This is a genomic window from Polaromonas sp. UC242_47 (genome assembly GCF_044452385.1).
GTDB lineage: Bacteria > Pseudomonadota > Gammaproteobacteria > Burkholderiales > Burkholderiaceae_C > Polaromonas.
In genome coordinates this window covers 786536-1682952 of sequence record NZ_JBIOAO010000001.1, presented here as the reverse complement: position 1 = coordinate 1682952, position 896417 = coordinate 786536, and the positions used below count along the sequence as shown (strand labels likewise).

Sequence of the window (896417 nt, the reverse complement as noted above, 5' to 3'; positions counted from 1 at the left end):
AGCCCTGTCCCGGCGCCTGTTCAGGCAGGCGCCGGGTGGCAGCCTATCGGGTATAAGGATCGGGCGCGAGGTTTTCGCGCCCACCCGATGGACCTTGCTGCCATGATGAATGCCGAGATCACGCCTTCCCTGTCGCCACAACGCGTGCGTGACATCGCCGCCAGTTTCGATCTGCGCGAGTTGCCCCCCGACTTTTACGCCAACCCCTACCCGGTCTACGCACGCCTGCGCGACACCGAGCCGGTGCGGCGCATGCCCGACGGCTCCAGGTTTCTGACCCGTTACGCCGACATCGTGGCGGTGTACCGCGACGCCCAGACCTTCAGCTCCGACAAAAAAGTGGAGTTCACGCCCAAGTACGGCGTCGGCGCACCGCTGCTGGAACACCACACCACCAGCCTGGTGTTCAACGACCCGCCGCTGCACACCCGCGTGCGCAAACTCATCATGGGGGCGCTGACACGGCGTGCGATTGCCGACCTGGAGCCCGGCCTGGTCACGCTGGTAGACAGCCTGCTGGACCGCATCGAAGCCCAGGGCGGCGGCGACTTGATCGAAGACTTTGCCTCGGCGATTCCGGTGGAAATCATAGGCAACCTGCTGGGTGTGCCGCACGCCGAGCGCGGCCCCTTGCGCGACTGGTCACTCGCCATCCTCGGCGCGCTGGAGCCCAAACTCACCCCCGAGCAGGAAGCGCGCGGCAACCGCAGCGTCAGCGAGTTCACGGCTTACCTGAAGACGCTGGTGGCCGAACGCCGCCAACACCCTGGCGACCCGGAACACGATGTGTTGACCCGCCTGATTCAAGGTGAGGAAGCCGGAGAACAACTCAGCGAAACCGAGCTGCTGCAAAACTGCGTGTTTATCCTCAACGCCGGCCACGAAACCACCACCAACCTGATCGGCAATGCGCTGGTGACGCTGCAGGAGTGGCCGGCAGCGAAACAGCAATTGCTATCGAAAGTGAAGCTGGCTGCGCCCGGCCATCAAGGGCTGGAGGCCGATTTGACGGTTGAAATCGATGAATTCCTGCGTTTTGAGTCCTCCAACCAGCTGAGCAACCGGCGCGCCCTCAAGGCCTGCCAGGTCGGCGGCGTGGACCTGCCGGCCGGCACCTTGCTGACCCTGTGTATAGGCGCGGCCAACCGCGACCCGGCGCAGTTTGAACACCCGGAACAACTGGACCTGGCGCGCGAGAACAACCGTCACCTGGCTTTTGGTTTTGGCATCCACCAATGCGCCGGCCTGAGCCTGGCGCGGCTGGAAGGCCGGATTGCGATTGGCCGCTTTTTGCAGCGTTTTCCCGATTACCGCCTCACTGAACCGCCCACGCGAGGTGGGCGGGCTCGCTTCAGGGGATTTTTGAAAGCGCCGTTCAGCGTCCATTCACGCTGATTTCCTTTTGGTACAGCGTGCGCGCCAAGGCCGTCAGGGCCGGGTCGGCCGATGCTGCGGCGGCCACACCGGGCGCCAAGGCCCCGACCATGCGCGACAAGGTGCCGGCGTGCGGCAGCAAGGGGCCGGCGAACCTAAGTTCAGCACCATCGGCAATCAGCAAGGTCGGAAACGTTTCGATGTCGAGCTCGCCCACCAGCGCCGCCTGGTCTTCAATGTCCAGCCAGAGAAAAACCATGCCCGGGTACTCCATGGCCACCTGGTTGAACACAGTCCGGTAGTCGCGGCAGGTGCCGCACCAGTCGGCACACAGGCAGGCCACCCAGCGTTGGGCTGCGTCACTGGCGGAAGGTATCGGGCAAGGGTCAGACATAAGTGCAATTGTGTATCGGCGTGGCTATCATGGGTGATTCACCCGGAGACAAACCATGGCCACCACGACTTCAAGCGCACCGCCAGCAGCGGTAGACGCCAAAACCTTCAAAAGGTTCGCCGAGTTTTACCCCTTTTATCTGAGCGAACACAGCAACCGAACCTGCCGCCGCCTGCATTTTGTGGGCGCCAGCCTGTCGCTGTTATGCCTGCTGGCAATGGTTCTCACGCGCCAGCCGCTGTGGTTGCTGGCGGGTTTGTTCTGTGGTTACGGTTTTGCCTGGGTCGGCCATTTTGTGTTTGAGAAAAACCGGCCCGCGTCCTTCAAACGCCCGCTCTACAGCTTCATGGGCGACTGGGCCATGTACAAGGACATCTGGCTGGGCAAGGTCAAGATCTGATGACAAACACGCCCACCCTCCCGCTCGATCCCCGGGCTATCGAGATCCTCTCCCGCGTCACCACCGCCACTTTGACCACCCTGTTGCTCAAAAAAGGCTTGCGCAATGTCTGGCTGCGCGGCGCACGCCCCTTGCGCGCCGGCCAGCCCCGGCTGGTAGGCCGTGCATTCACTTTGCGCTTTGTGCCGGCACGTGAAGACCTGGCCACGCCCGAGTCCTGGTCGTCGCCGATTTCAACCCGCGCCGCGATTGAAGACATGCCCGCCGGCTGCATCGCCGTGGTGGACGCCATGGGTGTCAGCGACGCGGGGATTTTTGGCGACATCTTGTGCGCGCGTATGCACAAGCGTGGTGTGGCCGCGCTGGTGAGTGATGGTGTGGTACGTGACCAGGCCGGCGTGTTGGCCACCGGCCTGCCGGTCTGGTGCAACGGCGCGGCCGCGCCGCCTTCCGTGGCCGGCCTGACTTTTGTCGCCTGGCAGCAGCCGATTGCCTGCGGCGGCGTGGCGGTTTTTCCCAACGATGTGATCGTGGTGGACGATGACGGCGCGGTGCTGATTCCTGCGGCCCTGCTCGACGAGATGCTGCTCCTGGCCCCCGAACAGGAGCGGCTGGAAGCCTGGATCATGAGCGAGGTCGAAAACGGCGCGGCCTTGCCGGGCCTGTACCCGCCGAATGCGGAAAACAAGGCGCGTTATGAAGCGCAGAAACCCGGCTAACAGGCCTTGATCACTCGACCCGCCCCGATCACGTCGCTATCATTTTCATAACGCATCACGCAGCATCAGCGCGGGCAAACGCCCATTTTCCCATAAATTTTTCATGGACGCATCCTTGCTCAAAAGCAGTTGCGCCATCAGCGGCTCCAGCGCCGTGGCATCCGGGTCGGCCAGCAACAGGTAACGCGCTTCGTGCGCGTTGTCCGGGTCGGTCAACTGGCCTATCCAGTCCAGCGCCATCAGGGTTTCCAGCACAGGCTCCAGCTGCAACACGTCCACCTGCAGCGCCTGCGCCAGTTGCGAGGCTTCCAGACCGATATGACGGGTGCTGCGCGCCTGGTGCAACTGCTGCAACAACTCCACCGCCAGCTGGAACTGCCAGCCGTGGGCGCTGCCGCGGCGTTTCACCCCGGCCATCAGGCTGGGCAGGTAGGCCGCGATCACCGCGCCCATCAACACGATGACCCAGGCCACATAAATCCAGACCAGCAAAATCGGCAAAGTGGCAAAAGCGCCGTACACCAGCGAATAAGTCGGCACGCTGCTCAGGTACAGGCTCAACGCCTTTTTCGCCAGCTCGATGCCGGCCGCCACAAACAAACCACCCACCCAGGCATGTGACCAGCGCACATAGGTGTTGGGCACGTAACGGTAGAGGGCGGCCATGCCGCCGGCCAGCAGGAAAAACTGCGCCACGTCCAGCAGAAAACGCAGGCCATCGGGCAAGGACCCCACCATGCCGCGCGAGGCGGACAACACATAAGAGGTCACCGCCAGGCTGGCGCCCAGCACCAGCGGCCCTAGCGTGATCGCGGCCCAATAAATCAGCACGCGCTGAGCCAGCGGCCGTGGCTGTTTCACACGCCAGATGCCGTTGAGCGTGCGGTCTATGGTCAGGATCAGCGCTATCGCCGTCCCCAGCAACACCGCCAGGCCGGCCACACCGAGTTTGCTGGCCTGTTTGGCGAATTGCGTCAGGTAACCCAACACCTGGCGCGAAATATCGTCGGGGATCAGGCTGTTGACCAGCCACACCTGCAAGGTGCCCTGCAGCTTGGAAAACATGGGAAAAGCCGTGAAAATCGCCAGCGCCACGGTGAAAAACGGCACCAGCGCAATGCTGGTGGTAAAGGTCAGGCTGCTGGCCGTCAGGCCCATGTGGTCTTCGCGAAACCGCTGGCGCAGGGTGATGGCGGTATCGCGCCAGGGAAAATGGGATAAGTCAGTCAATAACTGCTGGAAATTCATCCCCGGTATCATGCCATCGACATGAGCCTCAACATCCACAAAACAACACAGATAGACGCCACACGCTGGCTCGCCCTGGGCAGCCTGGGCGGCCTGATCATTCTGGGCCTGGCCTGGGAGCTTTGGCTGGCACCGGTGCGCCCCGGCGGCTCGCTGCTGGCCCTGAAAGTTTTGCCCTTGTGCATCCCCCTGGCCGGCCTGCTGAAAAACCGCATGTACACCTACCGCTGGCTCAGCCTGATGATCTGGCTGTATTTCACCGAAGGCGCGGTGCGCGCCTGGAGCGACAAACCGCCCGGCAATTACCTGGCGATGATCGAGGTGGCCTTGTGCCTGCTGCTGTTTACCGCCTGCGCCATGCATGTGCGCATTCGCCTGAAAAATGCCAAAAACCCGTCAACCCCTGAACCGGAAGCCCAAACACCGTGAACACGCACAACGAACTGATTGAATCCCTGCGCCACATCGTGGGCGCGCCCAACGTGCTGATAGACGGCGACCTGACCGCCTGGGTACAGGACTGGCGCAAGCGTGAAACCGGCAAGGCGCTGGCCGTGGTGCGCCCTGCGTCCACGCCGGAAGTCGCCGCCGTGGTCAAGGCCTGTGTTGCAGCACGCGTGAGCATCGTGCCGCAAGGCGGCAACACCGGCATGGTGGTGGGGTCCACACCGGACGCCAGCGGCACCCAGGTCGTTTTGAGCCTGACCCGCATGAACCAGGTGCGTACCCTGGATGCCGGCAACCTGACCATCACGGTCGATGCCGGCTGCGTGTTGCAAAACCTGCAGGAAGCTTGTGAACAAGCCGGTTTTCTGTTCCCGTTGAGTCTGGCCTCGGAAGGCAGTTGCACCATAGGCGGCAACCTCGGCACCAATGCCGGCGGCACCCAGGTCGTGCGTTACGGCAACACCCGTGAGCTGTGCCTGGGCCTGGAGGTCGTGAATGCACAAGGTGAGATCTGGGACGGCCTGTCCGGCCTGCGCAAGGACAACACCGGCTATGACCTGCGCCACCTGTTTATCGGCAGCGAAGGCACGCTGGGCGTCATCACAGCCGCGACCATGAAGCTGTACCCCATGCCCAAGGCCCAGCTCACCGCCTTTGCCGCCGTGCCCACGCTCGAAGCCGCCGTGCAGTTGCTCGGCCTGGCACACGCGCACCTGGGCTCCGGCCTGACGGGTTTCGAGGTCATGGGCCAGTTCGCACTGAGCCTGGTGGCCAAGCATTTCCCGCAGCAGCGTGTGCCTTTCTGGCAGGAGTCGGCCTGGTGCGTGGTGCTGGAGAACTCGGACAACGAGTCAGAAGAACATGCACGTGCCTGCTTCGAACGCCTGCTGGAAGCGGCCATGGAGGCCGGATGTGTGGTCGATGCGGTGGTCGCCGAAAGCATGGCCCAGGCCCACGCGTTGTGGCACATCCGTGAAAGCATTCCGCTGGCGCAGGCCCAGGAAGGCCTGAACATCAAACATGACATCTCGATCAATGTCTCGCGCATCCCCGAGTTTGTGAATGAAACCAATGCCCTGCTGCTGGCGCGTTTTCCCGGCGCGCGCATGGTGGTTTATGGCCACCTGGGCGACGGCAACCTGCACTACAACGTGCAGGCGCCCGAGCATGACGACCAGGCACGCTTTCTCAACGAAGAAGAAGCGCCCATGAATGCACTGGTGTACGAGGTGGTGGACCGCTACCGGGGTTCGATCTCGGCCGAACACGGTGTCGGCAGCCTCAAGGTCGACACCTTGCCCAAACACAAATCGCCCGTCGCGATGAGCATGATGCGCGCCATCAAACACGCCCTGGACCCCCTGAACCTGATGAACCCGGGGCGGGTGCTGAAGGCATAATCAAGACCACGGCGGCACCTGTGCCGCATCTTTCGACTGTTTTCCCATGACGTTCCCCATCCGCTCCCAATACGAAGACTTCATGCGCCATGTGGACACCCATGGTGTGTTCAAGGCCGACCGCACCGGCACCGGCACCAAAAGCGTGTTTGGTTACCAGATGCGTTTTGACCTGAATGAAGGTTTTCCGCTGGTGACCACCAAAAAGGTCCACCTCAAGTCCATCGTGCATGAACTGCTGTGGTTTCTGCAGGGCTCCAGCGACAACAACTGGCTGAAAGAACGCGGCGTGACGATCTGGGACGAGTGGGCACGTGAAGACGGCGACCTGGGCCCGGTCTACGGCGTACAGTGGCGCAGCTGGCCCACGCCCGAAGGCGGCCACATCGATCAGATCGCCGAAGTCATCAAGACCTTGAAAACCAACCCCGACTCGCGCCGCATCATCGTCAGCGCCTGGAACGTGGCCGACCTGTCCAAGATGGCGCTGATGCCTTGCCATGCATTTTTCCAGTTTTACGTGGCACCGGCCACCGAGGCTGGCGGCAAGGGCAAACTCAGTTGCCAGCTCTACCAGCGCAGCGCCGACATTTTTCTCGGTGTGCCTTTCAACATCGCCAGCTACGCCCTGCTCACCCACATGGTCGCGCAGCAATGCGATCTCGATGTGGGTGACTTCATCTGGACCGGCGGCGATTGCCATATCTACAGCAACCACGCCGAACAGGTGGCGCTGCAGCTGAGCCGCACACCTTTCGCCTACCCAACGCTGAACATCAAACGCAAGCCCGCGTCGATTTTTGACTACGCGTTTGATGACTTTGAGTTTGTGGATTACCAGCATCACGCAGCGATCAAAGCGCCCGTGGCGATCTAGGGTGGCCAGCATCAACCTCATCTTCGCGCGCGCCGCCAACGGCGTGATTGGCAAGGACAACGCCATGCCCTGGCATTTGCCGGAAGACATGGCGCATTTCAAACAACTCACACACGGTTGTCCGGTGCTCATGGGGCGCAAAACCTGGGACTCGTTGCCGCCGAAATTTCGCCCCCTGCCCGGGCGCAGCAACATCGTGATCACGCGGCAAAACGACTGGTCGGCCGAGGGTGTACAACGCGCCGCCAGCCTGGAAGAAGCTTTGCAACTGGCGGCTCACGCGCCCGACCTCTGGGTCATAGGCGGCGCCCAGATTTATGCGCAGGCGGAGCCACTGGCCCATCGCATCGAGGTCACGGAAATTGCGCAGGACTTTGCAGGTGATGCCTTTGCCCCCACGCTGGGGCCAGACTGGCTTGAAACGGCGCGTGAAGACCGGGTCTCGTCCAATGGCCTGAAGTTCAGTTTCGTCACCTACAACAAGCACAACGTGCCTGAAGGGAATTGATATGTCAGGAGGCGGATTTCACGTGCACGGGCCCCATGATCACGAGCTGGAACATGCCGCCGAGAGCGGGCATGGGACTGGCGGCATGATTGGTCGAATTGCCGTCATCACGGCCATCATCGCCACGGTAGGCGCCATTTTTGCGTACATGGGCGGCGCCACGCAGGCCAATGCCGGCCTGTATAAAAACAACGCCGCCATCAAAAAGACCGAAGCAGCCAACCAGTGGGCCTTTTACCAGGCCAAAAGCACCAAGCAGTCGCTGGCAGAGTTTGCCCGCGACCTGGCACCTGACGATAAAAAAGCGGCCTACCAAGGCAGGATGGACCGCTACGACAAAGAAAAAAGCGAGATCAAAACCGGCGCTGAAAAGCTGGAGGCCGAAGCCAGCGCTTGGGACAAATCATCCGACGATCAACTGCACCAGCATCACCGCTGGGCACAAGCCACGACCGTGCTGCAGGTGTCTATCGCCCTGGCGGCCATCGCCCTGCTGACGCGCAAGAGGTGGCTGGAATACGGAATGTTCGCGATGGCGGCGGCGGGCCTGGCCATCGGCCTGTTGGCATTGCTACATATTTAATAGCTACTTACGCCCTGTTCACATGGGCAGGAGCCCTAAACCCATGAAAATCGCCACCTGGAACGTCAACTCCCTGGCCGTGCGCCTGCCGCAGGTGCTGGACTGGCTGGCCGCCAACCCGGTCGATGCCTTGTGCCTGCAGGAACTCAAACTCAGCGACGACAAGTTTCCGCTGGAGGCGCTGGCCGCCGCCGGTTACCACAGCGCTTTCTTCGGGCAGAAAACCTATAACGGCGTCGCCATCCTCAGCCGCACGCCGGCACGCGACGTTGTGAAAAACATCGTGGGTTTTGCCGATGAGCAGTCGCGCGTGATTGCCGTGACCTTGGACACGCCGCAAGGCGATCTGCGTCTGGTCAACGGTTATTTCGTCAACGGTCAGGCGCCGGGCAGCGACAAGTTTGAATACAAGATGAAATGGCTGGACGCCCTGCGCAACTGGCTGCAGGGCGAACTGGTTGCCCATCCCAAGCTGGTGCTGGTCGGCGACTTCAACATCACCGCCGATGACCGCGACACCTACGATGCCGAAGGCCTGCGCGAAACCATTCACCACACGACCGAAGAACGCCAGCACCTGCAGGCGCTGATTGGGTTAGGCCTGCACGACGCCTTCCGTCTCTTCGAGCAGCCGGAGAAAAGTTACTCCTGGTGGGACTACCGCGAGTTTGCTTTCCGACGCAACCGTGGCCTGCGGATTGACTACGTGCTGGTCAGCGACGCGCTCAAACCGGCCGTGAAAAGCTGCGTGATCGACAAACTGCCGCGCAAAAATGAACGCCCCAGCGACCATGTGCCGGTGGTGGCTGATCTTGAATTGCTATAAATAAAATAGCTGATTGCGCCCGCTCATAAAGGGCTAGAAGCCTATTTCATTCATATACCACGGGCCACCTGACCGGGAATCGTCGGCGACTCCGGCACCGCGCCCTTGGCGTGGCGCTGGCTGTTGCAGACCTCATGGCTGATCGCCAGGTTCTCGGCATGGCTGTTGCCGCCTTCGCTGAGCGGACGGATGTGCTCCAGCGTGGCGGCGGCAGGCAACACATGCTCGCCACACACCCAGCACGGCACCTGGCCATGCAGCTGGCGCGCCACGGTTTTGTAGATCTTGTCGCGGGTCAGGGATAAACGGCTCATGGCTGGACTTTAAATCAGCAGGACACGGTCCAGGCGGGATGAGGCACCCTCGACAGGCTCAGGGCGAACGGATGAAAAGCGATGCCCGCGAAGGCATCTCTTTTCAAGCAGGGGCCGCGGATCTGGCTTTGCCAGTCCGCAGGCGCAGCGCCCCCTCGGGGGCAGCGCAGTACGCGAAGCGACAAGCGTGGGGGCTTGATCACTCCAGATGCAATTCCTGAATCTTGCGTGTGATGGTATTGCGGCCGATGCCCAGTTTTTGCGCGGCTTCGATACGCCGGCCCCGGGTATTGAGCAGCGCCGTCTGGATCAGTTTGGATTCAAAACGCCGGGTCAACACATCCCAGACATCGCTGCGGCCGCTCGCCAGCAGGGCCTGGGCTTCGGCCTCCAGCCCCGACTCCCAACCACCGCCGTTCAAGGCCAGGGCGGGGTCTGCCGACGCAGCCAAGGTGTGGGCCGGGAGTATGTCGGCCGCAGCGGCCTGGATGAGGTCTGCAGACAGCGGGGGCAAGGGTGGCGCCACACCGCTCTCAAGCAACACCGGCACCGCCGGCGCCCGGACCGGCTCGTGCACGGCATCACGCACCTCGGGCGGCAAATCCTTGGCTTCGATGACCTGGGCCGGCGCCATCACGGTCAGCCAGTGGCAGATATTCTCCAACTGGCGCACATTGCCGGGAAAACTGAAGTTGCTGAGCTGCTGCAACGCGGCGTCGGAGATACGTTTGGGTTCGGCCACCCCGAGTTGCTTGGCGCTTTGTTGCAGGAAGTGACGCGTCAGCATGAACACGTCCTCGCGCCGCTCGCGCAGGGCCGGCAGGCGCAGGCGAATCACGTTGAGGCGGTGAAACAAATCTTCGCGGAAGCCGCCTTCCTTGACGCGTTGCTCCAGGTCCTGGTGTGTGGCCGCGATCACACGCACATTGGTCTTGACGGCGTTGTGGCCGCCGACGCGGTAGAAATTGCCGTCGGACAACACACGCAGCAGCCGTGTCTGCAGATCAAACGGCATGTCACCGATTTCGTCCAGAAACAAGGTGCCGCCGTCGGCCTGCTCGAAACGGCCGCGGCGCATGGTTTGTGCGCCGGTAAAAGCGCCGCGCTCATGGCCAAACAGTTCACTCTCCAGCAGGTCTTTCGGGATCGCGGCGGTGTTGATGGCGACAAACGGACCATTGGCACGCGGCGAATGTTTGTGCAGGGCACGCGCCACCAGCTCTTTGCCCGAGCCGGATTCGCCGGTGATCATCACCGTGACATTGCTCTGGCTGAGCCGGCCTATGGCGCGGAACACGTCCTGCATCGCCGGCGCCTGGCCCAGCATTTCGGGCGCGGCCGCCATGCGTTCTTCGGCCACTTCCTCGCGCTGGCTTTCCTCGACCGCGCGGCGTATCAGCTCAACGGCCTTGGTCAAATCAAACGGTTTGGGCAAATATTCGAATGCGCCACCCTGGAAGGCCGAGACGGCGCTGTCCAGGTCGGAAAACGCCGTCATGATGATCACGGGCAGGCCGGGGTGTTTTTCCTTGACCTTGGCCAGCAGGTCCAGGCCGGAGCCGCCTGGCATACGAATGTCGCTGACCAGCACCTGCGGGCCGTCTTCGTCGGTGGCCACGTCCAGCGCCGCCAGCAGCTCGCGCGGGTTGGTGAAGCTGCGTGTCGGCAGACCTTCACGCAACAAGGCCTTTTCCAGCACAAACCGGATGGACTGGTCATCATCAACAATCCAGATCGGTTTCATAATTTTTTATCCCTTTGGTACGTCGACCGGTTATCCATCCATGACAGGGACGGATCTCAAGGCAGCGGTATCAGCAGCTTGAAATCCGTGCGGCCGGGGACGCTGTCGCACTCGATCAAGCCGTGGTGTTGCTGAACAAAGGTTTGCGCCAATGTCAGCCCCAACCCGGAACCGCCTTCCCTGCCTGAAATCAGGGGAAAGAAAATACGGTCCTTGATGGAGTCCGGAACGCCCGGTCCATTGTCGATAACATGCAATTCCAGTGCCAGGCGATAACGCTGCTTGCCGAAAGTGACTTGCCGCGCAATCCGGCTGCGAAAACTGATCTGCGCGTCCCCCGCCGCAATTCGCTCGGCCAGCGCCTGTGCGGCATTGTGGGCAATGTTGAGCACCGCCTGGATCAGTTGCTCGCGGTCGCCGCGAAAGTCGGGAATCGAAATGTCGTAGTCGCGCAGCACACGCAGACCTTTGGGAAACTCGGCCAGGATCAACGACCGCACCCGTTCGCAGACCTCGTGGATATTCACATCGCCCACCAGGTGCGGCCGGCGGTGCGGCGCCAGCAGGCGGTCCACCAGGGTCTGCAGCCGATCCGCCTCGTGGATGATGACCTGGGTGTATTCGGTCAGCTCCTTGGACTCGATCTCCATCTGCAGCAACTGCGCCGCACCGCGTATGCCGCCCAGCGGATTTTTGATCTCGTGCGCCAGGTTGCGGATCAACTCCTTGTTGGCCTGCGCCTGGTCGAGCAGGCGTTCCTCGCGGTCCTGCTTGGCCTGCTGTTCCAGCGGCAGCAGCTCGACAATCGCCTCGCCCGGCGTGTCGGTCTGCGCCACCACCACGTGCACCGGCATGGGCTCGCGGTTCAGCGGTTTGAGCCAGGCGTCGTAACGCAGGGCCGCAAATTCATTGCTGCCCGCGCCTTCCAGCGCGTTGTGCAGAATCTGGGGCTCGGTGAAACAATCAGGCAGCTGCGAGCCTTCGATGGTGCGGCGCGAGATGCCCAGCGCGTCCTCCAGCGCCGCGTTGGCAAACACCACCACGCCGTTGGTACGCACCACGGCCACCAAGGTGGCCAGCAGGTCAAAAGACTGAAAGCGGGGGGAGGCCTGAGCGGCGGCGGGGGTGAAAATAGGTGGCTTGTTCAAGCCACCATTCTGACGCAGAAAAATTACTGCGGCGCGGTGTTGCCGGGCAAGCGGGCAATTTCGCGTTTCAGGCCGGCAATGTCGCTTTCGTGGCGCGTGATGCTTTCTTTCATCTCCGCCACCCGGTCCAGGTAACGCTGGTGGTTGCGCCCTTCGATGCCCTGTTTGTCGGGCTCGCCGTTGTTGTACTCTTTGAGCTGCTCGGCCAGTTTGAGCTCGGCCTTTTTCAGTTCAGCCTCAAGAATGGCCCGCATATCGCTGTCACGGGCGCGCTGCTCGCTGTTGCTGGACGCTGGCGCGGCCTGCACCGCCGAGGCCACACGCACGGACGGCCGGCTCACCGGCGTGCCCTGGACCACGGTGACATTGCCACCTTCGATCGGCTTGCAGCCGCGTGCCTGCGCATCCTTGGCGTTGTTGATGTATTCGGTGCCGGTTTTGCCGCTGCAACGGAAAATGCGCTCCTGGGCAACAACGCTGGAGACACCGGCAACAAGAACAAGAGAGATTGAAAGAAGTACTGTAGGTTTCATGCGTAACCCCATGTGCCGATTAAGGCCTGGACGGTCTGCCAGTATCCTGCAAAGGTCTTGAAATGCAAAACCCTGCAGGCGATAAACACAGGGCCCATAAAAAAGGACGGCCAAAGCCGTCCTTTTTTGACCACAAACTGTAAAAAATTACAGGGAGTAATACATCTCGAACTCGATAGGGTGCGTGGCCTGGCGCAAGCGCGTCACTTCACCCATTTTCAGTTCAATGTAGGCGTCGATCATGCTGTCGGTGAACACACCGCCCTTGGTCAGGAAGCCGCGGCCCACGTCAAGTGCGTCCAGGGCCTGGTCCAGGCTGTGGCAGACGGTTGGCACTTTCGCATCTTCCTCGGGCGGCAGATGGTACAGATCTTTCGTCGCGGCTTCGCCGGGATGAATCTTGTTTTCCACGCCGTCCAGACCGGCCATCATCAGGGCCGAGAAGCCGAGGTAAGGGTTCATCAGTGGATCGGGGAAGCGTGCCTCGATGCGGCGACCCTTGGGGTTGGCCACATAAGGGATGCGGATCGACGCCGAGCGGTTCTTGGCCGAATAAGCCAGCTTGACCGGCGCTTCGTAACCAGGCACCAGGCGCTTGTAGCTGTTGGTGCCGGGATTCGTGATCGCATTGAGCGCACGGGCGTGCTTGATGATGCCGCCCACGTAGTACAGCGCGAAGTCGGACAGGCCGGCATAACCGTCGCCGGCAAACAGGTTTTTGCCGTCTTTCCAGATCGACTGGTGCACGTGCATGCCGGAACCGTTGTCGCCAACGATGGGTTTGGGCATGAAGGTGGCAGTTTTGCCGTAGGCATTGGCCACGTTGTGCACCACGTATTTCAGCAGCTGTGTCCAGTCGGCGCGCTCGACCAGCGTGCTGAAACGGGTGCCGATTTCGTTCTGGCCGGGGCCAGCGACTTCGTGGTGGAACACTTCAACCGGGATGCCCAGCGATTCGAGGATCAGGGACATCTCGGCGCGCATGTCTTGCGTGCTGTCAACCGGTGGCACGGGGAAATAACCGCCCTTGACGGTGGGCCTGTGGCCGCGGTTGCCGCCTTCGAGCTTGGTGCCCGAATTCCAGGGCGCTTCGTATTCTTCGATCTTGAAGAAGGTGCCCGACATGTCGGTGTTCCAGCGCACGTCGTCAAAGATGAAAAATTCTGGTTCTGGTCCGAAGAAAGCCGTGTCGCCCAGGCCGGTGGCCTTGAGGTAGGCTTCGGCGCGTTTGGCGATGGAACGCGGATCGCGGTCATAAGCCTTGCCGTCGCTGGGCTCGACCACGTCGCAGCTCAGCAGCAGCGTGGTTTCTTCAAAGAAGGGATCGATGTTGGCCGTGTTGGCGTCAGGCATCAGCTGCATGTCGGAGGCTTCGATGCCCTTCCAGCCGGCAATCGAAGAGCCGTCAAACGCATGGCCCGAAACGAATTTGTCTTCGTCAAAGTGGGACACAGGCACGGTCACGTGCTGCTCTTTGCCCCGGGTGTCGGTAAAACGGAAGTCAACAAACTTGACTTCGTTTTCCTTGACCATTTTCATGACGTCTGCGACGGTCTTTGCCATCAGAATCTCCTGTTGCTGGATGGTGGTTAAAAAATATGCTCGTGCTGGGTGAATGCACTTTTTATGCCAAACCCGATGGCCGGTGTTTTTATGCCAAGCCTTCGATTGTGCCGCCATCTGGCGCGGGATGAGCCAATGGCGAGCCTGCCAGGCCGGAAAAATCACTCACACCCAAAAAGCACCAAATAGGTGCAAACCAACTAACTCGTTATTGGTGCATTCATTTATCGCACCAATTCAGGGCCTAATTTGGCATTAAATGTGTGCAAGCCGGCCAGCAACGCCGGAAAAGCGGCGTTGACCAGTTCCGGCGGGCCTTTCACGCCCAGCTCGATATGCCGGCCGTATTCGGGGTGGTCCACGCTGGGCAGGCTGAACACCTTGACGCCGCTGTAATTGGCCTCGATGGCCAGCATCAGTGGCGTCAGCGTTGCCTCCATGGAGCCCATCACAATCACGGATTTTTCGGCGTAGGCCGATTGTTGGTGCAAGTCGGCGTGGTCGGTGTCCAGCACCCACTCGATCATGGGCCAGGCCATCACCGGGAAGCCCGGCACGAAATGAACCGCCCCCGCACCGGCCCGGCAGCTGAAACCGGGGATTTTGTTGTAAGGATTGGGAATGATCGCTGCGCCCACCGGAAACATGCCCATGTTCAGGCGGTGGATATTGTCGTGCCGGTCCGGCTCATACGGCACGCCCTGCTCTTTGGCAACGTCCTGCATGCGTTCGCGGATCAGGGCCTCGGCCTTCGGGTGCAAGGCCAACGCCACACCCAGGGCATCGGCGGCGCATTGGCGCGTGTGGTCGTCCGGCGTGGCGCCTATGCCGCCGCAGGAAAACACCACGTCGCCCGAGGCCCGCGCCGCGGCAAAAGCACGTGCCAGCACCGCGGTGATACGCGCCGGCTCGTCCCCCACGTAGTCCGCATAACTGAGCTGCAGGCCACGCGCCGCCAGCAGCTCGATGGTTTTGGGCAGGTGTTTGTCGGCACGTTTTCCCGAGAGGATTTCGTCGCCGATGATGATGAGTCCGAAGTGAGTGCTCATGATGAAACGCCTGAAAAAAGGGGTTACGGCTGTTGTCCAGGTCCACCAAAGGTCGGCGCAGCCTCGCCTGCCACGCCGGCCGACGGCGCGGGCGAAACCTCGTCCGCTATGGATTCAATAGCTGCTTGCGCAAGTGGGTCGGGGGCTATGGCTACTTTTTGCTTGCGAAGTTGTTCCAGGGCCGCCAGCGTGTAATGGGCAAACCAGAGCGAGGAAAAAGCAAACACCAGGGTGTAAATCCAGATCGCCACCGGCACCAGGATGGGCGCCATGGCGACAAACATCGCGCCCGAGGCCCAGATCAGGCTGGGTGCGGCGCCCAGGTAACCACTGAGCACGCCGATCAGCAGCAGGCTGGCGCGGTGCTGGCGGAAGATCTCCCGCCGCTCCTCGGCGCTGGCGTGGTCCACCAGCGCGTCATAAGACATCACCCGGTAGGTCAGCCAGCCCCAGATCAGCGGCGGCAGGACCAGAATCAAGGGCGGGATCAGCCACAGCGGAATCGACACGAGCAGCGCCAGCACGGCCAGCGAGGTGGACCCCAGCGACCAGAACAGGCTGGTCATCAGCGAACCGCCTTTTTTGCGCTCCAGCAGCGGGAAACGGCGCTCGGCCACCAGGGCCACCATGGCCGGTGTCATCAGCAGTGCCACAAACAGCAGCGACACGATGACGATCACCGGGATCGCCAGAAACAGCAGCAATGCCGGCGCCAGCACCACACGCAGATTGCCAAACCCCACACCTTCGAGCCAGCGCGCCATGGCATTCAGCAGCTCGTAACCCTCCAGGCCGGAACGCACGGCGGACAAGGCGTCTTCCCAGAAAAAATAACCCAGCCCCAGCGAAATGACCACCATGATGATCAGCGGCAACACCGACAGCGCAATCACCCGCGGGTGCAGGCAGTACATGACCGCCCGCCAAAATGAATCCAGAAGCTTATGCATAAGAAGGAGGATAACCCGTCGGCGTAGCCGCCAGAGCTTCAGTCCCGGCCGATTAAGCGCTTCAGGCCCAGCCACTGCTGAGACCAGAAACCGCGGCCATAGTCGCGCTGCTTTTCCACCTGGTCGCGGATGCCGGTGGGGTCGTAACGCAGCTGGAAATTGGCTGTGCCGAACAACATGTCCCACCAGGGCAGCAACACGCCAAAGTTGTGCCCCCCCAGCGTGGTCGGGCCATGACTTTCATGGCCTATGCCTATGCTGTGGTGCAGCCGGTGAAAACGCGGGCTGACCCACAGGCGTTCGCCGATGCGGCCAAACCAGAGCCGAATATTGGCATGCTGAAAACTTTCGCTGAGCTGGGTCAAGGCCACGATGGCGATGAACTGGCCGGGCGCCACGCCTATGAGTTGCGCCACCAGCACCACGATGATGTCGGCAATGATGTCGTCCAGCAGGTGGTTGCGGTTGTCGCTCCACATGGTCATCTGGCGCTGCGCATGGTGCAGCGAATGCAGGCGCCACCACCATTCGAGCTGGTGCTGGCCGCGGTGTGTCCAGTAAGCCACAAAGTCAAACACCACCAGGTAAATCAGCAGGCTGACCAGCGCTTGGTCGGTCACGCCGGGCCAGAGCTGGTCCAAGTGGAAAGTACCAAAGCCCGCCGTGCGCACCATGCCAAAAAAACTGTCAAACACGGGCTCCAGCGTGAAAAACAGCGCAATCCGGAACAGGCCCAGGCGATGGATCAGGGTGTAAAGAATGTCGGTGCGTATGGTGGCGCGGTCCGTCACGGGTTCTACCGGCCGCCAGCGCTGTAACGGACCGATGACGGCCAGCAAAATGACGATCTGGATCGCCCCGGCCATGAACCAGGCCGTGGCCTCGTAAGCGTCTTCCAGCAGGTTGCCCAGGCCCAGCGCAAACATGACGGGCTGCACGACCGCCTCAAACAAGCCCTGCTGCACTCCGGAGAAAAAATTTTCGAAACCGTTCATGCCGCTTATTTTGCAGGCTTGGCCGCGGCCGGGCCGGCGTGGGATTCAATCCAGGCCTTGTACTGGGGATGTTCACGCAAGGTCTGGAAGCAAAAACCTCGCGCCTTCAAACCCACAATCAGCGGCTCCAGCACGGCGGGCGCCCAGGGATCCTTGCGCGACCAGATGCCCAGGTGGGCCAGCAAGATGTCGCCGGGCTGGATGTCTTTCAGCGCTTTTTTCAGCAAGGCCTCGTTGGGAAATTTGTCGCTGGACAATTCGTCACCCAAAAAGCCGGCAGGCGACCAGCCCACATGTTCATAGCCGCATGATTTGGCCGCGGCCAGCAAGGCCGGCGAGGTTTTCCCGCCCGGCGCCCTGAACAGCGGCAAGGTTTTTTTGCCGGTGATCTCCTGCAGGCGGGTAGCGGATTTGCCGATCTCCTCGCAATACTGTTTCGCCGTCCAGGTGAAGTCCTTGCCCTCGGACGGTCCCGCCGACGGCCGGACCTTGAACTGGACAGGATGGCCGGGTACATCACCACGCCAGTAGGTGTGGTCAAAGGTATGCGAGGCGAATTCATGGCCTTCTGCAGCGCGGGCCTTCCACCACGGCGCCCAGTCCCGGCCCAGACTGCCATCGCCGGTTTTGGTGCGTTCGTTGGCCGCGAAGAAGGTCACCTTGACCTGGTGTTTATTGAGGATGTCCGCCATCAGCGGCGCCACCGCCATATGGCCAGTGTCCAGCGTCAGGTAAACCGGCTTCCCAGGCTTGCCTTGGGCATCAAAACAGCCTTCAGCCCATACCGGACGGGCGCTAAAAGCTATTAAGACAGTAGCAGCCAGCAGCAGCACGAAGGGCCGCAATACGCCCCCATGCAGGCAGAGGCCGCGGGTCTGGCTTCGCCAGCCCGCAGGCGCAGCGGCCCCCCCGGGGGGCAGGGAGCTACACGCAGTGAGCGACCGTGGGGGCCTATCTAGGCGCGTGGTCAAGTGTCCAGACGCCATGGGGGCTCTTTCCAACGTTCACCTGGCGCACCACCTTGCGGCTGGCCACGTCGATCACCGTGAGTTTGCGCGCCCAGCGCGAGGTCACATAAATCAGCTTGCCGTCGCGCGAGACTTCGATACAGTCCGGCCCGCCGGGCGCGGGGGTAGTTGTCCACCACGCTCAAGGTCTGCAAGTCGATCTTGCTGATGGTATTGGCCACGCGGTTGCTGACCAGCACATGGCGCCCGTCGCCCAGCGCCCGGAAGGCGTGTGCGCCGGCGGCGGTCTTGATGACCCGTGTGCGCTGGGGCTGTTTGCCGCTGACGTCGTAGACCTCGACCGAATCCCCGCCGGTCAGGCCGACCAGGATCAGCTTGTCATCGGCGCTGCCGTACACGTCGGCGGGAATCGATCCCGTGGGTGTGCGCCACTTGATGGTTTGTGTCGCCAGGTCCAGCGCGATCAGCTCGTTGCTGTCCTGCATGGTCGAATACACCGTGGTGCTTTTGCTGTCTATCCACAAATGGCTGGGCGTCTTGCCGGTGGCCACGCGTTTGACCAGCGTGATGTTGCTGCCGTCCCAGCGGTAGATGTCGATGTGATTCAGGCGGTTGGCGGCCGTGACAAACCACTTCATGTCCGGCGAAAAACGCAGCTGGTAGGGGTCAAGGATGCCGGGAATCACGCGCTGGACGGCGGCGGTTTTCGGGTCGATGAAGGTCAGGGTGTCGGACAGCGCATTGGCCACAATCACCGATTTTTCGTCGGGCGTGAGGTAGATGTGGTGCGGCTGCTTGCCGGTGGGGATGCGCTTGATTTCGCTCCAGTCCACCGGGTTGATCACACTGACATTCGCGTCCAGCGAATTGAGCACAAACAGCGGTGCGGACTGGGCCAGGGCGGCAACGCCCACATAACAGCACAGGGCGGCGGCAATCAAACGGGGAAACAGATTCACAAACTACTTTCTTCGAGGCGACCGGCAAGTGTAGCGGTCGAACATGGATCAACGCGCCAGAAGGTGGGCCCGCTTACATCCTTTACGATGCTGCGATGAACTTTTCAGCGAATATCCAGGGCATCCGCCTCGAAGTGCAGCGTATCGCCGGTTCGGCGACGCTGGCGCCCCTTGTTTTTCTGCATGAAGGCCTGGGTTCGGTCAGCTTGTGGACACAACGCGGCCAGAGCTGGCCCGAGGCCGTCTGCCAGGCCACCGGCCGCGCCGGCCTGGTCTATTCGCGGCGCGGTTATGGCCAGTCGGACGCTGTGCCCGATGTGCGCGCCACCGGTCGGCTCGCGCCGGACTACATGCACCGCGAAGCCTGGGAGGTTTTGCCGGCGCTGCTGGCCGACCAGGGCATCCCACAAGCGGTACTGCTGGGGCATTCGGACGGCGCCAGCATCGCCCTGCTCCACGCCAGCCGGCACCCGGTCACAGCCGCCATCGTGATGGCGCCCCACCTGATGGTCGAGGACATCGCGGTTGCGGCCATCGCCGAAGCCAAAACAGCTTTTGAACATGCCGGCCTGCGCGAGCGTCTGGCGCGCCACCACGCCGATGTCGATGGCGCCTTCTGGCAGTGGAACGACATCTGGCTGTCCGAGGCTTTCCGCCGCTTTGACATCCGTCCCGACTGCCGGCGCATACACGCCCCGCTGCTGGCGATTCAGGGCCTGAACGACGAATACGGCAGCATGGCCCAACTCGACGAATTGGCGCTGGCCGCGCCGCAGACCGTACAACTCCGGCTGCCCGATTGCGGACATTCCCCGCAGCGCGACCAAAGCAGCAAGACGCTGGAGGCGGTGGCACAGTTTCTCGCGCCCCTTCCCTGATCACTATCGAATTTATAGCTACTCACACCCAGTACATATGGGCTACAGCTATTTTTTCCTTACAAATCAGCCCCCCTCCCCCCACAGGCCGCCTGTGCACTTGCAACGCGAGCGGACAGCAGGCACGCCGTAACCGCGCCAAACCCGGCGTCCCCCATCTTTTTGGGTCCACTGAAGCCTATAAGCCTCAAAAAACATGACTTAATTCCCAATTTCGTAAGAACTTGTGATTACTTCACTTCTCAAATGCCCTGATCAGGCGTAGTCTAGTATTTGTAATTATTGGTAACGATCCGGGAGTGGCATCATGACGATGAATACGGAATGGTTGTTGGCAGGCCTGTGTTTGCTCACCTTGGTCTGTGCATGGTTCGGCCTCTGGCTCCACGGCAGCGCACGCAAAACAAAACGCATCCCCAAACACTGGCCCTTGCATGCGCGGGGTCTGGTCAACAAGGAAGAGTTGCGGATCTGGCGCTGGCTGAGCGACACCTTTGACGACCACCACGTCATGATCAAAATGCCGGTCACCCGCTTCACCCGGCCCAATGCGAGCGAAAACGGTCGTCACCTGTATGACTTGCTCAAAAACACCAACTGCACGTTTTCCATCTGCGCCAACGACGGCCATGTGGTCGGTTGTGTGGATGTTCCCAAGTCTTTCGGCTTGCCGCAAAAGACCCGGGATCTCAAAGAAAGCCTGCTGGAGCAATGCGGTATTTCCTACATCGTGCTCAATCCCGGCCGGCTACCGGCGCCGGCAGACATCCGCGATGAAATCCTGGGCGAAGTTGCAGCAAGAGCCAGGCATTTGAAACGCGAGGAAGCGGCCATAGAGGCCGCTCGCGTCAACCTGAGAAGGACCCTGGTGCAGCAACGTCGCATGCGTCAATTCAGAAGCATTTATGAAAAGGGTGACAACAACCACACCATCAGCAGCGACATGCCCAGCCAGTGGCAGGATGCCTTCCTGATTCAGGCCAACAGCCTGCCGGCCGAGTTGAGAACCGCCGACGGTTGCCGGCTGGCCTGAAGAAAAAAACGGCACGCCTGAGGGATCAGGCGGTGCAAACACCTGTCAAGCCGAAATACTGGCCAGGTCCTGCGCCGTCAACCAGCGCCACTGGCCCGGCTTCAAATCGGCCGGCAGCGCCAGCGAACCGATGCGTGAACGATGCAGGCCGCCCACGTCTTCCACCCGGTTGCCCACGGCGGCAATCATGCGTTTGACCTGGTGGTATTTGCCTTCGGTCAGGGTCAGGCTCAGCGTGTTGTCCCCGGTTTTTTCGCAAGCCGCCGCTTTTACGGCTTTGGGATCATCGTCCAGCACCACACCGCTGAGCAGTTTCTGGATTTGTTTGTCGTCCACCGGGTGTTTGGCCTTGACCTCATACACCTTGGGCACATGGTGTTTAGGTGAACTCATGCGGTGAATAAACTTGCCGTCATCCGACAGCAGCAACAGCCCGGTCGTGTCCTGGTCCAGCCGGCCCACGGCCTGCACCCCCGCCGCCGCCCCGCCGCCGCGCTGGCGGATAGGCGCCGGCAGCAAGGTGTAGATGCTCGGGTAGGTGCTGGGTTTTTGCGAACACTCGTAACCGGCCGGCTTGTGCAGCATGAGGTAGGCCTTCTCGTGGTATTCCCAAGCCACACCCTGCACCGTGAAGTGCAAATCTTCCGCTATAAATTCCATAGCTGGCTCCGAACACGGGACGCCGGCTACAGCCACAAAACCCTGTTGAATCAGCCCGGCGCAAACGCGCCGCGTGCCAAAACCCTGGGAAAAAAGAATCTCTTGTAATTGCATGGTGGCCATGGGGGGATTTTCACTGTGTTTGGCAGCACTTGCCTACCGTTTTCAGGCGAAAAAAAGCCCAACCGTTGCCGGCTGGGCTTTCGATGAATGGTGGAGCTGGGGGGATTTGAACCCCCGTCCGCAAGCCTTGTTCGGGCAGATCTACATGTTTAGCGGTCTGATTTGAGTCTCGCCACCTGTGTCGCGCAGTCGCACGCTACACAGGACGCCAGCACCCTATTTTCTCGCCCCGGGTTAAGGTACCCAGCCCGGAGCCAGCCGATGAAATTATCTTTACAGCCGGGAGTGTTTAACTTGCGCTAAACACCCCTTGCCCAGCCCATCGGCCTGCTGTTGTAAAGCTCACTGGCAATTAAGCAGCGAGTGCGAAACGTTCGTCGTTTGCAGTTAGTTTGTTTGAATCAGTTTTACGAGCACACTCAGCTCGACATGCACCACACCGCGTCCGAACCCACGTCGAAACCAATGCAGCCCCAAGCCCAGTAGTTTAAGCCATCCGCAGCAAATTCAAGAGCGAGGCCGGAGAAACAATGGTGGCGTCCGCGTTCCAGCCCCGGGTATCGACCAAAACGCCGAGGTAACCGTAGGCCGCGGCCACCGTGGGCATGCCCGCCGCACGCCCCGCAACGATGTCGCGCTCGTCGTCACCGACATAGACGCAGCGCCCGGGTGCCACCTGGAGTTGCCGGGCCGCTTCCAGCAAAGGGGCGGGATGTGGCTTGGCATGCGGCGTGGTGTCGCCGCTCACTATGGTTTTTGCTGTGCCGAACAGCGGCATCTGCCGGGTCAAGGGCAGCGTAAAACGCTCCGATTTGTTGGTGACCACGCCCCATTTGAGGCCGGCACGGTCAATTTGCGCGATCAACTCGGCCACGCCGTCAAACGCATAAGTGCGTTCGGTCATGCAGGCTTCGTAATTGGCAAAAAACTCCTCCCGCAAGGCCCCGAAACCAGCGTCATCCGGCGTGAGGCCAAAAGCCACGCCCAACATGCCGCGTGCACCGGCTCCGGCCATGGGGCGGTAATCTGCCAGCGGCAGGGAAGGCAGTCCACGGTCCGTGCGCATCTTGTCTGCGGCGGCGCCGAGGTCGGGCGCGCTATCTATCAGCGTGCCGTCCAGGTCAAACAGCACGGCATCAATATGTTCAAACATGGGTAAAGCGGTCTTCAGAGTTTCTGCGTCGCGAGCAGGTAATTGACGCTGGTGTCGGCGCTGAGCCAATAGTGTTGCGTCAAAGGGTTGTATTCCATGCCGCGGGTGTGCTGCAAATTGAGCCCGGCGCTGCGGCAATAAGCCGCCAGTTCGCTGGGTTTGATGAGTTTGGCGTATTCGTGGGTGCCGCGCGGTATCAGGTTCAGCACATATTCGGCGCCCACGATGGCAAACAGGAAGGCCTTGGCATTGCGATTGATCGTGGAAAAAAACACATGGCCGCCGGGCTTGACCAGGGTCGCACAGGCCCGGACCACCGAGGCTGGATCGGGCACATGCTCCAGCATTTCCATGCAGGTCACCACGTCGAAACTGCCCGGCGCTTCAAGCGCCAGCTCTTCGGCGCTGATTTCGCGGTATTCCACGCCTTCGGTGCCGGCCTCGAGCGCGTGCAACTGGGCCACTTTGAGGGCCTTGGTGGCCAGGTCTATGCCCAGGACCTGCGCGCCTTGCCGGGCCATGGCATCGGCCAGAATGCCGCCGCCGCAACCAATATCCAGCACACGTTGCCCTTTCAAGGGCACCAAACCCTCAATCCAGTCCAATCGCAAAGGATTGATCTGGTGCAGAGGACGGAACTCACTTTCGGTGTCCCACCAGCGGTGGGCCAGATCGGAAAATTTGGCCAGTTCGGCCGGGTCGGCATTTTGAGTGGTTTGCATGGAACGATTATCGCCCGGGCATAAAAAAACCGCGCCGTAGCGCGGTTTTTTAAATAATCTGGGAAAGATTATTTGTTGGCGCGGGTGCCAACCACTTCGATTTCCACGCGACGGTTCTTCGCACGGCCTTCGGCAGTTTTGTTGTCAGCAACTGGCTGTTTCTTGCCTTTGCCTTCGGTGTAAACGCGGTTTTTCTCAACGCCTTTGCTCACCAAATAAGCCTTGACAGCTTCAGAGCGCTTGACCGACAACTTCTGGTTGTAGGAATCGCTACCAACGGAGTCGGTGTGACCCACAGCAATGATGACTTCCAGGTTGATGTCTTTGATTTTGCCGACCAGGTCGTCGAGCTTGGCTTTGCCTTCAGGCTTGAGCACAGACTTGTCAAAATCGAAGAAAGCGTCAGCGGCGTAGGTAACCTTGGTGGCTGCAGGAGGAGCAACCACGACAGGAGCGGCAGGTGCTGCAGGAGCAGCAGCAGCAGGCGCAGCAGCAGGAGCGGCAGCAGGAGCAATCGCACCATCGCAACCTGGAGCGGCAGTAGCCGGTGTCCAGTTCGCATCACGCCAGCAGAGTTCGTTGGTTCCGTTTTTCCAGACCAGCTCGTTCGTGCCGTTTTTCCAGTTGTCGATTGTTTGTGCACCAGCGGCGGTAGCAAGCGCTGCGGAAGCAAACAACATTGCCACTTTGTTGAGTTTCTTCATGGTTCTCCTCTAGAGAAAAGCCGCAGACTTGCTGCGATTGAATATCACGCCGTGAGTGACCATCACTCAAAGCGTTACAGTTATTGTGCCATAGCTCATTCGCCGTTCAAGCGCGGTATAGGCTTCGTCCGACACAGAATCGAGATTCTTTGTTTTCTGTTGCAGGCTTGCCACACCGCGACTGACCTAAACTCAGGCCTTAAAATCAGTGGGCTTATCTCTGTAAGCACCCTGCCAAATCCTACCCAGGCCTCTCATGACCCAGTTTGCCAAAGAAACCCTGCCCATCAGTCTTGAAGAGGAGATGCGGCGCAGCTACCTTGATTACGCGATGAGCGTGATCGTCGGGCGCGCCTTGCCAGACGCCCGTGACGGCCTCAAGCCGGTGCATCGGCGCGTGTTGTTTGCGATGCATGAGCTGAACAACGACTGGAACCGGCCTTACAAAAAGTCGGCGCGTATCGTCGGCGACGTGATTGGTAAATACCACCCGCACGGCGACCAGTCGGTCTACGACGCCATCGTGCGTATGGCCCAGGACTTTTCCCTGCGCCATATGCTGGTGGATGGCCAGGGTAACTTCGGCTCGGTGGACGGCGACAGCGCGGCTGCCATGCGTTACACCGAGGTCCGTCTGTCCAAGATTGCCCAGGAAATGCTGGCCGACATCGACAAGGAAACCGTCGACTTCGGGCCCAACTACGACGGCAGCGAAAAAGAGCCGCTGGTTCTGCCTTCCCGTATTCCCAACCTGCTGATCAATGGCTCCGGCGGTATTGCGGTCGGCATGGCCACCAACATCCCGCCGCACAACATCAACGAAGTGGTCGACGCCTGCCTGCACCTGCTGAAAAATCCGCAGGCCAGCATCGACGAACTGATGGAAATCATCCCGGCGCCGGACTTCCCCACCGGCAGCATCATCTACGGCATCAACGGCGTCCGAGACGGCTACCGCACCGGCCGCGGCAAGGTGGTGATGCGCGCCAAGTGCCATTTCGAGGACATCGACAAGGGGCAGCGCCAGTCCATCATCGTTGACGAGTTGCCCTACCAGGTCAACAAAAAGACGCTGCAGGAACGCATGGCCGAGCTGGTCCACGAGAAAAAAATCGAGGGTATCAGCCACATCCAGGACGAGTCCGACAAGTCCGGCATGCGCCTGGTCATTGAACTCAAGCGCGGCGAAGTGCCGGAAGTGGTGCTGAACAACCTGTACAAACAGACGCAACTGCAGGACACCTTCGGCATCAACATGGTGGCGCTGGTCAACGGCCAGCCCAAGCTGTGCAACCTCAAAGACCTGATCCAGGTCTTTCTGTCGCACCGCCGCGAAGTGGTCACACGCCGCACGGTCTTCACGTTGCGCAAGGCGCGCGAGCGTGGTCATGTGCTCGAAGGCCTCGCCGTTGCGCTGGCCAACATCGACGACTTCATTGCCATCATCCGCAACGCACCGACACCGCCGGTCGCCAAGGCCGAGCTGATGCTCAGGCCCTGGGACAGCAGCCTGGTGCGCGAGATGCTGACCCGCACACGTGCCGACGGCGGCATCGTGAATGCCGACGACTACCGCCCTGACGGCCTGGAAAAAGGCTACGGCATGGGCAGCGATGGCCTGTACCGCCTGTCGGAAACGCAGGCTCAGGAAATTCTGCAGATGCGCCTGCAACGCCTGACCGGCCTGGAGCAGGACAAAATCGTCGCGGAATACAAAGAAGTCATGGCGGAAATCGATGACTTGCTGGACATCCTGGCGCGTCCGGAACGCGTCTCCACCATCATCGGTGAAGAACTCTCGGTCATCCGCCAGGAGTTCGGCCAGGCCAAGCTGGGCGCACGCCGCAGCCACATCGAACACAGCTCGTTTGATCTGAGCACCGAAGACCTGATCACACCCACCGACATGGTGGTTACCTTGTCGCATACCGGCTACATCAAGAGCCAGCCGCTGTCCGAATACCGGGCGCAAAAACGCGGCGGCCGCGGCAAGCTGGCGACGGCCACCAAGGAAGATGACTGGGTTGACCAGCTCTTTATCGCCAACACCCACGACTACATCCTGTGCTTCTCCAACCGCGGCCGGCTCTACTGGCTCAAGGTCTGGGAAGTCCCGGCCGGTTCGCGCGGCTCGCGCGGCCGTCCTATCGTCAACATGTTCCCGCTGCAGGAAGGCGAAAAAATCACCGTGGTCCTGCCGCTGACCGGCGAAAAACGCAGCTTCCCGGCCGACCAGTATGTGTTCATGGGCACTAGCATGGGTACGGTCAAAAAGACCCCGCTGGAAGACTTCAGCAACCCGCGCAAGGCCGGCATCATTGCCGTGGACCTCGATGACGGCGACTACCTGATAGGCGCGGCGCTAACAGATGGCAAACATGACGTGATGCTGTTCTCGGACGGCGGCAAGGCGGTTCGCTTCGACGAAAACGACGTGCGCCCCATGGGCCGCAATGCCCGCGGCGTGCGCGGCATGATGCTCGACGAAGGCCAGGGCGTGATCGCCATGCTGGTGGCGGAAGACGAACAGCAAAGTGTGCTGACCGCCACCCAGAACGGTTTTGGCAAACGCACCTCCATCCAGGAATACACCCGCCATGGCCGCGGAACCAAGGGCATGATTGCCATCCAGCAAAGCGAGCGCAACGGCAAAGTCGTGGCGGCCACGCTGGTTCACGTGGACGACGAAATCATGCTGATCACCGACAAAGGTGTGCTGGTGCGCACCCGTGTCAGCGAAATCCGCGAAATGGGCCGTGCCACCCAGGGCGTGACCCTGATCGGCCTGGACGAAGGCTCGCAACTCAGCGGTCTTCAGCGCATCGTCGAAAACGACGCCAGCCTGGACGACAGCGATACAGACAATGACTCAGGCAAACCTGCCGCCAACCCGGAAACCAATTGATGAACAAGCTAATCACCGCCCTGCTGCTTGCAGGCTGCGCACTCTCTTTCACTGCCCACGCCCAAACCGCGGACCCCAAGCTGGAATGGGCGACCAAAGTGGTGGCCTTGCAGCAAGGCGCGGACCTTGACGGCCTGGTCTCGCAACTGGTCGGTACGGCGGCCCAGGATCTGGTTGCCGGCTGGGCGCCCAAATTTGACGCCAATGTCCCCAAAGCCAAACAGGCCAAGGCCACCGAAGAGTTCAATGCCGAACTGACCAAGTTTGCCGCCGATGCCAACAAGATCATCAGCAGCAAGGTCAGCCAGGTCAGCACCGAGGCCCTGGTGCCGGCCTACATGGAGCGCTTCAACCTGGAAGAACTCAAACAACTGGTCACCTTTTTCGAGTCCCCGGTCATCAAAAAATACAAGGCCGTTACCCCGGAATTGGCCGATGTTTTCATCAAGAAAATTGTCGCAACTACCCAAGCCGACATCCAGGCCCGCGCCAAGCAGTTTGATGCCGCCGCTGCCAAAATAGTCGGATCCGGCGCACCGGCGCCAGCCGCGAAACCGGCCAAGAAGTGACCCGGCCTTTCGTTTTTTTAACCGGCCTGAACGCGCAAGGTCGACCGCCTTGCGCAGCCGGTTCTTAGCTCCGCACGATAGACACCCGACATGACCCAAACCCTGCAAGAACTTCGGCATCAAATTGATTCGGTGGACCAGCAATTGCTGAGTCTGCTGAACCAGCGCGCGACGCTGGCCAACGAAGTCGGTGAAATCAAACGCCTGGACGGCTCGCCGGTCTTCCGTCCGGAGCGTGAAGCGCAGGTCATTCACGCCCTGCAAACCGCCAGCCCCGGCCCGCTCAAAGGTGACAGCATTGCGCACATCTGGCGCGAAGTCATGTCGGCCTGCCGTGCGCTGGAAGCGCCGCAACGCGTGGCCTATCTCGGCCCCGCCGGCACCTTCAGCGAGCAGGCAGCGGTGCAGTTTTTCGGCTCCAGCATCGAACATGTGCCCTGCGCCAATTTTGACGAAGTGTTTCGCGCCGCCACCGCCGGTACCGCCCAATACGGCGTGGTGCCGGTAGAGAACAACACCGAAGGCGTGGTCACCCGGACGCTGGACCTGTTCCTGAACTCCCCCTTGCATGTGATCGGCGAAACCAGCCTGCTGGTCCGCCACAACCTCTTGCGCCTGTCCGACTCGCTGGAAGGCGTGGAGGTGGTGCTGGCCCACGCGCAAGCGCTGGCACAGTGTCAGGGCTGGCTCAGCACCCACCTGCCCAACGCCGAGCGGCGCGCTGTCTCCAGCAATGCCGAAGGCGCTCGCCTGGCCGCCAGCAACCCGGCCTGGGCCGGCATCGCCAGTGAGCGCGCCGGCGCCGAGTTTGGCCTGCACGTGTGTGCCATGGCGATCCAGGACGATGCCTTCAACCGCACCCGTTTTGCCGTGATCTGCCTGCCCCAGGTTTTGGGTGCGCCACAGGCCTCCGGCAATGACTGCGTCAGCCTGATCGTGTCCGTGCCCAACAAGCCAGGCGCGGTGCACGACATTCTGGTGCCGCTGAAAACCCACGGCGTGTCCATGACACGTTTCGAATCGCGCCCTGCCCGCTCGGGCCAGTGGGAATATTTCTTTTACATCGATTTGCAGGGCCATCCCTCGCAGCCCCATGTGGCCGCCGCCCTGAAAGACCTGCAAAAACTTTGCGCCTTTTACAAAGTGCTGGGCACCTACCCCGCAGGCGACTAAAAAACCAATGAAGCAATCACAAACAACCGTGGCGACCTGCCATGTTTGAACAGTTAGGTCTGATCGGCTGCGGCCTGATGGGCGGCTCTTTCGCCCTGGCGCTCAAACGCGCCGGCCTCGTCAAACGTATCGTCGGCTACAGCAAATCGCCATCCACCACAGAACGCGCGCGTCAAATGGGCGTGATCGACGTGGAAGCCCCCTCGGCCTTGCTGGCCGTCTCCGGCGCCGACATTGTGCTGCTGGCCGTGCCGGTGTCCGCCACCGAAGCCACCTTCAAGGCCATACGCCACCTGATCGGTCCCAACACCCTGATCATGGACGTTGGTTCCACCAAACGCGACGTGGTCGATGCGGCGCGCCGGGTGTTGCGCGACCACCTGGGATGTTTTGTGCCGGCCCATCCCATCACCGGCAAGGAAGTCTCCGGCGTGGAATACGCCGATGTCGACCTCTACGTCGGCAAACAGGTCATCCTGACCCCGATTGAACGCACCTTCACGGTTCAGCTGCAAAAAGCGGTTGATGTCTGGACCGCGCTGGGCTGCAACGTCATCAAGATGTCCCCACAGTCGCATGACGCGGCCTATGCCGCCGTCAGCCACCTGCCGCACATGATTGCGTTTGCGCTGATCAACAGCATTTCCGGCCAGGCACACGGCAAGGACTACCTGTCACTGGCGGGCCCGGGCTTTCGCGACTTCACCCGCATCGCGGCCAGCGACCCCAAAATGTGGCGCGACATCCTGATTGCCAACAAGGAAGAACTGCTGGAGCAATCCAAACTCTTCCAGAACGCGCTGCAGGCGATGGAAAAACTGATCACTGGCGAAAATGGCGATGCGCTGGAAGAGCAGATCGATCAGGCCAGCCACACCCGCGCCAACTGGCGCATCAGCACCCCCAAATCCTTTCAATAACGGCGGTCCATGTTCGATATCCCGTTCCTGGACATTCCAGCCCTGAGCAGTGCTGGCGGCACGGTCCGCCTGCCCGGCTCCAAAAGCATTTCCAACCGCGTGTTGTTGCTGGCCGCCCTGAGCCAGGGCCGCACCACGGTGCATGATCTGCTGGCCTCCGACGACACGGCGGTGATGCTGACCGCGCTCAGGCAACTGGGCTGCGGCGTCGAACAACACGGTGACACCGCCATCATCGATGGCCTGGGCGGCCAGCTTGCGCAAACACAGGCCCAGCTTTACCTCGGCAACGCCGGCACGGCGATGCGCCCGCTGACCGCGGCGCTGGCCCTGCTGGGCGGCGACTTCGAGCTGTCCGGCGTGCCGCGCATGCACGAGCGGCCGATTGGTGATCTGGTTGATGCCCTGCGCCAACTCGGTTGCGCCATCGATTACCTGGGGCAGGAAGGTTTTCCACCACTGCGTATCCGCACCGGCCAGTTGACGCTGGACGCGTCCATTCGTGTGCGCGGCGACGTCTCCAGCCAGTTCCTGACCGCCCTGCTGCTGGCGTTGCCCTTGGTTGCCCGCCAGGATATCGTCATTGAAGTGGTTGGCGAACTGATCTCCCGACCCTACATCGAAATCACCCTGAACCTGCTTGCCCGCTTCGGCATTGAGGTCCAGCGTGACGGCTGGCAGCGTTTCACCATCCCCGCCGGTAGCCGTTACCGCTCGCCCGGGGACATCCACGTCGAGGGCGACGCCTCATCCGCTAGTTATTTCATAGCGCTTGGCGCAATAGCGACGGGGGCTACAGGCCAAAATGGCATTGAAATTGCCGGTTTGGGCGAAGCCTCCATCCAGGGCGACATCCGGTTTGTCGATGCGGCCCGGCAAATGGGCGCCCAAATCGAGAGCAGCCCCAACCGCCTGACCATACGCCGCGGCGCCTGGCCGCTCAAGGCGATTGACCTGGATTGCAACCACATTCCCGACGCGGCCATGACCCTGGCCGTGATGGCGCTTTATGCCGACGGCCCCAGCACCTTGCGCAACATCGCCAGCTGGCGCGTCAAGGAAACCGACCGCATCGCCGCCATGGCCTGCGAACTGCGCAAGCTGGGCGCCGATATCGAGGAAGGCGCCGACTACCTGCATATCACACCACCCGTCCAGTGGCAGACCGCCCCCATCCACACCTACGACGACCACCGGGTCGCCATGTGTTTTTCGCTGGCGGCCTTTAACCCGGCGCGGCTGCCGATACGCATTCTCGACCCGCGCTGCGTTGGCAAGACCTTTCCCAACTACTTCGAAACCCTGTTTCTGGTGTCACACACCGAGCGCAAGCGCGTCCCGGTGATCTGCGTCGATGGCCCGACCGCCTCGGGCAAAGGCACACTGGCGGCCCTGGTCGCTCACAAACTTGGCTACCACTACCTGGATTCGGGCGCCCTCTACCGCTTGACGGCTTTTGCCGCCGGCCGCGCCGGCGTGGCGTTGGACGACGAAGCCGGCGTCGCCGCCGTGGCGCGCAGCCTGCCGGTGCGTTTCCGGGGCGACCGGGTGTTTCTGGACGCCGAAGACGTCTCGGACGCGATCCGCAGCGAAGCCGCCGGCATGGCGGCCTCTCGCGTGTCTGTCCATCCGGCCGTACGCAGCGCCCTCTTGGAGCTGCAGCAGGCCTTTCGCGAGTTGCCCGGCCTGGTGGCCGACGGCCGCGACATGGGTACCGTGGTTTTCCCCCGATGCGGAACTCAAAATCTTCCTGACGGCCAGCGCCCTGCACCGCGCGGAACGGCGCCATAAGCAATTGATTTCAAAGGGTATTTCGGTTACAATCGCGGGGATTCAGCTGGATTTGGAGGCCAGGGACGCACGTGACATGTCACGGCCAACCGCCCCTTTGAAGCCTGCTGATGACGCCAAGCCGCTGGACAACTCCGAGCTGTCGATTGAAAAATCCACAGCTCTGGTGCTGGACTGGTGGCAAAGCACCCGGCCCTTCTGACCCGCGCCGCGCCTCTTCTCACAGGGCGCCCGGACCAGCAGGTTCTTTCACTTAACCCGCGGATTATCCGCACACAACCGCCGCAGTCAGCCCTAAAAACGATAGCAATCGTGCTGTCGGAAACCTGCTCTGTGGATGAGGAACTTTCATGTCTGAATCTTTTGCCGCCCTATTTGAAGAATCGCTCAAACGCTCCGAAATGCGTTCGGGCGAAGTCATTACCGCTGAGGTAGTGCGTATCGATCACAACCACGTGGTTGTGAACGCCGGACTCAAATCCGAGGCTTATGTCCCCCTCGAAGAATTCAAAAACGACCAGGGCGAACTCGAAGTCCAGGTCGGCGACTTTGTCTCCGTGGCCATCGACTCCGTCGAAAACGGTTATGGCGACACCCTGCTGTCTCGCGACAAGGCCAAGCGCCTGGCTTCGTGGATGAGCCTGGAAAAAGCCCTGGAATCCGGCGAATTCGTCACCGGCCAGACCAGCGGCAAAGTCAAGGGCGGCCTGACCGTTCTGGTCAACGGCATCCGCGCTTTCCTGCCTGGTTCGCTGATCGACACCCGCCCCATCAAGGACTTGTCTCCCTACGAGAACAAGACCATGGAATTCAAGGTCATCAAGCTTGATCGCAAGCGCAACAACGTCGTGCTGTCACGCCGTGCGGTTGTCGAAGCATCGATGGGCGAAGAACGCGCCAAGCTGATGGAAACCCTGAAAGAAGGCTCCGCAGTCAAGGGCGTCGTCAAGAACATCACCGAATACGGTGCGTTCGTTGACCTGGGCGGCATTGACGGCCTGCTGCACATCACCGACATGGCATGGCGCCGCGTGCGTCACCCAAGCGAAGTGGTGACAGCTGGTCAGGAAATCGTGGCCAAGATCCTGAAATTCGACACCGAGAAAAACCGCGTGTCCCTGGGTCTGAAACAAATGGGCGACGATCCTTGGATGGGCGTGAACCGCCGCTACCCACAGGGCACACGTTTGTTCGGCAAGATCACCAACATCGCCGACTACGGCGCGTTTGTGGAACTCGAGCCAGGCATCGAAGGCCTGGTCCACGTGTCCGAAATGGACTGGACCAACAAGAACGTGGCACCGAGCAAGCTCGTGGCCCTGGGCGACGAAGTCGAAGTCATGGTCCTCGAGATCGACGAAGACAAGCGCCGCATCAGCCTGGGCATGAAGCAGTGCAAGGCCAACCCATGGCAAGAATTTGCACAGGACACCAAGCGCGGCGACCGCGTCAAGGGCCCGATCAAGTCGATCACCGACTTCGGCGTCTTTGTGGGCCTGGCTGCCGGCATCGACGGCCTCGTGCATTTGTCTGACCTCTCGTGGAACGAGCCCGGCGAAGCCGCCGTTCGCAACTACAAAAAGGGCCAGGAAGTCGAAGCGATTGTGCTGGCTGTCGATGTCGACCGCGAGCGTATCTCCCTGGGCATCAAGCAGCTGGATTCCGATCCGTTCACCACCTTCGTGTCGATCAACGACAAGGGCGCTGTGGTGACCGGCAAGGTCAAGACTGTTGACGCCAAAGGCGCCGAGATCGACCTGGGCGAAGACATCATTGGTTACCTGCGTGCCAGCGAAATCAGCCGTGACCGCGTTGAAGACGCGCGCAACGTGCTGAAAGAAGGCGACGAAGTGTCGGCTGTTGTGGTGAACGTGGATCGCAAGACCCGCAACATCCAGCTGTCGGTCAAGGCCAAGGACAATGTGGACCAGCAAGAAGCCATGGCTTCCCTGAGCCAGCAGTCCTCGCGCGAAAGCGCTGGCTTGACCAACCTGGGCGCATTGCTGCGCGCCAAGCTGGACAACACCGAGAAGTAATCTAATCGGACCCCGGAACATGGCGTGCTTGCTCTTCGGAACAGCACGCCATTTCCTTGTCCAGGAATTCATATGACCCGTAGCGATCTTGTCGAAGAACTGGCCGCCCGATTCAGCCAGCTGACCCACCGCGACGCCGAATATGCCGTCAAGACGATTCTTGACGCCATGAGCGATGCGCTGGTGCGTGGGCACCGGATTGAGATTCGTGGTTTTGGCAGCTTTTCCATCAATCGGCGCCCGCCCCGCATGGGACGCAATCCGCGCTCGGGCGAAAGTGTCGCCATCCCGGAAAAGCGTGTACCCCATTTCAAACCAGGCAAAGCGCTGCGTGAGGCGGTGGATACCAGAACCGAAGAGATGCTGGTCACCAAACCAAACTGAAGACTTTCCCACGGTGGGCTCGCTACAATCGCCAGACCACAAGGGGACTTCCAGTGAAATACCTGATGTGGCTGCTTAAAGCAGCCATTTTTTTTACGCTTTTTGCTTTCGCGCTGAACAATCAGCAAGTCGTTTCCGTCTATTTCTTTTTCGGCACGCAGTGGCAGGCGCCGCTGGTGCTGGTGGTGCTGGCCACGTTTGCCTTCGGCCTGGCCGCCGGCATTCTGATGATGATGCCGCGCTGGTGGAAAAAACGCAAAAACGCCAGACTGAACCCGCACAGCCCTCTCAGCGAGAACCCTTCCACCATGCACCATGGAATTTGATTTCACCTGGGTTCTGCTCGGATTTCCGATCGCCTTCACCCTGGGCTGGCTCGCCTCGCGGCTCGATCTGCGGCAGTTGCGCATCGAAAACCGGCAAGCGCCCAAGGCTTATTTCCGTGGCCTGAACTTCCTGCTCAACGAGCAGCAGGACCAGGCCATTGACGCCTTTATTGAAGCCGTCCAGAACGATCCCGACACCTCGGAGCTGCATTTCGCGCTCGGCAACCTGTTTCGCCGGCGCGGCGAATACGAACGCGCCGTGCGTGTGCATGAACACCTGATGTCACGCGGCGACCTGACCCAGACCGAACGTGACCGTGCGCAACACGCGTTGGCGCTGGACTTCCTGAAAGCCGGCTTGCTTGATCGTGCCGAGATCGCGCTGCGAAAACTTGAAAGCACCAGCTACGAAGAAGAAGCCAGGCTTGCCCTGCTGTCGATTTACGAGCGCTCACGCGACTGGGCCCACGCCACGGAAATCGCCGCCAAACTCGACAGCGCCAGTCATGGTAGCTTCAGCAACCGCCAGGCCCACTACCTGTGCGAACAGGCAATTGCCGCCGCCGCGTCAGGCGACACCGACCAGGCCCTGGCCAAACTGCAGCAGGCCGTGAGCCTGGCACCGGCCTCGCCCCGCCCCCTGATCGATCTGGCCAAGCTGCAAAACCAGCTGGGCCGGCACCAGGACGCATTTGCGACCTTGCGTCAGCTTGAAAAAACCGCCCCCCAGGCCTTGCCACTGGCCGCCGGACTGCTCGGCAACATCGCACAACAAAGCGGCCAGCAACAAGCGGCGCTGGCGCTGTTGCAAACCCATTACGCGGACATGCCCTCCATCGATGTGGTCGAAGCCATCACCAAGCTCGATGCCGATGCAGCCACGCCGCGCGATCACTATCTTCAACACCTGGAGCGTGAACCCTCGCTGGTCGCCGCCGCGAAGTGGATTGCCGGCGAAAAGTTGGGCGATGCCCACCAGCAAAACCTGGTGCAACGCGCCCTGGACAAGGCCACCAAACCGCTGATGCGTTACCGCTGCGCCGCCTGCGGTTTTGAAGCCACCCAGCATTTCTGGCACTGCCCAGGCTGCCAGGCCTGGGACAGCTACCCGGCCAGGCGCATAGAAGAGTTATGAACACCCCCGTCGGATGCTCACTTCGTGTAGCACCTTCCCCCCTTGCAGGGGGCGACACCTGCGGCCTGGCAAAGCCAGATCCGCGCTGTCTACTGGAGTAAGAGTTGATGAACATGACAACACATTCACACCTGTCCCGTGAACAGCTCGCCCAAGCCCGCGTGCTGGTGGTCGGTGATGCCATGCTGGACCGTTACTGGTACGGCGCGGTGGACCGCATCTCGCCCGAGGCGCCTGTGCCCGTGGTACGTGTCACGCGCCAGGAAGAACGTATGGGCGGCGCGGCCAATGTGGCTTACAACATCGTGACCCTGAACGCCCAGGCGTCGCTGCTGAGTGTGGTCGGCGACGACGAGGCCAGCCACCAGCTCGAAGCCCTGGTGGCCAGCTCCGGCATCCGGCCCTGCTTCGGCCGTGATCCCCAGCTCAAAACCACGGTCAAACTGCGCGTGATCGGCCGGCAGCAGCAACTGCTGCGACTGGATTTTGAAAACACACCTGAAAACGAAGTCCTGGCCTCGCAGTCGGCCGAGTTCGAAAAACTGCTGCCACAACACGACACCGTGCTGTTTTCAGACTATGGCAAAGGTGGCCTGGCCCACATCGCCCTGATGATTGACCTGGCCCGTGCGGCCGGCAAAGTCGTGCTGGTCGATCCCAAAGGTTCGGACTACTCGCGTTACCAAAACGCCACCGCCATCACGCCGAATCGCGCCGAACTGGAGCAGGTCATAGGCCCCTGGCGCGACGAAGCAGACTTGCGGACAAAAGCGCAAAATTTACGTGAAACGCTAAAGCTGCAAGCCCTGCTGCTGACACGCAGCGAAGAAGGCATGACGCTATTTGACGCGCAAGGCCAGCTGCATGTGCCGGCGCTGGCACGCGAAGTGTTTGACGTCACCGGCGCGGGCGACACCGTGATCGGCACGCTGGCCGCCATGGCCGCCGCCGGCTTGAGCCTGCGCAACGCCGTGCCTGTGGCCAACCGGGCCGGCGGCATCGTGGTCGGCAAATTCGGCACGGCGACAGTCAGCTACGACGAGCTGTTCGCCGCGCCCTGAGAAACAAGGAAATATCATGAAAATCGTGGTCACCGGGGCTGCCGGGTTTATAGGCGCCAACATCATCCAGGGCCTGAATGCCCGCGGCATCAGCGACATCATTGCCGTTGACGACCTGAGCGACGGCGACAAATTCCGCAACCTGGCCGACCTGCAGATCGCCGACTACATCGACGCCGACGATTTTTACGACCTGTTCGCCGAAGCCGCTTTTGGCGATGTCGAAGCCGTCTTCCACGAAGGCGCCTGCAGCGACACCATGGAAACCGACGGCAAATACATGATGGACAACAACTACACCTTGTCCTGCGAACTGTTTGCCGCCTGCCAGGACCAGGGCACACGCCTGCTTTATGCCTCGTCGGCCGCGACCTACGGCGGCTCGGACACCTTCCGCGAGTCGCCCGAGTTCGAAAAACCGCTCAATGTTTACGGCTACTCCAAGCTGTTGTTCGACCAGCGCTTGCGGCGCGAACTCGGCACACGTTTTGAAAACACCGCAACCCAGGTGGCAGGTTTTCGCTACTTCAACGTTTATGGCCCGCGCGAGCAACACAAGGGCCGCATGGCCAGCGTGGCGTTTCATCAGTTCAACCAGTTCCGCGCTGATGGCAAGGTCAAGCTTTTCGGCGAATACGGCGGTTACGGCCCCGGTGGCCAGATGCGCGATTTTGTCTTCATCGACGATGTGGTGGCCGTCAATCTGTGGTTTCTGGACCACCCCGAGGCCAGCGGCATCTTCAACCTGGGCACCGGCCGGGCCCAGCCGTTCAACGACGTGGCGCTGGCCGTGGTCAACACCTTGCGCCAGCAGCAAGGCGAAAAACCATTGACGCCGGAAGAAGCCGCCTACGGCAGCCTGATCGATTACATCGACTTCCCCCCTGCCCTGGTCGGCAAATACCAGAGTTACACCCAGGCGGATTTGACGGCCCTGCGCGCGGCCGGCTGCGACCATGCCTTTGCCGATGTGCAAACCGGTGTGACGGCTTACATGCAGCGTTTGAGCAGCGCCAGCACCTGACTAGGGTTTTCCTGCGAGAAAAATGGCGGCGCCCGGTCAACCTCATCGGAAAGCGGCCCGTTATCACTAAGACATCCTTGTTCACGGGGATGGATTCGGTGTCTCCCGTTCAATCCAATCTTTGAGGAGTTTTCTCATGTTCAAGAAATTGCTGGTGTTTATCGCCGCCATGTACATGGCCGTGTCTTTTGCCGCAGTGGATGTCAACAAGGCCACAGCGGCCGAACTCGACGGCGTCAAGGGTATTGGCCCCGTGATCTCAAGCAAAATCGTCGAAGAGCGCAAAAAAGGTGATTTCAAGAACTGGGCGGACCTGGAAAGCCGCATTTCCGGTATCAAGGACAAAAAGTCTGCCGCCCTGTCGGATGCCGGTTTGACCGTCAACGGCAGCACTTACAAGGGTGCACCCGCGCCTGCCGCCGCCGCCAAGACGGAAGCCAAGCCAGCCGCACCGGCTGCCGCGGCAAAAACGGATGCCAAACCCGCCGCTGCCGTAGCCGCCGCGCCTGCAGCAGCCGCCGCAGCCGCCAAGGACGAGAAAAAAGACCCCAAGGCAGAAGCCAAAGCCAAGGCGGATGACGCCAAGGCCAAAAAAGACGCTGACAAACAAGCCAAGGCCGACGCCAAGAAGAAAAAAGCGGATGACGCCAAAGCCAAGGCCGATGCGGCCAAAGCCGCTAAAACTGCCAAAGCAGACACAACCAAGCCAGCCGCCACAACAGACGCTAGCGCCGCCAAAAAATAAGCCCGGCACCAAACTCTTGCAAAACCCGCCTTTGAGCGGGTTTTTTCATGCCATTTTTGGCACCCAGTCCTTATGCAGTGGGCGCAAGCAGCTATCAAATCAAGAGCGATTACGCAATACCTATCCTGGGCGGTTTCAAGCCCGTAGCCGATATGGCTGCGCCCCCAAAGCTGCCCTTGCTGCAGCCCTATCAGGCTGCGGATACGCGCAGCACCACATCACGTAGGCGGACACACGTCAGGTGGCACCGATTTCCCATGCGCACGGTGCTTGCGCAGCCATACCGAGCGCCAAAAAAAAAACGAGTCTCCGTGACCTTTAAACTATCCGCATGAATCGACGAAATTTGGTGTTATTCGCCCTGGCCGCAGGGTTTGCTCAAGTGGCGGTGGCCGGCCCGCAGCGCCAGGAAAAGACCGAGTGGTCTCGGTTCTTTACAGAAGCCGATGCACAAGGCAGCGTCGTCGTGCTTGACGCCCGAGGTGAGTCTGAAACCACCTACGTCTACAACGTATCTCGTGCCGAACGGCGCTACTCGCCAGCCTCTACCTTCAAGATTCCACACAGCCTGTTCGCGCTCGATGCCGGACTGCTGCGTGACGAATTCCAGGTCATCCCGTGGGATGGCGTGAAGCGGCCCACGGCGGCATGGAACATGGACCAAAATCTGCGCTCCGCGATGAGGAATTCCACCGTCTGGGTGTATGAGCGCTTTGCCAAGGAACTCGGCGATACCCGCGAGACCGCCTACCTGCGAAAGACAGGCTATGGCAATGCGGTCGCCACGGGCGACAAGCCATTTTGGGTTGAAGGCGACCTCGCCATTTCATCCTTCGAGCAGATTGCGTTCTTGCAGCGGCTTTACCGCAATCAACTGCCCTTCCAAGTTGAACACCAGAGGCTTGTGAAGGACGTGATGGTCAATGAAGCGGGCCCTGACTGGATACTGCGCGCAAAAACAGGATGGACCGGAAAAATTGGCTGGTGGGTGGGTTGGGTAGAGTGGCCCAGCGGCCCCGTCTTCTTCGCCTTGAACATGGACACGCCGAACAGGCTCGGCGACCTCCCAAAGCGGCAGAGCATCACGCGCAGTGTTCTACGCTCCATGAACGCGCTACCCACGGCGCCCTAGCTTCTGGCTCGATACGGTTGCGCTGGGCCCTAGACCAGCGCAATCAAATCAGTCACACCCATGTCCACGCCGGCCTGCATCAGCAAGGTGCCGGCCTGGGCGCGGTGATGGGTCTGGTGGTTGAAAAAGTGCGTCAAAGCCTGCCAGGCCGGGTGTGCGCGTGGCACACCTTTGGTATTGGCGTAATGCATGGTGCTGAGCAAAAAGTCAGGCCTCATCTCTGCCAGCCAAAGTTCTATGGCGACATCCACCGCCTCGCGTGTGTGTATGAGGTCGGCCCAGTCCGGGTGCAAATCGCTGGTGTAGTCCGAACCTGGGGGCAAGGCCAGCAAGGCCGGTGACAGCGCGGCAAACATCGTCGGCTGTGAGGCAAAACGCAGCAGCCACATCTTGTCGGCCAGCACCAGGTGGGTCAGCGTGTGATGAATGGAGCCAAAAAACGCACCGCGCTCCCGCTTGCGTTCTTCGTCGCTCAGTGTTTCGCAGGCCTGGTACAGGCGCTGGTTCATCCAGCGGTTGTACTTCGCCAAAAAACGGTAGTTGTCGAGAAATGCCGTGTCCATGAGATGCTCCTGAATCAATAGCTGCTTGCGCCCGTTGTATATGGGCTAGAGGCCATTTTCACTCATAAATCACGGCAAAACCCGTCAAGACACCCGATACCTCAGTGTTTGCCGAAACCGCCGCCGCCCGGCGTGTGGATCTCGAACATATCCCCGGCAGCCATCTCGGCCTGGCCGATGTGGTCCAGCGCCTCGACCTGGCCGCTGGCCCGCACGACAATGTTCTGCCCCACCTGCCCGGCCTCGCCACCGGCCATGCCGAAGGCGCCGTGTTTGCGGCCGTTGGACAAAATGCTGGCCGTCATGGGCTCCAGGAATTTCACGCGCCGCACACCGCCGTTGCCGCCTACCCAGCGCCCGGCGCCGCCCGAGTCCTGGCGAATTTCGTAACTCTCCAGCCGCACCGGAAAGCGAAACTCCAGCACTTCCGGATCGGTCAGGCGCGAGTTGGTCATGTGCGCCTGCACCACCGAGGTGCCGTCGAAACCATTGACCAAACGTCCATCGGCATCAAACACACCGCCCGCGCCTGAGCCGCCGGAGATGGTTTCGTAATACTGATGCCGCTCGTTGCCAAAGGTGAAGTTGTTCATGGTGCACTGGCCGGCCGCCATCACCCCCAGCGCGCCATAGAGTGCGTTGGTGATGCAAGTGGAGGTTTCCACATTGCCCGCCACCACCGACGCCGGCGGGTTCGGGTTCAGCATGGAGCCGGCGGGGGATGATGACTTTCAGCGGTTTCAGGCAGCCGGCATTGAGCGGAATGTCGTCGTCCACCAGCGTGCGGAACACGTACAACACGGCGGCCATACACACGGCCGTAGGCGCGTTGAAGTTGTTGGTCTGCTGCGGCGAGGTGCCGGTGAAATCGATCTCGGCGCTGCGCTGGGTCGTGTCGACGCGGATCGCCACCTTGATCTGCGCGCCGTTGTCCAGCGGCAAGGTGAACTCGCCGTTTTTCAGGCTTGTGATCACGCGGCGCACCGACTCTTCGGCGTTGTCCTGCACATGGCCCATATAGGCCAACACCACGTCCAGGCCAAACTGCTCGACCATCTTGCGCAGCTCCTGCACGCCTTTTTCATTGGCGGCAATCTGCGCCTTCAGGTCGGCCATGTTTTGCTGCGGGTTGCGGCTGGGGTATTCGCCGCTTTGGAGCAAGGCAATCATCTCGGCCTCACGCAACACGCCGCGCTCGACCAGCTTGACGTTGTTGATCTGCACACCCTCTTCCTCGATCCGTGTCGAGAACGGCGGCATGGAGCCCGGCGTGATGCCACCGACGTCGGCATGGTGGCCGCGCGAACCCACGTAAAACGTGGGTTGCGTGGCGCTGCCCAGATACACCGGCGTGATCACGGTGATGTCGGGCAAATGCGTGCCGCCGTGGTACGGATCGTTCAATACATAGACATCGCCTGGCGACATCCGGCCCGCGTTTTCGCGAATCACGGTCTTGATGCTTTCGCCCATGGAACCCAGGTGCACCGGCATGTGCGGCGCATTGGCGATCAGGTTGCCGGCGGTGTCAAACAAGGCACAACTGAAATCCAGGCGTTCCTTGATGTTGACCGAATAAGCAGTGTTTTGCAGCTGCAAACCCATCTGCTCGGCGATGTTCATGAAGAGGTTGTTGAAGACCTCCAGCAACACCGGGTCTACCGTGGTGCCCGCGGCAAACGTGACGGCGCGCGCGGCGCGCCGGTCCAGCACCAGGTGGTCCAGCGCGGTCAGCGCCGCTTCCCAGCCGGGTTCGACCACCGTGGTGGCGTTTTTCTCGGCAATGATGGCCGGGCCGGAGATGATGTCGCCCGGCCGCAAGTCTTCACGCACCACCAGGGCGGCCTCATGCCACTGGCCGCCGGAATACATACGCACGGTTTCGCGGCGCGGCACCTCACGCGGCTCGTGGGTCGCGTGGCGCGGCTCGGCCGGCGCATCGCCTGCCACCACCGCCTCAACAGAAACCGCTTCGACAACCAGGCCCTTGCCCTGCATCAGGAAGGAAAAACGCTGGCGGTAGGCGGTTTCAAAACCGGTTTGGATTTTTTCCAAATCACCAAAAGGCACGATCAACGCGGCGTCGCTGCCTTCGTAACGCACGTGTACACGCCGGTGTGTGCTGATGGCGCCCGTGCTGACCTGCTGGCGCTGCAACTCGGCCTCGGCCGCAGCCGCCAGGCCATCGAGCTTGGCGGCGATGTCGGGCAAGGCCGCTTGCGAGAGCTTGAGTTCCACCGCCTGTTCGCGGATCACGTTCTGGTCGGCCAGGCCCATGCCGTAGGCGGACAACACGCCGGCCAGCGGATGTACAAACACCTTGGTCATACCCAGTGCATCGGCCACCAGGCAGGCATGCTGGCCGCCGGCGCCGCCGAAACACTGCAAGGTGTAACGCGTCACGTCGTAACCACGCGCGACCGAAATTTTCTTGATGGCGTTGGCCATCTGCTGCACGGCGATGTTGATAAAGCCTTCGGCCACCACCTCGGCGCTGCGGCCGGTCTGGCCGGCCAGCTCCTGGAAACGCGCCCGTACCACCTCGGCGTCCAGCGCTTCATCGGCCTGGTGGCCGAACACCTGCGGAAAATAATGCGGCTGGATCTTGCCGACCATCACATTGGCATCGGTCACGGCCAGCGGGCCGCCGCGGCGATAACTGGCCGGGCCGGGATTGGCTCCTGCACTTTGCGGCCCGACGCGAAAACGCTCACCGTCGAACTTGAGGATGGAGCCGCCGCCGGCCGCCACCGTGTGGATGCTCATCATGGGGGCGCGCATGCGCACGCCGGCCACCTGGGTTTCAAATTCGCGCTCGAACTCCCCGGCGTAATGCGACACGTCGGTGGAGGTGCCACCCATGTCGAAACCAATGACTTTTTCGATACCGGCAATCGCGGCCGTGCGCGCCATGCCGACAATACCGCCGGCCGGGCCGCTCAGGATCGCGTCCTTGCCCTGGAACACATGGGCATCGGTCAGGCCACCGGACGATTGCATGAAAAACAGCTTGACGCCAGGCATCTCGCCGGCCACCTGCTCCACATAACGGCGCAGGATGGGCGACAAATAGGCATCGACCACGGTGGTGTCGCCCCGGCTGACAAACTTCATCATCGGGCTGGTTTCATGCGAGGTGCTGATCTGCGTGAAACCCACCTCTTGCGCAATGCGTTTCGCGGCTTTTTCATGCGCGGTATAGCGGTAGCCGTGCATAAATACGATGGAAACACTGCGCAGCCCTTTCTGGTATTGCGCAAGAAGCTCCTCTTTTAATAGCACCTCTTCCAGGGCCTGCAACACCTCGCCGTGCGCGCCGACGCGCTCCTGGGCCTCGACCACGGCGCTGTAGAGCAGCTCTGGCAAAACGATGTTGCGGTCAAACAGGCGCGGACGGTTTTGGTAAGCAATACGCAGCGCATCACGGAAACCACGTGTCGTCACCAGCAAGGTGGGTTCGCCCTTGCGCTCCAGCAAGGCATTGGTCGCCACCGTGGTGCCCATCTTCACGCAGTCCACCACATCCGCCTGAATCGGCTCACCGGCCTTCAGGCCCAGCAGGTGGCGAATGCCGGCCACCGCTGCGTCACGGTACTGCTCTGGGTTTTCGGACAGCAACTTGTGTGTGATCAGCGAGCCATCCGGCTTTTTGGCCACGATGTCGGTGAATGTGCCGCCGCGGTCTATCCAGAACTGCCAGCGATTGGTGCCATTTTTTTCCATGATGATCCTGAGAGAAGTCTTAGAGGCTGGCCGCCGAGCGTGCCGCCTGATCGTAAATACCCGAAAGCAGGCGCAACAAACGCGCCAGCTCGCCAATGTCGCGGTTCAAACCATCGTTGGTATTGAGCGCATTGATCAGGCAGGACTCGCGAATCTCGCGGTAGCGGTTCACGTAGTCAAGCCCCAAGTCGGTGCTGGCATAGGTCACGTCCTTGCCACTTTTGCTGGACACCACCACGCCCAGATTCTGCAACTTTTTGAGCGAATAGTTGATCAGATGGGTGTCTTCCACATTCATGATGAAACAGATGTCGGCCAGCCGTTTGTTGCGGGCGCGGTGCGTCACGTGGTGCAGCACCAGGACGTCCAGCGGCATCAGGTCTTTCAGGCCCGCCGCACTCATGCAGTGCACCACCCAGCGATGAAAGGCATTGTTCGCAACGATCAGGCCAAACTCGAATTCGCTCATTTCCGCGCTTCTGGGCGAGACCAGATGGGCAGACGAGACAATGGGCGGTGCGACAGCCCCCTCAGCAGCAGGTTCGGGGGCGATGGACTTTTTTGCCATTAACAGACTCCGGGTTGGCATCTTTGTTGCATGTGCAAATTGTAGAGAGTTAAATAATAATTTATCAACATTTTGTTGACATTTAGGGAAATCACTTAGTCATCATCCACAAATGCGGCTTACATTTACTTGGCAAATTTGCCACCGGGCCCCTGCCCGCCCAAACATCGCTGTCCCGACTTTCGCCATCGCCACTGCACTGCTTTTAAAAGTTCACGGTAACCCCACCGAGCCTCCAGCCCATGAGTCAGCCTGACCAGCCTAGCGTCTCCCCACTGCTTTCCGTTCGCAACCTCGCCGTCGAATTCGAGACGCCGGGCGGACGTTTTCGTGCCGTTGACGGCCTGAGCTTCGATGTCACGGCGGGGCGCACACTGGCCATCGTCGGCGAGTCGGGCTCGGGCAAATCGGTCACCTCGCAGGCCATCATGCGGCTGACCGATTACACCGGCGGCCACATCGTGAATGGCCAGGTGCTGTTTCAATCGCCGGTGAGCGGCGCGCTGGACCTGACCCAGGCCAACGACGACACCCTGCGCGCCATCCGTGGCAACGAGATCGCGATGATCTTCCAGGAACCGATGACCTCGCTGAACCCGGTGTTCACCATCGGCAACCAGATCTCGGAAGCCCTGATCCTGCACCAGGACATGAGCCCCGTGCAGGCCCGTGCACAAGCCCGCGCGCTACTTGAAAAAGTGCGTCTGCCCGATGCCGAGCGGCTGCTCGACACCTACCCGCACGCCCTCTCGGGCGGCATGCGCCAGCGCGTGATGATCGCCATGGCGCTGTCGTGCCAGCCCGCGCTGCTGATCGCGGACGAACCCACGACCGCGCTCGATGTGACCATCCAGGCGCAGATCCTGAACATCATTCGCGAACTGCAGCGCGACCTGAACACGGCCGTGATGTTCATCACCCATGACATGGGCGTGGTGGCGCAAATGGCCGACGACGTGGTGGTGATGTGGCGTGGACGCCAGGTCGAGCAAGGCACGGTGGAGCAAATTTTTAATGCGCCGCAACACCCTTACACCCGCGCCCTGCTCTCGGCCGTACCGCGCCTGGGCAGCCTGCGCGGCCAGCCCTTGCCCAAACGCACGCCACTGATCGTGCTCGAGGGCGACACGCCGCGCGAAGTCGGCACCGAGCAGGTACAAGACACCGTGGACGCCGCCGCGCCCTTGCTCACGGTGGACAAACTCACCACCCGTTTCGACGTGGCCCACACGCTGCTCGGCCGCGTCACGCACCGGGTGCATGCGGTGGAAGAAGTCAGCTTCGACATCTATCCCGGCGAAACCCTGGCTCTGGTCGGCGAATCAGGCAGCGGCAAGTCGACCATCGGCAAGACCCTGCAGCAACTGGTACCCGCCACCAGCGGCGGCATCCGCTTCGCGGGGCAAGACATCCATCGCCTCGACGCGGCGGGACGCCAGCGCTTGCGGCAAGAGATACAGTACATCTTCCAGGACCCGTTCGCTTCGCTCGACCCGCGCAAGACGGTGGGCTTCAGCATCGCCGAGCCGATCCGCACCCACAAACTGCTCGACAGCCCCAAAGCGATACAGGCGCGGCTGGCCGAGTTGCTGGAGGACGTGGGGCTGCAGCCCGAACACATGCACCGCTATCCGCATGAAATGTCGGGCGGGCAACGCCAGCGGGTGTGCATCGCCCGGGCGCTGGCCTGCAACCCCAAACTGATCATTGCCGACGAATCCGTGTCGGCGCTCGACGTATCGATCCAGGCACAAATCATCGACCTGCTGATGGCGCTGCAGGCACAACGCAAGCTGTCTTACCTGTTCATCACTCACGACATGGCCGTGGTGGAAAAAATCAGCCACCGCGTGGCCGTGATGTACCTGGGACAGATTGTTGAGATTGGTCATCGCCAGGATATTTTTGAGAACCCGCAGCACGCGTACACCAAGAAGCTGCTGGCCGCCGTGCCCGTGGCCGAGCCCGGCCGGCACATCGACGCGCGACTGATCCAGGGCGAGATTCCGAGCCCGGTGCGCAAGGTCGGCAACGAGCCGGCGATCCTGCGCTTCAACGAAGTCCGCCCCGGCCACCTCGTCGCACAAGCGGCCTGACTTCCATTTTTTTCACACCCTTTTTGAACACCTCCCGGAGAAAACCATGAAGCTGAAAACACTGATCGCCTCCACCAGCCTGGCCATGGCCAGCCTGCTCGCCCCCAGCGCCCAGGCGGCTGGAACGCTGAACGTCGCCATCCACCAGGACCCGGGCAACTGGGATCCGATCGTCACCTTCCTCGTTTCATGGGGTGCGGTGGGCAGCCAGATTTTTGACGGCCTGATCATGCGCACGCCGGATATGAAGCTCGTGCCCGGCCTGGCCACGAAATGGGAATTTTTGGACAAAAACACCAAACTGCGCTTCACCTTGCGCACCGGCGTGAAGTTCCACAACGGTGAGCCGTTCGACGCCGACGCCGTGAAGTTCACCTTCGACCGCCTGCTCGGCGAAGAGGGCAAGAAGGGGCCGCAGCAATCGAACTACAACGCGATTGAAAAAGTGGTGGTGGTGAACCCGACCACGGTGGACTTCATCCTGAAGAACCCCGATCCGGTGCTGCTGACCAAGCTCTCTGGCTACGGCGCCATGATCGTGCCGCCCAAGTACATCCAGGAAAAAGGCAGCGCCTACTTCGGCATGAATCCGGTGGGCACCGGCCCCTTCAAGTTCACCGAATACAAGCCCAAGGTCAGCCTCTCGTTCGAACGCAATGCTAACTACTGGGGCGGCGCGCCCAAGGTGGACAACCTGGTCTACCGCTTCATCACCGAGCCGGCCACGCAAGCCGCCGAACTGCAGGCCGGCCGCCTCGATGTGGCCAACCAGATCCCGCTGGCGATGATCGAAACGCTCAAGAAAACAGCAAGTTGGCCATCGCCAGCATGGACGGCCCGGTCGCGCTGGCCATGCGTTACAACACGCAGCGCGGCATCATGAAGGACAAGGAAGTGCGCAAGGCGCTGACCATGGCTGTGGACCGCGACGCCATCATCAAGACCATCCTGCTGGGCAACGCCAAGCCCATCGCCAGCTTCCAGGGCGTGTTGTCCTTCGGCAATGATCCGGCGCTCAAACCCGTGCCGTTCAACCCCGTGCAAGCCAAAGCCATGCTGCAAAAGGCAGGCGTGAAACCGGGCACGCAGATCCAGATCGACTTCCGCGGCTCCGACAGCAACTTCCGTGAAGTCGCCCAGGCCGTGGCCAGCTACCTGCAAGGCGTGGGCATCGTGGCTTCGCTCAAGCCCTACGACACCAACGTGCTGCTCAACGACATCATCCCAAGCGGCAAGACCGGCGAGATGTGGCAGAACCAGTGGGGCGGCTGGACCTTCGACTACGACAACACCGCGTATTCGATGTACTACACCAAACAGCGCTGGAACCCGTTCGACGACGACGCCAAGCTGAACGCCCTGCTGCATACCCAGCGCAACACCTGGGACCAGGCGGCGCGCAAGCTGACGCTGCAGGAAATCAGCCGCTACGTGGCCGATCAGGCGCTGGAAATGCCGCTCTACAGCCTGAACACCATCTACGGGCTGAACAAGCGCGCCAAGAACCTGGCGCTGCCGGCGGATGGCCGCTTCCGCTTTGTGGATGCCACCGTCGACTGACGCCTCCCCTGACCTGACTGACACGAGCTACTGACATCATGAGTGGATTTCTTATCAAGCGACTGCTGCAGGCGATCTTCGTCGTGCTGGTCGTCACCCTGTTTGTGGCCTACGCCGTGCGCCTCTCCGGCGACCCGGCGCTGATGCTCGCCCAGGGGGCCGGCAGCGTGACCGAGCAGGACCTGGCCAACATCCGCGAGGGCCTCGGGCTGGACCGGCCATTCCTGGTGCAGTACGCGGAATTCCTGCGCGGCGTGGTGGTGGGTGATTTCGGCAAAAGCTTCATGGGCGGCACGCCGGTATCGCACCTGATTGCCGACGCACTGCCGGCCACGCTGGCGCTGGCCCTGGTGTCGCTGGTGCTGTCGGTGCTGGTCTCGGTCCCGCTGGGCATCCAGGCCGCCGTGCACAAGGGCAAGGGCGCCGACCAGTTCATCCGCATCTTCTCGCTGGTGGGTTTGTCCTTTCCCAACTTCTGGCTGGCCATCATGCTGGTGCTGCTGCTGTCGATCACCTTCCCGCTGCTGCCGCCCTCGGGCTGGGATGGGCCCCTCAGCCTGATCATGCCGGCGCTGACCATGGCCATCATCCTCTCGGCCACCAATGTGCGGCTGGTGCGCACGGCCATGCTGGAAACCCTCTCGGCGCAGTACATCATGGTCGCGCGCGCCAAGGGTTTGAAAGACCGCGTGGTGCTCTACAAACACGCGCTGCGCAACTGCGCCATTCCACTGATCACCTACATCGGCCTGCAGTTCGGGAACCTGATCGGCGGCATCGTGGTGGTCGAACGCGTTTTCAACTGGCCCGGCCTCGGCACACTCGCATTTGAAGCCATCGCCAGCCGCGACTACCCGGTGCTGCAGGGCACCGTGACCGTGCTGTCGATCATGATCGTGGCTGTCAACCTGTTGGTCGACATCGCCTATGGGCTGGTCGATCCACGCATCCGCACCAAGTGAAGAAGACCATGCAAACCGCGCTTCCCTCCTCCGCCTCTGCCGCGCCGGCTTCCCGCTGGGCCCAATGGCGTTCGCTCGAATTCATCCTCGGCGTGGTGCTCACCGGCACCATGCTGCTGTTGGTGCTGCTCTCGGTGTGGATATTCCCCGACGGTGGCGCAGCCATGGACCTGAGCGCGCGCCTTGCCCCGCCGTTCACCAGCTGGGCGCATCCGCTTGGCGCCGACCCGCTGGGCCGCGATGTGCTGGCCCGGGTGCTGGTGGGCGGGCGCATCTCGCTGCTGGTGGGCTTCGTCTCGGTGCTCGGTGCCTCCATCCTGGGTATCGTGATCGGCCTGGTCGCCGGCTACTACCGCGGCTTCTGGGACATGTTGCTGATGCGCTGCGTGGACGTGCAACTGGCCTTGCCCTTCATCCTCATCGCGCTGACCTTCATCTCCATCCTGGGCGGCGGCCTGTTCAACATCATCCTGTTCATGGTGATCTCGCAATGGGTGCAGTTCGCCCGGCTGGTACGCGGCATGGTGCTGCAGGTGCGCGAGCGCGAATTCGTGCAGGCGGCGCGGGCCTTCGGGGTGCGCGACCTGGCCATGGTGCGCCATCACATCCTGCCCAACATCATCGGCCCGGTGATCATCCTGATGACGCTGAACGTGGCCAACAACATCCTGCTGGAGAGCAGCCTCACCTTCCTCGGCCTGGGTGTAGACCCGCTGATCCCGAGTTGGGGCGGCATGTTGGCCGATGGCCGCACCTATATGCAGACCGCCTGGTGGATCAGCGTATTCCCCGGCGTTGCCATCATGCTCACCGTGCTGGGCCTGAACCTGCTGGGCGACTGGCTGCGTGACCGGATAGACCCCACGGCCAAAGTGTCATGAAAAACAAGCCGCTTCTGGATGTCGTCCTGCCCCGCACACTGGATGTGTGGGTCAGCCAATTCGAGCAACCCGAGTGGCGAGGTGCGCAGCTTGAGGGCTGGTTGTTCGAAGGGGTGGCCGCACGCCGCGCCGCAGAACAACGCCTGGCCGCCGCCGGTGTCCAGGCGCAATTGCGCAGCGCCTACAAGCCGCTGCTGCATTATTTTCTTGAAGAGATTGATCGCAGCACGCTGGCCGCCGTGACGATTCGCTACCCGGTGCATCCGAATACATCGCCGCGCCGTTTTTTGCTGGAGGCCTACCCGCTGGCCGGCCTGCTGCCTGACTGCAAACTTGAGTTTGTGCCGGGTAACGATGACCTGCATTACCAGTTGGACTTCACGCTGCACGATGGCTCACACAAGCAGGCCAGTGTCTTTGCACCCAACCGGATTCATGTCGACCACATCGACGTCACCCTGCTGTCACCCACAGGTTGGCTGCGTGCCCGAATGCAGTCGGACCTGAAGGCGCGCCTGGACAGCGCTCACATGACGGACTACGAGCAACTCTTCGAGCGGGTGGTGCAAACCGTCAAGCAACACCCCTGGCCAGCACAAGAGCCGTATTTCGAACGGCTGGACATTCGTGTGGACTTGCCGGGCATCGAACAGGCGCTGCCGGTGGATCACGAATCCATCAGCAGCTACGAGGCGCTGCATGAAGACATTTATTTCTCGCTGCTTGAAATTTTTCAGCGCCACTCGGGACGGCCGGCCAATGACCGCCGCCTGCAGCCTGGCCAGATCGTGCCGGACGTGCGTGCCAGCCATACCGCACCGCGCCTGAGCATCTGTCTGAACAGCTTCGATACGAAGACCCAAGACCTTTGCGCACCTGCCGACGCCGGTTCGGAGCAGCCTCTTGATCTGTTGGACACGGCGCCACATCCGAAACGTATTGCCGCCGAAATGGACAGCATGGGTGGCCAGCGTTTTGTCGCCCTGAGCTGCCAGGGCCGCGAGGTGCACGGTCTCTACCAGGCCGGACCGGGAGCGGCCGTCTTGATCAGTGGTGGCCAGCACGCCAACGAAACTTCCGGCGTCGTGGGCGCCCTGCGTGCGGCACAAATACTCAAGGCACGCGAAAGCACGGGGAACAAGGCCCACTTTGCACTGATCGCGCTGGAAAACCCTGACGGTTATGCCCTGCACCGCGAGCTGTGCACCCAGCATCCCGGCCATATGCACCATGCCGCGCGTTATAGCGCGTTAGGCGATGACATCGAATACCGTGAACAGGCACCGCTGTATGAACGCGAAGCACGCGAGAAGGCGCTGACTTTGTCGGGCGCCCAGTTGCACATCAATCTGCACGGCTACCCGGCCCATGAATGGACGCGCCCGCTCTCAGGTTACGTTCCGCGCGGCTTCGAGTTATGGACCATCCCCAAAGGTTTTTTCCTGATCTTGCGCCACCACACCGGCTGGCAGGCAGAGGGACGGGCTTTGCTCGAACATGTCAGTGCGGCGCTCGCCAAAGTCCCGGGACTGCTCGCATACAACACCCGCCAGATGGCGCTTTATGAACGCCATGCGGGCGAACTGCCTTTCGAAGTGCTCAACGGCAGTGCCTGCACACAATCCGAGGTGAACCATCGCGGTGCGCCCATCACGCTGATCACGGAATTCCCGGATGAAACCGTGGAGGGTGAACGCTTCCGTTTCGCACATACCGTGCAAATGGAAACCGTTCTGGCCGCCGTGAGCGCCTGGCAAGGGCTGGCTCGCAAATAAGAGGATTTTTTGGTTTCTCGAGCGCGCTTTTCCGGGTATGCCCGAGCAAGCTGGCGCGGGATTTGCGTCTATCCTGTGCGTACTTATCACTCTACTGTTCTGGAGCGCTCATGAAATTCAAGCTTGCCCTGATTGCCGCCGTACTCAGCGTCGGTACCGCCGCCTTTGCCCAAACCAAATGGGACCTGCCCGCCGCTTACCCCGCCACCAATTTCCACAGCGAAAACCTGGTGCAATTCGCCAACGACGTGGACAAGGCCACCGCCGGCAAACTCAAGATCACGGTACATGCTAACGCTTCGCTGTTCAAGGCTCCGGAGATCAAACGTGCGGTTCAAGGCGGCCAGGCGCAAGCCGGTGAAATCCTGCTGGTCAACTTCCAGAACGAAGCGCAACTTTTCGGCGCTGACGGCCTGCCCTTCCTGGCCGACAGTTACGACGCGGCCATGAAACTCTACAAGGCTCAAAAGCCCGCGCTGGACAAAAAACTGGCCGAGCAAGGCATGTTTGTCCTGTATTCCGTGGCGTGGCCACCGCAAGGCATTTACTCGAAAAAACCGGTGAACTCCGCCGCCGACCTCAAAGGCATCAAGTGGCGCGCCTACAGCCCGGCCACGGCCCGCATCGCCGAACTGGTGGGCGCCCAGCCCGTCACGGTTCAGGCCGCCGAATTTTCCCAGGCACTGGCCACCGGCGTGGTCGAATCCACCATGACCTCGGGCGCCACGGGTGTGGACAGCAAGCTCTATGAACACCTCAAGTATTACTACGACACCCAAGCCTGGCTGCCAAAAAATGCCGTCATCGTGAACAAACAGGCGTTCGATGCGCTCGACAAAGCCACGCAGGCCGCTGTGCTCAAAGCAGGCGCCGCAGCGGAAACACGCGGCTGGGCGGCCAGCCAGGGCGTTAACACCAAAACGCTGGAAACCCTCAAGGCCAATGGCATGCAGGTGTTGCCGCCGTCGGCCCAGCTCAAGGCTGACATGAAAAAAGTCGGCGACACCATGCTCCAGGAATGGCTGGCCAAAGCCGGCCCCGAAGGCCAGTCCGTGGTTGATGCCTACCGCAAATAACCGAGTCCACATGCGCAAACTGTTAGATGGTATTTACAACAGCGCCGCCGCTCTGGCGGCGCTTTTTATGGTCGGCCTGCTGGCCATGGTCTTGCTGTCCGTCGTGAGCCGGCAACTCAACTTCCATGTGCCCGGCACCGACGCCTATGCTGGCTACCTGATGGCCGCCAGCGGCTTTCTGGCGCTGGCACATACCCTCAAACGCGGCGAACACATTCGCGTGACTTTAGTGATCAATGCCCTCCAGGGGCCTTGGAAAAAAGCCATGGAACTTTGGGCGCTGGGTGTGGCCACGTTGCTGGCACTGCTGTTTGCTGCCTACAGCTGCAAACTGGCCTGGCAGTCCCGGGCGTTTAACGATATCTCCACCGGCAGCGACGCCACACCGCTGTGGCTGCCGCAACTGGCCATGGCTTTCGGTGCCGTCATCCTGGTGATTGCCTTCATCGACGAGTTGGTGCTTGAAATTCAGGGTCGCCGTGTGGCGCCACTCAGCGGCGAAGCCCTGCGCAACGAATAGGATTTCCATGATTTTTTCCACATACTCGAAACGGTGGCCCCATGAGTGATCTGGGCGTTACCGCACTGCTGGTGCTTTCACTCTTCTTGATTCTGGGAACCGGTGTCTGGATCGGCCTGACGCTCTCCGGCGTGGCCTGGATCGGCATGCAGCTGTTCACCTCGCGTGTCGCCGGCGACGCCATGGCCGTGACCATCTGGGGATCCGCCTCCAGCTGGACGCTGACCGCCTTGCCGCTGTTCATCTGGATGGGCGAAATCCTGTTCCGAACGCGGCTGTCGCAGGACATGTTCAAGGGCTTGGCGCCCTGGATGCAGGCCCTGCCGGGCCGGCTACTGCACACCAATGTGGTGGGCTGCACCATTTTTGCGGCTGTCTCCGGTTCGAGCGCGGCGACCTGCGCCACCATCGGCAAGATGACGCTGCCCGAACTCAAGCGCCGCGGTTACCCCGAACACATGATCGTCGGCACCCTGGCGGGCGCCAGTACGCTGGGTCTTTTGATTCCGCCGTCCATCATCATGATTGTGTATGGCGTCAGTGCCGATGTCTCCATCGCCAAACTGTTTATAGCCGGTGTGTTGCCCGGGATCATGCTGGCACTGCTGTTTTCGGGCTATATCGCGGTTTGGGCATTGCGTCACCCGGAACAGATTCCCGCCGCCGATGAAAAAACCAGCTTTCTGCAAAAGCTCGCCGCCTCACGCGCCCTGATTCCCGTGGTCTTGCTGATCCTGGCGGTGTTGGGTTCCATCTACACCGGCATTGCCACGGCCACAGAGGCCGCCGCGGTCGGCGTGGTCGGCTCGCTGATCATCTCGGCCTTGCAGGGCTCGTTGAGCTGGGCGACGTTCCGCGATGCCCTGATGGGCGCAACGCGGCTGTACTGCATGATCGCGCTGATCCTGGCCGGCGCGGCGTTTTTGACGCTGTCGATGGGTTACATCGGGCTGCCGCGCCACCTGGCCGAATGGATTGCCAGCATGGGCCTGAGCCAGGGCCAGTTGATCCTGGCCCTGACCTTCTTTTTTATCCTGCTCGGTTGTTTTCTGGATGGCATCTCCATGGTCGTGCTGACCATGGGTGTGTTGATGCCAACCATCCAAAAGGCTGGCATAGACCCGATCTGGTTCGGCATTTTTATTGTGCTGGTGGTCGAAATGGCGCAGATCACGCCGCCTGTCGGCTTCAACCTGTTTGTGTTGCAGGGCATGACCGGCAAGGAATTGACCTGGATAGCCAAGGTGACACTGCCCATGTTTTTCCTGATGTGCGCGGCCGTCTTCCTTGTGTATGTCTTTCCAGGCATCGTCACCTGGCTACCGCAGCAAATGATCCGTTAAGCCGCCGGGTGCGGCGCGCTGGCAAGGCGCTCGACTTCTTGAACCTTCGTGCGGCGTAACGCCTTTCGCCGCACGAAGGTTTTTTTCTGCCTTCGTCCCAGGTTGACTCGATAGAATGGGCAGCAATGCCTCTAGTCCTGCTTGTTGTCCTTCCCTTTGTTGCCAGTGTGCTTGCAGCCCTGCTGCCGGCCAACGCCCGTAACCGCGAGTCAACCCTGGCAGGCCTGGTCGCACTGGGCTGTGCAATTCAGGCGGCCTGGTTGTTTCCCCAACTGGCCGGCGGCAAGGTGTTGCGTCAGGAGATCGAGTGGCTGCCGGCCCTGGGTCTGAACCTGGTCTTCCGTATGGACGGTTTCGCCTGGCTGTTCTGCATGCTGGTGCTGGGCATAGGCGCGCTGGTAGTGCTCTACGCGCGTTATTACATGTCGGCTTCGGACCCGGTACCGCGTTTTTTCTCCTTCTTCCTGGCCTTCATGGGCGCCATGATGGGTGTGGTGCTGTCTGGCAACCTGGTGCAGATGGTGCTGTTCTGGGAACTCACCAGCCTGTTTTCCTTTCTGCTGATCGGCTACTGGCATCACAGGCGCGACGCTCGGCGCGGTGCACGCATGGCACTCACGGTCACAGGCGCCGGCGGCCTGTGCCTGCTGGCCGGCGTGCTGATGCTGGGGCGCATGGTCGGCAGCTACGACCTGGACGTGGTGCTGGCTTCGGGTGCGGCCATACGCGCCCATCCGCTGTACACCCCGACGCTGGTGCTGGTGCTGTTGGGCGCCTTCACCAAAAGCGCGCAGTTCCCCTTTCATTTCTGGCTACCCCGCGCGATGGCGGCGCCCACACCGGTGTCCGCTTATTTACATTCGGCCACCATGGTCAAGCTCGGCGTCTTCCTGATGGCGCGGCTCTGGCCAGTGTTGTCCGGCACCGAGCAGTGGTTCTGGCTGGTCGGTGGCGCCGGCGCCATCACCTTGCTGCTGGGCGGCTTTGTGGCCATGTTCCAGCGCGACCTGAAAGCGCTGCTGGCCTATTCCACCATCTCGCACCTGGGGCTGATCACCTTGCTGCTTGGGCTCAACAGCCCGCTGGCCGCCGTCGCGGCGGTTTTTCACGTGATGAACCACGCCACCTTCAAGGCTTCGCTGTTCATGGCGGCCGGCATCATCGACCACGAAACCGGCACACGTGACATCCGCAAACTCAGCGGGCTGATGCGCCTGATGCCCATCACCGGCACGCTGGCCATCATCGCCAGCGCCTCCATGGCCGGTGTGCCGCTGCTCAACGGCTTTCTCTCCAAGGAAATGTTTTTTGCCGAGACGGTGTACATCCAGTCCACCGGCTGGCTCAACTGGGGCCTGCCCGTCATCGCAACCCTGGGCGGCATCTTCAGCGTCGCCTACTCGGCACGTTTTGTGTTTGACGTTTTTTTCGGCCCGCCTTGCGGCCCGGCCGTGCCCAAACAACCCCATGAGCCACCACACTGGATGCGTGTGCCGGTCGAACTGCTGGTGCTGATCTGCCTGGTGGTCGGCATTGCACCGGCCTGGTCGGTCGGTCCCCTGCTGGCCACGGCGGCAACACCGGTGGTGGGTGGTGTGTTGCCCGAGTACAGCCTGGCGGTATGGCACGGCTTGAACCTGCCGCTGGTGATGAGTTTTATCGCACTGGCGGGCGGCGCCCTCCTGTACCGACTGCAGCGTCGTGGCCGTGCCCAGGGCCGCCTGCAACATACGCCGCTGCTGCATCGTTTGGATGGCCAGCACATTTTTGAAAACCTGCTGGCGCGCCTGAGCGAAGCTGGTCGGCGCAGCCGGCAGTTGTTGGGTACGCGACGCATGCAATCGCAATTGCTGCTGCTGGTGGCCGTGGCCGTGAGCGGTGCGGCAGCGGCCTTGTGGTTCACGCCGGCCGAACGCGGCACACGCGAACTGCTCGCCTTCTCCCCCATGTTCGCCATGACCTGGCTGATTGGTGCGGCCTGCGCCATCGGCGCGGCCTGGCAGGCCAAATTTCACCGCTTGGCCTCGCTCATGCTGGCAGCGGGTGCCGGGCTGGTCAGCTGCATCACCTACATCTGGTTTTCCGCGCCCGACCTGGCCCTGACCCAACTGGTGGTCGAGGTGGTCACCACGGTGCTGCTGCTGCTTGGCCTGCGCTGGTTGCCCATGCGCAAGGTCACGATCCAGCCCATCCAGACCCGCGTGCGCCTGCTGAGTCGGCGCGGACGGGACTTGCTGGTCGCCGCCCTGGCCGGCTGCGGCATGGCCGCGCTGGCCTGGACCGTCATGACCCGGCCTTTCCCGCAAAGCATCTCGCCCTTTTTCCTGGACCACGCCTTGAGCGAAGGCGGCGGTACCAACGTGGTCAACATCATGCTGGTCGACTTCCGCGGCTTTGACACCTTTGGCGAGATCACGGTGCTGGGCGTGGTCGCGCTGACGGTGTATGCGCTGCTGCGCCGCTTCCGGCCGGCGCGCGAATCCATGGCAATTCCCATCCAGCAACGCCTACAAACCGACCACGGCAGCAGCGACCTGCTCAACCCGCGTCGCGCCGTCGACACGGCGGTGGGTTACCTGATGGTGCCGGCCGTGCTGGTCCGGCTGCTGCTGCCGCTGTCGGTGCTGGTGTCGGTTTATTTCTTCATGCGCGGGCACAACGCACCGGGCGGCGGCTTTGTTGCCGGGCTGGTGATGTCGGTGGCGCTGCTTTTGCAGTTCATCGTTTCGGGCACCGAATGGGTGGAAGAACACCTGCGTATCTATCCCCGGCGCTGGATCGCCATCGGCCTGCTGCTGGCCATCACCACGGGCGGCGGTGCCGTCGTCCTGGGTTATCCCTTCATGACCACCCACACCGCCCACCTGCACCTGCCGCTGCTCGGCGACATCCATATCCCCAGCGCGCTGTTTTTCGACACCGGCGTGTTTACGCTGGTGCTGGGTGCCACCATGCTGATCCTGACCGCGCTGGCCCACCAGTCGATACGCAGCCACCGCTGGGCCGAGGAACAGGCTGAAAAAGAGGCCGAAGCCCAGGTTGCCGCAGAGGAAGCCCGCTGATGGAAATGGTGCTTGCCCTCGCGATTGGCGTGTTGACCAGCTCAGGCGTCTACCTCTTGCTGCGTCCGCGCACTTTCCAGGTCATCATGGGCTTGACCCTGATCTCCTATGCCGTCAATCTCTTTATCTTCAGCATGGGCCGGCTCAAGATCGATAGCGAACCGGTGCTGGTTCCCGGCGTTGTCGCCACACTGGCCAACACCGCCGACCCGATGCCGCAAGCCCTGGTGCTGACCGCCATCGTGATCGGTTTCGCAATGACCGCCTTGTTTCTGGTCGTGCTGCTGGCCTCGCGCGGGCTGAGCGGCACCGACCATGTGGATGGCCGGGAAGACGCCCTGGATGACACTCGCCTGCACATCAAGGAAGCCAAACCATGAACGGGCTTCTTCACTGGCTGGACCGCCTGCTGGAAGCCACCATGCCGCATCTGGTGGCGGTGCCGATTCTGGTGCCCCTGCTGACAGCCGCCCTGATGCTGCTGCTGGGCGAACAACGCCGCCGCACCAAATCCGCGCTCAGCGTGATCTCTGGCCTGATCGGCCTGCTGGCCGCGCTGGCCTTGCTGCGCTGGGTCAACGCGCCCGACACCGGCGGCGGCCCCGGCTCCATCGGCGTCTACCTGCCCGGCAACTGGCGTGCGCCCTTCGGCATTGTGCTGGTGGCGGACCGCCTCTCGACCATGATGGTGGCGCTGACCGGCGTGGTGGCCTTTGCCGCGTCGATTTATTCCACCTCACGCTGGGACCGCGCGGGTGTGCATTTCCATCCGCTGTTGCAGTTGCAACTCATGGGGCTGAACGGTGCCTTCCTCACCGGCGACCTGTTCAACCTCTTCGTATTTTTTGAAGTCATGCTGGCGGCTTCTTATGGTCTGTTGCTGCATGGTTCGGGGCGTCTGCGTGTGCAGGCCGGCCTGCACTACATTGCAATCAATCTCGCCGCCTCGTCCTTATTCCTGGTCGGCGCGGCCCTGCTGTACGGCGTGACCGGCACCCTCAACATGGCCGACCTGGGCATGCGTATCGCGCAACTCGACCCCGGCCGACCGCGGCCTGGTGCATGCGGCGGCGGCGATCCTGGCCACAGCTTTTTTCGCCAAGGCCGGGGCCTGGCCGCTGAACTTCTGGCTGGTGCCGGCCTACAGTGCGGCTGTCTCGCCGGTCAGCGCGGTGTTTGCCTTGCTGACCAAACTCGGCATCTATACCGTGCTTAGGCTCTGGACCGTGTTATTTGCACCTGACACCGGCGCCTCGGCGCAGTTTGGCCAGAGCGTGCTGATGGCCATCGGGCTGGCGACCCTGTTTGTCGGTGCGCTGGGCATCGTCGGTACACAACGGCTCTCGCATCTGGCGGGTTACAGCGTGCTGATTTCAGCCGGCACGCTGCTGACTGCAGTCGGGCTTGGACAGCCGGCGATCTGGGCCGGCGCGTTGTATTACCTCTTGAGTTCAACCCTGGCGGTCAGCGCCTTCTTCCTGCTGATTGACATGATCGAACGCTGGCGCAATGCGGGTGCCAGCATCGCGCCGCACGAAACGGCCGACAACGCGCCCTTCCTGTCCCCAGACCTGACCACCTTCGACGATGTGAACCTTGATGACGAGCAGCAGGCGCTGTATGGCCGCGCCATCCCGGCCGGTGTGGCCTTCCTTGGCCTGGGTTTTGTCGGCTGCACCTTGCTGCTGGCCGGCCTGCCGCCGCTGTCGGGTTTTGTCGGCAAGTTCGCCATGTTGACGGGCCTGTTTGATGCCCCCGCCATCACCCTGGCCAGCTGGTTCTTCCTGGCCTTGTTGCTGGTCTCTGGCTTTTTGACCTTGGTCGCACTCAGCCGCGCCGGCATACGCCACTTCTGGACGCTGCCGCACAGCGCCATCCCGGCCCTGCGCGCGATCGAGGTCCTGCCGGTCGCGGCACTGCTGGCCGCCTGTGTGGCGCTGACGATAGAGGCTGGGCCGGTGATGCAACATGCGCAGGCCACCGCACAAGGCCTGTTTTCACCCAGCGCTTACCGCAATGCCGTGATGGGTGCGCGGCAAATTCCCAACCCCGCACCCAAGCAGGCGGCCCCATGATCAAGCGCTGGCTCCCCTCGCCGCCCCTGTCGCTGGCCTTGTTTGTGGTCTGGTTGCTGCTCAACCAGTCCCTGGACCTGGCGACCTTGCTGCTGGCGGTGGTGCTGGCCGTGGCCGTGCCGCTGCTGACGCGGCGCCTGCGACCCGCCGCTGTGCGCATGCGCCGGCCTGGCGTGGCCTTGCGGCTGACCGGCGTGGCGCTGTTCGACATGTTGCATTCGGCGCTGACGGTGGCACGGCTGTTATTGACACGTCGCACCCCGGCCATCGCCTCACGCTTTATCCTGGTGCCGCTGGACATCCGCGACCCCAATGCCTTGGCCGTGCTGGCCATGATCTGCTGCCTGACACCCGGCACGGCCTGGGGCGAGTTGTCTTTCGACCGCTCGGCGCTGCTGCTGCATGTGTTCGACGTGGAGGACGAGGCGGCCTTCATCGCCATGATCAAGAAACGTTACGAACAACCGCTGATGGAGATTTTCGAATCATGACACCGGTACTGCTCTGGGCCCTCAAGTTCGCGCTCTTTCTGCTGGCCGTGGCCATGCTCTGCGCCGTGACACGGCTGCTGATAGGCCCCAGCGCGCAGGACCGTGTCATGGCGCTGGACTGTCTCTACATCAACGGCATGCTCATGATGCTGGTGCTGGGCATTGTTTATGCCAGCAATGTGTATTTCGAGGCGGCCATGCTGATTGCGCTGTTCGGGTTTGTTGGTTCCACGGCCATGGCCAAATTTTTGCTGCGCGGGGAGGTGATCGAATGAGCACGCCACTGCCACTCTGGGCCGAGATCCTGACCGCCGTGTTTGTCGTGCTGGGTGCGGCTTTCGCGGCCATCGGCTCCTTCGGGCTGGTGCGGCTGCCGACTTTTTTTCGCCGCATCCACGCCCCCACGCTGGGCGCCACCGCCGGTGTGTGGTGTATCACGATCGCAACCATTGTTTATTTCTCGGTGCAGGGTTTCAATTTATTCCTGCATGCGGTGCTGATTGCCCTGTTTGTTGCCCTCACCGCGCCGGTGACCACCATCTTCCTGATGCGTGCGGCCCTGTTCCGCGAGCGTCAAAAAGGTGGTGACGTGCCACCGGCCGCCACCTCCACACCAACGCCCCACAAGTAAGCGGCCAAGTCAAGCCAGGCTGCCGCTCTTGTCTACAGCACCTTCTGCCATGCTTTCTGTCCTTGCCATCTGTTTGGGCGCCTGCATAGGCGCGCTGGCCCGCTGGGGCCTGGGGCTCTGGCTCAACCCGGGCGGGCTGATGCCCTGGGGCACGCTGGCCGCCAACCTGCTGGGCGGTTACCTCATCGGTGTGTGTGTGGCGACCTTCCAGTCCATGCCGGACATGGACCCGCTCTGGCGTCTGTTACTGGTCACCGGCTTCCTGGGTGCGCTGACCACCTTCTCCACCTTTTCCGCCGAAGTCATAGGCCTGCTGCAACAAGAACGTTACGCCGTCGCCCTGGGCACGGCGTCGCTGCACCTGTTCGGCTCGTTGCTGCTGACGGTGGCTGGCATCAAAAGCGCTCTTGTTTTAATAGCTACTCGTACCCAGTAGACAAGGGCTGGAGGCCTATTTTCATGCGAATGAGCTTCTGGAGGCGGGTTTCATCCAACACCGGGCTGTGAAGCAGTTCCAATTCGCTGCCTGCTGAAGAGTGACTTCCGACATAGGGCTATTCAAGCTGCAGGCTTCATACCCGACGTTGGCATCGACCGGTTGAATCCGCCGCCAAAAACGGTCTTTCGTCCCAGTGACTACGACCTTTTCGCGATGGAAACGAGGAGTCCGGCGCTATCGACTGTGTGCACTCCACAAGCCATTTTGCAGAGACAATCCAAGAATGACTCAAGGCAAGCGAATATCTTCGGACATTGGCAGCGATACAGTGCAGGCCATCAAGGACATGGGGGCCGCGGCGAAACGCGCCCGCATGGCCGCAGGCGATGGGCAAGCCGCCGCGGCGACCCGCCTAGGCGTCCACGTTCAAACAATTGCTCGCATCGAGTCCGGCGAGCCGGGCGTTGCGATTGGGCATATGCTTGGTCTGCTTTCGCTTTATGGCATCACCACGAGCTTGCGGTTGCCGGAGACCTGAAGCAACACTGTCAAGTCTCAAACAGTTGGAACAGTTCCGCCGTCGATGACATATTCCGTACCAGTAATGGATGCTGCGCGGCTGGACACAAGAAACCCGATAAGGTCCGCAACCTCTTTGGGTTTTGCAGGCCTGCCTAGTGGTATTCCTCCAAGCGAGTTCATCAACGACTGACGGGCTCCCTCATAGTCCGTCCCGCTATTTCGCGCAATCTCGTTGACGAGGCCTACCGCCGCCTCTGTTTCAGTCCAGCCGGGTGACACGCGAACCACACGGACTCCCTTCGGACTGACTTCTTTGGACAGGCTCTTACTGTAAGTTGAAAGCGCCGCCTTCGCTGCGGCATACGCTGTGGTTGCCTCAGCAAGTGGTAGTTGCCGCTGGATGGATGTGATATGCACAATCACACCCGCGCCCTGGGCCACTATGTCAGGCAACAAGGTTCGGTCGATGCGAACCGCCGGAAACAGATTGAGGTCGAACGCCTTCTGCCATTCGTTTTCGTCCAACACTGCGTAGCCACCTGCCGGCGCAGACGAGCCGCCCGCGACGTGCACCAGAATGTCAACGCCCCCCAACTGCTCTTTTACGGCCTGAGCAATCGCGGAACACCCTGCCACGGTCGTGATGTCGGCAGCAACGAATGCAGCTTCTCCAAAATCCGCTGGGCACGAGCGAGCCGTCGTCAACACGGTTGCACCCGCCCGCGTCAACTGTTCAACCACTGCCGCGCCAATCCCCTTGGTGCCGCCCGTTACAAGCGCCCGGCGGCCTTCGAGTTCGACCGGGTTACGGATTTCCAGTGACACGATGAGGTCATCCTTGAGAGTGAAGACATGCATCAGGTCGGCAACCTCTCCCGGGAAGTTGCCCTTCAGCCTTGCAAGAAGTTTCAGGGTATCGCCAATATGGGACACGCCGAGCGGCCTCAGGCTGTATTGATATTTCGCTTCTCCCGCTAGTTGCCAGGCTTTGATGGCTTCCAGACCACGGAACGTCCTGCCTTCGTCAAGCACAAGCGCATTGCTGTGGAAACAGTTGGCCAATTGGGACTTGTCTGGATTCCCTTTGGACGCAAGGTAGTGTGTCACGGCTTCAGGGGTGTGATGGGTCATGGTATTGCTCGATGGGAGTTGCGATGCAGCCATTCTGGGCTTATGCTCACTCAATGGATAGTACCAACCAAAAGGTAAGTGCCTCGCGCAAGGCTAAACGCAAGACCTACACCCCACTCAGCGCAGCCATCGATGTCGAAGCATGTTTCAGCATGCTGGAAGGGCGGTGGAAGCTCGTCATCCTGTTCTACCTGTTTGGCGGGCAAATTCAGCGTTTTTCCGATTTAGAAAAGCGCGTGACCGGTATCTCACAGAAAATGCTTGCCCAGCAGCTACGACAGTTGGAGGCTGATGGCATCGTTGAGCGCACCGTGCATCAGCAGGTCCCGCCGAAAGTTGACTATCGCATGACCCCTTGGGGTCAGGAACTATGCCCTGCCCTGGACGCGATGTTGAAGTGGGCAGAGCGACGAGAGATTCACACCTTGAAACGGTAGCGGTCCGGTGAAATCGAGCGGCTCGAAAATGAACAGCCGCAGGACATTTGGGGCATGCAACCCAGGAGAACCATCTACAAAGTCCGCTTGGGGCAAGATGCCGTCCGGCGAGTTGCGGCCTGGAACGGAGACAGGTCTGTGGAACGGCGCGTTACAGGCTGGCGTCACCATGCGACACAGAGGTCACATGGCGCCAGCCATCGTTCACTGCTTCTGTGATAGCGCGATCGCGTCAGCACCAGCCGGATACCGGAGCTTGTCGGTCGGATCATTCGCGGCGCGCCACACCGCTTCAGCCACATCTGCTCCGGTGGTCACTGCAGTCGGGTTCCCCAGCGCTGAAAAAACGGCCTGTGCAAACGGTGTATAGGTATCGGGAATCAAACCTTGCATGCGCTCTGCCCCATTTGCCGTGAAGCTGGTGCCCGGCCCGTAACCCGGCTCTACCAGCTTCACGCGAACATTGAAGGCGGCCAGCTCGAGCGCGAGCGATTCGGTGAAGCCCTTGATCGCGGTCTTGCTTGCGGTGTACGCCGCCACCAATGGCATCGGAGCCATCGTCACTGTCGAGGTGACATTGATCACTAAGCCCGATTGACGAGCCCGGAACTGCGGCAGCACGGCCTGGGCCATTGCCATCATCCCGAAGGTATTTGTTTCGAAAATCTCACGCACCGTGGCCATCGGAGTCACTTCGAACGCCCCGAAGAGGCCGAGGCCGGCGTTGTTCACGAGGACATCGATAGGTCCTGCAGCCTCGATTGCGGCGGCGATGCTTTCAGGCTTGGTCACGTCGAGCAGCAGCAGGCGCAGACGCTCGGAGGCGGGCAGCGCATCAGCTCGCAACGTTCGCATGGTGGCAATGACGTTCCAGCCCTGGGCGTGGAAGTGGCGGGCAGTCGCCAGGCCATAGCCAGACGAACAGCCAGTGATCAGTACGGTTTTCATAGGGTTTCCTTATGAGTTGGGATTGAGGTGGCGTAACGATATCGATTACAAGCAGGACTTACCACAATCCACAGTCCATCATTCGTTTGCAGGAGTCCTGTCATGGTTGACCCGCTCGCGGAAGTCATCTCGCTGCTTAGGCCGCGTGCTGTGTACTCGAAGGTGATCAGCGGCGCCGGTTCGTGGGCTGTCCGCTACTCGGACTTCGGCCAGCCAAGCTTCTGCACAATGCTCGAGGGCGAATGCGTTCTTGCCGTTGACGGGCAAGAGCCCCTCACGCTTGTCGCTGGCGATTTCCGGCTCATGCCGGCAACTCCCGGGTTCACCCTGTCCGGGTTTGCTCCAGCGGTTCCCGTCTTTCTCGACCCCAAGCTGCAGCCGCCGCCCGAGGGTGAGATTCGCCACGGGACGCGTGAAGGCCCGCCCGATGTGCGCATGCTTGGCGGCTACTTCGACTTTGATTCGCCTGATGCGGCATTGATGGTCTCGCTGCTGCCCACCTTGCTGCACGTGCGCGGCATCGGGCGGCTCCCGCTGCTGGTGCAGCTTGTCAGGGAAGAATCCATAGCGCAGAGACCCGGTCGCGAGCTTGTGCTGGGACGACTCATCGAAGTGCTGCTTGTCGAAGCGTTGCGCGGGGCGCCAAGTGAAGGTGCGCCACCGGGGCTGCTGCGCGCGTTGGCGGACACCCGGCTGGCCGCAGCGATGCGGCACATGCATGGCGACCCTGCACGCTCGTGGACGGTTGCTGAGCTCGCGAAGAAAGCGGCGTTGTCGAGGTCAGCGTTCTTCGAGCGCTTCTCGCGCGCCGTGGGCTTGCCGCCCATGGAGTACCTGCTTGCCTGGCGAATGGCAATCGCGAAGGATCTACTCAGTCGCAGCGACTTCGCACTGGCAGAGGTGGCCGAACGCGTCGGTTACAGCTCGGCCAGCACATTTAGCACTGCGTTCAGTCGCTATGTGGGGCAACCCCCCAGTCACTACGCGCGGCAGGGGGGCGCTTCACCCAAATGATCCGTCCAGCTCTTGGATTCTCGGGCGAAGTGATCAGAGTGCTGTTTTCAATGGGAATTTGAGGCAGTACTGATCAAACTTCCTCCGTGGCATCACGTCTGGCTCACCTCACGTAGAGCCGGAGCCCTCGGACGAGCGCATCAAAGGTGGCTCGGCATCGCGGGCTGCCACGCAAGTCCTCATGCATCGCAACCCATGTGGCCAGTTCAAATGAAAATTTTTGCGGCAATACGCACACCAAATCCCTATCGCGCTTGGCAAGCGCGACTTGGCATATACCGATACCTGCTCCGGCTCGCATGAGCGCCATCTGACCGAGATCGCTATCACAGCGAAGGACGAAGTTGTCGCGTGTCCAGGGCGAAAGGAGCGACCGCGCAGAACGCAAGAAAGGTGTTTCTTGATCGAAGCCGATCAAGCTGTGCTGCGTCAGTTCGGCCACGGACGCGGGGCTGCCCCGTCGATCCAAATAGGCCTTGTGCGCATGCAGTCCCAGCACCACGTTGCCGACCCGCGTGGCCAGCAACACCTCCTGCTGCGGGGAAGTCATGCGAACAGCAATGTCGGCCTCCCTGCGCACCAGGTCCTGAATTTTGTTGCTAAGCACCAGTTCGACCTTGAGGTCTGGATGCACCTGCTGAAGCGCGGCCAGGATAGGCGGCAGCACCTCAACGCCCACCACTTCGCTGGCGGAGATGCGCACCGTGCCGCGCACGCCCTCGCCAAATCCGCGCGCGACGCGCTCCAGCGACGCCGCGGTGATGTGCATGCCCTCGGCATGGCTGCGCAATGCCAGCGCCGCATCGGTAGGCAGCAGGCCCGCCTGCGAGCGCGTGAAAAGCGCCAAACCCAGCGCCTCCTCTAGTGCGGAGACATGGCGGCCCACCGTGGGTTGGGTGAGATTCAGAGCGCGGGCCGCGCCCGACAGCGAGCCCTCCTGCAGCACCCCGAGGAAGGTGCGATAGAGCTCCCAGCCGATTTGCATAGTCATACAAAATTGTATGGTGGCAGTTCATTATTAGGCAATTTATTTTCTACCAGATTGCGCCCAAAATTCGCTCCACTGCAACACACATGGAGAGTGATGATGGAAATTAGGAACACAGTTCTCGTACTGGGCGCGACCGGGGGCATAGGTGGCGAGGTGGCCCGCCAGCTGCGTGACGCGGGGTGGCACGTGCGCGCCATGAAGCGCGGCCTGGATGAAACCGGGCTCAAAGATGGCATCGACTGGGTGGAAGGCGACGCGCTGCACCGTGCCGACGTGATGTCAGCGGCCCGCGGCTGCTCGGTCATCGTGCATGCGGTGAACCCCCCAGGCTACCGCCGTTGGTCGGAACTGCTCCTGCCCATGCTGGACAACACCATTGCCGCTGCCACGGCGCACCGCGCCACTATCGTCCTGCCGGGAACGGTCTACAACTACGGGCCCGACGCTTTTCCCGTGCTGACCGAAGCATCCCCGCAGCACCCCGAAACGCGCAAGGGTGCCATCCGGGTTGAGTTGGAACGCCGCATGGTGGTAGCGGCACAAGGCGGCGCGGTGCGCGTCATCGTCGTGCGGGCCGGTGACTTCTTTGGACCGAAGGCTGGCAATAGCTGGTTCACCCAGGGCATGGTCAAGCCCGGCCGCCCCGTGTCCGTTGTCCATCTGCCGGGTGACGCGGGTGTGGGCCACCAGTTCGCCTACCTGCCTGACGTGGCGCGCACGATGGTGCAGTTGCTTGCGCAGCGGCAGGCGCTCCCACCGTTCGCCGCTTTCCACATGGCGGGGCACTGGGACGCAGACGGATCCCAACTGGGCAAGGCCATTCAACGCGCCGTGGTTAAGCACGGGCACGCCCTGCCCAAGCTCAAGGCGTTCCCATGGCGGCTGGTCCGGCTGGCGTCGCCGTTCGTGCTCACCTTTTGTGAACTACTGGAGATGCGCTACCTGTGGCGCCAGGAAGTGCGCATGGACAACCGTCGTCTGATCGACTTCCTCGGCCACGAGCCGCACACCCCGCTGGACGATGCGGTCAAGGCCACTCTGACCGGGATTGGGTGCTTGACTCATCCAATATTGAACAATAAATTACAAACTGATAGTTGACACTTAAACTATTTATATTTAAATTTAATTCACCATTGAAAGATTTGAGTGCGACTTTCAAAGGCCTTCCTCCATCGCACTCTTGTGTTTCAGCGCGCCAGGGCGCGCCGTAAGGAGTTTCAAATGTCCATGTTCAAGTCCTCCAAATTCGTCTCCGTCGTCATGAGCGCAGCACTGCTTGCCGCAGGCGGCGGCGCGACGGCCGCAACGCCTGCCAATGCGGCCAAGCCCAGCATCGTTCTCGTGCACGGCGGCTTCGTCGACGGGTCGGGCTGGGAAGGTGTCTACAAGATCCTGAAAAAGGATGGTTACGACGTGACCATCGTCCAGAATCCAACGATTTCACTTGCCGACGATGTGGCGGTCACCAGGCGTGTGATTGCGGCACAACCCGGACCTGTTGTCCTGGTCGGGCATTCCTATGGGGGGGTCGTGATCACGGAGGCCGGGAATGACGACAAGGTCACGGGCCTGGTCTACATTGCCGCGTTCGCGCCCGACAAAGGCGAGTCCGTCAACACACTGATCAAGGATCCGCAACCTGGCGCGCCGGTGCCGCCCATCCTGCCGCCGCAAGACGGTTTCCTGCTGCTCGACAAATCGAAGTTTGCCGCCTCGTTCGCCGCAGACGTGAACCGTGACACCGCGGCGTTCATGGCCAACTCGCAAGTGCCTTGGGGTGTGGATGCACTCGGCGGCGCGGTCTCCAATCCGGCGTGGCAGTCAAAGCCGAGTTGGTACCTGGTCGCGACCGACGACAAGATGATTCCGCCGCCGGCGCAACGCCTCATGTCCAAACGTGCCGGCGCTACCGTTATGGAAACCGGAGGTAGCCATGCGGTCTACGTGTCAAAGCCAAACGTCGTCGCCAGGTTGATCGAACAGGCCGCCTCGAATGTGAAGGTTTTCCTTGCAGGCCCTCACGCCCGCACCATCTCAGGCCAGATGTTTCCCATTAATGGCGATTCCAAAGCCGCGTCATAACAATGACCAACGCTGACATCCGCCCGTCCGCATCTTCGGTCGGCCGGATGAGTCGGCGCAATCGTGGCCCAGCCTGTGGAACGGTCGGACCGCCGTCCTCGTCGGACTCGTGCTGCTGGGCATCAGCTTGTGCCACGCTGTCAGGGGCTGTCCCCACTGCTGAGCGATGTGCGCGAGGCACTGGGCATTGCTACGGCGGGCGCCTTACGCCTTACGTAAGACAAGCCCATGGAGCGACTCTTGGCGAATGCAACTGCATGGAGCATACTGAATATCTAACGTTCGGAGGTTTTCCATGAACTCGCTCGTTCAAGCGCTGCAGGGCTGCAGCGACAAGCTGCTGGCGGAACTTGAAACTATCTACAAGGACCTTCACCAGCACCCGGAGCTGTCGATGCAGGAGGTCCGAACCGCCAAGGTCGCGGCAGACTACATTGAGGCGTTGGGCTTTGAAGTGACACGCGAGGTGGGCATCACAGGTGTCATTGGGGTATTGCGCAATGGTGAGGGTCCTACGGTGATGCTCCGCGCGGATATGGACGCGCTGCCCATGGCCGAAAATACCGGCTTGCCCTATGCCAGCACGGCCAAAGCCAAAGATGAAGATGGCGTCGAAGTCGACGTTGCCCATTCCTGCGGGCATGACATGCATGTGACATGGCTGATGGGTGTTTCGCGCGTCCTTGCAGAGCACCGCGACGCCTGGAAGGGAACGGCCATGGTGGTATTTCAACCGGGTGAAGAGATTGGGCGCGGAGCCAGCAGCATGGTTGACGACTGGGACGCTGAACGCTTTCCCAAGCCAGACATTATTTTGGGCCAGCACGTTATGGTGGGGTCTAGCGGCACGGTCGGCTACCGCCCGGGGGTTATTTTGTCAGCAGGAGACAGCCTGAAGATCAAGCTGTTCGGGCGCGGTTCGCACGGTTCACAGCCGCAAACTTCCGTTGACCCGGTCATCATGGCCGCTTCCACGACGCTGCGCCTGCAGACCATCGTCTCGCGTGAAATTTCGCCGATGGATAACGCCGTGCTTACCATTGGTTCGCTGCAAGCGGGTACCAAAGAAAACATCATCCCCGACGAAGCCACCCTCAAGCTGAATGTGCGCACCTTCGACGAGGACGTGCGCGAGTACATGCTGGCATCCATCAAGCGAATCTGCTGCGCGGAGAGCGATGCGTCCAATGCCGAGCGACCACCGGAGTTCACCACGCTCAGCCAATACCCGCTGACCGAGAACGATGCCGCTGCCACGTGTCAGGTTTCCGATGCCTTCAAGGCCCAGTTTGGCGACAAAACCTACGAAGCGGCACCCGCCTCGGCCAGTGAAGACTTCAGCGTCTTCGGCCGGACCTGGAATGTGCCTTACGTCTTTTGGTTCGTCGGAGGGACCGACCCTGGCATATATGCACAAGCCAAGGCGGCCAAACAAGTCAACAAGATACCAAGCAATCATTCGCCCAAGTTCGCACCGGTGATTCACCCAACGCTGGAAACGGGCCTGCACGCCATGCTGACCGCTACCTCGGCCTGGCTCGGCCCTTCGTCGCAGGCATGATGGAACACAACCTCTTTGTATTGGTCGACTTGCTGGGCACCTTCGCGTTTGCAGTCAGCGGTGCTCTCGCCGCCGGGCAAAGAAGGCTCGACCTGTTTGGCGTCCTGGCCATTAGCTACCTGACAGCTTGTGGCGGCGGATTTGTTCGAGACCTGTGCCTTGGCTCGCTACCGCCGGTCGCGATTTCTGATTGGCGCTACCTTGCGACATCGGCCTTGGCCGCCGGGATGGCCATCTGGGCGCGTCCAGTCATTGAGCACCTCAGGCACCCAATTGTTTTCTTTGACGCGCTTGGGTTGGGCTTCTTCGCCGTCATTGGCGCGCACAAGGCGCTGCTGTTTGGCCACAACGTCGAGGTTGCCATCATTCTTGGCATGGTGACCGCAGTCGGCGGCGGCGTCGCAAGAGACGTGATGCTCAACCGCGTGCCCATCATTCTGGAGAAAGAAATTTACGCGGTTGCGGCGTTAGTCGGATCCGCCACCCAAGTGCTTGGACAACTCATGGAGTGGAGGCTCGCTGTCACGCCTTGGTTAGGGGCCTTGATTTGCGTTGCAATCCGCCTGCTCTCCCTACGCTATTCATGGCGCCTTCCAGTGGTCCGTAGACGTGACGTAGCGGAATAGCAAGCGCCTTCTTAGTCCGCTTGCTGATTGCCACGGGCACACGCGCCAGCCGCGCAGTTCCCAGGCCGCCACGACCGACCGCAGACTGGCAATTCAACCATAAAAATTCGACATCCCGAAAGCTGCCGGTGGCGAATGCCAGCAAACGCTGCAAAGCAGTCGTCGGCACCCGCCTGGCAGAAGACTGCGTTGGGCCCGAATCCGACTTCAGGGCCGCCGAGTCGCTCGCCTGTAAGCGCTCACCAGAACAACGACGCCCAGAATGCCTGCAAAACCCTGACGCCAGGCCAGGCTCAGGATTGGCGGGTGATTTCAACTCTCGCAGCGCGGTCGATCTGCGGCTCTAGCGCAGCGATGAATCCATCCATCGTCTGCTCATGCAGGTCGACGGCTTTCGCCCCGCCACCCGCCACCACGGTGACGTCCTCGATGCCGATAACGCCGAGGATGAGCCGAAGGTATTGCGTCGCGATGTCGCGATCCTGGATAGGCGATCCCTCGGTATAGACGCCGCCCGAGGCCAGCAGCAGGGTCGCCTTCTTGCCCTTGACAAGACCCCGGCCGTCGAAGCCGAGCGTCGCGCCCTTGCGCACGATGTGATCCACCCACGCCTTGAGCGAGGCCGGGACGTTGTAGTTGTAGACCGGCGTCGAGATGACAAGGTGCTCGGCCGCGAGCAGTTCGGCGACCAGTTCATCGGACAGTCGAAGCTCCTCCTTCATCGCTTGCGATTGATCTGCGGGCGGTGTGAAATAAGCCTGCAGCCAGGGCGCCGTGACGAATGAGAGCCCGGAGTCGACGAGATCGCGATGCACGATGTGATCTCCCGGATGTGCTGTGCGCCATGTCGCAAGGAAGCGTTGGGTCATTTGACGCGAGACGGACTGCCCTTCGCGCGGGCTGGTCTCAACAACGAGAAGCTGGGTCATCGGAAGTTTCTTTCTTTCGGAGTAGGTGAGCGATACGCGGGCTGCCGGTGGATGGGCCGCAAAAGGTTCAGCGGCTAGCAAATTTCAAAGTAACAAGCGGAGCCGGTGACGGTAATTTAGGCGCCACCATGCTTCTAGGGAAGAGATAAAAGTAAGATACTTTCCATCTGTTTTGGAGATGGATAATGATAGGCAGCCTCACCCTTGACCAATTGCGTGTCCTCGTGACCATCGCTGACGCGGGCAGTTTTTCAGCTGCCAGCCGCGAACTCAGGCGCGCGCAGTCGGCGATCAGCCAAGCCGTCGCCAATCTTGAGGGACTCCAAGGCGTCGAACTGTTCGACCGCCGAGGGCACCGCCCCCGCCTGACCGAAGTGGGTCGCGTGTTGGTAGATCAAGCCCGCTTGGTGCTCGCAAGCGCCACTCGTTTCGAGGCCGTTGCAGCCAGCACGCGGGCAGGTGTAGAACCAGATTTGACAATCGCGATCGATCCCCTGGTGCCGACCGCACCGCTGATTGACAGCCTACGCGCGCTCAGCGAGACCTTTCCCGATCTCCCGGTGCACTTTTCGACCGAAGGGCTGGGCGGCTCATTGCGGCGGCTTCGCGGTGGTTCAGCGGCCATGGCCCTCTGCTTGCTGCTGCCTGGCGTCCCTGAGGATATCGCCGCCTATCCCTTGCTGCGCGCGCCCATGCGCGCGGTCGTCGCGCCCGGTCACCCGCTCGCCTCGTTGGGGCGTCCGGCGACCGAGAGCGACCTCGCGCCGCACGTCCAATTGGTCCTGTCGGATCCAGTCGACCCGGGCAGCGCAAATTACGGCGTGGCCGGCCCCCCGACTTTGGCGATTTGTCGATCTCGGTCGTCGATTCGATTTCCTGTTAGCGGGATTCGGTTGGTGCCGCATGCCCGAGCACCTCGTGGCGACGTCGATCGCCGCAGGGGCACTCACGGCGATCGAGATTCACGAAGATCCGACGCCTCCAGAAGGTCTGACGATCTACGCGGCGCACCGACGTGATCGTGCGCTCGGCGTGGCGGGGACGATGGTTGCTCGATGAGTTGCGTCGAAACCTCGTCTCGTGATCAAGTGGAACACCGGAAAGCCGCCCTTCGCGAACGCCTGCTCGTGGCCGCATTCTGCCTCAGCTCATGGTTAGCTCAGGGCCCAACGCAGCCTCACGATCCTTCGGTGCCAGGGACCGCTTCGCAGCGGAAGCGGGCATCCGACGGCGGCACCTTTCTGGCAATCCAAATGGATTGGGTGGAGTACCAGTCAGCGGTCGGTCACGGCGGCACGCTTGGGGTACGAAGCGGCCATTCGGTGCGCCGGGCAGCCTGCCGGTCGAGCCCGTGAGGACTATGGCATCTTCATCGAGGAGAATGGCATGACTGGCACGGAATGGTCCGAATAAAAACCGCGTTGGACATGTGCACGAGCCAATAAGAGCATTCTCGTAACTCCAGTGTTGCTCGATGACAGCAAAAAAATGGAATTACGCGTTATGACCTCAGAGGCGAGGACAGTCTAGGAGCCGTTCGTAATGAGAAGGTCAGGTGTTCAATTCATCTCTCCGGCACCAACAACAGCAAGGCCGTGACGCTATTAAAACAATAGCATTCTGGCCTTTTTCATTTTCGATGTAACGGCGGATGTAAGAGCGTTTCAAGAACGCCGCCAGCCAAAAGACATCATGACGAACGAATCAATCGCTGGACAACGCGATGGCTTCCGACTTCGAGGCCAGTCGCACCAGCCTTCATCTACGGCGATCACGTCAGCGTGATGGCGCAACCGCGGCCGGATCGGGTGCTAAGGGGTTGCCAATCACGCGCCAATACCGCAATTGCGGTAACTCAGTCCGATGCACCCAAGCTGCTCAACGTCAGCATACGCAGCGTCCGGTCAAGTTTCGCTTAAACGATCTTCCTCTCTAGACTGTCCCCACACCTGTCGGATGCTCGCGAGGTCGTTTGAGCCAGTCTTCAGATCGGAGTATTGCTGCGTGCCAGTTACGCGAACTTGAGGCAAGGCACCTGAGGAAACCTAAGGGTTTGCTCAGGGAGATTTACTCAGCACTCTGACTATAGTCAAAGACTTTAACCGTGTCCACGCGGCCCGTGGGAACTTGAGGGAACAACACTGTTTGACCAACACTGAAATGCAAACCACCGTCGCAGCAAACAGAAGCACGCCAGAATGTCGCGTCAACATGGCTTCTCACTCCTTTTAGAGTGATGTTTTCCATACGGGGATAAACCCGTCCCAAGCATGCAGTCTACGATTAACCTTACCCTTGAAGCTGTGCGGTCTTATTCCTTGACCGCGCCCGTCATGCCGGATACGTAGTATTCGACGAAGAATGAGTAGACGATGGCCACGGGCAAGGAGCCCAGCAAGGCACCCGCCATCAGCGGACCCCATTGGTAGACGTCGCCTTGCACCAGTTCGGTCACAACGCCGACCGGCAGCGTCTTGATCTCCGACGACGAAATGAAGGTCAGCGCGTAGATGAACTCGTTCCACGACAGCGTGAACGCGAAGATACCGGCCGAGATCAGCCCTGGCACCGCCAGCGGCAGCACGATCTTGACCAGAATCTGCCAGCGACTGGCACCGTCGATCAGCGCGCACTCCTCAAGCTCGAACGGAATCGAACGGAAGTAACCCATCAGCAGCCATGTGCAGAACGGTATCAGGAAGGTGGGGTAGGTCAGGATCAACGCCCAGCGCGTGTCGAACAACCCGAGTTTGAAAACCACGTTGGCCAGCGGGATGAATAGAATGGTTGGCGGCACCAAGTAGGCGAGGAAGATCCCCAGCCCGACGTGCTTGGAGCCGCGAAAGCGCAAACGTTCGATTGCATAGGCTGCGAGAACTGCCGCCGCAAGCGAGAAGGCGGTCGACACGACCGATACCAGTACCGTGTTCCACATCCATGCGGGGTATGAGGTTTCGAATAGCAGCTTGTGGAAGTGCGTTAGGGTCGGTTCAATCACCCAGAAGGGGTTGCCTTCGCGCGAGAGCAGTTCGGCGTCGGGCTTCACCGACGTGATGGCCATCCAGTAGAACGGGAACAGCAGCACGAACAGGAAAACGAGCAGAGGCAGATACACCGTGACCGCGCGGCGCGGTATCGATTCTAGAAAACTCATGCCGCCGGGGTCGGCTTCGGTGGTGCCGCTCATTTGTCGGCCCCTCCCTGTTGCCAGGCCCGGCGTTGCAAACCGAAGAAGCTGAACATGATGCAAGCGAGCAGGAACGGCACCATCGCGATCGCAATCGCCGCGCCTTCGCCGAGCGCACCGCCATTGATCGCGCGCTGGAATGCGAGGGTCGCCATCAAATGCGTCGCATTCAGCGGGCCGCCGCGGGTGATCACGTAGATTAGTTGGAAGTCGGTGAAGGTGAACAACACCGAGAAGGTCATCACCACCGCGATGATCGGCGTCAAAAGCGGTAGCGTGACATGGTAGAACTGCTGCCATGGTGTGGCACCGTCGATCGCCGACGCTTCATAGTACGAGGGTGAAATCGTCTGTAGGCCCGCCAGCAGCGTGATCGCCACGAAGGGCACGCCGCGCCAGACGTTGGCAGCGATGACGGCGAAGCGCGCGTGCCACGGCGTGCCGAGGAAGTCGATGTAGTGGTCGATCAGCCCCATCTTGACCAGCGCCCAGCTGATGATCGAAAACTGCGAGTCGTAGATCCACCAAAAGGCGATTGCCGACAGTGCCGTCGGCACGATGTATGGCAGCAGGATGACGGCGCGAAAGAAGGTCTTGAAACGGATGTTGCGGTTCAGTAGGATCGCGAGCCAGAGTCCCAGAAAGAACTTCAGCACAGACGCGACCGTCGTATAGAAAAGCGTGTTGAACAAGGCAAGTTGGGTGACACTATCACCCAGCAGAAACTTGTAGTTCTCGAGACCGATCCAGGCACCGGGACGTCCGACCTTGGCATCGGTGAAGCCCAGCCAGATGCCCAGTCCGAGCGGATAGGTCAGGAACAGCACCAGCAATGCCGTAGCCGGGAGCATGAAAATCAAGCCCAGGGCGTTGCGGTTGTTTTGCAGTTTTTGCAGCATGATGAAGTTCACTCAGTCCTGCCGTGAAGAGAAAAGCCAGTTATCTTGCAACTCAGACTGGCCGCCCAGTCAACCGGGGTTGTTAGACCCAAGGTGAATTGGGCGTCAACAAGCACGCATCATCAGACCTTGTAATAGCGCTCGGCGCGTTTTTGCGCTCGCTCCGCCGCTTCTTTCGGCGTCTTCGCGCCGCTCGCCGCTTCGGCCACCATGTTGACAACGATGAAGTCGGCCGCAGCGCCCGCCGATGCATAGCCGAGCTTGCCGGCGTAACCGGCCGGTCGCATGTTCTTGACCGCATCGCGGTACGGCGTGTTCTTCGGGTCCGAGGTCCAGATGGCGCCCTTCGCATAGGCCTCGAGCGGCGGCGCGACATAGCCGCCGGCGCTCGTTTGCCATGGGTCGTACTGTTCCTGCTCCATCATGAAGCGCAGAAATTCCTTGGCCGCCTTCGGATACCTGGTGTACTTCATGATCATCTGGTTGAAGTACAGCTGCGACTCGGTTGGCACGCCGACCGGGCCGATCGGGTACGTTGCGTGCTGGATGTCGAGTGCGATCTCCTTCAACTTAGGGTCGGGCGAGTTCTTCGCCGCGTAGTAGATCGAGATGCCGTTGTTGGTGACGCTGATCTGTCCGTCCAGAAAGGCCTTGTTGTTGTTCGGATCGAGCCACGACAAGGTGCCGGGGATGAAATTGGCGTACAGCTCTTTGCCATACTCGAGCGCCTTGATCGTCTCGGGGCTGTCGATCACGACCTTGTTGTTGATGTCGACGAGCTTGCCGCCGAAGGCCCATATGAGCCAGTTACACCACAGGCCGTCGCCAGTTGCGTTGCCCAGCGCCATGCCGCCGGGCGTTCCCTTTTCCTTCAGTGCCTTCATCATCTTCAGGAAGCCGTCGGTATCTTTCGGAAAGCTGTCGAAGCCCGCCGCTTTCAACATGCTCTCGCGGTAGACCATCATCGAGCCGGCGGCACCGAGCGGCACACCGATCCACTTCTTTCCGTCGGGGCGTAGGAAGGCGTTACACACCGGATACCAGCCGCCGTATTTCTTGCCGAGGTATTCGCACAGATCGGTCACATCAAGCAACTTCTCGGGGTACAGGTTGGCGTCGTCGTTGGTCGACAGGATGATGTCGGGGCCGGCGCCAGTGTTGGCTGCGACCGCGGCCTTCGGGCGCACGTCTTCCCAGCCTTCCCTGTCGACGCGCACTTCAATCCCGGTTTTGTCGATGAACTTCTTGACGTTGACCATGTAGGCGTCGATGTCGCCCTGCACGAACTGGCTCCATCGCAGCACTCGCAACTTGGCGCCTTTTTCGGGCTGGTTGCTCCACTGTGCCTGAGCCGCTGCGGACCAGAGCATGGGTGCGACCGCGGCGGCACCGGCGACTGCCGATGTTTTCTTGAGGAATTTGCGACGATTTAAATCGGACATGGATGTCTCCTTTAGTTTGGGTCAAGCAACAAAAACCGGGCGCCGCTCGGCGCAGTCAAGCACTCAGCCTGCCAAGCGCATTCCGCTGGCAGCATCAAACAAATGGGCGCGGGCGAGGTCGGGTCGCAGGCGGATGGTTTCACCGGGCTTGAACGCATGGCGCTCACGAAACACGCTGGTGACCTCGATGCCGGCGATCTTGGTGAATATCTGGGTGTCGGCTCCCGTAGGCTCGACCATCAGCACCACGGTCGCAATGCCGTCACCCGCGCTGGCCAGATCGATGTGTTCGGGCCGTGTGCCGTAAATTACTTTCTGGCCGTCCTGGCCGCCCGCATGGATCGGTGCGGGCAAGGACAGTCCATCACGGAACTCGACGGTGGCGGCGCCGGCGCTGCGCTTGAGCACACCTGGCAGAAAGTTCATGGCTGGCGAGCCGATGAAGCCTGCCACAAACCGGTTGACCGGATGGTCGTACAACTCCAGCGGCGAGCCGGTCTGCTCCACGATGCCGTCGCGCATCACAACGATCTTGTCGGCCATGGTCATGGCCTCGATCTGGTCGTGCGTCACATAGATAGAGGTTGTTTTAAGGCGCTGATGCAGTTCCTTGATTTCGGTGCGCATCTGTACCCGCAACTGGGCATCAAGGTTAGACAGGGGTTCGTCGAACAAGAACACCTGGGGGTCTCGCACGATGGCGCGACCCATGGCCACACGCTGACGCTGTCCGCCGGACAGCTGGCGCGGGAAGCGATCGAGCAGATCGACCAGGCCCAAGATGTCGGCGGCCTTCATGACCCGTTCATCGGCCATGGCCTTGGATTGCTTGGTCAGCATCAGGCTGAAGGCCAGGTTGTCGCGCACCGTCATGTGCGGGTAGAGCGCGTAGTTTTGGAACACCATCGCGATGTCGCGCTCCTTGGGCATCATGTTGTTCACCACTTTGCCGCCAATGAGGATTTCTCCACCGCCTATTTCTTCAAGGCCCGCAATCATGCGCAGCAGGGTGGATTTGCCGCAGCCTGACGGGCCCACGAGCACGGTGAACTGGCCGTCCTCAATGTCGATGTTCACGCCGCGAATGACATGGGTTGCGCCGAAATGCTTTTCGACCCCCCTAATTTGAACGGCAGCCATGCGTTCCTTGAGGTTGTTTTTTTTAACCTAAAACTTTGTAGCACAAAAGAATTAGATTGTCATCAGGGTCAACCAACGTGTCAGCTATACATTTCTCATCCGATTTATGGTGGCGGGCAAGCCTCGAATCACAACCAGCCATTGGAGATACTCTCAAGGACATCGTGGACTTGCCGCCTGTTGACCACAATGGACCTATGAAGTTCCTGGCGTGCATCACTGTGGATTTTCGGTGCTCGAAAAAGGCTGCATAAATCGTGCGCTGGAAGCTTCTCAATTCTGGAGCAGGGCCACCTTCTGCGTCATGGCATTCACAATGCATGACAAGAAAAACCGAGTTGTAGACTAGTGTGATGAAACTAGATCCGGTATCTCTGAAGCTTTTCATTGCAGTCGTCGAGGAGCAAGGGATCGGCAAGGCAGCCGAACGCGGGCACATCGCAGCCGCAGCCATCAGCAAGCGCATCACCGAACTCGAAATCACGCTTGGTACACAGCTCCTTACGCGCAGCCACAAGGGCGTTGAGCCGACCGTCGCAGGGATCGCCTTGTTGCGATTGGCGCGCCAGGCATTGCACTCGCTCGACGAGGTCCACACCCAGATGCTCGACTACGCGAGCGGCACACGCGGCCAGGTTCGACTGTTTGCCAACATCTCTGCCATCACCCAGTTCCTGCCTGGGGATCTCGCGAGGTTCGCCGAGGAGTATCCCGAGATCCAACTTCACCTCGAGGAGCGAAATAGTGCAGTCACGATGAAGGCAGTGGCGGAGAATGCGGCCGATGTCGGCATCTACACACGCCAGCCTCACGGGGATGACATCGAAACGCGGCCCTATGAGGAGGATGAGCTGGCTGTCGTGCTCCGGCGTGACCATCCGCTCGCTGTGCATAAGAGCCTCCATCTGACGGACCTGCTCGATTGGGATTTTTTCGGACTTCGCACCGGCAGCGCCATCAATAGCCAACTCACGGAGGCCGCCGTGCGAACTGGTCGGACGATCCGTTTGCGCGTGCAGGTCACGGGCTACGACGCCCTGTGCCTGATGGTGTCTGCCGGCCTTGGCATCGCAATTGCGCCGCGCCATCTCGTGCGGCTTTTCGTCAAGCGCCTGAATATCTGCGAAGTGAAACTCGCGGAGCCATGGGCTCGTCGCGAACTGGGCATCTGCGTGCGCGCCCACGCAGAACTTCCAACCGCGTCCAGCCTGTTGGTGAAGCATCTGCAGCAGTGCGCGAATGAGCGTAAACCCTAGTCTTCACGCTAAAGAATTGGAGCGCCGGCACCTCGGGGCGTTTTCCTGGCCGCGAGATAAGCGCGCACGGCGGCAATAGCGATGGGGATCACGCCAAAAACGATGAACACCGTGTCACCAGGCATGCGGCTCCACTCCAACAGCCGCGCAAGATCACTGCCGGTATAAGCCAGGCTTCTGGCGTGCCAGTAGCCGTTATCCAGCACATCCATCAGTTGCAGTACGCCAGCGGGAAACAGGCTGAAAACCACCATCATCAACAGGCCGACATTGAGGCCCCAAAAGCCCACCCATATGTATTTTTCAAGAGTGCGCCAAAGCGCTTCGTCTGCAGTCTGCCTGATGGCAAAGACAATCAAGGCAATGCCCAGCATGCCGAAGACGCCCATCATGGCGGCATGGCCATGGTTGATGGTCAGTAGCGTGCCGGTCTCGAAGTAACTGACGATGGGCAGGTTGATGAGAAACCCCATGATGCCGGCTCCGACGAAGTTCCAGAAGCCCACTGCCATGAGGAAATAGAAAGTCCACTTATGAGGTACCTCTACGCGCTCGCGCGTGCTATCGGAGCCAGGCCTGGATAGCCTGACGAAGTCCCATGCATCCAGCGTAATGAGCGTCAGCGGAACCACCTCAAGCGCAGAGAACAGCGCACTCAACGCCATGTTCAGGCTGGTCTGCCCGGTCCAATACCAATGGTGCCCAGTCCCGATAAAACCGCCGGCGAAATAAAGAATGGCATCGAGGTAAATGACCCGTGTTGCCGTGAGACGCGTAACCACACCGAACTGCAGGAAGATGATGGCCACCATCACGGTCACGAAAAACTCAAAAAAGCCTTCTACCCAAAGATGGATGATCCAGAACCGCCACGCGTCAACGATTGAAAAATGAGTAGTGCCATTGAAAAACATGGCGGGAAGATAAAAAACAGGAATCGCCACTGCAGCGCACATAAAGAGGCCGGCAATTTCGCGCCTCTCGGGGTCGCGCCAAGCTGGCAGCAGTGCGCGAACCAGCAAGCCAAACCAGAACAACAGCGCTACGGCCAGCAGTATTTGCCAGGCGCGACCAAGTTCGAGGTATTCCCATCCCTGATGGCCAAACCAGAACCAGAGATCGGGCAAAAGCTGGCGCATGCCCGCCCACTCGCCCAGCAGGCTACCGACGACGACCACTACCAGCCCCAAGAAAAGAGCATCAATGCCTTTCTTCTGCCCGGCCGGATCACCGCCGCCCAGCGTTGCTGCCAGAAAGAGTGCCCCGGCGACATAAGACGTGGCAATCCAAAAGATTGCCAGTTGCAAATGCCAAGTGCGCAGCAAATTGCTCGGGAACCAGGCGGCCAGATCAAACCCATAAAAAGTGCCAGGGTCGGCGCGGTAGTGCGCAACTGCACCACCAACCAGGGTTTGAGCCAGCAGCAGCAAGGCTACCAAAGCAAAATATTTCAGCGTTGCGCGCTGGCCTGGGGTGACCTGTGCACCCAATATCTTGGGGTGCAAATAACCGGGTCTGGCCTTCCAACCGAGATAGTCAAACTTCCCGAATGCCAGCAGCACGGCGGCGGTTCCACCGAGCAGGAAGATAAGACTCAAGGCGCTCCACAGTAAGGCGTTGGCCGTCGGCGTGTTGCCCGCGACCGGGTCATAGGGGAAGTTGTTGGTGTATGAATGCGTTGTGCCCGGTCGATTAGCGCTTGAAGCCCACGCGGTCCATGCAACAAAGGCACTGAGTTGTCTCAACTCAACCGGGTCGCTGATGGTTTTTGCGCTCAAACCACCGTTCTTCACAGGACTGGAAAAATACTCAATCCACACGCTGGGTCGGCTTTGGAACCAGGCCTCATAGGCCGGCCCCACGGTCAGCACCCTGGTTTGCGGGTCGTAGCGATTGTCCTTCAGCGCAGTCCGCACTTCTGCCTCAACCATAGCACGCTGCGCCGGGGCCAGCTGTTCGAGCGGGGTGTCATAGATCTGCTGGGCGATGCTCGTCGCACTGTGCAGCGCCAGGGTATGCAGATACTCGGCCGAAAAATCAGGGCCCAACAAAGCACCGTGCCCCCATATCGAGCCGTTGTCCATCAGCGCATATTTGAGAAACACCAGTTGTCCGTCGCTGATGTTTTTTCCGGTGAACACCACAGCCCCCGTGGAGCTGATCACCTGGTCGGGGATAGGGGGCGCGTCGGTATAAACCTTGGTCGTCAGCAGAATCAGCACCGCAAAACCAAACGCCATGGTGATGAGTGCTGCGCGTCGCCACCACGGCGACAAGCTTTCGGTGGTGTGGCTTGCTGACAGCGGCGCCGCACCCGACGCGATTTCATTCAGCATAGCGACTCCACTGGTTATTTGGTTTCAACGTCGATAGTATCTGTTGCAGTCATTTGGGGGGAGGGTATTTCAAGGACCATTTGACTTGACAAAGGGTGAGAGCGCGTGAACTTTCCCCATATCTGATTAATGATTTCTTCGACGTAAAAGCCGCGAACGACCAGTGCGCCGGTAATCATCAAGTCACTTTGCGCGAAACGGCAAGGCGCGTCTGTTCGCTAACGGACATTCACACTGCGTCAAACCGCAGCTGCAAACAGTGAACCCACGCCCGCAGTAATGCCCCTACCGTCTTGGCGAGCAGGAGCCGGGGTATTGGTTGTTCGTAGCCAGCAGACATGTGACGGGACGCGAAAGCTTTTTTCGTCTGTTAGTCACCCGCACAGCGAGAGCTGTATCAGATTTTTTTGCAGCATCTGCTTTGAGTCGTCAAGAGCCGGTCATGAACGACAGTTGGCTGGACATCAATTGGATTGCCGGTAAGCCGACACCGATGATCGGCAGCAAACGCTGCACAGCAGACATATGACGATGAAGCTCGAACGGCAGCAACGGGTCGTTAAGAGCCAGTCATGAACGACCGTTGACGGGAAATCAACTGGGTTTCTGGTAAGCCTGTATCGACAATCGGCAGCAACCGCTGCTTTGCAGACGCTGAAGTAACCCGCCTTGATCACCCGCTTCGGGCTCATCGCCGTATTTCAGCGATTCACAGCGTCACACCCGCTATGTCTTTTATAGCATCCCGATAATTCCGGACGCAGGGCACAGGCCAATTTCGCTAAAAAATCCAAGAACAACTCACTTAAGACTAGGCCTGCGGAACACCACACACCAATTCACCCGGCTCGTTGGCCTCCACCGCACGGACGTCTTTGGCCTGCCGCACAGCCATGTCGCGCGGCAACACCACGCCGTTTTTCACGGCCAGCACCTCGGCCATCACGCTGACGGCGATTTCGGGCGGGGTCTTGCTGCCGATGTAAATACCGATGGGGCCGCGCAGGCGCGCGAGGGTCGCTTCGCTGAGGCTGAAATGTTCGATCATGCGCTGGTGACGCGCCTCGTTGTTGCGCCGTGAGCCAATCGCGCCTATGTAAAACGCGTCGGTGCTCAGCGCCTCCATCAAGGCCAGGTCGTCGAGTTTGGGATCGTGCGTGAGGGCAATCACGCAGCTGCGCCGGTCCGGTTTGAAGGCGATCACCACGTCGTCCGGCATGTCGCTAAGCACCTTGGCGCCGGCCACCGACCAGGCGCTGCGGTACTCTTCACGCGGGTCACAGACGGTGACGGAAAAACCGCTGAACAAGGCCATGGTTGCCAAGTACTCGGTCAGCTGGCCCGCACCTATCAGCAACATGCGGTATTCGGGGCCAAAGGTGTTGACCAGTTCCTGGGCCGAGACACTGAGTTCGGCCGGCGCCAGGGCTTGCTCCAGCGTGACGACACCATCGGCCAGGCGCACGCGGCGCTGGGTCAACTGCCCGGCTTCCAGCGCTTCCACCAGTTGCGCCAGCGCGGTCGCGTCGGGGTCATACTCCAGCAACAACTCCAGCGTGCCGCCACAAGGCAGGCCAAAACGGTGGGCTTCGTCGGCGGTGACGCCGTATTTGACAAAGGCCGGCGGGCCCGAGGGAATGGTTTTACCGCCACCGTCCAGCGACAAGGCCGACGCATACGCTTGCGTGTGCCTGTAGATCAGGTCATCTTCAATACAGCCGCCCGACACCGAGCCAACCACCGCACCGTCTTCACACAGCGCCATGATGGAGCCCACAGGCCGCGGCGACGAGCCCCAGGTCCGCACCACCGTGGCCAGCAAGGCGCGTTTGCCCGCCGCACGCCAGTCGCGCAGGGTGCGCAATACCATCACATCCAGATTTTCCATCACTCTTCCTTTCGCCGGTGGCCTGCAGACCGTCAACCGCCCAGCCCGACCACCAGCACCAGCGCCAAAATCACCGCGCCGGCGATATAAACCCACACCGGAAGGCCGGCGCGGCGTGTGGTTGTGGCGACTTCCGTCTCCACATCACCCATGACTATTTTCGCCGCATAACTCTCGGGATGCTGGCGCTGCATTTCATCGTCAAAACGTTTGAAAAAATCTTCCGCCATGGACTTGGCCGCGCCGTCAATCAGCCGCTGCCCAAGCTGCGCCACCTTACCGCCGACCGAGGCATGCACCGTGTACGCCAGCTCGCAACCCTCGGCGTTGGGCGTCAGTTGGACTTCGGCGCTGCCCTTGCCAAAACCGGCCGGGCCGCCCTGCCCTTCAAACGACAGTTTGTAACTGGACGGCGGGTTGATTTCGCTGAGCGTGATCTTGCCGGTGAATTTGGCCGAGACCGGCCCTATCTTCAACGCCATGCCGATCGCGTATTGGTTGTCGCCCGAGGCTTCGACCTTGTCGCAACCGGGGATACAGGTTTTGAGAACGGCGGGATCGTTCAGCGCGTCCCAGGCCTGTTGCTGGGTCACGGCGAGTTGCCGGCTGGCTGACATGTCCATGGTCTTGTCCTTTTTTTCTTGGTGGAGTTTGAATAATGCGCGCTCAAGTCTTCATCAGAGCCGCCAGACTGGCCGCCAGTTCCTCCAGCTTGCTCAAGTTGTGCACCGCGAGCATGCCATGGGCCTGCGCATGCAGTACCGCCGCGCCACGCGCCAGCGGCGCATAACCGTCAAAACGCAGCAAGGGGTTGAGCCAGAGCAGGCGGCGGCTGCGCCGGCGCAGCCAGGCCAACTCACGCGCCAGGTCCGCCGGCTCGCCGGTGTCCAGGCCGTCGGTGATGACCAAGACGATGGTGCGGCGCCCGACCAGGCGGCGCGCATGGTGTTCGCGCAAGCTGGCCAGCGACAGGCCCAGCTGCGTGCCGCCGGCAAAATCTTCAATCGCCAGACTGGCATGCGCCAGCATGGCGTCGGTATCGGCCTGACGAAACGCCGGCGTCAAATCGGTCAGGTGCATGCCGAAGGCAAACACATCGCGCTGCGGATGACGGCGTGTGGCCGCATGCAAAAAAGCCAGCAGCAACCGGGCATAACGCTCCATCGAACCCGACACATCGACCAGCACCAGCAAAGGCAAGGCCTGCTCGCGCCGCTGCAAGCGCGGCAGTTGCAGCAACTCGCCGCCGGTCTGTGCGGCCCGGTGCATGACGCCGGGCCAGTGCATGCGTGCGCCCGAGGCTGCGGGGCGGCTGCGGCGCGAGGCAAACATGGGCAGGGGCAGCTTGATGTCGCGCGCCAGCCGCTCCACCAGCCGGTACTCGGTGGCCGACAAGGCGTTGAAGTCGGCATGTTGCAGGCGCTCGATGTCGCTGGCCGTCATGGCTGCGTCAAACTCAACCTTCTGGTCTTCGGCAGCGGGCTGGGCCTGCTGGCCGAAAGTTTTTTGTGGCGCCAGCGCCTCACGCACACGTGGCCGGCGTTTGCTGGCCTCGGCTTTGCCTTCGGCGCTGGGCAGCAGTTGCGCCAGCAGCTTGTTGGCGACTTTCGGGTCCTGGAAATACACCTCGAACAATTCGCGAAACACCAGGCGATCCTGCTCGCGGCTGACCATCACGGCTTCAAAGGCCGCACTCAGGTCTTCCTTGTCGGCAATACCCACCGCCAGCGCCGCCTCCTTGGCCAGGGCGATACGCTGGCTGTCGATTTTGACGCCGGCCCGGCGCAAGGCCCGGCCGAAGCCGGTGATGTTGTCGGCCAACTTGCCGCTGCGCGCATCCCCTAGAAGCATGCTGGCACTCCGGTCACTCGGCCGCCGTCTCTTCGGGCTTGAGCAGTTCAACGGCCAGCTCATGTGTGAGCGCCGCCACGTCCTCACGCTGTTTGAACAAGATGCCGGCCGTGTCGGCAATCACCTCAGGGTCGACCACCAGCGTGTCCAGCGCGACCAGCGCTTTGGCCCATTCGACGCTTTCTGCAATGCCAGGCGCACGCTGAAAAGCGTTGCCAAAAGGCGACCGGCGCAAGCGGTCGACGAAGCTGGCGACCTGGGCCGACAACAAGTCGCCGGCCTGCGGCACCTGGGCCCGCACAATCGCCAGTTCGCGCTCGCGGTCCGGGTAATCCAGCCAGTGGTAGAGGCAACGGCGTTTGACGGCGTCGTTGAGTTCACGCGTGCGGTTGCTGGTGAGGATGGTCACCGGCGTCACCTCGGCGCGCACCGTGCCGATTTCGGGAATGCTGACCTGGTACTCGCCCAGGTACTCGAGCAAAAAGGCCTCGAAGGGTTCGTCGGCCCGGTCCACCTCGTCGATCAGCAGCACCGCGCCCGGCGCCGGTGTTTGCAAGGCCTGCAGCAGCGGCCGGCGTATCAGGTAGCGGTCCTGGTAGACCTCGCGCTCAACGTCGGCGGCCTGGCTGTGGCCTTCCACGGCACGCATGTGCAGCAACTGGGCTGCGTAGTTCCACTCGTACAGGGCTTCGCGTTGTTCCAGCCCGTCGTAACACTGCAGGCGTATCAGTTGGCGCTGCAGCGCCAGGGCCAACGCCTTGGCCAGCTCGGTTTTGCCAACGCCGGGTTCACCTTCGAGCAGCAGCGGGCGCTGCAGTTTCAGTGCGAGGAAAACCGCCGTGGCGAGCCGGCGGTCGGCGAAATAACCGGCCCCCTGCAGCGCCTGGATCAGCGCATCAATGCTTGGGAAAATCGTCATCAAATCGGTTTTCCATTTTCTCTAATCGCTATCAATTAAATAGCTACTTGCACCCGCCCTTCAAGGGCCAGAGGCCTAAAAAGCTTAAGAAAGGCAATAAATCAAGCCAAGGCCTTCGCCACCCCGCGCTGCGCCTGCACGCTGATCAGGTTGGCGCGGTAAGCGGCCGTGGCGTGGATGTCGCTGTTCAGGTCTGTCGCATCAATGTTGACCGCTGCGGCGGACTCCGGCGTGAAACTTTTGCTCAAAGCCGCTTCCAGCCCCGTGTGACGGAACACACCGTTGGAGGCACCGGTGACGGCGACACGCACGCCGGCATCAAACTGCGCAATGAAAACGCCGACCAGCGCAAAACGCGAGGCCGGTTGCTTGAACTTCATGTAGGCCGCGCGCTTGGGAATCGGGAAGCTGATCGCGGTGATCAACTCGCCCTCGTTCAGCGCGGTTGCAAACATGCCGAGGAAAAAGTCGTCGGCCGCGATCTTGCGTGAGGTGGTGTGAATCGTCGCGCCCAGCGCCAGCACCGCGCTGGGGTAACAGGCGGACGGGTCGTTGTTGGCGACCGAGCCGCCCAAGGTGCCCATCGCGCGCACCTGCCGGTCGCCGATGTTGCCCGCCAGGTCGGCCAGCGCCGGCAAAGCCGCTTTCAGCTCGGCGTGAATGGCGACGTCGGCATGGCGCGTCATGGCGCCGATCACAAAGGCATTGCCGTCGCGTTTGATGCCGACAAGCTCCTTGATGCCGCTCAGGTCGGCCAGTTGCTCCGGGCTGGACAGGCGTAATTTCATGGACGCCAGCAAAGTCTGCCCGCCGGCCAGCGGTTGGGCGCCGGCGGCGGCGAGCTTGGCCGCATCGGCGGTGGTGGCTGGGCGTTCCAGGGTGAATGCATACATGGTGGGTACTCCTTGGAAGTGTCAGTGTTTGGCGGCCTGGATGGCTTCCCAGACGCGGCTGGCAGTCGCGGGCATGTCGAAGTCGGTCACCCCCAGCGGCTTCAAGGCGTCCAGCACCGCATTCATCACCGCCGGCGGCGAACCGATGGCGCCGGCCTCGCCGCAGCCCTTGGCACCCAGCGGGTTGTGGCTGCAGGGCGTGCACAAGGTGTCCAAGGTGAAGTTGGGCATGTCGTCGGCACGCGGCATGGTGTAGTCCATGAAAGAGCCGGTCAACAACTGGCCGGACTCCGGGTCGTACACACAACGCTCCAGCAGCGCCTGGCCTATGCCCTGCACCAGCCCGCCATGCACCTGGCCTTCGACAATCATGGGGTTGATGATGTTGCCGAAGTCGTCCACCGCCGTGAAACGGTCGGCCCGCACCTCGCCGGTGGCCGGGTCGATCTCGACCTCGCAGATGTAGGTGCCGGCCGGGAAGGTGAAGTTGGTCGGGTCGTAAAACGCGGTTTCATTCAGGCCGGGCTCCAGCTTGTCCAGCGGGTAGTTGTGCGGCACATACGCTGTCAGCGCCACCTGGCCGAAGGTCACCTTTTTATCAGTGCCCTTGATGGTGAACTCGCCGTTGGCAAACTCCACGTCCGCGTCGCTGGCCTCCATCAGGTGCGCGGCGATTTTTTTGGCCTTGGTTTCAATCTTGTCCAGCGCCTTCATGATGGCCGTGCCGCCCACCGCCAACGAGCGCGAGCCGTAGGTACCCATGCCGAAAGGCACACGTCCGGTGTCGCCGTGCACCACATCCACCTGGTCCACCGAAATCCCCAGGCGCGCGGCCACCACCTGCGCAAACGTGGTTTCATGGCCTTGGCCGTGGCTGTGGGAACCGGTGAACACGGTCACGCTGCCGGTCGGATGCACACGTACTTCACCGCATTCGAACAGGCCGGCGCGTGCACCCAAAGCGCCGGCGATGTTGCTGGGCGCCAGGCCGCAGGCTTCGATGTAGCTGGAGTAACCGATGCCGCGCAATTTGCCCTTGGTTTCGGTCGCGGCCTTGCGTTGGGCAAAGCCGGCCACGTCGGCCAGCTCGTTGGCGCGCTCCAGCAAGGCGCGGAAGTCACCCACGTCGTATTGCAGCGCCACCGGTGTCTGGTAGGGGAATTGGGTGACCATGTTGCGCCTGCGGATTTCATCCTGGGCCAGGCCCAACTCCCAGCCGCAACGTGTGACCAGGCGCTCCAGCAAATACGTCGCTTCAGGCCGGCCGGCGCCACGGTAGGCATCGACCGGCGCGGTGTTGGTGAACCAGGCATCGACCTCGACATAAATCTGCGGCGTGGTGTACTGGCCGGCCAGCAGGGTCGCGTACAAAATGGTCGGAATGGCCGGCGCAAATGTCGACAGGTAAGCGCCCATGTTGGCGTCGGTGTGCACGCGCAGCGCGAGAAACTTGCCGTCCTTGTCCAGCGCCATTTCGGCGTGGCTGGCATGGTCGCGGCCATGGGCGTCGCAGACAAAGGCTTCGCTGCGGTCGGCCGTCCACTTGATGTTGCGGTTGAGCTTTTTCGACGCCCAGGTCAGGCACACGTCTTCTGCATAAAGATAAATCTTGGAGCCGAAGCCGCCGCCCACGTCGGGTGCAATCACCCGCACTTTGTGTTCGGGCAGGCCCATCACAAAAGCCGTCAACAACAGGCGCTCGACGTGCGGGTTCTGATTGGCCACGTACAAGGTGTATTCGTCGGTCGCGCGGCTGTAAGAGCCGATCACGGCGCGCGGCTCCATGGCATTGGGAACGAGACGGTTGTTGATCAAATCAAGTTGGGTCACATGCGCGGCCCCGGCAAAAGCCGCGTCGACCTGCGCCTTGTCGCCTATCGCCCATTTGAAGCAATGGTTGCCAGGGGCAACATCGTGCAGGGCCGCAGCCTTGGCGGCATCGGTCACCTTGACGACGGCGCTCAGCACCTCGTAGTCCACCTCCACCAGCTCGGCGGCGTTTTTGGCCTGCTCCAGCGTCTCGGCCACCACCATGGCCACATGGTCGCCGACATAGCGCACCTTGCCCTGCGCCAGGATCGGGTGCGGCGGCTCCTTCATGGGCGTGCCGTCGGTGCTGGTGATCAGCCAGCCGCAAGGCAGGCCGTTGATCTTGTCGGCCGCCACGTCGGCACCTACAAACACATCCAGCACGCCAGGCGCGGCCTTGGCGGCCGCCGTGTTGATACTTTTGATGTTGGCATGGGCGTGCGGCGAACGCACAAACACCGCGTAGCTCTGGTGGGCCAGCGTGATGTCATCGGTGTATTGCCCGCCGCCGGTCAGAAAACGGTAGTCTTCCTTGCGGCGTATGGACGCGCCAATATCGGGCAAGTTGACAAAATCGGATGCACCCATTTTTGTACTCCTGAAAAATTGACCAAGCTCAATGCGTGCGCGAATCAGGTCGCCATGGCCGCAGCGCCCTGCTGCACGGCCTTGACGATGTTCTGGTAACCGGTGCAGCGGCAGAGATTGCCTTCCAGCAACTCGCGGATTTCCGTTTCTGTCGCCTTGGGATGGTGTTTGCAAAGATCGACCGCACTCATCACCATGCCGGTGGTGCAAAAGCCGCATTGCAGGCCGTGGCACTCCTTGAACGCCGCCTGCATCGGGTGCATGGTGCCGTCCGGCTGGGCCAGACCCTCGATGGTGGTGATCTCGGCGCCTTGGGCCTGGGCCGCCAGGATGTTGCAGGACTTGATGGCGCGCCCGTTCATGATGACGGTGCAAGCGCCGCATTGGGCGGTATCGCAGCCCACATGGGTCCCGGTGAGCTGCAGTTGTTCGCGCAGCACCTGCACCAACAAGGTGTTGGTGGGGACCTCCAGGGCCGATGATTTCCCATTGACTTTGAATTGAACTTGCATGCGCTTGTCTCCTGTTGGCTTGAGGCTGGGGAGCGTGTCGGGCTCCGGGGACGAAACAAACCATTGTTGGATTGGCGACCCCACCCAGACCTAGGGTAAACCCCAAAGTCTTGCCAAACGGGGCTGAAATTCTCAAAATGGAACATTCCCTGCCAACCGGCAGAACAGCGCATTCAAGGCAGGCCAGTCAGGCTGCCCCCACCGGGTGTTCATGCCATGCTGACTGTCCTCTCGCCGTCTTCCGAACAACGCTTGCATCTCATCGCGCAAGCCCGTCAGGCGGTGATGCAGGACGGCAAAAGCCCGCCCGGCGGCGCCCTGGCCGACAGCTGGATTGAACGCTCCTGGCAGCGCTGCCTGGCCAGCGGCCAGCGGCCGGACCAGGCCGTCGGCTTTGAGCTGATGTCACCGCAGCTGCTGCGCCGCACCGAAGAGGCCAACCACGTGCTGGTGCAGGCCGCCCGTCCGGTGCTGGAAAAACTCGGGGTGGCGATTGCCAGCACGCACTACTTCGCCATCCTGACCAATGCACAAGGTGTGGTGGTGGATGTCAACGGCTCGATAGACCGGCGCGACCGGCGCGCCGATCTGATCACCCGTATAGGGGTAGACCTGTCCGAGCAATGTGTGGGCACCACCGCGATAGGTGCGGCGCTGACCGAGCTGCAACCGGTCTGGTTGCACCGCGGCGAGCATTTTTTCAATGCCAACTCGGCCTACAGCTGCGCCGGCGCGCCGGTGTTCGGGCCCGACGGCCGCTGCGCCGGCATGCTGGACCTGACCGGCGTGGACGCGGTGGAACGGCCCGAACTCAAACACCTGGTCGCGCAGTCGGCGCGCCATATTGAAAACGCGCTGATGCAGGGCCGGCCACACGAGTTGCTGATCCGCTTGAACTGGTCCAGCCCCAGCCTGGGGGAAGACAGCGACGGCCTGGTCTGCCTGGACGCCGACGGCTGGGTCACAGGCGCCAACCCGGCGGCGCGGCAGATGGTGCCGGCACTGCAGGCCGGTCACCCGGCGGCCGTGCATTGCAGCGAACTCTTTGCCATGCCTTACGGCCTCTTGTTTGACGCCGCGAAAGCCGATACCACGCAGGCCTACCCGCAAGCCATCGACGTGCCTTTGTGGTCAGGCCTGCGCCTGCATGCGCTGCCGCTGCTGCAGGGCCACGCCGCCGCCACCCAGCGGCTGACCGGCCGCGCCGCCAGCCACCTGCCGCTCAAGGATGTGGAAACCGCGCTGATCCGCAAAGCCGTCAGCGACGCCAGGGGCAATGTCATGAAAGCGGCGCGCACCCTTGGCATCAGCCGCGCCACGGTGTACCGCCGGCTCGGCAGCAAACCCGGCAAATAGTCAGTGCTTGTGGGCGGCCGCCGCGGGCTGGCCTGCGGCTGCGCCGGGCGCGGCGGCGGCAACCGGCACGCTCAGCGCGACCTTGCTTTCAACACCTTTGGCGTCCTTGAACACCAGGGTCATGGCCACCGTGCTGCCGGCCGGCAAAGCCTGTTTCAAATCCATCAACATCACGTGGTAACCGCCCGGCTTGAGCTCCACCGTTTTGCCGGCCGGCAAATCCAGGCCCGACAAACCGCGCATTTTCATGACGTCGTTTTCCATCTTCATTTCATGCACTTCGGCGATACCGGCCGCAGGTGTGGAGACAGCCACCAAGCGGGTCGTTTCCTTGGCCGTGATTTTCATGAAGGCGCCCGTGCCTTGCTGACCGGTCACGGCCGTGCGCACCCAGGCGTCCTTGACATCGACGGTTTGGGCAGAGGCCAGGCCAGCGCTGAGTGCCAGCAAGGCGGTGATGATGCTTGATTTCATGATGGTTCTTTCTTTGAGATAAATCGGGAATCGGAGTTCAGTGCTGGTGAGGGCCGGCCTGGGCGGGTGTGACTTCCAGCAACACCGCCGGCGCTTTCAAGCCCTGGGTGGAGGTGCCGGTAGCGGGCACTTCGCTCCAGTCATTGTGGCCGTTTTCGCAGGTTTGCAGCACCTTGAACCAGAGCGGCCCCGCCATCTCCGGGAGTTTGCCGCGCAGCAAAAACTCGTCCACCAACGCGTCGGGCAGCGCCGCCTCTTTGCTCGCCGCCGTCCAGCGCACCACGCTCACGTCTTGCGTGATTTGTTTGCCGTGGCTGGTGTACGGTGTAGCGAGTGGCGCGCTGGTGGCGGACACGTTCCAGCCGGCCTTGGGATAAGGCTTGGCGCCCTGAAACCCGGCCGGGATCTGCACAGCCACGCCGGTGGTGGCCGAGCCCTGGCAGCCGTGGCCGACCAGGAACACGGCCTTGTAGCTGCTGCCGGCCGCCGCACTGCCGGCTTCCAGGACCATGTGAGAAAAAGCGGGTGCAGCCCCCGCCACCAGGGCGCATGTAGCTATTATTTTGATAGCAATAGAGATAGGCATGAATGGATCTTTCGTCAGGATGAGTTAATCGGTTTTACAGGTCGACCTTCAGCTCGGCCATGAAGGTGCGCTGCGGGTAAGGATGGAAATTCCAGTACTGGTAGTTGTTCAGGTTGTCGATGCCGAAGGCTGCGGTCCACTGCTTGTTGACCTTGTAGTGGAAGCGCACGTCAGTGACGAAGTACTTGCTGGTGCCCTGGTAGGCAAAGCCATTCACGTCGCTGTTGTCCAGGCTGGAAAACTGCTTGCCGCTGTAACGCGCGGCAAAGGTGCCGGTCCAGGCCTGGTCAAAGCGGTAGCTGACCAGCGCCGTGGCGCGCCAGACCGGCACACGCGGCTGGTATTTGCCAACGGTGTCGCCCGGCGTCAGCACAAAGCCGCTGTTTTCCTTGATGCGTGAATCCGCATACGTCACGCTGCCGCCCAGGCTCAAGCCCTTCTTGAAAACATCGTTGCCGTTGTAGGCCACTTCCAGGCCCTGGGTCTGGATACGTGCGACGTTTTGCACCCGGCTGATGTTGCTGCCCGCCATCGGATCAAAGGTCTGCTGCGCATACAGCGCATCACGTGTGTTCTCGGTGAAAAACGTGACACGCAAGACCGCGTTGCCCAGGTCTTTTTCCGCCGTGAGTTCAGTGGTCCAGGACTTTTCCGGTTTCAGATTCGGATCGTTGATGTACTGGGAATTGACGGTGGCCGTCGCGCCATACAACTCACCCACGGTCGGGAAACGCACGGCACGGCCGGTCGAGGCCTTGAGCGTGGTGTCCGCGGCCCACTGGTAAGACAAGGCGGCTTTGGGCGAGACCGCATTCTCGCTGCGCGCGGCGTAAGCCGTGTTGGCCGGGTTGCCGGCGCCAAACCAAGTGAAACCGCTGGACGTATGCCAGTTCTCGATGCGTGCGCCCAGCACGGTTTTCCATTTGGGCGCAAAGCTCCAGGCGTCCTGCGCATAAACGCTGCGCAACTGTGTGCGGCCGCCCACGTCGCTGAGCATGGTGCCGGCGCCGTCGTTCATCCAGTTGCCCAGCACGCTGGACTTGAGGATGCGCAGCTTGTAGCTGTCCTGCTGGTAACCCACATCGACGATGTGTGCGCCCTGCAGCCCGTCGGGTCGCCAGATGCCCTTGAGCGCCAGGTTGTTCCAGCCGGTGCCGCCCTGGTCCTGCAAAGTGCCCGCGCCGCCGCCCAGCGCGCCGGGTTGCGCTGTCGTGGCCGCGCGGATCTGGTCTTTCTGGTAGTCGTACAAACTGGCGGCCACTTCCCAGTCCCACACGCCGCGCGTGTTGGACTTGATCGACAGGCCGTGCATCAGATGTGTCAGCGCCTCGTTGCTCACACCAAAGTCGGTCGGCCCCAGGGTGTAGGCCCGGCCGTTGATGCTGACGTTGCCGCTGTACACAGGCGCCCCGGCCGCGTTGCGCAAATAACTGTCCGAGCGGTTCTGCGCGCTGTTGTCCCAGTAGCCCAGGGTGTAGCTGGCGCGCACCGTCGGCGAAAAGTCATAAGCCACCTTGAGCTTGACATGTTCCTGCTCGGTTCGGTACTGCGTGGCGCCGCCTATCAGCAGCCAGGGCTGATTGCGGGTGTTCAGCCCAGCCACGGCGCCGGTGACCGGGTTGACCGCCGACACCACGTTGCTCAGAGCTTTGGTTGTGAAGGTCAGCGGCTGCCCGGCGCTTTGGGTGCGGTTGGCGTTGATGAACCAGGACCAGTCGCCGCTCTTGCTGCCCAGAGACGCGCTGGCCTGGCTGCCGCCAAAGTGGCTGTCCGTGCCATACAGCTTGAAAGCCTGGTTGAAAGCGCTGATCTTGGCATGGGCCTCGAACTGCGTCGGCATACGCGTGACATAGTCCACCACGGCGCCCACCGAGTTGCCCGGGTAGGCGGCGGAGAACGGACCGTACAACACATCCACACGTTCGATTTCTTCCGGCGTCACCAGGCCCCAGCGCGGCGCGTAGTTGGTGCCGTTGGCAATGCCATTGCCCAGGTAGTTGGACAACAAAATGCCGTCGGCATACACGGCGGAGCGCGCGCTGTTGCCGGTGCCCGAAGCGCGGCTGGACAAAATGGCGTGGTTGTAGTCGCCGATGTAACGCTTGCGCACCAGCAGGCTGGGCAGGTATTTGAGCGCATCTTCGCTGTCGGTCGCGTTGATGGTTTGCTCGATCTGCTCGCGCGTCACCCCTTCGATGGTGGTGGGAATCTGCGTCGGCAGCGAGGTCGGCTGGCCGCTGGTCACCGTGACCATGCCCAGGGATTTGACCGGCGCGTCAGTCGACACTGGTGCCGCTTGGGCGAAGGCGGATGGCGCCAGCAACAGGGCCGCAGCGCTGCCGCCCAGGAAAAATACGCCAACAGGAAGGCGAAAAGGAATCATGGAGTCCACTCTTTGAAATCAACCGTAGCGAACGCATCGGCTCTGCAGCCAGCGCGCACCAAGCCTCGGGGCGAGGCGTTTTCAGTTCAGATCAAAGTGCGGGCGGGCCGCGGCTGAAAGGCAGCCCCGGCGAGGAGGCCGAACGGACGGCATCCTGAAAAACAACAGCCATCGCCGTGACGGCGACGGGACAGACATCCATGTGTTGCAGCGGCGGCAGCCCCAGACCCAAGGAGCCGCACAGGTCGCAATGACCGCTCGCACTAGCGCCCTCATCCGTGCCGGCGTCCTGGGACCAGCCAGCGGAACCCATGCTGCAAATGCCGCCCAGCTTGCCGGTACGCACCTCTTCGGCCAGCATGGACACCGGCGCCAGCAGCGCCGAGCACACAGCCAGAAACCCCAGCAAAGCTGCAAAGCGCGCCCAGAATGGGCGAAAGATCGTTGGGAGGGCGGGCACGGGACCGATTATAGGCAGAGACACCAGGATCAAGACTTTGACTTTTACAGTACGGGGCAAACATGCAGCGCTTCACGATCTCTCTGGATGATGGCCTGGCCGCCCAATTTGACGAGCTCATTGCGGACCGCGGTTATATCAACCGCTCCGAAGCCGTGCGTGACCTGATTCGCGAGCGCCTGGGCAAGGACACACTCGACGCCCGTGCCGCAAATACTGCGTGGCCAACGTGAGTTATGTCTACGACCACCACGAGCCACAGGTCACCCGCCGCCTCATGGCCTTGCAGCATGAACACCACGACCTGGTCGTCAGCAGCCTGCACACCCACCTGGACCACGACCACTGCCTGGAAAGTGTGGTGCTGCGCGGCCCGACCACGGCGGTACAGGTTTGCGCGCAGCAACTGGTCGCCCTGCGCGGCGTTCGCCACGGCCAGATACACCTGGTGCCGCTGGCGCAAGCATCGGCGGGCCACCGCCATGCCCATGCGCCCGGCGCCGGGCACAAACACCTCAAGCCCCTCAGTTGAACACCCGCCAAACGGCGTATGGCCCCAGGCCCTGGCCTGTATGACAATTATTAAATTCTTCATACAACCAGCTGTTCCGGATGTCCCTCACACGCCGTCGTCTCCTGCTCCAGACCTTGCCCGCTCTGGTGGCCGCCCCCGCCGTCTTCAGCGCGCGCGCCCAGCCCGGCGGCTTCCCTCAGCCTGACAAACCCATCCGTTTCATCGTGCCTTTTCCGGCAGGTGGCACATCCGACCTGCGTGCCCGCCAGGTGGCCGAACGCATGCGCCTGGACGCCGGCTGGACGGTGTTGGTGGACAACCGCGCAGGTGCCAGCGGCATGATCGGCTCCGAAGCCTGCGCCCGGGCCACGCCGGACGGCCACACGCTACTGCTAGGAACCATCGGTTCGCTGGCGATCAATCCGCACATCTTTCCGCAGCAACCCTATGACGTGTCGCGCGACTTCCAGCCTATCACGCAGTTTTCCCGCTCGGTCACCGTGCTGCTGGCGCACCGCAACACGGGCTATCGCAGCCTCGCCGATGTGGAAGTTGCGGTACGCGCCGGCCGCCCGCTGGCCTATGCCTCCCCCGGCAACGGGACCATTGGCCACATGGTGGGCGAGATTTACAAACGCCGCGCCGGGCTGGACATCACCCATGTGCCCTACAAAGGCACGGCGCCGGCGGTGCAGGACTTCATCAGCGGCCAGGTGCCGCTCTTGTACGAAACCCCTTCAGCCGTCTGGGAACACTTGCGCGCCGGGACGGTCGTGCCGCTGGCAGTGACCAGCAGCATCCGCATGCCGCAGATGCCGGGCGTGCCCACCTTCCGCGAGTCAGGCTATAACGACATGGTGTTCGACACCTGGCAGGGCGCCGTCACGACGCGCGGTGTGCCGGCAGCGGTGCTGGCCAGCCTGCACCGCGAAATGGCCAAAGCCTTGCGGCATCCGGATGTCGTGAAAAGCCACGAAGAGCAGGTCAACGTGGTGGTCGCCAACAGCCCCGAGGAATTCGGACGTTTTATCGCCGACCAAACCACGCGCTGGGGCCAGGTGGTGCGTGAGACAGCAGTCCTTCCCGGCTAAAACCGCCCGCGCCAACCGACGGCCTAACAAAATGCTACAAAATCAGTAGCTGCTTGCGCCCGCGGCTAAAGGGCTAGCGCTCAACTTCATTCATAATGGATTGAGAAAGGGCCCACACCACATGTTCCCGCACCACCGCGCTCGCATGATCCTGCCGCGCCAACAAGGCCGCGCGTATGCTGCCGTCGTCATCACGGCCCGCCTGCAAGGCATTGCCCATGGCCACCGCGATGTTGCGCAGCCAGCGTTCGTGGCCGATACGCCGGATCGCGCTGCCTTCGGTGTAACGCAAAAACTCCTCCTCCGTCCAGGCGAACAAGGTCGTCAGTTGCTGGCCGGTCAGGCCCTGGCGCTCGTCAAAGTCGGGCAAGGCGCTGCGTTGCGCAAACTTGTTCCAGGGGCAGGCCAGCTGGCAGTCGTCACAGCCGTAAATGCGGTTGCCTATCAGCGGCCTCAACTCGAGCGGGATCGCGCCTGCATGTTCGATGGTCAGGTAGGAGATGCAGCGCCTGGCATCCAGCTGGTGCGGCGCGATGATGGCCTGGGTCGGGCAAATGGTGATGCAGGCGCTACAGCTGCCGCAATGCGGCGTCACCGGCTCGCTGGGCGGCAGCGCGATGTCCACATAAATTTCACCCAGAAAAAACATGGAGCCGGCCTCGCGGTTCAGCAGCAAGGTGTGTTTGCCGCGCCAGCCCTGTCCGCTGCGTGCGGCCAGCTCGGCCTCCAGCACGGGCGCCGAATCGGTGAAGGCCCGGTGGCCCAGGGGCTGGACCTGGGTGGCGATCCGTTCGGCAAGTTTTTGCAGGCGCGCACGCATGATCTTGTGGTAGTCCCGGCCACGCGCATACACCGACACAATCGCTTCGCCGGGCCGCTGCAGGCGCGCCAGTTCCTGGGCCTGCCACTGACCCGGCTGCGCCGGTGTGGAGGCCGGCAAATAGTCCATACGCGCCGTGATCACACTGACCGTGCCCGGCACCAGTTCAGCCGGCCGGGCGCGTTTGAGGCCATGGGCAGCCATGTAATTCATGTCCCCATGAAATCCGGCCGCCAGCCAGGCCGATAATCCGGGCTCCGCAGAAGACAAGTCCACCCCTGCAATGCCGATTTGCGAAAATCCAAGCTCGCGCGCCCACGTTTGAATTTGAGAAACGAATTGATGGCTATTGAAGATCACACGCTCATTGTAAAAAGTATTGCCTGGACCACCGAGGCCGATACCCAGGCTTTCGCCCAGGCCATGGCCACCCGCTTGCTGGCCAGCCTGCCCGGCCGCAATGCCCTGATCCAGTTGCACGGCGACCTGGGCGCCGGCAAAACCACCTTTGCACGGCATTTCCTCAAGGCCCTGGGCGTTGAGGGACGTGTCAAAAGCCCGACTTATGCGGTGGTCGAGCCCTACAGCGTGACCGACACGGCGGGCGACACCCTCAACATCTGGCATTTCGATTTTTATCGCTTCAACGACCCCGACGAATGGGAAGAAGCCGGCTTTCGCGACATCTTCGCCAGCCCTGGCCTGAAACTGGTCGAGTGGCCGGAAAAAGCCGGCGAACACCTGCCAACTGCCGACCTGGACATCCATCTGGAACTGCTGGACAACGAAGCGCGCGCCGTCACGCTGAGCGCCCACACCGCCGCCGCCGCGGCACTGTTGCCGTGAGCGGCCGCCACAGCCGCCGCAGTGCCCTGCAAATGGGCAGTCTGGTGTTGCTGCTCGGCGTGCAACACCTCGCGCGCGGCGCCACCATCCTGGCGGTCCGCATCTGGCCGGCGCCGGACTACAGCCGGGTCACCATCGAGTCCGACACCGGCCTGAAAACCAAAACAACCTTTGTCACCGAGCCGCCACGCCTGGCCGTGGACATCGAAGGGGTGGACCTGATCCCCGCGCTGCGCGAGCTGGTGGCCAAGGTCAAGGCCGACGACCCGAACATTTCCGGCATCCGTGTCGGGCAAAACGCACCGGGCGTGGTGCGCCTGGTGATAGACCTGAAGCAACACATCCTGCCCCAGGTGTTCACCTTGCCACCGGTCGCGGCCTACCAGCACCGGCTGGTGTTTGACCTCTACCCGACCCAGGCGCCCGACCCGCTGGCCGCGTTGATTGCCGAGCGGCTCAAGGACAAAACGGTCGCCCCGGCCGCGGCCACGGATCCGCTGGGCGAGCTGATCGCCAAACAAACCGACAAGCCGACGCCGGCCAAACCAGCCGGCGACGCCACGCCCCCCGCGACCGGCACTGACAAGGACCGCGTCATCGCCGCCGCGCCCAAGGCGCCGCCGGAAACCGTGGGTGCCGGCGCCGGCAGCCGCAACAAAACCGACCGCCTCATCATCGTGGCGCTGGACCCCGGCCACGGCGGTGAAGACCCGGGCGCCATCGGCCCAGGCGGCACGCGCGAAAAAGATGTGGTGCTGCAGATTGCACTGCGCCTGCGCGAACGTATCAACCAGCAACCGAATATGCGCGCCTACCTGACGCGTGATGCCGACTTTTTTGTCCCGCTGCATGTCCGCGTGCAAAAAGCCAGGCGTGTGCAGGCCGATTTATTCATCAGCATTCACGCCGACGCGTTTTTCACACCACGCCCGCAAGGCGCCAGTGTGTTTGCCTTGAGTGAAAAAGGCGCCAGTAGCAGCGCCGCACGCTGGATCGCCGACAAGGAAAACTCCGCCGACCTGGTGGGCGGCGTCAACGTCAAGGTCAAGGACGCGCAGGTGCAAAAAGCACTGCTCGACATGAGCACCACCGCCCAGATCAGCGACAGTCTCAAACTCGGCGGCGCCATGCTGGGTGAAATCGGCAGCGTCGGCAAGCTGCACAAACCGCGTGTCGAACAAGCCAGTTTTGCCGTGCTCAAGGCCCCCGACATTCCGAGCGTGCTGGTGGAAACCGCGTTTATCAGCAACCCCGACGAAGAAGCCAAGCTGCGCAGCGAGGCCTACCAGGTGCAACTCGCCGATGCGTTGATGCGCGGCATAGGCAGTTACTTCTCGAAAAATCCGCCCCTGGCGCGGAATCGTCCGCTGTAGCGCTTGCACTCCGGCCTCCTGCTCTCCTCCGGCCATGCACGCGGCAAGCCGACGGTCAGGGGGGCTATCACCTACATCGCCGAAGCGGCGAAAAATCTACAGTCAAGTCACAGGCAGTTCGAAGGGACACCACCCCATGCGGTGATCCAGGTTCAACGCAAGTTGCCTGCAACACAAACCAAAGGTGGACATGATGACAAAGACATTATTGATGGCAACTGCAGCTGCATCCCTGATCGCCCTGACCGGGTGTTCAACCAACCCGAACAATGCACAAATCGGCACGGCGACGGGTGCTGTTCTAGGCGGTGTTGCAGGCAGCGCCCTGGGTGGCGGCACGCTGGGCACCGTGGGCGGCGCTGCGGCTGGTGCGGTGATCGGCAATGAAGTTGGTAAACGGCAAGACCAGAAACGTTAAGCCAGTTTTCGAAGATATACCTGAGGGAATCCGTTCAAGCATCACGCTGCGTTTGCGGTTTGCCGCTGACAGTAGGACGAACTCCCCACTCCCACCCCTAGCCCCTCCCTCGCCCCGCTGGGCGATGGAGGGGGACTTCATTTGGCTATGTGTGCTGCAAACGCGTGCATGAATGACGGTCTTTAGAGCATGACAGGACGCGCAAAGCGCGTCCTGTCTCCTCGCATTGGTTTTCTCCCACCCCTTCTGTCTGCGCCGAGGAGCGCAGGGCCAGTCGGATCAGGGCGAGCGATTGTCTGAGGCGTAGCCGAGTTCGAGTTCGACCCCGACTGGACCGAGCACCGCAGGTTGCCCCTGAGCGCCAGCGAAGGGGGCGCAGACAGCGGGGTCGCCTTTTCTTTTGCTTACTTTTCTTTTGGCGACGCAAAAGAAAAGTGAGTTGCCGCCGGGCAACTCCCGGCCTGCCCGAAGGACAAAAAACATCCCAAGCTAGCAACAGCCTAAAAACTCAAACCGGATAAATCAAGGAATTAAGAATCATCTCGCTGTCATACACACACAACCGCCGTCTGAACTTCAGGCCTTCATCGGTGCGCACCAGCTCATCCAGATAACGCCCCACGTTGTAGACCTCGCTGACACCCGCCGGTTTGGTGCGAAACACCGCGTAGTTGGTCTGCGTCGTGATCACACCGGCTTCGTGCGACAAAATTTGCGCCGCACTGATCACGTGGCGCATGTAAACGGCCCGTGGTAAATCGTCTGGGTGATGCCATAGACGCGGTCTTTCATCATGCCCCGGCTTTCCAGGTCCATCAGCGCCAGCGGCAAACCCCGGTCGAAATTTTCGCGCGCCTGCACGGTGTAACGTCCGTCCTCCAGAAAAAACTCCGGCCAGGCGTCAAAACGTTTGTCGTCCAGCACCGCGGCATAGGCCACGTTGAGTTGATCAACATCGTGTTGAAGCTGCAGGCGCTCCAGCGTCACCCCACTCATACGGCCATCACTTTCTTCCAGTAGGCATACATGCTGCGAATCAGCGTTTCGGTGACCATGTGTTCGGTCATCTCGGTGCCGGTGCCGCCCAGCTCGCACAAGGTCGAACCGTCTTCACCACCCTGCCGGAAACCGGCCTGGCTGAACTCGATGACTTCACCGTCGTCGGCGCTGACAAAACCGGCCGGCCCGAACAGGTTGGACTGGCGCAAACGGCGTCGCGTCATCTCGGGTGTGTCGTCAGCAAAACCAAAATGGGTCCAGACAAAATCAAACTCCCCCTGGCCGCGCGGCACGATGTGGCGCGTGCTCAGCGAGTTGACCTGTTGCTGGATGATGAGGCTGGGAAACAGCGTGATCATGGTCACGGTGGGCATGATCTCGCTGCCGGGCTGGGACGGGTCCGGCACCTTCCACCAGGGTTCGGGCACCACGTCCAGCAAGCGGTCGTCGTGCAGCGCCATGTTGGCCTTGAAAGAGGTCACGCCTTCGGTCACGGCGGCCTGCCCGCCTTCGTTGCGGCGCGAAATCATCACGGCATGGCGACCCTGCTCATCCATCACCATGCGGCTTTTCTGGTCGGCGCGCCACAGGCCAAAAGTCACAAACCAGGTGTGCAGCAAACCGGGGTGGTAGGGGTCCTTGATGTTTTCCATCATCAGCTTCCAGTTGCCCGGAATACGCTGGCGGTTGTAGCCCAGCAAGGTCAGTTGCCGGCCTTTGAAAATGCGCTCTACCCAGGGCAGGATGTTCGGGCCCAGGTAGTCCTCCAGCGGCTCCACCGTGTCGCTGAAAGTCGCAAACACCAGGCCGTGCAAGACCGCCACACGCAGTTTGGTCAGGCCGTGGTCCTTGAGGTCAAAGCCTTCGGGCATGCCGCCGTTGACACACTCGCCCTCTTTCACGCCGTCCTTGAACGGCAGGCCGGCGAGATCGCCATTGAGTTTGTAAGTCCACTGGTGGTAGGGACAGACAAAGCTGCGCGCATTGCCTTGCGGGTTCTGACAAAAACGTACGCCGCGGTGCGCGCAGCGGTTTTCAACAACGCGGATGCCGTGGTCCATGCCGCGGTCCTTGGGTGCCACGCGGTCACGCACCATCACCACCTGGCGTTCACCGACATGGCTGAGCTTGAAATCACCCAGATTCGGGATCTCGACCTCCAGCCCGACGTAACACCAGTGCGGGCCGTAGAAAATTTTCTCCAGCTCGCGCTGGTACAGCTGCTCGTCGGTATAGGCCCAGAAGGGCACACGGCTGGAGCCGGGCTGGCTCCAGCGGGACAGGACGGAAGGGGAAGAAGGAGGTGCGTTCATCTCTACCTGGTCAGCGAATTGGATCAGCAGAAATGATACGCTTACTTATGATCTCCGCCCTCGCCTGTTGATTTTTGCGGCCGCATCAAGGCACCCAGCAAGTCCATGGGCAGCGGCAGGATCACGGTGGAGGCGCGGTCCCCGGCGACCTGGGTCATGGTCTGCAGGTAACGCAGCTGCATCGCTTCGGGCTGCTGCGCCAGCATGCGCGCGGCCTCCAGCAAGGCGGACGCGGCCTGTTTTTCGCCTTCCGCATGGATCACCTTGGCGCGGCGTTCACGTTCAGCCTCGGCCTGGCGTGCGATGGCCCGCACCATGGACTCGTTGAGGTCTATGTGTTTGATTTCGACATTGGTCACCTTGATGCCCCAGCCGTCGGTTTGTGCATCCAGAATGCGCTGGATGTCGAGGTTCAGTCGCTCGCGCTCCGCCAGCATCTCGTCCAGTTCATGTTTGCCCAGCACCACACGCAAGGTGGTTTGCGCCAGTTGGCTGGTCGCCATCAGGAAGTTTTCGACATTGATGATGGCTTTTTGCGCGTCCACCACCCGGAAAAACACCACCGCATTAACCTTGACCGAGACGTTGTCACGCGAGATCACATCCTGCGGCGGCACGTCCATGGTGACCACACGCAGGTCGATACGCACCATTTGCTGAATCACCGGAATCAGGATGACCAGGCCCGGGCCCTTGACCTTCCAGAAACGACCGAGCTGGAACACCACACCCCGTTCGTATTCACGCAAAATGCGCAGTGAACTGCTGATCAGCAGCAGAAAAAGCAGCACCAGCAGCCCGAGAGGCAAACCAATCATGATCATGACGCTGCTCCTTTGAGAATGTCCGCTTCACCCTGAACCTGCAACAACAGGCCGTCGATGCGCAGCACCCGGATCCGTTGCCCCATCCTGAGCGGCGCCTCGCTGCGCACCCGCCAGCGTTCGCCGCGCACCTCGGCCCAGGCCTCATCACCCTCGACATAAACCACCTCGCCCAGGGTACCGGCCATTTCCTCGCGCCCGCCCAGCACCGGCCGCCGGCGTGCGCGCAAGGCCATGGTTGCCAACACAAACACCACCACCGCGGAACTCAGGGCCAGCCCCAACACCAGGGAGATCGGCACGCCAAAACCCGGCACGTCGCGGTCAAACAGCAAAATACCGCCGACCACAAAAGCGACTACCCCTCCTGCGCCCAGCAGGCCGCTGGGCACCACCAGTTCGGCGGCAAGAAAAGCCATACCAAGCAGAACCAGGGCCAGGCCCGCATAGTTCACGGGCAAAAGCTGCAAGGCAAACAGCCCCAGCAAAAGGCAGATGGCGCCGGCCACCCCGGGCAGGGCCAGACCAGGCGATGAAAACTCGAACACCAGCCCATAAAACCCCACCATCAACAGAATCAGAGCCACGCTGGGATGGGCGATCACGGCCAGCAAGCGCTGACGCCAGTCGGGCAACATCCACTCGACCACCTGGCCCTGCGTGTGCAAGGTGAGGTGCGCGCCCCGAACCTCGACGCTCCGGCCGTCCATCTGCCGCAACAGGTCCGGCAAGTCCACGGCGACCAGGTCGATCACCTTGTCGCGCAAGGCCTCACCGGCGCTCAGGCTGACCGCTTCGCGCACTGCCCGTTCGGCCCACTCCGCGTTGCGGCCCCGGGTCTGCGCCAGGCCGCGTATGAAGGCGGCGGCATCGTTCATGACTTTGGCCCCCATGGCGTCGGTAGGCGCCGTGGGGAGCTTGCCTTGTCTTTGTCCTTGTCCGATCTGGCACCGGGCAAGCCGATCGCCACCGGTGTTGCCGCGCCCAAGGTGGTCGCGGGCGCCATAGCGGCCACATGGGCGGCGTAGAGGATGTAAGTTCCGGCGCTGGCGGCCCGGGCACCTTCCGGCGCGACATACACGGCCACCGGGATGGGCGAAGACAAGATGGCCTGGATGATCTGGCGCATGGAACTGTCCAGCCCGCCCGGCGTGTCCAGCATCAGAACCACCAGGCCGGCCTGGCGCTCCTGGGCCTTGGCAATGCCGCGCACGATGTAATCGGCGCTGGCTGGTCCAATCGCATCCTGCAACTTGAGCACCAGCACCGGGGCGGCGGCGGCACCGACACACCAGAGCACCAACAACAGACACAAGATCCACTTGGCCGGACCCCGAATCAGGCTTGGGCGAAACATGGCAGGTGTCAGCATGGCAAGGGCCTCACTGGTGTTGGCCGCAGCGCCTTGCGGCAGGCTGCAACGCTATCAGTATGCGACAGCCCATCGGCGAATACAACTCCCCCACCGCAAAGGGAAAAGAGAGCGGCAATAACGCGCCGCCCGGTTGTGTTTTAGCTGTTTTCCAGCGGCGCCGCAGCCTTGTTGCGGCTGGCCTTCCAGGCACCGAACAGCACAAACAACCCGGGAATAAAAATCATGGCCCAGATGATTTTGCTCAGATTGGCCTGCACCCAGGGCAGGTTGCCGAAAAGATACCCGGCGCCACACAAGCCGACCACCCAGATCAGCGCACCTAGCACGTTGTAGGCGCTGAACTTGCCGCGGCTCATCTCGGCCACACCCGCCACAAAAGGCGCAAAGGTGCGAATAAAAGGCATGAAACGCGCAATGATGATGGTGATGCCGCCGTAACGCTCGTAAAACGCATGCGCCTGGTTAAACGCCCGCTTGTTGAAAAACTTCGACTGCTCCCACTGGAACACCTTGGGACCGAAGAAACGGCCTATCGTGTAGTTGCACTGGTCCCCCCAGAATCGCCGCCACCACCAACACCCCCATGGCCAGCGGCAGGCTGAGCAAACCGGCGCCACACAAAGCACCAACAATGAACAGCAGCGAGTCGCCCGGCAAAAACGGCATGACGACCACGCCGGTTTCGACAAAGATGATCAGAAACAGCAGGGCGTAAACCCACATGCCATAAGTTTGGGTAAAGGCCTCCAGGTGGCTGTCCACGTGCAGGATGAAGTCAATCAGAAAAGTCACAAGTTCCATGGTGGGGATTTTGACATGCTGGCACATGGACTTGGAATCACGTACGGCCGGCATCACGCTGCGTTTGCGGCCGGCCTTGGACAGTAGGACGAACTCCCCACTCCCACCCCTAACCCCTCCCTCGCCCCGCTGGGCGATGGAGGGGGACTTCATTTGGCCTTGTGTGCTGCAAACGCGTGCATGAATGACGGTCTCTTGACCGACGAAGACGCGCATAGCGCGTCTTCGTCTCTCCGCATCCGTTCCTGCTCCCCACCCCTTCTGTCTGCGCCGAGGAGCACAGGGAAAAGCGGACCAGGGCTCGCGATTGTCTGAGCCGAAGGCGAGTTCGAGCGAGACCCCGCTTTTGCCGAGCACCGCAGGTTGCCCGTAGCGCAGCGCAGGGACCCAGACAGCGGGGTCGCCTTTTCTTTTGCTTACTTTTCTTTTGGCGACGCAAAAGAAAAGTAAGTTGCCGCCGGGCAACCCCGGCTAGCAGGCACACCACAGCAAGCAGAAATCCACCAGAAGCCCCCAAAAACCACAACACCCTAAAATAAAACCGTGAACCTCCCCAGCACCCCAGACTCCCTCCCCCGCCGCCCCATCCGCGAACTCCCCGACGAACTGGTCAGCCAGATTGCGGCCGGCGAAGTGGTGGAACGCCCCGCGTCGGTGGTGCGTGAGCTGGTGGACAACGCGCTGGACGCCGGCGCGCGGCAGATCACGGTGCGGCTGCTGGCCGGCGGTGTGCGCCTGATTTCGGTCGAGGACGACGGCTCGGGCATTCCGCGTGAGGAGTTAGCGGTCGCGCTCAAGCGCCACGCCACCAGCAAAATCGCGTCGCTGCAAGACCTGGAATCCGTGGGCACCATGGGTTTTCGGGGCGAGGCGCTGGCTGCCATCAACTCCATCGCCGACATGAGCCTCTTGTCGCGCACCGAAGGGGATGCCACCGCCCACGCCTGGCTGCTCGACGGCCGCTCGGGCGAGCTCAAACCCATCGCGCGCAGCCGCGGCACCACCGTCGAAGTGCGTGAGCTGTTTTACGCCACGCCGGCACGCCGCAAGTTTTTGAAAACCGATGCCACAGAACTGGCGCATTGCATAGAAGCCGTGCGCCGCCACGCGCTGGTGCGGCCCGACGTGGGTTTTGCGATCTGGCACGAAGGCAAACTGGTCGAGCAGTGGCGCGCCTGCGAGGCAACGGCCGAGCTGGACGCCCACGCGCAACGCCTGGGCGATGTGTTGGGCAGTGAGATGCTGGCGCAAAGTGTGGCCGTGGACTACCGCTCAGGCAACTTGCACATCACCGGACGCGCCGGTATTCCGGATGCCGCACGTTCGCGTGCCGACCAGCAGTTTGCCTATGTCAACGGCCGTTATGTGCGCGACAAGGTGATGACCCACGCCGCACGCAGTGCCTACGAAGACGTGTTGCACGGCCACCGCCAGCCGGTGTATGCGCTGTATGTGGTGATGGACCCGACCCGGGTGGACGTCAACGTGCATCCGACCAAAATCGAGGTACGTTTTCGTGACAGCCGCGAAGTGCACCAGGCCGTGCGCCATGCGGTCGAAAACGCCCTGGCTGCGCCGCGGGCCGCCGCCGCCGCGTTGGCCAGCCCGAATGGCATCGTGACTGGAAGTTTTGAATCAAATCGGCCTCCAACCCTGTCGCCATGGGCGCAACCAGCTATTAATTTCGGAGCGAATCAGAGCTACCAGCAAAACCCGCGGGTGTCCGACTTCGAGGCCATGTGGCCGGTGCAGCCTGCCGCCGCCACGACTGGGTTCGCGCCCGAGCCGGCGCCAGCCGGGACCAGCCCGCACAACGGGCCTCTGGAGGCCGCCGCCCTGCCACCCGGCGACTGGCCGCTGGGTCGCGCCATCGCCCAGTTGCAGGGAATTTATGTGCTCGCCGAAAACACCCAGGGCCTGGTGGTGGTGGACATGCACGCCGCGCACGAACGCATCGTCTACGAGCGCCTGAAAAACCAGCTGGACACCAGCACGGCCATCGCCAGCCAGCCGCTGCTGATCCCCGCCACCTTCGCCGCCAGCCCGCAAGAGGTCGCCACCGCGGAAGCCGCCACCGACACCTTGGCCGCCCTGGGCCTGGAGATCACACCTTTCTCGCCACGCACCCTGGCCGTGCGCGCCGTGCCGACCAGCCTGGTCCAGGGCGATGCGGTGGAACTGGCACGCAGCGTCTTGGCCGAGCTGGCACAACACGACGCCAGCACCGTGATCCAGCGCGCGCAAAACGAGCTCTTGTCCACCATGGCCTGCCATGGCGCGGTGCGTGCCAACCGCAAACTCACGCTTGAAGAGATGAATGGCCTCTTGCGCCAGATGGAGGCCACCGAGCGCTCCGATCAGTGCAACCACGGCCGGCCGACCTGGCGCCAGGTCAGCATCAAGGAACTGGACGCCTTGTTCATGCGCGGTCGCTAGGCGCAACGCCCTGCGGCACAAGCACCTTTTCGGGGCCTGGGATACATGCCCCCAGCCTTGAGCTTGGGCCTGACTCTCGAAATTCTTAGTCAAACAGGCCTCCAGCCCTTTATATATAAGTGCAAGCAGCTATTGATTAAATAGCAAATCAGCGCCATCAAAAAGCCAACGCCGCACGCCTGCAAACCCGGGTATGGCAGAGGCCTCCGACCAAAACACCCCAGAACGGTGCAACACGGCACGCCCCCGAACCCGCCTCACCCCATCAAAACACCAATCAGGTGCCATTTCGTGCCTGACGCGAGTCGATGCACCAAGATGGGCATAAGCCCATAAGCATTTGGCATAATGTCGGGTTGCGCTGCCGCATAACCCTCCGTTTTTTGAAGAAAGCCCTTGCATATGAAGTACGAGTCCGTCGACCAATTCCTTCACCAGGTCGCTCAGCGCAACCCCGGACAGCCCGAGTTCCTGCAAGCCGTGACCGAGGTCATGGAAAGCCTCTGGCCTTTCATCGAAAAACACCCCAAGTACGCCGAACATGGCCTGCTGGAACGCCTGGTCGAGCCAGAACGCACCATCATGTTCCGCGTCTCCTGGATCGATGACCACGGCACCGTGCAGGTCAACCGCGGCTACCGCATCCAGCACAGCATGGCGATTGGCCCCTACAAAGGCGGCCTGCGCTTTCACCCCTCGGTGACCCTGTCGGTGCTCAAGTTCCTGGCCTTCGAACAAACCCTGAAAAATGCACTGACCACGCTGCCCATGGGCGGCGGCAAAGGCGGCGCCGACTTCGACCCCAAGGGCAAGAGCCCCATGGAAGTCATGCGTTTCTGCCAGGCTTTTGTGTCCGAGCTGTTCCGCCATGTGGGCGCCGACACCGACGTGCCGGCGGGTGACATCGGCGTGGGTGGCCGCGAAGTCGGCTACATGGCCGGCATGTACAAAAAACTCAGCAACCGTTCCGACTGCGTGTTCACCGGCAAGGGCCTGGCCTTTGGTGGTTCGCTGATCCGCCCCGAAGCCACGGGTTACGGCATGGTGTATTTCGCCCAGGAAATGCTCAAGACGCAAGGCAAGTCCTTCGAAGGCAAAACCGTGTCGGTGTCCGGCTCGGGCAATGTGGCGCAATACGGCGTCGAAAAAGCCATGGCTTTGGGCGCCAAGGTGGTGACCGTGTCCGACTCCAGCGGCACGGTCTACGACAAGGACGGCTTCACCCCTGAAAAACTCGCCATCCTGATGGACGTGAAGAACCACAAGTACGGCCGCGTGGACGAGTACGCCAAGCTGGTGGGTGCCGAGTTCCAGGCCGGCAAGACACCCTGGCACATCCCCGTGGACGTGGCCCTGCCTTGCGCCACGCAAAACGAGTTGACCATTGAAGACGCCGCCGTGCTGATCAAAAACGGTGTTATCTGCGTGGCCGAAGGCGCCAACATGCCATCCACCAACGAAGCCGCCAAGGCCTTCGAAGCCGCTGGCGTGTTGTACGCACCGGGCAAGGCCTCCAACGCCGGTGGCGTCGCCACCTCGGGCCTGGAAATGAGCCAGAACTCGGCCCGCCTGTCCTGGCCGGCTGAAGAAGTCGATGCCCGCTTGCTGCAAATCATGCAAGGCATCCACGCCGCCTGCCTGAAATACGGCAAACGCGCCGACGGCACGGTGAGTTACATCGATGGCGCCAACGTGGCCGGCTTCGTCAAGGTCGCCGACGCGATGATGGCCCAGGGCGTGGTGTAAACACCCTGCCGGTATCGATGAACAAAGGGGCCTCGCGGCCCCTTTTTCTTTGGGCTGCGCCGCCTGCAGACTGCCATTACCATGGACCGTCCCCATCGCCTTGCAGGAAATCAATGAAACAACTCATCCTCGCCAGCTTGCTGGCCCTGGCCGCAGCCCCGCTGTTGGCGCAGCAGCCGTCCGCCGCCTGCGAGGCCCAACGGGCGCGTATTGAGGCCCAGATCAGCCGGGCGCAGGCCGCGGGCAACAGTCAGGAAGTGGCTGGCCTGAAAAAGGCTTTGCGCGCCAACCAGGCCCACTGCAGCGATGCCTCGCTGGCCGCCGAGCGCGAGCGCGACATCCAGAAGGCGACAAAAAAGGTGGCGAAACGTGAGAAGGATCTGGCCGAGGCCCAACGCAAGGGTGATCCCGACAAAATCGCCCAGCGGCAGCGCAGGCTCGACGAAGCACGTCAGGCGCTGACCGAGGCGCAAAAGCCGCTGCTGCCTTAATCCTTAAAGTCGGGTTGCGCCCCGCCTGCGAACTTTTTGCCAACCGCCGCACTCCATCCAACGATGAAACGCTGGCTCCTCCTTGTTTGCCTGGCGCTGGTGGCGCTCATCACGGCCAGTTGCGCGGTGCTTGACGAAAAACAACGCGCCTGGATTTTCCAGCCCAGCGACCGGACTTGGAGTGGCGGCCTGGCAGCCGCCGATGGCATGGACGAGGTCTGGATCAAGCTTTCAACCACGTCCAGCCAGCCCCCCGCCACCCTGCATGGCCTGTGGCTCCCCGCCGAACAGCCGAATGCACCCATCCTGCTCTACCTGCACGGCGCGCGTTACAACGTGACCGGCTCGGCCCCACGCATGCGCCGCATGCAGGAGCTGGGCTTTTCGGTGCTGGGTGTGGACTACCGCGGCTTCGGCAAAAGCTCGCCGGCCTTGCCCTCGGAAGACAGCGCCTATGAAGATGCCCGCGCGGCCTGGGACTGGCTGGCGAAAAAATACCCGGACCGGCCTCGTTATATTTTTGGCCATTCGCTGGGCGGCCCGATTGCCATCCGCCTGGCCACGCAGGTCGATGATGAACGCGGCACCTTGGTGGAAAGCACCTTCACCTCGATTGCCGACGTGGTGGACAGCACCTCCTGGGGCTGGCTGCCGGTGTCGCTGCTGATCACCCAGCGTTTTGAAGCGGTGCGCCAGGTCGCGACCATAGGCTCGCCGCTGCTGGTGGTGCATGGCAGCGATGACCGCCTGATCCTGCCCAGCCTGGGTCGCAAGCTTTACGACGCCGCGGCCCAGCCCAAACTCTTTGTGCTGGTGGAAGGCGGCTCACACCACAACACCAACGCGGTGGGCCAGACGCAGTACCGGCAAGCGCTGACGCAGTTGTTCGGCCTGCACTAACGCAGGCCTTCACCCCATTTATCGGCGCACCGCTTCCGCCAGCGCCGCCCAGGCCTTGAGCGTCAGCGGGTGGGTATAACCCGCACCGGCCACCGGGTGTGACGAGAGTTTGACCACCACCATCTCGGCCGCCGGGTTGATGTGCAACATCTGGCCGTTCACGCCCGAGGCTTCAAACGCACCATCGGCGTTGTGCAGCACCCACCACTGGTTGTGGTACGAATAACCAGCGCGAAACGGCATGCCCGCGGCCTTGAACTTTTCGCGGTCGCCGCCCTTGACGGTGTCGGCAATCACCGCCTTGTCGAAGACCCGCTGGCCGTTGAACTCGCCGCCCCGGCGCAACATTTCGCCAAAACGCGCCAGGTCGCGGGCCGTGGCATTCAGTCCGGCGCCCTGCAGCGGCGTGCCCACAGCGTCGACCATGACGTAAGCGTCTTCTTCCATGCCCAGCTTGCTCCAGATGCGTTCACTCATCAGGTCCGCAAAATGTTGGCCGCTCACACGCGAAACAACCCAGCCCAGCACCTCCGAATGCACGGTGCGGTACACAAAACCGGCACCGTGTTCGCCCTCTTTCTTCAGCGTCTTGAGGAAGTCGTAAATATTCTTAGGCCCGGCGTAGTTGGGCGGTGAAGGAATCATGTTGCTGGCAAACAGGTAGGGGAAAATTTCTGTCGTGGGGTCGGTGTAGACCTCGCGAAAACGCACCGCGCCCGTCATGTCCATCACCTCGCGCACCTTCATGTCGCCCCAGGCGCTGCCGGCCAGTTCCGGCACGTATTGGGTCACCAGCGCATTCGGGTCTATCTTGCCGTCATGGACCAGTTGTGCGGCCAGCAGGCCGGTGAAACTTTTGGTGATGGAAAACAGCAGGTGCGGTGTCTCAGGCTTGATGTTGCGGTAACGCTCGTAGACGATGCGGCCACGGTGCAAGACCACCAGGGCGTCGGTATAGGTGTTGCGCTGCCATTCGGCCAAGGTGGTGCGCTGGCCCTTGTCGTCGGCAAACGCCCAGTCGTCCAGGTTTTTGTCCCAGCGCGGCAGCTCGGACGGCGGCTGGTTGCCGCGCCGGATATTACGTGTCGAGGTCAGCTGGCGCGCGTTCTGCAGCGCCCAGCTCATTTGCGGATAACGCCCGCGATTGGCATCATCCACCAGCTTGTCAGGCGCGGGGGGGAAGGTGTTCATGTAGCCCAGCTTGTCCAGCAGCACCGAATCCGGTGGCGGCAGCTGAGGCGCTTGCGCGTGGGCGACCACGCAGGCGCAGGCCGCCAGGGCCGACACCAGGTGCCGGCGCGAAACAAGGCGAAAGGGGTTCAAAGTCATCATGGCAAATCGTCTCCTGGTTTTTTGTGGGGACACCCTCGGGCAAACCTGATGTCCTGCGCTGCAAGTTACCCGCACAATCGGACGCAATCTTGATGAAAACATGATGAGACGTCACTTTCCGGACAAGCCGCCAGCGCCCCACAGCCCAGCCGAACACGGTTACACCGCGCGGGACGATGGGTTTGTCTGCCTGCACGGCCTGCCGCTGCAACTGCCGCCCAAGGAGCGGGCCGTGTTGCATCTGCTGCTGTCCTGCTGGCCGGACGTGGTGCCCAAAGAAGTGTTTGCCAACCGCGTCTGGCGCGCCCAAGCCATGTCTGACGAAAGCCTGGCCCGCTGCGTGGCGCAACTGCGGCCGACCTTGAGCGCACACGGTGGCCTCGGCATCAGCGCCGTTTACCGGACCGGTTACCGCCTGACGCTGGCTCCCGCAAGCGCCCCGGCGGCGGCCATTCCGCCGCTGTCCCGGCTGCACCACGAAGCCATGGCCCAGCCCCGGCAGGTCGCCACCCTCTTACATGCGCGGCAACTGACCCACCAGCGCACCGGCGCCGGCCTGCTACGCGCGCAAGCCTTGCTGCGCGAACTGATCACCCAAGCCCCGGATTACCTGGCCGCCAAATTGGCGTTGGCCGAATGTATGACCAGCGCGGTAAGTTGCGGCCTCACGGTGCAAAGCGACAATCTGCGCGAATCGCTGGCACAGCTCCGTTTGATTGAAGTACAGGCCCCGGACCTGCCCGGCCTGCACGCCGAAATGGCCCACCTGCTCGATTGCCAGTGGCGCTTTTCCGAAGCCCGTGACATGCATGCACTGGCGGCCGCCAGCGCGGCGCCGGACGACCAGACCCTGCACTACCTGGGCTGGCACCAGTTGTGCACCGGCCAGGCGCGGGAAGCCGCCGAGTCGTTGCGACTGGCGCTGGATTTAAACCCCTTTTCAGTGACCTTGGGTGTGTTGCGGGCACGTTGCCTGAGCGCCTGTGGCGAGCTGCAGGCCGGACTGGCACAGGCCGAGCAGACGAGTCACATGGCCCCCGACAACCTGGCCGCACAGATCTACCTGCTGGCTTACCAGGCCTTTCTCGCGCCACGACCCGAACTGCTGGCCCAGGCCGAACACATCACCCTGGGCCCCGGCACCTGGGCCTTTGCCGACTCGACCCTGGCCTACATTTTTGCGCGCTGCGGGGCGTCCGAGCAGGCACGCAAGCTGGTGGCCAAGGCCGCCAACGAGGGCGTGAGCATGCGCGCCAACCACATCGCGGTCCTGTTGTGCCTGGGCGAGCTGGACCAGGCCATGGCACTGGCCCTGGCGGCCGCGCGCCAGGGTTGCGGCCAGTTACCGCTGATCCTCCACACCCCCGAAAATGCCGGCCTGCGCCAGCACCCCGACTTTGCACGTTTACACGCCCTGATGGGCGCCCACTGAACCTTCCCGGAAGTGCTATTTGTGCAGGCGATCTGATACCCTCAGATGAATGTCTTCCACACCTCCTGCTTCCCTGTCCCTGGCTGCCACGCCCTCCGCCATGTCCCCCGCCCTGGTGGTGCTGGTGTTGTCCTTGTTGCTGGGCATCCAGCCCGTCACCACCGACCTCTACCTGCCGGCCCTGCCCGCGCTGACCGAGGGTTTTGGCGCCCCGGTGGCGCAAGCCCAACTCACCCTCAGCGCACTGCTGCTGGCCTTCGGCATCTCGCAACTGTTCTGGGGCCCGCTGTCCGACCGTTTCGGGCGCCGGCCGATTTTGCTGCTGGGTCTGGCCGCTTATGTGGTGGCGGCCATCGGCAGCGCGCTGGCGCCCTCGATGGCGCTGCTGGTGATCTGGCGCACCCTACAAGGCGCGGCCATGGGTGCGGCCGTGATGTGCGCACGTGCCATCGTGCGTGACCTCTACAGCCCCGTGGCCGGCGCCCGCGCCATGTCGCGCGGCCTGAGTGGCCTGGGTGTGATCGCCTGCCTCAGCGCACCGCTGGGCGGCCTGATCTCCGACGTTTTCAACTGGCGCGTGGCACTGCTGGCGCTGGCCGTGTTTGGCGCGACCTCGCTGGCCGTGATTGTGCTGCGTTTTGAGGAAACCCTCACGCATAAAAATCCCCGCGCGCTGGAGCCGCGCATGCTGGCGCGCACCTGGTGGGCGATTGTCCGCAACCCCACCTTTGTCGCGTATTCGGCCCTGTCCACCGCGTCTTATGGCGGCCTGTTTACTTTTCTGGCGTCCTCGTCCTTTGTGTTCATCAAGGTCCTGGGCCTGGGCAAAACGCAATACGGCTTGCTGATGTTTTCCATGTCCTTCGTCTACTTGTTAGGCACTTTTTTGTGCCGGCGCATGTTGCCGCGTTTTGGCGTGCGGCGTTCGGTGGCCATGGCCGCCGTCCTGACCCTGAGCGGCGGCGTGAGCATGGCCGCGCTGGCCTGGGCCGGGGTGGTGTCGGTCTGGGCTTTGCTGCTGCCTTTTTACCTCTTCATCCTGGCCCACGGCGTGCACCAGCCCTGCAGCCAAAGCGGCGCAGTCGGACCCTTTCCGGGCGCTGCCGGCGCAGCATCGGCGCTCAGCGGTTGCCTGACCATGCTGGCCGCTTTTGCCATGGGCGGCTGGCTGGGCGCACACATGGACGGCACGGTGTTTCCGCTGGCCAACGGCGTGTTGTTCTGGAGTATCTGCATCGCCGCCACCGCCTGGATCCTGGTGCAGAAATATGGCGAACCGGTCGTGATCGCGCCGCCCGCCCAGCCATGAGCACAGCGCGCTGGATAGGCCTGGCCGGCCCCACAGCCTCGGGCAAAACCGCCGCTGCCTTAAGCCTTGCGGAACACCACCCGATCGAAATCATCAGCGTCGATTCGGCCCTGGTCTACCGCGGCATGGACATAGGCACGGCCAAACCCAGCCGCGCCGAACTGGCCGCCGTGCCGCACCACCTGATCGATATCCGCGACCCGCTGCAGGCCTATAGCGCGGCGGAGTTTGTGGCCGATGCCGGGCGGCTGATCGCCGAGATCAATGCACGCGGCAAGCTGCCCTTGCTGGTCGGCGGCACCATGCTTTATTTCAAGGCCTTGCGCGACGGCTTGGACGACATGCCCAAGGCCGACCCGGCCTTGCGTGCTGTACTGGAGGCCGAAGCCGCCGACAAAGGCTGGCCGGCCCTGCATGCCGAGTTGGCCCTGGTGGATCCCGTCACGGCGGCGCGGCTGGCGCCCAACGACTCGCAGCGCATTTCGCGCGCGCTCGAAGTGTTCCGGGCCTCGGGTCAACCGTTATCGTTTTTCCAGAAGAAAAACGCTATCGAAAAGGGAGCTGCTGGCGCCCAAGCCATGGGGGCTGCAACCCTTATTTCTCTTGAGCCACAGGACAGGGCCTGGCTGCACGCACGTATCGCCCTGCGTTTTGACAGCATGCTGGCCGCGGGTTTTCTCGACGAAGTTCGCGCCCTGCGTGCACGTGGCGACCTGCACACCGACTTGCCGTCCATGCGTTGCGTCGGTTACCGCCAGGCCTGGGAAGCCATGGATGGCGGCTGGCCCATGGCCGAACTGCGCGACAAGGGCATTGCCGCCACACGCCAGCTCGCCAAGCGGCAAATCACTTGGCTGCGCTCCATGCCCGAGCGCCAGGTCGTGGCCTGCGATGGGCCGGCGGTGCTGCAACAGGTGCTGGCGCTGGTGCGTCAAGCCTTATGAGCGTACTGGTTCGCGGCTTGAGCAAACATTACGGCGAGGTCGCGGTGTTTCGCGATGTGTCGTTGCAAGTGGCGCGCGGCGAATTTGTCGCCATCGTCGGCGAGTCCGGCGTCGGCAAATCCAGCTTGCTCAATTGCCTGGCCGGTCTGGACAACTGGGACGCGGGCTCGGTGCTGCTGGAAGGCCAGGACCTGGGCGCCATGAACAACGACCAACGCGCGCTGCTGCGTCGCGAAAAAGTCGGCTTTGTGTTCCAGGCCTTTCACGTCTTGCCGCATCTGGACGTGGCGCAAAACGTGGCGCTGCCTTTGCTGCTGCTGGGCCAGCACGACGACCAGCGTGTGGAGGCCATGCTGGAGGCCGTAGGCCTGGGGGGTCTGGGTAGCCGTCTGCCGCAACAACTTTCGGGCGGTCAACTGCAGCGTGTGGCCATCGCCCGCGCCCTGGTGCACCGCCCCAGCTTGCTGCTGGCCGACGAACCGACAGGCAACCTGGACCCGGCCACCGCCACCAAGGTCATGGACGCCCTGGCCGGCCAGGCGCGCGAACACGGCGCCGCACTGGTGCTGGTCACCCATTCGGAAGCGGCCGCGGCCCGGGCCGACCGCGTGTTGCACCTGCGCAGCGAAGGCATCAGCGGCTGACAAAAACGCAGCACCGCGTAAAAATACCGGTATGACCCACAACATCGCTTCCATCGACCTGCTGCCTGTCGGCACGCCTCGGCAATTGTTTGTGCTGCTCCATGGCGGCGGCGGTGCGGCGGTCGACATGCTGGACCTGGCTTCGGTGCTGGGCGAAGCGTTTGCGGAAGCAGCCATCGTGATTCCCGAAGGTTTTGAATCCATCCACCTCGGCAAGACCGAGCGGCAGTGGTTTCCCGTCCTGGGGCTGAACGACGAGAACCGGCCCCAGCATGTGGCCGCCGCCGTGCCTGCGCTGGCTGCTTTTATTCGCGAGCAGCAGGAGCGTTTTGGCATCCTGCAGTCCGATACCGCGCTGGCCGGTTTTGCCGAAGGCGCGACCCTGGCGCTGGCGCTCAGCAACCTGCATGACGGCCTGGTCGGCCGGGTGCTGGCTTTCTGCGGCCGCTTCGCCGCCCTGCCCGACAAGGTGCCGACCCTGACCACCTTGCACCTGTTACATGGCCGGACCGATGCCGTGGTGCCCGTGCAAGAAGTGCAACAGGACTATGCGCACCTGATGGCCCTGAAGGCCGACGCCACCTGCGACATCGCCTCCAGCATCGGCCACGAGTTACACCCGGCGCTGATGGACCAGGCCGTGAAACGCCTGCAGACCTGCGTGCCGCTGCGCTTCTGGCGCGCGCTCTGAGGCCACGCGCATGCTGCTCATGCTGCGCCTGCTGAGCACGTTTTCCTGGCAGGAACTGAAGCATCACCGCTGGCGCAACGCCGCCGCCGTGCTGGCCGTGATGCTGGGCGTCGCGCTGGCGTTTTCGGTGCAACTGATCAATGCCTCGGCCCTCAGCGAATTTTCCCAGGCGGTACGTTCCGTCAACGGCCAGCCCGACCTGGAGTTGCGCGCCGTGCGTGGCGGTTTTGACGAAGCGCTGTACGCACGTGTGGCCAACGACCCGCAGGTGGCCGCCGCCAGCCCGGTGCTGGAGCTGGCCACCTATGCCCTCACCGCCGGCGGCCAACGTATCGCGCTGCGTGTGGTGGGTGTGGATGCGCTGGTGGTGGCCGCGCTGGCGCCGGCCCTGATGCCTATGCCGGCGCCCGATGCCGACCGGCTGTCGCTGTTCGCGCCCGGCAAAGTCTTTTTGAACCCCGCTGCGCGGCAAGCCCTGCCTGGCCCAGGCCTGCGGCTGCAAAGCGGCCTGCAGTTGCTGGACGTGCAAGTGGCCGGCAGCGTGGCCGCCGGTGGCGCCCCGCTGGCGGTGATGGACATTGGTGCGGCGCAGGATCTGTTTGGCCGCATCGGCCAGCTCTCGCGCATTGATGTGCGTTTGCGCGGCGGCGCCGACCGCGTAGCTTTTATCGCCGCGCTGCAGTCACCAGATATCACCGCCACCGAGCCCGGTGATGCGGCCCAACGTATCAGCAATTTGTCGCGTGCCTACCGCGTCAACCTCACGGTGCTGGCGCTGGTAGCGCTGTTCACCGGCGCCTTTCTGGTGTTTTCGGTGTTGTCGCTCAGCGTGGCCAAACGTGCGCAGCAGTTTGCCCTGTTAGGCGTGTTGGGCCTGACCGGCCGCGAACGCCTGCGCCTGGTGCTTTGGGAGTCGGCCTTGCTGGGTGCGGTCGGCAGTATCGCCGGCATCGCCCTGGGCACGGCGCTGGCCGCGCTGGCGCTGCGCCTGCTGGGCGGCGACCTGGGGGGTGGGTATTTTTCCGGTGTGGCGCCGGCCCTGCAATGGAACACCGGCGCCGCCGTGGTCTACGCCCTGCTGGGTGTCGCCGCGGCGCTGGTGGGTGGCTGGTGGCCGGCGCGTGAGGCGCAAAAACTGCCGCCTGCGCAAACCCTCAAAGGCCTGGGCCTGGCGCCCAACAGCGGCCAGTCGCAAGCTGTGGGGCTGACGCTGATGGCGGCCGGGGTGATGCTGGCCCTGCTGCCGCCGGTCTTTGGCATTCCTTTAGGCGCCTACCTCTCGGTCGGCTTGCTGCTGGTGGGCGGCATCAGTGCTTTGCCGGGGCTGATCGCCCTGCTTTACAACCACCTCAGCCCACGCGTGGCGCGTCGCCTGCTGCCGCTGCTGGCGGTGGAACGCGCGCGCCGCGTGCGTGGCAGCGCGGCGGTGGCGGTCAGCGGCGTGGTGGCTTCGCTCAGTCTGGCGGTGGCGCTGACGGTGATGGTGGCGAGTTTTCGCGACTCGGTCACGCACTGGCTGGACGTGGTGCTGCCGGCCGATTTGTACGTGCGTACCGGCCTGGCCAGCGCAGCCAGCGACACCGTGTATTTCACGCCAACCCTGGTGCAGGCGGTGGCGCAGTTGCCGGGCGTGACCCGTGTCAGCACCCTGCGACTCACCCCATTGTTGCTGGACCCCGGCCAGCCCACGGTGGCGCTGATCGCGCGTGAGCTGCAGGACCCGGCGCGCAACCTGCCTTTGGTCGGCAGCCCGCTGCCGGTGCCTGCGGGCCAGGTAGGCATTTACGTCAGCGAACCCATGGTGGATTTGTACGGCGCCCGTCCCGGCACGGTGTTTACGCCTTTATCAGCATCTTTTAAGGCTCTAGCCCTTGAAGGACGGGCGCAAGTAGCTATTGATTCAGGAGCAGATCAAGCGCCCCCGAAGTTTTACGTGGCCGGTGTCTGGCGCGACTACGCGCGCCAGTTCGGCGCCATCGCCATGGACCAGCACGACTTTGAACACCTGACCGGCGACCGGCGCATCAACGACCTGGCGCTGTGGCTGGCGCCAGGCACCGACACGGCGCAACTGCAACAGGCCGTGCGCGAATTGGCGCAGGAACAGTCCGGCGCCGGTGCGCTGATCGAGTTTGCCTCCAGCAGCCAGATCCGCGCCAGCTCGCTGAAAATTTTTGACCGCAGTTTTGCGGTGACCTATTGGCTGCAGGCGGTGGCGATTGCGATCGGCCTGTTCGGTGTGGCGGCGAGTTTCAGCGCGCAGGTGCTGGCGCGACGCAAGGAGTTTGGCCTGCTGGCCCACCTGGGCCTGACGCGGCGGCAAATCCTGGCCCTGGTGGCCGGTGAAGGTGCGGCCTGGACGCTGGCCGGCGCCATCGCCGGCCTGGGCCTGGGCCTGGCGGTGTCGCTGGTGCTGGTGCATGTGGTGAATCCGCAAAGTTTTCACTGGACCATGGACCTGGCCCTGCCCTGGACCCGGCTGCTGCTCTTGTGTGCGGCGGTGGTGCTGGCCGGCACCTTCACCGCCTGGCTGGCCGGGCGCGCGGCAGCCGGCAAGGACGCGGTGCTGGCGGTCAAGGAAGACTGGTAAGTCTGCTGCTTGTCACTCGCTATGCACCTACACATCGCCATTGACTCTTTCGTTTGCTTACCTTCGTCGTCGAATTGTCATCACCGCGCCTCACGGCCCCCCCTACGATGGAGGCCTCACTTCAAGGGGGCATTCACATGGCGTCCGCTCAATACCGCATTGAAAGCAGGAACCCGCTGCAGGGCAGCCTGCTACCGCCCGCCACCTTCCAGGAGTTTTACGCGGATCGTTCACTGGCCGTCGCCGTGGCGGTCAAAAGCCTGGCCGACCCGACGTGCCAGGAAATTCGCGTGGTGCATATCCCCAGCGGTGAAGTTGTTTTCCAGACCTCCGCCGGCCACTGACTAGGCCTGGCGAAATTGCGTCAAAGTCTGCAGCAGCTTGCGTGTGGCGCCGTCCACAGACGCTGCGGGTTTATGCACCACCGCGGTGTGGCGTGTCAGCGCCGGCCTCAGGGGAATCACCTGCACACCCTGCGGAATCAGCGGTTTGCCGGTTTGCTCCAGCGGCAACAAGGCCGCGCCATAACCGGCGGCCACCAGGCTTTTCATGGCCTCGGTGAAATTGAGTTCGATGCGGGCGCGCGGCGTCAACCCCGCCTCGGCAAACCATTGCATGGTGAGGCGGTGCATGTGGGTGGTCGCGTCGTTAAAAATCAGCGGCCGGCTGGCCAGCCATTGCGGCGTGATGCGTTTGGGTGCGGGCCAGCTCTGCGGCACAAAGGCCATCATCGGGTCGCTGCGCCAGTGCGTCATGACCAGCCCGCGCTGCGGGGGGCGCGGCGTGGCGACCAGCCCCACGTCCAGCCTGCCCTGGGCCAGACGCTCCACGGTGTCGGCTGAGCCGAGAATGTTGACCTCGACATCAATGCCAGGATGTGCGCGCTCCATGGCCTTGAGCACCTGGGGCAAGAGGTAGACCAGCACGCCGGTGGAGGTGCCCAGGCGCACCCGGCCGGTCCGGCCTTCGACGTGGCGTTGCACCGCATCCACCGCATCGTCGGCCGCCCGCAGTAGTTGCCTGGCGCGCTCCACCAGCACCGCCCCCGCGGGCGTCGGCTGCACGTTCCTGCCGCCGCGCACCACCAGCGGCGTGCCCAGGCGGCTCTCCAGTTCGCTGACATGCAGGCTCACCGTGGGCTGGGCCAGGTGCAACGCCCGCGCCGCCGCTGAAAAAGTACCCAGATCCGTGATGGCGACCAGGGTTCTCAGTTGATCCAGATTGAGTTCACGCATCAGTGTTCCTGATAGACAGCATCAGTAAATTCAACTTCCACAATACCATGATCCATCGCACCATCGGAGTCTTCCCGTTTCAGGAGTCTTGTGATGTTGCTCAAAGCAAGGGGCGTTTTTTTCGGCGTGCTGCCGAATGTGTTGGCCAGGCGGCTGGGCTTGTCCTGGCTTGCGCGCCTGCACCAACGGGCCCGGCAACACCGGCAGCGCAGGCAGGATCTGGCCGCACTTGGGCAAATGAACGAGCGCGAACTCAAGGATCTGGGCCTGGGCCGCAGCGACATCCCCGCGCTGCTGGAAACACCCACCTTATGGCGCGAGGACAGGCGCTGAAACAGATCAAAAAACCATGCACAACGCGCTCAACAGGCGTAGCATGGTGGGAGTCGGTCCGGGGAGCCATCTTTTAGGAGGTACGCGATGAACATCCTGTTTGCCGCCATTGTTCTGGCACTGGTTTGCCTGCTGATCATCTGGCTGCTGCCAAGCTGGGGCGCGCTGAGCGCGCAACTGGGTTCTTATTTCTCAAAAACACCCGCGGTAGAAACCGACCCGCCGCCTGGCCAGACCGCCACACCGCGGCGTAGCCACAAACAGCCGCACGCCAATGCGCCGGCGCACAAACAAACCGGCAAACGCCACACCGTGGTACCGCACCAGGCGCGGGGACGTTAAGACGCCCCGGTCTTTCGCCGGCTCAGTGCGTGATGACCACCAGCACGCTGCAGGGTGCATTTTCAATCAGCGACTTGGACACCGATCCGCGCCACCAGCGCGCAGCCCAGCCATCCAGGTGTTTGTGCCCGACAACGATCAAGTCAGCCTCTATCTTGCTCGCGTATTTGCTGATTTCGTCGACGGTTTCGCCCACCAGCACTTCACCACGCGCCTGATGGCCTGAAGCAGCCAACTGGCGCAGACCTTCGTCAAGAATGCCTTTGTATTTTTCTTTCTCGCTGTCGGCCAGGCTGCGGTCGTAGACGCCACCCTCCACGCCGATCAGGTCCATATACAGCGGCGTCACGGCGATCAGGTTCAAGGTGGCGTTGCTCCACTGCGCGATATCCTGGCAGTCCAGCAAAGCCTTTTGCCCGGATTTGGAACCGTCATAAGCCAACAAAATTCGTTTGTACATGATGAACCTCCTGTATAGACCTGAAGTCCATGGTGCCCATGAACAGTTTCGAGCATAGACCTTCCCTTGGCGCGCTGCAAGGCAGGTCATCCCTTGCTGCGAGAATCAAACAATGAGCCCATCCTTGATGCCCGGCCTGCACAGGCGCCACTTTTTGCTGGCCGCTGGCTTGGCGGGCATGGTCGGCAGTGACCCCGTGCTGGCCTTGCCGGCCAGGACCTTGCAGTTTCCGCGCGACCTGGGCGCACATCCCGACTTTCGCACCGAGTGGTGGTACATCACCGGATACCTGACGTCGGGTGCGCGGGAGTTTGGTTTTCAGCTGACGTTTTTTCGCTCGCGGGTGGATGCCACACAAGGCATGCGCTCCCGCTTCGCCGCCAAACAACTGATCTTCGCGCATGCCGCCGTCACCGACGTACAAGGCAAAAAGCTCTGGCACGACCAGCGCATAGCGCGTGAAGGATTCGAGCTGGCCAGCGCCAGCGAACAAAACACCCATATTCGCTTGCGTGACTGGTCCCTGGAACACCAACAGGACCGATACCTCGCCACCCTGCCGGTGGCGGACTTCACACTCGATCTGCAATTGGCCGAAACACAGGCGATCTTGCTGCAGGGCAACAAAGGGCTGTCGCGCAAAGGCCCGGATCCCCAGCAGGCGAGTTATTACTACAGCCAGCCGCAATTGGCCACCCGTGGCCGCCTGCGCATCAAGGATCAGACCTTCGAGGTCAGCGGCAAAGCCTGGCTGGACCACGAGTGGAGCCAAGCCTTGATGCACCCCGACGCCGTGGGCTGGGACTGGATAGGCATGAACCTGGACGACGGCAGCGCCCTCACCGCTTTTCGCCTGCGCGACAAACAAGGCAACACCTTGTGGGACGGTGGCTCCTTCCGTTCGGCCCCGGGCCAGCTTTACACCTTCAGCCGCGGCGAGGTGGTTTTCAAACCGATACGGCACTGGAAAAGTCCGCTCAGCCAGGCCAGCTACCCGGTCGAATGGATGGTGCGCACGCCGGCCGATTTTTACACCGTGCGCGCCATCATCGACAACCAGGAACTTGACAGCCGCCAGTCCACAGGCGCGATTTATTGGGAAGGCCTGAGTGAATTAATCGACAGCAATGGCCAACGCGTCGGGCGCGGTTACCTGGAGATGACGGGGTATGCGGCGGTGTTGAGGTTGTGATGTCGCCCCCGTAGCGAAATATCAGGTGCCCGCAGGTGCACAGGGAACCAGGCCATAACGCGTCATGACGGCGACCAGCGCGGCCTTGTCGGGTGGCATCCCCTTGCGCATCACTTCGCTGACATCCACAAAGTACTGCGCGCCAATATCCGGAGACAACACAATCAAGGCACGAGCGACTTCGGTGAATGGATTGGAGAATTCGTGGCCTATGCCCTTGGGGGTGTGCATCACCTCGCCTGCCTGAAGGTCGCGTTTGTCAGCCCCCACGGCGTAGCGCAACTTGCCCTCAAGGACATAGACGATTTCTTCGTTGTGGGAATGGCTGTGCGGGGGCGGAACGTTGGCACCGGGCAAAACCGTTAACTCAAACATCCCCATCGTTCCTGTGTGCGACCCGTCTATCAGATAGCGGATCTCCATTTTTCCCAAACCAATGGTCTTTGCTTCCTGCATTGAAACTCTCCTCTAGTTGGCTCAACGAAACCCAGGGTGCACAAGGCGATTTAGCGCGCAAACATACTTCCCGCCAAAAGCCGTGCGCTGGTATCGCCCAAGGCGGAGGAAGCGCACAACCTCACCGTCTGACTCCGCAAATATTGCCCGCTGACAGCCTCCCGACAAGTGGGAAGCATGACCCTGGCGGCTATTCCAGCGTAAATCCAATCTTCAGGGAAACCTGCCAGTGCGCCACCTTGCCATCGACCACATGGCCCCGGGTTTCGGTGATGCTGAACCACTGGATGCTGCGTACCGTCTCATGCGCCTTGGCGATGGCGGAACTCACAGCCTCTTCAATACTGACACTGGAGGAACCGGTCAGTTCAAGCAGCTTATAGACATGATTGCTCATCGCATTGCTCCAAAGAGTTGATCCGCCTGTCCGGCAAAAGCTTACGCGCTTTGTATGGGTAAGACAAACCCCATGCCGCGGGAAAGATTCGCCCGGCTTTGCAGACATGGGACGTTGCGCAGAATACGGCTCCGGCAGAATACGGTCAACTGCGGACATTCAAACCCGCGGCGATTCGTCAACCCGCCATCCCAACTTTTCCTGCAGGCCATGTATATCCTGATCACGGGCGCCGCCGGCTCCGGCACCTCGACCTTGGCCGCAGCATTTTCTGAGGCGGCCCCCTCGCGACACCTTGAAACGGACGACTACTTCTGGCGTCCCAGTGATCCGCCTTACCGGGACAAGTACGATGAAGAAGAGCGCTGCTTGGCTTTGCTGCAGGATTTGCGCAGCAGCCCGAGTTCTGTCGTCGCGGGCTCCTTGATCGGGTGGGGCGACGACCTCGAAGATGCTTTCGATCTGGTGGTTTTTCTCTATCTTCCGACCGCCATCCGCATGGCACGCCTCCAGCTGCGGGAAGAACGTCGATTCGGCAAGGCGGATCTGGCCTTCCTGACGTGGGCGGCGCAGTACGACGCGGGCACCGCCGAAGGCCGCAGCCTGGAGCGGCATAGGCACTGGCTGAAACAGCGCAAGTGCCCGGTGCTTTACCTGGAGGGTGAGCTCTCGACGGAAGAGCAGTTACAGAGGATTCTTGCCGCGCGACTGTCCTTGACCCCAGCGAATCGCCTCGGTCCGACTTCGCTTTAAAACATGGCCGGCTGGCGATGCCCGTCCAGGGCGTGACGCAGGTAGGCCAGCTCGTTGTCGGTGAACAGGCGGCCTGCCATCGGCAACATTTCCGAGGCTTCGCGCTCAATGTGTTGCTGGTTCGCTTCGATAAATGCCTCAACGGCGCTGGCATCCAGAGCGGCCGATTGGGCGCCTGCAATGGCGCTCACCTGCGTGCGCAAAGCTGCCCACATGTGCTCCAGCACACGATGTTGCTGGGTCAGGCCCGAGGTCATGTCGCGCAGGCAGACGGCGTCCGATCCGGCCATGGACTCCAGCAAGGTCGGAAACAGGAATTCCTCTTCTTCGGCATGGTTCTGAAACGCCGCCGCATCGAAGTGTTGCAGGATGTGCAGGCTGAGTTGCTGCGCCTGGACATCGCAGCCGTGTTCACAGAGAACAAGCAGCAGGCGCCGCAAAGCGGTGCACTGGTGCAAGGTCTGTGCATGGCACTCGGAAATGATGGCCAGCGGGCCGTTGGACACGGAAGAAACGCGGTCCATGGCGATTGGGCGGCGACTCGGCGCCTGGCCTCAATAATCCGAACGCATCAAACGCTGGGCGCGCGGGCTCATGTTGCTGCGTATATGCGCCGGCAACCAGGCATAAGGCTGTTCCGCCTTGACCAGCGCGCGGGGCGAGGCGCCAAACATCAGGAAATACACGGCGTCCAGCGTCTTGCGGACCGGGGAGGCCGCCGGCGCTGTGCGCTTGCCACTCGCGGTGCTTGGGGCTTGGTCGGCAAAAAGTACGGTGCGTGTCATGGAGTTTCCTTTCAAACGGACGTAAACGGCAGAAGAAGACTGCCGAAACAGGGGTCACGTCAAAATTATAGGGTTTACGCCGATATCAACAAAACGACTTATATTTGATTTAAATGCAATTAAATTGCTTTAAAAACCAGCCTTGATGAACTGGAGTCGGCCATGGACATCACCCTCGCCCGTACCTTTCTGGAAATCGTGTCCAGCCACAGTTTTGCCCAGGCCGCGGAGCGCCTGCATGTCACCCAGACCGCGATCAGCGCACGTGTGAAGACGCTGGAGGACTTGCTGGGCCGGCAACTTTTTGTGCGGAACAAGGCCGGCGCATCCTTGACGGCGGCCGGCGAGCAGTTTGTGCGCCATGCGCAGGCTTTGGTGCAGGTCTGGGAGCGCGCCCGCCACCAGGTGGCGGTGCCACCCGGGCGCCGGGCGGTGGTCACCGTGGCTTGTGAAACCAGCCTCTGGGACCCCTTGATGCTGGACTGGTTGCTCTGGATGCGACCCAACGCACCTGACTTGGCATTACGCACCGAAGTCGGCGTGGCGGAAGACCTGCTGGAACGCGTGGCCAATGGCACGCTGGACATTGTGATTGCTTATGCGCCGCGTCACCGCACTGGCCTGCGCATCGAGTTGCTGATCGAGGAAAAACTGGTGATGGTCACCACCGCGGCCGGCCTGGAGAAACCGCAGGCGGCCGACTATGTGTATGTGGACTGGGGCCGCGAGTTCGCGGCCCAACACAGCCTGGCGTTTCCCGAGCTGTCCAGTGTGGGGGTGTCCTCCAGCCTCGGCCCGCTGGGACTGGCTTACCTGCTGGCCGTGGGCGGCGCTGGTTACTTCCGGCAAAACGTCGTGCGCGACCTGCTGGCGGAAGGACGCCTGCACCGGGTGCCGGGTGCGCCTGAATTTATGTACCCGGCTTACGCCGTGTATGCCGGCAACGCCGACATGACGGTGCTGGCGCCCGCCCTGGCCGGCTTGCGGCAAGTGGTGGGCGGCACCCCGCATCGCCGGCCCCGCAAGGCCGGCAATGCGGGAGTGTCTTCGCCTTAGTGTGCCCCGGCGGCGGCGTCCAGCCCGTCGGCCGTGATTTTTTGCGGACGGGTCAGCCACACCAGCGGAATCAAGGCCAGAAACATCAAGGCCGAGATGTAGAAGATGTCGTTGGCCGCCAGCATGAAGGCCTGCTGGTCCACCAGCCGGTTAATTTGCGACAAGGCCTGCTCGGGGCTCAAGCCGGAGGCGGTCAGGCCCGACAGGGCGGCCTGCGCCGCCGGGTTGCCGACATTGACGGCCTCGGCCAGATGGGCGTGGTGCAAGGCGGCGCGGCTTTCCCACACCGTGGTCGAGATGGAGGTTCCCATGGCACCGGCCGTGATACGCACAAAGTTGGTCAGGCCCGAGGCGGCCGGCATGCGGTCCGGCGTGAGACCAGACATCGTGATGGTCATCAGCGGGATGAAGAAAAACGCCATGGCCACCCCCTGGATCACGGTGGGAATCAGGATGGTGTTGAAGTCGGCCTGGGTGTTGAACTGCGAACGCATCCAGAGCACCAGCCCGAACACCAGGAACGCAAAGGTGGCGTAACGGCGCGGATCCACCTTGCCGACGGTTTTGCCGACCAGCGGCGACAACATCAGCGCCATCAAGCCCACAGGCGCCATGACCATGCCGGCACTGGTGGCGGTGTAACCCATGAACTGCTGCAGCCACAACGGCAGCAAGACCACGTTGCCGAAAAACAAACCATAAGCCACCGAGGTGGTGATAGTGCCGGCCCAGAAGTTGCGGCGTGCAAACAGGCGCAGCTCCACCACCGGGTGTTCATCCGTGAGCTCCCAGATCAGGAAGAAGGCAAAACCCACCACCGCCGTGACGGCCAGGCCGATGATCATGGGCGAGTGGAACCAGTCGTGTTCCTTGCCCAGGTCCAGCATCATCTGCAAGGCGCCGATCCAGATCACCAGCAGTGACAGCCCCACGGTATCAATAGGCAGTTTCTTCGTGACACTTTCGCGCTTGTGATAAATGCCCCAGGCCGCCAGCGCGGCCACAATGCCCACAGGAATGTTGATGTAAAAAATCCAGGGCCAGGCGATGTTGTCGGTGATCCAGCCGCCCAGCAGCGGCCCCATCACCGGCGCGACCAGCGTGGTCATGGCCCACATCGCCATGGCCAGTCCCGCCAGCGCGCGCGGATAACTGGCCAGCAGCAAGGACTGCGACAGCGGGATCATGGGCCCGGCGACAAAACCCTGCAGTGCGCGAAACGCGATCAAGGTGGTCATGTTGGGCGCGAGGCCACACAACCACGAGGCAATGACAAACAGGATGACGCTGCCGACAAACAGACGGACCTGGCCGAAACGTTGCGACAGCCAGCCGGTGAGCGGCACGGCAATCGCGTTGGCCACGGCAAAACTGGTGATGACCCAGGTGCCCTGGTTCGGGCTGACGCCCAGGTCGCCGGCGATGGCCGGCAAGGAGACGTTGGCGATGGAGGTGTCCAGCACGTTCATGAACGTGGCGGCGGACAAGGCAATCGTGCCCCAGGTGCGCGCCGATCCTTCGAGCGGCGGGTGCGCAACAGGCATGGCGGCGCTGGCCATGTTCAGTTCACGCTGGCAGTGACGGCGGGTGCCACGGTGGGCGCAGCGGCAGCTTCAGTCCTGCCGCTGGCGACCCGGCCGCGGCCGAGGTTGGCGGCGATCACACGACGGACCTGGGCCTCGGCCCCGCTGTCCGGCAGCGGCAAAGCCGGGCTTTGCGCCGTGGCGGCCGTGCCTGGGGCGTCAGCCAGCGTCTTGCCGTCGCGGTTACGGATGTCCACTTCGACGTCCATCGACAGGCCCACACGTAGCGGATTTTTCGCGATCTGCTCCGCATCCAGCGCCACACGCACCGGCACACGTTGCACCACCTTGATCCAGTTGCCGGTGGCGTTTTGCGCCGGCAGCAAGGCAAAGGCGGCACCTGTGCCCACGCCCAGGCCGGCGACCGTGCCTTTGTATTCGATCTTGTTGCCGTACAAATCCGCCGTCAGTTTGACGGGCTGGCCGATGCGGATGTTGCGCAACTGCACTTCCTTGAAATTGGCATCGACCCAGACCTGCTTGAGCGGAATGATGGACATCATGGGTGTGCCTGCCGCCACGCGCTGGCCCAGTTGCACCGTGCGTTTGGCGACGTAGCCATCCACCGGCGCCGGCATGGCGACACGTTGGGTGGCCAGATAAGCCTCGCGCATCTTGGCCGCCGCGACCTGCACGCTGGGGTGCTGCTCGACACTGGTGCCTTCGGTCAGCGCCTGGTTGCTGGCGAGTTGTTCACGCGCCGCAGCCACGCCGGCCTGCGCCGCCGCCAGGCTGCTCTTGGCATTGGCCAGCTGTGTCTGGGCGTGGCCGAGTTCTTCGCGCGACACCGCGCCATTGCCGGTCAGGGCCTGGCGCCGGTTCAAGTCTTCATTGGCGCGGGCGATCTCGCTTTGGGCGCGCACCACGTCCGACTCACGCAACGTGATCTGGGCGGTGAGCGAACCGTTGTTGGCGTACAGCGTGCGCACCTGGCGCACGGCCTGGGCCAGCCCGGCCTCGGCCTGGTCCAGCGCGACCTTGGCATCGGCCGGGTCCAGTTGCACCAGCGGCTGGCCGGCCTTCACGAAGTCGGTGTCATCGGCCAGCACGGCCGTGACGGTGCCGCCGATTTGCGGCGTGATCTGGATCACATTGCCCTGCACATAGGCGTTGTCGGTGGTTTCGTAATGGCTGGAAACCAGGTAGTTGTAAGCGGCCCAGCCCAGGCCGCCGACCACCACCACGCTGGCCAGCGCGGTCAGCGCCTTTTTGCGTTTGGGGTTGCCAGCGGGTTTGTTGTCAGGGGTTTGAGGAGTATTCATGATGACTGTTATGTGTTTGTTGTGGCCGGTATTGAATTCAGGGGTGGGCGCGGTTTATTGGCTCGCCATGCCAGAATTTAAGGAAAAAAGGCTTGTTGCCCTTGCTGTACCTGCGCTGCCAGCTACTTTTTCAGGAGCATCCTGGCGCGCCGTGGTGGCCTCCGGCGTATAACCGCCGCCCAGGGCACGCATCAGTGCCACCTGCGTGTCGAGCGCGCGGGCCGCCAGGTCCACGGCCAGCCGGCGCTGGTTCAGCACGCTGGTTTCGGCGGTCAACACATTCAGGTAATTACCCAGGCCCGCCCGGTAACGCTGCACCGCAATGTCATACGCCCCTTCGGCCGAGGTTTGCGCGGCGCGCTGCTCGGTCTGCTGGCGCGTGATGGCCTGGCTGGACGCGACCTGGTCGGCCACGTCGCGGACCGCGTCAAGCACGGCGGCGTTGTAACTCTCCACCGCGCCATCGAGGTCGGCCGTCTTGCCGCGCAGGTTGGCGCGCAGGCGGCCTGCGTCAAAAATCGGCAGGCGCAGCGCCGGGCCCACGCCCCACTGCTGGCTGCCGGCGTCGAGCAGGCGACTCAGGCCAATGCTGGAAAAGCCGGCGAAGGCCACCAGGTTGATGTTGGGATAAAACTGCGTCTTGGCATTCACCACGTCCTTGGACGCGGCCTCCACCCGCCAGCGGGCGGCGGCAATGTCGGCGCGCCGGCCCAGCAGGTCGGCCGGAATGTTCTCCGAACGCGCTACCGTTTTCATAGCTGACAGTGCAGGTGGCGTCAGGGCCAAGGCCACATTGGGCTGCCCCACCAGGGCGCCCATGGCATTTCGCGCCAGGGTCAGTTGTTCTTGCAGGGTTTCGATCTGCAGGCGGGCTTCCGGCAGGCCGCCTTCGCTTTGGCGCAATTCCAGCTGGGTGTCCAGCCCGGCATTGACGCGGTCCTTCACCAGACCCAAGGTTTCCTGGCGTTGCGCCAGCGTGCGACGCGCCACGCCCAACTGATCGTTCAGCCGGGCGATCTGGAAATAACTGCGCGCCACGTTGCTGGCCAGCAGCACACGCGCGGCCTCGGTGTCGGCCTGCGCGGCGCGCACGCTGCCCAGGGCGGACTCCAGCGCAGCGCTGTATTTGCCGAAGAAGTCGAGCTCCCAGCTGCCGCTGAGCTGGACCGTGCCGCTTTCGCGGATGGAACCGGCCAGCGGCGCGGGCACGGCGCCATTGGCCGTGTATTTCTGGCGCGTCAGGTCGATGCCGCCACTGAGTTGCGGCATCTTGGCGGCATCGGCCACCTCGGTCACCGCCTGCGCACGCGCCAGCCGGGTCTGCGCCAGCTTGAGGCTGGGGCTGTTTTGCAAGGCCTGGGTCACCAGGCCATTGAGTTGTTCGTCGCCGAAATCGCGCCACCAGTCGGCGGCAACAGGCTGGGCCGTGGGTGTGGCGGAAGCCGTGGGCAGGCCCAGCGACGAGGCCTCGCGCAGGCTGGACTGCGACTGGATGCCGGACATGTCGGCGCAACCGACCAGGCCGCCGGCGATCAGGCCCGCAGCCACCACGCTGGCCGAGGCCACTGCGGCCATGCGAAAAGAGGCCTGCCACACCGGCAGTGGGCGCGGTGTGGGCGCGGCGACGGGAAAGGTGTTTGTTGTGTTTTTCATTTTTTTTCAGCCGAGGCTTGCAGGGTTTGTGCCGTCTCTAAAATGCGGCGCAAATAACTCTTGAGGGTTTGCCATTCTTCGATAGTGAAACCGGCCAGGTGCGCGTTCTGGACCCGGCAGAGAATGGCCGGGATATCTTTGGCCGCCGCGCGCCCGGCCTCCGTCAGCTCGAGGTTGACCACACGCCTGTCTTCCGACGAACGGATGCGGCGGCACAAGCCCTTGGCCTCCAGCCGGTCCAGCAAACGGGTCATGGAGCCGGCATCCAGCTCACACTCACGCGCCAGTTCGGCCGCCGTGGAGGCGCTGCCCATGTACAGCTTGAGCAAGGGCACCCACTGGGCATTGGTCAGGCCTCGGGGTTCGAGCTCGCGCTCCACCTCATTGGCGATCAGGACCAGGATGCGACGCATCAGGTAACCAATGCTTTCCTTCGGCGCATAACCTTCGGCACGGTAAAAATCGACCAGCGAACAGGACATCGCGTCGATGAACGGGTTGGATTTACTAGTTGAAGACATGCCCGAATAATACTTGCTTAGGCAACCATTGTCAAGGCTATGTTTGTAATAGCAACTTTGTCGCTAAACTTGCCAGATGGCCACATCCTCCTCCCTGTCCGCCTCCCGCGCCGCAAGCAAGGGCTCTCCCCGCTCACTGTCCGGCCTGTTGCCGTTTTTGCGACCTTACCGCGGCCGGATCGGCCTCGCGATCCTTTTTCTGGTGATGGCCGCTGTGGCCACGCTCGTGTTTCCGCTGGCCTTGCGCAGCCTGATCGACGGCGGCCTGACGGCGTCGGACAAAGGGGCGCAACTGATGGGGCTGCGCACCCACTTTTTCGAACTATTTGCCGTGGCCGCGGCGCTGGGGCTTTTTTCGGCCGGGCGTTTTTACATGGTCAGCTGGCTGGGTGAACGCGTGACGGCCGACCTGCGCAACGCGGTCTATTCCCACGTGCTTCGGCAAAGCCCGGAGTTTTTTGAAACCACACAAACCGGTGAGGTGTTGAGCCGCCTGACCGGCGACACCACGCTGGTGCAGACCGTGGTGGGTTCGTCGCTGAGCATGGGCCTGCGCAACGCCGTGATGGGAGTGGGCGCGCTGGCCATGCTGGTCTACACCAACCCCTATTTGATGGTGCAGGTGCTGGGCGGGCTGGTGCTGATCGTGGCGCCTTCGGTCTGGTTCGGCCGGCGTGTGCGCAAACTCTCGCGCGCCAGCCAGGACCGCGTCGCCGACTCCAGCGCCATCGCCGCCGAGGTGCTCAATGCGATTCCCGTGGTGCAAAGTTATACCGCCGAGGGCCGCGAAGCCACCCGCTTCAATGTCTCGACGACCAACGCCTTCAACGTGGCTGTGCGCCGCACCCGGGCACGTTCGGTGCTGGTGGCTTTTATCATCATCGCCACTTCGGCCGCGCTGCTGTGGGGCCTGTACCAGGGCACACAAGCCGTCATGCGCGGCGACATCACGGCCGGCCACCTGGGCCAGACCGTGGTTTATGTGATCATTTTGGCCAGTGCGGCCGCGGTGCTGGGCGAGGTCTACGGCGACCTGTTACGCGCCGCCGGCGCCACCGAACGCCTGATGGAATTGCTGGCCAGCCGCTCGCCTGTACTTTCACCATCAAATCCGGCTCCAGCCCCCGAAGTACGGACGGGAAGCGCTATCAAATTCGAAGCGGTGACGTTTCACTACCCGTCACGCCCGGCGCAGGCGGCCTTGAGCAATTTCAGCATGAGTGTGGCACCGGGAGAAACCGTGGCGTTGGTCGGGCCCAGCGGCGCCGGCAAAAGCACGGTGTTCCAGTTGCTGCTGCGTTTTTACGACCCGGTCGCTGGCCGCATCGAACTCGACGGCGTGGCCACGCGCGACATGGCCCTGGAAGACTTGCGCCACCGCGTCGGCATCGTGCCGCAAGACGCGGTGATTTTCTCCACCAGTGCGCTGGAAAACATCCGTTACGGCAAGCCAGGCGCCAGCGACGAGGAAACCAAGGCGGCAGCCCAGGCAGCCTTTGCGCATGAGTTCATCAGCGCCCTGCCCGAAGGTTATGACACCTTTCTGGGCGAGCGCGGCGTGCGCCTGTCGGGCGGCCAGCGCCAGCGCATTGCAATTGCCCGCGCCATGCTGAAAAATTCACCGCTGCTGCTGCTCGACGAAGCCACCAGCGCGCTGGATGCCGAAAGCGAACGCATGGTGCAGGCGGCACTGGAGTCGGCCATGAAGGGCCGTACCACGCTGGTGATTGCGCACCGCCTGGCGACGGTGCAGAAAGCCGACCGCATCATCGTGCTCGACCATGGCAAGCTGGTCGAGCAAGGCACCCATGACTCGCTGGTCGCAGCCAACGGCGTCTATGCACGTCTGGCGGCGCTGCAGTTCATGGACTGAGCACGCCACCACCGCCGGGTCGCGACAGTCGCTCGCTGAATCGCCAAAACCCTGGTTATGCATTATTCACATAACCCAACATAAACGCGGCCTTGGACAGCTGAGCGCGGCAGGCCTAAGCTGTGCCCATTGATTGTTCACAAGGAGCTTTTTATGTCGCATGCTTCCGGCCCCGTCGCCACCTCCGGCAACCATCGCCTGCCCTCTTACCTGCAAGCCGACCAGCTCGGCCCCTGGGGCAATTACCTGCAGCAGGTCGACCGTGTCATCCCGCACCTGGGCAGCCTGGCGCGCTGGGCCGAAACCCTCAAACGTCCCAAACGCATCCTGATTGTGGATGTGCCCATCCACATGGACGACGGCACGGTGGCGCACTTCGAGGGTTACCGCGTGCAGCACAACGTCTCGCGCGGTCCCGGCAAAGGCGGCGTGCGTTTTCACCAGGACGTGACCCTGTCCGAAGTCATGGCCTTGTCGGCCTGGATGTCGATCAAGAATGCCGCTGTCAACGTGCCCTACGGCGGCGCCAAGGGCGGCATACGCGTTGATCCGAAAACCTTGTCACGCGGTGAACTGGAACGTATGACACGCCGCTACACCAGCGAGATCGGCATCATCATCGGCCCGAACAAGGACATCCCCGCGCCCGACGTGAACACCAATGAGCAAATCATGGCGTGGATGATGGACACCTACTCCATGAACACCGGCTCGACCTCCACGGGTGTGGTCACCGGCAAGCCGGTCGATCTGGGCGGCTCGCTGGGACGGCGCGAAGCCACCGGCCGCGGCGTGTTCACCGTCGGCGTTGAAGCGGCCAAACACATCAGCATGGACATCAGCACGGCGCGCGTCGCGGTCCAGGGTTTTGGCAATGTGGGCGGCGTGGCCGGCAAGCTGTTTGCCGAAGCCGGCGCTCGCGTGGTGGCCGTGCAGGACCATGGCGGCACGATTTACCGCGAAGCCGGGCTGGATGTACCGGCACTGCTCAGGCATGTGGCCACGACCGGCAGCGTGGCCGGCTTTGAGCACGCGGAAGTGATTGCCAATGACAAGTTCTGGGACGTGGATTGTGACATCCTGATTCCCGCCGCGCTGGAGCAACAAATCACCAAGGACAACGCCGGGCGCATCAAGGCGCGCATGATCATCGAAGGCGCCAACGGCCCCACCACACCGGAAGCCGACGACATCCTGCAGGAACGCAATGTGCTGGTGCTGCCCGACGTGATCGCCAACGCCGGCGGCGTGACCGTCAGCTACTTTGAATGGGTGCAGGATTTCTCCAGCTTCTTCTGGGACGAAGCCGAAATCAATGCGCGGCTGGTGCGCATCATGAAAGAAGCTTTTGCCGGCGTCTGGCAAGTCGCGCAGGACCACAAGGTCAGCCTGCGCACGGCGACCTTTATCGTGGCCTGCAAACGCATCTTGCACACGCGCGAGTTGCGCGGTTTGTACCCCTGATCAGCGGACCACGGCTCCCCGGCTCCACGTCAAGCCGGGGACGCGGGACTGGTTCTGCCGGCCCGCAGGCGCAGCGGCCCCCTCTGGGGGCAGGGAGCTACACGCTAGTAGAGCGTACCGTGGGGGTCATTGCAGTGTTTCCTTGACCGCTGCCGGCAAGGGCAAAGCCATCACATCAATACCTTCCTCGATCAGCTCAATGGCTTCAGACCGGCTGGCCTGGCCGCGAATGTTGCGTTGCTCGGCATCGCCGTAATGCATGGCACGCGCTTCGTCGGCAAAACGTGGGCCCACATCTTCAGTGTTGGCCATGACATGTCGCAACGCTTTTAGAAAAGCCGCCTGCCCGGCCGGGTTAGCGGCCGCCACGACGTCTTGCGCCGGGCTACTGCTTGCTGGGGCGGGCACAGACACTTCACGCGAAGGCTGGGTCTGTGCATCGGCTTGTGCGCTGGCGCCAAAATTGAGCCGGGGCGCACTGGGCATTTTCTGGATCGCGGGATCGGCACACAAAGGGCAACTGATCAGGCCACGCGTGAGCTGGCTTTGAAAATCGTCTTCCGACGCAAACCAGCCTTCAAAGGCATGCTGGTGCGAACACTGGAGGTTGAGAACTTTCATGTGCGAATTATCAGGCCGCGCCTCAAGCCCCGTGTTTTTGCCAGTCCAAAACCCACGCGCCCGACAACACGTTTTGCAACCACAAGGCAGCGGCCAGTGTCTTGCCGTCGGTGACGCTGCCGTCCCGGCACCCTTGCAGCAACTCGGCCGGACTGGCCGTGAACACATCCAGAAACTCGCCCTCGTCGAGTTGCCGTGGCCCCGCGGTCAGGTCTTTGGCAAACCAGATGTCGATGAATTCGGTGGAGTAGGAAATCACCGGATGCAACACACCGGCCTTGGCCCAGTGTCTGGCGGTGTAACCCGTTTCTTCCAGCAGTTCGCGCTGTGCGCAGGCCAGAGAACTTTCGCCCGCATCCAGCTTGCCGGCCGGGAACTCCAGCATCACGGCCTGCACCGGGTAGCGGTATTGCCGCTCCAGCACCAGCCGGCCGTCGTCGAGCTGGGCAATAATCATCACCGCGCCCGGGTGGCGCACATATTCACGCGAAGCTTCACGCCCATCCGGCAAGCGAACGGTGTCGCGAAAGGCGTGCAAAAAATTGCCCTTCAGCAATTCCTGGCTGTCGATTTTTTCTTCGCGCAGATGGCCATCCGCCGCCGGATCAGGAAGATGTGCAGGCGTGCCGGCCAATGCCATGGTCAGCGGTGTTTGAACAGGTAGCGGTACACAAAGCCCGGAAAGGCAAAGGTGATGAACATCGTTGCCGTGATCGCGTAGAACTCCCAGCCCTGCGGCGCGATTTGTCCGACCCGCTGCTCCAGGAACAGTGCGATGGCCCCCACCACAAAATACCAGAACACCAGTTCAGCCACACGCACGGCCAGCATCTTGGGTTTGGCCAGGGGGTAAACCGCAAGCAGGCGGTTGCTGAGGAAAGGCAGGTTGGCGGCCAGAAAGGCGAGCGCCACCACCAGCCATACCGAAGCAGTTTGGCTCATGACTTACTCAAGAACCGAGCGATTTGACAACACTGGCAATGGCTTGCGAACACAAGGTCATCAAGCCGCCGGGCATGATCCCGAGCAACAGGACCAGCGCCCCATTGATCGACAAGACCACGCGGGCATCGGCCGGGGCCTCAATGGTGGTGGGCATGCCGGGGTTGGGCGCATCAAAATACATCACCTTGACAACACGCAGGTAGTAGAAGGCGCCTATCAGCGACATCACCACGGCAAACACGGCCAGCACGATATAAGCGGTCTGCTGCGACGCCAGCAGCGCCTGCAACACCCCCAGCTTGGCATAGAAGCCGACCACGGGCGGCACACCCGCCAGCGAGAACATGCAGATGGCCATGACGCCGGCGAACAGCGGGCTGCGCTGGTTCAGTCCGGCCAGGTCGTTGATTTCCTCCGACTCATGGCCCTCGCGCGCCAGCAGCAAGATGATGCCGAACACCGCCAGCGTCGTCAGCACATAGGTCAGAACGTAGAACATGGCCGAGCCGTAGGCGTATTCGGCATTGAGCTTGTTGCCGTTGACAACACCCGCCAGCAAGGCCAGCAGCAGAAAACCCATTTGGGAAATCGTCGAAAACGCCAGCATGCGCTTGAGGTTGGACTGCGCGATCGCCGCCAGGTTGCCTACCAGCAAGGAGCCTATTGCCAGCAAGGCCAGCATCTGCTGCCAGTCGATGGCCAGCGGCAACATGCCTTGCACCAGCAAACGGATACAGATGGCAAACGCGGCCAGTTGCGGTGCAGCGCCAATCAGCAAGGTGATGGCCGTGGGCGCGCCCTGGTAAACGTCAGGCAGCCACATATGGAAAGGCACGGCGCCCAGCTTGAAAGCCAGGCCTGCGACGATGAAGACCAGGCCGAACACCAGCACCGAATGTTTGACCTGGCGACTGGCGATGGCGTTGTAGACCTCGTTGATGTCGAGCGAACCGGTGGCGCCGTACATCATGGACATGCCGTAGAGCAGGAACCCCGACGCCATCGCGCCCAGCACAAAATACTTCATGGCGGCTTCGGTGGCCGTCCCGTTGTCGCGACGCAGCGCCACCAGGGCGTAGCTGCACAGGGTCATCAGCTCCAGTCCCATGTAGATCACGAGGAAGTTGTTGCCGGAAATCATCACGAAGATACCCAGCAGCACAAACATGGCCAGCGTGAAAAACTCGCCGCCGCGCAACATCTGGCGGTCCGCCGCATAAGGCCGGCCGTAGACCAGCGTGACCATCATGGCCACCGAGGCGAAACACTTGAGCCAGTTGCCCATGGGGTCGCTCACGACCATGTTGCCGAAACCGCGGACCGTGTGGCCGTTGAGGGCATACACAGCCTCCAGCGTCGCCACCACAGCCAGTGTCAGCAGGGTCAGCACATAAGTCAGCGTGCGTTGCGGGCTTTTGACGCCCAGGTCCACCAGCATGACCACACAGGCCATGACCAAAAGGACGATTTCCGGGTAAACCGCGATCCAACTGAGTTTGTCAATCATCTGAATTCTTTGGAAGGGTTGCTTATTGCAGTTTGGAGATCGCGACGTGCTTGAGCAGGCCGGCAACCGAACTGTCCATCACATCGGTGAAAGGCTTGGGATAGATGCCCATGACCATCACGGCAATCGCCAGCAGGGACAACATCAGGAACTCGCGGGCATTGATGTCGCTCAGGCCTTTGACATCGTCATTGACGACAGGACCGAGGTACACACGTTTGTACATCCACAAGGTGTAGGCCGCGCCGAAGATCAGTGCCGTGGCAGCCGCCAGGCCGATCCAGAAATTGAACTTGATCGCGCCCAGGATGACCATCCACTCACCCACAAAACCGGCCGTGGCAGGCAAGCCGCAATTGGCCATCGCGAACAGCAACGCAAAGGCCGCAAACTTGGGCATGGTGTTGACCACCCCGCCGTAACTCGCAATCTCGCGCGAATGCACCCGGTCGTACAACACGCCTATGCACAGGAACATCGCGCCGGACACAAAACCGTGGGCAATCATCTGCACAAGACCGCCGGACACACCGATGTCATTGAAGATAAAGAAACCCAGGGTCACAAAACCCATGTGCGCCACGGACGAATAGGCCACCAGCTTTTTCATGTCCTGCTGGACCATGGCCACCAGGCCCACGTAGATCACGGCGATCAGCGACAGTGCAATCATCAGCCACGCCCATTCACGCGCGGCATCGGGGGCAATTGGCATCGAAAAGCGCAGAAAACCGTAAGCCCCCAGCTTGAGCATGATGGCCGCCAGCACCGCAGAACCACCGGTCGGCGCTTCAACGTGCACGTCGGGCAGCCAGGTATGGACCGGCCACATCGGCACTTTCACGGAGAAAGCCGCAAAGAAGGCGAAGAAAAGCAGCGTTTGTGCCGTACCGCTCAAAGGCAGTTGGTGCCAGGTGGCGATATCAAAGCTGCCGTTCGACTTGACGTACAGAAAGATCAGCGCGATCAGCAACAACAAGGAGCCGAGCAGCGTGTAAAGGAAAAACTTGAACGCCGCGTAAATCTTGTTCGGGCCGCCCCAAATACCGATGATCAGGTACATCGGTATCAGCGTCGCCTCGAAAAATACATAAAACAACATGCCGTCCAGCGCCGAGAACACGCCGATCATCAATCCGCTGAGTATCAGGAAGGACGCCATGTACTGGTTGACACGGGTCGTGATGGACTCCCAGCTGGCGATGATGACCACCACGTTGATAAACGCCGTCAACAACACAAACCACAGCGAAATGCCGTCCACACCAAGGTGGTAATTGACATCAAAACGCTCGATCCAGACAGCTTTTTCGACAAACTGCATCGCCGGCGTGCCCAGCTCAAACCCGCCATACAGCGGAAGGGTCACCAGAAAACTGACAAGGGCACCAATCAGTGCGATCCAGCGCACGCTGCGCGCCTGGTCGTCACGTCCGAGTGCCAGCAAGACGACGCCAAAAACAATCGGCGTCCAGATGGCAAGGCTCAACAATCCCATTTTTATTCTTCTCCTAGTCGCTTATTTGTTGAGCAGTTCTTTGATCATTGGCCAAGTCGCGAAATAGCTGATCAAAATAAAGATGCCAAGAATCATGGCCAGTGCGTAGTGGTAGATGTAACCGGTCTGCACCTTGCGCACCACCCCCGCGACCCAGCCCACCAGCTTCCAGGAGCCGTTGACCAGGGCGCCGTCGATGATCTTCTCGTCACCGCCCTTCCACAGGCCGGTGCCCAGGGCGCGTGTGCCGCGGGCCAGCACGTTTTCATTGAACCAGTCCATGTAGTACTTGTTCTCGAGCAGCGTGTAGAGGGGTTCGACGCGGCGCTTGATTGCTGCCGGCAAGGCCGGGTTGACCAGGTACATATACCAGGCTGCGACCACACCCGCCAAGGCCAGCCAGAACGGCGCGGTCATCAGGCCGTGCAGCGCCATCTGCGCCGGCCCGTGGAACATTTCCGCCAGCTCGGCCATGGCCGGGTGTTTGTCCGCGTCAACCACAATCGCGTCCTTGAAGAAATCGCCGAACAACATGGGCTGAATGGTCATGAAACCAATCACCACCGAAGGAATGGCCAGCAGGACCAGCGGCACGGTCACCACCCAGGGCGACTCGTGCGGCGCATGGTGCTCATCACGGTGGTGGTGAGGATCTGGCTCTTCGTCCGCATCATGGTGATGCGCGTCAGGATTCTGGTCAAAACGCTCCTTGCCGTGGAAGACCAGGAAATACATGCGGAAGGAATAAAACGCCGTCACAAAAACGCCGGCCAGCACGGCAAAATGCGCAAACCCTGCACCCGCCAAGTGGCTGGCATGGACCGCTTCAATGATGCTGTCTTTCGAATAAAAACCGGCAAACAGCGGCGTACCGATCAGCGCCAGCGAACCCAGCAAGGCCGTGATCCAGGTGATGGGCATGTACTTGCGCAAGCCACCCATCCAGCGGATGTCCTGGTTGTGGTGTACACCCATGATGACCGAACCCGCTGCCAGAAACAGCAAGGCCTTGAAGAAAGCATGTGTCATCAGGTGGAAGACCGCCACGGAATAAGCCGAGGCGCCCAGCGCGACCGTCATGTAGCCGAGCTGCGACAAGGTGGAGTAAGCCACCACACGTTTGATGTCGTTCTGGATGATGCCCAGAAAACCCATGAACAGCGCCGTGATGGCACCAATCACCATGATGAAACTCAGGGCGGTGTCACTCAGCTCAAACAGCGGTGACATACGCGCCACCATGAAGATACCTGCCGTCACCATGGTGGCGGCGTGGATCAGTGCGGAGATGGGTGTCGGGCCTTCCATCGAATCAGGCAGCCAGACATGCAGCGGGAACTGAGCCGACTTGCCCATGGCACCGATAAACAGGCAGATGCAGATCACGGTGATCAGCATCCAGTCGGTTCCGGGGAAACCGATCTTGGCGATATCGCCGGATTTGGCAAACACCTCGGTGTAATTGAGCGAACCGGCGTAGGCCGCGAGCAGGCCAATGCCCAGAATAAAACCGAAGTCGCCGACGCGGTTGACCAGGAAGGCCTTCATGTTGGCGAAGATGGCGGTCGGTTTGTTGAACCAGAAGCCGATCAGCAGGTAGGACACCAGACCCACGGCCTCCCAGCCGAAGAACAGCTGCAGCATGTTGTTGCTCATGACCAGCATCAGCATGGAGAAGGTGAACAGCGAGATGTAGGCAAAGAAGCGGTTGTAACCCTCGTCCTCTTCCATGTAGCCTATGGTGTAGATGTGCACCATCAGCGAGACAAAAGTCACGACACACATCATCATCGCCGTCAGGCCGTCGACCAGAAAGCCGATTTCCATCTTCAGGCCGCCGACCACCATCCAGGTGTAAAGCGTCTCATTAAAACGCGCGCCATCCATGACCACGCTTTTGAGCGTCATGGCCGAGATGACGAAAGCAACCAGCACGCCCAGAATGGTCAGCGTGTGCGACAGGCGACGGCCTATCCAGTTGCCGCCAAAGGTGGTGCCAAAAATACCGGCCAGCAAAGCGCCAGCCAGCGGCGCCAGTGGAACAACCAGCAGCGTGGCTGCGGAAAGGGTTTGACTCATTTTCTATTAACCCTTGAGCGTGTTGAGTTCGTCCACGTTGATGCTGGACTTGTTGCGGAACAGCAGCACCAGAATCGCCAGACCAATGGCCGATTCGGCAGCAGCAACCGTCAGGATGAAAAAGACAAATATCTGGCCGGCCATGTCGTTCAGGTAATAAGAGAACGCCACAAAGTTCATGTTGACCGCCAGCAGCATCAGCTCGATGGCCATCAGCAACACGATCAGGTTTTTGCGGTTCAGGAAAATGCCGATCACCGACAGCGCGAACAACATCGCGCCCAATGTCAGAAAATGTCCAAGCGTGACCATCATGCCTTCTCCTCGGTAGCAGCCACCACAGGTGCGGCAACGGTAGGCTTCATCTTGACCAGGCGGACCCGATCACCCGGTTTGACGCGAATCTGGTCGGACGGGTTGATGTATTTGGAGTCCTTGCGCGCGCGCAGGGTCAGGGCAATGGCCGCAATGATGGCCACCAGCAAAATCACCGCCGCGATTTCCAGCGGGTAGATGTATTCCGAATACAGCACCTTGCCAAGATCTTTGGTGTTCGACACCTGGGCGACTACCTCACCGGCCACGGCTAGCACCGGCTTGGGCTCCTGGCTGGGACGAAAACCACCCATCAGGACGGCGGCCATTTCCAGGGCAATCAGGGCACCGACGGTGGCGGCCAGCGGGAAATGCTTCCAGAAGCCCTTGCGCACACCGTCCAGGTTGACGTCCAGCATCATCACCACAAAGAGGAAAAGCACCATGACGGCGCCGACGTACACCAGCACCAGGGTGATGGCGAGGAATTCGGCTTTGAGCAAAATCCAGACGGCGGCCGCCTGGAAAAAAGCCAAGACCAAATACAGCGCGGCATGCACCGGATTGCGGGCAGTGATCACCTTGAATGCGGCAAACAGCAACACCAGGGCGAAGACATAAAAGAGACCTGTTTTAGCGTCCATGTTCTGCGAATCTTTCTTGAGCCAACTACTTATTGGTCTTGTTCAGCGGTACTTGGCATCAGCGGCCCGATTGGCCGCAATTTCTTTTTCGTAACGGTCACCGACCGCCAGCAACATGTCCTTGGTGAAGTACAGGTCGCCGCGTTTTTCCCCGTGGTATTCAAAGATATGGGTTTCCACAATGGAGTCCACCGGACAGCTTTCTTCGCAGAAGCCGCAAAAAATACACTTGGTCAGGTCGATGTCGTAACGCGAGGTGCGGCGGCTGCCGTCCTCGCGCACATCCGATTCAATCGTGATGGCCATGGCCGGACACACCGCCTCGCACAACTTGCAGGCAATGCAGCGCTCTTCACCGTTGTCATAACGACGCAGCGCATGCAAGCCGCGGAAACGCGGGCTCAGCGGCGTTTTTTCTTCCGGAAACTGGATCGTGATTTTCCGGCTGAACATGTACTTGCCGGTCAGGGCCATGCCCTTGAACAGCTCGGTGAGCATAAAGCTCGAAACAAAATCCTTGACGGACGCGATTGCAGACATAACTCTATTTCCAGATGTTGTAAGGGGTCTGCATCCAGGCCCCAACGACCACCAGCCAGACCAGGGTCACAGGAATGAAGATTTTCCAGCCCAGACGCATGATCTGGTCATAACGGAAGCGCGGGAAGGTGGCGCGCACCCACAGGAACATCGTGACCACAACAAAGGTCTTGGCGCCCAGCCAGATCCAGCCCGGAATGAAGCTCAGGGCTTCGACGGGCGGCAACCAGCCACCCAGGAACAGCAGCACGGCCAGGATGGCGACCAGCCACATGTTTGCGTATTCGGCGAGGAAGAACATCGCGAAAGCCATGCCCGAGTACTCGACCATATGGCCAGCCACGATTTCGGACTCGCCTTCCACCACGTCGAAGGGGTGGCGGTTGGTCTCGGCCAGGCCAGAGATGAAATACACGACAAAAATCGGCAACAGCGGCAACCAGTTCCACGACAGGAAGGTCCAGCCCTGGCTGGCCATGCTGCCCTTGCCCTGGCTCATCACAATGTCGGTCATGTTGAGGCTGCCCGACACCATGAGCACCACCACCAGGCAGAAGCCCATGGCAATTTCGTAGCTGATCATTTGCGCCGAAGCGCGCATGGCGCCCAAAAACGCGTATTTGGAGTTGGAAGCCCAGCCGGCAATGATCACGCCATAAACTTCCATCGACGTGATGGCCATCAGGAACAAGAGACCGGCATTGATGTTGGCCAGCGCGATCTCGGGACCGAAAGGAATCACGGCCCAGGCGGCCAGGGCCGGCATGATGGTCATGATGGGACCCAGCACAAACAGGCCTTTGCTGGCCGCCGTCGGCATGATGATTTCTTTGGTCAGCAGCTTGAGTGCATCGGCAATCGGCTGCAACAGGCCAAACGGACCGACACGGTTAGGGCCCAGACGAATCTGGGTAAAACCAATCGCCTTGCGTTCCCACAGCGTCAGGTAGGCGACGCAACCCATCAGGGGCAAGAGCACACAAATAATCTTGATCAAGGCCCACACAACCGGCCAGACCGTGCCCGGCCAGATGCCGCCCATCAAACCCTGACCAAAGGCAAAAATCGCGTCAATCATGCGGCAACTCCTTCAACATGGGCTGCCTGCCGCGCATCGGCGGTCAGCTGCAGCGATGTTGCGCGCCGGACCAGGCTGTCGAGCTGGTAAATGCTGGCAACGGCAGGGGCTGCGCCGCCTGCGGCCAGCTGAACACTGGCGTCGGTCTTGTTCCCCAGGCGGTCTGCAGGCACTTGTGCACCTTCGGCACCCTTGATCTGCTTGAGCACATCCTGAGCGGACTCGAAATCAAAACCGGGCAAGCCAAGCAGGTTGGCCAATACACGCAAGACCTTCCAGGCGGGGCGTGTTTCGCCCAAAGGTTTGACCACCGCATGAAAACTTTGCACGCGGCCTTCGGCGTTCACAAACGTGCCTGGTGTTTCCGTGAAAGGCGCAATCGGCAGCAACACGTCGCTGAAATCCATATTGGCCTTGAACGGGCTCAAGGTCACCACCATGTGGGCGGCATTGAGCGAAGCCTTGGCTGCCGCACCGGCGGCCGAATCAAATTCAGGCTCATTGCCCAGCAGGAGCACGGCCTTGAGTTTGCCCGCCAGCATTTGGCCCGCATCCAGGCCCTTGCCCGAAGGCAAGGCACCGGCCAGCTGCGCACCCACGGTGTTGGCGGCTTCCGTCAGATAACCCACGCTGGCGCCGGTTTGCTCGGCAATCCAGTTGGCCAGGTTCAACAGGCTGCTCGCGTTGGCGTGGTGTGCCGCTGCGTTACCCAGCAAAATGGCTTTGCGTTCGCCACCCAGCAGGGATTGGGCGATCGCCTTGGCGCTATCGCTGGCCTGGCCGGAGGCCGGCGCAGCAACACCCTTCTCCGCCGCTATGGCTGCAGCCACATCGGCCAGCGCCTGCACCCAGGCGGCTGGTTCGGCCAGCAGGCTGTTGGCGACAGGCATGGCCCAGGCGTCGGCCGTGGCCAGCTCCGCTACGGAATTAATAGCACTCAGCGCACAGCCCTTGCGGACAGACTGCCGAATTCGTTGTGCAAACAGCGGATGGTCCTTGCGCAGGTTCGAACCGACCACCAGCACACGCTGCAGTTGCGACAGCGAAGCGATCGAAGTGCCCAGCCAGCGCACGGTTTGCGCAGGGGCAAACTCGGCATTGCGCAGGCGGTAGTCGATGTTGTCACTGCCCAGGCCGCGCATCAGCGCAGCCGCCAGGAACAGCTCTTCCAGCGTGCTATGCGGGCTGGCCAAGGTGCCAATACTGTCAGCGCCGTGGTCGGCCTTGATCTGTTTCAGGCCGTTGGCCACATATTCGAGCGCGGTCTGCCAGTCAACGGCCTTCCACTCGCCGCCCTGCTTGAGCATGGGCGTCTTCAGACGTTCGTCGCTGCCCAGGGCTTCGTAGGAAAAACGGTCACGGTCGGCAATCCAGCACTCGTTGACCTCTTCGTTCTCCAGCGGCACCACACGCATGACCTGATTGTTCTTGACCTGGATCACCAGGTTGGCACCCGTGGAGTCATGCGGGCTCACCGACTTGCGGCGGGACAACTCCCAGGTCCGGGCGCTGTAGCGGAATGGCTTGCTGGTCAGCGCACCCACCGGGCAGATGTCTATCATGTTGCCGGACAGTTCGGAGTCCACCGACATGCCGACGAAGGTTTCAATCTCGGCATGTTCACCGCGGTGCGACATGCCCAGCTCCATCACGCCGGCCACTTCCTGGCCGAAACGCACGCAGCGTGTGCAGTGAATACAACGGCTCATCTCTTCCATGGAGATCAGCGGACCCACGTCCTTGTGGAAAACCACGCGTTTTTCTTCCTCGTAACGCGAACCGCTGCCGCCATAACCTACGGCCAAATCCTGCAACTGGCATTCGCCGCCCTGGTCGCAGATCGGGCAATCCAGCGGGTGGTTGATCAGCAAAAACTCCATTACGCCTTTTTGGGCCTTGATGGCTTTGTCGCTCTTGGTGTGCACGATCATGCCCTGCGTCACGGGCGTGGCACAGGCCGGCATGGGCTTGGGCGCCTTTTCGACATCGACCAGGCACATGCGGCAATTGGCCGCGATGCTGAGTTTCTTGTGATAACAAAAATGCGGAATGTAAGTGCCGGCTTTTTCAGCCGCGTGCATGACCGTGCTGCCTTCGAGCACTTCCACTTTCTGACCGTCGAGTTGGATTTCAACCATGGTGAATTGCTTTTATAGGGGGCGCGTGTCAGGCGTAAACCGGGACCAGGCAGGTCTTGTGGGTGATGTGGTGCTCAAACTCGGCACGGAAGTGCTTGATCATCGCGCGCACCGGCATCGCGGCGGCATCGCCTAGGGCGCAAATCGTGCGCCCCTGGATATTGTCTGAAATCGAATTCAGCATCTCGAGGTCGCTTTCGCGGCCTTGTCCGTTTTCGATGCGGTTCACCATGCGCCAGAGCCAGCCCGTGCCTTCGCGGCAGGGTGTGCACTGGCCGCAGCTTTCGTGCATGTAGAAGTAGGACAGGCGCAGCAGGCTTTTCACCATGCAACGGGTTTCGTCCATCACGATGACGGCGCCTGAACCCAGCATGGAGCCGGCCTTGGCAATCGAGTCGTAGTCCATGTCGGTGGCCATCATGATGTCGGCAGGCAGCACCGGCATGGAGGAACCGCCGGGAATCACGGCCTTGAGCTTGCGACCGCCGCGCATGCCACCGGCGAGTTCCAGCAACTTGGCAAACGGCGTGCCCATGGGGATTTCGTAATTGCCGGGGCGCTCGACATCACCGCTGATGGTGAAAATCTTGGTGCCGCCATTGTTGGGCTTGCCGCATTCCAGATAAGCCTGACCACCGTTGCGGATGATCCAAGGCACGGCGGCAAAGGTTTCGGTGTTGTTGATGGTTGTCGGCTTGCCGTACAAACCAAAACTTGCCGGGAATGGGGGTTTGAAACGTGGCTGGCCTTTTTTGCCTTCCAGCGATTCGAGCAAGGCGGTTTCTTCGCCGCAAATGTAGGCGCCAAAACCGTGGGCCGCATGCAACTGAAAGCTGTAGCTGCTGCCCAGGATGTTGTCACCCAGCAAGCCGGCGGCACGCGCTTCCTCCAGCGCTTCTTCGAAACGCCGGTAGGTCGTGAAAATTTCGCCGTGAATGTAGTTGTAGCCGACACTGATGCCCATCGCATACGCCGCAATCGCCATGCCTTCGATGACGATGTGCGGGTTGTACTGCATGATGTCGCGGTCTTTGGCCGTGCCCGGCTCACCTTCGTCCGAGTTGCAGACCAGGTACTTCTGGCCAGGGAACTGGCGTGGCATGAAGCTCCACTTCAGGCCGGTCGGGAAACCGGCGCCGCCACGGCCGCGCAGGCTGCCGGCCTTGACCTCGGCAATCACCTGGTCCTGTGTCATGGGCTCGCCGCCGTCCTTGCCCAGAATCTTGCGCAAGGCTTGGTAGCCGCCGCGCGCCTCGTAGTCTTTCAGGCGCCAGTTGGTGCCATCCAGGCCCGCCATGATTTGCGGGTTGATGTGCCGGCCATGGAAGGAAGTCTGAACGCCGGTGGCCTCAAACTGGGCAAGAAGGCTGGAAGCAGCTGTGGATGCAGAAGCGGACATGGTTATTTCGCCTCGGCGGATTTAAGGCCATCGATCAATTGGTCAAGCTTTTCATTGCTCATGAAGCTGCACATGGTCAGGTCGTTGACCAGCATCACCGGAGAGTCGGCACAAGCACCCAGACATTCGGACTGCTGCAGGGTGAACAGGCCGTCGTCGGTCGTACCGCCCATGGCGATACCGAGCTTGTGCTCCAGATGGGCCAGCGCCTTGGTGCCGTCGCGCAACTGGCAAGGCAGGTTGGTGCAGACGTTGAGCTTGTACTTGCCCATCGGCTTCTGGTTGTACATGTTGTAGAAGGTCGTGACCTCATGCACGGCAATGGGCGCCATGCCGAGGTAGTCGGCGACCAGCTTTTCGCTTTCGGCGCTGACAAAACCCTGCTCCTGCTGGACGATGGCTAGGCAGGCCATGACGGCAGACTGCTTCTGGTCAGCCGGGTACTTGGCGACTTCGCGGTCGAAGCGCGTTATGGTTTGTTCAGACAATATCACTCCATGCTCCCAACAGCGTAGCGAGCTGCGCAACAGCTTTTCATCGGTCAATTTCACCAAACACAATGTCCATCGTGCCGATCACGGCAACGGCGTCGGCAATCATGTGCCCACGCGACATTTCATCCATGGCGGCCAGGTGCGGAAAACCCGGTGGACGGATCTTCAGGCGATAAGGCTTGTTGGCACCATCGCTGACGATGTAAATGCCGAACTCACCCTTGGGATGCTCCACCGCCGCATAAGCCTCACCTTCAGGCACGTGAAAGCCCTCGGTGAACAGCTTGAAGTGGTGAATCAACTCTTCCATGTTGGATTTCATCGACTCGCGATCGGGCGCAGCCACCTTGTGGTTGCTGGTGATCACCGGGCCGGGGTTGACACGCAGCCAGTCCACACATTGTTTGATGATGCGATTCGACTGGCGCATTTCTTCAATACGCACCAGGTAGCGGTCATAACAGTCGCCTGTTTTTCCGACCGGCACGTCAAAATCCATCTGCGCGTACACGTCGTACGGCTGCTGCTTGCGCAAGTCCCAGGCAAAGCCGGAGCCGCGCAACATGGGTCCGGTGAAACCCAGGTTCAGTGCGCGCTCTGGCGACACCACACCCACGCCAACAGTGCGCTGCTTCCAGATGCGGTTGTCCGTCAGCAGGGTTTCGTACTCGTCGACCAGCTTGGGGAACTTGGTGCTGAAGTCGTCAATGAAGTCCAGCAGCGAACCCTGGCGGTTCTCGTTGAGCGCGGCAATCGCCTTTGCGTTCTTGACTTTGCTGACCTTGTACTGCGGCATGGTTTCCGGCAGGTCGCGGTACACACCGCCCGGCCGGAAATAAGCCGCATGCATCCGCGCGCCGGAAACGGCTTCGTACATGTCAAACAAGGCCTCACGTTCGCGGAAGCAATAAATCAGGATGTTCATCGCGCCGCAGTCGAAACCGTGCGCCCCCAGCCACAGCAGGTGATTGAGCAGGCGCGTGATTTCGGAAAACATCACGCGGATGTATTGCGCGCGTACCGGCACATCCACACCAATGAGTTTTTCGATAGCCAGGCAATACGCATGCTCGTTGGACATCATGGACACGTAATCGAGCCGGTCCATGTAAGGCAACGACTGGATGTAGGTCTTGCTTTCGGCCAGTTTTTCAGTGGCGCGGTGCAACAGGCCGATGTGCGGATCGGCGCGCTGGATCACTTCGCCGTCGAGTTCGAGCACAAGGCGCAGCACACCGTGGGCCGCAGGGTGTTGCGGCCCGAAGTTGAGCGTGTAGTTTTTGATTTCAGCCATGTCGTATCTCTTGCCGGCGCCGCTTACTGCAGGCCACCGTAGTTATCTTCACGAATCACGCGTGGCGTGATTTCGCGGGGCTCAATCGTCACCGGCTGATAAATCACACGTTTCTGCTCGGGGTCGTAACGCATTTCGACATAGCCCGTTGTCGGGAAGTCCTTGCGGAAAGGATGGCCGATAAAACCGTAGTCGGTCAGGATGCGACGCAGGTCGTTATGACCTTCAAAAATGATGCCAAACAGGTCAAACGCCTCGCGCTCAAACCAGTTGGCGGCATTCCACACGTCATTGATCGACGCCACCACCGGGAAATCATCGTCGTCACAGAACACCTTGAGCCGCACACGCTGGTTCAGGCTGATGGACAACAAATGAGAGACCACACAAAAGCGTCGGCCGTCGTAACGCCCTTCGGCGTACTCAGAATAATCAACACCACACAGGTCAATCAGCTGCTCGAACTGGCAACCTGGGGTGTCGCGCAAAATCAGGGCAGCAGCATGGTAGTCGGCCGCGGCGACCACCACGGTCAACTCGCCGAGCGCCACCGTGGTGCGTTTGGCTTTTTCACCCAGGGCGGCAGCAACAATGTCTGCGAGCTGTTCAGCAGAAGCGGGATGCAAAGGACCCATCAAGCTCTCGCAATGGTGTTGGTGCGGCGAATTTTTTGCTGCAGTTGAATAATGCCGTACATCAGCGCTTCAGCCGTAGGTGGGCAACCCGGCACATAGACGTCGACCGGGACAATGCGGTCACAGCCGCGCACCACCGAATAACTGTAGTGGTAATAACCACCGCCGTTGGCACAGGACCCCATGGACAAGACCCAACGCGGCTCGGACATCTGGTCGTAGACCTTGCGCAGGGCCGGCCCCATCTTGTTGCACAGCGTACCGGCCACAATCATCAGGTCGGACTGGCGTGGGCTGGGACGGAACAACATGCCGAAACGGTCGAGGTCATAACGTGCCGCACCGGCATGCATCATCTCGACGGCGCAACAGGCCAGACCAAATGTCATGGGCCAGAGCGAACCCGTCTTGGCCCAATTGACCACCGAGTCGTAACTCGTGGTCATGAAGCCTTCGTTAAAAACACCTTCTAATGACATACCCGTACCTTTGTGGCGGCCGCTTGCGCTGCCGCTGAATCGTGGCTATCTATTCCCAGTCCAGCGCACCTTTTTTCCACTCGTAGACAAAACCCACGACCAGAATGCCCAGAAAAACCATCACGGACCAGAAACCCACCGCACCAACTTCCTTGAGCGCCACGGCCCACGGAAACAGGAAGGCAATTTCAAGATCGAAAAGAATAAACAGGATGGCGACCAGGTAGTAGCGCACATCGAATTTCATGCGAGCATCTTCAAACGCCTCGAAGCCGCACTCGTAAGGAGAATTTTTTTCGCTGTCCGGCTTGTGCGGACCCAGCAGACGCCCCAAGACCTGGGGCACAACGCCGACAGCAACGCCCACCAGAATAAACAACAGGACAGGAAGGTATTGGTCGAGGTTCATTGTCGATTCAACTTCTGGAAGCCGCCTTTGCAGTTGGGCCAGTTTGCTGCTTTAGGCAACCCATTCTTGCGTTCGCAAGACAGATCACCCTAAATGGTGCGGACGGCGAGACTCGAACTCGCACAGCTTTCGCCACTACCCCCTCAAGATAGCGTGTCTACCAATTTCACCACGTCCGCGGTTTTAAGTTGTGTCCGGATGGCATGAGGAAATCTTGCGATTTTTAGCTTTCCGGACAGTCTCAGAGTTTACCCTGAAATTGCACCGCTCCCAGTGCGGCGCGAAGTCTTTCTCGCGCTATTTCGTCGGGATTTGACCTGCGCCCGGGGTTGCGGGTGCAGCCGGCACGGTCGAAGCACCGGTGCCAGCGGCCGGAACAGCCGTCCCCGGAATTTGCGCAGCGCCCGAAGCAGCGGGAGCCGGTGCAGGTGCCGTCAAGGCCGCGCCTTCCAGCACGCTGGAGCCGGTGTGCGGACGCGCATTGCTGAAATAGGCCAGCGCCAGGGTGCAGACAAAAAACACAACCGCCAACACCGCCGTTGTACGCGACAGGAAGTTGGCACTGCCACTGGCGCCGAACAGGCTGCCCGAGCCGCCACTGCCAAAGGCCGCACCCATGTCGGCGCCTTTACCATGCTGCACCAGGATCAAACCAATCATGCCCAGCGCGGAAAGCATCTGAACCACCAAAACAACGGTTAACCAAACATTCATATCAACTCCTAATTTAATAGCGGTCTGCGCCCGTCAGACGGAGGCTGCAGCAATAATTTTTAAAAAATCCAGGGCCTTGAGCGAGGCGCCGCCAATCAGGCCGCCATCGATATCGGCCTGACCCAGCAGCGCAGCAGCGTTGGACGCATTCATGCTGCCGCCGTACAAAATTTTCACGCGCGCGGCCTGATCGGTCGCCGCCTTGAGCTGGAGCCGCAACACGGCATGCACCGCCTGCGCCTCTTCGGGCGTCGCGGTTTTGCCGGTGCCTATGGCCCAGACCGGCTCATACGCAACGATGATTTCGCTGATGCAGTGGCCATTGGCATGAATCACCGCCGCCAGCTGACGTTTGACCACGGCTTGCGTCTGCCCGGCTTCTCGCTCGGCCAGCGTTTCGCCGACACAGACGATCGGCGTCAGCCCGGCAGCCAAGGCCTGCTGCGCCTTCTGGGCCACAACAAGGTCGGTCTCGAAGTGGTACTGGCGACGCTCGGAATGGCCCACGATGGCGTAACGGCAGCCGAACTCCTTGAGCATGGACGCACTGACCTCACCGGTGAACGCGCCCGCAACCTGGCTCGACACGTCCTGCGCGCCCAAACCAATCGCGGCCAGCCCCGGCAAGCGCCCGGCCAGCGCCTGAAATTGCGCCAGATAGGGTGCAGGGATACAAAGCGCCACCTCACAAGGCAGTTGCGCCGGCAGTCCTGCCTGCATGTCGCGCAGCAAGGCCTCGTTGGCAGCCAGGCTGCCATTCATCTTCCAGTTTCCCGCAATCAGCTTTTTCATGGCCTTGGATGTTTACCAGCTCAAAACGATTTTGCCGATGTGCTGGTTGGACTCCATCAACACATGCGCTTTCGCGGCATCGGCTGCCGGGAAAGTGCTGTGGATCACGGGTTTGACAGCGCCACTCGCCAGCAGCGGCCAGACCTTGTCCTTGAGCGCGCTGGCAATCGCGGTCTTGAACGCCAGCGGCCGCGGACGCAAGGTCGAACCGGTGATGGTCAGACGTTTGCGCAGCACCAGGCCGGCATTGATTTCGGCCTTGATGCCACCCTGCACACCAATGAACACCAGACGGCCGTCTTCGGCCAGACACTCGACCTCGCGTGCAACGTAGTTGCCCGCCACCATGTCCAGGATCACATTCACGCCTTTTCCGCCGGTCAGTTTTTTGACCTCTTCGGCAAAATCAGCGGTCCGGTAGTTGATGGCATGGTCGGCGCCCAGCGCAACGCAAGCCGCGCATTTTTCATCGCTGCCGGCCGTCACCAGCACCGTTGCGCCCATGGCTTTGGCGAGCTGGATAGCCGTCACGCCAATGCCGCTGGAGCCACCCTGGATCAACAGCGTTTCGCCCTTTTGCAGGCGACCGCGGTCAAACACATTGCTCCAGACGGTGAAAAAAGTTTCGGGCAGCGACGCGGCCTCGATATCGCTGAAGCCCGCAGGCACAGGCAGGCACTGTCCGACCGGGGCCACACACAGCTCGGCATAACCGCCACCGGCCACCAGCGCGCAAACGCGGTCGCCGACTTTCAGGCCCGCCTGAGCCATGGCCTCGGCATCACCGCTGACGATTTCGCCGGCCACTTCCAGCCCGGGAATATCGGAAGCGCCTGGCGGCACCGGGTAGTTGCCGGTGCGCTGCAGGACGTCTGGCCGGTTCACGCCGGAGGCGGCCACACGAATCAACAATTCGCCGGCGCCGGCAAGCGGCGCTGGCCGGTCACCCAGACGCAGAACGTCGGGCGGACCGTAGGAGGTAATTTCAACAGCTCGCATGGTATTTTCAGTCATTTATGGCTGCAGCCCCCAAGGGATGGGCGCCAGCAGCTACAAAATCAATAGCGAATCAGCCTTGGTCCTGGCCTTGGGCCGGACGGTCCAGCAGCGCCTTCATGGACAGCTTGACGCGGCCTTTTTCGTCGGTTTCCAGGACCTTGACCTTGACGATCTGGCCTTCGCTCAGGTAGTCGGTGACACGCTCGACACGCTCGTGGGCGATCTGGCTAATGTGCAGCAGACCATCCTTGCCGGGCAGCAGGTTGACCAGTGCGCCGAAGTCCAGAATCTTGGTGATGGCACCTTCGTAGATCTTGCCGATTTCGACTTCAGCGGTGATCTCGGCGATGCGGCGCTTGGCCTCGTCCGCCTTGGCGCTGTCGTTCGACGCGATGGTGATGGTGCCGTCTTCCTCGATGTTGATCTGCGTGCCGGTTTCTTCGGTCAGCGCACGGATCACGGCGCCGCCCTTGCCGATCACGTCACGGATTTTCTCGGGATTGATCTTCATCACGTAGAGGCGTGGTGCAAAGTCAGACACCTCGGCATTGGCCTGGCCCATGGCTTCCTGCATTTTGCCCAGGATGTGCATGCGGGCTTCCTTGGCCTGGGCCAATGCAACCTGCATGATTTCCTTGGTGATGCCCTGGATCTTGATGTCCATCTGCAGCGCAGTGATACCAGCGGTGGTACCGGCCACCTTGAAGTCCATGTCACCCAGGTGATCTTCGTCACCCAGGATGTCGGTCAACACGGCGAAGCGGTTGTCATCCTTGATCAGGCCCATGGCGATACCCGCCACATGAGCTTTCATGGGCACGCCGGCATCCATCAGCGACAGGCAGCCGCCGCAGACCGAAGCCATCGACGACGAGCCGTTGGACTCGGTGATTTCGGAAACCACACGCATGGTGTAGGGGAATTCTTCTTTCGAAGGCAAGACGGCGATCAGCGCGCGCTTGGCCAGACGGCCGTGACCGATTTCGCGGCGTTTTGGCGAGCCCACACGGCCGGTTTCGCCGGTGGCGAACGGAGGCATGTTGTAGTGCAGCATGAAGCGATCTTCGTAGTCGCCGGACAAGGCATCAATACGCTGCGCATCACGCTCGGTTCCCAGCGTGGTCACGACCAGCGCCTGGGTTTCGCCACGTGTGAACAGGGCCGAACCGTGGGTACGGGGCAACACGCTGTTGCGGATTTCAATCGCACGCACGGTGCGGGTGTCGCGGCCGTCGATACGCGGCTCGCCGGCCAGGATCTGGCTACGGACGATTTTCGCTTCGATGTCGAACAACATGCCGTCAACGGCCACGCTGTCGAACTCGACGCCTTCGGCCTTCAGGCCCATCTTGGTCCAGGTCGTCACTTCACGCGTGGCGTGGGTGCGAGCTTGCTTGTTGCGCAACTGGTAGGCGGCGCGCAGCTTTTCCTCGGCCAGTGCGACCACCTTGGCGATCAGCACTTCGTCCTTGGCAGGTGCTTTCCAGTCCCAGACTGGTTTGCCAGCGTCACGCACCAGTTCGTGGATCGCGTTGATGGCGATGTTGCCCTGCTCATGGCCAAACACGATGGCGCCCAGCATGATTTCTTCGGACAACTGCTTGGCTTCGGACTCGACCATCAGCACGGCGGCTTCGGTACCGGCCACGACCAGATCCATGACGGAATCCTTGAGCTGGGTCTTGCCGGGGTTCAGCACATACTGGCCGTCGATGTAAGCCACGCGTGCGGCACCGATGGGGCCGTTGAACGGGATGCCGGAAATGGCCAGCGCTGCGCTCGAAGCGATCAGTGCGGGAATGTCGCCTTCGACTTCGGGGTTCAGCGACAACACATGGATCACGACCTGCACTTCGTTGAAGAAACCTTCAGGGAAGAGCGGACGGATAGGACGGTCGATCAGGCGCGAGGTCAGCGTTTCGAATTCGCTGGGGCGGCCTTCGCGCTTGAAGAAGCTGCCGGGGATGCGGCCGGCAGCGTAGGTTTTTTCCAGGTAGTCAACGGTCAGCGGGAAGAAATCCTGGCCGGGCTTGGCTTCGGTCTTGGCGACCACGGTGGCCAGCACCACGGTGCCGTCCATGTCCAGCAGCACAGCGCCGCCGGACTGGCGCGCGACTTCGCCGGTTTCCATCGTGACCTTGTGCTGGCCCCACTGGAAGGATTTGGTGACTTTATTGAAAATGCTCATGTTCTTTTCTCCACTAGTTTCAGGCACTTGAGGCAGCGCGAGAGGCCGGAGCGGTGGCTGGCCGAACACGATGCCATTCCACAAAACACCTGATATCCAGGATTTTTCTTGTGGAATGACACAGCGCGTATTCGTTTTGCCTTGCTCCGAAGTTTTTCATGGGCGCCGATGGCGCTTCTGAAATTGGTTTTTTGGGTCGTTTAAAGCGCAAAACGCCTGAGCTAGTGAACTAACTCAGGCGCTTACTATTGGGTTTACCGCTTATTTACGCAGGCCAAGCTTGGCGATCAGCGCAACATAACGGGCCGCATCTTTGGACTTCAGGTAGTCCAGCAGCTTGCGGCGACGGCTCACCATGCGCAACAGGCCACGGCGGCCGTGATGATCTTTGGCATGGGTCTTGAAATGGGGCATCAGTTCATTGATACGGCCGGTCAGCAGACCAACCTGAACTTCCGGGCTGCCGGTATCGCCGACAGAGCGGGCGTTGGACTGAACGATTTCAGCCTTGATGGATTTTGCAATCATGGGTTTTCCTTGTGTAACTTGCGAGCGATCCAGTGCTCCCGAAGTGAGAGTTGACCGGCGTCGTCGTGTTCTGCGGCAGGCAGCTTCACGAATGAATCAGCCCGCCTTGACGCAGAGCCTTGGATTATAGCCCAGGAATCCCACCCGACTCAGCGCTGCGCCAGCCAGCGGGTCAGGCGACCCACGCCTTCCTGCAGCCGGGCCGGGTCCTGACTGGCAAAACACCAGCGCAACCAGCCCTGCATGGCCGGCGAAGGATCGGCACTGAAAGCATTGCCCGGCGCCAACCCCAGGCCGGCCTCGACCACCAGGCGTTTGGCCACCTCAAAAGAATCGCCCTGCCCGGCCAGCCGAAAGAACGCGTACATGCCGCCAGGCGCCGCCGAGACTTCGACACCGGGCAAGGCCTGCAGCAAGGGAATCAGGGTGTCCCGGCAGTTTTTGAGATGGGCCACCACCTGCGGGGTCACCTCCTCGGTGCGTTGCAAGGCCACCACACCGGCGCGCTGGACAAACACCGGCGCGCAGGAGGTGTTGAACTCAATCAGCTTGCCCATCTGGGTCGTGGCCGTGGCCGGCAACACCAGCCAGCCCAGGCGCCAGCCTGTCATCAGAAAACTCTTGGAAAAGCTGTGCGCCACCATCAAGCGGTCATCCGGCGCGGCCACATCCAGAAAGCTCGGAGCGCAGACATTCGGCGTGTCACCCGCGTAATACAGGCGCTCGTAAACCTCGTCGGCCAGAATCCAGGTGCCCGTCTGGCGACAATGCGCCAGCAGGGTTTGCTGCTCGGCGCGGCTCAAAGTCCAGCCGGTCGGGTTGTTGGGCGAGTTGACGATCAGCAGCCGGGTGGCGGGCGTGATGGCCGCCAGCAACTCATCCATGTCAAGCTGCCACTGGCCGGCCACAGGTTTCAGGCTGACGCAGTGCACCTTGGCCCCCATGATGGCCGGCTGCGCGGTCAGATTCGGCCAAACCGGCGTGACCACCACCACCTGGTCGCCGACATTCACCACCGCCTGTACCGCCAGCATCAGCGCATTGACGCCGCCCGAGGTCACGGCGATCCGGTCCACACCGATAGGTGCCGCGCCCTCACAGCGCAACGCACTGCAATACACGGCGATGGCCTCGCGCAGCTCGGCCAACCCGAGGTTGTGCGCGTAAAAGGTTTCACCCTGGTTCAGGGACTGGGCCGCCGCTTCGCGAATAAAAGCCGGTGTGACTTCATCACTTTCGCCAAACCAGAACTTGAGCACGTCGCTGCGGCCTATGCCCGCATTGGCCACCTGGCGGATCAAGGACTCTTCGAGATCAAGGACAACTTGTCGCATGTACGGCCTTTCAGGGACGAATCATTTTGCAGGAATGTGGTTGCTCGGAACGAGCCGCGGGAATGGTCTTGATCACACGAAAACCATAACCCGAACCTTCCACATCGAACTTGACGCCGGGTGCGCCCTGCTTGTCCATCACGGCGACCAGCAGGGGTTGCTGGAACTGGTGGTCGGCACCGCGCATCACGCCCTGATGCCCCGCAAACAAGACCTTCATTTTTTCCATTTGCGCAGCCACCGCGGCAGACTCGATGGTCCCGGCCTTTTCGATGCTTTGCACCAGGCCCTCCACCATCAGTTGCATGCGCATGTGCACGTAGTCGTCCTGCGGCTTGGGGAAACGCTGGCGGAAGGATTGGTAAAAAGTCTCGGAGGCAGCACCGGCTTCATTGGGAAACCAGTCGGCCACCGCAATCACCTTGCCGACGCCGGCATCACCCAGCGCGGCCGGAACGCCCAGCGCGTTGCCGTAAAAGGTATAAAAACGCCCCTCAAAACCAACTTCTTTTGCGGCCTTGACCAGCAAGGTCAAATCATTGCCCCAGTTGCCGGTGAGCACGGCCTGCGCGCCGCTGGCCTTGATCTTGGCGACATAAGGCAGAAAGTCCTTGACGCGACCCATGGGATGCAATTCGTCGCCGACGATTTGCACGTCGGGGCGCAGCGCCGTGAGCTGTTTGCGGGCCTCGCGTAAAACGGCCTGACCAAAGCTGTAGTCCTGGCCAATCAGGTAAATGCTTTTGAGCGCCTTGTCATCCTTGAGCACATCCATCAGTGCCGCCATTCGCATGTCGGCATGGGCGTCAAAACGAAAATGCCAGTAGCTGCATTTTTCGTTGGTCAACACAGGATCCACCGCCGAATAGTTCAAAAAGAGAACCCGCTTGGACGGCGCGCGTTCATTGTGTTTGTTGATGGCATCGATCAGCACCGCGGCCGTCGACGACGAATTGCCCTGGGTTACCAGGGTCATGCCGTCATCGATGGCCGAACGTAATGCCGACAAGGCCTCTTCGTTCTGGCCCTTGCTGTCGTAACGTTCAAAAACCAGTGGACGGTTTCCGCCGGGCAGCTTGATGCCGCCACGCGCATTGACCCGCTCGGCGGCCCACGCCAGGTTGCGAAACACAGCCTCGCCGGTGTTGGCAAAAGGACCGGACAGGCTTTCAATCAGGGCCACACGCACAGGCGGCTGAACGGCCGCCGCTGGCTGGGCAAACAGGGTTGGCGACAACAGGGAGGCGCCGGCCACTAGGGCCAGGGCCGCGCGTTTCAAGAGCTTGGGGATGAAAAAATACATTCGACATTTTCCTTGAAATACTTCGCAACACGCCTACCTGCTCTGCATGCGGCGATCACGGTTGAGAGCCGCGAAGTGTAGGGGAAATTTTTCCCGCCCAACCTCTTGGAGTCTCCATGTTTTATTCACTTGCCAGCCGTCCCGTCCATAGCGCTCAACGTCACTCCCCCTCACTGGTGAACAATGGTGCGCTCGACAGTTTTCTCAGTGACACCTTGAACAACCTGGCCGGCGCCCGCCCCACCCCGCCGGCCAAAGTGGAAGACGGCGAGACCGCCTATTCGCTGCAGCTCGATGTGCCCGGCCTGAGCAAGGAGCAACTGGACATCGGCATCGAAGGCGACGTCGTGCGTATCAGCAGCAAAGCCGACGCGGCGCGTTCGGTCAAGGCCGCCTGGCGTTTCCCGCTGGAAATTGATGCCGCCGGCAGCTCCGCCAAACTGGAAAACGGTGTGTTGACATTGTCGCTGGGCAAAAAAATCCCTGAGAGCAAAGTGGCTCAGCTCCCCATTCAATAAGGCCACAAGGCGCGCAGACCGGCCCTGCCGGTTCAGGCCGGTACGGTTTGTATATCTGCCAGACTCCAGCGCGGCTTCACGTCAAAGGTGTAGCTGCGCTGTATGTCTTCCAGCCCGGCCTGCAGACGCATGCCGGCCGCCAGCGCGATCATCGCGCCGTTGTCGGTGCACAAATGCAGCTCGGGGTAATGCACGCGAATCCCGCGCTTCTTGCAAGCCGCATTGAGTTGCTCGCGCAGCAAGGTGTTTGCACCCACACCACCGGCCACCACCAGCCGCTTCAGGCCGGTTTGTTCCAGCGCTTTCAGCGACTTCTTGACCAGCACTTCCACAATCGCCGCCTGCGTCGAGGCCGCCAGATCGGCGCGAGCCTGCTCACTCATGGTTTCGCCGAGTTTTTTGGCCTGCGTCAGCACCGCTGTTTTCAGGCCCGAAAAAGAAAAATCCAGGTCGCCACTGTGCAGCAAGGGCCGGGGCAGCTTGAAGGCCTGGCCATCACCCTGCCCGGCCAGCCTGGCCAGCGCCGGACCGCCGGGATAAGGCAGTCCCAGCAATTTGGCCGATTTGTCAAAGGCCTCACCGGCCGCGTCATCAATGGTTTCGCCCAGCAACTCGTAACTGCCGACGCGGTCCACCCGCATCAATTGCGTATGACCACCCGACACCAGCAACGCCACAAACGCAAATTCAGGGGGATCGGCGCTCAAGAAGGGTGACAACAAATGCCCTTCCAGATGGTGCACACCCATCACGGGTTTGCCCAGACTGGCGGCCAGCGAACAGGCCACACCGGCGCCCACCAGCAAGGCCCCGGCCAGCCCCGGTCCGCGGGTATAAGCAATCACATCGACATCTGCCAGCGAACGTTGCGCCTGGCCCATCACCTCGTTGATCAGCGGCAACACCCGCCGGATATGGTCGCGGCTGGCCAACTCGGGCACCACGCCACCATAAGCCTGGTGCATTTCAATCTGGCTGTGCAAGGCGTGCGACAACAAACGCGGCACACCGGCACCCGAAGCATCCGTCAAGGCCACGCCTGTTTCGTCGCATGACGACTCAATTCCCAACACCAACAAGTTTTCCTGCATAGGCCTGAAGTTTAGGCCAAACAGACTTAAGCGCTGCTCGAAGGGACACGCGGTTTGGCGGCTGTGCCGCGCGCACCATGGCGCTGCCCGGCAAGTTGCGGATCTTCAGACACGGTAAAGTCGCTGCAACATGAAAAAACTGCTGCTGGGCTGTATCGCCGACGACTTCACCGGGGCCACCGACCTCGCCAACAACCTGGTGCGTGCCGGCATGCGTGTGGTGCAAACCATAGGCCTGCCGGATCAGCCGCTGGCGGCCGACATCGATGCTGTGGTGGTCGCGCTCAAGTCACGCACCCTGCCGGTGGACCAGGCCATCGCGCAGTCACTGGCCGCCCTGCACTGGCTGCAGGCGCAGGGCGCGCAGCAGATTTATTTCAAATATTGCTCCACCTTTGACAGCACGGCGCAAGGCAACATCGGCCCGGTCACCGAAGCGCTGATGGACGCCTTGGCGCCGCTGCCCGGCAGCGACTTCAGCATCGCCACACCGGCCTTTCCCGACAACCAGCGCACGGTGTTCAAGGGCCATTTGTTTGTGGGCGAGGTCTTGCTGCATGAAAGCGGCATGCAAAACCACCCGCTCACACCCATGACGGACGCCAACCTGGTGCGGGTGTTGCAGGCGCAATGCAGGCGCAAGGTTGGCCTCATCGATTACACAGTGGTGGCCCAAGGCGCGGCCGCCGTTCAGGCCCGCATGGCGACCTTACGAGAGCAGGGTGTGGGTATCGCCATCGTGGACGCGATTTCCAACGACGACTTGTTACGCCTCGCGCCTGCGCTCAAAACCATGCCGCTGCTCACGGGCGGCTCGGGTTTGGCGATCGGTTTGCCGGCCAACTTCGGCATCACCCCTTCGTCCACGGCCAGCGCCTTGCCGCCGGCCACGGGCTGGCAGGCGGTGGTGTCGGGCAGTTGCTCGCTGGCCACCAACCGGCAGGTGCAGGCTTTTATCCAGGCCGGACATCCAGCCTTTGCTTTGGATGCCTTGCAGATCGCCGAGAAAGAAGCTGCCGGTATGGATGTGGCGGCCGAGGTGCTGGCCTGGGCCATACCAAAGCTCGGCCAGGGGCCGGTGCTGGTTTATTCCTCCGCGGACCCGACTGTTGTCAAGGCGGTCCAGGCGCAGCTGGGTGTTGAAAAAGCCGGCGCCCTGGTGGAACGCACGCTGGCCGCCATCGCACGAGCCCTGGTGCAACACGGCGTGCGCCAGTTGGTCGTGGCAGGCGGCGAAACCTCGGGCGCCTGCGTGCAGGCCCTGGCCATCCAGCACATGAAAATTGGTCCACAAATCGACCCCGGCGTGCCCTGGTGTTATGCGCAGACCGAGGCGGCCAACCCTGAAGGCATACACCTGACCTTGAAGTCGGGCAACTTCGGCACGGATGATTTTTTCAGCAAAGCTTTTGCGAGGCTGGCATGACAGAAAACCAGGCCCGCGAAGAAATCTGCCGTGTCGGGCGCAGCCTGTTCGAGCGCGGCTACGTACATGCCACAGCCGGCAACATCAGTGTCCGGCTGAATGCGTCGGAAGGCGGCGGCTTTCTGATCACCCCCACCGATGCCTGCCTGGGCACGCTGGACCCGGCCCGGCTCGCCAGGCTGGATGCGCAGGCGCAACAAGTCAGCGGCGACACTGCCAGCAAAACCATAGCACTGCACACCCGTATCTATGAGGCTGCAAGCCAGTTTGACCCTGACACCCGGTGTGTAATCCATACCCACAGCAGCCACTGCGTGGCGCTGACCTTGAGGCCCAACGGTGGCCCGGAACTGTTACCCGCCCTAACCCCTTACTTCGTCATGAAGGTCGGCCATGTGCCGCTGATCAGCTACCACCGGCCCGGCGCGCCCGAGGCCGCCTTGCAGGTGGCCGACACCATTCGCCGTTATGGCGAAGCGGGTACACCGCTACGCGCCGTCATGCTGGCGCGTCTGGGGCCCAATGTCTGGCACAACTCGCCCGCCGCGGCCATGGCCACGCTGGAAGAACTCGAAGAAACCGCCAAACTTGTGTGCCTCAGCCCCTCGGTGCCTAAGCCTCTGAGCGAAGCGCAAATCGACGAACTGCGCCTGAGCTTCAAGGCCCGCTGGTAAAGCACCGGCGGCGCTGGCTTGGACGCGCCACCCATGGCGCGAATCTTGCACAAAGGTGGCCATGACGCCGTCCCAGTCCTTGCGCCTTGTGATCATTGCACCAGATCTGCTGGAAGGCGTGGCCACGGACCCCCATGCGCGGCGGCAGGCGGAACGCTCGCGCCAGCTGCGTATCGGCCTGCTGGAAAACGGTTACAACGTGGTCGCCGTGTTGCCGGCCGACACCTACCTGGACAAACGCCTGGGCGAGTTGCAGCCCGACATGATCATCGTGGACGCCGAAAGCGAAGCCCGCGACTCACTCGAACATGTGGTGATGGCCACCCGTGACGCGCGGCGGCCGATTGTGCTGTTTACCAATGACCAGGACACCAGCCACGTGAAAGACGCGGTGGCGGCTGGTGTGTCCGCCTACATCGTGGCCGGGCTGTCGCCGGAACGGATACGCCCGATTCTGGACGTGGCAATGGCGCGTTTTGAACACGAACAAGGTCTGCGGCGCGAACTGGCGCACGCCCGCACCGAGCTGCAGGACCGCAAAGTCATAGACCGCGCCAAAGGCCTGCTGATGCAGCGACAACACCTCAGCGAACAGGCGGCCTACGACAAACTGCGCAAGGCCGCCATGGACAAGGGTTTGCGCCTGGGCGAGGTCGCACAACGCATGCTGGACGCCGCCGACCTGCTGGGTTGAATCAGCGCACGGTGCCTGACGCCGATATGGTGCAGTGCACAAATACAGTGCAGACCCGACGAAATCCTGACCCAGGAGCCGCAGCCACGGCACTCGCTATGGATTCCATAGCTGCTTGCGCCCGGCCACCAAGGGCTGGAGGCCAATTTCATCATGAATCAGAGGCTGAATGAACTAAATCGGAGACTGGCACAGCTTTTGCGTTGAACTCAACACCAGGCCATTCGTTTCAACGGCGAAGCAGATGGCCTCACTGAACAAAGGCGTTCGCACCCAGCTTCACACCACGTGTGTGAACAAGGGTCGAGCGCCTTTTTTGTTTTTGCCTTTTGTTTTTCACTTCTGGAGTCCAGACCATGACCGATCTGCTGAAATCTTCACTGACCCGCCGTAGCGTTTTGCAGGCCGCCGCGGTCGGCGCCGCGGGCATCAGCCCGGCGCTGCGTGCCGTGGTCTATGCCCAGGGCTCCGATGCGCCGGAAAAAAAGGAAGTCAGGATAGGTTTTATCCCGCTGACCGACTGCGCCTCGGTGGTGATGGCCTCGGTGCTGGGCATAGATAAAAAATACGGCGTGAAAATCATCCCGACCAAAGAAGCCAGCTGGGCCGGCGTGCGCGACAAGCTGGTCAACGGCGAACTCGACTTTGCCCACGTACTTTACGGCCTGGTCTACGGCGTGCACATGGGCACGGCCGGCCCGAAAAAAGACATGGCCGTGCTGATGAACCTGAACAACAACGGCCAGGCCATCACCTTGTCGAAAAAAATCGCCGACAAGGGCGCGGTCGACGGTCCCTCGCTGGCCAAGCTGATGAAAACCGACAAGCGCGAATACACCTTCGCGCAGACCTTCCCCACCGGCACCCACGCCATGTGGCTGTATTACTGGCTGGCCAGCGCCGGCATCAACCCCTTCCAGGACGCACGCGCCATCGTGGTGCCGCCGCCGCAGATGGTGGCCAATATGCGCGTCGGCAACATGGACGGTTTTTGTGTGGGTGAACCCTGGGGCCACCGCGCCATCATGGACGGCATAGGCATCACCGCCGTGACCACGCAGGACATCTGGAAAGACCACCCGGAAAAAGTGCTGGGCACCAGCGCCGACTTCGTCAAGAAAAACCCCAACACCGCACGCGCGGTGACGGCCGCCATCCTCGAAGCCGGCCGCTGGATAGACGCCAGCCTGTCCAACAAGATGAAGATGGCCGAAACCGTGGCCGACAAGAGTTACGTCAACACCAGTGTGGACGCGATCAACCAGCGCATCCTGGGGCGTTACCAGAACGGCCTGGGCAAGACCTGGGACGACCCGAACTACATGAAGTTTTACAACGACGGCGCGGTGAACTTCCCCTACCTGTCCGACGGCATGTGGTTTTTGACCCAGCACAAACGCTGGGGCCTGATCAAGGAGCACCCGGACTACCTGGCCCTGGCCAAACAGATCAACCACATCGATATCTACAAGGACGCCGCCAGCGCCAGCAAAACGCCGGTGCCAAAGGACGTGTTGCGCACCAGCAAGATGATGGACGGCGTGGTCTGGGACGGCAAGGACCCGAAAAAATACGCCGACGGTTTCAAGATCAAGGTTTAAGGAACTCATCATGGTCAGTGCTGCTTTTCATCCCCCCTTCGACGACGCGCCACCCATCGCGTCACCCGCTATTCCTTCTATAGCTGCCAGCGCAATCAACACGGGGGCTACAGCCTCAAAAGACTTGCAAACCACAGACCCGACCGTTACCGCCAAACCGCCTATTGACTGGCGCGGTGTCTGGATGGCTGTGTTGCCGCCGCTGCTGGGCCTGGGTTTGCTGGTCGGCCTGTGGGAGCTGGTGTCGGCGTCCACAGCCAACAGCATTCCCTCGCCGCTGGCCACCTTTCATCAGGCGGTTGAGGTGTTCAGCGATCCCTTCTACAGCAAGGGGCCTAACGACCAGGGCGTGGGCTGGAACGTGCTCTCTTCGCTGCAGCGCGTGGCCGTTGGTTTTGGCCTGGCGGCAGCGGTGGGCATTCCGGCGGGTTTCATGATTGGGCGTTTCACGTTTTTAAGCCGCATGTTCAACCCGCTGATCAGCCTGATGCGGCCGGTCTCGCCGCTGGCCTGGTTGCCGATTGGCCTGCTGGTCTTCAAGGGCGCCAACCCGGCGGCGATCTGGACGATTTTTATCTGCTCGATCTGGCCCATGATCATCAACACCGCGGTCGGCGTGCAACGCGTGCCGCAAGACTATATGAACGTGGCACGTGTGCTCAATCTCAGCGAGTGGAAGATTTTCACCAAAATCCTCTTTCCCGCTGTGTTGCCCTACACCTTGACCGGCGTGCGCCTGGCAGTGGGCACCGCCTGGCTGGTGATTGTGGCCGCCGAGATGTTGACCGGCGGCGTCGGCATCGGCTTCTGGGTCTGGGACGAGTGGAACAACCTCAACGTCAAAAACATCATCATTGCGATTTTTGTGATCGGCATCGTCGGCCTGCTGCTGGAGTTTGCCCTGATCAAGCTGGCCACGGCCTTTACGTTTGAAGAGGTGAAAGCATGAACCCGTCACTGAGCAGCAAATACATCGAAATCCAGGGTGTGGCGCAAACCTTCAAGACCCGCAAAGGCCCGTTCTGCGCCTTGCAAAACATCAACCTGACGGTCGCCAAGGGCGAGTTTGTTGCGCTGATCGGCCACTCCGGCTGCGGCAAGTCGACCTTGCTCAACCTGATCGCCGGCTTGACCACACCAACCCAAGGCGCCCTGCTTTGCGCCAACCGTGAAATCGCCGGCCCCGGCCCGGAGCGCGCGGTGGTGTTTCAAAACCACTCGCTGCTGCCCTGGCTCACCTGTTTTGACAATGTCTACCTGGCGGTGGAACGTGTCTTTGCCGCGACCGAAACCCGGGCCCAGCTCAAGGCCCGCACCGACGCGGCCCTGGCCATGGTCGGCCTGAGCGCCGCCGCGCAAAAACGCCCCGGTGAAATTTCGGGCGGCATGAAACAGCGTGTGGGGATTGCCCGCGCCCTGTGTATGGAGCCCAAGGTCTTGCTGCTGGACGAACCTTTCGGCGCGCTGGACGCCTTGACCCGCGCCAAGTTGCAGGACGAATTGTTGCAAATTGTCAGCAACACCCACAGCACGGTGGTGATGGTGACACACGATGTGGACGAGGCCGTGTTGCTGTCGGACCGCATCGTGATGATGAGCAACGGCCCATCGGCCACCATAGGCGAGGTGTTACATGTGGACTTGCCGCGGCCACGCTCAAGGGTGGCGCTGGCCGAAGACAGCGCTTACCTGGGTTACCGCAAGGCCGTGATCGACTTCCTCTACACCCGCCAGGGCCACGTCGAAAAAGCCGCCTGATCCGGCAAGGCCATGTATTCTCTCGCTGCATCAGGGCATTTACCCTGATGCAGCGGACGTCAGCAGCTATCAATTAAATAGCGCACGACCACACCATAACCCCACGGCGGCCAGACCAAGGCCGCCGCAGGGGTTTGGCCCGTAAACAACACAAGCGCTGGTAAGCTCAAAACCTGCAACTTGTAGCGTTCACGGAAACAAAAAAACATGGCTTTGATTGTGGTGGTCGACGATGACGAAACGATACGCACGCTGATCGCGGCGGCGCTTCGCTTTGAAGGTTACGAGGTGCTGGAGGCCGACAACGGCGCCACCGGGCTGGCGCTGGTGCGCAAACACAGGCCAGACCTGGTGGTCAGCGACGTCAACATGCCGGTGATGAATGGTTTCGCCATGTTGCAAACCTTGCGCGCCGATTCGGCCATCCAGGCCACGCCCGTCATTTTGCTGACCTCGCTGCAAGAGCGCGAAAACGTGCGCAGCGGCATGAGCAGCGGTGCCGACGACTACCTGATCAAACCCCTGGTGTTTGACGAGTTGCGCGAAGCCACCGCCACCCAGCTCAACAAACAGCTGATGCGCCAGTTCGCCCAGGCCAATGCGGTGGAAACCGCCCTCACCGCGGCGCTGAAAGAGCAGCAAGCACGTTTGAGCCGTTTGTACGAGAACCGGCTGCTGGCCGAGCTCAGTGACAAATGGCCATCGGCCGAATCGGCTGAGGACGACAACAAACTGGCCCACGCCACGGTGCTGTTTGTCGATGTGGTCAACTTTCCGGCCCTGTCCGAAAAACTCACCAGCACCGAGCTGAGCACGGTCGTGCGCCAGTTTTACAACCATGCCGGCGATACCGTCTACCTGTTCGGCGCCCACCACATGCAGTTTGTCGGCGAAGGCCTGCTGGCGGTGTTTACCGGCAGCGCGGACACCGACACCGTCAACTGCAGCCTGCGCGCCACGCGGGCGGCCCTGGGCCTGATCAACTCGGCGCACCGGGTGCAAGGCTTTATGGCCAGCCATTTTCCGGACCGCGCCCTGCCGTGTTTTGAAGTCTGCGTGGGCCTGAACAGCGGCGCCGTCACCCTGGCCAAACTGCTGGACCCGCTGCGCGGAAAATCCCAGATCCTGCCTGTCGGCGACACCGTCAGCACCAGTTTGTTGCTGCAAAAACATGCTTACCAGGCCGGCTGGAAAATTGCCGCCAGCGCCGCGCTGCTGGACGAGGTGACGGTGTCCGTGAAAACCGGGCGCCGCAAGCAGTTTTCCCTGCCGGGGCGCAGTAGCGCCGTCGATGGTGTGGAACTGCTGGGTTTGTCCTCGTAAGTCATTCGCTATCAAACAAATAGCTGCTTGCGTCCATGGGGTATGGGCCAGAGGCCAGAAACACGCATAAAAAGCGCCATCCCCAAGCCATGCACCAGGATCAGGCGGTGCGGCGCCCGTCTTTGGTGCAGTGCAGCAATTCCGGCTTAACCCACCAGCATCTGCAAGCTGTGTTCGTACTGCTCGGACAGCGTCTCGAACACCTGCAGCAAGTCTTCGCTGGCGGTTGCCACAGCTTCCAGCCCTGGCGCACCAGCCGCCACACCGGCCAGCATGGCGGCCCAGCCGATGGCCGCGGCCTCCAGCGAACTGCGAATCGCCGGGCTGCTCAGTGGAATTTCGTTCAAATAACGCAGCGCCTGCTCAAACGCCGCCCTGGCCTCGGCCATGGCCGGCGTATTGCGCGGCATGGCGGCCTGGGCACCCAGTAGCTCGATCAGGGCGTATTTCGCAAAACGCTGGCTCAACATGCGTTGTCGGCCCGCCAGGTTGAGCACCTGCAAGGGCGGCAGGGCACCGGCGTTTTCCAGGCTGCCGGTCAGGCGTTCGGCCTCCTGCAGCAGCTGTTCGGCCAGCGCATCCAGCTGCGCCATGGCGCCCGGCTGGCGTGTATCCATCAGGCCTGGTTTCAGTTGCGCCCAGGTGTGTTGCACCTGCCCCAGCAGGTCGCCAAAAGTCGGCGGGGACAGGCTTTTTACCAGCGCCGCCAGGTTGCTATCTATGCGTGCCACCGACTCGTGCATGCGCGCTGACAGCTGAGGCAGTGGCACACCGGCCTCTTGCAACAGCGCCAGCTTGACCAGGCGCTGCGACAACATGCGTAACTGGCCGGAGAGGTTCACATCTTCGGCAAACCGGGCCGAATGAATGATGTGTTGCGAAACCTGGCCCAGGCGCTGGTTGCTGTGCATGGAGGCGGTTCGCAGCATCTGGAAAGCATCATCGTCCGACATCTGGCGGGCGCGCATCAGGATGCCCTTGGCACGCTCCACCACCTTGCGTTCTTCCAGCCGGCTGGACACATCGGCCAGCTCGGTACGCAAAACCTGCTCACGTTTGAAGCGGGCCTGCGCCAGATGGATCAGCGGACGCAGGCGCTGCCGGCCATACCCGTTCACCACGTAGGCCTGCACGCCCAGCTCCATCGCGCGCGTGATCTTGCCGGCATCCGCATCGTTGGTAAAAACGATGATGGGGAGCGCCGAGGTCTGTCCAATGATCTCAAGCGCCGTGAACAAGGCCTCATCAGGCACGGCGACGTCGCAAATCAGCAGCTCGGGCGCCTGGCGCAACACCGCCTGCAGCAGGCTTTGGCGGCTTTCCACACAGGCCAAAACCTGAATCCCCACGGCGCCCAGGTCCGTGACCAGCGGCTGCGGGCCTGTCGGGTTGTTTGAAAAAACCAGTGCGGAAGTCATCACCATCGCTTGTTCGAGAAGGAAAACAGCCTGTTACGCATGCAAGTCGCGCGCCATGTGGCGAGCCCGGCCGGCTTGGCGTGACATGGCACAACTTTTGCTGTGATCTCTGCGGGCGTAACGGCGCGCCCAACCTGAATAAAAGCACTGCGGGTCTGCGCACAAAGGCGTGCGTGAGGATGTGCCTCACACCGGCTCCACAGCCGTGTCCCTGTTTGACAGGAAGGACCATCATGTTTTTTACCGCCATTTTTCATCCCCAGCCATCCGGCGTCCAGCGCCTTAGCCGCGAGACGCCCGCCTGCGAGCGCCGCCTTGAGCGGGCGCTGGTGACGACCCCCTTCCACCCCTCCGGAGTGAACACATGAAAAAATCGAAACTGGTGATGGTCGGCAACGGCATGGCCGGCGTGCGCACCCTCGAAGAGCTGCTCAAGATCGCCCCCGATCTGTACGACATCACCGTGTTTGGCGCCGAGCCGCATCCCAACTACAACCGCATCCTGCTGTCGCCGGTGCTGGCCGGCGAACAAACACTGGATGAAATCGTGCTGAACCCCTGGGACTGGTACAGCGACAACCACATCACCCTGCATGCGGGCAAAAAGGTGGTCGAAGTCGACCGCATCCAACGTGTGGTGCGCGCCGACGACGGGACAGAAGAAAGTTACGACCGCCTGCTGATGTGTACCGGCTCCAACCCCTTTATCCTGCCGGTGCCCGGCAAGGACCTGGCCGGGGTGATCGCCTACCGTGACATCGCCGACACCAACGCCATGATTGCGGCGTCGGAAAAATACAAAAAAGCCGTGGTCATAGGCGGTGGCCTGCTGGGCCTGGAAGCGGCCAACGGCCTGATGTTGCGTGGCATGGACGTCACAGTGGTGCATGTGATGCCCACCCTGATGGAGCGCCAGCTCGACAGCGTGGCCGGCAAGCTGCTGCAAAATTCGCTGGAAGAACGCGGCCTGAACTTCCTGATGGGCGCGCAAACGCAGGAGCTGGTGGGTGGCGCTGATGGCCGGGTGAGCGCGATTCGTTTCAAGGACGGCAGCGAAGTGGCGACCGATCTGGTGGTGATGGCGGTGGGCATACGCCCCAACACCGAGCTGGCCGAGTCCATGCACCTGCACTGCAACAAGGGCATTGTGGTCAACGACACTATGCAAACCACCACCGACGCGCGTATTTATTCGGTCGGTGAATGCGCCGCCCACCGCGGCATCGCCTACGGCCTGGTGGCGCCGCTGTTTGAGCAAGCCAAGGTCGCGGCGAATCACCTGGCGCAGTTCGGCATTGGCCGTTACACCGGCTCCTTGACCTCGACCAAACTCAAGGTCACGGGCATAGACCTCTTCAGCGCCGGCGAATTCATGGGCGGGGAAGGCACGGAAGAAATTGTCATGAGTGACCCGTTTGGTGGCGTCTACAAGAAGCTGGTGCTCAAGGACGACAAGCTGATAGGCGCCTGTTTGTACGGCGACACGGTGGACGGCAGTTATTACTTCAAGCTGCTGCGTGATGGCCGCAGCGTGGCCGGCATACGCGACAAACTGATGTTCGGCGAATCCAACATCGGCGACGCCGGCCATGAAGGCCATAACAAGGCAGCCAGCATGCCGGACGAGGCCGAGGTCTGCGGCTGCAACGGTGTCAACAAGGGAACCATCTGCAAGGCCATCAAGGAAAAGGGACTCTTCACCCTCGATGAAGTGCGCAAGCACACCAAGGCCAGCGCTTCCTGCGGCTCCTGCACCGGCCTGGTGGAGCAGATCCTGATGTTCACCGCCGGCGGCGACTACTCGGCCACGCCCAAACTCAAGGCCATGTGTGCCTGCACCGATCACGGCCACCAGGCCGTGCGCGATGCCATCCGAGAACACAAGCTGCTCAGCATCTCCGCCGTCTACCAATTCATGGAATGGAAAACGCCCAACGGTTGCGCCAGTTGCCGTCCGGCCGTCAACTACTACGTGACCAGCAGCTGGCCCAAGGAGGCCAAAGACGATCCGCAAAGCCGCTTCATCAATGAACGCAGCCACGCCAACATCCAGAAGGACGGCACTTACAGCGTGATCCCGCGCATGTGGGGTGGCGAAACCACGGCCAGCGAATTGCGCCGTATTGCCGATGCGGTGGACAAATACAAAATCCCGACCGTGAAAATCACGGGCGGCCAGCGTATAGACCTGCTGGGTGTCAAAAAAGAGGACTTGCAAAACGTCTGGAATGACATCGGCATGCCTTCCGGCCACGCTTATGCCAAGGCCTTGCGCACGGTGAAAACCTGTGTCGGCAGCGAATGGTGCCGCATGGGCACGCAGGACAGCACGCAGATGGGCAAAGACCTGGAACGCGCGATGTGGCGCATGTATGCGCCGCACAAGGTCAAATTCGCCGTCAGCGGCTGCCCGCGCAACTGCGCCGAAGCCGGCATCAAGGACGTGGGCATCATAGGTGTGGATTCCGGCTGGGAGATGTATATCGCCGGCAACGGCGGCATCAAGACCGAGGTCGCGCACTTTTTCACCAAACTCAAGACCGCCGAAGAAGTGCTGGAGTACACCGGCGCTTTTTGCGAGTTGTACCGCCAGGAAGGCTGGTACCTGGAACGCACCGTGCATTACGTGAACCGTGTGGGCCTAGACTATGTCAAGAAACGCATTCTTGAGGACCACGCCGGCCGCCAGGCCTTGTGGGAGCGCCTGCAGTTTGCGCTCGACGGCGAACCGGACCCCTGGTTTGAACTGAAAGAAGCGGCGGTCGATACCCGGCAATTTTCCGCCCTCCCCGCCTGAGCGCAGCCAACTTCAGGATCAACGTCACCATGACCTACACCCTTCAACGCCGCGTTTTCTGCGGCTTCGCCCTCGCCGCCCTGGCGCCGGTGCACGCACAGGTCGCCGGCCTCGGCGACGCCATCAACAAGGCCGGTCGCCAGCGCATGTTGTCGCAGCGCATGGCCAAGGCCTGGTTCGGCCTGGGCCTGGGCATACAAGCCGAGTCGGCCCGTCGTGTGCTGGACCAGTCCATGGCCTTGTTCGACCGGCAACAGGTCGAACTCAAGACCTTTGCGCCGGCCGGGGAAACCCGCGACACCTATGTGCAACTGGAGTCCGCCTGGTCGGACTACAAAGGGCTGCTGGTCGGCGCAGCGCCGTCCCAGGACAAGGCCAGGGCGGTGCTGGACCAGGCCGGCAAAGTATTGGCGCTGGCGCACAAGGGCACGGCTTTGTTCGAGCAGCAGGCGGGCAAGCCGGGCGCCAAGCTGGTCAATATCGCCGGCCGCCAGCGCATGTTGTCGCAACGCATGGCACAGTTTTACCTGGCCAGCCACTGGAACGTGGACAGCGCCGCCAGCCAAAAGGAAATCGGCAAGGCGCGTGAGGAATTTGTGCCGGCGCTGGAACTGCTGCGCAACGCCCCCGAGGCCACGACCGAGATCAAACAGGAACTGGCCCTGGCCGACAACCAGTGGCTCTTTTTTGACAACGCCCTCAAGGCCCGTGTGAGCAGCCACAAAGCCGCGTCCGATGTGTTTGTGAGCAGCGAAAACCTGCTCCAGGTCATGGACCGGGTGACCGGCCTGTATGCACGCGTTCTCGGATAAACACACAGGAACAAAATCATGAGTGAATGGAAAAAAATCTGTCTGGTCACCGACATCCCGGTGCTCGGTTCGCGCCGGGTCGCACGTGCACACGGCCTCGATGTGGCCGTGTTCCGCAACAATGAAGACGGCGTGTTTGCCCTGCTGGACCGCTGCCCACACAAGGGCGGCCCCTTGAGCCAGGGCATTGTGTTCGGCACCAGCGTGGCCTGCCCGTTGCACAACTGGACCATAGACCTGGAAGGTGGCTGCGCCAAAGCGCCAGACCAGGGCTGCACCCCCAAGTTCAGCGTTCGGGTGGAGGACGGCGCCGTGCACCTGGACAGCACCGAGCTGGCGACCCTTGCCACCGAACTGACGCGACCCCTGGCGGGGCCAGCACGCAAAGAACTGGCCCCTGCATGAAGCTTGACGTGGTCGCCAACGAAACCCGCTCCACCTGCCCCTACTGCGGGGTCGGTTGCGGTGTGATCATTGAATCGCAGGGCGACGCGATCACGGGTGTGCGTGGCGACCCGGACCACCCGGCCAATTTCGGCCGGCTCTGCACCAAGGGCTCCACGCTGGCGCTGACAGCTTCTGCGGCAGTGACGCGGCAAACCCGGCTGCTGCACCCCATGCGCCGCGAACACCGGCATGAGGCGCCCCAACGCGTGTCCTGGGACAACGCGCTGGCTTTCGCCGCGACAAGTTTTGCGCGCATCATCAACCAGCACGGGCCCGACGCCATAGGTTTTTATGTCTCGGGCCAATTGTTGACCGAAGACTATTACGTCTTCAACAAACTCGCCAAAGGCCTGATAGGCAGCAACAACATAGATACCAACTCGCGCCTGTGCATGAGCAGTGCGGTCGCGGGTTACAAACAAACCCTGGGCGCCGACGCGCCGCCCAACTGTTATGACGACGTGAATCACGCGCAGTGCATTTTTATCGTCGGCAGCAACACGGCTTATGCGCACCCGATTTTGTTCAGACGCATAGAGGACGCCAAAGCGGCCAACCCGGCGCTCAAGATCATTTTTTGCGATCCGCGCCGCACCGACACGGCCGGCATCGCCGATTTGTATTTGCCCGTCCAGCCCGGCACCGATGTCGCGCTGTTCAACGGCCTGCTGCACATCATGTTGTGGGAGGGCTGGACGCAGCCCGCCTACATCGCCGCGCACACCAACGGTTTTGAAGCTCTCAAAACCACGGTGCGCGACTACACGCCCGACCTGGTGGCGCAAACCTGCGGCATACGCAAGGAAGACCTGTTCACGGCAGCCAAGCTGTTTGCCACTTCGGCCGCGACCCTGAGCCTCTATTGCCAGGGCCTGAACCAGTCCAGCAGCGGCACGGCCAAAAATGCCGCCTTGATCAACCTGCACCTGGCGACGGCCCAGATTGGCAAACCCGGCGCCGGGCCTTTTTCACTGACCGGCCAGCCCAATGCCATGGGTGGGCGCGAAGTCGGCGGCCTGGCCAATTTACTGAGTGCACACCGCGACCTGGCCAACCCCGCGCACCGGGCCGAGGTCGCCGCGTTATGGGGTGTATCGTCGGTGCCGGAGAAACCCGGCAAGACGGCCGTCGAGATGTTCCAGGCCGCAGCCGATGGCGAGATCAAGGCCTTGTGGATTGCCTGCACCAACCCGGCCCAGTCCATGCCCGACCAGGCCACCGTGCGCCGCGCGCTGCAGCGCGCCGAGCTGGTGATCGTGCAGGAAGCGTTTGCCACACCGTCCACCTGCGACTACGCCGACCTCTTGCTGCCGGCCACCACCTGGGGTGAAAAAACCGGCACCGTGACCAACAGCGAACGCCGCATCAGCCGCGTGCGGCCGGCCGTTCCCGCGCCCGGGGAAACGCGACACGACTGGGCCATCGCCGTGGCTTTTGCGCAGCAGCTGGAAAAACTGCTGCCCGCCCCTGCACCGCAAGGCCTGTTCGCCTACGACAGCCCTGAAACCATCTGGAACGAACATCGCGAATCCACACGTGGCCGCGACCTGGACATCACCGGCCTGAGTTACGCGATGCTGGAAGACGCGCCGCAGCAATGGCCGCTGCGCGAAGGTGACAGCACAGGCCAGGTCCGTTTGTACGAAGACGGTGTTTTCCCGACCGAGGACGGCAAGGCAAAATTCGTCAACACGGTTTACAAGCCGGTCGCCGAGCCACGCGAATCGCGTTACCCCTTCTCGCTGACCACCGGCCGCCTGCGCGACCAGTGGCACGGCATGAGCCGTACCGGCACCCTGGGCCGGCTCTTCGGCCATGTCGCCGAACCTTCCATCCAGATGAATGCGCAAGACATGGCGCGGCGCCTGCTGAAAGATGGCGACCTGGTGCATGTCACGTCCAAACGCGGCTCCATCGTTGTGCCCTTGCAGGCCTCGCCCGAAGTGGCGGTGAGCCAGGCCTTCATGGCCATGCACTGGGGCGACGACTACCTGAGCGGCCTGTCCAGCACCGGCGAGCGCCTGGCCGGGGTCAACGCCCTCACCACCTCGGCGTATTGCCCCAGTTCCAAACAGCCCGAACTCAAACATGCGGCGGTGAAAATCCTCAAGGCTGAATTGCCCTGGTCGCTGCTGGCCATGGCCTGGCTGCCCGATGAGCAGGTGTTGACGGCACGGGAACAACTCAAGCCCTTGATGGCGGACTTTGCCTTCAGCAGCTGTGTGCCTTTTTCCAACGAAGTGCCTTTGAGCGAGACTGGCCGCCAGCGCACCGGCGTCTTGTTTCGTGCGGCCGGTTTTGAAGCCCCGCCGGATGGTTTGCTGGAAAAAATCGAAACCCTTCTCGGTCTGGGCGGCGCGGATGTCTTGCGTTATGCCGACAAAAAGAAAGGCCAGCACCGCACGGCGCGTCTGCTGCGCGACGGCGATCAGGCCAGGCTGGCCGGCTTTGTACTCGCCGGCGATGTCAGCGCCCAGGCCTGGATCAAAACCCTGCTGCAGGACGAGTTGCCGGCGCAAACTTACGGCCGCCTGCTGTTGCTGCCAGGCGCCAAGGCGCCGGTCGCCCTGCCTTCGCGCGGCAAACCGGTCTGCACCTGCTTCAGCGTGAGTGATGCCCAGATCAATGCTTGCCTCTCCGACATGGACCAAGCGCTGGGCGGCGCGGCCTTTCTGGCCAGCGGGGATGAACGCCTGCTGGGGCTGCAAGAGAAACTGAAATGCGGTACCAACTGCGGCTCCTGCGTGCCCGAAATCAAACGTTTGATCCGGAGCCATGGCACGGCCAGGCGCACAGTGATTCCGATCAAGGCGCTGGCTTAAGCTCATAAGAAAAAGTTATCTTCCTTGGTTGACAATCAGCCGATGTCCATCGCTCACTACATCAAAGTCATAGGCCGCGGCAAAGACGGCGCACGGCCGCTTTCGCGCGAACAGGCCTGCGACCTCTTTGGCCAGGTGCTGGACGGCACGGTGACCGATCTGGAGATAGGCGGCTTTTGCCTGGCCATGCGTATCAAGGGCGAAACGCCCGAAGAGATGGCGGGTTTTCTCGATGCCACCTACCAACGTATGCAACGTTTCCCCGCCACGGACAAACCCACGGTTGTGCTGCCCAGCTACAACGGCGCGCGCAAGCTGCCGGTGCTCACGCCCTTGCTGGCGCTGCTGCTGGCACGTGAAGGCCTGCCGGTGCTGGTGCATGGCACGGCCACGGAATCCAGCCGAATATTTTCATCAGAAGTGCTCTCCGCCCTGGATATACATGCGCTGACAGCTATCAGAAGCATAGCGGCTGGCGAGGTGGTTTTTGCCGCCACCGAGTTGCTGCTTCCGGGGCTCAAGCGCCTGCTGGATGTGCGGCGCGCCGTCGGCCTGCGCAACCCGGCGCACAGCCTGGTCAAAATCATGAGCCCCTGCCTGGGCAAAGCGCTGGTGGTCAGCAGCTACACCCACCCCGAATACGCCATCTCCATGGGCCAGACCTTTGAGCTGATCCAGGCCAATGCCTTGCTGCTGCGCGGCACCGAGGGCGAGGTGGTGGCCGACGCGCGCCGCACGCCGCAAATGGAAGCTTTCATCGCCGGCCAGCGCCGCTTGTTGCAGGCCGCACAACCCGGCACCCTGGCCAGCGTGCCGGACTTGCCCAAGGACATCGACAGCGAAAGCACCGCCGCGTATATCCGCGCGGTCCTGTCGGGCACCCACGCGGTACCGGCCTCGATTGCCAGCCAGGTGGAACATATCTTGCAACTGACTTCACACCTATGACAAGCAGCACCCACCACCTCCATCCGACCGGACTCTGCACCCTGGTCGGCGCGGGCCCGGGCGACCCGGAACTGTTGACACTCAAGGCGCTCAAGGCCATCCAGGCGGCCACCGTGTTGCTGGTCGATGACCTGGTCAGCGATGAGATCGTCGCCTATGCGCGGCCAGGTGCGCGCATTGTGCATGTCGGCAAACGTGGGGGTTGCAAGTCCACGCCGCAAGAGTTCATTGAAAAACTCATGATCATGGCCGTGCGCGAAGGCGAAAACGTGGTGCGCCTCAAGGGCGGCGACCCCTTTATCTTCGGGCGCGGCGGCGAAGAAGTCGAACACCTGCAGGCCGCCGGCATCACCGTGAAAGTCATCAACGGCATCACCGCCGGCCTGGCCGCGGTGACCTCCTTGGGTGTACCCCTGACACACCGCCTGCATGCCCACGGCGTGGTGTTTATCACCGGCCACGCCAAACCCGGCGACAGCGGCACCGACTGGCGCGCCCTGGCCGACACCGCGCACAAGGCCAAACTCACCTTGGTGATCTACATGGGCGTGAGCGGCTCGCGCCACATCCAGGACGAGTTGCTGACCGCCTTGCCGGCCACCACGCCGGTCGCGGTGATCCAGAGCGCCAGTTTGCCGACTCAGCGCCACATCGTCTGCACACTCGCGGAACTACGGGCCAGCGTCGAGCATGAACACCTGGCCAGCCCCAGCGTGATTGTGGTCGGCGACGTGTTGCAGGGCCTGCTCGCCCTGCAACAGACACCACAGGCCGTGCAGGCCGCCTGAGGTCGAAGTCGGCCAGCACTGGCCCGCTTATTGCACACCAAGCTCCAGGAACAAACTCCTGGAGAAGGCCTCATGACCGCAGCAACCGCCACCGATTCGATGTCCATCGTCAACCTGGCGGCCCGCCAGCGCATGTTGTCCCAGCGCATGATTTTGCAGACGGTGCTGGCCGCTTCCGGCGAAAACGGTAAATTGCAGGCGGCGCAAACATCCTTTCAGCTGTTTTGCGAGAGCCAGAAAGTGCTGGTGGAGTCGACCTCAGCGGATGAGGCCAGCGCCCGCCTGATACGCGACACCTACAACGGTCCGCGCGGGGTCGGCGCCATCATCGAACAGTTCATGCGGCAAATGCGTACCACCCTGCAGTACATAGAAACCGGCGCGGCCAGCCTGGCACAAGGTGCGCTGGACACCCTGGTCGCCAGCACCGACACGGTGCTGGAAGCGCTGAACACCGCGACCACCACCTTTGACCGGATCACCAGAGGCAAGGCCGAGCTGTTGATGAAAGAACTCACCAGCATCGTGTCCGACATCCAGACCGTGGCGCGCGAAGCCAAAATGGTGAGTTTCAACGCCCAGATCATGGCGGCGCGTGCCGGCGAACACGGCCGCGAGTTTTCGGTCGTCGCCAATGTGTTGTCCGGCATCACCGGCGAAATCGACGGCTTGTCCCGCAAAGCCATGGACCTGGCGGTGCGCAATCAAGCGACCGCCTGAACGACCGTCCCGCCGCCGCGCGGCAACACCTACACTGCTGTCCATGCAAAATTTCGACGTGGTGATGGTGGGTGCCGGCGCAGCCGGCTTGTTCTGTGCGGGTGTGGCCGGGCAACGGGGGCTGAAGGTGTTATTGCTGGATCACAGCGAAAAAATCGCCGAAAAAATTCGTATCTCGGGCGGCGGCCGCTGCAACTTCACAAATCGCGACGCCACGCCGGCGCAGTTTCTCAGCGAGAACCCGCATTTTTGCCGCTCTGCGCTGTCGCGTTACACGCCGCAGGATTTCATCGCGTTGCTGCAGCGTTACAACATCGCTTTTCACGAAAAACACAAAGGCCAGTTGTTTTGCGACCGCTCGGCCGAAGACGTGATCAACATGCTGGTGGCCGAATGTGATCTGGGCGGCGTCACACGCTGGCAGCCCTGCAGCGTCAAGGACGTGGCGCTGGAGGCGGACGGCAGCTACCGCCTGCAAACCGACCGTGGCCCGGTCAGCGCCAGCCAGGTGGTCATCGCCACCGGCGGCCTGTCGATTCCAAAAATAGGCGCAACCGATTTCGGTTACCGCATCGCCCAGCAGTTTGGCCTGCGCCTGGTGCCGGTTCGCCCCGGCTTGGTGCCCATGACCTTTGACGGCGAAGGCTGGACGCCGTATGCCGGGTTGAGCGGCCTGGCCTTGCCGGTGCTGATTGAGGCCGGACCGCCGGACGCCACACCCAAACAGCGCAAAAAAGCCACGGTTTTCGCCGAAGACCTGCTGTTTACCCACCGGGGCCTCAGCGGTCCGGCAGTGTTGCAGATCTCCAGCTTCTGGCGCGAAGGCCAGGCCATCCGTATCAACCTGGCCCCCGGCACCGATCTCGCCGGCCAGTTGCTGCGCGCCAAGGCGGTCTCGCGCAAACTCATCGCCAACGAACTGGCCACCCTGGTGCCCAGCCGGCTCGCCGATGCCTGGGTCAGCCGCGACGCGACCTGGCAAAAACCGGTGGGCGACGCCACCGACAAGGCCCTGGAAACACTGGCCGCCCAACTCGCCGACTGGCCACTGGTGCCCACCGGCACAGAAGGTTACAAAAAAGCCGAAGTGACGCTGGGCGGTGTGGACACGCGCGACCTGTCCTCGCAAACCATGGAATCCAAACAAGCCGGCTTGTATTTCATTGGCGAAGTGGTCGACGTAACGGGTTGGCTGGGCGGTTACAATTTCCAGTGGGCCTGGGCTTCGGCTTATGCCTGCGCACAGGCGCTGGTTGCCAGGCAAGTTGCCTTGGCCGACCATTGACCAAATGCCGCCCATCCAGTTGTCACAAAGTGACGATAAATTCCCGCTATAATCTTAGGCTTTGCTAGCAAACCCGCGCCTGGCCTGATCCTGATCAGATCAATTAAGGTGCACCTTTTGGATCAATTCATCAATGACGACCATTCGCGTAAAAGATAACGAGCCCTTTGACGTCGCCCTGCGCCGCTTCAAACGCACCATCGAAAAACTCGGCCTGCTGACCGACCTGCGCGCCCGCGAGTTTTACGAAAAACCAACGGCCGAGCGTAAACGCAAGAAGGCAGCCGCCGTCAAGCGTAACTACAAGCGCATCCGCGCCATGCAGCTGCCCAAGAAACTGTACTAAACCTGCAGTTCCGGTATTGCCTCACGGCAACTCCAAGCCCGCACGAGGACGCTCTGCGGGCTTTTGTGTTTTTGACGCCTATTCAACCCGTTTCCTGGAGATCGCCATGTCACTCAAAGACCAAATCACCGAAGACATGAAAACCGCCATGCGCGCCAAGGACAGCGAGCGCCTGGGTACCATCCGCTTGCTGCTGGCCGCCGTCAAGCAAAAAGAAGTCGATGAACGTGTGGTGCTCGACGATGCCGCCGTGGTCGCCATCGTCGACAAGCTGATCAAGCAGCGCAAGGACTCGATCGAAGCCTTCCAGAAGGCCGAACGCGCCGATCTGGCCGACAAGGAAGCGAGCGAGTTGACCGTGCTGCAGGCCTACCTGCCCGCGCGTCTGAGCGCCGAAGAGGTCCTGGCCGAGGTCAAGGCCATCGTGGCCGAACTGGGCGCCTCCGGCTCCGGCGACATGGGCAAGGTCATGGGCGCGGTGAAAGCCAAGCTGGCTGGCAAAGCCGACATGGGCCAGGTGTCGGCAGCGGTGAAAGCGGCGCTGGCTGGCTGAGTTTTCATTCGCTACAAAATCAGTAGCTACTTGCGCCCACTCTGATTGGGCTGGAGCCCGAAATCATGCTTGATTTCGGGCTTTTTCATGCCCTTCGCCTGACAATCAGGCGCCGGCTACCTTCATGCGGTTGATCAGGATGGAGCCCACACTTTTGGCGCCGTAGTTGTACATATCCGCGCCCACGGCCTGAATGCCCATCAGCATGTCTTTCAGGTTGCCGGCAATCGTGATTTCTTCCACCGGGAAGGCGATCTGGCCCTTTTCGACCCAGAAACCGGACGCGCCGCGCGAATAATCGCCAGTCACGTAATTCACGCCCTGCCCCATCAATTCGGTCACAAACAGGCCTGTGCCCAGCTTCTTCAGCATGGCGTCCAGGTCGTCGCCGGCGGCGGTCTGGCGGCTGGTCAGCACGAGGTTGTGCGAACCGCCGGCATTGCCCGTGGTGCGCATACCCAGCTTGCGCGCCGAGTAGGTGCTCAAGAAATAGCCGCGCACAATGCCGGCCTCCACCACCTGACGGGCACGGGTTTTCACACCTTCTTCGTCAAACGGGGCACTGCCCTTGCCTTTGAGCACAAACGGGTCTTCGCTGATGTCGATGTGGTCGGGAAAGGCCGGTTTGCCCAGGCTGTCCAACAAGAAGGTGCTTTTGCGGTACAGCGCACCACCACTGACGGCCTGCACAAAACCGCCCAGGAGGCCAGCGGCCAACGGCGACTCGAACAACACCGGGCATTGAATGGTCTTGATCTTGCGGCTTTTCAGGCGCGACAAGGCCCGTTCGGCGGCATAACGGCCCACGGCTTCCGGGCTGGCGAGTTCGCTGGCGTCGCGCATGGAGCTGTACCAGGCGTCCCGCTGCATCTGGCTGCCCTTGCCGGCAATCGCCGCGGCCGAAATGCTGTGGCGCGAACTGGCGTAACCGCCGCGAAAACCCTTGCTGTGGGCGCTGAAAAAATGGCTTTGCTGGGCCGAGACACCCGCGCCTTCGCTGTTGGTGATGAGTTTGCTGGTGGCAAACGCCGCGGCTTCACATTCCAGCGCCAGTTTGGCCGCGCCTTCGGAATCAATGGCCCAGGGGTGGAACAAGTCCAGCTCGCGGTGGGTTCTGGCAATGTCGCGGTCCGCCGGCAGGCCGGAGGTCTTGTCTTCGGCGGTGAAACGGGCAATGTCGTAAGCCGCCTGCACGGTTTGTTCGATCGCCGCCTTGGAAAAATCGCTGGTGGAGGCATTGCCGCGTTTTTGCCCCACATACACCGTGATGCCCAGCGACTTGTCGCGGTTGCGCTCGACGTTTTCCAGCTCACCCTTGCGCACGCTGACACTCAGACCGCAGCCTTCGGAGGCTTCCGCAGCGGCGTCGGTGGCGCCGATTTTCTTGGCGTGCGCCAGCGCGCTGTCCACCAATTCTTCGAAAAAATCACGGTGGTAGCTGAAACCTGACTCGGGTTGAGCCAATTGTTTCGGACGGGAGGATGTCTTGGAGGTCTTTAGGGTCATATGGGTAGCTATGATACTGACTGCTATGAACAACAAGACTCCCAAGCCTATTAAGGGCTACTGGTCCAACGGCCGATTCGTCAAACCCGAAGAAATTGCTTTGGAAGAAGTCGGCCCGCCCAGCAAGACCCAACTCAAGGCCGAGGCCGATGAAAAACAGGCGCTCGGCGAAGCGCTACTGACCCTGCGTGCCGACCTGATGGCCAGGCTAGACCTGCCCGAAAAACTGCTGGACGCCCTGAAAGAGGCCAAACGTATCAGCAATTTCGAGGGCAGACGCCGCCAGATGCAATTTATCGGCAAGCTGATGCGCCCGCTGGACCCCGAACCCATACGCGCGGCCATTGACGAACAGGCCAACGGCTCGGCCGATCTGACGCTGATCCTGCACCTGGCCGAACAATGGCGCGACAAGCTGATTGCCGACGACGAGGCCATGGGCACCTGGATGACCGAACACCCGGACACCGACACGCAGCAATTGCGTGCCCTGATCCGTCAGGCCCGCAAAGACGCCAAGCCCGAAAAACCCGGCGAAGCGCCACGCCACGGCAAGTCCTACCGCGAAATTTTCCAGCTGGTGCGGCAGGCGCTGATGCCAGCAGCGCCATGAGCGGGCAACACGACGCGGTCAGGATAGGGATTGTTTCGGTCAGCGACCGCGCCTCCAGCGGCGTCTACGAAGACAAAGGCCTGCCCGCGCTGAAAGAGTGGCTGGGCCGTGCCCTGCGTAACCCCATCACCTTCGAAGAACGCCTGATCCCCGACGAGCAGGCGCGTATCAGCGCCACCTTGATCGAGCTGGTCGAGGCCGGCTGCTCGCTGGTGCTGACCACAGGCGGCACCGGCCCGGCCCCGCGCGACGTGACACCGGAAGCCACGCTGGCGGTGGCACACAAGGAAATGCCGGGTTTTGGCGAACAAATGCGGCAAATCAGCCTGAAATTTGTTCCCACGGCGATTTTGTCGCGCCAATGCGCGGTGATTCGCGACCAAAGCCTGATCCTGAACCTGCCCGGCCAGCCCAAATCCATCGCCGAAACCCTGGAAGGCCTGAAAAACCCCGACGGTTCCCAAGCCGTCGCCGGCATTTTTGCCGCCGTGCCGTATTGCATAGACCTGATAGGCGGGCCTTACCTGGAAACCGACGATGCGGTGTGCAAGGCGTTTCGGCCGAAGTCGGCGATTCGGGTGCCGGCGGTCTGATTTATAGGTCAAATCGGGGCCTAGCCCTTATCCTGTGAGCGCAGAAAGCTACTTATTTAATAGCACTTCTCTAGCATCACGCTGCACCTGCGGTCTGCTTTGGACAGTAGGCGCAACTCCCCACTCCCTCCCATCCCTCGCCCCGCTGGGCGATGGCGGGGGACTTCATTTGGCTACGTGTGCTGCAAGATGACGGTCTCTTGGCTTGATTGGTTCGTGCGCGGCGGCGCTGCCTTCTCCGGGGTCGCGTGTTTGCGAACATGGATGCCGGATCAAGTCCGGCATGACAAACCATGCTGTCATGCCGGCGAAGGCCGGAATCCATCCCCGCACCCGAACCCACCCCTTCTGTATGCGCCGAGGAGCGCAGGCAAAAGCGGATCAGGGCTTGCGATTGTCTGAGCGTAGCGAGTTCGAGCAAGACCCCGCTTTTGCCGAGCACCGCAGGTTGCCCGTAGCGAAGCGTAGGGACGCAGACAGCAGGGTCGCCTTTTCTTTTGCTTACTTTTCTTTTGGCGACGCAAAAGAAAAGTGAGTTGCCGCCGGGCAACCCCGGCCAGCAGGCCAACCACCGGCAACCGAGCAGATGCCGAAAGCCCTACTTCCCCATCAACTGATTCAGCTTCTCAGCCTCAAACGTCTCCTGCCGTGCCGCATCATCCGGCACACAGTCGCGGTGAGTCCTGCCGTTGTCCGACAACTTCTCGATCGCCTGCCAGAGCAAGGCAATCTGGTGCTCTTGGGAGGACGCGTTGTCGATCAGGCCCTTCATGGCCTGGGACACCGGGTCGTCGTCCAGCGTGATGCCATAGGCCGAAAACTTGTTCTGCGCGGTCGTGACATCAGCGCTTTCGCCGGTTTTGGACGGGATGATGCGCGCCGGAATGCCCACCGCCGTGGCGCCGGCCGGCACCGGTTTGATGACCACGGCATTGCTGCCGATCTTGGCGCCGTCACCGACCAGAAAGCCGCCCAGCACCTTGGCGCCGGCGCTGACCACCACGTTTTTGCCCAGGGTCGGATGCCGCTTCGTGCCTTTGTACAGCGAGGTGCCGCCCAGGGTCACGCCCTGGTAAATCGTGCAACCGTCGCCGATCTCGGCGGTTTCACCCACCACCACACCCATGGCGTGGTCGAAAAACACGCGATCGCCGATGACGGCGCCGGGATGGATTTCAATGCCCGTGAACCAGCGGGCGATGTGCGAGATAAAACGTCCCAGCCAATTCAGCCCATGGGTCCAGCACCAGTGCGCCGGCCGGTGCAGCATGATGGCGTGCAGGCCGGGGTAACAGGTCAGTACCTCCCAGGTGCTGCGCGCGGCAGGGTCACGGTCGAGAATGCACTGGATATCGGAACGAAGTCGAGAAAACATGCTGCGAGTTTATGGCTTGGCGGGCGTGTCCGCTGGCGCCGTGGTTTTGGCAGCCGCCTGCGACATGGCCTTGGCAATGCCGCGCAGGATGTGAATCTCCTCGGGACTGAGTTGCGCGCGGTTGAACAACTGGTTCAGACGCGGCATCAGTTTTTTCGGCGAGGCCGGGTCCAGGAAACCAATTTCGGCCAGCGCCTGCTCCCAGTGGCCCAGCATGCCGGCCACGGCGGCCGCGTCGGCCAGCACCGGCTCGGCGGTGGCGGCCTGTACCGCAAAACCGCCCAGCGCCTCGCGCCAGTCATAGGCAATCAGTTGCACCGCCGCCGCCAGATTGAGCGAGCCGAACTTGGGATCGGTCGGAATACTCAGCGCCACATGGCAGCGGTAAACATCCTCGTTTTGCATGCCGAAGCGCTCGGAGCCGAACAAAAAGGCCACACCTTCGGGTTTTGAAGCCAAATCGGCCTCCAGCCCAGGTGTGGTGGACGCAAGCAGCTCGTTTTTTGATAGCAAATTGGCAAAATGCACACGCGGCGCCAGCGTGGGCGGGCCGAAGTCGCGCGGTGTCATGGCGGTGGCGCACAAATGCGTCATGCCGTCCAGCGCCTCGTCCAGCGTGGCCACGATGCGGGCGTTTTTCAGCACATCCAGCGCCCCGCTGGCGCGTTGTATGGTTTCTTCACGGTTCAGCACATTGGCCCAGCGCGGCGCCACCAGCACCAGATCGCCAAAACCCATGACTTTCATGGCACGCGCGGTGGCGCCTACATTGCCGGCGTGGCTGGTGTTGATCAGGATAAATCGGGTTTTCATGGATAAGTGCGGAAAAAGCGGGCCAAGCCGGTAAAATGGCGCTATTGTCGCCTGCCCACCGGTTACCGGAGCGCAGCCCTTTCGCTCTTTCTTAGTCCTATATGTCCAGCAATCTCCACCCCATGCTCAACGTGGCCATCAAGGCTGCGCGCGCCGCCGGCGCCATCATCAACCGTGCTGCGCTTGATGTGGAATCGGTCCGCATCTCGGCCAAACAGACCAACGACTTCGTCACCGAAGTCGACCACGCTGCCGAAACCGCGATCATCGAAACCCTGCTCACGGCCTACCCCGGCCACGGCATCCTGGCCGAAGAATCGGGCAGCGAACACGGCGCCAAAGACTCCGAGTTCGTGTGGATCATCGATCCGCTGGACGGCACCACCAACTTCATCCACGGCTTTCCCTTTTACTGCGTCAGCATTGCGCTGGCCGTCAAAGGCAAGGTCGAGCAGGCAGTGGTCTACGACCCCACCCGCAACGACATTTATTGCGCCACCAAAGGCCGCGGCGCCTACGTGAACGACCGCCGCATCCGTGTCGCCAAACGCACCCGCCTGCAGGAAAGCCTGATCTCCACCGGCTTTCCCTACCGCCCCGGCGACAAACTCAAACCCTATCTCAACATGCTCGGCGAAGTCATCAGCCAGTGCGCCGGCGTGCGCCGACCCGGCGCGGCCGCGCTGGACCTGGCTTATGTGGCCGCAGGTTTCACCGACGGCTTTTTTGAAACCGGCCTGCAGCCCTGGGACGTGGCGGCCGGCTCGCTGCTGGTCACCGAAGCCGGTGGCCTGATCGGCAACTTCACCGGCGAAAGCGAATTCCTGGAGCAAGGCGAATGTGTCGCCGGCAACCCGCACGTTTACGGCCAACTGGTGACCACACTGTCCAAATACAGCAAGTTTGCCGGCGCCGGCGACAAGGCCAAGGTGCGCCACGCCACGCTGGACTCGACCCTGGGCGAGACCGATGCGGACGACAGCGCCCCGGCGACAGACGCCCCGGCACCCAAACCCAGACTGCAGGCCAAACGCATCCGGGCCGGCAACACGGCGCCGGTTGTGACCGACGCTGAAGCGCCAGACGCACCGGTTTAAGCGATTTAAACCCGGGGGCCCGCGGTCCCCGCGGCTGGGCGCCGATTCATTCGGTACAGTGTGGCTGATGTGCTGCTCTGCCAAACGCTTGAAATGACCCCCGCGCCCAAGCTGACCGAACGGTTACAAGGCTGGTTGCAAGACACGTTGCGTGTCGTCCTCAGCCAGTACGTTGCCAACGGTCTGGCCGTCTCACTCGGCTTGGTGCTGGTGATGCTGGCCATCTTTGAAGCCGCCGGCCTGGCGGCCGCAGCGACGGCTTCCGTCGGCGTGCTAATCACCAGCCTGCCGGACGTGCCCTCCCCGCGCAAACGCAAAATCATGCAGATGTTGCCCGCCCCCTTGCTGGGCGCGCCGCTGTTTGCGCTGGTACAACTGGTGCGCCAGGACGTGGTGCTGCTGGGGGTGGTGCTGGTGGCCGGCACCTTCCTGGCCATGATGATGATGTCCTGGGGCAAACGCGGCGGGCCGATCTGCTTTTCGCTGCTGTTTTCCCTGCTGTTTTCCATGGCCGCGCCGCCCGCCGGCTCGCTGGAAAACATCGCCCTGCATACCGGCTGGTTCCTGGCCGGATCGGTGCTCTACCTGCTCTGGGCCGTGCTCAGTACCCATTGGCTGAACCAGCGCTTTCGCACCCAGTTGCTGGCCGAATGCCTGAGCAGTTTTGCGCAAATCCTGCGCACCCAGGCCCAGCGTTTTTCCGAGCAACCCGACCATCAGGCGCTGCTGGCCAGCATGTTGCAGCAGCAGGCCACGCTGGCCGACGCCCTGCAGAACACCCGTGACGTGGTGCTGGAGTCGCCGACCACGGCAGCGCGCCAGCGCCTGGCGGCCATGTTGCTCAGCCTGCTCGAAGCACGCGACCACCAACTGGCCTGCGACCTGGACCTGGATTTTTTGCTCGAGCAAGGCGCCGGCACCGCCACCCTGCCGGCCCTGCAGCAGGCGCTGGAGACCACGGCGGACCGCCTGGAGGCGCTGGGCATGTCGCTGTTGCTGGGTAGAACCGGCGCGGCGATTGCGCCCATTGCCGACCTGCGCCTGCCGCTGGCCGGCCTGTTGCCGCCGCGCAGCGCCCCGGCGAACAAGCTGGCGCCCGACGCCCTGAAAATGGAAACGCCCGACAGCGTGGCGCTGCTGCACAACATGGCCGACCGCATCGGCCACATCAGCGACGAAGCCGTCAAAATGGCAGCCCTGGCGCGCGGCGAACTGTCACCCGAACTGGCAGCGGTGCGCACGCAGTGGCAGTTGTTTGTCAGCGCCACCACCTGGTCCTGGAAACCGCTGCTGGGCCAGCTCGCCTGGCGCGCGCCCATGCTGCGTTATGCGCTGCGCGCCACGCTGGCGGTCGCCGCGGGTTATGTGATCTCCCTGCACCTGCCCTGGGTGGCGCATGAGTACTGGATTTTGCTCACCATCGTGGTGGTGATGCGCGGCAACCTGGCGCAAACGCTGCAGCGCCGCAATGCCCGTGTGGCCGGCACCCTGCTCGGTTGTGGCTTCGTCATGGCGATGCTGGCCACCCACCCCGGCGCCCGGACCATCTTCCTGGTGGTGGCGCTGAGCATGGGCCTGGCGCATGCCTTTGCCTTGCGGCGCTACCTCTACACCTCGATTGCGGCCACCGTGTCCGGCCTGCTGCAGGCGCATCTGTTGCTGGTGGGGGTGCAGTCCACGTTTGCGGTCGGTGAACGCCTGGCCGACACCCTGCTGGGCGCGCTGATCGCCTGGCTCTTCAGTTATGTGTTGCCGGCCTGGGAGCGCAACCAGCTCCCCGGGCTGGTCCGGCGTAGCGTGCAGGCGCAGGTCAAACACGCAGAACTGGCGCTGGCGCTGCTGGGCGGGCCGCAAACCTCCGATTTGCGCTGGCGGCTGGCGCGCCGGGAGGCCTATAACAGCCTGTCGGACCTGACCCTGGCGACCCAGCGCACCCTGGCCGAGCCGCGCCAGGTGCGCCCGCCGCTCGAACCCCTGGAAGCCTTGCAGGCGCGCAGCTACCAGTTGCTGGCGCAACTCACGGCGATCAAGTCGCTGCTTTTGCTGCACCGACCACAACTGGACCTGGCGGTGGCCACCCCCGCGCTGGCCGCGGCCGCCGAACGTATCGCCGCCGAACTCGCGGGCAGCACAGCGGCACCCCCAAGCGCCACCCACCCGGTGGCGGGCCAGCCTTATCAGCCCCGGCCTGACCCGCTGATGGCGGCCGACCTGACGCCCTGGCTGCTGCGCCGGCTGGACCTGGCCTGCGCCATGGCCAGGGAACTGCGGCTGGCAGCGGCGCGTGCGCTGGCCCCGAACCCATAAACACTCAGTCGCTATCAAAACAAGAGCTGCTTGCGGCCATCCCTTCTGGGCTGGAGGCCTATTTGATGCCGGAACCTGAAGAAAACCGGTCCCACACCCGCCCCAACCGACAACCACCGTAGGCAGGCTGTTGCTGTTTTTTACCTCTTGTTTCGTTGCCGGATGACGTGTTTCAGAGGGGAACGCCTACAGCCCAGCGCAGGTGGGCCAACAATGTCAGTTACCATCAAAACATCCCCCGCAGCGGGCCACTAACGCCCCTGACGCCTCTCCCGGAAATCATCAAAAAATGTCCACATCCACGATCCCTGAGTCCTCTTCACCCACGGCCGCCCTGCCTGCCGTCGTCGACGCCGCCCTGCTGCTGGAAGTCGCCGAACTGGTGGTTTCTTCGCTCAATCTCGAAACCGCCGCGGCCGACATCGCGCCCGACGAAGCCCTGTATGGCGAGGGCTTGGGCCTGGATTCCATAGACATCCTGGAGATCGCGCTGGTGGTCTCCAAACGTTACGGCCTGCAGCTGCGCGCAGACCATGAAGACAACACCGCGATTTTCCAGTCGCTGCGCAGCCTGAGCGCGCACATCGCCCAACAAAGAACCAAGTGAAACCCGGCTTGACGGCAACACTGCTGCGCGGCGCTCGCTGGGCAGCCCTTGCCGGCTTGTGCATCGCCTACTCGGTGCTGTCCCATTTCGCGGCCGCCGACACCCACCCGGATCGGCTGGACGCGGCCGTGGCCATCGCCCCCTTGCTGGCGCTGGCCTGCCTGCTGGCCTGGCGCTCGCCGCAGCGGCCCTGGATGCTGCTGCTTTGCCTGGCGGGGTGTGCCGCGCTGTACGGCCTGAGCGGCTGGCTGGTGCAACATTACAACTGGGTATTTTTGCTGCAACACGTCGGCTTCCAGGCCTTGCTGGGCCTGACCTTCGGCCGCAGCCTGCGCGCCGGCCAGGTGCCCATGGTGTCTCGTTTTGCCGCCATCGTGCATGGCGGCCACCTGTCGCCCGCGCTGGCCCGTTACACGCGTCAGGTCACCTGGGCGTGGACTCTTTATTTCGCCGCCATCACCAGCGTGTCCTTGCTGCTGTTCTGGCTGGCGCCGGTGGCGGTCTGGTCGGTGTTTGCCAACCTGCTGAACCTGCCGCTGCTGGTCCTGATGTTTGCCGCCGAATACATCGCCCGCCTGTGCCTGCTGGCACCGTCCGACCGGGCCGGGCCGCTGGAGGCGATTCGCGCCTACCGGCAGGCCAGCTCGGGCACGGTGCCGCCGGCCTCCTGAGAAGCCACCCATGCCCACGACCACCTATGCACTGACCGCCCACGACAGTGGCGACGACACCCTGGCCTGGCGTTATGGCGAACGCATCACGGTGCGCCAGTTTCTCGCCGACGTCCGGCAACTGGCGGCGGCGCTGCCGGCCGGCCGTCAGCACATGCTTAATGCCTGCCATGACCGTTATCACTTCACGGTCGGCCTGGGCGCGGCGCTGCTGACGCAAAAAATCAGCCTGCTGCCGCCCACCCACACGCCGGAAATGGTGCGCCAGTTGCAAGCCCTGGCGCCGGATGTTTTTTGCCTGTCCGACGCCCCCCACACCATCAAGCTGCCTGGTTTTGCCTACCAGGACGCGTTTGCGCGCGGCCCGGCCCATGTGGACCCGCACGCACCCTGCGACATCCCGCATCTACCCGGCAACCAGCCGGTGGCGGATGTGTTCACCTCGGGCTCGACCGGCCTGCCGTTGCCGCACCGCAAAACCTGGGGCGCCCTGGTGCAGGGCGCACGCGCCGAGGCCGAGCGGCTTGGCCTGGGGGACGGCCAGCCCTGCAGCATCATAGGCACGGTGCCGCCGCAACACATGTACGGCTTCGAATCCACCGTGTTGATGCCTTTGCACAGCGGCGCGGTGATCCACGCCGGCCAACCGTTTTACCCGGCCGATATCGTCAGCGCGCTGGAGGCCGTCCCCCGCCCGCGCCTGCTGGTCAGCACGCCCGTGCATTTGCGCGTGTTGTTGTCGTCCGGCATGGACCTGCCGGCCGTAGACGCGGTGTTATCGGCCACGGCGCCCCTGCCGCCGCAACTGGCGCAAGACTGCGAAGCCCGTTTTGCCGCCCCGCTGTTTGAGATTTATGGCTCCACCGAAACCGGGCAGATCGCCTCACGGCGCAGCGCCCGGACGGCCGAGTGGGAGTTGTTTCCCCGCATCACGCTGACGCCCCACGACGACCGCATGTGGGCCAGCGGCGGCCACGTCGAGCAGGTGGTGCCCATGAACGATGTGCTGCAAGCCATCGACAGCCGGCGTTTTTTGCTGCATGGCCGCCTGAGCGACCTCATCAACATCGCCGGCAAACGCAGCTCGCTGGATTACCTGAACCACCAGTTGGGCAGCATCCCCGGCGTGCTGGACGGCGCATTCTTCATGCCCGACGACAGCGACCAGGACAGCGTGGTGCGTGTGATGGCTTTTGCGGTCGCGCCCGGCATGACGGCGGCGGCCTTACATGCGGCACTGAAGGAACGCATAGACACCACCTTCCTGCCGCGTCCGCTGGTGCTGCTCGATACTTTGCCGCGCAACAGCACAGGGAAATTGCCGCGCGAAACCCTGCAGGCACTGGCCCGGGCACACCAGGAAGGACTGCCGCATGCAGGGTGAAACCAGCCTGAGCTTTGCCTCCGATCATCCGGCGTTTGCCGGGCACTTTCCGGGGCGCCCCATCGTGCCCGGGGTTCTGCTGCTGGATGCAGCGATCCATGCCGTCATGCAGGCAAATCCGGCCCCAGCGGACAGCCCGCCGCCGACCTGTCAGATCAGTTCGGCCAAATTTCTCAGTCCGGTCTTGCCAGGTGAAACACTGAGCCTGTCCTGGCGCAGCAGCGGCACGGGCCAAGCGCGTTTTGACATCGCCGGCAGTGGCCGCCCCGTGGCGACCGGTCTGCTGGTTTTCGGGGCCAGGGCATGAGCACGCCTCACCCTGGTGCGGACACCGCCACCACCTGGCAGCAGCGGCCGGAACGCAGCAACATGTTGCTGCTGCGGATCATGACCTGGATTTCGCTGCGCCTGGGCCGCAGCGCGGGCCGTGGTGTGCTGTATGGCATTGCCGCTTTTTTCCTGCTCACCAACGGCGGTGCACGCCGCGCCTCGCGCGATTACCTGCGCCGCGTGCTGAATTTGCCGCAGGTCGGCTGGCGCCAGATGTTCCGGCATTTCCTGAGTTTTGCCTCCTGTACCCATGACCGGATCTACCTGGTCAACGACCACTTCCATCGCTTCGATATCCGGATTCACCAGGAACACCTGGTGGCCGAGCTGACAGCAACACGCCAGGGTGTCTTTTTGATGGGCGCCCACCTCGGCAGCTTCGAGGTCTTGCGCGCGGTCGGCCGGCGCCAACCCGGCCTGCGTGTGGCCATGGTGATGTACGAAGAAAACGCGCGCAAGATCAACGCGGCCCTGAGCGCCATCAATCCCGCGGCCCAGCAAGACATCGTGGCCCTGGGCCATGCTGACTCCATGCTCAAGGTCCACGAGTTGCTGGAAAGCGGTTGTGTCGTCGGCATGCTGGCCGACCGTGGCCTGAACCGGGACAGCACCCGCCCCTTGCCTTTCCTCGGTGACACGGCCGAGTTTCCTTTCGGCCCGTTTCGCATGGCGGCCCTCATGCGGCGTCCGGTGCTGTTCATGGTCGGGCTGTATGCAGGCGGCAATCGCTACGATATTCATTTTGAAACGCTGGCCGACTTTTCTGCGATTCCAGCGGGCGGGCGCGAGGCAGCGGTGCAAGCCGCCATGGCGCGTTATGCCGAACTGCTGGAACAACATTGCCGCGCAGCGCCTTACAACTGGTTCAACTTTTTTGACTTCTGGCAGGCGGGCCAAGCGCCGTCTGCCGCAAACCACGGCCCCGCCCCATGAACAATGCGCTCCCCTCCCTGATGACCCGCGGCCTGAAAACCTGGCTGGCTGGCGCCGGCCTCTTGCTCAGCCTGTGCAGCACGCCGGCCCTGGCCGCCTGGGACATCCAGCAGCTCATGCAAGGCCTGGCCCAGAACAAATCGGGCCGCGCCAGTTTTGTCGAAAAGAAATACATCGCTGTGCTCGACGCACCGGTGGAATCCTCCGGCGAGCTGCTTTACACCGCACCCGACCGGCTGGAAAAACGCACACTCAAGCCCAAGCCCGAATCCCTGGTGATTGACGGCGGCACGCTCACCGTCGAACGCGGCAAACGCCGCATGGTGTTGCGTCTGCAGGACTACCCCGAGCTGGTCGCTTTCACCGAAAGCATACGCGGCACCCTGGCCGGCGACACCGCCGCGCTCAAACGCATCTACAACCTCGACCTGGAAGGCAATGAGGAGCGCTGGACCTTGACCCTGCGTCCCGTCGAAACCAAGATGCTGGACGTGGTGCAACGCATCCGCATAGGCGGCAGCCGCGCCGAGGTAAAAACCATAGACATCGAGCAGACCGACAAAGACCGTTCGGTCATGGTCATCACCCCGATGGCCGCTCCATGAGGGGAAAGATTTTTCGGCGCGCCTTCCTGCCGGTCTGGCTCTGGCTGGCGTTTCTGCTGGCCTGCGGCGCCATCATCAGCCGCACCCATGTCACCACGGACCTGTCGGCGTTTTTGCCGCGCAACCCGACGCCCGAGCAGCAACTGCTGATGGACCAGTTGCGCGACGGCCTGGCCTCGCGCCTGATCCTGGTGGGCATTGAAGGCGCCGATGCGCCCGCCCGCGCCCGGCTTTCCAAACAGGTGGCCCAGCCGCTGCGCGCCGACCCGGCTTTTGTGGCCGTCAACAATGGCGAGCCCGTCAACACCGAACGCGACCGGGCCTACCTGTTCAACAACCGCTACCTGCTCAGCCCGGCCGTCACGCCGCAACGTTTCAGCACCGACGGCCTGCACGCCGCCCTCGGTGACAGCATAGACCTGCTGGCCTCACCCGCCGGCCTGATGGTCAAGTCCCTGCTGCCCAATGACCCGACCGGCGAAATGGTGGAGTTGCTCGGGCAACTCGACAGCGGCACCCACCCGCCCCTGGTCGAGGGTGCCTGGGCCTCGCGTGACGGCGCACGCGCCTTGTTGCTGATACAAACACGTGCCCTGGGCTCGGACACCGATGCCCAGCAACACGCCATGGCCGCCATCCGGCAGGCGTTTGACACGGCGTCCCAGGCCAGCCCCACGGCCAAGCTGGTGATGACAGGCCCCGGCGTGTTTTCGGTGACCTCGCGCGAAACCATTCAAAGCCAGGTCAGCCGCCTGTCCCTCATCAGCATCCTGATCATCGCCACCTTGCTTTTGCTGGTGTACCGCTCCCCGACCGCGCTGGTCCTGGGTTTTCTGCCCGTGATCAGCGGTGTGCTGGCCGGGGTGGCCGCCGTCAGCCTGGGTTTTGGTTCTGTGCATGGCATCACCCTGGGCTTTGGCACCGCCTTGATTGGCGAAGCGGTGGACTATTCCATCTACCTGTTTGTGCAATCCGAACAGGCCCAGGCTGACCAGCAGCATTGGGTGCATCGTTTCTGGCCCACCATACGCCTGGGCGTGTTGACCTCGATCTGCGGTTTTGCTTCGCTGTTGTTCTCGGGCTTTCCCGGCCTGGCACAACTCGGCTTGTATGCGATTGCCGGGCTGGTCGCCGCCGCCGCCATGACACGTTTTGTGCTGCCCCACCTGTTGCCGGCAACGTTTCGCATCCATGATGTCTCGGCCATAGGCCGCGTGTTGAGCCGCCTGACCGAGCGCGCCGCCGCGCTGCGCTGGTCGGCGGTCATCGTCCTGCTGGCGGCCTGCGCCATCCTGGTCCTGCACCACGACCGCTTGCTCGATGAAAAAATCTCTTCGCTAAGCCCGGTGTCGCGCGCCGATATCGCGCTGGATGAAAGCCTGCGCGGCGACATGGGCGCGCCCGACGTGCGTTACCTGGTGGTGATCTCCGGCGCCAGCCGGGAAGCCGTGCTGACCTCCTCGGAAAAAGTCTCGACGTTGTTGCAGGCACAAGTCGAGCAGGGCGAACTCGCCGGCTTTGAAAGCCCCAGCCGTTATCTGCCCAGCATCGCCACACAACGCGCCCGCCAGTCCAGCCTGCCGCCGCCCGATGAATTACAAGCGCGCCTGGGACAAGCGGTGCAAGGTCTGCCGGTGCGTGCGCCCTTGTTTGCCCCTTTTCTCGCCGATGTGGAAAGCAGCCGCAACCGGCCTTTGTTGCAGGCCAGCGACCTGGAGCGGACCTCCATGGCCATGGCCGTCGATGCCTTGTTGCTCCAGCAATCCCGAGGTGGCTGGACGGCCTTGTTACCGCTCAAGGCGCCCGAAGGGAAGAGCATCCAGGCCGACAAAATTCGTGCGGCCCTGGTCACCACCGGTTTGTCAAATGTGTTGTTTGTCGACATGAAGGCCGAGTCCGATCGCCTGTATTCCGGCTACCTGCGTGAAGCCACCCTCTTGTCGCTGGGCGGGCTGGTGGCCATCATCCTGCTTTTGTTGGGGATCTTTCGTTCACCCCAGCGGGTGCTACGCATCATCGCGCCGCTGGTCGCCTCCGTCATCACCGTCACGGCGGGGTTGGCGCTGTTTGGCCAATCCTTGGTCATTCTGCACCTGGTGGGTTTGCTGCTGGTGGTGGCGGTGGGATCGAATTACGCGCTGTTTTTTGATCGCCCCGAACCGCTCACACCGATTCCGCACCGCACCCTGGCCTCGATGCTGCTCGCCAACCTCACCACGGTTGCGGGTTTTGGCCTGCTGGCGTTTTCCAATGTCTCCATCCTGCAGGCCATGGGGTCTACCGTCGCCCCGGGCGTGATCCTGGCGCTGGTATATGCCGCTATTTTTGCGAAGCCCACCCATGCCTGAGCCACGCTGGCATTCCACACCGCTGATGCGCGCCTCCATCGCCGTGCATGGGCTGGCCCTGGTAACGCTCATCGCAGCGCCTGGACAATGGCTCTGGGTGCTGGCCGCCCTTGTGTTCAATCACCTGCTGATTGCCGGCGCCGGCCTGTGGCCGCGCAGCCACTGGCTGGGACCGAACTGGACCCGATTGCCCGCCGCCGCGACAGCCAGACATGAAATCGCTCTGACCATAGACGACGGCCCCGACCCGGAGGTCACGCCTCAGGTGCTGGACCTGCTGGACCGTTATGCGGTTCAGGCCACTTTTTTTTGCATAGGCGACAAAGCCGCGCGTTACCCGGAACTGTGCCGCGAGATTGTTAGGCGCGGCCATGCCGTTGAAAACCACAGCCAGCAGCATCGCCATCATTTTTCACTGATGGGGCCACGCGGCCTGACACGGGAAATCCAGGCGGCGCAGGACACGCTCACCCACATTTCCGGCCAGCACCCCCTGTTTTTTCGTGCCCCGGCTGGCTTGCGCAACCCGTTTCTGGAACCGGTGCTGGCCCGGCTTGGGCTGAAGCTGGCGACCTGGTCGGTACGCGGCTTCGACACGCGTGTCGGCGACGCGGCCCGTGTCAGCCACAAACTGCTGCAAGGACTGCAAGCCGGCGCCATCTTGTTGCTGCACGATGGCAACGCGGCACGTACGCCCCGCGGCACACCGGTCATTATCGAAGTGTTACCTGCGGTGCTGGCGTCTGCGGCTACCGCCGGCCTGCGGGTCGTCACACTGCGCCAGGCCCTGGCATGAGCCAACCGCAACAACGCCCCTGGTACCGGCAGATGGCGGTGGTGATCCCCCAGCATTTGCTGCTGAAGGGGGGCGGGACCATGCTTTTCATCGCCCTGTTTTTTGCGGCTTATTTTTACCTGCTCAAACACCCGGCCTACCCGGTGACGGTGATGCCTATCACCTGGCCGGACCAACTGATCGCCTTTGAGCCGCTGGCGATGCCGTTGTACCTCTCCCTGTGGGTGTATGTGTCCTTGCCGCCCTTGTTGCTCGCGACGCGGTCCGAACTTCAGCGTTACGGCCTGGCCATGGCAGCCACCTGCTTGACGGGGCTAATCATTTTCTACTTCTGGCCGACCGCAGTGCCTGTGCCCGATATCGACTGGGCCCTCTACCCCGGCGTGGATTTCCTCAAGAACCTGGACGCAGCCGGCAATGCCAGCCCCTCCCTGCATGTCGCCACGGCCCTTTTTTCCGCAGCCTGGCTGCATCACTCTCTGCGCCGTTTTAGCGGGCCGATGTGGTTACTGATATTGAACTGGCTCTGGTGTGCCGGGATCGTCTATTCCACCCTGGCCACACGCCAGCATGTGGCGGTCGATGTGTGGGCCGGTCTTGCACTGGGAGGCCTGGGCGCCTGGCTGTCATTCCATCCTCGCCTGTACACCGTTTCAGTCCGTCCGCAAACCCATTCCTGAAGATATGTTGACCCCAATCTGCCCTCTGAATTTGCTACCATCTCACCTTATCTAGATAGGCTTGTTTTCTCTGAACTCGCTCTGGCTTTCTCATTTCACCGCGACCAGTGCCATCGGCCATGGTCTCCAGCAAACCCTCTCCGCCTTGCAACAGCAGCACGGCGGACTGGCACCGTGCGCATTCGATACCGTTGACCTGAGCACCTATGTGGGTGAAGTCGCGGGTGTGGACGACGTACGGCTTCCCGCACATCTGGCCGACTTTGATTGCCGCAACAACCGGCTCGCCCTGCTGGGTTTGATGCAGGACGGTTTTGCCGATGCCGTGACGGCCGCCAGCCAAAAATATGGCGCGCAACGTGTGGGCGTTTTCATAGGCACCAGCACCTCCGGCATTTTGCAAACCGAACTGGCCTACCGCCGGCTGGACCCGGTGAGCGGCGCATTGCCTGCCGACTTTGTGTACGGCAGCACCCACAACACGTTTTCCGTGGCGGATTTCACGCGCCAGTATTTGGGCCTGCACGGTCCGGCTGCCGTGGTGTCCTCGGCCTGCTCCTCCAGCGCCAAGGTGTTTGCCTCGGCCCGCCGCATGATGGCGGCGGGACTGATAGACGCGGCCGTGGTGGGCGGGGTGGATTCCTTGTGCCTGACCACCCTGTACGGTTTTCACTCCCTGGGCCTGACCTCCACGCAGGCCTGCCGCCCCTTTGACATCGACCGCGACGGTATCTCCATCGGCGAAGCGGCGGCCTTCGCCCTGCTGGAGCGTGTACCCGAGCAGCTCGACAAAAGCGCCGTGTTGCTGCTGGGCGTCGGTGAATCGAGCGACGCCCACCACATGTCCTCCCCCCACCCCGAAGGCCTGGGCGCACGTTTGGCGATGCAGGACGCGCTGACTATGGCCGGTCTTGACGCGGCCAATATCGACTACATCAACTTGCACGGCACCGCCACACCCAGCAACGATGCGGCCGAGACCAAGGCGGTTGCCGCGCTGTTCGGGCCGACAACACCTTGCAGTTCCACCAAAGGCGCGACCGGGCACACCCTGGGCGCGGCAGGCGGCGTGGAAGCCGTGATTTGTGCCTTGGCCCTGCAGCACGGTTTGTTGCCCGGTGGCTTGAATACACAACAACTGGATGCCGCGTTGCCCCTGAATTACCTGCTGGCCAACCGCGAACAAGCCGTCCACCACGTGCTGAGCAACTCTTTCGGTTTCGGCGGCACCAATTGCAGCCTGGTTTTTGGCCTTGCCGCGGAGGGCAGAAAAAAATGACGCCGCATTCCGCCAGTACCGCCCGGCCTCTCACTGTTTTTGTTGACGGCATAGGGCTGTTAGGCCCCGGCCTGAACAACTGGGCGCAAGGCCGCGAACTGCTCAACGGCCAGTCGCCCTACCAGGCCGGGCGTTGCATCCTGCCTCTGCCCATGGCCTTGCCGCCGGCCGAGCGTCGCCGCGCTGGCGCCGTCGTGAAAGTTTCCCTGGCGGTGGGCCAGGAGGCCGTGACCGCTTCGGGTTTTCAAGCGGCGCGCCTGCCTTCGGTATTTTCATCATCCAGCGGCGACGCCGTGAACTGCCATGAAATCTGCAGCGCCCTGGCATCCAGTGACCGACTGATCTCACCGACGCGTTTTCACAATTCGGTGCACAACGCCGCCTCCGGTTACTGGAGCATTTCCAGTGGCGCCATGGCGTCATCATCGGTGCTCTGCGCGCGCGATGCGAGTTTTGCCGCCGGCCTGCTGGAAGCCATGACGCAGGTGGTGATGGAACAAACCGCGGTCTTGCTGGTGGCCTACGACACCGACTATCCCGAGCCATTGCACAGCGTGCGGCCCGTGCCCGACACCCTGGGCGTGGGCCTGGTGCTGGCACCGCAGCGCAGCGAACGCAGCCTGGCGCAATGGACGCTGACGCCCGATACCTGCTTCACGAGTGTGATGCCGGATGGCCTGGACGATCCCGCCCTGGAGCAGGTCCGCCAGAGTATTCCGGCCGCACGTTGTTTACCGCTGCTGCGCAGCGTCGCGGCACAACGCTCGGGAGTCCTTGTATTGGACTACCTGGAAGGCCTGCAACTGGCCGTGAACGTGGCGCCCTGACGCTGCGACACGATGACACTTATGCCTTCATACATGCCCGCCACATTGCAACACGACGAGATTGCCAGGCGCATCCCGCACCAGGGCAATATGTGCCTGCTGGACGTGGTCACCAGCTGGGACGACAGCCACATCCAGTGCCAGGCCAGCAGCCACCACGCACCCGACCACCCGCTGCGCGCCTATGGCCGGCTGGGCGCCGCCTGCGGCGTGGAGTATGCGGCGCAAGCCATGGCGGTACACGGCGCGCTGGTGGCTGAAAGTCTGGCCGACGGACAGACCAGCACCACCCCTCGCGCCGGTTACCTGGCCAGCATGCGCAGCGTCACCCTGCATGTGGACCGGCTGGACGCGGTGGCCGGCTTCTTGACGGTTTCGGCAGAACGCATCACGGGGGATGACCACACCGTGCTCTACAACTTCAGCGTACAGGCCGGCGCACAAACCCTGCTCAGCGGCCGCGCGGTGGTGGTGCTCGATGCCGCGGCCCTCTCGCCGCCTGCCGGCGCGCACACGGCCTGAATCACCAGACCAAGAAAGACATTTTCATGAACAAGCCCCTCAAACGTGCCTTGGTCACAGGCGGCAGCGGCGGCATAGGCTCGGCCATCTGCCGGCGCCTGGCGGCCGACGGTTTCAGCGTCATCGTGCATGCCAACAGCCAACTGACCACGGCACAAGCTGTCGCGGCGGATATCGTGGCGCAGGGCGGCCAGGCACAGGCTGTGGCTTTTGACGTGACCGATGCGGCCGCCACGGCTACCGCTTTGCAGGCCTTGCTGGAAGACGGCGCTATCCAGGTGCTGGTCAACAATGCCGGCATCCACGACGACGCCGTTTTTCCGGGCATGCAACTGGCCCAATGGCAACGTGTGCTGGATGTGTCGCTCAACGGTTTTTTCCATGTCACGCAACCGCTGACCATGCCGATGATCCGCACGCGCTGGGGCCGCATCATCACCATCACCTCGGTCGCCGCCGTGGCCGGCAACCGGGGTCAGGTCAACTACTCGGCCGCCAAAGGTGCTTTACATGCCGCCACCAAGTCGCTGTCCCTCGAAGTGGCCAGCCGCGGCATCACTGTCAACGCCGTGGCGCCTGGCATCATAACCACGGCCATGAGCCAGGGCAGTTTCAGCCCGGAAACCATCGCCACCCTGGTGCCCATGAAACGCGCCGGCAAGGCGGAAGAGGTGGCGGACCTGGTCGGCTTCCTGGCTTCCGAGAAGGCCGCCTATATCAGCGGGCAGATCATTTCTATCAACGGCGGGATGATATAGCCCCCACGGTCGCGCACTGCGTGTAGCTCCCTGCCCCTCAAGGGGGCCGCTGCGCCTGCGGCCCGGCGAAGCCGGTTCCGCGGCCCTGGCTTGCATAGCGGACAACCTCAGCGTCGCTCGCTATATGCCCTGGATGCGCCGCCACAGCAGCACCGGCAAGCGCAGGATAAAACCCAGCAACAGCCGCGAGTGCATCCAGGTCAACAAGAGGTTGTCGCGCAGGTAATTGAAGTGCGACACGCCGCCTTCGTCGGGACGGAAATATTTGACGGTGGCCGGCAGGTTGACCGGCTTGACGCCTAACCAGCACATGCGCACCACGGCTTCGGGGTCGAAGTCGAAACGGCGCATCCAGCGCTGCCCGTGCATGACGCGCCGCAGCGGCGCGATCGGGTAGACACGAAAACCAAACAGCGAGTCCCCAATGCCGGCCCACAAGGTTTCCAGGTCGGCCCAGCCGTTGGACACCTTGCGGCCATTCACGCGCAGACGCGGCGCATCGGCCGCAAACACCGGCACACCTAACACCATGGCGGCCGGTTGGGCGCTGGACGCGGCCATGAACTCCGGGATCAGCGGCGCCGGATGCTGGCCGTCCGAGTCCATGGTCAACACATGGGTGAAGCCTTGTGCCTCGGCCAGATCAATCCCGTGCAACACGGCGGCACCCTTGCCGACGTTGTGCGGCAACACGATCACACGCAGGCCTTCATCCTGCGCAGCCATGGCTTGCAGGCCGGCGGCACTGTCGTCGGTGCTGCCATCCACCACCACCCCAGACCGGCGTCCACTGCGCACGTGCCGAACGCACGGTTTCATAGACTTTGGGACCGGGGTTGTAGCTGGGAATCAGGACAAGATGGGTGCGGGACAAGCGGGGCAAAACAGCAGTCATCGGCATGGCAAGTAGGCGAAATAAATAAGGAATCAGCAGGCCAGCCTTCAGGCCGGCGGCGCCTTGATGGGGAAGTCGGGCAACTGGGCATGCGCGAGTTCGGACTGGAAGTAGGCCTCCAGTTCGCGAACAAACTGCGCGGTATGCTGAGGCGGCTCAAACCGTTTGCCCAACCTGAGCTTGTAGGTGATGGGCATGGCCGGCGTCCAGAGCAGCGACCAGCCTTTGCCAAGAAAGCCCGAATCGGTTTCGATAAACACGGTCTGCACCGGCACGCCGGCATTTTTGGCGATCAGGCCGGTCGTGCCCTGCATGGGCCCCACCGGAAAACGTGTGGTGCGTGTGCCTTCGGGAAACAGCAACAAATGGCTGCCCTTGCGCAAATCATCCACCCCCAGCTGCACCATGGTGCGCAGCGGCGTGTTGCGGATGTAACCGGCGAGCCGGGCGCCCGCGCCATAAAAAACGCTGTTGACGAGCTCGGCCTTCATGATGCAGGTCGCATTCGGCAGTCGCGACAAAATCATGACCGCGTCCAGGAGCGAAGGATGGTTGGGTGCAATCACCATGGGCGGGCCATCCCGCAAGCTATCGAGTTCGCTCAGGTCAAAACGGCAAGCCCCCATCAGCACCAGAAACCGCAGATAAGCCCGTGTCGTGGTGGTGACCAGCTTGCGGCCCAGGCGTTTGCTCAACACACGCGGCAACATCGCGCGCATAGGAAAAGCCAGCAACGTGACCGCCAGGCAGATCACCCCGAGCACCACAAAACCCAGGTGCATGCGCAAGGTGTCGTGCAGGCTGCGGCGCCGGGCATGCAGCTTCAGCGATTTTTTCAGCAAGGCATGCGGTTTGTAGTCCATAAATCAGTGCTTAAGCCGGTGCTTAACGCGCGGCCGGCTCGACACCCTCAACGACACGAATATTGGCCTTGCGCAAACGCATGGCCTGCCACGAGCGTTTGAAGTTCAAGGCAGAACCTATGTAGAAAAAACCCTTGAGTATCACCAGCGAAGGCCAGATCGGCGTCTTACCAAAAATATCGCCGGCCAGCATGGACAACAAGGCCTCTTTCACGCGCCAGATATTGCTGGGGCCCATGAACATGTCGCGCATGGTCGGATTCGTCACGCGGTAGATAAACCACGAAAACTCCTTGGGGCCCAGGCGCACCTGTTTGTCAAAACGAGCCAGCGCCGAGGCGGCTTTTGTCGGTTCGCGCAGGCAGGTGTCCACCGTGTCGGCGCCGACAAAACCGCCCTGCATGGCCAGCATGACACCCGATGAAAACACCGGGTCGATGAAGGTGAAGGCATCACCAATCATCAGGTAGTTGGGCCCGTGTGTGCGCTCACAGGCATAGGAAAAATTACCGGTCGCCTCCACCTCGGACGACAAGGTGGCCTGGGCCAGCCGCTCGCTGAGCGCCGGGCACATCGCAATCGTGTCCAAGAAAAAATCCCTGACCGGTTTGCTCCGGCTTTTCAAATAATGCGGCCAGACCACGGCGCCTATGCTGGTAAAACCATCCGCCAGCGGAATAAACCAGAACCAGCCATGGTCAAACCAGAAGATGGTGATGTTGCCTTCGTCCTGGCCAGCATGCCGCGTCGCGCCCGTGAAGTGGCCATACAGCGCCGAGCTGTTGTGTTTGGGGTTGCGGCGCTTGATGTCGAACTGCTTGCCCAGCACGGTGTCGCGGCCCGACGCGTCCACCACAAAACGCGCGCGCCACTGCTCGACGCGGCCATCGTCGTGTTGCGCCTGTACCGTGGCGCCGCTGCGATCAGGCGCAAAGTCCACGCCTTTCACCTTGCAGCCCTCAATCACCTCGGCACCCAGCCGGGTCGCGTTGCGGATCAGGATCTCATCGAACTCGGAACGCCGCACCTGATAGGAAAACGGCATGGATTTGTCCCAGGCATCGGCAAACTGGAAGGTCTGGCTTTTGCTTTCATGCCAGGGCGAGACAAATTCGGCGCCCCACTTTTCCATGCCTATGGCCTTGACGGCATCGGCCACCCCGAGTTTTTCAAACAACGCCAGGTTGGCCGGCAGCAGCGACTCGCCGATGTGAAAACGTGGGTGGTGTTCTTTCTCCAGCACCACCACCTTGTGGCCCTTTTGCGCCAGCAGCGCGCCGGCCGTGGCGCCTGCCGGGCCACCACCAATCACCAGGACGTCACAGTCATGAAGGATGGCGGGGGATGGGGTGGTCGCTGAACTCTGCTCGGTCATGAAGGGTCCCTGGTGGAGAGTTTTTGGAGCCTGCCGCCAAGCCATGGCTGAACGCTGGGGCGTGGGGGATGGAAGTTGCGCACGGGATGCGTCAGTTCAGGGAGTTTACGCCGGGCAAGGACCCTCTTTTGTGCTGAATTTTCCCGCCGCAACGTCATGTTTTGCGCCGTCCCACGAATAAACGACGTCTTTGCCCAAAACGGCGTTACAAATCCTCGCAATCCCGGCGCCACGGCTGTGGTTTTTGCGCTGCATCGCACAAATCATCCATGGCCTGTATGGCCGCGCCAATCCGCCCGCCGGCAAGTGCTATTATTTTGCCGGTCATGTTGCACCCGCGCACCCGCTCTGAGTTCACCCGTGTATTCAGCCTTTGACCGACACCGCCTGAACCCCCTGTGAACCTTCCCACCCCATCTATCTCCCCCGCCGACCTGGCGCCCGCCGCCGCGGCCGGAAAACACACACCGATGATGGTCCAGTATTTGGGCCTGAAAGCGGACTATCCCGACACCCTGCTGCTGTACCGCATGGGCGACTTTTACGAGTTGTTTTATGCCGACGCCGAAAAAGCCGCGCGCCTGCTCGACATCACGCTGACACGGCGCGGCCAGTCCGCCGGCGAGCCGGTGGTCATGGCCGGCGTGCCTTTTCACTCGCTGGAAGCTTACCTCGCCAAACTCATCAAGCTTGGCGAGTCGGTCGCGATCTGCGAGCAGGTCGGCGACGTGGCCACCAGCAAAGGCCCGGTCGAGCGCAAGGTGGTGCGGGTGGTCACGCCCGGCACCCTGACCGACACCGAGCTGCTGAACGACAAGACCGAATCGATTTTGCTGGCGGTGCACCAGGGCAGCCGCAACACCTGCGGCCTGGCCTGGCTCAGCGTCACGCAGGGCGAGATTCACCTGGCGCATTGCGCCAGCGACGAGCTGGAAGCCTGGATCGCACGGATTGCGCCCAGCGAGCTGCTCTACAACGTGGATGTCACCCCAGCTTTCGAGCAACGCCTGAAAAGCCAGCGCTGCGCGGTCAGCGCCCGGCCCGCCTGGCAGTTTGATAGCGCGCTGGGCGCGCGCCGCCTGCTGGCCCAGTTGCAGGTCGCCTCGCTGGCCTCCTGGAACGCCGAAGCCTTGCCCGAAGCCCATGCGGCCGCCTCCGCCCTGCTCGGTTATGCCGAACACACCCAGGGCCGGAGCTTGCCTCATGTGCACAGCCTGCAGGTGGTGCGCTCCGGCGAGCTGATCGAACTGCCGCAAACCACGCGGCGCAACCTGGAACTGACGCAAAACCTGCGCGGTGAAGATTCGCCTACCCTGTTTTCCTTGCTGGACAGCTGCAGCACCGGCATGGGCAGCCGCGCGCTGAAAAGCTGGTTGCTGAGCCCGCGGCGCGACCGCAGCCAGGCCCAGGCCCGCCTGGATGCGATTGCCGTCCTGCGCGGCGGCCTGCAGCAACAATTGCGTAGCGGGCTCAAGGGCTGCAGCGATGTGGAACGTATCACCGCCCGCATCGCGCTGCGCCAGGTGCGCCCACGTGAATTGGTGGCCCTGCGCGATACGCTACAAAAAACAGAGCTGCTTGCGCCCGTCCAGCAAGGGCTACCGGCACTTTTGACCACTATTTTCGAGGATTTGCAGGCGCCGCCGGCCTGCGCCGAATTGTTGAAGCGTTATGTGCTGGACGAACCCGCCGCGCTGATCCGCGACGGCGGCGTGATCAACCACGGCTGCGACGCCGACCTCGACGAGTTGCGCGGCATCCAGACCAACTGCGACGACTTTCTGCTCGACCTGGAGGTCCGCGAAAAAGCCCGGACCGGCATAACCAACCTGCGGGTGCAGTTCAACAAGGTGCACGGTTTTTACATCGAAGTCACCCAAGGCCAGCTCGACAAGGTGCCCGACGACTACCGGCGCCGCCAGACCCTGAAAAACGCCGAGCGTTACATCACACCTGAACTGAAAGCCTTTGAAGACAAGGCCTTGTCGGCGCAAGAACGCGCGCTGGCCAGGGAAAAATGGCTGTACGAACAACTGCTCGATCAGTTGCAGAATTTTGTGCCGACCCTGAGCCGGCTGGCACGCGCCCTGGCCAGCCTGGACGCCTTGTGTACGCTGGCCGAACGTTCGCTCACGCTGAACTGGACCGCGCCAGAGTTTGTCCGGGAGCCCTGTATTGACATCAGCCAGGGCCGGCATCCGGTCGTCGAAGCCCGGCTGGCTGAAACCAGCGGCGGCGCGTTTATCGCCAACGACTGCAAGCTGAGCGGCAAAAGCCGCATGCAGGTCATCACCGGCCCCAACATGGGCGGTAAATCCACCTACATGCGCCAGGTCGCCATCATTGTGCTGCTGGCCAGCATGGGCTCTTATGTGCCGGCCAGCAGTTGCCGGCTTGGGCCCATAGACGCCATCCTCACGCGTATAGGCGCGGCCGACGACGTGGCCAACGCCCAGTCCACCTTCATGCTGGAAATGCTGGAGGCCGCGCAAATCCTGCACGCCGCCACCCCGCATTCACTGGTTTTGATGGACGAGATCGGCCGCGGCACCTCCACCTTCGACGGCCTGGCGCTGGCCGGCGGCATCGCCGCCCACCTGCACAACAAGACCCAGGCCTTCACGCTGTTTGCCACGCATTATTTTGAGCTGACCGAGTTTCCGGCGCGCCACCATGCGGCGGTCAACGTACATGTCAGCGCGGTCGAGTCCGGCACCGACATCGTGTTCCTGCACCACATCGAGCCCGGCCCGGCCAGCAAAAGTTACGGTATCGCCGTCGCCAAGCTGGCCGGCGTGCCGGCCGGTGTGGTCAACCATGCGCGGCATGCACTCGCGGCGCTGGAAACCCAGCAGGATGCCAGCCGCGCGCAAGTCGACCTGTTTGCCACGCCGCCCGAGCCGCCAGCCGCCGAACTCAGCGTCGTGGAAAAAGCACTGAGCGGCATAGACCCCGATGCGCTGAGTCCGCGCGAAGCGCTGGACGCCCTGTACCAGTTGAAAAAGCTTGCGACCAGCTAAGCAACAGACTATGGTTTCCCCATGACTTATTGCGTTGCCATCAAACTGAACGCCGGCCTGGTGTTTTTGTCGGACTCCCGGACCAATGCCGGGCTGGACCAGATCAGCACTTTCCGAAAGATGATCATTTATGAAAAGGCCAATGATCGTTTCATGGTGCTGCTGTCGGCCGGCAATCTGTCGGTTTCGCAATCCGTGCGCGAGATCCTGCAGGTCGAACAACTCAAGGACGCTGAGGGCGGCCCGCCCATCACCATCTGGAACGCCAAAAGCATGTTTGATGCCACGCGTGTGCTGGGTTCGGCGATACGCCGTGTGCATGATCGTGACGCCGATGACCTGAAAAACAACGGCACGGAGTTCAATGTCTCGCTGATTTTTGGCGGCCAGATCAAGGGCGAAGCCATGCGCCTGTTTCAGGTGTATTCGGCCGGCAACTTCATCGAAGCCACACCCGAGACGCCTTATTTCCAGATCGGTGAATCCAAATACGGCAAACCGGTGCTGGACCGTGTGCTCACCCCCGACACCCCGCTGGACGAGGCCGCCAAATGTGCACTGGTGTCCATGGACTCGACGCTCAAATCCAACCTGTCGGTCGGCCTGCCGCTGGACATGGTGGTGTACGAGGCCAACAGCTTCCACACCGACAAGGTGGTCTGCATCGACTACGACAACCCTTATTTCCGCATGTTGCACGACAACTGGGGAAAAAAGCTGCGCCAGGTGTTTGACAGCATCGAAGACCCGATGTGGGACGGCGGTGAAACCCTCGTGCCGCTGCTGACCCCCTTGTCGCGCAACCAGCCGCTGAAAAAAATTACCTCGCCTGAAGAAAAACTGATTTAAGCCCAGGCCGGGCGGCGGCCTCCCCGTCCCAGCCTGTCCTTCCGGAGTTGCTCCGGGAGTCCCAGATGGCGGACCCGTCCGCACTGACCTTTCTGAACGACCTCGTGCCCACCACCACCAAACCCCTCATCGTTTTCTCCCATGGCAACAGCTTTCCCGCCAGCACCTACGGTGTCTTGTTCCAAAGCCTGAAAACGCGTGGTTTCCAGATCAAGGCGATAGAAAAATTCGGCCACGACCCGCGTTACCCCGTGACCAGCAACTGGCCACACCTGGTGCAGCAACTGGCCGACTTCAGTACCGAAGCCGTTGAAAAAACCGGCCAGCCGGTGTTTCTGGTCGGCCATTCGCTGGGCGGTTTTTTAAGCCTGATGTGTGCCGCACGCAACCCCGTGCTGGGTGGCCTGCCGGTGCGCGGTGTGTTGCTGATCGACTCACCCATCCTCGGCGGCTGGCGCGCCACGGCACTCAGCGTCGCCAAACGCGCGCAACTGGTGGGCTCGATTTCACCCGGGGCCATCAGCCGCAAACGCCGGCACCAGTGGCTGGGTCAGGCCGAAGTGTTGGCGCATTTCCGCAGCAAAAAGGCTTTTGCGCAATGGGACGAGCAGGTGCTGCTGGACTACATCGAACACGGCACGCATGACGCACAGGGCGAAGGCGACAACCAGCGCCTGCTGAGTTTTGACCGCGACGTGGAAACCGCCATCTACAACACCTTGCCCCACAACCTGGAAGGCCTGCTCAAGCGACACCCGCTCAAATGCCCGGCGGCCTTTATAGGTGGACGTCAGTCGACCGAGATGAAACAGGTGGGCATGGCCATGACCGAAAAAGTCACCAAAGGCCGCATCATGATGCTGGACGGCAGCCACCTGTTCCCTATGGAAAAACCCATCGCCACCGCGGCCGCCGTCGAGGCTGCCTTGCGCAACCTGATGGACTGAAAAGGATGGTTGGCTCAGGCCGACCAGGTAACCCAGCCCATGTGGGCCGTGACCAGCACCACGATGCCGAACACGATGCGGTACCAGGCAAAGGGCACAAAGCTGTGGGTGGCAATATAACGCAGCAGCCAGCGAATACACAGCCAGGCGCTGATGAATGAAAACAGCAGGCCCACACCGAACAGCGGCAGGTCGGTCATCGACAGCAGGGCGCGGTCCTTGTACAGGCTGTAGACACCCGCGCCTATCAGCGTCGGAATCGCCAGGTAAAAGGAAAAATCAGTCGCAGCCTTGCGCGACAGGCCCAGCAACATGCCACCAATGATGGTGGCGCCGCTGCGACTGGTGCCCGGGATCATGGCCAGGCACTGCACCAGGCCGACTTTGAGCGCGTCCATCACGGTCATGGCTTCGACCTCCTGGATACGCGCCACGGCCGGGTTGTTTTGTTGCCGCCGCTCGGCCCACAAGATGATGAAGCCGCCAATGATGAAGGTGCTGGCCACCACCATGGGCGTGAACAAATGGGCCTTGATGGCCTTGCCGAACAGCAGGCCCAGGATCACCGCCGGGAAAAACGCCACCAGCACATTCAGCGAAAACTGTTGCGCCTGCTTTTCGGTCGGCAAAGCCACCAGCGTGTCGCGGATTTTTTGCCAGTACACCAGGATCACGGCAAAAATGGCGCCGGTCTGGATCGCGATGTCAAACACCTTGGCCTTGTCGTCGTCAAAGCCCAGCAGCGAGCCGGCCAGGATCAGGTGACCGGTGGAAGAAATAGGCAGGAACTCGGTCAAGCCCTCGACGATGCCCATGACGGCAGCCTTGATCAGCAACACAATGTCCACGCTTAGCTTTCTGAGGTTGGCGGGACAGGCCGCTGCCACACATAGGCCCGCGCTGTCCTCGAGGAATTTGAAAATCTGATTATCGCTGGCCCGCCTGCGGCAAATGCGCCCTGCCCTTGCAGCCCAGGGCAGGGCTCAGCCCCCGCGGATAATGGCGGTATATAAATTTTCCAATTGGTCATATATTTTTTTGCGTCTATTCGTCAATTCTCGAAAAAACGTAAGAAAATCAAGCCTATATCGCACAAGAATTCGACCTCTACGGGTAATTCTTCAAGAATATTTGACCATTAGGTCAAATATTTTTCTAAACTCGCGACACATTCTGTCTTGGAGCGCTCATGAATTCGTCGCCTTTTCACAGTCGCTATTGGTCCGACTGGACCAGCGAGGCCTTTTCCCGTCTCGACCGGTCGCGCCTGATCGCCGTGTTGCCCGTGGGCGCCACCGAGCAGCACGGTCCGCACCTGCCGATGTCCACAGACACCGCAACCATTGACGGCATGGTGCAAGCGGCAATCCGGCACCTGCCGCCGGAACTGCCGGCCTTGTTCCTGCCCACCGTGGCCTACGGCAAAAGCAACGAACATTCACGCTACCCCGGCACGCTCACGGTGTCGGCCGCGACCCTGATCGCACTGTGGACCGACATCGGTGCCTGCGTGGCGGCGGCCGGCGTGCGCAAGCTGGTGCTGTTCAACAGCCACGGCGGCCAGATGTCGGTGATGGACATCGTGGCGCGCGACCTGCGCGAGAAACATTCGATGATGACCGTCGCCGCCAACTGGTACACGCTGGGCCTGCCCGGCGGCATGTTTGAAGAACATGAGATGAAACACGGCATCCATGCCGGCGATCTCGAAAGCTCCATCATGCTCAAGCTCACGCCCGACCATGTGCGCCGCGAGAACTTCAAGAACTTCCCCTCCCTGACCGAGAAACTCGCCAAGGAAGGCCGCTTTCTGTCCATCAGCCCCAGCGGCAAGCTCGGCTGGCAGATCCAGGACATCAACCCCGAGGGTGCCGCCGGTGATGCCACGCGCGCGACCGCCGACAAGGGCGAAGCCGTGCTGGACCATGTGGGCCAGCGTTTTGTCGAACTGCTGCACGAGATCGACCGTTTCCCGATCGAGCGCCTGGACAACGCCCCCGCCTGGCAATAAGCCCCACCAAGGATGGTCATGGACACCTCATCAAACCACCCACTGGTCAGCCTGCGCAACGTCGGCAAGCGTTTTGCCAACGGCACGCTGGCGCTGGAGGGCATGAAGCTCGACATCGGCGAGCACGACTTCGTCAGCTTTCTCGGCCCCTCGGGCTGCGGCAAAAGCACGGCTTTGCGCCTGATCGCCGGACTCACCAGCATCACGTCGGGCGAGGTGGTCTGGGGCTCCGCGCCCACCGCCAGCAGCGGCATCAACCGCGACCTGGGCTTTGTGTTCCAGGAACCCACACTGATGCCCTGGGCCAAGGTGTTTGACAACGTTTACCTGCCGCTCAAACTCAGCGGCATGAAACGCGACGAAGCCGCACCGGTCGTGCAGCAGGTGCTGGAGATGGTGGGCCTGTCACGTTTTGCCGACGTCTACCCGCGTGAACTTTCGGGCGGCATGAAGATGCGCGTCTCGATTGCGCGTGCGCTCGTGACCCGGCCACGCCTACTGCTGATGGACGAGCCTTTCGCCGCACTCGACGAAATGACACGTATCAAGCTCAACAATGACTTGCTGGCGATCTGGAAGGAACACCGTTTCAGCGTCATTTTTGTGACACACAGCGTCTACGAATCGGTCTACCTGTCCGACCGCATCGTCGTGATGGCGGCCCGACCGGGCCGGGTGATCGACGAGATTCACATCGACGAACCTTATCCGCGCGGCGACGCCTTCCGCACCTCAACCCGCTACAACGAACACTGCATTGCGGTGTCGCGTTCGCTTCACGGAGCCCTTCATGGCCTCAGCATCGACCACTGACCGCATGGCAGTGCCTCCAACGGTTTCCTCCGACGACACCCTGACGGTTGGCAGCAACAACGACCGGCTGGCGCGCGCGCGGCGTCGCGAGACTGTGCTGCGCATCGTCGTGCCGCTCACCGTGGTCACCCTCCTGTTTCTGATCTGGGAAGTCATGGTGCGTGTCAACAACATCCCGCACTACATCCTGCCTGCGCCCTCACTGATTTTGAGCACGCTGTTTGACAACTGGGCCTCGCTGTCGCCGGCCTTGTGGTTCACGGTCAAACTCACCTTGCTGGCACTGGCCGCCGCGATTGCCGGCGGCGTCTTGCTGGCGATTGCGTTCTCCATGTCCAAGTGGGTGGAGATCGGATTTTTCCCTATCGCCGTGATCCTGCAGGTCACGCCCATCGTCGCGATTGCGCCGCTGATCCTGATCTATATCTCCAGCACCACGGCCGCCTTGCTGCTGTGCGCCTGGATTGTTGCCTTTTTTCCCATCCTCTCCAACACCGTGATCGGCCTCAAAAGCGCGGACAGCAACCTGCGCGATTTGTTCACGCTGTACCAGACCACACCCTGGCAGCGTTTTCGTTATCTCCTGATGCCCACTGCCCTGCCTTATTTCATGGCGGGCCTGAAGGTCGCTGGCGGCCTGAGCCTGATCGGCGCCGTGGTGGCGGAGTTCACGGCCGGCACGGCGGGCCGCGAGACCGGGCTGGCCTCACGTATTCTCGAGTCCAGCTTTCGCACCGAAATCCCCATGATGTTCGCGGCGCTGCTGCTGGTGTCCCTGCTGGGCATTGCGATTTTTGTCGTGTTCGCGGCGCTCTCGCGCTGGGTGCTGGGCCACTGGCACGAAAGCGAAATGCGGCGCGAAAACTGATCATCCATGCCCGCACGCCATCCCTTCGCCGCTGCCCACTGGCCCCAGCAACTGCCGCCCAGCTACTGGCTGAGCCATGCCCGCGTGCCCGCCGATCTGCTGGAACGTGCAGCAACCGCCTGGCGCACAGACCCGGTGGCTTTGCAAATCACCGACGGGTTCATCAGCGCCATCGAGCCCCAGGCCCAGGGCGGACTGCCGGTGTTCAACCTCGACGGCGCCACCGTGTTGCCGGCCTTTGTTGATCCGCACACCCACCTGGACAAGGGCGACCTGCTTTCGGTGGGCATGGAGCCCGCGCGCAGCCTGTTCGGCGCGATTGAGGCCGTGCAGGCCGACTACGCACTCTGGACAGCCACAGAACTGGCGGCGCGTATCGACTTCGGCCTGCAGGAAGCCTGGGCCCATGGCACGCGGGCCCTCAACTCCTATTGCGACTGGTCCGACCCCGACAGCCCGCTGGCCTGGCAGGCCTTGCTCGACGCGCGCGAACGCTGGCGCGGCCGCATCGAGCTGGTGCTGACCTCGCTGGCCCCGGTCGATGTGCTGGCCGACACGACTGCCGCCGAACGTCTGGCCCGCCACGTCGCTCAGGCCGGCGGCATTCTGGGCCTGTTTGCCTACGCCGCACCGCACATTGCCGGCCTGCTGCCACGCGCGTTTGACCTGGCAGAACGGTTCGATCTGCGGCTCGATTTCCATATCGACGAACACCTGGATAGCAACCATGTCCACACCCTGCCGGTGGCCCGCCTCGCGCTGGAACGGGGCTACGGCGCCCGCACCGTCTGTGGCCACGCCTGCGCCTTGTCGCGCCTGGCGCCGCAGCCGCTGGCCGAGGTGCTGGAAGTTGTGGCCGCATCCGGGATAAGCCTGGTGTCCTTGCCGCTGACTAATTTGTATTTGCAGGACAGCAGCCAGCAAGCCCCGCGCCACACGCCACGCTGGCGCGGCATCACGCCCGTGCACGAAGCACGCGCCCTGGGCATTCCCGTGGCTTTTGGTTCGGACAACCACCGTGACTGTTTTTCACCGTTCGGCGACCTCGACCCGCTGCGCACCCTGGCGCTCGCCGCCTGCGCGGCCCAGCTCGACGATGCCATACCGCAATGGGCGCACGCGATCACCCGCACCGCGGCCAACGCCCTGGGCCTGGCCTGGGATGGCGTGTTGCGCCGCGGCTCACCCGCCGACCTGGTGTTGCACCCGGGACGTACCAGCGCCGAGGTCCTGAGCCGGCCCGAGCTGGGCCGCCAGGTCATACGCGCCGGCCAGCGCATCCATGCCGAGCGACCCGACTTTCGCAGCCTCGACGGCCTGCGCCATGTACCCACCTGAGGCCCGCGCCATGATCTCCTCCGTTCCCCTGCCCGCTGCAGAAGAAACCCGTCCCGCCATCGACTGGGCCGCCGTACAACGTGACCTGGACGGCCTGAATGTGATTGGCGAATTGCGCCAGCGCAAACAGCTCTCCAAGGACTTTTACTGGTACAGCCCCATCCTGACCGAGCAGTTGGCCGGCTGCGTGGCCGACCTCGTGGTCAAGGTCAGCACCGAGGCCGACGTCAAGCAGGTCGCCGCCGTGGCCGCACGCTGGAAGCTGCCGCTCACGATCCGCGCGGGCGGCACCGGCAACTACGGCCAATGTGTGCCCATGGCGGGCGGCCTGGTGATGGACGTCACCCCCATGAGCCGCGTGCTCGACGTCGCGCCCGGCCGCGTCACGGTACAGGCCGGCGCGCGTATGCACGACATTGAAATGGCAGTGCGGGAAACCGGACAGGCCTTGCGCATGTGGCCGTCGACCTGGCGCGTGGCGACCATAGGCGGCTTTATCGCCGGTGGTTTCGGCGGCATCGGGTCCACGCGCCACGGCGTGTTGCGCGACCCGGGCAACCTGATACGCGCACGCATCGTGACCGTGGAGAGCGAGCCCCAGGTGATTGAACTGTTTGGCGACGATATCCAGAAAGTGCACCACGCTTACGGCACCAACGGCATCCTGACCGAAGTCGAGGTGGCCCTGAGTCCGGCGGTCGAATGGCTGCATTGCATCGCGCTGTTCGACAGCTACCGCCAGGTTCTGGATTTCGGCGTGGCGGCCAGCACACCCGAGCTGGAACTGTTCCTGCTGTCGGCTGTCGATGCACGTTTTTCGTCGTATTACACAACGCTCAAATCTTATTTTCCGGCCGATCGCCACGCCATGTTTGCCATGGTCGCACCTGCGTCAATGGCGGCGTTCGAAAAGCTGGTGCTCGCCCACGGCGGGACTATCTCGCTGGCCCGCACCGAGGCCGAGCTCGATGCCGAAGGCCTGCCCTCGGCCGCCGAATGCGCCTACAACCACACCACCTTGCAGGTGCTCAAGGTCGACCGCTCCTGGACTTATCTGCAAGTGGCGTATGCCCAGCCCTTCGATCCGGCCGTGGTGGACAGACACATCGCCATCTTCGGCGACGACGTCTACCAGCACCATGAGTTCGCGCGCATGCACGGCGACTACGCCACTTTTGCCATCCTGCTGGTGCGCTGGAAAGGCGAAGCGCATCAGTACGAAGTGATCCGCGAAATCGAGTCGCAAGGCGGCTGCGTGATTTTCAACCCGCATGTGGTCACCATCGAAGACGGTGGCATGAAAACCATAGACTCGATGCAGATCGATTTCAAGAAACTCAGCGACCCCATGGGCCTGATGAATCCCGGCAAAACGCGCGGCTGGCAGCCGTCCATGGCGCGAGAAGCCTGAACCCGTCCCGCAGTCCCCCTCCCCAGCCCAACCACAAAAGGAAACTCGACCATGACACCCTTTGGCTCAAAAACCCTACGCGCCCTGTTGGTCGCCGCCCTCGCCGGTTCGGCCTTCGCTGCGCAGGCGCAGGAAAAAATCGCCTTCGCCACCAACTGGCGGGCCCAGCCCGGCCACGGCGGTTTTTACCAGGCGCTGGTGGACGGCACCTACAAAAAATACGGCCTGGACGTGGACATTCAGCAAGGCGGCCCGCAAGTCAACAACCGGCCCATGTTGCCGGCAGGCAAGGTCGACTTCATCATGACGGGCAACATGCTGATGGCTTTCGACAACGCCAAGCAAAAAATCCCCACGGTGGTGGTCGCGGGCTACTTCCAGAAAGATCCCCAGGCCATCATCGCCCACCCCGGCCAGGGCCTGGACAAATGGTCTGACCTGAACAAAGCCAAAACCGTGTTGCTGTCCAAGGACGGTCAGTTCAGCTTCTGGCAATGGATGAAAGCCTCGCAAGGCTTTCGCGACGAACAGGTCAAGCCCTACAACTACAGCCTGTCGCAGTTCCTGGCCGACAAGCAGTCGGTGCAGCAAGCCTATGCCACCTCGGAGCCCATGGCGGTGGAAAAACAAGCCGGTTTCAAACCCGTGGTGCACCTGCTGGCCGATGCCGGCTGGTCCACTTACGGCATGGTGATCGAAACCCGCCAGGACTTCGTGAAAAACAAGCCCGAAACCGTGCGCCGTTTCATCGAAGCCTCGCAAATCGGTTGGTACAACTACCTCTACGGTGACCGCAAGGCCGCCGATCAGTTGATCAAAAAAATCAACCCCGACATCAGCGACGAATACATCGAAAAATCCATAGGCGTGATCCGCGCGCTGATCGACACCGGCGACGCGCAAAAGCTGGGCATAGGCGCCATGACCGATGCACGCATGAAAGACTTCTACGACAAGGCCATCGCCGCCGGCCTGTACAAACCGACGGACTTCGCCTTGGCCTCGGTCTACACCACGCAGTTCGCCAACACAGGCGCGGGCCTGGAACTGCGCAAGAAACTCGCCAAGTAAGGACTGGGTCATGAACAAGAGCACTGGCCAGCCGCTGGCCCGTTATGCCGCCTGGAAACGGGTGGGCGACATGGTTTACATGTCGGGCGTGATCGCGGTCGACCCGCAGGCCGGCCGGGTGATCGAGCGTTTTGACGATCTGCCGGAGCAGGTGCGGCGCGAACTCGGCGAGACCGGCGAGTTGTCGGTGGACATCTTCCAGGCGCCGGCGCTGGTGCAAAGCTGGTTTGTGCTGGACCGAATCCGCCAACTGGCCGAAGAGGCCGGCGGCTCCATGGACGACGTGTTCAAGCTGGTGCAGTATTTCACCGACCTGCGCGACTACCCGCTTTACAACCGCGTGCGCCGCATGTTTTATCCGGGCGAGCCGCCGGTGTCCACCGTGGTTGAGGTCAGCGGCATGTTGCCCTCGCGTGCGGTGCGTATCGAGGTCGAGGCCACGGCCTATATTCCGCTGGCGCGCCCTGGCGCGACCACGCCCTCGTCTTCCTGAAGGATTCTCCGTGCTCGACCGCATTCTGACCGTCCGCGTCACCCGCATCATCCGCCAGACGCCGGACATCCTGGCCTTTGAGCTGTCCCATCCCTGGGGCCGCGCACTGCCGGCCTACAGCGCCGGTGCACATCTTGATGTGCACATGCCGGGCGGTTTCATGCGCCAGTATTCGCTGGCCCGCTCACCCGGTGCGGACGACGCACTGGCCGCACCCTATGTGATTGCCGTCAAGCGCGAAGCCGACAGCCGCGGCGGCTCGGCCGCCCTGCACGAACGCGTGCGCGAAGGCGACCTGTTGCCGGTCAGCGCGCCGCGCAACACCTTTGCGCTGGTGCCGCAAGCCCGCAAACACATCCTGCTGGCCGGCGGCATCGGCATGACGCCGCTGCTGGCCATGGCGCAGTCACTCGCGCAACAAGGCGCCGATTTTGAGTTCTGCTGCTTCGCCCGCAGCCAGACGCATCTGGCCTTTGCCGATGTGTTGCGCGAGCCCGCCTTGGCACCACACGTGCGCCTGCATTTCGACGATGCCGCGGCCAAAGAAAAAATCGACCTGAAACAATTGCTGTCCGAGTCCGCCGCCGACACCCACCTCTACGTCTGCGGGCCCGCCGGCTTCATGCAGGCGGTGCGTTCTGCGGCCGCGTCATGGGCCGAAGACAACATCCATAGCGAATATTTCGCGCCGCCCAGCACCGGTGCAGGCAGCGGCAGCGACAGCCCGTTTGAACTGGTGCTCGCACGCCGCGGCATCACGGTCACCGTGGCGGCCGACCAGACCGCGGTAGACGCCTTGCATGACGTGGGCATAGACATCCCGACCTCGTGTGAGCAAGGGCTGTGCGGCACCTGCGTGGTGGGTTGCCTGGCAGGTGAGGCCGAACACCGCGACTTCTGCCTGACATCCGGTGAACGCAAACACCAGGTCGCCTTGTGCTGCTCGCGCGCCAAGAGCGGGCCGCTGGTGCTCGACCTCTGACCGACAAGCATTTGCGCAAGCCAACTGCCATGTCCAAGACCGACGCCCTGCATGAATCACCTCCGGCCCAAGTCACGCGGCGGCCGTCCCAGCGCAGAAGCCAGACCCTGGCGGCCATCAACCAGGCTGCGATTGAAGTTTTCGCGGCCGAAGGCCTGAGCGGCGCATCGACCCAGGCGATTGCCGACAAGGCTGGTCTGTCCAAAGCCCAGCTGCATTACTACATTGCCGGCAAGGAAGACCTGTACCGCCAAGTCTTGCAAGACATCGTGGACGACTGGATTGGTGTCTTCGGCTTTAACGACGAAGCCTTCGGGCCGCGCAAGGTGCTGGGTGATTTAATCCAGCGCAAGATGGTGTTTTCCTTCGAGCAGCCACTGCGCTCGCGGATTTTTGCGGCCGAGATGATGCGCGGCGCGCCCGTGTTGCGCGCCATGCTGGGCACCAGCAAGCGGCGCACCGAACAGGCCGCGGCCGTGATCCAGAACTGGATCAACCAGGGATTGATGGACCCGCTGGACCCCCTGGCCCTGTTGTTCCACATCTGGGCCATGACCCAGTTTTATGCCGACCATGCGGACCAGGTCCTGTACTTTCGCGCGATCACCCACATCGACGCGGACTTGCGCAAACACCTGATCGCCGAGGTCAGTGCCTTCATTTTCAAGGGCGCTGGCGTCAAATAGCCCGCCCCTGCGCCTGCGTCTCACGCCAGGCCGGTGCATTCCGCACCCGCTTTCCCGCATTTCGTCGCATCCCGCTCGCGGCCAGGCAGGGCGACCTGCATAGTTCGCTCCATCGAACGAAACCGGAGCCTGCCATGCAACTCACCCCCCTCATCGCCGTGCACATGACCGCCGCCATCGCCGCCGTGGCGGTTGGCCCCATCGCCTTGTGGGCACGCCGCAGCCAAGCCCAGCGTCCGCGCCTACACCGCGCTTTTGGTTACGCCTGGGTCACGCTGATCCTGATCACCGCCTTGTCGGCTATTTTTATTCGCGACTTCAAGCTGCCCAACCTCGCCGGCTACACCCCCATCCACTTGCTGGTGCCGGCCACCTTTCTCGCGCTGTTTGGCGCTTTCCGGGCGCTGGTCCAGGGCAACATCCGCCTGCACCGCAAACGCATGCTGATCACCTACGTCGTCAGTTGCATCGTCGCCGGCGCCTTCACGCTGCTGCCCAGCCGCTACCTGGGCCAACAACTCTGGGGCAGCCTCGGCCTGCTCTAAACCCGCGTTCACGCTCTTCACGACACCGAAGGAGAAACCACCATGCTGATCCAGCTTCTCATCCAACACCCGCAGGCCCTGGGGCCTGTTCTTCAACACACTCCTGTGTGGGTCTGGGGCCTGTTCGCCGCCCTGCTGGCCCTGGGCCTGAGCCAGGTGCGCACACGCAGCGTCAGCGCCCTGCGCATGGCGCTGATGCCGGTGGCCATGGCGGGCCTGTCCTTGTGGGGCACGGCTTCGGCCTTTGGCAGCTCGCCGTTGTTTGTGTATGTCCTGCTGGCCTGGGCCGTCTGCACGGCGCTGATGCTGGGCCTGATGGCACCCTTGGCAGCACCGGCCGGCACTTTCTACGACGCCACCAGCCGCCGCTTTCATATGCCCGGCAGCTGGGTGCCGCTGGTGCTGATCCTGGGCATCTTCCTGACCAAATACATCGTCGGCATCGAGCTCAGCATGCAGCCCCCATTGGCACGCGACGGCCAGTACACCTTGATCGTGGGCGGCCTGTATGGTCTGTTCAGCGGCCTCTTCGCCGGTCGTGCCGCCCGCCTCTGGCGTCTGGCCCGCCGCCCCGGTGCTCGCCCGGCCGCCACGGCCTTCAACACCTGACACCAGGAGGCCGCCATGAACACATCACTCGAACTGCAACACAAGGCGATGGAAAAACTCGCACGCCGACGCGCCGGCCGCAAGCTGGGCTGGTACATCCACGCCGTGGTCTACATCGCGGTCAACATCGGCCTGGCCACCCTGGCCGGCATGACGGGCCGGAACTGGGCGATTTTTCCGGCGTTGGGCTGGGGCCTGGCCCTGCTGATCCACGGCCTGGTGACCTTCGTCGCCCTGCCCGGTGGCGGCTTCCATGCCTGGCTGCTGGCGCGTGAGCGCCGGGCGCTGCAAAACACCCCGACCGGTCGTGACCCGTGGTGAGGCCCGCCCGCCAGGCCGCCTATGCCGCAAAATGAGCCTCTCCGCCCTTCGCGTTCAACATGCCCATCACCGACCAACCCCCTTTGCATGACCCCGGCAGCTTCAGCCTGATCGCCCTCCTGCGCCATGGCCTGATCACGCTGGTGTTTTGTTGCCTGGTGGCGCTGGGCCTGACGGTGTCCACCCAGCAGCCCTGGGACAACCAGCTGGTGTATTCGATTGCCATCGGCACGACCACCTGGCTGGTCATCGACATCGGCCGCCACCTGCTGCGCACCGATCCGCAGATTCCCTGGCCGACAGGCCCACGCGGCCCGTTGCTGGTGGCGGCCGGCATTCTCTGCGGTTTTAGCGTAGGCAGCCTGGTGGGCGACCTGTACTGCGGCTGCTCGACCTGGGGGTTTTACAGCGCCGCGCCGCAGCGGCTCTGGGCCTCCATCGCCGTGACCGTGTCCGCCGGGGTGGCGGGCTCCTACTATTTTTTCAGCCGGGGCAAAAGCAAATTCCTGCAGTCCCGCATGGCCCTGGCGCAACGTGATGCCGCCGAGGCGCGCCTAAAACTGCTGGAGACACAGCTTGAACCCCACATGTTGTTCAACACCCTGGCCAACCTGCGGGTCTTGATCAGCAGCGACCCCGAACGCGCCGTCGCCATGCTGGACCGCCTGAACGATTACCTGCGCGCCACCCTCAGTGGCTCGCTCGCCAGCAGCCACACCCTGCAGGCCGAGTTTGACCGGCTGCGCGACTACCTGGAACTGATGGTCGTGCGCATGGGCCCGCGCCTGCGCTACACGCTGGACCTGCCAGCCGAGCTGGCCGGCCAGCCCGTGCCGCCGTTGCTGCTGCAGCCGCTGGTGGAAAACAGCATCAAACACGGGCTGGAGCCAAAGATCGAAGGCGGCAGCATCACCGTCAGCGCACGACGCCAGGGCAATCAGCTGGTGCTGGAGGTCGTCGACAGCGGCGTGGGGCTGCAGCCCGAAGCCGCCAGCCGCCAGGGTTTTGGCCTGGCCCAGGTGCGCGAGCGCCTGCAAACCGCTTACGGTCCTCAGGCCGCTATTGATTTAGTAGCTATTCACGCAGGTGGAACAAGGGCTAGCATCATATTTCCTTATCAATCATGAGTCAAAACCGCCTCGCCACCGCCCCCACCGCCCTGATTGCCGAAGACGAACCGCTGTTGGCGCAAGCCCTGCAGGCCGAACTGGCGTGCGCCTGGCCCGAGTTGCGCGTGCTGGCCACGGTGGGCGACGGCGCCTCGGCCGTGGCGCAAGCGCTGCAGTTGTTGCCCGAGGTGCTGTTTTTCGACATCCGTATGCCGGGCCTGGGTGGGCTGGAGGCCGCCGCCGAACTGGCCGACGACTGGCCGCAAGGCCAGGCTTTTCCGGCGCTGGTGTTTGTCACCGCCTACGACCAGTACGCGGTACAGGCCTTTGAAACCCAGGCGGTGGACTACCTGCTTAAACCCGTGCAGCCAGCCCGCCTGCAAAAAACAGTGTCAAAAGTGAAGCTAGCCTTGATGGGACGGGCGCAAGCAGCTATCAATTCAGAAGCGGATCACGCGCCGTCATTGGAACCTACGCTGGAGCAACTGCGCCAGCTGCTGGCCGCCACCCGGCCGCCCGCTGCCAGCGACGGCCCGCTCAAGGTGCTCCAGGTCAGCGTCGGCAGCAGCATCCGCATGGTGCCCATAGGCGACGTGCTTTATTTTGAAGCCGCCGACAAATACGTCCGTGTCTTGACGGCCAGCCACGAGTACCTGATACGCACGCCGCTCAAGGACTTGTTGCCCCAACTGGATGCGCAAAACTTCTGGCAAATCCACCGCGGCACGGTGGTGCAGGCGGCGGCGATCGAAGCGGTGAGCCGCGACGAAGCCGGCAAGCTCGCCTTGAGCCTGCGCGGCCGGACTGAGAAACTCGCGGTCAGCCGGTTGTACAGTCAACAATTTCGAGCCATGTGACCCTCTATGACTTCCCCCCTTCCCCCTGAATCCGTCCTCGACTTCTGGCTAAGCGATGGCGTTGCCTTGGGCTGGCCCAGCCAGGACATGGACAAACAGTGGTTTGGCGGCGGCCCCGAGCTGGACGCGCAAATCCGTCAGCTATTCGGCGCCCAGGTTGCGCAGGCGCTGGACGGCGGCCTGGTCGATTGGGAAGCTGAACCGCTGCATCGCCTGGCGCTGGTGATTCTGCTCGACCAGTTCACCCGCAACATCTTTCGCGGCCAGGCCAGGGCGTTTGCCGGCGATACGCGCGCCCAGCAACTGGTGCGCGAGGCCCAGGCACAAGGCCTGGACGAACAACTGCCCTGGGTCGGCCGCGTGTTTTTGTACATGCCCTTGATGCACGCCGAAGACCTCGCCTTGCAGGAAGAGTGCGTGCGCCGCTTCACCCATCTGGTCGCAGCGGCGCCCACCGAACTGCGCGCCACCATGGCCGACAACCTGCGTTTTGCCGAGCAGCACCGCGACATCATCGCCCGCCTGGGGCGTTTTCCCTACCGCAACGCCGCGTTGGGGCGCAGCAGCACGGCACAGGAAATCGAGTTCCTGCAAAACGGCCCGCGCTTTGGGCAATAAACGCCTGAAAAACGCCTGAATCCAGCGCCGCATCTGCTGCGTACTCCCGACAGGGCGTCTGTGTAGGGCTGTTCAAAAACAGCTCGCACAGGCGTTAACAACAAGCTGGCGCCCAGCCAGCTCAACGTAAAACCAGGAGAACCCCAAATGATGATCCGTACCGCCATCGCCACCGCCGCCGTCTCGCTGGTCGCCGCCTGCAGCAGCATGTCCCCCGGCATGCCCACCTACTCGCAGGCCAGTTTGCCGGCCGCCGTGCAGGTGCCAGCCGGCCACAAGGTCGCCATGGAAACCGTCGGTGTAGGTGAGATCACCTACCTGTGCAGCGCCAAGACATGGCCGGCCAGCACGAATGGGTGTTTGTCGGTCCCGACGCCAAACTGATGAGCCGGGGCGGCCAGCAGGTCGGCAAGTATTACGGCCCACCCGCCACCTGGGAAGCCATGGACGGCTCCAAACTGACCGCCGTGCAGCTCGCTGTCGCCCCCCACGTCGCGGGCAGCATCCCGCTGCAACTGGTCAAGGGCAACCCGGCCATGGGCACAGGCGCCATGCAGGGTGTGACCTACATCCAGCGCGTGGACACCCGGGGCGGCGTGGCACCGGCCGCACCGTGCAACGCCGGCAACATGAACGCCAAACAGACCGTCAACTACCAGGCCGACTACATCTTCTACAAGACCCTGTAGGCGTGGTATTCATGCGCCCTGGAACGGTTCCGGGTAGCGAACGGCCAGCGCTGAAGCCTTGCGCGGCTGGTTTTCAGCCCACAAGCCAAACAAGGGCCGCGCGCATTCCCGACTTCGGCAGCGATGTTGCGAATGCGCGCTTCACTCGCAGCACCCATGCGCAGCGTCCTACATCCGCTTACATGCCTTGCGGCTCTACTGGCCCATTAACAAACAAACCAAGGGAATCACCATGAGAAGCAACAACACCCAAGCACGCACCTTCGGCAAACGCCTGCTGCGCACCACCTGCCTGGCCGGCGGCACCCTCCTGATCATGGCCGCGTGCTCCAGCGTCAAGCCGCCGCCCAAGCCCTACAGCCAGGACACCCTGCCGCAATCCGTTCTGGTTCCTGCGGGCCACCAGGTGGTACTGGAAACCACGGCGACCGGCCTGCTCAACTACGAGTGCCGCCCGAGCGCCACCGGCCCCTACGCCTGGGTCCTGATGAGCCCGCAGGCCAATTTGCTGGACCGCACCGGCAAGGACGTGGTCGCCTACACCGGCCCGCCTGCCAAGTGGACACATATCGACGGCTCTAGCGTGGTCGGCACCCAGATCGCCGTCGCGCCCAACGGTGAATACACCCTGCCGCTGCAACTGGCCCGGGCCGAACCGTCCATGGGAAGCGGTGTTCTGCAAAACATCAGCTTCATCCAGCGCATCAAGACCAAAGGCGGCGTTGAAAAAACCAAACCTTGCGCCGCGCTCAACACCGGTGAAAAGTTGACCCTGCCCTACCAGGCTGACTACATTTTCTGGCGCCCGGTCTAAGCAGCGCCCCATATGCGGGCGGGCACCACAGGGTGCGCGCCCGCAGGCCTTGTGGGCGATTTCCTACATTGCCCACACCGGCTCCGAGGTCTACTGGACAGACAACAAACGCAGGAAGGAGTGAGTCGCCATGAAAAGCACACACAACAAGTTTCGCGCGCTGGGTTGGGGCATGAGCCTGGCCCTGTTGATGGTCACCGGCACGGCCGTCCTGATGGCCGTTTTTTCCAGTGCGGCGCCTGCCGCCCACCTGTACCGCCCGGCAGCTGCCACCCCGTCTTTGCACCCGGTGCAGCAGGCCCAGAACGGCGACGACACCCTGTTTTACGAACGTATCGCCGGCAGCGATGGCGAGTACCAATGGGTGCTCAGTGCCGAGCCGCAAGCCCAACCGGCGGTCAACAGCGGACCGTCGATCTACGCCGGTGGCCCGACCCCTGTCAGCTACACACTGCGGGTCAAACCGGCCGGCCTGAACAAGGCCATGAGAAATTGCAGCCGGCCCCGGGTGTATGACATTGTGTGTATCACCCTGGGTTAAGCCCCCGGCATCCCAAACGACAAAAAGCCCGCAGACCTGAGCCTGCGGGCTTTTTTGCGGGTCATGCCCGCGTGACGCAATGATCAGGCCGTTTTAACGACGGTCACCGCGATGCCCGTTGCCGTGGTCGCCATGACCATGGTCGTGATCACGGTGACCGTGGCGGTAGTAACCACCGCCGTAACCGTAATACATGGGCGGGGGACCGTAATACACAGGCGCTTGCTGCACAAACACCGGGCGCGGCCGGACATACACAGGTGCAGGCTGTACGTAAACCGGTTGCGGCTGCACATACACCGGCTGCGGATAGCCGTAAACCGGTGCGCCGTAGACGGGATAAGCATTGCCTATCCCCACCTGCACGCCCGGCACCGCGACGCCGACGGAAAACGACACATCGCTACGGGCATGGGCACCACCGGAAAAACCCATGGCCGCCACGGCCAGAACCGCCGTGGCACCGGCCATCAGCAAAGCCCTCTGGGGTGACAAAGACTGGATTTTTGACTTCAACATTGAATTCTCCTTGGAAGGGGCGTTAAGTGCCCATGTAAGTATTAAACGCGCGAATCGGCTATCGGCTTACCGCATGCACAGTGAAGTGAGTAGCCAAACGTAACGTCCAGACCCGATCTGGCGCCGCCAAGCCCCTAGAATCAAGGCTATGACCTCCCCTGCCGACAAAGAAATTTCCAAGCCCAGCAACTTTTTGCGCCAGATCATCGAACACGATCTGGCCCATGGCACCTATGCCGACCGCAAATGGGGCGGCAGCCCCGGCGACGCCGCCCACCACGCCGCCGGCCAGACGGACCCGGCCAAGGTGCGCCTGCGTTTTCCGCCCGAGCCCAATGGCTACCTGCACATCGGCCACGCCAAAAGTATTTGCCTGAACTTCGGCCTGGCGCGCGACTACGGCGGCGTGTGCCACCTGCGTTTTGACGACACCAACCCCGAAAAAGAAGACACCGAATACGTCGACTCCATCATTGATGCGGTGAAGTGGCTGGGCTTTGGCTGGGAGAACAAGGGCGAAACAAACCTCTACCAGGCCAGCGACTACTTCGACTTCATGTACCGCGCCGCCGAATACCTGATCGAAGCCGGCCACGCCTACGTGGACGAGCAGACCGTCGAGCAAATGCGACTGAGCCGCGGCGACTTTGCCCACCCCGGCACCAACAGCCCCTTCCGCAGCCGCACGCCCGAGCAAAACCTGGCGCGCTTTCGCGAAATGCGCGACGGCCTGCATGAAGACGGCTCCATGGTGCTGCGCGCCAAGATCGACATGGCCAGCCCCAACATCAACCTGCGCGACCCGGCCATTTACCGCATTCGCCGCGCCACGCATCACAACACGGGCGACAAATGGTGCATCTACCCTATGTACACCTTTGCCCACCCGATCGAGGACGCGCTGGAGCAAATCACCCACAGCCTGTGCACGCTGGAGTTTGAAGACCAGCGCCCGTTTTACGACTGGCTGCTGGACCGCCTGTGCGAAGGCGGCCTGGTGGCCACGCCGCACCCGCACCAGTACGAATTTGCCCGCCTCAACCTCACCTATGTGTTGACCAGCAAACGCAAACTGGCGCAACTGGTGTATGACCACAAGGTCAGCGGCTGGGACGACCCGCGCATGCCCACCATCGTCGGCCTGCGCCGCCGCGGCTACACACCCGAAGCGATTCAGCTCTTTGCTGAACGTATTGGCGTGACCAAAAGCGACAGCTGGATTGACTACAGCACGCTCGAAGGCGCGCTGCGCGACACGCTGGACCCGATCGCCCCACGTGCCATGGCTGTGCTCGACCCCATCAAGCTGGTGCTGACCAACTGGGACGAGGTCATGGGCGCCGGCAAGCTGGACGATTGCAACGCCCCCGTGCACCCGCACCACCCCGAACAAGGCACACGCCACTTCAAGATCGGCAAAGAGGTGTGGATTGAACGCACCGACTACGAAGAAACACCGCCCAAAGGTTTCTTCCGCCTCTTCCCCGCACACACCAATGCCGGCGGCCAGGCCATTGCCGCCAGCAAGGTGCGCCTGAAATACGGCCACGTCATTGAATGTGTGGGTGCCACCAAAGACGCCTCAGGCCAAGTCACAGAAGTCTTGGCCAAGCTGGTCCCCGACACCAAGAGCGGCACACCCGGCGCGGACAGCATCAAGGTCAAGGGCGTGATCACCTGGGTTGGCGTGAACGATGCGGTGCAAGCCGAAGTGCGCTTGTACGACCGCCTGTTTACCGAGGCGCATCCCGAAGCGAACGGCAAGGATTTTCTGGAGAACCTGAATCCGAACAGCCTGAGCGTGGTCACGGCTTATGTGGAGCCATCCATGGCCAACGTAGCCGCCGGTCAGCGCTTTCAGTTTGAGCGGCATGGGTACTTTGTCACTGACTTGGTGGATCACGGTGCGGGTAAAACCGTATTCAATCGGGTGACGGGTATGAAAGACTCTTGGGGTAAGTGAGGTCGAAGCTCCCTCTGGAGTTTCGGGAAGCAAAAGCACCATCCGGTGCATGACAAAGAAATCAAAGAGGGAGCATCATGAAAAACGTCATCAAGGCGCTATTCGCCGCGCTAGCCATCGCCGTCCTGAGTGGATGTGCCACCAGTCTCGACAAAACGGCGACCACTGTGGATTGGACCAAGGGATCCGTCGTCGCGCTCAGCGTGGAGCTACATAACGAGTACAAGCCCAATTACCATCCGACCCACCTCGGCGTGGTCATGATAAAAAAAACAGGGACTGATTCTCGCCAACGAATTCCTGCTTTCAGCGCCATCCCCGCGGGCACCAACGCCTATCTTGTCACCCAGCAAATCCAGCCCGGGCAATACACACTCTCCAAGATCTATGGCATGTCCCAGAAATTCCCCATCATGGGCGGGATTGACTTCGCGATAGACGCGCCGTTCGAAGTAGCCCCCAACTCCGTGATCTACCTGGGCCGCATTGCTGCAGTTAACAAGGAAAGAGCCAACAAGGACGATCAGTCCACCGGGGGCATCATTCCGCTGATTGATCAGGCAATTTCAGGCTATGGCAGCGGCACGCTCAGTGTCGTGCTCAAGGACAACTACGACGAAGATGTGAAAGTCCTGAAGCGCGAATTCATTGCGGTGGAAAAGCATGACGTGATTCGCAGCCCACTGAAAACCATGAAGCTGGAACGTACGACAGGCAGCACCGCAGCGCTGATCGAGGTGAACCTTCCGACAGCTGTGGTGGCAACGCAGGATGCGCCCACCCCCACCTTGCCGGTAACCGGAAAATAGAGCAGCGACAACGGGTCGAAGCCGACGTGCGGCTGTATGGCAGCCTATTTACCGAGGCACACCCCGAAGCGAACGGCAAGGATTTTCTGAAAAACCTGAACGCCAACAGCTTGAGCGTGGTTACGGTTTATGTGGAGCCATCACTAGCCAATGTGGCAACAGGTCAACGCTTCCAGTTTGAACGGTATGGCTACTTTGTGACGGACTTGGTAGATCACACCTAGGGAACGCCTGTATTTAATCGGGTGACGGGTATGAAAGACTCTTGAGGAAAATAGTGACGTATCTAGTAACAAAATAATTATTAGATTTGATGGATTAGTAAATCACAAAAAGGGGATGAGGATGGCGCACCTTGCGGGCATGGGAGTAAAAAGGCTTCGAAGCCTATATGAAATTGATCCAGCTATTGAACTGCGTCCATTAACAGTTTTACTTGGTAAAAATAGCGCTGGGAAAAGCACCTTTGCCCGCCTCTTCCCTCTATTGCGGCAAAGTTCAGAGAGACGTAAACGCTCACCAGTACTATGGTTCGGAGACTTAGTTGATTTCGGATCGTTCACTCAAGCTGTAACCCGTGGCGAGAACACTCTGGAATTAACTTTCGCTCTGAAGTTTTCAGAAAAGGAAACTGAACGTCGTCTCCGTCAGACAATTGGAGAAAATCGCTTCTCTTTTTTTCGTTCCTCTGCAAACACTGTAAGGCTGAGCAAAGCGACCATCACCATCACTCTGTCGCACGACTCGGTGTCGGACTCAGCCTATGCATCCCGTCTCAAACTCAATTTTCACGATCTCGATGTGATTCTGGATATTGCTCCAGACACCAACGAAATATCAAAAATCCTCATTGATGGCGTTGAATTTCGTGCCGCAGATACGATAAATCGAGTGGCCGCAAATCAAGGAAGTATTACGCCCCGCTTGCTGTTTTTCAGAAGAGACACCGAAGACAAAGAAAAATGGTTGGTAGCCAGAAATCCTTGGCGTAGTGCATTGATGCGACTGATAGGCGCACAACTAAGAAGCAACACTAGCCCGCAGACTATCCTACGCATTGCGTCTCAGCTAGCGGTTTCAACAAAAAGTGAGTTGTTGGCGACCATGTCGAAAATTCATGGTCCTCAAGCTTGGTTGAACTTAAGAAATTCACTAAGCGAAAATCACCCCTTTGTTAAAGATATTCAACGCTCACTAGTTGCTTCAAATATTGAATCCATTATTGAGGTAGTCGATGAAGGCCTTGGGGAAATATTTGAAGGCGTTAGATATCTCAAGCCACTTAGAGCTACAGCAGAACGTTACTACCGCCGACTTGATTTAGCGGTTGCCGAAATAGACCCGGAAGGTCGTAACTTCCCAATGTTCCTAGATAGCCTTTCGCCCAACGAGTTGTCGTCATTTCAGGCATGGACAAAAAAATATCTAGAGCTAGATGTGAGCCCGCAAAAGGAAGGTGCCCAACTTATGGTCATGGCTAAGGGCATCCGCGACACCGCGATGTCCAACATAGCCGATATGGGCTTTGGAATATCCCAAGTGCTACCTATTGCCGCTCAACTTTGGTCTTCAAGTAATCAACAAAACACTGGCTCACGCACGTCTTTTGTGGTGGTTGAGCAGCCCGAGTTGCATTTGCACCCGCAGTACCAAGCGAAACTAGGAGATGTATTTGCTGGATTTATTCGACCAAACGAAGAAATTGGGCCTACGTTAGCAAGACAAGAAAATGCGCCGAGATTGATTATTGAAACGCACAGTCAACATTTAATTAATCGACTGGGGGCCCTCGTAGAAAGCGGTCAACTTTTACCAAGCGACGTATCCATAGTTCTTTTTGAGCCGGATCCCGAGAAGGCCGAACGTACAAGGACAAGAGTTTCTGGTTTTGACGAGAGAGGGGTTCTTACAAACTGGCCCTATGGTTTTTTTGACCCAGAAAGCTAGTATGTGGATTGAGCTATCTCCCGATTTGGAGAATATCGACTTTGCGGCTGACAACGACGCCCTTGCAGCTCTGGAAAATATTTTGAGTTCTGTTTTTCGCGGCGAACACGTCTTAGTTGGCAATAGAAAAACCTTAGAAAGCTTCCAAAAAGCTGCGCTATCTGGACATAGCAAAGCTGTCTTGCGATCAGTAATTAATCGACTACCAGAGTTACTTTCATTGTCAGAGTTGCAGGTATTTAAAGTAACGCTTCGAGCAGAATTAGATATTACGCAACAGCCTGAAAAGAATCACTGGCACGTACCTCTAAGACACTTTTCAAATGTGGCTCTTGTGCCTGCAAGTGTTTTGTGTGAAAACCTCAGAGATGCGTCCGCACTACTCGGTTGTGCGACACATTTTCATATTGAGTTCAACCCCAGAGGACTCAGAATTTCCTTAACAGAAGATGGTGGGGGAGGTGCAGAAATAGCTCCTACTCTTGAAAAGAAAATGCGTGACGCAAGACAGTTCGTAATGGCGCTGACTGATACTGATCGCTCCCATCCCGACGCAGCCGCATGTTTGCCGACTCAAAAATGCGAAGCGATCGCAGACAAGGGTAGTTGGGTAGCGGCTCACGTCCCTCTGCCATGTCGAGAAATTGAGAATATCCTTCCCATCAATCTATTGAGTGACTCAACACAGGCTTCAGATGCAAGATTTGCTACCTCTGATCAGCTTCAGTACTTGCAGAAAAATGTTTTTGAGAACTCGACTATTCATCTTTGGGCAGATTTAAAACTTGGCACAAAATTGAGTCTTTGTTGCGAAAGCAATGTCGATCAAACAGAGCGAGACTTTTGGCGCAAAGCGTCAGAACGAATTCCGCACCCATTCAAGGCAGGAAAGGATTGTGCGATTGGAAAATGTCCAAAGATTCAGGGCCAGAAAGACTGCGAGTGCCTGCTCGCTCCAGGGTTGGGCGAGAAAATGCTTGAACGTTTCCTAGAACACACTCAGACAATTTCGATGCATAAGCAGGTAGAACGGATTCGGACGTCTTCGAATAGCGAACTATGGTTTGAACTAGGAAAAAAGGTAGCCAATTGGGGAATCGCTTTGGAAAAATTGAGGGCATAGAACTTCCCAATTGCGCATCAGTGCCATCATTCAACCGAGCCGGACATGCACAGGGCTTTGAACCAAGCAAAGAAACCGTAACACTGCTTATGACATACGCACTGCTGCTATTCGCCGCCCACTCAGCACATGCCAAACTCACAGAAAAAGCACCCTTCATCACTTGCCCGACAACGTCACGCTCGAGATGCTGAGCACACAGGCGTCAAGTGCGGCAACCATGTGATTGACTTGGACTCGGGCGATGGGCGCCTCGTCATTCTGGCCGTCAAGCGTTTTGAGGCGACCGGACTAGGTGGGTAATTCGGCTTCAAATTTCAATTAGATGTCGATCCCCTCACCACTTTTCCGAGCCCCTTCAACCACCCACGGTGACGTCGCGAATTACATGACCCATTGGCCGTCTCCGAAGCTGATCAGCGACTCTTCTCAACCGGATTAGCCAACAGCCAATTCGCTGCATAAGCCCGCATAAACTCCTTGGCCTTCTCCGGGCGGGCGCTGAGCCAGGCGTCGTAGGCGCCTTCGTTCAGGATCGCCAGCATGCGTTTTTCGTTGCCGGGCTGCTGGTAGCGGCTGATCAGGGCGTGGTTGTTGGCGTTGACCGTGAGCAAGCTGTAACTGGTGATGACCTGCCCGTCTGCCCCGGTCCAGCTTTCCCACACACCGGCCACACCCATGGGCTGGCCATCGACCCGGGCAATGCGGGTGGACACGGCTTTGCCGCTGCGAAAATCGTCTTCAAAAAACGCTGTCATCGGCACGATGCAGCGCTGCCCCGCCAGCCAGGCCTCACGAAAGTTGTTGGAGGTGCTCACGGTTTCCGAGCGGGCATTGACCAGCTTGGTCGAACGCAGCTTGGCGTCAGACGCCGACTTGACCCAGCGCGGCACCAGGCCAAACTGACCGGTCACCAGCTCACGCGACAACGGCGCACGCGCGGGCTTGTCAGCATCTGCGGCCTCTTGGGCCTCTTGGATTTCCTCGGGCTCCGCAGTTTCCTCGGCTTTGACGGCACGGATAAACACGCCCGGCTGGCGCGGCCACACGTTGCGCCCCAGGGGTGAATCCGGGGCCGCCACATGGAAGACCTCGGGGTAAAGGGTGGCGGGGTGAAGGCTCTCGTATTGGGTACTCATGCCGGCTATGCTATCGCAGTGGCCCACAGGGCCGCCCCCGCACAACGCGCCACGTGCATCCGCCACACGCGCCAAGCATCCTGGCCCACTAAAATTTGGGGCTCCGCTCCCACCCTCTTCTTCCCAACGCCAACACCACCAGCCCACACCGACATGCGCCGACCCCTGACCACCTACCTGCCCGACTGGACTCGCGACTGGCTCGAAATCATTGTGCCGGGCCTGCAAATCCTGCTGATCCTGCTGGTCGCCTGGGTGTTGCAATACCTGCTGCGCCGCCTGGTGAACCGCCTGAGCGACCATTACCAGTTGCCGAGGGAACTGACGGTGCCGCTCAAGGGTTTTCTGCGCTGGACCATCATGACCGCGGCCATGCTGCTGGTGCTGGAGCGTATGGGGGTGTCGGCCACCGTGTTGTGGACCGCGTTCACCGGCTTTGCCACCGTCGGCGCCGTAGCTTTTTTTGCCGCCTGGAGCGTGTTGTCCAACCTCTTTTGCGCGTTTCTGATCTTCACGGTGCGGCCGTTTCGACTCGGCGACACCATCGAAGTGCTGGACACCGCCGAAAAGCCCGGCGCCCGGGGCCGCGTGGTGGACATCAACCTGCTTTACACCACCCTCGAAGACAGCGACGCCGAACACGTCAGCACCTTGCTGCAAATTCCCAATTCGCTGATCTTCCAGCGTGTGGTGCGCCGCTGGAAAGGCGGACAGCCGCTGTCCACGGCCGTGCCCAAAGCCCTTTGATAAAAAACCCGAAAGCCTGAACTTATGCCCGGCCGCTGTGGGCCACCCTGTGGAAAACTTCAGGGACAAGTCCGCCAGGCCGCGCCACCATTGGCTTGCACTGGAATGCCTGCCATTTAGGCAGCCGGCGCTGTGGCGGGGCGACACCGGCACGGGGACGTGACGCAGAACCCCAGACTGGTGAACCCGGCGCTGCTCCTGGCAGACTGAGACGGCGCCCGGCTCGCTATTCTTTCAATAGCTGCTTGCGCCCGCACATCAAGGGCTACAAGCCTTTTTTACTTGAATATTTGCGATCAAACCCGCAAAACCCCGGGACACGCTATTTCAGAAGGTTCAAAAAGCCGGTGATGATCACCGCGTTGAAAAAGTCGATGAACAGCGAGCCTACCAGCGGGATCACAAAAAACGCCTTGACCGACGGCCCGTGGGCGCTGGTGAAGGCCTGCATATTGGCCATGGCATTGGGCGTGGCGCCCATGCCGAAGCCGCAGTGGCCGGCGGCCATGACGGCCGCGTCGTAATCGCTGCCCATGACCCGGAAGGTGACCCAGTAGGCGTAGGCAAACATCACCGCCGTCTGCACCAGCAGAATCACCAGCAGCGGCCCCGCCACGCTGGCCATTTCCCACAGCCGCATGGACATCAGCGCCATGGTCAGGAAGAAGGCCAGCGACACATTGCCCACCACCTCGAACTGACGCGCCGGCAACACCCAGTTGCGCCAGTCGATGACGTTGCGGAGCAGGGCCGCCACCAGCATGGGACCCAGGTAGGCCGGCAAGGTGATGCCCACGTCCTTGAGCCAGTTCACCAGCACCGTGCCGGCGCCAATCGCCAGGCTGACTAGGATGATGGCGTACATCACCGTGCGGTCATTGGTCTCTATGGTTTCAGGCCCGGCCGAGAGGTGGGGTGGTGCTTCCACCGGCTGGGCGGCCGGCCCCTGCAAGTGGTGGCGCCGCATCAGCAGCGACCCCAGCGGCCCGCCAATCACGCAGCCGGCCACCAGACCAAAGGTGGCGGCGGCAATGGCCGCCGGCAAGGCGCCGGCCGCACCGGCCTGCTCCAGCAAGGGCCCGAACGCGGCCGAGGTCCCGACCCCACCGGTGAGCGAGATGGAGCCGGCGGCCACACCGATCAGCGGATGTACCCCCAGCAGGCTGGCGATGGCAGCGCCTGCGACGTTCTGGATCACGACCAGCCCGATGGCCACCAGCAGGAAAATCGCCACGGCCACACCGCCTTTTTTCAGCAGCTCGAAGCTGGCTGAAAACCCGATGGTGGTGAAAAACACCATCATCAGGAAGGCGCGCATGTTGTCGTAGAACTCGAAGGTAAACATGCCCATCTGGTGGCCGACCAGTGCAAACAGCGAAAACAGCAAGCCGCCTATCACCGGCCCGGGGATGAAATAACGCTGCAACAGGGGGATGTGTTTTTTGACGAATTCGCCCACCACCAACAAGACGGCGGCAATGCCGACGGTCTGGGCGATATCGAGCTGAAAGGTAATCACGAAAGGGGGGTCCTTGGGGGAGAAAAAGGGCTGATGAGCCGGTTGTGCGTGCTATCAGGTAAATAGCAGCTTTTGCGTGCGCGATAAGCGCCGGAGAGCGATTTTATCGCGTGACACTGGGCCCCCCTTCAAAGGCGGCTTGACCAGCGTCCGCCAGCGCCCCAGTCCCCGGTCTTGCGCCGTCTGCAGCAGCAGCAGCCATGCCCCGCTGCCTGCCGCGTATTTCAAGTCCGAAATGCCTGCAGCCCTTAGCCATCGGGCGCATGCAGCTCCCACAAGCGTAGCGCCTTGTTGGGTCCCGAGTGGTCGCCGTTTGAGTCTGGAGGGGTCGCTCTAGCTTTTTAGGTCGTCATCACTAGGGGAAACCGGGATCATCAAGCATCTCTCCCTCTCACCCCAAGGACACCCCATGAGCGCCAAACATCTTTCCACCGTGGCCAGCGAGCTGATCGCGTCTTACGGCAACACCGCCAAAAACATGATCGACGCCTACCGCGCTGGCGGCGAGTATGTGGTTCATGCACTGGAGCAGCGCTGGAACCGCGCCTTGAACGAATCGCGCTCGGAACTGACGGCGGAAGTCGCCAACAACGCCACGGCCGCGCAACTGGCTTTCAGCGCCTATTACGTCAAGGGTTTGAGCCTCACGACCGACGGTGCGCAGCAAGTGGTCAACCAATTGCTCAAAGTCGCCGAGGCCGGCGTCGAGCGTGCAGCCGCCAACGCAGCCCTGTTTGAAGAAAAAACCGGCGTGACCGCCCTGCAGACGCTGGCCCAGGCCACGACACCCGGCGCCTTGGTGCTGAGCAAACTGGCGACACAGATCGAGCAAAAAACCGCCGACCTGGCCAGCAAAATCGCCGGCGACGATGTCACGACGGTAAGCGCCAAACGATCCTCGGCGTTCAGCCAGCGCCGCGCCTCCAAGGCGGCTTGAGCCATTTCTTGAGAAAAAAGAGGCTGTAGCCTAAGTAACGCGGGCGCAAGCAGCTATCAAAGGGATAGCGTTTTGGCGATAGGATATCGGGGCTCAGATGCCAAGGCCCTGACTTTCATCGTCTTCGCTCCCTTTAAAACCCCATTTCAGGTACGATAACACCCATTATGGGTATTATCAAAAACATCCCGAAGGCAAAGTCCAGCATGGCCGATGCCCTGTTCCCAAAAGGGCGGCAACGCGTCCTGGCGGTGCTCTTCGGCAACCCCGACCGCAGCTTTTATGCCAATGAGGTGATCGCCCTCGCCCAGTCGGGCACCGGGGCGGTGCAGCGCGAACTGGCGGCCTTGTCTGAGGCGGGTTTGCTGACCGTCACCAAACAAGGCAACCAGAAGCACTACCAGGCCAACGCGGCGGCGCCGGTGTTTGCCGAGTTGCGCGGTCTGGTGCTCAAGACCATGGGTTTGGCCGACGTACTGCGTGCCGCCCTGGCTCCACTGGCCTCGCAGATTGATGTGGCTTTCGTCTATGGCTCGGTCGCCAAACAGCAAGACACCGCCCAAAGCGATATTGACGTGATGATTGTGAGCGCCAGTCTTGGCTACGCCGACGTGTTTGGGGCGTTGGAAAGCGCCACCACGACGCTGGGCCGCAAAGTCAATCCGACGCTGTACACCGCCGCAGAGATTGCCAAACGCATCCAGCAGGACAACGCGTTTGTCACCCGCGTTTTGCAGCAGCCCAAGATATGGTTAATAGGAACGGAGGAGGAGCTTCATGCCCAGCCCGCTTGACAACCTCTGCGGCCCCGGCAAGCCCTTGCAACAAGAAGCCCCCGACACCAACGAGCTCGCGGGCCTGCAGCGCAGCGGCATTGCACGCTTGAAAGATGCACGCAACGCCACGCTGGCGCTTGAAAGCCGGTTTGATCTCGCGTACAACGCCGCGCACTCCCTGAGTCTGGCGGCGCTGCGCCGCATGGGCTACCGTGCTGGCAACCGCTACATCGTGTTTCAGGCATTGCCGCACACACTGGGCCTGGGCCCCGAGGTGTGGCGCGTGCTGGACAAGTGCCACAACACGCGCAACCTGGGTGAGTACGAAGGTTTGCTGGATGTCGATGAGCGACTGGTCACCGACCTGATTACCGCCGCGCAGGCGGTGGCTGACGCTCTGAGCCCAGACTGAATCCATGCCCACCGCCCTGACTCGCCAGCAGATCTTGCCCTTCTTTTTCGCCATGGTTTTTCTGTCGGCGACCCTGCCCGCCGCCGCAGGCACGACCCCGGCTACAGGCGGGACTTTTCAAAGCTGCCAGGGCTGTCCGGAAATGGTGATCATCCCCGCTGGCAGCTTCACCATGGGCGCAGCACCGGCGGAGCTGGCCCGCATCCAGGCGGCGGGCGGCATGAGGCCATCACGCAGCCCTGAAGGCCCGCAACACAAGGTACATGTCAAGCGTTTTGCCGCAGGCCGCCATCCGGTCACACGCGGCGAGTTTGCAGCTTTTGTACGGGCCACCAACTACACAACCGATGACGAGAAGAGCGAAGATGGCTGCCTCAATTCGGATGGTTTGTATAAAGGGACCAACAACTGGCGCGAACCGGGCAACGTCCAGACCGATGAGCACCCGGTGGTTTGCGTGAGCTGGCATGACGCGCAGGCTTATGCAAGCTGGCTTAGTCAGGAAACCGGTCAAGCCTACCGCCTTCCGAGCGAAGCCGAACGTGAATACGCTGCGCGTGCAGGTTCACGCACGGCCTACTGGTTTGGCGAAAAAATCAGCCTCCGCCAGGCCAACATCAACAACAACCCCGCGATGAACGGCAGCCCGATCGACCCGCAATCATCCACCTTGCCGGTGAACAGCTTCCAACCCAATGCCTTCGGCCTCTACAACGTACACGGCAATGTGTGGGAGTGGGTGGCCGACTGCTGGCACGAGCGCTACACCGGCGCGCCCGCCGATGGCAGCGCGTGGACCAGCGACTGCACCAGCCAGGACCGGGTGCTGCGTGGCGGTTCATGGATCTCGGGGCCCTTAAGAGCCAGTTCGGCCTACCGCACGTTCAGCGACGAAGACAGCGGTAGATCGTATGTTGGCTTTCGCGTGGCGATGACGCTCGCGCCGTGAGCTGCGGCATCAGGCCAGCAAGAGAGCCCGCGCCCATTCTTGAGAAAAAAGGGGCTGCAGCCCAAGTAAAACCGGCGCAATCAGCTATTAAAGGTATAGCAACTTGCAGCGACCAAGCGGCCACCCTGCCGGCGTCAAGCTTTCTCCACCGCCCGCTTCAAGCGGCCCAGCGCCTGATCCCACTGCTGCGCAATCAGGTCGAGTGAGCGGCGCGCTTCGTCCAGTTGCTGCGGCGCAAACTGCCACAGGCGCTCGCGCCCGACCTTGACATGTTGCACCAGCCCCGCATCGGCCAGCACATGCAGGTGTTTGGTCACGGCCTGCCGGGTGACGTCGGTGGTGGCGGTGAGCTGCGCAATCGATACGGCGCCGCCCACACACAACACGGCCACCAGGCGCAAGCGGGTTTCGTCGCCCAGCGCGGCAAACACACCCGCCGGGCCGGGCTGCGGTGACGAGGGCTCGGTAGCTTTACGGCGTGGTGACATAGGTCTGGATGTTTCTCATCTGTTCTTCCCAGCCGCCGCTGTTCATGCGAACGGCTTCTGCGCGGCGCGCCAGAGGAATGTTGTCAAAGCCGGATTCGACCACGCTGAGCAAAGTGCCGCCCTCCGCCTCTTTGAGCGTGAACACCACCAGGGTGGTCGACTCTTTGGCATAGTCGATGGCCGGGTCGACCGCATACGGGTGCCAGCGGTAGGAAAACAGTGTTTCCGGCTCCACGCGGTCAATCAGCACATCAAACACCACATGTTCAAAACCGGGAATGGTGATGTGACCCTGCACCTGCTGGCCGGCCACAAAACGTTTGCCTTTCAGCGCCACACCGAACCAGCCGCCAAAGGCCTCGGCATCGGTCAGCGCCCGCCAGACCCGCGGCACGGGGGCGTTGATCAAGACCTTGCGTTCAATACGGTCGGTTGATGAAGTCATAAGCAATCTCCTGGTTGCATTTATTCTGAATCAACACCTCCATTAACGCAACCATTTGATTGCATTAAATGCAAAAGCAAATGCAACAAATTGCAAACAACAGCAGGTGCGGCGCGGGACGCTGAGCCCAGCCGTAACACACAAGGGTTCTTGACCTACAAGGCTTGGCAGCGCGTGCGGCTCAAATAGGAAAAGCGCATGATGATGCCCACAGCCCCACCCTTCAGGAGATTGCCATGTCCCAATTCGCCATGATTACCGGTGATGTGACCTACACGCCGGGTGACGGTGCGCCCATCGAAATTCCGCGCGGGCGAGTGGAGGTCGAGCTGTCCTTTGACAGCGCCACCTTGAGCTGGGAAGCCGCCCCGGGCATTGCCGGCGTCACCGCCATTCCGCTGGTTCAGTTCGAGGACTATGTGCGCGACGGCAAGATCACCTGGCTACCCGACTGAACCCACCCGCAGTGCACCCAGGCACCCGCCACCCGTCGCTACGTTTTCAATAGCTTCTTGCGCTTATGCAGCAAGGGCTGGAGGTCTATTTGACACTCAAGCCGGGCGAAAAACCAGCCAATACCCCCCTTGATCGCTTGCGGCGCAGAAGCAGCGCGCGCTGTGGCCGGAGGGCTAAAATCGAGCCATTCAACCCGCGCTTGTGCTCCCTGGCTGCAGACGGTATCTGCCCAGACCCATGCCTGCGTTGTGCCCTGATGTCCCTTCTGCAGCCTGCAGCCCAGCTCTTGACCAGAAAGCATGACCCGATGACACCAAGCAACAGATGGGCTGAGCTGAAGAAACTGATAGGCGAGGAACTGCGTCATCTGATCACCTTCAAACCCAGCGACCGGCGGTGGCAGATGCCTTTTGCTGCGGCGCTGGCCAGCGGCCTGCCGCTGCTGATCGGTGCGTTTTTTGGCCGGCTGGACTACGGGCTGGTGGCCTCGATGGGCGGGCTGGTGTTTTTGTATTCGCCCGCCACACCGCTGTCGCACCGCATGGTCACGCTGATGGCCTGCGCGTTCGCCATGAGCGCCTGCTACACGCTGGGGTTGATCAGTCACTTTGTCCCGGTGCTGATGGTGCCGGTGATCATCTTCATCGCGATCCTGGTCTCCATGGTCTGCCGCTTTTATGCCCTGGGGCCGCCCAACAGCCTGTTCTTTATCATGGCGGCGGCCATCGGGGCCTTCACCCCGGTGGCTGCCTTTCAAGTGCCCTTGATGGTGGGGCTGATCAGCATGGGCGCCTTGCTGGCCTGCCTGATCGCATTTTTTTACAGCGTCTACGCCCTGCGTTCTCAGCCGCCTCAGCCGGTGGCACCCTTGCCCACACCCAGCTTTGAGTTTGTGATCTTCGACTCGGTGGTGATAGGCGTGTTTGTCGGCATTGCGCTGGTACTGGCACAGGCGCTGCAAATGGAAAAATCCTACTGGGTGCCCATCAGTTGCCTGGCCGTCATTCAGGGCGCGTCGCTGCGCGCGGTATGGACCAAGCAGTTGCACCGTATGCTCGGCACCGCCCTGGGCCTGCTGGTGGCCTGGGGCCTGCTGCTGCTGCCGCTGAACAACTGGACGATTGCCTTGATCATGATGGCGCTGAGCTTCGTGATCGAGGTGGCGGTGGTGCGGCACTATGGTTTCGCGATGGTTTTCATCACCCCCATGACCATCCTGCTGGCAGAAGCCGCCAAGATGGGCCATGCGCCTGCGAGCCCCCTGATTCAGGCCAGGTTTATCGACACCGTGCTGGGATGCCTGGTGGGCCTGGTTGGCGGCATCTGCCTGCACAGCCCGCGCTTTCGGGAGGTGGTGGGCCGGCAGATGCGGCGCCTGCTGCCGTCCCGTTTTGTGTGAAACACGTCAATTTTTCAGAACCCACCATGGCCCTCTTTGCCTCTGCGCCCATCCCCCGCGCGTTGACCCGCCGCTCTGCCCTGCTGGGCGCCGTGAGCCTGCTGGCCTCGCCAGCTTTCCAGCCTGCAGTTGCGGCCACACCCCAGTTGCCTGATATCTGGCCACACGCCTCCCAAGTCCCCGGCGGTGTCGCCCGGCTGTCGCTGGGTCCGGCCACGGCGCGGCCCGTAGCCCACGCGGCGGATGTGCCCCTGCTGGTGCTGGGCGATGTAGCCGCGTGGACAGCGCTGGTGGGTATTCCGCTGGCCGCTGTGCCCGGCGAGGCACACATCACGGTGCAAGCCGAAGGCCAGGGCCAGCGGCAGATCGCTTACACGATCTCCCCCAAACGTTACAGCGAGCAGCGCCTGAAGGTCTCGCCCAAAACCGTGGACTTGTCGCCCCAGGACCAGGCGCGGTACGAGCGTGAGCGCGACCACCAGGCGATCGTGATGGCGACCTTCAGCGAACCCTGGCCGCAGGCCCTGCGCATGCGTGTGCCGGTGCCGGGGCGGCGTTCCAGTTCCTTCGGCCTGCGGCGCGTGTTCAACGGGCAGGGGCGCAATCCGCACAGCGGCATGGACATCGCCGCCGCCACGGGCACCCCGGTGGCGGCGCCGCTGTCGGGCCGGGTGATTGACATCGGTGACTATTTTTTCAACGGCAACACCGTCTGGCTGGACCACGGCGGCGGGCTGCTGACCCTGTATTGCCACCTGAGCGCCACCGATGTGAAAACTGGCGACGTACTCAAAACCGGCGACCGCCTGGGCGCGGTAGGTGCCACCGGCCGCGTGACCGGTCCGCACCTGCACTGGGGCGTGATGCTGAACCGCACCATGGTGGACCCGGCGCTGTTTCTGGCGGCCTGAGTCGCCATCCCCCCAGGCTGAGCACACCATGTCCCGACTTCGTTTAGTCATTCTGGTGGTGCTGGCCATGGTGGCATTTGCAGGCAATTCGTTGCTGTGCCGCATGGCGCTCAAACACACCCCCATCGACCCGGCCAGTTTCACCGCCATGCGTTTGTTGTCCGGGGCGTGTATGTTGTGCTGCGTGGTGTGGCTCAGACAGGGCAAGGCATCAAGCGCCCGCGCGGCTTCGCCAGATGGCGGCAACTGGCTGTCGGCCTGTGCGCTGTTTGTTTATGCGGCGGGTTTTTCTTATGCCTATGTCAGCATGTCGGCCGCCACCGGCGCCTTGCTGCTGTTTGGCACCGTGCAGGCCACGATGGTGGGTTATGGCGTGTGGCAGGGCGAGCGTTTGCAAAGGTGGCAGCTTGTCGGCTTCAGCCTGGCCGTGGCCGGGCTGGTGGCGCTGATGCTGCCGGGGCTGGCGGCCCCGTCCCTGCTCGGCTCGGTCTCGATGATGAGTGCGGGGGCGGCGTGGGGAATTTATTCGCTGCGCGGCAAAGGTGCGGGTGATCCGACCCGCGTGACGGCCGGTAATTTTTTGCGCACGCTGCCCATGGCGCTGGTGCTGAGCCTGCTCATGATCCAACACCTGTCGCCGGACGTTGCCGGCCTCGCACTGGCGGTCTTGTCGGGGGCGCTGGCCTCCGGCCTGGGTTATGCCCTGTGGTACCAGGCCTTGCCTGTTTTACCCGCAACACAAGCGGCCTCCGTGCAACTGAGTGTTCCGGTCCTTGCCGCGTTGGGCGGCATCGTCTTTATCGGCGAAGCCCTGAGCTGGCCCACGGTGCTGGCGTCTGTCACCATTCTGGGCGGCATCGCGCTGGTGATCCTGAACAAGAAACAACCCCCCACCCCAAAAGCACACCTCCCATGAAAAATCTACCGGCCCTTGGCGCTGGCCTACAAGGTGCAGCTTCCTCGTGCCGCCATCGATCCGCGCCTGAGTTATGCCCTGCGCGCCACGATCACGCTGGGCAGCGAGTCGCCGATTGCGGCGTTTGAAAACAAGGTGCTTGACATGCTGGCCACCACCACGGGGCAACACATTGACAGGCAGCAGTTAAGCCTGCTGGGCGGTAGCCAGGTGCTGGCGCGTTTTGAAGCGGTTTACCTGTGAGGCGGCGGGGGCGCCCGCCTATTTCAGGTAGTTCACAAACCCCGTGATGATCACAGCGTTGAAAAAATCGATGAACAAGGAACCCACCAGCGGGATCACAAAAAACGCCTTGGCCGACGGGCCGTTGGCACTGGTGAAGGCCTGCATATTGGCCATGGCATTGGGCGTGGCGCCCATGCTGAAACCGCAGTGGCCGGTGGCGATAACCGCGGCGTCGTAGTCGCGACCCATGATGCGGAAGGTGACCCAATAGGCGTAGGCAAACATCAGCGCCGTCTGCGCCAGCAGGATCAGCAGCAGCGGGCCGGCCACCTCGGCCAGTTCCCAGAGTTTCATGGACATCAGCGCCATGGCCAGAAAAAAGGCCAGCGACACCTGGCCCACCGCCTCGAACTGGCGCGTCGGCAAGGGCCCGCGGCGCCAGTCGATGACGTTGCGCATCAGGGCCGCCAGCACCATGGGGCCGAGGTAAGCCGGCAGCACCACACCCCGCGCACTGAGCAGGTTCACCAGCACCGTCCCCACTCCAATCGCCACGGCAATCAGGATGGCGGCGTGCATGAGGGCCCCCTTGCTGTTGGCGCTGGCCTCTGGGGTTTGCGCGGCCTGAGACACTTCGGCAACGGTGGACTCGTCCGGTCCGCGCAGGCTCTTGCGCCGCATCAACAACTTGCCGACCGGCCCGCCAATCACACAACCGGCCACCAGGCCGAAGGTGGCGGCGGCAATGGCTGCCGGCAAGGCGCCCACGACGCCGGCCTGCTCCAGCAGCGGTCCAAAAGCGGCCGCCGTGCCGTGCCCGCCGGTGAGCGCAATCGAGCCGGCCGCCACACCAATGAGCGGATGCACGCCCAGAGCCGAGGCCAGCAACGCGCCCAGCGTGTTCTGCATCAGCACCAGCCCGATGGCTGCCGCCAGAAACAGCGCCACACCCACGCCGCCTTTTTTCAGCAGCTCGAAGCTGGCGGAAAAACCGATGGTGGTGAAAAACACCAGCAGCATCAGGGTGCGCATGTTGTCGTCAAAATGCAGCAGAAAGGTCCCGGTCTCATGGCCGACCAGCGCCACCAGCGAAAACAGCACCCCGCCAATGATGGGACCGGGGATGAAATAACGTGCGAGCAGCCCGACCTTTTTCTTGATGAACTCCCCCACCACCAGCAACACGGCGGCCATGCCGACGGTTTGGGCGATATCGAGCTGGATGGTGATCACGGCGGTGTTTCCTTGGAGGGGGTTCAGGCAACACTTGCCTATCCGGACTTGCTACCAAATAAATAGCTTGTAGCGCATGCGCACTATGCGCTGGCGGCCGATTTTACAGTCATACGCCGGCGCGCCCGTTCCCCGGAGTGCAGGCGTCAGACCCACGAAAAAAGGCCAGGCCATTCAGCTCTTTCGAAACTGAATGCCTGGCGGGGCTTGCGGGTCTTGTGTTTAGCCGCGCGGGTTGATCAAGCGCTCCACCTGGTTGCGCAAAGCGCTCAGCTCATCGCGCAGTTGGCGGCGCTCTTGCGGGGTCACGACGCCGTCGGACTTGAAAGCGGCTTCACGGCGTTCAATGGCGCGCTCACGGCCGTGCAACATGCGGGCTTCGCGCTGGCTGATGCGGCCGCTGCGTAGGCCGTCGTTTATGCGCTGGCTGATCTCGCGCTGGCTGTTGTCGATGCCGGGTGTGGCGCTGTCCTGCCCGTGCTGGCCCACCACGTCGCGGTTGTTCATCATGCGTTCAACTTCCGCGCTCAGGTTTGCCATGTCGGCGCGCAGTTGCTGGCGTTCTTGCGGCGTGGCGCGACCGTCTGACTTGAAGTAGGCCTCACGGTTCTGGATATCGCGGTCACGGCGGTACAAGGCTTGCGCCTCTGACGGCGTGATATGCCCGGACTGCAGGCCTTGCTGAATGCGGGCATGGACCGCCTGCTGGGCATTATCAATGCCGGGCGTGTTGGTGTTTTGGGCCATGGCAGGCGCTGCGGCCAGACCGGCGAACAGGGCGGCGGCCAAGGCTGTGGCGGTGAAAAGTTTCGATGTCATGGCATTCTCCTGGTCAAGTGGAAGGGCAGCAACTCAAGCCATCAACGGCGTCAGTTGGAGCGGCTCCTGCATCGCGGCTTTGTGAAAGCCTGTTCGCGATTCAGTGCCTCCATTGTTGGCCGGCCTTTGTCAACGCCTTGTAATCCAAACGGAGATTTACCGGGTATTTACCGCCCGACTGCAATGGTGTCGAAATGCCTCCCATGCAAACCCCCAATCGCCCAGCGCTCACTCTGGTTAGACTGCCTCCATGCTGTTGATCCCCTCCCTGACCCGCAAACAAACCCTGCTCATCACGCTTGTCGTCATCGCCGGGCTGGCGGTGCTGCTGTCCCTGCTCTCGCGCTCCATCAGCCCGGCACCGCCACGCACGGCGGAGATGACAACCGGTGCGGTGGATGGCGCGGTGCACCAGTTTGCGCTCCGCTACCAGAGTTACCTGAAGGCCAACGGCGTGAACCTCAAGCTGCTGCCATCCACCGGCGCAGTACAAAACCTGGAGCGCCTCAACGCCGGCACCGCGATTGGTTTCATGCAGGGCGGGCTGGGTCAGCTGACGCTGGACAGCGCGGATACCGATGCCGACACGCCGCTGCGTTCCTTGGGCGTGATCGGCTACGAACCGGTGTGGCTCTTTACCTCCAGCGCTTTCGCCAAGTCACTGGCCACCGGCCTGGGGCCGCTGGCCGGCAAAAAAATTGCGATTGGTGCCGAAGGCAGCGGCACACGCAAGGTCGGGCTGGAGGTTTTGCAAAGTTACGGTGTGACGCCGGCCAATGCCACCTTGCTGCCCAGCGGTGGCCTGCTGGCCGCCAAGCTTTGGTGGCCAAAGAGCTGGACGCCTTGCTCCTGATAGGCGCACCGCAAACCCCCGCCGTGCAATTGCTGCTGGCACAGCCCGGCGTGCAACTGGTGTCACTGGAACACGCCGAAGGTCTGACGCGGCGCCTGCCTTACCTGTCGCTGATCACGCTGCCGGCCGGCTCGGTGGACCCGGCGCAAGACCTGCCGCGCGAAAACATCACGCTGCTGACCACCACCGCCAACCTGGTGGTGCAACAAGACCTGCACCCGGCCTTGTCCTATTTGCTGCTGGAGGCCGCGCATGACATTCATCGTGGCGGCACCTTGCTGAACAAGCCCGGCGAGTTTCCCAACCCGCGCGCCACGGACTACCCGCTGGCCGACGAAGCCGCACGTTATTACAAGGACGGCCGGCCGTTTTTGCAGCGTTACCTGCCCTACTGGGCGGCCAATGCCTTGCAGCGCCTGCTGCTGGTGCTGGTGCCGCTGGTGGCGATTGCGATTCCGCTGTTCAGGGTGGTGCCCAAACTTTTTGAGTTCCGGGAGAAAAGCCGGCTGTACCGCCGCTACGGCGTGTTGCTGGAGATGGAGCGCGACATCCAGTCGCGCCAGCTCAGCGCCAGCGAGATCGCACGGGCCACGGCCCAGCTCGACAAGATAGAACACGACGTGAGCCACATGAAAATCTCGCTGGACTTTTCAGACCGCGTCTACACCTTGCGCCAGCATGTGGACTATGTGCGCCGGCAGTTGCATGCCGGCGGTGAAACGCCCGCCGGTCCGGGCAAGCCGCCTGCGGTTTGAGTGCTGAGGCGCTATCAGTTTGATAGCTGTCTGCGCCCATTGCTACTTGACTGGAGGCAATCTTTATCAATAAATACGCCTGCAACGCCCCCTGCCAGCCGTCGGATCGGGTGAATGTTATGCTTCGCCGCCATGCCTTCATCCCCGGTTTTCCCTGCCGCGCGCCTGATTCTCTTCAACAAGCCTTATGGCGTGTTGAGCCAGTTCACGCCCGAAGGCCGCTGGCGCGGATTGAAAGACTTCATCAGCATTCCGGGCATTTATGTGGCCGGGCGGCTGGACGCCGACAGTGAAGGCCTGTTGCTGCTGACCAATAACGGCCAGCTGCAGGCGCGGATTGCCGACCCGCGTTTCAAGATGGAAAAAATTTACTGGGTGCAGGTGGAAGGCCAGCCCGACGAAGCCGCACTCGAAGCCTTGCGCCGCGGCGTGTTGCTCAACGACGGCCCCACCCGCCCGGCCCGTGCCCGTTTGATGGATCCACCGCCCGACTTGTGGGAGCGTGATCCGCCAGTGCGTTTTCGCCAGTCCATCCCGACGGCCTGGCTAGAGCTGGGCATTCGCGAAGGTCGCAACCGCCAGGTGCGGCGCATGACGGCGGCCGTGGGGTTTCCAACGCTGCGGCTGATACGCGCCGCCATCGGCCCTTACAGCCTGGACGGTTTGGCGCCGGGAACCTGGCGCGAAAGCGCGGTGGATCAGGGCCCGGGTTCGGGTTCTATCCAGTCGCTGGCGAGCAGGTAACGCCGCACCAGGTCAAAAAAGCGGTCGTAAAAAGCATCGGCGGTGATGGTTTCGCTGCCGACCTTGACCATGGCGTCACTGCCCGAACTGAAAGGCAGCGAGACCGAACCGATCGCACCCACGCCCAGGCTGGCCGAGTTGTTGCTTTTCTTCAGCGCGTAAATGTCTTGCAGGGCGGTGACAAACCCCAGGCTGACTTTGCCGTCGGTGGTGTCGGGCACACACACCACCCGTATCGCCATCTGCAGATGCGACTCCGGCTCCGGCTGGAAACTCTTGTGGCCTTCCACCAGGTCGTCCCTGGCGGTGTTGATGATGTAACCCTGGCTCAGCAAGGCGCGCCTAGCCGCCTCGCAGGTTTGTGGCGCAGTAGCGTCGAACAAACGCGAATAGGTCGCGGTGGAATCAAAATTCTCTTGCACCGGAAACTGTTTGACCGGGGTCCCGCAAGCTGCCAGCAAGGCCAACAGGCTGCACAGGCCCAGGCAACGGGCAATGGATAGTCTAGGCATCCAGGAAAAATTTAACACCGGGCAACTCCTTCAAAGCTCATACAGCGTATTGTCGGGTCAACCTATGACCGCTATATGGCTCGCGCAATTTCCAGATCGCAGCCAACGGCTACACCGGCGCCATTGCCGGCGCGCAGCCCTACAGCTGGGTGAAGATCAGTTTACGATGCTGGCCGTGCTGCTGTTCATTCGCCTCGGGTTGGCGGCCACGCAATAAGCCGCGCGCTATGCCTGTTCGCGGGGTGACGCAGACCGCCGACTTATGCCCACGCACTGTGAACCACCCTGTTAATAACCCATGGAACAAGCCCAAAAACCCACGCCGGCATTGGCCTCCCGGGCTTTGCTTAAAATTTGAGCAACCGTGAAAAAGCACAAGGCCAGGGTCATGCGGCTACGCCAGCGCAAGCACTGGTAGAGTCCAGGCCACAACCACCGCCAAGGATGTGAACGCCATGACGCCTTACCCCACCCGCCGCCAATGGCTGCTGGCCAGCAGCGCCGCCGCCATCTTGCTGAGCAGCGCTTGCTCCAGATCCGCCAAGCCCAAGGGCCAGACCCTGGCCAAGGAAGCCACGCTGCTTTGTCTGGGCGATTCGCTGACCTTTGGTTATGGCGCCACGCCGGACACCAGTTATCCGCAGCGGCTGGAACAATTGACCGGCCATGTCACGCAGAACGCCGGTGTGAACGGCGACACCACCGACGGCGCGCTGGCACGTCTGCCGGGCCTGCTGCAGGCCAACACACCTGGCCTGGTGCTGGTGTCCATAGGCGGCAATGATTTCTTGCGCGGCCTGCCACTGGACCGAACCAAGGCGACCCTCGAACAAATCGTGCAGACCGCCGGCGCCAACACGCAGGTGGTGCTGATCGCCCAGCCCAAACCGGTGCTGCTGGCGGCCGCCACCGGCTCGCTCAAAGACCACGAGGTCTATGCCGAAGTGGCCAGCGACACCGGCGTGGCCCTGTTTGCCGGCGGCTGGTCGCATGTGTTGTCGCGCGCCGAATTGCGCTCGGACCAGATTCACGCCAACAGCGAGGGCTACAAGGTGTTCGCCGAACGCCTGGCCGCCTGGCTGCGCGAGATGAAGTTTGTCGCCTGAACGCCGGCTAGCTTTATTCCCCGCTATACCTTTGATAGCTGCTTGCGACCAGCACCATTGGACTAGAGCCCGATCTCAGTCAAAAATCTCGTTCAACCAGGATTTTTTGCGCTGGCCATAGTGGCCCTTGTGGCCGCGGTAGTCAGAATCCACAAAGTCAGGCCGGGCTGGTGCGGCAACCGGACGCGCCGCAGCTGCAGGCGCTGCGCGCTCGACCAGCTTGTCCAGCTCGCCGCGATCCAGCCAGACGCCGCGGCATTGCGGGCAGTAGTCAATCTCAATCCCCTGGCGATCGGTCATCAACAAGGTGGCATCAGGGCAGGCAGGACATTTCATAAAGACCTCACAGAAGTTGCATCGATTCATCGCACCGCGGCCAACCAGGCCACGGCAAGCTGCAACCATAGGGGATTCCATCATTCTGAAAAAGCAGATAATTGAGAAGACTTTCTTCTTAAAAACATGAGGTTTAAAAATGAACTTCAACTACCGCCACCTGTATTACTTCTGGGTTGTCGCCAAGGAAGGCGGCATGGCCCGCGCCGCCGACCGCCTGGGCATGGCCGTGCAAACCGTGAGCACGCAGGTGCGCGAGCTGGAACGCTCGCTGGGTTACGCCCTGCTCAAGCCGGCCGGCCGCGGCCTGGTGCTGACGGACGCGGGCGTCGCCGCCATGCAGCAGGCCGAGCTGATCTTCCAGCTCGGCGAGCAGTTGCCGGGGGTGGTGCGTGACGCCGTCGGTTCGCCCAGCGTGCGCCTGGTGGTCGGCATTTCCGACGGCCTGCCCAAGCTGGCGGTGCGCCGCCTGATGCAGCCGGTGATGCAGGAACCCAACCTCAAGCTGCTGTGCCACGAAGACGAATTTTCCGACCTGCTGGCCGGCCTGGCCTTGCACCGGCTCGACGTGGTGCTGTCCGACCGCGCCGCACCACCCAACCCCAACCTCAAGGTCTACAGCCACCCCCTGGCCTCCTCACCCATGGCCTGGTACGCACCGGCGTCGCTGTATGCGGCCGCAAAACGCGGTTTCCCCCAGTCCCTGGGCAAGGTGCCGGTGTTGCTGCCCACCACGCATGCGGCGGTACGTGTGCGCCTGGACCAGTGGTTTGAACGCCTGGCGATCAAGCCGCGCGTGGTCGGCGAGTTCGAGGACAGCGCGCTGCTGAAAACTTTTGGCGCCGCGGGCATGGGCGTGTTCCCGGCGGCCGAGCTGGTGCATGAAGACCTGACGGCGCGTTACAACGTCAGGCGTGTGGGCTCCTGCGACAGCGTCGAGGAACATTTTTTCGCCATAGGTGCCCACAAAAAAGTGCTGCACCCGCTGGTGCAAAAGCTGCTGCCGGTCCAGCGGGCGGGCTAAGCTGCTCCAGCAAGAATCGCTATATTTTCAATAGCTGCTTGCGTCCGTCGTGTATGGGCTGGAAGCCGATTTAACACTCAATCGGCAAGCCCCGCAGCCTCAGGCCAGCTTGGTGTAGGCCAGAATTTCCGGCGGCGAGGCAAACAGAGGACCGGCGGCAGCAATCGCCGTAGCCACATGCGGCGTGCCCATGTGGGCCTGGGCCGCGGCTTCGTCTTGCCATTGCTCCACGGTTTGAAACACATGCGGCGCGGCGGCCTGCTGGTACAGCGCATACGACACACAACCCGCCTCCTGGCGCGACTGCGCCACCAGCGTGAGGAGCAATTGCCGCGCGCTGTCGGCAGCAGCGGGCTGAACGGTGATGCGGGCAAGAACGTAGTGCATACCTGTCTCCTTGGCGGACGGTGGTTGGGTCGTAGGCCCACCCATGGTAGGCGCCGGCAGGCCGCATGGCAAACACTGGCAAGGACGGCCGCATTTCGCTAAGATAAACAGACAGTGGGGGGGTAGCTCAGCTGGGAGAGCGCTGCGTTCGCAATGCAGAGGTCGGGAGTTCGATCCTCCTCCTCTCCACCACTTTCATCAAGAAAAACAACGAACTATGTCGCGCGAAGCATAAGCGTGCCGTTTCGGCACGCTTATGCTTCATTTTTCGACGACATCCAACACCCAACAACCTTTCCCCAAAACTGAGGAAAGCGCACTCGTTTCCAGCTTGTGGGATGCCTGTTTTTCTCAAGCTGCCTGGAACACGAAGCTGTCAGCGTAGATGTGGTCCATGCTCGCCCCACGACTGGAAAATGCGACTTTGGCGTCGGCAATCATGATAGGAGAGCCACACAGATAAATGGCGTGCTCCGACAGGTCGCTTAGATCCTCCAACACGGCATCCTGCACGTAACCACGGCGGCCGCTCCAACTGCTACTGGCGCGCGAGAGCACTGGCACGTACTGGAACTCATAAAGTCGATCGGCCCATGTCTGGATCTCGTCATGCAGGTACAGGTCTGCCTCGGTCCTCATTCCCCAGTAGAGGCTCACCGGTGGGCAGTCCTCGTCATTCATCAAGGCTTCGAGCATGCTCTTGATCGGTGCGAGGCCCGTGCCGGTGGCAACCATCACCAACGGACGATAGTCCTCGGCGTGGAAGCAGAAGTTACCCAGGGGCATTTCCACCTCCAGCGTCTGGCCTTCGCGCAGCGACGAGAGGTGTTTCTCGGTGAAGATACCCCGGGTATGCGGCGCACATGGAAGTCCACCGTGTCGCCACGCGGTCTGGACGCCATCGAAAAGCTGCGGTGGCGACCATCGCCCAGCTGCACATTCATGTATTGACCCGGGCGGTACACCAGGTTCGCATCTTCGGGCAGACGCAAGCGCAAGTGGGTCACGTCGGGGGTCAGCGGGTTCACCCCGTCCACCGTCACGTTCAGGCGGGTGGCGCTGATGCCCGCCAGCGGCGACGCGACGCTGATCACCAGATTGCTGCTGGGCCGCGCCTGACAGGCCAGCGCGTAGCCGGCTTCAGCTTCTTCGGCACTCAGGCCCATGGGTAATTCGTCTTCGTAGCCCACGGCACCTTCCACCAACTTGATACGGCAGGTGCCACAGCCGCCAAACTGGCACTCGTGCGGCAGGTCGATCTGACAACGCTGGGCGGCCGCCAGAACGGCCTCGCCCGCTTCAACCTCAAAGGACTGGCCCGTCTCAAGCCAGACAACGCGGTGCTTCATGCTTGCCTCCGTGAATCAAGTTGCCGCCTGAGCATCACTTCTTGATATCGGCCTGGACCACGACCTCATGGCCGCTGACGGCCAGCGCGTCCTTCAGCGCCTGCAGGGCGGCCAGACCACACGCGGTGTCCTGCTCGCCATTGCCGCCGCTCAGGCCCACACCGCCCACCACCTCGCCGTTGACAACGATGGGGAATCCGCCGACGAAGACGGCAAACTTGCCTTCAAAGCTCCACTGGATGCCGAAGGCCTCGTTGCCCGGCAGTGCCGGACCGTTGGGCGCGGTATTGAACAGATGCGTCGAACGCTTGTGGCCCGCGGCGGTAAAGGCCTTGTTCCAGGCGATCTGCGGGCCGGTCACGCGACCACCGTCCATACGTTCCATCACCAGCGGAAAGCCGCCTTCGTCGGTGATGCAGACAGTCTCCAGGACGGCGATGTCCTGGGCCTTGGCAAGCGCGGCGCGGGCCATCAGGCGAGCTTCTTCGAGTTGTAGTTTGAGTGCTGATTTCATGAAAATTCCTAAGATTTGTAGCGGTGCGCCTTAAGCGGCGCGGTAGACGATCTTGGTCTGGGTGAAGAACTCCATACCGACCCTGCCTGACTCGCGGAAGGTTGAGGTACTGGAGTTCTTCACGCCACCAAAGGGCGCGTTGACCAGGTTGCCCGTGGTGGTGCGGTTGATCTTCACGGTGCCTGACTGGATGTCCTGCGCGAAGGCGTGCATGTACTTCGGGTTGCGCGTGGCGATGGCGGCCGAGAGGCCGTACTCCGTGTCGTTGGCTTTGGTGATGGCGTCGGAGAAACCGCTGGCCTCGATGATCGCCAATACTGGGCCAAAGATCTCCTCGCGGGCGATGCGCATGGACTGCTTCACATCGTCAAACACGGCAGGCGAGACGTAATAACCGTGTTCGTAGAGGCCCTCGGTGAGGCGTTCACCCCCACACAGCAAGGTGGCCTCCTTCTTGCCGATCTCCAGATACGACAGCACCGTCTCCAACTGCTTGGCCGTGGCCAGCGGCCCCAGGTCCATGCCCGGCGTCAGGCCTGGGCCAATCTTGAGCTGCTTCACACGCTCAAGCAGCTTGGCCGTGAAGGCCGCCTTAACCGCACTGACCACGATGATTCGGCTGGTACCTGTGCAGGCCTGGCCGGTGAGTGAGAAGCCGCCCTTGATGGCCAGGTCCACCGCCTGGTCCAGGTCGGCATCTTCCATCACGATCAGCGGGTTCTTGCCCCCGAGCTCCATCTGCAGGCGCGTGGTCAGGTGTACCGTGCGCTGAATGTGCATGCCTGCCTGCGTCGATCCCGTGAATGAAATCGCGCAGATCGCGCGCGACGTGGTGATGATCGGGCCCACATCGCCGGCGCGCCCGGTGATAAGGTTCAGTACACCCTTGGGCAGGCCGGCCTGCACCAGCGCCTCGGTCAGGCGTAGACCGCTGAGCGGCGCGTCCGATGACGGCTTGAAGACGACCGTGTTGCCCGTTACCAGGGCTGGGGCGATCTTGCGGGCCGGAATCGAGGCGGGGAAGTTCCATGGCGAAATCACTGTGACAACACCCAAGGGCTCGCGCTGGCTGTAGACCAGCATGTCCGGGTCGTCCTGAGGGAATGTCTCGCCACCAAATGTCTGGCTCTCCATCGCGTAGAAGCGGAATGTTTGGGCCGCGCGCAGAAACTCGTCTCGCCCCAGGGCTTGGGATTTCCCCTCCTCGCGGGTGAGCTCTTCGCCGAAGCGATCAGCATTGGCTTCAAGGTAATCGGCCGCCTTGTTCAAGATCTTCGCGCGCTGACTGATTGGCATCTTGCGCCAGCCGTCAAAAGCAGCCGTAGCAGCACTCACGGCCGCCTCGGCATCGGCTGAGGCCGACGCCTGGAAGCGGCCCACGTTTTCCCGCGTGTCGGCCGGATTGATGTTGTCGAACGTACGCCCGCTTAGGCTGCGGACCCATTCGCCGTTGATGTGGTTGAAGAACTCTTCGACAGGCTTGGACATGGTTCTGGGCGGGGCAAGGACCCCGGATAGATGGTGGAGAAAAGATACATGGGCGCCGGGAGCAGGCTGCCAGTTGGCGGCCGGCTCCCGGCTGCACTCATGTGGCCAGGGCGAGTTCGGGGGCGACGTAGTCGTGATAAAGAGCGGTGGTATAGAGCAAGCGCATCTGAGCACCAACCTCGCAGATCTTGATGCAACGCTGCTGGAGCGCCACCGTGGTGGCGTGCTCGAGCACGATCTGATAACCGCGCTCCCCGTGAATCTCGTCAGAAACGATGTGCAGGTCGAAGAACTCGACCTCTTCGTCAGTAAAACCGTATGAATCACGCAGCGTGGGCGTCTGTTTGCGGTAGATCGAAGGTACCTGAGACTCCAGGCCCACAACCAGGCCGGCAACGGCCACCACCGGGTCTTCGCGCATGGCCACGGCATAACACCAGCTTTGCAGGGCGCGCGTGGTGGGGGACATATTGTCTTGGTCGACCACGCGCTCACGCGTGGTGCCGCAGGCCTCGGCAAAGCGGATCAGCAGGTCAGTGTGGCGATCTCCGCCTATCTCTTCCTCGTACATGTTGGCCAGCAGGAAGTCCTTGGCGTCGGTCATGTGGTCAGGGGTGCGGGCATAAATGTAGGCGAGGTAGTCAGCAAAGGGGCCGACGTAGTGATAGTGGTTCTCGGCCCAGCGCGCGAGGTGTTCGCGGCTGAGGCTGCCCTCAGCCCAGGCCAGGCTGAAGGGAGACTTGTTGGCGCTCTTGCCCTTGATGGCGTTCTCCAGGGCAGTGCGCAATTCGTCGCGGTTCATGAGGGTCGGCATGGTTCTCTCCTAGAAAGGTATGGAAAAAGATGTTGGGCGCTTCAGGTCGTAGCTTTCAGGCCATTAAAAGTATTCAATATACAAAAAATCATAGAAAATCATGAAAAACAAGCTCAATCAGAACTCGCAAGGTGATTTGGATGCTGACCTGCAGCAAATAACCCGGCTAAATTCAATCAGAAAGCCCAATATGGCTCACTGATTTGTATACTGTATACTGCAATTAAGCCAATTGCAACAGGCCAAACCCAACAGCGAGATGTCACATGCCTTTTGTCACTCTTCACAAGCACGGTCAGACCTTCCTGGATGAGGTCAAGCCGAACACCAACCTCGTGGTGCGCGCTGGTATCAAGCAGTTTCCCTACCCCAACCTCCAGTACGAGTGCGGCATGGGCAAGTGCGCCAAGTGCGCCACAAGAGTCATACGGGGCGCCGAGCACCTGCCGCCGCCCAACTGGAAAGAGAAAAAACAGCTGGGAGAGCGCCTGAACGAGGGTTACCGGCTGGCCTGTCAGCTCTGGGTGGAGCACGACATCGAGCTGGCACAGGACTAAGCCCCCCCCCCTCCCATCCGTTTCATCAACACTGGAGCCGAACCACCATGTATGTGATCCTGACGAGCAAACCCGGTCAATTCAGGACAGAGGTGGGCGCCAGCCTGCGCCCCGTCGAAGCCTACGACTATGTGTTCTACGGCCGGCTGCGTGCCCGCTTCCTGATTGCCGAATTGACGGGCGAAACCCGGGTTCGACTGATCGACGAAACCGAGCCGGTCACGGTCAATGACGTGCCCTCCAAGTTTCTGGAGAAGTTCGAGAACATCGAAGGCGCACGGCGCGAACTGCAGTACCTGTGCGCCTTCGGCGACATGGACACAGTCCTTATCCCGCGCGACGCGGCATCTTTCAACCTCCCAACGCCAGCCGCAGCATGATCAACGTCACCTTCATCACCAACGACAACAAGCAGGTCGAAGCACCGGAAAACAGCAACCTGCTGCGCGTGTCCCTGCGCGAAAAGGCCGGAATTCCATTCAAATGTGGCGGCGGCCTGTGCGGCACCTGCAAATGCCTCATTGAACGCGGTCTTGAGCACACGGACGAGGTCAAAGCCAAAGAGCGCAAGCACCTGAACGAAGCGCAACTCGCCGAGGGTTACCGCATGGCGTGCCAGACTTTCCTGCGCGGCGACGTGGCTGTGTCCTGGTCGACCGCGTCATGACAGGCAGTGAAGCCGACCTGCTGCTGGGCCTGAACTGGAGTACCTACCTGGGCATGGGCGCCATGGTACTGGTCGGAGCCTGCCTGCAAGGCGTCAGCGGCCTTGGATTTGCCATGTTCTGTGCGCCCATCGCAGCGCTGCTCTTTCCCGAACTCGTGCCCGGGCCCTTGCTTGTACTGAGCTGCCCGCTGGCACTCATGAGCAGCCTGCGGGAGTTCCACGCCATCGAGTGGCGCACAGCGGGGCAAGCGATTGCGGGGCGGGTGCTGGGCACCGGCCTGGCCGCTGCCTGCATGGCCTTGCTGTCAGTGCAAACCCTGTCGCTGTTGTTCGCGGCACTGATCCTGACAGGCGTGGTCCTCAGCCTCAAAGGCTGGCAGGTGGCACACAGCGGGCGCAACACCACCCTGGCGGGTCTGGCATCAGGCCTGATGGGCACCATAACCTCGGCCGGTGCGCCGCCGTTTGCCATTGCCATGCAACACCTGCCAGCAGATCGGCTGCGCGGCACGTTGGGCGCGGTGTTCTTCATAGGCGCGGCGTTGTCTTTGGCGGCTCTGACTCTGGTCGGGCGAATGGACGCCGACAAGATCTGGCTGAGTTTGCTGCTCATGCCGTGGATGGTGACCGGCTTCATGCTCTCCGGCCGCTTCAAATTTCTCATGCGCCAGCAGTCGCTGCGGCCCATGCTGCTCGGCCTGGCCGCCTTCGGCGCGCTGGGCATCCTGGTGCAGACGCTGACTCGTCTTTGATGCCCCCTCCTCATCCCTCTCACCTGAATTCCTCACCATGCAACACATTACCGACGACATGATCAATGAGGCCGTGAGCCCTCAGGACGCGCAGCAGGTGCTGCTCGACGCCTTCCGCAGCTTTGGCAGCGGTCGCGCCGCGATGCAGGAGCGCATCCGGACTGAGGCTGAAGGCGTGAAGCTCTCCACCCTCGGCGCCGTCATACCGGAACAAAAGGTGGCAGGCGCCAAGATCTACACCACCATCAAGGGGCAATTCACCTTTGTCATCGTGCTGTTTTCCACTGATGATGGCAGGGCGCTTGCGTCATTTGACGCCGGGGCCATCACCCGCCTGCGCACCGCCGCCTGCAGCCTGATCGCGGCACGCCATCTGGCGCGCCCGCAGGCGCAACAGTTGGCGCTGTTCGGGGCAGGCGTGCAAGGACGTGCACACGCCATTCAGATGGCCCAGGCCTTCAAGCTCCAGGAAATCCGGGTCTGCGATCCTTATGCAGCACCGGACCTGGTCATCGACCTGCAACGACAGTGCGGCACGCCGGTCAGGCTGTGCGAGGCTGGCGAAACCGTGGCAGACGCAGACATCGTGGTCACGGCCTCGCGCTCCACCACACCACTGTTCTCGGGCGATCAGTTGAAGCCGGGTTGCTTTGTGGCAGCCATTGGTTCCAGCCTGCCACACACCCGTGAGCTGGACGACCGTGCCTTGGAACGCGCCTCGTGCATTGCGGTGGAATGGATTCCTCAGACCCTACGTGAAGCCGGCGATCTGGTGCTGGCGCGGCCCGGGTTGGTGTCGCCCGACAAGCTGGTGGAACTGGGTGCGCTAGTAACCGGTGCGGCACCCGGTCGCCAAAATGATGAGGAAATCACGCTCTACAAATCGGTGGGCGTGGGCCTGGAAGACATTGCCCTGGCCGGCCTGGCCTGGCAGCGTATCCAATCGGGGGCCTGAACCGCAGGCCCCGGAGCGACTCAGGGCTCCATCTGCGCCGCGTTGTACACGTGACGCATCGCCAGCAGCGAGGCCAACTCGGCATCGCCTTTAATCACAGCACGCAGGATGGCTGCGTGCTCCTCCCAGTTCTGAGGGCCACGGGAGCGGTTGATGGGCGCGAACAGCAGCGCGGTACGATCGCGCAGCGAATGCATGATGTCCTGCAGAATCGAGTTGGCCGCGATACTGCCCAAGGCGTCGTGAAAACGTTGGTTCATTTTCAGCATGACCGCATCATCCCCACCGGTGTTAGACGCCCGCGTCCCTTCTTCCAGGATACGTTCCATCTCCGCGATCTGCTGGTCGTCGTGCCGCTGCGCCGCCAGCTTGGCATTTAGGCCCTCCAGCGTGGCCCGCACCTCCACCAACTCGCGCATCTGCTGCGGGCTGAAGCTCGTCACCGAAGCGCCACGCCGCGGCTCGATGGTCACCAACCCTTCAGCAGCCAGTTGCCGCAAGGCCTCGCGTACCGGCATACGCGACACCCCCAACTCCTCCGAAAGCTTACCCTCCACCAGCCGTTCGCCAGGCGGCATGTCGCCTGAGAGGATGCGCTCACGCAGCGCGCTCACGACCAGATCGGTCAGCGGCGAGTGGCTAACCCCCACGTTTGGGGCCTTGATGTGTTGATCCATGGATGCTCTGTTTATATCGGGTTCGGAGGGCCGCCAAAAAGCGGTAGTGACTGATTTTATTTCTTTATCAGGATACAGAATGCCGTTTGAATCAAACAACCTTACGAAAATCTTCCCGCCAGTGCCTGTACTGTCAAGCAAAAGCAGTGTCGCACGCCTCTCCGCCTACTTGGTCTCGGGCGATTCCCGGGTGGTTACGCCGCTGACCTGCTGGGAATTGGCGATGCCATGATCTACCTGTCCTTGCCAACCTGGCTGTTCGTGGCGCAGGAACTCACTTCGAACACCCTACTCCACCCAACGCCAAACTATCTCGAGACAGAAAGCTGGTGTGGAAAAACCACTGGCGGGCCAGCAACTCAACTTCTGCGGCCGTCTACAGCCTCCATTGCAGCAGTTGCAATTGAGCGCCAGTACTTCCGGGCCACAAGCCACCGCGGGGACGGTTACGCGCCCGATGCCAGGTGATGGCCAGAGATTCAAACAAAAGCAAACCGTCGCCATCAATCGCCGGCACGGCGCCATTCGGGTTAAGCGCGAGATAGTCCGGCGTCTTCAGCATCTCGTTTTCGTAGTGCACCGGCATGCGCTCGCAGAAATATCCAGTTCTGCGGCAACCCACAACGGTCGAATGGCGCGTGATGTTGCCACGCCGCATACCTTGAACGTGATGAGTAAAAGCTCTTTCGAGGGATGTTGTATGGGATCGACTCAGACCGCCAGAGCCATGCCATCCTTGCGCCTGTCCGAGCCGCCGATCAGCCGCCCCCTTGCATCGCGCAGCACGACCTGGGCTCCGCCAAAATCGCTACGCCCACCGAGTTCGCCCAGTTCTTGCGGCTCGTGGTAGCCTGCAGCCCGCAGCGCATTGGCGACCTGGGGCGACGTGCCCGCTTCCAGCGCAAGCGCCCGAGCAGATTCCAAACGCCAGCGCGGCGCGTCGATGGCGGCCTGCAAGGGTTGATTCCAGGCGGCCAGGCGGGTGATGAGCTGCACATGGCCCTGCGGCTGCATAGCGCCGCCGACCACGCCGAGGCCGGCGTAGAACGCCCCCTCTTTCAGAACGGCCGCGGGCACCACCGTGTGATACGGACGTTTGCCGGGGCCGGGGCCATTGATGTGACCGGGCTGTGAGAAGCCAAAACCCCGGTTCTGCAACACAAAACCGCATCCAGGCGCCACGATTCCCGAGCCAAAGCGCTTGAAGATACTACTCATCAGCGTCACGGCCAGACCGCTGTCATCCACCACCACGGTGCACACCGTGTTGCCAGACGGGTCAGCCACCGTTTCCTTGGCATGCTGCATTGCGCGCTCCATGTGCTCCACCATGCTGACCGTGGTGGCGGGATCGGCAGGATCCAGCGACAAGGCATCCAGCGCCGCAAGCGCGTGCAGCACAGCCACGCCGTGAGTATTGGGCGGGCATTCCAGCACAGTCAGGCCGCGAAAACAGGCACTGGCGGGGGCCGCGAAGTGGCCGCTGTGCCGCGCGAAGTCCTGAGCAGTCAACGCGCCGCCGCGATGCTGCACAGCGCGCTCAGCGGCGGCGGCGGAAGCACCAAGGTAAAAAGCGTCGGGACCTTCGTTCGCAATCGCTTCCAGCACTGCCGCCAGCTCCGGGTTGGCAAACGTATCACCGGCCCCGGGCAACGCATCGGCCCGGTACAGCGCGGCGCTGACTGGGTCCAGACGCAGAACGGGCTCAAACAGCGCCCATTCACGCGCCGCCACGGGAGCGACAGGAAAGCCCTGGCGCGCGGTCCGGATGGCGGCTTGAAACAGGCGCGGCCAAGGCATGCGGCCGAAGCGGCTGTGCAGGTCGTACCAGCCACGCACCACGCCGGGCACTGTGACTGAAAGCCCGTGCCGCTCTGGAATCCTGTGGCCAGGCAGGCTATTGAGCCCATCCATGGAAAAATGGGCCGGCGCGCGACCAGTGCCGTTGTAACTGACGGGGTCGACGCCAGGAGGAACGACCATTGCCAGCACGTCGCCACCGATTCCAGTGGCCATCGGCTCAACCACACCCAACACGGCGTCTGCCGCGATAGCGGCGTCAATCGCACTGCCGCCTTCGCGCAGCATCTGGGCGGCCGCTTGAGCTGCCAGCGGGTGGCCGGTGGCCACCATATGACGCTCGCCTACCACGCCCCAGGGCTCGTCTCGGGAAATCAGATTCATTGGGTGTCTTCCTTTGTACGGGACAGCGTCAGCACGATCCAGCCGGCCACCATTAAGTGAAGTAGCTACTCGGCACGACGCGATAAGATCTTTGCATACACGTCAGATTGTATAAAGTATCCCACAATCATCAGCCAAACATCAACACCCCGGTCGAGCAGGGCTGACAGGACGATCTCCCAATGGCATACCCACCGCCGACCATGCCGTACAGGCAGGGGCGGCTGGCTTAACAGACGCGTTGCGCCACCTACACGCGGCAGTACCACTCGGACGCCCATGCAACTCATCGATGCAATCGGTCATGATGCACAAAAACGGTATACAAGCCATCAAATAACTTTCAAAAAGTAGCCGGAAAATGTGTCGACCTCTGAAAATGCCAGAAAAAAATTGACAAAAAAGCAGGGTAACTCCCAACTTTTTAAATTTAGTATTCTGTATACGATTCATTGCAGCGAGCCAAATCGATGTTCTGCAGTCAGTTACCGCCACGGTGCCTCTGGCTACAGGATCCCGGAGCGGCTGCCTTGCCCCACTACGTGAAGTACCGGTCGTGTCGCAATCAAGTCCCGACCCTGGGTCGGGTGTTCAACCCAACAAGACATCTCTATGGAATCAACCGTCACCCTCACCGCGGCGCACTGGACCTACCTGATCGGAGTGGTCTTCATCATCGTGACCATGATGTTCAGGGCCAACGTGCTGGTCCCCTCCATCGTCGCCACATTCCTGGTTGTGCTGGCTTGGACGGGCAACCCCCTGGACGCCGTGGGCAGCATCTTTGGCGCCAGTTTTGTGGCCGCCAAGGAGCTGTTTAACATCTTCCTGGTCATTGCCCTGATGACCGCCTTGCTCAACGCCCTCAAAGCACTCAAGTCGGACATCCTGATGGTCAAGCCCTTTCGGGTCTTGATGAAAAACGGCGCAACGTCCTACCTTATCCTCGCCGCCATCACCTACATGATCTCGCTGTTCTTCTGGCCCACGCCAGCGGTGCCGCTGGTGTGTGCAGTGCTGCTGCCCGCCGCCATCGCGGCCGGCCTGCCACCATTGGTGGGTGCTGCCACCATCGCCATCGCAGGCCAAGGCATGGCACTGTCTTCGGACTACGTGATCGGCGTGGCCCCCGGCATCAGTGCCAAAGCAGCCGGTGCGGTTGCAGCGGTGATCGCAGACCGGGCGCTCGTGTTGTCCTGGATCACGGGCCTGGTGGCCCTGACCCTCGTGTTCGTCTTCCATCGCAAGTCGTTCAAAGCAGCCAGTCCGCAGTTGCTCGCCAACTGGCAGACACTGGGCCAGCAAAGCAGTTCGGAATACGAAACCGAAGGCTCTGCGCACAAGCTCGAGATTGCCAAAGGCACCAGCCGCGAAGAACCGCCAGTGACAACGCAGGACCTGCGCCGTGAGATCGCCAGCGTGGACCAGAGTCGCCAAACGTGGTTCAAGGTATTCGCCATCGTCACGCCGCTGGTGTTCGCTGTCATCATCACCATCATGGCGCTGCCCAAGCTCGGCGTGCCCTTGCAGGACCTGAAGGGTGGCGCCGGGGCTTCGCTGGTCGGCGGTGCCGCCGCAATGCTGATGCTTTTCGCCACCCTAGCCTTTCATGGTCCCAAGGCCATGCTGGAAGAAAGTGCCAACCACATCACCGAAGGGTTTGTGTTCGCTTTCCGTGCCATGGGTTCGGTGCTGCCAATCGCCGGCTTCTTCTTCCTCGGTAATAGCGAAACAGCCTCCGCCATCTTGGGCATGGCTGCGGACAAAACGCCCAGCCTGCTGTTCGACCTGGTGAGCGGTGCCCAGGACTGGCTCCCGCACAGCAAGATGTTCGTGGCCTACGGCCTGCTGATCGTCGGCATGATCACTGGTGTTGACGGCTCGGGTTTCTCCGGCCTGCCACTCACCGGTGCACTGGCAGGCGCTATGGCCCCGGTCTCTGGCATGAGCTCGGCCACGCTGGCGGCCGTGGGGCAAATGGGTGCCATCTGGACCGGTGGCGGCACCCTGATCGCATGGTCGTCCCTGATCGCGGTCGCCGGTTTTGCCCGCGTTTCGGTCCTCGACCTGGTGCGTGTGCTGACCCCGCCGGTCCTTATCGGTTTGACTGTATCCACAGCAGTGGCCGTTGCGCTCTTCTGATTCCCCGATTGTTTGGATTACCGACCAGTTCGCGTGCGCGTAACACTTTAGCGGGCGCAGTTTTTTCACTCAGGATACATCGATGGATCTTGGTATTACCGGCAAGACGGCGCTGGTGTTTGGCGGTAGCAAGGGCATGGGGCGCGCATGTGCCCGCCACTTGGCCGAGGCCGGTGTGCAGGTTTGCATTGCGGCCCGCAGCGAGGCGCCGCTTGCGCAGACGGCGGCGGAGTTGAGCCGATTTGGACCCCACATAGTGCGCTACGTGGTGGCGGACATCACGACCGAGACGGGACGTAACACAGCCCTGGCGGCCTGCCCCACCCCCGACATCCTGGTGAACAACGCCGACGGATTCCCGCCCGGTGATTTCCGCCACTGGACGCCTTCGGACTGGCACAGCGCGCTGGACGCGATGATGCTCGGACCGATCGAGATGATCCGCCGCACAGTTGATCCCATGATAGAGCGCGGTTTCGGGCGTGTTGTCAACATCGTGTCGCGCAGCGTGAAGTCACCGCAGGCGGAACTGGGACTGTCCAACGGTGCGCGCTCCGGCCTGGTCGGCTTTGTCGCGGGCCTGGCGCGCCAGACCGTGCGCCACAACGTCACGATCAACAACCTGCTGCCAGGAGTGTTCGCCACGGACGCGCAGCGTCGGCATGTCGAGCACCTGGCGCAGGAATCCGGTCGCCCGTTCGAGGATCTCTGGCGCGAGCGTGGGGAGAACAACCCCGCAGGCCGTTTCGGTCAGCCCGACGAGGTCGGTGCTCTGTGCGCCTTCGTCGCGTCGATCCATGCCGGCTACATCACCGGCCAGAGCCTCCTGGTCGATGGTGGCGCCTACCCGGGCACCTACTGAGGGCGTTCTCCGGCGGAGCGCAGGCACTTGATCACTTCGCACGTTGGCAAAACGTCGCCGAAGAAGAGCATCCAGTTGTACAGGCTCTGGGTGTGTTCTTCGGGGGTCACAGCCGACAGGGCATCCGCCACCATGATGGTCGCGTAATCCATCATCATCGCGTCGCGCGCCGTGGATTCGCAACAGACATTGGTCACGGTACCGCCGACAAGAACGGTGGTGACACCTCGCTCTTTCAGGACCTCGTCGAGGCGGGATGAACCCGGTGTCAAGGCGCTGTAGCAACGCTTGACGACCCGAAGGTCATCGGGCGATGGATGGAGCCCCGGGGCGATCTCAAAGCCAGGATGCTTGCTGCCAAGTTCCCGCAGGCGCCGCGCGCTACGCTCCGGTGTGAGCATCTTGGCGTGGTGGTGGGACCAGAACTGATCCGCGCCGTCCGAGCTCGTCTGCACCCAGATCACATGCCCCCCGATGGATCGCACCCTATCGGCCAGCCGATTGACCGCGTCGAAGGTCGCGCGCGCCGGAGCACACTCGCCGAGGTAGCCGGGCTGCGTGTAGTAGTTCTGCAGGTCAATGATGACAAAAGCCGTCTTGTTGGCTTCCAGCGTTGGATAGGGGTGCAGGCAGCCTTGTCGGGCGATGACGCGGTCAACGACCCATTGCGGAAACTCCATGTATGTCCTTGTGTATGTGGGAGGCGATTCAACCGTAGCGCCTGGCCGTGGCGGCCTCGAGGCGGGCAATGACCAGGTACATGAGACCCGAAAGCGCGGCCAGCACCGTGATCGCAGTCATGACGATATTGAGCTTGAACACCTGGCTGCCATTGACGATCAGGAAACCTAACCCCGAACTGGCTGACTGAAACTCTCCAACGATCACGCCCACCAAGGCCAAGCCGATGTTCATTTTGAGAGCGGCAATAAGCGTCGGCACGCTTCCGGGAAGCACGACCATCGCAAGCACTTGGGCACGGCTCGCGCCCAGAATGCGGGCCAGCTTGATCTTGTTGGGGTCGATGGACTGGAAACCGTCGTACACGACCATAATGGTCACGAATACGGCAATCGCCACCGCCATGCCATACACGGAGTACTCAGAGCCAAGCCAGATGTAGAAGATCGGCACGAAAGCAATCTTGGGCAGCGCATTGGCCACAACAAGGAAAGGATCCAGCACCTTGTAGGCGAAGCCGGACCACCACAATCCGGCGGCCACGGCGATGCCAATGGTCATGCTCAAGACGAAACCGACCAGGGTGGCCTGGAATGTGGCCCAGGTATGGCGCAGCAGATCACCGTTGCGCAGCAAGTCCAAAAAGGTGGGCCATAGTGCACTGGGTAGCTCGTCAGCATGGGGTTGACGATGTGGGACTTCGCGAGGAACTCCCACAGCCCCAAGAAAACGCTCAACAGCATGATGCGGGATGCAAGAATCCAGCGCTTCCTGCTTGTTTCCTTGGCCAGCCACGCACGATAGCCGGGGCTGGGCACCTTGGCTGTTGAGCTGCACAGGGGGGCACCGGTCGCATGTGCGCGTTCAGCAGCAGCGTTGCGCGGACTGGCCATTCCTGACAGAAGTCCGGCACTTTTCTCCTTGATCGCGCTCTCTATCCCGGCGTGTAGTGCGTCTCGATTCAATAGCTCAGTCATTGGTGATTCCTATGGACAGACATTCAAGAGAAAGATGCGTTGGGGCATGGTCGGCGTGTCCCCAAATGTGACGTTTGTATATGTAATACAGCATCCCAACCACGCTCGTTTCAGCCCGACCACCGTGCGCAGGCTCAATCCATCGTGATCTTGGCCTTGACGATCAGATCCGCCCATTGCTTGCGCGCATCCTGCAACCACGTTGCAGACTGCTGCTGCGACAGGTTCGTCGCCGTGTAATCAGCCAGGCGATTCAATTCTCGGATTTCAGGACTGTTCATGGCAAGCGCCACCTCCCGAGCGAGCAGTTGAACGATCTCGTCCGGCGTTCCTGCCGGTGCCATGAAGGCATAGGCGAAGCTGGCATTGAAGCCCGGGTAGCCTGATTCGGCCACCGTTGGCAGATCGGGGGCAGCCGGGGAACGCTGGCCACCGGACACCGCCAGTGCCCGCAATTTTCCGGCCTTCGCCTGCGGAAGGATTCCGCTGCCAACGGCGAACACGGAATCCACCTGCCCCCCCATCACGTCGATAACCGACGCGCCAGTCCCCTTGTACGGAATGTGGGTCATTTCAATCCCTGCGGCAGCCATGAAGGCGGCCATCGTCAGATGGCTCGGCGAACCATTGCCACCGGTTGCGTAGGTCATCTTGAGGGTCTTGGCCTGCTTGACGAATTCCGCCAGCGAGTGGGCCTTGCTGCTTGGATTGACGGCAAGCGCCTGGCTGTAAGTCACCGGCACAGCGATCGGCACGAAATCTTTCACTGGGTCAAAGGGCATTTTCTTGTAGAGCGCCGGATTGACAGTAAAGGTGGTGTCGAGAGCGAACAGCAAGGTGTAGCCATCTGCGCGTGATTTCGCGACCATGTCCGCGCCGAGATTGCCTCCCGCACCGGGCTTGTTGTCGATGACGAACGGTTGCTTCAGTCGCGTCTGGACGTGCGCGAGCACGGCGCGAGCGAACGCATCCAGGGGACCCGGAACAGTTGTGACGACCACGCGAACGGCCTTGTCCGGATAGCCATCGGCCAGTGCAATGCTGGCGCTGAAAAATAGCGCCGCGACGACTGTCAGTTTCTGGAAGATTTTCATTTTGATGCTCTTCGAAAATATGCGGCCCTTACACAGGCCGCGGGTTGGGATAGGCTCAGGTGGGCCAGATAGGCCAGCCCGCACTGCGCAGTCCAGACGCGTCTGTGACACGTTGCCGCACAGCAGCGAGATCGGGGACGGTGAACCGCCACATAGGGGATCACGCCAAACGTGGAATCAAGCACCTGAAAGCGCCCCCAGCGTCATGTTTTTTGGTTTCCCGGTCTGACCGGTCGTCGTAAGCTTGACGCTCGTTGACGGCCGTACTTTTGCGGTGTTTGTCATGGCGATCAGCCCTCCACGTGCACGTCCAACTCGTCCCACAAGGTACTGAAAAAACTATTGAATTCCGGCAAGGTGCGGACCTCAAAGGGACTGGGGTGCCCGACGCCGTGGCTTGGGAAGCGCATCAGATGCTGGGACTTGATGCGGCCCGGCCGCCGGGAAAGAACAACCACGCGATCGGCCATCGCGATCGCTTCCCCTATATCGTGCGTGACCAGCACGACCGACTTGCCTTCGCTGCGCAGCACGTCCACCACTTCGTCGGCGATGGCAAGGCGCGTTTGTGAGTCAAGCGCGCTGAAGGGCTCGTCGAGGAGCACCACATCCGGCTCCGTCACAAGTGTGCGGGCCAGAGCGACCCGCTGGCGCATGCCGCCGGAGAGTTGACGCGGATAGTGGTGCAGGAAGTCCCCCATGCCGCACTTGTGAAGCAGGTCCGCCGCGCGCTCACGTGCCTGCTTCATGTCGCGCCGCTGGATCTGCGCACCAAGAACGGCGTTATCCAGGATGGTGCGCCATTCGTAGAGGTAGTCCTGCTGCAGCATGTAGCCAATGCGTTGCGAGGGACCCGTAACGGGCTTGCCGTCGACGAGCACGCTGCCCGAAGAAGGCTCGAGAATGCCCGCGATGATCGACAGCAAAGTGCTCTTGCCGCAGCCGGATTGGCCGATGAGGCTGACGAACTCCCCTGCGGCGACCTCCAGGGATATCCTGTCGAGCGCTTGTGTTTCCCCTTCATGGGTGAAGTAGCGCAGCGAGACATCGCGAATTTGGATGCGTGGGTGCACCGCGGACAAGGCCGCCTCGGCCGGGGCACTGTTGACGAGACTCGTTTGCATCACTTGGCTGTTGCCGCGAAGTCATTGATGACAATTTGCTCGTACTTGACGCGTTTGCCCTGATCCAGGACACCGCTGGCTACCAACATATCCTGCAGTGACTCGATCGCAAAGCGTTCGACCGTGGGATTGGTCTTCCAAAGCCCGATGCCCCGATATCGATCCACGGCGCTGACCAACTCTGCCTGTTTCACGCCCGGAAAATACTCGGAGATGTGCTTGGCCAGGTCCGCGGCAGGAGCCGAGGCGACGTACTTCTGCGCGCGTACCACCGCATTCGTCCACGCCTGGGCCACACCTGGGCTACGCTTGAGGAAAGCGTCGGTCGCCGTGAACACCGTGTAATCCACCGCCCCCACTTCCCGACCAACGGACGCTACGACGCGGCCTTGCCCTGACTGCTCGATAATCGTGGCCTCTGGCTCCAGGAAGATACCGAAATCGGCCTGCCCCGACATCCAGGCCCCGGTGCGTGCCGCCGGACCGATGTTGTTGACCAGCTTCAAGTCGCGCTTTGGGTCCAGGCCGTGCTTGCGCATGGCCGCTTCCAGAAATACATCGGGATTGGAACCCGGGCGAAAAGCCATGACGGTCTTGCCTTTGAGCATGGCCCATTCGAATTTTTCCACGGGTTTGCGCGTCATCAGCAGGAAGCCGTCGGTTGCCGTGAGGCCGGAAAATATCTTGGGTTTGACCGGCGACTCGCTGTTAGCCACGTAAATGGTGGCCTCTGGCCCGATCAAAACGATGTCGGCACTGCCCGACAACAGCGCGGCCATACCCTTGTCGGTTCCCTGCGAGGTCTTGAGGCCAACGTCCAGGCCAACCTCCTTGAAATAACCCTGGTTCAGTGCCACGTAGACCGGCAGGTACAACACCGAGCGCACCACCTCTTCGTAACGGACCTTGGTCCGCGCCGGCTCAACCGTTGCCGTCTGCGCCAAGGCCGGCCCCGTAGCAACCATGGTGGCGCCCGCTACCATCAAGACACGCACGACACACCGAATGAAAAATGAAAACTGGGACATCTCACTTGCTCCTAAGCTGCTGATTTTCAGTGTCAAAAACACGACGTTCAGTTCATGCGCCAACGCTGACCGCCTTGTCGCCAAAACCGCATCACGCAAGCCCATGAAGTCGACGGCACCGGCTCCCGTCTGGCATCACACGTCGCAATCGCGCCTAGTGTGTGGATCTATTTTGGGCAAGAATGTGAAGCGAGCTTATTCGGTATACTGTATCCTGCAACTAGGGAATACCCACCTACAGCCCGAACGGCGCTGACAACCCTCGCGCACCTTCCCATGAGACGGTCTCAGGTTGGCTCAGCTCTTTAGCGCCTTTTTGATGGCCAACAGCGCGTCTCCGGGAGACTGCAGGTCAGGCTGAGACGGCATTCAACACCAAGCTCATTGCCGAGGTCGCGCCCACCAAGTCACAGGCACGACGCCAACCCAGCGCCCCCAGGTTTTGACTTTTGTTTGACAACACAAATAGTCATCCATAAAATATCGATAATCTCGAACTATAGTTCCATTTTTTCGAACTAACTATGAGCATTCTCGAAAACGTTCAAAGAACACTGCAGCTCTATGCCGGCGGCATCACGGATCTCAGCTTCACCGAGGCCGCCGCCCATTTGTCGCTGCCCAAGAGCTCGGCATCACACCTGCTCAATCAAATGGTCCGCTATGGCCTGCTCGACCAACACCCGGTCACCCGGCGATACCGGGCGGGCGCATTGCTCGGGCAGGCGGCCCAAGCCGCGTATGCCGCCACACCGCTGGACGTCGCGTGCCGCGAAGTGCTTGAACGCCTGTCGGAGCACAGCGGCCTGACCGCCTATCTGTCAACACTGGTCGATGCGGAGACGGTTGTGCTGCAGCGCCTGAACGGCTCCTTCCCCGTCCAAGTGCTGTCGTCGCCCGGGTCGCGCCGTGCCGCAGCGGGAACGGCCATGGGACGGGCTTTGTTGTCGCGCCTCAGTCCGGCCGAATTCGAGACCCTCTACGGTCGGGACCCTGCCGCCAACCTGCCCGCCTCCAGCCAAGCCGGACTGCGGACGGTTGCCGATCTGGCGCAGTGCGTGGCGCAAGCGACCCTTGACCGGCATGCGCTCGTGATCGACGGGGCCATGCCCGGCATCGGCGCCGTGGCAGCGGCGGTGCGCAACCCGCAAGACGGTGAGCTAAGAGGCCTGTGCATTTCGTTTGTTTCAAGTCTGCAAGCCGGCTCAGGCAAAGTCGACGCCTTGCGCCACCTCGTCCTGGACGAGGTCAGCGCCCTGGGTCGGCGTCTTAACGACGGGTTCTGGTTATCTGACGCATCGGATTCGCCCCACATGGCCGGACATGGCCGCATCACCCCTGGACTCTCATGAACCTTCTGCTCCTGAGCAATTCCAGCAGCGAGGCTGGTTATCTCACCTACGCCCTGCCCTATATCGACGCCTGGGCCGCCAGCCAGCGCGGTGATGGCGAGGCCGTGTTCATCCCGTTCGCAGGCGTCACGCGCAGCTGGGATGATTACGAGGCGCTGGTGGCACAGGCGCTGCAGCCGCTTGGGCTGCGTGTCAGATCGCTGCACCGCGAACCGGACCCCGTGGAGGCCGCCAACAAGGCGCAGCTGTTCATCGTGGGCGGCGGCAACACGTTTGCGCTGCTGCGGCACATGCGGCAGCGCCAATTGCTGGGCGCCGTGGCCGCGCGCATGCGCTCGGACGCTGCCGCCTATCTCGGATGGAGTGCCGGAGCGAACCTCGCTTGTCCCACGGTCTGCACCACCAACGACATGCCTATTGTCGACCCCGAGGGCCTCGATGCCCTGGGCCTGGTGCCATTCCAGATCAATCCGCATTACACCGAGGCGCATCCCCCCGGTCACCGGGGCGAAACGCGCATGCAGCGTCTGCGCGAGTTTTGCACGCTGCACCCGGACGTCCCCGTGCTGGCGCTGCCCGAAGGAACAGGCTTGCACGTGCAAGGCACGGCCCACACGCTGCTCGGCGATTCGCCGGCGCGCCTGTTCGTGGGACAGGAAACACCCCGCCCTCTGCAACCCGGCCCTCTGGAGCACTTCCTATGAAACACATCTCTGACATCATCGAATTGTTGTCCTCTGCGCATGTCACGGGGGAAGCGGTCGCGCAATACTTGCGTGACATCGGCGACTGCCATGTCAAGGTCACCCGACTCGAACGCGGCGAGGCCGCCACCGACTTCCTGTCCATCGAAGTGCCGGGGCTTGATCCGACCGCGCCAAGGCTGGGCATTGTCGGCCGCCTGGGTGGCATCGGTGCGCGGCCCACCATGCTCGGCCTGGTCTCGGACAGCGACGGCGCCATCGTGGCTCTGGGCGCTGCCGCCAAGTTGCTGGACATGGCCCGGCGTGGCGATACGCTGCCGGGCAGCGTGCATATCCACACCCACATTTGCCCGCGTGCGAGCACACGCCCGCATCACCCGGTCCCCATGATGCGCTCGCCATTTCCCATGCAAGAGATGATGTCCCATGAAGTCGATCCACGCATGGACGCCATCCTGTCGGTGGACACGACGCGTGGCAACCGGCTCGTCAATCACCGTGGCGTGGCGCTGACACCCGTGGCCAAGCAAGGCTGGCTGCTGCCGATTCCCGAGATGCTTCTCGACGTGATGAGTTGGGTCAGCGGCGAACTCCCGGTGACCTTGCCGCTGACCACGCAGGACATCACGCCGTACGAAAACGGCTTGCCGCATGTGAATTCGATCATGCAGCCCGCCATCGCGACCGACGCCCCCGTGGTCGGCGTGGCCTTGACAGCACAGTCCACGGTGCCCGGCTGCGCCACCGGGGTGACCAACGCGTGGGATGCCGACGTGGCCATGCGTTTCTGCATCGAAGTGGCCAAGCTGTTCGGCCAACGCACGCTTCATTTCGTGAACGAAGAACATTGGGCTGAACTGCAGGCACGTTACGGGTCGCTGGCGCATCTGCAGACGGTCGGCAACAGCCGGGCAGGTCAGGCATGAGAACCACAAGCCAAGGCCATCGCCGTATCGCCTTCTTCACGATTGGCGAATCGCCTCGTTCCGATGTCGTGCCGGAAATGGCGCGCCACCTGGGGCAACACGTGCAGATCGACGAGTATGGCGCGCTCGACACCCTCGACGCGGCAGCGCGCCAGGCGCTCTCTCCGCGCGCCGGCGCTCATCGCTTCGCCACCCGCCTGCGCGATGGCGGATCGATCGAGCTGGACAAGGAGAGCACGGAGGCGCGACTGGCACACATCATGCGCGAAGCCGACACACAAGGGTACGACCTGCTCGTGCCGCTATGCACCGGCACGGCCATCCCTGCGCTGCAGACCCTGGTCATCGAGCCGCAGCAGGTGGTCGACCAGACCATGGCCGCCCTCGCCCACCACTGTCGGCGCATTGGCGTCATGGTGCCTTTGGCAGCGCAACTGGAGACTTTCCATCTGGCGCAGACACTGCCATGCGAGCTGCGGCTGGCCCATGCCTCGCCCTATGAGTCGAACCCCTCACGCGCCGCCGAGGCGCTCGCCCGGGCGGGCCGCGAACTGGCCGACTGCGACCTGATCGTGATGCACTGCATGGGTTACGCACAAGCCATGCGGGACGCCGTTGCCGACGCCTCTGCACGCCCCGTCCTGCTCTCCAACCGAATCGTTGCGCACACCCTGGCGCAATTGCTCGAATAAGCCAGGAACCGATTCATTTCCACGTGGAGTCGAGGAGACTCTCCCATCATTTCCCATCTAGTGAAGGAACCATCCCCATGTCAGTTCGTCGCCTAATCCTATGCAGCGCCAGCACGCTCGTCGTCGCCACCGCCCTGACCCTGCCGATCGTTCACGCCCAGCCGGCCTGGAAGCCTGACAAACCCATCAAGATGCTGGTCGGCTTCGCACCGGGTGGCTCAGCAGACACGCTGGCACGCCTGGTGGCCGAACCTCTGAGCCAGAAACTGGGCCAGCCCATCATTGTGGAAAACGTGGCCGGCGCCGGGGGCAACATCATGGCCGCTCGCCTGGCCAACGCGCCAGCCGACGGCTACACCATCGGCATCGGTGCCGCAGGCGCCATGGCGATCACGTTCGAGTTGAATCCGAAAGGCACCAGCTACAAGCCGGAAAGCTTCACACCCGTCACGCTGCTGGCCACCCAGCCCAACGTCGTGCTGATCAACAATGCCGTGCCCGCCAACACGCTGGCAGAGCTCAAGGCCTACATTGCCAAAACGCCGTCAGCCAGCTACGGCATCGCCGGCGTTGGCATTTCTAACCATCTGATCGCCGAGGCGATGCTGCATCGCCTGGGCGTGAAGATGGAAGCCGCACCCTACAAGGGCGCTGCGCCGGTCATCACGGACCTCCTGGGCGGGCATATCGCAATGACGGTGGACAACATCACCACCGCCGCTCAATTGGTCAAGGAGGGCAAGGCCAAGACCGTGGGTGTCACCACGGCCAAGCGCGCACCGCAACTGCCGGATGTGCCCACCTTGCAGGAGCAGGGCCTGACCGGTTTCGACATGCCCACGTGGCAAGGCTTGTTCGCGCCGGCGGGCCTGCCGCCGCAGGTTCTGTCGACCTACTACGACGCCTTGCAGGAGATTGTCCAGCAAGCCTCGGTGCGTGAAAAAATGGCCCGCCTCGGATCGCAACCCATCGTTGGCATGAAGCCCGCGCAGTTCTCCACCTATTTGGAGAACGACCGCAAGCAATGGGCTGCAACGATCAAGGCCGCCAACATCAAGCCGCAATAATCAGACGCAGGCGGAAGCCCGGGATACGCGGCCTCAGGCAAGCGCGCCGAGCACCTGACAGTTTTCTCCAGCGGGCAAGGGATTGATTTTGTTCAGGGGCAACTGGTAGTTGTGCGCATCGAAGAGATCGACCCCACACGCCAGTGCTTCAACCCAGTCAAAAAATTGCCCTATCGCCGCACCAGTCATCGGCGCGCCGTGTTGCGGCACCAGCATCGCGATGTCGAGTTGGCGCGCCATGTTGGCCCACAGGCGCAGGATCTTGTTGGCCACCATGTAGCGCTTGTGAAAACCTTCCATGCGCGCGATGTGGTGTGTCAGGTCTGTCACCGGCAGCTGGGCCTGTTGGCCCGAGGTCATCGACACGCCGAGGTCGCCCGTGAACAGGATGCGGCTCACCGGGTCGTAAAAATGGAAGTTGCCTTCCGAATGCAGAAAGTGCGCAGGCAACACCCACAACTCGCTTTTGCCCAGCGGCAAGCGTCCGCCGCCGTCGGCCACAGGAATCAGGCGCTGGTCGGTTTTCCCCACCTTGGTGAAGTGCGGCACAAAGCGCTCCCACACGCGCGAGATCACCAGGCTGGCCGAGGTGGAGGTCAACCAGCGGTCCAGCGAGGCGATGATGTCGGGGTCGGCATGGGAGGCAATGATGTAAGACAGTTTCTGCGGACTGAAATGCCGCGACATGCCGAGAAACAATTCGTTGAAAGCCAGGTTGCCACCGGGATCGATGATGGCGCCGGTGCCGTTGTCGATGACCAAAAACTGATTGGCCTGCACGGCCTGCCCGTCTTCTTCAATCAGGTCGGTGAACATCAAGCAGGCATGGTCGGTATCTCGGTAAAGTTCAACAGGCATGGGCAATCTGGAAAAAAAGTGAAACCAAAACCGCGACTGTAAAAGTCCCAGCACACGGGCGTGTTGATACAAGTCAAACCGGCCGAAACCCCCAGGCCCTACGCCGCCTCCAGTCGCTACGTTTTCGATAGCTACTGGCGCTTATGGGGTAAGGGACATAGGCATATTTCATTCACAATTGGCGAGCGAGCCCGGAACCAATCACCCGAGCGCCAGCTCCATCACCAAGCGCCCACATCTCACAGGACAACACCCATGCTGCCAACCCTCAAAGACCTGTTTGACACCTTCACGGCGTCTGTCGGCAACCCCTCGTCGCGCGAACGTGAACACACGCTGCAACTGGCCACGGCCGTGTTGCTGGTCGAAGTCGTGCGCGCCGACCCGGATATTCGCCCGGCCGAAAAAAAGGCCGTACTTGCCACGCTGCGCACACGATTCGCGCTCGCCGACGACACGAGCTGGCCCGGCTGGTGGAACTGGCGCAGCAGACGGCTCAAACGGCCTACGACTACCACCGCTTCACCACCAGCCTGAACGAACACTTCACGCACGCACAGAAGATCCAGGTGGTTGAAAACATGTGGCAGGTGGCCTACGCCGACGCCCACCTGGATGCGCATGAAAACCACCTGATCAGCAAGATCGCCGGGCTGCTGCACCTGACACATGGCGAATATATCGCCGCCAAGTTGCGCGCCAAAGAAGCCAGCGACCCCGCCTGAGCGCGGCGGCATGTCTGGCCGCTAGCCCTGGCCCACGATTTCCAGAATCTGGCGTTTGAGCCAGTCAATGCCGGCGTCGGTGTTGGCTCTGGCATCCCAACACACCAGCAACTTGTAGCCCGGCAGCACAAAGGGCAGCGGCTGCGCCTGCAACTTGCCGGCATGGGCCTGCGCCACACGTGCACCTATCACCGCACCGTGGGTGCTGTGCTCCAGCAGGTTCACGATCTGGCCTATGCTGCTCACGGCGATCTGGGGCAGGCGCTGGCGGCCGCTTTTGGCCAGGGTCTCGTCGATCACGTCTTCCAGCGTCGAGGTACCGTAGCCCAGAAAAACCTGCGGCGTCGCGCAAAAACTGTCGAGTGTGAGCGGCTGGCCACTGTGTGGATGATCGTGGCGTGTGACGTAGACATAGTGGTCTTCGTACAGCGCCACATGTTCGATATCGCGCGGTGTGTGGATACGCGCCACCACGGCCAGGTCCAGTTCGCCCTTGCGCAAACGGTCGGCCAGCGGCCAGGTGCCGGGCGGCTCCCAGACCAGGCGGATGGCCGAGTTGCATGCGGCCAGCCGCTGGCTCAGCGCCAGCAGGATCAGTTGGCTGGCATGGTCTGAACCGGTGATGCGGAAGATTCTGGATGAGGTGGCGGGATCAAAAAGCAGGTCGGCCTCCAGCAGCGCCGCCACATCGGCCAGCACTTTTTCAATCGGCGCCGCCAGGGCCAACGCCCGCCCGGTGGGCACCACGCCATGCGCGGTACGGGTAAACAGCGGGTCGGCAAAGGTTTCGCGCAAGCGGTTCAATGAGGCGCTCACGGCGGGCTGACTCAAAAACAGGCGGGCCGCGGCGCGCGAGACACTGCGCTCGCGCATCAGCGCGTCAAAGGTGCGCAACATGCCCAGCTCCAGGCCGCGGATATCACGCGGGTTCATATCTCATATCCAAACATTCGAATTGCCTTGAACACCGCAGGTATTGCATCATCGTTTGCGTTAAAACAAAAACAGGAGACAAGCTCATGGGGCAGAACCGAAGAACTTTCGTCGCCGGCCTGGCGGCCCTGGCCGGCGCGCCGTTGCTGGCACAAACGCCGACCTTCCCCAGCCGGGTCATACGCATTGTGCCTTTTGGCACGGCGGGCGGCCCCATCGACACGCTGGCGCGGGTCTATGCCGACAAGCTGCAACAGCGCTGGGGCCAGGCGGTCATCATCGACGCCAAGCCCGGTGCCAGCGGCATCATCGCGGCCGACTTTGTGGCCAAGGCACCGCCCGACGGCCACACGGTGATGTTCACCCTGCCGCTGTCGCATGTGAACAGCGCCATCCTGATGCCCAAGCTGCCTTACGACCCGGTGAAGGATTTCACCCCGTTGTCCATGCTGGCCACCGGCGGCCCCATGCTGGTGGCGCGCAGCAATGCGCCTTACAACAACCTCAAGGAGTTTGTCGAATTTGCTAGAAAGCAGAAAGTCATGAATTACGGCACCTGGGGCAACGGTTCCGCCGCCCACCTGTTCGGCGAACTGCTCAAACGCCAGAGCGGCGCCAACCTGACCCATGTCGCCTACAAGTCCGAAGCCGCCGCGCACAACGACTTGTTTGGCGAGGCCCTGGACTTTGCCTGGTCCAACCCGTCCACCGCACGCGCCCAGGTGCAAGGCGGCAAGATGAAGGTGCTGGGCATTGCCGGTACGCGCCGCGTGTCCACCCTGCCGAATGTGCCCACTTTCGCCGAGCAGGGCTTCCAGGGTTTCGACGTCGACAGCTGGATAGGTGTGTATGCCCCCGCGAAATTGCCGGCCGCGATCCAGGACGCCTGGGTCACGGCACTGCGCGAGATCACCGCCATGCCCGATGTGCAGGCGCGCCTGACCGGTTACGGCTTCGAGCCCCTGGGCAACACGCCGGCGCAGTTCATGGAAGTGTTCAAGGCCGACTTTCCACGCGTGAGCGAGCTGATCAAGTCGGCCGGCGTCACCTTGCAATGAACAAAAAGGCACCCGCCAGCATGACCGACATCGCCTCCCCAACACCAGCACGTGTGATCCCCATCGCCCTCGACACAGGCACGGCTTACGGCCGTCCGCCACCGACTTCCAAAAAGGAGCTGACCGAAGTCGGCCCCGGCACCCCCATGGGCGAGCTGCTGCGTCGCTACTGGCACCCGGTGGGCCTCACGGCCGATGCCAGCGACACACCGCGCCAGGTGCGCGTACTCGGTGAAGACCTGATCCTGTTTCGCGACAAGACCGGCCGGCCTGGCCTGGTGCATCCAAACTGCGCGCATCGCGGCGCCTCGCTGTATTACGGCAAGGTGGAAGAAGGCGGCATACGCTGCTGTTACCACGGCTGGTTGTTCGACGTCGAAGGCCATTGTGTGGAGCAACCTTGCGAGCCGGACGGCGGCCGCGCCAAGGGCAAGGTGCGCCAGCCCTGGTACCCGGTGCAGGAGCTGTATGGCCTGGTCTGGACCTACATGGGTCCGCCGGAGAAAAAACCGGTGCTGCCGCGTTACGACTGCCTGGAGACCCTGGACGAAGGCGAGTTTCTCGAAAGCAATGACAACAGCATAGGTGGCGGCGGCCCGCAGATCATTCCCTGCAACTGGCTGCAACATTACGAAAACCTAGTCGACCCCTTCCACGTCGTTATCCTGCATTCCTCCTTCAGTGGCACACAGTTCGTCGAACAGATGGCCTTGATGCCCGAGGTGAGCTGGGACCTGGCCGAACAAAGCGTGCGCACCGTCTCTCTGCGCAAGTTGCCGGATGGCAAGACCTTGCGCCGCATCAGCGAAGCCGGCCTGCCGACGCTGCGGGTGATCCCCAGCCCGCGCATTGGCCGTTACGGCCGGGTCGAGTCCCTGGGCTGGATTTTGCCTATCGATGACCACAGCTTCCGCATCTATGTGGTCGGGCGTGTCCGCGAGGCAGGCGAGCTGGCCAAGATGCGCTCGCGCCTGGGCGGCAAGTTGTGGGAAGAGCTGACCGAAGAAGAACACCAGCGCTTCCCCGGCGACTACGAAGCCATGACCAGCCAGGGCCTCATCGCCCGACATTCGGAGGAACACCTCGCCACCAGCGACCGTGGCATTGTGATGCTGCGCCGCCTGCTGCAGAAACAGCTGGACGCCGTCAAGAATGGCCAGGACCCGGCCGGCGTGAACTTCGATCCCGAGGCGCCGCCTGTGTTTTTCTCCGCCGGCAACTTTCTGGAAGCGTGATGACGCCCGATTTCGAGGTCCGACTGGCCCGCTCGGGCCGGGTCATCACGGTGGCCAAGGAGCAGTCGGTGCTGGATGCGCTGCGCGAGGCCGGCGTGGCCATCGCCACCTCATGCGAACAAGGCGTCTGCGGCACCTGCCTGACCCGCGTGCTGGTCGGTGAGCCGGAGCACTGGGATCTCTACCTCAGCGTCGAGGAGCAAGAGGCCAACGACCAGTTTCTGCCCTGCTGTTCGCGCTCCAAAAGTGCCCTGCTGGTGCTGGACCTCTGAGCGGACCTTTTCCCCAGTCCTGCGTTGGTCAGGACGGTCAAGCGCTCTTCAAACAGCTTGCCGCCCCCGGGCCAAGCCGGCCCTGCGATTCGGCCAAATCCTGGAGCGACACCGACGCCAGAAATTCAACCATGGTGCGTTCAAGGTCTGCGTGCCAGTCGCTCGCGATGCGCTGACCCCGAGGATGGCCAGCGCCCACCGATGAGATCACAGCACGGGGGTCATGTCGACCCGGCTCGTCAACCGCCAGCACAATGTCGGCCATGTTGATGTCAACCGCGTCGCGTGCCAGGCTGTAGCCGCCGCCCGGCCCGCGTGCACTGCGCACCAGACCCTGGCGACGCAGCCGCCCGAACAGCAACTCGAGATAGGAGAGTGAGATTTTTTGTCGTGCACTGATGTTGACCAGTGCCACCGGCTTGTGGTCGATGCGGAGAGCCAGTTCCAGCATGGCGATGACGGCCACGCGGCCTTTGGTAGCGATTTGCATGGCGTACTTTCAGCGGTTGATTTCAGATGGAGGAGCCCCGGGACGCAGAACGTCAACATCGCCAACATGCATCACCATGGCGTGCTTGTCGCCCTGGCGCTCACGCCAGGCCGCAGAGATGGCGCTGGCCGTGTCGGGATCGCAGAAGAGCAGCACTAGACAAATGTTGGCGTACGACGTCCAGGTCGCGGAACAAGCCTCAACGATAGCGAGACAACAGGTTTAAAAAAAGCAGCTTATTAAGGAAAAACAGTTCTGAAAAACATGTTTATTAGCCCGCACTTCAGCACCCGGACTCTTGGCTGATTTTGGGTTTTCGCCAAAGAAGGCGGCCTGGCGCGCACGGCCCAAGGCCTGGACATGGCCGTGCAAACCACGAACACGCAGCTTCACGCATCAGTTTGAGCGGGCTGGGCGCCTGCTACCCGGACATCGGTGCCGTGAGGATGGCGGCATACGCGGCCGCCCAGTCACAGGTCTGGCCCAGCGCATGATTCGGGGAACAACCCTGCGACTTAAAACACCCCGGAAACCGTCATCCCGCAGCCCTGTGCATCAGCCGAAGTAGCGCGAATGATGGCGTCGGCCTCAAGCCTGCAGCAAGTGCCAAAGCCGTGACGGCGACAGCGGCATCTGCAACTGGCTGGCCTGTACTGCCAGGCCGTTGCGCGCCAGCGCGTCGGCCACGGCATTCACCACCGTGGGCCCGGCGCCTATGGTGCCGAGTTCGCCCACCCCTTTGACACCCAGCGGGTTGTTCAGGCAAGGCGTGGAGGGATCCATTTCGGTCCTGAACGGTGGCGCGTCGTCAGCACGTGGCGCGGCGTAGTCCATCAGGCTACCGGTCACGGGCTGGCCGGTGTCGCGGTCGTAGACCAGGTGTTCACACAGCGCTTGGCCTATACCCTGCACGGCGCCGCCATCGAGCTGGCCACGCACAATCATCGGGTTCACGACGCGCCCCACGTCGTTGACGGAGGCATACGCCACCACTGCCACATGGCCGGTCTGCGGGTCAACTTCCACCTCGCTGATGTGGCAGCCATTGGGCCAGGACGGCCCGGCGACAGCGGTAGTCGAGTCCATGAAAATATGTTGTTCCGGCTGGCGTGCCGCCAGCGCAAACAGATCGATGGACAGGTCGGTGCCCGCCACCTGGAAGCGGCCATCGCTATAGCTGATGTCTTGTTCGGCGGCTTCGAATTCCTTCGCGGCCAAATGCCTGGCCTTGTCGATGGTGCGTTCGGCACCTATACGCACGGCCGAGCCGCCCGTGAACAAGGAGCGTGAACCGGCGCTGCCAAAACCATCACCACGGTCGGTGTCGCCCAACACGATACGCACCTGGTTCATGGGCACACCAAACGTATCCACCACCAGTTGCGCCAGCGAGGTTGCAATACCCTGCCCCATGGCGTTGACGGCCGAAAAAACTTCGATCACGCCGTTGGCCAGCACATCCACCGTCACCCGTTCCTCCAACGCATTGCCGCCTGTCCACTCCAGAAAAGTGGCAATGCCCAGGCCGCGCAGCAGGCCGCGTTGTTTGGATGCCGCCGCACGCGCTTCAAACCCCGGCCAGTCGGCCAGCACCAGCGCCTGGTCCATCACTGCTTCGAAACGCCCGCTGTCATAGACCTGGCCCATCGGGTTGGTGTAAGGCATTTGCGCAGGCTGGATAAAGTTGCGGCGGCGCAGTTCAAGGCGATCGATGCCGGTCTGGCGCGCGGCTTCGTCCATCAGCCGCTCCATGGTGAAGATGGCTTCGGGCCGGCCCGCGCCGCGGTAGGCGCTGGTGGGCGCGGTGTTGGTCAGCACGGTCCGGAAATGAAAATCAACGGTCTGGATGTCGTACACGCTGGTCTGCACCCAGGGGCCGATCAGCAGCTGGATCGCCACGCCCGCGCCGGTGGCATACGCGCCCACATTGGCCAGCGAGGCCAGGCGCAGCGCCAGGATTTTGCCGTGTTCGTCCAGCGCCAGTTCGGCCTGGCTTTGCAAGTCGCGGCCATGGGTGCTGGAGACAAATTCTTCGCTGCGCTCGGCCACCCATTTCACCGGGCGTTGCAAGGCGCGGGCGCAAAAAGCCACAACCACGTCTTCCGGGTAGACGCCGGTTTTCATGCCAAAACCGCCGCCCACGTCACCGACCACCACACGCACCGCTTCTTTGGCCAGGCCCAGGGCGTCGCACACCGAGTTGCGTACGCCCGAGGGCATTTGCGTGCTCATGCGGATGGTCAGGCGCTGCGATGCGCTGTCAAACGTGGCCAGCACCGAACGCGGCTCCAGACTCAGTGCCGCCAGCCGCTGGTTGACGATGTCCAGCTTGACGATGTGGCGCGCACCGGCAAAGGCGGCGGCTGTAGCGGCCGCATCGCCATAACGCGTTTCCGCGGCGATGTTGTCCGGCGCTTCGGGGCACAAGACCGGGGCCCCGGCCGCCAGCGCGTCATTGACATCCACCACCATGGGCAACTCCTCATAGTCGACGCTGATGGCTTCCGCCGCATCGCGGGCTTGTTGCATTGTTTCAGCCACCACGGCGGCAACCGGCTCGCCGACAAAACGCACACGTTCATGGGCCAGCGCGTGCCGCGGCGGTGACGCACTGGGCGAACCGTCGGCGCGTTTGAAACCGATGGAGCCGGCAATCGGCAACACGCCGGCGGCCACCAGCTCGGCGCCGGTAACCACCTGCAACACACCCGGCATGGTCCGCGCCGCCGCGCTGTCCAGCGCCACGATACGTGCATGCGGATAAGGCGAACGCAGAAAAAACAGATGGGTCTGGCCCGGCAGGCTCACATCGTCGGTGAAACGGCCGGCGCCGGCCAGCAAGGCATCGTCTTCGAGGCGGCGCACCGCTTGTCCGCTGCCGAAACGGGCGGCGGGGGTCTGGGAATCTGGGCTGGAAGTGGTCAAGAAATACCCCTTGGTGGCGACCTCGCCGGCAGCCCGCCGGGAGGCGCGGGCCGGGCAAGGACAAGAAACCACTATACGGGCAAGCCTGAATCGCTGCAGGGCGGCGCATTTGGCAGACAATCAGGCCATGCCCCTACCTTCTCCCCCTACCCGCCGGCACAGCAACAAGGCCAACAACGAACTTTTGTTCAAAGGTGTCCTGTGCGCCCTGATCGGGCTGGCCGTGTTGATCGGCCCTTATTTCATCAGCTCCCCGGGCATGCAGGGCATTGTGGCCAGCGCCTCGCTGGTCGGCTGGTTTGCGCTGGTGCTGGGCGCCGCGTTTATCGGCGTCTACCTGCGGCGCCGGCTCGCCGGAAAAAGTGGCCCTTCGGGTCCGCTGTAAGACTACCAATTTAATAGCTGCCTGCGCCCGTCCCACCTGGGCTAGAGGCCAATTTCATGCTTAAAAAGCGCCGCGGCACGAGGCGCGGCACTTTTGGCTACTTGCAGGGTGCGTCGCCGTTGGCCGCCTTCAGGTAGGCGATCAGGTCGCCCCGCTCCTTGGCATCGGGCACACCGTCGTAAGTCATGCTGGTGCCTGGCACCACCGCCATGGGTTTGGCCAGAAACCGGCTCAGCGTTTTTTCGTCCCATACCAGGTCCGACTTTTTCATCGCCGCGGAGTAGGCAAACCCCGGCACACTGCCGGCACGCCGGCCCAGCAGGCCGCAATGCCGGGGGCCAACCCGGTCGCTGGCCAGCGCATGGCAGGCGGCGCAGCGTGCATACAGCTGCTCGCCGCGTACCACCTCGGGCGCGGCGGCCAGCGCCGGAGCGACTGCGGCGGCGGCACACAGCGCCAGCCAAGCCGCCAGCCCGCCAGAACGGCGCGGCATCACGCCATGAAGGCCGAGGGCACCGGCACCTCGCCGATGGCCTGGCGCAAAACGGCCCAGTGCATGGCTTCGTCGCCCAGGATGCTGGCGGCGGCCTTGGACAGGTCGCGGTTGTCAAACAGGGGCACGGCGCCCAGGTAGGCGCTGACCGCGCCCTGCTCCAGCTTGGCGGCGAACTTGAGCACGTCCAGCTCCGCCTTCAGTTGGTCCACCGGAAAGTCGTATTTGCTTTTGGCGATGACGGCCTTGCCGCCCAGCTTTTCCACCGTGCTTGACAGCAGCGTCACGTGTTGTTTGTGGTGGCCCTGGAAGGTCAGGGCCAGGTCCAGCACCGGTTTGCTGAGCAGTTTGCTTTCAGCGCCCAGCTGGTAGGCGGCAATGGCTTCCAGTTCGGCCGCGATCGCGGTGTTGAGAATCTGGATGTCACCGGCTTTGGAGCCGCCGGCCTTGGCGGCCAGCACCTCCTGGCCGGCCAGCAGCGCAACCGCCGCCCCCGACAACACCAGACCGCCCGTGCGGCCAAGAAACACGCGCCTTGCGGCGACAGGGGTGGGCATCAACAAGAAGGACATGGCAATCTCCGGTTAAACAAACACGTGGGACGAAAGTGTCAGGAGCGGTCTGGGCCGCGCTCCCGAGCGATGTTTGCCAGCACACCTTCGACGATGGCGTCGCAGCGCGCGCCGGCAAATGAAAACGCATCACCGAGCCCCAGGTCGATGTCGCGTGACAAACCTTCGCGCAACAGGCCGCGGGCACGAAAAAAGCGGCTGCGCACCGTCGCTTCGGGGATGTTCAGCACCAGCGCGACTTCTTCCACGCTGAGTTCTTCGACACCGCGCAACATGAAAACCGTGCGAAAAGCATCGGGCAAGGTGTCGATACGGGCTTCGATCTGCTGGCGCACCTGCGCCCGCATAGCCGCGCGTTCCGGCTGTTCGTCGGGGTTGGCTGGCATGGTCATCTCCGCGGTTTCTCCCTCTGCATCCATAGCCGCGTGTAGCGGCATCACCAGCGCACCGCCGCGCCGCAGCCGCCCCAGCGCCTCGTTCACCACAATCCGCACCAGCCAGGTCGACAGCCGGGCGTCGGCCCGAAAACCGGCCAGGGCACGCCAGGCGTGTAGATAGGCTTCCTGCAACACGTCCTGGGTTTCATCGTCGTTTTTAAGGATGCTGCGGGCGGTGCGAAACAGCAGGCGGTTGTGGCGCCGCATGATTTGGGCAAACGCCAGCTCGTTGCCCGCCGCGGCCAGGGCCACCAGCTCGGTGTCCGTGTGGCCGTCCAGCGCGCGGGATGGGAGGGGGTTGAGGTTTTTCATGGTGTTCTGTCCATTAGATGGCGCAACATACGCCGCCGTTCCGGCTTTTTCAAGCCGGCTTGTTTGAGCCAGACGGGCCAGCACCGGTCGCTCTGCTTTTAATAGCTGCTGGCGTCCGTCCTGCAAGGGCCGAGGGGCTATTTGATTGAAACCACCGGCACGGGAACGCCCAGAAGGCGCCGTCCTACACAGGTGTACAGCAATCCCCTGCGGCAACGCCTTTGCGGCAGCGGGACACTGGTGGCGTGAACCCACTAACTACCGTCGGCAGTCCCTGGCAAGAACCTGCCCCTTCTCTGAAAGCTGGGTACCTGATGCCGTCAAAGGCCTACATCGTCGAAGACAACGCTTTGATCCGGGACAACCTGGTCGAGACTTTGACGGAACTCGCCGGCATCCAGACCATCGGTTATGCAGCCACCGAAGCGGATGCCTGCGTCTGGCTGGCAGAACACCCGCAGGACTGGCAGTTGTTGATCGTGGACCTGTTTTTGCTGCAGGGCAGCGGGCTGGGTGTGCTGAAAAATTGCGGCCGCCACGCCGGCCGGCAACGGGTGATTGTCTTGTCCAACTACGCCACCGCCGACATCCGCACGCGCTGCCTGGCATTGGGTGCCGATGCTGTTTTCGACAAGTCCACGGAGCTGGACATTTTTCTGGACTATTGCGCCCAGGTGCATTGAGGGCAACGGCCCGGGCGCATCCAGGACAAACGCTTACTCGGCGGGGGGCCGGGGGATTTTCTTGAACTTGATCAGGCGGTTGGTCTCGATCTTGTCTTTTTTGATCTGCCGCTCGGCGTCCAGCTTTTTCCCGGCCGCCAGCCAGCCGGCAAACTCGTCCGGGGTTTCCAGCGTAATACGACCCAAGGTCGAGCCGCGAAACTCATAAATCACAATTTCAGCGGCCTTTTGCAAGTTGATACGGCCCTTGCCCAGCACGGCACCGCGTTTGCGGCCGATTTCTTCCAGCAGTTGTTCGTCGGTGATACCGGGCGTGACCGTCACCTTGTAACGCGCCTCCAGCAGGGCCGGGTAATCTTTGATCAGGTAGTCCAACAGCTCCAGCGCGACTTCTTCTTCGTTGAAGGCATTGCGGCCAATCGCGCCGCTGGCGGCCAAGTTGTAACCGCTTTTGGCGACGATGATGCGCGGCCACAACATGCCCGGCGTGTCCCACAAATAAAAGCCGTCGGCCAGCACAATCCGCTGCTCGATCTTGGTGATGCCGGCTTCATCGCCGGTCTTGGTCGCACGTTTGCCGGTCAGGGTGTTGATGAGGGTCGATTTGCCGACGTTGGGAATGCCGCAGATCAACACCCGCATGGGTTTGACCATGCTGCCGCGTGTGGGCGCCAGGGTGTGGCAGGCCTCGATCAGGCGCCGCGCGGGCGTGGTTTCACTCGCGTCCAGCGCAATCGCGCGCGTGGCGGGCAGGCTGTTGTAGTGGTCCAGCCAGAGCGGCGTGCGTGTCGGGTCGGCCAGATCCTGCTTGTTCAGCACCTTGAGCGCGGGTTTGCCGCTGGTGAGTTCGGCCAGCATGGGGTTGGCGCTGGAGCCGGGCAGACGTGCGTCGAGCAGCTCGATCACCACATCAATTTCCTTGATGCGCTCGCTGATGGCTTTTTTGGTCAGGTGCATGTGACCGGGAAACCATTGGATGGCCATCGGGGTGTTCTTTCTTGGTTGGGCGCCTGGATGGCGGCGGAAAAGCGGGCAGGCCAACGGGCGGTGGATGTACGCGCCTGCAAGTTGACCCCCCGATTATCGACGCCCTGCCGAAAACCCGGAAAATCCGGGCTGAAGCTGACATACAGGCTGGCGTGGCGCGATCAGGTTTGGCTATTGGCAGCGGTCAGATGTCATCTCCCGCGCTGGCTGCAAGAGAATTGCGACACAAGCATGCACACACCAGGAAGAAAGACATGACAAACCCACAGCCCGCCATTGGCGAAGCCACCGAAACCGACCTGGACGGCATCCTGGCACCGCAGGCCGCGAACCAGGTAGCACGCGGCGGCACGCTGTCGGCGGAACTGCCGCGCGCCCGCATCGAAGCCATGATGGGTGACATGCCGCTGGTGGTGGCGCGCGGGGAACAAGGCGTGCTGGGTTTTCTCATGAGCACCACGCGGGCCATGAATGCCGACTTCCCCATCATCCGCGCCATGTTCGCCGCCTACCCCGGCTCGGCCGACGCCTATGTCTACGGCCCGATTTGTGTCGCCGCCTCGGAACGCGGCAAAGGCCTGGCGCAGGCCTTGTTTCAGGAACTGCGCCGCCTGCAACCCGGCCGCGAAGGCATTCTGTTTATCCGCCGCGACAACGAAGCGTCCATCCGTGCCCACCTGCGCATGGGTATGCGCGAGGTGGCAGGCTTTGAAATGAACGGCGTTGCGTTTTCCGTCATGTCCTTTATCGGCTAAGCCCAAACCGGCATGGCCCCAGGCTTGGGCCGCAAGGTGACAGGCGCCCATCCCAGCCGGTACCGGGCGACGGGGCTTGAGGCCGCTGGGTCAGTTGCCCCGGGCAGACCGGGGCTGATTGATTCGCTACAAAATCAATAGCTGCTTGCGATCACGTGATATGGGCTAGAGGCCGATTTTTCCTATAAACCTGGCCTCCAGGCCATTTGGGCGGCTTGCCGGCACAGCCAGCTGTTCCGGCGCCCATGGTGCGCAGCTTGCATGCCGGCCAAGCGCTGGGGGTCAGGTGACTGGCGCCCATCCCAGCCGCTACAGACCTGCGCGGACATGTGCGCCGCCGTAAAACCGGCCATCGCCGATAGAATCGGTCTTCTCCTTCGCACGTGGACGTTCGCTCCGCGTCGACGCACGGGACGACCCTGCGTATCCCACTCCGCTCAAGGACGACCTTGAGATCGTTTGAGGAAACTCCATGAACTGGTTCATTCTTTTTGTCGCTGGCCTGTTTGAAATCGGCTGGGCGATTGGTTTGAAATACACAGAAGGCTTTACCCGCTTCTGGCCGTCCGTCGGCACCGCCGCGTCCATGGTGGTCAGCGTGGTGCTTCTCGGCCTCGCCATGAAGACACTACCCGTCGGCACCGCCTATGCGGTGTGGGTGGGCATAGGCGCAGTGGGCACGGCCATACTCGGCATCGTGCTGCTGGGCGACGCGGCCAACACCGGGCGCATCGTCAGCTTGGTACTGATCGTCGCTGGCGTGATTGGCCTGAAACTCGCGACCCCGGGGTGATCTGAGCTAGGAGCCAATTTTTTCTGGAGGCACCGCGAGGTGCCTCTGCGCCTGCCACTACGGCCGGCACGCCGCGTAGATAAAGCAGTCACGCGGCTGGTCGGAGATGTTCGGAAGAACCGTGTGGCGGGCAAGCCGGCCTTCCAGCAGGAAACCACTTTTCTCCAGCACCCGGGCGGAGGAGCGATTGTCAACATTACAGGTCGCTTCAACGCGAAAAATCCCTGCTTGACCCAGCGCGTAGGTAGTCAAGGCCTGTATCGCCTCGACCATCAGCCCCTGGCCCCAGTGGTTGCGCGCGAGCAAGTAACCGATGTTCACGATGTGCCCGCGGGGACATGCCTCGAGCATGCCGATGAACTGTCCGTCTTCCTTCATGCTGAGGATGTAGGAGAAGGCCGAACCAGCCTTCCATTGCGCGATGCAGCGACTGACAAAATCGCGCGTTTCCTCCAAAGACGTATGTGGCCGCCAGACCATGTAGCGGGCCACATCCGCATCCTTCGTGTACGCAGCGAACAGGCACTCGGCGTCAGCGGCCTCGGGCGGGCGTAGCCGCAGACGGTCCGTCTCCATAAAACCGGGAAATGTCAGAGGCATGTTAGGACCTATACGTTGTTCAGCGCTGCAGCGGCGCGTATCAGTGTCTTGAAGGCCGCCTCATCAATGTCATCACCTTCATGCAGATCAATCGCGCGTCTGACCTTGCCTTCCAGGCTGGCGTTGAACAGGCCTGCAGGGTCCTTGAGCGCAGCGCCCTTGGGGAAAGTCAGCTTCACCGCATTTTTGTAGGCCTCGCCGGTGCAGAGGATGCCGTTGTGCGACCAGACCGGAACACGCCACTTCCACTCCTCGACCACTTCGGGGACAGCCTGCTTGATCAGCACGCGGACATGGGCCAGCGTCTTGCCCCGCCAGTCGTCCAGGGCCTGGATCCTCGCGTCGATCAGCAGAGAAGGCGATTCGCCCTGGCTTGTTTCGCGTTTTGCCATAACCATCCTCGAATGTTCGGTCCTGACCCCATTCTGCCGGAGCCCCCATGGGGCCACCTCAGCGGGGTGGTGTAGCCTCAGGGGCATGGACTCCCTGATCGCCGCCTCTGCACGTGCGCTTGCCGCCGGCGATGCGCTGGGCGCCCTCAAGCGGGTCGCCTTGCGTGACGACCCGCCGGCACTGGCCTTGCGCGGCATCGCCATGGCCCAACTTGGCGAACACCCGCGCGCGCGCGAACTGCTGCGGCGTGCGGCCCGTGGTTTCGGTGCCCATGAGGAAGTGGCACGCGCACGCTGTGTCGTTGCCGAGGCCGAGGTGGCGTTGGCCGTGCGTGATCTCGGTAGCTCGCCGCGCGTGCTGGCGGCGGCCCTGGCCACGCTCGAAGCGCATGCCGATCACGCCAACGTGTTGCAGGCACGGCTCATCGCAGCGCGCAGGTTTTTGCTGCTGGGCCGCCTGGACGACGCCGAGGCAGCACTGGCACAAATCGATGCACGTGGCCTGCCACCTTCGCTGGCGGCGGTGGCCGAACTGAGCGCGGCGGAACTGGCGCTGCGTTCACTGCGCATCACCCCGGCGCGGGCGGCACTCGCCCATGCACACGCGGCGGCGGAGCGCGCGCAGGTGCCGGCGTTGCTGGCCGAGGTGGCGGAGGCGCGGGCCGCGCTGGATCGCCCCGCCGCCCGGCGCCTGGTCGCCGGTGGTGAGCAAATGCTGCGCCTGGATGAGGTCGCCACCCTCCTGGCCTCGGATGCACTGGTGGTCGACGCCTGCCGCCGGGGCTTAAGTGCCGGTGGCGCGTGGCGGACGCTGGCGCGCCGGCCCATGTTGTTCTCGCTGGCGCGTTTGCTGGCTGAAGGATGGCCGGGCGATGTGAGCCGCGAAACCTTGATTGAATCGGCCTTTCGCACCAGGCGCCCTGACGAAACGCACAGGGCACGCCTGAGGGTAGAAATCGGCCGACTGCGTGCGCTGGTCAGACCCCTCGCGACCATCGAAGCCACTGAACGGGGCTTTGTTCTCAAACCACTCGGCGAGCGCGACGTCACCGTGCTGGTGCCGCCCATAGACGGCGATCAGGCCTCGCTGCTGGCGCTGCTCTCGGATGGCGCGGCCTGGTCGACCTCGGCCCTGGCGCTGGCGCTGGGCGCCAGTCAGCGCACCGTGCAGCGCGCGCTCGCCGAACTGGAAGCCGAGGGGCGGGTGCGCGCCATCGGTCAGGCCCGGGCGCGTCGCTGGCTGGCGCCGCCACTGAGCGGATTCACGACGATTTTGTTACTCCCCGCTGCGCTGCCGATTGAGTAGAGTTGTCTCCAGGCGCCGATCCGCGGTGCGTCACCAGGAGCCAACCATGAACAGCAAGACAAACAGCAAAGACCAACTTCAGGCCACCGTGCGTGCGGCCGAGATCGTGCGTGAATACGGCCCCTTCGCCGGCGCCAACAGCGTGGGCGGGGTGACCCACGACGGCCAGCGCGTCTGGGCCGCCACCGGCGCCCATCTGATCGCCTTCGACCCCGGGAGCGGCGAGACCACGCGTACGCTGGACCGTGCTGCCGATGCCGGCACCGCCTTCGACGGCACGCACCTGTATCAGATCGCCGAACAGCGCATCGACAAGATCGATCCCGTCACCGGCCAGGTGCTGGCGTCTATCCCGGCGCCCGGCCATGGGAGCGACTCGGGCCTGACCTGGGCCGAGGGCAGCCTGTGGGTGGGCCAGTACCGCGATCGCAAAATCCACCAGATCAATCCAGCCACCGGCGCCGTCATTCGCAGCATCGAGTCCAACCGTTTCGTCACCGGTGTGACCTGGGTCGACGGCGAGTTGTGGCACGGCACCTGGGAAGGGGACGAGAGCGACATTCGTCACATTGACCCCCAAAGCGGCGCGGTGCTGGAGCGGCTGGAGATGCCGCGCGGCATTGGTGTCAGCGGGCTGGAGTCCGACGGGGCCGACCTTTTTATGCCGGTGGCGGAGAAAGCGGGAAAGTCCGCGCCATACGCCGTCCGAAAAAAAACGCCGGAATTTGAAGGCACACAAGGAGCACATCATGAACACAGGCATTGTTGAAACAAGCACAAAAAACCATCCCGTCGTGTCAAAGGAGCGATGGATGGCCGAGCGCAAGGCGCTGCTGGCGCGCGAAAAAGAGCTGACGCGATTGCGCGACCAGATCGCACTCGAACGACGCGCCCTGCCCTGGACACGCGTCGGGACAGACTACAGCTTCGATACACCCGAGGGCAGACGCACGCTCGCCGATCTTTTTGACGGCCGCAGCCAACTGCTGGTGCAACATTTCATGCTCGGCCCCGACTGGGAGCAAGGTTGTCCGAGCTGCTCCTTCATGGCCGACCACAGCGACGGCATGAATAGGCACCTGCCCCATCGCGACATCACCTTGCTGGCCATTTCGCGCGCACCGCTGGCGGAGATCGAGCGCTTTCGCAGTCGCATGGGCTGGCAGTTCAAATGGGTTTCGTCGTTTGGCAACAACTTCAACTACGACTTTCGCGTCAGCTTCACGCCAGAAGAAAAGGCCAGTGGCGAGCTCGTCTATAACTTCGGAACGCAGCCCTTCCAGGGAGAGGAAGCACCCGGCATCAGCGTGTTCTACAAGGATGATGCGGGCGAGGTCTTCCACACCTACTCGACCTACGGGCGTGGGGTGGAGGTCATGATGGGCGCCTACCACTTGATAGACCTCACGCCCAAGGGCCGCGACGAGGAACAGCTGGCCTACGGCATGGCCTGGGTGCGCCACCATGACCGCTACGAGCCCGCGCCGCTGGCGCATGCGGTACCCGCTCTCAGTTCTTGCTGCTCGGGAGAACAGGCATGAGCAAGCCTTACACCGGCGGATGCGCCTGCGGCGCAATCCGGTATGAAATTTCCGGCGAACCCATGGTCTCGGGCGACTGCCAGTGCCGCGACTGCCAGCGCAAGAGTGGCACCGGGCACGGTTCCTACCTGACCTTCCCTAGCAGGGAGCGCGTGCAACTCAAGGGCGAGGCAACACATTGGGATATCGTCAGCGATACCGGCAACGTGAAGACTCGCGCCTTCTGCCCGACCTGCGGGTCACCGATCTACCTGACGTTTGCGGCCATGCCTGATCTTTTTACCGTGCATGCTGCCAGCCTGGACGACCCAGGCCGATACAAGCCGCAACTGGTGACATATACCGTGCGCGGCCACGCCTGGGACCAGCTCGATCCGGGGCTGCCGAAATTCGAAAAAATGCCGCCGACGTGAACGCGGCTGTCATCAAACCCCCTCGAACATGGAAAGCCTTTGGCCCTGGCTGGCGATCGCAGGGGTCGGCGCCCTGCACGGACTGAACCCTGCCACCGGCTGGCTGTTGGCCGCCGCCTGGGGGCTGCAGTCGCACGATCGGTCGCTGGCGTTGCGAGCCCTGGGGCCGATCGCTGTCGGGCACGCCGCATCGGTCGCACTTGTGGCCGCCGCGGTGATCTTCGGCCTGGCGATGGATCGCTTGCTGCTGCAAGCCCTGGCCGGTGCTCTGTTTGTCGTCGTCGCGGTGCTTCACCTGTGGCGCCGTACACCCAAGGCGGCACGTGCGCCGGCTGGGCATGCCGGGCTGGCGCTCTGGTCTTTCATGATGGCCACGGCGCACGGCGCCGGATTGATGCTGGTGCCGGCGCTGATCCCGCTGTGTATGAGCGATACGCCGGCGCGCGAGATCAGCACCTCCGGCTCGCTGCTGCTGGCGCTCGCGGCCATGGGTGTTCACACGGCGGCGATGCTGGCGGTGTCCGGCGTGGTCGCCACCGGGGTTTGCCGCGGTGCCGGCTGGTTTCAAAGCCTGAGGCAAAAGTCACCTACAGCGCCGCGTTGAAGCTGATGCGTGGCGGGTCGAAAAAATCAAGCCAAGGCTGCCACCAGCCACCAAGGTGCAGCCCACATCAAGGGCTGACCACGGCAGATCGACTTTTCGCTACGGTATTCATAGCTGACTACGCAGGTGAAAAAAGGGCTACAGCCCTTTTTATCTTAAGAAAATGAAGCGCGCCAATGCTGGTGCCTTCTTCCCCTCAAAAGCAAGGCCCCACTCAGACCTGCGCTGGTTCGCCGACAGCCAGCTCCAGCCGCGCGGCCGACACATATTGCTCGCGGTAGATTTCAAACGGCATGGTGTCGCCGGCTTCTATCTTTTTCTGCTCGGCGATGGACGTTTGCGATAAGGCGACATAACGTGCCTGCTGCTCGTCACTGAAAGGCAGGGCAAGCAAGCTCGCCTGCGTCTGCAGCGCCTGGGCGCGCACAAAACGGATGAAGGAATTATCAAAGTCCTTGGCCATGGCCGCCAGCACACGGGCCGACGGTGTGGTATCGGGCTGGGCCAGGCGCTCGGCGGCGCTTTGCAAGGCATCACGGTAATCGCTGCCGCCTTGCGCTGCGTCCAGCGCATCGGCGATGGGGCGGCATTGTGCGATCACGTCGGCGCCCCAAGCCGTCAGCAACACTTCCTGGCCGCCGCGCTTGAGCGTGAGGCCGGGCTCGCGGCCGCGTGCGGCGGTGTGGTGCTGGTTGAACTTGAGCTCGGCGATTTCTTCGGGCGTGTCGGGCGGGCTGTCGGCCAGCAGGCAATGCAGCAAAAACACATCCAGGAAACGCATGGTTTGTGCGGTGATGCCCACGGGCTCGAACGGGTCCAGGTCCATCAGACGGACCTCGACATATTCCACCCCACGTTCACGCAAGGCATGCAGGGGGCGCTCGCCCGGGAAGATCACACGTTTGGGCCGGATGGTGCCGTAAAACTCGTTTTCAATCTGCAGCAAGGTGGTGGCAAGCTGGTTGTAGTCACCGCCCGGGTTGCGAATGCCGACGGCTTCGTAAGCCGGGTAAGGCCGGGTCAAGGCGTCCTGCAACGAGGCGCCGTAACCTTCCAGACTGTTGTAACTGACGGCCAGCGAGGCCTGGGCATCACTCTGGTAACCGAGCCGGCCCATACGCAGCGAAGTGCCGTGCGGCATGTACATGGTGCTGCCGTTGAGCGGCTGCAACTCATGCTGGCGGCCGGCCACAAAACTCGAACACACCGCTGGCGAGGCGCCAAACAGATACAGCAGCAAAAACGCCTGACGGCGGAAATTGCGGATCAGCGCAAAGTACTGTTCGTTCGTGACCCCGGGCAAGGACCAGTTGTAGTGGATGCCCGAAATCGTCTGCATGCGCCGGCCATAACGGTGGGAGAGGCCCATGCGGTAGACACTTTTGGCACGCCCGACATTGGACGAACCAAAACGCGCGATCGGGATGGTTTCATCCGTCGGCAGATCACACGGCATGCTGGAGACCCACAACATTTCGTTGCCTATCTCTTGCATGGACCGGTAGGTGAACTGGTGAATCTGCGTGAGTTCTTCCAGCGTGCTGGCCACTTCCTTGTGGGCGCCTGTGACCAGTTCTATCTGTGACTCGCTGAAATCGGTGGTGATGCTGGGGTGGGTCAGGGCCGAGCCCAAGGCCGCCGGGTGTGGTGTCAAGGCCAGACCGCCGCCGGGCTGGGCGCGCAGGCTTTCTTTTTCAATGCCGCGGCGCATGCCTTTCAGCCTGGCAGGGTCTAGCGCCCGGAGGCGGTCACCCAAAAGCGCGTCTCGGCGCGCATGCAAGCTGTTCATAGTAGGTTGTCCCTCTTCTTTGTCTTTCGTGGCGTGCAAGGTATCACAGGCCGGTCTTGCTTGCAGGCGGCGCTAGCGGCCCCAGGCCGGGTGCCTGCCGGCTGCACTGCGCACATTTTTTGGGCGACGCCGAATCGCTCTGTTTTTTATAGCTGCTGGCGCCCACAGCTCCTGGGCTGGCGCCCTGTTTCTCTCTAAAAATCGGGATCAAACGCGGTTTCCAGGCCTGGAAACCGCGTGAAGACCCTACGCCAGCACGCGCAGCAGCCAGGCGTTTATATCGGCGACTTCTTCCTGGCACAAGGAGTGCTCCATGGGGTAGTCGTGCCACTCCACCGGGTAACCCAGCGCGCTCAAGGCATCGCGGGTGGCGGTGGCTGCGATCAGCGGCACCACGCCGTCACGCCGGCCATGGGCCAGGAAAATCGGCAGGCCCTGGCTGGCCGGGCTGCGTTCGGCCGCCAGCTTGTCGGCCAGCGGCAAATAACCGGACAGGCCCATGATGCCGGCCAGGCGCTCGGGGTAACGCAGGCCGGTCATCAGCGACATGGCGCAGCCTTGCGAAAAACCGGCAATCACAATCCGGCTGGCGGGGATACCACGCGTGATTTCACGCGCGATCAGGGAGTTGATGGCGGCCTGGGTCTGGCGCAGGCCGGCTTCGTCCTGGCGCTGCGTCAGGTCGGCGCCCAGGATGTCGTACCAGGCGGGCATCTGGTAGCCGCCGTTGATGGTGACCGGAATCACGGGCGCATTGGGAAACACAAAACGCACCGGCCCGACGGCCGACAGGTCCAGCTCCTGGGCCAGGGGCACAAAGTCCCGGCCATCGGCGCCCAGGCCATGCATCAGCAAGACCGTGGCGGTCGGGTTGGCGGCGGTTTCAACTTCAATGACTTCGAGGGACATGGTGTGGGCAAAAAAAGTAATAACTAGCGCCGGATTGTGCCTGCGGCGGCCCGGCTTTTTCAGGCGCCGGGGTTTGCTAACATGCCCGGTCCCTGTTTTTAGAGACGCCCCGCCCTCCGCCCATTCATGTCAGCCTGCCCCGCACCTCCTTCAGCCCGCGACGCGGCCCTGGCGATGTTTGCGACCTTGCGTGCGCGCGCCGGGGCCCAGGGCGTGGTGCTGCGTGCGCCACCGCCCGAGCCCACCGCTTGCTGCGGCCGGGGCTGCAACGGCTGCGTCTGGGAAGCTTATTACGCCGCTGTGGCTTACTGGCAGCAAGAGGCCCTGGACAAGCTGCACAAGCCCGCTGCAGCTTGACTTGGCCGCACACTTGCACGACCATCCTTCCCATAACAGCAACCATGCTGGCGGACGCGTCCTGATCGCCGGTGTGCCACAAGGCAAGGGATGACTCCGACCATGAAACAAGCGATCCGCCGACTGTTCGGCCTGAAAAACAAGGGTGGCGCGGACTCGCCGTCGACCATCGCGCATCACTCCGTCCGGGGCACGCCTGCGGGCCACCGGGACAGCCAGCACACGATTGAAGAGCACTCCGACAACGGCACGCGCCGCCAGTTGGTGCAGATGTTGCTGCGCGACGGCCTGCGCCAGCACGGCATTCCGCCAGGCTGGGTGGAATACCGGATGCTGCTGGTCAACAGCCGCAGCCGCGGCCCGGGCATGTACCTGAACCTGATCATGCGCCACTGGGACCAGCGTCTGCTGACTTATGCCCACGCCTTCCAGGAGCAGCTCAAATCCGCCATCACCCAGTTCGAGCCGAATGCCGCCAACTGGCTGCACGGCATCTCCTGGGAGCTGGATGTCGGCAGCACCTGCCCAGCCCCTTACCACGACATGCCGGCCCCGTCGGTGTGGCAGCAGGCGGCTGCGCCTGCGGTGGCCGCACCCGTGCCCGCACCGGCCCCGGTGGTGGCGCCTGCCGCGGTGGCCGCTGTTGCGCCCGTGGCAGCCGTCGCCGCAGCGGCCGTGAGCGCCGGCAGCGATACCGACGCCGAGGTCTTGCAGGACCTGCAGCGCATGTTTGCCATCCGTGACGCCGATATCGAACAACAAACCGCCGCCGGCGTCGCGCCCCCCGATTTTCAGGACACCGAACCGGCCCGGCCCGTGTTTCTGGACACCGAACCCATGCGGCGTGCGTAGAAAAATGCGCTGACCCGCAGCCACCACATCAGATAACCCACCAGGCGCGTACCGTTCTTATCGATTCCGTCAGCCCCGGAGCCTCTGATGACAAGCCGCCCACCGCCCCTGTTCACCCGCCTGACCCGGCTGCTGGTGCTGGCCGCCTGGGTGTTGCTTGGGCTGGCATCGGCGCAGGCCACCCCGCTGACGGCCGCTGAAGAACAAGGCGTGCGTGAGGCGGTGCAGGGGCAACTGGCGGCCTTTGCCGCGGACGATGCCAACAAGGCGTTTTCTTATGCCACCCCGCATGTGCGCGAAACCATGGGCAACGCGGCCAGTTTCCTGGCCCTGGTGCGCAAGGCCTACCCCATGGTGTACCGACCGGCCTCGGTGACTTTTCTCAAGCCCGAAAGCCGGGACGGCCAGGTGATACAACGCGTGCAGGTGCTGGACGCCGCCGGCACCTCATGGCTGGCGATTTACGGCCTGGAGCGGCATGGCAACGCCTGGCGTATCAGCGGCTGCGTGGTGGTCGAAGACAAGCGGCGCATGGCTTGAATCGGTCGCTCTGTTTTTGATAGCTGCTTGCGCCCGTCCTTCAAGGGCTGGCAGCTTTTTTGATGCTCAAACCCCGGGAATCACCCGCCGCAGGGCCCATTGCTCGCGTGACAAGCGATACAGGCAATGTTCACGCAAGGGGTGGCCGACAGGCAGCTTGGGGTGTTCAAACGTCTCGCTGGAGCGCAACATGCCCAGGCGCGCCATCACCGCCTGCGAACGCCGATTGCCCAGCGCCGTGAAAGACACGATTTCGGGAAGTTCCAGCGTGTCGAAAGCAAAAGCCAGCGCGCCCGTGGCGGCCTCGGTCGCGAACCCTAGGCCCCAGTAGTCGGCGGCCAGCCGCCAGCCGATTTCGACACAGGGGGAAAACGGCAGCTCGGCCGTCGGTATGTTCAAACCGACAAAACCGATGAACTGGCCGGTAGCCTTGATTTCAGCCGCCCAAAAACCCCAGCCGCGCTCGGCGATCAAGCTGTTGCAAGCATCCACCATGGCGTCGCTGGCCGAGCGGCTCAGCGGTGCTGGAAAAAACTCCATGACCTTGGGGTCGGCGTTGAGTGCCGCGAACGGCGCCCGGTCTTGGTCGCGCCAGGGGCGCAACCGCAGGCGCGGGGTGTCGATTGTGTGGGGGGATGTCATGACGCGGGTTCGTGGCTGCCGTTGGGACGGCCATGATGCCAGACGCGGACCGTTGGCACGCCAACAAACCGGCAGCGCCAGGCACTATCTTTTCAATAGCTGTCTGCACCCGCACCATCTGGGTTACAGCCACTTTTATTCAATCATGGGGAGCGCAAACCGTCTGCCACACGCCAGACAGGGCCTACAGAAGCCATCAGCAATGGACTGCAGCGCAGGCGGGCCGTGCTACAGACACTGTGAACGTGCAAGCCGGGTGCCGCGCTACAAAGACAGGTATCTGACCTCCGCCCTTCAGCGAAACGTCGGAACATTGCCCAGCGGACCCGGCTGCTTTTTTTTTGGGGCTCAGCTTGTGGCTTGCAGTTGACGGGCTTTGGCCAGGGCCTGACTCACCTCGTTATGGCCTTGGGCCGCACCGCTTTGCGGCACGGTTTCGCCGCCGCGTGCGGTGACTTCCGCCAGACGCGCCGCCAGCGCTTCCGGCACCTCGTCACCGATCCCCAGCCACACACCTTGCGTCAGGGTGATGTGGGCGGCTTCAAAGGTGCCGGCACCGGCGCACAAAATGGTTCGTGTGGGCGCGTCCTGCGCGGCCAGCACCAGCATCGCGGGCACCACGGCTTCGGGCTGCAGGGCCTGCAACACTTCTTCGGGCATCAGGCCTTCGGTCATGCGGGTGGCGGCCGTGGGCGCCAGGCAATTGACACGGATGTCGTTTTTCACGCCTTCGATCGACAAGGTCTGCATCAGGCCGACCAGCGCCATCTTGGCCGCGCCATAGTTGGACTGGCCGAAGTTGCCGTACAGGCCCGAGGACGAGGTGGTCATCACGATACGACCGTATTTTTGCGCACTCATGATGTCCCAGACCGCCTTGCTGCAATGCACGGCACCCATCAGATGCACGTCCATCACCAGCGCAAAGTCGGCCAGGTCCATCTTGGCAAAACTCTTGTCGCGCAGGATGCCGGCGTTGTTGACCAGGATATCGACCCGGCCCCAGGTGTCCATGGCTTGTTGCACCATGGCTTGCACCGCGGCAAAGTCGGTGACCGAGGCGCCGTTGGCAATGGCTTCGCCGCCGGCCGCACGGATTTCGTTGACCACGGCTTCGGCCGCACTGACCGAGCCGCCCGAACCGTCACGCGCGCCGCCCAGGTCATTGACCAGCACCTTGGCGCCGCGTCTGGCCAGCGCCAACGCATGTTGCCGACCCAGTCCGCCGCCGGCACCGGTCACGATGGCCACGCGGCCTTTGAAATCAATACCCATGTCTATGTCCTGTCTTGTTGGTGATTCGCAGCTGGCTTGGGCTCTGGTAGCCTAGCCAGCCAAACCCTACTGTAATTGACCGGGCCCTGCCCCCTGAAAGCCACCATGGAACTGAACCGCGAAACCGTCACCACCCCGCCACGCCCCGCCGCCACCATCGTGTTGCTGCGCGATGTGCCGGCCGGGCTCGAAGTTTTTCTGATGAAACGCCACGGCCTGTCCGACGTGTTGGGCGGCGCTTATGTGTTTCCCGGCGGCAAGGTCGATGTCGCGGACGCCGAGCTCGACATGGCGCTCCACTTGGACCAGCCGCTGCCCGCCCTGCACGCCGGCCTGAACGAAGCCGACATCAGCAACACCACGGCCGGCTCACTCTACGTGGCGGCCTTGCGCGAGGCCTTTGAAGAGTCGGGTGTGTTGTTTGCGCACAGCGCCACCTCGCCCGAGCCGGCCGCGCAGGCGGCGGCCTTGCTGCGCGAGAGCAAGAACTTCAACGCGGTGCTGGCACAGATGGCGCTGCGCCTGCAGACACGCAGCGTCGTGCCCTGGTCACGCTGGATCACGCCGCTCGTGCCCTCGGTGACGAACAAACGTTTCGACACGCGTTTTTTTGTCGCGGCCGTGCCGGCCGGCCAGGTCGCGCGCCACGATGATTTTGAAACCACCGAAAGCACCTGGCTCAGCCCGCGCGCCGCCTTGCAGCAATACTGGGATGGGAACATCGAGCTGGCGCCGCCACAAATCATGAGCCTGGCCCACCTGGCGCGCCACGCCACGGTGGACAGCGTGCTGGCTGCGGCGCGTGCCCGGCTGCCGCCAGTGATCCAGCCCGAACCGTTTGAACATGAAGGCAATCGCGTGATTTGTTACCCCGGCGATGAGCGCCACTCGGTGCGTGAACAAGCCCTGCCCGGCCCGACGCGCCTGCGTTATCACAACAAACGGTTTGAGCCCATGGACGGCTTTGAGGCCTTGTTCCGCTAAAAACTCAGGCGGCCAGAAGTGCTGGAGATTCCGCCCGCTGCGCCTGCACCACGCCAGCCAGCCAGCGGTCAATTTGTGCCGGGTCGTTGATGGTTTTGAGCGCCTGGTAGGCGGTTTCGGCCTCGGGGAAACGGCGGCGCAAAAAATTGAGCCACTGCTTGAGCCGACCCGGCCGCGAACGCGCATCCAGCCGCGTGCAGACCACCTGCCAGAACTCCGCCAGCAGCGGCACCAGCGCCGGCCAGCTCATGCCGTCCTGCGCCCCGCGCAGCGAGGCCTTGATCGCCAGGCCCAGGCCCGGGTCCGCCACCGCGCCCCGGCCAATCATCAACATGTCGCAGCCCGAAGCCTCGCGGCAGCGGCGCGCATCGTCCACGGTCCAGATCTCGCCGTTGGCCACCACGGGGATGGCCACCGCGGCGCGGATGTCGGCGATACGCTCCCAATACGCCGGCGGCCGGTAAGCCTGCAACTTGGTGCGCGCATGCACCACCAGTTCGTCGGCGCCGTTCTCGGCCATGGCCAGCGCACATTCCACAGCTTTACTGTCGTCGTTGAACCCCAGGCGCATCTTGGCCGACACCGGCATGTGGGCCGGCACGGCGCGCCGCACGGCGGCCACAATCGCCGCGATGGTCTCGGGCTCTTGCAGCAAGGCCGCGCCGCCGCCATGACGGTTCACCACCTTGGCCGGGCAGCCAAAATTCAGGTCAATGCCGGCCGGCCCCATCGCCGCCAGCCTTGCGGCGTTTTCGGCCAGGCAGACCGGGTCCGAGCCCAGCAGTTGCGCCCGCACAGGCACACCGGCCAGGGTGCGGCCACCGTTGTGCAGCTCGGGCACGATGCGGGTGAACACACGTTCGGGCAACAACTGGTCGGTGATACGGATGAACTCGGACACGCAGCGGTCAATGCCGCCGGCCCGCGTCAGGATGTCGCGCAGCACAAAGTCCAGAAGCCCTTCCATGGGCGCAAGCAGGATGGTCATGAGGTGATGATGCTAGCGCGCTCTGTCGCTGGCAGCGAGGTTTATAAGTAAAAAAGGCCTTTAGCCCTTTATATACGGGCGAAAGCAGCTCTTTTTTTGATAGCGAAATAGTGGGTGAAAAAAGCCGTCCTACAACACAAGCGGGCACGTCTGACAGACGCCGGCAGGCAGCCGGCCTACAGTCAAACCTTCACCCGAGGAGAACTCATGGCAAGGCTGACTGGCCCCCGCAGCACGGACAAACGTCAACCCGACCCGGCGCCGCAGGAAGCCCCCGCACCAGCCCCCAACAAGGGTTGGCCTTTTGCGGCCGGTTCACAAAACCACCGGGACGACACCGCCGCGCCGTGGCCGCGGCCGGTATCTACACCGGCCCGGCCCAAGCCCGATCAGTAGCTGCCGATGTAGTCCTTCTTGCCCACTTCCACGCCGTTGTGGCGCAGGATGGCATACGCCGTGGTGATGTGGAAGAAGAAATGCGGCAGGCCGTAATTGAGCAGGTAAGACTGGCCGCTGAAGATTTTTTCCTTGGGCGTGCCGGCTTGCGTGACGATCTTGCGTTCTTCGCTGCCGTCGATTTGTGCGGCGCTCAGGCTTTCGACAAACGCCAGGGTTTTGGCGATACGCGCTTGCAGGTCGGCAAACGTCTCTTCCTTGTCTTCAAAGCTGGGCAGTTCCACGCCGGCCATACGCGCCGACACACTTTTGGCGAAGTCGCAAGCCACCTGCACCTGGCGCAGCAGGGCAAACATGTCGGGGTAGAGGCGGGACTGCAGCAAAACGCTGGGGTCGATTTTTTTGGCCGTGGCGTGGGCTTCGGCCTTGGCCAGCACAGCGCTCAGGCCGCCCAGCATTTGTTTGAAAACAGGAATTGAAGCTTGGTACATGGAAAGTGTCATGGGGAATCCTGGGAGTGGAGTAAGTAAAAAAAGGCGGTACAGCGGGCCCGTCTGGCAGGTCCGACCAGCGCTGGGCTTGTCTCGAATCTGCGGAGGGGCGGCAGACGCCAGCGTCACGCCGCACAAAGTGTCCGGCGGGAACGCGCGCTGAATTTCAGTATAGCGGCGCAGGCCGACAGCGATTTAAACCGGCTTGAGAATCACCTTGGCCAGCAAGGCCAGGCAGGCAAACTTCAACACGCTGCTCAGGGCCAGAAGCATCAACAACATCCCCGGCCAGAGGTTGTCACCGGCCGTGAGGTAACGATGGACGGACTCGCTGCCGCCCAGGCCGCGGCTCAACAGGTTTTCCACGGCGTCTGCGCCCACCAGCCCCAGCATCAGCCAGGGCATCTGCAGCGCCAGGCGGCCAAAGGGCCGGCCCGCGGCAATCGCCGCCGGCGCGGCGCGCCTCGCACCCCAGGCCACCAGCCAGGCCAGCAACAAGCCGTACACAGCCCAGAAATACCAGTCCCAGCGAAGCGCCCGGCGCAGGGTTTCAGGCTGGCAACTGATGCCCAATTCCGTCAACCAGGGTGCCAGCAATTGCGCACCCAGCAAGGAAAAAGCCGCGCCGCCCCGGCTGCAGGCTGCCGCCGCCAAGCCCCAGGCCTGCCAACCCAGGACCAAGGCCGCGAGCGCCAAGACCCCACCCAGCCAGAAGACGGCCGGCGCCGCACGCCGCATAGGCAGCGCTGACCTGGCCGCCTCTATGGGCAGGGCCGAGGGGTCCAGCAGCGCCTCGGGACGGCGCGGTCGCGAACCCAGGCCGGTCCAGGCCCAGAACGGCGACTGCACCGTTTCGTCATGCAGGGCTTGCAGCGCATGGGGCGCACCAAGGCCATCCGGCACAAACCGCATCCCGCAACCGGTGGCTTGGTCCCGCATCCACTGCAGCGTGATGCTGGACAGGCCGTCTTTGACATACGAGCCACCGATGTCGCTGTGGTTGCCACGAAACCAGCGTTCGTCGAACGAGCGGCACTGGCCCTCTTCGGCCGTGAATCCCGGCGGGGTGTAGTTTCGCGGTGTGTATTTGCGCCGGGTTTCGTGCAGCGCCAGTACATGCCGAATATGGACAAACCGTTTTTCCGCCACGGTGGGTGCATTGGAGATTTTCAGGCCCTTGCCGAACAAGTCGATGCCGACACTTTCGACCGTGTCCCAGACCCCGATGAAATGGATCAGCGGCCGGCGGTTCAGCGAAAAATGAACGACCACCTCGCGGGCGAAATCCTCCCGGACCCGGCCGGCCCGGTTGACTCTTCCCTGGGGTGAAAAATAGCTGCGCACCAGCAAAGGCAGGATGGCCAGGCCCGACACATGCACCAGGCCATACATATTGACCATGCCGGCCACGGCGCGGGCGGTGAAGGCCCCGCGCGAAAAACCGAAGAGGCAGATGCGGTCACCGTCCTGGTATTGCTCGACCAGGAAACGGTAGGCTTCGGCGATGTTGTCGAACACACCGCGGCCCAGGGCCAGGCCCATCAGTTGGGAGCTGGCGCGCAGCCCGCGTTCTATGGGATTGACGGCCGGGAACTCGTTGGGTGTGCCGACACCGGGGTCGTAAAACGCGATCTGCCGCGCGGCATCGGATTTGTCCACGGCGCGAAACAGCTTGACGACGTTGGTGTCCCGGCTGTCCCCCAGGATGTTGCCGGTGCCATCCAAAAACAGCATCAAGGTACGCCCGGGTTTGTCATCCCAGGCCTGCTGGCTGGCGCGGCACTGGGCCAGGACCGCCTGCCGGCGTTCAGCCTCCGACGGTGCCGCCGCGAGGCTCATGGCAAGACCCTCGGCACCACAAAACTGGCGTCACTCTTTTTCATGAAAGCTCCCGCGACCTTGGTGAAAAATCCTACCTCGTCCCCTGGCTTGAGCGCTACGCTGCAGTCTAGCCAAGGGCGGCGAAACCGGCCACCCCTGTTTGCAGGAGGCGATGCACGAACTAGCGCTGCAGCCGTTGCACCCCGCTCACCGCAGCGACTGACGGGCCGGCCAGCCCTTGCATCTGGCCGCTTCGTTGCCACATCCTTGTGACACCCTCTGGCGCACCCGCCAGCACCACCCATGCCACTTCTGATTTTTTCCGCCCTGCTGCACGCCTATGTGGGCGCACGCCTGCTCCCCGGCCTAAGCGCCTGGCCCGCGGCGCAAGGACTGCTGGGCCTGGCCCTGCTGGCGTCCATGGTCGTCACGCCGCTGGGGCTGACGGCGCGGCGTTTCAAGTCGCCCGTGCTGGCGGACCGCGTGGCCTGGGCCGGCATGTTGTTCATGGGTTTGTTTTCTTCGCTGTTTGTACTGAGCTTGCTGCGTGACGCGGCCCTGCTGCTCGCCTGGCTGCTGCAGACCCTGCTGTCCACAACTTTTTCGCTGGAGACCTTCAGCGCCTGGACGGCTGCCGCCGTGCCGCTGCTGGGCTTGCTCATGACTTTGCTGGGTTTTGTCAACGCTAGGCGCACCGCTGCCGTGGTGCGCGTCGATGTGCCGATTCAAGGGCTGCCGCCGGCCCTGCACGGCTTTGCCATCGCGCAGATCAGCGACATCCATGTCGGCCCCACCATCAAGCGCGGTTATCTGCAGGCCATCGTGGATGTGGTCAATCAATTGCAGGTGGACATGGTGGCCGTGACCGGCGACCTGGTGGACGGCACGGTGGCCGATCTGGCGCCCCATGTGGCGCCGCTGGCGGGCTTGTCGTCCACCCATGGCACCTACTTTGTCACCGGCAACCATGAATATTATTCGGGCGCCCACGCCTGGATTGCCGAGTTGCAACGCCTGGGCATACGTGTGCTGATGAACGAACACGTGGTGCTGCAACACGGCCAGCCGCAACAGGTACTGGTGCTGGCCGGGGTGGCCGACTGGAGCGCCGGGCATTTCGACAGCAGCCACCGCAGCGACCCGCATGCCGCCATGGCCGGCGCACCGGTGCAGGCGGCCGTCAAGCTGCTGCTGGCGCACCAGCCGCGCAGTGCGACCGAAGCGGAAAAAGCCGGCTTCGACCTGCAGTTGTCAGGCCATACCCACGGCGGGCAGTTCTGGCCCTGGAACTTTTTCGTGCGTTTCCAGCAACCCTTTACCGCCGGCTTGCATCGTCTGCACAAACTCTGGATTTACACCAGCCGCGGCACCGGTTATTGGGGGCCACCCAAACGTTTTGGCGCGCCGTCGGAGATCACGCATTTACGGCTGGTGCCGGCCTAGAACTTTCAGTAACGACTGGCGGTCAGGCGACCAATCACCAGGCCTATCAGCAAGGCGGCACCAACAGCCTGCAGCGGATGCTGCTTGATATAGGCCTTGGAATAATCCACCGCCTGCAGCGGTGCATCACTCAGGCGGTGTGCCTGGTCGCTGACCTTGCCGGCCACACTGCTGGCGCCGCTGGTCAGTTTGTCCACCGTGTTGTGTGCCACGGTCGCAGCCCGGTCCACCGTGCTGCGCGCCGGGTCGGCGACCTTGTCGATCGTTTCGTGCAGCGTGCTGCCCGCCTGGCTGACGCCGCGCAGCAAGGCATTTTCGCCGACGGACGTTGTGCTTGGGTCTGGGTACTGGGTGCCGTTCGATTTGTCCATGGTGGATTCCTTCAAAAATAAGTGGGATGGCAAGCGTGCCCGCGTCGCCAAAAGGCATGACTGGGGCGCACATCCCACTGTTACGCGACCGGCGGCTCACGCCTGTGCGCGAGGAGATGGCCTGCCTGTAGGACAAGGGGACAAGGGACCCGAACTCAAGCCTCGTCGAACAAGCCGGGCGTGCCGCGCATCGCGCCTTCGATGATCAGCAGCCGGAGTTTGGTGCGTATGCCGCCGCTGGCGGAAAATCCGCCCGGTTTGTCCCCAGCCGCCAACACGCGGTGGCAAGGCACCACGGGCGCGAACGGGTTGCGCCCCAAGGCCTGGCCGACCGCACGTGCGGCGCCGGGCTCGCCGAGTTGCGCCGCCACCTCGCCATACGTCAGGGTCTGGCCAGGCGGTATGCCCAGCGCCACCGCATACACACGCTGATGGAAGGCTGGCACGCCCCGCATGTCCAGCGTCAGCGTGCTGAAGTCGTGGGCTTCGCCACGCAGCATGGCCGTGATGCCGGCGATCGCCGCCTGCACATCGGCCGGCGGCGCAGCTTCGGGCGCGCCGGGAAAACGCTGGCGCATACGTTGCTGCGTCTGCCGTGCATCCGCCTCGGGCAATTGCACGCCGCGCAGGCCCGCATCACCCCAGGCCACGCCGCAAGGGCCGATGGCGGTATCGAAGAGCGTGAAAAAGACAGTCGGGCTGGCAGGGCGCATGGTGGGGCTTATCGTAATACAGCGCCTGCCACCGCGCAGCACCGACTCGGCCGGATTTCGCTACCAAATATATAGCTAATCACGCCCATCTCCACTGGGCTAGAGGCCAAAATCATGGATAAACCGGCTGTCAGCCGGCGCTGACAACAACTCGGAAGATTTTCCTAGGTGCGGCCGATGGTGAGCGGTGCAGCATGGCGCTCTAACCGGAGCATGAGCATGAACCCTCTTTTCGCCAGCCACAGCGGTGGCCGCCGCCGCCAGGACAACCCGGACGACATCGCCGTGCCGGAAGAAGCCGAAGATTTGCCGCTGTCGCCGGACGATGACTTCTCGGTGATTCCGGACGAGGAAAGAGTCATCGACATGCCGTCCTGAACCGCAGACGCGGCCGGACGGTTTAACCGACGTCGCGTTTGAGGCGGAGTTCTTCGAGTTTGACCGGACCGACCAGCACGGTTTTCAGTGTGGTCATCTCGCGTTTGAAACCGGCCAGTTCAAAGAAACGCATGGCGCGTTCATTACGCACCGGCACCCAGACGGTGACCTTGGTACAGCCTTCTTCTTTGAGGCCGTCGTTGCCGGCGTCCCACAAGGCCACGCCGACACCCTTGTTCCAGTGCGCCGGATCCACATAAAGCGCCCAGATTTCACCGCAGGTGGAAGGTGTGCCCTTGTCGCGCGAGCGATCAAAGCCGACAAAACCAATCACCTGCCCGTCTATCGTCGCCACATGGACTTGTGGCTCCATGTATTCGATGGCGTCGCGCCAGAACTGCTGGCGTTTGTCGATCGACAAGGTGCCCAGATGTTCATCGGGCACCAGCCCCTGGTAAGCGGCCCGCGAAGAGGCTGCATTGATTTCGGCGATGGCTTTGGCATCGCGCACGGTGGCGGGGCGGACTAGGTAGCTGGACATGAAGGAAAAGAAGCTCTGAAGAATCGTTGAGGGGGGACTGGGATTGTCGCAGCAAATGTGGGCAATGCTTCAAGCTTACAACGTTCGGAAAAACACCATGAGGCCGGGGGGTGTCGCTCCTTCTTGTGGTTTCAAGAACGTTGCCTATGGTTTTTGCACGCCTTCGCTTGTACGAGAAGTTGAGTCCAGGTAACCCAGCGCCTGGCCGCAACGCTGTAGCCTATACCGAACCGTTCGACGTCTGCAGATTGACACACTCGTTCTCTGACCTTGGCTGGAGGTCGTCAGCGCCAATCGTGAAATAAAACGTTGCTCCGAGTCCCGGCTCAGCTTCAACCCAAATTTCGCCTTGGTGCATCTCTATGATTTGCTTGACAATGGCCAGCCCAATGCCGGTCCCCTGGAATTCGGAGGCCGTGTGCAGGCGCTGGAAAGCTCCGAACAGCTCGCCAGCATGCGCCATGTCGAAACCTGCGCCATTGTCTCGCACAAAAAAAACGACCTGCCCAGGCGAGCCGGGCTGACAGCCGACTTCAATGCGCGGCTGCTTCGTTTTCGAGGTGAACTTCCAGGCGTTTCCGATCAAGTTCGCCATCATCGAGTTCATCAACCGCTTGTCGGCCTGCACCATCAGGCCCTCTTGGATATCGATCTCAACCGCCCGTTCGGGGTTTGTCTGTGCAGCTTGCTTGAGCAATGATTTGGCCATGGCCGTGAGATCAACAGCTTTCCGGAGCACCCCCGCTCGCGGGAGCGTAGCAAGCGACAGCAGGCCGTCGATCAACTGAGACATTTTGGCGACGCCAGCACGGACGTGACCGACAAGTGCGAGCGCGCGCTCGTCTGCTTTTATCGACTCGCGGCGCTGCAGCAGTCCACTGAACCCATCAATCGTCGACAGTGGCCCGCGCAAGTCGTGGGACACGGAATAAGAGAACGCCCCAAGCCGCTTGTTGGCTTCCTTGAGGTCCCGGGTACGGGCCTCCACACGCTGCTCCAGTTCGTGATTGAGGCGCTCTATCTCTTGCTGCGCCTGCCGCTTGGCGGTGATGTTCTGGATGACACTGATGAGGTAGTCCGGGGTGCCGTCGGGCTTGCAGGCGATGCTGGAGGCAAGACTGGCCCAAACGACGGCACCGCTTTTGTGCAAAAGCCGGAATTCGGTGACGATTTGGCCGGACAGGTCGGGCACCAAGAGAAGGTCGCTGCGCAATTTGGAAACCACGGCAAGGTCCAAGGGATGCGTGACATCGCCAACAATGGCCTCCCGGAGCGTCTCAGGGGACCAGCCCAGCATGCTGGCCAGCCTTCCATTCACCCGGATGAACCGGCCGTCAGGGGTCGTGTGGGCAATGCCCACGGCAGCCTGGTCGAAAGTGCCGCGGTACCTGGCCTCGCTCTCTGCCAGCAGCCAGGTGTGCCTGCGTTGCCGGATATAGGCTGCCGACAGCACAATGGCCAATAGCAAAAATAACAGGCTCGCGCCTGCCGCGGTGAGGGTGTAGCGACGAGCCCGCGTGGTCGCCGCCGCGAGGGCTTCTTCCGACGTGGTGCCAACAATCACCACCATGGACAAGGAAGGGATCACCTTGAAGCTGATCACGCGCGACACACCATCGAGTTCACTTTGAACGTGTATGCTCCCGCTGGGCTTTTGCTCCTTTTCCGCCAAAATCTTCCGCAGATTGGAGTTGCCGGATGAGTCGCCGCCAAAGCTCACTGCCGCCCCCAGGCGTCGCGCACGAAGCAGACCGTCGAACCCAACGAACGCGACGTGCCCGCTCTTTCCCATCTCGACTTTCTGGTAAAGCTCGGTGAAAATCGTCGGATCCAGGCCTGCCACGGCCACCCCCCCAAACCCGCCCCCCGGCTTGATGATGCGCCGACTGACATGAACAGTTGGGCGACCGGTGGTCCGCCCCAACACCGCTGCACCGACCACCAAATCGTCGGCCCGGCTGGATTTCTGCGCCTTGAAATATTCACGATCGGCAACGTTGACCGGTTCAGGGATCAGCGACCCCACGGCCACCCTACCGTCTTCGTCGATGATCGCGCGATAGACGAGGGCTTTCGCCGCCACGCTCAACGGCGCCGGCACGTCATCGAGCCGCAGCGTGCGCCCTTTGTCGTGGTAGGCCCGGCGCATGTCCATCAGAAGACCGTCAACGTCTTGCACTGTCGCTGCGGCCTGCTCGGCAAAAATCACCGCCAGATTCGCGTTGTGCCGCGCCTGTGCGTTGATGGCGTCGCTTCTTTCGTGACGAATCTGAACAACAAAAAATGCCCAAATAAGGGCCGACATCAATGCGCAAACGGCAAAGATCAATAAGACGCCAAAATGCAGCCGCTTAAACATCCATTCACCTCTGTCAAACGTAGGCTGTATTGCGCAGGAATACCACGAATCTGCAATACCCCATGCCGCCACTCTCACGCCTTTCGACTGACGTGTAGCTTCGACCCCATCAGCCTCACGCTGCTTGGTGGGTACCCAGCGGATGCCGGGGCCAGCCTTGCTGCGCCTGTCTGCCAATTGAGTTTGCCATGCATCTGGGAGGATTTTCGGGCCGACCAAACAAAATGCTGACACTCCGCCGCCTGCGGTTTCTTTTCTTGGACAAAATACCTCTTGTCTCAGTCTGCCCGGTGGCCAGCGGGCTCAGGCCCATCTGGCATTCGGTGTCCAGTTCTGAGCCCATCCGGACACAGACTTGACTTGTTTCGACATCAAGGATGCCACATCCGAGACGCTGTCCAGCACCAGGCCCATGATCCGGCTGGCGATGTTCAAATAATCACCTCCGGGAAGGGGTTGTAGATCGGCAAGCCCAGGTTGAATTTGATGCGTATGCCGAAGATGCCGCGCAGGTTCACGACACCCTTGATGTGTTCAGGCGCATTGGCGATGCGGGTCACCGCTTCGTAACCGCGCAGCTCCTGCGCCTTCTGGATGTCAATCCCGTACTCTTCCTGGCCCAATCTTTAAAACGTTTCCCAATCCCCGCCGGCCGTCGGCGCGGCAATCGCCTGTTTGGCAGCGGGTGGCTGCATCGGGGCTTTTCTCGGCTTGCTACTGGCAGCGGCCGGACGTTTGGCCTGAGTCACATGGATTTGCTGTTCGTTGTCCAGCTTGAAAACACTGACCACTTGCGACAAGCCACTGGCCTGTTCCTGCAGCGAAGCCGCTGCGGCAGCAGCTTCTTCAACCAAAGCAGCGTTCTGCTGCGTCACCTGGTCCATCTGGGTGATGGCCTGGTTGACCTGCTCAATGCCCGAGGTCTGCTCCTGGCTGGCGGCGGTGATCTCGGCCATGATGTCGGTCACACGTTTAACGCTGTCGACAATTTCATCCATGGTTTTGCCGGCTTCGGCCACCTGTTTGCTGCCTTCTTCAACCTTGTCCACCGAATCACCAATAAGAGTCTTGATCTCTTTCGCGGCTGCAGCGGAACGCTGGGCCAGGTTGCGCACTTCGGCGGCGACCACGGCAAAACCCCGACCTTGTTCGCCAGCTCTGGCAGCTTCCACCGCGGCGTTCAAAGCCAGGATGTTGGTCTGAAAAGCAATACCGTCGATGACCCCAATGATGTCGACAATCTTGCGCGACGAGGCATTGATGGCGCCCATGGTGCCCACCACTTCGGCGACCACACTGCCGCCACGCACGGCGACGCTGGAGGCAGACACCGCCAGTTGATTCGCCTGGCGCGCGTTATCGGCATTCTGTTTGACGGTGGAGGTCAACTCTTCCATGGACGCAGCGGTTTCTTCCAGGGAGCTGGCTTGTTCTTCGGTGCGCGAGGACAAATCCTGGTTGCCGGAGGCGATCTGGCTGGAAGCGGTGGCGATGGTGTCTGTGCCTTGACGGACTTCACCCACCACCTTGGCCAGGCTGTCATTCATGGCTTTCAGGGCTTGCATCAGCTGAGCGGTTTCGTCCTGGCCGCTGGTTTCGATGCGGCTGCTCAGGTCACCAGCGGCCACCGTCTGTGCAAGCTTCACCGCAATGCCCAGTGGCCGGGTGATACCGACGGCCAGCAGCCAGGCACACACCACGCCGAACGCCGTGGCCAACAGGCTCAGCACCGTCATCAGCGTGCGGCTGGCCTGTGCCAATTCGTCGACCTGACGGGCCATGTCGTCGATGCTTTTGCGCTGCATGTCCAGCAGGTCTTGCAAGGCTGACTGGTAGCCGGCGCCCAGAGGCAAATAAACCTCGAGCAGGCGCGTGACTTCCGCATCGTCGCTGGCGGCCTTGGCCTTGTAAATGGCGTCGCGTGCCGCCAGGTAAAGCTTGCGCTTTTCCTGCATGATCTGCATGCCGGCCTTCTCTGCGTCGGAGGTCAGCAGCGGATCAAGCTTCTTTGTGAGCGCCCCAGCGGCTTCGGACGAGGCGGCGGTTTCTTTGGCAAAAAATGCCCCCAGCGATGGATCGCTGCTCTTGGCAACGGCGCTGGTGCGCGTGACGCCTACATACACCAGGCGGGCCCAGTCACTGATCATGCGTTCCTTGACCAAGGGCAGTTCCATCATGTTGCGCGTCGCGTCGGCCACGGTTTGCAAACGCCAGATGCCGATGCCGGCAATAAAGATCATCAACAACAGCATGGCCAGGAAACCCAGCCCCAGGCGCGTGCCTATTTTCAGATTATTCAAACTCATGACACTCTTCTTAAAAAATTTACGGATGAAATTGAATGGGCACGGCAGCGCTTTCAGACTCCGCATTGGCGCCATGGCCCAAGCCTTCGCTTAGCCAGGCACCCGCACTGCGAGACTGGAAAACAATGCCCTTGACGGCTACCTGACCCGCTTATCGGCAACACCTGGAGAAACTCCAAGAACCCCTGGCCCTCTGCGTTTCCCGAGCGGTTTTAAAACGTTTCCCAGTCCCCGCCAGTGGCCGACGCTGCTATCGCCCGTCTGGCAGCGGGTGGCTGCATCGGGGTTCGTTTCCGCTGAAGGCTGCTGGCAGCCTGCGTGACATGAATCTGCTGGGCGTTATCAAGCTTGAAAACACTCACCACCTGGGACAGCCCACTGGCCTGCTCCTGCAGGGAAGCCGCTGCAGCAGCAGCTTCTTCGACCAAAGCCGCGTTCTGCTGCGTCACCTGGTCCATCTGGGTGATGGCCTGGTTGATCTGTTCTATGCCCGAGGTCTGCTCCTGGCTGGCCGCCGTGATCTCGGCCATGATGTCGGTGACACGTTTGACGCTGTCGACAATTTCATCCATGGTTTTGCCGGCTTCGGCCACCTGTTTGCTGCCCTCTTCGACTTTGTCCACCGAATCACCAATCAGGGTCTTGATCTCTTTGGCGGCAGCCGCGGAGCGCTGGGCCAGGTTGCGCACTTCGGCCGCCACCACGGCAAACCCTCGTCCCTGCTCGCCGGCTCTGGCGGCTTCCACTGCCGCGTTCAAGGCCAGGATATTGGTCTGGAAGGCAATGCCGTCGATGACACCGATGATGTCAACAATCTTGCGCGACGAGGCATTGATGGCGCCCATGGTGCCCACCACTTCGGCGACCACGCTACCGCCTCTGACAGCCACGCTGGAAGCAGACACCGCCAGTTGATTGGCCTGTCTGGCGTTGTCAGCATTCTGTTTGACGGTGGACGTCAACTCTTCCATCGACGCGGCAGTCTCTTCCAGCGAGCTGGCTTGTTCTTCGGTGCGGGAGGACAAGTCCTGGTTGCCGGAGGCGATTTGGCTGGAGGCCGTGGCGATGGTGTCCGTGCCTTGACGCACTTCACCCACCGCCTTGGCCAGGCTGTTGCGCATGCTTTGGATGGCGAACAACAGGCTGGACTGGTCACCCGGCTGAGTTTTGACATCCACCGACAAATCGCCTGCAGCAATGCTGGTGGCAATATCCGCCGCGTAATCCGGCTCGCCGCCAAGTTGTTTCATGACGTTGCGGGTCAACCAGAAGGTGACGCCAGCGCCCAGCAGAATGGCCAGCAAAGCCATCACCAGGCTGATGACCAGCATTTTGTGGGTGGCGGCGCGCAACTCAGCTTCGGCATTGTCGGCTGCTGCGTTTTTGTCCTTGATAAAAATCTGCAATTGCGCGCGCATTTCGCGCCAGGCCGGCGTTTCTTCGGTGTTGAGAAGGCCCATAGCCGAGGTCACGTCTGCTATGGAAAGTTCGGCGATCCTGGTTTGAAGCACAGCTTGCTTCTCGCGCAAAGCCCCCACCTTCTGCAAGATCGCCAGGGCGGGTGCGTCCGCGCTGGCAAGCTTCAAGGCAGCGTCGTGAGAGGCCTTGAACTCGCTGCTGGCGACCCGGAGGTTTTCATGCGCCTTTTTATTGGTCGGATCCAGCACGATATTTCGCAAAGCCTGGCCCATTTGCAGACCTTGCGCGTAGAGGTTGCTGCCCGCCTGAAGCAGCGCCTGGTCTTGCGCCAGAAAAATTTCGAATCGACTTTTGGCGTTTTGCATGCCGACAAGCGCCACACCGATGGCAAAGGTGAAACAGGCGCAGACCAGCGCCATCACCACAATCATCTTGGTTCTAAGTTTCACGTGCATCTTTCATTTGGTTCATACGTGGGAAGGCCCCCGCATCAATTGCGGAGGCCGCCCCTCAAAACATCAAGCCCCAGACGGACAAGACTGGCTTAAAACGTTTCCCAATCCCCACCGGCCGCCGGCGCGGCAATCGCCTGTTTGGCAGCGGGTGGCTGCATCGGGGCTTTTCTGGGCTTGCTGCTGCTGCTGCTGCTGCTGGCAGACGCCGGGCGCCTAGCCTGAGCCACATAAATCTGCTGTTCGTTGTCCAGCTTGAAAACACTCACCACTTGCGACAAGCCACTGGCTTGTTCCTGCAGGGAAGCCGCTGCAGCAGCAGCTTCTTCGACCAAAGCCGCGTTCTGCTGCGTCACCTGGTCCATCTGGGTGATGGCCTGGTTGATCTGTTCTATGCCCGAGGTCTGTTCCTGGCTGGCCGCCGTGATCTCGGCCATGATGTCGGTCACACGTTTGACGCTGTCGACAATCTCGTCCATGGTCTTGCCGGCTTCGCTGACTTGTTTACCACCGGCTTCAACCTTTTCCACGGAATCGTCGATCAAGACCTTGATCTCTTTGGCGGCAGCCGCTGAGCGCTGGGCCAGGTTGCGCACTTCGGCCGCCACCACGGCAAACCCTCGGCCCTGCTCGCCGGCTCTGGCAGCTTCAACAGCAGCGTTCAGGGCCAGGATGTTGGTCTGGAAGGCAATGCCGTCGATGACCCCAATGATGTCGACAATCTTGCGCGACGAGGCATTGATGGCGCCCATGGTTCCGACAACTTCAGCGACCACGCTGCCGCCTCTGACAGCCACGCTGGAAGCGGATACCGCCAATTGGTTCGCCTGGCGGGCGTTGTCGGCATTTTGTTTGACCGTGGAAGTCAGCTCTTCCATCGACGCAGCAGTTTCTTCCAGGGAACTGGCTTGTTCTTCGGTGCGCGAGGACAAATCCTGGTTGCCGGAGGCAATCTGGCTGGAGGCGGTGGCGATGGTGTCTGTGCCCTGACGCACTTCACCCACCACTTTGGACAGACTGTCATTCATGGCTTTCAGGGCTTGCATCAGCTGAGCGGTTTCGTCCTGGCCGCTGGTTTCGATGCGGCTGCTCAGGTCACCAGCGGCCACGGTTTGCGCGACCTGCACGGCATCCTTGATAGGCCGTACGATGGAGCGTGTGATGGACCAGGCGACAAACGCGCCCAGCGCAATCGCCAGACCACCCAGCACCAGCATCAGCAGGCGCGCCCGGGCGTATTCAGCCTTGGTTTGCGCGGAGGCCTCCTGGATCATGACGCGCTCATAGGCCACCAACTCATCAATCACCGCAATGGCCCGGCGCGTGGCCGGCGCAGAGTCCTTCATGAAAATTTCCGTCGCTTCGGCCGTCTTGTTCTGCAGGCCCAACTCGACCACCTTGTTCACAAAAGGCGCAGCCACCTTGATGGACTGGTCCAGCTTGTCCATCAATTCTTTTTCTTTGGCATCCATGGGGATGCTGAGCAGAATCTCCTTGGCCTTGCCGTATTTTTGACGGGCAAGCTTCAGCTTGTCATTTTGATCACGCATGCCGGCGTCGTCTTCCAGCAAGACGATGGTGTTGGCGATCAGGGCGATGTCCCTGAAGTTGTCCACCATCTCATTGGCCGCAAAACTCTTGACGTTGTATTCGTCGACGATCAGGTTCAAGCGGGTTTCGATGCGGCTCATGGAGTTCAAGCCCAGGCCCAGAATAGCGGCCAGAATCAGCAGGATCAGGGCGAAGGCCAGGCCCAGGCGGGTGCCTATTTTTAAATTTGCGAATGACATGTTTGTTTCTTGAATAGTTGGGCAGATAAGGCGTGGGAGGTTTTCAGGCGGAGGCCATCTCGGCCAGGCCCATGTCATCGCTGGTCATGAGGCGGTCCAGATCGACCAGGATCAGCATGCGTTCGTCGAGCGTGCCCAGGCCAATCAGGTAGTCGGTGTCCAGCACAGACCCCATCTCGGGGCGGGCTTGACCTGCTCCGGCGTCAGGGTGATCACGTCAGAGACGCTGTCCACCACCATGCCCATGACCCGGCTGGCGATGTTCAGAATAATCACGACCGTGAACTGGTCGTAGGTTGGCGTGCCCAGCTTGAACTTGATGCGCATATCTATGATGGGCACGATGATGCCGCGCAGATTGATCACGCCCTTGATGTGTTCCGGCGCATTGGCGATACGCGTCACCGCGTCGTAGCCGCGCAACTCCTGCACCTTCTGGATATCGATGCCGTACTCTTCCTGCCCCAGCGTGAAGGCCAGGAATTCCAGTGACTTGGTCGTTGAAACGCCCGATACTGCCGCGGCGACCGCAGCAGCTTGGGAGGTCTTTGTTATCGTGTGCATATGCACCCCCGGTTGAATAATCGTGGCCCGGCCGGCATCCAGCCAGGACATGTTTTTGTCTCTTGTTGTTCACCACGCCAGATGCCCGGCGTTGCCCCCCACTCACGCCGCTGCCAAGGTTCTGCTGTCAGTCGGTGCATGCGCCCGCAAGCGCGCATAGCAAAATTTAGCGAAGTCCTTCTCTGGTCCATCGTCGGATAAATGCACCAAATTGACGCCTTATCGACCTAACATCGCGCTGAGATACAGGCAAGAAGTAACCACAAGGACTTACTTTCAATGTTTTCAAGATCAGGCCTTCCCGCCGGACGCACCTAAACTCGACCCATGTCTGCTGCCCCTCTTGACCCCACTTTTCAGGCCCGGCTCAAGCCGCAAGGACAGCGGTTTGCCGCCCCGGCCTCGCAGCCGTTGCTGTTGTCGGCGCAACAAGCCGGGATTGAGCTCGGCAGTTCCTGCCGCAATGGCACCTGCCGCAGCTGTATCTGCCTCCTGGAGAGTGGACAAGTGAACTACCGAATCGAGTGGCCGGGCCTGAGCGCCGACGAAAAACGCGAGGGCTACATCCTGCCCTGCGTCGCCTACCCGCTGTCGGACCTAGTGATTGCGCTGCCGGCCCTTTAATTACAAGTAAAAACAGGCGCCAGCCCAGGAAGGACGGGCGCAAGCAGCTCTATTTTTCATAGCACCTTCGGGTATGCAGTGATTTGTCACACAAGCCTGCAAGGATGGCCCCATGCATGATTCGCCATCTCTTGCCGACGCCCACCGCTTGTCCCGCACCCCCGACGCTGCGGCAACCTTTGCCGAACACGAAGACTTCAAGGCCTTGTTGCTGGCCGGCGCGGCACATCTGGAGATACATGAAGTGGCCGAGGTGCACACCGCCGGCCCCTCGTTTCCGGTCTATACCGCCAGCATCGGCTCACGCGACCCCCACGCGCCGGCCGTTGGTTTTTTCGGCGGCATCCACGGCCTGGAACGTATAGGCTCACAACTGATCCTGCATTACCTGCGTGCCCTGCTGTTCCGCCTGGCCTGGGACACGCTGCTGCTGCAGCAACTGCAAAAAATCCGGCTGGTCTTCATGCCCATCGTCAACCCCGGCGGCATGTGGGCACAGCAACGTGCGAATCCGCGCGGCGTGGACCTGATGCGTAATGCGCCGCACCGGGCCGAACGCCCCGTGCCTTTTCTGGCCGGCGGGCAAACCTGGAGCCCCTGGCTGCCCTGGTATTGCGGCCGGCCCGGCGCGCCCCTGGAAACCGAAAGTGCGGCCCTGCTGCAGGTGGTGCGCGAACAACTGGCCTGCCGGCCTTTCAGCCTGGCGCTGGATTGCCATTCGGGTTACGGCTTCAGTGACAGCCTCTGGTTTCCCTATGCCAAAACCCGCCGCCTGATGCCGCATCTGCCCGAGATGTGGCTGCTCAAAACGATGTTGATGCAGTCGCACCCGCACCACGACTACCGCTTCGAGCCCCAAAGCAAGCAGTACCTGTTACATGGCGACCTCTGGGACCATGCCTACGAGCACACGCCGGCCGGCCATGTGTTTTTGCCGATGACGCTGGAGCTGGGCTCGTGGTTGTGGATACGCAAAAATCCGCGCCAGCTTTTGTCCAAACACGGCATCTTCAACCCCATCAAGGCGCACCGCACCCAACGGGTGTTGCGCCGTCATGCCGACCTGCTGGACTTCCTCACCCGGGTCGCGTTTGCCGCGCCCGGCTGGCTGCCGCAGGCCGAGCAGCGTGAGCGCTTGCTGCAACAGGCCACCGCGCACTGGCGGCCGGAGCGCCCAGTCCGAAGCGCCTGAGTTCAGCCCACCGCCGCGTACGGACTTTGCTGTGCGGCCAAGGTGCCCAGGGTTGACATGGCCGCTTCAAAACGCGGACTCCAGGGGTGGCCGCAGTTCAGGCGCAGGCAATGCCGGTAATTGCGCCGTGCTGAAAATATCGGCCCGGGCGCCACGCTGATGCCGTGCAACAACGCCGCCTGGTGCAGGGCCAGCGCATCAAAACCGGGATCAAACGCCACCCAGACAAAATAACTGCCCGCCGGCCGCGAGACACGCACACCCGGCGGGAAATAACGCGCAATCGCCGCCAGCAGGCTGGACAGCTGCGACTCCATGGCGTGGCGCAACTTGCGCAGATGTTTGTCGTAGCCGCCATGCTGCAAATAGTCGGCCAGGGCCAGTTGCGCCGGCAGGCTGGCCGACAAGGTGGTCATGAGTTTGAGGCGTTCGATTTGCTGGCCAAACCGACCGGGCGACACCCAGCCCACGCGGTAACCCGGCGCAAGCGTTTTGCTGAAAGAGCTGCAATGCATCACCAGGCCTTTGCGGTCGAAGGCCTTGGCGGGCAGCGGCGCACGGTGGCCGAATACAACTCGCCATACACATCGTCTTCGATCAGCGGAATGCCATGGCCGGCCAACAGCGCCACCAGCGCCTGCTTTTTCTCCAGCGGCAGGCTGGCACCCGTGGGGTTCTGGAACGAGGTCATGAACCAGCAGGCCTTGACCGGATGCTGCTTGAGCGCGGCTTCCAGCGCGGCCAGGTCCAGCCCGTCCTGCGGATGCACGGGGATCTCCAGTGCTTTCATCTTCAAGCGTTCCAGCGCCTGCAAACCCGCATAAAAACCGGGCGACTCGATCGCCACCAGGTCGCCCGGCTGGGCCACCGCCGCCAGGCAGAGGTTGAGCGCTTCCAGCGCGCCGCTGGTGATGATCAGGTCGTCCGCCGGCTGGGACAAACCCATGGCCAGGTAACGCAGCGCAATTTGCTGGCGCAAGGCCGGGTGACCCTGCGGCAGGTGCGCCACCATGTCCTGACCATGCATACGCGGCGCCGAGCGCGCCAGCGACTTGCCCAGGCGCTGCAAGGGAAACAGCTCGGTCGCTGGAAAAGCCGAGCCCAGCGGCACGATGTCGGCGTCCTGCACCGCACCCAGCACCGAAAACACCAGCTCGCTGATATCCAGCCGGGGCGCGACGCGGGCTGACGTTTTGGCCGCCGCGACCGAGGTCGCCAGCGGCTGGCTGGCCGGACCGATGACGTAATAACCCGAGCGCGGACGGGCCCGCACCAGGCCTTTTTCTTCCAGCCGGTAATAAGCTTTGAAAGCCGTGGACGCACTCAGGCCGTGCTGGGCCGTGATGGTGCGGATCGAGGGCAAACGGGTGCCCGGCGCAAGGCGCCCGTTGCGGATGTCGGTGGCCAGCAGTTCCACCAGTTGTTCGTAACGTTTCATTGAGCTTTCGCCATGTGCTGTCCCGCCAGCCCGCCAGGCTCGGGAAAATCTGATATTGTAATTTTCAAAAATTAAGCATCTGATATGGTTTTTTACATCTCATCTGAGTCTTACCCTGGCGGCACTTGTGGCGCATGATTCAGGCTTATGGCAACAATTTTTTCTTTTGCACGACGCTCGGCCGTGCCCGGCTTGCTGGCCTGCCTGATGGCTTGGGCCGCCAGCCCGGCTGTTGCGGCGAGCCCCGCCCCTTTTGAAAACACCATCGCCCAGCGCGCCATGGCCTGCACCGCCTGCCATGGCCCGCAAGGCCGCGCCGCACCGGACGGTTATTACCCGCGCCTGGCCGGCAAACCGGCGGGTTATCTGTACAACCAGTTGCTCAACTTCCGCGACGGACGGCGCCACTACGGGCTGATGACGCAACTGCTGGAACCCTTGAGCGATGCCTACCTGATGGAAATCGCCACGTACTTCTCGCAGCTGGACGTGCCTTACCCGGCACCCGCGCCCGGCAAGACCTCGGCTGAGGTGTTGCGCCAGGGCCAGCGCCTGGTGCTGGAAGGGGATGCCGCGCGCCGTGTCCCGGCCTGTGTGCAATGCCACGGCCAGGCCATGACCGGCGTGGCGCCCAACATTCCCGGCCTGCTGGGTTTGCCGCGCGACTACCTCAATGCCCAGCTCGGTGCCTGGAAAGCCGGCCAGCGCCGCGCCCACGCACCGGACTGCATGAAAGAGGTGGTGGATCGGCTGAGCCTGGACGACATCAACGCCGTCTCCCATTGGCTGTCGGCCCAAGCCCTGCCGGCCAGCACCCATCCCGCCACCAGCCTGCCCGCGCCTGTGCCAGGCAGCATCGCCATGACCTGCGGCAGTGCGCCCGCCGCCGCATTAAAAACCCAGCCATGAACAAACTTTTGAAATGGGCGCTGGGCGCCCTCCTGCTGCTCGCAGCCCTGACCGCGCTGGTCTGGTCGCTCAATGTGCGCGACGAAGTGAATGTCAAAACCCCGGTGGCCGCAGCCGCGCCCAGCGACACCCTGATTGCGCGCGGCGCCTACCTGGCGCGTGCCGGCAACTGCATGACCTGCCACACCGCACGCGGCGGCGCCAGTTATGCGGGCGGACGCGGCATTGCCACGCCCTTTGGCACCGTCTACACCTCCAACCTCACCCCCGACGAAAAAACCGGCATAGGCAGCTGGTCGCCCGCACACTTCTGGCGCGCCATGCACAACGGCCGCTCCAAAGACGGCCGCCTGCTGTACCCGGCCTTCCCCTACCCGAGCTACACCCAGGTCACGCGCGAAGACTCGGATGCCTTGTTTGCCTACCTGGGCAGCCTGCCCGCCGTGGCGCAAAGCAACCAGCCGCACGGCCTGCGTTTCCCCTACCAGTCGCAAGCCGCACTGGCGGTGTGGCGTGCGCTGTTTTTCAGCCCCGGCGTCTACCAGCCCGACACCAGCCGCAGCGCCGAGTGGAACCGCGGCGCCTACCTGGTCAAGGGCCTGGGCCATTGCGCCGCCTGCCACACGGCGCGCAACGTGATGGGCGCCAGCGACGAAGGCCTGGACCTGGCCGGCGGCCTGATCCCCATGCAAAACTGGTACGCCCCTTCGTTGACCTCGCCCTTCGAAGCCGGTGTCGGTGACTGGGACCGCCAGCATATCGTCAGCCTGTTGAAAACCGGCGTCTCCCCCCGCGCCTCGACCGCCGGCCCCATGGCCGAAGTGGTGCTGCGCAGCACCCAATACCTGAACGATGCCGACCTGGGCGCGATGGCGCAGTTTTTGAAAGAGTTGGCGCCCGCGTCAGACAACGCGGCCAAACCCATGGCCCTGCCCGCCGCCGCCAACGTGCAGGCACGCGGCGCCAAGCTCTACGAGCAACACTGCGCCCAGTGCCACGGCGACAAGGGCCAGGGCGTGCCTAATGCCTACCCGGCGCTGTCGGGCAACCGCGCCGTGACCATGCCTTCGACCGCCAACCTGGTACAGATCGTGCTGAACGGCGGCTTTGCGCCGGCCACCGAAGGCAATCCCCGGCCCTTTGGCATGCCGCCTTTTGTGCTGGTGCTGAACGACAGCGACATTGCCGCCGTGCTCACCCATATCCGCCAGTCCTGGCGCAACCAGGCCAGCGAAGTCACGACGCTGGAAGTCAACCGCATACGTGCCAACCAGAACAAATAGGAGGGGAGTGCTTGCGTGTGGTGACTGACCGTGGGGTCCACGTTCAGTCCATCATGCGGTCGCGCTGCGCCAGTTGCGGGAAGGCCTTGAACCACAAGGCCGCCACCAGCACGGTCCCTATGCCGCCCACCACCACCGAACCCACCGGCCCCAGCAGGGCCGCCGTGGCGCCGGATTCAAACTCGCCAAGCTGGTTGGACGCGCCTATGAACACCGAGTTGATGGCACTGACGCGGCCACGCATGGCGTCTGGGGTTTCGATCTGCACCAGGGTCTGGCGCACCACCACACTCACCATGTCGGCACTGCCTGAAACAGCCAGCACGCCCAGCGAGAGCAAAAAACTGGTGGACAGGCCAAACACCACCATACACACGCCAAACACCGCCACCGCGGCCAGCATGGTGGGCCCGACGCGCCGACTCAGTGGCCAGCGTGTCAGCAGCACCGAAGCCAGCAAGGCACCGGCCGCCGGCGCCGCGCGCAGCAGCCCCAGGCCCCAGGGCCCGACATGCAGGATGTCCTTGGCGTAAATCGGCAACAGCGCCACGGCGCCGCCCAGCAAGACCGCAAACAGGTCCAGCGACACGGCCCCGAGCAAGGCCTTGCGCTGCCAGACAAAGGCCGCGCCGGCCAGCAGGCTGCGCAACGAGACCGGCTCACGCGGCAACGGCACATGCTCGTAACGCAGCAGCGCGACCAGCACGCAGCCGGTGGCAAAAAGAAAAGCACAGGTGGCGCAGACCGCCGAGGCACCGGCCACAAAAATCACGCCGCCTAAAGCGGGACCACCAATCACGGCGGCCTGCATGCCGGCCGAGCTGAAAGCCATGGCACGCGGAAACAAGGCCTTGGGCACCAGCAGGGGGGGTGAGTGCCTGCTGCGCCGGCATCTGGAAGGCGCGGCCCACACCCAGCATCACCGACAGGCCCAGCAGCAACTCGCGCGAGGCCCAACTGGCGGACCCGCCCCAACCCTGCGTGGCGGCGACCAGGCTCAGTGCCACGGCGGTTTGGCCAACGAGGCAGGCGGCAATGATGCGGCCGCGGTGCACCCGGTCGGCGACATGGCCGGCGACCAGCGTGAGCAGCAGCGCCGGCGCAAACTGATACAGCCCGACCAGCCCCAGGTCCCAGGCGCTGCCGGTCAGCTCATACATTTGCCAGCCCACGGCCACCATCAGCATCTGGTTGCCGGTGGTGCCGAACAGGCGCGCGAACCAGAAACGCATGAAGGCGCGCTGGCGGGTCAGGTCTTTAAAGGTCGGAGTCAACATGGGGGCTGAAGCTTAACAGCGCCCCGTGCTTGCCGCGGGCCAAGCGTTCGCTCATCTTTCGATAGCTGCTTGTGCCCGTCCTTCTTGGGCTGGCGGCACTTTTTATCACTAAAAAGGCGACACAAGTGGAAGAAGCGTGAGGTCTTTACCGATCGCGCCCACACGGCGCAGCGCCTGCAGACCACACTCACCCCTGCGCAAGAGGTCGTGGTCGTGTACCTGCGGCGCACTTCGATCACTTCGTTGGCCGCGGCGGGGCAGCACCCGGCCCAGGCGATGGCATCGTCTTGTGAGGCCACGTCTATCATCCGGAAGCCGCCCAGGGCGCTCCGGTAGAGCTCCAGGACCCTGGGGTGCCTCCAAGCGGATCAGTCCACGGTTGCGCCAGATGCCTTCACCGCCGCGCCCCATTGGCGAATTTCGCTGGCAATGAAGCGGTCAAACTCAGGGCCAGTGGTGGGTGCGGGCTCAGAGCCCCGCTCGCGGATGAAGCGCGCAAGCTGCTCGCCGCGCAGTAGATCCACGACTTCGCGGTTCAGCCGCTGGGTGATCTCGGCTGGCGTGCCCTTGGGGGCCATGAGGCCCAGCCAGCCCACGGCCTCAAAGTTCTTGAAGGCGGGCACGCCGCTTTCCTGCATCGTGGGCACGTTGGGCAGTTGTGACGAGCGCTGGGCCGACGTAACGGCCAGCGGCACGGCGCGTTTGGACTGGATATGGGGCAAGGCGGCGGTGACGGAGTCCACCATCAGCGGCACTTGCTCGCCCAGAAAATCGGCCTGTGCCGGGCCGCTGCCCCGGTACGGGATGTGCGTGATGAACACGCCGGCCCGGGTTTTCAACATTTCGCCCGAAAGGTGCTGGGTGCCGCCAATGCCGGCACTGGCGTAGTTCAGGCGCCCGGGTGCTGCCTTGGCCTGCTCCAGCAGCTGCTTGATGGACGTGATGCCAGAACCCGGCGTGGCCAGGAAGATCAGCGGTACCTTGGCGATCATCGAGATCCCCACGAGTTCTTTGCTAGGGTCGAAGCTCACTTTTTTGTAGAGCGTCTGGTTCACCGCCATCGCACTGCCCGCCACGAGCAGCGTATAGCCATCGGGCGCCGAGCGCACCACAAATTCGCTGCCGATGTTGCTGCCAGCACCGGCCTTGTTTTCGACGATAACGGCCTGCCCCAGGCGCTGGCCGAGCTGGTCGGCCAAGGCGCGGGCAAAGATGTCGGTGGCTTGGCCTGTGGGGAATGGCACGATGAGTTTGATGGGCTTGTCGGGCCAGGCTGCGTGGGCGGGTGCAGAAAATCCCAGGGCGAGGCCAATGGCAGTTGCCAGCATGAGGCGGCGGGAATGCATGAAGTGGGGTCTCCGATCAGTGTTATGAAACCGAGCTGGTGCAGTTGCAGCAGTAGGCTGCGCACACCGCCCAAGTGCGCGCCCATTGTGCGGCAAGACCGCTGCCTGTTTGCGCATTGGCGCTAGTTACTCAGGTCAGCCCACCGATTGAGGCTGAATGGAACGGCCCCTGAAAGCGCTGACGAGGCAGTCAAACAGGCAAGCGCCTTGTCTTGTTTGCGCATGGTGGCCAGGTAAGAGCGAATGGTGAAGCAGGTATCGGCGCCCTCAGTCTTGCGAAAGCCCCCGGATATCCGCCAGTATTGGCGCAACCAGGCCAGTGAAGTCACGCCGCTGGAAGTAAGCCGCAGGCGAGCGGCCAGCCACTCCTTGGTGCGGGGCCGACTCGCCTGAAACCAAAAAAAGGCCCTTGCGGGCCAGTCGAGGTAAGCGCGTATCAGGCCGCGATGCGGCCCATGCGTGCTTCGGGCGCTGTTTCGCTCTCGTTCAAGGCCTTCTGCACCACAAAGTTGAAACGTACCCGGGTAAAAGGTGTCGTGACGCCAAGCGACTCGTAGCCGGCCGCTGCGGTGTTGGGCTCCAGCGTGACGATCAGGCCATCACGGGTGGCGAAGGCAAAGTCATCATCGATGTAGGTATCGCCAGGAATGTTGATCTGGGTGGTCAGCGTTCGGATGCCGGGCGCGGCCAGCAGGAAGTGGATGTGCGCGGGGCGGTTGCCATGGCGTCCCAGCGCCGCGAACAACTCGGAGGTCGGGCTGTCCGGCGGAATGGCATAACCTGGCGGCAGGTAGCTGCGAAAGCGGTAACGACCCTGCGCATCGGTTGCTATGCGGCGGCGCAGCTCGAAAGGTTTCATGCCAGGGAAAAAGTGCGAATAACCGCCCTGCTCGTTGGCATGCCAGACGTCGAGCAGCGCGCCGGCCACGGGACGGCCGTCAACGTCAAGCACCTGGCCTTCCATCACCAGCACCTCGCCCTTGGGCTCACCCTCATCGACGCGAACCTCACCTTGGGACAGCGGCGCGCCGGCGACAAACAGCGGACCTTCGATGGCGCGCGGTGTGCCGGCCGCGCGGCCGGCCTTCTCGTCGGCTTCATCCGAACGGATGTCAAGCAGCCGGTCAAAACCCAGGCCGGCCGTGATCAGCCCGATCTGGCCACTTTTGCCCAGGCGCTCCAGCCAGCCGGCCGCCGCCCAGAACTCGTCGGGCGTGACGTCGAGCTCATCGATGGCCTTGAACAGGTCGCTCACGATGCGCTGCGTCAGCTGGCGCACGCGGGCATTGCCGGGGGCAACCTGCTTGCTGTTGACGAGGTCCAGCAACTGGTCTTTTGTCAGTTCTGACATGAGGTCTCTCCTTCAGGTATTAACAAGCGGTCAAGCCCTCACGGGCTCGTACTCAACTCAATCCAGGTGGATGCCGCGCTCCGTGATGAGTTTGCTCCAGCGTGCCGACTCTTTGGCCAGGTGTTTGGCCAGCTCGTCAGGGCTGGAACCCACGGCTTCGGCGCCTATGGCGTCAAAACGGGCCACGACGTCGGGCTGTTTCATGGCATCCAGCAAAGCAGCATTGAGCTTGTTCACAATGGCTTTGGGTGTGGAGGCCGGCATGAACACGGCGAACCAGGGCGAAACCTCGTAACCGGGCACGCCGGCTTCGGCCAAGGTCGGCACATCAGGCAAAGAGCTGGAACGTTTGGCGGTGGTCACGCCCAGGGCGCGCAGCTTGCCCGACTGGATGTGGGGCCGGGCCGAGGTGATGCTGTCGAACATGTAGTTGGTCTGTCCGCCCAGCAGATCGGACACGGCCGGGCCGCTGCCTTTGTAGGGCACGTGCATCATGTTGATCTTCGCCAGCGAGGTGAACACTTCACCGGCCAGGTGAATGGAGGTGCCATTGCCGGCCGAAGCATAAGTCAGCTTGCCGGGTTCCTTGCGTGCGGCGGCGATCACGTCGGCGACGGTTTTGACATCGCGCTGCGTGGCATTGGTGACCAGCACATTGGGCACCACGGCCAGCAGGCTCACGGGCGCGAAGTCCTTGATCGGGTCGTAACTGAGCTTGCCATACAGCGGCTTGTTGGTGGCCATGCCGATGGAGGTGATCATCAGGGTATAACCGTCGCCGGGCTGTTTGGCGACATAGTCGGCACCGATGTTGCCGCCCGCGCCGGCGCGGTTTTCGATGACGAAGGGCTGGCCCAGCGCCTTGCCGGCTTTTTCACCCAGGGTACGGGCGATCGCGTCCATGGCGCCACCGGGCGGGAAAGGAACAATCCAGCGAATCGGTTTGTTGGGCCAGTCGGATGGCGCCTGGGCATGTGCAGAGGGGAAAGCGGTGATGGCCAGGCCGGAAGCCAGCAGTGCCAGCATGTGTCGTTTCATCATGATCAGAGTGTCTCTTGAAAAGAAATTAAGGATGGTGCGTGGGGCTTAAATGGCCGAGGGATGGGCGGCCAGCGGCGTGACTGTGATCTTCATGAAGGGGAACAGCGGCAGGCCTTGCAACAGCTGGTGCAACTCGTCGTTGGACGGCACATCAAAAATGCTGTAGTTGGCATATTCACCGACCACACGCCAGATGCTTTTCCAGCGGCCATCGCGCTGCAAATCCTGGGAATAGGCCTTTTCGCGGGCCTTGATCTCGTTGGCTTCCAGGAGCGGCAGATCACGCGGGATGTTCACATCCATACGAACCAGATACAGCATAGGTGGGTTTCCTCAGGCTTGGGTGGCGTGTGCAGCCATGTCGACATGCACGGGGGTGAGGCCCTGGCGGGCGCGGTCAAAGCGCTCCAGCTGGGCGGGAACGATGTTGACGCCGAAGCCCGGGCCGTCAGGCAGCCGCAGCTCGAAATCAACAATCGGCATTTGTCGCTCGACGATGTCGTCCACCAGCAATTGGGGACCGAACAGTTCGCAGCCGTGGTGCGCGCCTGTCAGTGTGGAAAACACATGCGCCGAGGCCGCACTGCCCAGCGAGGTCTCCAGCATGGTGCCGCCGTACCAGCCGATGTCGGCCGCCGCCGCCACCGCGGCCACCTGGCGCGTGCGTATCAGGCCGCCGTGTTTGGCGACCTTGAGCGAAAACACGTGGCTGGCCTTGGCGCGCGCCAGCATCATGGCGTCATGCGGTGTGCAGACGGTTTCGTCGGCCATCACGAGCGCGCCTTGCAGCGTGGCCGTGAGGTCCTTCAGCGCCTCCACATTCCAGCGGGCCACGGGTTGCTCGATCAGCGTCACGCCGGCCTCAATCAGTTGCGGAAGGTAACGGCGGGCGGTGTTGTGGTCCCAGGCCTGGTTCACGTCCACGGTCAGCGTGGCTTTGCCTTGCAGGCCGCGCGCGATTTGTGTGACATGGGCCACGTCGTCGGCAGGCGCACGCGCGCCTATCTTCATCTTGAAAATGCGATGGCGTTTTTCTTCGAGGCGGCGATGGGCTTCTTCCAGGTCGCGCTCGACATGGCCGCTGGCCAGTGTCCAGGCCAGAGGCAAACTCTGGTGCACCTTGCCGCCCAGCAGTTGCCAGGCCGGCAGTTCCAGCGTGCGGGCCACGGCGTCGATCAGCGCCATCTCGACCGCACTTTTGGCAAAGGCATTGCCCTTGCAGGCCTTGTCCATACGGGCCAGCGCGGCTTCAAACCCGCCGGCATCCTGGCCGATGAGGGCAGGCGCCAGGTAGTTGTCGATCGCGTGCTGAATGCTTTCTGGCGACTCCTCGTTCCACGACGGCCCGCCTATGGTGGCCGCCTCGCCGAAACCGCTGGCGCCGTTGGCCAGCCACACCTGCACGATCACCGGGCTCTGGCGGCTGATGGAGCCGAACGAGAGCTTGTGCGGGCGTATGGTCGGGATGTCGAGAATCCGCGCCTGCATGCGTTCTACTGTGAAACGACCGTGCATCGTCGATAACCTTTCTTGCGGGTTCGGGGGTGTCGAAAAAACGTCTCAAAAAACGCCTGAGGGCGTCCGAGAAACCTGAGATTAGGTTTATTCCCCATGCGGTTCAAATGATTTATTTGAGACTTATCATTCGATAACTTCGAACGAACAAGGCCACCCCGTGGAAATCCGCCAGCTCCGCTACTTTCTCGACATCGCACAGACCGAACACCTCACGCTGTCGGCACAAAACCTGTTTGTCACGCAGTCCACGCTGTCGCACGGCCTGCGCCAGCTGGAGCAGGAACTGAACATCCAGCTGTTTGACCGCCTGGGCCGGGGGTTGAAACTGTCACAGGCCGGCGCGGCGTTTCGCATTTATGCCGCGCGAGCCTTGAAGGAAATCGAGGCCGGCCGCATGGCGCTGTCCGACATGACCGGGCTGCAGTCGGGCACCCTGACGGTGGGGGTCATTCCGACTTTTCTGCATACCCTGGTGCCGGCCACGGTGGCGGCCTTCAGCATGGCTTACCCCAAGGTCAGCATCGTGGTGCGCGACCTGCGCGCCGGCCCCATCGAAGAGCTGCTGGTCGAGGGCCAGCTGGACGTGGGCATCGCCTTCCACCCGGGCGAGCGCGAGGAAATCGAGACCGAACCCCTGTTCGAGGAACGTATGCAACTGGTGGTCAACCGCCAGCATCCGCTGGCGCGCCGGCGCACCTTGGCGCTGAAAGGCCTGGCGCAACTGCCGCTGGCCATGCTGCCGCGCAGCTTCAGCACCCGCCGCATGGTCGACGACAGCTTGCGCCAGGCCGGGGTGGTGCCACTGGTGCGGGTCGAGATGGAGTCGGTGGAGGGGCTGATCGATGTCTGCCGCTGGGGCGACCTGGCCTGCATCGTGCCCGAGCGGGCGGCGCAACGGGCCTCAGACCTGCACGCCATTCAGCTGACCTCGCCGCAAATGGTGCGGCACGCGGGCATCTTGTGGCGGCGCGGCGCCTCACGCAGCCTGGCGGCGCAGGAGTTTGCGGCCCTGCTCAGACCACAGCGTTAGGCGGCAGGCCGCCCAGGGTTCAGTGCGCCGAAAAGAAACGCGCGAGCAACTGGGCAAATTCCGCAGGCCGCTCCACCGCGCTCAGGTGGGAAGCGTCCAGGCTGGCGAGTTGCGCGCCGGGGATGTTGCGCGCGATGGCTTCGGACAAGGCGGGCGGCGTGGCCTCGTCGCGTGTGCCGGCAATCACCAGCGCCGGGCAGGTAATGCGGCGATTGCTCTCGTCCAGCGCGATGCCGGCCACGGCCGCACAACTGGCGGCGTAAGGCACGGGGGCGGTGCCCAGCAACACAGCACGCAGGGCGGCCACACGCAAGCTGCCCTGGGCATCCGCGCGAAACTCAGGCGTGAACCAGCGCAACAAGGCGCCGTCGGCAATCGCCGCCATGCCCTGGGCCAGCACGGTATCGATGCGGGTTTGCCAGCCGGCCTTGGCGGCCGCGTCGTAACTGGCGGCCGAGTTGGCCACGGTGATGCTGCGCACCAGCGCCGGATGGCGCGCGGCCAGCGCCTGCGCCGTCATGCCGCCCATGGACAGACCGACAAAATGCACCGGGCCCTGGACCTGTTGCCGGATCAGCGCGGCCGCGTCATCGGCCAGGTCGTCCATGTTGAAGGCGCCGCTGCTGGCGGGCGACTGGCCATGGCCGCGGTGGTCGTAACGCAGCACGGTGTAGCGCGCTTGCAGGGCCGTGGCGACCTCGTCCCACATCTGCAGGTCGCAGCCCAGGGCGTGACTCAAGACGACGGTAGGCCCCTGGCCTTGCTGGATGAAATGGAGTTGCGGCATGTTGGAGGCTTCCTGGCGTTGTGAAAAATGGCCGGATTATGCCCACCTCCGTTTGTTCACGCCGGCGTGGTGGTGTTCCGGCGGCAGTTAACATGGACGGCATCACACCACTGCTGGCGCTGGCGCCAAGGAAGAAAGCTCATGCAACGCATCGTCATCGTCGGGGGAGGCGCAGGCGGTCTGGCACTGGCCACCCAACTGGGCAAACGGCTGGGCAAAAAAGGCCTGGCCGAGATCACGCTGGTCGATGCGGCGCGCACCCATGTGTGGAAACCGTTGTTGCACCAGCTGGCCGCCGGCAGTTTCGACACCCATGCGGAGGAAATCGAGTACCTGGCGCAGGCGCGCTGGAACCATTTCAAGTTCCGTCTGGGCCGACTGGTGGGCCTGGACCGCCACACCAAAACATTGCAGCTGGCGGCCAGCCATGACGAGGCCGGGCGCGAAATCACGCCGGCGCAGGAGCTGGCCTACGACACGCTGGTGATTGCCGTGGGCAGCCAGACCAATGACTTCGGCACGCCGGGTGCGGCCGAACACACCATCAAGCTGGACAGCCCGCAAGCCGCCAAACGTTTCAACGACCGCCTGATCAACGCCTGCATACGGGCGCAAACCGTGCCGCGCAGCGCCGGCAGCGGCCGCCTGACGGTGGCGATTGTCGGTGGCGGCGCCACCGGCGTCGAACTGGCGGCCGAACTCCACGCCGCGGCCCGGGTGCTGGCCAACTACGGCTTTGACAACATCCACCCGGAAAAGGATTTGCAGATCGTGCTGATCGAAGCCGCACCACGTCTGCTGGCGCAGTTGCCCGAACGCCTGAGCGAGTCGGCCATGCGCGAATTACGCAAGCTGGCGATTGAGGTCCACACCAATGAAAAAGTGGTGGAAGTCACCGAAGACAGCCTGAAGATGGCCAGCGGCAAGGTGATTTCGTCCAGCCTCACGGTCTGGGCCGCCGGTGTCAAGGCCGGGGATTTCCTGCGCACCCTGGGCGACGGCGCGCCGCTGGAAACCAACAAGCTCAACCAGCTGGTGGTCAACGGCAACCTGCAAAGCACGCTGGACCCCAGCATTTTTGCCTTTGGCGACTGCGCCGCCTGCCAACAGCCGGACGGCACCTGGGTGCCGCCGCGCGCGCAGGCCGCCTACCAGCAGGCCATGTACCTGGTGCAGGCCCTGCCGCGGCTGCAACGCGGCGAGGCGGTCGCACCTTTTGTCTTCAAGGACCAGGGCTCGCTGGTGTCGCTGTCCGAATACTCCTCGGTTGGCAGCCTGATGGGCAGCCTGACCAAGGGCAGTTTCTTCATCGAAGGGCAACTGGCGAAATTGATGTACTGGGGGCTGCACAAGCAGCACCAGCTGGCGCTGGGCGGCTGGAAAAAAACCGTGCTCATCACTTTGTCGGAAATGATTGACCGCGCGCACCGCCCGCGTATCAAGTTGCATTGATAATCCCCTATTGACGCATTCCGCAAGCATCCACAGGAGAAAACCATGGCAAAAGGACAGACACACAACAACAAGATGGTCAAAAAACCGAAGAAGGACACCTCGCCTCCTAAGGCAGTGTCGCCTGACGCGGTGCGCCCGACCATCGTCACGCAAGTCCCCTTGCGCGGCAAGCTGAAGAACAAATAAGCGGGCCGCATGACGCAGCCCGACACGCCAGCAGCGGGCCCGCCACAGCCCGGCAACCCGCTGCACGGCGTCACGCTGGAAGCCATGGTCACCGCACTGGCGGCGCATTATGGCTGGGAAGAACTCGGCCAGCGCATAGACATCCGTTGCTTCACCAGCGATCCCAGCGTGGCATCCAGCCTGAAGTTTTTGCGTAAAACCCCGTGGGCCAGAGACAAGGTCGAAAGCCTTTACCTCTTCATGCTGCGCGAGGTCAGGCGCGCCAGCCCGCCGGTGCACAACTTCCCGCCGCCGAAAAACAAAGGCTAGACGCCGAGCGGGTTGGCGAACAGCATCATCATGGCCACGCCGACACCGATCAGGAAGTTGGCGTCGATCAAGCCGGCCAGCAAAAACATCTTGCCCTGCAGCGGCTCCATCAATTCGGGCTGGCGCACAGAGCTTTCCAGAAAGCGGCCGCCCATCTGGCCCAGGGCCAGGCAGGCGCCAATGGCGCCCAGGCCGACGATCAAGCCACATGCCATGGCAATGGCGCCTGCGTCTGTCATGATTTTTTCTCCTTGGGTTTCCAACTTGCCGATGACTGAATCATGATGGCCGCTACATCACAAAACAATGACCTCGCAGGTCATGGCGCAACGCCTGAAGGTGTGCAGGTGCTACATGCCGACGACAGCCTGCTGGTGCTGAACAAACCCGCCGGCCTGCTCTCGGTGCCCGGCAAGGGCGAAGATAAGCAGGATTGCCTGAGTACCCGGGTCCAGCAGCTTTACCCCGATGCGCTGGTGGTGCACCGCCTGGACATGGCGACCTCGGGCCTGCTGCTGATGGCACGCAGCCGCGCTGCGCAACGCAGCCTGAGCCAGGCTTTTGCCGAACGCCAGGTGCACAAGGCTTATGAAGCGGTGGTGCAAGGCCAACTGGCTCCGCCCGAGCCCAGCGACGACGGCTGGGGCCTGATTGATTTGCCGATTGTGGTGGACTGGCCGCGGCGGCCCCTGCGTGTGATTGATGCCCTGCTGGGTAAACCCAGCAAAACACGCTGGCGTATTCAACATTACGACGCAGCGGCCGACCACACCCGGCTGCGGCTGGAGCCCGTCACCGGCCGCTCGCACCAGTTGCGTGTGCATCTGCAGGCGCTGGGCCACCCCATCCTCGGCGACCAGCTGTACGCCCCGGCCCTGGTGCAGGCCCGCGCCGAGCGCCTGCTGCTGCATGCCTGCAGCTTGCGCCTGAGCCATCCCGTGAGCGGCGTGCTGCTGCAGTTTGAAAGTGCCGCGCCTTTCTGAGAAAAACCCGGGGAACTTCGCCACACCGGCTGCGTCCCACGCAGACCACCGGAGGATTTTGATGCGCTCTCCAACACCGCTTTCCTCAGCACGGCCCCCACAGTTGCTGCGCCGCCGCAGCGTGGCGGCAGCCCTGGTGGTCGCGCCTGTTTTGTGGCTGGGTCCACGCGCCCAGCCGGCCCCCAGCCGCCGCGCCACACCGGCGCAAACCGAAGGCCCGTTTTATCCTGTGGTTTTTCCGAAAGACACTGACTATGACCTGCTGCGCAACGGCGCGCTGAATTATCCGGACGGCCAAAGCACCTGGCTCGAAGGCAGTGTCAGCGACCTCGCCGGCCAGCCGGTGGCCGGCGCGCAGGTAGAAATCTGGCAATGCGACCATACCGGCCACTACCACCACCCAGGAGACGGCGCCAGGGCCGACAGCCGGTTTCAGGGTTTTGGCCGCGTGACCGTGGCTGCAGACGGCCGCTACCGCTTTCGCACCATCCGCCCGGTCGCCTACAGCGGCCGTACGCCGCATATCCATGTCAAGGTCAAATTGGGCCAGCGCGAGTTGCTGACCACCCAGCTGTATGTCGCGGGCGACCCCGGCAATGTGCGCGACTTCCTGTGGCGCAACTTGGGCGCCGACGACCGTGCCGCCCTGACCGTGTCTTTTGCGCCGGGCAGCGACGGCTTGCGGGCCAACTTCCCTATCGTGGTCGCGGCCTGAGAAGACCCTGGCGTCCCGGTTAATATCGGCAGCCATGACCCAACATCTTTTTATCCTGACCGGTGCCTCGCGCGGCATGGGCCTGGCCATGGCCAGGAAGTTGCTCATCCCGGGCAACACCCTGCTGTGTATCTCCCGCAAAACCAACGACACCCTGGCCGCCCAGGCCCAGATGGCCGGCACGACCCTGCTGCAATGGCCCGAGGACCTGGCCAACAGCGTCAACCTGAGCGCGCGGCTGGAGCAATGGCTGCGTGAACAGGCCAGCGCCGGTTTTGCCAGCGCCGTGTTGATCAACAATGCCGGCGTGGTGCCGCGTATCAGCCCCTTGAGCGACGCGGACGCCGACGATCTGCGCCAGGCCCTGAGTGTTGGCCTGGAAGCCCCCATGCAGCTCAGCGCGGCGTTTTTGCGCGCCACCGAAAGCTGGTCAGCCAAGCGCAAGGTGCTGAACATTTCATCCGGACTGGGCCGCAAACCCATGGCTTCGCAGACCGTCTATTGCGCGGCCAAAGCCGGCATGGACCACTTCACGCGCTGCCTGGCGCTGGAAGAAGCACTCAAGCCCAACGGCGCGGCCGTCTGTTCGCTCGCGCCCGGCATCATAGACACCGACATGCAGGTCCAGCTTCGCAGCGCCGACACGGCCGTGTTTCCGGACCAGGGCAATTTCCTCCAGCTCAAAAACAAGGGCTTGCTGAGTTCACCGGAAGACGCGGCCAGCCAGGTGCTGGCTTACCTGGCCAGACCGGATTTTGGCAGCCAGCCGGTGGCTGACGTAAGGGACTAGCCTTCCGCTACTGTTTTTATAGCTGCTTGCGCCCGTAAACTATGGGCTGGAGGCCGATTTTACTCTCAACCCGGCTTGAATGCCGGGCCAAAGGCTTCAGTCGCGCACCACCAGAATAGGCAGATGGGCATGGGACAACACTTGCGCGGCCACGCTGCCCAGCACCAGTTTGTCCAGCCCGCGGCGACCGTGCGAACCCATCACGATCAGGTCAGCTCCGGCCGCGCTGGCGGCCTCCAGAATGCCGCGGTAAATGACGTGGTTTTCGACAACGGAGGTTTCGACCGCGACACCGGCCGCCTCCAGCACCAATGTGGCGCCGGCCAGCGCGTCATGCGCCTCGGCCGTGGCGGCATCGAGGTATTGCGCCTGGCCATAAGAAAAGTCGGTGCCCACGCCGCTGAAGGCATAAGGATTGATCACGTAAATCACCGTCACTGTGCTTTGAAAGGCTTGTGCCAGTCCGCTGGCTTTGCCGATCGCGGTGCGCGATGTCGACGAGCCATCCACCGGCAACAGGATGCGTTTGAACATGATCACGGACTCCTTAAAAATCAGGCTTCGATCTTCACACCCTTCCAGAACGCGACGCGGCCCTTGATGTCTTCCGCTTCGCGTTTGGGATCGGGGTAATACCAGGCGGCATCGGTGTTCATTTCGCCGTTGACCAGCAGCGAGTAATAACTCGCCTGCCCTTTCCAGGCACACATGGTGTGGTGGTTGCTGAAGGTCACGTAATCGCGGTTCAGCGCGCTTTCGGGAAAATAGTGGTTGCCTTCGATGGTCACGATGTCGTCGCTTTGCGCAATCACTGCGCCGTTCCAGATGGCTTTCATGAAGTCTTTCTTTCTGCTCAATGCTGATGTTGAGGCTGCTGTATTGATCGGGGAATATGGGAACAGGGCTCCATGCTACGCCCCCTGGCATGGGCAGCGCCAGCCCGGGGGTTTATGACGTCTTCCCGACAAGAATAACAGTCAAAAAAAAAAAGCCGGTGACGGGCACCGGCGTTTTTTGGCGAGACCGCGACATGTGCCGCTCAGTCGCGGCCTCGGCCGTGCTTCTCGCCTCGCCCCTGGTCATCCCTATCGCCTTTGTGTTTATGTTTTTCCTTGTGCTTGTCGTGGCCGCGCTCATAGTCATCGTCGCCCTTGACTTTCACAAAATACACCGGCTGGCCGCAGGCGTTGTATTTGGCGCAATGCTTGGACCATTTTTGGCATGGCCAGGCGGCACATGCAGATACATCGGCTGCTGCTGCATCACCACCGCCGGGCGCTGGATGATGACAGGCTGCGCATAGATCAGCGGCGGGGGCGGTGCGTTACCGATTTCGATGCGCCCGTAGACACCCGGCGCCAGCGCACCTTCAACCGTGGCCGTCGCGTAGGGGCCGGCAGCCATGGCCGCGCCAGCCCACATCGCGGACAACACGAAAAAGCCAGCCGCGAGCAAGGGAGTTTTGAGAGTTTTCATAGGAGGTTTATTTCTTGTAAACGGAGTAAGCCGTAAGCGACGGTGCACTGAAAGCTCTTAGTCCAGCCAGGGCCGCGGAACCGGCTTCGCCGGGCCGCAGGCGCAGCGCCCCCTTGGGGGGCAGCGAACCACACGCAGTGGGGAGCGTGGGGGCCCTTTTTAAGCCATGCGCAGATTGTTGCCTTCCACAATCACGCGTGAGCCCACCGGCACGGCGCTGGACACTTCCACGGTGCGGGCCGAGCCGTCGTGCATACGCACACGCACCTGGTAGACCGTGATCTTCTTCATGTTTTTCTCGATGGTGTTGCCCGCGTAGGCGCCGCCAGCGGCGCCCAGCACCGTCATGGCTGTTTTGCCGCTGCCGCCGCCCACCTGGTGACCCAGCAGGCCGCCTAACACGCCACCGGCCACCGTGCCCAGACCGACGGTGGTGTTGCCGACGTCCACACCGTTGACATGGCCCTGGCGCTGCACCGCCGTCACGGCTTCCACCGTGCCGCAAGCGGCACAGACTTCGGGCCGGGGCGCTTGCGCCACAGGCCGGGGCTGGGCCGCCGGCCGTGAGCTCGGCGTGTTGACCGCCTTGCCGGTATCGGCGAACTTGTTGACCGGGCTGGTTTTGTCGCTCGGGCTGCTGAGCGCCATGCGTTCGGCCGCGTCCGGCTGCGCCTCGGATCGGTTGACCACCAGCGCGGCGGCCAGCGCCATCACCGTAACGCCGAGGACGGCCGCAATGGCGATCAGGGCTTTGCTGTGCTGCAGGCGTTGCGACAAATCGGGCTGGCTAGCGGGATTGACCGAGGGGGTGGGTGTGTTTGTATCCATGATAAAAGAGAGATCCTTGTAAGACCCCCCTGTTGTAACCAGCAAATGACCCGGCATTTGTAGGACGAGGTGACAGTCGTAAGGGAAGGTTTGCGCAAGAAGCGTGTGGGAGGCCGACTTGCGGCTTGTCCCCGAGGGTCACTCCTCCCTGCTGACCGCCCTACACGCCGCCCTGTGGGTGGGTCGGATCGACCCACAAGACCTGCTCAGGCTTTTCAACCGGCTCGATGTCCAGGTTGATCGCCACCGCCTCGCCGTCGCTGCGGCAAAGCACACACTCCAGCAGTTCGGTCGGGCTGGCGTTGATTTCCTGGTGCGGCACATACGGCGGCACATAGATGAAGTCGCCCGGGCCGGCCTCGGCGGTGAACTGCAAATGTTCGCCCCAACGCAAACGGGCCCGGCCCCTGACCACGTAAATCACACTCTCCAGCGGGCCATGGTGGTGCGCGCCGGTTTTGGCATTGGCATGGATGGTGACGGTGCCGGCCCAGAGTTTTTGCGCACCGACACGGGCAAAGTTGATGGCCGCCTTGCGGTCCATGCCTGGCGTTTGCGCGGTGTTGCCATCCAGTTGGTTGCCGGCAATCACACGAACGCCGTCATGTTTCCAGGGTTCGTCGTGATCGTGGGTATGCTCAGTGCTCATGTCGTGGGTGCCTGCAGGTGGGGTGAAGCAGGTTTCAGCCTACACCAACACCGGTGACTCAGTCCAGCACCACCACATGCCCTTGTTGCGGGTCTATGCGGCCACCAAACAAGTCATCGATCAGTCCTTGCGCCGCTTCAAAACCTTGGTGTTCACGCACCGTCATCCACGGGTCTGACACATCACTCACACGCCGGATAAAAGCCAGTTGCGCGTCGTTGAAACGCTGGTTCACCACGGCATGGCCCCAATCGGCATTGCGTTTGCGGATTTGCACCGGTGCAAAATAAAACTCGGGCGCGGGCCCCGGCAGGTCGAGCTGGCGCAAAAACTGCGTGTTTTGCGCCGAGCCCGCATAACAGTCATAAACCAGGGCATCACCAAAGTGCTGGTGCACGGCACGGCGCAAGTCTTCGTCGCCTGAAAAATCGACATACAGCGTGGGTTTGCGGGGGTCGATTTGCGGCAGTTCGTCATAAGCGGCCACAGCGCCATAACAGCCCAGACCGGCCACAAAATCCTTGTTGCGCGCCGATGTCAGCGCGATACGCTGGACCTGCGGATAAGCCTGCAGGCAAAACGCCGTGCCATACGCAGTTTTGCTGGAGGCGCTTGAAAACACCAGCTGCTGCGCGCCGAAAAAAGCCTGGTCCTGCAAAAAATCAGCCAGCATGAACGAAGTGATGAACAACGGGCGCACCAGCATCTGGTAGTTTTCATCGGCCTCGCGGTAAGCCGCATCGGCGCTGCAACGCATGTACTGGTTGTAAGCCGAGGTCAGTGTTTTGCGGTGGGCGGCACCATCATAAAAACCGCGCGCTGTCACACGTTCCGGCCACACCCGCAAATGACTGGCAATGGGAAAATAACCGTAAAAACGTTCGCCCACCGCCACCCCGTCCACCGTGGAGGCGATCACATCGGCAAAACCCCAGACCGGCATGTGGCCGAAACCCTCTTCCCCGGTGGGGAAAAAATCCCAGTACTGCATGGCCTCACCAAAAGCCGCGTAGGTGATGTTGTTGGTGGTGATGGCCACACGCCTGATTTTCAGGACCACCTCGCCGCTGGAAAGCGCCGCATCGCCGGGTGCGCCATGCGTGATGCGGGTGTGATTCAATGCATCTTTGCGCGTGAGCAGCCGTGTCAGTGAGAGCGGAGAGTTCATGGTGCGTCTTCCTCTGAAAGTTAGTCGAACAGGTCAGCACCAATGTATAACCGACACACGTCCTCCGGGTTCGGAAAACCAGCCGCTGCGGCCACACCCGGCCCCGCCACCGCCAAACCCCTGAAACGCCCCACGCAGGCCCGTGCGGTGTTCACCGTGCAAGCCATTTATGACGCGTTTGTTCGGATTTGGCGCCGGGACGGCTGGGCTGGCGTGAGCACCCGCGCCGTGGCACTGGAAACCGGTGTTTCGGTCGGCACCTTGTACGACTATTTCCCCAACAAGGCCGCATTGCTCTCGGGTTACGTGCGGCATTGCATGGAGCAGTTGCTGCAGGCCATCGCGCAGCAGGCGGTGGCGCCGCCCGACCTGTCCTGGCAGGTCCGGCTGCAGACGCTGGTGCGGCTGACCTGCGGCGTGCATACGCCGGAGTTGCCCTGGTTTGACGCCGGCATGTTGGCCCAGGAAGCCGGTATTGCCGAGGCCAAACATCACCGGCGGGTGCACGAGGAGTTGCTCGCCGCCTGGGTCCAGGTCTTTGACGTTTGCCACGACCTGCCCACACGACCCAGCGCCGAGGCCATCCAGGCCATGCATCTGTCGGTCTGGGGCGGCCGGCGTTATGGCTTGCTGATAGGCCTGACGGAGGCGGAAGCCGCGCAGTGGGCCATGCATATGGAGCGCCTGTGCCTGGCGCTGGTCAGGGAAGGCTAAGCAGGTTGCGCGGGGGCTGCCCCGACACACAGCTCGGCCGCCAGCAATTCATAAGACCGCCGCCGCGCCGCCGCATCGTGCGCCCAGGTGATCACCACCATATCCTCCACCGCCAGCGACTCGGCCAGCGCGCGTAATTTGTGCGCCACTTGCGGCCCGCTGCCCACCAGCGCCGTTTTTCTGAGCCTGTCTGCCGCCTGTTGTTCTGCCGCGGTATAAGGCCTGGCCGCGACCTCGGCCGGCGACTGCAGCGGACCCAACACGCCCTGGTTGCGGTCTATTTTCCAGCGTTCACGGCTTGAAAAATGGTGCCAGGCCTCGTCGTCGCTGTCGGCGGCCAGCGCCCAGACACACAAGGCGGCTTGCGGCGTCGGGTGTTGCGGGCTGGGCCGGTACAAGGCGCGGTAGGTGGCCAGCGCTTCTTCGGCGCCCTGCCCGTCGGTGATGAAATAGGCAAACGCATAGGGCAGGCCGTAATGCGCCGCCAGTTGCGCGCCGTAATTGGAACTGCCCAACATCCACAAGGTGGGCGTGCCGGGGCCTGTGGGTTGGGCAACCACGCCGCGGCCCGGATGGCCTTCCGGCAGCTCGCTGCCGCCCACCCAGGCCTGCAACTCGCGCACCTGCAGCGGAAAACGATCGGCGGCATGGTGCGCCTGGGGGATTGAGCAGTTGCGCCGTGCGGCCGTCCGAACCCGGCGCACGCCCCACACCCAGGTCGATACGCCCGGGCGCGAGTGCCTCCAGCACACGGAACTGCTCGGCCACTTTTAGCGCCGAATAATGCGGCAGCATCACGCCGGCGCTGCCGAGGCGGATACGCTGCGTGGTCGCGGCGATGGCGGCCATCAAGACCTCGGGCGCGCTGCCGACAATGCTGGGGTGGCTGTGGTGCTCACTGAGCCAGAAACGCTCGTAACCCAGGGTTTCGCAATGTTGGGCCAGGGCCAGGGTGTCGCGGATGGCGGTGTCGGCGCTGCGGCCGGTCACGGCGATGGATTGGTCAAGAACAGAGAGTCGGATCATGGCCTGACTATAGCCAGAGAAGAGCAGCGGCGCCGGTCTGTTCCAATAGAGGGTTCACGCCAGCCACCAACCAGAAAAATCACCATGGCACTCAAAGCCACCATCTACAAAGCCCAACTCCAGCTCTCCGACATGGACCGCGGCGTTTATGCGGACCACAACGTGATCATTGCGCGCCACCCGTCCGAGGCCGACGAACGCATGATGATCCGCCTGCTGGCCTTTGCGCTCAACGTGCCCGCCGACGACAACAAGGGCAAGCTCGACTTCGCCAAGGACTTGTGGGACGTGGACGAACCCGCGCTCTGGCACAAGGATTACACCGAGCAAATCCTGCACTGGATAGACGTGGGCCAGCCCGATGACAAACGCCTGATGCGTGCGGCCGGCCGCGCCGAGCGGGTCAGCGTCTACAGCTTTGCCAGCAGCACGCCGGTCTGGTGGAAAAACATCGAAACCAAACTGACCCGCGCGGCCAACCTGGTGGTCTGGCAGATCGAGGCCGCCGAAAGCCAGGCCCTGGCCAAATTGGCCGAACGCAGCATGCAACTGCAGGTGACGGTGCAGGACGGCACGGTGTGGATGAGCACGGCCGTCGGCTCGGTCGAGATCACACCGCGCAGGCTGACGGCCGGCAGCTAAGCGCCTGTCTGCTGCTGGTAAGGCGGCAGGCGCGCGCCGCAGTTGAAGCAGAAATCGGCGTCCGGGCCATGGCCTTCGGTCAGGCATTCATGGCAGGTGCGTGTGGTCGGCGCCTGCGAGCCCTGCATCTGCCGCTGCGCCGCCATCTCCGCCGTCACGATGCCTGTGGGCACGGCCAGAATGCCCCAGCCCATCAGCATCATGAAAGACGCGATCAGCCGACCCAGGTCGGTCTGGGGTGTGATGTCGCCATAACCGACCGTCGTCACCGTGCTGATGGCCCAGTAGACCGAGGTCGGAATGCTGGTGAAACCGTTGGTCTGGCCCTCGACCACATACATCACCGTGCCCATGACCAGCACCACCATCAACACCGCTGATAAAAACACCAGGATTTTCCGGCCGCTGGCGGCCAGCGCACGTCCCAAAAACTGGTACTCGGCCACATAAGCGGCGAGTTTGAAGACACGAAACACCCGCAGCAGGCGCAAGACCCGCACATCGATGAGTGCATGCAGCCCCGGAAAAAACAGCGCCAGGTAAGTCGGCAACACGGCAATCAGGTCGATGACGCCGAAAAAGCTGCCCGCATACTGACGCGGCTTGCGCACACACAACAGACGCACCACGTATTCGGCCGTGAACAACAGCGTGAAAATCCATTCCAGCACCGTGAACACCCGGCCATAAGCCAGATGCAAAGACTGCACGCTGTCGGCCATGACCACGGCAATGCTGAGCAGGATGACAGCAATCAGCGACAGGTCGAACACGCGGCCGGCGCGGGTGTCGGCCTCGAAAATAATCGTGTACCAGCGCAGGCGCCAGCCGGCCAGCGGCTTGTTGTCAGGGGATGCGGGAGTTGGGAGAGAAGGTTTTGCCATGCGTGCAGGCTGCGCCGCTTGGCGCGCCCATATTGATTACCGAGTCACGCACGATACCTCAGCGCCGCGCTGATTTTCCGACCACCCAGCCATCGCTCTCTTTTTAATAGCTAATTGCGTTCACCGGACAAGGGCTGGAGGCCTTTTTTACCAATAATCTCCGGCCAGCAGGTTCAAGCGTTACCTTTTTCCGCTTCCTGCAAGGTACGCCACATGACCTTGCCCGAGCCACTTTTCGGCAGCGCATCGACAAACTGCACCACACGCGGGTATTTGTAGGCCGCCATGTTGTCCTTGCACCAGTTAATGATGTCGTCTTCGCTGGTCTTGCCTTTGGCCTCGGCGCGCAACACCACCACGGCCTTGACGGTTTCGCCGCGGTAGGCGTCGTGCGTCGAGATGATGCAGGCCTCCTGGACCGCCGGGTGTTTGAACATCAGGGACTCCACCTCGGCCGGCCAGACCTTGAAGCCCGACGCGTTGATCATGCGTTTGAGCCGGTCGGTGATGAAAAAATAACCGTCCTCGTCCACCCGGCCCAAATCGCCCGAACGGAAAAACCGTTTGCCCTCGAACTCGATAAAGGCCGCCGCCGTGGCTTCGGGCTGCTTCCAGTAACCCGAAAAATTCTGCGGGCCACACATGATGATTTCGCCCTGCTCACCCTGCGGCATTTCCTGCAGGGTCAGCGGGTCTATCACGCGGGAATCGGTGCTGATAAAAGGAATGCCCAGGCACTGCTGCTTGGTCGCGTCGACCGGGTTGCTGTGAGACGGCGCGGCGGTTTCCGTCAAGCCATAACCTTCGGCAAAACGCAGGCCGTATAACTCCCACAAGCGCTGGGCCACGGCCTGCGGCATGGCCGCCCCGCCGCCACCGATGGCGACCAGGCTGCTCAGGTCAAAACTCGCAAAGTTCGGGCTGGCCAGCAGGTCGATCACCATGGTCGGGATGTTGGTCCAGTGCGTCACGCGCCAGCGCGAGATCAACCGCCCGGCCAGCTCGCGGTCCCAGCGCGGCATGATGACCAGGGTGGCCCCGCCGTAAATCGCCGCGTGCATCATCGACACCATGCCGGTGATGTGAAACATGGGCACCACCGCCAACACCACGTTTTCAAAGCTGGCGTTGCCCCACAGGCAACTGGCCACGGCGTTGTGCATGATGCTGGCGTGGGTGTGCATACAACCCTTGGGCAGACCGGTGGTGCCGCTGGTGTAGGGCAAGACCGCCAGATCCTGCGGCGTGGCGGTGTGGACCGGCAAGCGGCTGACATCACCTTGCAAGGCCTGCGCCCAGCTCAGGGTGCTGCCGCTGTCCAGCACCGGCAAGTCATGTTGTGTGGCCAGCCAGCCCTGCCAAGCCGCGGGCAAGGCTTCTGCGCCCTGCTGGGCCGCCAGATCAAAGGTATCGCTGTAATGGCTGACGATCATGTGCCGCAACCGATCGGCCGGCGCCAGCTGCGCATTGGCTCTGGCCAGCTCGGGCGCCAGATCGGCCGCGATGATGGCCACCTTGATATCCGGGTCGGTGATGTAGTGTTTGAGCTCTTCGGCGCGGTTCATGGGATTGACCGGCACCACCACGGCGTTGGCGCGCAGGATGGCAAAGTGCGCAATCACCCATTGCGGGCAGTTCTGCATGTCCAGCAACACCCGGTCGCCGGCCTGCACCCCCAGCCCATGCAGGGTGGCCGCCAGGCGTTCGGCTTTTTGCAAGACCTCGGCATAGGTGACAACCTGGCCAAAAAAGACCAGCGCGGGCTTGTCCGGAAAACGCAGGGCGCTGACCGCCAGGTTGTGCCACAGCGAGGTGGCGGGCGGACTGATGCGATGCGGCAGGCGTTTAGGCCAGAACTTGTAGTGAGGGCGGTCCATGGAATCTCCTAGAACCCCAGCCTAACGCGCCGGCCGGATCGCGGCATCGGGGAAGACGCTAGCAAGGTCACGTCCGCGACGCTGTTTATCATGGCTCACTATTTCATAACGAGGAGACCTCCCATGTTCACCCCCCAGCGCGCCCTCGCCGCCTTGCTGATCGCGGCCAGTTCCGCAGCCTTTGCTGCCTTTCCGGAAAAACCCATCCGTGTGGTGATTGGGTTTCCGGCCGGCGGCCCGCTGGACCAACACGCCCGCCTGCTGAGCGAGCGCCTGCAGGCGGTGTTGGGCCAGCCCGTGCTGATCGACTACAAAAGCGGCGCGGGTGGCACCGTGGGTGCGCAGGAAGTGATGAAAGCCCAGCCCGACGGCTACACCCTGATGCTGGCCAACACCGGCGTGATGGTGATCAACCCGGCGCTCTACAGCAAGCTGCCCTACAACACCTTGCGCGACTTCACACCGATTGCCCGCACCGCCATGCAGCCGCTGGCCTTGCTGGTCAACCCCAAACTGCCGGTCAAGACGCTGAAAGAGTTTGTCGACTACACCCGCGCCCGGCCTGGACAAATCAACTACGGCTCGGCCGGCAACGGCGGCATCAGCCACCTGGTGCCCGAGATGTTCAAAAATGCCACCGCTCTGTTCATGGTGCACATTCCCTACCGCGGCAGCGCCCCGGCCTTCACCGACCTGATGGGCGACCAGGTGCAGTTCATGGGCGAGTCGATTCCGCAGGCCGCCAGTTACCACAAGCAGGGCAAGGTGCGTGCGCTGGCCGTGACCAGCAAGGAGCGCAACCCCGCGCTGCCGGATATTCCGACAGTCATTGAGTCGGGCTTCAAGGGTTTTGAGGTGGTTGGTTTTTACGGCTTTCTCGCGCCCGCCGGCCTGCCCAAAGACGTGACGGCCAAATTGAGCGATGCGTTCAAACAAGTCATGGCCAACCCCGACATCCGCAACCGCATGGTGACGCAGGGCGCGGACCCGGCCTTCATGGGCAGCGAGGAGTTTGGCCAGTTCCTGGCCACGGAAACACCACGCTGGGCCCAGGCCGTCAAGGCCTCGGGCGCGAAGCTCGATTGAGTGCAGAGCCCCTCTCGGGGTTCTGCCCCGGGTTCCACGAAGCCAGAAACAATATCTGGCGGGGGTGCCACCGTTGAGACTGGACTAAGTCGCGGCGACCACCGCCAGCACAAAAGCCGTCTTGGCCTGGGTGTAGGCCTCGCGATCCGCGCCATGCCGCGCCGCCAGGTCCTGCTTCAACACGGCATAAGACTGCGCCAGCACCGGATCGGCACGCAAACGATCCCGAAAATACAGGCGGCGGCGCCACTCGGACTCGCCCAGCACCACCAGATGCAGGTGATGAGTGCGCCGGCCCTGGTCCCAACGCATGAACCAGCGGCGCTCACTCAGCGTGGCATTGAACTCGGCGGAGGTGGTATAGCTGGACTGCAGCAGCGGGCCGACCAGGGCATCCGCCACCGCCATGGACGCGACCCCGGCCAGGATGTCGATGATGGGTTTGGCCAACATGCCCGGCATGGCTGTGCTGCCGATGTGCTGGATGTCCAGCAACTGCAGTGGAAACAAGCTTGCCAGGCGCTGGCGCTCGGCCTCGAACAGCGCAGGCCATGCAGGGTCGTAAGGAAGCAGCGCCACTTCTTCGTGGATGGCCTGCTGCAGCGACGCCTGCGGCGTCATGTCAATGCGGACTTTTCAAACGCAGCAAGCTCAGGCCCAACAGGCCAAACGCGCCACCACAGACGCGGTTGAACACGCGGGCCCGCTGGGGCGTGCCCAGCCAGCGGTGGGTATGGCGCGCCAGCAGCACATACGCCATGTGGGAGCTCAAGACGCAGGCGGCAAAAGCGCTGGTCAAGGCCAGGAATTGCGGCAGCATGGGCGCCTGCGCGTGGATGAACTGCGGAAACAGCGCGGTGAAAAACAGAATACTTTTCGGGTTGGTCAGCGCCACCAGCAGGCCTTGGCGAAACAGGACCGCATTGGTTTTTTCGGTTTGCGCCTCGGTCGGCAAGGGTTTGTCAAACATCGAGGTCTGGCTGGTCCACTGGCGGTAACCGAGGTAAATCAGATAGAGCGCGCCCAGGGTCTTGAGCACCGCAAACAGCCAGGCCGAGCTATGCAGCAAAGTCCCCAGGCCGGCCATCGCCGCGCCTGACACCGCAAACACACCCAGCACATTGCCAGCCGAACTGCACAGGGTTTTGCGCGGCCCCCAGGCGACGGCATTGGATACCGCCAGCAAAATGCCCGGTCCGGGGCTGAAGGCGGTGACCAGGGAAATGGTGATGAACAGGAGCCAGGCGGAAGCGGTCATGGGTGAAAAAGGTGGGATCGGTTGGACGGGGATCGAATTTACCCCAGCGAGCCAGGGTTTGCAGCGCGGCGCCGTATGCCCGAGATTCCTGCGAAGCGGGGATAACGCGCGACAAACTTCCTGCCCATCTGGTAGAGGCCACGCAACAGCGACAGCGTTTGCCTCGGACACACCAGGCCAACGGCAGCCCCTTGCGGGCCGGCGGTCAGCGTGAGCCAGCCGTCCTGCGCGATCAGGTGGCGCTGCCCCGGCGCCAGCCGGGTGCGGGGGCGAAAGACCTGCTCGCCCAGCCAGAGCGGTTCACCGGTCACGATCAGGGCGCCGGCGCTGCTGATCAGGCAAGTCCCGGCTTTGGCCTGCAGAAGCCGGGATTCGCCGGCGCCAAGCTGGAGGGAGGTCTGAGGATCGGGGTGGTGGTACATGGCAGGCTGGTTTCGTCAGGGATGCCTTGAGATTACCGAGGGAGCCGGCGGCCCGACAGAGGCAATCTATGCCTTTCTGTATCGGTACAGATGGCGTTTGATGCATCTGTTATGGTTCGATTTCAGCCCATCTGTGGCTGTGTCACGACTCTTCTTTCACCGATCATTGAGCCATGGACGCGCAACCGCTTTACCTTCGGCTTTCAGGCCACTACCGCCAGGCCATCCAGTCGGGTGTGTTGTTGCCTGGCCAGCGCATGCCTTCGATCCGGGCGCTGACCCGGCTGCACCAGGTCAGCCTGTCCACCGCGGTCGAGGCCTGCCACACGTTGGAAGACGAGGGCCTGCTGGAGGCCAGGCCGCGTTCGGGTTATTTTGTACTCAAGCGGCGGCGCCTGGAGATCCAGCCGCCCAGCGAGCCGGAGGCCGGTCGCCAGCTCGATCCGGCGCAATACGTCGGCATCCATGACCGGGTGTCGGACTTCGTCGCCAAATGCGAGATTTATCCGCTGGTCACCAACCTGGCGGGCACCTACGGTTCGCCGGAGATGTACCCAGCCGAGGCCCTGAAACATGCGGCGACCCGGGCCTTGCGCAAACATCCGCAGATGCTGGTGAGTGCGCCCGACATGCTCAATGACTCGCCCCTGAATGCCGTGCTGGCCAGGCGGGCGCTGGAAGCCGGTATGCGGCTGTCGGCAGAGGACATCCTGGTCACACATGGCTGTATCGAGGCGCTCAATGTCGCGCTGCGCGCGGTGGCACAAGCGGGCGATACCGTTGCCGTCGAGTCGCCGACCTACCACGGGCTGCTGCAGATCCTGGAAAGCCTGGGCCTGCGTGCACTAGAGATTCCCACCAGCCCCCAGACCGGCCTGTCCGTCGAGGCGCTGGAGCTGGCTTTCCGGACCCATGACAGGATCAAGGCTGTGGTCGTCATGCCCAATTTTCACAATCCGCTGGGCAGCGTGATGCCCGACCTTGAGAAAGAAAAACTGGTGGTGCTGTGCGAGCGCCAGCAGGTGGCGCTGATCGAGGACGACACCTACGGCGCCCTGGGTCAGGACGACATTCCCCTGAAAGCGGCCAAGGCCTGGGACAAGCCCGGCAAACAGGGCAACGTGGTTTATTGCGCGTCGCTGCGCAAAACGCTGGCGCCCGGCTTGCGTCTGGGCTGGATGGCCGGCGGACGCTGGCAGGCGCGCATCCAGATGCTCAAGTACACACAAAGCCGCGCCAACGAGGCACTGGCCCAGTTCACCGTGGCCGAGTTCATGGCCTCCAGCGCCTATGACCGCCACATGGCCAGGCTGCGGCGCCAGCTCAATGTTCAGCGTGCGCAGATGGCCGAAGCGATTGCGGCGCATTTTCCGGCCGGCACCCGGCTGTCCGTGCCCGGCGGCAGCATGTTGCTGTGGGTAGAGTTGCCGCCCGGCACCTCGGCGCAGGCGGTGTTCGAGGCGGCCATCCGGCAAGGCATACGCGTGGCACCCGGCTCGATGTTTTCCAACAGCAGCCGCTTTGACCATTTTTTGCGCATCAGTTGCGGCTTTTCGTTTTCCAGCCAGACCGAGCAGGCGCTGCGTCAACTGGCTGCCCTGGTGTCCGCACAGTTGCCGACCCATCCGGCATAAACGCGGCCAAGCCTTAAACTGGTGTCTGACTCCAGCCCCAAGCGCTCTTTATTTGATAGCTGCTCGCGACCGTCGATATTGGGCTAGAGGCCAGTTTTATTCAAAAATCAGGCGTTTGGACTGCGCCACCACCTCAAGCCCCACATTGATGACCACGCCCTCAGACCAGCTCAGCACCCTGTCCCAAGCCTTGCAACACTTGCGCAGCGACGCCTTGGCCGTGCCGGCGTTTTCGCGCCTGGCGCAGAACCAGCTTGAGTTGCTGGCGGCACTGCCGCCTCAATACGCCGAGGTCTTGTACAACCTGCTGGACCGGCTGGAGTCCAGCGCCTTGTTCAGCGAAGAAAGCTGCTCTTTCAGCCAGGGGGCGCTGCTCGACAACCTGCAGTTATGGCTGGACAAGGCGCAGCTGCAACTCGACAAGGCCAAACCCGCATGACTACCGCCGCCCCGGTGTCCCTGTTGTACGTCGGTGACCCGATGTGCTCCTGGTGTTACGGCTTTGCGGTGCCGCTGGCGCAACTGCGGGCCCAGTTTCCCGAACTGCCAGTGCAGCTCATGCTGGGCGGGCTGCGTGCCTACAACACCCAGGTCATGGATGCGGACCTGAAAAACAAGCTGCGCCATCACTGGGCCGATGTGGCGCAACGGTCAGGCCAGCCTTTTTCTGACAGCCTGTTCGAACGTGAGGATTTCATCTACGACACCGAACCCGCTTGCCGCGCGGTGGTCACGTTGCGCCAGCAAGCGCCCGAACTTGCGCTGCCCATGTACCAGGCGATCCAGCAAGCCTTTTATGCCCGGGGCCGCGATGTGACCCAGGCGGCCGTGCTCGCAGAAGTCTGGAGCGAGGTGTCCGGTCAAGCCGACACGTCCCTGGATTTCCTGCAAGCCTTCGAGAGCGATGCCGCCAGGCAAGCCACACGTGAAGATTTTGCGCAGGTCCAGCGCTGGGGCATCAGTGGCTTCCCCACCCTGCTGGTGCTGGTTCAGGGTCAGGCGCATCTGCTCGGCAACGGTTACACCGAAGCCAAGGTGCTGGCCGACCGCCTGGCGACCTTCATCACCCCGCCGCCCTGATCCCTCTGATCCCGTTCACACGTGGCGTTTCTTCGCCGCTGGTGTCACCGGCGGCGCGCTTTGTTCGTCGGCCAGCTGGTGCAGTGCTTCGATGATGTGACAGTGGCTGTCGCTGCCGTCGCAACGCTTGCGCAAGGACTGCAGGTCTTTTTCCAGCGCTTTGAGTTCGGCCAGCCGCGCACGCACATGGCCCAGGTGACCGTCCAGCGCCTCGCGGGCCGTGTCGCAGTCGGTCTTGTTGTTCAGGTCCAGCGCCAGCAAGGTGCGCACCTCGTCCAGCGACATGTCCATGGCCCGGCACAGGCGGATAAAACGCAACTGGTGCAAATCGCTTTCGCTGTAAAAACGATAACTGTTCTCGCCCCGACCTTGTGGGCTGAGCAGCTTTTCCTTTTCATAAAACCGGATGTTGGCGGCGCTGACGCCGCTGCGACGCGCGGCTTCGCCGATCTGGTAAACCGGCGATGTGGATGAACTGGAACCCAGCATGGTTGGACCTTGACGTGACTTGATGCGAGCCCATCATGCCATCACCGCGTCACGAGCGAGGCCGGTGTGGGGCCAGATTCCGGTGAACTGGCATGGCTTTTTTATCGGCAGCGGTTTGAACTATTCGCGCCTGCCTTTATCATTCCCCCATGCGCCATTTGTTTCTTGCCCTCATGATCGTCCTGCTGCCCCTGCGCGGCTGGGTCGGTGACGTGATGGCAACCGAGATGGCCGCGCCGCGCCTGGTGCAAATACAAGCCGCTATGGAAACCGTAGCTGACCACGCTGATACAGCGGGGGCCAGCGCCCATTCTGACCATACATCCGAACAATTACCCGTGGTCCAGGCCACGCCCGATTGCGCCGGCCACGACGCAGGGGGTTCGGCCCCCAGCAGCGACGCGCATTGTGCGTCCTGCGCCTTGTGCCAGGCCTGCCACATCGTGGCCTTGTCGCCGCCGGCGGCCCAGGCCCTGCCCATGTTGAGCCCCTTCACGCCACCGCATTCACCGGTGGCGTCCTTCGCCAGCGCCGATACTGCGCTCGGCCAAAAACCACCGATTTCCTGAAGCCCAGGCCCGTATTGGGTCTGTACCAGCCTCCGGCACGCGCGGTCCTCGCCGCCCTGCCCGGATCACCGCGATTTTTTCAATCGCCCGCTTGTATTTCAGGAGACTTTTGTGGACATCCGTTTTATTTCAAAACCGCTGGTCGGGCTGGCTGTGCTGTGGCCTGTGTGGGCCAACATCGCCCAGGCCCAGACGCCGGCAGCAGCGCCGCCGACCAACACGCAGACCCAGGCTGAGCCTGCGCCCTTCCGTTCCGCGCTGGAGAACTACCAGCCCTACACCGACGAAAAAATCGCGCCCTGGAAAGCCGCCAACGAACAGGTGGACCGCAACGGCGGCTGGCGCACCTACGCCAAAGAAGGCCGAAGCCCTGCGTCACCCGCGGCCGCCCCCCAAGCCGATCCGCATGCCGGACACACCAAACCATGAGGGGCGCAACCATGCAAAAAGTAACGCGTTACAGCGCCCTGACCGCGGCCTGCCTGGTGCTGGCCGGCTGCGCCTCGGTCGGTATGGAGCAGGCCATCGAGGACACCAACAGCCAGCGCAACAGCTTCACCCAGGGCAAGCTGGAACTCAGCCGCACGGCCGAGCAACAGGAAGCGCGCCGCAAGCTCAGCAACGAATTGCTGGCTGAACCCCTGCGCATGGACGACGCCGTTCAGCTCGCCCTGGCCAACAGCCCGGCCGTACAAGCCCTGCTGGCCCAAAGCTGGGCCGACATGGCACAAGCTAGGCAGACCGGCCGCATCGCCAACCCCATCTTCAGTTTTGAACGGGTGCGCGCCGGCGACGAACTGGAACTGGGCCGGCTCTTGTCGTTTGGGCTGCTGGATTTATTGACGCTGCCACACCGCCAGGCGATTTCGCGCGGCCAGGTGGCGCAGGCCAAGGTCCAGCTCAGCGCCAATGTGGTGGAACAAGTCACGCAAGTGCGCCAGGCCTGGGTACGCGCCGTGGCCGCGCAGCAAAACCTGCACTATGCCAACCAGGTCAATCGCACGGCGCAAGCCAGCGCGGAACTGGCGCGGCGCATGCAGCAGGTAGGCAACTTCACCAAGCTGCAACGCATCCGCCAGCAAAGTTTTTATGCCGACAGTGCGGCCCAGCTGGCCCTGGCGCAACACGCGGCCACGGCGAGCCGGGAAGAGCTGGTGCGGCAACTGGGCTTGAGCGACAGCCAGGCGACACAGTTGAAACTGCCCGAACGCCTGCCGGATCTGCCCAAAGAAGCGCGGCCCGTCGCGGTGGTGAATACCAGCGCCACCGAGCAGCGCCTGGATGTGCAGATGGCACGCAACCAGCTCGACATCGCCGGTAAGTCCCAAGGCCTGAACCTGCTGACCAGCCTGGTCGATGTGGAACTGGGCCTACGCCGGGACACGGAGTTCAACAACAGCAAAGGCACGAGCACGCCGCGCAAAGGTTTTGAGCTGGACATTCGCTTGCCCCTCTTCGACTGGGGTAATGTCCAGCGCGATGCCATGAATGCGCAATCGCTGGCGGCGGCCAACCGTTATGACAACACGGTGCGTACCGCCTCGTCGCAACTCCGTGAAAGTTACTCGGCCTACCGCACGGCGTATGACGTGGCCGCACATTACCGCGATGAAATTGTGCCGCTGCGCAAAACCATGGCCGAAGAAAACCTGCTGCGTTACAACGGCATGTTGATAGGCGTCTTCGAGCTGCTGGCCGACACGCGCGACCAGATCAACAGCGTGATGGCCGCCATCAACGCCAGCCAGCAGTTCTGGCTGGCCGATGCCGCACTCGCCGCCTCGCTGACCGGCCGACCGGCCGCCGCGACCACCCTGTCTTCCTCTGCAGGCAGTGCTGCTGCCGCCGCTGCGCACTGAGCCGCGGCATCCCCTCATTCAACGGACTATTTATGACGAACAGAAGAAACTTTTTGGCGGGCGCCGGTGCCTTGACAGGTGCCGTGGCCGCCGCCTCGGTCAGCAAGGTGGCCATGGCCGCCCTGCCCGAACCCGTGTTGCAAACCAGCCCCGACACCATGGCGCCGCTGCTGCCCAACACCGGCCGGCCCTACAACCCGGTGGTCACCCTCAACGGCTGGACCCTGCCCTGGCGCATGAACCAGGGCGTCAAGGAGTTCCACCTGGTGGCCGAACCGGTGGTGCGCGAAATGGCGCCTGGCTTCAAGGCCCACCTCTGGGGCTACAACGGCCAGTCGCCCGGCCCCACCATCGAAGTGGTGGAAGGCGACCGCGTGCGTATTTTTGTCACCAACAAGCTGCCCGAACACACCAGCGTGCACTGGCATGGCCAGCGCCTGCCCAATGGCATGGACGGCGTCTCCGGCCTGACCCAGCCGGCGATTCCGGCGGGCAAGACTTTTGTCTACGAATTTGTGGCGCGCCGGCCCGGCACCTTTATGTACCACCCGCATGCCGACGAAATGACACAGATGGCCATGGGCATGATGGGTTTCTGGATCACCCACCCGAAAACCAAACACCCGCTGATCGAGGAGGTGGACCGCGACTTTGTGTTCCTGCTCAACGCCTACGACATTGATCCCGGCGCCTACACGCCCAAGATCATGACCATGCTGGACTTCAACCTCTGGAGCTGGAACAGCCGGCTTTTCCCCGGCATTGATCCGCTGGTGGTGCGCAAAAACGACAAGGTGCGTATCCGCGTCGGCAACCTGACCATGACCAACCACCCGATTCACATCCACGGGCATGAGTTCACCGTGACGGGCACGGACGGCGGCCCGACCTCCAAAACCAGCCGCTGGCCGGAAGTCACGACCGATGTGGCGGTGGGCCAGATGCGGCAGATTGAGTTCCTGGCCGACGAAGAAGGCGACTGGGCTTTTCATTGCCACAAGAGCCACCACACCATGAACGCCATGGGCCACGAGGTGCCCACCATGATTGGTGTGGACCACCGCCAAGTCGCCGGTGAGATCAGCAAGCTGCTGCCCGACTACATGGTGATGGGCGAACGCGGCATGGCCGACATGGCCGAGATGGAAATGCCGCTGCCCGATAACACCCTGCCCATGATGACGGGCACCGGGCCTTTCGGTTCGGTCGAAATGGGCGGCATGTTCTCCGTGCTCAAGGTGCGCAAAAACCAGAAGCCCGGCGACTACAAGGACCCGGGCTGGTACCAGCATCCGGCCGGTGAAGTGGCTTATGAATGGACGGGCAGCCTGCCCAACCCGGCGCGTTTTGCGGCCGAGGGCGGCAAGTCCATGCCGCTGCGCAACAAGCCAGCCAAAGACATCGAAGTGCAGATCCGCAAACCCCAAGGCCATGCCGGCCACTGACTTGACCCAAGGAATACCATGAACACTCACAACGCTCTTAAATTCGTAGCTGCTTGCGCCCTGCTGGCGGGGGCCACAAGCACTTTTTCGCATGAAGGTCATGCTGACACCAAGGCCGCGACCGGCGCACCCGAACAAAAAACCTGGGGCATAGCTGGCGACGCCAAATCGGCCAAACGCACCGTGACCCTGACCATGGACGACAACATGCGTTTCACGCCCGACAAGCTGGTCTTCAAACAAGGCGAGACCGTGCGTTTTGTGATTCGCAACAAAGGCAAAATCCTGCACGAGATGGTGATTGGCACCAAGGACGAGCTTGATAAACATGCCGTCATGATGGTGAAGTTTCCTGGCATGGCGCATGACGAACCTTACATGGCCCACGTCGCGGCCGGCAAGGCCGGCGAGCTGGTCTGGACCTTCAACCGGCCCGGCGAGTTTGACTTTGCCTGCCTGATCGCCGGCCACTACCAGGCCGGTATGGTCGGAAAAATCAGCGTGACTGCAAACCCTTAATCTCAAGAAAGAAAATGATGAAACGACGCTACCTGCTTCAAACCCTCGCCAGCCTGGCCGGCGCCTGCACCCTCACACCCGCGCTGATGGCGCAAACCCGGCCGCAGGTCGAGGTCTGGAAAGACCCGGACTGCGGCTGCTGCGCCGACTGGGTCAAACACATGGAAGACAACGGCTTTCAGGTGCTGGTACATGACAGCGGCAATGCCGCGGCCAGAAAACGCCTGGGCCTGCCGGAAAAATTGGGCTCCTGCCACACCGCCCTGGTGGACGGCAAATACATGGTCGAAGGCCATGTGCCCGCGCGCGATATCCAACGGCTGCTGAAAGAAAAACCGCAGGCCTTGGGCCTGACCGTGCCCGGCATGCCGGTCGGCTCGCCAGGCATGGATGGGCCCATCTACGGCGGACGCCAGGACCCCTACAAGGTGCTGCTGGTTCAAAAGAACGGCGACACCCGCGTCTTTCAAGACTACCCCACCAAAATACCAGCCAAATCCTGAAAGGACTAACTCATGACATCACGCCACTCCCTCTTGCTGCTGGCCGCCCTGCTGGCCGGCGCCGTCCACGCGCAAACACACACACCTGCCAGCGCGCCCAGTAAAGAAGCCGTGCAGCCTGCTGCCGAACTCAGCGAAGGTGAAGTCCGCAAAGTGGACAAGGACGCCAAAAAAATCAGCATCAAACACGGTGAGCTCAAAAACCTCGACATGCCGCCCATGAGCATGGTGTTCCAGGTCAAGGACCCGGCTTTGCTGGACAAGGTCAAGGCCGGCGACAAAATCCGTTTCCGGGCCGAAAAGGCCGGTCCGGCCTTTGTCGTCACCGATATCCAGCTGGTTAACTAAGGCGAAAAAAACCCACCGGGCCAACATCAGGCCGGGTGGGCGTTTAAACCAGCGATGTTTACGCGGCAGGTGGGTAACCAGCCTCGGTCAGCGCCTCGGCAAAGGCCGCGCGGTCCTCGCTGGACTCGATCTTGACCTTTTTGCTGGCCACATCCACCTCGACTTTGGCTGCAGGATCGACCAGCTTGACGGTGCGGTTCACCATGCCGGCGCAATGGCCGCAAGTCATGTCTTGCAGTTCAAATTCAATCATGGGGTACTCCTGAAATAATGGAAAGTTTGACTCTAAACCTTGCCCCCATGGCAAGGTCAAAGCCTTTTGCGCCATACCCACATGACTTCTGCGGGATTGATTTCAAGCCCCTTGACCTTACCATTATGGGAAGCTTGACACTTGCCTCATCGCCGGTCAAACGGCACAACACCCGAGGAGCCCCATGAACACCGCAGCCCTGCCGATAGCAGCCCCCTTGCCACAAACCGACTGGACTTTGCCAGTAGAAGGCATGACCTGTGCCTCCTGCGTGGCACGTGTGGAAAAAGCGCTGGCCGCCATCCCCGGCGTGGGCGAGGCCAGCGTCAACCTGGCCACCGAGGTGGCCAGCGTCAAGGCCGACAAACAAGTCACGCTGCAGGTGTTGCGCGCGGCTGTCGACAAAGCCGGTTATTCGGTGCGCGAGCAAGCTGTGCAACTGAAGGTGGACGGCATGACCTGCGCGTCCTGCGTGTCCCGCGTTGAAAAAGCCCTCAAACAAGTGCCCGGTGTGGCCTCGGCCGAAGTCAATCTGGCCACCGAAACCGCCGAGGTCACGTTCGTCGGCCGCGAGAACAATCTCGCGGCCCTGATTGCCGCGGTCGACAAAGCCGGCTACAGCGCCCGCCCCGTGACGCAGGATGTATCGACCACCGCCGCCAGCACCCAAGCCGCCAACGACTGGTGGCCGGTCGCCGTGGCGGCTGCACTGTCGCTGCCATTGGTCCTGCCCATGTTTGGCCTGTTGTGGGGTTCCGGGTGGATGTTGCCCGGCTGGCTGCAACTGGCCCTGGCCACCCCGGTGCAGTTCTGGCTGGGCGCCCGTTTTTACCGCTCAGGCTGGAAAGCGCTCAAGGCGCGCGCCGGCAACATGGACTTGCTGGTCGCGCTGGGCACCTCCGCCGGTTATGGCCTGAGCGTCTACCTGATGTGGGTCCACAGCGATCACGGCATGCCGCACCTTTATTTTGAAGCCTCGGCAGTCGTGATCACCCTGGTGCTGTTGGGCAAATGGCTGGAAACCCGGGCCAAACGCCAGACCACCGAAGCCATACGTGCGCTGAACGCCTTGCGGCCTGAGACCGCACGGGTACGGCGCGACGGCCAGGACATCGAGCTGCCTATCAGCCAGGTGCGCAAGGGCGACCTGGTGGTGATCCGGCCCGGCGAACGTGTGGCGGTGGACGGCGTGGTGCTTGAAGGCGCCAGCCAGATCGACGAGTCCCTGATCACCGGCGAAAGCCTGCCCGTCGCCAAACACGCGGGTGACAAGGTCACTGGCGGCTCGGTCAATGCCGAAGGCCTGCTGGTGGTGGAAACCACGGCCATAGGCGCGGAATCCACCCTGGCCCGCATTGTCAGGCTGGTGGAATCGGCCCAGGCCAAAAAGGCGCCCATCCAGCGCCTGGTGGATCGGGTCAGCGAAGTGTTTGTGCCGGTGGTGATTGGCATCGCGCTGCTTACCTTGCTGGGCTGGGGCCTGGGCACCGGCAACTGGGAAATCGCCATTCTCAATGCGGTGGCGGTGCTGGTCATTGCTTGCCCCTGTGCGCTGGGCCTGGCCACACCAACGGCTGTGATGGCTGGCACCGGCGTGGCGGCGCGGCATGGCATTTTGATCAAGGACGCGGAAGCCCTGGAAGTGGCCCACAAGATCAAGATCGTGGCTTTCGACAAAACCGGCACCTTGACCGAAGGCAAACCCGAACTGGTCGCCGCCGACAGCGTGAACGGTGAGCACGCCGCATTTTTGATCGCCAGCGCCTCGATTCAGGCCGGCAGCGAACACCCGCTGGCCCGTGCCGTGCTCGAGGCCGCTAGCCGCGATGGCCTGCAGCCCATGCCAGCCTCCGAGGTCAGAGCGATTGCGGGCCGCGGTATGGCGGCCGTGGTCGGCCAGCGTGAGTTGCGTCTGGGCAGCACCCGTTACATGGACGAGTTGAAGGTGGACCTGGGCATGCTGGCGGCCCGCGCCAGCGAGTTGCAGGCGCAGGGACGCACCGTGTCCTGGGTGGCCGACGTGACCCATCAGCCCGTGCTGCTGGGCCTGCTGGCTTTTGGCGACACGCTCAAAGCCACAGCCGCGCTGGCTGTCGCCAGGTTGCATGAACAAGGTGTGCGCGCCGTGCTGGTGACCGGCGACAACCGCGGCAGCGCCGAGATGGTGGGCCGGCAACTGGGCCTGGATGACATCCGCGCCGAAGTCCTGCCCGAAGACAAGGCCAGGATCGTCGCCGAACTCAAGGCCGGCGGCCTGGCCGTGGCCATGGTCGGTGACGGCATCAACGACGCACCGGCGCTGGCGGCAGCCGACGTGGGTATCGCCATGTCTACCGGCACCGACGTGGCCATGCATGCGGCCGGCGTGACCCTGATGCGTGGCAACCCGGCCCTGGTGGCCGACGCCATCGACATCTCGCGCCGCACCTACGCCAAGATTCGCCAGAACCTGTTCTGGGCTTTTGTTTACAACGTGGTCGGTATCCCGCTGGCGGCTTTCGGCCTGCTCAACCCGGTGATTGCCGGCGCCGCCATGGCGTTCAGCAGCGTCAGTGTGGTGACCAACGCCCTGATGCTGCGCCGCTGGAAAGGAAGCAACACATGAACGAACTCACGGCCGGCCCTTTCAACATTGGCGAAGCCGCACGCCAGTCGGATGTCTCCGCCAAGATGGTGCGCCACTACGAGTCCTTGGGCCTTTTGCCCAGCGTGCACCGCACGGATTCGGGCTACCGCCAGTATGGCGACAAGGAAGTGCACACCCTGCGTTTTATCAAACGTTCGCGCGACCTGGGCTTCAGCATGGCGGAGATTGCCGACCTGCTCAAGCTCTGGCAAAACCGGCGCCGTCCCAGCGCGGACGTGCGGCGTATTGCCATCAAACACGTGGACGACCTGAATCAGCGCATGGCCGAGATGGAGGCCATGAAACACACGCTGGAACACCTGATCCACGGCTGCCAGGGCAACCAGCGGCCGGACTGCCCGATTCTGGATGAGCTGGGGAAATCGTCCGTACCTGCCGCCAAAAAATGAACTTTCCGGACGGGCCCGTATCATCAAGGCATGCGTTATTTGCTCATCGCCCTCATGATCGTCCTGCTGCCTGCGCGCGGCTGGGTCGGCCATGCGATGGCGATGGACATGGCGGAGCAACAAGTCATCATGGCCCAGAGCGCGGTGTCGGCCGAGCTAAACGCCATGCCTGAAGACTGCCCCATGTTTGCCCAGGCGGGCGACATGATGGACAAACCCGCCGAGACCGCGGGCGCACACTGCAACAGTTGCGACACCTGTGAGTTGTGCCTGGCACTGGCGTCTTTCAGCTGGAACGATGTACCGGCCCAGGCCTTCGCGCCGCAGGCCGGGCCGCTGGCCCACGGCAGCCGCTTCAGCAGCGCCGACAGCGGCCCAGGCATCAAACCACCCATTTCCTGACCTCCATGCCCAAGGTGCGTCCGCTGTAGACCGGCTGGCGCTTTATCTGGCGCAGCGTTTGTGCTGCCCACCTTCTGGAGATTGACATGTGGAAATTTTTACCCGCGCTGCTGCTTGCCGCGATACACCTGGCGCCCGCACGCGCGGCTCCGCCACCAGGCGTTGAACCCGAGTTGGTGAAAGCCCAGGTCGTGAAAGTTGATGCGCGCCGCGGCAAAGTCCTGCTGAAACACGAAGCGATACCGAGCATAGACATGGACGCCATGACCATGCCCTTCAAGGTCAAGGAGGCCGCCATGCTGGAAGGCATCCAGGCCGGCGACAAGGTGCGCTTCTCCGTACAAGTGCAGGACGACGACTTGCTCATCACGCGTATCGAGGTGCTGAAATGAAGCACTGGCTGATCACCCTGGCCCTGGCCGCCGCTGCATCGGCACAGGCCGGGCCCATGGGTTTCAAGGACAGCACCATGGCCATGGGCGACTTCAGCCCGAACTGGCGCGAGGCCTGGGTCAACCATGCCTTGACCCCGCGCGACGCCCTGGGGGCTGGCGGCCTGTTCATGCGTTCGGACGACCACCGCCTGACGCGCGAGTTTGCCGAGCTGACCTACACCCGGCTGCTCAAACGTATCAACGGCGAACACTCGCAGGCCAACTTCTGGTTTGTGGGCGGTGCCGGGGAGCTGCGCGGCAACGACTTCGCGGGCAGCAAAACCATGCTGGCGCCTGGCGTCTCGGCCGACTACGAAACCACGCGTTTTTACGCCTCGGGCTCGCTGCGGCTGTACCGTGCGCCCGGCATCAACCATGACTTTGCCTCGGTACGTACCGGCTTTTCGTTCTACGAAGTCGACTACGACGAGATCCAGCCCTGGTTCATTCTCGAAGCGCGGCGCATGCGCGGCCTGTCGGAAAAAACCGAGATCACACCCATGCTGCGTTTCATCCACAACCGGTATTTTGTCGAGCTCGGTGTCAACAACATGAAGCAGGGCCGTTTCAACTTCATGTACATCTTCTGAGCCCCGCCAACCTCCCCCTACCCGCATTCAAGGACTTATCATGACATCCTCTTTTACTCTCAAATTCATAGCTGCCTGCGCAAGCGCCACCTTGGCTACAGGCCTTTTTTCCTCAGCCTTGGCGGCGGAAAGCATCAAGGTCACGGTCAACGGCATGGTCTGCGCTTTTTGCGCGCAAGGCATTGAAAAACGCCTGGCCAAAATGCCGGCGACCCAGGCCGTGTTTGTGGACCTGAAGAAAAAAATCGTGGCCGTGGAAGCCAAGGACGGCCAGACCCTGGACGGCCCCGCCATCAGCCACGAAATCACCGAAGCCGGTTACGACGTGGTGAAACTGGAAACCATACAGCAGTCGGTGGCCGAGATCAAGGCCCAGACCAAGGCCGCCAAATGACGCAGCAGTCCCTGGAAGTGACCGGCGGAAAGGTATCGGCCTGGTCGTCCTGGGTGGCGCTGTTCGCCAGTTCCGGCACGCTGGTCTGCTGCGCGCTGCCGGCCCTGCTGGTGGCGCTGGGCGCGGGTGCGGCGCTGTCCATGCTGGTGTCTGCCGTTCCCGGCCTGGTCTGGCTCAGCGAATACAAGGGCCTGGTGTTTGGCGTGGCGGGCGTGATGCTGGGTCTCAGCGGCGTGCTGCAATGGCAAAACCGCTTTGCGCCCTGCCCCGTCGACCCGGCACTGCGGCAGGCTTGCCTGCGCACGCGCAAAACCTCGGCACGGGTGTACGGCGCCAGCCTGCTGCTGTATACCGTGGGCGGCTGGTTTGCCTTTGTCCAGCCCTGGTTGCAGGACTTCTGAACACGCCGCTTTCGCTATATTTTCAATAGCTGCTTGCGCGCTATACCAAAGGGCTGCAGGCCTTTTTCTTGTAAATTTTGAAACATGGAGCAGGCACCGGCCGCCAGCGCCGTGCTATGGTGGCGCATGTCAAAAAACATACGTTACACCCTGCTGTCACTGCGCGACCTGCTTGTGTCCGTCGGTCCGTTTTTACTGCTGGCCGTGGGCCTGCTGGCACTGGCCTACTGGTGGCTGGACCCGAACCCGCCCAAACGCGTGACCCTGGCCACCGGCCCGGCGCAAAGTGCTTACGACGAGTTCGGCAAACGTTACGCCAAAATCCTGGCCGAAGACGGCATCGAGGTCGTGCTGCTGCCCTCGCAGGGTTCGGCCCACAACCTGCACCTGCTGCGCAAGGGCGAGGTCGACCTCGGTTTTGTGCAGGGCGGCACCAGCGAGGAGCGGCCCGAAGACGAGGAAAACCTGGAATCGCTGGGCAGCCTGTTTGTCGAACCCGTCTGGCTGTTTTACCGCGAAGACGCCGCGCGCAAACTTCTGGACGCCGGCCCCCCCGGCACACCTAGCACCAAGCCGCAGGCAGGCAAGGCAAGCGACGGGCAGACCACCTTGAATTCATTGACGCAGCTAGAGGGCTGGCGCGTCAACACCGGCACGCCGGGCAGCGGCATTCCCAACCTCATGAACAAGCTGCTGGCCAGCAACAAAGTCGATCCTTCCACGCTGAAGATTTCCGCCCTGGAGCAAACACCCGCCACCATGGCGCTGCTGGCCGGCGAGCTGGACGCCATTGTGTTTGCGTCCGCGCCCGAGTCATTGATGGTGCAGATGTTGCTGCAAACCCCCGGTATTGCGCTCATGGATTTTCCGCAGAGCGAAGCCTACTCGCGCCGCTTTTCCTTCCTGACCCCGGTGGTCTTGCCGCGCGGCATGGTGGACCTGGCGGCCAACATCCCGCCGCACGACGTGCGGCTGGTGGCCCCCACCACCGCGTTGATCAGCCACAAGGGCACGCACCCGGCCGTGTTGCAGCTGTTTGTGCAGGCGGGCAACCGCATCCACGGCAGCGCCGGCTGGTTCAAGCGTGCCCGTGAATACCCCAACCTGGCCAACAACGAGTTGCCGATTTCCGCCGAAGCAGAACGCGGCATCAAAAACGACAAACCTTTTTTGCAGCGTTACCTGCCCTTCTGGGTCGCCAACCTGGTCGAACGCATGTGGCTGGTGATGGGCATCATCATCGCCATCATGCTGCCGCTGTCGCGCATCGTGCCGCCGCTTTACGCGTTTCGCGTGCGCTCGCGCATCTTCAGGTGGTATGGCCAGCTGCGCGACATCGAGCAGCGGATTGACAACGGCGACACCGACCACCAGGCCTTGTTTCAAGAACTCAGAAACCTGGAAATCCGCGCCGAAAAAATCAGCGTCCCGCTGTCTTACACCGATGAGTTGTATGCGCTGCGCAGCAACATCCACCTTGTGCGCAAAAAACTGCAGCGCGCCGACGCCACCACCGAATAATTTCCAGGTCCGCAGCTTCGCTGCTGTCTTTGCCCATCCATAGGGAGTCTTGCCTTGTCCGGAATACTGAGAAATTTGTTGACCATTGTTTGGGCGCTGCTGCGCTACCGCAGCGCCAGCGCCTTGTCGCCCACCGTGGCGCATTTTTTTGTCACGCCGCTGGACACCGGCCTGGCCACCTTGAAAAGTGACAGGTATCTCCAGATGGCGGAGTCCGCCCAGTTCGACTACGTGATCAAGACAGCGCTGATCCACCCCATGCTGGCGAAAGGTTACAGCTTCGTCAACGCCTCCCAACTGGTGAAGTTTGTGAAACCGGTCCGGCTCTTCCAGCGCGTGCGGGTGGAGTCACGGGTGATGTACGCCGACGACAAATGTGCCTGGTTTTGCCATACGTTCACCGTGCGGCACATCCGGCACGCCGAGGTTCTGGTGAAGATGAAGTTCAAACAAGGCGGCATCACGGTTCCGCCGGAAAAGTTGCTGGGCGTGTTCAAAGGCGCCAAGCCGGCTGCTATCCAGGCCTGGGATGAGGCGCTGGCGGCGATTCCGCAAGCTTGACGCCAGTGGGCGCCGCGCCTTACCATTTATTTTCTTTCAGGGGGCACCGCTTGCAGCGTTGAAGGAAACCGTGCCATGTCCATTCAGCTGAACCACACCATTGTTTCGGCCCGTGATCCGCAGGCCTCTGCGGCTTTCCTGGCAGACATTCTGGGGCTCGCGGCGCCTGTCCCGTTTGGCCGCTTTTACGGCGTGACTCTGGACAACGGCGTCACCCTTGATTTTCTGCAGGATGACGACGAAATCAGCATTCAGCACTACGCTTTTCTCGTCAGCGAAGAGGCCTTTGATGAAATTTTCGGCCGCATTCGCGCGCGCAAACTCCCCTACTGGGCCGATCCGCGCCACCAGCAGGCCGACCAGATCAACCACCACGATGGCGGGCGCGGCCTGTACTGGAACGATCCGTCTGGCCACTACCTGGAAATCATCACCCGCCCCTATGGCAGCGGCAGCTGAGTTGCAGAAAAAGTAGCAACCCGGCGACCCCGTCACACATCAGCGGTGGCGACCACCTTCGATGCTGTTGCGCATGGCGGTACGGGCCACGGCGTCCAGCGCGCCGTCCACCAGCCCTTGCTGGCTGACAACCTTGACTTGCTCCATACGCAGCAACTTCTGCAAGACGCGCGCCGTCATGGAATGCATGCGGCCGCCCTGGCCGGTGAACATCAGCAAGGTGTTGTGCGGGCTGACCCAGGTCAGTTGCGCACGCAGCCATTGCGCGTCCGACTGCAACTCCACCCAATCCCCCAGTTGCAGCGCCACGTGTTGAGCCCCTGCGGCCGACTCAACGTCAACGGGTAAGTCGGCCTGGCAGGCTTCAAGCCCTGGTGGCGGCAGGGTGTCGGCCGCCCAGTCCGCCATGAAGCCGGAGTCCTGCGCTTCGGCCGGTGCCAGCCAGGGCTGACCAGCGTCGGGGGCTGGTCCGCACCAGGCCACGCGCGCGCAGAGAAAAGTCTGGACGGCCGCCTCGGACTGTGGCTGCAGGGCCGCCTGGTGGATCAGCATGACTTCGTCGAAAAACGCCTTGGACTGCGCCAGCGGGTAATCGATGGACAACAAACCTTCGCGCACGGCCTTGAGCATGTCGGGAATCATCTTGAGCAAACGGGCGCGGTAGTGCGACGCCTGGGCAATGTTCAGGCTCCAGAGCAACTCGCCCAGCGCCAGGCTGAACCTGGCCTTCTGCGCGCCCAGCCCGCCGTGTTCGCCAAGCAAACGTTCCTTGGCCATGACCTGGGCCCAGGGGCCGGTCAGAAAAGCCGTGATCACGCGGTTGCCGCTGAAAAAGTCACGGCGCATCCGGATCTTGCCGGCAATTTTTTCCGCCAGCAGGTTGCGCTGCTCGGCCTGGGCCATCACCTGCCGGACCGGCGGCAACAGCCAGCTGTCCCTGGCCATCTGCGCCATCATCAAACCCATGACTTCGTGGGCCAGTGACGGACCCAAGGTGCTGGCCGCGACGAAGCCTCCAAAACCTTGTCCTTGAGCCGGGCCAACATGCCCCTGGCTTGCGGCACCACAGACGACCCGGTGCCTGCCGGTGCTGCAGCAGCAGGCTGGCGCTCAAACGACGCGTCGTAGTCGCCGGCCAGCAAATGCTGCAAATGGTCCAGCGTCAACACCTCGTCGCGGTCCGAGCGCTCAGGCGCAGCGCCCATGTGATCTTCAGAACTGGCACCGGACTGGTCCCGGTTCTGCCGCGGGGCCAGCACGCCGCAGGCCGCAGCAGCGACACCCAGCTTGGCCAGGCGCGCGTTCAGCAGCACATACAGGGCCTGCAATTCGTGCCCCAAGGTAGAGGCGCCCTGCCCCAGCCAGCAGCTAAGCACCGCTAGGCTGGCCGGCAGGTCTTGCAGCAGCGTGCGCAAGGCTTGGCAAACCACCGCCGGGCGCAGTGGATTGCAATCCATCGGGAGATCGCCCAGGCCTTGCGCCGTGCTCAGGCGTGCAGAAAAATCAGCCAGCGCCGCTTCGCAGCCCATGCGGACCCCCTGCAGCAGGCGTGCGCTGTCCAACGTGGTCTGGATCTGCTCGTCGCCCATCCGTTCGAGGTCTTGAAACTTCAGCGATGACCATGTGCGAGCCGCGGCTTCGTCTATTTTTTCGCCGGACGGACGTCTGTCCTCGGCCATGGCTTTTTTCAATGCCGGCGCGAAGCCTCGCTCGATGAGCGACTGGTTTTTTTTGAGTGCGGCAACAGCCTCCGCGTACAGCTTCCTGTCCACCTCGCTGGGGGCCTCCCGGGCACGCTGATCCAGCAATGCCACCAGCCCGGCACACCAGCGCTGTATCAACAAAGGGACTTGGCTGAACGCTTCATGGAGGCACGGCTGGTAGGCCTGGGCAAGTGCGGCAGAGGGCAGGGGCATGGATGGGTCGGGCTCTTTCAGGCACAAAAGCCAGACCGGTTAAAAACATGCGGCGGTGTGGCAAAACAGCGTCGATGATAGCGGCCAGATGCCACGCCAAAGTCACCAACGCGTCCCCGGCAAGCGGACTGCCTGGCACGCTGTCAGGCAGCGGGGAAATCCGAACGCCTTACGCCAAAAAATCCATGAATGTGCCAACAATCACCGGAAAGGCTTTAGCCCCGAACCGAAAGATCATCACGGTGCACGACGGACGGGCAACAGGTGATGCGCACAAATAGCGGCCTGGTCATCGCTGGCCCTCTTTTTCACAGCCCCATCCTGAGGCAGACCCATGTGAAACCGTACGGCGCCGAATTTTTTGAAACGTTTTGGCTGGTGCTTGGCGGCTGCGTCCGGCCGTTCCTTCGTGACGGCCGGCCCCTGATGGATCAGGAAAGCCCCAAGGCCTTCCAGCCGGCATGGCCCAGTTTTTCCAGGGTCTGGATGTTCTGCTCAAAGATGGCTTCGGCCTCGGGAAAAGCCGCCACCGCGCGTTCCACACTGTCCTCGCGCAACAAATGCAGAATCGCAAACGGCGCACGGTTGGTGTAGTTGCTGATGTCGTCCGGTTCGGTACCATCAAACTGGAACTGCGGATGAAAACTCGCAAGTTGCACCACGCCTTCCAGGCCATGTTCGTCCACCACACCGTCGGCAATTTCCAGGAAATCATTGAAGTCCAGGAAATCGTCAAACAAGGTGGGATGAATCAGCAAGGTGGTGTCAATCTCCTCGGCCGGCGTCGCCACCAGCAGATCCAGCTCCTTGTCCAGCTCTTCCAGCAAGTCATCTGCATGGCGGGCATGGCTGACCACCAGGCGCACCTGATTTTTCACGTATACCGCCTTGGCAAACGGACACAGGTTCAGGCCGATCACGGCTTTTTCAAGCCACAGCCGCGTCGCCGCAAGAACGGCTTCGTCCGTCATAGCCATGCGCAATACTCCCGCACACTCTCTTCATACCAGCAAGGGCCGCGGGACTGGCTTTGCCAGACCGCAGGCGCAGCGGCCCCCTCGGGGGGCAGCGAAGTACACGAAGTGACGAGCGTGGGGGCCAATTACTTCAACGCCTTGAAACGCATACGTTTAGGCTTGGCACCTTCTTCACCCAAACGTTTCTTCTTGTCGGCTTCGTATTCCTGGTAGTTGCCATCAAAGAAGGTCCACTGGCTGTCGCCTTCGGCCGCCAGGATGTGGGTGGCGATGCGGTCCAGGAACCAGCGGTCATGGCTAATCACCATGAGGGAGCCAGCGAACTCCAGCAAGGCGTCTTCCAGAGAGCGCAGGGTCTCCACGTCCAGGTCGTTGGAGGGCTCATCGAGCATCAGTACGTTGCCGCCGGCAATCAGGGTTTTGGCCAGATGCAAACGTCCGCGTTCACCGCCCGACAACATGCCCACGCGTTTTTGCTGGTCGGCACCGTTGAAGTTGAAACGGCCGGCATAAGCGCGGCTGGGCATGGTGAACTTGCCGACGGTCAGCAAATCCAGGCCACCCGAGATGTCTTCCCAGACGGTTTTTTCGTTGGCCAGGTCATCGCGGTGCTGGTCGACAAAAGCCATGCGCACGGTCTTGCCGATCGCCACTTCACCGCTGTCCGGCTGCTCCTTGCCGGCAATCAGCTTGAACAGCGTGGATTTACCGGCGCCGTTGGGGCCGATGATGCCGACGATGGCGCCGGCAGGCACCTTGAAACTCAGATTGTCGATCAACAGGCGGTCACCAAACGACTTGCTGACACCCTTGAACTCGATGACTTCATTGCCCAGGCGCTCGGCCACGGGGATAAAAATCTCCTGGGTTTCGTTGCGCTGCTGGTATTCAAAATCCGACAATTCTTCAAAACGGGCCAGGCGCGACTTGCTCTTGGCCTGACGCGCTTTCGGGTTCTGGCGCGACCATTCCAGCTCTTTCTTCAAAGCCTTGGCGCGGGCTTCTTCGCCCTTTTGCTCCTGCGCCAGACGTTCGCCCTTCTGCTCCAGCCAGGTGCTGTAATTGCCTTTCCATGGGATGCCACGACCGCGGTCCAGCTCCAGAATCCACTCGGCCGCGTTGTCCAGGAAGTAGCGATCGTGGGTGATGGCCACCACGGTGCCGGGGTAACGCTGCAAAAACTGCTCCAGCCAGTCCACCGATTCGGCGTCCAGGTGATTGGTGGGCTCGTCGAGCAGCAACATGTCGGGCTTGGACAACAACAAGCTGCACAAGGCCACGCGGCGTTTTTCGCCACCGGACAAGACGCCGATCACGGCATCCCAGGGCGGCAGACGCAGCGCGTCGGCGGCGATTTCGAGCTGGTGCTCGGAGTCGGTGCCGGAGGTGGCGATGATGGCTTCCAGGCGCGCCTGCTCGGCGGCCAACGCGTCAAAGTCGGCGTCGGGCTCGCCGTAGGCGGTATACACCGCTTCCAGTTGGGCCTTGGCGGCAAACACCGCCCCCATGCCGGCTTCCACACTTTCGCGCACGGTGTGTGTCGGGTCCAGCTTGGGTTCCTGCGGCAGGTAGCCGATGTTCAGGTTGGGCATGGGCGTGGCTTCGCCCTCGATTTCAGTGTCCAGGCCGGCCATGATTTTGAGCAAGGTCGACTTGCCCGAGCCGTTGGTGCCCAGCACGCCAATCTTGGCGCCGGGGAAAAAACTGAGGGAAACGTCTTTGAGAATTTGACGCTTGGGCGGCACGATCTTGCCGACCTTGTTCATGGTGAATACGTACTGGGCCATCAGGTCTCAACTTCTATAAATGGGAAAACAACGCAAGGAAAACCGGTCGCGAACCGCCTGCACACAGGGAGGGTGCGGGCATTTTGCGGGTTTCCTGACAAGCGAACAACACACACCTTAGCTGGGGGGCAGGCACCTTGGATCAAGGCGCGTTTCCGGCGCGAATCCCTCGATTATCGTTCCATGCGACAATACCTGTGTTGCTGGCTCCAGTTGCTTGCGACATTTAGGCACACCTTCGGTGACAGTTTGGGTGCCCAGCCTGACATTTTTACCCGTCTGCCTTCACTGGCGGAGGCTTTCAACAGCCCCCGACTGGCCGATCTTTAGCGCTTCTACGGCGCACTACCTAATGACTTTTGAAAATCTGAACTTGGCCCCGGCCATTCTTAAAGCCGTGCTCGAGCAGGGTTATGACACCCCCACACCTATCCAGGCCCAGGCAATTCCCGCCGTGCTGGCAGGTGGCGATCTTTTGGGCGGCGCCCAGACCGGCACCGGCAAAACCGCAGCCTTCACGCTGCCCCTGCTGCACCGCCTGGCCTCCGAGCCGGCACTGAAAAACAAACGCGGCGTCAACGCCGTGCGCGCCCTGATCATGACCCCGACGCGCGAACTCGCCGCGCAGGTCGAAGAAAGCGTACGCCTCTACGGCAAATACCTGGACCTCACCTCCATGGTGATGTTCGGCGGTGTTGGCATGGGCGCACAAATCGAAAAACTGCGCCGCGGCGTGGACATCCTGGTGGCCACCCCCGGTCGCCTGCTGGACCATGCGAGCCAGGGCACGCTGGACCTGAGCCAGGTGCAAATCCTGGTGCTGGACGAAGCCGACCGCATGCTGGACATGGGTTTCATCCACGACATCAAGAAAGTGCTGGCCCTGGTGCCCAAGCAGAAGCAGTCGCTGCTGTTTTCTGCGACCTTCAGCGATGAAATCCGCGAGCTGGCCAACGGCCTGCTGAAAAACCCGCAAAGCATCCAGGTGACGCCGCGCAACACCACCGTGCAGCGCATCACGCAGACCATTCACCCGGTCGGCCGTGGCAAGAAAAAAGCCCTGCTCACACACATCATCAACGAGCACAACTGGAGCCAGGTGCTGGTGTTCACACGCACCAAGTTCGGCGCCAACAACGTGGCCGAACACCTGACCAAAAACGGCATCCCCGCGATGGCGCTGCACGGCAACAAGAGCCAGACCGCCCGTACGCAGGCGTTGCAAGGCTTCAAGAACGGCGACATCCGCGCCCTGGTGGCCACCGACATCGCTGCCCGCGGCATCGACATCGACGAGTTGCCACATGTCGTGAACTATGAAATCCCCAACGTCAGCGAAGACTATGTGCACCGCATCGGCCGTACCGGCCGTGCCGGCAACAGCGGCGAAGCCGTCAGCCTGGTCTGCCTGGACGAAGAAGGTTTCATGCAGGACATCGAACGCTTCACCAAGCAGAACATTGAAAAAGTCATTGTTCCCGGCTTTGAAGCCGATCCCGGCGAAAAAGCCGAGCCATTGGCCATGGGCCGCCAGACCATCTGGGGCGGCCTGGGCAAACCGCCTAGCCGCGACGTGATGCAGGCAGCCGCCAAGGCCGCACGCAGCGAAATGATGACGCGCATCCGCGAAAACAAACCCCAGTCGGGCCGTGGCGGCAACGCCGGCGGTGGTGCTGGTGGCGGCAATGGCGGAGGCAACGGTGGTGGTAATGGCGGCGGTCGTGGCCGCAGCGGTGGTGGCGGCAATGGTGGCCGTAGCCAGCCTCAGGGCGGCCAGCCGCGTCAGAATTCGGGTTATTCGCAAGGCGGCCAGCCGGCCCACCATGCGCGCAACCCCAACGCCCAGGCACCCCGCCAGCAGCACTCACAGGAGCGTGATGATGATGCCCAACCCACCAGCCATGTCTCCTCAGGCTTCCCCTCTTCCGGACAGCCCACGGGCGGTAACCGCGGCAACTTCCGCGGTGGCCGGCCAGCAGGCGGCGGTGGTGGTGGCGGCCGCTCGGGTGGCTCTGGTAGCCGGGGCAACGGGTTTGGTCGGTCGGGAAATTCTGGCTCGTTTACTGGCCGGTAAATCCTACTCGGCGGTCCACTGCGTGGGCCGTCGGAAACTGGATCTGGTGCACCCCCAACTGGTGGTGCACCTCACCGATTCCCTGCCGGCCTTCAAGGCCCCGTCCGTCGATGATGTGTTCATCGCCCTGGGCACCACCATCAAGGTGGCGGGCAGCCAGCAGGCCTTTCGGGCCGTCGATTTTGAAGCCGTCGTGGCCCTCGCCAGGTCGGCACGTGTCGCAGGCGCCAGCCGCCTGGGCATCGTCAGCGCCATGGGCGCCAGCGCCCAATCCCCTGTTTTTTACAACCGCGTCAAAGGCGAGATGGAAGATGCCGTCAGCCAGCTCGGCTACGACAGCGTGGTTTTCGCCCGCCCCTCCGTCCTGGCCGGCGACCGCGCGGCTCTGGCACAAGCCATCCGCTCCGGCGAACAACTCGCGCTGACCATCACGCGCCTGCTCAAACCACTGATTCCGGCCAATTACCGCGTCATTGCGGCGGCCGACGTGGCCGCGGCCTTGATCCAGGCGGTTCAGGCGGGCCAGCCCGGCTGCCGCAGGCTGCTGTCGGGTGAGATGCAGGCCCGCTGAGACTCTCTCAGTCTTTTTGGCCTCCAGCCCATACAGAATGGGCGCAACCAGCTATTAATTCAGTAGCAACCCTGCTATGACCCTGCGAGACACTAGGGTTAACGCCTAATAAATCAAGCTTTTATTGTTCCGTATTTGGCAATTAACAATTGAAGCATATGCTGTTTTTCTTCTTCATCGGCAATAGTACAGTTCATACATCGATGAGCCGAAACCACTTAGTAAGCGACTCACCGAGGCTGGACAGACGAGGTTTTGGATCCCCGCCCGCCCGGAAATGTCTTATCAACTTCTAAAAAGGATTTTCATCATGAACTCGAAATTTGTTGCCTCCGCTCTGATCGCTGCTGCCAGCCTGGTGTCCGTGAGTGCTTTCGCCGCTGGCGCCGACGGCTCCGTCGACATCCAGCCTACCCTGACCAGCAACACCACCCGTGCTGAAGTGCGTGCCCAGATCCAGGCGGCCCAGCCCGGCGCTGTGACCGCCAGCAACCTGGTTGACGGTGGCACGGCTTTCGCAGCCGCCCCTGTGGCCGGCGAGCGCAGCCGCGCTGAAGTGCGTGCCGAAGCCGTCCAGGCTGGCGTGTCTTACAACGCTGCTCCCGGCCGCGCTTAAGCCTGTCGCTGCATTTTTGCAGTTGCCAACAAAAAACCCGCCAGGGCTTGCCCTGGCGGGTTTTTTCATGGGCGGGCAAAAATCAGCCCTGAACGAACAGGGTCACCAGCGGCTCAGCCCCGACCTGGCGGCTCCAGTGGCCGTGAACGGCCGCATCAAATACAGGCGCGTCCGGCGGCAACACATCGGCCGAATAAAAATGTTCGCCCGGCTGAAACACCCGCGAGCTCCCGTCCTGCAGGCCAATTTCCATCTGGCCGCTGAGAATGACCACCCATTGCGGTATCAAGGTGCAATGAAACTGGCTGCGAAAACCCACCGGGCTATGGCGCAACTGGTAACCGGTGGAAGGAAACACCGGCGACAACATAGCCTGGGGCGAGCCTTCGCTCAGCGCGACAGGTTCGTCGCGGAATTTGGCGTGGCCATCGGTGTCGGTATAAAGCGTGACTTTTGTGAGGTGAAGCATGGTGAGTCCAGAGAAAAATAGCAAAAAAATGAAAGACGCGATGTATTCAGCGTGTTGTGCTGCGGCTTTCCCGCAGTTGAGCGACCACCGCGGCCACGATGTCCTCGGGCCGGCTCGCGACATCAAAACGTTGTGCATTTTCCCCTACGACTGGAATCTCCAACGTGGCTAGCTGGCTGGCCAGCAGGGACAGCGGCATGTAATGGCCGGTCCGTGCCGACATACGTGCGGTCAGCAAGGCGGCGTCGCCATGCAGGTAGAGAAAAAAAATGTCGGGCGCGCCCTGGCGCAGGATGTCACGGTAGGCGTGTTTCAGCGCCGAACAGGACAAGACCAGGCCCTGCCCCGCCGCCCTGGCCTGCCGTATACGTCCGGCCAGCGTTTGCAGCCAGCCTTCGCGGTCGGCATCACTCAGGGCAAAACCCGCCGCCATACGCGCCACGTTGTGCGCCGGGTGCAAGCTGTCGCCTTCCAGAAAGTCCAGGCCCAGGGCCGCGGCCAGCTGCGCACCCACGGTGCTTTTACCGCAGCCGCTGACCCCCATGACCACAAAAATTGTCGAATACATCACCGCCTATTTTCCCTCAGCGCGCAAGGCCCTCGAGGAAGCACAGCTCAAGAAGTCGCCTGCCGATAACGCGTCCAGGCGGCGGCCGTGGGTGTGGTGCCCCCACCCGGCAATTCGGGCCGGCGGAAATAACCATCAATCACCTCGGCCGGGTCGGTGAAGCAGTCCTTGATCCACGGAATAAATTCCAGCACCTCGCAGGCCGGGTGGGCGTAGGCCAGGTGCACATGCACCTGGCTCATGTCGCCCGCGTGCGGCGCCACTGGCAGGCGAAAGGCGTGTGCCGTCTCACAGACCCGCAACACTTCGGTCAGGCCGGCCATGCGGGTCACATCGGGCTGCACCCAATGGATGGCCTGCTGCGCAAAAAATTCTGCAAAGGCATCGACCGTGTACAACTGCTCACCCAAAGCGACCGGGATGGCCGTGGCGCGCGCCAGTTGCGCGTGGCCTTTCACATCGTCGTGCCACAAGGGCTCTTCAAACCAGAACACGTCCTTGTCCTGCGCCGCCTGGCAAAAACGCTGGCAGGTCGCCAAGTCCCATTTGCCATTGCCGTCGATGGCCAGGGTCACATCCGGGCCTATGGCCTGGCGCACGGCCGCCAGGCGCCGCAAATCGCGCTCCACCGTTGAGCCGACCTTGATCTTGATGCCGGTGAAACCTTCTGCCACCGCACGTTGGGCGCCTTCAACCAGCTTGTCATCGGCGATGCTGAGCCAGCCGATGTCGGTGTTGTAGGCCCTGACCTTGTCGCGCACCTGGCCGCCCAGCAGCTTCCACAAAGGCTGCTGCGCCGCCTTGGCCTTCAAGTCCCACAAGGCCAGATCAACCGCCGCATGCGCCAGGGTGGTGATGCCGGCACGCCCGACCCATTGCAGCGCCGGGTTGCGCGCCAGTTTTTGCCACAGGCGGTTGATGTCGTTCGCGTCTTCACCGATCAGCAGCGGCGCGTGGCAAGTCTCTATACAACGTGTGATGAGCTGGTCACTGGGCAAATGGGCGTGCGTGCCGGTGAAGCCATAACCCGTCAAACCGTCTTCAGTATCTATCTGCGCACCGACCACACCCCAGTGCGAGATGCTGTGGGTGCTGTCGGCAATCTGCGAACCCGTGACCGGCACATGCAGGATGAAAGGACGGACCGATTTGATTTTCATGAGGGGACTCCGATGTGAAATGGAAAGAGGTCGTTCAGTCGGGCACCGAGCTGCGCAGCGTGGCGTCCGCACGTTTGTGCAAATCAGGCAGCAACTCCAGGCCCAGGCCGGGTTTGTCGTTCAAACTGAGCATGCCGCGAGTCACCGTGGGCAACTCGGTCACCAGTTCCTTGTACCAGCCGGTGTAAAAAGCCCGCACGCTTTCCTGGATCAAGGCATTCGGCGCGTGTAACGACAGGTGGCTGGACGCAGCCCAGACCACTGGGCCGGTGCAGTCATGCGGTGCCACAGGCAGTTGCCAGGCATCGGCCATGGCAGCAATCTTGCGCGCCTCGGTCAAACCACCGCACCAGCTCAGGTCCAGCATGGCCACGCCGGCCACACCGGTCTGCAGGTAGTCCTTGAAGCCCCACTTGTAGCTCAGGGTTTCGCTGGCGCAGATCAGCGCGTCGCAATCTTTGGAATACTGCTTGAGCAGGTCCAGCGAATCCATGCGGATCGCATCTTCATGCCAGAAGGTGTTGAAAGGTTTGAGCGCACGCGCGATTTTTTGCGCCATGGGCAGGCGCCACAAGCTGTGGAACTCGACCATGATGTCCATCTGCTCGCCGACCGCGCTGCGTATCTTGCGAAAGGGCTCCAAGGCCAGGTCCAGGTCGGTGTTGCTGATGTACTGGCCGTCGCTTTTTTCGGCCGCCGGATCAAAAGGCCAGATTTTCATGGCCGTCACACCTTCGGACAGCAGCGACTCGGCCAGCTCATCGGCGCGGTGCAAAAAACCCTCCAGATCTTCGTAAGGCCCGGCGTTGGCCTTCTTCGCGTCACCGATGCCCCAGTTCGCGGTGTTCTGGTTGACCGTGCTGCGCACGTACTGGTAGCCGGCGCAGGTGTTGTAGATACGGATGCTGTCGCGGCTCTTGCCGCCCAGCGCCGTGTACAGCGGCATGTTGGCCGCCTTGCCGAAGATGTCCCACAGCGCGATGTCGATCGCGGAGTTGCCGCGTGTCTCGACGCCGGAGCCGCGCCAGCCCAGGTAACCGGTGATGTCCTTGTTGCGTGCCTCGATGGCCAGCGGGTCCTTGCCCAGCAGCTTGGGGCCGGCCCATTCGTGGATGTAGGCTTCCACCGCCTGCGCACCCATGAAGGTTTCTCCCAGGCCCACCAGGCCTTCGTCAGTATGTATGCGCACCCAGATGATGTTGGGAAACTCGCCCAGGCGCAGGGTGTCGACTTTGGTGATTTTCAATCGATGCTCCGTAAAAAAGGCCGCAAGATGTGACTCTTGCGGCCCGTGGCGATCACGGCAATCAGTTGCCGCGTACTTTCTTCAGCGCTTCCATCACCATGTTGACCGGCTCTGCGCCTATGGTGGGCACGTTTTTGTCATACACCGGCTTGACCTTGTCGAACATGCGTTTCTGTTCGGCCGCGCTCACCTCGTTGACCGTCATGGTTTTCCTGAGGTTGGCCAGCGACTTTTCGTTCAGCGCACGGTTGGCCGCACGCTGGACTTTCTGGCCTTCCAGCGCCGCTTCACGCAACACCGCCTGCTCCTGCGGGTTCAACTGGTCCCAGAGTTTTTTGCTGTACAGCACCAGGAAAGGTGTGTAGGCATGACGCGTCACGCTCAGGTATTTCTGCACCTCGCTGAACTTCGAAGTCTCGATGGTCACAAAGGGATTTTCCTGGCCGTCGATGGTCTTGGTTTCCAGTGCGGTGAACACTTCGCCAAAAGCCATGGGCACGGCGTTGGTGCCCAGCGTTTTGAAGGTGTCGAGAAAAATATTGTTCTGCATCACGCGAACCTTGACCCCCTCGAAGTCCTCCGCCTTGGCGACCGGCCGCTTGCTGTTGGTCAGGTTGCGGAAACCGTTTTCCCAATAAGCCAGGTTGATCAGGCCGGCATCTGCCAGCTTTTTGTTGAAGTAGGCACCGGCCGGGCCGTCCAGCACGGCATCGGCTTCCTTTTCATTGGCGAACAGGAAAGGCAGATCAAAGGCGCCGAGTTCCTTGACGATGCCCACCAGCGGCGAACTCGAGGTGCAGACCATCTCTTGCGTGCCGGCACGCAGCGCCTGGGTGGCCGGCAAGTCGCCGCCCGCCGCACCGCCCCAGAAGGCATTGATCTTGATCTTGCCACCGGTTTTGGCGGCCAATACTTCCTGCATCTTCTTGACGCCGACGCCGACCGGGTGGTCTTCGTTCACGCCGTTGGTGAACTTGATGGTGCGTTCGGCATATTGCGCGAAGCTTGAAGTCGCCACCAGCAAAGCGGCTGCGGCCAAGGCCAGGGTTCTGCGTTTGAACATGGTTGTCTCCTTTTATATAAACGACAGGGGTCAGAAAAAAAACTTCAGGGCACTTCTAGAAATTCAGCTTTTCGGGACGAAGTGCGAGGCGCCCGGAGCGCAGCAACCGGAATGTACTTTCGGTACATGAGGATTGCGAGCACCGCGCAACGACGCAATTCGCCTGAAAAGTGGATTTATGGAAATGCCCTTCATCGCATCCACCACTTCAGAGGTTCGGTCACGATGGCTGGGAAAAGCACCAGCAGAAAAAGCACGGCCAGCTGGGCCATCAGAAACGGCAGCACCCCTTTGAAGGCCTCGTCCATGCTGATCTTGGCCACCCCGCAGACCACATTGAGCACCGTGCCCACGGGCGGGGTGATCAGGCCGATGGCGTTGTTCATGATGAACATGATGCCGAAATACACCGGGTCTATGCCGGCCTTGAGCACCAGGGGCATGAGCACGGGCGTCAGGATCAACACGGTCGGCGTGAAGTCCAGCGCCGTGCCGACCACCACGATGAGCACCATCATGATGAACATCAGCAGCATCTTGTTGCCCATGAAAGGCGCCATCATGCTGGCAACCTCCGTGGGTATGTTGGCCACCGTGATCAACCAGGCGCTGACCATGGCGGCGGCCACCAGGAACATCACCACCGCCGTGGTTTTGCCGGCAGCCAGGATCAGGCCGTACAGTTCCGACCATTTGAGTTCGCGGTAGATAAACATGCCCACGACAAAGCTGTACACCGCGGCCACCACGGCGGCCTCCGTCGGCGTGAAGATGCCGAACTTCATGCCGCCGATGATGACTATGGGCAGGGTCAGCGCAAAACCGCCTTCGGCCGTGATACGCAACCGGTCGGTCATGGGCAGGCTGGGCGCCGGCGGAACGTTTTCCTTTTTGGCCACCCACCACCAGGTCAGGCCTATGGCCACGCCCATCAGCAGGCCGGGCACGATGCCGGCCAGAAACAGCTTGGTGATGGACACATTGCCCGCCACACCAAAAATGATCAGGCCAATCGACGGTGGAATCACAGGTGCGATGATGCCGCCCGAAGCGATCAGACCCGAAGCCCGGCCCACGTTGTAACCGGCGGCCCGCATCATAGGGATCAGCAAGGCGGCCAGCGCGGCGGTGTCGGCAATCGCCGAGCCCGACAACGAGGCCATGATCACGGCGGCAATCACCGTGACATAACCCAGGCCGCCGCGAAAATGTCCGACCCAGGCCATAGCCAGGTTCACGATGCGCCGACTCAAGCCGCCGGCATTCATGAACTCGCCGGCCAGCAGGAAAAAGGGCACGGCCAGCAGCGGAAAGTTGTCAGCGCCATCGACAAAACGCTGGGCCAGGATCTGGCTGTCAAACGTCACCAGCCCGCTGGTGGCCGCCAGATACCCCATCAAGGTGACGCCGCAAACCAGCAAGGCATACGCAATCGGCATGCCGATGGCCATGGCGGCCAGCAGGCTGAGAATAAAAACACTAACCGTCATACCTTGGCTCCCTGCATCTGCTTCTCCACATCGGCCAGGCCTTCAGTCTCTATCACCTGCACCAGTTCTTCTTCGGTGATTTTTCCGGTCACAAGCCGGTACAACACATTGAGGTTGATGACGCCCATCACCACGCTGACCACATAACCGATGCCGTAAATCCAGATCATGGAGATGCCCACCACCGGCGAGACGTTGCTGACCTGCAGCTCATGCATCTCGTAAGTGCCCATAAAGAAGAGCACATTGCAAAACAGCATCAAACCTTCACTCAGAAAGAGACAAACCTTTTTCCCCAGCACCGGCAGGTGTTTGATCAAGGTATCTACACCCAGATGCCCACCTTCGTGCATGGCCACCATGGCGCCTATGTAGGTCAGCCAGATAAAGCAATAACGCGACATTTCGTCGGACACCGAGATGCCCGAATTAAAGGCATAACGCAGCACCACGTTGCCGAACACCATGACCACCATGGCCACCATGCAAAGCACCACCAGGAATTCCAGAAATTTGAAAAACCAGTGAATCGCTTTGTCGATTGTTGTTTGCACGTCCATAGATGTTTTTGGATTCCTGTTGTTGTCTGGTGCCTGGTCAGCCGGCCTTGAGCCGCGACGCAGGGTTGTTCAGGCGCGGCAGGCGCCGGCGTGAGGCCAACACCTCCTCGATGTCTTCTTTCGCGCCGTCAATCAACACCCGGATCGCGATTTCGGCTTCATCCGGTTGATGGGCAATCACCGCGTCCAGCACGGCGCGGTGCAAAGGCAGGGAATGTGCCGGCCCGTCCTTGCGGCGTGTGGAAATTTCAAAACTTGTGCGCAGCAAGGCACCCAGCGCCTTGCTCATTTGCACCAGCATGCGGTTGCGGCTGGCGCGCAGCAAGCCCTGGTGAAACAGCAAATCGTGGGTGACGTAATCGCCGCCCTCGTCGACCGCACGTTTCATGCCGGCGTAGGCGGCCTCGACCTCGGCAATATCCTGCGCCGTCGCACGTTCGGCCGCCAGCCGCATCGCGGCGGGCTCGACGACGCGGCGCAGGTCTTGCAGGTCGCGCAAAAATTCGGGTGTCAGCCCGGCCTTGGACTGCCAGATGATGACGTCGGGATCGAACCAGTTCCAGTGGTCTTCCGACAACACGCGTGTACCGACTTTGGGGCCGGTGGTCATCAGGCCCTTGGCGATCAGCGACTTCACCGCTTCGCGCACCACGGTGCGGCTGACCCCCAACTGCTGGCACAAGACCGGCTCGGGCGGAATCGAAGCCCCCACGCCATACCGCCCGGCGACGATGGCTTCGCCGAGGTGATCAACTGTATTGCCGTGGACGTTCTTGATCATGGTTTTCACTGAGGGGACGACGGCAATGGTATGACCATAATATGTTTAACTATTCCGGATTTACCCTATGACCACACCCCCCAAGCCCAAAAAGAAACCCGAAGAACTCCGTAGCCAGCAATGGTTCGGCCGCCAGGACCGCGACGGCTTTGCCTACCGCAGTTGGGTCAAGGGCAAGGGCGTGCCGCACGACCAGTTCGACGGCCGGCCCGTCATCGGCATCTGCAACACCTTCAGTGAACTGACACCCTGCAACTCGCACTTCCGAACGATTGCCGAGCAGGTGAAAATTGGTGTGTACGAGGCCGGCGGTTTTCCGCTGGAGTTCCCCGTGATGTCGCTGGGCGAAACCCTGTTGCGCCCCACCGCCATGCTGTACCGCAACCTGGCCAGCATGGACGTGGAAGAAAGCATACGCGGCAACCCGATTGACGGCGTGGTGCTGCTCATGGGCTGCGACAAGACCACCCCGTCGCTGGTGATGGGCGCGTCCAGCGTGGACCTGCCGACCGTGGGTGTCAGCGGTGGCCCCATGCTCAGCGGCAAATGGCGCGGCCAGGAGCTGGGCTCCGGCACCGGCGTGTGGAGCATGAGCGAGCAGGTGCGCGCCGGCACGCTCAAACTTGCTGACTTTTTTGAAGCCGAAAGCTGTATGCACCGCAGCCACGGCCACTGCATGACCATGGGCACGGCCAGCACCATGGCCAGCATGGTCGAAGCCCTGGGCATAGGCCTGCCGGGCAACGCCGCCTACCCCGCGGTGGACGGCCGGCGCAATGTCTTGGCACGTATGGCCGGTCGCCGCGCGGTCGAGATGGTGCACGAGGACCTGACCTTGTCCAAAATCCTCACGCGTGAAGCCTTTGAAAATGCCATCAAAACCCTGGCGGCGATTGGCGGCTCCACCAATGCGGTGATCCACCTGATCGCCATGGCCGGCCGTATCGGCGTGAAGCTGACGGTGGACGACTTCGACCGCCTGGGCAGCGAACTGCCCTGCCTGGTCAACCTGCAGCCTTCGGGCAAGTTTTTGATGGAAGACTTTTGTTACGCCGGCGGCCTGCCGGTGGTGATGAAGGAGATTGCGCAACACCTGCACCTGGACGCCATCACGGCCAACGGCAAAACGATTGGCGACAACATCGCCGACGCGCAAAACTACAACACCGAAGTGATACAGCCGCTGGCCACCCCCTTCAAGGACAAGGCCGGTATTGCCGTGTTGCGCGGCAACCTCTCGCCGCGTGGTGCGGTGATCAAACCGAGCGCCGCCACACCGGCGCTGATGGTGCACACCGGCCGTGCGGTGGTGTTTGAAAATATCGAAGACTTTCACGCGCGCATCGATGACGAAGAGCTGGACATCGACGAGACCTGTGTCATGGTGCTGAAAAACTGCGGCCCCAAGGGTTACCCGGGTATGGCCGAAGTTGGCAACATGCCGCTGCCGCCCAAGGTGCTGCGCAAAGGCATCACCGACATGGTGCGTATCAGCGACGCCCGCATGAGTGGCACGGCCTACGGCACGGTGGTCTTGCACACCGCACCCGAAGCGGCGGCCGGCGGCCCGCTGGCCATTGTGCAAAACGGCGACATGATCGAACTCAATGTGCCTGAGCGCAAGCTGCAACTGCTGATCAGCGACGAAGAACTGGCGCGCCGCCTGAGCTTGTGGACGGCGCCGCCGCCGCCACTGTCCTCGGGTTACTGGAAGCTTTATGTCGATCATGTGTTGCAGGCCGACGAAGGCGTAGACCTGGACTTCCTGGTGGGCAAACGCGGCTCTTTTGTGCCGCGCGACAACCATTAAAAATTGCGTATGAAACAGTTGCTGGCCCTGGACTGGGGCACCTCGTCCCTGCGCGGCGCCTTGCTGGATACACAAGGCCAGGTGTTGCAGGAACGCGCCTTCGCACGCGGCATCCTGACCGTGGCGCCGGGTGAATTTGCTACCGTTTTTGAAGCGAACTTCGGAGACTGGATGCGGGCTACAGGTACTTTTTGCCTGATAGCCGGCATGGCCGGCAGCCAGCAGGGCTGGAAGGAAGCGACCTACTGCACCTGCCCGGCCGGTTTTGACGAAGTGGCCGCGCACCTGGCCTGGATCACGCCCAGGCGTATCGCCATCGTGCCCGGCCTGCGCTGCGAAAACGAGGGTGGACTCGACGTGATGCGCGGCGAAGAAATCCAGGTGTTTGGCGCGCTGCAACTGCTGGGCCTGCAGGACGGGCTGCTGGTCTTACCCGGCACCCACAGCAAATGGGTGGATGTGCGCGCCGGCCAGATCACCCACTTCGCGACCTTCATGACCGGCGAGTTTTACGCCCTGCTGCGCCAGCATTCCATTCTGGCACGCACCTTGCCCGAGGGGGACGGCGACACTGACTGGGAGGCCTTCGACCAGGGCGTGGCCTTGGCGCTGCGCAGCCACAGCAGTTTGCTGCATACCGCCTTCAGCGTGCGCACCCTGTCCCTGTTCGGGCGCATGGCCGCCGCGTCACGGCCCAGTTATTTGTCCGGGCTGGTAATTGGCGAAGAGATTCGCACCCAGTGCCTGGTCACCGGCGACCGCGTCATCCTGGTTGGTTCGGATGGGCTGACCCAACGTTATGCGCGGGCGCTGGCGCAACGCCATGTGTCCGTCTTGCGCGCCGGCGCCGAAGCGACCTGGCGCGGCCTGTGGGCGCTGGCCCAAACCATTCACCGGGAAACATCATGAGCCCCCACGACAAATTTTCCGTCGCGTTACAAACCATTCCCCTGGTCGGCATCCTGCGCGGTTTGCAACCGCATGAAGCCTTGGCCGTCGGCCAGGCGCTGGCCGCGACCGGCTGGTCGCTGATCGAGGTGCCGCTCGACTCACCCCAGCCCCTGCAAAGCATAGAAACCCTCGCCGCCGCCCTGCCGCTGGCCCTGGTCGGCGCCGGCACGGTGCTGAGCGCCGCGGACGTGCGCGACGTGCATGCGGCGGGCGGCCAACTGGTGGTGTCGCCCAACTTCAATGCCGAGGTGGTGCGCGAAGCCTTGCGCCTGGGCATGGTCTGCCTGCCCGGCGTCATGACGGCGACCGAGGCCTTCGCCGCCCTGCAGGCGGGCGCCACCGGGCTCAAACTTTTCCCGGCGGAGATGATCACGCCGGCGGTGGTGAAAGCCTTGCGTGCCGTCTTGCCGGCCACCGTCCCGCTGCTGCCGGTGGGCGGCATCACTTTCGAGAACATGGGTGCATACCGCAGTGCCGGCGCCAGTGGGTTTGGCATAGGCTCGGCGTTATACAAACCCGGCATGGCGGCCGACGAGGTGGCCGACAACGCCCTGAAATTCATCGCTGCCAGCGCTGCTGGTACGGCAAGCCGGAAGTAGCGAAACAAAATGAAAGTGATGGATTCGTGCCCAGGGCAAGGCGCAAGCCGCAGCGAAGGCTATGCGCCTTCGCAAGGATGGCAACGCAGCCATGGGTGTGAAGACGCGCTTTCATGTTTTGATACTTTCGGATTGCAGTACTAAGATCCGGGCATGACCCCTCCCACATCGGCTCCCATGTCAGGCGTTTCCTTCGGCTTAAAAGACAAGGTCTGCATCGTCACCGGCGGTGCACAAGGCATAGGTGAAGCCTGCGCACGGCGCTTCGCCCGCGAAGGCGCGCAGGTCGTGATCGCCGACCTGGCCGATACGCCAGGCCAGGCGCTGGCGACCGAACTGGGCGCGCTGTTTGTCCATTGCGATGTGGGCGACAAGGCACAGGTCGATGCCGTGGTGGCCCGCACCGTGCAAGCACATGGCCGCATCGACGTGCTGGTCAACAACGCCGGCATCTTCCGCGCCGCCGATTTTCTGGACGTCACGGAAGCCGATTTCGACGCCGTGTTGCGCGTCAACATCAAGGGTTCTTTCCTGATGGGCCAGGCCGTGGCAAGGGTGATGGCGCAGGCCGGTGGCGGCAACATCGTCAACATGAGTTCGGTCAACGGTGTGCTCGCAATTCCCACAATTGCCAGCTACAACGTCAGCAAGGGCGGCATCAACCAGTTGACACGTGTGATGGCGTTGGCGCTGGCCGACAAGGGTATACGTGTGAACGCCGTCGCGCCCGGCACCATCGCCACCGAACTGGCGGCCAAAGCCGTGCTGACCAGTGAAGAAGCCAAGGCCAAAATCATGAGCCGCACACCGATGAAACGCCTGGGTGAACCTTCGGAAATCGCCGACGTCGTGGCCTGGCTGGTCAGCGATGCCGCCAGCTATGTCACCGGTGAAATCGTTGTTGTCGATGGCGGGCGCATGACGCTCAATTACACGGTGCCGGTCTAACAAGCCCAAGCGCCCCTCCCGCATGCCTGCCGACAACGACGCTCACGGCCTGTTTGCCGATGAGGCCTGCACCACGCGTTGTGCCTGGTGCCGGGCCACACCGCTGTACCGCCACTACCACGACACGGAATGGGGCTTTCCCGTGGCCGATGAACGCCGCTTGTTTGAAAAAATCTGTCTCGAAGGTTTTCAGGCGGGTCTGAGCTGGCTGACCATCCTGAACAAGCGCGACGCCTTTCGCCAGGCCTTTGCCTATTTCGATGCCGAACAGATGGCGTGTTTTGATGCGGCCGATGTGCAGCGCCTGCTCGGCGATGCAGGCATCGTCCGGCACGCCGGCAAGATCACCTCGGCCATCAACAACGCCCGACGCGTGATCGAGTTGCGCAGCGAATTTGGCTCGCTGGCCGCCTATGTCTGGGGCCTCGAACCTGACGCGGCAAACCGGCCTGAATACATCACGCTGGCAGCGGTGCGGGCCATGCCCAGCTCACCGGCCTCAACGGCCCTGTCCAAAGACCTGAAGAAACGCGGCTGGAGCTTTGTCGGACCCACCACCATGTACGCCTTCATGCAGGCCATGGGCCTGGTCAACGATCACCTGGAAGGCTGCGCCAGCCGTGAGCGGGCGCTGGCAGCCCGTGCGGTGTTTGTCCCGCCGCTCCGCTGAGCCAGGGATTCGCTATCAGATAGATAGCTTCCTGCGCCCGTCCCTTCTGGGCTGGAGGCCATTTTGGCTTCAAACCTTGAGCACGGGCAGGTTTTTCAGCAGCGTGGTGGTCGTGCGCGGCCAGCCAACCGCACCAAACCAGGCGCCGCCGGCAATCGCCCAGGCGTTGACCAGGCCGTAAATCACCAGCGCCACCGCCTGCGCAACAAACACACCGGTCAAACCGCTGCCCCAGCGCAAGGCCAGCCAGCCGCCAGTCACCGCCACCGCCAGCCGCGCGATATTGCCTATCACCGGCCAGAGCAGGCGCCCGGCACCTTGCGACGCAAAATACAAGACCAGGCCCAGGCCGAAGAAACCATACACCGGCCCGACGGCGCGCAGGTACTGGCTGCCGGCTTCCAGCATCGCCGGGTCGCTGTTGAACAGGGACAACCAGGCGCCGGGAAAAGCCGCCGCCCAGAGGCCTATGACCTCGGTCATCACAAAGGCCATGGCCGCGCCTATCCAGGTGGCGCGCAAGGCGCGTTCTCGCTGGCCGGCGCCCATACAGGTGCCAACCATGGCGACCAGCGGCGCACCAAAACCAAACACCAGCGGCACCAGCAAATACTCCAGGCGTGAAGCCGTGCCATAACCGGCGATGGCCGCCGTGCCGAAACCGCCGACCAGCGCGGTGGTGATGCCTATGGCCAGGTTGGTGGCCACCGTGGACACCATGCCGACCAGGCCGACACGCAAGATGTCCTTGAACAAGACCCAGCGGAAACGGATGTGGGCAAACGAAGGCCGCAGCAAACTCCGAGGCGACCACAGATAGACCACCAGCGCGACACTACCCACCAGGTAATAGGCCAGCAAGGCGATGGCACCGCCCGCAATACCCAGCCCCGGCAGCGGGCCCCAGCCGAAAATCAACAAGGGCGACAAAGGCAGCAGCACCAACGCGCCCACGACGGTGACGATGGCCGGCACCGCCATGTTGCCGGTGCCGCGAATCACCGCCGACAGGGTGTTGAACAACCACACCAGCAAGGCGCCGGCAAACACCCAGTTGGAATACGTCAGGGCCGCGTCCAGCGCAGCGCCAGTGCCACCCATGTGGCCATAGAGCCAACGCCCGCCGCCCAGCAGCGCCAGCATGAACAGCAGCGCAAACACCGCTGCAATCACCGTGGCATGCAAGACCAGCGCATCGGCATCCTCCCGGCGCCGGGCGCCCAAGGCACGTGCAATCGCCGAGGCAATGCCGCCGCCCATGGCGCCGGCCGAGGTCATCTGCATCAGCATCACCACCGGAAACACCAGCGCCATGCCGGCCAGCGCATCGGTGCCCAGCTTGCCGACAAAATAGGTTTCAATCAACCCGACGCCGGCTTGCGCCAGCATGACCAGCACATTGGGCGCGCCCAGGCGCAGCAAGGTCGGAGCAATCGGCGCTTCCAGCAGCAAACGAGTGCGAGGGTCAAGACCAACCCCCACGCTCCCCACTGCGTGTGGTTCGCTGCCCCCCGAGGGGGCGCTGCGCCTGCGGGCCGGCAAAGCCGGACCCGCGGCCCCTGCTTGATTTGAAGAGTCCACGGCCGGCGCATCGAGCGGTCTCATGCGGCCGCCTTCATTTGACGCGGTAGCAACGTCTCGCGAATCGGCAGGTTCACCAGTGCGGCGCCGGCGGCCAGCACGATGTCGATGTACCAGACCCAGTCGTAACTGCCGGTCGCCTGAAACACATAGCCACCCAGGAAGGCGCCAAAAAAGCCGCCTATCTGGTGCGCCAGCATCACGATGCCAAACAACATGGCCATGTTGGCCGTGCCGAACATCTTGGCGACCAGCCCCGCCGTGGGCGGCACCGTCGAGAGAAAGGTCACACCCATGACGGCCGCAAAAATCAGCATCACGGCCGGTGTTTTGGGCGCCAGTAAAAAGATCAGCACGGCCAGGCCACGCGTCGCATACAGCAGCGACAGCAAGGACTTCATGCGCCAGCGGCCCACGGCCCAGCCCATGGCCAGGCTGCCGACAATGTTGAACAGGCCAATCATGGCCAGCGCCCAACCGCCTATGGCGGGCGGCAAACCGCAAGCCGCGATCACGCCCGGCAAATGTGTGGCCAAAAAGGCCACGTGGAAACCGCAGACCAGAAAACCCAGGCTCAGGTAACGGTAGCTGGGTGTGGCCAGCGCCTGGCCGATGGCCTCGCGCGCGCTCAAGGTTTTTTGACCCGAGGCCGCTGCGGCTTGCGCGGCCAACGCCCTGGAGTTGCCCTTGAGCACCCAGACCGCCGGCAGCGCCAGCAACACCAACGCCCCCAGCCACTGCATCGCGCTGGCCCAACCCACTGCCGCCGTCAGGCCAATCGCAATGGGCGCCATGGCGAACTGGCCAAAGGAACCGCCCGCATTCACAATGCCGCTGGCCAGGCCGCGTTTTTCCAGCGGCACCAGACGGGCTGTGGCGGCCATCAAGACCGAAGGACCGGCCATGCCGGCGCCGCCCGCAGCCAGCACCCCAATGGCAAAAATTAGACCCGCCGTGCTGGTCATCAGCGGCGTGAGGATGGTGCCTATGGCGACCAGCGACACCCCCAGCAGAATCACACGCCCGGTGCCTATGCGATCGGCCACGGCGCCGGCAAAAGGTTGTGTCAGGCCCCACCAGAGCTGGCCAAACGCAAAGGCCAGGCTGATGCTGCCTATGCCCAGCGCGGTCGAGGTGTTGAGCGCCGACAAAAACAGGCCCATGGTCTGGCGCACACCCATGGTCAGGGCAAAGGTGCCGGCCGCGGCCAGCAACACCAGCCAGAGCAGTTTGTTGTTTTGTGCGGCGGGGGCCGCGGGAAATGTCGGTTTATTCATCATCGCTTCCAGGCAAAGGGGACAGGCGTTCCAGAGATTCGTCGATCAAGGCGTGCAAGGCCAACACCCGGTCAGTGCCCAGGATCTGGTTGATGCCTTCTTGGGCTACACGCCAGCGGCGCTGCGCCTCGGTGCGTTTCTCGCGCCCGGCCTCGGTGACGCTGACCAGGCGGCTGCGGCCATCACTGCCGGGCGCCAGTTCCAGCCAGCCGGCGGTGACCAGGGGTTTGAGGTTGCGGGTCAGCGTGGAGGCATCCACCTTCATCTCGCGCGCCAGATCGCCAGGACGGATAGGACCCAGCTTGCAGACATAGGACAGCAGCGAATACTGCGTGCCCTTGAGGCCGGTCTTGCCCACTTCGGCGTCATAGTGCTGCGCCACGCGGCGCATCAGTTGACGCAGCTTGAGGTTGGTGCAGCCCTGGGGGCGCAGGCCGGCCGGGGTTGACGCAGGGGTGACAGTTTTCATATTTCAATTGTAGCTACAATAATTGTATATGCAACAACATGGAGATCCAGCGATGACCGCAGAAGACACATTGGCCTTGTGGAACGAGCAGCGCGACAGCGTCGTGACACGTATGCTGGCCGGCGGCGGCAAGCCCGGCCTGGCCCGCCCCGAGATGGTGGCCGGCAAAACCGGGCTGGAAATCATGCAGGCCATGCTGGCCGGCGAAATCCCCTTCCCGCACATTGCCGACACCCTGGACTTTTCGCTGGTGGAAGTCGCCGCGGGCAAGGCCGTTTTCCAGGGCACACCACAGCTCAAACACTACAACCCGCTGGGCAGCGTGCACGGCGGCTGGTATGCCACGCTGCTGGACTCGGCACTCGGTTGCGCCGTACACACCATGATGCCGGCGGGCCGGGTCTACACCACGGCCGAACTCAGCGTCAACATCGTGCGCGCCGCCTCGCACAAAACCGGGCCGCTGCGCGCCATCGGCACCGTCATCCACTGCGGCCGGCAACTGGCCACCGCCGAAGCACGCATCGTCGGACCCGATGGCAAGCTGTACGCCCACGCCACGACGACTTGCCTGGTGTTTGAAGTACCCAAGCCGGCGTAAGCGAAGGATGTGCGCCGGCCGCGCCAGTGGCTAGAATCGGTCCCTGCCACCCGATCCCACACCCCATGAAAACCTCTGTCTACATTGCCTCCAGCGTCGATGGTTTTATTGCACGCAGCAACGGCGAGCTCGACTGGTTGCCCATGGAAAAAGACGTGGATGGCGGCGACTTTGGTTACCAGGCCTTCATGGACAGCGTAGACACCATCGTCATGGGCCGTCACACCTACGAAAAGGTCCTGAGCTTCGGCGAATGGCCCTTCGACAACAAGCGGGTGGTGGTGCTGAGCACAGCGGCGCCCGACATTCCCGCCTCGCTGGTGGGCCGCCTGCAATGGCTGTCAGGCACACCGCAAGAAGTCCTGACACAACTGGCCGCCCAAGGCGCTGAACACGCCTACATCGACGGCGGAAAAACCATACAGGCGTTTTTACAAGCAGGCTTGATCCAGCGGCTGATCGTGACACGCATCCCGGTGCTTTTAGGCCAGGGCATTCCGCTGTTCGGGCCCCTCGCAGGTGACGTTCCGTTGCAGCACTGCCGCACGATGACGTTTCAGAATGGGATGGTCCAGAGCGAGTACAGCTTGTAGCCGGTAGCATCAAAGTGAAAGTCGGAAGCACAGCGTAGAGGCAAAGTAAGGTCAGACGCGGACCTTCGAAGCAGTTACCTGGTAATTACTATCGACTCCTGTCGACGGTCAAGCCAAATTCCTTGAAGGGCTGCAATGCAGCGATAGGTGCCTTTAGCCTGCCACGCTCCAGGGGCCGGTACATGCTGACAAGCAGACTACGCTGGGTAGGCGGCGGACCACGCTCATTGACCGGTATCGGACTGAAGTGGCAGCACCACTATATCGCTCCCAGCTTTTTAGCCTCCCTAACAGTCCGGGATCACAAGCCGGGGTTTTCTATATGCGAAGGAGTATGAATTAGTTTGTCCAATATCCCGTTCATGGCTCTCTGAACCCCTTTGAAATCCATCGCCGAATCGGTCAAAGCTTGCAAGGCTAAGCCGCGCATCGTACTCATCAAAATCACGGCCAACGCTTGATCACTGACATCAATAGGCTGAGGAACGCCTTGTCGGGCAACTTGCAGGTGCTTCGCAATGAACTCGACATTCTTTTTATGTAGCTTGTTGATGAATTCGCGATGCGGGCTCTCAGCCAAAGAAGCATCTGAAATCAACATGATGAATGCTTTGGATGCTTGCCAATCGGCAGGATCCCTTTCCAAGTACGTCGCGATCAACGCTTTAACGCTCTCAATCCCCTCAGCCACTTGCGTTTGTTTTTTGCGTCGTTGGTTGAACTTTTCAACTATCGACTGAAGAACCGCATGGATCAAATTTTCTTTTGTCCCAAAGTGCTGATGAGGCAGGCCACGGCTGTATCCAGCATGGACACCTACTTCTGCCATGGTGAGGTCTTTCACTCCTCGCTGAGAGATCAACTCGATGGCGGCATCCAGAATTTTGCGAACTGCTTCTTCTTTTCTTTGAGCCTGCGTTTTTTTTGACGTTTTTGATTCTTCAGTCATGGTTCTACTTTTTGGCAGCCTGTTTGATAAATGCGGCATCAAATCCTAACCCCGTCAAGATATCTTCTGTTTGCTCACCAATATTTGGTGCAGGTTGTCGAAGCGCAGAAGGAGTCTTTGCAAACAGCGCTGTAGGACGGATGGATACCACACGCCCCTCAGTTGGATGATCGTGCTCTTCGAACAGCTTCACGCTTTTTACATGCGCATGTTCATGGATGTTGTCGATGCTGTAGATGTCGGTGACGGGGATGTCGAGCTTACGGCACAGCTCCCTCAGCTCCGCACAGGTGAACTGGGCTGTGACTGAATGCAAATCAGCATACAACTCATGAATGCGCTTGTTGCGTTCATGGCGATTGCTCAAGTCGTATTTCTCGAACAAGTCCTTCCGGCCTAAGGCCGTGAAGAAGTCCTTCCAGTGGCTTTCCGTATAGGGTAGCAAAGCTAAGTAACCGTCTTTGGTAGGTATTGGTTTTCTGCCGCCCTTGAGTAAGCGCGCATAGCCTGCAGGACCTATCGAGGGGCTAAAGCCATTGCCACCCATGTGCTCTGTCATGGTGAACGCCACCATGGTTTCGAACATAGGCACTTCTACATACTGCCCCTGTCCTGTACGGGCCTGGTGCACTAGTGCACCCAACACAGCATTGGCGGTAGCAATGCCTGCCACTTTGTCAGCCAACAGAGTAGGTGGATACGCGGGTTTGTTGCTCTCATGACCCACCAGACTGGCCATGCCGCAGGCCCCTTGGATCACATCATCAAATGCTGGTTGGCCAGCATGGGTGCCTGATTCACCAAAGCCAGTGGCCGCGCAATAGACAATATCTGGCTTGAGCTTGCATACGTCCTCATAGCCTAGCCCCAACTTATTGATGGCCTTCACCCGCATGTTGTGCACCAGCACATCTGCAGTGGCAATCAGTTTCTTGATGGCTTCAAGGCCCTGCGGCGTTTTCAAATCTACGGCCACCGAGCGCTTGTTGCGATTCAAATTCATGAACGTAGAGCTCATGCCGCGGTTGCGTGACAGCCCGTTCGCACGCATCAAGTCACCTTCAACGGGCTCCACTTTGATGACGTCTGCCCCGTAGTCTGCCAATACCTGCGTTGCCAGGGGGCCCAGCACCACTGCGGTTAAGTCCACCACTCGAATTCCGTTGAGGGGTCCCATGTTTGCTCCTTCTTCGTTCTAGCTTAACGTTTCTACTTAGTTGACAACAGTAGGCGCAACTATATATAGTTGTTTGCTAACAAGCAAGTTAAGGGAAACATGGACGGACTGCATATCGAACTCGGAGAGCTGCCACCGCAATGTGAGCAATTGCGTCAAGAGGTACGTGCTTTCGCGAGTCAACACATCGGGAAATACTCCAAAGAGAAACGCGCTTACAACTGGGCGGGGCGAGACCCTGAGCTCACCCAAGAAATGGCGAAGCAGGGTTGGATCGGTATGACCTGGCCCCAAAAGTACGGCGGCGCTGAGCGCTCCATGCTCGAGCGCTATGTGATGCTCGAAGAAATGCTGGCCGTAGGAGCGCCGATGGGTTGGCACTGGTCCGCCGATCGTCAAATGGGACCGCTGCTAATGCGTTATGCGCCAGACACCCTCGCTCCAAAAATCGTCCCCAAGATAGTAAAAGGGGAGTGCTCTTTCTGTATTGGAATGAGCGAGCCAGATTCGGGCTCTGACCTAGCCTCCATCCGCAGCAAGGGGAGCAAAGTAGAAGGAGGCTGGGTATTAAACGGCACCAAAGTCTGGACTTCTGGCGCACACCATGCTCACTACATGGTGGCATTGGTACGGACCCGCGAGAAATCTGAAGACCGCCACACTGGGATGACCCAATTTTTGGTCGAAATGGATCGCCCTGGTGTGAAGGTCAACCCCATCTATTCCCAGCTAGGAAGCCACATCTTCAATGAAGTAGTGTTGGAAAACGTGTTCGTGCCTGACGGGAACCTAATTGGGGTCGAAGGCGAAGGTTGGAAGCAAGTCACCAGCGAATTGAAATATGAGCGCTCTGGACCGGAGCGCTTTCTCAGCAGCACCCAGATGTTGATCGAGATGATCGATGCCACAGACACCGAGCGCAACGATCAAACCGAAGCCGTAGGTCGCTTGATTGCTAGATACGCTGCATTGCGCCAAATGTCTCAAGGTGTTGCTTTGATGATGGCCAAGGGTGAGGACCCCGCGCTCGCAGCGTCTGTAGTCAAAGATCAAGGCGCGCTGATGGAGCAGTCCATGCCAAACATTGCGCACGAAAAATTTGGTGAACATATTGGCACGGGCTCAGACCTTGAGAAGGTGATGAACTTCTTAACGATGGCGGCCCCTTCTTTCTCCCTGCGCGGGGGGACCAGAGAAATTTTGCGCGGAATTATTGCACGAGGGATGGGACTGCGATGAGCAACGATTTTATCAACGACGCTGCGCAAAAACTGTTTGCCAACGAGGTCGACAAAGGACTGATCGAAACCGTCGAAAAAGGCAATTTTGCGCAAGCACTGTGGAATCAGGTCTTGGAATCTGGATTCACGCAATTGTTTTGTAAAGAGCAAGACGGCGGTATTGAAGCCACTTGGGAAGATGCTTATCCCGTCTTCTATCACTTGGGTTACTCACAAGCCCCGTTGCCTTTGGCAGAAACAGCAATCGGTCATCTACTTTTGTCTGCAGCCGACCAAGCTCTGCAAACTGAATTACCTATCTGCATTGCATCGAAAGCGCAGTCCAAACTTTCACAAGACAGCTCAGGCTTCCTTCATGGTGAGATTCAGAGCGTGAAGTGGGCTCAGCACGCGGGCTGGTGCATGGTCACGCTCAATCCCAATGAGGTCGCTTTGTTTGAAGTTACAGCCCAGGGTGTGCAACTTATACCCGGCGTTGACACTTCAAATATGCCCAGCGATCACTTGGTCTTAAGTAACGTTACTCCGCATGCCATCCTGCGTAATCCATTTAGCAACTTAGAAGACCCTATCCAAACCTTTGGAGCAGGAGTTCGCGCCGTGATGATGGTGGGCGCGTTGGAGTTTGCGCTGGACCAGTCTGTGCAATACGCGAAAGACCGAGTGCAATTTGGGAAGCCTATTGGAAAAAACCAAGCCATTCAACAGCAACTAGCTTTGATGGCAGGGGAAGTTGCCATTGCACGCGCCAGCGCCTACATGGCCTGCAAGGACATGCCCCATGTGAACCGATTAATTTCAGAGCAAGCGCAGTTCAGCGTGGCAGCAGCGAAAGTTTGTACAGGGGACGCTGTGACCAATGGCACTTCGATTGCACACCAAGTCCATGGCGCCATCGGCTTTACCTATGAGCATCCATTGAACTTTGCTACCCGCCGCTTGTGGGCATGGCGCGGGGATTTTGGCAATGCCACTGCATGGGCACGTTTGATTGGCCAAGCCTACGCCCAAAAACCGGGTGACCAATTCTGGCACTACCTTACACAACGTGTACTTCCCGTCTAAGGCATGCGATGAACGACGCTATTTTGAAAGTTTCAACCCATGGTCACATTGGAATCGTGGAGTTGAACAAGCCCCCGCATAATTTCTTTGATCAAACGCTCATTGCAACGCTGGCCGATGCCTGGGAAAAATTTGAGGCTGACAAAAATATCCGCGCGATTGTGTTGTGTGCCAACGGTAAGTCTTTTTGTGCAGGTGCCGACTTCTCGGAGAAGTCCACCATGAACAAGAAGCGCAGTATCAAACAAACCAATCCGCTGTATTTGGAAGCGCTTCGCTTGTATGCCTGCACCAAGCCTGTGATCGCGGCGATCGAAGGCGCAGCGATTGGAGGTGGCCTAGGCGTGGCGTTAACCGCAGATTTCCGGATCAGCTGCCCAGAAGCGAGGTTCGCTGCCAACTTCAACCGGCTGGGTTTCCATCCCGGTTTTGGTTTGTCTTTCACCCTTGTACACCTGATCGGCAAACAAAATGCTGCCAAGCTTTTTTATACCGGCGCACGCATCGATGGAACCTCGGCACTGTCTCTAGGTTTGCTTGATGAATTGGTTCCCCAGAGCGATGTACGTGCCCGTGCCATGGCTTTGGCGGAAGAAATTGCCGTTTCTTCTCCACGTGCAGTGCAGGCTACACGCCAGACGCTGCGCGGGGATTTTCTCGATCGCGTTCGCCTCGCCGTGGTACGCGAAAGCGAAGTGCAGGCCGTGCAAATGACCACGGCCGATTTGGAGGAAGGGGTAAATGCTGCCAAGGAGCGGCGTAACCCCAACTTTGAGGGTTGATAACTATCTCAGGTAGTAAAAAGGAGACAAAATGTTCAATTTTCAGTATTCGCGTCGCAAATGGCTGGCATTAATGCTGCTGGTAACCCTGCCAAGCAGCTTGGTGCTTGCAAATGACGTTTGGCCAAGCAAACCCATTCGCATGATTGTTGGCTTCGCACCAGGAGGCCCCACAGATTCCGCTGCGCGCTTTATGGCAGAGGGTATTGGCAAGGAGCTAGGCACCTCGGTCATCATCGAAAACAAGCCGGGTGCGAACGGGCAAAACTCGATCGCTGAGCTCAAGCGCGCCAAACCGGATGGCTACACGCTGCTCTTTATCACCAGTGGGAGTTTGAGCGTCGCGCCTGCACGTTATAAAAAACTCCCCTATGACATCGACCAGGACTTTGAATACATCGGAGCGGTCGCAGCCTATCCCTCGCTGTTGATCACTAGTGCGAACTCCAAGTTCAATACCCTGGGGGAACTGATAGCGGCCTCTAAAAAAACCAAAGAAGGCTTGAGCGCAGGCACCGTCAGTAACACGCAAGAGCTGACACTAGAACTTTTCAAGAACAAGACAGGAGTAATGGCAACTGGCATACCTTACCGAGGTGACTCACACGCCATTACGGATATTGTTGGTGGCACCCTCGACTTTGCCTTTCTATCCCCCAATGTTGCAATCCCCATGATCGAAAATGGTCGCGTCAAAGCGATCGGTGTCACCGGTGAGCTTTCTGGCTCCTACGCCAGTAAATTACCGAAATTAGATGCGCTGGATGTGAAAGCATGGAGCGGCATTGTTTCCTTGAAGGGTACGCCGGGCGCAGCAACCCGCAAAATTGGCAATGCCATGCACAAAGTTCTGATGACATTCGAGTTCAAGAAGTCACTCGAGATCTCAGGGCAAACCGTTCTGCCCCTGCAAAACGAAGTCTTTCGAAAGTTTGTGATGGACGAGAAGGAAATGTGGGAGAGAACAGCGAAGAGCGCAGGCCTAGAAAAACTCTAACCTCGCCCTGCACTAAGTAAAAGGCCACCATCGCCGGCACCATTACGTCGGTGGCTCATGACCGTCTTCGCGAAGCAATTCAGTGCTTGTAAGAGCAACCACTGGGTTGCTTCACCGAACACATTATCGAGTTTTCGTTTTGAGATGTGCTGCCGTTTTTCGGCTAGGCCACCGATTAATGTCCAGTTTCGGCGTCAGCAGTCACTGGGCTATCAAGGCGTAGCGACGGCAAACAGCCTCAAGCAGACCCACCTTTGTGAATGATCAAACGGCCGGCACGGACCGCCTGCAGATTTCCCCCACCCGCAGGATAATCGCAGCATGCGACTACTTCACACCATGCTGCGCGTTGGCAATCTCCAGCGCTCCATCGACTTCTACACCCAGGTGCTGGGCATGCAATTGCTGCGCACTTCGGAAAACCCCGAGTACAAATACAGCCTGGCTTTTGTCGGTTATGAAGGCAACCCGGCGCAGGCCGAGATCGAGTTGACCTGGAACTGGGGCACCGACAGTTATGAGATGGGCACGGCTTATGGCCACATCGCGCTCGGCGTGCCCGATGCCTACGCGGCCTGCGACAAGATCAAGGCAGCCGGCGGCAACGTGACACGTGAAGCCGGCCCGGTTAAAGGCGGCACCACCGTGATCGCTTTTGTCACCGACCCGGACGGCTACAAGATCGAGCTGATCGAACGCAAGGAAAATGCGGCGGGCGGCGGTCTGCGCTGACCCTGCTTCTTTAAGTCGCTAGCGTCACGCTGCGTTGGCGACTTGCCTCGGACAGTAGGCCTGACTCCCCACTCCCTCCCCTAACCCCTCCCTCGCCCCACTGGGCGATGGCGGGGGACTTCATTTGGCCGCGTGCGCTGCAAGCGCGTGCATGAATCACAGCCCCGCAAGATGAACGAAGACGCGCAAAGCGCGTCTTCGTCTCCCCGGATTTGCTCCCGCACCCAACCCCTTCTGTCTGCGCCGAGGAGCGCAGGGCCAGCCGGATCAGGGCGAGCGATTGTCTGAGCCGAAGGCCAGTTCGAGCTCGACCCCGGCTGGACCGAGCACCGCAGGTTGCCCGTAGCGCAGCGAAGGGCCGCAGACAGCGGGGTCGCCTTTTCTTTGCTTACTTTCTTTTGGCGACGCAAAAGAAAGTGAGTTGCCGCCGGGCAACCCCGGCCAGCAGGCAAACATCGAACAGCAAAAACAAAGAAGACGCAAGAGTCGCTATAAATTAAATAGCTACTTACGCCCGTGGAATATGGGCTAGAGGCTTATTTTCTTAAAGACAAGCCACAAGCAGCTACCGGGGCAAGGCCACAGCCTGCTGAGCCAGATCGCTCACCCGCGCCCAATCCCCCCGCGCCATCGCATCCGCCGGCACCAGCCAGGAGCCGCCCACACAAACCACATTCGGCAAAGCCAGAAACTCCACCGCATTGGCCGCCGTGATGCCGCCCGTGGGGCAAAAACGCACGTCGCCGAATGGGCCGCCCCAAGCCTTGAGCATGGCCAGGCCGCCAGCCTGCATGGCCGGGAAAAACTTCAGCTCGGTGAAACCGTCTTCCTGGGCGGCCATGATTTCGCTGCCGGTGGCCACCCCGGGCAACAAAGGCATGTGGGCATCGCGGCAGGCCTGGCCGACGGCGTGGGTGTAGCCGGGGCTGACGATAAACCGCGCACCGGCCATCGCGCAAGCCTGCACATCGGCCGCACTGCGCGCAGTGCCGGCGCCAATCACCACCTCGGGCACATCGCGGGCGATGGCTTCGATACAGGCCAGCGCCTGCGGCGTGCGCAAGGTCACTTCCAGCATGCGAATGCCGCCTGCGACCAGCGCACGTGCCAGCGGCACGGCATGGGCCACATCGGTCAACACAATCACCGGAATGACAGCGGCGTCCTGCATCACCTGCAGGGAGGTCAGCGACCCCTTGATATCCAGATTCAAATCCACGACAAAGCTCCTTCTTCAGCCGTCAATGCGCGCTCGCGCATGCCGGCAAACAGTTCACGTCCCATGCCCAGCCCATTGCTGACACGCAGCGCCTCGGGCATCACGGCGGCTTGGCGGGCCGCCCATTCAGCGGCCGGCACCTTGACCTCGAGTATGCCGGTGTTGGCATCGACCAGAACCACGTCGCCGTCGCGCACCTTGGCCAGCGGGCCGCCGGCCGCCGCCTCGGGCGACACATGGATGGCCGCCGGCACCTTGCCCGAGGCGCCGCTCATGCGACCGTCGGTGACCAGCGCCACCCGAAAACCCTTGCCCTGCAACACCGCCAGCGGCGGCGTGAGTTTGTGCAACTCGGGCATGCCGTTGGCTTGCGGCCCCTGCCAGCGCACCACACAGACCACGTCGCGCTCCAGCTCGCCGGCGTTAAACGCCGCATGCAAGGCTTCTTGCGAATCAAACACGCGCGCCGCCGCCTCGATCACATGGCGGTCGTCCGGCACGGCCGAGACCTTGATCACGCTGCGGCCCAGGTTGCCCTGCAGCAGCTTGAGGCCACCGGTGGCACTGAACGGCTGGCTGGCCGGCCGCACAATGCTGTCGTCTTTCGACGCGCCCATCTCGTGCCAGGCCAGTTGGCCGTTCACCAGCGCCGGCTCGCGCGTGTATTCGCGGAGTCCGCCGTCACGCACCGTCAACACGTCTTCGTGCATGAAGCCACCGTCCAGCAGTTCGCGGATCACAAACCCCGTGCCGCCGGCCGCCTGGAACTCGTTCACGTCGGCGCTGCCGTTGGGGTACACATGGGTCAACAAAGGCACCACGTCCGACAGGGCCGAGAAGTCGTTCCAGTCGATCAGGATGCCGGCCGAACGCGCCACCGCCACCCAGTGAATCAGGTGGTTGGTGGAGCCGCCGGTGGCCAGCAGCGCGACCATGGCATTCACAATCGCGCGTTCATCCACCACCTTGCCGATGGGTGCAAAACGTTTGGCCTTGACGATGCCCAGCACGGTGCGTGCGGCCTCGCGTGTCAGCTCGTCACGCAGGTCGCCGCCGGGCTGCACAAAGGCGGTGCCGGGCACATGCAGGCCCATGGCTTCAAGCAACATCTGGTTGCTGTTGGCCGTGCCATAAAAGGTGCAGGTGCCGGGGCTGTGGTAAGACTTGAGTTCGGCCTCCATCAAGCCGTCGCGGCCCACCAGGCCCTGGGCTGCCAGCTCGCGCACCCGGGCTTTTTCCTTGTTCGGCAGGCCGGACGGCATGGGCCCGGCCGGCACAAACACCGTGGGCAAATGGCCAAAATGCAGCGCGCCTATCAGCAGACCCGGCACGATCTTGTCGCAGACCCCCAGCATCAGCGCGGCGTCAAACATGTCGTGGCTCAGCGCCACCGCGGTGGCCATGGCAATCACGTCACGGCTGAAGAGGCTGAGCTCCATGCCGCTGGTGCCTTGTGTCACGCCGTCACACATGGCAGGTACACCGCCAGCCACCTGGGCAGTTGCGCCGTGCAGACGGGCCTCCCACTTGATCAGGTCGGGGTAAGGCTGCATAGGCGTGTGAGCCGACAACATGTCGTTGTAGGCGGTGACGATGCCGATGTTGGGCGCGCGCTGGGTGACCACCTTGAAACGGTCGTCCAGCGGCATGCCGGCCACGGCGTGGGCCACGTTGCCGCAACCCATGCGGTCCACACTGACGGCACGTGTCGCCGTGTTGTCCAGGCGCTGGAGGTAAGCGCTGCGGATGGCGCGGCTGCGTTCACGTATCTTGTCGGTGACGCGGGCGATGGTGGGATGAAGAGTCATGGTGGGCAATGTTTGGAGAGTGGATTCGTAACTTTATTACTTCATCCATCCTACTGGGTTACCAATCCTTTGGGAAGCGATCGGGTACAGACCGGTTACCGATGAAGGACAAAAAAAAAGAAGGGCCTGAACAGGCCCTTCTTTGCTTCTTTGATCACCGCCAGGGTGCGGCGATGGTCGCCCTTATTGCAGGGTGATTTCGACCCGGCGCGCTTCGGCGTCGCTGCCGCTGCCCGCCGTTTGTGCGGGTTTCTCCAGCGTGATCTGGCTCTCTGCCACACCGGCCGCCTTCAATGCATCACGCACGGCCAGCGCACGTTGCTTGGCCAGTTCGGCATTCAGCTGGGCGTTGCCCTTGGCATCGTGAAAACCCGAAATGATCACTTTTTTGCCGCCCTGCGCGCCTTTGACCACGTCGACCAGCGCCTCAGTGGCGCCGGCTGCCAGGTCGGCTTTACCGGACGCAAAATAAAACTTCACCACGCCATATTCCACCGTGATGCTGGCCGCATCGGCGGCCGCCTGTGCCGACAGCGGCGTGGAGCCGGGGGCCACATCCACGACCGCGGCTGGGGCCGCAGGGGCAGCAGCCGCCGCCACGGACTTCGCCGTGCTGCTGCCACGGTGCCCCACCGCGGTACCGATCACCGCAGCGACCACCAGCGCGACGATCGCAAACACAAGACCCAGGGCAACACGTTGCTGGTCATCATCAGAGGGGGAAGCCATGTCGATATCTCCGTAAAAACTGGCGCTGCCGGCATCGCTGCAAAGGCTGCAGGATGGCGGACGCAGAACGGCCATTGTAAAGTGTGGTGGTGGAAAAATTGCCGAATCTAGACCTGCTGACCTTGCGTGATCCTGCCCCCATGCTGGCGCATTTTTTGCACCAGTGGGGCGGCAAGGACGACCTCTGGGTGTTCGGCTACGCCTCGCTGATCTGGCGGCCGGACTTCGAGTTTGCCGAGCGGCAACGCGCCACGGTACATGGCTGGCACCGCGCGCTGAAGATGTGGAGCCGCATCAACCGCGGCACACCGGAATGCCCCGGACTGGTGTTTGCACTGCTCTCGGGCGGCAGTTGCCACGGCGTGGTCTACCGAATACCCAAACATGAGGTGCGGGAGGTGGTGGCCAGGCTGTGGCTGCGCGAGATGGTCACCGGGGTCTACGACCCACGCTGGCTGCGTTGCCACACCGGCAAAGGGCCGGTCCAGGCGCTAGCGTTCACCCTGTCGCGGCGCAGCCCCAACTACACCGGCGAGTTGAGCGAAGCCCGTTACCGGCAGATTTTTGCCGACGCCTGCGGGCGTTACGGCACCACCCACGACTATGCACGCCAGACCCTGGAAAGCCTGCAAAGCCATGGCATTTCGGATGCGGCGCTGGCACGCCTCCTCAAGTTGTCACAAGCAGGCCTTGCCAGCGATGCGCGCGAGGCCTAAAGTCGGCACACCTTTGGCCCTTGTGACACCACACCGGAGAAACACATGAAACCAGGTCTGATTTTGTTGTTCAGCTCGGCCGTTTTGCTCAGTGCTTGCGCCGGCAACCCCGGTGGCCCCCGCGCCACGGCCCAGTTGCAAGCCACCACCGGCAGCAGCACCAGCGGCAATGTCCGTTTTGTGCAGGCGGGTGACAAGGTCCAGGTCAGCGGCGAAGTGCGCGGCCTGCCGCCCAACACCGAACACGGCTTTCATGTGCATGAAAAAGGCGATTGCTCCAGCGGCGACGGCATGAGCGCCGGCGGGCACTTCAACCCCACCGGCGTTGCGCATGGCAACCACGCCATGAGCCCGCACCACACCGGCGATTTGCCCAGCCTGAAAGCCGACGCCAGCGGCGTTGCCAGCTTCAGCTTCGAGTCCAGCACAATTGCCGTCGGCAGCGGCATCATCGACATCGTCGGCAAAGGCCTGATTGTTCACCGCGACCCCGACGACTACAAAACCCAGCCGACCGGGAATTCGGGGCCACGCCTGGCCTGTGCCGTGATCACAAGAAGCTAGGCCCCCACGTTCGCTCGCTTCGCGTAGCTCTCTGCCCCTAGGGGGCGCTGCGCCTGCGGTCTGGCAAAGCCAGTCCCGCGGCCCCTGCTGGGAAATGCGGGGAGACATAAGCTCTTCGAAGAGTCGTTCTTCAACGTGCCGCGAGCCACTGCTCGGCGCGCGCCAGATCGTCCACCGTGTCAATGTCGGTCACCGTACCCACATCGTCCAGCGCCAGAAATGCTACTGAATTCATAGCTTCTTGCGCCCGTACCACGGGGGCTGCACCCTGATTTCCTTCCAAATTCAGAAGACCATCGCGGCAGGCGGCCGAAAAAGCGACCGGGTGGCCGCGCGCGCCCTGGTACATGGGAATCACCACCGCGTGTTGCGCCAGGGCCTCAGCCACGGCGCGCAAGGTGCCGGCCTGCACCAGCGGCAAATCGCCCGGCAGCACCAGCCAACCCGCCGCCTCTGGCGTGGCGCGCACGGCCGCGGCGATCGAATCCCCCATGCCGGGATGGCCCACACTTTCAAGATGCCAGGGCAAGCCGCTGGCCATCACGGCATCCAGCGTGTGTTGCAACACCGGCTTGCCCGCCAGCAAGGCCTGCAATTTATGGACGCCGCCGCCCGAGGCGGCGAAACGTTCACCGCGGCCCGAGGCCAGCACCAGCACCGTGGGCCGGGTTGTATTCATCACGCCAGCTTGAAGGGCAGCTCGCGCGGCGCCTGGCCTGTCAGCTTCGCGATCGCATTGGCGAAAGCCGGCGCCAGCGGCGGCAGGCCGGGCTCACCCAGGCCGGTGGGTGCGTCGGCACTGGGAGCTATGAACACGGCCACCGTGGGCATGTCGGTGATACGCGGCACCTGGTAGTCGCCAAAATTGCTTTGCTCGACCACGCCTTCTTTCAGGGTGATGGCCGCACCCGGCAAACACATGGACAAACCCATCAGTGCCGCGCCCTGGATCTGCGCTTCGATGCTGGTCGGGTTGATGGCGAGGTTGCAATGCACACCTGCCGTGACGGCATGTAACACCGGTGTCGTGCCCTTGACCGAGGCCTCCACCACATAGGCCACCACGGTGTTGAAAGACTCATGCACCGCCACGCCCCAGGCACGCCCCGCGGCCAGCGTGCGTTTGCCGTAACCGGACTTGCTCACGGCCAGTTGCAACGCGGCGCGATGGCGCGGATGTTTGTCGCCAAACCGCTGGAGGCGGTAAGCCACCGGGTCTTGCCCGGCGCTGCGCGCGACCTCGTCGATCAGTGTTTCCATCACATACGCGGTATGGGTGGAACCGACACTGCGCCACCACAAAACCGGCACATTGAGTTTGGGATGATGCACCGACAGCCGCATCGGAATGTCATAAGGCTCTTTCATGCCTTCGACCATGGTGGCGTCCACACCGTCCTTGACCATGAAAGGCTCAAACGGCGAACCGGCGATGATGGACTGGCCAACAATCACATGGTCCCAGGCCAGAATTTTGCCCTGCGCGTCCAGACCGATCTCTGCACGGTGCACATGCATGGGACGGTAATAACCGCCCTTGATGTCGTCCTCGCGGCTCCACAAGGTCCGCACGGCGGCTGTCAGCCCGGCAGTGCGCGCCGCTTTCGCCACCGCGCAGGCTTCGACCACGTAGTCGCTGCTGGGAATGCCGCGGCGGCCAAAACCGCCACCGGCCATCTGCACGTTCATCTTGAGGTTTTGCGGCGCCACCCCCAACACCTGGGACGCCGCCAAGGTATCCAGCCCGGGCATTTGTGTGCCCAGCCAGAGTTCGGCCTTGGTATCCGCGCCCTGCCCGCTCAGTTGCACCGTGCAATTGAGCGGCTCCATGGGCGCATGGGCCAGGTAAGGAAACACAAACTCGGCGCTGATTTTTTTCGGCGCCGTGGCCAACGGGCTGACATCAGCGTTGTATTTGAGCGCACCGCTTGTCTGCGCCAGCGCGCGGTAGCTGGCCAGTTGCTGGGCGCTGTCGACCTTTTCCACGGTGCTGGTGTCCCAGTCGACCTTGAGCGCGTCGCGGCCCTGCTTGGCCGCCCAATAACCCTCGGCCACCACGGCCACACCTTCGCCGCCGCGGTCCAGCGGCACACGTAACACGGCCTTCACGCCGGGAACGGCACGGGCCGCCGCGTCGTCCAGCGATTTGACCTTGCCGGCAAACACCGGCGGATGTGCCACCACCGCCGTCAACATGCCGGGCAGGCGGGTGTCGATGCCGTAACTCTGGCCGCCGCTGGATTTGGCGCGTGCGTCCAGCCGGCCCGTGGGCTTGCCGATGATGCGGAACTGTTTCGGGTCCTTGAGCGTGACCTTCTCCGGCACCGGCTGCAACATGGCGGCTTCGGCAAGTTCGCCGTAACCCAGGCGTTTGCCGCCGGGGCCGATCACCACACCTTCGCGGGTGCGCAGGCTGCTCGCGTCCACGCCCCACTGCGCCGCGGCCGCCGCCACCAGCATGGCCCGGGTACGGGCCCCAAGTTCGCGGTATTGCGTGTAGGAATTTTTGATCGCGCTGGACCCGCCCGTGAGGTGCATGCCCATCACCGGATCGGCATAAGCCGGATCGGCATTGCCGTGCTGGCTTTTCACCAGGCGCCAGTCCGCGTCCAGTTCTTCGGCCAGGATCATGGGCAGGCCGGTCTGCACACCTTGTCCGAAATCAAGGCGGTTGATGGTCACGGTAACCGTGCCGTCTTTGGCGATGTGTACAAAAGCCGAGGGCTGCTGCGTCGGCTTCAAGGCGCTGGCGGCAGCGGCAGGGGTCGCTGCCTGGGCCTGCGCCTGCGTCAGCAAGGGGAAAGCGCCCAGCGCAAAACCACTGGCGCTGACGACCTTGAGAAAGCTGCGCCGCTGCAGGCCACTCGCTTCATTATCCATAGCGCCTTGCGCCCGGTACATCAGGGCTTGCAGGCCTTTTGGCAGTTGATCGGCGATATTGAACGGTGTCGAGGTGTACATGCTGATCTCCTTCAAGCCAGGGTCAAGGCGGCGTCTTTGATGGCAGCGCGGATACGTACGTAAGTGCCGCAGCGGCAGATGTTGCCGGCCATGGCCGCATTGATGTCCGCGTCGGTTGGTTTAGGCTTGGTTTTAAGCAAGGCGGTGGCACTCATCACCTGGCCACTCTGGCAATAACCACATTGCGCCACATCGTGTTTGACCCAGGCCTGCTGAACCGCCCGGCCGACACGGTCGCTGGCCACGGCTTCGATGGTGGTGATTTTCTGGCCCACGGCCGACGAAATCGGCGTCACGCAGGAACGGATGGCCGCGCCGTTCAGGTGCACGGTGCAGGCGCCGCACAAGGCCGCGCCGCAGCCGAACTTGGTGCCCGTCATACCCAAGGTGTCGCGCAAGGCCCAGAGGATGGGGGTGGATTCGTCGGCGCTGACGGCCATGTCTTTGCCGTTGATGTTCAGGGTGGGCATCGTGAAGCTCCTTGTGAAATAGAAGTTAACAAGAAAATTGGTTGGCGAATTTTTATTCGCTTAAATGAGAAAACTTTTGATGTCGCGAGTACTATTCAAGCCTTGATCGCATCCCAGCACAGAGTAAAGGCCGCCAGATGCACCGCTTCGTCATCGGGCAAGACCTGGGTCCGGATCAGGTTGGCGGTTTCCCGCACCGAACCCAGGAGACTGGCCGTCAACAAAGGCAGCGGCACCGGTTTAAAAATCTCCTGTTGCTGGCCCTCTTCCATCAGCGCGAAAAAACCAGCCGCCAGCCGGGTCGACAACTCGCGGTTGCCCTGGGTGAACCACGGGGAGTTGTAATACTGCTCCTGAAAAACCACCTCGGCGTAACGTTCCAGCCGGTGTCGTAACAGGTTGCTCCAGAGGCGGCGCACCCGGCTGCGCAACGGGGTGCCCGGCTCCACGCCTTCCATCAAGCGCTGCATGGTGGCGGTTTTGGCGTCCTGGTAAAGCTGGCTGATCAGCTCGTCTTTCGACGGGTAATACACGTACAAGGTGCTGGTGGCGATGCCCGCCGTCCTGGCGATATCGGCCATGGTCAGGCCGCTCAAACCGGTCTGGGCCACCCGTTCAAAGGTGGCCTCGGCAATCGCGCGCTGCTTTTCGTCGTCTTTGGGTTTCATGAGATCAGGCAATATAAACGAATAATTATTCGTTTTCAAGACCCAACACCTAATCAGCCTAATCGAGCGGGCACAATTGCAGACATGAGCCCTTCTTCCGCCATCGCCGACCTGCGCAAAAGTTACGAACGCGCCGAACTCAACGAAGAGGCCTCACAGGCCGACCCGCTCCTGCAATTCGACCAGTGGCTGCAGGAAGCCATACGCGCCGAGGTGCCCGAGCCCAATGCCATGACCCTGGCGACGGTGGCCGGCAACGGTCGCCCTTCGACACGTATTGTGCTGATCAAAGGGTATGACGAACGCGGCATCACCTGGTTCACCAATTACGACAGCCGCAAGGGCCAGGAACTGGCGACCAACCCGTACGCTGCCCTGCAGTTTCACTGGGTCGAACTGGAACGGGTGGTGCGTATCGAAGGTGTGGTCGAAAAAGTGTCCGCCGAAGAAAGCGACGCCTACTTCCACAGCCGGCCGCTGGACTCCCGCATAGGCGCCTGGGCCAGCCCGCAAAGCCAGGTGATCGCCAATCGCAGCGTGCTGGTTGCCAATGCCGCCAAATACGGCGCAAAGTTTTTACTGCAACCGCCGCGTCCGCCGCATTGGGGCGGCTACCGGCTCAAGCCGGACAATTGGCAGTTCTGGCAAGGCCGCAAAAGCCGGCTGCATGACCGCTTGCGTTACACGCTGCAAGAAAATGGCGGCTGGTTGCGTGAGCGGCTGGCGCCCTGAACAACATTCAGTCCAGTCGCTGTATCGTCTGATCCGCCACCGCGTCGCGTTGTGTTTGGGGCACCAGCGCCGGGGCAATTTCCGCCAATGGCAACAGCACAAAAGCGCGCTGCGTCATGCGTGGATGCGGAACGATCAGCCGCGCGGAGTGGATGCTGGCGCGGCCATACAACAACAGGTCCAGATCCAGCGTGCGCGGCGCGTTGCGGTAAGGCCGCTCACGACCGGCGCTTTGCTCGAGTTGCTGAAGCTGATCCAGCAAAGCCGGCGCCGTGAGGCCGGTTTCCAGTTCCACCACGGCATTGATGTAGTCCGGGCCGGCGGCCTCACGCTCCACCCCATCTTCATTGGACAATGCCCGGGTCTGGTACAGGCTGGAGCGCCGGGTGACGCGGGTCAGCGGCAGGCCATCCAGTGCGACCATCGCCTGCAGCACGGCAGCACTGGCCGCCCCCAGATTGGCACCGATGGCCACGTAGGCCGTGACGGTGCGATCAGACGGGTGTTCACCCGCACCCATGGCCAGACTCAGAAGTCGGCTTGGCCGTCGGACGCTGGGCTGGCAGGCGCCGCACCGGCTTCGCGGTTGACGGGCTTGCGGCGGCGCCGGCGCTTTTTGGCAGGTGCCGCATCTCCGGATTCACCCGATTCACCGGGCTCGCCTTGTTCTGCGGGCGGCATCCGGACTGCATCCGGGTTGTTGTCAGCGTTTGCCGCCTTGCGCGGCGCATCACCATCACTGCGTTTGACCCGGGTGCGCGGCTGCTGCGGTTTTTGCAGTTGCGCCAGGCGAGCCTGCTCGATCATTTCATGACGCTCGTCGTCATAGGCGGTGCTGAACTTTTCCCACCACTCGGCCAGCTCGGTATCGACTTCGCCGGTTTGCGCACGCAGGCGCAGGAAGTCAAAACCGGCGCGGAAACGTGGTTGCTCCAACAAGGAATAAGGCGAGCTGCCGCTGCGTTTTTCAAAACGCGGCTGCATGGTCCAGATCTCGCGCATGTCCGTGCCCAGCTTGCCGCGGCCCGAAACATCGCCGATCTTGGCGTTGAAGGCATCGTCGATCGCGTCCTGCAGCGCCGGCATGACATGTTCGCCCTGCTTGCGGCGCCGCGCCCAGCCTTCGCGCACATCGGCCCACAACACACAGGACAGCAAAAAGCTGGGCGCCACGGGTTTGCCTTCACCGACGCGGCGGTCGGTGTCGCGCAGGGCCAGTTGCAAAAAGGGTTCTTCCGCCGTGTCCACCACCACGTCCAGCAGCGGGTAGATGCCGGTGTTCAGGCCCAGGAATTTGAGTTGCGCGATGCTGGCCAGCGCATGGCCGGTTTGCAGCAGCTTGAGCATTTCGTCAAACAGGCGCGACTGCGGCACATCGGCCAGCAGGCCTTTCATGGCGCGCAAAGGGGCCACGGTCTTTTCTTCGAAAGTGAAACCCAGCGCGCTGAGCTTGGCCGAAAAACGCACGGCGCGGATGATACGCACCGGGTCTTCGCGGTAACGCGTGGCCGGGGTCGCCAATCATGCGGATGATTTTTTTCTTCGCGTCGCGGATGCCGTGGTGGTAGTCGACCACGATTTGTGTTTCCGGGTCGTAATACATGGCGTTGATGGTGAAGTCGCGCCGCGCGGCGTCTTCTTCCATCGGGCCCCAGACGTTGTCACGCAGCACCCGGCCGGAGGCGTCCACAGCGTGTTTCATGCCAGCGAGTTCGCTTTTGCTGGTGCGTTCGTTGCCGCCAACCTGTTCGGCCTGGCTGCTGTCCAGATGGGCTCGGAAGGTCGAGACCTCGATCACCTCATGCTCGCGGCCGCGGCCGTAGATCACGTGAACAATGCGAAAACGCCGACCTATGATGAAGGCGCGGCGGAACAGGCTTTTCACCTGCTCGGGCGTTGCATCGGTGGCCACGTCAAAGTCTTTGGGGCGCAAGCCGACCAGCAGGTCGCGCACCGCACCGCCCACCACATAAGCCTCGTAACCGGCCTGCTTGAGGGTGCGCACCACGTCCATGGCGCGTTCGTCGACCAGTTTGGGATCAATCCCGTGGTCTTTGGGGCCCACTTCGCGGCGTTCGCCGAACATGGATTTTTTGGGCCGCTTGGCGCTGTTGGCGGCGCTGTCGGATTTGCCAAACAGCTTGTCGATAAATTTTTTGATCATTGAATCAGGAGATTTTGCCGGACCGGCCGCGCTTGCAGGGCAAGGGCCACGGTCTGTAGCAGTTAGAACAGCTCAAGTATGCGCCATCCGCGCTCGGTGGCGATCGCCCGCAGGCGGTCGTCGGGATTGGTGGCCACCGGATGGGTGACTTTTTCCAGCAAAGGCAGGTCGTTCAGGGAGTCGGTGTAAAACGTGGTTTCCACCGTGTCCCAGTCCAGCCCGCGATCGGCCAGCCACTGCTGGACCCGGGGTCACCTTGCCTTCACGAAAAGACGGCGTGCCGCGGATTTCGCCGGTCAGCAGGCCATGCGCGTCGCGCTCCAGCTCGACGGCAATCAGTTCCGTCACGCCAAAGGCGGTGGCAATGGGGCGGGTCACAAATTCGTTGGTGGCCGTGACGATCACCACCTGGTCGCCCGCCGCCTGGTGTTGCTTAACCAGCGCCAGCGCCTGCGCCTTGATGCCTCTTTGCACGATGTCCCGCATGAACTGGTCGTGAGCAGCTATTGATTTTGCAGCGCCTTGCTCCCGGATGGCCTGGGTGGCAAAACGCACATAGTCGTGCACATCGAGGGTGCCGGCCTGGTAATGCGCGAAAAACTCGGCATTGCGGCGCTTGAATTCGTGGCCGTCACACCAGCCCAGCGCGATCGTGAACTCGCCCCACTCGTAGTCGGAATCAAAAGGGATCAGCGTGTGATCGAGGTCAAACAAAGCCAGTTTCACAAATTCTCCAGCATGGACTTGATCAGCGGGATCGTGATCGCGCGTTTGGTTTGCAGCGCGTACACGTCCAGTTGATCCAGCAATTGCATCAAATGGCCCAAGTCGCGTGAGAAGCGGCTCAGGATGAAATCCATGGCGTCGTCGCTGAGGAAAACACCGCGCGCATCGGCTTCCTGGCGCAACACGGCCCGGCGTTCCGGCTCGGTCAGCGCCTGCAGGGCAAACACATGGCCCCAGCCCAGGCGGGTGCGCAAGTCTTCACGCAGCGCCAGATCGGCCGGCGGTGCGCTGCCGGCGGCCAGCACCCAACGGGGGTGGCCATCAGCGGCGTTCAGGGCGTTGACAAACCAGTTGAACGCGGCCTGCTGCTGCACCGCGGTGTACAGATGGCAATCGTCCATGATCACCGCTGCCCAGTTGTCCTGGAACTCGGGCGGCTCCATCATCGAGGCATCGAGCCAGCCGACGGCGGCGCCCTGCTCGCGCAAGGCCTCACTCACGGCTTTGAGCAAATGGGTCTTGCCGCTGCCGGGCTCGCCCCACAGATAAGTCGGCACCGGTGAGCGCAGGCTGTTGCCGACCCACAGTTCCAGGTGTTTGAGCGCCGCCTCGTTAGGCCCCGCAAAAAAATTGGCGAGTGAAGGCGGCGAGGCCAGCCCGATATCCAGTGCAATTTGTTTCATGCCAGTCATGGTCCGCATCACCCCTGGTACAGCCGGCTGCCGATGTAGCCGGCCCGCACGCGGCGAATCGCGACCAGCAGCACCGCGCTGCTGGGCAACGCAATCAGCACGCCGAGAAAGCCAAACAACTGGCCAAACGCCAGCAGGGCAAAAATAACCGCCAGCGGGTGCAGGCCGATACGCTCGCCCACCAGCCGCGGCGTCAGGTAAAAACTCTCCACCAGTTGTCCGGCGCCGTAAACCCCGGCCACCACCAGCACGCCGTAGAGGCTGCCAAACTGCAAGACCCCGGCCAGAAATGCCAGGATCAGGCCCAGGCCGAAGCCCAGGAAGGGGATAAAAAAGGCCATCCCGGTGAACACGCCCACAGGCACGGCCAGATCGAAGCCGAACAGCACCAGCGCCACGCTGAAATAAATCGCCAGCACCGCCATCACCAGCAACTGGCCGCGCAGGTACTGGCCCAGCACCGAATCGGCCTCTTCCATGAAACTGTCAAACGAGGCGCGCATCTTGGGCGGCACCAGTTCGAGCAACAGGGCGATGAAACGGTCCCAGTCCTTGAGCAGGAAAAACAGCGCCACCGGGATCAGCACCAGATTGCCGACCAGGGCCAGCGCCACGCTGCCGCCCAGTTTCAGCGAGGACAAAACCGAGCCGAAAGCATCTTCCACATTGGCATTCAGGTACTTGAGGACAAAACCCTGGATGCTGGCCACGTCCAGCGAGACCTTGATGCCGAACTGCGCCAGCCAGGGGCCTAAGGAGCTGTTGAGCCGGTCTGCCAGCACCGGCAACTGCTCACGCAGCAAAGGCAGCTCCTTGGCAAAAATCGGCACCACCAGCAGCAAAATGGACAACACAATCAAAATAAACACGGTTTCCACGATCAGAACCGCCAACACACGCGGCAGCCGGCCCTGCAGTTTGTCCACCAGCGGCGCCAGCGCATAGGCCAAAACACCCGCCACCACAAAGGGGGTCAACACCGGCCCAAGAAACCACAGCGCGAGCACCACCAGGGCGGCGATCAGACACCAGGTCGCGGTGCGTTTTTGGGTAGAAGTAAATTGCATACAGCCTGACAGGGGTGAACCCTTAGAATCTTAGGCTGGATTCTATCGGGCTTGGTGCCCGCAACCAGACCACAGCCTACCCACCCAAGCAGCATGACCACCTCTTCTCCTTCCCCCCTGAGCTACAAAGACGCCGGCGTTGACATCGACGCGGGTGACGCCCTGGTTGAACGCATCAAACCCCTGGCCAAAAAAACCATGCGCGAGGGGGTGCTGGCCGGTATTGGCGGTTTTGGCGCCCTGTTCGAGGTGCCCAAACGCTACAAAGAGCCGGTGCTGGTCAGCGGTACCGACGGCGTGGGCACCAAGCTGCGCCTGGCTTTTGAGTGGAATATGCACGACACCGTGGGCATAGACTTGGTCGCCATGAGTGTCAACGACGTGCTGGTGCAAGGCGCCGAGCCGCTGTTTTTCCTCGATTATTTCGCCTGCGGCAAGCTGGATGTGGACACCGCCGCAGCCGTGGTCGGCGGCATCGCCAAGGGTTGCGAGCTCAGCGGCTGCGCGTTGATAGGCGGCGAAACTGCTGAAATGCCCGGCATGTACCCCGAAGGCGAATACGATCTGGCCGGTTTTGCCGTCGGCGCCGTCGAAAAATCCAAAATCCTGACCGGCAAAGACGTCAAACCCGGCGACGTGGTCCTGGGCCTGGCCAGCAGCGGCGTGCATTCCAACGGTTTCAGCCTGGTGCGCAAATGCATCGAGCGTGCCGGCAACGACCTGCCCGCCACGCTGGACGGCAAACCCTTCAAGAACGCCTTGATGGAGCCAACCCGCCTCTACGTCAAAAACGTGCTGGCTGCGCTGGCCGCCCACCCGATCAAGGCCCTGGCCCACATCACCGGTGGCGGCCTGCTGGAAAACATTCCGCGTGTGTTGCCCGACGGCACCGCCGCCCACCTGAAAAAAGGCAGCTGGCCGCAGACCGAGCTGTTTGCCTGGCTGCAGAAAACGGCCGGTATCGACGACATCGAAATGAACCGCACCTTCAACAACGGCATCGGCATGGTGGTGGTGGTGGACGCCGCCAATGCCCAGGCGACGGCCAAAACCCTGCGCGATGCCGGTGAGCAGGTCTACGACATCGGCGTGATTGCCGCCCGCGGCGACAGCGCCGCCGTTGTGGTTGCCTGACCCGACAGACGCAGCAGCCAACTGACAAGGCCTCGACGGGAAAGCCCCATCGGGGCTTTTTTTTGACCCAAATTAACTAGTTTTCGCTACAAAAAATACTAGCTACTCGCGCCCGCCCAGCTTGGGCCAACTGGACTTTTCGTTACTTTTGCATCAAACTGCTTGATTCATCCGCTTCTGGAGGAATCATGCCGGTCATCGCAGTCGTCAACCGCAAGGGAGGCAGTGGCAAAAGCACACTGGCCGCCCATATCGCGGCCTGGTGCGCACGCCAGGGCAGCTCGGTCATGCTGGGCGACGTGGACCGCCAGCAATCGGCGCGCGCCTGGCTGAAACGCCGCGACGCCGCCCTGCCGCTGATCGCCCCCTGGGCCGTGGACCAGAAAAACATGCTGCGGGTGCCGACCGGCATCACCCACGTGGTGCTGGACACCCCTGGCGGCATGCATGGTTTCGAGTTGGCGCGGGTGGTGATGTTTGCCGACGCCATCGTGATGCCGGTGTGCCATTCCATCTTTGACCGCGAATCGGCGGAAGCCTGCCATGCCGAACTGATGAGCCTGCCGCGTGTGGCCAGTGGCCGCTGCCGCCTCGCGGTGGTAGGCATGCGTATCGACGGGCGCACCCATGCCGCGCAAATCCTGGATGCCTGGTCGGAATCGCTGGGCCTGCCCTTTCTGGGCGCGTTGCGGGAAACACAGCTCTACGTGCGCAGTCTGGAGCGCGGGCTGACCATGTTTGATTTGCAGCCCCAGCTGGCGGCGGCCGATCTGGCGCAATGGGCGCCGATTTTGCAATGGCTGCAACCCCTGCTTTACCCGCCGCTAGCGGCCAATGACAGCGCGGCCACCGCGCGCCCGCCGGCACGCACCCTGATCCCCAAAGGGGCGGCATCGCCGCAAAGCCAGCCCGAGGAAGTGGTCTCCAAACACCGAGGTTCACTGCCCAACAGCCTGATGCCGGCGCAGGAGTCCATGGTGCATGGCGGGCGCCTGTCAACGCTGAGTGCCAGCCGCCCGGGGCCACATCAGCCGGCCAGCCAGCCCACGCTGGCGCGCACGCCCAGCCGTTCGGTCGATGGGCGGCAGATTCCTCAGTTCCTGAAACGCGGCGGCTGAGATGACCCCCACGTTCGCTCACTGCGTGTAGCTCTCTGCCCCACTAGGGGGCCGCTGCGCCTGCGGTCTGGCGGAGCCAGTCCCGCGGCCCCTGCTGGAAGGGAAAAACTGAGCACCCACGTTCGCGGTAGTCCGTTCGTCCTGAGCCTGTCGAAGCAAGCCCCCGAGGGGGTGCATTTGTCCTTGGTGCGCCGCGTCAGCTTTTCTGGCGCCGCAACTGGGCCAGGCGCTCAGCCACCTTGTCCAGGTCCAAGGCGTCCTCGGCGTGGTCCAGGTAAATCTCCAGATCGGGCACGGCGCGACCGGACTCGCCCTGCTCGGCCAGCGCCAGACCGCGGTCGCGGTATTCGGGCCAGGCTTCGGGGTGCAGCACGATCAGTCTGTCCTGCACGGCAATCAGCCGCGGCCAGTCGTGCTGGGTTTTATGGATGTCTTTGAGGTTGCGCAACATGCGGCCGATGATGTCGCGCGCAGGCACGGACTGCAAATACAGGCCGATCGGCACCTCAAACTCGTCGACCAGGCCGCTGCGCTGCCGGAAAGGCTCCAGCCGCTCGGACAGTTCTTCGCGGCTCAGGGAATGGCCGGTGAACGGGTCTATGACCACCTGACCCTTGGGCAGGTTGACCTTGACCATGAAGTGGCCGGGAAAGCCACGCCGCGGGCATTGAGCCCCAAGCCGCCGGCCAGCTCCAGCCACAACACCGCCAGCGTGATCGGGATGCCGCGCCGGGTACGCAGCACCGCGTTCAGGTAGCTGTTGTCGGGGTCGTAGTAGTCATTGATGTTGCCGCCGAAGTTCAGGTCGTGGAAAAAAAACTGGTTCAGCGCGCGCAGCTTCTGCAGGGCCGAGGCATCACCCGGCAAGCGGCGTTTCAGGCGGGCCAGCAGTTGGTCCATATCGCCCAGCACCTGCTGCACATCCAGATCGGGGTACTCGTCCTGGGCCACACAGGCCGCGGCTTCCAGCAGGGGAAAATGCACGTCGCTCTGCACCAGGCTGGCAAAGTATTGCAGGGGCGACGGGACCTCGAAATTCAATGGCATGGCACTACTTTCTCACAAAGCGCCGGGCAGCGCGAGCCCCAAGTCTTTACCAAGCGTTACCGGCGCATGAGCTTGCGCACTTTCAGGCCGCTTGCCCAAAGTGCTCCGAAATAAATAGCGCCTGACGCACACAGGACAAGGGCCAGGAGCCCAATACGCTTGAAAGATTCGGCCCGCAGCCCGGTCCAGCTGACGGCCTGGGCCGACCACATCAAAAACACCGCCAGCAGCGCGCTGGCCGCCACCACCTGCAGCGCAAACACCGCCCAGCCGGGTGCCGGTTTGTAACTGCCGCGCCGCAACAGCCCCAGCAACAACCATGAGGCGTTGATCAGCGCGCCAATCGCGATCGAGAGTGTCAGGGCCGCATGTTGCAGCAAGGGCACCAGAAAATAATTCAGCACCTGCGTGAGCACCAGCACACACACGGCGATACGCATGGGCGTACGCATGTCGTGCCTGGCATAAAAGCCGGGCGCCAGCACCTTGACGGCGACGATGCCCAGCAAGCCCACGCCATAGTTGCTCAACGCGGCCGTCGTGCGCTGAACGTCAGAGTCGCTGAACGCGCCATAGTGGTACAGCACCGCGACCAGCGGCTGCGAAAAAACCAGCAAAGCCACGGCACAAGGCACCGACAGCAAAACCACCAGACGCAGCCCCCAGTCCAGCATGGCGGAGTAACGCTCCTCATCCTGGCTGCCGCGCGCCGCGGCCAGTTGCGGCATCAGCACCACGCCCAGGGCCACCCCCAGCATGGCGGTGGGAAACTCCATGAGCCTATCCGCATAAGTGATCCAGCTTACGCTGCCGGTGGCCAGATGCGAGGCGATCTGGGTATTGATGAGCAGTGATATCTGCGCCACGCTCACGCCCAGCAAGGCCGGCAGCATCAGGCCCAATACCTTGCGCGTCTCCGGATCCTTCCAGGACTGGCGCAGCGCCGTGAAGCTCGCGCCTATACGCGGCAACAAGCCCAAACGCCGCAGCGCGGGCAGTTGCAGGCCCAGTTGCAACACGCCGCCCACCATCACCCCCACACATTGGGCGTAAATCGGCTCGATGCCGTGCCTGGCGAACCAGGGTGCGCCCAGGGTGATGGAGCCGATCAGCGCCACATTCAGCAACACCGGCGAGGCGGCGGGCACGGCAAAGCGGCGCCAGGTGTTGAGAATGCCACCGGCCAGCGCGACCAGCGACATAAAGCCGATGTAAGGAAACATCCAGCGGGTCATCACCACGGCGGCGTTGTAGCCCTGCGGTTTCAGGCCACTCGCCATGGCCCACACCATCAGCGGCGCAGCCAGCACCCCCGCCACGCACAGCAAAACCAGCGCCCAGGTCAGCAAGGTCGCGACATGGTCTATCAGTTGTTTGGCGCCCTCTTCGCCTTTCTCCGCCTTGCAGGCCGCCAGCACCGGCACAAAAGCCTGGCTGAAAGCACCCTCGCCGAGGACACGCCGGAACAGGTTGGGGATTCGGAAAGCGACGTTGAAGGCGTCGGTCATGGCACTGACGCCAAACACCGAGGCCATCAGCAGATCACGGACCAGGCCTGTGACGCGCGAGGCCAGCGTCAGCAGGGAAACGGTGGAGGCGGCTTTAAAAAGTGACACCGGTGGAGTTTATAGCCCCCACGGTCGTTCACTTCGTGTAACTCCCTGCCCCCCAAGGGGGCCGCTGCGCCTGCGGCCCGGCAAAGCCGGTTCCGCGGCCCCTGCTGGCCTAGGCCCCGTTCCTGGTCTAAAGCCACTCAAGTGACCCTGGACTCGGCCGTCGTATAATCTATGGCTTTGCTGCATCATCCACAGACTCCTCCCTGGATTAAAGGAAATTTATTATGGCAACCGCCAAACCCAAGAAAAAGAACCCCCGCCTCGCCTCCGGTCGCAAACGCGTCCGCCAGGACGTCAAACTCAATGCCGCGAATACCTCGCTGCGTTCCAAATACCGCACCGCTGTGAAAAACGTCGAAAAAGCCGTTGCAGCTGGTGACAAAGACAAAGCCAAGGACTTGTTCGCCAAGGCCCAAAGCATTGTGGACACGATTTCCGACAAGGGCATCTTCCACAAAAACAAGGCCGCTCGCGACAAGAGCCGTCTGTCCGCCAAGGTGAAAGCCCTGGCCCTGAAAGCCGCCTAAACATTTAGGCAAATCGCCCGGACGGTCTTTCTCACGAAATTCCGCTCCGCCGTTTTGTAGGGTGCGCTGCAGCAAAAGTAAGAAACCGCCTTTCGGCGGTTTTTTTACGTCGGTACTTTTCGGATCGGAATGACTGGCGTCCCCCAAGGCCGCTCAGGGCTTGGGGGGATCAGGAAGCAGGCAAGCCTCGGCAATCTGCAAGTCATTGTCTTTGGCAAAGTTGATGGCGAAGTCCCAGGCCATGGGTTCGTACGCGCGCAACTCGCTGTTGACCACCACACATTTGATGCCGTTGATCAAGGTGGGGACACACCAGGGGGAATAGGTCAGGTGGCTGCCGGGCTGCGGTCCGCCGGGGCGGAACTGGCTCATCACGCCGCACAGGCGGTCGGCCCAATCACTCGGGCGAAAGGTTTTGCCGTCGCGGGTGATGCCCTGAATGAAGACTTCTTTGGCGGAGTTGGAGACCATCGGGTTGAGGGTTTTTCGCGTGCCAGAGACAAGGATAGTGTCGTCATGCTGCACCGCACAATGATTCTATCTTATATAAGACTTGCATCCCACATTTAAGGACAAGCAGCCGGCTCCGCGCATTGCTGTGATGCAGCATCCTCACAAAAGACCGCAAACTCTGCGCCTAAAATCACTTCAGACCCGCCGATCTGATCGCGGCCACCTGTTTTGCAATGTTCCCGGAGTTCCCCCATGACCGCTGCCCTGCCCCAACACATCGAAGCCGACTCTCCTCACGTGATGAACACCTACGGCCGCCTGCCGATCGCGCTGTCGCACGGCCAGGGCTGCCGCGTGTGGGATGTCAATGGCAAGGCCTACCTCGATGGTCTGGGCGGCATTGCCGTCAACACGCTGGGCCACAACCACCCGCGCCTGGTGCCGGCCCTGCAGGACCAGATCGCCAAAATCATCCACAGCTCCAACTACTACCATGTGCCCAACCAGGAAGTGCTGGCCGCCAAGCTGGTGGAGTTGTCGGGCCTGGAAAACGTGTTTTTCTGCTCCACCGGCCTGGAAGCCAACGAAGCCGCCCTGAAACTGGCGCGCAAGTTTGGCCACGACAAAGGCATTGAACGCCCCGAAATCGTGGTCTACGACAAAGCCTTTCATGGCCGCAGCATCGCCACCCTCAGCGCCACCGGCAATGCCAAGGTGCAAGCCGGTTTTGGCCCGCTGGTCGAGGGTTTTATCCGCGTGCCGCTGAACGACATTCCCGCCCTGGAAGCCGCCACCGCCGGCAATCCGAACGTGGTCGCGGTATTTTTTGAAGCCATCCAGGGCGAAGGCGGCATCAACCCGATGGACGCCGACTACATGAAACAAGTCCGTGCCCTCTGCGACCAGCGCGGCTGGCTGCTGATGATTGACGAAGTGCAATGCGGCATGGGCCGCACCGGCAAGTGGTTTGCGCACCAGTGGGCCGGCATCCAGCCGGACGTGATGCCGCTGGCCAAAGGCCTGGGTTCTGGTGTGCCCATCGGCGCCGTGGTGGCCGGCCCCAAGGCGGCCCATATATTTGGCCCCGGCAACCACGGCACCACCTTTGGCGGCAACCCGCTGGCCATGCGCGCCGGCGTCGAAACCCTGCGCATCATGGAAGAAGATGGCCTGCTGGCCAACGCTGCCAAAGTGGGCGCTCACCTGAAAGCAGCACTCAGCCGTGAACTGGCGACCGAACTCGCCTCCGGCGCGGTCAAGGAAATTCGCGGCCTGGGCCTGATGCTGGGCATAGACCTGGCCAAGCCTTGTGGTGAGCTGGTCAAACACTGCGCCGACAAGGGCTTGCTGATCAGTGTGACGGCCGACACCGTGATTCGCCTGGTGCCGCCGCTGATCCTCTCGGAAGCCGAAGCCGATGAAATCGTGTCCATCCTGTGCCCGCTGATCAAGCAGTTGCTGGGAGAAAAACCATGAGCACCGCAGCGACCAAAGACATTCGCCACTTTTTGCAATTCAGCGACTTCAACGCTGCTGAATACGCCTGGCTGTTCGAGCGTGCCGCCCTGATCAAGAAAAAATTCAAGGCCTACGAAAAACACCAGCCGCTGGTGGACCGCACGCTGGCCATGATTTTCGAAAAAGCCTCGACCCGCACCCGCGTGAGTTTTGAAGCCGGCATGTACCAGATGGGCGGCAGCGTGGTGAACCTCACCACGGAGGGCAGCCAACTGGGTCGCGCCGAGCCGATTGAAGACAGCGCCAAGGTCATCAGCCGCATGGTGGATCTGGTGATGATCCGGACCTACGAGCAGACCAAGATCGAACGCTTCGCTGAAAATTCACGCGTGCCCGTCATCAACGGCCTGACCAACGAATTCCACCCCTGCCAGATCCTGGCCGACATCTTCACCTACATCGAACACCGCGGCAGCATCCAGGGCAAAACGGTGGCCTGGGTCGGCGACGGCAACAACATGGCCAACACCTGGCTGCAGGCCAGCGAAATCCTGGGTTTCAAGGTGCACCTGAGCACCCCCAGTGGTTACGAAGTCGACCAGTCCGTGGCCGGCATACGCTCCGCCGAAAGTTACAAGGTCTTCAAAGACCCCATGCAAGCCTGCGCCGGTGCCGACCTGGTCACCACCGACGTCTGGACCAGCATGGGTTACGAGGCCGAAAACGAAGCACGCAAGAAGGCTTTTGCCGACTGGTGTGTGGACAGCGACATGATGAAAGCCGCCAAACCGGACGCCTTGTTCATGCATTGCCTGCCCGCACATCGCGGTGAAGAAGTCGAAGCCGATGTGATCGACGGACCGCAGTCTGTGGTCTGGGACGAAGCGGAAAACCGGCTGCATGTGCAAAAGGCGCTCATGGAGTTCCTGCTGCTGGGCCGGATTGAATGAAGTTTTAAGCCTTTTTGGCCGCAGCCTTGCCAGGCAGTCGGCCAGCTTGGGCGCTCAAACGCAAACAATCCATCAGTTGCTCGCTGCTAGGCGTCAGTCGCCGCCCCCGCAGGGTGATGAGTCCTATGGGCGGCAGTTCAATCGGCACATCGATCGGTAACACCGCCAGCAAACCCTCTTTCTGGAAGTGCAGACCGACCGAACGCGCCAAAAAGCCGGCGGCGTCGCGTTCCTTCACAAAGGTCGTGAGGGCCAGGAAGGACGAGGTTTCGAGGATGTCGACCGGCGGATTCAGGCCGTGGCGATAAAAGGTCTGCTCGATCTTCACGCGCAACGAAGCCCAGGGCGGGGGCAACACGCAGGGCATGCCGGCCAGATCGCTCCAGCCCGGTTTTTTCTTGCGCGTGAGGGCATGGCCACGCTTGACCACGGCCACCATGGGTTCGTTGAACAAGGCTTCGGTCACCAGATCAGGCGCGGCATAACCGGGCTCCAGCCGGCCCACAAACAGATCCAGCTCACCCAGGCGCAGCTTGGGCAGCAGGTGTGTCAGGTCACCCTCCTCGACCAGCACCGTCGCCTGCGCCGAACGCTGCTTGAGCAACTTGACCGCACCCGCCAGCAACACCGGCATGGCCACCACCATGGAACCGACACGCGTGCGCCCCGCCGCCCCGCTGGCCACCGCCGCAATCTCGTCGCGTGTGCGCTCATATTCGGCCAACACCGAACGGGCAAAACGGACAATGGCCTGGCCACTGGTCGTGGGCTCGGTGCCGCGGGTAGAGCGCTCAAACAGCACCAGGTCGAACATGTTTTCGACCTCGGTCAGCATTTTTGACACCGCGGGTTGACTCACCGACAGGAACTCGGCGGTGCGGCCCAGATGCCGGAACTGGTCCAGCGCAACCATCAGCTGCAAGTGACGTAACTTGATGTTGGAGCGTAAAACGCGGTCGATATGGGCCATGGGCCATCTTAACCAAAGTTAACCTTTAGGCTATGAAGCAATTCCATTATTCGAATGGATTGTTATGAAGAATCTGGCAACAATCGGCGCACAAACCATCCACCCCGCGGAGACAACATGCCCACGTCGAATTTTCCAGCCAGCGGCAAGCGCCGCAACCTGCTCATCGCCACCGCCGGTGCCGCTGCGGCAACCCTGCTGAGTCCCATGCGTGCGTTGGCCCAGGGCTATCCCGAACGTCCCATCACCTTCATCTGCCCCTGGCCTGCCGGCGGCACGGCCGACCAGTCGATGCGCGCCTTGTGCCAGGTGGCGTCGCGCACGCTGGGCCAGGCCATTGCGGTTGAAAACAAGGTTGGCGCCTCCGGCATGATTGGCACCAAGGCCATGGCCTCCGCCAAAGCCGATGGCTACACCATTGGCCAGATCCCCATCTCCGTCACGCGTTTTTCGCAACTCGGCACGCTGCAACTGGACCCGCTGAAAGACTTGACCTACCTGGCACGCACCTCGGGCCAGACCTTCGGCATTGCCACCCCGGCGGATTCACGTTTCAAGTCGCTGCAGGAAGTTGTGGCTTTTGCCAAGGCCAACCCCGGCAAGCTGACCTACGCCCATGCGGGCATAGGCGGCGCCACCCACGTGGGCATGGAAGAGTTTGCAATGGCTGCAGGCATCCAGTTCAACCATGTGCCTTACAAGGGCGGTGCCGAGGCCTTACAAGCCGTGTTGGGCGGCCATGTGGACCTGCTGGCCGATTCCAGCTCCTGGGCACCCCATGTCGAAGCCGGCAAGCTCAAGCTTCTCGCGACCTGGGGCGAGCGCCGCACGGCCCGCTTCAAGGATGCACCCACGCTCAAGGAGCTGGGCTACAACGTTGTGGTTGATGCGCCCAATGGCATTGGCGCGCCCAAAGGCATGGACCCGGCCATTGCCAAAAAGCTGCGCGACGCGTTTCGCATCGCTGTGGCCAGCCCCGAGTTCAAACAGGTGGCCGACAGAATCGATGCGCCTGTGCTCTACCTGGATGGCCCCGACTATGAAAAATATGTGGCTGGCATCTACCAGAAAGAAACCGTCCTGATCGACAGGCTCAAGCTCAAGGAACTGATGAAAAGCTGATCGCGCGCGATCTGCCCGGCCCACACCATGACCCCTAGCACCATCAGTCCACTCATACGCCTGCACGCCAACGACAACGTGCTGGTGGCCAAAACCGCACTGTCGCTGGGTCAGGAATTACCAGAGATAAGCGCTCGCGCACGCGCACAAGTGCCGGCCGGCCACAAGATCGCGGCGCGGGCCATTGCCGAGGGTGAACGCATCCTGAAGTACGACACGGTGATTGGCATGGCCGCGCGAAACATCGAGCCGGGCGACTATGTGCATGCACACAACATGAAGCTGGTGGATTTTGAGCGTGACCCGGCTTTTGGCCAGGACGTGCGGCCGGTGGACTATGTGCGGGAAGCCGAACGCGCCACATTCATGGGTTATCTGCGCCCCGATGGCCGCGTGGGCACGCGCAACTTCATCGGCATTCTGTCGTCGGTCAACTGCTCGGCCACCGTCATCAAAAACATCGCGGCCCACTTCACGCCCGAGCGGCTGGCGGCCTTTCCGCATGTGGACGGCGTGGCCGCTTTCGCGCAAACCAGCGGCTGCGGCATGTCCTCGCCCAGTGAACATTTCGACGTGTTGCGCCGCACCCTGGCCGGCTACGCGCGCCATCCCAACCTGGCCGGTGTGTTGATTGTCGGCCTGGGCTGCGAGCGCAACCAGGTGTCATCGCTGGTGGAGTCGCAAGGCCTGGCGACCAGCAAACTCATGCGCACCATGGTGATGCAGGAGATAGGCGGCACCCGTGCCACGATCGAAGCCGGTATCGCGGCCATTTATGACATGCTGCCTGAAGCCAATACGGCCAGGCGCCAGGCGGTGCCGGCCAGTCATTTGAAAATTGGCCTGGAGTGTGGTGGCTCGGACGGTTTTTCGGGCATCACGGCGAACCCGGCACTCGGTGCGGCCATGGACATCCTGGTGCGCCACGGCGGCACCGCCATTTTGTCGGAGACACCCGAGATCCACGGCGTGGAATACATGCTCACGCGTCGCGCCGTCAGTCCCGAAGTCGGCCAGAAGCTGCTGGACCGGCTGGCCTGGTGGGAAACCTACACGGCCGGCCAGAACGCCCAGTTCAACGGCGTGGTCGGGCACGGCAACCAGGCCGGCGGCCTGGCCAACATTTTCGAAAAATCGCTGGGTTCGGCCATGAAGGGCGGCACCACGCCGCTGCAGGCGGTCTACGAATACGCCGAGCCGATAGACCGCCACGGTTTTGTCTTCATGGATTCGCCGGGTTACGACCCGGTGGCTTCGACCGGACAAATCGCCAGCGGTGCCAACCTGATCTGCTTCACCACGGGCCGCGGCTCGATGTTCGGCTCCAAACCCGCACCGACCATCAAGCTGGCCAGCAACACGCCGATGTTCAAACGCCTGGAAGAAGACATGGACATCAACTGCGGCGCCATCCTCGATGGCGACCTGGACGTGCCGCAGATGGGCCAGCAGATTTTCGAACAAATCCTGCGCCATGCGTCAGGCGAGCCCACCAAGAGCGAGGCGCTGGGCCTGGGCGACCATGAGTTTGTGCCCTGGCACCTGGGCATCGTCAGTTAAGCATAACTATCAAAACAATAGCAACTTGCGCTTACACCATAAGAGCTAACGCCTTATTTCATTCAAATGCCATGCCCCTGACCCTCACCCGCCCCGACCTGCAGCGCAGCGCCAACTTCATCGCCGGCCAGTGGCAACCTGCCGTCGGCGCCTTGCTGGCCGTGACCGACCCGGCCACCGGCGAGGTCATCACCCAGGTGCCCGATTCGGGCGCCGCCGAGGCGCTGGCCGCCGTGGATGCCGCACACGCCGCCTTCCCCGCCTGGCGCAAGCTGCCGGCCAAACAACGCGCGGCCATCCTCAAACGCTGGAACGACCTGGTGCTGACCCATCAGGACGACCTGGGCAAGCTGATCTCGCGCGAACAGGGCAAACCTCTGGCCGAGGGCAAAGGCGAGGTGAGTTATGCCGCCAGCTACATCGAGTGGTTTGCCGAAGAGGCGACACGCATGAACGGCGAACTGATTCCCGCGCCCGTGCCGGGCCGGCGCATGTTCGCAATCAAGGAGCCGGTCGGCGTGGTCGCGGCCATCACCCCCTGGAACTTTCCCGCCGCGATGATCGCGCGCAAGATCGCCCCGGCGCTGGCCGCCGGCTGCACCGTGGTCTGCAAGCCGGCCGAAGACACGCCGCTCACCTCGCTGGCCCTGGTGCTGCTGGCGCACGAGGCCGGCGTGCCGCCTGGCGTGCTCAACATCGTCACCGCCTCGCGCGAAAAAACGCCCGAGGTGGTGGATGTGTGGCTGGACGATACACGTGTGCGCAAGATCACCTTCACGGGCTCCACCCCCGTGGGCAAACACCTGGCACGGCGCAGCGCGGATACGCTGAAAAAACTCTCGCTCGAACTGGGCGGCAACGCGCCCTTCATCGTGTTCGAGGACGCTGACCTGGACGCGGCCGTGGACGGCCTCATGGCCGCCAAGTTCCGCAACGGCGGCCAGACCTGCGTGTGCCCCAACCGCGTGTTTGTGCATACCCGCGTGCACGATGCCTTTGCCGCCAAGTTGGCCGAACGTGTGGCGGCCCTGAAGGTGGGCCCGGCCAGCGATGCCGCCTCGCAGATCGGCCCCATGATCAACACACGCGCCGTGGAAAAGATAGAGCGCCACGTGCAGGACGCACTGGCCAAGGGGGCTACCCTGCTCACCGGCGGGCGGCGCCTGCCCGAGCTGGGTGCCACCTACTACGCCCCCACCGTGCTCCTGAATGCCGACGCCAGCATGGCCTGTGCCGGCGAGGAAACCTTCGGCCCGGTGGCGCCGCTCACACGTTTCACGGACGAAGCCGAAGTTATCGCTGCCGCCAACGACACCCCCTTCGGTCTGGCCGCCTATTTTTATAGCAACGACCTGCGCCGCGTCTGGCGTGTGGCCGAGGCGCTGGAGAGCGGCATCGTCGGCATCAATGAAGGCGCGCTGGCCGCCGAGGCCGCGCCCTTCGGCGGTGTGAAGGAGTCCGGCTACGGCCGCGAAGGCTCGACACACGGCCTGGACGATTACCTGCACACCAAGTATCTCTGCCAGGGGCTGCTCGACTGAGCCGCCCCGGCAAGTGGCCGGAGGACTGGCCCAGGCGATAGGCCTGAAATGCCCTTGAAAAGATTTTCGACTATTTGAAAGTTATAAGGAGACAACACCATGCAAACATTTCTTCCCTCCCTGCGGAAAACCGCCCGCCACATGCTGCTGCTGGCCGTAGTGGCAAGCTGCGGGCTGAGCCCCGCAGCCTTCGCACAAAGCGACTATCCCAACAAGCCGCTGACCCTGCTGGTGCCCTACCCCGCCGGCGGTGCCAACGACGCCGTGGCCCGTCTGGTAGGACTGAAGATGGGCGAAAACCTCAAGCAGCCGGTCATCGTCGACAACCGCCCCGGTGCCGGCACCACCATCGGTACCGCCGCGGCGGCCAAGGCGGCGCCCGACGGTTACACGCTGGTGCTGGGCTCGCTGGCGAGCCACGCGGTCAGTCCTCACCTTTATGCCAAGCCGGGTTATGACGCCATCGCCGACTTCACCCCCGTGGGCATCATCGGTGTGGTGCCCATGGTGCTGATCGTCGCCAAAGACTCGCCTTACACCGACCTGCGCTCGCTGGTCGAAGCCGCCAAACGTCAGCCGAACGCGCTGAACTATGGTTCCGCAGGCAACGGCTCCCCGCTGCACCTGGCGGCCGAGCTGTTCAAACAAAACGCGCATATCCAGATCAACCATGTGCCCTACAAGGGCGGCAGTGCCCACACCATGGACCTGATGGGCGGCCGGCTCGACATGATCCTGGACACCCTGACCAGCGCCACACCGCTGATCAAAGGCGGCAAGGTCCGGGCCCTGGCCGTCGCAGCCTCCTCCCGTCTGCCCGAGCTGGCGGGCGTCCCCACCTTTTCGGAGGCGGGTTACCCGGGGTTTGAAGTCAATGCCTGGTATGCGTTGTACGCGCCTGCCAAGACCAGCAAAGAGGTGGTGGCCCGCCTGAACGCTTCACTGGTGAGTGTGCTCAAACAGCCCGACGTTCTGGAGAAGTTCAGCAACCTGGGCGTGAGAACCCAACCCGGCACACCGCAAGATCTGGCCCGTTTTACCCAGGACGAATGGAACCGTTATGGCAAGGTCATTCTCGCCGGCGGCATCCGCATCGATTGAGCCCATGAACAGCACTTTCCACGTCCTCGTCACCGCGCCCCACTGGGCCCCTTCCGCGCAAGACATCGTGCGCAACGCGGGTGGGCAAATCACCTTCCTGCCCGAGCCCATCACCGAAGACGTGTTGGCCGCGCAGCTGGCGGCCACGGGCGCTCAGGCCGTGGTGTTGCGCGGCTCCAAACCCATTTCGGCACGCGTTCTGGCGGCGGCCCCGGCCTTGAAGATCGTCGCCAAGAATGGGGCGGGCGTGGACAGCGTGGACCTGGCGGCGGCGCGCCAGCACGGCGTCGCCGTTGCCGTGGCGCCCGCCGCCAATGCCGATGCCGTGGCCGAACACGCGCTGGCGCTGATGCTCTCACTCACCCGACAGTTGACCTTGCTCGATGGCATGGTGCGCGGTGGCCGCTGGGCCGACAGCAGCTGGCAGGGGCGTGATTTCCGCGGCGCCGTGGTCGGCATCGTGGGCTACGGCAGCATAGGCCGCAGCACGGCTCGGCTCGCCGCCGCGCTGGGCGCCCGGGTGCTGGTGCTGCGCCCCCATGGGCAGGCGGACAGCCATGCCACGGAACCCGATCTGGACCGCTTTCTGGCGCAGATCGACATCCTGAGCCTGCACTGCCCGCTGACCGAACGCACACAGGGCCTGATCGGCCAGCGCGAACTGGCACTCATTCGGCGCGGCAGCCTGCTCATCAACACGGCGCGTGGCCCCGTCGTGAACGAAGCGGCGCTGCTGGAGGCCTTGCGCTCCGGTCATCTGGAAGGCGCCGGGCTGGACACCTTCGACACCGAACCCCTGCCCGCGGGCCACCCGCTGCTGGCCCTGCCCAATGTGCTGCTCACGCCGCATGTCGCAGGTGTCACCCGTAACGCGGCGCTGCAAGTGGCGAACATCACGGCTCGCAACATCGTGGACTACCTGGCCACCGGCAGCTTGCCCGCCCATCATCTGGTGACGGGCTGAACCGGGCCCATCACGCCATTTTTTTCCGAATCCAACACTCCGCCATGCCTGCCAACAATCCTTTCAAAACCGCCCTCGCCGCCCGCCAACCCCAAATCGGCCTGTGGCTGTCCATGGCCGATCCTTACCTGGCCGAGGTCAGCGCCACCGCCGGTTTCGACTGGCTGCTGATCGACGGCGAACATGCGCCCAACGATTTGCGCAGCACACTTGCGGCACTTCAGGCCGTCGCCCCCTACCGCTCGCAACCCGTGGTGCGCGCCGTGGCCGGCGAGGTGCCGCTGATCAAACAACTGCTCGACATCGGTGCGCAAAACCTGCTGGTGCCCATGGTCGACACCGCCGAACAAGCCCGCGCCCTGGTCAGCGCCACACGTTACCCGCCGCTGGGTATTCGCGGGGTCGGCAGCGCCGTGGGCCGCGCATCGCGCTGGAGCGCACGCACGGATTACCTGGACCGGGCCGACGACGAGGTCTGCCTGCTGGTGCAGGTCGAAACCGTCACCGCCTTGAACAACCTGGAAGCCATCTGTGCCGTGGACGGCGTGGACGGTGTGTTCATAGGCCCGGCGGACCTGGCCGCCTCCATGGGCCACCGCGGCAAGCCCGGTCACCCGGAGGTGCAGGCCGCGATCGAACAGGCCATGACAACCATCATCGCCTCCGGCAAGGCCGCCGGCACGCTGACCTCGGACCCGGCGCTGGCGCGGCGTTACCTGGCCCTGGGCTGCACCTTTGTGGCCACCGGGGTGGATGTTCTGATGTATGCCAACGCCGCCCGGCGCCTGGCGGCTGACTTCAAATCGTCCAGCACCGCGCCGCCGGCGGGGCCCAGCGCGGCTTACTGAACGCCGTCAGGCAGCCACAACCTGCACATCCGCTAGGGCTGCGAGGCCAAGAACGAGGTGCACCACCAAGCCCGACGCCCTTTTCATCATGAAAGTGCCGGCAGGCGCGGCGCTTGCATTACCGCTTTCCTGGTATCAGACTGTCAGCCTCATGTTTGCCACAGGAGGTTCCATGACAACATCCAACCCCGAGCAGTTCAAGGTAGCCACTCGGCAGGCGTGGGAGAAGTCGGCGGGTGGATGGAACAGTCAGACCCGACACATCCATGCGTGGCTTGCCGAGGCAACCGAGGCCATGCTTGATTCGGCCCGCATCAGCTCCGGCATGCGGGTTCTTGACATTGCCGCCGGTGCGGGCGACCAGACGCTGGACGTCGCCCGACGCGTGGGACCCGGCGGCCATGTACTGGCCACCGACATTTCCGAAACCATTCTGCAGTTCGCGAAAGACAATGCGCAGCAGGCCGGGCTGCTCCATGTCGAAACCCGCGTTGCCGATGCCGAAGGATTGAACGCTGTGGAGGCGAGCTTCGATGCGGCCGTGTGCCGTCTCGGTCTCATGTTCTGCCCCGCCCCGCTAAAGGCGCTGCAGCAGGCTCACCGCGCGGTGAGGCCAGGCGGGTATGTCAGCGTGCTGGTGTTTTCGGAGCCGCAGAACAACCCCTGCATTGGCATCCTGATGTCAACGGCGCTCAAGCATGCGGGTGTGCCGCCCCGCGACCCGTTTCAACCGGGCAGTTTGCTGAGCCTGGGCAAGCCGGGACTTCTTGATGAGTTGTTCCGCCAGGCTGGATTCGAAGACGTGAGCACGGCCCGAGTCTCCGCGCCGTTTCGCCTGAACTCGGCCGCAGACTACCTCACCTTTGTTCGCACATCGGCTTCCCCCATCATGCAGATTCTGGGCATGCTTGATCAGCAAGCCCAGGCGGCTGCCTGGGCTGAGATGGAAGAAAAACTTCGGACGTTTCAGTCACCCGAGGGGTGGGAAGGGCCGAACGAACTTTTGTTAGCCTGCGGAATGCGGCCGGTTACTGATTAAGCAGCAAACGATGCGCGCAGCCTCAGGGCGAACAAAAAACCTCAACCCCGTCCCACAAACGGCATCTTCGTCGCCATGATGGTCATGAACTGCACATTGGTGGACAGCGGCAGCGCCGCCATGTGCACCACGGCATCGGCAACATGGTTCACATCCATCAGCGGCTCAATCGCAATTTCGCCATTGGCCTGCGGCACCCCTTTGGCCATACGTGCGGCCAGTTCGGTCTGGGCGTTGCCAATGTCAATCTGGCCGCAGGCGATGTCGTACTTGCGGCAGTCCAGCGAGATCGATTTGGTCAGGCCGGTGATGGCGTGTTTGGTGGCGGTGTAAGGCGCCGAGTTCGGACGCGGCGCGTGCGCCGAGATCGAGCCGTTGTTGATGATGCGACCGCCTTGCGGTGACTGGGTTTTCATCAGCCGGATCGCCTGCTGCGCGCACAAAAAAGAGCCGGTCAGGTTGATGTTGACGACGTTTTGCCATTGCTCAAAGGTCAACTCGTCCATGGGCACGGGCGGCGCGCCGACCCCGGCGTTGTTGAACAACAGGTCCAGCCGCCCAAACACCTGCTGGGCCTGGTCGAAGGCTGCACGCACCGACTCAGGCCGGCTGACATCGCAGGGCACGGCCAGTGCCCGGCTGCCGGCGCCCGATTCCTGAGCCACCTCGTTCAAAGGTTCGGCACGCCGGCCGACCAGCACCACGCTGTAGTCCTCGCGCAGCAGCGCCAGCGCCACCGCCTTGCCTATGCCTGTGCCCGCGCCCGTTACCAATGCCACTTTGCCTTTGCCGCTCGAATTCATGCTGTTCCTCGAAATGGTTGTTGATGCTGAAAACGCCTGTCCCCGGCGTCAGCCACCGACTGTACCGCCCGTCCTGGCTTTGTGCTGGCCGCGATCTATTTAAGACCCCTGTTGGAAATAACCGACACCATGGTTTTTTGATAGTGATAACTTAAAAGCATGCCTACCTTGAACCGAAAAATCTGGGACATCTCGCCAGCCGTGGACGAGCAGGCGGCCGTGTTTCCGGGTGATGCCGCGTATTCGCAAAAACTGCACTTTGCGCTGTCACCCGGCTGCCCGGTGAATGTGAACACCCTCACCTTCTCGCCGCACACCGGCGCCCATGCCGACGCGCCCATGCATTACGCCAACGGCGAAGCGGCGATTGGTGCCGTGGACTTGTGGCCCTATCTGGGTCCCTGCCGCGTGATCCATTGCCTGGACTGCGGACCGCTGGTGGAGCCGCAACACATCGCCCATGCGCTGGACAAGCTGCCGCCGCGGGTGCTGCTGCGTACCGCCGCCGTGGCCAGCCAGTCTTGGGCTTCTTTTACAGCCATAGCCCCCGCCACTCTTGCGCTACTAGCTACCAAAAATATAGCGCTTGTCGGCATAGACACACCCAGCGTAGACCCCGCCACCAGCCAGGACTTGCCCAGCCACCACCTGCTGCTGCAACACGGTTTGCGGGTGCTGGAAAACCTGGTGCTCGACGACGTGCCGGCCGGCGATTACGAGCTGATCGCCTTGCCCCTGAAATTAACCCGGGCCGATGCCTCGCCGGTTCGAGCCATTTTGAGAGAACTATGACCACCTTGAATAACTGCCGCGCGCTTGATGCCCGCGATCCCCTGCGCCCGCTGCGCGACCAATTTGTATTGCCTGAGGGCGTGATTTACCTCGATGGCAACTCGTTAGGCGTGTTGCCCAAAACGCGGCGGCCCGCGTGGCCGAGGTCATCACCCAGGAATGGGGCCAGGAGTTGATCCGGTCCTGGAACAGCGCCGGCTGGTTCCATCTGCCGCAAGGCCTGGGCGACAAGATCGCTCGCCTGGTGGGCGCGAATCCGGGTGAGGTGGTGGCCACCGACAGCACCTCGGTCAACCTCTACAAGGTGCTCAGCGCCGCGCTCAACATCGCCGCGCAAGATGCACCGGATAAAAAAGTCATCGTCAGCGAACGCAGCAACTTCCCGACCGACCTTTACATCGCCGAAGGCTTGTGCCGCGAGCGCGGCTACCGCCTGCAGCTGGTCGAGCCCGATGAGATTCTGACCGCCTTGAACAGAGACGCCGCGGTGCTGATGCTCACCCACGTGAACTACCGCACCGGCGCCATGCACGACATGGCGGCGATAACAGCCGCCGCCCACGCCGCCGGTTGCCTGGCGGTCTGGGACCTGGCACACAGCGCCGGCGCCGTGCCGGTGGACCTGCAAGGCGCAGACGCTGACTTCGCCGTTGGCTGCGGCTACAAATACCTCAATGGCGGTCCCGGCGCACCGGCTTTTGTCTGGGTCCATCCCCGCCATGCCGACCGCTTCCAGCAACCGCTGTCGGGCTGGTGGGGCCATGCCGCGCCGTTTGAGTTCACCAGCGACTACCGCCCGGCACCGGGCATCACACGTTACCTGTGTGGCACCCAGCCCATCCTCAGCCTGGCCGCGCTGGAATGTGGGCTGGACGTGTTCGGCACCGCGGAGGCCCTGGGCGGCATGCCAGCCCTGCGCGCCAAGTCGCTGGCGCTGACCGATCTGTTCATCACGCTGGTGGAAGAACGCTGCGCCGGCCAGGGTCTGGGCCTGGCCACGCCGCGCGAGCACACGCAACGCGGCTCGCAGGTCTGTCTCTCGCGCAGCGAAGGCGCCTACGCCATCGTGCAGGCGCTGATCAAGCGCGGCGTGATTGGTGACTTCCGCGCCGGCGACGGCGCGGCCTACCCGGACATCCTGCGTTTCGGTTTCACGCCGCTTTATATTGGTTTTGAAGACGTCTGGCAGGCGGTGGAACATCTGAAACAAGTGCTCGACACCGGCGAATGGCAACGCGCAGAATTCAATCAGAAACATGCGGTGACTTGAGATGAACACGCCTGAAAAAATCGTCGCTGACGAAAAAGCCCAACTCGACTTCAGCCGCGACATGAGTTACGGCGACTACCTGCAGCTGGACGCCATCCTCGGTGCGCAAAAACCGCTCTCACCCGCGCACGACGAGATGCTTTTTATCATCCAGCATCAGACCAGCGAGTTGTGGATGAAACTCATGCTGCATGAGTTGCGCGCGGCGATTGCCAACGTGGCCAGGGACGAACTTGGCGCCGCCTTCAAGATGCTGGCACGTGTCAGCAAAATCATGGAGCAGTTGGTGCACGCCTGGGACGTGCTGGCCACCATGACACCGCCTGAGTACAGCGCCATCCGTCCTTACCTGGCCAACTCCAGCGGTTTCCAGAGTGCGCAATACCGCTGCATCGAGTTTGCGCTGGGCAACAAAAATGCCGCCATGCTCAAGCCGCACGCACACCGGCCGGATTTGTTGGCGCAGGTGCAAGCCGCGTTTGAAGCGCCGTCGCTTTACGACGAAGCCTTGCGTCTGCTGGCCAGGCGCGGTTTGGCCGTGCCGGCCAGCCACACCCAGCGCGACTGGACGCAGGGCTACTTGGAAAGCGACGCGGTCGAACAAGCCTGGTTGCTCGTCTACCGCGACCCGAAAAAATACTGGGACCTGTACCAGCTCGGCGAAGAACTCACCGACCTGGAAGATACCTTCCGGCTCTGGCGTTTTCGGCACGTCACCACGGTGGAACGTGTGATCGGTTTCAAGCGCGGCACAGGCGGCACCGGCGGCGTGAGTTATTTGCGCAAGATGCTGGATGTGGTGCTGTTTCCGGAAATCTGGAAACTGCGTACGGATTTGTAAGTCAAACAGGCCTCCAGCCTTTTAGCAACGGGCGCAGTCAGCTATTTAATTTATAGCAAAAACATTAGCATCACGCTGCGTCTCGGGTCTACCGTGGGCAGTAGGCGCAACTCCCCACTCCCACCCCTAACCCCTCCCTCGCCCCGCTGGGCGATGGAGGGGGACTTCATTTGGCTACGTGTGCTGCGCTCGCGTGCATGAATGACGGTCTCGTGGAAATATTCAACAAGGACGCGCTAGGCGCGTCCTTGTCTCCCCGCATCCGATCCCGCTCCCCAACCCCTTCTGCCTGCACCGAGGAGCGCAGGGAAAAGCGGATCAGGGCTCGCGATTGTTTGAGGCGCAGCCGAGTTCGAGCGAGACCCCGCTTTTGCCGAGCACCGCAGGTTGCCCCGTAGCGCAGCGCAGGGGACGCAGACAGCGGGGTCGCCTTTTCTTTTGCTTACTTTTTTTTTGGCGACGCAAAAGAAAAGTAAGTTGCCGCCGGGCAACCCCGGCAAGCTCGAAGCGCACACACAGGCCAAGCAAACTCAAGCTTGACCAGCACAGCCCGAACTCATGAATAAAACCGGCCTCCAGCCCCTAAAGACGGGACGCAAGCAGCTACTAATTTAATAGCAACTCACGGCCCGCCATACAGCCAGGGCACGTCCAACAAACGCTCCCCCAACAACTTCATCGACGTATCCCGCCCCCAGCGCACCAGGCCGCTGGCATGGAAAATTTGTCCATTGCGGATGGCACGCGCTTGCACACGGGCGTTACGCTGCCAGCGGTTCAGCGCGTAGCGATTGAGCATGGTGGGCACGTCCAGGGCCGGGTCCAGCGCCTGGGCCAGCACCCGTCCGAGGTCGGCCGCGTCTTCAATCGCCATGCCCGCCCCCTGGGCCAGGTAGGGGCGCATCGGGTGCGCGGCGTCGCCCAGCAGGGCCACGCGGCCCAAGGCATGCTGGTAAGCGCCTTGCAGCGGTGGCCGGTCGCACAACGCCCAGAGCCGCCAGTCGGGAATGGCCTGGACCAGGTCTTGCAGAGGCGTGCAGCTCCCGGCCAGCGCCGCGCGCAGGCCGGCGGCGTCGGTGCCATGGTCCCAATCATCCAGCGCGCCGGGTACCTCGCCCTGCACGATGCCGACCACGTTGAGCCAGTCACCACCGCGCACCGGGTACTGCACCACATGCAGGCGTGGGCCCAGCCAGGCCGTGATCTGGCTGGAACGCAAGGCCTCGGGCATATCAGCCTGGCGGACCAGCGCGCGGTAGGCCAGGTGGCCGGTGCTGCGCGGCGGCCCGTCGCCCAATAACCATTGCCGCACCGGGCTCCACAAACCGTCCGCCCCCACCAGCACGTCGCCCTCCAGCGCCGGGCCCTCTGGGCCCTGCACCGTCACCGCTTCAGCGCTTTGCGTGAAGCGGTTCAGCGTGCAGTTCAGCCGCAGCGTCACACCCGCTTGCTGCACGGCCGCCAGCAACAGGCCATGCAGGTCGGCCCGGTGCACGGTGGCGTACGGCGCGCCATAACGCTGCCGTATCACCTCGCCCAGGCGCAGCAGCCCCAAGGTCTTGCCCGAGACCGCACTGCGCACCTCGAGCTGTTTCGGAAAGGCGGCCACGGCGGCCAGTGCATCGGCCAGGCCCCAGTCGTGCAAGACCTTGACCACATTCGGACCGATCTGGATGCCGGCGCCGACCTCGCTGAAAACCGCTGCGCGTTCGTACAAGCGCGCATGCCAGCCGGCGCGCGCGCAGGCCAGCGCAGCCGCCAAGCCGCCAATGCCGCCGCCGGCGATCAAGGCTTGCTGTGTCAAGAAAAACCTCGCGCCGAGTCGATGGGCTGTGACGGCGGGACGGAGCAGCGACCCGCACAGGCCGGGTCACGCCCGACATGACCGCGATGGCGAAAAAAAGGCTTGAAGAAAACTGTCCCCGTGTTCATGCCGCCAGCAACTGCCGCAGCACAAAGGGCAGAATGCCGCCGTGGCGGTAGTAGTCCACCTCGATAGGAGTGTCTATGCGCAGAATCAGCTGCAGCTTTTGCTGCGTGCCGTCGGCACGGGTGATCACCAGGGTGGCTTCGCTTTGCGGTTTCAGGTCGGGATCGGGCAACACATCAATCACCTCATTGCCCGTCAGCCCCAGCGTTTGCCAGGAATCACCGGCCTTGAACTGCAGCGGCAACACGCCCATACCGACCAGGTTGCTGCGGTGGATGCGTTCAAAACTTTTGGCCACCACGGCTTTGATACCGAGCAACTGCGTGCCCTTGGCGGCCCAGTCGCGCGAGGAACCAGTGCCGTATTCCTCACCCGCAAAAATCACGGTGGGCATGCCGCTGGCCATGTATTGCATGGCCGCGTCATAGATGAACATCTTCTCGCCGCCGGGCTGGAACAAGGTGACACCACCCTCCTCGCGCGAACCGTCGGGGCCTGCTGGAATCATCAGGTTCTTGATACGCACATTGGCAAAAGTGCCGCGCATCATCACCTCGTGGTTGCCGCGGCGCGCGCCGTAGCTGTTGAAGTCGGTGTTCAAGACGCCATGGGCCAGCAGCCACTGGCCGGCCGGTGAGCTGGCCTTGATCGAACCCGCCGGCGAAATGTGGTCGGTGGTGATCGAGTCGCCAAACAGCGCCATGATGCGTGCGCCCTTCACAGCCACAGACTCCTTTTGGCCTCCAGCCCCCGATTGACGAGCGCGATCAGCTATGGTTTCCATAGCAAAGTCCTTGAAGAAAGGCGGCTCGGCGATGTAGGTGCTGGTCGGCCAGGTGTAGGCCGTGCCGGTCACACCCTTGATCTTTTCCCAGAGTTTGCCGGGCTCGGACTTGACCTTGGCGTAGTTCTCGCGGAAGGCCTTGCCGTTCATGGCGAACTTCATCAGTTTGTAAATTTCGTCGCTGGTCGGCCAGATGTCGCCGAGATAAACATCCTTGCCGCCTTTGCCCTTGCCCACAGGTTCGGTCATCAGGTCGCGCATCACCGTGCCGGCAATCGCATAAGCCACCACCAGCGGCGGGCTGGCCAGGAAGTTGGCTTTCAGGTTGGGATGGATACGTGCTTCAAAGTTGCGGTTGCCCGACAAGACGGCGGCACAGACCAAGTCGCTTTTGTTGATGGCTTCGTTGATCTCCGGCGTCAGGTCGCCGGCATTGCCGATGCAGGTGGTGCAGCCGTAACCGGCCAGCGCAAAACCGAGTTTTTCCAGGTAGGGCAACAAGCCGGTTTTGGTCAGGTACTCGGTGACGATGCGTGAACCGGGCGCCAGCGAGGTCTTGATGTGCGGCTGCACCTTCAGGCCGGCTTCCACCGCTTTTTTGGCCAGCAAACCGGCCGCCAGCAACACGCTGGGATTCGAGGTGTTGGTGCAGCTGGTGATGGCCGCGATCAACACATCGCCATTGCCTATGCTGATGCCGGCCGACTTGGATGGGGGGGGCAACACGTTGGACTGCGCCGTGGCCAGCGTGGGGCGGTTGCTTTCCATCTCAACCACCGAACGCGGCGCGCCCGAGGGGGTGGGCGGTGCCCCCGGCAAGGTGTCCACGCGGCCATGGTCGACATGCCGCAGCAAATGCCGCGTGGCCAACATGGCGGCCGGCTGGTTGAAACCGTTTTCGGCATTTGGCTTGCTGAACAAGGACGCAAACTGGCTGGCCACCTGGCCCAGCTCGATGCGGTCCTGCGGACGTTTGGGGCCGGCCAGGCTGGGCGTCACATCGCCCAGGTCCAGCTTGACCACCTGCGAAAAATCGATCTCGCCAGCCTTGGACACACCAAACAGGCCTTGCGCGCGGAAGTAGGCTTCAAAGGCCTCGATCTCAGCCTTGGTGCGGCCGGTGCCGGTGAAATATTCAATGGTTTTTTCATCGACCGGGAAAAAGCCCATGGTTGCGCCATATTCCGGCGCCATATTGGCAATCGTTGCACGGTCAGGCAAGGCCAGCGTGCGCGTGCCTTCGCCAAAAAATTCGACAAACTTGCCGACGACTTTTTCCTTACGCAAGGTTTCCGTCACACGTAACACCAGGTCGGTGGCGGTGACCCCTTCACGCAGGCGGCCGGTCAGCTCAAAACCCACCACGTCGGGCGTCAGCATATACACCGGCTGGCCCAGCATGGCGGCTTCGGCCTCGATGCCGCCCACGCCCCAGCCGACCACACCGATGCCGTTGATCATGGTGGTGTGGCTGTCGGTGCCGACCAGGGAGTCGGGGTAATACACACCCTTGTCGCTCTTGTGCACACCACGCGCCAGGTATTCGAGGTTGACCTGGTGCACGATGCCAAAACCCGGCGGCACCACACCAAAGGTGTCAAAGGCCTGCATGCCCCATTTCATGAACTCGTAACGCTCACGGTTGCGCTGGAACTCCAGCTTCATGTTCAGGTCCAGCGAGTTTTTCTTCCCGTAGTAGTCCACCATGATGGAGTGGTCCACCACCAGGTCCACCGGCACCAGCGGCTCAATACGTTTGGGGTCTTTGCCCAGCTTCACGGCGACGGCGCGCATCGCGGCCAGGTCGGCCAGCAGCGGCACACCGGTGAAATCCTGCAACACCACGCGCGAGACCACAAACGGAATTTCTTCGGTGCGCTCGGCCTTGGGCGCCCAGTTGGCCAGTTGCTTGACATGTTCCGCGCTGACTTTTTTGCCGTCGCAATTACGCAGCACGGACTCCAGCACAATACGCATGGACACCGGCAGGCGCGACACCTTGGGAAACTGTTTGGCCAGCGCGGGCAGCGAATAAAACTTGCCGGTCTTGCCGGACGCGGTCTTGAAGGTCTTCAGGGTGGAAGCGAACTCGTGGGCCATGGTGAACTCCTAGTCTTGTGGTTTTGACACTATTGTCACGCTGTTGTGTTTCACGTCGCAAGGACAGGGCTTAGCGCCTGGCGCTCTGGATCGGGCAGGTAACGCACCGCCAGCACGCCTTCAATGGCGCGCAACTGGTCCAGCACCGTAACCGAGAGCGGGCTGTCCACATCCACCAGGGTGTAAGCCATGTCGCCGCGTGACTTGTTGACCATGTTGTGGATGTTCAGGCCGGCCTGGGCCATGGCGGTGGAGATTTGTCCCAGCATATTGGGCACATTGGCGTTGGCAATCGCCACCCTGTAGGCGGATTCGCGCGCCATGACCACCGCCGGAAAGTTGACGGCGTTGATCACATTGCCGTGTTCCAGGTAATCACGCAACTGGTCGGCCACCATGATGGCGCAGTTTTCTTCGGCCTCGCGGGTGGACGCACCCAGATGCGGCAGTGCAATCACGCCTTCATGGTGGTTCAGGGCCGCGGAAGGAAAATCGCAGACATACCAGCCCAGTTGTTTGGCAGCCAGGGCGGCCAGCACCGCGCTTTCGTTGACCACGCCTTCGCGCGAGAAGTTCAACAGCACCGCGCCCGGACCCATGAGTTGGATGTTGTCGACATGCACCAGGTCGCGCGTGGCCTGCACCAGCGGCACATGCAGGGTGACAAAATGCGCGTTTTTCAGCACCTCAGCCACGCTGCCGGCTTTTTTGACCTGAGCCGGCAAGCTCCAGGCCGCATCCACCGTGATGTCGGGGTCGTAACCCAGCACCTGCATGCCTAATTTGATGGCCGCATCGGCCACCAGGCAACCGACCTTGCCCAGGCCCACAATGCCCAGGGTCTGGCCGGCCAGCTCAAAACCGGCGAAGTTTTTCTTGCCCTCTTCCACGAGCTTGTCCATGTCGGGTTGGCTGCTGTCCAGGCTGCCGACAAAACGCAGCGCCGGTGCGATATTGCGCGCCGCCAGCAACATGCCGGTCAGCACCAGTTCCTTGACCGCATTGGCATTGGCACCCGGGGCATTAAACACCGGCACGCCGCGCGCGCTCATGGCGGGAACCGGGATGTTGTTGGTGCCGGCACCGGCGCGGGCGATGGCTTGCACACTGTCGGGAACCGTCATGCCATGCATGTCGGCCGAACGCAGCAACACCGCGTCGGGCCGGTCCAGGTCCTTGCCGACGCTGTAACGCTCTGCCGGCAGGCGCTTGAGGCCACTGGCTGAAATCTGGTTCAAGACCAGAATTTCGAAGCGCCGCGCCGGCAGGCCTTCAGCCATGGCTGGCCTCAAACTCCTTCATGTAGGCCACCAAGGCCTGCACACCCTCGACCGGCATCGCGTTGTAAATCGAGGCCCGCATGCCACCGACCGAACGGTGGCCCTTCGAGTTGCAACATGCCACGTGCCTGCGCACCCTTGAGGAAAGCTTCGTCGAGCGACTCGTCCTTCAGCTTGAAAGGCACGTTCATCAACGAACGGTCTTCGGGCGCCACCGGGTTGCTGTAAAACGAGGTGGCATCCAGGTAGTCGTACAGCAGCGCGGCCTTGCGGCGGTTGTGAGCTTCCACGGCTTTGAGACCGCCCAGCGCCTTCAGGTGTTTGAAGACCAGGCCGGCGATGTAAATCGCGTAGGTCGGCGGCGTGTTGTACATGGAGTCGTTGTCGGCCTGCTGTTTGTAGTCAAACACAAACGGCGTATGTTGTATGGCCTGGCCGATCAGGTCCTCACGCACGATCACCAGGGTCAGGCCTGCGCCGCCTATGTTTTTCTGCGCACCCGCATAAATCAGGCCATAACGGCTGACATCGATGGGCCGCGACAGGATGTTGGACGACATGTCGGCGACCAGCGGCACGGCACCGGTGTCCGGCGTCCAGTGGTACTCGACACCACCTATGGTTTCGTTGGAGCAGATATGCACGTAAGCCGCGTTCGGGTCCAGCTTCCAGGTGTCAAACTTGGGCACGCTGGTGAAACCCGTGGCTTCGGCGCTGGCGGCCACATTGACCTGGCAGTAGTTTTTGGCTTCCTTGATGGATTTTTTCATCCACTCGCCGGTGTTGATGAAGTCCGCGCTGGCATGGCCGCGCAACAAATTCATCGGAATGCAGGCGTTTTGCCCCAAACCGCCACCTTGCAGAAACAAGACCTTGTAATTGGCCGGAATGGCCATCAGCTCGCGCAAATCCGCTTCCGCCTGGGCGTGGATGGAGATGAACTCCTTGCCGCGGTGGCTCATTTCCATCACCGACATGCCGGAACCGTTCCAGTCCAGCATTTCTGCGGCCGCCTGGCGCAGAACGGGTTCGGGAAGGGTGGCCGGGCCGGCGCTGAAATTGAAAACGCGTGTCATGAAAAGGACTTTCTAAGGGGAAGGGAGTTGGCGGCCACGTCGCGTGATCGCCAAAATCCACAGCATACAAGAAAGTCCTGTCACAAGGGCGCCAGACACATCGGCCCGGTCCCCTGCCGGCACTCACCAGGCGTGTTGCGCAGCGCTTTTACGCAGCCCGAACCACTGCAGCTCGGCCAGCAGACCCACGGCCAGGGCCTGGACGGCGACAAACACCTGACCCAGCAAGGTCGGCGTGACCAGCCCGCCGAAAAGCAGTGCCAGGCAACCCAGCACCCACAACAGGTTGGCCGCAATCAAGGTCCAGACCAGCTCGGCGTGGACAAACTGCCGCGTGGCGATAAAGGCAATGCCCGCCACATACCCCAACAGCAGCCAGCCCGAGGCCACCAGCAAACCTTCAGGCAGGCCCAGCAAACCGGCCAGAAAACCGGGCAGCAACAACTGCAACGCGCCTGTGGCCACACCGGTGGCGGCGTCCAGCCACAAAACACGGCGCAGGAAGTGGGGGGAAGCGATCAGGGACGACAGAGAGGAAGCAACAGACATGACAAACTCCTTGGGTTGGGGATAGCGGGTTGATACAGCCGCCGCACCGGGCTATCCACCGATGCGGCCATGGGTGCATCATTCCCGGGCCGCTGCAGCCCGTCGATAACCTGGGAGGTAATGGCGCGGCGGCCGGCCTGGCTTTACGATGGCGCCATGTTGACCAGCCTCCACACCCCCGCCCGGACTTCGCGCGCCAGCCCACAAGCCTTTGGCGAACACCTGCGCCACTGGCGCCAGCACCGGCGCCTGAGCCAGCTGGACCTGGCCAGCGAAGCCGACATCTCGACCCGGCACCTGAGTTTTGTCGAAACCGGCCGGGCCAGCCCCAGCCGCGAGATGGTGTTGCGCCTGTCCGAGCGCCTGGACATCCCGCTGCGCGAGCGCAACACGCTGCTGGTGGCCGCCGGTTACGCGCCCATGTACCGTGAACGCCCGCTGGACGATCCGGCGCTGGATGCCGCGCGGCAGGCGGTCGAGCTGATACTCCAAAGCCACGAGCCCTACCCCGCGCTGGCAATTGACCGGCACTGGAACCTGGTCGCGGCGAATCGCATGGTGCCGCTGCTGATGGCCGGCGCCGATGCTTCGCTGCGGCAAGGCACGGTCAATGTGTTGCGCCTGAGTCTGCACCCGCAGGGACTCGCCCCTCACATCGCCAACCTGGTGCAATGGCGGGACCACCTGTTCGAACGCTTGCGCCAGCAAATCACAGCTACGGCAGACCCGGTGCTGGTCGCGTTGCTGGACGAATTACGCGCCTACCCGGTGCCCGAAGGCAGCCACCAACACCTGGAAGGCGAACACGCGGGCGTGGTCATGCCTTTCAAGTTCACCACGCCGAGCGGTGTTCTCAGCTTCATCAGCACCACCACCATCTTCGGCACACCGGTGGACGTTACCCTGCAGGAACTGGCCATGGAAACCTTTTTCCCGGCCGACGACTTCACCCGGCAGGCGCTGCAGGCCCTGATGACGCGGGCGTGAAGTCGTAGTCGCTACCAATTCAATAGCTGGTTGCGTCCGTCCTTTATGGGCTAGAGGCACAATTCATCATGAACAAGGTGGCAGGACACGAATATCCGCCATGCGCATAAAAAAGCGGCCCCGAAGGCCGCTTTTTCATTCAGCTTGCGCTGCTCGCAAGATCAGGCGGGCACGCCGTCCTTGACGGTGTCGGCCATGTCCGTGTAGTCCTTGACCTGGTCAAAGTTCAGGTACTGGTACACGGTGTCGCTGGCAGCGGTCAACACACCCATGTCGGCCATGTATTCGGCCTTGGTCGGGATGCGGCCCAGCTTGGAGCAGATCGCGGCCAGTTCGGCGGAGCCTAGGTAAACGTTGGAGTTTTTGCCCAAACGGTTGGGGAAGTTGCGCGTCGAGGTGGAGAACACCGTCGCGCCCTCTTTCACCTGCGCCTGGTTGCCCATACACAGGCTGCAGCCCGGCATTTCCATACGCGCGCCGGCCGAACCCAGCACACCGTAGTGGCCTTCTTCGGTCAGTTGTTTGGCATCCATCTTGGTCGGCGGTGCCATCCACAGCTTGACCGGGATGTCGCGCTTGTTTTCCAGCAGCTTGGAGGCGGCGCGGAAATGGCCGATGTTGGTCATGCACGAACCAATGAACACTTCGTCGATCTTGGCGCCGGCCACGTCGGCCAGGGTTTTTACATCGTCCGGATCATTCGGGCAGGCCACGATAGGTTCGTGGATGTCGGCCAGGTCGATCTCGATGACGGCCGCGTATTCCGCATCCGCGTCGCCCTTGAGCAATTGTGGATCGGCCAGCCAGGCTTCCATGGCGGCGATGCGGCGCTTGATGGTGCGCACGTCCGAATAACCCGTAGCGATCATCCACTTCAGCATCGTGATGTTGCTGGTGATGTACTCGATGATGGGTTCCTTGTTCAGGTGCACCGTGCAGCCGCCGGCAGAACGCTCGGCCGAAGCATCACTCAATTCAAAGGCCTGCTCGACCTTCAGGTCTGGCAGACCTTCGATCTCGAGAATGCGGCCGGAGAAAATGTTCTTCTTGCCCTGCTTGGCCACCGTCAACAGACCGGCCTTGATGGCGTACAAAGGAATCGCGTTGACAAGATCACGCAAGGTGATACCGGGCTGCATCTCGCCCTTGAAACGCACCAACACCGACTCCGGCATGTCCAGCGGCATGACGCCGGTGGCGGCGCCGAAAGCCACCAGGCCAGAACCGGCCGGGAAGCTGATGCCGATGGGGAAACGGGTGTGGCTGTCGCCGCCGGTACCGACGGTGTCAGGCAGCAACATGCGGTTCAGCCAGCTGTGGATGATGCCGTCGCCCGGACGCAGCGGGATGCCGCCGCGATCACTCATGAAGTCAGGCAACTCGTGGTGCATCTTCACGTCGACGGGCTTGGGATAAGCCGCGGTGTGGCAGAAGGATTGCATCACCAGGTCGGCGCTAAAGCCCAGGCAAGCCAGGTCTTTCAGCTCGTCGCGGGTCATCGGGCCGGTGGTGTCTTGCGAGCCGACCGAGGTCATCTTGGGTTCGCAATAAGTCCCGGGGCGCACGCCCTGACCTTCTGGCAAACCAACCGCACGGCCAACCATTTTTTGTGCCAAGGTGAAACCACGGCCGTTGTTGACCGGGTCTTGCGGCAAACGGAACTGGGTCGACAGCGGCAGGCCCAGTGCAAAACGCGCCTTGGCGGTCAGGCCGCGACCGACGATCAGCGGAATACGGCCACCGGCACGCACTTCGTCAAACAACACATCGCTTTTGAGCTTGAACTCGGCAATCACCTTGCCGTCTTTCAAGGCCTTGCCGTCGTAAGGGCGCAGCTCGATCACGTCGCCCATGGCCATCTGGCTCACGTCGAGTTCGATGGGCAGCGCGCCCGAGTCTTCCATGGTGTTGTAGAAGATAGGCGCGATTTTCGAGCCCAGGCAGACGCCGCCAAAACGTTTGTTCGGCACAAAAGGAATGTCTTCGCCGGTGAACCACAACACCGAGTTGGTGGCGGACTTACGCGAGGAACCGGTACCGACGACGTCGCCGACGTAGGCCACGAGGTTGCCCTTGGCTTTGAGTTCTTCAATGAACTTGATGGGGCCGCGTTTGCCGTCTTCTTCGGGCGTGACACCGGGGCGTGCATTCTTGTGCATGGCCAGCGCGTGCAGCGGAATGTCGGGACGGCTCCAGGCATCGGGTGCGGGCGACAGGTCGTCGGTGTTGATCTCGCCGGCGACTTTAAAAATGGTCAGCTTGATGGACGCTGGCACTTCGGGACGGCTGGTGAACCACTCGGCATCGGCCCAGCTTTGCAACACGGCCTTGGCGTAGCTATTGCCCTTGTCGGCTTTTTCCTTGACGTCATGGAACTGGTCGAACATCAGCAAGGTGTTCTTCAGGCCGGCGGCCGCTTGCGTGGCCACGCTGGCTTGCGCGTCGTCGAGCAGCGCAATCATGGGGCTGATGTTGTAGCCGCCCAGCATGGTGCCCAGCAATTGCGTGGCGTGTTCGCGCGAGATCAGCGCGCATTTTTCCGTGCCATGGGCCACGGCTGCCAAGTAGCTGGCCTTGACTTTGGCGGCGTCATCCACGCCGGCCGGCACGCGGTGCGTGATCAGCTCGACCAGAAAAGCTTCTTCGCCCTTGGGCGGATTTTTCAGCAGCTCGATCACTTCGCCGGTTTGTTTGGCCGACAGCGGCAGCGGTGGAATACCCAGCGCGGCGCGTTCTGCGACGTGGTTGCGATAGGTCTGGATGAATTCTGACATCATGGGTTTTCTTCTCCTGTATTCAACAAACGGTCAAGGGGCGGCTTTGATGGCTGCGGGAACGGGGACAGGCGCATCCAGAATGCTGGGGCGCGGGTTTCGCTTGAGTTCATCGGCGAAGGTGATTTGCGCCGGGCTCATACATTCATCGGCCAGGCGCTGGCCCAGCTTTTGGCTCATCAGCATGGACTTGTTGCCCAGTTGCAACCACATGGCGCCGGCACGGGGATCTTCCAGGCGGATCGCGCCGGTCCGGCTTTCCACCGGATGCATGCTGAAGCGCATTTTCCCGGTCTGCACCAGGAAAAAGCCCGGGCGTTTGGTGCTGGCCGTGATGACGACAGCGGCGCCCAGCTCGCAGGGAATGTTGCCCATGTACACCTGTTTGGCGACCTCCAGGTCAGCGGCGCTCAGGGTGACGTTGGGATCGTCGTCGATAGGCGTCACTTCTTCCACGGCCTTGGCGGCCGAGCGGCGGATTGGGGCACGGGGTTTGGGCGCCGGCTTGGCGTCTGCTGCCGCGGCCTTGACGGCCGCTTTAGGCGCCGCTTTGGCGGGCTGCTCGGTCTGCGCCAGCAACAGGGCGGGCGTGGCGAAAATCATCACAGAGGCAAGAATAAGTTTCACGGGGTTTCCTTGAAAACAATGGACCAAATCAATCAAGACAATCAGGAGGCAGCGGCAAAATAGCCCTGCGCCTCGGGCGGCAACACACGGCCGGTCTGGTGGGCGCGCTCCAGCACCTGCCAGAAATAACGGTAACTCGCACGGTCGTGCAGGTTACCGTCAAAACTAATGGGCGCCCAATCAGCATGGGCGGCAGCAGCTATTATTTTTGTAGCATTTTCAATCTCGCGCTCATCCGGGGCAAAAGCCTCCAGGATGGGTCGAATCTGGTTCGGATGAATGCTCCACATCCGGGTATAGCCAAATTCACGGGCGGCCTGCCGGGCCGCACCGGCCATCGCGGCCACGTCCTTGAATTCCGTGACCACGCAGTGCGAGGGCACCTTGCCATACGCATGGCAGGCCGACGCGATTTCAAGCTTGGCACGCACAACCAGCGGGTGTGTGAACTGGCCCTTGCCGCTCATGCCGTCGGCAGGAATCGCCCCCGCCATGGGCGGAAACAAAATCCATCAGACCAAAACTGATGGACTGCACACGCGGATGGGCGGCAATCTCGAAAACATTGCGTACCGCCAGCGGCGACTCCACCAGCACATGCAGCGGCAAATTGTCTGCCGATGCGGCCAGCAGCGCCTGTTCGGCCTTGAGCACATCGGCCAGCGACTCCACCTTGGGCACCATGATGTGGCACAACTGGCGCGACAACTTGCCGGCAATCAGGGACATGTCCGCTTCGAAAGCTGGGTGGTCCACAGGGTGCACACGCACCGCCACACGGGCCTGGTCCGCGGCCAGCACCGCCAGCGCTACCACCATGGCCGCGTGGTCGGCCTCGCCGCCCACGGGCGCGCCGTCTTCGCAGTCCAGTGTCACGTCGAACACGCAGGCGCCGAACTCTTGCATCATCTCGGCCTGCAGTTGCAGGCTTTTGCGCATGCGCACTTCGACGCCGCTGTAATGATCACACACGGGCAAAACGACAGACCCGGCCTGCGCGCCCATCAGCGCCTCGCGGGGGTGGACAGGTGGTTTCATGATTTGCGTTGTGCCACGATAAACATGCGCGGGAAAGCCAGCAGCAACTGGCCGTCAGTGCGCGGCAAATAAGCGGCAGCGATCCGCTTTTCATACTCGGCCAGGTAACTGGCGCGCAATTCGGCATTCAAGGGTTCGACAAAAGGCTTGAGCCCGGTCGCGCTGACCCATTCCACAATCGCGGCAGGTGATGCCATGGGATGCTGGTAAATCGTGTGCCAGACATCAACCTGCAGCGCTTGTGGTGCCAGCAAGTCGTAATAATCCTGCAAGGACAAAATGGCCGTGCGTAATGCAGCCGCTTCGCCAATGGCAGCAGCCCAAGGCGCTTGCCCGGCCACATCCCGCATGGCACGGTGCGTGGGTTCATTGCGGTTGTCCGGCATCTGGATGGCCAGGACACCGCCAGGCGCGAGCGCGGCAAACAGCCTGGGGATCAGTGTTTCGTGCTGCGGCACCCATTGCAATGCCGCATTCGCGTAAATCAGGTCGGGGGCTTGCGCCGGCGTCCACTGCGAAATATCGCTCAGCTCAAAACGCACACCGGGCAGCCGCTTTCTGGCGCTGTCCAGCATGGAGGGCGAGTTGTCGGTGCCGACCAGGTCGGCTTTCGGGAAACGCTGGGCCAGCAGTTCGGTGGAGTTGCCCGGGCCGCAGCCCAGATCCACCACCTGCCTGGCATTTTCAAGCGGCACCCGGGCCAGCAGCTCGCGCGCCGGCCGGGTCCGCTCGTCTTCAAAACGGCTGTAGAGCGAAGGATTCCAGTCGCTCATGCGCACGTTGGGTACAAGGTCTTGACTCGCAAGGCTTGGTTTAGAGCAGGTGGGCAACGCCGGCTTGTTCGCCCTGCAACTCTTCCAGGGTCTTGTTGATACGCTCTTGCGAGAAAGCATCAATCGCCAGGCCTTCGACCAGCTTGTATTCGCCGCCTTCGCAGGTCACGGGGAAACCAAACATGGTGTCTTTTGGAATGCCGTATTGGCCGTCCGACGGAATACCCATGGTGACCCACTTGCCGTTGGTGCCCAGGGCCCAGTCGCGCATGTGGTCAATCGCAGCGTTGGCAGCCGAAGCCGCCGACGAGGAGCCACGGGCTTCGATGATGGCGGCGCCGCGTTTGCCGACGGTGGGCAGGAAGGTGTTGGCATTCCATTCCTGGTCGTTGATCATCTTGGCGACGCTTTCGCCGTTGATGGTGGCAAAACGGTAGTCGGCGTACATCGTGGGCGAGTGGTTGCCCCAGACCGTGAGTTTTTCGATGTCGGCCACGGCCTTGCCGGTTTTGGCAGCGAGCTGGCTGGCAGCGCGGTTGTGGTCCAGGCGCAGCATGGCGGTGAAGTTCTTGCGTGGCAGATCCGGCGCCGACTTCATCGCGATGTAGGCGTTGGTGTTGGCCGGGTTGCCGACCACCAGCACCTTGACGTTGCGGCTGGCGACGGCGTTCAAGGCCTTGCCCTGTGCCGTGAAGATGGCGCCGTTGACGGCCAGCAGTTCGGCACGTTCCATGCCGGGACCGCGGGGGCGCGAGCCGACCAGCAGCGCGTAGTCGGCGTCCTTGAAGGCGGTCATCGGGTCGCCGTGGGCGGTCATCTCCACGAGCAGCGGGAAAGCGCAGTCGTCGAGTTCCATCATCACGCCCTTGAGCGCTTTTTGCGGGCCTTCAACAGGCACTTCCAGCAATTGCAGGATGACGGGCTGGTCTTTGCCCAGCATTTCGCCGGAAGCAATGCGGAACAACAAGGCGTAACCGATTTGACCAGCGGCCCCTGTAACGGCAACACGGACGGGTTTTTTGCTCATGATTGATGACTCCAGGAAGGTTTAAATCGGTGATAGGAATAGAAATGAGGTAGTTTGCGCGGCTGGAGTCACCTGGCAACACATGTGAACTGCGTCACACCGGGGCCAGCTTTGCGTTCAACTCAGCCCAAGATTTTACGCTCGAAAACCCTGAGGCGTCAATTTGTCTTATGTCTTATATAAGATATGATTCACGCCAAATCGAGTGCATTCCATGGCGACCCACACCAGCCCCCTGTCAGACCCTGCCGCGCCCCCCGCCGAGGCGGGCGCCGCTGCGCCTGCCTTCAGCCCGCTGTACCAGCAGATCAAGTCGCTGATCCTGCAAAGCCTGCAGGCCGGCGAGTGGAAACCGGGCGAGATGATACCCAGTGAAATGGACCTGGCCGCGCGTTTTCGCGTCAGCCAGGGCACAGTGCGCAAGGCCATCGACGAGCTGGCCGCCGAAAACCTGGTGATACGCCGCCAGGGCAAGGGCACTTTTGTGGCCACCCATGCCGAACATCACGTGCAATACCGCTTTCTGCGCCTGATGCCGGAAAGCGGCGACGCCAGCAGCGAAGGTCCGGCCGAACGCCAGATCATCGACTGCAAACGGCTGCGCGCACCCGCCGATATTGCCCGGGCGCTGGCCTTGCGCAGCGGCGATGCGGTGCTGCAGGTACGCCGCGTCCTGTCTTTCCAAGGCGCGCCGACGATTCTGGAAGACCTGTGGCTGCCGGGTGGACCCTTCAAAGGCCTGACGGCAGACCGGCTGGCCCACTACCGCGGACCGATGTACGCCCTGTTTGAGACCGAATTCGGCGTGCGCATGGTGCGGGCCGAGGAAAAAATCCGGGCCGTTGCCGCCGATGCGGCGGCAGCACAGCTGCTGGATGTGGCTGCCGGCACGCCCTTGCTGAGCGTGGAGCGCACGGCTTTCACCTACAACGACATCCCCATGGAATTGCGCCGCGGCCTGTATAAAACCGACACCCACCACTACAAAAACGAGCTTAGTTGATGGCTTTCATCAAGCAAGTCCAAGGGTTTGCACCTAGGCTTGTTGCGTTGCAATAGAATTTGCATGTTCTTCGTTGTAATTGCCTGACAGTTACCACCCAGTTACCAGACCTCCCACGAAAGACTAACAATGACAGAGCTGGCATCCAAACAGCGTCCCAAGCGGCCTGAATTCCGCAATATCAACGCCTTCAAGGACCTGATGACCTACCGCATGACACCGGCGGCATGGGTTTCCATCCTGCACCGCGCCAGTGGTGCCATCATGTTCCTGCTGATGCCCTTCATCATCTGGATGTTTGATACCTCGATTTCTTCCGAAATCTCATTCGAACGCTTCAAAGCCGCCTTCAATATCGGCATGCTGGGTTTGCCCGGGTTTTTCTGGAAACTGGTCGTCCTGGCGCTGATCTGGGCCTATCTGCACCACTTCATCGCCGGCCTGCGCCATCTCTACATGGACGCCACCCACGCGCTGAGCAACCAGTTCGGCAAAACCACCGCCCTGCTCACGCTGGCCGTCAGCATCGCCTTGACACTGGTGCTGGGCGCCAAGCTGTTTGGCCTCTACTAATAAGAAGGAGCATCCCATGTCTGTGAATTACGGCTCCAAACGCCTGGTTGTCGGCGCCCACTACGGCCTGCGCGACTGGCTTAGCCAGCGTATCACCGCGGCCCTGATGGCCATTTTTACCGTCTTGCTGCTCGGCCAGGTGATTTTCACCAGCGGCCCCATCGGCTACGACCAGTGGGCCGGCATCTTTGCCGCGCAGTGGATGAAAGTCTTGACCTTTGTGGTCATCATCGCCCTGCTGTACCACGTCTGGGTCGGCATGCGCGACGTCTGGATGGACTACGTCAAGCCCGTCTGGCTGCGCCTGCTGCTGGAAGTGTTCACCATCGTGTGGCTGGTCGCTTGCGCCGGCTGGGCAATTCAAGTCCTGTGGCGCTTCTAAACCACCCCTGACGAACGACTGTAGAAAAACAATCATGACTGCAACTTCCAAGCTTCCCAAACGAAAATTTGACGTGGTGATCGTCGGGGCCGGCGGCTCCGGCATGCGCGCCTCGCTGCAACTGGCCCGCGCCGGCCTGAACGTCGCCGTGTTGTCCAAAGTCTTCCCGACCCGCTCGCACACCGTGGCGGCCCAGGGCGGCATAGGCGCCTCGCTCGGCAACATGTCCGAGGACAACTGGCACTACCATTTTTACGACACCGTCAAGGGTTCCGACTGGCTCGGCGACCAGGACGCGATCGAATTCATGTGCCGTGAAGCGCCCAAGGTCGTTTATGACCTGGAGCACATGGGCATGCCGTTTGACCGCAACGCCGATGGCACGATTTACCAGCGCCCCTTTGGCGGCCACACCGCCAACTACGGCGAAAAGCCGGTGCAACGCGCTTGCGCCGCCGCCGACCGCACCGGTCACGCCATGCTGCACACGCTGTATCAGCAAAACGTCAAGGAAAAAACCAGCTTCTTCGTCGAATGGATGGCGCTGGACCTGATCCGCGACGAAGCCGGCGACGTAGTCGGCGTGACCGCGATTGAAATGGAGACCGGCGACGTTCACATTTTCGAAGCCAAGACCACCATGCTGGCCACGGGCGGTGCCGGTCGAATCTTCGCCGCCTCCACCAACGCCTTCATCAACACCGGTGACGGCCTGGGCATGGCGGCGCGCGCGCGGCATCCCTCTGGAAGACATGGAATTCTGGCAGTTCCACCCCACCGGCGTGGCCGGTGCCGGTGTGTTGCTGACCGAAGGCTGCCGCGGCGAAGGCGCGATCTTGCGCAACAGCAACGGCGAGCGTTTCATGGAGCGTTATGCGCCCACCCTGAAAGACCTGGCACCGCGTGACTTCGTGTCGCGCTCCATGGACCAGGAAATCAAGGAAGGCCGCGGCTGCGGACCGAACAAGGACTACATCCTGCTGGACATGACCCATTTGGGTGTGGACGCGATCGCCAAACGCCTGCCTTCGGTGCTGGAAATCGGCCACAACTTCGCCAACGTGGACATCACCAAGGAAGCCATTCCCGTGGTGCCCACCATCCATTACCAGATGGGCGGCATCCCGACCAACATCCATGGCCAGGTGGTCACACAGGACGCCAACAACAACAGCCAGGTCGTCAACGGCCTGTACGCGGTGGGCGAATGCTCCTGCGTCAGCGTGCACGGCGCCAACCGCCTGGGCACCAACTCGCTGCTGGACTTGCTGGTCTTCGGCAAGGCCGCCGGCAACCATATCGTTGAGTTCAACAAATCCAACCCCACGCACAAGCCGCTGCCGGCCAACGCCGCTGACGCCACGCTCGCGCGTATCGCCCGCCTGGACAGCGCGGCCGACGGTGAATACGCCCAGGACGTGGCCAACGACATCCGCGCCGCCATGCAGCAGCACGCCGGTGTGTTCCGCACCCAGGCCATCCTGGACGAAGGCGTCGCCAAGATCGCCGCCATGCGTGCACGCGTGGCCAGCATCGGCCTGAAGGACAAGTCCAAGATTTTCAACACCGCCCGCATCGAAGCGCTGGAAGTTGAAAACCTGATCGAGGCGGCCCAGGCCACCATCGTGTCGGCCGCTGCCCGCAAGGAAAGCCGCGGCGCGCACTCGGTGGATGACTACGGCGATACGCCAGAGCATCCAAACGGCCGCAACGACACCGACTGGCACAAACACACCCTGTGGTACAGCGAAGGCAACCGCCTGGCTTACAAGCCCGTGCAGATGAAACCGCTGACGGTCGAGTCCGTGCCGCTGAAAACGCGCACGTTCTAAACCCGGCCCTGCGACGAACAAGAAGCGAGAACCCCACATGACCAAACGTACCTTCCAGATCTACCGCTACGACCCGGATACCGACGCCAAGCCCTACATGCAAACCATCGAGGTTGAACTCGACGGCCACGAACGCATGTTGCTGGACGCGTTGATGAAACTCAAGGCGCAGGACCCGTCCATCAGCTTTCGCCGCTCCTGCCGCGAAGGCGTCTGCGGCTCCGACGCAATGAACATCAACGGCAAGAACGGTCTGGCCTGCCTGACCAACATGAACACGCTCAAGGGCACCATCGTGCTCAAACCGTTGCCCGGCCTGCCTGTCGTGCGCGATTTGATCGTCGACATGACCGACTTCTTCAAGCAGTACAACTCGATCAAGCCTTATTTGATCAACGACAACGTGCCGCCTGAAAAAGAGCGTCTGCAAAGCCCGGAAGAACGCGACGAGCTCAACGGCTTGTACGAGTGCATTTTGTGCGCCAGTTGCTCCACCTCCTGCCCCAGCTTCTGGTGGAACCCGGACAAATTTGTCGGCCCGGCCGGCCTGCTGCAAGCCTACCGTTTTATCGCCGACAGCCGCGATGAAGCCACGGCCGAACGCCTGGACAATCTGGAAGACCCGTACCGCCTGTTCCGCTGCCACACCATCATGAACTGCGTCGATGTCTGCCCCAAGGGTCTGAACCCCAGCAAAGCCATTGGCAAGATCAAGGAAATGATGGTCCTGCGGACCGTCTAGACCGTTTTAATTCAAACTTGTTGTAGTGATGAACACGATGGAAGAACTGCTCGACGAACGAGCCCTGAGCAAACTCAAGTGGCGTTGCCGCCGCGGTTTGCTGGAGAACGACTTGTTCGTCGAAAAGTTCTTCCTCAAGTACGAATCCACCCTCACCGTCAGGCTTGCCAAAGGCCTCAGCGATTTGATGGATTTGTCTGACAACGACTTGCTGGACTTGCTGCTAAAACGTAAAGAGCCCGGTGAAATTTCGGACGCTAGCGCCTCGACTCCTGAAGCGCTGGAAGTGTTAACCATGATGCGGGTTCCGTCACTGGCCCGGTGACCGCCCTTCATTGAATTGACGTAGAAAGAAAGTAGAAATGAAACTCGCTGACAACAAAGCCACCCTCTCCTTCAGCAACGGCAGCCCCAGTGTCGATTTGCCGGTGTACCAAGGCAGCGTCGGTCCCGACGTGGTCGACATCCGCAAGCTGTATGCCCAGACCGGCATGTTCACCTACGATCCGGGCTTTCTGTCGACCGCATCCTGCCAGTCCGCCATCACCTACATCGACGGCGACAAGGGTGAGTTGCTGTACCGCGGCTACCCCATCGAGCAGTTGGCCACCAACTGCGACTTCATGGAGGCCTGCCACCTGCTGCTCTACGGCGAGCTGCCCAACGGCGAGCAGAAGAAGGATTTCACCGCCCGCGTGACCAACCACACCATGGTCAACGAGCAGATGCAATTTTTCCTGCGCGGCTTCCGCCGTGATGCGCATCCGATGGCCATCATGACCGGCCTGGTCGGCGCCCTGTCGGCCTTCTACCATGACAGCACCGACATCACCAACCCCGAGCACCGCGACATCTCGGCGATCCGCCTGATTGCCAAAATGCCGACCCTGGTCGCCATGGCTTACAAGTACACCGTGGGCCAGCCCTACATGTACCCCAAGAACGACCTGAGCTACGCCGGCAACTTCCTGCACATGATGTTTGCCACGCCTTGCGAAGAATACAAGGTCAACCCGGTGCTTGAGCGCGCCATGGACCGCATCTTCACGCTGCACGCAGACCACGAGCAAAACGCCTCGACCTCGACGGTGCGCCTGTGCGGTTCCTCGGGCACCAACCCGTTTGCAGCGATTGCAGCCGGTGTGGCCTGCCTCTGGGGCCCGGCCCATGGCGGCGCCAACGAAGCCTGCCTGAACATGCTGGAAGACATCCAGCGCCAGGGCGGCATCAGCAAGGTCGGCGAGTTCATGGAAAAAGTCAAGGACAAGAACTCCGGCGTCAAGCTGATGGGTTTTGGTCACCGCGTCTACAAGAACTACGACCCCCGCGCCAAGCTCATGCAGGAAACCTGCAACGAAGTGCTGGCCGAACTGGGTCTGGAAAACGACCCCCTGTTCAAGCTGGCCAAAGAGGTCGAGAAAATTGCGCTGGAAGACGACTACTTCGTATCCCGCAAGCTCTATCCCAACGTCGACTTCTACTCCGGCATCGTGCAGCGCGCCATCGGCATTCCCGTGCCGCTGTTCACCGCAGTTTTTGCGCTGGCCCGCACCGTGGGCTGGATCGCCCAACTGAACGAAATGATCAGCGACCCCGAGTACAAAATCGGCCGTCCGCGTCAACTCTTCACCGGCTCGGTCCAGCGTGATGTGAAGCCGCTCAGCGCACGTTGAACCAGCACGTTTGAATAAGCCCGCCTGATGGCAACATCGGCGGGCTTTTTTACGCGCCCATTTGTTATCTCTCCACGCCCGGCCTGCCAGCACAACCTTCCTCCGGGAAGCCGCCGAACTGCGCTCGGCCATGGCCACAATCGCGCCAGACCGCGCCGACATCGGTTGGGAAAACCAGACCCGGGAAGCGCGGCCGATCCCAGCCACGCGCCTCTTGTCCCGGTTTAATGCTAGATTGATGCTTAACAGCAAGAAGTTTTCTTTGCGAATCTGATGTCTTCATGCAAAAGTAATATGACAAAAGCTCTCAATCACGATTTGCTCGGCCATCTTTACGATGGCGTCATGACCCCGACGGGATTTCAATTTTTTATCGAAGAACTTCTAGAAATTTTTAATCTGAAGGCGGTCACCATGGTGATCCGCCATGTCGAGACGCAAGAAGTAAAAAGCCTTTGGCTGGCGGGTATTACCAGGCAATGGGTGGAGAGTTATTCGCTCGATTACGCGCGTGACGATCTCCTGGCACAGCACATCATGACAGCGCCCATTGCCAACTTCTATGCCAGCAATCTGCATGTCTCGCTTCCCGCCAGCTTTTCCGGAACCCGTTTTTACACTGAATGGCTGGCCCCGCAAGGTGTTGCCTTTGCTTCAGGTGCTGTGGTTCTACAAGAAGGGCCATGGGTCACGCAACTGATTCTGCAACGAGCGGCTAATCAGGCGCCCTTTGAGCAGGAAGAAATGGCGCATCTCAACCAACTCGTACCGCACCTGCAACGCGCCATTCAGATGCGGCAACGCTTGGCCGATCTGCAACTGGATCAGCGTTTTCTGGCTGGCGGTCTGGATATGCTGGCGATGCCGACATTTCTGTTCGACGAATATGCCAAAGTGACGCATTACAACCGTAGCGCCGCCAATCTGCTGACGAATCACACGCTCTGGCTTGAAGCGGGACACTTACAAGCAAACGATAGCGAGATGACGCGCAAGCTCGGCCTGGAGATCACCAAGTCGATTGCAGCCAGCCGAAGCCAGGAAGGCGATTTGAACAGCGTCGTCTTGTTGCCGCGCAAGAACCAGTTGCCGCTGATGCTGATGATTGCGCCACTGCAGCTAACAGGTACACCACGCACGCATGGAGCGGCGCTGATGTTTGCCTTTGATCCTGAAGCAAGGCCAAGTGTCACGATGGATCTGGTGCGGAGACTTTTCAAACTATCGAACGCCGAAGCCGAGTTATCCATCGCCCTTTGCATCGGCAAGACGCTGGACGAAGTTGCGCTAGAGCGCGGAACGTCCATTCACACCATCAAGAGTCAGCTCAAAAATATTTATCTTAAAACAGGTACCAGGCGACAAGCGGAGCTGGTGTCCATGCTGTTGGCAAGCCCAGCCTTCTTCATTGCGCAAAAACAGATGCGGCAAACTTCAGAGGTGTGAGAGATCGTTGAGGCTATCGGCGCCCCCCGGACAATTCATCCGTCACATCTCGCCTTGGTTGGCACAGGGTCTGTGCCCAGCAAAATTTTCTAGGTTCGGCGGTATGGACTTGTGGCGAGCAAAAACAAAAAAAGCCTGCATACGCAGGCTTTTTTTGGCGACAAAGATGATTAGAACTTGTAACGCAGGCCAATTGAAAACAGATTGGCTTTCAAGTCCAAGCCATCTGCCCTGGCAATTTTTCCGAAATCTTCATACTCCGCAACCAGCGCCATCTCTTTCGAAATATTGTAGGCAGCGCCAATACCAATCAATGCGGTGGTGCGTCTTTTGGAAGAATTTTCGTTAGCGCCAGTAGTATCTTCGAAATGTATTTTGGTGTGATTGAGCGACACACCCAGTTTTGCAAACAGGGAAAACTGATCGTTTAGCGGCAAAGTACCTGTTGCGGCAAGGTAAAAAGCGTTCGGTTTGGAACTGATCTTGCTGGTCACAGCGCCATTGCGGCTTGAGACAGAAGCCTTGCCCAAATCCACATACCCGCCTTCAAGGCCGAAATTTTGATTCAGCGCATAACCACCATACAGCTTGTAGCCTGTTGAATTGTCTTTCAGCGAACCCTCCGCAATAGAGGCTTTTTGTTCAGCACGCCCAACGTTGACGCCGACATATGCGCCCTCAGCCTGCGCGGCCCACGGTGCAAGCAGCGCTGTCCCTACAAATGCGAGCAATAACTGTTTTTTCATTTTTTCACTTTCCTATTCAAGATGAATTGCCTTGGTAACTACTTGCTGCATCGTCTCGTTTCCACGAACAGCGGGCAATCCCTCAAACAGGTGATGTTGGAAAATGAAGACAGCGATGCATGACCTGGCCTCACCAGACACCGCCACGCGGCTTTATGTGTGTTCCCGAACGCCAGCGCAAGCCAGCCGAAGGCCTGCAAAGAGACCGAAACCGGCTTTCAGAGATCAACACCAGCGAAGTGCTCAGCGTCTACCGGAACGGTGCTCAAGAACGACCCACTTCGGCACCATCAAGGTCCATGGTTTCCCTGGCGAATAAAACAAGGCTTGTCCGGCAGTTTTTTTCAAGCTATTGATTTGCCCTTTACGCAAGGCTTTGGGCTGTGAAAACGAGCGCATGATGATTCGTTGGCCTGCCGGAATACAAGTCCAAAGGATGGCAATATTGGCGGGCTCCTTTTTAAACACCTTTTGCAATCTCTTCACGCCATGACCTTCCTCCAGACCGCCGCCGACCTGCGCTCGGCCATCGCCCAGCCCGCCCCAACCCGCGCCTGCAGTTGCGCCCTGGGCGCCTGTACCGGCTGGGAAAGCCTGGCCGAATACCGCTGGGACGCGCATCAGATGAACTTGGTCGCCACACTGCGCGACCCGGCCCTGGACGAGCCGACCTTGGAGGAAAAACACCCCCAGGGCAGCCGTTACGATTCGCCCGATGCGCCGGTGGCGATCAAGTTTTTTCCCTACAACCGCTGCGAGGTCTGGCATTGCGCCCAATGTGACCGGCATTTGCTGCGTTACACCGAGTTTGGTGGCTACAACGTCGATCACCGGGTCCGCGCGCTGGACCCCGGCAACATCATCGATTAAGCCGTCGCTATGATTTATATAGCTGCTTGCGCCCGTCCCACCTGGGCTGGAGGCCTAAAACGCTTATAAATCTGCGTCAAAAGGCCTCCCCTGCCCCAGCCAGCGGGCAAGTCACCCATCGCACACCGCGATGACAAGGCCATCAATAAGCATTCAAAATAGGGATTCATCGTGAAACGCGATGGCTTTAAGCCTTTTTCATGAAAATCTCCGAACGCAACTTCGCCCGCCGTATCGACCTGACCTCGCTGCAACTGTTTGTCGCGGTGTGTGAGCTCGGCAGCATAGGCAAGGCGGCGGAGCGCGAATTTATCGCGGCCTCGGCCGTCAGCAAACGCCTGTCCGACCTGGAAGCCGCGCTCGACACGCCGCTGCTTTACCGCCACACCCGCGGTGTCGATCTGACGCCGGCCGGCCAAAGCCTGTTGCACCATGCGCGCTCGGTCTTGTTCAGCCTGGAAAAAATGCAGGGTGAACTCAGCGAATACGCCGACGGTGTGCGCGGCCATGTGCGGGTACACGCCAGCATCTCGGCCATCGTGCAGTTTTTACCGGAAGACCTGGGCGCCTTTATCCGCCAGCACCCCGAGGTCAAGATCGACCTGGAAGAACACCTGAGCACGGAAGTCGTGCGTGCGGTGCAGGAAGGCGCGGCCGACCTCGGCATCTGCAACACCGCCGACGGCAGCGACGACCTGCAAACTTTGCCTTATCGGCAGGACCAGCTGGTGCTGATCGTGCCGCGCGGCCATGTGTTGGGCGCGCAAGACGCCATCGCCTTTGAAGACAGCCTGGAGTTCGACCATGTGGGCCTGCATTCCAACAGCTCGATTTACATCGCCATGCGCGATGCCGCCGCGCTGGCCGGCCGCACCATCAAGCTGCGTATCCACGTCACCGGCCTGGACGCCATGTGCCGCATGATCCACAACGGCCTCGGTGTCGGTGTGATGCCGCTGCGCGCCTTTGAGCTGATGCACGGCGTCGGCGAACTCGAATCGATTGCCCTGACCAATACCTGGGCCTCCCGGCGCATTGAACTGGTCGCACGCGACTTCTCCAGCCTGCCCGTCACCGCCCGCCTGCTGGTGGATCACCTCACCGCCCGTGCAGTTGCTACGGCGCCCACCTCCCCCACTTAAAATTCAAGACCACGAAGGAAACACCATGGGACGCACTCTTTACGACAAGATCTGGGACGAACACGTCGTCCATACCGAGGAAGATGGCACGGCCATTCTTTACATCGACCGCCACCTGGTGCACGAAGTCACCAGCCCGCAAGCCTTTGAAGGCCTGCGCGAAGCCGGCCGCAAGGTCTGGCGCATCAGCTCCATCGTCGCCACCGCCGACCACAACACCCCGACCACCGGCTGGGAACTCGGCTACGACGGCATCACCGACCTGGTCAGCAAAGAGCAGATCACCACGCTGGACAGCAACATCGCCGAGTTCGGCGCGGCCGCCTACTTCCCCTTTCTGTCCAAACGCCAGGGCATCGTGCATGTGATTGGCCCCGAAAGCGGCGCCACCCTGCCCGGCATGACCGTGGTTTGCGGCGACTCGCATACCTCGACCCATGGCGCTTTTGGCGCGCTGGCGCACGGCATAGGCACCAGCGAGGTTGAACATGTGATGGCGACGCAAACCCTGCTCGCCAAAAAAGCCAAAAACATGCTGGTGCGTGTGGACGGCACGCTGGCCCCCGGCCTGACCGGCAAGGACATCGTGCTGGCCATCATCGGCAAAATCGGCACGGCAGGCGGCACCGGTTACACGATTGAATTCGGCGGTTCGGCGATTCGTGCCCTCAGCATGGAAGGCCGCATGACGGTCTGCAACATGGCGATCGAAGCCGGCGCCCGCGCCGGTCTGGTGGCCGTGGACCAGAAAACCATCACCTACGTCAAGGGCCGGCCGCTGGCACCCACAGGTATCGAGTGGGACCAGGCCGTCCAGTACTGGAACACCTTGCAGTCCGATGCCGATGCCAAGTTCGACACCGTGGTGCAACTCGACGCCAGCCAGATCCGACCGCAAGTCACCTGGGGCACCTCGCCCGAAATGGTCTTGTCCATCGACGACCGCGTGCCCGATCCGGACAAGGAAAAAGACGCCAACAAACGCGACGCCATCGAACGTGCGTTGACCTATATGGGTCTGCAGCCCGGCAAGGCTATCAACGACATCCTGGTCGACAAGGTGTTTATCGGCTCCTGTACCAACAGCCGCATCGAAGACATGCGTGAAGCCGCGGCCATGGTCCAGAAAATCGGCCAGAAGGTCGCCGGCAACGTCAAACTTGCCATGGTCGTGCCCGGCTCCGGCCTGGTCAAGGAGCAGGCCGAGCGTGAAGGCCTGGACAAGATTTTTGTGGCCGCAGGCTTCGAGTGGCGCGAGCCCGGTTGTTCCATGTGTTTGGCCATGAACGCCGACCGTCTCGAGCCGGGTGAACGTTGCGCCTCCACCAGCAACCGCAACTTCGAAGGCCGGCAAGGCGCCGGTGGCCGCACCCACCTGGTGAGCCCGGCCATGGCCGCCGCCGCCGCCGTGCACGGCCACTTTGTCGACATCCGCAAGTTTTCCTGAATAAGGCCCGCATCATGCAGAAATTCAACATCCACAAAGGCCTGGTCGCGCCCATGGACCGCGAAAACGTCGATACCGACGCGATCATCCCCAAGCAGTTCCTCAAGTCCATCAAAAAGACCGGTTTCGGCGTGAACCTGTTTGACGAATGGCGTTACCTGGACGCCGGTTTTCCCGGCCAGGACCCGAGCACACGCCGCCCGAACCCGGACTTCGTGCTGAACCAGCCGCGTTACAAGGGCGCATCCATTCTTCTGGCGCGCAAGAACTTCGGCTGCGGTTCCTCGCGCGAACATGCGCCCTGGGCGCTGGACCAATACGGCTTTCGCGCCATCATTGCGCCCAGTTACGCCGACATCTTTTTCAACAACAGCTTCAAGAACGGCCTGCTGCCCATCGTGCTCAGCGAGGCGCAGGTTGGCCAGTTGTTCGACGAAGCGCTGGCCTTTCCGGGCTACCAGCTCACGATTGACCTGGAGCGCCAGGTCATCGTCAAACCCCAGGGCGAAGAAATTCCCTTCGACGTGCAGGCCTTCAAGAAGTTTTGCCTGCTCGGCGGTTACGACGACATCGGCCTGACCTTGCGCCAAAGCGACAAGATCAAGGCCTTTGAAGCCGAACGGCTGGCGACCAAACCCTGGTTGGCCAACCGTCTGAATGCATAAACGCCTGAAAATTTAAGAAAATCATGCCTGCAGCCCTGGATACACGGGCGCAAGCAGCTACAAAAAACATAGTAAAACCATGAAAATCGCAATTCTCCCGGGTGACGGCATCGGCACCGAAATCGTCGCCGAAGCGGTCAAAGTCCTGAACGCCCTCGACCTGAAATTTGAGATGGAAACCGCCCTGGTCGGCGGCGCCGCCTACGACGCCCACGGCCACCCGCTGCCCGACGCCACGCTCCAACTCGCGAAAGACGCCGACGCCGTGCTGTTCGGCGCCGTCGGCGACTGGAAATACGACACCCTGGACCGCCCGCTGCGTCCTGAACAAGCCATCCTGGGCCTGCGCAAAAACCTGGGCCTGTTCGCCAACTTCCGCCCGGCCATTTGTTACCCGCAGCTGGTGGACGCCTCCAGCCTGAAGCGTGAACTGGTGTCCGGCCTGGACATTTTGATCATTCGCGAACTGACCGGCGACATCTACTTCGGCCAGCCACGCGGCCGCCGTGTCGCAACTGACGGGCACTTCCCCGGTGCCGAAGAAGCCTTCGACACCATGCGTTATTCGCGCCCGGAAATCGAACGTATCGCCCATGTCGCCTTCCAGGCAGCCCGCAAGCGTGGCAAACGTGTCACCAGCGTGGACAAGGCCAACGTACTGGAAACCTTCCAGTTCTGGAAGGATGTGGTCTCGGAAGTCGGCAAGGAATACCCCGACGTCGCGCTGGACCACATGTATGTGGACAACGCCGCCATGCAACTGGTCAAGGCGCCCAAGAAGTTCGACGTGGTGGTCACCGGCAATATGTTCGGCGACATCCTGTCCGACGCGGCCGCCATGTTGACCGGCTCCATCGGCATGTTGCCGTCGGCCAGCCTGAACACCAAAAACCAGGGTCTGTACGAACCCAGCCATGGCAGCGCACCCGACATCGCCGGCAAAGGCGTGGCGAATCCACTGGCCACCATCCTGAGCGCCGCCATGATGCTGCGCTTCAGCCTGAACCAGCCGGAAGCCGCCGCACGTATCGAAAAAGCCGTCGACGCCGTGTTGACCCAAGGCCTGCGCACACCCGACATCTACAGCGAAGGCACGACCAAAGTCGGCACCGTCGAGATGGGCAACGCCGTCGTCAAAGCACTGGAGTAACCAGCCCCCACGTTCGCTCACTCCGTGTAGCTCTCTACCCCCCGAGGGGGCGCATTTTTCCTTGGGGCGGCCCGGCGGAAAAACCTTCCCCTGACGTTTTTTCGCAGCAAATCACCGGGGTTCCGGCGGTTTGCTGCGGCGGCCATCCCCGTGCCAGGGCAAGCCTGGCTACAATCAACACCTATGCGTCAAAACCCCGCACTAATCCACTGCCCCGCCGCCTTGCGCGCGGGAAGTGTGGCGCCGGTTTTTACCCAGATCACCAAAACGACAACCATTAAAGGCTAGCAAGCCTGGTTCGTCGTGCCCGCTGGCTCGATGAGCCGGACCCAAAAAGCCGACTTTTTAGTACTTTTTGAAGGGCACCCATGAAACTCACAGGCAATCTCACAGGACTCGTAGGCTGGCGCGGCATGGTCGGCTCGGTGCTGATCGACCGCATGCAGGCCGAAGGCGACTTCGAGCTGATCGAACCGGTTTTCTTCTCGACCTCCAATGCCGGCGGCAAAGCCCCGGCCCAGGCGAAGAACGAAACCACGCTGAAGGACGCCTACGACATAGCGGCCCTCAAGAAGTGCGACATCATCATCACCGCACAAGGCGGCGATTACACCTCGGAAGTTTTCCCCAAGCTGCGCGCGGCGGGCTGGACAGGCCACTGGATTGATGCGGCCTCCACCCTGCGCATGAACGACGACGCCGTCATCATCCTGGACCCGGTGAACCTGCCCGTCATCAAAAATGCCATGGCCAAGGGCGGCAACAACTGGGTGGGCGGCAACTGCACCGTCAGTTGCATGTTGATGGGCGTGGGCGCGTTGTACAAGGCCGGTCTGGTCGAGTGGATGACCAGCATGACTTACCAGGCCGCTTCCGGCGGCGGCGCGCAACACATGCGCGAGCTGTTGACCCAGTTCGGCACGCTCAACAGCGAAGTCAAGTCCCTGCTGGACGACCCGAAATCGGCCATTCTGGAGATCGACCGCCGCATTCTGGCCAAGCAGCAATCGCTCTCCGCCGGTGAAACCGCCAACTTCGGCGTGCCGCTGGGCGGCAGCCTGATTCCCTGGATCGACAAGGATCTGGGCAACGGCATGAGCAAGGAAGAGTGGAAAGGCGGCGCCGAAACCAACAAGATCCTGGGCCAGGGTGCGAGCTTCGGCACCGCCGAAACCCCGGTCGACGGTTTTTGCGTGCGGATTGGCGCCATGCGTTGCCACAGCCAGGCGCTGACCTTCAAGCTGAAAAAAGACGTGCCACTGGCCGATATCGAGGCCCTGATCGCCGCCGACAACGACTGGGTCAAAGTGGTGCCCAACACGCGCGAAGCCAGCATCACCGACCTGACCCCGGTCGCCGTAACCGGCACCATGACGATTCCCGTGGGCCGGCTGCGCAAGTTGGCCATGGGCCCCGACTACCTGGGCGCTTTCACGGTGGGCGACCAGTTGTTGTGGGGTGCGGCCGAGCCTCTGCGGCGCATGTTGCGCATCCTGCTGCAGGCCTGAACCGCCTGACTTGCAGCTTGCAAAACAGCCAGACCAGCGGCCGGACCGCTGGTAAGCACTTGTATCTGGACGTTGCCATCAGACAACAACTCCAAGTTGTAAGCCGACGCTAACCCGGTGTGTCAAAACTTAAGTGCTGTCTTAGCTTGTCAGCCTAATGCCTTGATGTTAATGTTGTTTTGTCGAAAATTAGCGTTGAGGTTTTTGTGCGGACCAGCCGAATAAAGTTAAATGCAGACCGAGCAACGGAGGCTCAAATTCCCATGAACCATCCCCGCCCCTGGCGTATGGGTGCCGTGGCCGCTGCCATTGCCCTGTTGGGCAGTCTCGCCACCCTGCCTGCCCATGCCTTGGGTTTGGGCCGAATCACGGTTCAGTCTGCCCTAGGTGAACCGCTACGGGCTGAAATCGACATTGCTGAAATCAACGCCGAAGAAGCCGCCAGCCTGCGCGCCAGCGTGGCCAGCGCCGACGCCTTCAAGGCCGCCGGCCTGGAATTCAGCCCGGCCATGGCCAATGTGCAGATCAGCCTGCAACGCCGCCCGGACGGCCGGTCTTTCCTGCGTTTGAGCAGCGACCGGCCTGTCAGCGAACCTTTTGTCGATTTGATTCTGGAAGCCCGCTGGGCGTCCGGACGCGTCGTGCGTGATTACACGATGTTGTTTGACCCACCCAATCTGCGCCAGGCCAACGCTGCGCCCATGCCGGCCCCGACCGCCCCCATGGTCTCGCGGCCTGCGGCACCCGTCGCCTCTTTGCCTGCGGCTCCCGCAGCACCTTATTCCCCGCCCGTGCAGGCCAAAGCCCCGGCAGTTGCAGCCAAAGCACCGGCACCACGTGCCCTACCCGCTGACAAGGCACCTGCTGCCGACGGCCAGAAAGTCACGGTCAAGGCTGGTGATACCGCCGGCAAACTGGCTGCGCAGCACAAACCTGCCAACGTCTCGCTGGACCAGATGCTGGTGGCCCTGCTGAACAGCAACCCCGATGCCTTTGTAGGCGGCAACATCAACCGGCTCAAAGCCGGTGCCGTGCTGGACGTGCCGGGCGCCGACCAGGCCGGCGCTGTTTCTGCAGGCGAAGCCAAACAAACCATTCTTGCGCAAAGCAAGGACTTCAACGAATTTCGCCGCAAACTGGCCGAAGGTGCACCCGCCACCCAGGTCGCCAGCGCTGATCGCCAGGCGGCCGGCAAGGTCCAGGCCAAGGTCGAAGACAAGGCACCGGCAGCAGCCACACCCGACAAACTGACCCTGTCCAAGGGCGCTGTCCAGGGCAAAGCCGCCGCCGAAGAAAAAATCGTGCAGGAGCGCCAGGCCAAAGAAGCTGCCGCCCGCGTGGCCGAGCTGTCCAAAAACATCAGCGACCTGAACAAGCTGAGCGGCACGCCGGCCAGCCCCGCCGTCGCGGCCCCCGCTGCAGCCAGCCCGGCAGCACCGGGTGTGACCCTTGCCACGCCCGCTCCGCTGACAGCCGCCGCACCCCAAAGTCCGGTCAGCAGCGCGGCAGTCCCAGCCATCGCAGCGGCAGCCATGCAGGCTGCCAGTGCAGCCCTTGAGCCAGCCGCCCCCGCGGTCGCCGCGGCCACACCCGCCAGCGCACCGGCCCCGGTGGCCGTTGCACCGGTCAAGAAGCCCGTGGTGGTGGCCCCGCCACCGCCGCCCGAGCCCAGTCTGCTCGACGAACTGATGGACAACCCGCTGCTCATGGCGGGCGGCGCCAGCTTGCTGGTCTTGCTGGCCGCCCTCGGTTTGTACCGGGTCCGTCAGCGCAAAAATGCAGTCTCGGTGGACAGCTCCTTCCTGGAAAGCCGGCTGCAGCCCGACTCCTTCTTCGGCGCCAGCGGTGGTCAGCGCATAGACACCAACGACGCCGCTGACGCCAATGTCACCGGCTCGTCCATGGTGTATTCGCCCAGCCAGCTCGATGCGGCCGGCGATGTGGATCCGGTGGCCGAAGCCGATGTTTACCTCGCCTATGGGCGCGACCTGCAGGCCGAGGAAATCCTCAAGGAAGCGATACGCGTCAGCCCCACCCGCGTGGCCATCCATGCCAAGCTGATGGAAATTTACGCCAAACGCCGCGATACCAAGGCCTTTGAAGCCGTGGCGACCGAGGCCTTCGACCTGACCCAGGGCCATGGCGTCGAATGGGCGCACATGGCGGAAATGGGCCGCGAGCTGGACCCCGCCAACCCGATGTACCAGCCGGATGGCCAGCCGGCGCCCGCAAGCGCCGGTTTTGCTGCCGCGACCAGCGCTGCGACGTTTTCCATGTCAACCCAGCCGCAAAACCTGCAGCCGACGCCTGAACCGATCGCCTCGGCGCTGGACTTTGACCTGGATCTGGACTTTTCGCTGGACGACGAGCCGGCGGCGACAGCAGTTGCCCCGACGCCCGTGCCACCTATCGAACCCACCGTGTCCGTCCCGGCCGCAGCCCCCCAGGGCCATGGCCTGGACTTCAGCTCGGCCACCTTGACGCTCCCGACAGCGCCGGTCACGACGACCCCTGCCCCGCTGGACCATGGGCTGAATTTCAGCACCGAACCGGCCGTCGCAACAGCCAGCAGCCTGCCGGATACCTCAGGCGGCATGCTGGAGTTTGACCTGGGCGCCCTGTCCCTGGACCTGGACGACCCCACCACCGAAAGCCAGGTGGTCACGGTCTCGTCACCCGCGAATCCCGAAGACCCACTGGAAACCAAGTTTGCGCTGGCGGAAGAATTCCGGGCCATTGGCGACACCGAGGGTGCCCGCTCGCTGGCCGAAGAAGTGCTGGCACATTCCAGCGGCGCGCTCAAAGGCAAGGCCAAGGCCTTCCTCAGCGCGCTGTCGTGAGTATCATCCTGCGCCCCGGAAATACCGAAACATGAAAGTGCGCTGCCTTGTTGATCCTTGCATCCAAGGCGGCGCTTCCAGCCTTGCACCGCTCCAGCCACCCATTCCTTCAGCACCTGAAGCTGCTTCCGCTTGGCAGCACTAGTCTGAACCCGTCTCATTCACCCAGGAGCTGTCCGTGAGGATCGCGCTGGGCCTCAGTTACAACGGCGGTCGTTACGAAGGCTGGCAAAGCCAGCTCTCGGGCAACACGGTGCAGGACCAGCTGGAAAAAGCGCTGGGCAAGTTCGCCGCCCAACCGATCCGTACCCTGTGTGCCGGCCGCACCGATGCTGGCGTGCACGGCCTGATGCAGGTGGTGCACTTTGACACCTTGCTGGCGCGTGAAACCGCCTCCTGGGTGCGCGGCACCAATGCCTTTTTGCCGCGCGACATCGCCGTGCAATGGGCGCGGCAAGTGCCCGATACCTTTCATTGCCGAGGCAGTGCCATCGCACGCCGTTACGCCTATGTGCTGCTGGAGTCACCGGTGCGCCCCAGCGTGGAAGCCGGGCGTGTCGGCTGGGTCTACCGCCCCATGGACGAAGCGGCCATGCGGCAGGCCATCACCCACCTGATCGGCGAACACGACTTCAGCTCCTTCCGCGCCGCCCAATGCCAGGCTAAGTCCCCGGTCAAAACCATCAGCCGGATCGAGATCAGCCGGCGTGGGGAAGGCGAGTCCCGCTACTGGCGCTTCGAGTTCGAGGCCAACGCCTTTTTGCACCACATGATCCGCAACATCATGGGCTGCCTGGTGGCCATAGGCCAGGGCAGCCACACGCCCGACTGGCTGGCCGAGGTGGTAGCGGCACGCAGCCGCCAGGTCGCCGCCCCTACATTTTCCCCCGACGGCCTGTATTTTCTGGGGCCCGTCTACGAAGACCACTACGGCTTGCCGGTGCGCACGGCAGCCTATGATTGGTTGCCATGAAAGTAACGGCCCCCACGCTCCCCGCTTCGCGTGGTTCGCTGCCCCCCGAGGGGGCCGCTGCGCCTGCGGCCCGGCAAAGCCGGTTCCGCGGCCCTGGCTGGAATAAAGCGCTTATGCGTTGCCCTCCATCAGGGGCTGGCTTATGAACTTTTCTTCGCCATCTGTGCGCACTCGTATCAAAATCTGCGGCCTGACACGTGAAGAAGACGTGGACGCGGCGGTCGCCGCCGGGGCTGATGCGATCGGTTTTGTCATGTACGACGCCAGTCCGCGCCACGTCACGGCCCAGCGCGCCGCCGAACTGGCCCGCCGCCTGCCGCCTTTTGTGACGCCGGTGCTGCTGTTTGTCAATGCATCCGCTCCTGAAATCATAGCTGCCTGCACCCATGTACCAATGGCCTTGCTGCAATTTCATGGCGATGAAACGCCAGAGACCTGTTTGCAAGCCGGCCGGCCCTTCATGCGTGCTGCCCGCATCCCACTGGACGAAATAACCGTCCCTGGCCCGGCCCGCTTCGATCTCGTAAAATACGCAGAAGACTTCAAGGCTGCCCAGGCCATCCTGCTCGACGCTCATGTCGAGGGTTATGGTGGCGGCGGAAAAACATTCAATTGGTCACTTCTTCCTCCAAGCGTCAATGCTCACCTCGTTTTGTCTGGTGGACTCACACCTGCAAACGTGACCGATGGCATTTTGCAAGTCCGGTCGCGTTGTAAAACGCTGGCCGTTGATGTGAGCTCCGGTGTCGAGATTTCGAAAGGAATCAAAAGCGCCGAAAAGATCAATCAGTTTGTCGCAGCCGTCCGGGCTGCCGACGACTTACTTGCAAAGAACCCTTCTCACCATGTTCGATTACCAGCAACCTGATCCGACAGGCCATTTCGGGATTTACGGCGGTAGTTTTGTTTCAGAAACCCTGACCCACGCCATCAATGAGCTGAAAGACGCTTACGCGAAATACCAGCACGACCCGGAATTCCTCGCCGAATTCCATTCCGAGCTCAAACATTTTGTAGGCCGGCCTTCGCCGATTTACCACGCGGCCCGCATGAGCCGCGAGCAAGGCGGCGCGCAGATTTATTTGAAGCGCGAAGACCTGAACCACACCGGCGCGCACAAGATCAACAACACCATCGGTCAGGCCATGCTGGCCAAACGCATGGGCAAACCGCGCGTGATTGCCGAAACCGGTGCCGGACAACACGGCGTGGCCACGGCCACCATTTGTGCGCGTTACGGCCTGGAATGTGTGGTTTACATGGGCAGCGAAGACGTCAAGCGTCAAAGCCCCAATGTCTACCGCATGAAACTGCTGGGCGCCACCGTGGTGCCGGTCGAATCCGGCAGCAAAACCCTGAAAGACGCGCTCAACGAAGCCATGCGCGACTGGGTCGCCAACGTGGACAACACCTTCTACATCATTGGCACGGTCGCCGGCCCCCATCCCTACCCGATGATGGTGCGCGATTTCCAGAGTGTGATCGGCGAGGAATGCCTGACACAGATGCCCGAAATGACAGGCGGCCCCCAACCCGATGCGGTGATTGCCTGCGTCGGCGGCGGCAGCAATGCCATGGGCATTTTCCACCCCTACATCGCCCACGAAAACACACGCTTGATCGGCGTCGAAGCCGCCGGCGAAGGCATGGACAGCGGCAAACATTCGGCCTCGCTGCAACGCGGCAGCCCCGGGGTCTTGCACGGCAACCGCACCTATGTGCTGCAAAACGAAGACGGCCAGGTCACCGAAACCCACAGCATCAGCGCTGGTCTGGACTACCCCGGCGTCGGCCCGGAACACGCGTTTTTGAAAGACATAGGCCGCGCCGAATACGTCGGCATCACCGACGGAGAAGCACTCGCGGCTTTTCACTACCTGTGCCGCACCGAAGGCATCATCCCGGCGCTGGAGTCCAGCCATGCGGTCGCCTACGCGATGAAACTCGCCAAAACCATGCGGGTCGACCAGTCCATCCTCGTCAACCTCTCGGGCCGCGGCGACAAGGACATAGGCACCGTGGCGGATTTGTCGGGGGCAGATTTTTACGACCGCCCGTCCATGCGCGGCCACACGGTCAAGGGAGCGCAAGCATGAGCCGCATCGCTGCCACCTTCGCCAAGCTGAAAAGCGACAAACGCAAAGCCCTGATTCCCTACGTCACGGCCGGCTTCCCCTTTGCCGACATCACCCCCGAGCTGATGCACGGCATGGTGGCCGGCGGCGCCGATGTGATTGAACTCGGCGTGCCTTTTTCCGACCCGAGCGCCGACGGCCCGGTGATCCAGAAGGCCGGCGACCAGGCCCTGGCCATGGGTATTGGCATGGTGCAGGTGCTGGAGATGGTGCGGGTTTTTCGCCAAACCGACAGCCGGACGCCCGTGGTGCTGATGGGTTATGCCAACCCGATCGAAGCCTACGACCTCAAACGCGGTAAAGACGCGTTTGTGCGCGATGCGGCTGCGGCCGGCGTGGACGGTGTGCTGGTGGTCGACTACCCGCCCGAAGAATGTGTGGCTTTTGCCGCCACCTTGCGCGCCCACGGCGTGGACCTGATTTTCCTGCTGGCCCCCACCAGCACCGATGCACGCATGGCGCAAATCGCCGAAGTCGCCAGCGGTTATGTGTATTACGTCTCGCTCAAGGGTGTGACCGGTTCCGGCGCGCTCGATCTGGGCGCCGTCGAGGCCATGTTGCCGCGTATACGCCAGCATGTCAGTGTCCCGGTGGGTGTCGGTTTTGGCATACGCGACGCGGCCACGGCCCAGGCCATCAGCCGCGTCGCCGACGCCGTCGTCATCGGCAGCCGCATCATCCAGCTCATTGACGGCCAGCCGCGCGATAAGGTCGCGCCCCTGGTGCGCGACTTCCTGCTCGGCATCCGCCAGGCGCTGGACGGCGTGCCCGGTCCCGGAGACAGCGCATAATCCCCCTTCTTTTCCGGTTTTGCCCCTGCGAACGGCCTGTGCCGCCCAGGGGCCGCCACCCAACAAGGACATAAGGACCCATCATGTCTTGGCTAGAAAAACTCCTCCCGCCCAAAATCACCCCGACCAACCCGACCGAGCGCCGCAGCGTGCCGGAAGGCCTGTGGATCAAGTGCCCCAGCTGTGAAGCCGTGCTGTACAAGACCGATCTGGAAAAAAACCAGAACGTCTGCCCGCAATGCAGCCACCACCACCGCATGGGCGCCCGCGCCCGGCTGGACGCTTTCCTGGATGCCGAAGGCCGTTACGAGCTGGGCCAGGAAGTTTTGCCGGTGGACCCGCTCAAATTCAAGGACAGCCGCAAATACCCCGAACGCCTGAAAGAAGCCCTGGAAAACACCCAGGAGACCGATGCCCTCATCGTCATGGGCGGCGCGGTGCACAGCATCGGTGTGGTGGTCGCCTGTTTTGAATTTGACTTCATGGGCGGCAGCATGGGCAGCGTGGTCGGCGAGCGTTTTGTGCGCGGCGTACATGCGGCCATCGAGCAAAAAGTGCCGTTTATCTGCTTCACCGCCACCGGCGGCGCACGTATGCAGGAAGGCTTGTTGAGCCTGATGCAGATGGCCAAAACCAATGCTTCGCTGACGCGCCTGGCCAAAAAGGGCCTGCCCTATATCAGCGTGCTGACCGACCCCACCATGGGCGGCGTGAGCGCCGGCTTCGCTTTTGTCGGCGATATCGTGATTGCCGAGCCCAAAGCCCTGATTGGTTTTGCCGGCCCGCGTGTCATCGAATCCACCGTGCGCGTGACTCTGCCCGAAGGCTTTCAACGCGCCGAATTCTTGCAGACCAAAGGCGCGATCGACTTCATCTGCGACCGGCGCGAATTGCGCAAGACGGTGGCGAACTCGCTGGCCATGCTCTTGAAGCAGCCGGCTGACGCGGTTAGTTAGCAAGCTCGGCACCGCTTGAACCTTTCACCTGGAGGCGTGGGTTGCAGCCAACTAGGAGCTCAGCCCCCGCTCAGGCATCTGCGGCGGCGCTGGGGCCGGTACGGGTCCATTTGACGGGCAGGGCGATCATCCAGGGGATTCTTGCTTTATCCCGGCATAAGCTCTAATATCAAAAAAGGCAAGCACCCGCAGCACCATCGGAACGAGTGCCTACTTCTCTTTTGAACGAGGAGATAGCCATGGCGAACGAGACAAGGGTAGTTCATTCGCGCCAGGACATTGCGTCCGGTCGGTTAACCCGCACCGATGCCCGCCGGCGCCGCATCATCCAGGCTGCCGGCGCAGCCGGCCTCGCTGCCGGCCTCGGCCCCTTCATTCTTCCGGACAGGGCACACGCAGCGAAACGAACGCTGAAGATACTGCAGTGGAACCACTTCGTGCCGGGTTACGACAAGTGGTTCGACAATACCTATGTGAAGGAATGGGGGCAGAAGAACGATACCGAGGTGATCGTGGATCATGTCGGCATTCCTGCGCTCGCCACACGCGCCGCCGCCGAAGTCTCGGCGCAAAAGGGCCACGACCTGTTCATGTTCCTGTCGCCGCCGCCGGTGTACGAGGAGCAGGTCATCGACCATCGCGAGATTTACGAGGAATGCCAGCGCAAGCACGGCAAGCCGGTCGAGTTGGCGATCAGGAGCACGTACAACCCGAAGACGAAAAAGTATTTCGGCTTTTCCGACAGCTTCGTGCCCGATCCGATCAACTACCGCAAGGACCTGTGGGACGAGATCGGCATAGCGCCGCCCGACAGCTGGGACGATGTGCTGACCGCTGGTCGCAAGATCAAGCAGAAGCGCAACATCCCGGTGGGCATCGGTTTGTCCGCCGAGCTCGACACCGCGATGGCGATGCGCACCATCTTGTTCGCCTACGGCGGCTCGGTGCAAGACGACCACGCGAACGTGGTCTTGAACTCGAAGAACACGCTGGAGGCGGTGAAGTTCGTCAAAGCCCTGTATCAGGACACCATGACGCCGGAAGTGCTGGCGTGGGACCCGTCGTCCAACAACCGCGCCATGCTCGCCGGCAAGATCTCGCTCTGTCTCAACGCCATTTCCATCACCCGGGAGGGCGAAAACAAGAATATCCCGGGCACGCCCGACATCTGGCTGACCCAGGCGCTGCGAGGCCCGGTACGGCGCATCGGCATGGAGCACGTGATGGACTGCTACGTGATCTGGAAATTTGCCGAAAACATCGGCGGCGCGAAGAAGTTCCTGGTCGACTACATCGATAACTTCCGGCAAGGCTTCCTGGGCAGCGAGTTCTACAATTTCCCGTGCTTCCCCAGCACCGTGCCGGACCTGCAGAAGCTGATTACCGACGACCCCAAGGCCCAGCCCCACGACAAGTACAAGGTGCTCGGCACGCTGATGAACCAGGCCACCAACGTCGGTTACCCCGGCTATGCGAATGCCGCCATCGACGAGATCTTCAACACCTGGGTGCTCAACACCATGTTCGCCAAGGCGGCCACCGGCGACGAGACGCCGGAGAATGCGGTGCGGCAGGCGGAAGTCGCATGCAAGCGAATTTTCGCCAAGTGGCGGGCGAAGGGCCTGGTGTGATCTGCGGCAGCGCCGAGCCTGCCGCAGGGCAATAAGCTTGGGCTGCGCGCGGCGCAGCCCGACCAGCCCGGACTTTCACGCGCGAATGACCGATCATGGCGACCGTAGAAACCCGCTCACTCACCAAGCGCTTCGATGGCGGCAACGCGGTGGACGGCATTGACCTTGCCGTGCGCGAAGCGGAATTTCTGGTGCTGCTGGGGCCATCCGGCTCCGGCAAAACGACGCTGCTGCGCATGATCGCCGGGCTGGAGGCGCCGACTTCGGGCGACATCCTGGTGGATGGCCGGGTCGTGACCGGGCTGCCGCCCAGGGCGCGCAACATGGCGATGGTGTTCCAGAGCTATGCGCTGTATCCGCATCTGAGCGTGTTCGGCAACATCGCGTTTCCGCTGCAGGCGCAGCGCATGTCGCGCGACGCGATCGGCAAGAAAGTGGACTGGGCCGCGACGCTGTTCGGCATCGCTCACCTGCTCGCCCGCAAACCGCGCCAACTGTCCGGCGGCGAGCGCCAGCGGGTGGCACTGGCGCGCGCCGTGGTGCGCGAGCCGCTGGCGTTCCTGCTCGACGAGCCCTTGTCCAATCTCGACGCCAAGCTCAGAACCTCGGCCCGCGACGAACTGCAGCAGTTCCAGCGCCGGCTGGCGACGACGACCATCTACGTCACCCACGACCAGATCGAGGCGCTGGGCCTGGGTGACCGCATCGCCATCCTCGATCACGGCCGGATCCATCAGCTCGGCACCCCGCAGCAGGTGTACGAGCATCCCGCCAACATCTTCGTCGCCACCTTCATCGGCTCGCCACCGATGAACCTGGTTGCGGCCGACGGCACGGTGACCGGCTTTCGCCCCGAGCACTTCCTGCCGCACGACGCGTATCCGGCCGACGAAGCGCTGAGCCCGTTCCCGTTTCTCGTCACGCGGATCGAGAACCTGGGCTCGGACCGCCTGGTGTACGGCGTGCTGGAGCCGCCGCAGCCGGCGGCCAAGGTCATCTCGCGCATCCCGTGCACGGTCGCGACACCGATAGCGACCGGCGCACACTACCCTTTCGCGGTGCGCCGCCTCGACCTGCGGCGATTCGATCCGCAGTCCGGCGTCAGCCTCGGAGCGGGACCGCCATGAGCCGCCGGGCCGCTCCCAAGGCGACAACGAAGTTGCGGCGAAAACTCACAACTGGGCGAAGCACTTGTGATGTCGTAGCCAATACCGCAGCGCGTAGCGCGGAGGTTAGCTGATGAGCGCGCACGTTTCCGCCGCTGCCACTGCTCCGGCGCAGCGTCCGGTGCGGCGTTGGCTGGACGACGACCAATGGCTCGGCCGCCTGATGCTCGCGCCGGCCGTGATTTACGTCGTGCTGCTGGTCGGTTTTCCGTTTCTACTGTCGATTTATTACAGCCTGTCCGATGCCACCGTGGGCAGCCGGGCGCTGCATTTCGTCGGCATGGAAAATTTCCGGCGCATCCTGGAAAGCGACACCTTTTGGCGCTCGCTGCGCAATGCGCTGGTCTTCACGCTGGCGTCCCAGTTGCTGGTCGTGGTGCTGGCCAAGATCCTGGCGATGGCGCTGTACGGCGATTTCCGCGGCAAATGGCTGGTGCGGCTGTTGATCCTCCTGCCGTGGGTGGCGCCGATCTCGCTCGGCACCATCGGCTGGCTGTGGATCTTCGACCCGGTCTACAGCATCATCAACTGGACCCTGCGCGCGCTCGGCTTGCTCGCCCCGAATGCCTGGCCGATCTGGCTCGGCCAGCCTAATCTGGCGATGGCGTCGGTCATCCTGGTCGACGTGTGGCGCCTGCTGCCGCTCGCGACGGTGATCATCCTGGCCGGCTTGAGCGGGATTCCGCAGGACATCCACGACGCCGCGGCGATGGACGGCGCCGGGTTCTGGCGTCACCTGTTCCGCATCAACATTCCGCTGGTGATGCCGATCATGCTGGTGGCCTTGCTGTTCGGCATCGTGTTTACCTTCACCGACATGATCATCATCTTCGTGCTGACCCGCGGCGGACCGTACGACACGACGCAGGTGCTGGCGAGCCTGGCGTTTTTCACCGGCATTCAAGGCGGTGATCTGGCCGAGGGCGCGGCGATCTCGCTGTTCCTGTTCCCCGTGCTGGTGGCGGTCGTGATATTGCTGCTGACCATCGCACGCCGTACCGAGGTGACCTGAAGGATGAAACACCCCCACGCTCACTCCGCTCCCTGCCCCCCGAGGGGGCGCTCAGTGCCCTTCAGGCGGCCGGGCGGGCACTAACATGACGACGACACGCTGGAAGCGCTGGGGCGCACGCAGCGGCCATTTCGGCCTGCTGGCCGCGTTCGTGGCGTTCTGCGCCTTCCCGTTCTACTGGATGCTGATCACCACCTTCAAGGGCACCCTTGACCTGATCAATACCGCCAACAACCCATTCATATTCAACAGCCCGCCGACGCTGGACAACCTGCGCGTACTGTTCTTTGACACCCAGTACGCGCGCTGGATGCTCAATACGCTGGAAGTTGGCGTTGCCGTCGTGCTCATCACGCTGCTGCTCGCGGTGCCCGCCGGCTACAGCCTGGCGCGCCTGTCCGGGCGCTGGGGGCGGCAACTGGCGATCGGCATCTTCCTCACCTATCTGATTCCACCCACGATCCTGTTCATCCCGTTCTCTCGCATCATCGGCTCGCTCGGCCTGCAGGATTCTCTCTGGTCGCTAGTGCTGGTGTATCCGAGCTTCACCGTTCCGTTCTGCACCTGGCTGATGATGGGCTTCTTCAAGGCCGTGCCGCGCGACATCGAGGAAGCGGCGATGATGGACGGCTTAAGCCGCTTCGGCGCCTTCCTGAAAGTCGTGGTGCCGCTGTCCTCGGCCGGGATACTGACCGTCGTCATTTTCACGCTCACGCTGGTGATGCAGGAATTCGTCTACGCGCTGACCTTCATCACCAGCTCGTCGCAATATACGGTCAGCGTCGGCGTGCCGACTTTCCTGGTGCGCGGCGACGTGTATTTCTGGGGCTCGCTGATGGGTGCCTGCCTGATCGTGAGTGTGCCGATCGCGGTGCTTTACAACCTCTTCGTGGACCGCTTCGTCGCGGGGTTCACCGTTGGCGCGGTCAAGTGATAGGGTCATCGGAATAGCAAAAGAAGGAGTTCGATATGCAACTCATTACCGTGAAAATCGACAAGCCGGAAGCGACCAACTTCATTCTGGGGCAGACACACTTCATCAAGTCCGTCGAGGACCTCCATGAAGCGCTGGTGGCCGCCGTGCCTGGCATCAAGTTCGGTCTGGCCTTTTGCGAAGCTTCCGGCAAATGCCTGGTGCGATGGTCGGGCACCGATTCCGCCATGCTCGAACTGGCCCGCAACAACGCAAAGACCCTTGCTGCCGGCCATTGCTTCATCATTTTCCTGGGGGACGGCTTCTACCCGCTGAATGTGTTGAACACCGTCAAAATGGTTCCGGAGGTATGCCGCATTTTCTGCGCGACTGCCAATCCAGTCGAAGTGATTCTCGCGGAGACGCAGCAGGGGCGGGGCATCCTGGGCGTGGTGGACGGCTTCCCTCCCCAAGGGATCGAAGATGAGGGCGACATCGCCTGGCGCAAGAATTTGTTGCGGCAAATCGGCTACAAGCTCTGATCGAAGGACAGGCGCGACTGGACGGAATGCGATAAATCACGGACAACCGGGGTCAGACTCCAATTAAACCCCAAGCCATCTTCATCCACCAAGACGGGGCAAGACCATGAGCTTTGCAGGGACCGGCGTCTTCATCGACCGCAAGCTACAAAGCACCGACCCGCAAAACCGCTGCATTGCCAGACCACACGCAGATTGAGACCCGCTTCAGGCAAAACGGCTTGCGCAGCTCAGCAATCAGCCCCCTTGCAATATTCCCTCACTGGGCTTGGCATATCAGCTTACAGAAAGAATACGGGGTGACGAGAGCATGGGATGATATGGCTCACTGCAATTTAAAGCACGCTCCCATGTCCGAAGCCCTGCGACTCTCCTCCCTCCCGCTGTTTCCGCTGGGCACGGTGCTCTACCCCGGTGGCCTGCTGCCGCTGCGGATTTTCGAAGTCCGCTACCTCGACATGATCGGCAAATGCCACAAGACCGGCGCGCCTTTTGGCGTGGTCGCGCTGACACGGGGCGCCGAGGTGCGCAAGCCTGAGGGCGAAGCCGACGAGGCCTTCAATACCGTGGGCACGCTGGCCACCATCAGCTCGTTTTCCATGCCGCAGCCGGGCCTGATGATGATCCGCTGCACCGGAATGCAGCGCTTCGAGATTTCCAGCCGCGAAAAGCTCAAACACGGCTTGTGGATTGCCGACGTGACCCGCCTCGACGACGACCAGGCGGTCAAGGTCCCCGACGATTTGCGCGGCGCGGCCAACGCGCTGGGCAAACTGATCAAAACCCTGCAGGAGCGCGCCGTGCCGGCCGACGAGATGCCGCTGCTGCCGCCCTACCAGCTCGATGATTGCGGCTGGGTCGCCAACCGCTGGTGCGAGCTGCTGCCCATGCCGCTGGAGCTCAAACAGCGCCTGATGACGCTGGACAACCCGCTGGTCCGGCTGGAACTGGTCAGCGACATCCTGGAGCGCACCGGCATCGCCATGTGAGGCTTCTGCGGCTTAAATACGTGTTCCGCCCACGCGCCGCCCAAAACAGGCTCTTAAAAACCTAAAATCAGGGGTTTGGGGCTTTTCCCCTTTGGCCGGCCCTTGTACCCACCGGTCAATCCGGCGTGTCGCCTTTTTTTCAAGAACCTTTGCCCATGTCCAACAACACTACCCCTTCCCCGGCCGCTGCAGCAACCCCCGTGCAGGACGAAAACCAGCTGATGGCCGAGCGCCGCGAGAAGCTCAAGGCCATGCGCCAGCAGCAGGCCGAAGGACGTGGCGTGGCGTTTCCCAACGACATCAAACCGTCGCACCGCGCCGCCGACCTGTTTGCCGCCTACAGCGAAAAGACCAACGAAGAGCTGGAGTCGCTGGCCATCACGGTCAGCGTGGCCGGCCGCATGATGCTCAAACGTGTGATGGGCAAAGCCAGTTTTGCGACCCTGCAGGACGCCTCCTTCGGGCCCTCGAACGGGCGTATCCAGCTCTACATCAACAACGAAGGGGTGGGCGAAGACGTCCACAACGCGTTCAAACATTGGGACCTGGGTGACATCGTGGCCGCCAGCGGCAAGCTGTTTCGCACCAAGACCGGCGAGTTGTCGATCCATGCGACCAGCTTGCGCCTGGTCACCAAAAGCCTGCGTCCCCTGCCCGACAAGTTTCACGGCATGGCCGACCAGGAGGTCAAGTACCGCCAGCGTTATGTGGACCTGATCACCGACGCGGCCGCACGCCAGCGTTTTGCGGCCCGCAGCAAGGCCGTGTCGACCATGCGCAACTTCATGGTGGAGAACGAGTTTCTTGAAGTTGAAACACCCATGCTGCACCCGATTCCGGGCGGCGCCAATGCCAAACCTTTTGTCACGCACCACAACGCGCTGGACCAGCAGATGTTTCTGCGCATCGCGCCCGAGCTGTACCTGAAGCGCCTGATCGTCGGTGGGTTCGAGCGTGTGTTCGAGATCAACCGCAGCTTCCGCAACGAAGGCATCAGCGTGCGGCACAACCCCGAGTTCACGATGATGGAGTTCTACGCCGCCTGGTGGAACTACCAGGACTTGATGAGCTACACCGAAGACCTGATCCGCCACGTCGCCACACAAGTGGCCGGCGGCACGCAGCTCAGCTACCAGGGCAAACCGGTGGACCTGAGCCAGCCCTTTGAACGCCTGACCATACGCGAAGCCATCGTCAAACACACCGACGCCGGCACCAATGTGGACGACGCCGCCTGGCTGCTGGCCGCGCTGAAAAAGCTCGGCAAGTTCAGCGCCAAGGACAAGTTGGAGGCGCGCTCGCTGCCCAGCCTGCAGGTCATGTATTTTGAAGAGACGGTCGAAGAAAAACTCTGGCAGCCGACCTTCATCATGGAACACCCGACCGAAATTTCGCCGCTGGCCCGCGCCAACGACACGCGGCCGGAAGTGACCGAACGCTTTGAGCTGTACATCACCGGCCGCGAGTTCGGCAACGGCTTCAGCGAGCTCAACGACGCCGAAGACCAAGCCGCGCGTTTTTCCGCACAGTCCAGCGCCAAGGACGAAGGCGACGAAGAAGCCATGTATTACGACGCCGACTACGTGCGTGCGCTCGAATACGGCATGCCTCCCACCGGCGGTTGCGGCATCGGCATTGACCGCCTGATGATGCTGCTGACCGACAGCGCCAGCATTCGCGACGTGATTCTGTTCCCGGCCCTGCGGCGCGAGGCCTGAGGCCTGGCAGGTGCGCGCGCACCTGCCTCCTGAAACACTAGATGGGAAGCCAGCGCCACCAGAAGGGCTGACGTGCTTCTTGGGCGCCCAGATCACGCAGCAGCGTCACAAACTCCAGGCGCCCATGTTTGCGGGCCGCTTGCAGGGGCGTGAGGCCGTCAAACTCCGAGCGCAGGGTCGGATCGGCGCCATGCGCCAGCAGATAGTGCGCAACCGCTTCATGCCCCTGGATCAGGCTGGCGACCAGCGGCGTGCACAGTATCTCGGGGTGCTGGTAATTGGGATTGATGCCTTCACGGATGTGGTATTCCACCAGCGGGAGATTGCCCGTCAGGGCCGCCTGGTATAAATCTTTCCAATCGCCTGCGGACATGGTCTGCCTCCGTGGGTCCCATTTGTTTCGTGAACTATACGCGGCGCGCCCTGTCGGACGGGCTCGCCCAGAACCTGGAAGCGCCGAGCATTTGTGGCTGGACTAGCTGGTTTGAGATGCTATCAGTTCAATAGCTGCTAGCGCCCATTCACAAAGGGCCAACACCTGTTTTGATGCATAAGTAACGTCAACAAAGGGGCCGTCTGGGGAGAAAGACCGACGTTTGAGCACCCAATCAGCGGCTTGCACAGAGGGTGCGACCTTCGCCATTGCCCCCTTTACAGCAAGCCGGCTCCGGGCGGAAACTCCAGAGGCGGCGCCGGCAGCGGCTCGGCCTTCTCCACCGGCATGCGCAAATCATCGAGGTAGTCACGCGCAATATTGACCGTGCTTGTCACGCCCAGCGACTCGAAACGTTTATCCAGCCAGGCCTTGCCACACTGAATACCCAGGTCGCGCAAGGCATGGATCAGGCTGGCGCTGGTGGATGACTTGCTGGCCGCCGTGAATTTTTCCAGGGCGTCACCGCCGTCGATGCGGTGCATCAACACGTCCTTGTAATGCGCGGCATCCAGCTTGCCCTCAGCCAGCAGGCGCTTGACAAAATCAATCGCGCGCATCTCGGCGATCAGCGCCGCATTGAAGGTGACTTCGTTGATGCGGTCCATGATCTCGCCGGGTTTGGTCGGCAACTCGTCGCGCCGAATCGGGTTGATCTGCACCAGCACGATGTCGCGGCTGTCGCAGTGGTAAATCAGCGGGTGAATCGCCGGGTTGCCCGAATAACCGCCGTCCCAATAGTGGTCGCCATCAATCTCCACCGCCTGAAACACCATGGGCAGGCAGGCCGAGGCCATGACCGCGCTGGCCGTCAGCCGCTTGCCGGAAAACACCTGGGCCTTGCCGCTGGCCACACGGGTGGCCACCACAAACACCTTGGGCGTGTCCGGATGCTGCGCGGCGGCCAGCCGCTCGAAGTCCACCTGTTTTTCCAGAAAGTCCTTGAGCGGGTTGATGTCGAAAGGATTGCTCTGGTAAGGCGACATCGCGTTCGACCAGTATTGCGTCATCGCGTCGGTCCAGAGCTTGGTCGCCCAGTTGCCGCTGCCCATGTGGCCGAACAGGATGCCAAAAGGCGCACGCTGCATTTGCGACAACGAAGACGACAAGGCGCCCATGTCCACGATGCCGTTCCAGAAACTGCTGAGCGCCTGACGTGCGGCGTCGTGCCGGTCGGCCCGGGGCTTGCCGACCGACGCCGCAAACCCATGGGCCAGCGCCACCGCATTCATGGCGCCGGCGCTGGTGCCGCTGATGCCTTCCAGGTCGATGCGCCCGTCCTCCAGCAAGGCATCGAGCACGCCCCAGGTGAACGCGCCGTGTGAACCGCCGCCTTGCAGCGCCAGGTTGACACGCGGGGTGGGCACATCAGCCGTGTGTACGGCGGCAGGGGTGGTGGCGTGGTTCATGTCACCAGCTTAGCAAGAATCGGCGACAGCCCCATGAAGCCCCGCCAGCACACGGGCCAGGGCCGCCGGACTAAAATTCGCCACCGCTTACGCCCGCCCTTTCGCACTATCTCCCCATGAAATACCTGACGGGTTACCCCGACACCCTCCAGACCCAGGTGCGGGAGCTGGTCGCGCAAGATCGCCTGGGCGCCTTGCTGCGCAAAAAATATTCGCACACACACGAGATACGCACCGACAAGGCGCTGTACGACTACGTGATGGATTTGAAAAACAATTTTCTGCGCAACGCCGAACCGCTGAGCAAGGTGGCGTTTGACAGCAAGCTGCAAGTTATCACCCACGCCTTGGGCACGCACACCACGGTGTCCCGGGTGCAGGGCAACAAACTCAAGTCCAAACGTGAAATCCGCGTGGCCAGCCTGTTCAAAGAGGTGCCGCTGGAGTTTTTGCGCATGATTGCGGTGCACGAGCTGGCGCACATCAAGGAAAAAGCCCATGACAAGGCTTTTTACCAACTCTGCACCTACATGGAGCCGGACTACCACCAGTTTGAACTGGACTTACGCCTCTACCTGACACATGTGGACGCGGGCGGCGCGCAGCCGTGGGCTGCCAACTAATCAGCGAGCAAGCAACAGGCGGGGCGCTGCCGCTGCACCGACCGCAAACAGCCGGATCGCATCCGCCATACGCTCGGCCTGCGCCTTGAGGCTGGCCGAGGCCGTGGCAGCCTGCTCGACCAAGGCGGCATTTTTCTGTGTCATCTGCTCCAGCGCCAGCACCGACTGATTCACCTGGCCCAGGCCGCCGGACTGCTGGCCGGTGGCCTGTGTGATCGCCGCGATCATGGTGTTGACGTCGCCGACATGGCTCACGATCAGCGCCATCGCCGCACCGGCATCCTGCACCAGCCGGGAGCCGGTCTGCACCTGGGCCTCGCTCTTGGCGATCAACAGCCGGATTTCCTTGGCGGCCTCCGAGGAACGCTGCGCCAGGCTGCGGACCTCGCTGGCCACCACCGCAAAGCCGCGCCCCTGTTCGCCGGCACGTGCCGCCTCCACGGCGGCATTGAGCGCCAGGATGTTGGTCTGGAAGGCAATGCCATCGATGACGCCGATGATGTCGGCCATGCGCCCGCTGGAAGCCTTGATGCCCGCCATGTTGCTGACCACCTGCATGACCAGATCGCCGCCCCGGTGCGCGGAAGTCGCGGCCGACGAGGCCATCTCACGGGCCTGGCGTGCCGACTCGGCCGTGGTCTCCACCGTACCGGTCAGCTCGGACAAGGAGGCCGAGGCCTGCTGGAGGTTGGAGGCCGCCAGCTCGGTGCGCATGCTCAGGTCCAGGTTGCCGCTGGCAATCTGGGCCGTCGCGCCGGTGATGCTGTCGGCCGCCAGGCGCACCTCGGACACCATGGCGCGCAGCGACCACACCATGCCGTTGAAGTCACCGGACATCTGCCCCAGCTCATCCTGCGTCTGCACCGGCACAGTGTGCCCCAGATCGCCCGACTTGACCCGCTCGATGCCATGGGTCAGATCGGCCAGCGGGCGACGTATGCGCGACAACAACATGGCGCCGAGAAGAAAGCCGCTGCCCACAACAAACAGCACGCCCAGCCCCAGGGTCCAGACCAGGGGGCGTATCGACTGGTGGATGAACTCACCGCCCAGCAGGGTTTGCTGGCGGTTGCGCTCTATCGCCTGGCTCATCAGCGTTTCGGCCTGCAGCGCCGCCTGAACCGGTTGCTCAATGTCCATCTCGAAAATCGCCTGGTCCAGGGTCTCTTTCTGCTCTATTTTTTGGATGGCGGCACCGACCTGTGTGGTGTAGTTCTTTTGCTGCGCCAGCGCCTCGCTCAAGAGGCGGCGCAAGTCAGCCACCGGCTCGGCCTGGATCGCCAGCGCCAGCAGCGCCAGGACCTCGCCGCTGTGTTTTTTCCACTCGGCGATGCGCGCCGGAACACGCTCCATCTTCATCAGCAGATCGATGGAGACATCCTTTTCAGCCCGGCGCGTGCGCAGCATGTTGTACTGGATGTCGGCCATGCGCACCAGTTGGGCCAGGTCGGCGTCCACCGTCTGCGTGGTCTGCGTCTGAATGCCCCGGACTGCATAAGCGGTCACGGCCGCCACCAGCAGAAATGCCCCCACTAGGAGGGCAATCGTCATTGAAATACGCTGCGACAGATTGAGCCTGAAAATAGTCATCCACTTTTTCTCTCGAGTAAAACTCGCCCCCGCACCGAGCCGGCACGGTATGGCATGAGAAAAAGTTTATGCCCGCCATGTTGCGCGGGCATGACAAATTCAGGGAAGCAGGCCCATGGCATGCATATAAGCCGGGTGCACCATCAACGCGTCCCAGTCGTGCGCCGCCGTCGTGGGCAGCAGGTCGCGCCGGCGCAACTCGCTGGATTCCAGCGGCTCCCACTGCTCCTTGAGCTGGCCTTGCGTCAGGCCGTCCAGCAACTCGTCCACCGCCTCGCCCTTGCCCTCCGACTGGTTGCACAACAAGACCATGTCGCAGCCGGCGTTCAGCGCGGCCATCGCGGCTTCGGTATAGCTGACCTCTTTGCCGTCCAGCAAACGCGCGCCGGCCATGCTCAGGTCGTCACTGAAAATCGCGCCGCCAAAACCGAGTTGGCCACGCAGGATGTAGGTCAGCCATTTTTCGGAGAAACCCGCCGGGCGTGCATCCACCTTGGGGTAAATCACATGGGCCGGCATCACGCTGGTCAAGGTGGTGTTGAGCCAGTCGTAAGGCGCGGCGTCATCAGCCAGGATGGCTTTGAGGCTGCGTTTGTCGACCGGAATGTCGGTGTGCGAATCACCTTTCACAAAACCGTGGCCGGGGAAATGTTTGCCGCAGTTGGCCATGCCGCTTTGCAGCAGGCCATGCATCAGGCTTTTCGCCAGCAGGCTGACCACACGCGGGTCGCGGCCGAAAGCGCGGTCACCAATGACGCTGCTGGCGCCATAGTCCAGGTCCAGCACCGGCGTGAAGCTGAAGTCCACGCCGCAGGAGCGCAGCTCGGCACCCAGCACATAACCGCAGGCGGTGGCGGCATTGGTCGCGGCCATCTGGTCCTTGATCCACAACTCCCCGAGCGCCCCCATGGGCGGCAGGTGGGTGAAACCGTCGGTGCGGAAACGCTGGACGCGACCGCCTTCGTGGTCCACGCAGATCAGCAGGTCCTGGCGCACTTTTTTGATGTCGCGGCACAAGGCGGCCAGTTGCGCGCGGTTTTCCCAGTTGCGCGCAAACAAGATGATGCCGCCAGTCAGCGGGTGTTTCAGGCGCTGGCGGTCGGTTTTGCTTAAGGTCAGGCCGGCAATGTCGATGATCAGGGGGGCGTGTTGGCTCATGGGTGTTCAGTCTTTGAAAAAATGAGGAAGCGAGTGGGGCCGGACTTAGCTTGAAGCCCGGTATTCAACCACCACAAAACTCGCGGCGTAATCGGTTTCGTCGGTGAGGGTGACGTGGGCGGTGAGCTGGTTCGCCTCGAACCACTCCTTGAGCGCACCGTGCAAAACAATTTCAGGTTTGCCGCTGGCCGCCTTGGCAATTTCGCAATTGCGCCAGGTCATGGGCATGCGCATGCCCATGCCTATGGCTTTGCTAAACGCTTCCTTGGCCGAAAACCGCGTGGCCAGATAACGCAGGCCACGCTCGGGCCAGCGCGCGCTGCGGGTTTTCCAGGTCGCGAGTTCGGCATCGCTGAGAATTTTCTGCGCAAAACGCTCGCCATGGCGTTCCACGCTGGCGCGCACGCGGCGTACATCGCAGATGTCGGTGCCTATGCCGTAGATCATGAGGATGTCGCCCCCACGGTCGCGCACTGCGTGTCGCTCCCTGCCCCCCGAGGGGGCCGCTGCGCCTGCGGGCCGGCAAAGCCGGACCCGCGGCCCCGGTTGGCAAAGAAAAGAAGATGCAACACCGTTTCCATCAGGCGACGGGGACCGCAGTGTCTATGCAGCGCAAATAGTCTTTGACCGTCGCGTCATAACCCAGCTCCAGCGCATCAGCAATCAGCGCATGGCCGATCGACACTTCCAGCACGCCGGGCACCGCCTGCAGAAATTCCGTGAGGTTGTCGCGATTCAGGTCATGGCCGGCATTCACTCCTAAATTAATAGCGGCTGCCGCCCGTCCAGCAAGGACAAAAGGCTGCAAAGCCTTGTATTTTTCCGGCGTGTTCCAGGCCCGCGCATAGGTCTCGGTATAAAACTCCACGCGGTCCGCCCCCACGGCTTTGGCGGCCGCCATGGCTTCGGCGACGGGGTCCATGAACAGGCTGACCCGCACGCCCCGGTCGTGGGCGGCCTGGATCAGCGGTTTCAGGCGTTCGGCATCGGCGGGGAAACTCCAGCCGTGGTCGCTGGTGAACTGGTTTTCGCTGTCGGGCACAAACGTGCACTGGTGCAACGGCAGGCCGCGGGCCGACAGGTTGTGCACAAAGTCCATCAGGTTCTGGCAGGGATTGCCCTCGACATTAAATTCACGGTCCGGCCAGTCTTTCATCAGCGCGGCCAGCTCATACACGTCGTCGCTGCGGATATGCCGCTCGTCAGGCCGCGGATGCACGGTGATGCCGTGGGCGCCGGCTTCCAGGCACAGTTGCGCCGCGCGCAAGACATCGGGGATGCCCAGGTGCCGGGTGTTGCGCAGCAAGGCGACCTTGTTGACGTTGACCGACAAGGCGGTTTTGTGACTTGAAGTGGAGAGAGGGGCGTGTACTGTCATGATGCTTGCCTGTTGATTACGCGGCCTACAAGGCCTGCAGATCGATCATCATCTGCCGGGTTTTAAGAACCTTCACATCGCAATGGTAGTGCAGCAGCGCGCGCAACTGCGTTTTCAGTTCGGGCAAATGGTTGACGCAGGCCTGCACCGTGTCGGTGAAAGGCGCGTCATCGGCCAGGGAGTGCTGCAGGCTCAGCCACTGCCCGCCCTCCAGGCTGGCGCGGTCGTCGTCATGCGCCTCGCGCAGCCCGGATTCAGCCACCAGCACGTAGCGGGTCTGCGCCTGCAACGGGGCCAAGGTCGCGGTCTGCGCGTCCAGCGTCGGCAACAGGCCAATGTCACGCAGCAGGCGCAATTCAAACGCCCGCAAGGCGACGTGCAAGGTGTCGGTGTTCTGGCTGGCCAACAGCTGCACGGTGGTGGCATAAGCGTCAAACAAGGCCGGGTGCGGGTCGTCGCGCGCCAGCAGACGCATCAGTAATTCGTTGAGGTAATAACCCGACAACAAGGCATCACCGGTCGGCATGACATGGCCGCCCTGCCACTCGGCGCTACGCAACATGCGGATTTCAGCGTCGCCGCCAAAAGCCACATGCAGCGGCTGCAGCGGCAGCAAAATGGGCCTGAAATTGGAACTGGGTTTTTTCGCGCCGCGCGCCACCAGCGCAATCCGGCCGTAGCTGCGGGTGAAAACTTCCAGGATCAGGCTGGACTCGCTCCAGTCGTAGCGGTGCAGCACATAAGCTGGTTCGTCGCTGATGCGTTTGGTGGCCAAGGTAGATGTATCCGACGAGAAAAACTCAGCAGCTGATGGCAGCTGGAACGGTCAAAAGCCAGCAAGGGCCGCGGAACCGGCTCCGCCGGGCCGCAGGCGCAGCGGCCCCCTCGGGGGGCAGGGAGCTACACGCAGTGAGCGACCGTGGGGGCTACTCATACCCGAAGGTTTTGACGCGCGCCTCGTCATCGGCCCAGCCGGAACGGACCTTGACCCAGATTTCCAGGAACACCTTGCCGCCGGTCAGCGTCTCCAGCTCGTGCCGCGCTTCGGTGCCTATGCGTTTGAGCTTTTCGCCTTTTTCGCCAATGATCATGCCCTTGTGGCCGTCGCGTTCGACAACGATGGTGGCGGCAATGCGGCGCAACTCGCCCTCCTGCTCGAACTTGTCGATGATCACGGTGGAGGTGTAGGGCAATTCGTCGCCGGTCAGGCGAAACAGTTTTTCGCGCACAATTTCAGCGGCCATGAAACGTTCGCTGCGGTCCGTCAACTCGTCGGCGCCGTACATCCAGGACTGCTCGGGCAGGTATTTTTCGCAGATGCCGAACAGGCGCTCGACGTCCTTGGCGCTGTTGGCCGACATGGGCACAAACTCGGCAAAGTTGTGGCGCTCCTGCATTTCCTTGAGCCAGGGCGCGATCTCGGCGCGGCGGTGGATCAGGTCAAACTTGTTGGCCAGCAAAATGGCCGGGGTGCCGGCCGGCAACAGGGACAAGACCTTGGCGTCGGCCTGGTTGAACTGACCCGCCTCGACGACAAACACAATCAGGTCCACGTCGTTGACGGCGCCAAGCACGGTTTTGTTCAGCGAGCGGTTCAGCGCGTTGCCGTGCCGGGTCTGAAAACCTGGGGTGTCGACAAACACAAACTGGGTCGGACCCACCGTACGCATGCCGGTGATGCGGTGCCGCGTGGTTTGCGCCTTGCGCGAAGTAATGCTGACTTTTTGCCCCACCAAGGCATTGAGCAAGGTCGATTTGCCGACGTTGGGCTTGCCCACAATCGCGATCAGCCCGCAGCGCTGGCCTTCGACCGGCGGTGCATTGTTGGCTCGCGAGGTCATGGCTTTGGCCAACATGGCTTCCAGCGCCGCGTTCTGCACCGGCATGCCGGCGTCAGCATCCCTCGCTGGCGTGGCAGCGGCGGGAGCAGCCGGGCGCGCCGGTTTTCGGGGAGGTTTTTTTGCCTGGGGTGGTCATGGTTTTCGGGTGCCTGTTGACGGCTGCAGAGGCAGCCGCCGGGGTTATCAATCGAGCGTTTTTACGTAAGCCAGCATGGCTGTCGCCGCGGCTTGTTCGCCAGCGCGCCGCGAGCCGCCTATGCCACGTTCAGCCCGCCCGAATTCGCTGATTTCGCATTCCACGTCAAAGGTCTGCTTGTGGGCTGCACCCAGCGTCCCCACCACGCGGTAGATGGGTAAATTCATTTTGCGGCCTTGCAGCCATTCCTGCAACTCGGTCTTCGGGTCTTTGCCGATGGCCTGCATTTGCGGGTTGATTTCCACGTCCTTGAACAGGCGGCGCACCAGCTGGTCAGCCTTGGCAAAACCGGCGTCGAGGTAAACCGCGCCAATCACAGCTTCCAGCGCATCGGCCAGGATGGACGGACGTTTTTGTCCGCCCGACTTGGCTTCACCTTCACCCAGGCGCAGCATTTGCGGCAAACCGAGCTGGACCGCCAGCAGGTGCAAAGTATCCTGCTTGACCAGGTTGGCGCGCACGCGCGACAAATCGCCTTCGGGCAAGGCGCTCAGGCGTTCGTACAGCAAACCCGCCACGGCGAGGTTGAGCACGGAGTCGCCCAGAAACTCGACACGTTCATTGTGATCCGCCGAAAAGCTGCGGTGGGTCAAAGCCTGCTGCAGCAGACGGGGATTGGAAAATTCATGGTCCAGGCGTTTTTGCAACGCCTGGAGATCAGGGCTTAACAGGGGACTGGCGCGCACTTACTTGGTTCGACCCGTGTATTTGAGCAGCAGATATGCTGGCCCAGCGATATGGATTTCCTTGTTGTAGGCAAAACTGACGACCACTTTGTCGCCCTCTTTGCTGATTTCAAGGTCTTTGCCGGTGATCGACTTGATGTCGTCGATCTGGGCGGCTTTGTCAAAAATGGTTCTGACTTCAGGGACCGAAGAGCCTTCCTTGGCTTTGTTGGCTGCCTTGGTGACGGCCTGGAATTCGATCAGCGTGGGAACAGCCTGGGCCGCGATCACGCCGGCAAAAGCCAGCACACCGACCACAAACAAAACCCCAATGAACGAAATGCCGCCTTGCCGATTTTTCATGTGTTTTTCCCTCTTGCCTTGCTAAGTGAGCACCATCCATGGCTGCTTTCCTGCCATGCTAGCGCATGCTTGGCAACCTCCTGTTCAGTCAACCTTGCCAATCCGCTTGAGGCTGCCAAAATTCATCCAGACAAAAAAGGCTTTGCCCACGATGTTGGCCTCGGGCACAAAGCCCCAGTAACGTGAATCCTGCGAGTTGTCGCGGTTGTCGCCCATCATGAAGTACTGGCCCTCGGGCACCTTGCAAACCACGCCCTCGCTACTGTAACGGCAATTTTCCTTGTACGGAAAGTCCATGACCTCCCGCTCATCCAGTCCGGCACGGCGATCATTGTCATTGAGCAGGCGGTAGGTCTTGTTGCCGTTGGTTTCCTGGAACTGCTTGGCATAACGCAAGGCGTCTTCGTCGAAGAAGTCTGCCAGCTCCACTTTGGGCAGGGGTTTGCCGTTGATGCTGAGCTTCTTGTTCAGGTAGGCCACCTCGTCGCCAGGCACACCCACCACACGCTTGATGTAGTCCAGGCTGGGCTTGGGCGGGTAGTGAAACACCATCACGTCGCCGCGCTGCGGGCTGTTGTTGTCGATGATTTTGGTGTTGATCACCGGCAGACGCACGCCGTAGTGGAATTTGTTGACCAGGATCAGATCGCCCACCAGCAGGGTCGGGATCATGGAGCCCGACGGAATCTTGAAAGGCTCAAACAGAAAGGAGCGCAGCAGAAACACCACCACGATGACCGGAAACAGACCGGCGGTCCAGTCCAGCCACCAGGGCTGCACAATGAGCTTGGCCCGGGCTTCTTCTATATTGGTATCCACCTTGTGGATGCCTTGCGCGGCCAGTTCCGCGCGGCGCTGTGCGTCGCGTGCTTCCAGAGCGGTGGCGGCCTTGCGGCGTTGCGGCCAGAAGTAGAACTTTTCGGCCAGCCAGTAAATGCCGGTGACCACGGTAGCCAGGAAGAGCAGCAGGGAAAAATTGCCCTCGACCATGCCCATGTACCAGGCGCCGCCGTAGCCGACAAACACGGCCAGCACCAGCGCGGTGAGCGTACTCATGAAGCGCAGCATTATTCTTCCACCTGCAAGATGGCCAGGAAAGCTTCCTGAGGCACTTCGACCGAACCGATTTGTTTCATGCGTTTTTTACCCGCTTTTTGTTTTTCGAGGAGCTTCTTTTTGCGCGAGATATCGCCGCCGTAACACTTGGCGATCACGTTTTTACGCAAGGCTTTGATTGTCTCACGCGCAATGATGTTGGCCCCGATGGCCGCCTGGATGGCGACATCGAACTGCTGGCGGGAAATGATCTCCCGCATCTTGGCCACCACGGCCCGACCGCGGTAGGCGGACTGGCTGCGGTGAACAATGATGGACAGGGCATCGACCTTTTCGCCGTTGAGCAAAATGTCCACCTTGACCACGTCGGAGGTCCGAAACTCCTTGAACTCGTAGTCCATGGAGGCGTAACCGCGCGAGACGGACTTGAGCTTGTCAAAGAAGTCCAGCACGATCTCGCCCAGCGGCATCTCATAGGTCAGCATGACCTGCTTGCCGTGGTAAGCCATGTTCATCTGCACGCCGCGTTTCTGGTTGGCCAGCGTCATGACGGCGCCCACGTAATCCTGCGGCATGTACAGGTGCACCGTGACGATGGGCTCGCGGATCTCGTTGACCTTGCCAGCGTCGGGAATCTTCGACGGGTTCTCGACCATGATGGTGTCGCCATTGGCCTGCAACACTTCATACACCACGCTGGGGGCGGTGGTGATCAGGTCCTGGTCGAACTCGCGCTCGAGTCGCTCCTGCACGATTTCCATGTGCAACAGGCCCAGGAAGCCGCAGCGAAAGCCAAAACCCAGGGCCTGGCTGACTTCCGGCTCGTAATGCAGCGAGGCGTCGTTGAGCTTGAGTTTTTCCAGCGCGTCGCGCAGCGAGTCGTACTCGCTGGCTTCTGTCGGATACAGACCGGCAAACACCTGCGGCTGGATTTCCTTGAAACCCGGCAAGGCCTCGGTGGCCGTCGCCGCCGCGCCGCCTGTGCCCGGCTTGATCAGGGTCACGGTGTCGCCGACACGCGCCGCCTGCAACTCCTTGATGCCGGCAATGATGAAACCGACCTCGCCCGCTTCCAGCGCGGCACGCGGTTCGGTATGCGGCGTGAACACACCGAGCTGCTCGGCGTTATACATCGCCCCGCTGGCCATCAGCTTGATACGTTCGCCTTTGGCCAGACGGCCGTCGACCACGCGCACCAGCATGACCACGCCCACATAAGCGTCGTACCAGCTGTCCACAATCATGGCGCGCAGCGGTCCGTCCGGATTGCCTTGCGGTGGTGGCATGCGGGCAATCACGGCCTCCAGGATTTCGTCGATGCCCATGCCGGTTTTGGCAGAGCACGGAATCGCATCCGTCGCGTCGATGCCGATCACGTCTTCGATTTCCTGCTTGGCGTTTTCGGGATCTGCATTCGGCAAATCCATTTTGTTGAGCACGGGCACCACCTCGACGCCGAGCTCGAGCGCGGTGTAGCAGTTGGCGACGGTCTGCGCTTCAACACCCTGACTCGCATCCACCACCAGCAGCGCACCTTCACAGGCCGACAGCGAACGACTCACTTCATATGAGAAGTCAACGTGACCCGGTGTATCGATCAGATTGAGGTTGTAGATCTGACCATCGAGTGCCTTGTATTTGAGCGCAGCGGTCTGCGCCTTGATGGTTATCCCACGCTCTTTTTCCAAATCCATGGAGTCGAGCACCTGCGCACTCATCTCGCGATCCTGCAAACCGCCGCAGCGCTGGATGATGCGATCAGCCAGCGTGGATTTGCCGTGGTCAATGTGCGCGATGATCGAAAAATTTCTGATGTGATTCATCAAAGGGGACGCCTAAGTACTTGAAAGTATTGCGAAGAGACCAGCGTCAATTCGCGAAAGCCATAAAAAGGGCGCGTCACTTATGACGCGCCCTGAACCAACAATCTATGGCAACTGCGATAGTTGGAAGCTTCATTGTAGGCAAAAAGCCAGCAACGCATAGCCTCGAAATTGCCAAACCGTTCTCGTTGCAAGCCAACAACAGGGATCTTATGCACAACTTATTCACAATTTTAACTGAGAGGCTCTGGACAACTTGTGGGTGATCTGTGGATCAGCAGTGAATAGAGTTAATTCATGCCAGGTGGTGGTTTTTTTGGCGCTTGATATATGGGAATGACCCAAAACCTAGGTTCCATTCTACCAAAATTCGTCATTAGACAGACTTAAAAGTTAGTGAATACCAACATAAATTTGATTTATCAAGCGTCGAAAAATATTTTTTAAAGCTTGAAGAAGCCGCTTATTTTGGACAAAACCCCCAAACCGGACAGGGTATGGGGGTCTTCAAAATGCGGCATCTTGCGATGCCATCCCGCCAAACCGTTTACCGGATGGGGCGAATCAAGGCGTATTGTGTCCACTCGCTGCGCCGGAAAAGCACGTTGATGGCTTTGCCCTTTTCCACTTTGGCGAGCACCGCCTCGAAGTCCTTGACGCCGGTAATTTCGGTGTTGGCGATCGCCAGGATCACATCCCCTTCGCGCAGTCCGGCGCGGGCCGCCGCACCTTCACTGGCATCAACCTTGACACCGCCTTTGAGTTTGAGCTCCTTCTTCAAGGCATCAGGCAACTCGCTGACCACCAAGCCCAAAGCTTGGGCGGGGCCGGCCACCGGCGGTTTGCTTTCAGTCGACTGGGCTTTGCGCGCCGGCTTTTCCGCCTCGACCTCGCCTATCGTCACACTCATGTCGCGGGTGGTGCCGCGCCTGAACACCGTGACCGTGGACTTGGTGCCCGGCTTCACATTGCCAACCAGACGCGGCAGGTCGGTCGCCTTGTCAATCGTCTTGCCTTCAAACTTGGTGATGATGTCACCGGCCTCGATGCCGGCCTTTTCTGCCGGAGAGGCCACCTCGACGCCGCGCACAAGCGCGCCCTGCGCCTTGCCCAGCCCGATGGACTCGGCAACATCCTTGCTGACCTGATCAATCTGCACACCAATCTTCCCGCGCGTGACACGCCCGGTGCTGCGCAGCTGGTCCGCCACACGCGAAGCTTCGTCAATGGGAATCGCAAACGAGATACCCTGGAAGCCGCCTGAGCGTGAGTAGATCTGGCTGTTGATGCCGACCACCTCGCCGCGCATATTCAGAAGCGGGCCGCCCGAGTTGCCGGGATTGATCGCCACGTCGGTCTGGATGAAAGGCAGGTAGTCCCCGGTGTCGCGCTGCTTGGCGCTGACAATGCCGGCGGTCACGGTGTTTTCCAGGCCAAAGGGCGAACCGATGGCCATCACCCATTCGCCAACCTTCAGTCGGCTGATATCGCCAATTTTCACGGCTGGCAGACCCGTGGCTTCGATCTTGACCACGGCCACGTCGGTGCGTTTGTCGGCGCCAACGATCTTGGCCTTGAACTCGCGTTTGTCCGTCAAGGTCACGATGACCTCGTCGGCGCCTTCCACGACGTGGGCATTGGTCATGACAAAACCGTCGGACGACAGGATGAACCCCGAGCCCACACCACGCGGCTGATCTTCGTCCGGCTGGTTACGGTCCGGGCGCGGCGCGCGCGGCATGTTGGGTGGCACCGGAATGCCGAAACGCCGGAAAAATTCAAGCATCTGCTCGTCGGCGCTGCTTGCCGCACCGGCTTTGACTTTTTCCAGCGTCCGGATATTCACAACCGAAGGGCCGACCGTCTCGACCAGGTCCGTGAAGTCAGGCAGGCTGCGGGCTTGCGCCATCACCGACTGGGCAGGCATCAAAGCCAGGGTGCTTCCCAGCGCCAACGCGCCGGCAGCGAAATAGGTACGGCATTGTTTCCAGGTCGGTTTATGCATCATCAGCCTTTGAAGAATTGTCGGAGCAGCAAAAATACATGGGGTCATGCATCCTCCTCGCCATGACGGCGGAAGAGGTTTGGATTGAAATGAGGGCCTTACTTCTTGCGTTCAAGGCCATCGGCAAACAAGCGCAAGGTGGACATGGGCACTTCACCCATCGCGGTCAGCCAGAAAGCATCCATGCGCCGGGTCAAGGACTGGGTGGCGCCCATGGAGAGTTTTGATTCCTTGTTATGGCGCTGGCTGTCGAAGGGTTCGACAAACAGCGACACCGACGCCAGGCCATCCGAGAATATCCACTGCATGGGCTCGCCCTGGGACTGCGCTGTGTCCGGGCGCTTGTAGCAACTCATGGGCTGGAAACCGGCCACGGGTGTTTTCAGCACCCAGCCTTCGGCACTGGCCGTGGTTTTGACGAGCTCGGGTTTTTCGACCCGGTAACCCTCGACCTTGTTCATCATTTGCGCCAGCTTGTCGAGCTTGACGGGCGCATCGAACTGCAACTCTGAAAACGCAGCCTGCTCCAGCACCGTGCCATCGGTGTCCAGCGTCTGCAACTTGACCACCAGGCCCTTCTTGTGCTCGGCCCAGACACGGTAGCCAAAACGCATCTTGTCCTTGGGAACCAGGGCAATCACATCGGCGTCCAGACCTGCCACACGCTCACGGCCTTCCTGCTTGACTTTGTAGAAGTCGGCAATGTGGCTGTCGGTGGATTTGAGCAGTTCGGGGAAAAGACCTAACGATTCACGCTTTTCGCTGCGGACCACCTTGCTCTCGGGCAAAAAGGTCACAACATTGTCGTTGTGCCGAAAGATGGAGCGCGGCGCGCCTGTCAGGGTTTCAACACGCTCAATTTGCTGCGCCCCGTCGCACACATGCCAAATCCTGGCGCTGGACATGACGCCGCCGGACGAGACCACAAACGTGCCTACGTAAGAGCGGTTCCTGGAGGCTTCGTGCATACGCATCAACCAGTCGTTGATGCTTTTGGACTCCGCCGCCGACGCGGGGGCAGGCGCCGCAGGCGTTTGAGCCGCTATGTAATTAGTAGCCATCAGCGCACATCCGGCAAGGGCTACGAGGCGAAAAAGCTTAAAACTCATAGGTAGGGACTGGCTGGTCGTGGCGCACAAAGAATGCTTCAACGCCGCTCGCTCTGGGGCGTTTCAAAGGTGGCGTTGCGCAAAAAGCCCGAAGGCATTTGCAAGGCCGACGTGCCGCCAAACTGTTTGTGCGCAGCCAGCAGCTCTTCCATGCGGGCATCACGCACCACGGCGCCCTGCTCCGACATGACCAGCACCTGCTGCGACGGCTCGGCACGGGCCAATTGCGGCGCCACAGACGGCGCCAGCAAACCGGTCCCGACGTTCCAGGTCACCGCCACCACGGCCGCAATGGACACAAAACCTGCGATCATCTTCCAGCGAAAGCTGGCATCGTTGACGGCTTCGCGGGCGGGACGGCCGGCGGGCAAGATCTCGGCCTGCAAAGCCCAGTCGGAAGAGGCCTGCACAGCCGGCGCTGGCGCCGCATGGTAAACCGGCTCCTGGCTCAAGCGGACACGCAAGCGGGTGACAAACGCGGCATCCGAGCCAGGCGCCATCGCCCCGGGTGAACGCAACACGTCGCCTATGAGGTGGTAGGTGCTCCAGCTGTCCAGCGCCTGGGCATCACCTTCACACACCGCCAGCGCACGTGCAAAATCTTCGTTCTCCAGCTGGCCATCGGCCAGGGCGGAAATCAGTTCACTGTTTTGCGTTATCGGTTTCATGGTGTCAATGGGCAGTTTGTGCCTGCCGGGTTCAATCATTTGCTTTGGCTTACAAGGACATGGCGATGATTTTCAAAACCTGCTCGTGCCGCGAGGCGCTTCTTACCAGCGCTTGCCGGACTGACTCTCCAGCAAGGGCCGTATTCTTTCGGAAATCGCTTCCCGGGCTCTGAATATCCGTGAACGCACGGTACCAATCGGGCAATTCATCGCCTCGGCGATTTCTTCGTAACTCAAACCTTCGATTTCCCGCAGGCTGATGGCCTGGCGCAACTCTTCAGGCAAAGCCTCCATGGCCGCGTTCACCATCTGGGCAATTTCCTTGCTGGCGAGCACGGCTTCCGGCGTCTCTGAACTCGTTAGTTCGTTTTCCAGCGGGGAAGTTTCATCATCCTCGCCGGATTTGAAGGAATTTTCCGAGACCGTCGGGTTGCGCTTGAGGTCCATCAGGGATTTTTTGGCGGTGTTGACGGCAATCCGGTACAGCCAGGTGTAGAACTGAGCCTCGCCCCGGAACTGAGCCAGCGCGCGGTAAGCCCGGATAAAGGTCTCCTGCGCAATGTCTTCGACCAGGTCCACGTCACGCACCATGCGGCCTATCAGGCGCTGAATGCGGCGCTGGTATTTGATGACCAGCAACTCAAACGCCTTCTGGTCACCCGCTACCGTGCGCTCGACCAGCAAGGCATCGCTGTCGTCGGCCGTGGCGGGTTCTGGAGGAGGAATGTTGGCACTCATGAAGAAAGGCGTGACGAAGAGGATGCTGCGGCAGTATCCACCGCAGCAGGCAGCGAGATATCAAACGGCGTGGCATCCGGCCATACCTTGCGCCGCGAATATACAGCACGGCGCAAATCCAGCCAGCGCTCCGGCATGGCACGCCGGTCGGCCCACAGCCACAAGGTGGCATGGTCGTGATTTTCCAGCCTGAGCAAGAGGATGCGTTGAAAATCAAGCGCCACCGTCAGTTCCCGCGCCGCGGTCCCGGCCTGGTAACCCTGGCTTTCCCAAGACCAGACCTGCCCGTCCCAGCGCAACTGGCCCACAGGCGAATTTTTCCACCCCCAAGCGGCCGCGGCACCAGCCGCCACCACGGCGGCCAAGCCCAATCCCAGCCGCCAGTCCCAGCCCGGTGCGCTGCGCCACCAGAGGATCAGCACCACCACCCCGGATAACCAGAGGCCCAGCAACACCCCGGCCTGAAAACGCGAACGCCCCAGCGGATAAACAACCGATGGGGCGTTATGCATGATCAGGGCAGTCAGTGATAAGGCTTGACGCTCAACGTGTGAGGAGAAAAGGCCTTAAACCCGCTGGAAGACCAGCGTGCCGTTGGTACCACCAAAGCCGAAGTTGTTTTTGACGGCAACATCGATTTTGGCGTCACGTGCCGTGTTCGCACAGTAGTCGAGGTCGCACTCGGGGTCCTGGTTGAAGATGTTGATGGTGGGCGGGATTTTTTGATGGTGCAGCGCCAGCACGGTAAACACCGACTCTATGCCGCCCGCGCCACCCAGCAGGTGCCCGGTCATGGACTTGGTGGAACTCACCACCAGGTTTTTGGAATGGTCACCGAAAGCGGCCTTGATGGCATTCGTTTCGTTCAGGTCCCCCAGTGGCGTGGACGTGCCATGCGCATTGAGGTAGTTGACCTGATCGGCGTTGATGCCGGCATTTTTCAAGGCCATGACCATGGAGCGGCGCGGACCATCAATGTCCGGCGCCGTCATATGGTAGGCATCGGCACTCATGCCGAAACCCGTGACTTCGGCGTAAATCTTGGCACCACGCGCCTTGGCGTGTTCATACTCTTCCAGCACCACCACACCACTGCCCTCACCCAGCACAAAACCGTCACGGTCCTTGTCCCAGGGTCGCGACGCGGTCTTCGGGTCGTCGTTGCGGGTGGACAAGGCACGGGCCGCGGCAAAGCCGCCCACACCCAGAGGCGACACGGTCGCCTCGGAGCCGCCAGCCACCATCACGTCGCAATCACCGTATTCAATCATGCGCGCCGACAGACCAATCGCATGCAAGCCGGTGGTACAAGCCGTCACAACACCGATGTTGGGGCCCTTGAAACCGAACTTGATGGACACATGGCCGGAGATCATGTTGATGATGGACGCCGGCACAAAGAACGGCGAAATGCGGCGTGGGCCGCGATTCGTCAGTTCGGTGTGTGTCTGCTCGATCATCGGCAAACCGCCAATGCCCGAACCGATGTTGCAACCTATCCGTGTGGCCATCTCGTCGCCGAGGGCATCGCCGGTAGGCAAGCCGCTGTCGGCCACGGCCTGGCAGGCTGCTGCCAGCCCCAGGTGAATGAAGCGGTCCATGTGCCGGGCTTCTTTTTCGGGGATGTAATCCGCGATATTAAAACCTTTGACCTCACCGGCAAACTTGCAGGCAAAACTGCTTGCATCAAATTGCGTGATCAGATCAATACCCGACTGACCCGCCAGCAAATTGGCCCAGCTCTCAGACACCGTGTTACCCACGGGACTGATACAGCCCAGACCTGTCACAACGACGCGACGACGGCTCATGCGCAAATCCTGAAGAAATTCCCGAAAGGCCGGACATGGCCTTTCAAGCTGGATGAAAAAAGACCGGGGTCTTTAGGCTTTTTGGTGGGTGTTCGCGTAGTCGATCGCGTTCTGGACCGTGGTGATCTTCTCGGCATCCTCATCGGGGATTTCAATGCCAAATTCGTCTTCCAGAGCCATCACCAGTTCTACGGTGTCAAGCGAGTCAGCGCCGAGGTCGGCCACAAAGGCTTTTTCGTTGGTGACTTGGCCTTCTTCCACGCCAAGTTGTTCGGCAATGATTTTCTTAACACGTGCTTCGATATCGCTCATAGTTCCCTCTGAGGGTTGTGAATTAATCCGTGATTTTAGCGTTGTTAGGTTTCTTTCCCTAACCCGCCAGCCGGACGGATAAAACCCGGCTTGTTTCCAGCGCCTGCAGCATGCGCTCGCCGCACCATTTTTCATGGCGCTGGCGAAGCAAGGCCGGCAGCCGCCGGATGGTTACATATACATGCCGCCGTTGACGTGCAGCTCCTGGCCGGTGATGTAGGCCGCCAGCGGGCTGGCGACAAACGCCACGGCGTGCGCGATGTCTTGCGGCTTGCCCAGGTGACCCAGCGGAATCTGCCCCAGCAGGGCTTTTTGCTGCTCTTCCGGCAAATTGGCGGTCATGTCGGTTTCGATAAAACCCGGCGCCACGCAGTTGACGGTGATGTTGCGGCTGCCCAGCTCACGGGCCAGCGCCCGCGTCATGCCGGCCACACCGGCTTTGGCGGCAGCGTAATTGGCCTGGCCGGCATTGCCGGAAGCGCCCACCACCGAGGTGATGCTGATGATGCGGCCGTAACGCTGCTTCATCATGGTGCGCATCACGGCGCGGCTCATGCGAAACACGGCTTTCAGGTTGGTGTCCAGCACCGCGTCCCAGTCTTCGTCTTTCAGGCGCATGGCCAGCGTGTCGCGTGTGATGCCGGCGTTGTTGACCAGCACCTGCAGGCCGCCGTGGGTCTTGACGATCTCGTCGATCAGCGCTTCGGCTGCGGCACCATCGTTCACATTGAGGTTTTTGCCGACACAGCCCGGGAAAGCCGCCAGCGCCTGGCTGATTTTGGCCGCGCCCTCGTCGGTGGTCGCCGTGCCTATGACTTTCAGGCCCTTGTGCGCCAATTCCAGCGCAATCGCTGCGCCTATGCCGCGGGATGCTCCGGTGACCAGGGCCACCTGTCCTTCAAACTTGATTTCGCTCATGCCAGCAACTCCTTGGCTTGCGCCAGGCTATCGGGATCAAACAGGGCTGCACCCGTCAGTTCCGCATCAATACGTTTCACCATGCCGGCCAACACCTTGCCGGGGCCGCATTCGACAATCGTCGTCAGCCCGCGTGCCTTGATGGCTTGCACACACTCGACCCAGCGCACCGGGCCAAAGGCCTGCCGGTACAAGGCGGCGCGAATGTTGGCGGCATCGGTCTCGACCGTCACGTCGATGTTGTTGATCACCGGAATGGTGGGTGCGGCCAGACTCAGGCTGGCGAGTTTTTCTTTCAGCTTGTCGGCAGCAGGTTTCATCAGGCTGGAGTGAAACGGGGCCGACACCGGCAAGGGCAAAGCACGTTTGGCGCCATTGGCCTTGAGAACTTCACAGGCTTTTTCGACGGCCGCCTTGCTGCCGGCAATCACGGTCTGCATCGGGTCGTTGAAATTGACCGCTTCCACCACTTCCAGGGTGTTCGGGCCAAAAGTGCTCAGCGCTTCGGCACAACCGTCGATCACGCGGGCGGCGTCCATGCCCAGAATCGCGGCCATCGCGCCCACACCGACCGGCACGGCATCCTGCATGGCTTGCGCGCGAAAACGCACCAGCGGTGCGGCCTGCGCCAGGCTCAGGACGCCGGAGGCGACCAGCGCGGAATATTCACCCAAAGAATGCCCGGCCACCACCGCCGGCACAGCGCCGGTGTCGGCGAGCCAGGCGCGGTAAGCCGCCACCCCGGCCACCAGCATCACCGGCTGGGTGTTGGTTGTGAGGCCCAGCGCTTCTTTCGGACCGTCCTTGATCAGTTGGGCCAGGTCTTCGCCCAGCGCGTCCGAGGCTTCGCGCAGGGTCTCACGCACGACAGGGTGATCACCCCATGCGTCCAGCATGCCAACCGACTGGGAACCTTGTCCAGGAAAAACAAAAGCAAAAGATTTCATGAAATTTTGAATCAAAACAGCCTCCAGCCCATATAAGACGGGCGTGAACAGCTATAGATTTAAGAGTACCGCGCCCCAGGTGAAACCGCCGCCCACGCCTTCCAGCATCAGCGTGTCACCCTTCTTGATCTTGCCGCTGCGTACGGCCACATCAAGCGCCAGCGGAATCGAGGCGGCCGAGGTGTTGCCGTGCTGGTCTACCGTGACAATCAGTTTTTCCAGCGGCATCTTCAGTTTTTTTGCCGTGCTTTGCATGATGCGGATATTGGCCTGGTGCGGAATCAGCCAGTCGATGTCGCTGTCCTGCAAGCCGGCCTTGGCCAGCGTGGCACGGGCCGCCGCCTCCAGCACGCCGACCGCCAGCTTGAACACGGCTTGTCCGTCCATCTTGAGCAGTGGGTCGCCAATCACTTTGCCGCCCGCCACGGTGCCCGGCACGCACAGAATGCCAACGTGTTTACCGTCGGCATGCAGGTCGGTCGCTAGGATGCCGGGGGTGTCCGACGCTTCCAGCACCACGGCGCCGGCGCCGTCGCCAAACAACACACAGGTGGTACGGTCCGAAAAATCGAGGATGCGCGAAAACACTTCGGCACCGATCACCAGCGCCTTGGTGGCCGAACCGGTCTTGATCATGGCGTCGGCGACGGTCAGCGCATACACAAAACCGCTGCAAACCGCCTGCACGTCAAACGCCGGGCAGCCGGCGATGCCGAGCTTGTTTTGCAAAATACAGGCGGCCGACGGGAACACCATGTCAGGTGTCGACGTGGCAACAATGATCAGATCAATGTCTTTGGCCTCCAGGCCGGCGGCCTGCAAGGCGTTTTTGGCGGCTTCGAGACCCAGGTCGCTGCTACAGACATCAGGCGCAGCAAAATGGCGTGCACGGATACCGGTGCGTTCGACAATCCACTCGTCGGACGTTTCAACACCCTTGGCAGCCAGTTCGGCAGCCAGTTCGGCGTTGCTCAAGCGGCGCGGCGGCAAATAGCTGCCAGTGCCTGTGATGCGTGAATAAGGGCTCATGGATGAATTAGTGTGCGGGGGTGGAGTCAGCAAGCGCCGCTGCAACTACCGTTTCCGCCGGTGCCAACGCGGCTCTGGCCAACAAAGGCGCAGCATGTGCAATACGTTCTCTCACCCTGTCCAGCAAGTTGTTGCGAGCTGCATCATAAGCCCGATTCAAAGCCCGCTCGAAAGCAAATGCATCTGCTGAACCATGGCTCTTGAACACCAGGCCGCGCAGGCCCAACAAGGCTGCGCCGTTGTAACGCCTATGGTCCAGGCGATTTTTAAATGCAGATAAGACCGGATAAGCAACGATGGCGGAAATTTTCGTGAAAATATTTCGCGAAAACTCAGCTTTGATAAAACCGCCAATCATGCTGGCCAGGCCTTCGCTGGCTTTCAGCGCCACATTGCCGACAAAGCCGTCGCAGACAACGATGTCCACCACGCCTTTGAAAATGTCATTGCCCTCCACGTTGCCGTGGAAATTCAAATCCCCACTTTTGGAAGCAGATCGCAGCAATTCACCGGCTTTTTTAATGACTTCGCTGCCTTTGATGGCTTCTTCGCCAATATTGAGCAGGCCAACACTGGGGCTGGCCTTGTTCTCAATGGCCGAAACCAGGGCGGAGCCCATCACGGCAAATTGAAACAAGTGATCTTCGGTGCAATCGATATTGGCACCCAGATCCAGCACCGTGGTCGCGCCGCCAGCCGCATTGGGCAACTGGGTGGCAATCGCCGGCCGATCAATGCCGTCCAGCGTCTTGAGCACATAACGGGCAATCGCCATCAGCGCACCGGTGTTACCAGCTGAGACCGCCGCTTGGGCGACACCGTCCTTCACCTGGGTGATGGCGACACGCATGGACGAATCTTTTTTGCGCCGCAAGGCGACCTCGATCGGGTCGTCCATGGTCACCACCTCCGTGGCGGCCAGGATCTGGCAGCGCGGGTGGGACTGGATGCGGGAAAACTGCGGCTGCGCGGCCAGCACGTCGGGCTGACCGACCAGCACAATCGCGGCCTCGGGATGGTGATCCAGAAAAGCCAGGCTTGCGGCCAGGGTGACGGAGGGACCGAAGTCTCCGCCCATGGCATCGACAGCTATCCTGATCATGGCAGGACCCGCGCAGTCAAAAATAATGATTTCAACAAAACAAAGGCCCGCAGTATGAGTGCGGGCCAGTCGTTAAAGCGTGGAATTACGCTTCGGATTTTGTTTTCAGCACTTTACGGCCACGGTAAAAACCGGTGGGGCTGATGTGGTGACGCAGATGCGTCTCACCCGTGGTGGACTCGACAGCGATGCCTGGAACGGTCAACGCGTTGTGGGCGCGGTGCATGCCACGCTTGGAAGGTGATTTTTTGTTCTGCTGGACGGCCATAATCCGCTCCTGAGGGGGTGTAGGGTTGGTAAATTACGCCACTCACCCATCACGGGGTCGCAGCGCCAAGCCTTTGATTATAGCGCGATACCGCCAGGTTTTCCAGAAGCGACTTTGGCGACCCGAATACCGGGCTTTTGGCCGCACTCGAAACACCTCTGAAAACCCGTCGTATCACGTTTATTTTTTGAGTTTTGCCAGTGCTGCAAAAGGATGGGGTTTGGCGTCTTCCTGCTCGGCCAGTTCGGCTTCGCCAGCACTGAACACCGGGTTCTCGGGACAGGTGTCGTGCATGGGCACCAGGGGCAGCGCCATCAGCAATTCGTCTTCCAGCACCTCCAGCACATCGAACTGCGGCGTCATCACCAGCAGGTCTTCTTCGGACTGGTCATCCTCGGCCATGGCGATGTCTTCATCGGCAACAAAGCGGTACCACTGATCCACCTCCACGGTGGTGGGCACGGCGCCCATGCAGCGCTGGCAGGTCAGCGGCAGCACGGCCTTGGCTTGCAGGTGCAGCCAGACCACGTCTTCGGCGCCAGCCTGCGGCCGCAGCTCGGCGACCGCCTGCCAATTGATAGACAAATCGGGCTGCAGCCCATGTAATTCGTGCGCCAGGCGCTCCATATTTTGTAGCGGCGTGATTTCAACAAGCGGCAGGCCTTCTTGCGCAAAAGCCTGCATATTGAGCCGCTGGGCGTTAAGATTTTTCGACATGGCAAGCAGTGTAAGAGAATCGCTGCATGAACCCTGCCCTTCCCACGGATGCCCGCACCGGCCTCTCCGACATGCCTCCCCGCGCCCTGATTCTCGGCTCGACCTCGCGCTATCGTCGCGAACTGCTGCAACGCCTGAACATTCCTTTCGAGGTCGCCGCGCCCGATGTGGATGAAGCCCCACAAGCCGAAGAAGCCCCGGCGCAACTGGCCCAACGCCTGGCGCTGGCCAAGGCCCGCGCAGTGGCCGCCAACTTCCCGAACGCCGTGGTCATAGGCTCCGACCAGGTCGCGGACCTGAACGGCCAGCCGCTGGGCAAACCCGGCACCCACGAACGGGCCGTGGCCCAGTTGCGCCAGATGCGTGGCCAGACCGTCATTTTCCAGACCGCGGTGGCCGTGGTCTGTCTGCAAAGCGGTTTCGAGCAGACCGACCTGGCGGCGGTGAAAGTGCAGTTTCGCGCGCTCAGCGACGAGGAAATCGAAAATTACCTGCGGGCCGAACAACCCTACGATTGCGCCGGCAGCGCCAAAAGCGAAGGCCTGGGCATCGCCCTGCTGGCCTCGATTGACAACGACGACCCGACCGCCCTGGTCGGCCTGCCCCTGATACGCACCTGCCGCATGATCCAGGCCGCCGGCATCCCGCTGTTATCCACCCGGAAAGCCACGTCATGAGCACCACACCCAAAGGCAAGCTTTACCTGGTGCCCGCCCCCTTGGACTTCGGCTGCGCCGTGCAGGCACCGATTCAGGACGTGATGCCGTTGGGCACGCTGCAAGTGGCGGCCACCTTGTCCCACTGGATTTGCGAAAACGCCAAAAGCACACGCGCCTACCTCAAACGGGTGGGCGAAGTGCAGCCCCTGCTGCAGACCATACAGGCGCAGCAAATCCAGGAACTGCCGCGCGAAGTGCATAAAAAGGCGATCACGGCGGCAATTTTGATGCACGGCCGCTGCTCAAAGCCGCACTCGAAGGCCACGACATGGGCCTGGTCAGCGAAGCCGGCATGCCGGCGATTGCCGACCCGGGCTCGTCGGTGGTGCGTGCGGCGCATGACCTGGGCCTGCAGGTGTTGCCGCTGGTCGGCCCCATGTCCTTGATGCTGGCCCTGGCCGCCAGCGGCCTGAACGGCCAGAACTTTGCGTTTGTCGGTTACCTGCCGCAAGACGGCGGCGAACGCAGCCAGCGTATCCGGGAGCTGGAGTCCTTGGCCCTGAAAACCGGCCAGACGCAAATCTTTATTGAAACACCCTACCGCAACGCCGCCCTGCTGCAGGCCTTGCTGCAAACCCTGCAACAAAACACCCGCCTGGCCCTGAGTGGCGGCCTGACCATGGCCAACGGCTGGTCGCGCAGCGCACTGGTCAGCGGCTGGAAGCGCGACAAACCCGCCACGCCGCTGGATTTGCCCACGGTGTTTTGCATAGGCCGCTGAGCAATTTCTGTCTTCGGCTCGCCCGTAAAAAAGCCCGCATCATGCGGGCTTTTTTTTGTTAGCTGAACTTGCAGTATTTAACGAATCGCAGGCGCCAGTTTCAAGGTGTGCATCGCACCGTCACCAATGGCCGCGCCAAACTTCTTGGCCAGGCGTTCGGCCACGTTTTCGCGGCGTGTGTAGTCGATGATTTCTTCGGTCTTGACCACTTCGCGGGCCACGTATTCCAGCGAACCAAGGTGGTCGGCCAGACCCAGTTCGATGGACTGCTGGCCGGTCCAGAACAGGCCGCTGAACATCTCAGGCGTTTCCTTCAGGCGTTTGCCGCGGCCGGCCTTGACCACGGTGATGAACTGCTGATGGATCTGATCCAGCATGGTCTGCGCATAAGCACGCTGCTTTTCAGTTTGCGGGCTGAAGGGGTCCAGAAAACCCTTGTTTTCGCCGGCGGTCAGCAGGCGGCGCTCGACGCCGACCTTGTCCATCAGACCGGTGAAGCCAAAGCCGTCCATCAACACACCGATGCTGCCGACAATGCTGGCCTTGTCGACGTATATGTTGTCGGCCGAGGCGGCGATGTAATACGCCGCCGAGGCGCAGGTTTCTTCCACCACGGCATACACCGGCTTTTTGTATTTGGCCTTGAGGCGAACGATTTCATCGTTCATCATGCCGGCCTGCACCGGGCTGCCGCCGGGGGAATTGATCAACAAGACCACGGCCTTGGAACCTTCGTCCTCAAAGGCGGCGCGCAAGGCGGCGTTGACAAACTCGGCGCTGGCATCGGCACCTGCTGCGATTTCGCCCTTGATCTCGACCACCGCGGTGTGGGGGCCGCTGACGCTGGTGGTGGCCGTGCTGCGGTGCAAACCAAACCAGAGCAGAAACACAAAAAACGCCAGCCAGGACAGGCGCACAAAGGTTTTCCAGCGGCGGGTGGCCTTTTGCTCGTTCAGCGCGGCAAACGCCAGCTTCTCCAGGGTTGCCCGCTCCCAGCCCGGGGTCAGCGCCTTGGCGCCTCGGCCCGCTACGTTTTCAGGAGCTGCTTGCGCAGTCTGCTCAAGGGCTGGAGGCCGATTTTGATTATAAATTTCGTCATCAGACGGATCGGGGCGGTTTGAATCGTTCATACGGTAGTTTAGAACTCCATGGCTTTAAGTTTGTAGGAGGTATGCCAGAAAATAAGTCCGTCGCGTTCCGAGAGGTCGATCTTGACCAGCCCGCCGTGGCAAGGGCCACCACGGCATTGTCCGGTATCCGGCCGGTAAACGGCGCCATGGCTGGCGCACAACAACCACTGCCCGCTGTCGTCAAACACCCGGTTCGGCTGCCAGTCCAGCTCCATCGCCACATGGGTGCAACGGTTCAGGTAAGCGTGCGGCTGGCCTTCAAAACGGATGGCAAAGGCCCGGCAGGTCTGGCCCGCATAACTGACATCAAAAGGCACGGCCTCGCCGCCTTCGACCAGTTCGGTGGCCCGACACAACGCGATGTGAAGGTCAGCCGGGTCCGCCATCTCAGGCGTGCTGGATCAGCCAGTCGTGCAGCTCCTGCACGGAATGGGCAATAAAACGCGGCCTGAGGGCCGCAAAAACATCACTCTCATGGGCGCCGTAACTCACGCCGACACTGGGGCAAGCGGCATTCAGCGCCATTTGCAGGTCGTGGGTGGTGTCACCAATCATCAGCGTGCGGGCCGGCGTCACGCCAAACTCTTCCATCAACTCGTGCAACATGCGCGGGTGCGGCTTGCCTATGGTTTCATCGGCGGTGCGCGAGCCGTCAAAACAACCCTTGAGCTCCACCGCCTGCAGGGCCTCGTCCAGCCCGAGGCGGCTTTTGCCGGTCGCGACCGCCAGCTTGTGGCCACGCGCTTTGAGCGCGGCCAGCAGCGGCAACACACCGTCAAACAGGCTGATGTCGTTCTGGTGGGCGATGTAGTGATGGCGGTAACGCGCGCCTAGCTCGGGGTATTTGTCTTTCGGCACGTCGGGCGCGGCGTGGGCCAGGGCCTGCATCAGCCCCAGGCCGATCACATAGGCGGCGGCCTCGTCGCTGGGCACGGTGCCGCCCACATCGCGCACCGCGGCCTGGATACAGCGCACGATGATTTTGGTCGAGTCGAACAGCGTGCCGTCCCAGTCGAAGGCAATCAGGTCAAAGTTCAGGGGCTGGGACGGGGATGGCATGGGCGGTGAAACTCTCAAGATCGGGCGGAAGTGCGGCCAGCAGATCAATACGTTTGCCGCTGGACGGATGGGTGAACTTTAACCGCCAGGCATGCAGAAACATGCGTTTGAGCGCCGGGCCGGCCACTTCTTTTTGCAAGGCCTTGTTGAGCTCGAAGTCGCCGTATTTGTCGTCGCCGGCAATCGGATGGCCTTCGCTGGCCAGGTGCACACGGATCTGGTGGGTGCGGCCGGTCTTGATGGTGACCTCGAGCAAGGTGAACCCCTGGCCCGGCATCCCGGCCGGCGGCGCCAGCCTGGCCTTGACCTTGACCAGGGTCACGGCACGCATGCCGTCCGGATGGTCTTTGCCGACCACCTGGACGCGGCGCTCGCCGTCGGCCAGCAGGTATTTTTGCAAAGGCTTGTCCAGCACTTTTTTATTGGCCGGCCAGGCGCCGCTGACCAGGGCCAGGTAAATCTTGTCGGTTTCACGCTCGCGAAACTGCTCTTGCAGGTTTTTCAGCGCCATGCGTTTTTTGGCGACCAGCAAAATGCCGCTGGTTTCCCGGTCCAGCCGGTGCACCAGCTCCAGGAAGTTCCAGTCCGGGCGCGCCATGCGCAACTGTTCGATCACGCCAAAAGCCACACCGCTGCCGCCATGCACGGCCACGCCGGCCGGTTTGTCGATGGCCAGCACATGGTCGTCTTCAAACAGGATGGGGAACTCGCGCGAGGGCGCATAACCCCCGACGGTGGAGGCCGCGCCATGACGGGCGACCTCGACCGCCATGGCCTTGGCTTTTTCGTCGGCCCGTTCGGAGGTGCGCACCGGCGGCAGGCGCACCACATCGCCAGCCGCGACGCGGGTGTCGGCCGAGACCCGGCCCTTGTTGATACGCACTTCGCCGCTGCGAATGATGCGGTAAACATGGGTTTTGGGCACACCCTTGAGCTGGCGGATCAGGAAGTTGTCCAGCCGCTGGCCGGCAAAGTCGGCGTCCACGGTCACCAGGGTGGCTTGCGGCACGGCTTTGGCCACGGCGGATTCTGCTACTTTTCCAGGCATTGGAGGGGGGATGGGAGGGAGCGGAGAAAAAGTCGGCCGGGCGAGTCTGGACGCGGCCGGGGGTTTACCCGGGCGCCTTGTTTTGCCTGAACCTGCGCCTATAATGTGTTTCACTAGCGACAAGCTGTAAGTGGTTGATTTGTCTGGGAGTTTAGTCCACACACCAATCAACGCGCTGCCAACAGCCTTGCTGGAAGGTCGACGCCACTGGCAGCAAATGCCCGCAAGCGCACGGTGCCAGGCACCCCGCGGCGAGAAAATGCTGTGCAGACGAGTCGACGTTTTGCGAATACAACTACGGAATACAAGGTGTTCAGCCCTGCGGGCTGGACACGGATCCAAGCGAGATCTGGTCTTTGAATGGGTAGCCTGCTGATGACAACACTGGTCGTACTGATGAATTTATGCCTGCGGCGCTTTTTAGCCCCGCTTTCAGGCATTAATCAGCCGCCAGCCCCTGTCCTTCGGGCACAAGTCGCTACGAATTTTGTAGCAAATATCTATCAGACCCTGATCCGCTCCATCCACGCGCCTACGCCCAGACTGCGCAGCTGACCGGTTCACACCAGTCGCTATAGCGCCGTCAAAGGCTCTCCGGCAATTCCCCACGTTCGCACAACGTCTGCTCCGGCGTCGTTTGCCCATTTTTCGGGCAGTGATGATTTGAGACAGAGAAGAACGAAGGGATCCCCATGAAACGCATGCTGGTCAATGCCACCCAGGCCGAAGAACGCCGCCTGGCCATTGTCGACGGACAAAAACTCCTCGACTACGAAATTGAAATTGAAGGGCGCGAACAGCGCAAGGGCAACATCTACAAAGCCGTCGTGACACGTGTCGAGCCTTCGCTCGAAGCCTGTTTTGTCGACTACGGTGAAGACCGCCACGGCTTTTTGCCGTTCAAGGAAATCTCCAAACAATACTTCGCCCAGGGCGTGTCGGTCAGCCAGGCGCGCATCCAGGACGTGATCCGCGAAGGCCAGGAAATCCTGGTCCAGGTCGAAAAAGAAGAACGCGGCAACAAGGGTGCGGCCCTGACGACCTTTGTGTCGCTGGCCGGCCGTTACGTGGTGCTGATGCCCAACAACCCGCGCGGCGGTGGCGTCAGCCGCCGTATCGAAGGCGAAGACCGGGCCGAGCTCAAAGAGAACATGGACCAGCTGGAATACCCGGCCGGCGCCAGCATCATTGCCCGCACCGCCGGCATCGGCCGCAGCGCCGCCGAGTTGCAGTGGGACCTGAACTACCTGATCAAACTCTGGACCGCGATTGACGGCGCCGGCAAAGAAGGCAAAGGCGCTTTCCTGATTTACCAGGAATCCAGCCTGGTCATCCGCGCCATTCGCGACTATTTCAACAGCGACATCGGCGACATCCTGTTCGACACCGACGACGTCTACGAACAAGCGCGCCAGTTCATGGCCCATGTGATGCCTGAACACGAGCACCGCGTCAAACGTTACCGCGACGACGCCCCGCTGTTCTCGCGTTTCCAGATCGAACACCAGATCGAGTCGGCTTACGCCCGCACCGTGCAACTGCCTTCCGGCGGCGCCATCGTGATCGACCACACTGAAGCCCTGGTTTCGGTCGACGTCAACTCGGCCCGCGCCATCAAGGGCGGCGACATCGAAGAAACCGCGACCCGCACCAACCTGGAAGCCGCTGACGAAGTCGCGCGCCAGATGCGTTTGCGCGATCTGGGTGGCCTGATCGTCATCGACTTTATCGACATGGAAGAGTCGCGCAACCGCCGCGACGTGGAAAACCGTTTGCGCGACGCGCTGCGGCAGGACCGCGCCCGTGTGCAGTTCGGCACCATCAGCAAATTCGGCCTGATGGAAATGAGCCGCCAGCGTCTGCGCCCTGCCCTGTCGGAAGGTGCTTCAATTCCTTGCCCGCGTTGCGGTGGTTCCGGCCACATCCGCGACACCGAAAGCTCGGCACTGCAAATCCTGCGCATCATCCAGGAAGAGTCCATGAAAGACAGCACGGCCTCGGTGCTGTGCCAGGTCCCGGTCGATGTGGCGTCTTTCCTGCTGAACGAAAAACGTTCGGAAATCGCCAAGATCGAAATGAAACAGCGCATCAACGTGCTGCTGGTGCCTAACAAGACACTGGAAACACCGAACTACCGCCTGGAGCGCCTGAAACACGACGACCCGCGCCTGGACAACATCGACGCCAGCTACAAGATGGCGGTAGAGATCGAAGATCCGACCACCGTCACACGCCGCAGCCAGGAAAAGCACAACAAGCAGGAACCCGTGATCAAGGGCGTCTTGCCCGATGCGCCCGCCCCTGCCGCCGTGCCCAAGCCGGCCCCCGTGGCAGCAGCGCCCGCCGCCGCCAAACCCCGTGCGCCGTCTGCAGCGCCTGCGGAAAAAGGCTTTTTCGCCAAGCTCAAGAGCTTTTTTACCGGCGACGAAGCCCCCGCAGCACCTGCTCCGGCCAAGGAAGTCAAAAAAGAAGAACGCAGCGAAGGCCGTCGTGACGAACGCGGCGAGCGTGGTGAACGCAGCGAGCGCGGCGGCGAACGCGGTGGCCGTGATGGCCGTCGCGGTGGACGCGGTGGACGTGGCGGCGAAGGCCGTGGCGGTGAAGCACGCAGCGAAGGCCGTCCGGAACAGCAGCGCGAAGCGCGTGCTGGCGAAGGCCGCAATGAACGCGGCGAACGTGGTGAAGGCCGTGGCGGTGAGCGCCGCGAGCGCAATACCGAAGGCCGCAACGAGCGTCCGAACGCGGAAGGCCGCGCAGAAGGTACGCGCCAGGAACGTCCTGCCGGTGAAGCCCGCAACAACGAAGCCCGTCCGGAACGCACCGAGCGCCCTGAGCGCGGCGAGCGTCCTGAAGGCCAAGGCGGTACCGAAGGCCGTGGCGAACGCAATCGCCGTGGCCGTGGTGAACGTGGCGGTGAACGCGGCGAGCGCGCCGCCGCACCGGCACGTGATGCCGAGCAGCAAGACCTCGCCCTGGCCAACCAGGCCGCCATGGCAGCCGCCATGGCCGGCGACGCGCCGCAGCGCCAGGAACGCCCGGCCGCAGACGCCGGCCGTGACGGCGAACGCCAGCCAGGCGGCCGCAACGAAGGCCGTGCTGAAGGCCAGGGCCGCCGCGAACGAGGTGACCGTGGCAACCGCCGCAACGAGCGCCGTGACGAAGGCAACGCCCCGGTCGCCGGCAACCCGTCCGACCACTTTGACGCTGCCCAGGCCCCGGCCACAGCCAAGCTGGACGAAGCCGGCAACCCGGTCGCCTCGGCCGATACACAGAACCGTGCCGAGGGCGAAGACCGCCAGCCGCGCGAACGCCGCAGCCGCGACCGTTATGGCCGCGACCGTCGCGAACGTTCAGAGCGTGGTGACCTGCCCGCTGATGGCAGCGCCGAAGGTACCGCACCCGCTGCCGCCGCTGAAAACCTTCAGCCAAATCAGCCTGCAGCCCAGGAAGAACGTGCACCGGCAGCTACTGAATTCGTAGCAAAGGCCGAGCCCGTGCGGGCACCGCAAGTTACAGCACCCCAGCCAGCACCCGTGGCAGCTGCTGCACCCGCCCCTGTGGCGGCTGCGCCAGCCAGCGTGGCACCTGCTGCTGCGGCGGCACCTGCCGCCGCGGCGCCAGCCGGCCGTGCCTTGCCAAAGGTTCAATCCTATGACCTGCCGCTGCAAGACCTGGCCCAGGTGGCCAATGCATCCGGCCTGCAATGGGTGAACTCGGACGCCGGCAAAATTGCCCAAGTCCAGGCCGCCATGGCTGCCGAACCCAAGCCGATCCACGTTCCACGTGTTCGTCCCCCAGCACCTCAGCTGGACGCCAGCCCGCTGGTGCTGGTCGAAACCAAACGCGATCTGGGCAACATGAAGCTGCCGTTTGAGCAAGCTGCGCCGGCAGCCGGCGAACGCACGGAGTAATTGCAGCGCCAGTCCTGGCGCTTCAAGCATCAAAGGCAGCTTTCGGGCTGCCTTTTTTTCGTCTGGATATTTGAACTGATCGCTGTCGGCATCACGCTGTTGAGTGGCTTGCCTTGGACAGTGGGCGTAACTCCCCACTCCCTCCCCTAACCCCTCCCTCGCCCCGCTGGGCGATGGAGGGGGACTTCATTTGGCCGCGTGTGCTGCGCCCGCGTGCATGAACGACGGTCTCTTGGGCATGACAGGACGCGCTTCGCGCGTCCTGTCTCCTCGCATTGATTTTTCTCCCCCACCCCTTCTGTCTGCGCCGAGGAGCGCAGGGCCAGTCGGATCAGGGTGAGCGATTGTCTGAGCGTAGCGAGTTCGAGCTCGACCCCGACTGGACCGAGCACCGCAGGTTGCCCCTGAGCGGCAGTGAAGGGGACGCAGACAGTGGGGTCGCCTTTTCTTTTGCTTACTTTTCTTTTGGCGACGCAAAAGAAAAGTGAGTCGGCCACCGGGGCGAGACCCGGCTAGCTCGAAGCTGCAATACAGCTCACGCTGGCACAGACTTCAACATGCCCACGAATGGGGCAGCAGAAACTAAGCCTCAGCCGCCCGCTTGTAAGCCAACGCAGCCGCCGACGCATCATCCCGCTGCTCGGCCAGCAACGCCAGCGCCCGCCAGGCATTGCGGTGCAAACCGGCATCCTGCAAGGCCAGCGAGGCCTGGGACAACAGTTGCTGGGCCTTGCCCCAGAGCTGGCGCTTCAGGCAGGCCATGCCCGCGAGGTACTGCAGATTGGCATCACGTGGGCGCTGCTGCTGCGCGGTTTCGATACGCGCCAGCCAGGCCGAGTCGATCGAGTCCAGCCCAGCTTCCAGCACCTGGATCAGTTTGATGCGTTGTTTGTCGCCGATGTCAGAGCGCGGCTGCATCACCGGCTCCCAGATTTGCAACAACCAGGAGCGGGCCAGGTCGGCGTCGCCCTGCAAGGCCATCAGGCGCGAGGCGGCATGAATCACCAGCTCGGGCATGGCGCGTTCGGTGGCGTCCAGCGAAGACCAGGCGGTCTGCAGCTGCGCCGGGTCATGCGCCGCGCCCAGCAATTCCAGCGCCAGACCGCGCACCAGGCTTTGCGCGGCGTCCGGCGAAAACGCGCGGTGTTTGGCCAGCAAACGCGCCGTCTCCAGCGCCTGCAAGGTTTGCCCGGCCTGCCGCGTGGCGCGCAGCTTGGTGCGCAGGGCCAGGGTGCGGCGTGACGCGCCTTGCGGCATCTGGCCCAGCAACTCCAGCGCTGCGGCGGGGTCGCGGTCGTCCAGCGCCCAGCGTGCGGCACGCAGTTGCACGCCTTCGCGGGTTTCCTGGGCACTGTGATGTGTGCTTTTTTCGAGCGCCTGCTGCAAATGTTCGTCACGCAAGGGCTTGTTCTGCAGCGCCTGCGCGCTTTCAGCCGCCAGCAAATGCGCCAGCAGCCGGAGCTGGGTCGCGCGTGCGGCGTTGTAACTGCTGACATCGCTGGAGGTTTGCGCCAGCTGGCTCAGGCTTTTTTCCTGCACCAGGGCGTTTTGCGCCAGTTTGGTGGAACGGATAAAACGCCCGGCCATCAGGTGCGACAGCGCATCCATGAAGGCGGCGTACATGGCGCGTTCTTTTTGCTGGGCACGCCAGCGCCTGGCTTGCGCCGGCAGGGAAAACACCGCCGAGGCCGCACGCAGCGCCACATACAGCAGCGTGAAGAAACCGGCCAACAGCAAGACCAGCAGGTTGAAGGAAATGTCGATGCGGTGCGGCGGCCAGAACAGCGTGACCACCGCCTGGTTGTTGCCGGCCACCAGGGCCACCGCCACCGCAATGCCAAACAGGGCCAGAAGCCAAAGTGCGCCACGCATGGTAATCCCCTGCCTAGCGGCCCGCGGCCGCGGTGGCCAGCGCAGCCAGGGTTTCGTCCAGGCGCGGCAGCTCGGTGGACTTGGTCTGGTTTTGCACCTGTTGCAACAACTGCAGGGCCGCCTGCGTTCTGCGCGAGGCCGGATCAAAATATTTGCCCATCAGCGCACCGGCGCCGGCCAGGTCGGCGCGTACGCTGGCGGTTTGCCGTGACAACAGGCCCAGGCGTGCATTGAGCAGTTTGAGCTTGATGTTTTCACGCAGGAAAAATGACTGTTCGGGCGCCAGCAAGGCCGCGTCGGGCTGGTCAATCCGGCTGACACGCAGCAAACCACGCGCTTCATCGCGCACGCCCTGCCAGGTGCGCTGCCACCAGTCTTTCAGCGCCAGGCGGTCCAGCAGCGCCAGCGCCGCATTGTCGGAGGTCGCCGGGGCGGACGCGGCACGCGCCGGTGCGGGCGCGGCGGGGCTTGCGGGGGCTGCGACCGGGCGGGCGCCAGGGCCTGTGAACATGTCGTTGGCCAGTGGCAAATCGTCCACCAGCCGCGTCAATTCATCAAGTTTGAGCAGCAGGCCGGGCACATCGGTCACCGTGGTGGCCTTGATACGTTCCACGTCGCGGGCAATGGCTCGCTGCAAGGGGTTCAGGCGCGGCTGCGCGGCCCGTGCCAGGCGCTGGTCGGCCGATTTGAGCGCCGCCAGCATGGGCTCGGCGCTGCCGGTCAGCTGGGCCTGCTGCTGGGCCAGGCGCAAGGACGATTCGACATCCACCACCAGGTTTTCGTCGCGCGAACGCGAGAGGCTTTGCATCAGTTCTTCGAGCTGGGTGCGCTGCAGGCTGACTTCGCTGAGCCGGGTTTCCAGCACGGTGAGGCGGCTGGTCAGCTCGTGCGAACCTTCCTGCGCCTGCCGTGCCAAGGTGCGGGCTTCAATCGATTGCGCCGTCGCATCACTGCTGCGCCGCGCCAGTTCTTCCTGGATGGCACCCAACTTTTGCCACAACAAGGCGCTGAACAACAAGCCCATGGCGGCCAGCAACAGGGTCAGCAAGGCCCAGGGCTTGGGCACCAGCCAGCCGCTGGCGGGTGGGCCGGACTCAGGCGCCAGGCCCGCAGCCCGCTCGTCCACGCGCTCCGCGGGGGGCGTGGGCAGTGGGGTGGGGGTGGAATCGCTGTCGCTCATGGTGGTATTGATTCTATCGAGGCCACGATGTCGCGCAGCGCCGGGCGTGACTCGATAACAACACCCCAGCCCGCCGCACGCACGGCGTCGGCAATACGCGGGTGGGTGGCGATGGCGCGGGCCTGCGACCAATCCTGAGTCGGCAGGTGGCCCACCGCTTCGGAACTGCTGAACAGCCAGACCGAGCCGTCACCGGCAGCAGTGAGCATCCGCTGCCGCTGCGGCGCCGTGAATACAGGCGCGCATCGCTGGTAAACCGACAGAAATTCGAGCTGTGCACCGGCCGCCCGCAGTTGTTGCGCCAGCCAGTCGCGACCATTGCCGCCGGCCTGTTGCTCAGCGCCCGGGCTTTGCCCGCGCACGATCAACACGCGCCGGCCCTGCCACGGGCGGCTGGCCACCTGCGCCCACAAGGCTTCGGAGTCAAACTGAGGGGCATCGGCCGCCGGCGCATCAATCCGCCCGGCCGGCACGCCTGCGCCCAGCAAGGCCTCCACGGTGCCCGGTCCAGGGGCCATGAAGCGCGGCCCGCCAGATGGATCAGTCGCTACAACATTCATAGCTGCTTGCACCCGCTCCCTATGGGCTGGAGCCTGATCTGATGCAAAAAAATGTTCCACCGCATTGGTGCTGACAAACATCAGCGCGGCATACGAATTTATCTCGCGCCAGGCCTGCTGCAGGCCCTGGTCTTCCGGCAAGGCGGCAATCTGTATCAGCGGCAGCGCCTCGGCCTGCAGGCCCAGTTGCTGCAAGGCCTGCACCCAGCGGCGGGCATCACGCTCGGGCCGGGTGACGATGATACGCACGGGGGTCAAACCACCGGGGTGTTGCTGGCCCAAACCGCGCCACCGGCGCGCAGCGAGGCTGCGACCTGCTCGCCCAAGGCCTCGGCCTGGGCAAAGGTCCGCACCACCGCCTGTTGCTCGGCGCGCACCAGCGGCTGGCTGCTGCCCTGGCCATCGGGGCCGGGCTCGCCCCAGGCGGCTTCCAGCCGCATCTCGCCCTCGACTTGCGGCGCGCGGATAAACGCCGCCAGCGGCATGGAGCAACTGCCGCCCATGGCGCGCGACACCGTGCGTTCGGCCGTCACGGCCAGCCAGGTCGGCTGGTGCGCCAGCGTGGCCAGCGCATCGATCAAGTCCTGGCGGTCGGCCCGCACCTCAATACCCAGGGCGCCTTGGCCGGCGGCCGGCAACATCTGCTCCGGCTCGAAGGCGTGGCGAATGCGGGACGCCAGGCCCAGCCGTTTCAAACCAGCGGCAGCCAGCACAATCGCGGCGTATTTGCCCTCGTCCAGCTTGCGCAACCGGGTGTCGAGGTTGCCGCGCAAGGGTTCAATCTTCAGGTCGGGCCGCAGGCTTTTCAGCAACACCAGGCGGCGCAGGCTGGAGGTACCCACCACAGCGCCCGGCGGCAACTCGGCCAGCGAGGAAAAATCGTTGGACACCAGCGCATCACGCGGGTCTTCGCGCTCCAGCACACAGGCCAGCGCAAAACCTTCGGGCAGGTCCATGGGCACGTCTTTTAACGAATGCACGGCCAGATCGGCCCGCCCTTCGCTGAGCGCCACTTCCAGTTCCTTAACAAACAAACCTTTGCCGCCGACCTTGCTCAGCGAGCGGTCCAGGATCTGGTCGCCCAGGGTGGTCATGCCCAGCAGGCTGACGCGCCAGCCCAGGCGGGTCTCCAGCAGGGTTTTGACATGTTCGGCCTGCCACAGCGCCAGCCGGCTTTCGCGGGTGGCAATCACAACGTGGGGGGGGATGGGGGAATCTGCGCGCACTCGTAACCTGTTCGTATCTAAGGGGGTTCCCGAATGCTAGCATGCTGCACTGCAATACAAGAGCCAACAAAAGGTGAAACCATGGTGACGACTGCGCGCGTGAAGCCCACTAAAGACCAGCCAGCGGGGACTCCTCAGAACAATGAGCGCCCACGCGCCCGCGCCAAGGACAATGAACGGCCGCTGGTCGAAGACATCCGCCTGCTGGGCCGCATCCTGGGCGACGTGATCCGCGAGCAGGAAGGTGTGGCCGCCTACGAGCTGATCGAGCAGGTGCGCAAGTTGTCGGTGACGTTTCGCCGCGATGCCGACCCGGAAGCCGACAAGTCGCTGAAAAAACTGCTCAAAGGCCTGTCGGGCGACCAGACCGTCAGCGTGATACGCGCCTTCACCTATTTCAGCCACCTGGCCAACCTGGCCGAAGACCGGCACCACATCCGGCGCCGCGCCATCCATGAACGCGCCGGCGATACCCAGGAAGGCAGCATCGAAGTCGCCTTGGCCCGTCTGCGCTGGGCCGGCATCTCGCCCAAAACCATTGCCAACACCCTGGCGCATGCGTATGTCTCGCCGGTACTCACCGCCCACCCGACCGAGGTGCAACGCAAAAGTATTCTGGATGCCGAACGCGACATCGCCCAGTTGCTGACCGCGCGCGACGAGATCAAGTCCCACGCGCTGGCGGTGAACGCCGCGCGCGACGCCTTGACCCCGCGCGAGCTGGCCGCCAACGAGGCGCAATTACGCGCCCGCGTGATGCAGCTGTGGCAGACCCGGCTGCTGCGTTTTTCCAAACTCACCGTGGCTGACGAGATTGAAAACGCGCTGAGTTATTACGAGTCGACTTTTCTGCGCGAAATTCCCAAGCTGTATGCGGACCTGGAGCGCGCACTCGGCAGCCAGCCGGTGCACAGCTTTTTGCGCATGGGCCAGTGGATAGGCGGCGACCGTGACGGCAACCCCAACGTCAGCGCCGACACCCTGGACTACGCCTTGCGCCGCCAGGCCGATGTCGCGTTGCGCCATTACCTGACCGAGGTGCATTACCTGGGCGGCGAGTTGTCGCAGTCCGCCATGCTGGTGGACTTCACGCCCGAGATGCGGGCCCTGGCCGAAAGTTCGCCCGACATCAGCGAACACCGGCTGGACGAGCCTTACCGCCGCGCACTGACCGGTGTCTACGCGCGGCTGGCCGCCACCCTCAAAGACCTGACCGGCGGCGACGCGGCACGCCACGCCGTGGCACCGCAAAACGCCTACCTGACGGCCGAAGAATTTCTGCTCGACCTGCGCACAATTGCCGCCTCGCTGCACGCCAACCACGGCGGCGCCCTGGTCGCGCAACGCCTGCACCCGCTGATACGCGCGGTCGAGGTGTTTGGTTTTCACCTGGCCACGGTGGACTTGCGCCAAAGCTCGGACAAACATGAAGAAGTGGTCGCCGAGCTGCTGGCCGTCGCGCGGATTGAAGCCAACTACGCGGGCCTGAACGAGATGGCCAAACGCGAACTGCTGCTGAAACTTCTCAACGACGCCAGGCCGCTGCGCGTGATCAGCACCACGTATTCGGCCCATACCCAGGGCGAGCTGGCGATTTTCGAAACCGCCAAGCTCATGCGCCAGCGTTTTGGTCTGCAGGCCATACGCCACTACATCATCAGCCACACCGAAACCGTCAGTGACTTGCTGGAAGTGTTGCTGCTGCAAAAAGAGGTCGGGCTGATGCACGGCACGCTGGACAACGGCGCGACCCACGACCTGATCGTGGTGCCGCTGTTTGAAACGATTGAAGACCTGCGTAATGCCGCGCCCATCATGCGCGAGTTTTATGCGCTGCCCGGCATGGCCCAACAGGTACAACGCAGCGGCGCCGAGCAGGACATCATGCTGGGCTACTCGGACAGCAACAAGGACGGCGGCATTTTCACCAGCAACTGGGAGCTGTACCGCGCCGAGATTGCGTTGGTCGAACTCTTTGACCAGCTGGCCAATTCACACAACATCCAGCTGCGCATGTTCCACGGCCGCGGCGGCACCGTGGGCCGCGGCGGCGGCCCGAGCTACCAGGCCATCCTGGCGCAACCACCGGGCACGGTGCGCGGACAAATCCGCCTGACCGAACAGGGCGAGGTGATTGGCTCCAAATACGCCAACCCCGAAATCGGCCGGCGCAACCTGGAAACCCTGGTCGCCGCCACCCTGGAAGCCACCCTGCTGCAACCGACCAAACCGGCGACCAAGGCCTTTTTGCAGATGGCGGCCGAGTTGTCGCAAGCCAGCATGGCGGCTTACCGCGCGCTGGTTTACGAAACCCCCGGTTTCACCGAGTATTTTTTCAGCGCCACACCGATACGCGAAATTGCCGAACTCAACATCGGCTCGCGCCCGGCTTCGCGCAAGGCCTCGCAAAAAATCGAAGACCTGCGCGCCATCCCCTGGGGCTTCAGTTGGGGCCAGTGCCGCCTGACCCTGCCCGGCTGGTACGGTTTCGGCGCGGCGATTGAACAAATGCTGAACCAGGGCGGCACACCCGCCAGCCGCAAGGAAGCCTTGGGCTTGCTGCAAAAAATGTACAAGCAGTGGCCGTTCTTTCGCACCCTGCTGAGCAACATGGACATGGTGCTGGCCAAAAGCGATCTGGCGCTGGCTTCGCGTTACGCCGACCTGGTGAGTGATGCCCGTCTGCGCAAGAAAATTTTCAGCGCGATTGAAACCGAGTGGCACCGCACGGCGGAAGCCCTGGCGCTGATCACCGGCGACAAACAACGCCTGGCCAACAACCCGGCGCTGCAACGCTCCATCCGCCACCGCTTTCCCTACATCGATCCGCTGCACCATTTGCAGGTCGAGCTGGTGCGGCGCTACCGCAGCGGCCAGGCCGACCAGCGGGTGCAAACCGGCATTCATATTTCGATCAACGGCATTGCGGCGGGCTTGCGCAACACCGGTTGATGTCGGCACCCACTGAGATATCGAACTCTCGGTATAGAAACTGAGGTGGATACCGTCTCACCCCGTGCCGGTGACAGGTCTGCGTGGTCAAATCTTGTCAACATGGGTTGCGCCAATCTCATTAACAACGCTAGGGATGAAGGATGCGTTGCCTCGACTTGCGGCGAGTTCATCGCTAAAATTTTTAATGCGGCCACGCCCCAGAGCGCCGTGGCGTTGCCGCTGCCAACCCGCAGGCGCTGAAGGAGTAATCATGTCCTTGCGCATCAACGACATCGCCCCTGACTTCACTGCCGAAACCACCCAGGGCAGTATCCACTTTCACCAATGGATCGGGGACAGCTGGGCAATCCTGTTCTCTCACCCGAAAGATTTCACACCGGTCTGTACCACGGAACTCGGCTACATGGCGAAGATTGAGCCCGAGTTCACCCGCCGCAACTGCAAACTGATCGGCCTGTCGGTGGACCCGGTGGACAACCACGCACGCTGGGCCGCAGACATTGAGGAGACCCAGGGCCACCGGCCCCAGTATCCGTTGATTGGTGACACCGACCTGGCGGTAGCCAAGCTCTACGGCATGTTGCCCGCCGCGGAGCCTGGCACATCGGAAGGCCGCACGGCCGCCACCAACGCCACGGTCCGCTCGGTCTTCATCATCGCCCCCGACAAAACGATCAAACTCATGATGACCTACCCGATGACGACCGGCCGCAACTTCGACGAGATTCTGCGCGTGCTCGACTCCATGCAAATGACCGCGAAACACAAGGTGGCCACGCCAGTGAATTGGAAACAGGGCGAAGACGTGATCATCGCAGGCTCGGTATCCGACGACGACGCCAAAAAGCTGTTCCCGGAAGGCTGGAAGGCCCCCAAACCTTACTTGCGCATTGTCAAGCAACCCACAGGGGTTTAGAGCAAATCGCCCCTTTAAGCGGCCAGTCGTTCCTGCTGGGAGCCCTGACGCGGGCACAGCGCAATGCCCATCACGGGCTTTTTCCGCCCTGCCCGCCTTGCGGCAGTTCCCAGGCGCGTCCTCGGACGGAGCAGATGCGCCCCAGGTACGGGGGCAGGAAGATTCGCCACACAACCGGCGCCTCAATTTTTTTGTGTTTTTATACATGCCCCCATGACTGTCAGACAAGGCAACCGTGGTTACCCATTGCTTCTGAGGCTTGACTGCCAAAGGAGATCGTAGAAAACTATTTAGCCCAAAAAGGAGAGCCATCATGAACAATCTTCGTATGCTGGATCCTGTATTTGGTGACACCTTGGACTCGGCCTTGCGTCGCTTCTTTTCTCCTCTTGCGCTGGAAAATGACGCTCCGGCGCTAAGAATAATGCGTGTCGATATCTCTGAAAAGAACGACGCCTATGAAGTCAAGGCCGACATACCCGGCGTGCGCAAGGAAGACATCAGCGTGCGCATTGATGGAAACGTGGTGCAAATTGACGCCGAGGTCAGTCGAAGCAAGGAGACCAAGGGGCAAGGCGACAAAGTCCTGTGCAGCGAGCGTTATTGGGGCAGCCTCTCGCGCACCTTCAGCCTTGCTCAGGACGTTGACAGCACCAAGGTGGACGCCAAATACGTCGATGGCGTGCTGACATTGGCGCTGCCCAAGAAGGCCTCAACCGAGGCCAAACGAATCACCGTGCATTAAGAGTTAAAGCAAAGGAGAGGCGCTTGTGTCAACGCATTTCTTGAGGGTGATCGCCAGCCGAAAGCTGCCGATCAACATCACGAATTCTTACGATATCGATCAGCTAAGGAGCCTGACGGCTTCGGGTTATGTGGAAGCCGTCCTTCCAGTGCGACATGGCGAGGATCACTACGCAGTCGTTTCACGAATTACCCGGCGCGGCTGGGAGGTCCTTGAAGACAGTCTGGACATGGCGCCAGGGGAGATGGACGAGTGGCCTGTGGCGTAGAAAAGGGAATGAACTTTTCCCTGTCTAGGGCGCTTTCGACTCAATCGTTACAGGCAACTGGTTCATGGCCACGGGAGCCTCACTCAACCGGGCGCAAACGACTGCTGATTCCCTTACCGCCGATGGCTGGCTTCATTCCAGAACCCAACGCCTGCCCACCAGAAAATAGGCGGCACAAGCCATGGCGTTCCCGATGGAAACCTGGCGCAGCTGCCTGACCCCACGATGCAACCGACTACCCAGAAAGGAGTCCCCATGAGTACGAAATCCTCCCGCGCCGCCTCGTCCAACGAGGCCGCAAGCGCCGGAACGGCACCCTGGAACCTGCTGGCCGATTTTGGTCATCAACAGCTTGTTCTGGCGACTGAAAGCGCTTGTGCTGTCTTCCGTGGTTCCGAAGCCATGCGAAAAATCCAGCAGCAAGCCGCGCATGATGCGGCCTTGCACCATGAGGCAATCGCGCAAAAACTGCGCAGTCAGAGCGAACCCTCCGACTTGCTGGCCATTCAGGCGGATTTGATGCGTTTTAACCTGCAAGGCGCGACGCAGTATTGGCAGCAGTTAGCTGCCGCCATGATCCAGACACAGGTCGACATGGCGGCTTGCGCCAGTCAAGTGCTCCAGACAGCACCCGAGAATGGCCTGAAGCCAGCACTCGAGGCCTGGCAATCGGTTTTATACAATTCGCTGAACGGTTCGGCCAACCAGGCCAACGAGGCCAGCACGCAGCACTGAGCGACCGCTATGGGCTGCGCAGGGCCGGACCATCCACAGCCCAAACCTAGACGAGGTTGGGAATCGCCACGTCGGGATTCACGTCGGCCTCATAGTCCACCCCGTCGACCGCGAAGCCGAAGAGGCGTAAAAATTCGGTCTTGTAGCCGGCGAAATCGGTGAGTTCGTAGAGGTTCTCGTTGGTGACCTGGTTCCAGAGTTCCTGCACGCGGGCCTGCACCGCTGGCGCGAGTTCCTTGTAATCCGCGCGCAGCCGGCCTTCCTCGTCCAGGTGCGGCGCAGCGCCATACAGGCTGTCGGCATACAGCCCGTAGACCTGTTCGACGCAGCCTTCGTGGGTGCCCTGCTCTTTCATGACCTTGAACAGCAGCGACAGGTAAAGCGGCATCATGGGAATGGCGGAGCTGGCTTGCGTGACCACAGCTTTCAGGACCGACACACGCGCGTCGCCACCCTTGGCCGCCAGGCCGTCGCGGATACCCAGCACTTTTTGGTCCAGATCTTTCTTGGCAGCACCGATGGAACCGTTCCAGTAGATGTCACGGGTGACTTGTTCGCCCAGGTAGGTGAACGCAGTGGTCTTGGCGCCATCGGCCAGCACACCGGCTGCCTGCAACGCGTCTATCCACATCTGCCAGTCTTCACCGCCCATCACGGCCACCGTGTTGTCAATTTCTTCCTGCGTGGCCGGCTGCAACACCGTCTCTTTGACAACTTCGGCGTCGGTGTCTATGCCGCGCAGATTGACCGCCTTGCCAATGGGTTTCAGTGTCGAGTTGAAAACCTCGCCGGTCTTGGGGTGGGTGCGCCGAGGCGCTGCGAGGCTGTAGACCACCAGGTCCACCTGGCCCAGGTCCTGCTTGATCAGGGCTATGGTTTTTTGCTTGATCTCGTCGGAAAAAGCGTCGCCATTGATGCTCTTTGCATACAGGTTTTTGTCCGCAGCAAAACGATGGAAAGCGGCGGTGTTGTACCAGCCGGGCGAACCGGGTTTGCTTTCGCTGCCTGGGCGCTCGAAGAACACACCCAAGGTGTCAGCACCGCAAGCAAAGGCTGCGGTGATACGCGCGGCCAGGCCGTAGCCGGTCGACGCGCCCAGCACCAGGACTTTCTTGGGGCCGCCGGCGATGGCGCCTTGGGCTTGGACGTAGTCGATTTGCTGCTTGACGTTGGCTTCGCAGCCCGTGGGATGGGTGGTGACACAGATGAAGCCACGCACGCGGGGTTTGATGATCATGATAAGTTCGCTGGTGAGATGCCAAGCCTGCAATGAAGAGGCACAAGAGACTTCAAACATTGTAAGCAAGGCGATTGAGATGCCAAATTCATGTCCAATATGGGCATGACCCAGCCGCAGCAACCCGACACCAGACACCCAGCCCTGCCCGCCATCCTTCACGTCGAGGGCCTGTGTTTTGCTTACCCGGAGCGCACCTTGTTTGCCGACTGGTCGGCGTCCATCTCGCCCGGCGTGAGCCTGGTGCGTGGCGGTGACGGGCGTGGCAAAACCACCTTGCTGCGCCTGCTGGCGGGGGCCTTGCCCGCCGACGCCGGGCGCTTGCAGATCCAGGGCATCGGTTTGTTGGATCAGGCGCCGGCCTACCGGCAGCAACTGTTCTGGGTGGACCCGCGAACCGATGCCTTCGATCAGATGACGCCACTGGAATACCTTGAGGCTCAGCGCGGTTTTTATCCCGGGTTTGATGAGCAGATGCTGAAGGCCTTGATCGAAGGTTTGGCCCTGGCGCCGCAGATGGACAAGCAGCTTTACATGTTGTCCACGGGTTCCAAACGCAAGGTCTGGCTGGCTGCGGCCTTTGCGTCGGGCGCGGCGCTCACCTTGCTGGACATGCCTTTTGCCGCGCTGGACAAGGCCTCCATCGGGTTTGTACTGGGGCTGCTACAAGAGGCGGCGGATCACCCCGCACGCGCGTGGATGGTCGCGGATTACGAGGCGCCCCGCGAAGTGCGCCTGAGCGGCCTGATGGATCTCGGCGATTGAGTTCGCCAAACGCTATCAAATAAATAGCTTATTGCGTCCGTCGGATAAGGGCTACAGGAACTTTTTATTTAAGAAATCCGTATTTCCCTAAAAAACGTTCAGCCCCTTGAGCATCACGATCAGGATCAGCAGCGGCGAGACATAACGCAGCAGGAAAAACACGGCGCGCACCAGTTTTTCATTGTGCAACTGACCGTGATTGCTCAGTGCCTGCCGGAACTTGTCAAAGCCCCAGACCCAGCCAACAAACAGGGTGATAAAAATCCCGCCTATCGGCAGCAGGATGTTGGATGACACCACATCAAACAAATCGAACAGGTTCAGACCCCAGAGCTTGAAGTCGGCCAGCGTGCTGTTGCTCAACGCACAACCCGAGCCCATCAGCACCAGCAGCAACAGGGTCAGCAAGGTGGCCTTGGGACGCGACAGGCCCCAGCGCTCGTGCAGGATCAGCACCGGCACTTCCATCATCGACAACATGGCGCCTGTGGCCGCAACGGCCGCCAGCACAAAAAAGACCACCATCAACACCTGGCCCGCCGGGATCTGCGAAAACACCGCCGGAATGGTGATAAACACCAGCGCCGGCCCCGCGGCCGGTGCAAAACCAAAGGTGAACACCGCCGGAAAAATGGCGATACCGGCCAGCATGGACACACACAAATCCGCGCTCATGACCCGGAAGGTGGTCTGCGGAATGTTCTGGTCGTCGCGGAAATAGCTGCCATAGGTCATCATGGTGCCCATGCCCAGCGAGAGCTTGAAAAAAGCCAGGCCCATGGCCGTCAGCACCACGGTCGCGCTCATTTTGCTGAAGTCGGGTTTGAAGAGAAAGGCCAGGCCCTCCATGGCCTTGTCCAGCGACAGGCTGACCGCACACAGCAGCAAAAGCAGCAGGAACAACAGCGGCATCAGTTTTTTGGTCAAGGCCTCAATGCCCTTGGTCACGCCCATCAGCAAGATGCCACCTATGAACAGCAACACGCCCCACTGCCACAACAACGCTTGCAGCGGGTCGCTGATCAAGGCGTTAAACGCGGCCTCGGTCACCTGCGGATCGCTGCTGAGAATGGAGCCGCGTAGCGCCTTGAACACATAGGCAAACACCCAGGCCACGACTTCGGAATAGAAAGACAGGATCAAAAAAGCGGCCAGCATGCCGGCCACGCCTATCAGCCACCAGGGCTGGCGGTTGGGTGTCAGGGCTTGCAGGGTGGAGATGGGGTTGGCCTTGGCGGTGCGGCCCAGCGTGATCTCGGCCATCATCACCGGCAGGCCGATCAGCAAGGTCGCCAGCAGATAGACCAGCAAAAAACCCGCGCCGCCGTTGGCCCCTGTCAGGTAGGGAAACTTCCAGATATTGCCCAGGCCGACCGCCGAGCCCAGGGTGGCGGCCAGCACGCCAAAACCAGAGCTAAAACCGGCCCGCTTCAGGCCGGTTGGGGATGGCGTCTGGGTTGGGCGGGTCATAGCGGTCTTTTTAGATGGGCTTACACACTATCAAATATATAGCTGTTAGCGACCGCAGTATAAGGGCTAGGAGCCGAAATGAATCACAAACTGCCTACTCCGGCCGCAGGGCGACTGTCCCTTCGTCGGCGGCATAAGGCGCCCGCAGGTGCGCCGGTTTGCCCATACGTTTGCGCATGCGGATGTTGAGCATCTCCACCCCGATGGAAAAAGCCATCGCAAAATAAATGTAGCCCTTGGGCACATGGTGGTCAAAGCCTTCGGCAATCAGCACCACACCAACCACCACCAGGAAAGACAGGGCCAGCATCTTGATGGTCGGGTGTTCGGACACAAAACGGCCAATGGCGCCGGCAAACAGCATCATCATGGCGACCGAGGCGATCACCGCGGCAATCATCACCGCCAGTTCGTCCACCATGCCGACGGCCGTGATGATGGAGTCCAGCGAAAACACCATGTCCACCACCATGATCTGCAGGATCACCGCGGTGAAAGTGGCCTTGACGGCGCTGGAGGCGTGGCCCTCCTCGCCTTCAAGCGACTGGTGGATTTCGCCCGTGCTTTTCCAGATCAGGAACAGGCCGCCGGCAATCAGGATCAGATCGCGCCCGGAGATCTCCTGGTTCAGCACGGTGAACAGCGGCGCCACCAACCCAACGATCCACGACAGCACCAGCAACAGGCCGATACGCATGAACATGGCCATGAACAGACCAATGCGCCGGGCCAGCGCCTGCTTCGCCTTGGGCAGCTTGTCGACCAGAATCGAAATGAAAACGATGTTGTCAATGCCCAGCACCAGCTCCAGCGCGGTGAGCGTGCCAAAGGCAATCCAGGCTTGCGGGTCGGTCAGCAGTTCCATCATGGTCTGAGTTCTTTCTTTTCATTGATCTAGCGCGGCCATGTTAGCGCCCGCTGGAGTTCAACACCAGCCGGGGCCGCGGAACCGGCTTCGCCGGGCCGCAGGCGCAGCGGCCCCCTCGGGGGGCAGCGCAGTACGCGAAGCGACAAGCGTGGGGGCCATCTAGGACCCAAGAAACTCACCAATCGGCTTCAGGTCGTCGACGCGGTCACACACGGACTTCACCATCATCATGATGGGAATGCCCAGCAGCAGGCCCCAGACACCCCAGAGCCAGCCCCAGGCCAGCAGCCCGACAAACACCGCCACCGGGCTCAGGCGGCTGGCCCGGCTGGTCAGCCAGGGCGTGATGAGGTTGCCCACAATGGCGTGGATCAGCAGCGAGGCGCCGCCCACCATCAGCGCCATGTTGAGCGAGCCAAACTGCAAAAAACCGACCAGGGCCGAAGCCGCCGCCGTGATCAGCGAACCTACATAAGGCACCAGGTTGAACACACCGGCCGCTATGCCCCAGACCGGCGCGTTGTCCAGCCCGATGGCCAGCAACGCCAGCCAGGTCAACACACCCACCAGCGCGCTGGTCAACAGCTGCACCTGCAGGTAACGCTGGATCTGGCCGGTGATTTCCTGCAGGGCCTGCAGGGTGATTTTTTTGCTGCTCAGGCTGGGCCCGGCCAGCTTGATCAGCTTGCGGCGAAAGGTATCGCCCGAAAGCATCAGAAAGTAAGTGAGGAAAACCACCACCGTGGTCTGGCCGGCCAGGGCCAGCAGGCCTATGGTGCCTGTCCACAAATAGTCCTTCACGTTAAAACGCGAAGGCTCGACCACCACCCGCAGCGTGCCGCGGCTGGGGCCTGAGGCGGTGGCACTCTCCTGCGCGGCCTGCTCAATTTGCGACGCGGCTTTCTGCATGGTTTCCAGCGCACCGTCCGGTTTGCCGCGCGTTTTCACGGTTTGCCTGAACTTCTGCGCCGCCGCCGGCAGCGACTCCAGCAACTGCGCCGCCTCGTCGCTGAGCGAATACGCGGTCGAGCCCATCGCGCTCAAGATCGCCAGCAGCAACACCGCCGAGCCCAGCCAGCGCGGCACACGTTTGATCTCCAGCCAGTTCACCACCGGCGAGAGTGCGTAGCTGAACAAGACGCTGAGCATGACCGGGATAAACACCGCCTTGGCCCAATGCAGTACAAACAGGCCGGCCAGCAAGGCCAGCACGATCAGCGACATATTCCGGATGTCCACCGGCATGTGCAAAAGCACCCGTGCCGGGTCAGGCTCCGTCAGTGGTGCAGGAGCAGCGTCTTCTTCGGTCATGCAAAGTCCTTGTCAAGCTCTGGGGGCAGCCGCAGCCAAGGCGGGCTGGCCCTCAACGTAAGCAAGGCTTCATTCAAGCCGAAAATCGGCGCCCACGCTGTAGGACGCCTGCACCGAAACGCAGCAGCGGCCGCGCTGTCAGGGTCCGATGTCAGCCAGCAATGGCGTCCCGCACCGCACTGAGCTGGCGCCGCGACACCGCCAGCAAATCGTCAATGCCGTTGAGCCGCAACGCCCAGCCTTCGCCCTCTTCGGGGTCAAAATGTTTTTCCAGGGCGCGCACGGCGCGGCGCGCCACAAGCGCGTTGCGGTGGATACGCATGAACTGCGGGTAACGTTCTTCCAGCTCGTTCAGGCTACCGTCCAGGATGTAACTTTTGCCGGCGGTGCGCACGGTGACGTATTTCAGCTCGGCCTTGAGGTACAACACCTCGGTCAGCGGCACCCGTTCGGTCCGGCCGCGATCCTGAATCACCAGGTGCTCGGAAGTCAAATCAGACTGCAGCCCTTTAACGGCCTGCACAAGCCGCTCCACTTTTTGTAGCGCCTGCTGCAGGCGCTCCAGCCGCACCGGTTTGGTCAGGTAGTCCACAGCTTCGAGTTCGAAAGCCTGCACCGCGTGTTCGGAATGGGCCGTCACAAACACCACCGCCGGCGGCTGCGGCAGGCTGGCAATGGCTTGCGCCAAGCTCATGCCGTCGGCGCCTGGCATACGGATGTCCAGCAGCACCACGTCAAAGTTCTCACGGCGTAACGCGTCCATGGCCTGCACCGCGTGAGCGGCTTCGGCGGCCACCGTGGCGGCCGGCGCCGTGCAGTCGCCCAGCAAGGTACGCAGGCGCGAACGCGCCAGCGCCTCGTCATCCACAATCAATGCCCTGAGGGTTGCCGTCATAGGGGAATCTCCATCCTCACCTGGAACACACCGTCCTTGAACACCGTCTTGAACTGCGCCTGCACATCATGCAGCAGCGCCAGGCGTTCACGCACATTGGCCAGCGCCAGCCCGTGGCCGCGTTCGCCCACGCCGGCCGGCGTGGAATTCGTCACCTTGAGCACCACCAGACTGCCCCGGCGTGTGGTCGAGATTTTGACCTGCGCACCCGCCGCGCTGGGCTCCACACCATGGCGCACGGCGTTTTCCACCAGTGGCTGCAACAGCAAAGGCGGCAATTTCGCCGGATTGGCTTCAGGGTCTAGGCTCCACGACACCTGCAGGCGCTCGCCGAAACGGATCTGCTCAATCGCCATATAACGCTGCGCCAGCTCGATTTCCTGCCCCAAAGTCACCGATTCGGTGGCGTCGGCCAGCGCGTGGCGAAACAGCTCGGCCAGATCTTCCAGCACCATCTCGGCCTTGGCCGGCTCGGCCCGCACCAGGGCGATGGCGCTGTTGAGCGTATTAAATAGAAAATGCGGCCGGATGCGCGACTGCAGCTCGGCCAGCCGCGCCGCGGTCGCGGCCGGCGTGCGCGCCTTGGCGCGCCAGACCAGGCCGGCCACCAGCACCGACGACAACAAGGCCCCGGCGGCGGCGCTGGCCCACCAGGGCGCCGGATCCAGCAAACCCATCATGACCAGCAGGCCGCAGCCGTACAGGCCCGCCAGGGCGCCCAGGCCAATGCCGGCCACCCACTGAAAAGCCTTGCGCAGCCGGGCCAGGTAAGCCTTGAGCACACAGGCGGCAATCAGCCAGGCCAGTGTGGCCGGCAGCACACCGCCGGTCAGCAGGGAAAACCGCAGCAACCACTCGGTAAACTGGCCGGCGCTGAACATGGCGCCCACACCGACCACCGCCTCCACAAACAAGACCGCCCGCAGCACCACCCCAACATTGCAGGCATCGAAGACATTGACACGCGCCGGCCGCCGGGCTGGCGCGTCCTCAGTCTGGCTGAGACCGCCCAGCACCGAAGACTCGTCAAAAGAAGATAGGTCGGACGGAAGGCTCATGAATAAAGGGGCTGGCGGTTTGTTCTTGGGGGGTTTCGCAGGGCAGCTTTGTTACCGTTTGAAGCCGGGTATTTCAGCCCGCCGGGCACACAGATAAAATCAAGGTCATTAGTATTGCACCAGCGGCCGCCTTAAAACCGGCGCCAAACCCCTACTTACCCGCAAATTAAGCGCCCTGCCCCCGGCACCGCGCCCGTGATGCCGGCAGCGGCACCCCCAAAGAAAGCCTGAAGTGAGCCAACTCGACAAAAAATCCCAAGCCTGGTCCGCCCTGTTCTCCGAACCCATGAGCGACCTGGTCAAACGCTACACCGCCAGCGTGTTTTTTGACAAACGCTTGTGGCAGGCCGACATCACCGGTTCGCTGGCGCATGCCGAAATGCTGGCCGCGCAAAAAATCATTGGGGCGGAGGATCACGCGTCCATCAAAAAAGGCATGGCGCAAATCACCAGCGAGATTGAATCCGGCGCCTTTGAATGGAAGCTGGACCTGGAAGACGTGCACCTGAACATCGAAGCGCGCCTGACCCAACTGGTCGGCGATGCCGGCAAACGCCTGCACACCGGCCGCTCCAGGAACGACCAGGTCGCCACCGACGTGCGCCTGTGGCTGCGCGGCGAGATCGACCTGATAGGCGGCCTGCTGGTCGACCTGCAAAAAGCGTTGGTGGATATTGCCGAGAAAAACGTCGAGGTCATCCTGCCGGGTTTTACCCACCTGCAGGTGGCGCAACCCGTCAGTTTTGGCCACCACATGCTGGCTTATGTCGAGATGTTCGCGCGCGACGCCGAACGTCTGCTGGACGTGCGCAAACGCGTGAACCGTCTGCCACTGGGCGCGGCCGCCCTGGCCGGCACCAGCTACCCGCTGGACCGCGAACGCGTCGCCAAAACCCTGGGCATGGTTGATGACAAAGGCCAACCCCAGGTTTGCCAGAACAGCCTGGACGCCGTGAGCGACCGCGACTTTGCAATTGAATTCACCGCCGCGGCCTCCTTGGCCATGGTGCACATCAGCCGCCTGAGCGAAGAGCTGGTGTTGTGGATGAGCCAGAGTTTTGGCTTCATAGACATCGCCGACCGTTTTTGCACCGGCTCGTCCATCATGCCGCAGAAGAAAAACCCCGACGTCCCCGAACTCGCACGTGGCAAGACCGGCCGTGTCGTCGGTCACCTGATGGGCCTGATCACCTTGATGAAAGGCCAGCCCCTGGCCTACAACAAGGACAACCAGGAAGACAAGGAGCCACTGTTCGACACCGTGGACACCCTCAAAGACACGCTGCGCATTTTTGCTGAAATGGTGGGCGGCATCACGGTCAAACCCGAAGCCATGGAACGGGCCGCCCTCAAGGGTTATGCCACCGCCACCGACCTGGCCGACTACATGGTCAAGAAGGGCTTGCCCTTCCGCGACGCCCATGAAGCCGTGGCGCACGCTGTGAAAGCCGCCATTTCACACGCGGTCGACCTGTCGGAGCTGCCACTGGCGGTGTTGCAGCAATTCAACCCAAAAATCGAAAAAGACGTTTACGACGTGTTGAGCCTGCGCGGTTCACTCAACGCCCGCAACATCCTGGGCGGCACCGCGCCGGCCCAGGTGCGGGCACAAATTGCGCGACACCGCGCGCGGCTGTAAAACGTCTGACGAGGGGGCAAGGCTGCCCCTCAATGCGGCGGGCTACCCGGCAAAAAAGACTCGGCAGGCCCGGCCCTCGGGCGCTGGAGGCGGTTCAGCCGTAACGAGACTCTGGCCACCCCGTAAAGCGAGACGAAACAGCCCAGCAACAGCGCTGCATCGACCCACCAGGCATGGGCATACGGGTTGGCGCCCCAGATCGCCAGCACCAGCAACACAATCATCAGGTGCGCGCAGAACACTGGCAGCGAGGCCGCGCCCAGGGTTTCCAGCCAGCGCAAGCGCCCCACCCGCGCCTTGAGCCAGGGACCGAAATGCATGACGACGGCCATCAGCGCCAACAGGTCGAGCAGGCGAAGCGGCCCCAGCAACCATTTGTCAAAGAGCAGGTTCAAACCGTCATTGCCCCCGAAAGCCGCCTGCCCGCCTTCGCCATGGTGGCGCCAGATGAAGCCCACCACCGCAACCAGCACCGCCAGCACCATGACCCAGCGCGGAAATACCAGCGGACTGGCCGCCTCGGCCGATCGGCCGGCCCCCATCCACAGGCCCAGCACCCACAACAGCTGCCAGGAAAAGGTCGCGAACGAGCCGGTTTCGTGAAACGGCACGCTCAAACCGGTCACGGCCACCGTGGCCTGGTAAACCCACAGTCCCAGGCCCCACTGGGCCAGCCCCCAGACCAGCACACTCCCCGCCACGATCCAGAACCAGCCACGCCGCAGCGCATGCGCCAGCAGCCAGGGACTGACCAGCATGAAGAGGATGTACATCGGCAGGATGTCCAGCAGCGGCGGTGAATAAATCAGCAGCAAGCCGGTGAACAGCGCCGTCGCGGGGTGCGCCAGATAAAACGACATCAGGTCCTTGACCGCGGGCTGGTCAATCCGCAGGCCGACGGCGGCAATGACGGTGAACAGGAACACCAGCATCGCCGCATGGCAGGCGTACACCTTCAAGGCACGGCGCCAGAAGGCAGCGCGCATGGCCTCTATCCCTTTTTTGCGCGCCATGCGGGTGTACACCATGCCGGCCATATACGCCGACAACAGCACAAAACCTTCGGCGGCCGAGACAAAGCCGAAGGGCTGCCCCAACGGCGAACTCAGGCGCGTGGGCAGATGGGTGAGGGTCATCAGGACCAGCATCAGTCCCCGAAGTGCGTCTAGCTCCCAGCGTCGGGTCATGTCAGTGGTTGAAGCAGCGGCCGTGGTGGCGCGGGTAAAGCGCTTATTGTACGAAGCACTCCCAAGCAGCGACGCCTATCCGAGCCAAGGAGCTTGGCGACTGCAAATTGCGCCACTCAAGCTGTGAGCAGCGCCATCCACGAAAATACTAAGCCTCGCCTAAGCTGTACGCGTCACACTGGGTGACTTCAAGGAATCTCCATGCGCCTGTTACTGGTTGAAGATGACGCCATGATTGGCGAAACCGTGCTGCACGTGCTGCGTGCCGAACACTATGCCGTGGACTGGGTGCGCGACGGCAGCATGGCCGATGCGGCCCTCGCCAGCGAAAAATACGACCTGGTGCTGCTAGACCTCGGTCTGCCTAAACGCGACGGGCTGGAGGTCTTGCGTTCGCTGCGGGCCAGGCGCAACACCACCCCGGTGCTGATTGCCACGGCGCGGGATGCCGTGGGCGATCGGATTGCCGGCCTGGACGCCGGCGCTGACGATTACGTCGTCAAACCTTATGACACCGACGAACTGCTGGCGCGTATCCGTGCCCTGATACGCCGCAGCGCGGGTCGGGCCGAACCGGCCTTTGAACACAAGGGCGTGAGCCTGAACCCGGCCACCCGCGAAGCCAGCCTCAACGGCCAGCCGGTGTCGCTGTCAGCCCGCGAATGGGCCGTGCTCGAACCGCTGCTGGCCCGTCCCGGTGTGGTGCTGTCGCGGACCCAGCTGGAAGAAAAACTCTTCAGCTGGAAAGACGATGTCAGCAGCAATGCGGTGGAGGTCTATATTCACGGCGTGCGCAAAAAACTCGGTAACGACATCATCCAGACCGTGCGCGGCTTGGGCTACCTGGTCCCCAAAGAATGACACGTCCCACAGGCCCAGACGCCGACACCGCCCCGGAGCCCACACCAGCCAGGGCCGCGGAACCGGCTTCGCCGGGCCGCAGGCGCAGCGCCCCCTCGGGGGGCAGCGAAGGACACGCAGTGCCGAGCGTGGGGGCTCATTCCTTACGCCGACGGCTGCTCTGGTTTGTGCTGGCCGCCATTTTGCTGGCGGCCGTGCTGCAGGCCACCACCGCCTACCGCGGCGCGCTGCAACAAGCCGACGCGATGTTTGACGATCACCTGCAGCAAATGGCCCGTTCGCTGCGCAGTGGCATCCCGCTGGGTTCGGCCCTGCCTGAGAGCGCGGACGACTCGGGCTTTGACCTCTTCGTGCAAATCTGGGGGCAGGACGGCACCCAGATTTTTCGATCCACCCGCTCGGCCTTGCCACCACGCGCGGTACTTGGTTTTTCGGATGTGGAGGCCCATGGCAACCGCTACCGCGTGTACACGCTGCAAACGCCCACGCAAACCGTGCAGATCGCGCAGGACCTCAACGCCCGCACGGCACGCGCCCGTGCGCTCGCGGCACGGGCCGTGTTGCCCTTCGCCCTGCTCACGCCCTTGTTGATGCTGGTGGTCTGGTGGGTCATCAGCCAGTCTCTCGCCCCGATAGAACGCGCGCGGCGCCAGGTCGCCGGCCGGGCCGCTGATGATTTTTCACCGCTCGCCGACGAGGGTTTGCCCGACGAAGTGCGCCCCCTGGTGGAGGAACTGAACCTGCTTTTCGACCGGGTACGCAGCGCCTTCGATGCCCAGAAGACCTTTGTGGCCGATGCCGCGCATGAGTTGCGCTCCCCGCTCACGGCGCTGAAACTGCAGGCGCAGGCCTTGCGCCGCACGGACGACACTCCCGCCGACCGCGAGGCTGGTATCGCCCGCCTGAACCAGGGCATAGACCGGGCCATCCGGTTGGTGGAGCAATTGCTGGTGTTGGCACGCGAAGAAGCCAGCACGGCGCAGCATCAAACCGCCGACGCGCCTGTTGATCTGCAGGAAGTGATCAAGCTGGCCGTGGCCGACGTTTTGCCGCAGGCCGTGCGCAAACACATCGACCTGGGCCTGGGGGAAGACACCTCGGCGCAGCCGGTGCTGGTCAATGGGCAACGCGAGGCGCTGCGCATGATGTTGCGCAACCTGCTCGACAACGCCGTCAAATACACACCCGCGTCGGGCCGCGTTGATGTGTCGCTGCAACTGGCGTCCGCGGGTAGCGGACCCGCCGGCCAATGCATTCTGGCGATTGATGACAGCGGCCCCGGCATAGCCGCAGAAGACCGCGCGCGCGTGTTTGACCGTTTTTACCGCGCCAGCGATGTGGCCCTGGCGTCCGGCAGCGGTCTGGGGCTGGCGATAGTCAAAACCATTGCCGACCGGCATGGCGCCACCTTGCGACTGGACCAATCACCTCGTCTGGGTGGCTTGCGTGTGGAGGTCTGCATGGATGTGGCGCCAGGCGTGGCCGCAGCCGGTTAGCATGAGGGCGTTGACCACCACCACGGGGTAGTCCTTTTGCTTCCTCTTGCCCTTGTTTCCCATTTTGTGTTTGTCCTAGCCGGCCTGCTGGTCTATGCGGTAGGCACCCACACCGGCGGCCAGCGTCGCCACCCGTCCGCCGCACTGGCCTGGGTGTTGATCATTGCCCTGCTGCCCTATGTGGGCCTGCCCTTGTTCCTGGTGCTGGGCACGCGGAAATTTGCGCGCCCCTCGCACGCCGTGCAAGGCGTCGGGCCCGCCCTGCGTCCCTACGATGACGGACTGCAAGCCTGCGCCATCGCCACACTGGCCGGCATGGGTCTGGCCCCAGCGGCTGCCAGCCGGCAAGTCCACTTTCATGCCGATGGTCAGGCCGCCTGGGAAGGGCTGGCCGCGCTGATCAGCAGCGCCCGGGAGCAACTGGACATCTGCACTTTTGTCCTCGGCAACGATGCGCTGGGCCGCCGCGTGGCGCGATTGCTTGCAGAGCGGGCCGCCGCCGGCGTTCGTGTCCGTTTGTTGCTGGACGCTGTGGGCAGTTGGCGCACGTCCAAGGCCCAGGTGCGCCATTTACGCGCCGCTGGTGTACAGGTGCACTGGTTCATGCCGCTGCTGCACAACCCGTTGCGCGGTCGCGTCAACCTGCGTAATCACCGCAAGCTGGCCATCGCCGACGGCCGGCACCTGTGGACGGGTGGCCGCAACCTGGCGGCGGAATATTTCAGCGGCGAGCCTCACCAGCCGCCCTGGATCGATTTGAGTTTCACGCTCGAAGGCGTCCTGGCCGAGCAGGCCCAAGGCCTGTTCAACAGCCACTGGCACCACAGCCGCGGACCCAAAGGGGACGACGACAACTCAAGCCCCGAAACCCAGGCGCGGCCGGAACAAGCCCAACCGGCCGCCGACAGGACGCAGCCACACTTGGCCCAACTGGTGCCCAGCGGCCCCGACCAGGCCGAGGATACGTTCTACGAACTGCTGCTGACCACCTTGTTCCGTGCCGAACGGCGTGTGCTGGCGGTCACGCCTTATTTTGTGCCCGACGACAGCCTGCTGACGGCCTTGTGCCTGGCCGCACGACGCGGCGTGCAGGTGGAATTGATCGTGCCGGCACGCTCCAACCACAGGCTGGCCGACATCGCGCGTGCCCGTGCCTTGCGCGACCTGGTGGCGGCCGGCGGCCAGGTGCGGCTCGCTCCCGGCATGGTGCATGCGAAGGCCGTGGTGGTGGATGACGCCTTGGCGCTGTGTGGTTCGCTGAACCTGGACGCGCGCAGCCTGTTCCTGAATTTCGAGCTGATGGTGGCGTTTTACGCCAGCGACGATGTCAACACCGTCACGCAATGGATAGACGGGCATTTCCACGACCTGCCGCTGCACCGGCCAGCCCAGCCTTCGCTGCTGCGGGACACCGCCGAAGGTCTGGTGCGCTGGCTGGGTTTCCAGATTTAAGGCTGCGCCCACATCAACACGATAGGTCGTTGCCCTGCCTTGCCGTGCTGAAGCACTGTCTGCGGCAGGGCGCCTACTCTCGCATTGAAGTGGACACGGCCTAAGAGGCTTGGAAGCTTGCGCACCAGCTTAAGCCCCGCCTAAGACTGCATCCTCATAGTTATGGGTATCGGCACCGATGTGTGCCCCACAACTGAAGGATGAACACCATGAAAACTGCAGCCTTGAAAAATACCTCGCTGGTGCTTGCCTTGCTGGCTGCCGGCGCCATTGGTGGCGCCGGTGTGGGCGCGTTCAACGTCTTGCACACCCCGTCCATGGCAGCTCCCGCCCTCGTGGCCAACAATACGACGGGCGCTCTCAGCGCGCCCATGGCTCTGCCTGACTTTTCGCAGATCACCGAACGTTATGGCCCGGCGGTGGTCAACATCAGCGTGACCGGTATGACCAAGGTGAAAGACGGCTCCCCGCTGGCGCAAGACGACGGCGATGAAGACGCGCCCTCCGGCGATCCTTTCTTTGAATTCTTCAAACGCTTCCAGCAAGGCCAGGGCAGGCCAGGCGCCGGACGTGGTGGCCAGCAGGAAATGCCCACACGTGGCCAGGGTTCAGGCTTCATCGTCAGCGCGGACGGCATCATCCTGACCAATGCCCACGTGGTGAGGGGTGCCAAGGAAGTCACTGTCAAATTGACCGACCGCCGAGAATTCCGCGCCAAGGTCCTGGGTGCCGACCCCAAAACCGACATCGCCGTGTTGCGTATTGACGCCAAAAACCTGCCTGTGGTCACCCTGGGTAAAACCAGCGACCTCCGGGTTGGCGAGTGGGTACTGGCGATCGGTTCACCGTTTGGGTTTGAAAACACCGTGACCGCTGGTGTGGTCAGCGCCAAAGGCCGCTCGCTGCCCGACGACAGCGCCGTGCCCTTTATCCAGACCGATGTGGCCATCAACCCCGGCAACTCCGGTGGGCCGCTGTTTAATGCCCGTGGCGAAGTGGTCGGCATCAACTCGCAAATCTACAGCCGCAGCGGCGGCTACCAGGGGGTGTCTTTTGCCATCCCGATTGACATCGCCAACAAGATCAAGAACCAGATTGTGACCACGGGCAAGGTCGAACATGCACGCCTGGGCGTGGCGGTGCAGGAAGTCAACCAGGCTTTTGCCGACTCCTTCAAGCTCGACAAGCCCGAAGGCGCATTGGTCTCGACCGTCGAAAAAGGCAGCCCGGCCGACAAGGCCGGCTTGCAATCCGGCGACGTGATCCGCAAGGTCAACGGCCAGCCCATCGTGTCTTCGGGCGACCTGCCGGCCGTGATAGGCCTGGCCGCCCCCGGCGACAACGTGACGCTGGAGATCTGGCGCCAGGGCACGGCCAAGGCGTTGACCGCCCGCTTGGCCAATGCGAACGACAAAACCAGCGAAGTCGCCAGCAAGAAAGAAGCACAAGGACAAGGCCGGCTGGGCCTGGCGCTGCGTCCGCTGCAACCTGAAGAAAAGCAGGAAGCCGGCCTGGACAATGGCCTGGTTGTGCAACAAGCCAGCGGCCCGGCGGCCCTGGCCGGTGTGATGCCTGGCGACGTGTTGATCTCCATCAACGGTTTGCCTGTGAAAAATGTCGACCAGGTGCGGGCAGCCGTGGCCAAAGCAGAAAAATCCGTGGCGCTGCTGATCCAGCGCGGCAATGACAAGATTTTTGTGCCGGTCAACCTGGGCTAAAGACCTGTCATCGCCGGTAGATGAAAAAAGGCGGGCTGCGGCCCGCCTTTTTTCATGCCCAAGCGCCTGTTTACGAATTGAGTCGCTTGCAAATCGGCTACGCTTTGCCTCCTAACAGGGAGCAACCGTGGCCTTTTCCATCACAAAAACAATCGCCGTCCTGATTGCCGCCAGCGCCTTGCAGGCGCAGGCCTTGCAAATGATCAGTGTGTCGCCCCAGGGCGAAGTCGCCCGCGTGCGGCAGGTCGTGGCCAAGTTTGATGAGGCCGCCGTCAACTTTGGTGACCCCAAAGCCCCTGCCCCGCTCAACCTCAGTTGCAGCGATGCCCAGGCCACCAAAGGCTCGGGCCGCTGGATCAGCGAACGCGAATGGGCGTTTGAATTTGAAAACGACTTGCCACCCGGCGTGAGGTGCTCACTGAATGCGGTGCCCACCTTCAAGTCCCCCAAAAGCCAGCCCCTGGCCGGCAACACCAGCTACAAGTTCAACACCGGTGGCCCCTTTATCCAGAACCTGCGTCCCGGTACTTACCAGCGTATTGATGAGGAACAGTATTTTCTGCTGCAGCTCAATGGCCCGGCCACCCTGCAAAGCCTCAAGGACAATGTCTGGTGCGCGCTCGAAGACCTGGGCGAACGTGTCCCGGTCAAGCTGATTGAAGGGCTGGAACGCGAGGCGCTGCTCAAGTCGCAAAACCTGGACAAGGCCGCGGCCAAAGACCCGCTGCGTTTCGCCACCCTGGCCTGCAACCGGCGTCTGACACCTGCCAGCAAGCTGCAACTGGTGTATGGCAAAGGTGTGAGCACGCCCAGCGGTGTGCCCAACTCGGTGGAAAAACGCTACAACTTCCAGGTGCGCGAGCCGTTTTCGGCCAGTTTCAACTGCGAGCGCGAAAACGCCCAGTCCGCCTGCCTGCCGATTCGGCCCATGAGTTTGAACTTCAACGCGCCTGTGCCGCGCAAGCTGGCGGAAGCGATCCGCCTGAAATCAGGCTCGGACACGCTCAAGCCGGTGTTTGATGCCGAAAGCGGCGACGCCTCGGACGTGGTCAGCAACATCAGCTTCAAACCGATGTTTGCGGAATCCACGCCCTACGTCCTGGAACTGCCCAGGGATTTCAAGGACGCCTCGGGCCGCACGCTGCGCAATGCCGACAGTTTTCCATTGAAAGTTGCGACCGGTGCCATGCCGCCACTGGCCAAGTTTGCTGCCTCACCCTTTGGCATAGTCGAACGTTTTGCCGAACCCAACACCAAACCCGGCGACCCGGCCCTGCTGCCGGTCACCCTGCGCAATGTGGAAACTGCGCTGCAGGTCAAAGGGCTGACACCTGCCGCAGCCGGCAAGGTCAGCGACCTGCAACCCAAAACCGACGCCGACATCATTGCCTGGTTCCGCAAGGTGCAGCGTTATGACGACTACCAGGTGTCCCGAAAGATGGCGGCGGCCGAGATCAAGGGCACGCTGCCGAGCGCCCTCGACAAACAGGACAAGGACTATGTGCAATCACGCATGTTGTCACTGCTGGCCGGCCAGGCCGGCGTGAAAACACTGGACCTGCCCCAGCCTGTCAGCGGCGATCCACGCCCGTTTGAAGTGGTCGGCATTCCACTGTCACCAGGATTTCACGTGGTGGAGATCGCCTCGAAAAAACTCGGCAGTTCCCTGCTAGACGAGCGTTACGGCGTCAACCGGACCATGTATGTACGCACCTCCGCCCTGGTCACCAACCTGGGTGTGCATTTCAAGCTGGGCCGCGAGAACTCGCTGGCCTGGGTCACCACTCTGGACAAAGGCACGCCGGTGGCCGGCGCCACCGTGCGTATCTCCAGTTGCAGCGGCACCGAGTTGGCCAAGGCCGTCACCAATGCACAAGGCATTGCGAATTTCAGCGGCCTGGCGTCCGACCCCCCTCGCTGTTCCGGTGACGACTACCGCCATGCCTATTTTGTGAGTGCGCGTGTGCGCAGCGCAGGGCCGCCCCAAGCAAGCACAGCCCCTTCGGGGGGCAGCGTATTACGCGAAGCGAAAAGCGTGGGGGCCGAGGAAGACCTGGCCTTCACCTGGAGCGACTGGCACAAAGGGATCGAACCCTGGCGCTTTAACGTGCCGACCAGCCGCGACCCGCGGCCCGACGAACGGGCGCACACGATTTTTGACCGCACACTGCTGCGCGCCGGTGAAACCGTGTCCATGAAACATATTCTGCGCACCGAGACCAGCCAAGGTTTTGGCCTGCCAGAGGCTGTCCCTGCCACGCTGATCGTGACACACGTGGGCAGTGGCCAGCAATTTACCCAGGCGATCAGTTGGCGCAAGACCGCCAGCGGCGGCCAGAGCGCAGAAAACACCTTTGCCATCCCGCCCGCCGCCAAACTCGGCGTTTACGAGGTGCAACTCAAGGGCAGCGACGCGCGATCGCGAAACTTCAGCAGCGGACAGTTCCGCGTCGAGGAGTTCCGCCTGCCGGTGCTCGAAGGCCGTATCCAGCCGACGGAGAAAAAAGCCCTGGTCAACGTGAAAGCGGTGCCCACCGAGGTGCAGATCAACTACGTTGCCGGCGGCGGCGCCGTCAACCTGCCGGTACGTGTGTCGGCGCTGGTGCGTGGCAAAACCCTGAACTACAACGATTACGAAGAATTCAGTTTTTCGCCGCCACGGGCCAAACGCGGCGAAAGCACCGAAGGCGAAGAAGAAAACACCTCAGCACAAGACCAGCGCGTGATCGCCGACAAGCTGCCGCTCACGCTCGATAAAAACGGGGCCGGCAAAGTCAGCATCCCCGATGTGCCCGTCGCCAAACAGCCGCAGGAGTTGTTGCTGGAAGCGACCTACGCCGACCCGAATGGCGAGGTGCAAACCATACGCAGCGTCTCCACCTTGTGGCCCGCCGCCGTGGTCGCCGGCATCAAGACCGAAGGCTGGGTCTCCAGCAGCCAGAAGATCAAGTTCCAGGCCCTGGCGCTTGATTTGAGTGGCAAACCCGCGGCCGATGTGTCCCTCGACGTGAAAGCCGTGGCGCGCATCGTCACCACCAGCCGCAAACGCATGGTGGGCGGCTTTTATACCTACGACAACAAGACCGAGACCAAAGACCTCGGCAGCGTCTGCAGCGGCAAGAGTGATTCGCGTGGCCTGTTGTTGTGCGAAACCAAACTTGGTGAGCCGGGTGAGGTCGAACTGATAGTCACGGCCAAAGACAAGGACGGCAACAGCATCCAGGCCGCCAGCTCGGTCTATGTCACCAAGCAGGGCGAACTCTGGTTTGGCGGCGAAGACCATGACCGCATGGACGTCTTGCCTGAAAAGAAAAGCTACCAGCCCGGCGAAACCGCCAAATTCCAGGTGCGTATGCCCTTCCGTTTTGCCACCGCCTTGGTGGCGATTGAACGTGAAGGCATCATCGAGACCCAGGTGGTGCAGCTCAACGGCCAGGACCCGACCATCAATCTCAAGATCAAGGACGGCTGGGGCCCGAATGTGTATGTGAGTGTGCTGGCCCTGCGCGGCCGCCTGCGTGAAGTGCCCTGGTACAGCTTTTTTACCTGGGGCTACAAGGCGCCGCGCGAATGGTGGACCTCCTTCTGGTACGAGGGCCGCGAATATGTGGCGCCGACTGCGCTGGTGGACCTGAGCAAACCCGCCTTCCGCCTGGGCCTGGCCGAAATCCGTGTCGGTACCAAAGCGCACCGGCTCGATGTGAGCGTGAAAGCCGACAAGGAAAGTTACCCGGTGCGTGGCCAAGCCAAGGTCACCATCACCGTCAAACTGCCCAACGGCCAACCGGCCGCCAATGCCGAAGTCGCGCTGGCCGCGGTCGACCAGGCCTTGCTGGAGCTGATGCCCAACGACAGCTGGAACCTGCTGGATGCCATGCTGCAGCGCCGCGCCTGGGGCGTGGAAACCTCGACCGCACAAATGGAAATCATTGGCCGCCGGCACTACGGGCGCAAAGCCGTGCCGGCCGGCGGTGGCGGCGGACGCAGCAACACACGCGAGTTGCTGGACACCCTGCTGCTGTGGAACCCCAAGGTGATGTTGGATGCCAACGGCCAGGCCGTGGTGACCGTGCCGCTGAATGATGCCTTGACCACCTTCAAGATTGTGGCCGTGGCCGATAGCGGCACCAGCATCTTCGGCACCGGCCAGACGTCGATCAAGGCGACGCAGGACCTGCAGATCATCAGCGGCCTGCCGCCGCTGGTACGTGAGGACGACCAGTTCCGCGCCCAGCTCACCTTGCGCAACACGACCAAGGCTGCAATGAAGGTCGAGGTCAGCCCGCGCGCCACGCTGCTCGACTTGAAACCACAGACCGTGGATATTCCCGCCGGCGAAGCACGTGAAGTGGCCTGGATGGTCACCGCACCGGCGCAACTGGCGCTGACCCGTGCCGAAGCCATCCTGTGGGAGATTGAGGCCAAGGACACGATGACCGGTGCACGCGACGGTCTCAAGGCGCGCCAGCGCATCATCCCCGCCGTGCCGCTGACGGTGCAGCAGGCCACGCTGGTGCAGGTTGATGGTTCCTTCACCCTCGACGTGAACCCGTCTGCCGATGCCCTGCCCGGCCGTGGTGGTCTGAAAATGTCGCTGCAACCCAAACTGGCCGAAGGTTTGGACGGCGTGCGTGACTGGTGGGCCAACTACCCGTTTGCCTGTCTGGAGCAAAAAACCAGCAAAGCGGTGGGCCTGCGCGACGGCAAACTCTGGCAAAGCGTCATCAGCCAGATCCCGACTTACCTGGACAGCGACGGCCTGGCCAACTACTTCCCACCGCGTGACGGCGAGGCTTCACGCGGCAGCGATGCACTGACGGCCTATTTGCTGGCCGCCACGCATGAAGCGGCCGGCATTAACCCGGCGTTTGCCCTGCCGGATGAGGTGCGTGCGCCCATGGAGCGCGGCCTGATCGCGTTTGTGGAAGGCCGCATTCAGCGCGAGTTCTGGAGCCCGCGCAAGGACCTGGACGTGCGCAAGCTGGCCGCCATAGAAGCCCTGTCGCGTTACGGCAAGGCCCAGGGCCGCATGCTGGGCAGCATCACGATTGCGCCGAATCAGTGGCCGACAAATGCCGTGATCGACTGGCTGAGCATCCTCAAGCGTGTGGCCGATGTGCCCAAGCGCGAGGAGCGCATGGCGGAAGCGAATCAGGTGCTGCGTTCGCGCCTGTCCTTCCAGGGCACCAAGCTGGTGTTCAGTACCGAAAAAGACGATTACTGGTGGTGGCTGATGGTCAACGGCGATGTCAACACCGCACGCCTGATGCTGGCGGTGATGGATGACCCAGCCTGGAAAGACGACATGGGCCGCCTGGCCAACGGTTTTATCGGCCGCCAGCAAAAAGGCGCCTGGCACACCACCACGGCCAACCTTTGGGGCGGTCTGGCGCTGGACAAGTTCTCGGCCAAATTTGAAGCCACACCGGTGGCCGGCGTGACCAAAGCCACACTCGCCGCGGCCTCGGCCAGCGTGGACTGGAACAAGGTGGAACGCATCAAAGCAACGGACGCCGCGGGTGCACCGAATCAGACGACTTTCTTCGGTGCACCGGCCACCCCCGGCAACCTGCGCAACAACAGCCTATTTTTGCCGTGGACCAGTGCGGGCAAGGAAACGCTGACGGTGACACAGCAGGGCACAGGCAAACCGTGGCTGACCTTGCAGTCGATTGCGGCCGTCCAGTTGAAAGCGCCGTTTAACGCCGGTTACCAGATCAAGAAATCCATCACCCCGGTGGAGCAGGCCGTGAAGGGCATCTACACCCGCGGCGATGTGATTCGCATCACGCTGGAAGTCAACGCCTCGGCCGACATGACCTGGGTGGCGATCACCGACCCGGTGCCCGGCGGCGCCACCATCCTGGGCAGCGGCCTGGGACGCGATTCCGAAATCGCCACCAGCGGCGAGAAAAAAACCGGCGCAGGCTGGCCGGCGTTTGAGGAGCGCAGCTTTGAGGCCTTCCGCAGTTATTACGACTACCTGCCCAAAGGTGTGGTGAAGATGGAATACACCGTGCGCCTGAACAACGTCGGCGACTTCGCCTTGCCACCCAGCCGGGTGGAAGCGCTTTATGCGCCGGAGATGTTTGGCGAAGCGCCGAATGCGCGGATCAAGGTGGAGGCGGCGAAATGAAGGCGGTCACACCATGAACACCCGGCGCATAGGCCGCATCGGCCAGGTGATAGCCGTCCTCGGCGTCGGCATGAGTTTCTTCAGCGCCCAAGCTTATGGCGGCGCCATCAACTGCCGGGGCTGGGACCAGATCACCTGCTTTTTTCACGCCATCTTCTGGCTGCTCGGAAGCCAACTTGTGGCGGCGCCGCTTCAGTGGATAGGCGTGAAGAACACACGGGGCAAGGAAAGAGTCCTGACCCTCCTGGGCGCGGTGATCAGCACGCTGGTGGCGCTGGGTCTAGGCGCGACCTGGCTGTCTTTTCACCTCGCCATTCAACCCCCTTGAGCCTTATGAAATTTCCCCGTGGCATCGCCCTGAAGCCTCTGCTGCTGGCCGCCCTGTTCATGGCTGCCCAGGCACAGGCGGTGTCGGCTGCCACCACATTTGATGAAGTAAAACGCGAATTTCGCCCCTCCGACACGCTGATCCTCGATCGCAACGGCGAAGTCATCCAGCGCCTGCGCACCGATGCCAAGGTGCGGCGTGGCCAGTGGGTGGCGCTGGCCGATGTGTCGCCGGCGCTGCGCACGGCGCTGGTGCTGAGTGAGGACAAACGTTTTTACGAACACAGCGGCGTCGATTGGCGGGCCGTCTCGGCTGCGGCCTGGGGCAATTTGTGGAACACCAAAACCCGCGGCGCCTCCACCCTCAGCATGCAACTGGCTGGGCTGCTGGACGAAGACTGGCGCGCCAGTGCCGGTGGCCGCAGCATCACGCAAAAAATTGGACAGACGGTATCCGCCCAGGTGCTGGAGGCGCGCTGGCGCAAGGACCAGATTTTGGAGGCTTACCTCAACCTCGTGCCGTTTCGCGGCGAGATCGTCGGCATTGACGCGTTGAGCCGCACCTTGTTCGGCAAGGCCGCGCACGGGCTGGATGAACGTGAAGCTGCGGTGGCCGCTGCGCTGGTGCGCGCACCGAATGCCAAGGTGGCACAGGTCACACAACGCGCCTGCGGTGTGCTCAAAATCATGCAAACCCCGGCCAAGGCCGACTGCGAAGGCCTGGACATGTTTGCCAGCGCCGTCCTGCAGCGCAAGGCCTTCGACGCCACCGAAGGCGTGGCGCCGCACCTGGCGCGGCAACTGCTGCGCAATGCATCGGTGGGGCCAACGGGCAAAGCAGCCACCTTGCCCTCCACCGTGCGTGCACCCCTGCAACGTTTTGCGGTGCAAACCCTGAATCAGCATCTGCGCGAGTTGCGCGGCCGCCATGTCGAAGACGGTGCCATCGTTGTGCTGGACAACGCCACCGGCGAGGTGTTGGCCTGGGTCGGTTCCTCGGGCGAACTCAGTGCTGCGACCGAAGTGGATGGGGTGCTGGCGCTGCGCCAGCCGGGCTCCACGCTCAAACCGTTTTTGTACGCGCAGGCGATTGCCGAGCGACGCATCACCGCCGCCTCCTTGCTGGAAGACTCGTCCTCGCAAATCCAGACTGCGGGCGGGCTCTACATTCCGCAAAACTACGACCGCCAGTTCAAGGGCATGGTCTCGGCACGCACGGCACTCGGCGCCTCGCTCAATGTGCCGGCCGTGCGCACCCTGGTCATGGTCTCGCCCGATGCTTTTCACAAGCAACTCAAGGCGGCCGGTTTGCCTTTGAAAGAATCGGGCGACTACTACGGCTACAGCCTGGCGCTGGGCAGCAGCGAGGTGTCGTTGCTGGCGCTGACCAACACCTACCGCACGCTGGCCAATGGCGGACGTTTCAGCCCCACCTCGCTCAGCCGAAACACCAAACCCGTGTTCACCCCGGCCATCGATGCGCGTGCGGCCTTCATCGTCACCGACATCCTGGCCGACCCGCTGGCGCGCGCCCGCACCTTCGGCACCGACAGCGTGTTGGCCACGCGTTTCTGGAGCGCAGTGAAAACCGGCACCAGCAAGGACATGCGCGACAACTGGGCCGTCGGCTACTCCCAGCGTTACAGCGTTGGCGTCTGGGGTCGGCAACGCCAGCGGTGCGCCCATGTGGGACGTCAGCGGCACCAGCGGCGCCGCGCCCATCTGGGCCGCGCTGATGAATCACCTGCACAAGCTGGAGCCCAGCCGCGCGCCCACGCCGCCCGCCGGCGTGCTGCAAAACGCCATCCGCTTCGGCACGCAGGCCGGCGCACCGCTGGAAGCGGCGCGCCAGGAGTGGTTTATCCGGGGCACGGAGCAAACCCTGTTCGCTATTAATTCAGGAGCTGATAGCGGCCGTCCTGAAAGGGCTACAGCTCTAAAAAGCTCAAGGAATGCGGTGCCAGTGCCTGACACGCCGGCACGTATCACCGCCCCCGCCTCCGGCACCATCATCGCGTTGGACCCGGACATCCCGCCCAGCCACCAGCGCGTGAGCTTCAGCGCCCAAGGCAGCAACCTGCGCTGGTTGATGGACGGCAAACCTTTGGCACGCGGCGCGCAAACGCAGTGGCTGCCCTGGCCGGGCAAACATGTGGTGCAACTGGTGGATGCCGGCGGCAAGGTGCTGGATGAAATCCGGCTCGAAGTGCGCGGCGCGGGTGTGAAGCCTGACAAACGCTGAGCCCTCGCCGGAGCGCAAGCCCCTTGATGCCCGATCTCTCAGTTAACGTTCAGGACGGCCGCCAGCAGCGCGCATAACTCCGGCAGCTCCCCGTCATCGACAGCGGTCAATTCAAGGCCAATGCGGCCCTGTGCCACGCGGTGCGGCGCGACAGCCACAACCGGATCACCGCCGCGCAGCAGCGCCAGCACACGCGCCGCGTCCACGCCAGTCACCGCCGCATCGATCAGGAGCGACAGCCGATCGAAACCATTACCTTGGGGGTCAGGTGTACGTTGCACGGTCACGCCCGGCCATCCGCCTGCTGACGCAGCCACCACCTCGACCTTGCGTTGCTGGGCCGCACGCCAGTCAGCGGCCGGCACATTGTCACGCAGCCTTAGCGCTGCCAGCACGCCCGCCAGCGCCTCCTTCGTTGGTTTCATGCCCCGGCCTATGCCGCCGTGCTGCGCATCCAGCGCCGCGACCAGGTCCGCACGGCCCAGCACCAAGCCGGCCGTGGGGCTGCGCAGGTATTTTTGCCCGCTCAGCAACAGCAAATCAGCACCACCAGCAACCAGTTCTTGCACGCGCCAGTCCTGAGCGGCGGCATCCAGCAGCAAGGGCACGCCAGCCGCACGCGCCAACGCCAGCAGTTCGCCTGTGGTGGCAGGCCCCGAGCCGGCGGCCAGATGCGACTCGACAGCCAGCACGCAGCATGCGGTGCCGAGCGCCAGTTCTACGGCCATGTCAGTCGGCGTTTCGCACGGCACGGCTTGGGCACCCGCCAAGCGCACGGCCTGGGTAATGGCCTGGCCGTAATGCACCTGCTGGGCAGCCAACATCACCACGCGGCGGCGCATGTCCGTGCTGTCGGGCAATTGCGCCACACGCCCGGCATCGGCGCCCGCCATGCAAGCAGCCACAGCCAACGTGACGGCCGCTGCGCCGCAATGCGTGACACAGGCCGACTCGGCGCCGCTCCAGGCAGCCAATTCGCGCCCCACAAGCGCCTGCAAATCGGCCACCACCACGTGGCGCTGCAGCATCTGAGCCACGGCGTCAGCCACGGCAGCGTCGCTGCGCGAGACGCCATAAGGCGTGGGCGTGCCCCAGGCGTTGATGACACGTTTCAGGGTCGGTGGCGTGGAAGGAATGACGTCTGGCATGAAAAAATTCCTGGAATGGTGCATGCCTATGCTAATTCCTTCACACCGAGTTTCGTGCAAATCGCTCGCACCGCACAATCACAGCATGAACACACCGATTGACCTCATCACCCTGCGCGTGGTTGTCACCGCGGCCGACCTGGGCTCCATCAGCGCGGCCAGCGACCGCCTGCAACTGGCGGTGGCCGCCGCCAGCGTGCGTATCACGTCCCTGGAAGACACGCTGGGTTTTCGCGTGTTCGAACGTTCACCGCGCGGCGTGCAACTGACGCCGGCCGGCCATATGCTGGTACAGCGCAGCCGCGAACTGCTGACCGGCGCCGACCGGCTGGCCATGGACCTGCACGACTACAGCCACGGCCTGCAAGGCCATGTGCGGGTGCTGGCCAATTCTTCGGCCCTGCTGGAAGTGTTGCCTGGTCTGCTGGAGACCTTTGCCCGCACCCACCCGCTGATACGCATAGACCTGGAAGAACGCGGCAGCCCCGACATTCCGCTGGCGCTGCTTGAAGGCCGTGCCGACCTGGGCGTTGTGGACCTGGCCCATGCGCCCCAGGGCATCACCTTGGCGGATTTTTTCAGCGACACGCTGGTGCTGGTCACGCCGGCCAGCCACCGTCTGGCCAACGCCAAACGGGTGGCACTGAAAGACCTGCTGGACGAGGACTTCATCACCCTGTCGGACGGCACCGCGCTGTCCAACCGGCTGATGGCCTCGGCGGCGGAAGTCGGCAAACCGATCCACATCCGCATGCGCATGCGCGGTTTCGACGCGGTCTGTCGCATGGTCGCGGCCGGGCTGGGCGTGGGCGTGTTGCCGCTGGAGGCGGTGGCGCCGCAACTGGCTTTTTTGCCGCTGAAAGCCGTGCGACTGAGCGATCCCTGGGCCAGGCGCACACACCGGCTCGCCACGCGCAGCGGCGTTGCGCCCTCGCCCGCCACCCGCACGCTGATGACGGCGCTCACGGCTTAGACAGGTACGAGCTTTCGCCATCCGCGAAAGCCGCCTTCAGCCGGCATGCTTGCCGCTCAAGCAGGGCCTTTCTAGACTGGTCGGCATACCCCAACAGGGCCACGCACGGCCACGGAGACACCATGAAGATCACACGCGTCAGCGCCACACCGCTGAACCTGCCGGTATCGGTCAGCATTTCAGGCCGCACCAAAACCACCTCGCTCTCGGTCTGCCTGGTCGACATCGAAACCGACACCGGCCTGATTGGCACCGGCATGACGGCCATCACCGAAGAAGAAGTGATTGGCAGCATCGTCAACGACATCGCCGCGCCGCACCTGATCGGGCTGGACCCGATGCGCCACGAACAACTCTGGGACAAGCTCTACTGGCTGCTCACACCGCGCGGCCAGTCCGGTTATGGCAGCCATGCCATGGCCGCGCTGGACCTGGCCTTGTGGGACTTGAAAGGCAAGGCACTGAACCAGCCCTGCTGGCGCCTGCTGGGCGGCGCGCGCCACCAGGTGCCGGTCTACGCCACCTTCGGCTTCGCGTTTTTTGACCGCGAGGAACTGGCCGAGGCCGCCAAGAGCTGGGTGGCACGCGGCTTCAAGCGCCTGAAAATGACGGTTGGCCACCACGGCCTGCAGCGCCGCGACGAACCACGGCCGCTGGACGAGGTGATAACCGAAGACGTACAACGTATACGCGCGGTGCGCGAAGCGGTCGGGCCCGACGTGCAGATCTACATCGACGCCAACTGCAGCCTGGACTACTTCCATGCCCTGTCGCTGGCGCAACGTGTCGAGCCGTATGGCATCAGCTTCTTCGAAGAGCCGGTGTCGCACAACGACATCCCCAACCTGGCCAAATTACGCGCCAAAACCTCCATCCCGTTGGCGGCCGGTCAAAACGAAGGCCTGGCCAGCCGTTTCCGCGACATGCTGGTCGCCCAGGCGGTCGATGTGGTGCAGCCCAACGCCTGTATCAGCGGCGGTTTCACGCAGTGCCTGCGCATCGCCGGCATGGCGGCGGCCTTCAACACCCGCTTTGCCAACGGCGGCGCCTGGCCACACCACAACATGCATCTGCATGCCGGGCTGGCCAATGGCTCGCTGGTGGAATACCACTCGGTCGCTGTGGAATGTTGCAAGCTGGTGTTCGACGGTCTGCCCGAGCCGGAAGCCGGGGTGCTAACCTTGCCCGAAACACCGGGCCTGGGTTTTGTGCCCAACCGCGAACGGATTGCCGAACTGGCCCAGCGACCGCTGTCACGCGGCATCGGCAAGGCCTGATTCTGAAAGGCCGCTAGAGCCGCATCGCTATCAAAAATAATTGGAGACAACCATGACCCACGCGTTTTTCACCCTGCGCCGCCGCAGTGCTGTGTTGGCCGGCCTGGCCGCCCTCGTCACCCTGGCCAGCGGCGCCGCCCAGGCCCAGGCTTACCCGAACAAACCCATACGCCTGCTGGTCGGTTATTCGGCCGGCGGCGGTGTGGATGCGATGGCGCGCCTGCTGGCGCCACGCCTGTCGGCCATTCTGGGCCAGCAGATTGTGGTGGAAAACCGCGCCGGCGCTGCCGGCCTGATCGCCGGCGACGCGGCGGCCAGGGCCACCCCGGATGGTTACACCCTGATGCTGGGCGACAGCTCGCTGCTGATCGCGCAATACCTGCAACCGCGCATGAGTTTTGATCCGGTCAAGAGTTTCACGCCGGTGGCGGGCCTCTTCACCTTGCCGCTGGTGATCGTCACCGGCAATGACTTTCCGGCGAAGACGCCCAAGGAGTTTGTCGCGCTGCTCAAGGCCAACCCGGGCAAATATTCGTATGCGACTTCCGGCGTGGGCACGGTGCACCACCTGGGCTTTGAAATGCTCAAGGGCCAGACCGGCGCTTACGTGGTGCATATTCCCTACCGCGGCGCGGCGCAAATCGCATCCGACGTCATGGGTAAACAAGTGCCCATCGGTGTGGTCAGCGCCACCCTGGCCATTGCCCAGGCCAAGGCCGGCAAGCTGCGTGCGATCGCCATCATGAACCCCGTGAAGCTGGCCGGTGGCGAAGACATCGCGCCGCTGGCGGATGCCTTGCCCGGTTTTGACGCCGCGCCGCGCCTGTATCTGCTGGCCCCCGCCGGCACGCCGGCGGCGATTGTGGAGCGCCTCAGCGAGGCCACCCGCAGCGTGATGGCCGCCCCCGACATGGCGCAGGCCGCCGCCCTGCAAGGCGCGGTGCCGGCTTTTATGGCCGCCGGGCCGCTGGCCGCCGACATCCCGCGTGAATCGGCGCAATGGGGCAAGGTCGTGCGCGAGCAGAAAATCACCGCCGACTGAGCAAATTTCCGAGCGCTCCCAAATTTTTTCAAACTGCACCAGGGCAAACTCGTTAGGATGACGCCCTGAGGAGAAAGCCCACCCATGCCCGTGATCACCACCATTGAAGACCTGCGCGTTCTCGCGCAAAAACGCGTGCCCCGCATGTTCTACGACTATGCCGACTCCGGCGCGTGGACAGAAAGCACCTACCGCGCCAACGAAAGCGATTTCCAGACCATCAAGCTGCGCCAGCGCGTGGCGGTCAACATGGAGAACCGCAGCACCGCCACCCAGATGATTGGCCAGAACGTGGCCATGCCGGTCGCCATTGCGCCCACCGGCCTGACCGGCATGCAACATGCTGACGGAGAAATCCACGGCGCACGTGCCGCCAAAAAATTCGGCATCCCGTTCACGCTGTCGACCATGAGCATCTGCTCGATCGAAGACGTGTCCACGGCCACGGACCGCCACCCCTTCTGGTTCCAGTTGTATGTAATGAAGGACCGCGCCTTCATCGAAAGCCTGATAGATCGCGCCAAGGCCGCCAATTGCTCGGCCCTGGTGCTGACGCTGGATTTGCAAATCCTGGGCCAGCGCCACAAAGACCTCAAAAACGGTCTGTCGGCCCCGCCCAAATTGACGGTCGCCAACATCCTGAACCTGATGACCAAGCCGCGCTGGTGTTTGGGCATGTTGGGCACGCCGCGCCGCCAGTTCGGCAACATCGTTGGCCACGTCAAGGGCGTGGAAAACATGGGTTCGCTGGCGGAATGGACAGCCAAGCAGTTTGACCCGGCCCTGAACTGGGGCGATGTCGAGTGGATCAAGAAACGCTGGGGCGGCAAGCTGATCCTCAAGGGCATCCAGGACGTGGAAGACGCCAGGCTGGCAGTCGACTCGGGCGCCGACGCGCTGATTGTGTCCAACCACGGCGGGCGCCAGCTCGACGGCGCCGAGTCCTCGATACGCGCCCTGCCGCAGATTGTGGACGCGGTCGGCAGCCAGATCGAGGTTCACATGGACGGCGGCATACGCAGCGGTCAGGACGTGCTCAAGGCGCGTGCGCTGGGCGCCCAGGGCACCTACATCGGCCGCTCTTTCCTCTATGGCCTGGGCGCCATGGGCGAAGAAGGCGTGAGCAAGGCGCTGCAGATCATTCACAAGGAGCTGGACCTGACCATGGCGTTTTGCGGTCATACCAACATCAACACGGTGGACAAACGCATCCTGCTGCCGGGCACGTTTTAAACCCGGTCAAGGCTGAACTACGGGCGGCGCGCCGCGAAGGCCGCGTGGTAATGCACCACGCCCTGGGCCAGGTGTGCGCCAAACGGCTGAGCCAAAAAATAATCAGGCGGTACACCGTCCAGCACCAGCCCCGGCTGATGGGTAAAACCGAAGCGGCCGTAATAGGCCGGCTCCCCCAGCACCACACAGCCGAGCGCGCCGGCAGCCTGTAGCCTCGCCAAACCTTCGGCAATCAAGGCCGTGCCCACGCCTCGGCCCTGGCAGGCGGGCAACACCGACACCGGCCCCAGGCCGTACCACTCGGGGCTGCCATCGGCGATACCCACCGGCGACAACGCCACATGGCCCACCAGCGCACCCTTTTGTTCCGCGACCAGCGACAGGCTCAACACGCCGGCCTCGCGCAAGGCATCCACAATCAAGTGCTCGGTCTGCTGGCTGTGCGGATGACCCAGAAAAGCCGCCGCCGTCAGACTGAAAATCGCCCGGGCATCGGCCGCTTTTTCTGAACGAATGATGAGACGGTCTTCAACGGGCACGGGACAAACTCCGGTGGTTTCAGTGGCGTCGACACCTGCATTTGATCCCAATTTTTGCCAAGTGCATAATGGTTAACCCTTTAATAAAAAAGCATTCTTCCGTAATCCTGACTCGCGGAGCATGTTGAGGACGCTGGGCACGGCTTCTCTTGGGCCGCCGCTGCAGACCACGCCAACATGGCCGGAATGCACCAACAAGGTCTTGCCATGAGCACCGCACCTCTTTACAGCGCGGAAGAGCGCCGCAAACGGATCTTCGCCATCGTGGGCGCCTCCTCCGGCAACTTGGTGGAATGGTTTGACTTCTATGTGTATGCCTTTTGCGCCATCTATTTCGCGCCGGCCTTCTTCCCCTCCAGCGATCCCACCACCCAACTGCTGAACACCGCCGGCGTGTTTGCCGCCGGCTTTTTGATGCGACCGATTGGCGGCTGGCTGTTTGGCCGGATTGCCGACAAACACGGCCGCAAAAACTCCATGCTGATCTCGGTGACCATGATGTGCGCCGGCTCGCTGGTCATCGCCTGCCTGCCGACTTACGCCAGCATAGGCGCCTGGGCCCCCGCGCTGCTGCTGCTGGCCCGCCTGTTCCAGGGCCTGTCTGTCGGTGGTGAATACGGCACCACCGCCACCTACATGAGCGAAGTGGCGCTGCAAGGCCAGCGCGGCTTTTTCTCCTCCTTCCAGTACGTCACGCTGATTGGTGGCCAACTGCTGGCCGTGCTGGTGGTGGTGATCCTGCAGTTTGTGCTGACCGAGGCCGAACTGCGCGCCTGGGGCTGGCGCATTCCTTTTGTGATCGGCGCCATGGCCGCCGTGATCGCCCTGTTCCTGCGCCGCTCGCTGGAAGAAACCACCACCGCCGCCTCGCGTTCCAACAAGGAAGCCGGCAGCCTGGCCAGCCTGTTCAAACACCACAAAGCGGCGTTTTTCACCGTGCTCGGTTACACCGCCGGCGGTTCGCTGATTTTCTATACCTTCACCACCTACATGCAGAAGTACCTGGTCAACTCGGCCGGCATGTCGGTCAAAACCGCCAGCGGCATCATGACCTTCGCACTGTTTGTCTACATGCTGATACAGCCCTTCTTCGGCATGTTGTCCGACCGGATTGGCCGGCGCGCCTCCATGTTGTGGTTTGGCGGCCTGGGCGCCTTGTGCACCGTCCCCATCCTGATGACCTTGCAAAGCGTGACCAATCCCTTCGTGGCTTTTTTGCTGATCATCCTGGCCCTGGCCATCGTGAGTTTTTACACCTCCATCAGCGGCCTGGTCAAAGCCGAGATGTTTCCGTCCGAAGTGCGCGCCCTGGGTGTCGGCCTGGCCTATGCCGTGGCCAATGCGATATTTGGTGGTTCGGCCGAATACGTGGCGCTGGGCCTGAAGTCCCTGGGCCATGAGCAGGCGTTTTACTGGTACGTCACCGGCATGATGGTGATCGCCTTCTTCGTGGCCTTCCGCCTGCCGCGCGAGGCGCGTTACCTGCAGCACGAGCATTGAGCGCGCGGCGGCGCCGGCATCTGTTCAACGTTATGCTTGACGGGTGAGCGCTCCTTCCTCTTCCCGTCCCTCGAAAATCCGCCGCATCGCCCACCTCGACATGGACGCTTTTTTCGCGTCGGTTGAGCTCTTGCGCTATCCGCAGCTCAAGGGTCTGGCGGTGGTCATAGGCGGCGGACGCCGCAAGGTTGATGAAGCCCTGCTGGCCGACCCTGAGCGCCAGCCGCGTTTCATCCCCATCGCAGAGTTTCCGCTGCTGAAAGACTATGTGGGCCGCGGCGTCATCACCACGGCCACCTATGCGGCGCGGCAGTTTGGCGTGGGTTCGGCCATGGGCATGATGAAAGCCGCCAAGCTGTGTCCGCAGGCCATCGTGCTGCCGGTCGATTTTGAAGAAGTGCGGCGCTACTCGTGCCTCTTCAAATCCAGCATCACCGAGATTGCGCCACTGATGCAGGACCGCGGGGTGGACGAGGTCTATATCGACTTCACCGAGGTGCCCGGCGGCCAGCGTGAAGGCGGGCGCGTGTTGGCGCGGCTGATCCAGAAAAGCATTCTTGAAAAAACCGGCCTGACCTGCTCCATCGGCGTGGCGCCCAACAAACTGCTGGCCAAGATGGCCAGCGAGTTCAACAAACCCAATGGCATTTCGATTGTTCATGAGGCCGACCTGCAGACGAAAATCTGGCCGCTCAATGTGCGCAAGATCAACGGCATAGGCCCCAAGGCCGGGGAAAAACTGGCCGGTCTGCATGTGCACACCATAGGCGAGCTGGCCGCGCAAGACCCACAATGGCTGGTGGCCAACTTCGGCAAGGCCACCGGCGCCTGGATGCATGAAGTCGCCTGGGGCCGCGACGACAGCCCTGTGGTGACGGAAAGCGAACCCGTCAGCATGAGCCGCGAAACCACCTTCGAGCGTGACCTGCATGCGGTGCGTGACAAGGCGGCGCTGGGCGCGATCTTCACCGACCTGTGCAGCCGACTCGCGGAAGACCTGCAACGCAAGGGCTACGTTGCCAAAACCATAGGCATCAAGCTGCGTTATGACGATTTCAAGATTGCGACACGCGACCAGACGGAGCCGCACTACACGGCCGACGCTGCCAACATCCGAAAAATCGCCGGCCAGTGCCTCAAACGGGTGCCGCTGGCGCGGCCGCTGCGCCTGCTGGGCGTGCGCGCCAGCGCCCTGACCAAACTGGGCAGCGCCGAGACTTTAGAGTCAAATACGGCTCCAGCCCGATCCAGTCGTTCGCAAGCAGCTACTGATTCAATAGCAAACAGAACGCCGTCGCTGTTCTGAGCGCCATGATCCAGCGCTGGCTCAAACGTATCGCCTTCACGCTGCTGGGCTTGGTGCTGCTCATGGGCCTGTATCTGGCCGTGGCCTGCGCGCTGATGTTCTGGCCGGCCCATGCCAGGCCGTCCACCGAAACCCCCACGGTGCAAGCCTGGGTGCTGAGCAACGGCGTGCATACCGATTTGGTGTTTCCGATCCACTCGGCCAGCATTGATTGGCGGCAGCTTTTTCCACTCGCGGACTTTCGGGCCGTGCCGCCGGACGCCGAGTTCATCGCCATCGGCTGGGGTGACCGCGAGTTTTACCTGAACACGCCCACCTGGGCCGATCTCACAGCCTCGCGTGCCGCCGGTGCGCTGCTGGGCGGCAAGCGCGCGCTGATCCACGTGAGTTACCTGCAGCGCGGGCAGTTGCAAAACGGGGCTTACAAGCTGCCGCTCTCGCAGACCCAGTACGCGCAACTCGTCGACTACGTGCGCGCGGCCTTGCCTTCAGGCCAGGCCATACCCATCGCCGGTGCGCATTACGGCGACAACGATGCTTTTTACGAAGCCGAAGGCGGCTACAACCTCTTCGAGACCTGCAACACCTTGACCGGGCGTGGCCTGCGGCAAGCGGGTGTTACGGTGAGCCGCTGGACGCCGTTTGACTTCAACGTCGTGTGGCACCTGCAGCCGGCCACGCCCTGAGCACTGAGGCTCAGTCGAGCCCGTCGAAGTCCGCGTCGTCCGGCCCGATGTGTGCGGGCGAGCGCCAGCCGGCGTCGCGCATGGAACGCGCCACCTGTTTCTCCACCCCCATCAGCACCGCGAACAGCGCCATGCGCACCGGGATGCCGTTGTCGGTCTGGCGGAAGATCGCCAGCCGGGGGTCGTGGTTCAGGTCCACACTCAGGTCGTTCGCGCCCGGCCGGCCGTCGCGCGGCAGCGGGTGCATCAGGATGGTGTCGGGCTTGCAGACCGCATCGACCAAGGACTTGCGTACCTGGAACTCGGGCGTGTAGCCCTCGATCTCCTCGCCCGCGAAGCGTTCTTTCTGGATGCGGGTGGCATACACCACGTCCGCGCCGCGCAGGCCTTCTTCGAGCGACTGGGTCTGCTCGATCACATGGCCGTGGCGTGCCACCAGTTCCAGCAAATAAGGCGGCATTTCCAGCGAGGGCGGCGCAATCAGCGTGAACTTCAGGTTGCGGTAGAGCGCCAGCAGCCGGATCAGCGAATGCACCGTGCGGCCGTATTTCAAATCGCCGACGATGGCCACATGGGTGCCGTCAACCAGCTTGCCCATGCGCGAGAACTCGCGCTGTATGGTGTAAAGGTCCAGGATGGCCTGGCTGGGATGTTCGCCCGGGCCATCGCCCGCATTGATCACCGGGATGTTGGTGGCCCGCGCAAACTCGGCCACCGAACCCTGATCGGGATGGCGCACCACCAGCGCATCCACATAACCGCTCATCACACGGCTGGTGTCGTAAATCGACTCGCCCTTGGCCATGGACGAGAAGGTAAAACCCGTGGTGTCGCAGACCGTGCCACCGAGACGGCAAAAGGCCGCGCCGAAGCTCACCCGTGTGCGGGTGCTGGCCTCGAAAAAAAGGCTGCCGAGCACGGCACCTTCGAGAATACGTGTGACCTTCTGACGCCGCGCGATGGGCTGCATGATGTCGGCCACCTGGAACAGGTCTTCCAGGCTGCCGCGGTCAAACTGCGCGACCGATAACAGATGCGGCTTGCCTTCGGCCGCGATACGCTGGCCTATGCTGCGGTCATCGGCCGCGCCCCCGGCCACCACCGCACCCAGGGCCTCGCGTTGCAGGATTTCGGCGACAAATTTGCCCACCATCTCCGGCATGGCCCGCGACTCGCCCGAGTCGTCCGGCAGCAGCCAGGTGTCCAATGCGCGGCGGCGAACACCCAGCCGTTCGGAGAAGGCGTCGCGGGTGAGGTTGAGGCGGCGCATGGCGTCGCGCAGGAGGTCTTGTTGCTGGCTCATGGGCAAAAGTATACGCCATGAGCCGCTTATTTCTTTGAGGATTTACGCATTGCGTACACCTCAAAAAGAACAATTTCAGGGCTTGGGCACGCCGCCCTGCCACTGCGGCCAGTTCGTCACGATGTGGTTCACCAGGCGCGAGCCCACCGCCGCGATGTTGTCCACGGTCTCGGCAAAACCGCCGGCGGTTTCGCCTGGCGCCGGGTCCAGGTGCTGCAGCGTTGTTTCTTTCGGGTTGCCCTGGTCGAAATTGACGGCGCCGCGCAAGCTCATCACACGCTCGGTGCCATGCGTGCGTTTGATCACCAGGGTGATGGCCGCCGCTTCCATCTCGGTGATGGTGTAGTCGTCGGCGCCATAAAGTTTGGCGATGTACTGCGCCTGTTTGGACATGCCGGGGCCATGGAAAAAAGTGTCGCCCGTCATGTGGGTGCCGGTGCCGACGGCAGGCGCGCGGCGCGCGGCTGCATCGGGATAACGCTGCCGGTACTGGCGTGCGCCGTCAGAGTCCTTGAGCGGCGTGTCGGCCGTGAGTTTCATGGCCCAGCCCAGCAGCGCCGGGTTGATCTGAAAGCGGCGGTAGTCCTCGTAACCCTTGCGCGGCATGAAGGTCGGCTCGCCGGCCTTGTTTTCTTCGGGCGCCCAGCGGTGGCCCAGGTCGTAGTCCACCAGCCAGCTGGCCCAGCTCACGTCGCCTATGGTGCCGCGTGCAGGCGGCGTGCCGCCCACACCCGACAACACGTAATAGGCCTTGGAAAAATCAAAGGCCGGGTTTAACAAAATCGCCTGCATGGAGGACGAGGAGTTGACCTTGCCCATGCCCAGTACCGCGCCGCAAACACCGTCGGTGTTGCAATACACCGGGTTCAAGGCACCCGGCACCGTGATAGGCGTGGCGCCTTTCCAGTAATGCTCATACCAGTGCTGAAACTCGCCGGCACGGTCACCGGTGTTCTGGCCGATCTCGAACATCGCGGCCACAAACACCTTGACCTGCACCGGCTGGGCCACACGCGTATCAGGCGCACCAGGCGCCGAGGCACAACCGGCGGCCACGGCCACCAGCCCACACAGCGCCAGCCAGCGGGCGCCTTTCCAGCAACGATCAAACATGTTTTTTCTCCATCCAATAAACAGCCGGTGCAACAACCACACCTGCCAAGAGACAACAATCCCCTGCCGGCGATTGTCCCCCCAACACAGCTTCGCCCACCCCAACGAGAGACTCAAGCCTTATGCCAATGCCCTGGCCGGGCATCGCCTCTAGTTATGAGTCAAACAGGCATCTAGCCCAATAAATACAAGCGCGATCAGCTATAAAAACATGAGCAAATAAATCCTATCCGTCCCGACATGCCGGATTGAAGCTCATGCCATAAATAAAGCCCGGGGCCAGGTTGACTTTAGCTTTCACGAAACTTACAGTGAATCCTCAGCACGGAGGTTTTATGGCCCACCCTTCGACACCCCAGACCAGCAGGCACCTCACCCTGGCCACCTTGCAGCGCATCAAGCTTTGGCAAGTGGCGCACAGGCGCACCCACCCGCTGGAGTACCACACCTGGGACGCCGTCCTGACGATGTGGGTCATGGGCTGGGTCGGCTGGGTGCCGACTTTTGCGCTGGGCGACCTCTGGGCCAGCCTGCTGTGTCTGCTGGGCATGCTGGCCCCGCGCCTGTATGTGGCTTGGCGCCTGCGCGCGCATGAGGCCGGGCGTCTCAGGTGTGACTGGCTGCATCTCATCCGTTGATGCAGATGGGCAGCCCCTCGCCACGCGGCCTCACTTGCGCATCGAGTCGAGTTGTTCGCCCTGGCTCAGCACCGCCTGCGCCTTCGCGTAACTCTCGATCAGCAACTGGTACTCCGGGAAAATTTTGGTGTATATCTCGGCCCACTGCAACGCATCGTCGCGGTGCCAGGTCTTCTGCAACTCCGAGGCCACCGCTGCGGTGTCCATGGGCACCACGCCGGCCTGCACAACACGCGCCAGCGTGATTTCCTGCGCCATCTTCGAATAAGTGCCCGAGGCGTCGACGACCACAAACACCTTGTAACCCTCGGCCACCGCGCTGATCGCCGGAAAGGCCATACACACGCTGGTGATGGTGCCGGCGATGATCAGCGTCTTGCGGCCGGTGGCCTTGACCGCGGCGACAAAGTCCGCGTTGTCCCAGGCATTGATTTCACCTTTGCGCGCCACGTATTTGGCATGCGGGGCGTTCTCGTGGATCTCCGGGATCAGCGGACCATTCGGCCCTTGCGGCACGGACGCGGTGGTGATTACCGGGATCTTGCACAGCGTTGCCATTTTGGCCAGTGCGGCGGCGTGGGCACGCAGTTTGGGCATGGGCATGTCGTTCACGGTCTGGAACAGGCCGCTCTGGTGATCAATCAGCAGCATGGCTGCGTCGTCGGGGTCGATGACGGGACGCTGGCCATTGAAATTGGCCACATTGGCGAAATTATTCATCGCATTGCTCCTGTGAAAATGATGAAAGGAAATCAGACGTCCGGGCAGGTTCTCGTGCTCGGCACCGACCATCACGCGTTCGCTCTAAGAGTCTGGAGATTCTGCTGGCCCTACGTGCGCTGAGGTAGCCGTCCGCCGGCGAACACCGTGTTCTCGAATTGCGAACAATGTGCGCTGACAGTAACAACGCGCCACAACGCGTGTCAAAGTGGCCTGGGTCCGCGAAACATGGGTATTCTTCGAAGACGCGGGCGAGGACACCACGGGCCTGGCACCGGATTCGGTCCATGGCCTGCCAACATGCGAAAAAGGAGACTGCTGTGCGTTACCGACTGGAAGATATTGAAGCCTTCGTCGCTGTCGTGGAAACCGGCAGCATCAGCGCGGCGGCCGTGAGGCTGGATGTCGCGAAGTCCGTCATCAGCAAACGGGTGACCAACCTGGAGAGCTGCCTCGGTGTGGCGCTCCTTCAACGCTCAACCAGGCATGCCCTCCCGACCATCAGCGGCATGCAGTTCTTCGAGCGCAGCAAGGCCATCATGCAAGACCTCGATGAAGCCGCGCAATCGGTCAGCGGGGCGCACCGTGGCTTGCAGGGCACGGTGAGGCTCGCCTTGCCGATGAGTTTCGGCCACCGCCACGTCTTGCCGGCCTTGATGCCTTTTTTTCGAGCAAGCAAGGACCTGATCGTGCATATGGACCTGGACGACCGGCATGTCGATCTGGTGCAAGGCGGTTACGACATGGCCATTCGCATTGGCGTGCTGGCGGATTCGAACCTCATCGCGCGCAGGCTCGCCCGCAGCAAGCGGGTCTTGTGTTGCAGCCCCGGCTACCTGGCCACGAGAGAACGGCCCACCACGCTTGCGGAACTGGCGGCGCATGACCGCATCGGTTATGGCCTGGTGTCCTCCAGCCATGTCTGGCAATTCCACAAGACAGACGAAACCTCTGACGAATACGGCGACGGCATTGTGGCCACCAACATCCACGCGCGGGTGGTGACGAACAACGGCGAAGCCATGGTCCAGGCGGCCCTGGCCGGCCTGGGCATTACCGTTCTGCCGACGTTTCTCATCAATGGCCTGTTGCGCTCGGGCGCGCTGGTGGAACTGGCGCTGGACGGTCTGGTGCCCACCAGCGACAGCGTTTACGCGGTGTACACCCAATCGCGCAACCTGCCCTCCAAAGTGCGGACCATCATCGACCTGCTGGCACAGGCCTGGGCCGGCGAGATAGCACCCTGGGACCGGCCAGCAGCCCCGGGGCCTGCCCTTGCGGCATCGGTGCCTGAGGCCGCGTGAGGGTTCAGCCCTTGTCGTAGGAAAACTGGATGCCCGCCGTGCCGCCGGTTTCGATGAAGAGGCTGATGAAGGCCGGCACGGTTTCCGTGCGTGCCCAGTCGCGTTGCAGTTCGCAGAACAGTTGAACCACGCTGATCATCTTGCCGCCAGCCTGCTCGATGCGGCGCAGTGCGGCTTCATGTGCGGCGACCGAGGTACCGCCCACCGCATCGGCCACGACGTAGACCTCGTAGCCCTCATCCATCGCGTCGAGCGCGGGAAAGGTCAGGCAGGCCTCGGTCCACAGCGCCGTCATGATCAGTTTCTTGCGTCCCGTGGCCTTCACGGCCGCGCGAAACTCCACGTCTTCCCACGAGTTGATGGTGGTGCGGTCATAGGTGGGCACGCCTTCGAGCGCCTTCCTCAGTTGCGGAATCGGCGGCTTGTTGAGGCCTGACTTGACATTGACGGTGGAATGCACGATGGGCAGGCCATAGGCCATGGCGGCCTTGGATGCGCCGACGATGTTGTTGACCAACAGCTGCCTGTCCATGGAGGCGATCGAGTTCACCTGGACAGGCTGGTAGTCGATGATCACAAAGGCCGCGTTTTTGGGGGTGAGCAATTTGTCCTTGGCGGGGTCTCGGATGGGTTCACTGGCCATGATGTTCTCCTGACATTAGTTGAGATGTGCTGAAGCGCAGCACCGCTGTTGCCCGCAGGCAGGTTTCCGGTGGATGTGTGTCGCCACCGGACCGAACGCGATACGCCGGCGCATGTCCTGCCCATCAGGCAATGCGATTGAGCGTGTAGACATATTCATATTTCTCCACGGCGCTCGCACCGCCATCTTTTTCAAAGTGGCGGATGTGCTCGGTTTGTGTGTGATGCCTGTGCTGCGCCTCGGCACTCGCCCAGTGCTCCAGGAAGATGAAGCGCCGCGGATCGGCCTGATCCGCAAACAACTCGTAACGCAGGCAGCCTTCATCCTGGCGCGACGGCGCGACCACCGCAATCAGGCTGGCACGCAATTCGTCCTCGCGCCCGTCCTTGGCGTACAGGGAAACACCAATGAAAAAATCACTCATGACGCCGTCCTTTCACAAAGAATCTACCGACACGAACCCTAGAGAAATGCGGTATTGAACAAGGTCGAAGGAGGCAGCTTAAGGACTGGGACTGGCGATGGCTAGGCAGCAAAACGCAAACGCCGTGTTCTCAATATGGAAACCCTTGCGCTTTGCGTGAAACCATGAGGTCTGGCGTCTCAGGTGTGACTGGCTGTATCTGCCGGACTGATTTACAGTCACAGGCATGAACGCCCTCACCTGCTTTTCTCTCACCACCACCAACCACATCGCGCACCTGGTGCTCAATCGCCCCGAGGCGATGAACACCATGCACCCAACCTTCTGGCGCGAGCTGGATGCGGTGCTCACGCAGATTCACCAGGCCGGTGAGGCGCGGGTGCTCGTGATCTCCAGCACCGGCAAACATTTCAGCGCCGGCATGGCGCTGGAGACTTTTGGCGGTGCCATCGCCATGGACGACCAGAGCCCCGAAGGCCGGGCCGCCATCTTCGACCTGCTGGGCGGCATGCAGGCGACGTTTACCAAACTCGAGAATCTGCGCATCCCGGTGATTGCCGCGATACAGGGCGGCTGCATAGGCGGCGCGGTCGACATGGTCACCGCCTGCTGCATCCGCTACGCCACGGCCGACGCTTTTTTCTGCATCCAGGAAATCAACATCGGCATGGTGGCCGACGTGGGCACCTTGCAACGCCTGCCCAAGCTGGTGCCGCTGGCCGTGGTCAAGGAGCTGGCCTACACCGGCCGCCGCCTCCCGGCACAAAAGGCGCTGGCTTACGGCCTGGTCAACGAGGTCTTCGACACGCCAGAAGCCATGCTGGCCGGCGCCTTGTATTGCGCGGCGGAAATTGCCAGCAAACCGCCGGTGGCGATCTGGGGCACCAAGCAGGCCATCCATTACACGCGTGACCATTCGGTGGACGACGCGCTCAAACAAATGGGCTGGCTGCAAGGCGCGATCTGGAGCAACCAGCATGTGCGCGAAGCCGTGACCGCAATGAAGGAAAAACGCGCGGGTGACTTCAGCGCGCTGGCGCCGCTTAAACATTTTAATGAAATCGGGCTATAGCCCTTATATATCGGACGTAATATGCTATTTATTCAATAGCATCTAGCGGCTTCTGCCACTGCCGGAAAGGGATAAAAATCGACTCGCTAATATCGCCCGACGGAAGTCCGCATTACAAATCAAAGCGCGCTTTGAAGAACCGGATGAGTCCCTGCAAGTCGTCGGTTAGTACTGCTGCAGGAAATTGTTTTGCATATGCCTGGAGTTTTTCTTTCAACACAAGAGCCTGTGTCGGCTCTGCCTCCAGAAAATCTATCCGAACCGAATAATCGTCCACTGCAACCATCGACAGCAATCTGCCTTCGGCGTCGTATCCCACATACTCCCCAGCCTCGACATCCACAGGCTCCAACGATCTCTGGGCAAGCTCTTTGGAAGTGAAGAACCTCAGATCTCCGTTCTCATCAATGATGATTGGGAATTTCACATCGACGTCCTGGGTGTCATGGGCATCATTTCAAAAGAATCACAGCTGCGCGGCCATGTCGAACTTCGTGGCGCCGATCGTCACTGCCGACGCTGGTCTGCTTACTGTCGCGCCATACGGATGTTGGGCGGTAGCGCCTGCGGATGGCTGGTTCGGAAGGGGTTGATGTCCAGCCCGCCGCGCCGCGTGTAACGCGCGTAGACCGACAGCTTCAGCGGCCGGCAACGTGTCCAGATGTCCATGAAGATGCGCTCGACACATTGCTCGTGAAACTCGTTGTGGTTGCGAAAACTCACGATGTATTGCAGCAGGCCTTCCTGATCAATGGGCGCACCTGAATAACTGATCTGCACGCTGCCCCAATCGGGCTGGCCGGTCACCAGGCAATTGCTTTTGAGCAGGTTGGACACCAGGGTTTCGCTGACCGACGGTTCTTCATGGTCGGCAAACAAGAGCTCAGGTGCCGGTGTGTAGTGCTGGCACTCGACATCCAGCCGGTCCAGGTTCAGGCCGTCCAGCTCGTGCACGGGTTCCTGGTCGAACTGCTCCGGCCCCAAGGTCTTGACACCCACACCGGCACCGACAGCCGCATTGAGGTCGGCGCGAATACGTTCACGCACCTCGCGCGCGTCCAGAAAGCGCGTGTTGTTAAAGCTGTTGAGGTAGAGCTTGAAGGACTTGCTTTCGACGATGTTGGGCGACTCGCAAGGCACGGTGATATGCGCCAGCGCCACCTGCGGTTTGCCGCGCTGGTTGAGCCAGCTCAACTCAAACGCGGTCCACATGTCGGCGCCGACAAACGGCAGGGTATCGCCCAGGCCCAGTTCTTCACGTTTGGACAAACGCGGGATGGGGAACAGCAGCGAGGCGTCGTACTGATCGATATAGGCCGAGCTTTTGCCCAGCTGGGATTTTTCGGGGGTGTTCATGAAATGCTCTTTGCAGAATTGAGGTGGGGAATCAGCGGCTCCAGCAAACGCTGGACCACACCGGCCGGCAAATCGTGGCCCATGCCGTCAATGCCTATCAATCGGGCGCCGGGAATGCGCCGCGCCGTGTCTTCGCCACAGGCAAACGGCACCAGCGGGTCGGCCTTGCCGTGGATCACCAGCGTGGGCAGGCGCAGGCTGGCCAGTTCGGCGGCACGCCGATTGTCGGCGACGATGGCGACCATCTGGCGCAAGGTGCCGGCCGGGTAAAAACTGCGCTGAGCCGCTTCGGTGATGCGTTCGCGCAGTTCAGCCTCGTCGGTCGGAAAACCCGGGCTGCCAATCGCCTTGAACAGCTTGACATAGTGGTCCAGCACCGACTGCGGGTCACTGCCGGCCGGCCGGCCCAGCAACACACGCATGACTTGCGGCTTGGCCTGCGGCAGGCCGCGTGCGCCGCTGGAGCTCATGATGCTGGTCAGGCTCAACATGCGTTCGGGTGCGGCCAGTGCCACGCGCTGCGCAATCATGCCGCCCATGCTGACACCCACCACATGCGCCTGGGCCACGCCCAGGGCATCCAGCACGGCCAACGCATCGGTGGCCATGTCGTGCAGCGAATACGGCGACTTCACGGGCAGGCCCAGCTTGTACTTGAGGCTTTCCCAGACCAGGTTGGGCTGGCCCAGGTGGTCAAATTTTTGCGACAGACCGATGTCGCGGTTGTCGAGACGGATCACGCGGTAGCCGGCGTCCACCAGGGCCTGCACCATGGCTGGCGGCCAAGCCACCAGTTGCATGCCCAGGCCCATGATCAGCAGCACCACCGGCCGGGCTGAGGTGTCGCCCGGATGGCTGTCTTCAATCTCGATGTCGATCTGGTTGGCTTTGATTTTCATAATGGATTATGGTCCGCGCACCCTGACGTGTGTCCCCCACCAGTTGGGGCCGCGGAACTGGCTCCGCCAGGCCGCAGGCGCCGCCCCCTAGAGGGGGGAACAGGCTACACGCAGTGAGCCTGGACGGGGGTGTTACACAAACTCTCGTTCCCGCAGCCATTTGGTGGCAATCCACTTTTCACCGGCCAGCACCGGCATGCCGCCGTGCAAGGTGTGGCTGCAGGGGTGCGCCTGGCTGTAGTTGAAAAACACCGCATGTCCGCGCCGCGGCACCACCTGCAGGCGTACCTCGGGAAACACGGTGGCGCCGCCTTGCGCCGGCTCCTGCAGGTACATGACCAGGGTGGCGACACGCTGGCCGCCGCGCGCCAGGATGGTGGCCGTGCCGGCTTCCGCCGGGTCGAAATAATCATAATGCGGCTTGTATTCGGTGCCCGGCCCGTAACGCAAGACTTGCAAACCTTCCCCATTTTCCACCGGCCAGTCCAGCAATTTGGCAATCCGCGCTTCGATACACGCGACCAGCGGGGTTTCACCCCGTGTGAAAAACATGCCGTCGCTGGTGCGGTCTTCGTGAATTTCTTCGCCACCGGTTTCCAGCGCCACCGTCTGTGAGCGCTCCAGGCGCGGCCTGGCCGCGGTGATCAGCGCCTGGCATTCGTCCTCGCTCAGCAAATTTTCCAGCACGAGCAGGTCGGGCGCACGCATGACGGTGCTCAGGTCCACCCAGCGGTCCCCCGCGTCCAGCCGCAAGCTGGATGCGGCCTGCACCGGCCAGGGCACGGGTATGGCAGTCGGCGGCAGGGAGGCGGTCAAGGCTTCGGTCGCCACCTGGTGGCTCCAGCCGGCCGCCAGCATGGCCTGCAGCACCTCCTCTGGCCCGTGGCCCTGGGCTGTCTGCGCGGCCATCCATTCGCGCAGGTCGCGCGTGATGATCTGGCTGACCTGAACGGGGGTGCTGGGCAAGGTCACGGTAGCTCCGATCACATGAAAAAAAGAAGGCGCTCAGTCCGCCTGCTGGCGCCTGAACACCAGCCGGTCCGGCGTGGAGACGGCCGGCGTAAAACCATAACCTTCGGCGTCAAAACTCTCCAGCTTTTTAACGCTGCGGATTTTGTTTTCAATCGCAAAACGCAACATCAGGCCCCGTGCGCGTTTGGCGTTGAAGCTGATGATTTTGTATTTTCCGCCTTTGAACTCTTCAAAGACACAACTCACCACACGCGGCTTCAAGGCCTTGCGGTCCACCGCCTTGAAATATTCTTCGCTGGCCAGGTTGACGATCACCGGGGAGGTATCCGCCAGCGCGCGTTCGTTGAGGTAGTCCGAGATCTGTGTGCCCCAGAAACGGTAGAGGTTGTTGCCCTGGGGTGTGGCCAGGCTGGTGCCCATCTCCAGCCGGTAAGGCTGCATCCAGTCCAGCGGGCGCAACACGCCGTACAAGCCGCTGAGGATGCCGACATGCGCCTGCGCCCAGACCAGCTGCTGTTCGCTCAGGGTTTTGGCGTCCAGCCCGCCATAGACATCGCCGTTGAAGGCCAGCACCGCCTGTTTGGAGTTTTTGGCGGTGAAACGCGGCGACCAGGCCTGGTAACGCGCCACGTTCAGGCCGGCCAGGGTGTCCGAGAGCTTCATCAGCGTGCTGATTTGCTGCGGTGACTGGGTCTTGAGAACCTCGATCAACTGCGCTGACTGGTGCGTGAAAAGGGGTTGGGTGTGGGCCGCAGTGTGGGAAGGCGTGTCGTAGTCCAGTGATTTGGCGGGCGAGAGAAGAAACAGCATGGGTCCTGGGGAATGGGTTGGCAAGCAATCCCCGACTTTACGACACCGGCCCTGGCCAGGCCGTCCGCGGGCCTTTGCGATCTCCCCTGTCAGCGCAAATCGCTGGCCAGCGACGCCAGCGTTTCGGCCGCAATCGTCACATGCGCCGGGTAGTGGGTATGGTCGCAGCCCAGCTTGACACTGGCACCTGCCTTGATAGCGGCGACCATGGCCGGGTCCAGCTCGAAACGCACAAAATGCACGGCTGAGGTTTTTTCGTCGTTTTCTCGATCCATGTCTTCGTCGGCAATCGCGTAGACCCGGGCGTGGCCCTCGACCTCGACAAACATGTGATCCTCGACACCAATCAGCCGAGCCAGTTCGCGCTTGCGCTCGTTGACATCGGGGTACGCCAGCATCAAGGTGCCCTTCCAGTTGCTGCCGTCGGGCAGCAGCGGCGCATAGGCTTCGATCTCCTGCTCTATGCCCTCTTCCTCGAAGATTTTTTCGATGCGCAACATTTCCTGGATCTGGTAACGGATGCTGGTTTCGCTCTCGAACTGCAGGTTGATGTGTTCACCCAGGCGCACGCTGCGCAGTTGGCGGTGCGCCATGATGGCGGGCTTGTGGTCCTTGCGGTACTTGCTGTAGGCCTCCAGGCTCATCAGGCTGTCGCGGGTGATTTTTCCGGTGTTTTGCATGGCAGGTCGTCCGTTCATTTCAGGCCGTAGGCTGTGCGTATCAAGGTCAGCGGATGTTGTTGCGGCGGTGTGCCCAGCTGGTTGACCTCAAAACCCTGGGCAATGTGGTGGCCGCCCAGCGGGCAGTCGCTGCTGATCACATCAGGCAGGCCGCCGTCCTTGTGGTTGGCCATGGCCTTGAACAGCGGCTTGCCGATTTTCATGGCCTGCTGGTGGTACGGCACTTTCACGCCAAAGGTACCGGCATGGCCAGAGCAGCGCTCGTGGGTTTGCACACTGGTGCCTGGCACCATCTTGAGCATTTCCTCGGTCTTCTTGCCGATGTTCTGCACCCGGCCGTGGCAGGGGATCTGGTAGCTGATCTTGCCCAGCGGTGTGCTGAATTCGGTCTTGAGCAGGCCGTCGCGTTTGCGCGCCATCAGGTATTCAAACGGGTCCCACATGTGTTCCTTGACCAGTTGCACGTCGGCGTCGCCCGGGTACATCAGCGGGAGTTCCTGCTTGAACATCAAGGTGCAACTGGGCACCGCACTCAGGATAGCAAAGCCGTCCTTGGCGTATTTGACCAGCACCGGGATGTTGGCTTCCTTGCTGCTGTTGACCGAGTCCAGGTCGCCCAACTCCAGCTTGGGCATGCCGCAGCATTTTTCCTTTTCAACCAGCACGTAGGGCACTTCGTTGTGGTCGAGTATCTTGAGCAGGTCGTGGCCTATGCCGGGTTCGTTGTAATTGACATAACAGGTCGAATAAATCGCGACCTTGCCTGGCGTCTTGACGCCGTCCTTCACCGCATGCGGTGGCGACGCCATCGCGCTGCTGCGAAACTTGTGTGTTGCCAGCTCGGGCAGCCAGGCGTTTTTATCCACGCCCATCACTTTTTCCATCACGGCGCGAGCCGGTTTGTTTTTTGTGACGGCGTTGGCCAGCTGCACCACGATGGGAATGCCGGCAAACTGGCCGTGTACATCGGTGGAAGCCAAAAACTTTTCTGCCGCACCGACCTCGCCTTTTTTGAACTTGATGGCCTTGGCGCGCAGCATGGTGTGTGGAAAGTCCACGTTGAACTCATGCGGCGGCACATAAGGGCACTTGGTCATGTAGCACAGATCGCACATATAACACTGGTTGACCACCTTCACGTAGTCCTTCTTGTCCACCCCATCCACCTCGCCGGTTTTGCTTTCGTCCACCAGGTCAAACAAGGTGGGAAAGGCACCGCACAGACTCACACAGCGCCGGCAACCATGGCAGATGTCGAAGATGCGCGCCATCTCATGGAGGGTCGCCGCCTCGTTGTAATAGTCCGGATTTTTCCAGTCAATCGCATGACGGGTAGGCGCAGCGAGGTTGCCTTCTGTAGCCATGATGTGATCCCTTGTTGTGGGTTTGGGAAAAAACTCCTCATCGAATCATTTCCCAAACCGCCACGCCCGGACGGCGTAGCGAGCGGGTGCAGGGCAAGGCGCGGGTGTCGGGTAACCGGAATGTGCTTGACGCACATGAGGATTACCCGATCAGGACCCGCAACGCCGCCATGCGCCCGCGCAGTAGCCGTCAATCAATCAACCAGTTCGGCCAAGGCTTTTGTATAACGATTGGCATGCGAACGCTCGGCCTTGGCCAGCGTTTCAAACCAGTCGGCGACTTCGTCGTGGCCTTCGTCACGTGCGGTCTTGGCCATGCCGGGGTACATGTCGGTGTACTCGTGGGTTTCACCGGCGATGGCCGATTTGAGGTTGTCGCGCGTCGCACCGAAGGGCATGCCGGTGGCGGGGTCACCACATTGCTCCAGCCATTCCAGGTGGCCGTGGGCATGGCCGGTTTCACCTTCTGCGGTCGAGCGGAACAGTGCGGACACATCGTTCTGGCCTTCAACGTCAGCCTTGTTCGCGAAATACAGATAACGACGGTTGGCCTGTGATTCGCCGGCAAATGCGGCCTTCAGGTTTTCTTCCGTTTTGGAGCCTTTGAGAGCAGCCATGGATATATCTCCTTCATGGGTGATGAGGTGAAAAATCGCGCCTTGCCTTGAGTGAAATCCTCGAGGGCGGATAAACCTTAGTCCGATTCGGGCGCTTCGTCTAATAACTTGCCTCAATCCATGGAAATGGAAAAAGCTATGGACTTGATGCAATTGATAATTATTCTCAATAAATCAATCTCACCCCTCTCGTCGCCCCGCTTGGCAGTCATTTTTAATTACGTTATAGTAAATGCGTTATGCATAGTTAAATCTCAAAGCTGTGCCAGAGCGAGCTCACCCAGAACCCGTCCCGCTGATTAATTTGGAGATTGCCCATGGTTGCCCTGATGAAAAATTCGACACCGTCTTCGCTGCCCGCGCCGGCGCCTGTCCAGCAACTGCACCATTACGCCTACCGCGCCAAAGATGCCGAGGAAACCCGGCATTTCTACGAAGACATCCTCGGGCTGCCGCTGTACCACATCATCCAGAGCGACTACGTGCCCAGCACCGGCGAGTACTGTCCCTACACGCACTTTTTCTTCCGCCTGCAGGACGGCTCTTTCATCGCATTTTTTGACCTGGGCAACGACGAAGCCGCCCTGCCCTCGCCGAACACGCCGCTGTGGGTCAACCACATCTCGTTTCGCGTCAACACCGTGGCCGACCTGGAAGCCATGAAAACCCGCCTGGAGGCCGATGGCATCGAGGTGTTGGGTGTGACCGACCACCACATCTTCAAAAGCATTTATTTCTTTGACCCCAACGGCGTGCGCCTGGAATTGACCGCCCAGCTGGCCGATGAATTCCAGATGCTGCAGGAAAGCAAAACCGCTCACGCGCGCCTGGCTGAATGGACGGCGCGCAAGCAGCAGTGGCGCCAGGACAAAGCCAACGGTCAGGTGGCCGAGGCGCTCAAACCGCAACAAAACGACAGGCCGGAAGTCACCGGCAGCGCGACCAACAAATCCTGAATTTCCTCCTGCCAGCCTGCCGCAGAGCGGGCATGCGGGATCGTTAGGCCCCACCCTCTTTGAGGAGACTCCATGCTTCGTTTGATGTGTTTCATCCGCCATGCCTTGCTGCTGGCCCTGGTGGCCACCGCCGCCCATGCCCAAACCCCGAACTTTCCGAACAAACCCGTCAAATGGGTGGTCGGTTATCCCGCGGGCGGAGGCACGGACTTCCTGGCGCGCAGCATTGCGGCGCAGATGTCCACCCAGATGGGCCAAGCCATCCTCATCGACAACCGGCCCGGCGCCGGCGCCATCATCGGCGCCGACATCACGGCCAAATCGCCCGCCGACGGTTACACCGTGTTCACCGCCGACAACGGCGTGTTGGTCTACAACCCGGCGCTGTACAAAAAGCTGCCTTATGACCCGATCAAGGACTTTGCGCCCATCGGCCTGATGGCCCGTGCGCCGCTGCTGATCGTGGCGGCGCCCAACGCGGGCATCAAGGATGCCAAGGAGCTGCTGGAGTATGTGAAGAAAAACCCCGGCAAGCTGAGTTACGCCACGCCCGGCAACGGCAGCCCGCACCACTTGGCCATGGAGCTATTCAAAGGCCGCTCGGGCTTGTCGGTGGTGCACGTGCCCTACCGCGGCGCGGCGCCCGCCGTGCAGGATGTGATGGGCGGCCAGGTGCCGCTGATGATGATAGACACCTCCAGCGGCATGCCCCACATCAAGGCCGGCAAGCTCGTGCCGCTGGCGATTCTTTCGGCCGCGCGTATTCCGCAACTGCCGGATGTGCCCACCCTGGCCGAACTCGGCTACAAGGACGTCGAAGCCTACGCCTGGCAAGGCCTGGTGGTGCCGGCCCACACGCCCAAAGACGTGCAGCTCAAGCTCAATGTCGAGATGCAGGCCGCGCTGAACAACCCGGCCGTGCGCAAAAAACTGTTTGACGCCGCCTGGGAACCGGTACCCAGCGACGCCGCAGCGATGGCCGCTTACACCGCCGCCGAAACCCGGGTCTGGCACAAGCTGATCAAGGACCAGGGCATTTCGCTGGAGTAAGCCCGCAGCCTGCGCCAGTAGCTATATTTTCAATCGCTGCTTGCGTATACCTCATAAGGGCTAGAGCCCGATTTCATTCATAAACCACAGGCCCCAAGCATGCTGAAAGGCGACATGCCCGAAAACTACACCGACACCGCGTTCACCAACGGTTATGAATTCACCCAGGGTTCGGGTTACACCCTGCCCGAATACCCGTTTGTGGAACCGCCCGAACTCCGCTCGGGAGAGGTCAAGCGTTACCCCATCGTCATCGTTGGCGGCGGCATCACCGGTCTGAGCCTGGCCTGCGCGCTGGCCCACTACGGCGTGCCGGCGCTGCTGCTGGACGAAGACAACACGGTGGGCGTCAAGGGCGCGTCGTCGCGCGGCATTTGTTATGCGCAAAAAACCCTGGAGATTTTCAAACGCCTGGGGCTGTACGAACGTATCGCCCGCAAGGGTGTGCAGTGGAGCGTGGGCCGTACCTTCGCCGGTGAAGACGAGGTTTATTCTTTTGACCTGCGCCAGCAGCAAACCCATTCGCTGAGTCTGGAGCCGCCTTTCATCAACATCCAGCAGTTCTACATCGAGGGTTTTCTGGTCGAGCAGATTTACCAGCTCGGCAAAACCAAACCCGGCATAGACATCCGCTGGAACAACCGCATCACGGCCTTTGAACAGAATGCCGATCACGCCACACTGTCCATCACCACACCCGCTGGCGACTACAGCCTGCAGGCCGACCATGTGATTGACTGCTCCGGCTCGCGCAGCCCCTTCCGGGCCTGGTGCAAAGCCTCGGTCACCGCCAAAAAAGGCGATGACCGCTGGTGTATTGCCGATGTGCGTTTCAAGGACCACCCGCCGGTCGAGCGTCACACCTGGGTCGAAGCGCCCTTCAACGAAAACCGCGCGGTCTGGCAACACCTGATGGCCGACGACGTCTGGCGCATCGACTACCAGATGGCGCCCAACTGCGACCCGGAGCAGGTCAGCCGCGAAGAGGTGGTGCGGGCCCGCCTGAATGCCCAGTTCAAGCGTGAACTGGGCGCCGACGAATGTGAAGTGGTCTGGGTCGGCCCGTATGCCTACCGCAGCGAATGCCTGGACGAGTTGCGCCACGGCCGGGTGTTTTTTGTCGGCGACTCGGCCCATGTGGTCAGCCCATTTGGTGCGCGCGGCGGCAACTCCGGCGTGCAGGACGCCGACAACCTGGCCTGGAAGCTGGCCGCCGTGCTGAAAGGCCGCGCCAGCCCGCAGCTGCTGGACAGCTACAGCCAGGAACGCCACGAGGCGGCCAAACAGAATGTGCAGGTCACCGACCGCACCGCCCGTTTTCTCCGGCCTGCCGACGGTGCCGAGCGCCTGTTCCGCAACGCGGCCCTGGGCCTGGCCCGGGAGCACCTGTTTGCGCGGCAACTGGTGAACACCGGCCGCATGTCGGCGCCCAATATCTATTCGCGCAGCACCGCCTGTGAAAAAACCGGCGGCAAAGCGACCCAAAACGTCGGTTTTGTCTGGGCCAACGGCCAGCCCGGGGAACTGATCGATTTGCTGCGCTGGGCCGACGGCCGTTTGCTGCTGCTGGTGTTCGGTCAGCTGGCGCCGGCGGCAGCCGCCCGGCTGCGGGTGCTGTCCGCACAAACCGATGTTTATGCTGTGCAGGTGCTGGCGCCAGGCGAACGTGCCCAGGCACGGGAACATGTGATGGACCGGCACGGCCATTTGCAAACCACTTGCCAGGTGTCCGGCCAGGGCTGGGCCTTGCTACGCCCCGACAGTTATGTCGCCGCCACCGGCAACAGTGTGGGAGCCTCGCTGGTCCACGCGATTGCCACGGCGCTAGGCGCCAACCTGAGCCTGAAAGGGGAAGCCGCATGAAAGCCACCCTGAACTTCCAGGACGCCGATGCTTTCTACGAATGCCTGCTGGACGCCCACCAGGGTTTGAGCCGGGAGCAGTCTGAATTGTTCAACGCCAGACTGATCCTGATCCTGGCCAACCAGCTCGGCGATAGCCGGGTGTTGCAAGCCTGTATTGCGGCGGCCAAGCCGTCTCAAGCCGCTTAAAAGGCCTTTCGCGGTGGTTTGAAGGCCTCTGGCCCCGCAAAGGCAGCCAGTCGAATAAAATCGGGGCACTGTATCCACCCCAGCGGCATCTCACCAGATGCCGTTTTTCATTGCACCCGATGACCGACTCTGCCAAGCCCACGCCCGCCACACCCGCCGCTGCCGAACCTTCGCCCGCCCGGGTCACCGTGCCCACGCCGGGGCTGGACAGCCTGGCCAAGTCTTTCGAGCCAGCGGCCATCGAGAGCCAATGGGGCCCGCAGTGGGAGCAAAGCGGCCTTTACGAGCCGACGCTGGACGCCGCCAAACCCTCGTTTTCCATCCAGTTGCCGCCACCCAATGTGACCGGCACCTTGCACATGGGTCACGCCTTCAACCAGACCATCATGGACTCGCTCACGCGTTACCACCGCATGAAGGGCGACAACACCTTGTGGGTGCCTGGCACCGACCATGCCGGTATCGCCACACAAATCGTGGTGGAGCGCAAGCTGCAGGGAGAAGGCAAAAGCCGCCACGACCTGGGTCGCAAAAACTTCGTCGCCAAGATCTGGGAGTGGAAAGAAGAGTCCGGCACCACCATCACGCGCCAGATGCGCCGCATGGGCGACTCGGTGGCCTGGAAACACGAATACTTCACCATGGACCCGAAAATGTCCAAGGTGGTCACATCGACCTTTGTGCAGCTGTATGAACAAGGCCTGATCTACCGCGGCAAACGCCTGGTCAACTGGGACCCTATCCTCAAGTCCGCCGTCTCCGACCTGGAAGTCGAAAGCGAAGAGGAAGACGGTTTCCTCTGGCACATCTCTTACCCGCTGGCCGATGGCAGCGGTTCTCTGACCGTGGCCACGACCCGGCCGGAAACCATGCTGGGCGACGTGGCTGTGATGGTGCACCCGGAAGACGAGCGTTACCAACACCTGATCGGCAAACTGGTGAAATTGCCGTTGTGTGACCGCGAGATCCCGGTGATTGCCGACGACTATGTGGACAAAGCCTTTGGCACCGGCGTGGTCAAGGTCACGCCCGCACACGACACCAACGATTACGCCGTGGGCCAGCGCCACAATCTGCCCATCATCGGCGTGTTGACACTGGACGCGGCCATCAACGACAACGCGCCCGAAAAATACCGTGGCCTGGACCGCTTCGATGCCCGCAAGTCGGTGGTGGCCGACCTGCAGGAGCAGGGCTTTCTGGTGGAAGTGAAGAAACACAAACTCATGGTGCCGCGTTGCGCGCGCACCGGCCAGGTGATTGAACCCATGCTGACCGATCAGTGGTTTGTCGCCATGACCAAGGTCAGCGACAAAGACCCAACTGGCAAATCGATTGCGCAAAAAGCCATTGACGCGGTAGACAGCGGCGCCGTCAAGTTTGTGCCCGAGCAGTGGGTCAACACCTACAACCAGTGGATGGGCAACATCCAGGACTGGTGTATCTCGCGCCAGCTCTGGTGGGGCCACCAGATTCCGGCCTGGTACGACGAAGACGGCAAGGTCTATGTCGCCGAAAACGAAGCCGCGGCGCAAGCCCAGGCGCGGGGCAAGCTACTCCGCCGCGACGAAGACGTGCTGGACACCTGGTACTCGTCGGCGCTGGTGCCCTTCTCTTCGCTGGGCTGGCCCGAAAAGACCAAGGAACTGGATCTCTTTTTGCCGTCCAGCGTGCTGGTCACGGGTTACGACATCATTTTCTTCTGGGTCGCCCGGATGATCATGATGACCACCCATTTCACCGGCCAGGTGCCTTTTCACCATGTCTACATCCACGGTTTGGTGAAGGACTCGCACGGCAAGAAAATGAGCAAGTCCGAGGGCAATGTGCTGGACCCGGTCGATCTGATCGACGGCATTGAACTCGCGCCGTTGCTGGACAAACGTTCGCAAGGCCTGCGCAAGCCGGAAACCGCGCCGCAGGTGCGCAAAAACACCGAGAAGGAATTCCCGGTCGGCATCCCGGCCTATGGCGCCGATGCGCTGCGTTTCACCTTTGCCTCGCTGGCCAGCCTGGGCCGCAGCATCAACTTCGACAGCAAGCGCTGCGAGGGTTACCGCAACTTCTGCAACAAACTCTGGAACGCCACCCGTTTCACCTTGATGAACTGCGAAGGCCAGGACTGCGGTCTGGCCGAACACAGCAAGGAACAATGCGCGCCCGGCGGCGAGTTCCACAACTATCTTGATTTCTCACAAGCCGATCGCTGGATTGCCTCCACCTTGCAACGTGTGGAAGCCGATGTCGCCAAAGGGTTTACCGATTACCGCCTGGACAACGTCGCGGGCAGCCTTTACCAGTTCATCTGGGACGAGTTCTGCGACTGGTACCTGGAGATCGCCAAGGTGCAGATCCAGACCGGCACAGAGGCGCAACAACGCGCCACCCGCCGCACCTTGATCCGCACGCTGGAGGCCATCCTGCGCCTGGCACACCCGGTGATTCCTTTCATCACCGAAGAACTCTGGCAAAAGGTTGCGCCGGTGGCTGGCCTGAAAAAAGGTGCCTTCATCGGCCAGGCCGCCTACCCGACCAGCCAGCCTGCAAAAATCGACGAACAAGCCGAAGCGCATGTCGCCAAGCTCAAGACCCTGGTCGATGCCTGTCGCAACCTGCGCGGTGAAATGAAGGTGTCGCCGGCCACACGGCTGCCGCTGTTTGTCGTCGGCGACCACGCCTTCATGACGCAGTCCGCGCCCGTCATCAAGGCGCTGGCCAAGCTCAGCGAAGTCAGGGTGTTTGAAAGCGAAACCGAATGGGCCAAGGCGGCCGAGGCTGCGCCTGTCGCCGTTGTGGGAGAAGCCAAAGTCTGCCTGCACATGGAAGTCGATGTCGCCGCTGAAAAAGTCCGCCTGGGCAAGGAAGTCACGCGCCTGGAAGGCGAACTGGTCAAGGTCAAGGCCAAACTCGCCAACGAAGCCTTTGTGAACAAGGTGCCGCCGGCCGTGCTGGAGCAGGAACGCAAACGCCTGGTGGAGTTCACGGCAACGCTTGAAAAAATCAGCGCGCAGCTGGCGCGCTTGAAATAACCAGACAGCAACCCACAAAAAAGCCCCGGTCAACGGGGCTTTTTTTGGCGCTGCGCGTAGGAGCCCCTTCAAGCAGGGGCCGCGGAAGCGGCTTCGCCGGGCCGCACAGGCGCAGCGGCCCCCTAGGGGGGCAGAGAGCCACATTCATCTGATCATGAACTCCGGCTCACCCCATTGCGAAGGCGACACCGCGCCTGGCAGTTCCATATCCATGGGGGCGCTGGACATGAACTCCGCACCACGCTGCCCGGCCATGATGGCTTCATGCATGCGATGCGCCACATACCAGCTTGAACGCAGACGCGCTTCACGCGTGTGTGAACCCAGGCGGGGCGTGATGAACAGGTTTTTCAAACCGTGGACAGGCGCATCTGCATTCGTGAAGTTGTCCTCGGCACCGTCCAGGATGCACGCCTCGATACGGCCGTCACTCAGGGCGGCCGCCAACGCGGCCTCATCAAACAAGGCGCTGCGGCTGATGCCCACCCACAACTGCCCACGTTTGCAGGCAGCCAGCAGCTTGTCATTCACAAAACCGCGAAAACGCGTGGCATACAACATCTGCACCGACACCGCATCTGACTGGCTGACCAGTTCGGTCAGAGTCACCGGCTGGATGCGCAAACGCTCCCAGATAGGCGCGGTATGGTGGACCGCCGGGTCATAACCGATCAGGCGTACACCCAGGCCTGTGAGCATGCCGGCCAGCGTGTGAGCCGTCGGCGCCAGGCCCAGAATGCCGATGGTGCTGCCGTGCAACTCGCGGCCCATCTGCGCCGTCGGGTGGCGCTTGCCCATCAAGGCCGACACCACACCGCGCCGGTACAACAACAACAAACTGCTCAGCAGGTATTCGGCGTTGGAGCGCACATTGGCGCTGCTGGCATGGATCACCTTGATGCCGCGCTCCCTGCAGGCTTCCAGGTCGGTGTTGTCGGTGCCCACATGCAGGCGGCCGACTGCTTTGAGCTTGGGCAGGAAATCAAGGAACTCGCGGGTCACCACGCTTTGGCGGGGAAACACAATGCCGCGGGTCTTGTACGCGGCCTTGCGCAAGTCCACCAGATCGTCCGCCAGTTCGGGCCTGTAGGCCACGCTGTGCCGCGATTCGAGCCAGGCCATGGCCTCCGGAACCAATGCGTCAAGAAGTAAGATGTCCACTCAAAGCCCCTATTGCCTGGCCGCGAGTGGCCTTGTTTGTTATTCTTGCTGCCTGCCTGACTTGTGTCAGCAACGCAACACTCTAGTCTTATTCAAATTCCATGTCGATGAAAAAAGTCACAGCTTTAAAGAAGGCCGTTTTCCCGGTCGCCGGCCTGGGCACACGTTTTTTACCCGCCACCAAGGCCCAGCCCAAGGAAATGCTGCCCGTGGTGGACAAGCCGCTGATCCAGTACGCCGTCGAAGAAGCCTACGCAGCCGGCATACGCCACATGATTTTTGTCACCGGCCGCAACAAGCGGGCCATTGAAGACCATTTCGATACCGCGTACGAACTGGAGACCGAGCTGGAAGCCGCCGGCAAACAGCAACTGCTGGCCCTGGTGCGCTCCATGCAGCCCGATGACATGGATTTTTCCTATGTTCGCCAGCCGCGCTCGCTGGGTCTGGGCCATGCGGTCCTGTGTGCCGAACACCTGGTGGGCCACGAACCCTTTGCCGTGTTGCTGGCCGACGACCTGATGGTCGGCATGCCACCGGTGCTCGCCCAGATGGCGGCGCAGTTTGAGGAATTGCAGCAATCGCTGCTGGCGGTACAGGAAGTGCCGCTGGAACATACCCGCCGCTACGGCATCGTCGCGGGTGACGCCGTCAACGAGCGGCTGATGAAAGTCAGCAAAATGATCGAAAAACCTGCGCCAGATGTTGCGCCATCACGCATGGGTGTGGCCGGCCGCTACATTCTCACGCCCGCCGTGTTCCGGCACATCCGCAACCAGCCGCGCGGCGTAGGCGGGGAAATCCAGCTGACCGACGGCATTGCCGGTTTGATGAGCGAGGAAAGTGTTTATGCCTTCCAGTACGCAGGCAAACGTTACGACTGCGGCAGCAAGGAAGGTTTTCTGGAAGCCACGGTGGAACTGGCGCTGCAGCATCCCGACGTCGGCGAACATTTCCGCAATTACCTGAAAAATCTCAAGATTCCCTGAAAGCGCATCTCCTGGAGCGACTGGGCGGGAGCGCGGGGTCACAATGCTCCAGCAGGGGCCGCGGAACCGGCTTTGCCGGGCCGCAGGCGCAGCGGCACCCTCGGGGGGCAGCGCATTACACGCAGTGAAAAGCGTGGGGGCTACTCAGCGGCGTTTGAGCACGTGAATGAAGTCGGCGCCTTCGGTTTGCTGCTCCACCAGCTCGTTGCCGGTCTGTTTGGCAAAGGCCATGAAGTCGCGCGTGGAGCCGGAGTCGGTCGACACCACCCGCAACAGTTGGCCGCTGCTCATTTCGGCCAGCGCTTTTTTGGCTTTCAGGATAGGCAGCGGGCAGTTCAGGCCGCGGGTGTCGAGTTCTTTGTCGATATGCATCATGTGTCCTTGGATTGCCGCCATTTTAAGCATTCCGAAAGACCGCACCGGATGCGCGCTCAACGCCCGGCAGTTCAGGCGAAACATAGTCGCTATAAAAATAATAGCTGCTTGCGCTTACCCCTTCTGGGCTGGGTGCCAATTTGGCTTGTAAAAACAAGAAATCCCGGTCCTGCAGCAGCAGGCCGGGATGTTCAGGGCTGGTATGAGGAATAAGCGGCTTGCGCCGCAGCGCTTATTTCATGCCGAATTTTGCCTTGGCATCGTTCAGGCAGCCGTCTTTGGCACCGCCCGCCAGTGAATCACAACGCGCCTTGGCAACTTCGTAGTTGGCGTCGCGCTTGTCGACAGCCGCATCTTTTTGGACGCCAGCCATGTCTGCGGCCTTGTCCTTGTTCGCGTCCGCACTGACTTTGCTGACCTTGGCGTCGGCCTTCGCGGTGGTGCGTGCCGCCTGGGCTTCTTTCACGCAGACGTTCTTGGCGTTGCCGGCCAGGTCGTCACATTTTTCCTTGGCCACGTCATACGCTGCATCGGCTTTGGCATCGCGTACTTTTTTATCATGGCTGGGGTTGGGTTTGTACTGGGCCTCCAGTTCGGCCTTGGCGACTTTTTCAGTGCCCTTGGCCTCCGCCTGGCAGATGTCTTTGGCGTTGGCACTCAAGGAGGCGCACTTGTCGCGGCTGACCTTGTATTCCATTTCAATGCGGTCTTTCTGGGACTTGTACTCTTCTTTGGACATGGCCATGGCGTTGCCGGCAAACGTGCAGGACACCGCCAGCGTGAGCATGATTAACTTCAATTTCATAATGTTTCCTCTTCAGTCGTGATGGCTTGAACGCGAGAAGCACTTCGACACACCTTTTCAGGCGTGTGTGGCTCTCAGTAACGTTCAAAAAAGTTGGTGGGGTTGCCTTCATGAAACGAGACCACCTGTTTCTCAGCCTCGTCTTTGGCAATGCCGTACCGCTCTTGAATGCGGCCCAGCAACTGCTCGCGCTTGCCGTCGATGACGTCCAGGTCGTCGTCCGTGAGCTTGCCCCACTGTTCCTTGACCTTGCCTTTGAACTGCAGCCAGTTCCCTTGAAATCGATCCTTGTTCATGCTGAACTCCTGAGCTAAGTTTGCATCGCATACCGGATGTTTGCGATAGAGAACTTCACCTTACGTGGGAGGCCGCGTCACCCGGGTAGGTTGAGGCAAAGGATGGGCGTAGGTGGGTGCCTACAGTCGGACAAACCCCATCAGCAGTAGAGAAAATCGCGTTGGTTTATTTCGCGCGCAGCGTGCGGCCCAACAGCAGTACCGGCAACAAGCCGACCAGCACCAGCGCCAGCGCCGGCAGTGCGGCTTCGCCCAGGCGCTCATCACGAGCCAACTGGTAAGTCACCACGGCCAAGGTGTCGCTGTTGAAAGGACGCAGCACCAAGGTGGCCGGCAACTCTTTCATCACATCCACAAACACCAGCAGTGCAGCCACACCCACCGAGCGTTTGAGCAAAGGCCAATGCACACGCGCCAACAAGGCAACACCGGTGCTGCCCAACATGCGTGCACTGTCGTCAAAGCTGGCGGGAATACGCGAGTAGCCGCTTTGCACCGACTGCAGCGCCACCGCGGTGAAACGGACCAGGTAGGCCCAGACCACCCCCAACACCGTGCCTGTGATCCAGTAACCTGCCGCGGTTTGCGGCGCCACCGCCTGCAACCAACCCACCGGCAACAAAAGGCCCACCACGATCACCGCGCCAGGAACGGCATACCCCAGGCTGGCCACTTGCACAGCGGCGCGTGTCATCAGGTGAGGCTGGCGCCGCAGCGCGAAGGCCAGGCCCAGGGCCACGGCGGTGGCCAGGGCGGCGCTCAAACCCGCGAGCCACAAGCTGGTGATGGACCAACGCACAAATTGTGTCCAGGGCAACTCGCCCCAGCCGGCCACCAGGGGCCGCAACATGAACAACACAGGCAACACAAAACCCAGCGCAATCGGCAGAGCACACACCGCCCATGCCATGCCGGCGCGCAGGCCACGTAAAGGTGTGGGCGCCGCATCGGCAGCCCCGGCACGGCCACCCCGGCTGGTGGAAAACCGCATGCGTTTTTGCGCGTGGTGTTCAATCTTCAACAACACCGCCACCACCAGAAGCAACACCGTGGCGAGCTGGGCGGCGGCCAGGCGGTTGTCCATGGACAACCAGGCTTTGTAAATACCGGCCGTGAAGGTCTGGATGCCGAAGTAACTGGACACACCAAAGTCGGCCAGGGTTTCCATCAGTGCCAGCGCCACGCCGGCAGCCACCGCCGGCCTGGCCAAGGGCAAGGCGACTTCACGGATGCGGCGCGACAAGGGCGCACCCAGCAGACGGGCAGCTTCCATCAAATGCACGGCCCGCTCGGACAAGGCGGTGCGCGCCAGCAAATACACATAGGGATACAGCGAAACCGTGAACACCAGCACCGCACCGCCCAGACTGCGCACCTCGGGCAGCAGGCGGCCCTGCAGGCCAAAGCTCGCACGCAACCAGCTTTGCAAGGGCCCGGCGTATTGCAAAAAATCGGTGTACGCATAGGCCACCACATAGGCCGGCATGGCCAGCGGCAACAACAGCGCCCAGGCGAAAAACCGCCGCCCCGGAAATTCAAACAAACTCACCGCACTGGCGGTGGCCATGCCAAGCACAGCCACCCCCAGAGCTACCGACAGACATAACAACAGCGAGGTGAAAGCGTATTCGGGCAACACCGTTTGCAGCATTTGCTGCAAGATGGGCAGGGCCTGGGGATCGACTTCAAACCAGGACAGGAACACCGCCAGCACCGGCAAGGTGAGCACGGCCATCAACAAAAACAGCAGCACGGACGGGATGAAACGACGAAGCATGAAGTCCAAAAAGAAAGCGGCGATCGCCGGACATACCTGATACCCGCACCTGGCCACGGATTTGGGGCCGGGCAAATGCAAACAAGAATTGTAAGCATCTACAATTCACAGCATGTTTTTGGACCTTTCCCATCTGGTCGTGCACTATGCGGGCCGCTCGCGACCTGCGGTGGACGGCGTGTCGCTGGGGCTGCTGGCCGGTGAGATTGGCGTGCTGATCGGACCTTCGGGTTGCGGCAAGACCACCTTGCTGCGCGCCGTGGCCGGCCTGGAGCGGGCGCAGGCCGGAAGCATCTCGCTGGCCCATGAAACCGTCAGCGGCGGCAAGGTCCATATGCCTGCGGAAAATCGCCGCATCGGCATGGTGTTTCAGGACTACGCCTTGTTCCCTCATCTCGACGTCGGGCACAACGTGGCTTTTGGCCTGACCCACTTGAAGCCGCAAGAGCGCCAGCAACGGGTCGAGGAAGCGCTGGACCTGGTCGGCCTGGGCAATGTGCAAAAACGCTTTCCGCATGAGTTGTCAGGCGGCCAGCAGCAACGTGTGGCGCTGGCGCGTGCGCTGGCGCCCAAACCACGCCTGCTCTTGCTGGACGAACCTTTTTCCAACCTCGACGTGGATTTGCGCGAACGTCTGGCCCACGAGGTGCGCGGCATTTTGAAGCAGGCCGGCGCCACCGCGCTGCTGGTCACCCACGACCAGCTCGAAGCTTTTGCCATTGGCGACCGCATCGGCGTGATGCACGAGGGCCGCTTGCACCAGTGGGAGGACGCCTATGCGCTGTATCACAGGCCGGCATCCCGTTTTGTCGCCGACTTCATCGGCCACGGCGTGTTTACCCGTGCCCACATCACGCAGCAAGGCGACGACGTGGTGGTGCATACCGCGTTGGGTGACTTGAGCGATGTGCTGGAATGCCCGCTGCCCGGCGCCTATGCCGATGGGGTGTGTGACCTGCTGCTGCGCGCCGACGACATCGTGCATGACGATGCAGCGCCGGTGAAAGCGCAGATTTTGCGCAAGGCGTTTCGCGGCTCCGAATTTTTGTACACGCTGCAGCTGCAGACCGGGGAAACCGTGATGGCCCATGTGCCTTCACACCACGACCATGCCCTCGGTGAATGGATTGGCATTCGCGCCGAAGTCGACCACGTGGTGACTTTTCAGCCCGAATAAACCTGCCTCAAAGCCGGGTTCCGCGCAGTCCTTCCACTTCTTTTTGCAGATCAGCCGCCCAGCTGCGCCGGTCGCGGCCCTGGCAGTGCTGAGGTTCGCCAAAAATCACTTCGGCACGCAACTCCCTGACACACAAGGTTTCCCAGATCGAGACAAAGATGGAGTCGTCATCGATGTAACGCGGCGCAAAACAAGTCTGCCCGGTGTCCGCATCGACAAAACGCAAAGCCACCGGTTGCACAGGCGCATCGGCAGAAATCGCAGCCTGCAGCAAGTTGGCATGAAACGGCTTGAGGTGGATGCCGTCGGCGGTCGTGCCTTCAGGGAACACGGCCAGCACTTCGCCCAGACGCAGGCGCTCCGCCATCTGGTGCACCACACGGTGCGCATCACGCTTGGACGAGCGTTCTATGTACAGGGTGCCGGCGCCGCCGGCCAGCGTACCTATCAGCGGCCAGTGTTTGATGTCGGACTTGGAGACAAAACGGCAATAACGCGAGGCATGCATCACCACGATGTCCAGCCAGGACAGGTGGTTAGCCACCAGCAGCGCCGGCCCGCTGGCCACAGGCTGGCCGTGCACCACCAGTGTGATGCCCACACCCCGCAACATGGCTTGGGCCCAGGCGTGAACCCTGGCCTCTTTGGCCGGCTGATCCAGTTGAGGGAACAAACGCCAGATAGTCCACAGGCCTCCGGCAATATGGCTCAGAGCCCACAACAAACGCCAGACGGCGCGAACCCGGGACATGCGGCTCAGGCCTCGTACGCGATTTGCCCGCCGACCAGGGTCCAGCGCACACGGGCTGGCAACTGGTAACCGGAAAACGGCGTGTGTTTGCCCTGGCTGCGCAAGGCATCGGGCTGGACCGTCCAGTCGGACTGCGGATCAAACACGCAAATATCAGCAACCCCGCCTCGCACCAGTTGCCCGGCACTGGCTTGCAGCGTGCCCAACGCACTACCCAGGACCCGGGCCGGCGCACTGGTCAGCACCGCCAGCGCGCGGGGCAAGCCCACGCCGCTGTCCTCGCCCCATTTGCAGGCCAGGCCCAGCAAGAGCTCCAACCCGGTGGCGCCCGGCTCGGCTTCGGCAAAAGGCAAGGTCTTGGCATCGGCCTCCACAGGGGTGTGGTCGGAAACCAGCGCATCGATGGTGCCGTCGGCCAGGGCCTGACGCAAGGCATCGCGGTCGCGCTGTTGGCGCAGCGGTGGGTTCACACGCATGCGGCTGTCGAAGTAACCAATATCGGTATCGGTCAGGTGCAGGCTGTTGATGCTGACATCGGCCGTCACACCCAGGCCGTCGGCCTTGGCCTGGGCCAGCAAGGCCACGCCTGCCGCACTGCTGATGCGGCACACATGCACACGGGCACCGGTCACACGCACCAGCTCGAAAAGGGTGTGCAGCGCAATCGTTTCGGCAATCGCCGGTACACCGCTCAGACCCAGACGTGTGGCCAGCGCTCCGCTGGCCGCCACGCCGCCGCCCAGCCAGCTGTCCTGCGGACGCAGCCAGACGGTGTAACCAAAACTGGCCGCATATTGCAGGGCACGCAGCAAAACCTGGGTGTTAACTAGCGGCACATCGGCCTGGCTGAAACCGACACAGCCGGCTTCAGTCAGTTCGACCATTTCCGTCAGCGCCTCGCCCTTCAGAGCGCGTGTCAGCGCCCCCAGCGGAAACACCCGCGACTGGTGCAGCTTCTCGGCACGAAACTTGAGCATCTCGACCAGGCCAGGCTCGTCCAGCACCGGATCGGTGTCGGGCGGACACACCAGACTGGTCACGCCGCCGGCAACGGCGGCGGCCAATTCACTTTCGAGCATGCCTTCGTGTTCATAACCCGGCTCGCGCAGGCGTGCCGACAAGTCGATCAGGCCTGGCGCCACCACGCAGCCTGTCGCGTCTATGGTTTTGTTGGGTGAAAAATCGGCGACCGCTTCCTTGAGCGAGACGATGCGCCCGGCGGCAATTGCCACGTCACGAATTTCGTCGAGCCCGGAGGCCGGGTCGATCACGCGGCCGTTCTTGATCAATATCTTCATGCTGTTGTTCCGAATGAAGGCGCGCCGCCGGGCCGCCCCAAGGCGCGCACGCCCCCTAGGGGGGCAGCGCAGTACACGAAGTGACAAGCGTGGTGGCTTAACGTCATGATTCATTTCCCGCAACAATGCTCATCACGGCCATGCGCACGGCAATGCCGAAGGTCACTTGCGGCAGGATCACACTTTGCGCACCATCCACCACGGCCGAGTCGATCTCGACCCCGCGGTTGATCGGACCGGGGTGCATGACAATCGCGTCGGGTTTGGCCAGTTGCAGTTTTTCATTGGTCAGGCCGAAACTTTTGAAAAACTCATGGCTGCTGGGCAACAAGGCGCCGGACATGCGTTCGTTCTGCAGCCTGAGCATGATGACCACATCGGCGCCCTTGATGCCTTCTTCCAGCGTGTGACAGACACGCACACCCATCTGCGCCATGTCGGCCGGCACCAGGGTTTTCAGGGCCCACCACACGCACCTCGGGGCAACCCAGCGTGGTCAGGGCATGAATGTCCGAACGCGCCACACGCGAATGCAACACGTCGCCCACAATCGCCACCGTGAGCTGGCTGAAGTCTCTTTTGTAGTGGCGTATGGTGTACATGTCCAGCAGCCCCTGCGTGGGGTGGGCATGGCGGCCATCGCCGGCATTGATCACGTGTACATGGGGCGCCACATGCTGCGCAATCAGGTAGGGCGCGCCGGATTCGCTATGGCGCACCACAAACAGGTCGGCCGCCATCGCGCTCAGGTTGGAGATGGTGTCCAGCAGCGACTCGCCCTTGGAAGCCGAGGAACGTGCGATGTCGAGGTTGATCACATCGGCCGACAGCCGCGTCGCCGCGATCTCGAAGGTGGTGCGGGTCCGGGTGGAGTTCTCGAAGAAGAGGTTGAAGACACTTTTGCCACGCAGCAAAGGGACTTTTTTGACCTCGCGGTCACTGACGCTGACAAAGTTGGCCGCGGTGTCGAGAATTTGTGTCAGTGTGGCCCTGGGCAGGCCTTCAATGGACAACAGGTGAATCAGTTCACCGTTTTTGTTGAGTTGCGGGTTGCGTCGATACAGCACAGTCAGACTTTCCGCAGGGCATGGTGGCCGCCTATGAAGGGGTTCATGTCAGCGCTCCTTCGACTTGAAAATTGAAATGGCCGTCATCACCGCGGGCCAGCGCCAGCGACTGCGAAGCCGGCAGCGCCACACTGGCGGCTGCAAAATCGGCTTGGATCGGCAACTCCCGACCGCCCCTATCCACCAGCACCACCAGCTTGACGCTGGCCGGCCGGCCGTAGTCAAACAACTCGTTGAGCACCGCGCGTATGGTGCGTCCCGTGTAAAGCACGTCATCGAGCACGATCAGGTTGGCGCCATTGACGTCAAACGGCAGCACGGTCTGGCCGCTGGCGGACAAGCCGCGCTGGGCAAAATCATCGCGGTGCATCGCCGAAGACAAAGTGCCTATCGCATCCGTCAACGCTAGGTCGGCGCGCAGGCGCTCGGCCAGCCAGACACCGCCGGACGCCACACCCACCAGCCGGGGGACCTGGACATAACTGCCCAACAGCTGTCGCATGGCCCGCAAGACTTCGCGGTACAAGGCTTCGGCATCCAGGGTCAAGCTGGTCATGACAGGTTCCTTAAAAATTGCTCCAGGATGATGCAGGCAGACGTCGCATCAGCATCGCTTGCGCCCTGTGACAAGGCCTCGGTGGTGCTGTAACGTTCATCCACCTCGAACACCTGCAGGCCAAAACGACCGCGCAGCTGGCGGGCAAACTTCTGGGCGCGTTTGGTGTTCTCGTGGCTGGCGCCGTCCGGGTGGAACGGAATCCCCACCACCAGCGCATCAGGTTGCCACTCGCGAATTTTCAGGGCAATGGCGGCAAAGCGGGCATCCCCTTGGGCGGCAATGCTGCCTTGCGGCGTGGCCGTGTGGGTGATGCGGTTGCCGGTGGCTACGCCAGTGCGTTTGAGGCCAAAATCGAAAGCGAGAAATGTTTGCAGGGCGGCAGCCACAACGGGCGGGGGCGCTGCACTCATGCGTGCCCGGCCTCGGGCGACAACATCCAACTCTGCAAGCCCAGCAGCATCAGCGCCTTGTCGTAACGCTGCTCGACCGGTGTGTCGAAAATCACCGACAAATCCGCTTCCACGGTCAGCCAGCTATTCTCTGAAATTTCGGACTCCAGCTGTCCCTCGCCCCAGGCCGAATAACCCAGCGAGACAAATACCTTGCGCGGCCCGGCGCCGGTGGACAAGGCCTCCAGCACATCCTTGGAGGTGGTCATTTCCAGCCCACCCGGAATCGTCATGGTCGAGGCATACACCGACTCGCTGCCCGCCAGCATGCATTCATGCAGCACAAAGCCGCGTTCGGTTTGCACCGGTCCGCCCTGGAATACCGGCGAGTCGGTCAAGTCATCGCGGCGCAGAGGCAGTGCCACCTTGTCGAACAGCTTTTTGAGGTTGATATCGCTGGGTTTGTTGATCACCAAGCCAAGCGCGCCCCGGTCGCTGTGCTCGCACATATAGACCACGCTTTTTGCAAAAGCCTCGTCGTCCAGCCCGGGCATGGCAATCAGGAAGTGGTGAGTGAGATTGATCGGTGCAGAATCCATGGCCATGGGGTGATTTTACGCGCAGCAGGCGTGGGCGCGGGAAGAAAAAACCGGGCACCAAGCCCCGCCCGCGCCATGGCCGCCGCCACGCAAATTTCGCCCACAAAAGCCAAGCCCCCAACCATGACCCAACAATACCAACACAGCCTGATGTGGTTCCGGCGCGATCTGCGGGTGGACGACAATGCCGCGCTTTTTCATGCCCTGAAATCGTGCCGGCAGGTTTTTTGCGTTTTTGTGCTGGACAGCGACATCCTGGACACCTTGCCCCGCGCTGACCGTCGGCTTGAATTCATCCGTGAATCGCTGGTGGACCTGGACGGCCAGCTGCAACAGCTGGGGCAACAACACGGCCTGGCCGATGCCGGGCTGATTGTGCTGCAGGGCCGGGCCGTCGAAACCCTGCCGGCCCTGGCGCAGGCCTTGTCGATTGATGCCGTTTTTGCCAACCATGACGACGAACCGCAAGCGCTGGTTCGTGATGCCAGGGTGGGTACCGCTCTGGCGCAGGCCGGCACGGCTTTTCACAGTTTCAAGGACCATGTCATTTTTGAGCGTCAGGAAGTGCTGACGCAAACCGGCAAGCCTTACAGCGTGTTCACCCCTTACAAAAACGCCTGGTTGAAAAAAGTGGACGACTTTTACCTGCGGCCCTACCCGGTCAGGCCTTATGGCGCGGCACTGGCCGCCCGTCCTTTGGCCTACCGCGCTGCCGTGCCTACACTGGCCGACATCGGTTTTGTAGAAACCAACCTCGCCGCGCTGAAAATCCCCACCGGCAGCAGCGGTGCGGCCAGCCTGTTTGACGATTTCCGGGAGCGTATAGGCAGCTACCACGCCAAGCGTGACTACCCCGCCGTCAAAGGACCAAGTTACCTGGGGATACATCTGCGCTTTGGCACGGTGTCCATCCGCCAGCTGGCGGCCACCGCTTTTGGTTTACAGCAGCAGGGAAATGAAGGCGCAGCGGTCTGGCTCAACGAGTTGATCTGGCGCGATTTTTACGCGCAAATCCTGAGCAATTTCCCGCATGTGGCCACACGGGCCTTCAAGCCGGCCTACGATGCCATCGTCTGGGAGCAGGGGCCGCGCGCGCAGGCGCTGCTCCAGACCTGGTGTGATGGCCAGACCGGCTACCCCCTGGTCGATGCGGCGATGGCGCAGATCAGGCAGACCGGCTACATGCACAACCGCCTGCGCATGGTCACGGCCAGTTTTCTGGTGAAAGACCTAGGGATAGACTGGCGCTGGGGCGAAGCTTATTTTGCGGAGCAACTCAACGACTTTGATTTGTCGGCCAACAACGGCGGCTGGCAATGGGCCGCCAGCACCGGCTGTGACGCACAACCCTATTTCCGCATCTTCAACCCGACCAGTCAAAGTGAAAAGTTTGATGCTGACGGCAGATTCATCCGCAAATACGTTCCGCAACTGGCCCGGCTGCCCACGACCGCGTTACACAGCCCCTGGCTGGCCAGCCCTGTGGAGCTGGCGGCGGCCGGTGTTGAATTGGGTCTGGATTACCCGCTGCCCATCGTGGACCACGAGGAGGCACGCCAACTGACGCTGCAGCGTTATGCCTGTGTGAAAAAATCGGAAACGCCTTGAATCGCTATATTTTCTATAGCTACTCAGGCAATTGCAGCAAGGGCTGGAGGCCTATTTCTCTTTAAGCCGCGGCCTCTGCAGCAGAATACCGGCGAATCAGGCTCAGCAGTTCATCTTCGGCGTAAGGTTTGCCCAGGTAATGGTCAACGCCCAGCTCCTTGGCATGTTCGCGGTGTTTTTCGGCAATGCGCGAGGTGATCATGATGATGGGCAAACTGCTCAGGCGCACATCGCCCCGGATATTGCGCGCCAGATCGAAACCGTCCATGCGCGGCATTTCGATGTCTGACAACACCACCGTCGGTCGTTCTTCCTGCAGGCGTTCAAGCGCCTGCAAGCCATCTGCCGCCATGGCCACGCGGTAACCTTCGCGCTGCAACAGGCGCTGGGTCACGCGCCGCACCGTGATGGAGTCGTCCACCACCAGGATCAGCGGGATTTGCGGCGCATCCGGCATGGATATGGATGCGGCGACCGCCACACCCTGGCCGCCGCCCGCCACCTGCTCCAGCATGTGCGGCTCGGCGCTGTCGGAGCTCCAGCCCCGCGCTTGCTGGCCATACACGGTAGCCAGAGCCACCGGGTTGTAGATCAGCACCACGGCACCCGAGGCCAGCACCGACATACCTGCCAGACCCGGCAGGCGCGACAGTTGAGGCCCGAGATTTTTAACCACCACCTCCTGGTTGCCCAGCACTTCATCGACGTGCAAGGCCAGCCGCTGGGCCGCACTGCGGAAAATCACCACAGGTGCGGTTTTGCCTTGCGGCTCGCTGCTGCGGCGTGAAGCCTGTAACAAGGCGCCCGACCAGAAAAACGGCACGGCTTCGCCGGCGACGTCCAGCGTGCCGGTGTTGTAAGCCTGCTGCAAATCCTTGGCCGAGATCCGGCGCACGGTTTCCACCACGTTGGCTGGCACGCCGACCGAGGACGTCCCGGCACGCAACATCACCACCTGCGTGACCGCCGTGGTCAGCGGCAACACCAGCTTGAAGTTGGTGCCCTGGCCGGCCACCGTGCTGGTTTCAATGCGGCCGCCCAGGGCGTTCACCTCCGAGCGCACCACGTCCATGCCGATACCCCGGCCAGCCAACTCGGTGACATGGGCGGCGGTGGAAAAGCCCGGCATGAAAATCATGTTGGCAACTTCATCGTCACCCATTTGCTGGCCTTGGGCCAACAAGCCCGACGCCAAGGCTTTTTCACGGATGCGCTGCAGGTTCAGGCCGGCGCCATCATCGCGGAACTCGACCGACACGTCATTGCCCGATTGCTGCAGGCTCACGGTGATCAAACCATTGGCGTCTTTGCCGGCCTCGGCCCGGGCCTGCGGATCTTCAATGCCGTGGGCCACACAATTGCGCAGCAAATGTTCAAACGCCGGTGTCATGCGGTCCAGCATGCCGCGGTCCATCTCGATGGTGCCGCCCTGCAGGTCCAGCCGCACTTGTTTGCCGGTTTCTTTGGACGCCTGCCGCACCACGCGGTACAGGCGCTCGGAAATCCCTTCAAACTCCACCATGCGGGTTCGCAGCAGATCGCGCTGCAACTCGCGGGTCTGGCGCGCCTGGGCGATCAAATCGTCCTCGGTGGCCTCGACGGTCCGCTGCAAGGTGCGCTGCACGGTCGCCACGTCATTGACCGACTCCGCCATCATGCGGGTCAGTTCCTGCACGCGGGTAAAACGGTCGAACTCCAGCGGATCAAAGCCGAGCTGGGCTTCCTTGGCCTGCTGCAGGCGCGACTGCATCTGGGTTTCGGAGTGCAGTTCCACATCGCGCAGTTGTGAACGCAAACGGTTCAAGTTACCGCTCAAATCATTGAGCGAGCCGCGCAGCTGGTTCAGCTCGGCCTCCAGGCGGGAGCGTGTGATCATGACCTCGCCGGCCTGATTCACCATGCGGTCCAGCAGTTGCGAACGCACCCGTATCGAGCCCGACGTTGCCGGACGCAAGGGTTGCAAGGCCGTGGACTGGGCCATGGACATCATGACTTTGCGGCCAGTGGTCGGCACCGCCAATGTCTCTTGCGGTTCATGCGGAACAGCCAGCGCCGGTTCAGCTTCCGTTGCCAGTGGCGACAGCGGCTCCAGCATTTCAGGCACACCAGGGTGGCGCAAGGCCTCGAAGTTCGCCTGCATCCCGTCAAAAGTCGTCAGCAAGGCATCGAAGTTTTGCGAGGCAGCCGCGTCGGAACCCATGTGTTCGATGTCCGACTCGATGCGGTGGGCCATTTCACCCAGCCGCATGGCGCCGGCCAGCCGCGCGCTGCCCTTGAGCGTGTGCAAGGCCCTCAACACCTCGTTGCGCGCGCCCAGGTTGTCGGGACGCGCAGCCCATTGCCGCAAGGCGCCACCCAGTTGCGGCATCAGCTCGGCGCCTTCTTCTTCAAAAATCGGGAACAGATCCGGGTCGATGACGTCGACCGCATCGAACTCGTCGTCCATGTCTTCGTTGAACGCCGCCGAGGCGAACGACCTGACAGGAACGGGGGTTGGCACGGCAGAAACTGCCGGGACAGAAAAATGCGTCGCCGCCGGCGCACTGGCGGAGGCGCTGGCCACCGCTTCAAAGATTGGGGAACTGGCCAAACTGGCGGCCGGCGTTTCTACAGGCGAAAAACTACTCGCGACGGCTTCGGCAACCAGGGACCCGGGCTCGGGCGAGAGCGCCTCAGGTGCGGCGTGCGCTGCACCAAACTGCACCACCGTCACGTTGCCCGCTTTGGCGGGCTCCGAGAAATCGATGTCACGCAAGGCATGCAGAAGGTTCTGGTCAGGCTGCTTGAGAAAACCAGCGGCAAACTGGTGCAACAAACGCCGAATGTCTTCCGCGGCATCAATAAACAACTGGCTGTGCCGGCTGCCGCTGTGCCCATGCGGAACCGGCGACTGCCGCAAGGCATGTTCCAGCGCCCTGGCCATTTCCGACAAGGCATCAAAACCCACGGTGGCCGAACTGCCGGCCAGTGAATGGGTCAAGGCCAGGGTGGAATCCGCGATCGGACGGTCCTGCTCCAGGGTCCATTCCGTGACTTCGGTGACCAGCCGACGAGACCATTCGTCGGCCTCGTTCAAATACACGTTGTACAGCGGAATGCCGATACGCAGGGAACCGATCACCTTGACCTGATCATCTCCGGCCGCGTCCATGGGCATGGGCTCGGCCTGGTTTTCAAAAGGTTGGAAAAACTCTGCTTCGGTCGCAGACGATGTCACGGCGACCACCGACTCGGGGTGGCTTTCAGGGGCAAAGTCAAACGTTTCCGCCGCGAAACTCTCCGTCACCTCCGGCAAGGCGGGCTCGGCCTGCGCTGCCTCGCCGTCGGGCACAACCGCCGTCAGGAAATGCGCATCAAAATCGATGTCTGACAGCTCGAGCGGGTTGGCTTCTGCGGCCAGCACCGGCTCCGGGAGGTCCAGCTCAAACACCGGCTCGGCAGCGGTCGGTTGAACGGCCGCCGGTGCCGGGGCACCGAGACCGGCCAGTGATGACAGGCTGTCAAAGTCAATGCCCTGGATGTCGGCCAAAGGCTGGTCAACCGCAGCAACGGCAACGGGCTCTGGCGCGGGCTCATCGAGCAGGAAGTCAAAATCAATATCCGCCACCACTTGCGCCGCAGGCGCATCTTCTGTGGCTGGCACAAGCACGTCCACTGGTTCAAACGACGGCTCCGCAACAGGGGCCGCAAGCAACTGGATGGCGCTAAAACGCCCTTCCGTCCGCATGGCATCGGCGCTTGAGCGAAATGGCGCTGCGTTCCACGACGCATCCTGATTGGCCGCAATGTCGTCGATCCAGGCCACAAAACCGTCCATGGCCTGCACACACAAGGCCCGGAACAGGTCATTGGACGGTTTTTGCTCCGCCAGCCAGCCATTGAGCATTTGTTCCAGGGACCAGGCCGCTTCACCGAACTCGTTGAGCCCGACCATGCGCGAGCTGCCTTTGAGTGTGTGGAAGGCGCGACGCAATACCGTGAGTTCACCCATGGCCCCCGGCTCGTTAGCCAGGGCCGCAATGGCGGCTTGCGCCTGGCCGGCCACTTCGCGGGCCTCCTCCAGGAAAATATCGCGCAAGTCGTCTTCTTCAAAATCGGTCGCCTCGGCAGTCGTCGCCTCGGACACAACCGCCGGCGCGGTGGCCGCAACCAGATGGCTCAAGGAATCGGAACCCGCCTGGGTCTGCCCAGCCACGGTGATGGCCGCCTCGCGGGCGGTCTGCGCCAGAGCGGGCTGGTCGGCCAGCGCCGCGTGGGTGGCCAGCACGTCCAGTTTGCCACTCAAGTTTTCAGCCGAAGCGCCGGCCTCTGCATCCTGGACAACCGACAACACTTCCTGGGACAACTCGCTGCTGGCAGAAGTTGCCGCGGCGGCATCGGGCGCTGCGTGGCTGCGGCCCATCAGGGGTTTGAGTTCGCCCTTCAACTCGTCGTAAACAAAAAGCTTTTTGGCCAGCGCGGGCTGGTAATTGAGCATGTCAATCAAGAAGCTCAGCGCGCCCAGGTTGTTGCCCAGTTGGTCAAAGGTTCCGGCGGAACGGGCCAGTTGTTCGTCCACCTCGGTCACCAGCATCTGCTCCACGCTGTCGCGCATACGCAGCACCGCGTGAGAGGCCTGGTCCAGTCCCAGCACGGACAACACACCGCGCATCTGCGACAGCTGCCCCGGCACCGCGGCCAATACGGCCTTGTCCTGCGGGTTGCGGAAAAACAGGTCCAGGGATTTCTCAAGCTCACTGAGGGAAATGCGCAGCTCGCCCACAACACTGCCCATGGTTTGTTTATCGCTGACGCGCCGATACAACTCTTCCATCCAGGCTTCCAGCGGCTGCGCTTCGCCGCCCTTTCGGACACCTTCAAGACGCTCCGCCAACCTGGCCGTTCGGACGGTCAGTTGCGGATCGTGGGGGTCGAGATCGTCAAACGCGGCCTCGAGGTACAACACCGCCGTGGCCACTTCCAGCGCCAACTCGATGGGCGGGGCGTGCTCGGAGCGTACGGTGGTGTCGATCACCCGGGACAGTGCCGAGGCCAGCGGCTGGCTGGGCGCATGCAGCTTGACCAAAGAATCCGTCACAAGGCTGAACTGGTCCGCCACCGTCTTGAATTTGGTCACATCGCCGGCTGTCAATGACGACCAGGTTTCCTTGGCCGACACAATCCGTTTGCGGGCTTGCGCCAGCAAGGCCGGGTCAAAGCGCCCAAACTGGACGGCTTCATAATCCACCGGCTTGAAGCGGGCCAGTCCGTAACTGGAACGAACCGCCGACAAGACGGGTGCATCGCTGTCACGCGGGGCCACAGCCTGGGCGCAGAAAAAAAGTAAATCCTGGACCAGCCGGTCAGACGCATGGGTGCTGCCTTGCGCAAACGACGCATATTGCAACAAGACACGTGACGCTGCCCGTTTGACGTAGAGATCAACTTTCAGCAACCCTTGCGCCAGGGCTTCGAAATAGCCGGCGGCGATTTGCCAGAACACCCTGGGTTCCCGATCCGATTGGGCTTGGGCAAAACTCAGGCACATGTCCCGGAAACTTTGCGCGGCCTGGGGATCACCGGTACGCATGATTTTCAAGACCAGTTGATCCAGCAACTGCCGCGACGCATCGTCATAAGCCCGGGCATCGACGGACAGGGGCAGAGACGGCTCTATCCATCGCCACTCAAAAACCCAGAGGTCAGCGGGATGGATGCGATCGGCGCCAACCAGGCCCTGAACGTCACGGTACTGGGGAAACAGGGAAACGGCGGACACCGGCTTGTCCGCCAACACACCTTCAAGGTACTCGGTCAGTGCAAAACTGGCCAGCTCCACCTTGGCAGCCGCGTCCTGGCTGCATTGTTCGGGGTGCTGGATAAAGCGTTGCACCGCCGCTTCCATGGCCCGCAAGACCAGCGCCGGCGCACTCAAACCCACCATCTCCAGCGCACCCACGGCCTGATGCAATTGCTGGCGGGCGATGCGCAACTGGCTGGCATCTAGGGCGGCCAGATCGGAGCCACGCGCCTGGTCGGCGTCCCGGACAAAACGCTTCAAGGCCTTGGCGGAGCCGTCCAGTGATTTCCGAAGTTCGTCCAGCACCCAGGCCAGCGGGCCCAGATCATTAACAGCCAGGTCGAGTTCAGCGGCTGGTGAATTCGGATCGTTCGATTGCATAAATGGCAGGCCGGTTCATAAATCGGAGTTCACGGACAAAGACACATCAGGCAGGGATCAGGCAATCTTGAATCGCGAGACAGACTGTCGGAGTTCTTCCGCCATGCGGGACAATTCACGCACCTGCTGGGCGGTGGAACGGGTGCCTTCTCCGGTTTGCTCCGTCACGGCAAAAATGTGCTGGATGTTGCCGGCCACCACGTTGGCGGACTCCGCTTCCCGGGAAGCCGAGGCAGAAATCTGCTCGATCAGGTCAGCCAGCCGACGTGACACCAAGTCAATCTCGGACAAGGCGGTACCGGCGCTGTCGGACAGTTTGGCCCCTTCCACCACACCCTGGGTGGAGCGTTCCATAGCGGCCACGGCATCCTGCGTATCGGTCTGAATGGCTTTCACCAGGGCCGAAATCTGGCGCGTCGCATCGGCGGAACGTTCAGCCAGTCGCTGCACCTCCTCGGCCACGACGGAGAAGCCTCGTCCGGCTTCACCGGCGGACGCGGCCTGAATGGCGGCATTCAGCGCCAGCACGTTGGTCTGCTCGGTAATGTCTGAAATCAGCTCGGTAATTTCACCAATCTCCTGGGAGGATTCACCCAGTCGCTTGATCCGCTTGGAGGTTTCCTGAATCTGGTCGCGGATGGAGTTCATACCGCCGATGGCGTTCTGCACCGCCTGCAGGCCGGATTCGGCAGCGGTCAGCGACTGGCGCGCCACTTGGGACGATTCCTGCGCTTGGCTGGACACCTGGTTGATTCGGGTCGCCATGTCGAGCACCGATTGGCCAGTTTCGCGAATTTCGCGCAGCTGTTCGGTGGAAGCTGCCAGCAGCTCGGTCGAGGTGCTTTCCACCTGGGCGGTGGTTTGTGCCACCCGGGTCGCCGTGTTTTGCACGTTACCCACCAGCTGGCGCAACTCTTCCACCGTGTAATTCACCGAGTCGGCGATGGCGCCGGTGATGTCTTCGGTCACCGTGGCTTCCTGAGTCAAATCACCCTCGGCCACTGTCTGCAATTCGTTCATCAAGCGCAAAATGGCCGCCTGGTTGGCGTCATTGACGCGTTTGGCGTCCTGCTCCTGGCCCTTGGCTTCCATACGCTGGCTTTCCGCAACCCCTTGGCGCTGCCGGCTGTCCAGCACCTGCAAACGGGCCAAACCTGCCGCGCAAAGCAGCGCAAAAGCAGCCGCCACCGCCAAGGTGGTCAAGGCGCCGGCACCCAGACCGGTTTGTGATGAAAGCTTACCCTGGATATCCTCCAGGCCACGGCGCAAGGATTCACTGTCGGAAATGATCGATGCCTGGGCCTCGCGCGCCGACACCAGACCCTGCAAATTGCCCAGAATCGCGCCGGCCTGCACACGTGTCTGCTCATAGAGAGCCATCAGCGCTTCCAGCCGCTCGCGGGTCTGCGGATCTTTGGACCCCGACAGGCGCAACTCTGGGCTGCCTTCCTGCAAACCCTGTGCAATTTCCTTGAAGGAGTTCAAATCCTTGCCCAGCAAAAACACGGCTTCCGGACTCACACCTTCCATGGTCAGGAACTCATTGGCCGATTTACCAATACGTTGCGTCAACATCACCAGTTGGCCGGCTGCGGAGATTTCCGCCGGCGCCGCATTTTGCTGAAGCTTGAGCGAAGAAACCGTTTCGGCGATTTCCAGCAAGTCCGAAGACTGGCGGTTAATCGTGCGCAACGCGTTGCCCACCTGGGTCAAAATTGCCTGCTGCCCCATCACGGTCGCCGAATTCTTCTCGGCACGCTCCATCAACGGCGTCACGACGTCAACATTGGTCTGCAGTTCAATCGCCACCGGCTCCAGGCGCAAGGACACTTCACCGGCCTTCAGACCACGCACGGTCTTGGCCAGCACGTCGGAACTTTCCTTCACGTCGGGAAAGGCCTGGGCACTGCCCACCAGCGCCTGAGACACCGATTTGGCAAGCCGCTGCGACTGCATCAGGGACTGACCGGTGGCCGCCACCTGCTGCGCCACCTGGTCCGCCTGGTTCAGGGCCACAAAGGTCACCGAAGCCAGCACCGCCACCGCCACACCCAGCAAAAGCACCAGAATCCGCTGATGCGAACCCATGGGGCGTCTGCCCAGGATAGGCAGCGACAACAACTCGACCTGGCGAGAGGCTTCGTCCGCATTCTGGCTTTCGGGGCCGGCACTGCCCTCAGCCTGCGCGCTCGCGGCCGTGCTGGCCATCGAGTTCATGCTTCCCGCTGCCAGGGGATCGACCGACATGTCAAGCGAAACATCATCCATGCTGTCCTGGGGGGGCGCGGGCTTTGTTTTGAATAGCTTCTGAATAGTTTCAATCACAGACATGGTGAGCCTTCCAGGGAAAACGTGATAGCGCTAGGCGCTGATGGTCAAAAAATGAGCTTGTTGCGCGAGCGACTGCAGATTGATTTCCTGCCACGTGGCGCCGTTTGAATCGACGTAACTATGGCCAAAGAATTCAGGCGAGTCAGGGGATCGTTCTGCAAAGTCGGTGAAGGCTTCCGGATTGCGTAATCCGGCCAGCTTGTCGATCTGCAAGGCGCAATTGATTTCAAGCGCACTGTTGAGCGCGACCAGACGCGATTCGGTGCGCGCCATTTCGCTGCGTGGCGGCGGCGTGGTGCCGGTCACAAAGCTGGCCAGATCCACCACACCGTACAAGCCGCCGCGCAAATTGGCGACGCCAGCAAACCAGGCTTGGGTGTAGGGCACGTTCTGCGCACTGACCCACGGGAAAATTTCGCCGGACTGGTTCAGCGGAAACAGGTATTTGCCACCGCCCGCCTCCACAGCCAGCCAGGACGCTGAAACACCCTGGGTCTTGGCCGCCTGCAACCTGTCGGCCAGGCGGCTTTGCAATTCTCTAAGTGCTTGTCGATTGGCCATGCTTTAGTGCGGTCGGTGAAAAAAAATCAGCCCAGCGCCTTGATCTTGGCCATCAGGTCATCGGCATCCACCGGCTTGGTGATGTAGTCCTTGGCACCTTGACGCATGCCCCAGACACGGTCGGTTTCCTGGTTCTTGCTGGTGCACATGATGATGGGCACGTCAGCGTACAGGGGGTCCCGCGTGATGGCGCGTGTGAGCTGGAAACCATTTTGCCCAGGCATCACCACATCCATCAGGATCAGGTCGGGTTTTTCCTCGGCCAGCCGACGAAAGGCGTCTTCCGCATTCTCGGCGGTTTTCACGGCAAAGCCGTTCTTGCCCAGCAGGTCGGTCATGAACATCAGTTCGGTTTTAGAGTCGTCCACTATCAGAATTTTTTTAATCGCCATCACGCTACTCCTTGTTTTGCGCTGCCAAGCTCCTGCACGGTATGCAGCAGTTGGTCTTTGGTAAACGGCTTGGTCAGGTAGTCTTGCGAGCCAACCATCCTGCCTCTCGCCTTGTCGAAGACGCCGTCTTTGGAAGACAGCATCACAATCGGTACGCCTGAAAATTTGGGGTTGCGCTTGATGATCGCGCAAGTCTGGTAACCATCCAGGCGAGGCATCAGGATGTCGCAGAAGATCAGGTCGGGCAGGTAGTCATTGACTTTGGAGAGGGCGTCGAAGCCGTCCTCTGCAAGCAAGACCTCATGGCCGCCCTGTTTCAGGAATATTTCCGCACTGCGTCTGATGGTATTGCTGTCGTCTATGACCAAAACCTTGAGCCCTGAACTGGTAATACTCACTGACTGTGCTCCTTATAAAGCGCCGCCGGCATGGCAACGCCTGCCTCGCGCTTGTTTAGACAATCGGCCCAGTCATTCAGATCTGAACCATTTCAAAGTCTTCTTTACGCGCGCCACATTCAGGGCAAGTCCAGTTCATAGGAACCTGGGCCCAAGGCGTACCGGCCGCAATGCCATGTTCTGGCGCGCCCGTTGTTTCGTCATAAATCCAGCCACAAATTAAACACATCCAGGTCATTGATTGAGTCACAGCTTAAGTTGCCTTCGAATAGAATGCAACAATTGTATCGAGGCGGCGTTGCTTATTCGCGTACAAGGCAAAATCCAGCCTATGGCAAACCCCAACATACCTCCTCTGGACACCCGGCCCATCGACGCAGAGGACAGCGAAACATCTCCCGCCTGCGTGATGACCTTCAATGCCAACGACCCCAGTGGCGCCGGCGGCCTGACGGCGGACATCAGCGCCATCGCCTCGGCTGGCGCCCACGCACTGGCCGTCGTCACGGGCAGTTATGTGCGCGACACGGCTGAAATTTTCGACCATGTTTCCTTCGACGATGAAGCCGTCACTGAACAGGCGCGCACCACCCTCGAAGACATGCCGGTCAGCGCCATCAAGGTCGGCTTTGTCGGCAATCCGGAAAACATCAGCGCCATCGCGGAGATCGCCTCGGATTATGCCGACGTGCCGCTGATCGCCTACATGCCCAACCTGTCCTGGTGGGAAGAAGAAGCCATCGACAACTACCTGGATGCTTTTCGCGAGTTGTTGCTGCCGCAAACCACCGTGCTGGTGGGCAACCACAGCAGCTTGTGGCGCTGGCTGATGCCGGACTGGAGCGGCGAGAAAAGCCCCACCGCCCGCGACATCGCCAAGGCTGCCTCCGAGTTCGGCGTGCCTTACACGCTGGTGACCGGCATTCCGCTGCCCGACCAGTTCATCGACAACGTTCTGGCCACGCCGCAAGCCATCCTCTACAGCGAAAAGTTCGAGCGTTTCGAAGCGGTGTTTGCCGGCGCCGGCGACACCTTGACGGCTGCTTTGTCGGCCTTGCTGGCCAACGGCCACAACCTGCAGGCCGCCACCAGCGAGGCCCTGACCTATCTTGACCACAGCCTGGACGCCGGTTTTCACCCCGGCATGGGCAACATCGTGCCTGACCGCCTCTTCTGGGCACAAGCCGACATGGACACCGACGATGACGATGAGGTCGATGAAAACAACGGCCTGGACACCCCGCCTCCCCTCCCCCCTTTCGATATTCCTCCCAATGGCACCAAACATTAGTCCTGACAATTCCCGCAACACGGCCCTGTTCGAACGCGCCAAGGCGCTGATCCCCGGCGGCGTCAACTCGCCAGTGCGCGCCTTCAAGGCAGTCGGCGGCACGCCGCGTTTTGTGCAGCGTGCACAAGGCGCTTACTTCTGGGACGCCGACGGCCAACGCTACATCGACTACATCGGCTCCTGGGGGCCCATGATCCTGGGCCACGGCCATCCCGCCGTGGTTGAAGCCGTGCAAAAAGCGGTGCTGGAAGGCTTTTCCTACGGCGCGCCGACCGAGCGCGAAGTCGAGCTGGCCGAAGAAATCGTCAAGCTCGTGCCCTCCATCGAGATGCTGCGCCTGGTCAGCTCAGGCACCGAAGCCACCATGAGCGTGATCCGGCTGGCACGCGGCGCCACCGGTCGCAGCAAGATCATCAAGTTTGAAGGTTGTTACCACGGCCACTCCGACGCCCTGCTGGTCAAGGCCGGCTCGGGCCTGGCCACCTTTGGCAGCCCGACCAGCGCTGGTGTTCCGCCTGAAGTGGTGCAGCACACCCTGGTCCTCGAATACAACCACATCGCCCAGTTGGAAGAAGCTTTTTCCGTCCACGGCAAGGACATCGCCTGCCTGATGATCGAACCGATTGCCGGCAACATGAACTTTGTGCGGGCAAGTATTCCTTTCATGAAACGCTGTCGCGAACTCTGCACGCAATACGGCGCGCTGCTGGTGTTTGACGAAGTGATGACAGGCTTTCGCGTGGCCCTGGGCGGCGCGCAAAGTGTTTATGCCCGGAGTATTCCTGGCTTCAAACCCGACATGACAGCACTCGGCAAGGTGATTGGCGGCGGCATGCCGATGGCAGCCTTTGGCGGCACACGTGCCGTGATGGAACACCTTGCGCCCCTGGGCTCGGTCTACCAGGCCGGCACATTGTCAGGCAACCCGGTGGCCACAGCCTGCGGCTTGGCGACCCTGCGCGAACTCCAGAAACCTGGTTTTTACGAGGCACTGGGCGCACGCACCCAAAGCCTGGTTGCCGGCCTGACACAAGCCGCCACCCAGGCGGGCGTGCCGTTTTGCGGCGACAGCGAAGGTGGCATGTTCGGCTTTTTCCTGCTGGACACCTTGCCGCAGAATTATCCCCAGGTCATGAAAACGGACAGCCCGGCCTTCAACCGCTTTTTCCACGCCATGCTGGACAAAGGTGTGTACTACGCACCCGCACTGTACGAAGCCGGCTTTGTCAGTTCGGCGCACACGGCCGAAGACATAGCAAGCACGGTGGCTGCGGCGCGCGACTTCTTCAACGCAAGCGCTTCGAAGTAAACACGCCGGCTGATCACGGGAGCGGCGGCTGGGACAACACCCAGCGCGCCAGCACCTCTGCGTCGGCCGGCGTCACCAAGGTTTGCCGCGGCATGATGACGCGGCCCCAGGTGCCCACACTGCCTTCCTGAATTTTCCCCGCCAGGCGTCGCGGCGCCTCGGTATCGTCGCGGTAACGCGCTGCGATCTGGGCGAAGCCCGGTCCGACCTGCTTGCGGACCATGCCGTGGCAGGCCATACAGCCGTTTTTGCGGGCCAGGTCCTGCGGCGATGGTGTCTGGGCCACAGCCGTCAAGCAGCAGACCAGCAGCAGGGCCGCTGCCAAGCCACGAGATGTTGGACCCAAGGCCACCAACTTAATGACGGAAGTGGCGCACGCCCGAGAGCACCATGACCACGCCACGTTCGTCGGCCGCATCAATCACTTCCTGGTCACGCATTGAACCGCCGGGCTGGATCACACAGGTCGCGCCCGCGTCCACCACCACGTCGAGGCCGTCGCGGAAGGGGAAAAAGGCGTCACTGGCGACCGCCGTGCCCTTGAGCGACAAGCCGGCATGCTCGGCCTTGATGCTGGCAATACGGGCCGAGTCAAGGCGGCTCATCTGGCCGGCCCCGACCCCCATCGTCATGCCGCCGGCGCAGAACACGATGGCGTTGGATTTCACGTATTTGGCGACGGTCCAGGCAAACAGCAGGTCCTGCAATTGCGCCGGCGTAGGCTGCAGCTTGCTGACAACTTTCAGGTCGGCCAGCGTCAGCTCGTGGTTGTCGGCGGTCTGCATCAGCATGCCGGAACCCACACGTTTGACGTCCATCAGGTTGCGACCTTGCTTCCAGGCGGTGTCGCCACCCGGCGGCAAATCAATTTGCAGAATCCGCACATTGACCTTGCTCTTGAACACGGCCAGCGCTTCCGGCGTGAAGGCGGGCGCCATCAGCACTTCCACAAACTGTTTGGAGATTTGCTGCGCAGCCGCTTCGTCCAGCGTGCAGTTCAGCGCAATGATGCCGCCGAATGCCGAGGTCGGGTCGGTCTTGAAGGCCTTGCTGTAGGCCTCCAGCGCATCGGCGCCGACCGCCACACCGCAGGGGTTGGCGTGTTTGACGATCACACATGCCGGGCCGGTGAAACTCTTGACACATTCCCAGGCAGCGTCGGCGTCGGCAATGTTGTTGTACGACAGTTCCTTGCCCTGCAGCTGTTTGGACATCACCAGCGAGCCGGGGGCGGGATACAAATCGCGGTACAACGCGGCCTGCTGGTGCGAGTTTTCGCCGTAACGCAGGTCCTGCACCTTGATGAAACGGCCATTGGCCTGGCCCGGGAACAGGCTGTGCGCACCATCAGCCTGGATGCCGGAGAGGTAGTCGCTGATGGCGCCGTCGTACTGGCTGATGCGGTTGAAGGCGGCCACCGACAACGCAAACTTGGTCGCGTTGCTGACCTGGCCGGCTTTCAACTCTTCCAGTACACCCGCGTATTGCGACGCATCGGTCAACACTGCCACGTCTTTCCAGTTCTTGGCGGCGGAGCGCACCATGGCCGGGCCGCCAATGTCTATGTTTTCGATCGCGTCTTCCAGCGTGCAGCCGGGTTTGGCCACCGTGGCTTCAAACGGATAAAGGTTGACGACCAGCAGGTCTATGGTCTCAATACCGTGCGTTTTTAGCGCGGCCATGTGTTCGGGCAGATCGCGCCTGGCCAGCAGACCGCCGTGCACCTTGGGGTGCAGGGTCTTGACGCGGCCGTCCAGCATTTCGGGAAAACCGGTGTGATCGGCAACTTCGGTGACGGGCAGGCCGGCGTCGGCCAGCAGCTTGGCCGTGCCGCCGGTAGAAAGCAGTTTGATGCCCAGGGCATGCAGCGCCTGCGCAAATTCAAGGATGCCGGTTTTGTCGGAGACGGAGATTAATGCGTTCATGCTTTACTTCTATTTTCTGGAGGCGGCGCAGGGTCCGCGCTCACTTGACCAATTTGTGTTCGACCAGCTTTTTGCGCAAGGTGTTGCGGTTCAGGCCCAGCCATTCGGCGGCGCGGGACTGGTTGTTCTCGGCGTGATGCATCACCACTTCGAGCAGCGGTTTTTCAACCACACGCACCATCATGTCGTACATGCCGTCGGGTTCGGTGCCGTGCAAGTCCTTGAAGTAACCTTCAAGACTGGTGCGCACGCACTCCTCTATGTGTTTTTTGCTCATGCGAGCTCTCCCTCCTCTTTGTTATCTTGTTTTTCCTGGTCACCCGCCGCGTTCGGCGTGGCGCCTTCCCCTATCACGGGCATGCGGTCCATGAATCCACCCAGCCCGTCAAAAAAATCGGCCACCGCCTGCCACTGCGTCTCGCAGTCCTCCAGCCGGTTCATGCTACCCCTAAAGGCCTCGCCGCCGGGCAGGGTCTTCACATACCAACCTATGTGTTTGCGCGCCGTGCGCACGCCGCTGAAAGCGCCATACAGCTCGTAATGGTCCAGCAGGTGATCCAGCAGCAGGCGTTTGACCTCGGCCACCAGCGGCGGCGCCAGATGGGTGCCGGTCGCCAGAAAATGCGCAATCTCGCGAAATATCCAGGGCCGGCCCTGGGCCGCGCGGCCCACCATCACGGCGTCGGCGCCGGTGTAAGCCAACACATCGCGGGCTTTTTCCGGGCTGCTGATGTCGCCGTTGGCCACCACCGGAATCCCCACCGCGGCCTTGACCGCGGCAATCGTGTCGTATTCGGCCTGGCCCTTGTAACCCTGCTCGCGGGTGCGGCCGTGCACGGTGAGCATCTGCACGCCGGCGGTCTCGAAGGCGCGCGCCAGGGTCACGGCATTTTTGTGCGATTCGGCCCAGCCGGTGCGCATTTTCAGGGTCACCGGCACACCGCGGGACGCACAGGCGGCGACCACGGCCTGCACAATCGCCAGGGCCAGGGGTTCGTCCTGCATCAGGGCCGAGCCGGCCCATTTGTTGCAGACCTTTTTGGCCGGGCAACCCATGTTGATATCGATGATTTGCGCGCCGCGGTCTATGTTGTAAGCGGCCGCCTCGGCCATCATCTGCGCGTCGGTGCCGGCGATCTGCACGGCAATCGGCGCCACTTCCCCGTCGTGGTTGGCGCGGCGTGAAGTCTTCAGCGTGTCCCAGAGGTCGCGGCGCGAGGTCACCATTTCACTGACCGCATAACCCGCGCCCAGCGTTTTGCACAGGCGCCGGAACGGCCTGTCGGTGACGCCCGCCATCGGCGCGGCAAACAGATTGTTTGCCAATACGTAGGGACCGATGTTCATGGACGTGCTGGGGGGGTGAATGCGAAAAAGCGAGGGGTGATTGTAACTGCCTAAAATTTCAGCACCTGGAATCTGGCCAGGAATTTGTAAGCAGCCCGCGTCCCGGTAGGGGCGCCTGCGCCCTGCCTATACTCGCTGCAGATGGAACACTGGATACGACAGCTTTTGGAAGCCCTGGCTTTGCCCGAGTACGGGCTGAGTTCGGTCTTTGTCATGTCTTTTATTTCCGCGACCCTGCTGCCCTTGGGCTCGGAGCCGGTGGTGTTTGGCCTGGTCAAACTCAACCCGCAGATGTTCTGGCCGGCGGTGCTGGTGGCCACGGCCGGCAACACCCTGGGCGGGGCGCTGGACTGGTGGATGGGTTTTGGCGCGCACAAGGTGGTCGATAAATACCAACACTCCTCGCACCACGGTCGGGCCGTACGCTGGCTGGAAAAGCTGGGCCCCAAAGCCTGCCTGCTGGCCTGGCTGCCCGCGGTCGGCGACCCGCTGTGTGCGGTGGCCGGCTGGCTCAAGTTTCCGTTCTGGCCCTGTGTGGCCTACATGGCCATCGGCAAATTCGCGCGCTACGTCACGATGACCGGTGCCTTGATCTGGGCTTTTCCGGGCGGCTTTAAATTCTAGGCAGCTGGCGCCAGCCCCTTCGCCTTAAAACCGTTCGTTTGGCAACAGATAACGCCACTGCCCCACAGCCAAGCTGCTCATGGGCACACGACCCACACGGATACGTTTCATGGCCTGGATGCTGAGCCCGATACATTCACACATATAGGCAATCTGCCCGGGCCGCTCACCCTTGAGCGCAAAGCGCAACCGGGTTTCGTTTTGCCAGCTCACCTTGGCCGGCGGCAGCAAGAACCCGTTGAAGGTGAAGCCATGGTCGATGCGGTTGAGCCTATCCAGCCCGCCACCCGTCGGGGTGCCGGTGACCTCGACAATCACTTCGTGCTCCATCTCCGAGGCGTCTTCGCTGAGTTTGCGCGCCACACGCCAATCCTGCGTGAACACCACCAGACCGCTGGCCGGCGTGGCCAGCGGTGTCGCCAGCGCCTGGCTGCTGAAATGTTTTTTCAGCGGCCGGATGCCGGAGCGGTCGTCTTTGGCCCGGTTGTCCAGGCTCAACAAATGCACCGCCGGCGTGGCGGGCCGCCTCGCGCCGTCGTCCAGCCCGGAGGCGAAACCCGCCGGTTTGTGCAGCAGCAAGGTGACCGGCGTCAACGCCAGCAGGCTGGCATCACGATCGATTTCGATTTTCTGGTCCAGCACGCGGAACTGCGGCTCCTCGACCACCACGCCGTCGACCCGCACCCAGCCGCCTTCGATGTATTGCTCGGCCTCGCGGCGCGAACACGACAACATTTCGGCCAGGCGTTTGGCCAGACGTTGATCGAGGCGTACGGGTTCTGTCATGGACAAGGGCCTCAGGGGATTCGAAAAAATTCGCTACAAAATCAATAGCTACTTGCGCCCACCCATCAAGGGCTGGAGGCCTAAAATATACTCAAGCGGGCGACAGATCGCCCGCCTCAGCGTCAGATCAGCTGCTGAACAGGAAGTTCATCACGTCGCCGTCCTTGACGACGTAGTCCTTGCCTTCGGCGCGCATCTTGCCGGCGTCCTTGGCACCCTGCTCACCCTTGCAGGCGATGAAGTCGTCAAAGGCGATGGTCTGGGCGCGGATGTAGCCCTTCTCGAAATCGGTGTGGATCACACCGGCGGCCTGCGGCCCGGTGTCGCCCACATGGATGGTCCAGGCACGCACTTCCTTGACACCGGCCGTGAAGTAGGTCTGCAGGCCCAGCAGCTTGTAGGCCGAGCGGATCAGACGGTTCAGGCCCGGCTCATCCTGGCCCAGTTCCTTGAGAAACTCCAGGCGGTCGGCATCGTCCATCTCGGACAACTCGGCCTCGATCTTGGCGCAGATGGCCACCACCGGGGCATTCTGCGTCGCGGCGTAGGCCTTCAGGCGGTCCAGGTAGGGATTGTTCTCGAAACCGTCTTCGCTCACGTTGCCGACAAACATGGCCGGCTTGGCCGTGATGAAGAAAAACTGCTTCAGCAAAGGCAACTCTTCCTTGCCAAAGTCAATCGTGCGTACCGGTTTGCCTTCGTTGAGCGCGGCCTGGCATTTCTCCAGGATGGCGACCAGCTTGATCGATTCCTTGTCGCCCGAACGCGCCAGTTTGGTCACGCGGTGCAAGGCTTTTTCAACCGCCGTCAGGTCGGCCAGGCAAAGTTCGGTCTGGATCACTTCGATGTCGGAGATCGGATCCACCTTGCCGGCCACATGGATCACGTTGTCATCGTCAAAACAGCGCACCACGTTGACAATGGCATCGGTCTCGCGGATGTGCGCCAGAAACTTGTTGCCCAGGCCTTCACCGGTGCTGGCGCCGGCGACCAGGCCGGCGATGTCCACAAACTCCACAATCGCAGGCACCACACGTTCGGGCTGGACGATCTCAGACAGCTGCGCCAGCCGGGGGTCAGGCACTTCAACCACGCCCACATTGGGCTCGATGGTGCAAAACGGGTAGTTTTCCGCCGCAATGCCCGCCTTGGTCAAGGCATTAAACAGGGTCGATTTACCGACGTTAGGCAAGCCTACGATTCCGCACTTCAAACTCATGACAAACCTTCAAAAACAGGGGTAGAAGTGTATGCGATGCTGAAAAATCAACATCCAAAGGGCTAATCGAAGCGGAAATTGGACTCGACAGCCTGACCGACCTTGAGCAGATGGTCAACACCGCCCAGCACAATGGTGTTCATGCCAAAGGTCAGCCCGCCATTCACACGCGGGTCCTGGCGGTAGGTTTGCAGCATGTCACCCACCTCCGGGCTGCTGATTGCGGTTGCCGGATCAATATTGGGAATCGGGCAACGCGGGCAAGGCTTGACCGGCTTGAGTTGCACTGTGCCCTCCGCGGTGCTGATCTGCAGGGTCTCCAGCCGGTCTTCATCGTGCGGCGCCATCTCGCTGCTCCCGGCCGCATGGCCCAGCACGATGTTGGGCCGAAACCGCGCCATCTCCACAGCCGCCACACCCTGGGCCGCCAGTTTGGCGTTGAGCTGGTCCAGCGAGGCCTGGCTGAGCACCAGCAGCGAATAACCGTCGCTGAACTGGTTCAGTGCCTCCACCTCACCGGTCCATTTGGGGCTGCAAATCCGTTTGTGTTCCGGATCAAAACGCACCAGGCGCAGCTTGGCGCCCAGAAAATCACTGAACCACTGGGCGGCGACAGGCCCCATGTCGTAAGCCTGGACCTCGTCGTCCCAGACCTTGACCCGCACCGGCTCCTGCACCTGGTCCAGCGCAATGTGCAGGGCCAACATGCCGGGCGCGCGCAAGACCATGTCGTGGTATTTGAGCTGGGGCTGGATCAGCGCCATGCGCGGCAACTCGCGCTGCGTCACAAACACGCCGTTTTCGTCCACCACCATCCAGGCCCGATCAAACTCCAGCCCGGTTTCGGTCAGGATCGCTTCGGTCACGGGCACCCCGGCGCAGGACTTGACGGGATACACCCACAGGCCGGTGATGACCGCTTGTAGATCGGCGTCAGCGGCTGTGGCGGCGATCGCCCCGGATGTTTCGCTCAATGATTGGCTCACTTGAAAAACCCTTTGAATTTTCGTTTTAGTCTCCACACGCGTCCGATTTTGCACTGCCTTCTAAAATGGGCCATGTCCAAGCCTTTTGATGTTTGTATCCGCGGCGGCGGTGTGGTGGGCCGCACCCTGGCCCTGCTGCTGGCGCGCGAGCGCCTGCGGGTGGCGCTGGTCACCCGTCCCATCCCGGCCGCACCCGCGGCCCAGGATGTGCGGGCCTACGCCCTGAACAGCGCATCACGCCAGTTGCTGGCGTCCCTGCGCGCCTGGCCGGAAGCACCTTTTGCCACGCCGGTGCAAGCCATGCGCGTCTGGGGCGACGATGGTGGCCAACTGGATTTCGCGCCGGAAGCCGGTCGCAGCGCGGCCCTGGCCTGGATCGTGGATGTGCCGGCGCTGGAGCAACAACTGGCCGAGGCCGTGCGTTACCAGTCGCAGATAGAAATCGTGCCGGAACCCGTCAAAGCCACACTCAGCGTGATCTGCGAGGGCAAACACAGCAGCAGCCGCAACGAATTCGGCGCAGCCTGGACCGTCAAGCCTTACCAGCAAAAAGCCATGGCCGGCCGCTTGAGCAGCGACCAGCCGCACCAAGGCCTGGCGCGCCAGTGGTTTTGCGGCGGCGACATCCTGGCTCTTTTGCCGATGGGTGGCGCCGAGGGGAACTCTATGGCGCTGGTCTGGTCTGTCTCTGTGGAACGCGCTGCCGCGCTGGAAAAGTTGTCGCCTGAAGAATTTGCTGCGGCGATACAAGCCGTGTGTGGTGTTGAAGCCGGGCAGTTGCAACTGAGCAGCGCCTTGTCGAGCTGGCCCTTGTCGCTGTCCAAAGCAGAACGCTGGGTCGGCCCCGGCTGGGCACTGGCCGGTGACGCGGCCCACACGGTGCATCCGCTGGCCGGCCAGGGTTTGAACCTGGGGCTGGCCGATGCGGCCGGCCTGGCAGCAGTGGTTCACGCACGTGAGTACTGGCGCGGCCTGGGGGATGAAAAATTGCTGCGCCGTTATGAACGTGCGCGCAAAGCCGATGTGGCGGCCATGGGCGCCGTGACCGACGGTTTGCACGGTTTATTTGCGCAAAGTGATGTGCGCTGGCAGGCCTTGCGCAATTGGGGTATGAAAGGTTTTGCACGCAGCGGCCCATTAAAAACATGGGTCACGCGGCAGGCCATGGGTTTATAGAACTGGAAAAAATAATGAAGAAACTATTCAAATCAATCGTGACCTGCAGCTTGCTGGCACTGAGTCTGGGCGCCGCTTTTGCGCAGGAAGCGGTGATCCGCAAAAACCTGACCGACCGCCTGCCCACCCTGCCCAAGATCGACGAGATCAGCAAAACGCCGATGAATGGCCTGTATGAAGTGCGCGTCAACGGCAGCGAGATTTTTTACACCGATGCCGACGGCAACTTCCTGATCCAGGGGAGCCTGATCGACACCAAGGTCAGGCGCAACCTGACCGAAGAACGGGTCGACAAACTCAATGCGGTGGCTTTCGATGCCTTGCCGGTCAAGGACGCGTTCACGATTGTGCGCGGCAACGGCAAACGCAAGATGGCGGTGTTTGAAGATCCGAACTGCGGTTATTGCAAACGTTTTGAGCGCGACATGCAAAAGGTCAGCGACGTGACCATCCACATGTTTTTGTACCCCATCCTGAGCCCGGACTCGGTGGAAAAATCCAAACACATCTGGTGTGCCAAAGACAAAGCCAAGGTCTGGCAAGACCTGATGGTGCGTGACCAACCGCTGACCGCCGCCACCTGCGACACCAGCGCGCTGACCCGCAACATCGAGTTCGGCAAGAAATACCGCATCACCGGCACCCCGACCGTGATTTTTGCCGACGGTACACGTGTGCCCGGCGCCATCAGTTCCCAGCAGGTCGAAAAATACCTGAACGACGCCAAGATGCCCTGATTGCGGCGACGCGCAGACAAATAATGGTCAAAAGTGCCTCCAGCCCTTAATTCACGGGCGCAATAAGCTCTACTTTTGATAGCATCTCCACCATACCCGGGGCAGGCTGGAGCGTCACAAGGCGCTGCGGGCTGGTCAGGGCTTTCTTGAGTCCTTATGCCCAAGCCACGCGCCCAGCCCCCCTCACCTGATGCCGCAGCGATTCATTACCGCGTCGAAATCGCCGACCCGCAAGCCCATTTGTTCCGCATCACGCTGACAATTGCGCGACCGGCGGCGCTGCAGCGGCTCAGCTTGCCGGTGTGGATTCCGGGCAGCTACCTGGTGCGCGAGTTTTCCAAAAACCTGCAAAACCTGCGCGCGCGGCAAGGCACACGCGCCCTGCCCGCCGGCCAACTGACACAACTGGACAAAAACAGCTGGCAGGTCCGCTGCAACAGCGACAAGCCGCTGCTGCTGAGCTACGAGGTTTACGCCAACGACAACTCGGTGCGCACCGCCTGCCTGGATGCCAGCCGCGGCTTTTTCAACAACAGCTCCTTGTGTCTGCGGGTCGAGGGCCAGACTCAGGCCCCGCACCAGCTCGACATCGTGCCCCATGCCGCGCTGGCCGACTGGTCGGTGGCCACCGGCCTCAGCCCGCTGAAAATCAACAAGCAAGGTTTCGGCAGCTACCTGGCCGCCGACTACGACGAACTGGTCGACTGCCCGGTCGAGATGGGTGTCTTCTGGAGCGGCTCGTTTTTCGCCTGCGGTGTGCCGCACCGTTTTGTGGTGGCCGGCGCCATGGCTAGTTTTGACGGCGAACGGCTGCTGGACGATGCCCGGAAAATTTGCGAAACGCAAATCCGCTTCTGGCACGACAGCAAAAAACCGCCGTACAAAAACTATGTGTTCATGCTCAACGCCGTGGACGATGGTTACGGCGGGCTGGAGCACCGCAACTCCACCGCACTGATCTGCAAACGCAAGGACTTGCCACGCCTGGGCGACAGCAAAACCTCCGAGGGTTACACCACCTTGCGCGGCCTGATCAGCCACGAATATTTTCACACCTGGAACGTCAAACGCCTGCGCCCGGCGGAGTTTGCCAGCTACAACTACGACGCGGAAAACTACACGCCTCTGCTCTGGTTTTTTGAAGGTTTCACCAGTTATTACGACGACCTGCTGCTGCGTCGTGCCGGCCTGCTGGACGATGCGGCCTACCTGAAACTGCTGAACAAAACCATCAACCAAGTGCTGCAGACGCCGGGCCGGCTGCTGCAGTCGGTGGCCCAGGCCAGCTTTGATGCCTGGGTCAAGTATTACCGCCAGGATGAAAACACACCCAACGCCACCGTCAGTTATTACACCAAGGGCGCTTTGGTCGCCCTGTGTTTTGACCTGAGCTTGCGCGCCGAAAGCAAGCTCGGTCAAGCCGCCACGCTGGACGAGGTGATGCGCAACCTGTGGCAACGTTGCAAGGGCGGCCCCATGGGCGAGGCGGACTTTGCGGACGCGCTGCAGGAAGTCGGCGGGCGTTCTTACGCGGCCGAAATCGCCAGCTGGGTACACGGCACCGGCGACTTGCCACTGCAGGACTTGTTGCAGCGCCACGGCGTGGCGGTGTTGCAGGAACCGGCCCAACTGGCCCAGGCCCTGGGCCTGCGTGTGCTGGAAAACGGCAGCATCCAGGTCAAGACGGTATTGCGCGGCGGCGCCGCCGAACGCGCCGGTTTTGTCGCCGGTGACGAATGGCTGGGGATAGAAGCTGTCGCGACGGGAAAAAAGAAACCCCCGACCGAAGGCTGGCGCCTGGACAAACTCGACGACCTGCCGCTCTACGCCGGAACGGCCAAAAAGTGCTGGCCCTGGTCGCGCGTGACAAACGCCTGCTGCGGCTGGAGTTGAGCCTGCCCAGCGGCGTGACGACCTGGCGCCTGGTCTTGCGCGATGCGGCGCAAGCTGACCGCTGGTTAGCCGCAGCAGACTAAAAAATGCGCTAAACCCGGCGGTCCAGCACCCGTTTGGCCTTGCCCAGGCTGCGTTCCACGCCACCTTCGGCGCGCAACTCGATGTCGGCAGCCGTGCCTATGTAGGCCTTGATCTCGTGTTGCAGCAACACCGCGGCGGCCTGTGCAGGCGCACTGTCGGGTGACAAGCCGGGACGGGTTTCGACCGCCACACGCAAACAGTCCAGCGCGCCCTCACGCGTCAGGATGCATTGGTAATGCGGCGCCAGCTCGCTGCGTTTGAGGATCAACTCCTCGATCTGTGTCGGGAACACATTGACGCCGCGCACAATCATCATGTCGTCGCTGCGGCCTGTGATTTTTTCCATGCGCCGCATGCTGCGCGCGGTGCCGGGCAGCAGGCGCGTCAGGTCGCGCGTGCGGTAACGGATGATGGGCAGCGCCTCTTTGCTCAGGCTGGTGAACACCAGTTCGCCGATTTCGCCGTCGGGCAACAACTCGCCGCTGTCGGGGTCAATGATCTCGGGGTAAAAATGGTCTTCCCAGATGGTTGGACCGTCCTTGGTCTCCACACATTCGCTGGCCACGCCCGGGCCTATGACTTCGCTCAAGCCATAAATATCCACGGCGTCGATGCCCACACGTTGCTCGATCGCGCGCCGCATGTCGTTGGTCCAGGGTTCGGCGCCGAAGATGCCTATACGCAGGCTGGAATCGGCGGCAGACAGCCCCTGTTTTTCAAACTCGTCGGCAATCGCCAGCATGTAGCTGGGCGTGACCATGATGATGTCGGGTTTGAAATCGTGGATCAGCTGCACCTGGCGTTCGGTCTGCCCGCCGCCAAAAGGAACCACCGTCAAACCCAGTTTTTCCGCGCCGTAATGGGCGCCCAGCCCACCCGTGAACAGGCCATAACCGTAACTGACATGCACCATGTCACCCGGACGTGCGCCGGCCGCGCGTATGCTGCGGGCCACACAGCCCGCCCACATGTCCACGTCGTTTTGGGTGTAGGCCACCACCGTCGGTTTACCGGTGGTGCCGCTGGACGCATGGATACGTACACAGCGCTCGCGCGGCACAGCCAACATGCCAAAGGGGTAACTCTCGCGCAGGTCTTTTTTGGTGGTGAAAGGAAACTTCGCCAGATCGGCCAGCGACCGGCAATCGTCCGGGTGCATACCAGCGGCATCAAACTTGGCCCGGTACACCGGTGAATGCCGGTAAGCCTGTTGCAGCGTGGCCTGCAGGCGCTTGAGCTGCAGGGCGCGCAACTCGTCCAGGCTCGCTTTTTCTATGGGCTCAAGGGGAAAACTTTTCATGGAGTCTCCGGAATCACATGACCTGGAATCTGCGCACTTTTGCCGCGAAACATGGCAATCACCTCGCCACGCTGGTTGCTGACTTTCATGTCGTACACACCGTGCCGGCCCTGAAGCACCTGCTCCACACCTTCACAGGTCAACACGTCGCCGAGCTGGCCGGGCTTGAGGAATTCGATGCTGCAACCCGCGGCCACCGCCACCTTGTTGTAGCTGTTGCAGGCAAAAGCAAAGGTCGAGTCGGCCAGGGTGAAGATCAGCCCGCCGTGGCAAATTTTGTGACCGTTGAGCATGGGTTCACGCACGGTCATACGCATCACGGCGCGGCCGGGTGCGCAACTCAGCAGTTCCATCTGCATGAACTCGCGCGAAGCGCTGTCGGCGGCAAACATGGCCTCACCCACGGCCTGCGCCAGTTCTTGGGCTTGCATGCCTATTCGCCCTTGAACGCCGCCGGGCGTTTCTCCAGGAAAGCCGTCACGCCTTCTATATAGTCATGTGTGCGGCCCATCGCCGACTGGGTGTCACGTTCGGCATCGAGTTGCTGGTTCAGGCTGCGGGTGGAGCTCTCACGCAACATCTGCCGGGTGGCGACCAGCGCTTGGGTCGGCATGCTGGCCAGACGCTGGGCCAGCGCCAGGGCCGCAGCCACACAGTCGTCGGCCACGTCCCAAATCATGCCCCACTCCTTGGCTTGCGCGGCCGCCAGCTTGTCGCCGGTCATGGCCAGCGCCATGGCCCGTGCCAGGCCCAGGCGCTGCGGCAAAAACCAGGTGCCGCCAGCGTCGGGAATCAGGCCTATCTTGCTGAAGGCCTGGATAAAGCTGGCCGTCGGTGCGGCAATCGCGATGTCGCAGGTCATGGCCAGCGAGGCGCCGGCACCAGCCGCCACGCCGTTGACCGCGGCAATGGTCGGCATGCGCAGGTTTTGCAGGCGGCGCACCGTGGGGTTGAAGGCCTGCTCGATCACCGGGCCAGGGTTGGCGCGTTCAACCAGGTCGGGGCCGGGTGCAAAGTCGAATTCACCCAGGTCGGCGCCGGCGCAAAAGCCGCGTCCGGCGCCGGTGATGACCAGCGCACGAATGATGGGGTTGGCCTCGGCGCTGTCCAGCGCAGTCCATAAATCGTGGTGCATCTGGCGGGTGAAACTGTTGAGCGCCTGCGGGCGATTCAGCGTGAGGACCGCCACGGTGCCTTGTTCGGCATACAAGACGGTGGATTCGGCGGTTGTGTCGGACGGGGCGTGGTTCATAAGCATCTCCTGTTTTGAATTTAGCATTAACCGACTCATCGGTCGGTTAATGTTTTCCCTTGTTTTCGACCGCTTAAACGGGGGCAAACACCAAAAAGATCGTGGCATCATTCAGGTTCAACAAGGACACCGACCATGACTTACGAACTGATTGTGACCAAAACCGAGGGCCGTGTGGCCATCATCACCCTGAACCGGCCCAAGCAGCTGAATGCGCTGAACGACCAGTTGATGGACGAGCTGGGCGCGGCGCTCAAGGCTTTCGACGCGGACGAAAACATCGGCTGCATGATTTTGACGGGCAGCGAAAAAGCCTTTGCGGCCGGCGCCGACATCGGGGCCATGGCGACTTACGGTTTTGCCGATGTTTATAACAAGGACTACATCACGCGCAACTGGGAACAGATCCGCGGCATCCGCAAGCCGGTGATTGCTGCGGTCAGCGGTTTTGCGCTGGGCGGTGGCTGCGAGCTGGCCATGATGTGCGACTTCATCATTGCCGCGGACAACGCCCGTTTCGGCCAGCCCGAAATCAAGCTGGGCATCATCCCGGGCGCCGGCGGCACGCAGCGCCTGCCGCGCGCCATCGGCAAGGCCAAGGCCATGGACCTGGCCTTGACCGGCCGCATGATGGACGCGACCGAAGCCGAACGCAGCGGACTGGTCAGCCGCGTGGTGCCGCTGGACAAACTCATGGACGAGGCGCTGGGCGCGGCGCTGCAGATTTGCGACTACGGCCAGATTGCCGTGATGGCCGCCAAGGAAAGCATCAACCGCGCCTTTGAAAGCACGCTGGCCGACGGCATCATGTTCGAGCGCCGCATGTTCCACGCCATGTTCGCCACCAGCGACCAGAAAGAAGGCATGGACGCTTTTGTCAACAAACGCAAACCGGTTTTCAAGAACCGCTGAATACTCCAGCTATAATATGCGTCGCGCGGTGATATAGCTCAGTTGGTTAGAGCGCAGCATTCATAATGCTGATGTCGGTGGTTCAAGTCCACCTATCACCACCACTCATTTCACGCCAAGTTTTTACAAATTGGGCGACAGCCCCACAGGCAGCGGCCTCTGGGGCTTTATTACTTCACAGCCTCTGGATATAAACCATGAAACGCTGCCTGCGACACCTCCCCTGGGCCCTGCCCGCCTCCCTCCTGGCTGTTCTGCTGACAGCGGCCCTGCCCGCAGCAGCCCAAAGCAGCGACAGTGACGGCAGCCTGAGCGTGCGGCAGTTTCCCAAATCTGCGCGGCGCGGCCTGCTGGTGGTCACCGCACCGCCTGAAATCAGCCTGAACGGCAAGCCGGACAAACTCTCGCCCGGCGCGCGCATCCGCAATCTCAACAACACCCACACCATGTCGGGCAGCCTGGTCGGCCAGGAACTGCTGGTCAACTACACCCGCGACAGCGCCGGCCTGGTGTCCGAGGTCTGGGTGCTGAGCGCGGAAGAAGCCAAGGAAAAACGCGAAGGCCTGGCCACACGTAGCTTTAGCTTCGGCTTCGAGTCCAGCACCGCGCCGCAGGACGACGGCAAGACGCCTTACCACCAGTTGCCGGGCTACAAACAGTAAATCTGCTGTTTTTATAAGCCAAATTGCCCTCCAGCCCTTATTCCACGGGCGCAAGCAGCTAGTAATTCGATAGCGAAAATCATGAGCAAAAAAGTCTTTATCAAAACCTTCGGGTGCCAGATGAACGAATACGACTCGGACAAAATGTCCGACGTGTTGCACGCCGCCCAGGGTTACGAGCCCACGACCAATGTCGACGAGGCCGACCTGATCCTGTTCAACACCTGTTCGGTGCGCGAAAAAGCGCAAGAAAAAGTGTTTAGCGACCTGGGTCGTGTCAAACACCTGAAGAAAAAAGGCGTGTTGATCGGCGTAGGCGGTTGTGTCGCCAGCCAGGAAGGTGACGCCATCATCGAACGTGCGCCTTATGTGGACGTGGTGTTTGGCCCGCAAACCCTGCACCGCCTGCCGGATTTGCTGAACAAACGCATGAGCCTGGGCAAATCGCAGGTCGACATCAGTTTTCCCGAGATTGAAAAATTCGACCACCTGCCGCCGGCACGTGTCGAAGGCGCCAGCGCCTTTGTCAGCATCATGGAAGGCTGCTCCAAATACTGCAGTTATTGCGTTGTGCCTTACACCCGCGGCGAAGAAGTGTCGCGCCCCTTTGAAGACGTGCTGGTCGAAGTGGCCGGCCTGGCCGACCAGGGTGTGAAAGAAGTGACACTCCTGGGGCAAAACGTCAATGCCTACCGCGGCCCCATGGGCGGCACGGCAGACATCGCCGACTTTGCCACCCTGCTCGAATATGTCTCCGACATTCCCGGCATCGAACGTATCCGTTACGTCACCAGCCACCCCAACGAGTTCACACAAAGCCTGATCGACGCCTACGCCAAGCTGCCCAAACTGGTGAACCACCTGCACCTGCCGGTGCAACACGGCTCGGACCGGATTCTGATGGCCATGAAACGCGGCTACACGGCGATGGAATACAAATCCACCATCCGCAAGTTACGCGCCATCCGCCCCGACCTGGCCATGAGCAGCGACTTCATTGTGGGTTTCCCCGGCGAAACCGACGACGACTTCAACAAGATGATGAAGCTGATTGACGACGTGGGTTATGACACCTCCTTCAGCTTTATCTTCAGCCCGCGGCCCGGCACGCCGGCCGCCAACCTGGCCGACGACACGCCGCATGCCGTCAAGCTGGCACGTCTGCAGCGCCTGCAAGCCGCGATTGACGACAGCGTGCGCGCCATCAGCGCCAGCCGCCAGGGCACGGTGCAGCGCATCCTGGTCGAGGGTGTCTCACGCAAGGACAGCGCCGAACTGATGGGCCGTACCGAATGCAACCGCGTCGTCAACTTCCAGGGCCCCGCCCGGCTGATCGGCCAGATGATTGACGTGACCATCACCGAAGCCTCGCAGCGCTCGCTGCGCGGACAAGTGTTGCTGCACGAAGACGCAGCCCTGCCGGCCTGAGACCGGTGGTGCTGACCGTGCCGGCCCGCAGCTTTCCAGGATGCTGAAGCACGTTTCTTTCCGGCAATTGCTGGTCGTCGCCTTTTTACTGATCGCGGCCTTGCTGGCCGCGGCCTCGCTGCGCGCCTTGTTCACCTTGGAACAACTGACCCTGCAAAGCCGCGACAGCGCCGCACGTGCGCTGGACCTGAGCGCGGCCGCCCAGTCGTTGACGGAGCGCAGCGTCGCCATGGAACGCACGGCACGCCAGTCGGTGGTGCTGGCCGATCGTTTGTTGCGCCGGCGTTTTGACGAGGCGGCGGCCGATGGCAAAACCGTGCTGGCGCGCCTGGCCACACAAGGCGTGTCCCAGGCCCTGGTGAATGACTGGAAAGACCGTCTGAAAACCATCACCGCGCTGCTGGCCGGCCCGCCCGACACCGCACTGGACCGGGACCGGCAGGTTGCGCATGAGTTTCGCGAACTCGACCTCGTCAACGCCGCCATTGCCCAGCAGGTGCGGCAAACCATTGCCGCGCAAAACACCAGCCTGCAGGAAACGCTGGAGACACGCAGCCGGCAACTGACGCAGCAAGTCATCAGCGCCATCGTGCTCGCCGTGTTGCTGGCACTGGCCTTCGGCATCTGGCTGACACGGCCGCTACGCCGCCTGGAAAAAGCCATCATCGGCCTCGGTGAAAACCGCCTGGACGAGGCGATTGCCATCGCCGGCCCGGCCGACTTGCAACTGGTCGGCCAGCGCCTGGAGTGGTTACGCCTGCGGCTGGTAGAGCTGGACGCCGACAAATCGCGCTTTTTACGCCATGTGTCGCACGAACTGAAAACCCCGCTGGCTTCGCTGCGCGAAGGCGTGTCGCTGCTGGAGGATGGCGTGGCCGGCGAACTCAGCGACAACCAGCGCGAGGTGGCAAAAATCCTGCGCCACAACACCGGTGTCTTGCAGGGCCAGATTGAAGACCTGCTGCGTTTTAACGCCGCAGCTTTTGAAGCGCGCCAGCTGCGCCGGGAAAAAACCAACCTGCGGCAACTGATCGAAGAACAGGTCGAAAGCCAGCGACTGCAATGGCGCGCGCGTGAGCTGCAAATCAGCGTCGAAGGTCTGGCCGTACAAGCCGAGGTGGACCGCGACAAGCTGGGCACGGTGATTGCCAACCTGTTGTCCAATGCCATTCATTTTTCCCCGGTCCAGGGCCGGATACAGATCAAGCTGAGTCGGCTCGCCGATAACGTACATATCGATGTCGGTGACGAAGGCCCCGGCATCGCCGCTGCCGACCGAACCCGTGTTTTTGAACCTTTTTACCGGGGCGAGCGGCAACCGCCGCAAACCGTACGTGGCAGCGGCATTGGCCTGTCCATCGTGCAGGAGTACGTGGCCGCCCATGGCGGCCGGGTGCTGTTGCTGCCGGACCACCCCGGCGCCCATTTCAGAATCGAACTTCCCCATGCGCTCAAGCCTTAAACCCGTCCTTCCCACGGCCTTGCCCGCCGCACTGCTGATCAGCCTGTTTGTTGCCGGCTGCAGCCTGCCCATGGAAAAAACCGCCGCCCAGGCCATGACGGCCAACCCGTCGCCCGCCGCTGTGGCCGCGTCGCCTGCACCGCCCGCGCAGAGCCGGGATGCGGTCTCGGCCCTGCTCGAACACGCCGACCGCACGCGCGGCCTGCAAGGCACCGAGCTGGCGCAAGAAATCGCCCGTCTGGGTGACCCGGCGTTGCCGGCCGACCAGCTGCGCCTGGCCATCACCCTGACCCAGACACGCCAGTTGTACGACCTGGTGCGTGCGCAAGAACTGGTGCAACGTGTTTTGACCAATAGCAGCGACGACGCGCGGCCCCTGCACGGCCTGGCCCGCTTGCTGGCCACCCGTTTTGCCGACCAAAGGCGAGTCGAAGACCAGCTGGACCGCCAGAACCAGCAACTGCGCGATCTGCAGCGCCGGGTCGAACAAACCCAGGACAAACTCGACGCCCTCAAGGAAATTGAACGCAGCCTGACCAGCCGCCCCCCGGCCGCGCCGGCCTCATCGCCCAACGGACGAAACCGCCCATGACCGCCCCCACCGCCACCCACTTGCTGGTTGTCGACGACGACGCCGACATGTTGCGTCTGCTGACCATGCGCCTGACCGCCGCAGGTTACCGCGTCAGCGCCGTGAGTTCGGCCGAAGCGGCGCTGACCCAGCTCGACATTGAACGTCCGCAACTGGTGCTCAGCGATGTGCGCCTGCCCGGCAAGGATGGGCTGGCGCTGTTTGACGAGATCCGTGCCCGCCACCCGTCACTGCCGGTGATTCTGCTGACCGCCCACGGCACCATTCCGGATGCCGTCGAAGCCACCGAACGCGGCGTCTTCACCTACCTGACCAAACCCTTTGACGGCAAAAACCTGCTCGACAAAATCACGCAAGCCCTGTCGCTGAGTGCGCCGGCGCCCGTCGCCAAAGCCGGCCAGGAGCCCGCCTGGCAGACCGGCATCATCAGCCGCTCCAGCCGCATGGCCGAAACGCTGGCCGAGGCCCGCATGGTGGCGCGTTCGGATGCCAGTGTGATGTTGCGCGGCGAAAGCGGCACCGGCAAAGAATTGCTGGCCCAGGCCATTCACCAGGTCAGCCCGCGCGCCAAACATCCTTTTGTGGCCGTGAACTGCGGCGCCATTCCCGAAGCCTTGCTGGAGTCCGAACTGTTTGGCCACATGAAAGGCGCGTTCACCGACGCCTCGGCCAACCACAAGGGCTTGTTCCAGGCGGCCGAAGGCGGCACCCTGCTGCTGGACGAAATTGGTGACATGCCGCTGTCCTTACAGGTCAAGTTGTTGCGGGTTTTGCAGGAGCGTGTGGTCAGGCCGCTGGGCTCCAGTCAGTCGATTCCGGTCAATGTGCGCATCCTCTCGGCCACCCACCGCGACCTGGACGCGGCCATGGCCGATGGCCAGTTCCGCACCGACCTGTATTACCGCCTCAATGTGGTCACCTTGACCTTGCCGCCGCTGGCCGAGCGGCGCGAAGACATTGCGCTGCTGGCCAACCACTTCCTGCTCAAACTCGCCGGCAAATACGGCAAACGCCTGAGCGGTTTTGCACCGGAGGCCTTGAAAGCGCTCAGTACCGCGGCCTGGCCCGGCAATGTGCGCCAGCTTTACAACGTGGTCGAGCAGGTCTGTGCGCTGGCCAGCACACCGCTGATCCCGCTGGCGCTGATCCAGCGCGCCCTGCGTGCGCCCAGCGTACAGGTGCTCACGCTGGCCGAAGCACGCCAGCGTTTCGAGCGCGAGTATCTGGTCGGCCTGCTCAAACTCACCGATGGCAACGTGGCCGACGCAGCACGGCTGGCGGACCGGAACCGCACCGAGTTTTACCGCCTGATGCAAAAACACGGGCTCACGCCCGGCCACTTCAAGGCCTTGCCCACCACGGCCTCGTCTGAGGCTGTCGCCGACGAGCGACAGGGCCAAGTACCTGATTTAAAAGAGTAATCTCCTCAACACCCCCATCCTTGTCGCTTTTTGGCGACAAAATCCGGCTAAACCGGCCTTTTTCAAGCCCGGCACGCCGCTCATTCCGCCGAATTCTTCCAAGCTGTTGATTTAAATAGGTTTTTCTGACCTGGCACAGGGTTTGCCCTAATCAAGGTATGTCACCTGTTTCAGCCGCTTTTCCGGCCCCTCGTTCGCTGGCCCGCCAGGCACGCACCCTGGCCTTGCTGGCACTGGGCGCGCTGCTGGCCAGCGCCCAGGCCTGGACGCTGGACGACGTCGCCCAATTGGCCCGTCAGCGGGCTCAAACGCCCTTTGTGCCCCTGAGCCAGCCCCTGCCGGCGGAACTGGCCGGCCTGGACTACGACGGCTTGCGCGACATCCGTTTCAACGATGACAAGGCTTTATGGCGGGCCGACAAGCTGCCGTATGAAGCCAAGTTTTTCCATGTCGGCCGGCAGAGCGATGCGGTGCGTATTCACGAAGTGTCTGCGCTGGACAACAAAGCTTTGCCCGCACCTTTGCCTTATGACGCCCGCGACTTCGATTTCGGCAAAAACACACTGAAACCGGACACCTGGGGCGACGTGGGTTACGCCGGCTTTCGCGTCCACGCCGCGCTGAATTCACCCGACTACAAAGACGAGCTGGTGGTTTTTCTGGGCGCGAGTTATTTCCGCGCCCTGGGCGCCGGCCAGCGTTACGGCCTGTCGGCGCGCGGGTTGGCGGTGGACACGGCAGGCGCTGGCACACGCCCCGAAGAGTTTCCACGTTTCACGGATTTCTGGCTTGAAAAACCCGCGGCCGATGCCAAGCAGTTGACGGTTTACGCCCTGCTCGACTCGCCACGCATGAGTGGTGCCTACCGCTTCGACATCCGTCCCGGCGAACAGACCGTGACCGAGGTGCATGCGCGCGTGTTCATGCGCGCCGGTGCGAATCCCGCAGTGGCCACCCTGGGCCTGGCGCCGCTGACCAGCATGTTCTTTTTTGGCGAGAACCAGCCACGCGCCGGTGACTTCCGGCCCGAAGTGCATGACTCGGATGGCTTAATGATCGCCACCGATGACGGCAAGGGCGGCGGCGAATGGTTGTGGCGCCCGCTACAAAACCCCGGCGCCCCGCTGGTCACCTCGTTCACCATGACCGGCCTCAAGGGTTTTGGCCTGATGCAGCGCGACCGCGCCTTTGCTAGTTATGAAGACACCGAGGCGCGTTACGAGTTGCGCCCCAGCGCCTGGGTCACGCCCATAGGCGACTGGGGCCCAGGCCGGGTCGAGTTGCTGCAACTGCCCACACCCGACGAAACCCACGACAACGTGGTCGCTTATTGGGTGCCCGAACGTTTGCCGCAAGCTGGCGAATCGCTGGACTTTGCCTACCAGCTGGCCTGGCAAGGCGAGCAGCAGCAATACCCGCCCAATGGCTGGGTCACACAGTCGCGCCGCGGCATCGGCTACAGCAAGTTAGATGCCGCCACGCTGCAGCAAACCATTCAGTACGTGATCGACTTTGCCGGCCCGGCGCTCGACCCGCTGGACCACAACGCGCCCGTGCGCGCGGTGGCCAGCAGCGATGCAAATGGCCGCGTCCTCGAAAGCAACACCTGGCGCAACCCGGCCACGGGCCGCTGGCGCATGACTTTGCGAGTGCAGCGTATCGACCCGGCCAAGCCGGTCGAGCTGCGCGCTTTTCTTCAACATAACAATCACACAGTGAGCGAAACATGGACCACCGTCGTCACGCCTTAGCTCCACACGCGCAACAGCCCGCAGCGCCCGCAACATCTTCCAGCCGCAGTCTGCTGCGCGAAGAGCGGCACCCCAACTCCGTCACCACGCCGCCGCTGAACCGCGGCTCCATGACACCACGCCCCTGGCGTGGTTTCTGGAACAGCCTAGGCACCGCCCTGTTGCTGACCGTGACGCGCAGCGGCGCGCGCACCGCAACACAAGCCCCCGCCCAAGCGCTGGAGCCCTGGCAACATGCGGCCAAACGCCGGCGCGCCGTGCTGGTGGCCCTGACCTTGCTCAGCACCGCTTTTGCCACCACCCTGTTCGCCGACATGCAGCCGGACTACAACAACGCCTGGCTGGAATACGGCCAGATGGCGCTGTTCAGCTTGCTCTCGGCCTGGGTCGTGACCGGTTTCATGACCGCGCTGATGGGGTTTTATGTGACCCTGTTCGGCGACAAATACGCGCTGACCGCACGCAGCGTCCAGCACGCTGTGCTGGACCCCGCCGCACGCACCGCCATCATCATGCCGATCTGCAATGAAGACGTGCGCACGGTGTTTGCCGGCCTGCGCGCCACCTGCGAATCGGTCGCGGCCACCGGTCAGGCCAAGGCGTTTGACGTGTTTGTGTTGTCAGACAGCAATGACCCGGCCATCCAGCAAGCCGAACGCGCCGCCTGGGAAGAACTGCGCACGCAACTGGCCACACCCACTGGTCAACCGCTGATCGAGGTCTATTACCGCCTGCGCCAGCGCCGCACCCACCGCAAGGCCGGCAATGTGGCGGACTTTTGCCGCCGCTGGGGCCGCGATTACCGCTACATGGTGGTGCTGGACGCCGACAGCGTGATGAGCGGCGACTGCCTGCTCAACATGGTCAAACTGATGGAAGCCAACCCCACGGCCGGCATCATCCAGACCGCGACGCAGGCCATCGGCCACGTCACCCTGCATGCACGCGCACAGCAGTTCGCCTCGCGCATGACGGGCCGGCTGTTCACCCTGGGCATGCAGTTCTGGCAGCTCGGCGAGTCGCACTACTGGGGCCACAACGCCATCCTGCGCGTCGCACCCTTTATGCAACATTGCGCGCTGGCCCCGATCAAGGGCACAGGCGGCATGGCCGGCGGCATCATGTCGCACGACTTTGTCGAAGCCGCGCTGATGCGGCGTGCCGGCTACCACGTCTGGCTGGCCTCGGACCTGGTCGGCAGTTATGAGCAGCAGCCACCCGACCTGCTGGCCGAGCTGCAACGCGACCGCCGCTGGTGCCAGGGCAATCTGCAAAACGCCCGCCTGATGGCCGAGCCCGGCCTGCACCCGGTACACCGCGCCATGTTTGGCACCGGTGCCATGTCCTACCTGTCCGCGCCCTTGTGGCTGTGTTTCCTGACCTTGGGCACCGCGTTGTGGCTGTCCGGCTCGCACATCGTCACCGACTGGATGCTGGTGCCCAGCGAACTCGCCGCGCTCTGGGCCTGGACCTTGAGCATGCTGTTTTTGCCACGTATCCTCGGTATCTCCGCGGTCCTGCTCAAAGGTGAACAACAAGCCTACGGCGGCCGCCTCAGCCTGCTGCGCAGCGCCGTGCTGGAAACCGTGATTGCCCTGCTGCAAGCCCCGATTCGCATGTTGGCGCATTCGTTATTTGTCGCCGCAGCCATCACCGGCCTCAAGCTGGACTGGAAGTCCCCACCCCGCGAAGCCGCCGCCGTGCCCTGGCGCGACGCCCTGCAACGTTTTGCCCCCATGAGCCTCATCATCGTCGCGCTGGCGCTGGGCATTGCCGCGATTGACGCGCGCGCCCTGGTCTGGCTGCTGCCGGTCGGCCTGCCTTTGCTGCTGGCCATTCCCATGACCGTGTTGACCAGCCGCGTCGGCGTGGGCCGGATGATGCAAGAAAAGAGTTATTTGCTGATTCCAGAAGAAGCCCGCTCACCCGCCGTCCTGCGCCGTGCCTGGCAGCATGCCGGGCTGTTGGTCAAGCCGCGGTTGCAGGTGGTGTGAGTTGAATCTTTGCTGAGGCGTCTCGCTGCGTTGGTGGCGTGCCTTGGACAGTAAGGTCAGACTCCCCACTCCCACCCCTAACCCCTCCCTCGCCCCGCTGGGCGATGGAGGGGGACTTCATTTGGCCTTGTGTGCTGCGTCCGCGTGCATGAATCACAGTCCCGTAAGACTAAAAAAGACGCGCAAAGCGCGTCCTCTTTCCCCGCTTTGGTTTTCCCCCCACCCCTTCTGTCTGCGACTAGGAGTACAGGGCCAGTCGGATCAGGGCGAGCGATTGTTTGAGCCGCAGGCGAGTTCGAGCTCGACCCCGACTGGACCGAGCACCGCAGGTTGCCCCTGAGCGTCAGCGAAGGGGACGCAGACAGCAGGGTCGCCTTTTCTTTGCTCACTTTCTTTTGGCGAAGCAAAAGAAAGTGAGTTGCCGCCGGGCAACCCCGGCTTGCAGGCCAACCACGAACAGCGGAAACAAAAAAGGCGCAAGATTCGCTATAAATTAAATAGCTACCTACGCCCTAGGCATAAGGGCCATAGGCCAATTTCCCTTAAGAAAACCAGCCTCAGATAATTTTCAGAACTTGGGCATGCCTTTCATGCCGCCCATGCGTTTCATCATCTTCATCATCCCGCCGCCCTTCATTTTTTTCATCATGCCCTGCATCTGCTCAAACTCATTGAGCAGCCGGTTCACGTCTTGAACCTGCACGCCCGAGCCGGCCGCGATGCGGCGCTTGCGTGTGGCTTTGATGAGTTCGGGCTTGCGGCGCTCCAGCGGCGTCATGCTCTGGATGATGCCTTCCTTGCGTTTGATGTCCTTTTCGGCCTTGGCCATGTCAACCTGGCCGGCCTTGGCCGCCATTTGCGTCGGCAGCTTGTCGAGCAGGCTGGACAGGCCACCCATGTTTTTCATCTGCTGCAGTTGGCCCAAAAAATCTTCCAGGTCGAAACCGCTGCCGGACTTCATCTTGGCGGCGAGTTTTTGCGCGGCCGCCATGTCGACGCCGGCGGTGACCTGCTCGACCAGCGCCACGATGTCGCCCATGCCGAGAATGCGCCCGGCGTGGCGTTCGGCATCAAAGACTTCCAGCCCATCGATTTTCTCGCTGGTGCCGGAGAACTTGATCGGTGCGCCTGTGATCTGGCGCACGCTGAGGGCCGCACCGCCGCGCGAGTCACCATCGGTCTTGGTCAGGATGATGCCGGTCAGCGGCAGCGCTTCCTTGAAAGCCTTGGCGGTGTTGATCGCATCCTGGCCCTGCATGGCGTCCACCACAAACAGGGTTTCGACCGGGTTCAGCGCCGCATGCAAGGCCTTGATCTCGGCCATCAGGGCTTCGTCGATCGCCAGGCGGCCGGCGGTGTCGACCAGCAACACGTCAAAGAAATGTTTGCGGGCGTAATCCAGCGCGGCCAGCGCGATGTCCACCGGCTTCTGTTCGATGGAGCTGGGAAACCATTCAGCGCCAGCCTGCGCCGTCACCGTCTTGAGCTGTTCGATGGCCGCCGGGCGATATACGTCGCCCGAGACCGTCAACACCTTTTTCTTGCGTTTTTCGATCAGGTGTTTGGCGAGTTTGGCGGTGGTGGTGGTTTTACCCGCACCTTGCAGACCGGCCATCAGGATCACGGCCGGCGGCTGGGCCGCCAGGTTGATGTCGCTGACCCCCTCACCCATGGTCGCGGCCAGTTCGCGGTTGACGATGCTGACCAGCACCTGGCCGGGCGAGAGGGAGGCCATCACCTCCTGGCCCAGCGCCTTCTCTTTGACGCGGGCGATGAAGTCGCGCACCACGGGCAGGGCCACGTCGGCCTCCAGCAAGGCCATGCGCACCTCGCGCAGCATGTCCTGCACATTGGATTCGGTGATGCGGGCCTGGCCTCGCATTTCCTTGACGAGGCGGGAAAGTTTGTCGGTAAGGGCAGAGGCCATGAACAGGCTCCACAGCTGGAGCTAAAAGGAAGTGGAAGAAGAAAGCCGACCTGCGCCGCAGGCTGCTACAGCTAAACTGTAGCCATGATTTTAACTTTGAGCGCTGGGTGGGGTCTGGCCACGGCCATTGGGGCCGCGCTGGCCTACGCGGTGCTGGCGCTCGCCACGCCGCGTTTGAGCCCCGGCAGCACCCGCATCGTGCTGTTTTTGGCCTGGTTGCTACATGCCCTGACCCTGGCGAACGGCCTGCTCGGCCAGCCGCCGCGTTTTGGTTTTGCGCCCGCCCTGTCCATGACGGTCTGGCTGGTGCTCAGCGTTTATGCGGTGGAAAGCCGGCTCTTTCCGCAGTTGCAGGCACGCTGGGCGCTGGCCGGCCTGGGCAGTGCCGCCGTCTTGCTGGCGCTGGTGTTTCCCGGCGCCAGCTACCACCTGATTTCTTCGCCCTGGTTGCCCCTGCACTGGGCTTTGGGTATTGCCTCGTATGGCCTGTTCGCCACGGCGGTGGTGCATGGCTGGTTGATGAACCGCTCCGAGCGCTCCATCCGTTCGGCAACCCAGCCGGACACCGGCATGCCGCTGCTGACCCTGGAACGCCTGACCTTTCGTTTTGTGCAGGCCGGTTTTGTGCTGCTGACCGCCACCTTGCTGGTCGGCTGGTTGTTTGCCGAAACCCTGTACGGCCCGGGTCGGGCCTGGCAGTGGAACCACAAAACCTTTTTCTCGGTGCTGGCATGGCTCACCTTTGCCGGCCTGCTGATAGGCCGGGCGCGCCTGGGCTGGCGCGGACGCCAGGCGGTGCGGGTGTTGTACCTGGGCTCGGGGCTGCTGCTGCTCGGTTACGCCGGCTCGCGTTTTGTCCTTGAAATCATCCTGCACCGCATATGAAATACCTGATCGTGATTGCCGTGGTGCTGGTCGCCGTCTGGCTCTGGCGCAACAACCGGCGTGCCGAGTTGCGCGAAAAATCCGCACCGCGCCGCCCTGTCACCGGCCCGCACCAGTTGCCCACCGAGATCGTGGCCTGCGCTGTCTGCGCGGTGCACCTGCCCAGACCGGATGCCGTGGCCGGCAAACGCGGCCTGTATTGCAGCGACGCCCACCGCCGCCAGGCCGAGGATTAAATGCCACCGGACACAGGCCACTCCTGGTTTGGACCGGTAGACAAACGCCACGGCGCCTGGGGCGCCAGCGCCAGCGGCGAATCTTTTGGCCGCCTGTGGCGCGCCTTCATGACAGCGCGTGTGACCATTGCCGGCGTGTTGCTCGCCTTGCAGGCCTCGATTTACGCCCTGGGGCAGCCGGTCCGCGAAGCGATGATCTTGCTGTGCCTGGTCTACTTTGTAGCGACACTGGTGGTGCGGGTCTGGGCCCAGCCCAGACCACCGGGCAGCACCTTCGATACGCAGTGGTTGTTCACGATCGGTATCGACGTGCTGGCTTTCTCCGCCCTCAATTTTTTGCAGTCGGGCTCGATCAACTACACCGCGCTGTTTGCCCTGCCTGTCTTGCTGGCGTCCGTGTTGGGGCCGATTTTGCTGGCCCTGGGCACTGCCGCCAGCGTGACATTGCTGCTGCTCGGCGATGCCTGGTGGGTGTCGCTGCAAGCACAGGGCGAGTCCACCTCGCGTTTTCTGCAGGCCGCCCTGAGCGGTTCCGGCTTTTTTGTCGTGGCCTTGCTGGCCAACCAGTTGGCGCTGCGCCTGTCGCGGGAAGAACAGCGTGCCTACAGCAGCCAGTCGGTGGCACGTATGCAAACCCAGGTCAACGAACTGGTGATAGACACCCTGGTGGATGGTGTGCTGGTGATCGATATCAACGGCCTGGTGCGTGCGGCCAATCCCGCGTCCAGGCGTCTGCTGGCCACCCATGGTGTGGCCAGCAGCGCCCCCTTCATGCTGGCGGCCGAATTGGCCTGGTTGCCCCTGGCCAGGCTGGCCCAACGCACCCTGGAGCATCAAACCCCACAACAAGCCGATGTCACCCTGGAACACGCCTCGCGCCATGCGCGGCGCCTGCAGGTGCGTACGCGGCTGGCGGCCTCGCGCGATGGTTCGCACGAAAGCCTGTGTGTGATGTTTCTGGAAGACCTGCGCGAAATGGAAGCCAGGATACGCACCGAAAAAATGGCGGCCATGGGCCGCATGTCGGCCGCCGTCGCCCATGAGATCCGCAACCCGCTGGCCGCCATCACCCAGGCCAATGCCTTGCTCGAAGAAGACCTGCAGGATGCCGGGCATCGCCAGTTGACCGGCATGGTCGCGCAAAACGCACAGCGGCTCGCCCGTATCGTCGAGGAAATCCTCAACCTGTCGCGGGTGCAGGAACAAACGCCCCAAACACAAACACGCGCCCTGCGGCTTGACGACATGGTGCAGCGTATCTGCACAGACTGGGCCCAGCAGACCGCAACCGGCCCACGGCTGCATGTGCAAACGGGCACGGGCCAAGCCGCCATCCTGTTCGAAGCCGAACACCTGCGGCGCCTGATGGTCAACCTGCTGGACAACGCCTTGCGTTATGCCAGTACCGCGGCCGGTGCCATCCGGGTGGCGACCGACCATTCGGCCTCCGGGCAATTGCGGCTGTCGGTCTGGAGTGATGGACAGCCGCTGGAAAAAACGGTGCAATCCCATTTGTTTGAGCCATTTTTCTCGTCCGAAAGCCGCTCCAGCGGATTGGGGTTATATATATGCAGGGAATTGTGCGAACGCCATGGTGCCCTGGTGGGTTACCAGCGTATTGCGCGCAACCGGGTGGAAGGCAATGAATTTTTTGTCATTTTCAAACCGGCTGCAGCTTTTGACACAATCTCCGCCTGACCACCGCTTGAACCATCCATGACCACCCCGAATCAGGCCCACATACTGGTGATCGACGACGAGCCGGATCTGCGCACCCTCTACGAACTCACCTTGCTGCGCGAAGGTTACCGGGTCGAAGCCGCCGCCGACCTGGCGCAAGCCCGCGCCCAGTTGCAGGAAAAGCGCTTTGATGCCGTGATCACCGACATGCGCCTGCCCGATGGCTTGGGCCTGGAGTTGCTGCGCGAGATGGTCAGCCAGCAGCGACCCGAGCGCTGCGTCATCATCACCGCCCATGGCTCGGCCGAAAATGCGGTCGAGGCCCTGAAGGCCGGCGCCTTTGACTACCTGACCAAGCCGGTGGACCTCAAGCAGTTTCGCAACGTGGTGGCCTCAGCCATCCAGGGCCCCGCGAGCACTGCCGCGCTGGCCGGCGGCGAACGGACCCGGCCGGACGGCGATTCCAACGCTGCCGCGCCCAAAATGGCCAAATCCGGCGATGCCTCGCTGACCTTGCAACGCCTGGTTGGCGAATCCACCGTGATGCAAGCCGTCAAGTCCCGCATCGTCAAGGTCGCCGGCAGCATGGCACCGGTGTTGATCCAAGGCGAGTCCGGCACCGGCAAGGAGTTGGTCGCACGGTCTGTGCACGACTGCAGCCACCGCGCGGCCGGGCCGTTTGTGGCCGTCAACTGCGGCGCAATTCCGGAGAACCTGCTGGAGGCTGAGTTTTTTGGCGCGCGCAAAGGCGCTTACACCGGTTCCACGCAAGACCGCCAGGGTTATTTCCAGGCGGCCAAAGGCGGCACCCTGTTTCTCGACGAGATTGGCGACCTGCCACTGGCCATGCAGTCCAAGCTCTTGCGCGCCATCCAGGAACGTGTGGTCAGACCGCTGGGGTCGGCGCAGGAAGACACCGTGGATGTACGTATCGTCAGCGCCACCCACAAAGACCTGGGCGCAGGTGTGGCGGCCGGGCTGTTCCGCCAGGATTTGTATTACCGGCTCAACGTCATTGAAATCCATGTCCCGCCGCTGCGGGAGCGCCGCGAAGACCTGCCCGCCCTGTGCAAAGACCTGCTGGGCCGGATTTGCAAGGAGTCGGGTTTGCACATGCCTGATATCTCCAGCCAGGTCCTGGCCAGCCTGCAAGCCCATCCCTTCAACGGCAATGTGCGGGAACTGGAAAACATTCTGCATCGCGCGGTTGCCCTCGGTGAAGGCGGCGACCTGCACCTGGAGTCGCCTCCGGCCGAGGAAGTGACGGTGCCAGAGAACTTGCAGAACTTTCTGGATGGCCAGGAACGCGGCATCCTGTCCAAAGTCCTGCAGGAAACCGGCTTCAACCGCACGGCGGCCGCAGCCAAGCTGGGCATCAGCCTGCGTCAGATCCGTTACCGCATTGCCCGACTGAATATCGTCACCCCCAATGGGGACGATACGCCCGATGCACCCTAGCCCGACGGACGTCGCGCCTGCCTTGTGGCACCAAGGCTGGTACCAACACGCCAGGGCGCTGGCTTCGCCGAATTTCGGCGCCCGCCCTGCGACCGCATCCATCGACCTGGTGGTCATCCACTCGATCAGCCTGCCGCCCGGCGAGTTTGGCAACGGCCAGGTGCAGCGCCTGTTCACCAACCAGCTGGACTGGGACGCCCACCCCTACTTTCAAAGTATTCGCGGGCTGAAGGTTTCCTCGCATTTCTTCATCACCCGCTCCGGCCAGCTGTGGCAGTTCGTCAGCTGCGACGATCGCGCCTGGCATGCGGGTGAATCCTGCTACCGCGGCCGGAACAACTGCAACGACGACTCCATTGGCATCGAACTGGAAGGCTTGGAGGGCGGGCTGTTTGAAGCCGCGCAATACGAGACCTTGGCCAGCATCTGCGCCGCCTTGCTGCGGCACTACCCGGTGGCGCACTTGGCCGGGCACGAACACATCGCCAGCGGCCGCAAGCAAGACCCCGGCGTTGGCTTCGACTGGCCCTGGCTACAGCGAGCACTGGGTTTGCCGGCTCAGTGTTTTCCCGGGAACATTTAAATCACACCCCCGAAAAACCACCGCCAGCCGGTGGTTTTTAAAAAAATAAATACGCCATTTTTTGGTCAGCCTGAATATCGACAAGGGCTCGGCGGGCAAAATGCGTGACAGCCCGCATCAGGACTGGATCAGCGCTTTTTTGAGAGATGGCGCAAGGCCTGCCGGGCAGCGGCCCGATAACCCCTTGTGTGCATTTTTACCGGCAAAAAATAGCTACACAAAGTAACGGCGGCGCCATGAGGCGATACACTACCTGTAGTGCTTGAAATCACATTAGACCCTAGGTATAGTGTCTTAGCCCAGTATTCACTTTGATACATCCGGGCACCAGCCACTCAAGGAATCAACGCCACACGAGCCCAACACCGGCAACCGTCAGCCTTCTCCTTTGCCCCCTATCACATCGAATTCACCCGACAACAAAGCACAACGAGGAAGCCATGCAAACAGCCCAACATGCAACACCCGCCAGCACCAGCCTGCCGGCCGCAGATCAATCCACTGGCAGCCAGACCCAGGACCAGCCGCTGAACCACTACCAGATCATCCGCCGCAACGGCGCCGTCGTGCCTTTTGAGCCGAACAAGATCGCCGTGGCGATGATGAAAGCCTTCCTGGCGGTGCACGGCACCCAGGGCGCGGCGTCTGCCAGCGTGCGGGAAACCGTCGACGAACTGACCCAGACCGTGATGCGCGCCCTCATGCGTTCACGTCCAGGCGGCGGCACCTTCCATATTGAAGACGTGCAGGACCAGGTCGAGCTCGGCCTGATGCGCGGCAGCCACCACGAGGTCGCCCGCGCTTATGTGTTGTACCGCGAAAAGCGCACGCAGGAACGCGCACGCCAGCCCGAGGTGACGGCGCCCGCCGCGCCACAACTGCATGTACTGGACAACGGCAAAACCGTGGCGCTGGACATCCGCCAGTTGCAGGCGCTGATCGAAGCCTCCTGCGCCGGTCTGGGTGCAGACATCAAGCCCGACCCCATCGTTGCCGAAACCATGCGCAACCTGTACGACGGCGTGCCGATTGACGAGGTCTACAAGGCCTCCATCCTGGCAGCCCGCACCCTGATTGAAAAAGATCCGGACTACACCTACGCGACCGCCCGCCTGTTGCTGCACACCATTCGCCGCGAGGTCCTGGGTGGGGAAGTCACACAGGGCGACATGGACACGCGTTATGCCGAGTACTTCCCGCAATTCATCGCCAAAGGCGTGAAAAACGAGTTGCTCGATGAAAAATTGATGGAGTTCGACCTGGAGCGCCTGGGCGCCGCACTCAAGCCCGAGCGCGACCTGAAGTTTGACTACCTCGGCCTGCAGACGCTGTTCGATCGCTACTTCCTGCACGTGCGCAAACAGCGCATCGAACTGCCCCAGGCTTTCTTCATGCGTGTGGCCATGGGCCTGTCGCTGGAAGAAACCGATCGCGAAGCACACGCCATCGAGTTCTACGAAATCATGTCCTCCTTCGACTTCATGTCGAGCACACCCACCCTGTTCAACGCCGGCACCCTGCGTTCGCAGCTGTCCTCGTGTTACCTGACCACGGTGGCCGACGACCTGGGCGGCATTTACGATGCCATCAAGGAAAACGCCCTGCTGTCCAAGTTTGCCGGCGGCCTCGGCAACGACTGGACGCCGGTGCGCGCCCTGGGCGCCCACATCAAGGGCACCAATGGCGAATCACAAGGCGTCGTGCCCTTCCTGAAAGTTGTCAACGACACCGCCGTGGCGGTGAATCAGGGCGGCAAACGCAAGGGCGCGGTCTGCGCCTACCTGGAAACCTGGCACCTGGACATCGAAGAGTTCCTGGAATTGCGCAAAAACACCGGCGATGACCGCCGCCGCACGCACGACATGAACACCGCCAACTGGATTCCCGACCTGTTCATGCGCCGCGTGATGGAAAAAGGCAGCTGGACGCTGTTTTCGCCGTCCGACACGCCCGACCTGCACGACAAATACGGCATCGAGTTCGAAAAAACCTACACCGCCTACGAAGCCCGGGCCGAGCGTGGCGAGATCAAGCCTGCGCGCAAACTGCAGGCCGTGGACATGTGGCGCAAGATGCTGTCTATGCTGTTCGAGACCGGCCATCCCTGGATCACCTTCAAGGACGCCTGCAATGTGCGTTCGCCCCAGCAACATGCCGGCGTCGTGCACTCGTCCAACCTGTGCACCGAAATCACGCTCAACACCAGCGACACCGAAACCGCCGTCTGCAACCTGGGTTCCGTTAACCTGGTCCAGCATTTGAAGGACGGCGCGGTTGACCACGAGAAGCTCAAAAAGACCATCACCACGGCCATGCGCATGCTGGACAACGTGATCGACATCAACTACTACGCGGTCGAGAAGGCACGCATCTCCAACCTGCGCCACCGTCCGGTCGGCCTGGGCCTGATGGGCTTCCAGGACTGCCTGTACGAGCTGCGTATTCCTTATGCATCGGATGCGGCGGTCGAGTTTGCCGACAAATCCATGGAAGCGATTTGCTACCACGCCTACTGGGCGTCCACCGAGCTGGCCAAAGAGCGCGGCCAATACAGCAGCTACAAGGGCTCGCTGTGGGACCAAGGCATCTTGCCGCTGGACACGCTGGACTTGCTGGCCAAGGAACGTGGCGGTTATCTGGAAGTGGATCGTTCCGCCACCCTGGACTGGGACGCGCTGCGCCAGAAAATCGCCAAGGACGGCATGCGCAATTCCAACTGCGTGGCCATCGCCCCGACGGCCACCATCTCCAACATCATTGGTGTGGATGCCTGTATCGAGCCCTGCTTCGGTAACCTCTCTGTCAAGTCCAACCTGTCCGGTGAGTTCACGGTCATTAACCACTACCTGGTGCGCGACCTCAAACGTCTGAACCTGTGGGATGACGTGATGGTGGTGGACCTGAAACACTTTGACGGCTCGCTGCGCCCCATCGACCGTGTGCCGCAAGACATCAAGGCACTTTACGCCACGGCTTTCGAAGTGGATGCCACCTGGCTGGTCGAAGCCGCATCACGTCGCCAGAAATGGATTGACCAGGCGCAATCGCTCAACATCTACATGGCAGGCGCGTCCGGCAAGAAGCTCGACGACACCTACAAGCTGGCATGGTTGCGTGGCCTGAAGACCACCTATTACCTGCGCACCATGAGCGCCACCCATGCGGAAAAATCCACCGTCAAAGCCGGCAAGATGAACTCCGTCGCATCGGGCAATACCGATGACACCGGCAGCATGAATGCACTCGATGCAGCCGCTGCCGCAGCGCAGGTTCAGATGGATGCATCACCTGCCACCGACATCAAGTTTTGCGCGATTGACGATCCCGGTTGCGAGGCCTGCCAATAACAAAAAATCGCGGCGCCGAAAAAATTCAGCGCCGCGATTCGATGTAATTGAGCAACACAAATTTATAGCGATGTAAATGAACACTTTTCATTTTGTATCGCTGCTTTCATAATCCAACTTATTGGAAACCTCTATGTTGACCTGGGACGAAGAAGCCAAACCATCGTTGCAAACATCTTTGAACAGCAGCTTGCCCGAAAGCCGCTCGATGGAACTTCCGCCTCTTTCTTTGCAGCAGCCTCAAGCGGCCTCCCGCACGCTTGACGACAGCGCCCTGATTTCCGCACAAACGACCTCGGCGGCACCGGCCGCAGCAGCACCGACGGCACAACGTGTCAGGGCCGCCGACAAACGCATCATCAACGGCCAGACCGACGTGAACCAGCTGGTTCCCTTCAAGTACAAATGGGCCTGGGAAAAATACTTGGCCAGCTGCGCAAACCACTGGATGCCGCAGGAAGTGAACATGACGCGCGACATCGCGTTGTGGAAAGACCCGAACGGTCTGACCGACGACGAGCGCCGCCTGGTCAAGCGCAACCTGGGATTTTTTGTCACCGCCGACTCGCTGGCCGCCAACAACATTGTGTTGGGCACCTACCGCCACATCACGGCACCCGAATGCCGTCAGTTTTTGCTGCGCCAAGCCTTTGAAGAAGCCATTCACACCCATGCCTACCAGTACATCACCGAGTCGCTGGGCCTGGACGAAGCCGAGATCTTCAACGCCTACAACGAAGTGCAGTCGATCAAGGACAAGGACCAGTTCCTGATTCCGTTCATCGACGCCATCTCGGACCCCAACTTCAAGACCGGCACACCCGAAGCGGACCAGACCCTGCTGAAATCGCTGATCGTGTTTGCCTGCCTGATGGAAGGCCTGTTCTTCTACGTTGGCTTCACGCAGATCCTTGCGCTGGGCCGCCAGAACAAGATGACCGGTGCCGCCGAGCAGTATCAGTACATCCTGCGCGACGAGTCCATGCATTGCAACTTCGGCATCGACCTGATCAACCAGTTGAAGCTCGAAAACCCACACCTGTGGACGGCCGAGTTCAAGGCCGAGATCAAGGCCCTGTTCATGAAAGCGGTCGAGCTGGAATACCGCTACGCGGAAGACACCATGCCCCGTGGCGTGCTGGGCCTCAACGCCTCCATGTTCAAGGGTTACCTGCGCTACATCGCCAATCGCCGGGCCACGCAGATTGGACTTGAAACCTTGTTCCCGAACGAAGAGAATCCGTTCCCGTGGATGAGCGAGATGATCGACCTGAAAAAAGAACGCAACTTTTTTGAAACCCGTGTGATTGAGTACCAGTCGGGTGGTGCTCTGTCCTGGGATTGATCAAGCACCCACACTACAATGATTTCTAGAATTGCAATGACCAATGACGACACCGCAGAGTGCGCGTTGGGCTTTGCTCCTGTGTTCGCGGCGCTGGGCCCGTTATGCTGGCCCAACGCCGTGAATCGCTTTGCGTACTCCAAACGTGAAGTGCTCTTTGCAATGTGATCAAGGAGAAAACTATGGCAACTGCGAAAAAATCTGCGGCTAAAAAAGCTGCTCCGAAAAAAGCCCCTGCGAAAAAAGTAGTGGCGAAAAAAGCACCTGCTAAAAAAGTAGCAGCGAAGAAAGCCCCGGCCAAAAAAGCGCCAGCGAAAAAAGTAGCCGCTAAAAAAGTAGCAGCGAAAAAAGCGCCAGCGAAAAAAGCCCCGGCCAAAAAAGTAGCAGCGAAGAAAGTCGCGGCTAAAAAAGTAGCGGCCAAAAAACCAGCTGCGAAAAAAGTAGCAGCGAAAAAACCAGCGGCTAAAAAAGTAGCGAAAAAAGCACCAGCGAAGAAAGCTGCTGCGAAGAAACCCGCTGCCAAAAAGCCTGCCGCCAAGAAAGCAGCGAAAAAGCCCGCTGCGAAGAAAGCCGCGAAAAAACCCGCTGCCAAAGCTCCTGCTGCACCGGCTTCCCCTTCGGCTCAGACAACTCTGAACCCGCAAGCCGCCTGGCCGTTTCCGACAGCCAGCAAGCCGTAAGCAACAAGATCCTTGTGCTTCAAAGCCCGACATCTCGCGATGTCGGGCTTTTTCATGGGTGCTTCCGTTTGGGCACGCTGCACCCGCAACGCGTTGTCACAGCCGCCGCGTGGCAACCACCAATTCGAGATATCGAATCAGTAGCTGCTTGCGCCCGTCCATCAAGGGCTAGAGGCCGATTTGATCAGCAGTCAGCGTGTAGTTCTGGCCGCCACGGTGCGCGATCTTGTGGGCGCCGACGCGATTGCCGAGTTCGGCACAGCGCGCCAATGACCAGCCTTTTTCCAGACCGAACAACAAGGCGCCGCGGAAAGCGTCACCGCAACCCGTGGGGTCCAACACCTCTTTGGCCGCCACGGGCGCCACCAGCGTCTTCTCGCCCGCCACCCAGACTTCACAACCTTCGGCGCCCAGGGTCACGACCAGGCCTTGCACGCGTTTTGAAATCTCGGCGCAAGACAGGCCGGTCCGGTCGCACAGCAGCTTGGCTTCGTAGTCGTTGACGGTGACCCAGGTCGCCAGTTCCACAAAATGGGCGAGGTCCTTGCCGTCAAACATAGGCAAACCCTGGCCTGGATCAAACACAAAAGGAATCCCGGCCGCCTTGAACTGCTCGGCGTGCTGCAACATGGCATCGCGCCCGTCCGGCGAGATGATGCCGATCTTGATGTCCTCACGCGCCTGGATGCTCGTGATGTGCGCCTGCATCATGGCGCCCGGGTGAAACGCCGTGATCTGGTTGTTGTCGCGGTCCGTCATGATCATGGCCTGGGCGGTGTAGCTGTCAGCCACTTCACGGACAAATTCCGTGCTGATGCCCAAGGTGTTCATACGCGTCACATATTCGGCCCCGTCGCTGCCGACGGTCGCCATCGGCAAAGGGATGCCGCCCAGTTGTTTCAGGCTGTAGGCAATGTTGCCGGCGCAACCGCCAAACTCGCGGCGCAAGGCCGGCACCAGAAAAGACACGTTGAGGATGTGCAACTGGTCGGGCATGATTTGCTCGGAGAAGCGTCCCTCAAAAGTCATGATGGTGTCAAAGGCCAGGGAACCACAAATTACAGCAGGCATGGAGGTTTCAATTCAATCAGGGATAAAAAGCAAGAACCCGGTAACCAGCGATCCGCCAGGGCGCGGAAGCTTTGGGCGCAGAGGCGCTGGCAGCGGGGGCGGAAACAGGGTTGGCAATGGCCAGGGTCAGCACGCCCGAAAACTCGGCGCCGGCCGCCAGCGTGGCCGCCGTGGCGCCCAGATCGCCGGGTGTCAATACACGCCGCAGCAAGGCCTGGTCCTGGGTATCGGTCAGGGTCAGTTCCAGCGAGGGCATGGCCATGGCCACAGCGCCGGTATTTTTGATCACCACCTTGAGCCGGTAGGTGTCTGCACCGACCTTGTTGAACGACGAGCTGTCGATCACGATGGATTCGATGTGTTGCGGCGGTTTGATCTCGCAACCCAGGGAATTGCACAAGGTCTGCAGGCTTGAACTCAACCAGGGCTGCGACGCAGCCAGCGTATTCCGCTGGAACACGGCCACCTGCAACAGCAAGAGCAGCAGCAAAACAAGTGCCGCCAGGCCCAAGGCCCAGCGCATGAGCGGCCGGCGCCAAAACGCATGGCGCCTGGCATCACGCACAAAAGACACGTCCTCACTGGCTTCGTGCCCAGGCGCTTCGGGCTCGCCAAAAGTCTGCTTGTCCTTGGGCGACGCTGGCGGTGCCGGCTCGGAAAAGGCAAAGGCGTCAGGACTCACCGATGAAGCAAACACCTCGGCCGCCAGATCGGGGGGCATGGACACCTGGACTTCGGGCACGGAGAGCGCATCCGCGTGCGCCTGCGGCGGCAGCTCATCCAGATCGGCCGCCTCCGGGGCAACAAACAGACTGGCCGGAGAGACATGTACGTCCGTGTCAGCGGCTTCTGCCGCTGCGGCGCCACTGCCAGCGAGAGGGGAACTTTGCGCATCGCGCGGCTGCAAATGGGCCGCGGCATCGAAGACCTCGGAGCACTGCCCGCAACGCACCCAACCCTGGGAGATTTTGAGTTGGTCAGCCACGACTTTGAACATCGTGCCGCAAGCAGGACAGCGCGTAATCAGGCTCATGTAGCGCCGTATTGTAAGGCGGTGATGCGCCGCGGTCCCTCAGTCTGACCAGGGGCTGCGCACCGGCCGGATCAGAGCCGTGCGGTCATCAGTATCCAGCCGTCTTCCTGGTCGGACACCTGCAACTGGGCATAAGGCGCGTACGCGGCCTTCAGCTCATCCGCCTGCCGCTCCAGAATTCCGGCCAGCACCAGCGAGCCGCCCGGGGCGACCCGCGCGCAGAGCAAAGGCGCCAGTACTTTCAAAGGCGTGGCCAGAATATTGGCCAGCACCGTCTGGTACAGGCCATCGACCTTGTCGGGCAGGCCGGCGTTCAGCGCCACATGATTGGCTTCGGCATTGGCCAGGGTGGACTGCACCGCCGCTTCGTCAATATCCACCGCATCGATGGCCGAGGCGCCAAACTTGGCCGCACCGATGGCCAGGATGCCGGAACCACAGCCATAGTCCAGCACACGCTCCAGGGGCCTGGCTGCGCCATTTTTTGCAATCCAGCGCAGGCACATGCGGGTGGTCGGGTGCGTGCCGGTCCCAAAGGCCAGGCCCGGATCCAGCCGGATCACCTGCGTGGCTTGCGCCGGCAGTTCGTGCCAGGTCGGCACAATCCAGAACTCGGGCGTGATCTCCACCGGCGTGAACTGCGATTGGGTCAACCGCACCCAGTCTTGCTCGGGCACAGGCTGAATGGCGACCACCTGGCAGCCGTCAAAAAAGTCCTGCGCGGCCAGCACGGTGGCGGCATCACGCGCCAGGGCTTCGCTGTTGAACAGCGAGACCACGCGCGAACGCTCCCAGCCAGCTTGGGGTGGCGGCATGCCGGGTTCGCCAAACAAGGCCTGCTCGGCCGGGGTCTGGGCATCGGCGTCTTCCACCGACACACTCAGCGCGTCCAGGGCATCCAGTGCGTCGCCGAGCATTTCAACACTGGCGACCGGGGCCAGCAAAACAAGTTCAAACAAGCTCATGGCGGACAAACGGTGGTCTAGCGATCACGCTTGGACAACCACTCTTCAAGGTAGTGAATATTGGTGCCGCCGTCCATGAACTTGGCATCCACCATCAATTCGCGGTGCAGCGGAATGTTGGTGTTGATGCCTTCGACCACGGTTTCCGCCAGCGCGGTGCGCATGCGGGCCAGGGCCTGCTCACGCGTGTCGCCATGCACAATGATCTTGCCTATCATCGAGTCGTAGTTGGGCGGCACAAAGTAGTTGGCGTAGATGTGCGAGTCCACACGCACGCCCGGACCGCCCGGTGTGTGCCAGGTGGTGATGCGCCCCGGCGAGGGGGTGAACTTGTAAGGGTCTTCCGCATTGATGCGGCATTCGATCGAATGGCCCTTGATTTCAATCTGGCGCTGGGTGAAAGGCAGCTTTTCGCCGGCCGCCACCTGGATCTGCGTCTTGACGATGTCCACGCCGGTCACCCATTCGGTCACCGGGTGTTCGACCTGGACGCGGGTGTTCATCTCGATGAAGTAGAACTCGCCGTTTTCGTACAGGAACTCGAAGGTGCCGGCGCCGCGGTAACCAATCTTCTTGACCGCTGCCACACAACGCTCACCGATACGCTCGATCAGCTTGCGCGGAATGCCGGGCGCTGGTGCCTCTTCAATCACTTTCTGGTGGCGGCGCTGCATGGAGCAATCGCGCTCGCCCAGCCAGACCGCATTTTTGTGCTGGTCGGCCAGAATCTGGATTTCAATGTGGCGCGGGTTCTGCAGGAATTTCTCCATGTAGACCTCGGGGTTGCCAAAAGCGGCCCCCGCTTCAGCCTTGGTGGTTTGCACCGCGTGCAGCAAGGCCGCCTCGGTGTGAACCACCCGCATGCCACGCCCACCGCCGCCGCCGGCGGCCTTGATGATGACCGGGTAACCGACTTGTTTGGCCGTGCGTTTGATGACCGCCGGATCGTCCGGCAAAGCGCCTTCGGAGCCGGGCACACAAGGCACACCGGCCTTGATCATGGTTTGTTTGGCCGACACCTTGTCGCCCATGATACGGATCGAGTCCGGCGTCGGACCGATGAACTTGAAGCCGCTTTTTTCAACCCGCTCGGCGAAGTCGGCGTTTTCGCTCAGGAAACCGTAACCTGGGTGAATTGCCTCGGCATCCGTCACCTCGGCCGCAGAAATAATGGCCGGCATGTTCAGGTAGCTCTGCGCCGACGGCGCCGGGCCAATGCAGACCGACTCGTCGGCCAGCTTGATGTATTTGGCCTCACGGTCGGCTTCCGAATAAACCATCACGGCCTTGACGCCGAGTTCGCGGCAGGCGCGCTGGATCCGGAGTGCGATTTCGCCGCGGTTGGCGATCAGTATCTTTTTGAACATGCGTCAATCACTCGATCGTGAAGAGCGGCTGTCCATATTCCACCGCCTGGCCGTTCTCACAAAGAATGCGCGTGATGGTGCCGGATTTGTCGGCCTCGATCTCGTTGAGGATTTTCATGGCCTCGATGATGCAGATGGTCTCGCCTTCCTTGACCTGGCTGCCCACTTCGACAAAAGGCTTGGCGCCCGGGCTGGCCGAGCGGTAAAACGTGCCGACCATGGGCGACTTGACGGCATGGCCAGCAGGCGCGGCCGGCTCGACAGCGGCGGGCACGGCACCGGCGACGGGGGCAGCCACAGGTGCAGCGGCCATGGTCATGACCGGTTGCTGCATCGCCATCGGAGCGCCGCCAGACTTGACGATACGCACCTTGCCTTCGGCCTCGGTGATCTCCAGTTCAGACACGTTGGACTCCGAGACGAGGTCAATCAGGGTCTTGAGTTTTCTTAAATCCATATATGCTCCAACGACGGTCAGTACACAGGGCGGGTAGATCTGGCTTGCATAGGCAAACCATCAAGCAGGTGGGTTTGGCAACAATCTGCACCCAAACCCCTCCTTGTACACCGTTCTGCGCTTAAAAAACAGTTAATCTTATTAATTCAGGCTATTGAGCCGAACGGGAAAGGGCGAAGTCTACCCTATTCGCAGCAGACCCCCCGCGCCGCGATCAGCCGCTGATCGGGCAGACTCTGAAAAAGACGCCGGGTGAAAACTGCCAAGCGCACCCATTTGAATCACTTTTGCTTTTTTGTAAGCAATTTCCACGATTTGCACTTAACGGTATCAAATACGCATCAAAATGAAAGCATGTCGAAGCGCTGCCAGACAGTCGAGAAAGCACGTCCACCCCGTCAACAGCTTCGCAGGACTGGACTTTACCGCAAATTGGCACCGCCTCCGACCGCTAAACCAGTTGCGCCCATTGGGCCAGATCGCTCGCAGATACCTGGCCGATTTTGCGGTGCAAGACCTGGCCAGACCCACCAAACACCACCGTAAACGGCAGGCCACCGGCCGCATTGCCCATGGCTTTGCTGAGTTCGGTACCGCCCAGGCCGGCCATGGCCACGGGAAAACTCAGCGGCTTGCGTTGCAGCCAGGCGCGCACCGCACTCGGCTGGTCCACCGCCAGCCCCAGCACCTGCCAGTTTTTGGACTGGTTGTCTTGGTGGAAGCGGTCAATCAGCGGCAGTTCTTCAACACAGGGCGGGCACCAGGTGGCCCAGAAATTGACGAGCAAAGGTTTGCCGGCAAAACTGGCCATGGGCAACGCCTCACCCGTGGGGGTGTCAAAACTCTGCTGCCAGAACACATCCTGCGCAAGCGCAGGATCGCCATGGGGCTCAAATTTTCGCCAGGCCACGCCCGCGCCAGCCAGGCCGGCGACAGCGGCCGCACCGACATACATCAGTTGTCTACGTTTCAAGAGGAGGACTCCGTCTGGGATATCAGTAATTTTTGCACGTCGGCGAGGTCCCCACGGGGTTTACGCCCTTTCGCATCGGGCCGTAAGGCGCCGCGCAGGTGGTCGTGGTCATAGACCATCAAATGCACACCGACCATTTCCTGCAAACCCTGGCAGTGGCTGCTCAGGCTCAGCGCCTCGACCTGGTCACCGGTAAAACCGGTCACGGTGCGCGGCTCGTAGTCCACGTTGTGGTCGATCAAGGCGATTTCAGCGGACTTCGGGTCGTCGCAAAAAAGCTGGATATAGATGTCGGACAGGCGCGTGGCCGTGCCATGCCAGACCGCGCCGCCCAGGTAGGGCCGAAATGCCGCCATGCGTTGCATCCAGACCAGGGCCAATTCACGCAGCGCGGCCAGCTCCGCCGGCTGGGTGTCGGCGCAAAACAGGGCAATGTATTCACGCACGGCATCTTCCAGCTCGTCGTTGCCGGGCAACTCGCTGCGGCTGGGCAAGTCCATTTGTTTGACGGCGCGGCGTTTGGCGGGGCCGTATTCCAGCCCCTCTTCGACGATCAGGGCGGCGGCCGTGGCAGCGATTTCCTGCTTCAGGGTGTGGGGATTCACGGCATGTTCTCGGTAAAAAGCGGCGGGAAGGCGGCTGACTGACTCTGCAGGGATGGACCCCTGCAGCAGCGATAAAGTTGCAAGCAGAGGTCACGACACCAAATCGCTATTGAATTCATAGCTACCCACACTCTATGGATATGGGCTAGAGGCCTATTTTATCAATAATTCATGGCCCAACCCGCGGAGGCGACCCAGGGTCAGCCAGCCTCCTAGAATACCGGCATGCACATACATATTCTGGGAATTTGCGGCACCTTCATGGGCGGCCTGGCCGCGCTGGCACGTGAGGCCGGGCATACCGTCACCGGCTGCGACACCGGCGTTTACCCGCCCATGAGCGATCAGTTGCGTGCGCTGGGCATTGAGCTGGTGGAAGGTTACGGCGCCGAACAACTGGCTTTCGAGCCGGACGTGTTTGTCGTCGGCAATGTGGTGTCCCGCGTCCACGACAGCAGCGGCAAGGCCAAATACCCGCTGATGGAAGCCATCCTCAACGCCGGCCTGCCCTACACCAGCGGGCCGCAATGGCTGGCCGCGCATGTGTTGCACCACCCGACACACCACGCCACCGGGCCGCGCCATGTGCTGGCGGTGGCCGGCACCCACGGCAAAACCACCACCACCTCCATGCTGGCCTGGATCCTGGAACACGCCGGTCTGCAGCCGGGTTTTCTGGTCGGCGGCGTGCCGCTCAATTTCGGTGTGTCGGCCCGTCTCGGTGCCGGCAACACCTTTGTGATCGAAGCCGACGAATACGACACGGCGTTTTTCGACAAACGCAGCAAGTTTGTGCATTACCGGCCGCGCACCGCCATCCTGAACAACCTGGAGTTTGACCACGCGGACATCTTCGACGACCTGGCCGCGATCGAGCGCCAGTTCCACCACCTGGTGCGCACCGTGCCCAGAACCGGCCGGATTGTGGTCAATGCCGGGGAAGACAGCTTGGCCCGGGTGCTGGACCAGGGCTGCTGGAGTGAGCGGGTAGGTTTTGGTCGCAGCACGCCACAGGGCTTTTCGGCGCGCGGTGAACCCAGCGCTTTTGACGTGCTGAAAGACGGCCAGGTCGTCGGCCGCGTCGAGTGGGAGATCAGTGGCGTGCACAACCAGCTCAATGCGCTGGCCGCCATCGCTGCAGCCGAACATGTAGGCGTGGCGCCGCAAGACGCGGCCCGGGCTTTGGCTGAGTTCCAGAACGTCAAGCGCCGCATGGAAGTGCGCGGCGTGGTGCAGCGCCCCGGCGGCGCCATCACCGTGTATGACGACTTTGCCCACCACCCGACGGCGATCCGCACCACGATTGACGGTTTGCGCCGCCAGCTCGACAGCCAGGGCGGCGCACAGCGCATCCTGGCCATCTTCGAGCCGCGCAGCACCACCATGAAGCTGGGCACCATGGCCGCCCAACTGCCCTGGAGCCTGGCGCAGGCCGACCTGGCGTTTTGCCATGCGGGCGGGCTGGACTGGGACGCCCGCGCCGCGCTGGCGCCCATGGGCGAACGCGCGCAGGTGGCGGACAACATCGCGCAGTTGCTGGCGCAGGTCCAAGCCGCGGCCCAACCGGGCGACCATTTGTTGTGTATGAGTAACGGCGGCTTTGGCGGCATTCACAGCAAACTGCTGGACGCCCTGCGGGCTGGCTAAAACGCTACTGATTCAATAGCTGCTTATGCCCGTTCTGATTGGGCTAGAGCCCTATTTTTCTTAATGAACCAGCCCGCTAGTAGCTGATGCTCATGGCCGGCACATCGATGTGCACCACGGGTTTGGCCAGCGCCGCGCTGGCGGCCCGGGCAAAAGCCTGGGCCCAGTCGGCCTGGGCAAAATGTTGCGGGCCGGCGGCCTGGGCCACCACCAGCACCTTGTCGGCCGTCAACAACTTGCCGGTGGGCCGCAGCGGCTCGCAACCCATCTGGGTGAACTGCTGGTCCAGCCAGCTTCTGGCCACATCGTGCGGCATGGGTTGCACCTCGTTGAGATCCATCCGCAACGGCGGATGGTTGTGAAAGGTCACAGTGACTTCGCTGCGCATGGGGACCTCGGCATCAAAAGGGACAAGAGAAAGCCAAACGCCATCATGAACCCAGGCGCCAGCGCTGGCAACCGGCGCCAACCCGGCCACCCGGCCCGCGCGCAGTGATTATTGAAGCCCGAGCTGCACCGGCGCCGTCAAATCCCCGGCCTGCGCAGCCTGCGCGCGCCGGGCCAGCACCGTCGCCAGATCTGTGGACGGCGCCCGGGCCGCCGTGCTGAAAATTTTCCCGGTCAGGTTTTCTTCGAGGCCCGCAAAGCCGGTGCTGCCGGCCTTTTCCGCGGTGGTGGTCACGGAACCGGCGAAATACAGCGTGGCCAGATCCCGCGCCAGCTGGGCCGGTGCCAGCCCGGTGCGCGGCAGCAAGCTGTCGAAGTCGCCGGCCTCGAACGACAGCTCGCGCAGCAGCAGCAGTTGCGAGTCCCTGAGCCAGCGCAGCGGCACGCCGGGCGCATGGCGAAAATAAATCGGCCGGCTGCGATAACGCGGCGGCAACACGTCGCGCTCGGTGCGCTGGGCGTAAATCCAGCGCAGTTGTGTCAGGCTGCTGTGCAGAAAATGCCCGGGAATGTCATGTGCGCTGGAGGGGCGCTTGTCCCAGCGCGCCAGCTCAAACGCCACCGGGTCGGCCTGGGGCGAAATACCAATACGCCAGGCCTGAAAATCCATCACGGCCAGCAAGCTGCCCTTGTAACTGACATGGTAGACGCCCGGCAGCAACTGGCTTTCACGCTCGACCAGTTGCCCGCCCAATACAAATTGGGAGCGCAAGGGCCGCAGCCAGTTTTCGAACTGCTGCAAGACCTTGCGCAGGCTGACTGCCGAGGTCGGGTCAAAGGTGTGGGCCGGGTCCAGATCGCCAGAAGCCAGCGGCAGCGAGAAGGCGATGGGGCGATCCACGTCCGCCAGATCGAGTTGCAGCGCCCGCTCCGTCGGCAAGCCCGGCAGGATTTTCAGGGTATTGGCACTGAGCAGGCGACTTTTCTCGCCGCTGACCAACCAGGCATCGGCCTCGGCAAACGCACCGGTATGCCAGGCCGGCCAGCCCTTGGAGAGTCGGCCAAGCAGGGGGCTCAGCTGCGCGCGCTGCTCCGGGGTGAACCCGGCCATTCCCAACCAGAGAACAGGCTGCTCAAAAGACATCGTGTTTCCATCGAGCGTTTGATGGGCATATCCCTGTGCCGGGCAGGCGCCCAGCTCAGGGAAACGTAACAACAAGCAATCAATGTAGCACTTAAGAATTAGAAAAACATCCCCCAAATAGGGGATAAGGTTTAATTGGCGGCGCGCCTGGCCTTGACGGCTTCGGACAACACCTCCAGCACCTCCAGCGAATCGTCCCAGCTCAGACAGGCGTCGGTGATGCTTTGGCCATATTCCAGCGCCTTGGCGTCGTCCTTGCCGGGCGTGAACTTCTGCGCACCCGGTTTCAAATGGCTTTCCACCATCAGGCCGAACACCTGGTGTGACCCGCCAGCCACCTGGCCAGCGATGTCGCGCGCCACATCGCGCTGCTTTTCATGCTGCTTGGAGCTGTTGGCGTGGCTGCAGTCGACCATCAGGGTGGCCGGCAGCTTGGAGGCTGCCAATTCCTTGCAGGCCGCGGTCACGCTGGCGGCATCGTAGTTGGGCGTCTTGCCGCCACGCAGGATCACGTGGCAATCCTTGTTGCCATTGGTTTGCACAATCGCCACCTGGCCGTTTTTGTGTACCGACAAAAAGTGGTGGCCGCGGGCGGCTGCCTGGATCGCATCGGTGGCAATACGGATGTTGCCGTCAGTGCCGTTTTTGAAACCTATCGGCGCCGACAGGCCGGACGCCAGCTCGCGGTGCACCTGGCTTTCGGTGGTACGTGCACCAATCGCGCCCCAGGAAATCAGGTCGCCGATGTATTGCGGAGAAATCACGTCGAGGAACTCGCTGCCGGCCGGCAGGCCCAGGCGGTTGATGTCGATCAGCAACTGACGCGCAATCCGCAGGCCTTCGTCGATGCGGTAGGTTTCGTCCAGGTAAGGGTCGTTGATCAGCCCTTTCCAGCCCACCGTGGTGCGCGGTTTTTCGAAATACACACGCATCACGATTTCCAGGGTGCCGGCGTATTTTTTGCGCTGCTCGGCCAGGCGGCGCGCGTATTCCAGCGCCGCCATCGGGTCGTGAATGGAACAGGGGCCAATCACCAGCAGCAGGCGGTCGTCCTTGCCGGCCATGATCTGGTGAATGGATTTGCGGGTTTGCGTGATCAGCGATTCAACGGCGGTGCCGCTGATCGGGAAGAAGCGGATTAAATGCTCGGGCGGGGGCAACACAGTGATGTCCTTGATGCGTTCGTCGTCGGTCTGGCTGGTTTTATCGACAGGGCTCGCATACCAGGCATCGCTGGTTGGGGTGGCTTTGGCATTCATGACTGGCTTCCTTTTAAAACATTCAACACATCAAATCGGGATCACAAGGGACAAAAAAAAACCGCCGGGTAGCCGGCGGTTTTTAAGATTCTGTTGCGTATTTTTTGCTTACGCCGAGATCTCTCTACCGCCGGAGGCGCTTGAGAACCAAAAGTAAGCAAAATAAGATTTCGCGGATGTCATGAACTGCAATGTAGCACAGGCGCGGCCCTGGCCCAGCATCCGTTCTTTTTACCCCTTGCGCTGCTGTCCTCCAACGTGACGCGTCCCCACCACCTGAGCAAAGCGTCCCCAGGGGGTCGATTCCAGGCGGCAGAGGCCGTGTTGAGCCCCTCGGAATAACCCGACGCGTGCACTGTTTTTATACAAAACGTTACATTCCCAACCCATTCCCCATTCAATGACCGCAGATGAGCAGCAGTGTTTTAAGCAGTTACCAGCCCGCCTATGTGGCAATTTCCTTTTTGATGTCCATCATCGGCTCTTTTGTCGCGCTGACGGCGGCAACCCGGATCCAGAAAGCGGACGGCAGCCTGAGCCTCATCAACACCGTGACAGCCGGTGTGGCACTGGGCGGCATCGGGGTCTGGGCCATGCATTTCATCGGCATGCTGGCCCTGGACCTGGACCTGGCAAGCAGTTATTCCCTGATCGAAACCGTGATCTCTCTGGGCGCTGCCATCCTGGCCTCCTCGCTGGCCCTGGGTTTTGTGGCCAAGGCGCCGGAGCGCCTGGCCAGACTGCTGGGCGCCGGCCTGCTGCTGGGCCTGGGCGTGGTGTTGATGCATTACCTGGGCATGTACGGCCTGAAGTTCGGTGGTTACATCGAGTCGGGACATCGGCCTGGTCGGCCTGTCGACGCTGATTGCCGTGCTGGCGGCCACGGCGGCCTTGTGGCTGGCCTTTAACACGCCCAGCCTGACCGGACGGGTACTGGCGGCGCTGGTGATGGGCGCGGCGGTTTGCACGATGCATTACACCGGCATGGCGGCTGCAGAATTTATCTGCACCACGCCTAACCGGGGCGCCATCCCTCAGGGTTTCGGCTACATGAGCGCGTTTCGCCTGCCTGCCCTGGTTACCATCGTCACCTTCCTGATGGTGTGTGTCATCTCTGTTGATCAACTGTTCCAGCGCACACTGCTCATGGCTGGCCGAGGCGCCAGCACCCCTGCTAGATAAAGCGGGGGAGACGTTGCGGGTTACCCGCGCAATCGGTCCCACCAGCTCCTGGCGCGCTCCAGCCGTGAGGCAGTGAGCGCGGCCGATGCGGAATCCACAGCAGCGTCCTGGCCGCACAGCTGTTCGTACATGTCGATCAGCAACATGCCCTCACCCAACGTGCGCCAGGCCACCAGTTCGAAATCGTCAAAGCTAACACCCTGGGGCTCTGCAGGGCCGGGCTGGGCCTGCGGATTGGCAGCCAGCAGCCACTGGCCAATCAGCACCCGGAAGTTGTTCAGCGCCGCCAGGTAGGAGGCGTATTCATACAAACCGCGCCAGGCTGGTGACAAGGCGATCACCAGCGTGCGGTGCGTGCGCAAGGTGCTCATCAAGTCCATCAGAGGCCCTGCCAGTGGCACCGGGTCGGGGTCGGGCTGCTGCTTCATACGGGACAACACCGACTCAATCCCCAGCGCCAGACCACCCATGCCATCGGCCAGCTGCAGCGACTCCTCGTCGGCCATGGCCGAGCGCAGAAAGTGGCTGAGCTCGCCAAAATTCTCGATGCGGGGAAGCTGGGTCGATGGATCAATCGGCAGCCGCGACGGCTGCATGCTTGGCATGTCCAGCAGGATCAGGCGGTGCCGCCCACGGTCAGGCCGTCGATACGCAGGGTCGGCTGGCCGACACCCACAGGCACGCTCTGACCTTCCTTGCCGCAGGTGCCGACACCGCTGTCGAGCTGCATGTCATTGGCGATCATGGTGACGCGGGTCAGTGCATCGGGACCGTTGCCAACAATCGTTGCGCCCTTGACAGGGTACAGAATTTTGCCGTTTTCGACCCAGAAAGCCTCGCTCGCGGAAAACACGAATTTGCCCGAGGTGATGTCGACCTGGCCGCCGCCGAAGTTGGTGGCGTACAGGCCTTTTTTGATGCTGGCGACAATTTCTTCGGGTTGTTTGTCGCCACCCAACATGTAGGTGTTGGTCATGCGCGGCATGGGCACATGCGCATAACTTTCGCGGCGGCCGTTGCCCGTGGGTTTGACACCGGAGAGGCGCGCATTCATCGAGTCCTGGATGTAACCCTTCAAGATGCCGTCTTCGATCAGCACATTGCGCTGGCTGGCATGGCCTTCGTCGTCAACGTTGAGCGAACCGCGGCGATCGGCAATCGTGCCGTCGTCCAGCACGGTGACGCCCTTGGCCGCCACACGTTCACCAATACGGCCCGCAAACGCGCTGGAGCCCTTGCGGTTGAAGTCACCTTCCAGGCCATGGCCAATCGCTTCGTGCAGCAAGATACCGGGCCAGCCGGGGCCAAGCACCACGGTCATTTCGCCAGCCGGTGCCGGACGCGCGTCCAGGTTGGACAAGGCGGCGGCCACCGCCTCGTTGACATACTGGTTGATCTGCGCGTCGTCAAAATAAGCCAGTCCAAAACGGCCACCACCGCCGCCCGAGCCCATTTCGCGGCGGCTCACGCCGGCCACTTTTTTCTCGGCGATCACGGTCACGGACAGGCGCACCAGCGGGCGCACATCGGCCGCCAGCGTGCCATCGGCGCGCGCCACCATCACCACGTCGTATTCGCTGGCCAGGCCGGCCATCACCTGCACGATGAGCGGATCTTTGGCCTTGGCCAGCTTCTCCACTTTTTCTAACAGCTTGACCTTGGCCGTGCTGTCCAGGGTCGCAATCGGGTCCAGCTCCTGGTAGAGCGAGCGGCTGGGCGCCACTTTTCGCGCGCCCACCTTGGCCCGGCCCACACGTGTGGCGGCCGAGATGCTGCGTACAGTGCGTGCCGCGTCCAGCAGCGACGCTTCAGAAATGTCATCGGAATAGGCAAACGCGGTTTTTTCACCGCTGACAGCACGCACGCCCACACCCTGGTCGATGCTGAAGGAACCGGTTTTGACAATGCCTTCTTCCAGGCTCCAGCCTTCGCTGCGGGTGTACTGGAAATACAGGTCGGCGTCGTCGACGCCATGCGAGGTGATTTCACCCAGGGCCCGGCTCAAATGCGCCTCGGTCAGCCCGAAAGGTGCGAGCAGCAACTTTTGCGCAATCTCCAAGCGCTCCGACGTGGCATCAACACGCGGGCGGGTGGGTACAGAGGCGAAAGCTGGCTTGCGGGCAGAAGACGGCGAAGATTTGAGTGAGGTCATGCGGTCATTGTAGGCAGTCTGACCCAACCCCCTCCCGGCAAGGCTTCTGCTACCCGGAACGGCTAGTCCCCCAAAATCAGGCCCCTCGCCAGGGGATCAGGACGACGCCTCCTCTGCACCAGCGAATAAGCCTGCGACAAGGTGTCGGCGCCCTTGCAGTCCTTCGCCTTGTCGATCCCCGCTGAAGCGGGGCCCCTCGCCAGGGGTTCAGGACTGCACCAGTCTTTTGGCTTTGGAGATCGACATCAAAATTCCGACTGCCAGCCCCAAGGTCACCATGGCGGTGCCGCCATAGCTGATGAAGGGCAAGGGCACACCGACCACAGGCAGGATGCCGCTAACCATGCCCATGTTGACGAAGGCGTAGGTAAAAAAGATCATGGTGACCGCCCCGGCCAGCAGGCGCGAGAACAGCGTGGGCGCGTCCAGTGCAATGGCCAGGCCCCGAAAGATCAGGAAAATGAAGCCGGCAATCAGCGCCAGGTTGCCAATCAAGCCGAACTCTTCGGAGTAGGCGGCAAAAATGAAGTCGGTGGTGCGCTCGGGAATGAACTCCAGGTGCGTCTGCGTCCCCTGCATAAAACCTTTTCCGAACATGCCGCCCGAGCCGATGGCGATCATGCCCTGGATGATGTGAAAACCCTTGCCCAACGGGTCGCGCGTCGGGTCCAGCAAGGTGCAGATGCGCTGCTGCTGGTAGTCATGCAATATCGCCCAGCGCATGCCCTTGGCGCACAGCTCCGGTTCGAACCAGACCAGCAGGAAGATGCCGACCAGACCCAGCAACACCGGGGGAACAATCAGTTTCCAGCTCAGCCCGGCAAAAAAGATGACCGCCAGGCCCGCGGCCATCACCAGCAGCGAGGTGCCCAGGTCGGGCTGCTTCATGATCAGACCCACCGGCACCAGCAACAAGGCCCCGGCCGCCAGGAAGTCCAGTGGCCGCAACTGGCCTTCCCGCTTCTGGAACCACCAGGCCAGCATCAAGGGCATCGCGATCTTCAAAATCTCGCTGGGCTGGATGATGATGCCCAGATTGATCCAGCGTTTGGCGCCTTTTTTGGTGATGCCAAAAATCGCCACCGCCACCAGCAAGGCCACGCCCACCACATACATGGGTACGGCAAAAGCCATCAGGCGCTGCGGCGGAATCTGCGCCACAACAAACATGATGAAACCGGCAATCAGCATGTTGCGACCATGGTCCACAAACCGGGTGCCATGGTCATAACCGGAGGAATACATGATCAGCAGGCCCGCACCGGCCAGCAGAAAAACAGCAAAAGCCAACAAGCCATCAAACCCCTGAAACATCGGGGCGGCACGCTGGAAAAAAGAGGGTTTGTCGAAAACTGCAGCCATGGCGGAGATTATCTGTCAGCCATGTGTTGCCGGCCTTGCCGGTTTGAATGCCCCGTCAGCGCCCCCGGGAGAGTCAGCCCCGGAGCTCCCGCGCCCGATTGATATGCAGCGCCACCAGCGTGCAGACAGCGCCGGAAAGCAGATAGACACTGACGGCGGCCAGCCCGAAGTGCACCGACAAGCCAAGTGCCACCAGGGGCGCAAAAGCCGCCCCGATCAGCCAAGCCAGATCGGAGGTCAAAGCGGCGCCGGTATAACGGTAGTGCGCCTCGAAGTTGGCGGTCACCGCGCCAGCGGCCTGGCCGTAGGACAGCCCCAGCAGTGAAAAACCGAGCAGAATGAATACCTTTTGCCCTAGCGCGCCACCATTGAGCAGCAGGGGCGCAAACAGGCTGAAGACCGCGATCAGGCCGGCCAGGATGCCCAGCGTGCTGCGCCTGCCGATACGATCCGCAATCCAGCCGGAGGCTACCACACACGGAATCGCAATCACGGCACCGAGCAGCTGAATGGTCAGGACATCGTTGATGGGCTGCGTCGACTGCAGGCCGATCCAGGACAAGGGAAACACCGTGACGAGGTGAAACAACGCATAACTCGCCAAGGCCGCGAAAGCACCGATCAGCAGGTTGCTACCTCGATCACGGACCAATTCGAGCACGGGGGCCGGCTCCAGGCCATGTTTTTTGAGCAGGCGCTCGTACTCATCAGTCACCACCAGCCGCAAGCGGGCAAACAGCGCCACCACATTGATGGCGAATGCCACGTAGAAGGGGTAACGCCAGCCCCAATCCAGAAAATCGGTGTTGGACAGCTGGGAGTGCAGGTACAAGAAGAGCCCGCTGGCCACAATAAAACCAACCGGCGCGCCAATTTGCGGAATCATCGCGTACCAGCCGCGACGCTGGGGCGGCGCGCTCAGCGCCAGCAAGGAAGGCAGGCCGTCCCAGGAACCACCCAGCGCGATCCCCTGAAGAAATCGGAACATCGACAAAAACGCGATGGACCAAAAGCCCAAAGTGACGTAACCCGGCAAAAAGGCCATGCCCACCGTAGACACGCCCAGCAGGAACAACGCGATGCCCAGCTTCACGCCGCGGCCCCAGAGGCGCTGGATCTCCATGAACAAGGCGGTCCCCAGCGGCCTGGCCAGAAAGGCAAAGGAAAAGATGACAAAGGCATACAGCGTGCCTTCCAGCCTGTCCACAAAGGGAAAGAAAACCGTCGGAAACACCAGCGCCGACGCAATGCCGTAAACAAAAAAGTCGAAGTATTCGGATGCCCGGCCAATGATCACGCCGACAGCGATCTCACTGGGCGCCACCGTGGACGCGTCGTCCACAGGACGATCCGTGTGCGGCGACGAGGAGCTTGGCAACAAGGACTCGGGATGGCTGTGACTCAGGCTTGACATGCGGTCCTTTCACAATGCAAAAAGTTACAACAAAGGCGTCAGCAGGCGCGCCTCCGGGGTCCATCATGCCATGGACAAAATGTCCAATTGCCTTGATTTGGATCAAAAGGTAGATTCAGTAGTTCCCCCATTGACAACCCCCTACTGTCCGGCATGCCCTCCAAAAAAAAGCTTCTCGGCCTGCTCCTCGTTCCAGCCCTGGCCCTGCTAGGCGGCTGTAATGCGGTACTCCTGAGCCCTTCCGGCGATATCGCCCTCCAACAACGCAATCTCATCTATATCTCGACGGCATTGATGCTGCTCGTCATTCTCCCGGTGATTGCGTTGACCCTGCTGTTCGCCTGGCGCTACCGCAAGTCCAACAACCGCAGCGATTACGACCCCGAATGGCACCACTCCACGCAGCTGGAGCTGGTGATCTGGGCGGTTCCGCTGCTGATCATCATCGTGCTGGGCGCCATCACCTGGATCAGCACCCACAAGCTGGACCCATACCGCCCGCTGGAGCGTATTGACGCGCAGCGCACCATTCCCGAAGACACCAAAACTCTGGTCGTCGAAGTGGTGGCGCTGGACTGGAAATGGCTGTTCATCTACCCCGAGCAGGGCATTGCCATGGTCAACGAGATGGCCGCGCCGGTCGACCGCCCCATCCAGTTCAAGATCACGGCCTCCTCGGTCATGAACTCCTTCTTCATTCCCGCCCTGGCCGGCCAGATCTACGCCATGCCCGGCATGCAAACCCAGTTGCACGCGATCATCAACAAGCCAGGCGAGTTTGACGGTCTGTCGGCCAACTACAGCGGTGCGGGCTTTTCCAGCATGCGCTTCAAGTTCCATGGCCTGAACGATGGCGACTTTGAACAATGGGTCAAGAAGGTCAAGTCCAGCGGCCAGTCGCTGGACCGCGACAGCTACCTGCAGCTCGAAAAACCTAGCGAGCGCAACCCCGTCCAGCACTACGCCAAGGTGGCCCCCCGAGCTCTACAAGGCCATCCTGAACCGTTGCGTTGAGGACAACAAGATGTGCATGCACGACATGATGGCGATTGACGCCAACGGCGGCCTCGGCATACCCGGCACCGTCAACGTTGCGTCCCTGAACGAAGCCACACGCACGCGCCTGGGCCTGGACGACCAGCCCGTGCGCAGCTATGTAGGCGCCATGTGCAGCCCCGGCAACCCCCTGGGCTTGCCGCTGCCGGCGACCGAGCCTGGCACCCGCCCCATCTGACGCCGCAGCCCCCTCGTCGCACCCTCTTTCTTCTCCTTACGCACCCACGATGTTCGATCAACTTGATATCACGAAGCTCATCTTCGGCCGCCTCTCCTGGGAGGCGATTCCGCTCCACGAACCCATCTTGCTGGTGACCTTTGCAGCCGTCATGCTGGGCGGGCTGGCCATTCTTGCGGCACTGACCAAATTCCGCCTGTGGGGACCTTTGTGGCGTGACTGGCTGACCAGCATCGACCACAAAAAAATCGGCATCATGTACGTGGTGCTGGGCCTGGTGATGCTGTTGCGCGGCTTCTCCGACGCACTCATGATGCGGCTGCAGCAGGCCATCGCGTTTGGCGACAACCTGGGCGTTTTGCCGCCGCACCACTACGACCAGATTTTTACCGCGCACGGCGTGATCATGATCTTCTTCGTGGCGATGCCGCTGGTCACCGGTCTGATGAACTTCGTCGTGCCGCTGCAAATCGGCGCGCGCGATGTGGCCTTCCCCTTCCTCAACAATTTCAGCTTCTGGATGACGGCCAGCGGCGCCATCCTCGTCATGCTTTCGCTGTTTGTCGGCGAATTCGCCAAGACCGGCTGGCTGGCCTATCCGCCGCTGTCGGGCATCATCAACAGTCCGGACGTGGGGGTGGATTACTACATCTGGTCGCTGCAGCTGGCGGGGGTGGGGACCTTGCTCTCGGGCATCAACCTGCTGGCCACCATCATCAAGATGCGCGCGCCCGGCATGACCCTGATGAAGATGCCCGTCTTCACCTGGACCGCCCTGTGCACCAACATCCTGATCGTCGCCGCCTTCCCGGTGCTGACCGCCGTGCTGGGTCTGCTGGGCCTGGACCGCTACGCCGGCACCAACTTCTTCACGACCGAATTCGGTGGCAACGCCATGATGTACGTGAACCTGATCTGGATCTGGGGCCACCCCGAGGTCTACATCCTGATCCTGCCGCTGTTCGGCGTGTTCTCTGAAGTGGTCGCCACCTACAGTCGCAAGCGCCTGTTCGGTTATTCGTCCATGGTGTACGCAACCTTCGCCATCACCATCCTGTCCTACCTGGTGTGGCTGCACCACTTCTTCACCATGGGTTCGGGCGCCAGCGTCAATGCTTTCTTCGGCATCACAACCATGATCATCTCCATCCCGACCGGAGCGAAGATTTTCAACTGGCTGTTCACCATGTACCGCGGCCGCATCACCTTTGATGTGCCCATGATGTGGACGATCGGCTTCATGGTGACCTTCGCCATAGGCGGCATGACCGGCGTGTTGCTGGCCGTGCCCCCGGCTGACTTTGTGCTGCACAACAGCCTGTTCCTGATTGCCCACTTCCACAACGTGATCATTGGCGGCGTGTTGTTCGGCCTATTTGCCGGCATCACCTACTGGTTCCCGAAAGCCTTTGGCTACAAGCTCGATCCGTTCTGGGGCAAATGTTCGTTCTGGTTCTGGCTGGTCGGCTTCTACCTGGCCTTCATGCCGCTCTACGTGTTGGGTTTCATGGGTGTCACACGCCGCATGAGCCACTTCGAAGACCCGTCGCTGCAAATCTGGTTCCAGATCGCCGCCTTCGGCGCCGTGCTGATCGCGCTGGGCATTGCCTCCATGATCATGCAGTTCATCGTGAGCTACATCCGCCGCGACTCGCTGCGCGACAACACCGGCGACCCCTGGGATGGTCGCACGCTGGAATGGTCGACCTCGTCGCCGCCGCCGGCCTACAACTTCGCCTTCACGCCCGTGGTGCATGAGATCGATGCCTGGTGGGACATGAAAAAGCACGGTTATGTGCGCCCGGTGGATGGATTCATCCCCGTGCACATGCCCAAGAACACGGCCGCCGGCATCATCATTGCCGCCATCTGCACGGTCTGCGGTTTTGCCCTGATCTGGCAGATGTGGCTGCTGGCCGTGCTGTCTTTCGTCGCCATCGTGGCGGCTGCCATCTACCACTCGTTCAACTACAAGCGCGACTACTACATCCCCGTGGATGAAGTGACGCACATCGAAAACGAACGCACACGTTTGCTCGCCAGCCATGCTTGATACCACCATCCCCTTGACCTCCTCTTCGGCCGGCGCTGCGGCGCTGCAGAGCCCAGGCGCGCTCAGCGAACGTTTCTTCCTGCGGCGCGAACATCATCCGGCCAACGGCACACTGCTCGGCTTCTGGCTCTACCTGATGAGCGACTGCTTGCTCTTTGCCTGCCTGTTCGCCTGTTATGCGGTGCTGGGCCGAAGTTATGCGGCCGGCCCGTCGGGCGCCGACCTGTTCGATCTGCCGCTGGTGGCCCTGAACACCTCGCTGCTGCTGCTGTCCTCCATCACCTATGGTTTTGCCATGCTGGAGATGCAAAAGAACAAGCAACGCGCCGTGCTGATCTGGCTGGCCATCACCGGCCTGCTGGGCGCAGGCTTTCTGGGCCTGGAAATGTATGAATTCATGCATTTCATCCACGAGGGCGCGGGTCCGCAACGCAGCGCCTTCCTGTCGTCCTTTTTCGCACTGGTCGGCACCCACGGCTTGCACGTTTTCTTCGGCATCATCTGGCTGCTCACCCTGATGTTCCAGGTCAAGCGTCACGGCCTGGGCGCCGAGAACCGCCGGCGCCTGATGTGTTTGTCCATGTTCTGGCACTTTCTGGACGTGGTCTGGATTGGTGTCTTCACCTTTGTTTACCTGATGGGAGCTCTGCCATGAGCGCGCATACCGACCACGACCATGACAGCGCACAACATGCGCACGACCACCACGACGAGCACGGGCATGACGACAGCGGCGCCAGCCACAGCACCCTGAGCGGCTATGTGACGGGCTTCATCCTGGCCGTGGTGCTGACGGCCATTCCCTTCTGGCTGGTGATGGGCAAGGTCTTCGAAACCTCCAGCACCACCGCCCTGGTGCTGATGGCGCTTGCGGCGGTGCAGATCGTGGTGCACATGATTTATTTCCTGCACATGAACACCCGCTCCGAGGGCGGCTGGTCCTTCCTGGCCTTGCTGTTCACCCTGCTGATCGTCGGGATTGCGCTGGCTGGCTCCTTGTGGGTCATGTACCACATGAACGCCAACATGATGCCCATGTCTGTCCACGACATGAAAAACATGCCCTGAACCTGCGCCAGGTTTGACTCCCTCCATGGCCAGTCGCGCGCCGCGCTCCACCGCAGCCTGTCTCGCGCTGGCCGTCTGCGCGCTCCTGTTGCTGGCCGGTTTTCTCGCGCTAGGCCTCTGGCAAATCGAGCGCCGTGCCTGGAAGCTGGACCTGATGGATCGTGTGGCGCAGCGCGTGTTTGCGCCAGCGGCGCCGCTCCCGCCCTTGGCCGAATGGCCGCAGATCACGGCCGCCAGCGACGAGTACCGCCACTTGCAGGTCAGCGGCCATTTTCTTCATGACCGCGAAACCCTGGTCCAGGCCGTGACCACCCAGGGCGCCGGCTTCTGGGTTCTGACGCCGCTGCAGTTGACGGACGGCCCCACACTGCTTGTTAACCGCGGTTTTGTGCCGCCCGAGGCGCGCACACGCGCCGCGCGACGCGCAACCGAAAGCGATGCGCCAGTCTCCCTCTCCGGCCTGCTGCGCCTGAGCGAGCCAGTCGGCGGATTTCTGCGCCACAACGACCCCGCCGGCGACCGCTGGTTTTCGCGCGATGTCGCTGCCATCGCCCAGGCCCGAGGCTTAAGCCAGGTCGCGCCCTTTTTTCTCGATGCCGACGCATCACCTCGCAACAGCACCAGCGCTGCACCAGTTTGGCCACTCGGCGGCCTGACCGTCATCACGTTCAAAAACAACCATCTGGTGTACGCACTCACCTGGTTTGGCCTGGCGCTGATGGTGCTGGGTGCGAGCATCCTGGTGCTGCGCGAAGAGCGCCGCCGGCGGCGCGAGCACCTGGGGGACAATACCAGCCATGTCGACCGCGAAACCGACCATGCCACGTCCGACTGAGGCCGGCAGCCCGCCGCCCGCGCCAGGCGGCCTCGAACGCCTGGACGATGCCACCGGCCTGAAAAACCTGCGACAGCTGATCCAGTTGCGCTGGATCGCGGTGATAGGCCAGCTGGCCACCATCGCCGTCGTGAACTTCGGCTTTGATATCGAACTGCCACTGCAGCAGATGCTGGTGGTGCTGAGCGGTCTGGTGCTCTTCAACCTCATCAGCCAGCTGCGCTGGCGCACCCGGCGCAGGGTCAGCAACAACGAGTTGTTTCTGGCCTTGCTGGTGGACGTGGCAATGCTGACCGCGCAGCTTTTCCTCAGCGGCGGCGCGAGCAACCCGTTTACATTCTTGTACCTGCTGCAGATCGCCCTGGGCGCCGTGCTGCTGCAGGCCTGGTCGGTCTGGACCATGGTCGCCATCACCACGGCCTGCCTGGTCGGGCTGACCATTTTCGGCCGTCCGCTGCCGCTGCCGCTGGATCTGGAAAACGGACTCGCCAGCCCCCACATGCAGGGCATCCTGGTGTGTTTCGTTCTCAACGCGGGCCTGCTGGTGACCTTCATCATGCGTATCAGCCGCAACCTGCAGGAGCGCGATGCGCGCCTGGCCAGCCTGCGCCAGCGTGCGGCCGAGGAAGAACACATCGTGCGCATGGGTCTGCTGGCCTCGGGCGCGGCGCATGAGCTGGGCACCCCGCTCTCCACCTTGGCCGTGATCCTGGGCGACTGGAAACACATGCCCGCCTTCACGGCCAACCCCGACCTGCAGCAGGAAATCAGCGAAATGCAGGCACAAGTCCTGCGTTGCAAAACCATCGTCAGCGGCATCCTGCTCTCGGCCGGCGAGGCCAGGGGCGAATCGTCGGAAAAAACCTCGATCTGCACCTTTCTCGACGAGCTGGCCGAGGAATGGCGCAACACGCGCCCGGTGCCTTCTTTTTCCTACGAGAACCGGGTGGACCAGGATTTGCCCATGGTCTCCGACTCGACCCTCAAGCAGATGCTTTGCAATGTGCTGGACAACGCGCTGGAAGCCTCGCCCACCTGGGTCGGTCTGGAAGCGGCGCGTGATGCCGACACCCTAACACTGACGGTCACGGACCGAGGTTCCGGTTTTGCCCCGGCAATGCTGGCGCAGCTCGGCAAACCCTACCAGTCCAGCAAGGGGCGCCTGGGCGGTGGCCTGGGCCTGTTCCTGGTCGTCAACGTGGCACGCACCTTGGGCGGCAGCGTCGCTGCGCGCAACCGCCCCGAGGGCGGCGCCGTCGTGACCATCACCCTGCCACTCACCGCCATCACACTGGCAAAGGACAACACCGATGGCCGCTGAACGCCAGTTGCTCATCGTCGAGGACGATGCGGCCTTTGCCCGCACCCTGGGCCGCTCGTTTGAACGCCGGGGTTATGCGGTGTTGCTGGCAACCAGCCTGGACGATGTCAGCGCCCTGCTGCAAAACCATTCACCGGCTTACGCGGTGGTGGATCTGAAACTGAACGGTGACGCCTCGGGCCTGGCCTGTGTGCAGGCCCTGCACGCGCACGATGCTGACATGCTGATCGTGGTGCTGACCGGCTTTGCCAGCATCGCCACCGCGGTCGAGGCCATCAAGCTGGGCGCCTGCCATTACCTGGCCAAGCCGTCCAACACCGACGACATCGAGGCCGCGTTTGGCCGGGTCACGGGCAACACCGAGGTGAAACTGACCAACCGCTCCTCGTCGATCAAGACCCTGGAGTGGGAACGTATCCACCAGACCCTGGTCGAGACCGACTTCAACATCTCCGAAGCCGCGCGCCGGCTGGGCATGCACAGGCGCACCCTGGCCCGCAAGCTCGAAAAACAACAGGTCAAGTAAAGCGCGCCAGACGCTACGCTTTTAGTAGCTGCTTGTGCCCGTCCTGACTGGGCTAGGGCCCTATTTCTTATAAATTCTCAACCTGATCAGGCTGAGGCCGGCAAACTGGCCTTTACCATGGACCCATGCCCACCACCCACCTGCTTTACCTCCACGGCTTCCGCTCCTCCCCACATTCCACCAAGGCCAGACAGGTCGCGGCCTGGGTGGCCAACCAACACCCCGACGTGGTCTGGTGGTGTCCGCAGTTGCCGCCATCGCCGCGCGAAGCCGTGCAGATGCTGAGCGAAGGCATCGCCGGCTGGCCGCGCGACACGATGGCGGTGATGGGCTCCTCGCTGGGCGGTTTTTACGCCACCCACGTGGCGGAAACCTGCGGCTGCAAGGCCGTGCTGCTCAACCCGGCCGTGAACCCGGCACGCGACCTGGCCAACTACATAGGCGAACAAAGCGCCTGGCACGACCCGACCGAGCGTTTTTTCTTTGAACCCGGTTTTGTGGACGAGTTGCGGGCGCTGGAACACGGACCTGTCGCCAGCCCCGAGAACTATTTCGCGATCATCGCCAAGGGCGACGAGGTGCTGGACTGGCGTGAAATGACGGGCCGTTACCCGGGCGCACGCACCAGGCTGCTGGAAGGCGGCGACCACGCGCTCAGCGATTTTGAGGCCCACCTGCCCGAGGTGATGGATTTTCTGGCACTGGTGTGAAGGCAGCGGCCACCGGCCGCCTGATTACACTAGCTGCAATCGCCGGGCACCAGCCCGGCCCGCGTTTGAAGGATAGCGTTTTGTTTGTATTGTTTGAAGAAGCCGGGAAGTTCCTGGCAGGTCGTATTTTGTCCGAGGCCGACAGCTCGCTGCAGGTCGAACTGGACTCGGGCAAACGGGTCAAGCTCAAGACCGCCAACGCCTTGCTGAAGTTTGAAAAACCGGCCCCCGCCGAACTGATCGCCGCCGGGCAGAAGTTGAGCGAAGAGATCGACTTGGACCTGGCCTGGGAATTCGCCAGCGACGAAGAGTTCAGCTTCGCCGACCTGGCGCGTGACTATTTCAGCGCCGACCCCAGCAAACCCGCCAGTACCGAGCAGCAGGTCGCCGCCTTGTTCCGCCTGTTTGAAGCGCCGCATTATTTCAGGCGCGCCGGCAAGGGGCGTTTCAAAAAGGCCCCGGCCGACATTCTGCAACTGGCCTTGGCGGCCATTGAAAAGAAAAAACAGCTCGCCTTGCAGATCACGGCCTGGGCGCAAGAGCTGGTCCAGGGCCAATGCCCGGCACCGATACGCGAACAGCTTTACAAAATCCTGTTCAAGCCCGACAAAAACAGCGCCGAATACAAGGCGGTGGTCGAAGCTTCGCGAAGCGCCCACAAGGCACCGCTGGACTTGTTGCAACAAGCCGGTGCGATTGCCTCGCCCTACCAGTTCCACTGGAAACGTTTCCTGTTCGAAAACTTTCCCAAAGGCACGGGCTTTCCGGCACTGCAGGCGCCGGACATCAAGGACGAGTTGCCGCTGGCCAATGTGCAGGCTTTTTCGATCGACGATTCGGCCACCACCGAGATCGACGACGCGCTGTCGGTGCAGGGCCTGGGCAGCGGCACCATCACGCTGGGCATCCATATTGCGGCGCCCGGCCTGGCCGTCTTGCCCGGCAGCCCGATCGACACTGTGGGCCGCGCGCGGCTGTCCACCGTGTACATGCCAGGCTACAAGCTGACCATGCTGCCCGACGAGATTGTCCAAAGCTACACCCTGCAGGAAGGCCGCAACTGCCCATCCCTGTCGCTGTACCTCACGCTGGACGAAGCCACGCTGGAGATCAGGGAAAGCGTCACCCGGCTGGAGCAGGTACCCATCGTCAGCAACCTGCGCCACGACAAGCTGGACAGCACCTTCACCGAGGCATTTTTTGAAGCCGCACAAACCAGCCCGCCAGTCGCTGTGCAATGGGGCGTGGAACTGACGTTTTTGCACCGGCTGGCCAAACACCTCAAGGCGCAGCGCGAAATCGTGCGCGGCAAGCCGGAAAACTTCAACCGGCCCGACTACAACTTCAAGCTGGACAAGTCCACGGACGGCGAGCCGCAGGGCGACGAAACCGTCAGCATCACCACCCGCCAACGCGGCGCACCGCTGGACCTGATCGTGGCCGAAGCCATGATCCTGGCCAACAGCACCTGGGGCCTGTGGCTGGCCGATCACGGCGTGCCCGGCATTTACCGCAGCCAGGCCAGCATGGCGCCCGGCGTGAAAGTGCGCATGGGCACCAAATCGCTGCCGCACGCCGGCCTGGGCGTCAAAAGCTACGCCTGGAGCACCTCGCCACTACGCCGCTACACCGACCTGGTCAACCAGTGGCAAATCATCGCCTGCGCCAAACATGGCCGCACGGCTGCTTTGGCTGCGCCCTTCAAACCCAAGGACGCCGAGCTGTTTTCCATCATCTCGGGTTTTGATGCGGCCTACAGTGCTTACAACGGTTTCCAGGCCGGTATCGAGCGTTACTGGACGCTCAAGTACATTGAGCAAAACGGCATCACCGAACTCACCGCCACCTTTTTCAAGGACAACCTGGTGCGTGCCGACGACTTGCCGCTGGTGCTGCCGGCCATGGGCGCCCAAGGCCTGCCGCGCGGCGCCAGGGTGCGTATCCGGCTCGGTGAGATCGACGAGATCACGCTCGATGTGTCGGGCACCGTGATCGAGCGTCTGGATGCCGTGGTGGATGAAGCCGCCGCCGAACAGGTCGACGAAGAAGACAACGACTCGGAACTGGCTGCCGGCCCGATTTCGATTGCCGTCGATCTGAACGAGCCCGATGCAACGGCCGTCGGCCAGGCGGCTTAACACCGATAATCCTGTCCTGTGAAGTCACTCAGCACCCTGCAAATCGCCCTGGGCGTATCGGTCGCCCTGCATGCGGTCGTGCTGACCGTGCGTTTTGTCGATCCGGAACGTTTCAACCGCGTTTTCCAGGACACGCCGCTGGAAGTGATTCTGGTCAACGCCAAGTCCAACGAGCGCCCGGACAAGGCCAAAGCCATCGCCCAGGCCTCGCTGGCCGGCGGTGGTGAGGCGGAAAAAGGCCGGGCCACCAGCCCCCTGCCGCCCTCGGCGCTGACCGACATCGGCGATGCCAGCGAAAACGCGCAGCGCCAAATAGACGCCATGCAGGAGCAGCAAACCCTGTTGCTGGCACAGATCAAAAAAGAGCTGGCCTCCATGCCGCCACCCGATCCCAAAGTGACGGCGCGGGATGCGGCCCAGGCCGAGCGCGAGGAAAAACGCAAACAGCTGATCAAGATACTCGCCGAGATCGAGCGGCGTATCAACGAAGAAAACGCCAGGCCGAAAAAACGCTACATCAGCCCGGCCACCCGCGAAGCGGTTTACGCCGTGTATTACGACGAGTTGCGGCGCAAAATCGAAGAAAAAGGCACGGTCAACTTTCCCGAGATGGCCGGCAAAAAACTGTATGGCGAACTGACCATGGTGCTGACGATTAATTTTGATGGCCGTGTGCTCTCCACCGAGGTGGTCGAGACCTCCGGTAACCTGACGCTGGACCGGCGCTCGCAAAACATTGCGCGCAGCACCGGTCCTTTCGGCCGTTTCACCCAGGCGATGCGCCGCGAGGCCGAACAAATTGTGGTGGTCTCGCGCTTCAAGTTCACGCGCGACGAAACCCTGGAAACAAAGCTCACCGAGCGTCACTAGGCGGTTATGGATCACTACTGCGTCCTCGGCAACCCGGTTGAACACAGCAAGTCGCCGGCCATCCATGCGCGTTTTGCCGCGCTGACCGGCCAGGTTATGGACTACCGCAAACAGCTGGCGCCGCTGGACGGTTTTGCCGCCACCTTGCAGCAATGGTTGGACAACGGCGGACGCGGCTGCAACGTGACCGTGCCTTTCAAGTTCGAAGCCTTCCAGCGGGCCGACACAGCCAGCGAACGCGCGCAACTGGCCCAAGCCGCCAACACCCTGAAGTTTGACGACGAGGGCCACGTGGCAGCCGACAACACCGACGGCATCGGCTTGGTCAACGACATCCAGCACAACGCCGGCCTCAGCCTGGCCGGGCGTGACCTGCTGCTGATAGGCGCCGGCGGCGCCGCGGCCGGTGTGTTGGCCCCGCTGCTGGCGGCCGGGCCGCGCCGTCTGGTGGTCGTCAACCGCACGCCGGCCAAGGCGATGGACTTGGTGGCGCGCCACGCCAGCCATCCGGCGCTACAGCACTTGCTACAAAAAACAGAGCTGCTTGCGCAGGACCTGCAAGGGCTGGAGGCCGATTTTGATGTCATCATCAACGCCACCGCGAGCAGCCTGGACGGCGGCGCGATTCCGGTGCATGCCCGCGTGCTCAAGCCGGGCGCGCTGGCCTACGACATGATGTACGGCGCTGCGGCGCAAGGTTTTGCCGACTGGGCACGAGCCCATGGCGCGGTGCCGCGCGACGGCCTGGGCATGCTGGTGGAGCAAGCCGCGGAGTCCTTTTTGTTCTGGCGCGGCGTGCGCCCGCCGTCGGCCCAGGTTCTGCAGGAACTGCGCCAGGCCTTGTCATGAAAGCCCTGCTGCGCTGGCTGCTCCTGGTGCTGCTGGCCGGCCTGGCCTTGCAGCTGTATTTTGTCGGCCGCATCGCCTTGATGGCGGTGGTGGATCCGCAGTCCACGGCTTTTCAGCGCTCAGAAATTTACCGGCTGGCGGTTGAACAAGGCTCGCTGAAATGGCGCCAGCAATGGGTGCCCTATAACGCGCTGTCCGACAACCTCAAACGTGCGGTGATTGCGTCCGAAGACGCCACCTTTGTCGAACATGAAGGTGTGGATGTCGAGGCCCTGGAAAAAGCCTGGGAGAAAAACACCAAGGCCGAGCAGCGCGCCGAAAAATCCGCGAGCAAGCTGATCAGCAAGGCCGCGCCAGCAGGCGCCGCCAAAGCGGCAGCCAAGCCGCCCAAGATTGTGGGCGGCTCCACCATCACGCAACAACTGGCGAAAAACCTGTTTCTCTCCGGTGAACGTACCCTGATGCGCAAGGGCCAGGAGCTGCTGCTGACCCTGATGCTGGAAGCCCTGCTGAGCAAGCAGCGCATCCTGGAGATTTACCTCAACAGCATCGAGTGGGGCGAAGGTGTGTTCGGCGCGGAAGCCGCGGCCCAGCACTATTACAAAAAGCCCGCGGCCAAATTAAGCGCCTACGAAGCCGCACGCCTGGCCGTCATGTTGCCGCGCCCCAAATATTTCGAGACCCGGCCCGGCTCCAGCTACCTGGCTTCGCGCGCATCGACCATTGTTGCGCGCATGGGCGGCGTGGAGCTGCCCTGATCAGCGCCGCTCAAAAACCGGTGTGCGCCGCGCGGCCATGGCCGCCACACCCTCGCGAAAATCGGCGCTGCGAAACTGCTCCCGCTGAATCACCAGTTCACGCTGGTTCGCCGCATAGACCTCGTCGGCCAGACCCTGGCGCAACGCCGCCCGCGTCGACTCCACCGCCAAAGGGGCCGACACAGCAATCTCTTGCGCCAGCGCGAGTGCCTGGGCACGCACCTCGGTCTCACCCGCCAGAACATCGGCCAGCCCGATTCGGACCGCCTCCTCGCCGCCTATGCGCCTGCCGGTGTACAAAAGCAGCGCCGCCTGCTGCCGCCCCACCAGTTGCGCCAGGGTCAGGCTCAGGCCGAAGCCGGGGTGAAAACCCAAGCGGTTGAAGTTGGCGCTGAAACGGGCCTCTGGACAAGTCACCCGGAAGTCGGCGACCAGCGCCAGCCCCAGGCCAGCCCCCACCGCCGCGCCGTGAACAGCGGCCACCACCGGCTTGCTGCCGCGAAACAGCCGCATCGCCTGCACATAAAAAGCCGAAGGATCGCGGTCTTCCTTGGGGTCGGCAGAATTGAAGTCTGCACCGGCGCAGAAGGCGCGGCCCTCGGAGGCGAGCACGATGCAGCGGCAAGCCGGTTCGCGGTCGAGTTGCTCGAAGGCATCGGCAAGCATGCCCATGAAACGCGCATCCACGTGGTTGTGCGGGCCGCGACGGATCTCGACCAGGGCCACATGGCCGTCGCGGTCGACACGCAGTTCGTCAGGCGCAGCGATGGTCATTGCGGCTCCATTCTGGCAATCGCCACGTAGTTCTTCCACTTGGCGCGTTCTTCTTTGTCAAAGGTCGCCAATTGCGACAAACTCATCTTTTTGGGAGAAAAACCAAACCCTTCCAGCCGTGCCCGCATGGGATCGGTGGTGATCGCCTCGTTGATCAGGTCATTCAGAAATTGCAATGTAGCCGCCGGTGTGCCCACCGGCACCGCAATCCCCAGAAAGCCCGAGACACCGTAAGAAGGATAGGTTTCAGAAATCAAGGGCACCGAGGGGTATTTCACCAGGCGCTTGGCCGACTGGGCGGCCAGCGCCCGCAGCTGGCCGGAGTTCACAAAGCTGTCACCGGCCACACTGTCAACAAAAATCACGTCAATCTGGCCTGCGATCAATTCCGTCATGGCGGTATTGACCTGTTTGTAGGGAATCGCCGTCAACTCAATGCCCGCGACCTGGCCCAGCAAGGCACCCGGCACCTGGGACGAGGCATTGAAATAACCGTAGTTCAACTTGCCGGGCGCCGCTTTGGCCGCCTGGACGAAGTCGGCCAGGGTCTTGTAGGGCGCATTGGGTTTCACCAGCATGTAGGAAGACGAGCCGCCAAAATGGCCCACCAGTGTGAAGTCCCGCTCGGGGTCATAAGGCAACTTCTTGTACAGGCTGGGGTTGGCCGAATGGGTAGACGTGGTGGCCAGCAGGACCACCGATCCGTCGGGCGGGCTTTTCCGTACCGCTTCAACACCGACTATGCCGTTGGCCCCCGGCCGGTTGTCCACCATGGCGGGCCGGCCGGTTTTCTTGGTGATGAACTCGGCCAGCATGCGCGCCGTGATGTCGCCGGACCCACCCGGGCCAAAGGGCACGATGATCTGCAAGGGCTTGTCGCCCACGATCTGGGCCATGCCCGTTAACGCCGACGAACCCAGCGGCAGGGCTGCAAGCACTTGAACAAATTGACGCCGTTGCATGTGTGTCTCCTTGGTGGTTGCCGCTCGTCAGGAGCGGTCAGGTCGAATGGATGCGTTGTGTTCGCCGATCTCGGGCGCACGGTGCCGGATCGGTGGCCGCACACCGTTGAACGACACAGGGAGCCCGACCACTTGCAGGTCGATCTCCGGTACGTCCTGGAAGATGCCGATGGCCTGGGTCTGGGGCTGATCGATCACCTGCTGGAAGTCATGGATGGGCGCACAGGGAATACCAACGGCTTCCAGCAAGTCGATCCAGTGGTTCATGGGCTGGGTCGCCAGAATGGCCTGGATGGCCGGCACGATGTCGCGCTTGTGCTCAACGCGTAACGCATTGCTGGCGTAACGTAGGTCGGACGCCCACTCCGGATGGCCCAGGGCCTTGACCAGCTTGGCGAACAAGCGGTCGTTGGCGGCGGCAATCACGACCTCCCCGTCACTGGCCTGAAAGGCCTGAAAAACCACCACCCGCGGATTACCACTGCGGTGGCGCTCCGGCTGCTGGCCGGTCGCCTTGAAACCCGCCATCATCACCTGCAGCCACCCCATCGCGGTTTCAAAAAGCGAGGTATCAACCACACAACCGCTGCCCGTCGCCTGACGCTGGAACAGGGCCGCCAGACAACCCAGCGCCGCCCAGATGCCGGTGCCCAGGTCCAGCACCTGCATCCCGACGCGGGAGGATGGGCCATCTTCCGCGCCATTGACGCTGAACATGCCGGCAAAGGCCTGGATCATCGGCTCGTAGCCTGGATGCAGATGCATGGGCCCCTTGTGACCAAACGCCCACAATGAACAATAAATCAGCCGCGGGTTGGCGGCGCACAAGGCCGTCGGCCCCAGCCCCAAGTCCTCCAGGACGCCCGGCCGGAGGTTCTGGATCAGGACGTCCGCCTCCCCGATATAAGACTTGAGCCAGGCCACCGATTCGGCGTCCTTGAGATCGAGGGCAAGACTACGCTTGCCATGGTTCATGGCCTGGAAGGTGGTTGCCGTGCCGCGCCAGAACGGCGGACCCCAGCCACGCGCATCGTCACCGCCCTCGGGGCGTTCGATCTTGACCACGTCCGCCCCCAGGGAGGAGAGAATTTCGCTCGCATAAGGCCCGGCGATGTTCTGGCCGATCTCGACGACCTTGATGCCTTTCAGAGGCAGCGCATGATTGGGAAAAGTTGGCATCTTCAACGTCCTGTGAATTTCGGTGCGCGTTTTTCGACAAAATGCGCGACGCCTTCGCGAAGGTCTTCGGTGCCGCGGCAAAGCGCCATTTCGGCATCCGCGAGCTGGGTCGCCTCGGCCAGCGTCTGGTGGCTGGCGGCCAGCAGCTGCGCCTTCATCACACGAACGGAACGGGGCGAGGACAAATTGGCCAGATCAGCGGCACGCTGATGCACCGCCTCGGCGAAGTTTTCCGCCGGCAACAGCTTGACCAGACCCATTTGCGCCGCCTCCTCCGCTTGAACCGCACGCCCGGACAACAAGAGGTCTGACGCATGCATGGGCCCGATGAGTCTGGGGAGCATCCATGCGATGCCGTGTTCGGCCACCAGACCACGGCGCGCGTAGGGTGTGCTCGAATTTCGCCCCGGCGGCCATGTAGCGAAGATCGCAATAAAGCGCGATGCAGACGCCCACCCCCGCAATCGCGCCATTGATACCCGCAACAATGGGTTTGGGAACGCCCAGCAGATAGCCGTAACGTTGCTCCAGATCCTGGTGGCTCAACACCTGCTCGCTTGACGCTGGTGGAGGGGCGCCTTCGGCACTGGCCGAAAGACGGCTCATATCGGCACCGGCACAAAAAGCACGGCCCGCACCGGTCAGCACGATGCTGCGCACGCCGTCATCCGCAGAAGCCAGAGCGATGGCTTCGCGCAACTCTTTCTCCAGCGTGAGGGTCCACGCATTCAGGCGCTCGGCGCGGTTGAACGTGATGGTGGCGACGCGATCACGCACGTCATAAACAAGCTCTTCGAATTGCATGTGCAGGCAGACCGCGGATGCGGCCCTTGTCTCCTTTGTAGCAACCGAGTATTGCTTTGGGGTGTTTCTTCTGCAAGACTACAATTTCGCTTAATGAAATTACCAGAATGCCGAAGAAAGCCGTCATCAAGCCCGTTTCGACACGCCGGACCACTCGGGAGACGGGTCGTTTCACTCGTGCGACGCCCGGCAGCCAGTCGCTCGAACGCGGCCTGCAACTGCTTCGGGTCTTCCGTCCAGGGGTGGCGGTCCTGAGCAATGCACAACTGGCCTATCGAACAGGCCTTCCCCGGCCGACGGTCAGCCGGCTGACACGCTCACTCGTCGACGCCGGTTTTCTGGCATATGACGTCGAACAAGCGGGCTACCGATTGACGGCGGTCTGCCTGAGCCTCGCCCTGACGTTCCGAAGCGAACAACCTGCCCTTGATCTGGCTCTGCCGCTGATGCGCAGCGTCGCCGAAGGCCAAAGAATCAATGTGGGCCTGGCACTTGCCGATCAGGGCGAGATGGTCTATCTCGACTCGGTCCGGCAAAGCCGCCTGGGGGTGTTCCGCCGCATCGTGCCCGGATCACGCATCCCCATGGAGCTGACGTCCTTGGGCTACGCCTGCCTGGCCGCCATGGACGACACCGAACGGCGCGCGCTGCTGGAGCAGCTTGCGGTCAAGCACGGCCGGGCGTGGCCCGCGCTGATGCTGCAGATACAGCGTGCGATCACTGACGTGCACAAACTCGGCTACTGCCACGCAACGTGGCAGGTGGGCATGGTGGCCATTGCGGCACCGGTCACCACGCCCGACGGCAAGGTGCACGCGGTGAACATCAGCTTTCCATTTGAGGAAGGTGATCACACGGCACAGGTGAAGACCTATTCAGCGCTGCTGCTGGAACTGGTTGACAACATCCACACCACCTGGCACCACGAACTGATGACAGCGGCCGAGTAAACAGGCGCCCGCCGTCAGGCGGCACAACTTCGCTTGTATCATCGTCCCATGCTAGCCAAGTTGATGAGTCTGTTCCTGTTGGGCCTGATCCGCGTGCTGACAGGCGCACAGGCACGCTGGCAGGGTTGCCCGCCCAAGGCCGAGCAGCGCATTTATTTTGCCAACCACCAAAGTCACGCCGACCTGGTGCTGATCTGGGCCGCGCTGCCCAGCGAGTTGCGTAGCATCACGCGGCCCATCGCGGCCAAGGACTACTGGACCAAAACACCGTTCAAGCAATGGCTCACCACGGCGGTGTTCAACGCGATTTACGTGGACCGCACCAAAACCACCGACCAGGACCCGCTGGAGCCACTGATCGATGCACTGGACAGCGGCGACTCCATCGTCCTGTTTCCCGAAGGCACACGCGGCAACCAGGAAGAACCACAAGCCTTCAAGTCGGGGCTGTACAACCTCGCGCAAAAATTCCCGCAAGTCGTGCTGGTGCCGGCCTGGATCAACAACGTGCAGCGTGTGATGCCCAAGGGTGAAGTGGTGCCCGTGCCTATCCTGTGTTCGGTCACCTTTGGCACGCCGCTGGCCCTGCAAGCCGGCGAAGACCGCAGCAGCTTCCTGGCCCGTGCCCGGCAAGCCGTCATCGCGCTGAAAGACAGCTGATGAACAGTTTTTTGCGTAATCTGAGCCCCACACACCAGGTCGGCCTGCTGTTTGTCATCGTCTTCGGTCTGCTGATCATCGCCGGCAGCGCAGCCCTGATCATGTCGCTGCGCGATGACGGCGAAGACGAGGTGCGCACACAGGACATCAAGGAACTCAGCAGCCTGCTCAACACCTCCTGGGCGATGTGCACCGTGTTCTGGCTGGGCTGGGCCTCCGGCGAAACCGTGGCGACCTTGCTGTTTGCGCTGGTGGCCTTTTTCGCCCTGCGTGAATTCATCACCCTGTCCCCCACACGCCACGGTGACCACCGCAGCCTGGTGCTGGCTTTTTTCGTGGTGTTGCCGGTGCAGTTCTGGCTGGTCATCACCAAACGTTTTGATCTGGTGACGGTGTTTATCCCGGTCTATGTTTTTCTGGCAATACCGGTTGTCAGCGCCCTGGCCAACGACCCGCAGCGTTTTCTGGAGCGCAACGCCAAGCTGCAATGGGGCATCATGGTGTGTGTCTATGGCATCAGTCATGTGCCAGCCCTGTTGCTGCTCAGCTTTCCCAATTACAGCGGGAAAAACGCCTTCCTGGTTTTTTTCCTGGTGTTTGTGGTGCAGACCGGCATGCTGGTGCAACACCTGGCCAACCGCAGATGGCCACGCGCGCCGATCGCCCCCCAGGTCAGCCGGAGTTTCAACTGGACCAGCTGGCTGATCGGTATTGCGACGGGTGCTTTTGTCGGCGGGCTGATGTCGGCCCTGACGCCGTTCAAGCCAGCGCAAGCCGTGGCCATGGCCTTGATCGCCTGTGTGGCCGGTTCGTTCGGCCACCTGGTGATGAAGGCGCTCAAACGCGACCGCGGCATCACCAACTGGGGCAGCGAAGGAAAATCGGTCACGGGTGCCAGCGGCCTGCTGGACCGCGTGGATGCCCTGTGTTTTGCCGCACCCGTGTTTTTCCACTCGGTTCGATGGTATTTTGGCTTATGAGCCTGTCTAGCACGATCAAGAAGGTGCGCCGCGTCGCGCCGACCCATGTGACACGCATGAAGACGCTGTCTTCATCAGCAAGGGCCGCGGAACCGGCTTTGCCGGGCCGCAGGCGCAGCGCCCCCTCGGGGGGCAGCGCATTACACGAAGTGACAAGCGTGGGGGCCTATGCGTATCCTGGGAATTGACCCTGGCCTGCAGATCACAGGCTTTGGCGTGATCGACGTCGACGGCCCGGCACTGACTTACGTGGCCAGCGGAACCATCAAAACCACCCAACTGGGTACCGGCAACCTGCCGGCGCGGCTCAAGGTCTTGTTTGAAGGTATTTGTGAAATCAGCGCCCGCTACAGCCCCGACTGCTCGGCCTGCGAAATTGTGTTTGTCAACGTCAACCCGCAAGCCACCTTGCTGTTGGGCCAGGCGCGCGGCGCCTGCCTCACGGCGCTGGTGTCCTGCCAGCTGGAGGTGGCGGAATACACGGCGCTGCAAATGAAAAAAGCCGTGGCTGGTTATGGCAAGGCCGGCAAGCCCGAGGTGCAGGAGATGGTCAAACGCCTGCTGAAACTGCCTACCCTGCCCGGCAAGGACGCCGCCGATGCGCTGGGCCTGGCCATCACCCATGCCCATGTAGGCGGCTCGGCGGCAATCTTGGCGCGTGCCGCGACGCTGCAGCGCACATCAACGACAGCGTTCAAGGACGGCCGCCACCACTGAACAGCCTCGTACTTAGGCCCTGGACAGGCCGGCGCCGAACACTTGCTCAAAAAGCTGTGACTACGTCTTGCGACATTGGTAGCAAAAATGTCGTGCTGGCCGCTGTTAAAAAGGTCCGCCACTCACCACAATGATCCGTCTGTGCATCCTCCAAGGAGTTCATCATGGTACGTGTCGCATTGGCTGTTCGGCTTGAGGCCAAGCCCGGCAAAGAAGCTGAAGTCGCCGCCTTCCTGGAAAATGCGCTGCCTCTGGCCAACCAGGAAGCCAGCACACCGGTCTGGTTTGCGCTGAAGTTCGGCCCCTCCTCTTTCGGGATTTTTGATGCCTTTGCCGACGACGCAGGGCGTCAGGCGCATCTGGGAGGCCAGATTGCTGCGGCCCTGATGGCCAAGGCGCCAGAGCTGCTGTCCCAGGCACCGGTCATCGAAGCGGTTGAAGTGCTTGCAATGAAACTGCCTGGCTGAGCCGATTGAACGCCGACCGGCACGGCCTCAGGCCAGGTTCTCCAGAATGAGGACGGCAAAAAACCCGAAAGCGGCGATCAAGGTCCACTTGAGGATGGTCAGGCCATACCGTTTGAAGCGGGTCTGCCCGGTTCCTGCATAAAACATGAAAGACACCACAGCACTGAGCAGCAAAAGAAGAATGGCCCAGCGGAATAAAAGCATTGTTGGTGTTCCTTGTATTCGTGCTTCAGGCATCAGGCCCGACACGCTTGCCAGCCGCGATATGGATCAATCCCGCCGCGCGGGCCCCTTGCCCTTCGCTCCGCGTATTACCAGGCCCGCGCCAGCGTCGCAAAACCTTGTGGCGCCTGTTTCTCGTCGTCAAACGTGACGATTTCATACGCATCAGGATGTGACAGCAACTCGCGCAGCAGCTTGTTGTTCAGCGCATGGCCGGAACGGAAGGCGCTGTAGGCGGCCAGCAGCGGTTTGCCCAGCAAATACAAGTCGCCCATGGCATCCAGGATTTTGTGTTTGACGAACTCGTCGTTGTAACGCAAGCCGTCGGTGTTGAGCACCTTGTAGTCATCCATCACGATGGCGTTGTCCAGACCGCCGCCAAGCGCCAGTCCATTGGCGCGCATCATTTCCACATCCTTGGTGAAACCGAAGGTGCGCGCACGGGCGATGTCGCGGCTGTAGGAGCCCGTGCCCTGGTCGAACTCGACACGCTGGCCGGTGGAGTCCACCGCCGGGTGGTCAAAGTCGATTTCAAACCCCAGCTTGTAGCCGTTGTAAGGCGACAGGCGCGCCCACTTTTCAGTCGGCCCCTGGCCTTCACGCACCTCGACGGGCTTCAGCACACGTACAAACTTTTTCGGGGCGTCCTGCAACTGGATACCGGCCGACTGCAGCAGAAAAACAAAGGAAGACGCGGAGCCATCGAGAATGGGCACCTCTTCGGCCGTGATGTCGATGATCAGGTTGTCAATGCCCAGGCCGGCGCAAGCCGACATCAGGTGTTCCACCGTGTGCACCTTGGCATGGCCGCTGGAAATGGTCGAGGCCAGGCGTGTATCGGTGACCGCCTGTGCAGAAATCGCGATGTCCACCGGCTGGGGCAAATCCACACGCCTGAAAACGATGCCGGTATCCGGCGGTGCCGGGCGCAAGGTCAGTTCCACGCGTTGGCCGCTGTGCAGGCCTACGCCGACGGCCTTGGTGATGGATTTGAGGGTTCTTTGTTGGAGCACAGCTAGATTTTACTTTCGTAAGCGTTGCTGTGCATGCCAGGATGTTTATCGCCGCGGTTGATATTGGCTATCTCCGGCGTTTCCTGCCCAAGAGGCAGACCGCACCGCGACGGGCCCACAGGCCGCCGCGGTGCGAAGGACTCGAATCAGTCCGCCTGTTTGCGCAGGAAGGCCGGGATTTCGAAATCGTCCATGCCGCCGGATGCCAGCGCGTCCACCTTAGCCGCCGCCTGGGTACGGTTGGTACGCCAGACGCTGGGCACCGACATGTTGCCGTAGTCGGGCTGGGCCGACCCCATGCCGCCACTCACCACATGGGTGCTGCCCACACTGCCACCACCGCCCACCGCCATGTTCAGCACCGGCATGTTGTCGGTGCCTGTGCGCAGAACCTGCAGCGGCGGTGCATGGCGGCGCACGCCCTGACGGCTCAGACCCGTGGCGACCACCGTGACGCGAATGTCTTCGCCCAGCTCGTCGTCGTAGGCCGTGCCGTAAATCACGTGGGCATCAGGCGATGCGTAGGCGCGTATGGTGTTCATCGCCAGCTTGGACTCATTGAGCTTGAGCGAACCCTTGGCCGCGCTGATCAGCACCAGCACGCCTTTGGCGCCCGACAGGTCAATGCCTTCCAGCAGCGGGCAGGCCACCGCCTGCTCGGCCGCGATACGCGCACGATCCGGACCGCTGGCCCGCGCCGTGCCCATCATGGCCTTGCCGGGTTCACCCATGACAGTGCGCACGTCTTCAAAGTCGACGTTCACATGGCCGGGCACATTGATGATTTCAGCGATGCCGCCGACCGCATTTTTCAGCACGTCGTTGGCATGGGCAAACGCTTCGTCCTGCGTGACGTCGTCACCCAGCACGTCGAGCAGCTTTTCGTTGAGCACCACAATCAGCGAGTCGACATTGGCTTCCAGCTCGGCCAGGCCCAGGTCGGCATTGGTCATGCGGCGGCCACCTTCGAACTCGAAAGGTTTGGTCACCACGCCCACCGTGAGAATGCCCATCTCCTTGGCGATACGCGCGATCACCGGTGCAGCGCCGGTACCGGTGCCGCCGCCCATGCCGGCGGTGATAAACAGCATGTGTGCGCCGGCGATGGCGGCACGGATGTCGTCCACCGCCATCTCGGCGGCGTCACGGCCTTTTTCCGGTTTGCTGCCCGCACCCAGACCGCTGCCACCGAGCTGGATCTGTTTGTGTGCGCTGCCGCGGCTCAGGGCCTGCGCATCGGTGTTGGCACAAATGAACTCAACGCCCTGGACGCTGCGCTCAATCATGTGCTCCACCGCATTGCCGCCGCCGCCACCCACGCCGATCACCTTGATTTGCGTGCCCTGGTTGAATTCTTCGATTTCAATCATTTCGATGCTCATGTGAGCCTCCTATCAATAAACTAATTGCAGTTGCCAAAATTGTTTTTAAAGTTCTTGGGAAATAGGCCTGTCATGCAGGGGGATCTGCGCCTCCCGTGTGCCGACAACGTGGGGCCCGACGGACAAAAGCTGGAAATCTTTTCATCAGAAGTTCCCCACAAAAAAGTCTTTGATCCGACCAAAAGCGTTGTGCACGCTGCCTGCTTTTTGCGCGACACGGTGCCCGCGCATACGCGCCAGCCTGGCCTCCTCGAGCAAACCCATGACGGTGGCCGCACGCGGCTGAGCCACCATGTCCGCCAACGCGCTTGAATAACGGGGAATACCGCGGCGCACCGGCTTGAGGAAGATGTCCTCGCCCAGCTCGACCATGCCCGGCATGACGGCGCTGCCGCCTGTGATCACGATGCCGGAGGACAAGACCTCTTCATAACCCGATTCGCGGATCACCTGCTGCACCAGCGAAAAAATCTCTTCAATGCGTGGCTCGATCACGCCGGCCAGCGCCTGCTTGGACAACATGCGCGGACCACGGTCGCCCAGACCGGGGACTTCGACCTGCGTATCCGGGTCGGCCAGCAACTGTTTCGCAAAACCGCTTTCAACCTTGATGTCTTCGGCATCCTTGGTCGGCGTGCGCAAGGCCATGGCGATATCGCTGGTGATCAGGTCGCCTGCAATCGGGATCACGGCCGTGTGGCGGATCGCGCCGCCGGTGAAAATCGCCACGTCGGTGGTGCCCGCACCAATGTCGACCAGCGCGACGCCCAGCTCCTGCTCGTCGCGGCTGAGGATGGACAGGCTGGACGCCAGTGGGTTGAGCATCAGCTGATCCACTTCCAGGCCGCAGCGCCGTACACACTTGATGATGTTTTCCGCCGCGCTTTGGGCGCCGGTCACGATGTGCACCTTGGCTTCCAGCCGGATGCCGCTCATGCCTATGGGCTCGCGCACGTCCTGGCCGTCGATCACAAACTCCTGCGGCTCGACCAGCAGCAGCCGCTGGTCGGTGGAAATATTGATGGCCTTGGCAGTCTCGATGACGCGGGCCACGTCGGCCTGCGTGACTTCCTTGTCCTTGACCGCCACCATGCCGCTGGAATTGATGCCGCGGATATGGCTGCCGGTGATACCGGTGTAGACGCGGGCGATCTTGCAGTCGGCCATCAGTTCGGCTTCCTTGAGCGCCTGCTGGATGCTTTGCACCGTCGCATCGATGTTGACCACCACGCCGCGCTTGAGGCCATTGCTGTACGCAATGCCCAGACCGGCCAGCTTGAGTTCGCCGCCAGGCAAGACCTCGGCCACCACCGCCATGACCTTGCTGGTCCCGATGTCCAACCCCACCACCAGATCTTTGTATTCTTTGGCCATATCTTTACCTTTTTGCTTGTCTGTTTTCTTTGTCACCCAGCGCTGTGGTGGTGACACCGCGCAGCTTGATGGCATAACCGTTGCCGTAGCGCAAATCTGCTGACTCCAGATTCCGGCCGAATTTGCTGGACACCTGCGTCAAGGTCGCGACAAAACGCTCGGCACGGTTTTGAATCTCGTCGAAGGAACCGTGGCCCAGTTCAAGGGTCGCGCCGTCGTCGAGCCAGGCGCGCCAGCTGCCGCGGCTGGTCAGCTCCAAGTGCTCCAGCCTGGCATCGATTTTTTCAAACACCGGGGCCAGCCGGCGGTAACCCGCCAGCACCTGGCCGGCCTGACCGGCGGGGCCGCTCAGCAGCGGCAAATCGTCGGACTCGACGTCACCCTGGTTGGCCTCAAACACCTCGCCGTAACTGTTGACCATGTGGGCATCCCCCTCCTGGCCCCAGTAGGCGATGGCCTGGTGCTCCTGCAAGACCACCCGCAGACGGTTAGGGAACTCGCGCTGCACCACGGCCTTGCGCACCCAGGGCACGGCCTCGAAGGCCGATTGCGCCTTGGCCAGATCCAGGGTGAAAAAATTTCCGCTCAGCTTGGGCACCACATTGGCACGCAAGGTGACCGCATTGTTGTGATTCACGTCGCCGCGCACCTTGATGGTCGCCAGCCCGAACAGCTTGTGCTGCATCAGCCACGATGCCAGCAACACCGCCGCCATGCCCGCAAACGCCAGCCCGAGCAGCAGGGCTGCCGCATTCATCAGCTTGACGTCCATGGGCATGGCCTGGTTCACGCAGCGCCTTCCGGTGTGGGGGTGTTGTCCAGGCTGGCCGTGCGCAGCACGTCCAGGCAAAGGTCTTCATAAGGGATGCCAACGGCACGCGCCGACATGGGCACCAGCGAATGGCTGGTCATGCCGGGCGAGGTATTGATTTCCAGCAGGTAAGGCCGGCGGGTCTTCGCGTCGATCATCACGTCCAGGCGGCCCCAGCCGCGGCAACCCAGCACACGGTAAGCCTGAAGCACCATGGCCTGAATCGCGGCCTCCTCGCCGGCCGGCAGGCCGCAAGGCACCAGGTATTGCGTGGTATCGGTGAAGTATTTGTTCTGATAGTCGTAGTTGCCCTCGGGCGCCACGATACGAATCACCGGCAGGGCCCGTGCGTTGTCGCCCGTGCCCAGCACCGGGCAAGTCACCTCGTCGCCGCTGATGAACTGCTCACACAACACATCGGCATCCAGTTGCGCGGCCTGGTCCACCGCATCGGTCATGCCGGAATAACCCTCCACCTTCACCACACCGATGGAGGAACCTTCACGCGCAGGCTTGACGATCAGCGGCAGCCCCAGTTCGTCGGGCACCGCGATGACCTGTTGGCGATCAAAAGCGCCGCGGCGCAGCAGGATGTATTTCGGGGTCGCCAGGCCATCGGCCAACCAGATACGTTTGGTCGTGACCTTGTCAATCGAAATGCTGGAAGCCATCACGCCGGAACCGGTGTAGGGAATACCCATCAGTTCCAGCGCACCCTGGATCGTGCCGTCTTCGCCAAAACGACCGTGCAGGGCAATGAAGCAGCGCTCAAATTTTTCGCGCTCGAGGTCGCCAATGTCGCGCTCGGCGGGGTCAAACGCATGGGCGTCCACACCACGCGCGCGCAGCGCCTGCAGCACACCCTGGCCCGACATCAAGGAGATCTCGCGCTCGGCCGAGCGGCCGCCCATCAGTACGGCGACTTTGCCAAATTCGGAATTCATCTGGCTCACAGCCCGTTCCCCTCTTTCATTGAATGTTCTTGTTTCTGTACCAGCTCAAGCACCTTGCCGGGCACCCCGCCCATGGTGCCCGCGCCCATACACATCACCACGTCGCCATCCAGCGCGTTATCAACAATCGCCTGCGGCATGGCCTCGATGTCGCCGACAAACACCGGCTCCACCTTGCCAGCCACACGCAGCGCACGGGTCAACGAACGGCCGTCGGCCGCCACAATCGGCGCTTCACCGGCGGCGTAAACCTCGGACAGCAACACGCTGTCGGCCTGGCCGATGACCTTGACGAAGTCCTCGAAACAATCCCGCGTGCGGGTGTAACGATGCGGCTGAAAGGCCAGCACCAGGCGCCGGCCCGGAAAAGCGCCGCGCGCCGCCGCCAGGGTGGCGGCCATCTCCACCGGGTGATGGCCATAGTCATCAATCACCGTGAAGCTGCCGCCTGCAGGTGCGGCGACATCGCCGTAATGCTGGAAACGCCGGCCCACGCCCTTGAATTCAGCCAGCGCTTTCAGCACGGCGGCGTCGGGCACATTCAGTTCCACGGCCACCGCAATCGCCGACAAGGCATTGAGCACGTTGTGCAGGCCGGGCAGGTTCAGCACCACCGCCAGATCGGGCAAGGTCACACCGTTGCGCCGCTGCACCGTGAAATGCATCTGCCCACCCACCGCCTTCACGTCGATCGCGCGGACCTGCGCCTCTTCGTTAAAACCGTAACTGGTGATGGGGCAGGACATTTGCGGCACGATGTCGCGCACCGCGGCGTCGTCCGTGCACAAAATCGCCGTGCCGTAAAACGGCATGCGGTGCAGGAAATCAATAAACGCCGCCTTGAGCCGGTTGAAGTCGTGGCCGTAGGTCTCCATGTGGTCGGCGTCGATGTTGGTGACCACCGCCATCACCGGCAACAGGTTGAGGAAGGAGGCGTCCGACTCGTCGGCCTCGACCACGATGTAATCGCCCGAACCCAGCTTGGCATTGGCGCCGGCGCTGTTCAGCCGACCACCGATCACAAAAGTCGGGTCCAGTCCGCCTTCGGCCAACACACTGGCGACCAGGCTGGTGGTGGTGGTTTTACCGTGGGTGCCGGCAATCGCGATGCCCTGTTTCAGACGCATCAATTCGGCCAGCATCAACGCACGCGGTACCACTGGAATGCGTTTTTCGCGGGCCGCCAGCACCTCCGGGTTGTCAGCCTGCACGGCGGTTGAGGTGACCACCGCATCCACGCTGGCCAGGTTGGCGGCCGCATGGCCGACAAAGGTCTGGATGCCCAGACCGGCCAGACGTTGCAAGGTCGCGCTGTCGGACAAATCGGAGCCGGAGATCACGTAGCCCAGGTTGTGCAACACCTCGGCAATGCCGGACATGCCGGAGCCGCCCAGGCCGATGAAGTGAATATGTTTGATCGCGTGTTTCATGTCGCGAGCTCCTCGCAAGCATCCACCACCTCGGCGGTGGCGTTAATTTTTTGCATATTTTTGGCCTCTAGCGCCCGCTGCATCAGCGCAGGTCGCTCTGTTTTTTGTAGCATTTCTGCCAGGAAGGCCGGTGTCAAGTCCGCTTGCTGGACCAGCCAGCCACCGCCGGCCGCCACCAGGAAGGTCGCATTGCTGGTCTGGTGGTCGTCCACCGCGGCCGGAAAAGGCACAAACAGCGCGGCGGCGCCGACAGCGGCGATTTCCGTCACGGTGCTGGCACCGGCGCGGCAAATCACCAGGTCGGCCTCGGCAAAAGCCTGGGCGGTGTCGTCAATAAAAGGGGTGAGTTCAGCCGCCACCCCAGCGGCGCGGTAGTTCTCGCGCAACTCATCGATCTGCCGGGCACCGCTTTGATGAGTAACACTGGGGCGCTGCGCCTGCGGAATCAGGGCCAGCGCCTGCGGCACGATGCGGTTCAAGGCCTGAGCCCCCAAGCTGCCGCCCACCACCAGCAACTTCAAAGGCCCACTGCGGCCGGCAAAACGGACGGCGGGATCGGGCTGCTGTGTGAAGGCCGGGCGCAGGGGGTTGCCTATCCACTGTGCATTTTTCAGCACGTTGGGAAAGGCCGTGAAGACCCGGTCAGCGACGCCGGCCAGCACCCTGTTGACCATGCCGGCCACCGAATTCTGTTCATGCAAGACCAGCGGTTTGCCCAGCAACACACTCATCATGCCGGCCGGGAAGGCAATGTAGCCACCCAGGCCCACCACCACATCGGGCTTGACGCGGCGCACCACCCCAATGCTCTGCCAGAAGGCCTTGAGCAGGCGCAACGGCAGCAGTGCCAAGGTCAGAGGGCCCTTGCCGCGCACGCCCGAGAAATCAATGCTCTCAAATGCAAATCCACGCGGCGGCACCAACTGGCTTTCCATGCTGGGACGATCCGCTGTGCCCGTACCACCCAGCCAATGCACACGCCAGCCGCGCTCGCGCAGGGCTTCGGCCACGGCCAGGCCCGGGAAGATGTGGCCACCGGTACCGCCGGCCATGATGAGCGCACATTTGCTCATGATCGCCCACCCCTCATCAGCAAACGATTCTCATAGTCAATTCTCAACACCACCGCCAGTGAAATCAGGTTCATCAAAATCGCCGAGCCGCCATAACTCATGAGCGGCAGTGTCAAACCTTTGGTCGGCAAGGCGCCCAGGTTCACACCCATGTTGATAAAGGTCTGGAACCCAATCCAGATGCCCACGCCCTGCGCGACCAGGCCGGCAAACAAACGGTCCAGCGCAATCGACTGACGGCCGATATGCATGATGCGGCGCGTCATCCAGACAAACGCGCCCATCACACACAAAACACCCAGCAGGCCAAACTCTTCGCCAATCACGGCCATCAGGAAGTCGGTATGGGCTTCCGGCAACCAATGCAGCTTTTCAATGCTGCCGCCCAGGCCCACACCAAAAATTTCGCCGCGCCCGAAAGCGATCAGCGAATGCGACAACTGGTAGCCCTTGCCCATCGAGTATTTGTCGCTCCAGGGATCCAGGTAGGCAAAAATCCGTTCGCGCCGCCAGTCGCTGAGCATCACCATCAGTGCAAATGCAATCACCACCACCGTGGCAATGACGAAGAACATGCGGGCATTGACCCCGCCCAGGAAAAGAATGCCCATCGCGATCACCGAAATGACCATGAAGGCGCCCATGTCGGGCTCGGCCAGCAGCAAGAGGCCAACGACACCAATGGCCACCGCCATCGGCATGACGGCGCGAAAGAAGCGCTCCTTGACTTCCATCTTGCGCACCATGTAGTCCGCGGCATACAGCAACACGGCAAACTTGGCCAGCTCCGAGGGCTGGAAGTTCATGAAGCCCAGGGAAATCCAGCGGCGTGCGCCGTTGACACCTTTGCCGATGAAGGGAATCAGCACCAGCATCAGCATCAACAAGGAGGCAACAAACAGCCAGGGCGCCACTTTTTCCCAGGTCGCAATCGGCACCTGGAAAGTCAGCAGGGCAACGGCAAAGGCCACGCCCAAAGACAAGGCATGACGCACCAGGAAATGCGTGTGGGCATACCGCGCGAACTTGGGGTTGTCAGGCATGGCCACCGACGCGGAATACACCATGACCAGGCCCCACACCAGCAGGGCCACTGTGACCCATATCAGCGCCTGGTCAACCCCCGACAAGCGCACCGGCGTTGAGGGCGAGCGCGACGCGCCCTGCCCGCCCAGCCGCACCGGCAGTTTGTCGGCGGCCGCGCCGCCCAGGCCGGAAAACCAGCCGGCCAAACGCCCGGTCAGGGTGCTCATGCCATGCCTCCCGCGTCAAGCACCAGGGCGTCGACCGCCTGGCAAAACACCTGGGCCCGGTGTTCGTAGTTGTCAAACATGTCAAAACTGGCACAGGCCGGCGACATCAGCACAGCATCGCCGGTTTGCGCATGGTGGGCAGCGATCTCGACGGCGGCCTCCATGGAACCGGCGTCCAGCAGGGGAACACCGGTCGTGTCGAGCGCGGCACGAATGGCAGGTCCGTCACGCCCGATCAGGATGACCGCCCGTGCATGCAGGCGCACCGGCTCGGCCAACGGAGAAAAGTCCTGTCCCTTGCCGTCACCGCCGGCAATCAAGACCAGCTTGCGTTCGGCGCCCAGGCCGACCAGCGCGGCCACCGTGGCGCCCACATTGGTGCCTTTGCTGTCGTCGAAATATTCGACATCGCGGATCACCGCGACAGAGGCCACACGATGCGGCTCGCCGGTGTATTCGCGCAAACCATGCAGCATGGCGGCCATGCTGCAGCCTGCGGCGCCGGCCAAGGCCAGTGCGGCCAGTGCGTTGGAGGCATTGTGGCGACCGTGGATGCGCAAGGCATCCACTGGCATCAGACGCTGCACATGCAGCTCAATTTCTTCGCCCTTGCGGCGCTTGATGGTTTCATCAGCCTCGGCCGCACGCACCAGCCAGGCCATGCCGTTGACGGTCTCAATGCCATAGTCGCCGGGGCGCTGCGGGGCATCGCTGCCGAAAGTCATGTAGGGGCGTCCCTTGGGCTGCTTGCCTCGAACCAGCGGCAGCGGCGCCGGCACGGCAGTCATCACCAGCGGATCGTCGCGGTTGAGCAGCATGAGGCCATGGCCGTACACCCTGGCCTTCGCGGCGGCATAAGTGGCCAGGCTGCCATGCCAATCCAGATGGTCTTGTGTCACATTCAGCACCGTGGCCACGGTCGGCTCGAAGTTGCCGACGCCGTCGAGCTGAAAGCTCGATAACTCCAGCACCCAGACCTCCGGCAAAGCGTGAAACACGGGCGCAGCTGGCGGTGCCGGCGGCAGGACAAGGACGGCTTCGTCGTCAGCAGGCGCTACCGGTTCGCTCGACGCGTCTGCAGCGAGTTCAGCTGTCGAATCGTCACGTTCGTGAACCGGGTCTTGCGCATTGACAGAGGGAATGTCCGAATCTTCGTCCAGAGACTGTTCGGCCAGTGGCAACGGCGCTGGCTCAGCGTCAAAAACAGTTTCCGGCTCCGGTTCCTGGTCCAGCTTTTCGGCCAGTGTGTCCAGCAATGTCGGGCCAATGTTTCCGGCCACGGCCACCGACTTGCCGGCGCGCTGCACCAGTTGCCCAGTCAGCGAAGTGACCGTTGTCTTGCCGTTGGTGCCGGTGATACCTATCACCTGGGGTGCGTAGCCACGTGTTTCCTTCAGGTCCGCCAAGGCCTGCGCAAACAGACTGAGTTCATTTCCACAAGGCAGTCCCTGTGCTTGCGCCGCTTCCATCACCGGCGCCACAGACGCTGGTGTCAGGCCAGGGCTCTTGAGCACCATGCGGATGTCGCTGCCCAGCACCAGCTCGGCCACCATCTCACTGTGAACAAACTGCGCGGAGGGCACCGTGTCGCTCAGGGCCTGCAGTTGCGGCGGCGCGGCGCGTGTATCGACCACCGTCACCTGCGCGCCGCAACGGGCGCACCAGCGCGCCAGCGCAAGGCCGGACAAGCCCAGCCCCAAAATCAGAACATGTTGTTGCGCCAGGTGTTTCATCTCAGCTTGAGGGTTGACAGGCCGATCAGGCACAGCAGCATGGTGATGATCCAGAAACGTACCACCACTTGGGTTTCCTTCCAGCCACTTTTTTCAAAATGATGGTGCAAGGGTGCCATCTTGAAAAGGCGTCGGCCTTCGCCGTAACGGGCGCGGGTATATTTGAAATACAGCACCTGCATCATCACCGAGAGGGCTTCCACAACAAAAATGCCACCCATGATGGCCAGCACAATTTCCTGACGGACGATGACCGCGATTGTGCCCAGCGCAGCACCCAGGGCCAGGGCTCCCACGTCGCCCATAAACACCTGCGCGGGATGGGTGTTGAACCACAAAAAGGCAAGACCGGCGCCGGCCATGGCCGAGCAGAAAATCAGCAGCTCACCCGAACCTGGAATATGCGGGAAAAACAGGTACTTGGAATAAACGGCGCTGCCGGTCACGTAGGCAAACACACCCAGCGCCGAGCCCACCATCACCACCGGCATGATGGCCAGCCCGTCCAAGCCGTCGGTCAGGTTCACGGCGTTGCTGGAACCGACGATCACCAGATAGGTCATCAGCACAAAACCGAACACACCCAGCGGATAACTGACTTCTTTGAAGAAAGGCAGTTGCAAACCAGCCTTGGGCGGCAGGTTCACATCAAAGCCCGATTGCACCCAGCTGAAAAACAGCTCCAGTACCCGCATATTCGAGCTCTCCGAAATGCTGAACACCAGGTACAAAGCGGCCAGCAAACCAATAACCGACTGCCACAGGTATTTTTCCCGAGAGCGCATGCCTTCGGGGTCTTTGTGCACCACCTTGCGCCAGTCGTCGGCCCAGCCGATGGCGCCAAAACCCAGCGTGACAATCAGCACAATCCAGACAAAACGGTTGCTCAGGTCAAACCACAACAGGGTCGAGATGCCGATGGCCATAAGAATCAGCACACCGCCCATGGTGGGTGTGCCGCTTTTGCTCAAATGGGTTTGCATCGCGTATTCGCGTATGGGTTGACCGATCTTGAGATGGATCAAGCGACGGATGACAAACGGTCCCGCCAGCAAACCGATCAGCAAGGCGGTCAACGCCGCCATGACAGCCCGAAACGTCAGGTACTGAAACACCCGGAGATAGCCAAATTCCGGCGATATGGTTTGCAGCCATTGGGCCAGACTAAGCAGCATTTTTTTCCTCCTGATTTTTTTGCTGTGCGCGTTCGGTGATCGCCTGGACCACACGCTCCATCTTCATAAAACGTGAGCCCTTGACCAGCACGCTGGCCACGTCCGGCAGGGCCGCATTGACCGCAGCCTGCAAGGCGGCCAGATCGTCGCCGAAGTGTTGTCCGCGGCCAAAAGCCTGCGCTGTACCGGCCGACTGCGCCCCCAGAGTGAACAGCTGCTCAATGCCGCGTTCGCGGGCATAAACGCCGGCCTCGGCGTGGAAAGCCGGCCCCTGATCGCCCACCTCGCCCATGTCACCCAGCACCAGCAGGCGTGGTCCGGGCAGTTCAGCCAACACCTCAATGGCGGCATGCACGGAATCCGGGTTGGCGTTGTAGCTGTCGTCGATCAACGTGATCGCCTTGCCGTTGATATGAAGTTGCAAGGCCCGCGAACGGCCTTTGACCGGGGAAAAAGATGACAAACCCGCAGCAATCGCAGCCAGTGGCACACCGGCGGCCAGGGCGCAAGCTGTCGCGGCCAAGGCATTTTTGACGTTGTGGCGACCGGCGATCTGCAAGGAGAAATCCAACGCACCACCGGGTGTGTTGGCCTTCACCTGCCATGCACCGCCTGTCCAATGGAAAGTCGCCGTCACATCGGCCGCACCTTCTTCCGCAAAAGTCAACACGCGGCGTGAGCCCGCCAAAGCTTTCCAGATCGGCGTGTACAACTCATCGGCCGGAAAAACTGCCACGCCCGACGCAGGCAAAGCCTCAATCACGGCGCCGTTTTCGTGGGCCACCGCTTCCACGGTGGCCATGAACTCCAGGTGTTCACGCTGTGCATTGTTGACCAGAGCCACCGTGGCCTGGGTCAGTCCGGCCAGATAAGCGATCTCACCGGGGTGGTTCATGCCCAGCTCGACCACGCCGACCTGGTGACTTGCGCGCAAACGCAACAGGGTCAAAGGCACGCCGATGTCGTTGTTGAGATTGCCTTCGGTCGCAAAAGCGGCGTCTTGCTTCCACGCACGCAGGATGGCGGCGATCATTTGTGTCACCGTGGTCTTGCCGTTGCTGCCTGTGACAGCGATCAGCGGCAAGCTGAATTGCGAACGCCAGCCGGCGGCCAACTGGCCCAGCGCCAAGCGGGAATCCGCCACCAGCAAGCCAGGCATCTCGGCCGACAGGCCTTGCTGCGCCAAAGCTGCGACTGCGCCCTGACTTTGCGCCTGGGCCAGGAAATCATGCGCGTCATAACGCTCGCCCTTGAGCGCCACAAACAAGTCGCCAGGCAGCAAGCTGCGGGTGTCGGTGTGGACACGCTTGAACTGCAGCGTGCCGTCGCCGACCAACTGGGCCGAAGGCAGCCAGCGCAGGGCTTGTTGCAAGCTCATCATGCCGCAGCTCCCTGATTCAACGCGGCTTCGGCCTGCGCCCTGTCGGAGAACGGCCGCTTGACACCCGCGATCTCCTGATAATTTTCATGGCCCTTGCCGGCGATCAGGATCACGTCACCTGCCTGCGCCTGGCCGATGGCATATGCAATTGCCACAGCGCGGTCCGCCTGCACGTGAACACCCGCCGGGTGACTGAAACCGGCCACGATCTGGCTGATGATGAAGTCCGGATTTTCGCTGCGTGGATTGTCACTGGTCACCACCACGTGGTCCGCGTGTTTCTCCGCGACGGCGGCCATCAAAGGTCGTTTGCCTGCATCGCGTTCACCGCCACAACCAAAAATACACCACAGTTTGCCGGCTTGGCCGAGCAGCGGCTTAAGCGCGTCCAGCGTTTTGTCGAGCGCATCGGGCGTGTGGGCATAGTCGACCACCAACAGGGGCCGGCCCGGCACTGACATCACGTCCATGCGCCCAGGCACCGGCAGCAAGTTGGCGCAAGCTTCGACCACCGCCTGCAAAGGCAGGCCGAGGGCGCGCAAGGCCGCCATCACGCCCAGCAAATTGGACACGTTGTACTGACCAACCAGACCGGTCGTGATGCGCTGACGCTGATCGCCTTCCACCACATCAAAACTCAGGGCGCCCAGGCCGTGATGAATGGCCTGGGCCTGCAAACGTGCGGGCCCGGCACAGGACACGGTCCAGACATCGAGCCCCGAATCACGCAGCGACAGGGCCAGCTCAGCCCCTTTGGCGTCATCGATATTAAGCACGGCGGCCTTCAAGCCTGACCAGCCAAACAACCTGGCTTTGGCTTCCCAGTAGGCCTGCATGGTGAGGTGGTAGTCGAGGTGATCCTGCGTGAGGTTGGTAAAAATGGCCACCCGTATGTCGGTGGCGTCCAGGCGGTGTTCCGCAATCCCAATCGAAGAAGCTTCCAGCGCACAGGCGGCGAAACCGTCATCCACCCAGCGCCTGAGCTGCTGCTGCAACAAGACCGGATCGGGGGTTGTCAGGCCGTTGAAGACCATGGCCTCCGGCTGACCGACACCCAGGGTACCCACCACACCACAAAGCCGGTCCAACTTGCCCAGCGCCTGGGCCAGCCACCAGGCCGTCGAGGTTTTGCCATTGGTGCCGGTCACCGCCAGCACGTCCAGTTGTTGGCTGGGATGCTCAAAATAAGCGGCGGCAATTGCCGCCGCGTCCATTTTCAGGCCTGGGTAGGTGGCCACCCGGCTGTCGGTAAAACCGTAAGTTTCGGCTCCGTCCTGCTCCACCAGGCAAGCCTGCGCGCCGGCAGCCAGCACGCCGGCCACATACTTGCGTCCATCGGTGGCCGCACCCGGCCAGGCAATAAAGCCGTCACCGGCGCCAACTTGGCGGCTGTCGGTCCACAGGCTGCCTGTGACGCGTTGGCGCAACCAGTGCGCGGCCTGCTCGGGGGTATGCAGCCGCTCCATCAGAACGACTCCTCGACCGGGTTGGTGACGATTTGCGGCTTGACACTCATGTCGGGCTGCACGCCCATCATGCGCAAGGTCTGCTGCACCACTTCGCTGAAGACAGGCGCAGCCGCAAGGCCGCCGTAATATTTGCCGTCGCTGGGTTCGTCAATCATCACGGCCACGATGATGCGCGGTTTCTCGATAGGCGCCATGCCGGTGAACCAGGCGCGGTATTTGTTGCTGGCATAACCTTTGCCCACCTGCTTGTGTGCGGTTCCCGACTTGCCGCCGACCGAATAACCAATGGTCTGTGCGAGCTGACCGGTACCGCCCGGGGCGGCTGCCATCTGCAGCATTTTGCGCACCGCGTGCGCGTTCTCGGCGGAAAACACCTTGATGCCGACAGCAGGCTCGCTGCTCTTGAGCATGGTGGCCGGAATGATCTGACCATCGTGTGCGAAAGACGTGTAGGAATGCGCCATCTGGAACAGCGAGGCCGACAGCCCGTAGCCGTAAGCCATGGTGGCCTGCTCAACGGGACGCCAGTTTTTCCAGGGACGCAACCGGCCCGTCACCGCACCGGGAAACTGGATCTGCGGCTTCTGGCCGTAACCCAGCGCGGTGTAGGTGTCCCACATTTCGTGCGGGCTCATCTTCTGCGCGATTTTGAGCGCACCTACGTTGCTTGACTTCTGGATCACACCTTCCACCGTCAGGGTGCCGTAGTTGTGGGTGTCGCTGATGGTGAAGCCGCCTATGCTGAACCGGCCGGGTCCGGTTTCGATCAGGGTTTGCGGCTTGATGCGGCCGGCTTCCAGCGCCATCGCCACCGTGATCGGTTTCATGGTCGAGCCGGGCTCGAAGGTATCGGTCAACGCGCGGTTGCGCAACTGCTCACCGGTCAAGTTCTGCCGCTTGTTGGGCACGTAACTCGGATAATTGGCCAGCGCCAGCACCTCGCCGGTGATCGAGTCGAGCACCACCACGCTGCCGGCTTTGGCCTTGCGCTCAATCACCGCGTCACGCAGCTTCTGGTAGGCAAAAAACTGCACCTTGCTGTCCAGGCTGAGCTGGATGTCCTTGCCGTCCTGCGGCGGGACCTGCTCACCGACGTCTTCCACCACGCGGCCCAACCGGTCCTTGATCACCCGACGCGAGCCCGGCTTGCCGCCCAGGTCCTTGTCGAAGGCCAGCTCTATGCCCTCTTGACCATGGTCTTCCACGTTGGTGAAGCCCACCACATGGGCCGCCGTCTCGCCCTCGGGGTACTGGCGTTTGTATTCCTTGCGCTGGTAAATGCCCTTGATGCCCAGGGCGTGGATTTTTTGCGCGATGGGTTCGTCAACCTGACGCTTGATCCAGACAAAGGTCTTGTCCTCGTCGGCCAGCTTTTTATTCAGATCGGCAGGCGCCATCTCCAGCAACTTGGCCAGTTCGGCGAGTTGCGCCTTGGTCGCATCCACATCCTCCGGGATGGCCCAGATGCTAGGCGCCGGCACGCTGGAGGCCAACAGTATTCCGTTGCGGTCCAGGATGCGGCCACGGTTGGCCGGCAGCTCCAGGGTGCGGGCAAAACGCACCTGGCCCTGTCGCTGGAAAAAGTCATTGCCAAACACCTGGACGTAGGCGGCACGGCCAGCCAAACCGGCAAAGGCCAGCGCAATGCCGGCCACGATCAACTTGCTGCGCCAAACGGGTGTTTTGCTGGCCAGCAGCGGGCTGGAGGAGTAAAGAACGCTTTTACTCACGCGCGCCCTCCGTCCCTGCTTCGTTTTTGTAATTCACGTATTGCGTGATGGCCGGCGTGGCCGTGCGCATCTGCAGGCGCTCTTTGGAAATTTTCTCCACCCGCAGCGGCGTGGCCTGGGCACGCTTTTCGACTTGCAGGCGATCCTTGTCCGATTCGAGCTTGCGGCTCAGCGCCGCCGTTTTTTCCAGTTCGACGTACAGACGGCGCGACTCGTACTGGGTACGCACCAGATACAACGCACTGAACAGCACGGCGATGAGGAGCACCAGGTTCAGTCGAGTCACGGGGAGGCCCCCGGATAACGCTGCGTCACCACCTGAACCGGCACCTCGGTCCGCTCGGCGACCCGCATGACGGCACTGCGCGAACGCGGATTGGCAGCCACTTCTTCGGCGCTTGGCTTGACACGCTCCAGTGCCTTGAGGCGCATGGGCTTGGGCGCTGCAAACGGCGCGCGACGGTCATACACCTCGCGCGAATGTTCGGCAATGAACTGCTTGACGATGCGGTCTTCCAGGGAATGGAAACTGATCACCACCAAACGCCCTCCCGGTTGCAGTACTTTGAGTGACGCCTCTAAGGCCTGCTGCAGCTCTTCAAGCTCAGCGTTGATGAAAATCCGAAAAGCCTGAAAGGTGCGCGTTGCAGGGTCCTTGCCCGGCTCGCGGGTTTTGACCGCGCCAGCCACGACTTCGGCCAACTCAGCCGTGGTTCTGAAAGCGCCCCCCTCTTGCCTACGACGATCAATCGCCTTTGCAATCTGCCCAGCAAACCGTTCTTCGCCATAGTCACGAATGACCTCCGTGATGGTGTCGACCTCGGCATCGGCCAGCCACTCGGCCACACTCTGGCCACGCGTGGTGTCCATGCGCATGTCCAGCGGACCGTCGCCACGAAAGGAAAAACCACGCGCCGGGTTGTCGATCTGCGGCGAGCTGATGCCCAGATCCATCAGGATGCCGGTCGCACTGGCTGCCGGCAACTCGCCCAACTGGCTGAAGCCTTCGTGGCGAATCACAAAGCGGGGGTCGGCCAGGGTGTTGGCCTCGGCAATGGCTTCGAGGTCCTTGTCGAAGGCCGTGAGACGGCCCTGGGCAGACAGATGGGAAAGAATCAGGCGGGAGTGCCCGCCACGCCCAAAGGTCGCGTCGATGTAGTGTCCGTCCGGCTTGATGTGAAGCGCTTCGATGGCTTCGTTCAACAAGACGGTGCGATGTGTCCATGTATCTTGCACCGTCGTCTTTCAGAATGAAAAGTCTTTAAAAACATCGGGCATCTCGCCCTTCATCTGCTCGGCCTCCTGGGCCGCGTAGGTCGCCGCATCCCAGAGCTCAAAATAGCTGCCCATGCCAAGCAGCACCGTGTCCTTGCTCAGACCCGCTGCTGCACGCAGTTCGGGAGACACCAGTACCCGGCCGGATGCATCCATATCAACATCCATGGCATTGCCGAGAAAAATCCGCTTCCACCACTGTGCCTGCATGGGTAGCGAGGCGATGCGCTCGCGAAATTTCTCCCACTCGTTACGCGGGAATACCATCAGGCAACCGTGGGGGTGTTTGGTGATAGTCAGTTGGCTGGCCGCAGTGGCGCTGAGCACGTCACGATGCCGGGTCGGCACAGAAAGCCGACCCTTGGTATCGAGAGCTACAGAAGACGCGCCTTGGAACACTGCGAAAAACCTTTAAGGAATACTTTTCACCACTAAATTGCACTTTTTCCCACTTTATCAGGAAAGTTTTGCCATGCAAGTGCTTTGCAACAAATTTTTTCAATGAAATCAAGTACTTAGAAAGCTATTTCAAAGCATTTCAATGTTAAAAGATGTTCTAGATTAAGCACTTAGCCCACTTAATGAAAGTGTTGCCTTAAGCCATTTGCACAGCCAAAGCAGCCAGGTCGCCGTTGACGCAGGCGGGACGGGAAAAGCGGGACGTCTTGTGGCGCTCAGGGCGCGTCGGTGGCATGTCGCCCATGCTGGCACTTAAAAACAACCGATAAGCCCATGATTCTTTGTGGAGATGCGCCATGCCCTCAGCTTGGAATGCAGCCTTGGGATGATCAAAATTAGAGACGTTTGAAAAGTCAAATCGGCAGGCATCCACCTTTAGTCGATGCGTGTCAACACCCTGGCGTGCTCCGTGATGCCGATCACATTGAAAAATGCAGCCACCAGACGATGCACCTCGGTGAACTGCACGGCTCGATGCTCCGCTTCGCGCGCCGAGACCCAGTTGAGCAAGGTCCCTGCCGCGGAAAAATCGACACGGATCAATTTGGCGCAGGAGATGACCATGATGTCCGCGCCCATCAGCTTGGCCTCCAGCCTGTCCAGCACCTCGATGGCATCGCCCTGGATCTGGCCGGCCAACTCGACCGCGAACAAATTGGTCATTTGGGAATTGCCGTCCATCAGGGTGTCGCCCTCCATCCCGCTGAGGCTGGACGGTGCGGAGTCGCGGTAAACATCGCCAATGATGGCTTGCCCGGCTGACGCGACGTCATGGGGATCCAGTGACCTGTACTCGCAGCGCGCGCTGTCCCAAGCCGGCGGCGACACCTCATAGGTGACGCAAAAATCGAGGGCAGTCAGCTCAAACGCGTCAGGCTGGTGCACCACCCGCAAGGCTTCCATGCGCAGTTGCCAGCAGGCCTGGGGCGTATCGCGCGCACCCGAGGGCGTGGCATCCTGCAGCACCTGTTGCAACTGCGATTCACCGATGAAACGCAGCTGCACCGGCTGCGCGGACCAGCCGCCAAACACCTTGCACAAGGGCTCGACGGCATTGGCATCGATCGATTTCAGGTTGTGCCAGTCCAGGCGCCACGGCATGGGGGCTCGGGTCAGGGCGGCACTCAGCGCCGCGACGGTCTGGATGCCCAGAACGGAAGGACAAATCCAGTCGGCAGCCGGGCCATGCCCCGGACTTTGGCCCGCCGGCCGCGACAGTTGCTGAATCATGGCCGGCATGGAAAACCACTGCGGCGCAGAACGGTCAAAGCGACCCACAAACTCAATCGCCAGGTTTTCGAATTTTTCCTGCTGACCGGTCGCGCGGTACAAATCGAACAGCGCCAGCCAGGTCTCTGCATGTTGCGCCCGGCTACCCTGCGGCCCCAGCGTATCCAGCAGGCCGGACTCTGCGCCGGCATCATCACCATTGGCAAAACGGATGGAGGCTTCCTCCAGTTCAGGGTCATGAGCCACCTCGGCACCATCCACCACGGAAAACTTGGAGGCGGAAAACCCTGACGAGATGCCATCCAGCGAGATCGCGGGCATGCCCAGACTGGCCGCCGGCTTAGAGGGCGCCGCCGGCAGTTTGACCAACAAGTCCGGCACGGGGCTAAGCGGCTGATCCTGTGAAATAAGGGGTGCAGTGCCCACGGCCTTCACGCTGGACGGCGCCGCTGTCAGTGCCCCCGGCGCCGTGGGCGCATAGTTGGCCGGCAGCGCGTTGTCCAGCAAGGGCACATGGGCACTGCGGGAGGCAGGCAGGGAGGAGGAAACCGAGCTGACGGAAGAACTTGCGCCATGTTTGGTTTTCCACCACTGCATGGACATCTGGGCTTCAATTTCATCGATTTTCTTCAAGGTCACCGCACGATCGTCCGGCTTGGACGGCATGCTGCTCTGGAAGAAGGACGGCCTGGCGGCCGGGTCCTGCCCGGTCATGGCTTCACGCTTGCGCATTTTGCGCAACATGTCGAATTCGCGCTTGCGCACAAAGTCGTTGCGGCGTTTGCGCTCAATCATTTCCTTGAGCAATTGTTTGCTCAAGGCATCTTCACGGTCGCTCTCTTTGCTATCGAGATCCGACCAGTTCGTCGCCGGATTGCGAACGAATTTCACGACTTTTGAAAGCAAGCCTGGTGTGGTGTCTTCTTTGGCCATGAGTGAAGATTCAAAACGGCGGGTGAGAAAAATCAGTCACCAAACATTTTTTGCTTGAGTTCGCGACGCTGTTGCGCTTCCAGCGACAAATTGGCCGTGGGACGGGCAATCAAACGCCCCACCCCGATGGCTTCGCCGGTTTCGTCACAGTAACCATAGTCACCGGAATCAATGCGAGCGATCGACTGCTCGATTTTCTTGAGCAGCTTGCGCTCCCGATCCCGGGTCCGCAACTCCAGCGCATGTTCTTCCTCGATGGTCGCGCGGTCGGCCGGATCCGGCACCACCACGGTGTCTTCGCGAAGATGCTCGGTGGTTTCACCGGCGCTGTTATGGATGTCCTGCTTCAGAAGCGACAGCTTGTGACGGAAAAACGCCAGCTGCTTTTCGTTCATGTATTCCGAATCAGGCATGGCCTTGACTTCTTCGTCGGTCAAGGCTTCGGCCGGCGTGGTCTTCCAGTTGTTGGCGAGCTTGGGATCTTTCTTGGCCGCCACATGGGGAGGCGGCGCGATCACACGTTCGGCAATGGTCGAATAGCTGGCTTTGGCGGCATCCGGTGAATGGGTGGGCACCATGGGCGCTGGCGGCGGCGCAAACGACGAGCTCCGCAGGGAAGCCCGACGTCCCGGCTTGAGCGCCGGGGTCTGGAGCGGCGCTGGCGCCGCGGCGATGGTTACAGGGCTGGGCGCCGCTTTGCCGGCAGCCGGGGTGTTGCTCGTTTTGATGATGACTTCTTTAGATTGTGCGGTGGCCTTGCCTGCCGCAGCCGATTTCGGGGCGGCTGATTTGGCGACAGGTTTGACGGCTTTTGCCGCGGGTTTAACAACAGGTCGGATCGGCTTATCAGCTTTTAAGGGCTTGGCGACCGGACGACTTTTAGCCGCCTGGGATACCACCGTTTTTTTGGCGGCAGGCGGGGCTTTTTTGGCGGGGGCGGACTTGGCGACGGGTTTGGCCTTTGGCTTTGCCACCGGCTTGAGCGCTACCTTGACCTTGGCTTTTGCGACAGGCAACACCGGCTTTTTGACAGCAGGTTTGGCAGCCGCGGGCTTGGCCGCGGTTTTCACCGGGGTTTTGGCTTTGCTGGCGGCTTTTCCAGCGGTTTTGACCGGTAGCTTGGACTTCTTGACTTGAGCTTTCACTTCGTGTCTCCTCGGGAAGCCGCTTCGGGATGGCCCGCATGCTGGCTCCGGACCGGGCTGATTTTCGTCGGCCCCGCCTTGTCTTTTACCTGATGACCTGGTTTGCCTGTCGCCGCACCTACAGTTTGAAGACCAGTACGTACCCTGACTTTTCCTCCCTGACCTCCTGATGGGGACGTCCGGGGATTGGAGTCGGCGCGCGATTGTAGCGGCTCACCGGGGCGCTGTGACGCTCGCAGGTCTAAACGTTGGAGAATGGAGACAAACATAGGACCCTCCCGCCTTTCAAAGGCATTGTGCGGACAGCCTACCTCAAACCAGGCACTGCTCCAGGCCCTGGAGAAAAATATCTTTCGGCAAATCGATGCCAATAAACACCATCTTGCTGTTTTTTGCCTCGCCCTCGGCCCAGGCCGGCCCCAGATCGCTGCCCATCAATTGGTGCACGCCCTGGAAAATCACTTTGCGCTCGGTACCCTCCATGTTCAACACGCCTTTGTAGCGCAACATGCGCGGGCCGTAAATGTTGACGACGGCGCCCAGAAAATCCTCCAGCTTGGTCGGGTCAAAGGCGCGCTCGGAACGGAACACAAAACTCTTGACGTCGTCATCGTGGTGATGGTGATGGCCTTGTTCAGCCGCATGCGACGGGTGGTCGCAATGTTCGCCATGTTCATGGTCGTGCCCGGCGTGGTCATGTTCGTCGGCCTTGAGGAAGTCCGGGTCGATGTCCAGCTTGGCGTTGAGGTTGAAGCCACGCAGGTCAAACACCTCGGCCAGGGCCACCTCGCCGAAATGCACGGTTTTTTGCGGCGCACGCGGGTTCATGTGGGTCAGGCGATGCATCAGCGCCTTGACCTCGTCCCCGGCCACCAGGTCCGACTTGCTGATAAAGATCTGGTCGGCAAACCCGACCTGGCGACGCGCCTCCTGGCGGTCGTTGAGCTGGCCTTCCGCGTGTTTGGCGTCCACCAGGGTCAAAATCGAGTCCAGCAGGTATTGTTCGGCGATTTCTTCGTCCATGAAAAAGGTCTGCGCCACCGGGCCGGGGTCGGCCAGGCCCGTGGTTTCAATCACCACACGTTCGAAATCCAGCAGGCCTTTGCGTTTTTTCTCGGCCAACAGTTGCAGGGTGTCGCGCAGGTCTTCGCGGATCGAGCAGCAGATGCAACCGTTGTTCATCTGGATGATGTTTTCTTCGGTGTCGTTGACCAGGATCTCGTTGTCGATATTTTCTTCACCGAACTCGTTCTCGATCACGGCAATTTTCTGGCCGTGGGCCTCGGTCAGGATACGCTTGAGCAGCGTGGTTTTACCGGAGCCCAGAAAGCCGGTCAGAATGGTTACGGGAATCAAACTCATGGTGTCTGCCTCAAGAAAAACAGGTGAAAAAACCGCCGTGGCGCGTAGCCAAAGGTGGGGAGTTTAGCGGTCAAGTCAAGGCCCTGACGCGAAGGCATGAATAGGCGGCCCTGATATCCAGCACTTTACAGGCGCTGTCAAGTCCGGCGGCACTGCCCGCACCCAACTCGCTCCTGTTTTTATAGCTACTTGCGCCCGTCTCTCCTGGGCTACAGGCCTTTTTTGCTCAAGGAATTCACTTCCTGAGCAAAACCAGGCCCTTCAGGTACTCCCCTTCCGGGAAAGTCACGGTCATCGGGTGGTCCGGGGCGCCGCCCAGACGTTCGGTGATAAAGGCATCCACGCCCGCATCAATGCCCGCCGAGGCCACAATTTTGTGAAACAGATCGGCACTGATGCCACCCGAACACGAATAAGTGAACAAGACGCCGCCAGGCGCCAGGATGGACAGGGCGATGCGGTTGATGTCTTTGTAGGCACGGGCGGCACGTTCGGCATGCGCGACCGTCGGTGCAAACTTGGGCGGGTCGAGCACGATGGCGTCGAAGGTTTTGCCTTCGGCCAGGAAGCGGCGCAGCGAGGCATTGACGTCGGCGTCCAGCATGGTGGTGCGGCTGGCGTCAAAACCATTGAGCGCCACGTTTTCTTTGGCACGTTCGATCGCCGGGCCAGAGGAGTCAATCGAGGTCACATGCGCGGCGCCGCCGGCCAGCGCCGCCACCGTGAAACCGCCGGTGTAGCAATAACAGTTGAGCACGCGCTGAAACTTCAGGCGGCGTGTGTAGTCGGCAAACTTGCGGCGGCTGTCGCGCTGGTCCAGGTAAAAGCCGGTTTTGTGACCTTCGGCGACATCCAGGCTCAGCTTCCAGTCGTGTTCGGTGAGTGTGATGCCGGTATCGCCAGCACCGGCCAGCCAGCCGGTGGCTTCGGGCAGACCTTCGAGCGAACGCACACTGGCGTCGGAGCGTTCATACAGGCGCGTGAGCCCGGTTTGCGCCAGCAAGGCCTCCACAATCACGCTTTTCCAGCGCTCGGTGCCGCAGCTGGAAAACTGCGCCACCAGGGTGCCGGCATAACGGTCCACCACCAGACCAGGCAAGCCGTCGGACTCCCCGTGGATCAGGCGCAGGCCATTGCTTTGTATGTCAAACAAGCCCCTGGCCTTGATGGCTTGAGCGATACGCGCTGTAAAAAACGAAGCGTCGATGCGTTCCGTCTCGTCAAAACTCCAGACCCGGGCGCGGATTTTGGAGCTGGGGCTGAACGCGGCCCAGCCGAGGAACTGGCCGTCATGCCCTTCGACACGCACGGTTTCACCGGCGTCGGCGCCGCCTTTGGCAATCGCCCCGTCAAAAATCCAGGGGTGGCGGCGCAGCAAGGAGCGCTCCTTGCCTTCTCTTAAGCGTATTGATTTCATGGCCCTATTGTCGCGGCTGGCGGCCCGCCGGCCGCTGCCTCCAGGAAATTTGCGACAATAAGTTGATGATTTTTAGCCGCTTTTCAGCACATGTTGCAAGCACCAGGGCCTGGCTTACAGCGCCCCGCAACTTGCTGATCGGCTTATGCCTGGGCTTGCTGCTGGGCCTGCTGAGCCCGACGGCCCAGTCCCGCCAGGTGCTGGAGTTCGATGCCAAAACCCAGCCCGTGCCCCTGGCAGACTGGGGCGACTACTGGATCGATCCGCAGGCCAGACTGACCGCGGAACAGGTCGCCAGCCACCCGCGACTGGACTGGCAACCCACCCTGCCCAAGGGAATTTATCCGCTGCAGCCCCGGCAGGCCTTGTGGATTCGTTTTACCGTGCCCCCGGCGCCCGACGCGGAGCGCTGGTTGCTTGAAATCCCCTACCCAGCGCTGGACCGGGCCTCGCTCTATAGCCTGGACCGCGCCGACCAGTGGCGCGAGCAACGCGCCGGTGACCTGACCGCCGTCAACCAGTGGCCGACGCCGCATCGCCACCCCTTGTTGACCGTCGATTTCAATGCCGAGGAGCCGACGCAATACATGCTCCGCCTTGAAAACGTTCAGGGATTTAGCGCACCCATTCGTTTTGTCAGCTCCGGCCATGTGTTGCGCGGCGAGCAGCAGGTGTCGCTGTTTCTCGGGGTTTATTTCGGCCTGGCCTTGTTGGGCTGCGCGGTGGGTCTGGCCGGCGCGCTCTGGCTGCGGGACCGGGCCTACCTGTATTACGCCCTCTGCGCCACCCTGATCGGCCTGACGCAGGCCGCCATCACCGGCGTGGCGGCCTTGCACCTGTGGCCTGACGCGCCGGCCTGGGCCGACCGCTCGCTGGTGGTGCTGGGCACCTGGATGTTGATGGCGTTGTTGCTGCTCAATGACACCCTGGTGTCGCTGGCCCAGCGTTCCCGCTTTCTCCATGGTCTGGTCTGGGCCACCGTGCTGGCCGGCGCCGCGCTGTCGGTGATATTGCTGATCACCGACAGCGCGTTGCGCATCCCGCTGGTCGTGCCTTACCTGGTGCTGGCGCAGTTGCTGATGCTGGGGCTCAACCTCTGGGCCTGGCGCCGCGGCGATCGTTTTGGCGGCTGGCTGCTGCTTTGCAGCCTGCCGTTTGCCCTCAGCCTGGCGCTGGCCATAGGCCGTTACCTGCAGTGGCTGCCGCTGAGTGTGCTGACCGAACAGGCGGCCCTGGCCTGCATGGCGCTGCAAATGCCAGCCATGCTGGTCGTGCTGATGGTGCGCAGCCAGCAGCAGCGTGAAAACAAGCGCCGCATCCAGGGCCTGGACCGGGTGGACCCGTCCACCGGCCTGATCAATGACTCGGTGTTTGCCGAACGGATGGAACGCATGATTGCGCGCTCGGACCGGCTCAAACACCAGGGTGCGGTGCTGATGATAGATCTGGTCAACACCGAACACATCCAGCGCGAATTTGGCCGCAAGGCCGCCCAGGACCTGCCGCTGCGTGTGGCCGAGCGCCTGCTGTCAACGGCTCGTGATATCGACAGTGCGGCGCGCCTGTCGGAGCAGCGTTTTGGCATGCTGGTGGAAGGCCCGTTTTCGGCCGAAGAAGCCGCCACTCTGGGGCCACGCATCGTCGCGCGCTGCCTGATGCCCTACAAAGGCCTGCCGGTGGAATGTGTGGCCCAGGTGCGTGTGGCCTATGCGCTGGTGCCGCGGCAAGGGCCCAATGCCGAGATCGTGCTGGGCCGGCTGGCGCAGCGCCTGGCCGGCACACCGGCCGCTAGCAAACGCGCAGTTTTCATGCTGCCGGATTACCTGGCCAGCGCCTGAAAGCAGGGGCAGCCGCCCCTGCGCCAGTCGCTCAGCTTTTGTCCTTGTCCGCTGGTTTGCCGCGGTCCAGCGTTGCGCGTGGATGCGCCGCGTCGTAAACCTTGGCCAGGTGCTGAAAATCAAGCCGGGTGTAAACCTGCGTGGTGCTGATGTTGGCGTGGCCCAGCAACTCCTGCACCGCGCGCAAATCCCCGCTGGACTGCAACACATGGCTGGCAAACGAATGCCGCAACATGTGTGGGTGCACAGGCGTGGCCAGCCCGGCTTGCAACGAACGCTGCTTCAGGCGCACACGGATGTGTTGGGGCGTCAGCCGTGTGCCGCGCTGGCCGATGAACAAGGCCGCATCGTCCCTGGCCCAGGCACTGCGCAACGCCAGCCAGGCCTGCAGAGCCTGCAAGGCCTTGCTGCCCACCGGCACGCTGCGCCGCTTGGAGCCTTTGCCCAGCACATGCGCCTCGGCCGCCTGCAGGTCAATCCAGCCGCGCGCCTGCGGGCCAGCCACGGCATCCAGGCCGGTCAACTCGCCGATACGCAGGCCGCAGCCGTACAGCAGTTCGGTGATACAGCTGTCCCTCGCCTGCAGGGCCGGGTCGTCGGACGCCTCATCCCCCTGGTAGGCCGCCAGTTGCACCGCCTCGTCCACACTCAGCGCCTTGGGCAGCGGCTTGGCAGCTTTGGGTGCACGCAGGTCCTGCACCGGGTTGCTGGCCACCAGGCCTTCGCGCCCCAGCCAGGTGTAAAAGCCGCGCCAGCCCGACAAGATCAGCGCAATGCCGCGGCCGCTGCGGCCGCCGCTGTGCATTTGCGCGACCCAGCGCCGCATGTGTTGGTTTTGTACGCCGGTCAGTACCACGCCGGCCTGCAGGCAATGGGCTTGCAGTTTGTGCAAGTCCAGCGCATACAGCTCGACCGTGCGCTGGGCCAGGCGTTTTTCGACACGCACATGTTCGAGGTAACGCTCGACCAGCGGGTCGGCTTCTAGCACCGGTCCGGGCGAAGCTTGCTCGGCCATGGTGGCGTTAGAACCTAGCTGGCCTGGGGCCGCAGACGCGACAAGGCGGCGCCGGCGAGTTCACCGATACGTTCCAGGAAATCCGTGCCCATGCTGCTGCTGAAACGTTCGGGATCGGGCGAAGCCAGTACCAGCATGCCGAAAGCCTGCGGCGATTTTCCTGGACGCAGGGGAATCAGCGCCACCGACATCGCCAGCGCCGGATCGGGCAGCCAGTTCACGGCCTCGAAGCCGGAGTTGACACCGCAATAAGGCGTGCTCAGCGAGGAGGCAAAGGTTTGCGTGTCTTCGCTGACCCCGGTAGAGAAGTTTTCGTCGGAAAAAATGCCGTTGACGTGCCAGACCTTGATCGCCGCCTGCGGCACAGAAAACTGCGCCTTGAGTTCATTCACGATGGTGTCCGGCAAATCACGCGCATGGGCGGTCAGCAGCAGATTCAGTGTGCATTGCTGCAGCTTGTCGGCAATGCCCACGTTTTCCTGGCCGTAACGGATCATCTCGACGACCTTGGCCTCCAGGCCCTTGATCTTGTCGCGCAACATGCCGGCCTGGCGCTCCTGCAGGCTCACCGCCCGCCCGCCATGGCCGCTGGAGAGCTGGACCGTGGCCAGCAGCTCCGCATGGCGCTCGAAAAAATCAGGCGTGTTGGCCAGGAAGTTGGCGATGTCTTCTTCGGTGATCGGGTTCTGGATGGAGTGTTCGCTTGGATTCATGTTCTTGTGGTTTCCAGTAAATCAGGTTCGTCGGCTTGGGCAAGTCTACAAATGGTCGGGGACAACAATCTCGGCCTCAAACACGGTGGTGGCCGGCCCGGTCATCAAGACCGGTGCGGGACTGGCGTCCAGCCCGCCCTGCCACTCGATGGTCAAGGTGCCGCCATGTGTCCACACGTCGACCCGCGCGTCCAGCAGGCCCAAGCGTATGCCAGCGACCACCGCCGCGCAAGCCCCGCTGCCGCAGGCCAGGGTTTCGCCGGCGCCGCGCTCATAGACCCGCAGGCGGATCTGGCTGCGCGACACCACCTGCATGAACCCGGCGTTCACGCGGCGCGGGAAACGTGCGTGGTTTTCAATCAGCGGCCCGATCTCCAGCACGGGGGCGGCGCCCACATCGTCCACCAGTTGCACCGCATGCGGATTGCCCATGGACAGAACCGCTATCAAAACAGGAGCTGCTTGCGCCCGGCCCTCAAGGGCCAGAGGCCATTTTTGCCATGAATGAACGGTTTGTGGCGTCAAACCGGCAGCGTCAAAAGGCACACGCGGCAAATCGAAGATGGGCGCGCCCATGTCCACCGTGACGCGGCCGTCTGGCTGCAGACGTGGCTCGATCACACCACTCATGGTTTTGACACGCACCTTGTCTTTGGTGGTCAGGCCCTGCTCGCGAACAAAACGCACAAAACAACGCGCCCCATTGCCGCACTGTTCGACCTCGCCGCCGTCGGCGTTGTGGATCACATATTCAAAGTCGATACCGGGATCAGTCGCCGGCCGCACCGACAGAATCTGGTCCGCGCCCACACCGAAGTGGCGGTCGGCCAGAAAACGGTATTGACCGGGCGTGAGGTTCAGGCGTTTTTGGGTCTCGTCGAGCACCACAAAATCGTTGCCCGCACCTTGCATTTTGGTAAATCGGATTAGCATCTGGGCATTATCCGCTGAGGCTGCACCCCGCCGCCCGCCCTTCGTCCCAGCATCCCACCAAGAAAGACAGACATGCGTATTCCCGACTGGAGCCCCGCCCTGAAAACCCAACCCCAGGACCTGGTGGACGCCATCCTGGCGCGCCGCGGCGGCACCCTGATCAACCTGGACAAGGCCCTGCTCTGGAGCGAACCGCTGGCTAGAGCCTGGAACGTCTACCTGGGCGCCGTGCGCACCGGCCTGCCAACCAGCCGCAAGCTGCGCGAACTGGGCATTTGCACCGTGGCCTTGCTGACCGGCGCCGCGTATGAGTACCACCACCACGCACCGGACTTTCTGGCCGCCGGCGGCCAACAGAAAGAACTGGATGCCCTGAATGTTCTGGTGAAAGCCGATGCGCGTGTCTCAACAGCACATCCAGATCTCGGCGAGGTCGAACAACTGGTGATTCGTTACGCCGCGCAGATGACGCAAGACGTGAAAGTCAGCGACGACGTTTTCGCTGCCTTGCGCCAGCACTTTGACACCACGCAACTGGTGGAGCTGACCAGCGCCATTGCCACTTACAACATGGTTGCGCGTTTTCTGGTGGCGCTGGGGGTTTCGCCGGAGGCGTAGAAAAAGAGACTCGACTGGCTCGAATCCTGGCGGCCCATGGTGTCTACCTGTTGACTAGCCCGGGTCCTGGGCCTGTCTGCTCTGGGCCCAAAGTCGAAGTACACATTTTTCCGAAGCAGCCCGTCGGCACTACCTCGCTAACGAGGTGTCTGCGAACGATACGTTGCCCATTTGACGCAACCGCTAAGAATCAAAATCGCCGCGATACCTATCTGGAAGAAAACAGGCCCCTGCTCGCCCATGACGCTGGTGGTCATGGAGTTCAACCAACCCCAGCGGCCGGTAAACGGTGCTTTTGGAGGATTGAGCCATTGTGCAAGCCCAAGAGCGAGAGAGCAGGCGCTCAACCCCCAATAGGCCACAGCCATTTCTTTATGAGTAAAGGGCTTTTTCCAGTGAGGATGGTCAGGCTCGCCGCGATTGATTTTCATGTTCCATTCGACAGGCTGGAAGGGGCTGCTCTTGGCCGTTTGGGGCAATCCAAAGAAGTGCAGTGAGTCACTTAGGTCAACGTGCAAATGTCTGAATGAACACCAACACTCGTTGCGCGAACCAGACTGAAATCACTATGACGAAAAATGCCAGAAATAATTTCCCCTCCCATCCTAGAGCTTTCCAGTAGCGGGTCAACTGAGTCTTTAGTCCGACGCGCGGCATTCCCGGCTCTGATTTTGCCGTGCCATAGCGGGACTCGAATATCGCCATCCTTGAAGTAATCAGAAAAAATAGCGCGATTGCGAGCCAAAAAACTGCTGCTTCAAATGCCCCCTTAAGAGCCATCACGGCAGACGCTACAAGCAGTAGGAAAATAAAAAAACCAACAAATATTTTCGTGAATTGTGTCATTGCAATCCATGTTGCGACTAGGCAAGGTCAATGTCCGGAGTTGGCCGACTGTAGCCAAAAGCCTCGCTGACCCATTCGGGTCCTGCGCTTCACCTTTCTCGCATCAGCGCTAGTACGGCACCAACACTCAAAGCGAAATAGGTAAAGAAGGTGAGCATGACTGAGGCTGTAGCTGACCAATCGTACTTCGCGGCAATGACCAGCGGGAGCACAAGCAGTGCGCCGACGGCAATCGGCTTGCCTGCTACTGGGGCCATGCCTCCCCAGGAGATGGACAATGCAACGAGCGTTAAGAGCGCTGCCACGATGGCCGCAATGCAGAACTTCATCCAAAGCGGAGTAGTGATTGCAGTTCGGTCTTCCATGAGCCGTATCCTGATGTTGAATGTGGGCGTGCCCAACGGCGGTAGGCCAACCCCTTGAGAGGCATCATGCACATCCGAAAGTCGGACTTCAATGCCTTGTTGCGCAGCCAGTGGGTGACTCATCGGACGGTTAGGGGGAAAGACCGCTCTTGGCCGGATTGTGCCATCGCAGGGCGGCGGGAAAACCCTAGTCTATTTGCGCGCCTATGGCAGTGCACCCATGCTCCACTGGATGGTCAACGAGAAACAGATCGAGCCACATGTACCCGTGTGGGACAAAACGCAACGCAAGGATGACACGCTGTCGAGCAACGAATTTCACTGGCATGAACAGGCCAATGAGTACCACTGTCCTGAGGGGCATGTTCTGCAGGTCAACAGGCGGCCTTTCAAGAACCCACGCACGCACATTACCCAAGAAGACACCATCATCTATCGCGCTAGTCAGCATGATTGCGCTGCATGCCCAAGGAGATGCGACACGAAGTAGCCCCTGCTAATGCGTACGGCGAATTGCGGGCTTCGGCTAAATTCCTAGGGCTGATGCTGCGGACATGCTTTGGCAACTTACGTATTTCCGGCACAGTTCAGCAGTCCCATCTCAAATCTCTGACATGACATGACATGACATGACATGCCAGCAACGTTAGCGGCCAACAACGGACATTCGTTAACTACCTCCGCGACTCCAAAATCTTACCAATGGACTATTCGAACCAGTCGGTGTCTGCATTGTTCCGAGGCCCATTGCGCTCCACTCCTCAAGGCTGGGTGGTCTTAGCTTGCGCCTTCGTGTATGCGGTCTTGGGGCTGATGTTTGTTTTTTTTGAGATTGCCCCACCACTTGGCAAGTCGATTGGTGCTGCCATCGCCATTTGCATCAGTTGGCCGCTCGTCGTCTTCGTAATGTTTGTCAAGCAAGGCATACCGTCGTTTGCGCCTTCATGGCTCGGTGCGGCCTATCTTGGTCTTGTGTCGGTCATGCCAGTGCTTTATCCCCTCTACCGTAAACTTGTCTGAGACCGAGTTCGGCCAGAATCAGACATCTGTACCCTTGGGCTGTTTAGGAAAGGTCATCATCCCTACCGCCAAGCCTCCACCAACTGTTGCGGAGTAAGCACCGCTTCCAAAAAAGGCCCCTGGACAGCCGAAGGCGTGCGCGAAAACCTGGGCGCGGGAGCAGGGTGCTGCACGCCCGCCACCTCAACAAAGCCGCTACGCGCACGCACGTGCGGGTGTTCCGTCGCTTCCGCCAGAGTCAGCACTGGTGCAAAACATATATCCGTGCCTTCGAGTTGATCGCACCACTGCGCACGGCTACGCGTGCGAAAGATCGAGGCCATGGCATCGCGCACTGCATGCCAGCGAGTGCGATCGTTCTGCGCATCCCACAGGGTCTGTGGCAAGTCGATCATGCGGCACATCAGTGCAAAGAACTTGGGCTCTATGGGGCCGATGGAGACGTACTGCGCATCAGATGTCTCGTACGTGGTGTAGTACGGCGCACCGCCGTCCAGCATGTTGTTGCCACGCCGATCCTCATAGAGGCCGCGCAGCCGGTGCGACTGGTTGTTGCTCATGAGCGAGAGAGCGCCGTCGCAGATGGCGGCATCCACCACCTGACCCTGGCCGCTCCCGCGCGCCTCCAGCAGCGCCGCCAGCAGCCCCGTCACCAGATAGAGGCTGCCGCCGCCATAGTCGCCCACCAAATTGAGTGGAGGCACCGGACCGCGCCCGGCTTCGCCAATGGCGGCCAGTGCGCCGGTAATCGCGATGTAGTTGATGTCATGGCCTGCGGCCTGGGCCAGTGGCCCGTCCTGCCCCCAGCCAGTCATGCGGCCATACACCAGGCGCGGGTTCCGACAGGCCACGGCCTGCGGGCTCAGGCCCAGTCGCTCCATGACGCCTGGACGAAAGCCCTCTACCAGCATGTCAGCATGGGTCAGTATGTCGAGCACTTGAGCAACGGACTGAGAATCCTTCAGGTCCAGCAGCACCGTCTTGCGGCCGCGCCCTGTAATGTCGCGTGGGTCCGTCTGCGGCGCACCGGGCCGGTCGATGCGTATCACCTCGGCCCCCATGTCTGACAGCAGCATGCAGGCAAAAGGGCCCGGCCCTAGGCCAGAAAACTCGACGACACGCACACCGCGCAGCGGACCTGAGGCTCCATGGGAGGGGGAAGAGGATGAAGGATTTGGCGAAGGAGTCATGGTAGCTCAGAGGTGGTTGATGAAGCGGCTCATGCCGCCCAAAAGAAGCGAAGAGACCAGCACGGCCAGCGCAACGAAGACCAGGTTCGCCCGCAGGCTGATCACCAGGATGGGAATGCCTGAATAGCGGCTGGCCATCAGGCTGAGCACCGAGAACGGGGTGACGATGATCGCCAGCCCCCAGCCAGCGAGCACGGCACACAGGTGCGCCACCACGGGCAATCCGAGCAGCTGGGGGGAAAAAGTTGAACCTATCAGCACGGCGCTGAGCATGGGGTGGATGGCGGTGGCAGACAGCAGCACAATGGCGGCCGAGACGAACAGGCTCCCGAGCATGGGCGAACCCGCCACCCACTGGCCGACGGTGCCGGTCCAGGCCGGCGGGATTGCGCTGGCAATCACGGTGCCCGCGCAGCCGGAGGCAAAGAACATCATCACCTCGCCCACCATAGCCTTGAAGCCCAAGAAATCCGTGCCCAGCATGCGCGTGCCTTGGGCCAGCCGGTGACGGCCAGGTGGAGCCAGCAGCACGCTTAGCAGCCATGCGGCCACCGGAGTGCTGGCAATGATCACGACCGAGATAGGCAGCGCCAGTTGGCGGCTGGCCAGAACCATGAAGCCCAGAAAGCACAGCATAGCGCCCACCACTGGCAAAGCCTGGCGCAGCAAGAGAGTTGCCTGCTTCACCGGGCGACCCGCTGCAATAGGCTCCTGCGCGCCTAGTGCTGCGCGACTACCGCGATCAAACCGGTCGATCAGCAAGCCCAGCCCCATCAACAGTACTGACACCGCCAGCACATAGGGCAGCACGCCCACCCAGTCCGGCCCGCCATAGAGCGCTAGCGCAATACTCATGTTGCTGTAGATGGGGCTCCAAAGACTCACAGCTGCATAACCGCGTGCAATGGCCGAAAACGCTGAGACCTTCTGCGCGTCAGTCATATCCGCCTCGCGCGCAGCCATCTCCATCATCATCGCAATGCCCGCCAGGCCCAGCAGACCGCCAAAGAACTGGCTGGCCACCGTGAGGCCCAGATAGCGGCGGTGCTGCGGCAACTTGTAGAGGCCGCCCACCACCTCCCGAACACGGACGATGCGCAGTGCCACGCGCGAAAGCAGGTTCACCGTCACCAGCAGTGATGCGATCAGCCCGCCGATGCGGATACCTCGCTGCAACGCCTGCCATGGGGCATCGATCAAGGGCAGCAGGCACACGGTAATAACCACTAGTACCAACGAGGTGCGACGTACGGTGGCAGGGGCATGACCGCCTTCCAGCGCGATGAACAAGACACTGACGGCTGCCAGCGCCCACAGAGGCCACATCGCCCAGTACCGCCCCCCTTGAGTGTCCAGCAGCGTGAACACCGGGATGGCCGCCATCAGCAGAGGCACCAACCACTCACGAACAGCGACGCCCGTGTGCGCAATACCGGGGGGGGCGGCCAGCACGCCACCGGTCGGTCCAGGCCCGGAATTGCAAAGTCGCTTGTCTTTTTTCATATTGACACTATACAATCATTGGACCAACCATTGAACCCTTGATAAAGTACAAGCATAATGGCACATGGCATCTGAATGCTTCGTACTTATTGCGGCTGCCGACATACTTATTGGAGACATGAAATGAACCTGACTACGCGCGCCTTGATCCTTGCATTGACAGGCCTTGCCGCAGGCACGGCCTTCGCACAGGAAAAATTCCCTCCCGCCCCATTACCATCGTCATTCCTTATCCGGCTGGCGGCACCAGCGATGCGCAGGTGCGCATGATCCAGGCGCAGTTGGGCAAGGAACTGGGCCAGCCCGTCATCGTGGATAACAAACCAGGGGCATCCGGCGTGATTGCCGCACAGTACGTGGCCAAGTCTCGTGCAGACGGCTATACACTGCTCTACCCCAACAACGGCGTGCTGATCGCACCGCTGCTCAACCCCAAGACGGAGTCCGATCCACTCAAGGACTTCAAGCCGGTGACCACTGTTACCAGCGTGCCCATGGTGTTGGTCACCAACAAGACGGTGCCCGCTGCCAACCTGGCCGAGTTCATCGAGTACGCAAAGAAGCAGCCCAGCGGCATCATGTATGCCTCGGCCGGCACTGCGTCGTACGGCCATCTTTCCACCGCAAGGTTCTCGCAAATGGCTGGGCTGACGGTGGGTCACGTGCCCTACAAGGGCGAGGCGGCAACGACCATGGCCGTGCGCTCGGGAGAGGTGCAGATGCTGATGACCACGCCATCGGCCGCTATGCTCGGCCAAGTGACGCAGGGCCACCTGACCATGCTGGGCGTGGCCAGCGCCACCCCGTCGACCGTAGTTCCCGGCGTGCCGACGATCAACAAGGTGGTTCCCGGCTTTGTCTCCGAGGTCTGGTTTGGACTGCTGGCACCGGCAGCCACACCGGACGACGTGATCCAAAAGATCAATGCCGCCGTGCGCAAGGTAATGTCCGATGACGCTGTGCGGGTGCGCCTGCTGCCCACCGGCGCCGTGCCGCAGACCTCCACCCCCGCCGAATTTGGGACCATCATGGCGCGCGAGTCGGCCCAGTGGCGCGAGATCATTGGCAAGTACAACATCAAGGCCGACTGAACCCGCCGAGCCCTGACCGCACAGAGTCAGCCCGGTCTTGCTCGTAACGCCTGGGCCGTCTCCCTCATACCCATCCCACTGAACGAAGAATTGCAATGACCCAGGAAACCCAATATGACTTGATCGTGGTGGGCTCCGGCGCCGCTGGCTTGTCCTGTGCGATCACCGCCAAGGAACGCGGCCTGAACGTCGTGGTGCTGGAAAAAGAGCCGGTATTCGGCGGCACCACAGCCCTGTCCGGGGGCGTACTGTGGATTCCACTGAACCACCACGGCCGCAAACAGAACCCCGCCGATTCGGTACAGGCCGTGCGCACCTACCTGATGCAGGAGACCGGCGCTTTCTACGACGAGGAGAGCGTGAGCGCCTTCATCGAGAACGGCCCCAGGATGGTTGACTTCATGGAGCGTAAAACTCAGATGAAGTTCGTCCCCACACTCTACCCCGACTACCACCCCGATGTGCCTGGAGGGGTGGACATCGGCCGCTCGATCCTGGCCGCGCCTTACGATATCCGTGGGCTAGGCAAGGACATGAAGCGGCTCAAGCCACCACTGAAGACCATCACCTTCATCGGCATGATGTTCAACTCGTCCAACGCCGATCTCAAGCACTTCTTCCAGGCAACAAAGTCGCTCACGTCCTTCTTGTACGTGGCCCGGCGGCTGGCCAATCACATCCGCGAGTTAGCGTTATACCGGCGTGCCATCAACGTCACCAGCGGCAACGCGCTGGCCGCGCGCCTGGCCCAGTCGGCACTGGACATGGGCGTCCCCATCCTCACCTCCACGGCAGCCCAAAGGGTCGTCATGGAAGGCGACAGGATCGTGGGTGTCGCCACCAAGGCGACTGTTGCGAATGGAGACGTCGAACGCATCCTGCGCGCACGCTATGGCGTGGTGCTGGCCTGCGGTGGGTTCCCGCACGACATCCAGCGCATCGCAAAGGCATACTCGCATGTACGCAGGGGGCATGAACATCTCTCGCCAACCCCCGAGTCCAACACCGGCGACGGCATCCACATGGCTGAGACAGTAGGCGGAGTCATGGAAATCCGCTTCAAAGAACCATCGGCCTGGATGCCGGTGACCCGAGTCGACCTTGGCAACGGCGAGGTTGGCGTCTTTCCACACTTGCTGGACCGGTACAAGCCCGGCGTGATCGGGGTGCTGTCCAACGGCAAACGCTTCACCAACGAATCCAATTCGTATCACGATGTCGGCGCAGCCATGGTGCAGGCCTGTAAGGATCTGCCCGAAACGGTTATGTGGCTGGTCTGCGACAAAGCCACGCTGAGCAAATACGGCCTGGGCTACGTCAAGCCCTCGCCCATGCCCATCGGCCGCTTCATCCGCAACGGCTACCTACTGCAGGGCCAGACTCTGACGGAGCTGGCCACGCGCGCAGGCATCGATCCCACCGCGCTGGAGCAGACTGTGCGCGAGTACAACACCGGTGCCGTCATGGGCGAGGACCCGGCATTTGGGCGCGGCAGCACCAGCTTCAACCGCTACCTAGCCGACCCCGCCAATCAGCCCAACCCTTGCGTGGCGCCGGTGCAAAATGGGCCGTTCTATGCGATCAAGCTCATCATGGGCGACCTGGGCACCTTCGATGGCATTCAGACCAGCGTGGTGGGCGAAGTGCTGCGCCGCGATGGCTCGGCCATAACGGGACTGTACGCAGCGGGGAATGACCGAGCCAGCATCATGGGCGGCAACTACCCCGGCGCCGGTATTACCCATGGGCCAAACATGACCTTCGGCTATCTCACGGCCCTGCACATCGCAGATACCGCAGATAGAGACGCTCAGGCAGCCAGTGGCGGTCAGACCGTCGCACGCCAGGCGGTGCCGACATGACGGGGATCGTACTGCCTCAGGCCAAGCCGCTGGTGGATCACCGTATCTACACCATTGCGCTACGCAAGATGCCGCAGTTCCTGGATGTATTCCACCAGCTGGCCATGCCAGTGCTGCTGGAGACCCTGGGCCACCCCCTGGGGTTCTACACCAGTCTGGTGGGCCCGCAGAACCAGTTCGTGCACCTGTGGGGCTATGACGACCTGGCCGATTACGAGCGGCGCTGCCGCGCGCGCGATACACACCCGGACTTTGCAGCCTATCTCGCGGCATCGGGTCATCTGATCACCGCGCAGGAGACGCGGCTGATCCGTGCCGTTGCGCTGCAGCCGGCGCCTATGTCTCTGTGAGTTTTCACCGCTGCTGGTCGCGGCATAGCAATGCGGCCTGGCTTTCCTGATAAAAAATGGAGACAAGTAATGGCCCTCAAAAAAGCACTCGTCTTGGCTACAGCATGTCTGGCCCTCTGCGCCCAAGCAGAGTCCGGCTATCCCAACCAGCCGATCAAGCTCATTGTCCCCTTCACGCCGGGCTCCAGCTCGGATGTGACAGCTCGGGCCGTGGCCCAGAAAATCTCGGTCCAGTTGGGCCAGCCGGTGCTGATCGATAACAAGCCCGGGGCCAATGGCGGCATCGGCATGCAGAGCGTGGCTCGCAGCAAGCCGGACGGCTACACCTTGGTCGTAGGTACAGTCTCCTCCACCGTCGTGCCGGTCATCATTTCCAAGGCCGTGATGTTCGATCTGTTTACCGACTTCACACCGGTGGCGACGATGGCCAACACCCCGCTGCTGCTGACCGTGACGCAGGATTCCCCGCTCACCAGCGTTGCCGACCTGGTAGCTGCCGCGAAAAAGGCGCCGAAGACGCTCAACTACGGCAACTCGGCAGGCCTATACCGTATCGCCATGGAAGCGCTGAACCACCAGGCTGACATCGACCTGCTGGGCATTCCGTTCAGGGGACCGGCACAGGCGGCCACCGAGCTGCTGGCCGGTCGCCTCACGGTCAACCCTGATGCGCTGGGCGCAGCTGGCCCTATGCTCCAAGCCAAGCGCATGCGGGCCCTGGCTGTGCTGGGCACCAGCCGCACCGCCTCACTGCCAGAGGTGCCTACGATGGTTGAACTTGGCTACAAGGGCTTCGAGTTCAACGGCTGGCTGGGTGTGCTAGCCCCTGCTGGAACGCCCAAGCCCATCATTGATCGCCTGCACAAGGAAATTTCCTCCGCCGTGAAATCACCCGACGTGCAGGCGTTGTACGCACGCCTGGGGCTGGAGCCCACCGTGCTGTCCTCGCAGGCCTATGGCAATGAGATGAAAAAGGATTTTGACAAGTACGAATCGGTGGCAAAAAAAGCGGGCATCGAGAAAGAATGAGCCGACCCCTGCCCTCTTTCCCATCCCCCTCATCCTGCCCCGCATCGGAAATATCACAGCGATGACTTCACCGCCAGCAGATCAAGGACACAACGCGCTGGCCACGCTGGCTCGCCACGCAGGCACCATAACAGCGGCATCCATCCCTGCAGCCGTCAAACGCCAGGCATGCCTGTGCATCCTCGACACCATCGGCTGCATGCTGGCAGGCACCCGCACTGAAGAAGCGGCGCTCATGGTGGCCTGCGAACGGGCCCTGGCTGGCGCCGAGGGCGCGACAGCACATGCCACTATTGCGGGCCATGCGGGGCAGCTACCGCTGCTGGGGGCGCTGCGCGTCAACGGGTATCTGGGAGATGTACTCGAACTTAACGACCTAATTGGCGGGCATGCCAGTATCGGCAACGTGTCGGCGGCGCTGGCCGTTGCCGAGGTCGAGGGGAGTAGCGGCGAGCGACTGTTGGAAGCCGTAGTGCGCGGCATCGAGGTGACCACCCTGGTCTACAACGCGGTGTACCCCACGCTCAAGCGCTATACCGAATCAGCCCTGGTGCCGGTGGGCATTCCTTCGTCCATCGGTGCTGCTGCAGCGGCGGCCCATCTGCTCGACCTGGACGAGGCCCAGAGCTTGCACGCCATGGCCATTGCTGGCGGCCTGGCGGGCTGGTGCCCGGCCGAGGTCATCTTCGGCCAAGGCGGCAGCATGAAGCCGCTGCTGTTTGGCGCCCAGCCTGGCGCCACCGGCGTCACAGCGGCGCTCTATGCCCGCCAGGGCATGACGGGTCCCCAGGCATTGCTGGACGGCCCCCTAGGCTACTTCCGAACGAGCGCGCGGGACGCCCGCTTCCAGAGCCACGACACCTGGGCTCTGGCACAGCCACGTCGCAAGTTGCATGCCTGCTGCGGCTACCTGCATTCAGCGGTTGATGCATTGGGTCGCCTGCGCGCCCGCCTCGGGACGGCGGCGCTCGCGCAGGGCCACATCGAGGTCCGTGTAGCGCCCTACGTGGCCGACGTGGTGAGCAAGCCGCACCAACCGCTGTCGCCCAACGACGCACGCTTTCACCTGCAGTTCTGTCTGGCCCTGGTGGCCTGCGGGGCGGACGTGATCCTGCCGGACCACAGCATCGACCTGGCCGCGCACTTGGCACGCCCCGAGGTACAAGCCGCCATGCAGTGCATCCGCGTGGCGCAGGACACGGCCATCACCCACTACCACCAATGTGAGGTGGTGCACGAGGATGCATCGGGAGCGCGCACTGCGCAGTCCATCGCTGCACCGCGCGGCTCCCCTCAGGAGCCCTTGGGCGACGACGAGGTCGTGGGCAAGTTCATGGCGCTCGCGGCGTCGGTGATGGGAGCGCCCGCTGCTCGGGCGTTTGCCAACCAGACCCTGGCTCTCGATACTGTCGCGGATGTGCGCAGTTGGGCGGCAGGCATGGCCGCAAAGACCTGATGCACGGGCACGGACCCCAGCAAAAAGACCGCCTCAGCGGTCTTTTTTCATTCAGAGTGCCCCGCAGGGGGCCCGTCATCTAGGCATCACAAGTCCAGTTGCTTGGCGATAATGTTGCGCTGGATTTCGTTGGTTCCGCCGCCAATGGGTCCTACGCGCGAGTCGCGGAAGAACATCTGCATGTCGTACTCGTTGGAGTAGCCGGCGCCGCCCAGGATCTGCATGCCTATGTCCGCGCACTTGAAGTTGTTCTCGGTGCAGACGATCTTGGCGATGGAAGCCTCCGTCACCACCGGCTGGCCCGCGTCCAGCAGCTCTGCCACGCGGTAGATCGACTGGCGGGCCGTCTCGGACATGATCAGCATGTCCGCCAACTTGTGCTGGGTGACCTGGAACTCAGAGATCGGCTTGCCGAACTGGATGCGCTCCTTGGCATAGTCGCGTGCGTACTCGGTGATCTTGAAGCAATGGCCTGCCGAGATGGCGGCAAGGCCCAAGCGCTCCAGGCCCAGGGCTTTCATGATGTTCTTCCAGGCCTGGCCTTCGCCACCAAACAGGTTGGTGGCGGGCACGCGCACGTTGTCGAAGAACACCTCGTTGGCATGGGTAGTGCGGCGGCCCAGCATAGATAGCGGGCGCACCGTCACCCCCTTGGCATTGGTGGGTACGAGGATGGTGCTGATGCCGCTGTGGCGTGCCTGCGTATCCGTCTTGACGATGGCGACGATGTAGTCGGCCACGTGGGCGCAGGTAATCCAGACCTTGCTGCCGTTGATCACGTATTCATCACCCTCGCGCACAGCCGAGGTCTTGATGCCCGCGACGTCGGAGCCCGTTCCCGGCTCGGACATACCCAGTGCCAGCTTGACCTCGCCGGAGATAATTTTGGGCACGATCTCCTTTTGCAACTCGGGCGTGCCGAACTTGGCGACATGCATGCCGGCATAAATCGCCGTGGTCGTGATGGCCTGCGCGATACCGGTGTAGTAGTAGCCCAGCGTCTCCAGAAAGACGGCAATGTCCTTGTAGCTGCCACCCATGCCGCCGAGCTCCTCGGGGTAGAACAGGCCGATATAGCCGGCCTCGGCCAGTGCGTTGTAGGCCTCGTGGGGAAACTCGCGGGTTTCGTCCATCTTGCGGATCTTGTCCCAGGGCAGGTGCCTTTTCAGCAAATCGAGAACGCCTTCGCGCATCATGCGCTGCTCTTCGTTCAGGCCAGTGGTGTTGATCAGGGATGCGGACATGGATGTTTTCCTTTAGGAGTTCGTTCAGTGGATTCAGGATTGGCTCAGAACGGCATCGCGCCCAGCGCGGGTGAGCACCATCGTGGTCATCAATCCGCTTTGTACGACGTCGCCGTGCTGGTTCACCAGCTCCATGCGACGTACCAGCACGCCTCGGTCGGGCTTGGAGGTGGGACGCGTCGAGATCACGGTGGCGCGCAGGTGGACGGTGTCGTTGAAGAGAATGGGCTTGAGAAATTTCCACTCATCCACGCCCAGCGCGGCCACGGCCGAGCCTTCCAGGTAGCCCAGACTGGCGCTCAGGCCTGTGGCGATTGACAGTCCCAGCGCCCCGTGTGCGATGCGCTGACCCACCGGTGATTTAGCGCTATGCACTGCATCGGTGTGCATAGGGTTCACATCGCCCGATATCCAGGAAAAAGTGACCACATCAGTCTCGGTAACAGTACGTGCACGACTCTCATCCACTTGGCCGACTTCGAATTCTTCTATGCATTTACCTCGCATGATTGACTCCTATAGCAGTTTAAAAAAAGGTTCTGGTGGGGAAAATTCAGGCCGGCAGACAGGGACGGGCCGCAAACAGGGGGCCGTCCTCGTATTGCAGTACCAGCATTTCCATAGGCATGTCGGGGATAAAGGCCTGCCCGGGTACGTCGATCAGGCGGCAGGCCACGCGGATACCGGTGTCCAGATCTACGATGCCCACAGCGTAAGGTGCTTCGGCAGTAAAGACCGCGGGGGCTGCGTGGATACGCGTCCACGAATACAGCAGACCGCGCGAGCTAAGCGCGTTCCATCCCACGTTGGGTGACCAGCAGTGGGGGCACAGCGGCTTGGGCGGAAAGGTCTGGCGTTTGCAATCCTGGCAGCAACTGGTCTGCCAGATACCCTGGCGCAGGCCGTTCCAAAAGTGCTGGGTGAACTCGGACAGACGCGGCGGATAGGCGCGCGTGCCAGGCATATCGATGCCCGGGAGTGCAGAGGGGGTGGTCACGTCGTGGCTCATTGCATGGCCTCCAGGATGTGGATCAGCGCGGCGTTGTAGTTGCCCAGCTCACCTGTGGCCAGGCCCAGGCGCGCATTGCGGACCTGGCGCTCGCCAGCGCGGCCGCGCAATTGGTCTGCCAGTTCGATGTAGTTGTACAAGGAGGTCACGTAGGCAGGGTGCCCCCGCGAGGTGAGCCCGCCGGAGGTAGAGATCGGTATGCGTCCGCCCAGGCGCGTCTCACCCTCGAAGGCGGCCTGCGCGCCATGCCCACGACGCTGCAGACCCAACGCTTCACTTACCAGCACCTCGACGATGGTGCATGGCGCATAAAGCTCGGCGAGGTCGATGTCGCCGGGGCCGACACCGGCCTGGGCATAAGCGGTTGCGGCCGCATCGCGCGCTGAGTCGAAGGCAATCATGTCATTGGGCACATCGCTAATCTGGTGCGTGCCGTCATGGCAAAAGCCCCGCCCGCGCACCACGGCGTAGGGTTTGCCCAAGCTCCGAGCCACCTCTTCGCTGGCCAGCACGATGCAGGCTGCACCATCGCCGCGCGGGGGCACGTCATACAGACCCAGAGGCTCGACAATGGGACGCTGGCCGATCACCTCGTCCAGCGAGATGAGTTTGCGGTACTGCGCCAGCGGGTTAAGCGATGCGTGAAAACGGTTCTTCACGGCCACCGAACCGAGCTGTTCGCGGGTGGCGCCGTATTCATGCATGTAACGCATGGCGTCCATCGCATACCAGGCGATGGGCGTGAAGCCGCCTGAGGTGTGAAAATCCACGTCGCCCGTGGTGCGCATGCTGCTCATCATGTGCTCGGATGCCGAGACTGCGCTCTCCATGTTGATGCCCAGCGCCAGTGCCACGTCGGCTCGGCCCAGCAAAATTTCATCGCAGGCCTTGTCGAAGGCCAGCGCCGCAGTCATGCCATTCCCCATTACTTCCATCACGCTACCACGGCAGGCCAGACGCAGCTGCCCCATCAGGAAGGTGTGGAAGTACTTCTGGCGCGTGTAGGGTCGCGGCAGGGTGAAGACAAGGGATTGGATATCCTTTTTCTCCACGCCAGCATCGCGCACAGCTTCGGATACCAGGCGGGTCATGATCTCGTGCTCCAGCGTCTGGAGTTCGTCGTCATCCGCACTCTGGTGACGGCCGATGGGGATAGCACTGGTTCCAACAATGGCGACTCTGCGGTTCACGGGGGGTCCTTTCGGGTTGGGTCGGTGGGGGCAGTGCTCGTTCAGTGACCGAATGCACCGGCTGCACGCAGTGCGGCAATGCGCGCATCGTCGTAATGCAGCGTCTCGCGCAGCACCTGCTCGGAGTGCTGACCCACGGCAGGCGCTGCCTGCGGCGGCACGGCTGGGGTGCGAGACAAGCGCAGCGGCGTTTCGATATTGGGAACCCAGCCCTTGACCGGATGTGCAATGCGAGTGATGAGGCCGCGTGAGCGCGACTCGTCGGAGGCCAGGGCCTCGCTCAGCGTCTTAACCTGGCCGTGCGGCACACTGGCGGCTCGCAATCGCGGCGCCCAGTGGCTCCAGGGATGCTGAGCGAAGGCTTCGTCCATGATCTTGAAAATCGCCTCGCGATGCTTGAGACGCTCGGCCCGCAGCGACAGTACAGGGTCGTAGGCGATGTCTGGCCGCGCAAACACCTGCTCAAAAAGCCGCTGAAATATCTTGTCGTTGCCGCAGTTGATATAGACCGGTTTGTCGGCCGTCATGAATACCCCCGAGGGGCAGGTGTCGGGACTCACGTTACCGTTGCGCCTAGGCTCGTGACCGGTGGTCAGGTGCTGCATGGCGCCAAAGCCCGTCATCAGGATGGCGGTGTCATATAGCGCGACCTCAATGCGCTGGCCTTTGCCATCCTTGGCACGAGCAAGCAAAGCCAGCAGGATGGCATTGGTGGCAGACATGGCAGTGGCCGTGTCCATGATCGCGGCACCGGTGCGAACGCCCTGCCGGTCCTCATAACCGTTCATCGAAATGAAGCCGCTTTCGGCCTGCACGATGGGGTCAAACCCCAGCCGGTCGGCATAGGCACCCTCGCGGCCATAGGCCGAGACCGAGCAGTAGATCAGCCGCGGATTCAGTTGCAGGCAGGCCGCGTGGTCCAGGCCGAAGCGCTCCATTACGCCCGAAGAGAAGTTCTCCACCAACACATCAGCATCAGTAATGAGCGCCTTGGCGATTTCCAGACCCGCTGCGCTCTTCATATCCAGCGCCAAGCTCTTCTTGTTGCGGTTGGTCCAGAGATAGGGCCCCCCCTGTGCCGGGATCTCGGGATCCACGGTGGGGTAGTGGCGGAAATCGTCACCCTTGACCGGCGCCTCGATCTTGATGACATCAGCTCCAAAATCGGCCAGTGTCATTGTGGCCAGCGGGCCGGCCACGAAATGGGTGAAGTCCACAACGCGCAGGCCGGCAAGCACAGGCTCGGCGCTGGCAGTCGCGCTCTCATGGATCGGCAGGGCATCAATTCGTTCTTGATCAAACACGGCAAGGTCCAGGTGGATTTTGGTAGAACCATTATACTATTGATCCACTCTGACTGACAACGCCGGTACTTTGCCAGTCGCTCAGAACCCCGTCACCCAACAAAGAACGGAGCCATGCAATGAACTCTTCTTCCCCTCCTGAGGTATTGAATGGACTGCTGGCGCAACGCCACAGTTGCCGCGCTTTTCTGACCGACCCGGTGCCGCGTGAGGTGCAAGAGAGCCTGCTGCAAATGGCACAGCGAACGGCTTCCTGGTGTAACTCCCAACCCTGGCAAGTGCACATCACCGAAGGTGCGGCGACAAAGCGGCTGCGCGATGTACTGCGGACCGCGCCCCAGCCGGGCGAGTCAGGTTCGGACTTCCCCTGGCCAAGGGAGTACCGCGGCGTCTACCTGGAGCGCCGGCGTGAATGCGGGTTTGCGCTGTACGACAGCGTGGGTATCGTGCGGGGCGACCGTGAGGCGTCCGCGCGACAGGCGCAGGAGAACTTCCGCTTGTTCGGCGCGCCGCATGTGGCAATCATCACCAGCGATGAGGCGCTCGACGTGTACGGCGCCATCGACTGCGGTGCCTATGTAGCCAACTTTCTTCTGGCCGCCACCAGCCTGGGCGTGGCAACCATCCCGCAGGCCGCGCTGGCCTCGCGCTCGCAGCAGTTGCGCAGGTTCTTCGACCTGGGGGATGACCGGCGCGTGGTCTGCGGTATTTCTTTTGGCTATGCCGACACTGCCCACCCAGCCAATGGGTTTCGCACCAGCCGCGCCACCATCAGCGCGGCCGCGGCATGGGTGTCTGCCTGAAGTGCTGCGAGGGCATCCAAACGCCCGCCCCGTTCAGCCGAGCTTTCGCGCGGCGCGCGGCTTGGGCGAGGCCTTGGCAGCAGGCGCCTGCCCGGCCACCTCGACCGATCCTACCAGTGCCGCCTGCTTGGCATGCGACAGGTAGCTGCGCTGCAGGCGCTTGAGGCTTGCCTCCATCTCGGTGACGGCGCCCTCGGCATCGCGCACTTCCATGAACTTCATGAAGCGCTTGCGCGATGGCAGTACAAAGGCGTTTTCGTATTCGCCGATCGATTCGATGTAGTGCCTCAGCACGGACAGCACCCCATCCATCACGATGACCATGATGGGGTTGCCCGTCATGCGCGCCAGGATGCGGTGAAAGTTCAGGTGCACCTCGGCCCGGCGACTGAAGTCTCGCTGCTCGGTGGCCTCCTCGGCATCCTTGATGTTCTGGTGCAGCTCCTGCAGGTCCGACGGCGTGGCGCGCTGGCAGGCTTCGCGCACGATGATGGACTCAAGCCAGATGCGCGCCTCGGTCAGGTGACTGGGCTGGATGGAGCCAACGTGGTAGAGGTCCAGCATGCCGGTGGTGATGGCTTCGCCACTGCCTTCGGTGATGAACGCACCGCCGCTTGCACCCTTTTGCAGCCGCACCAGGCCGGCATGCTCCAGAGATCGCAGCGCCTCGCGCAGGGTATTGCGCGACACGCCAAACTGCTCGGACAAGGCGCGCTCCGAGGGCAACCGGTCGCCGATCTTCAAATGGCCTTTGGCCAGTTCCTCGCGGATCTGCGCGGCCACTTCCTCGAACGCACGCGTGGAATGTATGGCGCGGAACGTGGCTGTAGGCGAATTTTCACGTGTCATTGGAACGGAATTGGGGAGCAATGGAAACCTCTGTTGTTGATGCTTCAAGGCCGCATTAGCCCTGGATTTTGGCTCAATGATAGAACCACTGAAGCATGACCACTCAATTTTTCATTGAATTTCCCTCAATCAAGAAAAATTCAAGTGGCACCGCGGCCAAGATCGGGCGACAACAGCGCATTACTCCCCCCCTAACTCACCGAGTCTGCTCTACAGCCTCAAAGAACGCAGACCAAGGCACGGACACCAGTGCCGCGTACATTCAGACGCAGCCGCAGCCGCTCTACCCGCCTTTGAACGCCCGCCAACTGAGCGTGAGTTATGAGCCCGTAGGTTGCAAAACTCTTTGACAGCAAGTTATCCGCCATTTCGGGGAGGCGTTCTCGCGCATATGAACGACGTCAAGATTGATGCCTTTATCGCCCAATGCGAAGTTTTGGCTGGCAAGTATGGACCGCGCTTCCATCCGCCGAAATCCCTACGCCGCATGGCGGAGGCGAGAACTACCTTTCACACCCACTGAGCAGTATCCTCATGACATCTTTTTCTCCTATCGATGCTAGGCAAGTCATGCAATCGCCCCCCCGTTTCGGTGAGACCTCAAAGTAGACGTTATCGCGATTGAGAACGGTGTTGCGACCTTGCGGATGACCTCAAGTGCAAAAGCATGCTGGGAAAGTGGAATTGTCTCCAAATAGGCTTTGGCTGTGCTGGCCGATTCAGCAATGGCACGAAAAAATCCCTCTATATCGCAATCCTATAACCAGGGGGAAATTGGCTTGAGATCGAAGCGTAAAATCAAAAGTCCTGAAGCACTCTTCCTTATGGCATCACGCATTTAGCTTGTCGAGCTTCACAACCAAGTCTTCCGCACGAAGATGTGTATAGCGCTTTAGCATCTGCATGGACTTGTGGCCACTGATTGCGGAAACCTCTTGATCACTCAATCCACCCTCGACAAAGCGACTTACAGCCTCATGTCGCAGGTCGTGAAACCGGAAATCTGCACATCCGACGGCTCGCTTAATGTCGAGCCATACCTTATTGAAGTTGTAGGGCCTGCGTTTCCCGTCTTTGCCAGGTTCCCCGAAAAAAATCAGATCAGTGTCAATAGGATGGATGGGGTTCGCCAGCGCATTCTGAAACATGGCAGTCGCCTCCACTGACAATGGGACGGTGCGCGGCAAGGTGTTCTTCGTTTCAAGCAGCCGCACCACGCGGCGAGATAAATCGACCTGGCTGCGGCGCAGGGTCGTGATCTCTGATGACCGCATGCCAGTCTCGATGGCTATCCGCACAATCCAACTGAGCATCGGATTCGAGTGCCTATCAACCGCCTTGAAAAGCTTTGCTTCCTCGGCTGTATCCAGCCTCCGATTTCGACCCGGCCCCGGGGCTGGCCGCCGAACGTTCAAAACGGGGTTGTACGGAAGCCCTAAACCCCACTCCTTCACCGCAATAGTGAAGAGGTGTCCAAGCAAGGCCAACTCAAGACGAACGGTATTAGCTGCCCGCGGGATAGGTTCTCCGTCTTTACCCTTGCGATCTTCGCCCGCAAGGCGCTTGTCCCGGTACTGAGCAACCAACTCGGCCGTGACTGCGGCCAGGGAGTATTGGCCAAAAAAACCGATCAACGGGACTGACCGCCTCAATTCGCCGGTTTGCGTCAATGGCCGTTTTGTCGGCGTGACTTCGGCCAGGTAGCGCTGCATCGCCTTTTCGAAGGTGAGCCGCTCGGATGGCCCGCGCTGGATAAATAAACCGCGAACCATCTCGTCCTCGGCGCGGCGCGCCCAGTCGTCGGCATCCTTCTTCAGTCGAAAAGTCTTGATGGTGGTGGGAAAGCCAGACTTTCGAATGACGGCTTTCCAGGTGCCCGAAGGCGTCTTCACAATGGTCGGCATAAGGCCTCAGTACAGTGTTCGCGTTCTGCGACTGTACCGTAACTGTACCGAATCATCGAAAGCCAGGATTCACCAGCAAGTCAAATTGTCTGGGAACCCGCATGGATGGGTGGTAGGGCGTGAGTGACTTGAACACTCGACCAAAGGATTATGAGTCCTCTGCTCTAACCAACTGAGCTAACGCCCCACGTCGCCAACACCGATTGTACGGTGCTACTTGCTGTGACTCAGCGCGCTACTCACCATCTTGGCCGTAATGTCGACGATTTGGATCATTTTTTCATAAGGCATACGCATGGGGCCAATGACACCCAGGGTGCCCACCACCTGGCCATCCACCTCGTAAGGCGCGGTTACCACCGACAGTTCCTGGTAGGGCACCACCTGGCTTTCGCCGCCAATATAGATGCGTACACCTTCGGCGCGGCTGGAGACATCGAGCAGGCGCATCAACTGGGCTTTTTGTTCAAACAGGTCAAATAATTTGCGCAGATTGCCCATGTCGCCCGAAAAATCGCTGACGGCCAGCAGGTTGCGTTCCCCCGACACCACCACCTCGTCGCGTGACTCAATGGCTTCCGAGCTGACCTGCACGGCGGCCTGCATCAGGCTGGCGATCTCGCCGCGCAGGGCTTCCACTTCGTGCTGCAGGCGCTCGCGGACCTCCTCGATGGCCATGCCCGCGTAATGCGAGTTCAGAAAATTGGACGCTTCGATGAGCTGGGTCTGGGTGTAATCGGTCTCTGTAAAGATGACGCGGTTTTGCACATCGCCGTCGGGCGACACAATGATGACCAGAAAACGCTTTTCGGACAGGCGTAAAAATTCGATATGGCGGAATACCGAGGTACGGCGTGGGGCCATCACCACACCGACAAATTGCGACAGGCTGGACAGGATGTTGGCGGCATTGCTGAACACTTTTTGCGGCTGGTCCGGCGCCAGGCGTGGCGTGGCCAGGGGGCCGCCGACCGAAAACTGGTCCCGCTGCATGGTCAGCATGGTGTCGACAAAAAGGCGGTAACCGCGGGCCGTCGGGATGCGGCCGGCCGAGGTGTGCGGGCTGACGATCAGGCCCAGTTCCTCCAGATCGCTCATCACGTTGCGTATGGTGGCCGGCGACAGGTCCATGCCGGAGGCCCGGGACAGGGTGCGCGAGCCGACCGGCTGGCCATCGGCGATGTAGCGCTCCACAAGCGCTTTTAACAACAGGCGGGCACGTTCATCAAGCATGGGGACATTCTACGAAGCTTGGGTCGCATGTTGTGATGTAATTTGAAGATGAAATCGCAATTTCGCCACGTCGCTCTTATTGGGAAGTACCACGCGCAGGGTTCACGCTCTGCGCTGGAAGAAATTGCCAGCTTTCTGCACACGCAGGGCTGCGAGGTGGCGCTGGAAGAAGAAACCGCCAGCAACACCGGCCTGACGCAATACCCGGTGCTCAATGTGGCCGATGTGGGCAAACAATGCGACCTCGCGCTGGTGGTCGGCGGCGACGGCACCATGCTGGGCATAGGCCGGCAGTTGGCGCAGTTTGGCGTGCCCATGGTGGGCATCAACCAGGGGCGTCTGGGTTTTATCACCGATATTGCTTTTGAAGATTTTCAGGCGGCGCTGGGGCCCATGCTGCGCGGCGAGTTCGAGGAAGACAGGCGCTGGATGATGCAGGCCCAGGTCATGCGTGACGGCCGCTGCGTTTTCAACGCCACCGCCATGAACGACGTGGTCGTCAACCGCGGCGCCACCGCCGGCATGGTGGAGCTGCGGGTCGAGGTGGATGGCCGTTTTGTCGCCAACCAGCGCGCTGACGGCCTGATCATTGCGTCGCCAACCGGCTCCACCGCTTATGCCTTGTCGGCCGGCGGCCCGCTGATACACCCGTCGATTGCCGGCTGGGTGCTGGTGCCGATTGCGCCGCATACCTTGTCAAACCGGCCCATTGTCTTGTCCGACGCTGGCGAAATCACGGTCGAAATCGTTGCCGGCCGGGATGCCAGCGCCAATTTCGACATGCAGTCGCTGGCCACCTTGCTGCACGGCGACCGCATCACGGTCAGGCGTTCGGAGTTCCAGATGTGCTTTTTGCATCCCAAGGGCTGGAGTTACTTCGATACCCTGCGTAAAAAACTCCACTGGAATGAAGGCGTGGCATGAGCCTGAAGAACATCTCCCTGCGCGACTTTGTCATCGTCCACGAACTCGCGCTGGACCTGGAAGACGGTTTCACCGTCCTCACCGGCGAAACCGGCGCTGGCAAATCGATACTGATAGACGCGCTGCAACTGGCGCTGGGCGCACGTGCCGATGCCGGCGTGGTGCGCGAGGGTGCGCAGCGCTGCGAGATCAGCGCCACCTTTGACAGTCCCGCCGCACTGGCCCACTGGCTGGACCAGGCCGGTTTTGCGGCCGATGAGGAATTGCTGCTGCGCCGCACCGTCGACACCCAGGGCAAAAGCCGCGCCTGGATCAACGGCAGCCCGGCCACCGCGACACAATTACGCGAGATCGCCGACCTGCTGGTCGACATCCACGGACAACATGCCTGGCAAAGCCTGACCCGGCCCGATGCCGTGCGTGGTTTGCTCGACGCCTATGCCGGCCTCTCAACCCAAGCGTTGCTTCAACAATGGCAAAACTGGCGCAGCGCGTACAAGGCCCTGCTTGAAGCACGCGACGCGCAGGACAGCCTGCAGCGCGAACGTGAACGCCTGGCCTGGCAGATCGGCGAGCTCGACAAGTTGGCACCCGGCGACGACGAGTGGGACGAACTCAACACCCAACACAGCCGCCTGTCCAATGTGCAGGCCCTGCGCGATGCCGTGCAAACCGCGGTGGACGCACTGCAGGAGTCGGACGACAACGCGACCGCGCTGATAGGCCGCGCCCTCAGCTCGCTACAAAACCATGCGCATATCGAGCCTGAATTCAAAGGATTGACCGAGGTTTTGAGCAGTGCCCTGGCGCAAGTCGAGGATGCCGTGCATTCGCTGCACGGTTACGCGCGCCACGCCGAGCTGGAGCCGCAGCGACTGGCCGAACTGGATGAACGCCTGTCGCTCTGGGTCAGCCTGGCACGCCGCTACAAACGCACACCGGCCGAGTTGCCCGAGTTGCTCGCGTCCTGGCGCAGCGAGTTGCAAAAGCTTGATGCGGCGGCCGACCTGCTGGGCCTGGAAAAAACCGAGCAGTCCGCCAAGGCGGCGTATATGGATGAAGCGCGTATCGTCTCCAAGGCACGCGGCAAAGCCGCCCCCTTGCTGGCCAAAGCCATCACCCAGGGCCATGCAAGGCCTGGGCATGCAGGGCGGCAAGTTTGAGGTGGTACTGGCCGCGCTGGAACAACCGGCGCAACATGGCCTGGAGCAGGCCGAATTCCTGGTCGCCGGCCACAGCGGCAGCACACCACGTCCGGTTGGCAAAGTCGCTTCGGGCGGCGAGTTGTCGCGTATTGCGCTGGCCATCGCGGTGACCACCAGTCAGCTCGGCCAGGCGCAGACCCTGATTTTTGACGAAGTCGATTCCGGCGTGGGCGGGGCCGTCGCGGAAACCGTGGGCCGCCTGATGAAACAGCTGGGCAAGGACCGCCAGGTCATGGCCGTCACCCACCTGCCCCAGGTCGCCGCCTGCGCCGACCAGCACCTGATGGTGGCCAAACGCACGGACAAGGGCCGGACCGCCAGCACCGTCGAGCCGGTGCACAGCGAACAACGTGTCGCCGAGGTGGCGCGTATGCTGGGGCGGCGAAAAGCTTTCGGGCACCACACTGGCCCATGCCAAGGAGATGCTGGGGCAATGAAAACTGTCACCCCTCCCGACCCGGCACCAACCCTGGACATGGTGCTGATCACCGGCATGTCGGGCTCCGGCAAATCGGTCGCGCTGCATGCGCTGGAAGATGCGGGTTATTACTGCGTGGACAACCTGCCGCCCGAGCTGCTGCTGGCTTTTGTCGCGCTGGAGAAAACAGAGGTTCCGCGCAAGGTGGCGATTGCGATGGACGTGCGCAGCGCCACCGCGTTGCCTCAGGTGCCGCAGCAGCTCAAACAAATGCGAGCGCAAGGCGTGGTTGTGCAGTCGATTTTTCTCGACGCCAGCACCGACACCCTGGTGCGGCGTTTTTCCGAAACCCGGCGCTTGCACCCGCTGTCGCGCCGTGATACTTCGGACCAGCAACGCGCCCTGGTGGATGCCATCAACGAAGAACGCGAACTGCTGGGCGAGTTGCGCGAAAACGCCCATGTCATCGACAGCAGCATGATCCGCTCCTCGCAGCTGCAGGCTTATGTAAAGGCGCTGATTTCGTCACCGGCCACCCAGCTGACCCTGGTGTTTGAGTCTTTTGCTTTCAAACGCGGTGTGCCTGTCGACGCCGACTATGTGTTTGACGTGCGTATGTTGCCCAACCCGCATTACGAAGCAGGCCTGCGCCAACTGACCGGCAAGGATGCCGCGGTGGCCGCCTACCTGCAAGGCCATGCCGAGGTGGACGACATGTTCAACCACATCGAACAATTCATCAGCCATTGGTTGCCGGTGCTGCTGCGCAACCATCGCAGCTACGTGACGGTGGCCATCGGCTGCACCGGCGGCCAACACCGCTCGGTCTACCTGGTCGAGCGGCTGGCCCAGGCCTTCAGCGCACATTGGAACACCCTGAAACGCCACCGCGAGCTTGACGCCGCGCCCTTGCCTGCCCCCGAGTCGGCGCAAAAACGCTCCTGATTTAATAGCTTCTTGCGCCCGTGGAACAAGGGCTAGCGGCCTTATTCTCTTAAGAAAAGGCGATCTGAGCCGGCTACAACCTAATCCAGCAGTTTTCGGATCGGTGCGGGCAGGCCCAGGCCGGTCCAGGCCTCACGCGCAAACCAGGCGCCGTCCCCCGGCAAACGGGCGGCTTTGGCCTCGCGCGCCGACAACACCAGCAACATGGGTGAAAGGCGCAAGTCCTTGTGTGTCAACACATGCACAAAAGGTTTGATCGCTTCCAGTCGCGGCTGCTGCGCGGTCGGCAAGGTGGCCAGCAAGTCATCCTCGCTGTCAAACACCGGAAAACAATACAGCCCGCCCCAGATGCCGGGAACCGGACGGCGCTCCAGCCAGATTGCGCCATCGGCACGTTGCGCCCACAACAGGCTCAGCGACTGCGCACTGCGTTTGAGCTTGCGTGTCTTGACCGGGAAACGTTCGGGCTCGCCGCCGGCCAGGCCGCGGCACAGGGTTTGCACCGGACACAACAGGCAGGAAGGCTGGCGTGTCGTGCAAATCGTGGCGCCCAGGTCCATGACACCCTGGGTGTAACGCGGCATGGCTTCCAGCAGGTTGCGGCGCGGCAACAGCGCCGTGGCCATGGCCCACAAGGCGCGCTCCTGGGCGCTGGAGGCCAGGTCGCCCGCAAAACCGGTCACGCGGGTCAGCACACGTTTGACGTTGCCGTCCAGAATCGCCACACGTTCGGAATAACAAAAAGAGGCCACCGCCGCCGCCGTTGACGGCCCGATGCCAGGCAAGGTTTGCAACAGTTCGGCGGTCGGCGGAAACTGGCCGCCATGCAGACGCACCACGTCTTGCGCGCAGCGGTGCAGGTTTCTGGCCCGGCTGTAATAACCCAGGCCGCTCCACAAACCCAGCACATCGTCGGCGGGCGCCGCGGCCAGATCCGCCACCGTCGGGAAACGCTGCAGGAAGCGGGCGTAGTAGTCCAGCACCGTCACCACCTGGGTTTGCTGCAACATGATTTCCGACAGCCAGACGCGGTAGGGATCACGTGTGTTTTGCCAGGGCAGGCTGTTGCGGCCGTGGCTTTTTTGCCAGCGCACGACCTGGGTCGCAAAAGCCGGGGTCAGCGCCGCGATCACGGCGTCCGACTCGGCCTCAGCCTGATCAGGAGATAACAAGGACAGGTCCGCGCCTGGCGTGAGGGTCAACACCATGCCGAGCTCAGGCGGCCAGGGTGGTGTCGGTGACCTCGGCGGCAGCAGCCGCAGGCCGGACCAGCGTGGCCTGGTCGTCTGCCGGGGTAGCGGTCAGTTGGGCCGTCAATTCAGCGAGTTTGCCGTCCAGCGCATTGATCGCACCTTCGTGGCGATCAATTTCGTCAATGCGTTCATCCAGGCCGGTAGCCGCTTGCTGGATACGCTCAATTGCCTCCAGGCGACGGCCGAAATTGCGCCTACGCTCTTTGAGCTGAGCATCCAGTTGCGAAGCCGCCGACTTGTTCCAGAGTTCGACCTCGCCCAGCGCGCTTTCGTAAACCACACGCAGCCGGGTGGCCAGCGCGCGCACCAGGCGCTCGGAAAAATCAGGCTGGGCCAACTTGAGGATATTGGCCACCCCCAGGTATTGCAGATGGCTGCGTTCGATTTGAGCCAGATCCTGCAGAAAACGGCCCATCTCGGGCTCTTTGGGCGCTTGCAGGGAAAAGCCGAATTCGGCGTTGAGTTGTTTGAACGATCCCGCCAGCATGTTCTGGATTTCCGCGCTGGTATTTTGGGCTTTTTGCAGCCCCTCCTGCAGGCGCGCAAAAGTCTGGCCATAGGCTTTTTTGACACCCAGCTTGATGCCGGGCTGCTTGAGCATGGCGGTCAATTGCGCCAGTTCGGTTTTCAGCGTGGGCGTGCCCAGCAGGTTGAAGACTTCCCTGAGCAGCTTCAGGTGAATGGAACGCACCGCCTGTATCTTGGCACCACTGGTGTTGAACTCGGTCTGCTCCTGCTCGATGCGCGAACGCATGTGTTTGATCACCGAGGTGTTTTTGCCGCGCAAGCCGCGCAGCTCAATCATTTGTTCGGCCAGATCACGGCGCCGGATATGCAGCACGCGGCCGGCCTCGGCGCGCAACTCGACCATGCCGCCGGCCACTGCCGAACGCAAAATTTTCTGCCGCTGTCCCATCACGCCTTGTGCCAGCGCCAGTTCCAGCCCGGGCAGGCAGCTGGCCTGCAGCAGCTTGTCGTCGCCGGTGACTTTGGCCACCAGGCCTTTTTGCGCCGACACCGGAATCACCTGCGCCATCGGCAGGCCGAGAATGTCGGCCGAAGTCGCCCGCTGCCGGTCTATCTGGGCCTGGATTTGCGCGGGCGTGCTCAGCGCATCCCACAAGGTATCGATTTTGTTGAGCACCACCAGACGCGCATCGTTGTCGTCGGTGATCAGGTGTTCACGCCAGATCGCCAGATCGGACTTGGTCACGCCGGTATCGGCCGCCAGGATAAACACCACCGCATGGGCTTGCGGAATCAGGCTGACCGTGAGTTCCGGCTCGGCGCCAATCGCGTTGAGTCCCGGCGTGTCCAGAATGACCAGCCCCTGTTTGAGCAAGGGGTGGGCAATATTGATCAGGGCATGGCGCCACCTGGGTACTTCGACCAAGCCGTCGGCACCCACCCGCGGGTTGTCGTCCGGGGTGTCGTCGTGCCAGAAGCCCAGGGCGCGAGCTTCTTCGCGGCTCACGTGGCGCACCTCGGCGACTTTTTCCAGGGCCTGCGCGAGTTGCACCGGGTCGTTCACGTCCAGGTCAACCCGTGTCCATTTTTCCGGGACCATGCGCCACTCCATCAGCGCCTGGCTTTTCAGCCGGGTCTCGATGGGCAGCAAACGCAGGCAGGGTGGCACCTCTGCGTCATAACCAAGCTCGGTCGGGCACATGGTGGTGCGGCCGGCGCTGGCCGGCATGATGCGCCTGCCGTAACCGGCGAAAAAGATGGCGTTGATGAGTTCGGATTTGCCGCGGGAAAATTCGGCGACAAAGGCCACCATGACCTTGTCCGAACGCACTTGCGACTCCAGCCGGAGCAAACGCTCTTCGACGGCGGCGTTGAGCAGGTCGTGGTCTTTCAGCCATTCGGACAATAACTTGAGCCGCAGGGCGAATTCACGCCGCCAGGTGCCGTGCTGGTCAAATTGTTCGTTAAAAGACATGGTGGACTGTAGACATAGGTCAATCAATATAGCATCGCGCCCGTGAACCGGCCGCCAAGGACCGGCTGCGTTTTTCAGGGTTTTTGGCAGTTGACACAGAAAAAGGTGGAGCGCTGTCCCTGCCGCATGACCCGTATAGGCGCCGCACAGACCTTGCAGGGCAAGCCGGCACGGTCGTACACCAGGGCGTCGAGCTGAAAGTGGCCACTTTCACCATGGGCATTGGAAAAATCCTTCAAGGTGCTGCCGCCTTTTGTAAGCGCTTGTGACAACACCTCGCGAATCGCCGCGTGCAGCCTGGCGGCGCGCGGTTTGCTCAGGCGCGCGGCACGCACCGTGGGCCGTATCCCGGCCATGAACAAGGCCTCGGAAGCGTAGATTTACCGACCCCGACCACAATCTCGCCCGCCATCAAAACCTGCTTGATCGCGGTTTGCCTGCGCTGCAAGGCCTGGTGAAAAGCCAGCGCCTCAAAATCGTCCGTCAACGGCTCTACCCCCAGGCGCCCAAGCAGCTTGCGCGCCACGGCATCGTCTTCGTCGGGCGCATACACCACCGCGCCAAAACGGCGTGGGTCGTGCAGGCGCAGGTTGCCCGCCGTGGTTGCCATCTCAAAATGGTCATGTTTGCCCAAGGGCGGCAGATCGTCGCCAAACCCCAGACTGCCGGACATGCCCAGATGAATCAGCAGCAGACCGCCCGTGGTGTCGAGCAAGAGGTATTTGCCACGCCGGCGCACCTGCAGCACGGTATGCCCCACCAGTAGCGCGCTGTCGCAGCCCAGAGGCCAGCGCAGCGGCTTGCCCATATGTATGGCCATGATTTTTGCGCCCGCAATGCGGTCGGCAAAACTCAGGCGGGTCACTTCGACTTCAGGTAATTCAGGCATGGCTTTGGGCAATCGGTAAAGACGCTTCGCATAGGCGCGATGCTTGAATTATCATGGCTCGATGAAACAGCTTCTCTTTGTTTTCGGTTCGCTTTGCCTGGCCCTGCCAGCCGTGTTGGCCCAGCCGGCCCCCGCCTCGCCGGACGCCGCCCGACCGGAAGCACCGACCGAGGAACGAGCCCTCCCACCACCGCCACCATCCCGCCTGGACGCAGCCTTGTTTTATGAGCTGCTGCTGGGTGAAATCAATGTGCGCGAAGATGAACCCGCCACCGGTTATGCGCTGATCCTGGACGCCGCGCGCAAAACCGGCGACGCCCAGCTGTACCAGCGCGCGGCCGACGTCGCCCTGCAATCACGCTCCGGCGACGCCGCGCTGCAGGCGGTGCAGGCCTGGCGCCAGGCGCTGCCGGCGTCGCGGGAAGCCAACCGTTATCTGCTGCAAATCCTGGTGGCGCTGAACCGCATCACCGAAACCGTGGAGCCGATAAAAACAGAGTTGCAGCTGTCGCCGCCAGACGAACGTCCCCAGGCCATTGCCACCCTGCCCCGGCTGTTCGCCCGGGCTTCCGACAAAAAACTGGCCGCCAGCGTGCTTGAACAAGCCCTGGCCGACCAGCTGGCCTCCCCCGCGACCGGCGCCGTCGCATGGACCAGCGTGGGCCGCATGCGGCTGGCGGCCGCGGACCCCACGGGTGCGCTGGCCGCGGCTGAACGTGCGCAGGCCATGGACCCGGCCGCCGAAGGCCCGGCCCAGCTGGGGCTGGAACTGATGGACCCCAAGACACCGCGCGCCGAAAGTCTGGTTCAAAAATACATAAGCGGCAATCCCAAGGTCCTGCCGGACATCCGCATGGGCTACGCACGCGAGTTGATCGATGACCAGCGTTACGCCGAAGCCAGCGCGCAATTGCAAGTGGTCACCCGCGACAAGCCCAACCACCCCGAAGCCTGGCTGGTCCTGGGCTCGCTGCAGTTGCAGGAGAACCAGCTCGCAGCGGCGCAAACCTCCCTGCTGCGTTATGTCGCGCTGGCGCAGCCCGCTGAAACTTCTGAGCAAACCAGCCGCGGCCTGGCCCAGGCGTATTTGTCGCTGGCCCAACTGGCGGAAAAACGCCAGGACTATGCGGGAGCCGAAGCCTGGCTGGGCAAGATTTCCAATTCAGAGGAGATGGTCCAGGCGCAAACGCGTCGCGCCTCGTTGCTGGCCAAACAGGGCAAGCTGGCCGAGGCCCGCCAGCTGATCCGGCAATTACCCGAGCGCAAGCCCGAGGATGCACGTATCAAACTGATGGCGGAAGCCGGCCTGCTGCGCGAGCAAAAGGCCTACCAGAGTGCTTACGACCTGCTGGCCCAGGCCGTCACCCAATTCCCCAACGAGCCCGAGCTGCTTTACGACCAGGCCATGGTGGCCGAAAAACTAGGCGCCCTGAGCGACATGGAGCGTTTGCTGCGCCAGTTGATTCAACTCAAGCCCGACTACCACCATGCCTACAACGCGCTGGGCTACTCGCTGGCCGAACGCAATATTCGCCTGCCCGAAGCCAAGCAGTTGATCCAGAAAGCGCTGGAATATGCACCGGCCGACCCCTTCATCCAGGACAGCCTGGGCTGGGTCGAGTTCCGGCTGGGCAACAAGGCCGAATCCTTGAAAATTTTCCAGGATGCCTACAAAACCAAGCCCGACGCAGAAATCGCCGCGCATTTTGGCGAGGTCTTATGGAGCATGGGCCAGCACGACAAAGCCGTGGCGATCTGGAAAGAAGGCCATCTGATGGATCCGGACAACGAAACCCTGCTTGAAACCATCAAACGCCTTCGCGTCAAGCTGTAATCCGGAGTGTTGGCCTTGACGACCTTGTTGCGACGTTTGCTCGTCCTGATCACCTGTCTTTTATCCGCTACTGTTTTTATAGCTGGTTGTGCAAACACCACAAGGGCTACAAACCCAAATGATGCAGAAACCTCAAGCTGGACAGGACGTATCAGCCTGCAGGTGCAAAGCGATCCCCCGCAAGCATTTTTTGCCGGTTTTGAACTCCGCGGCACACCCGTACAAGGCGAGTTGATGCTCAACAGCCCGCTGGGCACCAGCTTGGCCGTGCTGCGCTGGTCACCGGGGGAAGCCGTTCTTTTATCCAGCGGCAAGACCCAGCGTTTTAGCTCGGTCGATGAACTGATTGAAAAAGCCACCGGTGCGGCGGTGCCGCTGCCGGCCCTGTTTGACTGGCTGGGCGGCAAAAACACCGCCCTGAACGGCTGGAACGCCGACCTGTCGCAACAGCCAGAGGGGAAAATTTCGGCCAGCCGGACCCAGCCGCAACCACGCACCGACCTGCGCATCGTGCTGGCGCAATGACGATGAAACACACAGAAACCTTGCGCGCCGCACCGCTGAAGGCGATTTACGACGTTGCCGCACCGGCCAAACTCAATCTGTTTTTACACATCACCGGTCGCCGCGACGATGGCTACCATTTGCTGCAGTCGGTGTTCATGCTGATCGACTGGTGCGACACCCTGCATTTCGAACTGCGCAACGACGGCCTGATCACCCGCGCCGACCTGGGCACCGAGGCCAGCGAAGTTCTGCCGGCCGAAGACCTGGTGGTGCGCGCCGCCCGCGCGCTGCAAAAAGCCTGTGGCACCCCGCTGGGTGTACACATCGGGCTGGAAAAACGTATTCCTTCGCAGGCCGGCATGGGCGGCGGCTCCTCCGACGCCGCCAGTTGCCTGCTGGCCCTGCAGCGTTTGTGGGGCGTGAAACTGCCCACGGCACAACTGCAATCCATTGCCCTTGGCCTGGGCGCCGACGTGCCGTTTTTCCTCTGCGGCGGCAACGCCTGGGTCGAAGGTGTCGGCGAAAAAATCACCCCGCTGGTACTGCCTCCCGCGCGTTTTGTCGTGGTCAAACCACCTGCCGGTTTGGCGACCGATGCGATTTTTCGTTCGCCGAGCTTAAAACGCGATTCAGATACTGCTACAATCGTAGGCTTTGCTGCACACTCAAATGGCTCTGTTTACGGATTCGGCCATAACGACTTGCAGTCAGTCGCGCAGACCTTGTGTCCGCAGGTTGGTCAATCACTTGATTGGCTGTCCATGCAAGATTTACAAGGTCGCATGACAGGCTCGGGAAGTGCTGTTTTTGCGCATATGTTGCACGACGTGGAACTTGCAGTTGCTCCAAGCGACTGGAAAATCAGGAAATGCAACAACCTGGAGGCACATCCTCTGGCCGCTTGGTAAAATAACGGTCATTGAATTTGTTTTCAGAACAACGATTAAAGGGTTGTTTGTCGGTAACTGCTGATTGTCATTCATGACAGCCTGCAAATATTGACAAGTGACCTGTGTAGGGGTGTCGCCAAGTTGGTTAAGGCACCGGATTTTGATTCCGGCATTCGCAGGTTCGACTCCTTCCACCCCTGCCAAAATTTTCGGTCTCCCGTGGGGAGGCCGTGCTTTTAGGCCCTGAGACAAAGGGTCCGTGCTCGCTGCACTGTTGATTGACTTCAGCTGACGGCTTCGGGTTTGCGCAATATCCACACACTGGATTTGCAGCCCGGGCCCCATGCTTCAAGTCGCATCGACATGGACTGGGCACAAAGCGCCCGTGTTCCGATGCGTTTTTTTGCCTTTCTACTTTCAGCCACGATCCCCTCCTAGACATCCGCTGGGCCCCACATGCAAACGCACCACCCCGACTTCATGCTTTTCACCGGCAATGCCAATCCAGGCATGGCTTCTGAAATTGCCCAACACATGGGTATTTCGCTGGGCGCGGCCCACGTAGGCCGGTTTTCCGACGGTGAAGTCACGGTCGAGATCCAGCAAAACGTACGTGCGCGCGATGTGTTTGTGGTGCAGTCCACCTGCGCGCCCACCAACGAAAACCTGATGGAGCTGCTGATCATGGTGGATGCGCTCAAACGCGCCTCCGCCGAACGCATCTCCGCCGTGATCCCTTATTTCGGTTATGCCCGCCAGGATCGTCGCCCGCGCTCGGCCCGTGTGCCCATCAGCGCCAAGGTCGTGGCCAACATGCTGCAAGCCGTGGGTGTCTCGCGTGTCCTGACCATGGACCTGCATGCCGATCAGATTCAGGGCTTTTTCGATATCCCCGTGGACAATATTTACGCCTCGCCGGTGTTGCTGGGCGATCTGCGCCAGAAGAATTACAACGACCTGATGGTGGTTTCGCCCGACGTCGGTGGTGTGGTGCGCGCCCGTGCACTGGCCAAGCAGCTGGGCTGCGACATGGCCATCATCGACAAGCGCCGGCCCAAGGCCAATGTGTCCGAAGTGATGCACGTCATCGGTGACATCGACGGCCGCAACTGCGTGATCATGGACGACATGATCGACACCGCCGGCACGCTGGTCAAGGCCGCTGAAGTGCTGAAAGAGCGCGGCGCCAAAAAAGTTTACGCCTATTGCACACACCCGATTTTTTCGGGCCCGGCAATTGACCGTATTGCCAAGGGTGATGCCCTCGACGAGGTCGTGATCACCAACACCATTCCACTGAGCCAGAGCGCGCAGGAATGCAAAAAAATTCGCCAGCTCTCCGTGGCCCCGCTGATTGCCGAAACCATCCAGCGTATTGCCAGCGGTGAGTCGGTCATGAGTTTGTTCTCGGACCAGGACAACCTGTTCTGATTCGAAACAAAAAAGCCGGCTGCATCAAGATGCAGCCTTTTTATGTCGGGGTGAGCTGGTCGCGGCCCGCCTCTTTTGGAGAAATAGTATGAACTTCGTCGCTTTTGAGCGCGCAAAGCAGGGCACGGGTGCGAGCCGCCGTCTCCGCATCACGGGCCGCACGCCCGGTATCGTTTATGGTGGCACCGCTGAGCCGACGCTGATCGAAATCGATCACAACGCACTCTGGCACGCCATCAAGAAAGAAGCGTTCCACGCTTCCATCCTCGATATGGAACTCGGTGGCAAGACTGAAAAAGTGTTGCTGCGCGATCTGCAAATGCACCCGTTCCGCCAACTGATTCTGCACATCGACTTCCAGCGTGTTGATGCCAAGACCCGTCTGACCATGAAAGTGCCACTGCACTTCAGCGGTGAAGAAGAGTCCCCAGCCGTCAAGGCCGAAGGCTGCCTGGTCAACCACGTGGTGACCGAGCTGAACATCTCCTGCCTGCCGAAAGACATCCCTGAATTCATCGCCGTCGATTTGACCGGCCTGAAAAAAGGTAGCTCGCTGCACGTCAAGGACATCACTTTGCCCAAGGGCGTGAAGTTCGTGGCCAAGGGCCAGGAAAACCCCGTGCTGGTGTCCGTGTCGGCTGTTTCGGCCGAAGCCGAAGCCGATGCGGCCGCAGCTGCTGCAGCCGCAGCACCTGTGGATCCCAAGGCCGCCAAGGCTGCCGCAGGCAAGGAAAAAGCGGCCGCCGCCAAGCCTGCTGCCAAGAAATAATTCCACACCCACTGTGGCATTGACCTGAAAAGGTCAGCGGCCCTTGTCCTCCCCGGAGGCCAAGGGCCGTTTTTCTTGGGGCCGGCCTTCTGCTGCATCGATAATCCCGGTGGCGGGGCGCACAACGCCAGCCCCGCACTCCTTTCTCACCACACCGCATGATCAAACTCTTTGTTGGCTTGGGCAACCCGGGCCCCGAATACGAAGCCACCCGCCACAACGCCGGTTTCTGGTGGACAGAAGCACTCGCACGCGAACTCAAGGTGTCGCCCGTGCTGGATAAAAATTACCATGGCCGTGTGGCCCGTACGACCATCAATGGACAAACCGTCTGGCTGCTGGAACCCCTGACCTTCATGAATGTGTCGGGCAAATCCGTCGCCGCCCTGGCGCGCTTTTTCAAGATCGCCCCCGAAGAAATCCTGGTCGCCCACGATGAACTCGACATCATTCCCGGCCAGGCCAAACTCAAGTTCGGCGGCAGCCACGCGGGCCACAACGGCCTGCGCGACATCCATGCCCAACTCGGCACCGGCGACTATTGGCGGCTGCGTATAGGGGTGGGCCACCCGGGCGTGAAATCCGAGGTCATCAACTGGGTGCTGAAAAAGCCTTCTCAGGAACACCGCGTGGCGATTGAAGACAGCATTGCCCGATCGCTCAAGGCCGTGCCGGCCCTGCTGGCCGGCGAAATGGAAAAAGCCACGATGCTGATTCATACCAGCGCGCCGCCGCGGCCGAAACCGCCGCGCAAGCCTGAGGCGGATGCGGACGCAGCGGAAAATGATTGAAGCTTCACGCTAAGGCTGTGGCTTGCCTTCGACAGTAGGACTAACTTCCCACTCCCACCCCTAGCCCCTCCCTCGCCCCGCTGGGCGATGGAGGGGGACTTCATTTGGCTAGGTGTGCTGCGACCGCGTGCATGATTGGCAGTCTCTTGAGCCGACGGTGACGCGCTTCGCGCGTCCCGTCTCCTCGCATTGGTTTTGCTCCCCACCCCTTCTGTATGCGCCGAGGAGCACAGGGCCAGTCGGATCAGGGCTCGCGATTGTCTGAGCCGAAGGCGAGTTCGAGCGAGACCCCGACTGGACCGAGCACCGCAGGTTGCCCCCGAGCGTCAGCGAGGGGGACGCAGGCAGTGGGGTCGCCTTTTCTTTGCTTACTTTCTTTTGGCGAAGCAAAAGAAAGTGAGTTGCCGCCGGGCAACCCCGGCCAGCAGGCAAACCACGCCTAGTGAAGTCAAAGAAGGTGTCAACAGCCCAGGCCAATTAGCTATAAATTCAATAGCTACTCACACCCAAGGGATAATGGCTAGAGGCCTAAAAGGCTTAAGAAGTTCGCGATTTCACCGCAGCCGCAGGCAAAGCCGCCTGCAAACGCTGGTACTTCAGCCACAAGGTTTCCCGGCTTTCAATAAAAGCGGGATTGAGGGGAATACAAGCCACAGGACAAACCTGCACACATTGCGGCTCGTCAAAATGCCCTACACATTCGGTACAGCGATGCGGGTCGATTTCGTAAATCTCTTTGCCCAGATAAATCGCCTGGTTCGGGCATTCGGGCTCGCACACGTCGCAGTTGATACATTCGTCAGTGATCAGCAAAGCCATGATTAAAGACCTTTCTGCGCAACTGCGGCATGCGCCTGCCGCAAGGCGGCCGCCACACCGGCGCTGACCATGTGCTGGACATCGCCGCCCAGCTTGCTGATCTCGCGCACCAGCGTGCTGCTGATGCATTGCAAGGGCGCATCGGGCAGCAAAAACACGGTTTCGACGGTAGGCCGCAGCTTGCGGTTCATCGCCGCCATCTGGGCTTCGTAGTCAAAGTCGGTGAGGTTGCGGATACCGCGCACCACAGCCACGGCTTGCTGCTCGGCGCAAAAATCCATGATCAGGCCGTCAAAAGGCAAGACCCGGACATTGGCCATGGCCCGCGTGTCGGCCTGGACCTGCGCAATACGCGCGTCCAGGCTGAACAAGGTCTTTTTGTGATGCGCCACCGCCACGCCGATGATGAGTTCATCAAACAGGCCGGCGGCGCGGCGCACGACGTCTTCGTGGCCCAGGGTGAAGGGGTCAAAAGTGCCGGAATAAACCGCAATGCGGGAGCTGGTCGCCATGCCGCAATTATGCCCCGCTCCCCACGGCGCCGCGTGTCCCTGCGCTTGGCAGGGCTAGGCGGGCACGCTGGTCCGAACCAGCAAATGGAAAAACACCGCGCCGGCCTTGCCGCTGCGATGCACCTGCAGGCCGTAAGCGGCCAGCGCCTCGTCGTCCCAGGCCTGGGGCGCTTCCAGATAAACATAACCGGCCTCGGCCACCACTTGCGCCGCCGCCTTGAGCGCGGGCTCGAACAGCGGCGAGTCAAACGGCGGATCCAGCAACACCAGTTGCTGGCTGCCTAGCGCCTGCCGCCTGAGCAAGCTCATGCCGTCACCGCGTTCGACCTTGACCATGTCGGCATGCAGTTTGAGCTGCAGCGCCTTGAGCTGGGCCGCCAGGCCGGCGTCCTGCTCGCACAACACAACCTCGGCGGCACCGCGCGAGGCGGCTTCAAAACCCAGGGCGCCGGTGCCGGCAAACACGTCGATGCAGCGCCAGCCCCGCAAGTCCTGGCCCAGCCAGTTGAACAGGGTTTCACGCACACGGTCCGGCGTGGGCCGCAGGCCGGGTTTGTTGGGGACCGGCAGCTTGCTGCGTTTGTACAGGCCGCCGATGATGCGGATTTCGCCGGGCGGCACGGACTTGCGCGCCACCACCTTGCCGGATTTGGCGCGTGGGCCGGTCTTGGCCGGGGCTTTTTTGTCGACGGCGACAGGGGTGTATTTCATGGTTTTCCTCCGACGATCACCGTCACCATTTTTTCGGGTTGTAATTTGCGCGCAAAAGCGGCCTTGATTTCTGCAGCGCTGACTTGGCCCACCTGCGCCGTCCAACGGTCCAGGTAGTCCAGCGGCAAATCATTCCAGGCGATGTTGGACAAATTGCCCAGTAGCTTGCGGTTGCTGTCGATCAGCAGCGGAAAGCCGCCTATCAGGTTGTCCTTGGCGGCCTTGAGTTCGGCCGCGGTCGGGCCTTCAGCGACAAACTTCGTGATCACCTGCCGCGCCACCTCGGTGGCTTGTGTGGCCTGGTCGGGCCGCGTCTGCAGCCCCACGGTGAAGGCGCCCGCATGGCGGCCCGGCGAAAAGCCGCTGTAGACGCTGTAACTCAGGCCGCGTTTCTCGCGCACCTCTTCGGTCAGGCGCGAGACAAAACCGCCGCCGCCCAGAATGTAGTTGCCCACCGTCAGCGCGAAAAAATCCGGGTCATTGCGTTTGAAGCCGGGCTGGCCCATCAACACATGGGCTTGCGCCGAGTCGAAAGGAATACGCAACACCTCGGCACGTTCCAGCGGGGCCACTTCAGGCACAGGCGGCAAAGGCGGCGCCTTCGCGCAGTCCAGGGCCGGCAGGCGCGCCAGCAGGCCCGTGACCAGAACATCGGCCTGCACACGGGTAACCGCCCCCACGATGCTGACCCGCGCCGTGCAGCGGTTGATGTAGCTCGCATGAAAAACCTTCATGTCGACCACGTTGATGCGGGCCAGGGTGGCTTCGGTCAGCTCATTCCCATAAGGATGGCTGCCGTACACCGCCTTGTTGAAGGCACGCGCCACCACACTGCCAGGCCGGGTGTAGGACTCCTTGAGCTGGGCCACCAGCCGCTGCCGGTCGCGCTGCCAGACAGCGTCCGGAAAAGCCGGCTCGGCGATTTGCCGGGCGGCCAGCGCCACGGCTTTGCTCAGCAAATCGGCATCGGTCAGGCTGCGCAACGAAAAACTGAAACGGTCCGTGCCGGCCGAGGCCCCAAAACGAGGCGCCCAGATCGGCCCAGGCCTCGCCCAGCGCGTTTTCGTCGAGTGCGCCTTCGCTACCCCGCGCAGCCACGCCTTTGGAGAGCAAGGCGGCCGTGATGCCGGCCAGACCGGCCTGGTCGGCAGGCACACGCCGGCTGCCGCCATCCATATCGATCTGCACATCGACCATCGCAATGGCCGGGCTTTCAACCAGGTAAACCTTGGCGCCGCTGGCCTGGGTCCAGTTCTGGATGGGAATCGCCGCCAGCGCGAATGTATGACAAAAAAGGCCTGCAGCCCCTATCAACAAAGCGCAAGCAGCTCTATTTTTGATAGCACTTTTCACATGAGGTCCCGGGGAATCAGGGTTGAAGAAAACCGCGGCCAAGCCGTCAATGCCGGGACACCGCAGCCGGCGCACGTGGCCGGCGATTCGGATCCGGCGGCTGCGGCAGCAAGGTGGCAACGGTTAATTGGTCGTCGCCGAAATAACGCGCGGCCACGGCCTGCACCTCGGCGCTGGTGATGGTGCGCAGCTGGGCAATCAAGCGGGTGTCGGCGTCCAGCGGCAAACCGTTGACCCAGTAAGAACCAAGTTCGCGCGCCTGGCTGAACACGGCGTCGAGTTTATAGGTTTCGCTGGCGATCCACTGGGTTTTGACACGCTGGAGTTCCGCCTCGCTGACGCCTTCGCGCGCCACCAGCGCAAGCTGCTGGCGCAGGGCATCGGCCACCTGCTGCGCGGTTTTGCCCTCGGCCGGCACGCCATCCAGCGTGAATAGCTGCGGTCCCCGGCCTATCAGGCCGTTGGAGGCGCCGGCACTGTCGGCCAGGCGCTGGTCACCCTGGGTCAACGCACGCTCCAGCCTGGCACCGCTGTAACCGTCCAGCACCGCCGACAACACCGTCAGTGCCAGCGCATCACGGTTGAAGACATCGCTGCCCTCAACTGCATCCGGTGCGCGCAAACCGGGCACCTTGTAGGACAGGCTCACATAAGCCTGGCTGGCGCTGGCCTTGAAGTCCAGCCGGCGCACCCCCGTCTGCTCGGGCTCCACACGTGGCTTGCGTACCGGCACCGGGCGTGCCGCCAGGTGGCCGTAATATTTTTCGGCCAGCCGCCGCACCTGGGCCACATCCACGTCACCGGCCACCACCACCGCCGCATTGGCGGGCACATACCAGCGCCGGTAAAACGCGCGTGCATCGTCGGGCGTCATGGCCTCGATGTCACTCATCCAGCCCACCACCGGACGCCGATAAGGCGAGGCGATAAAGGTGATGGCGTTGGCCGTTTCATACATCAAGGCATGCGGCGAGTCTTCGGTACGCAAACGGCGCTCTTCCTTGACCACCTCGACTTCTTTTTTGAATTCCTCGTCGGACCACTGGTTGTGGGCAAAACGATCCGCCTCCAGCCGCATCACGTCCTCAAGCTTGTTGGACGGAATCTGCTGGTAAAAACCGGTGGCGTCACGTGTGGTGAAGGCATTCTCGCGGCCCCCCAGCGCGGCCACGCGACGGGAGAACTCCCCCGGTTTCAGGTCGGCCGTGCCCTTGAACATCATGTGCTCCAGCACATGGGCCACACCTGAAGTGCCATCGACTTCGTCCATGGACCCCACCCGCACCCACAACATGTGGGCCGCCGTAGGTGCACGCCGGTCGGTTTTGACAATCACCGTCAGGCCGTTGGCCAGCTGGAACCGGGTCACCGGCACAGCGGCCGCCGGGGCCGAGGTGCTGGTTTGTGCGTGGGAAGGAAGGGCTAGAAAGGGGGTGAAGAGAAGGCAAAGCGCCAGAGGCAGATAGATGCTGCGGGATGGTACGGAAAATCGGATAAATAACCCCATGAAATGCTGCCTCGTGTGTTTCATAGAATAGTGTGACTCCAAAGCACACCCAATGTTCAGTTTCTTCAAGAAAAAAAAGCCGGTTGACACACCCGTCGCCGCGCCCGCAGCTCTCCCCAGCCCGCCGCCAGCCGATGCAGCGCTACCCGCCAGCGGTGGCCTGATAGGCAGCGCGCTGGTCGCGCCGATTGATATTCCGCTGCCCGGCGCGGTGCCAGCCGCGCGTGAGCACTGGGTCAGCAAACTCAAATCCGGCCTGCACAAAACCGGCGCCAGCATCTCGGGCGTTTTCACCGGCAACCGCATCGACGACGCCTTGTATGAAGACCTGGAGTCGGCGCTGTTGATGGCCGACACCGGTGTAGCCGCCACCACCTACCTGCTCGACGAGGTCAAGCGCCGCGTCAAGGACAGCGGCGTGACCCATCCGGTGGCCGTCAAAAACATCTTGATCGAAGCTTTGACCCAGTTGCTCAAGCCGCTGGAGCGGGCGCTGGTGATAGGCGAGTTCAAGCCGACCGTGATCATGGTCGCCGGCGTCAACGGCGCGGGCAAAACCACATCCATAGGCAAACTCACCAGGCACCTGGCCGGCGAAGGCGCCTCGGTGTTGCTAGCGGCGGCCGATACCTTTCGTGCGGCCGCGCGTGAGCAACTGGAGGTCTGGGCCGACCGGAACATGGTGGAGATCGTCAGCCAGGCTGGCGGCGACCCCGCAGCCGTGAGTTTTGATGCCGTCAGTGCCGGCAAGGCACGCGGCAAGGACGTGGTGCTGGTCGATACCGCAGGCCGCCTGCCGACGCAGTTGCATCTGATGGAAGAGTTGCGCAAGATCAAACGTGTGGTCAGCAAGGCCGATGCCAGTGCGCCGCACGAGGTGTTGCTGGTGATTGACGGCAACACCGGCCAGAACGCCCTGAGCCAGGTCAAGGCTTTTGACGACATCCTGCAACTGACCGGCCTGGTCGTCACCAAGCTGGACGGCACCGCCAAGGGCGGCGTGCTGGCCGCCATCGCCTTGTGGGCGCGCGAGCGCAGCAAAACCTCGCCGGACTTGCGACCGGTGCCGGTGTATTTCATCGGTGTTGGCGAAAAACTCGAAGACCTCGAAACCTTCAGCGCCCGGGAATTCGCACAGGCCCTGCTGGCCTGAGCCGAGCCCTCACACCAGGCCCAGGCGCAGCAGCAAGACCCCGGCCACCACCAGGGCGACCAGAAAAAATGTCTCGCCCAGCAGCATGGCCACCGGCTTCCAGCCGAGCTTGAGCAGGTCTTCAAAACTGGTCTTGACACCAGCGGCGGCAATCGCGGTCACCAGCATCCAGCGCGAGGTATCACCGGCAAGGGTCGCCATGGCCGGTGTGATGGTGCCCACACTGGCCAGCATCACCAGCACGATAAAAGCCAGCAAAAAACTGGGCACCAGCGGCACTTCGTTTTCCGGCGTCTTGACGGCGGGATGGGATCGGTACAACACGGCGATGATCAGCACCACCGGCATCAGCAACATGACGCGAAAAAGTTTGACCAGGGTCGCGGTGTCACCGGCTTGCGGGCCCAGCATCATGCCCGCCGCCACCACCTGGGCCACATCGTGGATGGAGCCGCCAAGCACAATCCCGGCCTGCGCCGGACTTAGCCCCATGGCGTTCAGGCTGAAGGGATAAATCACCATGGCCAGGGTGGACAAAACGGTGACACCCACCACCGCCAGCAAGGTGAAGCGTTCGTTCTCGCGGGTCTGCGGCAACACCGAAGACACCGCCAGTGCCGCCGAGGCACCACAAATCGCCACCGCGCTGCCCGTCAGCAGCCCCTGGTCACGCGAACAGCCCAGCCAGCGCGCAAGTAGCACCCCGAGCAAGATCGTCAGCAACACCGCCAGCACCATCAACACGCCGGTCTGCACACCGAGCTCGGCCACCTGCGAAAAAGTGATACGTGCGCCCAGCAGGGCCACGCCCACACGCAGCACCGTGCGGCCGCAGAAGTTGATGCCTTTGACCACTTTCGGGTGGCTGTTCAGGAAATGAAAGGCCAGGCCTATCAGCAAGGCGTACAAGAGCTGCGGCCCACCGTAATGTTCGGAGACAAAGGTCGCGGCCAGCGCAATCACCAGACACACCAGCACACCGGGGAAATACGAGACCAGTTGTGCGCGCCAGCGGCCAGGCGCCTCGCGCACGGTCTGCACCCAGCTCATGTGGTTTTGGACAACATGCTGACGTAGTCATGCGCCTGGGTGTTGATAGTCGAGATGCGGTACTCCACCGGCTTGTCGCCAAAGGTCAGTGCCAACCGGTGCACCTCCATCACCGGCGCACCGGCCGGCAAAGCCAACACACGCGCCACGGCCCGGCTCGCGGCCACGGCGCGGGCGCGCTCCTGCGCACGCAACACGGTGATGCCGAAGTCTGTTTGAAAAAGCGCGTAGATGGTGCCCGGGCGTTCGGAGAAACGTTTTTCCGTGAGGTTGCGAAACATGGCGACCGACAGGACCAGACTGTCATGTAACACCACCCGCCCGCGCAGCGCCAGCTTGTTTTCAATCTTGAACACCGCTTCGCCCGGCTTGATACGCAAGGCCCTGGCTTCGGCTGCATCGGCCTTGTCACGCGCAAACGACATGCAGTCGATCTCGGGAAACTCCTGCTCGCGCAAACTCTCGTCTTCCGGGTCCCAACGCGGCTCCACATGGAAAAACTGGAACATGAAACGGGCCTTGTTATGCGGTGCCACAAACGTGCCCTTGCCCTGGCGCCGCACCAGCACATGTTCATGCACCAGTTCGTCCACCGCGTGGCGCAAGGTGCCCATGCTGACCTGCAGGGCCTGCGCCAGCGCCGTCTCGCTGGGCAGGGCTTGGCCCGACCCGTAATGTCCGGCCTCAATGATTTTTTGCAATTCGCGCTTGACCTGGCGGTACAGCGGCAGCGAGCCGGATCCGGACAGCGGCTTCAAGAGGCGGGCTTTGTTTTGAATCTCCACCGCCCTATTGGAACATCGCCGGCCGCTGTCGTACAGGTCATTTAGATGAGTTGATTGACAACCCTGGACCCGTCCCTAGACTGGCGATTCGATTTAACTTCGGACCTCTGGAAACCCAATGATTCATTTTGTATTACATGATGCCAAAGACACCGTGGCAGTTGTGGTGGTGGAAGGTGTGAAGTCGGGCATGGACATGACCGGCTGGATCATGGACGAAGACCGCATGATCCATGTGAAAGCGCAACAGGACATCCCGATTGGCCACAAGGTCGCCCTGAAAGACATGGCCACCGGGGACACCGTCTGGAAATACGGCATAGATATGGGCAAGGTGGTGGCCGACATCAAGGCCGGCCAGCACGCCCACGTGCATAACATCAAAACCAAGCGCTGGTAATTTGACGGCCCATCCAGCTACTGCGCGACCCGCATGCGTCGTTGCGAATCCTCGCCGGGGTCCAACCCGGCTGCGGTTCGCGCCTGGCCTGCCGCCCGCTCGCTACGCCGGACCAACCATCGATTCACAAAAATTTGAAAAGGACTCCCATGTCAGTCATCGATAAAAACACCACCTTCCTGGGCTACCGCCGCGAAAACGGAAGAGTCGGTGTGCGCAACCACGTGATCATTCTTCCGCTGGACGACTTGTCCAATGCCGCTGCCGAAGCCGTCGCCCACAACATCAAGGGCGCGATGGCGATTCCACACCCCTATGGCCGGCTGCAGTTTGGCGCCGACCTGGAGCTGCACTTTCGCACCCTGATAGGCGCCGGCTGCAACCCCAACGTGGCAGCGGTGGTGGTGATCGGCATCGAAGACAGCTGGACCAAAAAAGTGGTGGACGGCATTGCCAAGACCGGCAAACCGGTGGTGGGTTTTGGCATTGAGGGCCATGGCGACCACGAAACCATCATGCGTGCCTCCAAGGCCGCGCGCGAGTATGTGCAGTGGGCCAGCGAAAAGCAGCGTGAGGTCTGCGGCATTGCCGAACTCTGGGTCTCCACCAAATGCGGCGAGTCCGACACCACCTCCGGCTGCGGCGCCAACCCCACGGTCGGCAATGCGTTTGACAAGCTGCATCCGCTGGGCAACTACCTGTGTTTCGGCGAAACCTCGGAGATCACAGGCGGCGAAAAAATTGTCGCTGAACGCTGTGCGACCGATGCGATTCGTGACCAGTTCATGTTCATGTTCAACCGCTACCAGGCCATGATTGATCGTCACAAAACCAGCGACCTGTCGGACTCGCAGCCGACCAAGGGCAATATCGCCGGCGGCCTGACCACCATCGAGGAAAAAGCCCTGGGCAACATCCAGAAGATTGGTAAAAAATGCACGGTGGACGGTGTTATCGACAAGGCCGAGATGCCAACTCATCCGGGCTTGTGGTTCATGGACTCGTCCAGCGCCGCCGCCGAAATGGTCACCTTGTGCGCCGCCTCGGGTTACGCCCTGCACTTTTTCCCCACCGGCCAGGGCAATGTGATCGGCAACGCGATTGTTCCCGTCATCAAGATCTGCTCCAACCCGCGCACCGTGCGCCTGATGAGTGAACACATTGACGTCGACACCTCGGGCTTGCTGCAACGCGAAATCACGCTGGACCAGGCCGGCGACAAGCTGCTGGAAAACATGTTGCGCACGGCGAATGGGCGTTTGACGGCGGCAGAAGCGCTGGGCCACCGCGAATTCGTATTGACGAGACTATTCGAAAGCGCTTGAGCGTGCGATCCCGCATAGTCATCACCGAGTTCATGGACGAAGGTGCCGTCGCGCAGTTGGCGGCGGTGCATGACGTGTTGTACGACCCCCTGCTGGTGGACGACATGCCGCGCCTGATCACCGAAGCCCAGGGGGCGGATGTGTTGATCGTGCGCAACCGGACCCAGGTGCGCCATGCCCTGCTAGGCGCGTTGGGCCGCTGCAAGGTGGTGGGCCGGCTGGGTGTGGGGCTGGACAACATCGATGTCAGCGGCTGCGCCGCCAAAGGCATTGATGTGATTCCCGCGACCGGCGCCAATGCCTTGAGCGTGGCGGAGTACGTGATTGCCAGTGCGATGTTGTTGCTGCGTGGGGTTTATGCCTCGACACCCGCCGTCGCCGCGGGCCAGTGGCCGCGCAATGCCCTGAGCAATGGGCGTGAGACTGCGGGCCAGACCCTGGGCATCATCGGTTTCGGCTCCATCGGGCAAACCACCGCGCGTCTGGCGCAGGCCCTGGGCATGAAGGTGATGGCCTTTGACGCCATGCTCCCATCCGACGCACCGGTGTTCGCACAAACCGGTGTGTACTGCGCCACGCTGAATGCGCTGATCAGCAGTGCCGACGTGATTACACTGCACGTGCCGCTGGTGGACACCACACGCGGACTGTTCAATGCCGCTCGTATCGCCGCGATGAAACAAGGCGCCATCCTCATCAACACCTCGCGTGGCCACATCGTGGACCTGGCCGCCGTTGCGGCGGCCTTGCGCTCCGGCCAGTTGGGCGGCGCTGCCATCGATGTGTTTGATGTGGAGCCCCTGCCCGCCGATGCGGCGCTGCTGAACTGTCCCAATCTGCTGTTGAGCCCGCATGTGTCCGGCCTCAGCGTGGAGTCCAACGAGCGTGTTTCTTTCATGATTGCCGACAAAATTCTGGAGCACCTGCGTTAATGGCCCAACTGTCTATCGAAGAAGCCACCCATCTCGTGGCGCGTGCACTGCGCCAGGCCGGGGCGGGTGATGCCATGGCCGCCAGCACCGCGCGGGCGCTGGTCCGTGCCGAAGCACAAGGCCTGGCCTCGCACGGCCTGAGTCGCGTGCCGCAATACACCACCCATTTGCGCAACGGCAGGGCCGACGGCCAGGCCCTGGCGGCCATGGTCAAGCACAAAGGCGCAGCCGTGCTGGTGGATGCCCGACAAGGCCTGGCCTTTCCGGCCTGTGAACTCGCCGTGGCGACGGCCATCACCACTGCACAAACACTGGGTGTGTGTTTTGCCGGCGTGACCAACAGCCACCACTGCGGCGTGCTGGTGGATCACCTGCGCGCCGTGGCCGACGCCGGCATGGTGGGCCTGGGTTTTGCCAACTCACCGGCGGCCATGCCGGCGGCCGGTGGCAAACACCCGATTTTTGGCACCAACCCGGTGGCTGCGGCCTTCCCGCGCAGAAACGCCGACCCGCTGATGATTGACCTGTCCCTCAGCGAAGTCGCCCGCGGCAAACTGATGGTGGCGGCCAAAAACAATCAGCCGATTCCTTTGGGCTGGGCGCTCGACGCCCAGGGCCAGCCGACCACCGACGCCCAAGCTGGGCTGGCCGGTTCCATGTTGCCGCTGGGCGCGGTCAGCAGCCCCAAAGGTTCCATGCTGGCGCTGATTGTCGAGTTGCTGGTGACCGCCGTGGTCGGTGCGCAATTCGGTTTTGAAGCCTCTTCGTTTTTTGTCGATGCAGGCAATGCGCCGCGTATCGGTCAGGCCTTTGTGGTCATCGACCCGGGCGCACTGGCCGGCAGGGATGTGTATGACGAACGCATGGAAACACTGATCGGCGAAATGTTGATCGACGATGGCGTGCGCCTCGCAGGCGCCCGCCGAATGCACCTTGAGCAACAAGCCATGACGTCAGGGTTGACGATTCCTGATGCACTGAAAACCCAGCTCGATCTGCTGGCCGCCTAGGCGAGTCCGGACGGCCTCTGACCCAGAGGGAGTGCGGACTGGCCTTTATTCAAAAGAAGGAGACAAGCATGAAACGTCGAGACATCGTCATGGCTTCCGCCGCTGCCGCTTTGGCAGCTCTTCCCGGCTGGAGCCGGGCCCAGGGCTTTCCCAAACCCGGCGCCACCCTCAAATATGTCGTGCCTTTTGCACCGGGCGGCCTGACCGACATGATGGCGCGCACCGTGGCGCAAAAACTCAGCGAAGCCTGGAAGGTGTCGATGATTGTGGAAAACAAGGCCGGCGGCAACGCGCAAATTGGCGCGGAGCAGGTCGCCAAGTCGGCCCCCGACGGCAGCAGCCTGCTGGCCATCACCCTGACCCATGCGGCCAATGTCGCCCTGTTTCCCAACGCGGCCTACAGCTTCACCCAGGACCTGCGCCCGGTGGCCCTGCTGGCGGGTTCACCGATGCTGGTGGTGGTGCCGGCCAACAGTCCGATCAAGGACTTCAAAGACCTGGTCGCGTTGTCCAAAAACAAACAGCTCAACGCGGGCTCCAGCGGCAACGGCACACCACCGCACCTGACCATGGCGCTGTTCAACGAACTCAACAAAACACAGATGACCCACGTGCCCTACCGCGGTGGAGCACCGTCCATGTCCGACTTGATAGGCGGCCAGCTGGATGTGATTTTTTCCAACTTTCCGGAGTCGATTGCCCACGTCAAGGGCGGCAAACTGCGCGCACTGGCGATTTGCAGCCTGAGCCGCCACCCCATGGTGCCGGAGGTGCCGACGACCACGGAATCGGGCATGCCAGGGCTTGTCGTCGAGAACTGGACCGGCGCCATGATCCAGGCCAAAACCCCAGACGCCATCGTCGACAGCTACTCGCGCGAAATAATCAAGACCATGTACAGCGCCGATGTGGAAGAACGCGCCAGGCAACAGGGCTTTCGCGTCACCAGCAAAGGCGCCGATGAATTTGCGGTCTTCCTGAAAAGCGAAATTGAGCGCTGGAGCCGCATCATACGGACCGCAAAAATCACCGCAACCTGAGCCAAGACGGTGCTTTCCCGGCTTTCCCAAGCGGCCGCGCTGGATTAAAGTCTCTCTCAAGCCGGACCTCTTTCCGGCGCTGGAGAGCCCCCATGGACAGCAGCACCCTTCCCCACACCTCCGCCGGCACACGCCGGGTCGATCAGTTGCTGGCGCACTATGGCGAGAGTCACCAGCACCCGACCAACGAGCTGATTCATTTTGTGGCCATCCCGCTCATCATGCTGAGCCTGGTCGGCATGTTGTTTGCCATTCACCCCTATGTAGCTTACGCGTTTATCGCGGCCAGCATGGTGTATTACGCACGCCTGTCGCTGGTGTTTCTGCTCGCCATGGCGCTGTGGTCGCTGATCAGCATTGCGCTTATCCTGGCCATGGGTCCGTGGCTGCTGACGCTGTGTATTGCCATCTTTGTCGGCGCCTGGGTGCTGCAGTTCATCGGCCATAAAATGGAAGGTAAAAAGCCCTCTTTTTTCGAGGACATGCAATACCTCTGGGTCGGCCCGCTGTTTGTCCTGGCCAAACTCTTCACCAAACTGGGCATACGCTGGTAGCTTGAAAAAGCGGCCCCCGCCCGCATCTGGAAATCATTGACTTTCCGGGGACACCTCTCTTGCCCAACTTTATAAGCCGCGTTTTACGTTTCGCCCTGCGCCTGATGCTGTGGCTGTTTGCAGCGTTTTTTGCGCTCAGCCTGCTGTGTGCCGGTCTGATCGTGCTCATGTTCAGCCTGCTGAAGGCGCTGATCACCGGCCAAAAGCCCAAACCCATGGTGTTTGGCGGTTTTCAGCAGTTCTCGGCGCAAACCAGATGGTCAGGTGCCAGCGCCGGTGAGGCTGCCAAAACCCGCCAGGCCGATGTCGTGGACGTTGAAGTCCGCGAAATCCGCGACGACAAACGCCTGCCCTGAACCGAGCCCAGCGGCCGAAGCCTGCGCCGCCTTCCCCTCATCCCCTCTTCCTGCACCCTCATGGTTTTCCCTGAGGGTGGCTTGATTTACATATTTTCGTATACGATATAAATAATCCCAATCATGACAACCCACCTGCCCTGGCTCACCGAATCTTCCGCTGACCGTTTTAACGACGTGCGCGACACCTCACTCGCCAAACTGGTCAAGGGCGATATGCTGGCGCTCATCCTCAAAGGCGTGTTGATTCCCGGGCAACGTATCAACGAGCCCGATGTGGCGGCCCGCCTGGGGGTGTCCCGCGTGCCGGTGCGCGAGGCCTTGCGTGAGCTGGAAAGCTCGGGCCTGGTGGTGGCGCGCAAACATGCGGGCGTTTTTGTACGCCAGCTGGAAGCCCGCGAAATCCGTGACCTGTACCAGATGCGCGGCCTGCTTGATGGTTTTGCCGGACGCCAGGCGGCGCAGTTGCCGGCCGCCGACAAAGCCGCGCTGCTGGCGCTGCTGGACGCGTCCGTGCAGGCCATGAGCGACGCGGCCAGCCACCATGATGTGCAGCGTTATTACGGCGAAAACCTGCGATTTCACTGGGCCTTGATCGAATCCGCCGGCAACCAGACCCTGACGGAAAGCTACCGCGGCATTGTGCAAAAGCTGCATTTGTCGCGCCTGAAAAACCTGTCGCACGACGTCGGCATGCAGGCCTCGATTGCCGAACACCTGGACATCGTGCAGGCCGTGCGCGAGGGCGACCCGCTACGTTGCGAGGCCTTGATGGCGCATCACGTGGGCGACGCCTACGAGCGCTTGCTCCAGGCCAGCGCGCCTGCGGCCTGAACCCCGGCTGCCCCGAATTTCAAATAAAAAACCAACTGGAGACAAACCATGAAACGACGCAGCCTGCTGTATGCCGCCCCCGCCCTGCTGGGCGCCCCTGCCCTGGTGCTGGCCCAATCCGGCTACCCGGCCAAAGCCATCCGTTACATCGTGCCGGTTTCGGCCGGCGGCGGCAGCGACATGGTGGGCCGCACCGTGACCGAACGCTGGGGCAACCAGCTCAAGCAGAGTTTCATCGTGGACAACCAGGGCGGCGGCGGCGGTGTGATTGCCTGCCAGACCACGGCCCGCGCCGCGCCCGATGGCTACACCCTGATGCAGGGTTATGTCGCCACCCACGGCACCAGCCCGGCCACACGCAAACTACCTTACGACGCCGTCAAGGACTTCACACCCATCGGCATGATAGGCGGCACACCCAATGTGCTGGTGGTCAATGCCGCCTTGCCGGTCAAGACCGTCAAGGAATTCATCGACTACCTGAAGAAAAACCCCGGCAAGGTCAGTTATGGCTCGGCCGGCGCGGGGTCGCTGACCCACCTGACCATGGAGCTGTTCAAGCAGCAGGTCAATTCCTTCATGGTGCACATTCCCTACCGCGGCATCGCGCCGGCTTTCACCGATTTGATAGGCGGCCAGACCCAGGCCATGTTCCCCGGCCTGGCCGCGGCCGTGCCACATATCCGCTCCGGCCGGGTGCGGCCGCTGGCCGTGACCGGTTTGACACGCCACCCGCAGTTCAAGGACGTTCCGACCTTGGACGAGTCCGGCTTCAAGGGTTTTGACGCGCAGCAGTGGTACGGCGTGGTGGGTCCGGCCGGCATCCCGGCACCCATCGTCAAACAGCTCAACGAGTCCCTGGCCACCGTGTTGCGGGCGCCCGACCTGCGCGAAAAACTGTCCGTCGAGGCGGTCGAACCCCTGGTCATGACGCCCGAGCAGTTTGGTGAATTCATACGCGCCGACATCGCGCGCTGGACCCAGCTGGCGCGTGCCCGCGGCATCCAGCTCGACAGTTAAGGCTCCAAGTTTAAGAAAATAAGGGCTGTAGCCCTTGTTCCACGGGCGTAATCAGCTCCTTTATTCATAGCATTTTTTCACTCCTGGCATTCCCTGCCGAAAGACACCATGGCCCGCAATACCCAGGTCGCCGCCGACCACAACGCCCCACCCGTCACCCAGATCCTGGCCCAACACGTGGCCACCCATCCCGGCTACCTGGCCGGTGGCTGGAGCGCTGCGGTCGACCATGAAGCCCACCGCACCTTCATGAACTGGCTGGGCTGTGCCGTCGGCGCGGCCCACCACGAAGCCGCCGACGCCGCGCTCGCCGCCGTCAACATGCTGCAACCGGCCGCGCAAGCCAGTGTGCTGGGCCGGGCCGAGAAGGTCGACATGGCCAGCGCCGCGCTGCTCAACGGCATCACCTCGCACACCTTTGACTTTGACGACACGCACCTGAAAACCATCATCCACCCGGCCGGGCCCGTCGCGTCGGCGGTGCTGGCACTGGCCGAACACACGGGCGCTTCCGGCCGCGAGTTGATAGACGCGCTGGTGCTGGGCATTGATGTGTCCTGCCGCGTCGGCAACGCGATGTACCCCGAACATTACGACCGCGGCTGGCACATCACCGGCTCCACCGGCACCCTGGGCGCCGCCGCCGCCTGCGCCCGCCTGCTCAAACTCGACGTGGCCAAAACCGCGATGGCGTTAGGCATTGCCGCTTCGCAGCCGGTCGGCATGCGCGAGCAGTTCGGCACCATGACCAAACCCTTCCACCCCGGGCGGCGCAGCGCGTGCCGGCCTGATGTCGGCTCTGCTGGCCAGCCAGGGTTACACCGCCAGCCCCAAGGCGCTGGAAGCGCCGCGCGGCATGATGCAAACCGTCTCCACCAAAAACGACTGGAGCGAAATCACCAGCGAGCTGGGCCAGCGTTTTGAGATTTCCTTCAACAGCTACAAACCTTTTGCCTGCGGCATCGTGATCCACCCCAGCATCGACGCCTGTGCGCAGTTGCGTGCCCAAGGCGTCACGCCGGAACAGATTGAACGTATCGAACTCAAGGTGCATTCCCTGGTGCTGGAACTGACCGGTAAAAAAGAACCCGCCGACGGCCTGCAGGCCAAGTTCAGTGTCTACCACGGCTGTGCCGCCGGCCTCTTCTTCGGGCGCGCCGCAGAAGAAGAGTTTTCCGACGAGGTGGTCAACCGCGCCGACCTGGTGGCGCTGCGCCGCAAGGTGGTGGCCACGGTGGACGACTCGATCGACGAAGCCAGCGCCGATGTCACCGCCGTCCTCAAAGACGGCCGCCGCGTGCACGTGTTTGTCGAACACGCAATCGGCTCGTTGCAAAACCCCATGACCGATGCCATGCTGGAAGCCAAGTTCCGCGGCATGTCGGACGCCGTGATAGGTGCCGGCCAAACCACGGCGTTGATCCAGGCCTGCTGGGCCGTTGGCAACGCCGGCGATGTACGCGCCCTGACTGCGCTCGCACGGCCATGAGCCGCCGGGCCGTCCCCAAGGCGAATAACGAAGCGCGTGGCGCGGAGATGACCCAATGAGCGTGCCCCGGCCCCACATCGTCGTCCTCGACGACAGCGAACGCGCCTTGCGCCGCCTGGCCGACTGGGGCCGTATTGATGCGCAGGCCGATGTCAGCATCCACCACGCGGCGTTAAGCGGCTCGGCCCTGGTGGCGGCGCTGAAAGACGCCGACGTGATTGTGCTGATGCGTGACCGCACACCGTTCACCGCCGAGTTGCTGGCGCAACTGCCCAAGCTGCGTTACCTGGTCTTCACCGGCACGCGCAATGCCAAACTGGACCTGGCAGCCCTGGCCGCGCGCAAGATCCCGGTCAGTTGCACCAAGTTCGGGCCGTCCAAGGACAGCACTTGCGAGCTGACCTGGGGCCTGATCCTGGCCGCCACCAAACAACTGGCCAGCCAGACCGCCAGGCTGCAGGCCGGCCAGTGGCGCAGCGACACGGCGGCCCCGCTGCCCGGCACGCTGGTCGGCCAGCGCCTGGGCCTGATCGGCCTGGGTGAAATCGGCGGCCGTGTCGCCCGGGTCGGCAAGGCCCTGGGCATGGACGTGGTGACCTGGAGCCCGCGCATGACGGCCGAACGCGCGGCCGAACAAGGCGTGGGCTTTTTGCCGCTGGACGAGTTGCTCGCCAGCTCGCAGGTGGTGAGCCTGCACTTGGTGGTCTTGCCCAGCACCCGGCATGTGCTCAACGCCCAACGCCTGGCGTTGATGCAGCCCGGCAGCCTGCTGGTCAACACCTCGCGTTCGGAACTGATAGACACCGCTGCGCTGGTTCAGGCCCTGCAACAAGGCCGGCCAGGGTTTGCGGCGCTGGACGTGTTTGACGTCGAGCCGCTGCCGCTGGACGAGCCGCTGCGCCAGTTGCCCAATGTGTTGCTGACGCCGCACCTGGGTTTTGTGACCGAGCCGGTGTTCCAGCGTTTTGCGACGGGCGTGACGGAATGCCTGCAGGCCTGGCTGAGTCAGCAGCCACTGGTTCGGGTGGTGGCGCCCGCAGCCTGAATCGCTACTGAATTCATAGCTGTCTGCGACCGCAGCTACTGGGCTAGAGCCCTGTTTCATCTAAATATAGGCCAGATTCACGCCTTTGGCAGGCCGTGAAGCGGCCCTGGCCCAGCCTTTCTGGCCCCGTCCGGCAGGGACAACCTCTTCAACAGGCGGATTTTGACGCCCCGGCCACTGCTTTTCGTCCTACACAGGTCGACTGAACTAAAACGCAAAATCGCGGACTAATACGGGGTAGACCTAGGGTTTATGCGTATTAGCCTGACCCTATCAAAGCCATTGATCTTCTTGCTTAGCACTCTCTACTGCTGAGTGCTAATATTGACTTCAGAAAAGGAGTTCTGCCTTATGTCCTATGCGCTTTCCCCCCAAGTGGCACCCTCAACGACGGCCTTGGCGAATGCCAATCCCTGGTCGTTGCTGCCGCCGCTGGGCAACCTGGACGCTTATATTTCTGCGGTCAACCGCCTGCCCATGCTCACCCTGGAGCAGGAGCAGGAGTTCGCGCGCAGCCTCAAAGACAACAATGACCTGGATGCCGCCGGTAAGTTGGTGCTCTCTCACTTACGCCTGGTGGTGGCCACGTCGCGCAAATACCTGGGTTATGGCCTGCCCCACGCTGACCTGATCCAGGAAGGCAATATCGGTCTGATGAAGGCGGTCAAACGTTTTGATCCGGATCAGGGCGTGCGTCTGGTCAGCTACGCGCTGCACTGGATCAAGGCCGAAATGCACGAGTACATCCTGAAAAACTGGCGCATGGTCAAGGTGGCGACCACCAAGGCCCAGCGCAAGCTGTTTTTCAACCTGCGCTCGATGAAACAGGGCTTCAAGGACGACGCCGATGTGGCGACACACCGCGACACCTTGACCGAAGGCCAGATCAACTCGATGGCCAAAACGCTGAACGTCAAGCGCGAGGAAGTCATAGAGATGGAGCAACGCATGTCGGGCGGCGACGTGTTGCTGGACCCCAGCCCCAGCGATGACGGCGAAGACGCGTTTGGCCCGATTGCCTACCTGTCGGATGCAACGCAGGAACCGACACAGCTGATGGAGTCGCGCCAGCGCGACGTCCTGGCGAGTGACGGCATCACTGCGGCCCTGCAGGACCTGGACGACCGGTCGCGCCGCATCGTCGAGGAACGCTGGCTCAAGGTCAACGACGACGGCTCGGGCGGCATGACCTTGCATGACCTCGCGTCCGAATACAAGGTCAGCGCCGAACGGATTCGCCAGATTGAAGTGGCGGCGATGAAAAAAATGAAGAAGGTTCTGGCCGCTTTCGCTTGAGAAAGCCTGATAGCGCCTGACACCTTGCCTGCAAGGGTCGCTAGAGCGGCCATTGCAAAGCCTGCACCCGACCATCGCGTGCAGGCTTTTTTTTTGCCCGCGGCGGGTCAGTTGCCCTTGAGCAGCAGCCGGATGTCGCCGGCCAGCAAGGTGGCGCCACTGCCGTAACGGCTGTACAAACGCACGCGGCCCTGCGGGTCGTAAATATAGCTGCCGGCGGAATGGTCCAGCGTGTAGCTGCCCGGGGTCTTGCCTTCGACCTTTTTGTAAAAGGTCTTGAAGTCCTTGCCCAGTTGCGGCAATTGGTCCAGTTCGGGACGCAGCGCCAGAAAGGTCGGGTCGAAGTTACCCATATAGGCCTTGAGCACCGCCTGGGTGTCGCGCTCGGGGTCCAGCGTGACAAACAGGCCTTGCAGCTTGTCGCCGTCAGTACCCAGCATTTTTTTGATCTCAGCCAACTCCGCCATGGAGGTCGGGCAAACGTCCGGGCACTGGGTGTAACCGAAGAACATCACCACCACCTTGCCCTGGAAGTCCTTGATGCTGCGCGGCTGGCCGTTGTGATCGGTGAGCTGGAAGTCCTTGGCGTAATCGGCGCCGGTGATGTCTATGCTGGCAAACTGCGGCTTGGCTTCGGTGCAAGCACCTAAAAGGGCTGCAGCCCCCGTCCATAAAGCGCCAGCAGCTATTAATCGGATAGCGTTTCGCTTGCTAAGGGAAGTGGATGAAATACTCATACGAGGTAGTGATCCAGCAGCAGGGCTGCGAATAAAACAGACAGATGAATCAGCGAGAAACGAAAGGTTTTGCGCGCCAGGGCGTCGGAATAATTGCGCCACAACCGCCAGGCGTACCAGCTGAAACCAAAACTCAGGACAATCGCCACCACCAGGTACAACCAGCCGCTCATCTTGAAGATAAACGGCATCAGGCAGGCGGCAAACAAGACCAGCGTGTACAAAAAGACCTGCAGGCGCGTGAACTCGTTGCCGTGGGTGACGGGCAACATGGGCAAGCCGGACTTGCGGTAGTCCTCGACCCGGTACAAGGCCAGCGCCCAGAAGTGCGGCGGCGTCCAGAGAAAGATGATCAGAAACAGAATCAGCGCTTCGGGGCTGACGTTGCCGGTCATGGCGGCCCAGCCCAACACCGGCGGCATGGCGCCTGAGGCGCCACCGATCACGATGTTTTGCGGCGTCAGCGGTTTGAGGATCACGGTGTAAACCACGGCGTAACCGACAAAGGTCGCAAAGGTCAGCCACATGGTCAGCGGGTTGACCCAGACGTACAAAATCCAGGAGCCCAGCACACACAGCGCGGCAGAAAACGCCAGGGTCAGCGGATTGCTGATCTGCCCCTGCGCGGTGGCGCGCCAGGCGGTGCGCCGCATCTTGGCGTCAATGTGCTGCTCGACCAGGCAGTTGAAAGCCGCCGCCGCACCGGCCACCAGCCAGATGCCGGCGCAGGCCACCAGCGCCAGTTTGATATCGGCCCAGCTCGGCACACCGGGCACGGCCAGCACCATGCCGATCAGGGCGCAAAACACAATCAGCTGCACCACGCGTGGCTTGGTCAACGCGTAAAACTGCGCAAATTTGGAAGGGATGTGGGGCACCGCAAGGGCCGCCGAAGAGTCGGTGGGGTTCATGATGTCGAAGCACTCAATTTTGACGCACCCACCCTGGCTTGGGCGGGTCGGCTGGAAAAAATAGCACCGGTCAGCACCACCACCAGGGCGGCCGCCCCGCCGGTGTGGGAAACCGCCGCCACCAGGGGCCAGCCCAGCACGACGTTGCTCAGGCCGGTGGCAAACTGCCACAAGGCCAGGCCGCCTATCCACAGCCCATAAGAACGCATGGCCGGCATGCGTTTGAGCTGCCAGGCCAGCAGCAGCAGCGCGGCAAACACCAGGTAGGCCGCCAGCCGGTGGACATAATGGATGGCGGTCAGTGCCTGAAAGCTGATGTTGTCACCGTCCAGCCCGGCGCCCAGCGCCCGCCAGAAAGTGAACCCTTCCCTGAAATCCATGGCCGGCCAGAAACTGCTCTGACAGGCCGGAAACTCACTGCAGGCCAGCACGGCGTAATTGGTGCTGACCCAGCCGCCCAGCGCAATCTGCAGCCAGAGCAGCACAAAAGTCGCGGCCAGCAGCAGCCAGGTGCCGGCCGGCAGGGCCACCCGTCGGGAGGCGTCCTGCGCCTGCGTGTAACGCACGGCCTGGGCCTGCAACAAGGCCAGCAGAACCAGGCCGCCCAGCAGGTGCAGGGTCACAATCATGGGAAACAGCTTCATGGTGACCGTCAAGGCCCCAAAAGCGCCCTGAATACAGACCCAGACCAGGGTCGCCGTAGGCCACCAAGGCGAAATAACATGGCCCCCACGCTCGGCACCGGCGTGTCCGCGTTTCGCCACGCGCCGCTCACGCCAGGTGAACACCGCCAGGGTCAGAATCAACACACCAACCCCCGTCGCCAGGTAGCGGTGCACCATTTCTATCCAGGCTTTGGAATGGGTGACGGGACCGGTCGGCATGGCCGTCTGGGCGGCACTGATGTGCTGCTGCGCGCCCACCGGGCTGGCGTGGCCGTAACAACCCGGCCAGTCAGGGCAACCCAGGCCGGAATCGGTCAGGCGTGTGAAGGCGCCGAACAACACCAGGTCAAAGGTCAGGAACAGGGTGACCAGCGTGAGCACACGCAGGCGGCGGGCGGTGGGCTGGTTTTTGTTGCGCAGCCAGACCCAGGCCAGCGGGGCCATGGCCAGCATCAGGCCGGTGCCCATCAGGCGCAGCGCCGGGCTCAGGTTGTAAAGGTCTTGTGTGTCCATGTCAGTCCGTGCAGCACAGGGGTTTCACGCCAGCCAGGGCCGCGGAACCGGCTAAGCCGGGCCGCAGGCGCAGCGCCCCCTCGGGGGGCAGCGCAGTACGCGAAGCGACAAGCGTGGGGGCCACGTTCACCGGCCTTCCTTGTCCCAGGAGCTGGAAGCGCGCAACAGCCGCTCCAGATCACGTTTGGCCTGGGCGGCACCGGCCGCGTCCATATTGGCCGGGAAACGCATCATCCAGTTACCGATGGGGTCCACCACGTACAGGTGATCGGTCAGCTTCTGGCCGGGTGCGGCTTGCAGCCACTGCTCGAGGCCGGCCACACGCAACACGGTGGCGCCTTGCAGTGCGGTGTTCAGTTTTTCGGGAATCGCCGCCTCGTCGCTGACCAGCCAGACGCGGTCCAGCCGCTCTTTTTCCCGGCCCAGGGACTCGCGCATCTGGCGCTGGAGATACAGATACTGCTCACAGGTGGCGTCGCAGGCGCCGCCCGCCACGCTGACCAGCAGCCACTGCCCCTTGAGCGCCGGCAGCTCGATGCGGCTGCCGTCGGGCGCCACACCGGCCAGCGCCGGCAGCGGACGCTGCGGGTCAATCAGCTCGCCATAACTGCGTCTGGCTTCGGGACGGATCACGTAGTAGGTGAAATAGGAGGCAATCACCGGCGCGGCACACACCAGCAACACGGCCAGCATTTTCCAGCGTCCCGAGCGGGTATCGGGCGTACGTGCGGCTGCGGCCGAATCCAGTGTCGGCAAGGCATGCACGGTCAGGCCCAAAGGCTGGTCCCGCCCACCTGGCGTGGATGACGCAGCCAGGCCAGGGGGGGATTGGGAAGAATCAGAAGATGGGTGTTGCACGGTAAAAATCGTCGTTTTAGGAATGCTGTGAATGCCGCTTGCCGCGACGCGGAAGAATCAACTGGAACCAGACATACAGGCCAGCCACCAGGGCGCACAGGCCAAACCACTGGAAGGCGTAGCCATAATGTTTGTCCACACCGGTGTTGGGCGCCGACCAGTCGCGCAGCAAGCCTTCGCTGGCGGCGCCGGTCTGCAGCAGCGATGCCGGAAGCAGCGGCACCCCGATTTCGGCACTGAAAGCAGCGACGTCGAGATTTTGCCGGATACGGCCTTGGTCCGCCCCCTCGAAGGCGTAAAGCTTGGAAGGTGGCGGGGCCATGCGGCCGGGCACGTTGACCAGGCCTTCGGGGGTGACGACGGCGGGTAGCCGTGTGCGGTCGCCAAAGTCGCGCGGCACCCAGCCGCGTTGCACCAGAATCCACTGCCCGCTGTCCGCCAGCGCCAGCGGCGTCACGACCCAGAAGCCGGACTTGCCGTCCATGGGCCGGTTGTCGAGGTAAACCGTGTGCGCGGCTTGCCAGGTGCCTTGCAGCACGGCGCGCCTGTGCATCACATCCGCTATATTTTTAGTAGCTAGCAGCGCCCGACCATCCATGGCTGGAAGCCTGTTTTGTGCATCAATCGCAGCCTGCAGCGCTTCTTTCTGCGCGGCGCGGCGCAACTGCCACTGGCCCAGCGAAAACGTCAGCGCCACCATCAACACGGCGGCCAGGGTCAGCACCACAAAGCGGCGGGTCTGAAGGCGTGAGCTCATGCGCGGATAATCCTGTTCATGACTTATCTCGTAGCTCTTGCATTTTTGGCCATCCTGGCCAGCCTGGCCTCGGCGCTGTTTTTCATGCTCAAGGACGGCAGCAACGGCAAAAAGAAAACCAGCAACATGGCGCGCGCGCTGGCCTTCCGTGTCGGGTTTTCTATTGTGCTGTTCATCTGTGTTCTGCTGGCCTGGAAGTTCGGCTACATCCAGCCTACGGGCATTCCGGCTGGAAAGTAAAAAAAGCGCCTCGCGGCGCTTTTTTCCGGTGTGGCCAGGGTCACAGCCAGTAGACCAGGATGTACAGGCCCAGCCAGACCACGTCCACAAAGTGCCAGTACCAGGCGGCGCCTTCAAAACCGAAGTGACGTTCTGCCGTGAAATGCCCGTTTTGCAGGCGCAGCGTGATGAACAGCAGCATCAACATGCCGACAAACACGTGAAAGCCGTGAAAACCCGTCAACATGAAAAAGGTCGAGCCGTACACGCCGGACGTGAGTTTCAGGTTGAGTTCGCTGTAGGCATGGAAATATTCATAACCCTGCACACACAGGAAAACAATACCCAGCAGCACGGTCGCCCACATGAAGGCGATGGTTTTGCCGCGATGGTTTTCGCGCAGGGCGTGGTGAGCGATGGTCAGGGTCACACCCGAGGTCAGCAGCAAGGCGGTGTTGATGGTGGGCAACCAGAACGGGCCCATGGTCGTGAACGGCTCGATGATGTCGGCGGGTGATCCGGTGACACCGGCGGCCATGCTGGGCCAGACGGCTTTGAAGTCAGGCCACAACAAGGCGTTGTCCAGGCTGCCCAGCGTCGGCAGCGAATGTGAACGCGCCCACCACAAGGCCGTGAAAAAAGCGCCGAAAAACATCACTTCCGAAAAGATGAACCAGCTCATGCTCCAGCGGTAGGACAAATCGATCTTGTGCCCGTACAGGCCGCCTTCGCTTTCCCGCGCCGCAGCGCGGAACCAGAAAAACAGCACCGCCAGCCACCAGACCATGCCCAGCGCCAGGGAGTAAGCCCCCCAACCCGCGCCGTTGATCCACTGTCCTGCGCCCAGAATGACGAAGAACAGGCCGATCGACGTCATCACCGGGTAGGCCGAGGGCTCCGGGACGAAGTAATAAGGGGTTCCTGCATGTGCTGCTGACGACATTTCCAACTCCTGTTTCGCTAAATTCTGAATTTATTCTATTGATGGTCTGGTGGCTTATTTGCCCACCACCCAGGTAGCCAGAAGAATCAGGCTACCCACAAACACCAGCACCCCGATCAGCGCCACGATCACGATGTGCACCGGATTGAGCTGCTCCACGTCTTTTTCATAGTCACCGCGATCACGCAGACCGACAAACGACCAGGCCACGGCCTTGATGGTCCGCCAGATCGATCCCTTGCGCTTAGTCACGGGTTCGTTCATGCGCCTGGCTCCTGCTTGGGGCTCACATGCACGGCAGCCACCGGGGCTGCCGGCGTTTTACCGCCGACTTCGAAGAAGGTGTAAGACAGCGTGATGGTGCTCACGTCCTTGGACAGCTTGGGATCGATCACAAAGGCCACGGGCCATTGCTTTTTCTCACCCGGGGCCAAGGTGTACTGGCTGAAACAAAAACATTCCAGCTTGTTGAAGTGGGAACCGGCCTGGGCTGGCGCATAGCTGGGAATCGCCTGCGCCGACATGGTGCGGTCCTGCACGTTCTGGAATTCATACATCACGGTGGCCAGCTCGCCCGGATGCACCTGCAAGGAGCTGACCGCCGGCTTGAACATCCAGGGGCCACGTGCATTGGCGTCAAACTCGACGGTGATGCTGCGGCTGGTATCAACCTGGGTGTTGGCCGACAGGGTCGGCGTGGCACCGGGAATCAGCCGGTCGCCCAGCGCCAGGACGTTGATGCCGGTCATCTCGCAGATGGCCTTGTAAATCGGCACCAGCGCATAACCGAAGAGAAACATGCCGAGCACAATCACGCCCAGCTTGCTGACCATCCTGACGTTTTCTTGCTTCAGGCCCATGGCTCAGCCCTTGCCAAAAAAGACCAGCTTGGCCATGAAGCCGAGAAAAAACACGAGCGCGATCGAGGCCAGGATCAGCCCCAGGCGCCGGTTGTTCTTTTTCTGTTCAGGTGTCATGGCTTGTTGCTATCTTTTCCAGCGGCTCAGTAATAACCGACGACTTTGGTCGCGGTGGCGTCCAGGCGGGGCGGTGTTTCAAAGGTGTGGAAGGGTGCTGGCGAAGCCACTTCCCACTCCAGGCCTTCGGCGCCTGCGCCGTCCGGATCATTCCAGGGACGCTGGGGGGCTTTTTCGCCCTTGCCCATCATGGTCGGCAGGACGATGAAGAGGAAGAAATACACCTGTGCCAGACCGAAGAAGAAGGCGCCCACGCTGGCGATCGCGTTGAAGTCGGCAAACTGCATGGGGTAGTCGGCGTAACGACGTGGCATGCCGGCCAGACCCAGGAAATGCATCGGGAAGAAGGTGATGTTGAAGGAAATCAGCGACCACCAGAAGTGGATCTTGCCGCGGGTTTCGTTGTACATGACACCGGTCCACTTCGGGCTCCAGTAGTAATAACCGGCGAACAGCGCGTACAAGGAACCCGCCACCAGCACGTAGTGGAAGTGGGCCACCACGTAGTAGGTGTCCTGCAACTGGATATCAATCGGCGCGACCGAGAGGATCAGGCCGGTGAAACCACCCATGGTGAACACGAAGATAAAACCGACGGCGAACAGCATGGGGGTCTCGAAAGTCATCGAGCCTTTCCACATGGTTGCGATCCAGTTGAAGATCTTCACGCCCGTGGGCACCGCGATCAGCATGGTCGAATACATGAAGAACAGCTGGCCAGTCACCGGCATGCCGGTGGTGAACATGTGGTGCGCCCAGACAACAAAGCTCAGGATGGCGATGGAGCCGGTCGCGTAGACCATGGAGGCATAGCCGAACAGACGTTTGCGGGCAAAGGCCGGAATGATCTGGCTGACGATGCCGAAGGCCGGCAAGATCATGATGTAGACCTCGGGGTGGCCGAAGAACCAGAAGATGTGCTGGTACATCACCGGGTCACCGCCGCCGGCGGGGTTGAAGAAGCTGGTGCCGAAGTGGCGGTCCGTCAGCGTCATGGTGATCGCGCCAGCCAGCACGGGCATCACGGCGATCAGCAGGTAGGCGGTGATCAGCCAGGTCCAGCAGAACATGGGCATCTTCATCAAGGTCATGCCGGGGGCACGCATGTTCAGGATGGTCACGATGATGTTGATCGAACCCATGATGGACGAAGCGCCCAGGATGTGCATCGCAAAAATACCGGCGTCCATGGACGGGCCCATCTGCAAGGTCAGCGGCGCATACAAGGTCCAGCCTGCAGCCGGCGCACCGCCTGGCATGAGGAAGGAGAACATCAGCATCAGGCCGGCAGGGATCAGCAGCCAGAAGCTGAAGTTGTTCATGCGGGCAAAGGCCATATCGGCGGCGCCGATCTGCAGCGGGATCATCCAGTTCGCAAAACCCACAAAGGCCGGCATGATGGCGCCGAACACCATGATCAGGCCGTGCATGGTGGTCAACTGGTTAAACAGTTCGGGGTTGACCAGTTGCAGACCGGGCTGGAACAACTCGGCACGGATCATCAGCGCCAACACGCCGCCAAACATCAACATCGTGAAGCTGAACAGCAGGTAGAGCGTACCGATGTCTTTGTGGTTGGTCGCAAAAACCCAGCGCCGCCAGCCCGTGGGCGCATGGTGATCGTGATCGTGGTCGCCATGGGCGTGATCGGGATGGTCTAGAACGGCACTCATCTTGCTTCCTTTGAAACTTGTCTGCGGCTTGTCTGTCTGTCAGCCGACGGGAGACGGGAGGTCTTGTGGCTGAATTTCTTACTTGCGGGCGGCCTGGACTTCAGCAGGCTGCACCAGCTCACCAGTCTGATTCGACCAGTTGTTCTTGGTGTAAGTAGCCACTGCGGCAAGATCGGTATCGCTCAGTGCTTTCCACGAAGGCATGGCACCGCCGGCAGCGCCGGTGAGCAGAACCTGAATTTGTTTGCCGTGGTCCTTGTCCAGCACGATGGCAGAACCGTCCAGCGGCTTGATCGGGCCGGCACCCTTGCCGTTGGCCTGGTGGCAAGCTGCGCAATTGGCGCCGTAGACTTTTTCGCCGCGAACTTTCAGGTCGGCCAGAGTCCAGACTTTGGAAGGATCATCGGCCTTTGCCGCGGCTTCCTTGACCTTGACGCCCACCCATTTGGCATAGTCTTCACCCGACACAACCTTCACATGGATAGGCATGTAGGCGTGTTCCTTGCCGCACAACTCGGCGCACTGGCCGTAGTAGTCGCCGACTTTCTCAGCACGGAACCAGGTGTCGCGCACAAAACCGGGAATCGCATCCTGCTTGATACCGAAGGCCGGCACCATGAAGGCGTGGATCACGTCGTTGGCAGTGGTGATGATGCGGATTTTTTTGTCCACAGGCACCACCAGCGGGTTGTCCACCTTGAACAGGTAGTCATCCGGCTCTTCGCCCTTTTTCGGGCCGCCGTTGTCGGACATTTCGCGGTGCGTGCTGTCCAGCGTCGAGACAAAACCGATGCCTTCGCCTTCACCCTTGATGTAGTCGTAGCCCCACTTCCACTGCATGCCGGTGGCCTTGATGGTCAGGTCGGCGCTGGTCGTGTCTTTGGAGGCCACCAGCACTTTGGTGGCCGGCAGGGCCATCAAGATCACGATGACAAAGGGAACAATGGTCCAGATGATCTCGACCGTGGTGGATTCGTGGAAGTTGGCCGACTTGTGGCCGACGGACTTGCGGTGTTTCCAGATGGAGTAAAACATCACACCGAACACCGCCAGGAAAATGACCAGGCAGATGATCATCATGAACCAGTGCAGCCACTGCTGCTCTTCGGCGATCTTGGTGACCGCGGGGTGCAGATTGAGCTGATTAACGGCGGGACCGCCGGGCAAGTCATTCACGGCGTAAGCGGCGGTACTGACCCAGGCGGCCGCAGATCCGAAAATTGCGCCCGCATGCTGCATGCCAAGCCGTGTCATTTTGCTCATGGTGTTGCTTACGTTCATCGTGATCACTTTTTCTGCTTCAATTACCGACCGATTATAAAGTTAGCAGCGAGTCACCCCGCCACACCTCCAGCTGATGCAAGACTTGCAGCGCCTGCTCAGCAGACCCGCAGTGCGAAACGGATCTCGCGGGCCAGCGCCGGCCGCAATTCGGGCGGCACATGCCGCCCCACCCGCACCGTCCGACCCTGACCGGACACCTCAATCAGCGAACCATCTCCATCCTTGGGTTCAATCCGAACCCACTCCCGCTTGAACTCGGCCCGCCGCGTACGCCCGGCCGACTCCAACTCAACCACCAGTTGCCTGCCTTGCAGGACGATTCTTTCACCGTCTCCCGCATGACGCACATACACCACCAAGGCGACGCCCACTGCCACGATCTCGACCCAGGCCAAGGGAAAAACCAGGGTCGCGCCCCGCGACCAGAAAAACCCCGCCATCCCCAGTGACACCACACACAGCGAGACATAAACCCATCCCAGCTGGGCCGGTGTCACGGAACGATGTCGCTTGAGAAGCCACTGCACAGCCTCGTGGCTGGGGTGACCCTGCGCGGGCACAGTGGCAAAACGAAAGGCGGGTGGCGGCTGCAACACGTGGCAACCCTCATAAACTGCGCCCCCTACCCTGCACGGGCCGCATGAGGTATGGGAACATCCCCAAAATTCAAGTGGTGATTGTAGCCGCGTTTAACTCGCGCAAGCCTGCAGTCCGGGGCCGTAAACAAGCCTCTGTCGAGCCAAATACAAGCTGGTTTTACCTCTGTGGCGCGATGCCTCAGGCTTGCCGGCAACGTGACTTTCGGACGAATGCCAAAGCCATCAGGAAAGACCGCAAGGCTAGCGAAAAAACAACAAACGTGTCAAAAAAGTATGGTTCGCTTCCGTCGCCATCAGGAAAACCAGCACCAGCAGACACATCGGCGGCAGCAAGATCGCGCAAACCAGCGCCAGCCGCTCCCAGGCCATGTGCATGAACACCGCGACGATCAATCCGGCCTTCAGCAACATGAGTATCAGGATCAGCGTCCAGCGCAGGTAGCCCTGGAGATGCACATAGTCCACCAGGTAGGACAAGGAACTGAGAACAAACAGCAAGCCCCAGACCTTGAGGTAGAGACTGATGGGGTGTTGTTGGCCGGTGTTCATGATCAAACCCTTCGACGAGCCGCCGCCAGGCGGGTTGGCGCCCCGCGCAGGGACGAAAGACAAAGCTGCCCATGGAGATTCATGGCTTTCCTCACCAGAGATAAAACAGCGCAAAGATAAACACCCAGACCAGGTCGACAAAATGCCAGTACAGGCCGACGATCTCGACAATCTGGTAGTTGCCACTCTTTTCGTAATCGCCACGCATGACCTTCCAGGCCACGATGATCAGGTAGATCACGCCAGCCGACACATGCAGGCCGTGAAAACCCGTGATCATGAAGAAACTCGAGCCAAACTGCGCCGCGCCCATCGCGTTGCCCCAGGGCCGCACCCCTTCATCGAGGATCAGCTTGGACCATTCGAAGGCCTGCATGGCGACAAAGGTTTCACCCAGCGCGGCGGTGACAAACATCAGCGCGGCGGCGTTGAAGCGGTCGCGCCGGTACGCGCAGTTGACGGCCATCGCCATGGTGCCGCTGCTGGTGATGAGCACAAAGGTCATGATCGCGATCAGCAGTAGCGGAACATCAGCGCCGCCCACGTGCAGTGCAAACACCTCGCTGGGATTGGGCCAGGGCACGGTGGTTGAAACACGCACCGTCATGTAGCCAGTCAAAAAGGAGCCGAAGATGAAGGTGTCGCTGAGCAGGAAAAACCACATCATGGCCTTGCCCCACGACACCTGAAAAGCCTGACGATCCGACGACCAGTCGGCCACCAGACCGCGCCAGCCACTGATCACTGCGGGGGCGGGGTGTAGTTCGGCAGACATGTTGCGCCTCTTAGACCGTGGTGCCACAAATGAAGGCCACAACAGCCGGCGTGAACCAGCCCAGGGCCGCAAACAGAAGCAGCCACACCACCAGCAGGAAGTGCCAGTAACGGGCGCACAGCGCGATGCGCCAGGCTTGGCGGGTCGTGTCGCCGGACAGGAACACAGCGCGCAGGGTGACGCCCCAGCCGATCAGGCCGCCCAGCACATGCAGCCCGTGCAGCGCGGTCAGCACGTAGAAAAAGCTCGCGGCCGGGTTGCCGGCCATGGCCACCCGCGCGTCCTGCAACAGCTGCCAGGCCCACAACTGGGCCCCCAGGAACACCAGCGCACACAGGCCGCCGGCCAACAGCAAGCGACGGGCTTGTGCGGGGCGACCGGTGCGCGCAGCGGTACTGGCGCGCTGCATGGCCACACTGGCGACGACCAGCAGCGACGTGCTGAGCCACAGCGGCCACGGCAGGGCCATCGACGACCAGTCGACACTTTGCATACGCATCACGTAGGCCACCAGGAAAAGCGAAAACAGCATGCCGGCCACGGCCATGAACACCCACAGACCCAGGCCGGCGGCGGCGCGCGGATCGGAGGGGCGTTGACCGCCCGTTCCCGTCAAGCCGGTGCGCTCAGCACCGACACTGAAGATCGCATGGCCCGGGTTCATGCCAAGACCTCCCGGACACCGCCCGGCTCAGGCTCTTCGCCCCCCGCCCCGGGGGCTCGTTCTGCGCCACAAAGTCCTGGCCGCACCCGGCACGCTGTAGGCATAAGCCCAGCGATACACCACAGGCAGTTGCGGCCCCCAGTTGCCGTGGACCGGTGGCGTTTGAGGCGTCTGCCACTCCAGCGACGCGGCGCGCCACGGATTGGGGCTGGCCTTCACACCCCGAAAGAAGCTCCAGGCCAGGTTGAAGACAAAAACCAGTTGCATGGCCCCCACGATGAGGGCAACCACCGTGATGAACTCATTCAGCAGATGCGCCGACGGCGGGATGAACTGGTAGTTGTTGAAGTTGTAATAACGCCGCGGCATGCCCAGGATGCCCAGGTAGTGCATAGGAAAATAGATCAGGTAAGTGCCGAGAAAAGTGACCCAGAAGTGGAACTTGCCCAGCCTGTCGTCCAGCATGCGGCCCGTGACCTTGGGGTACCAGTGGTAGATGGCGCCGAAAACCACCAGCAGCGGCGCCACGCCCATCACCATGTGAAAGTGCGCCACCACAAAATAAGTGCCCGACAAGGGGATGTCCACGCTGACATTGCCCAGGAACAGGCCCGTCAACCCGCCCGCCAGAAAGGTCAGGATAAAAGCCAGCGTGAACAACATGGGCACGGTCAGGTGTATGTCGCCGCGCCACAGCGTCAACACCCAGTTGTAGACCTTGATGGCGGTGGGCACCGCAATGATCAGCGTGCTCGTCGCGAAAAAGAAACCGAACCACGGGTTCATGCCGCTGACAAACATGTGGTGCGCCCAGACGACGAAGCTCAGCCCGCCTATGAACACAATGGCCCACACCATGGTGCGGTAACCAAAAATGGCCTTGCGTGCATGCACGCTGATCAGGTCGGAGACGATGCCGAAGGCCGGCAGCGCCACGATGTAGACCTCGGGGTGGCCGAAGAACCAGAACAGGTGCTGGAACAGCAGCGGGCTGCCGCCTTTGTAGCCGCTCACCTGCCCCATGGACACCAGCGCCGGCATGAAAAAACTGGTGCCCAGGGTCCGGTCCAGCAGCATCATGACGGCACTGACAAACAGTGCCGGAAAAGCCAGCAGCGCCAGCACGGTGGCGACAAAAATACCCCAGACCGACAGCGGCATGCGCAGGAGCGTCATGCCCTCGCAGCGCGCCTGCAGCACCGTCGTCACATAGTTCAGCCCACCCATGGTGGTGGCGACGATGAAGATCAGCAAGGACACCAGCATCAGGATGATGCCCCAGGTGTTGCCCGGCGTACCGGGCAGGATGGCCTGCGGCGGGTACAAGGTCCAGCCCGCTCCGGTGGGCCCGCCTGGCACAAAAAAGCTGGCCAGCAACACCAGGACCGACAGCAGGTAGACCCAGAAGCTCAACATGTTCAGGTAGGGGAACACCATGTCGCGCGCGCCCACCATCAACGGGATCAGGTAGTTGCCGAAACCGCCCAGGAACAGAGCGGTCAGCAGGTAAATCACCATGATCATCCCGTGCATGGTGACGAACTGGTAATAACGCTCGGCATTGATGAATTCGAACTGGCCGGGAAACCCGAGCTGCAGCCGCATCAGATTGGACAGCAGCAGACCCACCAGCCCCACCATGATGGCGGTGCAGGCGTACTGGACCGCAATCACCTTGTGGTCCTGGCTCCAGACGTAGCGGGTCCAGAAGCTTTGCGGGTGGTGCGAGGTGTCTTCAGCGTAGGCCATGGTGCTCCTTGTGGGCGACAAAACGTCACCGTTGCGCCTTCTGTTCGGGCGCGGCCGGAGGTGAACTGCCCAACGACCCGATATACGTCACCAGCGCGGCCAGTTCCTCGTCACTCAACTCTATCTTGGGCATGATGGGCGGGAAACCTTTCACGCTGCGGGTCTGCGGATTGCGAATGAAGTTTTGCAAATAGGCTTCATCCACCAGCGCGCTGGAGCCGTCCGCCATGGTTTCGGTCTTGCCATACAAGCCCTTCCAGGTTGGCCCTACCCGGGGACTGCCGTCCACCGTGTGGCAAGCCACACAACCCTTGGACTGGGCCAAAGCCTCGCCTTGGGCGACCTGTGGGCTGGCGCCGGCGGAGGTACCAGGGGCGGCGCTGGCCACCATGGACATGGCAAACGTCGGTTGTTTCTTCAGCCAGGCCTGAAAGGTCGCCGGGTCTTCCACCACCACAAAACCGCGCATGTTCGGGTGGCCAATGCCGCAAAGCTGGGCACACAAGGCTTCATAACGCCCGAGCTTGGTCGGCGTGAACCAGAAGCTGCTCATCTGGCCTGGCACGATGTTCATGCGCGCCCGGAACGGCGGCACATAAAAATCGTGCAACACGTCGTTCGAACGCAGCAACACCTTGACCGGCTGGTTCAGGGGCAGGTGCACCTCGTTGCCGGCGACAAGAAGGTCGTCCTGCCCGTCCGCGTCATCGGGCTGGAGCCCAAAGGGGTTGGCGGCGCTGACAAAACGCGCGTCGCTCCGGCCCAGCTTGCCGTCTGCGCCTGCGAAGCGGTAATGCCACTGCCATTGCTGGCCCAGCACCTCCAGCAACATGGCCTCCTGAGGTGGATTGACATATTTGGCGTAGACAAACAGGCCTGGTGCCAGCAAGGAGGCAATGCCAACCGTAGTGATGCCTATCAGCCAGCGCTCAAGTTTTTTGTTGTCGGGTTCGTAGACCGCTCGCCGGCCTTCGCGGTGGCGATAACGCAGCACGGTGTAGATGAGAAAACAGCAGATGACGATGAAAAAAAGGCTGGTCATGGCCAGCGTCACCGTCAGCATGTCGTCCATCTGCTGCCAGTTCGACGCCAGGGGTGTGGTCCACCAGGGACTGGCAAAGTGAAACAGCACCGAACCAATAACGATAACGATGAGCGCAACTGCCATAAGCACGTGCATCTCCCGGTTCAGTGTTAACGATCAGCTCCATGCCTGTCCAGTCTGGCGTACAAGAGCGCAGCGCTGACACCAAAAATCAGATGATTCACAAAGGTGGCCGAGCCACGCCAATCGGCGAACCAGGGAAAAAATTGCACCATGCCGTAAAAGTTCAGCAGGTACAGAACGGCACCAAACACCGCCCCCGTCAGCGACAACAGGCCCGAATTCGAGTCCAGGTGAAACGGCGCAACAACAGCAGCCAGCACCAGGCCCAGCAGGCTACCCAGCACGTAGTGGGCCAACAAGGCCACGGTCACGACGCCCAGGCTGAAGCCGGATGACTGCAAGGTGTCCGGCCCCATCACGATGGCGGCGATCATGTGGGAAACAGCCCAAGGGCTGGCGTGGGTGAACCAGGTGAGCCAGATCAGTTCCAGCACCATCAGCACAGCCCCCGCGGCCAGCCCGGCCACCGCTGCGGCCGGCCAGTCCGGCATGCGCTGCCGGTGGTAGGAATGCATATGAATGTCCATGGCCGCTCCTTCAAACGTGACCCCTGCACCGGCTCGACATGCGCCGGACAGGTCCCGGTGTTTCAGGGAAATACGGGGGTATCCGGATCTTCGCCCTCAAAGCGCGCTTCCGGATGTGAGGCCTGCAACAGCGCCTCGACCACGGGTACCCGCGCACTGGGCACATCCACCATCAGCAGGATTTGTCCCTGCGCAATGGCGGCTTCGAAACGTTTGAGTCTGTGGCTGGGCATGGAAATGCCGATCATGCTGGACGACCAGGCGCCAACCAACGCCCCCAGGACCCCCAGCACACCCACCATGGTCCATCCCAAGGAGTCGCCCCCTATGGAGATGGGATAAAACATGGCCACCAGCAGACCCGTCACTATGCCTATGGTGCCGCCCACCAGCAAACCGGTTTCGGCCGCGTAAATCACATCCGTCGTCTGGAAGACATTGGCGGCATTCAGACCTGTCATGGCCGTGCCTTCGCGTCCGAAAAAATGAATCTGCTTGGCCGGGATGCGTGCAAGCAGCAAGTCATCCATCGTGCGCCGGGCGCTTGCCACATCGGGTATCAGCCAGTAAATGCGTCTGCTCATAAAACCCCCTCTTATCACACCAAGTGACCACAGGAAATAGAACATGAGAACATGCACGATTTCGTTATACACCTGCACCCACGCGTGTGCAAGTTGCGCCCGCCGCCCCCGGGAAGGCAGGCCAAGGCGCGCGACCCGACTCAGGCTTTGGGTCGTTTGTCGTGCAGCATGGTGCGCATGTCCTGCACAGAGACGGCACTCAAGGCGCTGACCTTGATCTTCGGCTGGGCCTTCATCGCGTGGCCGTAAATGATTTCAAACGTCAGTGCCAGCCGGCCATCGGCCTGGCGCGGCAGATGTTGCGCCAGCGCCTCCAGCAAACGCGCTTTCCAGGCGCGGCCGCGCAAAGCCGGAAAACGCGCAGGATGAAAATTGCGCCCCAATTCGCGCAGCTCCTGCAGCAAGCGTTCCGGCGTTTCATAGGTCAGCGTGATGCGTTCCATGTCCATCACCGGTTCGGCAAAACCGGTTTGCACCAGCATGTCGCCCCAGTCGTGCATGTCGGTCAACTGGTGGCCGGCCGGCGGCCAGCCCAGCAAGGTGTAGATCTCGCGCAATTCGCGCGTGGTATCCGGCCCCAGGCAGGAGAACATCAAAAAGCCGCCCACCCTCAAGGCCTGGTGCCACTGCGCCAGCAAGGCCTGCGGGTCCGCACTTTCGTGCAGCGCCATGTTCGCCCACAACATGTCCACGCCCCCCGGCGGCGGCGCTTCGAACGACACGGCGGGCGCCGTCCAGCGTTTTGGATGCCACCACGGTTTCGCTATGTTTTTTATAGCTGCTTGCGCCCGTTCTTCCTGGGCTTCAAGCACAAAACATGCTGCATCCGGGTAAGTGTTGGTCAGTTCGCCGTGCGCCTGCAAACCACCACGCACCGCGCCCCAATGGCTCCAGGCCTGGGGCTGCAGCTTGATCCACTGCAACCTGTCCCGCATGCGCTGCGCGACTTCTTCGTGCAGCCAGGGAGAGGCCGCCGGCGCAATACGCTGCCAGTGGCTGACAGCGATCGGATCCAGGGTGGGGGGGCGTTGGGTAGGCATGAGGTGGGAAAGAAGGGAAGCGCCGAGTATATTGACACGATGTTGCGACATCTGCCCAAGCCGGCTTCTGTGCTGCAAACCCTGGCCAGCCAGTGCGCGGTTTGCCACAGCTGGCCGGCGCGCCGGGTGTGTGCGGCCTGCGTGGCGCGTTTTGGGCAAGTAGTGGCGCGTTGCGACACTTGCGCATTGCGTTTGCCCAGCGATCTGTCGCTGGGGCGGGGCCACCCTGCACGCCGCTGTGCGACCTGTCTTCGCCAGCCGCCGCCGCTGAATGCCTGTTTTGCCGCCATGACTTATGCCTACCCCTGGTCAGAACTGGTGGCCAGCTACAAATTCGGCGGCGACCCGGCCTGGGCCGCGGTCCTGGCCGAGTTGCTGCTGCAAGCGCCTGGCGTGCCCCAAGCCCTGACGGCACTGGAAGCCGGCGACTGGCTGATGCCCCTGCCCTTGTCCCCCGCGCGCCTGCAGTCGCGCGGTTTCAACCAAGCCTGGGAACTGGTCAAGGCCCTGGCGCGCCAGAGCGGCACGCTGGCCCAAACCGACGCCCGGCTGTTGTTACGCATCAAACACACACCGCCTCAGGCCCAGCTCAAGCGCGAGGCCAGGCTGCAAAACGTCAAGGGCGCTTTTGTTGTGGACCCATTGCGCGTACCCGGACTGCAGGGCCGCCGTGTGCTGCTGGTGGATGACGTGATGACCAGCGGCGCCTCGCTGTTTGCCGCCGCGCAGGCCTTGCGTGATGCCGGCGCGGCCGAAGTCTGCGGCGTGGTGTTTGCTCGCACTGAATAGTGCCCCCACGCTTTTCACTTCGTGTCATACGCTGCCCCACTAGGGGGCGCATTTTTCCTTGGGGCGGCCCTGCGGAAAAACCTGGCCCCAGGCTTTCTGGTTCCGTCAGCAGCGACAATCCCCCCATGTTCAATATCGTTTTAGTCGAGCCCGAAATCCCTCCGAATACCGGCAATGTGATCCGTCTCGCCGCCAACACGGGTTGCCGCCTGCACCTGGTGGAGCCGCTGGGTTTTTCGATGGACGACAAACACATGCGGCGCGCCGGGCTGGATTACCACGAATATGCCGAGCTCAAGCGCCACGCCGATTGGCAGACCTTTCTGGACACCGAACAACCCGATCCGCTGCGGCTGTTTGCCCTGACCACCCGCGGCACGCGGCGGGTGCACGACGCGCAATTTTTACCCGGCGACTGGCTGGTTTTTGGCGCTGAGACCCGCGGCCTGGCGCCCGAGGTCCGCGAAGCTTTTGCACCCGCGCAGCGCCTGACCTTGCCGATGGTGGCCGGTCAGCGCAGCCTGAACCTGTCCAACGCGGTGGCTGTCACGGTGTTTGAGGCCTGGCGACAAAACGGCTTCGCGGCGCGACCGGACGCCGCGCCAGGGTCCGCCGCCTAGGCGGACTTGTCGGTTTTGTTGGTCTTCTCTGCAGGATCGGCCGTGAGCGTCGGCCGGGACGGCCAGGTTCGCTCGGCCTCGGCCGCCTTCAGGCGCGTTTGTTCGATCAGGAACTCCATGAACACCTTGGCGCGGGTCGGCACAAATTTGCGGCTGGGCAAGGCCGCGTACAAGGTGAAGCGTCCGGTGATCCAGGGCGCCAGCACACGCCGCAGTTGCCCGTCCCGCAAGTAGTTCGCGACCAGGTCCAGCGGTTGCGCGCAAATACCGCTGCCGTCCAGCGTGGCCCGCAGCAAGGTGTCGCTGTGGTTGGCCACCAGCACCGGCTTGATATCCACCACCTCTTCCCGGTCGCCCTCGTCGGGATTGATCAGCCGCCACTCGCGCTGTCGCGCACCCGTGTACATGAGGCGCAACAAAGCATGTTTTTGCAGGTCTTCGGGTTTTAGCGGCGTTCCGGCCGCGCGCAAATACCGCGGGGAAGCACACAGCAGGCCTTCCGAAACAATCACCGGCCGCGCCACCACATTGGCGTCATACAGCCCGCCGGCCCCCAGAATCGTCAGGTCAAAATCTTCCACCGGCGGCACCAGCGGCGAGTCCACCGTGATGTCCAGCACCACCTTGGGATAACGCCGTCGGAACTCGGCCACCAGCGGCGCCAAAATGTGCACGGCCATCACCGGCTGGGTGTGTATGCGCAGCAGGCCGGCCAGCTCCGTGGTTTGCTGGCGGGTGGACGCTTCGGCTTCGTCCACATCGTTGAGGATGTTCCGCACCCGTTGCAAATAGGACTGCCCCGCCTCGGTCAGTGACAGCTTGCGCGTGGTGCGCTGCAGCAGGCGCACGCCCAGGTGTTCCTCCAGGTCGGTGATCAGCCGGGTCATCACCGCAGGTGACATGTCCAGCGTCCGGGCGGCGGCGGCAAAACCCCCGTCATCCACCACTTGCTGGAAGGCGCGCATCGATAAAAGTCGGTCCATAGGGTTAATACCTACAAAGTCAAGTCTTTATTGTTTCACATTTGGCAATTAATAATTGAAGCATACGCTGTTTTTCTTCTTCATCGGCAATAGTACAGTTCATACATCGATGAGCCGAAACCACTTAGTAAGCGACTCACCGAGGCTGGACAGACGAGGTTTTGGATACCCGCCCGCCCGGAAATGTCTTATCAACTTCTAAAAAGGATTTTCATCATGAACTCGAAATTTGTTGCCTCCGCCCTGATCGCTGCTGCCAGCCTGGTGTCCGTGAGTGCTTTCGCCGCTGGCGCCGACGGCTCCGTCGACATCCAACCTACCCTGACCAGCAACACCACCCGTGCTGAAGTGCGTGCCCAGATCCAGGCTGCCCAGCCCGGCGCCGTGACCGCCAGCAACCTGGTTGACGGTGGCACGGCTTTCGCAGCCGCCCCTGTGGCCGGCGAGCGCAGCCGCGCTGAAGTCCGTGCCGAAGCCGTCCAGGCTGGCGTGTCTTACAACGCTGCTCCCGGCCGCGCTTAAGCCTGTCGCTGCAGCAATGCAGCTGCCAACAAAAAACCCGCCACGGCTTGCCCTGGCGGGTTTTTTGTTGGATGTTTGAAGATCAGCCCCGGTCTCCAACGCTTCAGGGATTCACGGATAACGCCGCACCAGCGATTCGGCGATACACACAGGTTTGGCCGAACCTTCCCGCTCGACCAGCACTTCCCAGGTCATCTGCACGCCGTTGTTGTCAATCGGCTCGCTGGCCAGCAGTTTCATGCGCGCGCGCAAGCGGCTGCCGACCGGCACAGGCGCCGTGAAACGCACCTTGTTCAGGCCGTAATTCACACCCATGCGGCTTTGCACAATGGCCAGGGAGGTCTCAAAAAACTTGGGCAACAGCGACAAGGTCAAAAACCCGTGCGCAATAGTCGCGCCGAAGGGCCCGCTTTTGGCTTTTTCCGGGTCCACATGAATCCACTGGTGGTCGCCGGTGGCTTCGGCAAACAGGTTGACCTGCGCCTGGGTGACGGTCAGCCAGTCGCTGACGGCGACTTCCTGGCCCACACAGGCGGCCAGCTCGGAAAGGGTCTGGAAGGTTTTCATGGGCCGACTGTAACGTGAGGCCGCAGGCCAGCGTGTCCAGCCAGCGACAGCCGGCGGCGGCGCATCACTGGTCCAGCCAGCGGCAGATACCGGCCCATTGCTCCAGGTCTTTTTCAACCCGGCTAGGCGCCACGTCAAACAAGGTTAGCCCACGCGCCGCCAGGTGGATGTAGTTCTGCGTGTCACGCAAATAACCCAGCACCGGCAGCCCCAGGCCATCGACAAAACTGCGCAGCTTGTCGGCGGCAATGGTGCGCGCATCCACCCGCATGCCGATGATGCCGACCTGCATTTTTCCGGCGCGGCGGTGTTCGGCCAGCTGGTCCAAAAAGTCCGGGTCGCAAAAATATCGAACACACTGGGCTGCAGCGGCACGATCACCTTGTCGGCCAGCTTGGCCACGTCGTTGAAACGCCAACCGTGCAGACCGCCCGGCGTGTCCAGCACCACATGGGTTGTGCCTTTGGGCGGTTTGACAATCAGGTCGGCGTTGATGTCCCAGGTGGCGATGGACCGTGCCGCCGGTGAACGCAGCCCCAGCCAGAGCCGGGACGACTGCTGGCGGTCGGCATCGCCCAGCATGACCGCATGGCCCTGGCTGGCGAAATAGCCCGCAACATTGGTGGCCAGTGTCGTTTTACCGACGCCGCCTTTCGGATTGGCAATCACAACCACAGGCATACAACTCTCCTGGAATTTGGACCTTATCGTAACGGCAGCCGCCGGATCATCCAAGCGGCGGCTAATGCACACCGTCCCACAACAGCTTGATACCGGTGAGAAACATGCCGAAATAAAGAATCCGGTAAAACAGCACCGGGTCTATACGTCGGGCCAGCCTCACCCCTATCCACACGCCTATGGGCGCCAGCGGCAGCAACACCAGCGAGGTGCTCATGTTGCGCATATCCAGCAGACCCAGCCAGGCATAAGGAATCCACTTGGACAGGTTGATGACAAAAAAGAAAAAGGCCAGCGAAGCGGTAAAGGTCACCGGCGACAGGCGCAGCGGAATCACATAAGCGCTGACCGGCGGGCCGCCGGCATGGGCGATAAAACTCGTGAAGCCCGAAGTAACGGTGAACAAAGCGCCCAGCCAGCGCGGCGGCGGTGGACTGTCGGGTCGGGGCCGAAACAGGAGGCGCTGGGCCAGGAACAACAAGGTGAAGCCACCGACGATGCCGGCCACGGTGTTGGCCGGCAAAACCTTGAACAACAAGGTGCCGATCACCGTGCCCAGCAGGCCGCAGGGCACGAGGAACTTCACCAGCCGCATGTCGAAGTCCTTGCGAAACGCGGCCATGCCCAGGAGGTCAATCAACAACAGCACCGGCATCAGGATGGCCGCCGCCTGCGGCACGGTCACGGCCAGCGCCATCATGGGCACGGCCAGCGAACCAAAGCCGGCGCCAAAGCCACTCTTGCTGATCCCCAGCAACAACACGGCGGGCACCGCCACGGCATAAAAGAAGGGATCGGTAATGAGGGGGAAAGTCACAGAATGAGGAGAAACAGGCGGGCCAACAGTCGAGAGTCGCCGATTATCGGCCCTGGAACAAGACGCCCGCTGCTGGCAGCACAAGGTCGGCGGGCCAGAGCGTTCATCGATGATTCATCATGAAATAGGCCTCCAGCCCTTTACCAACGAGCGTAAGAAGCTCCTTTTTTGATAGCAACACTGTGTTGCTGCAGCCCCGTCGCGCTTCACGCCTGCATTTCCAGTCCCAGATAGGCCTTCTGGATTTCCGGCCGGGTCAGCAACTCGCTGGCCTGGCCCTCCGCAACGATGCGCCCTTCTTCCATCACATAGGCGCGGTTGGCCAGCTCCATGGCCATGGCCACGTTTTGCTCCACCAGCAACACCGAGGTGCCTTGCGCATTGATCTGGCGTATGGCGCGGAACATGTCCAGCACAATGGCCGGCGCCAGGCCCAGCGAAGGTTCGTCCAGCAGCAACAGGCCGGGCCTGGCCATCAGGGCGCGGCCCAGCGCCACCATTTGTTGCTGGCCGCCGGACAAGGCGCCAGCGGGGCTTTGCAGCTTGGCCTCCAGTGCCGGAAACAGCGCCAGCACATGCGCCAGCGAGGCCTTGCGGTGCGCCTTGGCCTGGGGGATAAAACTGCCAAGCTCCAGGTTGTCCAGCACCGTCATCTGCGTGAACAGCCGCCGGCCTTCCGGCACGATGGCTATGCCCGCTTCACAAAAGCGGTGGCTGGCCAGTTGGGTGATGTCTTTGCCGTTAAAACGCAGACTGCCTTCACGCACGCGGTGCAGGCCGGCGATGGCATTGATCAGCGTGGTTTTGCCGGCGCCGTTGGGGCCGACCACACACACCAGTTCGCCGGGCTGGACCGTGAGTGTCACGCCCCACAAGGCCGGCGCCGCGCCGTAGTTGACCAGGATGTTGTTGACTTCAAGCATGGGGGGTCCCCAGGTAGGCGCTGACCACGTCGGCGTTTTTCATGACCTCCTGCGCCGGTCCGACGGCGATCAACTTGCCATGGTTGAGCACGGCCACACGATCGGCCAAGGCCATCACGGCCCGCATCACATGTTCGACAAACACGATGGTGGCGCCGCGGTCGCGTATCTTGCGGATCAGCGCAATCGCCTCGTTGATTTCACCGGGTGTCAGACCGGACAAGACTTCGTCCAGCAACACCAGGCGCGGCCGCGCGGCCAGCGCCCGCGTGAGTTCCAGGAACTTGCGCTGGTGCAGGTTCAGGTCGTCGGGCAAGGCATCGGCCTTGTCCTGCAGGCCGGTGAAGGCCAGCCACTTCCAGGCCTCCTGCGTGGCCTGCGCCTGGTTCAGGGCCGCGCCGCCAAACATTGCCACCAGGGAGACGTTTTGCAGCACGCTCAGGTGCGCAAACGGCCTGGGGATCTGGTAGGTGCGGGCGATGCCAGCCTGCGCGATCTGGTGCGCCGCCAGCCCCGCGAGCTGGCGGCCTTCAAAAAACATCTGCCCGCCGCTGGCCGGGAAATGCCCGCTCACCACATTGATAAACGTGGATTTGCCCGAACCATTGGGGCCCAGCAGACCGAGGATTTCCCCTTCGTGCACCTGCAGGGTTACGCCGTCCAGCGCCTGCACGCCGCGAAAGGCCTTGGACAACTGGCGCACGTCCAGCAGGACCTTGCCGCTGGAGACAGTCGCCACGACCTCGGGCGAGGTTGCTGCCTGCGCCGCAAACACCGGCGGCACCGACCGTTTGCCCGCCGTGCGTTTGAGGAAATAACCGAGGATGCCGTTGGGCATGAACAGAATCACCAGCACCAGGATTACCCCCACGGCCGCCTTGCCGGCCACCGGGTGGTTGCCCGCCGTGAAAAAATACATCAGGCAGGTGATCGCGATGGCGCCCACCGCCGGCCCGGCCCAATGCCGCGTGCCGCCCAGCACACTCATGAGCACCACGGTCAGCGGCACCACGATGGTGAAAGTCTCGCCCGCCGTGACATAAGAGACAAACAAGGCATGGATGCCGCCGGCCAGGCCGGCCAGCGCACAGGAGATGCCGAAGGCCAGCAGCTTGTAGCGGAAAGTTGGCACCCCCATTACTTCGGCCACGTCTTCGTCGTCATGGATGGCAAAAAGGCCCAGGCCCAGCCGCGAAGCCTGGATGCGCCAGGAGATCAGCAGTGTCGCCACGGCGCCTAACAAGGCCATCAGGTAAATCGACGACGACGCCGTCGGCCCCAGTGGCGGGACGGCCACGGCATTGAGGTAAATGCCCGGCCCGCCGTCAATCCGCGTGTTGAGCACAATCGTGCCCACCACAAAGGTGATGGCCAAGGTCAGCAAGGCAAACAACTCGCCGCGCACCGACTTGACGCGAAACACCACGGCGCCCAGGGCCATGCCCAGCAAGGCCGCCAGCAGGGCCGCCGCGGGCAGGGTCCAGAGAAAAGGCCAGTTCAGGTTGGCCGCCAGACCGGCTGAGGTGTACATGCCTATGCCGAAAAACGCGCCATGGCCGAAGGAGAAGTAGCCCGAATAACCCGACAGCATGTTCCAGGACAGGGCCAGGATCATCCAGTGACAGATCAGGTAGAGAAAAGATTCGTAAAAAGCCGGCACGCCCAGCCAGGGCACGCTGGCCAGCAAGGCGCCCGCGGCCAGAATGCCGATGACGGTTTTATTCATGGCCCTGCCGGTCCGGCCACCCGAAACAGAGGGAAGCCCTTCTTCGGGGGGCAGCGCAACACGCGAGGTGGTGAGTGTGGAGGTCATAGTTTTCCCGGGCGAAACAGCAGCATCACAATCAGCAGCGAGAACGACACGATAGGAGCCCACGAAGGCGCGGCCACGGCCATGGTGATGGCTTCGCTCACACCAATAATGATGCCGGCCACCAGCGGGCCGAGGGCACTGCCCAGGCCACCCAGCATGACCGCGGCGAAAACCACACCGACCCAGGCAAAAATCTGCGAAGGCGTCAACGTGAAAGTCAGTGCCAGGCAGATGCCGGCCACCGCCGCCAGCGCCGCACAAATGCCCGCCAGCATCAGCGACATGCCTTTCTGGTTGATGCCGAAGGCCGAGGCAATCGGCCCGTCCTCGGCCATGGCACGCAAGGCCTTGCCGAGATCGGTGTAACGCATGGCGGCCCAGATCAGCAGCGACAGGCTGACCGCCATGCCCAGCGTCACCAGCTCGGGCACGGGCAGATAGAGCGAGCCGAGGGTGAATTTCTGGTCGTTGTAATGCGTTTCCAGTCGGCGAAAGTCGGCGGTCCAGATCGCCTGGATCACACTTTCCATCACCACCGTGATGCCGAAGGTGACCAGCAGCGAATTGAAAGGTGAAATCGCAAAACGCGACAACACCCATTGCATGCCCACACCGAACACAAAAAACAGCGGCGGCAAGACCAGCAGCGTGAGCAGCGGGTCCACCTGCCAGACCGTGGCCATGTGGTAACTCATGTAGGCGGCCAGGAACACCAGGCCGAAGTGGGCCAGGTTGATCTGGCGCAGCAGGCCCCAGGTCAGGCCCAGCCCGAGACCGATCAGGCCGTAGAGGCCGCCTATGAATATCCCCGAGAGGATGGACTGGGCGAGCAGGTTGAAACTCGGAAAACTCATGGGCGGCTCGCGGCGTTAATTGACTTGCAGCTTCGCGCCAGCCGGGGCGAACTGCGCCGGATGGATCACCACCCACTTGCCGTTCTGGACCTGTTTGATCTTCATCAAGTCGTCGCCGTAGTTGCCAGGGCCGTCGAAACGCAGGCGACCGTGGATGGTGTCCACCCGGTTCTTGCGCAACCAGGCGGCAATGGCCTTGTCATCAAAACTGTTGGCGCCGCGCACACCGGCCTCCAGGATCTGCCAGGCCGAGTAGGAGGCGGCGGCCTGCACTTCCACCGAGGTGTCGGGCAGCTTGGCCTTGGTGGCGCGTTCGTTGAACAACTTGACAAAGTCGGCCGCCACGGGATTGGCGGTGAAAGGCGCATGTTCTTCAAAGATGGTCAGCGACAGTGCATTTTTGCCATCGGGCGACTTGGTCATAGGGCCAGGTGCGGGATAGGTGTGGAAATGAAGCGGCGGCACATAGTCGATTTTTTTCATCGCGTCGAGCAGCATGTTGCCCTCCAGACCGATGTCACCGATCCAGACCAGGTCGGGCTTGGCATCCTTGACACGCGCAGCAATCGGTCCGAAATCGCGGTTGCCGAAATCCCATTCGAGAAACAACACTTCCTGCAAGCCCCGTTTTTTGGCAACGTCCCGGGCACCTAGGGACATGAAGTGGATAGACGGAAACTTGCTGGTCACGAAGGCGACGGTCTTGGGCGGCTTGGGCGCAGCGGCCAGGGCGTCGAACACCGAGTTCGGCACCGTGGTGCCAGGCTCAGAGCCCAGCGACCAGGCAGGAAATGCCATGTCGTACTTGGACAGCGACGGAATGCCGAAGGTGTGATGCACCAGCACCTTGTTGTAACGCTGGGCCACACCCATGGCCGAAAGAATCGCGCCCGTCGCATAAGGGCCCATCAACAGGTCCACCTTGTCCGAGGTCACCAGTTGTTCATACAGGGTACGGGCCAGCTCCGGCTTGGACTGGTCGTCCTTCAGTATCCATTCGACCTTGCGGCCCAGCAGGCCGCCCTTGGCATTGAGCTGCTCCACATAAATCTCGCCCACCAGCTTGTGTGTCAAAGCCGTGGTGGCCAGCGGCCCGGTCAAGGCCAAGGTGCTGCCGATGCGCACGGGTGCCGGCGCCTGCGCAGCCGCCGGCATGGCGGCAAGCAACGCCGCACTGGCTGCCGCCGTGGTGAGAAGCGATGTCAAGAATTTCATGGTTTGTCTCCTGTTGATTTATGGATACGCTTACTGCAGAAAAATCGAGACACGGACCGGTCTGCGTCTTCGTCGCTTCACCGGCCCGGCCTTGCACGGCCTTCTCATGGCACGTTTCATGGCGCGCAAACGCCGCACGGAACTACTCCACCTTTGCGCCCGACTTCTTCACGATCGCCGTCATGCGTTCGGTCTCGCTCCGGATCAATGCCCCCATCTGCTCCGGCGTGGAACGCATGGGCGCCATGCCCTGGCTGCTCAGGTTTTTCTCGACAAAGTCCCGGTTCGCCAGAATGGTGTTGACCGCCGTATTCAGCTTGGTAATCACCTCGTGCGGTGTGCCGGCGGGCGCAAGAAAACCGTACCAGGCGCCGATGTCCATGTCCTTGAAACCGGCCTCGGCAAAGGTCGGCACCGCGGGCAACAGGGCCAGACGTTTGTCGCCGCTCACGCCGAGCACCTTGAGCTTGCCCGAGGCGATGTGGCCCTGGATGGTGGGAAACGCCGGGAAGGTAAAAAGCACCTGACCACCCATGACGTCGGTCACCGCGGGACCGGCCCCCTTGTAGGCCACGTGGACCAGGTCGGCACCGGTCAGGCGCTTGAACATCTCCCCCATGAGGTGTGGCTGGCTGCCCGCGCCAAAAGAGCCATAACCCAGGTCCTTGCGCGATGTGGCGTAGGCCGCCAGTTCCTTCATGTCCTTGGCCGGCGTGCTGGCATTCACAACCAGGACGAGCGGCACATAGGTGACGGGGGCCACCGGCAGAAAATCACGCTGCACGTTGTAAGACAGCGCGGGAAACAACACGGGGTTGAGCACAAAGGTAGCATCGTTGGTGAACAACAGGGTATGGCCGTCGGCCGGCGACTTGGCCGCCGCATCGGCCCCGATGGCCGTGTTGGCACCGGTGCGGTTGTCGATGATCACCGGCTGGCCGAGGATGTCGGACAGGCGCTGGCCCATGCGCCGGCCGACGATGTCTGTGGTGCCGCCTGGCGCGTACGGAATGATGATGCGAATCGGCTTGCTGGGGAATGGGGCGGTGCCCTGGGCGGCGGCCATGCGGGGCAGGACGGCGCCCAGGGCGGTGGCACCCGCTGCGGCCAGGAGTTTGCGTCTGTGGGTCATGTCGGGTATCGATCGTTTGTTCAAAGACTCAATCCACCTGGGCGCCTGAACGCTTGACCAGATCGGACCATTTCGAAATTTCGGTGCGGCCAAAGGCCGTCATCTCCTCGGGCTTCATGCTGCGCAGTTCCAGGCCTTGCGCACCCAGTCGGGCGACCACATCGGCGCTGGCCATGGCCTGGCTGGCGGCATCGCGCAGCCGTGCAAGAACCGCTGCAGGCGTGCCGGACGGCGCGTAGAGCATGAACCAGGCCACAAGGTCGAAATCGCCATAACCCTGCTCCGCAATCGAGGGCACATCCGGCGCGGCAGCGCTGCGTTTTGCACTGGATGCGCCCAGGGCGCGCAGCTTGCCCGCCTTGATCTGTGGCAACACGGCCGCCGGGTGGTAAAACATGAACTGCACCTGACCGGCCATCACGTCGGACATGGCCAGACCGCCCTCCTTGTAAGGCACGTGCACCATGTCGCCGCCCAGCCTGGCCTTGAGCAACTCACCGGCCAGGTGGCCCGAGGTGCCGTTGCCGGCCGAGGCGAAACTCACACCGCCCGGTTTGCCGGCCTGCACGGCCAGATCTTTCACGGTTTTCAGCGGCGAGTTGGCGGCCACCACCAGCATGGTCGGCGTGTAACCGGCAAACGCCACGGGTGCAAAGTCCTTGAGCGGGTCGTAAGGCAGTTTTTTGTACAAGGTCGCGTTGATCGCATGGGTGCCCACCGTGCCCATGACGATGGTGTAACCGTCAGCCGGCGACTTGGCCACCAGGTCGGAACCGATGACGCCACCCGCGCCTGCGCGGTTCTCCACGATCACGCTCTGGCCCAGGGGTTTGGCCAGGGCTTCCGCCATCACACGCGAAATGATGTCCGTCGAAGTGCCCGGACCAAACGGAACAACAAGTTTGATGGGCCGTGTGGGGTAGTCCTGCGCAACAACGGCCGTGGAACCCAGGGCCAGGATACCGGCGCCCAGCACCCAGGCGGTGAGACGTGTCAAACGGCCGCGGATGACAAGTGGTGAGGTGTTCATGTATTGATTTCCGTGGAAGCGAGAGGGGCGGCGCGTTCGGACCAGCCGGCACGTAATTCGGCGTTGTGTTCGCCCAGCAGCGGCGGTGCGGTGACGTCCAGGGCCCGCTCGCCGTCAAAGGACACCGGTGAACGCACGGTGCGGAAGGAGCCGGTCACCGGATGCCGGGTTTCGACAAACAACTGCAGGTGTTTGGCCTGCGGGTCTTCGGGCACCTCGGCCGTGGTGTACATGGGGGCATGCGGCACATCGTTGGCTTCCAGCCGTCGGCACCAATCGGCGCGATCCCGCAGGCGGAAGATACCGCCCAAGACCTGCATCAGCTCTTCCTGGTGTTCGATACGTGCCAGCCGGCTGGCAAACCGTTCGTCTTCAAAAATGTCGGCGCGTTCCATGGCGGTGGCCAGGCCTTGCCAGAATTTTTCGGGCGAAGACATATGCAGCGCAATCCACTTGCCATCCGAACACTGCAAAACATAGGACTGCGAGACGCTGGGGCGGCTGAACGGCCCCATGACTTCGTCCACAGCAAACAAGTGCGTGAAGGCATCGAGGTTGAAATGCGCCATGGCCTCGAACATGGAAACTTCCACCTTGCGGCCCACACCGGTGGCGTGGCGTTCGTGCAATGCGCCCAGAATGCCGTAGGCCGCGTAATAACCGGTCACCGCGTCGGCAATCGCCGGCCCCACCACTCGTGGGTTCGCCGGATTCACCAGCAAGCGCAGGTAACCACTGGCGGCCTGGGCCACCGTGTCATAACTCGGTCTGTGCGCGGCCGGGCCGGTCGCGCCAAAACCGCTGATGGCGCAATAAATCAGCTTGGGATTGATCGCCCGCAAACGTTCTTCGCCGGCACCTATCTGCTCGGCCACACCGGGACGAAAGTTCTGGATGTACACATCGGCCTCGCGGATCAGCGCGTCGAACTGCACCAGGTCCTCGGCCTGTTTGGTGTTGAGCGTGAGGCTGCGTTTGTTGCGGTTGTAGGTCTGGAAATGCGGGCTGTACAGGCCACCCTTGAAGGCACGGAAAGGATCACCCGTTCCCGGCAGTTCAACCTTGACCACGTCGGCGCCCAGGTCGGCCAGCAGCATGGACGCCGCCGGCCCGGTGATGAAGGTGCCGTGTTCGACCACACGCACGCCCTGGAGGACTTTGCTCATGCCTGGCGCTCCGCCGGCAACGTGCCGGTGTATTGCTGATCGCGTGTGGCCTGGTAGGACAAGGCAAAACCGATGGGGTCGCTGAGTTCTTCGTTGAGGTGGGCGATCAGGCTGGCCGTGCGCGCCAGCATGGGCACCCCCTTGAGTGCATTGACCGGGAAACCCACACCCAGCAACACGGCAGGGATGGCGCCCGACACATTCAGCTTGAGTTCCTTGCCAACGACCTCGGGAATGACGGCCTCCACGGCCTGCGCGATCTCGACATAACGCTGACCGCCACCGGCCTTCACCGACACCTCGAAAAGTTTGCCCACACGCGGGTCACGGGCCTTGTGTTCGGGATGGCCATAACCGGCGATCGGCTGCTTGCGCGCTCGCAGGGCGGTGATAACCACGCGGGCTGCGGCCCGCAAATCGCCCTGGTGGTTTGCCGCTTCCTTCTCCACTTCCAGGTAGAGCCGGCCGGCGGTTTCGGATGCGCCCAGGATCACCGAGCCCGAGCCCAGGATGCCGGCGGCCACCGCCCCCTGCATGGCGTCAGGCGCGGCCGCCAGCGTCATGCGTGCGGCCTGCACGCTGGGCACCAGGCCATGTTCGGCAATCGCCACCAGCGTGGCATTTAACACGGCACTGGTCGCGGCATCGGCGCGTCGGCCGGTGACCAGCAGGAAAAAATAGTCGCCGAAGTTGATCTGTCCGATCAAGTCCTGGGCCAGATCGGCGCCACGAACAACAATGGTGTTTTCGTTCGAGGTGCAAATTGCAGAACGGGGCACGGTGGCCTTGCCAATTTTCAAGTGAGTTCTCCAGTCAATGGGGTGGGTTCAGGCGCTGGCGACCAAGCGGAAGTCGTACCTGGCGCTGTGAAAAGGTGTGTCCATCACCCGGCCGCCCGGGGCCGGGCCTGCAGGGTGTGAATCAAAGTCGACGATCAGGCTGTTGCGCACGCCGAAGACCGCGTCGGAGTCGATGTAAGGACTGTCGGAGACAAAAATGTGTGTGGTCAGGCGCTCATGCCCAGGTGCCTGCAGCATCATGTGCATGTGGCCAGGCCGGTTCGGGTGACGCCCCATGCGGTGCAACATGCCGCCGACCGGGCCGTCGGCGGGCACGGGATAAAACGCCGGCTTGATGGACCAGAAACGGTAGTTGCCCTCAGCATCCGTGTAAAAACGCGCACGCAAGGCCATGCCGGCGTCTTCGCCTTTTTGCATGTCGTAAAAACCTTCGCCATCACCCGACCACACGTCCACCGCGCAGTGAACCAGCGGCTTGCCGGCCAGGTCGGTCACCCGGCCGTGGTAATAACAGGGCTCGCCGGATTGGCCTTCGGCGATGTCGGCGCCCAGTTCCAGTTCCGGTGCACCTTCCCAGTAAAAGGGACCTTGCACTGTCGCCTCGGTAGGCGCATCGACACCAACGCGGGCCTGGTGCGCGGCGGCGCCTTTGGCCTGGTCGATGGCGACCACCAGCATGGACAGGCCCAGGGTGTCCGACAGCAGGATGAACTCCTGGCGTTTTTCATCACACATCTTGCCGGTGGCCGTCAGAAACTGGATGGCGGTCATCCATTCGTCGGGCGTGAGCTGCACGTCCTGCACAAAGGCATGGGCGTGTTTCACGAGAGAGGTCATCACCTGTTTGAACCGCGCGTCGGGGCAGTCCGCCATACGTTCCACCACGGCTTGGGCCAGGTCTTGTGCTTCGAGTTGCGCCATCTCTTGTCTCCTTTTTAATCGTTCGCCCCGGGGGCTTGGCATGTGAAAGCAATGCGAGTCTAGGAGTTCATGCCATGTCCTGGAAGTGATTAATTTCCACCGTTATCATCGATGCCATCAATGATAAAAATCAGAGGCATTTCCCATGGAACTCCGTCATGTCCGCTACTTCGACGCCATCGCCGAAACCCTGAATTTCACGCGCGCCGCCGAGCGGCTGCACGTCACACAATCAACGCTGTCGCACCAGATCAAACAGATGGAAGACGAACTCGGCGTCGCGCTGTTTGACCGCAGCAACAAGAAAATCCGGATGACCGAGGCCGGTGAAATCCTGCGCACCTACATGACACCGGCGCTGGAACAAATCGACCGGGGTGTGCAGGCGCTGCGCGGTGACGCCGAGTTCCTCTCGGGCACCATTCGCCTGGGCACCACGCCCAGCTTCAACACCCGCATGGTGCCGCTGTGTGTCTCCACCTTTTTGCACCACTACCCGAACATCCAGGTGGTGGTGGAAGAACTGTCGGGGGACATGCTGGCCAGGGGAATTTCTTCGGGCAAGCTGGACCTGGCCGTGTCTTACCGTCCGGCCGACGGCACGGGCCTGTGGTTCGAGCCCCTGTACAACGAAGAATTGCGGCTGGTGGTGGCGGCCTCGCACCCGCTGGCGAAACGGCGGCGTGTTCGCATGGTGGAGTTGCATCATGTGCGCATGGTCCTGCTGCCCAAGGAATACCTGACGCGGCAACTGCTGGACGAATGTTTTGAAGCGGCCGGCGCCACACCGCTGGTGGTGGCGCAACTCAACTCGATCTGGCCCATGTTCGAGCTGATCCGGCAGACGGATCTGGCCGGCATCTTCGGCGAGACCGCCGTGACACCTTCGAGCGACTTGCGTGCCGTACCGCTGGAGGACCCGGTGCCCATACGCACACCTGGCCTGCTCTGGCAAAAGGGCGCCACACGCTCGCCCACGCTCAAGCATTTTGCAGACATCATCCGCCGGGCCGCAGGCCAGATCGGATGATGTCTGCGCTGATTTACAGGACCGTGCACGCCTGCTCAAAAGACAGCCGCGGGTTGCGCTCAAACAACTTGTCATCGTCGCCGTATCCGAGGTTGATCAGGAAGTTGGCCTGTAGCCGGCCGTCGGGGAAAAACTCGGCATTCACCTTGGCCAGGTCCACGCCGCTCATGGGGCCGCAGTCCAGGCCCAGGGCCCGCGCCGCAGTCATGAAATAAGCGCCGCCCAGCGTGCCGTTACGGGTCGCCGTGCCTTGTGCCAAGCCGGGATTGCCTTCGAAGTTTTCCTTGGCACCCGGCTTGTGCCAGACCTGGGGCATGTGTTCGTAAAACTGGGTGTCGTTGGCCACAATCACGGTGACCGGCGCATCCCGCGTCTTGTCCAGATTGCCGGGCGACAGCGCCGGCAACAGGCGCGCACGCGATGTCGGTGACACCAGAAAAACATACCGGGTCGGCTGCGTGTTCATGGACGTGGCGCCCATCTTCGCGATGTCATACACCTCGCGCAGCAGGGACAAGGCCACGGGCTTGTCGAGGAATCCGTTGGCGGTGCGCGCCTTGAGGAACAACTGGTCCAGGCACTCTGGGGAAATTTTCATGGGTTTACTTTTTTATCAACAGTTAAAAAATGGAGATTTATTCCGCCTTGATATCGGCGTCGCGGATCAGCTGGGTCCAGCGCTGTACGTCGCGCTGCACCAGCGCCCGGGTGTCACCGGCGTTCAAGCTCATGGGTTTGCCACCGGCTTTGCGGAAGGTGTCACCCACGTCGGGCGCGGCAATCACCTGGGCCAGCTCGGTACGCAGGCGGCTGAGTATCTCAGGCGGTGTTTTGGCCGGCGCAAAGTAACCAAACCAGGACTCCAGCTCCAGCGCGGCCACGCCGGTTTCCTGCACCGTGGGCACCTCGGGGTGCATGGGGTTGCGCGCCCCGCCCGACACGGCCAGGGCCTTGACGGTGCCAGCATCAACCTGCACACGCGCCGTGGGTGACAGGTCAAAAAACAAATCCACCCGGCCACCCAGCAAGTCCTGGTAGGCGGCCTGCGCGCCGCGATAAGGCACATGGGTGATCTGCACCCCCGCCAGGTGCCACAAGGCCGCCGGCAACACATGCTGGCCGGAGCCGTTGCCGGCCGAGGCATAAGTCAGCTTGCCCGGATTGGCCTTGGCATAGGCCACCACCTCTTTCAGCGAGGCTAACGGCAAGTCCTTGCGCGCCATCAAGGTGTAGCTGTAAGCCACGGCCAGTCCGAGCGGCTCAAAGTCTTTCAGGCTGTCGTAAGGCAGGTTGCGGTACAGGCCGGGGTTCAGCGCCAGGTTGGACACCGACCCGACCAGCAGGGTGTAACCATCGGGCACGGATTTGGCCACGAAGTCGGTACCCACCAGCGTGCCCGAGCCGGGCTTGTTCTCGACGATGAAACTCTGCCCCATTTGTTTGCCCATACGCTCGGCCAGCAGGCGGCCGACAAAGTCGAAACCACCACCCGGCGGTTGCGGAACAATGACCTTGACCACCTTGTTGGGGTAGCTGTTGGTTTGCGCCTGGACCAGCGTGCAACAGGTCGCAGCGACGAGGCCCAAAGCCACAGCCAACGACCGGGGCGCACGAAACGTTGTCCAGGAAAAGGCAGCGGTGTTCATGGCGATCACCGCTCCAGCACGCCGCCGGCCAGCCAGCGCGTGCCACGTTGGTACAGCTCGTCCACCACAGGCCCCTTGAGCATGGGCATGTCCAGCTTGACGGTGTAGCCAATACGCGTCTGGATGTAGGCCAGGTGGCGGTAACCCTCGGGGAAGCCGGCCAGCGCCTGCGGGTCCAGCGCCAGGCTGGCGGAGGCATCCACAGGGTCGATGCGGTCTTTTTCGTAAATCGGCTGGCGGTGCAGCAGCTTCCACTGGCCTTCATGTTTTTGCACAAAATCGTAGAAACGGCCGGTGCAGACCACGTCACACAAGACGCCTTCCACCATGCCGCGCTGCGAGATGGTCATCTTGGTCTGCGCAATCGCACGGTCGCCCGCCACCTCGACGGCCGACCCGCCGAGAAAATGCAGGATGCTCACACCCTTGTCCCAGCCTTCACGCGTGACACGAATGAAATCCCTGAACGGCCCCTGGAACCAGGTGGCCATCATCACCCCGTCCGGGTGCCAGACGCTGGCAAAACGTTCCCAGTCGCCAGCGTCGCGCCAGACCGCCCAGCGCTCCAGCATCTGGCGGATCAGCAGTTCGTTTTCCATGTGTTCATTCATTAACCGTCTCCTTTTGTTGATTTTTTGGCGCTGGCTGGTCAAGCGCGGGCACTTCGTAGTCCACCTGGTGGCGCGCGATACGCAGGTCCGCCAGTTCCTGCTTGATACGTATGTGTTCGGGGTGATTGGCATAGCCATCGAGTGCGGCCTGGGTTTCGAATTCCGAATACAAGACCACATCGCAGGCATAGTCGACAGCGCTGGTATCGACCCCGATCTCCAGATGTATCAGCCCCGGAACACGTCCGCGCAACGACTCGAAGCTGCGTTTGAGCAGGTCCATGCCCTGGGCTTTTTCCGCCGGCGTGTCGCCGCGCAGGTTCCACATGACGATGTGTTTGATCATGCGGCGTACCCGGCTGGTACCAAGCCAGGGCTCACGGCTTCGTGTCCGGGTTGAGGACAAAGTCGAAGTCGAGGTGATACACCCCGTCCGGCTGTTTCACCCAGTCGGCCACCAGCGACTGGCGCACGCCGAACACGGCGTCAGAGTCCAGGTAGTTGTCGCCGTTGCGAAACACATGCGTGACCAGCGTTTCATAACCCGGCGCCTTGATCATGAAATGCAGGTGCGCCGGCCGCCAGGGATGGCGCTTCGTGGCACGCAACATGTCGCCCACCGGCCCATCCACCGGAATCGGATAAGCCTCGGCCACGATGGTCTTGAAGTGAAAACGGCCGTCGGCGCCAGAGGCCAGCACACCACGCGCCTGGTGTTTGTGCAGATCGGGGTATTGCACGTCGTAGTTGCCTTCGGCATCGGCCTGCCAGACCTCGATCACGGCGCCGGCCACCGCCTCGCCGCCCAGGCCCAACACCCGGCCCCGCACCAGGCAGGGCTCGCCGGCCGCGCCGTTGGCCACGTCCGCGCCGTGTTCGTAATGCGGCGCACCGTCCACATGAAAGGGGCCAAACACCGTGGCCTCGGTACAGCCGGGGGGTTTGTCGTTGTTCATGGTGACGGTCAGCATGGACAGGCCCAAGGTGTCGCTGAGCAAAATAAATTCCTGGCGTTTGTCGTCGCATTTCTGGCCGGTGGCGGTCAAAAACTCAATGCCGGCCAGCCACTCGGCCTCGGTCAGTTTGACCTCGCGCGCAAACGCATGCAGGTGTTGCACCAGGCTGGTCATGAGTTCTTTCAGGCGGGCATCAGGCGTGCCGGCAAAACGCGCAAGCACGGCCTGGGTGATGGTGTCCTGGTTCAGGTTGCGCATGAGCAGGCCTTTAGCCGAGCCGCCGCCAAGAAGGCTGATACCCCCTCGGGGAGCAACGCACCAATGTGAGCGTGGGGGTCCATACATTCCTTCGGGTTAGCTCTCTTGGTTGTAAATGTAGGTGGCGGCGACAATTTGGAAAAGCGCGCTGGCGCAAATGACTTTTCCACGCGGTGGAAAAAAGGGCGCGGCTGCCGCGCCACAATGCGGGCAGCCAACAACACATCGCATCAAGCATGCAGGAGACCGGGCGTGGATCGCTGGACTGAAATCGAACTGTTTGTGCAGGTGGCGGAAACCGGCAGCCTGAGCCGCGCCGCCGAAAGCCTGGCGCTCTCGAACGCCGCCGCCAGCCGCCATTTGTCGGCGCTGGAAGAACGCCTGGGCGCGCGGCTGGTGGAGCGCAACACCCGCCGGCTCTACCTCACCGACACCGGCCAGGAGTTTTTCAGCCGCGCCAAAGGCATACTCGCCGACCTAAAGGACGCGGAGTCCGCGGTCAACGCCACGGCGCTGAACCCGACCGGCATGTTGCGCATCACGGCCTCCTTGTCGTTTTCGCTGCACCACGTGGCGCCGCTGCTGCGCGAATACACACAGCGTTACCCCAATGTGACCGTGCATATCGAGGCCGCCAACCGCTACCTGGACATCATCGACAACAACATCGATGTGGCGATACGCACCCGCGAGGTCGAACCCGACTCCAACATCACCATACGCCGTCTGGCCGAAACCCGGCGCATCCTGGCGGCATCGCCGCGTTATTTTGCGCAGCACGGTTTTCCGAAAACGCTGGAAGACCTGCAGCGCCACAAGCTGCTGATCTACACCTACGCCAACAACCCGAACGAGTTGCGTTTCACGCGGGACGGCGAAACCACCACGGTCACGGTCAAGGGTTTGCTGGAATCCAACGACGGCCAGATCCTGCGCAGCGCGGCCCTGGACGGCCTGGGCATTCTGGTGCAACCCAGCTACATCCTGTACAACGACATCGTGGCCGGCCGCCTGGTGCCGGTGCTGGATGAATGGGACCTGCCGCGCCTGACCATCAACCTGGCCTACCCCAGCCGCAAACACCTGTCGGCCAAGGTGCGCACCTTTATTGATTTTGTGGCCGAACACTTCGAGAAAATGAATTACGAGCGCAAGTGGACCGGGCGTTTTGGCGTGTATTGACCGCGCCGGCACCGGGTGGCTTGCCCGGTCGCTACCAATTCAATAGCTTCTTGCGCCCGTCCCTTCTGGGCTGGAGGCCGATTTGATACACAAACCAGGCCCGCAGCGGCCTTCGCCTCAGGTGTAGGTCGGCCGGTAAGCCAGCTGCTGCGCCACAAAACCGTCAAACGCGGCCAGCAGCGGCTGGAATTTTTCCGCATCCCCTTCCAGTTGGGCCAGCGCGGCGCAGGTGGCCTCCAGCGTGGAGAGCTGATCCGGCGCCTGGGCGCGGCGAATCCGGTAATGGGACGCCGGCATGTCCCGCAGCGACAAGCGCGGCAGTTGTTGCAACAGCGGGTTGAGGTACAAAATTTTGCGGCTTTTGCGCCAGGTGCCGTCCAGCACGATCAGGCGCAGCTGCGTGGGATCCGACAAACACGCCGGATCCAGCACCGGCGGTGCCGGCAGGCCCAGCGCCTGCTCGTTCGCGGTCTCGGGGTAAAGCAACAGCTGGTGTTTCGGGCTGTCCGTTAACAGTTGCGGGTCAAACACCTCGCCTATCAGCAACCGGCTGTGTGGCAGGCTCAGCTGCAGCAGGCGCGCTGTGCCCTTGGCGTTGTCCACCTCCAGCGGGTGTTGCAGGATCAAGACCTCGACCTGATGTACCAGCGGTGTGATCCATGGGCAGATGCAGGCACTTTGCGGGCGCAAACAGGTCGCGCAGTGCGGCCTTTTGCGGGTGCCGTGTTCAGGAACCAACAAGGGCGCCATAAGCCTGGCGGGTCTCGGGGTCCACAGAGGCCAGCAGCTGCACATACGCGGTCTTGTGCCGGGCCAGCATACGCGCGGAGGCCACGGTTTTGGAGCGGCAGTACCAGTGGCAGGTGTGCTGCATCAAAAACAATTCAGCCGACACAGTGAAGGCCTTGTTTTTGGGCGAACGCTGCGCCTCGTTGTTCACCGCACGATGTATGCCCTGGGCATGGATGGCCAGGGCCTGGCGCAAATCAAAGGTGGCGGCGGGAAACAGCTTGTCGGCAAAAGGAATGGCCACGGCCAGCTTGCTCACGCGGGCATCGGCGGCATCCACTTTGGAAAAATCGGCTACAAAACGATCAAACTGCTCACACAAGGCCTGCTCGGAAGTGGCCAGCAGATTCCAGATTTGTGTCTGGCGCTCAGCGTCTTTTTCACCCAGCGCGCGCAGATAACCGTCGGTCAGGCTTTCCATCAGTTTTTCGATCTGGTGTTGACTCAGGTGGCGGCCCAGCAAGGCGATACGCCGGCCCTGGTCTTTGGATTTGAGTCGAAAAACAGCAAAAGCCGCCAGTACCAGCAGCAGAAAAATAATATCCATCACTACATTCAAGGGTCGATTGTTAAGACCCAAGTGTAGTGGTCACCCACCTGCCCTACACCTGCGGCCGTGCCCCTTCAAACGCATCCTGCAACAACTGGCGTATCGCCGTCCGTTCCAGCGGACGCGGATTGGGGTACTGGTTTTGCATGGCCATGTCGCAGGCCTTGTCCAGATCGGCCTCCTGCATGCCGATGTCGCGCAAGGCCACCGGCGCGCCGTTGTTTTTCGCCAGGTCAAACACCGCCTGCGCCGCGCTTGGGCCGCCCAATGCGGCGGCGATGGCCTGCATGGCCGCGGGCGCCGCAGCCGCGTTGTAGGCCAGCGCATGCGGCAGCACCACGGTATGGGTTTCGGCATGTGGCAGGTTGAAGCTGCCGCCCAGGGTGTGGCACAACTTGTGGTGCAAGGCCATGCCGACATTGCTCATCACGATGCCGCAAAGCCAGGCGCCGTACAGGGCGCTGCTGCGGGCGTCAATGTCAGTCGCTACGTTTTTGATAGCTGGCAGCGCCCGTCCGATGGCGGCAATCCCCTCTTGGCCATCAAATCCATGATGGGGTTGCTGTCCACCCCGTACAGGCCTTCGGTGGCATGGGCAATCGCGTTGATGCCGCTGCTGACACTCATGCGCACCGGCAGGCTCAGGGTCAGCTCGGGGTCGTAAATCACGGTGCGCGGCAACACCCGGCTGTCCTTGCCGGTTTTTTTCAGGCCGGCTTCGGTGATGCCGTACACCGTGGTCATCTCCGAGCCGGCGTAAGTCGTGGGAATGGCCAGAATGGGCAGGCCCGAGTCCAGCGCAATGGCTTTGCCCAGCCCGGTGGTGGAGCCGCCGCCTATGGCGACCGCGCAGTCGGCGCCAAGTCGGCGGGCCAGTTCCCGCGCTTCCCGCGCGGTTTCGATCGGCACATGCATGACTGCGCGGTCAAACACCCCGACGGCACGCGGCCCCAGCAGGTCGGCGATCATTTCAGCCGAGGTGCGCTGCTCGGGGGTGGACAAGACCAGCGCCTTGCGCGCCCCCAGTGCATCGATTTCGCGGCCCAGATGTTGCAGGCTGCCAGCCCCAAACACCACCCGGCCCGCCTGGCCGTTGTAGATAAAGTTTTTCATGGCTTCACTTATAAATCAGTTGCCAAACCGGCGCTGCGCTCGACGGTTTTGATGAGGGCCGCATAGTCGTCCTGGCCATCCCCCTGGGCCAGGGCCGCAACCATCAGTTGCCGGGTCAGCGCGGTTTGTAGCAGCGGTACCTGCGCGGCCTGGCCGGCGTCCAGAATCAAACTCAGGTCCTTGATCATCTGCACCACCGTGAAGGTGGGTGTGAAGTCGCGCTGGCTCAGTTGCTGGGCCTTGGCCTTGACGATGGGCGAGGCCACCGCACTGGCAGCCAGCACCTGCCACATGTCCTGCCAGTTGAGTCCGCCCTTGCGGCCCAAAGTCAGGGCTTCGGCCAGCATGGCGCTGGTCTGCGCAATCATCAGGTTGACCACCAGTTTCATCAGGCGCGCCTGTTCGGCTTCGCCCAGATAAAACTGCTGCGGCCCGAACAGCTTGAGCAGGGGCAACACCGCGTCATAGGCGACACGCGGCCCCGAGACCATCACCGTGAGCTGCGCCGCTTCGGCCATCTTGTTGTTGCCCGACACCGTGCAGCGCAGATACAACACACCGGCCGCCGCCAGCACTTGGTCGGCTTCGGCAGAAACCGCTTGCGACACCGTGCTGGTGTCCACATACACCGAACCGCGCCGGACGGTGCGCGCGACCTGGGCCGCCACCTGGCGCAAGGCCGCATCGTGGGGCAGCGAAGACAAGACCACCTCGGCCCGTCCCAGGGCGGCATCCACATCGTCCGTCACCGCCAGGCCTTGCCGGCGCGCGAGCTGCAGGCGTTCCGCGCTGGGGTCGCTGACCGTCACCACATGACCGGCCGCCTGCAGATGTTGGGCCATGGGCAGACCCATCTTGCCCACGCCGACGACATGCAGCACGCTCATCACTGACCCTTGAGATTGGCCGCCTTGGCAATCCGCGCGGCGGCCTCGACCTCGGTCTTGATAAAGGCATTAAAAGCCTCGACCGACATCGGAAAAGGGTCGGCGCCCAGCTTGTTCATGCGTTCCTTGACCTCGGGGTTGGCCATGGCCTTGATCGCTTCTTCGTGCAGGCGTTTGAGCACAGGCGCGGGCGTGGCGCTGGCCACAATCATGCCAACCCAGAAGGTGTAGTCCGAACCCGGCACACCGGCCTCGACCGTGGTTGGCACCTGCGGCAGCGACGGCGAACGGTTCGGCGTGCTGACTGCCAGCGCCTGCAGCTTGCCGTCTTTCACCAGCGGCAGGGCCGAGGCCAGCGGTGCAAAAAACCAGTCGTTGCTGCCGCCTATGACATTGGTCATGGCTTCCGGTGTGCCTTTGTAAGGCACATGCAGGGCATCAATGCCGGCCTGCAGGCGAAATTTTTCCGCATTGAGGTGGGTGGCGCTGCCCACCCCTGCCGACGCGTAGTTGAGCTGGCCCGGCTTGGCCTTGGCGGCCGCAACCAGATCGGCCAGGGACTTCCAGCCCTTGGCCGGATTCACCACCAGCACATTGGGCAGAGCCGCCAGCGGCGTGATGCCGGTCAGGTCCTTGAGCGTGTCGTAACCGATGGTGCTGTAAATCGCCGGGTTCAGGGCATGGCCCGAAGAATGCACCAGCACGGTGTAACCGTCGGGCTCTCCCTTGGCGACCTGGCCGGCCGCAATGGTGCCGCCGGCGCCCGGCTTGTTTTCGATCACGATGGGCTGGCCCATGCTTTTGCTCATGGTGTCGGCGATGCTGCGGGCAATCAGGTCGGTGCCGCTGCCGGCCGTGAAAGGCACGAGAAACTTGATGGGTTTGCTGGGATAGCCCTGGGCCAGCGCGCCGCCCATGGCCAGCAGGCTGAGGACGAGAAGCGTGAAGCGTTTCATGGTGTTGTCTCCTGGGGTTTAAGATAAAAACGGGTCTCCGCCCTTTAGGGATAAGCGCAACCAACTATCACTTTGATAGCGACAACGCTTTCGCAATTTTTTGCCCCGACGCCCGCAAGGCCGTCAGCTGCGGCGCCAGGTCCACACCCAGCAACTGGCCGTGGCGTTTTTTCCACTGCCCGGCCACCATCACGCTGTCGATGTTGGCCAGCGAGGTTTGCATCACCACCGAGTTGACCGGGTCGTGCACCGGCTGCATGTTGAGGTCGCTCGCACGTATCAACACCAGGTCGGCCTGTTTGCCGACCGCCAGCGAACCAATACGGTGCGACTGCTGGAGCATGCGGGCGCCTTCGACCGTGACCCAGGACAGCGCTTCACGTGTCGTGATGGTCGAGGTCGGCGGAATCGTGCTGTGGGTTTCGCGGTAGGCGACGTTGTCCAGCGAGCGCTGAATGCCCAGCGCCACCCGCGCCTGCGACAACATGTCGCCGCTGAGCACACTTTCCAGGTCCACCCCCAGCGACGGTGCGCGACCCAGGGCGCGCAGGCGGCCGGTCAACGGGTGGCCGTGGCCCTGGCTCATTTCGCTTTCGGCGGCGGCGGAAAAACTCATGCCCAGCTCACAAAAGCGCTGCAGCTGCGTGTCATTCAGCGCATGGCCATGCACGATGTTGATATGCGCGCCCAACAGGCCGGCGGCCTCCAGTTTTTCCCAGCCGTCGGGGGTACGCGCCGGCCCGCCGCCCTGGTGCAGCGAAGCAATCAGGCCCAGGTCTTTGGCCATGGCGAAGTCGTGCAGCGCCACCGTCAGCGTCGAATAATGCGGCCCCAACACGGCAGCCTGCACACTCAGCAGCGGCTGGCCCTGATGCGCCTTGAGCAGGCGTTCGATCTCGGCGCGTGGATGCGGCACCTCCCAGAATGGCGCCTGCCCCGGCTGCGGGTCGGGCTTGGGTGTGCCGTGGAAAAAAGCCGCACGGATGCCGGAGGCCAGCAGGCCGGCAATCGCGGCATCGTTGTGCGCCGGCGTCGGGTTGTTGTGGCACCAGTCGGCCAAGGTGGTGGTGCCGCAGTTGAGCTGGTTCAGTGAGCCCACCAAGGTGGCGATGTAGAGGTCATCCGGCGTGAACACCGTGGCCAGACCGGCATGCATTTTCTGGAAATACTCCAGCAAGGTCCAGTTGGCGGCCAGACCGCGCAAGGCGGTTTGCCAGGTGTGCATGTGGGCATTGACCAGGCCCGGGATGATGATGTGGCCCGTCGCATCCACAACCTGCGCATCATCGGCCTGGATGCGCGGCGCAATCTCGGTCAGGGTGTCGCCCGTCACCAGGATGTCGCCCTGGGGCAGATCGCCCAGGACATCCATGGTGACGATGGTGGCGCCGCGGATCAGCGTTCTGGCGGGTGCGGCGGCCATCTTCAAGCCTCCAAGCCGTCACTCATCTTGACGTTTTCGGGCTTGAGTTCCAGTCCAGCATCTTTCGCGGTTTCCAGCAACAACACCGCAAAGTCGATGTCCTCATGGCCACGCCCCACCATGCGTGCGACCGACTCGCGGGTGGCGGCAGCGGCCGGCATGGCCACGCCGTGCGCCCGCGCCGCACCCAGGCCCAGGTCCATGTCTTTGAGCAGCAGTTTGGGCGTGAAGGTGACTTGATCGAAACTCAGGTTGGTGAGCATGGGCGTCTTGTACTTGGTGTACATGGAGCCCAGCACCGAGTCGTTGATGCTCTCCAGAAAGATGTGGCGCGGGATGCCGGCTTTTTCGGCCAGCACCGTGATCTCGCAGAGGTTCTGGATGATCACGCCAAACATGGTGTTGTGGGCAATTTTCCAGATGCGAGCCAGCTCGCCCTCACCCACCCACATGACCTTGCGGGCCATGGCCTGCAGATAGGGCTCGACCTCGGTGTACAAGGCCTTGGGGCCAGAAGCCACTTGCAGCAACTTGCCGGCCTTGGCCACCTTGGCATTGCCCGACACCGGCGAACACAGGTAACCGACACCCATGGCTTCCAGCCGCGCACGGATGTCGGCCGAACCTTCCTGCGAAATCGAGGAGCTGTCCACAACAATTTTCGGTTTGGCCGTGCCCGCCACCAAGCCACCGTCACCGAACAGGACCTGCTTCAGGTCGTCGGTGGTGGAGACCATGGTGAACACGATGTCGCAACTGGCCAGGTCCTGCTTGCTGCCGACGAGGGTGGCGCCATATTCGGCCAGCGGCGCGGCTTTGGCGGCCGTGCGGTTCCACACACTCACTTCGTTGCCGGCCTTGATCAGGCGTTTGGCCATGGCCTCGCCCATACGACCCAGCCCTATCCATCCGATGCGCTTGCTCATTGTTTTTTCCTTGTTCCTGTTGACGCCGGCCAGTGTGCAGCAGGGTCTGCCGGGGTTCAAGGAATCCAGCGGAAATCAGTTTTCCCTTTCGTGGAAAAAAGACCAAAAGAAAAGCCGCACCAGGTGCGGCTAGGGAGCGATCTCAGACGATGGGAGGATGCGCTTGTTCGGACCGGGCGCAAGCATGCCGCAGGACCAGGCACTCTGGATACCGGCCACGGCCCGGTGTTGCGTCAGCCTCAGTCCACGCTGGCGCCGGACTCGCGCACCACCTTGCCCCACTTCACCGCTTCCTTCTGGATGAAGGCGGAGAACTGTTCGGGCGTTTCGCTGTAGACCTCGGCGCCCTGCTCGTTGATTTTCTTCTTGACGTCGGCCTTGGCCAGCACCTTGACGATGGCGGTGTTGAGCTTGGCCACCACGGCCGGTGGCGTGCCAGCGGGCGCAAACAGGCCAAACCATGAGGTCGCCTCGTAACCAGGCACGCCGGCTTCGGCGATGGTTGGCACGTCAGGCAGTTCGGGCGAACGTTTGGCGGTGGTGACGGCGAGCGGCACCAGCTTGCCCGAACGCACATGCTGGATGGCCGAGGGCATGTTGTCGAACATGATGGCGATCTGGTTGCCCAGCAGGTCGGTCACGGCCGGCGCGCTGCCCTTGTAAGGCACATGCTGCATGTCGACCTTGGCCATGCTCTTGAACAGCTCACCCGACAGGTGGATGGAGCTGCCGCTGCCGGACGAACCGAAGTTCAACTGGCCAGGGTTGGCCTTGGCGTAGGCAATCAGTTCCTTCACGTTTTTGAAGGGCTGCTTGGGGTTGGCCACCAGCAGGTTGGGCACATTGGCCACGCGGGTCAGGGGTGCAAAGTCCTTGATCGGATCGAAGGGCATTTTTTTATACAGTGCCGCGTTGATCGCGTGTGTGCCGACCGTGCCCATGAACAGGGTGTAGCCGTCAGCCGGCGCGCGGGCCACGGCCTGCCCGCCAATGTTGCCGCCCGCGCCAGCGCGGTTGTCGACGATGACGGACTGGCCCAGCTCGGCCGTCAAGGCCTGGCTCACGATACGCGCCAGGATATCGGTGGTGCCGCCTGCGGAGAAAGGCACCACCATGGTGATGATCTTGCTCGGGTAAACCGCTTGTGCGGCGGCAGGCATGCTGGCCAACAAGCCGGTGCCCAGGGCCACGGCGGCGCTCAGGCTGCGCAGCGCGAATTGACGGCGACCAGAATTGGAAATGCGGGACATGAAGAAGTCTTTCTAGAGAAGGAGAGCGAAAGTCCCGGTCCTGTGCCAGCGGCTGATCTTGTGGATCACGGGGCAAAGCCGGGAAGGGAAAAGCCCCATCAGGGGCGACAAAAATCAGATGGGCGCCACACCCAGCGTGGTGCCACCACACACATAAAGCACCTGGCCGGTCACAAAACCGTTGTCGGGCGACAGGAAGAACAGTGCGGCGCGCGCCACGTCGTCTGCCGTGCCCATGCGCCCCACCGCAATGCTGTCGAGGATGCGCTGTGTTTGCGGTGCGCCTTCGGGGTTGCTCTTGCGGAACAGTTCCGTAGCAATCGGCCCGGGGCCAATCGCGTTCACGGTGATGCCGTCACGCCCCAGCTCCATGGCCAGGGTGCGCGTCATGCCTATCATGCCGGCCTTGGTGGCGGAATACACAATGCGGTCCGCCTTGCCCAGGGCGGCACGTGAGGACATGTTGACGATGCGGCCCCGGCCGCAGGCGCGCAGGCTGGGCAGAAAGGCCTGCGTCAGCAGCATGGGCGCGCGCAGGTGCAGGCCCACCACGTCGTCCAGCGTGGCCGTCGTCGCGGTGTCTATGGTGCCGGGGCGGGTGGCGCCGGCGTTGTTGACCAGCGCCGTCACCTTGTGCTTCGCTGCGATTTTGGCGGCGGCATCACGCGTGGCGGCTTCCTGGGTCAGGTCGGCCTGGTAGGAGGTGAGATGCGGGTGGCTCCAGTCCGGCAGCACATAGTCAAGGTTGACCACGTGGCGGCCCTGCGCCAGCAGGGCTTCTGCAATGGCGCGGCCAATGCCCGAGCTGGCGCCCGAGACAAGCGTGGCCTCAGGCAAGGCAGCAATCATCGTGCTCAAACCCGTTCCAGAATCAGCGCAATGCCCTGGCCCACACCAATACACATGGTGCACAAGGCGTAGCGGCCGCCGGTGGCGTGCAGGCGGTTGACGGCGGTGGTGACCAGGCGTGCACCGCTGGCACCCAGCGGATGGCCCAGCGCAATCGCGCCGCCCCAGGCGTTGACGCGGACGTCGTTGTCCTTCAGGCCCAACGCGCGCAGCACGGCCAGGCCCTGGGCCGCAAAGGCTTCATTGAGTTCGATCACGTCGAGCTGCTCCAGCGTGAGGCCGGTTTGCGCCAATACCTTCAGCGTGGCGGGCGTGGGGCCAAAGCCCATGATGCGCGGCGCCACACCGGCCGTGGCCATGCCGACCACGCGGGCACGCGGTGTCAAGCTGTATTTGGCGGCGCTGGCTTCGTCGGCCAACAACAGGGCGCAAGCGCCGTCGTTCACACCCGAGGCGTTACCGGCGGTCACCGTGCCATCGGGGCGCACCACGCCCTTGAGCTTGGCCAGGGCTTCCAGGCTGGTTTCACGCGGGTGTTCGTCCTTGTCGACGACGATGGCATCGCCCTTTTTCTGGGGAATCGTCACGCCCACAATTTCGCGCGCCAGGTGACCGGCCTTTTGCGCGGCCACGGCATTGAGCTGGCTGGCCAGCGCCATGCGGTCCTGGGCTTCGCGTTCGATCTTGTAATCAGTGGCGACGTTCTCGGCGGTTTCGGGCATGGAGTCCACGCCGTACTGGGCCTTCATCAGCTTGTTCACAAAGCGCCAGCCTATGGTGGTGTCATACACGGCGTTGTTGCGACTGAAGGCGCTTTCGGCTTTGGGCATCACAAACGGCGCGCGACTCATGCTTTCGACGCCGCCGGCAATCATCAGGCCGGCTTCGCCGGACTTGATGGCACGCGCCGCCGTGCCCACGGCATCCAGGCCGGAGCCGCACAGGCGGTTCAGGGTGGCGCCGGGCACGTCAATCGGCAGGCCGGCCAGCAAGCTGGACATGTGGGCCACGTTGCGGTTGTCTTCACCGGCCTGGTTGGCGCAGCCATAAATCACATCGGTCACGGCCGCCCAGTCCACGTTCGGATTGCGCTGCATCAGCGCCCGGATGGGCACCGCGCCCAGGTCGTCGGTGCGCACGCTGCTCAGGGCACCGCCGTAGCGGCCGAAGGGGGTACGGATGGCATCGCAAATGAAAGCTTGGGTCATGAGGTTCTTGGTGAAAAAGGGTTACAACAAATGGTGATCAGGTGACATCAGGCCGGAAGAGATTAGAGTGCCACAGGCAGGCCTATGAGTTTTTCCAGCTCGGCGTGCGCCAGGCCCTCGACCTTGTCGATGAGCTTGAGGCCGTCCGGCGTGCATTCCAGTGTGGCCAGCTCGGAGTAGATGCGCTTGACGCAGGCAATGCCGGTGAGCGGGTAGCTGCACTGGGCCACCACCTTGCTCTCGCCTTTTTTGGTCAGCAAGTCCATCATCACCCAGGTCTGCTTGGCACCAATCGCCAGGTCCATCGCGCCGCCCACGGCGGGAATCGCGCCGGGCTCGCCGGTGCTCCAGTTGGCCAGGTCACCGGTGCTTGAGACCTGGAAGGCGCCCAGCACACAGATGTCGAGGTGGCCGCCGCGCATCATGGCAAAACTGTCGGCATGGTGGAAAAAGGCCCCGCCCTTGAGCAGCGTCACCGGCTGTTTGCCGGCATTGATCAGGTCGTAGTCTTCGTCGCCTTCGGCCGGTGCCGGGCCCATGCCCAGGATGCCGTTTTCGCTGTGCAACACGACCTCCATGCCAGCAGGAATATGGTTGGCCACCAGGGTCGGCATGCCTATGCCCAGGTTGACGACGGCGCCGTCATGAATGTCTTGCGCCACGCGGGCGGCCAGTTGGTCTTTGCTGCGTTTTTGGTAAGTCATGTCATGCGGCCCGTTTGATGCCGCCAGCCTGCGTGGCCACACGGTCAATTTTCACAATCTGGTGGACAAAAATGCCGGGCGTCACGATGTGCTCCGGATTCAGCGCGCCGAGTTCAACAATCTCGTGCACGGTGGCCACGGTCTTTTTCGCGGCGGTGGCCATCACCGGGCCAAAGTTGCGCGCCGCCATGCGGTAGGTCAGGTTGCCCCAGCGATCGCCCTGCTCCGCCTTGATGAGCGCGAGGTCGGCGTAAATCGGCATCTCCAGCACATAGTGCTTGCCGTTGATCTCACGGGTTTCCTTGGCCGAGCCGTCGGCGTTTTTGGCCAGCTCCGTGCCAAAGCCGGTGGGCGAGAAAAAGGCGCCTATGCCGGCACCGGCGGCACGAATACGTTCGGCCAGGTTGCCTTGCGGCACCAGCTCCAGTTCCAGTTGGCCGCTGCGGTACAGGCCGTCAAAAATCTGGCTGTCGACCTGGCGCGGAAAACTGCAGATCACCTTGCGCACGCGGCCGGTCTTGAGCAGCGCAGCCAGGCCCACCTCGCCGTTACCGGCGTTGTTGTTGACCACGGTCAGGTCTTTCGCGCCCTGCGCTATCAGTCCGTCAATCAGTTCACTGGGAATGCCGGAGGTCCCAAAACCCCCAATCAGCACGGTGGAACCGTCTTTCACGTCCGCCAGCGCATCGGCAATCGAGCGGGCAATCTTGTTGATCATGAAGCTGTCTCCGCAATAAGGATCAAAAAAAAGAAATTTGTTCTTATGTAGAACAAATGTTCGTATAATGAATTTTAGGAGATTTCACCAGCCATGGCAATCGCAGCATCGCCCCTGAGCCCTGACCAGCAGCCCGGCCCCACGCCGGGCGACAGTTATGTCCAGTCCTTTGCGCGTGGGCTGGAGGTGATCCGATCCTTCAGCGCCCAGTCGCCCCAGCAAACACTGAGCGAAGTGGCGGCGCGCAGCGGACTGACCCGCGCCGGTGCCCGGCGCATTTTATTGACCCTGCAGACACTGGGTTATGTGGTCAGCGACGGCAAGTATTTTTCACTGACGCCGCGCATCCTGGATCTGGGTTTTGCCTACCTCTCGTCCATGCCGATCTGGAATTTGGCCGAGCCGGCGATGGAAAACCTGGCCGAAGCAGTCAGGGAGTCGTGTTCGGCCGCCGTGCTGGATGGCACGGACATTGTGTATGTGCTGCGTGTGTCCACCCACAAGATCATGAGCATCACCTTGGGCGTTGGCTCGCGCCTGCCAGCCTATTGCACCTCACTGGGACGGGTCTTGCTGGCCGCGATGCCGGAAGAACAAGCCATGGCCCGCTTGATAGCCTCCCGGCCTGAAGCGCTGACCCGGCACACCATCACCGACCTGGATGCGCTGCGTCAGAAACTCGCGCAAACCCGCAAGCAGGGCTGGTGCCTGGTTAACCAGGAGCTGGAAGAAGGCCTGGTGTCCATGGCCGCCCCGATTCAGGACAGGCTGGGGCGCACGGTGGCGGCGCTGAACATCAGCGGCCAGGCCAACCGCACCAGCGCCAAGGTCATGCAGGACAGCATGTTGCCGTCGCTGCTGGCCGCGGCGCAAACCATCTCGCGCCTGCTCAGCGTGCAGCGCAACTGATCCGTCGCCCCCACGCTGGCGGCCCGCAAGATCAGGGCTTGCGGCCGCCCATCACCAGTGCCACGGCGCCCAGCAAGACCGCACCCATGCTCAGCCATTGCGGAATCGTGATGGACTGCTTTTCCTTGACCGTCAATTCAATCGGGCCGATCTTGGCCGCCGTCGTGTCTTTGGTGAAACTGAAGCCGCCGGTGAAAAAGCCGGCCAGCCCGAGCACGATTAAAACAATGCCTGTGATTCTGATTGCATTCATAAAGGTCTCCTCGCCGGATGATGGGATAAATTGACGCACGCTTGCCGGGACCGCGCTGCCGTGCACGTAATCTACGTGATGGCCCGGCCAAAACGCGTAGGACATGGCCGCCTGCCGTGTCCCCGTGCATGAAACACCACACCGCCATCGGACATAGACCCCGTGCTACGCTTGCCCCATGTTCACACCTTCGCAAGCCGACGTTCGCCGCTTTTTCTGTTCTGTTTATGCCAAAGCCCGCTCAGGACAAGCGCTGGAAGCTATTGAAATCATAGCAAGCCAATGGATAGACGAACATCCCGAATACCATGCCGACTTCGCCGATGCCGACGCGGCGCTGGAAAAAATGTACGACGTGGAAGCGGGCAAAACCAATCCGTTTTTGCACATCTCCATGCACCTGTCGATCAGCGAGCAGTGTTCCATCGACCAGCCGCGCGGCATCCGGCAGGCGGTCGAGTTGCTGACCGCACGGCGCAACTCGCTACACGCGGCGCACCACGAAACTATGGACTGCCTGGGCCAGATGGTCTGGGAAAGCCAGCGCGCCGGCCGGCCACCCGACGGCGCCGCCTATATCGACTGCGTGCAGCGCCACGCCACCCGGGATTGATGCGGCTGGCACAACAGGTTTGACCGACAAAAAAAATGCCGCTGAATCAGCGGCATTTTTTGTGGGGGGACGGGCGCTCAGCGCTTCAGCCGAAACTCGCTCTGCGGCACAACCTTCAGGTCGCCTTCCACGGACGACAGGTACTTGGCCAACTGCTTGAGTTCTGCATTGCTGTACTGCTTGACCATGCCCGCCATGATGGCGTTGCCGCGACCGACTTTGGGGTTGTTTTCAAACTTGTAGGACTTCAGCGCCACAAACAGGTAGTCCGCATGCTGGCCACCCAGTTTGGGATAGCTGGGGTCGATCGGTTTGCTGAAGTCGGCGCCGTGGCAGGATGCGCAATTGGCCTTGTTCAGCAATGCCGCCACTTCAGGGCTGGGCGCCTTGATGGTTTTGGCCACCGGAGCGGCATCTTGCGGCAAGCCGTGCTGGCTGTAATAAGCGGCCAGGTCAGCGATGTCCTGGTCGTTCAGGGAGTCGGCGATGCCACGCATCGACGGGTGCTTGCGCTCACCTTTTTGATAAGCATGCAGGGCAGCAGAGATGTATTTGGCGCTTTGGCCCGAAATCATCGGCACCTTGTAAACCTCGGGGAAGCTGGCCTGGTAGCCCTTGATGCCATGGCAACCGATACACATGGCATTTTTTGCCTCGCCGGCTTTGGCATCACCCTTGATGTCCTGGGAATGGGCTGCAACCGTCACAAATGAGACAGCAACGGCAAATATCGTGGTGAACAGCTTATTCATTTTGCGCGCACAATCAGGTGAGAATTTGTTATATAAAACAGCCATCGATTATATCTGGGCCTGCTGCGGCAAAGTCCTGACCCCGCTCAATCACCGCAGATTCGCTTCTTCCCAAGCTCACTTCGCCATCCACCATGAAATTCCAAGGCTCCAAAAACTACGTCGCCACCCAGGATTTGATGCTTGCCGTCAATGCCTCTGCCACTCTCAAAAAGCCTCTGCTGGTCAAGGGCGAGCCCGGTACCGGCAAGACCATGCTGGCCGAGGAAGTGGCCGAAGCACTGAAACTGCCACTGTTGCAATGGCACATCAAATCCACCACCAAGGCGCAGCAAGGTTTGTACGAATACGACGCGGTCTCGCGTCTGCGCGACTCGCAACTGGGCGATGCCAAGGTCAAGGACATCCACAACTACATCATCAAGGGTGTGCTCTGGCAGGCCTTCACAGCCGATGAGCCGGTGGCCTTGCTGATTGACGAGATCGACAAGGCCGACATTGAATTCCCCAACGACTTGCTGCGCGAGATCGACCGCATGGAGTTTTACTGCTACGAAACCCGCGAACTGATCAAGGCCAAACACCGGCCGCTGGTGTTCATCACCTCGAACAACGAAAAAGAACTGCCTGACGCGTTTTTGCGCCGCTGCTTCTTCCACTACATCAAGTTCCCCGATGCCGACACGATGAAACAAATCGTTGACGTGCATTTCCCCGGCCTGAAAAAAGAGTTGCTGGCCGCGGCCATGAAAACCTTTTACGACGTGCGCAACCTGCCCGGCTTGAAGAAAAAACCGTCCACCAGCGAACTGCTGGACTGGCTCAAGCTGCTGGTGGCCGAAGACATTCCCCTCGAAGCCTTGCAAAGCAAGGAAGACAAGGTGGCCGTGCCACCGCTGGTCGGCGCGCTGCTGAAGAACGAGCAGGACGTCACCTTGTTCGAAAAACTGGTGTTCATGCAGCGCCACAACCGCTAAAACCATGGCTGCCGATACCCCCAAACTCCTGCTCGAAGGCCTGTCCGATGCCGTCGGTTTTGTCGGTGGGGCCTTGATCGGCTTCTGGCTGGGCCGTTTTTTTGGCTTCGACATTTTTGCGGCCGGTTATGGCAACAGCGCCATTGCGGGCATCGTTTTGGTGGGCATCGGAGGCGGCCTCGGTCTGCAGTTGGCGCGGCGCTGGCGCCGTGCGCAAGAGAAAAAGCGGAGCAAAGACGCATGAGTTTTGTCCAAGCCGTCACACTTTCCGGCCGGGGCGTGGAACTGCTGCCCCTGGCGCTGGAGCACGAAGCCGGCCTGCGCGCCGCGGCCGCCGACGGCGAGTTGTGGAATCTGCGCATCACCTCCGTGCCCGAGCCGGAACAAACGCGGACCTACATCGAAGACGCCCTCAAGGGCCGTGAAGCCGGTCACCGTTTTGCCTTCGCCGTGCGCGACCAAGCCACGGGCACCGTGCTGGGCACCAGCAGCTACCACGACATCGTGCCGGCCGTGAAACGTGTCGAGATTGGCTACACCTGGTACGCCGCCCGTTGCCAGCGCACCCATGTCAACACCACCTGCAAACTCCTGCTGCTCACGCATGCGTTTGAGACCCTGGGCTGCCACGTGGTCGGCTGGCGCACCGACAACTTCAACCACGCCTCGCAGCGGGCCATCGAGCGCCTGGGCGCCAAAAAAGACGGCGTGATCCGCGGCCACGCCCTGCGGCGCGACGGCACCATTCGGGACACGGTGATGTACAGCCTGCGCTCGGGTGAATGGCCGGAGGTCAAGGCGCAACTTTTATACATGCTCGAGAAACCCAGGGCAACCAAAGCCTGAGAGGAGCGCCAGCATGCTGATCGATTTTTTTTACACCCTGCGTTCCGCCAAGCTGCCGGTTTCCGTCAAGGAATACCTGATGCTGCTCGAAGCGCTGCAGGCCGGTGTGGTAGGCCCCAACAGCGACAAGCTGGACGCCCACGACGGCGAAGGCGCCTACAAGATCGACGACTTCTATTACCTGAGCCGCACGGTGCTGGTGAAGGACGAAAAACACTACGACAAGTTCGACCGCGCCTTTGCGGCCTACTTCAAGGGTGTGGAGACGATTGCCGACTTCACCAAGGACATCCCGCTGGAGTGGCTGCGCAAAAACCTGGAGTTGGAGCTCAGCCCCGAAGACAAGGCCAAGATCGAAAAGATGGGCTGGGACGAACTCATGGAGACGCTGAAAAAACGTTTCGAAGAGCAGAAAGAACGCCATGAAGGCGGCAGCAAGTGGATAGGCACGGGCGGCACCTCGCCGTTTGGCGCCAACGGTTTCAACCCGCAAGGCATACGCATAGGCCAGGAAAAAAGCCGCAACAAAAGCGCCGTCAAGGTCTGGGACCAGCGTGCCTACAAAGACTACGACGACACGCAGGAGCTGGGCACACGCAACATCAAGGTGGCGCTGCGCCGCCTGCGCAAGTTCGCACGTGAAGGCCATGTCGAAGAGCTGGACCTGGACGACACCATCAAATCCACCGCGGCCAACGCCGGCTGGCTGGACATCAAGATGGTGCCGGAGCGCCACAACAACGTCAAAGTGCTGCTGTTGATGGACGTGGGCGGCACCATGGACGAACATATCAGCCGCGTTGAAGAATTGTTCTCGGCCACCAAGACCGAGTTCAAACACATCGAGTTTTATTACTTCCACAACTGCGTCTATGACTTCATGTGGAAGAACAACCGCCGCCGCTTCAGCGAAAAATTTCCGACCTGGGACATCATTCGCAAATACAACAAGGATTACAAACTGATCTTTGTCGGCGACGCGACCATGAGCCCCTATGAAATCCTGCAGCCTGGCGGCAGTGTCGAATACAACAACGAGGAAGCCGGCGCCGAATGGATGCAGCGGCTGACCAACGCCTTCCCGAAATTCGTCTGGATCAATCCCGAGCCGCAAGGCGTCTGGCAATACCGCCAGAGCATCAGCGTGATCCAGCAACTGGTCAACCAGCGCATGTACCCGCTGACCATCAAAGGACTTGAAGAGGCGATGCGCCTGTTGTCCAAGTAAACTGGAAAGGTGACCCATACCAGTCCCTGCCGCGCCTGGGGGGCGGCCCCAGCGCAGCTGACTGCCACCGCCCTCTTGTTTCTTCTTGCGTCTGCGGCCGCCGCGCAGACCGGCACGTCCGCCGCACCGGCCAATACCGCCATGCCGGGCACCAGCCCGGCCCCCATCACGCAGACCACGGTACCGGCCCCGCCGCCCGCCGGCCTCGCGCCGCCGGCGACTCCCCGAGGCGCGGTCGGCACGACCCAGGCACAGCCCGAAGTCACGGCCTTTGACATCGAGGTGAAGGCCCCGACCGAGGTACGCGAACTGCTGGAGCGGCACCTGGAGCTGCGGCGTTACCGCGCCGTGACCGACCTGGACGAAGCCGAACTGGCGCGCCTGATCGTGCTGGCCGAGCGCAATGTGCGCAACCTGGTCGGCACGCTCGGTTATTTCAGCCCCCGTATCAGCATCACCCGTGAAGGCACGGAGCAGCGCCCCAACATCGTGGTGGCCGTGGAACCCGGCGAGTTCACCCGCACGGGCAGCGTGGCGATTGATTTTTCCGGCAACATCGCCGAGTCGACTGACACCGGCGCCGTGGCCCAGCGTGAAGGCATCCGGCGCGACTGGCGCCTGCCCATAGGCCAGCGTTTTACCCAGGACAGCTGGGACAGCGCCAAGACCCAGGCGCTGCGCGAACTGGTGGTCCGGCGTTACCCGGCGGGCCGGCTGTCGGACAGCCTGGCCGACATCGATGCCACGACCCAGCGTGCAGCGCTATCGCTCACGCTGGACTCCGGACCGCTGTACCGCCTGGGACCGATGCAGGTCAAGGGCTTGAAGCGTTATGACCCGCAACTGGTGCCGCGCCTGGCCCGGCTGGAGCCGGGCTCGGTCTACGACCAGAACCGGCTGCTGGAAGCGCAACAACGGCTGGCCTCCAGCGGCTATTTTGACTCGGCCTCGATTTTTATCGACCCGGAAAGCGACCCTTTGGCGGCACCGGTGCAAGTCCAGGTGCGTGAGGCGCCGCTGCAAAAAGTGGTGCTGGGCATAGGCGCGGCGACCGACACCGGCCCCCGTACCTCGGTGGAATACACCCATCACCGTGTGCCCGGCATCGACTGGCGCGCAACCACCAAGTTGCAACTGGAGCGCAAGTCGCCGTTTGCACAAACCGAATGGACAGCCATCCCTGATGAGGACGGCTGGCGCTGGGGTGCACTGGGACGGACCGAACGTCTGGACGACAACGAACTCATCACCCGCGCGCAGCGCCTGCGTGTGGGCAAATCGCAGGCGGGCGACCGCATAGACCGCAATGTCTACCTGCAATACGACCGCGCCGGCGTACAGCCCGCGAGCGGCACCAGCATTTCCAACAGCGACAGCGGTGACGGCTCGGCCATCAGCGGCAACTATGTGTGGACCGGCCGTTATTTCAACAACCTGCCTTTCCCGGATAAAGGTTACGGCCTGGGGCTGGAGCTGGGTGGCGGTATCACCCTGGACAGCAAACGCCAGCCCTTTGTGCGCACGGCCGGACGCTGGATGGGCGTAAAAACACTCACAGGCAGCCGGATCGCCCTGCGCGCCGAGGGCGCCGCTGTGGTGGCCGCCGACTCGGCGCGTGTGCCCAGCACCCTGCTGTTTCGTACCGGCGGTGACAACACCGTGCGGGGTTACGGTTACCGCGACATCGGCGTGCAGCGGGCCGACGGCCTGATCGGGCCGGGACGTTACATGGCCGTGGGCAGCGTCGAGTGGCAGCGTCCCATGCTGCGCAACGGTTTGCCGTCCGAATGGGAAAACACCTTGTTTGTCGATGTCGGTTCGGTCGCTGACCGGCCACAGGATTTGAAACCCGTGGTGGGCCTGGGCACCGGCGTACGCTGGCGCAGCCCGATCGGGCCCTTGCAGATTGACCTGGCCTACGGCGTGAAAACCCAGCAGTTCCGTCTGCACATGAGTGTGGGATTTGTTTTCTGATGGCCACGCCCAATCACACCGCCCCAGCCCCCGCGCGGCCGTCGCGCCGATGGCACCACGTGCTGGCCACGGCGCTGGCGGCCGTGTTTGTTGTGCTGCTCACCGGGTTCAGTGCTCTCTGGTGGTGGTCGGGCACCGACGGTTCGCTGGCCACGTCGCTGCGCTGGGTCGCACGTTATCACCCCCTGAACGCGGAAGGGGTGAGCGGCTCCTTGCGCGCCGGCGGCCAGGTTCAGACCCTGAGTTGGCAGCAGGATGGCCTGAAGGTGGTGGCCACCGGTGCCAGCCTGGCCTGGCAACCCTTGTCGCTGCTATCCGGCCAGCTCCAGCTGCAGCGCCTGGTTGCGGCCAGTGTGTCCATCGATGACCAGCGTGCCGCCTCGCCAAGCGCCGGACCACCCACCTCCTTGGCCCTGCCCTTTCGCATCACGCTGGATGCATTTTCCGTAGATCGTCTGCAATGGGCAGGTCCCCCAGCCTTTGACGCCAGCGACATCACCGGGTCTTATCAATTCGACGGCGCGCAACACCAACTGACGCTGAGCGGCGCGCAAGTGGCCAGCGGGCATTATTCGGGCCGTGTGAGCCTGGCCGCCACAGGCACACTGGCGCTGGACGCGGCGCTTTCTGGCACTATGGACGCCGCTGTACCCAGCAGCAACACCCACATGCCGCTGGTCGTCACGGCCACGGCGCGTGGGCCGCTGACCGAGCTGACCCTCCAGGCGGCAATAAAACTCAGCACCCCCGCTGTGGGCGCCAGCCCGGCGCCACAAGCCAGCGCCACAGCGCGCCTCACCCCCTGGGCCGCGCAGCCCCTGCCGCAGGCCGATGCCAGCTTCAGCGCATTGGACCTGGCCAGTCTTTGGCCAGGCGCGCCACAAACCGGACTGACCGGCACCTTCAGCGTGCGGCCCGACAACAAGGTCCATGCGGCCTGGCAATTGCAAACCAGCATTCACAACAGCCTGCCCGGCCCCTGGGACCAACAGAGGCTGCCGCTGGACCGCCTGCAAGCGCAGGGAGAATGGCGCAACGGGGTGGCCATGGTGCGCCAGCTCCAGGCCCAGCTTGGCGGCGGCGAGGTGCTGGCCAGCGGTCAATGGTCAAGTGCCACGCCATCCCCCGACGCAACGGACTGGCAGGCAAAAGCCACCTTGAAAAACATCAACCCGGCCGCCTTGCACACACAGTTTGCCGCCTTGCCCGTCAACGGACAGGCCGACCTGAGCGGTCAAGCGGGTGCGATCAATTTTGATACCCGCCTGACCAGCAACGGCGCGCCGGTAGCCACAGCCAAAACCGCCGTGAAGCCGGACACCGGCAACTTGCGGCTGCGCGATGCCAGCGCGCAAGGGCGTTGGGCTGGTGACACCTTGTCGCTCACCCAATTCCAGCTACGGTCCGACGACGCCACGCTGGCCGGCACGCTGGAGCTGCAACCCGCCGTGCCCAGCGGCAAAGGCCATGTAACCCTGAACGCGCCCGGCCTGGACGCCCAGATACAGGGTGAGCTGCGAGAAGCCCGCGGTGCAGGCGAACTCAACCTGCGCGGCCGGGATGCCGGTCAGGCCTTGCGCTGGCTGCAAGGCCTGCCCGGTATGCCTGCCAGCCTGCGCAATGCCTCGGCCAGTGGCAAGGTCGACCTCCAGCTCGGCTGGCAAGGCGGCTGGCGTGACCCGGCGCTGCAGGCCAAGCTGCAAGTCCCGTCGCTGGACTGGCAGGCCGGCCCGGCACCCAAAACCAAGGACGCATCCAGCCCCAGCCCCGACGTATTGAAAGTTCGCGCGGTCGAAGTCAGCGTGTCTGGCCGCCTGAGCCAGGCCGAACTCAAGGCCCAAGGACGGCTTGAACTGGCCGAACGCCGTTATGCCTTACAGGCCGCCGCCAGTGGTGGCCGCATCGGCCCGGCCAAAGCCGCCTGGTCGGCCGCACGCTGGCAGGCCCTGGTTCAGCAACTGGAGCTGTCGGTCCAAGACCCGGCGCTGGGCACGGGCGTCTGGCGCCTGGCCAGCCGCGGCAACGTGCCGCTGAAATGGACTCCTGGCGCCAGCGGCGGCGCCCTGGAAGCCGGCACCGGCGAAGCGGTGCTGAGTGCACCGGCGCGCGGCGCGTCGGCAGGCGCGACCACCACGCCATCCCAAGCGGTACTGGCCTGGCAAGCGGTGAAATGGCGCGCCGGAGAATTGATCACGGCCGGCACACTCACCGGCCTGCCGCTGGCCTGGATCGAGCTGATCGCCGGCCCGCAATTGGCCGGCGCTGGCCTGACCGGCAACCTGGTGTTTGACGGCCAATGGGATGCGGCGCTGGGCGAGACCTTGCGCCTCAAAGCCAGCCTGGCACGCAGCCGGGGCGACCTCACGGTGCAGGCCGAAACGGCCCAGGGTGTGAACACACCGGTCGCCGCGGGTGTGCGCGACGCACGGCTCTCGCTGCTCAGCGAGGGCGAGGCCGTGACCGTGGTATTGCGCTGGGACAGCGAACGCGCGGGCAAGGCCGATGGCATCTTGAGCACACGCCTGGCCAAACGTGGCGCCGAAGGCTGGGTCTGGCCGCAGGATTCGCCTATCAACGGCCAGTTGCGCGCGCAACTGCCACGCATCGGGGTCTGGTCGGTGCTGGCACCGCCGGGCTGGCGGCTGCGCGGCTCGCTGGGCACCGATGTGGTCCTCAGCGGTACCCGTATCGCGCCACACCTGAGCGGCAGCCTGCAGGCCGATGACCTGGCCTTGCGTTCGGTGGTGGACGGCATCGAGTTCGGCAAAGGCCGGCTGCGTGCCACGCTGGACGGCACCCGCATGCGTATCAGCGAGTTCACCTTGCAGGGCGCCGGCGAGCAAGGCGCGGGCGGCATGCTACGTGCGCAAGGCGAAGCCGGCTGGATCAATGGCCAGCCGCAGGTCCAGCTGGACGCCAAACTCGAACGCCTGCGGGCCAGCCTGCGCACCGACCGGCAGATCACCTTGTCGGGTGATATCCGGGCCACGCTGGCGAACAAGGCGGCGGCGTTTACCGGCCAGTTGCGCGTCGACAAAGCGCTCATCTTGCTGCCAGACGAAAGTACGCCGCAACTGGGTAACGATGTCATCGTCCGCACGACCGGTCGTGCGGCCTCCGGCAAAAAAGCGCCGGCCGACGCCTCGGCCCCCAACAGCGAGGGCAAGGACGGCCGCTCCCTCAAGCTGGCGGTGCAGCTCAACCTGGGTGATGACTTCCGCATCCAGGGCAAAGGCCTGGACACCCGGGTGCAAGGCACGCTGGCCTTGCAAGGCGAATCAATAGACAGTGTCCGCCTGACCGGCACCGTCCACACCGTGAACGGCGAATACCGCGCCTACGGCCAGCGCCTGGACGTGGAGCAAGGTGTGTTGCGGTTTACCGGCCCCATCGACAACCCGACCTTGGACATTCTGGCGATACGCCCCAACCTCACGCAACGTGTGGGGGTGCAAATCACCGGCACCGCGCTGCTGCCGCGTGTGCGCCTGTACGCGGAGCCCGAGTTGCCTGACAGCGAAAAACTGTCCTGGCTGGTGGTCGGCCGCGCCTCGGCCAGTGGCGGCGCCGAAGCCGCGTTGCTGCAGCAAGCCGCCATCGCCCTGCTGGGCAGCAAGGCCAGTGGCCTGTCGGGCGGGCTGGCTGCCTCGCTGGGATTGGACGAGTTGTCTATTCGCGGCGCCTCCACCCAGGCCGACGGCAGCACCAGCGAAGGCGCGGTCACCCTGGGCAAACGGTTTTCACGCAATTTTTACGCGGCGTATGAACGCAGCCTGTCGGGCGCACTCGGCACGCTGTATCTTTTTTATGATTTGTCGCAACGCTTCACCGTGCGGGCCCAGGCCGGCGATCAAAGCGCGGTGGACCTGATCTTCACGATTCCGTTTGACTAGGTTGGGCTGAACGCCTGATTCAGCCGACGAAACCGCCAGGGTTGTCGCGCTGAACAAAAGATGGTGCCCTTGGCAGGAATCGGACCTGCGACCTATCCCTTAGGAGGGGATCGCTCTATCCACTGAGCTACAAAGGCAGACGCATAGTTTACCAAGGCGGCGGCAGGTGCGACCGCCCCATGAACATGAGCTTGGCTCGCCCAGGTCGCAAAATCTGAAACGGCACGGGCGGGAGCGCTTCTCGGCGACCCGTTGACGCATACAGATTGCTATTTTTTTGATAGCCTCTTACAACCACGGGACAAGGGCTGGAGGCCTGAATCACCTAAAAAAGCGACGTATCCGGCTCGTTTCCCGCCGCAGCATGGCATCCTCATGACAAAACCTCCGGCCCGAAGGCCAGCCCGTCGAGCTTGTCAGGATTGCGCATGATGTAGATATTCGTGGCCTTGCCTTCATCGTTGTAGGCAAAGGTGATGGCCGCCGCGATCTCGCCGTTCATGCGCAGCTGTATGGCGCGGCCGCCATTGATCTCGCAGGGCAACCATTCGTAAGCGGCCCAGTAGCGGGCCAGCTGGTTGGCGATGAGGGCAAGCACGCTGCCCTTGCCCTGTATGACGCCCTCGATGGAAGAGACCTTGCCGCCGCTGTCGGCGCAGAGGGTAATGTCTTCAGAAAGCAGGTGGGCCAGAGAGTCGGTGCTGCCGGCGGTGATGGCTTCGCGGAAGGCGTCCAGCAGGCCGTTCTGCACCTCGGGTGCGGTGACGTGCCGCACCTTGCCCTGAGCGATGCTGGCATGGGCGCGCGAGACCAGCTTGCGGCAGGCGGCCTCTTCGATACCCAGCATGCCGGCCACCTCCGGGTAAGGCGTGTCGAAAATCTCGCGCAGCAGGTAGGCCGCACGTTCTTTGGGCGTCAGGCGCTCCAGCAACAGCAGGAAGGCGGTGTTGAGGGACGAGGCCAGCAGCGCATGCGTTTCGGGCGTGTCGCCGGTGCTGGTCTGGATCGGTTCGGGCAACCAGGTGCCGATGTAGTCGACGCGGCTGCGCTGCGCGTCCCGCAGCAGGTCGATGCAGTGCCGCGTGCAGAGGGTGGTGAGCCAGGCAGCCGGTGTTTCTATGGCCGCGTGGTCAGCGCCTTGCCACTTCAGGAAGGTGTCCTGCACGGCGTCTTCCGCATCGGCGCGTGAGCCCAGGATGCGGTAGGCGAGGCCAAACAGGTGGCGGCGCCTTTCTTCAAAGATGGCAGTGGTGTCGGCGCCGGACATGGGCTCAGTGTCCTGAAATCTGGATGCGGTTCCACAGGTTGACCAGGGCAATGGTACTGGTCAAAACGCTGATCTCCTTGTCGCTGAAAACAGCCCGCAGTCGGGCGCGCAGCGCGGCGTAATCGGTTTTGGCGTCCAGCACGGTCAAGGCTTCTGTCCAGGCCAGGGCGGCTTTTTCGGCCTCACTGAAGTCGCTGACATGCGGCCAGACAACCAGCCGGTCCAGCCTGTCGCTGCGTTCCCCATCTTCCCGGGCCTCGCGGGTATGCATCTTGACGCAAAACGCGCAGCCATTGATCTGCGATGCCCGCAAATGCACCAGGTGGTGAATGGTCTTGCTGAAACCGTGGCTGCCCACGGTCTCATGCACGTTCATCAGGGACTGAAATACATCGGGAATGGTGAGGTCGTGGCGGATGGGGGCTGTTGTCGTGCTCATGGTGTTTCCTTTAAAAGTTGGAGGTGACACCGTATTGACGATTCAGCTTGGCCGTTTGTGACGCGTCACCCAAAAAATCCATCGCAGCGCTCCAATGGCGCTACTTCTTGCGAAGCATGGATCCCGGATCGAGTCCGGGATGACGCTGTCGTCAGTTTAGAGAAGGTCCGTAAAAGCTATGCATTTAATAGCTGCTTGCGCCCGCCACATAAGGGCTGGAGGCCTGAAAGGCGTATAAACCCGGCTATTCAGCGCATCACCAGCCCGCCGTCCACAAACAAGGTCTGTCCGGTCATGAAGCCGCTCCAGCTAGAGGCCAGGAACAAGACCGGCCCGGCCACATCCTCGGGCGTGGCGATGCGGCGCAGCGGGGTTTGTGCGGTGATCATGTCCCTGACCTCTTCCTTGGTCTGCCGGCTGGCCGCTGTGGGATAAACCAGGCCGGGGGCCACGCAGTTGACACGTATGCCCAGCGGCCCGAGTTCGGCCGCCAGGTTGCGGCTGAAACCGATCAGCGCGGACTTGGCGGTGGTGTAGTCGTGGTAAGGCACGCTGGGGCGCTCCACCAGATCGCTGGCCAGGTTGATGATGGCGCCCTGGCTGCGTTTTTTGAAATGTGGCAACACGGCCTGGCAGACGTTGAAGGTCGCACGCACCGCCCCGTCGATCTGCCGCTGGTAATCGTCCCAGGCCAGCTCCCAGAACATCTTGCGCTGCTCGGGATCAAAGCTGTAGGCCGCAAAGGCGTTGTTGACTAGCACATCGATCTTGCCCATCTCCAGCAACACCTGCGCCACCATGGCATTGACGGCGGGCGCCGAGCTCACATCGGCCTGCACCGCCCAGGCGTCGCCGCCCAGCTGTTGGCACGCCTCGACCACCTGCGCGGCCGAGCTCGCATCCTGCAGGTAGTTGACCACCACCAGCGCGCCTTCGCTGGCAAACGCCCGTGCAATCGCAGCACCTATGCCGCGGCCGGCGCCGGTGACCAGCACGACCTTGCCCTTGAACTTCATGGTGTAGCCCTTCCTTGGTTTACTTCGGCGGCAGCAGGTCTTGCATGACCACGTCCGACGCCTTGATGTCGCGCTGGATCATGCCGAGTTGTTTGTAGCTGTCCGCGGCTTTCTGGAACATGGCCATGTCCAGGGCACCGAGGCCGCGCGCCTGCGTGGTGGCCGACACGCTGGCGAGGTTGCGCAACTGGATCACCTCGCGGTTGATCGCCGGATTTTTGCCGTCGATCGCACGTTTGACGGCCAGCGCGGCCGCCTCGTCCGGGTTGGCGATCATCCAGGCCATGCTGTCGCGGTAGCCGGCCAGGAAACGTTTGAGCACGTCTTTTTTGGCCTGGTAAGTCGCCTCGGTCACCACAAACAGGTCGCTCGAAATATTCAGATGGTCACGCACGGCCATGACGTTGACCTCGCCCAGGCCTTTTTGCCGGCCGACCAGCAAGCCGGTGTCGGTGGCGGCGGTGGCGTCCACCTGGCCCTGCATCAGCGGCGCGAAGTTCAGCAAACCCGTCACCACGATGGTGACGTCGGCTTCGGTGAGACCGGCCTGCTGCAGCAGCACCAGCAGGTTTTGCCGCGTGCCGCTGGACAGGCTGTAGACACCAATCTTCTTGCCTTTGAGGTCGGCCGGCTTGTTGATGTTGCTGCTTTTGAGCGAGACCACGTTGAACACGTTTTGCGGGTAAATGTCATAAATCGCACGCAGCTTTTCGCCCTTGTCCAGCGCCGCAAAAAAGGAACCCGGGTCGGTGAAGGCCACGGTGGCCTGACCGGTCAACATGTTGCGGATCGCGTCGCCGCCGCCGGCGCCCGGCACGTAACCCAGTTCCACGCCTCGGGCCTTGAAGAAACCCTTGTCTTCCTCGACCAGCAGGTTGGTGATTTCGGTGATGGGCTGGCTCCAGCCGGCGACAACGACTTTGTCGGCGGCCTGCGCCAGGCCGCAGGCGAGCCAAGCCGTGACGGCCGCGGCGCGCAGAAGAGAGCTGATGTATTTCATGCTTGTGTCCTTGTCTGATTTTTTAAATGCGGCCAGAGCAGCAAGCGCTCCAGGCCGATGGCCAATTGATAAATAAACAAACCCAGCGCGGTGATAAGCAGCAACACGGCAAACATCAAGGGCGTGTCCATCATTCCCTGCGAAGCAATGATGAGCGCGCCCAGGCCCTTGCTGCCGCCGATGAATTCACCAACCACCGAGCCCACCAGGGCCAGCACCACCGCCACGCGAAAACCCGCCATGATGACCGGCAGCGCCGAGGGAATTTTCAGGCGCAACAAGGTTTGCAAACGGCTGGCGCCCAACATGCGAAACAGTTCCAGCTTGCGCGGGTCCACCTGCTGCAGACCGGTGAGCATGTTTTCCATCAAGGGAAAAAAACAGATCAGCGCCGTGATCACCACCGTCGAGGTCATGCCAAAACCAAACCACACAATAAACAGCGGCGCCAGCGCCAGCTTGGGCACCACCTGGCTCACCACCACATAGGGAAACAACAGGCGCCGCAAAAAGGCCGACTCGGCCATCACGATGCCGCCCAACAAACCGGCGGCTGTACCTATGGCCAGACCCAGCACCAACTCGCTGCTGGTGTGCATCAGATGCGGCCAGAAATATCCGCTGCGCAGGCCGGTCCACAAGGCGTCCCAGATCACCGACGGTGCCGGCAACACCAAAGCCGACAGGCGGGAGCCGCGTGCCAGCAACTCCCAGGCCAGCAGCAAGGCCACAAACAGCACCGCACTCGCCAGGCGGCTGAGGTGTTTGCTCAACATGACACCACCCCATCCATGGCATGGCGCACCTGGGCGCACAAGGTGTTGAAGGCCGCGCCGTATCGCAGCTCGTGATTGCGCGGCCAGGGCAGATCCACCGCCAGGTCTTCGGTGATTTTCCCGTCGGTCATGACAGCCACCCGGTCGGCCAGGTACACCGCCTCGGTGATGTCATGTGTCACAAAAAACACCGTGGTCTGCGCCAGGCGGCAGATTCTCAGGAGATCGTCCTGCAACTCTTCACGGGTGATCGCATCCAGGGCGGCGAAAGGTTCATCCAGCAGCAAGAGTGACGGTGCCAGCAGCAGCGCACGGGCGATGGCCACCCGGCTTTGCTGGCCGCCGGAGAGTTCGGTCGGAAAACGTCGGCCCAAACCGGACAGGCCCATGAGCGCCAGCAACTCCTGGGCGCGCGTGATGTCGGCCGGCACGGGCTTGCGCTGCAGCGAAACCGGCAGCAACACGTTGTCCATCACCGTTTTCCATTCGAGCAGGGTCGGCGACTGGAAGACAAAACCAAGCTGGCTACCCGGCTTGAACAGCCCTTGCCCGTCCACGCTGATCTGTCCGCCATCCGGTCGCAACAGGCCGGCCGCCAGCTTGAGCAGCGTGGTCTTGCCGCAGCCGCTGCGACCGACCAGGCTGTGCACCTCGCCACGCGCGATCTGCCAGTCCACCTGGTCCACCACGTTCGGGTAGCCCGGATAGCTGTAACTCACGGTACGCATGTCGAGAAAAGTCATGGCCGGTTCAATCGACATAAGGCGCGAAGCCTTCCGCAGCGGTTTCTGCCGAGGCTTCGATATCCACCATCTGCACCAGATCCAGCAGGCTGCATCGCCCGTCGTGGTGCCAGCCAGCCTCGGGCGAGGTCATCTGGCCCAAGGCGCAAATCCGTGTCACGCCGGCGCGGCCCAGTTGTTCGGCGATTTCAAACAGTTCGCGCGGCGCGGCGGCCACACCCACGGTTTGCAGCAAGGCCCGGTGCGGTGCGATCAGCGGGATCACATCCGCCCAGTGATCGACCGCCACCACGCGTATGCTGCGGTTCAGCGCGCTGGGGGACAGCGGCAACAGGCTGTTGTTGTAGACAACGGTCCAGTCGCCCTCACCCGCCACATCCGGGCCGTCTGGCGACAAGCTCTGGAATTCTTCCGCCTGGCGCCAGCCGGCCAGGTCCGCCGCTTCGGACAGACTCAGGGTGCGCCGTGGGTATTTCTTCTCCAGGGCCGAGAGTTCATGCGCGAGGTAACGCGAAAATTCCTCGGGGCTGATTTTCCCGCCGCGCTCCACGTAAAACACATGGGGCGAATAACAGCCTTGCTGGTCGTAACGCATCACGTCGTAAGCGGCCTGCTGGACGGTTCTGATCGCCTTGCGCGCGTCCAGCGCCTGCCTGGCGACGATGCCGAAACTGAGCTTGTGGCCGAAGGGCAAAAACCGCGTGGTGATGGGCACCTGACGCCGTACCTGTTCCAGCGCGGTGTTGTCGCCGTAAGCCAGCACCAGATCGGCGTGTTTGAAGAATAATTTCTCGCGCGCCTCGTCCCCGCCTTTCCACCAGACCACCGCCAGGCAGTCGGCCAGCCGCGGATCCACTTCGACCAGCAACTGAGCCATCCAGCCGGCCAGCAGCGGCTCGGCACTGGCCACCTTGCCCACGGTGCCCGACTTGACCAGCAGGCCGGAGATCAAACTCCAGAGGCACAGGCCGGGCACATTGCCGGCCCAGATGTGCACCGCCAGGTCGGCACCAAAGGCCTTGGAAAAACCTCCTTTGGTACGCGGTACAAAGTCGTCCAGCACTTGCGGGTTGCCGAAATCTTCGGCCAGAAAACGCTGGAGCTGCGGCTTGCGGAATGTTTTGAGATAAGCCGTGAGGCCGAGGCGCACCATGTCGGCGTCGTAACCTGTGACCAGCGGCAGCAGGGTGTTGGCCTTTTGCCGCCAGGGGTCTTGCGGGTCCAGCCAACGCGCGATGGCGCGGTCGATGATGTCCACGATTTGCGCCACCGTCAGCGACTTCAAATACGCACGGCTGGCGCTGCGTACCCGCGCCATCAGGGCCACCGTCTGGTCTTCCGTCAGCACGGGAACCGCGACCTCCAGCGTGTCGTGTTGGCCCTCGAAGGTCAGCGTCTGCCATGCCACGTCCGCGGCCGTGAGGCCAGGCAGATAACCGGCGGTTTCGCGCAGCAAGGTCATGCCGCGGCCGCCTGCAAAAATTCCTGCACCGCCAGCGAGCAGCCCTTGGCCGCGCTGCCCTCGGCACGCCCCAGCAGCAAAAAGCCGCCGTCCACCGCCACACCCACGTCCTCGGTCAGGATGGTGGTGACGGAGTTGAAATTGGCCAGGTCGCAGTGCGCCAGAATGCCCTGCTCGCCGCGGGGCAACTCCTCGCCGCTCAAGGGTTCAACCACGCGGGTGCGAATCCAGTGTGGCCCCGATTTGACGGACGGCAACATGGCGTTGCCCGCATCGTAAAACTGCGTGCTCAACTCGGTCATGCCGTACATATTGATGCACTGGCTGGCATCGATGCCCAGCACGCCAGAGATCTGCGCATAAAAATCCGCCAGGGACAACTCGCGCGACTGGCCCTTGAAGCCGCCGGTGTCCAGCACGCGACTGCCCGGCGGCAACACAAAGGTTTTGCCCAGGCGTTGCAACTCATCCAGCAGGTGCACAAAGCTGTAACTCGCCCCCAGCAGCGCATAAGGCTCGCCGCTCTGCTGCGCGTGTTCCAGCTCGGTGATCACGCGCGTAAAGTCCAGCCCCTGCTGCGTCAGCAGGTAGTGGCTGCCGTCCGCGCCAAACTCCCGCAGCGCCAGCGCCAGGTAGTGGGCCAGCGATGAATTCGGCAACAGGCTTTCGTCCGGAAACAGAATGCCCATGCGAAGTTTCTCGCACCTCCCCATGAAGCGCTGGCGGAAGTTGCGGATCATCGACGCGTCATACACCGCCAGTGTCGGGTGGTGGTGTTTGCCCTTGACCTCGGCCTGCGTGGTGCCGCTGGTCATGAAGGTGCGCTCGGCCTGCTCCGGCGGCACACAGCTCAGGGTCAGCGCCTTGAACGCGCTGATGGGCACCGCCGGAATGTCGCGCCAGCTTTTCACGGTGCGCACGGTTTTGCCGCGTTGCTGGCAAAAACGCTGGAAAGGCAGGTTGTTCTGGTATTGGTGGGCGAACAGCGCGAGGGCCTGCCGGTCAAATACGTCCTCGGACGGGTGGTCGGCGGCGATGTAGGCCTGCAGCTCAGCGATCAAAGGAGAAGAAGCCATTCGTCACACTTTCGGTTGCCTGTTGAAAAACAAGTGCTCCGAAAGATGTGCCACGCCCACTGGGGGTGTCTGGCAGCTCTCCTTACGTCGGTATGAACCGATTCAAGTTCGCGGGTTTGGTTCTGACCATCTCAGCCACCCTTGCTGTCACCAGCAAGGCTGCACCCCGGAGCAGTTCAAATTCTAGCGGAATGCGGGCAGCGGATGACCGCGTGGCATGCATCGCTACTCTATTGATAGCTGCTTGCGCCCACCGAATAAGGGCTAGAGGCTTAAAACGATTGTAAAAAGTAGCCGCAAACACGCCTGACCGAGAACCCTAGTGGTACAGCGCCTCGATCTCGGCCGCGTAGGTTTTGTAGATGCTGGAGCGCCGTACCTTCATGGTGGCGGTCACTTCGCCATCGTCGTGGTCCAGTTCCTTGGTCAGCAAATGGAACTTGCGGATTTGCGACACCTGGGCCAGGCGCTGGTTGCCCTCGCCAATCGCGGTGTCAATCAGCTGCCGCACTTGCGGCAACTCAACCAGCGAGCGAAAGTGGGTGAAGGCGATACGCTGCGCCTCGGCCCATTTCCCCACGGTCTCGTAATCGATCATCACCAGCGCGGCTACAAACTTGCGGCCTTCGGCCACGATCACACACTCCTTGATGTAAGGGCTGCCCTTCATGGTGTTTTCGATTTCGGACGGCGTGAGGTTTTTGCCGCCGGCGGTGATCATGATGTCTTTCAGGCGGTCCACAATCTTGAGCTGGCCGCGCTCCTCGCGCACCACGTCGCCGGTGTGCAGCCAGCCCTTGCGAATGCTGTCGGCCGTGGCCTCGGGATTTTTGTAATAACCGGCAAACACCATGTCGCCGCGCAACAGCAACTCGCCGGTCTCGGCAAGCCGGTGCTCCACGCCCAAGATAGGTATGCCCACGGTACCGATCAGCACATCACGCGGGTCGTGGCCCAGGACCATGCCGGTGGATTCGGTCAGGCCGTAAACCTCGATCAGCGGTACACCCAGCACGCGAAAAAAGCGCACCACGTCGGGCGGAATCGGCGCGGCACCGGTCAGGGCAATTTGCACCTTGCGCAGGCCTATGAAGTTTTGCAGCGCGCGAAATATCGCCCAGTAGCTGGCACCGAAGGTCAACCTGTCGGCCAGACTCCAGGCGCTGCGCGGCTTCTCGGCCAGAGGCTGGCAGGCGGCATAAGCCCTGTCGAACAGTTTGCGGCGCAGGCCGCCGGTTTCCTGCAGCTTGATGCTGATGCTGGCGTGTAATTTTTCCCAGATACGCGGCACGCCCAGGAACAAGGTCGGGGCAATCTCCCGCAGATCTTCCTGCACCGTGCGTATGGATTCACCAAAATGAACCTGCGCACCGGTGTACACGGGCACAAAGCTGGTCAACATCTGTTCGGCCACATGGCACAGCGGCAGGTAGGACAGGTGCGTGGTCCGGTCCGTGATGCCCAGGCGCTCGATGATGCCGGGCACCACGCCGCGGATATTGCGGTAGGAAATCATCGCCCCCTTGGGTTTGCCCGTGGAGCCCGAGGTGTAAATCATCAGGCCGATGTCGTCCAGCTTCTGGCGCGCCATGGCGGCGTCGATTTGCGTAGTTTGGCCGACCGCAGCGCCGGCTTTTTCGACCTCGTCAAAGCTCACGATCAGGCCACGCAGCTCGGGTGCAAAGCTGCGCAAGCCCTTGGTTTCCATGACCACAATCTTGCGCAGGCGCGGCAACTGGTCACGAGCTTCGAGCACCTTGTCGGTCTGCTCCTGGTCTTCGCAGACCATGATTTCAATGTCGGCGTGGGCGACCACATAAGCCACCTCGGGCGACGGGCTGGTGGGGTAGACGCCCACCGCCACCGCACCTATCAGGCCCGCGCCCATTTGCGCCAGCACCCATTCAATGCGGTTCTCGGACAACACACCCACATGGCCGCCCTCGGACAGGCCCAGGCCACGCAGGCCCAGGCCGAAGTGGCTGGCGCGCCGGTAATAGGAGGACCAGGTGAAAGGCTTCCAGATGCCAAAGTCTTTTTGCCGGATGGCGATGCGCTCGGGCATGGTTCGAGCGCGCTCGCGCAGCATTTGCGGCAGGGTCAGTTCAGGGAGCTTCATGAGAGCCACCTTTTTCTGCGCTTGTAGTGTTTGATATTTTTGAAGCTGCGGGTCTCACCGCCTCCCCCCATGCCGAGGTAAAACTCGCGCACATCGGGGTCACTCGCCAGGCGTTCGGCCGTGCCGTCGATGACGATTTTTCCGTTTTCCATGATGTAGCCGCTGTGCGCCACGGCCAGCGCCACGGTGGCGTTTTGTTCGACCAGCAACATGGACACACCGCGCTCGGCATTGATACGCGCGATGATGCCGAAGATGTCCTCGACCAGCTTGGGACTCAGACCCAGTGAGGGTTCGTCGAGCAGGATCAGTTGCGGCTGGGCGATCAGCGCCCGGCCTATGGCCAGCATCTGCTGCTCGCCACCCGACAGGTAGCCGGCCAGGCCTTTGCGCCGCTCGTGCAGGCGCGGGAAGTAGCTGTAGACCAGGTCGAAGTCGGGTTTGGCCTCCGGCCGGCCGGTGAGCGCATAGGTGGCGGCCACCAGGTTTTCTTCGACCGTGAGGTCTTCGAACACGCGCCGCCCTTCCATCACATGCGACAGGCCCTGGCGCACCAGTTGCTGGGGTTGCAGGCGCGCCGTGGACTGCCCGTTGAACAAGACACTGCCACTCTCCAGTTCACCATCCTCCAGCGCCAGCAGGCCGGAGATCGCTTTCAGGGTGGTGGACTTGCCGGCGCCATTGCTGCCCAGCAAGGCCACGATCTGGCCGCGCGGCACGGCCAGCGACAGGCCGCGCAAGGCCTGCACCACCTTGTTGTAGATGACCTCGATGTTGTTGACTTCGAGGACGTGGTCCGTGCCTTTGTCTGTCATGGTCGTTGGCAAATCAAGGAGTTCAGCGCGCATCAAACAACCCGCCATGTAGGCAACGGGCGCACTGCCCTGCCAGGGCATCCGTGGAACCGGCTTTGCCGGGCCACTGGGTGCGTCCCCCTCCCGCAGGAGAGGGGGAAGGCGCGAAGCGACGCAGGGGGTGCTTCATCTCAGAGCGCGATCCAGTCGGAGGCGGCCACCATCTTCTGCGCCTTCATGTCGGCCTTGTAGACGCGGCCCACGGGAATCGAGTTGCCCTTGATGGTGATGGGCACGCCGATCAGGCCACCGGTGTCGAAGTCCTTGATGCTGTTGAGCGCGGCCTTGAGGTTGCTGCCTGTGAGTGGTTTGCCCGCGTCCAGGCAACGTTTGGCCGACTCGGTGAACAACATGGCGGCCAGGAAACCCTGGATGTAGGCCGTGCTCTGGTACTCGGGGCGCAGCGCGCGGATCTTGTCCAGCATGGGCGACTTGGCCGAGGTGTCGTAGTAATAACGATAAGGCATCACACCCATGAAGCCGTCACCGGCCTCGCCCATTTTCATGACGGTGGAGCTGTCCATGGTCCAGAAAGTACCCATCCATTTGCTGGTCATGCCCATTTGTTTGCCCTGGGTGATGAACTCGGGAATGGGCGCCAGGATGTAGCCGTGGAAGATGGTGTAGTCGGGCGCGGCGCGGCGCAGCTTGATGACTTCGGTGGACACGTCCACGCTGCCAGCGGGTGTCATGATTTTCACTGGCACCGTCAGGCCCAGCTTCTTGGCCAGCGCTTCGCTGCTGTCGATCGGGTCGCGGCCGAACTCGGAGTCGGAATACACAAAGGCGACCTTGGCGCCCGGCTTTTCCTTGGCGATGTGTTTGAGCAAAATGCCAAACATCTCGGTGTAGTCGGGGCCGACCAGGAACTGGTGCGGGTATTTTTTCGGGTCGTTGAGTTCGGTGGCGAAGGAAGCGCCTGTCATCAGCGTGGTGCCGGTGCGCTCCAGCTCGGGGTTGATGGTTTTGGAGAAGGCGGTGGAGTCGCCGTAATAGAGGTTGACCTTGTTCTGGCTGGTGATTTTTTTGTACGCGGCCACCGACACATCGACCTTGTAGCCGGTGTCTTCGGGCACATAACGCAGCTTGCGGCCCTTGATGCCACCGCCATCGTTGACCATCTTCACGTAGTCGCCAATGCCCAGGTTGATACCCACACCGGCGAAGGCAAACACACCGGTCATGGGAATCGAGCCGCCAATGACGATGTCTTCACCGCCGGTCTGGGCATGCGCGACCAGGGGAGCGGCCAGGGTGGCACCGGCGGCCAGCAGCAGTGAGCGGCGGCGTTGCGAAGTCAGTGATTTTTGCATGTTTGTCTCCTTCATTGTTGTCGTTACCCCGGTGGCCGGCAGGGCATCAATTACGGAATGGCCACAGGTGAAAAAATCGGCGTATGCGCCGACACACTTCTGCGAGCCCCTGCGGCTCGAACACCAGAAATCCAATGATTAACAAACCAAAAATAATGGTGCGCACGGGCGACAGGAAAACCGTGAGTTCGGTGCCGCCTGGCAACAGGTCGACCACCAGCTTGAGCAGCTCGGGCACCATGGTCATGAACACCGCGCCCAGGATGGCGCCCAGGATGGTGCCCATGCCGCCAACGATGATGGCGGCCAGAAAAAAGATGGACATCAGCAGCGGAAAACTCTCGGGTGTGACCACGCGAAAAAAATAGGCCCACAAGCCGCCCGCCACACCGGCGTAAAACGAGGACAGGCCAAAAGACAGCAGCTTGTAACGCAGCAGCGGAATGCCCAGCACCTCGGCCGAGATGTCGCGGTCGCGGATGGCAATGAAGGCGCGGCCCACACGTGTGCGGAACAGATTCGCCGCACCCAGCAACATCAGCAGCGTGACCGGCACGATCACCCAGTAGAGCCGGAACGAGGTGTCCAGCGCCGCACCAAAAATTTTGGCGGGTGGCACGGTGAGGCCGGCGGTGCCACCGGTGAGCGCCATGTTCGCGAACAAAAAGTGGGCGATGAAAGACGCCGCAATGGTGGCGATCGCCAGGTACAGGCCTTTGACGCGTAACGACGGAATACCCACCACCAGGCCGCCCAGCATCGCGACAAAACCACCGGCCAGAATGTTGAGCAGAAACGGCGTGCCAAAACGGAGCTCGAGCACCGCCACGGTGTAGGCGCCCAGGCCCATGAAGGCCGCCTGGCCCAGGCTCACCAGGCCGGTGTAGCCGGTGAGAATGTTGAGCCCGGTGGCACTTGCCACGTTGATGCTGACCAGGCAAGCCAGGTAGAGCCAGTAGTCGCTGGCCATGAAGGGGAAGAGCAGCAGCAAAGCCGCAGCCACGAACAGCCAGACTTTTTGCGTGCGCGAGTCGAACAGCGCCGCGTCGGCGATGTAACTTTCCTTGAGCGTGCCGATGCGCATTACAACCTTTCGATCTCGTGGGTGCCGAACAAGCCGTAAGGTCGGATCATCAACACCACAACCAGCACAATAAACGTCGCCAGCAGTTTGTACTCACCGCCCAGGTAGCTGCCCGCCAGCGCTTCCACCAGGCCAATGAACAGGCCGCCCACCAGCGCGCCCAGCACGCTGTCGAGTCCGCCGACGATGACCACCACCAGCACCGACAGACCGAACACCCCCATCGATGAAGAGATGCCGCCTATCGAACCCACAATGATGCCGGAGACGGCGGCAATCATGGCGGATGCCACCCAGGCCAGCGAAAACACACGTGGCACGTTGATGCCCATCGAATAAGCCGCCGCCTGATCGGAGGCCGTGGCGCGCAGCGCCACACCGCCGCGCCAGAAACGAAACACCAGCAACACGGCGGTTATAAACACCAGCGCAATCATGGCGCCCCAGAACACCTTGGGCGCCAGAAAAGCCTCGCCCACCATGATGGGTGTGCTGGGCATGAAGTCGGGCAGGCGACGCTGGTCGGCGGTCCAGATCAGTTCCACCAGCCCCACCAGCACCGAACCCAGGCCCACGGTGACCATAAAAACGGAAATTGGCGGCTCGCCCAGCAAGGGCCGGATCATGGTGCGTTCGATCACCGCGCCCAGCAGGCCGGAGCCCAGCACGGCGGCCGGAATCGCCAGCCACAGCGGTAACGCAAAGGTCGCGGCAAAGGTAAAGAACAAATACGCACCCACCATCAGCAGCTCGCCGATGGCGATGTTGACCACGCGTGTGGCCTTGTACACCATCACAAAGGCCAGCGCGGCCAGTGCATACAGCCCGCCACCCGACAAACCGGTGAGGCAGATTTCAAACAGGTAAGCCCAATCCATCAGGCTACTCCCGCCAGGGCCTGGAATTTCTGGCGCAGATCGCCTACATCACCCGAGCCCAGGTAGGCGCGAATGACTTCGGGATCGGCCTGCACGGCGGCGGGCGCGCCCTGGGCAATCACCTGGCCGAAGTTGAGCACCACCACATGGTCGGACAGGTCCATGACCATGCCCATGTCGTGCTCCACCATCAGCACCGTCACGCCCCACTCGGCGCGTACGTCGAGGATAAAACGCGCCATGTCTTCGGTTTCTTCGCGGTTCATGCCGGCCACGGGTTCGTCGAGCATCAAAATCTCGGGCTGCATGGCCAGCGCACGCGCCATCTCCACGCGTTTTTGCAAGCCGTAAGGCAAGGCCGACACCGGCGCGTGGCGGATGTGGTCTATCTCCAGAAAATCGATGATGCGCTCCTCGATATCGGCGCGCAGCTCGGCCTCTTCGCGGCGCGCGCGGCCCATGTAAAACAGCGCGTCCAGCACATTGGTTTTCAGGTGCGCGTGGCGGCCCAGCTTGATGTTGTCCAGCACCGTCATGCCGCGAAACAGCGCGATGTTCTGAAAGCTGCGGCCCAGGCCCAACTTGGCGCGTTGCGGCGCCGGCACACGGGTGATGTCCTGGCCCTTGAAACAGATGTGGCCGGCCGTGGGCCGGTAAAAGCCCGAGATGGTGTTGAACAGCGAAGTTTTGCCGGCGCCGTTGGGGCCGATGACGGCGGTGATGGAACCGGCCTGCACCTCAAAACCGACGCCGGTGAGCGCCTTCACCCCGCCAAAGGCCAGCGAAACGCCGTCGATCTGCAACAGGGGCGGTGCGGCCGAGCCGCTGCGGGAAGTGATGTCCATCGATGTTTGGGAAATGAGGGTTTGTGCGGGGCAAAGGACCACTACCCTTACGTAAACTGCTTACTCACGAGTAGAGTTTGTGATCTGCCAGCCCAATCCAACATCCGGACTTACCCGCAAGCGTTTTCCCCAGCATGGTTTCAAAAATTCCCCGCCCCGCGCACCCTGCTCCTTCCGCCTCGCCGTGGGCACCCGCACCTGCGCGCGAGCTGCAGCGCCAGGCCAAACGCGACGCGGTCTTGCAAGCAGCCGCGCAGCTGTTCAATGAACGCGGCTTTCACGCCACCTCGCTGGACGACATCGCGGCGCGCCTGCACGTGAGCAAACCCACGCTGTATTACTACGTGAAAAACAAGGACGAAATCCTGTTCCAGTGTGTACACACCGGTCTGCAGATGATGCAGGCCGGCATCGAGGAGACCCGCCGCCAGGGCGGCACCGCCGTCGAACAACTGATGGCCTGTATGCGGATTTACGGCCGCATCGTCACCATGGACTTCGGCATGTGTTTGATCCGTATCGGCGAAGACCCCTTGCCGCCGGACAGCCGCAAGGAATTGCGCCGGCTGAAGTCGGCGATAGATCTGGAGTTTCGCCGTCTGATCACCGCCGGCATGGCCGAGGGTTCGCTGGTGGCCTGCGATCCGAAAATAACCGCTTTCACGATTGCCGGCGCCTTGAGCTGGATTGGCCGCTGGTACCAGCCGGACGGGGAATACGCCGCCGAAGACATCGTGAACCAGATCATGCACACCTTGCTGCGCAGCATTGTGCAGCCCGAGGTGCTGGCCCTGCCGCGCTAGATGCTATTATTTTTATAGCTTATAGCGCCCGACGTACAAGGGCTAAAGGCCGGAAAAGCTTAAGCCCTCAAGCCCGCTTCGCCCACTCGACAAATTCCGGTGTGTAACCCTTGGAGCTCAGGAAATCGGCCATTGCATAACCGGTGCCGGCCGGCCAGCACTTGACGTCTTCGTGGGCATACAGCTTGTAGTCCACCAGTTCGGGCGAGAGTTTGACCTCACCATGGCCGACCGCGCTGTAGGCAATGATGATCTGGTTCATGCGCTGGAAGTCATAGACACCGATCAGCTTCAGGTCGCTCACATCTAGGTTGGTTTCCTCCTTGACCTCGCGCGTGATGCCGCCTTCCGGCGTCTCGCCGGCCTCCATGAAACCGGTGATCAGCGCGTACATCTTGCTGGTCCAGGCCGCGTTGCGCGCCAGCAAAATTTTGCCCTGGTGTTCAATCACCGCCGCCAGCACCGGCGTCGGGTTGTTCCAGTGGGTGTAGTCGCAGGCCGGGCAACGCAGGCGCGCTTTTTCGCCACCGTCTTCCATCTGGGTGACCAGCGCGAGCGGGGTCGCGCAGCTGGGACAAAACTTGAATTCGTGGCTCATGACGGGGCACCTTGCTCGCTACATTATTAATAGCTGCTTCCGCCCTGTGAATCAGGGCTACAGCCACTTTTTCCTTAAGAAATCCGCTCAGGCCGGGAAAACGCCGGTGGACAGATAACGGTCACCGCGGTCGCAGACGACAAACACAATCACCGCGTTTTCGACGGTTTTGGCGATCTCCTGCGCCACCCAGCAAGCACCGGCCGCCGAGATGCCGGCAAAAATGCCCTCTTCGCGCGCCAGGCGCCGGCACATGTCTTCGGCATCGAGTTGGCTGACCAGCACGGTTTCATCGATATGGCGAGGATCATAAATTTTCGGCATGTAGGCCTCGGGCCATTTGCGGATGCCGGGAATACGTGAACCTTCGCTGGGCTGCGCACCGATGATACGAATCGCCGGGTTTTTTTCTTTCAAAAACCGCGACACGCCGGTGATGGTGCCGGTGGTGCCCATGGCGCTGACAAAGTGAGTGACCTTGCCGCCAGTGTCGGCCCAGATTTCCGGCCCCGTGGTTTCGTAATGAATACGCGGATTGTCTTCGTTGGCAAACTGGTCCAGCACCCGGCCCTTGCCGTCTTGAGCCATCTGTTCGGCCAGGTCGCGCGCATGTTCCATGCCGCCGCTTTTGGGTGTCAGAATCAGCTCTGCGCCAAAAGCCTTCATGGTTTGCGCGCGTTCGATCGACAGGTCTTCCGGCATGATCAGCACCATGCGGTAACCCTTGATGGCCGCAGCCATGGCCAGCGCGATGCCGGTGTTGCCTGAGGTGGCTTCGATCAGGGTGTCGCCGGGCCGGATGTCGCCGCGCTCTTCCGCGCGTTTGATCATCGACAGGGCGGGCCTGTCTTTCACCGAACCGGCCGGATTGTTGCCTTCCAGTTTGCCCAAAACCACGTTGTTGCGCTGGGAGTTGGCAGTCGCCTGGATGCGTTGCAAGGCCACCAAAGGCGTTTTACCGATGGCGTCTTCAAGAGTTGGATAAGTCATACCCAGCACTGTGCCATAATTTGGGTCTCCACTTATTCAGCCCGGGTGGTGAAATTGGTAGACGCAGGGGACTCAAAATCCCCCGCCGCAAGGCGTGCCGGTTCGATTCCGGCCCCGGGCACCAGATATAGGCCCTTCCACACAACGTGGAAGGGCCTTTTCTATTTCGTACACACACATTTCCTGCGAACCGCCCTCGTGCCCGGTTTGCTATCGGCCAGTGGGCCCTTCGCCATCGACATGTATTTGCCGGCGCTGCCGACCATAGGCCAGAGCCTGGACGCGTCCGTGGGCGCCGTACAGGCCAGCCTGACGGCGTTTTTATCTCGCGGGGCATAGGCTTGATCATTTACGCCCGGTCTCCGACATGGTGGGCCGCAAGCCGCCGCTGTATTTCGGCCTGTTACTTTTCGCCGCGGGCAGCATAGGCTGCGCGCTGGCGCCCGACATCCAGACCCTGGCGGTGCTGCGTTTTATCCGGGGCCTGGACGCCTGCGCCGGCAGGGTGGTGCCGCGCGCCGTCGTACGTCACCTGCACACCGGCCACGACGTGGCGCGGTTGATGTCGCTGCTGATGCTGGTGTTCAGCGTGTCGCCTATCCTGGCGCAGCGTGTTCTGGGCTGTCACGGCGGCGGCGGTGTGGCCTGGTGCTGCCCACCACCGCTGTGCTTGCGCTGGTCGGCCTGTTTGTCGACGGCACGGCGCGGCCCATGGTGGCCGGTATCGCCGGCTGCGCGCTGGCCACCCTGCTGTTCACACACGGCACCTTGGGCGCCGCCTGTAAACAGCCAGGCGCTGAAAGCCTCAGACGCCGTCGATCGGCGTGCGGGTGATTACCTGGCCGCTGCGTGCGCCGCTGTGTGTCCCCTCGCTCCAGGTCAACACGCCATTGACAATCACGGCCTCAATCCCTTCGGCCGGCCGGGTCGGGGTGTCGTAGGTGGCCATGTCGCGGATGGTGGCGGCGTCAAAAATCACCACATCGGCATGTTGGCCCAGCTGCAGGGTCCCGCGCTGGTGCAAACCGAAGTTGCGCGCTGTCAGGCCCGTCATTTTCCAGACGGCGGTTTCCAGGGGAAAGAGGCCAATGTCCCGGCTGTAATGACCCAGCACACGCGGGAAAGTGCCCCACAGGCGCGGATGCGGCTTGTCACCCAGGGCCAGGCCGTCGGAGCCGATCATGGTTTCGTCAAAGGCCAGAATGCGCTGCACGTCGTTCTCGTCCATCATGAAATAAATGGCGCTGCCTGGCTGCAGCCGGCGTGTCGCTTCTTCGCCGTCCACGCCCCACTCGGCCGCGATGTCCTTGAGGTCGCGACCGGCACATTCGGGGTGCGGCTCGCTGGACGCGATCAGCACGCGGGTGGCCGTGGCGCTGCGGCCAGCGCGGATCATGGTGGAGCTGGCGGTGTAGGGGTAACAATCCAGCGACACACACTGGTGTTTCATGGTCTCCTGGATAAACGGCAGGGTGACGGCCGTCTTGCCGAAGTTGTGGCTGTTCTGCACCTTGTGGTGCGAAATGACGACAGGAATGTCCAGTTCGCGGCCGATGTGAAAACTCTCTTCCAGCGCGTCCATGACCTGGTCCGCCTCGTCGCGCATGTGGGTCACATACAGTGCCTTGCGCGCCGTCAGCGGCCGCCCCACCGCGATGAGTTCTTCGGTCGTGGCTTTCACCGCGGGCGGGTAAAACGTGCCGGTCGACATACCAATAGCACCGGCCTGCATGGCCTCTTCGACCAGGGCCTGCATGGCCGCGATTTCCTCGGCCGTCGCCTCGCGGTCCAGCGCGGACATGGTGACGGCACGCAAGGTCGAGTGTCCGACCATGGCCGCCACGTTCACCGAGGACGGTGTGACACGCAGCGCATCAAGGTAGGCGGCAAAGGTCGTAAAGCGGCCCTCACCCGGCACGGCCAGCAGGCTCAGCGGCATGGGCAGGTCCATGTCGGGCCGCAGCGGTGCGGCGCTGATGCCGCAGTTGCCCGCGATCACGGTGGTCACACCCTGGGAAATCTTGAACACCATGTCGGGCTGCGACAGCGCGGCCTGGTCGTCATGCGTGTGCGAATCGATGAAGCCGGGAGCCACGATGCGACCGGCGGCATCTATGGTTTGCGTGGCACTGGCCTCGCCAAGATCGCCGATGGCGGCCACGCGGCCGGCCAGAATGCCGATGTCGGCCTCGAAACGCGGGGCCTTGGTGCCATCAATCACGGTACCGCCGCGAATGATCAGGTCATAAAAAGAAGTGTCTGTCACGGCGGCTCCTGTCGGGATGTTCTGGAAATGATGGGCTGTTGGCCTGCTCACCTGAAATGGCAGGCCACCCACTGGCCACCAGCCGAGGCGGACGGCCGGGGGCTGAGTTCGGGGGCTTTTTCCTTGCAGACCGGCTGGGCCTGCGGACAACGTGTGTGGAAGGTGCAGCCGGAAGGCGGATTGGCCGGGCTGGGCGGATCCCCGTGCAGCAGAATGCGCCTGGCCGGTGTGCGCGGATTGGGCACGGGCACGGCCGACAGCAAAATCTCGGTGTAGGGGTGGCGCGGCGCCGTAAACAGCGTGTCACGGTCGGCCACCTCGACGATGTGCCCCAGGTACATCACAGCGACACGGTGGCTGATGTGGCGGACCACCGCCAGATCGTGTGCCACAAACAGGTAGGCCATGCCGAATTCCTGCTGCAAATCCATCAACAGGTTCACGACCTGGGCCTGCACCGACACGTCCAGCGCGGAGACCGGTTCGTCGCAGACGATCAGCTTCGGGTTGAGCGCCAGGGCGCGCGCAATGCCCAGCCGCTGGCGCTGGCCGCCCGAAAACTCATGCGGGAATTTCTTTGCCGACTCGGGCCGCAGGCCCACCTTGGAGAACAGCCATTGCACCCGTTCCTGGCGCTCCTGGCCCGTGGCCAAGCCGAAGTTGCGCAGCGGCTCGGCCACAATCTCGCCGGCCGTCAGGCGCGGATTGAGCGAGGCGTAAGGGTCTTGAAAAATGATCTGCATGTCGCGCCTGCGCTGGCGCATGGCTTCTTTTGACAGGCTGGTCAACTCCTCGCCGTCGAGCTGCACCGAGCCCGAGGTGGGTTCGACCAGGCGTAGCACCGACTTGGCGGTGGTGGTCTTGCCGCAACCCGACTCCCCGACCAGCGACAAGGTTTCACCCTTGGCCAGGCTGAAGGACACGCCAGCCACGGCCTGGATGGGCTTCGGGGAGGGCCCCAGCCAGCGCTTGGCGCCCAGGTAGTTTTTCTTGAGATTTTCAACCTTGAGCAGCGGGGTCGCTGGCGTCGGTTGGGCGGTGCTCGCGGTCATGCGCTCAACTCCTCGGTGATCATCCGGTTTTCTTCCACCGCAAAACAAGCCACCACGTGGCGCTCGCCCTGGTCGGTCAAGCCTGGTGTTTCCGCGCGGCAACGCGGCTGCGCATAACTGCAGCGCGCGGCAAAAGCGCAGCCGCGACCCAACTCATGCGGCGCCGGCACCATGCCAGGAATTTCGGCCAGGCGCGTGCCCTGGGTGTTCATCGAGGGCATGGAGGCCATCAACAAACGGGTGTAGGGATGCAACGGCCGGTCGAACAGGTCCAGCACGCTGGCCTCTTCAACCTTGCGGCCGGCGTACATCACCACCACGCGGTCACAACTCTCGGCCACCACCCCCAGATCGTGCGTGATCATGATCACGGCCATGCCGAGTTCTTTCTGCAGGCGCTTGATGAGGTCGATGATTTGCGCCTGAATGGTGACATCCAGCGCCGTTGTGGGTTCATCGGCGATCAGCACCTCGGGGTTGCAGGCCAGGGCCATCGCGATCATCACACGCTGGCGCATGCCGCCCGAGAGCTGGTGCGGGTATTCGGCCACACGCCGCTCCGGCTCGGGAATCTGCACCAGACGCAGCATTTCCACGGCCCGCTGCATGGCTTCCTGGCGGCTCGCCTTCTGGTGCAGTTGCACGGTCTCGGCGATCTGCCGGCCCACGGTCAGCACCGGGTTGAGCGAGGTCATGGGCTCCTGGAAAATCATCGAGATGCGGTTGCCCCGTATGCCACGCATGTCGCGCTCGCTCAGCGCCAGCAAGTTCTTGCCGCGATAACGTACCGCGCCCGTATGCCGGCCCGGCGGCGTGGGCACCAAACGCATGATGGACAAGGCCGTCACACTTTTGCCGCAGCCCGATTCGCCGACCACGCCCAGTGTTTCACCGGCGTTGACGCTGTAAGAAATGCCGTCGACCGAGCGCACCGTGCCCGACAGTGTGTTGAACGAGGTGCACAGATTGTCGAGTTCGAGCAAAGGCGGCGCTGCCGCGCCTGACGGATTGGATGGTTTCATGGTCATGGTCCTTCTCGCCTGCATCACAACCGGCGCGCCAGGCGCGGGTCCAGCGCATCGCGCAAGCCGTCGCCCAACATGTTGATGGCCAGCACCGTCAGTGCCAGCAGGATGCCGGGGTACAAGATGATGTGAAACGCCACGGCCACGAAGTTGCGACCCTCGGCCATCATGTTGCCCCAGCTGGGCGTCTGTCCGGGTACACCCACCCCCAGGAAGGACAGCGTGGCTTCGGTCAACACGGCGGAGGCCGCGACAAAGGTGGCTTGCACCACCAGCGGCGCAACAATGTTGGGCAGGATGTGGCGCCACAAAATCACCGGCAGACGGGTCCCCACCGCGTGTGCCGCTTCCACGTAAAGCTGCTCGCGCAAGGTGAGCGCCAGCGAGCGGACCAGCCGCACCACGCGTGGAATTTCCGGGACGGTGATGGCCACAATCACCGTGGTGAGGCTGGCACGTGTGACGGCCATCAACGCAATCGCCAGCAAGATGCCGGGAATCGCCATGAGCCCGTCCATCACCCGCATGATGATGCCGTCGCTCCAGCGCACAAAGCCGGAAACCAGGCCCAGCACCACACCCACCACCATGGACAGCAAGGCCACGGAGATGCCCACAATCAGTGACACCTGGCCGCCCCACACGGCGCGACTGAACACGTCGCGCCCCAGGGCATCGGTGCCGAAGTAATACTCGGCCGAGGGTGGTTTCATGCGCAGCATCGGATCGATGTTTTGCGGGTCGTGCGTGGCAAGCCAGGGCGCGGCGATCGCAATGACGGCCACCACGATCAGCAGCAGCGCACCGAGAATCAGCGTCGGATTTTTGCGGACCCAGCGCCAGCGTCCTGGCACAAAGGGGGCGTCAGCCGCGGGCGCCGCAGCCGACACCACAGGGGCGGTCAAGGTAGAGGACATGAAGGGTTCCGGAAAGGGTGGCGTCAATACTGGATGCGGGGATCAAACAGGCGGTAACTCAGGTCGATCAGCAGATTGATCAGGACGTAAACCCCGGCCGACAGGAGCAACACGCTCTGGATCACGGGGTAGTCGTGGGTCTGGACTGAATCGATGACCAGGCGCCCAATGCCGGAAATCGCGAACACGGTTTCCGTCACCACCACGCCACCTATCATCAGCGCAATGCCGACGCCCACCGTGGTCGCAATCGGAATGGCAGCATTGCGCAAGGCATGGCCCAGCACCGGCAATACACCCAATCCCTTGGCGCGCGCCGTCCGGATGTAGTCTTCCTGCAGCACTTCAAGCACGGTGGCCCGGGTCATGCGGGTGATCAGCGCAATGTAGACCAGCGCCAGGTTGACGCAAGGCAGCACCAGACCGGTGAGCCACGGTCCCACACCTTCCGACAGGGGGGTATAACCCTGCACCGGGAACAACGGAATCTGGATGGCAAAGGTGTAGATCATCACGTAACCGACCAGGAACACCGGCACCGAAAATGCCAGCACGGCGAACACCATCACCAAGCGGTCGACCCAGGTGCCGGCACGGTAGGCGGCCAGCGTGCCCAGCGGCACGGCGACACAAACCGTCAGCGACATGGTCAGCGCCGCAATCGACAGGGTCGGCTCCAGGCGTTGCGCCAGCAATTGCGTGACAGGAATCTGCGTGAAGATGGATGTGCCCAGGTCACCCGACAGCAGCCGGCCCACCCACAGAAAAAATTGGCGCCACAGCGGCTGGTCCAGCCCGAGCGCCACCCGCAGGTTGGCGATGTCCTCGCCGGTGGCGAGGTCGCCCGCAATCAGCGCGGCGGGATCACCCGGTGACAGGTGAATCAGCAGGAACACCACCAGGGACACCACGGCCATCACCGGCAGGGTCGCCAGCAGCCGGCGAATCAGGTAGTTCATGAGCAGATACTGCGCAAAATCAGGCGGACGGATTGACGTTCAGAAACCATCATTTGTCCATGATCCAGACATTGGGGACGCCCCACATTTTTTCCGCGCCCTTGATTTCCTTGCGCGCTGCAACTGCAGGCGAGTACTGCCCCAGATTGATATAAGGAACGACTTCATAGGCACGGCGCTGGAAGGTTTCCAGCAGTTGACGACGCTTGGCCGGCACCGCTTCCCGTATCCACGCAGCACGCAACTCGTCCAGTTCCTTGTCGCAAGGCCAGCCAGGCAAGGTATTGCCGCAGGAGGCGCTCAGGTAAGTGCTGGTGATGGGGCTGTTGATGGCGAACTCGTTGGCCACCGTGGCATAGGCACTCCAGCCACCGGCTTCAGGCGCATCCCGCTTGGCGCGCCGCGCGCCTATCGACGACCAGTCCATGGTCAGCCCTTCGACGTTGAGGCCTATGCTGCGCATGGTCTGCAGCATGGTCAGCGACAGCGCGTTCAGGTAAGACACGTCGCTGGTCATCAGCAACACCACTTTTTCGCCCTTGTAACCCGACTCGGCCAGCATCTGCTTGGCCTTGGCCACGTCTGGCGTGCGGTAGGCTTCCGAGCCGGCCGGCGTGTCGTTGACACTGCCGCAGATGAAATAGGTGGCGCAATAAGTCATGCGCATGTCCAGTGGGTAACCCATGGCAGCGTTGAAACGCTCCTGGCTCACGGCCTTGAGCAAGGCCTGGCGCACCTTGGGGTTGTTGAACGGTGGGTGCAACTGGTTCATGACCAACTGAGCCTGCTGCGCGCTGCCGGCTATCACCTTCACGTTGGAGTCGGTGCGCAATGGCGTCACGTAGTCGGGAGGCACCTGCTCCACGATGTCCACTTCGCCTTTTTTGAGCGCGGCGATAGAGCTGTTGGCATCCGGCAGATAAAGCCATTCAACGCGGTCGAAGGTCGTTTTCTTGCTGCCGGCCAGGCCGCTGGCCGGCTCGCTGCGTGCCACGTAATGGGGGTTCTTGACAAAGACCACCTTGTTGCCAGGCCGCCATTCGTCGCGCTTGAAGACAAAGGGGCCGGAACCCAGCACTTCATTGATGGGCGAACTGGTGGGCAATTTGGCCATGCGCTCGGGCATCACCACCGGCGGAAAGCCCGAGGGCTTGGCCAGCGCATCCAGCACCATGCCAAACGGCTCTTTCAGTTTGAGCCGGAAGCTGCGCGCATCGACCACGGCCCATTCGGCACCGGCGGCCTTCAGGGCGCCGCCGAAGGTATCACGCGCGCTCCAACGCTGGATCGAGGCCACGGCATCGGCCGAGGTGACGGCGCTGCCGTCAGAAAACTTCAAGCCCGGGCGCAATGTGAAGGACCATTCTTTGCCGTCTTTGGACGTGGTGTACTTCTCCACCATTTGCGGCTTGGGCTGGCCTTTTTCGTCTTGGGCAAACAAGGTGTCATAGACCATGTAACCAAAGTTGCGCGTGATATAGGCAGTGGTAAAGGTTGGGTCCAGGATTTTCAGATCAGCGTGAGCGACAAACCGCAGCGTTTTGGGCGGTGTCTGCGCTGGCGCGGTACCGGCCAGCAGGGTGCCAAGCAACAAGACACCTATCGTTGCCAAACGGGCAGGAATACGTCGATTCATGGGTGAAAACTCCATAGTCAAGAAGGATCGGAAAAGAGGTTGCGTCAGACCAGCGTCGGCGTGGCGATGTTGTCCAGCGGCCAGATGGGGCGCCTGATCTTGCCATAAGGCAAAGTGGACAAATGCGGCGTGGCGGCCCCCGGCGCACCGACGTAAACCACCTGCTTGGCCACCTTGGCGAAAGATGCGTGAAAATGCTGGGCCGATTTCACTACGATGATTTTTTTTGCCGACAGATCGCAACCGAGCTGGGTGAACACATCGGTGTCCATGGCCTGGTTGCGCAAGGTGATGAGCAGGATCTCGATGCCACACGCCTCGACCAGCGCGGCATCGCCCACGGGGGTAGGCGCACCGGCCAGCCCCGTCATGACCAGGTCGCTGTGCAAGGCCTTGACCGTGCAGTCGAGATCCATGGGATCACCCGACATCGGGCTGATCTTGCCGCCTATGCGCAGCATCAGGCGCGAGCCAGCCCCGGCCTCAAAAGCAATTCGCACGGCGACCGGATCCCAGATCGGGCCGATGGCCGCGTTGGCGATGCCGCGTTCGACCAGGCGACGCAGAATGAATGTTGAATCGCCGGCCGCACCGCTGCCGGGATTGTCGGCCCGGTCGGCCAGCACCACCGGACCGCCGTCAAAAGCCAGTGCTTGGTCCAGCGCACTGTCGACGTCGGGGTAAGGCACGGCCAGGCGCTCGCGCATGTCTATCAGTTCCTGGGCCAGTTGCAAGGCCAGCGCATTGGCCTTGGCCTGATCCCCGTCGGTATACACCAGCACCTTGGAACCCATCTCCGGCACATCGCCCAACGAGAAACCGTGACCGATGGAGATGGACAACACGCTGTCTTTGCCCTCCAACGCCTGAATACGCTGCACAAAAGACTTCGCGGGATCACGGGTGGTATGCATAGGCACCACCATGTGGCAGTCTGCCACCGCGTGCACGGGACGGATGCGGCCTTGCGCCTTGGCTTCACACAGGTCCACCAGCTCGCGTGCCCGCTCAACGATGTCGGTGTGGGGATATTCCTTGAAAGCCACCAGCATGTCGGCACTGCCCACCATCTCGCGGGTCAGGTGCACGTGGGGGTCCAGCTCGGCGCCTACCACCACGTCCGGCCCCACGATGGCGCGCACACGCTGCAGCAAGTCACCCTCGCAATCGTCATACCCCTCGGCCACCATGGCACCATGCAGGCCCAGCAACACCATGTCCACGGGCAAGGCGGCGCGCAAATCGGCCAGCAGCTCCTCACGCAGGGTTTCGTAGGCTTCGCGCGTCACGGTGCCGCTGGGTTGTGCGCCGGCGACCATGCCTTCGACCAAGGTCCAACCCTTGGCGGCGCCAACTTCGCGTGCCACCCACAAGGGGCCGGCAAAAACCGTCAACTGGTCCGGATGCTGGCCGGCGGGGAAGTAACCCCTGTCCTTGAACGAGGCCAGGCCGGTGGGCATGGGGCCGAAGGTGTTGGTTTCCGTCGCCAGGGAGCCGCTGAATACACGCATGGAGGTTAAGTCGTTGTTGTGAATCAAAAGTGCGACGGTGCGGACGGATGCAGTATGCAGGTCGACCTTGCCCGGCAATGAAAGATCAGTGTAGGGGGCGAATGAATAGCCCGGTAATTCCTTTTAAGCTGCAGTCCATTACCAAAGGTAATGAGCTGTGTAGATATGATTCCGGCTTTTATCGCGCTCCCGCAACAAGGAACGGCCATTCATGCGCTTACGCCACATCGAGGTCTTCAACGCCATCATGCTCACCGGCAGCGTCAGCGGTGCCGCACGCCTGATCAACGTGACACAGCCAGCCGTCAGCCGCACCTTGCAGCACGCCGAAATCCATCTGGGTTTTCCCCTGTTCCGCCGCGACAAGGGCCGGCTCACGGCCACCGCCGAGGCGCAAGCACTGTATCCACACATTGAACGCCTGTTCGCGCAGATCAATGACGTGGACCGGCTGGCCGCCGGCCTGCGCACCTCCAGTGACCTCAGCGAACTACGCATCGTCACCGTGATGGCCCTGACCTACGACATCCTGCCGCGCGCCCTGAAGGCTTTCCGCGCCAAATACCCTTCCGTGGCGATCCATGTCGAAGCCCAGCACTCACCCCAGATCATGAGTGCCCTGCTACTGCGCGAAGCCGACGTGGGATTCGCCTTCAGCCCCGTTCCGCACCCCGGCCTGATCCAGGAGCCGCTGGCCGACGGCCACATGGTGTGTGTGGCACCGCGCGGCCTGCTGCCCAAGGCCACGGTGCGCAAAAAGACGGTGGCTCTGGCCGAATTAACCGAAATCCCCCTGATCGGACTGGCCAGCCACGACCCGGTCGGCCTGGGTGTCAGCCAGGCTTGCCGTGAAGCGGGCATAGGCCTGCAAAGCGTGGTCACGGTCCAGACCTACCACGCCGCCCTGGCCATGGCGCACCATGGCCTGGGTGTGGCGCTGGTAGATGACTGCACGGCGCTGTCGGCCGACGCCAGCCTGGTGGACGTACTCACGCTGGAGCCGCGCATTCCCGTCCCGGTGCGGGCATTGCGCCTTGCGCACCAACCGGATTCGGTGGCCGTGCGCATGTTGCTGCGTTACATGCGGGAGGCGATCTCCGCCTTGCGCTGACTCGCCATGCGGGATGCCGATGGCGGCACACCAGGCCGACGCAAGGCTTCTGCCGCGCGACCGATTTCCAGCGCCGAACCAAAGGCCAGCGTGAAGCCCAACGCCCCGTGGCCCGTGTTGAACAACACATTGGACGGCGCGCGCGCCAGCCGGCCCAGAATCGGCAAGCCGGTCGGTGTGGCCGGCCGCATGCCGGTCCAGGGCTGTAGCGTGTCGAAGCGGCTGCAGTCCGGAAACACAGCCTGCGTGGCTTGCACCAGCGTCGCGATACGCGAAGCCGGGATACGCGTGTCATGCCCCACGATTTCCGCCATGCCGGCCACACGCAGGCGCGAGCCGATACGTGCAAACACCACCTTGCGCGCCGTGTCGGTCACACTCACTGACGGCGCCGTGCCAGACGCGGACGCCGTATCGAGCGTGATGCTGTATCCCTTGAGCGGATAAACCGGCAGGTAAACGCCCAACTGGCGGCCGAAGTAATGTGAGGCCGAACCCAGCGCCAACACAAACGCATCGGCTTCGACCGCCCCGGCCTGGGTCAACACGGCTGCCGCCTGCCCCTGGCGCAACTCAAAGCCCAGGATCTCCGTTCCCGTCAGGAAACGCACACCCCGGCTGGCCAGCACACGCGCCAGTTCGGTACAAACCTTGAAACAGTCGGCCGCACATTCGCTGGGGGTGTACACCGCGCCGGCTATCTGCCGGTGGTAGCCATGCAGGGCCGGCTCGATGGCCACACATTCCTCGGGGCCAACGATCTGCTGCACGCTACCCAGGGCTTTTTGCAAGTCAAGCTGGCGGCGCGCGCCCTCCAGCCCTTCACGATCCCCATACAGCACCAGTTTGCCGGTGGCGGAGTAGTCGCAGTCAGGCTGCACGTCAGCCTTCATGGCTTCAAACACGTTGCGGCTGGATGCCGCCAGCGCCAGCAGCCGGGCCGTCGTGCGGTGCGCGGTGGTGTTGTTGCAGGCGGCCAAAAAAGACAAGCCCCAATACCACTGCAGCGGATCAAGGCGTGGCCTCAATTTCAGCGGTGATGAAGGCGAGAACAACAGCGTGGGCAGTTGTTTCCAGATCGACGGATCGGCCAGCGGCGCCACGTAGGAGTAACTCGAGTTGCGCCCCATTGCCGCCACTGGCGCCGTGGCCCGGCTGGCCCCGGTCAATGACGCTGACCGTATGACCCTGCTGGCTGAGTTGCCAGGCCGTGGCCAGTCCGGCGATGCCGGCACCAAGCACACAGATGTGCATGAAAATTCCTCAAAAATGCGTGGACGCCTCACTGTAGGGGAAGGACGTCGCCTTGACGCATGCTATTTGAACGCGGTCCCATGCGCTCCGGTAATGGGCGGGACCGTCTGCTTGAACCGGCCGCCATCCAGCGCGCACAGTCCAGCGCGGTTTACCATGGCGAAGGCCCCTCCGCTCCGCGAAAAGCACACTCGTCTTACGGAATCACCCATCCATGAACTCGCCCGACACTGCCCGCACCACCCCACTCCACCGACTCGACGCCTGGCAAGCCGCGGCCCAACTGGCCCGCCGCGAACTCAAGGCGGTGGACCTGGTGCGTGCCTGCCTGGACCGTATCGTTGAACGGGATTCACAGGTCCACGCCTTTGTGCAACTGGATGCCGATGTGGCCCTGGCGCAGGCCCGTGTGCTTGACGCCGGGCCCGTGCGCGGGCTATTGCATGGCCTGCCGTTTGGCGTGAAGGATTTGTTCGACACCGTTGATTTGCCAACCGCTTACGGCTCGCCGATTTATGCCGGCCAGCAGCCGCGCGCCGATGCCGCCGCCGTGGCCTTGTGCCGCGAAGCCGGCGCGGTGCTGCTGGGAAAAACCGTGACGACGGAGCTGGCGAACATGTACCCGGGGATCACGCGCAATCCCCACCACCTGGCCCACACGCCCGGCGGGTCTTCCAGCGGTTCGGCGGCCGCGGTGGCCGATCATATGTTGCCGCTGGCGCTGGGGACACAAACCGCGGGCTCACTGATCCGGCCGGCGGCTTTTTGCGGCGTGGTCGGCTACAAACCCAGCCACAACCGTGTGCCCAAGGCCGGTGTCAAAAGCCTGTCGGAAACGCTGGACACCGTGGGCGGTTTCGCGCGCAGCGTGCGCGACGTCGCGCTTCTCGGCGCCGTGCTCACCGGCGATACGCGGCTGGCCGACCCCGGCCTCTTTGCAGCATCGGCGGCGCCGCGCATCGGCTGGTGCAAAACACCGGAGTGGCCTCTGGCCGACCGCGACACCCGGCACGCCTGGGCGCAGGCCGAAACCGCGCTGGCCGGACACGGTACGCCTGTGGACCTGCCAGACGGCCTCACCGGCCTGGTGGCCTTGCAAAAAGCCGTGCAGGCCTTTGAAACCGCACGTTCACTGAGCGCTGAACGCCTGCGCCATTGGGCGCAACTCGAGTACGCCGCTGCAAGCCCTGATCAGGGACGGTCTGGCCATCAGCGGTGACACCCATGCGGCCCACCTGCTGGCCACGGCCCGCGCGCGGCAGCAGGTGCAAGCACTGTTCACCCAATACGACGTGTTGCTGGCGCCCAGCAGCATCGGCGAAGCGCCCGCCGGGCTGGAGCACACCGGCGACCCGCTGTTTTGCCGCAGTTGGACCTTGCTGGGCCTGCCTTGTGTACATCTGCCGTTTGCGCGCGGCGCCAGCGGCTTGCCGGTGGGCCTGCAACTGGTAGGCGCGTATGGCGACGACCACCGGCTGCTGGCCGCCGCGCACTGGGTGCATGCACGCCTGACGCGTTAAGCGCCTATTTGCCCCGGGTACTTGCAAGGGCCTGCGATTAGGCGCATTCTTGAATCGCGGCTTTTTCTGCTGCGTCGGGAGCCCGTCATGCTTACCCTCAGTCGCTGGCTTTACCCCCTGGTTTCAGCTTCACTGCTGTGGTTCACGGGCAGCCACGCGGCCAGCCTGCAGCCTGACGCGGCGCAGGTGATCATCAACGCGCTGGCCAAGGCCAACGCCGCGGTGGTCGGTATTCAGGTCACGGTCGACGAAGACGCCGTCTCGGCCGAAACCCTGGGCCAGCAACGCAGCGGCTCGGGCGTGGTGATCGCGCCTGACGGCCTGATCCTGACCATCGGTTACCTGATGCTGGAAGCCGAACACATTCAAATCATCACGCAGGACAACAAGACCCTGCCGGCGCGCGCCGTGGCCTACGACCTGGCGACTGGCTTCGGGCTGCTGCGGCCCTTGCTGCCGCTGCCAGGGGTCAGCGCCGTCACGTTGGGCCACAGCCGGGAACTGCAGCCCGGCGAACCGCTGGTGGCCATGACGGGTCCGCAAGACGACAACGATGGCGACATCAGCATGACCCGGCTGATCAGCAAACGCGCATTTTCGGGCAGCTGGGAATACCACATCGAGACGGCCTTGTTCACCAGCCCGCCGATACAGGCCAGCGGCGGCAACCACAGCGGCGCGCCGCTCTTTAACCAGAAAGGCGAGTTGCTGGGCATAGGCTCGCTGCTGGTCGCCGACGCCAGCGGTGAAAACCGCCTGCTGCCCGGCAATATGTTTGTGCCTGTGGATTTGCTGCGCCCCATCCTGGCCGAGCTGCAGCACTCCGGCACCAGCCGCCAAAGCCACCGGCCTTGGCTGGGGGTGGCCTCGAACGACCAGGGCGGGCGTATCGAAATCCTGCGCGTCAGCAGGGACAGCCCGGCCGCACTGGCCGGCCTGGAGGCCGGTGACGTGGTGCTGGCCGTGGACGGCACCACGGTGGCCACGCTGGAAGCCTTTTACAAAAAACTCTGGGACCGGGCCGCGCCCGATGCCGAAATCCGGCTCACGGTCTTGCAGGGCGCCGCCGTCAAAACCATTGTGCTCAGGGCCCAGGACCGGCTGCTGACGCTGAAAAAACCGTCCAGCATCTGAGAATTCAGGTCAAATCAGCCTCCAGCCCTTGAGGGGCGGACGCAAGAAGCTCCTTTTTTAATAGCAGCCCACCTTGCCGGGACGAACCCTCAGGCGCGCAAACCCTGGGCCACCGTCGGGTAATGCAGGCGGATACGCAACTCCTGCTTGAGCCGCGTGTTGTCCAGCCGGCGCGACTCGCTCATGAAACTCAGCAACACCAGCGGCAATTCATCCTGCGCGGTGTGGCGTGCCACACGCGGCGGGCGCGGCAGCCCGTACAGGTCGGCCGCGAGGTCGAAATAATCGCCCATCTTGAGCTGGGTGTCGTCGCTGGCATTGGTGCTGCGCTGCGGCTTGCCGCGCCACAGTGCCGCCAGGCAGGCCCGCGCCAGGTCGTCGGCGTGGATGTGGTTGGTGTACACGTCGTCCTGCGCTGCCAGCACCGGCGTGCCCTTGAGCAAACGGCCGCGCGGCGTGCCGCCTTCACGATCGGGGGCGTAAATGCCGGGAATGCGCAAGGTATGCACGGGCACGCCGCTGGCGCGGCCAAACAGGCGCAGCTGGTCTTCGGCATCGACACGGCGCCAGGCGCGCGGCGTGTGCGGGTTGACGGGCCGGGTTTCCGGCGCCCAATCGCCCTGGCAGTCGCCATACACACCGCTGGTCGAGCCGTAGACCAGCGACTGCGGCAGGCCGCGCAAACGCAAGGCCCGCAGCAAGGCCAGGGTGCGCGGGTCGCGGCGCCAGTCCGGCAGCTTGTCGCCGGGCGGCGGCGCCAGGTGGATCACGCGTGTGGCCAGCCCGGCCAGCCGGCGCAGAGTGGCCGGCTGGTCCAGGTTGCCGGCCAGCGGCAACACGCCCTGGGCCCGCAACAAGGGGACCCGCTCGGCCGACGAGGTCAGCGCCAGCACCCGCACACGCGGCGGCAACAGCCGCGCCACACGCAGGCCGACGTCACCGCAACCGATGACTAACACGCGCTGGCGGCGAAAGCGCGAAGGCAGGGCGCCGAGGGGATTTAGGTTTGAGGGCAAAATTGGGGCATCTGCTGCAAAACAGCAAACGTATGAAACAGGACAACGCCAGAGGATACCCAATATGACTTTTAACGTCACCGTGCTGCCCAGCGGCCGCTCGTTCACCGCCAATCCCGACGAAGCGCTGCTGGCCGCCGCCATCCGCCAGGGCATAGGCATGCCTTATGGCTGCAAGGACGGCGCCTGCGGTTCGTGCAAGTGCAAAAAAATTGAAGGATCGGTCACCCACGGCCCCCACCAGTTGAAAGCCCTGTCACACGAGGAAGAAGCCGCCGGTTTCATCCTGACCTGCTGCGGCGTCGCGCACAGCGACCTGGTGCTGGAATCGCGCCAGGTGACCGATGAAAGCGCTTTCCCGATCAAAAAAATGCCGGTCCGCGTGAACACCCTGGCGCGCGCCTCGCACGACGTGATGATGGTGCGCCTGCAACTGCCGGCCAGCGATGTTTTCAAATACCACGCCGGCCAGTATGTCGAGTTTTTGCTGCGTGACGGCGACCGCCGGGCCTACTCCATGGGCAACGCCCCGCACACCCAGACCGAGAACCCGGGCGTTGAATTACACATCCGCCACATGCCGGGCGGCAAGTTCACCGAACATGTGTTCGGCCCCATGAAAGAAAAAGAAATCCTGCGCATCGAAGGCCCTTACGGCAGCTTCTTCCTGCGTGAAGACAGCGACAAACCCATGGTGCTGCTGGCCTCGGGTACCGGTTTTGCGCCCATCAAGGCGCTGATCGAACACATGCAGTTCAAGGGCATCACGCGCCCGGCCGTCTTGTACTGGGGCGGCCGCCGCCCGGACGATTTGTACATGAACGACTGGGTGCAAACCAAGGTCGCGGAAATGCCCAACCTGAGTTATGTGCCGGTGATCTCCAACGCCCTGCCCGAAGACAACTGGACCGGCCGCACCGGCTTTGTGCACAAGTCCGTGCTGGAAGATTTCCCCGACCTCTCCGGTTACCAGGTCTATGCCTGCGGCGCGCCCATCGTGGTGGATTCGGCCCGGGCCGAGTACAGCGCGCAAGCCCAATTACCCCCGGAGGAGTTTTATGCCGACTCCTTCACCACCGAAGCTGACAAACACAAGGAAGTCGCATGAACCGCCGTCATCTCGTTCTGGGCACCGCCGCCGTCGCGCTGGCCCTGTCCTCCACCTTGGCCCTGGCCCAGCCCAAAATCATGCGCATCATCGTGCCTTATGCACCGGGCGGCCCGATCGACGTGACCGCACGCCTGATGGCCGAAGGTGTCAAGGATTCGCTGGGCACCGTGATCATTGAAAACAAACCCGGCGCCGGCGGCAACATCGGTGTCGATGCGATTGCCAAGGCCGCGCCCGACGGCCTGACCGTGGGGATTGCAGCGGTGGCCACCCATGCCATCAACCCCTGGCTGTTCAGCAAGATGCCTTACAACGCGGCGACCGACTTCGCCCCCATCACCCAAATGGTGCGTGTGCCCAATGTGCTGGTGATGAATGCCGACACCGCCAAACGCCTGCACATCAACAACCTGGCCGACCTGATCAAGTACGCCAAGGCGAATCCGGCCAAACTCAATTACGCCAGCGGCGGCAACGGCAGCGCCGGCCACCTGGCGGGCGAAATGTTCAAGGCGCAGGCCGGCATTTATGCGCTGCACATTCCCTACAACGGCGGCAACCCGGCGCAATTGGCACTGCTGAGCGGTCAGGTCGACTTCAACTTCGACAACCTGGCCACGGCCTCGGCCAACATCAAAGCCGGCAAACTCAAGGCCCTGGCCGTTACCACCGCGACCCGCAGCCCCATGCTGCCCGACGTGCCGGCAGTGGCCGAAATGCTCAAGGGATTTTCCATAGACACCTGGTGGGGTCTGGTGGCCCCGGCCGGCACGCCGAAAGACGTGGTCGCCAAGTTGAACCAGGCCTTTGTCGCCGCGCTCAACTCGCCGGAAGCCAAAACCCGTTTTGCGACGCTGATGGCCGAGCCGGTGGCGAGTTCACCTGAACAGTTCGGCGCCTTCATGAAAAACGAGCTGGCGAAGTACGAAAAAGTCGTGAAAGCCTCGGGCGCCCGCGTCGACTGACGCGCCTAAAGAGCTGCAAGCCTTTTAGGCCCTGTGCCCAGGTGCAACGGGCGCCAGAAGCTATCTAATTGATAGCAAATACCTGCGTCATGTAAACCCCGGCACCGGGGTAAGTGGCCAGGTGGGCCTGCTGCTGCGGGTCGTCCAGCACCTGGACCTGGTAAGCCATGCGGCGCCAGAAAGCTTGCGAGTCCTGGACCGACACCAGCGCGGACGACGCCAGGCCTTCACGCCGCGCCATGTCCAGCGCATGTTGAACCAAGCGCGGGCCCAGCCCCTGGCCGGCCGCCGCGCCGGAGACGGCCAGATCATGCAGGTAAAGGCAGTCGGCGCCAGGCGGTGACTCAAAATGTGCGCCCAGCGGCGTCACCTTGCCCAGCACCGAGCGGTAAGCCACCAGGTAGGCGCACACACCGGAGGGGCCTTGCGCCACCCAGGCGGTGTCTGGAAAACCGTTCAGGCGGGCCCGCAGCGTGGCCTCGTCTTCCAGGAAATGGGGCGGGTAGGCCGTGGCCTGGATCGCGGCAACGCTGGCCAGGTCATCCTGGCGCATACGGCGCACATCCACCGCGACCCCAGTCGACCGGCTCATGGCGCAGACCCCATCAAGCCGCTTGCATCGCTGGCGGATCAACCGGCAGATGACGGTATGGATACGTTCCTGGTCTTTTCCTGACCCGGTTGAGGTGGCCGCACCGTTTTGTGCGTGAACCGGGAAACCTCATCGCCGCCAGTCAACAAATCTCGGGGGCTGCCTTTCTTCTCGGCCAAGTCGAACAGGATTCTTGCAAAACCATCGGCTTGAACCTTGCCCTTCAAGACAACGGCCTTTTCCTCGCCGTCCACCTCGTCAATCGTGACACTGATTTCTTCGCCTTCCTTGTAGCCTTTTGTTCCAATCAAAATGCCAACAGAGTCCGTCGAACCCGCATTTTCAAGTGCCTGGCTGAAATCCGCATTCATCCACGCGGCACTGGTGATTTTTTTGTCGTTGTCTACTTCAGTTCTTACTTCAGTTTTCTGATTTTCAATCGGCCCACTACAGCTGGCGGTTGCCAGGACGACGAAACCTGCCACGCCGGCCATCAGCGTTTTTTTAAGCGCCATGCCAAAAGATTTCATTTTTCCCATGCCCTGATTGTCCTGTGCTTATCAACCTAAGAGCCTGTCTACGATCTCCATGGGGTCGCATCGAGATCGTAGACAGGCTCTAAGGGCACCTTCAGGCAAGGTGTGTGCAGAGACGATGGCCAAACCACAGGCGGTCGGACCAGAGACGGCTTCGACAAGCTCAGCCCGAACGGCTATGCGCATGCGTGGTTTTTGCTATTAATTCAATAGCTACTTGCGCCCGACCCATAAGGGCCAGGGACCTAAAAATCTTAAGGAATCATTCCCCGAGATAAGCCGCCCGCACCCGCGGATCGTCCAGCAAGTCCTTGGCATTCCCGTTCATGGTGACGATGCCGGACTCCATCACATAACCCCTGTCGGCAATGCCCAGCGCACGGCTGGCGTTCTGCTCAACCAGCAAAACCGTGACGCCGCGCGCCGACACATCTTTCACCACCTCGAAAATCTTGTCGACCATGATGGGGGAGAGCCCCATGGACGGTTCGTCCAGCAGCAGAACCCGGGGCCGGCTCATCAGCGCCCGCGCCATGGCCAGCATCTGCTGCTCGCCGCCGCTCATGGTGCCGGCCAGCTGGTCCTTGCGTTCGCGCAGACGCGGGAAGATGCTGAACATTTTTTCGATGTCCGCCGCGATCTCCGGTTTGTCATTGCGGATGTAAGCGCCCATCTGCAGGTTTTCCAGAATCGTCATGCGCGTGAACACGCCGCGGCCTTCCGGCACCATGGCCAGGCCGTCCCGGACCAGGTCCCAGGCGCCTTTGCCCTTGATGCTGTGGCCCAGGTACTCGATGTCGCCGTCGGCCATCGGCAAGGAGCCGGTGATGGCTTTCATGGTGGTGGTTTTACCGGCGCCGTTGGAGCCGATCAAGGTGACAAGTTCGCCCTCATGCACTTCAAAATCAACGCCCTTGACCGCCTTGATGCCACCGTAGGCCACTTTGAGGCCCGTCACTTTAAGCAATGTGTTTGCCATGCTGCTTGATTCCTTCAATGACCGGTGCCGAGATAGGCACTGATCACGGCTTCGTTTTTCTGGACCTCGGCCGGTGCACCTTCGGCAATCTGCTTGCCGTAATCAAGCACGGTGACGCGGTCACACAGCCCCATCACCAGCCTGACGTCGTGTTCGATCAGCAAAATCGTGCGGTTGTCCTTGCGAATCCGGTCTATCAGTTCGCGCAGCTGCACTTTTTCGGTGGCGTTCATGCCGGCGGCGGGTTCGTCGAGGGCGATCAGTTGCGGGTCGGTGGCCAGGGCACGGGCGATTTCCAGGCGGCGCTGGTCACCGTAACTCAGGGTGCGCGCCTTGAAGTCGGCGTATTTGCCTATGCCCACGTAGTCCAGCAGTTCCTGCGCACGTTTGGCAATCGCCGCTTCTTCGGCCTTGAAACTGGGCGTGCGCAACACCGCACCTATCAAGCCGGACTTGGTGCGGATATGCCGGCCCACCATGACGTTTTCCAGCGCGGTCATGTCGGCGAACAGACGGATGTTCTGGAAGGTACGGGCAATACCGGCCTTGGCCACCTCGTGCACCGCGGTCGGTTTGTAAGGCTTGCCGGCCAGCTCGAAGGTGCCGCTGTCTGGCGTGTACAAGCCGGTCAAGACATTGAAAAATGTGGTCTTGCCGGCGCCGTTGGGGCCAATCAGGCCGTAGACCTGGCCGCGCTCGATGTGGATGCCCACATCGCTGAGGGCTTGCAGGCCGCCAAACCGTTTGGAGACCCCGGAGACTTTGAGAATGGTGTCGCTCATGGCCATGCCTTATTTGACGTTCACGTTGGCCAGCGACTTGCCGTGATCGGGTGCCGGCCACAGCCCGCGCGGCCGCGACAGCATGACCAGAATCATGGCCAGCGCAATCAGCAACTGGCGCAGGATGGCGGAGTCCAGACGCCCGCCTGTCATGGCCTGCAGCGGCCCGGCCACATGGCGCAAGACCTCGGGCAAGGCGGCCAGCAGCAAGGCGCCCAGAATGACACCGGGCAAATGGCCGATGCCACCCAGCACCACCATGGCCACAATCATCACCGACTCCATCAGGCTGAAGGACTCGGGCGACACAAAACCCTGGAAGGCCGCAAACATGGCGCCGGACACACCGCCAAAGGTGGCGCCCATGCCGAAGGCCAGCAGTTTGAGGTTGCGGGTGTTGATGCCCATGGCCTTGGCGGCGATTTCGTCTTCGCGAATTGCCATCCAGGCACGGCCGGTGCGTGAATTTTCCAGGCGGTGGCAGATCACCACAGACACAATCACCAGCGCCAGGAACAGGTAGTAATACATGGAGACCGAGGTCACCTCGATGCCGAAAAAGCTGTGGCTCTTGCCCAGGTCGAAACCAAAAAACTTCATCGAGTCGATCTGATTAATACCTTTGGGCCCGTTGGTCAGGTTGATCGGGCGGTCCAGGTTGTTCAGGAACACACGGATGATTTCACCAAAACCCAGGGTCACAATCGCCAGGTAGTCGCCGCGCAACTTCAAGGTGGGCGCACCCAGGAGGATGCCAAAAAAACCGGCCACCCCGGCCGCCATCGGAATGACCGCCCAGATCGGCAAATGCAGCCCGTTCGGAAAAGCCGCCGCCACCGCCGGAAAAGCACTGGCCAGGTGCGGCGAGCCGAGCAGCGCGTACATATACGCGCCGACGGCAAAAAAGGCGACGTAACCCAGATCCAGCAGGCCGGCATAACCCACCACGATGTTCAGGCCCAGCGCCAGCAAGACATACAGCAAGGCCATGTCGACAATACGCACCCAGGCGTTGCCGCCCTGCTGCAGCAAGACCGGCAACACCAGCAGGGCCAGCGCCACCACCAGGAAAGAAAGGAGTCTGTGTTTTTTCATCATCATGGGCTCCTAGGCGCGGTCGGCCACACGTTCACCCAGCAGGCCCGAGGGCCGCAGTGTGAGCACAAAAATCAGCACGATAAAAGCAAAGATGTCGGAGTACTGGCTGCCCAGCACGCCGCCGGTCCAGGTGCTGAGGTAACCCCCGCCTATGGCCTCGATCAGCCCCAGCAGGACACCGCCCAACACTGCGCCGCCCAGGTTGCCGATGCCGCCAAACACCGCGGCCGTGAAGGCCTTGAGACCGGGCAAAAAACCCATGGTGTGTTGCACCGTGCCGTAGTTGGAGGCGTACATCACGCCGGCCAGCGCCGCCAGCACGGCGCCTATGATGAAAGTCGCTGAAATGACGGTGTCGGGCTTGACCCCCATCAGGGCCGCCACGCGCGGGTTTTCCGCCGTGGCGCGCATGGCCCGGCCCAGTCGGGTGTAGTGCACCAGCCACATCAGCACCGACAAGGAAACCACGGTCGCGCCCAGGATAAAAATCTGCGTGACGGTGATCACGGCGCCACCCACCTGGAAGGGCTCGGCCGGCAACAAGGTGGGATAAGGTTTGTAGTTGGGTTTCCAGATGATCATGGCCAGCGTCTGCAGCAGCAGCGACATGCCGATGGCGGTGATCAGCGGCGCCAGCTTGGGCGAGTTGCGCAGCGGCCGGTAAGCTATTTTTTCGATCGCGAAGTTGAGTGCGCCGCAGACGACGAAAGCAATCAGCAGCGAGATCAGCAGAATCACCCAGCCGGGTGTGCCGGGCATGGCTTCCTGCATCCAACGGATGATGGTCCAGCTGGTCAGCGCGCCCACCATCAACACTTCGCCGTGCGCGAAGTTGATCAGGTTGATGATGCCGTAGACCATGGTGTAACCCAGGGCGACCAGGGCATACATGCTGCCGAGGACCAGTCCATTGATGATCTGCTGAAGCAAAACTTCCATGACGCACTCTCCCGTTGAGTTCAGGTTGCCAACTCTGCCTTGCACCAGGCCTGGCTGCGTCCAATGGGGTTACCACGGGATCGCCCGAGTTAACAAAAAGCCCGCCTATCAAAACCAGCAAACTGGCTGGGCTTGGGTGGCGAGCTAATTCGCAAATTGTAGCCACGGCTCTCTAGCGAGAATCGGGCCAGGAGCCTCGTTTTTGCGGGGTTTACCCTTGAGAAAATATATATTTTTAACCCACCCGCCGTGATCGGCGGGGCGGGTTGGGCTCAGCTTTTTTGCGCGTTTTTCAGCTTCAGCTCGTTCAACTTGTCGGCGATCCGGATTTCGAGTCCGCGGTTCACCGGCCGGTAAAAATCGGGCGCGGCCATGCCGTCGGGGAAATAGGTTTCGCCGGCGGCAAAACCGTCTTCCTCGTCGTGCGCATAACGGTAGTTTTTGCCGTAGTCCAACTCTTTCATGAGTTTGGTCGGTGCATTGCGCAGGTGCAGCGGCACCGGTCGTGTGCCGTCTTTTTTCACGAAGGCCTTGGCCTCGTTAAACGCCTTGTAGACCGCGTTGGACTTGGGCGCCACGGCCAGGTAGACCACACATTCGGCCAGCGCCAATTCACCTTCGGGTGAACCCAGGCGTTCGTAAACCTCGGCCGCGTCCAGCGCCAGGCGCAAGGCGCGCGGGTCGGCCAGACCGATGTCTTCGCTGGCCATGCGTATCAGGCGCCGCGCCATGTATTTGGGCTCGGCCCCGCCGTCCAGCATACGTATCAGCCAATAAAGGGCAGCGTCCGGGTCTGAGCCACGCACCGATTTGTGCAGCGCCGAGATGGTGTCGTAAAACTGCTCGCCACCCTTGTCATAACGACGCAGTTGCTGGCCCAAGACCTTGAGCAGCCAGGCCGCGGTGACCTCCAGGCCGTCGCTCTTTTTTTCGCGCTGGGCCGCCACCCCCAGGGACTCCAGGGTGTTGAGCAGGCGCCGCGCATCGCCATCGGCATAGGCCACGAGTTTGTCGATTGCTTCAGTCGCTATGCTTTTAATAGCTATCAGCGCCCGTTCCGAAAGGACCTTGGCTATTATTCTCTTAAGATCTTCTTCCGCCAACGGTTGCAGCACATACACGGCCGCGCGTGACAACAAGGCGGAGTTGACTTCAAACGACGGGTTCTCGGTGGTCGCACCTATGAAGGTGAACAAGCCACTTTCCACATGCGGCAAAAAAGCATCCTGCTGGGACTTGTTGAAGCGGTGCACCTCGTCGACAAACACAATCGTGCGTTTGCCGCTTTGCGCCTGCCAGATGCTCGCCTGCTCGACCGCTTCGCGGATGTCCTTGACGCCGCCCAGCACCGCCGAGATGGTGATGAAATGCGCGTCAAAACTGCTGGCCATCAGGCGCGCCAGCGTGGTTTTTCCGACGCCGGGCGGCCCCCACAAAATACAGCTGTGCGGCTGGCCCGATTCAAAGGCGATGCGCAACGGCATGTCTTCGCCCAGCAGATGTTGCTGGCCGATCACCTCACCCAGGGTTTGCGGCCTGAACCGTTCGGCCAGCGGCGCGCCTGCCCGGACCTCCGTGCCCTGGCCAAACGGTGACTCGGTATGCGCAGCCATTACTGGCGGATCACGTCGGCACCGGCCGGCGGCTTGAATTGAAAGCTGGCGGCGCCCAAGGCGGGGTTGACCTCAAAGTTGTTAAAGGTCATGACCGAACGCTGGCCGAAACTGTCGAGAATTTCCAGCACGGCCAGCTCGCTGCCCTTGCTGCTTTCGCGGAAACCCACGGTGATGCTTTGCACCTGGCCGTCCTTGGTTTTCGGCGTGGCCAAGACCCATTCGAGGCCGTCCTTGGCGGGCTGCGGCGCCAGGGTGAAATCGGCCTGCAAGGCCTTGAGGTCCGCGGCTGCGGCAATCACGGCGGCCGGCGTGCCGCTCAGCACCTGGGTGAGTTTGCGCGCGGTGACCTGGTTCAGGTCCACGTCGTACAACCACAAGGTCTGGCCATCGGACACGATGCTTTGCTCAAACGGTTTTTTATAGACAAACTTGAAACGGTTGGGGCGCAAAAACTCAAAACTGCCACTGGAGGTTTTGGTTTTGGCGGCTTGCCCGTCGCGTGGCGGGCTGGTCACCACCTGGGTGAAAGCAGCGCGCCCGCTTTTCGTGTTCTTGACAAAAGCTTCCAGGCTTTCCAGGCCACTGACCGTGGCCACCTGGGCGCTGGCTGCTATAGAAAAAACAGCAACACAGATTCCCAGCGTCGCACGCAGGGCGCCGGTAAAAGAGCGTGGGAGGTTGGCGCTGAAGGAGGGAAAAATAGGGGTCATGATTTTTTCAAGGTTGGCTTGGCAAAGCGGCCAGGCGGTACACAGGACTGTCGGACTCCCGCGCCGGGGATTGGTTGCCTGAACTCGGTATCGCGCCGGTAAAGGCTGCTCGCTCATCCTTCGGCGCGAGCGGGTACCAGGATTTCGCGTTGCCCGCTGCCCGACATGGCGCTGACCATGCCGGATTTTTCCATCTCTTCGAGCATGCGGGCGGCGCGGTTGTAACCAATTTTCAGATGCCGCTGCACCAGCGAGATTGAGGCCTTGCGGTTTTTCAGCACAATCTCCACGGCCTGGTCGTACATCGGGTCCTTGTCGCCCTCGCCGCTGCCGCCCCCATCTCCCAACGAATCGCCGTCGCCATCGACCGTGCCGCCTTCCAGCACGCCGTCGATGTAATTGGGTTCACCCTGCTGCTTGAGATAAGCCACCACGCGATGCACCTCGTCGTCGCTGACAAAAGCGCCGTGTACACGAATCGGAAAACCGGTGCCACTGGGCATGTACAACATGTCACCCATGCCCAGCAGCGCTTCGGCACCCATCTGGTCCAGGATGGTGCGGCTGTCGATTTTGCTGCTGACCTGGAAGGACAAACGGGTCGGGATGTTGGCCTTGATCAGGCCGGTGATCACGTCCACGCTGGGGCGCTGCGTGGCCAGCACCAGGTGGATACCGGCGGCACGGGCTTTTTGCGCCAGGCGGGCAATCAGCTCTTCAATTTTCTTGCCAACCACCATCATCAGGTCGGCCAGTTCGTCGATCACCACCACGATGTAAGGCAGGCGCTCCAGCGGTTCGGGCTGCTCGGGTGTCAGGCTGAAGGGGTTGTAGATGAATTCGCCCTTGGCCTTGGCTTCGTCGATCTTGACGTTGTAACCGGCCAGATTGCGCACACCCATCTTGCTCATCAGTTTGTAGCGCTTTTCCATCTCGGCCACACACCAGTTCAGGCCGTGTGCGGCCTGCCGCATGTCGGTGACCACGGGCGCCAGCAGGTGCGGAATGCCTTCGTAAACACTCATCTCCAGCATCTTGGGGTCGATCAGCAGCAGGCGCACGTCGCGCGCATCGGCCTTGTAGAGCAGGCTCAAAATCATGGCGTTGATACCCACCGACTTGCCTGAACCGGTGGTGCCGGCGACCAGGCAATGCGGCATCTTCGCCAGGTCGGCCACCACCGGGCTGCCGCTGATGTCCTTGCCCAGGCCGATCGTCAGCATGGACTTGGCTTCGTTGTAGACCTGCGAGCCCAAAATTTCGCTGAGCTTGATGGACTGGCGTTTGGCGTTGGGCAACTCCAGCGCCATGTAGTTTTTGCCGGGAATGGTTTCGATCACACGAATCGACACCAGGCTCAGCGCACGCGCCAGGTCCTTGGCCAGGTTGACAATTTGCGCACCCTTGACGCCGGTGGCCGGCTCGATTTCGTAACGTGTGATGACCGGGCCGGGTGCCGCCGCCACCACCCGCACTTCCACGCCGAAATCCTTGAGTTTTTTCTCGATCAGGCGCGAGGTCATCTCCAATGTCTCGGGCGCCACGGTCTCCTGCCGTATCAACGCGCCATCCAGCAGGGACACTTGCGGCAACTTGGAGTCGGGCATTTCGCTGAACAGCGGTTTTTGCCGTTCCTTGGCCACCCGCTCGCTTTTGGGAATCTCGACCAAGGTCGGTTCGATCTGCACCGGCACCGGGTGATGTTCTTCGATCTCTATGCGTTCTTCCTGCAGGGTCACTTCGCGCTGGCGCGCGGCAACCCGGCCCACGGCCACGTCTTCGGCAATCTCGCGTTTTTCCCGGCGCGACTCGACCAGCTCGTCCAGCCAGGCACCTAGGCGCTGCGCGACATGCGCCCACGAAAAAGCAAACACCACAGACACCGCAATCACGCCGACCGCAATCCAGACCAGGCCTGAGCCGGTGAAGCCCAGCCACTTCATACTGGTCGGCCCGGCCAGATAACCCAACACGCCGCCGGCATCGCCGGGCAGCTTGGCTTCAAAACGGTACAAGCGCGACCACTCCAGCGCCGTGCTGGCCAGCAGCAGCAAGGCCAGGCTGGACCAGAATTTGGTGCGACTGAGCGCGGTGCGAAGCACCTGCTGACCGCGCAAGCCACGCGCCAGCGAAGCCAGCCAGGCGCGCACGCCCACCGCCACGGCCCACCACACGGAAAAACCAAACAGGTAATAACTGGCATCGGCCAGCCACGCCCCCAAACGCCCGCCCCAGTTGTGAATCACGGCTTCGCTGCCGCCCGTGGTGGACCAGGCCGCGTCCTGCGGCGCATAACTGATCAAGGCCACTAGCCAGAAGACCAGCGCGAGCAGGCCGAGGATCAGGCTGACTTCACGTGCGAAGCGTTTCACGCCGCCCACCGGGGCTGCGGCGGCAGAGTTTCTGGAGTTCAAGGTGTCGAGTGAATAAGTCATAAAACCAGCGCTGAGCTTACCTCAGTTGAACAGGTTCTCATGACGGAAAAGGCCGCGAAAAAAGTACGTCTCAGCCCAGGGTGTTGAGCCTGTCCTTGACCCAGGTCGCACCGTCTAATCGTGTCTCGATGTAACCACGCTCTTCCAGGTCTTTCATCACACGGCTGACCATCTCGCGCGAAGCGCCCACCATCTTGGCCAGGTCCTGGCGCGAGACCTTCTCACGAATGATGGTGTTGCCATCGCCGTCCAGCGCGGCTGACTCCAGCAAGGCCCGGGCGACCCGGCCGTACACATCCATCAGGGCCAGCGATTCGATCTTGCGGTCCGCCTGGCGCAGGCGCTGCACCAGTCCTCGCATCACCGCATAAGCCATGGAGCCGTTTTCCGGCAGGCAACGCGCAAACTCCTGCCGGCCCACCATCAACACGTCGGTCTGGATCTCGGTGCGCACCGTGGCCGAATGCGGCTCGCTGTCGATCAGGCTCATCTCGCCGATGTAGTCGCCGGGGTTCATGGTGGCCAGGATCACCTCCCGGCCCCGGGCATCGGTGGTCACAACACGTGCCCGCCCGGTCAGGATGATGGCCAGGGCGTTGGACTGTTTGCCCTGCTCGACAATCGCTTCGCCGCGTTTGTAGCGGCGTTTGGTCACCGCCGCGGCCACCGACTCCGCCTGCGCGGCCGTCAGTATCGAAAACAAAGGAACCCGGCGAATCAGTTCCAGGTTAGAGACCATCGTTGACATAACAAACTTCTCCAGATCGCGCCGCCGAATGGACTTCACGCGGGTTCTTACAATACATGTGTTGTACCAGCCAATTTCCCGGGCTTCAGGGTTTGAAACCCTGAGACCAACCCCAACTGCTTGCAACTCTAACTGAGTTCCCAAGCTTTCCCCACCAGGTTTTCAACATGACTCACTCTAAAGTACTCATTTTGGGTTCAGGCCCCGCAGGTTACACAGCCGCTGTTTATGCGGCCCGCGCCAACCTCAACCCGGTGCTGATCACAGGCATCGCCCAGGGCGGCCAGCTCATGACCACCACCGACGTGGACAACTGGCCTGCCGATGCACAAGGTGTCCAGGGACCCGACCTGATGCAACGCTTTCTTGAACATGCGGAACGCTTCAAGACAGAAATCATCTTCGACCACATCAACAAGGTTGATTTCAGCAAACGCCCTTTCACCTTGACCGGCGACAGTGGCACCTACACCTGCGACTCGCTGATCATTGCGACCGGCGCCTCGGCAAAATACCTGGGCCTGGAAACAGAAACCGCCTTCATGGGCCGGGGCGTGTCAGGCTGCGCCACCTGTGACGGATTTTTCTACCGCGAGCAGAAAGTCTGCGTGGTCGGTGGCGGCAACACCGCCGTGGAGGAAGCTCTCTACCTGTCCAACATCGCCAGCAAGGTCTACCTGGTGCACAGGCGCGACAAGTTCAAGGCCGAAGCCATCCTCATCGACAAGCTCCACGAAAAAGTGGCGGCCGGCAAGATCGAGTTGAAACTCAATCAGACCCTGGATGAAGTGCTGGGCGACAGCTCGGGCGTCAACGGCGTGCGGCTCAAAAGCACACACAGCGGCGCAACCGAAGACCTCAAGCTGCAAGGCTGTTTTATCGCCATTGGCCACCAGCCCAATACCGACATTTTCGCCGGCCAGCTGGAGATGAAAGACGGCTACATCATCACCAAAACCGGCTTGCAGGGTTTTGCCACCATGACCAGCGTGCCCGGCGTGTTTGCCGCCGGTGATGTGCAAGACCATGTGTACCGCCAGGCCATCACCAGTGCCGGTACCGGCTGCATGGCGGCACTCGATGCACAACGCTTCCTGGAGCAGAGCAACTGACCCCGAATTGAGCGGCCGTTTGGCCGGCTCGATACACGCGACTTGATGGCAATTTGTTTTCAGGTTATAATCAAGGGCTTAGCTGAGCGACCTTCTGGTTTCAGCATCCTTTTTCTTTTTTATACGGAGAGTGCTCATGGCACGCGTCTGTCAGGTAACGGGCAAAGGCCCGATGGTGGGAAACAATGTTTCTCACGCGAACAACAAAACCAAACGCCGGTTTTTGCCTAATCTGCAATACCGCCGTTTCTGGGTCGAAACTGAAAACCGTTGGGTGCGTCTGCGCACGTCCAGCGCTGGTCTGCGTCTCGTTGACAAGCTCGGCATCGATGCGGTCCTGGTGGACCTTCGTGCCCGCGGTGAAATCTAAGGAGAATCATCATGGCTAAAGGCGCACGCGAAAAAATCAAGCTGGAATCAACTGCCGGCACGGGTCATTTCTACACGACCACCAAAAACAAGAAAACCACGCCTGACAAGATGCTGATCATGAAATTTGATCCTAAAGCACGTAAGCATGTGGAATACAAAGAGATCAAGCTGAAGTAATTCAGCCTGATTCAGCGATGCTTGTCGTCGCTTTTAAAAAACCCGCTGGTCTCCCGCGGGTTTTTTTATGCCTGCTCGAAACTGATGTGAATGCAAATGATGAGGCCCACCCTCACCTTGCATACCGCATCACCTAGCTTGCCCGCTTGCCAAAAAGCATGCGCCCGGTCTCCTGGCACGGCACAGAAAACAACACCCGCAGCACGTCTCAGCACCACGCGCCGGCAGACCTGATCGCAAGCACCTGAGACAAGCCCCGCAAACCATGCGCCCATGAAAAAGGCTGCAGCAGCGGGTGACGCTGGTGCAGCCTGAATCAGGGAGCTGCCCGCCAAAGCGGGCTGGGTGATGAAAACTTAGGCGCGTGCGGCGCGCAGGTTCATGGAGAAATCACGCAAGGCGGCAATGCCGCTTTCCTCGGCGCGGCGGCACCAGGCCTGCAGATCGCCGGCCAGCTGCTCACGCGAGGCCGAAGTGGACAACCACATCTGGCGCAACTCTTCACGCATGGTGACCATTTTGTCCAGCACCGGATGTTCGGCACGGGCTTGCGCAATCTGGGGCTTGGCAGCCGCTGGCACCTTGTCGTCGTCGCGGTGCAACCAGCGGTTGGCAGCCTGCAGCACCGAGATGTCGGCCTTGCGGGCTTTCAGCACTTCGATTTCGGCCTGGCCGGCACGGCGCAATTCACGCGCAAACCCGGCCATCACTTCGTAGCGGTGAGCAATCAGGGCTTCCAGGGTTTTCTCGTCGGCCACGGGCTGGATGGAACCCAGTTGCAGCTTGGGCGGCACCTTCTTGACGGTCGCCAGGCCCACTTTTTCCATGGCCCGGATATAAACCCAGCCAATGTCGAATTCGTAAGGCTTGACCGAGAACTTGGCCGACGTGGGGTAGGTGTGGTGGTTGTTGTGCAACTCTTCGCCACCAATCATGATGCCCCAGGGCGAAATATTGGTGCTGGCGTCTGGCGCCTCGAAATTGCGGTAGCCCCAGTAGTGGCCAATGCCATTGATGATGCCGGCAGCCGTCACGGGAATCCAGACCATTTGCACAGCCCAGACCGCCAGACCGGCCACGCCAAACAAAGCCAGGTTGATGATCATCATCAAGCCCACGCCCTGCCAGCTGTAACGCGTGTAGACATTGCGCTCGACCCAGTCGTTCGGCGTGCCGTGGCCATACTTGACCATGGTTTCCTTGTTCTTGCTTTCGGCGCGGTACAACTCGGCACCTTCCCAGAACACCTTCTTGATGCCATAGGCCTGCGGGCTGTGTGGATCTTCAGCGGTTTCGCATTTGGCGTGGTGCTTGCGGTGGATAGAGACCCACTCCTTGGTGACCTGGCCCGTGCCCAGCCACAGCCAGAAGCGGAAAAAATGCGCCGGAATGGCGTGCAAATCCATGGCGCGGTGCGCCTGATGGCGGTGCAGATAAATCGTCACGCTGGCGATGGTGATGTGGGTCGTCACCAAGGTGTACAGCACGATTTGCCACCAGCTAGCGTTTACCAGTCCATTAGCCAGCCAGTCGAGGGCGGCGTCAAACACGATCATGTAAAAAATCCTTTAAACAGCGATCCATAGCAACACCCCGCGCTCATGCGGCCAAGCCTGTGCCAGATCAACACTCTATTGTAGGCGTCGCCCCAGGAATCACCAAACAGTAACCCCGGGAAACCCGGTTTTTAAGCAAAAGCACTCAAAATGGCCGATAGACGTCAAAAAATTTGTCATCTACCGCCTTTTATCCTCAAATTACTTGAGCCTTTTGCCAAACGGCAGCAAAAAATCCATCGGTGCCATGCAGGTAGGGCCAGAGGCGCAAATAGGGGCCGCTACAGAGTTTGGCGGCGCCTTCCACTCCCATATGGGTCAAAATCCCGCTGGCTTCAAGAGGTGTGAAATCTTTATTGGCCTCGCCAAAAGCCTGGGCAATCGCCTCGTTTTCGTCCTGCAGCACGCTGCAAGTGGCGTACACCAACCGGCCGCCAGGTTTGAGCAGCCGCGCCGCACTTTGCAAAATGCCCGCTTGTTTGACCGTCAGTTCTTCAATTGCCTTGGGGCTTTGCCGCCATTTCAGGTCGGGGTTGCGCCTGAGGGTGCCCAGGCCGGAGCACGGGGCATCGATCAGCACGCGGTCAATCTTGCCGGCCAGGCGCTTGATGCGCTCGTCACGTTCGTGGGCAATGGCCACCGGATGCACGTTGGACAGGCCGCTGCGCGCCAGACGCGGCTTCAAGGCGTCCAGGCGGTGGCCGGAGGTGTCAAAGGCGTACAAGCGCCCAGTGTTGCGCATGCTGGCACCCAGCGCCAGGGTCTTGCCGCCGGCGCCGGCGCAGAAATCCACCACCATTTCGCCGCGTTTGGCATCCAGCAGCAGGGCCAGCAGTTGCGACCCCTCGTCCTGCACCTCGATGGCACCCCGTGTGAAGGCATTCAGCTTGTTGAGCGCCGGTTTGGTGCTCAGCCGCAAGCCCCAGGGCGAATACGGCGTTGCTACGGTTTTGATAGCTTCCTTCGCAAGCTCTTTCTGAACTTCAGCCCGTTTATCCTTCAAGGTGTTGACGCGAAGATCGAGGCCGGCAGGGGCATTCAGGCTTTCGACCAGCGGCCAGAAGTCATCCCCCAGCTGGGCCTTGAGCGGCTCGACCAGCCACTGCGGCAGGTTGTGGCGATGCAACTCCATCAGGTCCGCCGGTTTGACCTGGTCGCAACGGGCCAGCCAGTCTTTTTCAGGCTCGGTCAAGGCGCCCAGCAAAAAATCGCGTTCGGCCGCAAAGCCCAGGATGGCCAGGCGCCGCTCCAGCGGGCCGCTGCCATGCTGCGCCAGGTAGGTGTAGAGATTCTTTTTACGCAGCACGCCGTAAATCGTTTCCGCCACCGTGGCCCGCTCCCGCGGGCCGAGGCGCTGCTCGCGAAAATGGCGCGACACCACCATGTCGGCGGGGTGATCAAATTTGAGAACCTGCTTGAGAAGCTCGGAACAACTGTCGAGTAAGGCGTTAGGATGCATAGCCCCTATTGTCCCACCCCAGGCCTACGACGCGCCTTTTGCTATCTTGATGACCATGTCCGACGCCCTCCCGCCCCTGATCCTGACCCCGCCCGGCCTCTACCGCCACTACAAAGGTTTGATGTATGAAGTGGTGGGCACGGTGCGCCACAGCGAAAGCCTGGAGCCCCTGACCCTGTACCGCGCCTTGTATGGCGAACAAGGCCTGTGGGTGCGGCCGGCCGCGATGTTCAATGAAGAGGTGGTGATTAACGGGATACGCCAGCCGCGTTTCGCGAAACAACCCGACTCAGTACCGGAGTAAGGAAGCAACGGCCGCAGCGCCGGGCCGCCCCAAGCAAGGCCAGCCCCCTCTGGGGGCAGCGCATTACACGCAGTGTTCTCGAAGAGCGGCGTAGCCAAAAGCGTGGGGGTAGTCGTCTCGCCGATAATCGCGGGTTATGTCCGAAACCACCGAAATCGCCAAACAGGTCAAGCGCCGTCGCACGTTTGCCATCATCTCCCACCCCGATGCGGGTAAAACCACGCTGACCGAAAAGCTGTTGCTGTTCTCGGGTGCGATCCAGATCGCCGGCAGCGTCAAGGCGCGCAAGGCCGCGCGCCACGCCACCTCCGACTGGATGGAGATTGAAAAGCAGCGCGGCATCTCGGTGGCCAGCTCGGTCATGCAGATGGAATACCGCGACTGCGTGATCAACCTGCTGGACACCCCCGGCCACCAGGACTTCTCGGAAGACACCTACCGCGTGTTGACCGCCGTGGACGCCGCACTGATGGTGATCGATGCGGCCAATGGCGTCGAACCGCAAACCCGCCGCCTGCTGCAGGTGTGCCGCGCGCGCAACACGCCCATCCTGACCTTTGTCAACAAGATGGACCGCGAGGTGCAGGACCCGATGAGCGTGATGGACGAGATCGAGCAGGAGCTCGGCATGACGGTGGTGCCTTTCACCTGGCCGGTCGGCATGGGCAAACTCTTTCACGGCGTCTATGACCGCCGTGAAAAACGCATGCGTGTTTTCAGCCCCGGCGAGGACAAGGCCGGCGGCGACGATGAAATCCTGTCCGGCCTGGACAATGCCGAGGCGACCCAGCGTTTTGGCGCTGAGTTCACGCAGGCGCAAGACGAGCTGGAGCTGCTGGAAGGCGCCTCGCCCGAGTTTGACCGTGACGCCTTTCTGGGCGGCAAACAAACGCCGATGTTTTTCGGCTCGGCCATCAACAACTTCGGCGTGCAGGAAGTGCTGGACGCACTGGTGGATCTGGCGCCGGCACCGGCCGAACGCACGGCCATGCAGCGTGTGGTGCATCCGGAAGAAAAGAAATTCTCCGGCGTGGTCTTCAAGATCCAGGCCAATATGGACCCGGCGCACCGCGACCGCATTGCGTTTTTGCGCGTCGCCAGCGGCGAGTTCACGCGCGGCATGCGACTCAAAGTCGTGCGCAGCGGCAAGGAGCTGCGGCCCAACACCGTGGTGAGTTTCATGAGCCAGCGCCGCGAGTTGCTGGACACGGCTTTTGCCGGCGACATCATTGGTATCCCGAACCACGGTGTGCTGCAGCTGGGCGACACCTTGACCGAAGGTGAAGCCTTGCAGTTCACCGGCCTGCCTTTTTTCGCGCCGGAAATGTTCCGCGCCGTCGAAGTGGCCGACCCGCTGCGCAGCAAGCAGTTGCGCGCCGGCCTGACGCAGCTCGGCGAAGAAGGCGCGATCCAGGTGTTCCGGCCGATTGCCGGCTCCCTGCTGCTGCTGGGCGCTGTCGGTCAGTTGCAGTTTGAGGTGGTGGCGCACCGCCTAGAACATGAATACGGCGTCAAGGCGCGCATCATGGGCAGCCAGTTCAACCTGGCGCGCTGGGTGACCTCGGACGACGCCAACGAGTTGAAAAAATTCATGGACGCCAACTCACACCGCGTGGCGCTGGACGCCGTGGATGCGCCCACCCTGCTGGTGGACCACAGCGCCACCTTGCGCGCCGTGGAGCAGCAGTGGCCCAAGATCAAGTTCCATGCGCTGCGTGAACACGCCGGCCTGGTCTTCCAGTCGAAAATTTAAGCATTTCAGGGCTCCAGCCCTTGTGGAACGGGCGCAAGCAGCTATTGATTCAATAGCGCTTGCGACCCGTCACGGGCGGCTTAGTTGGCTTTCAGGAATTCCCCGACTTCCAGCAACACCAGCTCGTTGTCGTCGGCCTTGTTGGGCTCGCGGCTGCTGGAGAACGGCAGGTTGTTGTCGTTGCCGACCACGATGTGGGTGCTGTCCACCACATCCACGTTTTCAATTGTGAAGAAGGGGAAGGTCAACACGCCGTTGTTCAGCGGCTTGCGCGCCAGCTTGTTTGGGTCAGCAATAGCCATCAAGTCGATGTAGCCGATCTTGCGCACGGCGGCGCCCACATTCGCATCACTGAGTTCAACCTTGTAGACACGTTTGAACTTGGCGAGGTCGTGGAAACAATCGCTGCGTTTCTGGCCTTCGGGGCAAGCTTTGTCGGCCGTGCCTTCGCCGTTGTCGCGCTCGATGATGAGGCCGGTGGTGCCGTCGATCATGTTGAAGTCACCAATCGCGTGGCTGGCATTTTCGAGCACATATTTCCAGTGGCGGCCGGTCCAGGATTCGCTTTTCACGTCGAACTCCAGCACGCGCAAATAGTCCTTGCCGTCCAGCTTTTCATTGGCCTTGGCGGGCGCATCCCACAAGGCGCCTTCCAGCAGCGCATAAAGTTTGCCGCCGTCTTTGGACGACGCCATGCCTTCAAACCCCTTGGAGCGCCGCACCTGGAAATCCACCGCGCCGCCGGGCGCGCCCGGCGTGGTCACGGCCGGGTGGTCGGGGGAACGCACGACCTTGCCGTCGACCAGCGTGTCAAACACCGCCAGCACCTTGCCCTTCATATCGGTCTTGATCAGGAAAGGGCCAAACTCGTCGCCAATCCACAAGGCGCCGCCGGCGATCTGGAAACTTTCGGTGTCAAAGTCGCTGCCGGTCAGGTAGCGCTGTTTCGTGCCTTCGTGAACGATGCGGAATGGCACTTTTTTATCCGGGTCGTGCAGGAAAATCGTCTCCAGCCGCTTCATGCCGCCGCCCTTGAAGTCCACGGCGTAACGATTCAGGTACAACATGGAATCGGGCGAGTTGGCCTTGGCGCCTGAGCCGTTGTCCGTCAGTATCCAGAAGCTGCCGTCAGCCATCTTTTTGATACCGGAATGGCCTTGCAGCGGCTGGCCCTTGAACGGTAGCGAAACGCCGGTGGGGCGTCCGGCCGACAGCCCTTCCACCGAGCCCAGGGCTTCCACCCGTTTGCCGGTGGTGAATTTTCCGGCGTTTTTCAGATCCTGCGGCGCATCCTTGGGCGCAGCAATGAAGGACTGCGCCGGCAGCAGCGCATGGCCGGACAAGGTGGCGGGGAAAACTGTCTGGGCCTGGAGCGGGGACACCAGTGCCAACACGGCCAGAGCCGGGAACAGGGACTGGGTGGCAAGACGGGAAAAGGGCATGGGCAATCCAGTGTTGAAAGAAAACCTGATGGTGCGCAACCGATGTGACGCCTTGATTACAGGCCTGTGGTGTGGCGATCCCGCCGCGTCGCGCCCTGGGCAGGCGAAACGCCAAGGGGCCGGATTTTTGCAATAAGCTACGCACATGTATCAAAGGGTGAGCTTGTGCGTTTTTTTCTACTGATGGTGCTCTGCGGCTTCCTGGGCACGGGCCATACCCAGGTCTTTGACCGGGTTTACGACGACAGCGCCACCCTGGCGCTGGCGCAGCCGCTGCAATGGGTTGCGGTTCCCAAAAATTCGGTCGATACGCCCGATGTTTTTGCCGCCACCGAAACCTGGGACTTCCAGCCTTACACCCCTACCACCGTGCTCCCCACCTCGGACAAGCAAGATGTCTGGGCACGCTTCGCCTTGCCCATCACCGAGACCCCACAAACCTGGTTCATCCGCTTGCCGGGTCAGTCCATCTTCCGAGTGAGTCTTTTTTCGCAAAAATCACAAGGCGGTTGGCGCATCCAGTCCGCCGGCCACGCGATAGCACCGGCCGACTGGACCTTGCGCACCCGTGTTCCCAGTTTTGAGCTGCTGACCCACAGTGACCAGGTGCAAACCTACTACATGCGCTTCGAGCAACGGCGGGCCATCACCGATCGCCCCCCCATGCTGCTGACCCCGATCGAATACGTCAATGGCGCGTCCCGGGTCGGTGTGGTGATGGGGCTGATGTGGGGCATGTTCAGTGTCCTGGCCATGTTGTGCCTGGGCGCGTTTGCGATGGCGCGCAACCAGGTCTTTGTGTGGCTGGGCGCCGTGGTGATGACCCTGATGTTCACGCAACTGGTGTTGATCGGTTACGGCAGCTGGCGTGTCTGGCCACACAGCGCCTACCTCAACCAGATCATGGGCTGGGTCTCCTCCGCGTTGAGCATGGCTGCCGGGGCCTGGTTCTGCACCCAGGCCACTTACGCCAAAAGCGGCCACCCGTTCATCCACCGCTTGCTGCTGGTCGTTGTCGTGGGCAGCCTGCTGATGGCCGGTCTGATGTTGATCAATCAGAACCTGTTGCCCAGTCCTGTCCGCAACCTGTGGATGGCGTTGGCGACCTTTGCCCTGATGGGCAGCCTGGTCTGGATGTCGCTGCGGGGCCAGGCCTGGAACCGGCTGCTCTTGCTCGGTGCGGCGCCCATAGGCCTGGCCACGTTGGCCAGGGTGGCTTACAACGCCGGCTGGGTGTCCAACGTGGAAGTGGCGCAGGTCGCCGGTGTTTTGTCAGCCATCCTTGGCTTGCTCTGGATCTTCCTGGTGTTGGCCTGGCGCAGCCGGGCCGCCTTGTTTTCCAACCACCGCGGTGCTGCACTGACGACGTATGACCCGGCCAGCGGCCTGATGCTGCCGCGTATCGTCGAGCGCCGGCTGCCCCAGATCCTGACGCAGGCCCAGCGCCGGGGTGCGGAATGCGGCGTCCTGCTCTTGCGCTGGCTGGATCAGGCACCCAGCCATGATGCCGTGGCCGACGAAAAACGCGGAGCGGCGCTGTCACGTCTCGGTGAAATCCTGCGCCGGGCGGTGCGCGACATGGACACCGTGGTGCGTTACGACGAAAACCATTTCATGTTGCTGGTCGAAGGGCCGGTCAACCGCAACGCCCTGTCGGAGGTCTCGACCAAGCTGCTGGCGGACTGCATACGGGCCGCCGACAAAACCGGCGACCCCCACGCGTTTCACCTGCATATCGCCATCTGGCATGGCCGGCCAGGCAGATACACGGCCCAGGACGTGATCGACAAACTCAAGGCCCGTCTGCACAAGATGGCTTCAGGCACCAAACGCCTGGTTCAGTTTGTGGATGCCGCCAACGAGGCGGCCAGCGCCCCGGCCGAGGAAGATCATCAGCGGCGGGAAGAACTGCTGGCAAAAATCAATGCGATTGAAATCTCACACCCGGCACTGACCAGCGAACAGCTTCAAGGCCCGGAAACACAACGGCCTTGATACGTCGCCCTTCCGGCAAGCGTGTCAGCGTGCCGGCAGCGGCAAGGCGGTTTTGTAACGCACCTGCTTGAGGGCAAAACTCGAGCGGATTTTGTCGATGCCGGGGATAGGCGTGAGTTGCTCGAGTATGAATTTTTCCAGCGCGGCGATGTCGGCCACCGCGACACGGATCAGATAGTCGCTGTCGCCGGTCATCAAATAACACTCCATGACCTCGTCGTGTTCGGAAATCCGCCGCTCGAACTCGCTCAAGGCCGCCTTGCTTTGCGAGCTCAGGCTGATGGAGATAAATACACTCAGGCCCAGGCCCAGGGCCGCGGCATTGGTGATGGCCACATAACGGTCTATGACTTTCGCCGCCTCCAGCGCCTTGACCCGCGCCAGGCAGGGCGAAGGGCTTAAATGCACGCGTTGGGCCAGCGCCACGTTGGACAGCGAACCGTCACGCTGCAACTCGTCCAGAATTCGCAAATCAATGGCATCCAGCTTCATAGTTTGTAAATTCAGTTATTTTCAGCATTTTATGCTTCTTTGATTGGCAGGGACGGCGTATCTTGGTTGCATATATGGCCCGCCTGTCTGTAGATTGAGGTCATGAACGCTCCTCTTCCTTTGCACGTTTTTTTGCCCGCTGACATGACCACTCCTACGCCGTCCCCGGATGCCGATCCGCAGGAAACCGCCGAATGGCGCGAGGCTTTTACCGCGCTGGCAGCAAGCCAGGGCCCGGCCCGGGCGCGTTACCTGCTCGACGAGCTGGCGCGGCTGGCGCGCGAACAACGTGTGGGCTGGAAACCCGAACTCTCCACGCCTTATGTCAACACCGTGGATGTCAACGAGCAGCCGGTGTTTCCCGGCGACCTGGCGATGGAAGAACGCCTGGCCTCGCTGATGCGCTGGAATGCGCTGGCCATGGTGGTGCGCGCGAACCAGGCCGAATCCGGCGGCTCCGCCGAGCTGGGCGGCCACATCGCCAGTTATGCCAGCGCGGCGGATTTGTTTGAAACCGGCTTCAACCATTTCTTCCACGCGCGCGAAGGTTTGGGCGAAGGCCAACACCGTGGCGACCTGGTGTTTTTCCAGCCGCACAGCGCGCCCGGCGTGTATGCCCGCGCCTTTCTCGAAGGCCGGCTGAGCGAGAAAGACCTGAGTTTTTACCGCCAGGAACTGACCGCCGGCGACGCGCAAGGTTTGTGCAGCTACCCGCATCCTTATCTGATGCCGGACTTCTGGCAGTTCCCGACCGGCTCCATGGGCATAGGCCCTATCAGCTCGATTTACCACGCACGGTTCATGCATTACCTCACACACAGACGCCTGCTCGACTGCACAGGCCGCAAGGTCTGGGGCGTGTTTGGCGACGGCGAGATGGACGAGCCCGAATCCATGAGCGCCTTGACCCTGGCTGCACGTGAAGGCCTGGACAACCTGGTCTGGGTCGTCAACTGCAATCTGCAGCGCCTGGACGGGCCGGTGCGCGGCAACGGCCGCATCATCGACGAGCTGGAAAAACTCTTTGCCGGCGCCGGCTGGAACGTCATCAAGCTGGTTTGGGGCAGCGACTGGGACGGCCTGTTTGCGCGTGACCTGACCGGCGCCTTGACGCAAGCCTTCGCCCACACGGTAGACGGCCAGATGCAGACCTTTGCGGCCAAGGACGGACGTTTCAACCGCGACAACTTCTTCGGCCAGAACGAAGAACTGGCACGCCTGGCGCAAGGCATGAGCGATGAACAAATCGACAGGCTCAAACGCGGCGGCCACGACCTGGTGAAAATCCACGCCGCCTACGCAGCGGCGGCGAACCACACCGGCCAGCCCACGGTGATCCTGGCGCACACCAAAAAAGGTTATGGCATGGGCAGCGCCGGCCAGGGCAAGATGACCACCCATTCGCAGAAAAAATTCGACGGCGAGGATTTGATCGAATTTCGCAACCGCTTCAACCTGCCGCTTTCCGACGAGCAGGCGAAAAATCTCAGCTTCTACAAACCCGCCGCTGACAGCGCGGAGATGCAATACATGCATGCCAAACGCGCGGCCTTAGGCGGTTACCTGCCCAAACGCGACACCCAGGCCGAGGTAATGCCCGTGCCGGCCCTGGCCGCCTACGCAGGTTTTGCGCTGGCCGCCGATGGCAAGGAAATGAGCACCACCATGGCGTTTGTGCGCATGTTGGGCGGCTTGCTGAAAGACGCGGCGCTGGGCCCGCGCATCGTGCCCATCGTCGCCGACGAGGCACGTACCTTCGGCATGGCGAATTTATTCAAGCAGGTCGGGATTTATTCCAGCGTCGGGCAGAAATACGCGCCCGAGGACATCGGCTCGGTGCTGAGTTACCGCGAGGCGCTGGACGGGCAGATTCTGGAAGAAGGCATCAGCGAAGCCGGCGCCCTGGCCAGCTGGACGGCCGCCGCCACCAGTTACAGCGTGCATGGGCTGGCGATGTTGCCCTTCTACATCTATTACTCCATGTTCGGCTTCCAGCGTGTGGGCGACCAGATCTGGGCCGCCGCCGACCAGCGCGCACGCGGCTTTTTGTTGGGCGCCACCTCGGGCCGCACCACCCTGGGCGGCGAAGGCCTGCAACACCAGGACGGTTCCAGCCACCTGGTGGCCGCGACCATTCCCAACTGCAAGGCCTACGACCCGGCTTTCGCGGGCGAGCTGGCCGTCATCATCGACCGCGGCATACAGGAGATGATGGTCGAGCAGCAAGACGTGTTTTATTACGTGACCCTGATGAACGAGAACTACGCCCAGCCCGATCTGCGGCCAGGCACGGAAGCCGACATCATCCGGGGTTGCTACCAATTCAATAGCTATTCACGCCCGATGGATAAGGACCAGAGCCCTGAAATGCTTAAGAAAGTGACACTGCTGGGCTCGGGCGCGATTTTGACCGAGGTCATCAAGGCCGCGCAGCAACTGGCCGAACAAGGCATAGCAGCAACGGTGTACAGCGTGACCAGCTGGAGCGAACTGGCGCGCGACGGCGCGGCCTGCCAGCAGCGCGCGTTGAACGGTGAAAGCATGCCGCATGAAGCTTTCATCGCGCAGCAACTGCGTACCAGCCAGGGGCCTATCGTCGCCGCCACCGACTACGTGCGCGCCGTGCCGGAAAGTATTCGCGCTTTCCTGCCCGAGGGCCGCAGTTATCTGACCCTGGGCACCGACGGCTTCGGCCGCAGCGACACACGGGCGGCCTTGCGCGAGTTTTTCGGCGTCAATGCGAGCAACATCGTCAAGGCAGCGTTGCACCAGCTTAAGTAGGCCTGACAAAGAAAAAGCCCGTGGGTGCATCAAGCACCCACGGGCTGTCGTTCAGGCTGTGCGCCGCGATTATTTAGGCAGCAGCACCTTGTCCACCACGTGGATCACGCCGTTGGACTGGTAGACGTCGGCGATCGTGACGGTCGCCACACCGCCTTTTTCGTCGGTCACGGTGATTTTGCCGCCAGCCGACTTGGCCACCAGCGTGCCACCGGCCACGGTCTTGATGGCGGCCATGCCCTTGCCGTCGTTAATCATCTTGCTGATGGCGGCGGCGTCCCACTTGCCGGGCACCACGTGGTAGGTCAGGATGCCGGTCAACATGCCCTTGTTTTCAGGCTTGAGCAAGGTGTCCACGGTGCCGGCCGGCAGTGCCGCAAAAGCGGCATTGGTCGGTGCAAACACGGTGAAAGGACCAGGGCTTTTCAGCGTATCGACCAGGCCGGCGGCCTTGACGGCGGCCACCAGGGTGGTGTGGTCCTTGGAGTTGACGGCGTTGTCGATGATGTCTTTGGAAGCCAGCATGGGCGCGCCACCCACCATCACCTGGGCAAAGGAAGAGGCAGCCGTCACGGACAGGAGCATCGCCAGGCCGATAGAGGCCAGTTTGTGTTTCGTTTGCATAACAATACCTTTTGAGGAAGTTGAACAGAGCGCCGGCATCCAGGCTTGGACATCAACGGCTGTTCTGAATACGCGCGCCAACGGCGATTGGATTCAAACCTTTGCGCGGCCCGCCTCAATCAGCACTTCAACGCAGTTCTTCAAGGCTGGGTTTGCAGCCAGTCCCGCACGGCCTGCGGGTAGAGAACATGCTCCTGCACCAGCACCCGCGCGGCCAGGGCCTCGGCCGTGTCCCCCGGCAACACCGGCACCACCGCTTGCGCCAGGATGGGGCCGTGGTCCAGCGCCGCCGTCACCTGGTGCACCGTGGCACCGGCCTGGGTACAGCCGGCATCAATCGCCCGCTGATGCGTGTTCAGCCCGGGAAAGGCCGGCAGCAGCGAGGGATGGATATTGATCAGGCGCCCCGCGTAATGACCGACAAAAGCCGGCGTCAGGATACGCATGAAGCCGGCCAGCACCACCAGCGCCGGCTGGTAGCGGTCAATCAGCGCCATCAGCGCCGTATCAAAGGCCTCACGCGAGGCAAAGTCCCGGTGGCTGAGGACTTCGGTGGCCAGCCCCAGCGCTTGCGCCAGTTGCAGGCCCTGGGCCTCGGCCCGGTTGCTGATCACGGCGGCGATGTTGGCGCCGAACTGGTTGCGCCAGTCCTCATCTTGCGCGGTTTGGGCGATGGCGGCCATGTTCGAGCCGCTGCCCGAAATCAGGATCACGATGTTTTTCATTGTTTTAGGGGGTTTTAGAAATTCGATTATCGGGATGCAGGGCAAGGCGCGCGGAGCGCAGGACACCGGAATGCACTTGCGTGCATGAGGATTCCGAGCACCGCGCAACGCCGCCATGCACCCGAGAATTGGATTTATAGAAGACCCTTAAGATTATCGCCATGAGAGCACTTACCCCGAATGAAACCCGCGTGTTGGCCACCCTGATGGAAAAGGCCCGCACTGTCCCCGACAGCTACCCCTTGTCGCTCAATGCCCTGTTATTGGGCTGCAACCAGAAAACCAGCCGCGACCCGGTGATGGAGCTCACCGAAACCCAAGCCCAGGAGGCGATAGATGCGCTCAAGGCCAGCAGCCTGGTGTTTGAAGCCAGTTCCAGCCGGGTGCCGCGTTTTGAGCACAACTTTCAACGCGGCTTTGGCGTCAGCGAGCCGCAGGCCGTGCTGCTGGGCCTGCTGATGCTGCGCGGGCCGCAAACGCCGGGCGAGTTGCGCACCAACAGCGAGCGCTGGTACAAGTTTGCCGACATCGCCAGCGTGGAAGACGCCCTGGACGAGCTCAAGACCCGCAGCGAAGACGGCGGCGCGGCCCTGGTGCAACAACTGCCCCGGGCCGCCGGCATGCGCGAGCAGCGCTGGGCCCACCTGCTTTGCGGTGACCAACCTGTGCAGCAAGCCGGCTCGGGCGATGCCGCTGTCGATGCCGAAGTCGAGCCGATTTCCCTGGGCCAGGCCGAGCGCCTGCTGCAGCGCCTGGCCACGCTGGAAACCCAGGTGTCGCAGCTGCAGGGCCAGGTGGCGCATTTGCAGCAGGAACTGGGACTGTCTCAAGCCTGACACCCGGCAGCGAACGATCGTGCTAAAAAGACCGCACTGGAGACCTCGATATGGATTTAGCTTTCACCCCTGAAGAACAGACATTTCGCGAAGAGATACGTGCCTGGGTCGGTGCCAACCTGCCCGCCGAGCTGTCTCACAAAGTGCACAACGCCTTGCGCCTGTCGCGCGACGATTTGCAGCGCTGGGCCAAAATCCTCGGCAAAAAAGGCTGGTTAGGCCACGCCTGGCCCAAGGAATTCGGCGGCCCCGGCTGGACCGCGGTGCAAAAACACCTGTTTGAAGAAGAATGTGCGCTCGCCGGCGCACCGCAGGTTGTGCCTTTTGGCCCGGTGATGGTCGCGCCCGTGATCATGGCCTTTGGCAGCCCCGAGCAGCAAAAACGCCACCTGCCCGGCATCGCCAGCGGCGAGGTCTGGTGGAGCCAGGGTTACAGCGAGCCGGGTTCGGGCTCGGACCTGGCCTCGGTCAAATGCCGGGCCGAACGCCAGGGCGACAAATACATCGTCAACGGCCAGAAAACCTGGACCACCCTGGGCCAATACGGCGAATGGATTTTCTGCCTGGTGCGCACCAGCACCGAAGGCAAACCGCAAACCGGCATTTCCTTTTTGTTGATCGATATGAAGTCACCCGGTGTCACGGTGCGCCCCATCGTGCTGCTGGACGGCGGAGCCGAGGTCAACGAGGTCTGGTTCGACAATGTCGAGGTGCCGGTCGGCAACCTGATCGGTGAAGAAAACAAGGGCTGGACTTACGCCAAACACCTGCTCAGCCATGAGCGCACCGGCATCGCCGCCGTGAACCGCGCCAAACGCGAACTGGAACGCCTCAAACGCGTGGCCAAGACCGAAAACGTCTACGACGACCTGCGTTTCCGCGATGAAATCGCCAAGCTTGAAGTCGACGTGGTGGCCCTCGAAATGCTGGTGCTGCGGGTCTTGTCGGCCGAAAAATCCGGCAAAAATTCGCTGGACATCGCCGGCCTGCTCAAGATCAAGGGCAGCGAGATCCAGCAGCGTTACAGCGAGCTGATGATGCTGGCCGCCGGCCCTTACAGCCTGCCCCTCATCGAAGAAGCCATGGAAGCCGGCTGGCAAGGCAACTTCCCCGGCGGCGTGCAGGCCAATGCACCGCTGGCCTCCACCTATTTCAATATGCGCAAGACCACGATTTACGGCGGCTCGAATGAAGTCCAACGCAACATCGTTTCGCAAACCGTGCTGGGTTAAAGGACAACATCATGAATTTTGATTTCTCGGACGACCAGGAACAATTACGCGACGCGGTCCGCAAATGGGTGGACAAGGCTTATGACTTCGAGCGCCGCCGCGGCATCGTCAAAGCCGGCGGTTTTTCGCGCGAAGCTTATGGCCAGCTGGCCGAACTCGGCCTGTGCGGCCTCTACATCCCCGAAGCCAACGACGGCCTGGGCATGGGCCCGGTCGAAGGCATGGTGGTGATGGAAGAGCTGGGCCGCGGCATCGTGCTCGAGCCTTTGGTCCAGACCCTGATCGCCGGCGCGGTCTTGTCCGGCTACGCACCGGAAGCGGTCAAAACCGCCTGGCTGCCGAAAATTGCCAGCGGCGAAGCCCTGGTGGTGCTGGCCTCGCAAGAACGTGTCGCCCGCTACAAACTCGATGTTTGCGAAGCAAAGGCGGCTCCAGCCGGCGCGGGATGGACGCTGACAGCTAGCAAAAACATAGTAGCGGCGGGTGACCAGGCAGAGGCCTTCATCGTGCCGGCCCAGGTCCAAGGCAAGATCGCCCTGTTCCTGGTGGAACGCACGGCCAGCGGTGTCAGCACCCGTGGTTACGGCACACAGGATGGTGGCCGGGCTGCGGACCTGGTGTGCAAGGACGTGCCCGCCAGCCTGATCACGCTGGATGGCCTGAGCGCGCTGGAACATGCGGTGGACATCGGTATCGCCGCGACCTGCGCCGAAGCCGTGGGTGTGATGGACAAGACCCTGGCCGTCACGGTCGAGTACATGAACACGCGCAAACAGTTTGGCGTGGTCATCAGCAGCTTCCAGGCCTTGCGCCACCGCGTGGCCGACATGAAGATGCAGTTGGAGCTGGCCCGCTCCATGAGTTATTACGCCTCGCTCAAGCTCAATGCGCCGGCCGAAGAACGCCGCGCCGCGCTGGCCCGGGCCAAGTACCAGCTGGGCACCTCTATGCGTTTTGTCGGCCAGCAGGCGGTGCAGTTGCACGGCGGCATAGGTGTGACCGACGAATACATCGTCAGCCACTACTTCAAGAAGCTGACCCAACTGGAAATGAGTTTTGGCGACACCTTGCACCATCTCGGTGAAGTATCAGCCCGCATGCAGGACAGCGCCGGCGTGTTTGCCTGAAGCAGCCTTCCCTCAACGCTGAACACGATGTGCGGCGTTACCATGACAGCCCGCAGACCCTTGTCTGCGGGCTTTTTTAATCTGGAGCACGCATGACCTCACGTCGCCATCTGTTCGTACTGATCGCCAGCAGCCTGTTGTTGACAGCCTGCGCCACCGCGCCCGATCTGGAAGAACATCCGCCCATTGTTTTTGTACACGGCAATGGCGACACCGCGGCCTTGTGGCAAACCAGCTTCTGGCGCTTCGAGTCCAATGGCTGGCCGCGTGAGCGCCTGTACGCCATCGACCTGCCCTATCCGCTGGCACGCGACGATGACGGCAAGGCCCAGCCGGGGCGCAGCTCCACGACCGAACACATGGCTTTTCTGAAAGCCGAGGTTGACAAGGTCTTGCAGGCCACCGGCGCCCGCAAGGTCGTACTGGTCGGCAACTCGCGCGGTGGGAATGCGATCCGCAACTACATCCAGAACGGCGGCGGTGATCAACGTGTGAGCCGCGCCATCCTGGGCGGCACACCCAACCACGGCGTCTGGGCCATCAAGGGTTTTCGCGAAAGCAATGAATTTTCCGGCACCGGGCCGTTTCTGACCGGGCTCAATGCGCCCAAAAATGCCGCCGGTGACGAAGTCACAGGCCCGGTCCAATGGCTGACCGTGCGTTCGGACAACAACGACAAGTTTGCCCAGCCCGATGGCGTGTGGATAGGCGCCAAGGGCACAGCAACCAACGTCGGGTTTGACGGGCCAGCGCTCAAGGGCGCGACCAATGTGGTGATCCCGCGCATAGACCACCGCGAGACTTCTTTTTCCCCGGCGGCGTTTGAGGTGACCTACCGCTTCATCACCGGCAAAAACACGCCGCCACGCCCCATCCAGCCCGAAGTGCCGGTACTGAACGGCAAAATCACCGGCCTGGGCCTCACCCCCACCGACCCGGCCTCGGGCAACTACGTCAACAACCTGGCGCTGCCGGGCGCGCAACTGCAGGTCTATGCCACCGATGCGGCTACCGGTGCGCGCGTGGGCAGCGCTGTGCACAGCAAAACCGTGGGTGCCGACGGTCTCTGGGGGCCGTTTCAGGCGCAGGCCGGTGTGCCTTATGAGTTTGTCATCAGCGCGCCGGGCTACGCCATCACACACATTTACCGCAGCCCCTTCCCGCGCGCCAGCAACATCGTGCACCTGCGCGCCGAACGCCTGGCCGAGGCCGACAAAGCCGCCCAGTCCAGCATCAGCATGACGCGGCCGCGCGGTTATTTCGATGCGGCACGGGACAGCATGCGTTTTGACGGGAAAAATACGCTGCCCGGCGTGCCGCCCACGGGCGCCGGCGTCGCCAGCTCCAAGCTCAACCTGAGCCAGACCCCACTGCGCCCAATTTCAGCGGAGTTCAACGGCGAAAAAGTCACGGGCCAGACCTGGCCGACCGCCGGGCAACACCTGGTGGTGCTGGAAATGACCAACTGACGTTAAAGCCCGTCCCCCCGCCGGCGTGGCGCCGGCGAGTAGGTTGTTGGCAAACGTCTTAGAAGCCCAGCACGTGGGGTAGCCAGGTCGAGATGGCCGGCACAAAGGTCAGCAACATCAACACGACCAGGTGGGCGATCAGGAAAGGCGGCAACTCCTTGGTGAGTTCCGCCATCGACACCCGGGTCGCCACGGCGGTCACAAACAGCAGGCCGCCGACGGGCGGCGTGATCATGCCCAAGGTCAGGTTCACGATCACAACCATCGCGAAGTGGATGGGGTCTATGCCTAACGCGGCAGAAATCGGCGCCAGGATAGGCACCAGAATCATGATGCCGGGCAGCGGCTCCATGAAGATGCCGAAGATCAGCAGCAGGATGTTGACCGCGATCAGAAAGGTCCAGGGCGAGAGGTCCCAGCCCACAATCAGTTGCGACACCGCCTGCGGCACGCCTTCCACCGTCAGCACCCAGGCAAAGGCCGCCGAGGCAGCCATCACCATCAGCACCGAGGCCGTCAGCAGCGCCGAACGCGAGGCAATACCGGGCAGCGCCTTCCACTCCAGCGTGCGGTACACCCATTTGCCGCAGATCAGCGCGTAAAACACCGCCACCACCGAAGCTTCGGTGGGCGTGAAGATGCCGAAAACGAATGCCGACCAGGATCAGCACAATCAGCAGCAGCGCGGGAATCGCCTTGAAGCTGTTGATCCACATCTCGCGCGCCGTGGGGCGCGGCTCACGTGAGCGGTAATCGCGCTTGAGGCAGACCCGCCAGTTGACAAAAGCCATGGCCAGCGCGATCAGAATGCCGGGGATAAAACCGGCCATGAACAGCCCGCCGACCGAGACCTGCTCGTCCTGCATGGCATAAATGATCATGGCAATGGAGGGCGGAATGATGGGCCCGACAATCGCCGTGCTGGCGGTCAGCGAAGCCGCATACGCGCGCGAATATCCGGCCTTTTCCATCATCTTGACCATCATGGAACCTGGGCCGGCGGCGTCCGCCAGGGCTGAGCCGGAAATGCCCGAGAACAGGGTCAGGGACAGGACGTTGGCATAACCCAGGCCACCACGCAGGTGGCCGACAAACTGGGCCGCAAAACGCAGCAACACCGCCGTCAGCGCGCCGCCCGACATCAGCTCGGCGGCCAGGATAAAAAACGGCACCGCCATCAGCGGAAAGCTGTCGATGCCGGTGAACATCTCCTTGAACACAATGAGTTGCGGGTAACGCCCGCCTACAAACACCGCCAGCGCAGCCGACATGGCCAGCGCAAAAGCAACCGGAAAACCCAACACCATCAGCACGATGGCGGCAATAAAAAAGAGTGGTCGTCATGAAATTTCTGCCGTGGGGGTGTCAGAGCGAAGCGGCGGCATCGGCGTCCATTTCGGCAGACTCGGCGAAGCGGCCCTCCGAGACATAGCTGCGCACGATGAACAACAGATGGATGAACAGCAGCAAAAATCCCGCGGGCATGGCCGAATAAATCCAGGAGATCGCGATGTCGGTCGCCGCCGTGGTCTGAAACCGTGTGGCCCAGACGTAGAGGATGGAAAAATAAGTCATCACCAGCGAAAACACGCCTATGCCCACCACCACCACGGCGCGCAACACCCGCGCCCAGCGTGTACCGACCGCCGTGTGCAGGTTGTCGATGGCCACATGGCCGCCAAAACGCAAGACCAGGCCGGCGCCCAGAAAGGTGCCCCAGATCATCAGGTGGCGCGCCACCTCTTCGGCCCAGACCAGGGAGTCGCCCGTGGTGTAACGCAACACCACGTTGGCAAAGACGATGCAGGCCATGGCCAGCAGCAGCAGGATCAGGACCCAGCGGTTGCAAGCCACCAGCGTGCGCTCAATGCGATTTAACATAGATCGGTCAGGCGCCGGGTGACGCCATCCTCAAGAGAAGAAGGTTGCAAACCAAGGCCCGGGTGTACCGGGCCTTGTGATCTCCAGGCGCGTGGCGCCCGGATTATTTGAAGTTGCTGATCTCGTCCAGCGTCTTCTGGCCAAACTTGCTGGCGTACTGCTTGTAGGCCGGGGCCATGGCAGTCTTGAAGGCAGCCTTGTCCACATTGGTCACGACCTGGACGCCATGCGACTTGATCTCTTCCACGCCCTTTTTCTCGACCTCATCCACGAACTTGCGTGAAGCCAGCGCACCCGCCTGGGCACCCTGGGTAAAAGCGGCTTTCTGCGCGTCGTTCAGGCCGTTCCAGAAAGCCGGTGCCACGATCAGCGCCATGGGGGCGTACACGTGCGCGGTCAGCGACATGTGTTTTTGCACTTGCCACAACTTGGCCGAGACCACGACGGAGACCGGGTTTTCCTGGCCGTCGATGGTGCCCTGCTGCAAGGCGCCAATCACTTCGGGCCAGGACATGGGTGTGGGCGAGGCGCCCAAGGTGCGGAAGGCCGTGATGTGCACCGGGTTTTCGGTCACGCGAATTTTCAGGCCCTTCATGTCTTCAGGCTTGCTCACCGCGTGTTTGCTGTTGGTGAGGTGACGGAAACCCTGCTCGCCCCAGGACAGGGCGATCAGGCCGCGCGCGCGGAATTTGGTCAGCAGGTCCTGGCCGAACTTGCCGTCCAGCACGGCACGGGCGTGCGCGGTGTCACGAAACAGGAAGGGAATGTCCACCACGCCCACGTCGGGCACGAAGTTGCTCAAGGCGCCGGTCGACACGATGACGGCCTCGACCGTGCCCAGTTGCAGGCCTTCGATCAGCTCGCGCTCGCCACCCAGGGCGCTGGACGGAAACTGCTTGAACTTGAACGCACCGTTGGTGCTTTTTTCCACCGAGTCGGACCAGGCCTGGGCCGCCGCACCGTAGTGGGAGTTCACCGCCAGGGCATAACCCATCTTCACATCTTTGGCTTGCTGCGCGAAAGCAGCACCGGTTGAAACTGTCAGCGCAGCAATCGCGCAGGTCGCCAAAAAGGAGCGACGAATGGAAGTCATGGAATCATCCTTGTAGTTAATGGAATACGCGCACAAAAACCCGCCATTGTAGGTATGCGCTCCATAGGCCCTGCACGCGCAGGCAAGCAGGCCTCACCCTCGGGATTGAACCGTTTTCACTAAATTCCAAATGAAATAGTCCTCCAGCCCTTATTCCATAAGCGTAAATAGCTATCAAAAGAAGAGCTAAAGCGAAACTCGGAGCTTCGCACATGGCACGCCATTGAGCGCCGCTGCGGCTCAGGTCAGGCGGTAGTCCACAGGTGCCTGTTTGACGGTCGGCAACACCTCGCCCAGCGATTCGCGCAGGCTGACTTCAATCGCCTGGCACAAGGTGTCCAGCGGCAAGTCGTTGGGCTCCAGGCCAAATGGTTCTTCGATTTCATCACCCAGGGCGTCCAGCCCGAAGAAGGTGTAAGCCACCAGCGCGACCACAAAAGGCGTCATGAAACCAATCGTGTCCACCAGACCAAAAGGCAGCAGAAAACAATACAGGTAGGCCGTGCGGTGCAGCAGCAAGGTATAGGAAAACGGCACTGGCGTGTTTTTGATACGTTCGCAGGAAGCGGCCGCTGCCGTCATCGCCGACAAGGTCGCGTCCAGGCTGGCCGCGAGGCAGGCGTCCAGCCAGCCCTGCCGCTGGCAGGCGCCCAACTCCTGGCCCATGGCCAGCATGATGGCCGCCGGCTTGTTGGCGGAGGCCTGGACACGCGGCCATTCGGCCGCCGGTAGCCAGCGCTGCAACTCGCCACTCTCGGGCTGGTCGCGTAATTGCAGGCGCAAGGCGTGGACATAGGCAATCGCCCGGTAAACCAAACGCTGGCGCGCCGCTTCGGCAGCGGGTGCCTGGCCCGAGGCCTCGGACGGCTGGATAAAACTCTGGCATTGCCGCGACAGGGACTGGCAGCGGTGTACCAGCTCGCCCCAGAGTTTGCGCCCCTCCCAGTAGCGGTCATAAGCGGCGGTGTTGCGAAAGCCCAGAAAAATCGCCAGCGGCAGGCCGATCAGGGTGAAAGGAATGGTGGTCAGCGTGATCTTGAGGCTGAACAGATTGCCGTGGGCCAAGGTCACCAGGATGGCGCTCAGGGTGTTGACCAGCAAGGTCGTGCGTATACGCGGCAGGATGGAGCCGCGCACCACAAAAAAGAGCCTGAGGCCGGAGGGACGATCTCTGACAATCATGAGGAGTTAAAACCAAGGGTAAACCCTTATTTAACCATGATCCCGCCTTTCACGGCGCGGGAAGCCGCATCACATCGTCAGATCAGCAAGCGCGAGGTCTTGGGCACATGTGCCATCAAAAACTCCATCTGGTCCGCCAGGATGCGGCGGTTGCGCAGGATGAAGTCTTCCCACAAGCTGGGCACATAAGGCGTGTACAGCAGCGGCATGTGGGCCTGTTCGGGCGTGCGGCTGCTTTTGCGGTGGTTGCAGGCGCGGCAGGCCGTCACCACATTCATCCAGATATCTATGCCGTTTTGCGCAAACGGGATGATGTGTTCCCGCGTCAGGTCTTCTTCGTGGAAATGATCGCCGCAATAGGCGCAGACATTGCGGTCACGCGCAAACAGCTTGCTGTTGGTCAGCCCCGGCTTGAGATTGAAGGGATTGATGTTGGGCACGCCCTTGGTGCCGATGATGCTGTTGACGTGGATGATGGACTGGTTGCCGGTGATGGCGTTGTGGCCACCGTGAAAAGTGGCCACCTGCGCACCCATCTCCCAGCGCACTTCATCCGAGGCATAGTGCAACACGGCTTGTTCCAGGCTGATCCACGATTGCGGCAAGCCCTGGGCTGAGAGTTTCAAGACCTTCAAACGAACCTCCATCATTGTAAAAACGCATGGAAACCGAACTCAAACTGTCTGACGCCTCAATATACCGTGAATTCATGACAAAGCCATGGCAAGGGCCTCTTTTGGCGCTTGCAGGCACGTACCGCCGACCCCAGGCGCTATTAAAACGATAATCTGCAAGATGAAAGTTTTCCGCGGCTATCAACACCCGGCGCTCGCCTCGCAATGCGCGCTGACCATAGGCAATTTCGACGGCGTGCATCGCGGCCACCAGGCCATGCTGGCCCTGCTCAAAAACGAAGCCCAACACCGCGGCCTGCCGGCCTGCGTGATGACCTTCGAGCCACATCCGCGCGAATATTTTTCGCCGGCCACGGCGCCGGCGCGTATCTCGACCTTGCGCGACAAACTCACTGAACTGGCGCGCTGCGGCGTGGACCAGACCATCGTGCTGCCTTTCAACGCCAGACTCGCGACGCAGACGCCGCAGGCCTTTATCAGCGACGTGCTGGTCGACGGGCTGCGGGCCAAATACGTGCTGGTGGGTGACGATTTCCGTTTTGGCGCCAAACGCGCCGGCGACTACGCCATGCTGGATGCCGCCGGCGACCAACAAGGGTTTGACGTGGCCCGCATGAACAGCTACGAGGTGCATGGCCACCGGGTCTCCAGCTCGGCCGTGCGTGAGGCGCTGGCGCAGGGCCGCATGGAAGACGCCGCGCGCCTGCTGGGCCGGCCTTACAGCATCTCCGGCCATGTGGTGCATGGCCGCAAGCTGGGCCGGGAGCTGGGTTTTCGCACGCTGAACCTGCGGTTTTCGCACTGGAAATCGGCCGCCGCCGGGATTTTTGCGGTGCATGTGCACGGCCTGGCCGACAGTCCCCTGCCCGGCGTGGCCAACCTCGGCGTGCGTCCCTCGCTGGACGCCCGCGACATCAACGCCGGCCGGGTGCTGCTGGAGACCTATTGCCTGGCGTGGCCCGCCAGCCTGGGCAGTGAGGAGGCTTACGGTAAAATCATCCGTGTGGAACTGCTACACAAACTGCACGACGAACTGACCTACGATGGCCTGGATGCCCTCCAGACCGGCATCGCCAGGGACTGCGACGACGCGCGGGCGTTTTTTGCCTCCATGCACACGGAAACCAGCCGCCAGACCACACGCGATCGAATTTAGACGATCTCGTTTGCCTGCCGCCGCCCTTCTTTCTTGCCGCCAGGGCCCGCGGCCCCCTTGTCGAACTTCCAGCAAATTCCTTGGGGCTGAACCCGGTTCCAGCCCTTCGCAACCCGAATGAACGCCATGTCCGAGAATAAAACCGATTACCGCAGCACCCTCAACCTGCCCGACACCCCTTTCCCCATGCGTGGCGACCTGCCCAAACGCGAACCGGGCTGGGTCAAGGAATGGGACGACAAGGGCATTTACAAAAAGCTGCGTGACGTGCGCGCCGGCGCGCCCAAGTTTGTGCTGCACGACGGCCCGCCTTATGCCAATGGCCAGATCCACATGGGCCACGCGGTCAACAAGATCCTGAAAGACATGATCGTCAAGGCGCGCCAGCTCAAGGGCCTGGACGCCATCTACGTGCCGGGCTGGGACTGCCACGGCCTGCCGATCGAAAACCAGATCGAAAAAACCCACGGCCGCAACCTGAGCCGCGACGAGGTGCAGGCCAAAAGCCGCGCCTACGCGACCGAACAGATCGCGCTGCAGAAAGAAGACTTCAAGCGCCTGGGCGTGCTGGGTGAGTGGGACAACCCCTACCTGACCATGAGCCCCGGCAACGAGGCCGACGAGATCCGTGCGCTCAAACGCATCATGGAACGCGGTTTTGTTTACCGCGGCCTGAAACCCGTGTACTGGTGTTTCGACTGCCGCAGCTCGCTGGCCGAGTTCGAGATCGAATACGCCGACAAGAAGTCGCAGACCATAGACGTGGCTTTTGAGTCCGCCGAGCCGGCCAAACTGGCGGCGGCCTTTGGCCTGCCGGCGATGGACAAACCGGCTTCCATCGTCATCTGGACCACCACCGCCTGGACCATCCCGGCCAACCAGGCGCTGAACCTGAACCCGACGCTGGAATATGCGCTGGTCGATACACCCCGCGGTTTGCTGGTGCTGGCCTCGGCCCTGGTCGAGAAGGCGCTGGCGCGTTACCAGCTTGAAGGCACGGTCCTGGCCACCGCTCTCGGCGAAAAACTCGCCGGGCTGAACTTCAAACATCCGCTGCACGACGTGGCCGACCCGGGCACAGGCAGCTACAGCTACCGGCGCCTGGCGCCCGTGCTGCTGGCCGACTACGCCACGGCCGATGACGGCACCGGCATCGTGCATTCCTCCCCCGCCTACGGGGTGGATGACTTCAACTCCTGCGTGGCCAACGGTTTCCACCACGACGACATCCTGAACCCGGTGCAAGCCAACGGGGTGTACGTGGACGAGTTGCCGCTGTTCGGCGGCCAGTTCATCTGGAAAGCCGCACCGGTGATCGTCGATGCGCTGCGCGACGCCGGCCGCCTGCTGGCCACCGAAACCATCAGCCACAGCTACCCGCATTGCTGGCGCCACAAGACACCGGTGATCTACCGTGCCGCGGCCCAGTGGTTTATCCGCATGGACGAAGGCGAAGGTGTCTTCACCAAGGACAAGGCGCCGCAAACCCTGCGTCAGCTGGCGCTCAACGCCATCGATGAAACCAGCTTTTACCCCGAAAACGGCAAGGTCCGCCTGCGCGACATGATCGCCGGCCGGCCCGACTGGTGTATCTCGCGCCAGCGCAACTGGGGCGTGCCCCTGCCCTTTTTCATCCACACCGCCACGGGTGAATTGCACCCGCGCACCATGGAGTTGATGGACACGGCGGCCGACATGGTCGCCCAGGGCGGCATCGAAGCCTGGAGCAAGGCCACGGCCGAGTCGCTGATAGGCGCGGACGCCGAGTTCTACACCAAAAGCAACGACATCCTCGACGTCTGGTTCGACTCCGGCACCACGCATTACACCGTGCTGCAAAAAAGCCATGCGGCGCAATCGACCTGGCCGGCCGACCTCTACCTGGAAGGCCATGACCAGCACCGCGGCTGGTTCCACAGCTCGCTGCTCACGGCCTGTGCCATGTACGACCACGCGCCGTACAAAGGCCTGCTGACCCACGGTTTCACCGTGGACAGCCAGGGCCGCAAGATGAGCAAGTCGCAGGGCAACGGCGTGGATCCGCAAAAAACCAGCGAAAAACTGGGCGCCGAAATCATCCGCCTGTGGGTGGCGGCCAGCGATTATTCGGGCGACATCGCCGGTGACGACAAAATCCTGGCGCGGGTGGTGGACACCTACCGGCGCGTGCGCAACACCTTGAAGTTTTTGCTGGCCAACATCAGCGACTTCGACCCGGCGACGGACGCCGTGCCGCTGGCGCAGATGCTGGAAATCGACCGTTATGCGCTCAGCCGTGCGGCCCAGCTGCAGGCCGACATCCTGGCGCACTACGAGGTCTATGAATTCCACCCGGTGGTCTCCAAGCTGCAAATCTATTGCAGCGAAGACCTGGGCTCCTTCTACCTCGACATCCTGAAAGACCGGCTGTACACCAGCGCGCCCAAGTCGCTGGCCAGACGCAGTGCGCAGACCGCTCTGCACCAGATCACCCAGGCGATGTTGCGCTGGATGGCACCTTTCCTGAGCTTCACCGCGGAAGAGGCCTGGAAGGTGATCGGCAGTTCGGAATCCATCTTCATGGAAACCTATGTGGCCCATGCCGCGCAAGACGAGGGTCTGCTGGCCAAGTGGTCGCGCATCCGCGAACTGCGCGACGCCGTCAACAAGGACATCGAAGCCTTGCGTACCGAAGGCCAGGTGGGCTCGTCCCTGCAGGCCAATGTGACCCTGGCAGTCCCGGCCGACGACCATGCGCTGCTGGCCAGCCTGGGGGATGACCTGAAATTTGTCTTCATCACATCCGCTATCGAATTAATAGCTGGTGACGCACAATCCATCAGAACGCAAGCCAGTTCCGACACCAAATGTGAACGTTGCTGGCATTACCGCAGCGATGTGGGCAGCGACCCGGCCCACCCGGCGATTTGCGGCCGCTGCACCAGCAATTTGTTTGGTGCCGGTGAAGTCAGGAAATTCGCATAATGGCTCGCACCACCTTCGTCAAAACGTCGGGCACGATGTTGCCCTGGCTGGCGTTGGCGCTGATCCTGCTGATCGTCGACCAGTTCACCAAGGTGTTGATCCTGGGTTATTACCGCCTCGGAGACGCCACTTACGTGACGAGTTTTTTCAACGTGGTGCGGGTTCACAACAGCGGCGCGGCCTTTTCTTTCCTGGCCTCGGCCTCGGGCTGGCAGCGCTGGTTTTTCATGGTCATCGGGCTGGCGGCTGCGCTGTTTATTGTCTGGATGCTCAAGTCGCACGCCGGGCAAAAACTGTTCTCCTTCGCGCTGGCCTGTATTCTGGGCGGCGCCATCGGCAATGTGATTGACCGCATGTTGCACGGCTACGTGGTGGACTTTCTCGATTTCCACTACGCCGGCTGGCATTTCCCGGCCTTCAACATCGCCGACAGCGCCATCAGCATAGGCGCGGTCTGCCTGATCCTGGATGAATTGCTGCGCGTGCGAAAAGCCAAATAAACCGACCTATCCCAAGCCCTGAAGCGCGCGACTCAGGGGAAAACCCGGCCCGCTGCCTGACAGGCAGCGCTTTCAGCGACGACGCGCTGGCGTATAGTCGTCCCTGAAGTTATGAAGCACTTGTTGAATTTATTGGCAGCCATTGCGCTGCTTGTGTGGGGCACCCATCTTGTACGTACCGGCATCCTGCGGGTGTTTGGTGCGAATCTGCGCCAGATCCTGGCGCGCAGCGTCGGCAACCGTTTCACGGCCGCGCTGTCGGGCATAGGCGTCACGGCGCTGGTGCAGTCCAGCACCGCCACGGCCCTCATCACCTCCTCCTTTGTCGGCCAGGGCCTGATCAGCCTGCCCGCGGCGCTGGCCGTGATGCGCGGCGCCGACATCGGCACGGCCTTGATCGCCGTGGTGTTTTCTTTTGACTTGTCCTGGCTCTCGCCGCTGCTGATTTTTGTTGGTGTGGTCTTGTTCATCCCACGCCAGGCCTCGACCCTGGGCCGGGTCGGCCGCATCCTGATCGGCCTCGGGCTGATGCTGCTGGCCTTGCGTCTGGTCACGGATTCCACGGAAGTCCTGACCCAGTCGCCGGCGGTCAAGGCCTTGCTCAACTCGGTCGGCAGCGACCTGCTGCTGGAAATCACCTTGGGCATGGTGCTGGCCGTGATTTCTTATTCCAGCCTGGCGGTGGTCTTGCTGATTGCCACCCTGGCGGCTTCCGGCGGCGTGTCGCTGGAAGTGGCGCTGGGCCTGGTGCTGGGTGCCAACCTGGGCAGCGGCTTGCTGGCGGTGATCACCACGGCCAAATCGTCGATTGAAACCCGGCAAGTGCCTCTCGGCACCATGGCCTTCAAGATTCTGGGCGTGCTGGTGGCCGCCCCTTTTGTGGGCTTGTGGATCAGCCACGTGTTGCCCCTGCTCGGCAACCGGGCCAGCGCGGTGGTGCTGTTTCACCTGAGTTTCAACGTCGTGGTCGGTATCGCCTTCATAGGCCTGACCAACCCGGTCGCGCGCTGGACACAAAAACTGCTGCCCAAAAACGACAAACCCGGTGTCAGTGAACGCCCCAACCACCTGGACCCGTCGGCCCTGTCCACGCCATCTTTGGCGATTTCCAACGCGGCACGCGAAGCCCTGCACCAGGCCGACGTGGTGGAAAGCATGTTGCTGGGCATGCTGGAAGTCATCAAGAAAAACGACCTCCAGATGGCGCAGGAACTGCGCAAGATGGACGACACGGTGGATGCGCTGTATTCGGCCATCAAGTATTACCTGACCAAAATTTCGCGCGACGAACTGGCCGAAGAAGAAAGCCGGCGCTGGACCGACATCATCAGTTTCACCATCAACATGGAGCAGATCGGCGACATCATTGAACGGGTGTTGATCGATATCGAAGACAAAAAGATCAAACCTGGCCGCAGTTTTTCCGAAGCCGGCATGGCCGAAATTTGCGAGTTGCACGCCCGGCTGATCGACAACCTGCGCCTGAGCATGAGTGTGTTCCTCAACGGCAGCGTGCGCGACGCGCAAAAACTGCTGGAAGAAAAAGCCCGTTTTCGTGACCTGGAACGGGCTTATGCCACGACCCACCTGGGCCGGCTGTCCGATCGGACCATGCAAAGCATGGAAACCAGCTCGCTGCACATCGACCTGATCAGCGACCTGAAACGTATCAACTCGCACATCTGCTCGATCGCTTATCCCATCCTCGAGTCCGCCGGCGCCCTGGCGCCCAACCGCCTGCGCCAAAACGTGCTGATTGATGAACTGCCGCGCTGACCCGCGCCGCGCGGCCGCATGAACCCCAACGCCGCTCAACTCTGGCGCGCACCGCGCTGGGCGCTGGCCGCGTTGCTGGCACTGCTGGGCATGTTGGGGCCGTTTTCCATAGACACCTACATCCCGGCATTTTCCGGCATTGCACGTTCGCTGGGCGCCTCACCGGTCGAGATGCAGCAAACGCTGTCGGCCTATCTGTTCGGTTTTGCCTTCATGAACCTGTTTCATGGCGCACTGGCCGACAGTTTTGGCCGCCGTCCGGTGGTCTTGTGGGGCATTGCGATGTTCACCATCGCCTCGGCCGGTTGCGCCCTGTCGCAAAGCATAGGCCAGCTGGTGTTTTTCAGGGCGCTGCAAGGCCTGTCCACAGGCGCCGGCATTGTGGTTTCACGCGCGGTGATACGCGACATGTTTCCGCCAGCCCAGGCGCAAAAGGTGATGAGCCAGGTCACGATTTATTTCGGCGTGGCACCGGCGATTGCGCCCATCATTGGCGGCTGGTTGTTTGTGCACCTGAACTGGCACGCGATTTTCTGGTTTCTCACCGGCGTCGGCGTCTTGTTGTGGACCGCCAACTACAAGCTGCTGCCCGAAACCCTGCATGTCACCATGCGCCAGCCCTTCAATGTGAAACACCTAATGCGCGGCTACTGGCAGCTGGGTTCCAGTGCGCGCTTTTTTCTGCTGGCGCTGGCCAGCGGCGTACCTTTCAACGGCATGTTTTTGTATGTGCTGTCGGCGCCCGAATTTTTGGGCTCACACCTGGGCCTGGCGCCCACCGGGTTTTTCTGGTTTTTTATCCTGACCATCATAGGCATCATGGCCGGCGCCTGGGTCAGCGGCCGCATGGCCGGCAAGGTCGCGCCCAAGCGGCAGATCCGCCACGGCTTTGTGATCATGCTGGTGGTCGCGGTGATCAACCTGCTGGCCAACATCTTCTTCAAGGCGCATGTGTCCTGGGCGCTGTTTCCGATTGCGGTGTTTGCCTTTGGCTGGGCCCTGATGGTGCCGGTCGTGACCCTGCTGGTGCTGGACCTGTACCCGGCGCGGCGCGGCATGGCTTCGTCCTTGCAGGCCTTTATCGGCTCCACCGCCAACGGCATTGTGGCCGGCGTGATCGCGCCGCTGATCATGCATTCGACGATAGCGCTGGCCGCGGTGTCACTGCTGATGTTGTGTATCGGTCTGCTGGCCTGGATCTACCTGCACCACCGCTGGCCGGAGATTGGCCAGACGGTGGCCGCGCATGAGTAATAGCTAAGCCAACAACGCGACCTGGATCAACGCCGCTTCGCGGGTGAATTTGTGGTCCTGCATTTTTCGCAGCAACTCGGCCCTGTCCATCAGCACAAACCGTTCGACTTCGCCGTCCTGGTTTTGCGGCACCAACCCGTCCGGCACGGTGCAGCGGTACCAGACGATGTGTTCGATGACATAACCCGCCCCGTGGCCGTCGGAGCAGGGGCAGCAAACATCCAGCTGACCGCCGCGCGTGAGATTTTTCAAGTCCGCCAGCCGCAGGCCGGCTTCTTCCCAGGTCTCGCGCGCCAAGGCGCTGGCCAGCGTGTCGGCGCCGCTGACCATGCCGCCCATGAGCGTGTCCCACAAGCCGGGGTCGTTGGCCTTGCTCCAGGCGCGCTGCTGCACCCAGAAGCGCCCATCTTCAGATTGAGCGACCAGGTGCACCGCCTGGGTCGCGATGCCCAGCACCCGCACCACGGCGCGTTCCACAGTGCCGACACGACGGCCCTGTACATCCATCACCGCCAGTTGTTCGTCACGCCAGGCATGGGCCAGGCCGGCCTCGCGCAAAGCCACTGCCAACGCCTGCAAGCTGGCCGTGACCTCGCCCTGCAGCTGCCAGACGGCACCTTCCGGTCGCTCCACTTTTGATAGCTGCTTGCGCCCGTTGGATAAGGGCGGTAGCACGATTTGGCTTAATAAATCGGGTTCCACCGAGCCAATGACGGCGTCCCCCGCCAACAGCGGCAGACGCGGCCGCCGCGGCGCCTGGCTGGCGCTGGCACGCAAGGCCGCCAGCCAATGCGGATCAACACCGTCCATCAGCGCGCATCCCCGTTCACAGGGTCAGGATGGTGCAGCCGGTGGTCTGGCGCGCTTCCAGCGAGCGGTGTGCCTCTTGCACCTGGGCCAGCGGAAAACGCTGGTCGATGCGAATCTTGACCTGGCCGCTGCTGACCATGGCAAACAAATCGTCGGCCATTTCCTGCGTGGCTTCGCGGCTGGCGATGTGGGTGAACAAGGTCGGGCGCGATACATACAGCGAACCCTTGGCGGCCAACAAGCCGATGTCCAGCGGCTCGACCTTGCCCGAGGCATTGCCGAAGTTGGCCAGCAGGCCGAAGGGGCGCAGACAGTCCAGCGACTTGAGGAAGGTGTCCTTGCCGACCGAGTCGTAGACCACCTTCACGCCCTTGCCGCCGGTGATCTCCTTGACGCGGGCGACAAAGTCTTCCTTCGCGTAGTTGATGGCGAAGGCTGCACCATGCGCCTTGGCCAGTTCACATTTTGCGTCCGAGCCGGCCGTGCCTATCAGCTGCAGGCCCATGGCCTTGGCCCACTGGCAGGCAATCAGGCCGACACCACCAGCGGCGGCGTGGAACAACACAAAGTCACCGGCCTGCAAACCGCCTTGCGGCTGGGTGCGGCGCAGCAGGTATTGCACGGTCAAACCCTTGAGCATCATGGCGGCACCGGTCTCGAAAGAGATGTCATCGGGCAGCTTGCAGACACATTTGGCGGGCATCACACGCAGCTCGCAATAACTGCCAGGCGGCTGGCTGGCGTAAGCCGCGCGGTCACCGGCTTTCAGGTGGGTCACCCCTTCACCCACCGCCTCGACCACACCGGCCGCTTCCATGCCCAGTTGCAAAGGCATGGGCAGCTTGTAGACGCCGTTGCGCTGGTACACGTCGATGAAGTTCAGGCCCACCGCCTTGTGGCGGATGCGGAGTTCGCCGGGCCCGGGTTCGCCCACCTCCACCGTCACCAACTTGAGCTCTTCGATGCCGCCGTGCTGGTCGATACGGACGGCTTGGGAGGTGGTCTGGGCCATGACGGATTTCCTTGAAATGAGATTGAACGAGGGATGCGGCCTGCATCCTGCCACGAAACAGCAGGACCTGCTGGCACCGGTGCGCTGCCCCGCAGAACACGCCGGTTGATCCGCCTCTTTTCAACAACCCGGCGGAGCTATGGTTACAGTCGCCACATGAATTCTGGCCTGACCTTTCGCACCGCCCTGCTGCTGACCCTGCCGCCGCTGCTTTGGGCCGGCAACGCGGTGGTCGGGCGGCTGGTCAACGACCTGGTGCCGCCCATCACCCTGAACTTTCTGCGCTGGGCCCTGGCTTTTGTGTTTTTGCTGCCGCTGGCCGGCTGGGTGCTCAAGCGCGACAGCGGCCTGTGGACCCACTGGAAACGCTTCGCCCTGCTGGGCCTGCTCGGCGTGGGTTGTTACAACGCCCTGCAATACCTGGCGCTCAAGACTTCGACCCCGCTCAACGTCACGCTGGTCGCGTCCAGCGTGCCGATCTGGATGCTGCTGGTCGGCTGGCTGTGTTTCGGCCAACGCGTCTCGCGCCGGCAAATAGTGGGTGCGTTGCTGTCCATCGCCGGTGTGCTGCTGGTGATGTCGCGCGGCCAGTGGGCGCTGCTGGCCCAGGTCCGGCTGGTGCCCGGTGATATTTATGTGCTGCTGGCCACCTTGTCCTGGGCCTTTTACAGCTGGCTCTTGTCGCAGCCGAAAGAGCCAACCGCCATACGCCAGGACTGGGCGGCGTTTCTGATGGCGCAAATGGTCTTTGGGCTGGGCTGGTCCGGCCTGTTCTCGGCCGGGGAGTGGGCGCTGGGGGATGCCCACATCAGTTGGGGCTGGCCGCTGGTCACCGCCCTGCTGTATGTCGCCATCGGCCCGGCCATTCTGGCCTACCGCTGCTGGGGCATAGGGGTGCAACGCGTCGGGCCCGCCATTGCCGGTTTTTTCTCCAACCTCACACCGCTGTTTGCGGCGCTGATGTCCGCAGCCTTCCTGGGCGAACCGCCGCAGATTTACCACGGCATCGCTTTTGCGCTGATCGTCGGCGGGATTGTGGTGTCGTCACGGCGCTGAAAAAGTGGCGCGGTTCACAAAGCCTCGCCCACCATGGTTTTAGCAGGTGGTCTGGCGGTACTGCTGGTAACACAGCTCGCGGATGCGCTGCTGGTCGGCGGCCAGCTTTCTTTGAGCCTCGTAGACCCGCTGCCGCTCTTCGTTTTTGACCTCCGACTCGCGGCGTTGTTTCTCACGCCGGTCCGATTCGACTTGCCGGTTCACCATGGCTTGCTGCTGCATATCGGCGTTGGCGGCCTGCCTGGCGATCATGCTGCTTTCCGATCTGAATTGCCGTTCCTGGTTCTCCGCTTTGGCCAGGGCTCGCATGCGCTCAGCATCGATTTTCGCCTGTTGTGCCTCGGCCAGTGCGGCGGCTTCGGCGTCGAGTTTCTTTTGGGCCAGCTCCTGCGCGGCCAAGGCCTTGCGTGTCTGATCACGTGAATAACTCATGGAAGCACCGGTAGCAAACATCGCCACCACCAGCAGCGCCATCACGATCAGGGGTTTGGTGTACCAGGGCGAGGGGTCCGACTCTAGGACCACGCGTGGACGGCTGGCCGGTTGGCTCAGCGCGGCGCTCAACTTGCGGTCATGCGCCGCGCGCATCTCGGGACTGGATAAAAGTTTGTAGGCATGCCGGATGTCGATCAGGCGCGCCACGGCCTCGGGGTCATCGGCCAGCCTGGCGTGAGAGTAGTGAGCGCTTGCCTTCTGGAAGGCCTGATCGATGTCGGCCGCGCTGGCATTGCCGGGAATCCCCAAAATTGAATATG

General features: G+C 62.0%; 842 protein-coding genes, 7 tRNA genes, 1 other RNA gene, 44 pseudogenes and 1 riboswitch (2 of these 895 running past the window's edge). Of the genes and pseudogenes, 431 read left to right on the top strand and 463 right to left on the bottom strand.

The genetic code is table 11. From position 1 onward, the window contains the following. Both ACHMXK_RS08325 and ACHMXK_RS08320 read left to right on the top strand, forming a co-directional pair. A protein-coding gene (locus ACHMXK_RS08325; protein WP_397439351.1) for an amidohydrolase crosses the window boundary here: on the top strand, position 1 shows a 1-nt sliver of it. Its footprint begins 1682 nt before the window's first position; only 1 of the gene's 1683 nt is visible here; the start codon falls outside the window, past its left edge; its stop codon straddles the left edge of the window (only 1 of its three bases is visible, at position 1). A 104-nt stretch (positions 2-105) separates the two neighbouring features. After that, positions 106-1395 carry a cytochrome P450 gene (locus ACHMXK_RS08320; protein WP_397442479.1) on the top strand — a complete coding sequence of 430 codons (1290 nt, stop codon included), beginning with the start codon at positions 106-108 and terminating at the stop codon, positions 1393-1395. On the opposite strand, the gene ACHMXK_RS08315 is transcribed toward ACHMXK_RS08320, so the two are convergent. Beyond that, complete coding sequence (locus ACHMXK_RS08315; protein WP_397439349.1) at positions 1376-1768, bottom strand: thioredoxin family protein; 393 nt, start codon at positions 1766-1768, stop codon at positions 1376-1378. The genes ACHMXK_RS08320 and ACHMXK_RS08315 overlap by 20 nt on opposite strands. A gap of 55 nt (positions 1769-1823) precedes the next feature. Between ACHMXK_RS08315 and ACHMXK_RS08310 the strand changes: the two genes are divergently transcribed. After that, on the top strand, positions 1824-2168 hold the full coding sequence (locus ACHMXK_RS08310; protein ID WP_397439347.1) for an Mpo1-like protein: 345 nt from the start codon (positions 1824-1826) through the stop codon (positions 2166-2168). Further along, entirely contained in the window at positions 2168-2887 is a 720-nt protein-coding gene (locus ACHMXK_RS08305) for a ribonuclease activity regulator RraA (protein ID WP_397439345.1), read from the top strand. Before ACHMXK_RS08310 ends, ACHMXK_RS08305 begins: the two co-directional genes overlap by 1 nt. A gap of 45 nt (positions 2888-2932) precedes the next feature. Here the strand turns inward: ACHMXK_RS08305 and ACHMXK_RS08300 are convergent, their stop codons facing one another. After that, positions 2933-4135 (bottom strand): YihY family inner membrane protein, encoded by a 1203-nt coding sequence (locus ACHMXK_RS08300; RefSeq protein WP_397439343.1) that lies wholly within the window; start codon positions 4133-4135, stop codon positions 2933-2935. Positions 4136-4156: 21 nt separating this feature from the next. Here ACHMXK_RS08300 and ACHMXK_RS08295 point away from each other — a divergent pair, with 21 nt between their 5' ends. Genes ACHMXK_RS08295 through xth form a run of 6 tightly spaced genes read left to right on the top strand, consistent with a single transcriptional unit; the run spans position 4157 to position 8776 of the window. Further along, positions 4157-4564, top strand: coding sequence for a DUF2069 domain-containing protein (locus ACHMXK_RS08295; RefSeq protein WP_397439341.1), 408 nt, complete (start codon positions 4157-4159; stop codon positions 4562-4564). After that, the gene (locus tag ACHMXK_RS08290) at positions 4561-5982 is read left to right on the top strand and encodes an FAD-binding oxidoreductase (RefSeq protein ID WP_397439339.1); all 1422 of its coding nucleotides are present in this window, start codon (positions 4561-4563) and stop codon (positions 5980-5982) included. Before ACHMXK_RS08295 ends, ACHMXK_RS08290 begins: the two co-directional genes overlap by 4 nt. A 46-nt stretch (positions 5983-6028) precedes the next feature. Continuing rightward, a complete protein-coding gene (locus ACHMXK_RS08285) occupies positions 6029-6859 on the top strand; it encodes a thymidylate synthase (protein ID WP_397439337.1) in 831 nt (276 codons plus the stop codon). Between the two features lies 1 nt (position 6860). Further along, on the top strand, positions 6861-7367 hold the full coding sequence (locus ACHMXK_RS08280; protein ID WP_397439335.1) for a dihydrofolate reductase: 507 nt from the start codon (positions 6861-6863) through the stop codon (positions 7365-7367). A 1-nt stretch (position 7368) separates the two neighbouring features. Further along, entirely contained in the window at positions 7369-7950 is a 582-nt protein-coding gene (locus ACHMXK_RS08275) for a DUF4337 domain-containing protein (RefSeq protein WP_397439333.1), read from the top strand. A 43-nt stretch (positions 7951-7993) separates the two neighbouring features. Next, on the top strand, positions 7994-8776 hold the full coding sequence (xth, locus tag ACHMXK_RS08270; RefSeq protein WP_397439331.1) for an exodeoxyribonuclease III: 783 nt from the start codon (positions 7994-7996) through the stop codon (positions 8774-8776). A 50-nt stretch (positions 8777-8826) separates the two neighbouring features. Here the strand turns inward: xth and ACHMXK_RS08265 are convergent, their stop codons facing one another. From ACHMXK_RS08265 to ACHMXK_RS08220, 10 genes and pseudogenes are all read right to left on the bottom strand, one after another. Continuing rightward, positions 8827-9090 (bottom strand): HNH endonuclease, encoded by a 264-nt coding sequence (locus ACHMXK_RS08265; protein ID WP_397439329.1) that lies wholly within the window; start codon positions 9088-9090, stop codon positions 8827-8829. Positions 9091-9289: 199 nt separating this feature from the next. Further along, entirely contained in the window at positions 9290-10834 is a 1545-nt protein-coding gene (gene ntrC / locus ACHMXK_RS08260; protein WP_397439327.1) for a nitrogen regulation protein NR(I), read from the bottom strand. A gap of 56 nt (positions 10835-10890) precedes the next feature. Beyond that, positions 10891-11982: a nitrogen regulation protein NR(II) gene (gene glnL, locus ACHMXK_RS08255; RefSeq protein ID WP_397439325.1), complete on the bottom strand. Its 1092-nt coding sequence runs from the start codon at positions 11980-11982 to the stop codon at positions 10891-10893. 23 nt (positions 11983-12005) lie between these two features. Further along, on the bottom strand, positions 12006-12515 hold the full coding sequence (locus ACHMXK_RS08250) for a hypothetical protein (RefSeq protein ID WP_397439323.1): 510 nt from the start codon (positions 12513-12515) through the stop codon (positions 12006-12008). A 147-nt stretch (positions 12516-12662) separates the two neighbouring features. Then, positions 12663-14078, bottom strand: a complete 1416-nt coding sequence (gene glnA / locus ACHMXK_RS08245; protein WP_397439321.1) for a type I glutamate--ammonia ligase — start codon at positions 14076-14078, stop codon at positions 12663-12665. A gap of 224 nt (positions 14079-14302) precedes the next feature. Further along, on the bottom strand, positions 14303-15127 hold the full coding sequence (locus ACHMXK_RS08240) for a competence/damage-inducible protein A (protein WP_397439319.1): 825 nt from the start codon (positions 15125-15127) through the stop codon (positions 14303-14305). Between the two features lie 23 nt (positions 15128-15150). Beyond that, entirely contained in the window at positions 15151-16077 is a 927-nt protein-coding gene (locus ACHMXK_RS08235) for an EI24 domain-containing protein (RefSeq protein ID WP_397439317.1), read from the bottom strand. A gap of 38 nt (positions 16078-16115) precedes the next feature. Then, complete coding sequence (locus tag ACHMXK_RS08230; RefSeq protein WP_397439315.1) at positions 16116-17072, bottom strand: sterol desaturase family protein; 957 nt, start codon at positions 17070-17072, stop codon at positions 16116-16118. Between the two features lie 5 nt (positions 17073-17077). Further along, positions 17078-17878 carry a polysaccharide deacetylase family protein gene (locus ACHMXK_RS08225; protein ID WP_397442478.1) on the bottom strand — a complete coding sequence of 267 codons (801 nt, stop codon included), beginning with the start codon at positions 17876-17878 and terminating at the stop codon, positions 17078-17080. 145 nt (positions 17879-18023) lie between these two features. Then, positions 18024-18981 (bottom strand): annotated as a pseudogene (locus tag ACHMXK_RS08220) (YncE family protein). 113 nt (positions 18982-19094) lie between these two features. On the opposite strand from ACHMXK_RS08220, the gene ACHMXK_RS08215 reads away from it, so the two are divergent. Then, positions 19095-19877, top strand: a complete 783-nt coding sequence (locus ACHMXK_RS08215; RefSeq protein WP_397439313.1) for an alpha/beta fold hydrolase — start codon at positions 19095-19097, stop codon at positions 19875-19877. A gap of 307 nt (positions 19878-20184) precedes the next feature. Then, on the top strand, positions 20185-20910 hold the full coding sequence (locus ACHMXK_RS08210) for a DUF2726 domain-containing protein (protein WP_397439311.1): 726 nt from the start codon (positions 20185-20187) through the stop codon (positions 20908-20910). Positions 20911-20955: 45 nt separating this feature from the next. Here the strand turns inward: ACHMXK_RS08210 and ACHMXK_RS08205 are convergent, their stop codons facing one another. From ACHMXK_RS08205 to ompA, 5 genes are all read right to left on the bottom strand, one after another. Further along, on the bottom strand, positions 20956-21684 hold the full coding sequence (locus ACHMXK_RS08205) for a pseudouridine synthase (RefSeq protein WP_397442477.1): 729 nt from the start codon (positions 21682-21684) through the stop codon (positions 20956-20958). A gap of 97 nt (positions 21685-21781) precedes the next feature. Continuing rightward, positions 21782-22168, bottom strand: a transfer-messenger RNA (tmRNA) gene (gene ssrA / locus ACHMXK_RS08200). A gap of 12 nt (positions 22169-22180) precedes the next feature. Further along, entirely contained in the window at positions 22181-22846 is a 666-nt protein-coding gene (locus ACHMXK_RS08195) for an HAD-IA family hydrolase (RefSeq protein ID WP_397439309.1), read from the bottom strand. Between the two features lie 14 nt (positions 22847-22860). Further along, a complete protein-coding gene (gene ubiG / locus ACHMXK_RS08190; protein ID WP_397439306.1) occupies positions 22861-23568 on the bottom strand; it encodes a bifunctional 2-polyprenyl-6-hydroxyphenol methylase/3-demethylubiquinol 3-O-methyltransferase UbiG in 708 nt (235 codons plus the stop codon). 68 nt (positions 23569-23636) lie between these two features. Next, the gene (ompA, locus tag ACHMXK_RS08185) at positions 23637-24272 is read right to left on the bottom strand and encodes an outer membrane protein OmpA (protein ID WP_397439304.1); all 636 of its coding nucleotides are present in this window, start codon (positions 24270-24272) and stop codon (positions 23637-23639) included. Positions 24273-24528: 256 nt separating this feature from the next. Between ompA and gyrA the strand changes: the two genes are divergently transcribed. The 13 genes and pseudogenes from gyrA to blaOXA all read left to right on the top strand — a co-directional run bounded on the left by gyrA (position 24529) and on the right by blaOXA (position 39473). Beyond that, positions 24529-27177: a DNA gyrase subunit A gene (gene gyrA, locus ACHMXK_RS08180; protein WP_397439302.1), complete on the top strand. Its 2649-nt coding sequence runs from the start codon at positions 24529-24531 to the stop codon at positions 27175-27177. After that, positions 27177-27746, top strand: coding sequence for a DUF2059 domain-containing protein (locus ACHMXK_RS08175; RefSeq protein ID WP_397439300.1), 570 nt, complete (start codon positions 27177-27179; stop codon positions 27744-27746). Before gyrA ends, ACHMXK_RS08175 begins: the two co-directional genes overlap by 1 nt. A gap of 90 nt (positions 27747-27836) precedes the next feature. Next, positions 27837-28919: a prephenate dehydratase gene (gene pheA / locus ACHMXK_RS08170; protein WP_397439298.1), complete on the top strand. Its 1083-nt coding sequence runs from the start codon at positions 27837-27839 to the stop codon at positions 28917-28919. Positions 28920-28960: 41 nt separating this feature from the next. Beyond that, positions 28961-29839, top strand: a complete 879-nt coding sequence (locus tag ACHMXK_RS08165; RefSeq protein WP_397439296.1) for a prephenate dehydrogenase — start codon at positions 28961-28963, stop codon at positions 29837-29839. 9 nt (positions 29840-29848) lie between these two features. Further along, a pseudogene (locus ACHMXK_RS08160) lies at positions 29849-31832 on the top strand (bifunctional 3-phosphoshikimate 1-carboxyvinyltransferase/cytidylate kinase). 148 nt (positions 31833-31980) lie between these two features. Then, positions 31981-33666 (top strand): 30S ribosomal protein S1, encoded by a 1686-nt coding sequence (rpsA, locus tag ACHMXK_RS08155; protein ID WP_397439294.1) that lies wholly within the window; start codon positions 31981-31983, stop codon positions 33664-33666. 72 nt (positions 33667-33738) lie between these two features. Further along, entirely contained in the window at positions 33739-34050 is a 312-nt protein-coding gene (locus tag ACHMXK_RS08150; RefSeq protein WP_318409090.1) for an integration host factor subunit beta, read from the top strand. 53 nt (positions 34051-34103) lie between these two features. Continuing rightward, the gene (locus ACHMXK_RS08145; protein WP_397439292.1) at positions 34104-34376 is read left to right on the top strand and encodes a lipopolysaccharide assembly LapA domain-containing protein; all 273 of its coding nucleotides are present in this window, start codon (positions 34104-34106) and stop codon (positions 34374-34376) included. Beyond that, the gene (gene lapB, locus ACHMXK_RS08140; protein WP_397439290.1) at positions 34366-35511 is read left to right on the top strand and encodes a lipopolysaccharide assembly protein LapB; all 1146 of its coding nucleotides are present in this window, start codon (positions 34366-34368) and stop codon (positions 35509-35511) included. The genes ACHMXK_RS08145 and lapB overlap by 11 nt, the downstream gene beginning before the upstream one ends. Positions 35512-35624: 113 nt before the next feature. Then, on the top strand, positions 35625-36572 hold the full coding sequence (gene rfaE1 / locus ACHMXK_RS08135; protein ID WP_397439288.1) for a D-glycero-beta-D-manno-heptose-7-phosphate kinase: 948 nt from the start codon (positions 35625-35627) through the stop codon (positions 36570-36572). A gap of 16 nt (positions 36573-36588) precedes the next feature. Then, on the top strand, positions 36589-37596 hold the full coding sequence (gene rfaD, locus ACHMXK_RS08130) for an ADP-glyceromanno-heptose 6-epimerase (protein ID WP_397439286.1): 1008 nt from the start codon (positions 36589-36591) through the stop codon (positions 37594-37596). Between the two features lie 136 nt (positions 37597-37732). Beyond that, entirely contained in the window at positions 37733-38341 is a 609-nt protein-coding gene (locus tag ACHMXK_RS08125; protein WP_397439284.1) for a ComEA family DNA-binding protein, read from the top strand. 331 nt (positions 38342-38672) lie between these two features. Continuing rightward, positions 38673-39473, top strand: a complete 801-nt coding sequence (gene blaOXA / locus ACHMXK_RS08120) for a class D beta-lactamase (protein ID WP_397439282.1) — start codon at positions 38673-38675, stop codon at positions 39471-39473. 29 nt (positions 39474-39502) lie between these two features. Here the strand turns inward: blaOXA and ACHMXK_RS08115 are convergent, their stop codons facing one another. The 3 genes and pseudogenes from ACHMXK_RS08115 to ACHMXK_RS08105 all read right to left on the bottom strand — a co-directional run bounded on the left by ACHMXK_RS08115 (position 39503) and on the right by ACHMXK_RS08105 (position 44327). After that, entirely contained in the window at positions 39503-40036 is a 534-nt protein-coding gene (locus ACHMXK_RS08115; protein WP_397439280.1) for a DinB family protein, read from the bottom strand. A gap of 101 nt (positions 40037-40137) precedes the next feature. After that, positions 40138-43759, bottom strand: a pseudogene (locus ACHMXK_RS08110) (hydantoinase B/oxoprolinase family protein). A 19-nt stretch (positions 43760-43778) separates the two neighbouring features. Beyond that, positions 43779-44327 (bottom strand): winged helix DNA-binding protein, encoded by a 549-nt coding sequence (locus ACHMXK_RS08105; protein WP_397439278.1) that lies wholly within the window; start codon positions 44325-44327, stop codon positions 43779-43781. A gap of 242 nt (positions 44328-44569) precedes the next feature. Between ACHMXK_RS08105 and ACHMXK_RS08100 the strand changes: the two genes are divergently transcribed. The 16 genes and pseudogenes from ACHMXK_RS08100 (at position 44570) to ACHMXK_RS08025 (ending at position 61776) form a co-directional block, all read left to right on the top strand. Further along, on the top strand, positions 44570-46423 hold the full coding sequence (locus ACHMXK_RS08100; RefSeq protein WP_397439276.1) for a dipeptide ABC transporter ATP-binding protein: 1854 nt from the start codon (positions 44570-44572) through the stop codon (positions 46421-46423). A gap of 46 nt (positions 46424-46469) precedes the next feature. After that, positions 46470-47983 (top strand): annotated as a pseudogene (locus ACHMXK_RS08095) (ABC transporter substrate-binding protein). A gap of 38 nt (positions 47984-48021) precedes the next feature. Then, positions 48022-48945: an ABC transporter permease gene (locus ACHMXK_RS08090; protein ID WP_397439274.1), complete on the top strand. Its 924-nt coding sequence runs from the start codon at positions 48022-48024 to the stop codon at positions 48943-48945. A gap of 8 nt (positions 48946-48953) precedes the next feature. Continuing rightward, positions 48954-49826 carry an ABC transporter permease gene (locus tag ACHMXK_RS08085; protein WP_397439272.1) on the top strand — a complete coding sequence of 291 codons (873 nt, stop codon included), beginning with the start codon at positions 48954-48956 and terminating at the stop codon, positions 49824-49826. Next, complete coding sequence (locus ACHMXK_RS08080; RefSeq protein WP_397439270.1) at positions 49823-51601, top strand: peptidase M14; 1779 nt, start codon at positions 49823-49825, stop codon at positions 51599-51601. The genes ACHMXK_RS08085 and ACHMXK_RS08080 overlap by 4 nt, the downstream gene beginning before the upstream one ends. Positions 51602-51711: 110 nt before the next feature. Beyond that, positions 51712-52677, top strand: coding sequence for a TRAP transporter substrate-binding protein (locus ACHMXK_RS08075; RefSeq protein ID WP_397439268.1), 966 nt, complete (start codon positions 51712-51714; stop codon positions 52675-52677). Positions 52678-52687: 10 nt separating this feature from the next. Further along, positions 52688-53197 carry a TRAP transporter small permease gene (locus ACHMXK_RS08070; protein ID WP_397439266.1) on the top strand — a complete coding sequence of 170 codons (510 nt, stop codon included), beginning with the start codon at positions 52688-52690 and terminating at the stop codon, positions 53195-53197. Positions 53198-53238: 41 nt separating this feature from the next. Next, complete coding sequence (locus ACHMXK_RS08065; protein ID WP_397439264.1) at positions 53239-54540, top strand: TRAP transporter large permease; 1302 nt, start codon at positions 53239-53241, stop codon at positions 54538-54540. A 125-nt stretch (positions 54541-54665) separates the two neighbouring features. Further along, positions 54666-57602: a monovalent cation/H+ antiporter subunit A gene (locus ACHMXK_RS08060; RefSeq protein ID WP_397439262.1), complete on the top strand. Its 2937-nt coding sequence runs from the start codon at positions 54666-54668 to the stop codon at positions 57600-57602. Continuing rightward, positions 57602-57982, top strand: coding sequence for a Na+/H+ antiporter subunit C (locus ACHMXK_RS08055; protein WP_397439260.1), 381 nt, complete (start codon positions 57602-57604; stop codon positions 57980-57982). Before ACHMXK_RS08060 ends, ACHMXK_RS08055 begins: the two co-directional genes overlap by 1 nt. Continuing rightward, a pseudogene (locus tag ACHMXK_RS08050) lies at positions 57979-59677 on the top strand (monovalent cation/H+ antiporter subunit D). Before ACHMXK_RS08055 ends, ACHMXK_RS08050 begins: the two are co-directional and overlap by 4 nt. After that, positions 59677-60168: a Na+/H+ antiporter subunit E gene (locus tag ACHMXK_RS08045; protein ID WP_397442476.1), complete on the top strand. Its 492-nt coding sequence runs from the start codon at positions 59677-59679 to the stop codon at positions 60166-60168. Before ACHMXK_RS08050 ends, ACHMXK_RS08045 begins: the two are co-directional and overlap by 1 nt. Further along, positions 60165-60443 (top strand): K+/H+ antiporter subunit F, encoded by a 279-nt coding sequence (locus ACHMXK_RS08040; RefSeq protein ID WP_397439258.1) that lies wholly within the window; start codon positions 60165-60167, stop codon positions 60441-60443. The genes ACHMXK_RS08045 and ACHMXK_RS08040 overlap by 4 nt, the downstream gene beginning before the upstream one ends. After that, positions 60440-60799 (top strand): monovalent cation/H(+) antiporter subunit G, encoded by a 360-nt coding sequence (gene mnhG / locus ACHMXK_RS08035; protein ID WP_397439256.1) that lies wholly within the window; start codon positions 60440-60442, stop codon positions 60797-60799. The genes ACHMXK_RS08040 and mnhG overlap by 4 nt, the downstream gene beginning before the upstream one ends. A 49-nt stretch (positions 60800-60848) precedes the next feature. Then, positions 60849-61235 (top strand): fluoride efflux transporter CrcB, encoded by a 387-nt coding sequence (gene crcB / locus ACHMXK_RS08030; protein WP_397439254.1) that lies wholly within the window; start codon positions 60849-60851, stop codon positions 61233-61235. Positions 61236-61521: 286 nt separating this feature from the next. Then, positions 61522-61776: a helix-turn-helix domain-containing protein gene (locus ACHMXK_RS08025; RefSeq protein WP_397439251.1), complete on the top strand. Its 255-nt coding sequence runs from the start codon at positions 61522-61524 to the stop codon at positions 61774-61776. Between the two features lie 17 nt (positions 61777-61793). Here ACHMXK_RS08025 and ACHMXK_RS08020 read toward each other — a convergent pair whose 3' ends face one another. After that, positions 61794-62618, bottom strand: coding sequence for an SDR family oxidoreductase (locus ACHMXK_RS08020; RefSeq protein WP_397442475.1), 825 nt, complete (start codon positions 62616-62618; stop codon positions 61794-61796). A gap of 326 nt (positions 62619-62944) precedes the next feature. Here ACHMXK_RS08020 and ACHMXK_RS08015 point away from each other — a divergent pair, with 326 nt between their 5' ends. Continuing rightward, entirely contained in the window at positions 62945-63328 is a 384-nt protein-coding gene (locus ACHMXK_RS08015) for a winged helix-turn-helix transcriptional regulator (RefSeq protein WP_397442474.1), read from the top strand. 204 nt (positions 63329-63532) lie between these two features. Here ACHMXK_RS08015 and ACHMXK_RS08010 read toward each other — a convergent pair whose 3' ends face one another. After that, positions 63533-64276, bottom strand: coding sequence for an SDR family oxidoreductase (locus tag ACHMXK_RS08010; RefSeq protein WP_397439249.1), 744 nt, complete (start codon positions 64274-64276; stop codon positions 63533-63535). A gap of 102 nt (positions 64277-64378) precedes the next feature. On the opposite strand from ACHMXK_RS08010, the gene ACHMXK_RS08005 reads away from it, so the two are divergent. Further along, entirely contained in the window at positions 64379-65290 is a 912-nt protein-coding gene (locus ACHMXK_RS08005) for an AraC family transcriptional regulator (RefSeq protein WP_397439247.1), read from the top strand. Between the two features lie 103 nt (positions 65291-65393). On the opposite strand, the gene ACHMXK_RS08000 is transcribed toward ACHMXK_RS08005, so the two are convergent. Beyond that, entirely contained in the window at positions 65394-66281 is an 888-nt protein-coding gene (locus ACHMXK_RS08000) for a LysR family transcriptional regulator (protein WP_397439245.1), read from the bottom strand. Positions 66282-66377: 96 nt separating this feature from the next. On the opposite strand from ACHMXK_RS08000, the gene ACHMXK_RS07995 reads away from it, so the two are divergent. From ACHMXK_RS07995 to ACHMXK_RS07980, 4 genes are all read left to right on the top strand, one after another. Continuing rightward, on the top strand, positions 66378-67382 hold the full coding sequence (locus ACHMXK_RS07995; protein ID WP_397439243.1) for an NAD-dependent epimerase/dehydratase family protein: 1005 nt from the start codon (positions 66378-66380) through the stop codon (positions 67380-67382). A gap of 123 nt (positions 67383-67505) precedes the next feature. Beyond that, positions 67506-68366: an alpha/beta hydrolase gene (locus tag ACHMXK_RS07990; protein WP_397439241.1), complete on the top strand. Its 861-nt coding sequence runs from the start codon at positions 67506-67508 to the stop codon at positions 68364-68366. 295 nt (positions 68367-68661) lie between these two features. Then, entirely contained in the window at positions 68662-69927 is a 1266-nt protein-coding gene (locus ACHMXK_RS07985; RefSeq protein WP_397439239.1) for a M20 family metallopeptidase, read from the top strand. Further along, a complete protein-coding gene (locus ACHMXK_RS07980) occupies positions 69924-70553 on the top strand; it encodes a trimeric intracellular cation channel family protein (protein ID WP_397439236.1) in 630 nt (209 codons plus the stop codon). The genes ACHMXK_RS07985 and ACHMXK_RS07980 overlap by 4 nt, the downstream gene beginning before the upstream one ends. A 293-nt stretch (positions 70554-70846) precedes the next feature. On the opposite strand, the gene ACHMXK_RS07975 is transcribed toward ACHMXK_RS07980, so the two are convergent. Next, complete coding sequence (locus ACHMXK_RS07975; RefSeq protein WP_397439234.1) at positions 70847-71482, bottom strand: FMN-dependent NADH-azoreductase; 636 nt, start codon at positions 71480-71482, stop codon at positions 70847-70849. A gap of 185 nt (positions 71483-71667) precedes the next feature. Here ACHMXK_RS07975 and ACHMXK_RS07970 point away from each other — a divergent pair, with 185 nt between their 5' ends. Continuing rightward, complete coding sequence (locus tag ACHMXK_RS07970; RefSeq protein WP_397439232.1) at positions 71668-72501, top strand: LysR family transcriptional regulator; 834 nt, start codon at positions 71668-71670, stop codon at positions 72499-72501. Positions 72502-73793: 1292 nt separating this feature from the next. Here ACHMXK_RS07970 and ACHMXK_RS07965 read toward each other — a convergent pair. From ACHMXK_RS07965 to ACHMXK_RS07950, 4 genes are all read right to left on the bottom strand, one after another. Further along, complete coding sequence (locus tag ACHMXK_RS07965; RefSeq protein WP_397439230.1) at positions 73794-74669, bottom strand: carbohydrate ABC transporter permease; 876 nt, start codon at positions 74667-74669, stop codon at positions 73794-73796. Then, entirely contained in the window at positions 74666-75568 is a 903-nt protein-coding gene (locus ACHMXK_RS07960) for a carbohydrate ABC transporter permease (RefSeq protein WP_397439228.1), read from the bottom strand. Before ACHMXK_RS07960 ends, ACHMXK_RS07965 begins: the two co-directional genes overlap by 4 nt. A gap of 122 nt (positions 75569-75690) precedes the next feature. Beyond that, positions 75691-77010 carry an ABC transporter substrate-binding protein gene (locus ACHMXK_RS07955; protein WP_397439225.1) on the bottom strand — a complete coding sequence of 440 codons (1320 nt, stop codon included), beginning with the start codon at positions 77008-77010 and terminating at the stop codon, positions 75691-75693. Positions 77011-77073: 63 nt separating this feature from the next. Beyond that, a complete protein-coding gene (locus ACHMXK_RS07950) occupies positions 77074-78150 on the bottom strand; it encodes an ABC transporter ATP-binding protein (protein WP_397439224.1) in 1077 nt (358 codons plus the stop codon). Positions 78151-78503: 353 nt separating this feature from the next. Between ACHMXK_RS07950 and ACHMXK_RS07945 the strand changes: the two genes are divergently transcribed. Continuing rightward, positions 78504-79406: a LysR family transcriptional regulator gene (locus tag ACHMXK_RS07945; RefSeq protein ID WP_397439222.1), complete on the top strand. Its 903-nt coding sequence runs from the start codon at positions 78504-78506 to the stop codon at positions 79404-79406. An 8-nt stretch (positions 79407-79414) separates the two neighbouring features. On the opposite strand, the gene ACHMXK_RS07940 is transcribed toward ACHMXK_RS07945, so the two are convergent. From ACHMXK_RS07940 to ACHMXK_RS07905, 8 genes are all read right to left on the bottom strand, one after another. Next, positions 79415-81742 (bottom strand): nitric-oxide reductase large subunit, encoded by a 2328-nt coding sequence (locus ACHMXK_RS07940; protein ID WP_397439219.1) that lies wholly within the window; start codon positions 81740-81742, stop codon positions 79415-79417. A gap of 811 nt (positions 81743-82553) precedes the next feature. Further along, positions 82554-83630: an XdhC family protein gene (locus ACHMXK_RS07935; protein ID WP_397439217.1), complete on the bottom strand. Its 1077-nt coding sequence runs from the start codon at positions 83628-83630 to the stop codon at positions 82554-82556. A 32-nt stretch (positions 83631-83662) separates the two neighbouring features. Next, positions 83663-84253 (bottom strand): carbon monoxide dehydrogenase subunit G, encoded by a 591-nt coding sequence (locus ACHMXK_RS07930; protein WP_397439215.1) that lies wholly within the window; start codon positions 84251-84253, stop codon positions 83663-83665. Positions 84254-84296: 43 nt separating this feature from the next. After that, complete coding sequence (locus ACHMXK_RS07925) at positions 84297-85481, bottom strand: VWA domain-containing protein (protein WP_397439213.1); 1185 nt, start codon at positions 85479-85481, stop codon at positions 84297-84299. 13 nt (positions 85482-85494) lie between these two features. Further along, positions 85495-86400, bottom strand: coding sequence for an AAA family ATPase (locus ACHMXK_RS07920; RefSeq protein WP_397439211.1), 906 nt, complete (start codon positions 86398-86400; stop codon positions 85495-85497). Between the two features lie 101 nt (positions 86401-86501). Further along, entirely contained in the window at positions 86502-87293 is a 792-nt protein-coding gene (locus ACHMXK_RS07915) for an FAD binding domain-containing protein (RefSeq protein ID WP_397439209.1), read from the bottom strand. 21 nt (positions 87294-87314) lie between these two features. Beyond that, positions 87315-89690 (bottom strand): xanthine dehydrogenase family protein molybdopterin-binding subunit, encoded by a 2376-nt coding sequence (locus ACHMXK_RS07910; protein WP_397439208.1) that lies wholly within the window; start codon positions 89688-89690, stop codon positions 87315-87317. Between the two features lie 44 nt (positions 89691-89734). After that, positions 89735-90202: a (2Fe-2S)-binding protein gene (locus tag ACHMXK_RS07905; protein ID WP_397439205.1), complete on the bottom strand. Its 468-nt coding sequence runs from the start codon at positions 90200-90202 to the stop codon at positions 89735-89737. A 216-nt stretch (positions 90203-90418) separates the two neighbouring features. On the opposite strand from ACHMXK_RS07905, the gene ACHMXK_RS07900 reads away from it, so the two are divergent. Beyond that, positions 90419-91558: a sigma-54-dependent Fis family transcriptional regulator gene (locus tag ACHMXK_RS07900; protein WP_397439203.1), complete on the top strand. Its 1140-nt coding sequence runs from the start codon at positions 90419-90421 to the stop codon at positions 91556-91558. Here the strand turns inward: ACHMXK_RS07900 and ACHMXK_RS07895 are convergent, their stop codons facing one another. From ACHMXK_RS07895 to ACHMXK_RS07880, 4 genes are all read right to left on the bottom strand, one after another. Beyond that, the gene (locus tag ACHMXK_RS07895; protein ID WP_397439201.1) at positions 91559-92032 is read right to left on the bottom strand and encodes a copper chaperone PCu(A)C; all 474 of its coding nucleotides are present in this window, start codon (positions 92030-92032) and stop codon (positions 91559-91561) included. A gap of 37 nt (positions 92033-92069) precedes the next feature. Continuing rightward, positions 92070-92618, bottom strand: a complete 549-nt coding sequence (locus tag ACHMXK_RS07890; RefSeq protein ID WP_397439199.1) for a YcnI family protein — start codon at positions 92616-92618, stop codon at positions 92070-92072. Between the two features lie 34 nt (positions 92619-92652). Continuing rightward, positions 92653-95001 (bottom strand): TonB-dependent receptor, encoded by a 2349-nt coding sequence (locus ACHMXK_RS07885; protein ID WP_397439197.1) that lies wholly within the window; start codon positions 94999-95001, stop codon positions 92653-92655. A gap of 91 nt (positions 95002-95092) precedes the next feature. Continuing rightward, positions 95093-95461: a DUF2946 family protein gene (locus ACHMXK_RS07880; RefSeq protein WP_397439195.1), complete on the bottom strand. Its 369-nt coding sequence runs from the start codon at positions 95459-95461 to the stop codon at positions 95093-95095. A 62-nt stretch (positions 95462-95523) separates the two neighbouring features. On the opposite strand from ACHMXK_RS07880, the gene ACHMXK_RS07875 reads away from it, so the two are divergent. From ACHMXK_RS07875 to ACHMXK_RS07865, 3 genes are all read left to right on the top strand, one after another. Then, positions 95524-95694 (top strand): ribbon-helix-helix protein, CopG family, encoded by a 171-nt coding sequence (locus ACHMXK_RS07875; protein WP_397439193.1) that lies wholly within the window; start codon positions 95524-95526, stop codon positions 95692-95694. After that, positions 95682-95993 carry a nickel-responsive transcriptional regulator NikR gene (gene nikR, locus ACHMXK_RS07870; RefSeq protein ID WP_397439191.1) on the top strand — a complete coding sequence of 104 codons (312 nt, stop codon included), beginning with the start codon at positions 95682-95684 and terminating at the stop codon, positions 95991-95993. Before ACHMXK_RS07875 ends, nikR begins: the two co-directional genes overlap by 13 nt. Positions 95994-96073: 80 nt before the next feature. Then, complete coding sequence (locus tag ACHMXK_RS07865) at positions 96074-97066, top strand: Bug family tripartite tricarboxylate transporter substrate binding protein (protein WP_397439189.1); 993 nt, start codon at positions 96074-96076, stop codon at positions 97064-97066. A 73-nt stretch (positions 97067-97139) separates the two neighbouring features. Here ACHMXK_RS07865 and queG read toward each other — a convergent pair whose 3' ends face one another. Further along, complete coding sequence (gene queG / locus ACHMXK_RS07860; RefSeq protein ID WP_397442472.1) at positions 97140-98213, bottom strand: tRNA epoxyqueuosine(34) reductase QueG; 1074 nt, start codon at positions 98211-98213, stop codon at positions 97140-97142. A 15-nt stretch (positions 98214-98228) separates the two neighbouring features. On the opposite strand from queG, the gene tsaE reads away from it, so the two are divergent. The 3 genes from tsaE to ACHMXK_RS07845 all read left to right on the top strand — a co-directional run bounded on the left by tsaE (position 98229) and on the right by ACHMXK_RS07845 (position 100523). Continuing rightward, positions 98229-98732 (top strand): tRNA (adenosine(37)-N6)-threonylcarbamoyltransferase complex ATPase subunit type 1 TsaE, encoded by a 504-nt coding sequence (tsaE, locus tag ACHMXK_RS07855; protein WP_397439187.1) that lies wholly within the window; start codon positions 98229-98231, stop codon positions 98730-98732. Between the two features lie 32 nt (positions 98733-98764). Beyond that, complete coding sequence (locus ACHMXK_RS07850) at positions 98765-100105, top strand: N-acetylmuramoyl-L-alanine amidase (RefSeq protein ID WP_397442471.1); 1341 nt, start codon at positions 98765-98767, stop codon at positions 100103-100105. A 190-nt stretch (positions 100106-100295) separates the two neighbouring features. After that, a complete protein-coding gene (locus tag ACHMXK_RS07845) occupies positions 100296-100523 on the top strand; it encodes a glycine zipper 2TM domain-containing protein (RefSeq protein WP_397442470.1) in 228 nt (75 codons plus the stop codon). Positions 100524-101031: 508 nt separating this feature from the next. Here the strand turns inward: ACHMXK_RS07845 and ACHMXK_RS07840 are convergent. The 6 genes and pseudogenes from ACHMXK_RS07840 to ACHMXK_RS07815 all read right to left on the bottom strand — a co-directional run bounded on the left by ACHMXK_RS07840 (position 101032) and on the right by ACHMXK_RS07815 (position 105835). Further along, positions 101032-101519 (bottom strand): annotated as a pseudogene (locus ACHMXK_RS07840) (aromatic-ring-hydroxylating dioxygenase subunit beta). Beyond that, positions 101516-102835 (bottom strand): aromatic ring-hydroxylating dioxygenase subunit alpha, encoded by a 1320-nt coding sequence (locus ACHMXK_RS07835; RefSeq protein ID WP_397439185.1) that lies wholly within the window; start codon positions 102833-102835, stop codon positions 101516-101518. The pseudogene ACHMXK_RS07840 and the gene ACHMXK_RS07835 overlap by 4 nt, the downstream one beginning before the upstream one ends. Positions 102836-102876: 41 nt before the next feature. After that, positions 102877-103659, bottom strand: coding sequence for a slipin family protein (locus tag ACHMXK_RS07830; protein ID WP_397439183.1), 783 nt, complete (start codon positions 103657-103659; stop codon positions 102877-102879). After that, complete coding sequence (locus tag ACHMXK_RS07825) at positions 103656-104552, bottom strand: nodulation protein NfeD (RefSeq protein ID WP_397439181.1); 897 nt, start codon at positions 104550-104552, stop codon at positions 103656-103658. Before ACHMXK_RS07825 ends, ACHMXK_RS07830 begins: the two co-directional genes overlap by 4 nt. Further along, positions 104534-105031: a hypothetical protein gene (locus tag ACHMXK_RS07820; RefSeq protein ID WP_397439179.1), complete on the bottom strand. Its 498-nt coding sequence runs from the start codon at positions 105029-105031 to the stop codon at positions 104534-104536. The genes ACHMXK_RS07825 and ACHMXK_RS07820 overlap by 19 nt, the downstream gene beginning before the upstream one ends. Positions 105032-105171: 140 nt before the next feature. Continuing rightward, a pseudogene (locus tag ACHMXK_RS07815) lies at positions 105172-105835 on the bottom strand (DedA family protein). Between the two features lie 543 nt (positions 105836-106378). Between ACHMXK_RS07815 and mutL the strand changes: the two are divergent. The 4 genes from mutL to ACHMXK_RS07795 all read left to right on the top strand — a co-directional run bounded on the left by mutL (position 106379) and on the right by ACHMXK_RS07795 (position 111408). After that, positions 106379-108271, top strand: coding sequence for a DNA mismatch repair endonuclease MutL (gene mutL / locus ACHMXK_RS07810; protein WP_397439177.1), 1893 nt, complete (start codon positions 106379-106381; stop codon positions 108269-108271). Between the two features lie 402 nt (positions 108272-108673). After that, a complete protein-coding gene (gdhA, locus tag ACHMXK_RS07805; RefSeq protein WP_397439175.1) occupies positions 108674-110017 on the top strand; it encodes an NADP-specific glutamate dehydrogenase in 1344 nt (447 codons plus the stop codon). A 113-nt stretch (positions 110018-110130) separates the two neighbouring features. Beyond that, complete coding sequence (locus ACHMXK_RS07800; RefSeq protein WP_397439173.1) at positions 110131-110508, top strand: DUF1090 domain-containing protein; 378 nt, start codon at positions 110131-110133, stop codon at positions 110506-110508. A 63-nt stretch (positions 110509-110571) separates the two neighbouring features. Continuing rightward, complete coding sequence (locus ACHMXK_RS07795; RefSeq protein WP_397439171.1) at positions 110572-111408, top strand: alpha/beta hydrolase; 837 nt, start codon at positions 110572-110574, stop codon at positions 111406-111408. Positions 111409-111426: 18 nt separating this feature from the next. Here ACHMXK_RS07795 and ACHMXK_RS07790 read toward each other — a convergent pair whose 3' ends face one another. After that, the gene (locus tag ACHMXK_RS07790; RefSeq protein WP_397442469.1) at positions 111427-112737 is read right to left on the bottom strand and encodes a serine hydrolase domain-containing protein; all 1311 of its coding nucleotides are present in this window, start codon (positions 112735-112737) and stop codon (positions 111427-111429) included. A 103-nt stretch (positions 112738-112840) separates the two neighbouring features. Between ACHMXK_RS07790 and ACHMXK_RS07785 the strand changes: the two genes are divergently transcribed. From ACHMXK_RS07785 to ACHMXK_RS07755, 7 genes are all read left to right on the top strand, one after another. Then, positions 112841-114172: a winged helix-turn-helix domain-containing protein gene (locus tag ACHMXK_RS07785; protein ID WP_397439169.1), complete on the top strand. Its 1332-nt coding sequence runs from the start codon at positions 112841-112843 to the stop codon at positions 114170-114172. Positions 114173-114272: 100 nt separating this feature from the next. Continuing rightward, positions 114273-115481 carry a multidrug effflux MFS transporter gene (locus ACHMXK_RS07780; protein ID WP_397439167.1) on the top strand — a complete coding sequence of 403 codons (1209 nt, stop codon included), beginning with the start codon at positions 114273-114275 and terminating at the stop codon, positions 115479-115481. Further along, positions 115478-116425: a tRNA (adenosine(37)-N6)-dimethylallyltransferase MiaA gene (gene miaA / locus ACHMXK_RS07775; protein WP_397439165.1), complete on the top strand. Its 948-nt coding sequence runs from the start codon at positions 115478-115480 to the stop codon at positions 116423-116425. Before ACHMXK_RS07780 ends, miaA begins: the two co-directional genes overlap by 4 nt. Beyond that, on the top strand, positions 116422-117069 hold the full coding sequence (locus ACHMXK_RS07770) for an ABC transporter ATP-binding protein (protein ID WP_397439163.1): 648 nt from the start codon (positions 116422-116424) through the stop codon (positions 117067-117069). The genes miaA and ACHMXK_RS07770 overlap by 4 nt, the downstream gene beginning before the upstream one ends. 31 nt (positions 117070-117100) lie before the next feature. Then, positions 117101-117760: an esterase gene (gene ypfH, locus ACHMXK_RS07765; protein ID WP_397439161.1), complete on the top strand. Its 660-nt coding sequence runs from the start codon at positions 117101-117103 to the stop codon at positions 117758-117760. A gap of 19 nt (positions 117761-117779) precedes the next feature. Next, positions 117780-120350 (top strand): FtsX-like permease family protein, encoded by a 2571-nt coding sequence (locus tag ACHMXK_RS07760; RefSeq protein WP_397442468.1) that lies wholly within the window; start codon positions 117780-117782, stop codon positions 120348-120350. A 137-nt stretch (positions 120351-120487) separates the two neighbouring features. Next, complete coding sequence (locus tag ACHMXK_RS07755) at positions 120488-120694, top strand: hypothetical protein (RefSeq protein WP_397439159.1); 207 nt, start codon at positions 120488-120490, stop codon at positions 120692-120694. Here the strand turns inward: ACHMXK_RS07755 and ACHMXK_RS07750 are convergent, their stop codons facing one another. Beyond that, entirely contained in the window at positions 120695-121585 is an 891-nt protein-coding gene (locus ACHMXK_RS07750) for a LysR family transcriptional regulator (RefSeq protein ID WP_397439157.1), read from the bottom strand. It abuts the gene before it with no gap. Positions 121586-121678: 93 nt separating this feature from the next. Between ACHMXK_RS07750 and ACHMXK_RS07745 the strand changes: the two genes are divergently transcribed. Next, entirely contained in the window at positions 121679-121918 is a 240-nt protein-coding gene (locus ACHMXK_RS07745; protein WP_397439155.1) for a DUF1127 domain-containing protein, read from the top strand. An 87-nt stretch (positions 121919-122005) separates the two neighbouring features. Further along, positions 122006-122260, top strand: coding sequence for a hypothetical protein (locus tag ACHMXK_RS07740; RefSeq protein WP_397439153.1), 255 nt, complete (start codon positions 122006-122008; stop codon positions 122258-122260). A 22-nt stretch (positions 122261-122282) separates the two neighbouring features. On the opposite strand, the gene ACHMXK_RS07735 is transcribed toward ACHMXK_RS07740, so the two are convergent. Beyond that, positions 122283-122720 carry a universal stress protein gene (locus ACHMXK_RS07735; protein WP_397439151.1) on the bottom strand — a complete coding sequence of 146 codons (438 nt, stop codon included), beginning with the start codon at positions 122718-122720 and terminating at the stop codon, positions 122283-122285. Positions 122721-122832: 112 nt separating this feature from the next. Between ACHMXK_RS07735 and ACHMXK_RS07730 the strand changes: the two genes are divergently transcribed. Then, positions 122833-123912, top strand: a complete 1080-nt coding sequence (locus ACHMXK_RS07730; RefSeq protein WP_397439149.1) for a lipocalin-like domain-containing protein — start codon at positions 122833-122835, stop codon at positions 123910-123912. A 21-nt stretch (positions 123913-123933) separates the two neighbouring features. Here the strand turns inward: ACHMXK_RS07730 and ACHMXK_RS07725 are convergent, their stop codons facing one another. Together ACHMXK_RS07725 and ACHMXK_RS07720 are read right to left on the bottom strand one after the other, a co-directional pair. Next, the gene (locus ACHMXK_RS07725) at positions 123934-124368 is read right to left on the bottom strand and encodes a cupin domain-containing protein (RefSeq protein WP_397439147.1); all 435 of its coding nucleotides are present in this window, start codon (positions 124366-124368) and stop codon (positions 123934-123936) included. 190 nt (positions 124369-124558) lie between these two features. Then, positions 124559-124765, bottom strand: a complete 207-nt coding sequence (locus ACHMXK_RS07720; protein WP_397439145.1) for a dodecin — start codon at positions 124763-124765, stop codon at positions 124559-124561. A gap of 210 nt (positions 124766-124975) precedes the next feature. On the opposite strand from ACHMXK_RS07720, the gene ACHMXK_RS07715 reads away from it, so the two are divergent. Next, a complete protein-coding gene (locus tag ACHMXK_RS07715; RefSeq protein ID WP_397439143.1) occupies positions 124976-125518 on the top strand; it encodes an AAA family ATPase in 543 nt (180 codons plus the stop codon). On the opposite strand, the gene ACHMXK_RS07710 is transcribed toward ACHMXK_RS07715, so the two are convergent. Then, complete coding sequence (locus ACHMXK_RS07710; protein WP_397439141.1) at positions 125515-126042, bottom strand: hemerythrin domain-containing protein; 528 nt, start codon at positions 126040-126042, stop codon at positions 125515-125517. The genes ACHMXK_RS07715 and ACHMXK_RS07710 overlap by 4 nt on opposite strands. A gap of 30 nt (positions 126043-126072) precedes the next feature. Further along, on the bottom strand, positions 126073-126303 hold the full coding sequence (locus tag ACHMXK_RS07705; RefSeq protein ID WP_397439140.1) for a hypothetical protein: 231 nt from the start codon (positions 126301-126303) through the stop codon (positions 126073-126075). Between the two features lie 162 nt (positions 126304-126465). Here ACHMXK_RS07705 and ACHMXK_RS07700 point away from each other — a divergent pair, with 162 nt between their 5' ends. After that, positions 126466-127359 carry a LysR family transcriptional regulator gene (locus ACHMXK_RS07700; RefSeq protein ID WP_397439138.1) on the top strand — a complete coding sequence of 298 codons (894 nt, stop codon included), beginning with the start codon at positions 126466-126468 and terminating at the stop codon, positions 127357-127359. On the opposite strand, the gene ACHMXK_RS07695 is transcribed toward ACHMXK_RS07700, so the two are convergent. The 4 genes from ACHMXK_RS07695 to ACHMXK_RS07680 form a co-directional block, all read right to left on the bottom strand. Next, positions 127356-128918: a DHA2 family efflux MFS transporter permease subunit gene (locus ACHMXK_RS07695; protein WP_397439136.1), complete on the bottom strand. Its 1563-nt coding sequence runs from the start codon at positions 128916-128918 to the stop codon at positions 127356-127358. The two genes, ACHMXK_RS07700 and ACHMXK_RS07695, sit on opposite strands and share 4 nt — an antisense overlap. Before the next feature lie 2 nt (positions 128919-128920). Beyond that, complete coding sequence (locus ACHMXK_RS07690; RefSeq protein ID WP_397439135.1) at positions 128921-130204, bottom strand: efflux RND transporter periplasmic adaptor subunit; 1284 nt, start codon at positions 130202-130204, stop codon at positions 128921-128923. Between the two features lie 54 nt (positions 130205-130258). Beyond that, positions 130259-131779, bottom strand: coding sequence for an efflux transporter outer membrane subunit (locus ACHMXK_RS07685; protein ID WP_397442467.1), 1521 nt, complete (start codon positions 131777-131779; stop codon positions 130259-130261). A gap of 74 nt (positions 131780-131853) precedes the next feature. Continuing rightward, on the bottom strand, positions 131854-132378 hold the full coding sequence (locus ACHMXK_RS07680; protein ID WP_397439133.1) for a MarR family winged helix-turn-helix transcriptional regulator: 525 nt from the start codon (positions 132376-132378) through the stop codon (positions 131854-131856). A gap of 76 nt (positions 132379-132454) precedes the next feature. Here ACHMXK_RS07680 and ACHMXK_RS07675 point away from each other — a divergent pair, with 76 nt between their 5' ends. Further along, positions 132455-134251 (top strand): ABC transporter transmembrane domain-containing protein, encoded by a 1797-nt coding sequence (locus ACHMXK_RS07675; RefSeq protein ID WP_397439131.1) that lies wholly within the window; start codon positions 132455-132457, stop codon positions 134249-134251. A 153-nt stretch (positions 134252-134404) separates the two neighbouring features. After that, a complete protein-coding gene (locus tag ACHMXK_RS07670) occupies positions 134405-135715 on the top strand; it encodes a Glu/Leu/Phe/Val dehydrogenase (protein WP_397439129.1) in 1311 nt (436 codons plus the stop codon). 126 nt (positions 135716-135841) lie between these two features. Here the strand turns inward: ACHMXK_RS07670 and ACHMXK_RS07665 are convergent, their stop codons facing one another. From ACHMXK_RS07665 to ACHMXK_RS07545, 25 genes are all read right to left on the bottom strand, one after another. Further along, complete coding sequence (locus ACHMXK_RS07665) at positions 135842-136336, bottom strand: DUF1178 family protein (RefSeq protein ID WP_397439127.1); 495 nt, start codon at positions 136334-136336, stop codon at positions 135842-135844. A 22-nt stretch (positions 136337-136358) separates the two neighbouring features. Further along, positions 136359-136976: an NUDIX domain-containing protein gene (locus tag ACHMXK_RS07660; RefSeq protein ID WP_397439125.1), complete on the bottom strand. Its 618-nt coding sequence runs from the start codon at positions 136974-136976 to the stop codon at positions 136359-136361. A gap of 2 nt (positions 136977-136978) precedes the next feature. Further along, a complete protein-coding gene (locus ACHMXK_RS07655) occupies positions 136979-137278 on the bottom strand; it encodes a DUF2818 family protein (RefSeq protein ID WP_397439123.1) in 300 nt (99 codons plus the stop codon). 7 nt (positions 137279-137285) lie between these two features. Beyond that, a complete protein-coding gene (gene nuoN / locus ACHMXK_RS07650) occupies positions 137286-138788 on the bottom strand; it encodes an NADH-quinone oxidoreductase subunit NuoN (protein ID WP_397439121.1) in 1503 nt (500 codons plus the stop codon). 22 nt (positions 138789-138810) lie between these two features. Continuing rightward, positions 138811-140286 carry an NADH-quinone oxidoreductase subunit M gene (locus ACHMXK_RS07645; protein WP_397439119.1) on the bottom strand — a complete coding sequence of 492 codons (1476 nt, stop codon included), beginning with the start codon at positions 140284-140286 and terminating at the stop codon, positions 138811-138813. A 21-nt stretch (positions 140287-140307) separates the two neighbouring features. Further along, a complete protein-coding gene (nuoL, locus tag ACHMXK_RS07640) occupies positions 140308-142365 on the bottom strand; it encodes an NADH-quinone oxidoreductase subunit L (protein WP_397439117.1) in 2058 nt (685 codons plus the stop codon). A 6-nt stretch (positions 142366-142371) separates the two neighbouring features. Then, positions 142372-142680 (bottom strand): NADH-quinone oxidoreductase subunit NuoK, encoded by a 309-nt coding sequence (gene nuoK / locus ACHMXK_RS07635; RefSeq protein ID WP_318407148.1) that lies wholly within the window; start codon positions 142678-142680, stop codon positions 142372-142374. Further along, positions 142677-143324 (bottom strand): NADH-quinone oxidoreductase subunit J, encoded by a 648-nt coding sequence (locus ACHMXK_RS07630; RefSeq protein WP_397439115.1) that lies wholly within the window; start codon positions 143322-143324, stop codon positions 142677-142679. The genes nuoK and ACHMXK_RS07630 overlap by 4 nt, the downstream gene beginning before the upstream one ends. Before the next feature lie 42 nt (positions 143325-143366). Beyond that, entirely contained in the window at positions 143367-143864 is a 498-nt protein-coding gene (gene nuoI, locus ACHMXK_RS07625; protein WP_397439113.1) for an NADH-quinone oxidoreductase subunit NuoI, read from the bottom strand. Between the two features lie 4 nt (positions 143865-143868). After that, on the bottom strand, positions 143869-144942 hold the full coding sequence (nuoH, locus tag ACHMXK_RS07620; protein ID WP_397439111.1) for an NADH-quinone oxidoreductase subunit NuoH: 1074 nt from the start codon (positions 144940-144942) through the stop codon (positions 143869-143871). Further along, entirely contained in the window at positions 144939-147080 is a 2142-nt protein-coding gene (nuoG, locus tag ACHMXK_RS07615; RefSeq protein ID WP_397439109.1) for an NADH-quinone oxidoreductase subunit NuoG, read from the bottom strand. The genes nuoH and nuoG overlap by 4 nt, the downstream gene beginning before the upstream one ends. A 28-nt stretch (positions 147081-147108) precedes the next feature. Further along, positions 147109-148479 (bottom strand): NADH-quinone oxidoreductase subunit NuoF, encoded by a 1371-nt coding sequence (gene nuoF, locus ACHMXK_RS07610; RefSeq protein WP_397439107.1) that lies wholly within the window; start codon positions 148477-148479, stop codon positions 147109-147111. A gap of 2 nt (positions 148480-148481) precedes the next feature. Then, on the bottom strand, positions 148482-148970 hold the full coding sequence (gene nuoE, locus ACHMXK_RS07605) for an NADH-quinone oxidoreductase subunit NuoE (protein WP_397442466.1): 489 nt from the start codon (positions 148968-148970) through the stop codon (positions 148482-148484). Positions 148971-149013: 43 nt separating this feature from the next. After that, a complete protein-coding gene (locus ACHMXK_RS07600; RefSeq protein WP_318407159.1) occupies positions 149014-150267 on the bottom strand; it encodes an NADH-quinone oxidoreductase subunit D in 1254 nt (417 codons plus the stop codon). Positions 150268-150290: 23 nt separating this feature from the next. Next, positions 150291-150902 (bottom strand): NADH-quinone oxidoreductase subunit C, encoded by a 612-nt coding sequence (locus ACHMXK_RS07595; RefSeq protein ID WP_397439104.1) that lies wholly within the window; start codon positions 150900-150902, stop codon positions 150291-150293. Further along, complete coding sequence (locus ACHMXK_RS07590; RefSeq protein WP_007864469.1) at positions 150902-151381, bottom strand: NADH-quinone oxidoreductase subunit B family protein; 480 nt, start codon at positions 151379-151381, stop codon at positions 150902-150904. Before ACHMXK_RS07590 ends, ACHMXK_RS07595 begins: the two co-directional genes overlap by 1 nt. A 49-nt stretch (positions 151382-151430) precedes the next feature. Continuing rightward, entirely contained in the window at positions 151431-151790 is a 360-nt protein-coding gene (locus ACHMXK_RS07585; RefSeq protein WP_318407163.1) for an NADH-quinone oxidoreductase subunit A, read from the bottom strand. Between the two features lie 94 nt (positions 151791-151884). Then, a tRNA-Leu gene (locus ACHMXK_RS07580) sits at positions 151885-151969 on the bottom strand. 118 nt (positions 151970-152087) lie between these two features. Next, on the bottom strand, positions 152088-152504 hold the full coding sequence (gene secG, locus ACHMXK_RS07575; protein ID WP_397439101.1) for a preprotein translocase subunit SecG: 417 nt from the start codon (positions 152502-152504) through the stop codon (positions 152088-152090). A 33-nt stretch (positions 152505-152537) separates the two neighbouring features. Beyond that, the gene (gene tpiA / locus ACHMXK_RS07570) at positions 152538-153296 is read right to left on the bottom strand and encodes a triose-phosphate isomerase (RefSeq protein WP_397439099.1); all 759 of its coding nucleotides are present in this window, start codon (positions 153294-153296) and stop codon (positions 152538-152540) included. A 12-nt stretch (positions 153297-153308) separates the two neighbouring features. After that, positions 153309-154295 (bottom strand): NAD(P)H-quinone oxidoreductase, encoded by a 987-nt coding sequence (locus ACHMXK_RS07565; protein ID WP_397442465.1) that lies wholly within the window; start codon positions 154293-154295, stop codon positions 153309-153311. 70 nt (positions 154296-154365) lie between these two features. Next, positions 154366-156483, bottom strand: a complete 2118-nt coding sequence (gene pnp, locus ACHMXK_RS07560; RefSeq protein ID WP_397439097.1) for a polyribonucleotide nucleotidyltransferase — start codon at positions 156481-156483, stop codon at positions 154366-154368. 261 nt (positions 156484-156744) lie between these two features. After that, positions 156745-157011 carry a 30S ribosomal protein S15 gene (gene rpsO, locus ACHMXK_RS07555; protein ID WP_318407172.1) on the bottom strand — a complete coding sequence of 89 codons (267 nt, stop codon included), beginning with the start codon at positions 157009-157011 and terminating at the stop codon, positions 156745-156747. Between the two features lie 149 nt (positions 157012-157160). After that, positions 157161-158345, bottom strand: a complete 1185-nt coding sequence (locus ACHMXK_RS07550; protein ID WP_397439095.1) for a pyridoxal phosphate-dependent aminotransferase — start codon at positions 158343-158345, stop codon at positions 157161-157163. A 10-nt stretch (positions 158346-158355) separates the two neighbouring features. Further along, entirely contained in the window at positions 158356-159648 is a 1293-nt protein-coding gene (locus ACHMXK_RS07545; RefSeq protein ID WP_397439093.1) for a branched-chain amino acid ABC transporter substrate-binding protein, read from the bottom strand. Between the two features lie 116 nt (positions 159649-159764). Between ACHMXK_RS07545 and ACHMXK_RS07540 the strand changes: the two genes are divergently transcribed. Next, entirely contained in the window at positions 159765-160166 is a 402-nt protein-coding gene (locus tag ACHMXK_RS07540; RefSeq protein WP_397439091.1) for an Hsp20/alpha crystallin family protein, read from the top strand. Positions 160167-160198: 32 nt separating this feature from the next. On the opposite strand, the gene tsaD is transcribed toward ACHMXK_RS07540, so the two are convergent. Further along, on the bottom strand, positions 160199-161245 hold the full coding sequence (gene tsaD / locus ACHMXK_RS07535) for a tRNA (adenosine(37)-N6)-threonylcarbamoyltransferase complex transferase subunit TsaD (RefSeq protein WP_397439089.1): 1047 nt from the start codon (positions 161243-161245) through the stop codon (positions 160199-160201). 142 nt (positions 161246-161387) lie between these two features. On the opposite strand from tsaD, the gene otnK reads away from it, so the two are divergent. From otnK to ACHMXK_RS07500, 7 genes are all read left to right on the top strand, one after another. Continuing rightward, entirely contained in the window at positions 161388-162683 is a 1296-nt protein-coding gene (otnK, locus tag ACHMXK_RS07530) for a 3-oxo-tetronate kinase (RefSeq protein ID WP_397439087.1), read from the top strand. Beyond that, positions 162680-163357, top strand: a complete 678-nt coding sequence (locus ACHMXK_RS07525) for an aldolase (RefSeq protein ID WP_397439085.1) — start codon at positions 162680-162682, stop codon at positions 163355-163357. The genes otnK and ACHMXK_RS07525 overlap by 4 nt, the downstream gene beginning before the upstream one ends. 61 nt (positions 163358-163418) lie before the next feature. Next, complete coding sequence (locus ACHMXK_RS07520) at positions 163419-164051, top strand: ANTAR domain-containing response regulator (protein WP_397439083.1); 633 nt, start codon at positions 163419-163421, stop codon at positions 164049-164051. A gap of 356 nt (positions 164052-164407) precedes the next feature. Then, positions 164408-165652 (top strand): CmpA/NrtA family ABC transporter substrate-binding protein, encoded by a 1245-nt coding sequence (locus ACHMXK_RS07515; RefSeq protein ID WP_397439080.1) that lies wholly within the window; start codon positions 164408-164410, stop codon positions 165650-165652. A gap of 10 nt (positions 165653-165662) precedes the next feature. Continuing rightward, positions 165663-166601, top strand: a complete 939-nt coding sequence (gene ntrB / locus ACHMXK_RS07510; RefSeq protein WP_397439078.1) for a nitrate ABC transporter permease — start codon at positions 165663-165665, stop codon at positions 166599-166601. Then, entirely contained in the window at positions 166598-167410 is an 813-nt protein-coding gene (locus tag ACHMXK_RS07505) for an ABC transporter ATP-binding protein (RefSeq protein ID WP_397439077.1), read from the top strand. The genes ntrB and ACHMXK_RS07505 overlap by 4 nt, the downstream gene beginning before the upstream one ends. 207 nt (positions 167411-167617) lie before the next feature. Beyond that, positions 167618-168733 (top strand): response regulator, encoded by a 1116-nt coding sequence (locus ACHMXK_RS07500; RefSeq protein WP_397439075.1) that lies wholly within the window; start codon positions 167618-167620, stop codon positions 168731-168733. A 146-nt stretch (positions 168734-168879) separates the two neighbouring features. On the opposite strand, the gene ACHMXK_RS07495 is transcribed toward ACHMXK_RS07500, so the two are convergent. Continuing rightward, positions 168880-170151 (bottom strand): type IV pili methyl-accepting chemotaxis transducer N-terminal domain-containing protein, encoded by a 1272-nt coding sequence (locus tag ACHMXK_RS07495; RefSeq protein WP_397439073.1) that lies wholly within the window; start codon positions 170149-170151, stop codon positions 168880-168882. 233 nt (positions 170152-170384) lie between these two features. Between ACHMXK_RS07495 and ACHMXK_RS07490 the strand changes: the two genes are divergently transcribed. The 11 genes from ACHMXK_RS07490 to ACHMXK_RS07440 all read left to right on the top strand — a co-directional run bounded on the left by ACHMXK_RS07490 (position 170385) and on the right by ACHMXK_RS07440 (position 181669). Then, a complete protein-coding gene (locus tag ACHMXK_RS07490) occupies positions 170385-170519 on the top strand; it encodes a hypothetical protein (RefSeq protein WP_397439071.1) in 135 nt (44 codons plus the stop codon). Beyond that, the gene (gene nirB, locus ACHMXK_RS07485) at positions 170516-172948 is read left to right on the top strand and encodes a nitrite reductase large subunit NirB (RefSeq protein ID WP_397439069.1); all 2433 of its coding nucleotides are present in this window, start codon (positions 170516-170518) and stop codon (positions 172946-172948) included. The genes ACHMXK_RS07490 and nirB overlap by 4 nt, the downstream gene beginning before the upstream one ends. Positions 172949-172977: 29 nt before the next feature. Then, positions 172978-173760: a type IV pili methyl-accepting chemotaxis transducer N-terminal domain-containing protein gene (locus ACHMXK_RS07480; RefSeq protein ID WP_397439067.1), complete on the top strand. Its 783-nt coding sequence runs from the start codon at positions 172978-172980 to the stop codon at positions 173758-173760. Positions 173761-173778: 18 nt separating this feature from the next. After that, positions 173779-174165, top strand: coding sequence for a nitrite reductase small subunit NirD (gene nirD / locus ACHMXK_RS07475; protein ID WP_397439065.1), 387 nt, complete (start codon positions 173779-173781; stop codon positions 174163-174165). Continuing rightward, a complete protein-coding gene (locus tag ACHMXK_RS07470) occupies positions 174162-177029 on the top strand; it encodes a molybdopterin-dependent oxidoreductase (protein ID WP_397439063.1) in 2868 nt (955 codons plus the stop codon). The genes nirD and ACHMXK_RS07470 overlap by 4 nt, the downstream gene beginning before the upstream one ends. Positions 177030-177071: 42 nt before the next feature. Then, positions 177072-177977, top strand: coding sequence for a DNA-binding protein YbiB (gene ybiB / locus ACHMXK_RS07465; RefSeq protein WP_397439061.1), 906 nt, complete (start codon positions 177072-177074; stop codon positions 177975-177977). Continuing rightward, positions 177974-178765, top strand: a complete 792-nt coding sequence (gene cobA / locus ACHMXK_RS07460) for a uroporphyrinogen-III C-methyltransferase (protein WP_397439059.1) — start codon at positions 177974-177976, stop codon at positions 178763-178765. Before ybiB ends, cobA begins: the two co-directional genes overlap by 4 nt. Positions 178766-178837: 72 nt before the next feature. Next, a complete protein-coding gene (locus tag ACHMXK_RS07455) occupies positions 178838-179485 on the top strand; it encodes a methyl-accepting chemotaxis protein (protein WP_397439057.1) in 648 nt (215 codons plus the stop codon). Positions 179486-179528: 43 nt separating this feature from the next. Beyond that, positions 179529-180770: an NAD(P)/FAD-dependent oxidoreductase gene (locus ACHMXK_RS07450; protein ID WP_397439055.1), complete on the top strand. Its 1242-nt coding sequence runs from the start codon at positions 179529-179531 to the stop codon at positions 180768-180770. 133 nt (positions 180771-180903) lie between these two features. Beyond that, a complete protein-coding gene (gene rpsU / locus ACHMXK_RS07445) occupies positions 180904-181116 on the top strand; it encodes a 30S ribosomal protein S21 (protein ID WP_011484193.1) in 213 nt (70 codons plus the stop codon). A gap of 106 nt (positions 181117-181222) precedes the next feature. Then, the gene (locus ACHMXK_RS07440) at positions 181223-181669 is read left to right on the top strand and encodes a GatB/YqeY domain-containing protein (RefSeq protein WP_397439052.1); all 447 of its coding nucleotides are present in this window, start codon (positions 181223-181225) and stop codon (positions 181667-181669) included. A gap of 105 nt (positions 181670-181774) precedes the next feature. On the opposite strand, the gene pmbA is transcribed toward ACHMXK_RS07440, so the two are convergent. Next, on the bottom strand, positions 181775-183175 hold the full coding sequence (pmbA, locus tag ACHMXK_RS07435) for a metalloprotease PmbA (protein WP_397439051.1): 1401 nt from the start codon (positions 183173-183175) through the stop codon (positions 181775-181777). A gap of 25 nt (positions 183176-183200) precedes the next feature. Between pmbA and yjgA the strand changes: the two genes are divergently transcribed. Together yjgA and mog are read left to right on the top strand one after the other, a co-directional pair. Next, positions 183201-183788 (top strand): ribosome biogenesis factor YjgA, encoded by a 588-nt coding sequence (gene yjgA / locus ACHMXK_RS07430; protein WP_397439049.1) that lies wholly within the window; start codon positions 183201-183203, stop codon positions 183786-183788. Beyond that, a complete protein-coding gene (mog, locus tag ACHMXK_RS07425; RefSeq protein WP_397439047.1) occupies positions 183785-184381 on the top strand; it encodes a molybdopterin adenylyltransferase in 597 nt (198 codons plus the stop codon). The genes yjgA and mog overlap by 4 nt, the downstream gene beginning before the upstream one ends. A 598-nt stretch (positions 184382-184979) precedes the next feature. On the opposite strand, the gene cysE is transcribed toward mog, so the two are convergent. Then, complete coding sequence (gene cysE / locus ACHMXK_RS07420) at positions 184980-185756, bottom strand: serine O-acetyltransferase (protein ID WP_397439045.1); 777 nt, start codon at positions 185754-185756, stop codon at positions 184980-184982. A 9-nt stretch (positions 185757-185765) separates the two neighbouring features. Then, positions 185766-186569, bottom strand: a complete 804-nt coding sequence (locus ACHMXK_RS07415) for an RNA methyltransferase (RefSeq protein WP_397439043.1) — start codon at positions 186567-186569, stop codon at positions 185766-185768. A gap of 101 nt (positions 186570-186670) precedes the next feature. On the opposite strand from ACHMXK_RS07415, the gene ACHMXK_RS07410 reads away from it, so the two are divergent. The 14 genes and pseudogenes from ACHMXK_RS07410 to fabG (ACHMXK_RS07345) all read left to right on the top strand — a co-directional run bounded on the left by ACHMXK_RS07410 (position 186671) and on the right by fabG (ACHMXK_RS07345) (position 201713). Continuing rightward, positions 186671-187666 carry an inositol monophosphatase family protein gene (locus tag ACHMXK_RS07410; protein ID WP_397439041.1) on the top strand — a complete coding sequence of 332 codons (996 nt, stop codon included), beginning with the start codon at positions 186671-186673 and terminating at the stop codon, positions 187664-187666. A gap of 93 nt (positions 187667-187759) precedes the next feature. Then, a complete protein-coding gene (locus ACHMXK_RS07405) occupies positions 187760-189973 on the top strand; it encodes an FUSC family membrane protein (protein WP_397439039.1) in 2214 nt (737 codons plus the stop codon). A gap of 289 nt (positions 189974-190262) precedes the next feature. Then, complete coding sequence (locus ACHMXK_RS07400; protein ID WP_397439037.1) at positions 190263-190580, top strand: phosphopantetheine-binding protein; 318 nt, start codon at positions 190263-190265, stop codon at positions 190578-190580. Between the two features lie 8 nt (positions 190581-190588). After that, complete coding sequence (locus tag ACHMXK_RS07395) at positions 190589-191251, top strand: hypothetical protein (RefSeq protein ID WP_397439035.1); 663 nt, start codon at positions 190589-190591, stop codon at positions 191249-191251. Between the two features lie 10 nt (positions 191252-191261). Continuing rightward, positions 191262-192942 (top strand): annotated as a pseudogene (locus tag ACHMXK_RS07390) (AMP-binding protein). Beyond that, positions 192939-193898, top strand: coding sequence for an acyl-CoA synthetase (locus ACHMXK_RS07385; RefSeq protein WP_397439033.1), 960 nt, complete (start codon positions 192939-192941; stop codon positions 193896-193898). The pseudogene ACHMXK_RS07390 and the gene ACHMXK_RS07385 overlap by 4 nt, the downstream one beginning before the upstream one ends. Further along, positions 193895-194503, top strand: coding sequence for a LolA-related protein (locus ACHMXK_RS07380; RefSeq protein ID WP_397439031.1), 609 nt, complete (start codon positions 193895-193897; stop codon positions 194501-194503). Before ACHMXK_RS07385 ends, ACHMXK_RS07380 begins: the two co-directional genes overlap by 4 nt. Then, a complete protein-coding gene (locus tag ACHMXK_RS07375) occupies positions 194500-196851 on the top strand; it encodes an MMPL family transporter (protein WP_397439029.1) in 2352 nt (783 codons plus the stop codon). Before ACHMXK_RS07380 ends, ACHMXK_RS07375 begins: the two co-directional genes overlap by 4 nt. Continuing rightward, positions 196844-197647 (top strand): polysaccharide deacetylase family protein, encoded by an 804-nt coding sequence (locus ACHMXK_RS07370; RefSeq protein WP_397439027.1) that lies wholly within the window; start codon positions 196844-196846, stop codon positions 197645-197647. Before ACHMXK_RS07375 ends, ACHMXK_RS07370 begins: the two co-directional genes overlap by 8 nt. Further along, a complete protein-coding gene (locus ACHMXK_RS07365) occupies positions 197644-198327 on the top strand; it encodes a phosphatase PAP2 family protein (RefSeq protein ID WP_397439025.1) in 684 nt (227 codons plus the stop codon). The genes ACHMXK_RS07370 and ACHMXK_RS07365 overlap by 4 nt, the downstream gene beginning before the upstream one ends. Before the next feature lie 70 nt (positions 198328-198397). Then, the gene (locus ACHMXK_RS07360; protein ID WP_397442464.1) at positions 198398-199606 is read left to right on the top strand and encodes a beta-ketoacyl-[acyl-carrier-protein] synthase family protein; all 1209 of its coding nucleotides are present in this window, start codon (positions 198398-198400) and stop codon (positions 199604-199606) included. Then, the gene (locus ACHMXK_RS07355) at positions 199603-200433 is read left to right on the top strand and encodes a beta-ketoacyl synthase chain length factor (protein WP_397439023.1); all 831 of its coding nucleotides are present in this window, start codon (positions 199603-199605) and stop codon (positions 200431-200433) included. The genes ACHMXK_RS07360 and ACHMXK_RS07355 overlap by 4 nt, the downstream gene beginning before the upstream one ends. 33 nt (positions 200434-200466) lie before the next feature. Then, complete coding sequence (locus tag ACHMXK_RS07350) at positions 200467-200955, top strand: 3-hydroxylacyl-ACP dehydratase (protein ID WP_397439021.1); 489 nt, start codon at positions 200467-200469, stop codon at positions 200953-200955. 26 nt (positions 200956-200981) lie between these two features. Continuing rightward, positions 200982-201713: a 3-oxoacyl-ACP reductase FabG gene (gene fabG / locus ACHMXK_RS07345; protein ID WP_397439020.1), complete on the top strand. Its 732-nt coding sequence runs from the start codon at positions 200982-200984 to the stop codon at positions 201711-201713. Between the two features lie 120 nt (positions 201714-201833). Here fabG (ACHMXK_RS07345) and ACHMXK_RS07340 read toward each other — a convergent pair. From ACHMXK_RS07340 to ACHMXK_RS07330, 3 genes and pseudogenes are all read right to left on the bottom strand, one after another. Then, positions 201834-202614, bottom strand: a pseudogene (locus ACHMXK_RS07340) (glycosyltransferase family 2 protein). A 41-nt stretch (positions 202615-202655) separates the two neighbouring features. Continuing rightward, on the bottom strand, positions 202656-203471 hold the full coding sequence (locus ACHMXK_RS07335) for a lysophospholipid acyltransferase family protein (RefSeq protein WP_397439017.1): 816 nt from the start codon (positions 203469-203471) through the stop codon (positions 202656-202658). A 22-nt stretch (positions 203472-203493) separates the two neighbouring features. Continuing rightward, positions 203494-204846, bottom strand: a complete 1353-nt coding sequence (locus tag ACHMXK_RS07330; protein WP_397439015.1) for an NAD(P)/FAD-dependent oxidoreductase — start codon at positions 204844-204846, stop codon at positions 203494-203496. Between the two features lie 470 nt (positions 204847-205316). On the opposite strand from ACHMXK_RS07330, the gene mutS reads away from it, so the two are divergent. From mutS to ACHMXK_RS07315, 3 genes are all read left to right on the top strand, one after another. Then, positions 205317-207866 (top strand): DNA mismatch repair protein MutS, encoded by a 2550-nt coding sequence (gene mutS, locus ACHMXK_RS07325; protein WP_397442463.1) that lies wholly within the window; start codon positions 205317-205319, stop codon positions 207864-207866. A 21-nt stretch (positions 207867-207887) separates the two neighbouring features. Next, positions 207888-208715, top strand: coding sequence for a peptidase (locus tag ACHMXK_RS07320; protein ID WP_397439013.1), 828 nt, complete (start codon positions 207888-207890; stop codon positions 208713-208715). A 65-nt stretch (positions 208716-208780) separates the two neighbouring features. Continuing rightward, positions 208781-209662: an alpha/beta hydrolase gene (locus tag ACHMXK_RS07315; RefSeq protein WP_397439011.1), complete on the top strand. Its 882-nt coding sequence runs from the start codon at positions 208781-208783 to the stop codon at positions 209660-209662. A 14-nt stretch (positions 209663-209676) separates the two neighbouring features. On the opposite strand, the gene ACHMXK_RS07310 is transcribed toward ACHMXK_RS07315, so the two are convergent. Beyond that, positions 209677-210510, bottom strand: a complete 834-nt coding sequence (locus ACHMXK_RS07310) for an undecaprenyl-diphosphate phosphatase (protein WP_397439009.1) — start codon at positions 210508-210510, stop codon at positions 209677-209679. 341 nt (positions 210511-210851) lie between these two features. Between ACHMXK_RS07310 and ACHMXK_RS07305 the strand changes: the two genes are divergently transcribed. From ACHMXK_RS07305 to ACHMXK_RS07220, 18 genes and pseudogenes are all read left to right on the top strand, one after another. Next, positions 210852-211673 (top strand): creatininase family protein, encoded by an 822-nt coding sequence (locus ACHMXK_RS07305; RefSeq protein ID WP_397439007.1) that lies wholly within the window; start codon positions 210852-210854, stop codon positions 211671-211673. Between the two features lie 18 nt (positions 211674-211691). Beyond that, on the top strand, positions 211692-212486 hold the full coding sequence (locus ACHMXK_RS07300; RefSeq protein WP_397439005.1) for an ABC transporter ATP-binding protein: 795 nt from the start codon (positions 211692-211694) through the stop codon (positions 212484-212486). 4 nt (positions 212487-212490) lie between these two features. Next, a complete protein-coding gene (locus ACHMXK_RS07295; RefSeq protein WP_397439003.1) occupies positions 212491-213354 on the top strand; it encodes an ABC transporter permease in 864 nt (287 codons plus the stop codon). A 6-nt stretch (positions 213355-213360) separates the two neighbouring features. Then, a complete protein-coding gene (locus ACHMXK_RS07290) occupies positions 213361-214692 on the top strand; it encodes an amidohydrolase family protein (protein WP_397439000.1) in 1332 nt (443 codons plus the stop codon). A 10-nt stretch (positions 214693-214702) separates the two neighbouring features. Beyond that, positions 214703-216103 (top strand): FAD-binding oxidoreductase, encoded by a 1401-nt coding sequence (locus ACHMXK_RS07285; RefSeq protein ID WP_397438998.1) that lies wholly within the window; start codon positions 214703-214705, stop codon positions 216101-216103. 51 nt (positions 216104-216154) lie between these two features. Continuing rightward, the gene (locus ACHMXK_RS07280; RefSeq protein WP_397438996.1) at positions 216155-217174 is read left to right on the top strand and encodes an ABC transporter substrate-binding protein; all 1020 of its coding nucleotides are present in this window, start codon (positions 216155-216157) and stop codon (positions 217172-217174) included. 10 nt (positions 217175-217184) lie between these two features. Further along, positions 217185-217667: a RidA family protein gene (locus ACHMXK_RS07275; RefSeq protein ID WP_397438994.1), complete on the top strand. Its 483-nt coding sequence runs from the start codon at positions 217185-217187 to the stop codon at positions 217665-217667. Positions 217668-217677: 10 nt separating this feature from the next. Beyond that, positions 217678-218649: a PDR/VanB family oxidoreductase gene (locus tag ACHMXK_RS07270; protein ID WP_397438992.1), complete on the top strand. Its 972-nt coding sequence runs from the start codon at positions 217678-217680 to the stop codon at positions 218647-218649. 29 nt (positions 218650-218678) lie between these two features. Beyond that, positions 218679-219335 (top strand): TetR family transcriptional regulator C-terminal domain-containing protein, encoded by a 657-nt coding sequence (locus ACHMXK_RS07265; RefSeq protein WP_397438990.1) that lies wholly within the window; start codon positions 218679-218681, stop codon positions 219333-219335. Between the two features lie 134 nt (positions 219336-219469). Further along, positions 219470-219880 carry a DUF2306 domain-containing protein gene (locus ACHMXK_RS07260; protein ID WP_397438988.1) on the top strand — a complete coding sequence of 137 codons (411 nt, stop codon included), beginning with the start codon at positions 219470-219472 and terminating at the stop codon, positions 219878-219880. A gap of 42 nt (positions 219881-219922) precedes the next feature. Beyond that, positions 219923-220489 carry a DUF6622 family protein gene (locus tag ACHMXK_RS07255; protein WP_397438986.1) on the top strand — a complete coding sequence of 189 codons (567 nt, stop codon included), beginning with the start codon at positions 219923-219925 and terminating at the stop codon, positions 220487-220489. Between the two features lie 15 nt (positions 220490-220504). Next, entirely contained in the window at positions 220505-220810 is a 306-nt protein-coding gene (locus tag ACHMXK_RS07250; protein ID WP_397438983.1) for a 2TM domain-containing protein, read from the top strand. A 59-nt stretch (positions 220811-220869) separates the two neighbouring features. Then, positions 220870-221937 carry a sensor histidine kinase gene (locus ACHMXK_RS07245; RefSeq protein ID WP_397438981.1) on the top strand — a complete coding sequence of 356 codons (1068 nt, stop codon included), beginning with the start codon at positions 220870-220872 and terminating at the stop codon, positions 221935-221937. After that, on the top strand, positions 221934-222776 hold the full coding sequence (locus tag ACHMXK_RS07240) for a LytR/AlgR family response regulator transcription factor (RefSeq protein WP_397438979.1): 843 nt from the start codon (positions 221934-221936) through the stop codon (positions 222774-222776). Before ACHMXK_RS07245 ends, ACHMXK_RS07240 begins: the two co-directional genes overlap by 4 nt. 6 nt (positions 222777-222782) lie before the next feature. Then, entirely contained in the window at positions 222783-223394 is a 612-nt protein-coding gene (locus ACHMXK_RS07235; RefSeq protein ID WP_397438977.1) for a DUF924 family protein, read from the top strand. Positions 223395-223541: 147 nt separating this feature from the next. After that, positions 223542-224083 (top strand): annotated as a pseudogene (locus tag ACHMXK_RS07230) (DUF3455 domain-containing protein). Positions 224084-224315: 232 nt separating this feature from the next. Beyond that, complete coding sequence (locus ACHMXK_RS07225; protein WP_397438975.1) at positions 224316-224897, top strand: DUF3455 domain-containing protein; 582 nt, start codon at positions 224316-224318, stop codon at positions 224895-224897. 130 nt (positions 224898-225027) lie between these two features. Further along, entirely contained in the window at positions 225028-225438 is a 411-nt protein-coding gene (locus ACHMXK_RS07220; RefSeq protein WP_397438973.1) for a hypothetical protein, read from the top strand. Between the two features lie 93 nt (positions 225439-225531). On the opposite strand, the gene ACHMXK_RS07215 is transcribed toward ACHMXK_RS07220, so the two are convergent. Beyond that, a complete protein-coding gene (locus ACHMXK_RS07215; protein ID WP_397438971.1) occupies positions 225532-225957 on the bottom strand; it encodes a hypothetical protein in 426 nt (141 codons plus the stop codon). A 148-nt stretch (positions 225958-226105) separates the two neighbouring features. On the opposite strand from ACHMXK_RS07215, the gene ACHMXK_RS07210 reads away from it, so the two are divergent. The 5 genes from ACHMXK_RS07210 to ACHMXK_RS07190 all read left to right on the top strand — a co-directional run bounded on the left by ACHMXK_RS07210 (position 226106) and on the right by ACHMXK_RS07190 (position 231799). Continuing rightward, entirely contained in the window at positions 226106-227920 is a 1815-nt protein-coding gene (locus ACHMXK_RS07210; RefSeq protein ID WP_397438969.1) for a glutamine--tRNA ligase/YqeY domain fusion protein, read from the top strand. A gap of 77 nt (positions 227921-227997) precedes the next feature. Next, the gene (locus ACHMXK_RS07205; protein WP_397438967.1) at positions 227998-228729 is read left to right on the top strand and encodes a hypothetical protein; all 732 of its coding nucleotides are present in this window, start codon (positions 227998-228000) and stop codon (positions 228727-228729) included. Continuing rightward, positions 228726-228953: a hypothetical protein gene (locus tag ACHMXK_RS07200; protein ID WP_397442462.1), complete on the top strand. Its 228-nt coding sequence runs from the start codon at positions 228726-228728 to the stop codon at positions 228951-228953. The genes ACHMXK_RS07205 and ACHMXK_RS07200 overlap by 4 nt, the downstream gene beginning before the upstream one ends. 121 nt (positions 228954-229074) lie before the next feature. Beyond that, positions 229075-230676: a DUF3696 domain-containing protein gene (locus ACHMXK_RS07195; protein WP_397438965.1), complete on the top strand. Its 1602-nt coding sequence runs from the start codon at positions 229075-229077 to the stop codon at positions 230674-230676. After that, positions 230651-231799 carry a hypothetical protein gene (locus tag ACHMXK_RS07190; protein ID WP_397438963.1) on the top strand — a complete coding sequence of 383 codons (1149 nt, stop codon included), beginning with the start codon at positions 230651-230653 and terminating at the stop codon, positions 231797-231799. Before ACHMXK_RS07195 ends, ACHMXK_RS07190 begins: the two co-directional genes overlap by 26 nt. A gap of 416 nt (positions 231800-232215) precedes the next feature. Here ACHMXK_RS07190 and ACHMXK_RS07185 read toward each other — a convergent pair whose 3' ends face one another. Then, entirely contained in the window at positions 232216-232938 is a 723-nt protein-coding gene (locus ACHMXK_RS07185; protein WP_397438961.1) for an SOS response-associated peptidase, read from the bottom strand. Between the two features lie 153 nt (positions 232939-233091). On the opposite strand from ACHMXK_RS07185, the gene ACHMXK_RS07180 reads away from it, so the two are divergent. Next, on the top strand, positions 233092-233685 hold the full coding sequence (locus ACHMXK_RS07180; protein ID WP_397438959.1) for a mechanosensitive ion channel family protein: 594 nt from the start codon (positions 233092-233094) through the stop codon (positions 233683-233685). 322 nt (positions 233686-234007) lie between these two features. Here the strand turns inward: ACHMXK_RS07180 and gltS (ACHMXK_RS07175) are convergent, their stop codons facing one another. After that, positions 234008-235204: a sodium/glutamate symporter gene (gene gltS / locus ACHMXK_RS07175; protein ID WP_397438957.1), complete on the bottom strand. Its 1197-nt coding sequence runs from the start codon at positions 235202-235204 to the stop codon at positions 234008-234010. A gap of 409 nt (positions 235205-235613) precedes the next feature. Here gltS (ACHMXK_RS07175) and ACHMXK_RS07170 point away from each other — a divergent pair, with 409 nt between their 5' ends. The 4 genes from ACHMXK_RS07170 (at position 235614) to ACHMXK_RS07155 (ending at position 238278) form a co-directional block, all read left to right on the top strand. After that, on the top strand, positions 235614-236141 hold the full coding sequence (locus ACHMXK_RS07170; RefSeq protein ID WP_397438955.1) for a hypothetical protein: 528 nt from the start codon (positions 235614-235616) through the stop codon (positions 236139-236141). A 167-nt stretch (positions 236142-236308) separates the two neighbouring features. Next, positions 236309-236935 carry a transcriptional regulator gene (locus tag ACHMXK_RS07165; protein WP_397438953.1) on the top strand — a complete coding sequence of 209 codons (627 nt, stop codon included), beginning with the start codon at positions 236309-236311 and terminating at the stop codon, positions 236933-236935. Next, positions 236919-237329 carry a hypothetical protein gene (locus tag ACHMXK_RS07160; RefSeq protein WP_397438951.1) on the top strand — a complete coding sequence of 137 codons (411 nt, stop codon included), beginning with the start codon at positions 236919-236921 and terminating at the stop codon, positions 237327-237329. Before ACHMXK_RS07165 ends, ACHMXK_RS07160 begins: the two co-directional genes overlap by 17 nt. 4 nt (positions 237330-237333) lie before the next feature. Beyond that, positions 237334-238278: a formylglycine-generating enzyme family protein gene (locus tag ACHMXK_RS07155; RefSeq protein ID WP_397438949.1), complete on the top strand. Its 945-nt coding sequence runs from the start codon at positions 237334-237336 to the stop codon at positions 238276-238278. Between the two features lie 134 nt (positions 238279-238412). Here ACHMXK_RS07155 and ACHMXK_RS07150 read toward each other — a convergent pair whose 3' ends face one another. Together ACHMXK_RS07150 and ACHMXK_RS07145 are read right to left on the bottom strand one after the other, a co-directional pair. Then, positions 238413-238766 carry an ArsR/SmtB family transcription factor gene (locus tag ACHMXK_RS07150; RefSeq protein ID WP_397438947.1) on the bottom strand — a complete coding sequence of 118 codons (354 nt, stop codon included), beginning with the start codon at positions 238764-238766 and terminating at the stop codon, positions 238413-238415. Next, entirely contained in the window at positions 238750-239211 is a 462-nt protein-coding gene (locus tag ACHMXK_RS07145; protein ID WP_397438946.1) for an SRPBCC family protein, read from the bottom strand. Before ACHMXK_RS07145 ends, ACHMXK_RS07150 begins: the two co-directional genes overlap by 17 nt. Positions 239212-239447: 236 nt before the next feature. Here ACHMXK_RS07145 and ACHMXK_RS07140 point away from each other — a divergent pair, with 236 nt between their 5' ends. The 5 genes from ACHMXK_RS07140 (at position 239448) to ACHMXK_RS07120 (ending at position 243136) form a co-directional block, all read left to right on the top strand. Further along, entirely contained in the window at positions 239448-239666 is a 219-nt protein-coding gene (locus ACHMXK_RS07140; protein ID WP_397438944.1) for a hypothetical protein, read from the top strand. A 308-nt stretch (positions 239667-239974) separates the two neighbouring features. After that, positions 239975-241066 carry an FUSC family protein gene (locus ACHMXK_RS07135; RefSeq protein WP_397438942.1) on the top strand — a complete coding sequence of 364 codons (1092 nt, stop codon included), beginning with the start codon at positions 239975-239977 and terminating at the stop codon, positions 241064-241066. A gap of 26 nt (positions 241067-241092) precedes the next feature. Next, on the top strand, positions 241093-241977 hold the full coding sequence (locus ACHMXK_RS07130) for a peptidoglycan DD-metalloendopeptidase family protein (RefSeq protein WP_397438940.1): 885 nt from the start codon (positions 241093-241095) through the stop codon (positions 241975-241977). A gap of 28 nt (positions 241978-242005) precedes the next feature. After that, the gene (locus ACHMXK_RS07125) at positions 242006-242893 is read left to right on the top strand and encodes a DMT family transporter (protein WP_397438938.1); all 888 of its coding nucleotides are present in this window, start codon (positions 242006-242008) and stop codon (positions 242891-242893) included. A 15-nt stretch (positions 242894-242908) separates the two neighbouring features. Continuing rightward, positions 242909-243136: a hypothetical protein gene (locus ACHMXK_RS07120; RefSeq protein WP_397438936.1), complete on the top strand. Its 228-nt coding sequence runs from the start codon at positions 242909-242911 to the stop codon at positions 243134-243136. Positions 243137-243154: 18 nt separating this feature from the next. Here the strand turns inward: ACHMXK_RS07120 and gltS (ACHMXK_RS07115) are convergent, their stop codons facing one another. Together gltS (ACHMXK_RS07115) and ACHMXK_RS07110 are read right to left on the bottom strand one after the other, a co-directional pair. Then, on the bottom strand, positions 243155-244351 hold the full coding sequence (gene gltS, locus ACHMXK_RS07115; RefSeq protein ID WP_397438934.1) for a sodium/glutamate symporter: 1197 nt from the start codon (positions 244349-244351) through the stop codon (positions 243155-243157). Between the two features lie 222 nt (positions 244352-244573). Beyond that, on the bottom strand, positions 244574-245170 hold the full coding sequence (locus ACHMXK_RS07110; protein WP_397438932.1) for a hypothetical protein: 597 nt from the start codon (positions 245168-245170) through the stop codon (positions 244574-244576). A gap of 250 nt (positions 245171-245420) precedes the next feature. Here ACHMXK_RS07110 and ACHMXK_RS07105 point away from each other — a divergent pair, with 250 nt between their 5' ends. The 3 genes from ACHMXK_RS07105 to ACHMXK_RS07095 all read left to right on the top strand — a co-directional run bounded on the left by ACHMXK_RS07105 (position 245421) and on the right by ACHMXK_RS07095 (position 247522). Further along, on the top strand, positions 245421-246023 hold the full coding sequence (locus ACHMXK_RS07105) for a TAXI family TRAP transporter solute-binding subunit (RefSeq protein ID WP_397438930.1): 603 nt from the start codon (positions 245421-245423) through the stop codon (positions 246021-246023). Further along, entirely contained in the window at positions 245993-246778 is a 786-nt protein-coding gene (locus ACHMXK_RS07100) for a hypothetical protein (RefSeq protein WP_397438928.1), read from the top strand. Before ACHMXK_RS07105 ends, ACHMXK_RS07100 begins: the two co-directional genes overlap by 31 nt. Before the next feature lie 132 nt (positions 246779-246910). Further along, the gene (locus tag ACHMXK_RS07095; protein WP_397438926.1) at positions 246911-247522 is read left to right on the top strand and encodes a pseudouridine synthase; all 612 of its coding nucleotides are present in this window, start codon (positions 246911-246913) and stop codon (positions 247520-247522) included. Here ACHMXK_RS07095 and ACHMXK_RS07090 read toward each other — a convergent pair. Further along, on the bottom strand, positions 247477-248034 hold the full coding sequence (locus ACHMXK_RS07090) for a DUF2242 domain-containing protein (protein ID WP_397438924.1): 558 nt from the start codon (positions 248032-248034) through the stop codon (positions 247477-247479). The two genes, ACHMXK_RS07095 and ACHMXK_RS07090, sit on opposite strands and share 46 nt — an antisense overlap. Before the next feature lie 455 nt (positions 248035-248489). Here ACHMXK_RS07090 and ACHMXK_RS07085 point away from each other — a divergent pair, with 455 nt between their 5' ends. Then, positions 248490-249140 carry a GDSL-type esterase/lipase family protein gene (locus ACHMXK_RS07085; protein WP_397438922.1) on the top strand — a complete coding sequence of 217 codons (651 nt, stop codon included), beginning with the start codon at positions 248490-248492 and terminating at the stop codon, positions 249138-249140. Between the two features lie 75 nt (positions 249141-249215). Here ACHMXK_RS07085 and ACHMXK_RS07080 read toward each other — a convergent pair whose 3' ends face one another. Then, positions 249216-249476 (bottom strand): zf-TFIIB domain-containing protein, encoded by a 261-nt coding sequence (locus tag ACHMXK_RS07080; protein WP_397438920.1) that lies wholly within the window; start codon positions 249474-249476, stop codon positions 249216-249218. 139 nt (positions 249477-249615) lie between these two features. Here ACHMXK_RS07080 and ACHMXK_RS07075 point away from each other — a divergent pair, with 139 nt between their 5' ends. Next, a complete protein-coding gene (locus tag ACHMXK_RS07075) occupies positions 249616-250500 on the top strand; it encodes a LysR family transcriptional regulator (protein ID WP_397438919.1) in 885 nt (294 codons plus the stop codon). A 99-nt stretch (positions 250501-250599) separates the two neighbouring features. Here ACHMXK_RS07075 and ACHMXK_RS07070 read toward each other — a convergent pair whose 3' ends face one another. Beyond that, positions 250600-250887, bottom strand: a complete 288-nt coding sequence (locus ACHMXK_RS07070; protein ID WP_397438917.1) for a putative quinol monooxygenase — start codon at positions 250885-250887, stop codon at positions 250600-250602. Positions 250888-251003: 116 nt separating this feature from the next. On the opposite strand from ACHMXK_RS07070, the gene ACHMXK_RS07065 reads away from it, so the two are divergent. Continuing rightward, positions 251004-251079, top strand: a tRNA-Ala gene (locus ACHMXK_RS07065). Between the two features lie 159 nt (positions 251080-251238). Here the strand turns inward: ACHMXK_RS07065 and ACHMXK_RS07060 are convergent. From ACHMXK_RS07060 to ACHMXK_RS07045, 4 genes and pseudogenes are all read right to left on the bottom strand, one after another. After that, positions 251239-252236 (bottom strand): annotated as a pseudogene (locus ACHMXK_RS07060) (2Fe-2S iron-sulfur cluster-binding protein). Positions 252237-252270: 34 nt separating this feature from the next. Beyond that, a complete protein-coding gene (locus tag ACHMXK_RS07055; RefSeq protein WP_397438915.1) occupies positions 252271-252750 on the bottom strand; it encodes a heme-binding protein in 480 nt (159 codons plus the stop codon). A 30-nt stretch (positions 252751-252780) separates the two neighbouring features. Beyond that, positions 252781-254238, bottom strand: coding sequence for an aldehyde dehydrogenase family protein (locus ACHMXK_RS07050; protein WP_397438913.1), 1458 nt, complete (start codon positions 254236-254238; stop codon positions 252781-252783). Positions 254239-254335: 97 nt separating this feature from the next. Beyond that, positions 254336-255052: a TenA family transcriptional regulator gene (locus ACHMXK_RS07045; RefSeq protein WP_397438911.1), complete on the bottom strand. Its 717-nt coding sequence runs from the start codon at positions 255050-255052 to the stop codon at positions 254336-254338. A 266-nt stretch (positions 255053-255318) separates the two neighbouring features. Between ACHMXK_RS07045 and ACHMXK_RS07040 the strand changes: the two genes are divergently transcribed. The 5 genes from ACHMXK_RS07040 to ACHMXK_RS07020 are packed head-to-tail and all read left to right on the top strand — an operon-like array spanning position 255319 to position 257983. Then, positions 255319-255609 (top strand): 2Fe-2S iron-sulfur cluster-binding protein, encoded by a 291-nt coding sequence (locus ACHMXK_RS07040; RefSeq protein WP_397438909.1) that lies wholly within the window; start codon positions 255319-255321, stop codon positions 255607-255609. A 47-nt stretch (positions 255610-255656) separates the two neighbouring features. Beyond that, a complete protein-coding gene (locus tag ACHMXK_RS07035) occupies positions 255657-255989 on the top strand; it encodes a ferredoxin (protein WP_397438907.1) in 333 nt (110 codons plus the stop codon). After that, positions 255986-256276: a 2Fe-2S iron-sulfur cluster-binding protein gene (locus ACHMXK_RS07030; protein ID WP_397438905.1), complete on the top strand. Its 291-nt coding sequence runs from the start codon at positions 255986-255988 to the stop codon at positions 256274-256276. Before ACHMXK_RS07035 ends, ACHMXK_RS07030 begins: the two co-directional genes overlap by 4 nt. Beyond that, a complete protein-coding gene (locus ACHMXK_RS07025; RefSeq protein ID WP_397438903.1) occupies positions 256273-257028 on the top strand; it encodes a sulfite exporter TauE/SafE family protein in 756 nt (251 codons plus the stop codon). Before ACHMXK_RS07030 ends, ACHMXK_RS07025 begins: the two co-directional genes overlap by 4 nt. Positions 257029-257065: 37 nt before the next feature. After that, on the top strand, positions 257066-257983 hold the full coding sequence (locus tag ACHMXK_RS07020) for an ornithine cyclodeaminase family protein (RefSeq protein WP_397438901.1): 918 nt from the start codon (positions 257066-257068) through the stop codon (positions 257981-257983). Positions 257984-258003: 20 nt separating this feature from the next. Here the strand turns inward: ACHMXK_RS07020 and ACHMXK_RS07015 are convergent, their stop codons facing one another. The 3 genes from ACHMXK_RS07015 to ACHMXK_RS07005 all read right to left on the bottom strand — a co-directional run bounded on the left by ACHMXK_RS07015 (position 258004) and on the right by ACHMXK_RS07005 (position 260844). Continuing rightward, on the bottom strand, positions 258004-258660 hold the full coding sequence (locus ACHMXK_RS07015) for a GntR family transcriptional regulator (protein WP_397438898.1): 657 nt from the start codon (positions 258658-258660) through the stop codon (positions 258004-258006). A gap of 376 nt (positions 258661-259036) precedes the next feature. Continuing rightward, positions 259037-259246 carry a glutathione S-transferase family protein gene (locus ACHMXK_RS07010; protein ID WP_397438896.1) on the bottom strand — a complete coding sequence of 70 codons (210 nt, stop codon included), beginning with the start codon at positions 259244-259246 and terminating at the stop codon, positions 259037-259039. 125 nt (positions 259247-259371) lie between these two features. After that, on the bottom strand, positions 259372-260844 hold the full coding sequence (locus tag ACHMXK_RS07005) for a gamma-glutamyltransferase family protein (protein WP_397438894.1): 1473 nt from the start codon (positions 260842-260844) through the stop codon (positions 259372-259374). A gap of 612 nt (positions 260845-261456) precedes the next feature. Here ACHMXK_RS07005 and ACHMXK_RS07000 point away from each other — a divergent pair. Both ACHMXK_RS07000 and ACHMXK_RS06995 read left to right on the top strand, forming a co-directional pair. Continuing rightward, a complete protein-coding gene (locus ACHMXK_RS07000; RefSeq protein ID WP_397438892.1) occupies positions 261457-262986 on the top strand; it encodes a hypothetical protein in 1530 nt (509 codons plus the stop codon). An 82-nt stretch (positions 262987-263068) separates the two neighbouring features. Continuing rightward, positions 263069-263848, top strand: a complete 780-nt coding sequence (locus ACHMXK_RS06995) for an SDR family oxidoreductase (RefSeq protein WP_397438890.1) — start codon at positions 263069-263071, stop codon at positions 263846-263848. On the opposite strand, the gene ACHMXK_RS06990 is transcribed toward ACHMXK_RS06995, so the two are convergent. From ACHMXK_RS06990 to ACHMXK_RS06970, 5 genes are all read right to left on the bottom strand, one after another. Further along, positions 263842-264528 carry a cysteine hydrolase family protein gene (locus ACHMXK_RS06990; protein WP_397438888.1) on the bottom strand — a complete coding sequence of 229 codons (687 nt, stop codon included), beginning with the start codon at positions 264526-264528 and terminating at the stop codon, positions 263842-263844. The two genes, ACHMXK_RS06995 and ACHMXK_RS06990, sit on opposite strands and share 7 nt — an antisense overlap. Before the next feature lie 28 nt (positions 264529-264556). Further along, positions 264557-265171, bottom strand: a complete 615-nt coding sequence (locus ACHMXK_RS06985) for an ABC transporter permease (RefSeq protein ID WP_397438886.1) — start codon at positions 265169-265171, stop codon at positions 264557-264559. Between the two features lie 469 nt (positions 265172-265640). Further along, the gene (locus ACHMXK_RS06980) at positions 265641-266600 is read right to left on the bottom strand and encodes a Bug family tripartite tricarboxylate transporter substrate binding protein (protein WP_397438884.1); all 960 of its coding nucleotides are present in this window, start codon (positions 266598-266600) and stop codon (positions 265641-265643) included. 290 nt (positions 266601-266890) lie between these two features. After that, entirely contained in the window at positions 266891-267724 is an 834-nt protein-coding gene (locus tag ACHMXK_RS06975) for an ABC transporter ATP-binding protein (RefSeq protein ID WP_397438882.1), read from the bottom strand. Then, positions 267724-268752: an ABC transporter substrate-binding protein gene (locus tag ACHMXK_RS06970; RefSeq protein ID WP_397442461.1), complete on the bottom strand. Its 1029-nt coding sequence runs from the start codon at positions 268750-268752 to the stop codon at positions 267724-267726. The genes ACHMXK_RS06975 and ACHMXK_RS06970 overlap by 1 nt, the downstream gene beginning before the upstream one ends. Positions 268753-269276: 524 nt before the next feature. On the opposite strand from ACHMXK_RS06970, the gene ACHMXK_RS06965 reads away from it, so the two are divergent. From ACHMXK_RS06965 to ACHMXK_RS06945, 5 genes are all read left to right on the top strand, one after another. Beyond that, positions 269277-270104, top strand: a complete 828-nt coding sequence (locus ACHMXK_RS06965; RefSeq protein WP_397438880.1) for an IclR family transcriptional regulator — start codon at positions 269277-269279, stop codon at positions 270102-270104. Then, the gene (pepE, locus tag ACHMXK_RS06960; RefSeq protein ID WP_397438878.1) at positions 270101-270808 is read left to right on the top strand and encodes a dipeptidase PepE; all 708 of its coding nucleotides are present in this window, start codon (positions 270101-270103) and stop codon (positions 270806-270808) included. The genes ACHMXK_RS06965 and pepE overlap by 4 nt, the downstream gene beginning before the upstream one ends. After that, the gene (locus ACHMXK_RS06955) at positions 270805-271734 is read left to right on the top strand and encodes a DUF1177 domain-containing protein (protein ID WP_397438876.1); all 930 of its coding nucleotides are present in this window, start codon (positions 270805-270807) and stop codon (positions 271732-271734) included. Before pepE ends, ACHMXK_RS06955 begins: the two co-directional genes overlap by 4 nt. After that, positions 271731-272426, top strand: a complete 696-nt coding sequence (locus tag ACHMXK_RS06950) for an AroM family protein (protein ID WP_397438874.1) — start codon at positions 271731-271733, stop codon at positions 272424-272426. The genes ACHMXK_RS06955 and ACHMXK_RS06950 overlap by 4 nt, the downstream gene beginning before the upstream one ends. 77 nt (positions 272427-272503) lie before the next feature. Continuing rightward, positions 272504-273493 (top strand): Bug family tripartite tricarboxylate transporter substrate binding protein, encoded by a 990-nt coding sequence (locus ACHMXK_RS06945; protein ID WP_397438872.1) that lies wholly within the window; start codon positions 272504-272506, stop codon positions 273491-273493. A 33-nt stretch (positions 273494-273526) separates the two neighbouring features. On the opposite strand, the gene ACHMXK_RS06940 is transcribed toward ACHMXK_RS06945, so the two are convergent. Beyond that, on the bottom strand, positions 273527-274351 hold the full coding sequence (locus ACHMXK_RS06940; RefSeq protein ID WP_397438870.1) for an MBL fold metallo-hydrolase: 825 nt from the start codon (positions 274349-274351) through the stop codon (positions 273527-273529). A 255-nt stretch (positions 274352-274606) separates the two neighbouring features. Here ACHMXK_RS06940 and ACHMXK_RS06935 point away from each other — a divergent pair, with 255 nt between their 5' ends. Then, positions 274607-274888, top strand: coding sequence for a TerB family tellurite resistance protein (locus ACHMXK_RS06935; protein ID WP_397438868.1), 282 nt, complete (start codon positions 274607-274609; stop codon positions 274886-274888). Then, positions 274825-275076, top strand: a complete 252-nt coding sequence (locus ACHMXK_RS06930) for a TerB family tellurite resistance protein (protein WP_397438866.1) — start codon at positions 274825-274827, stop codon at positions 275074-275076. Before ACHMXK_RS06935 ends, ACHMXK_RS06930 begins: the two co-directional genes overlap by 64 nt. Positions 275077-275097: 21 nt before the next feature. Here the strand turns inward: ACHMXK_RS06930 and ACHMXK_RS06925 are convergent, their stop codons facing one another. After that, a complete protein-coding gene (locus ACHMXK_RS06925) occupies positions 275098-276009 on the bottom strand; it encodes a LysR family transcriptional regulator (RefSeq protein ID WP_397438864.1) in 912 nt (303 codons plus the stop codon). A gap of 86 nt (positions 276010-276095) precedes the next feature. On the opposite strand from ACHMXK_RS06925, the gene ACHMXK_RS06920 reads away from it, so the two are divergent. The 3 genes and pseudogenes from ACHMXK_RS06920 to ACHMXK_RS06910 all read left to right on the top strand — a co-directional run. Beyond that, the gene (locus ACHMXK_RS06920; RefSeq protein ID WP_397438862.1) at positions 276096-277067 is read left to right on the top strand and encodes a Bug family tripartite tricarboxylate transporter substrate binding protein; all 972 of its coding nucleotides are present in this window, start codon (positions 276096-276098) and stop codon (positions 277065-277067) included. Next, positions 277064-278302 (top strand): Rieske 2Fe-2S domain-containing protein, encoded by a 1239-nt coding sequence (locus ACHMXK_RS06915; RefSeq protein WP_397438860.1) that lies wholly within the window; start codon positions 277064-277066, stop codon positions 278300-278302. Before ACHMXK_RS06920 ends, ACHMXK_RS06915 begins: the two co-directional genes overlap by 4 nt. A gap of 11 nt (positions 278303-278313) precedes the next feature. Then, positions 278314-278574 (top strand): annotated as a pseudogene (locus ACHMXK_RS06910) (2Fe-2S iron-sulfur cluster-binding protein); the annotation flags it as partial. 37 nt (positions 278575-278611) lie between these two features. On the opposite strand, the gene ACHMXK_RS06905 reads toward ACHMXK_RS06910, so the two are convergent. Then, positions 278612-279064 (bottom strand): Rrf2 family transcriptional regulator, encoded by a 453-nt coding sequence (locus tag ACHMXK_RS06905; RefSeq protein ID WP_397438858.1) that lies wholly within the window; start codon positions 279062-279064, stop codon positions 278612-278614. A gap of 588 nt (positions 279065-279652) precedes the next feature. Beyond that, on the bottom strand, positions 279653-281989 hold the full coding sequence (locus ACHMXK_RS06900) for a xanthine dehydrogenase family protein molybdopterin-binding subunit (protein ID WP_397438856.1): 2337 nt from the start codon (positions 281987-281989) through the stop codon (positions 279653-279655). 127 nt (positions 281990-282116) lie between these two features. Here ACHMXK_RS06900 and ACHMXK_RS06895 point away from each other — a divergent pair, with 127 nt between their 5' ends. Further along, the gene (locus ACHMXK_RS06895; protein ID WP_397438854.1) at positions 282117-282374 is read left to right on the top strand and encodes a hypothetical protein; all 258 of its coding nucleotides are present in this window, start codon (positions 282117-282119) and stop codon (positions 282372-282374) included. Positions 282375-282471: 97 nt separating this feature from the next. Here ACHMXK_RS06895 and ACHMXK_RS06890 read toward each other — a convergent pair whose 3' ends face one another. The 3 genes from ACHMXK_RS06890 to ACHMXK_RS06880 are packed head-to-tail and all read right to left on the bottom strand — an operon-like array spanning position 282472 to position 284188. After that, positions 282472-282867, bottom strand: a complete 396-nt coding sequence (locus tag ACHMXK_RS06890) for a c-type cytochrome (RefSeq protein ID WP_397438853.1) — start codon at positions 282865-282867, stop codon at positions 282472-282474. Next, on the bottom strand, positions 282867-283439 hold the full coding sequence (locus ACHMXK_RS06885) for a ferritin-like domain-containing protein (protein ID WP_397438851.1): 573 nt from the start codon (positions 283437-283439) through the stop codon (positions 282867-282869). Before ACHMXK_RS06885 ends, ACHMXK_RS06890 begins: the two co-directional genes overlap by 1 nt. Positions 283440-283477: 38 nt before the next feature. Further along, entirely contained in the window at positions 283478-284188 is a 711-nt protein-coding gene (locus ACHMXK_RS06880; RefSeq protein WP_397438849.1) for an RNA polymerase sigma factor, read from the bottom strand. Between the two features lie 314 nt (positions 284189-284502). Here ACHMXK_RS06880 and ACHMXK_RS06875 point away from each other — a divergent pair, with 314 nt between their 5' ends. Further along, complete coding sequence (locus ACHMXK_RS06875) at positions 284503-284871, top strand: response regulator (protein ID WP_397438847.1); 369 nt, start codon at positions 284503-284505, stop codon at positions 284869-284871. 33 nt (positions 284872-284904) lie between these two features. Here ACHMXK_RS06875 and ylqF read toward each other — a convergent pair whose 3' ends face one another. After that, positions 284905-285855: a ribosome biogenesis GTPase YlqF gene (gene ylqF / locus ACHMXK_RS06870; protein WP_397438845.1), complete on the bottom strand. Its 951-nt coding sequence runs from the start codon at positions 285853-285855 to the stop codon at positions 284905-284907. A 257-nt stretch (positions 285856-286112) separates the two neighbouring features. On the opposite strand from ylqF, the gene ACHMXK_RS06865 reads away from it, so the two are divergent. Both ACHMXK_RS06865 and sugE read left to right on the top strand, forming a co-directional pair. Continuing rightward, on the top strand, positions 286113-286613 hold the full coding sequence (locus tag ACHMXK_RS06865; RefSeq protein ID WP_397438843.1) for a GNAT family N-acetyltransferase: 501 nt from the start codon (positions 286113-286115) through the stop codon (positions 286611-286613). A 472-nt stretch (positions 286614-287085) separates the two neighbouring features. Beyond that, positions 287086-287406: a quaternary ammonium compound efflux SMR transporter SugE gene (gene sugE / locus ACHMXK_RS06860; RefSeq protein ID WP_397438841.1), complete on the top strand. Its 321-nt coding sequence runs from the start codon at positions 287086-287088 to the stop codon at positions 287404-287406. Positions 287407-287463: 57 nt separating this feature from the next. Here sugE and ACHMXK_RS06855 read toward each other — a convergent pair whose 3' ends face one another. Next, positions 287464-288006: a GNAT family N-acetyltransferase gene (locus ACHMXK_RS06855; protein WP_397438839.1), complete on the bottom strand. Its 543-nt coding sequence runs from the start codon at positions 288004-288006 to the stop codon at positions 287464-287466. 8 nt (positions 288007-288014) lie between these two features. Beyond that, positions 288015-288398 (bottom strand): DUF1801 domain-containing protein, encoded by a 384-nt coding sequence (locus ACHMXK_RS06850; RefSeq protein WP_397438837.1) that lies wholly within the window; start codon positions 288396-288398, stop codon positions 288015-288017. Positions 288399-288483: 85 nt separating this feature from the next. On the opposite strand from ACHMXK_RS06850, the gene ACHMXK_RS06845 reads away from it, so the two are divergent. The 5 genes and pseudogenes from ACHMXK_RS06845 (at position 288484) to ACHMXK_RS06825 (ending at position 292262) form a co-directional block, all read left to right on the top strand. Beyond that, positions 288484-289704, top strand: a complete 1221-nt coding sequence (locus ACHMXK_RS06845; protein ID WP_397438835.1) for a helix-turn-helix domain-containing protein — start codon at positions 288484-288486, stop codon at positions 289702-289704. 46 nt (positions 289705-289750) lie between these two features. Next, positions 289751-290433 (top strand): annotated as a pseudogene (locus ACHMXK_RS06840) (hypothetical protein). A 20-nt stretch (positions 290434-290453) separates the two neighbouring features. Beyond that, a complete protein-coding gene (locus tag ACHMXK_RS06835) occupies positions 290454-291245 on the top strand; it encodes a DUF899 domain-containing protein (protein WP_397438833.1) in 792 nt (263 codons plus the stop codon). Beyond that, positions 291242-291658: a GFA family protein gene (locus ACHMXK_RS06830; protein WP_397438831.1), complete on the top strand. Its 417-nt coding sequence runs from the start codon at positions 291242-291244 to the stop codon at positions 291656-291658. Before ACHMXK_RS06835 ends, ACHMXK_RS06830 begins: the two co-directional genes overlap by 4 nt. A 28-nt stretch (positions 291659-291686) precedes the next feature. Continuing rightward, positions 291687-292262: a hypothetical protein gene (locus ACHMXK_RS06825; protein WP_397438829.1), complete on the top strand. Its 576-nt coding sequence runs from the start codon at positions 291687-291689 to the stop codon at positions 292260-292262. A gap of 214 nt (positions 292263-292476) precedes the next feature. Here ACHMXK_RS06825 and gshA read toward each other — a convergent pair whose 3' ends face one another. After that, positions 292477-294051, bottom strand: a complete 1575-nt coding sequence (gshA, locus tag ACHMXK_RS06820) for a glutamate--cysteine ligase (protein ID WP_397438827.1) — start codon at positions 294049-294051, stop codon at positions 292477-292479. A 246-nt stretch (positions 294052-294297) separates the two neighbouring features. Further along, positions 294298-294960: an alpha/beta hydrolase gene (locus ACHMXK_RS06815; protein ID WP_397438825.1), complete on the bottom strand. Its 663-nt coding sequence runs from the start codon at positions 294958-294960 to the stop codon at positions 294298-294300. A gap of 126 nt (positions 294961-295086) precedes the next feature. Here ACHMXK_RS06815 and ACHMXK_RS06810 point away from each other — a divergent pair, with 126 nt between their 5' ends. From ACHMXK_RS06810 to ACHMXK_RS06800, 3 genes are all read left to right on the top strand, one after another. Then, positions 295087-295317, top strand: coding sequence for an oxidoreductase-like domain-containing protein (locus tag ACHMXK_RS06810; protein ID WP_397438823.1), 231 nt, complete (start codon positions 295087-295089; stop codon positions 295315-295317). 102 nt (positions 295318-295419) lie between these two features. Then, positions 295420-296169, top strand: a complete 750-nt coding sequence (locus ACHMXK_RS06805) for a hypothetical protein (RefSeq protein ID WP_397438821.1) — start codon at positions 295420-295422, stop codon at positions 296167-296169. A gap of 87 nt (positions 296170-296256) precedes the next feature. Next, a complete protein-coding gene (locus tag ACHMXK_RS06800) occupies positions 296257-296709 on the top strand; it encodes a DUF4864 domain-containing protein (protein WP_397438819.1) in 453 nt (150 codons plus the stop codon). Between the two features lie 66 nt (positions 296710-296775). Here the strand turns inward: ACHMXK_RS06800 and ACHMXK_RS06795 are convergent, their stop codons facing one another. Further along, positions 296776-297351: a GNAT family N-acetyltransferase gene (locus ACHMXK_RS06795; protein ID WP_397438817.1), complete on the bottom strand. Its 576-nt coding sequence runs from the start codon at positions 297349-297351 to the stop codon at positions 296776-296778. A gap of 348 nt (positions 297352-297699) precedes the next feature. Beyond that, on the bottom strand, positions 297700-298626 hold the full coding sequence (locus tag ACHMXK_RS06790) for an SDR family NAD(P)-dependent oxidoreductase (RefSeq protein WP_397438816.1): 927 nt from the start codon (positions 298624-298626) through the stop codon (positions 297700-297702). A gap of 105 nt (positions 298627-298731) precedes the next feature. Here ACHMXK_RS06790 and ACHMXK_RS06785 point away from each other — a divergent pair, with 105 nt between their 5' ends. After that, complete coding sequence (locus ACHMXK_RS06785; RefSeq protein WP_397438814.1) at positions 298732-299610, top strand: NUDIX hydrolase; 879 nt, start codon at positions 298732-298734, stop codon at positions 299608-299610. A 4-nt stretch (positions 299611-299614) separates the two neighbouring features. On the opposite strand, the gene ACHMXK_RS06780 is transcribed toward ACHMXK_RS06785, so the two are convergent. Then, positions 299615-300598, bottom strand: coding sequence for a tRNA dihydrouridine synthase (locus ACHMXK_RS06780; protein WP_397438812.1), 984 nt, complete (start codon positions 300596-300598; stop codon positions 299615-299617). A gap of 207 nt (positions 300599-300805) precedes the next feature. On the opposite strand from ACHMXK_RS06780, the gene ACHMXK_RS06775 reads away from it, so the two are divergent. Next, positions 300806-300994 carry a hypothetical protein gene (locus ACHMXK_RS06775; RefSeq protein ID WP_397438810.1) on the top strand — a complete coding sequence of 63 codons (189 nt, stop codon included), beginning with the start codon at positions 300806-300808 and terminating at the stop codon, positions 300992-300994. Here the strand turns inward: ACHMXK_RS06775 and ACHMXK_RS06770 are convergent. Together ACHMXK_RS06770 and ACHMXK_RS06765 are read right to left on the bottom strand one after the other, a co-directional pair. After that, positions 300988-301497 (bottom strand): DUF1993 family protein, encoded by a 510-nt coding sequence (locus tag ACHMXK_RS06770; protein ID WP_397438808.1) that lies wholly within the window; start codon positions 301495-301497, stop codon positions 300988-300990. The two genes, ACHMXK_RS06775 and ACHMXK_RS06770, sit on opposite strands and share 7 nt — an antisense overlap. A 183-nt stretch (positions 301498-301680) precedes the next feature. Further along, complete coding sequence (locus ACHMXK_RS06765; protein WP_397438806.1) at positions 301681-303324, bottom strand: DUF2235 domain-containing protein; 1644 nt, start codon at positions 303322-303324, stop codon at positions 301681-301683. 285 nt (positions 303325-303609) lie between these two features. On the opposite strand from ACHMXK_RS06765, the gene ACHMXK_RS06760 reads away from it, so the two are divergent. Further along, positions 303610-304749, top strand: coding sequence for a metallophosphoesterase (locus ACHMXK_RS06760; RefSeq protein ID WP_397438803.1), 1140 nt, complete (start codon positions 303610-303612; stop codon positions 304747-304749). 5 nt (positions 304750-304754) lie between these two features. On the opposite strand, the gene ACHMXK_RS06755 is transcribed toward ACHMXK_RS06760, so the two are convergent. Next, positions 304755-305120 (bottom strand): YqjD family protein, encoded by a 366-nt coding sequence (locus ACHMXK_RS06755; RefSeq protein ID WP_397438801.1) that lies wholly within the window; start codon positions 305118-305120, stop codon positions 304755-304757. A 155-nt stretch (positions 305121-305275) separates the two neighbouring features. Then, the gene (locus tag ACHMXK_RS06750; RefSeq protein ID WP_397438799.1) at positions 305276-305833 is read right to left on the bottom strand and encodes a methylated-DNA--[protein]-cysteine S-methyltransferase; all 558 of its coding nucleotides are present in this window, start codon (positions 305831-305833) and stop codon (positions 305276-305278) included. 219 nt (positions 305834-306052) lie between these two features. Here ACHMXK_RS06750 and ACHMXK_RS06745 point away from each other — a divergent pair, with 219 nt between their 5' ends. Beyond that, on the top strand, positions 306053-306211 hold the full coding sequence (locus ACHMXK_RS06745; protein ID WP_397438797.1) for a hypothetical protein: 159 nt from the start codon (positions 306053-306055) through the stop codon (positions 306209-306211). A 22-nt stretch (positions 306212-306233) separates the two neighbouring features. On the opposite strand, the gene ACHMXK_RS06740 is transcribed toward ACHMXK_RS06745, so the two are convergent. From ACHMXK_RS06740 to ACHMXK_RS06710, 7 genes and pseudogenes are all read right to left on the bottom strand, one after another. Continuing rightward, on the bottom strand, positions 306234-306752 hold the full coding sequence (locus ACHMXK_RS06740; RefSeq protein ID WP_397438795.1) for a GNAT family N-acetyltransferase: 519 nt from the start codon (positions 306750-306752) through the stop codon (positions 306234-306236). A 220-nt stretch (positions 306753-306972) separates the two neighbouring features. Beyond that, entirely contained in the window at positions 306973-309111 is a 2139-nt protein-coding gene (locus ACHMXK_RS06735) for an ATP-binding protein (RefSeq protein WP_397438793.1), read from the bottom strand. A gap of 295 nt (positions 309112-309406) precedes the next feature. Further along, positions 309407-309734: pseudogene (locus tag ACHMXK_RS06730) on the bottom strand (chemotaxis protein CheW); the annotation flags it as partial. Positions 309735-309737: 3 nt separating this feature from the next. After that, positions 309738-311417 carry a methyl-accepting chemotaxis protein gene (locus tag ACHMXK_RS06725; RefSeq protein ID WP_397438791.1) on the bottom strand — a complete coding sequence of 560 codons (1680 nt, stop codon included), beginning with the start codon at positions 311415-311417 and terminating at the stop codon, positions 309738-309740. Between the two features lie 212 nt (positions 311418-311629). Continuing rightward, complete coding sequence (locus ACHMXK_RS06720) at positions 311630-313291, bottom strand: methyl-accepting chemotaxis protein (RefSeq protein WP_397438789.1); 1662 nt, start codon at positions 313289-313291, stop codon at positions 311630-311632. Between the two features lie 89 nt (positions 313292-313380). Next, complete coding sequence (locus ACHMXK_RS06715) at positions 313381-315078, bottom strand: methyl-accepting chemotaxis protein (protein ID WP_397438787.1); 1698 nt, start codon at positions 315076-315078, stop codon at positions 313381-313383. A 43-nt stretch (positions 315079-315121) separates the two neighbouring features. After that, positions 315122-315642: pseudogene (locus tag ACHMXK_RS06710) on the bottom strand (chemotaxis protein CheW). Between the two features lie 327 nt (positions 315643-315969). On the opposite strand from ACHMXK_RS06710, the gene ACHMXK_RS06705 reads away from it, so the two are divergent. Both ACHMXK_RS06705 and ACHMXK_RS06700 read left to right on the top strand, forming a co-directional pair. Then, complete coding sequence (locus ACHMXK_RS06705) at positions 315970-316266, top strand: 2Fe-2S iron-sulfur cluster-binding protein (protein WP_397438785.1); 297 nt, start codon at positions 315970-315972, stop codon at positions 316264-316266. A gap of 112 nt (positions 316267-316378) precedes the next feature. Beyond that, positions 316379-317458, top strand: coding sequence for a M14 family zinc carboxypeptidase (locus ACHMXK_RS06700; RefSeq protein ID WP_397438783.1), 1080 nt, complete (start codon positions 316379-316381; stop codon positions 317456-317458). A 2-nt stretch (positions 317459-317460) separates the two neighbouring features. Here ACHMXK_RS06700 and ACHMXK_RS06695 read toward each other — a convergent pair. After that, positions 317461-318896, bottom strand: a pseudogene (locus ACHMXK_RS06695) (PLP-dependent aminotransferase family protein). Between the two features lie 147 nt (positions 318897-319043). On the opposite strand from ACHMXK_RS06695, the gene ACHMXK_RS06690 reads away from it, so the two are divergent. Both ACHMXK_RS06690 and ACHMXK_RS06685 read left to right on the top strand, forming a co-directional pair. After that, complete coding sequence (locus ACHMXK_RS06690; RefSeq protein ID WP_397438781.1) at positions 319044-319805, top strand: c-type cytochrome; 762 nt, start codon at positions 319044-319046, stop codon at positions 319803-319805. Then, positions 319802-321088: a c-type cytochrome gene (locus tag ACHMXK_RS06685; RefSeq protein WP_397438779.1), complete on the top strand. Its 1287-nt coding sequence runs from the start codon at positions 319802-319804 to the stop codon at positions 321086-321088. The genes ACHMXK_RS06690 and ACHMXK_RS06685 overlap by 4 nt, the downstream gene beginning before the upstream one ends. Positions 321089-321131: 43 nt before the next feature. On the opposite strand, the pseudogene ACHMXK_RS06680 reads toward ACHMXK_RS06685, so the two are convergent. Further along, positions 321132-322320, bottom strand: a pseudogene (locus tag ACHMXK_RS06680) (MFS transporter). A 165-nt stretch (positions 322321-322485) separates the two neighbouring features. Between ACHMXK_RS06680 and ACHMXK_RS06675 the strand changes: the two are divergent. Beyond that, a pseudogene (locus ACHMXK_RS06675) lies at positions 322486-322611 on the top strand (IS481 family transposase); the annotation flags it as partial. 122 nt (positions 322612-322733) lie between these two features. Here ACHMXK_RS06675 and ACHMXK_RS06670 read toward each other — a convergent pair. The 5 genes from ACHMXK_RS06670 to ACHMXK_RS06650 all read right to left on the bottom strand — a co-directional run bounded on the left by ACHMXK_RS06670 (position 322734) and on the right by ACHMXK_RS06650 (position 327618). After that, positions 322734-323711, bottom strand: coding sequence for a Bug family tripartite tricarboxylate transporter substrate binding protein (locus ACHMXK_RS06670; RefSeq protein WP_397438777.1), 978 nt, complete (start codon positions 323709-323711; stop codon positions 322734-322736). 436 nt (positions 323712-324147) lie between these two features. After that, positions 324148-325062, bottom strand: coding sequence for a dioxygenase (locus ACHMXK_RS06665; RefSeq protein ID WP_397438775.1), 915 nt, complete (start codon positions 325060-325062; stop codon positions 324148-324150). A 57-nt stretch (positions 325063-325119) separates the two neighbouring features. Next, entirely contained in the window at positions 325120-326100 is a 981-nt protein-coding gene (locus ACHMXK_RS06660; RefSeq protein WP_397442460.1) for a Bug family tripartite tricarboxylate transporter substrate binding protein, read from the bottom strand. 48 nt (positions 326101-326148) lie between these two features. Beyond that, a complete protein-coding gene (catC, locus tag ACHMXK_RS06655) occupies positions 326149-326424 on the bottom strand; it encodes a muconolactone Delta-isomerase (RefSeq protein WP_397438773.1) in 276 nt (91 codons plus the stop codon). Positions 326425-326436: 12 nt separating this feature from the next. Beyond that, a complete protein-coding gene (locus tag ACHMXK_RS06650; protein WP_397438771.1) occupies positions 326437-327618 on the bottom strand; it encodes a muconate/chloromuconate family cycloisomerase in 1182 nt (393 codons plus the stop codon). A gap of 160 nt (positions 327619-327778) precedes the next feature. Between ACHMXK_RS06650 and cynR the strand changes: the two genes are divergently transcribed. Then, positions 327779-328651 carry a transcriptional regulator CynR gene (cynR, locus tag ACHMXK_RS06645; RefSeq protein WP_397438769.1) on the top strand — a complete coding sequence of 291 codons (873 nt, stop codon included), beginning with the start codon at positions 327779-327781 and terminating at the stop codon, positions 328649-328651. A gap of 19 nt (positions 328652-328670) precedes the next feature. Here cynR and ACHMXK_RS06640 read toward each other — a convergent pair whose 3' ends face one another. Beyond that, positions 328671-329438 (bottom strand): alpha/beta fold hydrolase, encoded by a 768-nt coding sequence (locus ACHMXK_RS06640; protein WP_397438767.1) that lies wholly within the window; start codon positions 329436-329438, stop codon positions 328671-328673. A 141-nt stretch (positions 329439-329579) separates the two neighbouring features. Here ACHMXK_RS06640 and ACHMXK_RS06635 point away from each other — a divergent pair, with 141 nt between their 5' ends. The 3 genes from ACHMXK_RS06635 to ACHMXK_RS06625 are packed head-to-tail and all read left to right on the top strand — an operon-like array spanning position 329580 to position 331388. Further along, entirely contained in the window at positions 329580-330890 is a 1311-nt protein-coding gene (locus ACHMXK_RS06635; protein WP_397438765.1) for an NAD(P)/FAD-dependent oxidoreductase, read from the top strand. A gap of 45 nt (positions 330891-330935) precedes the next feature. Beyond that, the gene (locus ACHMXK_RS06630) at positions 330936-331079 is read left to right on the top strand and encodes a hypothetical protein (RefSeq protein WP_296919225.1); all 144 of its coding nucleotides are present in this window, start codon (positions 330936-330938) and stop codon (positions 331077-331079) included. A gap of 9 nt (positions 331080-331088) precedes the next feature. Next, a complete protein-coding gene (locus ACHMXK_RS06625; protein ID WP_397438763.1) occupies positions 331089-331388 on the top strand; it encodes a VF530 family DNA-binding protein in 300 nt (99 codons plus the stop codon). On the opposite strand, the gene atpE is transcribed toward ACHMXK_RS06625, so the two are convergent. Beyond that, positions 331385-331627: a F0F1 ATP synthase subunit C gene (gene atpE, locus ACHMXK_RS06620; RefSeq protein ID WP_397438761.1), complete on the bottom strand. Its 243-nt coding sequence runs from the start codon at positions 331625-331627 to the stop codon at positions 331385-331387. The two genes, ACHMXK_RS06625 and atpE, sit on opposite strands and share 4 nt — an antisense overlap. A 42-nt stretch (positions 331628-331669) precedes the next feature. Here atpE and ACHMXK_RS06615 point away from each other — a divergent pair, with 42 nt between their 5' ends. The 3 genes from ACHMXK_RS06615 (at position 331670) to ACHMXK_RS06605 (ending at position 333876) form a co-directional block, all read left to right on the top strand. After that, positions 331670-332371, top strand: coding sequence for an RluA family pseudouridine synthase (locus ACHMXK_RS06615; protein ID WP_397438759.1), 702 nt, complete (start codon positions 331670-331672; stop codon positions 332369-332371). 61 nt (positions 332372-332432) lie between these two features. After that, positions 332433-333086 carry an intradiol ring-cleavage dioxygenase gene (locus tag ACHMXK_RS06610; RefSeq protein WP_397438757.1) on the top strand — a complete coding sequence of 218 codons (654 nt, stop codon included), beginning with the start codon at positions 332433-332435 and terminating at the stop codon, positions 333084-333086. A gap of 34 nt (positions 333087-333120) precedes the next feature. Further along, entirely contained in the window at positions 333121-333876 is a 756-nt protein-coding gene (locus ACHMXK_RS06605) for an SDR family NAD(P)-dependent oxidoreductase (protein WP_397438755.1), read from the top strand. A 96-nt stretch (positions 333877-333972) separates the two neighbouring features. On the opposite strand, the gene ACHMXK_RS06600 is transcribed toward ACHMXK_RS06605, so the two are convergent. From ACHMXK_RS06600 to ACHMXK_RS06575, 6 genes are all read right to left on the bottom strand, one after another. After that, positions 333973-334410: a universal stress protein gene (locus tag ACHMXK_RS06600; RefSeq protein WP_397438753.1), complete on the bottom strand. Its 438-nt coding sequence runs from the start codon at positions 334408-334410 to the stop codon at positions 333973-333975. 20 nt (positions 334411-334430) lie between these two features. Continuing rightward, entirely contained in the window at positions 334431-334712 is a 282-nt protein-coding gene (locus ACHMXK_RS06595) for a DUF427 domain-containing protein (RefSeq protein WP_318407421.1), read from the bottom strand. 322 nt (positions 334713-335034) lie between these two features. Next, the gene (locus ACHMXK_RS06590; protein WP_397438750.1) at positions 335035-335352 is read right to left on the bottom strand and encodes a hypothetical protein; all 318 of its coding nucleotides are present in this window, start codon (positions 335350-335352) and stop codon (positions 335035-335037) included. Between the two features lie 159 nt (positions 335353-335511). Continuing rightward, on the bottom strand, positions 335512-336180 hold the full coding sequence (locus ACHMXK_RS06585; RefSeq protein WP_397438748.1) for a glycine zipper 2TM domain-containing protein: 669 nt from the start codon (positions 336178-336180) through the stop codon (positions 335512-335514). Positions 336181-336340: 160 nt separating this feature from the next. Further along, positions 336341-336829: a cupin domain-containing protein gene (locus tag ACHMXK_RS06580; RefSeq protein WP_397438746.1), complete on the bottom strand. Its 489-nt coding sequence runs from the start codon at positions 336827-336829 to the stop codon at positions 336341-336343. A 58-nt stretch (positions 336830-336887) separates the two neighbouring features. Continuing rightward, entirely contained in the window at positions 336888-337997 is a 1110-nt protein-coding gene (locus ACHMXK_RS06575; RefSeq protein WP_397438744.1) for a DUF2855 family protein, read from the bottom strand. Between the two features lie 42 nt (positions 337998-338039). Here ACHMXK_RS06575 and ACHMXK_RS06570 point away from each other — a divergent pair, with 42 nt between their 5' ends. Beyond that, complete coding sequence (locus ACHMXK_RS06570) at positions 338040-338711, top strand: TetR/AcrR family transcriptional regulator (protein WP_397438742.1); 672 nt, start codon at positions 338040-338042, stop codon at positions 338709-338711. Here ACHMXK_RS06570 and ACHMXK_RS06565 read toward each other — a convergent pair. Further along, positions 338708-339734, bottom strand: a pseudogene (locus tag ACHMXK_RS06565) (LLM class flavin-dependent oxidoreductase). The gene ACHMXK_RS06570 and the pseudogene ACHMXK_RS06565 sit on opposite strands and share 4 nt — an antisense overlap. Positions 339735-339821: 87 nt before the next feature. Here ACHMXK_RS06565 and ACHMXK_RS06560 point away from each other — a divergent pair. Then, a complete protein-coding gene (locus ACHMXK_RS06560) occupies positions 339822-340379 on the top strand; it encodes a YaeQ family protein (RefSeq protein WP_397438740.1) in 558 nt (185 codons plus the stop codon). On the opposite strand, the gene ACHMXK_RS06555 is transcribed toward ACHMXK_RS06560, so the two are convergent. Together ACHMXK_RS06555 and ACHMXK_RS06550 are read right to left on the bottom strand one after the other, a co-directional pair. After that, complete coding sequence (locus ACHMXK_RS06555) at positions 340376-341263, bottom strand: ion transporter (protein WP_397438738.1); 888 nt, start codon at positions 341261-341263, stop codon at positions 340376-340378. The two genes, ACHMXK_RS06560 and ACHMXK_RS06555, sit on opposite strands and share 4 nt — an antisense overlap. Positions 341264-341436: 173 nt before the next feature. Further along, complete coding sequence (locus ACHMXK_RS06550) at positions 341437-343140, bottom strand: long-chain fatty acid--CoA ligase (RefSeq protein WP_397438736.1); 1704 nt, start codon at positions 343138-343140, stop codon at positions 341437-341439. Between the two features lie 123 nt (positions 343141-343263). On the opposite strand from ACHMXK_RS06550, the gene ACHMXK_RS06545 reads away from it, so the two are divergent. Continuing rightward, positions 343264-344226 carry a Bug family tripartite tricarboxylate transporter substrate binding protein gene (locus ACHMXK_RS06545; RefSeq protein ID WP_397438734.1) on the top strand — a complete coding sequence of 321 codons (963 nt, stop codon included), beginning with the start codon at positions 343264-343266 and terminating at the stop codon, positions 344224-344226. 84 nt (positions 344227-344310) lie between these two features. Here the strand turns inward: ACHMXK_RS06545 and ACHMXK_RS06540 are convergent, their stop codons facing one another. From ACHMXK_RS06540 to ACHMXK_RS06530, 3 genes are read right to left on the bottom strand one after another with little or no spacing between them, the layout of a single operon-like run. Further along, positions 344311-344847 (bottom strand): GrpB family protein, encoded by a 537-nt coding sequence (locus ACHMXK_RS06540; protein ID WP_397438732.1) that lies wholly within the window; start codon positions 344845-344847, stop codon positions 344311-344313. A gap of 1 nt (position 344848) precedes the next feature. After that, entirely contained in the window at positions 344849-345484 is a 636-nt protein-coding gene (locus tag ACHMXK_RS06535; RefSeq protein ID WP_397438730.1) for a LysE family translocator, read from the bottom strand. Between the two features lie 38 nt (positions 345485-345522). Next, positions 345523-345906 (bottom strand): hypothetical protein, encoded by a 384-nt coding sequence (locus tag ACHMXK_RS06530; protein ID WP_397438728.1) that lies wholly within the window; start codon positions 345904-345906, stop codon positions 345523-345525. A 173-nt stretch (positions 345907-346079) separates the two neighbouring features. Here ACHMXK_RS06530 and ACHMXK_RS06525 point away from each other — a divergent pair, with 173 nt between their 5' ends. The 3 genes from ACHMXK_RS06525 to ACHMXK_RS06515 all read left to right on the top strand — a co-directional run bounded on the left by ACHMXK_RS06525 (position 346080) and on the right by ACHMXK_RS06515 (position 348620). Further along, entirely contained in the window at positions 346080-347540 is a 1461-nt protein-coding gene (locus tag ACHMXK_RS06525; RefSeq protein WP_397438726.1) for a PLP-dependent aminotransferase family protein, read from the top strand. 148 nt (positions 347541-347688) lie between these two features. Next, a complete protein-coding gene (locus tag ACHMXK_RS06520) occupies positions 347689-347979 on the top strand; it encodes a hypothetical protein (protein WP_397438724.1) in 291 nt (96 codons plus the stop codon). Beyond that, positions 347976-348620 (top strand): DsbA family protein, encoded by a 645-nt coding sequence (locus tag ACHMXK_RS06515; protein ID WP_397438722.1) that lies wholly within the window; start codon positions 347976-347978, stop codon positions 348618-348620. The genes ACHMXK_RS06520 and ACHMXK_RS06515 overlap by 4 nt, the downstream gene beginning before the upstream one ends. A gap of 15 nt (positions 348621-348635) precedes the next feature. Here ACHMXK_RS06515 and ACHMXK_RS06510 read toward each other — a convergent pair whose 3' ends face one another. Beyond that, on the bottom strand, positions 348636-349109 hold the full coding sequence (locus ACHMXK_RS06510) for a Cd(II)/Pb(II)-responsive transcriptional regulator (RefSeq protein WP_397438720.1): 474 nt from the start codon (positions 349107-349109) through the stop codon (positions 348636-348638). Between the two features lie 149 nt (positions 349110-349258). Between ACHMXK_RS06510 and ACHMXK_RS06505 the strand changes: the two genes are divergently transcribed. From ACHMXK_RS06505 to ACHMXK_RS06475, 7 genes are all read left to right on the top strand, one after another. After that, on the top strand, positions 349259-349678 hold the full coding sequence (locus ACHMXK_RS06505) for a hypothetical protein (protein WP_397438718.1): 420 nt from the start codon (positions 349259-349261) through the stop codon (positions 349676-349678). A gap of 111 nt (positions 349679-349789) precedes the next feature. Further along, a complete protein-coding gene (locus ACHMXK_RS06500) occupies positions 349790-350107 on the top strand; it encodes a hypothetical protein (RefSeq protein WP_397438716.1) in 318 nt (105 codons plus the stop codon). Between the two features lie 11 nt (positions 350108-350118). Then, positions 350119-351537 (top strand): TolC family protein, encoded by a 1419-nt coding sequence (locus ACHMXK_RS06495; protein WP_397438714.1) that lies wholly within the window; start codon positions 350119-350121, stop codon positions 351535-351537. 32 nt (positions 351538-351569) lie between these two features. Next, complete coding sequence (locus ACHMXK_RS06490; RefSeq protein WP_397438712.1) at positions 351570-352982, top strand: multicopper oxidase domain-containing protein; 1413 nt, start codon at positions 351570-351572, stop codon at positions 352980-352982. Between the two features lie 18 nt (positions 352983-353000). Beyond that, complete coding sequence (locus ACHMXK_RS06485; protein WP_397438710.1) at positions 353001-353501, top strand: plastocyanin/azurin family copper-binding protein; 501 nt, start codon at positions 353001-353003, stop codon at positions 353499-353501. Between the two features lie 14 nt (positions 353502-353515). Next, positions 353516-354004 (top strand): DUF411 domain-containing protein, encoded by a 489-nt coding sequence (locus ACHMXK_RS06480; RefSeq protein ID WP_397438708.1) that lies wholly within the window; start codon positions 353516-353518, stop codon positions 354002-354004. A gap of 12 nt (positions 354005-354016) precedes the next feature. Further along, entirely contained in the window at positions 354017-354352 is a 336-nt protein-coding gene (locus ACHMXK_RS06475; protein WP_397438706.1) for a copper-binding protein, read from the top strand. A 58-nt stretch (positions 354353-354410) separates the two neighbouring features. Here the strand turns inward: ACHMXK_RS06475 and ACHMXK_RS06470 are convergent, their stop codons facing one another. Beyond that, positions 354411-354605 (bottom strand): heavy-metal-associated domain-containing protein, encoded by a 195-nt coding sequence (locus tag ACHMXK_RS06470; protein ID WP_397438704.1) that lies wholly within the window; start codon positions 354603-354605, stop codon positions 354411-354413. A 184-nt stretch (positions 354606-354789) separates the two neighbouring features. On the opposite strand from ACHMXK_RS06470, the gene ACHMXK_RS06465 reads away from it, so the two are divergent. From ACHMXK_RS06465 to ACHMXK_RS06420, 10 genes are all read left to right on the top strand, one after another. Next, entirely contained in the window at positions 354790-357210 is a 2421-nt protein-coding gene (locus ACHMXK_RS06465; RefSeq protein ID WP_397438701.1) for a heavy metal translocating P-type ATPase, read from the top strand. After that, positions 357207-357641, top strand: coding sequence for a Cu(I)-responsive transcriptional regulator (gene cueR / locus ACHMXK_RS06460; RefSeq protein ID WP_397438699.1), 435 nt, complete (start codon positions 357207-357209; stop codon positions 357639-357641). Before ACHMXK_RS06465 ends, cueR begins: the two co-directional genes overlap by 4 nt. A 30-nt stretch (positions 357642-357671) precedes the next feature. After that, positions 357672-358043: a hypothetical protein gene (locus ACHMXK_RS06455; RefSeq protein WP_397438697.1), complete on the top strand. Its 372-nt coding sequence runs from the start codon at positions 357672-357674 to the stop codon at positions 358041-358043. An 86-nt stretch (positions 358044-358129) separates the two neighbouring features. Further along, a complete protein-coding gene (locus ACHMXK_RS06450; protein ID WP_397438695.1) occupies positions 358130-358435 on the top strand; it encodes a copper-binding protein in 306 nt (101 codons plus the stop codon). Beyond that, positions 358432-359067 (top strand): hypothetical protein, encoded by a 636-nt coding sequence (locus tag ACHMXK_RS06445; protein WP_397438693.1) that lies wholly within the window; start codon positions 358432-358434, stop codon positions 359065-359067. The genes ACHMXK_RS06450 and ACHMXK_RS06445 overlap by 4 nt, the downstream gene beginning before the upstream one ends. Before the next feature lie 40 nt (positions 359068-359107). Continuing rightward, the gene (locus ACHMXK_RS06440) at positions 359108-359461 is read left to right on the top strand and encodes a heavy-metal-associated domain-containing protein (RefSeq protein WP_397438691.1); all 354 of its coding nucleotides are present in this window, start codon (positions 359108-359110) and stop codon (positions 359459-359461) included. Further along, positions 359458-359862, top strand: a complete 405-nt coding sequence (locus ACHMXK_RS06435) for a hypothetical protein (protein ID WP_397438689.1) — start codon at positions 359458-359460, stop codon at positions 359860-359862. Before ACHMXK_RS06440 ends, ACHMXK_RS06435 begins: the two co-directional genes overlap by 4 nt. Before the next feature lie 126 nt (positions 359863-359988). Beyond that, complete coding sequence (locus ACHMXK_RS06430; protein WP_397438687.1) at positions 359989-361383, top strand: TAXI family TRAP transporter solute-binding subunit; 1395 nt, start codon at positions 359989-359991, stop codon at positions 361381-361383. A 78-nt stretch (positions 361384-361461) separates the two neighbouring features. Then, positions 361462-361944 (top strand): thioesterase family protein, encoded by a 483-nt coding sequence (locus ACHMXK_RS06425; protein ID WP_397438685.1) that lies wholly within the window; start codon positions 361462-361464, stop codon positions 361942-361944. 75 nt (positions 361945-362019) lie between these two features. Continuing rightward, entirely contained in the window at positions 362020-362403 is a 384-nt protein-coding gene (locus ACHMXK_RS06420) for a VOC family protein (RefSeq protein ID WP_397438683.1), read from the top strand. A 39-nt stretch (positions 362404-362442) separates the two neighbouring features. Here ACHMXK_RS06420 and ACHMXK_RS06415 read toward each other — a convergent pair whose 3' ends face one another. The 4 genes from ACHMXK_RS06415 to ettA form a co-directional block, all read right to left on the bottom strand. Continuing rightward, positions 362443-363369, bottom strand: coding sequence for a DUF1631 family protein (locus tag ACHMXK_RS06415; RefSeq protein ID WP_397438681.1), 927 nt, complete (start codon positions 363367-363369; stop codon positions 362443-362445). Next, a complete protein-coding gene (locus ACHMXK_RS06410) occupies positions 363360-364319 on the bottom strand; it encodes a DUF1631 family protein (RefSeq protein WP_397438679.1) in 960 nt (319 codons plus the stop codon). Before ACHMXK_RS06410 ends, ACHMXK_RS06415 begins: the two co-directional genes overlap by 10 nt. Before the next feature lie 431 nt (positions 364320-364750). Beyond that, positions 364751-365290, bottom strand: coding sequence for a DUF1415 domain-containing protein (locus tag ACHMXK_RS06405; protein WP_397442459.1), 540 nt, complete (start codon positions 365288-365290; stop codon positions 364751-364753). A gap of 131 nt (positions 365291-365421) precedes the next feature. Continuing rightward, a complete protein-coding gene (ettA, locus tag ACHMXK_RS06400) occupies positions 365422-367083 on the bottom strand; it encodes an energy-dependent translational throttle protein EttA (RefSeq protein ID WP_397438677.1) in 1662 nt (553 codons plus the stop codon). Positions 367084-367435: 352 nt separating this feature from the next. Here ettA and ACHMXK_RS06395 point away from each other — a divergent pair, with 352 nt between their 5' ends. The 3 genes from ACHMXK_RS06395 to ACHMXK_RS06385 all read left to right on the top strand — a co-directional run bounded on the left by ACHMXK_RS06395 (position 367436) and on the right by ACHMXK_RS06385 (position 370344). Continuing rightward, entirely contained in the window at positions 367436-369157 is a 1722-nt protein-coding gene (locus ACHMXK_RS06395) for a DEAD/DEAH box helicase (protein ID WP_397438675.1), read from the top strand. A gap of 46 nt (positions 369158-369203) precedes the next feature. Then, complete coding sequence (locus ACHMXK_RS06390) at positions 369204-369728, top strand: epimerase (protein ID WP_397438673.1); 525 nt, start codon at positions 369204-369206, stop codon at positions 369726-369728. A gap of 310 nt (positions 369729-370038) precedes the next feature. Next, entirely contained in the window at positions 370039-370344 is a 306-nt protein-coding gene (locus ACHMXK_RS06385; RefSeq protein ID WP_397438043.1) for a hypothetical protein, read from the top strand. A gap of 82 nt (positions 370345-370426) precedes the next feature. Here ACHMXK_RS06385 and ACHMXK_RS06380 read toward each other — a convergent pair whose 3' ends face one another. From ACHMXK_RS06380 to ACHMXK_RS06345, 8 genes are all read right to left on the bottom strand, one after another. Then, positions 370427-370813, bottom strand: a complete 387-nt coding sequence (locus ACHMXK_RS06380; protein ID WP_397438671.1) for a hypothetical protein — start codon at positions 370811-370813, stop codon at positions 370427-370429. Positions 370814-370859: 46 nt separating this feature from the next. Then, positions 370860-371381: a gluconokinase gene (locus tag ACHMXK_RS06375; RefSeq protein ID WP_397438669.1), complete on the bottom strand. Its 522-nt coding sequence runs from the start codon at positions 371379-371381 to the stop codon at positions 370860-370862. 47 nt (positions 371382-371428) lie between these two features. Further along, positions 371429-372541 (bottom strand): mandelate racemase/muconate lactonizing enzyme family protein, encoded by a 1113-nt coding sequence (locus tag ACHMXK_RS06370; RefSeq protein WP_397438667.1) that lies wholly within the window; start codon positions 372539-372541, stop codon positions 371429-371431. A 34-nt stretch (positions 372542-372575) separates the two neighbouring features. Further along, entirely contained in the window at positions 372576-373787 is a 1212-nt protein-coding gene (locus tag ACHMXK_RS06365) for a mandelate racemase/muconate lactonizing enzyme family protein (protein WP_397438665.1), read from the bottom strand. Positions 373788-373848: 61 nt separating this feature from the next. Further along, a complete protein-coding gene (locus ACHMXK_RS06360; RefSeq protein WP_397438663.1) occupies positions 373849-374850 on the bottom strand; it encodes a TRAP transporter substrate-binding protein in 1002 nt (333 codons plus the stop codon). A 191-nt stretch (positions 374851-375041) separates the two neighbouring features. Continuing rightward, on the bottom strand, positions 375042-376340 hold the full coding sequence (locus ACHMXK_RS06355; protein ID WP_397438661.1) for a TRAP transporter large permease subunit: 1299 nt from the start codon (positions 376338-376340) through the stop codon (positions 375042-375044). Beyond that, positions 376337-376894 (bottom strand): TRAP transporter small permease, encoded by a 558-nt coding sequence (locus tag ACHMXK_RS06350; RefSeq protein WP_397438659.1) that lies wholly within the window; start codon positions 376892-376894, stop codon positions 376337-376339. The genes ACHMXK_RS06355 and ACHMXK_RS06350 overlap by 4 nt, the downstream gene beginning before the upstream one ends. Before the next feature lie 43 nt (positions 376895-376937). After that, positions 376938-377681, bottom strand: coding sequence for a FadR/GntR family transcriptional regulator (locus ACHMXK_RS06345; protein ID WP_397438657.1), 744 nt, complete (start codon positions 377679-377681; stop codon positions 376938-376940). 67 nt (positions 377682-377748) lie between these two features. Between ACHMXK_RS06345 and ACHMXK_RS06340 the strand changes: the two genes are divergently transcribed. The 5 genes from ACHMXK_RS06340 to ACHMXK_RS06320 all read left to right on the top strand — a co-directional run bounded on the left by ACHMXK_RS06340 (position 377749) and on the right by ACHMXK_RS06320 (position 382659). Further along, positions 377749-379491 (top strand): IlvD/Edd family dehydratase, encoded by a 1743-nt coding sequence (locus ACHMXK_RS06340; RefSeq protein WP_397438655.1) that lies wholly within the window; start codon positions 377749-377751, stop codon positions 379489-379491. A gap of 9 nt (positions 379492-379500) precedes the next feature. Next, positions 379501-380400, top strand: a complete 900-nt coding sequence (locus ACHMXK_RS06335; RefSeq protein ID WP_397438653.1) for a 2-dehydro-3-deoxygalactonokinase — start codon at positions 379501-379503, stop codon at positions 380398-380400. Continuing rightward, positions 380397-381041: a 2-dehydro-3-deoxy-6-phosphogalactonate aldolase gene (locus ACHMXK_RS06330; RefSeq protein ID WP_397438652.1), complete on the top strand. Its 645-nt coding sequence runs from the start codon at positions 380397-380399 to the stop codon at positions 381039-381041. The genes ACHMXK_RS06335 and ACHMXK_RS06330 overlap by 4 nt, the downstream gene beginning before the upstream one ends. Before the next feature lie 153 nt (positions 381042-381194). Then, entirely contained in the window at positions 381195-381989 is a 795-nt protein-coding gene (locus ACHMXK_RS06325; protein WP_397438650.1) for an SDR family NAD(P)-dependent oxidoreductase, read from the top strand. Positions 381990-382011: 22 nt separating this feature from the next. After that, on the top strand, positions 382012-382659 hold the full coding sequence (locus tag ACHMXK_RS06320; RefSeq protein WP_397438648.1) for a DNA-3-methyladenine glycosylase I: 648 nt from the start codon (positions 382012-382014) through the stop codon (positions 382657-382659). 69 nt (positions 382660-382728) lie between these two features. On the opposite strand, the gene ACHMXK_RS06315 is transcribed toward ACHMXK_RS06320, so the two are convergent. The 3 genes from ACHMXK_RS06315 to ACHMXK_RS06305 all read right to left on the bottom strand — a co-directional run bounded on the left by ACHMXK_RS06315 (position 382729) and on the right by ACHMXK_RS06305 (position 385986). Next, complete coding sequence (locus ACHMXK_RS06315; RefSeq protein ID WP_397438646.1) at positions 382729-384141, bottom strand: MATE family efflux transporter; 1413 nt, start codon at positions 384139-384141, stop codon at positions 382729-382731. A 119-nt stretch (positions 384142-384260) separates the two neighbouring features. Further along, on the bottom strand, positions 384261-385520 hold the full coding sequence (locus ACHMXK_RS06310) for an MFS transporter (RefSeq protein ID WP_397438644.1): 1260 nt from the start codon (positions 385518-385520) through the stop codon (positions 384261-384263). Then, positions 385510-385986 (bottom strand): MarR family winged helix-turn-helix transcriptional regulator, encoded by a 477-nt coding sequence (locus ACHMXK_RS06305; RefSeq protein ID WP_397438642.1) that lies wholly within the window; start codon positions 385984-385986, stop codon positions 385510-385512. Before ACHMXK_RS06305 ends, ACHMXK_RS06310 begins: the two co-directional genes overlap by 11 nt. Positions 385987-386038: 52 nt before the next feature. Between ACHMXK_RS06305 and ACHMXK_RS06300 the strand changes: the two genes are divergently transcribed. Both ACHMXK_RS06300 and ACHMXK_RS06295 read left to right on the top strand, forming a co-directional pair. Further along, the gene (locus ACHMXK_RS06300; RefSeq protein ID WP_397438640.1) at positions 386039-386587 is read left to right on the top strand and encodes a PaaI family thioesterase; all 549 of its coding nucleotides are present in this window, start codon (positions 386039-386041) and stop codon (positions 386585-386587) included. A 65-nt stretch (positions 386588-386652) separates the two neighbouring features. Then, the gene (locus tag ACHMXK_RS06295; protein ID WP_397438638.1) at positions 386653-387180 is read left to right on the top strand and encodes a dihydrofolate reductase family protein; all 528 of its coding nucleotides are present in this window, start codon (positions 386653-386655) and stop codon (positions 387178-387180) included. A gap of 301 nt (positions 387181-387481) precedes the next feature. On the opposite strand, the gene ACHMXK_RS06290 is transcribed toward ACHMXK_RS06295, so the two are convergent. Both ACHMXK_RS06290 and ACHMXK_RS06285 read right to left on the bottom strand, forming a co-directional pair. Further along, on the bottom strand, positions 387482-388129 hold the full coding sequence (locus ACHMXK_RS06290) for a TetR/AcrR family transcriptional regulator (protein ID WP_397438636.1): 648 nt from the start codon (positions 388127-388129) through the stop codon (positions 387482-387484). Between the two features lie 4 nt (positions 388130-388133). Further along, on the bottom strand, positions 388134-389306 hold the full coding sequence (locus tag ACHMXK_RS06285; RefSeq protein ID WP_397438634.1) for a CaiB/BaiF CoA transferase family protein: 1173 nt from the start codon (positions 389304-389306) through the stop codon (positions 388134-388136). A gap of 99 nt (positions 389307-389405) precedes the next feature. Between ACHMXK_RS06285 and ACHMXK_RS06280 the strand changes: the two genes are divergently transcribed. The 5 genes from ACHMXK_RS06280 (at position 389406) to gloA (ending at position 394123) form a co-directional block, all read left to right on the top strand. After that, entirely contained in the window at positions 389406-390545 is a 1140-nt protein-coding gene (locus ACHMXK_RS06280; RefSeq protein ID WP_397438632.1) for an acyl-CoA dehydrogenase family protein, read from the top strand. Beyond that, positions 390542-391612, top strand: a complete 1071-nt coding sequence (locus ACHMXK_RS06275; RefSeq protein WP_397438630.1) for an acyl-CoA dehydrogenase family protein — start codon at positions 390542-390544, stop codon at positions 391610-391612. Before ACHMXK_RS06280 ends, ACHMXK_RS06275 begins: the two co-directional genes overlap by 4 nt. 8 nt (positions 391613-391620) lie before the next feature. Then, complete coding sequence (locus tag ACHMXK_RS06270) at positions 391621-392394, top strand: enoyl-CoA hydratase/isomerase family protein (RefSeq protein WP_397438628.1); 774 nt, start codon at positions 391621-391623, stop codon at positions 392392-392394. Positions 392395-392425: 31 nt separating this feature from the next. Continuing rightward, positions 392426-393391, top strand: coding sequence for a Bug family tripartite tricarboxylate transporter substrate binding protein (locus tag ACHMXK_RS06265; RefSeq protein ID WP_397438626.1), 966 nt, complete (start codon positions 392426-392428; stop codon positions 393389-393391). 321 nt (positions 393392-393712) lie between these two features. Further along, positions 393713-394123: a lactoylglutathione lyase gene (gene gloA, locus ACHMXK_RS06260; protein WP_397438624.1), complete on the top strand. Its 411-nt coding sequence runs from the start codon at positions 393713-393715 to the stop codon at positions 394121-394123. Between the two features lie 565 nt (positions 394124-394688). Here gloA and eda read toward each other — a convergent pair. The 3 genes from eda to ACHMXK_RS06245 form a co-directional block, all read right to left on the bottom strand. Further along, positions 394689-395294 (bottom strand): bifunctional 4-hydroxy-2-oxoglutarate aldolase/2-dehydro-3-deoxy-phosphogluconate aldolase, encoded by a 606-nt coding sequence (gene eda / locus ACHMXK_RS06255; RefSeq protein WP_397442458.1) that lies wholly within the window; start codon positions 395292-395294, stop codon positions 394689-394691. Positions 395295-395332: 38 nt separating this feature from the next. Continuing rightward, on the bottom strand, positions 395333-397150 hold the full coding sequence (edd, locus tag ACHMXK_RS06250; RefSeq protein ID WP_397438622.1) for a phosphogluconate dehydratase: 1818 nt from the start codon (positions 397148-397150) through the stop codon (positions 395333-395335). Positions 397151-397333: 183 nt separating this feature from the next. After that, complete coding sequence (locus tag ACHMXK_RS06245; RefSeq protein WP_397442457.1) at positions 397334-397885, bottom strand: OmpA family protein; 552 nt, start codon at positions 397883-397885, stop codon at positions 397334-397336. A 134-nt stretch (positions 397886-398019) separates the two neighbouring features. Between ACHMXK_RS06245 and ACHMXK_RS06240 the strand changes: the two genes are divergently transcribed. Both ACHMXK_RS06240 and ACHMXK_RS06235 read left to right on the top strand, forming a co-directional pair. Continuing rightward, positions 398020-398595 carry a gamma-glutamylcyclotransferase gene (locus ACHMXK_RS06240; RefSeq protein ID WP_397442456.1) on the top strand — a complete coding sequence of 192 codons (576 nt, stop codon included), beginning with the start codon at positions 398020-398022 and terminating at the stop codon, positions 398593-398595. A gap of 45 nt (positions 398596-398640) precedes the next feature. After that, entirely contained in the window at positions 398641-399159 is a 519-nt protein-coding gene (locus ACHMXK_RS06235) for a superoxide dismutase family protein (RefSeq protein ID WP_397438620.1), read from the top strand. 130 nt (positions 399160-399289) lie between these two features. On the opposite strand, the gene ACHMXK_RS06230 is transcribed toward ACHMXK_RS06235, so the two are convergent. The 4 genes from ACHMXK_RS06230 to ACHMXK_RS06215 form a co-directional block, all read right to left on the bottom strand. After that, entirely contained in the window at positions 399290-399838 is a 549-nt protein-coding gene (locus ACHMXK_RS06230; RefSeq protein ID WP_397438618.1) for an NTP transferase domain-containing protein, read from the bottom strand. Continuing rightward, entirely contained in the window at positions 399838-402120 is a 2283-nt protein-coding gene (locus ACHMXK_RS06225) for a molybdopterin cofactor-binding domain-containing protein (RefSeq protein ID WP_397438616.1), read from the bottom strand. Before ACHMXK_RS06225 ends, ACHMXK_RS06230 begins: the two co-directional genes overlap by 1 nt. An 11-nt stretch (positions 402121-402131) precedes the next feature. Beyond that, positions 402132-402590, bottom strand: a complete 459-nt coding sequence (locus ACHMXK_RS06220; protein WP_397438614.1) for a (2Fe-2S)-binding protein — start codon at positions 402588-402590, stop codon at positions 402132-402134. 95 nt (positions 402591-402685) lie between these two features. Beyond that, positions 402686-403258 carry a TetR/AcrR family transcriptional regulator gene (locus tag ACHMXK_RS06215; RefSeq protein ID WP_397438612.1) on the bottom strand — a complete coding sequence of 191 codons (573 nt, stop codon included), beginning with the start codon at positions 403256-403258 and terminating at the stop codon, positions 402686-402688. An 84-nt stretch (positions 403259-403342) separates the two neighbouring features. Between ACHMXK_RS06215 and pdxH the strand changes: the two genes are divergently transcribed. After that, a complete protein-coding gene (gene pdxH, locus ACHMXK_RS06210) occupies positions 403343-403990 on the top strand; it encodes a pyridoxamine 5'-phosphate oxidase (RefSeq protein ID WP_397438609.1) in 648 nt (215 codons plus the stop codon). Positions 403991-403997: 7 nt separating this feature from the next. Here the strand turns inward: pdxH and folK are convergent, their stop codons facing one another. The 5 genes and pseudogenes from folK to ACHMXK_RS06185 form a co-directional block, all read right to left on the bottom strand. Then, on the bottom strand, positions 403998-404510 hold the full coding sequence (gene folK, locus ACHMXK_RS06205) for a 2-amino-4-hydroxy-6-hydroxymethyldihydropteridine diphosphokinase (protein WP_397438607.1): 513 nt from the start codon (positions 404508-404510) through the stop codon (positions 403998-404000). A gap of 8 nt (positions 404511-404518) precedes the next feature. Further along, positions 404519-406154, bottom strand: a pseudogene (pcnB, locus tag ACHMXK_RS06200) (polynucleotide adenylyltransferase PcnB). Between the two features lie 62 nt (positions 406155-406216). Beyond that, positions 406217-406880, bottom strand: a pseudogene (locus ACHMXK_RS06195) (HAD family hydrolase). Next, positions 406877-407563: a DnaA regulatory inactivator Hda gene (gene hda / locus ACHMXK_RS06190; RefSeq protein ID WP_318407857.1), complete on the bottom strand. Its 687-nt coding sequence runs from the start codon at positions 407561-407563 to the stop codon at positions 406877-406879. The pseudogene ACHMXK_RS06195 and the gene hda overlap by 4 nt, the downstream one beginning before the upstream one ends. 17 nt (positions 407564-407580) lie before the next feature. Next, the gene (locus ACHMXK_RS06185) at positions 407581-408639 is read right to left on the bottom strand and encodes an AI-2E family transporter (RefSeq protein ID WP_397438605.1); all 1059 of its coding nucleotides are present in this window, start codon (positions 408637-408639) and stop codon (positions 407581-407583) included. Positions 408640-408732: 93 nt separating this feature from the next. On the opposite strand from ACHMXK_RS06185, the gene purM reads away from it, so the two are divergent. Both purM and ACHMXK_RS06175 read left to right on the top strand, forming a co-directional pair. Further along, positions 408733-409773 carry a phosphoribosylformylglycinamidine cyclo-ligase gene (purM, locus tag ACHMXK_RS06180; protein WP_397438603.1) on the top strand — a complete coding sequence of 347 codons (1041 nt, stop codon included), beginning with the start codon at positions 408733-408735 and terminating at the stop codon, positions 409771-409773. Positions 409774-409961: 188 nt separating this feature from the next. After that, the gene (locus tag ACHMXK_RS06175) at positions 409962-410891 is read left to right on the top strand and encodes a division plane positioning ATPase MipZ (protein WP_397438601.1); all 930 of its coding nucleotides are present in this window, start codon (positions 409962-409964) and stop codon (positions 410889-410891) included. A 196-nt stretch (positions 410892-411087) separates the two neighbouring features. Here the strand turns inward: ACHMXK_RS06175 and ACHMXK_RS06170 are convergent, their stop codons facing one another. The 3 genes and pseudogenes from ACHMXK_RS06170 to murJ form a co-directional block, all read right to left on the bottom strand. Continuing rightward, on the bottom strand, positions 411088-411342 hold the full coding sequence (locus tag ACHMXK_RS06170) for a tetratricopeptide repeat protein (protein ID WP_397442455.1): 255 nt from the start codon (positions 411340-411342) through the stop codon (positions 411088-411090). Between the two features lie 51 nt (positions 411343-411393). Further along, positions 411394-411791: pseudogene (locus ACHMXK_RS06165) on the bottom strand (SirB1 family protein); the annotation flags it as partial. A 203-nt stretch (positions 411792-411994) separates the two neighbouring features. Further along, a complete protein-coding gene (gene murJ / locus ACHMXK_RS06160) occupies positions 411995-413554 on the bottom strand; it encodes a murein biosynthesis integral membrane protein MurJ (RefSeq protein WP_397438599.1) in 1560 nt (519 codons plus the stop codon). 224 nt (positions 413555-413778) lie between these two features. Between murJ and rpsT the strand changes: the two genes are divergently transcribed. Continuing rightward, the gene (rpsT, locus tag ACHMXK_RS06155; RefSeq protein WP_092000580.1) at positions 413779-414081 is read left to right on the top strand and encodes a 30S ribosomal protein S20; all 303 of its coding nucleotides are present in this window, start codon (positions 413779-413781) and stop codon (positions 414079-414081) included. A 153-nt stretch (positions 414082-414234) separates the two neighbouring features. On the opposite strand, the gene ACHMXK_RS06150 is transcribed toward rpsT, so the two are convergent. Beyond that, on the bottom strand, positions 414235-414552 hold the full coding sequence (locus ACHMXK_RS06150; protein WP_397438597.1) for a DUF3579 domain-containing protein: 318 nt from the start codon (positions 414550-414552) through the stop codon (positions 414235-414237). Positions 414553-414786: 234 nt separating this feature from the next. Here ACHMXK_RS06150 and ACHMXK_RS06145 point away from each other — a divergent pair, with 234 nt between their 5' ends. Next, entirely contained in the window at positions 414787-416010 is a 1224-nt protein-coding gene (locus ACHMXK_RS06145; RefSeq protein ID WP_397438595.1) for an aspartate aminotransferase family protein, read from the top strand. Beyond that, positions 416007-416942 carry an ornithine carbamoyltransferase gene (argF, locus tag ACHMXK_RS06140; RefSeq protein WP_397438593.1) on the top strand — a complete coding sequence of 312 codons (936 nt, stop codon included), beginning with the start codon at positions 416007-416009 and terminating at the stop codon, positions 416940-416942. The genes ACHMXK_RS06145 and argF overlap by 4 nt, the downstream gene beginning before the upstream one ends. Before the next feature lie 4 nt (positions 416943-416946). Here the strand turns inward: argF and ACHMXK_RS06135 are convergent, their stop codons facing one another. Next, positions 416947-417912, bottom strand: a complete 966-nt coding sequence (locus ACHMXK_RS06135) for a LysR substrate-binding domain-containing protein (RefSeq protein WP_397438591.1) — start codon at positions 417910-417912, stop codon at positions 416947-416949. 117 nt (positions 417913-418029) lie between these two features. On the opposite strand from ACHMXK_RS06135, the gene ACHMXK_RS06130 reads away from it, so the two are divergent. The 7 genes from ACHMXK_RS06130 (at position 418030) to ACHMXK_RS06100 (ending at position 426087) form a co-directional block, all read left to right on the top strand. Further along, a complete protein-coding gene (locus tag ACHMXK_RS06130) occupies positions 418030-419034 on the top strand; it encodes a tripartite tricarboxylate transporter substrate binding protein (RefSeq protein WP_397438589.1) in 1005 nt (334 codons plus the stop codon). A 27-nt stretch (positions 419035-419061) separates the two neighbouring features. Continuing rightward, positions 419062-420594, top strand: coding sequence for a UxaA family hydrolase (locus ACHMXK_RS06125; RefSeq protein WP_397438587.1), 1533 nt, complete (start codon positions 419062-419064; stop codon positions 420592-420594). Positions 420595-420665: 71 nt separating this feature from the next. After that, positions 420666-422135, top strand: a complete 1470-nt coding sequence (locus tag ACHMXK_RS06120; RefSeq protein ID WP_397438585.1) for an NAD-dependent succinate-semialdehyde dehydrogenase — start codon at positions 420666-420668, stop codon at positions 422133-422135. 99 nt (positions 422136-422234) lie between these two features. Next, positions 422235-423236, top strand: a complete 1002-nt coding sequence (locus ACHMXK_RS06115; protein ID WP_397438583.1) for a Bug family tripartite tricarboxylate transporter substrate binding protein — start codon at positions 422235-422237, stop codon at positions 423234-423236. Positions 423237-423240: 4 nt separating this feature from the next. Continuing rightward, on the top strand, positions 423241-424200 hold the full coding sequence (locus tag ACHMXK_RS06110) for an NAD(P)-dependent oxidoreductase (RefSeq protein ID WP_397438581.1): 960 nt from the start codon (positions 423241-423243) through the stop codon (positions 424198-424200). Between the two features lie 44 nt (positions 424201-424244). Next, the gene (gene hpaI / locus ACHMXK_RS06105) at positions 424245-425048 is read left to right on the top strand and encodes a 4-hydroxy-2-oxoheptanedioate aldolase (protein ID WP_397438579.1); all 804 of its coding nucleotides are present in this window, start codon (positions 424245-424247) and stop codon (positions 425046-425048) included. A gap of 172 nt (positions 425049-425220) precedes the next feature. After that, positions 425221-426087 (top strand): class I SAM-dependent methyltransferase, encoded by an 867-nt coding sequence (locus ACHMXK_RS06100; RefSeq protein WP_397438577.1) that lies wholly within the window; start codon positions 425221-425223, stop codon positions 426085-426087. Between the two features lie 41 nt (positions 426088-426128). On the opposite strand, the gene ACHMXK_RS06095 is transcribed toward ACHMXK_RS06100, so the two are convergent. After that, the gene (locus tag ACHMXK_RS06095) at positions 426129-426890 is read right to left on the bottom strand and encodes an SDR family oxidoreductase (RefSeq protein WP_397438575.1); all 762 of its coding nucleotides are present in this window, start codon (positions 426888-426890) and stop codon (positions 426129-426131) included. A 159-nt stretch (positions 426891-427049) separates the two neighbouring features. On the opposite strand from ACHMXK_RS06095, the gene kynB reads away from it, so the two are divergent. The 3 genes and pseudogenes from kynB (at position 427050) to kynA (ending at position 429793) form a co-directional block, all read left to right on the top strand. Further along, positions 427050-427682, top strand: coding sequence for an arylformamidase (gene kynB / locus ACHMXK_RS06090; RefSeq protein ID WP_397438573.1), 633 nt, complete (start codon positions 427050-427052; stop codon positions 427680-427682). After that, positions 427679-428952: pseudogene (gene kynU / locus ACHMXK_RS06085) on the top strand (kynureninase). Before kynB ends, kynU begins: the two are co-directional and overlap by 4 nt. Position 428953: 1 nt before the next feature. Further along, positions 428954-429793, top strand: a complete 840-nt coding sequence (kynA, locus tag ACHMXK_RS06080) for a tryptophan 2,3-dioxygenase (RefSeq protein WP_397438571.1) — start codon at positions 428954-428956, stop codon at positions 429791-429793. 622 nt (positions 429794-430415) lie between these two features. On the opposite strand, the gene ACHMXK_RS06075 is transcribed toward kynA, so the two are convergent. From ACHMXK_RS06075 to ACHMXK_RS06055, 5 genes and pseudogenes are all read right to left on the bottom strand, one after another. Beyond that, entirely contained in the window at positions 430416-431597 is a 1182-nt protein-coding gene (locus tag ACHMXK_RS06075; protein WP_397438569.1) for an FAD-dependent monooxygenase, read from the bottom strand. Between the two features lie 124 nt (positions 431598-431721). Continuing rightward, positions 431722-434607 (bottom strand): aconitate hydratase, encoded by a 2886-nt coding sequence (locus ACHMXK_RS06070; protein WP_397438567.1) that lies wholly within the window; start codon positions 434605-434607, stop codon positions 431722-431724. A 50-nt stretch (positions 434608-434657) separates the two neighbouring features. Continuing rightward, the gene (locus ACHMXK_RS06065; RefSeq protein WP_397438565.1) at positions 434658-435887 is read right to left on the bottom strand and encodes a phosphoglycerate dehydrogenase; all 1230 of its coding nucleotides are present in this window, start codon (positions 435885-435887) and stop codon (positions 434658-434660) included. Next, positions 435880-436963 (bottom strand): annotated as a pseudogene (gene serC, locus ACHMXK_RS06060) (3-phosphoserine/phosphohydroxythreonine transaminase). Before serC ends, ACHMXK_RS06065 begins: the two are co-directional and overlap by 8 nt. Before the next feature lie 123 nt (positions 436964-437086). Further along, positions 437087-437512: a hypothetical protein gene (locus tag ACHMXK_RS06055; RefSeq protein WP_397438564.1), complete on the bottom strand. Its 426-nt coding sequence runs from the start codon at positions 437510-437512 to the stop codon at positions 437087-437089. A gap of 156 nt (positions 437513-437668) precedes the next feature. Between ACHMXK_RS06055 and ACHMXK_RS06050 the strand changes: the two genes are divergently transcribed. Continuing rightward, entirely contained in the window at positions 437669-438499 is an 831-nt protein-coding gene (locus ACHMXK_RS06050; protein WP_397438562.1) for a helix-turn-helix domain-containing protein, read from the top strand. 161 nt (positions 438500-438660) lie between these two features. Here the strand turns inward: ACHMXK_RS06050 and ACHMXK_RS06045 are convergent, their stop codons facing one another. From ACHMXK_RS06045 to ACHMXK_RS06025, 5 genes and pseudogenes are all read right to left on the bottom strand, one after another. Further along, positions 438661-441276, bottom strand: coding sequence for a bifunctional aconitate hydratase 2/2-methylisocitrate dehydratase (locus tag ACHMXK_RS06045; RefSeq protein WP_397438561.1), 2616 nt, complete (start codon positions 441274-441276; stop codon positions 438661-438663). A 30-nt stretch (positions 441277-441306) separates the two neighbouring features. After that, positions 441307-441900: a hypothetical protein gene (locus ACHMXK_RS06040; protein WP_397438559.1), complete on the bottom strand. Its 594-nt coding sequence runs from the start codon at positions 441898-441900 to the stop codon at positions 441307-441309. A gap of 41 nt (positions 441901-441941) precedes the next feature. Then, positions 441942-442938: pseudogene (locus tag ACHMXK_RS06035) on the bottom strand (HpcH/HpaI aldolase/citrate lyase family protein). Further along, positions 442935-443711, bottom strand: coding sequence for a trans-aconitate 2-methyltransferase (gene tam / locus ACHMXK_RS06030; RefSeq protein ID WP_397438557.1), 777 nt, complete (start codon positions 443709-443711; stop codon positions 442935-442937). The pseudogene ACHMXK_RS06035 and the gene tam overlap by 4 nt, the downstream one beginning before the upstream one ends. A 40-nt stretch (positions 443712-443751) precedes the next feature. Then, positions 443752-444738, bottom strand: coding sequence for a malate dehydrogenase (locus ACHMXK_RS06025; RefSeq protein ID WP_397438555.1), 987 nt, complete (start codon positions 444736-444738; stop codon positions 443752-443754). 214 nt (positions 444739-444952) lie between these two features. On the opposite strand from ACHMXK_RS06025, the gene ACHMXK_RS06020 reads away from it, so the two are divergent. The 8 genes and pseudogenes from ACHMXK_RS06020 to ACHMXK_RS05985 all read left to right on the top strand — a co-directional run bounded on the left by ACHMXK_RS06020 (position 444953) and on the right by ACHMXK_RS05985 (position 452389). Next, positions 444953-445741: a GntR family transcriptional regulator gene (locus ACHMXK_RS06020; RefSeq protein WP_397438554.1), complete on the top strand. Its 789-nt coding sequence runs from the start codon at positions 444953-444955 to the stop codon at positions 445739-445741. A 129-nt stretch (positions 445742-445870) separates the two neighbouring features. After that, on the top strand, positions 445871-446314 hold the full coding sequence (gene sdhC, locus ACHMXK_RS06015) for a succinate dehydrogenase, cytochrome b556 subunit (protein ID WP_397438552.1): 444 nt from the start codon (positions 445871-445873) through the stop codon (positions 446312-446314). Positions 446315-446330: 16 nt separating this feature from the next. After that, on the top strand, positions 446331-446696 hold the full coding sequence (gene sdhD / locus ACHMXK_RS06010; protein ID WP_397438551.1) for a succinate dehydrogenase, hydrophobic membrane anchor protein: 366 nt from the start codon (positions 446331-446333) through the stop codon (positions 446694-446696). A gap of 34 nt (positions 446697-446730) precedes the next feature. After that, positions 446731-448528: pseudogene (gene sdhA, locus ACHMXK_RS06005) on the top strand (succinate dehydrogenase flavoprotein subunit). Positions 448529-448565: 37 nt separating this feature from the next. Beyond that, positions 448566-449270: a succinate dehydrogenase iron-sulfur subunit gene (locus ACHMXK_RS06000; protein WP_318407799.1), complete on the top strand. Its 705-nt coding sequence runs from the start codon at positions 448566-448568 to the stop codon at positions 449268-449270. Between the two features lie 28 nt (positions 449271-449298). Then, positions 449299-449595 carry a succinate dehydrogenase assembly factor 2 gene (locus ACHMXK_RS05995; protein WP_397438549.1) on the top strand — a complete coding sequence of 99 codons (297 nt, stop codon included), beginning with the start codon at positions 449299-449301 and terminating at the stop codon, positions 449593-449595. A 37-nt stretch (positions 449596-449632) separates the two neighbouring features. Continuing rightward, positions 449633-450943, top strand: a complete 1311-nt coding sequence (gltA, locus tag ACHMXK_RS05990; protein ID WP_397438547.1) for a citrate synthase — start codon at positions 449633-449635, stop codon at positions 450941-450943. A 294-nt stretch (positions 450944-451237) separates the two neighbouring features. Next, complete coding sequence (locus ACHMXK_RS05985) at positions 451238-452389, top strand: helix-turn-helix transcriptional regulator (protein ID WP_397438545.1); 1152 nt, start codon at positions 451238-451240, stop codon at positions 452387-452389. Positions 452390-452559: 170 nt separating this feature from the next. On the opposite strand, the gene ACHMXK_RS05980 is transcribed toward ACHMXK_RS05985, so the two are convergent. Further along, entirely contained in the window at positions 452560-453135 is a 576-nt protein-coding gene (locus ACHMXK_RS05980) for an outer membrane beta-barrel protein (protein WP_397438543.1), read from the bottom strand. 243 nt (positions 453136-453378) lie between these two features. Continuing rightward, positions 453379-453621 carry a hypothetical protein gene (locus ACHMXK_RS05975; protein ID WP_397438541.1) on the bottom strand — a complete coding sequence of 81 codons (243 nt, stop codon included), beginning with the start codon at positions 453619-453621 and terminating at the stop codon, positions 453379-453381. A 3-nt stretch (positions 453622-453624) separates the two neighbouring features. On the opposite strand from ACHMXK_RS05975, the gene ACHMXK_RS05970 reads away from it, so the two are divergent. From ACHMXK_RS05970 to lysS, 19 genes are all read left to right on the top strand, one after another. Next, a complete protein-coding gene (locus tag ACHMXK_RS05970) occupies positions 453625-454005 on the top strand; it encodes a hypothetical protein (RefSeq protein ID WP_397438540.1) in 381 nt (126 codons plus the stop codon). Positions 454006-454205: 200 nt separating this feature from the next. Further along, positions 454206-455147 carry a LysR family transcriptional regulator gene (locus ACHMXK_RS05965; protein WP_397438538.1) on the top strand — a complete coding sequence of 314 codons (942 nt, stop codon included), beginning with the start codon at positions 454206-454208 and terminating at the stop codon, positions 455145-455147. 25 nt (positions 455148-455172) lie between these two features. After that, positions 455173-456594, top strand: coding sequence for a 3-isopropylmalate dehydratase large subunit (gene leuC / locus ACHMXK_RS05960; protein WP_397438537.1), 1422 nt, complete (start codon positions 455173-455175; stop codon positions 456592-456594). A gap of 14 nt (positions 456595-456608) precedes the next feature. Continuing rightward, positions 456609-457259 carry a 3-isopropylmalate dehydratase small subunit gene (leuD, locus tag ACHMXK_RS05955; RefSeq protein ID WP_397438536.1) on the top strand — a complete coding sequence of 217 codons (651 nt, stop codon included), beginning with the start codon at positions 456609-456611 and terminating at the stop codon, positions 457257-457259. Between the two features lie 79 nt (positions 457260-457338). Next, positions 457339-458409 carry a 3-isopropylmalate dehydrogenase gene (gene leuB / locus ACHMXK_RS05950; protein ID WP_397438534.1) on the top strand — a complete coding sequence of 357 codons (1071 nt, stop codon included), beginning with the start codon at positions 457339-457341 and terminating at the stop codon, positions 458407-458409. Between the two features lie 368 nt (positions 458410-458777). Then, positions 458778-459917 carry an aspartate-semialdehyde dehydrogenase gene (asd, locus tag ACHMXK_RS05945; RefSeq protein WP_397438532.1) on the top strand — a complete coding sequence of 380 codons (1140 nt, stop codon included), beginning with the start codon at positions 458778-458780 and terminating at the stop codon, positions 459915-459917. A gap of 263 nt (positions 459918-460180) precedes the next feature. Further along, positions 460181-462757 carry a FimV/HubP family polar landmark protein gene (locus tag ACHMXK_RS05940; RefSeq protein WP_397438530.1) on the top strand — a complete coding sequence of 859 codons (2577 nt, stop codon included), beginning with the start codon at positions 460181-460183 and terminating at the stop codon, positions 462755-462757. Positions 462758-462935: 178 nt separating this feature from the next. Continuing rightward, a complete protein-coding gene (gene truA / locus ACHMXK_RS05935; protein WP_397438528.1) occupies positions 462936-463730 on the top strand; it encodes a tRNA pseudouridine(38-40) synthase TruA in 795 nt (264 codons plus the stop codon). Between the two features lie 142 nt (positions 463731-463872). Beyond that, complete coding sequence (locus ACHMXK_RS05930; RefSeq protein ID WP_397438526.1) at positions 463873-464598, top strand: phosphoribosylanthranilate isomerase; 726 nt, start codon at positions 463873-463875, stop codon at positions 464596-464598. After that, complete coding sequence (trpB, locus tag ACHMXK_RS05925) at positions 464576-465826, top strand: tryptophan synthase subunit beta (RefSeq protein WP_397438524.1); 1251 nt, start codon at positions 464576-464578, stop codon at positions 465824-465826. Before ACHMXK_RS05930 ends, trpB begins: the two co-directional genes overlap by 23 nt. Beyond that, the gene (gene trpA / locus ACHMXK_RS05920) at positions 465823-466656 is read left to right on the top strand and encodes a tryptophan synthase subunit alpha (protein WP_397438523.1); all 834 of its coding nucleotides are present in this window, start codon (positions 465823-465825) and stop codon (positions 466654-466656) included. The genes trpB and trpA overlap by 4 nt, the downstream gene beginning before the upstream one ends. 83 nt (positions 466657-466739) lie before the next feature. Further along, positions 466740-467612 carry an acetyl-CoA carboxylase, carboxyltransferase subunit beta gene (accD, locus tag ACHMXK_RS05915; RefSeq protein ID WP_397438521.1) on the top strand — a complete coding sequence of 291 codons (873 nt, stop codon included), beginning with the start codon at positions 466740-466742 and terminating at the stop codon, positions 467610-467612. Between the two features lie 239 nt (positions 467613-467851). Next, complete coding sequence (locus tag ACHMXK_RS05910) at positions 467852-469243, top strand: ABC transporter substrate-binding protein (protein WP_397438519.1); 1392 nt, start codon at positions 467852-467854, stop codon at positions 469241-469243. A gap of 95 nt (positions 469244-469338) precedes the next feature. Further along, positions 469339-470370 carry an ABC transporter ATP-binding protein gene (locus ACHMXK_RS05905; RefSeq protein ID WP_397438517.1) on the top strand — a complete coding sequence of 344 codons (1032 nt, stop codon included), beginning with the start codon at positions 469339-469341 and terminating at the stop codon, positions 470368-470370. 112 nt (positions 470371-470482) lie between these two features. After that, positions 470483-471421, top strand: coding sequence for a carbohydrate ABC transporter permease (locus tag ACHMXK_RS05900; protein ID WP_397438515.1), 939 nt, complete (start codon positions 470483-470485; stop codon positions 471419-471421). Positions 471422-471506: 85 nt separating this feature from the next. Beyond that, positions 471507-472355 (top strand): carbohydrate ABC transporter permease, encoded by an 849-nt coding sequence (locus tag ACHMXK_RS05895; RefSeq protein ID WP_397438513.1) that lies wholly within the window; start codon positions 471507-471509, stop codon positions 472353-472355. Between the two features lie 35 nt (positions 472356-472390). Further along, positions 472391-472876 carry an adenosine-specific kinase gene (locus ACHMXK_RS05890; protein WP_397438512.1) on the top strand — a complete coding sequence of 162 codons (486 nt, stop codon included), beginning with the start codon at positions 472391-472393 and terminating at the stop codon, positions 472874-472876. Between the two features lie 350 nt (positions 472877-473226). Continuing rightward, positions 473227-473865, top strand: a complete 639-nt coding sequence (locus ACHMXK_RS05885; protein ID WP_397438510.1) for an LON peptidase substrate-binding domain-containing protein — start codon at positions 473227-473229, stop codon at positions 473863-473865. A 155-nt stretch (positions 473866-474020) separates the two neighbouring features. After that, positions 474021-475583: a lysine--tRNA ligase gene (gene lysS / locus ACHMXK_RS05880; protein WP_397438508.1), complete on the top strand. Its 1563-nt coding sequence runs from the start codon at positions 474021-474023 to the stop codon at positions 475581-475583. 37 nt (positions 475584-475620) lie between these two features. Here lysS and ACHMXK_RS05875 read toward each other — a convergent pair whose 3' ends face one another. Beyond that, a complete protein-coding gene (locus ACHMXK_RS05875) occupies positions 475621-475956 on the bottom strand; it encodes an ankyrin repeat domain-containing protein (protein WP_397438507.1) in 336 nt (111 codons plus the stop codon). A 278-nt stretch (positions 475957-476234) separates the two neighbouring features. Beyond that, positions 476235-477425, bottom strand: a complete 1191-nt coding sequence (locus tag ACHMXK_RS05870; protein WP_397438506.1) for a patatin-like phospholipase family protein — start codon at positions 477423-477425, stop codon at positions 476235-476237. 116 nt (positions 477426-477541) lie between these two features. Between ACHMXK_RS05870 and ACHMXK_RS05865 the strand changes: the two genes are divergently transcribed. Beyond that, positions 477542-478048, top strand: a complete 507-nt coding sequence (locus tag ACHMXK_RS05865) for a YgjP-like metallopeptidase domain-containing protein (protein ID WP_397438504.1) — start codon at positions 477542-477544, stop codon at positions 478046-478048. Here the strand turns inward: ACHMXK_RS05865 and ACHMXK_RS05860 are convergent, their stop codons facing one another. The 23 genes from ACHMXK_RS05860 to ACHMXK_RS05750 form a co-directional block, all read right to left on the bottom strand. Then, positions 478049-479638: a methyl-accepting chemotaxis protein gene (locus ACHMXK_RS05860; protein ID WP_397438502.1), complete on the bottom strand. Its 1590-nt coding sequence runs from the start codon at positions 479636-479638 to the stop codon at positions 478049-478051. A gap of 99 nt (positions 479639-479737) precedes the next feature. Continuing rightward, entirely contained in the window at positions 479738-480796 is a 1059-nt protein-coding gene (gene nagZ / locus ACHMXK_RS05855) for a beta-N-acetylhexosaminidase (protein ID WP_397438500.1), read from the bottom strand. Positions 480797-480841: 45 nt separating this feature from the next. After that, complete coding sequence (acpS, locus tag ACHMXK_RS05850) at positions 480842-481243, bottom strand: holo-ACP synthase (RefSeq protein WP_397442454.1); 402 nt, start codon at positions 481241-481243, stop codon at positions 480842-480844. A gap of 133 nt (positions 481244-481376) precedes the next feature. Further along, positions 481377-482174 (bottom strand): pyridoxine 5'-phosphate synthase, encoded by a 798-nt coding sequence (locus ACHMXK_RS05845; RefSeq protein ID WP_397438498.1) that lies wholly within the window; start codon positions 482172-482174, stop codon positions 481377-481379. Between the two features lie 25 nt (positions 482175-482199). Further along, the gene (gene recO / locus ACHMXK_RS05840) at positions 482200-482949 is read right to left on the bottom strand and encodes a DNA repair protein RecO (protein WP_397438496.1); all 750 of its coding nucleotides are present in this window, start codon (positions 482947-482949) and stop codon (positions 482200-482202) included. A 151-nt stretch (positions 482950-483100) separates the two neighbouring features. Continuing rightward, on the bottom strand, positions 483101-484060 hold the full coding sequence (gene era / locus ACHMXK_RS05835) for a GTPase Era (protein WP_397438494.1): 960 nt from the start codon (positions 484058-484060) through the stop codon (positions 483101-483103). Positions 484061-484198: 138 nt separating this feature from the next. After that, the gene (rnc, locus tag ACHMXK_RS05830) at positions 484199-484897 is read right to left on the bottom strand and encodes a ribonuclease III (RefSeq protein ID WP_397438492.1); all 699 of its coding nucleotides are present in this window, start codon (positions 484895-484897) and stop codon (positions 484199-484201) included. Beyond that, the gene (locus ACHMXK_RS05825) at positions 484898-485239 is read right to left on the bottom strand and encodes a DUF4845 domain-containing protein (RefSeq protein WP_397438490.1); all 342 of its coding nucleotides are present in this window, start codon (positions 485237-485239) and stop codon (positions 484898-484900) included. An 84-nt stretch (positions 485240-485323) separates the two neighbouring features. Next, positions 485324-486295 (bottom strand): signal peptidase I, encoded by a 972-nt coding sequence (lepB, locus tag ACHMXK_RS05820; protein WP_397438488.1) that lies wholly within the window; start codon positions 486293-486295, stop codon positions 485324-485326. Between the two features lie 11 nt (positions 486296-486306). Continuing rightward, positions 486307-488118 (bottom strand): translation elongation factor 4, encoded by a 1812-nt coding sequence (gene lepA / locus ACHMXK_RS05815; protein ID WP_397438486.1) that lies wholly within the window; start codon positions 488116-488118, stop codon positions 486307-486309. A 547-nt stretch (positions 488119-488665) separates the two neighbouring features. Next, positions 488666-490126: a DegQ family serine endoprotease gene (locus ACHMXK_RS05810; RefSeq protein ID WP_397438484.1), complete on the bottom strand. Its 1461-nt coding sequence runs from the start codon at positions 490124-490126 to the stop codon at positions 488666-488668. A gap of 95 nt (positions 490127-490221) precedes the next feature. Further along, complete coding sequence (locus tag ACHMXK_RS05805) at positions 490222-491184, bottom strand: MucB/RseB C-terminal domain-containing protein (protein WP_397438482.1); 963 nt, start codon at positions 491182-491184, stop codon at positions 490222-490224. Positions 491185-491270: 86 nt separating this feature from the next. Then, entirely contained in the window at positions 491271-491900 is a 630-nt protein-coding gene (locus ACHMXK_RS05800; protein WP_397438480.1) for a sigma-E factor negative regulatory protein, read from the bottom strand. A 102-nt stretch (positions 491901-492002) separates the two neighbouring features. Further along, entirely contained in the window at positions 492003-492638 is a 636-nt protein-coding gene (gene rpoE, locus ACHMXK_RS05795) for an RNA polymerase sigma factor RpoE (protein ID WP_397438479.1), read from the bottom strand. Then, the gene (locus ACHMXK_RS05790) at positions 492635-493150 is read right to left on the bottom strand and encodes a hypothetical protein (RefSeq protein WP_397438477.1); all 516 of its coding nucleotides are present in this window, start codon (positions 493148-493150) and stop codon (positions 492635-492637) included. Before ACHMXK_RS05790 ends, rpoE begins: the two co-directional genes overlap by 4 nt. A gap of 54 nt (positions 493151-493204) precedes the next feature. Further along, entirely contained in the window at positions 493205-494449 is a 1245-nt protein-coding gene (gene fabF, locus ACHMXK_RS05785) for a beta-ketoacyl-ACP synthase II (RefSeq protein WP_397438476.1), read from the bottom strand. A 72-nt stretch (positions 494450-494521) separates the two neighbouring features. Beyond that, positions 494522-494761: an acyl carrier protein gene (acpP, locus tag ACHMXK_RS05780; RefSeq protein ID WP_007873885.1), complete on the bottom strand. Its 240-nt coding sequence runs from the start codon at positions 494759-494761 to the stop codon at positions 494522-494524. A gap of 171 nt (positions 494762-494932) precedes the next feature. Beyond that, positions 494933-495679, bottom strand: coding sequence for a 3-oxoacyl-ACP reductase FabG (gene fabG, locus ACHMXK_RS05775; protein ID WP_397438474.1), 747 nt, complete (start codon positions 495677-495679; stop codon positions 494933-494935). Then, the gene (fabD, locus tag ACHMXK_RS05770) at positions 495676-496626 is read right to left on the bottom strand and encodes an ACP S-malonyltransferase (RefSeq protein WP_397438472.1); all 951 of its coding nucleotides are present in this window, start codon (positions 496624-496626) and stop codon (positions 495676-495678) included. Before fabD ends, fabG (ACHMXK_RS05775) begins: the two co-directional genes overlap by 4 nt. Positions 496627-496677: 51 nt before the next feature. Then, the gene (locus ACHMXK_RS05765; RefSeq protein WP_397438471.1) at positions 496678-497655 is read right to left on the bottom strand and encodes a beta-ketoacyl-ACP synthase III; all 978 of its coding nucleotides are present in this window, start codon (positions 497653-497655) and stop codon (positions 496678-496680) included. A gap of 7 nt (positions 497656-497662) precedes the next feature. After that, on the bottom strand, positions 497663-498757 hold the full coding sequence (plsX, locus tag ACHMXK_RS05760; protein ID WP_397438469.1) for a phosphate acyltransferase PlsX: 1095 nt from the start codon (positions 498755-498757) through the stop codon (positions 497663-497665). 85 nt (positions 498758-498842) lie between these two features. Next, positions 498843-499025 carry a 50S ribosomal protein L32 gene (gene rpmF / locus ACHMXK_RS05755; protein WP_096669354.1) on the bottom strand — a complete coding sequence of 61 codons (183 nt, stop codon included), beginning with the start codon at positions 499023-499025 and terminating at the stop codon, positions 498843-498845. A gap of 180 nt (positions 499026-499205) precedes the next feature. Beyond that, positions 499206-499742 (bottom strand): YceD family protein, encoded by a 537-nt coding sequence (locus ACHMXK_RS05750; RefSeq protein WP_397438467.1) that lies wholly within the window; start codon positions 499740-499742, stop codon positions 499206-499208. Positions 499743-499768: 26 nt separating this feature from the next. On the opposite strand from ACHMXK_RS05750, the gene ACHMXK_RS05745 reads away from it, so the two are divergent. After that, positions 499769-500419 (top strand): Maf family nucleotide pyrophosphatase, encoded by a 651-nt coding sequence (locus ACHMXK_RS05745; protein ID WP_397438465.1) that lies wholly within the window; start codon positions 499769-499771, stop codon positions 500417-500419. Next, a pseudogene (locus ACHMXK_RS05740) lies at positions 500416-501182 on the top strand (SAM-dependent methyltransferase). Before ACHMXK_RS05745 ends, ACHMXK_RS05740 begins: the two are co-directional and overlap by 4 nt. Positions 501183-501259: 77 nt before the next feature. Here ACHMXK_RS05740 and ACHMXK_RS05735 read toward each other — a convergent pair. Genes ACHMXK_RS05735 through ACHMXK_RS05720 form a run of 4 tightly spaced genes read right to left on the bottom strand, consistent with a single transcriptional unit; the run spans position 501260 to position 504533 of the window. Next, positions 501260-502312, bottom strand: a complete 1053-nt coding sequence (locus ACHMXK_RS05735) for a S49 family peptidase (RefSeq protein ID WP_397438463.1) — start codon at positions 502310-502312, stop codon at positions 501260-501262. 8 nt (positions 502313-502320) lie between these two features. Beyond that, positions 502321-502698, bottom strand: coding sequence for a Rieske (2Fe-2S) protein (locus ACHMXK_RS05730; RefSeq protein ID WP_397438461.1), 378 nt, complete (start codon positions 502696-502698; stop codon positions 502321-502323). A 1-nt stretch (position 502699) separates the two neighbouring features. After that, positions 502700-503371: an HAD family hydrolase gene (locus ACHMXK_RS05725; RefSeq protein ID WP_397438459.1), complete on the bottom strand. Its 672-nt coding sequence runs from the start codon at positions 503369-503371 to the stop codon at positions 502700-502702. Beyond that, positions 503340-504533: an RluA family pseudouridine synthase gene (locus ACHMXK_RS05720; protein WP_397442453.1), complete on the bottom strand. Its 1194-nt coding sequence runs from the start codon at positions 504531-504533 to the stop codon at positions 503340-503342. The genes ACHMXK_RS05725 and ACHMXK_RS05720 overlap by 32 nt, the downstream gene beginning before the upstream one ends. Positions 504534-505111: 578 nt before the next feature. Here ACHMXK_RS05720 and ACHMXK_RS05715 point away from each other — a divergent pair. Continuing rightward, positions 505112-508330 (top strand): Rne/Rng family ribonuclease, encoded by a 3219-nt coding sequence (locus tag ACHMXK_RS05715; protein WP_397438458.1) that lies wholly within the window; start codon positions 505112-505114, stop codon positions 508328-508330. 582 nt (positions 508331-508912) lie between these two features. Here the strand turns inward: ACHMXK_RS05715 and ACHMXK_RS05710 are convergent. Genes ACHMXK_RS05710 through hemC form a run of 4 tightly spaced genes read right to left on the bottom strand, consistent with a single transcriptional unit; the run spans position 508913 to position 513168 of the window. Further along, positions 508913-510202 carry a heme biosynthesis HemY N-terminal domain-containing protein gene (locus ACHMXK_RS05710; protein WP_397438456.1) on the bottom strand — a complete coding sequence of 430 codons (1290 nt, stop codon included), beginning with the start codon at positions 510200-510202 and terminating at the stop codon, positions 508913-508915. Positions 510203-510215: 13 nt separating this feature from the next. Next, positions 510216-511382: a uroporphyrinogen-III C-methyltransferase gene (locus ACHMXK_RS05705; RefSeq protein WP_397438454.1), complete on the bottom strand. Its 1167-nt coding sequence runs from the start codon at positions 511380-511382 to the stop codon at positions 510216-510218. Continuing rightward, complete coding sequence (locus ACHMXK_RS05700; RefSeq protein ID WP_397442451.1) at positions 511379-512200, bottom strand: uroporphyrinogen-III synthase; 822 nt, start codon at positions 512198-512200, stop codon at positions 511379-511381. The genes ACHMXK_RS05705 and ACHMXK_RS05700 overlap by 4 nt, the downstream gene beginning before the upstream one ends. After that, entirely contained in the window at positions 512197-513168 is a 972-nt protein-coding gene (gene hemC / locus ACHMXK_RS05695; RefSeq protein WP_397438452.1) for a hydroxymethylbilane synthase, read from the bottom strand. The genes ACHMXK_RS05700 and hemC overlap by 4 nt, the downstream gene beginning before the upstream one ends. An 81-nt stretch (positions 513169-513249) precedes the next feature. On the opposite strand from hemC, the gene ppc reads away from it, so the two are divergent. The 5 genes from ppc (at position 513250) to ACHMXK_RS05670 (ending at position 518787) form a co-directional block, all read left to right on the top strand. Beyond that, complete coding sequence (gene ppc / locus ACHMXK_RS05690; RefSeq protein ID WP_397438450.1) at positions 513250-516120, top strand: phosphoenolpyruvate carboxylase; 2871 nt, start codon at positions 513250-513252, stop codon at positions 516118-516120. 253 nt (positions 516121-516373) lie between these two features. Continuing rightward, the gene (locus tag ACHMXK_RS05685) at positions 516374-517039 is read left to right on the top strand and encodes a peroxiredoxin (protein WP_397438448.1); all 666 of its coding nucleotides are present in this window, start codon (positions 516374-516376) and stop codon (positions 517037-517039) included. A gap of 313 nt (positions 517040-517352) precedes the next feature. Continuing rightward, positions 517353-517784, top strand: coding sequence for an Hsp20/alpha crystallin family protein (locus ACHMXK_RS05680; protein WP_397438446.1), 432 nt, complete (start codon positions 517353-517355; stop codon positions 517782-517784). Between the two features lie 25 nt (positions 517785-517809). Then, on the top strand, positions 517810-518052 hold the full coding sequence (locus ACHMXK_RS05675; RefSeq protein WP_397438444.1) for a hypothetical protein: 243 nt from the start codon (positions 517810-517812) through the stop codon (positions 518050-518052). A gap of 255 nt (positions 518053-518307) precedes the next feature. After that, positions 518308-518787: a phasin family protein gene (locus ACHMXK_RS05670; RefSeq protein ID WP_397438443.1), complete on the top strand. Its 480-nt coding sequence runs from the start codon at positions 518308-518310 to the stop codon at positions 518785-518787. A 46-nt stretch (positions 518788-518833) separates the two neighbouring features. Here ACHMXK_RS05670 and fabV read toward each other — a convergent pair whose 3' ends face one another. Next, positions 518834-520024, bottom strand: a complete 1191-nt coding sequence (fabV, locus tag ACHMXK_RS05665) for an enoyl-ACP reductase FabV (protein WP_397438441.1) — start codon at positions 520022-520024, stop codon at positions 518834-518836. A 90-nt stretch (positions 520025-520114) separates the two neighbouring features. Between fabV and ACHMXK_RS05660 the strand changes: the two genes are divergently transcribed. Beyond that, positions 520115-520789, top strand: coding sequence for an ATP-binding cassette domain-containing protein (locus ACHMXK_RS05660; protein WP_397438438.1), 675 nt, complete (start codon positions 520115-520117; stop codon positions 520787-520789). Between the two features lie 87 nt (positions 520790-520876). On the opposite strand, the gene ACHMXK_RS05655 is transcribed toward ACHMXK_RS05660, so the two are convergent. From ACHMXK_RS05655 to ACHMXK_RS05635, 5 genes are all read right to left on the bottom strand, one after another. Then, the gene (locus ACHMXK_RS05655; protein WP_397438436.1) at positions 520877-522259 is read right to left on the bottom strand and encodes a sodium-dependent transporter; all 1383 of its coding nucleotides are present in this window, start codon (positions 522257-522259) and stop codon (positions 520877-520879) included. Positions 522260-522353: 94 nt separating this feature from the next. Next, a complete protein-coding gene (locus ACHMXK_RS05650) occupies positions 522354-523127 on the bottom strand; it encodes a TerC family protein (RefSeq protein ID WP_397438434.1) in 774 nt (257 codons plus the stop codon). 159 nt (positions 523128-523286) lie between these two features. Next, positions 523287-524438: an AI-2E family transporter gene (locus ACHMXK_RS05645; protein WP_397438432.1), complete on the bottom strand. Its 1152-nt coding sequence runs from the start codon at positions 524436-524438 to the stop codon at positions 523287-523289. Positions 524439-524589: 151 nt separating this feature from the next. Further along, on the bottom strand, positions 524590-525333 hold the full coding sequence (locus tag ACHMXK_RS05640) for a LytR/AlgR family response regulator transcription factor (protein ID WP_397438430.1): 744 nt from the start codon (positions 525331-525333) through the stop codon (positions 524590-524592). After that, entirely contained in the window at positions 525330-526391 is a 1062-nt protein-coding gene (locus ACHMXK_RS05635) for a sensor histidine kinase (RefSeq protein ID WP_397438428.1), read from the bottom strand. Before ACHMXK_RS05635 ends, ACHMXK_RS05640 begins: the two co-directional genes overlap by 4 nt. A gap of 232 nt (positions 526392-526623) precedes the next feature. Here ACHMXK_RS05635 and argH point away from each other — a divergent pair, with 232 nt between their 5' ends. Next, complete coding sequence (gene argH, locus ACHMXK_RS05630; RefSeq protein ID WP_397438426.1) at positions 526624-528030, top strand: argininosuccinate lyase; 1407 nt, start codon at positions 526624-526626, stop codon at positions 528028-528030. A 29-nt stretch (positions 528031-528059) separates the two neighbouring features. On the opposite strand, the gene opgC is transcribed toward argH, so the two are convergent. Continuing rightward, entirely contained in the window at positions 528060-529217 is a 1158-nt protein-coding gene (gene opgC / locus ACHMXK_RS05625) for an OpgC domain-containing protein (RefSeq protein ID WP_397438424.1), read from the bottom strand. A gap of 201 nt (positions 529218-529418) precedes the next feature. On the opposite strand from opgC, the gene ACHMXK_RS05620 reads away from it, so the two are divergent. From ACHMXK_RS05620 to pbpC, 7 genes and pseudogenes are all read left to right on the top strand, one after another. Beyond that, entirely contained in the window at positions 529419-530078 is a 660-nt protein-coding gene (locus ACHMXK_RS05620; protein WP_397438422.1) for a response regulator, read from the top strand. A 119-nt stretch (positions 530079-530197) separates the two neighbouring features. Then, complete coding sequence (locus ACHMXK_RS05615) at positions 530198-531574, top strand: ATP-binding protein (protein WP_397438420.1); 1377 nt, start codon at positions 530198-530200, stop codon at positions 531572-531574. Positions 531575-531640: 66 nt separating this feature from the next. Further along, positions 531641-533026: a phospholipase D-like domain-containing protein gene (locus ACHMXK_RS05610; protein WP_397438418.1), complete on the top strand. Its 1386-nt coding sequence runs from the start codon at positions 531641-531643 to the stop codon at positions 533024-533026. A gap of 209 nt (positions 533027-533235) precedes the next feature. Continuing rightward, positions 533236-534744 carry a DegQ family serine endoprotease gene (locus tag ACHMXK_RS05605; RefSeq protein WP_397438416.1) on the top strand — a complete coding sequence of 503 codons (1509 nt, stop codon included), beginning with the start codon at positions 533236-533238 and terminating at the stop codon, positions 534742-534744. Between the two features lie 199 nt (positions 534745-534943). Then, positions 534944-540880 (top strand): alpha-2-macroglobulin family protein, encoded by a 5937-nt coding sequence (locus tag ACHMXK_RS05600; RefSeq protein WP_397442450.1) that lies wholly within the window; start codon positions 534944-534946, stop codon positions 540878-540880. A gap of 13 nt (positions 540881-540893) precedes the next feature. Continuing rightward, complete coding sequence (locus ACHMXK_RS05595; RefSeq protein WP_397438414.1) at positions 540894-541208, top strand: hypothetical protein; 315 nt, start codon at positions 540894-540896, stop codon at positions 541206-541208. A gap of 5 nt (positions 541209-541213) precedes the next feature. Next, a pseudogene (gene pbpC / locus ACHMXK_RS05590) lies at positions 541214-543449 on the top strand (penicillin-binding protein 1C). A 38-nt stretch (positions 543450-543487) separates the two neighbouring features. Here pbpC and ACHMXK_RS05585 read toward each other — a convergent pair. Continuing rightward, complete coding sequence (locus ACHMXK_RS05585) at positions 543488-544597, bottom strand: hypothetical protein (RefSeq protein WP_397438412.1); 1110 nt, start codon at positions 544595-544597, stop codon at positions 543488-543490. A gap of 85 nt (positions 544598-544682) precedes the next feature. Between ACHMXK_RS05585 and ACHMXK_RS05580 the strand changes: the two genes are divergently transcribed. The 4 genes from ACHMXK_RS05580 (at position 544683) to ACHMXK_RS05565 (ending at position 549122) form a co-directional block, all read left to right on the top strand. After that, positions 544683-545570: a LysR family transcriptional regulator gene (locus ACHMXK_RS05580; RefSeq protein WP_397438410.1), complete on the top strand. Its 888-nt coding sequence runs from the start codon at positions 544683-544685 to the stop codon at positions 545568-545570. A 122-nt stretch (positions 545571-545692) separates the two neighbouring features. Further along, positions 545693-546847: a mandelate racemase/muconate lactonizing enzyme family protein gene (locus tag ACHMXK_RS05575; protein ID WP_397438408.1), complete on the top strand. Its 1155-nt coding sequence runs from the start codon at positions 545693-545695 to the stop codon at positions 546845-546847. A 52-nt stretch (positions 546848-546899) separates the two neighbouring features. Next, positions 546900-547889: a Bug family tripartite tricarboxylate transporter substrate binding protein gene (locus ACHMXK_RS05570; protein WP_397438406.1), complete on the top strand. Its 990-nt coding sequence runs from the start codon at positions 546900-546902 to the stop codon at positions 547887-547889. Between the two features lie 84 nt (positions 547890-547973). Further along, complete coding sequence (locus ACHMXK_RS05565) at positions 547974-549122, top strand: L-lactate dehydrogenase (protein WP_397438404.1); 1149 nt, start codon at positions 547974-547976, stop codon at positions 549120-549122. 17 nt (positions 549123-549139) lie between these two features. On the opposite strand, the gene ACHMXK_RS05560 is transcribed toward ACHMXK_RS05565, so the two are convergent. Next, positions 549140-549661, bottom strand: coding sequence for a GNAT family N-acetyltransferase (locus ACHMXK_RS05560; protein WP_397438402.1), 522 nt, complete (start codon positions 549659-549661; stop codon positions 549140-549142). Between the two features lie 207 nt (positions 549662-549868). Here ACHMXK_RS05560 and ACHMXK_RS05555 point away from each other — a divergent pair, with 207 nt between their 5' ends. From ACHMXK_RS05555 to ACHMXK_RS05545, 3 genes are all read left to right on the top strand, one after another. Further along, a complete protein-coding gene (locus tag ACHMXK_RS05555) occupies positions 549869-551161 on the top strand; it encodes an MFS family transporter (protein ID WP_397438400.1) in 1293 nt (430 codons plus the stop codon). Positions 551162-551261: 100 nt separating this feature from the next. Beyond that, a complete protein-coding gene (locus ACHMXK_RS05550; protein ID WP_397442448.1) occupies positions 551262-552467 on the top strand; it encodes a Y-family DNA polymerase in 1206 nt (401 codons plus the stop codon). A gap of 5 nt (positions 552468-552472) precedes the next feature. Continuing rightward, the gene (locus tag ACHMXK_RS05545; RefSeq protein WP_397438398.1) at positions 552473-553153 is read left to right on the top strand and encodes a TIGR02117 family protein; all 681 of its coding nucleotides are present in this window, start codon (positions 552473-552475) and stop codon (positions 553151-553153) included. A 10-nt stretch (positions 553154-553163) separates the two neighbouring features. Here the strand turns inward: ACHMXK_RS05545 and ACHMXK_RS05540 are convergent, their stop codons facing one another. Both ACHMXK_RS05540 and ACHMXK_RS05535 read right to left on the bottom strand, forming a co-directional pair. Continuing rightward, positions 553164-554456, bottom strand: coding sequence for an aspartate carbamoyltransferase (locus ACHMXK_RS05540; protein WP_397438396.1), 1293 nt, complete (start codon positions 554454-554456; stop codon positions 553164-553166). Positions 554457-554531: 75 nt separating this feature from the next. Further along, complete coding sequence (locus ACHMXK_RS05535) at positions 554532-555569, bottom strand: purine-nucleoside phosphorylase (protein ID WP_397438394.1); 1038 nt, start codon at positions 555567-555569, stop codon at positions 554532-554534. A gap of 335 nt (positions 555570-555904) precedes the next feature. On the opposite strand from ACHMXK_RS05535, the gene ACHMXK_RS05530 reads away from it, so the two are divergent. Then, on the top strand, positions 555905-556207 hold the full coding sequence (locus ACHMXK_RS05530; protein WP_397438392.1) for a hypothetical protein: 303 nt from the start codon (positions 555905-555907) through the stop codon (positions 556205-556207). Between the two features lie 30 nt (positions 556208-556237). Here ACHMXK_RS05530 and ACHMXK_RS05525 read toward each other — a convergent pair whose 3' ends face one another. Beyond that, positions 556238-556927: an isochorismatase family protein gene (locus ACHMXK_RS05525; protein WP_397438391.1), complete on the bottom strand. Its 690-nt coding sequence runs from the start codon at positions 556925-556927 to the stop codon at positions 556238-556240. A gap of 320 nt (positions 556928-557247) precedes the next feature. Here ACHMXK_RS05525 and ACHMXK_RS05520 point away from each other — a divergent pair, with 320 nt between their 5' ends. After that, positions 557248-558231, top strand: coding sequence for a LysR family transcriptional regulator (locus ACHMXK_RS05520; RefSeq protein ID WP_397438389.1), 984 nt, complete (start codon positions 557248-557250; stop codon positions 558229-558231). 4 nt (positions 558232-558235) lie between these two features. On the opposite strand, the gene ACHMXK_RS05515 is transcribed toward ACHMXK_RS05520, so the two are convergent. Then, complete coding sequence (locus tag ACHMXK_RS05515) at positions 558236-558874, bottom strand: hydrolase (protein ID WP_397438388.1); 639 nt, start codon at positions 558872-558874, stop codon at positions 558236-558238. A gap of 124 nt (positions 558875-558998) precedes the next feature. Next, positions 558999-559298, bottom strand: coding sequence for a putative quinol monooxygenase (locus ACHMXK_RS05510; RefSeq protein ID WP_397438385.1), 300 nt, complete (start codon positions 559296-559298; stop codon positions 558999-559001). A 226-nt stretch (positions 559299-559524) separates the two neighbouring features. Between ACHMXK_RS05510 and ACHMXK_RS05505 the strand changes: the two genes are divergently transcribed. Next, positions 559525-560370, top strand: coding sequence for an enoyl-CoA hydratase-related protein (locus ACHMXK_RS05505; protein WP_397438383.1), 846 nt, complete (start codon positions 559525-559527; stop codon positions 560368-560370). A 112-nt stretch (positions 560371-560482) separates the two neighbouring features. Here the strand turns inward: ACHMXK_RS05505 and ACHMXK_RS05500 are convergent, their stop codons facing one another. The 8 genes from ACHMXK_RS05500 to ACHMXK_RS05465 all read right to left on the bottom strand — a co-directional run bounded on the left by ACHMXK_RS05500 (position 560483) and on the right by ACHMXK_RS05465 (position 567068). Continuing rightward, a complete protein-coding gene (locus ACHMXK_RS05500; protein WP_397438381.1) occupies positions 560483-560797 on the bottom strand; it encodes a hypothetical protein in 315 nt (104 codons plus the stop codon). A gap of 101 nt (positions 560798-560898) precedes the next feature. Further along, positions 560899-561726 carry an NADPH-dependent 7-cyano-7-deazaguanine reductase QueF gene (gene queF / locus ACHMXK_RS05495; protein ID WP_397438379.1) on the bottom strand — a complete coding sequence of 276 codons (828 nt, stop codon included), beginning with the start codon at positions 561724-561726 and terminating at the stop codon, positions 560899-560901. Continuing rightward, complete coding sequence (locus ACHMXK_RS05490) at positions 561723-562625, bottom strand: alpha/beta fold hydrolase (protein ID WP_397438377.1); 903 nt, start codon at positions 562623-562625, stop codon at positions 561723-561725. The genes queF and ACHMXK_RS05490 overlap by 4 nt, the downstream gene beginning before the upstream one ends. A 132-nt stretch (positions 562626-562757) precedes the next feature. Next, positions 562758-563591: a 2OG-Fe(II) oxygenase gene (locus tag ACHMXK_RS05485; RefSeq protein ID WP_397442447.1), complete on the bottom strand. Its 834-nt coding sequence runs from the start codon at positions 563589-563591 to the stop codon at positions 562758-562760. Between the two features lie 39 nt (positions 563592-563630). Then, positions 563631-564407 (bottom strand): peroxide stress protein YaaA, encoded by a 777-nt coding sequence (gene yaaA / locus ACHMXK_RS05480; protein WP_397438376.1) that lies wholly within the window; start codon positions 564405-564407, stop codon positions 563631-563633. Between the two features lie 89 nt (positions 564408-564496). Then, the gene (locus tag ACHMXK_RS05475; protein WP_397442446.1) at positions 564497-565087 is read right to left on the bottom strand and encodes a DUF3501 family protein; all 591 of its coding nucleotides are present in this window, start codon (positions 565085-565087) and stop codon (positions 564497-564499) included. 14 nt (positions 565088-565101) lie between these two features. Then, on the bottom strand, positions 565102-566451 hold the full coding sequence (locus ACHMXK_RS05470) for a heterodisulfide reductase-related iron-sulfur binding cluster (protein WP_397438374.1): 1350 nt from the start codon (positions 566449-566451) through the stop codon (positions 565102-565104). A gap of 194 nt (positions 566452-566645) precedes the next feature. Further along, entirely contained in the window at positions 566646-567068 is a 423-nt protein-coding gene (locus ACHMXK_RS05465; protein WP_318407612.1) for a rubrerythrin family protein, read from the bottom strand. Positions 567069-567385: 317 nt separating this feature from the next. Here ACHMXK_RS05465 and ACHMXK_RS05460 point away from each other — a divergent pair, with 317 nt between their 5' ends. The 5 genes from ACHMXK_RS05460 to ACHMXK_RS05440 all read left to right on the top strand — a co-directional run bounded on the left by ACHMXK_RS05460 (position 567386) and on the right by ACHMXK_RS05440 (position 574154). Continuing rightward, positions 567386-568024, top strand: a complete 639-nt coding sequence (locus ACHMXK_RS05460) for a VOC family protein (protein WP_397438372.1) — start codon at positions 567386-567388, stop codon at positions 568022-568024. Between the two features lie 72 nt (positions 568025-568096). Next, positions 568097-569074, top strand: coding sequence for a Bug family tripartite tricarboxylate transporter substrate binding protein (locus ACHMXK_RS05455; RefSeq protein ID WP_397438370.1), 978 nt, complete (start codon positions 568097-568099; stop codon positions 569072-569074). A gap of 99 nt (positions 569075-569173) precedes the next feature. Beyond that, the gene (locus tag ACHMXK_RS05450; protein WP_397438368.1) at positions 569174-570937 is read left to right on the top strand and encodes an FAD-dependent monooxygenase; all 1764 of its coding nucleotides are present in this window, start codon (positions 569174-569176) and stop codon (positions 570935-570937) included. Beyond that, positions 570934-571125: a DUF2783 domain-containing protein gene (locus tag ACHMXK_RS05445; RefSeq protein ID WP_397438366.1), complete on the top strand. Its 192-nt coding sequence runs from the start codon at positions 570934-570936 to the stop codon at positions 571123-571125. The genes ACHMXK_RS05450 and ACHMXK_RS05445 overlap by 4 nt, the downstream gene beginning before the upstream one ends. A gap of 119 nt (positions 571126-571244) precedes the next feature. Continuing rightward, positions 571245-574154 (top strand): valine--tRNA ligase, encoded by a 2910-nt coding sequence (locus tag ACHMXK_RS05440; RefSeq protein ID WP_397438364.1) that lies wholly within the window; start codon positions 571245-571247, stop codon positions 574152-574154. A 144-nt stretch (positions 574155-574298) separates the two neighbouring features. On the opposite strand, the gene ACHMXK_RS05435 is transcribed toward ACHMXK_RS05440, so the two are convergent. Beyond that, complete coding sequence (locus ACHMXK_RS05435) at positions 574299-575315, bottom strand: NAD(P)-dependent oxidoreductase (RefSeq protein ID WP_397438362.1); 1017 nt, start codon at positions 575313-575315, stop codon at positions 574299-574301. 107 nt (positions 575316-575422) lie between these two features. Between ACHMXK_RS05435 and galU the strand changes: the two genes are divergently transcribed. Next, positions 575423-576304, top strand: a complete 882-nt coding sequence (gene galU / locus ACHMXK_RS05430) for a UTP--glucose-1-phosphate uridylyltransferase GalU (RefSeq protein ID WP_397438360.1) — start codon at positions 575423-575425, stop codon at positions 576302-576304. Between the two features lie 144 nt (positions 576305-576448). Here galU and ACHMXK_RS05425 read toward each other — a convergent pair whose 3' ends face one another. From ACHMXK_RS05425 to ACHMXK_RS05410, 4 genes are all read right to left on the bottom strand, one after another. Continuing rightward, positions 576449-576676: a sulfurtransferase TusA family protein gene (locus tag ACHMXK_RS05425; RefSeq protein WP_318407600.1), complete on the bottom strand. Its 228-nt coding sequence runs from the start codon at positions 576674-576676 to the stop codon at positions 576449-576451. A 235-nt stretch (positions 576677-576911) separates the two neighbouring features. Continuing rightward, positions 576912-577484: a hypothetical protein gene (locus tag ACHMXK_RS05420; RefSeq protein WP_397438358.1), complete on the bottom strand. Its 573-nt coding sequence runs from the start codon at positions 577482-577484 to the stop codon at positions 576912-576914. A 74-nt stretch (positions 577485-577558) separates the two neighbouring features. Next, positions 577559-577780 (bottom strand): CsbD family protein, encoded by a 222-nt coding sequence (locus tag ACHMXK_RS05415; RefSeq protein WP_397438356.1) that lies wholly within the window; start codon positions 577778-577780, stop codon positions 577559-577561. Between the two features lie 166 nt (positions 577781-577946). Continuing rightward, a complete protein-coding gene (locus ACHMXK_RS05410; protein ID WP_397438354.1) occupies positions 577947-579557 on the bottom strand; it encodes an ABC transporter permease in 1611 nt (536 codons plus the stop codon). Between the two features lie 112 nt (positions 579558-579669). On the opposite strand from ACHMXK_RS05410, the gene ACHMXK_RS05405 reads away from it, so the two are divergent. Next, on the top strand, positions 579670-580734 hold the full coding sequence (locus ACHMXK_RS05405) for an ABC transporter ATP-binding protein (RefSeq protein ID WP_397438352.1): 1065 nt from the start codon (positions 579670-579672) through the stop codon (positions 580732-580734). 7 nt (positions 580735-580741) lie between these two features. On the opposite strand, the gene ACHMXK_RS05400 is transcribed toward ACHMXK_RS05405, so the two are convergent. The 6 genes and pseudogenes from ACHMXK_RS05400 to ACHMXK_RS05375 all read right to left on the bottom strand — a co-directional run bounded on the left by ACHMXK_RS05400 (position 580742) and on the right by ACHMXK_RS05375 (position 585403). Next, positions 580742-581485, bottom strand: a complete 744-nt coding sequence (locus tag ACHMXK_RS05400; RefSeq protein ID WP_397438350.1) for a lysophospholipid acyltransferase family protein — start codon at positions 581483-581485, stop codon at positions 580742-580744. A gap of 5 nt (positions 581486-581490) precedes the next feature. After that, positions 581491-582783 (bottom strand): dihydroorotase, encoded by a 1293-nt coding sequence (locus ACHMXK_RS05395; protein ID WP_397438348.1) that lies wholly within the window; start codon positions 582781-582783, stop codon positions 581491-581493. Positions 582784-582886: 103 nt separating this feature from the next. Next, positions 582887-583850: pseudogene (locus tag ACHMXK_RS05390) on the bottom strand (aspartate carbamoyltransferase catalytic subunit). A gap of 43 nt (positions 583851-583893) precedes the next feature. Then, positions 583894-584406, bottom strand: coding sequence for a bifunctional pyr operon transcriptional regulator/uracil phosphoribosyltransferase PyrR (pyrR, locus tag ACHMXK_RS05385; protein WP_397438346.1), 513 nt, complete (start codon positions 584404-584406; stop codon positions 583894-583896). Continuing rightward, complete coding sequence (ruvX, locus tag ACHMXK_RS05380) at positions 584403-584819, bottom strand: Holliday junction resolvase RuvX (protein ID WP_397438344.1); 417 nt, start codon at positions 584817-584819, stop codon at positions 584403-584405. Before ruvX ends, pyrR begins: the two co-directional genes overlap by 4 nt. Then, positions 584816-585403, bottom strand: coding sequence for a YqgE/AlgH family protein (locus ACHMXK_RS05375; protein WP_397438343.1), 588 nt, complete (start codon positions 585401-585403; stop codon positions 584816-584818). Before ACHMXK_RS05375 ends, ruvX begins: the two co-directional genes overlap by 4 nt. A gap of 117 nt (positions 585404-585520) precedes the next feature. On the opposite strand from ACHMXK_RS05375, the gene ACHMXK_RS05370 reads away from it, so the two are divergent. Continuing rightward, positions 585521-587005: a cryptochrome/photolyase family protein gene (locus tag ACHMXK_RS05370; RefSeq protein WP_397438341.1), complete on the top strand. Its 1485-nt coding sequence runs from the start codon at positions 585521-585523 to the stop codon at positions 587003-587005. A 61-nt stretch (positions 587006-587066) separates the two neighbouring features. Here the strand turns inward: ACHMXK_RS05370 and ACHMXK_RS05365 are convergent, their stop codons facing one another. The 6 genes from ACHMXK_RS05365 to ACHMXK_RS05340 all read right to left on the bottom strand — a co-directional run bounded on the left by ACHMXK_RS05365 (position 587067) and on the right by ACHMXK_RS05340 (position 597097). Then, positions 587067-593165 (bottom strand): Hpt domain-containing protein, encoded by a 6099-nt coding sequence (locus ACHMXK_RS05365; protein ID WP_397438339.1) that lies wholly within the window; start codon positions 593163-593165, stop codon positions 587067-587069. Positions 593166-593222: 57 nt separating this feature from the next. Next, positions 593223-595253, bottom strand: coding sequence for a methyl-accepting chemotaxis protein (locus ACHMXK_RS05360; RefSeq protein ID WP_397442445.1), 2031 nt, complete (start codon positions 595251-595253; stop codon positions 593223-593225). 273 nt (positions 595254-595526) lie between these two features. Further along, the gene (locus ACHMXK_RS05355) at positions 595527-596057 is read right to left on the bottom strand and encodes a chemotaxis protein CheW (protein ID WP_397438337.1); all 531 of its coding nucleotides are present in this window, start codon (positions 596055-596057) and stop codon (positions 595527-595529) included. A 26-nt stretch (positions 596058-596083) separates the two neighbouring features. Next, entirely contained in the window at positions 596084-596449 is a 366-nt protein-coding gene (locus ACHMXK_RS05350) for a response regulator transcription factor (RefSeq protein WP_397438335.1), read from the bottom strand. Beyond that, a complete protein-coding gene (locus ACHMXK_RS05345; RefSeq protein WP_318407576.1) occupies positions 596449-596847 on the bottom strand; it encodes a response regulator in 399 nt (132 codons plus the stop codon). Before ACHMXK_RS05345 ends, ACHMXK_RS05350 begins: the two co-directional genes overlap by 1 nt. Before the next feature lie 76 nt (positions 596848-596923). Further along, positions 596924-597097 carry a rubredoxin gene (locus ACHMXK_RS05340; RefSeq protein ID WP_305565410.1) on the bottom strand — a complete coding sequence of 58 codons (174 nt, stop codon included), beginning with the start codon at positions 597095-597097 and terminating at the stop codon, positions 596924-596926. 81 nt (positions 597098-597178) lie between these two features. Between ACHMXK_RS05340 and ACHMXK_RS05335 the strand changes: the two genes are divergently transcribed. Both ACHMXK_RS05335 and hemL read left to right on the top strand, forming a co-directional pair. Next, positions 597179-598138 carry a hydroxymethylpyrimidine/phosphomethylpyrimidine kinase gene (locus tag ACHMXK_RS05335; RefSeq protein ID WP_397438334.1) on the top strand — a complete coding sequence of 320 codons (960 nt, stop codon included), beginning with the start codon at positions 597179-597181 and terminating at the stop codon, positions 598136-598138. After that, complete coding sequence (gene hemL, locus ACHMXK_RS05330; protein WP_397438332.1) at positions 598122-599447, top strand: glutamate-1-semialdehyde 2,1-aminomutase; 1326 nt, start codon at positions 598122-598124, stop codon at positions 599445-599447. Before ACHMXK_RS05335 ends, hemL begins: the two co-directional genes overlap by 17 nt. Positions 599448-599460: 13 nt before the next feature. On the opposite strand, the gene ACHMXK_RS05325 is transcribed toward hemL, so the two are convergent. The 4 genes from ACHMXK_RS05325 to dusB are packed head-to-tail and all read right to left on the bottom strand — an operon-like array spanning position 599461 to position 602719. Then, complete coding sequence (locus ACHMXK_RS05325; protein WP_397438330.1) at positions 599461-599799, bottom strand: c-type cytochrome; 339 nt, start codon at positions 599797-599799, stop codon at positions 599461-599463. A 4-nt stretch (positions 599800-599803) separates the two neighbouring features. Next, on the bottom strand, positions 599804-601372 hold the full coding sequence (purH, locus tag ACHMXK_RS05320; protein ID WP_397438328.1) for a bifunctional phosphoribosylaminoimidazolecarboxamide formyltransferase/IMP cyclohydrolase: 1569 nt from the start codon (positions 601370-601372) through the stop codon (positions 599804-599806). Between the two features lie 40 nt (positions 601373-601412). Then, on the bottom strand, positions 601413-601649 hold the full coding sequence (locus tag ACHMXK_RS05315) for a Fis family transcriptional regulator (protein ID WP_318407566.1): 237 nt from the start codon (positions 601647-601649) through the stop codon (positions 601413-601415). Then, positions 601646-602719, bottom strand: coding sequence for a tRNA dihydrouridine synthase DusB (dusB, locus tag ACHMXK_RS05310; RefSeq protein WP_397438326.1), 1074 nt, complete (start codon positions 602717-602719; stop codon positions 601646-601648). The genes ACHMXK_RS05315 and dusB overlap by 4 nt, the downstream gene beginning before the upstream one ends. Before the next feature lie 141 nt (positions 602720-602860). Here dusB and ACHMXK_RS05305 point away from each other — a divergent pair, with 141 nt between their 5' ends. After that, entirely contained in the window at positions 602861-603343 is a 483-nt protein-coding gene (locus ACHMXK_RS05305) for a YqaA family protein (RefSeq protein WP_397438324.1), read from the top strand. A 24-nt stretch (positions 603344-603367) separates the two neighbouring features. Here the strand turns inward: ACHMXK_RS05305 and ACHMXK_RS05300 are convergent, their stop codons facing one another. The 3 genes from ACHMXK_RS05300 to ACHMXK_RS05290 all read right to left on the bottom strand — a co-directional run bounded on the left by ACHMXK_RS05300 (position 603368) and on the right by ACHMXK_RS05290 (position 606322). After that, complete coding sequence (locus tag ACHMXK_RS05300; RefSeq protein WP_397438322.1) at positions 603368-604129, bottom strand: rRNA pseudouridine synthase; 762 nt, start codon at positions 604127-604129, stop codon at positions 603368-603370. Positions 604130-604256: 127 nt separating this feature from the next. Then, a complete protein-coding gene (ychF, locus tag ACHMXK_RS05295; protein WP_397438320.1) occupies positions 604257-605348 on the bottom strand; it encodes a redox-regulated ATPase YchF in 1092 nt (363 codons plus the stop codon). 62 nt (positions 605349-605410) lie between these two features. Further along, positions 605411-606322, bottom strand: a complete 912-nt coding sequence (locus tag ACHMXK_RS05290; protein ID WP_397438318.1) for an MOSC domain-containing protein — start codon at positions 606320-606322, stop codon at positions 605411-605413. Positions 606323-606406: 84 nt separating this feature from the next. Between ACHMXK_RS05290 and ACHMXK_RS05285 the strand changes: the two genes are divergently transcribed. The 3 genes and pseudogenes from ACHMXK_RS05285 to ACHMXK_RS05275 all read left to right on the top strand — a co-directional run bounded on the left by ACHMXK_RS05285 (position 606407) and on the right by ACHMXK_RS05275 (position 610223). Further along, positions 606407-607510: an FAD-dependent monooxygenase gene (locus ACHMXK_RS05285; RefSeq protein WP_397438316.1), complete on the top strand. Its 1104-nt coding sequence runs from the start codon at positions 606407-606409 to the stop codon at positions 607508-607510. 14 nt (positions 607511-607524) lie between these two features. Further along, positions 607525-608247 carry a DsbC family protein gene (locus ACHMXK_RS05280; protein WP_397438314.1) on the top strand — a complete coding sequence of 241 codons (723 nt, stop codon included), beginning with the start codon at positions 607525-607527 and terminating at the stop codon, positions 608245-608247. A gap of 156 nt (positions 608248-608403) precedes the next feature. Continuing rightward, positions 608404-610223: pseudogene (locus tag ACHMXK_RS05275) on the top strand (M61 family metallopeptidase). Positions 610224-610231: 8 nt separating this feature from the next. Here the strand turns inward: ACHMXK_RS05275 and paaK are convergent. Genes paaK through ACHMXK_RS05260 form a run of 3 tightly spaced genes read right to left on the bottom strand, consistent with a single transcriptional unit; the run spans position 610232 to position 612776 of the window. Then, positions 610232-611524, bottom strand: a complete 1293-nt coding sequence (paaK, locus tag ACHMXK_RS05270) for a phenylacetate--CoA ligase PaaK (protein ID WP_397438312.1) — start codon at positions 611522-611524, stop codon at positions 610232-610234. After that, entirely contained in the window at positions 611521-611955 is a 435-nt protein-coding gene (gene paaI / locus ACHMXK_RS05265; protein ID WP_397438310.1) for a hydroxyphenylacetyl-CoA thioesterase PaaI, read from the bottom strand. Before paaI ends, paaK begins: the two co-directional genes overlap by 4 nt. A gap of 2 nt (positions 611956-611957) precedes the next feature. Then, entirely contained in the window at positions 611958-612776 is an 819-nt protein-coding gene (locus ACHMXK_RS05260; RefSeq protein WP_397438308.1) for an enoyl-CoA hydratase-related protein, read from the bottom strand. A gap of 135 nt (positions 612777-612911) precedes the next feature. Between ACHMXK_RS05260 and ACHMXK_RS05255 the strand changes: the two genes are divergently transcribed. The 9 genes from ACHMXK_RS05255 (at position 612912) to mdoH (ending at position 622998) form a co-directional block, all read left to right on the top strand. Beyond that, positions 612912-613688 carry an enoyl-CoA hydratase gene (locus tag ACHMXK_RS05255; RefSeq protein WP_397438306.1) on the top strand — a complete coding sequence of 259 codons (777 nt, stop codon included), beginning with the start codon at positions 612912-612914 and terminating at the stop codon, positions 613686-613688. Positions 613689-613715: 27 nt separating this feature from the next. Continuing rightward, a tRNA-Met gene (locus ACHMXK_RS05250) sits at positions 613716-613792 on the top strand. Between the two features lie 93 nt (positions 613793-613885). Further along, positions 613886-614350, top strand: coding sequence for a hypothetical protein (locus tag ACHMXK_RS05245; RefSeq protein ID WP_397438304.1), 465 nt, complete (start codon positions 613886-613888; stop codon positions 614348-614350). Positions 614351-614431: 81 nt separating this feature from the next. Continuing rightward, entirely contained in the window at positions 614432-615778 is a 1347-nt protein-coding gene (gene miaB, locus ACHMXK_RS05240) for a tRNA (N6-isopentenyl adenosine(37)-C2)-methylthiotransferase MiaB (RefSeq protein WP_397438302.1), read from the top strand. Positions 615779-615818: 40 nt separating this feature from the next. Next, the gene (locus ACHMXK_RS05235) at positions 615819-617240 is read left to right on the top strand and encodes a sensor histidine kinase (protein WP_397438300.1); all 1422 of its coding nucleotides are present in this window, start codon (positions 615819-615821) and stop codon (positions 617238-617240) included. After that, complete coding sequence (locus tag ACHMXK_RS05230; RefSeq protein ID WP_397438298.1) at positions 617224-617832, top strand: hypothetical protein; 609 nt, start codon at positions 617224-617226, stop codon at positions 617830-617832. The genes ACHMXK_RS05235 and ACHMXK_RS05230 overlap by 17 nt, the downstream gene beginning before the upstream one ends. Beyond that, complete coding sequence (locus ACHMXK_RS05225) at positions 617829-619253, top strand: sigma 54-interacting transcriptional regulator (protein ID WP_397438296.1); 1425 nt, start codon at positions 617829-617831, stop codon at positions 619251-619253. Before ACHMXK_RS05230 ends, ACHMXK_RS05225 begins: the two co-directional genes overlap by 4 nt. Positions 619254-619411: 158 nt before the next feature. Next, positions 619412-621004: a glucan biosynthesis protein G gene (locus ACHMXK_RS05220; RefSeq protein WP_397438294.1), complete on the top strand. Its 1593-nt coding sequence runs from the start codon at positions 619412-619414 to the stop codon at positions 621002-621004. Continuing rightward, on the top strand, positions 620980-622998 hold the full coding sequence (gene mdoH / locus ACHMXK_RS05215; protein ID WP_397438292.1) for a glucans biosynthesis glucosyltransferase MdoH: 2019 nt from the start codon (positions 620980-620982) through the stop codon (positions 622996-622998). Before ACHMXK_RS05220 ends, mdoH begins: the two co-directional genes overlap by 25 nt. A 568-nt stretch (positions 622999-623566) precedes the next feature. On the opposite strand, the gene ffh is transcribed toward mdoH, so the two are convergent. Next, positions 623567-624925, bottom strand: a complete 1359-nt coding sequence (gene ffh / locus ACHMXK_RS05210) for a signal recognition particle protein (RefSeq protein ID WP_397438290.1) — start codon at positions 624923-624925, stop codon at positions 623567-623569. Between the two features lie 84 nt (positions 624926-625009). Between ffh and ACHMXK_RS05205 the strand changes: the two genes are divergently transcribed. From ACHMXK_RS05205 to ACHMXK_RS05170, 8 genes are all read left to right on the top strand, one after another. Next, entirely contained in the window at positions 625010-625810 is an 801-nt protein-coding gene (locus tag ACHMXK_RS05205; RefSeq protein ID WP_397438288.1) for an inner membrane protein YpjD, read from the top strand. Further along, positions 625807-626046 carry a PP0621 family protein gene (locus ACHMXK_RS05200; protein ID WP_397438286.1) on the top strand — a complete coding sequence of 80 codons (240 nt, stop codon included), beginning with the start codon at positions 625807-625809 and terminating at the stop codon, positions 626044-626046. Before ACHMXK_RS05205 ends, ACHMXK_RS05200 begins: the two co-directional genes overlap by 4 nt. Then, positions 626047-627744 (top strand): ATP-binding protein, encoded by a 1698-nt coding sequence (locus ACHMXK_RS05195; protein ID WP_397438284.1) that lies wholly within the window; start codon positions 626047-626049, stop codon positions 627742-627744. A gap of 18 nt (positions 627745-627762) precedes the next feature. Beyond that, a complete protein-coding gene (locus ACHMXK_RS05190; protein WP_397438282.1) occupies positions 627763-629184 on the top strand; it encodes a sigma-54-dependent transcriptional regulator in 1422 nt (473 codons plus the stop codon). Further along, positions 629174-629767 (top strand): 1,6-anhydro-N-acetylmuramyl-L-alanine amidase AmpD, encoded by a 594-nt coding sequence (gene ampD, locus ACHMXK_RS05185; protein ID WP_397438281.1) that lies wholly within the window; start codon positions 629174-629176, stop codon positions 629765-629767. Before ACHMXK_RS05190 ends, ampD begins: the two co-directional genes overlap by 11 nt. A gap of 440 nt (positions 629768-630207) precedes the next feature. Continuing rightward, a complete protein-coding gene (locus tag ACHMXK_RS05180; RefSeq protein ID WP_397438279.1) occupies positions 630208-633114 on the top strand; it encodes a ribonucleoside-diphosphate reductase subunit alpha in 2907 nt (968 codons plus the stop codon). A 133-nt stretch (positions 633115-633247) separates the two neighbouring features. Continuing rightward, on the top strand, positions 633248-634459 hold the full coding sequence (locus tag ACHMXK_RS05175) for a ribonucleotide-diphosphate reductase subunit beta (protein WP_397438277.1): 1212 nt from the start codon (positions 633248-633250) through the stop codon (positions 634457-634459). Positions 634460-634641: 182 nt separating this feature from the next. Further along, positions 634642-635139, top strand: a complete 498-nt coding sequence (locus ACHMXK_RS05170) for a histone H1-like DNA-binding protein (protein ID WP_318409678.1) — start codon at positions 634642-634644, stop codon at positions 635137-635139. Positions 635140-635307: 168 nt separating this feature from the next. Here the strand turns inward: ACHMXK_RS05170 and ACHMXK_RS05165 are convergent, their stop codons facing one another. The 7 genes from ACHMXK_RS05165 to ACHMXK_RS05135 form a co-directional block, all read right to left on the bottom strand. Beyond that, positions 635308-636210, bottom strand: coding sequence for a carbohydrate kinase family protein (locus ACHMXK_RS05165; RefSeq protein ID WP_397438275.1), 903 nt, complete (start codon positions 636208-636210; stop codon positions 635308-635310). Positions 636211-636226: 16 nt separating this feature from the next. Beyond that, a complete protein-coding gene (locus tag ACHMXK_RS05160; protein ID WP_397438273.1) occupies positions 636227-637243 on the bottom strand; it encodes a DUF3426 domain-containing protein in 1017 nt (338 codons plus the stop codon). Between the two features lie 71 nt (positions 637244-637314). Beyond that, entirely contained in the window at positions 637315-638202 is an 888-nt protein-coding gene (gene prmA, locus ACHMXK_RS05155) for a 50S ribosomal protein L11 methyltransferase (RefSeq protein ID WP_397442444.1), read from the bottom strand. 23 nt (positions 638203-638225) lie between these two features. Continuing rightward, on the bottom strand, positions 638226-639575 hold the full coding sequence (gene accC, locus ACHMXK_RS05150) for an acetyl-CoA carboxylase biotin carboxylase subunit (protein WP_397438271.1): 1350 nt from the start codon (positions 639573-639575) through the stop codon (positions 638226-638228). 7 nt (positions 639576-639582) lie between these two features. Further along, positions 639583-640032: an acetyl-CoA carboxylase biotin carboxyl carrier protein gene (gene accB, locus ACHMXK_RS05145; protein ID WP_397438269.1), complete on the bottom strand. Its 450-nt coding sequence runs from the start codon at positions 640030-640032 to the stop codon at positions 639583-639585. 451 nt (positions 640033-640483) lie between these two features. Continuing rightward, a complete protein-coding gene (locus ACHMXK_RS05140) occupies positions 640484-641005 on the bottom strand; it encodes a TlpA family protein disulfide reductase (protein WP_397438267.1) in 522 nt (173 codons plus the stop codon). After that, entirely contained in the window at positions 641002-641610 is a 609-nt protein-coding gene (locus ACHMXK_RS05135; protein WP_397438265.1) for a hypothetical protein, read from the bottom strand. Before ACHMXK_RS05135 ends, ACHMXK_RS05140 begins: the two co-directional genes overlap by 4 nt. A 225-nt stretch (positions 641611-641835) precedes the next feature. On the opposite strand from ACHMXK_RS05135, the gene mpl reads away from it, so the two are divergent. Further along, positions 641836-643257, top strand: coding sequence for a UDP-N-acetylmuramate:L-alanyl-gamma-D-glutamyl-meso-diaminopimelate ligase (gene mpl / locus ACHMXK_RS05130; protein ID WP_397438263.1), 1422 nt, complete (start codon positions 641836-641838; stop codon positions 643255-643257). Positions 643258-643333: 76 nt separating this feature from the next. Here the strand turns inward: mpl and ACHMXK_RS05125 are convergent, their stop codons facing one another. The 3 genes from ACHMXK_RS05125 to ACHMXK_RS05115 form a co-directional block, all read right to left on the bottom strand. After that, positions 643334-643645 (bottom strand): hypothetical protein, encoded by a 312-nt coding sequence (locus ACHMXK_RS05125; RefSeq protein WP_397438261.1) that lies wholly within the window; start codon positions 643643-643645, stop codon positions 643334-643336. Positions 643646-643753: 108 nt separating this feature from the next. Further along, positions 643754-644788 (bottom strand): hypothetical protein, encoded by a 1035-nt coding sequence (locus tag ACHMXK_RS05120; RefSeq protein WP_397438260.1) that lies wholly within the window; start codon positions 644786-644788, stop codon positions 643754-643756. A gap of 131 nt (positions 644789-644919) precedes the next feature. Then, the gene (locus ACHMXK_RS05115; RefSeq protein WP_397438258.1) at positions 644920-646047 is read right to left on the bottom strand and encodes a 3-deoxy-7-phosphoheptulonate synthase; all 1128 of its coding nucleotides are present in this window, start codon (positions 646045-646047) and stop codon (positions 644920-644922) included. A gap of 410 nt (positions 646048-646457) precedes the next feature. Here ACHMXK_RS05115 and ACHMXK_RS05110 point away from each other — a divergent pair, with 410 nt between their 5' ends. Both ACHMXK_RS05110 and ACHMXK_RS05105 read left to right on the top strand, forming a co-directional pair. After that, positions 646458-646955: an MHYT domain-containing protein gene (locus ACHMXK_RS05110; protein WP_397438256.1), complete on the top strand. Its 498-nt coding sequence runs from the start codon at positions 646458-646460 to the stop codon at positions 646953-646955. Further along, a complete protein-coding gene (locus ACHMXK_RS05105; protein WP_397438254.1) occupies positions 646918-647229 on the top strand; it encodes an MHYT domain-containing protein in 312 nt (103 codons plus the stop codon). The genes ACHMXK_RS05110 and ACHMXK_RS05105 overlap by 38 nt, the downstream gene beginning before the upstream one ends. 20 nt (positions 647230-647249) lie before the next feature. On the opposite strand, the gene ACHMXK_RS05100 is transcribed toward ACHMXK_RS05105, so the two are convergent. The 4 genes from ACHMXK_RS05100 to ACHMXK_RS05085 all read right to left on the bottom strand — a co-directional run bounded on the left by ACHMXK_RS05100 (position 647250) and on the right by ACHMXK_RS05085 (position 652157). Continuing rightward, positions 647250-647834: a hypothetical protein gene (locus ACHMXK_RS05100; RefSeq protein ID WP_397438253.1), complete on the bottom strand. Its 585-nt coding sequence runs from the start codon at positions 647832-647834 to the stop codon at positions 647250-647252. 11 nt (positions 647835-647845) lie between these two features. After that, positions 647846-649381 (bottom strand): metalloprotease TldD, encoded by a 1536-nt coding sequence (gene tldD, locus ACHMXK_RS05095; protein WP_397438251.1) that lies wholly within the window; start codon positions 649379-649381, stop codon positions 647846-647848. 207 nt (positions 649382-649588) lie between these two features. Beyond that, the gene (gene rodA / locus ACHMXK_RS05090) at positions 649589-650743 is read right to left on the bottom strand and encodes a rod shape-determining protein RodA (RefSeq protein WP_397438249.1); all 1155 of its coding nucleotides are present in this window, start codon (positions 650741-650743) and stop codon (positions 649589-649591) included. Between the two features lie 73 nt (positions 650744-650816). After that, on the bottom strand, positions 650817-652157 hold the full coding sequence (locus ACHMXK_RS05085) for an MFS transporter (RefSeq protein ID WP_397438247.1): 1341 nt from the start codon (positions 652155-652157) through the stop codon (positions 650817-650819). 153 nt (positions 652158-652310) lie between these two features. Here ACHMXK_RS05085 and cyoA point away from each other — a divergent pair. The 12 genes and pseudogenes from cyoA to ACHMXK_RS05025 all read left to right on the top strand — a co-directional run bounded on the left by cyoA (position 652311) and on the right by ACHMXK_RS05025 (position 664519). Next, positions 652311-653391 (top strand): annotated as a pseudogene (cyoA, locus tag ACHMXK_RS05080) (ubiquinol oxidase subunit II). 49 nt (positions 653392-653440) lie between these two features. After that, complete coding sequence (cyoB, locus tag ACHMXK_RS05075; RefSeq protein ID WP_397438245.1) at positions 653441-655444, top strand: cytochrome o ubiquinol oxidase subunit I; 2004 nt, start codon at positions 653441-653443, stop codon at positions 655442-655444. Next, positions 655437-656099, top strand: a complete 663-nt coding sequence (gene cyoC, locus ACHMXK_RS05070; RefSeq protein ID WP_397438243.1) for a cytochrome o ubiquinol oxidase subunit III — start codon at positions 655437-655439, stop codon at positions 656097-656099. Before cyoB ends, cyoC begins: the two co-directional genes overlap by 8 nt. Continuing rightward, positions 656096-656512, top strand: coding sequence for a cytochrome o ubiquinol oxidase subunit IV (cyoD, locus tag ACHMXK_RS05065; RefSeq protein WP_397438241.1), 417 nt, complete (start codon positions 656096-656098; stop codon positions 656510-656512). Before cyoC ends, cyoD begins: the two co-directional genes overlap by 4 nt. Before the next feature lie 25 nt (positions 656513-656537). Then, on the top strand, positions 656538-657347 hold the full coding sequence (locus ACHMXK_RS05060; protein WP_397438239.1) for an SURF1 family protein: 810 nt from the start codon (positions 656538-656540) through the stop codon (positions 657345-657347). Next, complete coding sequence (locus ACHMXK_RS05055) at positions 657331-658668, top strand: ATP-binding protein (RefSeq protein WP_397438237.1); 1338 nt, start codon at positions 657331-657333, stop codon at positions 658666-658668. The genes ACHMXK_RS05060 and ACHMXK_RS05055 overlap by 17 nt, the downstream gene beginning before the upstream one ends. Next, positions 658658-659194: a response regulator transcription factor gene (locus ACHMXK_RS05050; RefSeq protein ID WP_397438235.1), complete on the top strand. Its 537-nt coding sequence runs from the start codon at positions 658658-658660 to the stop codon at positions 659192-659194. The genes ACHMXK_RS05055 and ACHMXK_RS05050 overlap by 11 nt, the downstream gene beginning before the upstream one ends. A 125-nt stretch (positions 659195-659319) precedes the next feature. Beyond that, positions 659320-659904 (top strand): YqiA/YcfP family alpha/beta fold hydrolase, encoded by a 585-nt coding sequence (locus ACHMXK_RS05045; RefSeq protein WP_397438233.1) that lies wholly within the window; start codon positions 659320-659322, stop codon positions 659902-659904. 80 nt (positions 659905-659984) lie between these two features. Beyond that, positions 659985-662042: a ribonuclease catalytic domain-containing protein gene (locus ACHMXK_RS05040; RefSeq protein WP_397438231.1), complete on the top strand. Its 2058-nt coding sequence runs from the start codon at positions 659985-659987 to the stop codon at positions 662040-662042. Between the two features lie 18 nt (positions 662043-662060). Further along, positions 662061-662912, top strand: coding sequence for an energy transducer TonB (locus ACHMXK_RS05035; RefSeq protein WP_397438229.1), 852 nt, complete (start codon positions 662061-662063; stop codon positions 662910-662912). Between the two features lie 6 nt (positions 662913-662918). Further along, positions 662919-663761 carry a shikimate dehydrogenase gene (aroE, locus tag ACHMXK_RS05030; RefSeq protein WP_397438227.1) on the top strand — a complete coding sequence of 281 codons (843 nt, stop codon included), beginning with the start codon at positions 662919-662921 and terminating at the stop codon, positions 663759-663761. After that, positions 663758-664519, top strand: coding sequence for a transglycosylase domain-containing protein (locus ACHMXK_RS05025; protein ID WP_397438226.1), 762 nt, complete (start codon positions 663758-663760; stop codon positions 664517-664519). The genes aroE and ACHMXK_RS05025 overlap by 4 nt, the downstream gene beginning before the upstream one ends. Here ACHMXK_RS05025 and ACHMXK_RS05020 read toward each other — a convergent pair whose 3' ends face one another. The 5 genes and pseudogenes from ACHMXK_RS05020 to ACHMXK_RS05000 form a co-directional block, all read right to left on the bottom strand. Beyond that, complete coding sequence (locus ACHMXK_RS05020) at positions 664520-665293, bottom strand: enoyl-CoA hydratase/isomerase family protein (protein WP_397438224.1); 774 nt, start codon at positions 665291-665293, stop codon at positions 664520-664522. Beyond that, on the bottom strand, positions 665290-666255 hold the full coding sequence (locus ACHMXK_RS05015; protein ID WP_397438222.1) for a Bug family tripartite tricarboxylate transporter substrate binding protein: 966 nt from the start codon (positions 666253-666255) through the stop codon (positions 665290-665292). Before ACHMXK_RS05015 ends, ACHMXK_RS05020 begins: the two co-directional genes overlap by 4 nt. Before the next feature lie 27 nt (positions 666256-666282). Further along, a complete protein-coding gene (locus ACHMXK_RS05010) occupies positions 666283-667434 on the bottom strand; it encodes a CaiB/BaiF CoA transferase family protein (protein WP_397438220.1) in 1152 nt (383 codons plus the stop codon). A gap of 2 nt (positions 667435-667436) precedes the next feature. Next, a complete protein-coding gene (locus ACHMXK_RS05005; protein ID WP_397438219.1) occupies positions 667437-667778 on the bottom strand; it encodes an enoyl-CoA hydratase-related protein in 342 nt (113 codons plus the stop codon). Positions 667779-667887: 109 nt separating this feature from the next. Continuing rightward, positions 667888-668238, bottom strand: a pseudogene (locus ACHMXK_RS05000) (enoyl-CoA hydratase-related protein); the annotation flags it as partial. Positions 668239-668345: 107 nt separating this feature from the next. Between ACHMXK_RS05000 and ACHMXK_RS04995 the strand changes: the two are divergent. From ACHMXK_RS04995 to ACHMXK_RS04975, 5 genes are all read left to right on the top strand, one after another. Continuing rightward, entirely contained in the window at positions 668346-669188 is an 843-nt protein-coding gene (locus ACHMXK_RS04995; protein WP_397438217.1) for an IclR family transcriptional regulator, read from the top strand. A 48-nt stretch (positions 669189-669236) separates the two neighbouring features. Further along, positions 669237-669848 carry a lysophospholipid acyltransferase family protein gene (locus tag ACHMXK_RS04990; RefSeq protein WP_397438215.1) on the top strand — a complete coding sequence of 204 codons (612 nt, stop codon included), beginning with the start codon at positions 669237-669239 and terminating at the stop codon, positions 669846-669848. Further along, positions 669848-670828 carry a phosphatidate cytidylyltransferase gene (locus ACHMXK_RS04985; protein WP_397438213.1) on the top strand — a complete coding sequence of 327 codons (981 nt, stop codon included), beginning with the start codon at positions 669848-669850 and terminating at the stop codon, positions 670826-670828. The genes ACHMXK_RS04990 and ACHMXK_RS04985 overlap by 1 nt, the downstream gene beginning before the upstream one ends. A gap of 168 nt (positions 670829-670996) precedes the next feature. Further along, positions 670997-671545 carry a crossover junction endodeoxyribonuclease RuvC gene (gene ruvC / locus ACHMXK_RS04980; RefSeq protein WP_397438212.1) on the top strand — a complete coding sequence of 183 codons (549 nt, stop codon included), beginning with the start codon at positions 670997-670999 and terminating at the stop codon, positions 671543-671545. A gap of 164 nt (positions 671546-671709) precedes the next feature. After that, entirely contained in the window at positions 671710-672012 is a 303-nt protein-coding gene (locus tag ACHMXK_RS04975) for a putative quinol monooxygenase (RefSeq protein WP_397438210.1), read from the top strand. 27 nt (positions 672013-672039) lie between these two features. Here the strand turns inward: ACHMXK_RS04975 and ACHMXK_RS04970 are convergent, their stop codons facing one another. From ACHMXK_RS04970 to ACHMXK_RS04870, 21 genes are all read right to left on the bottom strand, one after another. Continuing rightward, positions 672040-672216 carry a hypothetical protein gene (locus ACHMXK_RS04970; protein WP_397438208.1) on the bottom strand — a complete coding sequence of 59 codons (177 nt, stop codon included), beginning with the start codon at positions 672214-672216 and terminating at the stop codon, positions 672040-672042. 107 nt (positions 672217-672323) lie between these two features. Further along, a complete protein-coding gene (gene lpxC / locus ACHMXK_RS04965) occupies positions 672324-673247 on the bottom strand; it encodes a UDP-3-O-acyl-N-acetylglucosamine deacetylase (protein WP_397438206.1) in 924 nt (307 codons plus the stop codon). A gap of 146 nt (positions 673248-673393) precedes the next feature. Further along, positions 673394-674629, bottom strand: a complete 1236-nt coding sequence (ftsZ, locus tag ACHMXK_RS04960) for a cell division protein FtsZ (RefSeq protein WP_397438204.1) — start codon at positions 674627-674629, stop codon at positions 673394-673396. Between the two features lie 144 nt (positions 674630-674773). Further along, positions 674774-676003, bottom strand: a complete 1230-nt coding sequence (gene ftsA, locus ACHMXK_RS04955; RefSeq protein ID WP_397438202.1) for a cell division protein FtsA — start codon at positions 676001-676003, stop codon at positions 674774-674776. Positions 676004-676007: 4 nt separating this feature from the next. Next, positions 676008-676793 (bottom strand): cell division protein FtsQ/DivIB, encoded by a 786-nt coding sequence (locus ACHMXK_RS04950; RefSeq protein WP_397438200.1) that lies wholly within the window; start codon positions 676791-676793, stop codon positions 676008-676010. Next, positions 676790-677758: a D-alanine--D-alanine ligase gene (locus tag ACHMXK_RS04945; RefSeq protein ID WP_397438198.1), complete on the bottom strand. Its 969-nt coding sequence runs from the start codon at positions 677756-677758 to the stop codon at positions 676790-676792. The genes ACHMXK_RS04950 and ACHMXK_RS04945 overlap by 4 nt, the downstream gene beginning before the upstream one ends. 5 nt (positions 677759-677763) lie before the next feature. Continuing rightward, a complete protein-coding gene (gene murC, locus ACHMXK_RS04940; RefSeq protein WP_397438196.1) occupies positions 677764-679197 on the bottom strand; it encodes a UDP-N-acetylmuramate--L-alanine ligase in 1434 nt (477 codons plus the stop codon). Next, positions 679194-680270 (bottom strand): undecaprenyldiphospho-muramoylpentapeptide beta-N-acetylglucosaminyltransferase, encoded by a 1077-nt coding sequence (murG, locus tag ACHMXK_RS04935; protein ID WP_397438194.1) that lies wholly within the window; start codon positions 680268-680270, stop codon positions 679194-679196. Before murG ends, murC begins: the two co-directional genes overlap by 4 nt. Next, entirely contained in the window at positions 680267-681523 is a 1257-nt protein-coding gene (ftsW, locus tag ACHMXK_RS04930; protein WP_397438192.1) for a putative lipid II flippase FtsW, read from the bottom strand. The genes murG and ftsW overlap by 4 nt, the downstream gene beginning before the upstream one ends. Further along, a complete protein-coding gene (gene murD / locus ACHMXK_RS04925) occupies positions 681520-683256 on the bottom strand; it encodes a UDP-N-acetylmuramoyl-L-alanine--D-glutamate ligase (protein WP_397438190.1) in 1737 nt (578 codons plus the stop codon). Before murD ends, ftsW begins: the two co-directional genes overlap by 4 nt. After that, positions 683253-684431, bottom strand: coding sequence for a phospho-N-acetylmuramoyl-pentapeptide-transferase (gene mraY / locus ACHMXK_RS04920; RefSeq protein WP_397438188.1), 1179 nt, complete (start codon positions 684429-684431; stop codon positions 683253-683255). Before mraY ends, murD begins: the two co-directional genes overlap by 4 nt. Next, positions 684421-685812 carry a UDP-N-acetylmuramoyl-tripeptide--D-alanyl-D-alanine ligase gene (gene murF, locus ACHMXK_RS04915; RefSeq protein WP_397438186.1) on the bottom strand — a complete coding sequence of 464 codons (1392 nt, stop codon included), beginning with the start codon at positions 685810-685812 and terminating at the stop codon, positions 684421-684423. The genes mraY and murF overlap by 11 nt, the downstream gene beginning before the upstream one ends. Then, a complete protein-coding gene (locus tag ACHMXK_RS04910) occupies positions 685809-687278 on the bottom strand; it encodes a UDP-N-acetylmuramoyl-L-alanyl-D-glutamate--2,6-diaminopimelate ligase (RefSeq protein ID WP_397438184.1) in 1470 nt (489 codons plus the stop codon). Before ACHMXK_RS04910 ends, murF begins: the two co-directional genes overlap by 4 nt. Then, a complete protein-coding gene (locus ACHMXK_RS04905; RefSeq protein WP_397438182.1) occupies positions 687278-689011 on the bottom strand; it encodes a peptidoglycan D,D-transpeptidase FtsI family protein in 1734 nt (577 codons plus the stop codon). The genes ACHMXK_RS04910 and ACHMXK_RS04905 overlap by 1 nt, the downstream gene beginning before the upstream one ends. Continuing rightward, positions 689004-689297, bottom strand: a complete 294-nt coding sequence (gene ftsL / locus ACHMXK_RS04900) for a cell division protein FtsL (RefSeq protein WP_397438180.1) — start codon at positions 689295-689297, stop codon at positions 689004-689006. The genes ACHMXK_RS04905 and ftsL overlap by 8 nt, the downstream gene beginning before the upstream one ends. Next, positions 689294-690247, bottom strand: coding sequence for a 16S rRNA (cytosine(1402)-N(4))-methyltransferase RsmH (rsmH, locus tag ACHMXK_RS04895; protein ID WP_397438179.1), 954 nt, complete (start codon positions 690245-690247; stop codon positions 689294-689296). Before rsmH ends, ftsL begins: the two co-directional genes overlap by 4 nt. Positions 690248-690256: 9 nt before the next feature. After that, on the bottom strand, positions 690257-690685 hold the full coding sequence (gene mraZ, locus ACHMXK_RS04890; protein WP_397438177.1) for a division/cell wall cluster transcriptional repressor MraZ: 429 nt from the start codon (positions 690683-690685) through the stop codon (positions 690257-690259). 435 nt (positions 690686-691120) lie between these two features. After that, positions 691121-692908 (bottom strand): STAS domain-containing protein, encoded by a 1788-nt coding sequence (locus ACHMXK_RS04885; protein WP_397438175.1) that lies wholly within the window; start codon positions 692906-692908, stop codon positions 691121-691123. A gap of 32 nt (positions 692909-692940) precedes the next feature. Beyond that, positions 692941-693747, bottom strand: coding sequence for an RNA polymerase-binding protein DksA (gene dksA / locus ACHMXK_RS04880; protein ID WP_397442443.1), 807 nt, complete (start codon positions 693745-693747; stop codon positions 692941-692943). A gap of 618 nt (positions 693748-694365) precedes the next feature. Further along, positions 694366-695415, bottom strand: a complete 1050-nt coding sequence (locus ACHMXK_RS04875) for a CobW family GTP-binding protein (RefSeq protein ID WP_397438173.1) — start codon at positions 695413-695415, stop codon at positions 694366-694368. A 235-nt stretch (positions 695416-695650) separates the two neighbouring features. Next, positions 695651-696832: a class I SAM-dependent rRNA methyltransferase gene (locus tag ACHMXK_RS04870; RefSeq protein WP_397438171.1), complete on the bottom strand. Its 1182-nt coding sequence runs from the start codon at positions 696830-696832 to the stop codon at positions 695651-695653. Positions 696833-696963: 131 nt separating this feature from the next. Here ACHMXK_RS04870 and ACHMXK_RS04865 point away from each other — a divergent pair, with 131 nt between their 5' ends. Beyond that, entirely contained in the window at positions 696964-698670 is a 1707-nt protein-coding gene (locus tag ACHMXK_RS04865) for a 7TM diverse intracellular signaling domain-containing protein (RefSeq protein WP_397438169.1), read from the top strand. A gap of 31 nt (positions 698671-698701) precedes the next feature. Here the strand turns inward: ACHMXK_RS04865 and ACHMXK_RS04860 are convergent, their stop codons facing one another. The 3 genes from ACHMXK_RS04860 to dapF are packed head-to-tail and all read right to left on the bottom strand — an operon-like array spanning position 698702 to position 701331. Next, positions 698702-699685 carry a tyrosine recombinase XerC gene (locus ACHMXK_RS04860; RefSeq protein WP_397438167.1) on the bottom strand — a complete coding sequence of 328 codons (984 nt, stop codon included), beginning with the start codon at positions 699683-699685 and terminating at the stop codon, positions 698702-698704. Between the two features lie 14 nt (positions 699686-699699). Beyond that, on the bottom strand, positions 699700-700398 hold the full coding sequence (locus tag ACHMXK_RS04855; protein ID WP_397438166.1) for a DUF484 family protein: 699 nt from the start codon (positions 700396-700398) through the stop codon (positions 699700-699702). A 45-nt stretch (positions 700399-700443) separates the two neighbouring features. After that, on the bottom strand, positions 700444-701331 hold the full coding sequence (gene dapF / locus ACHMXK_RS04850; RefSeq protein WP_397438164.1) for a diaminopimelate epimerase: 888 nt from the start codon (positions 701329-701331) through the stop codon (positions 700444-700446). A 72-nt stretch (positions 701332-701403) separates the two neighbouring features. Here dapF and ACHMXK_RS04845 point away from each other — a divergent pair, with 72 nt between their 5' ends. Continuing rightward, positions 701404-701949 carry a carboxymuconolactone decarboxylase family protein gene (locus tag ACHMXK_RS04845; RefSeq protein WP_397438163.1) on the top strand — a complete coding sequence of 182 codons (546 nt, stop codon included), beginning with the start codon at positions 701404-701406 and terminating at the stop codon, positions 701947-701949. A gap of 137 nt (positions 701950-702086) precedes the next feature. Here ACHMXK_RS04845 and ACHMXK_RS04840 read toward each other — a convergent pair whose 3' ends face one another. From ACHMXK_RS04840 to ACHMXK_RS04830, 3 genes are all read right to left on the bottom strand, one after another. Continuing rightward, entirely contained in the window at positions 702087-702380 is a 294-nt protein-coding gene (locus ACHMXK_RS04840; protein WP_397438162.1) for a hypothetical protein, read from the bottom strand. A 76-nt stretch (positions 702381-702456) separates the two neighbouring features. Next, entirely contained in the window at positions 702457-702795 is a 339-nt protein-coding gene (locus ACHMXK_RS04835; protein ID WP_397438160.1) for a hypothetical protein, read from the bottom strand. An 89-nt stretch (positions 702796-702884) separates the two neighbouring features. Then, entirely contained in the window at positions 702885-703160 is a 276-nt protein-coding gene (locus ACHMXK_RS04830; RefSeq protein WP_397438158.1) for a hypothetical protein, read from the bottom strand. A 202-nt stretch (positions 703161-703362) separates the two neighbouring features. Here ACHMXK_RS04830 and ACHMXK_RS04825 point away from each other — a divergent pair. Together ACHMXK_RS04825 and ACHMXK_RS04820 are read left to right on the top strand one after the other, a co-directional pair. Then, positions 703363-703629 (top strand): annotated as a pseudogene (locus ACHMXK_RS04825) (IS5/IS1182 family transposase); the annotation flags it as partial. 233 nt (positions 703630-703862) lie between these two features. Then, complete coding sequence (locus tag ACHMXK_RS04820; RefSeq protein ID WP_397438156.1) at positions 703863-704180, top strand: hypothetical protein; 318 nt, start codon at positions 703863-703865, stop codon at positions 704178-704180. Positions 704181-704242: 62 nt separating this feature from the next. Here the strand turns inward: ACHMXK_RS04820 and ACHMXK_RS04815 are convergent, their stop codons facing one another. Next, positions 704243-705370 carry a CaiB/BaiF CoA transferase family protein gene (locus tag ACHMXK_RS04815; protein WP_397438154.1) on the bottom strand — a complete coding sequence of 376 codons (1128 nt, stop codon included), beginning with the start codon at positions 705368-705370 and terminating at the stop codon, positions 704243-704245. A 6-nt stretch (positions 705371-705376) separates the two neighbouring features. Further along, entirely contained in the window at positions 705377-706873 is a 1497-nt protein-coding gene (locus tag ACHMXK_RS04810; RefSeq protein WP_397438153.1) for a hypothetical protein, read from the bottom strand. 266 nt (positions 706874-707139) lie between these two features. Here ACHMXK_RS04810 and ACHMXK_RS04805 point away from each other — a divergent pair, with 266 nt between their 5' ends. From ACHMXK_RS04805 to ACHMXK_RS04785, 5 genes are all read left to right on the top strand, one after another. After that, complete coding sequence (locus tag ACHMXK_RS04805) at positions 707140-707964, top strand: tripartite tricarboxylate transporter substrate-binding protein (protein WP_397438151.1); 825 nt, start codon at positions 707140-707142, stop codon at positions 707962-707964. A gap of 95 nt (positions 707965-708059) precedes the next feature. Then, entirely contained in the window at positions 708060-709826 is a 1767-nt protein-coding gene (locus tag ACHMXK_RS04800; RefSeq protein ID WP_397438149.1) for an FAD-dependent oxidoreductase, read from the top strand. Continuing rightward, positions 709823-710176 (top strand): NIPSNAP family protein, encoded by a 354-nt coding sequence (locus tag ACHMXK_RS04795; protein ID WP_397438147.1) that lies wholly within the window; start codon positions 709823-709825, stop codon positions 710174-710176. Before ACHMXK_RS04800 ends, ACHMXK_RS04795 begins: the two co-directional genes overlap by 4 nt. A gap of 69 nt (positions 710177-710245) precedes the next feature. Continuing rightward, the gene (locus tag ACHMXK_RS04790) at positions 710246-711205 is read left to right on the top strand and encodes a Bug family tripartite tricarboxylate transporter substrate binding protein (protein WP_397438145.1); all 960 of its coding nucleotides are present in this window, start codon (positions 710246-710248) and stop codon (positions 711203-711205) included. 61 nt (positions 711206-711266) lie between these two features. After that, a complete protein-coding gene (locus ACHMXK_RS04785; RefSeq protein ID WP_397438143.1) occupies positions 711267-712661 on the top strand; it encodes an MmgE/PrpD family protein in 1395 nt (464 codons plus the stop codon). 86 nt (positions 712662-712747) lie between these two features. On the opposite strand, the gene ACHMXK_RS04780 is transcribed toward ACHMXK_RS04785, so the two are convergent. From ACHMXK_RS04780 to ACHMXK_RS04760, 5 genes are read right to left on the bottom strand one after another with little or no spacing between them, the layout of a single operon-like run. After that, the gene (locus ACHMXK_RS04780) at positions 712748-713905 is read right to left on the bottom strand and encodes an acyl-CoA dehydrogenase family protein (RefSeq protein ID WP_397438141.1); all 1158 of its coding nucleotides are present in this window, start codon (positions 713903-713905) and stop codon (positions 712748-712750) included. 33 nt (positions 713906-713938) lie between these two features. Beyond that, entirely contained in the window at positions 713939-714412 is a 474-nt protein-coding gene (locus ACHMXK_RS04775) for a MaoC/PaaZ C-terminal domain-containing protein (RefSeq protein ID WP_397438139.1), read from the bottom strand. Between the two features lie 46 nt (positions 714413-714458). Beyond that, positions 714459-714914, bottom strand: coding sequence for a Zn-ribbon domain-containing OB-fold protein (locus tag ACHMXK_RS04770; RefSeq protein WP_397438137.1), 456 nt, complete (start codon positions 714912-714914; stop codon positions 714459-714461). Further along, entirely contained in the window at positions 714911-716104 is a 1194-nt protein-coding gene (locus ACHMXK_RS04765) for a thiolase family protein (protein WP_397438135.1), read from the bottom strand. Before ACHMXK_RS04765 ends, ACHMXK_RS04770 begins: the two co-directional genes overlap by 4 nt. 41 nt (positions 716105-716145) lie before the next feature. Continuing rightward, complete coding sequence (locus ACHMXK_RS04760; protein ID WP_397438134.1) at positions 716146-717408, bottom strand: CaiB/BaiF CoA transferase family protein; 1263 nt, start codon at positions 717406-717408, stop codon at positions 716146-716148. A gap of 119 nt (positions 717409-717527) precedes the next feature. On the opposite strand from ACHMXK_RS04760, the gene ACHMXK_RS04755 reads away from it, so the two are divergent. Next, positions 717528-718211: a nitroreductase gene (locus ACHMXK_RS04755; RefSeq protein ID WP_397438132.1), complete on the top strand. Its 684-nt coding sequence runs from the start codon at positions 717528-717530 to the stop codon at positions 718209-718211. Between the two features lie 33 nt (positions 718212-718244). On the opposite strand, the gene ACHMXK_RS04750 is transcribed toward ACHMXK_RS04755, so the two are convergent. The 4 genes from ACHMXK_RS04750 to hrcA form a co-directional block, all read right to left on the bottom strand. Beyond that, positions 718245-719060, bottom strand: a complete 816-nt coding sequence (locus ACHMXK_RS04750; RefSeq protein ID WP_397438130.1) for a FadR/GntR family transcriptional regulator — start codon at positions 719058-719060, stop codon at positions 718245-718247. Positions 719061-719890: 830 nt separating this feature from the next. Beyond that, the gene (locus ACHMXK_RS04745) at positions 719891-720964 is read right to left on the bottom strand and encodes an integrase (RefSeq protein WP_397438128.1); all 1074 of its coding nucleotides are present in this window, start codon (positions 720962-720964) and stop codon (positions 719891-719893) included. Positions 720965-721074: 110 nt separating this feature from the next. Continuing rightward, positions 721075-721151 (bottom strand) — tRNA-Ile (locus ACHMXK_RS04740). Between the two features lie 26 nt (positions 721152-721177). Further along, positions 721178-722197: a heat-inducible transcriptional repressor HrcA gene (hrcA, locus tag ACHMXK_RS04735; RefSeq protein ID WP_397438126.1), complete on the bottom strand. Its 1020-nt coding sequence runs from the start codon at positions 722195-722197 to the stop codon at positions 721178-721180. Positions 722198-722245: 48 nt separating this feature from the next. Here hrcA and ACHMXK_RS04730 point away from each other — a divergent pair, with 48 nt between their 5' ends. The 3 genes and pseudogenes from ACHMXK_RS04730 (at position 722246) to rapZ (ending at position 725689) form a co-directional block, all read left to right on the top strand. Next, on the top strand, positions 722246-723121 hold the full coding sequence (locus tag ACHMXK_RS04730; protein WP_397438124.1) for an NAD kinase: 876 nt from the start codon (positions 722246-722248) through the stop codon (positions 723119-723121). Continuing rightward, positions 723118-724763: pseudogene (recN, locus tag ACHMXK_RS04725) on the top strand (DNA repair protein RecN). The gene ACHMXK_RS04730 and the pseudogene recN overlap by 4 nt, the downstream one beginning before the upstream one ends. 38 nt (positions 724764-724801) lie before the next feature. Continuing rightward, positions 724802-725689: an RNase adapter RapZ gene (gene rapZ / locus ACHMXK_RS04720; RefSeq protein ID WP_397442442.1), complete on the top strand. Its 888-nt coding sequence runs from the start codon at positions 724802-724804 to the stop codon at positions 725687-725689. Between the two features lie 80 nt (positions 725690-725769). Here the strand turns inward: rapZ and mutY are convergent, their stop codons facing one another. From mutY to mutM, 3 genes and pseudogenes are all read right to left on the bottom strand, one after another. Further along, a complete protein-coding gene (gene mutY, locus ACHMXK_RS04715) occupies positions 725770-726897 on the bottom strand; it encodes an A/G-specific adenine glycosylase (protein WP_397438123.1) in 1128 nt (375 codons plus the stop codon). A gap of 7 nt (positions 726898-726904) precedes the next feature. Then, the gene (locus tag ACHMXK_RS04710) at positions 726905-728884 is read right to left on the bottom strand and encodes a dynamin family protein (protein WP_397438121.1); all 1980 of its coding nucleotides are present in this window, start codon (positions 728882-728884) and stop codon (positions 726905-726907) included. A 74-nt stretch (positions 728885-728958) separates the two neighbouring features. Continuing rightward, positions 728959-729773 (bottom strand): annotated as a pseudogene (mutM, locus tag ACHMXK_RS04705) (bifunctional DNA-formamidopyrimidine glycosylase/DNA-(apurinic or apyrimidinic site) lyase). Between the two features lie 61 nt (positions 729774-729834). On the opposite strand from mutM, the gene ACHMXK_RS04700 reads away from it, so the two are divergent. From ACHMXK_RS04700 to pth, 7 genes are all read left to right on the top strand, one after another. Beyond that, positions 729835-731607, top strand: coding sequence for a tetratricopeptide repeat protein (locus ACHMXK_RS04700; protein WP_397438120.1), 1773 nt, complete (start codon positions 729835-729837; stop codon positions 731605-731607). A 6-nt stretch (positions 731608-731613) separates the two neighbouring features. Then, the gene (locus tag ACHMXK_RS04695) at positions 731614-732132 is read left to right on the top strand and encodes a lipoprotein insertase outer membrane protein LolB (RefSeq protein ID WP_397438118.1); all 519 of its coding nucleotides are present in this window, start codon (positions 731614-731616) and stop codon (positions 732130-732132) included. 35 nt (positions 732133-732167) lie between these two features. Next, positions 732168-733022 carry a 4-(cytidine 5'-diphospho)-2-C-methyl-D-erythritol kinase gene (ispE, locus tag ACHMXK_RS04690; protein ID WP_397442441.1) on the top strand — a complete coding sequence of 285 codons (855 nt, stop codon included), beginning with the start codon at positions 732168-732170 and terminating at the stop codon, positions 733020-733022. Positions 733023-733130: 108 nt separating this feature from the next. Then, positions 733131-733207, top strand: a tRNA-Gln gene (locus ACHMXK_RS04685). Between the two features lie 253 nt (positions 733208-733460). Beyond that, positions 733461-734435 (top strand): ribose-phosphate pyrophosphokinase, encoded by a 975-nt coding sequence (locus ACHMXK_RS04680; RefSeq protein WP_397438116.1) that lies wholly within the window; start codon positions 733461-733463, stop codon positions 734433-734435. 88 nt (positions 734436-734523) lie between these two features. Continuing rightward, positions 734524-735204, top strand: a complete 681-nt coding sequence (locus ACHMXK_RS04675; protein WP_397438114.1) for a 50S ribosomal protein L25/general stress protein Ctc — start codon at positions 734524-734526, stop codon at positions 735202-735204. Between the two features lie 158 nt (positions 735205-735362). Continuing rightward, entirely contained in the window at positions 735363-735995 is a 633-nt protein-coding gene (gene pth / locus ACHMXK_RS04670) for an aminoacyl-tRNA hydrolase (protein ID WP_397438112.1), read from the top strand. A gap of 537 nt (positions 735996-736532) precedes the next feature. Here the strand turns inward: pth and ACHMXK_RS04665 are convergent. The 5 genes and pseudogenes from ACHMXK_RS04665 to ACHMXK_RS04645 form a co-directional block, all read right to left on the bottom strand. After that, positions 736533-736814: a YfhL family 4Fe-4S dicluster ferredoxin gene (locus ACHMXK_RS04665; protein ID WP_397438110.1), complete on the bottom strand. Its 282-nt coding sequence runs from the start codon at positions 736812-736814 to the stop codon at positions 736533-736535. A 2-nt stretch (positions 736815-736816) separates the two neighbouring features. After that, the gene (gene coaD, locus ACHMXK_RS04660; protein WP_397438108.1) at positions 736817-737326 is read right to left on the bottom strand and encodes a pantetheine-phosphate adenylyltransferase; all 510 of its coding nucleotides are present in this window, start codon (positions 737324-737326) and stop codon (positions 736817-736819) included. A gap of 54 nt (positions 737327-737380) precedes the next feature. Further along, the gene (rsmD, locus tag ACHMXK_RS04655; protein WP_397438107.1) at positions 737381-738037 is read right to left on the bottom strand and encodes a 16S rRNA (guanine(966)-N(2))-methyltransferase RsmD; all 657 of its coding nucleotides are present in this window, start codon (positions 738035-738037) and stop codon (positions 737381-737383) included. After that, a pseudogene (locus tag ACHMXK_RS04650) lies at positions 738034-739390 on the bottom strand (M16 family metallopeptidase). Before ACHMXK_RS04650 ends, rsmD begins: the two are co-directional and overlap by 4 nt. Before the next feature lie 46 nt (positions 739391-739436). Then, on the bottom strand, positions 739437-740897 hold the full coding sequence (locus tag ACHMXK_RS04645; RefSeq protein WP_397438105.1) for a M16 family metallopeptidase: 1461 nt from the start codon (positions 740895-740897) through the stop codon (positions 739437-739439). A 52-nt stretch (positions 740898-740949) separates the two neighbouring features. Between ACHMXK_RS04645 and ftsY the strand changes: the two genes are divergently transcribed. After that, a complete protein-coding gene (gene ftsY / locus ACHMXK_RS04640; protein WP_397438103.1) occupies positions 740950-742050 on the top strand; it encodes a signal recognition particle-docking protein FtsY in 1101 nt (366 codons plus the stop codon). A 9-nt stretch (positions 742051-742059) separates the two neighbouring features. Here the strand turns inward: ftsY and ACHMXK_RS04635 are convergent, their stop codons facing one another. Then, a complete protein-coding gene (locus ACHMXK_RS04635; RefSeq protein WP_397438101.1) occupies positions 742060-743100 on the bottom strand; it encodes a YeiH family protein in 1041 nt (346 codons plus the stop codon). Continuing rightward, positions 743097-743858, bottom strand: coding sequence for a GntR family transcriptional regulator (locus tag ACHMXK_RS04630; protein WP_397438099.1), 762 nt, complete (start codon positions 743856-743858; stop codon positions 743097-743099). Before ACHMXK_RS04630 ends, ACHMXK_RS04635 begins: the two co-directional genes overlap by 4 nt. 145 nt (positions 743859-744003) lie before the next feature. Between ACHMXK_RS04630 and ACHMXK_RS04625 the strand changes: the two genes are divergently transcribed. From ACHMXK_RS04625 to rpoH, 12 genes and pseudogenes are all read left to right on the top strand, one after another. Further along, the gene (locus ACHMXK_RS04625) at positions 744004-744285 is read left to right on the top strand and encodes a UxaA family hydrolase (RefSeq protein WP_397438097.1); all 282 of its coding nucleotides are present in this window, start codon (positions 744004-744006) and stop codon (positions 744283-744285) included. Positions 744286-744434: 149 nt separating this feature from the next. After that, positions 744435-745610 carry a UxaA family hydrolase gene (locus ACHMXK_RS04620; protein WP_397438095.1) on the top strand — a complete coding sequence of 392 codons (1176 nt, stop codon included), beginning with the start codon at positions 744435-744437 and terminating at the stop codon, positions 745608-745610. Between the two features lie 32 nt (positions 745611-745642). Further along, entirely contained in the window at positions 745643-746542 is a 900-nt protein-coding gene (locus ACHMXK_RS04615; RefSeq protein WP_397442440.1) for a hydroxyacid dehydrogenase, read from the top strand. After that, positions 746542-747552 carry an Ldh family oxidoreductase gene (locus ACHMXK_RS04610; RefSeq protein ID WP_397438094.1) on the top strand — a complete coding sequence of 337 codons (1011 nt, stop codon included), beginning with the start codon at positions 746542-746544 and terminating at the stop codon, positions 747550-747552. Before ACHMXK_RS04615 ends, ACHMXK_RS04610 begins: the two co-directional genes overlap by 1 nt. A gap of 68 nt (positions 747553-747620) precedes the next feature. Further along, positions 747621-748592, top strand: coding sequence for a Bug family tripartite tricarboxylate transporter substrate binding protein (locus ACHMXK_RS04605; protein WP_397438092.1), 972 nt, complete (start codon positions 747621-747623; stop codon positions 748590-748592). A gap of 92 nt (positions 748593-748684) precedes the next feature. Further along, complete coding sequence (locus ACHMXK_RS04600; RefSeq protein WP_397438090.1) at positions 748685-749146, top strand: DUF962 domain-containing protein; 462 nt, start codon at positions 748685-748687, stop codon at positions 749144-749146. Positions 749147-749205: 59 nt separating this feature from the next. Then, positions 749206-749502 (top strand): hypothetical protein, encoded by a 297-nt coding sequence (locus tag ACHMXK_RS04595; RefSeq protein WP_397438089.1) that lies wholly within the window; start codon positions 749206-749208, stop codon positions 749500-749502. Between the two features lie 123 nt (positions 749503-749625). Beyond that, positions 749626-750336 carry a GntR family transcriptional regulator gene (locus tag ACHMXK_RS04590; protein WP_397438088.1) on the top strand — a complete coding sequence of 237 codons (711 nt, stop codon included), beginning with the start codon at positions 749626-749628 and terminating at the stop codon, positions 750334-750336. Positions 750337-750384: 48 nt separating this feature from the next. Then, positions 750385-751356: a Bug family tripartite tricarboxylate transporter substrate binding protein gene (locus ACHMXK_RS04585; protein ID WP_397438086.1), complete on the top strand. Its 972-nt coding sequence runs from the start codon at positions 750385-750387 to the stop codon at positions 751354-751356. A 108-nt stretch (positions 751357-751464) separates the two neighbouring features. Continuing rightward, positions 751465-752845 (top strand): annotated as a pseudogene (locus ACHMXK_RS04580) (MmgE/PrpD family protein). Between the two features lie 55 nt (positions 752846-752900). Beyond that, positions 752901-753890: a D-2-hydroxyacid dehydrogenase family protein gene (locus ACHMXK_RS04575; RefSeq protein WP_397438084.1), complete on the top strand. Its 990-nt coding sequence runs from the start codon at positions 752901-752903 to the stop codon at positions 753888-753890. Between the two features lie 351 nt (positions 753891-754241). Then, entirely contained in the window at positions 754242-755186 is a 945-nt protein-coding gene (gene rpoH / locus ACHMXK_RS04570; protein WP_397438082.1) for an RNA polymerase sigma factor RpoH, read from the top strand. Positions 755187-755293: 107 nt separating this feature from the next. Here rpoH and ACHMXK_RS04565 read toward each other — a convergent pair whose 3' ends face one another. The 5 genes from ACHMXK_RS04565 to ACHMXK_RS04545 form a co-directional block, all read right to left on the bottom strand. Beyond that, positions 755294-755923, bottom strand: coding sequence for an SCO family protein (locus ACHMXK_RS04565; protein WP_397438081.1), 630 nt, complete (start codon positions 755921-755923; stop codon positions 755294-755296). Then, positions 755920-756834 carry a heme o synthase gene (gene cyoE, locus ACHMXK_RS04560; RefSeq protein WP_397438079.1) on the bottom strand — a complete coding sequence of 305 codons (915 nt, stop codon included), beginning with the start codon at positions 756832-756834 and terminating at the stop codon, positions 755920-755922. The genes ACHMXK_RS04565 and cyoE overlap by 4 nt, the downstream gene beginning before the upstream one ends. Beyond that, complete coding sequence (locus ACHMXK_RS04555; RefSeq protein WP_397438077.1) at positions 756831-758012, bottom strand: heme A synthase; 1182 nt, start codon at positions 758010-758012, stop codon at positions 756831-756833. Before ACHMXK_RS04555 ends, cyoE begins: the two co-directional genes overlap by 4 nt. 126 nt (positions 758013-758138) lie before the next feature. After that, entirely contained in the window at positions 758139-758828 is a 690-nt protein-coding gene (locus tag ACHMXK_RS04550) for a hypothetical protein (RefSeq protein WP_397442439.1), read from the bottom strand. A gap of 58 nt (positions 758829-758886) precedes the next feature. Further along, on the bottom strand, positions 758887-759627 hold the full coding sequence (locus tag ACHMXK_RS04545; protein WP_397438075.1) for an SURF1 family protein: 741 nt from the start codon (positions 759625-759627) through the stop codon (positions 758887-758889). 18 nt (positions 759628-759645) lie between these two features. On the opposite strand from ACHMXK_RS04545, the gene ACHMXK_RS04540 reads away from it, so the two are divergent. Continuing rightward, entirely contained in the window at positions 759646-759867 is a 222-nt protein-coding gene (locus tag ACHMXK_RS04540) for a twin transmembrane helix small protein (RefSeq protein ID WP_397438073.1), read from the top strand. Positions 759868-759907: 40 nt separating this feature from the next. Here the strand turns inward: ACHMXK_RS04540 and ACHMXK_RS04535 are convergent, their stop codons facing one another. From ACHMXK_RS04535 to ACHMXK_RS04465, 15 genes and pseudogenes are all read right to left on the bottom strand, one after another. Then, positions 759908-760789, bottom strand: a complete 882-nt coding sequence (locus ACHMXK_RS04535; RefSeq protein ID WP_397438071.1) for a cytochrome c oxidase subunit 3 — start codon at positions 760787-760789, stop codon at positions 759908-759910. Between the two features lie 54 nt (positions 760790-760843). Then, positions 760844-761053: a DUF2970 domain-containing protein gene (locus ACHMXK_RS04530; RefSeq protein ID WP_397438070.1), complete on the bottom strand. Its 210-nt coding sequence runs from the start codon at positions 761051-761053 to the stop codon at positions 760844-760846. Further along, positions 761050-761649 (bottom strand): cytochrome c oxidase assembly protein, encoded by a 600-nt coding sequence (locus tag ACHMXK_RS04525; protein ID WP_397438069.1) that lies wholly within the window; start codon positions 761647-761649, stop codon positions 761050-761052. The genes ACHMXK_RS04530 and ACHMXK_RS04525 overlap by 4 nt, the downstream gene beginning before the upstream one ends. Before the next feature lie 3 nt (positions 761650-761652). Then, positions 761653-761766: a cytochrome oxidase small assembly protein gene (locus ACHMXK_RS04520; RefSeq protein WP_397438067.1), complete on the bottom strand. Its 114-nt coding sequence runs from the start codon at positions 761764-761766 to the stop codon at positions 761653-761655. 26 nt (positions 761767-761792) lie between these two features. Continuing rightward, a complete protein-coding gene (ctaD, locus tag ACHMXK_RS04515) occupies positions 761793-763439 on the bottom strand; it encodes a cytochrome c oxidase subunit I (protein ID WP_397438065.1) in 1647 nt (548 codons plus the stop codon). A gap of 78 nt (positions 763440-763517) precedes the next feature. Then, positions 763518-764693: a cytochrome c oxidase subunit II gene (coxB, locus tag ACHMXK_RS04510; protein WP_397442438.1), complete on the bottom strand. Its 1176-nt coding sequence runs from the start codon at positions 764691-764693 to the stop codon at positions 763518-763520. A gap of 125 nt (positions 764694-764818) precedes the next feature. Then, the gene (locus ACHMXK_RS04505) at positions 764819-765319 is read right to left on the bottom strand and encodes a DUF2244 domain-containing protein (protein WP_397438063.1); all 501 of its coding nucleotides are present in this window, start codon (positions 765317-765319) and stop codon (positions 764819-764821) included. A gap of 243 nt (positions 765320-765562) precedes the next feature. Beyond that, positions 765563-765871, bottom strand: a complete 309-nt coding sequence (locus ACHMXK_RS04500; protein WP_397438062.1) for a cytochrome C oxidase subunit IV family protein — start codon at positions 765869-765871, stop codon at positions 765563-765565. Between the two features lie 91 nt (positions 765872-765962). Beyond that, positions 765963-766646: a heme-copper oxidase subunit III family protein gene (locus tag ACHMXK_RS04495; protein WP_397438060.1), complete on the bottom strand. Its 684-nt coding sequence runs from the start codon at positions 766644-766646 to the stop codon at positions 765963-765965. A gap of 10 nt (positions 766647-766656) precedes the next feature. Next, complete coding sequence (locus ACHMXK_RS04490; RefSeq protein ID WP_397438058.1) at positions 766657-767310, bottom strand: cytochrome c oxidase subunit 3; 654 nt, start codon at positions 767308-767310, stop codon at positions 766657-766659. Then, positions 767307-769059 (bottom strand): annotated as a pseudogene (locus ACHMXK_RS04485) (cbb3-type cytochrome c oxidase subunit I). Before ACHMXK_RS04485 ends, ACHMXK_RS04490 begins: the two are co-directional and overlap by 4 nt. Before the next feature lie 25 nt (positions 769060-769084). Next, positions 769085-770233, bottom strand: coding sequence for a c-type cytochrome (locus ACHMXK_RS04480; protein ID WP_397438056.1), 1149 nt, complete (start codon positions 770231-770233; stop codon positions 769085-769087). Positions 770234-770253: 20 nt separating this feature from the next. Further along, positions 770254-770754: a hypothetical protein gene (locus tag ACHMXK_RS04475; RefSeq protein WP_397438054.1), complete on the bottom strand. Its 501-nt coding sequence runs from the start codon at positions 770752-770754 to the stop codon at positions 770254-770256. Positions 770755-770816: 62 nt separating this feature from the next. Continuing rightward, positions 770817-771338: a GlsB/YeaQ/YmgE family stress response membrane protein gene (locus tag ACHMXK_RS04470; RefSeq protein WP_397438052.1), complete on the bottom strand. Its 522-nt coding sequence runs from the start codon at positions 771336-771338 to the stop codon at positions 770817-770819. 140 nt (positions 771339-771478) lie between these two features. Continuing rightward, positions 771479-772378: a biotin synthase gene (locus tag ACHMXK_RS04465; protein WP_397438050.1), complete on the bottom strand. Its 900-nt coding sequence runs from the start codon at positions 772376-772378 to the stop codon at positions 771479-771481. A gap of 39 nt (positions 772379-772417) precedes the next feature. On the opposite strand from ACHMXK_RS04465, the gene ACHMXK_RS04460 reads away from it, so the two are divergent. After that, positions 772418-773167 (top strand): ComF family protein, encoded by a 750-nt coding sequence (locus ACHMXK_RS04460; protein ID WP_397438048.1) that lies wholly within the window; start codon positions 772418-772420, stop codon positions 773165-773167. A gap of 125 nt (positions 773168-773292) precedes the next feature. Continuing rightward, positions 773293-773787, top strand: a complete 495-nt coding sequence (locus ACHMXK_RS04455) for a tRNA (cytidine(34)-2'-O)-methyltransferase (RefSeq protein WP_397438046.1) — start codon at positions 773293-773295, stop codon at positions 773785-773787. Here ACHMXK_RS04455 and ACHMXK_RS04450 read toward each other — a convergent pair. Then, positions 773784-774770 carry a LysR family transcriptional regulator gene (locus tag ACHMXK_RS04450; RefSeq protein ID WP_397438045.1) on the bottom strand — a complete coding sequence of 329 codons (987 nt, stop codon included), beginning with the start codon at positions 774768-774770 and terminating at the stop codon, positions 773784-773786. The genes ACHMXK_RS04455 and ACHMXK_RS04450 overlap by 4 nt on opposite strands. Before the next feature lie 216 nt (positions 774771-774986). Here ACHMXK_RS04450 and ACHMXK_RS04445 point away from each other — a divergent pair, with 216 nt between their 5' ends. Then, positions 774987-775292: a hypothetical protein gene (locus ACHMXK_RS04445; RefSeq protein WP_397438043.1), complete on the top strand. Its 306-nt coding sequence runs from the start codon at positions 774987-774989 to the stop codon at positions 775290-775292. Between the two features lie 111 nt (positions 775293-775403). On the opposite strand, the gene ACHMXK_RS04440 is transcribed toward ACHMXK_RS04445, so the two are convergent. From ACHMXK_RS04440 to ACHMXK_RS04385, 12 genes and pseudogenes are all read right to left on the bottom strand, one after another. Beyond that, a complete protein-coding gene (locus tag ACHMXK_RS04440; protein ID WP_397438041.1) occupies positions 775404-775859 on the bottom strand; it encodes a MaoC family dehydratase in 456 nt (151 codons plus the stop codon). Positions 775860-775923: 64 nt separating this feature from the next. Next, positions 775924-776540: pseudogene (locus tag ACHMXK_RS04435) on the bottom strand (AAA family ATPase). Between the two features lie 61 nt (positions 776541-776601). Beyond that, entirely contained in the window at positions 776602-777357 is a 756-nt protein-coding gene (locus ACHMXK_RS04430; protein ID WP_397438039.1) for a sulfite exporter TauE/SafE family protein, read from the bottom strand. A gap of 206 nt (positions 777358-777563) precedes the next feature. After that, a complete protein-coding gene (locus tag ACHMXK_RS04425; protein WP_397438037.1) occupies positions 777564-778280 on the bottom strand; it encodes an ABC transporter ATP-binding protein in 717 nt (238 codons plus the stop codon). After that, positions 778273-780093 carry a branched-chain amino acid ABC transporter ATP-binding protein/permease gene (locus tag ACHMXK_RS04420; protein WP_397438035.1) on the bottom strand — a complete coding sequence of 607 codons (1821 nt, stop codon included), beginning with the start codon at positions 780091-780093 and terminating at the stop codon, positions 778273-778275. Before ACHMXK_RS04420 ends, ACHMXK_RS04425 begins: the two co-directional genes overlap by 8 nt. Continuing rightward, complete coding sequence (locus ACHMXK_RS04415) at positions 780090-780947, bottom strand: branched-chain amino acid ABC transporter permease (protein WP_397438033.1); 858 nt, start codon at positions 780945-780947, stop codon at positions 780090-780092. Before ACHMXK_RS04415 ends, ACHMXK_RS04420 begins: the two co-directional genes overlap by 4 nt. 15 nt (positions 780948-780962) lie before the next feature. Further along, positions 780963-782162: an amino acid ABC transporter substrate-binding protein gene (locus ACHMXK_RS04410; RefSeq protein ID WP_397438031.1), complete on the bottom strand. Its 1200-nt coding sequence runs from the start codon at positions 782160-782162 to the stop codon at positions 780963-780965. 142 nt (positions 782163-782304) lie between these two features. Beyond that, the gene (locus ACHMXK_RS04405; RefSeq protein WP_397438029.1) at positions 782305-783294 is read right to left on the bottom strand and encodes a Bug family tripartite tricarboxylate transporter substrate binding protein; all 990 of its coding nucleotides are present in this window, start codon (positions 783292-783294) and stop codon (positions 782305-782307) included. Positions 783295-783322: 28 nt separating this feature from the next. Beyond that, positions 783323-784324, bottom strand: a complete 1002-nt coding sequence (locus ACHMXK_RS04400) for a Bug family tripartite tricarboxylate transporter substrate binding protein (protein WP_397438027.1) — start codon at positions 784322-784324, stop codon at positions 783323-783325. Beyond that, positions 784321-785490 carry a CaiB/BaiF CoA transferase family protein gene (locus ACHMXK_RS04395; protein ID WP_397438025.1) on the bottom strand — a complete coding sequence of 390 codons (1170 nt, stop codon included), beginning with the start codon at positions 785488-785490 and terminating at the stop codon, positions 784321-784323. The genes ACHMXK_RS04400 and ACHMXK_RS04395 overlap by 4 nt, the downstream gene beginning before the upstream one ends. Further along, entirely contained in the window at positions 785487-786290 is an 804-nt protein-coding gene (locus ACHMXK_RS04390) for a citryl-CoA lyase (RefSeq protein WP_397438024.1), read from the bottom strand. The genes ACHMXK_RS04395 and ACHMXK_RS04390 overlap by 4 nt, the downstream gene beginning before the upstream one ends. Positions 786291-786317: 27 nt before the next feature. Next, positions 786318-787211, bottom strand: a complete 894-nt coding sequence (locus ACHMXK_RS04385) for a dioxygenase (protein WP_397438022.1) — start codon at positions 787209-787211, stop codon at positions 786318-786320. 145 nt (positions 787212-787356) lie between these two features. Here ACHMXK_RS04385 and ACHMXK_RS04380 point away from each other — a divergent pair, with 145 nt between their 5' ends. Beyond that, positions 787357-788241: a LysR substrate-binding domain-containing protein gene (locus tag ACHMXK_RS04380; protein WP_397438020.1), complete on the top strand. Its 885-nt coding sequence runs from the start codon at positions 787357-787359 to the stop codon at positions 788239-788241. 13 nt (positions 788242-788254) lie between these two features. Here ACHMXK_RS04380 and ACHMXK_RS04375 read toward each other — a convergent pair whose 3' ends face one another. Genes ACHMXK_RS04375 through ACHMXK_RS04355 form a run of 5 tightly spaced genes read right to left on the bottom strand, consistent with a single transcriptional unit; the run spans position 788255 to position 791712 of the window. Beyond that, positions 788255-788839 (bottom strand): malonic semialdehyde reductase, encoded by a 585-nt coding sequence (locus ACHMXK_RS04375; protein ID WP_397438019.1) that lies wholly within the window; start codon positions 788837-788839, stop codon positions 788255-788257. A gap of 37 nt (positions 788840-788876) precedes the next feature. Then, the gene (locus ACHMXK_RS04370; RefSeq protein ID WP_397438017.1) at positions 788877-789887 is read right to left on the bottom strand and encodes a Bug family tripartite tricarboxylate transporter substrate binding protein; all 1011 of its coding nucleotides are present in this window, start codon (positions 789885-789887) and stop codon (positions 788877-788879) included. A gap of 5 nt (positions 789888-789892) precedes the next feature. Next, a complete protein-coding gene (locus ACHMXK_RS04365; protein WP_397438015.1) occupies positions 789893-790498 on the bottom strand; it encodes a nuclear transport factor 2 family protein in 606 nt (201 codons plus the stop codon). Beyond that, on the bottom strand, positions 790491-790844 hold the full coding sequence (locus ACHMXK_RS04360) for a Dabb family protein (protein ID WP_397438013.1): 354 nt from the start codon (positions 790842-790844) through the stop codon (positions 790491-790493). Before ACHMXK_RS04360 ends, ACHMXK_RS04365 begins: the two co-directional genes overlap by 8 nt. Before the next feature lie 31 nt (positions 790845-790875). Beyond that, complete coding sequence (locus ACHMXK_RS04355; RefSeq protein WP_397438011.1) at positions 790876-791712, bottom strand: intradiol ring-cleavage dioxygenase; 837 nt, start codon at positions 791710-791712, stop codon at positions 790876-790878. Positions 791713-791964: 252 nt separating this feature from the next. On the opposite strand from ACHMXK_RS04355, the gene ACHMXK_RS04350 reads away from it, so the two are divergent. Next, on the top strand, positions 791965-792894 hold the full coding sequence (locus ACHMXK_RS04350; RefSeq protein ID WP_397438010.1) for a LysR family transcriptional regulator: 930 nt from the start codon (positions 791965-791967) through the stop codon (positions 792892-792894). A gap of 117 nt (positions 792895-793011) precedes the next feature. Here ACHMXK_RS04350 and ACHMXK_RS04345 read toward each other — a convergent pair whose 3' ends face one another. From ACHMXK_RS04345 to ACHMXK_RS04290, 12 genes and pseudogenes are all read right to left on the bottom strand, one after another. Beyond that, complete coding sequence (locus ACHMXK_RS04345; protein ID WP_397438008.1) at positions 793012-793644, bottom strand: tRNA-uridine aminocarboxypropyltransferase; 633 nt, start codon at positions 793642-793644, stop codon at positions 793012-793014. Beyond that, a complete protein-coding gene (locus tag ACHMXK_RS04340; protein WP_397438007.1) occupies positions 793622-794230 on the bottom strand; it encodes a hypothetical protein in 609 nt (202 codons plus the stop codon). The genes ACHMXK_RS04345 and ACHMXK_RS04340 overlap by 23 nt, the downstream gene beginning before the upstream one ends. 55 nt (positions 794231-794285) lie before the next feature. Then, a pseudogene (locus ACHMXK_RS04335) lies at positions 794286-795346 on the bottom strand (maleylacetate reductase). A gap of 8 nt (positions 795347-795354) precedes the next feature. Continuing rightward, entirely contained in the window at positions 795355-796233 is an 879-nt protein-coding gene (locus tag ACHMXK_RS04330) for an NAD(P)-dependent oxidoreductase (RefSeq protein WP_397438005.1), read from the bottom strand. Further along, on the bottom strand, positions 796233-797189 hold the full coding sequence (locus ACHMXK_RS04325; RefSeq protein ID WP_397438003.1) for a Bug family tripartite tricarboxylate transporter substrate binding protein: 957 nt from the start codon (positions 797187-797189) through the stop codon (positions 796233-796235). The genes ACHMXK_RS04330 and ACHMXK_RS04325 overlap by 1 nt, the downstream gene beginning before the upstream one ends. Before the next feature lie 67 nt (positions 797190-797256). Next, entirely contained in the window at positions 797257-798612 is a 1356-nt protein-coding gene (locus ACHMXK_RS04320; protein ID WP_397438002.1) for an amidohydrolase family protein, read from the bottom strand. Between the two features lie 2 nt (positions 798613-798614). Continuing rightward, positions 798615-799598 carry an NAD(P)-dependent oxidoreductase gene (locus ACHMXK_RS04315; protein WP_397438000.1) on the bottom strand — a complete coding sequence of 328 codons (984 nt, stop codon included), beginning with the start codon at positions 799596-799598 and terminating at the stop codon, positions 798615-798617. A gap of 179 nt (positions 799599-799777) precedes the next feature. Beyond that, entirely contained in the window at positions 799778-800788 is a 1011-nt protein-coding gene (locus tag ACHMXK_RS04310; protein ID WP_397437998.1) for a Bug family tripartite tricarboxylate transporter substrate binding protein, read from the bottom strand. Positions 800789-800902: 114 nt separating this feature from the next. Continuing rightward, positions 800903-801637: an SDR family NAD(P)-dependent oxidoreductase gene (locus ACHMXK_RS04305; RefSeq protein ID WP_397442437.1), complete on the bottom strand. Its 735-nt coding sequence runs from the start codon at positions 801635-801637 to the stop codon at positions 800903-800905. A gap of 5 nt (positions 801638-801642) precedes the next feature. Further along, the gene (gene pcaF, locus ACHMXK_RS04300) at positions 801643-802845 is read right to left on the bottom strand and encodes a 3-oxoadipyl-CoA thiolase (protein ID WP_397437996.1); all 1203 of its coding nucleotides are present in this window, start codon (positions 802843-802845) and stop codon (positions 801643-801645) included. Positions 802846-802907: 62 nt separating this feature from the next. Next, a complete protein-coding gene (locus tag ACHMXK_RS04295; protein WP_397437994.1) occupies positions 802908-803549 on the bottom strand; it encodes a 3-oxoacid CoA-transferase subunit B in 642 nt (213 codons plus the stop codon). A 1-nt stretch (position 803550) separates the two neighbouring features. After that, on the bottom strand, positions 803551-804267 hold the full coding sequence (locus tag ACHMXK_RS04290; protein ID WP_397437991.1) for a 3-oxoacid CoA-transferase subunit A: 717 nt from the start codon (positions 804265-804267) through the stop codon (positions 803551-803553). A gap of 93 nt (positions 804268-804360) precedes the next feature. Between ACHMXK_RS04290 and ACHMXK_RS04285 the strand changes: the two genes are divergently transcribed. After that, positions 804361-805176, top strand: coding sequence for an IclR family transcriptional regulator C-terminal domain-containing protein (locus ACHMXK_RS04285; RefSeq protein ID WP_397437989.1), 816 nt, complete (start codon positions 804361-804363; stop codon positions 805174-805176). 31 nt (positions 805177-805207) lie between these two features. Here the strand turns inward: ACHMXK_RS04285 and ACHMXK_RS04280 are convergent, their stop codons facing one another. Further along, positions 805208-805429, bottom strand: coding sequence for a hypothetical protein (locus ACHMXK_RS04280; RefSeq protein WP_397437987.1), 222 nt, complete (start codon positions 805427-805429; stop codon positions 805208-805210). 178 nt (positions 805430-805607) lie between these two features. Between ACHMXK_RS04280 and ACHMXK_RS04275 the strand changes: the two genes are divergently transcribed. Next, positions 805608-806042: a DUF1841 family protein gene (locus ACHMXK_RS04275; RefSeq protein ID WP_397437985.1), complete on the top strand. Its 435-nt coding sequence runs from the start codon at positions 805608-805610 to the stop codon at positions 806040-806042. A gap of 77 nt (positions 806043-806119) precedes the next feature. Here the strand turns inward: ACHMXK_RS04275 and ACHMXK_RS04270 are convergent, their stop codons facing one another. After that, complete coding sequence (locus ACHMXK_RS04270) at positions 806120-806794, bottom strand: c-type cytochrome (protein ID WP_397437983.1); 675 nt, start codon at positions 806792-806794, stop codon at positions 806120-806122. A gap of 134 nt (positions 806795-806928) precedes the next feature. On the opposite strand from ACHMXK_RS04270, the gene ACHMXK_RS04265 reads away from it, so the two are divergent. The 6 genes from ACHMXK_RS04265 to ACHMXK_RS04240 are packed head-to-tail and all read left to right on the top strand — an operon-like array spanning position 806929 to position 815712. Continuing rightward, positions 806929-807771, top strand: coding sequence for a MoxR family ATPase (locus tag ACHMXK_RS04265; RefSeq protein WP_318405347.1), 843 nt, complete (start codon positions 806929-806931; stop codon positions 807769-807771). A gap of 4 nt (positions 807772-807775) precedes the next feature. Next, positions 807776-808015 carry a hypothetical protein gene (locus ACHMXK_RS04260; RefSeq protein ID WP_397437981.1) on the top strand — a complete coding sequence of 80 codons (240 nt, stop codon included), beginning with the start codon at positions 807776-807778 and terminating at the stop codon, positions 808013-808015. Continuing rightward, on the top strand, positions 808012-808617 hold the full coding sequence (locus tag ACHMXK_RS04255; RefSeq protein WP_397437979.1) for a GNAT family N-acetyltransferase: 606 nt from the start codon (positions 808012-808014) through the stop codon (positions 808615-808617). Before ACHMXK_RS04260 ends, ACHMXK_RS04255 begins: the two co-directional genes overlap by 4 nt. 13 nt (positions 808618-808630) lie before the next feature. Beyond that, the gene (locus tag ACHMXK_RS04250; protein ID WP_397437977.1) at positions 808631-809845 is read left to right on the top strand and encodes a VWA domain-containing protein; all 1215 of its coding nucleotides are present in this window, start codon (positions 808631-808633) and stop codon (positions 809843-809845) included. 9 nt (positions 809846-809854) lie between these two features. Next, positions 809855-811819 carry an autotransporter assembly complex family protein gene (locus ACHMXK_RS04245; RefSeq protein ID WP_397437975.1) on the top strand — a complete coding sequence of 655 codons (1965 nt, stop codon included), beginning with the start codon at positions 809855-809857 and terminating at the stop codon, positions 811817-811819. After that, positions 811819-815712 (top strand): translocation/assembly module TamB domain-containing protein, encoded by a 3894-nt coding sequence (locus ACHMXK_RS04240; protein ID WP_397437972.1) that lies wholly within the window; start codon positions 811819-811821, stop codon positions 815710-815712. Before ACHMXK_RS04245 ends, ACHMXK_RS04240 begins: the two co-directional genes overlap by 1 nt. A gap of 61 nt (positions 815713-815773) precedes the next feature. Here the strand turns inward: ACHMXK_RS04240 and ACHMXK_RS04235 are convergent. From ACHMXK_RS04235 to ACHMXK_RS04165, 15 genes are all read right to left on the bottom strand, one after another. After that, positions 815774-815849: transfer RNA gene (locus ACHMXK_RS04235), tRNA-Arg, on the bottom strand. 236 nt (positions 815850-816085) lie between these two features. After that, the gene (gene sigJ, locus ACHMXK_RS04230; RefSeq protein ID WP_397437970.1) at positions 816086-816979 is read right to left on the bottom strand and encodes an RNA polymerase sigma factor SigJ; all 894 of its coding nucleotides are present in this window, start codon (positions 816977-816979) and stop codon (positions 816086-816088) included. A 4-nt stretch (positions 816980-816983) separates the two neighbouring features. Beyond that, on the bottom strand, positions 816984-817418 hold the full coding sequence (locus tag ACHMXK_RS04225; RefSeq protein ID WP_397437968.1) for a carboxymuconolactone decarboxylase family protein: 435 nt from the start codon (positions 817416-817418) through the stop codon (positions 816984-816986). 248 nt (positions 817419-817666) lie between these two features. After that, positions 817667-818434 carry a 3-oxoacyl-ACP reductase gene (locus ACHMXK_RS04220; protein ID WP_397437966.1) on the bottom strand — a complete coding sequence of 256 codons (768 nt, stop codon included), beginning with the start codon at positions 818432-818434 and terminating at the stop codon, positions 817667-817669. Between the two features lie 19 nt (positions 818435-818453). After that, positions 818454-819434 carry an ABC transporter substrate-binding protein gene (locus tag ACHMXK_RS04215; RefSeq protein ID WP_397437964.1) on the bottom strand — a complete coding sequence of 327 codons (981 nt, stop codon included), beginning with the start codon at positions 819432-819434 and terminating at the stop codon, positions 818454-818456. Next, positions 819431-820210, bottom strand: coding sequence for an ABC transporter permease (locus ACHMXK_RS04210; protein ID WP_397437962.1), 780 nt, complete (start codon positions 820208-820210; stop codon positions 819431-819433). Before ACHMXK_RS04210 ends, ACHMXK_RS04215 begins: the two co-directional genes overlap by 4 nt. After that, positions 820204-820953 (bottom strand): ABC transporter ATP-binding protein, encoded by a 750-nt coding sequence (locus ACHMXK_RS04205; RefSeq protein ID WP_397437961.1) that lies wholly within the window; start codon positions 820951-820953, stop codon positions 820204-820206. Before ACHMXK_RS04205 ends, ACHMXK_RS04210 begins: the two co-directional genes overlap by 7 nt. Positions 820954-820960: 7 nt before the next feature. After that, positions 820961-822415 (bottom strand): acyl-CoA reductase, encoded by a 1455-nt coding sequence (locus tag ACHMXK_RS04200; RefSeq protein ID WP_397437959.1) that lies wholly within the window; start codon positions 822413-822415, stop codon positions 820961-820963. Further along, entirely contained in the window at positions 822412-823491 is a 1080-nt protein-coding gene (locus tag ACHMXK_RS04195) for a long-chain fatty acid--CoA ligase (RefSeq protein ID WP_397437957.1), read from the bottom strand. The genes ACHMXK_RS04200 and ACHMXK_RS04195 overlap by 4 nt, the downstream gene beginning before the upstream one ends. Positions 823492-823553: 62 nt before the next feature. Beyond that, positions 823554-823670: riboswitch (TPP riboswitch) on the bottom strand. 140 nt (positions 823671-823810) lie between these two features. Further along, the gene (locus ACHMXK_RS04190) at positions 823811-825610 is read right to left on the bottom strand and encodes an AMP-dependent synthetase/ligase (protein WP_397437955.1); all 1800 of its coding nucleotides are present in this window, start codon (positions 825608-825610) and stop codon (positions 823811-823813) included. Then, a complete protein-coding gene (locus ACHMXK_RS04185; protein WP_397437953.1) occupies positions 825607-826425 on the bottom strand; it encodes an ABC transporter ATP-binding protein in 819 nt (272 codons plus the stop codon). The genes ACHMXK_RS04190 and ACHMXK_RS04185 overlap by 4 nt, the downstream gene beginning before the upstream one ends. A gap of 170 nt (positions 826426-826595) precedes the next feature. Further along, positions 826596-827777, bottom strand: coding sequence for an ABC transporter substrate-binding protein (locus ACHMXK_RS04180; RefSeq protein WP_397437951.1), 1182 nt, complete (start codon positions 827775-827777; stop codon positions 826596-826598). A gap of 46 nt (positions 827778-827823) precedes the next feature. Then, entirely contained in the window at positions 827824-828861 is a 1038-nt protein-coding gene (locus ACHMXK_RS04175) for a branched-chain amino acid ABC transporter permease (protein WP_397437950.1), read from the bottom strand. Beyond that, positions 828861-829739 carry a branched-chain amino acid ABC transporter permease gene (locus ACHMXK_RS04170; RefSeq protein ID WP_397437948.1) on the bottom strand — a complete coding sequence of 293 codons (879 nt, stop codon included), beginning with the start codon at positions 829737-829739 and terminating at the stop codon, positions 828861-828863. Before ACHMXK_RS04170 ends, ACHMXK_RS04175 begins: the two co-directional genes overlap by 1 nt. After that, on the bottom strand, positions 829739-830584 hold the full coding sequence (locus ACHMXK_RS04165; RefSeq protein WP_397437947.1) for an ABC transporter ATP-binding protein: 846 nt from the start codon (positions 830582-830584) through the stop codon (positions 829739-829741). The genes ACHMXK_RS04170 and ACHMXK_RS04165 overlap by 1 nt, the downstream gene beginning before the upstream one ends. 134 nt (positions 830585-830718) lie before the next feature. On the opposite strand from ACHMXK_RS04165, the gene ACHMXK_RS04160 reads away from it, so the two are divergent. After that, complete coding sequence (locus ACHMXK_RS04160; protein ID WP_397437945.1) at positions 830719-831387, top strand: TetR/AcrR family transcriptional regulator; 669 nt, start codon at positions 830719-830721, stop codon at positions 831385-831387. A gap of 67 nt (positions 831388-831454) precedes the next feature. On the opposite strand, the gene ACHMXK_RS04155 is transcribed toward ACHMXK_RS04160, so the two are convergent. Then, a complete protein-coding gene (locus tag ACHMXK_RS04155; protein ID WP_397437943.1) occupies positions 831455-831985 on the bottom strand; it encodes an NUDIX hydrolase in 531 nt (176 codons plus the stop codon). Positions 831986-832072: 87 nt separating this feature from the next. Continuing rightward, a complete protein-coding gene (gene cysM / locus ACHMXK_RS04150; RefSeq protein ID WP_397437941.1) occupies positions 832073-832975 on the bottom strand; it encodes a cysteine synthase CysM in 903 nt (300 codons plus the stop codon). 39 nt (positions 832976-833014) lie between these two features. Here cysM and ACHMXK_RS04145 point away from each other — a divergent pair. Both ACHMXK_RS04145 and ACHMXK_RS04140 read left to right on the top strand, forming a co-directional pair. Beyond that, positions 833015-833099 (top strand) — tRNA-Leu (locus ACHMXK_RS04145). A 116-nt stretch (positions 833100-833215) separates the two neighbouring features. Beyond that, a pseudogene (locus ACHMXK_RS04140) lies at positions 833216-833624 on the top strand (MFS transporter); the annotation flags it as partial. Here the strand turns inward: ACHMXK_RS04140 and ACHMXK_RS04135 are convergent. From ACHMXK_RS04135 to ACHMXK_RS04100, 8 genes are read right to left on the bottom strand one after another with little or no spacing between them, the layout of a single operon-like run. Then, the gene (locus ACHMXK_RS04135) at positions 833600-833737 is read right to left on the bottom strand and encodes a hypothetical protein (RefSeq protein WP_397437939.1); all 138 of its coding nucleotides are present in this window, start codon (positions 833735-833737) and stop codon (positions 833600-833602) included. The pseudogene ACHMXK_RS04140 and the gene ACHMXK_RS04135 overlap by 25 nt on opposite strands. Positions 833738-833780: 43 nt before the next feature. Continuing rightward, complete coding sequence (locus tag ACHMXK_RS04130) at positions 833781-835241, bottom strand: amidohydrolase family protein (RefSeq protein WP_397437937.1); 1461 nt, start codon at positions 835239-835241, stop codon at positions 833781-833783. A gap of 47 nt (positions 835242-835288) precedes the next feature. Next, positions 835289-836293 (bottom strand): ABC transporter ATP-binding protein, encoded by a 1005-nt coding sequence (locus tag ACHMXK_RS04125; protein ID WP_397437935.1) that lies wholly within the window; start codon positions 836291-836293, stop codon positions 835289-835291. Further along, the gene (locus ACHMXK_RS04120) at positions 836290-837315 is read right to left on the bottom strand and encodes an ABC transporter ATP-binding protein (RefSeq protein WP_397437933.1); all 1026 of its coding nucleotides are present in this window, start codon (positions 837313-837315) and stop codon (positions 836290-836292) included. The genes ACHMXK_RS04125 and ACHMXK_RS04120 overlap by 4 nt, the downstream gene beginning before the upstream one ends. 23 nt (positions 837316-837338) lie before the next feature. After that, positions 837339-838235, bottom strand: coding sequence for an ABC transporter permease (locus tag ACHMXK_RS04115; RefSeq protein ID WP_397437931.1), 897 nt, complete (start codon positions 838233-838235; stop codon positions 837339-837341). 23 nt (positions 838236-838258) lie between these two features. Beyond that, positions 838259-839194 (bottom strand): ABC transporter permease, encoded by a 936-nt coding sequence (locus tag ACHMXK_RS04110; RefSeq protein ID WP_397437929.1) that lies wholly within the window; start codon positions 839192-839194, stop codon positions 838259-838261. A gap of 49 nt (positions 839195-839243) precedes the next feature. After that, on the bottom strand, positions 839244-840830 hold the full coding sequence (locus ACHMXK_RS04105; RefSeq protein WP_397437928.1) for an ABC transporter substrate-binding protein: 1587 nt from the start codon (positions 840828-840830) through the stop codon (positions 839244-839246). A gap of 44 nt (positions 840831-840874) precedes the next feature. Beyond that, positions 840875-842341, bottom strand: coding sequence for a M81 family metallopeptidase (locus ACHMXK_RS04100; protein WP_397437927.1), 1467 nt, complete (start codon positions 842339-842341; stop codon positions 840875-840877). A gap of 211 nt (positions 842342-842552) precedes the next feature. Here ACHMXK_RS04100 and ACHMXK_RS04095 point away from each other — a divergent pair, with 211 nt between their 5' ends. Then, complete coding sequence (locus ACHMXK_RS04095) at positions 842553-843452, top strand: LysR family transcriptional regulator (protein ID WP_397437925.1); 900 nt, start codon at positions 842553-842555, stop codon at positions 843450-843452. Here ACHMXK_RS04095 and ACHMXK_RS04090 read toward each other — a convergent pair. Further along, positions 843419-844706: pseudogene (locus tag ACHMXK_RS04090) on the bottom strand (D-amino acid dehydrogenase). The gene ACHMXK_RS04095 and the pseudogene ACHMXK_RS04090 overlap by 34 nt on opposite strands. A gap of 214 nt (positions 844707-844920) precedes the next feature. On the opposite strand from ACHMXK_RS04090, the pseudogene ACHMXK_RS04085 reads away from it, so the two are divergent. After that, positions 844921-846226 (top strand): annotated as a pseudogene (locus ACHMXK_RS04085) (amidase). Positions 846227-846313: 87 nt separating this feature from the next. Further along, entirely contained in the window at positions 846314-847360 is a 1047-nt protein-coding gene (locus tag ACHMXK_RS04080) for a trypsin-like peptidase domain-containing protein (protein ID WP_397437923.1), read from the top strand. A gap of 89 nt (positions 847361-847449) precedes the next feature. Here ACHMXK_RS04080 and ACHMXK_RS04075 read toward each other — a convergent pair whose 3' ends face one another. Next, the gene (locus ACHMXK_RS04075; RefSeq protein WP_397437921.1) at positions 847450-848376 is read right to left on the bottom strand and encodes an NAD-dependent epimerase/dehydratase family protein; all 927 of its coding nucleotides are present in this window, start codon (positions 848374-848376) and stop codon (positions 847450-847452) included. A 64-nt stretch (positions 848377-848440) separates the two neighbouring features. Between ACHMXK_RS04075 and ACHMXK_RS04070 the strand changes: the two genes are divergently transcribed. Both ACHMXK_RS04070 and ACHMXK_RS04065 read left to right on the top strand, forming a co-directional pair. Continuing rightward, a complete protein-coding gene (locus ACHMXK_RS04070; protein ID WP_397437919.1) occupies positions 848441-849484 on the top strand; it encodes a CDP-6-deoxy-delta-3,4-glucoseen reductase in 1044 nt (347 codons plus the stop codon). Further along, positions 849481-850452, top strand: a complete 972-nt coding sequence (locus tag ACHMXK_RS04065; protein WP_397437917.1) for a Bug family tripartite tricarboxylate transporter substrate binding protein — start codon at positions 849481-849483, stop codon at positions 850450-850452. The genes ACHMXK_RS04070 and ACHMXK_RS04065 overlap by 4 nt, the downstream gene beginning before the upstream one ends. A gap of 64 nt (positions 850453-850516) precedes the next feature. On the opposite strand, the gene ACHMXK_RS04060 is transcribed toward ACHMXK_RS04065, so the two are convergent. The 10 genes from ACHMXK_RS04060 to ACHMXK_RS04015 form a co-directional block, all read right to left on the bottom strand. Continuing rightward, positions 850517-851044 (bottom strand): GNAT family N-acetyltransferase, encoded by a 528-nt coding sequence (locus tag ACHMXK_RS04060; RefSeq protein WP_397437915.1) that lies wholly within the window; start codon positions 851042-851044, stop codon positions 850517-850519. A 38-nt stretch (positions 851045-851082) separates the two neighbouring features. Beyond that, complete coding sequence (locus tag ACHMXK_RS04055) at positions 851083-851583, bottom strand: hypothetical protein (protein WP_397437913.1); 501 nt, start codon at positions 851581-851583, stop codon at positions 851083-851085. A gap of 259 nt (positions 851584-851842) precedes the next feature. After that, positions 851843-852559 (bottom strand): ABC transporter ATP-binding protein, encoded by a 717-nt coding sequence (locus tag ACHMXK_RS04050; protein ID WP_397437911.1) that lies wholly within the window; start codon positions 852557-852559, stop codon positions 851843-851845. Between the two features lie 14 nt (positions 852560-852573). Then, the gene (locus tag ACHMXK_RS04045; protein WP_397437909.1) at positions 852574-853341 is read right to left on the bottom strand and encodes an ABC transporter ATP-binding protein; all 768 of its coding nucleotides are present in this window, start codon (positions 853339-853341) and stop codon (positions 852574-852576) included. A gap of 9 nt (positions 853342-853350) precedes the next feature. Continuing rightward, entirely contained in the window at positions 853351-854436 is a 1086-nt protein-coding gene (locus tag ACHMXK_RS04040) for an ABC transporter ATP-binding protein (RefSeq protein ID WP_397442436.1), read from the bottom strand. Positions 854437-854448: 12 nt separating this feature from the next. Beyond that, positions 854449-855378 (bottom strand): branched-chain amino acid ABC transporter permease, encoded by a 930-nt coding sequence (locus tag ACHMXK_RS04035; protein WP_397437907.1) that lies wholly within the window; start codon positions 855376-855378, stop codon positions 854449-854451. Between the two features lie 272 nt (positions 855379-855650). Next, entirely contained in the window at positions 855651-856991 is a 1341-nt protein-coding gene (locus ACHMXK_RS04030) for a replication-associated recombination protein A (RefSeq protein WP_397437905.1), read from the bottom strand. Further along, positions 856991-857704: an outer membrane lipoprotein chaperone LolA gene (gene lolA / locus ACHMXK_RS04025; RefSeq protein WP_397437903.1), complete on the bottom strand. Its 714-nt coding sequence runs from the start codon at positions 857702-857704 to the stop codon at positions 856991-856993. The genes ACHMXK_RS04030 and lolA overlap by 1 nt, the downstream gene beginning before the upstream one ends. A 113-nt stretch (positions 857705-857817) precedes the next feature. After that, complete coding sequence (locus ACHMXK_RS04020) at positions 857818-860139, bottom strand: DNA translocase FtsK (RefSeq protein WP_397437901.1); 2322 nt, start codon at positions 860137-860139, stop codon at positions 857818-857820. Between the two features lie 70 nt (positions 860140-860209). Continuing rightward, positions 860210-860887: a Crp/Fnr family transcriptional regulator gene (locus ACHMXK_RS04015; protein WP_397437899.1), complete on the bottom strand. Its 678-nt coding sequence runs from the start codon at positions 860885-860887 to the stop codon at positions 860210-860212. 167 nt (positions 860888-861054) lie between these two features. Between ACHMXK_RS04015 and trxB the strand changes: the two genes are divergently transcribed. The 3 genes from trxB to rpmG all read left to right on the top strand — a co-directional run bounded on the left by trxB (position 861055) and on the right by rpmG (position 862548). Continuing rightward, positions 861055-861999, top strand: coding sequence for a thioredoxin-disulfide reductase (trxB, locus tag ACHMXK_RS04010; RefSeq protein ID WP_397437897.1), 945 nt, complete (start codon positions 861055-861057; stop codon positions 861997-861999). Positions 862000-862135: 136 nt separating this feature from the next. Next, on the top strand, positions 862136-862369 hold the full coding sequence (gene rpmB / locus ACHMXK_RS04005) for a 50S ribosomal protein L28 (protein WP_096666509.1): 234 nt from the start codon (positions 862136-862138) through the stop codon (positions 862367-862369). A gap of 11 nt (positions 862370-862380) precedes the next feature. After that, positions 862381-862548, top strand: coding sequence for a 50S ribosomal protein L33 (gene rpmG, locus ACHMXK_RS04000; RefSeq protein ID WP_007863188.1), 168 nt, complete (start codon positions 862381-862383; stop codon positions 862546-862548). A 356-nt stretch (positions 862549-862904) separates the two neighbouring features. On the opposite strand, the gene ACHMXK_RS03995 is transcribed toward rpmG, so the two are convergent. Both ACHMXK_RS03995 and ACHMXK_RS03990 read right to left on the bottom strand, forming a co-directional pair. Next, complete coding sequence (locus tag ACHMXK_RS03995; RefSeq protein WP_397437895.1) at positions 862905-864104, bottom strand: acyl-CoA desaturase; 1200 nt, start codon at positions 864102-864104, stop codon at positions 862905-862907. Positions 864105-864300: 196 nt separating this feature from the next. Further along, positions 864301-865563: an RsmB/NOP family class I SAM-dependent RNA methyltransferase gene (locus tag ACHMXK_RS03990; RefSeq protein ID WP_397437893.1), complete on the bottom strand. Its 1263-nt coding sequence runs from the start codon at positions 865561-865563 to the stop codon at positions 864301-864303. 55 nt (positions 865564-865618) lie between these two features. Here ACHMXK_RS03990 and ACHMXK_RS03985 point away from each other — a divergent pair, with 55 nt between their 5' ends. Continuing rightward, positions 865619-865867 carry a DUF1653 domain-containing protein gene (locus tag ACHMXK_RS03985; RefSeq protein ID WP_397437891.1) on the top strand — a complete coding sequence of 83 codons (249 nt, stop codon included), beginning with the start codon at positions 865619-865621 and terminating at the stop codon, positions 865865-865867. A 136-nt stretch (positions 865868-866003) separates the two neighbouring features. Continuing rightward, entirely contained in the window at positions 866004-867620 is a 1617-nt protein-coding gene (locus ACHMXK_RS03980; RefSeq protein ID WP_397437890.1) for a peptide chain release factor 3, read from the top strand. An 80-nt stretch (positions 867621-867700) separates the two neighbouring features. On the opposite strand, the gene ACHMXK_RS03975 is transcribed toward ACHMXK_RS03980, so the two are convergent. Next, positions 867701-869062: an esterase-like activity of phytase family protein gene (locus ACHMXK_RS03975; RefSeq protein ID WP_397437888.1), complete on the bottom strand. Its 1362-nt coding sequence runs from the start codon at positions 869060-869062 to the stop codon at positions 867701-867703. Positions 869063-869227: 165 nt separating this feature from the next. On the opposite strand from ACHMXK_RS03975, the gene ACHMXK_RS03970 reads away from it, so the two are divergent. Then, positions 869228-871057 carry a 7TM diverse intracellular signaling domain-containing protein gene (locus ACHMXK_RS03970; RefSeq protein ID WP_397437886.1) on the top strand — a complete coding sequence of 610 codons (1830 nt, stop codon included), beginning with the start codon at positions 869228-869230 and terminating at the stop codon, positions 871055-871057. Between the two features lie 24 nt (positions 871058-871081). Here the strand turns inward: ACHMXK_RS03970 and ACHMXK_RS03965 are convergent, their stop codons facing one another. Beyond that, on the bottom strand, positions 871082-871549 hold the full coding sequence (locus tag ACHMXK_RS03965; RefSeq protein WP_397437884.1) for an Lrp/AsnC family transcriptional regulator: 468 nt from the start codon (positions 871547-871549) through the stop codon (positions 871082-871084). 102 nt (positions 871550-871651) lie between these two features. On the opposite strand from ACHMXK_RS03965, the gene mdeB reads away from it, so the two are divergent. Continuing rightward, a complete protein-coding gene (gene mdeB, locus ACHMXK_RS03960; protein WP_397437882.1) occupies positions 871652-874330 on the top strand; it encodes an alpha-ketoglutarate dehydrogenase in 2679 nt (892 codons plus the stop codon). Between the two features lie 69 nt (positions 874331-874399). Here mdeB and ACHMXK_RS03955 read toward each other — a convergent pair whose 3' ends face one another. After that, positions 874400-874954, bottom strand: a complete 555-nt coding sequence (locus tag ACHMXK_RS03955) for a fasciclin domain-containing protein (protein WP_397437881.1) — start codon at positions 874952-874954, stop codon at positions 874400-874402. Positions 874955-875094: 140 nt separating this feature from the next. Beyond that, positions 875095-875679 (bottom strand): phosphoribosylglycinamide formyltransferase, encoded by a 585-nt coding sequence (gene purN, locus ACHMXK_RS03950; RefSeq protein WP_397437879.1) that lies wholly within the window; start codon positions 875677-875679, stop codon positions 875095-875097. A 161-nt stretch (positions 875680-875840) separates the two neighbouring features. On the opposite strand from purN, the gene ACHMXK_RS03945 reads away from it, so the two are divergent. The 4 genes from ACHMXK_RS03945 to ACHMXK_RS03930 all read left to right on the top strand — a co-directional run bounded on the left by ACHMXK_RS03945 (position 875841) and on the right by ACHMXK_RS03930 (position 880343). After that, positions 875841-876515, top strand: coding sequence for a YceH family protein (locus ACHMXK_RS03945; protein WP_397437877.1), 675 nt, complete (start codon positions 875841-875843; stop codon positions 876513-876515). Positions 876516-876565: 50 nt separating this feature from the next. Beyond that, positions 876566-877747, top strand: coding sequence for an acyl-CoA dehydrogenase family protein (locus ACHMXK_RS03940; protein WP_397437875.1), 1182 nt, complete (start codon positions 876566-876568; stop codon positions 877745-877747). Between the two features lie 11 nt (positions 877748-877758). Continuing rightward, a complete protein-coding gene (locus ACHMXK_RS03935; protein ID WP_397437873.1) occupies positions 877759-878874 on the top strand; it encodes an acyl-CoA dehydrogenase family protein in 1116 nt (371 codons plus the stop codon). 92 nt (positions 878875-878966) lie between these two features. Further along, the gene (locus ACHMXK_RS03930) at positions 878967-880343 is read left to right on the top strand and encodes an alpha/beta fold hydrolase (RefSeq protein WP_397437871.1); all 1377 of its coding nucleotides are present in this window, start codon (positions 878967-878969) and stop codon (positions 880341-880343) included. A 58-nt stretch (positions 880344-880401) separates the two neighbouring features. Here ACHMXK_RS03930 and ACHMXK_RS03925 read toward each other — a convergent pair. The 5 genes and pseudogenes from ACHMXK_RS03925 to ACHMXK_RS03905 form a co-directional block, all read right to left on the bottom strand. Further along, positions 880402-881650: pseudogene (locus tag ACHMXK_RS03925) on the bottom strand (TRAP transporter large permease). A 58-nt stretch (positions 881651-881708) separates the two neighbouring features. Continuing rightward, positions 881709-882224 (bottom strand): TRAP transporter small permease, encoded by a 516-nt coding sequence (locus tag ACHMXK_RS03920; protein WP_397437869.1) that lies wholly within the window; start codon positions 882222-882224, stop codon positions 881709-881711. Positions 882225-882327: 103 nt separating this feature from the next. Continuing rightward, positions 882328-883317, bottom strand: coding sequence for a TRAP transporter substrate-binding protein (locus tag ACHMXK_RS03915; protein WP_397437867.1), 990 nt, complete (start codon positions 883315-883317; stop codon positions 882328-882330). Between the two features lie 240 nt (positions 883318-883557). Then, entirely contained in the window at positions 883558-884499 is a 942-nt protein-coding gene (locus ACHMXK_RS03910) for a bestrophin family protein (protein WP_397437864.1), read from the bottom strand. Positions 884500-884576: 77 nt separating this feature from the next. Further along, complete coding sequence (locus tag ACHMXK_RS03905; protein ID WP_397437862.1) at positions 884577-885134, bottom strand: HNH endonuclease; 558 nt, start codon at positions 885132-885134, stop codon at positions 884577-884579. A gap of 160 nt (positions 885135-885294) precedes the next feature. Between ACHMXK_RS03905 and ACHMXK_RS03900 the strand changes: the two genes are divergently transcribed. From ACHMXK_RS03900 to ACHMXK_RS03880, 5 genes are all read left to right on the top strand, one after another. Then, positions 885295-886290, top strand: a complete 996-nt coding sequence (locus ACHMXK_RS03900; protein WP_397437860.1) for a bifunctional riboflavin kinase/FAD synthetase — start codon at positions 885295-885297, stop codon at positions 886288-886290. A gap of 126 nt (positions 886291-886416) precedes the next feature. After that, positions 886417-889254: an isoleucine--tRNA ligase gene (ileS, locus tag ACHMXK_RS03895; protein WP_397437858.1), complete on the top strand. Its 2838-nt coding sequence runs from the start codon at positions 886417-886419 to the stop codon at positions 889252-889254. Next, positions 889254-889754: a signal peptidase II gene (gene lspA / locus ACHMXK_RS03890; protein ID WP_397437856.1), complete on the top strand. Its 501-nt coding sequence runs from the start codon at positions 889254-889256 to the stop codon at positions 889752-889754. The genes ileS and lspA overlap by 1 nt, the downstream gene beginning before the upstream one ends. A gap of 111 nt (positions 889755-889865) precedes the next feature. Continuing rightward, positions 889866-891530 (top strand): Na/Pi cotransporter family protein, encoded by a 1665-nt coding sequence (locus ACHMXK_RS03885; RefSeq protein ID WP_397437854.1) that lies wholly within the window; start codon positions 889866-889868, stop codon positions 891528-891530. A gap of 18 nt (positions 891531-891548) precedes the next feature. Next, positions 891549-892784 (top strand): multidrug effflux MFS transporter, encoded by a 1236-nt coding sequence (locus tag ACHMXK_RS03880; protein ID WP_397437852.1) that lies wholly within the window; start codon positions 891549-891551, stop codon positions 892782-892784. Between the two features lie 3 nt (positions 892785-892787). Here ACHMXK_RS03880 and ACHMXK_RS03875 read toward each other — a convergent pair whose 3' ends face one another. Beyond that, positions 892788-893594 (bottom strand): NUDIX domain-containing protein, encoded by an 807-nt coding sequence (locus tag ACHMXK_RS03875; RefSeq protein WP_397437850.1) that lies wholly within the window; start codon positions 893592-893594, stop codon positions 892788-892790. A 16-nt stretch (positions 893595-893610) separates the two neighbouring features. After that, the gene (locus ACHMXK_RS03870) at positions 893611-894606 is read right to left on the bottom strand and encodes a quinone oxidoreductase family protein (RefSeq protein ID WP_397437848.1); all 996 of its coding nucleotides are present in this window, start codon (positions 894604-894606) and stop codon (positions 893611-893613) included. 156 nt (positions 894607-894762) lie between these two features. Here ACHMXK_RS03870 and ACHMXK_RS03865 point away from each other — a divergent pair, with 156 nt between their 5' ends. Further along, positions 894763-895662, top strand: coding sequence for a DMT family transporter (locus tag ACHMXK_RS03865; RefSeq protein WP_397437846.1), 900 nt, complete (start codon positions 894763-894765; stop codon positions 895660-895662). Positions 895663-895701: 39 nt separating this feature from the next. On the opposite strand, the gene ACHMXK_RS03860 is transcribed toward ACHMXK_RS03865, so the two are convergent. Then, positions 895702-896417 carry the 3' portion of a DnaJ domain-containing protein gene (locus ACHMXK_RS03860; RefSeq protein ID WP_397437844.1) on the bottom strand. The gene runs 10 nt beyond the window's last position, so only the last 716 of its 726 coding nucleotides appear in the window; its start codon lies off the right edge, out of view; the stop codon is at positions 895702-895704.

What these genes read in the sequence shown, in the direction of transcription:
- ACHMXK_RS08320 (WP_397442479.1), top strand. Translation starts at nt 106, where the DNA reads ATGAATGCCGAGATCACGCCTTCCCTGTCGCCACAACGCGTGCGTGAC.
- ACHMXK_RS08315 (WP_397439349.1), bottom strand. Translation starts at nt 1,768, where the DNA reads ATGTCTGACCCTTGCCCGATACCTTCCGCCAGTGACGCAGCCCAACGC.
- ACHMXK_RS08310 (WP_397439347.1), top strand. Translation starts at nt 1,824, where the DNA reads ATGGCCACCACGACTTCAAGCGCACCGCCAGCAGCGGTAGACGCCAAA.
- ACHMXK_RS08305 (WP_397439345.1), top strand. Translation starts at nt 2,168, where the DNA reads ATGACAAACACGCCCACCCTCCCGCTCGATCCCCGGGCTATCGAGATC.
- ACHMXK_RS08300 (WP_397439343.1), bottom strand. Translation starts at nt 4,135, where the DNA reads ATGAATTTCCAGCAGTTATTGACTGACTTATCCCATTTTCCCTGGCGC.
- ACHMXK_RS08295 (WP_397439341.1), top strand. Translation starts at nt 4,157, where the DNA reads ATGAGCCTCAACATCCACAAAACAACACAGATAGACGCCACACGCTGG.
- ACHMXK_RS08285 (WP_397439337.1), top strand. Translation starts at nt 6,029, where the DNA reads ATGACGTTCCCCATCCGCTCCCAATACGAAGACTTCATGCGCCATGTG.
- ACHMXK_RS08275 (WP_397439333.1), top strand. Translation starts at nt 7,369, where the DNA reads ATGTCAGGAGGCGGATTTCACGTGCACGGGCCCCATGATCACGAGCTG.
- xth (WP_397439331.1), top strand. Translation starts at nt 7,994, where the DNA reads ATGAAAATCGCCACCTGGAACGTCAACTCCCTGGCCGTGCGCCTGCCG.
- ACHMXK_RS08265 (WP_397439329.1), bottom strand. Translation starts at nt 9,090, where the DNA reads ATGAGCCGTTTATCCCTGACCCGCGACAAGATCTACAAAACCGTGGCG.
- ntrC (WP_397439327.1), bottom strand. Translation starts at nt 10,834, where the DNA reads ATGAAACCGATCTGGATTGTTGATGATGACCAGTCCATCCGGTTTGTG.
- ACHMXK_RS08250 (WP_397439323.1), bottom strand. Translation starts at nt 12,515, where the DNA reads ATGAAACCTACAGTACTTCTTTCAATCTCTCTTGTTCTTGTTGCCGGT.
- glnA (WP_397439321.1), bottom strand. Translation starts at nt 14,078, where the DNA reads ATGGCAAAGACCGTCGCAGACGTCATGAAAATGGTCAAGGAAAACGAA.
- ACHMXK_RS08240 (WP_397439319.1), bottom strand. Translation starts at nt 15,127, where the DNA reads ATGAGCACTCACTTCGGACTCATCATCATCGGCGACGAAATCCTCTCG.
- ACHMXK_RS08235 (WP_397439317.1), bottom strand. Translation starts at nt 16,077, where the DNA reads ATGCATAAGCTTCTGGATTCATTTTGGCGGGCGGTCATGTACTGCCTG.
- ACHMXK_RS08230 (WP_397439315.1), bottom strand. Translation starts at nt 17,072, where the DNA reads ATGAACGGTTTCGAAAATTTTTTCTCCGGAGTGCAGCAGGGCTTGTTT.
- ACHMXK_RS08215 (WP_397439313.1), top strand. Translation starts at nt 19,095, where the DNA reads ATGAACTTTTCAGCGAATATCCAGGGCATCCGCCTCGAAGTGCAGCGT.
- ACHMXK_RS08210 (WP_397439311.1), top strand. Translation starts at nt 20,185, where the DNA reads ATGACGATGAATACGGAATGGTTGTTGGCAGGCCTGTGTTTGCTCACC.
- ACHMXK_RS08205 (WP_397442477.1), bottom strand. Translation starts at nt 21,684, where the DNA reads ATGCAATTACAAGAGATTCTTTTTTCCCAGGGTTTTGGCACGCGGCGC.
- ACHMXK_RS08195 (WP_397439309.1), bottom strand. Translation starts at nt 22,846, where the DNA reads ATGTTTGAACATATTGATGCCGTGCTGTTTGACCTGGACGGCACGCTG.
- ubiG (WP_397439306.1), bottom strand. Translation starts at nt 23,568, where the DNA reads ATGCAAACCACTCAAAATGCCGACCCGGCCGAACTGGCCAAATTTTCC.
- ompA (WP_397439304.1), bottom strand. Translation starts at nt 24,272, where the DNA reads ATGAAGAAACTCAACAAAGTGGCAATGTTGTTTGCTTCCGCAGCGCTT.
- gyrA (WP_397439302.1), top strand. Translation starts at nt 24,529, where the DNA reads ATGACCCAGTTTGCCAAAGAAACCCTGCCCATCAGTCTTGAAGAGGAG.
- ACHMXK_RS08175 (WP_397439300.1), top strand. Translation starts at nt 27,177, where the DNA reads ATGAACAAGCTAATCACCGCCCTGCTGCTTGCAGGCTGCGCACTCTCT.
- pheA (WP_397439298.1), top strand. Translation starts at nt 27,837, where the DNA reads ATGACCCAAACCCTGCAAGAACTTCGGCATCAAATTGATTCGGTGGAC.
- ACHMXK_RS08165 (WP_397439296.1), top strand. Translation starts at nt 28,961, where the DNA reads ATGTTTGAACAGTTAGGTCTGATCGGCTGCGGCCTGATGGGCGGCTCT.
- rpsA (WP_397439294.1), top strand. Translation starts at nt 31,981, where the DNA reads ATGTCTGAATCTTTTGCCGCCCTATTTGAAGAATCGCTCAAACGCTCC.
- ACHMXK_RS08150 (WP_318409090.1), top strand. Translation starts at nt 33,739, where the DNA reads ATGACCCGTAGCGATCTTGTCGAAGAACTGGCCGCCCGATTCAGCCAG.
- lapB (WP_397439290.1), top strand. Translation starts at nt 34,366, where the DNA reads ATGGAATTTGATTTCACCTGGGTTCTGCTCGGATTTCCGATCGCCTTC.
- rfaE1 (WP_397439288.1), top strand. Translation starts at nt 35,625, where the DNA reads ATGACAACACATTCACACCTGTCCCGTGAACAGCTCGCCCAAGCCCGC.
- rfaD (WP_397439286.1), top strand. Translation starts at nt 36,589, where the DNA reads ATGAAAATCGTGGTCACCGGGGCTGCCGGGTTTATAGGCGCCAACATC.
- ACHMXK_RS08125 (WP_397439284.1), top strand. Translation starts at nt 37,733, where the DNA reads ATGTTCAAGAAATTGCTGGTGTTTATCGCCGCCATGTACATGGCCGTG.
- blaOXA (WP_397439282.1), top strand. Translation starts at nt 38,673, where the DNA reads ATGAATCGACGAAATTTGGTGTTATTCGCCCTGGCCGCAGGGTTTGCT.
- ACHMXK_RS08115 (WP_397439280.1), bottom strand. Translation starts at nt 40,036, where the DNA reads ATGGACACGGCATTTCTCGACAACTACCGTTTTTTGGCGAAGTACAAC.
- ACHMXK_RS08105 (WP_397439278.1), bottom strand. Translation starts at nt 44,327, where the DNA reads ATGGCAAAAAAGTCCATCGCCCCCGAACCTGCTGCTGAGGGGGCTGTC.
- ACHMXK_RS08100 (WP_397439276.1), top strand. Translation starts at nt 44,570, where the DNA reads ATGAGTCAGCCTGACCAGCCTAGCGTCTCCCCACTGCTTTCCGTTCGC.
- ACHMXK_RS08090 (WP_397439274.1), top strand. Translation starts at nt 48,022, where the DNA reads ATGAGTGGATTTCTTATCAAGCGACTGCTGCAGGCGATCTTCGTCGTG.
- ACHMXK_RS08085 (WP_397439272.1), top strand. Translation starts at nt 48,954, where the DNA reads ATGCAAACCGCGCTTCCCTCCTCCGCCTCTGCCGCGCCGGCTTCCCGC.
- ACHMXK_RS08080 (WP_397439270.1), top strand. Translation starts at nt 49,823, where the DNA reads ATGAAAAACAAGCCGCTTCTGGATGTCGTCCTGCCCCGCACACTGGAT.
- ACHMXK_RS08075 (WP_397439268.1), top strand. Translation starts at nt 51,712, where the DNA reads ATGAAATTCAAGCTTGCCCTGATTGCCGCCGTACTCAGCGTCGGTACC.
- ACHMXK_RS08070 (WP_397439266.1), top strand. Translation starts at nt 52,688, where the DNA reads ATGCGCAAACTGTTAGATGGTATTTACAACAGCGCCGCCGCTCTGGCG.
- ACHMXK_RS08065 (WP_397439264.1), top strand. Translation starts at nt 53,239, where the DNA reads ATGAGTGATCTGGGCGTTACCGCACTGCTGGTGCTTTCACTCTTCTTG.
- ACHMXK_RS08060 (WP_397439262.1), top strand. Translation starts at nt 54,666, where the DNA reads ATGCCTCTAGTCCTGCTTGTTGTCCTTCCCTTTGTTGCCAGTGTGCTT.
- ACHMXK_RS08055 (WP_397439260.1), top strand. Translation starts at nt 57,602, where the DNA reads ATGGAAATGGTGCTTGCCCTCGCGATTGGCGTGTTGACCAGCTCAGGC.
- ACHMXK_RS08040 (WP_397439258.1), top strand. Translation starts at nt 60,165, where the DNA reads ATGACACCGGTACTGCTCTGGGCCCTCAAGTTCGCGCTCTTTCTGCTG.
- mnhG (WP_397439256.1), top strand. Translation starts at nt 60,440, where the DNA reads ATGAGCACGCCACTGCCACTCTGGGCCGAGATCCTGACCGCCGTGTTT.
- crcB (WP_397439254.1), top strand. Translation starts at nt 60,849, where the DNA reads ATGCTTTCTGTCCTTGCCATCTGTTTGGGCGCCTGCATAGGCGCGCTG.
- ACHMXK_RS08025 (WP_397439251.1), top strand. Translation starts at nt 61,522, where the DNA reads ATGACTCAAGGCAAGCGAATATCTTCGGACATTGGCAGCGATACAGTG.
- ACHMXK_RS08020 (WP_397442475.1), bottom strand. Translation starts at nt 62,618, where the DNA reads ATGCATGTCTTCACTCTCAAGGATGACCTCATCGTGTCACTGGAAATC.
- ACHMXK_RS08015 (WP_397442474.1), top strand. Translation starts at nt 62,945, where the DNA reads ATGGATAGTACCAACCAAAAGGTAAGTGCCTCGCGCAAGGCTAAACGC.
- ACHMXK_RS08010 (WP_397439249.1), bottom strand. Translation starts at nt 64,276, where the DNA reads ATGAAAACCGTACTGATCACTGGCTGTTCGTCTGGCTATGGCCTGGCG.
- ACHMXK_RS08005 (WP_397439247.1), top strand. Translation starts at nt 64,379, where the DNA reads ATGGTTGACCCGCTCGCGGAAGTCATCTCGCTGCTTAGGCCGCGTGCT.
- ACHMXK_RS08000 (WP_397439245.1), bottom strand. Translation starts at nt 66,281, where the DNA reads ATGACTATGCAAATCGGCTGGGAGCTCTATCGCACCTTCCTCGGGGTG.
- ACHMXK_RS07995 (WP_397439243.1), top strand. Translation starts at nt 66,378, where the DNA reads ATGGAAATTAGGAACACAGTTCTCGTACTGGGCGCGACCGGGGGCATA.
- ACHMXK_RS07990 (WP_397439241.1), top strand. Translation starts at nt 67,506, where the DNA reads ATGTCCATGTTCAAGTCCTCCAAATTCGTCTCCGTCGTCATGAGCGCA.
- ACHMXK_RS07985 (WP_397439239.1), top strand. Translation starts at nt 68,662, where the DNA reads ATGAACTCGCTCGTTCAAGCGCTGCAGGGCTGCAGCGACAAGCTGCTG.
- ACHMXK_RS07980 (WP_397439236.1), top strand. Translation starts at nt 69,924, where the DNA reads ATGATGGAACACAACCTCTTTGTATTGGTCGACTTGCTGGGCACCTTC.
- ACHMXK_RS07975 (WP_397439234.1), bottom strand. Translation starts at nt 71,482, where the DNA reads ATGACCCAGCTTCTCGTTGTTGAGACCAGCCCGCGCGAAGGGCAGTCC.
- ACHMXK_RS07970 (WP_397439232.1), top strand. Translation starts at nt 71,668, where the DNA reads ATGATAGGCAGCCTCACCCTTGACCAATTGCGTGTCCTCGTGACCATC.
- ACHMXK_RS07965 (WP_397439230.1), bottom strand. Translation starts at nt 74,669, where the DNA reads ATGAGCGGCACCACCGAAGCCGACCCCGGCGGCATGAGTTTTCTAGAA.
- ACHMXK_RS07960 (WP_397439228.1), bottom strand. Translation starts at nt 75,568, where the DNA reads ATGCTGCAAAAACTGCAAAACAACCGCAACGCCCTGGGCTTGATTTTC.
- ACHMXK_RS07955 (WP_397439225.1), bottom strand. Translation starts at nt 77,010, where the DNA reads ATGTCCGATTTAAATCGTCGCAAATTCCTCAAGAAAACATCGGCAGTC.
- ACHMXK_RS07950 (WP_397439224.1), bottom strand. Translation starts at nt 78,150, where the DNA reads ATGGCTGCCGTTCAAATTAGGGGGGTCGAAAAGCATTTCGGCGCAACC.
- ACHMXK_RS07945 (WP_397439222.1), top strand. Translation starts at nt 78,504, where the DNA reads ATGAAACTAGATCCGGTATCTCTGAAGCTTTTCATTGCAGTCGTCGAG.
- ACHMXK_RS07940 (WP_397439219.1), bottom strand. Translation starts at nt 81,742, where the DNA reads ATGCTGAATGAAATCGCGTCGGGTGCGGCGCCGCTGTCAGCAAGCCAC.
- ACHMXK_RS07935 (WP_397439217.1), bottom strand. Translation starts at nt 83,630, where the DNA reads ATGGAAAATCTGGATGTGATGGTATTGCGCACCCTGCGCGACTGGCGT.
- ACHMXK_RS07930 (WP_397439215.1), bottom strand. Translation starts at nt 84,253, where the DNA reads ATGGACATGTCAGCCAGCCGGCAACTCGCCGTGACCCAGCAACAGGCC.
- ACHMXK_RS07925 (WP_397439213.1), bottom strand. Translation starts at nt 85,481, where the DNA reads ATGCTTCTAGGGGATGCGCGCAGCGGCAAGTTGGCCGACAACATCACC.
- ACHMXK_RS07920 (WP_397439211.1), bottom strand. Translation starts at nt 86,400, where the DNA reads ATGACGATTTTCCCAAGCATTGATGCGCTGATCCAGGCGCTGCAGGGG.
- ACHMXK_RS07915 (WP_397439209.1), bottom strand. Translation starts at nt 87,293, where the DNA reads ATGTATGCATTCACCCTGGAACGCCCAGCCACCACCGCCGATGCGGCC.
- ACHMXK_RS07910 (WP_397439208.1), bottom strand. Translation starts at nt 89,690, where the DNA reads ATGGGTGCATCCGATTTTGTCAACTTGCCCGATATTGGCGCGTCCATA.
- ACHMXK_RS07905 (WP_397439205.1), bottom strand. Translation starts at nt 90,202, where the DNA reads ATGCAAGTTCAATTCAAAGTCAATGGGAAATCATCGGCCCTGGAGGTC.
- ACHMXK_RS07900 (WP_397439203.1), top strand. Translation starts at nt 90,419, where the DNA reads ATGCTGACTGTCCTCTCGCCGTCTTCCGAACAACGCTTGCATCTCATC.
- ACHMXK_RS07895 (WP_397439201.1), bottom strand. Translation starts at nt 92,032, where the DNA reads ATGAAATCAAGCATCATCACCGCCTTGCTGGCACTCAGCGCTGGCCTG.
- ACHMXK_RS07890 (WP_397439199.1), bottom strand. Translation starts at nt 92,618, where the DNA reads ATGCCTATCTCTATTGCTATCAAAATAATAGCTACATGCGCCCTGGTG.
- ACHMXK_RS07885 (WP_397439197.1), bottom strand. Translation starts at nt 95,001, where the DNA reads ATGATTCCTTTTCGCCTTCCTGTTGGCGTATTTTTCCTGGGCGGCAGC.
- ACHMXK_RS07875 (WP_397439193.1), top strand. Translation starts at nt 95,524, where the DNA reads ATGCAGCGCTTCACGATCTCTCTGGATGATGGCCTGGCCGCCCAATTT.
- ACHMXK_RS07865 (WP_397439189.1), top strand. Translation starts at nt 96,074, where the DNA reads ATGTCCCTCACACGCCGTCGTCTCCTGCTCCAGACCTTGCCCGCTCTG.
- tsaE (WP_397439187.1), top strand. Translation starts at nt 98,229, where the DNA reads ATGGCTATTGAAGATCACACGCTCATTGTAAAAAGTATTGCCTGGACC.
- ACHMXK_RS07850 (WP_397442471.1), top strand. Translation starts at nt 98,765, where the DNA reads ATGGGCAGTCTGGTGTTGCTGCTCGGCGTGCAACACCTCGCGCGCGGC.
- ACHMXK_RS07845 (WP_397442470.1), top strand. Translation starts at nt 100,296, where the DNA reads ATGATGACAAAGACATTATTGATGGCAACTGCAGCTGCATCCCTGATC.
- ACHMXK_RS07835 (WP_397439185.1), bottom strand. Translation starts at nt 102,835, where the DNA reads ATGAACGCACCTCCTTCTTCCCCTTCCGTCCTGTCCCGCTGGAGCCAG.
- ACHMXK_RS07830 (WP_397439183.1), bottom strand. Translation starts at nt 103,659, where the DNA reads ATGATCATGATTGGTTTGCCTCTCGGGCTGCTGGTGCTGCTTTTTCTG.
- ACHMXK_RS07825 (WP_397439181.1), bottom strand. Translation starts at nt 104,552, where the DNA reads ATGGGGGCCAAAGTCATGAACGATGCCGCCGCCTTCATACGCGGCCTG.
- ACHMXK_RS07820 (WP_397439179.1), bottom strand. Translation starts at nt 105,031, where the DNA reads ATGCTGACACCTGCCATGTTTCGCCCAAGCCTGATTCGGGGTCCGGCC.
- gdhA (WP_397439175.1), top strand. Translation starts at nt 108,674, where the DNA reads ATGAAGTACGAGTCCGTCGACCAATTCCTTCACCAGGTCGCTCAGCGC.
- ACHMXK_RS07800 (WP_397439173.1), top strand. Translation starts at nt 110,131, where the DNA reads ATGAAACAACTCATCCTCGCCAGCTTGCTGGCCCTGGCCGCAGCCCCG.
- ACHMXK_RS07795 (WP_397439171.1), top strand. Translation starts at nt 110,572, where the DNA reads ATGAAACGCTGGCTCCTCCTTGTTTGCCTGGCGCTGGTGGCGCTCATC.
- ACHMXK_RS07790 (WP_397442469.1), bottom strand. Translation starts at nt 112,737, where the DNA reads ATGACTTTGAACCCCTTTCGCCTTGTTTCGCGCCGGCACCTGGTGTCG.
- ACHMXK_RS07785 (WP_397439169.1), top strand. Translation starts at nt 112,841, where the DNA reads ATGATGAGACGTCACTTTCCGGACAAGCCGCCAGCGCCCCACAGCCCA.
- ACHMXK_RS07780 (WP_397439167.1), top strand. Translation starts at nt 114,273, where the DNA reads ATGTCCCCCGCCCTGGTGGTGCTGGTGTTGTCCTTGTTGCTGGGCATC.
- miaA (WP_397439165.1), top strand. Translation starts at nt 115,478, where the DNA reads ATGAGCACAGCGCGCTGGATAGGCCTGGCCGGCCCCACAGCCTCGGGC.
- ACHMXK_RS07770 (WP_397439163.1), top strand. Translation starts at nt 116,422, where the DNA reads ATGAGCGTACTGGTTCGCGGCTTGAGCAAACATTACGGCGAGGTCGCG.
- ypfH (WP_397439161.1), top strand. Translation starts at nt 117,101, where the DNA reads ATGACCCACAACATCGCTTCCATCGACCTGCTGCCTGTCGGCACGCCT.
- ACHMXK_RS07760 (WP_397442468.1), top strand. Translation starts at nt 117,780, where the DNA reads ATGCTGCGCCTGCTGAGCACGTTTTCCTGGCAGGAACTGAAGCATCAC.
- ACHMXK_RS07755 (WP_397439159.1), top strand. Translation starts at nt 120,488, where the DNA reads ATGGCGTCCGCTCAATACCGCATTGAAAGCAGGAACCCGCTGCAGGGC.
- ACHMXK_RS07750 (WP_397439157.1), bottom strand. Translation starts at nt 121,585, where the DNA reads ATGCGTGAACTCAATCTGGATCAACTGAGAACCCTGGTCGCCATCACG.
- ACHMXK_RS07745 (WP_397439155.1), top strand. Translation starts at nt 121,679, where the DNA reads ATGTTGCTCAAAGCAAGGGGCGTTTTTTTCGGCGTGCTGCCGAATGTG.
- ACHMXK_RS07740 (WP_397439153.1), top strand. Translation starts at nt 122,006, where the DNA reads ATGAACATCCTGTTTGCCGCCATTGTTCTGGCACTGGTTTGCCTGCTG.
- ACHMXK_RS07735 (WP_397439151.1), bottom strand. Translation starts at nt 122,720, where the DNA reads ATGTACAAACGAATTTTGTTGGCTTATGACGGTTCCAAATCCGGGCAA.
- ACHMXK_RS07730 (WP_397439149.1), top strand. Translation starts at nt 122,833, where the DNA reads ATGAGCCCATCCTTGATGCCCGGCCTGCACAGGCGCCACTTTTTGCTG.
- ACHMXK_RS07725 (WP_397439147.1), bottom strand. Translation starts at nt 124,368, where the DNA reads ATGCAGGAAGCAAAGACCATTGGTTTGGGAAAAATGGAGATCCGCTAT.
- ACHMXK_RS07720 (WP_397439145.1), bottom strand. Translation starts at nt 124,765, where the DNA reads ATGAGCAATCATGTCTATAAGCTGCTTGAACTGACCGGTTCCTCCAGT.
- ACHMXK_RS07715 (WP_397439143.1), top strand. Translation starts at nt 124,976, where the DNA reads ATGTATATCCTGATCACGGGCGCCGCCGGCTCCGGCACCTCGACCTTG.
- ACHMXK_RS07710 (WP_397439141.1), bottom strand. Translation starts at nt 126,042, where the DNA reads ATGGACCGCGTTTCTTCCGTGTCCAACGGCCCGCTGGCCATCATTTCC.
- ACHMXK_RS07705 (WP_397439140.1), bottom strand. Translation starts at nt 126,303, where the DNA reads ATGACACGCACCGTACTTTTTGCCGACCAAGCCCCAAGCACCGCGAGT.
- ACHMXK_RS07700 (WP_397439138.1), top strand. Translation starts at nt 126,466, where the DNA reads ATGGACATCACCCTCGCCCGTACCTTTCTGGAAATCGTGTCCAGCCAC.
- ACHMXK_RS07695 (WP_397439136.1), bottom strand. Translation starts at nt 128,918, where the DNA reads ATGGCCAGCGCCGCCATGCCTGTTGCGCACCCGCCGCTCGAAGGATCG.
- ACHMXK_RS07690 (WP_397439135.1), bottom strand. Translation starts at nt 130,204, where the DNA reads ATGAATACTCCTCAAACCCCTGACAACAAACCCGCTGGCAACCCCAAA.
- ACHMXK_RS07685 (WP_397442467.1), bottom strand. Translation starts at nt 131,779, where the DNA reads ATGGCCGCAGTGGCCTCGGCCAGCGTGGTGGCTGCGGGCCTGATCGCC.
- ACHMXK_RS07680 (WP_397439133.1), bottom strand. Translation starts at nt 132,378, where the DNA reads ATGTCTTCAACTAGTAAATCCAACCCGTTCATCGACGCGATGTCCTGT.
- ACHMXK_RS07675 (WP_397439131.1), top strand. Translation starts at nt 132,455, where the DNA reads ATGGCCACATCCTCCTCCCTGTCCGCCTCCCGCGCCGCAAGCAAGGGC.
- ACHMXK_RS07670 (WP_397439129.1), top strand. Translation starts at nt 134,405, where the DNA reads ATGTCGCATGCTTCCGGCCCCGTCGCCACCTCCGGCAACCATCGCCTG.
- ACHMXK_RS07665 (WP_397439127.1), bottom strand. Translation starts at nt 136,336, where the DNA reads ATGAAAGTTCTCAACCTCCAGTGTTCGCACCAGCATGCCTTTGAAGGC.
- ACHMXK_RS07660 (WP_397439125.1), bottom strand. Translation starts at nt 136,976, where the DNA reads ATGGCATTGGCCGGCACGCCTGCACATCTTCCTGATCCGGCGGCGGAT.
- ACHMXK_RS07655 (WP_397439123.1), bottom strand. Translation starts at nt 137,278, where the DNA reads ATGAGCCAAACTGCTTCGGTATGGCTGGTGGTGGCGCTCGCCTTTCTG.
- nuoN (WP_397439121.1), bottom strand. Translation starts at nt 138,788, where the DNA reads ATGATTGACAAACTCAGTTGGATCGCGGTTTACCCGGAAATCGTCCTT.
- ACHMXK_RS07645 (WP_397439119.1), bottom strand. Translation starts at nt 140,286, where the DNA reads ATGGGATTGTTGAGCCTTGCCATCTGGACGCCGATTGTTTTTGGCGTC.
- nuoL (WP_397439117.1), bottom strand. Translation starts at nt 142,365, where the DNA reads ATGAGTCAAACCCTTTCCGCAGCCACGCTGCTGGTTGTTCCACTGGCG.
- nuoK (WP_318407148.1), bottom strand. Translation starts at nt 142,680, where the DNA reads ATGATGGTCACGCTTGGACATTTTCTGACATTGGGCGCGATGTTGTTC.
- ACHMXK_RS07630 (WP_397439115.1), bottom strand. Translation starts at nt 143,324, where the DNA reads ATGGACGCTAAAACAGGTCTCTTTTATGTCTTCGCCCTGGTGTTGCTG.
- nuoI (WP_397439113.1), bottom strand. Translation starts at nt 143,864, where the DNA reads ATGTCTGCAATCGCGTCCGTCAAGGATTTTGTTTCGAGCTTTATGCTC.
- nuoH (WP_397439111.1), bottom strand. Translation starts at nt 144,942, where the DNA reads ATGATTGACGCGATTTTTGCCTTTGGTCAGGGTTTGATGGGCGGCATC.
- nuoG (WP_397439109.1), bottom strand. Translation starts at nt 147,080, where the DNA reads ATGGTTGAAATCCAACTCGACGGTCAGAAAGTGGAAGTGCTCGAAGGC.
- nuoF (WP_397439107.1), bottom strand. Translation starts at nt 148,479, where the DNA reads ATGTCCGCTTCTGCATCCACAGCTGCTTCCAGCCTTCTTGCCCAGTTT.
- ACHMXK_RS07600 (WP_318407159.1), bottom strand. Translation starts at nt 150,267, where the DNA reads ATGGCTGAAATCAAAAACTACACGCTCAACTTCGGGCCGCAACACCCT.
- ACHMXK_RS07595 (WP_397439104.1), bottom strand. Translation starts at nt 150,902, where the DNA reads ATGGGTCCTTTGCATCCCGCTTCTGCTGAACAGCTCGCAGACATTGTT.
- ACHMXK_RS07590 (WP_007864469.1), bottom strand. Translation starts at nt 151,381, where the DNA reads ATGTCATTAGAAGGTGTTTTTAACGAAGGCTTCATGACCACGAGTTAC.
- ACHMXK_RS07585 (WP_318407163.1), bottom strand. Translation starts at nt 151,790, where the DNA reads ATGAACCTCGACCAATACCTTCCTGTCCTGTTGTTTATTCTGGTGGGC.
- secG (WP_397439101.1), bottom strand. Translation starts at nt 152,504, where the DNA reads ATGAATGTTTGGTTAACCGTTGTTTTGGTGGTTCAGATGCTTTCCGCG.
- tpiA (WP_397439099.1), bottom strand. Translation starts at nt 153,296, where the DNA reads ATGAAAAAGCTGATTGCGGGAAACTGGAAGATGAATGGCAGCCTGGCT.
- ACHMXK_RS07565 (WP_397442465.1), bottom strand. Translation starts at nt 154,295, where the DNA reads ATGCGAGCTGTTGAAATTACCTCCTACGGTCCGCCCGACGTTCTGCGT.
- pnp (WP_397439097.1), bottom strand. Translation starts at nt 156,483, where the DNA reads ATGAGCATTTTCAATAAAGTCACCAAATCCTTCCAGTGGGGCCAGCAC.
- rpsO (WP_318407172.1), bottom strand. Translation starts at nt 157,011, where the DNA reads ATGATTGCAAAATCCATCAAGGCTGAAATCGTTCAGTCCAACGCCCGC.
- ACHMXK_RS07550 (WP_397439095.1), bottom strand. Translation starts at nt 158,345, where the DNA reads ATGCGACAAGTTGTCCTTGATCTCGAAGAGTCCTTGATCCGCCAGGTG.
- ACHMXK_RS07545 (WP_397439093.1), bottom strand. Translation starts at nt 159,648, where the DNA reads ATGTATTTTTTCATCCCCAAGCTCTTGAAACGCGCGGCCCTGGCCCTA.
- ACHMXK_RS07540 (WP_397439091.1), top strand. Translation starts at nt 159,765, where the DNA reads ATGTTTTATTCACTTGCCAGCCGTCCCGTCCATAGCGCTCAACGTCAC.
- otnK (WP_397439087.1), top strand. Translation starts at nt 161,388, where the DNA reads ATGAAAAAACTGCTGCTGGGCTGTATCGCCGACGACTTCACCGGGGCC.
- ACHMXK_RS07525 (WP_397439085.1), top strand. Translation starts at nt 162,680, where the DNA reads ATGACAGAAAACCAGGCCCGCGAAGAAATCTGCCGTGTCGGGCGCAGC.
- ACHMXK_RS07520 (WP_397439083.1), top strand. Translation starts at nt 163,419, where the DNA reads ATGACGCCGTCCCAGTCCTTGCGCCTTGTGATCATTGCACCAGATCTG.
- ACHMXK_RS07515 (WP_397439080.1), top strand. Translation starts at nt 164,408, where the DNA reads ATGACCGATCTGCTGAAATCTTCACTGACCCGCCGTAGCGTTTTGCAG.
- ntrB (WP_397439078.1), top strand. Translation starts at nt 165,663, where the DNA reads ATGGTCAGTGCTGCTTTTCATCCCCCCTTCGACGACGCGCCACCCATC.
- ACHMXK_RS07505 (WP_397439077.1), top strand. Translation starts at nt 166,598, where the DNA reads ATGAACCCGTCACTGAGCAGCAAATACATCGAAATCCAGGGTGTGGCG.
- ACHMXK_RS07500 (WP_397439075.1), top strand. Translation starts at nt 167,618, where the DNA reads ATGGCTTTGATTGTGGTGGTCGACGATGACGAAACGATACGCACGCTG.
- ACHMXK_RS07495 (WP_397439073.1), bottom strand. Translation starts at nt 170,151, where the DNA reads ATGACTTCCGCACTGGTTTTTTCAAACAACCCGACAGGCCCGCAGCCG.
- ACHMXK_RS07490 (WP_397439071.1), top strand. Translation starts at nt 170,385, where the DNA reads ATGTTTTTTACCGCCATTTTTCATCCCCAGCCATCCGGCGTCCAGCGC.
- nirB (WP_397439069.1), top strand. Translation starts at nt 170,516, where the DNA reads ATGAAAAAATCGAAACTGGTGATGGTCGGCAACGGCATGGCCGGCGTG.
- ACHMXK_RS07480 (WP_397439067.1), top strand. Translation starts at nt 172,978, where the DNA reads ATGACCTACACCCTTCAACGCCGCGTTTTCTGCGGCTTCGCCCTCGCC.
- nirD (WP_397439065.1), top strand. Translation starts at nt 173,779, where the DNA reads ATGAGTGAATGGAAAAAAATCTGTCTGGTCACCGACATCCCGGTGCTC.
- ACHMXK_RS07470 (WP_397439063.1), top strand. Translation starts at nt 174,162, where the DNA reads ATGAAGCTTGACGTGGTCGCCAACGAAACCCGCTCCACCTGCCCCTAC.
- ybiB (WP_397439061.1), top strand. Translation starts at nt 177,072, where the DNA reads ATGTCCATCGCTCACTACATCAAAGTCATAGGCCGCGGCAAAGACGGC.
- cobA (WP_397439059.1), top strand. Translation starts at nt 177,974, where the DNA reads ATGACAAGCAGCACCCACCACCTCCATCCGACCGGACTCTGCACCCTG.
- ACHMXK_RS07455 (WP_397439057.1), top strand. Translation starts at nt 178,838, where the DNA reads ATGACCGCAGCAACCGCCACCGATTCGATGTCCATCGTCAACCTGGCG.
- ACHMXK_RS07450 (WP_397439055.1), top strand. Translation starts at nt 179,529, where the DNA reads ATGCAAAATTTCGACGTGGTGATGGTGGGTGCCGGCGCAGCCGGCTTG.
- rpsU (WP_011484193.1), top strand. Translation starts at nt 180,904, where the DNA reads ATGACGACCATTCGCGTAAAAGATAACGAGCCCTTTGACGTCGCCCTG.
- ACHMXK_RS07440 (WP_397439052.1), top strand. Translation starts at nt 181,223, where the DNA reads ATGTCACTCAAAGACCAAATCACCGAAGACATGAAAACCGCCATGCGC.
- pmbA (WP_397439051.1), bottom strand. Translation starts at nt 183,175, where the DNA reads ATGACCCTAAAGACCTCCAAGACATCCTCCCGTCCGAAACAATTGGCT.
- yjgA (WP_397439049.1), top strand. Translation starts at nt 183,201, where the DNA reads ATGAACAACAAGACTCCCAAGCCTATTAAGGGCTACTGGTCCAACGGC.
- mog (WP_397439047.1), top strand. Translation starts at nt 183,785, where the DNA reads ATGAGCGGGCAACACGACGCGGTCAGGATAGGGATTGTTTCGGTCAGC.
- cysE (WP_397439045.1), bottom strand. Translation starts at nt 185,756, where the DNA reads ATGTTTTCTCGACTTCGTTCCGATATCCAGTGCATTCTCGACCGTGAC.
- ACHMXK_RS07415 (WP_397439043.1), bottom strand. Translation starts at nt 186,569, where the DNA reads ATGAAAACCCGATTTATCCTGATCAACACCAGCCACGCCGGCAATGTA.
- ACHMXK_RS07410 (WP_397439041.1), top strand. Translation starts at nt 186,671, where the DNA reads ATGTCCAGCAATCTCCACCCCATGCTCAACGTGGCCATCAAGGCTGCG.
- ACHMXK_RS07405 (WP_397439039.1), top strand. Translation starts at nt 187,760, where the DNA reads ATGACCCCCGCGCCCAAGCTGACCGAACGGTTACAAGGCTGGTTGCAA.
- ACHMXK_RS07400 (WP_397439037.1), top strand. Translation starts at nt 190,263, where the DNA reads ATGTCCACATCCACGATCCCTGAGTCCTCTTCACCCACGGCCGCCCTG.
- ACHMXK_RS07385 (WP_397439033.1), top strand. Translation starts at nt 192,939, where the DNA reads ATGAGCACGCCTCACCCTGGTGCGGACACCGCCACCACCTGGCAGCAG.
- ACHMXK_RS07380 (WP_397439031.1), top strand. Translation starts at nt 193,895, where the DNA reads ATGAACAATGCGCTCCCCTCCCTGATGACCCGCGGCCTGAAAACCTGG.
- ACHMXK_RS07375 (WP_397439029.1), top strand. Translation starts at nt 194,500, where the DNA reads ATGAGGGGAAAGATTTTTCGGCGCGCCTTCCTGCCGGTCTGGCTCTGG.
- ACHMXK_RS07370 (WP_397439027.1), top strand. Translation starts at nt 196,844, where the DNA reads ATGCCTGAGCCACGCTGGCATTCCACACCGCTGATGCGCGCCTCCATC.
- ACHMXK_RS07365 (WP_397439025.1), top strand. Translation starts at nt 197,644, where the DNA reads ATGAGCCAACCGCAACAACGCCCCTGGTACCGGCAGATGGCGGTGGTG.
- ACHMXK_RS07355 (WP_397439023.1), top strand. Translation starts at nt 199,603, where the DNA reads ATGACGCCGCATTCCGCCAGTACCGCCCGGCCTCTCACTGTTTTTGTT.
- ACHMXK_RS07350 (WP_397439021.1), top strand. Translation starts at nt 200,467, where the DNA reads ATGCCCGCCACATTGCAACACGACGAGATTGCCAGGCGCATCCCGCAC.
- fabG (WP_397439020.1), top strand. Translation starts at nt 200,982, where the DNA reads ATGAACAAGCCCCTCAAACGTGCCTTGGTCACAGGCGGCAGCGGCGGC.
- ACHMXK_RS07335 (WP_397439017.1), bottom strand. Translation starts at nt 203,471, where the DNA reads ATGGACTACAAACCGCATGCCTTGCTGAAAAAATCGCTGAAGCTGCAT.
- ACHMXK_RS07330 (WP_397439015.1), bottom strand. Translation starts at nt 204,846, where the DNA reads ATGACCGAGCAGAGTTCAGCGACCACCCCATCCCCCGCCATCCTTCAT.
- mutS (WP_397442463.1), top strand. Translation starts at nt 205,317, where the DNA reads ATGATGGTCCAGTATTTGGGCCTGAAAGCGGACTATCCCGACACCCTG.
- ACHMXK_RS07320 (WP_397439013.1), top strand. Translation starts at nt 207,888, where the DNA reads ATGACTTATTGCGTTGCCATCAAACTGAACGCCGGCCTGGTGTTTTTG.
- ACHMXK_RS07315 (WP_397439011.1), top strand. Translation starts at nt 208,781, where the DNA reads ATGGCGGACCCGTCCGCACTGACCTTTCTGAACGACCTCGTGCCCACC.
- ACHMXK_RS07305 (WP_397439007.1), top strand. Translation starts at nt 210,852, where the DNA reads ATGAATTCGTCGCCTTTTCACAGTCGCTATTGGTCCGACTGGACCAGC.
- ACHMXK_RS07300 (WP_397439005.1), top strand. Translation starts at nt 211,692, where the DNA reads ATGGACACCTCATCAAACCACCCACTGGTCAGCCTGCGCAACGTCGGC.
- ACHMXK_RS07295 (WP_397439003.1), top strand. Translation starts at nt 212,491, where the DNA reads ATGGCAGTGCCTCCAACGGTTTCCTCCGACGACACCCTGACGGTTGGC.
- ACHMXK_RS07290 (WP_397439000.1), top strand. Translation starts at nt 213,361, where the DNA reads ATGCCCGCACGCCATCCCTTCGCCGCTGCCCACTGGCCCCAGCAACTG.
- ACHMXK_RS07285 (WP_397438998.1), top strand. Translation starts at nt 214,703, where the DNA reads ATGATCTCCTCCGTTCCCCTGCCCGCTGCAGAAGAAACCCGTCCCGCC.
- ACHMXK_RS07280 (WP_397438996.1), top strand. Translation starts at nt 216,155, where the DNA reads ATGACACCCTTTGGCTCAAAAACCCTACGCGCCCTGTTGGTCGCCGCC.
- ACHMXK_RS07275 (WP_397438994.1), top strand. Translation starts at nt 217,185, where the DNA reads ATGAACAAGAGCACTGGCCAGCCGCTGGCCCGTTATGCCGCCTGGAAA.
- ACHMXK_RS07265 (WP_397438990.1), top strand. Translation starts at nt 218,679, where the DNA reads ATGTCCAAGACCGACGCCCTGCATGAATCACCTCCGGCCCAAGTCACG.
- ACHMXK_RS07260 (WP_397438988.1), top strand. Translation starts at nt 219,470, where the DNA reads ATGCAACTCACCCCCCTCATCGCCGTGCACATGACCGCCGCCATCGCC.
- ACHMXK_RS07255 (WP_397438986.1), top strand. Translation starts at nt 219,923, where the DNA reads ATGCTGATCCAGCTTCTCATCCAACACCCGCAGGCCCTGGGGCCTGTT.
- ACHMXK_RS07250 (WP_397438983.1), top strand. Translation starts at nt 220,505, where the DNA reads ATGAACACATCACTCGAACTGCAACACAAGGCGATGGAAAAACTCGCA.
- ACHMXK_RS07245 (WP_397438981.1), top strand. Translation starts at nt 220,870, where the DNA reads ATGCCCATCACCGACCAACCCCCTTTGCATGACCCCGGCAGCTTCAGC.
- ACHMXK_RS07240 (WP_397438979.1), top strand. Translation starts at nt 221,934, where the DNA reads ATGAGTCAAAACCGCCTCGCCACCGCCCCCACCGCCCTGATTGCCGAA.
- ACHMXK_RS07235 (WP_397438977.1), top strand. Translation starts at nt 222,783, where the DNA reads ATGACTTCCCCCCTTCCCCCTGAATCCGTCCTCGACTTCTGGCTAAGC.
- ACHMXK_RS07225 (WP_397438975.1), top strand. Translation starts at nt 224,316, where the DNA reads ATGAGAAGCAACAACACCCAAGCACGCACCTTCGGCAAACGCCTGCTG.
- ACHMXK_RS07220 (WP_397438973.1), top strand. Translation starts at nt 225,028, where the DNA reads ATGAAAAGCACACACAACAAGTTTCGCGCGCTGGGTTGGGGCATGAGC.
- ACHMXK_RS07215 (WP_397438971.1), bottom strand. Translation starts at nt 225,957, where the DNA reads ATGTTGAAGTCAAAAATCCAGTCTTTGTCACCCCAGAGGGCTTTGCTG.
- ACHMXK_RS07210 (WP_397438969.1), top strand. Translation starts at nt 226,106, where the DNA reads ATGACCTCCCCTGCCGACAAAGAAATTTCCAAGCCCAGCAACTTTTTG.
- ACHMXK_RS07205 (WP_397438967.1), top strand. Translation starts at nt 227,998, where the DNA reads ATGAAAAACGTCATCAAGGCGCTATTCGCCGCGCTAGCCATCGCCGTC.
- ACHMXK_RS07195 (WP_397438965.1), top strand. Translation starts at nt 229,075, where the DNA reads ATGGCGCACCTTGCGGGCATGGGAGTAAAAAGGCTTCGAAGCCTATAT.
- ACHMXK_RS07190 (WP_397438963.1), top strand. Translation starts at nt 230,651, where the DNA reads ATGGTTTTTTTGACCCAGAAAGCTAGTATGTGGATTGAGCTATCTCCC.
- ACHMXK_RS07185 (WP_397438961.1), bottom strand. Translation starts at nt 232,938, where the DNA reads ATGAGTACCCAATACGAGAGCCTTCACCCCGCCACCCTTTACCCCGAG.
- ACHMXK_RS07180 (WP_397438959.1), top strand. Translation starts at nt 233,092, where the DNA reads ATGCGCCGACCCCTGACCACCTACCTGCCCGACTGGACTCGCGACTGG.
- ACHMXK_RS07170 (WP_397438955.1), top strand. Translation starts at nt 235,614, where the DNA reads ATGAGCGCCAAACATCTTTCCACCGTGGCCAGCGAGCTGATCGCGTCT.
- ACHMXK_RS07165 (WP_397438953.1), top strand. Translation starts at nt 236,309, where the DNA reads ATGGGTATTATCAAAAACATCCCGAAGGCAAAGTCCAGCATGGCCGAT.
- ACHMXK_RS07160 (WP_397438951.1), top strand. Translation starts at nt 236,919, where the DNA reads ATGCCCAGCCCGCTTGACAACCTCTGCGGCCCCGGCAAGCCCTTGCAA.
- ACHMXK_RS07155 (WP_397438949.1), top strand. Translation starts at nt 237,334, where the DNA reads ATGCCCACCGCCCTGACTCGCCAGCAGATCTTGCCCTTCTTTTTCGCC.
- ACHMXK_RS07150 (WP_397438947.1), bottom strand. Translation starts at nt 238,766, where the DNA reads ATGTCACCACGCCGTAAAGCTACCGAGCCCTCGTCACCGCAGCCCGGC.
- ACHMXK_RS07145 (WP_397438946.1), bottom strand. Translation starts at nt 239,211, where the DNA reads ATGACTTCATCAACCGACCGTATTGAACGCAAGGTCTTGATCAACGCC.
- ACHMXK_RS07140 (WP_397438944.1), top strand. Translation starts at nt 239,448, where the DNA reads ATGTCCCAATTCGCCATGATTACCGGTGATGTGACCTACACGCCGGGT.
- ACHMXK_RS07135 (WP_397438942.1), top strand. Translation starts at nt 239,975, where the DNA reads ATGACACCAAGCAACAGATGGGCTGAGCTGAAGAAACTGATAGGCGAG.
- ACHMXK_RS07130 (WP_397438940.1), top strand. Translation starts at nt 241,093, where the DNA reads ATGGCCCTCTTTGCCTCTGCGCCCATCCCCCGCGCGTTGACCCGCCGC.
- ACHMXK_RS07125 (WP_397438938.1), top strand. Translation starts at nt 242,006, where the DNA reads ATGTCCCGACTTCGTTTAGTCATTCTGGTGGTGCTGGCCATGGTGGCA.
- ACHMXK_RS07110 (WP_397438932.1), bottom strand. Translation starts at nt 245,170, where the DNA reads ATGACATCGAAACTTTTCACCGCCACAGCCTTGGCCGCCGCCCTGTTC.
- ACHMXK_RS07105 (WP_397438930.1), top strand. Translation starts at nt 245,421, where the DNA reads ATGCTGTTGATCCCCTCCCTGACCCGCAAACAAACCCTGCTCATCACG.
- ACHMXK_RS07095 (WP_397438926.1), top strand. Translation starts at nt 246,911, where the DNA reads ATGCCTTCATCCCCGGTTTTCCCTGCCGCGCGCCTGATTCTCTTCAAC.
- ACHMXK_RS07090 (WP_397438924.1), bottom strand. Translation starts at nt 248,034, where the DNA reads ATGCCTAGACTATCCATTGCCCGTTGCCTGGGCCTGTGCAGCCTGTTG.
- ACHMXK_RS07085 (WP_397438922.1), top strand. Translation starts at nt 248,490, where the DNA reads ATGACGCCTTACCCCACCCGCCGCCAATGGCTGCTGGCCAGCAGCGCC.
- ACHMXK_RS07080 (WP_397438920.1), bottom strand. Translation starts at nt 249,476, where the DNA reads ATGAAATGTCCTGCCTGCCCTGATGCCACCTTGTTGATGACCGATCGC.
- ACHMXK_RS07075 (WP_397438919.1), top strand. Translation starts at nt 249,616, where the DNA reads ATGAACTTCAACTACCGCCACCTGTATTACTTCTGGGTTGTCGCCAAG.
- ACHMXK_RS07070 (WP_397438917.1), bottom strand. Translation starts at nt 250,887, where the DNA reads ATGCACTACGTTCTTGCCCGCATCACCGTTCAGCCCGCTGCTGCCGAC.
- ACHMXK_RS07055 (WP_397438915.1), bottom strand. Translation starts at nt 252,750, where the DNA reads ATGAAATCAGCACTCAAACTACAACTCGAAGAAGCTCGCCTGATGGCC.
- ACHMXK_RS07050 (WP_397438913.1), bottom strand. Translation starts at nt 254,238, where the DNA reads ATGTCCAAGCCTGTCGAAGAGTTCTTCAACCACATCAACGGCGAATGG.
- ACHMXK_RS07045 (WP_397438911.1), bottom strand. Translation starts at nt 255,052, where the DNA reads ATGCCGACCCTCATGAACCGCGACGAATTGCGCACTGCCCTGGAGAAC.
- ACHMXK_RS07040 (WP_397438909.1), top strand. Translation starts at nt 255,319, where the DNA reads ATGCCTTTTGTCACTCTTCACAAGCACGGTCAGACCTTCCTGGATGAG.
- ACHMXK_RS07035 (WP_397438907.1), top strand. Translation starts at nt 255,657, where the DNA reads ATGTATGTGATCCTGACGAGCAAACCCGGTCAATTCAGGACAGAGGTG.
- ACHMXK_RS07030 (WP_397438905.1), top strand. Translation starts at nt 255,986, where the DNA reads ATGATCAACGTCACCTTCATCACCAACGACAACAAGCAGGTCGAAGCA.
- ACHMXK_RS07025 (WP_397438903.1), top strand. Translation starts at nt 256,273, where the DNA reads ATGACAGGCAGTGAAGCCGACCTGCTGCTGGGCCTGAACTGGAGTACC.
- ACHMXK_RS07020 (WP_397438901.1), top strand. Translation starts at nt 257,066, where the DNA reads ATGCAACACATTACCGACGACATGATCAATGAGGCCGTGAGCCCTCAG.
- ACHMXK_RS07015 (WP_397438898.1), bottom strand. Translation starts at nt 258,660, where the DNA reads ATGGATCAACACATCAAGGCCCCAAACGTGGGGGTTAGCCACTCGCCG.
- ACHMXK_RS07010 (WP_397438896.1), bottom strand. Translation starts at nt 259,246, where the DNA reads ATGCCGGTGCACTACGAAAACGAGATGCTGAAGACGCCGGACTATCTC.
- ACHMXK_RS07005 (WP_397438894.1), bottom strand. Translation starts at nt 260,844, where the DNA reads ATGAATCTGATTTCCCGAGACGAGCCCTGGGGCGTGGTAGGCGAGCGT.
- ACHMXK_RS07000 (WP_397438892.1), top strand. Translation starts at nt 261,457, where the DNA reads ATGGAATCAACCGTCACCCTCACCGCGGCGCACTGGACCTACCTGATC.
- ACHMXK_RS06995 (WP_397438890.1), top strand. Translation starts at nt 263,069, where the DNA reads ATGGATCTTGGTATTACCGGCAAGACGGCGCTGGTGTTTGGCGGTAGC.
- ACHMXK_RS06990 (WP_397438888.1), bottom strand. Translation starts at nt 264,528, where the DNA reads ATGGAGTTTCCGCAATGGGTCGTTGACCGCGTCATCGCCCGACAAGGC.
- ACHMXK_RS06980 (WP_397438884.1), bottom strand. Translation starts at nt 266,600, where the DNA reads ATGAAAATCTTCCAGAAACTGACAGTCGTCGCGGCGCTATTTTTCAGC.
- ACHMXK_RS06975 (WP_397438882.1), bottom strand. Translation starts at nt 267,724, where the DNA reads ATGCAAACGAGTCTCGTCAACAGTGCCCCGGCCGAGGCGGCCTTGTCC.
- ACHMXK_RS06970 (WP_397442461.1), bottom strand. Translation starts at nt 268,752, where the DNA reads ATGTCCCAGTTTTCATTTTTCATTCGGTGTGTCGTGCGTGTCTTGATG.
- ACHMXK_RS06965 (WP_397438880.1), top strand. Translation starts at nt 269,277, where the DNA reads ATGAGCATTCTCGAAAACGTTCAAAGAACACTGCAGCTCTATGCCGGC.
- pepE (WP_397438878.1), top strand. Translation starts at nt 270,101, where the DNA reads ATGAACCTTCTGCTCCTGAGCAATTCCAGCAGCGAGGCTGGTTATCTC.
- ACHMXK_RS06955 (WP_397438876.1), top strand. Translation starts at nt 270,805, where the DNA reads ATGAAACACATCTCTGACATCATCGAATTGTTGTCCTCTGCGCATGTC.
- ACHMXK_RS06950 (WP_397438874.1), top strand. Translation starts at nt 271,731, where the DNA reads ATGAGAACCACAAGCCAAGGCCATCGCCGTATCGCCTTCTTCACGATT.
- ACHMXK_RS06945 (WP_397438872.1), top strand. Translation starts at nt 272,504, where the DNA reads ATGTCAGTTCGTCGCCTAATCCTATGCAGCGCCAGCACGCTCGTCGTC.
- ACHMXK_RS06940 (WP_397438870.1), bottom strand. Translation starts at nt 274,351, where the DNA reads ATGCCTGTTGAACTTTACCGAGATACCGACCATGCCTGCTTGATGTTC.
- ACHMXK_RS06935 (WP_397438868.1), top strand. Translation starts at nt 274,607, where the DNA reads ATGCTGCCAACCCTCAAAGACCTGTTTGACACCTTCACGGCGTCTGTC.
- ACHMXK_RS06925 (WP_397438864.1), bottom strand. Translation starts at nt 276,009, where the DNA reads ATGAACCCGCGTGATATCCGCGGCCTGGAGCTGGGCATGTTGCGCACC.
- ACHMXK_RS06920 (WP_397438862.1), top strand. Translation starts at nt 276,096, where the DNA reads ATGGGGCAGAACCGAAGAACTTTCGTCGCCGGCCTGGCGGCCCTGGCC.
- ACHMXK_RS06915 (WP_397438860.1), top strand. Translation starts at nt 277,064, where the DNA reads ATGAACAAAAAGGCACCCGCCAGCATGACCGACATCGCCTCCCCAACA.
- ACHMXK_RS06905 (WP_397438858.1), bottom strand. Translation starts at nt 279,064, where the DNA reads ATGCAAATCGCTACCAAAGGCCGCGTGGCCGTCATCGCCATGCTGGAA.
- ACHMXK_RS06895 (WP_397438854.1), top strand. Translation starts at nt 282,117, where the DNA reads ATGCCCCTACCTTCTCCCCCTACCCGCCGGCACAGCAACAAGGCCAAC.
- ACHMXK_RS06890 (WP_397438853.1), bottom strand. Translation starts at nt 282,867, where the DNA reads ATGCCGCGCCGTTCTGGCGGGCTGGCGGCTTGGCTGGCGCTGTGTGCC.
- ACHMXK_RS06885 (WP_397438851.1), bottom strand. Translation starts at nt 283,439, where the DNA reads ATGTCCTTCTTGTTGATGCCCACCCCTGTCGCCGCAAGGCGCGTGTTT.
- ACHMXK_RS06880 (WP_397438849.1), bottom strand. Translation starts at nt 284,188, where the DNA reads ATGAAAAACCTCAACCCCCTCCCATCCCGCGCGCTGGACGGCCACACG.
- ACHMXK_RS06875 (WP_397438847.1), top strand. Translation starts at nt 284,503, where the DNA reads ATGCCGTCAAAGGCCTACATCGTCGAAGACAACGCTTTGATCCGGGAC.
- ylqF (WP_397438845.1), bottom strand. Translation starts at nt 285,855, where the DNA reads ATGGCCATCCAATGGTTTCCCGGTCACATGCACCTGACCAAAAAAGCC.
- ACHMXK_RS06865 (WP_397438843.1), top strand. Translation starts at nt 286,113, where the DNA reads ATGACAAACCCACAGCCCGCCATTGGCGAAGCCACCGAAACCGACCTG.
- sugE (WP_397438841.1), top strand. Translation starts at nt 287,086, where the DNA reads ATGAACTGGTTCATTCTTTTTGTCGCTGGCCTGTTTGAAATCGGCTGG.
- ACHMXK_RS06855 (WP_397438839.1), bottom strand. Translation starts at nt 288,006, where the DNA reads ATGCCTCTGACATTTCCCGGTTTTATGGAGACGGACCGTCTGCGGCTA.
- ACHMXK_RS06850 (WP_397438837.1), bottom strand. Translation starts at nt 288,398, where the DNA reads ATGGCAAAACGCGAAACAAGCCAGGGCGAATCGCCTTCTCTGCTGATC.
- ACHMXK_RS06845 (WP_397438835.1), top strand. Translation starts at nt 288,484, where the DNA reads ATGGACTCCCTGATCGCCGCCTCTGCACGTGCGCTTGCCGCCGGCGAT.
- ACHMXK_RS06835 (WP_397438833.1), top strand. Translation starts at nt 290,454, where the DNA reads ATGAACACAGGCATTGTTGAAACAAGCACAAAAAACCATCCCGTCGTG.
- ACHMXK_RS06830 (WP_397438831.1), top strand. Translation starts at nt 291,242, where the DNA reads ATGAGCAAGCCTTACACCGGCGGATGCGCCTGCGGCGCAATCCGGTAT.
- ACHMXK_RS06825 (WP_397438829.1), top strand. Translation starts at nt 291,687, where the DNA reads ATGGAAAGCCTTTGGCCCTGGCTGGCGATCGCAGGGGTCGGCGCCCTG.
- gshA (WP_397438827.1), bottom strand. Translation starts at nt 294,051, where the DNA reads ATGAACAGCTTGCATGCGCGCCGAGACGCGCTTTTGGGTGACCGCCTC.
- ACHMXK_RS06815 (WP_397438825.1), bottom strand. Translation starts at nt 294,960, where the DNA reads ATGTCCCTCGAAGTCATTGAAGTTGAAACCGCCGCCAACCCGACCGCC.
- ACHMXK_RS06810 (WP_397438823.1), top strand. Translation starts at nt 295,087, where the DNA reads ATGTCAGCCTGCCCCGCACCTCCTTCAGCCCGCGACGCGGCCCTGGCG.
- ACHMXK_RS06805 (WP_397438821.1), top strand. Translation starts at nt 295,420, where the DNA reads ATGAAACAAGCGATCCGCCGACTGTTCGGCCTGAAAAACAAGGGTGGC.
- ACHMXK_RS06800 (WP_397438819.1), top strand. Translation starts at nt 296,257, where the DNA reads ATGACAAGCCGCCCACCGCCCCTGTTCACCCGCCTGACCCGGCTGCTG.
- ACHMXK_RS06795 (WP_397438817.1), bottom strand. Translation starts at nt 297,351, where the DNA reads ATGACATCCCCCCACACAATCGACACCCCGCGCCTGCGGTTGCGCCCC.
- ACHMXK_RS06790 (WP_397438816.1), bottom strand. Translation starts at nt 298,626, where the DNA reads ATGGGTATTGATTTCAAAGGCCGCGTGGCCATCGTGACCGGTGCCGGC.
- ACHMXK_RS06785 (WP_397438814.1), top strand. Translation starts at nt 298,732, where the DNA reads ATGGAACTGAACCGCGAAACCGTCACCACCCCGCCACGCCCCGCCGCC.
- ACHMXK_RS06780 (WP_397438812.1), bottom strand. Translation starts at nt 300,598, where the DNA reads ATGACCATCCTGCTTGCGCCCATGGAAGGGCTTCTGGACTTTGTGCTG.
- ACHMXK_RS06775 (WP_397438810.1), top strand. Translation starts at nt 300,806, where the DNA reads ATGGCAAGGCTGACTGGCCCCCGCAGCACGGACAAACGTCAACCCGAC.
- ACHMXK_RS06770 (WP_397438808.1), bottom strand. Translation starts at nt 301,497, where the DNA reads ATGACACTTTCCATGTACCAAGCTTCAATTCCTGTTTTCAAACAAATG.
- ACHMXK_RS06765 (WP_397438806.1), bottom strand. Translation starts at nt 303,324, where the DNA reads ATGAGCCTCGCGGCGGCACCGTCGGAGGCTGAACGCCGGCAGGCGGTC.
- ACHMXK_RS06760 (WP_397438803.1), top strand. Translation starts at nt 303,610, where the DNA reads ATGCCACTTCTGATTTTTTCCGCCCTGCTGCACGCCTATGTGGGCGCA.
- ACHMXK_RS06755 (WP_397438801.1), bottom strand. Translation starts at nt 305,120, where the DNA reads ATGGACAAATCGAACGGCACCCAGTACCCAGACCCAAGCACAACGTCC.
- ACHMXK_RS06750 (WP_397438799.1), bottom strand. Translation starts at nt 305,833, where the DNA reads ATGCGCCCTGCCAGCCCGACTGTCTTTTTCACGCTCTTCGATACCGCC.
- ACHMXK_RS06745 (WP_397438797.1), top strand. Translation starts at nt 306,053, where the DNA reads ATGAACCCTCTTTTCGCCAGCCACAGCGGTGGCCGCCGCCGCCAGGAC.
- ACHMXK_RS06740 (WP_397438795.1), bottom strand. Translation starts at nt 306,752, where the DNA reads ATGTCCAGCTACCTAGTCCGCCCCGCCACCGTGCGCGATGCCAAAGCC.
- ACHMXK_RS06735 (WP_397438793.1), bottom strand. Translation starts at nt 309,111, where the DNA reads ATGTTTAAGCGGCTGCATTTTGGCGTCTTATTGATCTTTGCCGTTTGC.
- ACHMXK_RS06725 (WP_397438791.1), bottom strand. Translation starts at nt 311,417, where the DNA reads ATGAGTTTGAATAATCTGAAAATAGGCACGCGCCTGGGGCTGGGTTTC.
- ACHMXK_RS06720 (WP_397438789.1), bottom strand. Translation starts at nt 313,291, where the DNA reads ATGCACGTGAAACTTAGAACCAAGATGATTGTGGTGATGGCGCTGGTC.
- ACHMXK_RS06715 (WP_397438787.1), bottom strand. Translation starts at nt 315,078, where the DNA reads ATGTCATTCGCAAATTTAAAAATAGGCACCCGCCTGGGCCTGGCCTTC.
- ACHMXK_RS06705 (WP_397438785.1), top strand. Translation starts at nt 315,970, where the DNA reads ATGTCTGCTGCCCCTCTTGACCCCACTTTTCAGGCCCGGCTCAAGCCG.
- ACHMXK_RS06700 (WP_397438783.1), top strand. Translation starts at nt 316,379, where the DNA reads ATGCATGATTCGCCATCTCTTGCCGACGCCCACCGCTTGTCCCGCACC.
- ACHMXK_RS06690 (WP_397438781.1), top strand. Translation starts at nt 319,044, where the DNA reads ATGGCAACAATTTTTTCTTTTGCACGACGCTCGGCCGTGCCCGGCTTG.
- ACHMXK_RS06685 (WP_397438779.1), top strand. Translation starts at nt 319,802, where the DNA reads ATGAACAAACTTTTGAAATGGGCGCTGGGCGCCCTCCTGCTGCTCGCA.
- ACHMXK_RS06670 (WP_397438777.1), bottom strand. Translation starts at nt 323,711, where the DNA reads ATGCATTCCCGCCGCCTCATGCTGGCAACTGCCATTGGCCTCGCCCTG.
- ACHMXK_RS06665 (WP_397438775.1), bottom strand. Translation starts at nt 325,062, where the DNA reads ATGTCAGAACTGACAAAAGACCAGTTGCTGGACCTCGTCAACAGCAAG.
- ACHMXK_RS06660 (WP_397442460.1), bottom strand. Translation starts at nt 326,100, where the DNA reads ATGAAACGACACATGCTGGCACTGCTGGCTTCCGGCCTGGCCATCACC.
- catC (WP_397438773.1), bottom strand. Translation starts at nt 326,424, where the DNA reads ATGCTGTATCTGGTTCGTATGGATGTGAACATCCCGCGTGATCTGCCG.
- ACHMXK_RS06650 (WP_397438771.1), bottom strand. Translation starts at nt 327,618, where the DNA reads ATGCACGGTCGTTTCACAGTAGAACGCATGCAGGCGCGGATTCTCGAC.
- ACHMXK_RS06640 (WP_397438767.1), bottom strand. Translation starts at nt 329,438, where the DNA reads ATGCCGCAACTCCATTTCATCCAGCAAGGCCAGGGGCCTACCGTCGTC.
- ACHMXK_RS06635 (WP_397438765.1), top strand. Translation starts at nt 329,580, where the DNA reads ATGCAACGCATCGTCATCGTCGGGGGAGGCGCAGGCGGTCTGGCACTG.
- ACHMXK_RS06630 (WP_296919225.1), top strand. Translation starts at nt 330,936, where the DNA reads ATGGCAAAAGGACAGACACACAACAACAAGATGGTCAAAAAACCGAAG.
- ACHMXK_RS06625 (WP_397438763.1), top strand. Translation starts at nt 331,089, where the DNA reads ATGACGCAGCCCGACACGCCAGCAGCGGGCCCGCCACAGCCCGGCAAC.
- atpE (WP_397438761.1), bottom strand. Translation starts at nt 331,627, where the DNA reads ATGACAGACGCAGGCGCCATTGCCATGGCATGTGGCTTGATCGTCGGC.
- ACHMXK_RS06615 (WP_397438759.1), top strand. Translation starts at nt 331,670, where the DNA reads ATGATGGCCGCTACATCACAAAACAATGACCTCGCAGGTCATGGCGCA.
- ACHMXK_RS06610 (WP_397438757.1), top strand. Translation starts at nt 332,433, where the DNA reads ATGCGCTCTCCAACACCGCTTTCCTCAGCACGGCCCCCACAGTTGCTG.
- ACHMXK_RS06605 (WP_397438755.1), top strand. Translation starts at nt 333,121, where the DNA reads ATGACCCAACATCTTTTTATCCTGACCGGTGCCTCGCGCGGCATGGGC.
- ACHMXK_RS06600 (WP_397438753.1), bottom strand. Translation starts at nt 334,410, where the DNA reads ATGTTCAAACGCATCCTGTTGCCGGTGGATGGCTCGTCGACATCGCGC.
- ACHMXK_RS06595 (WP_318407421.1), bottom strand. Translation starts at nt 334,712, where the DNA reads ATGAAAGCCATCTGGAACGGCGCAGTGATTGCGCAAAGCGACGACATC.
- ACHMXK_RS06590 (WP_397438750.1), bottom strand. Translation starts at nt 335,352, where the DNA reads ATGAAAACTCTCAAAACTCCCTTGCTCGCGGCTGGCTTTTTCGTGTTG.
- ACHMXK_RS06585 (WP_397438748.1), bottom strand. Translation starts at nt 336,180, where the DNA reads ATGGATACAAACACACCCACCCCCTCGGTCAATCCCGCTAGCCAGCCC.
- ACHMXK_RS06580 (WP_397438746.1), bottom strand. Translation starts at nt 336,829, where the DNA reads ATGAGCACTGAGCATACCCACGATCACGACGAACCCTGGAAACATGAC.
- ACHMXK_RS06575 (WP_397438744.1), bottom strand. Translation starts at nt 337,997, where the DNA reads ATGAACTCTCCGCTCTCACTGACACGGCTGCTCACGCGCAAAGATGCA.
- ACHMXK_RS06570 (WP_397438742.1), top strand. Translation starts at nt 338,040, where the DNA reads ATGTATAACCGACACACGTCCTCCGGGTTCGGAAAACCAGCCGCTGCG.
- ACHMXK_RS06560 (WP_397438740.1), top strand. Translation starts at nt 339,822, where the DNA reads ATGGCACTCAAAGCCACCATCTACAAAGCCCAACTCCAGCTCTCCGAC.
- ACHMXK_RS06555 (WP_397438738.1), bottom strand. Translation starts at nt 341,263, where the DNA reads ATGGCAAAACCTTCTCTCCCAACTCCCGCATCCCCTGACAACAAGCCG.
- ACHMXK_RS06550 (WP_397438736.1), bottom strand. Translation starts at nt 343,140, where the DNA reads ATGGACCGCCCTCACTACAAGTTCTGGCCTAAACGCCTGCCGCATCGC.
- ACHMXK_RS06545 (WP_397438734.1), top strand. Translation starts at nt 343,264, where the DNA reads ATGTTCACCCCCCAGCGCGCCCTCGCCGCCTTGCTGATCGCGGCCAGT.
- ACHMXK_RS06540 (WP_397438732.1), bottom strand. Translation starts at nt 344,847, where the DNA reads ATGACGCCGCAGGCGTCGCTGCAGCAGGCCATCCACGAAGAAGTGGCG.
- ACHMXK_RS06535 (WP_397438730.1), bottom strand. Translation starts at nt 345,484, where the DNA reads ATGACCGCTTCCGCCTGGCTCCTGTTCATCACCATTTCCCTGGTCACC.
- ACHMXK_RS06530 (WP_397438728.1), bottom strand. Translation starts at nt 345,906, where the DNA reads ATGTACCACCACCCCGATCCTCAGACCTCCCTCCAGCTTGGCGCCGGC.
- ACHMXK_RS06525 (WP_397438726.1), top strand. Translation starts at nt 346,080, where the DNA reads ATGGACGCGCAACCGCTTTACCTTCGGCTTTCAGGCCACTACCGCCAG.
- ACHMXK_RS06520 (WP_397438724.1), top strand. Translation starts at nt 347,689, where the DNA reads ATGACCACGCCCTCAGACCAGCTCAGCACCCTGTCCCAAGCCTTGCAA.
- ACHMXK_RS06515 (WP_397438722.1), top strand. Translation starts at nt 347,976, where the DNA reads ATGACTACCGCCGCCCCGGTGTCCCTGTTGTACGTCGGTGACCCGATG.
- ACHMXK_RS06510 (WP_397438720.1), bottom strand. Translation starts at nt 349,109, where the DNA reads ATGCTGGGTTCCAGTTCATCCACATCGCCGGTTTACCAGATCGGCGAA.
- ACHMXK_RS06505 (WP_397438718.1), top strand. Translation starts at nt 349,259, where the DNA reads ATGCGCCATTTGTTTCTTGCCCTCATGATCGTCCTGCTGCCCCTGCGC.
- ACHMXK_RS06495 (WP_397438714.1), top strand. Translation starts at nt 350,119, where the DNA reads ATGCAAAAAGTAACGCGTTACAGCGCCCTGACCGCGGCCTGCCTGGTG.
- ACHMXK_RS06490 (WP_397438712.1), top strand. Translation starts at nt 351,570, where the DNA reads ATGACGAACAGAAGAAACTTTTTGGCGGGCGCCGGTGCCTTGACAGGT.
- ACHMXK_RS06485 (WP_397438710.1), top strand. Translation starts at nt 353,001, where the DNA reads ATGAACACTCACAACGCTCTTAAATTCGTAGCTGCTTGCGCCCTGCTG.
- ACHMXK_RS06480 (WP_397438708.1), top strand. Translation starts at nt 353,516, where the DNA reads ATGATGAAACGACGCTACCTGCTTCAAACCCTCGCCAGCCTGGCCGGC.
- ACHMXK_RS06475 (WP_397438706.1), top strand. Translation starts at nt 354,017, where the DNA reads ATGACATCACGCCACTCCCTCTTGCTGCTGGCCGCCCTGCTGGCCGGC.
- ACHMXK_RS06470 (WP_397438704.1), bottom strand. Translation starts at nt 354,605, where the DNA reads ATGATTGAATTTGAACTGCAAGACATGACTTGCGGCCATTGCGCCGGC.
- ACHMXK_RS06465 (WP_397438701.1), top strand. Translation starts at nt 354,790, where the DNA reads ATGAACACCGCAGCCCTGCCGATAGCAGCCCCCTTGCCACAAACCGAC.
- cueR (WP_397438699.1), top strand. Translation starts at nt 357,207, where the DNA reads ATGAACGAACTCACGGCCGGCCCTTTCAACATTGGCGAAGCCGCACGC.
- ACHMXK_RS06455 (WP_397438697.1), top strand. Translation starts at nt 357,672, where the DNA reads ATGCGTTATTTGCTCATCGCCCTCATGATCGTCCTGCTGCCTGCGCGC.
- ACHMXK_RS06450 (WP_397438695.1), top strand. Translation starts at nt 358,130, where the DNA reads ATGTGGAAATTTTTACCCGCGCTGCTGCTTGCCGCGATACACCTGGCG.
- ACHMXK_RS06445 (WP_397438693.1), top strand. Translation starts at nt 358,432, where the DNA reads ATGAAGCACTGGCTGATCACCCTGGCCCTGGCCGCCGCTGCATCGGCA.
- ACHMXK_RS06440 (WP_397438691.1), top strand. Translation starts at nt 359,108, where the DNA reads ATGACATCCTCTTTTACTCTCAAATTCATAGCTGCCTGCGCAAGCGCC.
- ACHMXK_RS06435 (WP_397438689.1), top strand. Translation starts at nt 359,458, where the DNA reads ATGACGCAGCAGTCCCTGGAAGTGACCGGCGGAAAGGTATCGGCCTGG.
- ACHMXK_RS06430 (WP_397438687.1), top strand. Translation starts at nt 359,989, where the DNA reads ATGTCAAAAAACATACGTTACACCCTGCTGTCACTGCGCGACCTGCTT.
- ACHMXK_RS06420 (WP_397438683.1), top strand. Translation starts at nt 362,020, where the DNA reads ATGTCCATTCAGCTGAACCACACCATTGTTTCGGCCCGTGATCCGCAG.
- ACHMXK_RS06415 (WP_397438681.1), bottom strand. Translation starts at nt 363,369, where the DNA reads ATGGGTTTGATGATGGCGCAGATGGCCAGGGACAGCTGGCTGTTGCCG.
- ACHMXK_RS06410 (WP_397438679.1), bottom strand. Translation starts at nt 364,319, where the DNA reads ATGCCCCTGCCCTCTGCCGCACTTGCCCAGGCCTACCAGCCGTGCCTC.
- ACHMXK_RS06405 (WP_397442459.1), bottom strand. Translation starts at nt 365,290, where the DNA reads ATGACGGACGAAGCCGTTCTTGCGGCGACGCGGCTGTGGCTTGAAAAA.
- ettA (WP_397438677.1), bottom strand. Translation starts at nt 367,083, where the DNA reads ATGGCCCAGTACGTATTCACCATGAACAAGGTCGGCAAGATCGTGCCG.
- ACHMXK_RS06395 (WP_397438675.1), top strand. Translation starts at nt 367,436, where the DNA reads ATGACTTTTGAAAATCTGAACTTGGCCCCGGCCATTCTTAAAGCCGTG.
- ACHMXK_RS06385 (WP_397438043.1), top strand. Translation starts at nt 370,039, where the DNA reads ATGAACTCGAAATTTGTTGCCTCCGCTCTGATCGCTGCTGCCAGCCTG.
- ACHMXK_RS06380 (WP_397438671.1), bottom strand. Translation starts at nt 370,813, where the DNA reads ATGCTTCACCTCACAAAAGTCACGCTTTATACCGACACCGATGGCCAC.
- ACHMXK_RS06375 (WP_397438669.1), bottom strand. Translation starts at nt 371,381, where the DNA reads ATGTATTCGACAATTTTTGTGGTCATGGGGGTCAGCGGCTGCGGTAAA.
- ACHMXK_RS06370 (WP_397438667.1), bottom strand. Translation starts at nt 372,541, where the DNA reads ATGAAAATCAAATCGGTCCGTCCTTTCATCCTGCATGTGCCGGTCACG.
- ACHMXK_RS06360 (WP_397438663.1), bottom strand. Translation starts at nt 374,850, where the DNA reads ATGTTCAAACGCAGAACCCTGGCCTTGGCCGCAGCCGCTTTGCTGGTG.
- ACHMXK_RS06355 (WP_397438661.1), bottom strand. Translation starts at nt 376,340, where the DNA reads ATGACGGTTAGTGTTTTTATTCTCAGCCTGCTGGCCGCCATGGCCATC.
- ACHMXK_RS06345 (WP_397438657.1), bottom strand. Translation starts at nt 377,681, where the DNA reads ATGATCAAGAACGTCCACGGCAATACAGTTGATCACCTCGGCGAAGCC.
- ACHMXK_RS06340 (WP_397438655.1), top strand. Translation starts at nt 377,749, where the DNA reads ATGACCACACCCCCCAAGCCCAAAAAGAAACCCGAAGAACTCCGTAGC.
- ACHMXK_RS06335 (WP_397438653.1), top strand. Translation starts at nt 379,501, where the DNA reads ATGAAACAGTTGCTGGCCCTGGACTGGGGCACCTCGTCCCTGCGCGGC.
- ACHMXK_RS06330 (WP_397438652.1), top strand. Translation starts at nt 380,397, where the DNA reads ATGAGCCCCCACGACAAATTTTCCGTCGCGTTACAAACCATTCCCCTG.
- ACHMXK_RS06325 (WP_397438650.1), top strand. Translation starts at nt 381,195, where the DNA reads ATGACCCCTCCCACATCGGCTCCCATGTCAGGCGTTTCCTTCGGCTTA.
- ACHMXK_RS06320 (WP_397438648.1), top strand. Translation starts at nt 382,012, where the DNA reads ATGCCTGCCGACAACGACGCTCACGGCCTGTTTGCCGATGAGGCCTGC.
- ACHMXK_RS06310 (WP_397438644.1), bottom strand. Translation starts at nt 385,520, where the DNA reads ATGATGAATAAACCGACATTTCCCGCGGCCCCCGCCGCACAAAACAAC.
- ACHMXK_RS06305 (WP_397438642.1), bottom strand. Translation starts at nt 385,986, where the DNA reads ATGAAAACTGTCACCCCTGCGTCAACCCCGGCCGGCCTGCGCCCCCAG.
- ACHMXK_RS06300 (WP_397438640.1), top strand. Translation starts at nt 386,039, where the DNA reads ATGACCGCAGAAGACACATTGGCCTTGTGGAACGAGCAGCGCGACAGC.
- ACHMXK_RS06295 (WP_397438638.1), top strand. Translation starts at nt 386,653, where the DNA reads ATGAAAACCTCTGTCTACATTGCCTCCAGCGTCGATGGTTTTATTGCA.
- ACHMXK_RS06290 (WP_397438636.1), bottom strand. Translation starts at nt 388,129, where the DNA reads ATGACTGAAGAATCAAAAACGTCAAAAAAAACGCAGGCTCAAAGAAAA.
- ACHMXK_RS06285 (WP_397438634.1), bottom strand. Translation starts at nt 389,306, where the DNA reads ATGGGACCCCTCAACGGAATTCGAGTGGTGGACTTAACCGCAGTGGTG.
- ACHMXK_RS06280 (WP_397438632.1), top strand. Translation starts at nt 389,406, where the DNA reads ATGGACGGACTGCATATCGAACTCGGAGAGCTGCCACCGCAATGTGAG.
- ACHMXK_RS06275 (WP_397438630.1), top strand. Translation starts at nt 390,542, where the DNA reads ATGAGCAACGATTTTATCAACGACGCTGCGCAAAAACTGTTTGCCAAC.
- ACHMXK_RS06270 (WP_397438628.1), top strand. Translation starts at nt 391,621, where the DNA reads ATGAACGACGCTATTTTGAAAGTTTCAACCCATGGTCACATTGGAATC.
- ACHMXK_RS06265 (WP_397438626.1), top strand. Translation starts at nt 392,426, where the DNA reads ATGTTCAATTTTCAGTATTCGCGTCGCAAATGGCTGGCATTAATGCTG.
- gloA (WP_397438624.1), top strand. Translation starts at nt 393,713, where the DNA reads ATGCGACTACTTCACACCATGCTGCGCGTTGGCAATCTCCAGCGCTCC.
- eda (WP_397442458.1), bottom strand. Translation starts at nt 395,294, where the DNA reads ATGCAGGACGCCGCTGTCATTCCGGTGATTGTGTTGACCGATGTGGCC.
- edd (WP_397438622.1), bottom strand. Translation starts at nt 397,150, where the DNA reads ATGACTCTTCATCCCACCATCGCCCGCGTCACCGACAAGATACGTGAA.
- ACHMXK_RS06240 (WP_397442456.1), top strand. Translation starts at nt 398,020, where the DNA reads ATGCTGGCGCATTTTTTGCACCAGTGGGGCGGCAAGGACGACCTCTGG.
- ACHMXK_RS06235 (WP_397438620.1), top strand. Translation starts at nt 398,641, where the DNA reads ATGAAACCAGGTCTGATTTTGTTGTTCAGCTCGGCCGTTTTGCTCAGT.
- ACHMXK_RS06230 (WP_397438618.1), bottom strand. Translation starts at nt 399,838, where the DNA reads ATGAATACAACCCGGCCCACGGTGCTGGTGCTGGCCTCGGGCCGCGGT.
- ACHMXK_RS06225 (WP_397438616.1), bottom strand. Translation starts at nt 402,120, where the DNA reads ATGTACACCTCGACACCGTTCAATATCGCCGATCAACTGCCAAAAGGC.
- ACHMXK_RS06220 (WP_397438614.1), bottom strand. Translation starts at nt 402,590, where the DNA reads ATGCCCACCCTGAACATCAACGGCAAAGACATGGCCGTCAGCGCCGAC.
- ACHMXK_RS06215 (WP_397438612.1), bottom strand. Translation starts at nt 403,258, where the DNA reads ATGAAACCCAAAGACGACGAAAAGCAGCGCGCGATTGCCGAGGCCACC.
- pdxH (WP_397438609.1), top strand. Translation starts at nt 403,343, where the DNA reads ATGAGCCCTTCTTCCGCCATCGCCGACCTGCGCAAAAGTTACGAACGC.
- folK (WP_397438607.1), bottom strand. Translation starts at nt 404,510, where the DNA reads ATGGGTGCGGGTGAACACCCGTCTGATCGCACCGTCACGGCCTACGTG.
- hda (WP_318407857.1), bottom strand. Translation starts at nt 407,563, where the DNA reads ATGAAACAAATTGCACTGGATATCGGGCTGGCCTCGCCGCCTTCACTC.
- ACHMXK_RS06185 (WP_397438605.1), bottom strand. Translation starts at nt 408,639, where the DNA reads ATGCAATTTACTTCTACCCAAAAACGCACCGCGACCTGGTGTCTGATC.
- purM (WP_397438603.1), top strand. Translation starts at nt 408,733, where the DNA reads ATGACCACCTCTTCTCCTTCCCCCCTGAGCTACAAAGACGCCGGCGTT.
- ACHMXK_RS06175 (WP_397438601.1), top strand. Translation starts at nt 409,962, where the DNA reads ATGCCGGTCATCGCAGTCGTCAACCGCAAGGGAGGCAGTGGCAAAAGC.
- ACHMXK_RS06170 (WP_397442455.1), bottom strand. Translation starts at nt 411,342, where the DNA reads ATGTTGCGCAACCTCAAAGACATCCATAAAACCCAGCACGACTGGCCG.
- rpsT (WP_092000580.1), top strand. Translation starts at nt 413,779, where the DNA reads ATGGCAACCGCCAAACCCAAGAAAAAGAACCCCCGCCTCGCCTCCGGT.
- ACHMXK_RS06150 (WP_397438597.1), bottom strand. Translation starts at nt 414,552, where the DNA reads ATGGTCTCCAACTCCGCCAAAGAAGTCTTCATTCAGGGCATCACCCGC.
- ACHMXK_RS06145 (WP_397438595.1), top strand. Translation starts at nt 414,787, where the DNA reads ATGACCGCTGCCCTGCCCCAACACATCGAAGCCGACTCTCCTCACGTG.
- argF (WP_397438593.1), top strand. Translation starts at nt 416,007, where the DNA reads ATGAGCACCGCAGCGACCAAAGACATTCGCCACTTTTTGCAATTCAGC.
- ACHMXK_RS06135 (WP_397438591.1), bottom strand. Translation starts at nt 417,912, where the DNA reads ATGGCCCATATCGACCGCGTTTTACGCTCCAACATCAAGTTACGTCAC.
- ACHMXK_RS06130 (WP_397438589.1), top strand. Translation starts at nt 418,030, where the DNA reads ATGCCCACGTCGAATTTTCCAGCCAGCGGCAAGCGCCGCAACCTGCTC.
- ACHMXK_RS06125 (WP_397438587.1), top strand. Translation starts at nt 419,062, where the DNA reads ATGACCCCTAGCACCATCAGTCCACTCATACGCCTGCACGCCAACGAC.
- ACHMXK_RS06120 (WP_397438585.1), top strand. Translation starts at nt 420,666, where the DNA reads ATGCCCCTGACCCTCACCCGCCCCGACCTGCAGCGCAGCGCCAACTTC.
- ACHMXK_RS06115 (WP_397438583.1), top strand. Translation starts at nt 422,235, where the DNA reads ATGCAAACATTTCTTCCCTCCCTGCGGAAAACCGCCCGCCACATGCTG.
- ACHMXK_RS06110 (WP_397438581.1), top strand. Translation starts at nt 423,241, where the DNA reads ATGAACAGCACTTTCCACGTCCTCGTCACCGCGCCCCACTGGGCCCCT.
- hpaI (WP_397438579.1), top strand. Translation starts at nt 424,245, where the DNA reads ATGCCTGCCAACAATCCTTTCAAAACCGCCCTCGCCGCCCGCCAACCC.
- ACHMXK_RS06100 (WP_397438577.1), top strand. Translation starts at nt 425,221, where the DNA reads ATGACAACATCCAACCCCGAGCAGTTCAAGGTAGCCACTCGGCAGGCG.
- ACHMXK_RS06095 (WP_397438575.1), bottom strand. Translation starts at nt 426,890, where the DNA reads ATGAATTCGAGCGGCAAAGGCAAAGTGGCATTGGTAACGGGCGCGGGC.
- kynB (WP_397438573.1), top strand. Translation starts at nt 427,050, where the DNA reads ATGCCTACCTTGAACCGAAAAATCTGGGACATCTCGCCAGCCGTGGAC.
- kynA (WP_397438571.1), top strand. Translation starts at nt 428,954, where the DNA reads ATGAACACGCCTGAAAAAATCGTCGCTGACGAAAAAGCCCAACTCGAC.
- ACHMXK_RS06070 (WP_397438567.1), bottom strand. Translation starts at nt 434,607, where the DNA reads ATGGCCCACGAGTTCGCTTCCACCCTGAAGACCTTCAAGACCGCGTCC.
- ACHMXK_RS06065 (WP_397438565.1), bottom strand. Translation starts at nt 435,887, where the DNA reads ATGGCTGAAGGCCTGCCGGCGCGGCGCTTCGAAATTCTGGTCTTGAAC.
- ACHMXK_RS06055 (WP_397438564.1), bottom strand. Translation starts at nt 437,512, where the DNA reads ATGTCTGTTGCTTCCTCTCTGTCGTCCCTGATCGCTTCCCCCCACTTC.
- ACHMXK_RS06050 (WP_397438562.1), top strand. Translation starts at nt 437,669, where the DNA reads ATGTTGACCAGCCTCCACACCCCCGCCCGGACTTCGCGCGCCAGCCCA.
- ACHMXK_RS06045 (WP_397438561.1), bottom strand. Translation starts at nt 441,276, where the DNA reads ATGATGTCAGAATTCATCCAGACCTATCGCAACCACGTCGCAGAACGC.
- tam (WP_397438557.1), bottom strand. Translation starts at nt 443,711, where the DNA reads ATGAGCGACTGGAATCCTTCGCTCTACAGCCGTTTTGAAGACGAGCGG.
- ACHMXK_RS06025 (WP_397438555.1), bottom strand. Translation starts at nt 444,738, where the DNA reads ATGAGCAAAAAACCCGTCCGTGTTGCCGTTACAGGGGCCGCTGGTCAA.
- ACHMXK_RS06020 (WP_397438554.1), top strand. Translation starts at nt 444,953, where the DNA reads ATGGCGACCCACACCAGCCCCCTGTCAGACCCTGCCGCGCCCCCCGCC.
- sdhC (WP_397438552.1), top strand. Translation starts at nt 445,871, where the DNA reads ATGACAGAGCTGGCATCCAAACAGCGTCCCAAGCGGCCTGAATTCCGC.
- sdhD (WP_397438551.1), top strand. Translation starts at nt 446,331, where the DNA reads ATGTCTGTGAATTACGGCTCCAAACGCCTGGTTGTCGGCGCCCACTAC.
- ACHMXK_RS06000 (WP_318407799.1), top strand. Translation starts at nt 448,566, where the DNA reads ATGACCAAACGTACCTTCCAGATCTACCGCTACGACCCGGATACCGAC.
- ACHMXK_RS05995 (WP_397438549.1), top strand. Translation starts at nt 449,299, where the DNA reads ATGAACACGATGGAAGAACTGCTCGACGAACGAGCCCTGAGCAAACTC.
- gltA (WP_397438547.1), top strand. Translation starts at nt 449,633, where the DNA reads ATGAAACTCGCTGACAACAAAGCCACCCTCTCCTTCAGCAACGGCAGC.
- ACHMXK_RS05985 (WP_397438545.1), top strand. Translation starts at nt 451,238, where the DNA reads ATGACAAAAGCTCTCAATCACGATTTGCTCGGCCATCTTTACGATGGC.
- ACHMXK_RS05980 (WP_397438543.1), bottom strand. Translation starts at nt 453,135, where the DNA reads ATGAAAAAACAGTTATTGCTCGCATTTGTAGGGACAGCGCTGCTTGCA.
- ACHMXK_RS05970 (WP_397438540.1), top strand. Translation starts at nt 453,625, where the DNA reads ATGACCTTCCTCCAGACCGCCGCCGACCTGCGCTCGGCCATCGCCCAG.
- ACHMXK_RS05965 (WP_397438538.1), top strand. Translation starts at nt 454,206, where the DNA reads ATGAAAATCTCCGAACGCAACTTCGCCCGCCGTATCGACCTGACCTCG.
- leuC (WP_397438537.1), top strand. Translation starts at nt 455,173, where the DNA reads ATGGGACGCACTCTTTACGACAAGATCTGGGACGAACACGTCGTCCAT.
- leuD (WP_397438536.1), top strand. Translation starts at nt 456,609, where the DNA reads ATGCAGAAATTCAACATCCACAAAGGCCTGGTCGCGCCCATGGACCGC.
- leuB (WP_397438534.1), top strand. Translation starts at nt 457,339, where the DNA reads ATGAAAATCGCAATTCTCCCGGGTGACGGCATCGGCACCGAAATCGTC.
- asd (WP_397438532.1), top strand. Translation starts at nt 458,778, where the DNA reads ATGAAACTCACAGGCAATCTCACAGGACTCGTAGGCTGGCGCGGCATG.
- ACHMXK_RS05940 (WP_397438530.1), top strand. Translation starts at nt 460,181, where the DNA reads ATGAACCATCCCCGCCCCTGGCGTATGGGTGCCGTGGCCGCTGCCATT.
- ACHMXK_RS05930 (WP_397438526.1), top strand. Translation starts at nt 463,873, where the DNA reads ATGAACTTTTCTTCGCCATCTGTGCGCACTCGTATCAAAATCTGCGGC.
- trpB (WP_397438524.1), top strand. Translation starts at nt 464,576, where the DNA reads ATGTTCGATTACCAGCAACCTGATCCGACAGGCCATTTCGGGATTTAC.
- trpA (WP_397438523.1), top strand. Translation starts at nt 465,823, where the DNA reads ATGAGCCGCATCGCTGCCACCTTCGCCAAGCTGAAAAGCGACAAACGC.
- accD (WP_397438521.1), top strand. Translation starts at nt 466,740, where the DNA reads ATGTCTTGGCTAGAAAAACTCCTCCCGCCCAAAATCACCCCGACCAAC.
- ACHMXK_RS05910 (WP_397438519.1), top strand. Translation starts at nt 467,852, where the DNA reads ATGGCGAACGAGACAAGGGTAGTTCATTCGCGCCAGGACATTGCGTCC.
- ACHMXK_RS05905 (WP_397438517.1), top strand. Translation starts at nt 469,339, where the DNA reads ATGGCGACCGTAGAAACCCGCTCACTCACCAAGCGCTTCGATGGCGGC.
- ACHMXK_RS05900 (WP_397438515.1), top strand. Translation starts at nt 470,483, where the DNA reads ATGAGCGCGCACGTTTCCGCCGCTGCCACTGCTCCGGCGCAGCGTCCG.
- ACHMXK_RS05895 (WP_397438513.1), top strand. Translation starts at nt 471,507, where the DNA reads ATGACGACGACACGCTGGAAGCGCTGGGGCGCACGCAGCGGCCATTTC.
- ACHMXK_RS05890 (WP_397438512.1), top strand. Translation starts at nt 472,391, where the DNA reads ATGCAACTCATTACCGTGAAAATCGACAAGCCGGAAGCGACCAACTTC.
- ACHMXK_RS05885 (WP_397438510.1), top strand. Translation starts at nt 473,227, where the DNA reads ATGTCCGAAGCCCTGCGACTCTCCTCCCTCCCGCTGTTTCCGCTGGGC.
- lysS (WP_397438508.1), top strand. Translation starts at nt 474,021, where the DNA reads ATGTCCAACAACACTACCCCTTCCCCGGCCGCTGCAGCAACCCCCGTG.
- ACHMXK_RS05875 (WP_397438507.1), bottom strand. Translation starts at nt 475,956, where the DNA reads ATGTCCGCAGGCGATTGGAAAGATTTATACCAGGCGGCCCTGACGGGC.
- ACHMXK_RS05870 (WP_397438506.1), bottom strand. Translation starts at nt 477,425, where the DNA reads ATGAACCACGCCACCACCCCTGCCGCCGTACACACGGCTGATGTGCCC.
- ACHMXK_RS05865 (WP_397438504.1), top strand. Translation starts at nt 477,542, where the DNA reads ATGAAATACCTGACGGGTTACCCCGACACCCTCCAGACCCAGGTGCGG.
- ACHMXK_RS05860 (WP_397438502.1), bottom strand. Translation starts at nt 479,638, where the DNA reads ATGACTATTTTCAGGCTCAATCTGTCGCAGCGTATTTCAATGACGATT.
- nagZ (WP_397438500.1), bottom strand. Translation starts at nt 480,796, where the DNA reads ATGAGCCAACACGCCCCCCTGATCATCGACATTGCCGGCCTGACCTTA.
- acpS (WP_397442454.1), bottom strand. Translation starts at nt 481,243, where the DNA reads ATGATCTACGGCATAGGCACCGACATCTGCGATGTACGCCGCGTGCGC.
- ACHMXK_RS05845 (WP_397438498.1), bottom strand. Translation starts at nt 482,174, where the DNA reads ATGACAGTACACGCCCCTCTCTCCACTTCAAGTCACAAAACCGCCTTG.
- era (WP_397438494.1), bottom strand. Translation starts at nt 484,060, where the DNA reads ATGCCGGTGCAGAACGCGGCGCTGGAAGCCATGTTGGCCAAAGCCATG.
- ACHMXK_RS05825 (WP_397438490.1), bottom strand. Translation starts at nt 485,239, where the DNA reads ATGAAAAATCGGCAAGGCGGCATTTCGTTCATTGGGGTTTTGTTTGTG.
- lepB (WP_397438488.1), bottom strand. Translation starts at nt 486,295, where the DNA reads ATGAGTACGCTCACCGCGCTGGTGCTGGCCGTGTTTGTCGGCTACGGC.
- lepA (WP_397438486.1), bottom strand. Translation starts at nt 488,118, where the DNA reads ATGAATCACATCAGAAATTTTTCGATCATCGCGCACATTGACCACGGC.
- ACHMXK_RS05810 (WP_397438484.1), bottom strand. Translation starts at nt 490,126, where the DNA reads ATGATGCATAAACCGACCTGGAAACAATGCCGTACCTATTTCGCTGCC.
- ACHMXK_RS05805 (WP_397438482.1), bottom strand. Translation starts at nt 491,184, where the DNA reads ATGGCTACTAATTACATAGCGGCTCAAACGCCTGCGGCGCCTGCCCCC.
- ACHMXK_RS05800 (WP_397438480.1), bottom strand. Translation starts at nt 491,900, where the DNA reads ATGAAACCGATAACGCAAAACAGTGAACTGATTTCCGCCCTGGCCGAT.
- rpoE (WP_397438479.1), bottom strand. Translation starts at nt 492,638, where the DNA reads ATGAGTGCCAACATTCCTCCTCCAGAACCCGCCACGGCCGACGACAGC.
- ACHMXK_RS05790 (WP_397438477.1), bottom strand. Translation starts at nt 493,150, where the DNA reads ATGCATAACGCCCCATCGGTTGTTTATCCGCTGGGGCGTTCGCGTTTT.
- fabF (WP_397438476.1), bottom strand. Translation starts at nt 494,449, where the DNA reads ATGAGCCGTCGTCGCGTCGTTGTGACAGGTCTGGGCTGTATCAGTCCC.
- acpP (WP_007873885.1), bottom strand. Translation starts at nt 494,761, where the DNA reads ATGAGCGATATCGAAGCACGTGTTAAGAAAATCATTGCCGAACAACTT.
- fabG (WP_397438474.1), bottom strand. Translation starts at nt 495,679, where the DNA reads ATGAGCGAAATCAAGTTTGAAGGACAGGTGGCCCTGGTCACCGGAGCA.
- fabD (WP_397438472.1), bottom strand. Translation starts at nt 496,626, where the DNA reads ATGAAATCTTTTGCTTTTGTTTTTCCTGGACAAGGTTCCCAGTCGGTT.
- ACHMXK_RS05765 (WP_397438471.1), bottom strand. Translation starts at nt 497,655, where the DNA reads ATGAGCCCTTATTCACGCATCACAGGCACTGGCAGCTATTTGCCGCCG.
- plsX (WP_397438469.1), bottom strand. Translation starts at nt 498,757, where the DNA reads ATGATCAGGATAGCTGTCGATGCCATGGGCGGAGACTTCGGTCCCTCC.
- rpmF (WP_096669354.1), bottom strand. Translation starts at nt 499,025, where the DNA reads ATGGCCGTCCAGCAGAACAAAAAATCACCTTCCAAGCGTGGCATGCAC.
- ACHMXK_RS05750 (WP_397438467.1), bottom strand. Translation starts at nt 499,742, where the DNA reads ATGTCGAAAAATCTTAACGCCCAGCGGCTCAATATGCAGGCTTTTGCG.
- ACHMXK_RS05745 (WP_397438465.1), top strand. Translation starts at nt 499,769, where the DNA reads ATGAACCCTGCCCTTCCCACGGATGCCCGCACCGGCCTCTCCGACATG.
- ACHMXK_RS05735 (WP_397438463.1), bottom strand. Translation starts at nt 502,312, where the DNA reads ATGAACGATTCAAACCGCCCCGATCCGTCTGATGACGAAATTTATAAT.
- ACHMXK_RS05730 (WP_397438461.1), bottom strand. Translation starts at nt 502,698, where the DNA reads ATGGCGGACCCGGCTGACCTTCACATCGCGTTGTGTCGGGCCACCGAA.
- ACHMXK_RS05725 (WP_397438459.1), bottom strand. Translation starts at nt 503,371, where the DNA reads ATGCCATCCCCGTCCCAGCCCCTGAACTTTGACCTGATTGCCTTCGAC.
- ACHMXK_RS05715 (WP_397438458.1), top strand. Translation starts at nt 505,112, where the DNA reads ATGAAACGCATGCTGGTCAATGCCACCCAGGCCGAAGAACGCCGCCTG.
- ACHMXK_RS05710 (WP_397438456.1), bottom strand. Translation starts at nt 510,202, where the DNA reads ATGCGTGGCGCACTTTGGCTTCTGGCCCTGTTTGGCATTGCGGTGGCG.
- ACHMXK_RS05705 (WP_397438454.1), bottom strand. Translation starts at nt 511,382, where the DNA reads ATGAGCGACAGCGATTCCACCCCCACCCCACTGCCCACGCCCCCCGCG.
- ppc (WP_397438450.1), top strand. Translation starts at nt 513,250, where the DNA reads ATGGTGACGACTGCGCGCGTGAAGCCCACTAAAGACCAGCCAGCGGGG.
- ACHMXK_RS05685 (WP_397438448.1), top strand. Translation starts at nt 516,374, where the DNA reads ATGTCCTTGCGCATCAACGACATCGCCCCTGACTTCACTGCCGAAACC.
- ACHMXK_RS05680 (WP_397438446.1), top strand. Translation starts at nt 517,353, where the DNA reads ATGAACAATCTTCGTATGCTGGATCCTGTATTTGGTGACACCTTGGAC.
- ACHMXK_RS05670 (WP_397438443.1), top strand. Translation starts at nt 518,308, where the DNA reads ATGAGTACGAAATCCTCCCGCGCCGCCTCGTCCAACGAGGCCGCAAGC.
- fabV (WP_397438441.1), bottom strand. Translation starts at nt 520,024, where the DNA reads ATGATCATCAAACCCCGCGTGCGTGGCTTCATCTGTGTCACCACCCAT.
- ACHMXK_RS05660 (WP_397438438.1), top strand. Translation starts at nt 520,115, where the DNA reads ATGTCCAATATGGGCATGACCCAGCCGCAGCAACCCGACACCAGACAC.
- ACHMXK_RS05655 (WP_397438436.1), bottom strand. Translation starts at nt 522,259, where the DNA reads ATGACCCGCCCAACCCAGACGCCATCCCCAACCGGCCTGAAGCGGGCC.
- ACHMXK_RS05650 (WP_397438434.1), bottom strand. Translation starts at nt 523,127, where the DNA reads ATGATGGAACTGCTGACCGACCCGCAAGCCTGGATTGCCTTTGGCACG.
- ACHMXK_RS05645 (WP_397438432.1), bottom strand. Translation starts at nt 524,438, where the DNA reads ATGACCGAAGAAGACGCTGCTCCTGCACCACTGACGGAGCCTGACCCG.
- ACHMXK_RS05640 (WP_397438430.1), bottom strand. Translation starts at nt 525,333, where the DNA reads ATGACGGCAACCCTCAGGGCATTGATTGTGGATGACGAGGCGCTGGCG.
- ACHMXK_RS05635 (WP_397438428.1), bottom strand. Translation starts at nt 526,391, where the DNA reads ATGAGCCTTCCGTCCGACCTATCTTCTTTTGACGAGTCTTCGGTGCTG.
- opgC (WP_397438424.1), bottom strand. Translation starts at nt 529,217, where the DNA reads ATGACCCGACGCTGGGAGCTAGACGCACTTCGGGGACTGATGCTGGTC.
- ACHMXK_RS05620 (WP_397438422.1), top strand. Translation starts at nt 529,419, where the DNA reads ATGCGCCTGTTACTGGTTGAAGATGACGCCATGATTGGCGAAACCGTG.
- ACHMXK_RS05605 (WP_397438416.1), top strand. Translation starts at nt 533,236, where the DNA reads ATGAAAACTGCAGCCTTGAAAAATACCTCGCTGGTGCTTGCCTTGCTG.
- ACHMXK_RS05600 (WP_397442450.1), top strand. Translation starts at nt 534,944, where the DNA reads ATGATCAGTGTGTCGCCCCAGGGCGAAGTCGCCCGCGTGCGGCAGGTC.
- ACHMXK_RS05595 (WP_397438414.1), top strand. Translation starts at nt 540,894, where the DNA reads ATGAACACCCGGCGCATAGGCCGCATCGGCCAGGTGATAGCCGTCCTC.
- ACHMXK_RS05585 (WP_397438412.1), bottom strand. Translation starts at nt 544,597, where the DNA reads ATGCCAGACGTCATTCCTTCCACGCCACCGACCCTGAAACGTGTCATC.
- ACHMXK_RS05580 (WP_397438410.1), top strand. Translation starts at nt 544,683, where the DNA reads ATGAACACACCGATTGACCTCATCACCCTGCGCGTGGTTGTCACCGCG.
- ACHMXK_RS05575 (WP_397438408.1), top strand. Translation starts at nt 545,693, where the DNA reads ATGAAGATCACACGCGTCAGCGCCACACCGCTGAACCTGCCGGTATCG.
- ACHMXK_RS05570 (WP_397438406.1), top strand. Translation starts at nt 546,900, where the DNA reads ATGACCCACGCGTTTTTCACCCTGCGCCGCCGCAGTGCTGTGTTGGCC.
- ACHMXK_RS05565 (WP_397438404.1), top strand. Translation starts at nt 547,974, where the DNA reads ATGCCCGTGATCACCACCATTGAAGACCTGCGCGTTCTCGCGCAAAAA.
- ACHMXK_RS05555 (WP_397438400.1), top strand. Translation starts at nt 549,869, where the DNA reads ATGAGCACCGCACCTCTTTACAGCGCGGAAGAGCGCCGCAAACGGATC.
- ACHMXK_RS05550 (WP_397442448.1), top strand. Translation starts at nt 551,262, where the DNA reads ATGGACGCTTTTTTCGCGTCGGTTGAGCTCTTGCGCTATCCGCAGCTC.
- ACHMXK_RS05545 (WP_397438398.1), top strand. Translation starts at nt 552,473, where the DNA reads ATGATCCAGCGCTGGCTCAAACGTATCGCCTTCACGCTGCTGGGCTTG.
- ACHMXK_RS05540 (WP_397438396.1), bottom strand. Translation starts at nt 554,456, where the DNA reads ATGAGCCAGCAACAAGACCTCCTGCGCGACGCCATGCGCCGCCTCAAC.
- ACHMXK_RS05535 (WP_397438394.1), bottom strand. Translation starts at nt 555,569, where the DNA reads ATGTTTGATCGTTGCTGGAAAGGCGCCCGCTGGCTGGCGCTGTGTGGG.
- ACHMXK_RS05530 (WP_397438392.1), top strand. Translation starts at nt 555,905, where the DNA reads ATGGCCCACCCTTCGACACCCCAGACCAGCAGGCACCTCACCCTGGCC.
- ACHMXK_RS05525 (WP_397438391.1), bottom strand. Translation starts at nt 556,927, where the DNA reads ATGAATAATTTCGCCAATGTGGCCAATTTCAATGGCCAGCGTCCCGTC.
- ACHMXK_RS05515 (WP_397438388.1), bottom strand. Translation starts at nt 558,874, where the DNA reads ATGGCCAGTGAACCCATCCGAGACCCCGCCAAGGACAAATTGCTCACC.
- ACHMXK_RS05510 (WP_397438385.1), bottom strand. Translation starts at nt 559,298, where the DNA reads ATGAGTGATTTTTTCATTGGTGTTTCCCTGTACGCCAAGGACGGGCGC.
- ACHMXK_RS05505 (WP_397438383.1), top strand. Translation starts at nt 559,525, where the DNA reads ATGAACGCCCTCACCTGCTTTTCTCTCACCACCACCAACCACATCGCG.
- queF (WP_397438379.1), bottom strand. Translation starts at nt 561,726, where the DNA reads ATGAACACCCCCGAAAAATCCCAGCTGGGCAAAAGCTCGGCCTATATC.
- ACHMXK_RS05490 (WP_397438377.1), bottom strand. Translation starts at nt 562,625, where the DNA reads ATGAAAATCAAAGCCAACCAGATCGACATCGAGATTGAAGACAGCCAT.
- yaaA (WP_397438376.1), bottom strand. Translation starts at nt 564,407, where the DNA reads ATGCTGTTTCTTCTCTCGCCCGCCAAATCACTGGACTACGACACGCCT.
- ACHMXK_RS05475 (WP_397442446.1), bottom strand. Translation starts at nt 565,087, where the DNA reads ATGCAAAACACCGGAAAAATCACCCGCGACAGCCTGATGAGCCTGGAG.
- ACHMXK_RS05470 (WP_397438374.1), bottom strand. Translation starts at nt 566,451, where the DNA reads ATGGCTACAGAAGGCAACCTCGCTGCGCCTACCCGTCATGCGATTGAC.
- ACHMXK_RS05465 (WP_318407612.1), bottom strand. Translation starts at nt 567,068, where the DNA reads ATGGCTGCTCTCAAAGGCTCCAAAACGGAAGAAAACCTGAAGGCCGCA.
- ACHMXK_RS05460 (WP_397438372.1), top strand. Translation starts at nt 567,386, where the DNA reads ATGGTTGCCCTGATGAAAAATTCGACACCGTCTTCGCTGCCCGCGCCG.
- ACHMXK_RS05455 (WP_397438370.1), top strand. Translation starts at nt 568,097, where the DNA reads ATGCTTCGTTTGATGTGTTTCATCCGCCATGCCTTGCTGCTGGCCCTG.
- ACHMXK_RS05450 (WP_397438368.1), top strand. Translation starts at nt 569,174, where the DNA reads ATGCTGAAAGGCGACATGCCCGAAAACTACACCGACACCGCGTTCACC.
- ACHMXK_RS05445 (WP_397438366.1), top strand. Translation starts at nt 570,934, where the DNA reads ATGAAAGCCACCCTGAACTTCCAGGACGCCGATGCTTTCTACGAATGC.
- ACHMXK_RS05440 (WP_397438364.1), top strand. Translation starts at nt 571,245, where the DNA reads ATGACCGACTCTGCCAAGCCCACGCCCGCCACACCCGCCGCTGCCGAA.
- galU (WP_397438360.1), top strand. Translation starts at nt 575,423, where the DNA reads ATGAAAAAAGTCACAGCTTTAAAGAAGGCCGTTTTCCCGGTCGCCGGC.
- ACHMXK_RS05425 (WP_318407600.1), bottom strand. Translation starts at nt 576,676, where the DNA reads ATGCATATCGACAAAGAACTCGACACCCGCGGCCTGAACTGCCCGCTG.
- ACHMXK_RS05420 (WP_397438358.1), bottom strand. Translation starts at nt 577,484, where the DNA reads ATGAAATTGAAGTTAATCATGCTCACGCTGGCGGTGTCCTGCACGTTT.
- ACHMXK_RS05415 (WP_397438356.1), bottom strand. Translation starts at nt 577,780, where the DNA reads ATGAACAAGGATCGATTTCAAGGGAACTGGCTGCAGTTCAAAGGCAAG.
- ACHMXK_RS05410 (WP_397438354.1), bottom strand. Translation starts at nt 579,557, where the DNA reads ATGCTTCGTCGTTTCATCCCGTCCGTGCTGCTGTTTTTGTTGATGGCC.
- ACHMXK_RS05405 (WP_397438352.1), top strand. Translation starts at nt 579,670, where the DNA reads ATGTTTTTGGACCTTTCCCATCTGGTCGTGCACTATGCGGGCCGCTCG.
- ACHMXK_RS05400 (WP_397438350.1), bottom strand. Translation starts at nt 581,485, where the DNA reads ATGTCCCGGGTTCGCGCCGTCTGGCGTTTGTTGTGGGCTCTGAGCCAT.
- ACHMXK_RS05395 (WP_397438348.1), bottom strand. Translation starts at nt 582,783, where the DNA reads ATGAAGATATTGATCAAGAACGGCCGCGTGATCGACCCGGCCTCCGGG.
- pyrR (WP_397438346.1), bottom strand. Translation starts at nt 584,406, where the DNA reads ATGACCAGCTTGACCCTGGATGCCGAAGCCTTGTACCGCGAAGTCTTG.
- ruvX (WP_397438344.1), bottom strand. Translation starts at nt 584,819, where the DNA reads ATGAGTGCAGCGCCCCCGCCCGTTGTGGCTGCCGCCCTGCAAACATTT.
- ACHMXK_RS05375 (WP_397438343.1), bottom strand. Translation starts at nt 585,403, where the DNA reads ATGGCCATGGATTCTGCACCGATCAATCTCACTCACCACTTCCTGATT.
- ACHMXK_RS05370 (WP_397438341.1), top strand. Translation starts at nt 585,521, where the DNA reads ATGACCCAACAATACCAACACAGCCTGATGTGGTTCCGGCGCGATCTG.
- ACHMXK_RS05365 (WP_397438339.1), bottom strand. Translation starts at nt 593,165, where the DNA reads ATGCAATCGAACGATCCGAATTCACCAGCCGCTGAACTCGACCTGGCT.
- ACHMXK_RS05360 (WP_397442445.1), bottom strand. Translation starts at nt 595,253, where the DNA reads ATGGGTTCGCATCAGCGGATTCTGGTGCTTTTGCTGGGTGTGGCGGTG.
- ACHMXK_RS05355 (WP_397438337.1), bottom strand. Translation starts at nt 596,057, where the DNA reads ATGGCCAATCGACAAGCACTTAGAGAATTGCAAAGCCGCCTGGCCGAC.
- ACHMXK_RS05350 (WP_397438335.1), bottom strand. Translation starts at nt 596,449, where the DNA reads ATGGCGATTAAAAAAATTCTGATAGTGGACGACTCTAAAACCGAACTG.
- ACHMXK_RS05335 (WP_397438334.1), top strand. Translation starts at nt 597,179, where the DNA reads ATGGCAAACCCCAACATACCTCCTCTGGACACCCGGCCCATCGACGCA.
- hemL (WP_397438332.1), top strand. Translation starts at nt 598,122, where the DNA reads ATGGCACCAAACATTAGTCCTGACAATTCCCGCAACACGGCCCTGTTC.
- purH (WP_397438328.1), bottom strand. Translation starts at nt 601,372, where the DNA reads ATGAACGCATTAATCTCCGTCTCCGACAAAACCGGCATCCTTGAATTT.
- ACHMXK_RS05315 (WP_318407566.1), bottom strand. Translation starts at nt 601,649, where the DNA reads ATGAGCAAAAAACACATAGAGGAGTGCGTGCGCACCAGTCTTGAAGGT.
- dusB (WP_397438326.1), bottom strand. Translation starts at nt 602,719, where the DNA reads ATGAACATCGGTCCCTACGTATTGGCAAACAATCTGTTTGCCGCGCCG.
- ACHMXK_RS05305 (WP_397438324.1), top strand. Translation starts at nt 602,861, where the DNA reads ATGGAACACTGGATACGACAGCTTTTGGAAGCCCTGGCTTTGCCCGAG.
- ACHMXK_RS05300 (WP_397438322.1), bottom strand. Translation starts at nt 604,129, where the DNA reads ATGACAGAACCCGTACGCCTCGATCAACGTCTGGCCAAACGCCTGGCC.
- ychF (WP_397438320.1), bottom strand. Translation starts at nt 605,348, where the DNA reads ATGAGTTTGAAGTGCGGAATCGTAGGCTTGCCTAACGTCGGTAAATCG.
- ACHMXK_RS05285 (WP_397438316.1), top strand. Translation starts at nt 606,407, where the DNA reads ATGTCCAAGCCTTTTGATGTTTGTATCCGCGGCGGCGGTGTGGTGGGC.
- ACHMXK_RS05280 (WP_397438314.1), top strand. Translation starts at nt 607,525, where the DNA reads ATGAAGAAACTATTCAAATCAATCGTGACCTGCAGCTTGCTGGCACTG.
- paaK (WP_397438312.1), bottom strand. Translation starts at nt 611,524, where the DNA reads ATGAAAAGTTTTCCCCTTGAGCCCATAGAAAAAGCGAGCCTGGACGAG.
- paaI (WP_397438310.1), bottom strand. Translation starts at nt 611,955, where the DNA reads ATGCAAGCCCAAGAACTGGCGCAGGCCGTGGGTGAGGCCATGTTTGCC.
- ACHMXK_RS05260 (WP_397438308.1), bottom strand. Translation starts at nt 612,776, where the DNA reads ATGAACCACGCCCCGTCCGACACAACCGCCGAATCCACCGTCTTGTAT.
- ACHMXK_RS05255 (WP_397438306.1), top strand. Translation starts at nt 612,912, where the DNA reads ATGACTTACGAACTGATTGTGACCAAAACCGAGGGCCGTGTGGCCATC.
- ACHMXK_RS05245 (WP_397438304.1), top strand. Translation starts at nt 613,886, where the DNA reads ATGAAACGCTGCCTGCGACACCTCCCCTGGGCCCTGCCCGCCTCCCTC.
- miaB (WP_397438302.1), top strand. Translation starts at nt 614,432, where the DNA reads ATGAGCAAAAAAGTCTTTATCAAAACCTTCGGGTGCCAGATGAACGAA.
- ACHMXK_RS05235 (WP_397438300.1), top strand. Translation starts at nt 615,819, where the DNA reads ATGCTGAAGCACGTTTCTTTCCGGCAATTGCTGGTCGTCGCCTTTTTA.
- ACHMXK_RS05230 (WP_397438298.1), top strand. Translation starts at nt 617,224, where the DNA reads ATGCGCTCAAGCCTTAAACCCGTCCTTCCCACGGCCTTGCCCGCCGCA.
- ACHMXK_RS05225 (WP_397438296.1), top strand. Translation starts at nt 617,829, where the DNA reads ATGACCGCCCCCACCGCCACCCACTTGCTGGTTGTCGACGACGACGCC.
- ACHMXK_RS05220 (WP_397438294.1), top strand. Translation starts at nt 619,412, where the DNA reads ATGTCACCTGTTTCAGCCGCTTTTCCGGCCCCTCGTTCGCTGGCCCGC.
- mdoH (WP_397438292.1), top strand. Translation starts at nt 620,980, where the DNA reads ATGGACCACCGTCGTCACGCCTTAGCTCCACACGCGCAACAGCCCGCA.
- ffh (WP_397438290.1), bottom strand. Translation starts at nt 624,925, where the DNA reads ATGGCCTCTGCCCTTACCGACAAACTTTCCCGCCTCGTCAAGGAAATG.
- ACHMXK_RS05205 (WP_397438288.1), top strand. Translation starts at nt 625,010, where the DNA reads ATGATTTTAACTTTGAGCGCTGGGTGGGGTCTGGCCACGGCCATTGGG.
- ACHMXK_RS05200 (WP_397438286.1), top strand. Translation starts at nt 625,807, where the DNA reads ATGAAATACCTGATCGTGATTGCCGTGGTGCTGGTCGCCGTCTGGCTC.
- ACHMXK_RS05195 (WP_397438284.1), top strand. Translation starts at nt 626,047, where the DNA reads ATGCCACCGGACACAGGCCACTCCTGGTTTGGACCGGTAGACAAACGC.
- ACHMXK_RS05190 (WP_397438282.1), top strand. Translation starts at nt 627,763, where the DNA reads ATGACCACCCCGAATCAGGCCCACATACTGGTGATCGACGACGAGCCG.
- ampD (WP_397438281.1), top strand. Translation starts at nt 629,174, where the DNA reads ATGCACCCTAGCCCGACGGACGTCGCGCCTGCCTTGTGGCACCAAGGC.
- ACHMXK_RS05180 (WP_397438279.1), top strand. Translation starts at nt 630,208, where the DNA reads ATGCAAACAGCCCAACATGCAACACCCGCCAGCACCAGCCTGCCGGCC.
- ACHMXK_RS05175 (WP_397438277.1), top strand. Translation starts at nt 633,248, where the DNA reads ATGTTGACCTGGGACGAAGAAGCCAAACCATCGTTGCAAACATCTTTG.
- ACHMXK_RS05170 (WP_318409678.1), top strand. Translation starts at nt 634,642, where the DNA reads ATGGCAACTGCGAAAAAATCTGCGGCTAAAAAAGCTGCTCCGAAAAAA.
- ACHMXK_RS05165 (WP_397438275.1), bottom strand. Translation starts at nt 636,210, where the DNA reads ATGCCTGCTGTAATTTGTGGTTCCCTGGCCTTTGACACCATCATGACT.
- ACHMXK_RS05160 (WP_397438273.1), bottom strand. Translation starts at nt 637,243, where the DNA reads ATGAGCCTGATTACGCGCTGTCCTGCTTGCGGCACGATGTTCAAAGTC.
- accC (WP_397438271.1), bottom strand. Translation starts at nt 639,575, where the DNA reads ATGTTCAAAAAGATACTGATCGCCAACCGCGGCGAAATCGCACTCCGG.
- accB (WP_397438269.1), bottom strand. Translation starts at nt 640,032, where the DNA reads ATGGATTTAAGAAAACTCAAGACCCTGATTGACCTCGTCTCGGAGTCC.
- mpl (WP_397438263.1), top strand. Translation starts at nt 641,836, where the DNA reads ATGCACATACATATTCTGGGAATTTGCGGCACCTTCATGGGCGGCCTG.
- ACHMXK_RS05125 (WP_397438261.1), bottom strand. Translation starts at nt 643,645, where the DNA reads ATGCGCAGCGAAGTCACTGTGACCTTTCACAACCATCCGCCGTTGCGG.
- ACHMXK_RS05120 (WP_397438260.1), bottom strand. Translation starts at nt 644,788, where the DNA reads ATGTCTTTTGAGCAGCCTGTTCTCTGGTTGGGAATGGCCGGGTTCACC.
- ACHMXK_RS05115 (WP_397438258.1), bottom strand. Translation starts at nt 646,047, where the DNA reads ATGAATGCCAAAGCCACCCCAACCAGCGATGCCTGGTATGCGAGCCCT.
- ACHMXK_RS05110 (WP_397438256.1), top strand. Translation starts at nt 646,458, where the DNA reads ATGAGCAGCAGTGTTTTAAGCAGTTACCAGCCCGCCTATGTGGCAATT.
- ACHMXK_RS05100 (WP_397438253.1), bottom strand. Translation starts at nt 647,834, where the DNA reads ATGCCAAGCATGCAGCCGTCGCGGCTGCCGATTGATCCATCGACCCAG.
- tldD (WP_397438251.1), bottom strand. Translation starts at nt 649,381, where the DNA reads ATGACCTCACTCAAATCTTCGCCGTCTTCTGCCCGCAAGCCAGCTTTC.
- rodA (WP_397438249.1), bottom strand. Translation starts at nt 650,743, where the DNA reads ATGGCTGCAGTTTTCGACAAACCCTCTTTTTTCCAGCGTGCCGCCCCG.
- ACHMXK_RS05085 (WP_397438247.1), bottom strand. Translation starts at nt 652,157, where the DNA reads ATGTCAAGCCTGAGTCACAGCCATCCCGAGTCCTTGTTGCCAAGCTCC.
- cyoB (WP_397438245.1), top strand. Translation starts at nt 653,441, where the DNA reads ATGTTCGATCAACTTGATATCACGAAGCTCATCTTCGGCCGCCTCTCC.
- cyoC (WP_397438243.1), top strand. Translation starts at nt 655,437, where the DNA reads ATGCTTGATACCACCATCCCCTTGACCTCCTCTTCGGCCGGCGCTGCG.
- cyoD (WP_397438241.1), top strand. Translation starts at nt 656,096, where the DNA reads ATGAGCGCGCATACCGACCACGACCATGACAGCGCACAACATGCGCAC.
- ACHMXK_RS05060 (WP_397438239.1), top strand. Translation starts at nt 656,538, where the DNA reads ATGGCCAGTCGCGCGCCGCGCTCCACCGCAGCCTGTCTCGCGCTGGCC.
- ACHMXK_RS05055 (WP_397438237.1), top strand. Translation starts at nt 657,331, where the DNA reads ATGCCACGTCCGACTGAGGCCGGCAGCCCGCCGCCCGCGCCAGGCGGC.
- ACHMXK_RS05050 (WP_397438235.1), top strand. Translation starts at nt 658,658, where the DNA reads ATGGCCGCTGAACGCCAGTTGCTCATCGTCGAGGACGATGCGGCCTTT.
- ACHMXK_RS05045 (WP_397438233.1), top strand. Translation starts at nt 659,320, where the DNA reads ATGCCCACCACCCACCTGCTTTACCTCCACGGCTTCCGCTCCTCCCCA.
- aroE (WP_397438227.1), top strand. Translation starts at nt 662,919, where the DNA reads ATGGATCACTACTGCGTCCTCGGCAACCCGGTTGAACACAGCAAGTCG.
- ACHMXK_RS05025 (WP_397438226.1), top strand. Translation starts at nt 663,758, where the DNA reads ATGAAAGCCCTGCTGCGCTGGCTGCTCCTGGTGCTGCTGGCCGGCCTG.
- ACHMXK_RS05020 (WP_397438224.1), bottom strand. Translation starts at nt 665,293, where the DNA reads ATGACCATCGCTGCGCCTGACGAACTGCGTGTCGACCGCGACGGCCAT.
- ACHMXK_RS05015 (WP_397438222.1), bottom strand. Translation starts at nt 666,255, where the DNA reads ATGCAACGGCGTCAATTTGTTCAAGTGCTTGCAGCCCTGCCGCTGGGT.
- ACHMXK_RS05010 (WP_397438220.1), bottom strand. Translation starts at nt 667,434, where the DNA reads ATGCCAACTTTTCCCAATCATGCGCTGCCTCTGAAAGGCATCAAGGTC.
- ACHMXK_RS05005 (WP_397438219.1), bottom strand. Translation starts at nt 667,778, where the DNA reads ATGCTCCCCAGACTCATCGGGCCCATGCATGCGTCAGACCTCTTGTTG.
- ACHMXK_RS04995 (WP_397438217.1), top strand. Translation starts at nt 668,346, where the DNA reads ATGCCGAAGAAAGCCGTCATCAAGCCCGTTTCGACACGCCGGACCACT.
- ACHMXK_RS04990 (WP_397438215.1), top strand. Translation starts at nt 669,237, where the DNA reads ATGCTAGCCAAGTTGATGAGTCTGTTCCTGTTGGGCCTGATCCGCGTG.
- ACHMXK_RS04985 (WP_397438213.1), top strand. Translation starts at nt 669,848, where the DNA reads ATGAACAGTTTTTTGCGTAATCTGAGCCCCACACACCAGGTCGGCCTG.
- ruvC (WP_397438212.1), top strand. Translation starts at nt 670,997, where the DNA reads ATGCGTATCCTGGGAATTGACCCTGGCCTGCAGATCACAGGCTTTGGC.
- ACHMXK_RS04975 (WP_397438210.1), top strand. Translation starts at nt 671,710, where the DNA reads ATGGTACGTGTCGCATTGGCTGTTCGGCTTGAGGCCAAGCCCGGCAAA.
- ACHMXK_RS04970 (WP_397438208.1), bottom strand. Translation starts at nt 672,216, where the DNA reads ATGCTTTTATTCCGCTGGGCCATTCTTCTTTTGCTGCTCAGTGCTGTG.
- ftsZ (WP_397438204.1), bottom strand. Translation starts at nt 674,629, where the DNA reads ATGAGCATCGAAATGATTGAAATCGAAGAATTCAACCAGGGCACGCAA.
- ftsA (WP_397438202.1), bottom strand. Translation starts at nt 676,003, where the DNA reads ATGGCCAAAGAATACAAAGATCTGGTGGTGGGGTTGGACATCGGGACC.
- ACHMXK_RS04945 (WP_397438198.1), bottom strand. Translation starts at nt 677,758, where the DNA reads ATGAATTCCGAATTTGGCAAAGTCGCCGTACTGATGGGCGGCCGCTCG.
- murC (WP_397438196.1), bottom strand. Translation starts at nt 679,197, where the DNA reads ATGAAACACGCGATCAAACATATTCACTTCATCGGCCTGGGCGGCTCC.
- murG (WP_397438194.1), bottom strand. Translation starts at nt 680,270, where the DNA reads ATGAGCAAATGTGCGCTCATCATGGCCGGCGGTACCGGTGGCCACATC.
- ftsW (WP_397438192.1), bottom strand. Translation starts at nt 681,523, where the DNA reads ATGAGCACCCTGACCGGGCGTTTGGCCGGCTGGTTTTCCGGCCTGGGC.
- murD (WP_397438190.1), bottom strand. Translation starts at nt 683,256, where the DNA reads ATGAAACACCTGGCGCAACAACATGTTCTGATTTTGGGGCTGGGCTTG.
- mraY (WP_397438188.1), bottom strand. Translation starts at nt 684,431, where the DNA reads ATGCTGCTTAGTCTGGCCCAATGGCTGCAAACCATATCGCCGGAATTT.
- murF (WP_397438186.1), bottom strand. Translation starts at nt 685,812, where the DNA reads ATGATGAGCTTGCAACAAGCCCTGCGCTGGCTGCCTTCGGCCCAGTTG.
- ACHMXK_RS04910 (WP_397438184.1), bottom strand. Translation starts at nt 687,278, where the DNA reads ATGGAGCGGCTGCATACCCCCGAGCAGGCCGCGCACTGGTTGCGCCAA.
- ACHMXK_RS04885 (WP_397438175.1), bottom strand. Translation starts at nt 692,908, where the DNA reads ATGGCCAAAGAAGACACCACACCAGGCTTGCTTTCAAAAGTCGTGAAA.
- ACHMXK_RS04875 (WP_397438173.1), bottom strand. Translation starts at nt 695,415, where the DNA reads ATGAGTTTGATTCCCGTAACCATTCTGACCGGCTTTCTGGGCTCCGGT.
- ACHMXK_RS04870 (WP_397438171.1), bottom strand. Translation starts at nt 696,832, where the DNA reads ATGAAATCAATACGCTTAAGAGAAGGCAAGGAGCGCTCCTTGCTGCGC.
- ACHMXK_RS04860 (WP_397438167.1), bottom strand. Translation starts at nt 699,685, where the DNA reads ATGGCCGAGCAAGCTTCGCCCGGACCGGTGCTAGAAGCCGACCCGCTG.
- ACHMXK_RS04855 (WP_397438166.1), bottom strand. Translation starts at nt 700,398, where the DNA reads ATGAATCCAAGCGAACACTCCATCCAGAACCCGATCACCGAAGAAGAC.
- dapF (WP_397438164.1), bottom strand. Translation starts at nt 701,331, where the DNA reads ATGCTAATCCGATTTACCAAAATGCAAGGTGCGGGCAACGATTTTGTG.
- ACHMXK_RS04845 (WP_397438163.1), top strand. Translation starts at nt 701,404, where the DNA reads ATGCGTATTCCCGACTGGAGCCCCGCCCTGAAAACCCAACCCCAGGAC.
- ACHMXK_RS04840 (WP_397438162.1), bottom strand. Translation starts at nt 702,380, where the DNA reads ATGAAAATCAATCGCGGCGAGCCTGACCATCCTCACTGGAAAAAGCCC.
- ACHMXK_RS04835 (WP_397438160.1), bottom strand. Translation starts at nt 702,795, where the DNA reads ATGACACAATTCACGAAAATATTTGTTGGTTTTTTTATTTTCCTACTG.
- ACHMXK_RS04830 (WP_397438158.1), bottom strand. Translation starts at nt 703,160, where the DNA reads ATGGAAGACCGAACTGCAATCACTACTCCGCTTTGGATGAAGTTCTGC.
- ACHMXK_RS04820 (WP_397438156.1), top strand. Translation starts at nt 703,863, where the DNA reads ATGGACTATTCGAACCAGTCGGTGTCTGCATTGTTCCGAGGCCCATTG.
- ACHMXK_RS04815 (WP_397438154.1), bottom strand. Translation starts at nt 705,370, where the DNA reads ATGACTCCTTCGCCAAATCCTTCATCCTCTTCCCCCTCCCATGGAGCC.
- ACHMXK_RS04810 (WP_397438153.1), bottom strand. Translation starts at nt 706,873, where the DNA reads ATGAAAAAAGACAAGCGACTTTGCAATTCCGGGCCTGGACCGACCGGT.
- ACHMXK_RS04805 (WP_397438151.1), top strand. Translation starts at nt 707,140, where the DNA reads ATGATCCAGGCGCAGTTGGGCAAGGAACTGGGCCAGCCCGTCATCGTG.
- ACHMXK_RS04800 (WP_397438149.1), top strand. Translation starts at nt 708,060, where the DNA reads ATGACCCAGGAAACCCAATATGACTTGATCGTGGTGGGCTCCGGCGCC.
- ACHMXK_RS04795 (WP_397438147.1), top strand. Translation starts at nt 709,823, where the DNA reads ATGACGGGGATCGTACTGCCTCAGGCCAAGCCGCTGGTGGATCACCGT.
- ACHMXK_RS04790 (WP_397438145.1), top strand. Translation starts at nt 710,246, where the DNA reads ATGGCCCTCAAAAAAGCACTCGTCTTGGCTACAGCATGTCTGGCCCTC.
- ACHMXK_RS04785 (WP_397438143.1), top strand. Translation starts at nt 711,267, where the DNA reads ATGACTTCACCGCCAGCAGATCAAGGACACAACGCGCTGGCCACGCTG.
- ACHMXK_RS04780 (WP_397438141.1), bottom strand. Translation starts at nt 713,905, where the DNA reads ATGTCCGCATCCCTGATCAACACCACTGGCCTGAACGAAGAGCAGCGC.
- ACHMXK_RS04775 (WP_397438139.1), bottom strand. Translation starts at nt 714,412, where the DNA reads ATGCGAGGTAAATGCATAGAAGAATTCGAAGTCGGCCAAGTGGATGAG.
- ACHMXK_RS04770 (WP_397438137.1), bottom strand. Translation starts at nt 714,914, where the DNA reads ATGAGCCACGACGTGACCACCCCCTCTGCACTCCCGGGCATCGATATG.
- ACHMXK_RS04755 (WP_397438132.1), top strand. Translation starts at nt 717,528, where the DNA reads ATGAACTCTTCTTCCCCTCCTGAGGTATTGAATGGACTGCTGGCGCAA.
- ACHMXK_RS04750 (WP_397438130.1), bottom strand. Translation starts at nt 719,060, where the DNA reads ATGACACGTGAAAATTCGCCTACAGCCACGTTCCGCGCCATACATTCC.
- ACHMXK_RS04745 (WP_397438128.1), bottom strand. Translation starts at nt 720,964, where the DNA reads ATGCCGACCATTGTGAAGACGCCTTCGGGCACCTGGAAAGCCGTCATT.
- hrcA (WP_397438126.1), bottom strand. Translation starts at nt 722,197, where the DNA reads ATGCTTGATGAACGTGCCCGCCTGTTGTTAAAAGCGCTTGTGGAGCGC.
- ACHMXK_RS04730 (WP_397438124.1), top strand. Translation starts at nt 722,246, where the DNA reads ATGAAATCGCAATTTCGCCACGTCGCTCTTATTGGGAAGTACCACGCG.
- rapZ (WP_397442442.1), top strand. Translation starts at nt 724,802, where the DNA reads ATGGTGCTGATCACCGGCATGTCGGGCTCCGGCAAATCGGTCGCGCTG.
- mutY (WP_397438123.1), bottom strand. Translation starts at nt 726,897, where the DNA reads ATGGTGTTGACCCTCACGCCAGGCGCGGACCTGTCCTTGTTATCTCCT.
- ACHMXK_RS04710 (WP_397438121.1), bottom strand. Translation starts at nt 728,884, where the DNA reads ATGTCTTTTAACGAACAATTTGACCAGCACGGCACCTGGCGGCGTGAA.
- ACHMXK_RS04700 (WP_397438120.1), top strand. Translation starts at nt 729,835, where the DNA reads ATGAAACAGCTTCTCTTTGTTTTCGGTTCGCTTTGCCTGGCCCTGCCA.
- ACHMXK_RS04680 (WP_397438116.1), top strand. Translation starts at nt 733,461, where the DNA reads ATGCAAACGCACCACCCCGACTTCATGCTTTTCACCGGCAATGCCAAT.
- ACHMXK_RS04675 (WP_397438114.1), top strand. Translation starts at nt 734,524, where the DNA reads ATGAACTTCGTCGCTTTTGAGCGCGCAAAGCAGGGCACGGGTGCGAGC.
- pth (WP_397438112.1), top strand. Translation starts at nt 735,363, where the DNA reads ATGATCAAACTCTTTGTTGGCTTGGGCAACCCGGGCCCCGAATACGAA.
- ACHMXK_RS04665 (WP_397438110.1), bottom strand. Translation starts at nt 736,814, where the DNA reads ATGGCTTTGCTGATCACTGACGAATGTATCAACTGCGACGTGTGCGAG.
- coaD (WP_397438108.1), bottom strand. Translation starts at nt 737,326, where the DNA reads ATGGCGACCAGCTCCCGCATTGCGGTTTATTCCGGCACTTTTGACCCC.
- rsmD (WP_397438107.1), bottom strand. Translation starts at nt 738,037, where the DNA reads ATGAAATACACCCCTGTCGCCGTCGACAAAAAAGCCCCGGCCAAGACC.
- ACHMXK_RS04645 (WP_397438105.1), bottom strand. Translation starts at nt 740,897, where the DNA reads ATGGGGTTATTTATCCGATTTTCCGTACCATCCCGCAGCATCTATCTG.
- ftsY (WP_397438103.1), top strand. Translation starts at nt 740,950, where the DNA reads ATGTTCAGTTTCTTCAAGAAAAAAAAGCCGGTTGACACACCCGTCGCC.
- ACHMXK_RS04635 (WP_397438101.1), bottom strand. Translation starts at nt 743,100, where the DNA reads ATGAGCTGGGTGCAGACCGTGCGCGAGGCGCCTGGCCGCTGGCGCGCA.
- ACHMXK_RS04625 (WP_397438097.1), top strand. Translation starts at nt 744,004, where the DNA reads ATGATTCATTTTGTATTACATGATGCCAAAGACACCGTGGCAGTTGTG.
- ACHMXK_RS04620 (WP_397438095.1), top strand. Translation starts at nt 744,435, where the DNA reads ATGTCAGTCATCGATAAAAACACCACCTTCCTGGGCTACCGCCGCGAA.
- ACHMXK_RS04615 (WP_397442440.1), top strand. Translation starts at nt 745,643, where the DNA reads ATGGACGAAGGTGCCGTCGCGCAGTTGGCGGCGGTGCATGACGTGTTG.
- ACHMXK_RS04610 (WP_397438094.1), top strand. Translation starts at nt 746,542, where the DNA reads ATGGCCCAACTGTCTATCGAAGAAGCCACCCATCTCGTGGCGCGTGCA.
- ACHMXK_RS04605 (WP_397438092.1), top strand. Translation starts at nt 747,621, where the DNA reads ATGAAACGTCGAGACATCGTCATGGCTTCCGCCGCTGCCGCTTTGGCA.
- ACHMXK_RS04600 (WP_397438090.1), top strand. Translation starts at nt 748,685, where the DNA reads ATGGACAGCAGCACCCTTCCCCACACCTCCGCCGGCACACGCCGGGTC.
- ACHMXK_RS04590 (WP_397438088.1), top strand. Translation starts at nt 749,626, where the DNA reads ATGACAACCCACCTGCCCTGGCTCACCGAATCTTCCGCTGACCGTTTT.
- ACHMXK_RS04585 (WP_397438086.1), top strand. Translation starts at nt 750,385, where the DNA reads ATGAAACGACGCAGCCTGCTGTATGCCGCCCCCGCCCTGCTGGGCGCC.
- ACHMXK_RS04575 (WP_397438084.1), top strand. Translation starts at nt 752,901, where the DNA reads ATGAGCGTGCCCCGGCCCCACATCGTCGTCCTCGACGACAGCGAACGC.
- rpoH (WP_397438082.1), top strand. Translation starts at nt 754,242, where the DNA reads ATGTCCTATGCGCTTTCCCCCCAAGTGGCACCCTCAACGACGGCCTTG.
- ACHMXK_RS04565 (WP_397438081.1), bottom strand. Translation starts at nt 755,923, where the DNA reads ATGAGTATTTCATCCACTTCCCTTAGCAAGCGAAACGCTATCCGATTA.
- cyoE (WP_397438079.1), bottom strand. Translation starts at nt 756,834, where the DNA reads ATGAACCCCACCGACTCTTCGGCGGCCCTTGCGGTGCCCCACATCCCT.
- ACHMXK_RS04555 (WP_397438077.1), bottom strand. Translation starts at nt 758,012, where the DNA reads ATGGACACACAAGACCTTTACAACCTGAGCCCGGCGCTGCGCCTGATG.
- ACHMXK_RS04545 (WP_397438075.1), bottom strand. Translation starts at nt 759,627, where the DNA reads ATGAGCTCACGCCTTCAGACCCGCCGCTTTGTGGTGCTGACCCTGGCC.
- ACHMXK_RS04540 (WP_397438073.1), top strand. Translation starts at nt 759,646, where the DNA reads ATGACTTATCTCGTAGCTCTTGCATTTTTGGCCATCCTGGCCAGCCTG.
- ACHMXK_RS04535 (WP_397438071.1), bottom strand. Translation starts at nt 760,789, where the DNA reads ATGTCGTCAGCAGCACATGCAGGAACCCCTTATTACTTCGTCCCGGAG.
- ACHMXK_RS04530 (WP_397438070.1), bottom strand. Translation starts at nt 761,053, where the DNA reads ATGAACGAACCCGTGACTAAGCGCAAGGGATCGATCTGGCGGACCATC.
- ACHMXK_RS04525 (WP_397438069.1), bottom strand. Translation starts at nt 761,649, where the DNA reads ATGGGCCTGAAGCAAGAAAACGTCAGGATGGTCAGCAAGCTGGGCGTG.
- ACHMXK_RS04520 (WP_397438067.1), bottom strand. Translation starts at nt 761,766, where the DNA reads ATGACACCTGAACAGAAAAAGAACAACCGGCGCCTGGGGCTGATCCTG.
- ctaD (WP_397438065.1), bottom strand. Translation starts at nt 763,439, where the DNA reads ATGAGTGCCGTTCTAGACCATCCCGATCACGCCCATGGCGACCACGAT.
- coxB (WP_397442438.1), bottom strand. Translation starts at nt 764,693, where the DNA reads ATGACACGGCTTGGCATGCAGCATGCGGGCGCAATTTTCGGATCTGCG.
- ACHMXK_RS04500 (WP_397438062.1), bottom strand. Translation starts at nt 765,871, where the DNA reads ATGAACACCGGCCAACAACACCCCATCAGTCTCTACCTCAAGGTCTGG.
- ACHMXK_RS04495 (WP_397438060.1), bottom strand. Translation starts at nt 766,646, where the DNA reads ATGTCTGCCGAACTACACCCCGCCCCCGCAGTGATCAGTGGCTGGCGC.
- ACHMXK_RS04490 (WP_397438058.1), bottom strand. Translation starts at nt 767,310, where the DNA reads ATGAACCCGGGCCATGCGATCTTCAGTGTCGGTGCTGAGCGCACCGGC.
- ACHMXK_RS04475 (WP_397438054.1), bottom strand. Translation starts at nt 770,754, where the DNA reads ATGGACATTCATATGCATTCCTACCACCGGCAGCGCATGCCGGACTGG.
- ACHMXK_RS04470 (WP_397438052.1), bottom strand. Translation starts at nt 771,338, where the DNA reads ATGAGCAGACGCATTTACTGGCTGATACCCGATGTGGCAAGCGCCCGG.
- ACHMXK_RS04465 (WP_397438050.1), bottom strand. Translation starts at nt 772,378, where the DNA reads ATGCCTACCCAACGCCCCCCCACCCTGGATCCGATCGCTGTCAGCCAC.
- ACHMXK_RS04460 (WP_397438048.1), top strand. Translation starts at nt 772,418, where the DNA reads ATGTTGCGACATCTGCCCAAGCCGGCTTCTGTGCTGCAAACCCTGGCC.
- ACHMXK_RS04455 (WP_397438046.1), top strand. Translation starts at nt 773,293, where the DNA reads ATGTTCAATATCGTTTTAGTCGAGCCCGAAATCCCTCCGAATACCGGC.
- ACHMXK_RS04450 (WP_397438045.1), bottom strand. Translation starts at nt 774,770, where the DNA reads ATGGACCGACTTTTATCGATGCGCGCCTTCCAGCAAGTGGTGGATGAC.
- ACHMXK_RS04445 (WP_397438043.1), top strand. Translation starts at nt 774,987, where the DNA reads ATGAACTCGAAATTTGTTGCCTCCGCCCTGATCGCTGCTGCCAGCCTG.
- ACHMXK_RS04440 (WP_397438041.1), bottom strand. Translation starts at nt 775,859, where the DNA reads ATGAAAACCTTCCAGACCCTTTCCGAGCTGGCCGCCTGTGTGGGCCAG.
- ACHMXK_RS04425 (WP_397438037.1), bottom strand. Translation starts at nt 778,280, where the DNA reads ATGCTTGAAGTCAACAACATCCTGGTCAACTACGGCGCGGCGCCGGCC.
- ACHMXK_RS04420 (WP_397438035.1), bottom strand. Translation starts at nt 780,093, where the DNA reads ATGACCTCCACACTCACCACCTCGCGTGTTGCGCTGCCCCCCGAAGAA.
- ACHMXK_RS04415 (WP_397438033.1), bottom strand. Translation starts at nt 780,947, where the DNA reads ATGAGTTTTCCGAGTTTCAACCTGCTCGCCCAGTCCATCCTCTCGGGG.
- ACHMXK_RS04410 (WP_397438031.1), bottom strand. Translation starts at nt 782,162, where the DNA reads ATGAAATTCTTGACATCGCTTCTCACCACGGCGGCAGCCAGTGCGGCG.
- ACHMXK_RS04405 (WP_397438029.1), bottom strand. Translation starts at nt 783,294, where the DNA reads ATGACCCACAGACGCAAACTCCTGGCCGCAGCGGGTGCCACCGCCCTG.
- ACHMXK_RS04400 (WP_397438027.1), bottom strand. Translation starts at nt 784,324, where the DNA reads ATGAACACCTCACCACTTGTCATCCGCGGCCGTTTGACACGTCTCACC.
- ACHMXK_RS04395 (WP_397438025.1), bottom strand. Translation starts at nt 785,490, where the DNA reads ATGAGCAAAGTCCTCCAGGGCGTGCGTGTGGTCGAACACGGCACCTTC.
- ACHMXK_RS04385 (WP_397438022.1), bottom strand. Translation starts at nt 787,211, where the DNA reads ATGGCGCAACTCGAAGCACAAGACCTGGCCCAAGCCGTGGTGGAACGT.
- ACHMXK_RS04380 (WP_397438020.1), top strand. Translation starts at nt 787,357, where the DNA reads ATGGAACTCCGTCATGTCCGCTACTTCGACGCCATCGCCGAAACCCTG.
- ACHMXK_RS04375 (WP_397438019.1), bottom strand. Translation starts at nt 788,839, where the DNA reads ATGAAAATTTCCCCAGAGTGCCTGGACCAGTTGTTCCTCAAGGCGCGC.
- ACHMXK_RS04370 (WP_397438017.1), bottom strand. Translation starts at nt 789,887, where the DNA reads ATGAACACCGCTGCCTTTTCCTGGACAACGTTTCGTGCGCCCCGGTCG.
- ACHMXK_RS04365 (WP_397438015.1), bottom strand. Translation starts at nt 790,498, where the DNA reads ATGAATGAACACATGGAAAACGAACTGCTGATCCGCCAGATGCTGGAG.
- ACHMXK_RS04360 (WP_397438013.1), bottom strand. Translation starts at nt 790,844, where the DNA reads ATGATCAAACACATCGTCATGTGGAACCTGCGCGGCGACACGCCGGCG.
- ACHMXK_RS04355 (WP_397438011.1), bottom strand. Translation starts at nt 791,712, where the DNA reads ATGCGCAACCTGAACCAGGACACCATCACCCAGGCCGTGCTTGCGCGT.
- ACHMXK_RS04345 (WP_397438008.1), bottom strand. Translation starts at nt 793,644, where the DNA reads ATGGCGCCCTTGTTGGTTCCTGAACACGGCACCCGCAAAAGGCCGCAC.
- ACHMXK_RS04340 (WP_397438007.1), bottom strand. Translation starts at nt 794,230, where the DNA reads ATGGATATTATTTTTCTGCTGCTGGTACTGGCGGCTTTTGCTGTTTTT.
- ACHMXK_RS04330 (WP_397438005.1), bottom strand. Translation starts at nt 796,233, where the DNA reads ATGAGCGTGCTGCATGTCGTCGGCGTGGGCAAGATGGGTCTGCCCATG.
- ACHMXK_RS04325 (WP_397438003.1), bottom strand. Translation starts at nt 797,189, where the DNA reads ATGAAACGCTTCACGCTTCTCGTCCTCAGCCTGCTGGCCATGGGCGGC.
- ACHMXK_RS04320 (WP_397438002.1), bottom strand. Translation starts at nt 798,612, where the DNA reads ATGGCCGCCGCACCCGCCAGAACGCTGATCCGCGGCGCCACCATCGTC.
- ACHMXK_RS04310 (WP_397437998.1), bottom strand. Translation starts at nt 800,788, where the DNA reads ATGTCCCGCATTTCCAATTCTGGTCGCCGTCAATTCGCGCTGCGCAGC.
- ACHMXK_RS04305 (WP_397442437.1), bottom strand. Translation starts at nt 801,637, where the DNA reads ATGATTGCTGCCTTGCCTGAGGCCACGCTTGTCTCGGGCGCCAGCTCG.
- pcaF (WP_397437996.1), bottom strand. Translation starts at nt 802,845, where the DNA reads ATGACCCAAGCTTTCATTTGCGATGCCATCCGTACCCCCTTCGGCCGC.
- ACHMXK_RS04295 (WP_397437994.1), bottom strand. Translation starts at nt 803,549, where the DNA reads ATGACTTACCAAAAACGCAGCAAAGACCAACTGGCCGCCCGCGTGGCG.
- ACHMXK_RS04290 (WP_397437991.1), bottom strand. Translation starts at nt 804,267, where the DNA reads ATGATCAACAAGATTGCCCGCTCGATTGCCGATGCGCTGGCGGACGTG.
- ACHMXK_RS04285 (WP_397437989.1), top strand. Translation starts at nt 804,361, where the DNA reads ATGGCAATCGCAGCATCGCCCCTGAGCCCTGACCAGCAGCCCGGCCCC.
- ACHMXK_RS04280 (WP_397437987.1), bottom strand. Translation starts at nt 805,429, where the DNA reads ATGAATGCAATCAGAATCACAGGCATTGTTTTAATCGTGCTCGGGCTG.
- ACHMXK_RS04275 (WP_397437985.1), top strand. Translation starts at nt 805,608, where the DNA reads ATGTTCACACCTTCGCAAGCCGACGTTCGCCGCTTTTTCTGTTCTGTT.
- ACHMXK_RS04270 (WP_397437983.1), bottom strand. Translation starts at nt 806,794, where the DNA reads ATGAATAAGCTGTTCACCACGATATTTGCCGTTGCTGTCTCATTTGTG.
- ACHMXK_RS04265 (WP_318405347.1), top strand. Translation starts at nt 806,929, where the DNA reads ATGAAATTCCAAGGCTCCAAAAACTACGTCGCCACCCAGGATTTGATG.
- ACHMXK_RS04260 (WP_397437981.1), top strand. Translation starts at nt 807,776, where the DNA reads ATGGCTGCCGATACCCCCAAACTCCTGCTCGAAGGCCTGTCCGATGCC.
- ACHMXK_RS04255 (WP_397437979.1), top strand. Translation starts at nt 808,012, where the DNA reads ATGAGTTTTGTCCAAGCCGTCACACTTTCCGGCCGGGGCGTGGAACTG.
- ACHMXK_RS04250 (WP_397437977.1), top strand. Translation starts at nt 808,631, where the DNA reads ATGCTGATCGATTTTTTTTACACCCTGCGTTCCGCCAAGCTGCCGGTT.
- ACHMXK_RS04240 (WP_397437972.1), top strand. Translation starts at nt 811,819, where the DNA reads ATGGCCACGCCCAATCACACCGCCCCAGCCCCCGCGCGGCCGTCGCGC.
- sigJ (WP_397437970.1), bottom strand. Translation starts at nt 816,979, where the DNA reads ATGTCCGGCGCCGACACCACTGCCATCTTTGAAGAAAGGCGCCGCCAC.
- ACHMXK_RS04225 (WP_397437968.1), bottom strand. Translation starts at nt 817,418, where the DNA reads ATGAGCACGACAACAGCCCCCATCCGCCACGACCTCACCATTCCCGAT.
- ACHMXK_RS04220 (WP_397437966.1), bottom strand. Translation starts at nt 818,434, where the DNA reads ATGAAGTTCAAGGGCAAGGTCGTGCTGGTCACCGGCGCCGGCCGCGGC.
- ACHMXK_RS04215 (WP_397437964.1), bottom strand. Translation starts at nt 819,434, where the DNA reads ATGAAATACATCAGCTCTCTTCTGCGCGCCGCGGCCGTCACGGCTTGG.
- ACHMXK_RS04210 (WP_397437962.1), bottom strand. Translation starts at nt 820,210, where the DNA reads ATGTTGAGCAAACACCTCAGCCGCCTGGCGAGTGCGGTGCTGTTTGTG.
- ACHMXK_RS04205 (WP_397437961.1), bottom strand. Translation starts at nt 820,953, where the DNA reads ATGACTTTTCTCGACATGCGTACCGTGAGTTACAGCTATCCGGGCTAC.
- ACHMXK_RS04200 (WP_397437959.1), bottom strand. Translation starts at nt 822,415, where the DNA reads ATGACCTTGCTGCGCGAAACCGCCGGTTATCTGCCTGGCCTCACGGCC.
- ACHMXK_RS04195 (WP_397437957.1), bottom strand. Translation starts at nt 823,491, where the DNA reads ATGGCTTCTTCTCCTTTGATCGCTGAGCTGCAGGCCTACATCGCCGCC.
- ACHMXK_RS04190 (WP_397437955.1), bottom strand. Translation starts at nt 825,610, where the DNA reads ATGAAGCTCCCTGAACTGACCCTGCCGCAAATGCTGCGCGAGCGCGCT.
- ACHMXK_RS04185 (WP_397437953.1), bottom strand. Translation starts at nt 826,425, where the DNA reads ATGACAGACAAAGGCACGGACCACGTCCTCGAAGTCAACAACATCGAG.
- ACHMXK_RS04180 (WP_397437951.1), bottom strand. Translation starts at nt 827,777, where the DNA reads ATGCAAAAATCACTGACTTCGCAACGCCGCCGCTCACTGCTGCTGGCC.
- ACHMXK_RS04175 (WP_397437950.1), bottom strand. Translation starts at nt 828,861, where the DNA reads ATGCGCATCGGCACGCTCAAGGAAAGTTACATCGCCGACGCGGCGCTG.
- ACHMXK_RS04170 (WP_397437948.1), bottom strand. Translation starts at nt 829,739, where the DNA reads ATGGATTGGGCTTACCTGTTTGAAATCTGCCTCACCGGTTTGTCGGGT.
- ACHMXK_RS04165 (WP_397437947.1), bottom strand. Translation starts at nt 830,584, where the DNA reads ATGGACATCACTTCCCGCAGCGGCTCGGCCGCACCGCCCCTGTTGCAG.
- ACHMXK_RS04160 (WP_397437945.1), top strand. Translation starts at nt 830,719, where the DNA reads ATGGTTTCAAAAATTCCCCGCCCCGCGCACCCTGCTCCTTCCGCCTCG.
- ACHMXK_RS04155 (WP_397437943.1), bottom strand. Translation starts at nt 831,985, where the DNA reads ATGAGCCACGAATTCAAGTTTTGTCCCAGCTGCGCGACCCCGCTCGCG.
- cysM (WP_397437941.1), bottom strand. Translation starts at nt 832,975, where the DNA reads ATGACTTATCCAACTCTTGAAGACGCCATCGGTAAAACGCCTTTGGTG.
- ACHMXK_RS04125 (WP_397437935.1), bottom strand. Translation starts at nt 836,293, where the DNA reads ATGACCGCGAGCACCGCCCAACCGACGCCAGCGACCCCGCTGCTCAAG.
- ACHMXK_RS04120 (WP_397437933.1), bottom strand. Translation starts at nt 837,315, where the DNA reads ATGAAACCATCCAATCCGTCAGGCGCGGCAGCGCCGCCTTTGCTCGAA.
- ACHMXK_RS04115 (WP_397437931.1), bottom strand. Translation starts at nt 838,235, where the DNA reads ATGTCCTCTACCTTGACCGCCCCTGTGGTGTCGGCTGCGGCGCCCGCG.
- ACHMXK_RS04110 (WP_397437929.1), bottom strand. Translation starts at nt 839,194, where the DNA reads ATGAACTACCTGATTCGCCGGCTGCTGGCGACCCTGCCGGTGATGGCC.
- ACHMXK_RS04105 (WP_397437928.1), bottom strand. Translation starts at nt 840,830, where the DNA reads ATGAATCGACGTATTCCTGCCCGTTTGGCAACGATAGGTGTCTTGTTG.
- ACHMXK_RS04100 (WP_397437927.1), bottom strand. Translation starts at nt 842,341, where the DNA reads ATGCGTGTATTCAGCGGCTCCCTGGCGACGGAAACCAACACCTTCGGC.
- ACHMXK_RS04095 (WP_397437925.1), top strand. Translation starts at nt 842,553, where the DNA reads ATGCGCTTACGCCACATCGAGGTCTTCAACGCCATCATGCTCACCGGC.
- ACHMXK_RS04080 (WP_397437923.1), top strand. Translation starts at nt 846,314, where the DNA reads ATGCTTACCCTCAGTCGCTGGCTTTACCCCCTGGTTTCAGCTTCACTG.
- ACHMXK_RS04070 (WP_397437919.1), top strand. Translation starts at nt 848,441, where the DNA reads ATGACTTTTAACGTCACCGTGCTGCCCAGCGGCCGCTCGTTCACCGCC.
- ACHMXK_RS04065 (WP_397437917.1), top strand. Translation starts at nt 849,481, where the DNA reads ATGAACCGCCGTCATCTCGTTCTGGGCACCGCCGCCGTCGCGCTGGCC.
- ACHMXK_RS04060 (WP_397437915.1), bottom strand. Translation starts at nt 851,044, where the DNA reads ATGAGCCGGTCGACTGGGGTCGCGGTGGATGTGCGCCGTATGCGCCAG.
- ACHMXK_RS04055 (WP_397437913.1), bottom strand. Translation starts at nt 851,583, where the DNA reads ATGGGAAAAATGAAATCTTTTGGCATGGCGCTTAAAAAAACGCTGATG.
- ACHMXK_RS04050 (WP_397437911.1), bottom strand. Translation starts at nt 852,559, where the DNA reads ATGGCAAACACATTGCTTAAAGTGACGGGCCTCAAAGTGGCCTACGGT.
- ACHMXK_RS04045 (WP_397437909.1), bottom strand. Translation starts at nt 853,341, where the DNA reads ATGAGCGACACCATTCTCAAAGTCTCCGGGGTCTCCAAACGGTTTGGC.
- ACHMXK_RS04040 (WP_397442436.1), bottom strand. Translation starts at nt 854,436, where the DNA reads ATGAAAAAACACAGACTCCTTTCTTTCCTGGTGGTGGCGCTGGCCCTG.
- ACHMXK_RS04035 (WP_397437907.1), bottom strand. Translation starts at nt 855,378, where the DNA reads ATGGAAGTTTTGCTTCAGCAGATCATCAATGGACTGGTCCTCGGCAGC.
- ACHMXK_RS04030 (WP_397437905.1), bottom strand. Translation starts at nt 856,991, where the DNA reads ATGGCTGCGCATACCGAGTCACCGTTTGGCCAGGGCACGGAGGTCCGG.
- lolA (WP_397437903.1), bottom strand. Translation starts at nt 857,704, where the DNA reads ATGACCCCTATTTTTCCCTCCTTCAGCGCCAACCTCCCACGCTCTTTT.
- ACHMXK_RS04020 (WP_397437901.1), bottom strand. Translation starts at nt 860,139, where the DNA reads ATGACTTATTCACTCGACACCTTGAACTCCAGAAACTCTGCCGCCGCA.
- ACHMXK_RS04015 (WP_397437899.1), bottom strand. Translation starts at nt 860,887, where the DNA reads ATGTCAACGATGGTCTCTAACCTGGAACTGATTCGCCGGGTTCCTTTG.
- trxB (WP_397437897.1), top strand. Translation starts at nt 861,055, where the DNA reads ATGACTCACTCTAAAGTACTCATTTTGGGTTCAGGCCCCGCAGGTTAC.
- rpmB (WP_096666509.1), top strand. Translation starts at nt 862,136, where the DNA reads ATGGCACGCGTCTGTCAGGTAACGGGCAAAGGCCCGATGGTGGGAAAC.
- rpmG (WP_007863188.1), top strand. Translation starts at nt 862,381, where the DNA reads ATGGCTAAAGGCGCACGCGAAAAAATCAAGCTGGAATCAACTGCCGGC.
- ACHMXK_RS03995 (WP_397437895.1), bottom strand. Translation starts at nt 864,104, where the DNA reads ATGATCGTGTTTGACGCCGCCCTCGACTGGCTGGCTAATGGACTGGTA.
- ACHMXK_RS03990 (WP_397437893.1), bottom strand. Translation starts at nt 865,563, where the DNA reads ATGCATCCTAACGCCTTACTCGACAGTTGTTCCGAGCTTCTCAAGCAG.
- ACHMXK_RS03985 (WP_397437891.1), top strand. Translation starts at nt 865,619, where the DNA reads ATGTCCGACGCCCTCCCGCCCCTGATCCTGACCCCGCCCGGCCTCTAC.
- ACHMXK_RS03980 (WP_397437890.1), top strand. Translation starts at nt 866,004, where the DNA reads ATGTCCGAAACCACCGAAATCGCCAAACAGGTCAAGCGCCGTCGCACG.
- ACHMXK_RS03975 (WP_397437888.1), bottom strand. Translation starts at nt 869,062, where the DNA reads ATGCCCTTTTCCCGTCTTGCCACCCAGTCCCTGTTCCCGGCTCTGGCC.
- ACHMXK_RS03965 (WP_397437884.1), bottom strand. Translation starts at nt 871,549, where the DNA reads ATGAAGCTGGATGCCATTGATTTGCGAATTCTGGACGAGTTGCAGCGT.
- mdeB (WP_397437882.1), top strand. Translation starts at nt 871,652, where the DNA reads ATGAACGCTCCTCTTCCTTTGCACGTTTTTTTGCCCGCTGACATGACC.
- ACHMXK_RS03955 (WP_397437881.1), bottom strand. Translation starts at nt 874,954, where the DNA reads ATGCAAACGAAACACAAACTGGCCTCTATCGGCCTGGCGATGCTCCTG.
- purN (WP_397437879.1), bottom strand. Translation starts at nt 875,679, where the DNA reads ATGAAAAACATCGTGATCCTGATTTCGGGCAGCGGCTCGAACATGGCC.
- ACHMXK_RS03945 (WP_397437877.1), top strand. Translation starts at nt 875,841, where the DNA reads ATGAGAGCACTTACCCCGAATGAAACCCGCGTGTTGGCCACCCTGATG.
- ACHMXK_RS03940 (WP_397437875.1), top strand. Translation starts at nt 876,566, where the DNA reads ATGGATTTAGCTTTCACCCCTGAAGAACAGACATTTCGCGAAGAGATA.
- ACHMXK_RS03935 (WP_397437873.1), top strand. Translation starts at nt 877,759, where the DNA reads ATGAATTTTGATTTCTCGGACGACCAGGAACAATTACGCGACGCGGTC.
- ACHMXK_RS03930 (WP_397437871.1), top strand. Translation starts at nt 878,967, where the DNA reads ATGACCTCACGTCGCCATCTGTTCGTACTGATCGCCAGCAGCCTGTTG.
- ACHMXK_RS03920 (WP_397437869.1), bottom strand. Translation starts at nt 882,224, where the DNA reads ATGTTAAATCGCATTGAGCGCACGCTGGTGGCTTGCAACCGCTGGGTC.
- ACHMXK_RS03915 (WP_397437867.1), bottom strand. Translation starts at nt 883,317, where the DNA reads ATGACTTCCATTCGTCGCTCCTTTTTGGCGACCTGCGCGATTGCTGCG.
- ACHMXK_RS03910 (WP_397437864.1), bottom strand. Translation starts at nt 884,499, where the DNA reads ATGATTGTCAGAGATCGTCCCTCCGGCCTCAGGCTCTTTTTTGTGGTG.
- ACHMXK_RS03900 (WP_397437860.1), top strand. Translation starts at nt 885,295, where the DNA reads ATGAAAGTTTTCCGCGGCTATCAACACCCGGCGCTCGCCTCGCAATGC.
- ileS (WP_397437858.1), top strand. Translation starts at nt 886,417, where the DNA reads ATGTCCGAGAATAAAACCGATTACCGCAGCACCCTCAACCTGCCCGAC.
- lspA (WP_397437856.1), top strand. Translation starts at nt 889,254, where the DNA reads ATGGCTCGCACCACCTTCGTCAAAACGTCGGGCACGATGTTGCCCTGG.
- ACHMXK_RS03885 (WP_397437854.1), top strand. Translation starts at nt 889,866, where the DNA reads ATGAAGCACTTGTTGAATTTATTGGCAGCCATTGCGCTGCTTGTGTGG.
- ACHMXK_RS03880 (WP_397437852.1), top strand. Translation starts at nt 891,549, where the DNA reads ATGAACCCCAACGCCGCTCAACTCTGGCGCGCACCGCGCTGGGCGCTG.
- ACHMXK_RS03875 (WP_397437850.1), bottom strand. Translation starts at nt 893,594, where the DNA reads ATGGACGGTGTTGATCCGCATTGGCTGGCGGCCTTGCGTGCCAGCGCC.
- ACHMXK_RS03870 (WP_397437848.1), bottom strand. Translation starts at nt 894,606, where the DNA reads ATGGCCCAGACCACCTCCCAAGCCGTCCGTATCGACCAGCACGGCGGC.
- ACHMXK_RS03865 (WP_397437846.1), top strand. Translation starts at nt 894,763, where the DNA reads ATGAATTCTGGCCTGACCTTTCGCACCGCCCTGCTGCTGACCCTGCCG.